This is a genomic window from Bradyrhizobium sp. SZCCHNS3052, assembly GCF_032484495.1.
Classification (GTDB): Bacteria; Pseudomonadota; Alphaproteobacteria; order Rhizobiales; family Xanthobacteraceae; genus Bradyrhizobium.
Genome location: NZ_JAUETB010000001.1, coordinates 1 through 922,746 on the forward strand (window position 1 = coordinate 1; position 922,746 = coordinate 922,746).

Genomic DNA, 922,746 nt, shown 5'->3' on the forward strand with positions numbered 1-922,746 from the left:
AACCACAACGCGCCAATTCGTCCTCGAAACAGATGGCGTTCACGACGAAACTACTGCCGACTTTTTCAACGGAATCGACCAGAAGCGGACAGTCGATCACGTCTCCATCCACTCTATCGACTTCGGGAGCGTCTCAGATTCAGCAAACTCTTGAGCGGCAATTAGGCCCTTTTCAAAGGGTATCACATATTCGCGCGGAAACTCCGTGTGATGAGCGAGCCCGACGTAGCAAGTCATAACCGGATGCGTGCTGGACTGATCGCCGCGACTTACATAGTACGGCGGATTGTGGTGACCGAACTGAAAAGCGAGGACGGTCTCGTCGCCACCCACGACCAACGCAAGATCATTACCGTTTGGGGCCTGGAGGGAGATTATGTTCAACTTGTCCAGCGTTCGCGCTTCGTCGCGAGCCATGCGGATTACTCTTTCAAATTCTGCAAGCGTTGAGACCCGCACGGCCTCCTCGGCATCGTGAACGACAATCGAAAGATCCACGATCTAGCTCCCCTGGTGGCCGCCTTCGGCTGGACAATATCCGTTGCTCCGCAGTCCGTCATTGCGTCCGCTGTGGGGCCGAGAGCGGACATCCTTGGCGCGACCTGCAGGGTTCGGGACAGGCCCACGACCGACCTTGCGCTCAAATTTTGCTCTTCGCCATATGGGGCACGATCTGTCGGCGCAATAGGAATCGGTCCGGTCAGGTTGGCTGGCCGGCCACTTTCGCGAGGTATCCGTCCCTCTGCATTTGGGTGAGGCCGGGTGACTGGCCTGACGCCCAAAGGGCGGCCAGCGCCTCGGCAGAAGCGAGATGCTCCATCTCCAGCAGAGCGGCCGTCTCAAGCAACATCGCGATCCTCTTTCCCGGCTGAACAGCGTCCTCGCTATTTCGGCATGTCCACCAATAGTCGCTCGGCTTGTCCATAAACTCACCAATTCGCTTCCGCCAGTGCCCATCACCTGGGAAGATGCTCGGGTCGCGGTCCAATTTGCCAAGCCGTATACTCAGGTTGATCGTGATCAATAGGCGGGGCTTGTCGCTCATTTGGCTGCTCTGGAACTCGACAAGGAGCTTCGCGTCGCCGCGATCGGCCGAGAAGCGCAGCCCGTTCTTTCGGAATCCGCGCTTCTTGAGAAGTTCGGCTACGGACGCCGCTGATCTTCTTCCAATCTTCGAGTGCCATCAGTCGACCTAAGCGCTGCAGGATGGCGCAGCTTCAGTGTTGCTGCGCGTGAGTTTCAGTCACGCCTTAGCAGCCACGACAGATGCCGCGAATTTTTGCGTCAATCTTCTTCTGCTCGTCGACCCACTCAGCAGGCCAATGTCCGCCTGCCCAAGGCAACTGCTTCCCGCCTGCAAAGTTGATGGGTAATGTAAAGGCGAAGCTATCGTCGCTCAACTCTGCGGGCGGCTCCGGAAATGGCTCCGCTCGCTCAATCATACTGAGGGCCGCCGTATCGAGTAACGCGGAGCCGGTGCTTTCCACCAGTTCTCTGGAAATCAGTTTTCCCTGCCGATCGATGACAAACTTGACCTTGGCCGTGCCACTTTGACCGGCCGCCCCGGGCGGAAACGTTCTCTTGCTAACTAACAGTATGACAATCTTCTTTTTCCACGCTTCGAGCGCGCTTGCCTGAGCGCCGACACTTTCCGTTTGCGCATATGAGAAAGACGCCGAAGCCAATAGAAGTACGAACAGGCCGGCCAGCAAGGGGATTCTCGCGTTCATAAGCTGATGTCATCACACGCAAAGATAATTCATCACCAAGAATGCGATACGGCGCAGTCGCGTAAAGCGCCCGTCCGCTATGGACGGGTGGGCGCTTCGGGTCAGAAGCACACCTACGTGGGGGTGACGGTATCGCGGTTCGTTCGTCAGCCCCCGGGACCGTCTTTCATGATGTAGCCCATCAGGCCGTCCACGTTGTGCTCCAGATCCCGGATGATGTTCTTGACGACGTCTCCGATCGAGATCACGCCCACGGCCTAGGCCGCGTCCAATGCGGGCAGATGGCGAAAGCTGCGCTGAGCCATCATCGCCATGCAACCGCCCAGCGGATGGTCCGGCTTGACCGTCACCGGGTCGCGCGTCATTTACCTGGCTCACCGGCATCTGCTTCGCATCGAACCCGGGCAGCAGCACCTTGATGGCGCAGTCACCCTGGGTGACGATGCCGACCAGCACGCCGTCGTCGATGACCAGCACCGACCGGCCCCGATTGTCGCGCATCTGGCGCAAGGCTTCGACGACCATGTCGCCGGAACGAACATGGATCAGGGCGCCGCTCTTCTGGGCCAGAGCGCTTCTGACTGTGCTCATCGATCTCCCTCTCGTGGGCTCTGTCCGGCCCTGCCTTGATCAGGATAGTCGAAATATCTCACCTCGTCAGCACCGCGCCGATGCCGTCGGCCTGCCCACGAACCGAACTCGGTCAAGGGTCAAAAGCAGAGATCGGTGGACGTTTCTCGAAACGCCGGCCTCGGGCCGATCGCAGAAGTCCAGCGAGCCTGGAACGGCACCTTAGCCCGCCGGCGCGGGTTCTTCCCGAGTCGGGCACCCAATGGCGCATGGACGCGCCGCAGCGCGAGCGCTGCATGCATCGACCGCCCAGGAAATGAGCCGCTGCCTTCGCGAAGCCCGCGGCCCGGCGACCGCCCCGTTGTCAGCTGCCCTTTCAAGTCATTGAATGAGTTCGGACTTCGTCCGGCCTGCGGCGATGCCGGGGATTGTACACAATGGCATAGCGCTTGCTTCGTCTGTTGCGAGGCATTCTCGTGGAGAGGCAAGCGGCTGGTATGGCGAACTCATCTGCATCGGCAACCGCTACGATCACGGCCGAGCCGGAGCCGATCACGCTCGATCTCTTCAAGACCGCGCTGGTCATCATCGACATGCAGCGCGACTTCATGGAGCCGGGTGGATTCGGCGAGACGCTGGGCAACGACGTCTCGCAGCTCGCCCGTGCGGTTGTCCCGATTGCCAACGTGCTGGCGGCGGCACGCATGAGCGGCATGCTGGTGATCCATACGCGCGAGGGGCACGCGCCGGATCTCTCCGACGCGCCGCCGGCCAAGGTCGAGCGCGGCGCGCCGTCACTTCGCATCGGCGATCCCGGTCCGATGGGGCGCATCCTCATCCGCGGCGAGGCCGGCCACGACATCATTCCCGCGCTCTATCCTGTCGACGGCGAGGTCGTGATCGACAAGCCGGGGAAGGGCGCCTTCTACGCCACCGAACTCGGTGACGTGCTGAAGCATCACGGCGTCGAAAACCTGCTGGTGTGCGGCGTCACCACCGAGGTCTGCGTCAACACCACCGTGCGCGAGGCCAATGACCGGGGCTATCGCTGCGTCGTCATCTCCGACGGCTGCGCGTCCTACTTCCCGGAATTCCACGAGATGGGCCTGAAGATGATCAAGGCGCAGGGCGGCATCTTCGGCTGGGTCGCGGAGTCGACCGCGGTGCTGAAGGCCATGAGCTGAGAGAGAGCTGAGAGACGAGTCGAGACGAATGAGTTCGATCATGTAGTCGCTGACGGCAAACAGGGGAGCAAGGCGATGAGCGGAAGTGGGACGGCAAGCTTGACAAGTGCGGATTTCAAGCCGGTGCTGTGGACGCCCGGCGACTGGAACGCGTTCTTCGGTTTCGGCACCAACATCCTCGTCAACATGCTCGTCCTCACCGGGCTGTTGCGCTTCGTGCTGAAGATGCCGGACAGCCTGGTGTTCGGCCGCATCCTGCCGGCGCTCGGCCTCATGATGTGCCTGTCGACCCTGTATTACGCCTTCCTCGCCTATCGCCTGGCGCAGAAGACCGGACGCAGCGACGTCTGCGCGCTGCCCTCGGGCGTCAGCGTCCCGCATATGTTCATCGTCACCTTCGTGATCATGCTGCCGATCACGCTCAAGACCGGCGATCCGCTGAAGGGCTGGTCGGCCGGCCTCGTCTGGGTGTTCTTCCAGAGCTTCATCCTGATGATCGGCGGCTTCGTCGCGCCGTACATCCGCAAGATCACGCCGCGGGCGGCGCTGCTCGGCACGCTCGCCGGCGTCTCGGTCACCTTCATCTCGATGCGGCCGGCGCTGGAAATGTACATGACGCCCCAGATCGGGCTGGTCTGCTTCGCGATCATCCTCGTGAGCTGGTTCGGCGGCGTCAAATATCCAAAGGGACTGCCGGCGGGCCTCGTGGCCATCGCGGTCGGCATGATCATCGCGTGGGGCTCCAATCTGTTCGGCCTCGGGCTCGGCGGCCTCAGCGTCAAGGGCGTCGGCGACGCCTTTGCGAACTTCGGCTTCTCGGTGCCGCTGCCGGCCTTCGGCACGGTGTTCTCCGGCTTCGAATATCTCGGGATCATCCTGGTGACTGCGATTCCGTTCGGCATCTACGACCTCGTCGAGGCGATGGATAACGTCGAGAGCGCGGAAGCCGCGGGCGACGAATATCCGACCACGCGGGTGCTGACCGCCGACGGCATCGTCAGCCTGATCGGCTGCATGATGGGCAATCCTTTCATCAACGCGGTCTATATCGGCCATCCCGGCTGGAAGGCGATGGGCGGCCGCATCGGCTACTCCGCGGCGACCGGGCTGATGGTGATCGTGCTGTCCTGGCTCGGCATCATCTCGGTGCTGCTGGCACTGGTGCCGGTGGTCGCGATTTCGCCGATCCTGCTCTACATCGGCATGCTGATCGGTGCGCAGGCGTTCCAGACCACGCCGGTCAAGCATGCGCCCGCGATCGTGCTCGCCTTCACGCCGCATCTCGCCGCCTGGGCCAAGCTGCAGATCGACACCATGCTGGCCTCGACGGTGGCCGCGGCGCAGAGCGTCGGCGGCCTCGCGGCCGACAAGGTCGATGCGGTCAAGACCGCTGCGATCGCGGCGCTGCCGCAGCAGGGCGTGCTGTATCACGGGCTCGAAGTGATGGGCGGCGGCTCGATCCTCGCCGGCCTCGTGCTCGGCGCGATCGGCGTTTTCGTGATCGAGCGCGACTTCACCAAGGCCGCGGCGTTCGCGCTCGCGGGTGCTGTCATGACCTATTTCGGCTTCATGCATGGCGAGGCGGTCGGCATCGGAGGCGGCTTCGGCGTGACGCCGGCGGTGGCGCTGGCCTATGTCGTGGTCGCGGGCGGGCTGTTCGCACTGGGGCGGCTCGGCATGTCCGAGAGCTACCTGGCGCATGCCGACATGCATGCGGCGCCGGCAGAATAGGTATCTTTTCAACGAGAACGACAACCGGCGGCATGGCCGCCGGTTATGATTTTCACGCGCCCGGCTGATCGAGATAATAGCGCAGCAGCGCCTGGCCCGGCTCGGACAGCCATTCGGCCGCCCCGGTGACATAGCCTTCAATCAATCCCGTCGTGCCGATCAGATAGGTGATCGGCATCGCCGGCGTCGCGAAGATCGAGGCATCGGCATTGGCCGGATTGGTCGCTTGCGCATGCGGATCGGCGTAGGAGGCGCGGGGCATCGCGATCGCCTCGGCATAGCGGCGGATGCTCTTGATGTCGCGCCGGTCGGTGCAGATGGTCCAGACGTCGAGCGTCGGAATCCGCATCCGCTCGAGCCCGGCCAAAGTCGGCAGGTCGACCTTGCACGCCGCGCACCAGCTCGCCCAGAGATTGACCAGCGTGACATGGCCGGGCTTGGGCGCGAGCGTCACGTCCTTGCCGCCCATGTCCTGCAGCTTCAACGGCGGCGGCGCCTGGCGCGGCCGCTCGACGATGAACTGGGTGCGGCCGCTGCGGAACACCGGCGGGCTCGGGTCCTGTGCGCCGGCGCAGGCAGGCCTGCTTGTCAGCAGCAGCAGGCTGGCCGCCGCCAGCAGCAGATCGCGCCGTGCGGGCGCGCTCAAAGCCTCAGCCATGGACGTAGGCCCAGCCTTTGCGCTGCAGCTCGACGACGCGGCCGATGCCGAACGGCACCAGCCTGGCGCCGTCGATCAGCTGGATCGTGAGGCTCTCCTTGCTCTCCGCGATCGACTTCGACGAGGCGCACATGCTGAAGCCGATATGCGGATACATCTGCCGCAGCGCCGCGAGCGGCTCCTTGAGCGGTGATTTGTCGGCGCGAAATACGTCGATGCCGGTGCCGTTGGCGACGACCTCGATCGCGGGGGTCTGTCCGAGACTGGCGAAATGCCGCGTCAGATTGCCGGAATAGCTGATGGCGTGACCCATCACATGGGGGTCGTTGCGGTCGATCAGCACGACAATGCCGGCGCGATGCTGGGCGACGGCCGGGACGGCAGGGGCTGGGGCGCCGAGGGCCGTCGCGCCAGCGAGAAAGCCGCGGCGCGACACGTCAGGGATCGGTTCGCTCATCATGGCTTCCTTCAAAGCACGCGATGCGCCGGCGCTGGATGGCCAGCGCCGGCGATGCTCGGATCAGCCGCGCGGCGCGATCGGCGCCTTGCCGTTGCGGCCCCACAGTACGAACAGCGACAGTGCCAGCAGCAGGATGTTCAAGGGCGTGACTGCCGCTTCGCCGCGGGAGATGTGGAAGGCGAACGCGAACACCTGTAGCGTGGCACAGCCGATCGCGGCCAGCACGGTCAGGCGCGGCATGATGCGGGTCAGCGACGGCAGCAGGATGCCGAGCCCGCCAGCCAGATCGATCAGGCCGATGGTGCGGACGAAGGCCACCGAATATTCGCCGGTCCACGGCATCATCTGGGCGAGTTCCTCGATCGGGGTGAAGACCTTGGTGACGCCGGCGAAGCAGAACAGGGCGAAGAGCAGGGTCTGGGCGACCCACAGGCCGATGCGCAGCGCCAGCGGCGGCTGGAGTGGGCTGAGATCGGTGGTCGATGCGGTGCTGGACATGGTCGGAGCTCCAAATGAAAAGGTGCCCGACATTGATAATTTCTTCTGGTTTGATCATTATGCTTTTCGTTAAGCCATCATTTTCTATGGGTTGATGATAAGTGGATACGCTGGTCAGTATTCGGGTGTTCTGCCAGGTCGCGGAGCTCAAGAGCTTCGCGGCCGCCGCCGATCGCCTGGGGCTTTCGGCGGCGATGGCCTCCAAGCATGTCATGCAGCTGGAGCAGCGGCTCTCGACCCGGCTGCTCAACCGCACCAGCCGGCGGGTCGGCCTGACCGAGGCCGGCCAAGTCTATTTCGACCAGGTGCGGCCGATGCTGGAGTCTCTCGACGAGGTCGAGGCCGTCGTCAGCAAGGCGACCGTGATCCCGCGCGGCACCCTGAAGGTCAGCGCGCCAGTATGGTTCGCCAATCCGCTGTTTGCCGGCACGCTCGCGGCGTACCGCGCACGCTATCCGGACGTGGTGATCGATCTCGATCTCAGCGGACGCCTGGTCAATCTCGTCGACGAGGGGTTTGATCTGGCGCTGCGCGTCTCGGCCACGCCCGGCGATGGGCTGATCGCGCGGCCGCTGTCGCCGGTGCTGATGCAGCTCGTCGCCGCGCCGAGCTATCTCGCCGCCGCCGGGCGGCCGAAGGCGGTGGCCGATCTCAATGGCCATGCAATGCTGAAATACGCGTTGTACCCGCTGCGGGCCATGATCCTGCCGACCGTGGACGGCGAGGTGACGGTCAACTTCAACGAGGTGCTGATCAGCGCCAACGAGACGCTCCTGCATCACGCCGCTGTCGCCGGCATGGGCATGGCGGTGCTGCCGCGCTGGCTGATGGCCGACGACCTCGCCAGCGGCCGGCTCGAGACGGTGCTGCCGGAGATGCTGACGATCAAAGCGCCGCTGATGGCGGTCTATCCGAGCCGAAAATATCTCTCCGCCAAGGTCCGCACCTTCATCGACTTCATCGCCGCCGATCCCCTGATGAAGCAGGCCTCGGACGGACCTCTGGCCGCGATCGATCCGACTGCGGCGGGGATGAGAAAGGGACGGAAGGCAGGGTCTTGAGCATATTGGGTCGCCGGAGGTCTCTATGCCGTCATGGCCGGCCATGACGCGTAACCCATGGCACGGCTCGTTCGTAAGCGGCGTTCTGCAAGCTCGAACGACTGCCTGATAGCTCGCGAGACCTTGCCCGCTCACGGCCGCACCGCCGGCGCCTCCACCGGCATCCCTTGCGCCCGGGACATCAGATACAGCTCCAGCGCGATCATGTCGGGGGCGTCGAAATCGTAAGCCTGGGCGCGCACCCCGGTCATGCAGCCGCGCAGGCGGCGCTGCAGCGAGCCCATGCCTTGCCATTCCAGCCGGTAGATCGGATAGCCCGTCGGCTGTCCCTGCGTGATCGCGGAGCCGGCGAGATGCTTGCGCCAATTGTCATCGTGACAATTGGTGCAGGCGAGATTGAGCTGGCCCTGCCGCTGGAAAAATAGCTCGCGACCGCGCGCGATGAAGGGCTGGAGCCGCGGATCGTCGCCAGCGGTGATCGGCATCCCGCGCGATTGCTTCGCGATCAGCGCCGTCAGTGCCAGCAGCTCGCGGCTCTCTGCTGCGAACGGCGCCGCCTCCTGATGCTGTTTGCGGCAGAGATTGACGCGCTGGCCGAGATCGACCGGCGCACCGCTGGTGGCATTGAAGGCGGGATAGCGCGCGGCGACGCCCTTCATGCTGACATCGACCGGGCCATGACAATCGCCGCACGCCTTGTTGGCCGTGCCTGCCTTCGTCGTCCACAGCGCCTCACCGTCGAGCACCGACAGCATCGCCGGATTGGCGGTGTCGTCGTCCTGCATCGCCCTGGTGTCCGACGACATGAAGTCATAGCCGGAGCGGCGCTCGGACTCAGCGATCTCGCCGGCAAGCACGGGCAAGGTCAGGACGATTGCCGTGACGACAGTGAGAAACGCAGACCGCATCATTCGATCGTGATCGCGGCGGCGGTGGTGGCGACGAACCCGTTGTCGCCGATCCATTCGAACTCGAAGCGGCCGCTCTCGGTAGCCGTGGTGAAGAACGACAGGAACGGATTGGCCGCGATGGCCGGATAGAGATCGGCGCGAAAGATCTCGGTGCCGTTGAAGCGGCAGGTGAAGCTGGTGATGATGTCGCGCGGGATGGCTTCGCCTGCGGCCGTATGGCGATAGCCCGGCTCCATGACGTGGCTCATCAGCGTCTTGATCTCGATGACGGCGCCGCGCTTGGCCTTGGCGGGAACGTTGACGAGGGCGGCAGGCATCACGGCATCTCCTCGGTGCAGGCGGCCAAGGTCACGATGACGTCGACGCTCGCCGACCAGAACGAGCCGTCGGAGAGCCTTGCGATCGCCACGACCTTCTGGGTGTCGGCGAGCCGGATGCGCGTCGTGACCTGGGCGCGGCCGGCGCTCGCCATCAGGTGAAAGCTGGCGACGTTGGGCTGCGGGTTCTTCTCGTTGAAGACGTGGATGCTCTTGACGAAATCGTCAGGCGTCATCGGGTGATCGACGCTGACGGTCATCGGCACGGTGTTGCCGTTCTCGACCAGCGGCGGGATGTCTAATCGGATCTTGCCGGCGTTCACCTTTGCCTCGCCGACGAGGTTGCGGATCGCCGACGCCAGCATCGCCGGGGTCGCCTGCGCAGGCCGGACCGTGATCAGCGGCAGCGCGCCCGCGGCGGTCAGCGTTCCCGCCAGTTGCAGCAGGTGGCGGCGGGACATGTGGGACGGTTCGAACATGCCGGTCATATGGGCTCACTCGCGCAAGGTCGCGAGATAGGCGACGATGTCTTCGATCTGCTCTGCCGACAGGATCGGCTTGTCGCGCCAGGCGGAACCGACGCGCGTCAGCCCGTCAATGCGATAATAGGACGGCATGATCGTTTCCGGATTGAGCCTGGAGGCATCGACCAGCCGCAAGCGGAGCTGCGGGATCGTTGAACGGCTGCCGGCCCCGGCAAGGCTGGGTGCGAGATCGCCCTGGAAGCGCGCTTCCGGAAACGGGCCGGAGTGACAGAGGATGCAGGTCGAGCTGCGCGCGAGGACGAGTGCGCGGCCGCGGGTGGCGTCGCCAGGCCGTCCGGTGAGGGACGAGGCGATGCCGTCGCCGGTGATCGTAGCGGGCGCGAGTGTCTGCGCCGCGACAGCGGCGGGCAGGGCGGCCACGAGCGCGGCGATGACAAGGCTAGCCGAAGGCATCGTGGGTCAGCGCCTTGAACCAGGCCGTCGCGGCGGCGGCCTCACGCGCGCGCGTCTCGCGCGATGCGTCGACCGGGCTGGCCCGTCCGCCCTCGATCTCGGCGAAGATGTCTCCCTTGGGCTGGTAGACGCCGGCGAGCGAGAACGCGTCGTCCGGCGCGACGATGCTGTAACAGATGCCGGTCAGCGGCGGCGGCTCCGACCGCCGTCCCGTCAGATCGCGCACGATCACGGCCGCACACGCCTTGCCCTGCGCCTGGGCGGCGCCGGCCGATTTCGGGATGCCGCCGCCAAGACAGGCGTCGCCGATGACATGGACGTCGGGGACGAGCTTCGAGGCGAAGGTCGCGGCATCGATCGGGCACCAGCCGGTGCGGTCGGCTGCGCCGGCGAGGGCGGCAATGCGGCCGGCCTTCTGCGGCGGGATGATGTTGGTCACATCGGGATTGTAATTGCCGAACTCGGTGACAACGGTACGCGTGGCGATCTCGACGCCGGTGACGCGGCCGCCCTGCGACAGCGGAATGCGTTCGATCACGCCGGGGTAGAGCTGCTGCCACGCCTGCTCGAACAGCTTCTGCTGCGAGAAGCTGTCCTTGGCATCGAGGATCAGCACCTTCGACCTCGGCTTGTGCGCCTTGAGATAATGCGCGATCAGGCTGGCGCGTTCGTAAGGCGCGGGCGGACAGCGCGACGGATTGGCCGGGACGGCGATCGCGACGGTGCCGCCATCCGGCATCGCCTCGATCTGCGTCCGCAGCAGCAGCGTCTGCTCGCCGGCCTTGTAGGCGTGCGGCATGACCGCGGAGGCGGCCTCGTCGTAGCCTTGCAGGGCTGTGAAATCGAGGTCGATGCCGGGCGCCAGCACGAGGCGGTCATAGGCCAGCGCGCTGCCGTCGGCGAACGTGACCTTGTGGGCGGGCGCATCGACCGCCGTGGCCGCCCGCAGCACAGTGCTCACGCCTTCGGCTGCGATCTTGTCATAGCCGAACTGCTGGGCACTGATATCGCGCAGGCTAGCGATGACCTCGTTGCTGAGCGGACACGCCGTGAAGGTCGTGTTGGCCTCGACCAGGGTGACGTCGAGCTTGCCATCGGCTTGGCGCAGCGCGCGGGCGCAACTGGCGCCGCCGAAGCCGCCGCCGATCACGACGACGCGCGCCATCGCTTGTGCGCGCAGCACGGCAGGGGCGGCGATCATGGCAACTGACGCCGCGATCAGGCCGCCGACCTCTCTGCGCGTGCGCTGCCGGGACATCGTCATCATCCTGCAATAGCACGGCGCCAGCCATTGTTCCCAACGGCCGCCGCCACGCGGGTCATGCGAAGGTGATGTTCTGGTCGCGCAGTGGCAACGAGCGGATGCGTTTCCCAGTGGCGGCAAAATACGCATTCAGCACGGCGGGCGCGGCGACGCCGATGGTCGGCTCGCCGACGCCGCCCCAGAAGCCGCCGCTCGGGATCATGATCGCTTCCACCTTCGGCATCTCGGCGATGCGCATCGAGTTGTAGCTGTCGAAGTTGGTCTCGACGATCCGTCCGTCCTTCACGGTGCAGCCGCCGTAGAACAGCGCCGAGAGGCCGTAGACGAACGAGCCGGCGATCTGCCGCTCCACCTGCGCCGGGTTGACGACGTAGCCGGGATCGGTCGAGGCGACGATGCGGTGGATCTTGATCTTGCTGCCGTCGATCACCGAGATCTCGGCAGCACCCGCGACGTAGCTGCCATAGCCGTGCAGTTGAGCGAGGCCACGGGACACGCCGTCCGGCGCCGGCGTGCCCCAGCCGATCTTCTCCGCGACAGCGTTGAGCACCGCGAGATGCTTGGGATGATCGGCCATCAGCTTGCGGCGGAAGTCCAGCGGATCCTGGCCGGCCGCATCGGCGAGCTCGTCCATGAAGCATTCGAGATAGATCGCGTTCTGGTTCACGTTGACGCCGCGCCAGAAGCCCGGATTGATGTGCGGGTTGCGCATCGCGTGTTCGATCAGCAAATTCGGCACGGAGTAGCCGATCGTGGCTTCGCCCGATGGTGCGAGCCCCTGGAAGGTCGCGGGGTCCTTGCCGTTGACCAGCGCGTCGGGCCGCAGGCTGAACAGGATCGACTGGCCGGAGATGCGCATGTGCAGCGCCGTCAGATTGTTGTCGGCGTCGAAGCCGCCGGTCAGCTTGCACTGCGTGATCGGGTGATAGCGGCCGTGGGTCATGTCCTCCTCGCGCGACCACAACAGCTTGATCGGCGTGCCCGGCATTTCCTTGGCGATCTTCACCGCCTGGCGGACATAGTCGGTCTGGCCGCGCCGGCCAAAGCCGCCGCCGAGGATCAGCTTGTGCACCTCGCATTTGTCGGCGGTCAGCCCTGAGGCTTCCAGCACCGCGGCGAACGCCGCCTCGCCGTTCTGCGTGCCGCACCACACCTCGCATCGCTCGGGCGTGTAGAGCGCCGTGGCGTTCATCGGCTCCATCGTGGCGTGGTTCTGATAGGGATAGTTGTAGACGGCCTCGACCTTCCTGACGGCGCTCGCGAGCGCCGCCTTGGCGTCGCCGTTCTCGTTGCCGACAAAGGCGGGGCCGGACTCCAATCCTTCCGCGAGCCATTTGGCGATCGAGGCCGAGGAGACCTTGGCGTTCTCGCCTTCGTCCCACACGATCGGCAGCGCATCGAGCGCGGTCTTCGCGTGCCACCAGGTGTCGGCGACCACGGCCACGGCGGTGCCATCGATCGCCACCACCTTCTTGACGCCCTTCATGCCGGCGATCTTGGCCTCGTCATAGCTCTTCAGCTTGCCGCCGGTGACCGGACAGTCCTTGATCGCGGCGTTGAGCATGTTCGGCAGCTTCATGTCGGCGCCGTAGATCATCGCGCCGGTGACCTTGTCGGCAGTGTCGAGCCGTCTCACGCCCTTGCCGATCAGGGTCCAGTCCTTCGGATCCTTCAGCTTGACGTCGGCAGGCGGCGTCAGCTTCGCGGCGGCTTCCGCCACCTTGCCGTAGGTCGTCGTGCGGCCCGACGCCTTGTGGGTGATGACGCTGTTGGCGGCGGTGCATTCGGCCGCCGGAACCTTCCATTCGTCGGCGGCCGCCTGGATCAGCATCATGCGCGCGGCGGCACCGCCCTTGCGGACGTAGTCCTGCGACGAGCGGATGCCGCGGCTGCCGCCGGTGGAGAAATCGCCCCACACGCGCTTGCGGGCGACGTTCTGGCCGGGCGTCGGATATTCGGTCGTGACCTTGCTCCAGTCGCAGGCAAGCTCCTCCGCGACGAGCTGGGCGAGCCCGGTCAGCGAGCCCTGGCCCATTTCCGAGCGGGCGATGCGGATCACCACGGTGTCGTCGGGCCGGACGACGACCCATGCATTGACCTCGGGTGAGCCATCGGCTGCGCGCACCACCTGCGGGCCGCCGAAGGGGATATCGAGGCCGAGGGCGAGGCCGCCGCCGAGCGCGGCGGTGCCGATGACGAAGGCGCGGCGGTCGAGGCGCGGCGTCACATGCTGGTTCATGCCGTCCTCCTCAGGCGTTGGCCGCGGCGTGGATCGCCTCGCGCACCTGCGCGAAGGTTCCACAGCGGCAGATGTTGGTGATGGCGTCGTTGATGTCCTGATCGCTCGGCTTCGGATTGTCCTTGAGCAGTGCCGCGACGGCCATGATCATGCCGCTCTGGCAGTAGCCACATTGCGGAACGTCGTTCTCCACCCAGGCCTGCTGCACCTTGTGCAGCCCATTGTCGCTCGCGAGCCCCTCGATGGTGGTGATCTGCTTGCCCTGGGCCTCGGAGACGGTGACGCCACAGGCGCGCACGGCCGCGCCGTCGAGATGCACGGTGCAGGCGCCGCATTGTGCAATGCCGCAGCCATATTTGGTGCCGGTCAGTCCGGCGTTCTCGCGGATCGCCCACAGCAGCGGCGTGTCGGGCTCGACGTCCAGAGTATAGGATTGTCCGTTGATCGTGAGGTTTGCCATCGCAGATCCCTTTCGTTCAACTCGCCAGTTGAACAGAGGGCGGCAATGTGGCGCGAACGTTTGCATCCTTCAAATCAAGAATATGCGTTTGCCGCGCGGGAAGATTTGTGATGAGCCGGGGTTGTAGTTGCTTCGGCTCATGGGCCGCGCGGCGGAGCTACGGCCAGCCGCAGAAAGCTCATCACGCTGCCCAGCGCGGCGAAACCTGCGCCGAGGGCCAAGGCAAGGGTGGCTCCGTCGTGCCCCGCAAGGCTGAAGCACAAGGCGGCCAGCGCCGCGCCGGTGGTCTGACCGGTCAACCGGGCCGTGGCGACGATGCCGCTGGCGCCGCCGCTGCGATGGGGCGGGGCGCTTGACATGATAGCCTTCATGTTCGGCGCCTGGAAGAAGCCGAACCCGATGCCGCAGATCAGCATGCGCCAGACGATGTTGGCGACGCTCGGGTTCTCGGGCAGCATGGCGAGCAGGGCCATGCCGGATCCGAGCATCACCAGGCCGATGCCGCCGAGCAGGCCGGCGGGAAAACGGTCCGACAGCCGCCCGGCGATCGGGGCCATGATCGTGACCGCGAGCGGCCAGGGTGTCATGAAGAACCCGGTCTCGACCTGCGAACGCTGGAGAATGTCCTCGAAATAGAACGGCAGCGACACGAAGCCGAGGCCCTGCACCGAGAAGGAGCAAACCGCGGTCGCCGCCGACAGCGCGAAAACCCCGCGGCGGAACAGATCGATCGGCAGCATCGGCGCCGGGTGGTCGGCCTGGCGGCGGGTCAGGATGACGCCGAGCACGAGCGCGCCGACAAGCTCTGCCAACACCATGGCCGGCGTCGCGCCATGCGCTGCGCTGCCGATGCCGGTGATGAACAGGCCGAGGCAGAGCGCAGCGAGCCCGGCGCCGAGAAAGTCGAAGCCATGCTCGGCGCGCGGCGTTCGCGGCAGCATCTTCATGCCGATCGCGATGGCGATCAGGCCGAAGGGGAGGTTGATCGCAAACAGCCAAGGCCAGGAGCCGAGCGAGAGAATGGCGGACGCAACGGTCGGGCCGAAGGTGAAGGAGATGCCGACCACGAGCGCGTTGTGGCCGAGGCCGCGTCCGAGCATCTTTCCGGGATAGACGAAGCGCACCAGCGCGGTGTTGACGCTCATGATGCCGCTGGCGCCGAGGCCCTGCAATGCGCGGGCGACGACCAGGGTCGGTAGCGACCACGCCAGCGCGCAGCCGACCGAGGCCAGCGTGAACAGCAGGAGGCCGCCGAGATAGATGCGCTGATGGCCGACGATCTCGCCGAGCGCGCCGAGCGGCAGCAAGGTCGCCACCAGCGCGATCTGGTAGATGTTGACCACCCAGACCACCTCGGCCGGGGAGACGTGGAGATCGGCCGAGATCGACGGCAGCGCGATGTTGGCGATGGCGACGTCGAGCGAGGCCATCGACAGCGCGGTGAAGATCGCCGCGATCGCCCAGGGACGCTGGCCCGGCGGCAGGCCGTCGGCGGTGCCGTCGCCGGCGAGCCTCGAAGCGTGGTGGCGGTTGGACATGGAGACCTTTGGAGACCTTCGGTTCGCGGGGCGCGTCCGGATCAGCATGTACACGGGAGCAGGCGAGCGCCCCAGCCGTCGCGGGCGCATGGCGGTATGCGCCCGGTCGCAAGGAACGGGTTGAAGCCGGCTACACGCCCGGCCTTGCCAGCCGCTCGATCGTCTGGTTGTGCCGCGTCAGGAGCTCGCAGGCGTGGCCGATCTGGCGGGCGCGCAGGGCCTGCAGGATCAGCCGGTGATCCTGGTTGGTGCGCGGACGCCAGCCGGCATTGCGGGCCATCGCCAGCACGAGGCGCGAATTCGCGAGGCGTAGTCCGTCGAGGCTCGCCAGCAGCCGCGGCATCGCGCAGGGCGCGACCAGCGCGCGGTGGAAGGCGCGGTTCGCTGTCTCGAACTCCTGGATGGTCTCGGCATTGTCGGCCTCGATCAGCGCCAGCTCGATCGCGGCGAGATGCGCCGGCGTGTAGCGCGGCGCGGCATTGCGCAGCGCGATCACCTCGAGCGCTGTGCGCATCTCGACGATCTCCCTGGTCGACTTCGCATCGAGCGGTGCCACGCGCACGCCGCGTCGCGGCGCCGCGACCACCAGATAGAGCGCCTCGAGCTGCCGAAATGCCTCGCGCACCGGCACGTGGCTGGAGTTGAACTCGCGCGCGACGTGGTCCTGCCGCAACGGCGCGTCGGGCGGCAGCGCACCGCTGACGATGCGATCGGTGATCGCTTCGGCGATCCGCTGAGCGGTGGTGAGATTCTCGTCCGGCATAGTCATAGATTATCTATCGAAAAAACCGATGCAGCGGAAGCTCTCGTCCGATACGGTGCTCGAATACAGAGAAATCATAGATAATGTCTATGATAATCTATAATTTGGCGTGGAGCGAGCATGGCGGATCAAAGCGGCGCGGGCCCTGATCGAATGGCGGTTGGCAATGCCATCCGTCATGACTGGACCAGAGACGAGGCCGAGGCGCTCTATCGCCTGCCACTTCCGGACCTGATGTTCCTGGCGCAGTCGGCGCATCGCCGGCAGTTCGATCCCACCCGCGTCGAGACAGCGAGCCTGCTCAGCATCAAGACCGGCGGCTGCCCGGAGGATTGTGGCTACTGCTCGCAGAGCGCGCATTACGACACTGGGCTCAAGGCGACCAAGCTGATGGACCGCGACGAGGTGGTCGCCACCGCGCGGCGCGCGAAGGCCGCCGGGGCCGAGCGCTTCTGCATGGCCGCCGCCTGGCGCAGTCCGAAGGACCGCGACCTCGATCAGGTCTGCGACATGGTCAGCGCGGTGAAGGATCTGGGCATGGAGACCTGCGTCACGCTGGGCATGCTGACCCCGCCGCAGGCACAGCGGCTGAGGGAGGCCGGGCTCGACTTCTACAACCACAATGTCGACACCTCGCCCGAATTCTACGACCGCATCATCACCACGCGCACGCTGCAGGACCGCATCGACACGCTCGCGCATGTGCGGCAGGCCGGCATCAAGGTGTGCTGCGGCGGCATCATCGGCATGGGCGAGGAGGTCGATGATCGGCTCGGCATGCTGGTGCTGCTGGCCAATCTCGCTGAGCATCCCGACAGCGTGCCGATCAACATGTGGAACGAGGTCAAGGGCGTGCCGGTCAACGCTACGGCCGCGCGGCCCGATCCGATTGCGCTCGTGCGATTGATCGCGGTGTCCAGGATCATGATGCCGGCCAGCGTGGTGCGGCTGTCCGCGGGCCGGCAATATATGAGCGACGAGCTGCAGACCCTGTGCCTGCTCGCCGGCGCCAATTCCATCTTCATCGGCGACGTGCTGCTGACCACGGCCAATCCGCAACGCGACCGCGATGCCGATCTGCTCGCGCGGCTCGGCATGACATCGTCGCTGTCGGCGCGCCCGGGCGCGCCGATCGCCGCCGGCGACGGCGCGGAGGCTTCGTCCCCGGCCTGATTCAACCCTCAGCGCGATCTCGGCGCGACGGCGCCCACGGAACTGCCTTGTCGTGCCGGTCCACGTCCGCGGCTGACCGAAAGAGAGCGGAGCCATGCCCATGCGGCCCGACAGATTGGCGATCTATTCCGACGGTCTGCAGAGACTCGCGGCCGATGACCGGTTGCGGCGCCTCAGTCCACGGGCCGGTCTCGATTTCTCCTCCAACGACTATCTCGGTCTCGCACAGGCCCCGCGGATGAAGCGCGCGGTCGCCGCGGCCATGGAGGCCGGCACGCCGGTCGGCGCCGGCGGCTCGCGCCTGCTGCGGGGCAATTGCGAGGAGCACGAGCGGCTCGAGGCGGAGGCGGCACGCTTCTTCGGTGCCGAGAGTGCGCTGTTCTTCGGCTCCGGCTACATGGCGAACTTCGCCGTGCTGACCACGCTTCCGCAGCGCGACGACCTGCTGGTGCTCGATGCGCTGGTTCATGCCAGCACCCATGAAGGCGCGCGCGCCGGCCGTGCCGAGACGTGCCAGTTCATCCACAACAACGCCCAGTCGGCTGAGGACGCGATCCTGATCTGGCGCAGGGGCGGCGGGGTGGGCCGGCCCTGGATCGTCGTCGAAAGCCTCTACAGCATGGATGGCGATCTCGCGCCGCTGGCGGATTTGATCGCGATCGCCGAGCGCCACGATGCCTTTCTGCTGATCGACGAGGCCCATGCGACCGGGGTCCACGGCGCGCAGGGCCGCGGTCTGGCCGCAGCCTACGAGGGACGCGAGAGCGTCGTGACCGTTCACACCTGCGGCAAAGCGTTGGGCGCAGCCGGTGCGCTGGTCACCGCAAGCCGCGTGCTGCGCGACACGCTGATCAATCGCTGCCGGCCTTTCGTCTTCAGCACGGCGCCGTCGCCGCTGATGGCGGTGGCGGTGATGGAGGCGCTTGCGATCCTGCGGGAAGAGCCGGAGCGGCAGCGGAGGCTGGCGCAGCTCGTTGCCTTCGCCCATGGCGCGATCGCCGCGCGCTTCGGTGAAAGCTGGTCGCCGTCGCAGATCATTCCCTGCGTCGTCGGCGACAATGCGCGCGCGATGAACCTGGCTGCCGCGCTGCAGGCGCGGGGCTTCGACGTCCGCGGCATCCGCCCGCCGACGGTGCCGCCGGGCACGGCGCGGCTCAGGCTGTCGCTGACCTTGAACATCGACGAGGCGGCCATCGCGGCGCTGCTCGACGCGCTCGCCGACGAGATCGGAAGGCTGCGCCCATGACGCTGCGCATCGTGGTCACCGGGACCGACACCGGGATCGGCAAGACGGTGTTCGCCGCCGGCCTCACGGCGCTGCTCGGGGCCTGCTATTGGAAGCCGGTTCAGGCCGGCCTTGCCGAGGAGACGGACTCCTGCTGCGTCCAGCGGCTCGCCGAGCTCGGCGACGACCGCGTGCTGCCCGAAGCCTATCGGCTGGCCGAGCCGGCCTCGCCGCATCGCGCGGCACGCCTCGCAGGCATCAGCATCGATCCGCTCCGCCTCCGTCCTCCGCGGGCCGCCGGCCGGCCTGTCGTGATCGAGGGAGCCGGCGGCGTCATGGTGCCGCTCGATTCCGGAACGCTCTATCTCGATGTCTTCGCGCGATGGCAGCTGCCGGTCGTGCTCTGCGCGCGCACCAGTCTCGGCACGATCAATCACTCGCTGCTGTCGCTGGCGGCGCTGCGCAGTCGCGGCATCGACGTGTTCGGCATCGCCTTCATCGGCGACGGCCACGACGACAACGAAGATACGATCTGCCGGCTCGGCGAGGTGAGGCGCCTTGGCCGGTTGCCCTGGGTCACGCCGCTGACGGCGCGATCGCTGCAGCACGTGTTCGCCACCCAATTCCAGCGCACGGATTTCGAACCATGATGCGCAAGGCAACCTCGCCGATCTGGCATCCCTTCACGCAGCATGCGCTCCAGCCCGAGATGACGGCGGTCGCGCGCGGCGAGGGCGCCTATCTCTTCACCGCCGACGGCAGGCGGATCATCGACGCGATCGCGTCGTGGTGGGTGGTCACGCACGGCCATTGCCATCCGCATATCGTGCGCGCGATCCAGGACCAGGCCGAGCGGCTGGATCAGGTCATCTTCGCCGGTCATAGCCACGAGCCGGCCGAGCAGGTGGCCGCCGGGCTGCTCGCGCTGGTGCCGCCGAGCCTCACGCACGTGTTCTTCTCTGACAGCGGCGCCACCAGCGTGGAGGTCGCGCTGAAGATGGCGCTCGGCTACTTCAAGAACATCGGCGAGCCGCGCTCGCGCATCGTGGTGATGCAGCATTCCTATCACGGCGACACCATCGGCGCGATGTCGGTCGGCGCGCGCGGCGTGTTCAATGCGGCCTATGAGCCGCTGCTGTTCGACGTCGCCGTCGTCCCGTTTCCAGTGCAGGGCCGGGAACAGGCGACTCTGGATGCGCTCGCAACAATTTGCGAGAAGGACCGGCCGGCCGCCTTCATCGTCGAGCCCCTGGTGCTCGGCGCCGGCGGCATGCTGATGTATCCGGCCGAGGTGCTGCGCGAGATGCACAGGATCTGCAAGGCGTTCGGCGTGCTGTTCATCGCCGACGAGGTGATGACCGGCTGGGGCCGCACCGGCACGTTGTTCGCCTGCGAGCAGGCGGACATCGCCCCCGATATCGCCTGCTACGCCAAAGGACTGACTGGAGGCGCGATGCCGCTTGCGGTCACGCTGTGCAGTCCCGCTATCTACGAGGCGCACTATTCGACCGACCGCGCCTGCACGTTCTTTCACTCCAGTTCCTACACCGCCAATCCCATCGCCTGCGCGGCAGCGAGCGCCAATCTCGAGCTGTGGCGGCAGCCGCAGACGCGGGCCCGGGTCGCCGCCGTCGCGGCCGCGCAGGAGCGCTGCCTCGACCGCCTGCGTTACGACGAGCGATTTTCCGACCTGCGGCGCTGCGGTACCATCACCGCGCTCGATCTCCATGCCGACGAGCCGGGCTACCTCGCCGAGGTCGGCCCGAAGCTGCAGGCCTTCTTCCGCGACAGCGACGTCCTGCTGCGTCCGCTTGGCCACACCATCTACGTCATGCCGCCTTACTGCGTCACCGCCGGGGATGTCGAGACGGTCTATGCCGCCATCGACGAGGCCGTCGATCACGTGCTCTGAGGGGCTGTTCTGCGGCCCGCGATTTGCGCTCCGCGATCCCGCGCACTAGCATCGTGCCAACGTCGTTGCGGAGGAAACAGTCATGAGCGCGCCGGTCAGCGGAGATGGCACCAAGGATCCGAAGGAGGCCAGCGCGGCCGTGAGCGCAGCGCAGCAGGCCGTGCTGGAGGCGCTGCCGTTCGGCGACACCGCCGATTTCGATGATGCCGCCCGCGGCTTTCTCGGCACGATCGATCAGGCCAAGGTGACGACGGCGCAGGGGCGCACCGTCTGGAGCCTCGCGCCTTACCACTTCCTTGACGCGGAGCAGGCGCCGCCGACCGTCAATCCCAGCCTGTGGCGGCAGGCGAAGCTCAACATGCATCACGGCCTGTTCGAGGTCGTGCCCGGCGTCTACCAGGTGCGTGGGCTCGACATCGCCAACATGACGCTGATCGAGGGGGACACCGGCGTGATCGTGGTCGACACGCTGACCTCGATCGAGGGCGCGCAGGCCGCATTGGAGCTGTACTACCAGCACCGCGGCGTCAGGCCGGTCACGGCGGTGATGTTCACGCATACCCACACCGATCATTGGGGCGGCGCGCGCGGCGTGGTCGACGACGACGCGATGGCCAGCGGCCGCGTGCCGCTGATCGCGCCGAACCTGTTCATCGAGCATGCGGTCTCCGAGAACATCATCGCCGGCCCTGCGATGCTGCGCCGGGCGCAATATCAGTTCGGGCCGCTGCTCGCGAAGGGGCCGAAGGGCCATGTCGATTGTGGGCTCGGCAAGACCATGGCGGCGGGAGCCGTTGCGCTGCTGCGGCCGACCGACCTGATCATGGCGACCGGGGACACCCGGGTCATCGACGGTCTCACCTTCGAATTCCAGATGGCGCCGAACAGCGAGGCGCCGGCGGAGATGCATTTCTTCGTGCCGCGCTATCGCCTGTTGAACCTCGCCGAGAACTGCACGCACAACTTCCACAACCTGCTGCCGTTTCGCGGCGCCGACGTGCGCGATGCGCTGGCGTGGTCGAAATATCTCGGCGAGGCGCTGCAACTGTGGGGCGGCAAGGCGGAGGTGATGTGCGGCCAGCATCATTGGCCGATATGGGGCGCGAGCCGTGTCGACGGCATGATCCGCGAACAGCGCGATCTCTACAAATTTGCCCACGACCAGACCGTGCGGCTGATGAATCATGGCCTGACCGCAAGTGAGATCGCCGAGCAGATCAGGCTGCCCCGGAGCCTCGAAGGGGCATGGCATGCGCGCGGCTATTACGGCCACATCCGCCACAACGTAAAGGCGATCTACCAGAAATATCTCGGCTGGTATGATGCCAATCCGGTCAATCTCGATCCGCTGCCGCCGGTCGAGGCCGGCCGGAAATACGTCTCCTATATGGGCGGGACAGAGGCGCTGCTGGCGCGGGCGCGCGCGGACTTTGCCAACGGCGAATTCCGCTTCGTCGCGCAGGTCGTGGGTCATCTCGTCTTCGCCGAGCCGGACAATGCCGAGGCGCGCGCGCTGCTGGCCGACACGCTGGAGCAGCTCGGCTATGCCGCCGAGAGTGCGACCTGGCGCAATGCCTATCTGTTCGGCGCGCAGGAGCTGCGCCAGGGTATGCCGGAGGTTCCGGCTCGGCCCGGCCTGCCGCGCGAGACGCTGGCGGCGCTGCGCACCGAGCAGCTATGGGACGTGCTCGGGGTCAGGCTGAACGGGCCCAAGGCGGAGGGCAAGCATATCGTGCTGAACTGGACGTTCACCGACACCGGCGAGCGCTTCGTGCTCACCTTGCAGAATTGTGCGCTGACCTATGCGGTCGGCGTGCAGGCGTCGACCGCCGATGCGGGGTTCACGCTGGCGCGTTCGACGCTCGATGCGGTCATTGCCAAGGCCACGAGCTTTCCGGAAGCGGTCGCCGCCGGGAAGATCAGCTTCGCGGGCAATCCGATGCGGCTGGCCGAGCTGATGTCGCTGATGGACGAGTTCCCGCGTATGTTCGAGATCGTCGAGCCGAAGCGGGCTGCCGTCACCTGAGATGAGGCGGAGGCCGGGCTCGCCGAACTTGCCCGGCCTCCTCATGCTATTCGGCGCTGCTGACCAGCCGGATGCGCGGCGCAGCGATGTCGATCAGGCTGCGATAGGCCGCGAGATAGTCGAGCGCCATCCGGCGCGCGGTGAAGCGTCGCTCGAACTGCGCGCGCACGCGGGCGCGGCTCAGCTCGGGCAGGCGACTGACGGCCGCTACCGCGCTGAGCTCGTCCTCGACGATGAAGCCGGTCACACCGTCGTCGATCACTTCGGGAACCGAGCCGCGGTTGTAGGCGATCACGGGCGTGCCGCAGGCCATCGATTCGATCATCACCAGGCCGAACGGCTCCGGCCAATCGATCGGCAACAGCAGGCCGAGCGCGCCGGACAGGAACTCCGGCTTCTCGTGATCGCTGATCTCGCCGATGAACTCGACGAGCGGATTGCCGTGGATCAAGGGACGGATCGTCTGCTCATAATAGTCTTGGTCGGCGCGATCGATCTTGGCCGCGATCTTCAGCGGAATCCCGCAGCGCATGGCGATCTTGATGGCACGGTCGACACCCTTTTCCGGGGCGATGCGTCCGAGGACGGCGAGATAGCTCGGCGTCACCGGCTTGGGAATCAGGAGCGTTGCGGGCAGTCCATGCAGCACGGTGCGCACCCAGTTCGCATTCGGCACCGGCCGGCGCTGCGAGTCCGAGATCGAGACGACGGGAACATCCTTGAAGACCGAGAACACCGGCTGGTGCTCCGGAAGATCGAGCCTGCCGTGCAAGGTGGTCAGGAACGGTGTGGGTTGCCGGTGGAACAGGGAGAACGGGTAGTAGTCGAGGTGGAAGTGCAGAATGTCGAACTGTTCGTCGTCGCATTGCTGCCGCACGTTTTCGAGCATCACCATGTGCAGCGCGTTCGGATCCCTCACCGAGCCGTCGAGGCGCAGTGCTTTCGGCCATGTCGGAGAGAGCTTCGCCGAGGTCTGCGAATCGCCGCTGGCGAACAGGGTGACGTCGTGTCCGAGGGCAACGAGCTCTTCGGTCAACCAATGGACGACCCGCTCAGTGCCGCCGTAGAGCTTCGGAGGCACGGCCTCCGTCAATGGAGCTATTTGCGCAATGCGCATCTCATCGTCTCCTGTTCGTGACCGATCATGGATGAATCCCCAATGGCACCGGCACTGCCACAGCGGGAACGTTGTCGCATGTGCGAAGTTCCATTCACGCGATCACTCTTTCTTCGACACAACGTGTTCCGTGCCGTCTCATTGATGCCATCCCCGCTCTCCAACGCTGCTGCCGCGGCATCGTCGGAGGGCAGGTTTGCGCCGCGAAGGCGCACGGAACCCGAGAAACCGTTCGTCGTTCATCTGGCCGCATCAGGTGTCGCCACGACCTCGCTCATCAACGGGAAGACCATGGATCAGCTTTCTGGCTACGCGCACCGACCCTTTCCCTTCGTGATGCGCTATCTGCGCAAGCGCCCCACCGCCCACCTCGTGATTCTGATGGCCGTCATCGGTGCGGTTGCCTGTTCGGTAGGCACGCAATATGGCGTGAAATCGCTCGTCGACAGCCTCTCGGCAGGGCCTGCGGGCGGCGGCAACGTCTGGGCCGCGTTCGTGCTGCTGATGGCGCTGATCGCGACCGACAACATTCTTTGGCGTGTCGCCAGCTGGATCGCGAGCTTCACCTTCGTCCGTGTCACCGGAGATCTCCGGCGCGACATCTTCCGTCATCTCACCGGGCATTCGCCGAGCTATTTCGGCGACCGTCTGCCCGGCATGCTGTCGAGCCGCATCACGGCGACGTCGAACGCCGTGTTCACCGTGGAGAACATGTTCGTCTGGAACGTCTTGCCGCCATGCCTCGCCACGGTCGCGGCGATCTGCCTGATCGGAACCGTGAGCGGCCCGATGGCCATCGGCCTGCTGCTGATCGCGGCGATGATGGTGGCGGCGATGTTCCGTCTGGCGGCCGCCGGCAAGCCGCTGCATGACGATTTCGCCGACAAGGCGGCCATGGTCGACGGCGAGATGGTCGACGTGATCTCGAACATGCCGCTGGTGCGCGCGTTCTGCGGCCTGCGCCACGAGCACGACCGGTTCGACGCGACGGTCGACAGGGAGTTGGAGGCACGCGGGCGCAGTCTCCGCTACCTCGAGAAGCTGCGCATTCTGCACGCGACGGTGACGATCGTGCTGACGATCGCGCTCATGGCGTGGGCGATCTCGCTGTGGCAGCGGGGCGGGGCGACGACCGGCGACGTCGTGCTGGTCTGCACGCTCGGCCTCTGCATTCTCAACGCGACGCGGGATCTGGCGGTGGCGCTGGTCGATGTCACCCAGCACGTGGCGCGCATGAGCGAGGCGATCGCGACCCTGCTGCAGCCGCACGAGCTGCGCGATGACCCGCAGGCCGAGCCGCTGGTCAAGAGCGGTGCGGCCATCGCCTTCGACAACATCACCTTCCACTATCCTGGCGGTCACAAGCTGTTCGAGAATTTCACGCTGCGCCTGCAGCCGGGCCAGCGCGTGGGCCTGGTTGGACAGTCCGGCGGCGGCAAGTCGAGCCTGTTCACGCTGCTGCAACGGTTCTATGATCCGCAAGCCGGGCATATCACGATCGACGGCCAGGACATCGCCAAGGTCACCCAGCAGAGCCTGCGCGAGGCGATCTCGGTGGTTCCGCAGGACATCTCGCTGTTTCATCGCTCCATTCTGGAGAACATTCGCTACGGACGTCCGAGTGCGACCGACGACGAGGTGTTGCGGGCGGCGATCGCGGCGCGCTGCGACTTCGTCGAGACGCTGCCGGAGGGATTGCAGACAATGGTCGGGGATCGCGGCGTCAAGCTTTCGGGCGGGCAGCGCCAGCGCATCGCGATCGCGCGCGCCTTCCTCAAGGATGCGCCGATCCTTCTGCTCGACGAGGCCACCGCCGCGCTCGACAGCGAGTCCGAGGAGGCCATACGTGAGGCGTTGAGTCGTCTGATGCGCGGCCGCACCGTCATTGCGATCGCGCATCGCCTTGCGACCTTGCGGAATTTTGACCGCGTGGTGGTGCTGAAATCGGGCAGGATCATCGAGGACGGAGCGCCTGACCGGCTGATGCAGGACGAGGGCCCGTATCGTGAGCTCGTCACCCAGGAGATGAACCGGCTCGCCAAGTTCGCCGCCTGATCGTAGCGTCGGGTCGCGTCGAGAACGTGCACTCTCGGTTGTCTGGGCACTTCAACATCGCATGAGGCCAACATGTCCGCCGAAGTCGCAAGCACACTGTCGTTGATCACCCAGACGGACGAGCCTGTCGAGCAGCCGTTCTATATTCCCATGACGGGGCCGGCGTCCCGGCCGCGGCGCTCGCTCAAGCACGACGATACGTTCATCGTCCTCGACGGCCATGGCGACATCGGCGCCTCGGCCGGCGGACCGGACGGTCTCTTCAACGCCGATACGCGCTATCTCGCGCGGCTCGAATTGACGCTGGACGACGTTCAGCCCCTGCTGCTCGGCTCGAGCCTGCGCGACGACAACTCCGCGCTGACCGTCGATCTCACCAATCCCGACATCTACAGCCAGGGCCGCCTGGTGCTGCCGAAGGATATGCTGCACATCGTGCGCACGATCTTTCTCTGGCATGGCACGGCCTATCAGCGCATCGGGCTGCAGAACCATGGCGATCGCCATGCCAGCTTCGATCTCAAGCTGACATTCGACAATGATTTTGCCGACCTTTTCGAGGTGCGAGGCACCGTGCGGCCGCGGCGCGGCATCGGCTCGAGCCGGCTGGTGGACCCGTCCGAGGTGGTCCTGCACTATCGCGGCCTGGACAATGTCCTGCGCACCACCGACGTGAGCTTCGATCCGCGTCCGACGCATCTCACCGTCAATGTCGCAACCTATCATTTCGACCTTGCCCCGCAGGAATCGGCCTCGCTGTTCGTGGCCGTGATGTGCAACGCCAAGGCCGGCGAGCGGCCCCGGCCCTTTTTCCGCAGCCTGCTCGCCCATCGCCGAGAGATGCGCCGATGCACCGTTGGCGCCGCCAGCATCGAGACCTCCAACGACATCCTCAACGAGGTGCTGTGCCAGGCAGCGGCCGATCTGAACATCCTGATGACGGATACGCCGGAGGGGCGTTATCCCTATGCCGGCATTCCCTGGTATTCGACCACATTCGGTCGCGACGGGCTGATCACCGCGATGCAGATGCTGTGGGTCGATCCGCGCATTGCCCGCGGCGTCCTGCGCCGGCTCGCCGTGCATCAGGCGCGCACGACCGATCCGCTGTCCGATGCCGAGCCCGGCAAGATCCTGCACGAGATGCGCGGCGGCGAGATGGCGGCGCTGCGTGAGGTGCCGTTCGGCTGCTATTATGGCAGCGTCGATTCCACGCCGCTGTTCGTGCTGCTCGCCGGGCTTTATATCGAGCGCACCGGCGACATCGACACCCTGAGGGAGTTATGGCCGGCGATCGAGCTGGCGTTGCGCTGGATCGACGGCCCCGGCGATCCCGATCGCGATGGCTTCGTGGAATATCAGCGCGCCTCCGAGCAGGGTCTCGCCAACCAGGGCTGGAAGGACTCCTACGACGCGGTGTTCCATGCCGATGGACGTCTCGCGGAAGGTTACATCGCGCTTGCGGAGGTGCAGGGCTATGTGTTTGCCGGCAAGCAGCTGGCGGCGCGTTGCGCCCGTCGGCTCGGAAAGGCCGAGATGGCGGACCGGCTCCAGGCCGAGGCCGCTGATCTCGCGGAACGGTTCGAGGACGCCTTCTGGTGCGAGGATCTGAACACCTATGCGCTCGCGCTCGACGGCCACAAGCAGCCCTGCCGCGTCCGGACGTCCAACGCCGGGCAGCTGCTGTTCAGCGGCATGGTGCGCGAGGATCGCGCCCGCAAGCTTGCCGCCGAACTGCTGCGGCCGCATTTCTTCTCGGGCTGGGGCATCCGCACCGTGGCCTGCGGCGAAGCGCGCTACAATCCGATGTCCTATCACGACGGATCGATCTGGCCGCACGACAATGCGCTGATTGCGCTCGGCCTGTCGCGCTATGGCCTCAAGCATGCGGTCGAGCAGGTGTTCGGCGGCCTGTTCGAAGCGGCGTCCTACATGGATCTGCGCCGGCTGCCGGAGCTGTTCTGCGGCTTCCGGCGCGAGAAGCATCGCGGCCCGACGCTCTATCCGGTGGCCTGCGCGCCGCAGGCCTGGGCCAGCGCGACGCCGTTCACCTTGCTCGAGGCGGCGCTCGGGCTCGAGTTCGACGCCGCGCGCGGCGAGATCCGTCTGCGCAATCCGCGGCTGCCCGCCTTCCTGGACTGGGTGGTGCTGCGCGATCTCAGGCTCGGCAGCTCCACGATCGACCTGCGCATTCGCCGCCATGGCGAGGACATCTCCATGGAGGTGCTGCGGCGGCGCGGTCAGATCCAGGTCTCGCTGGTGCTGGCGCAATGATGGCGTTGAAACCCGCTCTCCACCGAGCTGCTTGCGGCTGTCTCGTCACGCTGCCGTTGCTCATCGGTCCGTATGTCGGCGACGGGCATGCGCAGCAGCCGTCGCCGGCACCGCCTGCCAAGGATGCCGCGGCGCCCGCGAAGGAGCCGGCACCGCCGCCCTCGGTCACCATCCTCGGCGCGCGCGATGCGCATGGCGTGCTCGGTCGCGACGTGCGCAGCTCGACCGGCGAGGACATGGGCCACATCGTCGACGTCATCGTCGATTCCACCGGCACGGTGCGAGCCGCGGTGATCGATTTCGGCGGCTTCCTCGGTGTCGGCAGCCGCAAGATCGTGGTCGACTGGACCGCGCTCGACTTCAAGCACATCGCCGAGAAGAGCGACCAGGTCACGCTCGACCTCACCAAGGAGCAGGTGAAGGCCGCGCCCGAATACAAGGAGGACAAGGCCGTCGTCGTGCTCGGCGCGTCCGGCAAGCTGTCACCCTGGGATTTCGATCATTGAGTTGATGTGTGCGATTGCCGGTCCGGCCTGCGCGTGCAGCGGAACACGGTGGGGATGTTCTGTCCCGTCAGCCTCACGAGTTGAGATGAGTTGAGATGTGAGAGCCATGCCGATTGCACGGCCGTCGAGATCGCCTGACCGGGAGCCCGAGCCTGACCGCGCGGCAGAGGCGGGCGCGCGTCCGGATGCCGGGCAGGATCATGGCCAGTCGACTGCGAGACCGGCGCCGTCGCGGCAGAGCCTGCGCGGGCTGGACTGGTTCATCTTCTTCCTGGCCGACGTGCAGACCGGCTTCGGTCCCTTCATCGCGGTCTATCTGACGACGCAGAAATGGACGCAGGCCCAGATCGGCCTGGTGCTGTCGATCGGCGGCATCGTCGGGCTGATCGGGCAGATGCCGGGCGGCGCGATCATCGATGCGGCCAGATCCGAGCGCCGCGTCGCCGGTCTTGCCATCGCGACCATCGGCTGCTGCGCGCTGGCCTATGCCGCTTGGCCGATCTTTCCCGTGGTCGCGGGTGCCGCGACGTTGCATGCGGCGGCGAGCTGCGTGCTGGGCCCTGCGATCGCGGCGATCAGCCTCGGCCTGGTCGGGCCGCGCGGCATGGCGGAGCGGCTCGGCCGCAATGCGCGGTTCGCGTCGCTCGGCAATGGCGTGGCTGCGGCCGTGATGGGCACCTGCGGCTATCTGCTGTCCAGCCGCGCCGTGTTCCTGGTCACCTTCATTCTCGCCTTTCCGACGCTGATCGCGTTGTCGCGCATCCGCGAGCGCGAGATCGACGTCGCGCGGGCGCACGGCCGGGCCCATCACGAGGACAAGGAGGTCGCGCGGCTGTCGAATCTGCTCGGCCTGCTGCGCCAGCGCGCGCTGCTCGTGTTCGCGCTCGGCGTGTTCCTGCTGCAGCTCGCCAATGCGGCGATGCTGCCGCTGATGGCCGGCGTGGTGACGACGAAATCGAGCGAATGGGCGCCGATGCTGATCGCGTTCTGCATCGTGGTGCCGCAGGCGATCGTGGCGCTGACCTCGCCCTCGGTCGGCGCGGTCGCGCAGCAATGGGGCCGCAGGCCGCTGCTGATGCTGGGGTTTGCCGCGCTCGCGATGCGCGGCGCGCTGTTCGCGGTCGTGCACGATCCCTACGTGCTGGTGGCGGTGCAGATCTTCGACGGCGTCACGGCGGCCGTGTTCGCCGTCATGATTCCGCTGACGGTGGCCGACGTCGCCTTCGGCAGCGGGCATTTCAATCTGGCGCAGGGAATCGTCGGGACGGCGTCCGGGATCGGCGGATCGCTGTCCACCGTCGTCGCCGGCTTCGCCAGCGACCGTTACGGCAGCGCCACCGCCTTCATGGGTCTGTCAGGCGTGGCGCTGACGGGTCTTCTCTTGATCGCGCTGCTGATGCCGGAGACCGGGCAGCGCGAGCGCAGGGCGTGAACGGGCAGGGCGCTCAGGCGTCCATGCTGCGCAGGCGCTGACGGTTGCGCAGCACGATCTGGCGGGCACCGGAGAAGCCGAGAACGCCCTGGCTGTGCAACTGCGACAGCGCGCGCGACACGGTCTCCAGGGTCAGGCCGAGATAGTCGCCGATATCGCGGCGGCACATCGGCAGCGCCATCATGCCGGCGACGGCGAGGCGGCGGTCCATCTCGAGCAGGAAGGTCGCGACGCGCTCCATCGCGGTCTTGCGGCCCAGCAGCAGCATGTGGTCCTCGGCATGGCGGAGATCGCCGGCCGTCATGGTCCAGAGCTTGCGGGCGACCGCGACGTCGACGCCTGCTGCCTGTTCGAGGCTGCGGCGCTTCACCAGGCGCACGGTGGTATCGATGATGGCCTCGGCGGCGAGACGGTGCATGGAGCCGAATTCGAGGCCGAAAACGTCACCGGGAAGATGGAAGGCGCCGATCTGGCGGCGGCCGTCGGAGAGCAGCTTGTAGCTGCGAACGGCGCCGGAAATCACCTGGTAGACGTATTCGGCCGGCTCGTCCTCGCCATAGATCTCCTCGTCCTTCTTGTAGGAGAACTCGCTGGCGATGAGCCCGGCATGGCCGGTGATCTCGGCAAAGGGATTGGCGGCAGGAGAGACGACAGCAGAGGGGACGGCGTGGGGGGCGTTGGTGTTGACGACCGAATTGGTAATCGACTGATTGAGCATGACCATCTCCTTGCGGCGGATGGCGATGTGGTACACGGCGGCTCCCGTTAAGGACATTTCGGCCGTTATCTTAAGGGGGGTTCCTTACGTAGATATACGTAGCCGGCCCGCTCAGGAGACCCGCTGGGCGGTACCGGAATGATCGTTGGCGATCGCCTTGCGGATCCGCTTCACCAGATTGTCGTCGAGCAACGGCTTGAGCAGGAAATCCTGGATCCCGACGGCCGCCGCGCGCGCCGCAAGCCGGTCATCGTAGTGCCCCGTGATCAGCACCACCGGCGCGGTCGCCCCCTGCTTGCGCAACCGTTCGGCGAGCTCGACGCCGTTGATCTCCGGCATCTTGTAGTCGACCACGAAGCAGTCGACGGGCGCGTGGTCCGAGGCCTTGAGCAGTGCGGTGCCGCTGCGAAACGTGCGCACGTCGAAGCCATCGGCCTCCAGCAGGAAGCGCAGCGAGCCGAGGACGTCAGCATCGTCGTCGGCTACGTAGACCGTAGGTTTTGTGTGAGCCGACATCGCACGTGCCGCGAGAATGTGATGTTGAACCGAGGCGCAAGATAACACTCGATTCTGTCAAGGTAGCTTGATCTAGCTCAATCCTTCAGCGCACCTGCGCGCATCGCCAGACGCACCAGCTCGGAGAGGCTGTTCGCTCCCATCTTGGTCATCACGTTGGCCCTGTAGACCTCGATGGTGCGCGGACTGATGTCGTATTCGCGCGCGATCAGCTTGTTGGAGAGACCGGCCATCAGTCCATCCATCACCTGGCGCTCACGGGGGCTCAGGCTGGCGACGCGCGCCAGGATGTCCTGCGTGACCGATTCGTTCTTCGCGGCCGGCTCGGCCTGCTGGATTGCCGTTTCGATCATGGCGACCAGTCGCTCGTCCTCGAACGGCTTCTCCAGAAAATCGACCGCGCCGAGCTTCATCGCCTCGACCGCGAGCGGCACGTCGCCATGGCCGGTCATCACCAGGATCGGAAAGCTGCTGCCGGCGGCCTTCATGCGCTTGAGCAGCTCGATGCCGTCGATGCCGGGCATCCGCACGTCCGAGACGACGCAGCCGAAAGGGAGCATCGGCAGTCGGCCGAGAAAGATCTCCGCGTTCTCGAACAGCGTGACGTCAAAGCCTGATGAATCGAGCAGGAAGTTGAGCGAATCCCGCATCGCCTCGTCGTCGTCGATCACATAGACCTTGGCCCGTTCAGCCATCGTGCTCAACCTTGGTTGGGGCTGCCGGCAGGGTGAAGCGGAACGTCGCGCCTCCCGCTTCGTTGTTCTCGGCCCACATGCGCCCGCCATGGGCCTCGATGATGGACCGGCTGATCGAGAGGCCGACTCCCATTCCGGTGTCCTTGGTGGTGAAGAAGGTCTTGAAGAGATTGGGCATGACGTCGTCGTGGAATCCCGTTCCGGTGTCGGATACCGAGACCTCGATCAAGTCGTCGCTGAGTCTGCAATTTGTCGCACTGAGCTCGCGGCGTTCGGAATGAGCCATCGCCTCGAGTCCATTGCGGAACAGATTGACCAGGACCTGCTGGATCTGGACCCGGTCGGCGAGCACGAGATCGGCCTCCGGATTGAGTTGAAAGCGCAACTGGACGTTCTGCTCGCGGGCGCCGGAAAGGCCGAGGGCGCCGGCTTCCTCGATCAGCTTCGACAGGCTCTCGACCCGCTTCTCCGATTCGCCGCGCGAGACGAAATCGCGCAGACGGCGGATGATCTGGCCGGCGCGAATCGCCTGCTCGGCGGCGCGGTCCATCGCGCTCTCGATCTTGGGCGTGTTCGGATCACTGCTGCCGGCCAGCAGCCGACGCGAGCCTTTCATGTAATTGCTGATCGCGGCGAGCGGCTGGTTCAGCTCATGCGCCAGCGCCGAGGCCATCTCGCCCATGGCGCTGAGGCGCGACACGTGGACCAGTTCCGACTGCAGTTCCCGCAGCCGTGCCTGGGTCTGCTGATGCTCGGTGAGATCATGGGCGAAGCCGGTGAAATAGGGCTTGCCGCCGGACTGCATCTCGCCGATCGACAGATGCATCGGGAATGTCGTGCCGTCGCGGCGGCGGCCGGTCACGATGCGGCCGATGCCGATGATACGGCGCTCGCGACTGGCATGGTAGCGGGTGAGGTAGCCGGCATGGCGCGAGCGGTCCGGCTCGGGCATCAATTCGCTGACGTCAAGGCCGACCGCTTCTGCCTCGGTGAGGCCGAACATCCGCTCCGCCGCGGAGCTGAAGAACTGGATCGTGCCGCTGCCGTCGATCACGATCATCGCGTCCGGCACGGTGTCCAGGATCGAGCGGAAATGCTGCTCGCGCAGCCGCAGCGTCTCCTCCAGCCGCTTCTCCTGGTCGATGTCGAGGGCGATGCCGCGCAGATGATGCGGCGCGCCGGCCTCGTCGGGGACCACGCCGGCAAGCACGCGAATCCAGTGGCCGCCGCCGGACACCTTGAACGACATGTCGAACCCGGTGCTCCGATGGCGCGAATCCTCGATCGCCGCCTCGACCGGCGCGCGATCCTCGGGCGCGAGCAGCGCCAGGAAGGACCCGTAGGTCACCGGCTGATCGGCCGCCACGCCGAACAGCTTCCGCGTCGTCACCGACCAGTAGAACTCGCCCGAGGCCAGATCGAGATCCCACGCGCCGAAGCCCAGCCTCCGAGCGTCCTCGGGAGCGTCGTCGAGCCTGGCGGATGCATCCGGGAAGGGGTGGGTGAAGTCGCGCAATTCGAGGCCTTTGATCGATTCGCCGTTGTCCGATTCGCCGTTGCCGCCGCGGCCGGGAGGCCGACCACCGCGGTATCCTATACCAGATTGCGCCCCTGCAACCCGGCCCGACTTAAACTTTGGTTCGACAATTCAAGGCTTTCTCCGATCCTGGGCCGGGTTCCAACGGTGTCCTGCCGCCCGTGCTTCACCGCCGCACCTTGATCTATCTCATCACGGCAGGTGATTTCACCTCTAAGAGCTGCATGGAAGCAATGTTTGGAGAGGCGGGATGACGTTCGCGACTGTCATGGTGAGCCTTGCGCTCAGTCAGCCGAATGAGGCCCGCCTTCAGGTCGCGGCCGACTTGGCGGCGCGCTTTGACGCAGGTGTCATCGGCGTGGCGGCCGCGGAATTCGCGCCGCCGCTGTATTTCACGACCGGCGAGCAGGCGCAGGATCTGATCGAGCAGGGTGAGGCCGCGCTGCGGAATCGACTGGCCGAGCTCGAGCAGCAGTTCCGCACCGCAGTGGGTGACCGGGCTGCGTCGTTGAGCTGGCGCAGCGCCGTGGATTTCCCCGCGCGCTACGTGCTGGCGCAGGCCCGTGCCGCCGACATTCTCGTCACCGGCGGCGTGCCGCCCGGGGTGTCCGATGCGTTCGCGGTCGCCAATCCCAAGGATCTCGTCATGCAGGCCGGGCGCCCGCTGCTCGTGGTGCCGGACAACGTCAGCAGCCTCGATCTCGGGACCGTGCTGGTGGCCTGGAAGGAGACGCCGGAGGCGCGCCGCGCTTTGACCGATGCCCTGCCGCTGCTCGCCAAGGCGAGCGGCGTCGTGGTCGCCGAGATCCCGGAAACCGCCTCGGAATATGACGCCTGCGCGGCGCATCTTGCGGACGTCGTCGCATGGCTCGGCCGTCACAAGATCGTCGCATCGGCGCGCGTCGCGGAACCGGGGCAGGGGCGCAACGTTGCGGCTACGCTCGACGCCGTCGCCGCCGATGTTTCGGCCGGTCTCGTCGTGGCGGGCGCCTATGGCCATTCCCGATTCCGCGAGCTCGTGCTCGGCGGGGTCACCGAGCATCTGATGACGCGCAGCGAGCGTTGCGTTCTGCTGTCGCACTGAAATTCGACCCGCTCCATTCGAGAACAGGATTGCCGCCTTGTACAGATTTCTCGAGGAAACCGCCGGCAACTACATGACGCGGAACGTCACGACCGTGACCCGGGAGACGACGATCCGCGAGCTCGGCGAGATGTTCGACCGCGACGATTTCAACACCTACCCCGTCGTCGAGAACGACGAGGTGATCGGCATCGTCACCAAGTTCGACGTGCTGAAATGCTTTGCCTTCACGCCGAATCAGATGCTGCCGCGCTACAGCGACCTGATGAACCGGACGGTCGCCGACGTGATGACGTCCGAGTTCATCTACGTCAGGCCGGATACGAAGCTGACGCGCGTGCTGCAACTGATGGTCGAGCATCGCATCCGCAGCCTTCCCGTGACCGATGCCGACAACCGCGTGGTCGGGATCGTGGCGCGCGAGGACATCGTGCGAGCGCTGGCGGCTGCCGCCAAGGATTGAGCGCGGCGCGCTGAGTCCGAAGCCTGCTACGAACGTCTAATGACGGCCGGCATGCATCGCTGCATGCCGGCCGTCGCCGTGTCTGCGAGCGAAACCGCGTCGGACCGCGTCGTCGTGCAACACTCCGCCTGTTTACCGGCGAACTGGTCGCAAAGTTGATTTCGATCAATTCCACGTGTGAACGATTGTGGTTGCTGGGCTCGTGTTCTTTCAGCGAGATTCCGCATGAGCGCGTCCTCATCCACAAAATCCATGACCATCGGCGAAAGTGGCTTGTCGCTCACTTTTGCCGTCACCGCCTTCCTGTGCGTCTTCGCTGCGGCGAAGGCACTGGATACGGCCTTCGCGTTCCACGCCTCGCTCGCGGCTGCCGCCAGCGCGGCGTCCGTCTTCTTCATCCTCAACCGCTACTTCGAGCGCCGCGAGCTGCCTCCGCAGGAGATCAATGGTCGGCCGAACTACAATCTCGGTCCGATCAAGTTCGCCTCGTTCATGTCGATGTTCTGGGGCATCGCCGGCTTCACGGTCGGACTCATCATCGCCTCGCAACTGGCTTGGCCCGCGCTGAACTTTGACCTGCCGTGGACCAGCTTCGGCCGCCTGCGGCCGCTGCATACCTCGGCGGTGATCTTCGCCTTCGGCGGCAACGTGCTGCTGGCGACGTCGTTCTACGTCGTGCAGCGAACCTGCCGCGTGCGTCTCGCCGGTGATCTCGCGCCCTGGTTCGTGGTGATCGGCTACAACTTCTTCATCCTGATCGCGGGCACGGGCTATCTGCTCGGTGTCACCGAGGGCAAGGAGTATGCCGAGCCCGAATGGTACTCGGATCTTTGGCTGACGATCGTCTGGGTGGTCTACCTGCTGGTCTTCCTGACGACGATCATCAAGCGCAAGGAGCCGCACATCTTCGTGGCGAACTGGTTCTATCTTGCCTTCATCGTCACGATCGCGGTTCTGCACCTCGGCAACAATCCGGCGCTTCCGGTGTCGCTGTTCGGCTCCAAGTCCTACATCGCCTGGGGTGGCGTGCAGGATGCGATGTTCCAGTGGTGGTACGGCCACAACGCGGTCGGCTTCTTCCTGACCGCCGGCTTCCTGGCCATCATGTACTACTTCATCCCGAAGCGGGCTGAGCGTCCGATCTACTCGTATCGGCTGTCGATCATCCACTTCTGGGCGCTGATCTTCCTCTACATCTGGGCCGGCCCGCACCATCTGCACTATACGGCGCTGCCGGACTGGACGCAGACCCTGGGCATGACCTTCTCGATCATGCTGTGGATGCCCTCCTGGGGCGGCATGATCAACGGCCTGATGACCCTGTCGGGAGCGTGGGACAAGCTGCGGACGGACCCCGTGCTGCGCATGCTGGTCGTCTCGGTCGCCTTCTACGGCATGTCGACCTTCGAAGGTCCGATGATGTCGATCAAGGTGGTCAACTCGCTCAGCCACTACACCGACTGGACCATCGGTCACGTGCACTCCGGTGCGCTCGGCTGGGTCGGCTTCGTCTCCTTCGGCGCGCTGTACTGCCTGGTGCCGTGGATCTGGAACCGCAAGGGTCTCTATAGCCTCAAGCTCGTGAACTGGCACTTCTGGACGGCCACGCTGGGCATCGTGCTCTACATCTCCGCGATGTGGGTCTCGGGCATCCTGCAGGGTCTGATGTGGCGGTCCTACACGGCGCTCGGCTTCCTCGAATACTCGTTCATCGAGACCGTCGAGGCGATGCACCCCTTCTACATCATCCGTGCCGCCGGTGGCGCGCTGTTCCTGATCGGCTCACTCATCATGGCCTACAATCTCTGGATGACGGTCCGTGTCGGTGAGGAAGAAGTTCAGTCGCCCGTCGCCCTTCAGCCGGCGGAGTGAGGTATCAACCATGTCTTTCTGGCAACGACACCAAGTCTTCGAGAAGAACTCGATCATCCTGGTCATCGGCATCCTGCTGGTGATCGCGATCGGCGGCCTCGTCGAGATCACTCCGCTCTTCTACCTGAAGAGCACGATCGAGGCGGTCGACGGCGTGCGTCCCTATACGCCGCTCGAGCTGGCCGGCCGCAACATCTACGTCCGCGAGGGCTGCTATCTCTGCCATTCGCAGATGGTTCGTCCGCTGCGCGACGAAGTGGAACGCTACGGCCACTTCTCGCTCGCCGCGGAGAGCATGTACGACCATCCGTTCCAGTGGGGCTCCAAGCGTACGGGTCCTGACCTTGCCCGCGTCGGCAACAAGTACTCCGACGACTGGCATGTCACCCACCTGACCAACCCGCGCGCCATCGTCCCGCAATCGATCATGCCTGGCTATCCCTTCCTGAAGGAGGCCGAGCTGAACGCCGACAACGTCGCCGATCACCTGAAGACGCTGCGGGCGGTGGGTGTGCCCTACACCGACGACCAGATCGCCAACGCCGCCGCCGACCTCAAGGCGCAGGTCGATCCGGATGGTGCCGGTGCCGAGGCGCTCACCAAACGCTATCCGAAGGCGGTGGTGCGCAACTTCGACGGCAAGGCGGGTGCGCCGACCGAGATGGATGCGCTGGTAGCGTACCTGCAAATGCTCGGCACCTTGGTCGACTTCAAGATCTACAACGAAAAAGCCAATCTGCGCTGAGATCAGAGGCGAACATCATGAAGCCCATCATTGCAGTCGAAAACATCGCGTCGTCACTCGTGACGACGCTGTGGACCCCGATCTTCGTCGCGATCTTCATCGCGATCGTGACCTATGCCCTCTGGCCTCGCAACAAGGCCGCTTTCGACGAGGCGGCGAGCATGCCGTTGCGGGAGGATTAATTCATCATGGCTGACCATACCGAAGTCGACAGTGTCTCCGGCACCCCCACCACCGGCCACGCCTGGGACGGCATCAAGGAGCTCAACACCCCGCTGCCGCGGTGGTGGGTGATCACCTTCTACATCACCATCGTCTGGGCGATCGGCTACTGGATCGTGTATCCGGCCTGGCCGACCATCTCCAGCAACACTCAGGGCCTGTTCGGCTACTCGTCCCGTGCGGACGTGGGGGTCGAGCTTGCCAATCTCGAGAAGATCCGCGGCGCCAAGATGGCGGCGCTCGCGACCGCCTCGCTCGCCGACATCGAGAAGGATCCGGCGATGCTGGCCCTGGCGCGTGCCAAGGGCAAGACCGTGTTCGGCGACAATTGCGCCGCCTGCCACGGGACCGGCGCGGCCGGCGCCAAGGGCTTCCCGAACCTGAACGACGACGACTGGCTGTGGGGCGGCTCGCTGGAGCAGATCCAGCAGACCCTGCTGTACGGCGTGCGCTCGGGTCACCCGAAGACGCGCGAGGGCCAGATGCTCGCCTTCGGCAAGGACGGTGTCCTGAAGCCGGCGGAGATCGTCACGGTCGCCAACTACGTCCGCGAGCTGGCGGGCCTGCCGACCCGGCCGGGTTATGACGCCAAGGCCGGCGCCAAGGTCTTCGCCGAGAACTGCGTGGCCTGCCATGGCGACAACGCCAAGGGCAATCCGGAGCTCGGCGCGCCGAACCTCACGGACAAGATCTGGCTGTACGGCTCCGACGAGGCGACCTTGATCGAGACCATCACCAATGGTCGCGCCGGTGTCATGCCGGCCTGGGAGGGCCGTCTCGACCCGACCACGATCAAGGCGATGGCGGTCTATGTCCACTCGCTCGGTGGCGGAAAGTAACGGAAATCCAACGGAACTTTCCCTTCGATTGAGCTGGATCAACTGAGCGGCCGGAGGTGGACATACCTTCGGCCGCAACTGCGAGAAGACCCCCAGCCATGATCCGCCAGCCATGAACCAGACGGTAAGACCGGACGACCTGAAGCCTCAGGACCTGCAGCCCGTGGACGATTACGGTCCGCTCTATGCTGCGCACAAGAAGGTCTATCCGCAGAGCGTCTCGGGCACTTTCCGCCGGATCAAATGGGGCCTGATGGGCTTCTGCCTCGGCGTCTATTATTTCCTGCCGTTCGTGCGCTGGAATCGCGGCCTCGGCGCGCCCGACCAGGCGGTGCTGATCGACTTCTCGAACCACCGCTTCTATTTCTTCTTCATCGAGCTGTGGCCGCAGGAGGTGTACTACTTCACCGGCCTCCTGATCATCGCCGCCATCGGCCTGTTCCTGATGAACGCGATCGGCGGCCGTATCTGGTGCGGCTATCTGTGCCCTCAGACGGTGTGGACCGACCTGTTCTATGCCGTCGAGCGCCTGATCGAGGGTGACCGGCGGGAGCGCATGAAGAAGGATGCCTCCGGCGACCCGATGAAGCTGGAGCGGATTTCGGAGCTCGTGCTCAAGCATTCGATCTGGCTGATGATCGCGTGGTGGACCGGCGGCGCCTGGGTGCTGTATTTCAGCGATGCGCCGACGCTCGTGAAGGATCTCATCACCTTCCAGGGGCCGATGCTCGCCTATGTCTGGATCGCGATCCTGACCGCGACGACCTACACGCTCGCCGGCTTCATGCGCGAGCAGGTCTGCGTTTATATGTGCCCGTGGCCGCGCATCCAGGCGGCGCTGACCGACGAATGGGCGCTCAACGTCACCTACCGCTATGACCGCGGCGAGAGCCGCATGTCGGTCAAGAAGGCCGCCGAATTGCGCGCGCTCGGCCAGCCGGCCGGCGACTGCATCGATTGCAAGCAATGCGTGGCGGTGTGCCCGACCGGCATCGACATCCGCGACGGCGCCCAGATGGATTGCATCCAGTGCGGCCTCTGCATCGACGCCTGCGATACCGTCATGACCAAGATCGGCCGCCCGACGCGGCTGATCGGCTATGACAACGACATCAACATCCATCGTCGACAGGAAGGCAAGCCGCCGATCTACAAGCTCGTGCGCCCGCGGACCATCGTCTATGCCGCGATCATCGCCGTGGTCGGCGGCGCCATGGTCTACAAGCTCGCGACCCGGTCGCTGCTCGAGGTTAACGTGCTGCACGATCGCAATCCGATCGCGATCAAGCTGTCCGACGGCTCGATCCGCAATGCCTATACGGTGCGCGTCCTCAACAAGCACGGCTTCGATCGCGTCATCGCCATCGACATCGAGGGGCCTGCCAATTCGACCGTCCACGTCGTCGGTGCGGATTCGGTGACGCCGGACCGGCCGATGATCGTGATCGGGCGCGACCAGACCGAGGAGCTGCGCCTCCTGGTGACTGCTCCCGAGGAGAACAATCCCGCGAAGTCCATCCCAGTGAAGTTCCATGTGACGGATATCGGTCTCGGCGTCGTCGCCTCCGCCACCGACAATTTCGTCAGCCCGTAGAGCTAAGGAGCCTGTCAATGGCCAGCCGTTCCAATCCTTCTTTCCAGCTGACCGGAGGCATGGTGCTCGCGATGCTCCTCGCCTTCTTCGGGACCGTGATCGGCGTCAACGTCTACATGATGAAGATGGCGATCTCGACCCTGCCGGGCACCGAGGTCGACAGCGCCTACAGCGCCAGCCTCGGCTACGAGAAGGAGATCGCGGCGGCGCGCGCCCAGGAGGCGCGGCGGTGGCAGGTCGAGGCGCATATCGAGCGTGGCGCCGGCGGCGCCGCCATCCTGCAGGTCAACGCGCGCGACGCGAGCGGCAATCCCGTCTCGGGCCTGACCTTCCAGGGCCGGCTCGAGCGTCCCGCCGACAAGCGCGCCGATCAGGACGTCGCCCTCGCCGAGGTCGGCATCGGCATCTATCGCGGCACGGCGGAGGCGATCGCGCCGGGCCAGTGGGACCTCGTGCTCGAAGGTGATTCCAGCGGCCGCCGCCTGTTCATGTCGAAGAACCGCGTGCTGCTGAACTGAAGGGACTTCCGATCATGCATGTGACGCGTGACTTCTCCCATTACGTCAAGGATCTCGGCGCCGGCCTGAAGCACATCGACCTCGCGGTCGAGGGTGTCAGCTGCGCCGGCTGCATGGCCAAGATCGAGCGCGGCCTCTCGGCACTGCCCGACGTGACGCTCGCGCGGGTCAACCTGACCGACCGCCGCGTCGCGCTGGAATGGAAGCAGGGCACGCTCGATCCGGCCAAGTTCATCGACCGCCTCGCCGAGCTCGGCTACAAGGCCTATCCGTTCGAGAAGGCAAGCGCCGAGGCCACCGAGGCCGAGGAATCGCGCTTCCTGCTGCGCTGTCTCGGCGTCGCCGCGTTCGCGACCATGAACGTGATGATGCTGTCGATCCCGGTGTGGTCCGGCAATGTCAGCGACATGCTGCCGGAGCAGCGCGACTTCTTCCACTGGCTGTCGGCCGTCATCGCATTGCCGGCCGCGGCCTATGCCGGCCAGCCGTTCTTCCGTTCGGCATGGCGCGCGCTCAAGAGCGGCAACGTCAACATGGACGTGCCGATCTGCATCGGCGTGATCCTGGCGCTGGGCATGTCGGTCGTCGAGACCTTCCACCACGCCGAGCACGCCTATTTCGACGCCGCGATCATGCTGCTGACCTTCCTGTTGGTCGGCCGCTATCTCGACCAGAACATGCGGCGGCGGACCCGCGCCGTCGCCGGCAATCTCGCCGCGCTGAAGGCGGAGACCGCGACCAAGTTCATTGGCCCCGACGAGATTTCGGAGGTACCGGTCGCCGCCGTTCGCGCCGGCGATCTCGTGCTGCTGCGACCCGGCGAGCGCTGCGCCGTCGATGGCGTCGTGGTCGAGGGCCGCTCCGAGATCGACCAGAGCCTGATCACCGGCGAGACGCTGTACGTGCCGGCCGAGCAGGGTACCGCGGTCTATGCGGGTTCGCTCAACATTTCCGGCACGCTGCGCGTCCGGGTGTCGGCCGCGGCCGAGGGCACCTTGCTCGCCGAGATCACGCGCCTGCTCGACAACGCGCTGCAGGCCCGCTCGCGCTACATGCGCCTCGCCGACCGCGCCTCGCGGCTCTATGCGCCGGTCGTGCACGCGACAGCGGCGCTCACCGTGCTCGGCTGGGTGCTGATGGGCGCGAGCTGGCATGACGCCATCGTCACCGGCATTGCCGTGCTGATCATCACCTGTCCCTGCGCCCTCGGGCTCGCGATTCCCACCGTGCAGACCGTGGCGTCGGGCGCGATGTTCAAGTCCGGCGTGCTGCTCAATGCGGGCGATGCGATCGAGCGCCTCGCCGAGGCAGATCACGTCATCTTCGACAAGACCGGCACCTTGACGCTGCCGGAGCTCGAGGTCGTCAACGCCGCCGACATCCCTGCAGATGTGTTCGCGCTGGCCGGCCAGCTCGCGCTGTCGAGCCATCATCCGGTGGCCGCGGCGGTGGCACAGGCCGCCAATGCGCGGTCGCCGCTGATGGGCGCGGTCGAGGAGCCGGGCCAGGGTGTCCGCGCCGTCGTCGACGGCGTCGAGATCAGGCTGGGACGTCCAACCTTCTGCGGCGCCGAGGCGCGGGTTGCGCAGACCGGCAGCGTCGATCCCGAGGCCTCGGTGGTGGCCTTCAGCCGCGGCGACAGCAAGTACCTGTTCTCGGTGCGGCAGGGCTTGCGCCCCGACGCCGCCAAGATCGTCGCCGGCCTGCAGCGGCGCGGCATCAAGGTCGAGATCCTCTCGGGCGATCGCGAGGCGGCGGTGGCCGCGGCCGCCAAGGCGCTCGGCATCGGCGAGTGGCGCGCCGGCGTCACGCCGGCCGACAAGATCGCGCGCATCGAGGAGCTGAAGCGCGCGGGCGTCAAGGTCATGATGGTCGGCGACGGCATGAACGACGCGCCGTCGCTCGCCGCCGCGCACGTCTCGATGTCGCCGATCTCGGCCGCGCATCTGAGCCAAGCCGCCGCGGATCTCGTCTTCCTCGGTCGTCCCCTGGCGCCGGTGCTGGCCGCGATCGACTACGCGCGCAAGGCGCTGCATCTGATGCGGCAGAATCTGTGGCTCGCAGTCGGCTATAACGCCCTGGCGGTGCCGCTGGCGATCAGCGGCGTCGTCACCCCGCTGATCGCGGCAGCCGCGATGTCCGGCTCGTCGATCATCGTCATGCTGAATGCGCTGCGTGCCCGCAAGGTGGCCGGGGAGGCCGCGTCATGGAAGTGATGATCATTCTCGTCCCGCTCGCTCTGGCGCTCGGCCTTGCCGGCCTGGTCGGCTTTCTCTGGTCGCTGAAGAGCGGCCAGTATGAGGATCTCGAAGGGGCGGCCTGGCGCGCCATCGCCGACGACGATGAGCAGGCCCCGCCGGCTCAGCCCGAGGCCGCGCCGAGCCGGTCCTGAACGCCTGGCAGCGTCATCCGACGCGCCAGGTATCCCGCGACCGCGAGCGCGGCGGCGATGCCTGCCACGCAAGCCGTCCAGCCGAACCGGTCGAACAACTGGCCGAGCACGGCCGTTCCGATGATGCCGCCGGCGAAATAGCTGGCGAGGTGAAGACCGCTTGCAACGCCCTGATCGTGGGCGGCGGTCTTTCCGACGAAACCTGTGGTCACGGCCTGGGCGAAGAACGTGCCCGCTCCGACCAGCACCATGCCGGCGAGCACCGCCCCGAGCTGTGACGACAGCATCAGGACGAGGCCGAGGCCTGCGGTTGCGAGTGCGCCCCAGATCGCGCCCTGTGTGCCAATCCTTGCGACCGTCCGGCCGGCGAGCAGCGTGGTGACGATCGAGGGCAGGAAGACGAAATACACCAGTCCGACCTCCATCATGCCGAGCGACAGCGGCGGTCGCACCAGCACGAAGTTCACGAAGGTGAAGGCGCCGATGAAGGCGAACAGGACGCAGAAGCCGACGCCGAAGGCCGCGCGCAGCCGGCGGTCGCGCAGGTGATCGGCGATGGCCCCGCCGCGCAGCCGCATCGTTCCCTGCGCACGCATGGCCGCGCCTCCGACCGCGAATGCGGCGAGAAGGGCGCCGCAGACATTGAGCGCGGCGAAGACGTAGAAGGTCGGCTTGAGGCCCAGGGCACCGGTGAGACCGGCCGAGAGCAGGCGCCCGACCAGATTGCTGGCGACGTTGCCGGTGATATAGGCCGCGAAGGCGCCGCCGGCCTCGCTGGCGGTGCACTGCTCGCCGAGATAGGCAAGGGTGAGGGCGAACGCCGAGGCCATGCACAGGCCCTGCAGGATGCGCAAGCCTGCGAACACCGTCAGGTCGGGCGCGCTGCCGAGCAAGGCGGTGAAGCCGGCGAGCAGGGCAAGGCTGGCGACGATGCCGATCCGGCGATCGATCAGCGGGCTGAGCAGGCCGATGACCAGGCTCGCGATCGCCATTCCCAGCGTGCAGGCGTTGACGGCAAGCCCCATCTCGGCCGCGCTGACCTGATAGTAGCGCGCGAGGACCGGCAGCATCGCCTGCGCCGCGAACAGATCGACGAGGCTGAAAAAGGCGAGCAGGCCGACCAGGACCGCGCGCCGCGCCGCCCTTCGTGCATTCACATCGGCGGCTCCAATCGGCAACCGTGCGGACAGATCCGTCATGGCAATCTCCTCGGCTCCACAGGCAACGCGGCCGTATCCGGATCGCCTGCCTGAAGGGGGCGATCCGAAGGCGGCTGGCGGAGGCCCGCGATCTACATGTTGTGATCGTGCGGATCCTTGCGAACGTCGCCGACATAGAGGATGACCGTCTCCTTGCCGTCGTTCTTCCACCAATGCGACGTGCCGAACACCTCGGCTCTCAGATCGCCGGCCTTGTGCAGGATCGGCTCGGCGCAGTTGCTGGCATATTCGATGATCTCGCCCTGCTGAACGAAGATCAGCGCCGGGCGATCGTCATGGCTGTGCCACGGCACGATGCCGCCGGGCGCGATGGTCAGCTTGCGGAAGCGCAACTCGCGGTCCTTGATATTGGCGGGCTGCTTGGCGAGATCGATCGCGCCAAGCGTGACGTCGGTAACGCCGACCGCCTTGACGTCGGCTTTCTCACGTACGCCGGCCTTGATCTTGTCGGCCGGACACTCGCCGGCGCGGGCGCCGGACGCCGCGATCACCGTCGTAGCAACGGCCAGGACGAAAGCAGCGCTCAGGCGGCGCGCGCGTGTAGGTGCGATCTGCATCAACATGTCATTGTCTCCTCTGATGGAACAGCGGCCCGCGCCCAGCGGGCATCGCGAGGCGCACCATCGGGGAGCAGGGGACATGATGGAAATGCATCCTTTCTCTGGAGCCGATAGACCGCCGCTATCGATAGGCGGACGCTATCCTCGCGATTGGACAACGGCATTTCTCAAGCAGAGCAGGTCGCGCTTGTAATGCGGACGCCCGATGACGGGCGACAGCATTCATGAGGAGGAGATATCCATGACCCGCCTGTCCAAGACCTTGATCGCCGCGGCCGTGGTCGCGGTCTCTGCCACCGCAGCCATTGCGCAAGGCGGTCTCGATCTCGCGCCCGGCATGGCCTATGTCTACAGCGCCGGCAAGACCAGCATGATGACGATGGCCGCCGGCGACGCCAATCATCGGGCCATGATGCGCCACGCCAGGAAGGTGCCGAACAACACCGTCTTCTTCATGAGCGACGGGCAGCTCTATTCGGCGTCCGGCATGCTCGATCCCACCGGCAATTTCTATCGGCCCTGAGCGCGACGGTCGGGCAGGCCGCCCTTGTGGTCGGCTTGCCCGGGAAACTATCATGGTTGGGGTCCTGAACCTGCCGGAGCTGCTCATGACAGTGCTTTCACCCGCGGATGCCGAGCGGCTCAGACAGGCCTTCCTGCAATGCAGGGAGATGCAGGGCACCCTGCGTCAGCAGCTCGAGGCCTATGCCGCTGCGGGTCGCGAGATCTTTCCGGCCTACGCATCCGCCGTCGACCGCCTGGTGGCGCGGCTCGGAGACAACGGCGGCGGCGAGACTGCGCCGCGGCCCGGTGAGACGATGCCGCCATTCGTCCTGCCCGATGAGGCTGGCCGGCTGGTGAGCCTGCAATCCTGCCTCGTCCGGGGGCCGGTCGCCGTGATGTTCTTCCGCGGCCATTGGTGCCCCTATTGCCGGCTCAACGTTCGCGCGGTGATCAAGGCGCAGGAGCGCATCGACGCCGCGGGCGGCGCGATCGTCGCGATCATGCCGGAGCTGCAGGCGTTCACGCAGCAGTTCAAATCGGACGCCGGCGCCACCTTCCCTGTGTTGACGGATCTCGACAACGGCTATGCCTTGTCGCTCAACCTCGCGATCTGGCTTGGTCGTGAGATCCAGCAACTACTGGCGCACCAGGACCTGGCGAGCTTCCACGGCAATGACGGCTGGGTGTTGCCCATTCCGGCTGCCTTCGTGGTCGGGCGTGACGGTCTCGTAAAGGCGCGTTTCGTCGATCCCGATTTCCGCAAGCGGATGGAAATCGACGATCTGGTCGAAGCGCTTCGCCAGGCCGCGGCTCAGGACAGCTGAGCGAGCCATTCCTGCCAGTTCCTGCCGCGCAGCATGCGCATCACGGTCGAGGCAACCGCCGTGCGTTCACGGCCAGCAACGCCGTAGAGATGAACGGTGCGCCGCACGTCGAGTCCGTCGACGGTGGCCCGATGCAGGGTCTCCGGCAGCGTGGTCGTTTGCGGCACCACACCGATGCCGACTCCGGCTTCCATCAGCGCGATCAGGTCGCGTTCGGAGTGGACATCATGAGTTCGTCCGAGGTCGACGCCGCGTTCGCGGAGCAGCGTGCGCAACCTGTCCGCATGTTCGCAATAGTTGCGGCACAGCAACGCGTCACCGCCCAGATCATCGATCGCGATCGGATCCTGCCCGGCCAGCCGGTGCCGGCTGCTCACGGCGAGCGCGAAGTCCTCCGTGAAGAGAGGCCAGACATCCAGCCGATCCCAGGTCTCGTCGATCTCCGAGGCGATGCCGAGCTCCGCTTCGCCGCTCTTCAGATGCTCTGCGATCATGCGGCTGCTGCCGCGTAGAAACCTGAGCTCGAGCTGGTTGAACTGGCGCTGCAGCTGATCGAGCAGCGGGATCAGCAGCGCAAGGTCGACCGAGTCGGCGAGCGCGATCCGGAGCGTGCCGAGCTCTCCGCTCTTGAAGGACGAGGCGAGGGTTCGCGCGCCAACGGCAGCCTCGTAGCATTGTTTCAGCAGTGGATGCATGCGCTGGCCGAGCTCGGTGAGTTGCGCGGCCGGCCGCTCACGCCGGAACAAGTCGCCACCGAGCTCGGCTTCGAGCTGCTTGATCGCACGCGTCAGCGACGGCTGCGTCACGTTGCATTCCTCGGCCGCGCGCGTGAAGTGCAGCAGCCGGGCAACGGCAAGAAAATACCGAACCTGATGCATTTCCATCGAGGTGCTCCGTTCGATCGGGCCGACGTCCCCGGGTGCAATATCCTACCAAGCGGGGCTTGGCACCAGCGATTGCGATAGCGAACACCTATCGTGTGGTGAGCCAAACGGCATTTCCATTGGTCATGGCGGCCCGGCAATTTGTGCAGGCACGGGGCTCAACTGCTCGGACGAAGGCGACGCCATGGCTGTAGATTCACTGAAAGCCCGATCCACATTACCTCCGTTGTCCGGCAGGGTGGCGGTGATCACCGGCTCGACCAGCGGCATCGGTCTGGGGATTGCGCAGGCACTTGCCGGTGCCGGGGCGCACGTGATGCTGAACGGCTTCGGAGCTCCCGAGGAGATCGGCCGCATCAGGTCGCAGATCGCTGCGGAGTTCGGTGTTCGCACCGGCTATGCTGCGGCCGACATGACGCAGCCGGAAGCGATCGCGCGCATGATGGCCGGTACCCTGCAGGAATTTGGCCGTATCGACATCCTGGTCAACAACGCCGGCATTCAACACGTCGCGCCGCTCGAGCAGTTTCCCGTCGAAAAGTGGGACGCCATCGTTGCGGTCAATCTCTCGTCGGCGTTCCACACGATGCGGTTGGCACTGCCGTCGATGCGGCGGAATGGCTTCGGTCGCATCATCAACATCGCCTCGGCGCATGGCCTCGTCGCGTCGCCGTTCAAATCGGCCTATGTCGCTGCCAAGCATGGCATCATCGGCTTGACCAAGGTCGCGGCGCTGGAGGCGGCCGAGATCGGCATCACCTGCAATGCGATCTGTCCAGGCTACGTCTACACGCCGCTGGTCGAGGCGCAGATCGACGGACAGGCCAGGGCGCACGGCATCTCCCGCGATCAGGTCATCCGCGATGTCCTGCTGGCGCAACAGCCGAACAAGCGCTTTGCAACGGTGGAGGAGATCGGTGCGCTCGCCGTCTTTCTCGCCAGCGATGCCGCCGCATCGATCACCGGTGTTGCCCTGCCGGTCGATGGTGGTTGGACCGCACATTGACGGTTGGGCGATGTAACAGCGACGGGAAAACTGCGAACAGGACAATGCATCAGGAGGGAGACATGAGGAGGGAGACATGGCCGACGTCGACGACACGATGTGCGCGATGATCGATCGCAGCAGGCTGCCTGGGCAGGTGGTTCTCGTCCTGCAGGGCGGTGGTGCGCTCGGTTCATACCAGGCCGGCGTCTATCAGGCGCTGCACGAGGCTGGTCTGGAGCCGGACTGGGTGATCGGGACATCGATTGGCGCCATCAATGCCGCTCTCATCGCCGGCAGCCCGGTGCAGGAGCGCATGACGCGGCTGCGGGAGTTCTGGAAGCGGATGCACCGGCGGCCAGCCTGGACAGTGCGCACGGCCTTTCCGGATTTCAACGAGCGGCTGTCCTATTGGACGACCGTGACGCATGGGATTCCGGGCTTCTTCCGTCCCAACGCCCTGGCGCATGCCGGGGAGTCCTATCCGCTCGGTGCCGAGCAGGCCGGCTATTACTCGACCGCTCCGCTGCGCGAAACGCTGCAGGAGCTCGTCGACTTCGATCGTCTCAACAATGGCGGTCTACGCCTCACGGTCGGGGCGGCGCATGTCAGGACGAGCCGGATGCGCTATTTCGACAGTCGCGACGAGGTGCTGGATGTCCGCCACATCCTGGCATCGGGCGCGCTGCCTCCCGCGTTTCCGGCAGTTCGCATCGATGGCGAACTGTATTGGGACGGCGGCATCCTGTCGAACACGCCGACCGAGGTCGTGTTCGACGACAATCCGCGAAAGGACTCGCTGATCTTCGCCGTGCATCTGTGGAATCCCGAGGGAGCCGAGCCGACGACCATGGCGGAGGTGTTCAACCGCCACAAGGACGCGCAATATTCGAGCCGGATCTCGAGCCATATCGCGCGCCAGCAGCAGACGCATCGGCTGCGGCATATCATCAATCAGCTTGCGGTTCATTTGCCGGAGTCGGCCCGCAATGATCCGGCGATCCGCGATCTTGTCAGTCACGGTTGCCAGACGCGGATGCATGTCGTCCGGCTGCTGGCCCCGCAACTCGCTCGCGAGAGCCATACCAAGGATATCGATTTCACCGAGCGAGGCATCATCGCGCGCTGGACTGCGGGCTATCAGCACACGCGATCGGTCCTGCAGCGCAGGCCCTGGTCGGGCGAGCACGATCCGCTCTCCGGCGTGGTGTTGCACGATCCCTCGGTGACGCTTGCAGCGGCTGCGGAGTAGAGGGCCCGATGAGCCGAGTCGATCCGATTGGCGCGGTATCGCGGCATTCCGATACCGCTCGGATCAGCTCGGTTTAAGGGATTAGTCGCCATTCGTTCTTAATCATTATGGCGCGGCAGCATCGCCGCGATTCGTGTTTGCCGACCGCGCGGGGACGTCGCCGGAGGCCGCTGCGCCAGCGCGCATCGGCCGATGCGAGCGTGACCGGCCGGGCAGCGATATTTGATTGGGAACGGCCGATGTCCGAGCGCGCGGTGCTGCAGAATGAGACGATCAAGCCGGAGACCGGTGCGGTCAGTCTCAAATGGAAAATTCTTGCCGGCAATCTGCTGACCGGCTTCTTCGCGATGGCCTTCGCCTTTGCGCTCGCATGGAGCGGGTGGGGCGACTTGCGCAAGCGCGAGCGGGCGGAGCAGGTTCTGGACGCCTTCGAGCTGGCACTGAAGGTCAATGCGCAGATCCCGCTCGAGCGCGGCCAGTGGAATCTGCTCGCGGCGGCCGGGTCCGCGTCGGCGGATGATGTCGCCAAGCTCGACAAGGCCATCGCCACGACGGACGAGTCGCTGGCACGGGCCAAGACCGCCGCGCAAGTTGCGGGCCTGCCGACCACCAACATCGATGCCGCAGCGACGACACTGCGTGGCGTCCGTTCGGCGGCGCGCAACGCTGTACCGCTTCCGGCCGCGCAACGTCCGGCGAACATCCAGGCGACGACCACGGATGGCCTCGGTCGGGCGGCCGAGTCCCTGAATGCCGCCATCGACGAGACCGCGATCGAGCTGTCGGGGGCCGGCGGCGAGGTCGAGAACCTGTTGCCTTCGGCCCAGCTTGCGCAGCTGTCGCAATCGATGCGCACGATCAACGGCGCGCGCTCCGCCGTGCTGCGCTTCTTCATCCAGAACGTCAGCTGGACCCCGGCGCGTCTTGCCGAGGTGACCGAGCAGAGCGGACAGGTGACCCTGCTGTGGCAGCAGATCGAGCTCGCGGCGCGCAGCGTTCGCAATACGCCGGAGGTGTCCGCCGCGCTGGAGCACGTGCGCACGACCCTGATGGGTGCTGGCGAACAGCGCTACCGTCAGATCGTCACGGCGGGGCGCGACGGACAGCCGTCGCCGGTCACGGCTGAGGAATGGGGCCGCTGGACCACGCCGATGCTGAACAACGTCATCGTGCTGCGCGATGCGGCGCTGAAGTCCGCGCATCAGGCCATCGATCAGGCGATCGGCGCGGCGCGGCTGCGGCTGTTCATCGCGCTCGGCGTTCTGCTGCTGGTGGCGATCGTGTCGGTCGCCGTGGTCATCGGCGTCGTCCGCGGCGTCATCGGCCCGCTGGTCGGGCTGACCGGCGTGACCCTGCGCCTCGCCAATGGCGAGCTGAGCGCCGACATTCCGAACGAGTCCCGCAAGGACGAGATCGGCGCGATGGCGCGCGCCCTGAAGATCTTCAAGGACGCGCTGATCGCCAAGAAGGCCTCGGACGAGGCCGCGCAGCGCGACGCGCAGGCGCAGATCGATCGGGCCCAGCGGCTGGATGCGCTGACGCGCAACTTCGAGTCGACGATCGCCGACATCGTCAACACCGTGTCGTCGGCGGCCTCGGGCCTCGAGACGTCGGCGGATATGCTGACAAACACCGCTAGCCGCTCGCAGGAGCTCAGCACGGTGGTGGCGGCTGCGTCGGAGGAAGCGTCCGCCAACGTTCAGTCGGTCGCCTCCGCCACCGAGGAGCTCTCCTCGTCGGTGACCGAGATCAGCCGTCAGGTCCAGGCGTCGGCCCGCATGGCCGGCGACGCCGTGCAGCAGGTGCGCCAGACCAATGGGCGCGTCGCCGAGTTGTCGCAGGCCGCAGCCCGCATCGGCGACGTCGTCGAGCTCATCAACAGCATTGCCGGACAGACCAATCTCCTCGCACTCAACGCCACCATCGAGGCGGCGCGCGCCGGCGACGCCGGCCGCGGTTTCGCGGTGGTCGCGACCGAGGTGAAGGCGCTCGCGGAACAGACGGCGAAGGCGACCGAGGAGATCTCACAGCAGATCTCGGGCGTGCAGGCCGCGACGCAGGAATCGGTGAATTCGATCCAGGCGATCAGCTCGACGATCGAGCGGCTTGCCGAGATCGGAGCAGCCATTGCGGCGGCGGTCGAAGAGCAGGGCGCGGCAACGCAGGAAATCTCGCGTAACGTGCAGCAGGCCGCCCACGGCACCCAGCAGGTCTCGTCCAACATCACGGACGTGCAGCGCGGCGCCTCGCAGACCGGCTCGGCCTCCGCCGAGGTGCTGTCGTCGGCCAAGTCGCTGGCTGGAGATTCCAACCGCCTCAAGCGGGAGGTCGGCAGCTTCCTGGAAGCGGTCCGCGCAGCGTAAGAAGCCGTCCTTTCAAGCGGGCTACGACGCCAGCATCTTCCGGTACAGTGCGTTGTAGCAGGCGGCCGACAGGTTCCAGCTGAATGAGCGTGCCATCGCCGACAGCCGCATCTCGTTCAGCCGTTCGGTGCTGGTGAATGCCGAAAACGCGCGCTTCACCCCGCCGAGGAAGGATTCCGCCGACGGCTTCTCGAACAGGAATCCGGTCTCGCCATCGGTGATGGTCTCGGCGAGGCCGCCGGTCTGGTGGCCGATCGGCAGCGAGCCGAAGCGCTGGGCATACATCTGGCTCAGGCCGCATGGCTCGAAGCGCGACGGCATCAGGGTGAAGTCGCTGCCGGCGAAGATGCGCCGCGCCTGTGCATCGTTGAAGCCGATGGCGACCCCGATCGCGTCCGGCCGGCGGCGGTGGGCCTCCATCAGCGCGCGCTCGATGGCGGGCTCGCCGGTGCCGGTGACCACGATCTGGCCGCCGGCGCCGACGATCTCGTCGGCGGCTTCCAGCACCAGGTCGATGCCCTTCTGATGGACGAGGCGCGCCACGATGCCGAACATCGGACCGCGCGACACGGCGAGGCCGAACTGCTTGCGGACGTAGTCGGCGTTGGCCTTCTTGCCCTTCCAGTCGCCCGCGGCGAAGGGCTGCGCCAGCTGCTGGCAGTAGCGGGGATCCCAGCTCTCGTCGATGCCGTTGAGAATGCCGGTCAGCTCATGGGCATTGGAGCGCTGCCGGAGCAGGCCCTCCAGCCCGCAGCCGAGCTCGGGCGTCGTGATCTCCTGGGCATAGGTCGAGCTGACCGTGGTGAGATGCGACGCATAGATCAGACCGCCCTTGAGAAAGGACAGTTTGTCGTAGAACTCCAGACCGTCGATGTGGAACGAGGATTCGGGGGCGCCGATCCGGCGCAGCGACTCGCGCGGGAACAGGCCCTGATAGGCGAGGTTGTGGATGGTCAGGATCGACGGCACGTCGACCCCGCGCCACGCCAGATAGGCCGGCACCAATGCGGCCTGCCAATCATTGGCGTGGACCAGATCGGCTGCCCAGTTCCTGTCCAGCGTGCCCGCCGCCAGCTCGGCGGCGGCGGCGGCGAGACGGCCGAAGCGGATGTCGTTGTCCGCCCAGTCCTGCCCGTTCTCGTCGCCATAGGGGTTGCCCGGCCGGTCGTAGAGCTCGTCGCAGAGCAGGACGTAGACCGGCAGGCCGTCGCGGGTCGACGACCGTCCCAGCGCGCAGCCCGGCATCTCTGCCAGGGGCGCGCAGTGGCCGACGATCTCGATGTGAGTGAGTTGCTCGATCACGTCCCGGTAGCCGGGCAGCATGATCCTGACATCGGTGTGTGAGCGCAGCGCCCGGGGAAGTGCCGCCGAAACGGCAGCCAGTCCGCCCACCCGGACGAAATCGTCCATTTCGGTCGTAACGAACAGAACCCGCAAGAGATGTCCTCGATCAAGCCCCATGTTCGTCCTATGCAAGAAAAGGTCCAAATTCAGTCATGAAGAAAGGCGCTGCCGCACCGCGGCGGAACGCCAAACGCTTTCGACATCGAATGGTTCGATCTAGAAACGACCTGCACGACGATCGATGGCTTACGCTTTGTGAATCCGCGACGGCAAAGCGGACCTTCGGCCTCGGTGCCGAGCGAGAAGAGTTCAAACCAGGGAGCTGCCAGGGTGAGTCTAGTGGGAAACGATGAGAGCCGTTTGACAGGATGTTTCGAGGGACTGCGCGTCCTCGACTTCTCGACCACCATCGCCGGCCCGCACTGTGCCCGCATGCTTGCCGATATGGGAGCGGAGGTGATCAAGATCGAGTCAGTCGAAGGTGAAACCATGCGCACCCGGCCTCCGATGCGTCATGGCTGCTCTACCGCTTTCGGTCAGCTCAACGTCGGCAAGAAGAGCGTCGTGCTCGACCTCAAGTCGCGCGACGGTGTCGCCGCGGTGCGTCGGCTGGTCGCATCGGCCGATATCCTGGTTGAGAACTTCCGCCCTGGAGTGATGCAGCGGCTCGGGCTGGACTATGCGGCCTTGAGCGCGCTGAATCCGCGGCTGATCTACTGCTCGATCTCGGGCTACGGCCAGACCGGCCCATCGGCGGAACTCCCGGCCTACGCCCCGGTGATCCATGCGGCTTCGGGCTACGACATGGCGCATCTCGCCTACCAGCCGGGGCGCAGCCGACCCGATTATTGCGGCATCTACCATGCCGACGTCGTCACCGGGACCTACGCGTTCGGCGCCATCGCCTCCGCTCTGTATCAGCGCGAACGCAACGGGCGCGGCCAGCACATCGACTGCTCGATGCTGGAATCGATGCTGAGCCTGACACTGAACGAGATCCAATGGTCGCAATTTCCCGTCGCGCAGCCGTCGCGGCCGACCTTCGGCCCGGCGGAGTGTCGCGACGGCTATGTGATGATCGCCATCGCCAGCGAGAAGACGTTCCAGAACCTGATGACCGCGATCGGCCATCCGGACTGGGTCGATGATCCCAGATTCGCAAAATATTCCGACCGGCGGGCAAACTGGGGGGCGCTGATGGATGGCGTGGAAGCCTGGTCGCGCCGGCTCACCGTCGCCCAATGCCTGGAGGCATTGAATGCGGGCGGCGTGCCAAGTTCGGCCTACCGCAGTGTGGCCGATGCGCTGGCTGATCCGCAGATCGCGCATCGCGGCGCGCTGGCCGATGTGGAGGATGCCGCCGGCAGCTTCAAGGTCGTCAACCTGCCGTTTCGGATGTCGGAAGCGAAGGTTGCGGCCGGCCCGCGGGCCGCAAGCCTCGGAGAGCACACCGTGGAAATCCTGCGGGGGGGCTGGCGTAGGCGACGCTGCAAAACCTTGAGCCCGCTAAGGCAAAACGCTGCAGGGCTGCCATGACCGCAGGCGCTGCGCGCAGCCTTGCCGCTCCTCGCGTTTCCAGCCAATGTCGCGATATCGCAAGAACAGTCCGGACCAGCCGGACGCGCTCATGCCGGGGAGGAGGTCCAAGGCGACGTTGCCGCGCGCAGCCTCGCCGCTCGTCCCGTCGATGCGCCGTCCGGTCGCGCCCGCACCGGACTACGGGAGTGAAACCATGAAGAGCTTCAAGGTCACCGATTTCAATGCGCCGCTGACCGAGGTCGACGAGCCGACACCGCAACCATTCGGCAAACAGGTGCTGATCAAGGTGAAGGCGGCCGGCGTCTGCCACAGCGATCTGCACATCTGGGAAGGCGGCTATGATCTCGGGCACGGCCGCAAGCCGCTGTCCCTCAAGGATCGGGGCGTGTCGCTGCCGCGGACCATGGGCCATGAGAGCGCCGGCGAGATCGTGGCGTTCGGGCCGGAGGTCACCGAGGCGGAGAAGGGCGGGCTGAAGGTCGGCGACGTCGTGCTGGTCTATCCCTGGATCGGCTGCGGCAAGTGCGCGACCTGTCTCGCCGGCGACGAGAACATGTGCCTGAAGCCGGCCTCGCTCGGCGTCTATTGCGACGGCGGCTATGCCGACCACATGACGGTGCCGCATCCGCGCCACCTGATCGATCTCAAGGGGCTCGATCCGGTGACGACCGCGCCTTACGCCTGCTCCGGTGTCACGACCTACAGCGCGCTCAAGAAGGTCGAGAAGGATTTCGACACGCCGATCGTGATCTTCGGCGCCGGCGGCCTCGGGCTGATGGCGCTGTCGCTGTTGAAGGCAATGGGCGGCAAGGGTGCGATCGTGGTCGATATCGACGCGCGCAAGCGCGAGGCGGCGCTGGCGGCCGGCGCGCTGGCGGCGGTCGACGGCAAGGCGCCGGATGCGCTGGAGCAACTGAACAAGGCCGCAGGCGAGCCGATCCGGGCCGTCATCGACCTGGTCGGCAATGCCGCCACCGCGCAGCTGGGCTTCGACTGCCTCACCAAGGGCGGCAAGCTGGTCATCGTCGGCCTGTTCGGCGGCGGCGCGCCGTGGGCGCTGCCGCTCATTCCGATCAAGGCGGTGACGATCCAGGGCAGCTATGTCGGCAATCTCCGCGAGACAAAGGAGCTGCTCGACCTCGTCCGTGCCAAGCACATCGCGCCGATCCCGGTGACGCCGATGCCGCTCGCCAAGGCCAACGATGCTCTGCGTGAGCTGCAGAAGGGTCAGCTGGTCGGCCGCGCCGTGCTGACGCCGTAGGACACACCCTCTCCATCGTCATTGCGAGGAGCGAAGCGACGAAGCAATCCAGAGTCTCAACCTGGGCCCTGGATTGCTTCCGCCGTCGCCCTTCGGGCTAAGGCGGACAAGTCGCTTCGCTCGCAATGACGGCGCTAAATCCCTCGTGTGACGAAGAAAAAAGCATGCCCTCCACCAACGCACTCCACATCGCAGTCCTCCCCGGCGACGGCATCGGGCCGGAGGTCATGGCGCCGGCACTTGAAGTGCTGCGCAAGGTCGAGGCCAAGGCCGGCCTGTCGTTCCGGTTCACCGAGGCCCAGGCCGGTGCGAACAACTATCTCGCGACCGGCGTCTCGATCGCCGACTCCACGATCCGGCTGTGCGAAGAGGCGGACGCGATCCTGCTCGGCGCCTGCGGGCTGCCGTCGGTGCGCTATCCCGACAACACCGAGATCGCGCCGCAGATCGAGCTGCGCTTCCATTTCGACCTCTATGCCGGCGTGCGGCCGGCGCGGCTGATTCCGGGCGTGCCGAGTCCGATCGTCGGCGCCGCCGAGCGCGGCATCGACTTCGTCGTGATCCGCGAGTCCACCGAAGGCCTGTTCGCTTCGATGGGCAAAGGTGTCGTGACACATGAGGAGGCGCGCGAGACCCTCGTCATCACCCGCAAGACATCCGAGCGGCTGTTCAACTTCTCCTTCAAGCTCGCCGCCCGGCGCCGCGCGCGCGGCCGCTCGGGGACTTTAGCCTGCGTCGACAAGGCCAACGTCTTCAAGGCCTTCGCCTACTTCCGTAAGATCTTCGACGAGGTCGCTCAACTTCATCCGGACGTGAAGACGGACCGCCTCTACATCGATGCTTGCGCGCTCATGCTGGTGAAGCGCCCGTGGGATTTCGACGTTCTGGTCACCGAGAACATGTTCGGCGATATCCTGTCCGATCTCGCCGCCGGTCTCGTCGGCGGCATGGGCATGGCGCCGTCGGCCGACATCGGCGATCGCCAAGCCGTGTTCCAGCCCTGCCACGGCACCGCGCCCGACATCATGGGGCAGGGCAAGGCCAACCCGACCGCGATGATCCTGTCGGCCGCGATGATGCTGGACTGGCTGGCGGACACCCATGGCATCGAGGGGGCAGCCGAGGCGGCCCAGCGGATCGAGCAGGCCGTCGACCAGGTCTACGCATCCGGCCTCAAGCCATTCGAGTTCGGTGGCAATGCCGGCACGATCGACGTGACCAGGGCGGTGCTGGAGGCGCTCTAACGTCCCTTGAAGGCTGGCTTGCGCTTCTCCATGAAGGCGCGGCGGCCCTCGCGGAAATCCTCCGAATCCATGCAGATGTCGCCGATCCGCTTGATGGCTTCCATGTCGCGGCGGCTTTCGTCCTTCAGCACCTCGGCGATGGTGATCTTGGCGGCCTTGACCGCCAGCGGCGCATTGACGGCAATGGTGCGGGCGATCTCCAGCGTGGCCGGCAGCAGTTCGTCGTTGCTCATCATCCGGTCGACGAGGCCGATCCGCAGCGCCTCCGCGGCATCGATCCGCAGGCCCGTATAGAGCAGCAGCCGCGCCTGCGACGGGCCGACCAGTGACACCAGGTTGCGCAGGCCGTCATAGCCATAGGCGATGCCGAGCCTGGCGGCGGGGATGCCGAACTGGCTGTCCGCGGCGGCGAAGCGCATGTCGGTCAGCATCGCGATCTGCAGGCCGCCGCCGAGGCAGAAGCCGCTGATGCAGGCGATCGTCGGCTTCGGGTAGCCGGCGAGCAGCGCCCGCTGGGCGGCGCTTCGCTCGGCATAGGCCTCCGAGGCCGCGGCATTGTGGCGGCTCTGCTCGAACTGGCTGATGTCGGCGCCGGACACGAAGGCCTTGCCGCCGGCGCCGGTCAGCACCACGACCCGGATCGCGTCATCGTCGCGCAGCGCGACCAGTGCCTGGCCAAGCCCCTCCCACATCTCCAGCGACATCGCATTGCGCTTGTCCGGGTTGTTGAAGGTGATGATGCCGACGCCATCGCCCGCTCTGGTCATGAGGATCTTGTCCCCGGCGAAGGTGGTGGGGAGCTCGGAGATAGTCGGCATGTGGGTCCGTCCGCAGGAGGGCAGGCGGCCGGCATCGTTCACCGCGCCGGTGACGGCGTCAATGCAAGTTCAGGACATGATGGGCAGGCAAAGGGACGTTCGGGCCGAGCTCTCGACCTGTGCACGGGTGGCCCAGGAGAGGACGCGCAGCGTTCATGATCAGCGTCGGCCGGACGGAACCGAAACGCCGGCATGCGGCCACTTCCTATGACGGCAGAGAGCACGAGATTATAAAAGCGACGAAGCCTCAGACCGCGCAGCGATCGCTGTGCGGACGAGAAGGGCCGGTGTGTCGGCCGCGCCGATCGCTCGGCCTTGAGCCGAGGCAGTGAACTCGCCCGAGCTGGCAGAGCGCCTGGCGCCCCCAAGTTGCGCCCTCGAGCGAAGATGGCCCATATCCATCACGGGCAGACCTGTCTGACGGATCAGACAGCCTTGCCTATTCTTCGTTCGCTGCGATCGATTCCATCAAGGATACCAGCTGACGTTGCACGGTCTGGTCCTTGATCTTGCTGTAGGCGCGCAGCAACCGCAGGCTGAAGGCTGAGTCCAGGAACAGGAGGCTCTCGACCTCGCGCGCCTTGCTGTCGCCGTCGTAGAAGAACGTCACAGGCACGTCGAGCGCGGTGGCGATCTGCTGCAGACGCGCAGCGCCGACCCGGTTGACGCCCTTCTCGTACTTCTGGACCTGCTGGAAGCTCACGCCGAGCTTCTCGCCGAGCTCGGCCTGCGAGATCTTCTGCTCTACACGCCGCAGGCGAATCCGCTTGCCGAGCTCGATGTCGGGCTTGCCCGCACTGCGCTGCTTCATTTTCTTTGCCGCTGATTTGTTCATACTGATTTTACCGTCCTTCCATCGGAAAGCCCCCGAATAGATGGGTCAGGGGTTCACCCATATATACTGTTTTAAGTTGCTGTGGATGAATGAATTCGTCTTTAAACCACGGGTATTTGCCAGGGTTAAAAGCCTCGACCAGCCAGTCGATCATGTGACGCACCCTAGGGATGCGTCCGGTGGTGGCATGATAAGACAGCCAGATGTCGTAGGACCACTTGAGGTCAACCTCCAGTGGTATGATCTTCCCGCCCAGGGCACTCGCATAGGTTGGGAAGACCCCGATGCCGGCGCCGTGCGCCACGGCCCAGTAATTGGCGCTCGAGACATTGGTGGTCATCGCGATCAGGTCCCGCTGTTCGAAACCGGGGAAGATGGTGGCGAAGGCGGCATTGGCGGCGGCTTCGTCCGCCACCTGCAGAACCAAACGGTGTTTGACGAGATCGTCAATCGTCTTTGGGATGCCAAATATCTCCAAATATTTCTCGCTCGCAAAGCACATCAGGTGCATGCGGCCAAGCCGGACCAGCTTGACGTCGAGCGCCGCCGGCCGGGAGAGGTGGATGGCGACGTCGGCCTCGTGACGCGACACGTCGGCCGAGCGCATCGCGCAATAGAGATCGACCATGACGTTGGGAAAGCTCTGCTGAAATTCGACCAGCCGGGGCGCCAGCCAGAACGTGCCGAGCCCCTCGGTCACCGCGACCCGGACCTCGCCCGACGCAGCGCCGGCGAGACCATCGCCCGCGCGCAGCAACTCGAATGACGCGGCCTCCATGTGCTCGACGGCGGAGACCACCAGCGCGCCTTCGTCGGTCAGCCGAGCGCCGTGGACATCGCGCGTGAACAGCGTCGCGCCGATCTGCCGCTCGAAATCATCGATGCGTCGCCGTACGGCATTGATCGAGAGCGTCAGCCGCTCGGCCGCGGAGCGAAAGCTGCCGGCCCTGACAACCTCGAGGAATATCCGCGCTGCATCCCAGTCGGTGAGGCTTGCCTGCGCCGATTTGCTCACGGTCGACTTGGCCGGGGCGGCCCGGCCCGTCGCAGTTCTTGCCGGCTTGCTCGCCGTTGCGCCCTTGGCGCCGCCACTCTCTCGGCTCAGTTCAATGCTCGATCCTGCCCCAGCAGACGAGCCGCCGTGCTCCCCTGGTGCCAGCGTCGCAGGGGTCTCGGCTAGTTCCCGGCGTTCCTTCTGAGGAACGCCCCGTTCCGCCGCAACGCGCATACAAGCTCTCTCCGCCTGCTAGAGTGATTCCGATAAATTACGGGCAGGGCACGTTCGTGCCATGATTTGGTTGAGCGATCGAGGGTCGATGAGTCTGCCACCTTCAGTTCTCTGCAGCATGGTCTTACCGCCAGCAGATGCGCGGTCTGACACATCATGTAGGACAGGGACACGCTTAACGCGAGTCGAACCTAAGATCGACGGTTTTTGCCTCGACCGCAATGAAATGGTATTCGAAGATGGGCCGTTGTCATGCTATCGTGATGAACGGATCGTGGCGCTAATTCATCGAATGCCGGGGAGCGGTGATGTCTCTTCACCCTGCGTCATGCCAGGACGCCGTCGTGCCGTCCCAGGGGGTAGGTGCATGGCTCGGCTGAGCCGCATCGGCAAAGCGCAGGGGAGCAACGACATGACGTATTTGGAAGCCATCCGCGAGTCGGGAGTTGCTCGGCTCCATCTCGTCGCACGCTACTAGAACGGAAACGACGCCTGTGGCCAATTCAGACGAACAAATGCTTGCAGTGCTTGCGTCCCTCGAGCAGTGCCGCGCCATGCTCGCGGCGACGGGCAATCGCGAATCGGCGCATTTGGTCTCGGTTGCCATCCTCGACCTGCGCATGAAGCTGAACCGTCTGAGCGAGGACGATCTGAAATCGCTTTGCGATGAGATGGTTCAAGCCGACAATCCCGACAAGCTGCGCGATGCGAAGCTGCAGCCAGGTCAGCGCCGGCCACCGTTGCTTCGAGTGGTGAAATAGCACAGTTCGGTGTGTGCACAAGGGTGCATTTGGCGCATTTGTGATATGTCGTGATCCCACGGTGAGGCGCGCGCCGGCTCGCAGACGAGCCGGTTGAAGCGAGGCGACACTCCCATCGGGGCGGGGGGCTTCGCCAATGAGGCCCCGATCCGGGGACGTCGGGCTCTATCCTGGCGAAAGCCCGCAGGCCGTGATCATCGTTGACCGCCGTAACTTCGGCACGTCTGTTGCGTATTCCCCGCATCGGCGGCAAGAAGCGTCGTGCCCCGGCTTGCGCCTGGAGGGGCGTATCGCGGGACTCGCATGATCCAGAACGTATCGATTCCGGCCGCGTTCATTGCTGGCTTGGTCAGTTTTCTTTCGCCCTGCGTGCTACCGCTGGTTCCTCCGTATTTGATCTATCTCACCGGCGCCACGATCGAGCACATCGAGAGCGACGAGCCTCCGGCCGCGTCGCGTCGCGCCGTGATGATCTCGGCCGCACTGTTCGTGCTGGGCTTCTCCACCGTGTTCGTGATGCTGGGGGCGAGCGCCTCGCTGATCGGCGGCCTGATCCGGGCCTGGTCGGAGCAGTTGTCCATCCTCGCCGGCGTCGTCATCATCGTGATGGGCCTGCACTTCCTCGGCCTGACGCGGATCTCGTTCCTGATGCGCGAAGGGCGGCTGCCGATCCCCAAGCCGGTCGGCCTGTGGGGCGCCTATGTCATGGGGCTCGCCTTCGCCTTCGGCTGGACGCCGTGCATCGGGCCGATCCTGGCGGCGATCCTCTCGATCGCAGCTGCGGAGACGACGGTCGCCAAGGGGGCCGGGCTTCTTGCCGTCTATTCCGCCGGCCTCGGCATTCCGTTCCTGGTCGCGGCGTTCATGATCGAACAGTTCTCGGCGCTGTTCATCCGCATGCGTGGCCATCTCGTGAACATCGAGCGCGCGATGGGCGTGCTGATGATCGCCACCGGCATCGGCTTTCTCACTGGCGCGGTCTCGACCTTCAGCATCTGGCTGCTCGAGACGTTCCCGGCGCTGCAGAGGTTCGGCTGACGCGGCTCAATCGTCGAGCTTGCAGGTGATGGTGTAGACCACGCCCGGCGGCAGGAAGTCGACCGTGGCCTCGCCGCCGAGCTGATCGCGCGCGCTGCGCTCGATCAGGCGGGAGCCGAAGCCGCGCTGGATCGGCGCCGAGACCACCGGGCCGCCGGTTTCCTGCCACACCAGCCGCAGCCGTGCCGGCAGCTTCTTCGCCGCGTCGGCCGCGTTCGCCAGCTCCCAGGACAGATCGACCGTGCCGGTGTCGTTGGAGAACGCACCATATTTGGCGGCGTTGGTTGCGATCTCATGCACGATCATCGACAGCACGACGGCGAGCCGCGGCGACAGCGCCACCTTCGGGCCGGAGATCCTGATGCGGTCGGGCGTGTTGAGGCGGTAGGGCTTGAGCACGCGCTCGATCACGTCCTGCAGCTCAGAACCCTGCCATTTCTCCTTGCTGAGCAGATTATGCGCCTCGGCGAGCGCGCCGAGCCGGCCCTCGAACTTCTCACGCTCAAGGCGGCTGGCGCTGCGGAAGGTCTGCACCGCGATCGCCTGCAGGATCGCCAGCGTGTTCTTGACCCGGTGATTGAGCTCCTCGATCAGCAGGTCGTGCAGCATCTCGGCGCGCGCGATCGTCGTCGCCATCCGCACCGCGAAGGCCAGACCGATCGCCAGCATGATGCCGCCGAGCAGGCTGGTGACGGCGAGGTTGCGCCACAACGGCGCAACCAGCGAATCCTCGGCGATGCCGGCGCCGATGGTCCATCCGGTGAGGGTGGAATGGGTGAAGCTCGACAGCAGCGGCACGCCCTCGAGCGATACGCTCGACAGCGTCGCCTCCTGCTCGCTGCGCATGCGATCAAACACCGAGGGCGAGGCCTGCTTGCCTATCGTCTCCGCCGGATTTGGCACGCGCGCGAAGACGGTCGCCTGGCGGTCGAGCAGCGACAAGGTCCAGTCCGGATTCGGCCGCTGCTTTTCCAGGATGGTCTGGAACATCTCGATCGGCGGGCTGAACGAGATGTCATAGACGACCTCGCCGTCGCGAAAGACGGGCACCTCGACGGTGACGATCAGGCTCTTCTTCACGACGCCGTAGAACAGGTCGGAATATTGCGGCTGCCGGGTCTCGAACACGCGGCGGGTGATCTCGCGGTTGTTGCGCGTCGGCAGGTGAGCCGTATCCGTCGTCGCCGACGAGAACAGCTGGCGTCCGTTGCGGTCGGCGACCACGATCGTGCCGTTCTTGCCGTACTGCTCGAGGAAGCCCATCGCGATCGGCCGGAAGCGTTCGAAATCGCCGGTGGTCAGAGCATCGGTCAGCGCCAGGACCTGGACGCCGCCGGTCATGCGCTGCATTTCGGCATCGAGCGTCAGCCGGATGCTGCGCACCGTCTCCAGCACGCGCTGACGGGCGTCGCTGCGATCCTGCATGTAGCTGTGCAAGACGATTCCGCCTGCGAACAGGATGAGCGGCAGTGTGGTCCCTGCGACCAGAAGAGCAAGCCGGATCGGCAGGGAGAGTTTTGGCACGGATGCCCCGTTTGAGCTGGCGCTGCTGATCGCCGTTGGGACTGACGCAGGCGGGAGACGCGTCGGGCGGAGGCGAATTTGTGCGGCGAGCGCATATCAGGCTGGAGCGGCTGCCTCCGCAAGGGCTCGGCGGTTGCAGCCGTTCACATGACTGTCAGCATAAGAGAGCACCGCGTGCACGCCAAGCGCAACGCGCGGGGATCGCCGGTTCCCTGAGCGGCTTTACCGCCACGACGCCGCTCCTAGACGTTGCTTTCGGTGATCGCCGCGTACACCATCGTGCGCAGCTCGCGGCGGATCGGGTAGGCGCTCGACGGCAAGACCTGGGTCATGAAGATCGTGATCAGCTCCTCGGCCGGGTCGATCCAGAACGCCGTGGAGGCCGCACCGCCCCAGGCATATTCGCCGGCGCTGCCGGGAATCAACGTCTTGGCCGGATCCATCGTCACCGAGAAGCCGAGACCGAAGCCGATGCCGTTATAGGCTGCTTCCGCGAACATCGAGCGCGACAGCGCCGGCAGGTCGACGCCGCCCGGCAGATGGTTCGAGGTCATCAGCTTCAGCGTCTTCGGTCCGAGCAGCCTGACGCCGCCGAGCTCGCCGCCATTGAGCAATGCGCGGCAGAACGTCAGATAGTCGGCCGTGGTCGAGCACAGGCCGCCGCCGCCGGAGATGAAGTCGGGCGGGTTCAGGAACGAACTGGTCGCCGGGTCGTCCTGCAAGGTCAGGCCGCCCTTGCGATCGGCGGCGTGGAACGACAAGGCGCCGCCGGCATCGGCCGAGTAGCACGCCGCCAGCCGGTGCGCCTTCGCCGCGGGCACGTGGAAATCGGTGTCGCTCATGCCGAGCGGATCGAAGATGCGCTGCTTCAGGACTTGCTCGAACGGCTGGTCGGCGATCTTGCCGACGAGATAGCCGACCACGTCGGTCGAGACCGAGTAGTTCCAGGCCTCGCCCGGCGAGAATTCGAGCGGAATACGCGAGAGATCATCGATCATCGACTGCAGCGTTCCCGCCTTTTCGACTGCGCCGATCTTGGCGTCGCGATAGGCGGCATCGACGTTCGATCGCTGCTGGAAGCCGTAGGTCAGGCCGGAGGTGTGGCGCAGCAGGTCGACGATCAGCATCGGCCGCGACGGCGGCCGGCTGACAAAGGCCGGCGCGGTGCCGGCGACGAACACGCCGAGATTCTTCCACTCCGGAATGTATTTCGCGACCGGCTCGTCGAGCGCGACCTTGCCTTCCTCGACCAGCATCATGAAGGCGACCGAGGTGATCGGCTTGGTCATCGAATAGATGCGGTAGATCGTGTCGTCCCTGACCGGGACCTTGCGCTCGACGTCGGCATAGCCGAGCGAGCTCGCATGCACGATCTTGCCGCGGCGATAGACCATCAACTGCGTCCCGGGAAAGCGGCCGGCCTCGACATAGCGCTGCCGCAGATGGGCATCGATGCGATCGAGCGCGGCTTTCGACATGCCGACGGTTTCGGGCGAGGCGGGTGTCGGGGCGAGCATCGGGCGTCTCCGCTATGATCGGTTTCTGGCGGCCTGCGCGAGGATCGGCCGCGCATCCCGTTTGTTCCGGGTGATAGCCGAAAATCGCGCCGCGTCCAATGGCAGGCCAGGCATGCGTCGTGTACCCTTTGCGCCGGGAGGAATTGGCAATGACACAATTCAATGAAGGCGAGCTCACGGAGGCCGTCGTCGCGAGCTTCGAACGGACACCCGATCCGCGCGCGAAATTCCTGCTGCAGGAATTGGTGAAGTCGCTGCACGATTATGTGCGCCGGACGGAGCTCACTTTCGACGAATGGGCCGCCGCCATCGACTTTCTCACCCGCACCGGACAGACCTGCACCGCAAGCCGGCAGGAGTTCATCCTGCTGTCCGACGTGCTCGGCGTGTCGATGCTGGTCGACGCCATCAATCATCGCGACCGGGCAGGGGCGACGGAGACGACCGTACTCGGCCCGTTCTACGTCGGCGAGCACAAGGTGACGCCCCACGGCACCGACATCTCGGCGGATCTCAAGGGCGAGAAGATGTTCGTCCAGGGACGGGTGACCGATCTGGCGGGTGCCCCGCTGGCAGGCGCCGCGGTCGATGTCTGGCATGCCGACGACGAGGGCTTCTACGATTCGCAGCGGCCGTCCTATGAAAGCGATGGTCCGTCGTCGCGGGCGCGCTTCATCACCGATGCTGATGGCCGCTTTTTCTTCCGCACCATCCTGCCCTGCAGCTATCCGATCCCGACCGACGGACCGGTGGGACGGATGATCCTCGAGACCAAGCGTCATCCGATGCGCCCGGCCCATGTGCATTTCCTGGTGGACGCCAAGGGCTACGAGCCGCTCATCACCCATGTCTTCGTCGGCGGCGACGAATATCTCGACAGCGACGTCGTCTTTGGCGTCAAGGACGAGCTCATCGCCCAGGTCGAGCGGCGCAGCGACGCGGTGATGCCGGACGGCAAGCTGGCCATCGGGCCATGGCACTTGATGACCTATGATTTCCGCATGAAGCCGGGAGCGGGCGTGGCGCCGAGGCCGCTTGGCGCGATCGCGCCTGAACCCGCCTGATCCGCGGCTGGCAGGTCCGCCTACCAGCCGCCGTGGCGAGCCGCGAGCAGGATGATCACTGCGATCGCGAGCAGCGCAGTCGTCGCCTTCCAGAACAGCAGCGGATTGCGCTCGATCAGGGGCGTCCGGCCGCCGCCGATATAGGCGGGATTGGGGTGCCGAAGGTCGAAGACGAATTCCGAGAGGCTCTCGTAACGTTTGGCGGCGACGGGATGGACGGCGCGCCGGAGTGCGCCATCGATCCAGAGCGGGACGGTTTGGTCATCGCCGGAGGCCGGGTGATAAAGCACCTTGCGAAACTGCGCCCGGGTTCGTGCACGTGCCATCTGCGCGCCGTAGGGCAGCCGGCCCGTCAGCATCTGGTAGGCGATCACGCCGAGCGAGAACTGGTCGGACCATTCGGAGCCGCCCTCGCCGAGAAAATATTCCGGCGCCGTATACTGCTGGGTGCCGAGGATGCTGTCGTGGTCGGCAGCCGGATCGGCCTCGACCACGCCGCTGACCCGCACCGATCCGAAATCGATGATCTTCACCGTCCCGGTCCGGTCGATCATGATGTTTGCAGGCCGCAGATCCTGGTGCAGCACTTCCTTGCGATGCAGCGCCTGCAGCCCCCTGGCGATCTGCTCGATGATGTCTCTGACGGTATCGAGATCGGCTTTGGGATGGTCGATCATCCATTGCGCCAGGGTCTGGCCTTCGACGAATTCGGTGACGACGTAGAGATGATCGCGGCGACGCGTCGATGGGAAGGCCTTCAGCACGTGCGGGTTGTCGATCCGCCGCGCAATCCAGTCTTCCATCAGGAACCGTTTGAGATAGGCCGGGTCGCCGCGCAGGTCGATCGAAGGCACCTTGAGGGCGACGGCGAGCTCCGTCTCGACGTCGACGGCCAGATAAATGTGGCTGCGGCTGCTGGCGTGGATCTCGCGCACGATCCGGTAGCCCTCGAAGATCATCCGCGCGTCCAGCAGCGGCGCCGGCGGCAGCTGCTCGGCCTGGACCGGAATCTCGGCGGCATCGCCGGCACCGAGTTCGTCGATCCGCACGATCTGGATCGTGAGATTGTCCGCGCTGCCCTGCGCCAGCGCCTCAGCGACGATGATACGGGCCGCCTGGTCGAGGTCGTGGGAATTCTCTTTCAACACGTTGGCGACAAAACGATTGCCTACGTGTTCGTGAACGCCGTCGGTCGCGAGCACGAAGATGTCGCCGCGCTCGATCCGAATGGCCTGATAGTCGATTTCGACCTCGGGATTGACCCCGAGCGCACGCCCCAGATAGCTCTGCTGCGACGAGATGATGACGCGATGATCGTCGGTGAGCTGCTCGAGCGAGTGGCCTGCGGGGCGATAGATGCGACAATCGCCGATATGGAAGAGATGCGCCGTGGCCGCCTTGATTACCATCGCACTGAGCGTGCAGACGTAACCCTTGTCGCGGTCATAGGCGTATTGGCTGGCTCTGGTCTGGGCGTAGAGCCAGGAGTTGGCCGCGGCGATCACGCGTCGCGCCGAGGTCTTCACCGACCAGGCATCCGGCGTACAGTAATAGTCGGTCAGGAAGCTCTTGACCGCCGACTCGCTCGCAATGTGGCTGACCTCGCTGCTGCTGATCCCGTCCGCGATGGCGATCGCGATGCCCTTCAGGCTGAGCGCCGGCTCATCGGGAATCAGTGCGCCGTGGAAGTCCTGGTTGCCCGGCTTCTGCCCTTTGTCGGAATGCGCTCCGATGGTGATCCGCAATGGCATTTGGGCTATCGAGCGATTTGAGGAGAGCCCGACCTTAACTGAAGCCGGGCTCTCCAAGGGAGACGGAAATCAAGCCGCGACGCGGGCTGCGATCTTGGCATCACGCTTCGGCTGCGTCCTGACATGGGTGGCGTACAGCGTCAGGCCGGTGAACGAGAGACCGCCGACGAGATTGCCGAGCACGGTCGGGATCTCGTTCCAGATCAGGTAGTCCATGATCGAGAACTTCGCATGGAGCATCAGCCCCGACGGAAACAGGAACATGTTCACCACCGAATGCTCGAACACCATGTAGAAGAACACCAGGATCGGCATCCACATCGCCAGCACCTTGCCCGGGACCGTCGTCGAGATCATCGCGCCGACCACGCCGGTGGAGACCATCCAGTTGCACAGCATGCCGCGGATGAACAGCGTCGCCATGCCGGCCGCGCCATGCGCCGCGTAGCCGAGCGTCCTGCCTTCACCGATATTGCCGATGACAGCGCCGACCTTGTCCGGCTCCTGCGTGAAGCCGAACGTGGTCACGAATGCCATCATGAAGGCAACGGTCAGTGCTCCGGCGAAATTGCCGATGAAGACGAGGCCCCAGTTGCGCAGCACGCCCGCGAGGGTCACGCCCGGACGCTTGTCGATGAGCGCCAGCGGCGACAGCACGAACACGCCAGTCAGCAGATCGAAGCCCAGCAAATAGAGCATGCAGAAGCCGACCGGAAACAACAGCGCGCCGATGATCGGCTGGCCTGTGTTCACATTGATGGTGACGGCAAACCAGGCCGCGAGCGCCAGGATCGCGCCAGCCATGTAGGCGCGGATGACGGTGTCCCGGGTCGACATGAAGATCTTGGACTCACCTGCGTCCACCATCTTGGTCACGAATTCTGAAGGCGCGAGGTACGACATTCAAACGTCCTTTGTTTGCTCTCGGGAATAGATTGCGCGCTGCCTTGCGAGAGGTTCTGGCTCTCGCGGGACATCGCCACGGGCAGGCGGATCGGATGTCGAATGCGGGGAAGGGCGTCACGACGACCGCGCCGAGGTGACCCCAGTCGCGAGCGCGCGTCCGTCCCGGAGATCAGGCGCCATCGGCCTCGACAGTCCGGCGAACCGCAGTCATCGTTGACTTGTAGGCGTCGAAGCAATGCCTGTGCCAATTTTGACGCCAATCAAAAGATCATCGATTTCAATCGATTACGTTTGGACGTCCGGGCCGCGGCTGCTTGAAAGGGCTGATTTGCTGTCCTGGTGCTCATGGAACAATCGCGCCATGCCCACTTTGTGTGCGGCGCACACAAAGTGGGCGAATCGCAAATTTTGGATGCGGGCTTCTGCCTCTGATGGATTGCTGTGCACAGCTAAGCGATTGAATCAGTTCCTGAATTCAAAACTGATGCGTTGGCACGAAGCTTGAAAGAGCATTTGCGACGCCATCGATGCCGTCCGCGCAATCCTCATCCGAATCGTGACGCTGCCCCTTCCGAGGCCACCTCGGAACACGCGCCTTCGTGCGTGGCGCAGCGACCCGCAACGGACGGCCTTTTCACCCATCGAGCGCTCTTCAGACAAAGGACGACAGCACTCATGACGAAGACTGCCAATCCTGCTCGCCGCGACGGCTTCAGCCGTCGTCAGCTTCTCAAGGCGGGCGCCGGCACGGCTGCGCTGCTAGCAGCCGCGAAGCTGAACTTGCCGGGCGGAGCGTTCGCCCAGGGGGCGGGGCCGGAAGTCGCCAGCGCCAAGCTCGGCTTCATCGCGCTCAGCGATGCCGGTCCGCTGTTCGTGGCCAAGGACAAGGGCATCTTCGCCAAATACGGCATGCCCGACGTCGACGTACAGAAGCAGGCCTCGTGGGGCACCACGCGCGACAACCTCGTGCTCGGCTCTGAAGGCAACGGCATCGACGGCGCGCACATCCTGACCCCGATGCCGTACCTGATCTCCTCGGGCAAGGTGACGCAGAACAACCAGCCGACGCCGATGTACATTCTGGCGCGGCTCAATCTCGATGCGCAGTGCATCTCGGTCGGCAAGGAATATGCGGACCTCAAGCTCGGCCTCGATACCGCGCCGTTCAAAGCCGCGCTGGAGAAGAAGAAGGCCTCCGGCAAGTCCGTGAAGGCCGCGATGACCTTCCCGGGCGGCACCCACGATCTCTGGATCCGCTACTGGCTCGCCGCCGGCGGCATCGATCCCGACAAGGACATCGAGACCATCGTGGTGCCGCCGCCGCAGATGGTGGCCAACATGAAGGTCGGCACCATGGACTGCTTCTGCGTCGGCGAGCCGTGGAATGCGCAGCTCGTCAACCAGGGTATCGGCTACACCGCCGTCACGACGGGCGAGATCTGGAACAAGCATCCCGAAAAATCCTTCGCGATGCGCGCCGCCTTTGTCGACAAATATCCGAAGGCCGCGAAAGCGTTGACGATGGCGGTGATGGAAGCGCAGCAGTGGGCCGACAAGATGGAGAACAAGCAGGAGCTTGCGACCATCATGGCCAAGCGGCAGTGGATGAATTGCCCGGTCGAGGACGTCGCCGGACGCACGGCCGGCAAGTTCGACTACGGTACCGGCAAGGTCGTCGAGAACTCGCCGCACATCATGAAGTATTGGCGCGACTTCGCGTCCTATCCATTCCAGAGCCACGATCTCTGGTTCATCACCGAGGACATCCGGTGGGGCAAGTATGAGGCTGGCTTCGACGCCAAGTCGCTGATCGCCAAGGTCAACCGCGAGGACATCTGGCGCGAGGCCGCCAAGGAGATGAACGTCGCCGCCGCCGAGATTCCGACCTCCAAGTCGCGCGGCAAGGAGACCTTCTTCGACGGCAAGGTATTCGATCCGGAAGATCCCGCCGCCTACCTGAAGTCGCTGTCGATCAAGCGCGTCGACGCCTGATCAGGACCTCCCGCCGCGCGCGAGGCGCGCGGCCTCTCTCATTGCACGGAGAAAGATTTCCGATGTCCATGCCAGCGTTGACCAACGATAGCGCTCCCCAGGTCGTGCCGACCGCGGCGGCGTCCACCTCGGCGTCCATCGTGACCATGACGCCCAAGCAGGCGCCGAAAGCCGAACGCTATGAAGAGATGGCCCGCGAGGCCGCGGTGCGCGTGGTGCCGCCGTTGATCGTGCTGGCGCTGTTCCTGCTGATTTGGGAGCTGGTCTGCCGCCGGGCCGGCTCGGCGCTGCCGCCGCCCTCCCGGGTGTTCAGCGATACCCGCGAGCTGATCTTCGATCCGTTCTTCGATCATGGCGGCATCGACAAGGGACTGTTCTGGCATCTCGAGGCCAGCCTGCGCCGCGTCGCCTTCGGCTACGCGATTGCTGCCGTCGTCGGCGTCGGTGTCGGCACGCTGATCGGCCAGTCGGTGTGGGCCATGCGCGGCCTCGATCCGATCTTCCAGGTGCTGCGCACGATCCCGCCGCTCGCCTGGCTGCCGCTGTCGCTGGCGGCGTTCCGCGACGGCCAGCCGTCGGCGATCTTCGTCATCTTCATCACCTCGGTATGGCCGATCATCATCAACACCGCGGTCGGCATCCGCAACATTCCGCAGGACTATCGCAACGTCGCCGCGGTGGTGCAGCTCAATCCGCTGGAGTTCTTCGCCAAGATCATGATTCCGGCGGCCGCGCCCTACATCTTCACCGGCCTGCGCATCGGCATCGGCCTGTCGTGGCTCGCGATCGTCGCGGCCGAGATGCTGATCGGCGGCGTCGGCATCGGCTTCTTCATCTGGGATGCCTGGAATTCCTCGCATATCAGCGAGATCATCCTGGCGCTGTTCTATGTCGGCATCATCGGCTTCGTGCTCGACCGCCTGATTGCGGTCGTCGGCAAGATCGTCACCCGCGGCACCGCGACGAATTGAGAGGTAGAGATCATGGCCTATCTGAAGCTCGACCACGTCGACAAGACCTTCACCCGCGGCACCGCCACCACCGAAGTGCTGAAGGACATCAACCTCTCGATCAACAAGGGCGAATACGTCTCGATCATCGGCCATTCCGGCTGCGGCAAGTCGACGATGCTCAACATCGTGGCGGGGCTCACCACGGCCACGACCGGCGGCGTGCTGCTGGAGGAGCGCGAAGTCAATTCGCCGGGACCCGACCGCGCCGTGGTGTTCCAGAACCACAGCCTGCTGCCCTGGCTGACGGTCTACGAGAACGTGCGGCTCGGCGTCGACAAGGTGTTCGCCAAGACCAAGACCCGCGCCGAGCGCGACGCCTGGACCATGCACAATCTGAACCTGGTGCAGATGGCCCATGCCAAGGACAAGCGGCCCAACGAGGTCTCCGGCGGCATGAAGCAGCGCGTCGGCATTGCCCGTGCGCTCGCCATGGAGCCGAAAGTGCTGCTGCTCGACGAGCCGTTCGGCGCGCTCGACGCGCTGACGCGGGCGCATCTGCAGGACTCGGTGATGGCGCTGCATCAGAAGCTCGGCAACACCATCCTGATGATCACGCACGATGTCGACGAGGCGGTGCTGCTGTCCGACCGCATCGTGATGATGACCAACGGCCCGAGCGCGCATATCGGCGAGGTGCTCGAGGTCGCCCTGCCGCGGCCGCGCAAGCGGCTCGAGCTGGCGACCAACGCCACCTACGTCAAGTGTCGCCAGCGCGTGCTGGAGTTCCTGTATGAGCGGCATCGCTACGTCGAGGCGGCGTGACGATTGGAAAGCGGAGAGCGCATCGAACCGCTCTCCGCGTCGGGCGACTAACGGGTTCTCGTTTCCATCATAAGGATTTCCCATGACGCCGTCTCAGATCGCATTGGTTCAGGATAGCTTTGCCAGGGTCGCGCCGATCTCCGATCAGGCCGCGACCATCTTCTACGATCGGCTGTTCGAGGTCGCGCCGCAGGTGCGCGCGATGTTTCCCGACGATCTCACCGAGCAGCGCAAGAAGCTGATGGCGACCTTGGCGGTCGTCGTCAATGGATTGACGAATCTGCCCGCGATCCTGCCGGCGGCAAGCGCGCTCGCCAAGCGCCACGTCGATTACGGCGCCAAGCCGGAGCACTATCCGGTGGTCGGCGCCGCGCTGCTGTGGACCCTCGAGAAGGGACTTGGCGACGGCTGGACGCCCGATGTCGCCGATGCCTGGACCGCGGCCTACGGCACGCTGTCCGGCTACATGATCGCGGAAGCCCATGGCAAGGCGCAGGCGGCGGAGTAGGCGCTTTGAGTGAACCGCTCGTCATCGTCGGCAACGGCATGGCTGCCGCAAAGCTGGTCGAGGAATTGTCGCAGACTGCGCTCGGCCGCTACGCGATCGCCGTCATCGGCGAGGAGCCGCGGCTCGCCTACAACCGCGTGCTGCTGTCGTCGGTGCTGGCCGGCGAGGCCGCGTCCCACGAGATCGAGCTCAAGCCGGCGGCCTGGTGGCGCGAGCGCGGGGTAACGTTGAAATACGGTGCGCGCGTCACCGCCATCGATGTCGGCCGTCGCGAACTGCGGATCGAGAACGACGAGAACGTGGCGTTCTCGCGCCTGGTCCTCGCCACCGGCTCGCTGCCGCTGCGGCTGCCGGTGCCGGGCGCCGATCTGCCGGGTGTGCACACATTCCGCGACAGCCGGGACACGGACGTGCTTCTGGCGCTGGCGGCGAAGAAGGGGCGCGTGGTGGTCGTCGGCGGCGGGCTGCTCGGGCTGGAAGCGGCCTATGGCCTGGCGCGTGCCGGCGCCAGGGTGACGCTGTTGCATCTGATGGACCGGCTGATGGAGCGGCAGCTCGATGCGCCGGCCGCCGCGTTGCTCAAGTCGCTGGTGGCGCGCAAGGGCATCGAGGTTCTGCTCAATGCCAGCACCGCGGCCATCCATGGCGATGGTCGCGTCGAAGGAGTCGAGCTGGCCGATGGGCGGCGCCTTGCCACCGACGCCGTGGTCTTCGCGGCCGGCATCCGGCCGAATGTGACACTGGCGAAGGAGGCGGGGCTCGCGGTCAACCGCGGCATCGTCGTCGACGACGCGATGCAGACCTCGGCGCCCGGCATTTTCGCGCTCGGCGAATGCGCCGAGCACCGTGGCACCTGCTATGGGCTGGTCGAACCTGCTTATGAGCAGGCGCGGGTGCTGGCGCGGCATCTCGCCGGCCGCCAGGCGGCCTATGGCGGCAGCGTCGTCTCGACCAATCTGAAGGTGTCGGGTGTGTCGGTGTTCTCGGCCGGCGACTTCATGGGCGCCGAGGGCAGCGAGGCGATCGTGCTCAACGACGCCAGGCGCGGCATCTACAAGAAGCTCGTCATCGCCGAGGGACGCCTCACCGGCGCCGTGCTGATCGGTGAGACTCAGGACGCGTTGTGGTATCGCGACCTGATCCGGAGCCGCGAACCGGTCGCAGCGATCCGGACAGCGATGATGTTCGGCCGCGCGGGGGCGCGGCCGCAGGCAGCGTGAGAAGGGGCCACGCACGACGATGACGACGCTCGATCCGAAGCTGCCGATGGTGCGCACCGCCTGTCCCTATTGTGGCGTCGGTTGCGGCGTGCTCGCCACGCCCGACGGTCGCGGCGGCGCGGCGATCTCCGGGGATCCTTCGCATCCGGCCAATCTCGGCCGGCTCTGCTCCAAGGGCTCGGCGCTCGGCGAGACGCTCGGGCTGGATAGCCGCCTGCTGTACCCGATGATCCGCTGCAAGGGCGGCATGCAGCGGGTGGCCTGGAGCGATGCGCTCGATCACGTCGCGACCCGGCTGAAGCACATCGTCGCCCGCGACGGCGAAGACGCTGTGGCGTTCTATCTTTCCGGCCAGATGCTGACCGAGGACTACTACGTCGCCAACAAGCTGATGAAGGGCTTTCTCGGCTCGGCCAATGTCGACACCAATTCGCGGCTGTGCATGGCCTCGTCGGTCGCCGGCCACCGCCGTGCCTTCGGCGCCGACACCGTGCCCGGCACCTATGAGGATCTCGATCAGGCCGATCTGCTGGTCTTCGTCGGCAGCAACGCCGCCTGGTGCCACCCGGTGCTGTACCAGCGCATGCTGGCCAACAAGCAGGCGCGCGGCGCCAGGTTCGTGGTCATCGATCCGCGTCGCACCGACACGTCGAGCGAAGCCGATCTGTTCCTGGGATTGAAGCCCGGCGCGGATGCGGCGCTGTTCGCCGGCCTGCTGGTGCATCTCGCCGACAGCGGTGCGCTCGATCACGACTACATCAACGCTCACACCGGCGGCTTCGACGAGACCCTGGCCCGCGCCCGGAGCCTCGCCGGCAGCGCCGCGGCGACCGCGCTCGCCACCGGCCTGTCCGAGGTCGACGTCGCCGCCTTCTTCAAGCTGTTCCGCGATACTCCCAAGGTCGTCACCCTCTATTCGCAGGGCGTCAACCAGTCGGCGCAGGGCACCGACAAGGTCAACGCGATCCTCAACTGCCATCTTGCGACCGCGCGCATCGGCAAGCCGGGCATGGGGCCGTTCTCGCTGACCGGCCAACCCAATGCGATGGGCGGCCGCGAGGTCGGCGGGCTCGCCAACCAGCTCGCGGCCCACATGGGCTTCACGCCGCCGGACATCGACCGCGTCCGCCGCTTCTGGAAGGCCAAGGACATCGCCACCCATGAGGGTCTCAAGGCGGTGCAGATGTTCGAGGCGATCGCGCGCGGCGAGATCAAGGCGCTGTGGGTGATCGGCACCAACCCCGCGGTGTCGCTGCCGGACGCCGATCTGGTCCGCGCCGCGCTCAAGAAGCTCGAGCTGCTCGTCGTGTCCGAGAACGTCCGCTCCAACGACACCGTCGATGCTGGCGTCCACGTGCTGCTGCCGGCGCAGGCCTGGGGCGAGAAATCGGGCACGGTCACCAACTCCGAGCGCCGCATCTCGCGCCAGCGCGCCTTCCTTGCGCCGGCCGGCGAGGCCATGCCGGACTGGTGGATCCTGAGCGAGGTCGGCAAACGGCTCGGCCACGCGGGCGCCTTCAATTACAACTCTGCGGCGGACGTGTTCCGCGAGCACGCGGCGTTGTCGGCGTTCGAGAACGACGGCACGCGCGACTTCGACATCGGCGCGCTGGCGACGCTCACCGACGACGAATACGACGCGATGGCGCCGGTGCAATGGCCGGCGCGCGCGGGCAAGCCGCCCGAGCCGCGCTTTTTCGCCGAAGGCGCCTTCTTCACCAACGATCGCAAAGCGCGCTTCGTCGCGCCGGAGGTGCCGGCGCTGCGCGGCGAGACCACCGCCGCCCGCCCGCTGCGCCTGAACACCGGTCGCATCCGCGACCAGTGGCACACGATGACGCGCACCGGCTTGAGCCCGCGGCTATCAGCGCATCTGCCGGAGCCGTTCGTCGAGGTGCACCCGGATGACGCGCTGCGCTATGGCCTGATGCATGACGGTTTCGTCAAGGTCACGACCGAGCACGGCCAGTGCATCCTCAAGGTCGTCGTCAGCGAGCGCCAGCAGCGCGGCATGCTGTTCGCGCCGATCCATTGGAGCGCCACCAACTCATCGCATGGCCGCGTCGGCGCGCTGGTCGCCTCCTACACCGATCCGTTCTCCGGCCAGCCCGAGGCCAAGGCGACCCCGGCTGCGATCAGTTCTTATGAGTACGTATTCCGCGGCTTCATCCTGTCGCGCAACGAGCTCACGCTGCCGTCCAACCTGTGGTGGGCGCGCGCGACGGTGCAGGGCGGCTTCGGCTATCTGTTCGCCGACAACGGCGATCTGTCGCGCTGGCCGGCCTGGTTCAAGGCGCGCGCCACCGACGATGTCACGGACTACATGGATGTCGGCGGCGGCGTCTATCGCGCCGCGTCGTTCGCCGACGATCGCATCGAAACCTGTTTGTTCGTCGGCCCCGGCCATGATGCTGGCGACTGGAACGTCGTGAAGACGATGTTCGCCGCCGACCGCCTCGACGACGACCAGCGTCGCACGCTGCTGTCCGGCCGCGCGCCCGACGGCGTCGGCGGCGGCCCGATCGTCTGCGCCTGCTTCGGCGTCGGCCGCGACACCATCTGCGATGCGATCACGGCAGGTGCGCGCACGCCCGCCGCCATCGGCGCGCAGCTCAAGGCCGGCACCAATTGCGGCTCGTGCATTCCGGAGATGAAGCGGCTGATCGCGCAGACGGCCACGGACGCCCCGCCCATCGCGGCGGCGAGCTAGCCGAGAACACTGTCGTTCCGGGGCGAGGCCAACGGCCTCGAACCCGGAATCTCGACATGGTGGAAATGAAACAGCGCAAGACAAGCTCGGGATTCCGGGTTCGACGCTGACGCGTCGCCCCGGAATGACGTGGGTGTGGAAGCGTGTCAGATGCCTTGAGCAGGGAGGGCACCCAATCGACGCCGTGCGCCTCATCCACTATGCTCCCGCGCATGAAGCACAAGACATTCGGAACCGGCGGCGGCGGCGTCTCCGTCATCGGGCAGGGCACTTGGTATCTCGACCACGCCGATCGCAGCCGCGCCATCGCCACGCTGCGGCGCGGCCTGGATCTCGGCATGAGCCACATCGACACCGCCGAGATGTATGGCGATGCCGAGCTCGTCATCGCCGAGGCCATCGCCGGCCGACGCGACGAGGTGTTCCTGGTGTCGAAGGTGCTGCCGAGCAACGCCTCGCGCAAGGGCACCGTCACCGCCTGCGAGCGCTCGCTGCAGCGGCTGAAGACCGACCGGCTCGACTGCTATCTCCTGCACTGGCCGGGCTCCTATCCACTCGCGGAGACGGTGGCGGCGTTCGAGGAGCTCAAGGCGGCCGGCAAGATCGCGTCCTGGGGCGTCAGCAATTTCGACGTCGACGATCTCGACGAACTGCTGGAGGTCGCAGGCGAGGGCAAGATCGCCTGCAACCAGGTGCTCTATCATCTGCAGGAGCGCGCCATCGAGCATGCCGTCATCCCGTGGTGCGGCCAGCATGGTGTTGCCGTGGTCGCCTACTCGCCGTTCGGCCATGACGACTTTCCGGAACGCCGCAGCGCCGGCGGCGAGGTGCTGCAGCGGATCGCGGAGCAGCATGGCGCAACGCCGCGCCAGGTCGCGCTCGCCTTCCTGACGCGGGCGTCGTCGCTGTTCGCGATCCCCAAGGCGTCGCGGCCCGAGCATGCCGAGCAGAATGCGGCGGCCGGCGACATCGAGCTCACCGCGGCCGAGATCGCCGCGATCGATCGCGCCTTTCCGCGCGGGCCGAAGCCCCGTGGGCTGCCCATGCTGTAATGCAGCATCACGGAAAATTACGGATGTTTGCTACCCCGGCGCGTAGCAACGCATAAGTGCTGCCCGCTTCGATGGGTTGTCGCGGCGTCGCGATTGGCGTTTTGTCGCCACTCACCGAATCGTCCTGTCTCCAAACGTCCGAGTTCGACCGTGACCCCGCCACCGAGTGCGGCCGCCGCCGCGCGCCTCGACGATGTGCCGACATCCGTGCAGGAGAAGCCGCAGGCTCAGCGCAAGCGCGCGCCCGCGCGGGCCGACCGGCCGTTCCGCGGCATCGCGCTGATCCTGCTGTCGACCGTGTTCCTCGGCACCTCGGACGTCACCGCGAAATATCTCTCGAAGACGCTGCCCTCGATCGAGATCACCTGGATCCGCTTCGTGGTCTTCTCGCTGATCATGGTGCCGGCGATGATCCCGGGCTCGCCGCTGTTCGCGATGCGCACCGAGCAGCTCAAGTTCCAGCTGCTGCGCGGCGTTGCGCTGCTCGGCTCGTCGCTGATGTTCATCACCGGTTTACGCTATCTGCCGATCGCCGAGGCCTCCGCGACCGGCTTCGTCGCGCCGCTGTTCGTCACCGCGCTGTCGATCATCTTCCTCAGTGAGAAGGTCGGCCTGCGCCGCTGGGTCGCAACCGCGGTCGGGCTGTGCGGCGTGCTGATCATCCTCCGCCCCGGCACCGGCGCGTTCCATCTTGCCGCGCTGTTCCCGATCGTCTCGGCGTTCGCCTGGGCCTGCACGCTGATCATGACGCGGATGATGAGCGGCCGCGAGCACGCCATCACCATCATGACCTATTCCTCGATTGCCGGCGTCTGCGTGCTCACGGCAATCGTGCCGTTCGTGTGGACCACGCCGTCCTGGCAGGACATCGGCTTCGGCGTGCTGGTCGGCGTCGCCTCGACCATGGGGCAGTGGATCGTCGTGCTGGCATTCCGCTATGCCGACGCCTCGGTGCTGGCGCCGTTCTCCTACACCCAGCTCCTGTGGGTCAGCATCCTCGGCTTCCTGGTGTTCGGCGAGGTGCCGGACGTCTGGACCATCGTCGGCGCCGCCTTCATCGTCTCCAGCGGCCTCTACACCGCCCATCGCGAGCGCGTCCGCCGCTCGCAACTGCTCCAGGTCGCCGGCGAGAGCTCGCCGAATCCGTGAGCCATCGGTCGCACGCCCCCGGGCCATTACGGGGGAGCGACTTTTTGGGTGGATGCGTTGCGTGTCCGCTACACCCACGATCAAACGTGTAACGCACTGATTTCAAACAAGAAACAGGAGCGCCGTCGATCTCGGCGGGCGCCGTGCGCCTGCTAGGTCTTGGATTGCATCACGGGTGCAGAGCAAGATCGGGGGATTGCGTGCGGAGGCGGGTCGAAACGGCGGTGTGTCGGACGGCGCGGGCCGTGTGGGGCGCGCTGGGGCTCATGCTCGGGCTCTGTGGGCTCGGGCTGACGACGTCGGCGCTGGCCCAGACCGACTACACCTGGGGCGGCACCGGCTCGTCCACCGCGACCTCCGACTACAATCTCTCGACCAACTGGGAGAGCCCGCCGGCCGGCGCGCCGCCGGCATCGAGCGGCCAGGAGGCGCTGTTCGGCGCCACCGGCGCATCGACCATCACGGTCACCGCGCCGATCAATCCGGATTCCTGGATCTTCCTCAGCAACGCCCAGTCCTATTCGATTGGCGGCGCCGACGTGAATTTCGGCGTCGCCGGCTCCGGCTGGGGCTTCATCAACAACGCCAATTCCGGCCAGACGATCATGATCGGCAACAATCTCGGCGAGACCGTTGCCGGCGTGCGCGCCGAGCTGCTCGGCAACAGCACCACGATTCTGCTCGGCACCAACTCCTATTCGGGCGGCACCTTCATCGGCAGCGTCGCGACGCTGCAACTCGGCGACGCCACCCACACCGCCCGCATCATCGGCGACGTGTCGAATTTCGGCATCTTCAACATCGTCAGGGCCGACACCTCCGGCATCACCTCGCTCACCAATGACGGCGGCACCACCAACTTCCTCGGCGCGAGCTCCGCCGGTGCGATGACGATCGTGAACCAGTCGATCGCCACGACCGCGTTCGGCGTCGCCGGCGGCACCGACACGGCCACGGCGGGGAACGCCGTGATCACCAACCATCAGGGCCGCACGCTGTTCAACGCCAACACCAGCGCCGGCAATGCGACGATCACGAACGATACGTTCAGCATGCTGGCGTTCGTCAATGCCGCCACGGCCGCCAATGCGGTCATCACCAATGGCGGCAATTCGTACGTGATGTTCGGGATCGGCTTCGGCAGCGACACCCCGTCGGCCGGCAATGCCACCATCATCAACAACATGAACGGCCAGGTCCAGTTCAACGCCCATTCCACCGCGGCGAACGCGACCGTCACCACCAATGACGGCGGATCGACGCTGTTCTTCGATCACGCCAGCGCCGGCTCCGCCACGATCATCACCAATGATGGCGGCCGCACCCGCTTCCTCGACAATACGACCGGCGGAACCGCCCAGTTCGTCACCAATGGCACCGGCGTGGTCGATTTCTCCGGTAGCATGGGTGTCAATGGCGACGGCCGCATCACCGCCGGCTCGCTGGCGGGCTCCGGCAACTACTACATCGGCGCCTTCAACACACTGGTGGTCGGCGGCAACAATCTCTCCACCGAGGTCTCCGGCGTGATCGGCGACACCGATCCTTGCGGGTGCGGCACCATCGGCCCAGGCTCGCTGACCAAGGTCGGCAGCGGCAAGCTGATATTGTCCGGCATCAACACCTACACCGGCACGACCACGGTCGATGGCGGCATCCTCGCCGTCAACGGCGCCATCGCCGGCAGCAGCGTCACCGTGAATGCCGGCGGGAGGCTCGGCGGCAACGGCATCGTCGGCAGCACGCTGGTCAATGGCGGCGCGCTCGCGCCGGGCAATTCGATCGGGCTGCTCACCGTGCAGGGCAGCCTCGTGTTCACGGCGGCCGCGAGCTACATGGTCGAGGTGTCGCCGGCCAATGCCGACCGGGTCAATGTGACGGGCACCGCGACGCTCGGCGGCGCCACGGTGCAGGCGGCGTTCGCCCCTGGCAGCTATGTCAACAAGCAGTACACGATCGTCAACGCCGCCGGCGGCATCAGCGGCACCTTCAACACGCTGATCAACACCAGCCTGCCGGCCAACTTCTCTTCGAGCCTGAGCTACGACGCCAACAACGTCTATCTGAACCTGACGCTCGGCACGGCCGGGACCAACACCAACCAGCAGAACGTCACGGACACCACGACCGGCTATTTCAACCGCACCGGCGGCATCCCGCTCGCTTTCGGCGCGTTGACCCCAGCCGGCCTGACACAGGCGTCCGGCGAGATCGCCACCGCCTCGCAGCAGGCGATGTTCGACTCGATGAAGATCTTCCTTGGCCTGATGACCGATCCCTTTGTCGCCGGGCGCAGCGCGAACGCATCTGGTCCGGCTGCAGCGTTCGCCGACGCAGGACAGAGCGCCGCGCCGCGCGATGCCTTCGCCCGCATGCCGGTGAAGGCCGCACCGGCCCGGCGCTTCGATGAGCGCTGGAGCACCTGGGCGGCGCCGTTCGGTGGCGGTTCGTTCGCCGACGGCAATGCCGCGCTCGGCTCGAACAACGCCACCATCCGCGAGGTCGGCTTCGCCGCGGGCGCCGATTACATCGTGTCGCCGAACTGGCTGGCCGGCTTCGCGCTGTCGGGCGGCGGCACCAGCTTCGGCGTCAATGGCGGCGGCAGCGGCCGCTCCGACCTGTTCCAGGCCGGCGCCTTCGCCCGCTATCGCAGTGGTCCGGACTATCTCTCCGCGGCGCTCGCCTATGGCTGGCACGACGTGACCACCGACCGCACCGTGACCGTCGCCGGCGTCGACCAGCTCCGCGCCCGCTTCGATGCGTCGGCCTATTCGGCCCGCCTCGAGGCCGGCCGCCGCTATGCCACGCCGTGGGGCGGGATCACGCCCTATCTCGGCGGCCAGGCGACGGCTTACGTGCTGCCGTCCTATGCCGAGCAGGTGCTCTCCGGCGCGGGCACCTTCGCGCTGAGCTATGCCGGCAAGACCGTGACGGACGCGCGCACCGAGCTCGGCGCGCGCGTCGACCGGTCGTTTGCGCTCGCCGACGGCGTGCTGTCGCTGCGCGGCCGCGCCGCCTGGGCGCACAATTTCAACCCCGATCGCACCATGACCGCGGGCTTCGAGGCGCTGCCGGGCACGAGCTTCGTCGTCAACGGCGCCGCGCAGTCGCGCGACCTCGCGCTCACCACCGCCTCGGCCGAAATCGCCTGGCGCAACGGCTGGTCGGCGGTCGCGACCTTCGAAGGCGAATTCTCGTCCATCAGCCGCTCCTACGCCGGCAAGGGCGTGGTGCGCTACAGTTGGTGATTGCGCGACGTCGTGTGGCTTGGAGCCGGCGTGCACCGATGCTAGGGGTGCGCTGAGCAACAAGAACAACAGGGAGCACGACGCCATGATCAACCTGACGCCCGAGACCGTCCTGCCCGACGACGGCACCAGCGGCACGCTGGTTGGCCGGGTCTGGCGCCCCGACGTGGACGGACCGGCCGTGGTCGCGGTGCGCGATGACGGTGTTTATGACGTCACCTCGGCTTTCCCCACCGTCAGCGCGCTGTGCGAGCAGGATGATCCGGCGACGGCGCTACGCGGCATGGGCGGGCAGCGCATCGGCGACCTCGCCGCCATCCTCGCCAACACCCCGCCGGATCGCCGCGATCCGGCCAAGCCATGGCTGCTGGCACCGGTCGACCTGCAGGTCCTGAAGGCGGCCGGCGTCACCTTCGCGATCTCGATGCTGGAGCGCGTCATCGAGGAGCGGGCGCGCGGCAATCCGGCCTCGGCCGAGGCGATCCGGAAAGAGGTGGTGCGTCTGGTCGGCGACGATTTCTCCAAGCTCAAGCCCGGCTCCGACCAGGCGATGCACCTCAAGCAGGTGCTGATCGAGCAGAACGCCTGGAGCCAATATCTCGAGGTCGGCATCGGCCCCGATGCCGAGGTCTTCACCAAGGCGCCGACTTTGTCGTCGGTGGGGACCGGCATGGATGCCGGGCTGCATCCGAAATCGACCTGGAACAATCCGGAGCCGGAGGTGGTGCTGGCGGTGTCGAGCCGCGGCCGGATCGTCGGCGCGATGCTCGGCAACGACGTCAACCTGCGCGACTTCGAGGGCCGCTCGGCGCTGCTGCTGTCGAAAGCCAAGGACAACAACGCCTCCTGCGCCATCGGCCCCTTGCTGCGCCTGTTCGACAAGACCTTCACGCTGGATGACGTCCGCAAGATGGACGTGGCGCTGAACGTGACCGGCAGCGACGGCTTCGTGCTCGATGGCCATTCCTCCATCAGCAAGATCAGCCGCGATCCGACCGACCTCGTCGCCCAGACCATCGGTGCCGTGCATCAATATCCCGACGGCTTCGCGCTGTTCCTCGGCACGATGTTCGCGCCCGTCAAGGATCGCGACGCACCGGGCCAGGGGTTCACCCACAAGCGCGACGACATCGTCACGATCTCGGCGCCTCAACTCGGTCGTCTCGTCAACCGCATGCGCAACAGCGACGAATGCGAGCCGTGGACGTTCGGCGTGGGTGCGCTGATGCGCAGCCTGGCGCGGCGGAAGCTGATCTGAGGCACGCAGCCTCCACACCCACGATGTCATTCCGGGGCGCGCGACAGCGCGAGCCCGGAATCCATACGCCGCAGCGCTCGTGAGGCAGACGGCCTGAGTTACGATCGCGCTCCATCACGCAGGCTGGTGGTTATGGACTCCGGGCTCGCTCGCTTCGCGAGCGCCCCGGAGTGACGGAGAGACTGGGGGGCTCCTGCGTCATCTCACACATGCCCCGAGGCCATCTGGCTGGCGGCGCGGCGCGGGCGCTCCTGCAGCGATGAGGCGTCGCCCAGCGCGCGCTCGCGCACCAGCGAGAGTGCGTGGTCGCGTTCGGCGGCCGTGCTGCGCCGTGGCTCCGACCGGCGCAGGCCCAGATCGTCGTCGATCGGATCCTTCGGCACCAGCGACAGCGCCCGCTCGAACGGATCGAGCGACGCGTCACGCCCCCTGCCGCCGTCACGGCCCGGCTCAGGCTCGGGCGGACGTCGCGCCACGAGCGTCTTGATGCGGCCGATCAGGCCGGATGGCGCTTCTGGTGGCGCGGAATCGAACGGGTCGGCATAGAACGTCGCGCCGGCCTTCTCGACCATCCCGGCGAGCGCGGTCACCATGCGCGGCGAGCCGCAGGCATAGACGACATCGGAGGCCGTCAGCGTCGGCATGTGCGGCTCGATCCGTCCGGTGCGGATCGAGGGATGATTGACCGGACCTTCCTCGACCGTCGGGATGATCGTGACGTTCGGCAGCCGCGCCAATTGCGCCAGGATCGGCGTCATGTAGAGCTGCGGCAGCTTCTTGGCGCCGGCGATGATCACCATCGGCCGGTTGCGGGACTCGCGCAGCGCCATCGCGGCGATCGCCCAGATCGGCGCGAAGCCGGTGCCGCTGCCGGCGAGGACGAGACGGCCGGTGCCGCCCGGGCGCAGGAACGCATGCCCATACGGCCCCTGGATGCGCAGCCGATGGCCGGGACGGATGCCGCTGCCGAGCGCCGTCGTGACGCGGCCGCCGCGCACGCGCTTGATGTTGAGATGGATGACGCGGCCGCCGATGCGGCCGTCGAACGACGCCGTTGGGCTGTAGGCGCGTGCCGGATAGCCGTTGAAGGTGAACTTGAAGTACTGCCCGGGCAGATAGCTGATGCTCTTCTCCGGAGCGATCATCAGCTCCATGATGTCGGGCGCGACCTCGCGCAGGCCGACCAGCCGCGCCTTGCTGGTGTCGATTTCCGGCACGTCCTCCAGCTCGACGTCGAGATCGGAGACGACGCGCGCCTGGCAGGCATAGATCATGCCCTGCGTATGCGTCTCGCCGCACACCGTCTGGCCCTTGGAGACGTGAACCATGCAGGTGCCGCAGGTGCCGGCGCGACAGTCGAACGGAATCTCGACGCCGTTGGCGAGCGCGCCATCGAGCAGCACGTCACCCGCGCGGACGCGGAACTGGCGGCCCTTGACGGTGACGGTCCTGAAGTTCGACATGGTTCACTCCTCGATCGGATACGCTGTGACGATGGTGGGATGAGACCGCGGGGATTCACGCCTTGCCGGGCGACACGCGGATGAGATTCTTGTTGGCGGTGCTCTCGAACCGGCTCGACCAGTAGTTCGACGCCATCACCGGCCGCTTCAGCCAGCTCACCTTCGGCGAACGCAGCACCAGGAACCAGAAGAAGAACGGCGTCGTGATGAGATGCGAGACCAGCGGAAACCAGTCCGGCAGCAAGGATGCCGGGCCGGGCAGGCGATACCAGTAGTAGGTGCTGATCGCGGCCGCCGCGAAGATGCGATGCATCCGGGTGCGGGCGGCGGGCCTGTAGCGCAGGATGTGCTCGCCGACCCTGAAGACGACGTAGCTGACGAGCGCGGCGCCCAGCGGCCACACATAGGCGGTGATGATCGCGGCCTGGTCGACCTGCTGCGGCGGATAGTCCGGCACTTGATACCAGCCCCAGACGAAGCCGGGGAAGCTGCCGATCAGGAAGTTGCCGAGGAACTGCTGGACTTTGGTGGGCACGCCCGCCGTCGGCGTCAGCTCGGGCGTGGAGTCGGGACACGGATTGCTGCAGGCCTCGCAGATGTTGCAGCGGGCATTCTTGAAGGTCAGGGCGGGGTTGGTGCCGTAGAGCCGCTCGACGGGGTGGATCGGACACAGCGAGGTGCACCAGCCCGAGCGCATTTCGAACACAGAGCCCATCGCGAACGCCATGACCGCGGCCGACAGCAGCATGACCGCCGTCAGCGGACCGTCGACATTGAGTCCGATTCGTCGCATCGGCACGACGATGAAAAGAAGCGTCACGCTGATCACCGCGAGCGTCGCCGCGCCCCATTCCGGCATCCGGATGTTCTGCGAGATGCCCATCTTGTTCGGCAGCAGATGGAATGTCGCCATTGGACAGATGTTGCGCCACAGGCCGGGCGAGATCGTCACCAGCGCGGGCGCGATCGGAATCAGGAGATTCCACATCAGGGCGATGCCGAGGGGAGGGAAGAACAGCAGCAGGTTCACCAGCAGCACGCCGACGACCAGCATGACCGTCTGCATCGTCAGCCAGAATCGCCGCTCGGCCCGTCCGGTGCTGCGGCTGCCGGCCTGTGCGGCCGGCTGATACCTGGCGGGAGCCACCTTCACCGCCACGTGCGCGAGCGGCCGGGCATCTCGATGTTGCGAAGCGTAGTCGTGTCGGGGCGAACGTTGAGCGCTGTTGTTCTGCATTGCTTTCCAGGACGCGAGTTGGTCTTCACGATCGCGCCGACGTCACGTTCACAGGCGCGGAGTTGTTAGTCCCGCAATCCCTGTGACTTCGTGTCGCAGCGCATGCTGTGACGCAGAATCTGACGGCGAGATGTGGCGCTTTTTGACGGCCAATATGGACGTCCCTGGGCCATGCTGCGGTCGGCCTGCGGCCGTTTGATCTGGATCAAATCGAGGAACATCAAGGATTTGATCGGGGGCTGGAGCAGTTTTTCCAGATCGTTTGATCTGGATCAATGACGGCCTCGGCTGTGACGTAGTTCGGGCGTGATCAGGGCAGTGCGCAGATGATTTCGACGCTGCCATAACGACCCGACGGGCAAATCAGATCGCGCGCTAAAATCCTGTCCAGCCGTCAGGCAAAAATTAAATCGCTTGCCGATTTCGTATAATCAGCATTACAGTCCAGCCCGTTCCGTTGCGTCGGAGGGGACGTATCGCGGTCGTCATGGACGTCGGCAGCGGAATGCGATGGGCGTGTGTCGTTGCAGCGTGATCATTCGCGCCGACGAACAATGATGCACGCACGGTCAAGTCGCGCGGTCCTGGCACCCCGATGCTGGTGTCCCCGCGGCGGCGCGCGGACAGCGCGTCGTCGCGCACGGTGGCCAAAAGCCGGCGCACCGGGGAGAACGCGAAGCAGCCGTCAAAACCATCGCGCAGGGAGGGCCGGGCGTCTTCGGCCAGACCTGTGGTACCTGCCGCCTGCACTTTCTTCCGCAGGCGGGCCACGGGCGCGGCCAGCGCCCGGCCTTCCCTGCGCCCTCTGTTATGAGGGCGATGAGATCAGCATGACCTCGGGCGCAGCGCGCCGCGGGAGTGAGAACGCATGTGACCATCCCGGTCGGTCCTGGACTCACGATTGTGGCAAATCCGATGACACAACAAAGGTCGTCATTCCGGGACGCGTCGCGCAGCGGTGCGCCCTGCGGGCGCCCCGGAATGACGGCGCGGGGAGAGGGGCTCATGCGAGGTCTCTCATGGCCGAGCGCCAGAGACGGCCGAAAGTCTCGCTTGGCTCTCCGCTGTCGTCCCGGACAAGCGCGCGCAGCACGCGCAGATCCGGGACCCATAACCCCAGGGAGATGTTGTTGCGCACGATGTTGGACCAGTCGTTCTTCGCAACGTCTGCCGCGGAGTATGGGTCCCTGCGTTCGCAGGGACGACAGCTGAGGTCGTGGATGGGACCCGGCTCACACCGGCAGCGCGATGGAGTACTTCACCTGGCTCAGCGCAAAGCTCGACTCGATCGAGGCGATGCCGTCGAGGCGGGTCAGCTTGCTCTTCAGGAACGCCTCATACGACGACAAATCAGCCGCCACCACGCGCAGCAAATAGTCGCGATTTCCCGTCATCAGATAGCATTCCAGCACCTCGGGCCAGGCCGAGATCGCCTTTTCGAAGCGCTTGAGGTCCTCCTCCTTCTGCCGCGCGAGCTTGATGGAGATGAAGACGGACACGTGCAGCCCGAGCGCCTTCTGGTCGACGGTCGCGAGATAGCGGGTGATGACGCCGCGCTCCTCCAAGAGCTTGACGCGGCGGTGGCAGGGCGAGACCGACAGCCCGACCTTGTCGGCGAGCTCCTGCATGGTGATGCGGCCGTCGGCCTGGAGATGGCCGAGGATCTTGCGGTCGATGGCGTCGAGCTCGGGCATTGGGATAAAATCGCTCAAAGTGGATTCTGAATGGGAAAATATCTCAACAATCGGCAACTGCACGCGAAAAATTGAGAATTATGGCCGGTGCGACAGGATTAAAATCGGCGAATCCAACAAGGCCCCGGGGAGCAGCGCGCCATGGCCACGCCATCCGCATCGTCAGACCGTCTCGACATCCTGAACGCGCTGACCCGCAAGGCGCTGTGGCTGTCGTCCTGGACCATCCATCACGCCAACCACATCCGGCCGAACACCGACGGCCTGAAGGTCGGCGGCCACCAGGCCTCCTCCGCCTCGCTCGCGACCATCATGTCGGCGCTGTACTTCTCGGTGCTGCGCCCGGAGGACCGCGTCGCGGTGAAGCCGCATGCGAGCCCCGTCTTCCATGCCATCCAATATCTGTTCGGCCGGCAGACGCGCGAGAAGCTGGAGAATTTCCGCGGCTTCAAGGGCGCGCAATCCTATCCGTCGCGCACCAAGGATGTCGACGATGTCGACTTCTCGACCGGCTCGGTCGGCCTCGGCGTCGCGCAGACTTTGTTCTCCTCGCTGGTGCAGGACTACGTACACGCGCATGGCTGGATGAAGGGCCGCCGCGAGGGCCGCATGATCGCGCTGGTCGGCGACGCCGAGATGGACGAGGGCAATATCTTCGAGGCCCTGGCCGAGGGCTGGAAGCACGGCCTGCGCAACACCTGGTGGATCGTTGACTACAACCGCCAGAGCCTGGACGCCGTCGTGCGCGAGGGCCTGTGGGAGAAGTTCGAAACCATGTTCCGCAATTTCGGTTGGGACGTGGTGATCGTGAAATACGGCCGGCTGATGCGAGAGGCGTTTGCCGAACCCGGCGGCGAGGCGCTGCGGCGCTGGATCGATAACTGCCCGAACGCGCTTTATGCGGCGCTGTGCTTCCAGGGTGGGGCTGCCTTCCGCAAGCACATCCAGGACGAGATCGGCGATCAGGGCGACGTGACCCGGCTGCTCGACAAGCGCACCGACGACGAGTTGCTGGCGCTGATGAGCAATCTCGGCGGCCACGACATGGCCAGCATGCTTGATGCCTTCGAGTCCATCGACCACGACCGCCCGGTGTGCTTCATCGCCTATACCATCAAGGGCGTCGGCCTGCCGTTCCAGGGCCACAAGGACAATCACGCCGGCCTGATGACCGTCGCCCAGATGGAGAAGTGGCGCGCGCAGCAGAACATTCGCCCGGGCCATGAGTGGGACAAGTTCGAGGGACTGACGCAGGATGCTTCGACGCTGGAGTCGTTCCTCGCGTCGGTGCCGTTCAATCGCGATGGCCGCCGGCTCGATGATGCGGTGTTCGACGTGCCGGAGCGGCTGACCTTCACCGCGGCGGCGCAGATGTCGACGCAGCAGGGCTTTGGCCTGATTCTCAACGATCTCGCCCGCAGCGACACCGCGCTGGCCTCGCGCATCGTGACCTCGTCGCCCGACGTCACCGTCTCGACCAATCTTGGCGCCTGGGTCAACCGCCGTGGCCTGTTCGCCCGCGCGGAGAAGGCGGATTTGTTCCGCAGCGAGAAGATCCCGTCGACCTTCAATTGGGCGGCCTCGCCGAAGGGCCAGCATATCGAGCTGGGGATCGCCGAGATGAACCTGTTCATCATGGCCTCGGCGCTTGGCCTGTCGCACGCCATCAACGGCGCGCGGCTGCTGCCGGTGGTCACCTTGTACGATCCCTTCATCGAGCGCGGCCTCGATGCGCTGAACTACGCCTGCTATCAGGATGCGCGTTTCATGGTGGCGGCCACGCCGTCGGGCGTGACCTTGGCGCCGGAGGGCGGCGCGCATCAGTCGATCGCGACACCGTTGATCGGCATGGCGCAGGACGGGCTGTCGTCGTTCGAGCCGGCCTTCGTCGACGAGCTCGCCGCGATCATGAAATGGGGCTTTGCCCACATGCAGCGCGAGGCAGGCGAGGGCGGCTCGCTCTATCTGCGGCTGTCGACGCGCACCATCGATCAGCCGCAGCGGATCATGACGCCGGAGCTGGAATCCGACATCGCCGCCGGCGCCTATTGGCTGCGCAAGCCGGGACCGAATGCCGAGGTGATCGTCGCCTATACCGGCGCGGTCGCGCCGGAGGCGATCGAGGCCACCGGCCTGATCGGCGAGTCCCGCCGCGACGTCGGCCTGCTCGCGATCACCTCGGCGGACCGGCTGCATGCCGGATGGACGGCGGCGCGCAGCCTGCGGCGGCATCGGCGCGGCGTGCAACATCTCAGCCACATCGAACAACTGCTGGCGCTGCTGCCGCGCGATTGCGGCATCGTCACCGTGATCGACGGCCATCCGGCGACGCTCGGCTGGCTCGGCTCGGTGCGCGGCCATCGCGTCGAGGCGCTGGGGGTTGAGAAATTCGGCCAGACCGGGACGATCGACGACCTCTATCGCCACAATGGGATGGACGCCAACGCGATCATCGATGCGGCCGAGAGCCTCACTGGCGCGCCGGTGCGGCATCGCAAGATGGCAGTGTGAGGGCGGGCCAAAAACGGGGACGCCGTCTCCCTCACCTGGATGAAGGAGACGGCGTCGCAACTTGGATCAAATGTCTACGTACTGAAAGGCTGCGCAATAAGAACTGGCGAAAATATCGGTTCTGAAATCTTATCCGGCGTCCTTTCGAGATGCCGGGATATCTATGAAGAGGAGATTAGCCAGAGCGATCGAACGGCGATGTGAAGCAGTTCACATCTTGGAAATGAATCTTCGACGGCGGGAATTCTGCCATCCGGAATGATGGCGATCTGGAGGGGGCGAAGGGGACACGCGGTTGCTGCGATGCAAAATGGATCGGCGACGAAACGCAGGCCGGTCGGCTTGCGCCGGTCGCGGCCTTGCTCCTATATCCGCGGGACGCAACCCCGGTCCCCGCATGTGGCGGGTTCATCCCGCGGATCGCGCGTGCCAGGATGCCGGCCGCGTGCTGCCGCCCCCTCCAGATGCTTCCACGTGAAGAGGTTTTCCGATGGTCAATCGCCTGCAATTCTACATCGACGGCGCCTGGGTCGATCCGGTCGTCAAGAAGTCCACCCAGGTCATCAATCCGGCGACCGAGGAGGCGATGTACGAGGTTGCGCTGGGCTCCAAGGCCGATGTCGACAAGGCCGTCGCCGCCGCCAAGCGCGCCTTCGAGACCTTCTCACAGACCTCGCGCGAGGAGCGCGTCGCGCTGCTCGAGAAGATCATCACGATCTACAAGGGCCGCATGAAGGAGATCGGCGCCGCCGTCTCCGACGAGATGGGCGCGCCGCTGCCGATGGCGGAGAAGCTGCAGGCCGGCGCCGGCCTCGGCCATCTGATGTCGACGCTCGACGTGCTGAAGAAGTACGAGTTCGAGGAGACGCTGCCTGCGTCCGTGGTCGTGCGCGAGCCGGTCGGCGTGGTCGGCATGATCACGCCCTGGAACTGGCCGCTGAACCAGATCGCCTGCAAGGTCGCGCCGGCGCTGGCCGCGGGCTGCACCATGATCCTGAAGCCGTCGGAATTCACTCCGACCTCGGCGCTGATCTTCGCCGAGATCCTGCATGAAGCCGGCGTGCCGAAGGGCGTGTTCAACCTGATCAACGGCCTCGGGCCGGAGGTCGGCGCTGCGATGAGCGAGCATCCGGACATCGACATGATCTCGTTCACCGGATCGACCCGCGCCGGCATCGACGTCGCCAAGCGCGCGGCGCCGACCGTGAAGCGCGTCAGCCAGGAACTCGGCGGCAAGTCGCCGAACGTGATCCTGGAGGGCTCCGACTTGGTGAAGGCGGTGACCGGCGGCGTCATGCACATGTTCAACAACTCCGGCCAGTCCTGCAACGCGCCGTCGCGCATGATCGTGCCGGCCGCGCGCATGAAGGAAGTCGCTGCCATCGCGAAGGGCGTCGCCGACAAGACCAAGGCGGGTGACCCGCGCGGCGAGGGCACCACGATCGGCCCGGTCGTCAATCGCGGCCAGTGGGACAAGATCCAGGCCCTCATCAATAAGGGTATCGAGGAGGGCGCGACCCTCGTCGCCGGCGGCCCGGGCCTGCCGGAGGGCGTCAACAAGGGCTTCTATGTGCGGCCGACCATCTTCGCCGACGTCAAGCCTGAGATGACGATCTCGCGCGAGGAAATCTTTGGACCAGTGCTCGTGATCATCGGCGCCAAGGACGAGAACGAGGCGGTGCGTATCGCCAACGACACGCCCTATGGTCTTGCCGGCTACGTCACGGCCCCGACGATCGAGAAGGCCCGCGAGGTCGGCCGCAAGATCCGCGCCGGCAACGTCAACCTGCAGGGTGTCCCGAACGACCGCACCGCGCCGTTCGGTGGCTACAAGCAGTCCGGCAACGGCCGCGAATGGGGCCGGTTCGGTCTCGAGGAGTATCTCGAGGTCAAGGCCATCGCGGGCTACAACGCGGCTTGATTGGTCTCCGTCATTGCGAGCGCAGCGAAGCAATCCAGGGGCCGGGAAGGAAGTCTGGATTGCTTCGTCGCTTCGCTCCTCGCAATGACGGCCAATTATCCCCCCAGCGCGCCCTGCGTGTTGACGTAGAGCGCGTAGATCGACTGGCTGGCGGCCATGAACAGCCGGTTGCGCTTGAGGCCGCCAAAGCAGAGGTTGGCGCAGCGCTCGGGCAAGGCGATGCGGCCGATCGGGGCGCCGTCGGGCGCGAACACCATGACGCCATCGAGTTCGGGCGAGCCCATCCCCCAGCCGCACCAGAGATTGCCGTCGACGTCGCAGCGCATGCCGTCCGGCGTGCCCGGACCGGCATCGATGTGGACGCGCTTGTTGGCGAGCTTGCTGCCATCGGCGGAGACGTCATAGGCGAGGATCTTGCGGTTCGGTACGCCGCGGGATTCGACGATGTAGAGGATGGATTCATCGGGCGAGAAGCACAGCCCGTTCGGTCCCAGCACGCCCTCGGCGACGATGGTCGCCCGGCCCGTGGCCGCGTCGATCCGGTACACGTTGGCGTCGATCTCGGACTCGGCCTTGTAGCCCTCGTAATTGCCGAGCAGGCCGAAGGTCGGATCTGTGAACCAGATCGAGTCGTCCGATTTGACGACGACGTCGTTTGGCGAGTTCAGCCGCTTGCCGTCGAAGGAGTCGATCAGCACGGTGATGGAGCCGTCATACTCGGTCCGCGTGACGCGGCGGCCACCGTGCTCGCAGGTGACGAGACGGCCCTGGCGATCCCGGGTGTTGCCATTGGCGAAATTGGAGGGCTTGCGAAACACCGAGACCGCGCCGCTTTCCTCCTCCCATTTGAGGATGCGCTGGTTGGGGATATCGCTGCACAACAGATAGCGCCCGTCGCCGAACCACACTGGCCCCTCCGCCCAGCGCAGGCCGGTCGCCAGCCGCTCCACGGCCGAGAGCTTGAGCCAGTATTTCTCGAAGCGCGGATCCAGCGCCTGGATCGCCGGATCGGGATAGAAGGTGGCAGGGCGCCAGCCCTGCGCGTGAGCGTTTCCGTCGGACATTTGGCCGGTCCTGTTATTGCGCGGTTGCGATCTCTGCTATCATTGGCTCGCCACAACCGCAAACCTGCGGACCCAACACGAGGGATGAAATGCCACGTATCTTGATGACCGGTGCGAGCGGTGGAATCGGCACTTCCTTGCGGAAGCTGCTGCCGCCGATCTATCCGGACCTTCTGCTCAGCGACCTGAAACCGCCTGCCGATCTTTCCAGCCAGGAGACCTTCAAGGCGGCCAATCTTGCCGACCTCGCTCAGGTCGAGGCGCTGTGCGAAGGCGTCGACGGCATCATCCATTTCGGCGGCTATTCGGTCGAGGGACCGTGGAACGACATCCTGCAGGCCAACATCATCGGCGGCTACAACCTGTTCGAGGCGGCCCGCCGCAAGGGCGTCAAGCGCGTGGTGTTCGCGTCGTCGAACCATGCGGTCGGCTTCTACCCGCGGCACCGCAAGATCGACAATGAGGTGCAGCCGCGCCCCGACGGCCGCTACGGCGTCAGCAAGGTGTTCGGTGAGGCGGTCGGCTCGCTCTATGCCGACAAGCATGGGCTGAAGGTGACCTGCATCCGCATCGGCAATTTCGGCGACAAGCCGCTCGACAAGCGCCGGCTGTCGATCTGGCTCAAGCCGGAAGATCTGGTGCAACTTTGCCGCATCGGCCTTGAGCATCCCGACATCCATTTTGAAGTGCTCTATGGCGCATCGCTGAACGAGCGCGCCTGGTGGGACAACCAGCGTGCCTATGACCTCGGCTATCGCCCGACCGGCCGCGCGGAGGATTTCCGTGAGCACGCCTTGGCCGAGCAGGCCAAGCTGCCCGCCGATCCGATCGGCGACTATTTCCAGGGCGGCGCGTTCTGCACCACTGAGTTCGACGGCGACACCAGCCGGATCATCGACTGGGGTTGATCCGACCTCGTCATTCCGGGGCGCGTCCGCAGGACGCGAACCCGGAATCTCGATGTGAGAGCGCAAGACAATGTCTGGATTCCGGGTTCGCGCTTCGCGCGCCCCGGAATGACGTTGAGAATGAAAGAAGAGAAGACCATGACCGATGGATTGCGCAAGGGACTGACCGCTTACGGCGATGCCGGCTTCTCGCTGTTCCTGCGCAAGGCCTTCATCAAGGCGGCCGGCTATTCGGACGACGCGCTCGATCGCCCGATCGTCGGCATCACCAACACCTACAGCGACTACAATCCGTGCCACGGCAACGTGCCGCAGATCCTGGAGGCGGTGAAGCGCGGCGTCATGCTGTCGGGCGCGATGCCGTTCGTGTTTCCGACCATCTCGATCGCCGAGAGTTTTGCGCATCCGACCTCGATGTATCTGCGCAATCTGATGGCGATGGAAACCGAGGAGATGATCCGCGCGCAGCCGATGGATGCGGTGGTGGTTATCGGCGGCTGCGACAAGACCCTGCCCGCGCAGATCATGGCTGCGGTGTCGGCCGATCTGCCGACGGTGGTCATTCCGGTCGGGCCGATGGTGGTCGGGCATCACAAGGGCGAGGTGCTCGGCGCCTGCACCGACTGCCGACGTCTCTGGGCGAAGTATCGCGCCGGTGAGATGGACGGCAGCGAGATCGACGCAGTCAACGGCCGGCTCGCTCCTTCGGTCGGCACCTGCATGGTGATGGGCACGGCCTCGACAATGGCCTGCATCACCGAGGCGCTCGGACTGTCCTTGCCGATGAGCGCGACCATCCCGGCGCCGCATGCCGAGCGCTTCCGCTCGGCCGAGGCCAGCGGCCGGGTCGCGGCCGAGATGGCCAAGGTGAAGGGACCGAAGCCGAGCGAACTGCTGACCCCTGCGGCGTTCCGGAATGCGCAGGTGGTGCTGCAGGCGATCGGCGGCTCGACCAACGGGCTCGTGCATCTCACCGCCATCGCCGGCCGGACGCCGCATAAAATCGACCTCGATGCATTCGACAGCATCGGTCGCGAGGTGCCGGTGCTGGTCGATCTCAAGCCGTCCGGCGATCACTACATGGAGCATTTCCATCACGCCGGTGGCGTGCCAAAGCTGATGAAGCAGCTCGGCGATCTCATCGATCTCGATTGCCGCTCGATCACCGGCCAATCGCTGCGCGACATCGTGGCCGCCGCCGAGGACGTGCCGGGGCAGGACGTGATCCGCGCGCGCGACGACGCGATCAAGCCGGAAGGCGGCCTTGCCGTGCTGCGCGGCAATCTGGCGCCGCGCGGCGCGGTCATCAAGCATTCGGCGGCAAGCCCCAAGCTGCTGCAGCACACCGGGCGCGCCGTCGTGTTCGAGTCGATCGAGGACATGACCTTGCGGGTCGATGCTCCCGATCTCGACGTCTCGGCCGACGACGTCCTGGTGCTGCGCAACGCCGGGCCGAAAGGCGCACCCGGCATGCCGGAGGCGGGGTACCTGCCGATCCCGAAGAAGCTCGCGCGCGGCGGCACGAAGGACATGGTGCGCATCTCCGATGCGCGCATGAGCGGCACCGCCTTCGGCACCATCGTGCTGCATATCACCCCGGAGTCCGCGGTTGGAGGCCCGCTGGCGCTGGTGCGGAGCGGCGACATGATCCGGCTCGATGTTCCCAAGCGCAGCATCGACCTGCTGGTCGACGACGCCGAGTTGGACCGGCGTCGCGCTGCGCTGAAGCAAGCCGCAACGCCCGAATGGGCGGAGCGCGGCTATGCGCATCTCTTCCATGAAACGATCCTGCAGGCCGACGACGGCTGCGATTTCGATTTCATGCGCCGGAAAGGGAAGGGGTGAGCGCAGTCCTACTTTCCCTTGCTGGTGAACCGCTTCACGGCGGCGCGGAATTCATCCGTGTGCATGCAGTTGATGATGGCATCGCGCTCGGCGGCGAGCTGGTCTTCGACCGAGCTGGTTGGCGCGCGATGGATCAGCGCCTTGGTCGCCGCGATCCCCGCCGGCACATTCTGCGCCAACCGCTGCGCCAGCGCGTCGGTGGCTGCCGCGAGCTCGGGGGCGGGGACGACTTTCGCGACCAAGCCCCATTCACGGGCCTGCGCGGCCGTGAAGCTGTCCTCCGCCAGGAAGATCTGCAGCGCCCGCCTGATGCCCACAGTGGCGACCACGCCAACTGTACCGCCGCCGTCGGGCGACACGCCGAGCTTGGCATAGGCCGGCGTGAAGCGCGCGTCCTCGGCGGCAATGCAGAGGTCGGCGGCGAAGGCGAGCGACATCCCCGCGCCGGCGGCGGAGCCGTGCACGCTCGCCAGCACGATCTTGGGCATGCGCCGCAGGCTCGCGATGAAGGCATGGTAGTGATGCAGCAGTTCGCTGACGACAGGCGTGATGGCGTCGGCCTCAGCGGCAGCGCCGATCGTCTGCAGGTCGCCGCCGGCGCTGAAGGCGCGGCCTTCGCCTTTCAGGATCAGCACGCGGATGGTGTCGTCGGCCTCGACCTGGGCCGCAAGCAGCTCCAAGCGCTTCGCAATCGCAAGGTTGATGGCGTTGAACGCTGCCGGGCGGTCGAGCGTGATGGTCGCGATCGGACCTTCGATGCTCAGGCGGGCAGGTTCCGCTACGGCGTCCGACATTCATACCTCCCGGGGCGTGGCTTTTGTTGCCGCATTTAAACCGTACGGCGGGACCGGTGACAATGCCGGACAAGTCTGCCAAAACCCGGTTCCGTCGGCGTGGACAATGACTGAATGGGGCAGGGTGCAGTGACGAAGGGACCGGTGGTGATCGTGGGTGCGGGGCATGCGGGATTCCAGCTCGCGACCTCGCTGCGTCAGGCAGGCTTTGCCGATCCGATTCATCTGATCAACGACGAGTCGCATCTGCCGTATCAGCGCCCGCCGCTGTCGAAGGCGTATCTGAAGGGCACCGGCGGTCCCGAGACCCTGATGTTCCGACCGCAGAAGTTCTACGCCGACCAGACCATCGATCTCGTCTACGATCGTGCCGTCGCTGTTCAGCGCGATCAGCGCCGGGTGCTGCTCGCCTCCGGTAGGACGCTCGACTATGGGCACCTCGTGTTCGCGACCGGTGCGCGCAACCGGCTGCTCGACATTCCCAACGCCAATCTCCCGGCGGTGCGCTATCTGCGCATTCTCGACGACAGCGAAGCGCTGCGAGGCTTGCTCGCCGATGCCAAGCGGGCCGTCGTCATTGGCGCCGGCTTCATCGGTCTTGAATTCGCAGCGACTGCGCGGATCAAGGGCCTCGAGGTCGACGTGCTCGAGCTCGGCGCGCGGGTGATGGCGCGGGCAGTGACCGCCGAGATCTCGGACTACTTCCAGAAGCAGCATGCGGAAGCCGGCGTGCGCATCCATCTCGGCGTGCAGGCCACCAGCATCGAGGCCGACGGCAACAAGGTCACCGGCGTCAGCCTCAGCGATGGTCGGCACATCCCCGCTGACCTCGTCGTGGTCGGCGTCGGCGTGCTGCCGAATGTCGAGCTCGCCGCCGAGGCTGGATTGCAGGTCGCCTCCGGCATCGTCGTCGACGAATATCTGCTCACCAGCGATCCGCACATCTCGGCCATCGGCGACTGCGCCCTGTTCGTCAGCCAGCGCTTCGGCGGGACGCTGCGGCTGGAGTCGGTGCAGAACGCCACCGATCACGCCCGCTGCGTCGCGGCGCGGCTGACGGGCGACGTCAAGCCCTATGACGGACAGCCGTGGTTCTGGAGCGACCAGGGCAATGACAAGCTCCAGATCGCGGGGCTCACCACCGGCTATGACCAGGTCGTTCTGCGCGGTGACCCGGCGCAAAAGGCATTCTCCGCGTTCTGTTACAAGGAGGGCCGGCTGGTCGGCATCGAGTCGGTCAACCGCGCCGGCGACCATATGTTCGGCCGCAAGTTGCTGGCTGCGGGCGGCACCTTGGATGCAGCCAAGGCCGCTGATCCCAGCTTCGACCTGAAGAGCGCTCTGGCCTAGAGCCACGCGCGAACCTCCTCCTCGGTCGGCATCGACGGGCCGGCGCCCATGCGCTGCACCGAGATCGACGCGGCGACGTTGGCATAGCCGATCGCATCCGCAATCGCCGCGCCCTGCGACAGCCGCGCGGCGAGCGCACCGACGAAGCAGTCGCCGGCGCCGGTAGTGTCGACGGCCTTCACCGCGCGGCCTTCGACCAGCCGGGCCTCGGCACCAGAAACCGCGACCGCGCCACGCGCGCCGAGCGTGACGCAGACCGTCTGGTCGTCGCGAGGCTTGAGCGCGCGAACCGCCTCATTCACCTGCTGCGGCGTCGGCGCGTCGCCGAGCTCGATGCCGGCCAGGAAACCGAGCTCGGTTTCGTTGAGCACGAGGACATCAACCAGCGCAAACAGCGTGCTGTCGAAGGCGCTCGCGGGGGCGGGGTTGAGGATCGTGGTGGCGCCGGCCGCTTTGGCACGCTGGAAGAACGCGGCAATCGTCGCTTGCGGGATCTCGAACTGGCTGACGGCCACGTCTCCCGAGGCGAGAGACACCCGCGCCACATCGTCGGCGCTGACCTCGGCGTTGGCGCCTGATATCACCACGATCGTGTTGTCGGCCTTGGCCAGCGTGATGATCGCGGTGCCGGTCGACGCGCTGGCGCTGTCCTTCACGGCGGTGAGATCGATGCCCTGAGCCGTGAGAAATGCGCGCAACTGCTCCCCGAAGGCGTCGCGGCCGAGCCGGCCGATCAGCGCCGTCGGCACGCCGAGCTTGGCCGCGGCGACGGCCTGGTTCGCGCCCTTGCCGCCCGGAAAGTACATCACCGACCGGCCGGCGACGGTCTCGCCGATGCGCGGATGGCGCTCGGCCGCAGCCACCACATCCATGTTGATGCTGCCGGCGACGACGACCCGCCCCATCCGCCTGCTCCCCACAACCGCTAGACGCGAGCCTCGAATTCCTGCCGAACCAGCTCGATATCGGCGAGCGTCGGCAGGCCGGCCTCGTTGCCGAGCTTCTGGATCTTGAACGTCGAGGCCGCGCGGGCGAACTCGAAATGCTCCTTCCAGCCCTTCGCAGGATTGGCGAGGTACGAATACACATAGGCGCCGTGGAAGACGTCGCCGGCGCCGTTGGTGTCGATCACGCGCTCGCGCGGGATCGGATAGGCGGGCAGCGTATGCACGGCGCCGACCTCGTCATACCAGAGCAGGCCCTTTTCGCCCTGGGTGACGCCGCCGATGCGGCAGCCGCGGCTCTTCAGGTAGTCGAGCATCTTCTCCGGCGTGAGGTCCATCTGCTCGCACAGCCGCTCGGCCACGATCGCGACGTCGATATATTCCAGGAGCTCATGGGTGTTGGTGCGCAGGCCGCCGCCGTCCAGCGAGGTCAGGATGCCGGCCTCGCGGCACAGCTTGGCATAATGCAACGCCGCGTCGGGCTGGTGGCCGTCGACATGCAGCGCCTTGCAATTGCCGAGATTGAGCAGCGGGAACGGGTGGATATGCGCATCGTCGCGGCAGCGCACGATGGCGCGCTTGCCGTCCTTCGGCATGATGAAGGACAGCGAGGAGGCATTGACCTTCCGGGGATGGACGGAGATGCCGTATTTCGCGGTCATGTCCTGGAACATCCGCCCGAGCCAGTCATTCGCGACGGTGGCGATCAGGTCGGGCACGATGCCGAGCTTGGCGCAGCAAAATGCCGCAGTCACCGCATTGCCGCCGAACGAGACGGCATAGTCGGATGCCACGTGCTTCTCGTCCCCCGTCGGCATGTGGTCGGTGATGAACGTCACGTCGATGTAGGTCTGTCCGATGAAGAGGGCCTGCATTGCCATTTCTGTCTCACTAAGGGGTGATCGCGGCCCCGGCGCCGCAGATTAGCAAGCGGTCAAAGCGGATCAACGCTGAAATTCTTCGTCAAATCGTCACCTTGGTGGTTGAGATCGGCCGTCTGCTACCGGTGGCCCCCTGCCGCCGGCGCTCGGGTCGCGCTATGGTTGCCGGCCTGCAGAAGCGCAGATTCGGGAGTGGAATATGACTGTCTATGCGGGTCCGGTCTTCGAGATGGCCACCAATCAGTTCAACGTGATCGCCGACCACCTTGGCATCCCAGCCGACGAGCGGGACCGGCTGCTCTTGCCGAAGCGGGCGATCACCGTCTCGTGTCCGATCCACAAGGATGACGGCACGATCGCGGTCTATGAAGGCTACCGGGTCCAGCATCTGCTGACGATGGGGCCGACCAAGGGCGGCACGCGGTTCGCTCCGACGGTCGACATTGGCGAGGTCGCCGCGCTCGCGATCTGGATGAGCTGGAAGTGCGCGCTGGTCGGGTTGCCCTATGGCGGCGCCAAGGGCGGCATCAACGTCGATCTCTCCAAGCTGTCGAAGCGCGAGCTCGAATCGCTGTCGCGCCGCTACATGCAGGAGATGATCCCGTTCGTCGGCCCGCATACCGACGTGATGGCGCCCGACATGGGCACCAACGAGCAGGTGATGGCGTGGTTCATGGACACGTATTCCATGTACCAAGGGCAGACGGTGATGGAGATCGTGACCGGCAAGCCGGTGTTCTCCGGCGGCACGTTGGGGCGCCGCGAGGCGACCGGCCGCGGCGTCGCCCATGTGTCGCGGCGGGTGATGGATGAGCTGGGCATCGACCCGACCAAGTCCACCGCGGTCGTGCAGGGCTTTGGCAATGTCGGCTCCTTTGCCGCGCTCGGCTTCCACCAGATGGGGATGAAGGTGATTGCGGTCAGCGATCACACCGGCGCCCTCCATGATCCGCGCGGTCTCGACATCCCGGCCTTGATGGCGCACGCCGCCAGGCACGGCAGCATCGCCGGCTTTTCCACCGAGCTCGCCTTCGATCCGCGGGAGATCCTGACCCTGGCCTGCGACATCCTCGTGCCGGCCGCGGTCGAGCGGGTGATCGACGCCAAGGTGGCGGCGAACCTGAAATGCCGCGTCATTGCGGAAGCCGCCAACGGCCCGACCACGCCGGACGCCGATCTGGTGCTCGACCAGCGCCGCAACGAGATCTTCCTCATTCCCGACATTCTCTGCAATTCCGGTGGCGTCATCGTCAGCTATTTCGAATGGGTGCAGGACCTGCAGCAGCTGTTCTGGGAGGAAGAGGAGGTGATGCGCAGGGAGTACCAGATCCTTGACCGTGCCTTCGAGCGCATGCTGACGCGCGGCAAGGCCGACGGCATCTCCCACCGGACCGCGGCGATGGCGATCGGCGTGGAGAAGGTGCGCGCCGCCAAGAACTCGCGAGGGCTGTTTCCGTGATCACCGGCCTCGACCACGTCGTCGTCCTGCTGCAGGACATCCAGGCCGGCAGCGCCGCGTTCGAGACGCTGCTGGCGCGCAAGCCGTCCTGGCAGAATTCGGGCGAGGGCGCCGATCGCGTCCTGTTCACGCTCGACAATATGAGCCTGGAGCTGATGGCGCCGGCGGGCCAGGGCGTGGCCGCCGACCGCATCCGCAACGTCATCAAGATCTGGGGCGAGGGGCTCGCCAGTATCTGCTTTGCCACCGGGGATATCGGCAAGATGCATCGGCGGCTCGAGCGGGTCGCGCTGAAGCCGGATCCGATTGCCGAGGTTGACAACACCGATCGCATCTCGGGCCAGACGCTGCATTGGAAGCGCACCCGCGCCATGACCGATCTCACGCGTGGCGTGCGCATGTTCTTCCTTGAGCTCGCCGAGCCGCGCCCGCCGTCCGTCAAGACCGCCGATACGGCCGTGCTCGGCCTCGACCATATCGTGATCTCGACCGAGGATCCCGAACGCGCCGCCGCGCTCTACGGCGCGCGGCTCGGCCTCGACATGGCGCTCGACCGCAGCCATCAGGAATGGGGCCAGTTGATGTTCTTCCGCTGCGGCGACCTGATCGTCGAAGTGGTGAAGCGGCCGGTCGCCGGCAACGACAAGGCCAATGACAAGCTGTGGGGCCTGAGCTGGCGCGTCGCCGACATCGAGGCGACGCGCGCGCGGCTGCTCGCCGCCGGCCTGCAGGTCTCCGAGCCGCGCGCCGGTCGAAAGCCGGGCACACGGGTGATGAGCCTCTACAGCGGCACCTGCGGCATCCATACGCTGATCCTGGAGAAGACGCCGCGCGCGGCGCAGTGAGGTCGAAGCGGAGCCGACGGCGTCATGGGCCAGCCGCCCGTGATATAGGTCGGAACGGCATTCGGAGTCTTTGCCACGCCGATGATCTCTCCTTCCGAACCGGCTCCAGCCACTGTGTCCCGTCCACGCCGCATCTTCATGCTCGGCGCGACGGGAACGATCGGCCGTGCCACCGTACGCGGGCTCGTCGCGCGCGGGCACGAGGTGGTCTGCTTGGTGCGTCCGCGCCATGACGCCGTGAAGATCGCGGGCGCCACCGTCAGGACGGGGGATGTCACCGATCCCGCCTCCCTCGCACGTGACGGCTTTGGCGGTGAGCGGTTCGACGCCGTGGTGTCCTGCATGGCCTCGCGGACCGGCGTGCCCAGGGATGCCCAGGCGATCGATTGCGAAGCCCATGTGAACGTGCTGGATGCCGCGCGGAGTGCCGGTGTGAGTCACTTCGTCCTGCTGTCCGCCATCTGCGTGCAGAAGCCGCTGCTGGCGTTTCAGAGGGCCAAGCTGGCGTTCGAAGCGCATCTGATGGAGCAGGGGCTGACCTACTCGATCGTCCGCCCGACCGCGTTCTTCAAGTCGCTGTCGGGGCAGGTCGCGCGGGTTAAGCAGGGCCGGCCCTATCTGGTGTTCGGCGACGGCCGGTTGACGGCGTGCAAGCCGATCAGCGACGGGGACCTCGGCGACTATCTGGCCGGATGTCTCGATGACGAGCGCCGCTGGAACCGGGTGCTGCCGATCGGCGGCCCAGGCCCCGCCATCACGCCGATCGAACAGGGCGAGCATCTGTTCGCGCTGCTCGGACGCAAGCCGCACTTCCGGCACGTCCCGGTGGCGCTGCTCGATGTCATCATCGGCGGGCTCGATGTCGCCAAGCGGATCGTGCCGTCGCTGGCCGACAAGGCGGAGCTCGCCCGCATCGGCCGCTACTACGCGACCGAATCCATGCTGGTGCTCGATCCCGCCACCGGCCGCTACGACGCCGACGCCACGCCGTCGACGGGATCGGAGACGCTGTTCGACTACTACGCCAGGCTGATCCGCGGCGAGGCGACCGCCGAGCGCGGCGATCACGCTGTGTTTTAACCTCGATCTCTCCGCGTCATTGCGAGGAGCGCAAGCGACGAAGCAATCCAGAGTCGCGGGCGCGGCCCTGGATTGCTTCCGCCGTCGCCCTTCGGGCTTTGGCGGACAGGTCGCTTCGCTCGCAATGACGGAGAGATGAGACATGCGGTCTTCTTCTCGCGGCGCGTTTCGCGTCCGAGCTTTACCGTTCGTCCTGCCCTCTTCGAGAAGAGGGCACGGGGAATGCCGGGCGCTGGCCGCACCCATGGCCCGCCTGCGGAAAAAATGCAGGCGGCAGGAACCACAGGTTCAGCCGAGAACACCCGGCATTCCCCGCGCGATGGTTTGACGGCTGCTTCGCGTTCTCCCCGGTGCTCCGGGCTTTCTGGCCACCGTATCGCGACAATGCGCTTGCGCGCATTTGCGCGGGACACCAGCGTCGGGGTGTCAGGACCACGCGACTTGACCGTGCGCATCGATGCCGTTCGTCCGGGTGGAAACCCACGCCGCAGCACCGACACGCCCACCGCATCCCGCCTCGACGTTCGTGACGACCGCGAAGCGTCCCTCGTGTGAGACGGGACGGCGACATACAATCATGATTTCCGGAAAAAAGAAAGAGGAATATTTTTGTGCGATGTGCTGAACAGGGAGATCTGATTGAGGCGCCTTGCGAACTGAGTTTTTCAGCGCAGGCCGTTTGGGCGACGATTGACGAGTGATCAGCAGGCTGGTCCGGGTCATCGCGCATTCGTGCCGGCCATTTGCGCGGGAGCGATTTGCCCGTCGGGTCGGGCAGGCGGACATCTTCGCTCAAGGAACGCAAAGCTGCGCGCATTCCAGAACTCTTGCCGATTCGGTGCGATCCATTAGGTAACACACTAGTCCGGACGAGACGTTGGTAGCGTCTTTATACCGCTATCAGCGGTCTGCCGCCTTGTGCATTCAATGCAAGCCTGAGATTGCGCTTAGTCAGCATCGGTCGTCCATTTTTCGAAAAACCCTTGTTGACCACGTCTGTGTAGGGAGCAGCGTGAATAATGTCCTCGCCCTCGCTAAACAGAACGAACGAGATATAGGGCTCGCCGTTTTCGTGGATCATCAGGCGATGCATGTTCTGCCAGCCTTCCCGCTGCAAATTCCCCGTGAGCGCCCGCCGAACGCCGTTCGTCAGAATATCCACGAATTCAAGACCATGTGATGTTTGTGCAGAAAAAGTAATATCCTTGAGCAACAGCTTCAGCGAGGTTCCTGCGCTACCCTTTTCATCTTCATAACTGAATTTCTCATAGAACGAGTAATCGGCATTAAAGGATTCGGGCAGCATCCATGCCGGGCGTCGCTTTGACATGCTCGAAAGCGCGCCTTGCGCGTAGTGCGCCCACCATTCCTCCCATCTGGTGACCTTGGCCGGTTCTTTCCCGTCCACGATCCACGAAAAAGAGCCAAGCTCATACGGCTTTCGTTGCGCGAAGAATGTCGTTGCGCGGCTGATAACTCGGTGCAGCACATTGAATGTTGTGAGCGCTTGCAGAAACAGATTCAGCGGGGCTTGCAGGATGTATTCGCTGGCTGCTTGGACTTCCGGGCGAACATCTTCTCTGAAATTGGCTACCTTCGCCAGCATTTGCTCGCCGAGCTTCTGCTTATAATTGCGGACCGCATCTTCTTGATGCAGGCCGAGATCAAGCGCCGTTATCTCAAACAGTGCCTCGTTGCGCATGAGGAGCGTGACGACTTTGTCTGCTTGTCTTTCGTTGAGGAGCTTTCCCTTCACCTCCCCGTTTTCTTTCGGCAACCCGTCCCGGAACTTCGCATACTTCTTTTCAATATTACTCAGCAACACGTCTGGGATCACCAGCGCCCCAACGAGGCTGACAGAATTGGCTTGAAATCCGCTAAATGTCCCGCTCTCATCGATGAAGATGCGCACGTTGTCGCCCTCCAAGTTTAAAGCCAGTGCGGTATCGGTTCAATCAGTTGCTATCACACTTCAGCCCTCAACAACACACGGCACACTCGCAAACCCGCGAAACCGCACCCGGCCGCCGCGCACTGGCTCGCCCTCGAGCTGATAGTTCGGAAACCGCGCCAAGAACCGCCCAATTGCCACGGCGCCCTCCAGCCTTGCCAGCGCCATCCCTGCGCATTGATGGGCGCCGGTGCCGAAGGCGAGGTGGCGGTTGGCGAGGCGGGTGATGTCGAAGCGTTCGGGATCGTCGAACTGGGCGGGATCGCGGTTGGCAGCGCCGATGCACAGCGTGACCGATGTTCCGGGCGCCAACGCGATGCCGCCAAGCTCGACGGCTTCCGTCGTCATCCGATTGCCGAGCTGGTTGGAGCTCTCGTAGCGCAGGATCTCTTCGACCGCGGTGCGGATCAGGTTGGGGGCCTCGATCAGCCTCCTGCGCTCGGCCGGATGCTGGCCCAGCAGCACGAGGCCGTTGCCGATCAGATTGGTGGTGGTCTCGTGGCCGGCATTGAGGAGGAAGATGCAGTTGTGCAAGAGCTCCGTCTCGCTCAGCCGCTCGCCGTCGGCCTCGCCCTGGATCAGCCGGGTCAGCACGTCGCGTTCGGGATTGCCGGGAGCCGCGCGCCGCCGCGCGACCAGGTCTTTGAGATAAGTCAGCATGTCGCCGACCGCCTGGTTGCCACGGGCGAATTGCTCGGCCGACAGCACCGGCTCGAGCGCGCCGAGGATGGCGAGCGACCAGTCGCGCAAGGGGGCGCGCTCCTCGTGCGGCACGCCGAGCAGGTTGCCGATCACTTCGATCGGAATTGCCGCGGCGAAATCCTCGATCAGCTCGAAGCGGTCCTTGGCGGCGATCCAGTCCAGCAGTCCGTCGACCAGCGCGATCAGCGCCGGCTCCATCTCGGCGATCGCGCGCGGCGACAGCGCGCCCATGATCAGGCGGCGCACCCGGGTGTGCGCCGGAGGATCGTTGAAGACGAGGCTCGTCGTGTGATGCTCGTACAGCAGCGAGTTGCCGTATTTGGGCGCGAACTCGCGCTTCTTGTCCGACGAAAACGTCCTGGTTGCCTTGTAGGCGGTGATCAGATCGTCGTAGCGGGTGAGGAAATAGGAGCCGTTGCGCATGCGCTTGACCGGGGCGTGCCGGCGCAGCGCGCGATAGGTCGGGTAGGGATCGGCGTAGAACTCCGGCGTCAGGCTCTCGAGATCGAACTGGCTGGCGAGCGCTGCGTCGTCGGTCATGTCTGGTCCTCCCGGCCGATTCTTGTTTTTGTCCCGGCGACCGTCGCACGGCGAGCGGCGGAAGAAAATGTGCCCGCCGCGGTGGTCTCCGCGCGGCCTTGCGTCCACCGATGGAGCGGTGCCCCAGATCCGCCGCTTTGAGAGGTATAAAATTGCCTTTGGCGCCGGTGAAATCCCGCCTGCAATTTCAGGGACTTGGCCGCCGACCCTGCTGCGCCGCGGCATCTTTCTTGACACAGATCAAGTGAGTATTTACTCACGGCCGATGTCCACTTTGCGCATGACAAGCGATCTCCGCAGGCAGCTGATCCTCGGTGCAGCCAAGCGCTGCTTCGCGCGTCATGGCTATGCCGGCACCACGACCAAGAGCGTGGCCGCCGCGGCGGCGATCTCGGAAGCGCTGCTGTTCAAACATTTCCCCTCCAAGGCGGCGCTCTATGCGGAGATCCTCACCGAGGAGTGCGAGACCGATCCGGATTTCGAGGTGCTGCTCAGCCAGGAACCTTCGACCGCGACGCTGGTCATGCTGATGGCCGGGATGGTCCGGCATTTCCTCGGCATTGCCGACGGCCCCAATGAGGAAGAAGAGCAGCGGCTGCGGCTGATGGCGTCGAGCCATCTCGACGATGGCGAGTTCGCAAGGCTGCTGTATACGAAGATCGATGATCTGATCGGCGCCAAGTTCGTTAACTCTCTGGACAGCGCCGTTGCCTCCGGTGACGCCGTGCGATTGGCGGCCGCGCCGCGCGATCTGTTCTGGTTCGCGCATCACACGGTCTTGATGGCGGCATTGACGCGGCTTCCATCCATTCCCTGTGTGCCGTATGGAACTGCGGCGAGCCTGGAGCGCCAGCTCAGCGAATTCATCCTGCGCGGCATCGGACTGACCGACGCCGCCATTGCGTGCTACCTCGATCACGAATTGTCGCAACCTCCGGCCCGGCCGGCGACGGCAGAAAGTGCATGACATGAACATTGCGACGGAACCCAAGCTCTCAGGAAAGCCGGTCCACGGCAAGCCGCGCAAGCGCACCCGCCCGGTGCTGTGGTTCATCGTGGTTGGCGGCCTGCTCGTGGCGCTGGTCGGCGGTCTCGTATGGTTCAACATGTTCCGCGACAAGATGATCGCGCAGTTCTTCGCCAACATGAAGCCGCCGCCGCTCAACGTCAGCGTCGCGACGGCGAGTTCGGAGACGGTGCCGAACCTGTTGACCGCAGTCGGCGATCTCGCCGCCGTGCATCAGGTCAACGTGACCTCGGACGTCAGCGGCCGCATCACCGACATCATGTTCACGCCGGGCTCCACGGTGAAGCAGGGCGCGCCGCTGGTGCAGCTCTATGACGCGCCGGATCAGGGCGATCTCGCCAACTACAAGGCCCAGGTGACTGTGGCGCAATTGTCGCTTGATCGCGCCAAGCAGCTGGCGTCGCGCCAGTTCGGGCCGCAGGCGACCGTCGACCAGGCCCAGGCCGCCTACGACCAGGCCCAGGCCGGCATCGCCAAGACCGAGGCGCTGATCGCGCAGAAGCTGGTGCGCGCGCCGTTCGACGGCGATCTCGGCGTCCGCAAGGTCGAGGTTGGCCAGTATCTCAGCGCCGGCACGCAGATCGTGTCGCTGACCGATCTGTCGGAGCTGTGGGTGAACTTCACCGTGACGGAGAAGGACAGCGGCCAGCTCAAGGTCGGCCAGACCGTCCGCATCGGCGTCGATGCCTATCCGGGCCGGACCTTCGAAGGCAAGATCACCACGATTGAGCCGCAGATCGCGACCGACACGCGCAACATCCGCGTGCAGGCGACGATCGCCAATCCGGAGCGCATCCTGAAGCCGGGCATGTTCGCCACCGCCACCGTGGTGCTGCCGGACAAGCCGCCGGTGCTGACGGTGCCGGAGACCGCGGTCGACTACACGCTGTATGGCGACTCGGTGTTCGTCATCAACGAGAAGAAGACCGACGACGGCAAGACCGCGCTGACGGCCGACCGCATCTATGTGCAGACCGGCGACCGCATCAACGGCCGCGCGGTGATCCTCAAGGGCCTCAAGGAAGGCGATCGCGTCGTCGCCGTCGGCCAGCTCAAGATCCAGTCCGGCGCCGCGGTCGCGATCTCCACCGATCCGCTGCCGCCGGTCCCGGCGAAGCCGCCGCGCTACTGAGCGACCTCTGATCCAATGGCGGGCCGCCCTGAGGCGGCCCGCCCGGACCTCATCTGACTTCTGCTGACGGGATTGCCGCGATGCGTTTCACCGATATCTTCATCAAGCGCCCGGTGCTGTCGGTCGTGGTCAGCCTGCTCATTCTGCTGCTCGGCCTGCGCGCCGCCTTCGTGCTGCCGATCCGGCAATATCCGAAGCTGTCCAACACCGTCGTCAACGTGACGACCGTCTATCCCGGCGCCTCCGCCGATCTGATGCAGGGCTTCATCACCACGCCCTTGGAGCAGGCGGTCGCATCCGCCGAGGGCGTCGACTACATCACCTCGTCCTCGGTGCAGGGCACCAGCACGATCCAGGTGTTCATCAAGCTCAATTTCGATCCGAACCAGGCGCTCACCGAGGTGCTCGCCAAGGTGAACTCGGTCCGCTACCTCATTCCGAAGGAATCCAACGATCCCATCGTCACCAAGACGACGGGACAGACGACCTCGGTGATGTATCTCGGCTTCTCCAGCGAGGAGCTGTCGGGCTCGGCGATATCAGACTATCTGACGCGCGTGGTGCAGCCGGTGCTGTCGACCGTCGATGGTGTCGCCGCGGCGAACATCCTGGGCGGCCAGACCTTTGCGATGCGGATCTGGCTCAATCCGGAGAAGATGGCCGGCCGCAACGTGTCGCCGACCGATGTGGCGGCGGCCATCGCCGCCAACAACTTCCAGTCCGCGGCCGGCCAGGCCAAGGGCTATTTCATCGTCTCCAACGTCACGACCAACACCGGCCTGACCGACGTCAACCAGTTCAAGCGGATGATCGTCAAGGCCAAGGACGGCGGCTTCGTCCGCATGGAGGACATCGCCACCGTCGAGCTCGCCGCGCAGAGCACCGACGCCAGCGTCGCCTTCAACGGCGAGCGCGCGATCTTCATCGGCGTCGACGCGACGCCGCAGGGCAACCCGCTCAACATCGTCAAGGGCGTGCGCGCGCTGTTCCCGGACCTCGAGCGCAATTTGCCGCCGTCGATGAAGATGAAGGTGGCCTACGATTCCACCAAGTTCATCCAGTCGTCGATCGACGAGGTCGAGCACACGCTCGGCGAGGCCGTGCTGATCGTCATCGTCGTGATCTTCCTGTTCCTGGCGTCGCTGCGCTCGGTCATCATTCCCGTCGTAACCATCCCGCTGTCCTTGATCGGCGTCTGCACGATGATGCTGGCGTTCGGCTTTTCCATCAACCTGCTGACCCTGCTCGCCATGGTGCTGGCGATCGGCCTCGTCGTCGACGACGCCATCGTGGTGGTGGAGAACATCCATCGCCATCTGGAGGAGGGCAAAGCGCCCGTGCAGGCCGCATTGCAGGGCGCCCGCGAGATCGTCGGTCCCGTCGTCTCGATGACGATCACGCTGGCTGCGGTGTATGCCCCGATCGGCTTCCTCGGCGGTCTCACCGGCTCGCTGTTCCGCGAATTCGCGTTCACGCTCGCCGGCTCGGTCATCGTCTCCGGCGTCATCGCGCTGACCCTGTCGCCGATGATGTGCTCGGTGCTGCTGCGCAGCGCCGAGGAGGGCCGCTTCGCGCGGCTCGTCAACCGGGTGTTCGGCGCGATGACGCGCTGGTACGGCCGGCAGCTCGACCGCTCGCTCGACTACCGGCCGGTGACGGCGCTGTTCGCGCTGACGATCCTCGGCCTCGTCGGCTTCCTCTACATGCACACCTCGAAGGAGCTGGCGCCGGAGGAAGATCAGGGCATCGTGTTCTCGATCACCAAGGCACCGAAATACGCCAACATCGACTACATCAACTTCTACACCGACAAGGTCGACAAGGCGTTCCAGAAGTTCCCCGAGACCGACCTTCGCTTCGTTCTGAACGGCATCCTCGGCCCGCAGGGCGGCTTTGCCGGCATGCTGCTCAAGCCCTGGGACGAGCGCACGCGCTCCTCGATCAAGCTGAAGCCGCTGGTGCAGGCGGAGCTGTCCAAGATCGAGGGCATCAACGCCTTCGCCTTCAACCTGCCGGCGCTGCCGGGCGGCCCCGGCGGCCTGCCGGTGCAGATGGTGATCAGCTCGACCAGCGGCTTCCAGGCGGTCTATGAGCAGATGGCCAAGCTGAAGGACGCCGCCCGCAAGAGCGGCATGTTCATCGTCTCCGACAGCGACCTCGAGTTCAATCAGCCGGTGGTCAAGGTCTGGATCAATCGCAGCAAGGCGAGCGATCTCGGCATCACCATGCAGTCGATCGGCAACACGCTGGCCGTACTGCTCGGCGGCAACTACATCAACCGCTTCAACCTCGAGGGCCGCTCCTATCAGGTGATTCCGCAGGTGCCGCGTGACAAGCGGATCTCGCCGGAATCGCTGTCCGGCTACTATGTCGCGACCTCGGCCGGCCAGCAGGTGCCGCTGTCGACCGTCGTCAACATCGAGACCGCGACCGACCCGAACTCGCTGACGCATTTCAACCAGCTCAACTCGGCGACCTTCTCCGCCGTGCCGATGCCGGGCGTCACCGTCGGGCAGGCGGTCGACTTCCTGGAGAAGCAGGCCAAGAACCTGCCGTCCGGCTTCAGCCACGACTATCTCGCCGACGCCCGTCAATACGTCCAGGAGGGCAATCAGCTCGCCATCACCTTCGGCTTCGCGCTGGTCATCATCTTCCTGGTGCTGGCGGCGCAGTTCGAGAGCCTGCGCGATCCGCTGGTGATCATGATCAGCGTGCCCATGGCGATCGTCGGCGCGCTGATCCCGCTGTTCTTCGGGCTGGCGACCATGAACATCTACACCCAGGTCGGCCTGCTGACGCTGGTCGGCCTGATCACCAAGCACGGCATCCTGATGGTGGAGTTCGCCAACGAGCTGCAGCTCAACGAGGGGATGGACCGCCGCACCGCCATCGAGACGTCCGCGCGCATCCGCCTGCGGCCGATCCTGATGACCACGGCGGCGATGGTCACCGGCCTGATCCCGCTCTTGACCGCGACCGGCGCCGGCGCCGCCAGCCGCTTCTCGATCGGCCTCGTCGTCGTCGCCGGCATGTCGATCGGCACCTTGTTCACACTGTTCGTGCTGCCGGCCGTCTACACCGTCATCGCCACCAACCACCAGGCCGCCGCCAAGTCGCTGCGCGCCCGGCAGATCGCCCAGTTCGACGCCGAGACCGACCACGCGCTGAAGGCGACGTGAGCGGGCAGTTTCTTTGGGGGGCTGAAGATCAACGGCGGCTGCTCCTGGCAGTCGCCGTTTTTGTCGGGCCGTCTCTTTCTCCCCTTACTGTCGTCACGGCCGGCGGCGCCCGCCGCGGCGCTCAGCACAGCGGCCTCTTAAAGAACAGATGGTCGAGCAGGATCAGCAGAGCGGCGATGCCGATGATGATGAGAAACGCGAAGGCGTAGTGCAAGGACCGATGGAAGTGCGCGCGATAGGCGCGGGAATATTCGTCGGCAGTCACACGGCGGAGCGTGAACCAGCCGCGCCATTCCGGTGCATGGCTCGCCATCAAGACCCGCTCGCGAAACGCCAGCGCCCAGATCACGACGCCAGCCCCCATGTCGACGATCGTCAACAATCGCAGGAGATCCTCAGCCATTCGAGCTAGCATGGAGAGACCTCGCTCACTCCTCCTGCTGCGGATCGAGCGCGTCGCGCAGGCCGTCGCCCAGCAGGTTGAGCGACAGCACGACCAGGAAGATCGCAAGCCCCGGCCAGATCGCCATCCATGGCGCGTTGGTGAGGAAGCGCTGGGCGGCGTTGAGCATGCTGCCCCAGGACGGGGCCGGCGGCTGCTGGCCCAGGCCTAGGAATGACAGCGCGGCCTCGGCGATGATGGCGGCGGCGACCGACAACGTCGCCTGCACCAATAGCGCCGGCATGATGTTCGGCAGGATGTGCCTGACCGCGATCTGCAGGTCGGTATCGCCGACGCTGCGGGCGGCCTCGACATATTCCTCGACCTTGACGCTCATCACCTCGCCGCGGGTCAGCCGGACGAAGATCGGCGTCGCCGAGATGCCGATCGCGATCATGGCATTGCCGAGGCTCGGCCCCAGGAACGCCGCCAGCGCGATCGCCAGGATCAGGAATGGGCAGGCCAGCATCGCGTCGGTGATGCGGCTGATCAGGGCATCGAGGAAGCCGCCGCGGTAGCCTGCGATCATGCCGATCGGGACGCCGATCGCCAGCGCGATGGCGACCGAGATCGCTCCGGCCAGCAGCGAGGCCCGCGCGCCGTAGATCACGCGGGCCAGCACGTCGCGGCCGAGATCATCGGTGCCGAGCCAATGCGCCGCCGACGGCGCCTTGCGCACCAGCGCCCAGCTCGTCTTGATGGGATCGTAGGGCGCCACCACCGGCGCGAGCACGGCGAGCAGGATGAAGGCCGTGATCAGGCAGAACCCGACCATGGCGCCTTTGCGCTTCACCAGTCGGCGCAAGGTGCGCTGCATCGGCCGCTCGAGCGGAGCGAGGGCGCGTGCCCCGTGCGGAGCTGACAGCGTCGTCTCGGCCATCTCAGCTCCTCAGCCGCGGATTGACGAGGACATAGGCGAGATCGGCGATCAGGTTCAGCATGATGTAGACGGTGGCGGTGACCAGCACGACGCCCTGCACGACGGCGTAGTCGCGATTGAACACGGCATCGACGATCAGCTTGCCGAAGCCGGGGATCGAGAAGATCTGCTCGGTCAGCACGGCGCCGGACAACAGCGTCCCGAGCTCGAGCGCGCCCAGCGTGATCACCGGCGTCAGGGCATTGCGCAGCGCGTGGCGCAGGATGACCTGGCGTTCGGAGATGCCCTTGGCGCGCGCGGTGCGGATGTAGTCGCTGCCCAGCACCTGCAGCATCGCGCTGCGGGTGTGGCGCATCAGGATCGCGGCGATGGCATTGCCGAGCACGAAGGCCGGCATGATGGTGGCGGCGAGACTGGCCCGCCAGTCCTCGGCGGGCGAGACGTAACCGGAGGCGGGGAGCCAGCCGAGCTGGATCGAGAACAGGAAGATCAGCATGATGCCGAGCCAGAAGTTCGGCGTCGAGATGCCCCACAGCGCAAACAGGTTGGCGGCATAGTCCCAGGCCGTTCCGCGCTTCACGGCGGAAACGATGCCGGCGGGAATGCCGATCAGGAACGCGATCACGATCGCCATCGAGGCGAGCTGCAGGGTTACGGGCAGCTTCTGCAGGATGAGGTCGCGTACCGGCATCTTGATGCGCAGCGACTCGCCGAAATCGCCCGAGAGCACGCCCTTGATCCAGTAGCCGTACTGAACCGGAAGCGGCTGGTCGAGCCGATACTGTTTGCGGATCTGCTCGATCACCGCCGGATCGCGCTCCTCGCCGGCCATCACCAGCGCGGGATCGCCGGGCAGGAGCTGTTGCAGCGAGAAGATGAGGATGGAGACAAAGATCAGCGTCGGGATGATCTGGGCGATGCGGCGGGCGAGGAACGTCAGCATGATCTGCGTCCCTCGCGGCAGTCACCCGGCGCGTCATCGGAAACCGGTCGTGCTCCCAGCGTTCCCTCCCCCACAAGGGGCGAGGGAGCGCAGCGCGCGCGAGGCGTCGCGGTCGCGTCCCAACGAAGGGGGGCCAAGTGACTGCTCACTTCAGCTTCAGGCCGATCACGCGCACCAGGCCGTCCGGCATCTGCTTGTAGCCCTCGAGCTTCTTGGTGTGCGCGATCAGGATGCGTCGGTGGTAGAGGTAGAGAATCGGCTCGTCCTCGATCTCGAGCTTGGTCAGCTTCTCGTAAAGCGCCTTGCGCTGGGCCATGTCGGTCACCAGCCGTGCGTCGCTGAGCGCCTTGTCGGCCTCGGCGTTGGCCCAGACGCTGTAGTTCTGCGGCGCGTTGCTGTGCAGGAACACGTAGCTGTTGCCGTCGGGATCGATCCGGCCGCTCCATGACAACATGAACGCCTGATAGTCGCCGGCCTCGGCCTGCTTCAACGAGGTCGCAAACTCCGTCACTCGGATCTTCATGTCGAAGCCGGCCTCGGCGGCCATCGACTGTACGACCTGGGCGGCCGCCTCGGTCTCGGCGCCCTTCGGTACCATGAAGTCGACCGCGACAGGCGTCGTCACGCCGGCCTCTTTCAGCAGCGCCTTTGCCTTCTCGACATCGCGGGCACGCACCGGGAAGGCCTTCTGATAATAGGGATGCGAGGGATTGACCCACTGGTTGCCCGGCATGAATTCGCCGTTGAAGACCACCTGGTTGAGCGCCTCGCGGTCGATCGCGAGATCGAGCGCCTGGCGCACCTTCGCGGACTGGCTGAGTGGGCCCTTGGCCTTGTCCTTGCCGATGTTGAGCGTGATGCCCTGATAGCCGAGCTCGATCGCGGTCGACAGCGCAAGCTTGGAATCGGCGCGCACGTCCTTGATGTCGGTGGCGAGCACGCGCTCGATCAGGTCGAGGGCTCCGGACTTCAGGTTCGCCAGCCGCACCGTGGCGTCGACGATCGGCTGGTAGACGATCCTGTCGATGAAGACGTTGTCCTTGTTCCAGTAGTCGGCGAACTTCTCGAACACGATGCGGTCCTGCTGGACGCGCTCGACGAACTTGTAGGGACCGGCGCAGACCGGATGCAGGCCGAACTTGTCGCCGGCCTCCTTGGCCGCCTTCGGCGACACCATCATGCCGGCGCGGTCGGTGAGCTGGGCGATCAGCGGCGAGAACGGCGCTTTCAACACCAGCTTGATCGTCAAGGGATCGACGACGTCGACATGATCGAGCGAGGCCAGCTCCGGCTTGCGGAACGAGCCGGGGAGGGTGAGATGGCGGTCGAGCGAGAACTTGGCGGCCTCAGCGTCGAACGGCTCGCCGTCATGAAACTTGACGCCGGGCCGGAGCTTGATGGTGACCTCCTTGCCGTCGGCCGAGGTCTGCTGCGACAGCGCGAGCTGCGGCACGATGTTGAGCTTGTCGTCGATGTCGAACAGCTTGTCGCAGGTCGCGGCGAAGACGATGCGGCCGACATAGGTGCGGGCCATGGTCGGATCGAGAACGTCGGGGTCCTCGGCAAGGCCGATGCGCAAGGTGGTCTGCGCCTGCGCGACCGGCCCCCAAGAGGCCACGACAACGGCCGCGACCGCGGCCAAGCACCAGTTCCTCATCATCCGATGTCCCTCACGCGAATGCAGCCTGCGTTGTTGCACTATCAATACCAACCCCGATCACGCGCCGTCCTTCCGGCTCGGTCATGTCTGGTTCGCGAGCGCGGCGGCGATGCCGGCATCAATCGTGGCGCGATCCGTAATCCCTGCCGGATTGTCGCGCGTCGGCATGAACTGCCGGAACACGGCCCAATGCTTGCGGCTAACGCCCTCCAGTCGTTCGAGCTCTGCCAGCGGATCGGGGTGATCATCGACACGCAGATCGAGCTCGGACCATTCCTCCTTGCCGTGGACCAGAAGAGCGGCCGACTGTTTGCCGCGCTTGTCACCGCCGGCGGCCTCGCCGGCCTTCATGGCTGCGATCAGACGCTCCGCGAAGGGCAGGGCGTGGCTGGCGATAAACGCGTTCGCGGTTTCGTTCAGCACCTGCGGGCCGGCCAGCATGTTGCCGGCAATCGAAAAGCCACGGCCTTCGAGATGGCCGCACCAGTCGATGCAGTCGCGGCCGGTGTGGGCGGCAATCTGGCCGTTGTGATCGAGGACGTGGAGCTGGCGGCTCTCGCGGCCGGGATCGGCAGATGTCAGCAGTTGCACGATCTCGCGCGGATGCCGGCCGTCGCGCAGTAGCGTGACGCCGTCGATGCCGTAATAGGGATTGACCAGCGCCTGTGTGGCGATGCCGCCGTGGCCGGCGACGATGAAGGGCACGCGCGCGCCGACGGCGAAGAAGCGGGTGGCGACGGCGATGCCGATCCGGCCGGTGAGATCGTCCTTGGCAATGATCGACCAGGTCATCGGCGTCTCGCTGTCATCGTCCGGCGGCGTAGCCCTGCATGCCCCGTGGATTGGCCGCGGCGCGGCGGCGGCGGCCGACGCGTGATGCGGCCGTGAGCCGGCCTTCCGACCAGTCCGGCCCGACCTCGACGACATGGCCGCGACGGCGCAACTCCTCGACGGTCGCCTTGGGCACGCGGCCCTCGACCACGAGCACGCCGGGGCGCGCGGTGCGCGGCCAGAACGAGATCGGGAAATGCTCGGAGTGCCACGCCGGCGCGTCGATCGACTCTTGCAGGTTCATGCCGGCATGGACGTGGCGCAGGAAGAACTGCGTGTTCCACTGGTCCTGCTGGTCGCCGCCGGGCGAACCCCAGGCCACATAAGGCTCGCCGTCGCGCAGCGCCATGGTCGGCGACAGCGTGGTGCGCGGACGCTTGCCCGGCACCAGCGCGGCCGGATGATCCTCCTCCAGCCAGAACATCTGCGCGCGCGTCCCCAGGCAGAATCCGAGTTCGGGAATGACGGGCGAGGATTGCAGCCAGCCGCCGGAGGGCGTCGCCGAGATCATGTTGCCGTCCCGGTCGATGATGTCGAAATGCACGGTGTCGCCGCGCACCTCGCCGAAGCGGCCGACGGTCGGCTCGCCCGAGCCCATTGCGCCGACGGCCTCGCGGCGGCCTTGGGCCTCGCGCAACTTCACCTTGGCGCCGTAGCCGTCGAGCGTGCCGGGACGCAGCTCGAGCGAGGCCTTGTCGGTGATCAGCTTGCGGCGCTCGTCGTTGTAGGCATCCGACAGCAGCGTCTCGATCGGGATGTCGGCGAAAGCAGGATCGCCGTAGAAGGCCTCGCGATCGGCGAAGGCGAGCTTCGCGGCTTCGATCTGCCAATGAATGAAATCGGGACCCGTCGGATCGAGGCCGTCGAGCGCAAAGCCCTTGAGCAGCGCGAGCTGCTGCAGCAGCACCGGGCCCTGGCTCCAGACGCCGGCCTTGCACACGGTGTAGCGGCCGTACTGATAGGTCAGCGGTGCCTCGATGGTCGGCTGCCAGCGCGCCATGTCGTCGGCTGTCAGCACGCCCTTGTGGCGCGAACCCGAGACGTCCATCACTTCCTGCGTCCGGCAGAAGCGGTCGATAGCCTCGGCGACGAAGCCCTGCGACCAGGCCTTGCGCGCGCGCTCGATCTGCGCGTCGCGATCAGCACCCGCGCTTTCGCCTTCACTCAGGAGGCGTGCGTAGGTTTCCGCGAGCTGTGGATTGGTGAACAGCGTGCCCGGCCTCGGCACCTCGCCATTGGGCAGATAGAGCGCGGCCGAGGTCGGCCAATGCGTCTTGAACAGCTGCTCCACGGTCTGGATCGTCGCCGAGATGCGCTCGACAAGCGGATAGCCGTCGCGCGCGTAGGAAATCGCCGGCTCCAGCACGTCGCGCAGCCGCATCGTGCCGTAGTCGCGCAGCAGCAGCATCCAGGACTCGAACGTGCCGGGCACGCAGGCCGCGAGCAGGCCGGTGCCGGGCACCATGTCGAGGCCTTCGTTCTTGTAGTGCGCGATGGTGGCGCCTGATGGCGCCGGGCCCTGGCCGCAGATCACCTCGGTGCGCCCGCGCCTGACGTCGTGCAGGATGATCGGCACGTCGCCGCCGGGGCCGTTCAAATGCGGCTCCACCACCTGCAGGGTGAAGGCCGCCGCGACGCCGGCATCGAAGGCGTTGCCGCCGCGCTCCAGCATCGCCATGCCCACCGCGGTGGCGAGCCAGTGCGTGGAGGTGACGACGCCGAAGGTGCCGTCGATCTCGGGGCGGGTCGTGAAGGGATCGGGGTTGATGAAGCTCATGTGACTTTCATTCTGATGATCGGTCCGTCCGCACCACGACTCGTTGCCTCATGCAGGAACGGCCGCGCTCGCCGGCTGGTTCACCGCATGGCAGGCCACGCCGCCGATGAGTTCGGGCGACTGCTGCCGACAGAGATCGAATGCAAGGGGACAGCGTGGGTTGAAGGTGCAGCCCGAGGGCGGATTGATCGGGTTCGGGATCTCGCCTCTGACCGGAATGCGCTGGCGGCCGGACATCGACAGGTCCGGCACTGCGCCGAGCAGCATCTTGGTGTAGGGCATGCGCGGGTCGCTGAACAGCGTGCGGCCATCGGCGATCTCGACGATGCGGCCGAGATACATCACGCCGATGCGGCTCGCCATGTGGCGGACGACTGCGAGATTGTGGCTGATGAACAGATAGGTCAGGCCGAACTTGTCCTGCAAATCGCGCATCAGATTGAGGATCTGCGCCTGCACGGAGACGTCGAGCGCCGAGGTCGGCTCATCGCAGACGATGAACTCGGCCTCGGAGGCGAGCGCGCGCGCGATGGCGATGCGCTGACGCTGCCCGCCAGAGAATTCGTGCGGGAATTTCTGGCCGTCGTCGGGATGCAGGCCGACCAGCGTCAGCAACTCGCCGACGCGGTCCTTGATCTGGCGCTCACCCTCGATGATGTCAAAGGCGCGGATCGGCTCGGCGATGATGCTATCGACGCGGAAGCGCGGATTGAGGCTCGCGTAAGGATCCTGGAACACCATCTGGATGCGGCGGCGCAGCTTGCGCCGCACCTGGGCCTGGCGCGCTTCGCTCATCGACACGCCGTCGATGATGACCTCGCCCGACGTCGGCGCCAGCAGCCCGACCACCATGCGCGCGACCGTGGTCTTGCCAGAACCGGATTCGCCGACCAGCGCGAAGGTCTCGCCCTTCCTGATGCCGAAGCTGACGCCGTCGACCGCCTTCAGGAACTCCTGCGGCTGACGCTCGATCACGCGGTTGAGCCAGGGTTTCGAGACGTCGAAGACCCGGCGCAGGTTCTTGACCTCGACGAAATCAGTCATGCCGCGGTCTCCGTCGCGCGATCGTACAGATGACAGGCGACGGCCTGCGTGCCCTGGCGCAGCGGCTCCGGCCGGTCGACGCGGCAGCGGTCGAAGGCGAAGCTGCAGCGCGGATTGAACGAGCAGCCGGGCGGGATCGCGGACAGTCGCGGCATCGAGCCTGGGATCTGCACCAGCCGCTTCTCCTCGCCCGCGAGCGTCGGGATCGCGCCCATCAGCCCCTTGGCGTAGGGGTGCAGCGGGTTGTTGATCACCTCCTGCACCGGGCCGATCTCGGCGACGCGGCCGGCATACATCACGGCGACGCGGTCGCAGGTCTCGGCGATCACGCCCATGTCGTGGGTCACCAGCATCACGGCGGTGCCGTGGTCGCGGCCGAGCCGCTTGATCAGCGAGATGATTTGCGCCTGCACGGAGACGTCCAGCGCGGTGGTCGGCTCGTCTGCGATGATCAGCTCCGGCTCGGCGCACAGCGCCAGCGCGATCACGACGCGCTGGCGCATGCCGCCGGAGAATTCGTGCGGATAGCCGTCGATGCGCTTCTCGGGCGCCGATATGCCGACCTCGGCGAGCAGGTCGATGGCTCGCTTGCGCGCCTGCTGCTCGGTGAGGTTGGTGTGGGTCCTGATGGTCTCGATGATCTGGTCGCCGACGCGATACAGCGGATTGAGCGAGGTCAGCGGATCCTGGAAGATCATGCCGATGCGCTTGCCGCGCACCTTGCGCATCTCCTCCGGGGGCAGGTTGTCGATCCGCAGGCCGGAGAGCTCAATCTCTCCGCCGGAGATGCGGCCCGGAGGATCGATCAGGCCGATCACGGCAAGGCCGGTGACGGATTTGCCGGCACCGGATTCGCCGACGACGCCGAGCACCTCGCCCTTGGCGATGTCGTAGGAGACGCCGTCGATCGCGCGCAGGGTGCCGCGCCGGGTCGCGAACTCGACCTGCAGGTTGCGCACGGACAGAACGGGGGCGGTCATGAGCTCAAGCCTCGGAAGGACGCATTCACGCGGGTCATCGCAGTTTCGGGTTGAGGGCGTCGCGCAGCCAGTCGCCGAGCAGATTGATGGCGAGGATCAGTCCGGCCAAAGCGATGCCGGGGAAGGCGACGATCCACCATTCGCCGGCGAACAGATAGTTGTTGCCGATCCGGATCAGGGTCCCGAGCGACGGCATCGTTTCGGGCATGCCGGAGCCGAGGAACGACAAGGTCGCCTCGGTGATGATCGCCAGCGCGAGGTTGATGGTGGCGATCACCAGCACGGGACCGGTGGTGTTGGGCAGCACGTGGCGCAGCATGATGACGGGCGCGGGCAGGCCGATCAGTTGTGCTGCGGCGACGTAGTCCTTGTTCTTCTCGACCAGCACCGAGCTCCGCACCGTGCGCGCATATTGCACCCAGAAGGAGAGGCCGATCGCCAGCACGAGCACGACCAGCATGCTGAGCCAGTCCAGCCGGTTGCCGGATACGGACTTGGCGATGCCGTTGACCAGCAGCGCGATCAGGATCGGCGGAAAGGTGAGCTGGACGTCGGCGATGCGCATGATCACGGTGTCGACCCGGCCGCCGAAATAGCCCGCGATGAGTCCGAGGCCAATGCCGAGCGCACCGGAAAAGGCGACGCCGAGAATGCCGACCAGGAGCGAGATGCGCAGGCCGTAGAGGATGGCCGAGAGCACGTCACGGCCCTGCTCGTCGGTGCCGAGCAAGAACGGGCTCTGTCCGTCGGCGGTCCATAGCGGCGAAATCCGCGAATTCAACAGCTGCAACTGGGCCGGGTCGAACGGGTTCTGCGGCGACAGCAGCGGCGCGAAGATCGCCAGCAGGAAGAACAGCAGCGTGATCACGGCCGCGGCAACCGTCAGCTTGGAGCGGCGGAACGAGTAGAACAGGTCGCTCGCAAGCGCACGCTTCAGCCATCCGTCGGCGCGCGGCGTCTCGACGGGCGTGGGGTGGGGAAGGGCTGCGTCGCTCATGATCAGGCCGGACGGCTGATGGTCGCGCGCAGGCGCGGATCGACCACGGTGTAGAGGATATCAACCACGAGATTGATGGTGACGAAGATCAGCGACACCATCATCAGGTAGGCCGCCATGATCGGGATGTCGACATTCTGCACCGCCTGCACGAACAACAGGCCCATGCCCGGCCATTGGAACACCTGCTCGGTGATGATCGAGAACGCGATCACCGAGCCGAACTGCAGGCCGACCACGGTGATCACCGGCACCAGCGTGTTGCGCAGGGCATGGCCGAAATGAATCGCGCGCGTGGTCAGCCCACGGGCTCGAGCGAAGCGGATGTAGTCGGTGCGCAGCACCTCGAGCATCTCGGCGCGAACCAGCCGCATGATCAAGGTCATCTGGAACAGGCCGAGCGTGATGGAGGGCATGATCAGCGCCTTCCAGCCGGAGACGGTGAACAGGCCCGATGTCCACCAGCCGAACCTGACGGTGTCGCCGCGGCCGAACGACGGCAGCCAGCCCAGCGTGACCGAGAACAGGTAGATCAGGAGGATGCCGATCAGGAAGGTCGGCAGGGAGATGCCGATCAGCGACAGCATCTGGAACAGCTTGGCGAGCAGGGAGTCGCGGTGCAGCGCCGAGAACACGCCCATCAGGATGCCGAAGAACAGCGCCAGGATCGTCGCGCAGACCGCGAGCTCCAGGGTGGCCGGCATGCGCTCCTTGAGCAGATCGGAGACCGGCTGCCGGAACTGATAGGAGACGCCGAACTTGAACTGCGCCGCGTCGAACAGATAGCGACCGAACTGCACGATGAAGGGATCGTCGAGCCCGAGCGACTGGCGGATGCTGGCCCGTTCCGCGGCCGACGCGTCGATCGGCACGATCTGGCTCACCGGGTCTCCGGCGAAGCGGAACATGGCGAACGCGATGATTCCGACGGCGATCATGACGCCGATGGCCTGCATTGCTCGGCGAAGCGCGAAGGCGAGCATCTGATCCTTTCAGGTCCTTCGAGATGCGGCGGCGCGTAGCACCTGCCGCAGGAAATGAAAAGTCCCGAAAAGCAGTTCTGCTTTCCGGGACTTGTCGTTGCGTCTGGACTACTCGGTCTTGGTGGCGAGGAACAGCAGCACGGCGTTGTCGGCGCGCAGCGGAATCTTCACCTTCTTCGAGACGCCCCAGGCCACCGCCTGCTGATGCAGCGGGATGTAGCCGTAATCCTTGATGCCGATCTCGAAGGCCTGCTTGATCAGTTGATTGCGCTTGGCGGTATCGGTCTCGACCAGGACCTTGTCGGTCAGGGCGTCGAACTCCTTGTTGCAGTAATTGCCGAGATTGGCCTCGCCCCGGGTCGGGTCCTTGGCATCGTCACGGCAGCCCATGATGTCGTGCATCACGTTGTGCGCGTCCATCGAGGAGGGCGTCCAGCCGAGCAGGAAGAACGAGGTGTTGTAGCCGCCGGGCTTCAGCACCTTGGCGAAGTACTGCGCCTTGGGCTGGGCGTTCAGGTTCACCTTGACCCCGATGCGGGCGAGCATGCCGACCACGGCCTGGCAGATCGCGGCGTCGTTGACGTAGCGGTCGTTCGGGCAATCCATGCCGACCTCGAAGCCGTCGGGATAGCCGGCCTCGGTCAGCAGCTTCTTGGCGGCGTCCGGATCATATTTCGGCCGGGTGAAGTCCTTCGACAGCGCATAGAGCTGCGGGGCGATCATCAGCGCCGACGGGGTCGAGAGGCCGCGCATGACGCGGGTCTTGATCAGCTCGACGTCGATCGCCTTGTAGAAGGCCTCGCGGACGCGGACGTCCTTGAACGGGTTCTTGCCCTTGACGTTGGAGTACAAGAGCTCGTCGCGCGTCTCGTCCATGCCAAGGAAGATCGTGCGCAGCTCCGGTCCCTTCAGGACCTGGGCATTCGGGCTGGAATCGACGCGGCCGATATCCTGCACCGGGACCGGCTCGATGACGTCGACCTCGCCGGACAGCAGCGCGGCGACGCGCGTGGCGTCGGAGGCGATGGTGGTGAACACGATCTCCTTGAGATTGTGCTCGGGCTTGCCCCACCAGTTCGGATTGACCTTGAACACGGTCTTCACACCGGGCTGATGGCTCTCGATGATGAAGGGGCCGGTGCCGTTCTCATGCAGCGCGGCGTAGCTCGGCGTGGTTGCCGACACCGGCGTCGGCGCGACCGAGTTGTTGTCCTCGCACCACTTCTTGCTCATGATGTACCACGTATCCCATTGCGAGATCAGGATGGGATTGGGGGCATCGAGCTTCACGTCGACGGTGTAGTCGTCGACCTTGATGAATTTTGCGTCCGGCGGAACGTTGGAGAGGAAGTTGGAACCGGTGGCGCGCACGCGATCGGCGGAGAAGATCACGTCGTCGGCGGTGAAGGGTTCGCCATTGTGGAACTTGACGCCCTTGCGCAGATGGAAACGCCAGCGGGTCGGCTCGGGCGTTTCCCAGCTCTCGGCCAGCGCGGGGATGATCTTCAGATCCTTGTCGCGCGCGGTCAGCCCCTCATAGACGTGAGCATGGTGCGCAATCGTGGTCGATTCCTTGAAGGTGTAGGGATCGAGCGATTTCAGGGTGCCCTGGTTGGCATAGCGCAGGGTCTGGGCCGAAGCTGGCATGACGGCGAGGCCGAATGCGACCGCTGCCGCGATGAGCAGGGATTTGCGTCCCGACATATGTCCAAATTCTCCGCGTTTGACGCTTGGTTTTTCGGCAGGCGCGATTGTGTCCGGCCTGTTTTGCTTCGAAGTTCGTGTTGTCTGCAGCGCCTCTTGCACGAACTTCAAGAAGCAACAAGACGCCGGGCGATATGCTTGCAAGTCTGATGCCGCGCCGGAATGAACTGATCCCGTTGGCTCTGGCCTGGCGGTGCGTCGTACGACCCGCGGCAGATCGATCCGAATATGTTGCCAGAGTTCAGCGGCGGCACACAAGTGCAGTTTGTTTAAGCCTAAACGATATGGTTATCCCCCCGCCGCCGCTGTGCGGCGCACGCGAGCGGCGGCTTCCGGGATGGGGCTGAGGGCTCGCCGGATTGACCATGTCCCGGGAATTGCGCACCTGCAGCAACGCGCCGCTTGCTAGAGGGGGGCCGGCGCGGTGATACTGGACACCCCCTGCCGCGAGTCCGGGATGGTCTTCCTGGTGAAGGGAGCCCGGCCCCGGGGCTCGCGTCGGGATGGTTCGAACAGCGGAGCGGACATGAAAGTCAATATCGAGATCGATTGCACACCGCTCGAAGCGCGGCAGTTTTTCGGACTTCCCGATGTCGGTCCGATGCAGGCTGCGGTCATGGACCGGCTGCAGAACCAGATGACGAGCAACATCGACAAGCTCACGCCCGAAGCCATCATGCAGAGCTGGTTCACGTTCGATCCCCGCTTGGCCGAACGGTTTCAGGACCTGATGCTGACCATGACAGGCCTCGGCGGCAGCCGCTCGAACGACAAGAAGTCGGCCTGACGCGGCCGACGGCCGCACGGATTACGCTTGCGCGGAACTCCGAAGGGACGTGTGGCGTGACGTCACGGCATGGAGCAGGCTCCATGCCGGCGCCGAAGACCGGTCGAAAAAGACCGGCTGAACACTTCAGGGGAGGACGCATGACCGATCCGTCTTGGATGCCGGCGCTGCAGTTCGCGACGACCAACGGCATCCGCATGGGCTATTACGAGGCGGGCCCCGTCAGCGACCGGCCGCCGATGATCCTCTGCCACGGCTGGCCGGAGCTGGCCTTCTCCTGGCGGCATCAGATCAAGGCGCTGGCCGAGGCCGGCATCCGGGTCATCGCACCCGATCAGCGCGGCTATGGCGCGACCGACCGGCCGGAGCCGGTCGAGGCCTATGACCTCGAGCATCTTACCGCCGACCTCGTCGGCCTGCTCGATCATCTGAAGATCGACAAGGCGATCTTCGTCGGTCACGATTGGGGCGGCTTCGTCGTCTGGCAGATGCCGCTGCGATACCCCGACCGGGTCGCGGGCGTGGTCGGCATCAACACGCCGCATCTGCCGCGCGCGCCCGCCGATCCCATCGCCATCATGCGCAAGCGGTTCGGCGACATGATGTACATCGTGCAGTTCCAGGATCCCGCACGCGAGCCGGACCGCATCTTCGGCAGCCGTGTCGAGGAGACCTTCGATGCCTTCATGCGCAAGCCGCTGCCGCGCAGCGATACGCCGCCGACGGAGCCGCCGGACGGCGGGATCGCAGCCTCGCCATCGCTCAACCTGGCGTTCCCGCAGATGATCGCAGCCTATGACGCCGCCAAGGACACGCGGCAGCCGATCCTGTCGGAGGCGGAGAAGCAGGTGTTCGTCGACACCTTCACGCGCACCGGCTTCACCGGCGGCATCAATTGGTATCGCAACATGACGCGCAACTGGCAGCGCGCCGAAGGGCTCGATCAAACGGTGCGCGTGCCGTCGCTGATGATCATGGCGGAGAACGACGCCGTGCTGCCGCCCTCGGCCGCCGACGGCATGGAGAAGCTGGTGCCGGACCTGGAGAAACATCTCGTCCGCGACAGCGGCCATTGGACGCAGCAGGAGCAGCCCGCGGAGGTCAGCGCCAAGCTGATCGAATGGCGGCGGCGACGGTTCGGTTGAAGAACGGCCGAGGCAGATTGCACGTCCGAGTGAGAGGCTGCGGCCGAGCCAAACAACAACAGATGTCGTCAAGCCTGCCGACGCAGCGCGTCGGCTCTCCTACGCCGCCTGCGCATTCGCGCCGTGCGCGTGCTCGGCGATCGCGTCGATGATCTGCGGCCACATCGGCCGCGGAGTAGCGTGACCCATGCCGTCGATCATCAGGAGCTTGGCATTCGGAATCGACTCCGCCGTGTCCTTGCCGGCGGTGGGATGGACCAGCGGGTCGACCTTGCCGTGGATCACGAGTGTCGGCGCCGTCACCAGATGCAGCCGCGGCTTGCGGCTGCCGGAGGCCAGGATCGCGCGCAACTGACGCCCGACGCCGGCGGGATTGATGCCGCGCGCGAAGCAGCGTTCGGCGAGCGCCACGTCATTTGCCTCGTCCTCGGGAAATGAGCCGACGCGCAGCGCCTTCCAGGTCTTCTGGAAGCGCTTGATGTACTCGTCCTTGGTCTTCGGCGGCGGTGCCATCAACAGCATCGCGACCTCGCGCGTCGGCGGCGGGATGCGCGGATTGCCGGTCGTCGACATGATCGACGTCAGCGAGCGCACGCGATGCGGAAAGGAGATCGCGATCTCCTGCGCGATCATGCCGCCCATCGACGCGCCGACCAGATGCGCCGACTTGATGTCGAGCGCGTCCATCAGGCCGACCGTGTCCTTGGCCATGTCGAGCAGCTTGTAGGGCGCGGAGACGGGAATGTTGAAGAAGCGCAGCTTGATCAGCTCGAACGGCGTCAGCCGGCGGCCGCCATGCAGCTTGCTCGACTGGCCGATGTCGCGGTTGTCGAAGCGGATCACGCGGAAGCCGCGGCTTGCGAGCTGTTCGCAGAACTCGTCGTACCAGATGATCATCTGCCCGCCGAGGCCCATGATCAGCATGAGGGGAGGGGCCGCCGGGTCGCCGAAGATCTCGTAGCAGATGTCGATACCGTTGGCGCGCACAGTCTGCGGCGGCTGATGAGCAGTTGCAGTCACTTGATCCCTCGTTCAAGGCCTTGGAACCCTCTATGGCATGGTTCTGTTGGTTGAGAGAAGCAAGCTACAAGTTCTCCCGCATCGCAGCGAAGGCGTGCTATGATAAGTTGTGTTTGAGTCTTGTATTGGTCTGAAGGAGCGTGCCGATGGCGAACAAAGCTGGCGACCCGATCGCATTCTGGCAGCAGATGGTCGGAGAGATGCAGAAGAGCTTCAGCGCCTTCACGCGGCTGCGCCCGATGGGTGTGACGCCCCGTCCATCCTCCGACGGTCCCGCAACTGGTTCAGGAAACGGACAGAAGCCCATGGTTGATCTGATGGAAAACTATTTCGCCGGCATGAACGTGCCGAGCCGTGGTCAGCTCACCGCCTTGAATGAGCGGCTCGCCTCCATCGAGGGCGAGCTGGCGGAGACACGGGTGTTGTTGAAGGAGCTGCTGGCTTCCGCGCAGGTGCCCGCGACGACGCCCGCCGATCTCGCTCCGCAATTGAACGAGATCAGGAGCGTGCTGGATTCGCTTCTCTCCGCGTCCAAGGCGCCGGCGCCAGTCGTGGCGCCGCCGCGCGACGTCACGCCGGACTTGAAGGGGATCAAGGACTTGCTCAACGAGCTTCTTGCCGCGACCAAGGCTCCGCAACCGGCGGCAAAATCCGCCGTCGACGTCACGCCCCAGTTGAGCGAGATCAAAGCATTGCTCGACCGGACGCTGAACGCTGCCAAAGCACCCGATCCGTCACCGACAGTCGCGATCGAGGCAGAGTTGCGCGAGATCCGGGCCATGCTCGACACGTTGATGAAGCCGTCTCAGCCCGTCGACGCCGCGCCCAAGGCTGATGAGGCGGCTCCAAAGCCGGCCGAGCCGGCCCGGTCGGGGAAGAACCGCAACAAAAAGCACGGCGGCGCCCCTGCCGAGCACTGAGGTTCACCCGAACGTTCCGACGTGCGGCGGGTCGCTCAGCGGTTGCCAGTTCTTTCCTCCCATCCCGGGATGGTGCGTTGCAACATTTATGTTGCGTTGCACCATTCAGAATGATATAGCTGAGTCACTCCGGTTTCATAAGGGACGGAGCGAGCCATAGCTCAGAAGCATTGAGGATGGAGACAGCCATGACCACCGAGACCAACACCGTGTTCGACACCGTCAAAGACGCCTTTGCGCCGGTGACCGACGCGTTCAAGAACCTGCAGACGATGGAAGTGCCGGAGTCCGCGCGGGAGTTCGTCAAGAAGACCGCGTCGACCGCCAAGGAGCGCGCTGCGGAGGCCCTCGCTGGCTCCGAGAAGGTGACGTCGGCGATCGAGACCGCCGTGTTCGACGGCGTGACCGAGGCCGGCAAGATCAGCCGGAACATTCAGCAGGCGCTGTATCAGGACACCGAGGCCTTCTTCGACGGCATCGACCGGCTGGCGTCCGCCAAGTCGATCAGCGAAGCCGTTCAGATCCAGGGTGAGCTGGCCCGTGCCCGTGGCGAGGCGCTCGTCGCCCGCGCCAAGTCGACCAGCGAGTATGTCGGCAAGCTCGTCACCGAGGGTGCCAAGCTCGCCCAGGAGAACATGGCCAAGGCCTACAACAAGACCGCCTGATCGCCTCGCGCATCAGCCGATCGACCTGCAAGGCCCGCATCGTGCGGGCCTTTTCTTTTGTGACCAGGCGAAACCGGATAAAGCGGAGACATGGCGCAGCCTCTGTCCCGCATCGTCAATCAACTGAAGAGCGAGCCGTCGCGCACGGGCTCGCTGATCATCACCGTGTTCGGCGACGCCATCGTGCCGCGGGGCGGCAGCGTCTGGCTCGGCAGCTTGCTCGCCTTCTTCGAAGGGCTCGCCATCGACGGCAGCGTGGTGCGCACGGCGATGTCGCGGCTGACGGCGGAAGGCTGGTTCGAGCGCAGCAGAATGGGCCGCAACAGTTTCTATCGCCTGACCCGGCGCGGCGAGCAGACCTTCGCCGGCGCCACCCGCCACATCTACGATTCGCCGCCGGCGGAATGGAACGGCAGCTTCGAACTGCTGCTCATCGGCAGCGCCGAGGATCGCGAGCAGGCGCGGACTGCGCTGCGCGATGCGGGCTTCGGCAGCCCGCTGCCCGGTGTGTTCGTGGCCCCCTCGAGCATCGCCGTCCCTGACGCAGTGGAGGGGGCCATCCGCCTGCAGGCGTCCGCCGGCTCCGACATGGCGCGACGGCTGGTCGCCGAGAGCTGGGCGCTGGAGCGGACGGCGGAGGCGTACCGCAAGTTCAGCGCCTCCTTTGCGCCGCTCAAGGACAGCATCGCGCGCGGCGAGGTGTTGTCCGACGGGCAGGCCTTCACCGCCCGGATCCTGCTGATCCACCACTATCGGCGCATCGTGCTGCGCGATCCGCTGCTGCCGGCCGAGCTGCTGCCGGGGAATTGGCCTGGACGGCAGGCCCGGGCGCTGTGCGGCGAGATTTATCGGTTGCTGCTGCCGGGTTCCGAGCGCTGGCTCGACGCGCATGCGACAAATGAAGAGGGGCCTCTGCCGGCGGCCGGAGCGGCGCTGCTGCGGCGTTTCGCCGTTGAGAATGAGGTCCGTTGATATATTACAGAATTCGATTGCACGGATGAAATCTCGTTATATATTGGCGTCAACCAAGTCCTGGGAGGACGCCGCCGCATGTACACGCAGGCGCTCAATTCGCCCGAGGAGGGCAGCTTCGCCGAGGACGCTGGACGCGCCTCGCGCTTTCAGGCGCGCATCGATGCCGAAGAGCGCATCGAGTCGAACGATTGGATGCCAGCGGCCTATCGCAAGACGCTGGTCCGGCAGATCTCGCAACACGCCCATTCGGAAATCGTCGGCATGCTGCCCGAGGGCAACTGGATCACGCGCGCGCCGAGCCTGCGCCGCAAGGCGGCGTTGCTCGCCAAGGTCCAGGACGAGTGCGGCCACGGGCTGTATCTCTACGCCGCCGCCGAGACGCTCGGCGCCTCGCGCGAGGAACTGGTCGATGCGATGCTCGCCGGCAAGGCCAAGTACTCCTCGATCTTCAACTACCCGACCCTGACCTGGGCAGACATCGGTGTGATCGGCTGGCTGGTCGACGGCGCCGCGATCATGAACCAGATTCCGTTGTGCCGCTGTTCCTATGGTCCCTATGCGCGCGCGATGATCCGCGTCTGCAAGGAGGAATCGTTCCATCAGCGGCAGGGCTACGAGATCATGCTCACGCTCTGCCGCGGCACGCCCGAGCAGAAGGCGATGGCGCAGGATGCGCTGAACCGCTGGTGGTGGCCGGTGCTGATGATGTTCGGCCCGCCCGACCAGGCCAGCCAGCACAGCGACACCTCGACCAAGTGGAAGATCAAGCGCTTCTCGAACGACGAGCTACGCCAGAAGTTCATCGATGCCACCGTGCCGCAGGCGCAGTATCTCGGGCTCACCATTCCCGATCCCGAGATGACGCAGGACGAGCAGGGCCATTGGGTGCACGGCCCGATCGACTGGAGCGAGTTCAAGCAGGTGCTGGCCGGCAACGGCCCGTGCAACCGCGATCGCATGGCCGCGCGCCGCAAGGCGCATGCCGAGGGCGCCTGGGTGCGCGAGGCCGCGACCGCCTACGCCGAGAAGCGCGCGCGGCGCCGGATGGCACAGGCTGCCGAATAGGACAGGGAGATCGAAATGGCGACGCCGAACACGCCGTTGTGGGAAGTCTTCATCCGCAGCCGCAACGGGCTTGCGCACAAGCATTGCGGCTCACTGCACGCGCCGGATGCGACCATGGCATTGCAGGCGGCGCGCGATCTCTACACCCGCCGCGGCGAGGGCCTGTCGATCTGGGTGGTGCCGTCGAGCGCGATCACCGCGTCCGATCCTGCCGACAAGGGCATGATGTTCGAGCCGGCGGAGTCGAAGATCTATCGGCATCCGACGTTCTACGAGGTGCCCGAGGAAGTCGGGCATATGTAAGTGCGGACGGCCGTCAGCCGTCGTCATTGCGAGCGCAGCGAAGCAATCCAGACTGCCGGCTCGGATGAATCCCTGGATTGCTGTGCTCGCAATGGCTGAGTTCGTGGCGGGCCTGATCGGATCACAACCATGACCGCTCCCTCGATCACCGTCTGCGAAACGCCGCTGGTGCTCTACACCTTGCGCCGCGCCGATGATGCGCTGATCCTCGGCCATCGCCTCTCCGAATGGTGCGGCCATGCGCCTGTTCTCGAAGAGGACATGGCGCTCTCCAACATGGCGCTCGACCTGATTGGCCAGGCGCGCGAGCTCTATGGCTACGCCGCCAAGGTCGAGGGTCACGACAATGACGAGGACAAGCTCGCCTATCTTCGTGATGTCAGGCAGTACCGCAACCTGCTGCTGGTCGAGCGTCCCAATGGCGACTTCGCGTACACGATGGTGCGGCAGCTGTTCTACGCGGCCTTCGCCGATCTGTATTGGCGCGGCATGATGGACTCGACCGATGCGACGCTGGCGGCGATCGCGGCCAAGTCGGAGAAGGAATGCGCCTATCATTTGCGCCACGCCAGCGAATGGGTGATCCGGCTCGGTGACGGCACCGACGAAAGCCACGCCCGCGCGCAAGCCGCGATCGATGACCTCTGGGCCTATACCGGCGAGATGTTCAGCGTCGACGAGAGTGAGCGCGGTCTGATCGACGCGGGTATCGCGATCGATCCGACGCAACTGCTGCCGGAATGGCTGTCGAGCGTGTCGCATGTCGCGCGCGAGGCGACCCTGGTGCTGCCGGAGAACGAGTGGATGCAGCAGGGCGGCCGCGACGGCCGCCACAGCGAGCATCTTGGCCATCTTCTCAGCGAGCTGCAATATATGCAGCGCAGCTTTCCCGGTGCGACATGGTAGTTGCGGATTTCAGCCCGGCCGAGCTGCGCCAGCGCGCCTGGGACGCCGCGGCATCGGTGGCCGATCCGGAAATTCCGGTGCTGACGATCGACGATCTCGGCGTCCTGCGCGAGGTCGAGGTCGTCGGCGACCGCGTCGAGGTCGCGATCACGCCGACGTATTCCGGCTGTCCGGCGATGAACATGATCGCGCTGGAGATCGAGCTGGCGCTGGAGCGCGCCGGCTTCCGTGATGCCCACGTTCGCACGGTGCTGTCGCCGGCCTGGACCACGGACTGGATGAGCGAGGCGGGGCGGCGCAAGCTGCGGGAGTACGGCATCGCGCCGCCGCAGCCGTCGAGCGGGCGCCGCGCTCTGTTTGGCGTGGCCGAGGTCGCGTGTCCGCAATGCGGATCCGTCGACACCGAGCAACTCGCCGAGTTCGGCTCGACCTCGTGCAAGGCGCTGTGGCGCTGCAGATCGTGCCGCGAGCCGTTCGATTATTTCAAGTGTCACTGATGCAGCAGCCGTCATCGCGAGCGCAGCGACTTTGTCCGCCGAAGCCCGAAGGGCGTAGGCGGAAGCGATCCAGAGTCCCGCGCGCGGTCCTGGATTGCTTCGTCGCTTCGCTCCACGCAATGACGGGAGGATGAACCCGATGTCGACCACGCCACGCTTCCACCGTCTCGCTATCCGTGACCTGCGCCGCGAGGCGCCCGATGCCGTGTCGCTGACCTTTGCCATTCCGAACGAGCTGGCGGCGGACTATCAGTTCGCGCCGGGGCAATATCTCACGTTGAAGACCACGCTCGGCGGCGAGGAGGTGCGGCGCTCCTATTCGATCTGCTCCGGCCCCGATGATCACGAGATCCGCATCGCGGTGAAGCGCGTCGATGGAGGCGCGTTCTCCAGCTTCGTCACTGACGAACTGAAGCGCGGCGACGAGATTGACGTGATGACGCCAACTGGACGTTTTGGCGTGGCATTGCAGCCGGAGGCCGCGCGCACCCACGTCGGCTTCGCGGCGGGCTCCGGAATCACGCCGATCCTCTCGATCGTGAAGGCCGTGCTGGCGCGGGAGCCGCACAGCCGCTTCTTCCTGTTCTACGGCAACCGCACCACCGCAGGCATGCTGTTCCGCGAACAGCTCGAGGAGCTGAAGGATCGCTTCCTCGACCGCTTCTCGCTGTTCCACGTCATCTCCGGCGAGGAGCAGGATCTGCCGATCCTGCACGGCCGGCTCGATGGCGAGAAGGTGCGCGTGCTGCTGCGCTCGCTGGTGCCGGCCGAGAGCGTCGATCACGTCTTCATCTGTGGCCCCACCGGCATGAGCGAGGATATCGAGGCCGCCTGCCGCGCGCTCGGGATCTCCGACGACCGCGTCCATGTCGAGCGCTTCGTCTCCGGCGCCGGCGGCAAGCCGCGGCCCAAGATGGTCGTTCCGGACTCGGCGCCGCCGAAGGCCATCGCCGCCCTGATCATCGACGGCAAGCGCCGCGAGGTTCCGGTCGCCGACGGCGAAGCCATCCTCGACGCCGCGCTGCGTGCCGGTGTCGACTTGCCCTTCGCCTGCAAGGGCGGCATGTGCTCCACCTGCCGCGCCAAGCTGGTCGAGGGCAAGGCCGAGATGGAGCTGAACTACTCGCTCGAGCCTTGGGAGCTGAAAGTGGGGTTCGTGCTGACGTGCCAGGCCAGGCCGGTGACGGAGCGGGTGGTGGTGGACTACGATCATATGTGAGGAACTACGCTCGCCGTCATTGCGAGGAGCGAAGCGACCAAGCAATCCAGAATCTTCGCGCTGCCCTGGATTGCTTCGCTTCGCTCGCAAGGACGAGCCGCGACCATTTGCCGAACCTCACACTCGCGACACCAACAATTACCCCACCGGCCGCTTGTCCTTGATCCGTTTCGCCTTGCCGGCCGAGCGCTCCAGCGTGTCGGGCGGGACGACTTTCACCTTTGCCGTGAGGCCAATGGTGTTCTTGATGTGGATGGAGATGCGCTCGGCGTGCGCGCCGAGGCCGCTCTCGTCCCAATGCTCGGGGCGCGACTCCGCGTAGATGGTCAGCTCGTCCATGCGGCCCTCGCGCGTCAGCTCCAGCATGAAATGGCCGCCGCACCACTCGGTCGACAGCAGGATCTCCTCGATCTGTGACGGGAACAGGTTGACGCCGCGCAGGATGATCATGTCGTCGGAGCGACCCGTGACCTTCTCCATCCGTCGCATTCCCGGCCGCGCGGTGCCCGGCAGCAGCCGCGTCAGATCGCGGGTGCGATAGCGGATGACGGGAAAGGCCTCCTTGGTCAACGAGGTGAACACCAGTTCGCCCATCTCGCCGTCGGGCAGCACCTTGCCGGTGTCGGGATCGACGATCTCCGGATAGAAATGATCCTCCCAGATGTGCAGCCCGTCCTTGGTCTCCAGGCATTCCTGCGCCACACCAGGGCCGATCACCTCGGACAGGCCGTAGATGTCGGTGGCGTCCATCGCGAACGCATCCTCGATCTCGGCGCGCATCGCATTGGTCCACGGCTCGGCGCCGAAGATGCCGATCCTGAGCGAGCTCTGCCGCGGATCGAGGCCCTGACGCTTGAACTCGTCGAGGATTGCCAGCATGTAGCTTGGCGTCACGGTGATGATGTCAGGGCGGAAATCATTGATCAGCTGCACCTGCCGCTCGGTCATGCCGCCGGAGACGGGTACCACCGTGCAGCCGAGCTGCTCGGCGCCGTAATGGACGCCGAGGCCGCCGGTGAACAGGCCATAGCCGTAGGCGTTGTGGATGATCATGCCGCTCCGGCCGCCGGCGGCGCGGATCGAGCGGGCCATCACGGCCGACCAGGTCGCGATGTCGTTCCTGGTATAGCCGACCACGATCGGCTTGCCGGTCGTGCCCGAGGAGGCGTGTACCCTTACCAGTTGCTCGCGCGGCACGGCGAACATGTTGAACGGGTAATTGTCGCGCAGGTCGGTCTTCACCGTGAACGGAAACTTGGCGAGGTCGGCGAGCTCGCGGAAGTCGGAGGGATGCACCCCCGCCTTGTCGAAGGCGCGGCGGTAATGGGCGACGTTGTCGTAGGCGTGCTTCAGCGACCAGGCGAGCCGGCTCGTCTGCAGCGCCATGATCTCGTCGCGCGAGGCTCGCTCGGCTGCGTCCATCTCGGGAACGTAGCTGCCGGTCGATTGAAGCTTGGTCGATGTCATGGTCAGGTCCTCCGGCAGGGGCGCGGGGCGATGGGGAAGCGGATCAGCTCGCGGCGGCCGGGACCAGCGTGCCGCCGATGCTGCGGGAATGGCCGCGGAATTCGGCGATCACCGTGTCGCCTGCCGTAACGCGGACATCATAGATGCCTGAGCGCCCGCTGCGGGATACCTCGTGCGCGCGAGCAAGCAGAACGTCGCCGAGCTTGCCGGGGCGGATGAAGCTGATGCTGCCCTGCGCCGCCACGGTGCGGTCGTTGTGCGAGTTGCAGGCAAAGGCGAAGGCGGAATCGGCCAGCGTGAAGATGAAGCCGCCATGGGCGATGCCATGGCCGTTGACCATGTGCGGCTGCACCGTCATCTGCAGCGTGGCGCGTCCGGGGCCGATCTCGACGATGTGCATGCCGAGCCCCTGGCTGGCGCGGTCGTCCTGCCACATGGCGTCGGCGCAGGCGCGGGCGAGAGCGTCGGCGGAAAGTGTCGCCACGCCGCTCACCGTGCGGCCTCCATGCATGCGCAATGCGTCGGCCACCCCTCAGGATGCGCTTCTGAAATCACGGCGTTCTCTCCCGTCGATGCTTGTTGGAACAAGCATTCTCATCTAGTTAGGTGCGACATCGTGGCAAATATTCTGCGCGCGTCAAGCGAAAGCGCTGCCTGCGCAACGCGCGTGTTGTCCGCAACCGGAAGGAATCCCGAACGTGCCCGAAGCCGCCAATCTGTCCATGATGGCCGGTCTCATGATCGGCCTGGTCTATGGCGTGGTGGGGCTGCTCAGCGGTTTCTGCATGATGAGCAGCCTGCGCGGCTGGTGGGCCGACGGCGACCGCCGGCTGGTGCGAACTTACGCCCTGGCGATGGGCATCGCCATCATCGCCACGCAGCTGCTCGCGGCCAACGGGGCCGTCGATCTCGGCAAGTCGATCTATCTGCAGCCGACGTTCTCGGTGCCAATGATGCTCTTGGGCGGTGTTCTGTTCGGCTACGGCATGGTGCTCGCCAACGGTTGCGGTTCGCGCGCGCTGGTGCTGCTCGGCCGCGGCAATCTGCGCTCCTTCGTCGTCGTGACCGTGCTCGCGATCGCGGCGGAGATGACGTTGAAGGGCCTGATCGCGCCGCTGCGCATCGCGCTGATGCAGGGCTCGCAGACCACGGCGACCGCGACGTCGCTGCCGGCTGTGCTGTCGGTCGGTGGCCTGCATGGTGCAGCGGCGCGGCTGCTGCCGGCCCTCGGGCTCGGCGGCGCGCTGATCGTCTTCGCCCTTGCGCATGCGCCATTCCGGCGCGCGCCCGGCCAGATGCTCGCCGGTCTCGTCGTCGGCCTGCTGATCGCGGCCGGCTGGTTCGCGACCGGCACTCTCGGCGCGGACGATTTCAACCCCGTGCCGGTCGCGTCCCTGACCTTCGTCGCGCCGATCGCCGATGCCCTGCAATACATCATGCTGTCGACCGGCTCGACTGCCAATTTCGGCATCGCCACCGTGGCCGGGGTGCTCGCCGGCAGCCTCGTCACCGCGGTGGCCACGCGGCGCTTCAGGCTCGAAGGCTTCCACTCTCCGCATCACATGCTGCGCTCGGTTGGCGGCGCCGCGCTGATGGGCATCGGCGGCGTGATGGCGCTGGGCTGCTCGGTCGGGCAGGGCCTGACGGGGCTGTCGACCCTGGCGCTGCCGTCCTTCGTCGCCATCGCGGGAATCTTCATCGGCACGGCGGCCGGCCTGCGCGGAGCGTTGCGCGTCAGGCCGTTGAAGAGCGAGCCGCAGGCGGCGCGTTAGTCTCATTGTGTCACGACCACCGTCATTCCGGGGCAATCGTCGATGCGAAGTCGCGAAGCGGCTGCGCGTCGGCGATTGAACCCGGAATCTCGACATTGCCGGAAATGGACGCAAGGCAATCTCGGGATTCCGGGTTCAAGGCCTCACGGCCTTGCCCCGGAATGACGGTGGTTTGACTCAGTCGAATGAGCTCACTCCGTCGCGCGCGTGACGATACGGATCTCCGACGTCAGCGTCCGGTGCACCGGGCATTTGTCGGCGATCTCCATCAGCTTCCTGCGCTGCTCCTGATCGAGCGCGCCGTCCAGGTGGATCTCGCGGTCGAGCTGATCGATCAGCCCGACCTTGGTCTCGCACTCCGCGCAGTCCTCCGCATGGATCTTGCTGTGGCGCAAGGTGACCGTGATGCGGTCGAGCGGCAGGAATTTGCGGTCGGCATAGAGCCGCATCGTCATCGAGGTGCAGGCGCCGAGCGCCGCGAGCAGGAGGTCGTAGGGGCCCGGGCCGGTGTCCTGGCCCCCGACCGAGAGCGGCTCGTCGGCGGTGAGATGATGCGGGCCGAGCGCGATGGCCTGCTGCAGCTTGCTCGACCGGGTCTCGCGCACGACCACGTCGCGCGGACCATCCGCGGGCGCCGGCTCGGCGGCCGCCGGCGCGACGTAACGGCCGGCCCAGCTCGCGATCACCTCGGCGATGTAGGCTGCGTCCTCCTTCCTGCTGATGAGATGATCAGCGTGATCGAGCGAGATGAAGCTCTTCGGATGCCTGGCGGCGACGAAGATCTTCGTCGCGTTGTCGATGCCGACGGTGTCGTCGACAGGCGAGTGCATCACCAGCAGCGCCTTGTGCAGATGTTTGACCCTGTCGAGCAGGCGCTGCTCGATGACGTCGTCGAGGAACGAGCTGCTGATGCGGAACGGACGGCCCGCGAGCGAGACCTCGGCCGAGCCGTCGCGGCGGATCGCCTCGAGGCTGTCCTTGAATAGCGCGGTGACGTGGCCCGGGTCGGAAGGCGCCGCGATCGTCACCACGGCTTTCGCATCGGGAATGTCGCCGGCGGCGGCCAGCACGGCGGCTCCGCCGAGGCTGTGGCCGATCAGGATCGCCGGCGCCTGTCGGGTCTCGCGCAGATGATTGGCGGCGCGGACGAGGTCGGCGACGTTGGAGGAGAACGTCGTATTGGCGAAGTCGCCTTCGCTGGAGCCCAGGCCGGTGAAGTCGAACCGCAGCACGGCGATGCCATGCGCCGTCAGCGCCATGGCGATGCGCCGCGCCGCATGCGTGTCCTTGCCGCAGGAGAAGCAATGCGCGAACAGCGCATAGGCCCGCGGCGCGCCATCGGGCAGATCGAGCGCCGCGGAGAGCTTGTCGCCGCCTGCGCCTTCAAACTGGAAACGTTCGGTCGGCATGATGTGGTCCCCCTCGTTTTGCCCGCTTGCGGCGGCTGCTCATGGGTTTACTCCGCCATGCCCAGCCTTGTCCCGGGCATCCACGTCGTTCCCAGCATGCCGAACGACGTGGATGGCCGGGACAGGCCCGGCCATGACGACGTGGAGAGAGACGATCGAACGAACTGCGACCGTCAAATGCGATAGCCTTGCGGGGCGGGGGAGGCCTCCCTCGCGCGCCGCGACGTAGCAATCATCACTCCCGCGGAGGCAGCAGCTCGATCTCCTGCTCGCCGCGGCGGATCGCTGTCGGCAGGTCCTGGGCGACGAGATTGGAAATCCATTGGATCAGCGTGGGAAGGCCTTCCTCCTTCGCGCGCCGGCGAAGCGGGGGCAGGTCGCGTTCGTGCGCGGTGCCGACCTTGATGTTGAGACGCTCATAAGGAATGTCGCCGTCCGGCGGCCGATATCGCGCATCGAACAGGCGCCTGCCGTGGCTGCGAACGAGGTGGATGCGAATGCCGCCGAGATCTCTTGCGGTCAGTGCGGCGAGGATGACGCTCGGCTTGAGAAGGTACCCATAGCCTTTGGGGATCTTGCCGGTTTCTGAAGTGAACTCCATGCTGAATCTCTGGCACGTTCGGATATCGCGGTGACCGCGCTTCGGGTCGGAAGCGATAGCATGCAGTCCGTAGGGTGGGCAAAGCGAAGCGTGCCCACCATTCTTTTCCCATTCAGCTTTATTCAGAACAGGCGAGGGTTGGCACGACGCTGCAAGCCTTTGCCCGCCCTACGGTCCTGTCGGCCCGTCAGTCCGAATAGCGCTGTTCGGCCCAGGGATCGCCGCGGTTGTGATAGCCGCGCACCTCCCAATAGCCGGGTCTGTCGGCCTCGAGAAACTCGATCGCCTTGAGCCATTTCGCGCTCTTCCAGAAATACAGATGCGGCACGACGACGCGCACGGGGCCGCCATGCTCTCCAGTCAACGGCGCGCCGGACCAGCTATGCGCGAGCAACGCATCCTCGGTCGCGAAGTCTTCGAGCGTCAGGTTCGTCGTGTAGCCGTCATAGGAATGCAGCACGACGAATTCAGCGCTGTCACGCGGCCGGCAGGCGGCGAGCAGGTCACGTGTGGCGAGCCCTTCCCATTGATTGTCGTAGCGCGACCAGGTCGTGACGCAGTGGATGTCGGAGACGAACTGGCGCTGCTCCTGGGCGAGGAAGGCGCGCATGTCCCAGAACAGCGGGTTCTCGACGGCGCCATAGACATCGAGTCGCCAGCGCTCTGATGTGACCGACGGTGTCAGGCCGAGGTCGAGCACCGGCCAGTCGCGGGTCAGATGCTGCCCCGGCGGCAGGCGCTGGTCCTCCGGCCTGATGATGCGGCCGGTCAGGAATTTGCCCTCGCGCGCCCAGCGTTCCTTGCTGCGGGTCAGCTTGCTCTCGGGCGGCAGGCTGGACTCGTCGGCCATCTCGACACCTCGTCAATTCGTGCGGGCTTTTTCGTGCGGGCTCATTCGTGCCGGTGCATCGCGGACGCATGCTTGGTGTCGCGCATGGTCGCATAGATCAGCAGCGACAGGAAGATCACGCCGGTGAGATAATAATAGAACCACGTCTCGTGCCCTATACTCTTGAAGTAGAGGGCGATCGCCGGCGCGGTGCCGCCGAACAGCGATACGGTGATTGCATAGGGCAGGCCGACACCGAGCGCGCGGACATTGGTCGGAAACAGCTCGGCCTTCACCACCGCATTGATCGAGGTGTAGCCCGCCGTGAAGATCCAGGCGCCGCAGATCAGCAGGAAAGCTGTGAACGGCTCCTTGGTGCCCTTCAGTACCGTCAGGATCGGGATCGTCGACAAGGTGCCGGCGACGCCGAAGAAGATCAGCAGCGGCTTGCGACCGATGCGGTCGGAGATCGCGCCATACAGCGGCTGCAGCACGCAGGCGAACAGCAGCGAGCCGAAGATCACCATCGTGGTCTGGTCCTCGGTGAGGCCGACCGAGAGCTTCACGAAGGTCTGCATGTAGGTGGTGAAGGTGTAGAACGCGGCGGTGCCGCCCGCGGTCAGGCCGACCACCAGCAGCAGCTCCCGCGGATATTTGAACAGGGCGGTGATCGAGCCGGAAGGGCCTACGGTCTTCTTGGCCTCCACGAAGGCTTCGGTCTCGTGCAGGTTCCGCCGCATCACCGCGACGAAGATTGCGAGGCCGGCACCGATCGCGAACGGAATGCGCCAGCCCCAGGCTCGCAATTCTTCCGGGGTCAGGAACACCTTCTGCAACAGCAAAAGCACGATGATCGCGGTGAGCTGCCCGCCGATCAGGGTGACATATTGGAAGCTCGAATAGAAGCCGCGATGCTTGGCGTCGGCGACCTCGGAGAGATAGGTGGCGCTGGCGCCATATTCGCCGCCGAGGCTGAGGCCTTCGATCACGCGGGCGAGCGCCAGGATGATCGGCGCGGCGATGCCGATGGTGGCATAGGTCGGTGTCACCGCGATGATCAGCGAGCCGAAGCACATGCAGAGCACCGAGACGGTCAGCGACAGCCGCCGGCCATGGTGATCGGCGAGATAGCCGAACAGCCAGCCGCCGAGCGGGCGCATCAGGAACGTCGCGGCGAACACGACAGCGGCGTTGAGCTGCTCGACCACCGGGTCCTTCGACGGAAAGAAGGCCGGCGCGAAGTACAGCGCGAACGCCGTATAGGCATAGAAATCGTACCACTCGACCAGGTTGCCGGCCGAGCCGATCAGGATCGCCTTGATGCGCCGCTCGACGTCGGTGAATGTGGTAGTGTCCGCGGCAGGCGGCAGCGCCTGGTCTGTCATATCCGGTCTCCGGCAAGCATGATTTGCGGCCCTTCTACGGCAGCCGCCCGGATTGCCAACAGCCGATAACGGACATGGGTCCCATGTTCAGAGCATGGAACTCGGCGGATGGCGGCCTTGAAAAAAAGCCCCGTTCGTCGGCCATCGCGCCACGAAAGCAAGTCCCGATCCTCATGGTGAGGAGCGCCGCAAGGCGCCTCTCGAACCATGAGGCCGCCGACCAAACTAGCCCTTCGGCGCGCGCGGATCGATCGGGGTCGAGCTGGCCACGCCAAGAACATCTTCCAGCAACTTGGCGCCGGCGAGCAGCTCGGCGTCGGCGCGCGGCGCCGCGATCATTTGCAGGCCGATCGGCAGGCCCGTTTCCGTGAAGCCGCAGGGCAGCGACAGGGCTGGGCAGCAGGCCAGCGTGATCGCATAGACGATGCCGAGCCATTGCACGTAGTTGTCGAACTTCTGCCCGGCGCATTCGGCGACGTAGCGGTTCTCGACCGGGAAGGGGGGCACGATGGTCGCCGGCGCCAGCAGCAGATCATACGTCTCGAAGAACTTCACCGCGCGCGCGGTGATCGCGATGCGCTGCGCCTCGGCGCGCGCGATCTGGGCGACCGTGAGCTTCAGCCCTTCCTCGATGTTCCAGATCACCTCGGGCTTGAGCAGGTCGCGCTTGGTGCGCAGCAGCTCCGCCTTGCTCATCGCGAAGTCGAGCGCGCGCAGCACGCGGAAGCATTCATGCGCCTCGCTGAAATCGGGATGCGCCTCCTCGACGATCACGCCGAGCTCGGCGAAGCGCTGCGCCGCCTTGCGGGTGACGGCAGCGACTTCGGGATCGACGGGCGTGATGCCGAGATCGGGCGAGTAGGCGACGCGGACCGGCTTCTGGCCGGAGCGCGCGGCGGCCGGGAACGACGTCGCAGGCGAGGGCAGCGAGATCGGATCCGCGACGTGCTCGCCGCTCATCGCGTCCAAGAGCAGCGCGAGGTCCGCGACGTTGCGGGCCATCGGGCCCTGGACGGCGAGATTGCGGTCGATGGTCACCGCCGGCGTATTCGCGACGCGGCCGAAGCTCGGGCGCAGGCCGACGATGCCGCAGAAGCTGGCGGGATTGCGCAGCGAGCCGCCCATGTCCGAGCCGTGCGCCAACCAGGCCATGCCGGTGGCGAGCGCCACCGCGGCGCCGCCGGAGGAGCCGGCCGCCGAGCGGGACGTGTCCCAGGGATTGCGCGTCGCGCCGAACACCTCGTTGAAGGTGTTGGCGCCGGCGCCGAACTCCGGCGTGTTCGACTTGGCGTAGATCACGCCGCCATTGGCTTCGAGATGCTCGACCATGAGATCGGAGCGTTCCGGAATCCGGTCCTTGAAGATCGGCGAGCCCTGGGTGGTGAGCACGCCGGCGACGTCGGTGAGATCCTTGATCGGCACGGGCAGCCCGGCCAGCACGCCGCGCTCGGCAGCCGGCTTCTGCATCAGCGCCTTGGCGTGATCGCGCGCGCGATCGAAGCACAGCGTCGGCAGCGCATTGACCTTGCCGTCGACGGCTGCGATGCGCGCTTCCAGCGCGTCGAGGCAATCCAGCGGCGTGACCTTGCCGGACTTCAACTTGTCGACGACGGCGCAGGCGCTCTCGCGGATCAATCCCTGGTCGGCCAAAGCTTAGTTCTCCTGATGGCAAGCGTCCCGGCGCTTCGCTGTAGATCACGTTTCGGCTGAGGTGGAAAGGTCGCGGCGATCAACCCCACCCTGCGCTGATGCCGCCATCGACGGTATAGATCACGCCGGAGGTGTAGCCGGCACGGTCCGAGGCCAGGAACGCCATCAGGTCGGCGATCTCGCTGACATGCGCGGGGCGGCCGAGCGGCAGGCTCTTCTGGAACTCCGTGTAGCGGCTCTCGTCGCCGAACAGGTCGCGGGCCCGCGTCTTCAACAGGGTGACGTGACGATCGGTGCCGACCGGCCCGGGATTGATGCCGACGACGCGGATGTTGTCGGCGAGGCTCTTGGAGCCGAGCGCGCGGGTGAAGGCCATCAACGCTGCATTGCCGGCGCTGCCGCAGATGTAGTTGGCGTCGAACTTCTCGCCGGCCGCGCCGATGTCGTTGATGATCACGCCGCCGCCGCGCGCCTTCATCTGGGCATAGACCAGCCGGGTCAGGTTGATGAAGCCGAACACCTTGAGGTCCCAGGCATGCCGCCAGGCCGCCTCGTCGATCTTGTCGATCGCGCCGCCCGGAATATCGCCGGCATTGTTGACGAGAATGTCGATGTCGGACGCCTCCTGCGCCAGCCGCGCGACGTCTTCGGATTTCCGCAGGTCCACCACATGCGCGGCTGCATCGATCTGGTGCTTCGATCGGAGCTGCTCGACCAGGGCGGAAAGGCGATCGCCGCTGCGCGCAGCGAGCCGGACGTGGCAGCCTTCCTCGGCAAAGGCTTCGGCCGCCGCGGCGCCGATTCCCTTGGACGCGCCGGTGATGAGAACGCGCTTGCCGCGCAGATGAAGGTCCATGGAGGCTCTCGCTGAGGGGAGGGAGACCGGATTGTCGGGCGCGTCAGCCATGCGGTCAATCTTGCACCGCAGCGTTGCGCTTCCCGGCCGTTTGGTCCATTCAGGCGATCGACAAATCAGCCTGGACAACCGGCGCCAACACTCAAGGATCCGCTCGATGAGCAAGAAGCCCTATCGCATCGCAGTCATTCCCGGCGACGGCATCGGCAAGGAGGTCATGCCCGAGGGCATCCGCGTGATCGAGGCCGCCGCCAAGAAGCATGGCGTCGCCGTGCAGTTCGACCATTTCGACTTCTCGAGCTACGACTACTACGAGAAGCACGGCCAGATGATGCCGGACGATTGGAAGGCGCAGATCGGCGGTCATGACGCGATCTATTTCGGCGCCGTCGGCTGGCCGGCCAAGATCGCGGACCACGTCTCGCTGTGGGGCTCGCTGATCAAGTTCCGCCGCGAGTTCGATCAGTACGTGAATCTCAGGCCCGTGCGGCTGATGCCCGGCGTGCCGTCGCCGCTGGCGGGCCGCAAGCCCGGCGATATCGATTTCTGGGTGGTGCGCGAGAACACCGAGGGCGAGTATTCCTCGGTCGGCGGCCGCATGTTTCCGGACACCGACCGCGAGTTCGTGACGCAGCAGACGGTGATGACCCGCACCGGCGTCGACCGCATCCTGAAGTTCGCCTTCGAGCTGGCACAGTCCAGGCCGAAGAAGCATCTGACCTCGGCGACCAAGTCCAACGGCATCTCGATCACGATGCCGTATTGGGACGAGCGCGTCGAGGCGATGGCGAAGAACTATCCGGGCGTGAAGTGGGACAAGTACCACATCGACATCCTCACCGCGAACTTCGTGCTGCACCCGGACTGGTTCGACGTCGTCGTCGGCTCCAACCTGTTCGGCGACATCCTGTCCGATCTCGGCCCGGCCTGCACCGGCACCATCGGCATCGCGCCGTCGGGCAACATCAACCCGGAGCGCTATTTCCCGTCGGTGTTCGAGCCGGTGCACGGCTCGGCGCCCGATATCGCGGGGCAGGGGATCGCCAATCCGATCGGCATGATCTGGTCGGGCGCGATGATGCTGGAGCATCTCGGCGAGAAGACCGCGGCGCAGTCGATCGTCGGCGCGATCGAGCGCACGCTGGCCGAGCGCACCTTGCGCACGCGCGATCTCGGCGGCAATGCCGACACGGTGGCGTGCGGCAAGGCGGTCGCGGAGATGGTGGATTAGGAACGCTGTTTGTCGTCGCTCCGGCGGACGCCGGGTTGCATAGCCACGGTTCGTAAGGCGGATTAGCGGAGCGTAACCTGCCTTACTCATCGTTGCTGGACGACGGCGGATTACGCTCCGCTAATCCGCCCTACGCGATTGCCACCGTCCGCTCTCGATCAATCACGCGGTATAGGTTGCCTGCGTTGGCCGGGACGACAGCGGTAGTTTAGGCGACAGCTCGACCAACAACGTCATTGCGAGGAGCGCAGCGACGAAGCAATCAGGGTCGCCGCGGGACTCTGGATTGCTTCGCTGCTGTTCAGCCCGGAGACATAGCTTACACCTGTTCGGGGACATAGTTGACAGTTTTGGGGTCGCGCAGATCAATCGCTGCGATCTGATGTGCGGCAAAGAAAATTCCGAACTTTCCGTCGGCACTGAGTGGCCGGATAGCCAGCCGCTCACCTCGGAAGGCTTGCGGGACTTTCCAGAGCCGCCCCTCGAAACTGACGTAGGCCTTCGTGCTCGACACGGAACGGATGCTCTCACCCTCGTCGTATTCGACGATCGGAAGCCGGTCTGGCATCGCACGTTGGCTCGGTTGATAGCGGCTTGCCGGCACGTCGAAGTTCAAGGCCTCGTGCGGCCGGTCGAGATTGTAGATGGAGCGCCATCCGTCGAGTGCCCGCTGGACATCGGGAAGATCACGGTAGCGCCTGAAGGCAAACACCTCGGCCTTCAGACTACGGTGGAAGCGTTCGTTCTTGCCGCGGCTCTGAGGATGGTAGGGCCGGCTGTGGATCGTTCGAACGCCGAGCTTCAGAAGCCAGACCGTCAACGCGGTCCAGGGGTCTTCGAGGGTAAATCCCCAGGGGCCACCATTGTCGACGAACATCGCATCCGGCAGTCCATAACGGCGGAACGTCGTCTCCAAATGTCCTTTGACCGTAGAGCCGCGCTCGTTGTCACAAGCCGCCAGGCACAACGAGAAGCGGGAGTGATCGTCCAACGCTGTCAGCGGATGACAGGACACACCGTTCTCCAGCGCACTGTGCCCCTTGAAGTCCATCTGCCACAGCTGATTGGGCGCATCCTTCTCGAACCGCGTGTAGGGCTGTCCGGGCGCGCCTGCAGGCTCGACCACTCGATCGTAGCGGCGCAGGATGGTGTGCACGGTAGATATCGCCGGGACAGCTTGACCATCACGCTCAAGACACCGTGCGAGCTTGCGCGCGCCCCAGGCCGGGTGAGCATCGCGCAATGCGACAATCTGCTGCTCGGTCGCAGCCGCGGTGCGCTCCGGACTTCGATGAGGCCGCCGCGACCGATCCGCCAGCGCCGTGTCCCCAGCGTCATGCCGCTGGATCCATTTGTAGCCCGTCTGAGGGCTGATGCCGAACCGCCGACACAGCTCCCGCCGGTTCGCCCCTTCCTGCTTGGCAAGCATCACAAACTCTCGTCGCTGGTCCATGACAGACACCTCTCGCCACGGCATCGCTCGCCCCTCTGCTTGACGAATCGAGCCGATTTTGAAGTGTCAACCATCTCCCCGAACACCCGTCAGCTATGTCCCCGGGCTGAACACTGCGCTCGCAATGACGGAGGAGAGAGCGTTTACTCTGTCGCCACCCGCCGGCAGTGCTCCCACGCGGCGTGGATCAGGTTTTCGCTCGCCTCCGGGGTGCGGAAGGCCGAGTGCGCGGACAGCGTCACGTTCGGGATCGTGGTCAGCACGTGACCGGCGGGCAGCGGCTCGGTGTTGAAGACGTCGAGGCCGGCGTGGCGGATGTGGCCGGAACGCAGGGCGTCGATCATCGCGGCCTCGTCGATGATGGCGGCGCGGGCGGTGTTCACGAAGATCACGCCCTTGCGCATCTGCGCGATGCGCTCGCGCGACAGGAAGCCGCGGGTCTCGTCGTTGAGCAGGAGGTGCAGCGAGACGACATGGCTCTGCTGCAGCAGCGTGTCGAGGTTGACGAAGTCGACGCCCGGATGGCTCTTCGGCGAGCGGTTCCAGGCGATCACCTTCATGCCGCTGCCCGACGCGATGCGCGCGACCTCGGCGGCGATGCCGCCGAAGCCGATCAGGCCGAGCGTCTTGCCGGTCAGCTGCATGCCGTCGTCGCGCAGCCAGTTGCCGGCGCGCATCTCGCGGTCCATCTGCGCGATGCCGCGCGCCGAGGCCCACATCAGCGCAATGGCGGCTTCGGCAACCGCCGTGTCGCCATAGCCCTTGATCAAATGCACGGTGATGCCGAGCTGGCTAAGCTCCTCGGGGTTCATGTAGCTGCGCGCGCCGGTGCCGAGAAAGACGACGTGCTTGAGGCCCTTGCACTGCTTCGCGACCTCGGTGGGCAGGGCGGTGTGATCGACCACGCCGATCTCGGCGCCGTCGAGGATCGCCGGCCAGTCCTCCGGCTTGATGTCGGGGTTGAGATGCACGCGCATCTCGGGATCGCCCGATTTGCGCTGCCGCTCGAAGATCTCGGCCAGCGAGTCGTTGGCGTCGATGAATACTCCGCGCACGGATACCTCCTAGTTGTCCTGCCTGGCTAGTGCGGCAACAGAGGCGAACTCCCTCCCCCCTTGTGGGGGAGGGTTGGGGAGGGGGTAGCCCCGGGCGACACCGCCGTTGTGGACCCCCACCCCCGACCCCTCCCCGCAAGGGGGAGGGGAGCCCAGCGTGCCCGCGCTATTCAGGCTTGTGATTGATCATTGATATTGGAGTAGATTGAAGCAGTAGATCACGACGCCACGCCCGCCAGCGACAGGACGGTGTGCAGCAGGACATTCGCGCCGGCGGCGCAGTCGGATTGCGTCGCGTCCTCGAGCTCGTTGTGGCTGATGCCGTCCTTGCAGGGCACGAACACCATGGCGGCCGGCATGATGGTGTTGAGGTTGCAGGCGTCGTGGCCGGCGCCGGAGGTGATGCGGCGGTGCGAATAGCCGAGCGTGCCGGCGGCGCGCTCGACGGCGTCGACCAGCTTCGGATCGAAATGCGTCGGCGGCTTGCGCCAGACCTGGTCGATCACGATCTCGACTTTGCGCTTCTTGGAAATCTCGTTCGCCGCCGCACGCAGGCTGGCATCGAGTGCGTCCAGCGTCTCGGCATTGGCGCTGCGGCAATCGATGGTGAAGGCGATCTCGCCGGGGATCACGTTGCGCGAGGGATTGGCGATGACGGCCTCGCCGATGGTCGCGACCGCGTTCGGCCCGAGCTTGAGCGCGATCTGCTCCAGGGTCAGCGCAAACTCCGACAGCGCCAGCAGCGCGTCGCGGCGCAGCGGCATCGGCGTCGAGCCGGCATGGCTCTCGAAGCCCGTGACCTTGCCGTCGTACCAGAACACGCCCTGGCCGTGGTCGACCACGCCGATGGTCTTGTTCTCGGCCTCCAGGATCGGACCCTGCTCGATGTGCAGCTCGACGAAACCGGAGAATTTCTGCGTGCCGACGGCCGTCGCGCCGCGATAGCCGATCTCGTCCAGCGCCGCGCCCACGGTCATGCCTGCGGCATCTGTCCGCGACAAAATGTCCTCGACCGTGAAGTCGCCGACATAGGCGGCCGAGGCCATCATGGCCGGCGCGAAGCGCGAGCCTTCCTCATTGGTCCAGTTGACGATGCACAGCGGCGCGTCGGTCTCGATGCCGGCGTCGTTGAGGGTGCGGATCACCTCCAGCGCGCCGAGCGTGCCCAGAATGCCGTCGAACTTGCCGCCCGTGGGCTGGGTGTCGAGATGCGAGCCGAGCCCGACCGGCGGCTTCGCCATGTCGCGCCCCTTGCGAAGTGCAAACATCGAGCCGAGCGTGTCGACGCGCACTTCGAGCCCGGCATCCTCGCAGGCTTTCCGGAACCAGTCGCGGACCTGCTTGTCCTCCTGGCTCAGGGTCAGCCGCCGCACGCCGCCCTTCGGCGTGGCGCCGAACCTGGCGGTCTCGTGGATGCTGTCCCAGAGGCGGGCGGAATCGATCTGCAGATTGGTGACGGCGCGGCTCATGCTTGAATTCCCTGTACTCCGGCATCCTGTCCATCGCGCGCCGCGACGAGCCCGTCAACCGATGCAGAGGGATGGCTGGCCGTCTGCGCCGTCCGGACTGCGAGCTCGGCGACGCGCTCGATCGCGATCATCTCGGGCGACGACAGCCAGCTAGCGGTGAAGGTCAGCGGTGGAATCCTCAGGTCCGTCTTCAACTCCTGCAGGCGGCCGCTCTCGATCTCGTTGGCGACGATCGCGGCCGGAATGACGGCGACGCCGAGCCCCTCGACCGCCATGTGGATCACGGTCGCCAGCGAGGCGCTGGCGTGCAGCCGCATCGGCGGCAGATGCGGGCGGTTGAACAGCGAACGCACGTTGTCATAGGGCTGGGTGTTGCGCGGAAAGGTGATGATCGGAAACCGCGCCATCTGCTCGGCGGTGACCACGCCCGTGCCGAAGCCGAGGGCAGGGCTGGCGAGGAAGCTGATCGGATAGTCGCACAGCACGCGGCTGCGGATGCCGGACTCGGAGGGCGCGCCCAGCGCGAAGGCGAGCTCGATCTCCTGCGCCAGCAGCCGCGCGTGCAGATGGGGCGTGACGTCGACCTCGATCTCCAGCGACAGATTCGGATAGCTCTCGTTGACGCTCTTGATCAGCCGCGGCAGCCAGTCGTGCACGATGGTCTCGGCGACGCCGAGCCGGAGCACGCCGCGCATCGCCGAGCGGTCGCCGACCTCGGCCAGCATCTCCGCGCGCAGGCCGATCAGCTTCTCGGCATAGACCAGCATCTGCCGGCCGCTCGCGGTCGGGGACGCCACGCGATGATCGCGGTTGAGCAGCTTGACGCCGAGCTCGCGCTCGAGCTGGGCGATGCGCTGGGAGATGGCGGGCTGGGTCGTATTGAGGCGCTGCGCCGCGCCGCGGAAGCTGCCAAGCTTCACGACCCAGAGGAAGGTCTCGATGGAACGGAAATCCAGCATCGCGCCCCGCTCGGATCAATTTGTCTTATCGATCCTGATTAAAAACGAAGATTAGACTTTATAGCATGGCTGATGTTCAGTGAGTTTGTCGAGATATTAGGCAAGTGGCACAAATGACTGTTTCTGCGGCAGTGCAGCAATCAGCCGGCGAGACGGATCTTCTCCCGAGCCATCGGGCCCGCCTGGATTATCGCGCGGGCAGGGGCTGGAGCACGGCGGGCGTCGCCCACGGCTTCGTCCAGGGCAATCTGGCTGTTATCCCCGAGCAGTACGCCGGCGCCTTCCACCGCTTCTGCCAGCTCAACCCGAAGCCGTGCCCGATCATCGGCATGTCCGATCCGGGCAATCCGCACATTCCGGCGCTCGGCGCCGATCTCGACATCCGCACCGACGTGCCGCGCTATCGCGTCTGGCGCGATGGCGAGATGGTCGAGGAGCCGACCGATCTCATGGCGCATTGGCGCGACGACCTCGTCGCCTTCGTGCTCGGCTGCTCGTTTTCCTTCGAGGAGGCGCTGATGGCCGACGGCCTGCCGATCCGCCACATCGAGCAGGGCTGCCGCGTGCCGATGTATCGCACCAACATCGCCTGCACGCCGTCGGGGCCGTTCGCGGGGCCGATGGTGGTGTCGATGCGTCCGTTCAAGCCGGCGCAGGCGATCCGCGCGGTGCAGATCACGACGCGCTTTCCCGCCGTGCACGGCGCGCCGGTGCATCTCGGCCATCCCGACCAGATCGGCATCGCCGACATCAGCAAGCCGGACTACGGTGACCCGGTGCCGGTTGGCGCCGACGAAATTCCTGTCTTCTGGGCCTGCGGGGTGACGCCGCAGGCGGTCATCGCTGCGGCCAGGCTGCCCTTCGCCATCACCCACGCACCGGGCCTGATGCTGATCACCGATCTCAAGAACAAGGATCTCGCCGTCCTCTAATCAGGCAGCCATGCTGCTCATTGAGCCTTTACCGTCGACCTCAACCGCTTCATCGATGCGCTTTCATCAGAGGATCTTGCCATGACCATCACGCGCCGAAACGTCCTGCTTGGAGCCACCGCCGCCGCTGCGCTCGGTCCGATCGCCGCCCGCGCCCAGACGTCGGAAGTGAAGATCGGCGTCATCTATCCGTTCTCCGGCGCCAGCGCCCAGATCGGCGTCGACGCGCAGCGGGCGTTCGAGACGGCGGCCGAGATCATCAACGGCAAGTTCGACTACGACCTGCCGCTGGCCCGTACCGAGGGTCTGCCGGGCCTCGGCGGCGCCAAGATCAAGCTGGTGTTCGCCGATCACCAGGCCGACCCGCAGAAGGGCCGCGCCGAGGCCGAGCGCCTGATCACCCAGGAGAAGGTCGCAGCCGTCATCGGCTCCTATCAGAGCGCCGTCGCGGTGACGGCGAGCCAGATCTGCGAGCGTTACCAGATTCCGTATCTGTCGGCCGACAATTCCTCGCCGAGCCTGCATCGCCGCGGCCTGAAGTATTATTTCCGCGCCGCCCCGCATGACGAGATGTTCTCGCAGGCGATGTTCGACTTCTTCGACGCGATGAAGAAGAAGGGCACCAAGATCGACACGCTAGCCCTGTTCCACGAGGACACCATCTTCGGCACCGATTCGAGCAATGCCCAGCTCAAGCTCGCCAACGAGCGCGGCTACAAGATCGTCGCCGACATCAAGTACCGCGCCAACTCGCCGTCGCTGTCGGCCGAGGTGCAGCAGCTCAAGGCCGCCAATGCCGACGTGCTGATGCCGTCGAGCTACACCACGGACGGCATCCTGCTGGTCAAGACCATGGCCGAGCTCGGCTACAAGCCGAATGCGATCGTGGCGCAGGACGCCGGCTTCTCCGAGAAGGCGCTGTATGACGCGGTCGGCGACAAGCTCGAAGGCGTGATCTCGCGCGGCTCGTTCTCGCTCGACCTCGCCGCCAAGCGGCCGATGGTCGGCAAGATCAACGACATGTTCAAGGCCAAGTCGGGCAAGGACTTCAACGACTACTCGTCGCGCCAGTTCATGGGCCTGATCGTGATGGCCGACGCCATCAACCGCGCCAAGTCCACCGACGGCGAGAAGATCCGCGACGCGCTGGCCGCGACCGACATGCCGGGCGAGCAGACCATCATGCCGTGGAAGCGGGTGAAGTTCGACGAGAACGGCCAGAACAACGACGCCGATCCGGTGCTGCTGCAATATGTCGGCGGCAAGTTCGTCACCATCTTCCCGACCCAGGCCGCGGTGGCCCAAGCCACCTGGCCGATGAAGTAAGCGTCTTCGGCCCGAGGGGCGGGGAGACCATGGCGGAGCATCTGTCGTGCTCCGTCATTGCGAGGAGCGCAGCGACGAAGCAATCCAGGGGCCGCAAAGAAGGTCTGGATTGCTTCGCTTCGCTCGCAATGACGGGGAGCAAGTGAAGTGACAGCAGAAACAATCATCCAAAGTCTCGCCAGCGGCCTCTTGATGGGCCTGCTCTACGGGCTGATCGCCGTTGGCCTGGCGCTCATCTTCGGCCTGATGGACGTCGTGAACTTCGCCCACGGCGAGTTCCTGATGATCGCGATGTACGCGACCTTCTTCCTGTTCGCGTATTTCGCGCTCGATCCGCTGCTGTCGGCGCCGATCGTCGCCGCTGCTCTCTTCGTGTTCGGCGCGGTGGTCTATCTTCTGATTGTCAGATTTGCGGTCAGGGCGAAGGCCAATACCGGCATGGTGCAGATCTTCTCCACCTTCGGCCTTGCGGTGCTGATGCGCGGTGTCGCGCAGTACTTCTTCACCCCTGACTATCGCAGCATTCCGCACTCCTGGCTGGGCGGCAAGACGATCTCGATCGCCGGCATCTATCTGCCGCAGCCGCAGCTGGTCGGTGCCCTCATTGCGATCGCCGCCTTCGCCGGCCTGTACTTCTTCATCCACCGCACCGATTTCGGCCGCGCGCTGGAGGCGACGCGTGAGGATGCCGGCGCGGTGGCGCTGGTCGGCATCGACAAGAACAAGGTGTTCGCACTCGGCTGGGGCCTTGGTGCGGCGCTGGTCGGCCTTGCCGGTGCGGTCATGGCGATCTTCTTCTATGTCTTTCCCGACGTCGGCGCGTCGTTCGCGACCATCGCCTATGTGACGGTGGCGCTCGGCGGCTTCGGCAGCGTATTCGGCGCCTTTGCCGGCGGCATCGTGGTGGGCCTCGTCGAGGCCATCACCACGCTGATCCTGCCGCCGTCGCTGAAGACTGTCGGAATCTACGGGGTCTATCTCCTCGTCGTCTTCATCCGCCCGCGCGGCCTGTTCGGATCGATCTGATGGACAAGGCATTCATCCAACGCCGTCGGCGCGACCTCGTCCTCGCCGCCTTCCTTGCGGCCATCGCCGCCGTCGTGCCGTTCTTCGTCAAGGACGTCTACGTCCAGAACATCATGGTGCTCACCCTGATGTACGCGGCGCTGTCGCAGAGCTGGAACATCCTGTCCGGCTATTGCGGCCAGATCTCGCTCGGGCACGCGCTGTATTTCGGGCTCGGGGCCTACACCACCGCAATTCTGTTCACCAAGTTCGGCGTGCTGCCGTGGTTCGGCATGCTCGCCGGCGGTCTGATCTCGGCGCTGATCGCCATGGCGCTCGGCTATCCCTGCTTCCGGCTCGGCGGCCATTACTTCGTCATCGCAACCATCGTCATCGCCGAGATCACGCTGCTCTTGTTCCAGAACTGGGATTGGGCGGGGGCGGCACTCGGCATCGACATTCCGGTGCGGCGTGACTCGTGGCTGACCTTCCAGTTCACCCGCTCCAAGCTGCCGTACTTCTACTTTGCGCTCGTGCTCGCCTGCGTCGCCTGGTTCGTGACCTGGTGGCTGGAGGATTCGAAGTGGGGCTATTGGTGGCGCGCGGTGAAGGACAATCCGGTCGCCGCCGAGAGCCTCGGCGTCGACGTGTTCAACTCCAAGATGGGCGCGGCGGCCGTCTCGGCCTTCCTGGTCGCGATCGGCGGCAGCTTCTATGCGCAGTTCGTGTCCTACATCGATCCTGAAAGCGTGATGGGATTCCAGTTCTCGCTCTTGATGGCGCTCCCGGCCGTGCTCGGCGGCATCGGCACGCTGTGGGGACCGATGCTGGGCGCGGTCATCCTGATCCCGCTGACCGAGCTGACCCGCTCCTTCATCGGCGGCTCCGGCCGCGGCGTCGACCTGATCGTGTATGGCGGCCTGATCGTTGCGATCTCGCTGGCGCGGCCGCAAGGTCTGGTCAGCCTGTTCTCCCGCAAGCCGAAGCCGGCCGCAAATCCGGTGCGAGAGGCGGTGGCGTCATGACCGCGCTGCTGGAAACCCGCAACATCACCCAGCGCTTCTCGGGCCTGACGGCGAACTCCGACGTCTCGATCTCGGTCGGGCGCGGCGAGATCGTTGGCCTGATCGGTCCGAACGGCGCCGGCAAGTCGACCTTGTTCAACCTGATCGCCGGTGCGTTCAAGCCGACCGAAGGCGCCATCATCTTCAACGGCGAGGACGTCACCGCGCTGCCAGCCGCCGAGCGCTGCCAGCGCGGCATCGGCCGCACCTTCCAGGTGGTGAAAAGCTTCGAAAGCATGACGGTGATCGAGAACGTCATCGTCGGCGCGCTCGTCCGCACCACCAACATGCGCGAGGCGCGGCGGAAGGCGCATGAGGTCTTGGAGTTCTGTGGCCTCGGCGCCCGCGCCGATGTGCTCGCCAGCGATCTCGTGCCTTCGGAGAAGCGGCGCCTGGAAGTGGCGCGTGCGCTCGCCACTGAGCCGAAGCTGCTGCTGCTCGACGAGGTCCTGACCGGCCTGACGCCGGTCGAGTCACAAAAGGGCGTCGAGCTCGTGCGCCGCGTGCGCGACACCGGCATCACGGTGCTGATGGTCGAGCATGTCATGGAGATCGTGATGCCGCTGGTCGATCGCGCCATCGTGCTCGATCTCGGCAAGGTGCTGATCGAAGGCAAGCCCACGGACGTCGTCCGCGATCCCAAAGTCATTTCCGCCTATCTCGGAGACCGCCATGCTGTCGGTGCGTGACGTCACCACCGCCTATCAGGGCCTGGTTGCGATCTCGAATATCTCGATCAATGTCGAGAAGGGCGAGATCGTCTGCGTCGCCGGCGCCAATGGCGCGGGCAAGTCGACCTTGTTGAAGTCGATCGCCGGGGCCGAGCGGCCGCGTGCGGGCAGCATCACCTTCGACGGCAGCCGCATCGACGGCATGGCGCAGCACCTGATCACGGCCAGGGGCATCGCCTATGTGCCGGAGAACCGCCGGCTGTTCCCGCGGCTCTCGGTGCGCGACAATCTGCGGCTCGGCAGCTATCTCTATCGCGGCGAGGCCAACCGCGAGGAGCCGCTCGACTTCGTATTCACACTGTTTCCGCGGCTGTCCGAGCGGCTCGAGCAGCGCGCCGAGACCTTGTCCGGCGGCGAGCAGCAGATGCTGGCGATCGGCCGCGCTCTGATGACCCGGCCGCGGCTTCTGATGCTCGACGAGCCGTCGCAGGGCATCATGCCGAAGCTGGTCGACGAGATCTTCCAGGCCGTCAAGCGCATCCGCGACGCCGGCATGACCGTGCTGATCGTCGAGCAACGCATGGCCGAATGCCTGGAGATCGCCGACCGCGCCTACATCCTCCAGACCGGCCGTGTGCTGATGCAGGGCACGTCGGCGGAGATCAGCGGCAACAAGGACGTGCGGAAGGCGTATTTGGGGCTGTGAGGCGATATGTTCAATTGCCTGCTCTGCGTCGTTGTGTTCGCGGCGCGTAGCGAAGCCATCTAGAGTCCCGTCCGAGGCCCCTGGATCGCGTCGCTGCGCTCGCGATGACAGCGTTCGTGGAAGGCGCGGTGTCCGCCACAACCGTCATTGCGAGCGCAGCGAAGCAATCCAGGGCCACTTGATCGGTTTACGTTGAGATTCGACTCAGATCAGCGTCTCGTAAAGATCGAGCCATTGCGGGTTGAGCGCTTCGACCAGCAATAGCTTCTTCTTGCGGCTGCCGGACTTGATCTGCTTCTCGCGTTCGATGGCGGCGATCATCGTTTCGTGCGGCTCGTACCAGACCAGGAGCTTGCAGGCGTAGGTCTTGGTGAAGCCGGGGACCAGGCCCTCGCGATGCTCGTAAGCCCGCTTGGGTAGGTCGCTCGTGACGCCAACGTAGAGCGTTCCGTTGCGGCCGCTTGCCACGATGTACACGTGAGGCCATTTCATCAGCACACCCAACATATCAAGCGGGGCGGGAGAGTATAACTTGGAATCTTTGCTGCAGCCCCCGGATCGCTTCGCTGCGCTCGCGATGACGGAGTATGTGGGATATGCTGTGCCCGCCACAACCGTCATTGCGAGCGCAGCGAAGCAATCCAGGGGCCAAGGCAAAGGTCTCTTTGGCTAAGATGTCGAGCAACAGCGGCGACTGTTCGGCCAGCCGCCGCGGCTACACCATCCCCTTGCCGGCATCCGAGCCTTGCCGTCGCTGGCGGGCCTGCAGGACCAGGATCACCGACAGCGCGGCGAAGATCACGACGAAGGACACCGCCGATGTCAGCGTGCCCAGCGCGTAGATGTCGGGCTTGGTGACGGTCGTCGTCAGGCCCTGCAATTCCAGCGGAAGCGTATTCACCGAGCCGATCGCCTGGCTGGAGCGGGCGAGTTCGTCCCAGGACAGGGTGAAGCCGAACAGGCCGATGCCGACAACGGATGGCAGGATGATCGGCAGCACGACGTGGCGGAAGGTCTGCCAGGGCGTGGCGCCGAGGTCGCGTGCGGCTTCCTCCAGCCGGCCGTCGAAGCGGTTGAAGATCGCGAACATGATCAGGAGTCCGAACGGCAAGGTCCAGGTCAGATGCGCGCCGAGGCCCGAGGTGAACAGGCCCATCGCGGTGGTGTAGCCGTCTGCGAGCCAGCCGAGCCCGACATCGGCGCCGTGCTTGTTGACGAAGTCGTCGATCAGCCGGAACTCCAGCGCGATGCCGAGCGAGGTGATGATCGAGGGCATGATCAGGCTGGCGATCGCTGTGTAGAACAGGATCGGGGCGCCACGGAACGGCTTGCGGAACGCCATGCCGGCCGCGACCGACAGCACCACCGTGATTACCATTACCACCAGGCCGAGCGCCAGCGAGCGCTTGAAGGCGGCGCCGATGTCGACGATGCCGCCGCCGGAGAACACCTTGCCGAACCAGGTCAGCGACACGCCGTTCATCGGAAACGTCAGGCCGCCATCCGGTCCTTGGAACGACAGGATGTAGATCGCGATCATCGGCCCGTACAGGAACAGCACATAGGCTGCGAAGAAGGCCGCAAGGATGTAGAAGGAGCGGGGGCGCTTGTCTCCCATCTCAGAGTTCCTTGCGCACGTCGACGATCCGCGTCAGCGCGGAGATGATGATGATGGTGATGCCGAGCAGGATCACGGCATTGGCCGCGGCGGCCGGGAATTGCAGTGCCGACAGCCGGGACTCGATGATCTTGCCGGCGGAGGCGATCTGCTGGCCGCCCATCACGCCGATGGTGACGAAGTCGCCCATCACGATGGTGATGACGAAGATCGAGCCGATCACGATGCCGGGCTTCGACAGCGGAATGACGATGTTGACCAGTGTCTGCCAGCCCGATGCGCCGGCATCATAGGCGGCCTCGATCAGGCGCTTGTCGATGCGGATCATCGAATTGAAGATCGGCACCACCATGAAGAACGTGAACAGGTGCACCAGCGCCAGCACCACCGAAAATTCGGAGAACAGCAGCCATTCGATCGGCTTGTTGACGATGCCCACACCTTGCAGGCCCTGATTGACGAGGCCGTTGCGTCCCAGCAGCGGGATCCAGGCGATCATCCGGATCACGTTGGAGGTCCAGAACGGGATCGTGCACAACAGCGACAGCACGATCTGCCAGGTCTTGCTGCGAACGTGGAAGGCGAGGAAATAGGCGACCCAGAAGCCGATCATCAACGTCAGGCCCCAGGTCAGCAGGCACAGCTTCAGCGTCTTCAGATAGGTCTTCAGGATCGTGCACAACTCGGGCAGGTTCGCGACGCAGCCTTCGAAGGTGTCGGTATAGCCGCGGAAGCTGAACGCCGGGATCATCTCATATTCGTTGTAGTCCCAGGCGCTGACGACGACGACGAGCACCAGCGGCAGGAGGAAGAAGAGCGCGAATACCAGCATCATCGGGCCGGCCTGCAGCCACGCGATCGAGCGCTGGCTCAGCTTGCGGAAGGTGCTCTCCGCGGGCGCTACGGTGTCGGGCGAATTGTCGATCGTCACGGCCACGTGGGAAACCTGTCGTCCGGTGCGGATGTTTCGAAACGTCTGAGACGAGCTGCCGCGCCCACGACGTCGCGGGCGCGGCAGCAATGGCGGTCACATCAGGCGGCGATGAACTCGTTCCACTTGCGGACCATGTAGTCGTTCTCGTCCATGACGGCGTTCCAGCAGACGACGTTGCCCATGCGGTCCTCGTAGGAGCCGCCGTCGCGCACGGCGCCGGCCTTCTCCATCAGGGTGCCGTCGGGGGCCTTGATGTCGTTCTTCGCCGGCTTGCCTTCCATCCAGTAGCCCCACTCGTCCTCGGTCATGTTGGCCTTGGCGGTGGAGAGCACGGCCGAGTAGTAGCCCTGGCGGTTGAGATAGGCGCCGGCCCAGCCGGACAGGTACCAGTTGACGAACTCATAGGCCCAGTCGAGCTTCGGGCTGCCGCCCACCGCCTTGGAGACGCAGAAGCCCGAGGCCCAGGAGCGATAGCCTTCCTTGAGCGGCTGGAACACGCAGGGGATGCCCATCGAGCGCACCTTGGTGACGGCCGGCGACCACATCGACTGGATCACGGTCTCACCCGAGGCCATCAGGTTGACGGACTCGTTGAAGTCCTTCCAGAACGCGCGGAACTGGCCGGCCTTCTTGGCCTCGGTCAGCACCTTCATCGTCAGGTCGATCTCGGCCTTGGTCATGTTGCCCTTGTCGGCATATTTGTATTGGCCGGTCGCCTCGACGACGAGGGCGGCATCCATGATGCCAATCGAGGGAATGTTGAGGATCGAGGCCTTGCCCTTGAATTCGGGGTTGAGCAGCTCGGCCCAGGAGTTGATCGGGCGCTTGATCAGGTCGGGGCGGATGCCGAGCGTGTCGGCGTTGTAGACGGTCGGGATCAGCGTGACCCATTCGGTCGGGGTTGCCGAGAAGGTCTTGGAGTTTGCGCCGTCGAGATAGAGCACCTTCCAGGGCGCGGTGCCCTGGCCGCCGATCTTCTTGCCGTTCGGCAGCTCGCCCTTGGTGAAGACGGGCGTGATGTTGTCGAATTCCTTGATCTTGCGCGCGTCGAGCGGGAAGATGTTGCCCGACGGCACCAGCTTCTTGAGCGAGAAATATTCGGTGTCGAGCACGTCGAAGGAGTTCGGCTGGGTGATGACGCGCTTGGTGACGTCGTCGGTCGTCGCCGTGATGTATTCGATCTTGATGCCGGTGTCGGCGAGGCACTTCTTGGAGATCTCGTCGCCCTCGTTCACGGCGGTGCCGAGATAGCGCAGCACCTTGGCGTCGGCGGCGTGGACGTAGGGCGCGCTGAGCAGCGTGCCGGAGCCGGCGAGACCGGCAACGCCCGCCGCGCCCTTGAGCAGCGAGCGGCGGCTGATGGATGTCGTCTTCGATCGATCAGTCATGATCATCTCCTTGGGAAAGAACGAGCAAACGAAAATCAGGTGACCAGCTCCGCAGCCGGAGCGGCTGCGGCAGGGCGGGGCGTCAGTGCGTCAGCGAAGGCCATGTTCCAGGTGACGACGACGCGCTCGCCGATGCTGTGGGTCTGTGCATCGAACTGATCGTCGCTGAGCTGCGCCGAGATCTCGGGGCCACCGTCGGTCGCGACCGCGACCAGCACATAGGTGCCCTGATATTCGATCTTGCTGATGGTGCCGGGCACCACCGGGCCGTCGATCGCCGCATTCGGCGCCTTGAGCTGGATGTGGTCGACGCGCACGGCGAAGGTCTCGCCGTTCAGCGGGATCACGTTGTGGCCGCCGATGAAGCGGGCGGCGAATTCGGTGCGCGGATGATTGAAGATGTCGCGCGGGCTGCCCTGCTGCTCGATGCGGCCGCCATTCATCAGCACCACGAGGTCGGACAGCGCCATGGCCTCGTCCTGGCCATGGGTGACGTGAACGAAGGTGAGCCCGAGCTCGCGCTGCAGTCGCTTCAGCTCGGCGCGCATGCGCAGGCGCAGGAACGGGTCGAGCGCCGACAGCGGCTCGTCGAGCAGCAGGATCTGCGGCGAGGTGATCAGCGCACGGGCCAGCGCCACGCGCTGCTGCTGGCCGCCGGAAAGCTGCGCCGGCAGGCGGCCAGCATAGCTCTGCATGTCCACCAGCTCGAGCAGCTCGCGTGCCTTGGCGTGGCGCTCGGGCTTGGACACGCCTTTCATCTTCAATGCAAACGCGACGTTGTCGATCACCGACAGATGCGGAAACAGCGCATAGGACTGGAACATCATCGCGGTGCCGCGTCCTGCGGGCGGCAGCTCGGTCACGTTCCTGGCGCCGACGATGATGTCGCCCGACGTCGCGGATTCGTGGCCGGCGATCATGCGCAGGGTGGAGGTCTTGCCGCAGCCGGACGGGCCGAGCAGACAGCAATAGGAGCCGGCGGGAATCCGCAGGTCGATTGCGTCGACGGCGGTGACGTGACCGTACATCTTCGTCACCTTCACCAGTTCCAAGCTCGCGCCCGCCGCCATCCGCCCTCCGTCGTCCTGTCCCGTGTCGGTCATGATCGCAGCTCGCTCCGTCGGGCGCCCGCGATCCGGCCCGTCTGATGTCTGCAACGGATATGCCAAGGGTCGCCGTGGGCGCGGAGCAGCGCGTGAAGATTGCGCGCTGGATGAGATGCGTATGCAACGCTCGAAAGGGCATTCCCCGGTCCCGGCGTCAGTCCGCTCAGATGGGCCGCCGATCCGGCCAAACAGCCGCGCCCACGCCGATGTGGAGGCATTTTGCCCTGTCCTTTCGTGCTCCGGGCGTGCTCAGCGATAGGCTGCAATCGATGGTGGAAGAGCGGGGCGCATCCTCGCGCCGCGGCAGCGATGAGCTGCCGGTGTTGTCCTTGCTCGACCGATCCGTCCCTGATTGCTGCCGAAGTCGCACTTTGCCTGAATATTAGGCATCGTTGTCCTCCCGAGGCAAGGCAGCTTGATGAGCGACAAGGCGGCGCAGGCTACCTCGCATGCAGGCCGGGCTGGCGGGACGCTAGATCCGCCGTGCCCGCGATCTCGCCTGCGCGGCGGCCACCAGCATGCGCTCGGCAATGCCGCGCAGCTCGCTGACCGCGATCGGATCAGAGGCGGCGAACGCGTCATAGGAGTCGGCTGCGATCGGAAACCAGCGATAGAAGCGGGCCTCCTCGTAGAGCACCCGGGCAGCGGCATCGATCTCGGCCGGCGTTGTTGCGAAATATTGCATGCCCATCCATCCGCCGGCGGGATCAGTGATGACCGTTGTGATCGGGCAGGGTGAGGCCGAAGACTTTGACCAGATCGTCGACCTGCTGCGGCGACAGATGACGCGGGTTGAGCCCGCGCAGCAGCAGATAGAGCTTTGCGGTCTCCTCGAGCTCCTCCATCGCGAACACGGCGGCGTCCAGCGTGTCACCGGACACGACGGGCCCGTGATTTGCGAGCAGCACCGAGGCGTATTTGCCGGCGAGACCCTTGATGGCATCGGCTACCGCGGGATCGCCCGGACGATGATAGGGCACCAGCGCGGTCTGGCCGCAGCGCATCAAGTAATAAGGTGTCAGCGGCGGCAGCGCGGCGCGCGGATCGATCTCCGGCAGCATCGAGATCGCGACCGAATGGGTCGAGTGCAGATGCACGACGGCGCGCGCGGCGTCGCGCGTCTGGTACAGCGCCGTGTGCAGCGGCACCTCCTTGGTCGGCGCATCGCCCGAGACCAGTCGCCCTTCGGCATCGAGCCGCGACAAACGGGCCGGATCGAGGAAGCCGAGCGAGGCATTGGTCGGCGTCACCAGCCAGCCGCCATCATCGAGTCGCACGCTGATGTTGCCGGACGAGCCCGGCGTCAGTCCGCGCTCGAACAGCGAGCGGCCGAACCGGCAGATGGCCTCGCGAATCGCAGTTTCCGCCACGGGTCTTTCCTCGCATGTCGCTGTTTTGCCGCTTTGTCTCACGCTTTGGCAACGCGGCCAAGCCGTGATACCCAGAGTGCAGTCCGGGGCAACCGGACATCTCCGGGAAACGCTTCAGGGATCTGCCGCATGCCGTCGCCATCGCAATTGAAAGTCGCCGTGATCGGGCTTGGCTCGATGGGATTCGGCATGGCGACCTCGCTGAAGCGCGCAGGCTTCGAGGTGACCGGATGCGACGTCTCGGCGGACGCGGTGGCGCGTTTCGTGGCCGACGGCGGCAAGGGCGCGACGACTCCCGCCGAGGCGGCTGATGGCGCCGATATCGTGGTCAGCGTCGTCGTCAATGCGGCGCAGACGGAAGCCATCCTGTTCGGCCCCGGCGGTGCTGCCGAAACCATGCCGAAGGACGCCGTGTTCGTCTCCTCCGCGACCATGGATCCTGACGTTGCGCGGCGGCTGGCGAAGCAGCTCGAAGCCGCCGGCTGGCACTACCTCGACGCGCCGATCTCCGGCGGCGCGCAGCGCGCCGCCCAAGGCGAGCTGACGATCCTGGCCTCGGGCAGCGCGGCGGCGTTTGCCAAGGCGCGGCCGGCGCTCGATGCGATGGCGGCCAAGCTCTATGAGCTCGGCGATGCCGCCGGGCAGGGCGCTGCGTTCAAGATGATCAACCAGCTTCTCGCCGGCGTTCACATCGCTGCCGCCAGCGAGGCCATCGCCTTCGCCGCCAAGCAGGGTCTCGATATCAGAAAGGTCTATGAGGTCATCACCGCCTCGGCCGGCAATTCCTGGATGTTCGAGAACCGCATGCCGCACGTGCTCGACGGCGACTACACGCCGCGCAGCGCGGTCGAGATCTTCGTCAAGGACCTCGGCATCATCCAGGACATGGCACGCAGCCATCGTTTTCCGGTGCCGATCTCGGCCGCCGCGCTGCAGATGTTCCTGATGACGTCGGCCGCCGGCATGGGCCGCGATGACGACGCCTCTGTGGCGCGGATGTATGCGCAGGTCACCGGCACGACGCTGCCGGGCCCCTCCAAGTAGCAGCACGACGAGTCTTCACGCCATGCCCCGCTTCGCCGCCAATCTCTCGATGATGTTCACCGAGCATCCGTTCCTCGACCGCTTCGCGGCCGCCGCCAAGGCCGGCTTCACTGCGGTCGAATTCCTGTTTCCGTATGACCATCCGGCCGAGGAGGTCGGCAAGCGGCTGCACGGCAACGGCCTGACGCAGGCGCTGTTCAACCTGCCGCCCGGCAATTGGGATGCCGGCGAGAAGGGGTTTGCGGCGCTGCCGGAGCGCTTCGACGATCTCAAGGCGAGCCTCGAGACCGCGCTGCCCTACGCCATGGCGACCGGCGTGAAGCGGCTGCACATGATGGCGGGGATCGCCGAGCGCAGCGACGCCAAGGCCGTGGAGGCCTACGCCAAGTCGGTGGCCTGGGCGGCGGAGTTCTTCGCGCCCCACGGCCTCGACGTCGTGATCGAGCCGATCAATCCGCGCAACGTGCCCGGCTACTTCCTCAACGATTTCGGCTTCGCCCGCGATCTGGTCCGCGAGCTGAAGATTCCGAACCTGAAGCTGCAGTTCGACATCTATCATTGCCAGATCATCCATGGCGACGTCACGATGCGGCTGCGCGAGATGATGGACATCATCGGCCACATCCAGATCGCCAGCATTCCCTCGCGCAACGAGCCCGACGGCGAGGAGCTCAACTATCCGTTCCTGTTCGCGGAACTTGACCGGCTCGGCTATGCCGGCTTCGTCGGCTGCGAGTACAATCCGCGCGGCCGCACCGAGGACGGGCTCGGCTGGTTCGCGCCCTACAAGGGAGTGAAGCCGTGAGCCTGAGGCTCGGCTGCATCGCCGACGACTACACCGGCGCCTCCGATCTCGCCAACACCCTGACCCGCGCCGGCCTGCGCACGGTGCAGACCATCGGCGTACCGGCTGATGACCTCACGCTGCCCGAGGTCGATGCCGTCGTGGTGTCGCTGAAGAGCCGCTCGATCGAGGCGTCGCTTGCCGTGGCCCGCTCACGCGAGGCCGACACATGGCTGCGCGCACGGGGCGCCGACCACGTGCTGTTCAAGATCTGCTCGACGTTCGATTCCACCGACGCCGGCAATATCGGTCCTGTCATGGACGCGCTGGCGGGCGATGCCGGTGACACGATCGTGCTGGTGACGCCGGCGTTCCCGGAAACCAGGCGGACCGTCTACCAGGGCAACCTGTTCGTCGGCGGCGTGCCGCTCAATGAGAGCCCGCTCAAGGATCATCCGCTCAACCCGATGCATGACGCCAATCTGGTGCGCGTGCTCGGCCGGCAAAGCCGACGGAAGATCGGTCTGGTCGATCTCGCCACCGTGGTGCATGGGCCGGAGGCGATCAGCCACCGGCTGCAGGAACTGGCCGGGCAGGGCATGGGTGCCGCGATCGTCGACGCCGTGTTCGATGCGGACCTGACCGCGATCGGTGCGGCCGCCTTGAAGAGCCGGGTCTCCGTCGGCGCGTCCGGCATCGGGCTCGGTCTGGCGCGCGCTTTGGTCGAGGCCGGGCGCGTGCATTCCCACGGCTTGGCGCATCACGCCGATGCCCCCGTCGGCGGCTTGGCCGCCTGCCTCGCCGGCAGCTGCTCGCAGGCGACGTTGCAGCAGATCGCGCAGGCCGAGACCATCATGCCGGTGCTGCATCTCGATGCGGCGGGTCTGGTCGCCGGTCCGGACGAGACGCAGCGCGCGCTCGCCTGGGCGCGTGAGCGCATCGCCAAGGGGCCTGTGCTGATTGCCTCCAGCGCGACGCCGGATCAGGTCAGCGCGCTGCAATCCAGGCACGGCCGCGAGGCGGCGGGGCACGCCATCGAGCAGGCGATGGCCGATCTCGCCGAGGGGCTGATCCAGGCCGGCGTGCGGCGGTTGATCGTCGCCGGCGGCGAGACCTCGGGCGCTGTCGTTGATCGGCTGGGGATTCCGGGCTTCCTCGTCGGTCCGGAGATCGCGGCCGGCGTGCCCGTGCTTCGCACGATCGGCGCCGACGCAGGCGACATGCTGCTGGCGCTGAAGTCCGGCAATTTCGGTGGGCCGCAGTTTTTCGCCGACGCGCTCGGGCTGATGCGCTAACTGCGCGTCAGCCGACTCCCGGCTGCGTCGGCCCGTGCCGGATTTTGGAACGACGTGCTTGGCCTCGGTCCCGATCTCATCATCTGCTTAGTTTGTGAGCCGTCGCTCGGCGCGGCAGCGCCGTCGTGCCGCCATAAGCATCGGGACGCACACTGAAAAAGCAGAAGTTTTTTGCGTGTAATGCCCGATAACTCCCGTAAATTAACGGTCTCTAGGGACCTCACCGCTATACCTCCAGTACGGACCGTCGCGTGACGCGTTCATCTGTGGGTAGGGCAATGAAACTGAATCGGATCGGCTACAAACTCGGGCTCGCTGGCGCCATCGGCGCATCTCTCGCCGTCGGCATGATCACTAACCAGTTGATGGCGGAAAGAGCGGTCAACCACGCCAATCAGCAGGCCGAGCGCGCGCGGCGCGTCGTCGAGAGCGTGCTGTCGGCCAGCATCAACATGCAGCAGACCCAGCTCGGTGGCCGTTCGGCGCGGCTGGCGCGTGCGCCGGCCGAGGCAGAGAAGGCAGCCGCCGACATTCAGCAGTTCTCGACCGGGATGGTGACGGACATCGACGCCGCGCTCGCCAACGTGTCGACCGCCGACAATCGCGCCCGGCTGACCCGGATCAAGGAGCTGATGACGAGCTATGCCGCAGGAGCGGTCGATCTCGCCGAGGCGCAGAAGAAGTTGCTGACGCAGATCGAAAAGCGCAGTGCTGTCTCCAACGACTGGAACACCAGCCTGAAGGCTCTGCTCGCCTCGCCGTCGCTGCCGAAGCTCGCCTTCCGCGAGCGGGTCGAGCGCCAGCTTCACGCTGCCGATGCCAAGTTGAACTACATGCGGTCGCAGGCCTGGCGGTTCGGTATGACTGGCGATGCCGCGACGATCCTGACGGTGAAGCAGACGGTGCCGGGGCTGAAGAGCTCGCTGACCGACGCCCGCATGCTGGCCGACGACCGCGAGATCCAGGCCACGATCACCAAGCTCAATGGCCTCGCCTCGGACTTCGTCGCCGCGAACGACGAGGTGGTGAAGACCGAGGGGATCAAGGAGGCCGTGCTGCGCGACCGCACGCTCATCTATCTCGGCGAGGCCGGCGAGCTGATGTCCTCTGCGATCCAGGACGCGCGCGCGCGCAACGCGAGCGCCCGGTTCGAGGCAGACCAGGTCGCCGCGCAAGCGAGCTATATCACGCTGTTTGTCGGATTGGCGGTTCTGTTGTCGGTGATCGGTTCGGTCGTGTTCTCGTTCCTCGGGATCGCGCGGCCGTTGACGCGGCTGAACGCGGCGCTCGGCGAGATGGCGCGCGGCCGGCTCGACATCGCCATTCCCGGCGCATCGCGGGGTGACGAAATCGGCGATCTCGCCAAGACCGTAACGGTGATCCGTGGCAATGCGGAGGAGAAGGCGCGCGCCGAGGCCGAGGAAAAGAGCGCGCAGGACGCGATCACGGCGCGCCAGCGCAAGGCCGACATGCAGCGGCTGGCCGAGCAGTTCGAAGCCGCGGTCGGCGAGATCGTGAACACCGTCTCGTCGGCCTCGAGCCAGCTCGAGCAGTCCGCCACCACGCTGACCCAGGCCGCGATGCGCTCGCAAGGCTTGACGACGGCGGTTGCGTCCGCCTCGGAGGAAGCCACGACCAACGTCCAGTCGGTGGCGTCTGCGACCGAGCAGATGGCCTCGTCGGTCACCGAGATCAGCCGCCAGGTGCAGGAATCGGCGCGCATCGCCAACGACGCCGTCGGCCAGGCCCGCACCACGACCGGGCGCGTCAGCGAGCTGTCCAAGGCTGCCACCCGCATCGGCGACGTCGTCGAACTGATCAACACGATTGCCGGCCAGACCAACCTGCTGGCGCTCAACGCCACCATCGAGGCCGCACGCGCCGGCGACGCCGGCCGCGGCTTCGCGGTCGTCGCCTCGGAGGTCAAGGCGCTGGCGGAGCAGACCGCGAGGGCGACTGGCGAGATCGGCCAGCAGATCTCGAGCATCCAGGTCGCAACGCAGGAGTCGGTCAGCGCGATCAAGGAGATCTCCTCCACGATCGAGAAGCTGTCGGAAATCTCCTCGACCATCGCAGCCGCCGTCGAAGAGCAGGGCGCGGCGACGCAGGAGATCTCGCGCAACGTTCAGCAGGCGGCGCATGGCACGCAGCAGGTCTCGTCCAACATCGCCGACGTCGAGCGCGGCGCGGCCGAGACCGGGTCGGCCTCGGCCCAGGTGCTCTCAGCGGCACAGGCGCTGTCCGGCGACAGCAATCGTCTCAAGCAGGAGGTCGCGAGCTTCCTCGGTTCGGTGCGGGCGGCGTAACGCCGAGACGCGGAAGCGGCCAACTCCGGTCGCGCAGGGGATTAAACGGCCGGAGCATCGAACGCTCCGGCCTTTTGCGTTGTCTCGCGTTGCATCGACGCCGGCAAACTAACCTGCGTAGTCAATCTGCGTTTTTAACTTGTGTTAAGAATCGGCGCGTAGGGTCTGGACGTTCGCGGCCAACGCGCAGTCGAGTCCCACGGGCAGACGGCGCTTCTCTGGTTCGGTCGCATGGCACGAGACGACGCGTCGCACGGCAAGCCGGAGCGCGTTACCGATCTGGACGGGCAACGATCAGTTTTCGATCGTTGCTCCGTATTTGCACGGACATCGTCTTAACCAGACTTAATATTGGGTTCCGTAGCTTCCACGCGTGGGCTGCGGGCCCGTTTGCGCGACGACGAGGGCGAGCCCCTCGACCGTCGACGTGATCTGTCCCCGAGCGCCCCAAGCATGAGTCGCGCCCGTGGAGACTGACATGTCGTTTGCAATGCCTCATCGCCTCAAGCTCACCATCGGGATCAAGATCTACGCCCTGATCGGTCTGAGCTTCCTCGGTCTGATCGGCCTGACTGCCTTCAATTCCCGTGAGCTCGCCGCCGGCCTCAAGCAGCAGAAGCAGCTCGAGCTGCGGCATCTGACCGAGCTCGCGCTCGCCATCTTCGCCGAGGAGCATGCAGCCGCGCAGAAGGGGACGATCTCGGTCGCCGACGCGCAGAAGCGCGCTCTGGAGCGCGCCTCCCAGCTCCGCTATGGCGGCAACGAGTATTTCTTCGTCACGGACATGACCGCGAAGATGCTGATGCATCCGATCTCGACCAAGCTGATCGGGCAGGACGTCGCGGACATGAAGGATCCGAACGGCAAGAAGCTGTTCCAAGAGATGATCGACGTGGTTCGCCAGCATGGCCGCGGCTTCGTCGACTACGATTGGCCGAAGCCCGGCTCCGAGACGCCGCAGCCCAAGCTCACCCATGTCGCAGGCTTCGCACCCTGGAATTGGCTGGTCGGGACCGGCGTCTATATCGATGACCTCTCGGCTCAGGCCTGGGCCTCGACGCGGCAGTCGTTGATGGCGGCCGGGATCGTGCTGCTGATCCTGCTCGTCGTGTCGACGCTCGTCGGGCGCGGCATCACCAGCCCTCTGCATCGCATGACCAGCGCGATGAAGAGCCTCGCCGGCGGCCGTCTCGACGTCGAGGTCCCCGGCGTAGGACGCGGCGACGAGATCGGCGAGATGGCCGGCGCCGTCGAGGTGTTCAAGAGCAATGCGGTCGCACGTCACGCGCTGGAAGCGGAGCAGAAGGAAGCCGAGCAGCGGGCGCTGGCCCGCCGCAAGGCCGACATGCACAAGATGGCCGACGACTTCGAAAGCGCCGTTGGCGAGATCGTCGAGACGGTCTCGTCGGCTTCGTCCAGACTGGAAGTCTCGGCGGATACCTTGAGCAAGACGGCGGTCCGCGCCGGCGAGCTCGCAACCACGGTGGCGGCTGCGTCGGAGGAAGCGTCCACCAACGTGCAATCCGTCGCCTCGGCCACCGAGGAGATGACGTCCTCGGTCACCGAGATCGGCCGCCAGGTGCATGAATCGGCGCGCATGGCCAACGAAGCGGTCGAGCAGGCGAAGAAGACCAACGAGCGGGTGAGCGAGCTGTCGCGCGCGGCGAGCCGCATCGGCGATGTGGTCGAGCTGATCAATAGCATTGCCGGGCAGACCAATCTGCTGGCGCTGAACGCCACGATCGAGGCGGCGCGTGCCGGCGAGGCGGGGCGGGGCTTCGCCGTGGTCGCCGCCGAGGTCAAGGCGCTGGCGGAGCAGACCGCCAAGGCGACCGATGAGATCGGCCAGCAGGTGGCCGGCATCCAGGCGGCGACACAGGAATCGGTTGCGGCGATCAGGCTGATCTCCGGCAGCATCGAGCGGCTGTCGGAGGTTTCCTCGACGATTGCAGCCGCTGTCGAAGAGCAGAACGCCGCGACCAAGGAGATCTCGCGCAACGTGCAGCAGGCGGCGCACGGCACGCAGCAGGTCTCCGTCAACATCACCGACGTGCAGCGCGGCGCCACCGAGACCGGCTCGGCCTCGACCCAGGTGCTGGAGGCGGCCCAGGGGCTGTCGACAGACAGCAACCGCCTCAAGCGCGAGGTCAGCCGCTTCCTGCAGACGGTCCGCGCGGCCTGACAGGCCGCGGCAATCTCACTAGCTCAATCAACGATCCGACCAGCGTGTCTCAACGAGTTCAAATCCCGTCATGATGGCCTTCCTTGACCTCCGGCCCCGCCACGAGGTGGTGAACCGGATCCGATCGCTCGCGACTTCCTCGGTGATCATCCTCACCCTCATGCTCACGACCTCGGTCGGTGCCGCGCCCGGCGACAACCTCGCCGTCGTGCGCGACCTCGGCGGCAGGATCGGTCCCGCCATCGGAGCGGCCCTTGCCTGCAGCGAGATCCCTCGGCCGCGGATCCAGGCCATCATCGGCAAGTTCCAGGCCGTCATCCGGGAGGCGTCGAGCGACGACGGCGATCGCAACGAGCTGACGCGCGAGTTCGACCGCTCCATCGCCGACGGTCGCGCGGCCGTGGCGAGTGGCCGCCAGGACTGCCGGCGGGCCGAGCTTCAGCTCGCAGACATCGAGCGATCGATCGGCGCGCCCGCAACGGCGGCCGGCGCGCTGCCGGACTCTGCGCCCTCCATCGCTGCAGCTGGTGCGACGAGCGCCGTGCCTGCTCCATCGGCTCGCGGCGTCACGGAGCGCGACATCACGTTCGGCAGCGTCTTGCCACTGTCGGGCGCGAACAAGGAATCGGGCCGGCTGCTCAAGGTCGGCATCGAAGCCGCCTTCAACCGCGCCAACGACGCCGGCGGGGTCAATGGCCGGATGCTCAAGCTCGTCGTCGCCGATGACGGCTATGATCCGAACCGCACGCTCGACGCCATGAAGCAGCTCTACGAAAAGGAGCGCGTGTTCGGCTTCGTCGGCAGTTTCGGGACCGCGACGGCGGCCGTCGCGATCCCATATTCGCTCGAGCGCCGGATGCTGTTCTTCAGCCCCTATACCGGTGCGAACGTCTCGCGCCACGATCCGCCGGACCGCTACGTCTTCAACTATCGTCCGAGCTATTCGGAAGAAGCCGATGCGCTGGTCCGTTACCTGGTGAAGCTGCGCCGCGTGCCGCCACGCCAGATTGCGCTGTTCGCGCAGGACGATTCGTTCGGCGATGCAGGCTTTGCCGGCGTGGCAAAGGCGTTTCGCGTCCTCGGCCTCAGCGACGCCGCGATCCTGCGCGTCAACTACACCCGCAACACCGTGGATGTGGAGCCGGCGATCAACCAGCTCAAGGCCCAGAAGGTGCCCGTCCGCGCGGTCATCATGGTCGCGACCTCGCGCGCGGCGGCGAAGTTCATCGAAAAGGCGCGCGATGCGCTTCCCGGCGTCCTCTTCGTCAATGTGTCGGCGGTCGGCGCATCGGCGCTTGCCAATGAGCTCATGCTGCTCGGTTCGCGCTACGCGGCCGGGGTCGTCGTGACCCAGACCGTTCCCGCCGTCTCCGGCTATTCGAGCGTGGTGCTCGACTACAAGGCCGCGCTGGCTCGACACTTCCCCGGCGAACCGCCGGACTACACCTCGCTCGAGGGCTACATCGAGGCGAGTATCCTGGTTCAGGCCCTGAAGCAGGCCGGTCCGCAGCTCGATACCGAGCGGCTGATCGATACGCTGGAGTCGATGCGCAACATCGATCTCGGTCTTGGCGCCTCGCTCAACTTCGGCCCCGCCGAACATCAGGCCTCGCACAAGATCTGGGGCACGGCGCTCGACGAGACCGGCGCCTATCAGCCGATCGAGCTGGAATGACGCGGCTATCGCCGGGGTGCAGCGCGGCTCCGGCGAGACCGGCTCGGCGTCGTCCCAGGTGCTCTCGGCGGCGCAAATGCTGTCCGGCGACAGCAACCGACTGAAGCTCGAGGTTGGACGTTTCCTGGACACCGTGCGCGCAGCCTGATCCCGGCGCGCAGATCCCGACCAGACCAGGGCGTGGCCGCGAGGCCGCGCCCTTTTTTCGTGGGCCGGTCGGCGCGGACGGCGGGCGAGGCAGCCGGCCAGGCGCGCGGGACCACCGATCGCCTCGGCGGGCTGTCGAAGGCCGCGACCCGCATCGGCAAAATCGTCGAGCCGATCAACATCACCGCCGGCCGAACCAACCTGCTGGCGCTCTTGCGCTTCCTGCAAACGGTTCGCACCGATTGATCCAGTTTCCTGCATCAACGGCGGCAACATGGTTGGGCCGTTCTGTCTGGCTCGTATCGAGGAGACACGCCGGCGACAGGTCTTGTGAGATTGCGGCCGTCCGTGAACGGGGTCCAGCGACCCGTATTTCAACGGTTGCGGCATTTTATCTTAGGTTAATCGGCGACTGCGACAATCGATGCATCGTTTGCAGCAAAATTAGTCATGCCGATGCCGGCATGACTCGCGGCCATCATCGTCGATTGAAAGACTCGCCATGCGTAAGAATTTGCCCGTCACCAACGTCGAGTATCCGATCACGGATGACACGCTGATCGTGTCCAAGACCGACACGAAGGGCAAGTTGACCTTCTTCAACCAGGATTTTGTCGATGCGGCCGGCTTCACCGAAGCCGAGCTGATGGGGCAGCCGCACAACATCGTGCGTCATCCGGACATGCCGCCTGAAGCTTTCGACAATCTCTGGACCACGCTCAAGGCCGGCCGTCCCTGGGTCGGAGCGGTCAAGAACCGCCGCAAGAACGGCGACTATTACTGGGTGCTGGCGACGGCGTCGCCGATCTGCAAAGACGGCCAAGTCGTCGGCTACACCTCGGTGCGCACCAAGCTGCCCGCCGACCAGCGCGCAGAGGCCGAGCAGGTCTATGCGGCGATCCGCGAAAAGCGGCCACATGGTTACAAGATCGACGACGGCATCGTCCGCCGCCGCTCGGTGTTCGACCATCTCTCGATGTTCACCGGCACGATCGCGGCAAGGCTGCGAACGCTGGTCGGATTGCAGACGCTGTTCCTGCTCGTGTTTGGTGTCATCTCGTTCGGGGAGGGCGGGCTCGCCGGAATGACCGCCGTGGCGATTGCTGCTACCGGTGTCGTGCTGTGTGGCATGGTCGGACTGCGCACGATGAACGTGATCGTGGCGCCGCTCGATCATGTGAACGAGACGATGGAAAGCATCACCCAGGGCAAGCTCGACACCCGCATGCACATCGAGCGCGACGACGAGATCGGCCGCGCCTTGCGTAACCTGCAGACCGTCCAGACGATGGTGCGGTTCAACGCCAGGGAGCTCGGTGAGCAGGAGCGGCGAGCAGCCGCCTCGCGCAAGCGGGAGATGTCGGAGCTCGCCAACAGTTTCGAAGGCGCCATCGGCAACATCGTCAATACGGTGTCCTCGGCCTCCAGCGAGCTCGAGAGCTCGGCCAACTCGCTGTCGAGCACCGCCGTGCGAGGGCAGGAGCTTTCCACCACCGTCGCTGCGGCCTCCGAAGAGGCGTCGGCCAATGTTCAGGCCGTCGCCTCGGCGACCGAGGAGCTCACTTCGTCGGTCCGTGAGATCAGCCGCCAGGTGCAGGAGTCCGCGCGCATCGCCTCCGATGCGGTCGAGCAGGCACGCCGCACCAATGATCGTGTCGGCGAGCTGTCGAAGGCGGCGACCCGCATTGGCGACGTCGTCGAACTGATCAACACGATCGCCGGGCAGACCAATCTGCTGGCGCTCAATGCCACGATCGAGGCCGCGCGGGCGGGCGAAGCCGGCCGCGGCTTTGCCGTCGTCGCCTCCGAGGTCAAGGCGCTGGCCGAACAGACCGCCAAGGCGACCGGCGAGATCGGCCAACAGATTTCCGGCATCCAGGGGGCCACGCAGGAGTCGGTCGGCGCCATCAGGGAGATCTCGACGACGATCGAGCGGCTGTCGGAGATCGCCGCGACGGTGGCGGCCGCGGTCGAGGAGCAGGGCGCAGCAACCGCCGAGATCTCGCGCAACATCCAGCACGCCGCCGCGGGTACACAGCAGGTGTCCGCCAACATTTCCAATGTCCAGCGCGGCGCCAGCGAGACCGGCGACACCTCGGGGCAAGTGCTCAGCGCCGCGCGCCAGCTCTCCGGTGATAGCCAGCGTCTCAAGCAGGAAGTCAGCCGCTTCCTGCAATCGGTTCGCGCCGCCTGACCCAAGACATGACGAAGCGGAGGACAGCGGCCGAGATTGGCCGCTGTCGCATCCGATAGTCGAACGACACAGCCCTACCGATAGCCGCGGACAGAGCCGACGACGCCCCCGCGAACCACGTCGACGCTCATGCGTGCGCCGTTCGTCAGGCGGCGCCCCGCTCGACCGGATCATCCCCCACCGTTGCAGACTCCCCACACCTGACGCCCCGGCCAGAAAGGCCGTTGTCGCGCCATAATCCCGCTAAGGTGCGGAGATTAACTTGTGTTAGGCATTTATTCAACCGACGGTATATTTGAGTGGCAGGCAATGTGATTGCGGGTGGTTTTTCGCGAAGGACCCTGGTGCTATCGGCCGCGACGGCCGCGGCTGCTTTGGGTCTCGATGCGGGACTAGCCGTCGTTGCCGCCAAGCCGCACCGCCGCACTGAGGATCCCGCACGCGGCTATCGCCGGATCACGATCGGCGAGGCGGAGGTGATCGCCCTCTACGACGGCGTGTGGGAAAAGCCGCACGAGGCCGGCTTCATCAGCAATGCCAGCATCAGCGACGTGAAGGACGCACTGCGCGCCGCTGGTCTGAGCCCAGCCTTCGTCCCGGTCCCGATCTCCACCTTCGTGGTGCGGCTGAAGGGCAAGACCGTGCTCTGCGATGCCGGCGGCGGTGGTCAGGTGCAGGGCTACAATTCCGACTCGATCTTCGTTTCGGGTCGCATGCTGGACAATCTGAAAGCAGCCGGCATTCGCCCGGAAGACATCGACACCATCCTGATCTCGCACTTCCATCCCGATCATATCTTCGGCCTGCTCGGCGAGAACACCGACGCGCCGGTGTTTCCCACCGCCGAGATCATCGTGGCTGCGGCCGAGTACAAATTCTGGACCGATGCATCTCTGACCAGCCGGCTGCCGCCGTGGCGGCAGGCGCTGGCGCGCCGCATCCAGAGCGTGATCCCGGGCTGGAAGAACGTGCTGCCGGTCGAGGGCGAGGACGAGGTGGTGCCCGGCATCCGCTTCGTCAGCGTCCCCGGTCATACCCCGGGGCACACCGCGTTTCATCTCGGCTCCGGAGCGGAGCAACTGATGATCTCCGGCGACACCGCCTATGTGCCGGCGTTGTGCCTGCGCCATCCGGAATGGCACGGCGCCTATGACCAGGACGGCGCGGCTGCCGAGGTCAGCCGGCGCAGATTGCTCGATCGTATCGTTGCAGAAAAGATGTTGGTTTGTGGATCTCATTTTCCGTGGGCCGCGTTCGGTCGGCTCACCCGCGATGGCGCCCATTATGCGCTCGACCTGCTCCCCGCGTGATCCCGGACCGGCCTCGGAAGAGAGGTTCGGGATCGCGCCATGACGACGCATTATGAGGTGCTCGGCGTATCGCCGCGGGCCGATCTCGACACGATCAAGCGGGCGTTCCGCCAGGCCGCCAAGGCGCACCATCCCGACCTCCGGGGCAGCGCCGATGCGGCGTCGGAGCATCAGCTCAAGCTGATCATCGTCGCCTACAACGTGCTGCGCGACGCGGGCCTGCGTGCCGAATACGACGCCCATCTCGCCTCCGAGCGCGACCGCGTCCGCCGCGAACGCTGGGACGCCATCCTGCAGTTTACCGCGGCGACCGCCGTGCTCAGCGCGGTCCTGATCGGCCTCGAGATTCTGCTGTTGCCCTCCGCCGGTGACTGGATGAGCAGGCAGGCGGCGCGCTCGATCGTGACACCGTCGCCGCAGGCCCGATCGGGGCCGCAGCGCAAGGTCGCAGGTGAGACCGTCCCGGCGCCTGCCGTCCAGGACGCGACCGGAGCCGTGCTCCCGGTGCCGCCTCCGGCGGCGGAGGCCCCCGCGCCGCCTCCGCCGGCAGAGCCGAAAGCGGCAGAGCCGGTCGTGCCGCCTGCGCCGATGACCGCCGCATCCTTGGTGAAGCGCGCGATGGACCGCAGCCGACAGGGCGATCTCGAGGGCGCCGTCGCCGATTTCGACGAAGCAATCCGGCTCGCGCCCCGCAATGCCGATCTCTATCACTACCGCGCCAAGGATCTGGTCCGCATGGGTCGCTTCGACCGGGCGCTTGGCGATTATGAGCGGGCGATCCGGCTGGATCCGCACAACCCGATGCTGTTCCACGATCGTGGACTTGCGTTCCAGCGCAAGGGAGATCTCGACGAAGCCCTTGTCGATCTCGACCACGCCGTGCGCATGGGCTTCAGCGATGCCGCAACGTACAGCGACCGGGGCACGGTGTGGCTGGCAAAGGGGCACTACGACCGCGCGCTCGCCGACTTCAACCAGGCGCTCAAGCTGGATCCGGAATTGGCGGTCGCGGCCGCCCGGCGTGACGAGGCGCTCGCGCGCAAGCGCGACCAGCAATTGGCGGGCGACGACAGCGCGCCTCCGGCGGCTGCGGAGACCACGGGCACGGTGCCTGCCAACGTGAAGCCCAGGCGAAGTGGGCGCTGAGCGCCGGCCCGTGATCCGCACTCGACATCCAGGACGCGGTGGGCAGCGTTGTGCTCACACCTGTCGGCGCGACCGTTCCATCGCGCGGCGGCTTGCGATCCAGGAGCGCGCCATGAGCGTCTACGTGTCCGTCACCGGCTTCCGCCCGCATCGCGGCCTCACGCGGCTGGCGCGATTCTGGTGGCACACGCTGCGCGCCGTCCGCCAGGCGCGTGCGGCTCCCGGGAATCTGCGCGTCGAGCTTCGTCCGGTGAATGGCATCTATCACACGCTGACGGTCTGGACCGACGAAGCCAGCATGCGCGCCTATGTCAGAAGCGGCGCGCACCGCCGCGCCATGATCGGCTTCCGCGACCTCGGTGGCGGCAGGACGCTCGGCTTCGCGGCGGAGCGCGATCCCGATTGGGAGACGGCCTATGCGCGCTGGCAGCACGAGGCGCGGGAGGTGTGAGGCGACGGAAGCGAACTAATTCGTCCGCCACTCCGGCACACCATCGGCGGCCATCGTGATCGTGCCGAGCGCGCCGACCGGCGACCGGTCCTGATCCATCAGCCGCGCCAGCGTGGCTGCGTCCTGCGCCGGCACGCGCGCCAGCGTGCGCGTGTCCTGCTCGGTGCGCAGCATCACCACGCCATGCTCGACCTCGCCGTTGCGATCGAACAGCGCGGTGAAGCTCTCGACCCTGCCGCCGCCGCCGGCGTCGCTGACGAACTCCGGCGTTGCGGCGCGATGCCGATCGGCCTCGGCCTGCACGCTCACCTCCTGCGACAGCGATGACGGCGGCTCGCGCGAGATCACCAGCGCATGATGCTTGGTGACGAAGCCGCCCTGGCCGTACAGCAGGCCGCGCCTGGCGCCGCCGCGCAGCCGCCGCACCATCGCGCAGGCGGCATGCGTCATGTAGGTGTTGAGCGGCGCGCCGAAGAAGGTCAGCCCGCCGGTGACGGTCGGCTCCACGTCAGCGCCGAGGCCGAGGATCCGCCGCGCCATCTTCGGCACGCAGGGAAAGCAGCTGTAGAGCTCGATGACGTCGAACGCCGCCCCGTTGCCGCCGACGATGTTCATCGCGGCCCGCAACACGGCGTTCTGCGGATGACTCTCGGCGAACTGATCGCGCGTGAGGTAGTCGCGCGGATCCTCCGCCGATGCGCCGCCGAGCGGATAGATCATGCGGCTGTCGGCAATGCCCGCCGCACGCGCCTTGGCCAGGCTGGTCAGGATCAGCGCCGCGCCCATGTTGACCATGGGATTGGCGACCATCAGCTTGGTGTAGGGCCAGGCGATCGGGCGGTTGTCGGCCGACGGCGTCGTGATCTCCTCGGGCGCGAAGTGCCGCTTCAGCCAGGCGTTGGGGTTGTAGGCGGCAACCGCGGAAAAGCGCGACCACAGCTCGCCGGATTCGGCGAGCGCCTGCCGTGTCGTCTGGCCCCATTTGGCTGCGCTCGCGACTTCGTAGAACGGATAGACCGTGACCGGACGGAACACGCCGAGCTTCACCGCCAGCGGCTTCTGGAATGCAGCGCCGCGCTTCGGCTCCTCGACATCATGCGCGAACGGCGTCCACGGCAGGGTCACGCCGGCGCGTTCGGCCTTGGTCGCCGTCGATTGCGCCTCGGCGCCGCAGACCACGGCGACCTCGCATTCGCCGCGCGCGATGCGCAAGGCGGCCTCGTGCAGAAAGCGGATCGGGCTCTCGCCGCCGACGGGACCGTAGTGGCAGTGCGCCGGGCTCACGCCGAGCCGCTGCGCGAGAAGCTGCTCGGGATCGCGGTAGCGCCAGCTCAGGAAGTTGACGACGTCGAGCGAGCCGGTGTCCTGGATGAGCTTGGCGCCCGCGTCATTTTCCGCGCGGCGGATCGCCTGTTCGAGCAGCGCCAGCGGCTCGAGACCGTCGCCGATGTCCTTGGGGCGATCGACGATCTCGCCCACGCCGACGATCACGGGAATGCGGTCGGGGGGCAGGGGACTTGCAGTCATCGGCGTTTCCAGGAGCCGGCCCGCGACGGACCGTCATTGTTGTCTTGTCTCCGTTCTGTCATCGCAGGTTCGACCGCGCAATGCAGAAAATGCTGATGGCGCCCGCGCGCAGCGTGGCTTCCGCTCGACGGCATATGCGCCTAAAACGCTCGCTCCTGACGCTCACGCCGGAGTCTGCCGTGTCTGAACAGAACAGCTATGTGCCGCCCAAGGTCTGGACCTGGAACAAGGCCAGCGGCGGCCGCTTCGCCAACATCAACCGGCCGATCGCAGGTCCGACGCACGAGAAGGAATTGCCTGTCGGTCGTCATCCCTTGCAGCTTTATTCTCTGGGAACGCCGAACGGCGTAAAGGTCACAGTGATGCTCGAGGAGCTGCTGGCGCTCGGCCACAGCGGCGCCGAATATGACGCCTGGCTGATCCGGATCGGCGAGGGCGATCAGTTCGGTTCGGGCTTCGTCGCCATCAATCCCAATTCCAAGATCCCGGCGCTGCTGGATCGCAGCGGGCCGGAACCGATCCGCGTGTTCGAGTCCGGCGCGATCCTGGTCTATCTGGCCGAGAAGTTCGGCGCCTTCCTGCCGACCGAGCCGGCCAAGCGCGCCGAATGCCTGTCCTGGCTGTTCTGGCAGATGGGGGCTGCGCCCTATCTCGGCGGCGGCTTCGGCCACTTCTATGCCTATGCGCCGACCAAGATCGAGTATGCCATCGACCGCTTCGCGATGGAGGTGAAGCGCCAGCTCGACGTGCTCGACCGCCGCCTGGCCGAAAGCGAGTATCTCGCCGGCCCCGACTACACCATCGCCGACATCGCGGTGTGGCCGTGGTACGGCGCGCTCGCCAAGGGCCTGCTCTACGAAGGCGGCGAGTTCCTCTCGGTGCAGGACTACAGGAATGTCCAGCGCTGGACCGACCAGATCGCGCAGCGTACCCCTGTGAAGCGCGGCCGCATGGTCAACCGCGTCTCCGGCGATCCCAAGAGCCAGCTCCACGAGCGCCACGACGCCAGCGACTTCGAGACCAAGACGCAGGACAAGATCGGGCAGGGCACGTAGTTGCGCGTGTAGGGTGCACAAAGGAGCGGCGAGCTCATCGCGACGTGCAACAACCGTGGAGCGCGCCGTGCCCAACGTCATCCCTCGCCGGCGCCGTCGGTGGGCACGCGCCGCCTGACGGCCCCGATTGCCCGCCCCTGCGGTTCGATGCACGATTGCTCTTGTTGCACGTGCGAAGTCTCGGCCGTTGCCGCGCTGCGATGCTATGATTGCGGACGTTCGCGGCTTTTCTCGCAGTGAGAGAATGTGCAACGATCAATTCGCAGCGGCCGTGCATGCCGCCAGATTTCGATGAGAGCCGGCGGTGATGACCGCGGGTTCAAAACGACCACTCCGGAGGGAGAGCCATGATCGACAGACGTGATCTGCTCAAGGGAGCAGGGCTGGCGGCGCTGCTGGGCGGGTTTGGCGCGACGCGCGCGCTGGCCGAGGACACCGTGACGTTGCCCTTCGCCAACGGCGAGCGCCCGCTGGTGAAGTATCCGCAGAAGCGGCCGATGATCGGCCTGACCAGCCGGCCGCCGCAACTCGAAACGCCCTTTGGGGTGTTCAATGACGGCGTGATCACGCCGAACAATGCCTTCTTCGTCCGCTATCATCTGGCGGGCCTGCCTTACGATCTCGATCCGGACAGGTTCACGCTCGCGATCAAGGGGAAGGTCGACAAGCCGCTCAAGCTGTCGCTCAAGGACATCCGGAAGATGAAGGCGACCGAGATCGTCGCCGTCAACCAATGCTCCGGCAACAGCCGCGGCTTCTTCGAGCCGCGCGTCGCAGGTGGCCAGCTTGGCAACGGCGCCATGGGCAATGCGCGCTGGCGGGGCGTGCCGCTCAAGACCGTGCTCGACATGGCGGGTGTCCAGGCCGGCGCCAGACAGGTCACCTTCGGCGGCTTGGACGGACCGGTGATCGACAAGACGCCGGACTTCGTCAAGGCGCTCGACCTCGATCACGCCATGAATGGCGAGGTCATGCTGGCCTACGGCATGAACGGCGAGGATCTGCCGTTCCTCAACGGCTTTCCGCTGCGCCTGATCGTGCCCGGCTATTACGGCACCTACTGGGTCAAGCACCTCAACGAGATCACCGTCATCGACAACGTGTTCGACGGCTTCTGGATGAAATCGGCCTATCGAATTCCAGACACGCCGAACAACGCCGTGGAGCCCGGCACCGCGCCGAAAGCGACGATCCCGATCAACCGCTTCACGGTCCGCTCGTTCATCACCAGCCTGGCCGATGGCGCGAAGCTCAAGGCGGGCAGGGCGGTGCTGCGCGGCATCGCATTCGACGGCGGGGCGGGAATCAAGCAGGTCGCGGTCTCGACCGACGGCGGCAAGACCTGGACCGACGCCAAGCTCGGCAGGGATCTCGGGAAATATTCCTTCCGCGAGTGGAAGCTGGCGGTGAAGCTTGCCGCGGGATCCCACGATCTCAAGGTGCGTGCCACCAGCAATTCCGGCGAGACGCAGCCGGAGACGCCGCGCTGGAATCCGGCCGGCTATCTGCGCAATGTCATTGAAACCGTCCGCGTCACGGCGGCCTGAGGAGCAGCACCCATGCAGCGGACGTTTTTCCTCATCGCCACGCTAGCCACCGGACTTGGCTGCCTGGCGGGCAGCCCCATCGCCCTGACCGCGGCGCCAGTCAACTACCAGGTTCCGCAGGAGACTGCGGCCTTCAAGCCCGGGCCCGATCTCGCCGTAGTGCAGGGCAACTGCACGGCCTGTCACTCCTCCGACTACATCAAGACGCAGCCGCCGATGCAGAACAAGAAGGAGTTCTGGCAGGCCGAAGTCACCAAGATGATCAAGGTTTATGGCGCCCCGATCGACGCTGCCGATGTCGGCAAGATCGTCGACTATCTCGCCGCAACCTACTGACGCCAGGGCCCGGCGGCCAGGGCGTTCAGCCAGCGCCCTTCGCCGGCGGGAAATCCATCCGGTCGTCGGTGCGGCAATAGCGGTCGGCGAACATGCGCCCGACAGGATGGAACAACTCCATCTCGACCCGCATCTTCTCGGTGTCCCACAATTCGTCACGGATGTGGAAGGCGAGGCCTTCGCCGAGCACCAGCACGCGATCGCCATTGACGTCGATGAGCTGCCAGGTCTTGCACTCCATCGCGAACGGCGCCTCCGCCAACCGCGGAACGCCGATCATCCGGGACGGTGTGAGCTTGAGCCCAAGGTGATCCGGCTCGCCGATCTCGGGCGGAAAGTCGCCGCCGGTCTCGTGCATCGCCTGCGCCAGGGGCTCGTCGGTGATGTGGACCACGAACTCGCCTGAGCGGCGGATGTTGACCAGCGTGTCCTTGATCCGGCCGTCCGGCCGCAGGTTGATCGCGAACACGCACAGCGGCGGGTCCTCGCCGAGCACGTTGAAGAAAGAGAACGGTGCGGCGTTGACCACCCCGGTCTCGCCTCTCGTCGTAACCCAGGCGATCGGCCGTGGCAGCACGAAGGAGGTCAGGATCTTGTAGCGCTCGCGCGGACTGAGATCGGTGGCGAGGTATTCCATGTAGTGGCCTCTGATGCGTCGGTTCCCCGACCGTAGTGGGCCGTGACACGATCCGGAAGCCAATAAAGCGGGCAGGGGTGCGCACCGCGGCGTCGTCGCGGGAAATTCCCATGTTTCCGGGAACGGCTCCGCCGGCGCCACGTTCGGACAGCACGGCAACTACAAATGGAGGTCGCCCATGAAACAAATGATCAGTCTGGTTGCTTGCGCATTCGTCGTCTCGGCGACGTCAGCGCTGGCGCAGGGCAGCCCACAGACCACGCCGCCGCCGAGTGCGCAGAATTCCGGAGCAGGCATCCAGGGCGCGCCTGGCAACAAGAACGGACCGGGCACTGAGACGAAAGGCGGCACCGTCGGCTCGTCCACGATCAACCGCCATAATCCGGACGTCAGCGCTCAGGACCCGTCGAACATCAAGGGCATGCCGGGGAATAAGAACGGCCCACCGGCCAAGAAACCGCAGGACTGACGCCTGCGATGGCAGCTGCGCAATCGCGCAGCTGCCATCGCACGCCAGCGCTGAGGTGTCGTCAGATCAGGGCAGGGCCGCTGCGCCGTTGGTCACGATCAGATTGTCGGTGTCTGCCGGGGCCAGTTCGCTTGTCGCATCGCCGCCGAGATATTTGTCGAGCGTCGCCTGGATCCGTTCCCGCGCCGTGTAGGGGCCGCGGTCGCTCATCCAGGTGTGCTGGAACTCGGTCTTGATGATGTCGATGCCGCTCTTCTTGTCGACATGCGTTGGCAGAACGCCGGGGTCGGTCTTGAACTGCGGATCATCCGAGCGGAACGACAGGATCTTGAGCTTGTCCCTGATAACGAAAGGAACGCGCAGATTGTCGAGCGTCACCACCTGCGAGACGATGTTCGGATGCTCCTTGGCGAAATACATCGCGGTATCGCCGCCATTGGAGTGGCCGACCAGGGTCAGGTGATCGTAGTCGGCATTCGGATGACGCTTCTTCATCTCGTTCAGCACGCAGAGGATGTTGGCCTCGCCTTTCCGGTAGACGTCGAGCCGGCCGACATAAGGCATCCCGACCTTGGTGACGAGCGGCGGATCAGTCGGAAGGTCCTGCTGGACGCTGGCGACAAGGTAGCCGCGCGCGGCGAACACGTTCGCGAGGAAGGAGTACTCGGTGTTTTTCACTGTGTTGCCGTTGCTGATGATGGCGACCGGCAGCCGCCACAGCCCGGCATTGGCCTTCATCTCGTAATCCGTGCGCACGGCCACGTCGACCGTGATCGGCCGCTGCCGCTCGGCGTCGAAAAATTCACGGCTCTCGTGCTGGATGCCCCACTTCGCAATGGCGAAATAGCCGGCCACAGTCAGGGCAGACACACAGGCCAAAACCGTCACGCCGCGCTTCATGGCTTCCTTCCCCTCGTCTTCTCCTCGTCATGTGATGAGGGACAACGCCGAGGTCACGAGGGCGTGGCAGCCCGGACAGCATTAAATTTCGGAAATCTTGGAATACGGATGTGGAACAAATCCGGGGTCGGCGGACCGGAGCACCGGCCCGCCGGTCGCTGCTGCCGGTCAGAATGCGGTATAGCCGCCGTCGATCACGAGGCAGTCGGCTGTGTGATAGGACGATGCCTTGCTCATGAGGTAGACGGCGATGCCGCCGAAATCCGACGGCTCGCCGAAGCGGCGCACCGGGATACGCGGCATGACGTTGGCAACGAACTTCTCGTTTCCCATGATGCCTGCGGTCATGTCGCTCTTGATCCAGCCAGGCAGGATCGCATTCGCGGTGACGCCGTGGCGTGCGAGTTCGACGGCGAGCGCGCGGCAGAGCGCATTGATTGCCGCCTTGGTTGCCGCATAGTGCTCGTTCCGCGCGGTGCCGAACAGCGAGGCGAGGCTGGAGGTCGCGACCAGGCGGCCGAACGGATCGCCGGCTTCGGCGCGCGCGGTCATGTGCTTGGCGGCGGCCTGGAAGGCATGGAAGACGCCGTCGAGATTGGTCGCGAACATTGTGCGCCATTCCTCCTCGCTGCGCTCGATGAAGGGCTTGCGGCCGCCGCCGCCGATGCCGGCGTTGGCAAAGCAGCCGTCGACGCGACCGAAGGTGTCGAGTGTCGCCTTCATCGCCTCGTTGACGGAAGCAGGGCTCGTCACGTCGCAGACATGGGTATCGACCCTGCCGGGCCCCGCGGCCATCGACGCCGCAGCCGCCTTGTTCTTCTCGGCGTTGCGGCCCCAGATCGAGACGTTGCAGCCACTGGACGCAAGTGCCTGGGCGATTCCGAGGCCTATGCCTCCATTGCCGCCGGTGACGACGGCCACACGGCCGGTGAGGTCGAACATGCTCATGGGGTTCTCTTGGGCGTTTCCGTGATGATGTGAGCGCGCTGCGCGCCGCTTCGGTTATTGGGATGATCCAACCATGGACAAGCGAAGCGCAAAAATCAAATATGCTGACAGAACCATGCCGCGCTTCAAATTTCCGCGGCGAAGAATGCACTGACCGAAAAGCTCTTGAGAGGAAAACATGCAGTTCAAGCACGTCACGCTCGATTTCGACGGGCCCGTCGCCGTCCTCACGCTCGATCATCAGGAGGTCATGAACGCGGTCTCGATCGACATGCTTGGCGGGCTCGCCGAGGCGCTCGACGAGATCGAGGAGAAGAAGGCCGAGGTGCGCTGCCTGGTCGTAACTGGCGCGGGGCGAGCGTTCTGCACCGGTGCCAATCTGCAGGGCCGCAATGCGCAGGCCAAGCCCGGCCGCAGCAATGCCGGCGCCGCGCTCGAGACCGCCTTTCATCCGTTCCTGCGCCGCTTGCGCAATCTACATTGCCCGATCGTGACGTCGGTCAACGGCCCGGCCGCCGGTGCTGGCATGAGCTTCGCGCTAATGGGCGACATGATCCTGTGCGCGAAGTCCGCGTATTTCCTGCAAGCCTTCCGCCGCATCGGTCTCGTTCCCGACTGCGGCTCGACCTGGCTGTTGCCGCGCCTCGTCGGCAAGGCGCGCGCGATCGAGCTGTCGCTGCTCGGCGAGAAGCTGCCGGCCGAGACGGCACTGCAATGGGGCCTCGTCAACCGCGTCTATGACGATGCGGCCCTCAAGGAGGAAACGATGAAGCTCGCGCGCGAGCTCGCCAACGGGCCGACGGTGGCGCTGGCGCAGATCCGCAAGCTTTACTGGGACAGCCCGGAGAACTCGTTCGAGGAGCAGCTCAACGCCGAATTCCAGTCGCAGCGCATCGCGGGCGGCACGTCGGATTTCAAGGAGGGCGTCACCGCGTTCCTCGAAAAGCGCCCGGCCAAGTTCAAGGGCCAATGATCGAGGCCAAGCTGTCGCGCTGCGTCGCCTCGTTCATGCCGGGGGCGACTGGCGTGCGCGGCGCCGCGAAACTCTCCGGCGGCGCCAGCCAGGAGACGTGGCGCTTCGACATCGTCCATCCCGGTGGTGATGTCGGCGCCATCCTGCGCCGCTCGCCGAAGGGCTACGGCGCCGCGCCCGGGCGTGCCGCCGGGCTCGACAACGAGGCGGCGCTGATGCGGCTCGCTTGTGCGGCCGGCGTGCCGTCGCCCGAGGTACTGCACGTGCTACGGCCGGAGGACGATCTCGGCGCCGGTTTCATCATGCGCCGCGTCGAGGGCGAGACCATCGCGCGCAAGATCCTGCGCGATGCTGAATTCGCCGAGGCGCGGCCGCGCCTCGCGCGCCAGCTCGGCGGCATCGCTGCCGGCATCCACGGGATTCGACGCGAGACGCTGCCCGCGTTGCGCGAGATGAACGCGACCAGGGAGATCGCGGAGCTCGCGCGCGAATATCAAAGCTTCGACTGGCCGCGCCCGGTGTTCGATCTCGCGCTGCGCTGGCTGTCGCACAACGATCCCGGCCCCTCGGCGGAGGTGACGCTGGTGCATGGCGATTTCCGCAACGGCAATCTCATCATCGGCCCCGACGGGGTGCGCGCTGTGCTCGACTGGGAGCTCGCCCATCTCGGCGATCCCATGGAGGATCTCGGCTGGATCTGCGTCAACTCCTGGCGCTTCGGCGAGATCGACAAGCCCGTCGGCGGCTTTGGCTCGCGCGAGGAGCTGTACGCGGGCTACGATGCCGCTGGCCGCAAGGTCGATGCCGGCAGGGTGAAGTTCTGGGAGGTCATGGGCACGTTGCGCTGGGGCGTGATGTGTTGCGGCATGATGCAGCGGTTTCGCTTGGGTCCCGACCACTCGATGGAGCGCGCCATGATCGGCCGCCGCGCGTCGGAGACAGAGATCGATCTGCTGCGGCTGCTGGCGCCGAGAGGAGAGGGCTGATGCAGGACGAACCGACGGCGACGGAGCTGGCGAAGGCGGTCGCGGATTTCCTGCGCACCGACATCGCGCCGCTGATCTCCGGGCACCCGGCGTTCAAGCTGCGCGTGGGAATCAACGCGCTCGATCTGGTGGTGCGGCAGTTGACGCAGGCTGCTCCGGCGGATGCCGCGGAGCACGCGCGGCTGAAACAGCTATTGAGACGAGACGGTGACTTGCTCGAACTGAATCGTGCGCTTTCCGAGCAGATCGCCAGTGGTGCCGTCGATCTCGGCACGCCGGGCCTGAAGGACCACCTCTGGCAGACCACGCTCGACAAGCTCGCTGTCGATCAGCCCAACTACGCGTCCTACAGGCGCGAGGCGGGGAGGGGCACCAGCGATGCTTAGCTCTCCGCCGTCATTGCGAGGAGCGCCAGCGCCGAAGCAATCCAGACTGCTTCGGCGGTGGGACTCTGGATTGCTTCGCTTCGCTCGCAATGACGGCGGCGGGAGCTGGACAGGCGTTGCGATCACCTCGGCCGTCGTCCCGGGGCGCGACGCAGTCGCGAGCCTGGAATCCAGACTCCCGTTCGTGGTCACGGATTCCGGGCGCGCGCTCCGCGTGTCCCGGAATGATCACCTTGGCGATGCGCTACCGCCCCAGCCATTTCGGCGGTCGCTTCTCGGAAAACGCCTTCGGCCCCTCAATATAGTCCTGCGAGTGGATCATCGCCTGCACCGCCGCGTAGTCGCGCTGCTCGGTGATGGCCTGCTCCAGCGACACCGCGAGGCCCTTCTCGATCGCCTGTTTGGAGGCGCGGATCGACATCGGCGAGTTCTTGGCGATGGTCTCGGCCCAACGCTCCGCGGCCGCCAGCGCCTCGCCCTGCGGTACGACCTCGTTGACGAAGCCGAGCTCGTGGCCCTCGCGGGCGCCGACGTGGCGGCCGGTCAGGATCATGCCCATCGCGCGCTTCAGACCGATCTGGCGCGGCAGCCGCTGCAGCCCGCCGGCGAGCGCGGCGAGGCCGACGCGCGGCTCGGGCAACGCGAAGGTCGCGTTCTCGGAGGCGATGATCAGGTCGCAGGCCAGCGCGATCTCGAAGCCGCCGCCCATCGCAACGCCGTTGACGGCCGCGATCAGCGGCTTGTCGCAATCGAAGCGCGAGGTCAGTCCACCGAAGCCGCTTTTGCCCCAGCCACGCGCGCCGCCGGCCGCCTGCCATTTCAGATCGTTGCCGGCGCAGAATGCCTTGTCGCCCTCGCCGGTGACGATCGCCACCCATTGCTCGGGATCGGCGGCGAAGCCGTCGAACACGCGCTCGAGCTCGTAATGCGCCTCGATGTGCAGGGCGTTGTAGACCTCGGGGCGCGCCAGGGTGACGATCGTGATCGGCCCCTTGCGCGTCACTCTCGAAAACTTCAGCTCCATCGGCCGTTCCTCCTGTTTTCTGATTGGTTGTCGCGCATCAACTTAGCGCCTGCGCAGGTGTCGCAGTCATCCAAATACGCAACGGCGCTGCGCGCCACAAGCGCGCGACGGGAGGTCGCGCCCATCAGGACCAAGAACAACAACGAAACGCACAGGGAGACACGCCATGGATTTTTCCTTGCCGAAGGAATTGGTCGCCTACCTCGACGAGCTCGATCGCTTCATCGCCGCTGAGATCAAGCCGCTGGAGCAGGCCGACGACAACATCCGCTTCTTCGATCATCGTCGCGAATGGGCGCGCACCGATTTCGAGAATGGCGGCCTGCCGCGGCATGAGTGGGAGCAGCTGCTGCGCAAGGCCAAGGATCGTGCCGACGCGGCCGGGCACCTGCGCTTCGCGATCCCAAAACGCTACGGCGGCAAGGACGGCTCGAACCTCTGGATGGCGGTGATCCGCGAGCATTTCGCCTCGAAGGGCCTCGGCCTGCACAACGACCTGCAGAACGAGCACTCGATCGTCGGCAATCTGCCGATCGTCACCATGCTCGACCGCTATGGCCGCGACGACCAGAAAGCGATGATCGACGGCTCGATCACCGGCAAGTACCGCATCACCTTCGGTCTCACCGAGCCGCATCACGGCTCGGACGCAACCCACATGGAGACGAAGGCCGTCCCAGCCACCCGCGACAACGTCAAGGGCTGGCTGATCAACGGCGAGAAGATGTGGACGACGGGAATGCACGTCGCCACCCATTGCGCGCTGTTCGCGCGCACCTCGGGCAATGACGGCGATGCGCGCGGCATCACCTGCTTCCTGGTGCCGGCCAAGAGCGAGGGCGTCAAGGTCGAGGAGTATCTCTGGACCTTCAACATGCCGACCGACCATCCGCGGGTCAGCTTCACCGACGTGTTCGTGCCGGAGGATGCGCAGTTCGGCGAAGTCGGTCGCGGCCTGTCGCTGGCGCAGTGCTTCGTGCACGAGAACCGCATCCGGCAGGCGGCGAGCTCGCTCGGTGCGGCCGTATTCTGCATCAATGAGAGCGTGAACTACGCGCGTGAGCGCAAACCGTTCGGGAAGGCGCTGGCCGAGAACCAGGCGATCCAGTGGCCGCTGGTCGAGCTGGCGACGCAGGCCGAGATGCTGCGGCTGCTGATCCGCAAGACCGCCTGGGAGATGGACCAGCTCACCCAGGCGCAGGTCGAGCACACACTCTCCGACAAGGTCTCGATGTGCAACTACTGGGCTAACCGTCTGTGCTGCGAGGCGGCCGATCGCGCCATCCAGGTTCATGGCGGCATGGGCTATTCGCGCCACAAGCCGTTCGAGCACATCTACCGCCACCACCGCCGCTACCGCATCACCGAAGGCAGCGAGGAGATCCAGATGCGCAAGGTGGCGGGCTTCCTGTTCGGGTATATGGGGGTGAACAAGAGGTGAGGCGGTTGTAGTTTGAAGGCGGCCATCGTGAGCGTCAGCCAGCAATCCAGACCTTGTTGTTTGGCCCCTGGATTGCTTCGGCGCAAGGGCGCCTCGCAATGACGGCGTGGAAGGCGTACCCTCTCTCCACGCCATCGCGAGCGTGGCGAAGCGATCCAGAATGTCTCAGCGAGCACCTCGTTCTTGATCAATTCACCTGCCGATCCTTGCCCGCCCAGTACGGGTCGCGCAGATTCCGCCGCAGGATCTTGCCGGAGGGATTGCGCGGCAGGGCGTCGAGGAAGTCCACGCTCTTCGGCGTCTTGAAGCCGGCGATGCGGGTGCGGGTGAAATTGATGATGTCGGTCTCGGTGGCGCACTTGCCCGACTTCATCACGACGATCGCCTTGACGGCCTCGCCCCATTTGTCGTCGGGAATGCCGATCACGGCGGCCTCGGCGACATCGGGGTGGTCGCAGATCGCGCTCTCGACCTCGGCCGGATAGATGTTCTCGCCGCCGGAGATGATCATGTCCTTGATGCGGTCGTGGATGTAGACGTAGCCGTCCTCGTCCATGTAGCCGGCATCACCCGTGCGCAGCCAGCCGTCCTTACCGAGCGTGCGTGCGGTCGCCTCCGGCAGGTTCCAGTAGCCGGTCATGTTGGAGCCGGAGCGGGTGGCGATCTCGCCGACCTGCCGCGGCGGCAGCGGGTTGCCCGAGGGATCGATGATCGCGACTTCGACGCCCGGCAGCGGCTTGCCGGCCGAGCGCATCCGCTCCAGCCCTTCGACGTGATCCTCGGGCGGCAGCGCGATGATGGTGCCCGTGGTCTCGGTCATGCCGTACATCTGCACGAAGCCGCATTTGAACACCTCGATGCATTCCTTCAGCAGCGCCGCCGGGATCGGCGAGGCGCCGTAGAGCATGTATTTGAGCCGCGAGAAGTCGACCTGCCGCGCTCGCGGCTGCCGGACCACGAACTGCATCGCGGCGGGCACCATGAACAGCTTGGTGATGCCGGACTGTTCGAAGAAGTCGAGGATCTTCGTGGGATCGAACTCGCGCGCGATCACGCCGCGGGCGCCGTGGTAGAGGCTCATCAGGCCCCAGCCGGAGCCGCCGATGTGGAAGATCGGCATCGCGATCAGCGAGACGTCGTCGGTCGTCCATTTATTCCAGTCCGGCTTCTCCTCGGGATTGCCGGTGTTGACGAGGTTGAGGAAGTTGGCGTGCGACAGCATCGCGCCTTTCGGCTTGCCGGTGGTACCGGAGGTGTAGAGCTGCAGCGCGATGTCCTGCGGCGTGATCGCCTCGCCGGGAGCGTCGGCGCTCTGCGCGTCGCGCCAAGCCGTGTAGTCCTGCCATTCCGGCGCGCCGCCTTCGGTGGTGATGATGTGCCGCACGCTCGGAATCTGGTCGCGGATGTTGCGGATCATCGTGATGAACTCGGGACCGACGAACAGGGCAGGCGCCTTGCAGTCCTCGACGATGAAGGCGACCTCGGGACCGGCGAGGCGCCAGTTCACCGGCGCCATCACGACGTTGGCCTTCATGGCGCCGACCAGCAGCTCGAAATAGATGTCGCTGTTCTTGCCGAAATAGGCGATCCGCTCATGCGGCTTGATGCCGATCGCCTTCAGCGCGTTGGCAACCTGGTTGGTCTTGCGGTCGAATGCGGCGAAGCTGGTGAGGCGGCCTTCGAACTCATAGGCGGTGGCGGAGCCAAGCGCTTCCGCCTGCCTGCGCACGACGTCGACGAGCGTCGACGCTGCCGTCGTGACGGACATGTTTCCCCTCCGATTGCGTCTTGTTCTTTGTTCGATGTCTTGTCGTGGTCCTCGCCCCGGATTGCGCCGGAGCAAGCATCTCTCGATCAGTCTACAGGGAGCAGGTCGCCGATCAACAGGGTGATTGCGCCAATCAGCTCGTGCGCGTCGCGCGATCCTTTTCGTTCTGCGCCTTGATCGACTCCTTGGCCTTGGTCCAGTCGTCGTCGCTCCAGTCGCGCAACTGATAGAAATTGCCGCCCATCGCCAGCGCCTGGGCGCCGTCCATCGCGATGGTCTCGCCGTTGATCCAGTTGCAGCCGCCGGAGATCAGGAACACCGCGAGGTTCTGCAGCTCCTCCATGGTGCCGACGCGACCCATCGGGTTCATCGCCTTGGTCCGCGCGCCGGCCTCGTCACCGGGCTTGATGCGCTTGCTCATGCCTTCGGTCGGGATTTCGCCGGGTGCGATGGTGTTGAGGCGGATGCCGTAGCGGCCCCATTCAGTCGCGAGCGACATCGTCATGGCGTGGATCGCCGACTTGCTCATCGCCGACGGCACCACGTAAGGCGAGCCGTTGCGCACCCAGGTTACCGTGATCGACACGACGTTGCCCGGCTGCTTCGCGGCGATCCAGCGCTTGCCGACGGCGTGCGTCACGTAGAACGTGCCGTGCATCACGATGTTGGCGACGGCATCGAAGCCGCGCGGGCTCAATTCCTCGGTGCGGGAAATGAAGTTGCCGGCCGCGTTGTTGATGAGGTCGGTGAGACCGCCTTCCTGGAAGATGGCCTCGATCATGTCCTCCACCGCCATGGCATTGCGGATGTCGACGCCATGGCTGGTCACTCGGCCGCCGTAGAGGTCCATCAGTTCGGTCGCGGTCTCGTCGCAGACGATTTTCCGCCGGCCGCAAATATGCACTTCGGCGCCGAGTTGCAGGAAGCGTGCAGCCATCGCTTTGCCAAGGCCCGTGCCGCCGCCGGTCACCAGAATGCGTCGACCTTCGAGGAGATTGTCCTTGAACATGGGAGTTTCCGCCTGACATGTTGTGAGTTAATTGGTCGATTGACTAAATCGCTCCGACAGCCTTCTGTAAAGTCACAAAGACATCCGTAGGGAGACCGTTCGATGGACAACCGCCTCGCGATCGAGATCAAGGACGGCGTCGCCGATGTTCGCCTGGTTCGCGCCGACAAGATGAATGCGTTGGACATGGAGATGTTCGAGGCGCTGGTCGCGGCGACCGACCGGCTGTCGAAGGAGAAGGGCCTGCGGGCGGTGGTGCTGTCCGGCGAGGGCCGCGCGTTCTGCGCTGGTCTCGACATGGGCCGCTTCGCGGCGATGAAAGATTCCGGCGGCAACGGCATACCCGGCGGCGAGAAGCGCGACCTCACCGTTCGCACCCACGGCAAGGCCAACTTCGCGCAGCAGGCGGTATGGGGCTGGCGGCAGTTGCCGGTGCCGGTGATTGCTGCAGTGCATGGCGTCGCCTATGGCGGCGGCTTCCAGCTCGCACTCGGCGCCGACATGCGCTACGTCGCGCCGGACACCAAGATGTCGATCATGGAGATCAAGTGGGGTCTGGTGCCCGACATGGCGGGCACGCCGATCCTGGCCACCCTGATGCGCGACGACATCCTGCGCGAGCTGACCTACACCGGCCGGGTGTTCTCGCCGGAGGAAGGCCAGTCCTACGGCCTCGTCACCCGCATCTGCGCCGATCCGCGCGCGGCTGCGCTGGAGACCGCGCGTGAGATCGCCGGCAAGAACCCGGATGCGATCCGCGCCGCCAAGCGGATGCTGAACAATCTCTCGGTCGATCCGGGGCCGGCGCTGCTCGCCGAATCGGTCGAGCAGCAGAAGCTGATCGGCAGCCCGAACCAGCTCGAATCGGTGCGCGCCAACATCGAGAAGCGCGCGCCGAAGTTTGCGGATTGAGTCCGTCATTCCGGGATGCTCCGAAGGAGTAGGCCCGGAATCTCGAGATTCTCCGGTGCGCAACTGCGCACCTGAGTTCGATGCTCCGCGCAAAACGGCACCGCCGTTTGTCGCGGCGCATCGCCCCGGATTGATGGCGGAAACTCAAACCGACGCCAGATCGGATAACAAAGAAAATGGAAACGTCCTCCCTGTTCTGCGGCATCATCTCCGGCGAGCGCCGGCGCAGCCACGCCGAAATCGCCGACCGCACCGCGCGGATCGCCAGCGGCCTCGCGCAGCTCGGCGTACGCCAGGGCGATTGCGTCTGCATGCTGATGCGCAACGACATCGCCTTCATCGAGGCGGCCTATGGCGCGATGCGGCTGGGCGCCTATGGCGTGCCGGTGAACTGGCACTTCAAGCCGGAGGAGATCGACTACATCCTCAAGGACTCCGCGACGCGCGTGCTGATCGGTCACGCCGATCTGCTGCATCAGCTCGCCGGTGCGATACCGGCCGATGTCACGGCGCTCAGCGTGCCCACGCCGCCGGAGATCCTGTCCAACTACAAGATCGGTGCGGATCTGCTCGCAACACCGGAGTTCGCGACCGACCTGGAAAGCTGGCTGACACAGCAGAGCCCTTACGAAGGGCCGCAGGGGCCGCAGCCGCAGAACATGATCTACACCTCCGGCACGACCGGTCATCCCAAGGGCGTCCGCCGCAGTGCGCCGACGGTGGAGCAGGCCGCCTCGGCCGAGCGCATGCGCGCGTTGATCTACGGGCTGAAGCCGAACGCGCGCGCGCTGCTGCCGGGGCCGCTGTATCATTCGGCGCCGAACGCCTTCGGCCTGCGGGCGGGCCGGCTCGGCGGCGCGCTGGTGCTGATGCCGCGCTTCGAGCCGGAGGCGTTTCTCGACGTCATCCAGACAGAGCGGATCGATACCATCTTCATGGTGCCGACCATGTTCATCCGGCTGATGAAGCTGCCGGAGGAGGTTCGCCGCCGCTACGACGTCTCGTCGTTGCGCCATGTCATTCACGCTGCCGCGCCGTGCCCGGCCGACGTCAAGCGCGCGATGATCGACTGGTGGGGGCCGGTCATCTACGAGTTCTACGGCTCGACCGAATCCGGTGCCGTGACCTTCGCGACCTCCGAGGACGCGCTGCGCAAGCCCGGCACCGTCGGCAAGGTCTCGCCGGGCGCGGAGCTGCGCTTTCTCGGCGAGGACGGTCGCATCCTGCCGCAGGGCGAGATCGGCGAGATCTATTCGCGCATCGCGGGCAATCCGGATTTCACCTATCACAACAAGCCGGAGAAGCGTGCCGAGATCGACCGCGACGGCTTCATCACCTCGGGCGATGTCGGCTACATCGATGCCGAGGGCTACGTCTTCCTGTGCGACCGCAAGCGCGACATGGTGATCTCTGGCGGCGTAAACATCTATCCCGCCGAGATCGAGGCCGTGCTGCATGCCGTGCCCGGCGTGCATGATTGCGCCGTGTTCGGCATCCCAGATGCCGAGTTCGGAGAAGCCCTGATGGCCGTGGTCGAGCCGCAGCCGGGCGTGACGCTTGACATTGGGGAGATGAGGGCCCGGCTGAGAGCGTCGCTGGCCGATTACAAGGTGCCCAAGCACATCGAGATCCACGAGAAGCTGCCGCGCGAGGACTCCGGCAAGATCTTCAAGCGGCGGCTGCGCGATCCCCATTGGGAGCAGGCGGGGCGGAAAATATGATGATGGGCCCGCACTTGGCGGCGAAAGGAGGCGAGACCGACATTGAATAGGGCAGGCAACGCCTCTTTCTTGATCTTGCGCTGCGGTATAGATACGGCAGACTGACCCGTAAATGGGCAGCTGCTGGAGAGCGCATCCATGTCGCCGCAAGCCATGACAGAGGAAATCCGTCCCAACCGCGCCGCCGAGGCGCAGGCCATGGAGGAGGACGCGCGGCTCCGGGACGATATCCGGCTGCTCGGCCGCATCCTCGGCGATACCGTCCGCGACCAGGAAGGCGCCGAATTGTTCGACCTCGTCGAGCGCATCCGCCAGACCTCGGTGCGCTTCCACCGCGACGAGGACCGCCAGGCGCGGCGCGAGCTGGAGCAGATCCTCGACGGCATGACGACGGCTGAGACGGTCCGCATCGTCCGCGCCTTCAGCTATTTCTCGCACCTCGCCAACATTGCCGAGGACCAGAACAACATCCGACGCATGCGTGCCAGGAGCGACTCCAATGGCGGGTCCGGCATGCTGGCGGCGACGCTCGCTCACGCCAAATCCGCCGGGTTCGAGGCTTCCGATCTGCGCAAGTTCTTCTCGACGGCGCTGGTCAGTCCGGTCCTGACCGCGCACCCGACCGAGGTGCGGCGCAAGAGCACGATGGATCGCGAGATGGAGATCGCGATGCTGCTCGACCGCCGCGAGCGGATGCAGTTGACGCCGGACGAGCGCGAGGCCAATGACGAGGCGCTGCGCCGCGCCGTGCTGACCTTGTGGCAGACCAACCTGCTGCGCCGGACCAAGCTGACGGTGCTCGACGAGGTCACCAACGGCCTGTCGTTCTACGACTACACGTTTCTGCGTGAGGTGCCGCGTCTGCTGTGCTCGCTCGAGGATCGGCTCAATGACGGAGCGGAGGTGGCAGGCGATCTCGCCTCGTTCCTGCGAATGGGGAGCTGGATCGGCGGCGACCGGGACGGCAATCCGTTCGTCACCGCCGAGGTGATGCGCGGGACGCTCAAGCTGCAATCCAGCCTGGCGCTGCACTACTATCTCGAGGAACTGCATCTGCTCGGCAGCGAGCTGTCCATCGCCGCGCATCTCGCCGATGTCTCCGAGGAGCTGCGTGCGCTGGCCGAGCGCTCGCCGGACACGTCGCCGCATCGTCGCGGCGAGCCATATCGTCTGGCGGTGTCCGGCATCTATGCGCGCTTGGCGGCGACGGCGAAGAAGCTCGGTATCCAGATCAGCCGCCTTCCCGTGGCGGCGGTGGCGCCTTACGACAGCGTCAAGCAGATGCAGGATGATCTCGACGTGCTGCATCACTCGCTGATCGCCAACAATGCCGAGGTGATCGCCCGCGGGCGGCTGCGGCTGCTGCGGCGTGCCGTGGATTGCTTCGGCTTCCATCTGGCCCGGCTCGACATCCGCCAGAATTCGGCGGTGCACGAGCGCACCGTCGCCGAGCTGATCGACACCGCGATGCCCGGCATGTCCTACATGGCGCTGAGCGAGGATGCCAGGGTCGGCCTGCTTGTCAGCGAGCTGCGCAATGCGCGGCCGCTGGTGTCGCAATTCGTCAAGTACAGCGACGAGACCGTCGGCGAGCTCGCGCTGTTCCGCGCCGCCGCCGAGGCGCACGCGACGTTCGGCGCCGACGTGATTCCCCAGTGCATCATCTCGATGTGCAAGGGCATGTCGGACATGCTCGAGGTGGCATTGCTGCTCAAGGAGGTCGGCCTGATCGATCCTTCGGGCCGCTGCGCCGTCAACATCGTGCCGCTGTTCGAGACGATCGAGGACCTGCAGGCGTCCAGCGGCATCATGGACCGCATGCTGGCGCTGCACGACTACCGCCGCCTGGTCGACAGCCGCGGCGCCGTGCAGGAGGTCATGCTCGGCTATTCCGACAGCAACAAGGACGGCGGTTTCGTCACCTCGGGCTGGGAGCTCTACAAGGCGGAGATCGGCCTCGTCGACATCTTCGAGCGCCACGGCATCCGGCTCAGGCTGTTCCACGGCCGCGGCGGATCGGTCGGCCGCGGCGGCGGACCGAGCTACGACGCCATCATCGCCCAGCCGGGCGGCGCGGTGAACGGCCAGATCCGCATCACCGAGCAGGGCGAGATCATCTCCAGCAAATATTCCAACGCCGAGGTCGGACGTAACAATCTGGAAATTCTCGCCGCCGCGACGCTCGAGGCCAGCCTGCTGCATCCGCGGCAGCCGGCGCCGAAGCGCGAATATCTCACCGCGATGGACCGGCTCTCGGAGCTCGCGTTCAAGGCCTATCGCGGCCTGGTCTACGAGACCGACGGCTTCGTCGACTATTTCTGGGCCTCGACCGTCATCAACGAGATCGCGACCTTGAACATCGGCAGCCGCCCGGCCTCGCGCAAGAAAACCCGCGCGATCGAGGACCTGCGTGCGATCCCCTGGGTGTTCTCCTGGGCGCAGTGCCGGCTGATGCTGCCGGGCTGGTACGGCTTCGGCAGCGCGGTCGAGACCTGGATCGCGGAAAATCCGGAGCAGGGCATGCCGTTCCTGCGCGAACTTTATCAGGAATGGCCGTTCTTCCGCATGCTGCTGTCGAACATGGACATGGTGCTCGCCAAGAGCTCGATCGCCATCGCCTCGCGCTATGCCGAGCTGGTCCCGGACGAGGCCCTGCGCGAAAAGATCTTCGGCCGCATCCGGCGCGAATGGAATCTGGTGATCGAGACTTTGCTCGACATCACGGGGCAGGAGCGGCTGCTGCAGGGCAACCCGCTGCTGGAGCGCTCGGTGCGCAACCGCTTTCCCTATCTCGATCCGCTCAACCACGTGCAGGTCGAGCTGCTCAAGGAGCATCGCGCGCAGAACCCGGACGAGCAGGTGCTGCGCGGGATTCAACTAACGATCAACGGCATCTCGGCGGGGTTGAGAAATACGGGATGAGGGCGAGTGGCGAGTAGCGAATAGAGGGTCTATTCGCTACTCCCTATTCGCCATTCGCTATCTTCAGGGCTTCAGCGCACCCTGCGCGCTCGTATAGACCGCATAGAGCGACGTCGAGCCGCAGATGTAGAGCCGATTACGCTGCTGGCCGCCGAAGCACAGATTGGCGACGGTTTCCGGAATGTGAATCTTGCCCAGCAACGTTCCGTCCGGGGCATAGCAACGTACGCCGTCCTCGTTCGGATCGCCCCAGCCGACCGAGCACCAGACCCGCCCGTCGCGATCACATCGGACGCCGTCGGAGATGCTGGGCTTAGGCATTTCGGCGAAGACCTTGCTGTTCGTCAGCTTGCCGGCGGCGTGATCGACGTCGAACACGCGGATATGCGCGGGATTGTCGGGCCCGTCGGTGAAGCCAGTGTCGATGACGTAAAGCTTCGTTTCGTCGGGTGAGAAGGCGAGCCCATTGGGCTCGACGAAGTCGTCGGCAACGACCTTGACCTCTCCCGATTTCGGATCGACCCGATAGACATTGTGCTTGTCCTGCTCGGGCGCCGCCTTGAGGCCCTCATAGAAGCCACCGATGCCGTAGACCGGATCGGTGAACCATATTGCGCCGTCGGCCGCGACCACTGCATCGTTCGGCGAATTCAATCGCTTTCCATTATAGCTGTCGGCGATGATCGTGATCGAGCCATCGAGCTCGGTGCGAGTGACCCGCCGACCGCTATGTTCACACGTGATCAGCCGTCCTTCTCGATCGATGGTGTTGCCGTTGGAATTCATCGACGGCTGCCGATAGACGCTGAGGTGACCATCGTCCTCGGAGAACCGCATGATGCGATTGTTCGGGATGTCGCTGAACAGCAGATAGCGACCGGCGGCAAAATAGACCGGGCCTTCGGCCCAGCGCATTCCGGTCGCGACGCGTTCTACGGCCATCGTGCCCGCGAAGGCCGGAAACTCCGCTGGCCCGAATGACAGCTTGGGCTTTTTCGACGACTCCAGGTGAGAGTCCGGATAGCGGCTGCCCGGCAAGGGACCGAGAGGCAGCGGATCTGTCGAGATTGTCGGTGCCCCGGTCTGGCCGAAGGGCGTGACGGTTGCAGCCGATGCTGACGTCACGGTTGCCGCGGCAGCGGCGAATGCCGCGGCTCCTTTCAGCAATCTGCGCCTGTCGAAGCCATCTGCTCCGACCAGCGAGTTCTGCGCGACGTCGTGTCGTGGAGTCGTCATATGTGTCCTCCCATTTTTTTGTTGGGAGGCGACCATACGACAGAATCGTGGCGACGTGCGGGTCGTCTCGATAAAAAACAACTTGAGAGTGTGTGCGCTGCGAATGGACTTTGCGCGCTGCAAATCTCAGATCGGGTCCCAGCCGAACACGTCGGCGGAACGATCGAGCTTGTAGAACGACGGCTTCAGTGCCGGCATGCCATGCTCCGCAATGGTCTGCGGCGTCCAGCCTTCGCCGCGGTGCACCGAGCGCAATGGGCGCGACTGGCTCATCAGGAAGATCTCGTTCATGCGAACGGCGAAGATCTGGCCGGTGACGTCTTTCGAGGCATCGCTGAGCAGATAGGCGACGACGGGCGCGATCTTCTCGGGCCCCATCCGCTTCATGCGTTCGACGCGTTCCTTCTCGGCCTCGGTCTCCGCCGGGATGGTGCCGATCATTCGGCTCCAGGCAAACGGCGAGACGCAATTGGAACGCACGTTGAAGCGGCCCATGTCGAGCGCGATCGACTTCGACAGGCCGACGATGCCGAGCTTCGCCGCGGCGTAATTGGCCTGGCCATAATTGCCGATCAGGCCCGAAGTCGAGGTGAAATGGACGAAGGAGCCGCTCTCCTGCTCGCGGAACAGCCGCGCGGCGGAGTGAGCGACATAGAACGACCCCATCAGGTGCACCTTGATGACGGCTTCGAACGCCTCGATGCTCATCTTGTGGAAGATCATGTCGCGCAGGATGCCGGCATTGTTGACCACGCCGTCGAGCTTGCCGAAGTGGTCGGTCGCGGCCTTCACGATCTTGCTGGCCGGGATCGCTTCGGACACGCTCTCGAAATTCGCCACCGCCGTGCCGCCGCGCTTCTTGATTTCCTCGACCACTTCCTCCGCCGGCGCTGCGCTGGTGCCCGAGCCGTCGGAGGCGACGCCGGGATCGTTGACCACGACCTTGGCGCCTTCGGCGGCGCACAGCAGCGCGATCTCGCGCCCGATGCCGCGGCCGGCGCCGGTGACGATGACGACTTTGTCCTGCAGCGATTTGGTCATGAGAGGTTCTCCTTAGCGTGATGTGCTGTTCATCCTGCCCCGTTTGCGTCAGGGCTATTGCATTTGACGAGACGGCTCAGATCAGCCGGGCTGCCTGCCAATATGTTGCTCCGTCATGCCCGGGCTTGTCCCGGGCATCCACGTCGTTCCGAGGGCGCCGGACGACGTGGATGGCCGGGACAAGCCCGGCCATGGCGACAAAACGAAAGAGAGCGACCGGAACGGCGAGCGTCGTTACCTCTCGTTGGTGAAGATGATCGTCCCCGATGCGGCGAACATGCCGCCGACGCCGTGGCACACCGAGATCTTGGCTCCTGGTACCTGCGCCGGGGCGATGCCACGCATCTGGCGCACGCTCTCCTGCAACGCATACATGCCGTACATGCCCGAATGCATGTAGGACAGGCCGCCGCCATTGGTGTTGAGCGGCAGCTTGCCGCCTGGCCGTGTGTGTCCGGCTGCGATGAACGGCCCGGTCTCCTCATGCGGCATGAAGCCGAGATCACCGAGACCGAACAGCGGCAGATGCGCGAACGCGTCGTAGATCATGAGATGGTCGACGTCGGCATGGCCGATGCCGGCCTCCTTGAAGGCGAGGGGGCCCGCGACCTTGAAGGCACGCGATGAATTGAACGTCTCCATCTGGCTGACCATCGGCGTCTCCACGCTTTCGCCGGTGCCGAGAATATAGACTGGCCTCTGCGGAAAATCCTTGGCGCGATCGGCCGAGGTCAGGATCAGCGCGCCGCCGCCATCGGTGACGAGGCAGCATTGCAGCAGCCGGAACGGGTAGGCGATCATGCGCGAGTTCAGCACGTCCTCGACGGTGATCGGGTCCTTCATCATCGCGCGCGGGTTCTTTGCCGCCCATTCGCGCTGTACGACGGCAACCATCGCCAACTGCTCATGGGTGATGCCGTACGTTTTCATGTAGCGCAGCACGGGGATCGGGAACATGCTGGGCGGCCCTGAGATGCCGAACGGCGCCTCGAACTGGCCCTGCAGGCTGTCCGGCGGGATCGAGCGCGGCAGCTTGCCGATCATCGATTTGCCGCTCTCGGCGTGGGTGATCAGCACGGTCTTGCATAGGCCGGCCTCGATCGCAGCCGCGGCGTGGCGGACATGCAGCATGAAGGAGCAGCCGCCGACCGAGGTGCCATCGACCCAGGTCGGTGTGATGCCGAGATAATGGCAGATCTGCTGCGGCGTCTCGACCGCGGTGGCGAAGCCGTCGATGTCCGACAGCTTGAGCCCGGCATCGGCGATGGCATTCAGCGCCGCGTCCGCATGCAGCTGGATCTGCGACATCGTCGGGATGATTCCGAGCTCGGTGGTCTCGGCCGCGCCGACCACGGCCACCTGGTTTCGACGCATGGCGCTATCCTTTCGCCGGCCGGAACAGGGGCAGGGTGATCTGCTCGTCCATTTTCTCGAATGTGACTTCGAGGGCCATGTCGAGCTCCAATGCCTCCGGTGTCTGCGGGCAGCCCGTGATGTTGCTCATCATGCGCGGGCCCTCTTCGAGCGCCACGACGGCAATGGCGTAGGGCGGCGTGAAGCCGGGCGCAGGGGGACGATGGTTGATGACGTAGCTGTAGAGCGTGCCTTTGCCCGTGGCCTTGAAGACGCTGACCTTGCGGCTGGCGCAGGCCGGACAGAATGGGCGCGGCGGGAAGTAGACGTGGGCACAGGCGTCGCAGCGCTGCAGCCGCAATTCGCCGGCGCGGGTACCGTCCCAGAAATGCTGCGTCTCGGGTGTCGGTTTGGGGCGTGCACGCATAGGCTCGGCCATCCCGGTTGATCCTCCCTGCGGCGGGCTCCGTCGCCCGCTCCTTTGCATCCGTGATGCGCCATTTGACGCAGACGCGTCAACGGTCCATCACGCCACGCATGCGGCCCTCCGGGAGGCGCAGAGGTGTTTGGACGGCAATTGCCGCCTGATGAAAATTGGTCTTTGATGCTGGGAGTATGATCGGAGCCGAGATGAAGCTGCGTGACATCGCCCATTCCAGAACCGGCGACAAGGGTGACACCTCGAACATCTCGGTCATCGCCTACGACCCCAAGGATTACCCGCTGTTGCTCGCACAAGTCACGGCCGAGCGGGTGAAGGCGCACTTCGCCGGCATTGTCCAGGGCGAGGTGGTCCGCTATGAGCTGCCCAACATTGCGGCGCTGAATTTCGTGATGAGCCGGGCGCTCGGCGGCGGGGTCACCCGGTCGCTCGCGCTGGATGCGCACGGCAAGTCGCTGAGTTCCGCGCTGCTCGATCTGGACATCGCGGCCGATGCCGCAGACACGCTATAGGATGCCATGACCGTTTCGAATCCGACCCTGGCCGCGCTGGCCGACGATCTCGCCGCCGGTCGCACCACGTCCCGCAAGTTGGTGGAGGAGTGTCTCGCCCGGATCGCCGATCCCGCCGGCGAGGGCCAGCGCGCCTTCATCCATGTCGACAAGGAGGCCGCGCTGGCGGCGGCCGACGGCATGGATGCGCTGCGCAAGGCCAATGCGGCGCCGTCGCCCTACGCCGGCATTCCGGTCTCGATCAAGGACCTGTTCGACATCAAGGGCCAGGTCACCCGCGCCGGCTCGCGGGCGCTGGAGGATTCCGCGCCGGCCGAGGCCGATGCGCCGGCGGTGGTGCGGCTGCGCCGGGCCGGCTTCGTCGTGATCGGCCGCACCAACATGACCGAGTTCGCTTATTCCGGCATCGGCATCAACCCGCACTACGGCACGCCGAAGAGCGCCTGGAAGCGCGACGTCGGCCATGTGCCCGGCGGCTCGTCGTCGGGCGCCGCGGTCTCGATCGTCGATCGCATGGCCTATGGCGCGCTCGGCACCGACACCGGCGGCTCCTGCCGCATTCCCGCGGCCTTCAACGGCATCACGGGCTACAAGCCGACGCAGGCCCGCGTGCCGCTCGACGGCGGCGTGCCGCTGTCGACCACGCTCGACAGCTTTGGGCCGCTCGCCAACACGGTCGCCTGCTGTGCCGTCCTCGATTCCGTGCTGGCCGACGAGCCGGTCCGCCCGCTCGCGTCGCGCCCGGTGAAGGGTTTGCGGCTTGCGGTGCCCACCACGGTCGTGCTCGACGAGCTCGATGTCGAGGTCGCCGAGACCTTTGAGCGGGCGCTGCAGACGCTGGCGAAGCAGGGGGCGCTCATCGAGCGTATCGAATTCCCCGAGTTCCTCGACGTCGGCCTGATCGGCATGAAGGGCGGTTTCGCCGCCGCGGAGAGCTATGCCTGGCACCGCTTCCTGCTGACAGCCAAGGGCGACGTCTACGATCCGCGCGTGTCCGTCCGCATCATGCGCGGCGAGGCGATCACCGTGCCGGATTACATCGAGATGCTCAACGCGCGCCGCTCGCTGGTGAAGCGCGCCGCTGCACGCATCGCGCCCTACGATGCGCTGGCGATGCCGACCACGGCCAACGCGCCGCCTGTCATCGCCGATCTCGCCGACGACCAGGCCTTCGCCCGCGAGAACATCCGCGCTTTGCGCAATTGCACCTTCATCAACATGATCGACGGCTGCGCCATCTCGCTGCCGGCGCACCGCCACGGCGAGGTCCCGGTCGGCCTGATGCTGGCGCAGTCCGGCGGCCACGACCGCAAGCTGCTGGAGATCGCGGCGGGCATCGAGGGCGTGGTGCGGGGCTGAGTAGGGAAAGAGCCCGGCGTTCCGACGCCGGATGGGAACCTGTCGTCGTTACGGTATCATCGACATGGATGCTACCGGAAATCGGGTGGTGCCCCGCTGGCCACTCCGTAACACTGTCGTCATTCCGGGATGCGCGCCCTTGCGCGCAGGCGCGGAATACATAACCACGACCGTGCGTATGGATTCCGGGCTCGTCGCTTCGCGCCGCTCCGGAATGACAGCTGGAATGTCCGAATGACCAGGCTCAAACAGGCTGCGCTCGACATCGATACTCCCGCCGCGATCGGGATCGACCAGCTCGATTGGGCGATGGTCGAACGCGATCTCGATGCGCGCGGCTGCGCCGTGTTGACGCAGCTGCTGTCGTCGGAGGATTGCCGCGCCCTGGCGGCGCTCTATCCGGACGACCGGCACTTCCGCAGCCGCGTCGTCATGGCGCGGCATGGTTTCGGCCGCGGCGAGTACAAATATTTCAGTTATCCGCTGCCCGATCCGATCGCGCAGTTGCGGCCGCGGCTCTATTCGCATCTGGTCGCGATCGCCAACCGCTGGAATGCGACGATGGGGATCGACATCCAATATCCCGCCGAGCACGACGACTTCCTGGCGCGCTGTCATCAGGCCGGCCAGACGCGGCCAACGCCGCTCTTGCTGCAATATGTCGAGGGCGACTACAACTGCCTGCACCAGGATCTCTATGGCGAGCACGTGTTTCCGCTGCAGGTCGCGATCCTGCTGTCGGAGCCGGGGCGCGATTTCGAGGGAGGCGAGTTCGTGCTGACCGAGCAGCGGCCGCGCATGCAGTCGCGCGCCGAGGTGGTGCCGCTCCGGCAGGGCGATGCGGTGGTGTTCGCGGTCCACAATCGCCCGGTCCAGGGCACGCGCGGCAGCTACCGTGTCAACATGCGTCATGGCGTGAGCCGGCTGCGTTCCGGCCGGCGGCATACGCTCGGCGTGATCTTTCACGATGCGAAGTAGCATATGACGGATCTGTTCGATGGATTTGAGATCGCCGGACCGGCGCGCGAGCCGCTCGCGCCCGGCGCGGTGCTGCTGCGTGGTTTTGCGCAGCCACATGCGACGGAGCTTCTGGCCGCGATCGAGGCGATCACCGCGCAGGCGCCGTTCCGCCGGATGATCACGCCCGGCGGGCACCAGATGTCGGTGGCCATGACGAATTGCGGCTCGGTCGGCTGGGTGACGGACCGCAGCGGCTATCGCTACGATCCCGTTGATCCAGACAGCGGACAGAGGTGGCCGGCGATGCCGCCGCTGTTGCGACAGCTCGCCGAGCAGGCGGCGAGCGAGGCAGGCTTTGCCGCCTTCGCGCCCGATGCCTGCCTGATCAATTGCTACGAGCCCGGCGCCAAGATGTCGCTGCATCAGGATCGCGACGAGCGCGACGTCGGCGCGCCGATCGTCTCGGTGTCATTGGGCCTTCCCGCGACGTTCCTGTTCGGCGGCCTCAAGCGCTCCGACAAGACGCAACGCTATCGGCTGGCCCATGGCGACGTCGTCGTCTGGGGCGGCCCGGCGCGGCTCGCCTTTCACGGCGTCGCGCCGCTCGCCGATGGCGAGCATGCTCGGCTCGGCCGCCGGCGCATCAACCTGACGTTCCGCCGCGCCCGATAGTCCTGGCCGCTCTGTGACGTTCCTCATTTTGCAGCGGGCATCCCTGGCTCTATGCTGCGCCCGGGAGAGGGGCCATGAGCACTGTCGAACTTGCGGACGAGCGGGCGCCTGCGGCGGCGCGAATAGGACTTCACCTTGCGCTGCTGCAGCTGGTGTTCACGCTGCTGTGGACGACCTACGTGATCTATCTGCCGAAGCTCGCCGCCCAGGCCGGCATCGCGCCCTCCGCCGTCGTTCTGATCCTGATGCTGGACCAGGCGATCTTCACATTGTCCGATACCGCGATGGGACTTGCGGCCGATCGCATCGGGCGCGCCGCCGCGCGGTTCGGTCTCTTCATCGGCCTGCTGACTGCGGTATCCTGCGCCGCCTTTGTCGCGCTGCCTTTCGTGGCGGCGTCCGCAGGTCCAGCGGTCTTCATCGGACTGATCGCGATCTGGGCGCTGACCTCGTCGGTCTTGCGCGCGCCGCCCTTGACGCTGCTCGGGCGCCATGCGGCCCGGCCGGCCATTCCGTTCCTGGCAGCGCTGGTCATGCTCGGCTATGGCGTGGCCGGCGCCGTGTCGCCCTATCTCGGCGTGATCCTGCGCGACTACGATCCGCGCCTGCCGTTCGTCATCTCATCGGCCGTGCTGCTGCTGACGGCGCTCGGTCTCTCGCGCATTCCGCAGGATAGCGGTCGGGCAGCGCAAGCAGCGGCCAAGCTCGAGCCCAGGCCACTGCGGGGACTGCCCCTGCTGTTCATCGGCGCCATGGTGATCCTCGCGCTCGGCTACCAGCTGCATTTCAGCATCAACAGCTCGGCCTTCTATCTCCGCTTCGCCAGGCCGGAGGACCTTTCCTGGCTGATGCCGGTGTTCTGGATCGGCTTCAACCTCGTGCTGTTCCCGGCCAGCGTGGTCGTCAAGCATCGCGGCGGGCTCATCGTGATGGGATTCGCCGGTCTGCTCGGTGCGCTCGCGATCGTGATCGCCGAGCTCGCGGGCGCATTGACCGTGCTGATCGTGGCGCAGTTCATCGCCGGGGCGGCCTGGGGCTGCATGATGATGAGCGCCATTTCCGCGGCGCTCGCGATCGGGACGAACGGCGCCGAGGGCAAGGTGACCGGGCTCGTGTTCTCGGCGCTGGCGCTGGCAACCTTCGCGCGGATCGCTGCCGTCGCCGGCGGTCTGCAGAAGTTGCCAGACTATGCGCCGCTGGTGCAGTGGGCGCCGGTCGCGTGCTGGCTCGTGGCCGGCGCGGGCCTGCTGGCGATGGCCGCCGCCGGATTGCAGGGACGCCGCGCGTCCCCGCCGTGAGGTCGATCAGATCCCTGGAGGCTTCGACGGATGGATGAAGGCCCAGGGCGAGACCTCGGAGTCGCGCGGCACCTCGATGTCGATCAGATATGGCCCGCCATGCGCCAGCGCCGTCTCGAGCGCGGATTTGAACTGATCGGGTGACGTGACCTTGCTGGCGGCGACGCCGAAGGATTCGGCGAGCGTGACGAAATCCGGATTGACGAGATCGGAGGCGACGACGCGGCCGTCGAAGCGCTCACGCTGGTCGCGCCGGACATTGCCATAGGAATTGTTGTTGAACACCAGGGTGACGACGCCGATGTTGTATTGCACGGCAGTCGCCAGCTCCTGCACGGCGAACATGAAACCGCCATCGCCGGTGATCGCGATCACAGGTCTGTCGGGATGCGCCACCTTGGCACCGAGCGCGGTGGGAAAACCCGCGCCGAGCGTGCCCTGATAGCCCGAGGTGATGAAGGTGCGCGGCTCGTAGACGGGAAAGCCGTACCAGGAGGCGAAGCCGACCTGCGACAGTTCGTCGGTGACGATGGCGTCGCGCGGCAGCACCTCGCGGAGCACGTTCAGATAGGCCATCTGCGGCTGTACCTTCTGGATCTCCTGCAAGGTCGCTGCGGTGACCTCCCGGATCGCGGCGCGGCGTCCCGAGCTCTTGCGGTACCCCGCCTTGCTCACAGCAGCGACGAGCGCGGCCGTGCCCGCCTTGGCATCGGCGACGATGCCGGCGTCGACGATCAGGCGCCGCATCTCCACCGGGTCGATGTCGATGCGGATCGACTTCAATCCATCCGGCTTGAACGGCCAGCGGAACGTGGTCGGCAGCTCCATGCGGGTGCCGATGCCGATCATCAGATCGGTCGCCGGCCAGAGCTTGTAGGCAGCAGCCATCGTCAGTCCGAGCTCGTGTGCATTGGAGACGATGCCGCGCCCGGACCGGAAGGCGACGACCGGCGCGTCGATCATCTCGGCGAGCTCGAGGATGTCCTCGCGCGCCTCGATTGCGCCTGAGCCGACGAAGATCATCGGCGCCTTCGCGGACGTGATCAGCCCGGCCGCCTTGGCGATGCGGTCGGGATCGGGCTGCGGCGGCGCGAACCGTGCCAGCGGCATCGCCGCGGCGGTGGCCGCCTTCTGCGTGAACACGTCCCACGGCATCTCGAGCGCAGCGGGGCCGCGCCGCCCCGACATCATCTCCTGGAACGCGCGCGCGACCTGCGTCGGCGCGCTGTCGGGGTATTCGATGCGCTCGGCCCATTTGACGAAGGTGCGCAGGGTCGCGAGCTGGTCCGGCATCTCGTGCAGATGGCCGCGGCCGCGGCCGAGATAGTCGGTCGGCACCTGGCCCGTGAGACAAAGCACCGGTTCGTTGCAGCCGAAGGCGGTGAGCAGTGCCGCGCCGGCGTTGAGCACGCCGGGACCCGGCACGACGCTGAACACGCCGGGCCTGCCGCTGGCGCGGGCATAGCCGAACGCCATGTAGCCGCAGGCCTGTTCGTGGCGGGCGCCGACGACCTTGAGCTGCGCCTGGTGGAAGGCATCGAACAGGCCATAGACCTGCGCTCCAGGCAGGCCGAACACGGTGTCGACGCCGTGGGCGACGAGCCCGCTGACGATGGCTTCGCCGCCGGTCATGGTGGTCATGCTGACATTCCGTTGCTGACTTTACAGAGCTTCGTCGACGACGCCATTGCGCAAGGTGCCGACGCCCTCGGCTTCGATCTCGACGACGTCGCCGGGCTTCAGATAACGCGGCGGATCGAACCGTGCACCGGCGCCGGTGGGCGTGCCCGTCACGATCACGTCACCGGGGACGAGCGTGGTGAAGGTCGAGATGTAGTTGATGAGGTAGCGGAAGCCGAAGATCAGCCGTGACGTGCGGTCGTCCTGGCGCAATTCGCCATTGACGCGCGTCGTCAGCCGGATATCGGCAATCTGGCTCTCATTCGTGTAGGGCACGATCCAAGGCCCGAGGCTGCCGGTCGAATCGAAGTTCTTGCCTTGGGTGACGTTGAACTTGGCATGCCGCACCCAGTCGCGGATGGTGCCCTCGTTGCAAAGCGTGAGTGCGGCGATGTGATCCAGCGCCTGGGCCTCCGGGATGTGACGGCCGGCCTTGCCGATGATCAGCACGAGCTCGCCTTCATAGTCGAGCTGCGGCGAAGCGCAGGGACGCACCAGGGGCGTTTCATGGCCGACGAAGGAGCGCGGCGTCCGCATGAACATCGACGGATATTTCGGCGCGTCCTGGCCATCCTTGTATTCGGCATTGCGGTCCGGATAGTTGACGCCGATGCAGATGATCTTCTCCGGCGAGGGGATCGGCGGCTGCCAGGTGATCGCGTCGAGGCCGTGATCCGGCGACAAGCCGGCTGCAGCATCGATCAGCCGGGGCAGGGCGCCGGCGGCAATCGCCTCGCGCAGGGTCGGATAGTCCTTGGCAAAGCGCGCGGAGAGATCGACGAGGCCGGTGTCGGTCACGAGCCCGTAGCGGACCGAACCATCGATGGCATAGGTGGCGAGGCGAGGGGAGGTCATGGGCAGTTCTCCTTAGACGCCGAGCCGCTGGATCTTGTGGGTGCCGCGCGCGAGCGAAACGTGCTTGGTCTCCATGTAGAAGTCGAACGAATAGTCGCCGCCGTCGCGGCCGATGCCCGATGCCTTCATGCCGCCGAACGGGGTTGGCAGGTGGCGGACATTCTCCGAGTTCAGCCAGATCATGCCGGCTTCCAGCGCGTCGGCGACGCGCAGCGCGCGGCCCATGTCGCCGGTCCAGACATAGCCGGTGAGGCCGTATTGCACGTCATTGGCGACCGCGATCGCGTCAGCCTCGTCGCGGAACGGGATCACGGTGAGGAACGGCCCGAACACCTCTTCTTGCGCCACGCGCATGGTCTGGCGCGCGCCGGTCACCAGCGTCGGCTCGACGTAGTGCCCGCCGCCCGGGCCGTCGAACCGCTTGCCGCCGACGGCGATGATCGCACCGTCCTCGCGTGCAACGTCGACATAGGAGCAGACCTTGGCGAGATGCCGCTCGTGGATCAGCGGCCCGATCTCGGTGGCGGGATCGAGCGGATGACCCACCTTCAGCGCACGCACGCGCGCCGCAAGCTTGGCCGTGAAGGTCTCGGCGATGCTCTGCTGCACCAGCAGGCGGCTGGATGAGGTGCAGCGCTCACCGTTGAGCGAGTAGATCATGAACACGACGGCGTCGAGCGCGCGGTCGAGATCGGCATCGTCGAACACGATCACCGGGTTCTTGCCGCCGAGCTCGAAATGCACCCGCTTCAGGGTCGGTGCGCCCTGCGCCATGATCGCAGATCCCGTCGAGCTCTCGCCGACGAAGCCGATTGCCTTGATCGCGGGATGCTCGGTCAGCGCCTTGCCGGCCTCCTCCCCGAAGCCATGAACGGTGTTGAGGACGCCGTCGGGAATGCCGGCGTCCTTGGCGAGCTTGGCCAGCCACTGCGCCGTGATCGGCGACCATTCCGCCGGCTTGTGTACGACCGTGCAGCCGGCCGCGAGCGCCGGGGCGATCTTCCAGGTCGACAGCATGAACGGCGTGTTCCATGGCGTGATCACGCCGACCGGGCCGATCGGCACCCGCGTCGAGATGTTCCAATGCTCGTCGCTCGGCGTACTCAGGCCGTCACGCGCCTCGGTGCATTTGTCGGCGAAGAAGCGGAAGTTTTCCGCCGCGCGGACCGCGGCTTTGGCCATGAAGCGATAGGCCTGCCCGGTGTCGATGCATTCGAGCACGGCGATGTCGTCGGCATGATCCTCGATCGCGTCGGCCACGCGATGCAGCAGCTTGCGCCGCATCGCCGGCGCCATGTCGCGCCAGGATCTGAAGGCGAGTGCGGCCGATGTCGCCGCGCGGTCGATGTCCTCTGCATTGCCGCGAGCGACCTTGGCCAGAACAGTGCCGTCGATCGGGGACTTCGTCTCGAACATCGCGCCCGAGATCGCCGGCACCACCTTGCCGTCGATGAAGTGGCCGATGCCCTCGTCCTTCAGCTTCGCGAGCAGGGGAGCGGCACGGTCGAGATTGGCCTTGTAGATGTCGGTCTTGGGGGTGGCCTTATCCATGGGATGCCTCCGCTTTCAGGGCGTCGTGGATGTTGTTGCGCTTCCAGCTGGTCGCGGCGTCGTTGATCTGCATGTCGAAGGACAATGCGAACTTGGTGCTTGCGAAGACCGGATCGAGATACGCCGAGAGTGCCTTGAAGACGTGCTCGCCGGCCTTCTGCCGTGCCGCGAGGTCGCGGCCTTCGCCGAGCCGCAGCAGCATGGCGAGGAAGGCGGAGTCGGGCTTGCCGTCGGCGATCGCGTAGTGCTCGCAGCGGATCGCGCGCACGCGGATGCCGCCGATCGGAAAGATCCCGGTCTCGCTGGCGGCCTTGCGGACCACTTCGCAGACGTTGGCCATCACGACAAAGGCGTCGAGATTGGCGGAGTATTCGATGCTGAAATGCGGCATGATGCGGTCGCTCCGGGGCAGGCTTCAGGCGAAGTAACAGCTCACCGTCCCATACGAGCCGTAGTCGGCCTGGATCGTGTCGCCCTTGCGCGCCTCGATCGGCCGGATGAACGAGCCGGCAAGGACCACCTGTCCCGGCTCCAGCGCGAATCCATTTGCCGCGATCTTGTTGGCGAGCCACGCAACGGCCGTTGCCGGGTTGTTCAGCACGCCGGCGGCCAAGCCGGTCTCTTCCAGTTGACCGTTCTTATAACAGAGTGCGCCGATCCAGCGCAGGTCGGCATCGAGCGGCCGCAGCGGCCGGCCGCCGAGCACGATGCCGGCATTTGCGGCGTTGTCGGCGATCGTATCGAAGATCTTGCGGGTCGCCTTGGTCGCGGGATCCACCCGCTCGATCCGCGTATCCAGGATCTCGAGTGCCGGCACCACGAAATCCGTCGCGTTGAGTACGTCGAACAAGGTGCAGTCCGGTCCAGACAGACGGTGCTTCATGACGAAGGCAAGCTCCGCCTCGATACGCGTCGCGATGAAGCGGTCGGACGGCACCAGCCCGCCATCGGCAAAGAACATGTCGTCGAGCAGCACGCCCGAATCCGGTTCATCGATGTTCAGCGCGCTCTGCATCGCCTTCGATGTCAACCCGATCTTGTGACCCTTGATGACGCGGCCCGCGGCCACCTTGATGCTGATCCAGGCATCCTGGATCGCATAGGCATCTGCGATGGTGATATCGGGAAACTCCTGCGACAACTGCCTGATCTGGCGGCGGCTCTTTTCGGCCTGATCCAGGCGTAAGGCGCAGCTATGAATCTGGTCGCTCGCAAGAGGCATGGTCTATCGCTCAGAAAAGAGATGGCGACAGATGATTAACATGTTAAGTTTCAGTCGGCAAACCGAAAGGACGTTTGCTGCAGTGCAAATGTTCAGGATGGCCCACGGGAGATTGAGGAGATTGATGTGAGCGAGACCAGGGCCAAGGTCGCCAGGCAGGCTGCGAAGGAAGCGCGCAAGGTGCCGATGCGCGACTTCTCGCAGTCGCTGCCGATGGCCTTGTTGCGGGCGCGTGAGGCCGTGATGCGGCAGTTTCGCCCCGATCTGCGACAGCACGGCCTGACCGAGCAGCAATGGCGTATCTTGCGCGCGCTGGCGGCGGTCGATGTGATCGAGGTGACGGAGCTGGCGAGGGTCGCGTTCCTGCTCGGGCCCAGCCTGTCCCGCATCCTGCGCGATCTCGAGGCGCGCGGCCTGATTCAGCGCGAAGTCGATAGCCGCGACATGCGCAGGGGCGTGTTGTCGATCTCGGCCAAGGGCATGAAGCTGATCGCACAGGTCGCGCCGAGCTCAGAGGCGATCTATGCATCGATTGCCAGCCGGTATGGCGCCCGCAAGCTTGCCGCATTGCACAAGATGCTGGGCGAGCTGGAGCAGAGCATCGGCGGCGATCTCGACGCCTCCGACGACGGCGATGGCTGATCTGCCGCGGACCAAGCGCAATGACGCGGTCTCATGCTTGGCAGGCCGTTCGGCGTTTTGATAAGAAGCGATGCAGTCCAGCGGAGAGGGCGTGCGTCGCAGGCATGGCAAACCATGCTAACTCTGTTTTCGCATGCTGATCGAACCCGCGAGTTGTCATGGTCACTATCAAGGTTGCGCATCTCATCGATTTCGTTGCCGACGTCTTTGAACACGCCAATTCCTCGCCGGAGGAGGCCCGCCGGATCGCGACCTATCTGACGACGGCCAACCTGACAGGGCATGACAGCCACGGTGTGATCCGCGTGCCCGTCTATATCCGTTGGCAGAAGATGGGTTCGATCGTGCCCAACCAGACCGCAGAGGTCGTGGTCGACACCCCGTCGCTGGTGGTCGTCGACGGCAAGTTCGGCTACGGTCAGACCGTGACACCACAGGCCGTGAGGATCGGCATCGAGCGTTGCAAGAAGAGCGGTTTGGCTGCGTTGGCGCTGCGCAATTCCGGCCATCTTGGCCGCGTCGGTGACTGGGCGGAAATGGCCGCCGCCGAGGGACTCGTCTCCATTCATTTCGTCACGGCCGCAGGTTCACTGCTGGTGGCGCCCTATGGCGGAGTCGAGAAGCGGTTCTCCACCGCGCCCTATTGTGTCGGCATCCCGCGCCAGGGAAAGGATCCCATCGTGCTCGATTTCGCGACCTCGATCGTGGCCGAGGGCAAGGTCTTGGTGGCGAGCCGCGGCGGCAAGAAGCTGCCCAAGGGCGCCTTGATCGATGCCGACGGGACGCTCAGCGAGGATCCGGCGGTGCTCTATGGACCCTATGAGGCCGAGGGGACGCGCGACCACACCAAGGGGACGGGAGCGATCCGCGCCTTCGGCGAGCACAAGGGCTCCGGTCTCGCCTTCATCTGCGAGCTGCTCGGCGGCGCCTTGACCGGCACCGGGGCGACGTCGGCAAATCGGCGCTTTGCCAACGGCATGCTCGCGATCTACATCGACCCGAAGGTGGTCGATCCGGCGAGCTTCTTTGATGGTGAGATCACCCGCTACACGGATTTCATCCGGGCGACCAAGCCGGTCTCCGGCGTTGATCAGGTGCTGGTGCCGGGCGATCCCGAGCGCAAGATGCGGGCCGAGCGTACGGCCAATGGCGTGCCCTTGCCCGATGACACCTGGGCGGCAATAGTGAACACGGCACGCGAAGTGGGTGTCAGCGAAGCGAGCATTCAGCGGGCGACATCGTGAAATCGGTGTGACTGCGGGTGGTGCGAAGCATCCATGCTCGAATTGAGCGGGATTGCATTGCGTTGCGCCATCGGCGAGAACGAATTCTAACGAGACGGATCGGTTGAACAACAAGGGAAGGAAACGCAGTCGTGGCGAACAATAAGGTCAAGCAGCTCTGGGCCGAAGGCAAGACGGTGGTGAATGCCTGGCTCGCGATCCCCTCGGGCTTCTCCGCGGAGGTCGTGGCTCAGTGCGGCTTCGACAGCGTCACCGTGGACATGCAGCACGGGGTGCAGGACTATCTGTCGATGGTGCAATGCTTCCAGGCCATGCATGGCCATCCGGTCACGCCGATGGTGCGCGTGCCGTGGAATGAGCCCGGCATCATCGGCAAGGTGCTCGATGGCGGTGCCTATGGTGTCATCTGCCCGATGGTCAACACAGCGCAGGAAGCGCGCAACCTCGTTTCCTATTCCAAATATCCGCCGAAGGGTGTGCGCTCCAACGGTCCGATCCGCTCGGGCATGTATGGTGGTGCGGGCGAGTATCAGAAGACGGCCAACGACGAGATCGTGCTGCTGCCGATGATGGAGACCAGGACCGCGGTCGAGAACATGGAAGCCATTCTCGATGTCGAAGGCATCGACGGCGTCTATATCGGGCCCTCCGATCTCGGCTTTTCCTATGGCCTGGTGCCGAAGCTCGATCGTGACGAGCCGGAAATCCTCAAGATCTATGAGAAGATCGTGAAGGAGTGTGGCAAGCGTGGGCTCAATCCCGGCATTCACTGCAGCGGCGCCGAGGGTGCGGTCCGCGCCATCAACATGGGCTTCAAGCTCGTGACCTTGTCGAACGAGGTCGGCCTGATGCAGGTCTATGCCCGCCAGCAGGTCGCGCAGACCCGCAAGGAATCCGGCGGCAAAGCGTAACGAGAAAGGCGAGTGGCGAGGAGGGCGTAGCGAACGGGGATCCGTCCATTCGCTATGCGCCGCTCGCCATTCGCATATGTGTTCGCGATCGACGTATTGATACGAGAGAGACAGCCATGGCTACCACCCCCGTCATCCGTCTTCATCCCGAGGACAGCGTCCTGATCGCGCGCGCCAGCCTGCCCCCGGGGCTGTCGATCGCCGATGGGGTCACCACGACCGACCGGATTCCGGCCGGTCACAAGGTCGCGGTGCGTCCGATCGCACAGGGCGAGCCCATCCGCCGCTACGGCCAGATCATCGGCTTCGCGACCGCGCCGATCGCGCCCGGGCAGCACGTTCATACGCAGAACTGCGGCATGGGCGATTTCGCCAAGGACTACGCCTATGGCGTTGACGTGAAGCCGACGCCGAATTTCGATCTTCCGGCGACGTTCGAGGGCATTCGCCGGCCCGATGGCCGGGTCGCGACCCGCAACTACATCGGCATTCTGACCTCGGTGAACTGCAGCGCGCATGTCGCGGGCCTCGTTGCCGACGTGTTCAAGCGCAATCCCTTCACCGGTGACGATCCGCTCGCCGACTTCCCGAACGTCGACGGCGTCGTGGCGCTGACGCACAAGACCGGCTGCGGCATGACGCTCGACGAGCCGCTGAAGCTGCTGCGGCGAACCCTCGGCGGCTACGCGCGGCACGCGAACTTCTCCGCGGTGATCGTGCTCGGCTTGGGTTGCGAGGCCAATCAGATCGGCGGATTGATGGAGGAGCAGAAGCTCGCCGGCCGCTTGCGTGCCATGGACATCCAGGAGGTCGGCGGCACCCGCAAGACCGTCGAGGCCGGTATTGCTTTCGTCAAGGAAGCGCTCGCCGACGCCAACAGGGTCAAGCGCGAGACGGTTCCGGCCAGCGAGCTGACTGTCGCCCTTCAATGTGGTGGGTCAGACGGCTATTCCGGCATCTCGGCCAATCCCGCGCTCGGTGCGGCAAGCGATCTGCTGGTGCGACATGGTGGCACAGTGATCCTGTCGGAGACGCCGGAGACCTACGGCGCCGAGCATCTGCTGACGCGCCGCGCAGTCAGTCGCGACGTCGGCGAGAAACTCGTCGCCCTGATGCGCTGGTGGGAAGAGTATACGGCGCGCGAGGGCGCGGAGATGAACGCCAATCCCAGCCCGGGCAACAAGGCCGGCGGCCTGACGACGATTCTCGAGAAGTCGCTCGGCGCGATGGCCAAGGCCGGCAGCACCAATCTGGTCGACGTGCTGCATTATGCGGAAGCCGTCACCAAGAAGGGCTTCGTGTTCATGGACACGCCCGGTTACGACCCGGTTGCGGCGACGGGGCAGGTGGCCGGCGGCGCCAATCTCGTCTGCTTCACCACCGGCCGCGGCAGCGTGTTCGGCTGCAAACCGGCGCCGTCCATCAAGCTCGCGACCAACACGCCGATGTACAAGCGGATGGAAGACGACATGGACGTGAATTGCGGCACCATCCTCGACGGCGAGGAGACGGTGCAGGAATGCGGCCAGCGCATCTTCGAATTGATGTTGAAGACCGCCTCGGGGCAGCCGACCAAGAGCGAGAGCTTCGATTTCGGCGGGGCCGAGTTCGCGCCCTGGGTGCTCGGCGCGACGATGTAGCTGGATCACTCAGCTATTCGGCGGCACCTATCTGGGCTGCGGTCCGGTGCCCCGGCATCTGATCGCAGCTGAGATCGCAAGTTAACTGAGACTGGATCGCAACTGAGATCAGATGACAGGTGAGCGCGCCGCCATGGGCTGGCCGTCGTGGGCAGTCCGTCATGGGCTGGCCCTGCCGACGCTCGCGCGACAGCGGCGCCGAGCAATTTACCGCTGGTGGCCCAGGCCGATGCCGAGCGCCAGAGCCTTCTGACGGAGCGAGCCTTCGGTCCGCTTCATCGCCTTGGCGATCTTGGCGACCGGGGTCTTGGACTTCGAGTGCTGCTTCAGCAGCTTGATGTCGGCGGGCGTGTAGGGTTTCCGCGCCAACTTCTTGGTAGCTGCCTTCTTAGCTGTCTTCGCCACTTGATTCTCCTTTTGGCAATGATGGTCCTAAATAGCATGTGTAGTCGAGCTATCAAGCGATTGCGGCAAATGCAACGCTATTAGTTCTTGTTAGTTCATTATTCGGGGTTAATCCCTGCTTTGACGTGCTGGTCAATCTTCCGTGAGCGCCTGCGCGCCGTCCTGTGGACAACTCTTGCCGACGCGGCTGGAGTGGTTGTTTGTTCCTCTCTCGTTCTTTGGGCCGGCCGGATTTGGGCGCGCAGCGGTCGGAAAGGCGACCGGTGCGTGCATCGGAAGCACCTGATGGGGGAGGATCAGCTCCTGGACGGTGCCAAATGCCGCCTTTCGGGCTTAGGATAGTTCAATAGGCAGCTCTGCCCTTTGTTAGTGCTTGATCCATAAGCACGGCAATGATCTGCTCAAAAAAGTTGCTGGAGCGCCGAAACCTCGTGTCAATCTACGTCGCATTACATCACGTCACTCATTACAAATATGATCGTCCGGTCGAACTGGGCCCGCAGACCATCCGCCTGCGTCCTGCACCACATACCAGGACCCCCGTGCTGAGCTATTCGCTCAAGGTCACGCCGCCCAACCATTTCGTGAACTGGCAGCAGGATCCGCAAGGCAATTGGCTGGCCCGCTACGTTTTCCCCGAGAAGGTGAACGAACTCAAAATCGAGGTCGACTTCACGGCGCAGATGACCGTGATCAATCCGTTCGACTTCTTCGTCGAGCCTTATGCCGACAGTTTTCCCTTCGCCTATCCGGAGGGCCTCAAGGTGGAACTGGCGCCCTATCTCGAGACGATCGAGCCGGGGCCGTTGTTCGCGGAATACTTGAAGTCGATTCCCCGCGATGCGGACAACACGGTCAACTATCTCGTCGAACTCAATGCGCAGTTGCAGAAAAAGATTCGTTATATCATCCGGATGGAGCCTGGCGTTCAAACGCCGGAGGAGACGCTGTCGTCGGCCGCCGGCTCCTGCCGCGACTCGGCGTGGCTGCTGATCCAGACGCTGCGGCATCTCGGGCTCGCCGCCCGCTTCGTCTCCGGCTATTTGATTCAGCTTCGTCCCGACATCGATCCGATCGAGGGGCCGGTCGAGGTCGAGAATGATTTCACCGATCTGCATGCCTGGGCCGAGGTCTATCTGCCCGGCGCTGGATGGATAGGCTTCGACGTCACCTCGGGCATGCTGGCGGGCGAAGGACACATCCCCGTTGCTGCGACTCCCCACTATCACTCGGCCGCGCCGATCAGCGGCAGTGCCGGAGTTGCCGAGGTCAACTTCAACTTCGAGATGAATGTGAGGCGCATCCGCGAAGCGCCGCGGATTACCCGGCCATTTTCGGATGAGGCGTGGGACCGGCTCGACCGCCTCGGCGAAGCCGTCGATGCCGATCTCGCCGAAAACGACGTGCGCCTCACGATGGGCGGCGAGCCGACCTTTGTGTCGATCGACGACATGGAATCGGCGGAGTGGAATACGGCTGCCGTCGGCCCGGCCAAGCGCGGGCTCGCGGACAGCCTGATCCGGCGTCTGCGCGCGCGTTTCGCGCCCGGTGGCCTGCTGCATTACGGACAGGGCAAGTGGTATCCCGGCGAAAGCCTGCCGCGCTGGGCGTTCGGACTGTATTGGCGCAAGGACGGTGAGCCGATCTGGCGCAATCCGGATCTGATCGCCAGCGTCGATGGCCCGCGCAGGGCGACGATCCAGGATGCAGAGCGTTTCCTGGACACGGCGGCCGAGACGCTCGGGCTCGAGCCGGACTACGTGCTGCCCGCGTTCGAGGATCCCGCGCATTGGCTGCAGAAGGAAGCCGCGCTGCCCGAGAACGTCGACGCGCTCGACTCCAAGCTCGCCGATCCCGAAGAGCGCGCGCGCATGGCGCGGGTGTTCGACGAAGGCCTGCACATCCCGCGCGGCTTCGTGCTGCCGATCCAGCGCTGGAATGCGCAGCCCCGGCGCTGGCGCAGCGAGCGCTGGGGCCTGCGGCGCAAGCGCCTGTTCCTGATTCCCGGCGACTCGCCGCTCGGCCTGCGGTTGCCGATCGGCTCGCTGGCCTACATTCCGCCGGAAGATTTCCCGTACATCCACGAGCAGGACCCGATGGAGCAGCGCGGGCCGCTGCCGATGTTCACGCAGGGGCGTCCGGTGATCGTGCCGCAGGTACCGCCGCTGCCGAAGCTCGATCGCGCGCCGAAGCCGCAGCAGGATGTTCAGTATCAGTACTGGGGAGGGCTCGGCGTCCGCACTGCGATGTCGGTCGAGATCCGCGATGGCATTCTCTGCGTGTTCATGCCGCCGGTCGAAACCATCGAGGACTACCTGGAGCTGGTCGCAACGGTCGAAGCGACGGCCGAGTCGATGCAGATCAAGGTTCACGTGGAGGGCTATGCACCGCCGTTCGATCCGCGCATCGAGGTCATCAAGGTGACGCCCGATCCCGGCGTCATCGAGGTCAACATCCAGCCGGCCGCGAGCTGGCGGCAATCGGTCGACATCACTTTCGGGCTGTATGAGGATGCCGCGAAGGTGCGGCTCGGCGCCAATCGCTTCCTGATCGATGGCCGCCACACCGGCACCGGCGGCGGCAATCATGTCGTCGTCGGCGGCAGCTCGCCGCAGGATTCGCCCTTCCTGCGTCGCCCCGATCTGCTGAAGAGTCTCGTCCTGTATTGGCAGCGGCACCCGTCGCTGTCTTATTTGTTCTCCGGCATGTTCATCGGGCCGACCAGCCAGGCTCCGCGCATCGATGAGGCGCGCCACGACAGCCTTTATGAGCTCGAGATCGCGCTCGCCAACGTGCCTCGGATCGGGCAGAGCGTGCCGCTGTGGCTGGTCGACCGGCTGTTCAGGCATCTGCTCGTCGACATCACCGGCAATACCCACCGCTCGGAGATCTGCATCGACAAGCTGTACTCGCCGGAGGGACCGACGGGCCGGCTCGGACTCGTGGAGTTCCGCGCACTGGAAATGCCGCCGGATCCGCGGATGTCGCTGGCGCAGCAGCTTCTCATCCGTGCGCTGATCGCCAAATTGTGGCGCGAGCCGCAGGACGGCCGGTTCGTGCGCTGGGGCACGGCGCTGCACGACCGCTTCATGCTGCCGCACTTCATCTGGGAAGACTTTCTTGATGTCCTGGATGAGCTGCGGTCGTCCGGCTACGACTTCTCGCCGGAATGGTACCAGGCGCAGCTTGAATTTCGCTTTCCGACCTTCGGCCGCGTGCAGCATGGCGGCGTGACCCTGGAGCTGCGGCAGGCGTTGGAGCCCTGGCATGTGCTGGGCGAGGAAGGCGCCGCGGGCGGCACCGTGCGCTATGTCGATTCCTCGGTCGAGCGACTTCAAGTCAAAGCCGAAGGTTTCATCGAAGGCCGCCACCTCATCACCTGCAATGGTAGGAGGATGCCGATGACCTCGACCGGACGGTCGGCGGAAGCGGTGGCGGCGGTTCGTTTCAAGGCATGGCAGCCGGCCTCCGGCCTGCACCCGACGATCCCGGTGCATGCGCCGCTGACCTTCGACCTGATCGACACCTGGAACGGCCGTTCGCTGGGCGGCTGCGTCTATCACGTCGCCCATCCCGGCGGCCGCAACTACGATACCAAGCCGATCAACTCCTACGAGGCGGAGGCACGGCGGCTCGCCCGCTTCCAGGATCACGGCCACACTCCGGGACGAATCGCGCTGCCGCCGGAGGAACGCACAAATGAATTCCCGATGACCCTCGACTTGCGCAGGCCGCTCCTGCATTGATGGCACGGAGTTTGTGCGGAGGACCAGGGTATGGACGGCTCGAGCGGCCAGGACCAGGGAGCGAGCGCCGCCGGTCGGCCGGCGGCACGTTCTCCGCTGCGCCGGGCCGAGCATTGGGCCCGCGACTATGCCCGGCTCCCCGGCATCCCCGATGAGTTCATCGGGGCCGACGGCCGTCCGCGACCGGTCTGGACTCGCTTTGCCGAGACCTTCGCCGCACTCGCGCCGAGCGACATCGAGCGCCGCTTCGCCTCCGCCGATCGCCATCTGCGCGAAGCCGGCGTCACCTATCGCTCGCCGGGCGACAACGCCGAGCGATCGTGGCCGCTGAGCCATCTGCCGCTGCTGATCGACGAGTCCGAATGGGCTCACCTGTCCCAGGGCATCGTCCAGCGCGCCGAGCTGTTCGAACGGGTGCTGCAGGACATCTATGGCGAGGGACGGCTGGTGGCGAGCGGCGCGCTGCCGGCAGCCGCCGTCGCCGGGTCCAGCGAATATCTGCGCCCGGTCTGCGGCGTCAAACCGCCCGGCGGCCGCTTCCTCAGCATCTACGCCGCCGATATCGGCCGCGGGCCCGACGGCGGCTGGTGGGTGCTCAACGACCGCACCCAGGCGCCGTCCGGCATGGGCTATGCGCTGGAAAATCGGCTCGTGCTGTCGCGCGCCTTCTCCTCGATCTACAAGTCCATGAACGTGGAGCGGCTCGCGCCGTTCTTCGAAGCATTCCGCGATGCTCTGCGCGCCAGCGCCGATCGTGACGAGCCGCGCATCGGCGTGCTCACGCCGGGCATGTTCAGCGAGACCTATTTCGAGCACGCGACGCTGGCGCGCTATCTCGGCTTTCTGCTGGTCGAGGGCGACGATCTCGCTGTCAGCGGCGACCGCGTGCACATCCGCACCGTCGCCGGCCTGAAGCGCGTCGACGTGCTGCTGCGGCGGCTCGATTCCAACTCGCTCGATCCGCTCGAACTCGATGCCGGCTCGCGACTCGGCGTCGCCGGCCTGATGGACGTCGTGCGCAAGGGCGGCGTGGTGATCGCCAACATGCCGGGCTCCGGCGTGCTGGAGGCGCGCGCGCTGCTTGGCTTCCTGCCGAGCCTTGCGCGGCGCGTGCTCGGTGAGGATCTCAAGATCCCGCACATCGCGACCTGGTGGTGCGGCCAGAAGTCCGCACGCGACGAGGTGCTGTCGCGGCTCGAGGAGTTCGCGATCGAAGGCGCCTATGGCCGCGCCGTGCCGGGCTTCGCAAGCAGCGGTCCGGTGCTGGCTGGTGAGCTCTCGGCCGCCGAGCGCGAGCGGCTGCGCGCTGCGATCAGCCAGCGCGGCATCGATTATGTCGGACAGGAGGTGGTGCGGCTGTCGACCACGCCGGTGTGGGAGGACGGTCGGATCGCGCCGCGGCCGTTCGTGCTGCGGGTGTTCGCGGCCGCCACGCCCGACGGCTGGACCGTCATGCCCGGCGGCTTCTGTCGCATCGCCGACAAGCTCGATGCGCGCGCGGTGTCGATGGGCGATGGCGCGCGCGCCGCCGACGTCTGGGTGGTCGCCGACAAGGCGGTGGCGGCGCGCACCTTGCTGCCGGGCTCCGACAATGTGCGGATACGCCGCATCGCCGGCGTGCTGCCGAGCCGCGCCGCCGACAATCTGTTCTGGCTCGGACGCTATCTGGAGCGCGCCGAGGCCACCGTGCGGCTGATCCGGGCGCTCGCAGCCCAGCATCGTGATCCCGGCAAGGGATCGCCGGCGCAGCTCAACACCTCCGAGCGTATCCAGCGGCTGTTGCTGGCGTGGGGCGCGGTTGAGCAGACCTCGCGCAGCAAGGGATTTCAGGTGGCGGCTGAGGCCCTGCAGGCCGAGGCGCAGTTCGGCTCGGCGCTGTCGCTGCTCAGATCGGCTCAGCGCACCGCGACCTCGCTGCGCGAGCGCCTCTCGCCCGACGCTTGGCAGGTCATCACCGAGATGCCGAATCGCCTGGCGCAGGAGGCCGAGGATGAGGACGCCGTCGTCAGCATCGCCGAGCTCACGCTCGACCGGCTTGCGAGCTTCGCCGGCCTTGCCCAGGAGAACATGAACCGCGCCGCCGGCTGGCGCTTCCTCGACATGGGGCGCCGCGCCGAACGCGCCATCAACACCGCGCGGTTCGCGCGCCAGTTCGGCTATGACGAGGCGACGCCCGAGGATCTCGACGTCCTGCTCACGCTGGTCGACTGCCAGATCACCTACCGCTCGCGCTATTTGATCGGCCCGTCGCTGGCGCCGATCCGCGATCTCGTCGTGCTCGACCTCTACAATCCGCGCTCGGTCGCGTTCCAGGTCGAGCTGCTCAACGAGCACATCGCGAGCCTCCCGGTGCTGAAGGAGAACGGGCTGATCGAGCGGCCGCAACGCCTCGCGATCTCGCTGGGCGCGCGGCTGACCGCGGCGGAGGCGGCCCATCTCGATGGCCGCGCCTTGTTTGCACTGGAGCAGGACCTGCTCAATCTGGCGGAGGCGATCGGTCAGCACTACTTCCCGCACGGTCCGAACGCGACGCGGCCGGAAAAGCTTACGGGCCTCGCGTGATCTACGACATCCGCCATGTCACCACCTACGAATACGGGAGTGCCGTCAGCTTCGCGCGCTGCTCGCTGCGCCTGGAGCCGCTCAGCGGCGACGGCCAGGAGTTGATCTCGCACAGCGTTGACATCCGCCCGCGTCCCTCGGAGCGGACGGCGCGGCGCGATTTCTTCGGCACACTGACCGAGAGCATCGTGATCGACACTCAGCACCGCCACCTGCGCATCGACTCGCGCTCGCGGGTGAAGCTGTCGCGCACGCCGCCCGAGCGCGATGCGCCGAGTGCGGAGTGGGAGCAGGTGCGCGATGCAGCTTTCGAGGCGACGAGCCTCGGCCCGTCGTCGCCGATCGGCTACGTCTTCGCCAGCGCGCTGGCGCCGGTGCTGGAGCCGGTGACGGACTACGCCGCGGCGAGCTTCTCCGCCGAGACGGGGATCGTAGCCGGCGCCGCCGATCTGATGCGGCGCATCCGCAAGGAGTTCAGATACGATCCGAAGGCGACCGTGATCTCGACCCCGCTGCGCGAGGTGTTCGACAATCGCCACGGCGTCTGCCAGGACTTTGCTCACGTCATGATCGCCGGCCTGCGCGGCCTCGGCCTGCCCGCAGCCTATGTCAGCGGCTATCTGCGCACCATCCCGCCCGAGGGCCAGCCGCCGCTGCAGGGCGCCGACGCCACCCATGCCTGGGTGTCGCTGTGGTGCGGCGAGGAACTGGGCTGGATCGGCTTCGATCCGACCAATGATCTCCTGGTCGGCAATGATCACATCATCCTCGGCATGGGCCGCGACTTCTCCGATGTCTCGCCGGTCGATGGCATCATCGTCGGCTCGCGCAAGCAGAAGCTCGGCGTCGCCGTCGATGTCGTGATGGTCGAGTAGGGTTCCCTGACCGGGAACGGTCGGAACATTTTTCCCGCATCGCACTTGATCCGCCCGAGGGGCCCGAATGGGGGCTGGCTGACCCTTTCGAGCGATGGAGTGATCGACATGAAACGTGTTGCAATCGTCATTGGCCTGGTCGGCGCCTGCGTCGCCGGCAGCGCCTCGGCCCAGCCGAGTGCGAACCTCACCGGCACCTACCGCTGCATCCAGATGTGCCGCGACGGAATGATCGGCGCGCCGGCCTTCGTGACGCAGAACGGCGATGCCGTGAACCTGACCACCGAAACCGGCGAGTCCCTCCAGGCCTGGCCGGACTGGAATGCTCCCAATAGCCGGCTTTGGATCGACGCACGTGACGAAAGTGCAGTGTATTCGCCCGACGGCATGCGCATCCAGTTCGACGACGGCCGTGTCTGGGAGCGCGACCTGCCGCCGCCGCTCATCGTCCGCCGCGCGCCGGTGGTGTACGGGCGATAAGCGATCGCCATTGCTATCGAGGCTCTCGCGCACGCGGGGGCCTTGATTTGCGGGTGAGATGAAAGGTGCCGGCCTCACGATCCAGTACTCGCCGGAAGGGGTGATGAATCGAGACGCCGCGGCGTACCGGATGCCCGCCTGCGCGGACATGACACGGGGTACGGGGCGGCGTTCTCGCGACACGATCTGTCCGAGTCATGAAGGATAGCTCGAACCCTCTGAGAACAAGAGGGCGCAGGGAATGCCGGGTGATGGCCTCACCCATGGCCCGCCTGCGAAAAGAATGCAGGCGGCAGGTACCACAGGTGCAGCCGGATCAACCCGGCATTCCCTGCGCGATGGCTTTACGGCTTATACGTGGTCTCCCTGGTGCGCCGGGCTTTCTGGCCACCATCCCCAGCGCGATCGTATTGCGCCAGGTTGACACCAGCATCGGGGTGTCGGGACATCACGACTTCACCGTGCGCATCATGCCGTTCGTCCGCGCGACTGATCACGCTGCAGCACCACACGCCCACCGCTCCCCAGGCTCCACGTTCGTGACGATCGCGATACGCCCCTCTCACGAGCCCGGGATGGCCGGAAACATCGGTCTGATTTGCCCGACGACACAAGTGGGCAAGCGTGCGACAAACTGGCACGACGGGCAATTCGGGCATGGCGGATATGCGCGATCTATTAGTTGTCGTTCAGACAGCGAGCGCCATGCTGAATCCGGCACCAGCAGAGAAGCTCAGCACTTCCGCATCTGCAAACAATGCTCTCGCCCCTCGACATCAGTCCGAAACGACTCGATGAAGCCGCCCTGGCGCTGGGTCACATACACGGTCTTGCCGTCGCTGCCGCCGAAGGCGAGGTTGGTCGGCTCCCTGGCTTTCAGCGCGATCTCCCGGATCATGCGCCCATCCGGCGCCAGCATGGCGATGCTGCCCTTGAGGATGTGCGCGACCAGCAGCCGGCCGTTGGCGTCGGTGCGCAGTCCGTCGATCGTGTTCGGCTCGAAGGTCTTGATCAGCTTTGGCCGTGTCAGCGCGTCGCCGTCGATCGCATAGGACCAGAGCTCGCCGCTGTTGGATTCGCCGACATAGAGCGTGCGGCCGTCGGGGCTGAGATCGATGCCGTTGGCGGTGCCCATGGCACGCGGCGCCGACATGGCTGCGCCTTGCAAGGATCCGTCGGGTCCTTTCGCGATCCGCCAGATGCGGCCGCTGCGCGCCTTCCAGTTGGGATCGCTCGCATAGATCGTGCCGTCGCGCGCCAGCGTGATGTCGTTGGGCTGGCTCATGTCATCGGCATGGAAGACGAGGCGGGGCTCGGTCGTGCCGGGGGCGATGGCGAAGATGTTGTGGCGCTTGTAGTCGGCGACGAACATCGTGCCTGTGGCGTCGATGCGGATGGCGTTGCCAATGCTGTTGTCGGGCAGCTCGGTGAATTTTTCGGAGGCCGTCGCCTCCGGCGCGAGCTTGCCGATCGTGCCGGCCTTGCCGAGATTGACGACGAACAGATTGCCGTCGCGGTCGACGGCGGGCCCCTCGATGCCGAAGGTGTATTCGCCGGATGGAGTGAGCTGGGTGCTCTCGAACAGTTTTGGTGCGGCGAGGGTGGGCGCGCTCGCAAGCAAGAGCATGAGAACAGTCGCCAAACCCGAGATGCGTAGGGTGGACAAAGGCGCAGGACGACGCCGCTTGCGCCCGAACGCACGCTCGTGCGCGCCGTGCCCACCAGCATCTGCACCGGTGCGCGCGGCCGGTGGGCACGCGCCGCCTGCGGCGGTCGCTTTGCCCGCCCTACGGGCCATTGCAAGCCGGTCAGAGCGGCACCAGAAACTGCTGTTGGATGTAATAGCCATTGTCGTCCGTACAGGTGCCGTTGAGGTAGGTATCGGCGGGCCGGAAGAAACGGCTGAAGCCGGGCTTATTGACGGCAGACCTCTCGGTCATCACGACGACCTTGCCGAACGGGATCTCGCCGCATTCGCGGCCGTCGCCGGCGAAGAACTTGCGATGCGGAGGGCCGCCCGGTTTCACCCGCATCCTGGTTCCTGGAATCATCCGCGCGACCAGATCGTCCGCCACATCAAGCACCCTGGCGTAGCCTGGTTCCGTCTTGATGAGGTTGGCGCCCGGCGGCATCTGCCGCTCGGCACCCAATCCGCGCAATCGTTGACGCAGCCGGCCGGCTTCGGGATCGCCCGGATAGATCCAGCCGTCTTGCGCCAGCATGAAGCGCAGCACGGCGCGGTCCTTGTCGTCATCGGATTGCCCGGCCTTGAGGCCGAAATCCGAATGGCAGCCGCTGCAATGTTTTTCGATCAGGCTCCTGCGCACGGTCGTGAGCCGCGCGCGACTCGCCGCGTCCTGCATCGCGAAAGCCGCAAGCCGGTCGATCAGCGCCTCGCTCCTGATGTCGCAGGGCAGGGGTTCGGGGGCAGCCTCGCCAGAGCGGTCGATGCGGATCACGGTCTGGTTCTTGTCCTCGACCAGCCAGATCGCGCCGTCGTCGGCGATGGTCATGCCGACCGGCGCGCCCTGCGGCCGGATGCCGTTGACGCGATGCCACCCCGTGATGATCTCATCGAACGCCGCGGCCGGCGCGGGACCGGCTGCGGTCTGGAAAGCGCGGGTTGGCTCGGCGGCGCAGCTCACATGGTAGCGCACCGGCGCCGGGCTCAGCTTGGGGAAGCCGTGGTCGTCGACCTCGAAGGCGAGTAGCCGGCTGCCGGTCGGCCGATAGCCATGCAGGCCGACCAGCAGCTTGCCCTTCAGGTCGTCGAAGCGATCGCCGGTGTAGTAGAGCATGCCGAGCGGCGCGCCATGCGGCGGCAGCAGCGACCAGGGCTGCTTGTAGAGCGTGGTGGTGTTGCAGAGGTTCTTGAGCGCGCCGGACTGCAGCACACGCTTGAATTCCGGGCTCGGCGTCGTCAGGTCGTAGCAATAGGGCCAGCCATAGTGGCGGCCTTGCTCGATCGCGTTGATCTCCTCGTTGGGCGCGAAGATGTCCTGCAGGTCGCGCGCGTTCTCGCCCTGCAGGAACGCGGTGCCGGGATCGGGAAAGCGCGGATGCAGCGCCAGCGCCATCGAGTTGCGCAAGCCGCGCGCGAACACCTCATGAGGCGGAGCGGAATCGCCGGGTTTCAGCGCTGGAAAGAGGCCGCCGGCGGGCGGCGTGAACAACCAGATGGAAGCCAGCGGCGAGGTGCCGTCGCCCGCCGCGCAGGGTCGCGTGATCGGCGCCGGCGACAGGCAATTGTCGCTGTGCGAGCCGATGTTGACGAACAGCCGCCCGTTGCGGTCGAAAGCGAAGGCCTTCAGCGGATGCGCACTCTCCGCGATCCGGGTGCCGTCCGGCAAGGTCAGGCGGCGCCCAGGCAGATCGCGGATGATGGTCTCGATGGTCGCTCTCGGGTTCGCGGCGAGCGGATCGAAGCGGAAGATCGCGGTGTCGGTCGAGGCGTAGATCCTGCCGTCGAGGCCCGCGGCGAGGCCGAATGGATAGGACAGTCGCGTGACCGCCTCGCGGATGCGCTGGCCCGCGGGCGCTACGGGATCGAGGATGAGGAGGCGGCCGTCGTCATGGCCCCAGCCGCCCATGTCCGCGACCACGAACAGTTGATGGCCGGGAATCTGCACGATGCTGCGGGGAAATCGCAGGCCGTCGTCGCGACTGGCGACGAGGCCGGCGCAGAAGCCGGGCTTCATGTCGATCTGGAGGCGCGGAAAGGTGAGGGCGCCGTCGCCGCAACTGGCCGGGCCGAGCGCGTAGCCGCTGCGGATCGTCGCGTCGTCGGCGTGGCCAGCTCCGATGCCGATGAGCATGGCGGTCGCGACGGCTGCAAGACTGTGCCACGACCATTCCATGCGTCGGTCCCGCTCAGTGAAGCAGATTGTATTGGATGATGTAGGCGGCGGCGCCGGCAAAATAGCCGAGCAGGGCGATGCCGCTGATGCGGCGGACGTACCAGAAGAAGTGGATGTTCTCGAGCCCCATCGCGGCGACGCCGGCCGCCGAGCCGATGATCAGGATCGAGCCGCCGGTGCCGGCGCAGTAGGCGACGAACTCCCACAGGAAACTGTCGGGCGGAAACTGGCTCAGGCTGTACATGCCCATGGATGCTGCGACCAGCGGCACGTTGTCGATGACCGCGCTGGCGAGGCCGAGCACGATCACGATCAGGTCGAGCCGGCCGACGGTGCGATCGAGCCATTGCGCCAGCGCCTGCAGGATGTGGGTGTGCTCCAGCGCTGCGACGGCCAGCAGGATGCCGATGAAGAACACGATCGAGGGCATGTCGATGCGGGTCAGCGCATGCACGAGCGTCAGGCGCTGCTTCTGCTCCGAGGCCTTCTCGCGATGGATGATCTCGCCGACCATCCAGAGCAGGCCGAGGCCGAACAGGATGCCCATGAACGGCGGCAGGTGCGTCAGCGCCTTGAACACCGGCACGGCGACCAGGATGCCAAGGCCCATGAAGAACATCAGATTGCGCTCGAACGGCAGGATCGGGCTGATCGAGGCGAGCCCTGCGCTCGCCGGAGGCGCGAGCTGCTTGCCGCGCAGCGTGACGCTGACGACCGCGAGCGGCACCAGCAGGTTCAGGAGCGAGGGGATGAAGACCGACTTCATGATCGCGAGCGGCGTGATCTGGCCGCCGATCCACAGCATGGTGGTGGTGACGTCGCCGATCGCCGACCACGCGCCGCCGGCATTGGCGGCAATCACGATGATGGCGGCGAACACGAGACGATCTTCGTCACGCCCCGACAGCTTCTTCATCAGCGACACCATCACGATCGCGGTGGTGAGGTTGTCGAGCATGGCGCTGAGGAAGAAGGTCACGAAGCCGACCAGCCAGACCAGCGTGACCTGATTCCTGGTGCTGATCAGCGAGGTCACGACCTCGAAGCCGTTGTGCGCGTCGATGACCTCGACGATGGTCATCGCCCCGATCAGGAAGAAGATGATCTGCGCGGTCGAGGCCACGGACTCGTTGAGCTCAGCCGCAACGGCCGGCGCGGTCCCGCCCATGACGGCGTAGATGGTCCACATCAGGCCGGCACCGACCAGGGCGGTGGCTGCCTTGTTGATCCGGAATGGATGCTCCAGCGCCACCACGGCATAGGCGAGTGTGAAGACGGCGACGATGGCGGCGGTCATGGGCAGGGCATTCCGGGCTGGATCGGCGGGAGACGGATGGAACTGCCCAAGATATGACCGATCGGCGTCCGGCCAGCAAGCCGTGAGCGCTGTTCAGACCGGCGAACGCCGGATTACACCAGGGCCGACGCGATCGCGTCGGCGTGGCTCCGGATGGCGCGGATCTCCGCCGCGCTGCGGCGCTCGAGATTGACGTACTGGTTGCGCATGCGGCCATTATTGGCGAAGCGCCGGCGGTGCTTGGCAAGGAAGCTCCAATACAGCGTCGTGAGCGGGCAGGCCCTGTCGCCGGTCGCCTGCTTCGGATCGTAGCGGCAGTTGCGGCAATGGTCGCTCATGCGGTCGATGTAGTGGCCCGACGCCGCATAGGGCTTGGTGCCGACCACGCCGCCGTCGCCATGCTGGCTCATGCCGAGCGTGTTGGGCAGCGACACCCAGTCGATGGCGTCGTGAAACATCGACATGTGCCAGAGGTGCACATCGTAGGGCCGGACGCCGAGCAGCATCGCGAACAGGCCGAGCACCATCAGCCGCTCGATGTGATGCGCATAGGCATGGTCGATGGTGTGGCCGATCGCCTGCGCCAGGCAGCGCATGTCGGTCTCGCCGGTCCAGTAGAAGCGCGGCATCGGCAGGCCGGCGTCGAGCGCGTTCTCATCGGCGTAGTGAGGCATGCGCTGCCAATAGATGCCGCGCACGAATTCCCGCCAGCCGATGATCTGGCGGACGAAGCCCTCGAGCGCGTTCAGCGGCGCGTTGCGGCTCTGAAGCGCGGCCGCGACCACTTCGCGCGGATTCAGCATGTGCAGGTTCAGCGCGCCCGACAGCCGCGAGTGATACAGGAACGGCTCGTCGCTCAGCATCGCGTCCTGATAGGTGCCGAACAAGGAGAGGCGCCAGGCGACGAAATCGGAAAGCTCGGTCAGCGCGTCGACGCGCGACACCGGCAGGTCGAAGCGGTCGAGCTTGCCGGGACTGTTGGAGAAGCGCGCCGCGACCAGCTTGAGCACGTCGCGCGTGATCGCGTCGGGCGCATAGGATCTGGCGACGGGGATCGGCGGGCGCGACTTGCCGAATCCCTTGCGGTTCTCGGCGTCGAAATTCCAGCTGCCGCCGACCGGGCGGCCGCTCTCGTCGATCAGGATGCCGGTCTTGCGCCGCATCGCGCGGTAGAACGTCTCCATGATCGGGCGCGGATGGCGCTCGGTGAAGGCGTCGAACTCCTCCGCCGTGCACAGGAAGTGGCGGTCGGCGCGGATGTCGGGCCGCTGCGGCAGCTTGCGCAAGCCCTCGCGCACGCGAAAATCGCCGGGCTCCAGCACGATGGTCGCCGCAGGCCGCAGCGCCGCCTGATGCCGCGCGATCTCGCTGTCGAGTGCGCCGGTGTTGGCGGGATCATCGAGCCGGACGTAATGGACGGTGCGGCCGCGGCTCTCGAGACCGGCGCGGAAGTGGCGCATCGCCGCGAAGAAATACGCGATGCGCATCTTGTGCTGCGGAACGTAGCTGGCCTCGTCGCTGACCTCCATCTGCAGCACGGCGTCCTGCTCCGGGTCGAAACCGTCGAAGGCCGCCGAGTCCGCATCGAGCTGGTCGCCCAGCACGATGACAAGGTGTCTTACGGCACGTGTCCTGGTCATGGGACCTTGGTCATCACGCCATGCAGCCGATCAGGCGGCCGCCGCGGTAACCGCGTGGGCCTGGCCAAGACAGTCCTTGCGCACCGTGAGCAGGCTGCGATGCAGCCAGGTCTTGATGGTGCCGACCGGCACGCCAAACCGTTCCGACAGACGCGTCCGGCTTTCGCCCTCGAGATAGGCGAGCGCCAGCAGCCGTCGGCGCTCCTCCGGCAGCCGCCCAAGCGCCTCGCGGGCGATCGGTTCCGCCAGCGCGTAGTCGAATTCGTCGGCGGCGCTGTCGGCGGGATCGGGGATCGCGAGGGCCTCATCGAGCTCCGAGGTCGGCACGCCGGTGGCGCGCAGCGCGTCGATCGCGGTGTTGCGCATGATGCTGCACATCCAGGTGATGGGCGAGGCGCGCGTCGAGTCGAAGCTCGCGGCATGCCGCCAGATCTTCAGGTAGCCATCCTGCAGGATGTCGTCGAGGTCAGCCGCGGACGGCAGCAAGGCGCGCACGGTCTTCCGCATCTTCAAGATCGTTGCAGCATGGAGCTCGGCAAAGGCTTGCTCATCGTTGCGTCCGGCACGGGCCAGCAGGCTGCCAAGATGCGCGACGCAACCCTTCTGATCCGCGCTTGCTGATCGCATCATTCTCCTCCATGCGCTCTCTCTGAACGGAAACGGGTCAGAGTCAGATGCGGATCACCGCCAGCGTGCTGTCGGTATCGCGCGGAGGGAAGTGGCGAATCGTCCAGCCGATCTAGCTCGTCTTGATTGCTCCGCGGCGGCTCGCCACGATGCGATCAGAGCTCAGAGCCGGACGAAGGGGCTGATGAGGCGGCCGAGCAGGCCGTGCATGCGCAGGTCGCCGGTCATGGCGACGAGGCAGAGGCAGGGGCCCTCGTCACCGACCACCGGACGATGGTCGACCTCGTCGTCGCCATAGTCGAAGTCGCCGGGTCCGTAATAGCCGCCGAGATGGCTGAAGCTGCCCTTCAGCACGCAGGTCAGCTCATTGCCGGAATGCGTATGCTCCAGCATCCGCGCCCCTGGCTCCGAGCGCAGCAGGAAGGCGCGCGATTTGCCGGTGCCAGGCAGCAGGATCGGGCGCATGCTGATGCCGGGTGCCACGCGCCGGCGCTTGCCGATCTTGCAGCGCTTGACCATCTCGGGCAGGTCCGCGAGCTCGGGATCGTGCTCGGCGACCTCGCTCACCTGCGGCGCCGCCTGCGGGCGTCGATCGATGCGGGCCATCACGGCATCGAAAGCATCCGCGCCCGTCGCGATCGGCTCGGCCGCGTCCAGCGAGGCGCCGGCGAGCTGCTCGATGGCGCGGACGAAGCGCTGGCATCGGCCGCAATCGGCGACATGGACACCGACGACCAGCCGCTCGGCCTCGTCGAGCGCACCAGTGGCGAAGTCGGCCAGCAGGTCTTCCGGCGGGTGGTGGCTGATCGTCATGTCGCGTCGTCCAACAGGTCTCTCAGGCGATTCATCGCCAGTCTGATTCGTGACTTTACCGTACCCAGCGGCAGGCCGAGCACCGCCGCGATTTCCGAATGCGGTCGTTCCTCAACGAACGACAGGCGGATCACGGTGGATTGCTCCGCCGATAATCTTTCGATCGCGGCCGCTACCCGTGTGGCATCTTCGACACGCGAGACGATCTGGTCGGCTGCGAGCGTCGGATCGGCTTCCTCGTCGCGCCCCACTTCTCTGCTCAGCCGGCTGTCGCGGGCGGCCTTGCGCACGGCGTCGATCCGCTGGTTGCGCGCGATCGTGAAGATCCAGGCGGCCGCGCCGGCCGTCGACGGATCGAATTGCCCCGCCTTCGTCCACACCGCCACCATGGTGGATTGGGCGATTTCCTCGGCGTCGTCGGCGTTGCAGCCGGTCTTGATGAGGAAACCTTTGATGCGGGGCGCAAAATGCGCGAACAGGGCCTTGAACGCCTCGCGGTCGCCGCGCGCGGCGACGCGTCCGATCAATTCAGCCCAATCCACAGTCGCCTTCGGCCCTCTGCTCACATTCACCTTGGTACGGGCGCCCAAGGCCCGTGCAAATCGATGCCGGGACGATGCCACGTTCCATTGCGCTAATCCAGCCGCTCTCATCGCGTGGTCATGGTCCCCGGCACGCATGCTTGATCCCGGATAACGTGGCTCATGGACGGCTGGATCACAGCGGGCGGACGATTTTCCGTGCCCCTCAGTCCTTCAGATCGGAATTGACCATCGCCAGGAACTCCTGGCGGCTCATCGGGTCGGTGCGGAAGCAGCCGAGCATGCGGCTGGTGGTGAGATCGACGCCGTGCTTCTTGACGCCGCGCGAGCTGATGCAGTGATGGGCTGCCTTGATCACGACCGCCACGCCCTGCGGCTGCAGCACCTCGTCGATGATGTTGGCGATCTCGGCGGTCATGCGTTCCTGGATCTGCAGCCGGCTGGCATAGGCCTCGACGACCCGGGCGAGCTTGGAAATCCCGACCACGCGGTTGCGCGGCACGTAGCCGACCCAGGCGCGGCCGATGATGGGCGCCATGTGGTGCTCGCAATGGCTCTGGAACGGGATGTTCCGCAACAGCACCATCTCGTCGTAGCCGGCGGTCTCCTCGAACGTCTTGCGCAGATACTCCTCGGGGTTCTGCTCATAGCCGGAAAAATAGCTCTTGTAGGCCCGCGCGACGCGGGCCGGGGTCTCGGAGAGACCCTCGCGTGACGGGTCCTCGCCGATCCAGGTCAGGATGGTGCGGATGGCGTCCTCGACGTCATCCTGGGTGACCGCAACCGGGTCGCAGGCGAACGGAAGTTTCTTGGCTGTCTGGCGCACGATGGCTCTCCAAAAACCAAGAAACGGTTCCGGTGTCGGAACGGATCACGTCTTGTGGGGGCGATTTCCGCAACCGATGGCTCGCCGCCGTCAGCTCGCCTTGCGCAGCCGCATCTCCGCAGACGGACCCGAGCGCAGGTTCTGGAAGAACTTCTCGACCTCGTTGGCGAGCGTCTGCGCGGTCGCGTTGAGGTCGCCGGACGCCGACAGGACGGAGGCGGCGGCCGTCGAGGTCTCGCTGATGGCGTCGCGCAGCGAGTCGATGTTCATGACCAGCGTCTGGTTGCCCTGGGCGGTCGACTGCGCGTTGGTCGAGATCTCCCGCGTCGCCTGGTCCTGTTGCTGGATGGCATTGGAGATGTTCGAGGTGATCTCGTTGATGCCGCGGACCGCCTGGCCAATCTCGCGGACGGCGTCGACCGCGGTCTTGGTCGAGGCCTGGATCAGGCCGACGTTCTGGCTGATCTCCTCGGTCGCCTTGGCCGTCTGCCCGGCCAGCGCCTTGACCTCGTGAGCGACCACGGCAAAGCCACGGCCGGCCTCGCCGGCGCGGGCGGCCTCGATGGTCGCATTCAGCGCGAGGAGATTGGTCTGCTCGGCGATGGTCTGGATCAGGGTCAGTACGCCGTCGATGCGCTGGGTGGCGGCGGCAAGGCCCTCGATCTCCGTGACCGACTTCTCGGTGCGTTGGCCGGTCTGCTCGACGGCGCCGGCCGACTGCCGAATCTGCCGGCCGATCTCCTCGACCGACGTCGACAGCTCCTCGGCGGCGCTGGCGACGGCGGAGACGTTGGTCGAGGCCTGCGACGTGGCGCCGGCCGCGGTGACCGCGCGCTCGTTGGCATCGGCCGTCAGCCGCGTGATCATCTCGGCGGTTTGGCGCATCGCGGCGGCGTTCTCGGTGACGGTCCGCATCACGCTGCCGATCGCGGTGCGGAATTGCTCGACCGCGGTCTCGATGTGGCGGGCCCGGGCTTCGCGGATTTCCGAGTCCTGCGAGACCTGGACATTGAGGTCGCGGTTATGGGCCATCGCCTGCTGGAACACGCCGATGGCGCGGGCGAGCTCGCCGATCTCGTCGGCCCGTCCGGCATGCGGCACCTCGACGTTCTCGGCGCCGGTCGCGACCTGGCGGATCGTATCGGTGATCTGCGACAGCGGCCGAGCGATCGAGCGGGCGATGATCACCACGCCGGCTGCGACCAGAACCAGCATCAGGCCGCCAAGGCCTGTCAGCACGAGCGAGAGCTTGTTGTTCAGCGCCGTCTCCTCGGCGATCTTTCCTGCGCGCTCGACATAGACTTTGGACAGCGCCTCGAGATCCGTGTTGAGCGCCTTGCGCACGGAGCGATTGGCATCGTTGTCGCCCCACTCGCGTCCCGCAGCCGGGCTGATTTCATTGGCGCGGCGGACCAGTTCGGCGCGGAATTCGACGAATTGCTCGATCCGCTTCTTGAACGTTGCGAATTGCTGGGCGTCGTCGGCCTGGACGATCGCCTGCCACTTGTCGACGACCTTCAGGATCTCGGCATTGAACTTGAGCAAGCCGTTGCCGTATTGCTTCACGACGGCGGGGTCTGTCGACATATAGACGCCGCGCGACTCCATGACGACGGCATAGACAAGGCCGTTGACCAGCTGAACGTTGTGAGCGGCGAGATTGGCTGTCTCGATGGCTTTGATGAGCTCCGTGGCTCGCCGCGAGTTGTAGTCGGACAGCCAGGTGATTGCGGCGGTCAATAGCGCAAACAACGCAAAGATTGCGTAGAGCTTGACTGCGATGGATTGGCGCGTGGCCGTCTTCGTTGACGTCGGGCTTGAGGTCATGAGGTGAGATACCGCGAGTTTTTGCTACGACGGAGGAGGCGCTTGATTGTTAATAGTTATGCAAAACCTTCATGGAGAAAGCGTTAAGTGGACATCGTCAGTATTATGCAACCACAGCGTACTTTGCTTGGCGTTTCAATCGATTAGTTGGTGCTCCGCAGTAGGGGCGGGCGCCGGGGCATCCGGTCGACTACGGAGGGCATGCGCCATTTCGAGGCCCCGCGTTCCCCTGCAAATGCATTGCAAACCAGTGGCCGCGCGCACGCGCGCTCCGCAATTGGTTCGCCGGTCGGAGACAGGCGGGAGCAGTCGTCGCGCTCGACCGATCAATTATCCATCCGATTGGAACTTTGGATCGCCCTTCGCATTCCGCCATCCGTATTGCGATGCATCGGATCAGGTCGCCTCGTCAGGACGCGTCGGATCATGCCGGGCAGCGTGAGCATCTGGCACGCGGCGGGGACGTCGCGCCTTGCGACAGGAGCGGAAGGCGCGATCGCACTCAACTTTTCCGGAAGGGGTAGCGAAGCCTTATCTTCGGCCGTAAGGTAACCGGTTAGCGGGTTGTCGCGAGGGGCAGTCGATGAGATTCGAGGGCATCGAAACGGTACGTCGCATTCTCTGTGTGTTTCCGCGCTACACCTCGTCGTTCGGAACCTTTGAGCATGCCTATCCGCTCACCGACGGCATCCAGGCCTTCATGCCGCCGCAGGGGCTGCTGCTGATCGCGGCCTATCTTCCAGGTTCCTGGCAGGTGCGCTTCATCGATGAGAACATCCGCCCGGCGCAGGACGAGGATTTCTCATGGGCCGAAGCGGTGTTCGTCAGCGGCATGCACATCCAGCGTCAGCAGATGAACGACATCTGCCAGCGGGCGCACGCGTTCGACCTGCCGGTCGCGCTCGGCGGCCCCTCGGTCAGCGCCTGTCCGGACTACTACCCGAGCTTCGACTATCTGCATGTCGGCGAGCTCGGTGATGCGACCGACGAGCTGATCGCGCGGCTGGCGCGGGATCCGTCACGGCCTGCGCAGCAGGTCGTGCTGCGGACCAACGAGCGGGTGGCGATGACCGATTTCCCGGTGCCGGCCTACGAGCTCGCCGAGGTGAAGAAGTACTTTCTCGGCAGTATCCAGTATTCCAGCGGCTGCCCCTATCAGTGCGAGTTCTGCGACATCCCCGGCCTCTATGGGCGCAACCCGCGCATCAAGTCGCCGCAGCAGATCATCGCCGAGCTGGACAAGCTCAGGGAATGCGGCGTCACCGGCTCGGTCTATTTCGTCGACGACAACTTCATCGGCAACCGCAAAGCCGCGACGGAGCTGCTGCCGCATCTGATCGAATGGCAGAAGCGCACCGGCTATGTGATGCGGCTCGCCTGCGAGGCCACGCTCAACATCGCCAAGCGGCCCGAGATCCTGGAGAAAATGCGTGAGGCCTATTTCATCACCATCTTCTGCGGCATCGAGACGCCCGATCCGGATGCGCTGACGGCGATGCAGAAAGATCACAACATGATGGTGCCGATCCTGGAGGGGATCAGGACCATCAACAGCTACGGCATGGAGGTCGTCTCCGGTATCATCATGGGGCTGGACACCGACACGCCGCAGACCGCGGACGCGCTGCTGCAGTTCGTCGAGGAGAGCCGGATCCCGCTGCTCACGATCAATCTGCTGCAGGCGCTGCCGAAGACGCCCCTGTGGGATCGCCTCGAGCGCGAGGGCAGGCTGGTCCACGATGACGGTCGCGACTCCAACGTGAAATTCCTGATGCCCTATGACGAGGTGGTCACGGCGTGGCGGCGCTGCATGGAGGTTGCCTACGAGCCGGAGCGGCTGTTCGCGCGCTACAAGCACCAATGCGACACCACCTATGCCAACCGCATCGAGGTGCCGGTCAGCGACGAGATGAAGAGTTGGCCGAACATCAGGCGCGGCCTGGTCATGATGGGCAAGATCTTCTGGAAGGTGGGCGTGCTCGGCGACTACAAGCGGCCGTTCTGGCGCTTTGCCTGGAGCCAGCTCAAGCGAGGCGAGATCGAGAATTTCATCGCCGTGGCGCTGATCGCGCATCACCTCATCATGTTTGCGCGCGCCGCCTCGCGCGGGCATCAGAACGCGTCGAACTACTCGATCCGGCTGCGCGAGGCCGCCCTTCCCGCAGGGTGATGGTCCTCTCTGGAGCAGGGGGCGGCGGGTGGTGCTCGCCAGCACCGGCTCGCGGCCTGAGCAAGGGGACGGCGCGGTCGGATACCGGTCCTTGAGTCGTTCAGGTTTCGAGCCCCGCGTCCGCCTGGGCCATCCACGCTCTTTTCAAGCACGGCAGAATCGTGGCGTGATCGGAAGCCGTGGCGGCTCGCCGTCTTGTGTGGCCGCGCATGGTTGCGGCCGGGGAGTGAACCCTGCTAGATCGCCTCGACGAATTTTCACGTGTTTTCAAGGATTAGCTTGGGCTGCGGGCCACAATGCGGTCATCTCTGCTTCGCTGAGCGGCCTTATTTCTGCCCTATGCGCTCAGGCCCTCCGAATTGGGCCGCACCCCAACCACTGGACACCGCATGCTGGAAGTCAGGCACGACAACGAAGTCCATGTCGAGAAGGTCGAGCACCGGCCGGCCGACAGCATCGCTTTTGGCATCGAACGACTCGGCCTCCTCGCGGTCAAGGCGCCGATCTTCTCCTGCGTCGTCCTGCTCGTCCTCATCGTGGCGGCGGTGTTCGGCATCAAGCGCATCCAGATCGACGATTCGCTCAGCCAGCTGTTTCGCTCCGACAGCAAGGAATTCCACCAGTACGAGGAGGTGACGAAGAAGTTCCCGGCCGAGGAATTCGACGTCCTCGTCGTGGTCGAGGGCCAGACCTTGCTGGCCCGCCAGAACCTCGAGAAGCTTCGTGACTTCGTGACCGACCTGCAACTGGTCGAGGGTACCCGTGGCCTGGTGTCGCTGTTCTCGGCCCGTCAGGCGCCGGCGCCCGGAAAGCTGCCGGCCGCGCTGTTTCCGTCGGATCTGCCGGAGGGCGAGGCCTACGACAAGTTCATCGAAACGGTGAAGTCGAACGAGATCATCCGCGGCAAGCTGTTGTCGGAGGACGGTACGCTCGCCCTGATCGTGCTGTCGCTCGAGCCCAAGGTGGTGGCCTCGAACGATCTCGGGAAGGTGGTGGGCGACATCCGGAAGCTGATGGCGGAGGACCTCGGCGACACCGGCCTGAATGTCCAGCTTTCCGGCGTGCCGGTCATGCAGCTCGAGATCCGCAACGCGGTGGAACGTGACGGGCTGACCTACAACATTCTCGGCATTCTCGCCGGCTGCATCATCGCCATCATCTTCTTCCGCAAGGTCTCCTTCATGATCGCAGCGGCGTTTCCGCCGCTGATCGCGATCATGCTCGCGCTCGGCGCGCTCGGCTGGGCCAATTTCAATCTCAACATGTTCCTGAACGTGATGACGCCGCTCATCATGGTCATCAGCTTCTCCGATTCGATGCAGCTCACCTTCGCCGCCCGCGACCGCCTGATCGCGGGGCAGGACAAGGTGACGGCGTTCAAGAACGCCGTGCTGGTCGTCGGCCCGGCTTGCGTGCTGACCCACGCCACCGCCGGCATTTCCTTCATCGCCCTGCAGTTTTCCGACAGCGACCTGATCCGCAAGTTCGGTGAGGCGGGGCTCGCAGCCACCATCATCGCGCTGGTCGCGGTGCTGTCGCTGGTGCCGGTGTTCGGCGTGCTGCTGGTGCGCAACGAGAAGACATTCGCGGTCAAATTCCAGGGCGCCGACGCCGGCGTCCAGGCGCTGCGCAATTTCTGCTACTGGATCGCGGTGCGCATGGTCGGCCGTCCCGGCCTGTTCAGCCTGATCGCGGTGCTGTTCGTCGGCTCGCTCGCGGTGGTGTATTCGACCCTGGAGCCGCGCTATCGCCTCGCCGACCAGGTGCCTGACAAGCAGCAGGCGGTTGCAGCGAGCAACCGGCTCGATGCCAAGCTGACCGGCGCCAATCCGGTCAACGTGCTCATCCAGTTTCCGAAGGGCGCCTCGCTCTATGCGCCGGAGACCTTGCAGGCGATCGCCGACGTCCATGCCACCGTCGAAAAGACCGCTGGTGTCGGCAACGTCTGGTCGGTCGAGACGCTCCGGCGCTGGCTGGCCGAGAAGGCCGGCTCGTCGGATACGGCGACGTTGCAGGAATACGTCAATCTGATCCCCGAGCACCTCGTGCGCCGCTTCATCGACAAGGAACAGGATGCCGTGGTGGTCGCCGGCCGCGTGCCGGATGTCGATTCCAGCCAGCTGCTGCCGGTGGTCGACAAGCTCGACCGCGAGCTCGATGCGGTGAGAAAGAAGCATCCCGGCTATGAAATCGCCGTTACCGGTCTCGCCGCCATCGCCGCGCGCAACTCCGCCGGCATGATCGAAAAGCTCAACCATGGGCTGACGATCGAGTTCGCGCTGGTCGCGATGTTCATCGGGCTGGCCTTCCGCTCCTGGGTGGTGATGCTCGCCTGCATCCTGCCCGGCATTTTCCCTGTCGTGATGTCGGGCACCGTGCTGTGGGCAATGGGTGAGGGGCTGCAATTTGCCAGCGTGGTGGCGCTCACGGTCTCCTTCGGCCTTGGCCTGTCGGCCACCATCCACTTCCTGAACCGGCTGCGGATGGAAAGCGCTCCCGGCGTCAGTGCCGCGGTCGCGGTGGAGCGTGCCACCGTACTGGTCGGACCGGCGCTGATCCTCACCACCGTGGTGCTGGCCTGCGGCCTGGTCGTCACCGTGTTCTCGGATCTGCCGTCGCTGCGGCTGTTCGGTTGGCTCAGCGCTTTCTCGATGGTGGCGGCGCTGTTTGCCGACCTCTTCATCCTCCGCCCGACCGCGATGTTCCTGATCAACCTGTCGCAGAAGCTGAAGCGCAAGCCGCTTTAGCCCAGGCTGTTGCGTAAACCAGGGCCGTCATCACCGGCGAAAGCGTGTGATCCAGCACGCCGCGGCCTATCGGTTCAATCAGGACAGCCTCTGGAATACTGGAGCGCCCGGTCCCGTCTGCGCCTTCGGCTTCGACGCGGCTATGAGTTCAAGGGCGCGCCGGAGCTTTAGCGAAGGCGGCAAGCCGGGCGACGACAGCGGCGGGTCTCATTCGTATCCGACGGCTGCGGAAGCACCGCAAAACAAAACGGCCCTGACATTGTCAGGGCCGTTTGCGCATTCGACTGCCCGTGAGCGCGCGACGCGCTCCGGTCCAAGGATCAGGTCTTCGACATCGTGATGTTGACGCCGCGGATCTCGCCCTTGGAGGAGATCTGCACGACCTGCTTGTTGCCGCTGGTCCTCAGGGTGATGCTGGCGGCGAAGCCGGCGGCCTGCACGAACACGTCGATCTGGCCGTTGCCGGCGGTGCCCTGCAGCTCGCCGTTCACGTTGCGGCTGGATTCGCTCCAGTTGCCGGAGATGCGATCGCCCTGGCTGGTGACGTCACTGGTCAGGAGGAACTTGTAGCTGTCGCTGGCGCATTGCAGACTCTGCTTCAGATTGGCGCCGGCCACCTTGTAGCTGGCCTTGCACCGGATGCGCTCGGTGGTGCCGTCCGACAGCGCGACCGTGCCGTTGCCCGACCACGAGCCGTCGAAGCCGGCGAACGGGCCCGACTGAGCCTGAACTGCGGTCGCCGCCACGAACAGTGCCGCTCCGAGACCGGCGGCCTTGACGACGTGCCCCGAGAAAGATGAGCCGAACAGTTTCATATCGAGTTTCCCATCCAAAATGACACCGCTGTGTCGGCGTATGCCGCCGCTTCGAACACTTGGTGTTCTCGCCGAAGGTTAGGTTCAAATGACGGCCGGTCGGGCGCTGCGACCGGATGCCATGATGCCCGCCGACGCCGTGCGACCGGTCGGCGCCGAATGGTCGTCCTCGCAAGACGGCTGCACGCAAGCCGCCTCGACGGCGCTGCATCTAACGGTCCGCGCGGCATGCTTGCAACAGCCAAATGCGAAAAACGTGTTCCGAGAATAACGCCCTAGTATCAACGCCTTGTTTGTGCCAAAGCTGTGATCTCCGAGCTTGATCCGCTCGGGATCATAGGGCGCAAATTTGGCCGCATTTGGCAGCGTACCTCCGGCGCTGGGGGGCTTGCGGTCCTTGCCAAACCAAACAGGTGTTTCCCGGGCAGCATCGGCGATCCGGGAGGTCTCCTCCGCTGTCAAAATGAAGGAACACGATGCGTAAGATTTTCCTGGCACTTTCCCTGCTGTCGTCGGTGTCCGTTTCCACCGGTGCGTTCGCGCAAGGCCGCGGCGGCACGCCCGAAGAGCAGGCGGCCTGCACGCGTGACGTTCAGAAGTTCTGCCGTGCCGTCATCGATCAGGGTGACTTCACCATTCTGGCGTGCCTCAAGGAGAACCGGCCCAAGATCAGCCCGGCCTGCGACCAGGTTCTGAAGACCCACAACCAGTAAGCGGTTGCCGTTCGGAACGGTTGTTTCCGAACTCCCTTGGTTAACGACCGCCGGCCCCGCCCCTCAGGGGAGGCCGGCGGTTCGGTCCTATGGACTGCCCGACATCGATTGCATTGGTTTTGGCGGGATCTTCGCCTATATGGGGCGAGCAATCCGTTCGCATGAGCGAAGCGGCGGGCATTGTTTTCGGTAGCGCCCTTTCAACCTGATAGCTGTTTCGTCCATGACCACCGCGAGCGATTTGCGATCCGGCAAGACACACCGGGACGAGAACTTTCCGGTGGCGTCGTGGATCATCCGTCCCGAGCACCGGGCGCTGATCCTCGCCTTCTACAATTTCGTGCGCACCGCCGACGACATCGCCGACCATCCGAGCCTGCCGGGCGACGAGAAGCTGCGGCTGCTCGATCTGCTCGAAGCCGAGCTGACCGGGACGGGCGAGACCCAGGACGTCGCCGTCAGCCTGCGCCGGGCGCTCGCCGAGCGCGGCATGCCGCCCCGGCACGCGCTCGATCTGCTGGTTGCCTTCCGGATGGACGTGACCAAGCTGCGCTACGAGAACTGGGACGAGGTCATCCACTACTGCCGCTACTCGGCGATGCCGGTCGGACGCTTCATGCTCGACGTGCACGGCGAGTCCACCGCGACCTGGCCGGCCTCGGACGCGATCTGTGCGGGCCTGCAGATCAACAACCACTTGCAGGACTGCGGCAAGGACTACAAGGCGCTCAACCGCGTGTATCTGCCGCGCGATGCGCTGGCGGAAGCCGGCGCGACCGTCGAGATGCTCGGCGAGGCCAAGTCGCCGCCGCCTCTGCTGACCTGCCTGCAGAAGCTCGCGGTGCGCAACGCGGCGCTGCTCGATGAGGGCAGGGACCTCAACAGCGGCGTCAAGGATTTCCGCTTCGGACTGGAGATCGCCGTGATCCAGGCTTTCGCCGACCGCATCGTGGCGTTGCTGAAGGTGCGCGATCCGCTGAGCGAGCGCGTGCACCTGTCGCCCGTCGGCATGCTCGGTCTCACCTTCACGTCGGTCATGGGCGAGATCGGCCGCCGCGTGGCCGGGCGTCATCCCGTCACCAAATCGGCAGCCGGCGCATGACCCTCGAGGCAACCGCAGACAATATCGATCACGGCACGGCAGCCTCCGGCAGCTCGTTCTATGCCGCCATGCGCATCCTGCCGCGCGCCCAGCGCGACGCGATGTTCCAGGTCTACAGCTTCTGCCGCGAGGTCGACGACATCGCCGATTCCGACGGCCCGCGGCCCGAGCGGCTCGCGGCGCTGCAGAAATGGCGCGACGACATCGACGCGCTGTACCAGGGCAACCCGCCGCCGCGGCTGCGCGACTATGTCAGCTCGGTGAAGACCTTCGGGCTGAAGCGCGAGGACTTCCTCGCCATCATCGACGGCATGGAGATGGACGTGCCGCAGGAGATCCGCGCGCCCGATCTCGCGACGCTCGACCTCTACTGCGATCGCGTGGCGAGCGCGGTTGGCCGGCTCTCGGTGCGCATCTTCGGCATGCCCGAGGAGGACGGCATCCTGCTCGCGCACCATCTCGGCCGCGCGCTGCAACTCACCAACATCCTGCGCGACATCGACGAGGACGCGGCGATCGGCCGGCTGTACCTGCCGCGCGAGGCGCTGCTGTTCGCCGGCATCACCGGCGACGATCCGGTCAAGGTCACGCAGGAGCGCGCGCTGCAGAAGGTCTGCAACTCGGTTGCGGTCAGGGCCAAGACGCATTTCGAGAAGGCCGACGAGATCATGCGGCGAAATCGCCGGCGCGCCGTGCGGGCGCCGCGGATCATGTCAAAATACTATCGTGCCGTGTTCGACCTCTTGCTCGAGCGAGGCTTCGCGCTGCCGCGCGAGCCCGTCCGCGTGAGCAAGCTCACGAAGATCGGCATCATCCTTCGTTACGCAATCATCTGATGCAGAAGACAGCTCACATCATCGGCGCCGGCGTGTCCGGCCTTTCCGCCGGCGTGCGGCTCGCCAATGCGGGCTACATCGTCCATGTCCACGAGGCGACGCAGCAGCTCGGCGGCCGCTGCCGGTCCTATTACGACGCCGCGACCGACCTGGTGATCGACAACGGCAACCATTTGCTGCTGTCGGCCAATCATCACGTGCTGTCCTATGCCCGCGCGATCGGCTCGGAAGCGGGGCTGGTCGGGCCGGAGAAGGCGCAGTTCGCCTTCGTCGACATCCGGAGCGGCCAGCGCTGGCTGCTCGATCTCGGCAACGGCCGCCTGCCGCTGTGGGTGTTCGACGAGGGCCGCCGCGTGCCGGATACCAAGCTCGGCGACTACCTCGCGCTGTCGCCGCTGATCTGGGCCGGTACGTCCAGGACGATCGGCAGCACGATCCCCTGCAAGGGTACGCTGTATGACCGTCTGGTGCAGCCGCTGCTGCTTGCGGCGCTCAACTGCGATCCGCCGGAGGGGTCGGCGGGGCTGGCCGGCGCCATCGTCCGCGAGACCTTGCTCGCCGGCGGCCAGGCCTGCCGGCCGTTGATCGCGCGCGACGGCCTGTCGGGCGTGCTGATCGATCCGGCCGTGAAATTCCTGGAAGGCAAGGGCGGCAGCGTGCGGATCGGCCGCGAGCTGCGCGGCCTCGACGATGGGGGCGGTCGCGTCACCGGGCTCAGGTTCGGCGGCGATGAAACCGTCGCGCTCGGACCTTCCGATGTCGTGGTGCTCGCCGTGCCGCCGCGGCCGGCGATGGCCCTGCTGCCGGGGCTCACGGGGCCGACGAAATATCGTGCCATCGTCAATGCCCATTTCCGCATCACGCCGCCGCGCGATGCACCAGCTCTGGTCGGGGTTGTCGGCGGCCTCGTTGAGTGGCTGTTCGCCTTCCCGCAGCGGCTCTCGGTCACCATCAGCAATGGCGATCGCCTCGTCGACATGCCGCGGGAGGAGCTCGCCGCCGCGATCTGGGCCGACGTCTGCAAGGCCGCCGGGATCACGGCGGAGCTGCCGCCGTGGCAGATCGTGCGCGAGCGTCGCGCCACCTTCGAGGCGACGCCCGAGCAGAACGCGCTCCGACCGGGAGCGAAGACGGCGTTCGGCAATCTCGCTCTGGCGGGGGATTGGACCGATACCGGCCTGCCGGCAACCATCGAAGGCTCGGTGCGCTCCGGCGACCGCGCTGCGAATCTCCTGCTCGGGCACGGCTGACCGGCGCAGGGGCGGCCGAATCTGGCCGCGCCGTCATGCCGCTTGCCGTGAGTCTCACATTTTCGTGGCGTGGTTCTTGCTTAAAGTTCCACGCCCGGTGGTACCGGCGCAATCTGTTCCAGGACGGAACAGGGATCGGCGGGGCCAAATGGCAACACCGGGCAAAAAACGCATCAGGTGCGGGTGCAGTGCGGCGCAAACGGGGTTTCCTCGCGGATTTTTTCTGCGTAATCCTCGGTTTGTTAAGGTCTTTCCGCTCTGGCGCCGCCGCGGCTGAGGCTTTGGAACAAGAGACGGAGACGTCGGATCACGCGACGTCCGAGAAGGTGTCAGGGGTCGGATTGTGAAGTTGGGGATGGGGGACGACACGTCCGCGGATCGCCCGATTGATTCGCGGCCGGTCTTGGTCGTGACGGGCTTGGTGCAGGAGGCCCGGATTGCTGCCGGGCCCGGCATGATGGTGATCTGCAGCTCGAGCGACCCCAGGCAGTTGCGCTCGCTGCTCACCGTGTTCGATCCGACCTCGATCCGCGGCGTCGTCAGCTTCGGCGTGGCCGGCGGTCTCGATCCGAGCCTCAAGGCCGGCGACATCGTCGTCGCCACCGAAGTGACCGCCGGCGATGCCCGCTGGCTGTCGGGCCTGTCGCTGCGCGAGGAGCACATCGCCCGCGCCGCCCTGAAGAAGCGCCGCGTCGTGCGCGGCGTGCTCGCCGGGGCCGAAGAGGTGGTGGTGGCCCAGGCCCGCAAGGCGGCGCTGCGCATGAAGACCGGCGCGGCCGCGGTCGATATGGAGAGCCACATCGCCGCCGCCTATGCCGCCTCGTACGGGCTGCCGTTCGCGGCGCTGCGGGTGATCTCCGATCCCGCCCATCGCACCCTCCCGTCGCTTGCCAAGGACGCCATCAAGCCCAACGGCGACATCGACCTGCCGATGATCCTGCGCGGCGTCGCCCGCAATCCGGCCGTGCTGCGCGGCCTGGTGTCGACGGGCATCGAGTTCAATCGCGCCCTGCGCTCGCTGCGCGGCGCCCGCGACCTGCTGCTGAGCGGCATGCTGGCGGCTGAGCATTTCCTCGAGACCGAGACGCTGGCCGCTGCCGAGGCGTGAGCCGTTTGCTCATCGCGGAGCGTAGCGTCCATCCCGATCCACAGGTCAGTTCAATGAAAAAGGCCGCCGATCACTCGGCGGCCTTTTGATTGATCAGAGCCGTGAAGATCAGGCGGCCGTCGAGGCCTTCTGCTGCGCCTCGATCGCCTCGTCGTGACGGATCTCGGAGAGGCGCTTCTGCACCTCCGACGAGAACACGTACTGCGCCGGGCGCTGCTTGGAGAGATCGATCTCCGGCGCCATCGGACCCTCGGTCTTGATGCCACGCAGCGACACGAACATCGCCTTGATCGGGTTGGTCAGCGCCGCATTGGCGGCGGTGGCCTCGTAGCCGCAATGCGCCATGCAGTCGGCACACTTCTCGTACTTGCCGGTGCCGTAGGAGTCCCAGTCGGTGGTCTCCATCAGCTCCTTGAAGGTCTTGGTGTAGCCTTCGCCGAGCAGATAGCAGGGCTTCTGCCAGCCGAAGATGTTGCGCGCAGGCATGCCCCAGGGGGTGCACTCGAACTCCTGGTTGCCGGCCAGGAAGTCGAGGAACAGACCGGAATGCATGAAATTCCACTTCTTGCCCTTGCCGAGCTTGAAGACGTCGCGGAACAGCTGCTTGGTCTTGGTGCGGTTGAGGAAGTGCTCCTGGTCCGGCGCGCGCTCGTAGGCGTAGCCGGGCGACATGGTGACGCCGACGCCGAGCTCGGTGGTGAAGTCCAGGAACTTGGCGATCTCCTCGGCGGGGTGGCCGTCGAACACCGTGGCGTTGACGTTCACCGTGAACCCGCGCGCCTTGGCGGCCTTGATCGCGGAGACGGCGCGGTCGAACACGCCCTTCTGCGACACCGCCTTGTCGTGATGCTCGCGCAGGCCGTCGAGGTGCACCGAGAAGAACAAATACGGCGACGGCTCGAACAGGTCGAGCTTCTTCTCCAGCAGCAGCGCGTTGGTGCAGAGCGAGACGAACTTCTTGCGGGCGACCAGGCCGCGCACGATCTCGCCGATCTCCTTGTGGATCAGCGGCTCGCCGCCGGGGATGGCGACCATCGGCGCGCCGCACTCGTCGGCCGCGTCCCAGCACTCCTGCGCGCTCATGCGGCGGTTGAGGATCGCGTCGGGATAGTCGATCTTGCCGCAGCCGGCGCACGCCAGGTTGCAGCGGAACAGCGGCTCCAGCATCAGCACGAGCGGATAGCGTTTCCGGCCGAGAAGCTTCTGCTTCATCAGATAGGCCCCGATACGCAGTTCCTTATGGAAGGGGATTGCCATTACGTCTCTTCTTTCTGGACCAAACGAGGACCGATCAGCCCGCGACCAATTCGGCCGGCAGGCGGAATTCGATGTTTTCTTCCCGCCCCGGGACCACCGCGACCTCGACCGGTCCGATGCGCCGCAGGGCTTCGATGACGTCGTCGACGAGAACTTCGGGAGCCGAGGCGCCGGCGGTGATGCCGACGGCTTTGGCATCCTTCAGCCAAACCGGATCGAGCTCGCTGCCATCAGCGATCAGATAGCTTGCGACCCCGGCCTCGGTGCCGATCTCGCGCAGTCTGTTCGAGTTGGAGCTGTTGGCGGCGCCCACCACCAGGATGACGTCCACCAGCTTGCTTAAGTCCCTTACCGCAGATTGCCGGTTCTGTGTCGCATAGCAGATATCCCGGATATCGGGACCTTGAAGGTCTGTAAAGCGGGCTTGGAGGGCTAAAATGATGTCTCTTGTGTCGTCCACGCTGAGCGTAGTCTGGGTAATATAGGCCAGCGGGGTATCGACCGGCAGGGGCAGGGTGGCCACATCGGCCACGTTCTGCACCAGGTGGACCGGGCCGGGAACCTGGCCCATGGTTCCCTCGACTTCCGGGTGGCCGGCATGGCCGATAAGTACCAGGGTACGGCCTTTGGACATGTAGCGCTTGCCCTGGTTGTGGACCTTGGTCACCAGCGGGCAGGTGGCATTGAGCACCGGCAGCCCGCGGGCGGCCGCTTCCTCCTCCACCGTCCGGGCGACGCCGTGGGCGCTGAACACGGTGACGGCGCGCGGGGGGACCTCGGAGAGGTCCTCGACGAAGATGGCGCCCTTGGCCTTCAGGCTCTCGACCACGTGCTTGTTGTGGACGATCTCATGACGCACATAGACCGGCGGGCCATACTTCTCCAGCGCGCGCTCCACGATCTCGATCGCACGCACGACTCCAGCACAAAAACCGCGCGGCTGCGCGAGATACACCTGCATTGGACGTCCAGCCACGTTGCCTCACTTTCGACCTGGCACCTCCGTGCGTGCGACAGGGTTGCAATAATCGCACCAGCGAATGCCCAATGGCCCGCCACACGGATGGAAACGCAGGACTTTGTGTCAAAAATCGAGCGAAGAAGAAAGCCGGTCTGCAAGTGGCTCGCATGTGACACGTCGCACACAGCCCGCAATAGGTCGCCGGTAATTTAGTAATTATAAATTAGATCAATCAATTGAGTTGGTTATGCTCTCACTCGTTCGTCACTTTACCGCCGAGAACAGCCGCTATATCAGCCGCCCCGACGGTTCCGTGCATCGTTCGACCTGATCCGCCGTCGACGGACCATCCTCGTCTTCAAGGTTGGGCCAGGCCGGGTCGGGGCGCCGCTCAGGATGTGTGCGTCCGGGGCTCGCCCTGATCGGGGAACTCCGCCATGAAGCGGACGTTTCCGCCCAGCTCTCTAAACATTAGAAAGTCACGAAGTGCTGACCACGTTTGTCGTCTCGATCGTCAAGGCCTGCACCCGGTTTGCCTGGCCGACATTGATTGCGGCCCTGCTGCTCTCCGTAGGTGCGGGCTTCTATACGGCGCGTCATTTCTCGATCAATACCGACATCAACAAGCTGATTTCGCCTGATCTCGACTGGCGCAAGCGCGACCAGCAATATGAGCAGGCCTTCGATCGCGATCGGATGATCCTGGCGGTGGTCGAAGCGGCGACGCCCGAGATGACAGGTGTGGCGGCCGATGCGCTCGCCAAGAAGCTCAAGGGCGACACCGCGAACTTCTCATCGGTCGAGTTGCTCGGCGGCGGCGAGTTCTTCGCCAGGAACGGCCTGCTGTTCCTGCCGACCGAGGAGGTCAAGCAGCTCACGGACCAGTTCGCGGCGGCAGCGCCGCTCGTCGAGATCATGGCCGGGGACCCCTCGATCCGCGGCCTGACCGGTGCGCTGGAGACCGGCCTTGCCGGCGTCAAGCGCGGCCAGGTCAAGCTCGACAATGCCGCACGGCCGTTCGACTACATCTCCCAGACGGTGGAGACCGTGCTCGACAAGGGTGATGCGACCTTTTCCTGGCGCCAGCTGATCTCCGACAAGCCGCTCGAAGACAGCGACAAGCGCGCCTTCATCCAGTTCAAGCCGATCCTCGACTACCAGGCCCTGGAGCCCGGCAAGGCCGCCACCGATGCGATCCGGCAGGCCGCGGCCGAGCTCGATTTCCCCAACCGCTTTCACGCGCGCGTGCGGCTGACCGGTCCGGTGCCGATCGCCAACGAGGAATACGCCACCGTGCAGGAGGGCGCCGTCGTCAACGGCATCGGCACCGTGGTCGTCGTGCTGATCATCCTGTGGCTGGCGCTGCATTCGGCCAAGATCATCTCGGCCGTGTTCATCAACCTGTTCATCGGCCTCGCCCTCACCACGGCCGTCGGCCTGATGATGGTCGGCTCGCTCAATCTGCTGTCGGTTGCGTTCGCCGTGCTGTTCATCGGCCTGGGCGTCGATTTCGGCATCCAGTTCAGCGTGCGCTACCGCTCCGAGCGGTTCAAGAACGACAATCTGCCGGAGGCGCTGGCGGAAGCCGCGCGCCGCTCCGCGGTGCCGCTGTCGCTCGCGGCGATGGCGACGGCTGCCGGCTTCCTGTGCTTCCTGCCGACCGACTACAAGGGCATCTCCGAGCTCGGCGCCATCGCCGGCGCCGGCATGATCATCGCGTTCCTGTCGTCGATCACGGTGCTGCCGGCGCTGCTGAGGATTCTCAATCCGCCCGGCGAGAAGGAGCCGGTCGGCTATGCCTTCCTGGCGCCGGTCGATCATTTCCTCGAGAAGCACCGCGTGCCGATCATCGTCGGCACGCTCGGCCTGGTCGTCGCCGGCCTGCCGCTGCTCTACTACATGAAGTTCGACTTCAACCCGATGAACCTGCGCAATCCGCGCGCCGAGTCGATCGCGACCTATCTCGACCTGCGAAAGGATCCGAACACGGGCGCCAACGCGATCGACGTGCTGACGCGCTCCGAGACCGAGGCCAAGGCGATCGAGGCCAAGCTCGGGAAACTCCCCGAAGTGGCGCGCGTGATGTCGCTCGACAGCTTCGTTCCCGAGGACCAGCCGGCCAAGCTGAAGCTGATCGCGCAGGGCGCGAAGGTGCTGGGGCCTGCGCTCAATCCGGATCAGGTCGATGCGGCGCCGAGCGACAAGGAGAATGTCGACGCCCTGAACTCGACCGTCGACAATCTCCGGCGCACCGCGGGCGAGAGCAATGGGCCGGGCGCGGTCGCGTCGCGGCGGCTCGCAGATGCGCTTGCCAGGCTCGCGGGCGCGAGCGAGGCGGTTCGCAACAAGGCACAGGCGGTGTTCGTCGAGCCGTGGAAGATCACGCTGACGCAGCTCAGCGCCACCCTGCAGGCGCAGCCGGTCAGCCTCGCGAACCTGCCGCCGGAACTGGTGTCGCAGTGGAAGAGCAAGGACGGACTGATTCGGGTCGAGGCCCAGCCCAAGGGCGATCCGAACGACAACGACAATCTCAGGCGATTCGCCAACGCCGTCCTGACGGCCGAGCCCAACGCGATCGGCGGGCCGGTCTCGATCCTGAAGTCTGGTGACACGATCGTAAAGGCATTCATCCACGCCGGCATCTACTCGCTGGTCGTGATCAGCCTGCTGCTGTGGGTGACCTTGAAGCGCTTCACCGACGTGCTGATGACGATCGTGCCGCTGCTGGTCGCAGGCGCCGTGACGTTGGAGATCTGCGTGCTGATCAAGCTGCCGCTGAACTTCGCCAACATCGTCGCTCTGCCGCTTCTGCTTGGCATTGGCGTCGCGTTCAAGATCTACTACGTGGTGGCGTGGCGCGGCGGCCGCACCAATTTGCTCCAGACCAGCCTGACCCGGGCGATCTTCTTCAGCGCGCTGACGACGGCGACCGCATTCGGCAGCCTGTGGCTGTCGAGCCATCCCGGCACGTCCAGCATGGGCAAGCTGCTGGCGCTGTCGCTGGTCACCACGCTCGCCGCCGTGCTGCTGTTCCAGCCGGCCCTGATGGGCAAGCCTCGCGAGGTCAAGGAGCAAGAGGGCTCTTGATCACCGAATAGAAAAAGCGGCCGATCTCTCGGCCGCTTTTTTGTTCGGGTGACGGACGCCAACTAGCGGGCGCGCGCAATATCGGGCAGCAGGCAGATATCGCCGACCTGGTCCGCGGGCTTGTGTCCCGGCTTGGCCGATGCGGTTGCGCCACTGCCGACGCCGGTCGTGGTCTTGGCCGCCGGGGCAGGGGCCGGCGCGATTGGTTTCTGTGTACCTTTGGCCATGCTGTTTACGGGGCTCGACGGGATCGGCGGAGCAACCCGCGTCCAGGTCTCGCCGCCGCACAGGAAGCCGAGCACGCAGCCCTTGATCTCCAGGTGATCGGGGTCGACCGGCGTGATGGTGGAGCTGTAGAGCTGCCCATCCTTGGCGTTGTAGACTTGGCCTTCCCACGCGTCTGCGCCGGGCTTCTTCTTCATGTCGATCAGGATCGGCATGCCGAGCGTCGGCCGGCTCTGGCGGGCCGGATCGGGGTTGTTGCTGTCGCGTCCGCCCGGGGTCTTCTCCCAGGCCACGACGCCCCACATGCTGCCATTACATTGTGCGACTCGGATGTTAGCGACGCCGTCGGCGACCCGCCAGTCGCCGGTGGGGTCGGCCGCGAGCGCGGAAGAAATTCCTGCTGCGAACACGACTGCGGAGTATGCTAGTGTCGTCGACATGAGATATCTAAGGCGATGCAACATTGGCAGAAACCCGTGCTTGCTTTGATGGTGCGAATGAGGGCAAAACGCCGCATTGCGCGTTTTCAGTTGACGTCACGTCCATCAACCGAAGTATGTAGCCGATGCTAAAACCCAATCTAGACGTTTCCGAGATGTTTGTGGAGCGCCAAGCGCAGCGCAGCACGATGCACTCTCGGCATCTGAACGAGCAGCTTGTCCGCGTTCTAAAGACGATTGGATATGATGTTGGGTTCCAGAAGGGACAAGGGCAATATCTCTACGATCGTGATGGCGCCCGTTATCTTGACCTGCTCAGCGGTTTTGGCGTCTTTGCAATCGGCCGCAATCATCCGACGCTGCGCGCCGCGCTGAAAAGCGTCCTCGACACCGATCTGCCGAATCTCGTTCAGCTCGACGTCTCGACCTTGGCGGGCGTTCTTGCCGAGCGGCTGCTGGAATATGTCCCGTATCTGGACAAGGTGTTCTTCGCCAATTCCGGCGCCGAGACGGTGGAAGCCGCGATCAAATTCGCGCGTGGCGCGACCGGCCGGCCCGGCATCGTCTATTGCGGGCACTCCTATCACGGTCTCACCTACGGCGCGCTGTCGCTGACCGATGATTCGAACTTCCGCAACGGCTTCGAGCCGCTGCTGCCGGGCTGCACGGCGATCCCCTTCAACGATCTCGCCGCGCTCGAGCAGGCGCTGTCGTCGCGCGAGATCGCAGCGTTCATCGTCGAGCCGATCCAGGGCAAGGGCGTCAACATGCCCTCCGACGAGTTCCTGCCCGGCGCCGCGGCGCTCTGCAAGAAATACGGCACCATCTTCATCGCCGACGAGATCCAGACCGGCATGGGCCGCACCGGCCGGTTCCTTGCGGTGGAACATTGGAACGTCGAACCCGACATGGTGCTGCTGTCGAAGGCGCTGTCCGGCGGCCATGTCCCGGTCGGCGCGCTGCTGACGCGCAAGCAGATCTTCGACAAGATCTTCAACCGCATGGACCGCGCCGTGGTGCACGGCTCGACCTTCGCCAAGAACGACCTCGCGATGGCCGCCGGCATTGCCACGCTCGAGGTGATGAAGGCCGAGAAGCTGGTGGAGGCCGCCGCCAAGCGCGGCGCCGAGCTGCGGCTGGCGCTGACGCGGATGGTGCCGGGCTACGAGCTGCTCAAGGAAGTGCGCGGCAAGGGACTGATGATCGGCGTCGAGTTCGGTCCGCCGAAATCGCTGCGCCTCAAGGCGTCGTGGACCATGCTGGAGAGCGCCAACAAGGGCCTGTTCTGCCAGCTCATCACGGTGCCGCTGTTCAAGGATCACAAGATCCTGACCCAGGTCGCCGGCCACGGCTTGCATACGATCAAGCTGCTGCCGCCGCTGACCATCACCGAAGAGGACTGCGCCTGGATCGAGCGCGCCTTCGACGACGTCATTGCGCAGAGCCACAAGGTCCCCGGCGCGATCTGGTCGCTCGGCAAGACCCTGGTCGACAACGCGATCCGCAAGTCGGCGTGATGTTCGCATCGGGTGGGCAAAGGCGCGTGGCGCCGTGCCCACCGTTTCAGTTCGTCTCCGGACAGACCGTGGGCACGCTTCGCTCGCAATGACTGAAGCGCAAGAGCGCGTCACCCCTCCTTGTTCGCACCCATCGCGCGCTCGAACCGCTCGCCGAACTCGTTGAGTTCGTCGGCGCCGATATCGCTGACCGCCCAATAGCTCAGGCCGCGGTCGCGCCAAGAGCGGATGTTGAAGCCCTGGATCGTGTCCATCCGTGCGGCGCGGCGCTCGGTGGACGAGGTCTGCGCCACGAACAGATTGATCACGTGCTGGCGGCGGCGATAGACCACCGCGCCGATCGCGCGTGCGTCGACGTAATCGAGCCGCCCGCCGATGAGGGTGAAGCCCTGCGCGGTCAGATCGATCACCGGCGGCGCGACGTCGAGCTTGCCGTTGAACCAGGGCTTGACGGTGTGCTGGTCGGTCGAGATGACGTCGGTGAGGTGGCCGGCCTGTAGCGAGCGCAGATGCGCCGAGACGATCTCGGCCTCGATCCGCTGCTGGTCGTCATTGCGCAGCACGATGGCGACGAGGCCGGTGGCGGCCAGCGCCGACACCGCCGAGCCCAGGGCGAAGCCTCGCAGCAGCGTGCGGCGGCTCGGCGGCACTGCAGCGAGCGGGATGATGGAGGCCGCATCGGCCGGCGGCAGGGCGGCTTCGATGCGCTGGCGCAAGGCTGGGGACGCCCTGTAGCCGAGGTCGGTGCCGGCGAGCATCTGCTTCATCTGCCTGACCGCGGCAAGCTCCGCGGCGCAGCGCGGGCAGGTCGCAACATGGGCTTCGACCTCACGAGCGTGGCCGGCATCGAGCTCGCCATCGGCCAGCGCGTGGATCAGGATCTCGGCTTCATCGCAGGTCATGGCTTAAGGCTCCTCCTGCGCGAGCCAGGCGGCGCGCAGCATCGCGCGGGCGCGGGCAAGACGCGACATCACGGTGCCGACCGGCACGCCGGCGGCCTCCGCGATCTCGCGATAGGACAGATTGTTGACCTCGCGCATGACGAACGTCTCGCGAAACGGCTCGGCCAGCGTGTCGATCAGCCGGCGGATCGCCGAGGCATCACGTTCCCGCAACACGGCGCCTTCCGGCGTCTCGGCGCTCTCCTGCCACAGCGGGGGCTGCTCGGCCGCTTCCGGCGCGTCATCGAGCGCCTTGACCGGCGCGCCGGCCCGGCGCGCGAATTCGGCGTGGCAGACATTGCGCAGGATCGCGAACAGCCACGGTTTCATCGCCGGGCCGCGATAGGTGTCGAAATGCTTCAGCGCGCGCAGGTAGCATTCCTGCACCGCGTCCTCGGCGTCGGCGGCGTTGCGCAGCAGATAGCGCGCCAGCGTGTAGGCATCGTCGAGATAGGGCAGCGCCGCCTCGCGGAAGCGTCGCGCCTTCTCGGGATCGTCACTGGCTGTCGTCACCGGCGAGGTCTCCGGCCCGGTTCGCGGTCGCACGGCGCGGCCGGCGGTACGCCGCCGACCGGCCCATCCGACGATGCTCATGCCCTGGTTCGCGATGCTACTCAACCTTGACCAGCCCCGTCATGTGCGGATGCAGCGAACAGAAATATTTGTAGTCGCCGGCGGCTGCGAACGTGAAGGAGAAGCTGTCGTCGGTGTCGAGCGTTTTCGATCGGTATTTCCCGGCCGACACCACCGTGTGCGGAATGTCGTCGTGGTTGGTCCAGGTGACGGTGTCGCCGACCTTCACCGTCACTTCGGTCGGGGTGAAGGTGAAATTGTCGATCGTGACCTTGATGGTCTCGGCGCGCAGCGGCGTGGCGCAAACAAGCAGTACGGCGGCCAAGCCGGCACCGCGAAGAACAGGCTGGATCATCGCGTTTTCGTCCCTCAGCCCGCAAGCGGCGTGTCGATGATCGCGAGCCGCTCGTCACCGACCTTGAAGTCGATGCTGGCGATGCCGAGCAGGCTGCGCAGCCTGGCGTCCTCGACCTTCATCGGGCCGGGCGAGGGCGCCGTGCCCGGCGCCGGCTGCGGAAAGGCGGTCGAGCGCGCGGTATGGAAGGTGACGTTGCCTTCGACCTTCTGCATCACCTGATGGATATGGCCGTTCAGCACCGTCACCGAGCCGAAGCCCTTCAGGCTGTCGAGCGCGCGCCCGCCATCCTCGGTCCCCCAGCCCCATTGCGGATACACCGTCCACAGCGGGATGTGCGCGAACACGACGATCGGCGTCGATTTCGAGCGGCCCTTGAGATCCTGCTCGAGCCAGGCAAGCTGCTCGGCGCCGAGATTGCCGAGCCCGCCGGCCTTGAGATCGACCACGTTGACGAGCCCGACGAAGTGCACGCCATTGGCATCGAACGAATACCAGCCGGAACCGCGCGTGCCCTTGCCGTAGCGCTCCTTGTAGAGCTTGACGTCCTCGTCGAGGAAGTCGTGCTCGCCCGGCACGTAGTGCACGTCGAGCCTGGACTGCGAGATGATGCGGTCGGCATCGTCGAACTCGGCTGCCTTCGACAGATGCGAGATGTCGCCGGTATGGATCATGAAGGCGGGCTTCACCGGCATCGCCTTGATGCGGTTGACGGCCTCCTCGAGCGTGCCGGTCGCGTTGGGATTGGCTGGCTTGTCGAAGCCGACATGGCTGTCGCTGATCTGCAGGAAGGTCAGGCCGGGCGCGGGCTGCTCGGCCGCCCGCGCCGCGTCGACCAGGCCGAGCGAACGTGGCACGCCGCCCGACAGCGTCCAGAGCACGCCCGTGCCCGCCCATGTCATGCACTCCAGCACCTTGCGGCGGCTGACGCCGTTCTCGTCATGATCACCAAGGCTCATCGTCATCTCCCGTTGCCCGTCATCGGGCTTGCGGGTGAGAAGAGCGGTCGCGGCCCGGTTTTATTCCCGGCTTCTCGCGATCGAAACGCGATGACGTGTTCGTGATCATGGCGGCAATGGCCGACGGCTCACCCGGTCACGCAGGATGTCGGCGCAGGGCCGCGCGAATGACATGAGCGGCGCGCGCCGCCGAGGAGCGGCTGATGGACTGGATGCGACGTCGATGCATGAGCGCGTAACCCCGACCCTGCAACGAACCGAGACGTCGCGCGATCGGATCGTGCCGCTCGACCGCGCCAGGACCTTCATCACGCTCTCGGTCGTGCTCTATCACTCCGCCATCAACTACACCGATTTCGGCCAGGGCGGCGACCGCATGCACTGGCTCGGATTCGATCTCGTCGCGCTGTTCAACGACAGCTACTTCATGTCGTGCATGTTCTTCATCTCCGGCCTGTTCGTGCCGGTAAGCCTGGCGGGCAGGGGCGCGTCGGACTATGTCAGGCGCCGTGCGCTGCGGCTCGGTGTGCCCTATATCATGTCGATCTTCGTGATCATGCCGATCGCCTACTACCGCTACTACGTGGCGGAGGATCAGTTCAGCGCGGTGTGGTGGCGGATGATCAGCGAGGGGCCGTGGCCGTCCGGCTCGGCCTGGTTTCTCGGCGTGCTGCTGGGGTTTGATATGCTGGCTGCGTTCGTCTGGGTCCTGGCACCGCAGGCGATCGGCGCACTCGGGCGCTGGGCCGGGACGTTGCTGCACTATCCGCTCACTGGCTTCCTGATCTTCCTCGTGACCGCCAACCTGGTCTATCTGCCGCCGCATCTCGGCTTCGGTGACGGATTCTGGTTCATGCCCGGACATTTTCCGCTGCCGCTGCAGGCGAGCCGGGTGCTGCTCTATCCGGCCTTCTTCGCCGGCGGCGTCGCGATCGGCGCAGCCGGGCTGCGGACGGGGCCGTTCGCAGCCGACGGCGCGCTGGTGCGGCGCTGGTGGATCTGGTTCGGTCTTTCCTACGGCTGCTATGGCGCGATCCTGTTGCTGGCCTACGCGCATCACAACTGGATCGCCGATTTCGATTCCCCGCCACGGTGGTGGCGCGCGGCCTATGGCGCGGCGGTGGCGAGCTTCTGCGCCGCGATGGCGTTCGGCGTACCGACCTTCTTCCTGCGCTGGGCGAAGGCGCCGCTGGCGCTGATGGATCGCCTGCAGCCGTCGGCCTACGGCATCTACCTGCTGCACTTCCTGCCGCTGCTGTGGCTGCAATATCTGGTCTACGACCCGGCGTGGCCGGCGGGAGTGAAGTTCGCGATCGTGCTGATCGGCACGCTGTCGGTGAGCTGGCTCGCCGCAGCACTGTTGCGCCGGGTTCCGCTGGTGGCGCGGATCATTTGAAGCTGAACCTCTCTGACGTCAAAAGCCACCGTTCATTGATGGTGTCATTGCGAGCGAAGCCGACGAAGCAATCCAGAGTCGGGACGGGGCTCTGGATCGCTTCGCTTCGCCGCTTCGTTCGCAATGACGGCAGCGGTGGTTGTTGGACGTGAGCGCCTAGCGCCCATCCTCCAAGATCATCGACGCCGCCTTCTCTGCGATCATCGCCGTCGGCGTGTTGGTGTTGCCTGACGTGATGGTCGGCATGATCGAGGCATCGGCGACGCGCAGCCGTTCGATGCCGCGAAAGCGCAGCCGCTCGTCGACCACGGCCATCGGATCATCAGCGGAGCCCATCTTCGCCGTGCCGACCGGATGAAAGATCGTCGTGCCGATGTCACCGGCGGCCTTGGCCAGCGCCGCGTCGTCATCGCCGACGGATGGGCCGGGCAGATATTCCTCCGGCCTGTAGGCGGCGAGCGCATTCTGCTTCATCAGCCGGCGGGTGACGCGGATGGCGTCGGCCGCCACCTGGCGGTCGTCCTCGGTTGCCAGGTAGTTCGGCGCGATCGATGGCGCCTCGTCTATCCCCGCCGACCTGATCCGGACCGTGCCGCGCGAGGTCGGACGCAGGTTGCAGGCGCTGACCGTGATCGCGGGAAAGCGATGCAGGGGATCGCCGAACTTGTCGAGCGACAGCGGCTGCACGTGGAACTGGATGTTGGCGCGGTCGCGCGTCGCATCCGAGCGCGTGAAGATGCCGAGCTGCGACGGCGCCATGGTCAGCGGCCCGCGGCGCCGGAACGCGTAGTCGAGCCCCATCAGGCCGCGCCGCGCCAGCGAGTAGTACGTCTCGTTCAGCGTCTTCACGCCCGTGACCTTGTAGATCGCGCGCTGCTGCAGATGGTCCTGCAGGTTGCGTCCCACGCCCGGTCTGTCGAGGACGACATCGATGCCGAGCTCGCCGAGCCAGTCGGCAGGGCCGATGCCCGAGCGCTGCAGCACCTGCACCGAGCCGATCGAGCCGGCGCTGAGGATGACCTCGCCCCTGCTGCGCGCCTCGATGGTCTCGCCGTTCTGCCGGTAGCGCACGCCGACGGCGCGGCCGTTCTCGACGATCAGGCGGTCGACGAGGACGTTGGTTTCGAGCCGCAGGTTCGGCCGGTTCAGCGCCGGCTTGAGGAAGCCCCGCGCGGAAGACCAGCGCCGGCCGCGCTTCTGGTTGACGTGGAAATAGCTGATGCCTTCATTGTCGCCGGTATTGAAGTCGGGGATGCGGCGGAGGCCCATCTGCTCGGCGGCGTCGCCGACCGCGTCCAGCACCGCCCAGGACAGCCGGGGCGCCTCGATGCGCCAGCCGCCGCCGGTGCCGTGATGCTCGCTTTCGCCGAGGAAATGATCCTCCAGCCGTTTGAACACCGGCAGCACGTCGGAATAGGACCAGCCGGAGAGGCCGAGCTGGCGCCAATGGTCGTAGTCGGCGGCCTGGCCGCGCATCGAGATCATGGCGTTGATCGCCGAGCAGCCGCCGATCACCTTGCCGCGGGGGTAGGCCAGCGAGCGGCCGTTCAGCCCCGGCTCGGCCTCGGTGCGAAACATCCAGTCCGAGCGCGGATTGCCGATCGCGAAGAGGTAGCCGACCGGAATATGGAACCAGATCCAATTGTCATTGCCGCCGGCCTCGAGAATCAGGACGCGGCGCTTCGGATCGGCCGACAGCCGGTTGGCGAGGATGCAGCCGGCGGTGCCGGCGCCCACCACGATATAATCGTAATCCCCCTCGAGCTGTCTCGGCATCGGCATTCCCTTCCCATCGTTGCCAGCTTTTAGTCAGCCCGGACGGGGCCGGACAAGCGCCACGTTCATGGCTGGTTGACCGAGCCATGAGGCGGGCGCAGCCCTTATCTTGGGCGGTGCGGCTTTTGCATGCTAAACAGGCGCAAAGTCCCACCGGAGTTACGAGATTCCCCATGCCCATCGTCAACCGCGTCGCCGATCTGCAGCCCGATATCCAGGCCTGGAGGCGGGATATCCATTCGCATCCGGAGCTGCTCTACGACGTGCACCGGACGGCGGCCTTCGTCACCGAGCGGCTGCGCGAGTTCGGCTGCGATGAGGTCGTGACGGGCCTCGGCAAGACCGGCGTGGTCGGCGTCATCAAGGGCCGCAAGCCCGGCCACGGCGAGGTGAAGGTGCTCGGACTGCGCGCCGACATGGACGCGCTGCCGATCGAGGAGGCGACCGGGCTGCCCTATGCCTCGAAGACCCCGGGCATGATGCATGCCTGCGGCCACGACGGTCACACCGCGATGCTGCTCGGCGCCGCGCGCTATCTCGCCGAGACCCGCAACTTCGCCGGCGAGGTCGCGGTGATCTTCCAGCCCGCCGAGGAGGGCGGTGGCGGTGCGGACGCGATGATCAAGGACGGGCTGATCGACCGTTTCAAGATCGACCAGGTTTACGGAATGCACAACGGGCCCGGCCTGCCGGTCGGCGCGTTTGCCATTCGCCAGGGCCCGCTGATGGCATCGACCGATGCGGTCGACATCGCGATCGAGGGCCATGGCGGTCATGCCGCCAAGCCGCACAATTGCATCGACTCCCTGCTGGTCGGCGCCCAGCTTGTCACCGCGCTGCAGCAGATCGTGTCGCGCAGCGTCGACCCGCTGGAGGCCGCGGTGTTGTCGATCTGCGAGTTCCACGCCGGCAATGCCCGTAATGTGATTCCGCAGAGCGCGGTGCTGCGCGGCACCGTGCGGACGCTGACGCCGAAGGTACGTGAGCTGATGGAGAAGCGCGTGCGCGAGGTCGTGACCGGCGTCGCCCAGATGACCGGCGCCAAGATCGACCTGAACTATGCACGCGGCTATCCTGTCGTCATCAATCACGCCGAGCAGACCGAGATCGCGATCCGCGCCGCCAGGGAGGTCGCGGGCGACGCCAATGTGCACGAGATGCCGCCGATGATGGGCGGCGAGGACTTCGCCTACATGCTCGAGGCGCGCCCCGGCGCCTTCATCTTCGTAGGCAATGGCGACAGCGCCGGCCTGCATCACCCCGCCTACAACTTCAATGACGAGGCGATCGTCTACGGCACCTCGTTCTTCATCAAGGTGGTGGAGAATACGCTGGCGGCGTGAGGCTCGCGGCCGCGTGCAGCGGCACCGCCGCGATCAGGCACGAAAGTGGACTGGCAGGGCCCGTGCGATGAGCGCGGGCCTTTTGCTTTCCATATGCACGTCGAGCTTCATGAGCTACGCGAGAATGTGCGCTGCCGCGGAATGAGGTGCGACAATATGCCTGGCGGGTGACATCCGAGAGCGCAAGACGTCATCACGCGTGGTCACTGCCGGCCTGAGACGACCGCAGTGCGTCGCTCATTCGAGCAATCAACAGGTGTATCTGACAAACTACTCTATTGTTAAAGAACTAGCTTCATGTTAGTTTTTTTCTGGCTTCGACGACTGGCGAATTGGGACAGCCTGAGCGAAGTGCTTAGCACAGCTACATTGCTTCAGGTTCTGTGAGTTCAGGGCGCGAGATCACAGAGCTTGTACCGGGACGTTGCTATTTCCTTTCTGAACGATGGCGGTTCTCAACCGACTGGGAGTATAGGAATGGCTGATCGCGATCCGGCGGAAATGCGCAAGAAGGTCGATCTGGCGCTGAAATCCGTAGTCGACTCAGAGATCGCACGCGCGTCTCTGAAGATCGACATCATGGCAGAAGGCGTTCCATTCTCGCGTGGAGCGATCTTCAGCAAGACCAATCCATTCTCGCGCGGCATCGTCTTCAGCCGCCTTGCGGCGATGGAGCGTCCGGACGAGATGGAACGTGAAATCGCCAACGATCCCGCGGTGTTGGGGGCTCTTGCGGAGCGTCTCACGCAGGTACGGGCGGTGAAGGACCTCAAGGGTCAATTTAGCGTGCCGCAGGCGGGGGGCGCGCCGAAATCGGTCAGGTGAATGGATCGATCGTTCGGCTAAGACGGAGCGAAGCGGGCCTGCGATGTCGGATCTTTCCGACGTGACGTGTCGTGGGCCCGCCCGCGACTCGCTGGTGCGGATGACGGGCAATGGTCGCCGTCATCAGCGTGACCTTTCCTGATAGCTGCTCTTGATTCCGGCATCGGTTGCGGTCCTGTCTGACGGCGGGACAGCTTGCGGCCGGCTTCGTTGGCGTATTTCCGGAGGCATGCTCGATCATGAGTGACGCGTGGACCTGGCGACCGTCGAAATCTGCCTGGCATGAAAAATTCAACGACAGGATCCTGAGATGGCAGCCGGAGGATCGCCTCGGCCTCGACTGCGAGCCGCTCAAGGCGTCGCTCATCGAAGCCAACGCGCGTGAAGCGGACTGGCTTCGTCATCCCTGCATGAACTCCATCACCTATGAGGGGCATGACAAGAGCCCGCAGCGTGATCTGCAGGTGGCGATCTGGACGGCGGCGAATGCGCCGACCCCATCCACGTCGCTGACGACGCCGGAGCCGTTGACCTTGTGGTCGCCGGTCGGAGGCTACCGGATCGAGGCCGGCGCCTATGACCTGAACGAGCTGGTTGGGCTGCTCCCGATGAAGGAATGGCCGTACGACATATCGGTCGACGTGGGGTGCCACTCCCTCGGATTCCCGATTCCCGACACCTGGGCCGAGCACACCGATCTCTCGTTCGACGAGCAGGCCCGGATGACGCGCGAGGTGACGAACGCGCTCGAGATCCTCGTGACCGCCGCGAAGAAGTTTCCTGAGTGCGTGAATTGGGTGTCCGATGTGACGCGGGTCCTGATCCCCCTGCGCAGCAGCGAGCGATCCTATTTCCGCAGCGGGTCGCAAGCCGATGTGCCCGGGATGGTTTACGCCGACCTGTTCGGCGGCCTGATGCAGGTGATGGAGGCCATCGTCCACGAATCCGCGCATCTGCATCTGTTCATGGCGGAGGCGTCGGGACCCCTGGTGGATCCGCAGCACCAGGGGCGCTACGCATCGCCGTTGCGGCCGGAGCCGCGGCCCTTGCGCGGGATCCTGCTGGCCTTTCACGCCATCGCCTACATCTGCGCCTTCTATCGTGAGGCCGAGAAGCAAGGGTTCGGCGGATCAGCCGAGTATCAGGCCGAGCTTGCCAATATGCTGACCAAGCTCAAGGAGGCGCAGGTCGTACTGGACGGTGCCCGGCCGTTCCTGACCGAGGACGGCCGCATCTTCGTCGATCGCACCGCCGAGATTGCGTACCAATGAACGACGGTCCCCATCTTCACTTCGTGTTCAAGGTCGCGTCGCGCTGCAATCTGAACTGCTCCTATTGCTACGTCTACAACAAGGGCGACAGCACGTGGAGAGAGCGGCCCGCGATCATGGATGATGAGGTCGTCGAGATCGCGATCGACCGCATCCGCCGCCATTGCCAGGCAACAGGTCAGAGCTATCTGACGATCACCTTTCATGGCGGCGAGCCGTGCCTGGTCAAGCAGGAGCGGTTCAGCTCATGGTGCCGGAAGATCAAGGAGGGGCTGGCGGGCGTCGCGCGGGTGCAGCTCTGCATGCAGACCAACGGCACGCTGCTCGACGACGGCTGGGCCGAGATCATCAAGAGGTTCGACATCGATCTCGGGATCAGCATCGACGGAACCCCCGAGGTGCATGATGCCCTGCGCGTCGATCATGCCGGGCGTGGCTCCTATCGCGATGTCGAGCAGGGCCTTGCCGTGCTGCGCCGCGCCGGGATTCCGCTGCGCTTCCTGTCGGTGATCCAGCTCGGGGCGAGCGGTGCCGCGGTGCATCGCCATCTGACGAGCCTGGGCCCGGCCTCCATCGACTATCTGCTGCCGGATTTCACCCACGACACCATCGCGGCGGTTCGCGACCGGTATGGACCGACACCCTGTGCCGATTTCCTGATCCCGATCTTCGAGGATTGGTGGCGGGACGGCACGCTGGATCTCCGGATCAAGATCTTCTGGAACATCGCTTGGCTGGTCCAGGGCGGGGAGAGCCGCATCGACATGCTCGGCAACCAGCCGCTGACCTTCCTGTTCGTCAACACCGATGGCGAGATCGAAGGGCTGGATGTGCTGCGGGTCTGCTACGACGGCGCCGCGCGCACCGGCCTGAATGTGCGGACGTCCGACTTCATGGACGTCCGGCACGCCGGCGAATTCCATCGTGCGGCGGTGTTCGAGGGCATGCCGCTGCCCGACGGCTGTCGCGCGTGCCGCGAGCGCGACACGTGTGCCGGCGGCTATCTTCCGCATCGCTATGCATCGCGGACGGGCTTCAACAATCCGACGGTGTGGTGCGCCGATCTCCTGAAACTGTTCGATCACGTCCGCGAGCGGCTGGGAACGTCGGTGGAGGAAACCAAGCTGCGCCGGGCTCATCTCCTCGACACCGCCCTGCGGCGGGCGGTGGGGCTGCAGCAGGAATCTCCGGCCATCGGCTGAGGTCGGACCTCGATCGCCGACTTATGCGCGCTGTCGCGCGGGCCTGCTGCAAGGCGGCGTGGTCGAGAGTGGAACGTGGAAGGAGTGCGCACGATGACGATCACCCTGATGCCTGACGTTCTGCGCTGGAATGACTACGAGGCGGTGTGTGACGGCGTGCTTGCGACCTATGGCGACCGGCTCGCGCAGAAGCTGGGCGAAGCCCTCGGCGAGATCGGCCGCGACGACCCTGCGGGCGGGGACGAACTGCGCAGCCTGATGGATCGCGTGGCGGACGACGGCTTCATGCGGGTTCTCGATGCCCCCGAGACCTCGTTCCGTCTGCTGTCGGCGCCGGGCCGGTACGCCGAGGACAAGGGACGATTTCTGCGCGATTCATTCGTGGCTGAGGCCTTGCGCCAGGGACTCGAGATCACCGCCGATCGGGAGCTGTGGACCGCGCTCGGCGATCGCGGCTATCGGCGTGACGGCGCCTGCATCTGGCCGCAGATCGAGGGCATGCCCGTGACCGATTACGGCAGCCCGCATGCGGTCAAGGTGGATCTGTCCGGCCAGGACCGGCCGGTCCCGCCGCAGCGCCCGCCGTTCTCCGAGGACGAAATCGACCGGCTGCACGATCTGCTGCACCGGTCCCTGGATGCGCTCGAACGGACCGAAGCGGGGCTTCCCCGCTTCGTCGCGCGCTTCAACATCGCGCTCATCCTGCAGAAGGATCCGGAGAGCCCGGGCAGCTTCTCGTCAGGATCGAACGGCTACTACATCGGCCGCACCTTCCTCGCCAACCCGCATCTTCCCGAGATCGACGAATCCCACATCGCCGATGCGCTCGTCCATGAGGGCATCCACGCGCTGCTCTACATGCAGGAGCAGGAACAGCCCTGGTTCCTCGATTCGACGGCGAAGGGCTCGCTGCCGCGCATCACCTCGCCCTGGAGCGGCAGCCGGCTGCCGTTTCCGTCCTTTCTACAGGCCTGTTTCGTCTGGTACGGCCTGCTGCACTTCTGGAGCCTGGCGATGCAGTCCGGCGCGTTCGAGCAGGGCGTCGCGATGAAGCGCATCCAGCTCTGCCTGCGCGGCTTCTGCAAGCAGCCGTTGCTCGACAGCATCGCGGAGTTTTCGTCGGTGGTCGACGCCGACGTGCAGAAGACGATCGAGGAGATGCAGAACGTCGTGGTCGGCGCCTTTGCCGATGTCCGCCGTGCGGGCTGATGCGACGACGTCAGCGGCGGTTGAGTGTGGAGGCTGCGGATGGCGAATGGAACGGCACTGCATCGGGATCGTCTGGCGCGTCCGGTCCCGAAGAGCTTTCGATGGGGAACTCAGCGGTCGGTGCCGCCGTCGCAGACGGTCGAGCGGGTGCGTCCGTTCCTGGGAGAAATGGGAATCACGCGCATTGCTGACGTCACGGGTCTCGACCGCGTCGGCATTCCCGTCACCATGGTCTGCCGGCCGAACTCGCGCTCGGTCTCGGTGTCGCAGGGCAAGGGGCTGACCCTGGATGCTGCGAAGGCGTCGGGCGTGATGGAATCGATCGAGCTGTTTCACGCCGAGACGATCACATTGCCGCTGAAGCTTGCGACCTATGCCGAGCTGATCAGCGACCATGAGGTGGTCGACGTGGCGGACTTGCCGCTGATCGCCGGCGGGCGTTTCCATCCCGATCTGCAGATGCTGTGGATCGAAGGGCGCGATCTCATGGCCGATGCCGACGTCTGGGTGCCGTTCGAGATGGTGAACCTGTCGACCTCGCGGCCGGAGATGCCGGCCGGCAGCTTCATCTCGTCGTCGAACGGGCTGGCGTCCGGCAACCAGCTGATCGAGGCGGTCCTGCACGGCATCTGCGAGGTCGTGGAGCGCGATGCGACCACGCTCTGGCACCTCCGCAGTCCGGACGAGCAGCAGAGCCGGCGCGTCGCGCTCGAGACGGTTCAGGACGAAGGCAACCGGCGGCTCCTGGAGATGTGCGAGCGCGCGGGCCTCGAGGTCGTGGCGTGGGACATCAGCTCCGATGTCGGGCTCGCCGCCTGCCAGTGCCTGATCTTCGATCGTGACGAGGAGCTGGGGCGGGATCTCTACGCGGCGTTGGGCATGGGCGCGCATCTGTCGCCAGAGATCGCCTTCCTGCGGGCGCTGACGGAAGCCGCGCAGAGCCGGCTGACGCTGATCGCGGGCGCGCGCGACGACGTGTTCCGCGAGGAATATGACGAGAAGGCGTTGGCCGCACAGTTTCTCGGCGAGCAGCGGGCGCTGCTGCGGAACAGCCCGCCGACGCGAAGCCTGCGCGAAACTCCGTCGCTGGCAGCGGAGACGTTCAACGATGATCTCGCCGTGGTTCTCGAACGGCTGCAATCCGCCGGTGTCCGGCAGGTGATCGCGGTCGATCTCACCAAGAGCAGGTTCGAGATCCCCGTGGTGAGGATCATCATTCCGGGGCTCGAAACCTTCGACAAGAATCCTGACTACAGCCCGGGGCGCAGAGCGCGGGCCTTCGCCGGCGATCAGATCTCGCGGCATCAGCCATCGGGGCATCCGCTATGACGTGCATCGTATTCACCGGGCCGACGCTGCATCCGCGCGACGCGGCGCTCGAATTGGAGGCCGAGTATCTCCCGCCGGTGCAGCAGGGCGACGTCTATCGTGCTGCGCTGGCGAAGCCTGCGGCGATCGGAATCATCGACGGCTATTTCGAGCAGGTGCCCTCGGTGTGGCACAAGGAGATCCTGTGGGCGATGGCCAACGGCATCCACGTGTTCGGCAGCGCCAGCATGGGCGCGCTGCGCGCGGCCGAGCTGCACGCGTTCGGCATGGAAGGCGTCGGCAAGGTGTTCGCGGCGTATCGCGACGGCGTGTTCGAGGCCGACGACGAGGTCGCCCTGATTCACGGACCGGCTGAGCTCGGCTTTCCCGCGCTGTCCGAGCCGCTGGTCAACATCCGCTTCACCCTGCAGAAGGCGGTCGACCATGGCGTGATCTCGGAGGCGTCCCGCCTGGTCCTGGAGGCGCTCGGCAAGGCAAGCTTCTATCCCGAGCGCAGCTACCCGGCGCTGCTGCAGGGCGCGCGGTCCGACGGCAGCCTGGCCGCGCAGGAGATCGACGCGCTGGAGGCGTGGCTGCCGGATCACCGCGTCGACCAGAAGCGCGAGGATGCGCTGGAGATGCTGCAGACGATGCGGCGCCGGTTTGCCGGAGACACGGTGCCCAAGGCGGTCGATTACGCCTTCGAGCACACCCAGCTATGGGACGGCCTGATGCAGGACGCGCAGCGTTCGGCGGCCGCAGCGCGCGAGACGGTGATGCCGGACGGAACGCCGCACCTGCTGGACGAGCTGCGCCTGCTGGCCGTGCGCGGCAGCGACCTGTCCGACAAGGCGATCGCGCGATTTCTCGCGGCATCGGAGGCGAAGCGCCGCGGCATCAGGGTCGACGCCCAGGCGCTGAGCGCGGAGATCATCCGGTTTCGGCAGAGCAGGGATTTGATGGACCCGGCCGAGCTCGAGGCATGGATCGCGCGCAACGGCCTGACCCGGTCGGAATTTCTGGAGCTGATGCTGGACGAGGCGCGCATCCGATCGTTCAGGAAGGGGCTCAACGGCTCGGCCCTGAATGCGCTGGCCGACTGGGCGCGGATCGACGGCCATTTCGAGGATCTGCTGGCGCGCGCACGCGACAAATGCGAGGTGCTGAAGCAGACGGAGCTCGACGGCCGCGGCAGTCCGGCGGACTATGGCCTCGGCGAGGGCGAGCTGATGGCGAGATACCTGCCCGCGATGCAGGCCGGCGCACCCGACCGGGACGAGACGGACGTGGCGGTGTCGCTCGGCTTTCCCGACCGAGCAGCGCTGATCCAGGCCTTGCTGCGTGAGCACGTCTACACGTCGCGCAAATCCTGAGGCCCCGTTGTCGCGTGGGGGCGGCCCGGTCGAGGCCATGCCGGCCCGTCACGCCGCATGTGCGCGCTTGATCGCGGCCGCGGCAATCTTCAGGTCCTCGACGAAGCGCTCATACTCCCGCGCCTTGGCGTCGGCATCCGGCAGCCGCAGCAGGTAGGACGGGTGCACCGTCACCATCGCCTTGGAGCCGTCGGGCAGGTCGGCGACATGACCGCGGTTCTTGGTGACCTGCGTGATCTTGCCAAACACCGCTTGCGCGGCGGTCGCGCCCATCGCCACCACCAGCGCCGGACGCACGGCGGCGAGCTCGCGCTCGTACCATTGCCGACAGGCCTTGATCTCCGGCGTGTTCGGCTTCTGGTGCAGCCGGATCTTGCCGCGCGGCACGAACTTGAAGTGCTTCACCGCATTGGTGACGTAGACCTTGGACCGGTCGATGCCGGCCTCTTCAAGCGCGCGGTCCAGCATCTGGCCGGCCGGGCCGACGAAGGGATGGCCGGCGAGGTCCTCCTTGTCGCCGGGCTGCTCGCCGACCAGCATCAGCGGCGCATGCGCGGGGCCTTCGCCGAACACGGTCTGCGTGGCGTCCTTCCACAGCGGGCAGGCGCGGCAGGAAGCGGCTTCTTCGCGCAAGGTCTCAAGATCGGTGGCCTCGACATCACGTGAGGTCTCAGCAGCGGGCGCGTGGGCTTTCGGCTTGCGGCTCATCGCGGTCTCCTCGACGCGTTTCTGCGGCTTGTGGGGTTCAGTGCCGGCTTCGGCGATCATCGATGACGTGCGCCTGGAGGCGGCCGCGATCAGCGGCTGGATCAGCTTGGCCTCGGGCAGGTTCTGCCAATATTTCTTCGGCATCTCCTTTTCCATCGCCTTCACTTTCAGCCGTGCCGGATTGAAAATGCTGGCATAGTAACGCAGCCAGACCTCTTCGAGCCGGTCCTCCGACGGCGCTTCAGCCTTGCTCACACCGGGCGTGAAGCTGACGCGGCTGCCGTCCCAATGCGCACAGAGTTCGGGCGTCAGGATCGACCACGGCATGTCGGCGAAGCGGCGGGCGAAAAATGGCGCGGCGCGCTCGACGATGTGGTGCTCGGGCTCGAACCAGGCGACGTAGCGCGCCTCGCGCTCGCGGCCGACCTCGCGGAAGCGGACGAAGGCATGCATCTTGTGGACGTCGCGGCGCACCGCCCGCGCCAGCGCGTTGGCCTGGGCGACATCAGGATCGGTCGCGATCTCCATGAGATCGTGGTTGGTCCGCAGACGCCACAGCAGCCGGTAGAGCAGGGCGAAGCGGTTGGGATCATTGTGCAGAATCGCGCTCTCGGCGAGCTCCATGAAGCTCGCCGGCACTGAGAACGCGCCCTTTGGCACCTCGGGAAGCTGCGTGTCGGCCTGATCGTCGAACAGGTCGGGCGCTGCGCCCTTGACGCGCCAGCTGACGTCGGCCGGCTTGACGTCGTTCATCGCCAGCGCCCGCGCCGCCTGACGCCAGCCGTCGAAATCAGTGTCGCTGTCGAGGGTTACGACGTGCATTTCACCTCTCTCGTCATTGCGAGCGAATCCGCCGCGTCATTCCGGGGTTCGATGCTTCGTATCGCCCCGGAATGACGGCTGTTTCCTGGCTTCGGTCTTCGCCACGACGTTCAATTAGAACCCAAATCCCAGCTGCTGCGGTTTGGGCCGCAGCCGGGCTCTGAGGCTGGCACCGTCGAGCAGGGACGGCTGTGGCCGGTGGTCGGAGAGAACGATGAACGGCAGGACCTTGTTCCTGACAACGTTGAGCCGGGCGAGATCCGCAAACCGGATCGTGGTGGTGCGGCGGGTGGCGAGGATGCGCTGGACGGTGCGGGTGCCGAAGCCGGGTACGCGCAACAGCTCCTCGCGGCTCGCTTTGTTGATGTCGAGCGGGAAGCGGTCGCGGTGGCGCAAGGCCCAGGCGAGCTTGGGGTCGATGTCGAGCGGCAGCATGCCTTCGTTCTCCTCGACGATCTCGTCGGCATCGAAGCCGTAGAACCGCATCAGCCAGTCGGCCTGGTACAGCCGGTGCTCGCGCACCAGAGGCGGTGCCTGCAGCGGCAGCGCGCGGCTGGCATCGGGGATCGGGCTGAAGGCGGAGTAATAGACGCGCTTGAGCTTGTAGGCGCCGTAGAGATTGGCCGAGGTCGACAGGATGACGCGGTCGTTGGCCTCGTCGGCGCCGACGATCATCTGCGTGCTCTGGCCGGCCGGCGCGAAGCGCGGCGGCTTGGCCCGGCGCACCGTCTTCTTCGCCTCCGCCGTCTCGTCGAGCTTGAGCCGGAGACGGCCCATGGTACGGCGGATGGCGCGCTGGTCCTTTTCCGGCGCGAGCGTCGTCAGGCTCGCCTCCAGCGGCGTCTCGATGTTGATGCTGAGCCGGTCGGCATAGCGGCCGGCCTCGGCGATCAGCGCCTCGTCAGCCTCCGGAATCGTCTTCAGATGGATGTAGCCGCGGAAGCGATGCTCCTCGCGCAATTTGCGCGCGACGCTCACGACCTGCTCCATCGTGTAGTCGGGGCTGCGGATGATGCCCGACGACAGGAACAGTCCCTCGATGTAGTTGCGGCGATAGAAGTCGATGGTCAGCTTCACCACCTCGTCGACCGTGAAGCGCGCGCGGGCCACGTTGGAGGAGGCGCGGTTGACGCAATACAGGCAGTCGAAGTTGCAGGCATTGGTCAGCAGAATCTTGAGCAGCGAGATGCAGCGTCCGTCCGGCGCATAGGAATGGCAGATGCCCATGCCGGGCGAGGTCGAGCCGAGGCCCTTGCCGTCGCGGGAATCCCGCATCTCGGTACCGCTGGAGGCGCAGGACGCGTCGTACTTGGCGGCATCGGCCAGGATCTCCAGTTTGCGCAACAGCTCCATGGCTTTGAATCCCTTTGATTCCATTCGTTGAATCACACCCGGGTCAATCCCGATTGACTCTCTCGAAGGCGTTAGCTTTATATTAGAACGTATCATGAACAAAGAGGGTCGTCGCGGGTTCACTGCCTGATCACTGAAACAACGGCAGCGCCCGCACGATGGATTGAAGAGGAGCGGCGACGGATGACCGGCGCACGCATGGATACGCTCGCGCGTCTGCGCGGCCGCATTGCCCGTCTCGAGGCGGGAGATGGCGCACATGATTTGCGCCGGGTCGCGCTCGGCCATGACGAGGCCGACGCGACCTTGCAGGGCGGGCTCGCGACCGGCGCGCTGCACGAGGTGTTCGCCGAGACCGGCCGCCAGGCGGCAGCCGCGACCGGCTTCCTGTGCGGGCTTGCCGCGCGTGTCGCCGCGCACCGGCCCCTGATCTGGATCCGGCAGGATTTCGCCGAGCGCGAGATGGGCGCGCTGTCGATGAGCGGGCTCGCCGAGCTCGGCCTCGATCCGCGCCGCATCGTCATCGTGTGCGCGCCCGATCTCGACCACGCCTTGCGCACCGCCGCCGACGCGCTCGCCTGCGATGCGCTCGGCAGCGTGATGCTGGAGGTGTGGGGGGAGACGCAAAAGCTCGATCTCGTCGCCAGCCGCAAGCTGACCCTGGCGGCGCAGGAATCCGGCGTCACCGCGCTCATGTTGCGCATTGCGGCTGCGCCCGAGCCATCGACCGCGGAGACGCGCTGGATCGTGCGCACCGCGCCGTCACCGCTCGTTGCCCCGTGGATGGCGTGGGGCGCGCCGCGCCTCGATGTCGAGCTCATTCGCAACCGTCACGGCCAGACCGGACGATGGATCATGGAGTGGACCCCCGATGCATGCCGTTTCAACGAACCGGCGGCGGATCCTCAGCCTGTGGCTGCCGCGCCTGCCCATCGATCGCATCAAAAGACAGCGGGCACTCACAGGCGCTCCGCCTGAGAGCAAGCCGCAGGTCGTCGTCATCAAGGACGCCAATGCGCTCTTGATCCATTCGCTGGACGAAGCGGCGGCGTGCCACGGTGTGTCGCTCGACCAGCCCTTGGCGAATGCCCGCGCGGTCTGTCCCGACCTCGTCGCGCACGAAGCCGATTTGGCGGCTGATGCAAAGATGCTGGAGAGCATCGCCGACTGGTGCGACCGCTTCACGCCGCTGGTGGCGCTCGACCCGCCGCATGGGTTGTCGCTCGACATCACCGGCTGCGTGCATCTGTTCGGCGGCGAAGCCAGGCTGATGCAGTCGGTCTGCGACGCGCTGACCGCGCATGGCCTCATTGTGTCGGCGGCGATCGCCTCCAACGCCGTCTGTGCGCGTACGCTGAACCGCCAGGTGCATGGCCGCATCGTGCCCGACGGCGAGGAGGCGGCCGCGGTGGCGCCGCTGCCGGTGGCCGCCCTCGGCGGCAGCGAGGCCATTACGCTCGGCCTGCGCCGAGCCGGCCTCAAGACCATCGGCGACGTCGCCGCGCGCGGCCGCAACGAGATCACCGCGCGGTTCGGCGCCGCCTTCACCCGCGTGCTGGCGCAGGCGCTGGGCGAGGCCGATGCGCCGATCAGCCCGCGCAAGGTCCCGCCGGACTACATCGTCGACAAGCGTTTTGCCGAGCCGGTCGCGACCGACACGGTGATTGCGGCCAGCCTCTCCCGTCTGGCCGCGATGCTGGTGGCGGCGATGGCGCAGCAGGGCAAGGGCGCGCGGCGGCTGGAGGCCTGCTTCTTCCGCACCGATGGAATGGTGCGCGTGATCACGGTCGACACCGGCCAGCCGGTCACCGAGGCCGCAATCATCGACCGGCTGTTCCGCGAGCGGCTCGAGGCGCTGAACGATCCGCTCGATCCCGGCTTCGGCTTCGACATGATCCGGCTCGCTGCTGGCCGCAGCGAGATCGTGGTGCAGCAGCAGCGCGATCTCGATGCCCATGTCCACGACAATGACGAGCTGTCGGCACTGATCGACCGCATCGCCGCGCGCATCGGCGGCAAGCGCGTGGTCGTGCATCTGCCGGTCGATACCCATGTTCCGGAGCGCGTGGCGCTGCCGCTGCCGGCGCAGCAAAATCTCGCCGCCGCCACTGCTGCCGCCTGGCCGGAGCGCGCCGAGGGCGAGCCGCCGCTGCGACCTCTGCGGCTGTTCGCGCACCCCGAGGCGATCCAAGTCATTGCCGGCGTGCCGGACGGCCCGCCCGCGCGCTTCGTCTGGCGCCGTGCCGCGCATGCCGTGGTCCGCGCCGAGGGCCCGGAGCGCATCGCGATGGAATGGTGGCGGCCGGACGGGCAGGGCCTCACGCGCGATTATTTCCGCGTCGAGGACGAGCACGGCCTGCGCTTCTGGCTCTATCGCGACGGGTTGTATGACCGTGAGTTCGAGCAGCCTGAGGGCCCGCCGGTGCAGCCCGCCTGGTACATGCATGGCCTGTTCGCATGAGGGTCGGGATCGCACATCTCTCGCGGCGATCTCGCTGCTCACCCTCCCCTGGAGGGGGAGGGTGGGCTCGCATGCGCGCATGCGAGCCGGGGTGGGGTGACAGACCATCCGCGTGCACGGTGCCGATTTTCGCCGGAGCCGAGACGCCCACAGCCCTAACGTGTCGACGTCAGGACGACCGATTGTTGGGCTCACCCCACCCCGCCGCGCGCTGTGCGCGCGTCGACCCTCCCCCTCCAGGGGAGGGTGGGCAGCTGCGCAAGCCGCTTGGTGAGGGGCTGTCTTTCGTATCGCATGGGCAACGCGCCGCCCCAGCCTTCGCAGCCGCGCCATGACTCCCATCCCCTATGCCGAGATCGGCGTCACCACCAATTTCTCCTTCCTGCATGGTGGTTCGCATCCGCAGGACTATGTGCACCAGGCCGCCGAATATGGCCTCACCGCCATCGGCATCGCCGACCACAACACGCTGGCCGGCGTCGTGCGCGCCTATAGCGAGTTGAGTAACGACCGACTGAGTTACAGACCGAAGCTGCTCTACGGCGCGCGGCTGGTGTTCACCTGCGGCACGCCGGACATCCTGGTCTATCCGTGCGACCGCGCGGCCTACGGCCGGCTGTGCCAGCTGCTCACCCGCGGCAAGCGCGGCAGTGACGCGGACAAGGTCGCCAAGGGTGATTGCCGCCTGAGCTTCGAGGACCTGTTTGAGTTCATCGAGGGACAGTTGCTGGTGCTGATGCCGCCGCATCGCTTCGACGAAGCCGCGCTCACCACCATTCTCACGCGGCTGAAAGACAGTCCCGCCGAAGGCGTGTGGCTGGCCGGCAGCCTGCTGTATCGCGGCGACGATCGGCGCCGGCTGGCGCGGCTGTCGCGCCTCGCAGCTTCAAGCAAGGTGCCGCTGATCGCCACCAATGACGTGCTCTATCATCATCCTCGACAGCGGATGCTGCAGGATGTGCTGACCTGCATCCGCGAGAAAGCCTCGATCGAGGCCATCGGCCGAAGGCTCCAGGCCAATGCCGAGCGCCATCTCAAGCCGGGACACGAGATGGCGCGGCTGTTCCGTGACCACCCCGACGCTGTGACCGAGACGCTCCGTTTCACCGACCGCATCGTGTTCTCGCTCGACCAGCTCAAATATCAATATCCCGACGAGCCGGTGCCGCCGGGCAAGACCGCGCAGGGGCATCTGCAGGATTTGACCTGGGCCGGCGCCAAGACCTATTTCGGCGACCATCTCGATGACAAACTGCGCGCTGTCCTCGACAAGGAGCTGGCGCTGATCGCCGAGCTCAACTACGCGCATTACTTCCTCACCGTCCACGACATCGTGCGCTACGCCCGCAGCCAAGGCATCCTGTGCCAGGGCCGTGGCTCGGCGGCGAACTCGGCCGTGTGCTACGTGCTCGGCATCACCTCGGTCGATCCGACCAAGATCGATCTGCTGTTCGAGCGCTTCATCTCCAAGGAGCGGCTGGAGCCGCCCGATATCGACGTCGATTTCGAGCATTCGCGACGCGAGGAGGTGATGCAATATGTCTATCGCCGCTACGGCCGGCACCGCGCGGCGATCATCGCCACTGTCATCCATTATCGTCCGCGCAGCGCCATTCGCGACGTCGGCAAGGCGCTGGGCCTGACCGAGGACGTCACCTCGGTGCTCGCCGACACCGTGTGGGGCAGCTGGGGCGACGGCCTCTCCGACATGCAGGTGCGCCAGGCCGGGCTCGATCCCGCCAATCCGATGATCCGCCGCGCCGTGGAGCTGGCATCGGAGCTGATCACCTTCCCGCGTCATCTGTCGCAGCATGTCGGCGGCTACGTGCTGACGCAGGATAGACTTGATAGTTACGTCCCGATCGGCAATGCCGCGATGGACGACCGCACCTTCATCGAGTGGGACAAGGACGACGTCGATGCGTTGTCGATGATGAAGGTCGACGTGCTCGCGCTGGGCATGCTGACCTGCATCCGCAAATGCTTCGACCTGATCGCCGATCACAAGGGCAAGCGATACGTGCTCTCCGATATCCGCTCGGAGGACGACAACGAAGTCTACCGGATGCTGCAGCGAGGCGAGTCGCTCGGCGTGTTCCAGGTCGAGAGCCGCGCGCAGATGAACATGCTGCCGCGGCTGAAGCCGCGCACCTTCTATGATCTCGTCATCGAGGTCGCGATCGTCCGGCCCGGGCCGATCCAGGGCGACATGGTGCATCCCTATCTGCGCCGCCGCAACAAACTGGAGAAGGTGAGCTATCCGTCGCCGTCGCCGGATCACGGCCCGGCGGATGAGCTCTACAAGGTGCTGCACAAGACGCTCGGCGTGCCCTTGTTCCAGGAGCAGGCGATGCGGATCGCGATCGAAGCCGCCAAATTCTCGCCCGAGGAGGCCAACGGCCTGCGCCGCGCGATGGCGACCTTCCGCAACGTCGGCACCATCGGCTCTTATGAAGAGAAGATGGTCAGCAGCATGATCGCGCGCGGCTACGATCCCGCCTTCGCCAAGAGCTGCTTCGACCAGATCAAGGGCTTTGGTTCCTACGGCTTTCCGGAAAGCCATGCTGCGAGCTTCGCCCAGCTCGTCTATGTCTCGTCCTGGCTGAAATGCTTCCACCCCGACGCGTTCTGCTGCGCGCTCTTGAACTCGCAGCCGATGGGTTTTTACGCGCCGGCCCAGATCGTCGGTGACGCCCGCAAGAACGGCGTCGAGATCCGGAACATCGACGTGTCCTACAGCTTCGCCGACAACACGCTTGAAGATACCGACGACAAATACTGCGCCGTTCGCCTCGGCTTCCGCCAGATCGACGGCTTCCGCTGGATCGACCGCGACGAGGAACGGATCAGGAAATTGTCGGAGGCGCTGCGGAGGAAGGCGCAGCCTGCTCCAACATCTTCAAAAGGTGCTGGGGAGGCTCTCTCCCCATCGTCATTCCGGGGCGCGCGCAGCGCGAGCCCGGAATCCATACTCCCGATCGTGGTTATGGATTCCGGGCTCGCCCTCCGGGCGCCCCGGAATGACGGCGTGGGTGGAGTTGTTTCTAACTCGCAAACGCTTGGTGCATTTGGAGAGCATGCAAACGCATCGCCCCGCAACGATAACGAGACACAAGCCGACATCTTCGACCGCGAGGACGACTGGGCCGACCGCATCATCAAGGCGCGCGAGCGCCGTCCCTTCACCTCGCTCGAAGACTTCGCCCGCGACACCGCTCTGCCCAAGCGTGCGCTGCTGCTGCTGGCCGATGCGGATGCGTTCCGCTCGCTCGGGCTCGACCGTCGCGCCGCGCTCTGGGCCGTGCGCCGGCTGCCCGACGACGTGCCGCTGCCGCTGTTCGAGGCTGCCATCGCCCGCGAGCAGCCGGACGAGGGCGCCAGGCCGCTGCCCGAGATGCCTCTACCGGAGCACGTCGTCGCGGACTATCAGACCATCCGCCTGTCGTTGAAGGGGCACCCGATGGAGTTCCTGCGCGAGCGTTTCGCTGCCGAAGGCGTGCTGGCCTGCCGCGACGTCAATGATGCCAACGACCGCCGTCGCGTCCGGTGCGCCGGCGTGGTGCTGGTGCGGCAGCGGCCGGGCAGCGCCAAGGGCGTCGTGTTCATGACCCTGGAGGACGAGACCGGCATCGCCAACATCGTGGTGTGGCCGAAGGTGATGGAGACCTTCCGCAAGGAGGTGATGGGCGCGCGCCTGGTGCTGGTCGAAGGCCGCATCCAGAGCAGCCCGGAGAAGGTGGTCCATCTCGTCGCCGAGCGCCTGGTCGACCGCAGCGCCGATCTCGCGCTGCTGTCGGACGACCGCCTCGGCGCCGTGCCACACGGCCCGATGCCCGCCGAGCCGCTCAACGACGACCGCCGCGATCATCCCGACACTCCCTCCCAGCGCGTCAGCCACCCCCGCAACGTCCGCATCCTGCCGCGCTCGCGGGATTTCCATTGAGGGAGTGTGAATTCGTAGAGTGGGCAAAGACGCGCCGCGCATCGCTCGTCGCGACGTGCCTACTGGCCGCGAGTACGACGCTCACTATCATCGCAAGCGTAGCGACGCGATCCAAACGTCCCACGACATTTCAGCACCCGCCTAAAAATTCCACTTTCTTTTTTTCAGAAATTGTGCTTTATTCCGCGCATCCCGCTCCATGAAGGGGCGTTGCGCGCGATCGTCACGACACGCGGGGCGGGGAGCGATGGCCGTGTTTGTGCCGCAGCGTGCGTCATGCACGCCGACGAACGGCATGGCGCGGACGTGAAGTCGCAGCGTCCTGGCACCCCGATGCTGGTGTCAAGTTCGCGACGGCGCTGGCGCGCCGCGCGGATGATGGTGGCCAAAAAGCCCGGCGCACCAGGGAGACTGCGTATAAGCGTGAAAACCGTCGCGCAGGGAAGGCCGGGTGATCTCGGCTGCACCTGTGGTACCTGCCGCCTGCATTCTTTTCGCAGGCGGGCCGCAGGCGTCAGTCGGCGCCTGGCCTTCCCTGCGCCCTCCTCACGAGAGGGTGAAACGGTCAGCACAACTCGGACGCATCCGCGCCGCGAGACGGCGTTCCAATGTTCATTGCGCAATTGATGAATCTCGGAGACCCGCGATGCACCGTGTCACCATCTCTCTCGCACCAGGATCGGTCAGACCCGCCGCGCACGTGTGAAACATGGCTCCGAAGCCGGGGGTAGGCGCGTACCCGCAGAGGTTGGCTTGTGAAGTCGGGACATCGTCCCGGCGATCCCCTATGCTCAGACGACGTCATGGTGCGTCGCGAAGAAAAGCGCCATTGTCCAAAACCAACTGAATGCAAGCTGAACGGCTGTCGTTCAACTTTCAAATTTTTAAAGCAAAACAGAGGCGGGTTGGGCGATTTTTAGGTTGTTTAAAGCTCCAGTTCCGCACTATTAGCGCGACGATGAGACCGCCAGAGCCGGAATCGTCGACCGATCACGCGAGCCGATCTGACCAGCCATGGCGTCTGACATGAACCCATCCCCCCAGATGCTCAGCACCAAGCGGCTGCTGATCGGCCTTGCTGCCCTGGCGATGGCCGGCGCGGGCGGCTATGGCTACATGCAAGTCCGGTCGGAGACGGCTGCGAAAGACAATATCGAGCTCTCCAGCCAGTCCAAACGCAACGGCACCACCTTTACGCCGTCGGCAGCGGAATGGTCGACGCTGACGATCGAGCCGGTGTGTGAGAAGATATTTCGTGCCGAGCATATTACCGAGGGCAAGGTTGCCGTCGACGAGGATCGCTCGACACCGGTTTTCTCGCCCTATGCCGGCCGCGTGACCAAGCTGCTGGCGCGCCCGGGTGAGACGGTGCGCCAGGGCCAGCCGCTGTTCGTGATCGAGGCCGCCGACACCGTGCAGGCCCAGAACGATTTCATCGCCGCCATCACCGCGATGAACAAGGCGAAGTCCGCGCTCGACCTCGCTGATATCCAGTACAAGCGCGCCAAGGACCTGTTCGAAGGCCGGGCGATCCCGCTGAAGGATTTTCAGCAGGCGGAGGCGACCTCCGTTCAGGCCCAGAACGACATGCGGTCGTCACAAACGGCCCTGGAGGCGGCGCGCAACAAGCTGCGCATCCTCGGCTTCACGGATGCTGCGATCACCGATTTTCAGAGCAAGGGCGTGATCGACCGCGAGATCACGATCTACTCGCCGATCACCGGTACGGTCGTGCAGCGCAAGGTCGGCCCCGGACAATATGTCAACTCCGGCGCGAGCGACCCGGTCTTCGTGATCGGCGATCTCTCCACCGTCTGGCTCACGGCGTTCGTCCGCGAGAGCGACGCGGCGCTTGTGAACATCGGCGAGGAGATTCTCGTCAACGTGCTGGCGCTGCCCGGCCGACCGCTCAAGGCCAGCATCAACTACGTCGCCGCCTCGATCGACCCGGCGAGCCGCAGGCTGCTCGTCCGCGCGACCATCGACAACAAGGATGGCCTGCTGAAGCCCGAGATGTTCGCCAATGTGACGATCTATTCGCCGGGCGAACAGCCCGCGGTCGCGGTGCCCCGCCAGGCACTGATCTACGAAGGCAATCAGGTCCGCGTCTGGGTCGCCCGTCCCGACAAGTCGATCGAGCTGCGCAAGATCAAGACCGGTTTGATCAACGGCGACCAGGTCGCGGTCGAAAGCAATCTGAGCGCGGGCGAGCAGATCGTCACCAAGGGCAGCCTGTTCATCGATCGCGCAGCCTCGGGCAGCTGAGATGCGCTTCTCCTGCATGCCTTCCTGAAAGTGCCGATCTGAATGGACCGTCTCGTCGCCATCGCCGTTCAGCGGCGCTTCCTGATGGTCGGAATGTTCGTCGCCGTCCTGATCGGGGGTCTGATCGCATTCCGCCAGCTCAACATCGAGGCCTATCCCGATCCGACCCCGCCGATGGTCGACATCGTGACGCAGAGCCCCGGCCTCTCGGCCGAGGAGATCGAGCGTTACATCACGATCCCGATCGAGACCCAGGTCGCCGGCATCAAGAACCTGCGCACCATTCGGACGATCTCGCTGTACGGCCTGTCCGACGTCAAGCTGCAGTTCTCGTTCGACTACACCTACGACGAGGCCCTGCAGCAGGTGCTGAATCGCCTGTCGCAACTGTCGCCGCTGCCGGGCAATGTCACGCCACAGATCTCGCCGCTCAGCGCGGTCGGCGAAATCTATCGCTATCGCTTGCGCGGCCCGCCGGGCTACAGCGTGCTCGACCTCAAGACCTTGCAGGACTGGGTGCTGCAGCGGCGCTTCCGCGCCGTGCCGGGTGTCATCGACGTTACCGGCTGGGGCGGCAAGACCAAGACCTATGAGATCCAGGTCGACTTCAACAAGCTGGTCGCCAACGGCCTGACCCTGCCGCAGCTCCTGCAGGCGGTCGGCAACTCCAACATCAATGTCGGCGGCAACACCGTCGAGATCGGCACGCAGTCTGCCGTGGTGCGCGGCGTCGGCCTGATCCGCTCGATGGACGATCTCGCCAACACCATGGTGTCGCAGAGCGGCGGCAATCCGGTGCTGGTCAAGGACGTCGCCAACGTCACGGTGGCCGAGAAGCCGCGGCTCGGCATCGCCGGCCTGAACAACAATGACGACATCGTCCAGGGCATCGTGCTGATGCGCCGCGGCGAGCAGAGCTCGCCGACCATCGCCCGCGTCGAGCAGCTCGTCGACCAGATCAACAATTCGACGATCCTGCCGCCGGGCGTGCGGATCGAACGCATCTACGACCGCAAGGACCTGATCGACACCACGACGCACACCGTGCTGCACAACATGGTGGTCGGCATCGGCCTGATCGTGCTGCTGCAGTGGGTGTTCCTCGGCAATCTCAGAAGCGCGCTGATCGTCGGCGCCACGATTCCCTTCGCGCTGTTCTTCGCCGTCATCATCCTGGTGCTGCGCGGCGAGTCCGCCAACCTGCTGTCGGTCGGCGCGATCGATTTCGGCCTGATCGTCGATGCCACGGTGATCATGGTGGAGGCGATCTTCCGACGATTGACGCAGACCACGCCGCTGTCCGAGGCCGAGGAAAGTCACATCTCGCCGGAGACGATGATGGGCATGAAGAGCCACGCGATCCTGTCGGCGGCCGCCGACGTGTCGCGCTCGATCTTCTTCGCCGCCGCGATCATCATCGCCGCCTTCCTGCCGCTGTTCACCTTGAGCGGCGTCGAGGGCAACATCTTCGGGCCGATGGCGCGCACCTATGCTTACGCGCTCGCCGGTGGCCTGCTCGCGACTTTCACGGTCACGCCGGCGCTGAGCGCCATCATCCTGCCTGCGCATGTCGAGGAGACCGAGACGCGCCTGATGCGGTTCTTGCACGCGATCTACGCCCCGGTGCTGCGCTGGGCGGTGGGCAACCGCAACCTGGTGATGACCGGCGCGATCGCCCTTGTGCTGCTGACCGCGGTGGTCGGCCGGCTGCTCGGCCTGGAATTCCTGCCGAAGCTGGAAGAGGGCAACCTCTGGATCCGCGCGACTCTGCCGCCGACGATCTCGCTGCAGGAGGGCAATGCCTACGTCAACGAGATGCGCAAGATGATCCGCGCGCGTCCCGAGGTCGAGGCCGTCGTCTCGCAGCATGGCCGTCCCGATGACGGCACCGATGCCGCCGGCTTCTTCAATGCCGAGTTCTTCGCGCCGCTGAAGCCGGTCAAGGACTGGCCCGGCACCAAGGACAAGGACCAGCTCACGGCGGAACTGTTGAAGCAGCTCGACGACCGCTTCCCCGGGGTCGAGTTCAACTTCTCGCAGTATCTGCAGGACAACGTCTCCGAAGCCGTCTCCGGCGTGAAGGGCGAGAACTCGATCAAGCTCTATGGCAATGACCTGCAGGCGCTGACGGACACCGCCAACAAGATCAAGCAGGTGCTGTCGACGGTGCAGGGCGTCACCGATCTCGCGGTGTTCACCTCGCTCGGCCAGCCGACGGTGCAGATCGACATCGATCGGGCCAAGGCCGCGCGCTACGGGCTGGCGCCCGGTGACATCAACGCCACCATCAAGGTGGCGATCGGCGGCGACACTGCGGGCGATCTCTACGAGCCCGGCTCCGACCGGCATTTCCCGATCATCGTTCGTCTGGCGCCGGAATATCGCAAGAGCGCGGAGGCGATCGAGAATTTGCGCATCGGCGCGCAGGGGCCGAACGGCATCACCCAGATTCCGCTGAGCGAGGTCGCGACCATCAAGCTGGTCTCGGGCGCGGCCTATATCTATCGCGAGCAGCAGGAGCGCTATCTGCCGATCAAGTTCTCGGTGCGCGAGCGCGACCTCGGCAGCGCGATCCAGGAGGCGCAGCAGAAGGTCGCCGAGCAGGTGCAGTTGCCGCCGGGCTCGCGGGTCGAATGGGTCGGCGAGTTCGGCAATCTGCAGGATGCGATCAAGCGGCTGTCGATCGTCGTGCCGATCAGCCTCGCGCTGATCGGCGTGCTCCTGTGGTTCAATTTCGGCTCGATGGCCGATACTTTGCTCGCGATGAGCGTGATCCCGATGGCGATCTTTGGCGGCGTCGTCGGCCTCGTGCTGACCGGCATCCCGTTCAGCGTGTCCGCGGCGATCGGCTTCATCGCGCTGTTCGGCATCGCCGTGATGGACGGCATCATCATCCTGTCCCAGTTCAACCAGCTGATCGACGAGGGCGTCGACCGCATCGAGGCGGTCATCCGCACCGGCGAATTGCAGCTTCGTCCGGTGCTGATGACCTGCGTCGTCGCCGGCATCGGGCTGATGCCGGCCGCGGTGTCGACCGGCATCGGCTCGCAGGTGCAGAAGCCGCTCGCGATCGTCGTGGTCACCGGCATGATGCTGGCGCCGGTGGTCATCCTCATCACGCTGCCGGTCCTGATCTCGCTGTTCTCGCGGCGACGGGTCCGCTAGATGCGCATGTGCTCGTCGATGCGCGCGGCGGAGTCACGATCGACCGCGGCGGCATCGACGATCTCGCCGCGCTTGAACACGAGGTATCTGTCGCTGATCGAGAGCGCGAATGGCAGATGCTGCTCGACCACGATCATGGAGGTGCCGATCTCGCGTCGGACGCGCACCAGCACCTCGGACAGCCGGTCGACGACGGACGGCTGCAGACCTTCCGTGACCTCGTCGAGCAGCAGCACGTCGGGCTTCGCCATCAGCGCGCGGGCAACGATCAGCATCTTCTGCTCGCCGCCGGACAGCGTGCCAGCCCGCAGGCTCAACCGCTTGGTCAGCACCGGAAACCAGCCTCCGACCTGCTCGAAACGCGCGCTCATGTCACCGTCCGTGAGCACGCCAAGTCTGAGATTGTCGCGGACCGACAGGTCCTGGAACAGCGCATGTTCCTGGGGAACATAGACCAGCCCCATCTTCCGCTTCAGATGCGGCGCTATTCGCGTCACGTCCTTGCCTGCAAGTTTCACTCGGCCGCGCCAGGCCGGCAGGAAGCCGACGATGGCCTTGAGCAGCGAGGTCTTGCCCATGCCGTTCTTGCCGACGATGGCGAGGGTTTCGGCTTTGCCGAGCGCAAAACCGACGTTGCTGATCACCTCCGACGAGCCGTAGCCGCTTGCGCGCTCGTCGACGTCCAGAACTCTGCTCGTTTGCTGATTTTCAGAAGCGATTTATTTGTCGCGCAGGCTCTTGAAATCGGCGTTGTTGCTGGAGCGGCAGACAAATTCGGCATTCTGGAGCATGTTTTCGCCGGCAACATCGCGTCGTGGCGGGGGCCAAAGTCGAATTCGAACGTTGACCATCTCGCGACCAGGCGGCAAACCGTCCGCCGTGGAGGAAGGAACGGTCCAACTCACGGTCCCGGTCCGATAGGAAAGCCAGATGCGTAGCCTCGAAGACCGAGCCCTGCTTCTCTTGCTCGTCGCGATATCGCTGATGTTCGGGTGGATCCTGCTGCCGTTCTACGGCGCGGTTCTGTGGGGCATCATCGGCGTCATCGTCTTCGTTCCGCTGCACCGCTGGCTGTCGCGATCGATGCACGGCCGACACGGCCTGGCGGCGGCCGTCGTGGTGTTGATCTTCGTCGTGATCGTCATCCTTCCGCTGTCACTGATCGGGGCGTCGCTGGCGCAGGAGGCCTCCGGAGTCTACAAACAGATGCAGTCCGGTCAGCTCGACATCGGACAGTACTTTCGGAAGATGCTGGCCGCGCTTCCGACATGGGTGGTCGATATGCTCAACCGATTCGGGCTCGGCAGCCTCGCCGGAATGAAGGACAAGCTGTCGGCCGGCCTGCTGAAGGGCAGCGAGGTCATTGCGAGCCAGGCGCTCGTGATCGGACAGGGGACGTTCGAGGTCTTCGTCAATCTGTTCATCATGGTCTATCTGCTGTTCTTCCTGCTGCGTGACGAAGAGACGCTATCGGAGCGCATCAAGAGCGCCATTCCCCTGCGCCCGGAGCAACGCGATGCGCTGCTGCGCAAATTCACGGTGGTCATCCGCGCGACGGTGAAGGGCAGTCTGCTCGTCGCTCTGGCGCAAGGCGCGCTGGGCGGCCTGATGTTCTGGTTTCTCGGCATCAACGCGCCCCTGCTGTGGGCGGTCGTGATGGCCTTCCTGTCCCTGCTTCCGGCAGTGGGAGCGGGCCTCGTCTGGTTTCCGGTCGCGCTCTATCTCCTGGCCACCGGATCGATCTGGCAGGGCGTGGTCCTGATCGCCTATGGCGCCCTCGTCATCGGCCTCGTCGACAATGTCCTGCGTCCGATCCTGGTCGGACAGGACACCAAGATGCCCGACTATGTGGTGCTGATTTCGACATTGGGCGGGATCGAGGCATTCGGCCTCAACGGGTTCGTCATCGGGCCCGTGATCGCGGCAATGTTCATCGCAATCTGGGACATTTTCTCCACCTCGCGTCGCGAGGGGGCCGTGGCGCAGGATGCCTCGCGCGGGACGGGGTGAAGGGAACGCGGTGCACAATCGAAGCGGCATTTCATCGGGCGGATTAACGGATCGTAACCCGTCCTCTCCTAGCAATGAGGCGTTCGACGGGTTAAGTTCCATTGATCCGCCGCACGCGCTCTTTACCCGTCTCCTGACGGGCGTCCGCATCCCAGACTTTCTCTTCCAGAGCGGTTCATCGCCGGGCGCAACCATTTGGCTTCGACGGCGGTTAAACCGACGAAAGCTCGTGATTTCGAACTCCTGCAGCCCGTTCGGCGCTGCGTAGGGGTCCATTTGGCCGCGGTCGCGCCATGCGCGATCGCCAAGAACACAAGGTGGAGACGACATTGCAGTTCGATCAGCCAGTCGCGATGGCGACTGTGCCGCCCAAGGACCGCGCCACGCTGCGCGCCGGCGACGACGAGGGCCGCGCGGCGGCCGACGCCCGCTACTGGATGCAGATTCTCAGCAGCTATCGCACGCCAAACCGCGTCCGCAGCGTCACCGAGCTGGTGATCACGGCGGTGCCGCTGGTGGCGCTGTGGGCGGCAGCCTGGTTCGCATTCTCGCTCGGCCATGCCTGGGCGTCGTTGCTCATCGCGATTCCTGCTGGCGCCTTCCTGGTGCGCCTGTTCATGATCCAGCACGATTGCGGCCACGGCACCTTCTTCGCCGGGCGTCAGGCGAACGACTGGGTCGGCCGCGTCCTCGGCGTGCTGACCCTGACACCTTACGACTGGTGGCGGCGCACCCACGCGATCCACCACGCCAGCAGCGGCAACCTCGACCGGCGCGGCATCGGCGACATCGATACGTTGACGGTGCGGGAATATCAGGCGCGATCGACCTGGGGCCGTCTGCGCTACCGGCTGTACCGCCACCCGCTGGTCATGTTCGTCGCCGGACCCGCCTACCTGTTCTTCCTGCAGCACCGCCTGCCGTTCGGCCTCATGCGCGCCGGCTGGTCGCCCTGGGTCAGCACGATGGCGACCAATTTCGGCATCGCCCTGATCGTCGCCGGGCTGGTGTGGCTGATCGGCATCCAGGCGTTCCTGGTCGTACATCTCCCGATCATGCTGCTCGCCGCCATGGCCGGGGTGTGGCTGTTCTATGTCCAGCATCAGTTCGAGCACACCGTCTGGGAGCGGAGCGAGCGCTGGACGCAGCAGCAGGCCGCGCTCTACGGCAGCTCACATTACGACCTGCCGGCATGGCTGCACTGGCTCACCGCCAATATCGGCATCCACCACGTCCACCATCTCTCGAGCCGGATTCCCTATTACAGGCTGCCGGTGGTGCTGCGCGATCATCCCGAGCTGCGCGAGATCGGCCGCATCACGCTGCCCGAGAGCCTGCGCTGCGTCCGGCTGGTGCTGTGGGACGAGTCGCAGCGCCGGCTGGTGTCGTTCCGCGAAGCCGGAGCGGGAGCATTGGAGCTTCGGACAACGACACCGAAGCTCGCTGGGCCACAACCATAGTACGCAGATTAGGCAGAGGCGCGCGAACGACCTGCCCACATACAAGTTCTGAGCCGGCGGATTGAGCCGTCAGATGGAAACCCAGGCGCGACCGCGCGCGTCTCAGGCCGCGCCGCTTTGTTTGGCCGGTGCCTGTCGTTGGGCCGCCGACCAGGATGCGTGGAACCAGCCGCCGAGGCCCCAGGGGTGAGTCCGTTCCAACCAGATGAACGGTCCCATCGGCGTTTCAAACTTGCCGGGCTGGGGCCCGACCACACCCCGACCATGCAGCAACTCGCCCTGCCAGCCTTCGTTCTTGGAGCCTTCCGCGCCGACATGAAGCCGGTAGGCCCAGGGCTCGGTGTCCATGATGACGTTGCCCTGCGCCGTCTTCATCCAGGCGATGGTGTCGGCGTGGATCGCACCAAAGGGATGGAAAGGACGGTCCTCGGGGACGCCGACGAACACGCCGACGCCGGTCTTGACCGTCGCGCCGGCGGCGATCGTCACGGGCTCGCCTTTCCGATCGTACAGCACGCCGTGCCAGTTCTGCGATTTCGTGCCCGGCGCAGTGACGATGATCTGGTAGGCGAGGCGCGGCTCGTCGAGGAGCGGCTTTTGTGACATGATCGTCTCCCATCCATGCGGGCCGGGCGTGACCGCCGGGACACGTGCGGCCCTATGCTGACGCAGTATCGGCACGGCGCTAGATCGGGCGTTGATCTGAATCAACCATCACGAGTGGAATGCAATTTCAGATTGAGTAAAGGCTGGTGCGGAGTGTCAGCGGACGCGCCGTGCCCACCGCCCGTCGGTCGTAGTAATCGACCTCATAGTAGGACGGCGGGCACGCATCTCCCTTCACTCTGTCGAGCGAAGGCAGATGCCTTGTCCGTCCTGCGGGCTAAAGGCTCAATCCCTCACCACGCGCACGGCGCCCTTCGCGGCGCCTGAGGCGAACGCGGCGTAGGCCTTCAGGGCGGCGTAGCATCGTGCGGCGGGTTACGCTGCGCTAACCCGCCCTACGGACTAACAACGCCATCAAAACCCGTACAGCTTCGCCGGATTATCGACCAGGATCTTCTTGCGGACCGCGGCGTCCGGCGCCCAGACCGGGAGCTGGTTCATCAGGCGGCCGTCGTCGATGGGATAGAAGGGCCTGATATCCGTGACCTTCAGTTCGGGATGCGGCGACGAATCCGGGTGGGGCCAGTCGGTGCCCCAGACGATGCGGTCCGGGTTGGCTTCGATCAGGGCCTTCGCGAACGGGATCACATCGGTGTAGTCGGGACCGCGGGTCGAGGCGCGGTAGGCGCCGGAGATCTTCACATAGGCCTTGCCGCTGCGGACGAGCTCGACCAGATCGGCAAAGCCCGGCTGCCCGAGGCCGAGATCGGCCTGCGCGCCGCCGAAATGGTCGAACACGGCCGGCACGGGCGATTGCATCACGAGGTCCTTGATGGCCGCGATCATCGCCGTGTTGGTGTAGAGCTGGACGTGCCAGCCCCGCGCCTTCATCCGCTCGACCGCGGCCTGGAAGCGGGCGCGGCCGACATTGGGGTCATTGATGCCACCGGTCGCGAGATTGAGGCGGATGCCGCGGAAGCCCTCGGCATGCATGGCATCCAATTGCGCCTCGGTGGTCTTGTCGTCGATGACGGCGACGCCGCGCGCGTCATTGCCGCGCGCCTTCATCCCGTACAGCGTCGCGGAGTTGTCGGTGCCGTAGACGCTTGGCGTCACGATCACCACGCGCTGGATGTGCAGGGCCTTGTGCAGCGCCGCCATCTCCTCGGGCAGGGCCGGCTCCGGCGTGTAGACGCGGTTCGCTGCAAACGGGAATTGTTTCGGATCACCGTGGATATGGGTGTGGCAGTCGCAGGCTTGCGCCGGCACGTCGAAATCGACCGGGGTCGAAGGTTGCGCCGGCTTGGCGCGGGCGGCTGTCGTGGTCATCGTCACTCCGGCGGCAAGCGAGGCGAGCAGCAGGCTGCGGCGGTTCAGCATGGCGATCCTTCCCAGGGCCTGGCGCGTGCATTGTGGCTGACGCGCTCATTGTCGATGAAGGGAGCCTGAACCCGCTGTCGTCAGTGGGCAACAACGAAGTGCGGCATGGCTGTTCGCAGGACGAGAGCGAGACGAGGAAGTCTATGGTGAGGCCGCGGCCGCCGGCCGCAGCAACCGGTCGGAAAGGACCGGTGCTGCCGACCGAACAGATCGGTCTTACTCCTTGACGATCCGCACCGCGCCCTTGGCGGCGCTCGACGCGAACGCGGCGTAGGCCTTCAGCGCGGTCGAGACCTTGCGGGCGCGCGTCTTTGGCTTCCAGGCTTGATCGCCCTTCGCCTCCATCGCGGCGCGGCGGTTGGCGAGCTCCTCGTCGGACACTGCGAGATGAATGGTGCGGCTGGGAATGTCGATCTCGATGCGGTCGCCGTCCTGCACCAGGCCGATCAGGCCGCCCTCGGCGGCTTCCGGCGAGACGTGGCCGATCGACAGCCCCGAGGTGCCGCCGGAGAAGCGGCCGTCGGTGATCAGGGCACAGGCCTTGCCGAGGCCCTTCGACTTCAGATAGCTGGTCGGATACAGCATCTCCTGCATGCCCGGGCCGCCGCGCGGGCCCTCATAGATGATGACGACGACGTCGCCGGCCTTGATCTTGTTGGTCAGGATCGCTTCGACCGCGGCGTCCTGGCTCTCCATCACGCGCGCAGGACCCGAGAACTTCAGGATCGAGGCATCGACGCCCGCGGTCTTCACGATGCAGCCGTCGCGCGCGATGTTGCCGGTCAGCACCGCGAGGCCGCCATCCTTGGAATAGGCATGCGCGAGGTCGCGGATGCAGCCCTTCTCGCGATCGAGATCGAGCTCCTGATAGCGGCGGTCCTGGCTGAACGCCACCTGCGTCGGCACGCCGCCGGGGGCGGCCATGTAGAAGTTCTTCACGCTCTCGCTCGACGTTTGGCGGATGTCCCAGCGCTCCAGCGCTGATGCCAGCGAGGCCGAATGCACGCTCGGCAATTCGGTGTGCAGCAGGCCGGCGCGGCCGAGCTCGCCGAGGATGCCCATCACGCCGCCGGCGCGATGCACGTCCTCCATGTGCACGTCGGCCACGGCCGGCGCGACCTTGCACAGGCAGGGGACCTTGCGCGAGAGGCGATCGATGTCGGTCATGGTGAACGGGATCTCGCCCTCATGGGCGGCGGCGAGCAGATGCAGCACGGTGTTGGTCGAGCCGCCCATCGCGATGTCCATGCTCATCGCGTTCTCGAACGCCTTGAAGTTGGCGATGTTGCGGGGGAGCACGGACGCATCGTCCTGCTCGTAATAGCGGCGGGCGAGGTCGACGACGAGATGACCGGCCTCGACGAACAGGCCGCGGCGGTCGGCATGGGTCGCCAGCACCGAGCCGTTGCCGGGCAGCGACAGGCCGAGCGCCTCGGTCAGGCAGTTCATCGAGTTCGCCGTGAACATGCCCGAGCAGGAGCCGCAGGTCGGGCAGGCCGAGCGCTCCATCACCTCGACATCGGCATCCGACACCTTGTCGTCGGCGGCCACGATCATCGCGTCGATCAGGTCGACCTTGCGCAGCTTGCCCTCGATGTTGACCTTGCCGGCCTCCATCGGGCCGCCGGAGACGAACACCGCGGGGATGTTGAGGCGCATCGCGGCCATCAGCATGCCGGGCGTGATCTTGTCGCAGTTGGAGATGCAGACCATGGCGTCGGCGCAGTGCGCGTTGACCATGTATTCGACGCTGTCGGCGATCAGCTCGCGCGACGGCAGGCTGTAGAGCATGCCGTCATGGCCCATCGCGATGCCGTCGTCGACGGCGATCGTGTTGAACTCCTTGGCGACGCCGCCGGCCTTCTCGATCTCGCGGGCGACCAGCTGGCCGAGGTCCTTGAGGTGAACATGGCCGGGCACGAACTGGGTGAAGGAGTTGACGACGGCAATGATCGGCTTGCCGAAATCCTCGTTGGTCATGCCGGTGGCGCGCCACAGGCCGCGGGCGCCGGCCATGTTGCGGCCATGGGTGGAGGTGCGGGAGCGATAGGCGGGCATGACGGTTTCCTTAGGCGTTCCTCGGGATCAGGCAATGTTGGTCCGCGGGCGGAAGGGTCCCGACAACCGACGGACGGCAATGATGCGGCGAGGCATACAGCGAAGTGCTTGATGATTCGACCCTAAATTTCGCTGTTCCGGGATGCCCTGCGGGCAGGGCCGGGGCCACGTGCCGCTGCCGGAGGGGCCGGCCGGCCCCGGTCACGCGTTTGTGGCTACGTGGGGAACAGGAAGGTCGCTTAGATTAGAACGGTCGAGTTTTGTTCGCCCCGATCCAGCCCGAACGTTCCTGCCGCAGCCTCCGCCGCCCGCGCGTCCCATGCCGTCCGTCATCCGCTTCCGCCACCTGCCGACCCTTGCCGCGCTGCTTCTGGGCGTTCCCGGCGCCGCCTCGGCCCACGCCATCATCGTCTCGTCGCAGCCCGCGGCGGGTGGCACCATCGAGACGCAGACGACAATGATCCGGCTGCGCTTCAACAGCCGCATCGATCACGCCCGCTCGCGGCTGAAGCTGCGCGCGCCCGACGGTGCCGAGCAGGCGCTTTCTCCGGCAGTCGATGCGCCGGCCGACGAGATCGACGCCGAGGCCAAGGCGCTCAGCCCCGGCGCCTGGCACCTGCAATGGCAGGTGCTCAGCGTCGATGGCCACATCACCCGCGGCGACATTCCTTTCAACGTGCGCTAGCCGTGTCGCTGTTGCTCGACATCTTCGGCTATCTCTCGGTGGTGCTGCGCGGCCTGACCCTGCTGGCACAGTCCTTCACCATCGGCGGCTTGGCATTTCTGCTGTTGCTGCTGCGCCCGCTACGGCAAAGGCTGTCCGCTGACGCGATCGTGGTCGGGAAGCGCGGCCAGCGCTTCCTGCGCCGAAGCGCATTCGGCTGGTTCGCGGTCGTGCTGGCTTCGCTCGCAGTCAACATGGGCGCGCTGATCGGGACGCTCGATCTGTCGCTCGGCGCGGCGGCGAGCGCGGATTTCGCACGCTCCGGCCTGGCTGTTGCCGCGTGCGCGCTCGGCATCGCCGTGCTCGCCCGGACCGGCAGCTGGGCCGCCTGGCGCGTCCTGACGCTGACCGTGCTGGCCGTCTCAGCGCTGCTGCTGCAGCTCAACCTGACGCACGCGGCGAGCCGGCTCGAGGTGCGCTGGCCGCTGCTCGCCGCCGACTTCCTTCACATGCTCGGCGCCGGCGTCTGGATCGGCGGCCTGCCGTATTTCATGATGGCGCTGAACGGCTGCAAGGCGGATGACGATCAGCGCAGAATCGGACGGCGCTACTCGTTGATGTCGATGGTCTCGGTGGCGGCGATCGTGCTCGGCGGCATCGTGATGGCGATCGCCTATCTCGGCTCGTTCGCGGCGATCTACGGTACGGCCTATGGTGTGATGACCTCGGCCAAGGTCGCGATGCTGCTGATGCTGCTCGCGCTCGGGGCGGGCAATTTCCTGGCTGTGGAGCGCCTGCGCCGCCGTGATCCCGCAGCGCCGCTGCTGCGGATGAAGCGCTTCGTCGAGGTCGAGCTCGGCATCGGGTTGACGGTGCTCCTGACGGCGGGCTCGCTGACGTCGCTGCCGCCGGGCATCGACCTCAGCCAGAACCGCCTGAACTGGGCCGAGATCGTCGAGCGCGCCGCGCCGCAACGGCCGCGGCTGACCAGCCCCTCGGTCGACCAGCTCACGATCTCGCAGTTGCAGGCGAGGATCGACGCCGCCGACGCGCAGCGCGTGACGGCGCCGCAAGCCTACGTGCCGGGCGAGGGCGTGATCCTGCCGCGCAGCGCCGCCGACATCGCCTGGTCGGAATACAACCACCATTGGGCCGGCATCTTCGTCGTGCTGATCGGGCTGCTCGCGCTGATCGAACGCTTCGCCTGGGGCGGCTTCGCGCGGCACTGGCCGTTGCTGTTCCTGGTGATGGCGGCGTTCCTGTTTCTCCGCGCCGACGAGATGGCCTGGCCGCTCGGCCCGATCGGCTTCTTCGCGTCGCTGCGCGATCCCGAAGTGGCGCAGCACCGGCTGTTCGTGGTGCTGATCGTCCTGTTCGGCCTGTTCGAATGGCGGGTGCGGCTGCGCGGGCAACAGGCGGGGCGGGCGGCGCTGGTGTTTCCGCTGACGGTCGCCGCCGGCGGCGCGCTGCTGCTGACCCATTCGCACGCCATCGCCAACATCAAGGATCAGCTCCTGATCGAGATGAGCCACACGCCGCTGGCGCTGTGCGGCATCATCGCCGGCTGGGCGCGCTGGCTCGAGCTGCGCCTGGACGGCCGCATCAGCCGCGCCGCCGCCTGGGTCTGGCCGGTGGCCTTCGTGCTGGTCGGGCTGATCCTGCTGGATTATCGCGAGGCGTGAGCAGCCTTACTGCTTCTGCAGGAACACGTAGTCCGCGGAATAGGCCACGCTGCGGAGTTGCCCGGCGGTCTCGCAGGCGCCCTCCAGCTTGCCGCCCGACGTGTTGATCCGCTGCACGGTGGTGACGTCCGACAGCACGCCCTTGCTGCCGCGGTGGGAGACGACGGCGAGCTTCAGCCAGGGGATGTCGTTGTCGGTGGCGCCGATGGCGGTGCCCTGGACGCGGCCGCCGACGATCGAGCCGTCCTGGTGCTCCCAGCTCGGGCCGGCGTAGTGCCGACCGACGGTCTTGCCGTCCTCGAACAGACTGGCGATCGGTTCGCGAAAGGTCCAGGCGAGCTTGCCGTCCTTGTCGGTCTTGCAGTCGTAGACCTGCGCGCCTTCGGCATGCAGCGTCAGCACGGCCTTTTCGCCGGCGGCGATCAGCGCGTCGGGAATCGTGGTCTCTGCAGCGTGGGAGGAGCCGATCTGGGCCCCGAGCAACAGCAGGGCGAGCGATGAGGTCAAGCGCATGATCAGGTTCCTCGACAGCAGGAGTGAAACAGAAACGGGCCACGCTTGTGGCGCGGCCCGTTGATAGGTGACGAAACCAGAAGGCGAAAGTGGGGAAACTTACGCCGCCATCGCCTTGGTCAGGTTCTCGGCGATCTTGTCGAGGAAGCCGGTGGTCGAGAGCCAGCGCTGATCGGCGCCGACCAGGAGCGCGAGGTCTTTGGTCATGTAGCCGGACTCGACGGTGTCGACGCAGACCTTCTCCAGGGTGGCGGCGAACTTCGCCAGTTCGGCGTTGTTGTCGAGCTTGGCGCGGTGCGACAGGCCGCGGGTCCAGGCGAAGATCGAGGCGATCGAGTTGGTCGAGGTCTCCTTGCCCTTCTGGTGCTCGCGGAAGTGGCGGGTCACCGTGCCGTGGGCCGCCTCGGCCTCGACGGTCTGGCCGTCCGGGGTCATCAGCACCGAGGTCATCAGGCCGAGCGAGCCGTAGCCCTGCGCCACGGTGTCGGACTGCACGTCGCCGTCATAGTTCTTGCAGGCCCAGACATAGCCGCCCGACCACTTCAGCGCCGCGGCGACCATGTCGTCGATCAGGCGGTGCTCATAGGTGATCTTCTTGGCCTCGAACTTGTCCTTGAACTCCTTCTCGTACACCTCCTGGAAGATGTCCTTGAAGCGGCCGTCATAGACCTTCAGGATGGTGTTCTTGGTCGACAGGTAGACCGAGTAGTTCTTGGCGAGGCCCATGTTGAGCGAGGCGCGGGCGAAGTCGTAGATCGACTCGTCGAGGTTGTACATCTCCATCGCGACGCCGGCGCCGGGCGCCTTGAAGACCTCCTTCTCGATCACGGTGCCGTCGTCGCCGACGAACTTCATCGTCAGCACGCCCTTGCCGGGGAACTTGAAGTCGGTGGCGCGGTACTGGTCGCCATAGGCGTGGCGGCCGATGATGATCGGCTTGGTCCAGCCGGGAACGAGGCGCGGCACGTTCTTGCAGATGATCGGCTCGCGGAACACGACGCCGCCGAGGATGTTGCGGATGGTGCCGTTCGGCGACTTCCACATCTCCTTGAGACCGAACTCCTTCACCCGGGCCTCGTCGGGGGTGATGGTGGCGCACTTGACGCCGACGCCGACCTTCTTGATGGCGTTGGCGGCATCGATCGTGATCTGGTCGTTGGTCTTGTCGCGGCTCTCCATCCCCAGGTCGAAATACATCAGGTCGATATCAAGGAAGGGGTTGATCAGCTTGTCCTTGATGTACTGCCAGATGATCCGGGTCATCTCGTCGCCGTCGAGCTCGACGACCGGGTTGGTCACCTTGATTTTTGCCATGATCGATGGGGCCTTCTTGGGAACAGCGCGCCAGGAATGGAAAGCGCTTGTGAAATCAAGCGCGTCATAGCACTGCTGCACCGCGGGCGGAAGCGCACCCGGTATGCGTCCGGTGCTGATTTTCGCAGCCCGCTCATGCGGTGGGCAACGGCGGCCGCGGGCCGGCCTGCCGTTTCGCGCAAACTGCAAAATTCAGGCTTAAGCCGATTATTTTGCTTGAGAATTCTCATCAGCCGGGCCAACGAGCGGGCAGGGCGCGATCGGCGCTTCAACCGGATCTGGAAGTCGAGGATTGAGCGTGTCGGGCACCGACAAGACAAAGGCGGGCGTGGAGATCGCAGGGCCAGTGGTGATCCTGGTCGAGCCGCAGCTCGGCGAGAACATCGGCATGGCCGCGCGCGCCATGGGCAATTTTGCGTTGTCGGAGCTGCGACTGGTCAACCCGCGCGACGGCTGGCCGAACATCGCCGCCCAGCGGGCGGCGGCCGGGGCCGACCACATCATCGATCATGTCCGACTGTTCGACACCCTGCCGGAGGCGATCGCCGACCTCGACCTGGTGTTCGCGACCACCGCCCGCGCCCACGACCAGGCCAAGCCGGTGATGGGACCAGAGGCGGCCGCCCGCGAGATGCAGGGCCAGATTGCCGCCGGCGGCCGGGCCGGCATCCTGTTCGGCCGCGAGCGGGCGGGGCTCACCAACGAGGAGGTCGCCCGCGCAAACCGCATCATCACCTACCCGGTCAACCCCGGCTTTGCCTCGCTGAACCTCGCCCAGGCGGTGCTGCTGATGGGCTATGAATGGTTCAAGCTGGTGACATCGGGCGCGCTGCCCTTCGCCATGCCCGAACGCTCGGAGCGCGCCGGCCAGGGACAGATGGAGGCGTTCTTCGAGAACCTGGTGCGCGAGCTCGACCGGGTCGAATTCCTGCGGCCCGCCGAGAAGCGCGAGACCATGCTGGTCAACCTGCGCAACATCTTCTTCCGCATGGAGCCGTCGCGGCAGGACATCCACACCCTGCACGGCGTGGTCATGGCGATCGCCGAGGGGCGCAAGGGGCCGGCCAAGGGCGGCGTGCTCGACAGCGAGCAGGCGACGCGCCTGCGGGCGCTGATCGCCGAGCAGGGCACGGTGGCCAACCTGCCGGATTCGCGCGGCTCGCTGCGCGGGCTGGCGCGGCTGCTCCGCCGCAACCCGACCGACGCCGAGCGCGCGCTGTGGCACGCGCTGTCGCGCGACCGCCGCTTCGCCGGCCAGTTCAAGCGCCAGACCCCGGTCGGCCGCCACATCCCCGACTTCGTCTCCTTCATCCACCGCCTCGCCATCGAGCTGGTCGGCCCCGACGAGAGCGAAGGCGTCGTCGCTGATCGCAGCGCAAGGCGGGCGTGGCTGGAAAGCCGCGACTATCGCGTCACCGAGGTGAAGGCGGCGGATGTCGAGGCGAATCTGGAGGCCGAGCTGGTGCGGCTGCAGGCGGTGATCGCCGCAGCCAAGTAGTCGCCGACGGTCGCATCGCGAGCCGCGTGGCGGCTATCAATGGCTTCGCGCGTCCGTTCATCACGCGCAAGCGTCGATTGAGTTGCCGCGTGGCATGCGCGGCCCTCGCAACTCATCCGCGCCCGGCAGGCCCCGAGTCTGCGATCTCGTTTACACCGGCTGAACGATGATTTGTGAACGCAATTCCAGATTGTGGTTCTCCCAATCGGTTCTGGTTAGATCGCAGCACCAAGAGCAAGACCTAAGGGGGCATTCATGGCTACGCGACGATGGCGCTCGATTCTGTGTTGTGCGTTGATCATCGGCTCGATCTTCGGCTTGTCGGCAAGCGCCGAACCGGCGGCACCGAAGCGGTGCACGACGGCGGCCGATCTCGGTGCCGACGAGCGCATCGCCGGCTGCACTGTCGTGATCGAGCGCGGCAAGCCGGCGACGCCGCAGGTGATCGAAGCCCGTTTCGCACGCGCCGGCGCCTACTTCCACAAGGGAGACGTCGAGCATGCGATCGACGACTACAAGATCGTCATCGAGCAGTCCTCGGCTGGTCTTCTTGCCGCATTCGATCGCGCCGCTCCTGATCTGCGCGAGAGCGAGCCGCAGCCGGGGTCGGGTTTCGGGCGGGCGTTCGGTCGCAACGGCTACCGCGCGCAGGCCTATCGCGCGCTGGGGATCGCAAGCTTCCAGGCCGGTCTCCTGGAGGAGGCGCAGGACGATTTCAGATGGCTCAGCGAGATCGATCCCCACAATGCGGAGGCGGCCTTGTGGCTGGATCTGGCGCGCCGCCGTGCCGGGCTGGGGAGCGAGCTCGCCGACCACGCGAAGCGGCTCGACATGGGTAAATGGCCGGCCCCGATCGTCCGTCTCTTCCTCGGGCAGGAAACGCCAGAGGCTGTGCTTGCGGCGGCCGACCGCGGTGCTCCCGTCACGCGCCGGGCACGGCGTTGCGAGGCGAGCTTCTTCGCCGCCGAGCTGATGCTCGACCAGAGTCGTGAGCGCGACGCCATGCAACTGATCGACCGGGCTCTCGCCGAGTGTCCGTTGACATCGCGCGAACGCTCGGTCGCCGAGGCGGAGGCGCGCGCGCTCCGCATCATGCCGTAAAAGTCATGCGGAGAGGCGCGGCAATCCCGCAGCGAGCTGTTCTCCGGCCGCATGCTTAACGCGCGCGTGCGCATTTGAGTGAAAATGCCCGGTCAAATCCGCACGCGGCGGGTTACGGAACGCTCGGGTTCGAACGGTATGGTCTGCGCATTGCCCTTTCATCGTTGCAACTGTGCGGCCTTTCATCATGAACGAAACCAGATCCGTGTTGCGGGACCTCGAGGATGCGATTGCGCGGGGGACCGCGGACAGCCGCGAGCGCGCGCTGTGGCATGCGACCGACCTGCTGATCGCGGGGCGCTACTGCGAGGAGGAGATCGCCACCTTCGGCGAGGTGATCGGCCGGCTCGCCGACGAGATCGAGATCGAAGCGCGCGCCAAGCTCGCGGATCGCCTCGCCAGGATCGAATATTCGCCGGCCAGCGTCATCCGCAAGCTCGCCTTCGACGACGAGATCTGGGTCGCCGGCCCGGTGTTGCGCGAATCCGAGCGGCTCGATGACGCCACGCTGGTCGAGAACGCCAGCACCAAGAGCCAGGACCATCTGCTCGCGATCGCCGAACGAAAGACGTTGAGCCCCGCCGTGACCGACGTGCTGGCGACGCGCGGCGACCGTGCCGTCGCCACGGCGGTGGCGCGCAATCAGGGCGCCCAGTTCTCCGGCGCCGGATTCCTGCACATGGTCAAGCGGGCCGAGAACGACTCGATTCTCGCCGAGCATCTCGGCCGCCGGCTCGACATCCCCCGCCATCTGTTCCAGCAACTGATCGCCAAGGCCTCGGACGATGTCGGCAAGCGGCTGGCAGGGGAGCGGCCGGAGCTGCTTGGCGAGATCAACAGCTCGGTCGCCAACATCGCCGGCGACCTGCAGTCGAAGTTCGGACCCGGCTCGCGCAACTACTTCGTCGCCAAGCGGACCGTGACGATCCAGCACCGCCTCGGCAATCTGCACGAGAGCACCATCGCCGGCTATGCGACCGCGCACAAGGTCGAGGAGGTGACGATCGGCCTCGCGCTGCTGTCGGGATTGCCGGTCGACGTCGTCGAGCGCGCCTTGTTCGACCGCAACCGCGAGATGCTGCTGATGCTCGCCAAGGCGCTTGGCTTTACCTGGGATACGATGATGGCGCTCGCGTTCCTCGGCGCCCGCGACCACCGCATCACGGCCGGCGAGTTGCAGGAGCTGGAGCGTGACTATGCCAAGCTCCAGTCGCTGACATCGCGCAGCGTGCTCGAATTCTATCAGTCCCGCAAGAATCCAGGCAAAGGCGGCAAGGCATCGACGCCGCGCGCCGCGGCGTATTGAACCTGCAGCGACGGACGGAGGTGATCGCGGATGAAGGGTATGGGACTTCCTCTTCGCAGAGAGCAACGGCTCGGCCATCGCGAGGCGCCTGCGGACCGCGCGGCGGCCGATGCGGCGTGGCATGTGCTCGAAGCGGCCAACGAACTCGGCGATGAGGCTGCAGTGGCCGCCTGCCGCCGCGTCATCGATGCGAGCCTCAACGGCGCGGGCGCAGACCAGGCGGACCTGAAGCTTGTGACGGAGTATTTCCGCTAGTTCTGTCGCTCGGTTCGCGGGGCAGGGCGGCTCAGACCGCAGCGAGCTGCGGGCCCGCCGCCTTGCTGTTGCGCTGGCCCGCCTTCAGCTTCGCCGGCTCGATCAGCGCCTTCGCCGCCAGCCCGGCGGTGTCCGCGACCTCGGGATTGCGCGACACCATCGCCGCCACGATCGCGCCGTCGATCAGCAGTGCAAGCTGATGCGAGAAGCTCTCCGGCTCGGCAGCGCCCATCTCACGGGCGAGCTTCTCGATATGCGCCAGCACCACTTTCTTGTGGCGCATTGCGATGGTGCGAAACTGCTTCTGGTCCTTGTCGTGCTCGCCGACCGCATTGATGAAGGGGCAGCCGTAGAAGCGCTCCTCGCCGAACCAGCTCTTCAGCGCCGGAAAGATGCGTGCCAGCTTGGTCTCGGCGTCACCGCCGCCGCTCTCCATTTCCGCGATGAACCATTCGCGCCACTGCTTGCCTTCGCTTTCCAGCACGGCGGTGACCAGCGCGGTCTTCGATCCGAACAGCTTGTAGAGTGTGGTCTTCGCGGTGCCGGCCTCGCTGATGATCGCATCGATCCCGGTGGCATTGATGCCGTTCTTGCAGAACAGCCGCGTGGCGGCGCCGAGCAGGCGGCCGCGCGCGGATTCGTCATCGCCGGCCGAGATCGTCCTCGCGATCGCCTGCTTCTTGCCGGTTTGTTTGCCCGCAACTGACTTTGCCATGCGCGCAAGCTTAATCGCTGTGCGCGTGAGTCAGCAAGACTGCTGATGTGCTCGAGGCAGCATTGCGCTCAATTTGGTCTCCGAAGGCGGCATTCTGCACTGCGCTTGGGCAGCGGAGGTGACGCAACGGCTCGCCACTTGCCGCGATGATCGCGTAAGCCGCGAGGATCACTCCGGCTTTTGATTTTCGGCCTCTCTGGCACGCTTCGTGCAGGATACAGACCGTTCGGTATCCTCATCCCAGGGAGAGAAATGAGATGACCGCTGTGGTTCAGAAGACGGCGCTGACGGGCTGCCTTGCACCCATCGACAAGAACGGGCTTGAACAGCTCATCGTCAACGGCAAGGCCAACCCCAAGGTCATCAAGACCCTGAAGTGCAAGACCGTCGCCGAGGGCAAGTTCCGCCACGCCAACTACATCCGCAACCTCGCGCCCTACATCGTCGACGAGCCGCCGGGGCTGCTCGGTGACGACACTGCGCCAAATCCGTCGGAAGCCTCGCTCGCCGCGCTCGGCTCCTGCCTGGCCGTCGGCCTGCATGCCAATGCGGTGCATCGCGGCTGGACCGTCAACAAGCTCGAGCTGGAGCTCGAGGGTGATCTCAACATCACCGCAGTCTGGGGCACCGGCGACGTCAGCGAGAAGCCGGTCGGCTTCACCGATGTCCGCGTCAAGGTCGACATGGAGTGCGAGGGCATTCCGCAGGAGGAGGTCAAGGCGCTGATCGACCACGTCAAGAAGTGGTCGCCGGTCGCCAACACCTTCACGCGTCCGGTCAATCTCGAGGTCGGGATCTGAGGCGGCCCTCGAGGTCAGCGTAGCGGAGGACGTCATGAACTCAGTAGTCTCGGGTTCACTCGGACAGCATCTGGCGCTCGATGGCGCGGGCGTCATGCCCATACCGTCGACCGTGGAGCAGGTCACGGCGATCGCGCGCAAGGAGCTCGCGCCGCTGGCCGCTGGCATCGACGCCGGGACGGTGTACCCGGCCGACGTGCTCCGCCGCTTCGGCGAGGTCGGCGCGTGGAGCAGCCACGTGCCGGACAATGGCGCGGCGGATCTCAACTGCGCGATCGACACCATCGGCGCGATCGGTGAGGTCTGCGGCGCCTCTGCCTTCATGGCGTGGTGCCAGAACACGCTGGTCTGGTACATCGCCAACTCGCCCAACAAGGCACTCGTCGGCCGTCTTCTCGACGACGCCGCGAGCGGCCGGTTGCTCGGTGGCACCGGCTTGTCCAATCCGATGAAGAGCTTCTTCGGCATCGAGAAGCTCAAGCTCAGGGGTCGCAAGGTCGAGGGCGGCTACGTCGTGCGCGGCGTGCTGCCCTGGGTCTCGAACCTCGGGCCGGACCACATGTTCGGTACGATCTTCGAGCGTGAGGACGCGCCCGGCGAGATCGTGATGTTCATCGCCGACTGTGCCGATCCGGCGGTGACCCTGCAGCCATGCCAGCCGTTCCTGGCGATGGACGGCACCGGCACCTACGGCATCCAGTTTCGCGACCTGTTCGTGCCGGACGAACTGATCCTGGCCGATCCCGCGGGGCCCTTCGTCAAGAAGATCCGCGCCGGCTTCATCCTGCTGCAGGCCGGCATGGCGCTGGGCCTGATCAAGGACTGCATCAAGATCATGCAGGAGGTCGAGGCGCCGCTCGGCCACGTCAACCGCTATCTGCCGCAGCAGCCGGTCGATTTCAGCGCGCTCGCCGATGAACTCGCGAAGGAGACGGCTGAACTCGCCAGCGATCCGTTCAACCCCGACGAGACTTATTGGCGCAAGGTCGTGGCGCTGCGCCTGCGTGCCGGCGAGGCCAGCGTCGCTGCGGCTCATGCCGCGATGCTCCATTGCGGAGCCCGCGGCTACCTCAAGGGCAATCGCGCCGAACGTCGCCTGCGCGAGGCCTATTTCGTCGCGATCGTGACTCCCGCGACCAAGCAGCTCCGCAAGATGCTCGCCGACGGCTGACGCCGGCGAGAACGGCAAACCAACAAATCCCAACCAGGAGAGGCCTGCCATGACGGACGTTCTGATTACAGCCGGCGAACTCGCTGAGTTCACCAAGACCGAGCCGTGTGTCGTGATCGACACCCGCAATCCCGATGCCTACGCCGCGGGACATCTCCCCGGCGCCGTCAACGTCCACGAGATCTTCACCTATCTCGCGACGTCCACGCCGGAAGGCATGGAGGAATTGAAGACGAAGTTTGCGGACGCGTTCGGCGCCGCCGGCCTTTCGGGCGCCGAGACCGCCGTCGTCTACGAACAGTCGATGAACTCCGGCTTCGGCCAGTCGTGCCGCGGCTATTTCCTGCTCACGATGCTCGGCTATCCCAAGGTCAAGGTGCTGCATGGCGGCTACGATGCCTGGGTGGCCGCCGGCATGCCGGTGACGACCGACGTGCCGTCGCCGGCCAAGGCCTCGTTCGCCATCGTGCCGGAGGCGGGCAGCATCCTGATCGACGCCAAGGCGATGCTGGCGGCGGTTGGCAATCCCGCTATCGCGATCCTCGACGTCCGCGATGTCGATGAGTGGATCGGCGATTCCTCCTCGCCCTACGGCAAGGATTTCTGTCCGCGCAAAGGCCGCATCCCCGGCGCCGTCTGGCTCGAATGGTACCGCATGATGAAGCCGACCGCCGAAGGCCCGCGCTTCAAGTCGAAGGACGAGATCCTCGCTGAATGCGCCACCGTCGGCATCACGGTCGACACGCCGGTTTATCTCTACTGCTTCAAGGGCGCACGGGCCTCGAACACCTTCCTGGCGCTGAAGAACGCCGGCGTGAAGGATGTGCGGATGTACTTCGGCTCGTGGAACGAGTGGTCGCGCGACCCGTCGCTGCCGATCGAGGAAGGACTTCCGATGCCGGCGATGACCAGCAAGGCGGCATAGAAGCTGCATGTTAAGCACGTCCGGCCGCTGAAAAATGCGGCCGGATGAGCAGTTCGAAGGCGCTGACAGCGCAGGTGTGACAAAGGGGCGCAGCACATGTCGATTTTCGATGATCCGTTCGATGCCGATTCACGCGTGAATGCCGGTTGTATCTGCGGCCAGCATCGCAGCCCGGCCGAACATGAGCACGCCGCGCTGGCGCTGCGCTGCGAGCCCGTGGCGGACTCCACCGAGAAGCGCTACGAGAACGTGGTCGCGTCAGCCGTGCTGCGCGCGGTGTTTCCGCAAGCTGCCACCCGCCGCGCGTTTCTGAAGTCGGTCGGCGCCGCCACCGCGCTCGCCGCAGTGTCCCAGTTCTTCCCGCTGAAGACCGCGACCGAGGCGTTCGCCGAAGCGGGCGCGCCCGAGAAGAAGGATCTCAAGGTCGGCTTCATCCCGATCACCTGCGCGACCCCGATCATCATGGCGGCGCCGCTCGGCTTCTATGCCAAGGCCGGGCTGAACGTCGAGGTCGTCAAGACCGCCGGCTGGGCCGTCATCCGCGACAAGACCATCAACAAGGAATACGACGCCTCGCACATGCTGGCGCCGATGCCGATCGCGATCTCGCTCGGCCTCGGTGCACAGCCGATCCCGTTCACCGTGCCCGCGATCGAGAACATCAACGGGCAGGGCATTACGCTTGCGATGAAGCACAAGGACAAGCGCAATCCGAAGGACTGGAAGGGCATGAAGCTCGCCATTCCGTTCGACTATTCGATGCACAACTATCTCCTGCGCTATTATCTCGCCGAGCACGGCATCGATCCCGACACCGACGTGCAACTGCGCTCGGTTCCGCCGCCGGAGATGGTCGCGAACCTGCGCGCCGACAACATCGACGGCTTCCTCGCGCCCGACAACATCTGCCAGCGCGCGATCTTTGACGGCGTCGGCTTCCTGCACATCCTGTCGAAGGAGATCTGGGACGGTCACCCCTGCTGCAGCTTCGCGGCGAGCCGCGAGTTCATCACGACGGCGCCGAACAGCTTTGCCGCTCTCACCCGCGCCATCGTCGATGCCACCGCGTACGCGTCGAAGGCTGAGAACCGCAAGCAGATCGCGGAGGCGATCGCTCCGGCGAATTACATCAATGCGCCGGTGACCGTCATGGAGCAGGTCTTGACCGGCACCTACGCCGATGGCCTCGGCGGCGTGAAGACCGATCCGAAGCGCGTCGATTTCGATCCGTTCCCGTGGCAGTCCTTCGCGGTGTGGATGCTGACGCAGATGAAGCGCTGGGGCCAGATCAAGGGCGACGTCGACTACAAGGCGGTCGCGGAGCAGATCTATCTCGCCACCGACACCCGCAAGGTCATGACCGAGATGGGCCTGACGCCGCCGACGGACTCCTACAAATCGTTCTCGGTGATGGGCAAGCCGTTCGATCCGACCAAGCCGGACGACTACGTCGCCAGCTTCAAGATCAAGAAGGCGTCGTGATGGGGGGGATGGGCGCGACGCTGCTGGCCGCGACAATCGCGATGGACACGACGCTGCCGATCAAATCATCGGTGTCGTCCCCGCGAACGCGGGGACCCATACGCCGTGAACCCGCTTGTGGCAGGAATGGCGACGACGATCTTTTTTACCAAGTCTGGACGGTGGTTATGGGTCCCTGCGTTCGCAGGGACGACACCGTGAGTGGAGCGCCGGCATGACCGCCTCTCTTCGCCTCCGCGCCGCCGTGGTTTCCATCGTGCTGCTGGCCGTGTTCCTCGGCGCCTGGCATATCGCGACGCGCAGCACGGGCGCCGCGGCCAACATGAGCCCGGAATACGCCAAGCTGATGGGCATGACGGCCACGCAGGGCAAGTCGGCGATGCCCGGGCCGCTCGATGTCGGTGCCAAGCTGTGGGAGCATCTGCGGCGGCCGTTCTACGACAATGGTCCGAACGACAAGGGGCTCGGCATCCAGCTCGCCTTCTCGCTCGGGCGGGTCATGCTCGGCTATTTGATCGCAGTCGCGGTCGCGATCCCGCTCGGCTTCCTGATCGGCATGTCGCCCTTGATGAGCAAGGCGCTCGATCCGTTCATCCAGATTCTCAAGCCCATCTCGCCGCTCGCCTGGATGCCGCTCGCGCTCTACACCATCAAGGATTCCAGCCTGTCGGCGATCTTCGTGATCTTCATCTGCTCGGTGTGGCCGATGCTCATCAACACCGCCTTCGGCGTCGCCGGCGTGCGCAAGGAATGGATCAACGTCGCCCGCACGCTCGAGGTCGGGAATTTCCGCCGGGCCTTCACGGTCATCCTGCCGGCTGCGGCGCCGACGATCCTCACCGGCATGCGGATCTCGATCGGCATCGCCTGGCTCGTCATCGTCGCCGCCGAGATGCTCGTCGGGGGCACCGGCATCGGCTACTTCGTCTGGAACGAGTGGAACAACCTCTCGATCACCAACGTGATCATCGCGATCCTGTTGATCGGCCTGGTCGGCATGGTGCTGGATCAGATCCTGGCCCGCGTGTCGCGGCTCGTGACGTTTCCGGAGTAGGGCATGATCAGGCGAACTGCTGCAAGGTGCGCAACTCCGTTCCCCTCCCCCTTGCGGGGAGGGGTCAGGGGTGGGGGTGCCCCAGGCGCGAGTCTTCGTGGGGGACCCCCCTCCCTGACCCTCCCCCACAAGGGGGGAGGGAACGGAAAGACCTTCCTATGACCGACAAGTTCATCTCCATCGAAGGGATCGCCAAGCGCTATGATGGGGCGCGCAGCACGACGATCTTCGAGAATCTCTGGCTCGCGATGGCGCGCGGCGAGTTCGTCTGCGTGATCGGGCATTCCGGCTGCGGCAAGACTACGGTGCTGAATGTTCTTGCCGGCCTCGACGTGCCGAGCGAAGGCGCCGTCATCGTCGACGGCCAGGCCATCGAAGGTCCGAGTCTCGACCGAGCGGTCATCTTCCAGAGCCATGCGCTGCTGCCGTGGCGAACGGTGCTCGGCAACGTCGCCTATGCCGTCTCGTCGAAATGGCGCAAATGGGATCGCGCCAAGGTCAAGGCGCATGCGCTGAAATACATCGAGCTCGTCGGCCTGTCCGGCTCCGAGCACAAGCGGCCGTCGGAGCTGTCCGGCGGCATGAAGCAGCGCGTCGGGATTGCCCGCGCGCTCTCGATCACGCCGAAGATCATGCTGATGGACGAGCCGTTCTCCGCGCTCGATGCGCTGACGCGCGGCACCCTGCAGGACGAGGTCCGCCGCATCTGCGTCGAGACCGGGCAGACCGTGTTCATGATCACCCACGACGTGGACGAAGCGATCTATCTCGCCGACAAGATCGTGCTGATGACCAACGGACCCGGCGCGGTGCTCGCGGAGATCGTCGAGAACCCGCTGCCGAAGGACCGGCTGCGCGGCGACCTGCATCGCCATCCGCTGTACTACGCGCTGCGCAACCATATCATCGATTTCCTGGTCAGCCGCAGCAGGACCTTCACTGCCGAGACGCCGGATCACGATCCGCGTAAGGTGCCGGTGGTGAAGATCGGGCGCAGCGAGCCGACGATCGTCGCGTCCAACCCGGTCGAGAACGACGCGCCGCAGGCGATCGCCCGCTGACGCCCAGCCGGAAGAAACCCATCAACGAAGACTTTCAAGGGAGACCAAGCATGAAGCGATCCGACCTCACCGAGAAGCTGCTCGACATCAAGCGCGAGAAGGGCTGGAGCTGGAAATACATCTGCGAGCAGATCGGCGGCTATTCCGAGGTGCTGATTGTCGGCGCCGTTCTCGGCCAGATGAAGCTGACCAAGCCGCAGGCGGCGAACGCCGGCGAGCTGTTCGGCCTGTCCAAATCCGAGATCGCGATGCTGAACGAGACGCCGATGCGCGGCGAGGGCGTGCAGATGCCGCCGACCGATCCCTTGATCTACCGCTTCTACGAGCTCGTGATGATCAACGGCCCGGCGTGGAAGGAGCTGATCCAGGAGGAATTCGGCGACGGCATCATGTCGGCGATCGACTTCGACATGGTGATGGAGCGCCTGCCCAATGCCAAGGGAGACCGCGTCAAGATCACGATGTCGGGCAAGTTCCTGCCTTACAAATATTACGGCGCCAGCGGCAACGTGCCGGAATACGGCTTCAAGGAAGAGTAAGCGAGTAGCGAATTGCGGGTAGCGAATAGGGGCAGGAGATCCCTATTCGCTACTCCCTATTCGCTATTCGCCTCTCACTGTCCCGCCTTGACCTGCGCCACGGCGGTCACCAGCAGCTCGCTCATCTTCGCGCGCACGTCCGCCTCGGTGACGGCCGCGCCCTTGGCGGTGAGGTCTCCCAGCACCTTGCGCAGCACGTCGGCATCGCCCGCTTCCTCGAAATCGGCCGCGACGACCTCCTTGGCGTAGGCGTCGGCGTCAGCGCCGGACTTGCCGAGCTTTTCGGCTGCCCACAGGCCGAGCAGCTTGTTGCGGCGGGCTTCTGCCTTGAACTTCAATTCCTCGTCATGGGCGAATTGCTTCTCGAAGGCGTCCTCGCGCTTGTCGAACGTGGTCATGGTCGGAACTTCCAGTGTTGCCGAAGAGGGTTAACCGCGCAGGCGGTTGCGGGGCGGTGGCCGCACGCCTAAATAATTGGAACATCTTGCCAATACAACGGGTACGAGGCCGCAGGGAAGGGCGGTAAAACTCCGCTCCCGAGGCCCGGATCGATTGTGCTCGGGACACCAATGAGATAGGTTTCCCACAGGCCCGGTTCTTGTTCTGTTTCCGTCCGTCCGGGCCCTCGCGGCAGCTCCGTCGTGGTCCTGTCCAAAGTCATCCGGAGCCCACCATTTCATGGATTTCAACAAAACACGGTACATCCCAATGAGCCGTCGGCGTCGCATTTATGAAGGCAAGGCCAAGGTCCTGTATGAAGGCCCCGAGCCGGGCACCCTGATCCAGCACTTCAAGGACGACGCCACCGCCTTCAATGCCAAGAAGCACCAGGTGATTGAAGGCAAGGGCGTCCTCAACAACCGGATCTCGGAGTACCTGTTTCAGCACCTCAACGACATCGGGGTTCCGACTCACTTCATCCGCCGGCTCAACATGCGCGAGCAGTTGATTCGCGAGGTCGAGATCGTGCCGCTCGAGGTCGTCGTCCGCAATGTGGCGGCGGGCTCGCTGTCGCAGCGCCTCGGCATCGAGGAAGGCACCCAGCTGCCGCGTTCGATCATCGAATTCTATTACAAGAACGACCAGCTCAACGACCCCATGGTGTCGGAGGAGCACATCACCGCGTTCGGCTGGGCGACGCCCCAGGAAATCGACGACATCATGGCGCTTGCCATTCGCGTCAACGACTTCCTGACCGGGCTTTTCCTCGGCATCGGCATCCGCCTGGTCGACTTCAAGATGGAATGCGGCCGGCTGTTCGAGAACGAGATGATGCGCATCATCGTCGCCGACGAGATTTCCCCCGATTCCTGCCGGCTGTGGGACATCAAGTCGAACGAGAAGCTCGACAAGGACCGCTTCCGTCGTGATCTTGGCGGCCTTCTGGAGGCCTATACCGAGGTCGCCAAGCGGCTCGGCATCCTCATCGAGAACGAGCGCCCGGCGGGCTCCGGCCCGGTCCTGGTCAAGAGCTAAAAGGGAACAAGACGTGAAAGCGCGTGTCACGGTGACGCTGAAATCCGGCATCCTCGATCCGCAGGGCAAGGCGATCGAGGGCGCCCTGAAATCGCTCGGCGTCGACGGCGTCGCCAGCGTGCGGCAGGGCAAGGTGTTCGACATCGAGCTCGCCGGTGCCGACAAGGCCAAGGCGGAGGCCGCCCTGAAGGCGGCCGCCGACAAGCTGCTGGCGAATACGGTGATCGAGAATTACCGGGTGGAGTTGCTGGGGTAGGCAATGGCCGTGATCGACCGCGAGATCTACGAGCTTCTGCTGGAAATCCCGCGTGATCAGGTCCGTGTCGAACATTCTGTCGATGAGCTGCTTGCTGGTGCGCGAGCGTTGAACAGAGAGCTCTCGTCGGACTCACACACTCTCGCGACGCTGCGAGGGGATCATTATCGAGCAAACACGTAGCATCATGAAATCCGCCGTCCTCGTCTTCCCCGGCATCAACCGCGAACGCGACATGGCCCGCGCGCTGCGCATGATCTCCGGCCATGAGCCTGCGATGGTCTGGCACGCCGAGACGTCGCTGCCGAAGGGCACCGACCTCGTCGTGGTGCCCGGCGGCTTCTCCTATGGCGACTATCTGCGCTGTGGCGCGATCGCGGCACGGGCCCCGGTGATGGACGCAGTACGCGATTTCGCCGCCAAGGGCGGCTTGGTGCTCGGCGTCTGCAACGGCTTCCAGATCCTGTGCGAGTCCGGCCTGCTGCCGGGCGTGCTGATGCGCAACGATAAGCTGAAGTTCATCTGCAAGGACGTGCATCTGCGGGTCGAGCGCTCCGATTCGCCGTTCACCCGCGGCTACAATGCGGGTCAGGTCATCCGCGTGCCGGTCGCTCACGGCGAGGGCAATTATGCGGCCGACGAGGAGACCTTGAAGCGGCTCAATGGCGATGGGCGCGTGCTCTATCGTTACTGCTCAGCCGATGGCGAGGTCGGCGACCTCAGCAACATCAATGGCGCTGCGCATTCCATCGCCGGCATCGTCAACGAGAACGGGAATGTGCTCGGCATGATGCCGCATCCCGAGAATCACGTCGAGGACATCATGGGCTGCACCGACGGCCGTGGCCTGTTCGCCGGCCTCGTCGCCCATCTCGACCGCGCGGCCTGATCGGCGGGCTGCGCCCGTGACGTTTCCGTCGGGCCGCTCGCCCGGCCCGACCCACAAACGACCGATTGGTGATCGAGGTTGCGGGACGTCCTCCATCTCCCGGATCGTCCCTGACGTCCGTCCTGCCTGCCACTTCCTCGATCCCGACGGTGCCTTGATGTCGACGCTGCCTCTCACTCAGCGCGCCCTGCGCTGGCTTCTCCTGTCCGTGTCGCTCTCGCTCGTCACGGGCGTTGGCGCCGCTCGGGCCGAGACCCCGTCGACGACGCCGTCGGTCGCCACACCGACTCTGCCGTTCACCGTGGGCGGCTGGAAACCGCAGCGGCCGAACGGCACCGATGTGACCTTCTTCCTGTGCGACGATGCGAAATGCGGCCCTGGCTCGAAGGTGAGCTACCGGCTCTACGGACCCAACACGACGATGACGATCGAGCAATTCCGCGCCTCCCAGGACCAGACCGTCAAGCTGCTCGACCAGCGCGTGCCGGGTCAGAGCACGACGATTCTGGGCGTCGAGGGCGGCAAGGGCAGCGGGCTGCCGCGCATGTTCTATGCACGGCGCCTGAAAGTGTCGCCAGGCGGAGAGAAGGAATATCAAGTGAGCGGCATGCTGTTCGGCGCGAGAGGCAGTGCCAGCCTGATCAGCTCCGCGACTGGCGAGGCGAACAGCACGGCCAACTTCAAGCAATTCGCGGTCCCGGTCATGCTTCTGCTCGCGCCACGGTCAAAATGATCGCGTGACGGCGCGCCGAAGCCGTTCATCAAAATCGTTCCGGAGTTTTTTCTCGCGCCGTCCGGCAACGCCGGGCGGCTGTTTGCGTTGTCCGCCAGCGAATGGGGCAGGGATCCAAGGAGGTTCTCATATGACGACGAAACATTGGCTGGGAACGGCCGCGATCATCCTGGCGATCGGCACGGCATCAGGTGTATCGGCGCAAGGCGACATGAAGCGCGAGGGAGGCCCGGCCGCTGCGACGGCGCACGAGGCCACGCGTCCGGCTGCCGAGGCGAAGGGAGAGGCAAAGGGCGGCGCCGCCGCGGCGGAACGTGCCGGCGCCGAGGCAAAGCAGAGCGCGCAGGAGCAGCGCCGTGGCGAGCCTTCATCCGCAGCAGGACGCGAGCAGGCTCAGGAAAGGTCCTCCGAGCGGTCGGCACATGATGCCAAGCAGAGCGCCGAGAGCAAGGGCGGTGCGGCCGCCGAGCGTGGCCGCGAGGCCAAGGAGAGCGCCGAGTCGAAGTCGTCGACTGACAGCAAGCAGGCCGACAAGCAGTCTGACAGCAAGAGCAAGGCCGAGTCGAAGCAACAGCAGGGGCGCGCCGACGAGCCGCGCAAGGGCGAGGATCGCGCCGCCGAGAGCAAGTCGGGGGCGACGGATCGGAAGTCCGACCGTGAGGCCGATCGCGCTGATCACGATAAGGACAAGACCCGGCAGAGCCAGGACGAGCGCAAGACCGGCACGTCCGACGAGGCCGCGGACAAGCAGACCGGCGACCGCAACAAGCAGGCCAACCAGCCGAACGCGGCCGACAGCAAGAACACGACCGCGCAGCAGAACCAGCCGACCGGCGCCGGTCAGCGTGATCAGACCGGGCAGGCCAACAATCAGACCCAGTCCAATGGCAGCCGCTCCAGCACGCAGGTGTCGGTCAACGAGCAGCAGAAGACCCGCGTGGTCGATCAGCTCAAGCGCGATCACGACTTCGACCAGGCGCGCACCAATCTCAACATCAACATCAATGTCGGCGAGCGCCTGCCGGAGCGCGTGCGGCCGCGTCCGCTGCCGTCGGACATCGTGACGATCGTGCCGGAATATCGCGGCTACGAGTACACCGTGATCCATGACGAGATCGCGATCGTCGACCCGCGCAGCCGCGAGATCGTCGACGTAATCCCGCAGAACGGCATGCGCGCGGACCGCGGCTATGATCGCGGCGGCTATGGCGTCGGCTCGACCCGGATCGTGCTGTCGGACGATCAGCGCCAGATTCTGCGCCGCGCCGCCACCGAGACGGGCACTGTGGGCTCGACGACATCGTCGTCGTCCTCGTCCGGATCGAGCTGCCTGAGCCTGCGCCGCGTGCCCGATGAGCTCGCGCGCAGCAATCCGGAGCTGGCCAACTACCAGTATCTGGCGATCGGCGAGCAGGTCGTGCTGGTCGACCCGCGCGATCAGAAGGTGGTGCAGGTCATCGACCAGCAGCAGTAGGGCCGAGGCGCGGCTGCGCCTTGTCTCATCGATGGCCTCCCTTGCCGCTGCGGCATGGGGGGCCATCGAAAGATTGATTTGGACATAGCACGTCCGGCTCTGCTTCAGTTCGCTCACAACGGGGAACGAGATTCCATCTCGTCCACAAGGGGAGCGAAACGAGCCATGGCGATCATCCGCCAGCTGTATGTCCAAGTCCTGATCGCGATCCTGCTCGCGATCGCCGTCGGCCTGCTGGCGCCAGAGGCGGCCGTTCAGATGAAGCCGCTCGGCGATGCGTTCATCGCACTTCTGCGCATGATGCTCGGGCCGATCATCTTCTGCTCGGTGGTGCTCGGGCTGACGCATGTCCGCGATATGAGGCAGCTCGGCCGGCTCGCGTTCAAGTCGCTGCTGTATTTCGAGATCCTGACCACGCTCGGCATGGTCGTCGGCTTCATCGCGGTCAACGTGTTCCAGCCCGGCGACGGGCTCCATGCCGGCAACCTCGCGCTCAATGACAGCGTGACGCGCATCTCCAACGCCGCGAGCAATTTCACGGCTATCGGCTTCTTCCTCAGCATCATCCCGACCACGATCGTCGACGCCTTCGCCAAGGGCGAGATTCTCCAGATCCTGTTCATCTCGGTGATGGTGGGCGCGGCGCTGAGCGTCGGCCTGAAGACGGAGTCGGCGATCCTGCGCGGCATCGAGGAGGGGCAGGACGTGCTGTTCCGCATGCTGGGTTTCATCATGAAGCTGGCGCCACTCGGGGCGTTCGGCGCCATGGCGGCGGCGATCGGCACGCATGGCGGCGCCACGCTGCTCTATCTCGGCAAGGTCGTGCTGCTGTACTGGATCACGGCGGTCGTCTTCGTCGCAGTCGTGCTCGGCGGCGTGTGCGCCATCATGCGGCTGTCGCTGCTCAAGCTGCTGCGGCTGATCCGCGAGGAGCTGCTGCTGGTGCTCGGGACCGCGTCCGGCGAGGTTGCGCTGCCGCGGCTGATGCAGAAGCTCGAGCAGGCCGGCTGCGACGGCGCCATCGTCGGTTTCGTGCTGCCGGCCGGCTACAGCTTCAATCTCGACGGCACGGGCATCTACATGGCGATTGCCGTCGGCTTCATCGCCCAGGCCACCGACACGCCATTCAGCTACGGCCAGCAGCTGGCGGTGCTCGCGGTCATGCTGCTGACCTCGAAGGGCGGCACCACCGTCGCGGGCGGCGCCTTCATCAAGCTCGCGGCGACCCTGCAATCCGTCCGCGTGCTGCCGCTCAACGGCCTCGGCCTGCTGTTCGGCATCGACCGCCTGATGGCGACCTGCACCGCGCTCACCAACGTCGTCGGCAACACCGTTGCCGTGTTCGTCATCGCGCGCTGGGAAAATGCGCTGGATGCCGCCAGGCTCGATGCCTATCTCGCGGGCGGCACCGCGTTGACGGCCGCGGAGGCGGCGGTCGACGAGGGCCGCGCTGCAATCGCCGGTGCGGGCGAATGAGCTCAGCGCACGTAGTCGCCGATGATCTTGGCGCCGGGCCAGGCGCCGTCCGCCACGCTCTGCGCGATCACCTCGCGCATCAGCGCCAGCAGCTCGTCGGCAAGCCAGGTCGGCTGGCGTTCCCGCGGCATGCCGATCGAGACGGTCGAGATCAGCGGCGGCCGCTCGATCGACCGCACGGTGAGCTCGCCGCGCTTCGCCTCGGCGACGACCGCGGCATGGGCGAGGATCGTTGCGCCGAGACCGCGCCGAACCATGGCCTTCGTCATGCTCACGCTGTCGACCTCGAAGGCGACGTTGAGCCGCGTGCCGTTCTGGATCGCCGCCTGCTCGGGAAGACTCGGCAGGATCAGCGACAGCCCGGCCAGCTCGCGCCAGCGGATCGTCTCGGCCACGGTGTCGCCGCGCTTGGCCGGCGGCAGGGCGACGACCATCCGCTCGTGCAGGATGGGGGTCAGCGCGATGCCGTCGAGCGGCGGCGGATTGTAGAGCACGGCGATGTCGAGCCGGCGGTCCAGCAGCCATTCCTCCAGCGACGAGCTGATGCCCTCGCGGACCTGCACGGAGGCCTGCGGCCAGCGCCGGCGCAGTTCGACCACCACGGACGGCGCGATGCGCAGGCCCGCGACCGGCGGCACCCCGAGCGCGATGTGACCGGCGAAGCTCGAATCCGGCGAGCGCACCGCGCCGGGCATCTGGTCGATCTGCAGCAGGACGGCATGGGCGTGCTCGAGGAACGTCGTGCCGGCGCGGGTCAGGCGGACGCCGCGGCCGTGCCGCACCAGCAGCGCGACGCCAAGCTCGTCCTCCAGCTTCATCAGCTGCCGGCTGAGCGCGGATTGCGCGACATTAAGCAATGCCGATGCCCGGCTCAGGCTGCCGGCGCGCGCCACCTGCACGAAGTAACGAAGCTCGCGGATGTCGATGGCCGTGTCCTCCGCGCCGCTGCCCGCCGCAGTTTATTGCAAGCGGCCCAGGGCGAGTCAAACCGCGCGCCGACAACGATGAGACGGGCGCCTTGCCGATGAACTTCATCCATCTCGACGGCTTGACGCTGCGCTATGAGCTGCGCGGCGGTGGCGCGAGGACGCTGGTGTTGCTGCATGAGCTCGGCGGCAGCCTCGAAAGCTTCGATGCCTTGATGCTAGAGCTGCCCGGCGACCTGCGGGTGCTGCGCTATGATCTGCGCGGCGCCGGCCTGTCGGAAAAGCCGCGCGCGCCGTTCGGCTTCGCCGATCACGTCGGCGACCTCGACCGGCTGCTGAGGGCGCTCGGCGCCGATGGACCGGTCGATATCGCCGGCGTCGCCGCCGGTGCGGCGCTCGCCGTCAGCTTCGCGCTCGCGCATCCGCAGCGCGTGAGCGCGCTGGCGCTGTGCGCGCCGGCCCTCAGCGTCGATGCTGGTCGCGTGCAGTATCTGGCGGCGCGCTCCGCGCTCTGCATGCGCGCCGGCATGCGCGCCGTGGCGGCTGATACGCTCGATCGTTCCTATCCGCCGGTGCTGCGAACCGACCGCAATGCCTACCTCGCTTATCTCGGCCGCTTCCTCGGCAACGATCCGGTCGGATATGCCCATAACAACCTGGCGTTCGCTGAGGTCGATCTGCGCGAACGGCTCGCGGAGGTTCGGCAGCGCTGCCTGCTGCTTGCCGGCGCGCATGATCTGTTGCGGCCGCAGGCGCAGGTCGAGGCGCTCGCCCGTCTCATTCCCGGCGCGGCGTTCGCGACCGTCGACACGGCCGGTCATCTGATGCAGGTGCAGGCCCCCGCCGAGCTGGCGGGGCGGCTGACGGCTTTTCTTGCCAGGCCCGGGACACAGCCGATTCCTCGCGCCTCGTGACCAGGAGCATCGCATGCGCATCAAGGACCTTGCCCTGGCCGAGATGGACGAGACGCAGCGCGCGGTGGCCGAAGAGGCCATCGCCGGCCGGCGCGGCCGGATCCCGGCGCCGCTGCGGGCCTGGCTGCACAGTCCGGAGCTCGGACGCCGGGCCCAGAAGCTCGGCGAGTTCGCCCGCTACGAGACGTCATTGCCGCCTGCGCTGTCCGAGCTCGCGATCCTCGTGACGGCACGGCACTGGACCTCGCATGTCGAATGGTATGCCCACAAGCGGGATGGGCTCGAGGCGGGCATCGCCCCGTCGGTCATCGACGCGATCGCGCAACGGCGTGATCCAGAGTTCACCGATCCGGCCGCGAAGCTCGTTCACGACTACACCCGGCAGCTGCTCGCCAGCGGCCGCGTGCCGGACGCTCTGCACGCGCTGGCGGCCGCAACCCTCGGCACGCGCGGCGTCGTCGATCTCGTCGGCATCATCGGCTATTACGGGCTGGTGGCGCTGACCCTCAACGCGTTCGACATCGGCCTGCCCGATGGCGAGACGCCGGAGCTGGAGCCATGACCATGACGAAGCGCCTGGAGGGCAAGGTCGCGATCATCACCGGGGCCGGCTGCGTCGGTCCGGGCTGGGGCAACGGCCGCGCCGCGGCGGTCATCTTCGCGCGCGAGGGCGCCAGGGTCCTCGCCGTCGACCGCGATGGCAGCCGCATGGACGAGACGCTGGCGCGCGCCCTGGACCACGGCGGCGTCATCCAGGCCCACCGCTGCGACGTCACCGATGCGGCGGATGTCGCCGCGATGGTCGACGCCTGTATCGCAGCGTTCGGCCGCGTCGATATTCTGGTCAACAATGTCGGTGGCTCGGCGCCGGGAGGCCCGGTCGAGCTGAGCGAGCAGGGCTGGGACGCGCAGCTCGATCTCAACGTGAAGAGCGTCTTCCTCACCTGCAAGGCGGTGCTGCCGCACATGGCGGCGCAGGGCGGCGGGGCCATCGTCAACACGGCCTCCACCTCGGGCATCCGCTGGACCGGATCGGCGCAGGTCGGCTACGCCTCGGCCAAGGCCGCGGTGATCCAGTTCTCGCGCGTCGTTGCCGTGCAGTATGCCCCGCAGCGCGTGCGCGTGAACACGGTGGTGCCTGGCCAGATGCACACGCCGATGGTCGAGGCGCGCCTCGCCGGGCAGCGCGCCGGCGGCGATGTCGCGGCGCTGCTGCGGACGCGGCAGGCTCGCATCCCGCTCGGCTTCATGGGCGACGGCCGCGACACCGCCCACGCCGCGCTGTTCCTCGCCTCCGACGAGGCGCGCTTCGTTACCGGCACCGAGATCGTTGTCGATGGCGGCATGAGCGCCCGCTGTGACTGAACCCATGAGCACGGGCATGGCTGCCGTTTCCCGCGCATGGCCGGCGGGGGCCTGCGATGCGCATTGTCACATCTTCGGTCCGTTCGACCGCTTTCCGCTGCCCGACGATCGCAGCTTCACGCCGCCGGAGGCGCCGGAAACGGCGCTGCGCCGTTTGCACGATCGGCTGGGCATCGATCGCGCGGTCATCGTCCACAGCCAGGGTCATGGCCGCGACCATCGCCCGCTGCTCGATGCGCTGGCCGTGGGAGAAGGCCGCTACCGCGGCGTCGCCGTGCTCGGAGCGGAGGTCACGGCTGCGGAGGTCGCGCGCCTCGATAAAGCCGGCGTCTGCGGTGCCCGCTTCAACTTCCTGGCGCATCTCGGCGGCGCGCCGTCGGCGGAGCGCATGCGGGCCGTGCTCGCGCTGGTGAGGCCGTTCGACTGGCATGTCGCCATTCATGTCACGGCCGCCGATCTCATCCGCTATGCCGAGCTGATCGCGGCCATCGAGCTGCGCATGGTGATCGACCACATGGCCCGGCCGGACCTCGGCCGGAATCTCGGCGCCTGTCAGGCGATCCTGTGTCGCTTGCTCGACAGCGGGCGGGTCTGGATCAAGCTCAGCGGTGCCGATCGCATCTCGCGCGAGGGCGCGCCCTATCATGACGTTGTGCCGTTCGCCCGAAGCGTTGCCGCGCACGCCCCTGAGCGCGTGCTGTGGGGCAGCGACTGGCCGCACGTCAACATCACGGGACAAATGCCGGACGATGCGGTGCTGGCCGACCTCGTGGCCGAGATCGCGCCGTCGGAGACGGCGCGACAGCGGCTTCTGGTCGACAATCCCTCGGCGTTCTTTCGCTTCGATGAATCTCGCCGGGGCCCCGTGGGAGCTTAGCTACGAGCGTCGCGGAGGCCGCCGCCACAGGCGTGCGTCCATTGAACCTGCTGTGGCCGTGATGCGTCAAAACGGGATCGTCCGCAACGGCCTGCGTGAGCGCGGGATTGTCCGGGCTGGCCGGCCACGCTATCAACGTCGGCGTGTAAAATCTCGCCGTGAGTTGGGGATCTGCCGTGCCTATCGCGCTCGTCGTACTGCTGCTCGACATTTCGCTGATCTACCATGCGTCGCGGACTGGCCGTCTGCAGCCCTGGGCCTTCATCATCCTGATGGTGCCGATGATCGGCGCGCTCGCCTACATCGTCGTCGAGCTGGTGCCGGAATGGCTGGGCAGCCACGACGTCCAGAAGGCGCGCAAGCGCGTCGCCAACAAGCTGGACCCCGAGAAAGACTACCGCGAGTTGTCCGATCGTGTCGCGATCACGGACACGATCGCCAACCGCGCGGCGCTGGCCGAGGAATGCGTCGCGGTCGGGCGTTATGAGGAGGCCGAGCAGCATTACGATCACATCCTGAGCCTGCCGATGGGCCACGAGCCGCTGTTCGCGCTCGGCAAGGCCAAGGCGCAGTTCGCGCGCCGCCGCCCAGGGGATGCGCTGGCGACGCTCGACGAGCTGCAGAAGAGCTGGCCGGACTACAATTCGGCCGAGGCGCATCTGCTCTATGCGCGGGCTTTGCAGGAAGCCGGCCGCACCGACGAGGCCATCGAGGAGTACCAGGCGCTGCTGGACTATGCGCCGGGCAGCGAGGCGAAGGTCCGCTACGGCACGCTGCTCAAGCTGGTCGGCCGGATCGATGAGGCCAAGGTCGTGTTCACCGAGCTGCTGATCCAGATGAAGCGCGCACCACGGCATGTGCGCAAGGCGCAGGCCGAGTGGATCGCCCTCGCCGAGAAGCAGCTCGCGGGGTAGCTCCGCAACGGCAGGGTCCATCTTCTCCGCGCGTCATTCCGGGGCGCGCGAAGCGCGAGCCCGGAATCCATAACCACGCATGTCTTGGGAGGCGGGATGCGCGTGGCGCAGTTCTTCGACCATTTTGCGGCTGTGGTTATGGATTCCGGGCTCATTCGCGCTGCTTCAAAATGGCTACGCCATTTTGCGCGCGAATGCCCCGGAATGACGGAGAGAGTTGAGCGCGATCCCCCTTGCTCCGTCCCTACGGCGAGTTCGCCGCCTCCGGTGTCCGCCGCCTGATGCGCTTGATGGTGCCGGAAAACGAGAACAGCGGCTTTGGGCCGGAATGCAGCATGCCGCGCAGGAAGATCAGCGAGGCGCCGGCGCGGGTGACCTCGCCGGTAGCCTCGATCAGTTCGCCCTCACGCGCGGCATCGAGGAACTCGGACGAGAACGACACCGTGACACCCGGGCCCTGCATGATCGGCGCGGCGAAGGCGAACAGGCAGTAGTCGGCGAAGGTCATCAGGCAGCCGCCGTGGACGTTACCGCCGCCGTTGAGGTGCTTCTTCTCGACCCGGAAGGCGCAGCGGATCGAGCCATCGTCCTCCATCCGGTGCCAGAATGGCCCGGTGTGGGATTCGTAGCTGTCGCGCATCCAGGTCCGCCAGCCGGCGAACTCGCCGTCGGTCGCGATGTGGATGCCAGGGCGGTTCTCGAAGGCGGAACGGGACAGGTCGTGCACGTGTCAGGGCCTTTAACTGTTGATTTACCGTCTTAAATCCGATTGGTCGCCAATCTGCAAATATCCCTTCTGGCGGTCCGGGCCAAAGCTCTGGACAGGGCGGAATAGGGCCGTAAAAGGCCTTTTCCCGCCCTGGCGATCTTTCTATGAAGCAGGCTTCAAGGGACCAGCGGCCCACGGGCAAAGGCATTTCTCCATGCGCAATGAACCGCAGATCACCCCCGAGCTCGTCGCCGCCCACGGGCTGAAGCCCGATGAATATGAGCGCATCCTGAAGCTGATCGGGCGAGTGCCGACCTTCACCGAGCTCGGCATCTTCTCGGCGATGTGGAACGAGCACTGCTCGTACAAGTCGTCCCGCATCCATCTCAAGGGACTGCCGACCAAGGCGCCCTGGGTGATCCAGGGCCCCGGCGAAAACGCCGGCGTGATCGACATCGGCGACGGCCAGGCCGTCGTGTTCAAGATGGAGAGCCACAACCACCCGAGCTACATCGAGCCGTATCAGGGTGCGACCACCGGCGTCGGCGGCATCCTGCGCGACGTGTTCACCATGGGCGCACGCCCGATCGCGTGCCTGAACGCGCTGTCGTTCGGCGCGCCGGAGCATCCCAAGACCCGGCATCTGGTGTCCGGGGTGGTGGCCGGCATCGGCGGCTATGGCAACTCGTTTGGCGTTCCGACGGTCGGCGGCCAGACCCGCTTCCACACCCGCTATGACGGCAATATCCTGGTCAACGCCATGGCGGTCGGCCTCGCCGACGCCGACAAGATCTTCTATGCGGCGGCTTCCGGCGTGAACATGCCGATCGTCTATCTCGGCTCCAAGACCGGCCGCGACGGCATCCACGGCGCCTCGATGGCCTCGGCCGAGTTCGACGATTCCTCGGAGGAGAAGCGCCCGACGGTGCAGGTCGGCGACCCCTTCGCCGAGAAGCTGCTGCTGGAGGCGTGCCTGGAGATCATGGCCGCCGATTGCGTGATCGCGATCCAGGACATGGGTGCGGCCGGCCTGACCTGCTCGGCGGTCGAGATGGGCGCCAAGGGCGACCTCGGCGTCGATCTCGATCTCGATGCCGTGCCGACCCGCGAGATCGGCATGAGCGCCTACGAGATGATGCTCTCCGAGAGCCAGGAGCGCATGCTCATGGTGCTGAAGCCGGAGAAGGAGAAGGAGGCGGAAGCGATCTTCCGCAAATGGGGGCTCGATTTCGCGGTGGTCGGCTACACCACGCCGAGCAAGCGGTTCGTGGTGAAGCATGGCGGCGACGTCATGGCCGACCTGCCGATCAAGGAGCTCGGCGACGAGGCGCCGCTGTACGACCGCCCGCACGTGGCCTCGTCGGCGCTGCCGGTGATCCATGCCCGCGAGGTCAAGCCGCCCCTGGACATCATCCCGGCCCTGGAGAAGCTCGTCGCAACGCCCGATCTGTGCTCCAAGCGCTGGATCTGGGAGCAGTACGACCATGTGATCCTCGGCAACACCGTGCAGCGCCCAGGCGGCGATGCCGCCGTGGTGCGCGTGCAGGATGGCCCGAAGGGGCTTGCGCTCACCGTCGACGTAACGCCCCGCTATTGCGAGGCCGATCCTTTCGAGGGTGGCAAGCAGGCCGTCGCCGAAGCCTGGCGCAACATCACCGCGGTCGGTGGCCGGCCGCTTGCGATCACCGACAATCTCAATTTCGGCAACCCGGAGCGGCCCGAGATCATGGGCCAGTTCGTCGGCTGCCTGAAAGGCATTTCGGAGGCCTGCCGCGCGCTCGACTTCCCCGTCGTCTCCGGGAACGTCTCGCTCTACAACGAGACCAACGGCCGCGCGATCCTGCCGACGCCCTCGATCGGCGGCGTCGGCCTGCTCGATGATTTCACCAAGTCGGCGAGCATCGCCTTCAAGGCCGAGGGCGAGGCGATCCTGTTGATCGGCGAGACCCATGGCTGGCTCGGCCAGTCGGTCTACTTGCGCGACGTCTGCGGCCGGGAGGAGGGCGCTCCGCCGCCTGTCGACCTCGCCGCCGAGAAGCGCATCGGCGATGTCGTCCGCGGCATGATCCATGCGGGCACGGCGACAGCTGCGCATGATCTGGCCGACGGTGGTCTGCTCGTCGCGCTCGCCGAGATGGCAATGGCCTCCGGCATCGGCGCGCGGCTGCTGGCCGCGCCTGCCTCGATCGTGCCGCATGCCTACTGGTTCGGCGAGGACCAGGCGCGCTATCTCGTGACGGTGCCGGAGACCGAGGCTGGCCGCGTGCTGGCCAAGATGCGCGGCGCCGGCGTGCCGTGCACGCGCATCGGCACGACAGGCGGCACTGCGCTGGCGATCGCCGGCGATGGTGCCGTCGAGGTCGCCGCGCTCAAGACGGGATTCGAAAGCTGGCTGCCCAAATACATGGGCGGGTCAGCCGCCTGACCCCGGACGCACGCCGCGGCTGTCACAGTCAGGCACGCTGGCAAACGACGACGGAGTTCGTCGTGAGAGCGTTGGCCTCGCCCAGCGTCATTGCGGGCGCAGCGTAGCAATCCAGGACCGCCATCCGCGGATGCGGTCTGGATTGCGTCGTCGCTGCGCTCCTCGCAATGACGGAGGAGGCAGGACCGTCCTACAACACGTTCTTCGCCCCCGGAATCTGCCTGAGCACCCAGGTCGCGCCCCAGCTCAGCAGCATGCTGCCGACAAAGGCGATCGTCGCCTTGGCGATGGCTGGCAGGCCGAAGTCGAACAGCCAGTACTGGATCCACAGCACGATCGGATAGTGTACCAGGAACATGCCATAGGCATCGGCCTGCATGCGATCGAGCACGGAGAATTCCGAGCGGCGGTTGTTCAGGAAGTAGGACAGGATCGCAAACAGGATCGCGGCGCTGAAGATGACGAACAAGAAGCCATAGGCCGCCTCGTACCATTGCGGCAACACGGGCGGATTGCCCAGCACTTGGCGCTTGATCGTGATAAGCACCCAGAGCAGCGCATAGGGCACGAGCGTGACCACGATCCAGGCCCCGAGTCCGCGCTGCGACATCTGCCCTTCTGCGGCCAGCAGGCCGCGTTCGAAATTGGCCGAGCCGATGCCAGCCCCGACGTAGAAATAGGCGGCGTAGAGCAAGACGCGGCTGGCCTGCACCGAGAGCGGCCCTGCCTCGAACCACAACGTCGGGCCGAAATAGAGCCGGGACGGGATGTAGAGCCCGCCCGTGATCAGCAGGAAGACGAAGAAGAAGTCGCGCGGATGCTCGAAGGCGCGCTGCGACAGCCGATTGATCGGATCCAGCAGGCGCGGCGAGACGCGGTACAAAAGGGCTGCCGAGGTGTCGAACGCCAGCAGCACCCAGATGAACCAGATCGGCCCGCTCGGCCATGGGCCGACCGTGACCGTCTTCCACCAGAAGGCAGCGAAGCGGGCGTCGGGATTGGCGCGCAGCTCGATCGCGTAATAGGCAAGCGGAATGACGGTCAGGGCCGCGATGGCGAAGGGCAGGCCAAGGCGCAATAGCCGGTCACGCAGGAACTGCAGCGTCGACTTGTGGGCAAGGCCCGACCACACGAACAGGCCCGACAGAAAGAAGAACATGGCCATGAAGAAGCTGTCGGTGGCCAGCACGATGGCGTCGAAACCGAGGAAGGACGTCGGATCGGTGTGCCCGAAATAGGTATAGGGAATCACGGCGTGGTGGAGCAGCACCACCAGCGTCAGGAATGTCCGGGCGTGATCGAGCGCGGCGTTGCGTGCCCGAGCGCGCGGGCGGGCCTGAAGCTCGACCTTTGCGGCCGCCGCCGATTGTGTAACCGATATGACCATACGCCCCCCGGCGTCGCTGCTGCCCGGCCCGTGCAGCGGATGTGACGTTCGCATCCCCCTTCGCCGCGGGGCGTCATGCAAACGTCGTCCAAGGCTGCGCGAGCTGGAATGAGTGGATGAGCTCGTGTGACCCTCTGGCACCGCCATTCGCTGGAGTCGCCCAAAAGCGAGCGAATGACGGCGCCGGACTACCAGATGTCGTCGTTGGTGCTGCAAATCAGCAAGTGCCGCGGTCCGCAAGCCGGTTTCTCACACACTCTGCCGATTTCCGCTCCGGATATCCTTACGAACCGACGACCTACGAAGTTACGGCCGGGACTGTCGTGGGTTGCGCATTTCTTCGGCACCGGGACCGATGGCCGAAGGAACCGGTTCCCCGCGTCATCGTTAGTGAGGCGCCGCGCCGGCGCGGCGCAGAACCGGAGGACCATACCGTGACTATTCTCAAATGGGCGTTGCTGTTCTTCGTGATCTCGGTGGTGGCCGGTATTCTCGGCTTCACCGGCATCTCGGCAGCTTCCGCCGACATTGCGCGGATCCTGTTCTATATCTTCCTGGTGATCTTCCTCGTGCTGCTGATTCTCGGGCTTACGATTTTCAGAGTGTAGCACGCCATCAGGTCAGTGACCGAAACGACCGCCGCGCCGGTATGGGCCTCGTGCCGGCCGCGCGGCGGGCTGTCACCGCAGTTCAATCAGCTGCGACCTCCTCGATCCGCACCTTGTCCGGATAGAACGCCAGGTGGCCCGAGATCTCGGTCATCGCCGGGAAGGGCGCCTCGTAGCTCCAGATCGCATTGTCCAATGTCTTGCCGTTGGCGACGACGCTAAAATAGCTCGCATCCCCCTTGTACGGGCAATGGGTGACACGATCGGTCTTCTGCAGGGCCGCCATGTCGGCGTCGGCCCGCGGCACGTATTGAACCGCGGGGTAGCTCGCTTCCTTCAGCGTCAACGCGCGGGTGGTGTCGGCAATCACGACGCCGTCGGCGATCACCCGCACACGTTTCGGATTGGGGGTGATGGTGATCGGGTGATCCGGTCCTGGAAGCTTCATGTCGCCCTCACGATTCAGCCTTTTGGGTGCGTCACCCGGTCCGACGTATCTCGTTTGACCCGGTATATAGTGGTTCCGCGCGTGACCTCGAAAGCGGTTCGCGCTAGATTTCGCCATCACGGTCCCGCGAGAACGCCTTGATTCGCCGTGCTCGGCGGGCCACTGATGGGAGTGCAGCCAAGCCGCGGGCCCTGCGGGCTACATCGTCCACGGGATGCGGCGCCTGCCCGACACAAGGAGATGCACCGGGATGCCCATGGATGCCCACGATATCGAGCAGATGATCAAGTCTGCCATCCCTGACGCACAGGTGACGATTCGCGATCTCGCTGGCGACGGCGACCATTACGCCGCGACGGTGATCTCGGAATCGTTCCGCGGCAAATCCCGCGTTCAGCAGCATCAGCTCGTCTATCAATCGCTGCGCGGCCAGATGGGTGACGTGCTGCATGCTCTGGCCCTGCAGACCGGGGTGCCGGACCAGCGCTGACTGCTTAGGGGGAGATCGCGCATCCGGGGGAGATGGCGGTGGACAATCCGCGTGGTGCGCTGTTTCGCGTCATCGAGCCGAACCGGCACAGCCGGGTCACGTTCGTCGAGCTGTTCTTCGATCTCGTCTTCGTCTACGCGGTCACGCAGATCTCGCACTATCTGATCGGCCATTTCTCGCCGCTCGGCGCCGCCCAGACGGCCGTTCTGTTTCTCGCGGTCTGGTGGGTGTGGGTCTACACCGCCTGGGTTACCAACTGGCTCGATCCCGAGAAGGCGCTGGTCCGAGGTCTCTTGTTCGCGCTGATGCTGGCGGGCCTCGTTCTGTCGATGTCGATCCCGCGGGCGTTCGAGGACCGCGGCCTGTGGTTCGCCATGGCCTACGCCGCCATGCAGGTCGGCCGGACCGCGTTCTGGCTGACCGCGACGCCGCCGCAGCGATCTGCCGTCCGCCGCAACGCCGCCCGCATTCTCTCCTGGCTCAGTGCCTCCGCCGTGCTCTGGCTGCTCGGCGGCCTTGCCGAGGGCCCGGCACGGATGGGGCTGTGGGGGGCGGCGCTCACCCTGGAATATGCGTCGCCGGCCGTCCGCTTCTGGGTCCCCGGGCTGGGTGCCTCCACCGTCGAGGACTGGATGGTCGAAGGCGGCCACATGGCGGAGCGCTGTGCGCTGTTCATCATCATCGCGCTCGGCGAATCCATCGTCGTCACCGGCGCGACCTTTGCCGAGCTCGACTGGACCGGAGCCAACATTGCCGCCTTCGCCTGCGCCTTCATCGGCACGGTGGCGATGTGGGCGGTGTACTTCAACCGCGGCGCTGAGGCGGGATCGGAAGTGATTTCGCAGTCGGCGCAATCCGGGCTGATGGCGCGCTCGGCCTACACCTACTTGCACATGCCGATCGTCGCCGGCATCATCGTGTCGGCGGTGTCGGACGAGATCGTCCTGAAGCACCCCCTCGGGCATACCGACCTGAATATGGCGGCGACGACGATCGGCGGTCCGTTCGTGTTTCTGCTCGGGACCATCCTCTTCAAGTTCAACATCCGCGGCTTCCTGCAGTTGTCGCACGGCGCCGGACTGCTCGCACTGATCGGGCTCGGCTGGTTCGCGACCGAACTGTCGCCTCTCGTGCTTTCGGCGCTGACGAGCGCGCTACTGGCGATCGTCGCGCTGTGGGAGACGCTGTCGTTGCGGTCGAAGCCGGAGCCTCACGCCTCGGCGACGAGCGCCTGAACCGAGAACATCTTCTCGGCATCCGTCCACACGGTCTGGACTTTCCAGCCGGATCCGCGGGCCAGCGCGCCGAAGCGCGCGATGCTGTATTTGTAGCTGTTCTCGGTGTGGATGCTCTCGCCGGCCCGGAACGAGATGGTGGTGCCGAGTAGCCGCACCGTTTGCGGCTTCCGCGCCACCAGATGCATCTCGATGCGGTGCTGCTCGCGATTGTAGATCGCGCGGTGGACGAAGGCGGACAGGTCGAAATTGCCGCCGAGTTCGCGGTTGATCCGCAGCAGCAGGTTGAGATTGAAGCGCGCGGTCACGCCGGCCGCGTCGTTGTAGGCGGCGTGCAGCACACGTTCGTCCTTCTCCAGGTCGACGCCGACGATCATCCGTGCGCCGGTCCCCAAGATCTCGCGTGCCGAGCGCAGGAAGCGGCACGCCTCATGCGGCTCGAAATTGCCGATCGTCGATCCCGGAAAGAAGCCGACCTTCGGCTTGCCTTCGATGGCGTCAGGTAGTTTGAACGACGTCGTGAAGTCGGCGACGACCGGGTGCACGGCGAGCTGCGGGAAGTCGCGGCGCAGGCTGTCGGCCTGTGCGGTCAGGAACTCGCCGGAAATATCGACCGGCACGTAGGCCGCGAAGCGGCAGCTTTCCAGCAGCAGCCGCACCTTGGTGGTGGCGCCGGCGCCGAACTCGACCAGGGCGGCATCGTCGGGAATGACTGCCGCGATCTCGGCGCCGCGATCCCTCAAGATGCCGAGCTCGGTCCGCGTCGGATAGTACTCCGGCAGGCGCGTGATCTGCTCGAACAGATCGGATCCGGCGGCATCGTAGAAATATTTCGGCGATAGCTGCTTGGGCTGCTGGGCGAGGCCTGCGACGGCGTCCGTCGCAAAGGCCGACGTCTTGTCGTCGGGGAGATGGGCGTCGAGCAGCGCGTTGACGTGCACGTTCATGATACTCTCCTGGACGCGCACACACGCGCGACTGTCGGGCAACGAATGCTGATAGCTCAGGTGTAGTCGGCGAGCCGGAGCCCGGTGAATTGCCAGCGATGATGCGGATAGAAGAAGTTGCGATAGGTGACACGGCTGTGGCCCACCGGCGTCGCGAGCGATGAGCCGCGCAGCACCAGTTGATTGACCATGAACTTGCCGTTGTACTCGCCGAGCGCACCCTCCATGGCACGATAGCCGGGATAGGGACTGTAGGCGCTGCGGGTCCACTGCCAGACAATGCCGAAGGCATCGTTGAGCTGGTTGCCGCGCGCGGCGACCTCCCATTCCATCTCGGTCGGCAGATGCTTGCCGCGCCAGCGCGCGAAGGCGTCAGCTTCGTAGTAGCTGACGTGGCACGCCGGAGCAGCGGGATCGACCGGCCGCAGTCCGCCCAGCGTCATGATGCGCCATTCGCCCTCGACCTTGTACCAATGCCCGGGAGCCTGCCAGCCCTCGCGGCTGGCGGTGGCGAAGCCGTCCATGAGCCAGAGTGTGGCGGTCCGGTAGCCGCCGTCATCCATGAAGGCGAGCCACTCGGCATTGGTGACGAGATTGCGCGCGATGCCCACCGGCCCGACCAGCGCGCGATGGGCCGGCTCCTCATTGTCGAAATGGTAACCATCGCCGGCGTGCCCAACGGTATGGATGCCCTCGGGGAGGTGAACCCAATCCTCGCCCGTTTCCGTGGGGGCAGGGAAGGTCCAGGAAGGATCGTAGGCCGGGGCCGTCGGGTTCTGCGCGAACGCATGCAGGATATCGGTCAGCATCAGCTCCTGATGCTGCTGCTCATGGTTGAGGCCGACCTCCACGAGCGGCGCCACCGCGGTCAATGTGGCGGTATCGGCGCTGCCCAGGAAGTCCACCATCGCCGCATCGACATGCCGCCGATATGCCGTGACGTCGGCCACGCCCGGGCGGGTGATCAGGCCGCGCTCGCCCCGCGTGTGGCGCGGGCCGGCACTGACGTAATAGGAATTGAACAGGAACGCGTAATCGGCGTGAAAAGGGGTATATCCCGGGCAGTACTCGCCCAGCACGAACTGCTCGAAAAACCAGGTCGTATGGGCGCGATGCCACTTGGCAGGACTGGCGTCCGGCATCGACTGGATGACCTGATCCTCCGGGCTCAGCGGCGCCGCGCGCCGCTCGGTCTCGCCCCGGACGGCGAGGTACGCCTCGGTCAGGCGCCCGGCGAGGGAGCCGGACCTGCTCTGAAGCGCATCAGTAACGGGGATCGGGGCCGTAGCGGAGGCAGAACTGGTCACGAGGGTCTCCGTTTGCCAGCAGAAAACGATGTTCGACGGAACAAGTTCCTTTCGACAGTTCGTCCTAAATAGGGGCTTGGTTACGGGATGAAACCCTCGTGCCGGCTATAATATTGCTGCCGTCAGCCTATGGTCCGGCCGGGGCCTGGGTCGCCGGCCGATCCTCGGCATTTTACTTTGGTTGAACAACGGTTTGCGCTACATATAGAGAAGTGACGGTCGGCTGCGGACGAAATCCGTCCGGTGGCGATCAGCGCGCACCGAGCCCCAGGCGTTCCTTGAGGCGCCCTAGAGGAAGCGAAGATGAGCATTGAGCAATTCATTGACAATGAAGTGAAGTCGAACGACGTCGTCCTGTTCATGAAGGGGACGCCGCAGTTTCCGCAGTGCGGATTTTCCGGCCAGGTCGTGCAGATCCTGGATCATGTCGGCGTCGGCTATAAGGGCCTCAACGTTCTCGAATCCGCCGAGCTGCGCAACGGCATCAAGACGTTCTCGAACTGGCCGACGATTCCGCAGCTCTATGTGAAGGGCGAGTTCGTCGGCGGCTGCGATATCGTGCGCGAGATGTTCCAGAGCGGCGAGCTGCAGCAGCTGTTCACCGACAAGGGCATCCCGGTCGGCACGGCGGCCTCTGTCTGAGCTATCCGGCTGAGCTATCCGGTCCGAAAGGTCGGCGCGACCCGATTCGAGGTCATCGTCGCCGACATCACCAAGCTCGGCGTTGACGCCATCGTCAACGCCGCGAACTCGTCTCTGCTCGGTGGTGGAGGCGTCGACGGTGCGATCCACCGTGCGGCGGGACCGGACCTCGTCATGGAGTGCCGCATGCTCCACGGCTGCAGGACCGGCGAGGCCAAGATCACCAAGGGCTATCGGCTGCCGGCGCGCCATGTGATCCATACCGTCGGCCCGGTCTGGCAGGGAGGCGATCGCGGCGAGCCGGAGCTGCTCGCCTCGTGCTACCGGCGCTCGATCGAGCTGTGTCACAAGCATCGTTTGGACTCGGTCGCGTTCCCCGCGATCTCGACGGGCATCTTCCGCTTCCCTGCGGATCGTGCGGCATCGATAGCGGTCGCCACTTCGATCGAGATCATCAGCGCGGAGACGTCGCTGTCGCAGATCGTGTTCTGCTGCTTTTCCGATGCGAGTGCCGAGTTGCACGATGAGGCGTTGGGCCGGGCCGTCGAGAGCCGCGCTCGCAAGGGATCGCCGCGCTGACAGCGGCGTGCCCTGTGCGGCATTAGGTCTGCCGGGCGCGCATGCGATGATCCTCATGCCCTGCGTACGATCTCCCTGACGTGGCCGATCGTCTCTTCGATCATGGCGGCTGTCACGTCGAGATGGGTGCAGGCGCGGATGCGGCCGTCCATCATCGCCAGCAGCACGCCGTGCTTGCGCAATTCACTCACCATCGTCTCGCCGGACACGCCGGCGCCGTCAGGCTTGAAGAACACCAGATTGGTCTCGGGCTCCTGGACCTCGACGCCCTGGATCTGCGACAGCCCGCGTGCCAGCGCCCGCGCATTGGCGTGATCCTCGGCGAGCCGGTCGACGTGATGATCGAGCGCATGGATGCAGGCCGCGGCGACCACGCCGGCCTGGCGCATCGCGCCGCCGAGCCGCTGCTTCCAGCGCCACACCTCGTCGATGAAGGCGGCGCTGCCGGCGAGCACGCCGCCGATCGGCGCGCCCAGCCCCTTGGAGAAATCGATCCAGGCCGAATCCCAGCCCGCGGTCATCTCGGCCGCCGGAATGCCGGTGGCAACCGTCGCGTTGAGCAGCCTTGCGCCGTCCATGTGCGTCGCCATGCCGTTCGCCTTGGCGATCTCGGCGATCTCGTCGAGCGCGGCCTTCTTCCAGATCGTGCCGCCGCCGATATTGGCGGTCTGCTCGACGCTGACGACGGTCTGCGGCGGCTGGTAGCGCGAGCGCGGATGCAGCGCGGCGCGGAACGTCTCCGGTGTGAACTGCCCGTCGGGTCCCTTCAACTGCGTCACCTGGAAACCGCCGAGCGCCGCATGCGCGCCGCCCTCGCGCGAGATGATGTGCGCGGTCTCGTGTGCCAGGATCTCGTCGCCTGGGCGGCAATGCACCAGCGTTGCCGCGACATTGCACATCGTGCCCGACGGCATCAGCACGGCGGCCTCCTTGCCGAGCAGCGCGGCGACGCGGCCGCACAATTCATGCACGGTCGGATCGTCGCCGATCTGCTCGTCGCCGACCTCGGCCCGCGCGATGGCCTCGCGCATCGCGGCTGTCGGGCGGGTCTGCGTGTCCGACAACAGATTGACGCGCACGGGCGGCGCCTTGGGATCACGCGCGGGCGGGGTGTAATACATCGGCGGTCCTCGTTCGGCTTATCACGACCCGGACCTTACCCAACTCGCATCGCCCCCGCAAAACGCCTCCTCGATTACGCCGCGCGCGGCGGGTTGAGCCAGATGTCCGGCCGCCGCAACGGCTTGCTCTCGATCGGCTCGGCGACCAGCGGCGGCGCCTCGGTGCAGTCGAACACCCAGGAGTCCATCGGGCTCTGTCGCGACGGTGAAAGAAGCAGCGCTGCGCCAGGCTGTTGCCGCTTGATGTTCCAGCCCATGTTCACCGCGGCCCAGCCGACCAGCATGGTGTGCCATTCGTCGGCGAGCTCGCGCGAATCGTCGAAACAGTGGAGGAGCTCGAGCGCGTAGGGATCGTGGCGAAGCTGCGCGTCGGCAAAGGTGAGCCCGGTCCCGACATGGCGGATCACATGGGCTGTCGCATCGGACTGGACGTGCCAGCAGGAGCGTTCCAGGAGGTCGAAGACCGTCGAGGGATAGAGGCCGTCGTTGAAGCGGTAGCGGACGCCGGAGGTCCGTGCGCGTAACGGCGGAGCGCTGAGCGGCGGCACCCGCAACGGCGGCAGAGGCGGGGCACCGACCGCACCGGTCGGCAACGCACCGAAGATGATATTGCGCCTGTTGAACTCCATGGCGAACGCCCCGCTACTTTACAACTGCAGACAGTGAATCACGGGACGGAGTAGCTGTCAGCCCAGGTTGGGGCGAATTCGTGGCAGGTGTGGCATTCGGGAATCGGTTCGCCCCATCCGAAAAGAAGCCCAAAAAGAAAAGGCCCCGGCGCATGCCAGGGCCTTCGGATTATCAGATGGGACCGGACCGCGGTCCGGTCAAGCTCAGCGCGAGTAGAACTCGACGATCAGATGCGGCTCCATCTGCACCGCGAACGGCACGTCCGACAGCGCGGGGATGCGGATGAACTTCGCGGTCATCTTGGAGTGATCGGCCTCGATGTAGTCGGGCACGTCACGCTCGGCGAGCTGGGTCGCTTCCAGCACCACGGCGAGCTGCTTGGAGGCTTCCTTGACCTCGATCACGTCGCCCGGCTTGACTTGGTAGCTCGCGATGTTGACCTTGCGGCCGTTCACCTTGATGTGGCCGTGGTTGATGAACTGGCGCGCCGCGAACATGGTCGAGACGAACTTGGCGCGGAACACGACGGTGTCGAGACGGCGCTCGAGAATGCCGATCAGGTTCTCGCCGGTGTCGCCCTTGAGACGGCCGGCCTCGACATAGATGCCGTGGAACTGGCGCTCGGAGATGTTGGCGTAGTAGCCCTTCAGCTTCTGCTTGGCGCGCAGCTGCACGCCGAAGTCCGAGAGCTTGCCCTTGCGGCGCTGGCCGTGCTGGCCGGGGCCGTATTCGCGGCGGTTGACGGGGCTCTTCGGGCGGCCCCAGATGTTCTGGCCCATGCGGCGATCGATCTTGTACTTCGCCTCACTGCGCTTAGTCATCGCGTCCTCTTCGATCAAGTTAGGGTTTGAGGAAACGCGCCCTCCTGTGTGTCCGGAAATCCGGCCCACCGACAGGCCCATCCCCAAAGCATGAAGGGAGAAGGCCACGGGTCGCGAAACGCAACGCGGGCCGAAAGCGGCCCGCGAGCAGGGGGGTCTTAGGCGAGAAAGCGCCGGTTTGTCAAACCGCAACCGCCGCTTTTGCCGACAAATCACCCTTTCGGCCCCCTCAGGATGGTCATTTTCTGCCGCGCCGCCTCGCATCCCAGGTCAGCGTCCGCCGGCCCGCGCCCGGGAACCGGGCGGCCCCGCAGCTCGGCCGCGATCTCCCCATTCAGCATCTGCTCGAGCCGGATCGCCGTCCTGGCGATCATGGCACCGTCGGTAACCCGGTGATCCCAGCGGATCAGGATGGGAATCGTCTGGTCCGGCCCGACGACGTCGTAATTGATGATGAACGGTCCCGGGCTCAGGGCGAGGAGCTGGCCGCCGCCGCAGGCCGCGACGCTGGTGACGGAGAAATTGCCGAACCAGTTGGCGCGCTGGCGGCCGAAATTCAGCCCGACCCACCAGGCGAACCGGCGCAGTGGCAACGGCAGCCGGGTCGCCCGCATGATCTTGCGGAACATGGCGACGTCCCCGACCGGCGCCTCCTTGCCCTGCCGGATCACCGCGTCGATCTCGGCCAGCGACATGGCCTCCGGCCCGGAGACGCGCTGCGGCAGCACGCAATCCTCGCCATTCTCGACCCGGGCAATGGTGACGGTGGCGACGCTGCGCGGCAGCTCGTAGAGGCAGCGCCGCGGCCACCCGGTGTAGAGCGTGCGCAGCACCGGTTCGTCGCGGGCAACCAGGGCGAACGCCTTGACGAAGATCGCGGCGAAACCGGGCGGGCGGACGGCCGCGGCGCGGGCCTCGAGCATCGGGCCGATCTGGATCGTGCGGGCCAGCGAGACGAACGGCACACCACGGGAGGCGAGCATCAGATCGATGATCAGACGGCGGTGCAGCGAAATCGGCCTGGTGGTTCCGCGCATCCTGGACCTGTCGCTCCCGTTCGTTCTGCTTGGCCTGATCCGGCTCCCCGGCGGCGGCTGCTGTTAACACCGCAGGCCGGGTTACGGAAGCGCCGTTCGAGGGCGCCGGCGAGGCGAGCGGCTTGGCCTCAGACCCCGAGGACGGCCGGCGACAGACCGAAAATCGTCTTCTTCCTCATGGTCTTCTTCCGCAAAGTTGTTTTTCGTTTGAAACATGAAGCGCGGCTCGAAACGGCGCGAATCAGCGCTTGATCCCCTCGAAGCTCGCGGCGATGCCGCGCTGGAACAAGGACCAGTCGAAGCCGAGCGCCAGCGCCACGTAACCGCGCGCGATCATCGCATTGGCCTGATCGGCCGAGCGCGCGGCGCCGCCGATCGGCACGCCTGATCTGAGGATGCCGGCCTCGGCGCGGGCGATCAGGGATTTCACTTCGGGATCATCGAGCTGGCCGCGCTTGTTGATCGAGGTGGCGAGATCGCCCGGGCCGATCACCGCGATGTCGATGCCGGGCGTGGCCATGATCTCGTCGATCCGCTCGACCGCCTCGACATGCTCGATCGTCACCATGCAGATCATGTCGTCGTCGGCGGTGGCCATGTAGTCGGCCATCGACACGTTCCAGCGGAAGGGGGCGTGGAACGGACCCCACAGGCGGTCGCCCTGGGGCGGGTAGCGCACGCTGCGGACCGCCTTCTCGGCATCAGTGCGGCTGGAAATCATCGGGAAGTTGATGCCGAGGGCGCCGAGGTCCATCGGCGCCTTGGCGAGATGCGGCTCGTTGGCGGCGATGCGCACCAGCGGCACGCAGGGCGTGCCTGCGGTGGCCGTGATCATCGCGTGCGCGGTGGAGAGATCGATCGGCCCGTGCTCGAGGTCGACGATGATCCAGTCGAGCGACTGCGCCATGATGCGCACGGTCTGGATGCTCGGGATGGTGGCGATGGCGCCGAAGGTCGGCCGCTTGTCGCGCCAGGCCTGCTTGAGGCGGTTGAGCGGTTTGGGCGCTGCGGCCATCGGCGGTCTCCGTCAGGCCGGGACGCGGCCGCCGAAATAGGGCGTGAGCGCGCGGCCGAGCTGATGTGGCTTGCTCGAGGTGAAGATCATGGTGGCGCCGCCATTGTCGGGGCCGCCGGCCGAGGGGCCCAGCAGGTCGACGACACGGCGCGCGATGGCGGGCGCGGGATCTATCCAGGTCACCGGCCAGGGCGCCAGGCGTTCGAGCCGGTCGAGCAGCAGCGGATAATGCGTGCAGGCGAGCACGACGGTGTCGGTCCGGCCCGCGGGATCGGCGGCGTCGCCCACGAAGCAAGGCGCGATCTCGGCGGCAATGGCCGCGTCGCTGACCTGGGTTCCGCTGAGCGCGGCCTCCGCCAGTGACGCGAGTTCCGGCGAGCCGACCAGCGTGACGGCGCAGCCCCGCGCGAAGTCGCGGATGAGGGCGTGGGTGTATTCGCGCTGCACCGTCGCCTTGGTGCCGAGCACGGAGACGCGCTTCGTCAGGGATTGCGCGCAGGCCGGCTTGATCGCCGGCACGGTGCCGACGAACGGCGTCGCGTAGGCCGCGCGCAGCGGCGCCAGCGTCTGCACCGAGGCGGTGTTGCAGGCGATCACGACGAGGTCCGGCTCGTGCGCGGCGATCAACTCGCCCATCAGCGGCACCACGCGGGCGATCAGCGCCGCCTCGCTGTGATGGCCGTACGGAAAGAACGCGTCGTCGGCGACATAGACGTAGTGGGCATCGGGCCGCGCCCGCACCACCTCGCGCAGCACGGACAGGCCGCCGAGGCCTGAGTCGAAGACGAGAATCGTAGGGCGATGGGTCACGCGGCGAGTCTACCGGATCGGGGAGGCGGATTCAGTCGGTTTTTCTGCGGGATTTGGCGGGAATGAGGCGCTTGGGTGTGTTCGGGCAGCGGGGGCGAAGGTTCAAAGCTGCGCATTGGGGCCACGGTGGCTGTCAAAATCTCAGTGTCATCCGGCGAACGCCGGGATCCATAACCACCGGCGGGGTTGGGCGTGCGAGCTGGACGCTCCAGCGTGCGTCACACGACCGCTGCGGAGTATGGTCCCGGGGGCGGCGCCGCGCCAACGCTGACGCGTTGCCGCAGCTTGCCCGGGACGACAGTGGAGATGGAGGCGTCATGCCGAGCGAAGCAATCCAGAGTCTCGCGACGACTCTGGATTGCTTCGTCGCTGCGCTCCTCGCAATGACGCTGAAACATGAATGACGCTGAAACATGTGCTCTCATCCTCGCGCCCGCTTCCGCGTCCGAGTGTTGCTCGTCTGATCGCCCTCTTCAGAATGAGGGCGCGGGAAAGGCCGGGTGCCGGTCGCACCCATGGCCCGCCTGCGAAAAAAATGCAGGCGGCAGGAACCACAGGTACGGGCCGGATCATCCCGGCCTTCCCCGCGCAATGGTTTGAACGGCTTATACGTGATCTCCCCGGGGATCGGCTTTCTTGCCCCCGTCGCCAGCGCGCTCGTCGTACTTGCAGCGCCGGCTTGGCATCAGCACCGGGATGCCAGGACCACACGATTTCGCCGTGCGCATCGGATCGTTCGTCGGCATGATTGCTCATGCTGCAACCCGACACGCCCACCGCATCCCGCACCCAACGTTCGTGACGATCGCGAAACGCCCCTCAATCGAGGCGGGACGCGACACCATAGCATCAAATTCTGAAAAACGGAAGAACAAAAATTCGGATTTTCGAGTGGGCGATTTAGCCGTGAGGTTGGCTCCCCTTGCCATGGCGAAATGCCAGGCGGTCTTTCCAATAATATTAGCATTGACTAATTGATTAGTGATTGCTATTGTTTTTCCATGATCCAGCCTGAACCCATCACTGCCGTCATGCGCGCGCTGGCCGATCCGACGCGGCGTGCGGTGTTCGAGCGCATCGTCGAGGCCGACGAGATCACCGTCGTCGAACTCACCCGCGGCAGCACCGTCACGCAGGGCGCGATCTCCCAGCATCTGAAATCCTTGAAACAGGCCGGCCTGGTCTGCGAGCGCCCCGAGGGCCGCAAGGTCTATTACCGCGCGGAGCCACGCGGCCTGGAGCCGCTGGCCGACTGGATGAGCCATTACGGCGCGTTCTGGCGCGACCGCTTTGCCAATCTGAGAAACCTGCTGAAGGACATCGATCCATGAACCAAGCCGTGAACGCGGATACGCGGGCCATTGTCGTCGAGAACATCTTTCCGCATGCGCCGGAGATCATCTGGAAAGCCTTGACCAACGGCGAGCTGATCGGCCGCTGGCTGATGGCGCCCAAGGGCTTTGAGCCGATCATCGGCAATCGGTTCACCTTTCAAACGACGCCGGCCGGCCAATGGGATGGCACCATTCACTGCGAGGTGCTGGAGGTCGTGCCGAACGAGCGGCTGTCCTACGCGTGGAAGGGCGGCCACGACAGCAATGTCGGCTACGGCGCGAAGCTGGAGACGGTGGTCACCTTCAGTCTTTCCAAGGCGGACACGGGCACGCGCCTTCGCCTGGTGCATTCCGGCTTCGTGCTGCCGACCAATGACACCGCCTATCGCAAGATGGGCGAGGGCTGGAAGACGGTCGTCAAGAAGCTCGATCAGATCGCCGCCGAACAGGCGTCATCGCAGCGGCCGCATTGAAACAAGCAGGAGAGCGACATGACGAAGTCCTATGCCGGCGGCTGCGCCTGCGGCGCGGTGCGTTACGAGATCACGGGCGAGCCGGCCGTGATGCTGGACTGCCAATGTCGGCAATGCCAGCGCGACAGCGGCACCGGGCATCAATCGCACCTGACCTTCGTCGCGGCGGAGGTGAGGGTCGAAGGCGAGGTGTCGCATTGGCAGACCACAGGCGACGGCGGCACCGTCAAGCGGCGCGCCTTCTGCCCGACCTGCGGCTCGCACATTCACCTGACATTTCCCGCGATGCCCGAGGTGTTCATCGTCCCGCCGGCCAGTCTCGACGACCCCGGCCGCTACAAGCCGCAACTGGTGTCGTGGACATCAGCCGGGTACGCCTGGGATCACCTCGATCCGGCGCTGCCGAAATTCGAGAAGATGCCGCCGCGGTGAGTCTTGGTGCTTGGGGCGAACGAGACGAGCATTTCGTGAGAATCGGCAATTGGCCGTGGGATGAGCTCTCGCCGTCTCCAATGCCGTCATGCTCCGCCAAAAGCGGAGCATCCAGTATTCTGCTGCAGAAGATACCGAACCGAAAAACCTCGGCGTACTGGATCGTCCGCCTTCGACGATGACCAGGGTTACGGCCCCGGGTTACTGTGCACTAAACTAACGACGGCCTGCGCGGCGGTGGGGCGGTGGCGACTGCACGCTCTATCTTGCCCCTCCGATGTTGGACCGGCCCTTTCCTCGGTTGCTGCATCGAGCCGGGCCGCGCTGGCAGGCGATAGGATCGACAGGAAGCTCGCGGCATCACCGGTTCCCTCGCGGAACATTACGCTTGCGCCTTGAACGTCAACGGTGGGCATCCATATGCCATCCATGCACCATCCCGGTGGATGGTAGAAATGGATGCCGCTGTGCCCGACAACGTCCACCCACTCCGCGGGAAAGTTCCGGACACCGAGAAGATCACCGTCAATCTCGGCTACGTCGATCTCGGTCAGGTCGATCTGATGGTGCGGGAAGGGTTCTATTCCAACCGCACCGATTTCATCCGCACCGCGATCCGCAATCAGCTCGACCGACACGCCGACGTGGTCAGGCAGTCGACGGTGCGCAACAGCCTGGACCTCGGCTTGCGGCATTACAGCCGCGCCGATCTCGAAGCGGCGCAGCGGGCCGGGCAGATGCTGCAAATCAACGTGCTTGGGCTTGCCACCATCGCCGCCGATGTGACGCCCGAGCTGGCCCGCGCCACCGTCGCCTCGGTCTCCGTGCTGGGCGCACTCCATGCCACCCCCGCGGTCAAGGCCGCTCTCGCCGACAGAATGAGGTAGCGCGATGCTGAACCAAGAGATCATGCGCGAAGCGACGCGCCTGACGCGGGCCGGCCAGTTGGGCGAGGCCACGGCGTTGCTGCAACGTATGCTGCGCGGCGATGGCTCGTCGGCGGCAGCGGCCAGTCCAGTGCGATCAGTGCCGGCGCGGCTCGCGCCTCCGACCATCGAGGGACAGGCGACGCGCGTCAGTGAGCGCGACCGGCCGTCCGCGAAGGTTGCCCCGGCGCAAGCGCGCGCCACGCAGGCCAAGCCATCGCAAGCCAAGCCATGGCAAGCCAAGCCCGCTCAGGCGCGCCAGCGACCCGTCCGGCGCGAAGATCTCGGCGAGCTGCCGGGCTTCGGCCTGCGAGGTCCGCATCTGCGCGCGCCTTCGGCGCGCGACACCACCCCCGAAGGTGCAAGATTCGTCCAGGCCAGCTTCGGCAATGCGGCGGGACGCCGGAGCTACAAGCTGTTGATCCCCAGCAGGGCCGAGGGCCGTCAGCTTCCGCTCGTCGTCATGCTGCATGGCTGCACACAGTCGGCGGACGATTTCGCGGCCGGCACACGGATGAACTTCCTGGGCGAGGAGCAGAGCTGCCTCGTCGTCTATCCGGAGCAGCCGAGCGGTGCCAATCAGTCGAAATGCTGGAACTGGTTTCGCACCGGCGACCAGCAGCGCGAGGGCGGCGAGCCGTCGCTGATCGCGGGCATCACCCGCCAGGTGATGCGCGACCATGCTGTAGATTCCAGGCGCGTCTATGTCGCCGGCCTGTCGGCCGGAGGCGCCACGGCCGCCATCATGGCCGCGACCTATCCCGATCTCTACGCCGCGGCGGGCGTCCATTCCGGTCTCGCCTGCGGGGCCGCGCGCGATCTTCCCTCGGCGTTGATGGCGATGCGCCAAGGCGCCGGCCACGCGGCGGATCGGAGATCGGCTGTGCCGACGATCGTCTTCCATGGCGATCGCGACACGACCGTGCATCCCGCCAACGGCGACCGGGTCGTTGCGCAGGCGACCGGCGCCATGCGCGGGACATCGTCGGTCGTGCACGGGCGGGTGCCCGGTGGCCATGCCTATACGCGGACGATTCTGACGGAGCCGAGCGGGAAGGTGACGTCGGAGCACTGGACCGTCCACGGCGCCGCTCACGCCTGGTCCGGCGGCAGTCCGGCCGGATCCTACACCGATCCGAAAGGACCGGATGCGACGCGGGAGATGCTGCGGTTCTTCCTCGCGCATTCATGCGCGGACTAGCAAGACAACGGCGCCCGTGAAAATGCCGGTGGCGCTGCATTCCGTCTTGCGAGGTCAAGACATCTGCACATCTGCGCGTCGCTGCTACCAGCAACCATGATGCATCTCCCCCGTTAAGCGGGCACGAATATCCTGGCGGGTGTCGTCCTCGGGAGGGCGAATGACCATGTCACGACGAACGCGGGTGGTCCGATGTCGCGATTCCTGAACTGGTTCTTCCGCAATCGCGCGACCGGCGAGATCACGATCGCCCAGATGCCGAACCCCGCTCTTTGGATCGTGCTGGCGGGCAGCCTCGTCGGCTGGGTCTGGCATCCGCCGGGTCAGACAGGCGCCAATCTGGATTGTCTGGTCAAAGCCAGTCTCTTCGTCTGGGCGTTCGACGAACTCCTGCGCGGCGTCAACCCCTGGCGCCGCTGCCTCGGCGCAGCCGTGCTGGTGTATGTGATCGCGACCGCGGTCTGATGGGCATCAGCGCGCTGGCCGCGTGATGATGTGGCCCGCTTGACATGCATCAACGGATGACGATCGCTGCCGACCGATGGTCGGGGATGTCATCCGATGTCGAGGATTCAGGCGTGAGACGTCTCGCACGTTCGATGCGGGCCTTTGGTGCAGGAACCGCAGCCCGATGAGTTCGGCCGTCACCAACGACGGGGGCCCCGCCGCGCCTTCTGATCGGCCCGGCGCCGCCCCGGTGTTCCGCGCGCGCAAGCTCTCGAAGACCTATCGGATGGGCGAGGTCGAGGTGCATGCGCTGCGCGATGTCGACCTCGACATCTACGAGGGGGAGCTCGTGGTGCTGCTCGGGCCGTCGGGATCGGGCAAGTCGACCCTGCTCAACATCCTCGGCGGACTGGACAGCCCGACGTCGGGCGAAGCGCAATGGCGCGATCATCAACTGGTCGGCGCCGGCGATGCCGAGCTGACGCGCTACCGGCGCGAGCATGTCGGCTTCGTGTTTCAGTTCTACAACCTGATCCCGAGTCTGACGGTGCTCGAGAACGTCGCGCTGGTCACCGAGATCGCCGACAAGCCGCTCGATCCGCTCGAGGTGCTCAAGCTCGTCGGCCTCGAGCGGCGGATCGACCACTTTCCCTCGCAGCTGTCCGGCGGCGAGCAGCAGCGCGTCGCGGTGGCCCGCGCCATGGTCAAGGCGCCCGACGTGCTGTTGTGCGACGAGCCGACCGGCGCGCTGGACTACGAGACGGGAAAGGTCGTGCTCGCCGCGATCGCCCGCGCCAACGCGCAGCTCGGGACGACCACCATCATCATCACGCACAATGCGGCGATCGCCGGCATGGCCGATCGCGTGCTCCGGCTCGGCGGCGGGCGCATCGTCGGCGAGACGCGCAATGCGCGGCGCCTCTCGGCCGATGAGGTGCGCTGGTGAGCCTGCTGGACCGCAAGCTGTGGCGCGACGTCGGCGCGATGCGCGGACAGGTGGTCACGATCGCGCTGCTGGTGGCGGCCGGTGTCGCCGTGTTCGTCGGCTCGGTCTCGACCTATTTGTCCCTGCGCGGCGGCTGCGAGCAGTTCTATGCCGACGGCCGGTTTCCGCAGATCTTCGTCACGCTGAAGCGGGCGCCGCTGGCGCTGGTGCCGCGGCTCAGTTCCATTCCTGGCGTGGTCGCGGTCGAGCCGCGCATCGTGCGCGAGGTCATCGTCGATTGGCCGGCCGTCTCGCAACCGGTCTCGGCCCGCCTGGTGTCGCTGACCCACGCCGGCGATGAGCCCCTGGCGCGGTTGCATCTGCGCCGCGGCGCCGCGCCTGAGCCGGGTGCCGCCCGCAGCGCCGCGGTCAACGAGGCGTTTGCCGAGGCCAATGGCGTCAGTCCGGGTGACGACATCCGCGTGCTGCTCAATGGCCGCGTGCAGGGCTTCCGGGTTTCCGGCATCGCGTTGTCGCCGGAATATGTCTACGCGGTGAAGCCGGGATTGCCGATCCCCGACGATCGCCTCTACGCCATCCTGTGGGTCGACCGGAGCGCGGCCGAGGCCGCCTTCGACATGAAAGGGGCGTTCAACGATGCCGTGGTCGCGCTCGCTCCGGGTGTCGATCCCAAGCCCGTGATCGAGGAGCTCGACCGGCTGCTCGAGCCCTATGGCTCGATCGGCGCGATCGCGCGGCGGGACCAGCCGTCGAACCGCTTTCTCGAGGACGAGCTGAACCAGCAGAAGGTGATGTCGATCACCATCCCCATCATCTTCTTCGGTGTCGCCACGTTCCTGCTCAACGGCGCGCTCGGGCGGCTGGTCGCCGCGCAGCGCGAGCAGATCGCGGCGCTGAAGGCGCTCGGCTTTCCGACGCTGCGGCTCACCTTCCACTATCTCAAGCTGATGCTGGTCATCGTGCTGATCGGATCGGTGCTCGGCATCGCCGGCGGCGTCGGCTTCGGCCATGCCATGATCGCGAGCTATCAGGGGTTCTTCCGTCTTCCGGAGCTGCCGTTTCGGCTGGCGCCCTGGGCGGCGGTGGCCGGTGTCGCGATCAGCGTCGCGGCGGGCGCCCTCGGTGTCGTCACGGCGCTTCAGGAGGTCGTCGGCCTTGCGCCGGCGGAGGCGATGCGGCCCGCGATGCCGCTGGGGTTCCGCCGCTCCTGGATCGAGCGCATCCTGCCCGGCACGGCGTTCGGCGCGCGGCGGATGATGATGCTGCGCAACGTCGCGGGGCGGCCGTTCCGTTCGCTGTTCACCATCGTCGGCATCGCCTTCGCGGTGCCGATGATGGTGCTCGGGATCTTCTGGCGCGATGCCATCGGCGAGATGATCGAGCTGCAGTTCAATCTGGTCGAGCGCGGCAACGCCACGATCACTTTCATCCATCCGATGGACCGCGCGATCCTGCGTGACCTGGCGCGCCAGCCTGGTGTGCTCGCGATCGAGGGCCAGCGCATCGTTCCGGTGCGCCTGCGCGCCGGGCACCAAAGCTACCTCACCTCGGTGATCGGACTGGCGGCCGCCGACGAGCTGCGCCGACCGCACGATTCCGCGCGCCGTCCGATCGTCGCTGTGCCCGATGGCATCACGCTGACCCGACGCCTTGCCGAGCGCCTGGCGCTGAGCGCAGGGCAGGTCGTGACGGTGGAGGCGATGGAAGGCCACCGTCGGCGGCGCGACCTGCCGGTGAGCGCCATCGTCGACGAGGCGATCGGCATGGCGTCCTACATGGACATCGACACGCTCAACCGCTTCACCGGCGAAGGCGCGGTGATCTCGGCGGCGAGCCTCCAGGTCGAGCCGGCGGCGCTGGCTGCGCTCGGCGCGAGGTTCAAGAGCATGCCGAAAATCGAATCCGTGACGATGAAGGCCTACACCCTCGCATCCTTCATCGAGAAGATCGCGGGCCTCGTATTCGTCACCGCCGGCATCCTCACCGGCTTCGCCGCGATCATCACCGTGGGCGTGGTCTACAACAGCGCCCGCATCAGCCTGCAGGAGCGCGCCTGGGAGCTCGCGAGCCTGCGGGTGCTGGGCTTCACCCGCGGCGAGGTCGCCGGCATCCTGTTCGGCGAGTTCGCGCTGGACATCGCGGTCGGGATTCCGCTCGGCCTATGGCTGTCGCACGCCATCATCGGGCTGATCGCGCGCCTGCATTCCAGCGAGAGCTTCCAGATCCCGGGCGTGATCGCGCCGCAGACCTACCTGATCGCGACAGCGGTGGTCTTGGCCAGCGCCGCGATCAGCGCCATCATCGTCCGCAGGAGGGTGGATCAGCTCGATCTGGTCGCGGCCCTCAAGACCAGGGAATGAGCATGCCACCCGTTTTGCGCCGCGTCGTCATCGTATCGAGCGTTCTGGCGGCGGCCGCCGTCATCGCCTGGATGATGATGCCGGGCCCCGTCCCGGTGGAGACGGCCGCGGTGACGAAAGGGCGGTTCGTTGCCACCGTCGAGGACGACGGCAAGACGCGGGTGCGCCAGCGCTACGTCGTGGCCGCGCCGCTCGCCGGCCGTCTCGGCCGCATCCGCTTCAAGGCCGGCGACCAGGTCAAGGCCGACGACGTGGTCGCCACAATCATGCCGGCGCCGGCGCCGCTGCTCGATCCGCGGGCCCGCCGCGAGGTCGAGGAGCTGCTCGGTGCGGCAGAGGCCAATGTCGAGCGCGCCAAGGAGGTAGTGGCCCGAGCGCAGGCGCAGAGTGCGCAGGCGAGCGCCGATCTGGCGCGTACCACGGCCCTGGCCGCCAGCGGAGCCGCGACGGCGCAGGCGCGGGAGCGCGCCGAGCTCGCGATGCGGATTGCCGAACGTGACCTGCGCGCCGCCGAATATGCCGACCATGCCGCCGAGCACGAGCTCAGCCAGCTCAGGGCGATGCTGGCGCGCTACGGGAGCAAGACCGATGCCGATGCGCCGGCGGATAGCTGGAGCGTGACCGCGCCGGTCGGCGGGCTGGTGCTGAAAGTGATCCAGGAAAGCGAGACGACGGTGCAGCCAGGCGCGGCGCTGCTCGAGCTCGGCGATCCCCGTGATCTCGAAGTGGTCATCGACGTGCTGAGCACCGACGCGGTCGAGATCCGTCCCGGCGCCGAGGTCACGATCGATCGCTGGGGCGGGGCAGGCCGCCTGTCGGGCAGGGTTCGCCGGGTCGAGCCGGCGGCTTTCACGAAGATCTCCACGCTCGGCGTCGAGGAGCAGCGGGTCAACGTGCTGATCGACATCGTCTCGCCGGCCGAGCAATGGCAGCGGCTCGGCGATGCCTATCAGCTCGATGCGCAGATCGTCGTCTTCACGCAGGAGGATGCGACCATCGTTCCGACCGGCGCGCTGTTCAAGCGCGGTGACGACTGGTCGGTGTTCGCGCTGAAGGATGGGCGCGCCGAGTTGCGCACCGTCCGGCTCATCCGGCGCTCGGGCCGGTTCGCCGCCGTGGCCGACGGCGTCGCCAGCGGCGATGTCGTGATCATCTATCCCAGCGACCGGGTCGCCGCCGGCGTCAAGGTGGCGCCGCGCTGACCTGCGGCGGCCGCAGACGCGTTCCTCAGCGCTGCGACGCCAGTTGCCTGAGCCGGGCATGGCGCGCCAGCGCGTGTGCGATCAGACTGTCCATCAGCGCCGGCTGGGGCAGGCCGGTGGCCTCCCACATCTTCGGGTACATGCTGATGTTGGTGAAGCCCGGCAGGGTGTTCACCTCGTTGACGTAGACCTCCTCGCCGCGGACGAAGAAGTCGACGCGCGCGAGACTCTCGCAGCAGAGCACGCCGAACACCTCGGTGGCCATCTTGCGGATGCGCGCGGCGAGAGCGGGTTCGACCCGCGCCGGGACGTGCAGCGAGGCGCCCTTGGCATCGGTGTATTTGGCCTCATAGGAATAGAAGCCGTGGCTGTCGGCGGGCACGATCTCGCCGAGCTCGGAGGCGGCGACCTCGCCGTCGGCACGCTCCAGCACCGCGCATTCGATCTCGCGCACCGGGCTGATGCAGCGCTCGATCAGGATCTTCAGGTCGAAGCGCAGCGCCAGGCGGCAGGCGGCTTCGAACTCCTCGGCGTTGCGCGCCTTGGAGATGCCGACGGAGGAGCCGAGATTGGCCGGCTTGACGAACAGCTCGGATGACCCGACGGCGTCGACCGCCGCCGCATAGGTCACAGGCGACGCTTCCGTCATGGTGACGAACGGCACGATCGGCAGGCCGGCATCGCGCAGCAGGCGCTTGGCGACGTCCTTGTCCATCGCCGCCGCCGATCCCATCACGCGGCCGCCGACATAGGCGACATCGGCGAGCTCCAGCGCGCCCTGCACGGTGCCGTCCTCGCCGTTCGGACCGTGCAGCACCGGAAACACGACGTCGAAGGCGAGCTCGCGCGGGGCGCCGTCGCCGATGACCAGCGCGCGGCCCTGGCCGGCCGGCAGCAGCACGATCTGCGGGCCGTCAGCGGGTACGGTCAGCGCCGCGCCTGTGCCGTCATTCGCAGCGTCGGCGAGCACCCAGCGTCCGTCGGTGGTGATGCCGATCAGCGTGACGGCGTAGCGGCCGGCATCGAGCGAGCGGACGATGTTGGCCGCCGAGGCCCGCGAGACGTCGTGCTCCGCCGAGCGCCCGCCGAACAGGATCGCCACGCGCGTCTTTGTCTCCGTCATCGTCCTCATCCAGCCCTGATCTCTGCGATGCGCGACCGTACAGCCAGAGGCCAACGCGTGGCAATTGAGGTGTTGTGTCGGGTGTGGTGGAAGGCGACGTCGTCATGCGGCGGCGCTCACCGCCAGCCGATCCCGCCGTCCGAGCACACCGACGTCGTGCCGCCGGCATGCATGCAGCTCCGATAGAGCGGCGGCTCGATGAAGCGGCCCGACCAGATGCCGCGGCCGGCGCGGCGGGCGGCGCGCTGATCGGCGGTGTAAACGCCGCGCGAATATTGCGGCTCCTCGACCGCAAGCCCGCGCGACACCATGAACTGGCCGAGATCCGTCGCGCCGGCGGCGCAACGCGCGACGATGCGGCCGTAGCGATCGCCATCGACCGGCAGGCAGCGCAGAACCTTGCTGCGCGTGAACGCGTCCAGCGTGTTGGCGGCCAGCGCGCCGCAGCGATATGGCTTGCGGTCGCGGCCGCGGCAGAGCTGCGCGCTTTCGGGCGCGTCGATGCCCCACAGGCGAATCCGTTCGCCGTGAATGTCCAGCGTGTCGCCATCGACGATGCTGACGCGGCCGACGAGCTCAGCGGCTGTGGCGGGGAAAGCGAGGAGAAGCGGCAGAACGAGGCAGGCGAGACGGGGGAGGAGACGTCGCAAGATCGGCACCTGTGGCGCTGAGAGGGGCGTGATCGCTCGCTGCGCGAATCGATCGCGGATCATCCCGATCTATAGCGAATGGGAGGTGCGCGATTGTGTGGCGAGCACCGCAACAGCAGCGGAGCGCAATCGGCGCAGTTCGTCCGGCGAGCGTCGCGGTTCAGCGCAGGCTCGCATTCTCTGCGTGCCCATCCCGTGCGCGCGCCGCGTGCTCGACCTCGGCGGCGAGCATGCTCAGATGCTCGGCCAGGCGCGCGAACAGCTCGCGCTTGTCGCGGTCGGTGGCGAGATCACGAATGAGGGCGCATTCCGCTGCGTCGGCCCGCAGCTTGTCCGGCTGGGTCATCAACTCTGACATGTTCCGCTTCCCTGCCGCGCCGGCAAGTTTTCGAAACAACGGATCGTCATGATTGTTCCGGGTGTCCATGCATTTTTTCGAGCGGCGCCGTCAGCGCCTGATCGGAGTACCTCTATGGGGATGCGAGATGACGCGACGCTCGGCATTCGACTGTCTATCGTTCACCGGGCCACCATGTCGAGGCCGGATGCGCGGCCGAGATCTTGGTCTCGCGCAATGCCACCAGCGCGCTGCGCTTGTAGGGACGACCGCGCAGCCGCGAGCAGTCCTGGCAGCGCATGTAGCGCTCGAGTTCATGGATTGGCGTCGTCTTGGCGCGCCTGATGATGTCGAGCGCAACGGTCTGATTGGTGTCGCAGCCGAGGCAGCGCACTTCGAGATAGTAATAGCCCGCGTTGAGCGCGTCGCCGAGCAGCGGCGACGGCTGCGCCGGTCCCTTGTAGCCGAGCATCCGCTTGTTCCAGGCGTCGCAGGCCAGACGATCCGCTTCCTTGCGCGCGCGCGCGGCCTGCTCCTGCGCGATGCGGATGCCGGCACCGTAGAGTCTCTCGCGCGATTTCGTCGTCATGACCGCCATGATCGACGCTGCGGCGCTCAGCGGCAAGCCGCTAGGGTTAGCGCAGCAAGAGGCGCCGGATACAAGCTCTCTCGCGTGCAGCGTTCCGATACCGTTGTCTTTCAGTTCATCGGCGCAGCCGGCGACGAGCTCATCATGCAACGTCCAGCATTCGTGCTGCGCCGACGCGACGCGGAGTAGCACTGATGGTGTCGAGCAGAGGCGCTGGGGGCGCAGGGGCCATGTAGTCACGCTTGCCGGTGGCGGCGCAGCGGTCGCTTTCTCCCACCACGCGGCATGATGCGTTCCGTCTGGCGCAACAGGGCCGTCAAACGCAACGGCGCGGCAAAAGTTCCTAAAATTTTTGCGCCCATGCGGCAGTTGCTTCAGCTTGTTCCTGCAGGCGTCCGGCGATAGACCTTGCGCTCGGGGTCAATCGTGCGCGCGGGTCGGAGTTTCTCAGATTGGATCGTTCGGGGCAGACAGTGGTCGGCGACCACGTTTCTGCTCACCATGCTCGCCGTCGCGATTTCGACCGCGGGCCGGATCGGGCTGGACTATGCCGGCGCGACGCTGCCCTACGCGACGTTCTACCCTGCGGTGGTGTTCGCCGCGCTGCTCGGCGGCATTCCCGCGGCCATTTTTGCCGCCTGGCTGTCTGCCACCGTGGTGCTCGTCGGCTTCACCGATCGTCCCGATCATGCCGAGGCGATCAACCTCGTCGGATTCCTGAGCACCGCGGCGCTGATCATCTGGCTCGGGCATCTCTGTCGCGGCGCGCTGATGGAGCTGAAGCGCAGCGAGCATGCGCGCGAGTTGCTGCTCGGCGAGCTGAGACATCGCGTGAACAATCAGCTCGCGTTGTTTCAGGCGATCGTCAGATCGAGCCTGTCGGGCGAGGATCGCGCCAAAGGGGAAGCGATCGCGCTGCGGCTCGACGCCGTCGCGCGCGCCAACAGTCTCGCCTGGTCGGACCACCGCCTGATGACCTTGCGCATGCTGCTCGACGTCGAGCTGCAGCCGTATCGCGCCTCCGGCGCCGTGACGGTGGACGGCCCGGACATGCCGTTGGGGCCGGAAGCGGTGCGTAATCTCGCGCTGGTGTTCCACGAACTTGCGACCAACGCCGTCAAATACGGCGCGCTGCGCGGTCAGGGCGGACGGCTCGAGATCCAGATCGCGCAGGAGGGCGGCCGCGGCAGCGTGGCCTGGCGCGAGCTCGGTCCGCACCCGATCGAGCCGCCCGGGAAAGAGGGCTTCGGCACGCGCATGATCCGTGCGAGCCTTGCGGCGATCGGCGGCAGCATCGAGCAGGATTATCGCGACGAAGGTCTGGTCTGCCGGATCAGGTTCGACGCGGCGATGTGAAGGCCCGGTTCCTCGCAGGCGTCGCATGTCTCGCGGCGCGTGGCATGGCTGCGATGCGAAACGCGCAGCGGCGTTGCTGCGTATGTGTTCGATGGAACGGCGCGACATGCTGCTGCTGGCTGGATTGCTGCTGCTGGCACTCACCATTACCTGGGTTGGCACGGAATATGTGCTGAACCATGTCGTGATCCCGCTGATCGATGACTGAGAGCCGGCGGCGCCGCGACCATCGGATTTGCGTTGCGTTCGCGTTGTCTGTCCGCCGCGCGGAACGAGGCTCGGCTTGATCGCCGGCACGAAACGCTTCACCATTCCCGGCAGAACAACGAAGCGGCGACGCCGCTTGGGCGGGAGACATCGGATGCAATGTTACGAGCTGCAGGGGCCCGGCGGAATCGATGCGCTGGTGCTGGTCGACAAGCCCGTGCCGCAGCCGGGGAGGGGCGAGGTGCTGGTGCGGCTGACGGCGGCGAGCATCAACTATCGTGACCTGATCACGGTGAGGGGCGGCTACGGCTCGCGGCAGAAATTTCCGCTGGTGCCGCTGTCCGACGGCGCAGGCGTGGTCGAGGCGGTCGGTGAGGGCGTCACAGCATTCGCGACCGGCGACCGAGTCATCGGCAGCTTCTTCGAGAGCTGGACCGGCGGCGAGCCGAGCGAAGCGAAGATGCGTGCGGCGCTGGGCGGCGCCGTCGACGGCACGTTGACGGAGTATCGGGTGTTTCCCATGCACGCGCTGGTGCGGACGCCGGCGCATCTCACCGACGTCGAGGCCGCGACATTGCCGTGCGCCGGCGTCACCGCCTGGAGCGCGGTGATCAAGCTCGGCGGCATCAGGCCCGGCCACACCGTGCTGACGCAAGGCAGCGGCGGCGTCTCGATCTTTGCGCTGCTGATCGCGAAGATGGCCGGCGCGCGGGTGATCGCGACGTCGTCGAGTGAAGCCAAGATCGCGCGGCTGACGGCGCTCGGCGCCGATGTCACGCTGAACTACAAGCAGGTGCCGGACTGGGGCAAGAAGGCGCGCGAGATCACCGGGCAGGGCGTCGATCTCGTGGTCGAGGTCGGCGGCGTCGGCACCTTGAACGAGTCGATCCGCGCCACCCGGATCGGCGGCACCATCGCCTTCATCGGCGTGCTCGCCGGTGCGCCGGCCTCGGAGCTGCGGCTGCCGCTGATGGTGATGCAGCAGCAGCGGCTGCAGGGCGTCACGGTCGGCTCGGTCGACGATCTCCAGGCGCTGGCGAACGCGCTGACGCTGCATCAGGTGAAGCCGGTGGTCGACCGCGTGTTTCCGTTCAGCGAGGCGCCCGAGGCGTTCCACTACATGGCGAGCGGCGCGCATCTCGGCAAGGTGACGATCGCGATCGGGGGATGAGTGACCACGCTGCTGTCGGCGACTGCGTCATCGAAGCAGGGCAGCACTCTTAGCCTCACTCTCTCCGCCGTCATTCCGGGGCGCGTCGCGCAGCGGCGCGAGCCCGGAATCCATAGCCACAGGATGCTGTGCGACGCGAGCTGGCCGGTATGCTCGTCTTCGCCACATGCACAGTCGTGGTTATGGATTCCGGGCTCGTCGCTGCGCGCCGCCCCGGAATGACGGCGAGAGAAACGGGCTGCTAATGACGTGGCGGTTTGCGGTGCTGTTTTGGCAGCTTCAATTGCCAGCGGCCGCTGCTGCGTTCGACAGAGGCCGGGAATGGCTTCATCTCGGTGCCGACCTTGAAGGTGGCGATGAGCTTGACGCGGTCGTCGCCGTCCCAGCCGTCGAACTCGTAGAAGGTGTAGTCGTCGTCAGGGGTGAGATAGGACCAGCCCCCCAGCTTGAGGTCGAACGGCGCGGCAACGATCTCCATCCCGTTGCCGCAGCCGGAGGGACCTTCGCTGGAGCAGACCGAAAACAGCCAGCGGCGGCTTGGCGAGGCGTGCGGCGGCGAATGGATCTTGGTCTCGATGACGCGATTGAGCCACAGCAGCATCCATTGCACGCCTTCCCAATAGCCGATCTCGATCAGCAGGAGTTCGTGCTCCGGAAAGTAGCCGACGAGCTTGTACTCGACCGAGTCGTCCTCATGTCCGGGTAGGTCATCCGGAAGTCGGGTCACGTAGCTTCTGGTGGAACCATCCTTGAATGTGATTTCCAGCGACTTGCCGTTGCGCCTGACGACATCGTTCAACTGAGCGAGGCAGGCCTGCTCGTCGCGGTCGAGGTCGGCCTTGCCGGTGTCTCCTTTGCAGCGGCCGTCTTGTGAAGGATGCTCCGACATCGCGTAGGGGATGTCGGCCGAGGCCGCGGCCGGACCAATCGTGGTTGCCAGCGCGACAAGAAGCAAAACGAAGATGCATTGCATTTTATTGATCCAGCGTTGCCGCTTTGGGTTCAAAGCAGCGCTGGTGCGTGCGGTCAACCTTGGATCGGATCGCCTGTCGGCTTCTTGCGCGCGGGCAGCGTCATCGCGATCACACCAATGAGGACACAGGTGAGGCCGATCCAGGCGGTCGGCGCGAGGTGCTCGCCGAGCCCGGCCACGGCGATCGCAACGCCGATCGGCACCCGCAGATAGGATTGCGCGGTGGCGCCGATCGAGCCGAGCGTCTGCACCAGGCGGAAATAGATCACCATCGCGGCTGCAGTCGAGACGGTCGCGAGCGCGACCAGCGCCAGCACCGAGCGCAGTGACGGTGCCAGCGTCCACGGATGGTCGACGACCAGCGCAAGCGGGATCAGCACCGCGGCGCCCGACAGCAGCGATCCCGCGGCCGGCAACATCGGATCGAGTCCCTTGAAGCTCTTTCCCATGATCGCCGCACCGGCATAGCAGATGGTGGCGGCGACGATCGCAATCTGCGCCCACAGCTCGCGGCCAAGCCCGCCCAGCGCCTCGGTGCCGACGATGAGGCAGGTGCCGGCGAGTCCGGCGGCGACGCCGACCAGCTTGCGCAGGGTGACAGGCTCGTGGTGCGTCACCAGCGCGGTCAGCAGGAAGGTGAAGATCGGCGAGGTCGCGTTGAGGATCGTCGCAAGACCCGCCTCGACGGTGCGCTCGGCCCAGGCGATCAGCGTGAATGGCACGACGCTGTTGAGACCGGCCTGGATCACGAAGCGACGCCAAATCGTCCGGTCACGCGGCCAAGCGAGGCCGCGGCTGCGGATGATCGCGGCCAGCAGCAGCCCCGCAATCAGCGTGCGCGCGGCGATCAGGGTCAGCGGCGGAATGGTTTCGACGCCGATCTTGATGAAGGTGTATGAGGCGCCCCACAAGGTGGACAGAACGAGCAGGAGGGCGAATTCTGTCGTGAGATCGGAGCGGCTCTGCATGGTGCCTCGCGGGCGGGAGAATGGCTTCTCCTAGCCGGGCGGCGGCGCGTGATGTTTCGATACGGGGCGAACTGTTCGTGGAAGGAAGCCGAAGCCATTCCGATCGGTGCATAGCGTCCCTGGATCGCTTCGCTGGCGCTCGCGATGACGGAGCCTGTGGGGCCGGCGATGTCAGCCACACCCGTCATTGCGAGCGGAGCGCGGAGCGAAGCAATCCAGACTGGCGATCCGATGAAGATCCTGGATTGCTTCGTCGCCTACGGCTCCTCGCAATGACGCTCGTTGCGAGCTTGCGCGGTCGCTCCGATCAGTTCGCCGGCATGCTCTTCTCGACCAGCTTCACCCAGTACGATGCGCCGGCGCTGAGGATGTTGTCGTTGAAGCGGTAGGCCGGGTGGTGGCACTCGTTGCCGGGGCCCATGCCGAGGAACACGAAGGCGCCCGGACGCGCCTCCAGCATGAACGCGAAATCCTCGCCGCCCATCAGCGGAATGGCGCGGTCGTTGACACGCTCAGCGCCGGCGACGTCGCGGGCGACGTCGGCGGCGAAAGCCGCCTGCGCAGGGTGATTCATCGTCACCGGATATTTGCGCTCGTAGATCGCCTCGGCCGAGCCGCCATAGGCGCGCGCGGTGGCCTCGGCGACCTCGACGATGCGCCTCTCGACGAGATCGCGGATCTCCGGATCGAGCGTGCGCACGGTGCCCAGCATCTCGACCGTCTCGGGGATCACGTTGAAGGTGGTGCCGCCATGGATCGAGCACACCGAGATCACCGCCGACTTCAACGGATCGACGTTGCGGGCGACGATCGACTGCAGCGCGTTGACGATCTGCGAGGCGATCAGGATGCTGTCGACCGCCCGGTGCGGGCCGGCGCCGCCATGGCCGCCCTTGCCGGTGACCTTGATGTGGATCGCATCAGCCGAGGCCAGCATCGCGCCGGGCGAGATTTCGAAATGGCCTTCGGGCACGCCCGGCATGTTGTGCATGCCGTAGACCTCCTGGATGCCCCAGCGCGTCATCAGCCCGTCATCGACCATCGCCTTGCCGCCGGCGCCGCCTTCCTCGGCCGGCTGGAAGATGACGATGGCGGTGCCGTCGAAATTGCGGGTCTCGGCGAGATATTTCGCAGCGCCCAGCAGCATCGCGGTGTGGCCGTCGTGGCCGCAGGCGTGCATCAGGCCCGGCGTCTTCGAGGCGTAGGGAACGCCAGAGGTTTCCTCGATCGGGAGCGCATCCATGTCGGCGCGCAGGCCGATGGTCCTGCCGGAGGCCGACTTGCGGCCGCGGATCACGCCGACCACGCCGGTGCGGCCGATGCCCGTCACCACCTCGTCGCAGCCGAATGCGCGCAGCTTGTCGGCGACGATGCCGGCGGTGCGATGCACCTCGTACAGCAGCTCGGGATGTTCGTGGAAGTCGTGGCGCCAAGCGGCCATTTCGTCGGAGAGCGCGGCGATGCTGTTGAGGATGGGCATGAGGACCGGATGACTCGCTGAAGTGGATCGGGACGCTGCAGTGGATGCGGCCAAGCCAGCCGGCAGCACCGCGCGGTGACCGACTATGACCCGGTCAAAAAAGCCAGGCAAGTTGCCGCCGGCCATGGCGCCATGCGCGGATGCGCGGTCACCTCGACGGACCACGCCGGGCGTTCCGGATTGCGGAACGGGAGTCAGGTGAGCGGGGCGGGGGCCGGCACGCGGGGATATTTGCGCTCGGGTGGTACCTCCAGGCGGAAGGCCCGCAGCTTCGGCTCGTCCCACGCCGCCAATGGCGTGCCGCAGACGCCGCAGTCGAACCGCCCGGCAGCGCCAATGGCGGAGGTCGATTCCGCGATCTCGTAGGCGGCACGGCAATGGGGACACGTCACGCTGGATATCTTCATGAGATCACGCTCCCAAACAGCTCGACCAGACGCCTTGAACCAGATCAATGCGGTCCATGAACCGACGTCACCGCGTCCGGTCGTCACGCCTCCTCGGCCTGCCATGGCGTCGGCGCCTTCGTGAAGGCGCGCCACGCCTCGCGCAACGGCTCCTCCACGCCGGCCATGGCATGCGACTGCCATCCGGTGATCGCGGCGGCCGCGATCGCCGCCTCGGTGGAGGTGGTGCCGAGGGTCTCGATCACGCCGGCGGTGACCGCCATGTCGTTGTAGTGGCCAAGCTGTTCCTGGAAGCCGGCGAGCGTCCTGGCATATCTCTTCGCCGATTTGCTCGCGCCGTAGAGCGGCAGCAGGAAGTCGATGCTGTAGCGCAGCTTCTTCAGCGCGAGACGCAGCCGGTGGCGCCGCTCGGCCGGCAGCTTCTTGAAGCGGCGGCCGCGCTTGAGCACCTTCTGGTGGCGCTCCGACAGGACAGGCCCGGCGAAATCGATCGCGGGCGCCGCGAGGCGTCGGAGATCGTCGGGGGAGACGTCGTTGCGCCAGCCGCGGGTCTCGATCCATTCGCCGAGGCCGAGCACGAAAGCGGCGCAGCGGCGCTCGGCAAGCGCGATGCGCAGCGTGCGATAGGCGAGATCGCGCCGCCGCTCGGCGAGCGCCCGGAGCGAGTCGAAGCCTGCAACAGTGGGGCAGGCCTCGGCGATCTCGGGCAGCGTATCGGTCAGGAACACGTCGAGGTCGCGCGCCGCCGAGAGGCTCTGTGCCAGCCAGCGCGCATCCGCCTCGAGACCGTCGAGCGTCGCCGAGGTCCCGAGCGGCCGCATCAGGTGCAACGCGGCGCGCAGGCGGCGCAGCGCCACCCGCAACTGATGCACGCCTTCCGTATCGCGTCCGTCCTCTGCCGCAGGCATGGCCTGCAGCAGATGATGCAGGCTGCCGCGCAGGACGAGGGCGAAGCTCTCGTCGAGAGACACCGCCGGATCGAGACGCAGCTTGGGCGGCTTTTCGGCCCCCGGCGCTGCGCCGGCTGCGAGGTCGAAACCGCGCGCGGATTTGCTGCGGATCGAAGGTCTGATCGGTCCGTGATCGGCGATGCGCTGTGCGATCTCGTAGATGGCGGCGGGGTTGCCGCTCTTGAGCTCCAGCTCGATCTCGCTCACGATCTCACGGTGCTCGCCGGCCTTGATGACACCGCTGTCGAACGCGATCTCGATGGTCGCACCGGGCACGTCGAGCATGCGCGCGTGACGATGCACGTCGGTCGTGAACACCGCCTCGAGCGTTGCCTCGGCCAGCGCGGAGCGAAGCTCCTCCGGCAGCAGCGCGGCCGCCAGCACCGGATCTGGCGCCAGCGAGCTGACGCTGGCCTCCCACTCTCCGCGCTTGAGTGGGTCGTCGCTGTGCTGCTCTTTCACAGTCTGCACGAAGCGCGAGCCGCTCTGGCGCACCCGCAAGGTGAAGCCGTTCTTCCACAGCGTGCGCTTCGGCGTGTCGTAGTAGACCGATGTCAGATGCTTGCGCGAGCCCTTGTTGCGCGCATGCGCGGTGACGACCGGTGCGTTGTTGAAGCCGGCGAGTTGATCGGGCGCGACGAGGAGTTTCAGCTCGATCTCGTGGCCGCTGCCGGCCGCCGGATCCGGCAAGGACGGCGCCGCGACCTCCACGCCAAGCGCTGCGGCATCCTCCTGCGTGGCCGCGTGATCGGCTAGGTGCTGCGCAGTCAAGCGATCGGCGGCGCCACCGGGATCGCTGCTCGCCGACTCACCACTCTCCCGCACGCCGACCGCATGGCCACTGCCGTGGATCGACGCCGGTGCGTTCGAATCGGGCATGTGTCGATTCTGTAACCGTTTAATGACAGTCATCTCTCGTATAGCTGCAGCCGGCACAAAGGGACAGTGGCATTTCTCGCAGGCCGTCGACGATGCGCGACGCGCCAGAGCTTACAGGTCGCATTTTTTGTTGCTGCTTCAATGACAAGTGCTCGCGCTTCCGGCCGGCAGGTGCTCACGAAGATATGTCCGTCGCAGCCGCAATGCACCGTCGTGCGGCCGCGCCGCCACAGGCGGAACTTCAGATCGAGCCGGTGAGCATGAAACGCGTGGCGATGAAGACGGCGGCTGCGGTGGTCGCAATGCTCGCGGCGGCCACGAGGCCGCGGCCGCGACGCGCCAGCGCGCGGGAGCGCTCGCGCGGATCCTGCGCCGGATCGACGGATGCGCGCCGGCTGCGCCGATGGCGTACCGCCTGCACCCAGAAGGCAAGCGCAGCGATGCCGGTTACCACTGCAAATACGGTCGTCACGCCTGCGGCAAAGCCGAGATCGACACCGACGCTTTCCAACATCGCCCGCAGATGCACAGCTAAGCGGGCCAGGAGAGTTGCGGCATAGTCGGCTGCTGCAGCGCCGGTGTAGAGCAGAACGGCAGTCCAGACCACCGCAGCCATCGCAATCAGGATCGACACCAGCACGGCGAGGCCGTCGCCTGCAATGAAGCCGATCGAGGCGGCGATCAGCGCCAGCGCCGGCATCACGTTGCCCATCGGGATCGGCAGGATGATGGTGACCGCCATCAGAAGCAGCGGCAGCGCGAGCAGCATCCGCGCCGGCCGGCCGGTCAGCCAGACCAGCCGGTCCTCGCGCAGGCCGCGTTCGGCATAGCCCGCCCAGTCGAGACCGGCGCGGATGATCTTGCGCAGGAGCCGCTGCGGCACCGGCCGGCTGCGCAACTGTTCGGGCAGCCATAGCCGCTCGGCGCCGAACAGGATCTGCAGCGCGACCAGCGCGACAAAGGTGCCGAACACCATGCCGAATGGGCCCGGCAACGGGATCAGCGCCGGCAGGGTCAGCAGCAGCAGGGTCAGGCCAAGACCTTCCGATTCCAGCCGGTCGAACAACTCGCCGATCGACGGCTCCTCGGACCGCACCGTCCGGGCGATCGCGAGCAGCCGGCGGCTGATCGGCCCGTTGTGACGGCGTGGCGCCGAGGAGTCCTCGTCGTCGGATGCGACATCATTCACTGCCACGCAGCAACCTCTTGTCCTTCGACCTGCCTCACTTCATCGGCTCGACCGCAGGCCGCGTCTTCCACAGCGAATAGGCGATGCCGGCGCCGAGCAGACCGAACGTGATGCCGAGCGAAATCGCGGGCGGAAACTTCTCGAGCCCGAGCAGGTCGGCCAGGAAGATCTTCGAGCCGATGAAGATCAGCACCGCCGCCAGCGCCAGCTTGAGATACTGGAAGCGATCCACCATCGCGGCAAGCGCGAAATAGAGCGCGCGCAGGCCGAGGATCGCGAAGATGTTCGACGTGTAGACCACGAAGGGGTCGGTCGAGATCGCGAAGATCGCGGGCACCGAGTCGACCGCGAAGATGACGTCGGCAAACTCGATCAGGATCAGCGCCAGGAACAGCGGCGTCATGAACCAGGTCGGCTTGCCGCGCGCATCAGGCTGGCGCACGAAGAAGCGCTCTTCGTGCAGGCGGTCGGTGACGTCGAAGCGGCGGCGCACCCAGGCCAGCGCCGGGTTGGCGCCGATGTCGTGCGGCGTGTCCTTGAACACCAGCATCTTGATGCCGGTCGCGACCAGGAACAGCGCGAACAGATAGAGTACCCAGCTCGCCTGGGCGACGATCGCGGCGCCGAGGCCGATCATGATCGCGCGCAGCACGATGACGCCGACGATGCCCCAGAACAGCACGCGGTGCTGATAGGCGCGCGGGATTGAGAAGTAGCTGAAGATCATGGCGATGACGAAGACGTTGTCCATCGCCAGCGCCTTCTCGATCGTGAACGCGGTGAGATAGGCGGTGCCGGCCTCGGCGCCGATTTGCCACCACACCCAGGCGCCGAAGGCGAGGGCGAGCATGATGTAGATGCCGCTCATGACGAGGCTCTCGCGTACCGAGATCTCGCGCGTCTTGCGATGGAGGATGCCGAGATCGAAGACGAGGAGGGCGAGCACGATTGCGAGGAAGGCGAGCCACATCCAGACGGGCTTGCCGGCAAACGCGATGAGCAGGAATTCCACGACGGGTCCCTCTTTCAAGCCGGTGAGATTGATGTCAGGTCCGACATCGTGAGCGCACCGGCAGCTTCACCAGAGGGGCCCGGACCAGGGGTAGGCGACGGACGTATGTGTCTGCCGATTGGTTTTCAAGAGCCTGCGGTTTTCAAGAGCCCGCCGTTCGCATCTGCGTTCAGCAAGATGAACGGCGAGGTGCGACAGAGTGTCTGCTGCCCGGCGGCCGTCTTGCGGCTGTGCGGCGGTGAACTAATTCCAGAGGGCCGGAGATCCGGGCCCCTCTGATAGTCCGTGAGACTATGATGTCGGACTCTCTTTCATGACCGCTGCCGCTGGCGGTATTGCGCACTTCGGGCGCTATTGAGGAGTTTGACGAGATGCGGCCCCACGCGTCGCTTGTTGCTATCGGGCCTTGCGGCTCTCGCCCCCACATCACCATCCCAACAATCGTTACCCCGCTCAAACCTCCCGGCATCGCTTGGAGGGGCGGCGGTGATCGTGATGGAACCGGAGCGCCTGCTCGCCACTTTGTATGGAACCTGCGTGCTGGAGCGCGCTGGCATTTTGTGTACGGGAGACAATCGTGACCACGGGGGGTGACCAGGTATCGATCGCGAAGGCGCCGCCGTCGCGCCCGGCCGTGGCAACGCGCCGCCTCTTGATGATCATCAATCGCGGCAGCCGCTCCGGCGGCGAAGCGGCCGGCGTTGCCGTGTCGCGGCTGAGCGCAGCCGGCTATGATCTCGTGATCTCGGCGCCGCATAGTCCGCGCGAGGTGGCGCCGTGGATCGAAGCACATGCCGACGATGCGGAGGCGGTCGTCGTCGCCGGGGGGGACGGCAGCCTGAACGCGGCTGCGCCCGCACTGCTCAAGACCGGCCTGCCGCTGGGCATCATTCCGGCCGGCACCGCCAATGACCTTGCCCGCACGCTTGGCCTGCCGCCGGATATGGAGGCCGCGGTCGATGTGATTGCGGCCGGCCATCGCCGCCGGATCGATCTCGGCGAGGTCAACGGGCACCCGTTCTTCAACGTCGCCAGCCTCGGCTTGAGCGCCGAGCTCGCGCGGCAGCTGACCAAGGAAACCAAGCGGAGGTTCGGCCGGCTCGGCTATGCGCTCACGGCGCTGAAGGTGCTGACCAATGCACGGCCGTTCCGCGCGATGATCGTATCGTCCGACGGCGCGGTGCGGGTGAAGACACTGCAGATCGCGGTCGGCAATGGCCGCTACTACGGCGGCGGCATGGCGGTCGATCACCGCGCCGAGATCGACGATTCCCATCTCGATCTGTATTCGCTGGAGATCGGCCGCATCTGGAAGCTGCTGGCGATGGCCTATGACTTCCGCAAAGGCCGCCACGGCCTGTGGCAGGAGGTGCGGGCCTCGCGTGATACATCGTTCGAGATCCGCACGCGCCGTCCGCGCCGGATCAATGCCGATGGCGAGCTCGTCACCTTCACGCCGGCGCGCTTCTCCGTGCTGCCGCGTGCGGTCACGGTGTTCGTGCCCGAGGTCGCAGCGCAGGACCGCACCTGACGCGCGGCCGCTTGATCCGCCGTTCGCGGACACTCGATTTCGACTGATCACCCGATTGAGAGACCCATGACCAAGCAGACCCGCTTCAATCTCTGGTACGCAATCGTCGCGATCTTCGTCGCGATGATGATCCACAATGCGTGGACGAGCTATCGCCAGGTCGCCGTCATTCCCTACAGTCAATTCCAGGACCTGCTCGCAGCCGGCAAGGTGAAGGAGGTCGGCGTCTCCGAGAACTACCTGGAAGGCACGCTGAAGGAGCCGCTGCCCAGCGGCCAGTCGCGCTTCGCGACGACGCGCGTCGACCAGGAGTTCGCCAAGGAGCTCAGCAAGGCCAACGTCACCTTCACCGGCCGCGTCGAGAGCAACATCCTCGGCGACATCCTCTCGCTGGTGATGCCGATCGCGCTGTTCTTCGGCGTCTGGTACTGGCTGTCGCGCCGGATGATGGGCGGCGCCGGCGGGCTCGGCGGCGGCCTGATGCAGATCGGCAAGAGCAAGGCCAAGGTCTACGTCGAATCCAACACGGGCGTTCGCTTCGACGACGTTGCCGGTGTCGACGAGGCCAAGGACGAACTGCGCGAGATCGTCTCGTTCCTGAAGGATCCGAAATCCTATGGCCGTCTCGGCGGCCGCATGCCCAAGGGCGTGCTGCTGGTCGGCCCGCCCGGCACCGGCAAGACGCTGCTCGCCAAGGCGGTCGCGGGCGAGGCCGGCGTGCCGTTCTTCTCGATCTCGGGCTCGGAATTCGTCGAGATGTTCGTCGGCGTCGGTGCCGCGCGCGTGCGCGACCTGTTCGAGCAGGCCCGCGCCAAGGCGCCCGCAATCATCTTCATCGACGAGCTCGATGCGCTGGGACGTGCCCGAGGCATGGGCCCGTTCGCCGGCGGCCATGACGAGAAGGAGCAGACCCTGAACCAGTTGCTGGTCGAACTCGACGGCTTCGATTCCTCGACAGGTCTCGTGCTGCTGGCGGCGACCAACCGGCCCGAGATTCTCGATCCGGCGCTGCTGCGCGCCGGCCGCTTCGACCGCCAGGTTCTGGTCGACCGGCCCGACAAGCCGGGTCGCATCCAGATCCTGCAGGTGCATCTGAAGAAGGCCAAGCTCGCCGCCGACGTCGATCCGGAGAAGGTCGCGGCGCTGACGCCCGGCTTCACCGGCGCCGATCTCGCCAACCTCGTCAACGAGGCGACCTTGCTGGCGACGCGGCGCGGCGGCGACGAGGTCACGCTCGATGATTTCAACAATGCGATCGAGCGCATCGTCGCCGGATTGGAGAAGCGCAACCGGCTGCTCAATCCGAAGGAGCGCGAGATCGTCGCCTATCACGAGATGGGGCATGCGATCGTCGCGATGAGCCTGCCGGGCACCGATCCCGTGCACAAGGTGTCGATCATCCCGCGCGGCGTCGGCGCGCTCGGCTACACCATCCAGCGCCCGACGGAAGATCGCTTCCTGATGACGCGCGAGGAGCTCGAGAACAAGATGGCGGTGCTGCTCGGCGGCCGCGCCGCGGAGCTCGTGGTCTACGGCCATCTGTCGACGGGCGCCGCCGACGATCTGCGCCGCGTCACCGACATCGCGCGCTCGATGGTGACCCGCTACGGCATGTCGGAGCAACTGGGCTCGGTCGCCTATGAGCGCGACAACCAGTCGTTTCTTGCGCCGGGCGTCTCACGCAGCGCCGAGTATGGCGAGGCCGCAGGGGATGCGATCGACGCCGAGGTGCGTGCGATCGTGACGAACGCGCTGGAGCGCACCCGCAAGCTGCTCCAGGACAAGCGCGACGTGCTGGAGCGCGCGGCGCGCCGCCTGCTGGTCAAGGAGACGCTCGACGAGAGCGAGCTCGCCGCCCTGCTGAAGCAGGACCAGCGCGCCGGCGATCTCGTTGTGGCAGCGAAGCCGATATAGTTGTCGAGTCGGGGAGCAAAGGCGCGGCCGTGCGGTCTCCACGATCGGGATTGTGTAGCGCCGTGCCCATCGTCTTGGCAATGAGCTCGCCGCACGACGATGGGCACGCTGCCGGCTGACGGCGGCTGCTTTGCCCACCCTACGGCGGCCACGCTCACCGCCGCGGCCACATCCGGGCCAGCGCCTCGTCCTTCTTGACAAACGCGTGCCAGAGCGTGGCCGCAATGTGCAGGCCGACCACGAGATAGACCAGATAGGCCAGCGTATCATGCGTGATCTCGCCGGCATGGGCGATCGTCCTGTCGCCGGCGAACAGGCGCGGCCAGCTGAAGGTCCCGAAATAGCGCAGCGAGTAGCCGCCGGCCGACGAGAACATGTAGCCGGTGACGGGCATGATCAGCAGCAGCGCATAGAGCGCCCAATGATTGAGCTGCGACAGCGCGCGGACCATCGGTCCGAACGTGGCCGGAGCGGCCGGCGCCGTGGTGCGAGCCCGCACGATCACGCGGATAATGGCCAGCATAAACAGCGTGACGCCGAGCGATTTGTGAACCTCCAGCAGCTCCCGCCGCGGCGACGTCCCGGCCGGCTGAAGGCCGCAATACAGCCCGATCAGCATCGCTGCGATGAACAGCAGGGCGGTCGCCCAATGAATCCATCGCAGCAGGGGATCGTAGCTCGCGATCGTCTCGGGCATGTCGGGCTCGTCAGTGGTGAATTCCGGCGACCTGCTTAGTCGCGGATCTGACCTCTGTCGAAGGATCAGAGGTCGACGACGAGATGTCGGACAACCGCACAAAGGCATCTGCTGATCATTTTTGAGTGATTCCATGCGTGCCGCTCTGTCAGTCGCGCCTCGATAAGCCGTCCCCCGTTCGATGACCGCATTGGATCAAGCGACGATGTTGCCTTGCGGATGACGGGCGGTGCTGAGAACTGAGCGGGTGGTCCTGCGGGCTCGCGCAGGGATTGTGCCTTGATTTTCCTGCAATTGCGGACCAATCTCCCTGCCGGCATTCTGGTCGGGGGGCCTCGTGTCCAATCCTGTTGCAAAGAACATCGTGCTGTTGTCGGACGGGACCGGCAACAGCGCCAAGGCCGTGTTCAAGACCAATGTCTGGCGCCTGTTCCAGCTGCTGGACCTGCGCGATCCGCGCCGGCAAGTTGCCTTTTATGACGATGGCGTCGGAACGTCCTCCTTCAAGCTGTTCGCAGCCCTCGGCGGCATCTTCGGCTTCGGCCTGAAGCGGAATGTGATTGCGATCTACAGCTTCTGCTGTCGCAACTACAAGCCGGGCGACCGCATCTACTGCTTCGGGTTCAGCCGCGGTGCCTTCACCATCCGTATCGTGGCGGCAATGATCGCGGGGCAGGGGCTCGTCGCCTACGACGACAATGAAGCCGATCTCGCCCGGTTCGCCGCAGACGCCTATCGCCGCTATCGGCGTCGCTACAATAGCGGAATTCTCAGATATCTCGGCAAGATCGGCCTGGACCTGCGCGGAGTGCGCGACTGGGGAATCAGAACGCTGCGCAGAGTGCAGGGCGTGGCGCTGCAGGCTCCGCCAGCAGTCGAGGTCGAGAGCGTGCATTTCGTCGGCATTTGGGACACCGTTGACGCCTACGGCGGGCCGATCGAGGAGATGACGCGCGCCATTGACTATTGGATCTGGCCGCTGTCGATGCCGGACCAGTTCATGAATTCCAAGATCCATCGCGCTTGCCACGCCCTCGCGATCGAAGAAGAGCGTGACGCCTTCCGCCCGGTGATCTGGGATGAGCGCTATGTGTGGGGACGGGACGAGGCTGTTTCAGGCCGCAGTGACAAGAAGGACTGGCTGTTCGGCATCGACCACGATCCGCGCAGCGCGGCTGCGAAACTGGCCGAGCCGCCGCCGCATCTGCGCACCGATCTGCCGCCACGTGACCGCGAGCGCATCAGCCAGGTGTGGTTTACCGGCGTGCATTCCGACATCGGCGGCGGCTATCCGCAGGATGGCCTTTCCTATGTGACGCTCGATTGGATGCTCGACCGCGCCCAGGCCTATGGTCTCGTCTATCTCGACGGGCGGCGCAGGCTGCTCTACGATCCCGAGATCGATCCGCTCGACACGCTGAACGACTCGCGCAAGGGGCTTGCGGCCTACTACCGCTACAAGCCGCGCAATCTGCGCGAGATCTATGACGCGCCGCCCTACAAGCTATCGCTCCGGTACGATGTCAGTCGCATCAAGTGGCTGCTTCATTCGCCGTTCAAGGCCCAGACCGGGCTTCTTGCTGACGATCTGCATCCGAGCCTGCCGCAGCCACCTCTGCCGCCGGTGAAGCCGACGATCCACCGCACCGTGTTCGAACGCATTGGGTCGGGTCCCGATCACTATGCACCGGTGGTCGTACCCGCCGCTTACCGCGTCACGGATGAGACCGATACGCCGGTCGATGCGCTGCATCCGCTCGATCACGGGCACGCGCGGACGCGGGTGCAGGACGATGTCTGGAATTGGGTCTGGCTGCGCCGCGTGGTCTATTTCGCCACCATGTTCGCGCTGCTGTTCGTCGCGGCGATCCCATATTTCGTCATCTATTGGCCGCGCGTGCTTTATGAGCCCTTGCATGGGCTGGTAAATCCGCTGGTCAACGGAGCGGCAGCCTTCTTGCCCAAATTTCTCGACCCATGGTTCGTCGCGTTTCGGGATTCGCCGGGTTTGCTGGTGGTCGGTGTGGCCGCTGCGCTCGGCTTGACGGCGTGGGGCACCTCACTGCAGCGAACGATCCGCGACGCCGCACGCATCGCCTGGAACGATCCATCCCGGCACAAGCCGGTGACCGGCTGGCGCGCGACGGTTTATTCGCTGCGACGCCAGGGCTGGTATGTTGCCGGTTTCTATCTGCTGAAAACGTGGATCTTCCCGTTCGCCATCATGTTCTGGCTGTTCTGGTGGCTGGGGTTCGGCGCGGCCAATACGGCCGGGCTGTTCTGCAAGGAGACGCTGAGGCCGATCGAGGTCGAGGAGACAGAGATCGGCGCATACCCTGGTGGAAGCATCCGGCCAGTATTCGAGACGCGTCACCATTGCTATCCGACAGCGCTGACCGTGGCGCAGGGCGAGACCTATCAGATCGTGCTCGACGTCGGGGAGGCATGGAGCGACGGCGGCATCCCTGCGACTCCGGCCGGCTTCGGTTACGGCACCTGGACCCAATTGCCTGGGATACCCTTCAAGCGGCTGATCTGGTCGAACTGGTTCGCACCGATCGTGCGGGTGGGCAGCACCGGGCTGGAGGAGCATCTCCCGGCTTTCCAGCAGGAAACGCCCGGCAGCAGCCGCTGGACAGCCAGGTTCACGGCCCGCAGCGATGGGGAGGTGTTCGTCTACGTCAACGACACGTCCATCATGCTTCCTTGGCTGCTGTTGTATCGATTCTACTTCAACAACAAGGGCAACGCGGTCGTCTCGTTGAAGAAGCTGTAGCTGCAAGCGCTGCCAGGTCTGGCACTTGTCGAGCGTGACGTCGTCACGCTTCAGATGCTGCGCGGCACGGGCTGGTGTTGGCGTCGGGGCTGGGTAGGATACAGGCATTGATCGACTGCGAAGAGTACCATGACCCGACGAAGCTGGACAGGATGGACCGCACGCTTGGCGCTCGCCGCCGTCACGCTCGCCGGTGCCAGCGCCCATGCCGCCGAGCGGACGATGTCCTGGGACAGCGGCTGCCGTTTCACGGTCCGGTACGATCCCGCCAAGCACGACGAGACGCGGCTGCGCAACACCGTCCGTCTGCTGTTTGGCCCGTCCGATTTCGACTCGCCGGGCACGTTGCCGGCATTCGACCCGAAGGCGGTCGCGGCGCTCGACGCCGACAAGATCGACCGCGCCTGCAAGGCCACGCTCGACGCTGCCGCGCGGCTGGAGTTCATCGCGCTGCCCGGCATCGATGACTATCGGCGCGCCAGGGTGGCGGAGCTGAAGGACAGTTGCGATTTCGACCTGGTGCAGACCCGCGGATTCAAGACGCCCTCTACGCTGCGCGACTACCAGCCTGCCGCCGCCTGCGCGCGCTTCGTCGACGCGATCGAGGGCAAGACCGACCTGCAGCAGATGTTTCGCCAGACCGTCGACAAGGGCTGCGCCGACAACGCCAGCCCGAAGGCCTGCGTCGCCCGCTACGTCGCCGAGGCGCAGAAGCCGGACGGCCAGGAGCGCATGCGGATCTATCTGGTCAATTTCGGCTGGAGCAATTGCGCTATCAACTACAACCTCCGCAACACCGGCGAGAAGAAGATGGAGGCGATGCGGAGCGCGCTCGAGACCCAGTTCCGGAAGATGTTCAAGGTCAAGCAGGACAAGTGCGAGGAGGCGGACTGAGGCGTCCGCCCGCTCGACGCGCGCTCAGCTCTCCCCGAACACGCGCTTGAAGATCGTGTCGACGTGCTTGAGGTGGTAGCCGAGGTCGAACTGCTCGTCGATCTCGGCGTCGGTCAGGTACTTCTTCACGTCAGCATCGGCCTTGAGCAGGGTGCGGAAGTCGCCTTCGCCGCGCCAGACCGGCATCGCGTTGCGCTGGACCAGTCTGTAGGAGTCCTCGCGGCTCGCGCCCTTCTGGGTCAACGCGATGAGCACGCGCTGCGAGTGGACGAGGCCGCCGAGCTTGTCGAGGTTCTTCTCCATGTTGGCCGGGTAGACCAGGAGCTTCTCGATCAGGCCGGCGAGGCGGATCAGCGCGAAGTCGAGCGTGACGGTGGCATCGGGGCCGATCATGCGCTCGACCGAGGAGTGCGAGATGTCGCGCTCGTGCCAGAGCACGACGTTCTCCATCGCGGGCGTCACATAGGCGCGCACCATGCGGGCGAGACCGGTGAGGTTCTCCGACAGCACCGGATTGCGCTTGTGCGGCATCGCCGACGAGCCCTTCTGGCCCTCCGAGAAGAACTCCTCGGCTTCGAGCACCTCGGTGCGCTGCAGATGGCGCACTTCGGTCGCCAGGCGCTCCACGGACGATGCGATGACGCCAAGGGTCGCAAAGAACATCGCGTGGCGGTCGCGCGGAATCACCTGGGTCGAGATCGGCTCGGGGCTGAGGCCCATCGCCTTGGCGACGTGCTCCTCCACCCGCGGATCGATCTGCGCGAAGGTGCCGACGGCGCCGGAAATCGCGCAGGTCGCGACTTCCTTCCGCGCGGCGACCAGGCGCTCGCGCGCGCGAGAGAATTCGGCATAGGCATAAGCGAGCTTGAGACCGAACGTCACCGGCTCGGCGTGGATGCCGTGCGAGCGGCCGATGGTCGGCGTCATCTTGTGCTCGAAGGCGCGCGTCTTCAGCGCCGCCAGCACGCGGTCGAGATCGGCGAGCAGCAGGTCGGCCGCACGGGTGAGCTGGACGTTGAGGCAGGTGTCGAGCACGTCCGATGACGTCATGCCCTGGTGCACGAAGCGCGCCTCGGGACCGACGATCTCGGCGAGATGGGTCAGGAAGGCGATGACGTCGTGCTTGGTCTCGCGCTCGATCTCATCGATGCGGGCGACGTCGAAGGTGGCGTCCTTGGCCTTGGCCCAGATCGTCTTGGCGGCCTCCTTCGGGATCACGCCGAGCTCCGCCAGCGCGTCCGCCGCATGCGCCTCGATCTCGAACCAGATCTTGAACCGGGTCTGCGGCTCCCAGATCGAGGCCATTTCGGGACGGGAATAGCGGGGGATCATCGACGGCGCTCCGAGGCGGGAGGGAAGGTGGGCGGGACCAAGCGTCCGCGCCGGCATTTTACGCCGCGCTTTACCAGAGCGGCCGGATCGACACAAACGGCGGTCTTTCCGGCTGCTCGGCATGCCGTTACCGGATCATAATACCATTTTCAAAAAATCGCGCTGACAGATATTGAAATCTGTCAGCGCGATGGTGTATGTCGATCCTGCCATCTTGCTTAAGACCAACTTCCACTGTCTGACCTTGGGTTCAGCGGTTTCAACTGCGAAGGACCGCTTCGATGAAGATTGAAAAGCGATTGTTGCACTCACAATTTCAGGACTGGCTGAATCTCCAGGTCGCGCGTCACCTGGAGGCCCAGGCCACCAGGTTTCGCGCGCCATCGTCCACCGACCAGGCTGAGACGATCCAGATCAAGGCGAATTCGTCCGACGCCGATATGGTGCACGCATGAATGAGGCCGTGGTTCTGACATCCGAGCGCATCCTCGAAGTCACCGAGGACGTGTTGCGCCGTTATGGGCTCGCCAAAGCGACGGTCGTCGACGTCGCGAGAGCGCTCGATGTCAGCCACGGCTCCGTCTACCGTCACTTTCCGAGCAAGGCGTCGCTGCGTGAGGCGGTTGCCAAGCGCTGGCTCGAGCGGGTCAGCGCGCCGCTGGCGCAGATCGCGGCCGAGCCGGGACCGGCGCCGGCGAAGCTGGAGCGCTGGCTGCGCGAGCTGTTCGGCGCCAAGCAGAAACGGGTCTGTGAAGATCCGGAGATGTTCGCGACCTATCTCACCCTGGCGCGCGAGGCGTGCTCGGTAGTCAAGGCGCACAAGCAGAACCTGATCGCCCAGGTCGAGGGCATGATCGCTGAGGGGGTCGCGCAGGGGACGTTCGATGTCGCTGATCCCAAGACCGCGGCCGCGGCGATCTTCGACGCGACCCGAAGCTTCCATCATCCCGCCCACGCTGACGAATGGGGCGAATGCACCTGCTCGGCCCGCGTCGATGCCGTGCTGACCCTGCTGCTCCGTGGACTTCAGGCGCGCTAGGCGCGCGCTCATCCGGGCTACAAATCCGTCAGCCCGCTGGTCACCGCCAGCCGCACCAGCTGCGCATCCGTCTGCAGTCCCGTCTTGGCCTTCACCAGATAATGATAGTTCTGCACCGTCTTGACGCTGAGGTGCAGGTTCGTGGCGATCTGCTCGGTGGTCAGGCCCGACGCGAACTGGCGCAGGATTTCGATCTCACGCTCGCCGAGCCGGTCGAGCACGGTCTGCTGCGGATCGAGACTGTCGGCGGCCAGCACATGGGCGACGTCGTCGCTGAGCGCGCGCTCCCCGCTGATCACCATGCGGATGGCACGGACCAGCGCCGACGGCTCGCTGCTCTTGGTGACGAAGCCGCTCGCGCCGGCGGCGAACGCCGCCTTCACCAACGGCGCCTCGCCATGCATCGAGAACACGAGGATGCAGGCGCGATTGTCGCGAGCGCGGATATTGCGGATCGCCTCCAGCCCGCTGGCGCCCTTCATCGAGATGTCGAGCACGACCACGTCGGGCGCATGCGCCTTGAACGCGGCATAGGCCGCCGCGGCGCTGTCGGCCTCGGCGATGACTCGAAACCCGTCCTGGCTCTCCAGCACGCGGCGATAGCCTTGCCGGACCACCGGGTGGTCGTCGACCAGCAGGATCGAAATGCCTGTGCGCTCGGGCATCCCCGTAATCTCAGGCGGCCAGTGGAATTGTCGCGGAGACGCTGAGCCCGCGCGCGGCCGGTCCGATCGACAGCGAGCCGCCGACGGCGGCGATGCGCTCGCGGATTCCGGTCAGGCCGAAGCCGCTCGATTGCGCCAGCAGGGTCGCATCGCCGCCGCCGTCGTCCTCGACTGAAATCAGCAGCGCACCGTCGGGCCCGGAGCGCCGCTCGACCCGCAACGACACCTCGCTCGCACTGGTGTGGCGCAGGGCGTTGGTCAGGCACTCCTGCGCCATCCGGTAGGCGGTGACCGCGACCGGGCCCTGGATGTCGGCGAGATCACCGTGGAGGTCGAGCCGGATCGCCGGTCGCGCGGCGTGCTGATAGTTCTCGGTCAGCGCGATCAGGCCTGCGGCGAGGCCGAGCTCCTCGGTGAGCGGACGGCGCAGTCGGCTCAAGGTGCCGCGCAGGCACGCCATCAGATGGCTGACGGATCGCGTGATCATGCGTGCGTCCTGGGCGATCTGATCGTTGCGGCCGTTGCCGGCGCTCTCGATCGTCGAGGCAAAAGCGAGGATCGCCGTGAGGTTCTGCCCGAACTCGTCGTGCAGCTCGCGGGCGAGCGCCCGCCGCTCCTCGTCGCGGATGTCGAGCAGGCGCTCGGTCAGCGCGGCGCGCTGCTCATTGGCCTGCGCCAGCCGGTCGCCGAGCTCGCCGACGGCGCGGCCGATCATCGCGAGCTCCATCGAGCGGAAGCGCGGCAGCGAGGGGCGGTGGTCGCCCTCGGCCATCCGCTGCAGCGCCGAGACGATGCTGCGCGCCGGCGCCAGCGCATGGGCGATCGCCAGCGAGGCCAGTACGCCGATCGCGACCGCCATCGCCAGCGCCACGCCAAAGCTGTCCTGGATGCGCAGCCAGGCGAGCTGGATCGCCGCATCGGGATCGGCGATCGCCGAGACGGTTCCCGCCGTGGTGGCGCGCGCGCTGATCGGCTGCGCGACCGCCGCGTGATCGCCGAGGATGGCTTCCACGGCGCTTGAGAACCAGCGCGGCGGCGCGGCGCCGAGGCCCTTGCTCTGGCCGCACAGCGGCTTCTCGAACGCCGCCTCCGGCTTGAACTGTACGCAGATGCCGGGCGCGATCAGCTTCATGGTCTCGGTCGTGCGCCAGTCGGGCAGCGGCAGCAGCCGCTCGCGCGATCGGTTGCCGCGCAGCAGCAGCTCGCGCCAGTACAGCGCCTCCAGCGCCTGCGAGACCCGGTCGGCCGATGCCGCGGTGGCGCGGTCGACGCTGCGATAGGCGTCGACGGTGACCCATACGGCCGCGGCGGCCAGACACAGCAGCACGATCAGCGCAAGGCGCGCAATGAGCTGGAGCACGAGACGCATGCGATCCTCTCCACGGCTTTTGCCGCAGCGTAACAATGGGCTGGTGCTCCGCCAAGCAAATGCACTGCAGCAAGCGGCAGGTTGGGAAATTTTCCCGAGAGCCTCGAGGCAGATGTCTTTGGACGCTGTTCCGCCGCTCTGCTTAACTCGTCTGCGAAGCGCCGAACGAAACGGCGCGCATCGGGAGTTCATGCATGAGCGTGGTCAGCAGTGCCGAACGAGTGGAACCTGCGCGCGACGCAGCCGAGCGCGGGCCGCTGCTGCTCTGGATGATCTTCACCGGCCTCACGATATTCGCCGGCGTGGTGCTCGCCCGCTACGGCTATTTCCATCTGATGGTCGCCTCCGACCGCACCTACATCTCCAGCGTCATCGCCGTGCTCTACGTCGCCACGTGCTGCCATTGCTTCTGGCGCACCAGAGCGATCGCGCGCGAGGCGGATGCGGCGCGGCGCTGCCGCGCCGTGCTGATCGGGCCCGATGCGGCGCGCGCGCTCGAACCTGATGCGCAGTTGCTTCCCAAAGGGCTGGTCACCAACCACATCCGCAGCCTCGTCACCAAGGCGCGGACGCAAGGGGCAGGGCGGCTCGACCAGACGCTGCTGCTGCGGACGCTCGCCGACCGCCTGCGCGGCTCCAACGGCTTCGGCGGCTTCGCATCGGACACGCTGATGAAGCTCGGCCTGCTCGGCACCATCATCGGCTTCATCATCATGCTGGCGCCGATTGCCGGCCTCGACGTCAACGACAAGCTGGCGATGAAATCCTCGATGGGGCTGATGAGCGACGGCATGGCGGTGGCGATGTACACGACGCTCGCCGGCCTCGTCGGCTCGATCCTGGTGCGCATCCAGTACTACATGCTGGACGCGGCGACCGGGCGCGTGTTTTCGGACGCGGTCATGCTCACCGAGACGCGGGTGACGCCGCGGCTCGAGCGCGCGATGGATCGCGCGCCGGAGCAGGGCGCATGATGGACGATTTCGGGCTCTATCCGCGCGAGGAGCAGTTCGACCCGTTCAGCGTCATGCTGTTCAAGGCGCTGCAGATCGTCGCGTTCTTCTTCTTCATCGCGGTGCTCGCGATCTCGCCGGACGCCAAGGACGGCAAGGTCGACTCGAAGGCCGAGTTCCTGATCACGATGGACTGGCCGGATAACCATCCCGACGATCTCGACCTGTTCGTGCAGGACCCTGTCGGCAACATCGCCTGGTACCGGCATCGCGAGGCCGGCTTCCTCACCCTCGATCGCGACGACCGCGGCGGCGCCAACGATTTCATCCTGGTCAACGGTCTGAAGATCCCGTCGCCGATCCGCGAGGAGATCGTGACCATCAGAGGCATCGTCGCCGGCGAATACACCGTCAACATCTCGCATTTCCAGAACGTCAGCGGCGCGCCGGTCGAGGCCACCGTGAAGGTGCAGAAGCTCAACCCGACCGCGCAGGTGATCTTTGACGACAAGGTCGTGCTCGACCATTCAGGCGACGAGAAGACGGCGCTGCGCTTCAAGCTCAATGCCGAGGGCAAGGTGATCGACGTGCAGCGCCGACCGAAATCGCTTTTGGAGACGTTCCGCAGCAATTGGCGCAACGGCGCCGATCTCGATCCCAAGACCGGCGTCAGGGTGATCAGGCGATGATGAGCAGTCTGCAGACCGTCATCGTCACGCTGTCCGTGTGCTACGCGCTGATCGGCGCGCTGCTCTTGCTGGTGCTGGTCTATGCAAGGCTGCCTTGGCAGGCCAAGGCGGTCGCCGTGGTCATCACCAGTGCGTTCTATGTCGGCAGCTTCGCCGGCGCCCGCGGCCTGCTCGGCTGGGCCAGCGTCGACCGGCTGCCGAGGAGCTTCAAGGTGCTGCAGGTGCGGATCGTCGATCCGCACTCCGTCGAGGGCGATCCCGGCGCGGTCTATCTGTGGGTCGAGGCGCTGGACGACGACAACCGTCCGAGCGGCGTGCCGCGCGCCTATCGTATTCCCTACAGCGACACACTTGCCGACAAGGCTCAGCACGCCGCCGACCAGATCGCGGCGGGCCATCCGCAGGGCGGTCGCGCCGCCGATTTCGGCACCGGCGACGGCGGGGTCATCGACGCCGCGCGCGAATACATTCTGCCGAAGACGATCATCGAGACCGCCGGCGGTGATCCCTCCACCGGCGAGTTCAAGGCCGCCAAGAACGCCGGCGACGGCGTCTCGTTCACGCCACTGCTGCCGCCGCGCATGCCGCCGAAGGACGAGCAGTAGGCGGCTGCAGCCGTATCCTCCCGCGCGAAGCTCGCGCGCGGGTGATGGCGAGCATCGGGACGTTCCTGGCACGGCGCCTCGAGCTCAAGGTCAACAAGGTCAAGAGTGCGGTCGCCAGACCGAACCACCGCAAGTTCCTGGGCTTCGGCTTTACCCAGGGAAGACAGCCGCACCGGCGCATCGCAGGGGACCTGCAACGCTGACATTCCGCATCTCTCCGCCTATCTTGTTTGATGTTCCTCAAGTCTCGTGTGGCCACGGCCGCTAGCCTTGAGAACCGGAGGACACGGGTGCTGCTGGCGATTTTCACCGATATCCATGCCAATCGGCAGGCCTTCGCGGCCTGCCTGGAGGCGGCGCGTGCGCGTGGCGCGGATCGTCTCATCTGTCTCGGCGACATCGTCGGCTATGGCGCCGATCCAGAATGGTCGGTCGACACCGTCATGGAGATCGTCGCCGGTGGCGGGCTGGCGGTGCGCGGCAACCACGACAATGCCGTCTCGACGGCAAGCGAGAGCATGAATGCCGAGGCGCAGGCGGCGATGGAGTGGACGCGCGGGCGGCTCAGCGCCGAGCAGCGCCGCTTTCTCGCCGAGCTGCCGATGAGCATCGGTGACGACGACCGGTTGTTCGTGCATGCGGAGGCCTCGAGCCCGCCGCGCTGGCGCTATGTGCAGTCGTCGGCCGACGCGGCCCGCAGCATGATCGCGACCGAGGCGCAGGTGACGTTCTGCGGCCACATCCACCGTCCGGCGCTGTACTCGATGTCCGCCACCGCGAAGATGACGAGCTTCACCCCGACCGCCAACATGCCCATTCAGCTGTTGCGCGGCCGGCAATGGCTGGCCGTGGTCGGCTCGGTCGGCCAGCCGCGCGACGGTGATCCGGCCGCGTCGTTCGTGACCTTCGACACCAGGACCCGCGAGCTGACCTATTGCCGCGTGCCCTATGACGTCGAGGCGGCGGCGCAGCGCATTCGTGACAACGGCCTGCCGCCCTGGCTGGCGCAGCGGCTCTCGATGGGGCGCTAGAGCATGACGAAATCAAGGCTCAAGCCGGGCGTCGTGATCGACGGCTTCACGGTGGGTGAATGCGTGCATTCCGGCGGCATGGCGACGTTGTGGAGCGTCACCCATCCGGACATCGACCGGCCCATCCTGATGAAGGTGCCGCGCGTCTCCGAGGGCGAGGATCCTGCGGCGATCGTCAGCTTCGAGATGGAGCAGATGATTCTGCCAAAACTGTCGGGACCGCACGTGCCGGCCTGTTTCGGCACCGGCGATTTCGCCACCCAGGCCTATGTGGTGATCGAGCAGATTCCAGGCGATACGCTGTACAAGCGGCTGCCCGAGCTGCCGCTGGCTTACGAGGAGGCGCGGGTGCTGGTCGCGAAGATCGCGACCGCGCTCGCCGATATTCACCGGCAGCACGTCATCCATCACGACATCAAGCCCTCCAGCATCATGTTCCGGCCGACGGGGGAGGCGGTGCTGATCGACTACGGCCTGTCCTGCCACAAGCACTTGCCGGATCTCTTGCAGGAGGAGTTCCGCCTGCCTTACGGCACCGCGCCCTACATGGCGCCGGAGCGCATGATGGGCACGCGTAGCGATCCGCGCAGCGACATCTTTTCGCTCGGCGTGCTGCTCTACTTCTTCACCACCGGCGTGCGGCCGTTCGGCGAGACCGAGACCCTGCGCGGCATGCGCCGGCGGCTGTGGCGCGATCCCTATCCACCGCGACAGCTGAAGCCGGACTATCCGCCGTGGCTGCAGGAGATCGTGCTGCGCTGCCTGGAGATCGAGCCGGTGTGGCGCTATCCGACCGCGGCGCAGCTCGCCTTCGATCTCGGCCATCCCGACCAGGTCAAGCTGACGGCGCGTGCGGAGAAGGTCAAGCGCGACCCGATCACGGCCGTGTGGCGCCGCCGCTTCAACCGCGGCCTGGTGCAGCCGGAACAGAAAACATCCGACGTCGCGGTGCAGATCGCCTCCAGCCCGATCGTGGCGGTCGCGATCGACACCGTGGAAGGCGGCGAGGAGCTCAACGGCGCGCTGCGGCTGACCGCGCAGCGCATCCTCGCCACTTTGCCCGCGGCTCGGCTCGCCTGCGTCAACGTGCTGAAGCTCGGGCGTCTCACCATCGACCGCACCCTGGACGAGGAGGGCAACAACAAGCACATCGACCGCATGGTCGCGCTGAAGCACTGGGCGACGCCGCTCAAGCTCGACACGAGCCGGCTGACGGTGCACGTGCTGGAGGCGGTCGATCCGGCGGCCTCCATCATCGAATTCGCCGAGGCCAACCAGGTCGACCACATCATCATCGGCGCCCGCCGCGATTCCGTGCTGCGCTCGCTGCTCGGCAGCGTCTCGGCGAAGGTCGCCGCGGAGGCGGGGTGTACGGTGACCGTGGTGCGGACACGGCTCGCGGCACGGGAAGCCGAGGGCGACGATGATGATGCGCCGGCAAGGGTCGTGTCGGGGGAATGATGGACATGCGATGAAGATCCACGGCGCCTCCAAGCACGACAGTCAGAACGGCATGCACAGGCTGAAAAGTGAGGCGCGGCTGCGGTTGCGTTTCGAAAGTTCCCCCTCCAAAGTGATCCGGCGCGTGCGGAACGTGTCGGTTTTTTTCTGAGGGGGGACGATCAATGGCGGCAACGGATGTGAGCATGGCGGGGACAGCCGCGCCGAAGCGAGGCCTGTTCGGCTCGCTCTTCTTTCAGGTCGTGGCTGCGCTCGTGCTCGGCATCCTGATCGGCGTCTTCGCGCCCGAGACCGCCCAGGGGCTCAAATTCTTCAGCGACGCTTTCCTGCGTCTGATCGCCATGGTGGTCGCGCCGATCGTGTTCTGCGTCGTCGTGCACGGCATTGCGAGCGCCGGCGATCTCAGGAAGGTCGGCCGCGTCGGCGTCAAGTCGCTGGTCTATTTCGAGGGCATGACCACGATCGCGCTGGCCTTCGGCCTCGTGCTGGCGCTGGTCTTCAGCCCCGGCCACGGCATGAACATCGACGTCTCCAAGCTCGACGCCAAGCAGCTCGCGAGCTTCGCCGACAACGCCCACAAGCTGCAGGGCGGCGGCTTCGGCGGCTTCATCCTCAACATCATTCCGCCGACGGCGTTCGACGCCTTTGCCCGCAACGACGTGCTGCAGGTGCTGTTCTTCGCGGTGATCTTCGGCGTCAGCCTGGCGCTGGTCGGCGAGCCCGGCAAGCCCGTGGTCGACCTGATCGAGTCCGTCGCCAAGGTGCTGTTCAAGGCGATGGGGCTGATCGTGCGCGTCGCGCCGCTCGGCGTGCTCGGCGCCATCGGCTTCACCGTCGGCAAATATGGCGTCGGCTCGCTCAAGCAGCTCTTGGCGCTGGTCGTGCTGTTCTACGTCTCGGTGGCGCTGTTCGTCGTGACCGCGCTTGGCCTCGTGATGCGCATGGCCGGCCTCAGCCTGTTCAAGTTCCTGCGCTATTTGAAGGAGGAGCTGCTGATCGTGCTGGCGACGGCGTCGTCCGACTCCGTGCTGCCGCAGATCATGCGCAAGCTCGAGGCGATGGGCGTCAAGCAGGAGGTCGTCGGCCTGGTCATCCCGACCGGCTATTCCTTCAACCTCGATGCGTTCTCGATCTACCTGACGCTCGCCGTCGTCTTCATCGCCCAGGCCACCAACACGCCGCTGTCGGTCAGCGACCTGCTGCTGGTGCTCGGCGTGTCGCTGGTCACGTCCAAGGGCGCCCATGGCGTGCCCGGCTCGGCCATCGTCATCCTGGCCGCAACGCTCGGCGCCGTGCCGGCTATCCCCGCCATCGGTCTGGTGCTGGTGCTGTCCGTCGACTGGTTCGTCGGCATCGCGCGCGCCGTCGGCAACCTGATCGGCAACTGCGTCGCCACCGTCGTCGTCGCCGCCTGGGAGGACGACCTCGACCATGCCAAGGCGAAGGCCGTGCTCGACCGCGGCACGGCGGAAGAGGTGGAGTATCAGGGGGCGTGAGGGAGGATCACTAGGGGGAGAATGAGGGAGCGAGTACGGCGTGGATTGGTCGATCGCGCGATCGAGCCGGTGTTCGAGGCCGATGAGGAGAAGCTCTTCGTCGGCGGTTGCGGCCGAAGATTCGACGAGCGCATCAGGTGGCAGTCTTGCGATAGCCGATGTCGTGGCCGCATTCATAGCGGCCGCTCGGATCATGATTGCGCAATTCGTAGACCCGCTGCCATGTGCTCTCCCACGCGCCTTCGGCGGTCAGACAGGTCCGGGTTCCGTCAGCATCGATGTTGATCACCTTCCAGATTAGAAGCGCCACGCAGGCGAAAGAATCGAAAAATGCATCCAGAAACGAGGTGAACCAGCCGGAGTCCATGCCCATATGGCGGAACTCCGGTTCGTGCGCAGAACTCACCAGGCCCCAGGGGCAGCCCGGTCCGAAGCCGTGCTCACAATAGGCGATCTCGGCACCGGATTGTGCATCGCGAAGCACGAACCAGCAGGGATATTGCTCCCCCGGTTGGCCATAGTCCCAATCGCGCAGCACCATGTGAGGTGCGACGAGCATGCCGCGGATATGCGAGAGCACACGCTTGTCGGACAGCTCAGCCAATTCCCCTTCGATCAAGCTCTCCAGGCGTTCGGGAACGGTCGACATCAGCCGTGTATCCAGGACTCATTCAGCGGATGCTGCTGGCCTTCACCTGAACGGCCGCAGCTTCATGTGCCGGTTGGCGTCCTTGTAGAGCAGGTAGCGGAAGCGGCCGGGGCCACCGGCGTAGCAGGCCTGCGGGCAGAAGGCGCGCAGCCACATGAAGTCGCCGGCCTCGACCTCGACCCAGTCGCGGTTGAGCTTGTAGACCGCCTTTCCCTCGAGCACATAGAGCCCGTGCTCCATCACATGCGTCTCCAGGAACGGGATCACGGCGCCGGGCTCGAAGGTGACGATGTTGACGTGCATGTCGTGGCGAACGTCGAGCGGATCGACGAAGCGCGTGGTGGCCCAGCGGCCCTGCGTCTCCGGCATCGCGGCAGGGGCGATCGTCGCCTCGTTGGTGACGAAGGCCTCGGGCACGGCGATGCCGGGAACGGCCTCATAGGCCTTGCGGATCCAGTGGAAGGTCGCGGGCGCCTGGCTGTCGTTGCGCATCGTCCACTTGCAGGACGGCGGCAGGAAGGCGTAGCCGCCATGGCCCAGGCGATGCTCTTTGCCGGCGATGGTGAGCATGATCTCGCCTGACACCACGAACAGCACGCCCTCGGCCTCCGGATCCGGCTCGGGCTGGGCGCTGCCGCCGCCGGGCGAGACCTCGACGATGTATTGCGAGAACGTTTCCGAGAAGCCGGAGAGGGGACGCGCGATCACCCAGGTTCGCGTCTTGTCCCAGAACGGCAGCGCCGAGGTGACGATGTCGCGCATCACGCCCTTCGGGATGACGGCATACGCCTCGGTGAACACGGCGCGGCCGGTCAGCAGGTCGGTCTGCGGCGGGTGGCCGCCATGCGGCACGAAGTAGTTCGGCTTGTCCATCATCGTCTCTCCACGGCGCGGATGATCAACCGGCGCGCCATCGGTCATCAGGGAATGGCAAGGTAGAGCGGCTCGTCGAGCCACAGCTCCTCGAGATTGTCGGGGCTGATGCGGTCGACCACCATGAAGCGCGAGGCCTCGTCGAACACCAAGAGCGGATGATGCCAGACGTTGCGCGCGTAGTTGACGCCCTGGCGGCCGGTTGCCGTGAAGGCGTGGTAGCTCGCGGGATCGCGCGGATCGGCGCAGACCAGCACCAGCCACGGCCGGTCCTGCAACGGCATGAACAGCTGGCTGCCGAGCGGGTGCCGCTCCATCAGCTTGATCTCGATCGGCAACGGCCGCGGCTTGGCCTCGAACAGGCTGATGTTCACGGCCGCGCCGCCCGATGTCACGTCGACAGCAGCGAGGCCGTTGCAGCGGCGGGCGAAGCCCTGGTTGATGTCGATGGGCTGGGCGCCATCGGTCTCGACGACGTCGCCGAAAGCAGCGAAGGCCGCTTTCGTCAGCGGCTGCGGCGTGAGCGTGTGCATCCCGTCTCGCGTGCCTCAGATCGCTTCGCCGCGCGCCAACGCGGCGGCGCTGCGGATCGCGGCGATGTTGCTGCGATAGGCTTCCATCGTGCCGCCCTTGAAGACGGCGGAGCCTGCGACGAAGGCGTTGGCGCCAGCGGCGGCGAGTGCGCCGGCATTGTCGCGGCCGACGCCGCCATCGACCTCGATATCGATCGGCCGGCCCGCGGTCATCGCGCGCAGATCCTGGATCTTGCCAATCGCCGAGGGGATGAAGGCCTGGCCGCCGAAGCCGGGATTGACCGACATGATCAGCACGAGGTCGACGAGGTCGAGCACATATTCGATGACGTTGAGCGGGGTCGACGGGTTGAGCGAGACGCCGGCCTTCTTGCCGAGCGCGCGGATTGCCTGCAGCGAGCGATGCAGATGCGGGCCGGCCTCGGCGTGGACCGTGATGTGGTCGCAGCCGGCCTTGGCGAAGGCCTCGAGATAGGGATCGCACGGCGTGATCATCAGATGCGCGTCGAAGATCTTGGTGGTGTGTGGGCGCAGCGCCTTGATGACATCCGGGCCATAGGAAATGTTCGGGACGAAATGCCCGTCCATGACGTCGAGATGGATCCAGTCGGCCCCGGCGGCATCGACGGCGCGCACCTCTTCGCCGAGCTTGGAGAAATCCGACGCCAGGATCGATGGCGCGATGACGAGCGGACGCGGCGTGAAGGACTGGGTCATGGGCGGCTGTTCCAGGACGATCGGGGATGTCGCCGTATCATGCAGGGCCGGCTGCGGCAACGCGAGCGGGAAAAATCTGCCGGGCGCGGCACGATCTGCCGGGTTCAGGCCACCGTAACATCGCGAAATATCCGGACATATCAGCGGTTTGGCGCTGGCATGGGGATTGCGACGGCGGTGGGAAGATGTTCTGCCGCCGCGTGGGCGGCCTTGCGGGAGTTTCGCCATGTGGTTTGCACTGGGGGCCGCCTCGTCGGTCCTGGACAGCCTGCAGTCGCTCGGCTCGACCAAGTCGGGCTCCGGCAAGTCGGGCGGCGGTCCGTTCAGCCTCGACACCAAGGGGGCGAGCGGCTCCGGCAATTTCAGCCCGTGGTCGAGCGCGGGCGGCAGCAGCAGCTCGGGGCAGATCGCGCCGGAGACCATGAGCGCGCTGCTCGCAGCGCAGAGCCAGTCGGGCGCGTCGTCGAGCGCAAGCTCATCGACCAATCCGCTACAGGACCTGTTCTCGCAGATCGACGGCGATGGCGATGGTCAGATCAGCAAATCGGAGTTCGAGAGCGCGCTCGGCGCCGGCGGCACCAACGTCGCCAATGCCGACAAGGTGTTCGGCAAGCTGGATACGAACGGCGACGGCAGTGTCAGCCTCGACGAGCTGTCCTCGGCGCTGCAGGGCGCCAAGGGGCGACGTGGCCACCATCATCACCAGGAGGCGGGCGGGAGCGGCGGCTCGGGCACCTCATCCAGCGCGGGCGCAGATGCGCTGATGCAGGCGCTGTCGGGCGCCTCGAGTTCCTCGTCCACCAACAGCGACGGCTCGACCACGACCACCATCACCTATGCCGACGGCTCCAAGGTGACGCTGACGACGCCGGCAGCCACAACCGCGTCCAACGCTGCGACCTCGTCCTACAACATGATCGAGAAGCTGATCCAGCGGCAGTCCAACATGCTGTCGGCCTCCACGTCTTCAACGACCGCGGTCAGCGCGTAAGCTCAACTGCCGAAGCGGCCTTGCCAGGACGGCAGCGCGCCGGCGAACGGCAGCGGCCTCGCGTGATAGACGCCGCGGGCGATCGCGCGCGCCAGGACGTTGGCCGCGACCATGCCGAGCTCACTCAGCTCGACCAGCGGCTCGATCGGCCTGGTGCAGGTCGCGGCCGCGAACACGATGTCGCCGTCGAGCGGCAGATGCACTGGATAGATCGCGCGCGCCATGCCGGTCTGCGCCATCATCGCGAGCCGCTTGGCCTGCGCCTTAGTCAGGATGGCATCGGTCACGACGAGGCTGATCGTCGTGTTCTCGGAGGCCGATGCTGCCGGGCCGCCCTTGATGCGCATCGCCAGCATGTCCGGCGTGAAGGCGGCCGGCAGGCCGCGGCCGCCGAACTCGCCGTCGATCTCGTACGGTGCCGCCCAGAACCAGGGACCGTCGCCGACAGTGACGCTGCCGACCGCATTCACCACAACAATGGCCGCAACCTTGATGCCGCCTGTCGTCGTCGCCGACGCCGAGCCGAGCCCGCCCTGCAGGTTGGCCGTGGTGGCGCCGAGCCCGGCACCGACGCTGCCGAGCGCGAAGGTCGTGCTGGCCGCCGCCGCCGCCGCGTAGCCGAGCTCGCGATACGGCGCGTAGCGGCCCCAGGCCTTGTTGCCGCCGTTCAAGAGGTCGAACACGATCGCGCCGGGGACGATCGGGATCAGCGCGTCGCGCACGGCAAAGCCGCGCCCCTGTTCCGCCAGCCAGGCCTGAATGCCGCTCGCGGCCTCGAGCCCGAACGCCGAGCCTCCCGACAGGGCAATGCCGTCGACCCGTTCCACCGTATTCGCAGGATCGAGCAGCGCATCCTCGCGCACCCCGGGTCCGCCGCCACGGATGTCGATCGCGGCGACCGCCGGCTGATCGAACAGGATCGCGGTCACGCCGGAAGCGAGCGCGGCGTCATGGGCATGGCCTACGCGTACGCCGGGGATGTCGGTGAGGAGGTTCTGCACGATCGTCCCTCGCTGCAGATGATGATGCCGGATGGATAGCGCGGCCGGCGCGAGGCCTCAATGCAGGAGGGCACGCGCCTCGGCGCTGGTATGAGCGCCCCGCTTGCGTCCAGCGGGCGCGAAGGGGCAGGCGACATCCGGGTCTCAAGTGCCGCGCCGGTGGGCCCGGATGTCGCTTACGCCGATCCGGGCGCGTGCTTCAGCGCTCCAGCGCGATACGGATCATGCGGGCCAGCTCTGGCTTCCGGTAAGGCTTGGGCAGCAGCAGCACGCCGGCGTCGAGGCGGCCGTGGTGCACGATCGCGTTCTCGGTATAGCCCGAGGTGAACAGCGTCCGCAGCGCCGGCCGCCGCACCCGCGCGGCGTCGGCGAGCTGGCGGCCGTTCATGGCGCCGGGCATGATGACGTCGGTGAACAGCAGGTCGATCTCCGGATGGCGATCGAGCACGTCGAGCGCCTCGGCGGCATTGGCTGCAGCCAGGGTGGTGTAGCCGAGGCTGCCGACCTGGGCGATCACGTGCTGGCGTACCAGCGGATCGTCCTCCACGATCAGGATCGTCTCATTGCCGCCGCGCGCGTCTGGCGCCTGCAAGCCCGCGCTGGCCGCCGGAGCGGACGCCGAGCGCGGCAGATACAGCTTGATCGAGGTGCCGTGGCCGACCTCGCTGTAGATCTTGATGTGGCCGCCGGACTGCTTGACGAAACCGAACACCATGCTGAGGCCGAGCCCCGTGCCCTTGCCGGAGCCCTTGGTCGAGAAGAACGGATCGAACACCTTCTCGAGATAGGCCGGCGGAATGCCACAGCCGGTGTCGCTCACGGCGATCATCACGTAGTCACCGACGATGACCTCGCTATGGACGTCGGCATAGTCCCGGTCGAGCGTGACGTTCGCTGTCTCCAGCGTGAGCTTGCCGCCCTGCGGCATCGCATCACGCGCATTGAGCGCGAGATTGATGACCGCGGTGGCGAGCTGGTTCGGATCGGCGAGCGCAGTGCAGGGATCGGCGTCAAGGATACGCTCGATCTCGATCTGCGCGCCGAGCGTCGGCTGCAGCAAGGCTGCGGTCTCGTTCAACAGGGCGTTGACGTCGAGATCCGTCGGCTGCAGCGGCTGCTTGCGGGCGAAGGCCAGCAACTGCCGCGTGAGCTGCGCGCCGCGGTCGGCGGAGTCGTCGATCAGCTTGGCGACGGAGGCGAGCTCCGGCCGGTCGGACACGGCGTCGGCAAGAATGCCGATGCTGCCGGTGATGACGGTGAGGATGTTGTTGAAGTCGTGGGCGACGCCGCCGGTGAGCTGACCGACCGCCTCCATCTTCTGCGCCTGGCGGAACTGCGCCTCGGCCGCGCGCTTCTCGGTGAGGTCGCGGCCGACGAAGAAGTGGCGCTGCACCGGCTCCGACCAGCTCGCCATCCAGTTCAGGACGACGCCGCGGCCTTCCTTGTGCATGAGCTGCGCTTCGAAATTACGGACGTCGCGGCCGCGGCGGCAGGCGCGCATCTGGCTACGGACCGCCTCGAGCTCGGGCGGATAGACGAAGTCGCTGGCATTGCGGCCGACCATCTCCTCCGGCCGGTAGCCGAGCACGTCCACCGCGCTCGGGCTGACCTGCATCAATTGTCCGTAGGAGTTGGCAACCAGGATCAGGTCCTGCGAGGTCTCGAAGATGCGGCGGCGCTCCTCGGTCTCACGGGTCAGGGCGGTTCGGGTGCGCTTGCTTTCGGTGATGTCGTGCGCCACCTTCGAGGCGCCGATGATCACACCATGCGCGTCGAGGATCGGCGACACGCCGAGCGATACTTCGATCTCGCGGCCGTCCTTGTGGCGGCGGATCGTCTCGTGATGCTCGATCTTCTCGCCGCCGCCGATCCGGCTCAGGATGCGATCGACTTCGCTGCGCCGTTCGGCGGGCACGATCAGGCCGATGTCGTTGCCAAGCGCCTCGTCTGCGCCGTATCCGAACAGGTGTTCGGCGGCGCGATTCCAGGACGTGATCTTGCCCTGCAGCGTCAGCGTGATGATGGCGTCGTTGGAGGATTCCACCACAGCGCTGAACAGCCGCTCCCGCGCGATGAAGCGGGCCCGCTCGCTTTCGCTCTGCCGGCGCTGCTGCTGCAGCAGCCGCGTGAGCCTCGTCTGCAGCCTGACATTGTCGGCGAGCAGGACGCCGAGGACGAAGCTCGCTGCCAGCAAGCCATAGATGCGGCCCGCATAGTAGCCGAGGTCGAACCGGGCGGCGTTGAGCAGCGAGGAGAGCGAGAGATCGAACAGCCAAGCGCACAGCGCCACCATGACCCAGAGGTCGAGAATGCTGTGCGGCCTGCGCAACGCCAGGACGAGCAGGGCAGCCGATGTTACGCACCAGATGGCGCCGACCGCGATCTTCAAAGCCGGAGTGGCAGCGTCATCGCGGACGAGCGCAGGCAGCGCCGTATCATGGGCGATCACCGCCCAGGTGAGTGCCGCAAGTGCAATCGCCACGCCGAGCACGGCGACCGAGAGAGACAGCGCAACCGACCCAACGGGCGCCGGACGGAGACGGTCGTGCAGCGCATAGACCAGAACGAACAAGGGGAACGCGCCGTGCCAGATCATGTAGATCCAGGCTGCGGTCTGCGGCCCTGCATCGAGCAGGCCGGTCTGAGAATACAGGCCTGGGAACACCAGCGTGTGCAGCAGCGAGGCTGGCGCGGTAAACAGGTAACCGGAGGCCAACCACAGCAACGGTCGCGAGCGAAGCAGCACGAACTGGGAGAACAGCAGGAACGCGGTGATGAGATCGTTCAGCGCCAGCGCCGACTGGTAGCTCGCGACGAACGCAGGCACCGGCGGCAACTGCACCTTGGCAAAGGGAGCGGCGGCGGCAAACAGCAAGGTCGAGATCGCAACCGCGGCGAGTGCTGCGATTTGGTCTCGGCGCGTCGCGGTGGACGTCGACAGGAGGACTTCGCGATGATCCTTGATGCTCTGCATCTCCAAGGGTCCTGCGCAACAGAGCCGACGTGCAAGCAGGGAGGTTTACAGCTCGCGCGCGAAGAAAATCACTATTCTAATGAAGGTTGTATGGTACCAGATCGGATCGTTCTGTAGAATGAGTCAATAGTTGGAGTAACCGCACCTTTACCGCAAATGAGATAAATATACTCATAGTTGTGTCCGATTTCTTTCTACGTTGTAGGCTGTCCAACGGAAAAATTCTGGAGAAGTTGATGCCACGGATTCTGGTGGTCGACGATCAGAAGGATGTGCGCGCCATGATCTGTATGGTGCTGCGCGTCAATCAGTTCGACGTGGTCGAAGCGGGAACCGCTGCGTCCGGACTGCAGTTGTTCCGCGACCAGGCATTCGATGCCGTCATCGTCGACATCTATCTCGATGATTCCAACGGGCTCGATCTGGTCAGCAGTATGCGCGCGCTGGTTCCCGACGTTCCGGTGGTCGCCGTCTCCGGCATGACTGCCTTCGATGGCGCGTCGATGTCGGACGAGCTGACCCGTGTCGTTTACCTGCAGAAACCGTTCCGCCCGGCCGAGCTGATGCGTGCCGTCGAAACGGCCCGTGCGGCGGTGGCGGCCAAGGGGACCCCATCGCTTTCGGCCTGTGCCGGCTGAGCCGGTCTGTTCCTCTGTACGACGTGGTTCCCCACGGTGGGCGGGCCTCAACGACGAACCAAGCGCTCAGCAGAACGCCCCGGTCCAGGACCGGGGCGTTTGTATTTTGCTGATGATGATCGAGACGGTCAGGAGTTCTATCAGGAGCCCTTGCCGCCGAGCTCGGCGTAGCCGCCCTTGGCGTCCCACTTGTAGACGACGTAGTCGATCTGCTTGATGTCGCCCTTGGCGTCGAAGCCGAGCTTGCCCAGCACCGTGTCCCACTCGCCGGCCTTGATGGTGTCCATCACCTTCTTGGCGTCGGTGGTGTTGGCCTTCTTGACGGCCTGCGACCAGACCTGGATCGCGGCGTAGGTGTAGAGCGTATAGCCCTCGGGATCGATGTTCTTGGCCTTGAACTTGTCCACGATCGCCTTCGCGCTCGGCTTGTTGCGCGGCTCGGGGCCGAAGGTGAACAGCGTGCCTTCCGCGGCCGGACCGGTGATCGAAGCGAACTCCTTGTCGTTCATCGCGTCGCCCGCCATCAGGATGGTCTTGAGGCCCTGGTCGCGCATCTGGCGCAGGATGAGGCCGGCTTCCTGATGATAGCCGCCGACATAGACGAGATCGATGTTGTCACGCTTCAAGCGGGAGACGATGGCGTTGAAGTCCTTGTCGCCCTTGTTGTAGGACTCGAACATCTTCTCGGTGACGCCGGCCTTGTTCAGCGCCTTCTTGGTCTCGTCGGCGAGACCCTTGCCGTAGGTGGTCTTGTCGTTGAGGATCGCGATGTTCTTGCCCTTGAAGTTCTTCGCGATGTAGTTTGCGGCAACGAGACCCTGCTGGTCGTCACGGCCGCAGACGCGCGCCACGTTCCACAGCTTGCGCTCGGTGAACAGCGGGTTGGTCGAGGCCGGCGTGATCTGCAGCACGTTGCTGTCGGCATAGGCCTCGGAGGCCGGGATCGACGACGACGAGCAGAAATGGCCGGCGACGAACGGAATGCCGGAGCCGGCGAGCTTTTCGGCAACCGAACGCGCCTGCTTCGGATCGCAGGCATCGTCACCGACCTGCAGTGCGAGCTTCTTGCCGAGCACGCCACCGGCGGCATTGAGGTCGGCGACCGCCATCTCGGCGCCGTTCTGCATCTGGCGGCCGAAGGCCGATTCACTGCCGGTCATCGGGCCGGCCACGGCGATGTTGATGTCTTCGGCGAAGGCAGCAGTCGAGAGCGCCAGCGATGCGCCCAGAGCCAAGCCGATGAGTTTGAGTGGTTTCATGAGAAATCCTCGCGGGGGTAGGTCGACACGGAACGGCCCGAACGGCGGGCCGCAGACCGCGCGCATTGTGGCTGATTTTCCGGCGAAGTCACCGGCAATTTTTGACCACACCTACGAAGGACTAAGGCCATTCTGGCCGCGTTTTGAGGGCCCGCCTCAGTGGCGGCCGCCCTCCAGATAGGCAGCGCGGATCTCCGGTCGCTGCAGCAGCTCGGTGCCGGTGCCCGACAGCGTAATCAGGCCGTTGACCAGCACATAGCCGCGATGGGCGAGCTTCAGCGCGTGATTGGCGTTCTGCTCGACGATCAGCACGGTCAGACCGTCCTGGCGGTTGAGTGTCCGAATGGCGTCGAAAATCTGGCGGGCGATCAGCGGCGCCAAGCCGAGCGAGGGCTCATCCAGAAGCAGCAGGCGCGGCCGGCTCATCAGCGCGCGTCCGATCGCCAGCATCTGCTGCTCGCCACCGGATAGCGTGCCGCCGCGCTGGTCGACGCGCTCCTTCAGGCGCGGAAACAGGGCGAAGACGCGCTCCAGCGTGCTTGCCCGCTCCGCGTCGGTCGTCTCGCCGGCGTCGGCGCCCATCTGCAGGTTTTCCGCCACGCTCATGCGCGGAAAGATGCGGCGTCCCTCCGGCGACTGCGCGATGCGCAGCCGCGCGATCTGATGCGTCGGCACCTGTGTGATGTCGTTGCCGTCGTAGACGATGTTGCCGGAGCTTGCGCGCGGGCGGCCGAAGATCGACATCATCAGCGTCGACTTGCCGGCGCCGTTGGCGCCGATCAGCGCGACGATCTCGCCCGGCTTGATGTCGAGATCGACGCCCTTCAGCGCTTCGATCTTGCCGTAGGACGCGCGCAGATTGCGGATCGCGAGCAGGGACGCACTCACGCCTCGGCCTCCATCACGGCTGCGGCCTCTTCCTCGTCGGTGCCGAGATAGGCGGCGATGACCTTCGGATCGTCGCGGATCTCGCGCGGCGTGCCCTCGGCGATCTTGACGCCGTAGTCCATCACGACGACGCGGTCGGAGATTTCCATCACGACGCTCATGTCGTGCTCGATCAGCAGGATCGACGTGGCGTGATCGGCCCGGATCGACAGCAGCAACTCGCTGAGGGCCGCACTCTCGCGCGCGTTGAGGCCGGCGGCCGGTTCGTCGAGGCAGAGCAGGGCCGGCGAGGTGCACATCGCGCGCGCGATCTCCAGCCGACGCTGGTCGCCATAGGCGAGATTGCCGGCCGCGTCGTCGGCGCGGTCGATCAGCCCGACGCGCTTCAGCCAGAACACGGCCGCATCGATCGCGTTCCGCTCGGCCGCGCGCCACGAGGGCACGCCGAGCAGCCCGAGCACCGTCATGCCGGACGCGCGCATCAGCGCGTTGTGCTGCGCGACCATCAGGTTCTCGAGCGCCGTCATGCCCGGAAACAGCCGGATGTTCTGGAACGTCCGCGCCACCTTGGCCTGCTTGGAGATGTTGAAGTCCTTCAGCTTCTGCATCTCGAACTGCGCGCCGTCATCATGGGTCAGGCGGATGACGCCGGAGGTCGGCTTGTAGAAGCCGGTGATGCAGTTGAACACGGTGGTCTTGCCGGCGCCGTTGGGGCCGATCAGGGCCGTGATCTGCGTGCGTTGCGCGGTGAACGACAGCGCATTGACGGCGACGATGCCGCCGAAGCGCATGGTGAGGTTTTCGAGTGCGAGAATGGGAGCGGAGCTCATCCGTGGCCTTCCTTGACGAGGTCCGAAGAGATGCTCTTGGATTTTTCCAGGAATACGGTCGGCGCGCGATGGCCGACAATGCCGCGCGGCCGCCAGATCATCACCAGCACCATGGCGAGACCGAACACCAGCATGCGGTAGCCCTCGAGGCTTCTGAACAGCTCGAAGCCGCCGATCATGGCGAGCGCCGCCAGCGCCACGCCGAGCTGCGACCCCATGCCGCCGAGCACGACGATGGCGAGCACCAGCGCCGATTCCTGGAAGGTGAAGGATTCCGGGCTGATGAAGCCCTGGCGCGTGGCGAAGAAGGCGCCGGCGAAACCGCCGAACATCGCGCCGGTCGCAAATGCGGTCAGCTTGGTGGTGGTGATGTTGATGCCGAGCGCGCGGCAGGCGACCTCGTCCTCGCGCAGCGCTTCCCAGGCCCGGCCGATCGGCAGCCGGCGCAGCCGGATGGTGACCCAGTTGGTCAGGAGTGCCAGCGCCAGGATCAGATAGAACAGAAAAACGATGCGATGCGTCGGCGAGAACGGGATGCCGAGCATCGATGCAAGGCCGCCTTCGCCCGGTGCGAGCGGAATGCCGAACAACGTCGGTCGCGGAATCCCGGAGACGCCGTTGGGACCGCCGGTCACGTCCTGCCAGTTGATGAGGACGAGGCGGATGATCTCGCCAAAGGCCAGGGTGACGATGGCGAGGTAGTCGCCGCGCAGCCGCAGCACCGGAAAGCCGAGCAGCACGCCCCAGAAGGCGGCGAGAATGCCGGCGAGCGGCAGGCAGACCCAGAACGACAGGCCGAAGGTGGTCGAGAGCAGGCCGTAGGAATAGGCGCCGACGGCGTAGAACGCGACGTAGCCGAGGTCGAGCAGGCCGGCGAGACCGACCACGACGTTGAGGCCCCAACCCAGCATGACGTAGGTGAGGACCAAAATGCCGAGGTCGAGAATGTAACGCTGATTGTAGAAGATCACCGGCACCAGCAAGGTGAAGATCAGCAGCGCCGGCGCGAGATAGCGACCGGCTACGGACATGCCGCTCCGCACGGACGGCGGCACGAAGCTGCCGAGGCCGCCGCGCGGTCCGAGCCACAGCCGCAGCAGTTCGACCGCGATCGAGCCGACGAACACCGCCACAACCAGGCTGGCGAGGTCGCCGAAGCGGGTCCAGTATACGAGCTGGCCGCTCTGACCCGCTTCGGTGCGGATGCCGACCATCAGGGAGAACAGACCGAGAGCGACCAGTGCGCTGAGAAAGGCCTTCTTGAGGATGAAGGCGGCTCCGACCGGTTCGGAGCCTTTCGACGAGGCGGGAAGGGACGCGCTCACGCGGACTCCATCTTCAGACTTTTTCGACTTCGGGCCGGCCGAGCAGGCCGGTTGGCAGGAAGATCAGCACCACGATCAGGATCGAGAATGCCGCGACGTCCTTGTACTCCACCGAAAAATAGGCCGACCAGAACGTCTCGATCAGTCCGATCGCGAGGCCTCCGAGCATCGCGCCCGGCAGCGAGCCAATGCCGCCGAGCACCGCCGCCGTGAACGCCTTGATGCCGGCGACGAAGCCCATGAAGAAATCGACCAGGCCGTAATACAGCAGGTACATCATGCCGGCGACGGCCGCGAGCGCCGCGCCGATCACGAAGGTCATCGAGATGGTGCGGTCGACGTCGACGCCGAGCAGTGCCGCCATGGTCTGATCCTGCTCGCAGGCGCGCATGTCGCGGCCGAGCCGCGTGCGGGATACCAGCCAGGTGAACAGCGCGAGCAGAACGATGGTGGTGATGACCACCACGATCTGGATGTTGGAGAGCTGGACGACGAAGCCGCCCGCGCCCTCGTGCAGCGTGTAGCCGCCGGTGATGATCGGCGGCACCGGCTTGACGCGCGCGCCCTGCGACACCTGCGAATAGTTGGTGAGCACGAACGACATGCCGATGGCGGACAGCATCGGCGCCAGGCGGAACGAGTGCCGCAGCGGGCGATAGGCGATGCGTTCGATGGTCCAGCCATAGAGCGCCGTGATGGCCATCGACACCAGCAGCACGATCAGCAGGATCACCGGAACCGCAGTCAGGCCCAGCGACACCAGGACCAGGAAGCAGATCAGCGCGATGAAGCCGCCGATCATGAAGATGTCGCCATGGGCGAAATTGATCATGCCGACGATGCCGTAGACCATGGTGTAGCCGATGGCGATCAGGCCGTAGATCGAGCCAAGGACGAGGCCGTTGATGAGCTGTTGCGCGAAATAATCCATGAACTGCCGTGAGTGAGACTGCCGATACCGGTTCGCAACGCGGCGGGGGCCTTGTAGAGCGGGTGCCGGTATGCCTGGAGACGCACCCGCGCCCAAGGCGACGCGTGCGGCAGTACTAACAGTTCGGAACCGGGTGCCGCAACAGCGTGCAGTGCCACAATTGCGGGCTTATCCCGCCTCCTTTGATGGCGCGGTTCCCCTGCCTTCCTCGGGGCCGGCCGTCGCCATCAAATGACCGCTTGGGAACCCAGCACGTAGCGCCGAAAAGGAGGGTTCTCGCACTGGTTGCTGGCGCCGCTATATGCCGCTACCGCTGTCTTCCGTCGAACCAGGCACTTTTGCCATCAGCTTCGACTGGAGCCTGACCAAGGCGTCGCGCAGCCGTGTCGCCTCATCATACCGGGTTTCCCGAGCCACCATGCCAGAAAACGGATCTTTCACCATGGTCTCGGCGGCCTGGGCAAGACGGCGCATCGGCGTCACCACCCATTTCGCGGCGAAATTGAGCAGCACCAGGATCGAGAACACGCCACCGGCAACGTTGAACCAAAACGAGCGCACAAGCTGGCGGGTCGGCACCATCGCGGCAACGGCGTCCTGCCGGATCAGAAGGGACCAGCCGAAGCTCGGCAGATCGGCGTACTTCACGGTGGGGAACGTGAGGGTGAAATAATCCTTGCCGTCGGGCCATCGCTCGATGAGCGCGACCGAGGCCCCGCGGCTTGCGGCCTGCGCCGAGCCGATCGTCAGTTGCTTGCCGACGAGATCCGGCGGGCCGAACAGCACGATGCTCTCGCGCGACAGCAACACCAGATCGATGTCGCGCGACGCCAGCGCCGCGACGGATTCGATCACCCATTTCCAATCGATCTGGGCCCCGATGACGCCGGCGGGGGCGCCGTCGTGCACGAGCGGAGCCGACATGGCGATCAAGCGGTCCGGTCCCGAAGCGGCCTGCAACATCCGGCCCAGGGCCTCTGATTCGCGATCATCGACCGCCGTCGGCACCCCGAGTCCATGCCGGAACCAGCGCAGGTCGGCGACGTTTTGTCCTTCCAGCATCCGGTCCTTGCTCGCGATGACCTTGCCGCCGGAGTCGGCGATGCCGAGCCAGGCATAGCGCGGCTGGAACTGGCTCACGAACTGGATCTGCCGGCGCGCCTCGGCGACGTCGGCGGGGTCGATGATCGCGGCGAGCCGCGACACGTCGCTCCACGTGCCGTACAACTGTCGCGCCAGCAGGTTTGCGCTGAGCTCACCGCGCGTCCTCAGCTGCTCGATCGCGAGCTCCTCGCCGCGCCGCTGCAGCGACGCCGAATAGAGGATGGCAACGGCCAGCGCCGTCACGATGATCAGTGTCGTGCCGCCGAGGAACACCGCTGTCTGTAAGCTCCACCGTCGCCTCGTCATTGTCTTCTCCTCAATCGGCCACGGCTCGCGCGAGTTCTTTCAGCATGCGGCCGAGATCGCCGCTGTCGGCGCCGGGCACTCCGCTCGCGGTGTGCAGCCGCTCGATGATCTGGGCGCGCTGCTGCGGCGTCACCGCAAATATGAGCCGGTAGCCGTCGTTCGTCGGAGCCGCGACCTTGGTCTGGATATCGCCGATCAGGGGCAGGGTGAGCGTGCCGATGGCGCCGGTCGCAAGGCCGACCGGACCGCTGACGCGTGCGCCGCCGGGGCCGAGATTGACGATCCAGCCGCGTTGCGGCTCGCCGTCGACCGTCAGGGTTATCGGCTCGACGATCTGGCGTTGCGGCCGGTTGTAGCGTGGACGGTCGATGCACACGGCGATCGCCACCGACAGCACCAGAATGTTGTAGATCGTCCAGAACATCACGACGATGACGCCGTCTCCCGCGGTCCCCGTGGTATTGAAGACGAAATCGGACGTCAGCGACACGATCAGGCCACCGATCGTCAGCGCCATCAGGATCAGGAAGGGCCGCATCAGCGGCCATTGGACGATGATCTTGGCGCGATCGCCGCCCTTGGCGGTCACCGAGAATTTGTGCGGACCGGGGGAGAGCAGGCCGAGAGCGGCGGCGCGGAGCACGGGCCAGGCGGCGACGATCTGCGAGACATCGTTGACGATCGGAATGAACAGTCCCTTGGACAGCCAGTTCAGCGTGTACATGATCGAGAGATAATAGGGGCCGTAATACCGGATGATGTCGGCGATCGAGGCGTTCACCACCGTCACCCCGCCCCACCAGTAGAGCAGTGGACAGATCAGCGCGGCGAGGCGGAACGGATAGGTCGACGTCCAGTAGAGCAGCGAGTCGAGGACGCTGAGCCGGTGGAAGAAACCCAGACCATGGGAGCCGAATGGATTGTAGACGTTGCGCACGATCTGCATGAGGCCGAGGCACCAGCGGCCGCGCTGCGTGACGTATTCCGCAAGGCCTTCCGGCGCCAATCCCTCCGACAACGCCTCGTTCAGGTACACGGTCTGGTAGCCGTGTGCGGACAGGCGCAGCGTGAGCAGGAAATCCTCGGTGACGCTCTCGGTCGGCACGCCGCCGATCATCTCCACGGCGGAGACGCGGAATATCGAGGAGGTGCCGCAGCACATTGCGATGCCCCAGGCGTCGCGCGCCGGCTCGACGTTGTCGAAGAAGTGGCGCTGCTCGTCGGGATAGGACGCGCCGATGCCGAGATTGTGCTGGATCGGGTCCGGGTTGAAGAAGTGCTGGGGCGTCTGTACGAGGCCGACAGCCGGATCGTGGAACAACGCGAGCGTCCGCTCGACGAAGTCGAGATGAGGCACGAAGTCGGCGTCGAGAACGGCGACGAAATCCGGCCGGTCCGCATCCGCCGCGCGCAGCCGCAAGGCATTGTTGATGTTGCCGGCCTTGGCGTGCGACTTGTCGGTGCGGGCGACATAGCCGATGCCGTGCTCGGTGCAGTAGTCCCGGAGCCAGGCTCGGCTGCCGTCGTCGAGGACGAAGACGCGCAATGCCGCATAGGTGATCGCCTTGGCGCCGACGATGGTTCGCTCCAGGACCTCGAGCTGCTCGTTGTAGGTGGTGATGAAGATGTCGACCCGAGGCGGCGGCCTCGGAAGCCACCAGCCGGCATGGCGATCAGCCTCCGTCGTCCGCTCCTTGGTCCTGGTCAGGATCAGGAAGGCGAAGGACGACGAAACAACGGTGAGCGTTTCGAGAATGGCGAAGCCCCAGCTGAGGATCCCATCCGGCGTGAGGCCGGGCGGAGCAAGGGTCTCGGTGAAGCGCCAGGCGACATAGCGCCAGGCCAGCAGGATCGAGCCGCTGAGGAGCAGGGTCCGCCAGTACCATATCTTCGGGTCCAGGAGGGGCAACACCAGGAGGCGCAGCCCTACGATGATCGCAACGACTGCGAACGCGGACAGGAATGGTGACAGCGTCGGCATCAGTAGCCGTACCGGGCGACGAAGCCGCGGAATGCCGCGATCGGTCCGCTGGTGAAGATCACCCGGCCGGTGCGCCCGATGGCGCAGGACAGATCCGGCTGCTTGGCGAGATCTGGCACCGCAACGGTGACGTCGAAGCGCTGCAAGTGCTGCGGCGTCGGGCCGACGGCGAGATTGGCGTAGAGTTGCGAGGCGCCCGAGCCGCCGAGACGTGTCACCGTCCCATCGAATATCCGGTCGTCGCCGAACAGACGGAACTGCACCGGGGCGCCGATCGACAGGCTGTCGTAGAGCCTTTCGGGAACGCTCGCGGTCACCACGAGACTGTTGCAGTCCACGAGCTTGACGAGATCCTGACCGCGACGGGCATATTCGCCATCGTCGACGAGGAAATCCCAGGCCATGCCCGGGACGCGGGCCCTCAGCGTCGCCGAGGTCAGCCGGTTGATCCGGACGCGTTCGGCGTTGATCTGCTGCTCGTATTGGACCAGGCGGGACTGGATCTGCTGCTCGTCCACGGCAAGTTCGGCGAGGCGCAGGTCGAGCTCGTGAATGCGCTGCATCGAGAACGGCACGTCGTTGTAGGAGTCGCCGATGAAGACCCCCGATTGCGCGGAGCCGAGCTCGGTCTCGACATAGTTGCTGCGCTGTTTCGCGCTTTCCAAATCCTGCTTGGCGATATCGAGCGAGGCGCTGGCCTGGTCGAGGCCGGCGACCGTCTGGACCCCGCGTTCCTTCAGCTCGTTGGCCCGCGTGAAGGTGAGATCCGCGAGCTTCAGCCGGGCGGCCGCGGCATCCTCCGCCGCCTTGGCCTCGGCGATGCGTGCCGCGATCTGGCGGACGCGGCCGGTCTTGTAGTTGGCCGACTGGGCCGCGAAGGCGGCCCGCGCCTGCTCGAGCGCCGAACGCTGCGCCGGAACCCGCTTGAGCGCGATCTTCTGCTCGTCACGGTCGCGCTCGAGATTGAGCAGGCGCGTGGTGTCGAACCGGTCGTCGACGATCTCGGCCATGAGTTCCCCGGCGTTGACCCTGGCGCCGATATTGCTCACCCCCAGCGTCACGCGGCCTTCGATCGGCGCGCGCACGACGTAAAGCCGGGCATTGACGGTCGCGTCGCCTGAAGTTCCGGCGAAATGCTCGCCGACCAGGATGTAGAGGCCGCCGGCCAGCAGGAGGATGCCGATGAAGATCCGAGCTACTCTCATGCGGTACTCCCGCTCGGCAGCTGCCTGCCGCATCACGATCCCGCTGTGCGAAACGCAGCGGCGTTCGCCTCTAAGGTAGTATATCTGTTTCAGACTACTTTGACGCTAGTCAAGAACACCGATGGCGTGGCGCACAGAGTTGCGAGGCGCATGGACGTGAATCAGCGGCCGCCGACGGACGCAATGTCGGATGCGATGCAGATGTTCGAGGAGGCGTCGATGAGGCCCGGAAAGGCCGCTATCACGCGGGAATTCGGGGCCTGATCGGCGAGGTCATCAGCACGGTCTCTGCGGCGATTGGACGGTGGGCTCTCGCGCCCGTCGCCCCCCTGTTAAGGTAAACGAATGGTTTAAATTGCCGGGCGCGTTTGCCGGGCGTTAGCTCGTCTGGAAATCGGCCGGACGGGCGGTTTGTGGGATGCAAAGGTGGGCGTGACATGATCAAGGATTGCGTGATCAGGAATTGGCGGCTCAGCTGCGTCAACGGTGTGCTGCTGGCGCTCTATTTCGTGCCCGCCTGGACCATCATCGCGTTTCAGATCATGGTGTCGCCGATCCAGGGGTTGTTCGCGCGGCCGAATATCGCGGTGGCCTTGTTCATCAGCGACCACCTGCAGCTGTCGGGCATCGAGACGGTTCGCGCCGCCTGGCTGCTTGCGCTGGCGCGACTGACGGTCGCAGGCTTCTTCGCGATGTTCCTGGTGCTGATCCTGGTTCCGCGGGTGCGAAAGGTGGCCGGCTATGTCGAGGCACTGTCGATCGGGCTCGGCTTCGGCAGCATGCTCGCCTTCTTCAGCATGATCATGGCTGCCAAAGTCGGGGAGCCCCAGGCGTTGCGTCTGCATGCCACGGAACTCCTGATGCTGCTCGGCACGGCCATCGTCATGCTGGTGGAGAAGCCGACGACGCAAGCCTCGCCGTCTTCCGCATCCGCTTCGCCGAAGATGGAGCCCACGGCGACGCCGTCGCCGCAGCAGGCATGACGTCCCGATCCATCGCGGTGCATCAGTGCTGGGTCAGAAAGCCCAGCACCGCATCGTTGAACTGGCCCGCCGCTTCGACATTCGAGATGTGCGCGGCATCGACGATGGTCATGCTGGCGCCGGGGATGCGGCTGCGGATTGCTTCCGCCATCGCGATCGGCGTCGATTTGTCGTAGCGGCCGGCCACGACGAGGGTCGCGCTCTTGATGGCCGGCAGATCCTCACGCAGGTCCAGGGCACGCAGCGCCGCGCAGCAGGCAAGATAGCCGCCGACAGGGGTGGCCACGAGCATTGCCTTCATCCGGTCGGCGACATCAGGATTGTGATCACGAAACTCCTGCGTCAGCCAGCCAGCGATGACCGTGTCGGCGATTCCAGCGAGTCCGCTGTCCTCGACCGCCTTGATGCGGGCGTCCCAGATTGCCGGATCGGGGTAGTAGCAGGTGGTGTTGGCGAGCACGAGCTTGCCGATGCGTTCAGGAGCATGGGCGGCGAGCCACTGCCCGACCATGCCGCCCATCGACACGCCGCACCAGTGCACCTTCTCGATGTTGAGGTCATCGAGAATCGCCAGCGCATCGCGGCCGAATCGCTCGATCGAGTAGGGCCCGGGCGGCACTTGCGATTTGCCATGACCGCGCCGGTCATAGCGGATCACGCGGAACACCTGCGTGAAGGCGCGCATCTGCGGCTCCCACATCTGCAGGGTCGAGCCGAGCGAGTTCGAGAGCATCAGGGTCGGCCCGCCGTCGCGGCCCTCGACGGTGACATTCAACAGACAGCCGTCGGCATCGATCATCGGCATGGGCGGAATCCTTGTCGCAGGCGGCCGCGCCGCCGGAGGAATCGTGCAGATTTGATGGCGAACTAACCACCGCCGCCGCCGTCTGCCAATCAAAACCCGACGGCGGCGAGGTCCGGAATGCTGCGGTGCCCGGCTTTTCTGCAACGCTTCCGGGCGCTGCTCGCCCTTCCTTTTGGGCGTTCGGTGCTTTACTTGAATGCCTCTAACCGCGCCAATCGGGGGGAGATGCACATGGCTATGACGATGACGGGCGAAGTCCAGCTGGCCGCTCCGCGAGAGCAGGTCTGGGACAAGCTGAATGATCCGGAGGTGCTCAAGGCCTGCATTCCCGGTTGCGAGGAGCTGGAGAGGACCGAGGATGGCGGCCTCCGCGCCGTTGCCAAGATGAAGGTCGGACCGGTCTCTGCGCGCTTCAAAGGCAAGGTGACCTTGAGCGATCTCGATCCGCCGAACGGCTACAAGATCTCCGGCGAAGGCGAGGGCGGTGTCGCCGGATTCGCCAAGGGTGGCGCGGTCGTCGCGCTGGCGGACAAGGACGGCGGCACGCTGCTGACCTACAATGTCGAAGCGCAGATCGGCGGCAAGCTGGCGCAGCTCGGCCAGCGGCTGATCAACGGCACCGCAAAGAAGCTCGCCGACGAATTCTTCGCCAACTTCGCCAAAGCCGTTCAAGGCTGACCGCAACCGACCCATGCGCGGCCGGGGGCGAGGTTGCCCGCCGCCGGGAGCGCCCATATGATGGTTTTCGACTGATTTTGCTGGGCTGCGCTGCAGTGCAACGCTGTCGCGCGGATAATAGAGAGTCCTGAATGGCCAAGATTTCCATGATTGTGAACGGTAATCCCGTCACGGCGAACGTCGACCCGCGGACGCTGCTGGTGCAGTTCCTGCGCGAGAATCTGCGCCTCACCGGCACCCATGTCGGCTGCGACACGTCGCAATGCGGCGCCTGCGTCGTCCATCTCGACGGCAAGGCAGTGAAGTCCTGCACGACCTTGGCCGTGATGGCCGATGGTCATGAGGTCAGGACGATCGAGGGACTCGCTGCCGACGGCGCGCCGCTGCATCCGATGCAGGAGGCGTTTCGCGAGCATCATGGCCTGCAATGCGGTTTCTGCACGCCGGGCATGATCATGACCGCGGTCGACCTCGTCCACCGTAAGGGACATGAGCTCAGCGACGAGACCATTCGCGAGGAGCTCGAGGGCAATCTCTGCCGCTGCACGGGCTATCAGAACATCGTGCAATCGATCGCCGCCGGCGCCAAGGCGATGGCCAAATCGGACCTCGCCTAAACGTCTGACCTTGCCTTAGTCGGCCCGCTGCGCACAGGACATTCCCCTATGTACGAATTCAAATATCATCGGCCGGCGACCGTGCGCCAGGCCGCCAATCTCCTCACCAAGAACGAAGACGCCAAGCTGGTCGCCGGCGGCCACACGCTGGTGCCGGTCATGAAGCAGCGGCTCGCGAGCCCGCCGCATCTGGTCGATCTCTCCCATGTCGAGGGGCTCGATACGATCGAGGTGAAGGGCCGAAACCTCGTGATCGGCGCGATGGCGCGTCATGCCGACGTCGCCAACTCCGCAACCGTCGGCGAGGCGATTCCGGCGCTGGCCCATCTGGCGAGCCTGATCGGCGATCCCGCGGTGCGCCATCGCGGCACCATCGGCGGCTCGATCGCCAACAACGATCCGACCGCGGACTATCCGGCCGCATGCCTCGCGCTCGGCGCCACCATCGTCACCAACAAGCGCAAGCTGAAGGCCGAGGAGTTCTTCCTCGGGCTGTTCACGACCGCGCTGGAGCCGGACGAGATCATCACCAAGGTGAGCTTCCCGCTGGCCAAGAAGGCGGCCTACGTCAAGTTCCGCAACCAGGCCTCCCGCTACGCGCTGGTCGGTGTGTTCGTCGCCCGCCGTCCGTCCGACGTGCGCGTTGCGGTGACCGGGGCCGGCGGCAATGGCGTGTTCCGCGTCACCGCCTTCGAGGAGGCGCTGCAGAAGCGCTTCTCGCCGAAGGTGCTGGAGGGCATTCCGGTCTCGGCTGAAGGCCTCAACAGCGACATCCACGGCAGCGCCGAATATCGTGCCCATCTGATCGGCGTGTTGGCGCGCCGTGCGGTCGATGCGGCCAATACCGGCGCCAAGGCCTCAACCGCGTCGGAGGGAGCCGCCGAACCCGAGGCTCCGGCTTCGTGACGGACGCGTGAAGAAGGAAGCGGTCTCGCCCATGAGTGCTCCGGCCCTGCCAGCATCGGTCGACGCGATGCTCGAATTGTTGTCCTCGCGCGGCTATCTGGCCGAGCGATCGCTGGCGACGGTGACCTATCTGTCGTTGCGCATGGGCCGGCCGCTGTTCCTCGAAGGCGAGGCCGGCGTCGGCAAGACCGAGATCGCCAAGGTCCTGTCGGCGGCGCTCGGCCGCAAGCTGATCCGGCTGCAGTGCTACGAGGGTCTCGACGTCGCCTCCGCCGTCTACGAATGGAATTCAGCGGCGCAGATGATCGCGATCCGGCTGGCGGAAGCGGGCGGCGAGGTCGACCGCGATCAATTGACGTCGGACATCTTCGCCGACCGCTACCTGATCAAGCGCCCGCTGCTGCAGGCGCTGGAGCCGGATGTCGCCGGCGCGCCGGTTCTGCTCATTGACGAGCTCGATCGCGCGGACGAGGCGTTCGAGGCCTATCTGCTCGAGATCCTCTCCGACTTCCAGGTCACGATCCCGGAGTTCGGCACCGTCAAGGCGCCGCATCCGCCGATCGTCATCATCACCTCGAACCGGACCCGCGAGATCCATGACGCGCTGAAGCGGCGCTGCCTGTATCACTGGGTCGATTATCCCTCCGCCGAGCGCGAGCTTGCCATCGTCAAAACCCGGCTGCCCGGCATCTCGCAGCGGCTGTCGCAGCAGATCGTGCGCTTCGTCCAGGCGCTGCGCGACCAGGACTTCTACAAGTCGCCGGGGGTCGCCGAGACGCTCGACTGGGCCACGGCGCTGACGGAGCTCGATGCGCGCTCGCTGAACGCCGAGGTCGTCGGCGACACGCTGGGCGCGCTGTTGAAATATCAGGACGACATCGCCCGCATGCAGGGCGATGCGTTGCAGAAGGCGATCAAGGACGCGACCAACGAGACGTAGTTCACGCCGGTGCCCAAAATAAAGGTCGTCATTCCGGGATGCGTGCGCAGCACGCAGGCCCGGAATCCATAACCACGATCGTGAGTATGGATTCCGGGCTCGCCCTCCGGGCGCCCGGAATGACGAGCTCAATTTGAGGCGTGTGCGAAGCGGACGAGGGATCAGAACGTGCCCACAAGCATCAATCACCTCGCGCCGCCGACCGGCGGCATCGCCGACAACATCGCGGGCTTTGCGCGGGCGCTGCGGGCCGCCGGCCTGCCGGTCGGTCCGGGTGCCGTGATCGACGCGATGACCGCGCTCGAGGTCATCGACATCGGCAAGCGTGCGGACGTCTTCACCACGCTCGAATCGATCTTCGTCAAGCGCCACGAGCATGCGCTGATCTTCTCTCAGGCCTTCGACCTGTTCTTCCGCCCGGCCGAGGAGTGGAAGTCGATGCTCGATTCGGTGCCGCTGCCGGATCACGCCAAGAAGAAGCCGCCGCCGGCCTCGCGCCGGGTCCAGGAGGCGATGTCGCAGCCGCAGACCCATGAGGAGCCGAAGGCGCAGGAGCAGGACCTGCGGCTCGCGGTGTCCGACCGCGAGGTGCTGCAGAAGAAGGACTTTGCGCAGATGAGCGCGGCGGAGATCGCCGAGGTTGCGCGCGCCATCGCCAAGATGCGGCTCCCGCAGGCCGAGCTGAAGACCCGCCGCCACACCGCCGATCCGCGCGGCCGTCGCATCGACATGCGCAAGACGCTGCGTCAGGCGCTGCGCACCGAGGGCGAGATCATCAACTTTCATCGCTTGGGGCGGATCGAGAAGCCGGCGCCGATCGTGGCCTTGCTCGACATCTCCGGCTCGATGAGCGAGTACACCCGCCTGTTCCTGCATTTCCTCCACGCCATCACCGACGCGCGCAAGCGCGTCTCGGTGTTCCTGTTCGGCACGAGGCTGACCAACGTGACCCGGGCGCTGCGCCAGCGCGATCCCGACGAGGCGCTGGCGAGCTGCTCGGCCAATGTCGAGGACTGGGCCGGCGGGACCCGGATCGCCACCTCGCTGCAGACCTTCAACAAGCAGTGGGCGCGCCGCGTGCTCGGGCAGGGCGCGATCGTGCTGTTGATCTCCGACGGGCTGGAGCGCGAGGCCGACAGCAAGCTTGCCTTCGAGATGGACCGGCTGCACCGCTCCTGCCGGCGGCTGATCTGGCTCAATCCGCTGCTGCGCTATTCCGGCTTCGAGGCGAAGGCGCAGGGCATCAAAACCATGCTGCCCCACGTTGACGAATTCCGCCCGGTACATAACTTGACTTCGATCGAGACGCTGATCTCGGCGCTGTCGTCGCCGCTGCCGCCCCACCAGCGCAGCGCGATCCGGCCCGCCGCCTGAGAGGGAGATGACCATGCTCAACCGCGACGAAGACATCCTCAGGGCCGCCGAGGACTGGCACAAATCCGGTCACGGCGTGGCGCTCGCCACCGTGGTCGAGACCTGGGGCTCGGCGCCGCGCCCGGTCGGCTCCAACCTCGTGATCAACGATGAGGGCACCTTCCTGGGCTCGGTGTCCGGCGGCTGTGTCGAGGGCGCCGTCGTCACCGAGGCGCTGGACGTCATCTCCAGCGGCCAGCCCAAGATGCTGGAGTTCGGCGTCGCCGACGAGACGGCCTGGAATGTCGGCTTGTCCTGCGGCGGCACCATCCGCGTGTTCGTCGAGAAGGTGGGTTGATCCATGCAGCCTGCAACGCTGGCCGAACTGAACGCCGAGCGTGCCGCGCGCCGCCCGGCGATTCTCGTCACCGACGTCGGCTCCGGCGCGCAGCGCCTGGTCAGGGCCGCCGCCATCGCCAACGATCCGCTGCGCAACGAGCTGTCGACCCATCTGCGCATGGGCAAGAGCGGCATGGTCGAGGTGGACGGCAAGCGGCTGTTCCTGAACGTCTACGCGCCGACGGCCAAGCTCGTGATCGTCGGCGCCGTCCATATCAGCCAGGCGTTGGCGCCGATCGCCAAGTCGCTGGGCTATGACGTCACCGTCGTCGATCCGCGCACGGCTTTCGCCAGCCCCGAGCGCTTCCCTGACGTGCCGCTGATCGCCGAATGGCCCGACGTGGCGCTGCCCCCGCTCAATGTCGATCACTACACCGCCTTTGTCGCGCTGACGCATGATCCGAAGATCGACGATCCGGCGCTGCTGCACGCCTTCTCGCGCGACTGCTTCTATATCGGCGCGCTCGGCTCGCGGAAGACGCACGCCAAGCGCGGTGATCGGCTGCGCGCGCAGGGCGCCAGCGATGCCGACATTGCCCGCATCCATGCGCCGATCGGGCTCGCCATCGGCGCGGTGTCGCCGTCGGAGATCGCGGTCTCGATCATGGCCGAGATCACCGCGACGTTGCGGCTGCCGGCCAAGGAGAAAGAGCAGGCGGCATGAAGTTCGGTCCTGCCAGTCCAGCCGAGGCGATCGGCGGGGTGACGGTGCACACCCTGCGCAAAGGATCATTGGTGCTGAAGAAGGGCACGCTGATCGGTCCCGCGGAGGTCGAGGCGCTGGTCCGGGAAGGCGTCAAGGAGATCGTCGTCGTCCGGCTCGAGGCCGGCGACGTCTCCGAGGACGAGGCGGCCGCCGACGTCGCCAAGGTCGTCGCCGGCGCGGGCATTCACGTCGATCGCGCCTTCACCGGGCGCGCCAATCTGTTCGCGGCGCGGGCCGGCGTGCTGATGATCGACCGCGCCGCGGTCGAGCGCATCAACGGCGTCGACGAGGCCATCACCTTTGCGACCCTGCCGGCGTTCAAGCCGGTGGTCGAAGGCGAGATGGTCGGCACCGTCAAGCTGATCCCGTTCGGCGTCGAAGGCCGCCTGCGCGATGCCGCCGTCGCGGCGGCGGGCAGGGGCGCGCTCAGCATCGCCTCCTATGTGATCAAGCGCGTCGGCGTGGTCTCGACGCTTCTTCCGGGGCTCGCACCCAAGGTCATCGACAAGACGCTGCGCGTCACCGCAGAGCGGCTCGCACCGGCCGGCGCCACCATCATCGCCGAGCGCCGCGTGCCGCATGAGCAGGCCGCGCTGGCTGCTGCGATCAGGGAGCTGTTGGCGCTGGGCGCCGAGCTCGTCATCGTGTTCGGCGCGTCCGCCATCGCCGACCGCCGCGACGTCATTCCAGCCGCAATCACCGGCATTGGCGGTGCCATCGAGCATTTCGGCATGCCGGTCGATCCCGGCAATCTGCTCTTGATCGGCAATGCCGGCGGTGTGCCGGTGCTCGGCGCGCCCGGCTGCGCCCGTTCGCCGGCGGAGAACGGTTTTGACTGGGTGCTGATGCGGCTGCTCGCCGGCATAAAGGTCAGCCGCGCCGAGCTCACGGCCATGGGCGTGGGCGGCCTCCTCATGGAGATCGTGACGCGGCCGCAGCCGCGCGCCAAGCCGGAGGTCGAGGGCGAACGCAAGGTCGCCGCCGTCGTGCTCGCTGCGGGACGCTCGACCCGCATGGGGGGGCCGAACAAGCTGCTGGCCGAGCTCGACGGCAAGAAGCTGGTGCGCATCGTGACCGAGCAGGCGCTGGCCTCCAAGGCCGGTGAGGTCATCGTCGTCACCGGTCATCAGGCCGAGCTGGTCGAACAGGCGCTGTCCGACCTCAACGTCCGCTTCGTCCGCAACCCGGATTTCGCCGGCGGCCTCGCCAGCTCGGTGAAATCGGGCATTGCCGCGGTGCCTGAGGGCGTCGATGGCGCAGTCGTGTGCCTGGGTGACATGCCGATGGTGTCCTCGGATCTGCTCGACCGCCTGATCGGCGCGTTCGCGCCGGATCGCGGCAATTTGATCGTGGTGCCTGTGTCCGAGGGACGCCGCGGCAACCCCGTGCTGTGGTCGCGCCGCTTCTTCGCCGAGCTGATGACGCTGGACGGCGACGTCGGCGCGCGGCACCTGATCGCCAAGCACACCGAGGCCGTCGCCGAGGTGCCGGTCGATGGTGACAGTGCGTTTCTCGACATCGACACGCCGCAGGCGCTGGAAGCCGCGCGGCGCGGTTGAAGCCCGTAGCCCGCGTGAGCGTAAGCGACATGCGGGTTCACCGACGCCGTTCGCGAGAGCCCGCATGTCGACTACGCTCATGCGGGCTACGACTTCCCTCCGACTCAACCTCTCATTCACCAAGTTTCAACGACCCCCGGCTAGATTTGCCGACATTGGGCCTCGGGGGAGGAGAGAGTGATCATTTCGACCGCCGCGCGACGTTTCGCGCTGTTTGCATTTGGCTTGACCGTGATCGTTGGTGCCGCGCGCATCGCGAGCACCAGCGCTATCAGCCCGGCGCATGCGGCCGGCGCGTTCGCCATTGGCCAGTGCGCCGCCTATGGCCAGGCGTTCGACTATCCGGCGGAGCATCTCGCCAAGGCCGCGGCGCTCAAGCAGTGCAAGGGCGACTGCACCGCGGTGACGATGAAGAAGGCCTGCGCGGCGTTCGCGGTCGATCTCACCAATCCCTGCGGCGCCCACGGCTATGCTGTTCGGCCGACGATCTCGACCTCGCTCAACGAAGCGACCCGGGAATGCTACAAATATGGCGGCAAGGAATGCGTCATCCGCGCCTGGGTATGCGACGCCAAGGGTTGATTCAAGTCTGATGATCTCAGCGGCTCCGCTGCCGGGGTTCCGCTTCCGCTTTCATTTCGATGCTTCACCCTGAGAACGGCTCGGCTATTCTCGGGGTTCGATGACATCGAACCCTGGAAGTGGCATGCAATTCGACACCAAGATCGCGCTGATCATCCGCAACGATCTCGAGGCCTGGCAGAAGCTCAACGTCGCGGCGTTTCTTTCCAGCGGCATCGCCGCGGCATTTCCCGAATGCATCGGCGCACCTTATGAGGACGGCTCGGCAACCCTGTATCACGCGTTGATCGGACAGCCGATCCTGATCTACGGCGCGCCGGATCGTGCCGCGCTGGCGCGTGCTCTGGATCGGGCGCTGTCGCGCAGCGTGAAGCCGGCGCTCTACACCGAGGACATGTTCAAGACCGCGCATGACGAGGCCAACCGTGATGCCGTGAAGGCGGTGGCGCGCACCGATCTCAATCTGGTGGGATTGGCGTTTCGTGCGGAGCGCAGGGTGGTCGACAAGGTCGTCGACGGACTCAAATTTCACGCCTGACAGCCATGGGCACATTGCGCTGTCATCAAACTGTTACTTCATGCAGCGGCGCGGCTTGATGCCGATCAAGCCCGGAATACGCCGACGTCGTTAGTTTGCGCCGCGACATGAGGAGCAGACAGATGCAGACCATGAAAGCCGCCGTCGTCAAAGCCTTCGGCAAGCCGCTCGACATCGAGGACGTTCCGATTCCTGTGCCGGGACCCGGCGAGCTTCTGGTCAGGGTGAAGGCGTGCGGCGTCTGCCACACCGACCTTCACGCCGCCTCCGGCGATTGGCCGGTGAAGCCGGTGCCGCCATTCATCCCAGGACACGAGGCGGCCGGGATCGTCGCGGCGCTCGGGCCCGGGGTCACCGACTTCAAGGTCGGCGACGCCGTGGGCGTGGCGTGGCTGCACGATGCCTGCCTGCGCTGCGAGTATTGCGAGACCGGCTGGGAGACCTTGTGCGAGCACCAGCACAACACCGGCTACAGCGTGAATGGCGGCTTTGCCGAATACGTGATCGCATCCGCGGCGTTCGCTGCGCGTCTGCCGGCCAATGTGGACTTCGCCAGGATCGCGCCGATCCTCTGCGCCGGCGTCACCACCTACAAGGGTTTGAAGGAGACCGACGCGCGGCCGGGCGAGTGGGTGGTGGTCTCCGGCGTCGGCGGCCTCGGTCATGTTGCAATCCAGTATGCGAAGGCGATGGGGCTGAAGGCGATCGGTCTCGACATCGCCGAGGACAAGCTGAAACTCGCGCTGGAGGCCGGCGCCGAACATGCCGTCAACGCGCTCGACAAGGATGCCGTGGCGCAGGTGATCGCAATCACCGGCGGCGGCGCGCATGGCGTGCTGGTCACTGCGGTGTCGACGCCGGCTTTTGCCCAGGCGCTGCACATGGTCCGCCGCAAGGGGACGGTCAGCCTCGTCGGCTTGCCGCCGGGCGAATTCCCGACACCGATCTTCGATGTCGTGCTGAAGCGCATCACCGTGCGCGGCTCGATCGTCGGCACCAGGCGTGATCTCGACGAAGCCATCGCGTTCGCCGCGGACGGCAAGGTGACGGCCGAGGTGACCACGGCGCCATTGTCGGAGATCAACACCGTCTTCGACCGCATGAAGGCCGGCAAGATCGACGGTCGCGTAGTGCTCGACTTCGGCTGATCGCAAGACCGATCGACGCGCCGCCGTGCCGAACATTGGGGCGGCGGTTTGATCTGGATCAGGAATGGGGACGCGCGGCGCTGGCACAAATTGCTCATGGCAGCCGTCACCAAGATCGTCTTCCTCGGCGCGAGCAGCGCGTCCTTTGGACTCAGCGTGTTCCGGGACCTGTTCTCGACGCATGATCTCGCTGGTTCGACGCTCGTGCTGGTCGGCCGCGACCCGACCCGGCTTGCCCGGTCGGAAGCGCTGGCCCGGCTGCTCAACGACCTCTCCGGCGCCGGCCTTAAGATCGAGGCGACCACGGATTGGCGCGCGGCGCTCGACGGCGCCGGCTTCGTGATCCATGCCACCGCGATCGACCGCAACCGCCTGTGGAAGCTCGATTTCGAGGTGCCGCGCAAATACGGCATCCGTCACACGCTGGGCGAGAATGGCGGGCCGGGCGCATTGTTCTTCACGCTCCGCACCTTGCCGGTCGTATTCGACTTCGTGCGCGAGATGGAGCGGCGCTGTCCGGACGCGCTGTTCATCAACTTCTCCAATCCCGAGAGCCGCATCATCCTCGCGCTGGGGCTTCACAGCCGCGTCGCGCATATCGGCCTGTGCCACGGCATCTTCATCGCGCGCAGCCAGGTGGCTTCCATTCTGGGACTGGCCGAGGAGCGCGTGGACGTGTGGGGCGCCGGGCTCAACCATTTCCAATGTCTCATGCAGATCCGGGATCGCGACACCGGGGCCGATCTCTATCCACTGCTCCGCGAAAAGGCTGGGAGCTACGACCCCAAGGTCGCGCCGCTGACGCGGGCGCTGTTGCGCGACTTCGGCTTCTGGCTGGGCTGCGGCGACAGCCATGTCGGCGAGTATCTCGCCTATGGCTGGGAAGCGGGCGAGAGCGGGTACGACTTCGCCTGGGACGAGGCGGAGCGGGCCAAGCTGATCCGGCAGATCGACGAGGTCCTGGCAGGCAAAGCCGGCATGCCGGACTGGTGGCGAATGCCGTCCGGAGAGCGCGCGGTCACCGTGATCGGCTCGGTGCTGCACGATCGGAAGCAGGTCATCGAGTCCGGCGTCGTTCTGAACCGTCACGTCATTCCCAACCTGGCTGCCGAGGCCGCGGTCGAAGTGCCCGTTGTCGCCGATCGCGTCGGTATCCATCCGGTGTCGCTGGGCCCGCTTCCAGATGCAGTCGCCAAGCTGATGTCGGTCCAGGTTCAGGTTCAGCAACTGGCGGTGCAGGCGGCCATGACCGCCTCCAAGGATCTCGCGCTGCAGGCGCTGCTCATCGATCCCGTCGTCAACTCGGCGGCCGCCGCGCGCCAGATCGTGGACGAACTCTGGGAGGTCAATCGGCCTTACATCAGGTCCTGCGCGTGATCGCGCCGACTTCGTCTGACGAGGGGGCCGCGCGCGGTCGGGTAGGGCTCCTGACCCGCGCCGATAGATCTGCGAGGCCTCTTTACAATGACTGACTAGTCAGTCATAATTGTTCAATGTCGAAGCCGTCGAAATTGTCCGAGCGCAGAGTTCAGGCCGCCAAGCCAGCGGGAGCTGGCGCGTCGCGCCGGGCGGATCGCTCCGCCGAGCGCCGCGCGGCGATCGTGCAGGCGGCGATGGACGAGTTCATCGCCCGAGGCTTCGCGGCGACCCGGCTGGACGACGTCGCCAAGCGGGCCGGGGTCGCCAAGGGGACGATCTATCTGCACTTCAAGGACAAGGAATCGATGTTCGAGGAATTGATCCGGACCGCGATCGTGCCCTACGTCGGCCGTCTTGCGGCGCCGCCGCCGGCCGGCGGCTCGGTGCGCGACATGGTCGAGGCGTTGGCGCGCATGTTCCTGCAGGAGGTCGCCGGCACCCGGCGGGCCGATCTCGTCCGGCTCATCATCGCGGAAGGGCCGCGCTTTCCGGCCATTGCCGATTTCTATTATCGCGAGGTCGTCTCCCGCGGTCTCGCGGCCATGCGCGCGCTGATCCAGTTGGCGATCACGCGCGGCGAGATCCGCGAGCCCAAGCTGGTGCAACACCCGCAATTGATGATCGCGCCAATGATGGTCGCGGTGCTGTGGAAGAGCCTGTTCGAGCGACATGCGCCGCTCGACGCCGAAGCGATGCTGCAGACCCATCTCGATCTGATCTTTGGCACGAGGAGGCCGACATGAGCCTGCTGCATTGCCTCGCCGTGCTGGTCACGGCCTTCACGTTCAACGCCTGCAAGGAGACGCGCGATCCCGGCTATCAAGGCTGGGTCGAGGCCGACATGATCTTCGTCAGCCCGGACGAAGCGGGTCGGATCACGAAGCTGAACGTGCATGAGGGCGACGTGGTCAAGGTCGGCGATCCGCTCTATTCGGTCGACGACGATCTGCAGCAGGCCGATCTCAACCAGACCAAGGCGACGCTGGCCAACGCGCAGCAGACCTATGACCGCGCCGCGGCCCTGAGCAAGACGGGCGCGGGGACACAGGCGACGCTCGACTCCGCCGTTTCGGCGCTGCGCGTCGCCGAGGCCCATCTCGTGACCTCGCAGACGCGGCTGGCACGGCGCAAGGGCGTGGCACCGGTCGCGGGCACTATCCAGCAGATCTACTTCCGCGAGGGCGAGATGGTCGCGGCGCAACGGCCAGTGCTGTCGATCATGCCGCCGGGCAACATGAAGCTGCGCTTCTACGTGCCCGAGCCTGATCTGCCGAAGCTCGCGATCGGTGACGAGGTCCGCGTCACCTGCGACAACTGTGCTGATGATCTGACGGCCAGAATCTATTTCCTCGCGACCTCGGCGGAATACACGCCGCCGGTGATCTACAGCCTCGATGAGCGCAACAAGCTCGTCTATCTGATCCAGGCGCGGCCGTCGCGGCCGGATGCGCTGCGCGTCGGCCAGCCGGTGAGCATCTATCCGCATTCCAGGACGCCTGATCCGAAGACCCCGGTGGCGGACAAGCAATGAACGGAACGGGTCCCGCCGAGATCGCGATCGACGTCCAGGGATTGACCAAGTCCTTCGACGGCCGCGAGGTCGTGCATGATCTGTCGATGCAGGTGAAGCGCGGCTCGATCTACGGCTTTCTCGGCCCGAACGGCTCGGGCAAGACCACGACCATCCGGATGCTGTGCGGCCTGCTGACACCCGACGGCGGCGAGGGCACCTGCCTCGGTTTCGACATCCGTCGCGACGCCGACAAGATCAAGCGCCGGGTGGGCTACATGACGCAGCGCTTCAGCCTCTATCAGGACCTCTCGGTGCGGGAGAACCTCGAATTCGTGGCGCGCCTCTATGGCATGTCCGATCCGCGCCGGGCCGCGCGCGACATGGTGCAGCGGCTCGGGCTTGCCGGCCGCGAGCGGCAGCTCGCCGGCGAGTTGTCGGGCGGCTGGAAGCAGCGGCTGGCGCTCGGGGCCTGCACCCTGCCGAATCCGCAACTGCTGCTGCTCGACGAGCCCACCGCCGGCGTCGATCCCAAGGCGCGGCGCGACTTCTGGAACGAGATCCATGCGCTCGCCGGCGAAGGGCTGACCGTGCTGGTCTCGACCCACTACATGGACGAGGCCGAGCGCTGTCACGAGATCGCCTATATCGCCTATGGTCATCTGCTGGTGCACGGCACCGTCTCGGAGGTGATCGCGCAATCGGCGCTCACCACGTATACGGTGAGCGGCGACGATCTGCGCGAGCTCGCGGCGGACCTCACCGGCAAGCCGGGGGTCGACATGGTGGCGCCGTTCGGCACCAGCCTGCACGTGTCCGGCCGCGACCGCGACGCGCTGGACGCTGCGATCGCGCCCTGGCGCGACAAGGCTGATCTGCACTGGCAGCCCGCCGCGCCCTCGCTCGAGGACGTCTTCATCGACCTGATGAACCGTTCACGGGACAATTTCCAATGAGCGACGCAGCCGTCCATCACGCGTCTTCCGAGCCGCGCTTCGGCTTCTGGCGGCGCACCTACGCGATGCTGGTCAAGGAGTTCATCCAGCTCAAGCGCGACCGGGTCTCGTTTGCGATGATCGTGATGATCCCGGTGATGCAACTGATGTTGTTCGGCTACGCGATCAACACCACGCCGCATCATCTGCCGGCGGCGGTGCTGCTGCAGGAGGACAGCGATCTCGGCCGCTCGATCCTGAAGGCGATGGAGAACACCGCGTATTTCCGCTTCACCCGGGAGGTCAGCAGCGTCGCCGAGTTCGACGATCTCCTGCTGTCCGGCAAGGTCCTGTTCGGCGTCGAGATCCCGCGCGGCTTCGAGCGCGCGGTCCGCCGCGGCGACCGGCCGGCCTTGCTCGTCGCGGCCGACGCGACCGATCCGGTCGCGGCGTCATCGGCGCTGTCCTCGCTCGGCATGATCGTGCAGACCGCGCTCGCGCACGATCTCTACACCGGCAATCCCGTCACGACGCCGTTCGAGATCAGGGCCCACGCGCGCTACAACCCGGCGGCCTCGTCGCGGCTCAACATCGTGCCGGGCCTCGTCGGCACCATCCTGACCATGACCATGCTGATCTTCACCGCGCTCTCGGTGACGCGCGAGATCGAGCGCGGCACGATGGAGAGCCTGCTGTCGATGCCGATCAAGCCGGTCGAGGTCATGCTCGGCAAGATCATCCCCTATGTGATGGTCGGCTTCCTGCAGGCGACGATCATCATCGGCATCGGCGTCCTGCTGTTCGGCGTTCCGATCATGGGCAACCTGCTGCTGTTGGCGCTGCTGTCGACGCTGTTCATCGCGACCAACCTCTCGATCGGCTACACCTTCTCGACCCTGGCGCAGAACCAGCTGCAGGCAATGCAGCTCTCGATGATGTTCTTCCTGCCGAGCATCCTGTTGTCCGGATTCATGTTTCCCTTTCTCGGCATGCCGCAATGGGCGCAAGTGCTCGGTGAATGCCTGCCGCTGACGCACTATCTGCGGATCGTCCGCGCCATCATGCTGAAGGGCTCGACGCTCCAGAACCTGCAGCATGATACGATCGCCCTGTTCGGCCTCATGCTGTTCGCCATGACGGTCGCCGTCCTGCGCTTCCGCCGCACCCTCGATTGAGGCACAATGGCGGCCGGGAGCAGGAACGGCTGAGGCAAGATGCAGATCGTGGGAGGAGCAGGACAGGCGAACGAAGCGCCGGCGGGAGCGCCGGCCGAGTTCGACCAGGCGCTGATGCGTCAGACGTTGAACACCGAGCTGCTGCGGGTGAGGGCGCTGATCGCCACTGCGGCTCTGTTTCTCGTGATATCGGTGCTGGTCGAAATCTTCGAGCCGAAGATCTCGGAGTGGATCTGGCCGACCCGAACCGGGGTCCTCTACGTCTACGCGATCATCGTCGCATTCATCAGCTTCCAGACTCTCATCCTGTTCAGGATCAAGGCGGACATCCGCCACGGCCGGGACGTGCCGGTGATCTGGCGCTATGTCAGCGCCCTGGTCGAGACCTCGCTGCCAACGTTCGTCCTCATCCTGCAGATCGAGGGCATCGGCCACGACAAGGCGCTGGGCTTCGGCGCGCCGCTGGTCTATTTCATCTTCATCGTTCTCTCGACGCTTCGTCTCGATTTCTGGCTGTCGAGCTTCACCGGTCTGGTTGCTGCGGTGGAGCTGCTGGTGGTGGCGCTGTTCGACCGGCCTTCGATCGATCTCAGCCAGAATCCGGAGATCTATTATCACGGTGAGCGCAGCTTCATCATCCTGTTGTGCGGGATGCTCGCCGGTGCCGTCAGCGTGCAGCTGCGACGCCAGTTCGCGGCGAGCATCGAGGCCGCGTCGGCGCGCGACCGCGTCACGGATTTGTTTGGCCAGCACGTCTCGCCCCAGGTCGTCGAGCGCCTGATGAAGGAGGGGACCGCGGAGGCGCGCGACATCCACGAGGTCGCGGTGATGTTCGTCGACTTCCGCGGCTTCACCGCGGCGGCGCGGTCGAAGACGCCGCAGCAGGTTGTCGATCGTCTCGACGGAGCGTTCGCGGTGCTGGTGGAGATCCTCGAGCGTCATGGCGGCATCGTCAACAAATTCCTCGGCGATGGCTTCCTGGCGCTGTTCGGCGCGCCGTTCGAGTCGCGCGATGCCGCCGTGCAGGCGGTCGTTGCTGCGCGCGAGATGGTGGCTGCGATGGAGCGCGTCAACGCATCGTCGTCCTGGCAGCTCAGGATCGGGATCGGCATACATCTGGGCGAGGTGGTCGCCGGCAGCATCGGCTCACCGCGGCGCAAAGAGTATACCGTCATCGGTGACACCGTGAACTTCGCCTCGCGGCTCGAGGCGCTGAACAAGGAGTTCGATTCGCAACTCCTGATCTCGAGCGAGGTGCGGCAGGCGGCCGGCGACGGGGCGCGCGACGCCGTCTTCCACGGCGCGGTGTCGGTGCGCGGCTACGACCGGCCGTTCGAGATCTGGCAATTGCACTGACGCAGGCGATACGGCGCGATGTCGGAGATTTACATTGGCTGGCCTCCGCGTTTAACTGCCCCCAACGAGAAGCATCATCAGGGGGAATGCATGATCCGAACCGGGGCGTCGTTTTTGGCCGCAGCAGGGATCTTGTGCGTAACCGGGATGGAGGCGGTGCGGGCTGAGGATGTTGCCTGCAGCAAGGTGACGGCCGAGGCGTTGAAGGTCCCCGGGCTGACCTTGACGGGATCGAAGCTGCAGGAGGCCGCCGACGGGCTGCCGCGGCATTGCATTCTCTCCGGCAAGGTCAACGAGCGCACCGGCGTCGATGGCCATGCCTATGCGATCCAGTTCGAGATCAGGCTGCCGGAGACCTGGAACGGCCGCTTCCTGCATCAGGTCAATGGCGGCAATGACGGCGTGGTGGTGCCGGCGCTCGGCGACAAGGCCGACGGTCTCGTCAGCGGCGGTGTGACGCCGCTCGCCCGCGGCTTTGCCGTGCTGTCGTCGGACAGCGGCCACTCCGGCAGCGATCCCGCCAACAAGCCGCGCGGGCTTGCGTCCGGCTCAGCCTTCGGGCTCGATCCGCAGGCGCGCCGCGACTACGGCTATTCGGCCGACATCACGCTGGCGCCGATCGCCAAGGCGATCGTCTCGGCGCATTACGGCAGGAAGCCGGACTACTCCTACATCGCCGGCTGTTCCAATGGCGGCCGCCACACCATGGTGGCTGCCGAGCGCATGCCCGAGCAGTATGACGGCTTCCTGGTCGGCAATCCCGGCTTCAACCTGCCGCGCGCTGCCGTGCAGCACGCCTGGGACGTGCAGGCGCTGACCAAGGCCGATGTCGACATCCGCAAGTCGATCACGCGGGAGGATGCCAAGCTGATCGCTTCCAAGATCACGGAGGTCTGCGACGAGCTCGACGGCGCCAAGGACGGCCTCACGGCCAACCTGAAAGCCTGCCAGAAGGCGTTCAATTTCGACAGCCTGCGCTGCGCCGCTGGGGCAACCGAAGCCTGTCTGCCGGCCGCCAAGGTCGATGCCTTGAAGAAAGTCTTCGCGGGCCCCCACAATTCCAAAGGCGAGCCGCTGTATTCCGACTGGCCGGTGGATGGTGGCGTCGGCACCGGCAACTGGCGCGCCTGGAAGGTCGAAAGCCCGGTGGCGCCGTGGAACAACCTTCCGATCATTGCCACCATGGGCGGCGCCTCGCTCAACTACATCTTCTCGACGCCGCCGGTCGAGATCGAAGGCTCGCCCGACAAGCTCGTCGAGAAGCTGCAGACCTACGACTTCGACAAGGACGCGCCGAAGATCTACGCCAAGGAAGGCCCATTCACGGAGTCGGCGATGGACTTCATGGCACCGCCCGCGGTCGATAACCCAACCTTGCCGGCGTTCCAGAACGGTGCCCGCAAGATGCTGATCTACCACGGCCAGGCTGATCCGGTGTTCTCAATCAACGACACGATCCGCTGGTATGAGAAGCTCAACGCCAACGTCCAGGGCAAGGCCGACGGTTTCGCGCGGCTGTTTGCGCTGCCCGGCGAGACCCATTGCGGCGGCGGCGTCACGCTGGAGAAGTTCGATGCGCTGGGCGCGCTGATGGACTGGGTCGAGAAGGGCAAGGCGCCGGAGGCGATCACGGCCTCGGTCAATGCGGCCAACAAGGAGCTCCCATCGACATGGAGCCCGCAGCGGACGCGGCCGCTGTGCCCGTGGCCGAAATTCGCCAAATATGTCGGCGGCGACGTCGAGCAGGCGTCATCCTTCACCTGCGCGGCGGAGTGAAACGTCAGACCTGCGGCGCGATCAGATTCTCGACTCGGACATGGTCGCGCTCCTCGATGATCTCGGCGATCCATTGCCGGTGGCAATGGACGTGGTCGCGCTCGTAGCAGAGCAGGCAGACGGGACCGGCGCTCTTCACCAGCGAGGCCAGCTCGTCCATCTGCTCCTTCGCCTGCGGCGTCTTCAGATGGGCGCTGTAGATCTTGTGCAGCGTGTCGTAATGACCGCTGCGGGCGGCCTCGCGGCCCTCCTTCGGCGTGCCGAGCCCGCGCAGGTGCACATAGCCGATGCCTCGCTCGTCGAGCCCGGCCGCAAGCTGGCTCTTGGAGAAGCCCGGTCGGCGCGAGGCCGCCACCGCGCGCACATCGACCAGCAGCTTGACGCCGGCGGCCTGCAACTCATCGAGCACGGCCTTGGCCGGCGTGTGCTCATAACCGATGGTGAACAGGGTCTTGCTCTTGGCCATCATGCAACTCCTGCGTCAACTCACGCGCTCGATGAGCTCCATCGCGCCAGCCGGCGCGCGCACCTTGCCCTCGTGGATGACATAGGCGAACACGTCGCGCGGCATCTTCTTCGCCGGCTTGTCGTCAACCCGTGGCAGGTCGTCCGGTTCGCCGCCGCCGGCCCACAGCTGCAATCGCTTCGCCCAGGCGTCGAGCTGCTTCGGCGGATAGCAGGTCGCAAGCTCGTCATTGCCCTTCTGCAGCCGGGCGTAGACGAAGTCACCCACGACATCGGCGATCGCCGGATATTTGCCGTGCTCGGCGAACACGACCGGCGTTGCAAACTCGCGCAGCAGCGCGACGAAGCCGGGGACGCAGAAACTGTCATGGCGGACCTCGACGACGTGACGCAGCTTGCGGCCGTCGAGCTCGCGCGGCAACAGCTCGAGGAACTTGCCGAAATCGGCCTCGTCGAACTTCTTGGTCGGCGCGAACTGCCACAGCACCGGCCCGAGCCGGTCGCCGAGCTCGAGCACGCCGGTGTCGTAAAAGCGCTTCACCGAATCACCGGCCTCGGCGAGCACGCGGCGGTTGGTCGCGAAGCGCGGCCCCTTCAGCGAGAAGATGAAGCCGTCCGGCACCTCGCGCGCCCATTTGCGGAAGCTCTCCGGCTTCTGCGAGCCATAATAGGTGCCGTTGATCTCGATCGAGGTCAGCTTCGAGGCGGCGTATTCGAGCTCCTTCGATTGCGGCAGCTTGTCCGGATAGAACACGCCGCGCCAGGGCGCGAAGGTCCAGCCGCCGATGCCGATGTAGATGTGGCTCTTGGATTGCGAGGCGCGTGCAGGGGCTTTGCTCACGGATCGATTCCGATGCTGATTGCCGAGGGTGTTGCGGTAGGGGAGACGATAGTCAACCGGGCCGGTTCTGACCAGTTCGGCGCGGTCGCGCCGTCGCTCTTCCCGTGCTCCGGAGCCTCGTGTATCCAGGGCCGGGGCCGGGAAGGGGAGATATGACAATGAGAGCGGAATCGGTCGGCGGCCTGCTGGGGGCAATCGTCGCCGCTGTCGTGCTTGCGGCAGCCTTCTACTATGTTCCCGTCGGGCCGATGGCCCGTCAGATGCAGCCGGCCAAGGTCGAGGTGCCGCCCACGCCGGTGCAGACGGTTCCGGTGGCTCCGGCCGTACGCGGACCGGTGGTCCGGGAGGTTCCGAACTAGGCCGGCCAGGGACCCCTTGCAGTCCTGCCGAGGCACCCCATTTTGGTCGGGACGGTGACGTCGAGCTGTAACGGCTCCGGCACCGAGACGACCACGGCAGAGCGGTTGCGCCGGATGTAAGCGCGCCCTTTGTTTGTGGTCGTTGGCATTTTGGGCCGCTCATTCGGCAGCGGTGCACGCCGGCACCACAGTCCGGGCTTTTTGCGCCTTCCTTCAGCCGTTGCGCTTGGCAGTGTGGAACGCGGCAGATATACGCATCCGCACCATGAACGATGTCCTCCGACCGGCCATGCCCGCGCCGCCGCAAACCGCTGATATTCCGATCGTTTCGGTGGTCGTTCCGACCTTCAACGAGCGCGACAATGTCACCACGCTGTACCGGCGGCTGGAGGCGGCGTTCAAGGATGTGCCGTGGGAGGTGGTGTTCGTCGACGACAACTCCCCGGACGGCACCTGGCAGGTGGTGCGCGAATTGTCGCGCAGCGACAAACGCGTCCGCTGCGTCCGCCGAGTCGGCCGGCGCGGCCTGTCCGGCGCCTGCATCGAGGGCATCCTGGCCGCCAGCGCGCCCTTTGCCGCCGTGATCGACGCCGATCTGCAGCATGACGAGACCCAGCTGCCGAAGATGCTGTCGCTGCTGCAGAGCGGCGCGGCCGAGCTCGTCGTCGGTAGCCGCTACATCGAGGGCGGCAGCGCCGCAAGCTTCGACAGCAAGCGGGCCGGGGCCAGCGCCTTCGCCACCGAGATCGCGCGCCGCGCGCTCAAGGTCGAGGTCAACGATCCCATGAGCGGCTTCTTCATGATCCGCCGCGACCGCTTCGAGGAGATCGCGCCGAAGCTCTCCACGCAGGGCTTCAAGATCCTGCTCGACATCATCGCCAGCGCCGAGGGTGGTCTGAAGACGGTCGAGGTGCCCTATACGTTCGGCTCGCGCCTGCACGGCGAGAGCAAGCTCGACTCGATGGTCGCGCTCGACTTCCTCGGCCTCGTGCTGGCCAAGATGACCAACGACGTGGTGTCGCTGCGCTTCCTGTTGTTCGCGATGGTCGGCGGCACCGGCCTGGTGGTCCATCTCGCCACGCTGTTCCTCGGTCTCAATTTGTTCGACCTTCCGTTCGCGGAGTCGCAGGCGCTCGGCGCCTTCGTCGCGATGACCTCGAACTTCATCCTCAACAACTTCCTCACCTATCGCGACCAGCGGCTGAAGGGCTTTGCCATCCTGCGTGGCCTGCTCGTCTTCTATCTGGTCTGCTCGGTCGGCCTGCTGGCCAATGTCGGCGTCGCCTTCTCGGTCTATGACCAGGAGCCGATCTGGTGGCTGGCGGGCGCCGCCGGCGCGCTGATGGGCGTGGTGTGGAATTACGCGATCTCCGGATTGTTCGTCTGGCGCAAGCGATGACCCCTGCGGCAGGTGCCGAGGACGCCCGGCTGGTCCGCAATGTCTGGCTGACCATCGCAGGCCTCGTCGTTGTCAGGCTGATCGCGGCCGCGGTCACGCCGATCACCTTCGACGAAGCCTATTACTGGATGTGGTCGAAGCATCTCGCGGGCGGCTATTACGACCACCCGCCGATGGTTGCGGTCGTGATCCGGCTGGGCACGCTGATCGCCGGCGACAGCGAGCTCGGCGTGCGCCTCGTCTCGATCCTGCTCGGCCTGCCGATGAGCTATGCGGTCTATCGCACGGCCGAGATCCTGTTCGGCGGCGTGCGCGTGGCGGCGACCGCGGCGTTGCTGCTCAACGTCACCCTGATGGCGGCGGTCGGCACGCTGATCGTGACCCCCGACGCGCCGCTGCTGGTCGCCTCCAGCTTCGTGCTGTTCTTCTGCGCCAAGGTGCTGGAGACGGGGAGAGGCGCGTGGTGGCTCGCGGTCGGCGCAGCCGTCGGTGCGGCGCTGCTGTCGAAATACACCGCGATGTTCTTCGGCGCGGCGATCCTGATCTGGCTCGTCGCCGTGCCGAAACTGCGCCATTGGCTGGCCTCGCCCTGGCCCTATCTCGGCGGCCTCGTGGCATTCGCGCTGTTCGCGCCGGTGATCCTGTGGAATGCCGATCACCAATGGGTGTCGTTCATCAAGCAGCTCGGCCGTGCCAGGGTCGAGGCGGTCAGGCCTGTCTACATCGCCGAGATCATCCCGACGCAGTTCGCCTTTGCGACGCCGCTGGTGTTCATCCTCGGCCTGATGGGCCTCTACGGCCTGGCCCGGCGCAGGGCAGGGGATGCGGCGGCGCGCGTCCTGATCGAGGCGATGGTCTGGGTCATCGTCGCCTATTTCGTCTGGCATTCGCTGCATGCCCGGGTCGAGGCCAACTGGTTCGCGCCGGTCTATCCGGCGTTCGTGGTGGCTGCCGCGGCGGCGGCCCATCTCGTCGCCTGGTCGGCGCGCGAGCAGCGCACCGCGACCTTCTGTCTGCGCTGGGCCGTGCCCGTCGGCGTCGTGATGTTCGTCGCGCTGATCGTGCAGGCCAACACGGGCCTGCTGTCCGGCTACCGGCGCGATGCCACGGTGCGCAGCGTCGGCGTCGGCTGGCGGCCGCTGGCTGCCGAGATCGAGGCGGCGCGGGTGCGCGCCGACGCGTCCTGCGTGCTGGCGATGGATTATGGCACCACCGCCTGGCTGTCGTTCTATCTGCCGCCGGGGACCTGCGTGCTGCAGCCGATCCAGCGCATCCGCTGGGTCAATTTCCCGGAGCCGGATCCGGCCAAGCTCGCGGGCACGCAGCTTTTCGTCGACGAGGCCCAGATCGCGACGCGGGTCTACGTCAGCAACACGTTCGGCCGCATCGAGAAGGTCGGCGAGGCCGCGCGCAAGCGCGGGTCCTTGACCATCGAGACCTACGCCTTCTACGCGCTCAGCGAGCCGAAGGGCGATCTCCTCGACCGCACGCCGCCGCCGGAGCTGCAGCGCTGACACGCGCCTCAGGCCTGCTGCGGAATGATGTCCGCCAGCGCCTTGTCCCCGCCGTGGATCGCGACCATGTTGATGTCGGCGTCGATGGTCTTGTAGCCGCGGCGATCGAACCATTGCCGCAACTGGTCGGCATCGGTCTTGATCTTCTCGACCAGCATGATCGGCGTGCAGCGTTCGATCGTCGCCGCCGCACCTTCGAGCGCCTCGAGCTCCATGCCCTCGACGTCGAGCTTGATCAGGTCGCAACGCGGCAGGTTGAAATCGTCCAGCGGAAGCTTGCGCACCTCGACCGTGTCGTTCTCATAGTCGATGGCCTGGCCAATGAACTCGGTGTTGGGACGCTGGCGCAGCTCGAGGCTGCCGAAGCTCGACGGGGTCAGATAGTTCGGGCTCGGGATGTTGAGCACGCCGCGCTCGGAGGATACCGCGGCATGGATCGCAATCGCGTTGAAGCAGTTGTTGATCGCGATATTGCCGGCGAGCGCGTAGTAGATCCGCTCCTGCGCCTCGATCGAGAGCACGGATCCCCAGCCGGTCATCGCCTTCGCCCATTCGATCGTGTGGACGCCGATATTGGCACCGCAGTCGATCGCGACCGCGCCGTCCCCATGGTGCCTGCGGCGCACGCCGAGCAGGCGGACGGCCAGCTGCACCTCTCCCGGATCGAAGGCGCCGGTGTTGAGGATCTGGAAGCCGACGCCGTAGCCGCGGTTGGCGTCGATCATGCGATAGTCGAGCCGGTTGACGATCATCGTACCTTGATTGGTCGAGGCCAGCACGAAGGCCAGCTTCCGGCCGGGGATCTGCATGGAGAGGTCCTCTCGTGTCGTCTCGGCAGGGAGCGGACGCGGTACGATTCGCCGACGGAGTGTCGCAGAGAATCGTCCCGTACCATACTGTCGCCAGCGGCCACAGCGCCTGTAACTCCGGGTTGCTACGGATGCGCTTGTCGCGCACCTGGCCTGCCGGAGCAGGGGCTTTCGACCGGCGAGACCTGCGGCCTTTACCTCGTCAGCGCACGCATACGAGAGATCATCGATCGCTCGCCGCCGCCCCGGCCCAATCGTTAACGCGGCGTGCGCTGTTTTACGGATCGGCGCGACCGACGGATGCTGCCTCTCCCGATTTTTCCGGTACGGCAATATTGCCTCCGGCTGCAGTTTTGCCCTGTTTCTGCCCTGTTTGCCGGCAAAACAGGCCCTGATGGTTAACCCGCCTCTAATCCGCCAAAACTTAATCAGCATTTAACTAAAAGTCGCCTTAATGAAGCTCTGTGCTTCTGCGAGATGCAAAGCGGGTGTCCGTGGCGCATCGAGCGAGAGTTGTCGAGTATTCGTTCGGGCGTGAGTGAATGAGTAACAGTCGAGCTGCGTTGGCCGCACGAAATCGCAGGAAGTCCTCCCTGATCGCGTTCTCTCACAAATTGATCGGTGGCGCGGCAATCGCATGCCTGATCGGGGGCTGCGCCGTGACGGTCTATACCAAGATCATCGCGGCCGACGCTTATCCGACCCTGGGCAGCATCGAGCAGGATGAGCCCGTCGTGCGCCCGGCGCCGCGGCTCGCGACGCGCAGCGCCGCCGATGCGGTGGGTGAGGCCTTCTCGGCATTCCCGGAATCTCCGCCCGTCACCACGGCCGCCGCCATCACGCCGCAGATGTTCAACGACCGCTTCGGCGCGGCCGTGCCGCAGGGCGTCGCCTCCAACGCCGCGAACGGCGCGCCGCCGCTGCCCAAGCTCGCCGAAGCCGCGCCCAAGCAGATCGAGACCAGGCAGATCGAGACCAAGTCGGCCGAGGCCAAGCCGGCCGAGCCTGCGAAGGTCGCCGAGGCGTCGAAGAAGGATGCCCGGCCGCCGATGCAGCTGGCGCTCGCCAACACCAGGCCGGCCGCGCAGCCCGCGACGCCGGCGCAGGCTGCCGAGGCCAATGCGCCGAAGAGCAGCGGCTTCTCGCTGCGCGCGATGACCGAGCGTGCCAAGGCGGCGGTGCTGTCGATCGCGGGTGAGCGCCACTCGATCCAGGAAAAGCTCTGGGGCAAGCCGGAGAACCAGGATGGCGGGCTCCTGGCCTATGCCTCGGCTGATTCCAACATCACTGCCAGCATCGCCAAGGATCCGACCCGCGGCGGCCGGCCGCCGTACGATTTGAGCACGGCCGTGTACGACATCTCGGCCAAGGCGGTGTATCTGCCCGACGGCACCAAGCTCGAGGCGCATTCCGGCCTCGGCGACAACCTCGACAAGCCGAGCTCGGAGAAGATCAAGATGCGCGGCGTCACCCCGCCGCACATCTACGAGCTGAAGCCGCGCGAGGCGCTGTTCCACGGCGTGCCGGCGCTGCGGCTGAACCCGATCGGCGGCGAGGACGCCATCCACGGTCGCAACGGCCTGCTCGCGCACACCTTCATGCTCGGCCCGAACGGCGACTCCAACGGCTGCGTCTCGTTCCGCGACTACTATGCGTTCCTCGATGCCTACAAGAACAAGGGCATCCGCAAGCTCGCCGTGCTCGCCCGCATCGAGTGAGCCGGACAGGCGGCCGCATCCTCCTGTTCTGATCTTCGTCATCAGCTCAACTCTCTCCGCACCGTCATTCCGGGGCAGCCCGCAGGGCCGAGCCCGGAATCCGTAACCACAATCCGGTAGCAGGGATCCCGGCTCATCCTTCGCCATGTCCCCGAACGACGAGCATGGATCGTGTCCCCGGTGTCATCGCCCGGCTCGACCGGGCGATCCAGGTCATCCACGGCTGCGGTCGTCAATCGAGATGCCTCGGCGTACTGGATGCCCCGCTTGCGCGGGGCGTGACGGCGAACAAGCATCAATGGCCTCGCGACCTACCAGGTCCGAGTTATGCTCGATCAGTTCGCCCTCGGAATAACGAGAGGGCGCGGGGAATGCCGGGTGAGGGCCTCACCCATGGCCCGCCTGCAGAAGAAAAAGCAGGCGGCAGTCACCACAGGTTCAGCCGCATCATCCGGCATTCCCCGCGCGATGGACCTACGGCTTATACGTGGTCTCCCTGGTGCGCCGGGCTTTCTGGCCACCATCGGTCGGAGCATTCGTCTCTCTCGACCTTGACACCAGCATCGGGGTGTCAGGACATCACGACTTCGCCGTGCGCACCGGATCGTTCGTCCGCGTGATCAGATCACGCTGCAACCCGACGCGCCCACCGCATCCCGCCCTCCACGTTCATGACGATCGCGAAGCGCCCCTCTCGTGAGGGCGGGACCGGCATAGAATGCATGATTTCCGATTTTTGGAAACAAGAAAATGCGAGGCACAGGAGGCGAGCGGGGCGATCTGATTGACCCGGCTCAACAAATCAGCTTTCGCGCGCGCGCGTCTTCGATCGTTCGAGCGGGCGACAGTGCTCTTGTCGTGCGCGAAAATGCGCAACTGATTTGCCCGACGAGCAGTCCAGCTGTTGCAGATCCGTCGCATTGCGGAAGCCGGCAACGTCATCGCATCACGCTTTGGTCTTGACGGTTTCGGAAAATTCTGCGCATAGCTCTGCCCCATCGCAATCGGCCGCCGATCATCACCGGCGCGCTCTTGAGGACTACGACCGTGTTGAGCCTACGCTCACATCTCGCGAACGCCGCCACCAACGAACGACCCTTTAATCGGTCGAGCGATTGGTCGGGTCTGCGCGTCGCCTGTCAGGGTCCAAGCGATCTCGTGAAAATCCTGGCCCGACCGGGACTCCAGATTTCAGCAAGAGCATAACAGCGGCGGGACTGCACCCTCCGCGCACCAAGCGGAGGGTTGGATGACCCGGACGTCAGGCGAAGATCCCGAGACTTGCAACATTGCGCGCGCACTGGATTCACCGGTGGCAGCAGCCTTCGTGCGCATCGTCATGACGTGCCGAGGCGTGACCGAGGCGCGCGCGCGGCAGCTCTATCTCGACTACCTCAATCGCACCGATCCGGACGCGTTTCATCCGCACTCGGCGGACGGCGGGCGCGATGGCCGGCGAGCGTCGAGCGGTGCGCCGGGTAGACCATGAGGCCCATGTCCCCATCTGGCGAAGGGACCGGACCGACGATCCGGGAAGGCGGGTTCGATTCCCGCCATGGGCGCCAGAACGACCAGGCGGTTGAAGCGAAGAGAGGAGGTCGATGATGTCAGCAACAAATCCGGCGCTGGTTCTCAACGCCGACTTCCAGCCGCTGAGCTACTTCCCGCTGTCAGTGGTCAGCTGGGAGGATGCGATTAGGGCAGTCGTCAGCGGCTCTCACGTCGTCGTCGCGGAGTACGACCGGGTGGTTCGTAGCCCGAGCGTCACCATGCGGCTGCCGGCGGTGATCGCGCTGCGCGACTACGTCAGGCCCGCGATGCGCGTGCCTTTCACGCGGTTCAACGTGTTCCTGCGCGATCGCTTCGAATGTCAGTACTGCGGCGGCCGTTATCTGCACGGCGAGTTGACGTTCGACCACGTGGTACCGCGGGCCGATGGCGGCGAGACGTCGTGGACCAACATCGTCGCCGCTTGCAGTCCATGCAACGCGCGCAAGGACCGGCGCTATCTCAAGCCGCGACGGCCGCCCTTCGAGCCGACGCGGCACGAGCTGATGGCCGCGCAGCGCCTGTTTCCGCCGAGATTCCTGCACGAGACGTGGCAGGATTATCTCTATTGGGACGTGGAGCTGGAGCGGTGAAGACGGTCGTGCAGCCCGGATGAGCTCACGCCGCCGCCCGAAGGGTGGCGGCGTGGGGAAGATCCGGGGTCTCACAGATGGTTCGGACGAATCCGGATGTCGCTTCGCTCATCCGGGCTACGCACCGCCGTCATTCCGGGCTCGCGCCTCGCACGTCCCGGAATGACTACGTAGTTGTATCTGCGCGTTTGTTGGATCTTCGTGTGAAGTATACAGCGATATACAAACTAACACTTGCATCTATTAATCGGTCGGGATATGTGCAGCGTCCTTCGTTTCGGCCATGGGTTCGGGCTCGCTGAGATCTCGACTGGTGCGCGCCGGCCTCCGGTGGCGTATTCCGCTGCAGCGAAGATGCGCGTCGAAGCTCATGGTGAGCATCGGGGTGATACCCGAGGGCATCGGTTCGAATCCGATCGACACACAAAGGATAGCTCAGTTGGGTAGAGCAGATGACCGTGAATCATCGGGTCGCGGGTTCGAGTCCCGCTCCAGCGCTTCGGTTTAGCCTGAAAAGCTAATCGCCTCTGACGAGGACCGGACGCGCGCTTCAGTCGCGGTCCGGCCGTTTTGCCCAAGAAGAAAGTTCTAGGGCATTTCGACCAGATCAAGACACTGCAGAACCGGCTTTGTGCCGCGGTGGATGCCGCGTTGCATGTTGTCGGGAAGGCTGCGCAAGGACACGCGAGCTGCGGCTCGCGCGGCCGTGCGCGTGCGCCTGACATCATTCGACGCTCAAGCCGCGGCCCGCTCGGTTCACGCAGGAGGCGCCGTCCGGCCCTCACGTCCTTTGAATTTGCAACTGCTGCCGGCGATCGACCGGCAGCCAACAAAGCAGGACCCGGCATGCGGCCGGGCCTTGGCCGACAGGAGAGTCTCATGAGCTGGCACGTGGTGATGAAGACGCAGACGGTGGCGGATGGCGAGCGGGCGCTGGTCTGGCGTGACGGCCAGCTCGTGCGCGTGCTCGGTCCCGGCCGTCATGCGCTGCTCGATCCGCTGCACCGGCTGATGGTGCAAGTGTACGACGTGGTCAGGGCCGAATACCCGGCCGAGCGCTTCGCGGTGCTGAAGGCCGCGCGGCCCGATCTTGCCGCCGAGCTCTTCGAGGCCGTGGAGACCGGCGCGGACGAGATCGCGATCGTCAGCCTCGACGGCCGGCCAACGCATCTGCTCACGCCGTGGCAGACACGCGTCTACTGGAAGGTGGCGACGAAGGTCGAGGTCGAGCGTATCGACATCGCAAGCGACGTGCGCGTGAGCGCGCGGCATCTGGCGATGATCGAGCGTAACCGGCCGGGTATCGTGACCGAGGCCGTGGTCGAGAACCACGAGGCCGGTCTGCTCCATGTCGACGGTAGGCTGACGGAGCGGCTGGCGCCGGGCCGGCACGCCTTCTGGGCGGTCGGCCGCAAGATCGAGGTCAAGCGCCTGGATCTGCGGCCCACGGTGCTGGAGATCACCGCGCAGGAGATGCTGACCAAGGATCGCATCGCGCTGCGGGTGACGCTCACGGCGTTCCGGCGGATTGCCGACGCGGAGGCGGCTGTCGCGACCACGCCCGACGTGGATGCGTGGCTGTACCGGCTTGTGCAGTTCGCGATCCGCGAGGCGGTGGCGTCACGCACGCTCGACGAGGTGCTGGCCGCCAAGGCCTCGCTCGATGCCGAGCTGCGCGACTACGTGCGCGCGCGGCTCGGCGGCTCGGGCGTGGAGGTGACGGAGCTCGGCGTGAAGGACGTGATCCTGCCCGGCGAGATCCGCGAGCTCGTCAACAAGGTGGTGGAGGCGGAGCGGCTGGCCAAGGCCAACCTGATCCGTCGCCAGGAGGAGACCGCGGCGACGCGCTCGCTCCTGAACACCGCCAGGCTGATGGAGGAGAACCCGCTGCTGCTGCGGCTCAAGGAGCTGGAGTCGCTGGAGCGCCTGGTCGAGAAGGTCGGCCGCATCGACCTGCATGCCGGCGACGGCGCCGGCCTCGATGCGCTGCTGACGCGGTTGGTCCGGCTGAAGGCGCCGGATGCGGCGTGACCGATAAGAGAGGCCGCCCACGGGCGGCTTCCAATCTCATGGAGGAGCGAGCGATGACTGATATCACCTGGCGAGCCGACAACATCGAGACGATCTCGAATTTCTTCGGCGCTGCTGAGTGCGAGGAATACATTCGCATGGGTGAATCGATGGGGTTCGAGGCGGCGACTTTGTTTGCGCCTCGCGGCGTTAAGGATCATCGCAACAACGACCGCGTGATCGTTGACGATGCCGATCGTGCACGAGAGCTCTACGAGCGGCTCGCCGTGCATCTGGCGCCCTCGTTTCAGCATCGCTGGACGCCGGTCGGGCTGAACGAACGGTTGCGACTTTATCGCTACGACGTCGGACAAAAGTTCGACTGGCATCGCGACGGTCATTTCGAGCGCGACAATGGCGAGCGCAGCCAGTTCACCTTCATGGTCTATCTCAACGATGACTTCGAGGGTGGCAGAACGTCGTTTTGCGACGACACAGGTCGGATGCCGGACGGTCCTTTGCTCATCACGCCGGAGAGGGGCATGGCGCTGCTGTTCCAGCACCCGATCATGCATCGTGGTGATCCCGTGACGAAGGGCCGCAAATACGTGCTGCGGACCGACGTGATGTATCGGCGGAACGGTTAGCCCGCACGAGCGTCAGCGACATGCGGGTTCTCCGGCGAAGCTCGTGAGCCCCCCGGATGTCGCTCCCGCCTGCGCCCTCGCGGACGGAGCCGTCGGCTCATCGGCGCTGCGTTCGTACGAACGTGACGTCGTCGACCGGTGGAGGGAGCCGCCCACGGGCGGCATCCCGCGAGGTGAACGCAGGTGGATCGGGGCACGACAAAGCTCCGGCTGGACATGTGAGAGTAGCAAGATGATCGACGGAAACACCCTGATCGCCTGGGGCTTCAAGCCCGGTCGCTGGTTCAAGGAGGGACTGGCGACGGCCAATGCGATGCGGGCCGATGGCGCCGATGATGACGCGATCTTCGCCGCGCTGCAGGAACTGCAGCCGGCGGAGACGCTGATGCGCACCAACGGCGTGCCGTTCGCGATGCTGATCGAGGCCGACAACGAGCTGGAGCGCGCCAATGTCGCGGCGGTGACCCAGCACATGGATGCGTTGATGCGGGGGCCGACCATCGTAGCCGGCGCCGTGATGCCGGACGCCTGTCCGTCGGGAACGGCGCTCGGCACCATCCCGGTCGGCGGCGTGGTCGCCTGTGAGGACGCGATCCATCCGGGCTTCCATTCCTCCGACATTTGCTGCTCGGTGGCGGTGACGGTGTTCGCGCGCAAGGACGATCCCAAGCGCATTCTCGATGCGGTTCACGCCGTGACCCATTTCGGTCCCGGCGGACGCGACCGGCTGCATCAGCCGCCCGACGAGGTGATGGCAGGGTTCGAGGCCAACCCCTTCCTGAAGGGGCTCGAGCGCTTCGCGATCGGCCACTTCGCCACGCAGGGCGACGGCAACCACTTCGCCTATGTCGGCCATCTCAGGTCGACCGGGCAGGCGGCGCTGGTGACGCATCACGGCTCGCGCGGCTTCGGCGCACAGCTCTACAAGCGCGGCATGGCGGTGGCGAAGCGGCACACCGCGATCCATGCGCCGAAGGTCCCGGAGCACAGCGCCTGGATCAAGGCGTCGAGCGACGACGGCCGCGCCTATTGGGAGGCGTTGCAGGTCGCGCGGCTGTGGACCAGGGCCAATCACCACGCGATTCACGATCTCGCTGCGGCGAAGCTCGGCAACGCCGTCGCCGACCGGTTCTGGAACGAGCACAACTTCGTCTTCCAGAAGAGCGACGGCCTGTTCTACCACGGCAAGGGGGCGACGCCGAACTGGTCCGGCTTCTCGGCTGACGATGACGGACGCACGATCGTGCCGCTCAACATGGCCGAGCCGGTGCTGATCCTGAAGCATCGCGACAACAAGGATGCGCTCGGCTTCGCGCCGCACGGCGCTGGCCGCAATCTCGGTCGGAAGGCGTTTTTGCGCGCGCATCGCCCGGAGATGCCCGAGGGCATCGATGCGCGGTTCTATTGCGGCAAGCCTGATTTGTCGGAGCTGCCGCAGGCCTACAAGAACGCGGCGTCGGTACGGGCGCAGATCGCACGCTACGGCCTCGGCGAGGTGACCGACGAGGTGATCCCTTACGGCTCGATCATGGCCGGTGACTGGGAAGCCGACGCGCCGTGGCGGAAGGGGCGGTGAAGACTCCAAATCGGTGAGGTCGCCCACGGGCGGCCTCCTGTTGACGGGGCGGCAGGCGCCGGAGGTGATCAGCGGCCGCGTGGCCGCCGGTTCATTTGGCGATTGCGCATGGCCGGGCCTTCCATCATCCTCAGGCTGTGAAGAAGGGGGGAGACGCGATGACGAGCCTGGATGCGGGTGCAATCGGGCCGAAGCGCGAGCCGTGGTGGGCGATCGCGGGGATATTCATCGCGGGCTTTGCGCTGCTGTGCCTGCTGCTGGCCTCGCCGGTACTGATCCGCTCCTTCCTGTATCAGCCGTTCAACATCCCTTCATCCTCGAACATTCCAACGCTTCGCGTCGGCGATGTCTTCTTCGTGTCGAAATATCCCTACGGCTACAGCCGCTTCACTTGGCCGTTGTCATGGCCTTCCTCGTTGCCGCCATCGGCGCGCATCTGGGGCGCGACACCTGCGCGCGGTGATGTGGTCGCGTTCTTCCTGCCGAAAGACAATGCGACCGTCTACATCAAGCGCGTCGTCGGACTGCCCGGCGATCGCGTCCAGATGAAGGATGGAGTGCTCTACATCAACGATACGGCCGTCGAGCGCGAGCGGGTCGAGGATCTGACCGGAGAGGCTGCCTGCGGCGGCGATGCCAACGAGCGCGTCAAGCGTTGGCGCGAGACGTTGCCGAACGGGGCAAGCTACGAGACGCTGGATTGCCTGGACCACGGCTTCTTCGACAATACCAACGTCTTCGTCGTGCCGCCCGGGCGGCTGTTCATGCTCGGCGACAACCGCGACAACTCGACCGACAGCCGTGTGCTTGGCACCATCGGCTATGTGCCGATCGAGAATGTCATCGGCCGCGCCGCGATGATCTTCTTCTCGGCCACCAGCGCCGAGAAAGGCAAGCCGGGCCGGATCCGTTTTGAGCGGATCGGGACGATGGTGAAGTAGGGCGGCGCGGAGCCCGTAGCCCGCATGAGCGAAGCGACATGCGGGATCACCTGCGTAGTTCGTGAGACCCCGGATGTCGCTCCCGCCTGCGCCTTCAGGATGCGGCGTGCGCTCATCTGAACTACGCATTGAATGCATCGGGGGGCATGAGCCCGAAACCGAGGCTGGCGATGCGACAATTCCAGCACAAACGAAAACCCCGGCATCGCTGCCGGGGTTTTGCAATTGTCGTCTGCGACGAAGCGTCGGACTTAGAAGTCCATGCCGCCCATGCCGCCGCCCGGAGGCATCGCGGGGCCGCCGGCGTTCTTCTTCGGCAGCTCGGCGACCATGGCTTCGGTCGTGATCAGCAGCGCGGCCACGGAGGCGGCGTTCTGGATCGCGGCGCGAACCACCTTGGTCGGGTCGATGATGCCCTTGGAGACCAGGTTGCCGTACTCGCCGGTCTGGCTGTCGAAGCCATAGGCGTACTGGTCCTTCTCCAGGATCTTGCCGACGATGACCGAGCCGTCCTCGCCCGCGTTGATCGCGATCTGGCGGGCCGGAGCGGAGAGCGCCTTGCGGACGATCTCGATGCCGGTCTTCTGGTCGTCGTTCTTGGTGCGCAGGCCCTTGAGCTGCTCGGAGGCACGGAGCAGGGCGACGCCGCCGCCCGGCAGGATGCCTTCCTCGACAGCCGCGCGGGTCGCATGCATCGCGTCATCCACGCGATCCTTGCGCTCCTTGACCTCGACCTCGGTCGCGCCGCCGACGCGGATCACCGCGACGCCGCCCGCGAGCTTGGCCAGACGCTCCTGCAGCTTCTCACGGTCGTAGTCCGAGGTGGTCTCCTCGATCTGCGCCTTGATCTGCTGAACGCGCGCCTCGATGTCGGCCTTCTTGCCGGCGCCGTTGACGATCGTGGTGTTCTCCTTGTCGATCATCACCTTCTTGGCGCGGCCGAGCATGGAGAGGTTGACGTTCTCGAGCTTGATGCCGAGATCTTCCGAGATCGCCTGGCCGCCGGTCAGGATCGCGATGTCCTGCAGCATGGCCTTGCGGCGATCGCCGAAGCCCGGAGCCTTGACGGCCGCGACCTTCAGGCCGCCACGCAGGCGGTTGACGACGAGCGTAGCCAGCGCCTCGCCCTCGACGTCCTCGGCGACGATGACCAGCGGCTTGCCGGTCTGCACCACGGCCTCGAGCAGCGGCAGCAGCTCGTTCAGCGACGACAGCTTCTTCTCGTTGATCAGGATGTAGGCGTCATCCATCTCGACGCGCATCTTGTCGGCGTTGGTGACGAAGTAGGGCGAGATGTAGCCGCGGTCGAACTGCATGCCCTCGACGACGTCGAGCTCGGTCTCGAGCGACTTGGCTTCCTCGACGGTGATGACACCCTCGTTGCCGACCTTCTTCATCGCGTCGGCGAGGAACTTGCCGATCTCGGCGTCGCCGTTGGCGGAGATGGTGCCGACCTGGGCGATCTCGTCGTTCGACGTGACCTTCTTGGAGTTCTTGACGAGGTCGGCAACGACCGCCTCGACCGCGAGGTCGATGCCGCGCTTCAGATCCATCGGGTTCATGCCGGCGGCAACCGCCTTGGCGCCTTCACGCACGATGGCCTGGGCCAGCACGGTCGCGGTGGTGGTGCCGTCGCCGGCCGCATCAGCGGACTTCGAGGCGACCTCGCGCACCATCTGCGCGCCCATGTTCTCGAACTTGTCGTCGAGCTCGATCTCCTTGGCGACGGTGACGCCGTCCTTGGTGATGCGCGGCGCGCCGAACGACTTGTCGAGGACGACGTTGCGGCCCTTCGGACCGAGCGTGACCTTGACGGCATTGGCGAGGATGTCCACGCCGCGCAGCATGCGGTCGCGAGCGTCGACGCCGAACTTTACGTCTTTTGCTGACATATTGGGTTTCCCTGAGTTGAATTGGTCGTCTCACCCTGGGCAGGGCGCCCGCAGGCGCTCCTCAGGGTGAGCGTTGAGCGGGTTGGCTTAGGCGGCCTTCTTCTTCGACGCGGTGTCGGTGAGCACGCCCATGATGTCGCTTTCCTTCATGATCAGCAGCTCGTGGCCGTCGATCTTGACCTCGGTGCCCGACCACTTGCCGAACAGCACGCGATCACCGACCTGGACGTCGAGCGGGACCAGCTTGCCGCTCTCATCGCGGGCGCCCGGGCCCACCGCGATCACTTCGCCCTGCGAGGGCTTTTCCTTGGCCGAGTCGGGGATGATGATGCCGCCAGCGGTCTTCTCTTCGGCGTCGATGCGCTTGACCACGACGCGGTCGTGAAGCGGACGGAAAGCCATACAGTCCTCCTAAGCTATTGAGGCGATTGTCAGTTTCTGGAAATTTGGCAGTCGGCGCCGGCGAGTGCCAGCACGCAGGCTGGATTTAGGGGAGAGCATTCAGCCGGGCAAGGGCTTGTAGCAGAAAAATTAGCAGTCAACTGCGGGCTCTGCCAAAGCGTTCCGATAGCGTTAACGGGAGCGGAACGGACCGTGAAACCCCGTATTAGCACCTGGGCTAAGTGGCTGCTAATGCAGCATTTTTCAACATGTCGTTAAACATTTAAGCTTGAGATGGGTTGAGGACATGCGTCACATTTCTAGGCAGTGAGCGCATCTTTGCCGGGTGGCTCCATCCCGGATGGCCACACGGACATGCGCTCCAGAAACGGAGGTTGGCATGGTGTCGAAGGTTGAGGTTTCCGAGGACTTTCGGAAACAGGTGCTGGGTTACGGGCTGACGACGGCGCAGATCCTGTATCGGATGCCGGACCATCGCTCGCTGCTGCAGACCTATGTCTGGCAGAACTACGACCTGTTTCCGAAATTCCCGGCGCTGCAGGACTTCCTGGCGTTCTGGCAGGAGAAGATCGAGGGTCCGCTGTATTCGGTCACGGTGGCGCATTCCAAGCTGATCAAGCCGGCCGAGCTGCGCGCCGTCGACGGCGTCTTCCGGCTGCATTGAGGCTGACAGCCACCGCTGCCGCCTCATGAGATTCCGGGGCGCGCGAAGCGCGAGCCCGGAATCCATCGGGCGGCAGAACGCGCGGAGGAATGGATTCCGGGCTCGTGCTTCGCACGCCCTGGAATGACGACCTTTGTTGGAGCGGCTGCTGGGACTCTCCATATGTGCTACCCTCGCGACGAGGATACGCAGGGAGAGCACCATGGCCACCAAGAGCCGGACGACCAAGCCCGCATCACGCGCCGCCGCCAAGTCAGCGGCGCTGAAGACCGGCAAGAGCAGTAAGGCGACGGCGAAGGCCGTTACGAGAACTAGCGCCAAGCCGCTGGCGAAGACGCCCGCCAAGCCGGGCCGGGCGGCTGCGCCCTCGGCGCGCAAGGCGCTGGCGAGCAAGGGGCGACCAGCGCCGGCGCCGCGCCGCCGCAAACAGAAGGTCGCGATCAGCCATCACCGCGAGGAGGACTTCAAGGCCGACGGCCTGCGCGCCTATGCCCATTACCGCGACCTCGGCATCGCCGACGCGACGCACGGTTTGGCGCGCGCGCATGTCATCCGCATGCTGCCGCCGTGCAATCCGCAGGAAGTCTCCAAGCTGCACACCCATGCGGTCGACTTCCAGATGGTCTATGTGCTCAAGGGCTGGGTGAAGAGCTACCTCGAAGGCGTCGGCGAGACGCTGATGCAGGAGGGCAGCTGCTGGACCCAGCCGCCGAAGATCCGGCACATGATCCTCGACTATTCCGACGACGTCGAGCTGCTGGAAGTGATCCTGCCGGCCGACTTCAAAACCGTCGAACTGTCGACGTAAAGCCGACAGAAATGGATGGAAACATTTGCGTGCGATGGACGGCGGTCCCATCGCGCGTGTGTGTTGACATCCGGTCTCGCGTCACTGGGACGGATGGGCCGGCGACGAATCCGTAAGAGGTGTTCGCCGCGGGCTTGCGTAAAGGCGTACCCGTCCCGTTGCCGCGCTTCGTCGTCCAGTTCGCTCCCACGATCCCGCGCGCGCCTCGCACGCGCGCATCGATGCAGCCCCGCTTCGCCAGCGCGGGCGCCGGCTCGGCTTCGGGTGTAGGACATCGCGAGGACATCGACTGGCTGCGCGCCATCGCGGTGCTCTCCGTCGTCGCATTCCATTTCGAGGCGCCGGCGATCTTCGGCGGCTTCGTCGGCGTCGACATCTTCTTCGTCATCTCCGGCTACCTGATCACCGGCATCATCGCCGCGGAGATCGCGGCGGGCCGCTTCTCGTTCGTGCAATTCTACGAGCGGAGGGTGCGGCGGCTGCTGCCGGCGCTCTACGCCATGGTGGCGTTCGCGGCGCTCCCGGCGTCGCAGGACATGCTGGGCTCCGAGCGCGCCGAATTCTTCCGTTCCGCGGCCGCCGTCGTCACCTTCACTTCGAACATCTTCTTCTGGCAGCAGTCGGGCTATTTCGACCACGCCGCGGTGGAGAAGCCGCTGCTGCACGCCTGGTCGCTCGCGGTCGAGGAGCAGTTCTATCTGGTGCTGCCGATCGTGGTCTGGGCCGTGTTGCTGCTAGCGCGCGGCCGCAGGCTGGCGCTGACTTTCACGCTGGCGCTGCTGGCTGCCGGCTCGTTCGCGCTCGGTTTGCTGCTGATGCGAGGCGGCGCGTCCGCGAGCGCATTCTTCCTCAGCCCGCCGCGCGCCTGGGAATTCCTGCTCGGCAGCCTGGTCGCGATATCCGGCCTTCCCGCACCGCGGCCTGGTCTCGCCCAGCGCGGCGCCCGCGCGCTGTCGCTGCTGCTGATGGCGGTGCCGATTCTGGCGCTGCGCCCCGGACCGGGTTTCCCCGGCGTCGACGCGCTGGCGCCATGCCTCGGCGCCGCGCTGTTCCTGTGGAGCGGCGCCCGCGTGGCCAACGTGCCGCGTAGCCCGCTATCGCCGCTCGGCGTGGCGGCGTTCTTCGGCCGCATTTCCTATTCGCTGTATCTGTGGCACTGGCCGTTGTTCGCCTTCGCGCGCTTCGCCAAGCCCGGCCTCGCGCTCGACGGCTGGGAGCGGGTGGCGTTGTTCGCGCTCACGGTCGCAGTCGCCACGTTGTCCTGGCGCTTCATCGAGCAGCCGTTCCGCCATCGCAAACTCGCAGCGACCCCGCGCGCGGCCTTCGGTCTTGCGGCGCTGGCAAGCCTGCTGCTGCTGGCCGGCAGCGGCGTGGGTCTGCTGCGCGCCGGCGCCGTGTCGGACGCCGACCGCGCGGCGCAGCGGCTGGACGCCTACAACGCCTACGACATGAAGCCGGTCTATCGCTACGGCACCTGCTTCACGACGCCGGACGGGCGCGTGCCCGAGGATTGCCTCCGTCCAGTGCCTGGCAAGACCAATTTGCTGCTGTGGGGCGACAGCTTTGCTGCGCACTACTACCACGGCCTCAAGGCCGAGCTCGATCCGGACACCGTCAACATCATGCAGGCGAGCCAGCCCACCTGCATGCCGACCTTCAGCGCGGAGACGCAGGGCGTGGCCGCCTGCCGCGCGCTGGCGGCCCAGATGCGCGACTACTTCGCGGCGCACCGGCCCGACCTGGTGGTGATGTCGGCCGATTGGCTCGAAGATGCCCGATCGCCGCGCTTTGCCGGAATGGTGCGCGACCTCAGGTCGACCCTGTCTCGGCTCAGTGATGCCGGCATTCCGGTGGTGCTGCTCGGCCCGTCCGTGCAATTTCGCGCGCGACTGCCGTCGATGCTGGCGCGCGCCACCTTGCGCGGCATGGCGCCGGATCCCGTGGCTTTCGTTCGCTCGGACATCTTCGCGCTGGATTCGGCCATGCAGGCGGGGCTGCCGAGTGGTGAGGGCTTTTCCTACGTTTCGATCCTGTCGGCGGTCTGCGAGAGCGGACGCTGTCCGCTCACGGTCGGCGACGTCCCGCTGTCGTTCGACCACGCGCATCTCACGGCGGCGGGCTCGCAGCTCGTGATGGCCCGGATCGCGCCGCTGCTTCTCCCGAAGACGACCGAGCTCAGCTCACGTCAGCAGGCCGACGATCGCGCCCATCAGGCAGGTGGTGAGGGTGCCCGAGACGATTGATTTCAGGCCGAGCGCGTTGATCTCGTCGCGCCGCGTTGGCGCCATGGTGCCGAGGCCCCCGATCATGATGCCGAGGCTGGCGAAGTTGGCGAAGCCGCACATCGCGTACAGCATGATCAGCCGCGCGCGCGGATCGAGCGCGCCGGCGTCGAGCTTGGCCAGCTCGACATAGGCGATCAGCTCGTTCAGCACCGTCTTGGTGCCCATCAGGCTGCCGGCGGTGACGGCCTCCGACCACGGCAGGCCCATCAGCCAGCACACCGGCGCCATCACGAGGCCGAGCAGCCGCTGCAGCGAGATGTCGGCGCCGCCGATGGCGGGCAAGAGCGACAGGATCGCGTTGGCGAGATGCACCAGCGCGACCAGCACCAGCAGCAGCGCCACGATGTTCATCAGGAGTTCGAGCCCGGCGCTGGTGCCCTTGACGATCGCGTCCATGGTCGAGGTGGCCTGAGTCCCGGGATCGCCGAGCGCGCCGCCGGTGAGCTGCTTCGACGTCTCCGGCACCATGATCAGGCTGACCAGGATCGACGCCGGCGCGCCGAGCACCGAGGCGATGACGAAATGCGCGGCGGCATCCGGGATCAGTGGCGCCAGCAGCGTGGCGTAGAGCACCAGCACGGTGCCGGCGATGCCGGCCATGCCGCCGGTCATGACGAGAAACAATTCGCTGCGCGTCATCTGCGCCAGATACGGCCGGATGAACAGCGGCGCTTCGACCATGCCGAGGAAGACATTCGCGGCGGTCGACAGGCCGACCGCGCCGCCGACGCCGAGGGTGCGCTCCAGCAGCCAGGCCATGCCGCGCACCAAGGGCGGCAGCACGCGCCAGTAGAACAACAGCGTCGTGATCACGCTCATGACCAGCACGATCGGCAGCGCCTGGAAGGCGAGCACGAAATCGGCACCGGGCGCCTTCAGCTCGAAGGGCAGGGCGCCGCCGCCGACATAGCCGAAGACGAAGGAGGTGCCGGCCCGGGAGGCCGACGAGATGGCGCCCACGACGTCGTTGATGGCGCCGAACGCGCGGGCGACCGCAGGCACCTTGAGCAGGACAATGGCCGTCACGAGCGTCACCACCAGCCCGAGCCCGGCCTGCTTCAACGACACCGCGCGCCGGTTTTCACCGAGCGCCCATGCGATCGCGAGCAGTGCGATTATCCCGAACGCCGATTGCAGCTGAAGCATCAGATCCCCCGAACCCCGTTTCATTATGGGCGCAGGGAACTGCCGCGTGCAATGCCGCGCGGGCCATGCGGGGCCCGCGATTGACAAGCAGTGAGGGCTGCGTCACGCAGGCGCCATCATGTCGTCCACCGTCCCGATCGGCGCGCGCGATCTCTTGAAGCAAAGCGCGTTCCTGTTCTTCCTGTCGTCCCGCAGCCTGTCGCGCTTTGCGAGCCAGATCGCGGCGGTGGCGATCGGCTGGCAGATCTACGATCTGACCGGGCGCGCCTTCGATCTCGGCATGGTCGGGCTGATCCAGTTCCTGCCAACGGCACTGCTGGTGTTCGTCGCCGGCAGCGCCGCCGACCGATTCCAGCGCAAGCGCGTCGTGCAGCTCTGTCAGCTCGTCGAGGCGCTGACGGCGCTCTATCTGTGCTGGGGCGCTTACGCCGGTCAGCTCGGCGAATTCCAGCTGTTCGCGGCCGTCTTCGTGCTCGGCATTGCCGGCGCCTTCGAAAGTCCGGCCACGGCGGCGCTGCTGCCGCTGATCGCGCCGTCCGGCACCTTGCAGCGGGCCAGCGCGCTGTCCAGCGGTGCAGCGCAGCTCGCGACCATCGCGGGGCCTGCGATCGGCGGCTTCGCCTATGCGGTCGCGCCCGGTGTGCCCTACGGCATCATGATGCTGTTCTGGATCGGAGGCATGGCCCTGACCGGCCTGATGCAGGTGCCTGATGACGTGCCGGCCGAGCGGCTCGAGGGCAGCAAGGACGATCTGTTCGCCGGCGTCCGCTTCATCCGCGCCAATCCGGCGATCCTCGGCACCATCTCGCTCGATCTGTTCGCGGTGCTGCTCGGCGGCGTCACTGCGCTGCTGCCGATCTACGCGCGCGATATTCTCGACACCGGGCCGTTCGGGCTCGGCGTGCTGCGCGCCGCGCCAGCGGTCGGCGCGCTGGCGATGACGGCGGTGCTGGCGCGCTACACCATTCGGCGGCGCGTCGGCCTGCGCATGTTCCAGGCGGTCATCGTGTTCGGTGCGGCGACGGTCGTGTTCGCCGTCTCGCATGTGATGTGGATCTCGGTCGCTGCGCTCGCCGTTCTCGGCGCCGCCGACACCGTCAGCGTCGTGATCCGCTTTTCTCTCGTTCAGCTCGCCACGCCCAACGAGATGCGCGGTCGCGTCGGCGCGGTGAACTTCCTGTTCATCAACGCCTCCAACCAGCTCGGCCAGTTCGAGAGCGGCGTCACCGCCGCGCTGCTAGGGGCCATGCCCGCCGCCATCCTCGGCGGCGTCGGCACCATCGCGATCGCGCTGGCGTGGATGAAGCTGTTTCCCGAGCTGCGGAAGGTGGAGCGGTTGGAGTAGGGCGAGCCGGCCGCGCTCTCTCCGTCATTCCGGGGCATCGCGCAGCGATGAGGCCGGAATCCATCACCGTGAGACGTCGTGTGACGAAGATAAATGCCACATCCATCTCGCGCCACACCACCGCGTGTGGCTATGGATTCCGGGCTCGCGCTTCGCGCGCCCCGGAATGACGAGTGGAGAGAGCAGGGAGCGGGATCTGAAAGAAGTGATCACCCCCGTCCGACGAACGGCATCTTCGTCGCCATCACCGTGATGAACAGGACGTTGGCGTCGAGCGGCAGGCCGGCCATGTAGGCGACGGCGTCGCCGACCGCCTTCACGTCCATGCGGGGCTCCGGCATCATGCGGCCGTCGGGCTGCAGCACGCCGCCGACCATGCGCTCGGTCATCGGCGTCTCGGCGTTGCCGATGTCGATCTGGCCGACCGCGATGTCATAGGCGCGGCCGTCGAGGTTCGACGCTTTCGTCAGACCCGTGATCGCGTGCTTCGTCGAGGTGTAGGGCGAGGAGAACGGCCGCGGCGCGTGCGCCGAGATCGAGCCGTTGTTGATGATGCGGCCGCCGCGCGGCGATTGATCCTTCATGATGCGGAAGGCGTGCTGCGTGCACAGGAACGGCGCCGTGAGGTTGGTCGCCACCACCGACTGCCATTGCTGCAGGGTGAGGTCCTCGAATGGCACCGGTGGCGCGCCCATGCCGGCATTGTTGAACAGCACGTCGAGCCGGCCGTAGGTCGACTTCACGGTGTCGAACAGCGCCGCGATCGAGGCGGGGTCCATCATATCGGCGGAGACGGGGAGGCTCATGCCGGCTGGGCCGAGCTTGGCGGTCTCCTCCAGCATCTCCTTGCGGCGACCGGCCAGCACCACGGTGAAGCCGGAGTTCATCAACGCGAGCGATGCGGCGCGGCCGACCCCCGTGCCTGCGCCTGTCACCAGCGCGATCTTCTTTGCCGCTTCAGCCATGTTTCCTCACCTTCAGTTCAAGTGTTTTGCAGTTTCAGTGTTTTGACTCGCTCTGAGTCTTATAGGGCGGCCTTGGAATGTTGTTATGCGCAGCGCGCAGGGCCGCCGACCAGCGCGAGCGGAGATCGTGGAAATAGGGCTCGCCGGCCTCGATGCGATGATTGAGGTCGGCCTCGCAGGCCTCCGCGCGCACGACCAGCACGTCGATCGGCAGGCCGACGCCGAGATTGGAGCGCATCGTCGAGTCCATCGAGATCAGGCCCGTCTTCAGCGCCTCGTAGAGCTCGACGTCGTAATGCATGGCGCGGTCGAGCACCGGCTTGCCGTATTTGTGCTCGCCGATCTGCAAGTACGGCGTGTCGGTGGTGCATTCGATGAAGTTGCCGGCGGTGTAGACCATGAACAGCCGCATCCGCGAGCCCTTGATCTGGCCGCCGAACAGGAACGAGACGTCGAACGAGATGTCTTCGGCCTTCAGCGCCGGGCCTTCGGTGGCGTGCACCATGCGGATCGCCTTGCCGATGCGCTGTGCGGCCTGAAACATCGTCGGCGCGTTCATCAGGGTCTCGACCTCGCCGGTGTCGGGGTCTTCCATCCCTTCGGTCAAGGTCGATAGGACGGACTGGCTGATGGCGAGATTGCCGGCGCTGGCGACCGCCACGATGCGCTCGCCCGGATTGGAGAAGATGTGCAGCTTGCGGAAGGTCGAGACGTTGTCGAGACCGGCATTGGTTCGGGTGTCCGCGATCATGACGAGGCCGTCACGCACCAGAATTCCGCAGCAATAGGTCATCTCAGTCCCCTCGAGCCATTGCGCGAATTACTAGCGAAAATCGGCCTCCCGTCCACCCCCGCCAATGTCGAAGCCGGAATGAGCGGTCGCTCCACAAAAGGTCGTCATTCCGGGGCGGAGCGAAGCGACGAGCCCGGAATCCATCCCTCCGTGCATTCTGCCGCCCGATGGATTCCGGGCACGCGCTTCGCGCGCCCCGGAACGACACCATGGCTGGAGCGCGCGTTCCAGAATTCAGGACTGCCGCTGCGACTGGGATTGCGACGGACCGCCGCGGCCGACCTGCTCGACCTTCACTTTCACGGTGAGCGTCTCGGTGCCGCCGCCATAGCGTGTGCCGCGCACCGGCGCCGCGCCGAGATAATCGAGTCCGATCGCGACCCGGACATGAGCGTCGGTGGTGCAGATGCAGTTGGCGGCGTCGAAACCGACCCAGCCGAGATCCGGTACATAGGCTTCCGCCCAGGCATGGCCGGCCTCCTGGTGCACTGCACCATCGGAACGCAGGAAGTGGCCGGATACGAAACGCGCGGGAATGCCGGCGGCGCGCGCGCAGGCGATGAAGATATGCGCATAGTCCTGGCAGACGCCGCGCTTCAGCACGAAGGCTTCCGCCGCCGAGGTGCCGCTGTGGGTCGGATCCTCGTCGAAGGTCATGTGCTCGTAGACCTGCATCATCAGCGTGTGCAGGAGGCCGAGTACGTCGCTCTCCGACTCCGCGCGCAGATCGCGCACGACGGCGGCCATGGCCGCATTTGCGGCCGTGAGCGGCGTCTGCCGGAGGAAGAAGCTGGGTGGGAAGCGTTCGTCCGCTCCCTTCAGCACGCCGCCGGTGTCGTGGGTCTCGACCAGTCCTTCGGCGGTGATCGTGAGGTCCTCGAGCGCGCCATGCGTGATCACGTGGGTGACGTTGCCGAATGCGTCCTCGTGCATGTCGAGGCGGGAATCGGTCGACACGTCGATCTGCCACTCCGCCACATATTGGCCGTCATTGCTGCCGGGCGTCATGCGGATGATCTGGATCGCGCCGGTCGCCGCCGGCTCGTAGCGGTAGGTGGTGGAATGGGAGATACGCAGGCGCATGGCGGTCGACCAGTCTTCGTCAGATGTGCTGTCCGCGGTAGCTCGTTTCACCTCTCCCTGAAAGGGGGAAGGAGGATCCGTCGGGCGGAGGGCAGGGGGCCGGGTGCCGGACGTGGTCTCGCAGTCACAGTCCGACGGCCGCCCATCGCCGTATTCGCCGCGCTCCAGGCGCTCAGATCAGATACTGCTTGGTGATGATCTCTCCGAGCCGTGAATTGTCGGCGATGAACTCCTGGATGAACTCGTGCACGCCGCGCTGGAAAATGTCGTCCATGTTGGAGTGGTCGAGCCGGTTGCGGACGCCGCGGGCATGGCGCTGCGCCGCCCCCTGGCGGCCATAGGCGACGCCAATCTGGTCGAGATTGCGGACGAGGTTGCCGTAGCAGCTCGCCAGCGAGCGCGGCAGCGTGTCGTTGAGGATCAGCAGGTCCGCGATCAGCCAGGGCTTCAGCGTCTCGCGATAGACCCAGTGATAGGCCGTGAGGGCCGAGACCGAACGCAGGATCGAGGTCCACTGATAATAGTCCAGCGGGCCGCCGACATGCTCCTCCTCGGGCAGTAACACGTGATATTTGACGTCGAGGATGCGGGCGGTGTTGTCGGCGCGCTCCAGATGCAGCCCGAGCCGCGAGAACCAGTAGGCGTCGTTGCGCAGCATGGTCCGGTAGGCCGAGCCGTCGAAGCGCAGCGAGGTTTCCTGCACGAAGCGCAGGAAGCGCGCCAGCTCCTCGCGCGTCTTGGTGCCCTTGCTCCAGACCTCCTGGAGCTCGATCCAGGAGCCGTTGAGGGTGTCCCACATCTCCGACGTCAGCGCCGTCCGCACCGAGCGGGCGTTGAGGCGGGCGGCCTCGATGCAGTTCTTGATCGAGGACGGGTTCGACTGGTTGAACGAGAGATATTCGACGACGTTCTGCTCGTTGGCCTCGGAGTAATGCTCGTAGAAGCTGACGTTGACGCCGGCGGTCATCAGCGCCGATTCCCACTCATTGGTCTTGCCGATATAGGCCGCGGGAAGCGCCGTGACGCGCAGGGTGGCGTCGATGGTGCGGGCGAGGTACTCGGCGCGCTCGACGTAGCGGGCCAGCCAGTACAGATTTTCGGCGGTGCGCGACAGCATGGGCAATCTATGAGGTGCGATGTGAACCCGCCCCGGCGAGGGGGAAGGCATGCACGGGAACGAAGCGCGTGAAGCGAGGGCGGCGAGGCTTACTCATCCAGCACCCATGTGTCCTTGGTGCCGCCGCCCTGGCTGGAATTCACCACCAGCGAGCCTTCCTTCAGCGCCACGCGGGTGAGGCCGCCGGGCACGATGGTGGTGCGGTCGCGGCCGGTCAGCACGAACGGGCGCAAATCGACATGGCGCGGTGCCAGCCCTGACGTGACGCAGGTCGGGCAGGTCGACAGCGCCAGCGTCGGCTGCGCGATGAAGCCCTCCGGCTCGCGCTTCAGCTTGTCGCGGAACGCCTCGATGGTCGCCTTGGTGGCGGCCGGGCCGATCAGCATGCCGTAGCCGCCGGAGCCGTGCACCTCCTTGACGACGAGCTCGCCGAGATGGTCGAGCACGTAGGACAGATCCTGCGGCTCACGGCAGCGCCAGGTCTGCACGTTCTTCAGGATCGGCTCCTCGCCGAGATAGAACTTCACGACATCGGGCATGTAGGAGTAGATCGCCTTGTCGTCGGCGATGCCGGTGCCGACCGCGTTGGCGAGCGTCACGTTGCCGGCAACATAGGCCGACATCAGGCCGGGCACGCCGAGCGCCGAATCCGGGCGGAAGGTGAGGGGGTCGAGGAAGTCGTCGTCGACGCGGCGGTAGATCACGTCGACCCGCTTCAGCCCCTCGGTAGTGCGCATGAACACCTCGTCGTTCTTGACGATGAGGTCGCGGCCCTCGACCAGCTCGATGCCGAGCTTGTCGGCCAGGAACGAGTGCTCGTAATAGGCGGAGTTGTAGATGCCCGGCGTCATCAGCGCTACCGTCGGCTCGGCCGAGGCGCTGAGCGGCGCCACCGAGCGCAACGCCGATAGCAATTCGTCCGGATAGCGCTCGACCGGCGCGACGCGGTGGCGCGCGAACAGGTCCGGAAACAGCCGCATCATGATCTCGCGGTTTTCCAGCATGTAGGACACGCCCGACGGCGTGCGCGCGTTGTCCTCGAGCACGATGAAGTCGTTGGCGTCGACGCGGACGATGTCGATGCCGGCGATATGGACGTAGACGTCGTGCGGCACGTCCTGGCCGTTCATCTCCGGGCGGAACACCGGGTTCTGGAAGATCAAGTCATCCGGGATGACGTTGGCGCGGAGGATGTCCCGGCCATGATAGATGTCGCGCAGGAACATGTTCAGCGCCTTGACGCGCTGCTTCAGTCCCTTCTCCAGCAGGGTCCATTCCTTGCCCGAGAGGATGCGCGGGATGACGTCGAACGGGATCAGCCGCTCCTGCGCCTCCGCCTCGCCGTAGACCGCGAAGGTGATGCCGATTCGCCGGAACAACAGCTCCGCTTCGTGGCGGCGATACTCTAGCGCCTCCGGCGGCGTTTCCTTCAGCCACCGCGACAGCTCCTGATACGCCTGACGGACCTCGCCGCCCGGCCCGTTCATTTCGTCGAACGCAACTGCCATAGATGCCCGTGTGTCCCAGCCTCGCCATACACTGCATGACTCCTCGGGATGGTAGCAAGGGGCGGGCCAGCGCGATATGCATTCTCCTGCGGCATTTCGTGGGGGGGTGCGAAGGCCGTGCCCGAAAAACCGGCTGCGTGGTGCTCAAATCCGCGGCATAGACTGCGACGTTCCGGATGACATTGGCGCCGTGGCGGGCCAAAAGAGACGACAGATGCGAGGAGAAACCATGAGCGAGATCGTCACCGCGGGGTTGCTGGTCATCGGCGACGAGATCCTGTCCGGCCGCACCAAGGACAAGAACATCGGCTTCATCGCCGAATACCTCACCAATCTCGGCATCGACCTCAAGGAGGTCCGGGTGGTCTCCGACGACGAGCCGGACATCATCGCGGCGCTCGATGCGCTGCGGCATCGCTACACCTATGTGTTCACCACCGGCGGCATCGGTCCGACCCATGACGACATCACCGCGGATGCGATCGCCAAGGCGTTCGGCGTCGGCATCGACCACCATCCCGAGGTGGTGGCGCGCTTCCGCGAGCGCTGGAGCGAGCAGGAGCTCAACGAGGCGCGGCTGCGCATGGCGCGCATCCCCGACGGCGCCGAGCTGATCCAGAGCGCCACCATCCTGGCGCCCGGCTTCAAGCTCGGCAACGTCATCGTCATGGCCGGCGTGCCGTCGATCATGCAGGCGATGATGGACATCGTCGCGCCGAAGCTGAAATCGGGCGTGCGCATGCTGTCGGAGACCGTGCGCGCCAATGCCCGCGAGGGCGATATCGGCGGCCCCCTGCGCGAGATCGCCAAGGCGCACCCCGAGACCATCATCGGCAGCTATCCCTTCATCGACGAGGACCAGAAGCCGAACACGCATCTGGTGGTGCGCTCGCGCGACCAGGACAAGCTGTCGGCCGCGATGGCGGCCGTGAAGGAGATGCTCGCCGGGCTGAATGTGACGCGCTAAAGCAGGTGCAGCTTTCGAGAACTCACGGACGAGATGAGATGCCAGACAAGACTTTGAGTGCAGAGGAGCGCGCGGGCCGGGCCTTCCCGGTGTCCTGGGACCAGTTTCATCGCGATTGCCGGGCGCTGACCTGGCGGCTGAACGAGATCGGGCCGTTTCATGCCGTCGTGGCCATCACCCGCGGCGGACTGGTGCCGGCGGCGATCGTGGCGCGCGAGCTTGGCGTGCGCGTCATCGATACGATCTGCATCGCGAGCTATGACCACACCAAGCAGGGCGAGCTGCAGGTCCTGAAGGGCATCTCGGCCGACACGGCGCAACTCGGCGGCGGCACCGGCAAGGGGCTCCTGATCGTCGATGATCTCGTCGATACCGGCAAGACCGGACGCATGGTCCGCGAGATCCTCCCCGACGCCCATTTCGCCACCGTCTACGCCAAGCCGAAGGGCCGGCCGCTGGTCGACACCTTCATCACCGAGGTGTCGCAGGACACCTGGATCTTCTTCCCCTGGGACACCGCGCTGTCGTTCGCGCCGCCGCTGCGCGACGGGGCGGCGTAAGCCCGGAGAGTGGCGAATAGGGAGTAGCGAATAGGGAATTCGGGTGGGCGAGGCGTTCGCTATTCGCTACTCCCCATTCGCTATTCGCCAGCCGAAGGCTCGCCATGCCGCTGCAGAACCGCGTCACGCCGATGGGCGATATCGTCGCCGCGCCGCATCGCGGCCTCTTCACCGGAAATCGCGGCATCATCCACGACCCCGCCACGAAGACGCTGCTGAACCGGCGCTGGTCGAGTCCCGCCTGGCTGGTCTGCCTGTGCGAGTTTCGCGGCAAGCGCCGCAAGGTCATGGCAACGCAAAGCTGGACCGAGCTGTTCTTCCTTGACGAGGCGACCGCGCTCGCCGCCGGTCATCGCCCCTGCTTCTACTGCCGCCGCGACGACGCCAAGAGGTTTCGTGCGGCGTGGGAGGAGGGCAACGGCGTCGGGGCACTGCGCATCTCCGAGATCGATCGCGTGCTCCATCGCGAGCGCCTCGATCGCGGTCGCAAGCGCCTGCATCCGCTGCCGACGCCGCTCGCCGCCTTGCCTGACGGGGCCATGGTGCAGGCAGGCGAGGAGAGCTTTCTGATCCGAAAAGGCAGGGCGCTGCCCTGGTCGGCGGCGGGCTATGACGCGCCACGCGCAGGGATCACCGACGCGTTGCTGCTGACCCCGCCCTCGACGCTGCGCGCGATCAAGGCGGGCTACGCGCCGGTGCTGCATCCGAGCGCGATGACCGTCGGGTGATCGGGGCGCCGTGCGGATGTGCCGCGCGGAGCTCCGCGCGTCACCACGTGTAGCGCACGATGCCCTTGCCGGCGTAGCTGCGGGTCACATCCGAGAACTCGCCCTCGAAGCTCGCGGCGGCCGACCAGCCATTCCGCCACTTCATTTCAGCGGAGACCGTGGTCAGCGCTGAATTCTGCGCCTGCCGCGCGCCGTTGACGACGAAGGATGCGCCCGGAAGGGTCTGGAACGTGGCCCCGGCCGACCGGCTGGGGTTGAAGTCATAGGCCCAGGCGAAGCGGCTGCGCAGCGTGAAAACGCCGTCAGCCAGCGCATAGGCCTTGTCGGTGCGCAGGCCCAGCTCCGACCGCGTATCGGTGACGTTCTGCGATCCAAAGCGCAGCGCGAAGGTATTGGCGCCGGAGACCGCATTCTCCGCATAGCCCGGCAGGCTGAACGTCGTGAACTGCGCCGCGGCGTAGGGCGTGATCCCGAACCCCATCCAGGGCGACACGAAGCGATAGCCGCCCTCGACCCGGCCGGCAAAGGTGTTGGCGTCGAAATTGGCCCGCAGCTGGTCGACGCCGGCCACGGTCACGGTGCGGTTGGTGGTGATGTTCTGCCAGCCATAGGCCAATGCCGCGGAGATATAGGCCGGGCCGACCGTGTGCCGGACGAAGGCGCCGGCCTGGAACAGGTCGGACCGGCCGCTGCCGCCATTGGCGACGCTGAACGTGGTGCCGCCGCCGGCCATCGAGAACCCGGCGATCGTGGACGGCGAGAAGCGGTAGTCGGCGCCGACGGCCGTGCCGTAGATGTTGCTGGTGGTATTGTTGGACCCGAGCGCGGTGTTGCCATCAGTGGTCTGCGAGCCGCCGAAGCCGGCTGCCCACACGCTCCAGCCCGGCCTGACCACGGGCGCGGCCGGCGCCTTGGTGTAGATCGCGGCCAGCGCGTCGTTCGGATTGCGCTTGGACGCAAAAGCAAGCGTCTCTTCCGCGTAGCCGATCGCGCCGCTGGGCGCAGAGCCCTGGTCGCCGCGGCCGCCGATGAACGGATCGGTCATGACGCCCATGAATTGCGTCATCGCATTGAACGTCGTCTGCTGCGAGCCGGTCGCGGTCTCGCCCGAGATCTGCGTCAGCCCCGCTGGCGTCAGCCCGGTGAAGACGACGGGAATGCTGCCGTTCGTGTTGAAGTAGTTGCTGAGCGCGTTGCTGACGTTCTGCTGGTTGATGTTCCCCGACGAGCTCATCGTCAGATTGAGGAAGGCGTTGTTGGCGTCGTAGCTCAACGTCGCGCTGAAGCCCGCCGGCAGGTTGGTGTTGGTGACGCCGCCGAAAGTGCCGCTGACGCCGCCGGTGGCGGTGAGAATGGTGTATTGCTTGGAGATGTAGCTGCCGTTTGCGAAGGTCGCGGTGACGGCGGCGCCCCCGAGCGTCGCAGTGCCGGTGACGGTGGCGAACGACGCCGTGCTCGGATTCACCTGCACCAGGTATTGCGCGCCCGACTGGAACGCGAGGTTGCCGACGATAGCCATGGAGGACGCCGGGGTGCCGTTGCCCGGCGCGAACGAACCTGAGATCGTCGCGTTGGCGCCGGTGACGGTGCCATCTCCGCTCAGCGTGCCGAACGTCTTGTTGAAGCCGTTGAGATCCAGCGTGGCGCCGGACAGCACGCTGAACACCGTGCTGGCGCCGAACGCGCCGGCCGAGCCCGCGCGCAGCGTACCGGCGTCGACATTGGTCGCGCCGGTGTAGGTGTTGGTGCCCGAGAGCAGCAGGATGCCGCCGCCCGCCTTCACCAGGGTGCCGGCGGAAGCGCCGTCGCCGACGATGCCTTGCAACGTGGTCGTGGTCGCGCTGGCTATGTCGATCGTCGACAGCCCGGCAATCTTGAAGTCGCGGCCGTTGGCGAACGTCGTCGTGCCGGTGACCGCCAATGTGCCGCCGTTGGAAATGATCACGTCGTTGGCGACGTTGCCGAGATTGGCGGTGGCGCCGACCGAGAGCGTGCCGGCGCTGATGTTGACGTTGCCGGTGAACGTATTGGCCGCCGACAGCACCAACGTGCCGATGCCGGTCTTGTTGATCGCCGTGTTGACGCCGCCGGTCGTCAGTCCGGTGCCGCCGATGGAGTCGCCGTAGGTCACGGTGCCGCCGGACACGCTGATATTGGCCGTCACGCCGCTCAGGAAGATGCCGGCGCCCTGCGCTGCACCGGCCGCTGCCGAAAACCCGTTGATGGCGCTTGGCCCGATGCCGATGCCGGGGGTGCCGGCGGCGCCACCGGTGACGGTGTTGCCCGAAATCGGCGAGTCGAGAATCGTCAGCGTGCCGCCGGTGGCGACATAGATGGCGCCGCCATTGGCTGCGCCGCCATTGCCGCCGGCGCCGCCGTCGGAGCCGGGCCCAGGCCCGCCCGCGCCGCTGGCATTCGTCGCGCCGTCGCCGCCGGTGCCGCCGTTGCCGCCATTGGCGTTGCCGGTGCCGCCCGGATTGTTGTTGGTGTAGGTGTTGCTGTTGGTGGTGCCGGAGCCGCCGCCGCCACCGCCGCCGTCACCGAGCGCGGCGCCCGCGGTGCCGGCCGTGCCTTGCGTGCCGGTATGTCCGCCCGTGCCGCCCGCGCCGCCGCCGCCGCTGGCGCCGCCGTTGTTCGCGGCACCGCCCGCGCCGCCGTTGCCGCCATTCACCGGGTCGGCCGCCGCATTCTGTGCGCTGCCGCCATTGCCGCCGGCGCCACCGGTGGCGCTGTTGCTGGTGAAGGTCACCGCGGCGATCGTGACGTTGGCGCCGCTGCCGACCAGCAGGCCGCCGCCGGCACCGAGACCGCCACCGCCGCCGCCGCCGGAGCCATAGGCCAGGCCGCCGCTATAATAGCCGTTCTGGCCGTTCTGGCCGTTGCCGCCGATCGCGGCCGTGTTGGTGATCGCCAGGCTGGAGATGTTCACGGTCGGCGCGTTGGCACCGTTGACGACGATGCCCTGAAACGAGGAGGCGCCGTTGATCGTCTGGCCGTTGCCGGTGATGTTCACCGTGACGTTGCTGTTGGCGGCCTGCAGTTGCGCAAGCGAGCTCGACAGCGTGAAGCCGCTGGTGATGTTGATGGTGACGGTCGAGTTGGCGCCGGCGGCCGCGACCGCTGCCACCGCCGTATTCCAGTCGGTCTGGTTGGCGACATCGATCGCCAGGGCCTGGGTGCTCAACATGGTGCCCGCAAGAAGAACCGAGAGGGTCAGCCAGCGCCGCGACTTCGGCGCAGCAAACATCGTTCTCGCAAGGCAAGCCATTGCATTCCCCAATAATGAAAGCGGAGGTCAGATACGAACTGGATTAAGCAGCAAAAAATTCACGCCACACTTGTGGCCAAGAAATGAAATGTTAGGACACATACTGTCAAGCGCAGCAAAGACACACAGCGTCGGGAATGTTGTGCGTCTGGTATTTTGCTACCAAGGATAGATTTTCCCCATCCGGCGACCGTGATCGATGATCGCTGCGATCTGCCGTAAAACACAGAGCAGTGCATATGAAAGGCTGAGGTGGCCATCGCGGCGGTCGTGCAGGGGCGGCAAAGGCGCGGCCGCGCTGTTGCGGCGAATCGCGCGTGGTGAGGCCGTGCTCACCTCGGATGCGCTCTTACTTTGATTCCAGGACCGTGTGCGTGTCGCCTCCCGGCGCGATCGCGATTGAGCCAGGGCCCCGAGCGCGATGCCTCGGGGGGCGGCGAGCCGTCGACGCCCTTGCCTCGGGTCTGACCTGACATCTGAGTCAGGCAAACCTTTGCCGTGCCAGCTTTGCGCCGGTGCCGAGCGCCATCAGCTTGGCCTCGGCGATCTCGCGCCGCATCGGTGCCATGCCGCAATTGGTGGTGGCGATGATGTTCTCCTTCGGCACCACCTTCATGACGTCCTCGAGGGTCTTGCAGACGTCCTCGGCGGTCTCGATCGCGTCGCTGGCGACGTCGATGACGCCGGCCTGCACGATCTTGTTCTTGAGCAGGCCGAGCAGCTCGATCGGCACCTTCGAATTGCGGCATTCGACGGCGACCTGCTGGATGGTGCTGGCGTCGATGACCGGGAAGGTCTCCTCATACTGCCGCCACTCGCCGCCCAGCGTCTCCTTCCAGTCGGTGTTGGCCTTGATGCCGTAGCCGTAGCAGATATGCACGGCAGTCGGGCAGGTCAGCCCTTCGGCGGCGCGCTCCAGCGCCTTGATGCCCCAGTCGCGCACCTCGTCCATGTAGACGTTGAAGGCGGGCTCGTCGAACTGGATCATGTCGATGCCGTCGTCGTGCAGCGCCTTGGCCTCCTGGTTCAGCAGCTCGGCGAAGGCGAACGCCATCTTCACGCGGTCGCCATAGTAGTTGTCGGCGATGGTGTCGATGATCGTCATCGGTCCGGGCAGCGTGAACTTCAGCGCGCGCGTGGTGTGCGTGCGCGCGATCCGCGCCTCGTCGCTATGGACGCGGCCCTTCAGCGACAGCGGCGCCACCACCTGCGGCACCATCGCCTTGTAGCGGTCCTTGCGGATGCCCATCTCGACCTTGTGGGCGAAGTCGATGCCCTCGACACGTTCCAGGAAACCGTGCACGAAATGCTGGCGCGACTGCTCGCCCTCGGTGAGAATGTCGATGCCGGAATCCTCCTGCAGCTTCAGCGCCAGGATCGTCGCATCGCGCTTGGCACGCGCCAGCTCCTCGCCCTTCGACTTCCACGGAGCCCACAGCACGTTGGGCTCGGCCAGCCATTCCGGCTTCGGCAGCGAGCCTGCGATGGTCGATGGAAACAGCATGGTCGAACTCTCCAGCATAAAGGCGGTCAGGCTTGAGCGCCTGTCTGCCATGGCTTACCCTTCAGGTACAGAAGAACGAAGCCGCCTCGCGTGTTCCGCAGCGCGGCATAATGGTCCGGGGAAGGAATCGTGGAAGGATGATCGATCTCCATTATGCGCCGACGCCGAACGGCTGGAAGATCTCGATCATGCTCGAGGAACTCGGGCTGCCCTATACCGTCATTCCCGTCGACATCCGCGCCGGCGACCAGTTCAAGCCGGAGTTCCTGGCGATCAGCCCGAACAACCGGATTCCCGCGATCGTCGATCACGCGCCGGCCGACGGCGGCGCGCCGTTCCCGGTGTTCGAGACCGGTGCCATCCTGATCTATCTCGCCGACAAGACCGGCCGTTTCCTGCCGCAGGAGACGCGGGCGCGCTCGCGTGTCATCCAATGGGTGATGTGGCAGATGGCCGGACTGGGACCGATGATGGGGCAGCACGGCCATTTCGCGCTCTATGCGGCTGAGAAGATCCCTTACGCGATCCAGCGCTACCGCGACGAGGTGGCCAGGCTGTTCCACGTGCTCGACGTGCAGCTCGGCAAGACCGGCGCCTATGTCGCCGGCGACGACTATTCGATCGCGGACATCGCCTGCTTTCCCTGGATGATGACGCACAAGGCCCAGGGATTCACGCTCGACGACTATCCCGACATCCAGCGCTGGTACGCGGACCTGCGCGCGCGGCCCAAGCTGCAGGCGGGGCTGGCGATCGGCAAGTTCGTCAAGGAGCCGTTCAACGAGCAGTCGCGTCATGTGATGTTCGGCGCGCGCGCGAAGGAGATGACGGGGCGGTCGTGAGCGAGCTCCGCGGCATCGCGAGGAGCATGGGGATCAGCCATCCAGACCGTATGTTGCAGCCCCTGGATTGCTTCGTCGCTACGCTCCTCGCAATGACGGAAAGAGTGGTTTGCACCAACTCTCTCCGCCATTGCGAGCGAAGCGAAGCAATCCAGGGCCACGACCACACTCCGGATTTTTGCGCGCGCAAAGGCGAACTTATCGAGACCTTGAGGAAACACACATGATCGAATTCTTCTTCGACTGCTCCAGCCCCTGGACCTATCTCGCCTTCCACAACATCCAACCGCTCGCGCAAGAATTCGGCGTCGACATCGTCTGGCGGCCGATCCTGGTCGGCGGCATCTTCAACACCGTCAATCCCAGCGTCTATGCGCAGCGCGAGAAGCCGGTGCCGGCCAAGGCGGCCTACACGCTGAAGGACCTCGACGACTGGTCCCGCTCGGCCGGGCTCAAGATCAAGATGCCGCCATCGGTGTTTCCGGTGAACAGCGTCAAGGCGATGCGCGGCTGCATCTGGCTGGGCCAGGACATGGTGCCGTTCGCGCGGGCCGTGTTCGAGGTCTATTGGGGCGAGGACCAGGACATCTCGCAGGATGCGGTGCTGACCGAGGTGTGCCGGCGCGTCGGCGTCGATCCGAAGGCGTTCTTCGATGGGATCGCGCAGCAGGGCATCAAGGACCAGCTGCGCATCAACACCGAGGAGGTCGTCAAGCGCGGCGGCTTCGGCTCGCCGACGATCTTCCTCGACGTGACCGACATGTATTTCGGCAATGATCGGCTGCCGCTGATCCGCGAGGCGCTGGCGCGGGCGAAGGGGCGCGCCTGATGCCGCGTGCGATCGTCTGCCGCGAGCTCGGTCCGCCGGAGACGCTGCGGCTGGAGGCCCTACCGCCGCGCTCACTCGGTGACGGCGAGGTGCGGGTGAAGATCCGCGCTGCCGGCATCAACTTTCCGGACATATTGATGGCGGCCGGCGAGTATCAGCTCAAGCCTGAGCTGCCGTTCACGCCCGGCGTCGAGGCCGCCGGTGACGTCGTCGAAACCGGGGCCGCCGTGACCGGCCGCGCCGTCGGCGACAAGGTGATCGTCCGCATGCGCTTCGGCGCCTATGCGGAGGAGGCGGTGGTTGCGGCCAGCCAGCTCACGCCGCTGCCGTCGACTTTCGACTACGCGGAAGGCGCGACCTATCTCGCCGGCCACGGCACCGCCCATCACGCCCTGGTCGATCGCGGCCAGCTCAAGCCCGGCGAGACGCTGCTGGTGCACGGCGCCGGCGGTGGCGTCGGCCTCGCCGCCGTCGAGATCGGCAAGCTGCTCGGCGCAACGGTAATCGCGGCGGCGTCGTCGGAGGAGAAACTCGCGGTGGCACGCGCGCGTGGCGCCGATCATCTCATTCTGTATTCACGCGGGCCGTTCCGCGACGCCGTCAAACACATCACCGATGGCCGGGGCGTCGACGTCGTGTTCGATCCCGTCGGCGGCGAGGTGTTCGAGAACAGCGTGCGCTGCATCGCCTGGGGCGCGCGGCTGCTGGTGATCGGCTTCACCGGCGGCATCGGGCTCGCACGCACCAATCTGATCCTCATGAAGGGCGCAAGCGTGCTCGGCGTTCGCGCCGGCGAGGCGGTGCGGAAGGATCCCGAGCTGGGCGAGCGACGCATGGCTGCACTGCTCGCGTTCGCCGAGCAAGGCAAGCTGCGGCCCAACGTCTCCCACCGCGTGCCGTTCGACAACTACGCATCGGCGATGCGGCTTCTGATCGAGCGCAGGGCCATCGGACGCGTCGCGCTGGTGATGGATTAGTTGGCAGGCGTCTGCCCAAAAATTCGGCGGATGGGGCTGTGTATTTTTTTACCACTAGATTCATAAAGTGATCGGACAGGTCGAGGCCGATCATGTTGAAGACGTCGAAGATACTTCACCGCATAGCCCTGTCTGCATTGCTGCCCATCGTCACACTGGCCGCGTTGGCGGCCTACGAGATTTCCACGAAATGGGCGGTGCGTGTCGAGATGACGCGCATGCAGCCGGCGGCGGACGCCGTCGCCAGGCTCAGCCGCTTCGTTCATGAGCTGCAGCGTGAGCGCGGCATGTCGTCGGCATTTCTGAGCAGCAAGGGCACGCAGATGCGTGCCGAGCTGGATCAGCAGCGCAAGCTGACCGATGGCGAGCGCGCGCACGCGGTTGCCGCGCTGGACGGGCTGCGCCGGAGCGCCGCACTGGCCGAGGCGGCGCAGGCGAGCGAACAGGCGTTGACGCAGCTCGATCGCCGCCGCGGCGACATCGATGCCCAAGCCGTCACGCCGGCGGCAGCGGTCAGCTCGCTCACCGAGATCGTCAGCCGGCTGATCAGCCTGATCAGCGGCATATCGAGGCTCAGCGACGACGACGATATCTCCAAGGCGATCATTGCCTATGGCAATCTGACCGAAGGCAAGGAGCGCGCCGGCCTGGAGCGCGCGGTCGTGGCGGGAGGCCTTGCCGCCGGTCGCTTCGAGCAGGCCGCCTACGCGCGCGCCATAGGGCTGGCTGCGGCGCAGGACAGCTATTTCGCGGCCTTTCGCGCCGCCGCCTCGGCGAAAGGACGTGCGGCGTTCGATGCGGCGATGACGGGACCGGCGATCGACGGTGTCGTTGCCATGCGCAAGGTGGTGGAGCAGGGCGGCGTCAGCGGTGATTTCAAAGGGCTCGCGAGCAAGGCCTGGTTCGATGCGGCCACGCTGCGGATCGATCTGCTGAAGCAGGTCGAAGACGCTCTGGCCGTCGAGCTGTCCGAGCTGATGGCCGGCAAGCAGGCCGCGGCCACGGCCAGCCTCGCCGCCGTCGGCGCGCTGCTGCTGGTCGCCTTGGCGCTGAGCCTCGCGATCGTCGTTGCGCTGGCGCGCAGCATCACTGGGCCGATCAACGCGCTTGCCGATACGATGACGCGGCTGGCGAAGGGCGATGTGAGCACTGCAATCGACGCGGTCGATCGGCGCGACGAGGTCGGCCTGATGGCGAGGGCAGTGCAGGTCTTCAAGGAGAACATGATCCATGGCGCCGAGCTCGCTGCCAGGGATGCGGAAGCGATGAGCCAGCGCGCCGAAAAAGCCAAGCGCGTCGGCGAGCTGACCGACCGTTTCAGCGGTGACATCGCGGCCGTGATCGACAGCGTGATCTCAGCCTCGGCACAGCTCGAATCGACGGCCGCCGTGATGAATCGGACGGCGAACCGGACCTGCAGTGAAGCGAGCAGCGTCGCGCAGGCGACTGAGGCCGCGTCGAGCAACATGCAGACGATGGCCGCTGCGACCGACCAGCTGTCGAGCTCGGTCGCGGGCATCGGCGGTCAGGTGACGCAGTCGGCAGACATGGCGCAGAAGGCGGCCGCGGAGGGGCAGCGGACCAACGAGACCGTGCAGGGCCTTTCCAGCATGGCCGAGCGGATCGGCGACATCGTGCGGCTGATCAGCGACATTGCCGGCCAGACCAATCTTCTCGCGCTCAATGCGACCATCGAGGCCGCGCGGGCGGGCGAAGCCGGCCGCGGCTTTGCCGTCGTCGCCGGCGAGGTGAAGCTGCTCGCCGAGCAGACCGCCAAGGCGACCGGCGAGATCCGCGCGCAGATCTCCGGAATGCAGGAGGTGTCGAGCGAGGCCGTCCGGGCCATCCGCGGCATCACCACGACCATCGGCGAGCTGAACGAGATCGCGTCGTCGATCGCGAATGCCGTCGAGGAGCAGGGCGCGGCGACGCGCGAGATGGCGCGGAATGTCCAGCACGCAGCCAAAGGGACCGACGAAATTTCGCAGAACATCCAGCAGGTCACGGCCGCCGCAAACGAATCCGGCGCCACCGCCAGCCAGGTGCTCGGGGCGTCGGCGGAGCTGCTGCGTCAGTCCGAGAGCATGCGCCGCCATGTCGACGACTTCATTCGCGGCATCAAGGCGGCGTGAGCGATCGCACGCGATGTGATTGGCGCGGTGATTGGCTGCCGAGGTCGATTGCGATCCTGGTGCTGCTGATGGAGTCGTTGCAGTTGCCGCCCACGCGGCGTCGTCCCGGCCTTGAGCCAGGACCCATACCGCGCCATCTATCGCGTGGCACTCTGGACGCCGTTCTTTGCCAAATGGTGTCCTGGGGCCGTGGCGCTACTTATACTCCCGCTCGTCCCACCACGGGAAATAGTCGGGCATATCGGCCGTCACCGTGTTCTTGAATTGCGCAGGGCGCTTCTCCAGGAACGACACCACGCCTTCCTTGACGTCGTCGGAGCGGCCGCGCGCGTAGATGCCGCGGCTGTCGACCTTGTGCGCCTCCATCGGATCGTCGGCGCCCATCATGCGCCACATCATCTGGCGGATCAGCGCGATCGACACCGGCGCGGTCTTGTCGGCGATCTCGCGGGCCAGCGCACGGGCGGTGGGCAGCAGATCATCCGGCGGCACGACCTTGCTGACGAGGCGGCCGGCGAGCGCCTCCTGCGCCGGAAACACGCGGCCGGTGTAGCACCATTCCAGCGCCTGCGAGATGCCGACGATGCGCGGCAGGAACCAGCTCGACGCCGCCTCCGGCACGATGCCGCGCTGGGAGAACACGAAGCCGAACCGCGCCGCGTCAGAGGCGATGCGGATGTCCATCGCGAGCTGCATGGTGACGCCGATGCCGACGGCGGGGCCGTTGACCGCGGCGATGACCGGCTTCAACGACTTGAAGATGCGCAAGGTGACCTGGCCACCGCCATCGCGCACCTGCGGATCGGAATAGTCGACGCGGCCATCGGCGTGGCGCTTCACCGGTCCGCGCTTGGCATCGCGATCGAACGTGTCGGCCCCGGAGGAGAGGTCAGCACCCGCGCAGAACGCGCGGCCCGATCCGGTGACGATGATCGCCCTGACGCCGTCGTCCTTGTCGGCGCGATCGAAGGCGTCGATCAGCTCCTCCATCATGGTGCCGGTGAAGGCGTTGAGCTTCTCCGGGCGGTTCAGCGTGATGGTGAGGATCTTGTCGGCGACGTCGTAGAGGATGGTCTGATAAGCCATTGGCGCTTCCTGATGTTGTCGTGGCGCTTATTAGTTGTTTGCTCGTGCCACAATCTCCGCCGTCATTCCGGGATGCGCCCTCTTGGGCGCAGGCCCGGAATCCATAACCATCATCGTGAGTATGGATTCCGGGCTCGTGCTTCGCACGCCCCGGAATGACGACGACTGGGATCGACGATAGGGAGTACAATAGTTCAGCGAGAGGCCGCGTCAAATCGTGACGACATTCCGCATGGCGGGCAAAGCGCCGCGCTTTTCATTGGTCTCCCAGCACGCGATCCGGCAGCGATGTGGCCCACGCTCTTTCCCCGTCATTGCGAGCGCAAGCGAAGCAATCCAGAGTCGTGGGCGGGACTCTGGATTGCTTCGCTTCGCTCGCAATGACGGAGGAAGGAGTGGGGTGACGCGAATCAGGAGGCCGGCGGTATCGGCCATGGCCGCTGCTCGCCGCGTAATCCCTCGAACGTCTTGGCCATCCCGAGTACGCCGACATCATCGAAGCGGCGGCCGACGATCTGCAGGCCGATCGGGAAGCCGTCGGGGTCGTAGCCGGCATTGACGGAGATTGCCGGGTTCTCCGACATGTTCCAGGGCACGGTGTAGGTGATGTGCTCGAACGGCCTCTCGGGGTCGTTGACCGGCGAGGCGAACTCGGCGGGGAATTTCACGCCGGGCGAGACCGGCGAGATGATGTAGTCGTAGTCGCAGAACAGTCTTGCCGCGGCGGCACGTAGCGCCATCGTGACGTTGAAGCCTCTGACGACTTCGACGCCGGAGAGCGCGGCGGCGCGTTCGGCCCAGCGCAGGATGTAGGGCAGGGTCTTCGCGCGCACCTCGGGCGCCAGCCGCGCCAGATCGTCCCACAGCCGTGCACGCCAGAAATTGTCGAGACCGTCGAGCATCTCGCGCGTCAGGAAGCCCTTGACCTCGCTGATCACGGCGCCGGCGTCCTCGAAGGCTTTCGCCGCAGCCAGGGTCGTCGCGCGCACCGGCTCCTCCAGTGGCTGGCCGACGCCGCCGAGATCGAGCATCAGGCCGATGCGCAGCTTGCGCACCGGCTTCTCCGTGACCTTCCAGTGCAGGTCCGACGGCGGCAGGCTGGTGCCGTCGCGGCGGTCGGGCTTGGACAGCACGCTCATCATCAGCGCGGCATCGTCGACGATGCGCGTCATCGGACCGGCGACGCGGCCGACATAAGGCGGGTCGATCGGCACGCGGCCGAAGCTCGGCTTCAATCCGACGAGGCCGCACCACGATGCGGGCAGCCGGATCGAGCCGCCGATGTCGGTGCCGACATGCAGCGGACCGCAGCCCGCGGCGGCTGCGGCGCTCGCACCGGCGCTCGAACCGCCGGGGTTCATGCGGAGATCCCATGGATTGCGCGTCAGCGGATGGAAGCTCGACAGGCCCGACGACAGCATGCCGTAATCGGGCATCGTGGTCTTGGCGAAGATGATCGCGCCGGCCTCGCGCAGCCGCGCCACCGGCGGCGCATCGGCGGCGAGCGGCGTGCGCGTGACGCTGGCTGCGCCGAGCGGCATCGGCTGGCCCTTGGTGGCGAGATTGTCCTTCACCGTCGCCGGTACGCCGTCGAGCACGCCGGCCGGCTCGTCATTGGCCCAGCGCGCGGTCGACGCCTCGGCCGCGGCCCGCGCGGCGTCGGCGTCGAGCAGATACAGCGCCTTGATGTGCGGCTCCCACGCCGCCACGTGCGCCAGGACCTCGTCCATCACCTCGGACGGCGAGAACTGGCGCGCGCGATAGCCGGCGATCAGGTCGACGGCGGAGAGATCGTGAAGCGAGGTGACGTCATCCGAGACGGGCTTGTGCATGCTGGTACTCCCACGCCGAAGTTCATCTCGATCTGCCGCCCGCTCATTGACGTATGTCAGTCGCGCTAGGCCGCCGGCAGCCGCGTCTCGATGATGCGGGCGAACATGCTGGCGCCGATCGGCAGGATCTTGTCGTCGAGCACGTAGCCGGGATTGTGCACCGGCACCGAGCCGTCATGGCCGACCCAGAAATAGGCGCCCGGAATCGTCTGCAGCATGTCGGCGAAATCCTCGCTGCCCATCTTCGGCGTCGAGCGGGTCAGCACCTTGGACGGCTCCACCACGGTGCGCGCGACCTGCTCGACGACCTTGGACTGCTCCTCCTGGTTCACCAGCACGCTGAACGTGTCGCGGATGTCGACGTCGATCTCGCAATTGAAGGCGGCCGCCATGCCGGCGCAGATCGCGCGCATGCGCTCGCGCACCAACGCGCGCACGGGGTCCGAGAACGCGCGCACGGTGCCGCACAGCCAGGCATCGCCGGGAATGACGTTGTAGGCCGAGCCGGCGTGGATCTGCGTAATCGAGACGACCGCGGCCTGCAGTGGCTCGACATTGCGGCTGACGATGGTCTGGATCGCCTGCGCCACGGTGGTCGCGATCACCACCGCATCCTTGGAACGCTCGGGCATGGCGCCATGAGCGCCGTAGCCGGAAATCCGGATGTCGAAGAAGTCGGCGCCGGCCATTGCCGGACCGGGCAGGATCGCGATCTCGCCGTGCTCCAAGTCCGGCGCGTTGTGCAGGCCGTAGAGCTCGTCGCAGGGAAACTTCTGGAACAGGCCGTCCTTGATCATCGCGCGTGCGCCGCCGAGGCCTTCCTCCGCCGGCTGGAAGATGAAGTGCACGGTGCCGTCGAAGTTGCGAGTCTCGGCGAGATAGCGCGCGGTGCCGAGCAGCATCGTGGTGTGGCCGTCATGGCCGCAGCCGTGGAAACGGCCGGGGATGGTCGAGCGCCACGGCAGGTTCGTGTTCTCCTCCATCGGCAGCGCATCCATGTCGGCGCGCAGGCCGATCTTCCTGCCGCTGTCGTTCTTACCCTTGAGCACGCCGATCACCCCGGTGCCGCCGAGGCCGCGATGCACCTCGATGCCCCATTGCGCAAGCTTCTCGGCGACGATGCCGGAGGTGCGCGTCTCCTCGAAGCCGATCTCCGGATGCGCGTGCAGGTCGCGGCGGATGGCGGTGAGCTCGTCGGCGTAAGCCTGGATGCGATCGATGGTGGGCATGGAGCGTTTCCGTTGTCGGGTTAAGCTTCGAACGCCGGGCCGTTCGGCTTGAGGCGGATGCCCGGACGCAAGCTGGTCCAGGGCAGGGTGGAGGGATCGGCGGGCATCGCGCCGGGCGCGGCGCAGATCAGGAGATGTTCGGCGATCGGTTCGAAATCGGCGCGGAAATGCACCGAGCTCTTGTTGACCAGGATCGCCTGCGCGGTCGGCTCGATGCCGACGAAGCGGTACATCTCCTGGTCGGCAAGCTGGGACTTGTGCGAGGCCACGACGACGCGGACGTCGCCAATGCGCAAACACGCTGACGGTCCCATTTCCATCTTGCGGCCGCCGTAGAACGGGCCGGGTGCGACGAAGCGGCCGTCGGAGATCTTCTCGACGATGAAGCTCTCCTCGAACGGCGCATCGCCGGGAATGCCGCTCTTGCCGCCGAGCGACAGCGTCACGGTGGCCCCTTCGCCGGCCGCATGCGCGGCGATCGCCGCTTGCGGATCGTAGATCATGCCGATCGCGGCGCGGCTGGCGCGATTGCGCACCAGCGCGCGCAGCATGCCGGTCGTATCGGAATCGCCGCCCGCGCCGGGATTGTCCTGGGTGTCGGCGATCACGATCGGACGCGTCGCTGTCTTCGCCAGCGTCATCGCATGGCGCACGCCGTCATCGGGCGTGTAGATGCGGCCGTCGAAATCATCCTCGTGGCCCGCGACGATCGCCGCGATCGCATCCGCCGCGGCGTCCGCGTCGACCTGCGTCCGGCCATAGGCGAACACGCTCGGGCCGCAATGCGCGAAATCGGCGGCGGGAAAGCCGGGCGCGAACGACAGCGTCGGCACCGCCTCGCTCTGCAGCGCCGCAAGCTTCTCGTAGATGCCCTTGGTCGGCTGGTCATTGGTGCACTGCCAGCTGATCGGGATCAGGAACGGCAACTGCCGGAAGGCTTTCGCCAGCGGCGTCTTTGCGCGCAGCAGCAGCGCGAGGTGCTCGGCGCTGGCGCGGCCGGTGTCGGCCATGTCGGTGTGCGGATATTTCCGGTAGGCGATCAGCGCATCGGCATGTGCCATCATCTCGGGGGTGACGTTGGCATGCAGGTCGAGGCTCGCGACGAGCGGCACGTTCGGGCCGATCACCTCGCGCACGCGCGCCAGGATCTCGCCTTCGCCGTCGTCGAGATGCTCCGTCACCATCGCACCATGCAGGTCGAGATAGACGCCGTCGAGCGGGCCGGCGGCCTTGATGCGGTCGACCATCACGCCCGTGATGCGCTCGAACGCATCCCTGGTGACATGCGCGGAGGGACTCGCCGCGCAGGCGATGGTGGGCACGACGTCCCAACCGTTGGCTTCCGCGACCGCCATGAAGCCGGCCTGGCCGGCATTGATGCCGCGCATCGTCGTGAGCACGGAGGCCGCATCGGCGATCGAGGCGCGGCCGCCGCCATGCATGAACGCGTCGTAGTCCGCTTTCGTCGGTGCGAATGTGTTGGTCTCGTGCAGAAAGCCGCCGATCGCGACGCGCGTCATTACTTCGCCTCAGGCCGTTGAACGTGTCATGACGTTAGACCGGCCCTCGCGGCGCAGGCAAGCGAAGGAGCGATGCCGTTTTGCATGCGGGCCACGATGACGGCGCGCCGGCCTGCACGGACTCTCTCCGCGCGTCATTCCGGGGCATGGCGCGGCGATGAGCCCGGAATCCATACCCACAGACGGTCGTTGGGAAGCAGGCTGTCGACCACCCGATATCACCACACCCGCCTGTGGGTATGGATTCCGGGTTCGTGCTGCGCACGCCCCGGAATGACAGCGGTGGGTGGCGCTGCTACGCCACCGCCTCCGCCACCGGCCGGAAGTTCGCGAAATCCCAGTTCCGTCCCGGCGCGGCCTCGAGCAGGGACTTGGTATAGGCCTCCTTCGGATGCGTCAGGATCTCGCCGGCCGGGCCCTGCTCGACGATGCGGCCCTTCTGCATCACGACGACGTCGTCGCAGATCTGCGCGGCGACGCGCAGGTCATGCGTGATGAACAGGATGGCGATGCCGAGCCGTTGCTGGATCTCGTCGAGCAGTTCCAGGACCTGCGCCTGCACCGAGACGTCGAGCGCGGAGACCGCTTCATCCGCCACCAGCACGTCGGGATCGAGCGCGAGCGCGCGCGCAATCGCGATGCGCTGGCGCTGGCCGCCGGAGAACTGGTGCGGGTAGCGCGAGATCGCGTCCGCGGGCAGGCCGACCAGCTCGAGCAGCTCGCGCGCCCGCGCCATCGCCTTGTCATGCGAGGTGCCGTAGTTGACCGGTCCCTCGGCGATGCTCTCGCCGACGGTCAGCCGCGGGTTGAGCGAGCGGTAGGGATCCTGGAACACGATCTGGATGCGCTTGCGGTGCGGCTGCAGCAGCCGGCGGGTCAGGATCGAGATCTCGTGGCCGGCGAGGCGGACGCCGCCGGAGGTCGGATCGATCAGGCGCACGATGCAGCGGGCCACGGTCGATTTGCCGGAGCCGCTTTCGCCGACGATGCCGAGCGTGCGGCCCTTGCGCAGGGTGAGCGTGACGTTCTGCGCAGCGACGACTTCGCGCGCCTTGCCGAGGAACGAGCGCTCGCGATAGACCTTGCCGAGCTCGTTGGTCTCCAGCACCACCGGCTCGGTGCTCTCGGGCCGCGGCGGGCGTGGGATCAGGCTGGGGACGGAGGCGAGCAGGTTGCGCGTGTAGTCCATCTCGGGGCTGCGCAGGATCTTGTCGAGCGCGCCGGTCTCGACCAGGCGGCCCTGGCGCATCACCGAGACGCGGTCGGCGATCTCGGCGACGACGCCCATGTCGTGGGTGATGAACAGCACGGCGGTGCCGTGATCGCGCTGCAACTCGCGGATCAGCGAGAGGATCTGCTTCTGCGTGGTGACGTCGAGTGCGGTGGTCGGCTCGTCGGCGATCAGGAGTTTCGGCTCGAGCACCAGCGCCATCGCGATCATGATGCGCTGGCGCTGGCCGCCGGACAGGCGATGGGGATAGGAGCCGAAAATGCGCTCGACGTCGGGCAGGTGGACCTGCTCCATCATGTCGAGGATGCGCTTGCGCCGCGTCCGCGCATCGAGAGACGTATGCGCGCGCAGGACCTCGTCGATCTGGCGGCCCACCGGCACGACCGGATTGAGCGCGGTCATCGGCTCCTGGAAGATCATCGCCATCCGGGTGGCGCGCAGCTCGCGCAGCCGGCGATCGCTCGCGGTGAGCAGCTCTTCGCCGACCAGCTTGACGCTGCCGCCGACGGCATGAAGCGCGTTCTTCGGCAGCAGGCCCATCGTGGTCAGCGAGGTCACCGATTTGCCGGAGCCGCTTTCGCCGACGACGCAGAGCGTCTCGCCCTTTTCGACCTTGATCGAGACGCCGTCGATGATGCGCGGGCCGTTCGGGTTCTTCGTCTTGCCGACGGTGACGACGAGATTGTCGATGTCGAGGATGGTGTCGGTCATGTGTTCATTTCTCCAGCGTCATTGCGAGGAGCGAAGCGACGAAGCAATCCAGAGTTCCGGGCGTGGCCCTGGATTGCTTCGCTTCGCTCGCAATGACGAAAAGTGAGATGATCATCCGGGCTACGAAAGGCCGTCACTTGCCGGCCTCGCGCTGCTTCATGCGCGGGTCGAGCGCGTCGCGGGCGGCGTCGCCGATCAGGTTGATCGAGAGGATGGCGATCGACAGCAGCAGGCCCGGCCAGAAGATCAGCGACGGCTTGATCTGGAAGTAGGAGCGGCCCTCGGCCATGATGTTGCCCCAGGTCGGCGTCTCCGGGCTGATGCCGGCGCCGAGAAACGACAGGATCGCCTCGGTGAGGATCGCGGCGGCGCAGATGTAGGTGCCCTGGACGATCAGCGGCGCGATCGTGTTCGGCATCAGATGCCGCCACATGATCTTGGGCATCGACGTCCCCAGCGAAATCGCAGCTTCGACATAGGGCTCCTCGCGTGCCGTCAGCACGACCGAGCGGACCAGGCGCGCGACGCGCGGGATCTCGACGATGGTGATCGCGATCATCACGGTGCCGACGCTGGCGCCCGACAGCGAGACGACGGCGATGGCGAGCAGGATGCTCGGGATCGCCATCAGGCCGTCCATCACGCGCATCAGGATGGCGTCGACCCAGCGGAAGAAGCCGGAGACGAGGCCGATCACGAGCCCGATCGCGATCGAGATGATCGCGGCGCCGACGCCGACCAGAAGCGAGATGCGGCCGCCATAGATCGTGCGCGACAGCAGGTCGCGGCCATAGGCGTCGGTGCCGAGCAGGTGTTGCGCGCTCGACGGCTTGAGCCGCTGCGCCGGCGCGAGCAGCACGGGATCGTGCGGCGCCAGCAGCGGTGCGAGGATCGATATCAGCACGATGAGCGACAGGCAGACGGTCGCCACGGCGATGATCGGGGTCGAGGTGAGAAAGCCGAACCGGGGCCCCAGTCGCGTGGTGACCGGGATCGACGGCTCAGGGGTGGTGACGATCGCCATCGGAAAGGGCCTCAGTAGCGGATGCGTGGATCGAGCAGGGTGTAGGCGAGGTCGATCAGGAGATTGACCGCGAGATAGATGAAGGAGGTCAGAAGGATCATGCCCTGGATGACCGGATAGTCGCGCGCCAGCACGGCGTCGACGGTGAGGCGGCCGATACCGGGCAGGTTGAACACGCTCTCGGTAACCACGACGCCGGAGATCAACAGCGCGAAGCCGGAGCCGATCACCGTGATGACGGGCACGGCCGCATTGCGCAACGCGTGGCGCAGCAGCACCGCGATCTCGCTGACGCCCTTGGCGCGCGCGGTGCGCACGAAGTCCTCGCCGAGCACGTCGAGCATCGCGGCGCGCGTCATGCGCGCGATCAGCGCGACGTAGATGAAGGACAATGCGCAGGTCGGCAGGATGATGCGCTCGAAGAACGGGCCGAAGCCGGCGCTGAGACTCTTGAAGCCCTGGACGGGGACCCAGCGCAGGTTGATCGCGAACAGCTGGATCAGGATGTAGCCGATGACGAACACCGGCACCGAGAAGCCGATCACCGAGAGCGCCATCACGAAACGATCGATCCAGGTGCCGTGCTTCCAGGCCGCGATGACGCCGAGCGGGACAGCGACGAGAATCGACAGGATGATGGTCGAGACCGCGACCGAGATCGACGGCTCGATGCGCTGGCCGATCATCTGCAGCACCGGCACCTTGGAGATCAGCGACACGCCGAGATCGCCATGCAGCAGCTGATTGATCCAGGTGATGAACTGGATGTAGAGCGGCTCGTTCAGTCCGAGCGTGGTGCGGATGCGCTCGAGCTGCTCCGGAGTCGCGTTGTCGCCGGCGAGAATCGCGGCGGGATCGCCCGGCGTCAGCCGCAGCAGGAGAAAGACGAACAGCGCCACCACGCCCATCACGGGGATGGATGCGAGGATGCGGCGAAGCAGATAACCGATCATCTTGAGAGAACCACCTTCATGGTGCTGGGGCGACGCGCGCAACGTCGTGAGAGAGTGTGCATGTCACCGATATCCATCGCTTTCAAGGTCTCCGGTGTTCGCTCGTCCGCTCGTGCACGCGCGATGACACGGTGTTCGTGATCCGCGCGAACCGTCGCATTTGCGAACAATGTCGCAGCACTTTGCGGCGAACCCTGCGCGAAACTTTGCAAGCCGCATGCCATCATGCGCGCGCCGTGGAGCCGTTGTCTACTCACCGTCCTGGTCCCGGAAAATGAAACCGTGCTGCTGCGCAGCAGGCGGTGCGTAGCCGGGAGAGCGAAGCGACCCCGGGGTCTCGCGCTGCGGCGATGACCCCGCATGTCGCTGCGCTCATGCGGGCTACGAGATCTTGCCCGGAGGCAATCCTACGCCAGGGTCGCGAGCAGTCCCGCCATCAGGTGGCCACGCTCGGCAAGGCTGTCGATCTCGATGTGCTCGTTCAGGGTGTGCATGTCGGTGCCGCGCACCCCGAGGCCGTCGAGGGTCGGAATGCCGAGCGCGCCGGTAAAGTTGCCATCCGAGCCGCCGCCTGCCGAGCCGTGCGGCAGCGACAGGCCGAGCTGTTCGGCGATGCCGCGCGCCTTCTCGTACAGCGCCATGGTTCCGGAATCCGGCTCCCACACCGGCCGCGTCACGCCGCGCGTCACCTTGAATGTCACGTCGTCGGTGGTGCCGGACAGCGCCAGCATCCGCTCCACGCCGTGGTCGAGATCGGCCTGCCGCTTCGCCATGCTGAGCGCTTCGCCGGTGGCGGTGGTGGCGACGCAGTTGACCCACTGGCCGGCATGCACGATGCCGACCGAGAAGGTGCAGTCCTCCGTTGTCATGCCGTCGATGGCGAGGATCTGTCGCGCCATTTCCCGGATGGCGGAACGACCCGCGCCGAGCCGCGCGCCGGCATGGCTCGGGCGCCCGATCGCCTCGAGATTGAAGCGGGCGATGGCATAGCGGCCGGTCACCACGCCGTTGTCCTGACGGCCCGGCTCGGGCACCAGCACGTATTTGTTGCGCTGCGCCTCGGCTTCGATGATGTCGCGGGTCGAGGGCGTGCCGACCTCCTCGTCCGGCGTGAACAGGATGGTGATCGGCAGCGGCGTCGCGATGGAAGCCTTGATCAGCTGGCGGATCGCTTCCAGCGTGAGATAGTTGCCGCCCTTCATGTCGCAGATGCCGGGCCCATAGCATTTGTTGCCCTCGCGGCGCCAAGGCAGTCTGGCCAGCGTGCCGACGGGGTGAACGGTATCCATGTGGCCGGCGATCAGGATGCCGGGCTCACCCTGCCGCGGGTGCGGGAAGCGGGCGCGCACGCAGCCGGCGAAACCCTGGCGCCCGGCGATGCGCTCGATCGTCGCACCCATGATGGCCATGTCGCGCGCGGCGAGATCCAGCATGCGCTCCACCGCTGCGGCGTCCCAGGTCGGACTTTCGCATTCGACCCAGTCCCGCAAGCCCTGCAGCATGATGTCGGTATCGAAGGGAAGATGGGCTGGATTCATTTGTGCTCTCTCAAGGCTTTGTCGCGATCTCATGACACGAGACGGAGTTGCGCACGTCTTGTAAAGCGAAAGCTACGCAGACGTTAACGGCATTCTCAGCCCAGGGCCGCATGCGCTGAATGCGGATTGACGCGAAAGGCGACGTCTGCAACTGTCGAAAGCTCGCGACTTACAGCATGTTAGTTCGCACAAGGATTGATCTGCACGCCCAACGAATGGTCTGGATCTGATGAGTTTCAGGTCAAGCCATCCACTCAGGAGACCTCGTAATGTTCCACAGCCCGCGCTGGAAACGTCTGACGCTCGCGACGAGCCTCGCCGTTTCCATGCTTTCGCTCTCGACGGCGCTGAGCACCCAGGCCATCGCAGCCGGCAAGAAGACGATCACGGCGGTGATGCATTCGGATCTGCGCGTCATCGATCCCGGATTCACGACGGCCTACATCACCCGCGACCATGGCTACATGGTTTACGACACGCTGCTGGCGACCGATTCGAATTTCAAGGTCCAGCCGCAGATGGCGGACTGGAAGGTCTCCGACGACAAGCTGACCTACACCTTCACGCTGCGCGACGGTCTGAAGTGGCACGACGGAACGCCGGTCACGGCCGAGGATTGCGTCGCCTCGCTGAAGCGCTGGGGCCGCAATGACGGCATGGGCCAGAAGCTGATGGACTTCACGGCGAGCCTGGAGGCGCCGGATGCCAAGACCATCGTGCTCAAGTTGAAGGAGCCCTACGGACTCGTCCTGGAGTCGATCGCCAAGCCGTCCTCGCTGGTGCCGTTCATGATGCCGAAGCGTCTCGCCGAGACGCCGCAGGGACAGCAGATTCCCGAGCAGATCGGCTCGGGCCCGTTCAAATTCGTCAAGGCGGAATTCCAGCCGGGCGTGAAGGCGGTGTACGAGAAGAACACCGACTACGTGCCGCGCAAGGAGCCGGCGAGCTGGACGTCCGGCGGCAAGGTGGTGAAGGTCGACCGCGTCGAGTGGATCACGATGCCTGACGCGCAGACCGCTGTGAACGCGCTGCAGTCCGGCGACATCGACTTCATGGAGAACCTTCCCTACGACATGCTGCCGGTGCTGGAGTCGAACTCCGAGCTCAAGATCGACGTGCTGAACAAGTTCGGCTACCAGACGCTCGGCCGCATGAACTTCCTGAACCCGCCGTTCGACAACGTGAAGGTACGCCGCGCGGCCTTCCTCGCCCTGAACCAGAAGGACGTGCTCGACGCGCTGGTCGGCAACGAGAAGTACCAGAAGGTCTGCGGCGCCGTGTTCGTGTGCGGCACGCCGCTCGAGACCGACGTCGGTGCCGAGACGCTGATCAAGGGCAACGGCATGGCCGAGGCCAAGAAGGCGCTCGCCGAGTCCGGCTATGACGGCACGCCGATCGCGATCATGGCGCCGGGCGACGTCACCACCTTGAAGGCGCAGCCCGTGGTGGCGGCGCAGCTGTTGCGCGAGGCCGGCTTCAAGGTCGACCTGCAGGCCACCGACTGGCAGACGGTGGTGACGCGGCGCGCCAGCCAGAAGCCCGTGAAGGAGGGCGGCTGGAACATGTTCTTCACCAACTGGGTCGGCGCCGACGTCGCCAATCCCGTGGCGAACGTCTCGGTCGGCGGCCGCGGCACCAAGGGCGGCTGGTTCGGCTGGGCCGAGGATGCCGAGATCGAGAAGCTGCGCGACGCCTATGCGCGGTCGTCCTCGCCCGACGAGCAGAAGAAGATCGCCACCGAAATCCAGAAGCAGAACTACGAGAAGGTGATCTACATCCCGCTCGGACAATATCTGCTGCCGAGTGGCTGGCGCAAATCGCTGACTGGCGTGCTCGATGGCCCGGCGACACCGGTGTTCTGGAATGTCGACAAGAGCGAGTAGGCGGCGGACGCACTCGTGACGCAAACAAAGACGCGGCGAAGTGGAGACTTCGCCGCGTCTCTTTCTTGTTCCTGCATTCGCCCGTGCGTTAGCGCCCTTCAGCAGTGCGGATCGCGCACCGCTTCGAGACCCTCGACCATCAAGGGTGGGCTGATCTGATCCTGGGACGGGTTCTTATCGGTGCGGATCGGCATGGCCGGATGTCGGCTGTCCCGCGGCTTGGTGACTTCATTCGGCATCATCAGGCTCCTTGCTGCTGCGCATAACGGACGGGGCGCAGCCGAGTTCCAGATGGCGGGACGCCATCGTCGGCAGTCACGATGTGTGCAGCCGCTTGATGCGGTGACCCATGCGTCCATGGCGATTGACCTCCGATGGAACTGCTGCAAATCTTCCTCGCAGAGACTGTTTGCTGAGCGTTTGCAGACGCGACGCAGGACGCCTCGTCAGGCCTTGATCGGTATCGGGGCCCTCGGATGGATGCTCACGCCAAGAGAGATCGCATGTCACATACTCCGCGCCGGACCGCATCCGCGCTCGTTTCATGGTTCGTCGCCTCGGTCATGGCCGTGTCGATGGCGGGCGTGACGACCCAGGCCCTCGCCGCCGGCAAGAAGACGATCACGGCGGTGATGCATTCGGACCTGCGCGTCATCGATCCCGTGTTCACGCCGGCCTACATCACCCGCGACCACGGCTATATGGTGTACGACACCCTGCTTGGGACCGACGCCAAGTTTCAGGTCCAGCCGCAGATGGCAGAGTGGACGGTCTCGGACGACAAGCTGACCTACACCTTCACCTTGCGCGACGGCCTGAAGTGGCACGACGGCACGCCGGTCACCGCCGAGGATTGCGTCGCCTCGCTGAAGCGCTGGAGCCGCAACGACAGCATGGGCCAGAAGCTGATGGAGGCCACGGCCTCGCTCGAGGCCACCGATGCCAAGACCATCACCTTGAAGCTGAAGGAGCCGTACGGCCTGGTGCTGGAGTCGATCGGCAAGCCGTCCTCCTACGTACCGTTCATGATGCCGAAGCGTTTGGCCGAGACGCCTGCGAACCAGCAGATCTCGGAGCAGATCGGCTCCGGACCGTTCAAGTTCGTCAAGGCGGAATTCCAGCCGGGCGTGAAGGCGGTGTATGAGAAGAACACCGACTACGTGCCGCGCAAGGAGCCGCCGAGCTGGACGGCCGGCGGCAAGGTGGTGAAGGTCGACCGCGTCGAGTGGGTCTCGATGCCCGATGCGCAGACGGCCGTCAACGCGCTGCAGGCCGGCGACATCGACTTCATGGAATTCCCGCCGCTCGATCTCGAGTCGGTGCTATCAGCCAATCCCGATCTTTCGATGAACGTGCTGAACAAGTTCGGCTACCAGACCTTGGGACGCATGAACTTCCTGTTTCCGCCGTTCGACAATGTGAAGATCCGCCGTGCGGCGTTCCTGGCGCTGAACCAGAAGGATGTGCTCGACGCGCTCGTCGGTAACGCCAAGTACTACACGATCTGCGGCGCCGTGTTCGGCTGCGGCACGCCGCTCGAATCCGACATCGGCTCGGAGACGCTGGTGAAGGGCAACGGCATGGAGCAGGCCAAGAAGCTGCTGGCCGAGGCCGGCTATGACGGTACGCCCGTCGTGATCCTCGCGCCGGGCGACGCGATCACCCTGAAGGCGCAGCCGGTGGTCGCCGCGCAGCTGTTGCGCGAGGCCGGCTTCAAGGTCGATCTGCAGACGACGGACTGGCAGACCGTCGTGACGCGGCGTGCCAGCCAGAAGCCGCCCAAGGAGGGCGGCTGGAACATGTTCTTCACCAACTCGGTGATCGCCGACTCCGGCAATCCGATCGGCAGCACCTTCGTCGGCGCACGCGGCCAGAAGAGCCCGTTCGGCTGGCCCGACGATCCCAAGATGGAGGAGCTGCGCGACGCCTTCGCCAAGGCCACGAAGCCGGAGGACCAGAAGCGGATCGCCGCCCAGATTCAGCAGGAGGTCTACGACCAGGTGATCTACGTGCCGCTCGGCCAATGGTTCATGCCGAGCGCCTGGCGCAAATCGATCACCGGCGTCTTGGAAGGGCAGGCCGTGCCGGTGTTCTGGAACGTCGACAAGAGCGAGTGACGAGATGTCGGCCGCGGCCCGGATGAGCGATAGCGACATCCGGGTTCAAACGCGCTGTGGAGGAGACCCGGATGTCGCCGCGCTCATCCGGGCTACACGACTGCCGACGGGGCCGGCTCTCTCGCCGTCATTCCGGGGCATCGCGCAGCGATGAGCCCGGAATCCCTATCCACGCGCCGTCATGTGGCGAAGACAAGCGCCACGGCCATCTCACACCACACCCTGTCCTGTGGCTATGGATTCCGGGCTCGTGCTGCGCACGCCCCGGAATGACGCGAGGATGGAGTGACGTGACGTCGGCAGCAGCCTCGTAGCTATGAGGCCCTGATCTCGTCCAGCGCCGCCAACACCTCGCTGGAAGCGACCTCGACCCTGCCGATCTCGTTGAGCGCTTCCTCGATGCGCCCTGAGCTGAACAGGCGCGCGGCTTCCTTGCCGTGGCGATGCACCGCCTCGTGGGGGCGCTCGAGGTTGCGGAATGCCGGATCTCCGGCCAAACGCCGACCGCCTTCGCCATAGTACCATTTGCCGAGCCGGCACGTGTGATGATCGGAGAGCTCGTCGGTCCGCAGTTGCAGCCGGCCGACCGACATGTCGACCAGCCGCTTTTTCCAGATCACGTGGTCGGCCTTGGCCAGTCTCACCACCTGGTTGTCGAGCGAGAGCTTGGCGATCTCGCCCAGCATCTTGCCGACCTTCGCGTCCGTCTTGCCCATGGTGTCCGCGAGCGACATCACCTCGTTGGCATTGGCGGTCGCGAGATCGGCGATGATGGTGATGCCCTGCGCGACCTCGTCGGTCGCGGCGGACTGCTCGGCGAGAATGCCGGAGATCTCGTCCATCTTGGTGCTGACCACCGCGGTCCGGGTGCCGGCCTGATCGATCGCCTGTGCCAGATCGTTCATCTCGGACATGCCGACCTCGACCGCCTTGGCGCCGCCGGCCATGGCCTCGACGATGCCGCTCATCTCGGCCTGCAGCCGCTCGATGCGACCCTTGATGTCCTCGGTCGCCTTGGTCGTCTGCTGCGACAGGTTCTTGACCTCCGCGGCGACCACCGCGAAGCCCCTGCCGAATTCGCCGGCGCGCGCCGCCTCGATGGTGGCATTGAGTGCCAGCAGGTTGGTCTGGTTGGCGATCGCGTCGATGGTGCCGACGATGGATCCGATCTCGGCGGAGGCGGCGCTGAGATCGGCGATCTTCGCCGAGGTGTCGCGCACGGAGCTGGCGATGCCGTTCATCGTCTGCAACGTCCGTTGTACCGCGGTCACGCTGTTCTCGACGGCCTGGCGCGTCGCGGCTGCCTCGGCAGCGGCTTCGGTCGACGTCGACCGGATGGTGTGCACGGAGGCCTGCATCTCCACCGATGCGGCAGCGAGACTCTGACAGCGTTCGGACTGATTGTTGGAGGCGCCGATCAGGCGCGCCGCGCTGATCGAGGCTTCGTTGCTGTTGATGCAGATGTCGACGACGGAATCGAGATCCTGGGACGCGCGGGCCCCGAGCGCGGTGCCGAGACGATGGATGGCCTCGATCAGTTGCGGCTTGAGCTGGGCGCGCAGCGCGGCAGCATCGACGCCTCCGGTATCGCGATTGAGCTTGCCGTCCGCCCAGTCACCGAGGCACTGCGCCAGCGCGTCCTGGAAGGCGTCGTGTGCGGAGGTGTCGGACGCAAGCGGGGCGTCCGATGGTTCGTTCTTTCGGCGGAATCCCAGCATCGTGCCTCTCATTGATGGCGAGCCCCGGCCAGCCTGAGCGACGTCGCACAACCCGCCCGGACGCCGGCAACCGTTGGTTCCACCCTGGTTCGGTTATGGTTAATGGCGGGTTTCTCCTTGCAACCGGCGGTGGCGAGATCTGCAGGGATCGGGGCTCTCGCGTTCTCCGGCCTGCCGCCTTGACGTTTATGTAAGTGGTGGCTTACAGTAAGTCATGACTTACGGAACGACACTGAATGTGCTGGCGGACCCGACGCGGCGGGAGGTGTTCGAACGGCTGCGCGGTGGACCGCGGCCGGTCCATGCGATCGCGGCCGGGATGCCGGTGTCGCGGCCGGCGGTCTCGCAGCATCTGAAGGTGCTGAAGGATGCCGGGCTGGTCGAGGAACGCAGCGAAGGCGCGCGCCGCATCTACGCGTTGCGCCGTGAGGGGTTGGCCGAGCTGCGCGACTGGCTCGACAGCTTCTGGGACGACGCGCTGCTCGCCTTCAAGATCGAGGCGGAGCGCACGCATCGGCAGACGAAAGGGGGGATCGATGAGTGAGGGTGTCGTGATCGCGCCGGTGCGGAAGCTCGTCCATGTCCGGGCGCCGATCGATCATGCCTTCGACGTGTTCACGCGCGGCCTGACGCGCTGGTGGCCGCATACGCATGGGGTCGGCCGCAAGCCGATCGAGAAGGTGCTGCTGGAGCCGAAGCTCGGCGGCCACTGGCTCGAGATCGCCGAGGACGGCACGGCGACCACGGTCGCGACCATCACGCTGTGGGAGCCGCCGCGTCGCTTCGTCATGCTGTGGCAGGTCGATGCGCAGTGGAGGCCGGATGCGGCGATGCGCTCGGAGGTCGATGTGCAATTCGTTGCCGAGGGCCCGGATGTGACCCGCGTCGAGCTGCTGCACCACAAGTTCGAAACCATGGGCCGCGAGGCCGGCGCGTCGATGCGGCGGGATGTCGACGGCGGCTGGCCGGGGCTGCTGCAGCGCTTCGTGGCCGAGGCCGAGCGGCCGCCGGCGTCATCGTGAGGAGTTCATCATCAGCGTGGGGGAGATCGTGATGTCCGAGTTCGTCGTCCATTCCGTGCCGGGGAGCCCGTTCGGGCGCAGCGTGCTGATCGCACTGGAGGAGAAAGGCGCGCCGTATCGGCTCGCGGCGCTGGCGCCGGGCGACTCCAAGGGCGCGGCGCATCTGGCGCGTCATCCCTTCGGGCGCGTGCCGGTGCTCGCGCATGACGGCTTCGTGTTGTACGAGACCCAGGCGATCCTGCGCTATCTCGATCGTGTGCTGCCCGAGCCGGCACTGACGCCCGCGGATGTCAGGCAGGCCGCGCGCATGGACCAGGTGATGAACATCAGCGACTGGTACCTGTTCCAGGGCGTGTGCAACGTCATCCTCTTCCAGCGCATCGTCGGTCCGCAATTCTTCGGCACGACCACCGATGAGGCCGCGATCGCACGCGCGATGCCGCAGGCGAGAACTGTCATCGCCGAGTTGTCGCGGCTGCTCGGCGAGCAGCCGTTCATGGTCGGCGATCATCTGTCGCTGGCCGATCTGCAGGTCGCGCCGCAGGCGAGCTTCCTGTCGTTGACGCCGGAATGGGCGGAGCTGACCGCCGGCCATCCCAACCTCGTCGCCTGGATCGAACGGCTGGAGGCGCGACCGAGCTTCAAGTCCACCACCATGGCGGAGCTGACGGCGCGAGCGCGAGCGGCGTAGGCATGTGGCGTCAATCATGCTTCGGGTGAGATCCAAAGCCCAAGCGAGCGATCGCGCTGCGACGGCCGTCGGCATGGATACGCGACTTTCAGCCGCGTGATTAATCCAGGTTATATCGCTGCGGGCCGGTTCCATTTTAGCTGCGACGTAGGTCGAAGGGCCTCGGCATCCGCCGCCCCCGATCGACCGCCACAGCGTCCCGATGACCGGGTGACAAAGCCGGATCGGCGGGACGGATTGGACGCAAGCGCGCGCACCCCTTGATGCTGCGATCAGAACCCGATCTCCCCGGCTGCTGCGTCTCCTGCACCCACGTCGATTCCGGATTCTGTGCCGCGCTTTTCAAGGCCTGCCGGGCGCAGGCGGCGCTGCCGCGGCTCAATCAGCAGTTCTTCACCGTCCGGGCCGGCCAGCAGATCAAATGCCAGAGCGAGGCGCGCGACGATGTGCTCGTGCTCTGCAGCGGCTGGGCATTCCGTTACATCCAGTTGTCGGATGGCGGCCGCCAGATCCTGCGCTTCCTGCTGCCGGGCGACATCTTCTCGCCGGCGGCGATCTTCGCCAAAGGCATGAGCTTCTCGGCCAAGGCATTGACCCAGGTCCAGGTCAGCCGGCTCGATGGCGAGGAGGTCCGCAAGCAGTGCCGCGCCGACGAGCTGGTCATGATGGAGGTGTTCCGCTCTCTCGGCGACAACGGCCGGGCCTCCTACGAGCTCATCACCGTACTCGGCCAGCGTCCGGCCGAGCGTCGGATCGCGCATCTGCTGCTCAGCCTGATGCGGCGCGTCGCGGTGGACGGTGTGGTCCAGCACCACCGCTATCCGTTTCCCTTGAAGCAGCAGCACATCGCCGACGCCGTCGGCCTGACCTCGGTCCATGTCAGCCGCGTGCTGGCGCTGTTTCGCGATCGCAAGATCCTGACGATCTCGGAGGGCAGGCTGGAGGTCACCGATCTCGCCGAGCTCGAGCGGCTGGCGGCGTTGAACTGAGCCGGGCAGGGCGGCCGAGCGGGGCGTGCACAGGGCTGGTGCGGACGGTGGGACTCGAACCCACACGACGTTGCCATCGAGGGATTTTAAGTCCCTTGCGTCTACCCGTTCCGCCACGTCCGCCCTATTGATTTCCATAGCTTTTTCGTTCCAGGCCGGCAAATGTTTTCCAATCGAACCCTTGCGTTTCCATTTCGGTTACAAAACCCGTTCACGCCTTGTCCTGACCGTCTTTGATCCTGCTGAATGCTCGGATGATGTTCTGCTCGGCCTCGACGTGCCGGGTATAGTGGGCGCCCATGCGTTCCGGCTCGTCGCCGATCAGATCGGCCACCTCGCCGGTGTTGGCGCCGTTGCGCCTCCACCAAGCAGCGTAGGACACGCGCAGGACCGTGCAGCGTGGTGCCGGCGCCAATGTGGCCGGCGCGCTCCCGGTCGCGCAGCCAGTGGCTCACCCGGGTCTGCATCTCCTTCTCGGACGGCCACACCGTCCCGTCGTCGCGGACAGCGATCAGCCTGTTCGCCCGCTGCACCTTCAGCTCGCCCATGAAGGCCTGCAACTCGGGCAGCACCGGTAGGTTCACGAATTTGTCGTTCGTGCGCGTCTTGTAACGTGCGAGGAACAGGCAAATCTTGATCTCGAGCGGAGCGTTCTCGCGCGCGAATCGCCACTCCTCTGGCTCCCACTCGCGGTTAGCGTTGGGATCGGCCTTGTGGGCCTTCTCGACCAAGAATTTCCGGTCTTTGCGGAAGAAGCGCGAGCGCGTTCCGGCATATTCGAACGCGGTATCGTTGAAGTCGCCGCGGACCGACGTGTCGTTCGCGTGATCCATAGCGTGGCGATGTTGCGAGCTTTGCCATAGCCCTGTCTCCGCCTGATGGCAGCCGCTGCACGCTTGGCTGCCGACAAAGCTCAGCTCTACTACGCTGGTCGGCTGAGACGAGGTATCCGGCGTCTTGAACCAGGACAGCCCGCTTGCAAGCAGAGGAAACAGCGCACCCGACCCGATTGCCAACAGCGCGGCAGTCCGCAAGCGGAATGTTGGCGCGGAGCGTTGAGCAGGAGTCGGGCTTGTTCAGACCGGGCCGTCGCGGTGGCCTTCTGACGCCCGCGGCTCTTCCGAGACCTCTTCGTCACATCCGATCACCCCTCGACTGCCCTGGAAGACTTACACGCGCAGGTCGTTGTCGTGAAGTGCAATTCGGGTTTCGCGGGCGAGGTCGATGAGAGAAGCGCAGAACGTGAGCAGCGCAGCCATGAATAGCAGCGCCACGCCATATTCGTGGGCAACATTGAACAGGGCGCTGATGAAGGCAACGATGATGATGAGGGCGGTGAGGATCGCAGAAAGGATGGAGCAGAACAGCGACCTGTTCAGGAGCGAAGCCCGGTGCCGCAGCCGGGGAATATCCGTCTTGAGGTAAGCCTTTGAAGCATCATCATCGGTGATGCCGTGAAGGAACTGGGCCCGGTCGACCACACGGTTGATGCGGGAAATAAGAACCGAGATGAAGGACGCGACGGCTCCCAGCAGGAAAGCCGGGGCCGCCACGTTGCCGATGATCCGTGCCAGTTGGTCGATTGAAGGCGTTACCGGCACCAACTGGATTACACTGTCCATCTCCTCGCGCAGTCCTTGCAAGTTCTTCAGGTGTCGCGAACACGCCGGACGGGCGGGATCTTGAACGTCCCGTCCTTAAGGGCAGTCTTGGGCTGATAGACCCTGACGCTGAGATTGAAGGGCAGGCTCGGCGGACACGGAAGCCAATTCGTCTCCTTGTCGGCGCCTGGTGATTGCGCCTGGATGTAGATATCGAGCGAGCCGTCTGGATTGTATTTGATCGGCATCGCCGAAGTGATGCCGTAGCGGTTGATCGCGTTCCGAACATAGAAATTCTCGCGATAGGGCGAGACCGACCAGACCCCAGCTTCGGATGGGAATATCTCGTCCTTCTCCAGATGGAGAACATACTTCGCCGCGCCGTCCAGCACGTTGCCGTCGCCATCGACAAAGGCGGTTGGATAGACCGCATCGTCCGACGTCAGCGCCCCCAATCCAAACCAGGCGATGAATGCCCGCGTGGTGTAGTCGGTACCGAAGCGACCGATATTCAGCGCGCCCTGCCAGCCGTTCACGGTCGGCGCAGTGTAGGGGCCTGTTTCCAGCTTGTACCAGACCTCGGCCGGCGCCCGGTTGATCCCCCGCAGAACGGCCGGATCGAGCTTGGACGGTTCAAAGTCCTTGCCGACCTCGATCCCGATGCGCTTGAGCTTGTCGATAGTCTTGGCGTCGTCAGGGTAAGGCGGGTTGTCCTTCAACGCAGCGGCGAGGCGCTTGAAGAACATCTCGCCGGTCATGAGCCGCACCTGATCGTACGGCGTTGCCGTTGTATCGACACTGGTGTCGATCGGCACATCGGAGGGTGGCGTGTAGGACTTGCCCCAGGCGCTGAGCGGCGTCAGTTGCAATTCATCCTGCAGCTTGTTGATTGCAACGAACTCCTTGGGGCTGTCGCATGCGATCTGGACCAGAACAGATGCGTAGCGCGTCGTCGAACGGAACGTTTGCTTGATGCCATTGGGCGCAACACCGTTCCATTTGGGGCCGGCGATCAGGAAGTTTCCGGCGCCAGTTCCGGTCGTCCGACTGCCCGCCGAGGCGAAATCGTCGGTCCACATGTTGAGCGCCTGCATGATGATGTATCGCCCCTGAGTGTCGGGCTGAGAATAGACGAACGGCTCCTTGTCCAGGTCGATGAATGAAAACGCCCAGAGGGAGTTGACGCTGATGCGGACGCAGTCTTTGAAATCCGGATCGACATAAGTCCGCATCCTGCCGAACTGGTTGACAGGCGCTTTATACTGTTCGGACTTCGACGTGGCCGTCATCACCGCTCGGGTTGCGTCCATCATGACAAGCGGAAAGCCGTAGACATAGCATTCCAACGCAAGAACATACGCCAGTTCTTCCTCGACATCGCCCTTCAGGTCGCCGAGTGCGCGCAGCAGCGGGCCGGCCGCCTCGCTTCTTGTGGATGACAAGGCTGTGCCCAGCCCGGCACCGAGTGCGGTCGTGAGCAGGCAGCGGCGATGAAGCGAAATGCCTTCCTGTCCAGCAGATGAATTCATGAGCGATCTCCTTTTCATTAGCGCGCCGCTCGACCCATGTTTGACCTAAGCTTGGAACGTCCCGTCTTTCGGTCGCAAGCCGTGGAAGAGGGAGGCCACCGCAGATGACGCAGATGGCAGGTCCATATAAGCGACTATCCCCGATGCGAGACCCGGAACATATCGGGTTCTGAGAGTGGGGAGCTTTTGCTCCCCACTGCTTTGCTGGAAATGACCAGGCTAGTCGTTTGCTTTGGTCGCGGCCTTCTGCATGGCTTTGAGATCTTCCTCAGCCAACTGTTCCGGCTTGATGTTGTAGGTCAGTTTGTCGATCTTGCCGGTGAATCGGAATGGCAGCGTATAGCTATCATCGACCGCGGTGCGGGTATCGAGCCCAACGTCCATGGATTCATCGATCGCCATCATGAATGGAATCGTGTGTTCCATTTTTTGTTGCGACAGCACTCGGCCGTCAACCGAAAGGACACCGCTGCCGCCTTTGCCGAGTCCGGGTCCATCGTATCTGAAGTCGAAGACGATCTTGTGCTTACCCGGACTGAGCGCCTGGCCCAGCCAGTCATCGGCTCCAACGCCGCCCTCCCAGCGGTAACGTTTGAGATTGAGAAGATTGTAGACGAAGACCGGTTTGCCCTTGAGCAGGTAAAGGCCGTAGCCACCGAACCTCCCGCCCATCGTAGCGATCATCCCTTCGGCACCGCCACTGGGCACGGTGATCTCGGCTGTGATCGTGTAGTCCCTGTTCAGGAGGCTGGGAGCATTGGCAATCGGAATGTCAGCGTTCTCACCGACATAGGTGAACTCCGTTCGCCCTGCCGTCCCACTCGGCCGCGGCGTGAGAAGTCGCGGGAGCACCGAGTTATCCAGCGGAAACACCTGGTACCTGCTCGCCTCCGCCGCAAACACCGCCTGCAGTTCCTTGAGCTTCTCGGGATTCTTCGCCGCAAGGTCGTCCGCCTGCGAGAAGTCCTCGGCAAGGTTGTAGAGCTCCCACTTGTACTGCTCGACCGGCGGCAGCGCCTTCGTGCCGACAAGCCACGGCGGCTCGGGTGGTGTGGTCGCGGCGTACCAGCCTTCGTGGTAGATGCCGCGGTTGGCGAACATCTCGAAGTACTGGGTCGTGCGCTTCGACGGTGCGTTGGCATTTGCCTTGTCGAACGTGTACGCCATGCTAACGCCTTCAATGGGCTTCTGCTTGATGCCGTCGACCATGTCGGGCGCCTTGATGCCGGCCGCCTCAAGGATTGTGGGCACGATGTCGATCACGTGATGAAACTGGGGGCGAATGCCTCCGACATCGTTGATGTGGCCGGGCCACGAGATAGCCATACCCTGCCGCGTCCCACCGAAATGCGACGCGATCTGCTTGGTCCACTTGAAGGGCGTGTCGAACGCCCACGCCCACGGCACGGCCATGTGCGGATAGGTCTGGTCCGAACCCCAGGATTCGTAATATCGAAGATACTCGACCTCCGGCAAATCGAGCACGCCATTGGCGACCGTCAGCCAGTTTGGCGTACCCATCATCGAGCCTTCCGAACTCGTGCCGTTGTCGCCGTTGATGTAGATGATCAACGTGTTGTCGAGCTTGCCCATGTCTTCGACGGCCTGGATCACCCGGCCGATCTCATCGTCGACATAGGCGGTATAGGCCGCGAACACGTCGGCCTCGCGAATGACGATCTTTTTCTTCACCTCCGAGAGCGAATCCCACTTCGGCAAGACGTCCGGCCACGGCGTGAGCTGCGTGTTTGCGGGAATCACGCCCAATCGCTTCTGGTTGGCGAAGATCTGGTCTCGCAACTTCTCCCAGCCCTGGTCGAACAGGTGCATCTTGCTGATCTTGTCGATCCATTCCTTGGTTGGCTGGTGCGGGTCATGGGTCGCGCCAGGTACGTAGTAGACGAAGAACGGTTTCTCGGGCGCCGCGGCGTCAAGTTCCTTCATGTAACGGATCGCGTCGTCCGCCATGTCGGTGATCAGGTTGTAGCCCTTCTTCCCGACCCACGGGTAAACGGGGGTGTGGTCGCGGAACAGGTACGGCGTCCACTGGTCGGTCTCGCCACCCATGAAGCCGTAGAAGTACTGGAAGCCCATCCCGCTCGGCCATTGGTCGAACGGACCGGCCGCGCTGTATTGGAAGGACGGCGTGTTGTGGTTCTTGCCGAACCACGATGTGGCATATCCGTTGTCGCTCAGAATCCGGCCGATAGTCGCGTTCTCCGGACCGATGACCGAGTCATAGCCCGGATATCCAGTCGCCAGTTCACTGATCTGGCCGAAGCCGACCGAGTGATGGTTGCGACCGGTGATCAGAGCCGCTCGCGTCGGCGAGCAGAGCGCCGTCGAGTGGAATTGGGTGTAGCGCAGGCCATTCTTGGCGATGCGATCGAGCGTTGGCGTTGGGATCACCCCGCCGAATGTGCTCGGCACGCCATAACCGGAATCGTCGGTCATGATCAGCAGAACGTTCGGCGCACCTTTACGTGGCACGACCGTCGGAGGCCACCACGGCTTCGAGGTCTTCGCATCCTCCGTGATCGTGCCGCCGAATTTCGGCGGTGGCGGTGGAAGCTGGTCGCCCGGAATGGTGATGGTCGCGGCCGGGGAGCCGAGCGGCGGCGTAGTCGGTTGCGCTTGCTGTGCAAACGCGGGGGCGGATATCGCCGACGTCAAAAACAATATGGAAGCAATCGCACGAAAATTCATCGCAGGCCCTCCCCAAGAGGTGCGCGCAACCGCGCAGATGCTTGTGATCCTCTAGGACGGCGCAAGGAGCGACGTTGACGCAGATCAACCCACGCGCGAAGGCCCCTAGGGGCAGATGCGATCGCCTGGCTGTGCTAACCAGCGGGGCACGCTCATCTATTGTATTATTGTATGGACCTGCCGATGTCTCACGCCGGTCAGGCATCTGCAAAGAACCATCAAATATCGAAGAAATATTGAAAGAGCAGGACACGCGCACACGCTCGGCATCGTGCTGCACCGAACAAGTCGAATAACGGACCTTGAGCGAAATCAATGGGGAACATTTTCTGAGTCTCAAACCGTCAAGGGCAAGCTTTCCTGGTCTTCCTGGATCGACAGCGATACGCTATGCTCGCTTACAAGCTCAATCATCCCGTCGTCGGCGCCGCGCTCGCGATCACCTTGATTGCGGTTTCGTTGGTTTCTTGGCAGAAGCTTTCTGCGAAGCATCGGCTTGCGATCAAGAGCGATCGTCTCGAGTAGGGCAATCGTCTTGACCTGGGAGATGGCTGCGCGGAGACAGCGTGGCCCTATGGATGTAGCTGGCAACTGCCTCCTGAAAGACGAGAAACCAAAAGGCACTTTCCCAAGCGGCGACAGGGTTTGTCTTGGTTTCTCTCATGATCACGCGCGAGGCTGTCCTGTCTCTCAGAGCGCCGCGTGAATTTACCTAGGAACAAACAAGCAATTCTTTGCTAAGCGGCGGACCAGCGCGACACTGTGCTTCACTTGCAACATCCGGTTGCAAATTGTTCCCTGTCATCGTGACGGCTATCGCCCGGCGCAGTACGGCCTGTCATACTGTCAGCATCATGCTCGTCACTCACTATGAGCGAGGGTCGTGGTTCGGCAGGAGATTGCCATGAGAATGACGAGGGCGCTTGGCGCTATTGCATTTGCGACCATTGCATCAGTACCGACGATTGTCTCGGCAGATGAGAGCGGCATCAGCTTTTGGATTCCGGGCACATTCGGTAGCCTTGCCGCCACGCCTCAGCAGCCCGGTTGGTCGGCTGCGTCAATTTACTATCATACCTCAGTGTCTGCCGGCAGGGACGTGGCGCGCGCTCGTGAGATCCAGATCGGCCGTATTCCTGCGAATCTGACAGCTACCTTGAACGCAAACGTCAATGCGAACGTCGATCTTGGCCTGCTGAACGCGACCTACGTCTTCGCGACACCGGTTCTCGGTGGTCAGGCGTCTGCAAGCCTGATCGGAATCTACGGCGCAAATACAACCTCGCTCAATGGATTGGTGACGGGCTCGCTTTCAACACCGGGCGGCTCAATTCCGTTCTCGCGCTTTGATTCCGTCAGCGATTCCATCACTGGCTTCGGCGATTTGATCCCCCAATTCGCACTGCGCTGGAACGCGGGCGTCAACAACTACATGACCTACGTGATGGGGGACATCCCTGTCGGCGCTTACCAGTCCACGCGCCTCGCCAATATCGGGATCGGGCATGGGACGATCGATGCGGGCGGCGGCTACACCTATTTCAATCCACAGAGCGGACATGAGCTCTCCGGCGTGCTAGGCTTCACCTACAATTTCACAAATCCTGACACGCAGTATCAAAGCGGCGTCGACATGCACTTCGACTGGGGCGCTTCGCAATTCCTGAGCAAGCAGGTCCAGATCGGGCTGGTGGGCTACGTCTACAAGCAACTTGGCTGCGATAGCGGCTCCGGCGATCGCGTCGGCTGCTTCCGCTCGCAGGTCGCGGGTGTCGGCCCGCAGGTCGGGTTTATCTTCCCGGTTGGTGACATGCAAGGCTACCTCAACTTCAAGGCCTACAAGGAATTTGCCGCGGAAAACCGGCCTGACGGCTGGAACGCCTGGGTGACGTTTGTCATCTCGCCGGCAGCACCAACACCGACCGCGCCACCGAGGCGGATGATAACGAAATAAGGCTTTGATGAGCCGTGGCGGCCCAGCTCCCGCCCCGGCAATCGCCAGCTGACCTGCCCCGGCTCTCCCCGGCGAACGCGCTGCCCCACCGCTAGCTACACCACCACCGGGGACACGACCTCGGATCCCGCACGGCTGGTTGTGGATGCACGAGGAGCGGGGACTGATGTGGAGATTGCGCCTGCTGGAGTCGAGCTGTTCGTATGAGAAATTGCCGCAGAGCATTCAACTCTTGCGAGTGTGGCGTTATTTTGCAGCTTTGTTACTAACAACGACTAATCGTCATCTTTGCGGCATATGGTACCTCCAGCCCACGCAAGGGCGATCATTCGATCAGGGAGGCTACTTTGCATCGCTCTTCTATTCTGGTCCTCGTCGGTATCACTGCAAGCGCGGCGGCGTTTGCTCATGATCACCCCAGTCGGCTTCACGGGACCTATGCGATGACGGGCGCATCGGACTGTATCCAGAACTCGGCGTCGATCGGATTCGATTCGAATTTCTTGCCAAAGGGTCCGGTCGTGTTCTTCGCCACCACCGTCGACGGCGTCATGGTGTTTCGCGCCGACGGCACCGGCACGGTGAACAACCGGTCCTTCACGGTCGACGCCGGCGAAGGGACGACCAGCGATATCTCGTACCAGATCACCTACTCGATTGACCCCGGTGGCAAGCTGTCGGTCAAGGCGGTGCCAGGTACGTACAGCTCCACGACCCTGACCGGACCGAACGCCGGGTTGACGCAAGTCGTCGATGTTCCCGACACCAGCGGATTCATCGGCGAAGGAGCACGGGCCATCGTCCTCGCCCCGCCCGCGCCGACCGTCCTGACGGTCAGTCGTTCCAATGGCACCCAGTTTGCCCGGATCTGCAATGGATCTCTCATCATGACCCGCCTCAGCGACGACGACCGCTGATGTAAGGGCGAGCCATTGTTCTGATCGGGGAGGAAACCATATGCACCGCTTTCTTATTTTGGCCGCCGCTGCGACGGCAAGCACGGCCGCGTCTGCGAATGATCATGCAAGTCTACGCGGAACCTATGCGTTAGCTGGCAAATCGTTGTGCATCCGGAATCCGGCCGCTGTCGGATTCAATTCGAACTTCACGCCAAAGGGCGGCCCGCTGAAGCTCTTTTCCTTCACCGTCGAAGGCGTCATGGTGCTTCGCGCCGATGGCACCGGGATGATGGATGTCCAGGACTTCTCGGTGGACACCGGCGGAGGCGAGACCGGCGTTACCTCATACAAGTTCACGTACACGATCACCTCCGATGAGAGGGTGTTGCTCAAGGCGGTGCCGGGCACGTACAGCCACACGATCCTGACCGGCCCGATCGCCGGGCTGACGCAAGTCGCCGACGTTGCAGATTCGACTGGGGTGATCAGCGAGGGCGCGCGGACCATCACATTCGCCCAGCCCGCGCCGATCGTCCAATTGGTCAGCCGTTCCGATGGCAACCAGTACGCTCAGATCTGCAATGGATCGCGCATCTATATTCGCATCGGTGATGCCGATCGCTGATCTCGCCAACGGCGGCGCTCTGTGGCCGGCGCCGCCGTCCCGCCCCGAAGCTTGTTTCTCTCGCTCGGGCGGCCTCCTCGTCGCTCCCTTGGGCGCGGCGAGATCGGGGCCGACCTGTCCCCGCCGCCCGCAGCAAGGGATAAGAGGGGATGGTGTCGAAACCGATTGACCGCCCGCACCGTGAAAGGGACCGGATCAAGGTGAAAAACCGTAAGCGTCCGGCAATGGCGTGCCTGACGAAGCTCCTGCTCAAGCCAGCGCGAGCGCCTTGGTAAAGCCTCAATCCGGCCGTCACCAGCTGCTTTGAGATGCCTTCGCGTTGAAGCGCTTTGCCAAGTCTGGGATCACGTGGTGCAAGACATGGACGAAGCGGCCGTTGTAAGGCACGGACCCATCACGAGAATCCGATTCGGATCCGCATCCCTTGCGGGCCGGTCGTTGGGCGAGGTGAGCGTGACGAATCCGAGGACCATCGCAGAGACGAATGCTGCCGCCGTTCGGGCCGATGTCCGCGGCCGATCGGCCCATGATCGAGCCCATGATCGAGCCAATGGCTCGACGCCGCTGCACGGTCGAGGCTGCGTGACCAGCGATCGGCTTCGCGTCGCGCTGGCCGCGGGACTGCTGGGGTTGGGATCGTTGCTGTCGGGCTGCGCCGGCATGAGCGACAGCGTGTCGACCGCCTTCGCGGATCCGGCCAAGTATGAGCTCTATGACTGCAAGCAGCTCGAGGCCGAGCGCAAGGCGCTGGCCGGGCGCGCAGCCGAGCTGCAGGGCCTGATGGCCAAGGCAGAGACCGGAGCCGGCGGCGCGGTGGTGGCCGAGGTCGCCTATCGCAACGACTATATCGCGATCCGTGGCCAGACCCAGTTCGCCGAAGAGGCCTGGCGCCGCAACAAGTGCCAGGAGACCCCGGCGCCGCAGCCGGCTGCTGCGAAATCCGGCAGGCCGGTCAAGCCGGCGCGTCCCGCGCGGCCGATGGCCTCCGGTGCGGGCACGCCGTCGACCTTGCCGCGGGACGGCTCGGTCTACTGAGACCGGGTCGCTTCGCCTACGGCCGCCAGTCGTAGATCCAGCTCTGCCGCGCCGACAGGCGCTGCGGGCCGAGCGCCTTGATGCTGAGGTCGCGGGCCAGCGCCAGCGGCCCGGTCATGTGATAGAGGCGGCCCTGGTTGCGTGCGGTGCGCTGCACCTGGCCGACGCGCGGGCGGCGCAGCTTGGCGTAGCGTTTCAGCGCAGCCGGGATCGCGCCCGGACCGTCCGGGCGCGCCTCGCTCAGGCACTTGGCGAGCACCACCGCGTCCTCGATCGCCATTCCCGCGCCTTGCGCTGCAAAGGGCAGCATGGCGTGCGCGGCGTCGCCCAGCAGCGCGACGCTGCCCTCGGTCCATTCGATGCCTTCGGGGACGCCGAACAGCGCCCATTTGCGCCAGCCGTCGACCGCATTGAGCAGCAGCCGCGCCGTCGCCGGCCAGCGCGGCGGCGCGAACGCCGCCTTGAGCTCGCTCGGATCACCCTCCGTGCTCCAGCCCGGCCGGTTCCAGGTCCCCGGCACCACCGCGACAACGTTGACCTGGCGGCCGGCCGAAATCGGATAGGCGACGAGATGGGCCTCGGGACCCATCCAGAGCTGCACCCGCGCTGCCGTCAATTCGCGTGGCAATTGCCGGGCGTCGAGCGTGCCACGCCAGGCGATCAGGCCAGAGAACGCGGCGCGGACCTGCGGAAACAGGTGGTGCCGGACCGCCGACCACACGCCGTCGGCGCCGATCAGCGCCAGCGCCACGTCCTGGCGGCGCTCATTGCCGCGGCGATGCACCACGGTCAGACCCTTGGCGTGGGCGGCGACGTCCTCGAACTGGCAGCCGAGCCGCAGTTCGACGTCCGGATGCGCCATCACCTCCGCGGCCAGCGCCGCCTGCAGATCGGCGCGGTGGATCACCCAATAAGGCGCGCCAGCCGCCTGGCTCGCGGCCTCGCCGAGCGGCAGGCGGGCGATCTCGCCGCCGGCCCGCGCGCTCATGATGCTGACGGCGTCGGGCACCACGGCACGCGCGGTCAGCCGCGGCCCCAGGCCGAGATCGAGCAGGATACGGCTGGCGTTGGGCGAGAGCTGCAGGCCGGCGCCGACCTCCTCGAGCCGTTCGGCCTTCTCCAGCACGACGACGCGGAAGCCCTTGGTGGCGAGCGCGAGCGCAGCCGTCAGGCCGCCAATTCCGGCCCCCGCCACATAGACGGTACGCGATGCCACGACACGCCGATCAGGCGACGTCCTTCAGCACGCATTCCGGCGGCCGCGCCTCGCCGGCGGCGAGGTCCGGCGCATAGCGGTACAGCGTCGAGCAATACGGGCAGATGATCTCTTTGTCGTTGCCGAGATCGAGGAACACGTGCGGATGATCGAACGGCGGATTGGCGCCCACGCACATGAACTCATGCGAGCCGATCTCGATGACGGGGACACCGGCATCATTGTGGAAATGCGGGACGATGTTATCGGCCATCGGTATCACCTCGCGTGGCAACGGGAGCGTATGCGGTCAGCACGACGGAGCGGGACGGGACTGAGGTCGCACGGCCGCGCGCGTCGAAAACGGCGCGACCATACTGAGCCTTAAGGCCAATTCCTAGTGCTGGGAACCCGCGTTTGGTGCAACGCACGCCGTTATGTTGTGGCCTGTGGATTCGACACAAACTCAGGGCCGCCGAGAAGCCCTTCTTTCGTCGGGGCCGTTGTGTCAGGCACAAAAATTACTATGTCTCTCCGCATCGTTCCCGCGAAAACGTGAAGGCGGCGTGATCTCGAAGCGAATCAAGCTGGGACTCGGTCTGGCGCTGGCCGGGCTCGCCGTGAGCGCCGCGGTCGGCGCTGCGATATGGCCGCACGCCTATGGCGCCGGCGCCATCGTCGTGGCGCAGGACGATCCGGCGAGGCTGTCGGAGCTTCAGATCGCGTCCGTTCTGCAGAACGATCCGGCGCGGATCATCAGCAATATCGAGGACGCGCTCGCCGCCGGCGATCCAGATCTCGCGGAGAGCTTCGTCGCGCTCGCGCGGGATCAGCAGGTCGCGCTCGACGAAGGGCTGGTGCAGCGCGTGAGCGATGCGGTGGCCGCCGAGAAGGCGCCGGCCAGCGTTGCCAAGCGGTTCGCGACCGGGCTCGTCACCGGCCAGGCCGACGACGTCGCGAGCCTGTCCGGCACGGTGGCCGGCGATCTCTTCGTGTTCGGCGACATCCGCGACGCGGTGCGCGAAGGCAAGCATCTGGTGATGGGCGAGGAGACCGACCGCCTGGTGCTGGGCCTGGCCACGGCCGGTCTTGCCGTCACCGCCGCAACCTATGCCTCGGCCGGCACCGCCGCGCCAGTGCGGGCCGGGCTGACGCTGGTGAAGGATGCGCGAAAGGTTGGCCGGCTGGGCGAGGGGCTCGCCGCCTGGGCGGGACGCTCCGCGCGCGAGGTGGTCGATGCGCCGCTGTTGCAGCAGGCGGTGGCCTCGGGCTCGGTGCTTCGTCCGGGCCAGACCGCGACCGCGATCCGGGCGGCGTTCCGCGCCGAGAAGGCCGGCGCGCTGGTGCGGCTCGCCAAGGATGTCGGCCGCATCACCGAAAAGGCCGGCACGCGCGGCGCGCTGGATTCGCTCAAGCTCGCCGAAGGACCGAAGGACATCGCCCGCGCGGCCCGCCTGGCGGAGGCCAAGGGCGGGCAGACGCGGGCGATCCTGAAGCTGCTCGGCCGCGGCGCGCTGCTGCTGATCGCGGGCGCATTCAATCTCGCGCTCTGGCTGTTCGGCGCGCTGATGACGCTGCTCAGCTTCGTCGCATCGCTGAAGGCGATGACCGAGCGGGCCACCCAGGCCTGGCTCGACCGGAGCCGCCTGCGCCGCCTGCGCCGGATGCAGACCGCGGCCGTCGCTCCCGAACTGGCCGCAACCGCGTCCTGCGGCTAGAGCATGATCCGGAAAAGTGGAAGCCGGTTTTCCGAAAAGATCATGCTCAAACAAAGGGATAAGATCATGATGCGATTCCGTGGAATCGCATCATGATCTAGACTTCGTCCGACCAGCTTCACTCCAGCGTTCCGGGATTCGCGACCGATGCCGAGCTTTCACAACGGCGCCGTTGAAATTGCCTTCATCGACGAGGGGGAGGGCGATCCGATCGTGCTCGTCCATGGCTTTGCCTCGAGCAAGAACGTCAACTGGGTCTATCCGGCCTGGATCTCCGAATTGCGCAAGGATGGCCGCCGGGTGATCGCGCTCGACAACCGCGGCCATGGCGATTCGGCCAAGCTGTACGACCCCACGCTGTATTCGATCGCGGCGATGGCGAGCGACGTCACGGCGCTGATGGATCATCTCGGCCTCGCCAGCGCCGACGTGATGGGCTACTCGCTCGGCGGCCGCATCGCCGCGCATATCGCGCTGACCGCGCCAGAGCGGCTGCGTTCGGCGATCTTCGGCGGCATCGGCATGGCGATGATCGAAGGCGGCGGTCCCGGCGAGAACGTCGTCGCCGCGCTCGAGGCGCCCTCGATCGATAACGTGACCGATCCCGTGGGCCGCACCTTCCGCGCCTTCGCCGACCAGACCCGCTCGGACCGTCTGGCGCTGGCCGCCTGCATGCGCGGCTCGCGCGGCCTGATCTCGCGCGACGACGCCCGCCGTATCGCCGTGCCGGTGCTGGTCGCGGTCGGCACGGCCGACGAAGTGTCGGGCTCGGGTCCGGCGCTCGGCGCGCTCATCCCCGGTGCCGAAGTGCTCGATATCCCCAATCGCGATCACATGCGCGCGGTCGGCGACAAGGTCTACAAGGCCGGGGTGATCGACTTTCTGTCACGGCGGTGAAGCCGTAGCCCGGGCGAGCGCAGCGCCCCCGGGTCTTCCGGCACAGCGCGCGAGACCCCGCATGTCGCTATCCCGACGCCTTGCGGCGCCGGCTGTCGCTGATGCGGGCTACGGGGGCGTCATGCGGCGGAGCCGTCCACACGCTCGCCGCTGAACCACCTCGTCGCCGCGATCAGCGCGGTGAAGGTGGCGATCCACACCATCCGGGCGCCGTAGCGGTCATGCGGGCCGGAGATGACGCCGCAGATCACGGCATTGCCGAGCAGTGCCAGGGTCACGGTGATGGCGAGCAGGGCCACGTCGTCGCGTCGCCGGCGCCAGATCGCGTGCGCCGCGATCGCCGCCGCCGCCAGCATCGAGGCCAGCGCAACCGGCACGTGCAGCCAGTTGATGACGGCGAAACTGATCTCCCAGTGCTGCTGGTGTGCGGCGCGCATCTTCTTGACCTGCGAGGGGATGTAGCGCTCGATGATGCCATAGGTGTGCGGCAGCCAGCCGTTGGTGCCCTCGCCGGTCGCCACATGCACCAGCTGCTCGGCGGTGGCGACCGCGGCGGCCCTGGCCTGCCACAGCGGGTAGGCCGCGAGCGACCGCTTCACGATGAAGCCCATCTCGTCGTTCATGCCCTCGAAGCGGCCGAGCTTGTTGAACATGCTGTTGCCCCACAGGAAATCGTCGGCGGTGGGCGGCAGCTCGTTGCGATAGGGGCAGAGCTTCAGCTTCTCGCGGGCGCAATGGTCCTTCAGATATTGCGCCACGATGCCGTCCTGGAGCATGCGGCCGAAGGCGACGCCTGTACCGCCCGGCGTCCACACGAGCTGGCCGGACAGGGCAAAGTTGGCCGCGAGCAGCATCGCCGTACCCGCGACGATCGTCATGCTGGCGTGGATCAGGCCGGAGAGCGCGATCTGCCGGCGCAGCCAGGGATAGGCGATCCAGCCGGTGCAGCACAGGCCGAACAGCACGCCGAGCGTGGCGCTGTGGGTGGCGGAGGCGAAGGCCACGAAGCCGAACAGCGCGTATGTCTCCAGCATGGAGATCCGGCGTGCGTGCGCGACCAGGACGTACAGCGCGAGCACCGACAGGCCGGCGAAGATGTCGGTCAGCAGCATGCTGGCGAGCCAGGGCAGGGCGGTGGTCAGGATCAGCAGCAGGCCGATCCAGAGCAGGCGCAGCGGTTGGGCCAGTCTCAGCAGGCGCAAGGTGAGCTGCAGGATCCACAGCGTCGCCAGCGCCTGCAGGCCGAGATTGAGCCAGAAGCTCGAGCCCTCGCCCCAATGCAGATAGAGCCCGAACACGGTCGAGCGGCTCGGCACCAGATAGCCTTCGTACCAGCGCGCGAGATAGCCCCCGGTGTCCCACTGCAGCAGCGGGTAGCCGTTCCACAGCGCCGGCGCGACCAGGAAGAGCGGGATGACGATGACGGGGAGCCAGGCCAATCCGGCCTCGGTCGCGCGTTCGTCCAGGATCTGAGTGTTACTGATACCCGTGTCCCCCCCGATCAGGAGCACCGTGGCCGAAGTATGGTCAGGGCGATATTCACTAGTAGACGCAGAGCCATGGATGGTAAAGCCGATCCCGTGATCGAACGGGGGGCCGCCGGCCTTCGATCCTCCGGGTGGTTCCTTTTTGCCGCAGCCACCGGTATCCGCCCTCCCGCAGGGTGCTCCAGGGGGCGGGAACGGATTGCTTCCCCGGTGATCGTCTTGATTTTGGGTTCCTGCTGCCCACCTTGAGCCGACGCGGTGCCGAATGGCATGGCGGCGCAACCGGGACGTCACCGGCGGGGCGTAACGGAAATGTCTCAATCCCGTGTTCTCTGGGAGGCAGGCTGGCTGGAATGGATCCCCGGCCTCGCGCAGCCCGCTGAGGACATCGTTCCATGCGCCGTGCTATAAGGCCCGCCCACTGAAACTGCGAGAAGCAGCCATGGCTATGCATCAGACCAATCCGCAGCAGGGCAGCAAGCTGGCGACGCTTGATCCGATATGGGATCGGATCCGCCACGAGGCAGAAGAGATCGTGCGTCGCGAGCCCGAGCTTGCGACCTTCATCTATTCAACCGTTCTGCATCACGGCCGTCTCGAGGATTCGGTCGTGCACCGGGTTGCCGATCGTCTCGATCATTCCGCGCTGTCGGGCGACCTGATCCGCCAGACCTTCGACGATGCGCTGCGCGATGAGCCGGACCTCGGCCATGCGTTTCGCGCCGATCTCGTCGCCGTCTACGATCGCGATCCCGCCACCACGCGCTTCATCGATCCGTTGCTCTACTTCAAGGGCTTTCACGCGCTGCAGACGCACCGGCTGGCGCATTGGCTGTACCGCAAGAGCCGCAAGGATTTCGCGTTCTATCTGCAGAGCCGGTCTTCGGCGGTGTTCCAGACCGACATCAATCCGGCGGCGCGCATCGGCCGCGGCATCTTCCTCGATCACGCCACCGGCTTCGTCTGCGGCGAAACGGCCATCATCGAGGACAACGTCTCGATTCTGCACGGCGTGACGCTCGGCGGCACCGGCAAGGAGAACGAGGATCGGCATCCCAAGATTCGTCACGGCGTGCTGATCGGCGCCGGCGCCAAGGTGCTCGGCAACATCGAAGTCGGTCATTGCGCGCGCATTGCCGCCGGCTCAGTCGTCGTGAAGCCGGTGCCGAACAACGTCACCGTCGCAGGCGTGCCGGCGAAGATCGTCGGCGAGGCCGGTTGTGCGGAGCCGTCGCGCACCATGGATCAGATGATCAACGCGATCGGGATCTGAGCCGCGACCGCGCCGGCGACCGCGAAGTCAAGACCTTCTCATCAAGGGAATTTCGTGCCAACACATCGACGTCTGTGGATTTGACGATCCGCCGTTTGTCTCGGCGGAATGAATGTGAGATCCACGGCGTCCCTTTCAGGTCGTTCGACATCGCCGGCTCGTCTTGCCTCGATCGATGGGCTGGAATGTCGAACTCATAAGGACACGGACGTTCGCGCTGCAACGTCCGCATCATCTGCAAACCTCGCTGTCGATTGGAGATCACCGTGGACGTTCAGGAAGTCAGGAAGCTCGACGCGTATCTGAAGCGCGTGTTCGGCAATCCCAAGATCCGTGTGGTGCCGCGGCCGAAGAAGGAAGACTCCGCCGAGGTCTATATCGGCGAAGAGTTCATCGGCGTGCTGTTCGTCGACGACGAGGACGACGACCGCTCGTTCCAGTTCCAGATGGCGATCCTGGAAGACGATCTGGTCGAGTAGATCCTTTCGCAGCGCTTGAGAATGCACGATCAGGCGCGACGCCGGTGAATCCCTTGTGGGAGAGGGCTACGCCGGCCTGTCAACGGGCTCGCTTGGGTGAGGGGTCTCTCGCCGCAAGCGGCGCTCGTCGCGAGATACCCCTCACCCAAGTGCGTTTGCCGCTCTGTCCTCGATGCCCTCCCCCACAACGGAAGAGGGCGCATTCACGTGCACCTCGCCAGGGTGTCGACGCTCATCCGGGCTACGACCGACTACTTCGCGGCATGCATCTGCGCCGTCAGCCGCTCCATGGCCGCGGCGACGTCCTGCCACTGTGACAGCCAGCCGCGCGGAAACCTGAAGATCAGATCCGCGCCCTCGACGCGTCGCTCGCTGAGGCACATGCCCGGCGTGGCGGCATCACGCGTGCAGCGGGCGACCAGCAAAGGCTGCTCGGCCGTGAACAGATCCTCCATGTCGTACGCTGTGCCCGCGCGGAAGCTTCGCATGCTCAATCCGTCCTGCACCGGCACGGCCGTCGGATTGAGATAGCGCGGATAGATCGTCTTCAGTCGCATCTCGGGCGACATCGCGTCGTGATGCGCCGATATCGAGACGAAGATGCGATCGATCGGGTGCGGCGCCTGATCGATCTGGTCGGCGCTGACGTGATGCGGCGCCTCGGGCGGCGTGAGCGAGGGATATTCGAAGCCGAGATCGACGCGCTCCTGCGGCCCCGTATGGCGCTGGATCTTCACCCGGATGGCGGCCGCCGGCACGTTGAACACGGTGCCGCCGATGCTGACCGGCAGGCGCTCGGGCCCCTTGAAGGTGCTGGCGCGCCAGGTCGGCCAGAGCAGGTAGGCGACCAGCGCGATTGCCGCTGCCGCCAGCACGCAGCCCAGGATGATCGGCACGGCATGGCCATGTCCGTTCGAAGGGCGGGCACTGCGGACCGAAAACATCGTCATGGCGGGCAGGGGATCTCAAGGACCGAATCAGCGCCGACTATGCCATGGCGATGCGGCATTCTGCAGAAACTTACCTGCAGGGAGCCGCGCACCGGCCGTGGCCGCCATTAACCCTTCCTTAAGGATAATGTGGCGGGCGCGGTCGCTTTTTGCCAAACCAGCATCGGTCAGTTCTGCAAGTGTGTGAGTGCGTACGATGTCGGCAGAGGCGTTCAATTCCCTGTTCTCGCTCCTCATCGGTTTCGCCTTGGCCGGCGCCTTGGCGAGCGGCTACCAGGCCTATGCCGAACGTCCGCCGGGATTCGAGCTGCTGCAGGAGGGCGTCACGCCCCGGCGGTTCGCCGCGGTGCCATTCCTGGTGTTCGCCGCGCCCTTCATCATCATGCGCAACACGCTGCGCGGCGCCCGCATCGAGCGCCGTCGCTTCGAGTTCGTGATGCTGGCGACCGTGATCGCCGGCTTCTGGAGCATGATGTGCGGCACCTTCGTGGTGATGACGCTGCGCGCCGCGGGCGTGCTGGCCTAGTTCCCGCGCCGGGCGCCGCAGCGGCGCTTGCTTGAAATCGCTCTGGGGGCTGTGCCAAGGTCGCCTGCGAACGGGAGACCTCGATGGCCATCTACGAACTCGACGGGCAGGCGCCCGAGCTGCCGGCGGACGGCAACTACTACATCGCCGACAATGCCACCGTGATCGGCCGGGTGAAGCTCGCCAAGGAGGTCACGGTCTGGTTTGGCGCGGTGATCCGCGGCGACAATGACTGGATCGAGATCGGCGAGAGCTCCAACATCCAGGACAACGCCACCTGTCACGTCGATCCTGGCTTCCCGCTGCGCGTCGGCCGCAACGTCACCGTCGGCCACAACGTGATCCTGCACGGCTGCACGGTCGAGGATGATGCCCTGATCGGCATGGGCTCGATCATCATGAATGGCGCGCATATCCGCCGTGGCAGCGTCGTTGGCGCCGGCGCCATCATCACCGAGGGCAAGGATTTTCCGGAATACTCGCTGATCATCGGCGCGCCCGCGCGTGTCGTGCGCACGCTGGAGCCGGCGCAGGTCGAGCGCATGGGCATCGCGGCCAAGGCCTATGTCGCCAAGGGACCGCGCTACACCAAGGGTCTGAAGAAGATCGGCTGACATCACGGCCGATGGAGTCGGAGATTCTTCACGTCCCTTCGGACTCGCCTGCCTCCACTGCGCTGGCGACACGTTCGTGGCCGCTCGCCCACAGCGCATGCTGTTCGCTGCCGTCCTGATAGGGATTGGCCTCGGCCGGAATGTTCTCGCGCGCGGCGCGCTCGCCCTGTTCGAACGGATCGGGGTCGGTGCTCATGCTGACGTCCTGCTCCTCTGCTTCGGCTTGTGCTTCGACTGGTTTCTGGACTTGTCGTCGGGCTCGTTCTTGCGTTTGCGCGCAGGCTTGCCTGCGCCATCGCCATCCTCCGCAGCGCTCTTGCGCAGCGCGTCCTTCAGATCCGCCGGCACGCCGTGCTTTTCCAACAGGTCCATGAACGCCTCGTCGGCGAGGTCCTGCAGACTCAGCATCTGATCGCGGCCGAGCTGCTTGAGCTTGTCGAACGTGTCCTCGTCGAAGGCGATCAGCTTGCGCACGGCTCCTTGCTCTCCTCGCCCCATCAATCCTCTCCGATCAACATTCGTTCCGGAACGCGGTCCGTCCGGCTGGGTTGAAGTGTAAAGGGAGACGGTCCCATGGCCAGGTTTTCATTGGGCACCTTGATCGTGATTGCAGGCCTCGGCACGGCCACTGCGGTGTTCGCGCAAGGCGGTGGCGGCGGTGCGGGAGGCGCTGGCGGTGGAGCGAGCGCAGGTGGCGCGGCGAGCGCGGGAGCCGCCGGCATCGGCACGACCGGTACCGCTGCAGGATCAGGGAACGTCGCCGGTCTCGGCAACGCGCAGAACGGAGCCGGAAGCGGCAGCAATCCCTCGCGGCTGTCGCAACCGGGGGCGGCAGCTGCAAACGGGACTAACAGCCTCGGCACAGCGCAGTCGTCCGGCTCGGGCGCAAGCCGGGTGGGGTCGAGCAATTCCCGCGTCACGACCGGCGTGGGTCGTGGAGCGGCGGGAGGCACCGCGGCGACGGGACCGAACCGCGCCAGTGATACCGATGAGCAGGTTCAGCAGGAGAACAAGACGGCCGACCGGAAGGTGAAGAGCATCTGCCGCGGTTGCTGAATATTGCCCGCGGCTCCGGACGTCACCTAACGACATCGAAATCGCGCAGATGTGAGCGGGGTTGCCCGCGCGCCGTTCCAAATCCGGCTTAGAGACATCCCGCTGGGAGCACAGAGTACAATGACGCTCTCATGCCGGTTAAATTTGGAGACGGATCGATGCGCAAGAGATTGATGGGATTGCTGGCGGGCGCCGTAATCGCGGCCGCAATGATTCCGGGCATGGCGTCGGCGCACGGGCCGGGCGGTTTCCATCATGGCTTCGGCCATCGTGGCTTTGGCCCGGGTTTTGGACTCGGGTTTGGCTTGGGTTTTGGTTATCCCGGCTACTACGGATACGGAGGCTATCCCTATTACTACCCGTACACCTACGAGGACCTCGGCGGCTGTTACGTCGCCCGCAAGCGTGTGCGGACAGCGCGCGGCTGGCGCTTCCGCAACGTCGAGGTGTGTGAATGAAGCTTGGGCGAGGCGACCGGCCGATCCGGTCACTTCGCCTTAACGACATCTCGTGACGATTTGTTGCCGCTCCGATCGGCGGAGCGGCGGCGGAGAAGTAGCTGGCGCAACGCTTGCATGGGATCCAGGCATGATCAACACACTCACATCCCCTGAACTCACGTTTGTCTTCATGGGCGTCGTCGTCAGCCTGGGCGCCGCGCTGGTCTGGATGGCCTGGGAGCTCGAGCAGGGCGGCAGGCAGCTGGCGAAGATCCGTCGCGACGATCGTCGCCTGCGCTAGCAGCCGACGGTCCGGCGCCCGCATGAACGCAAGCGACATGCGGCAAGCGACATGCGGGAAGCCTCGCGGGCGCAGTCTGACGGGTTCGCTCGCCCGGGCCGCGGCTGTCAGCTCAGCACGCCATATTTCTTGAACCACGCCTGCATCTGCGCCCAGCCGTCCTCGGCGGCGTCCTTGCGATAGCTGGGGCGATAATCGGCGTGGAAGCCATGGGGCGCGCCGGGATAGATCTTGAACTCAGCGGTCTTCTTGTTGTCGGCGAGCGCGGTCTTCATGGCTTCGACGCTGGCGACGGGAATGCCGGTGTCGGCTTCGCCGTAGAGGCCGAGCACGGGCGCCTTCATCTCGGGTGCGAGCTGCGTCGGGCTCTTCGGCCAGGCGGGATTGGGCGGATCGATCAGCGGGCCGTAGAACGCAACGCCCGCCTTCAGCGCCGAACTATGCGCCGCATATTCCCACACGGTGCGGCCGCCGCGGCAGAAGCCGACGATGCCGAGACGCGAGGTGTCGCCGCCCTGCGACTTGGCCCAGGCCACCGTCGCGTCGAGGTCCGACAGCAGCTCCGCGTCGGGCTTGGCATTCACGATCGGCAGCAGGTCCTTGATCTCGGTGATCTTGGTGAGGTCGGTCCCGCTGCGGAAGTAGTAGTCCGGCGCCACGGCGAGCGCGCCGAGCTTGGCGAGACGGCGCGTCACGTCCTTGATGTACTGATGCAGGCCGAAGATCTCCATCGCGACCAGCACGACGGGCGGATTGCTGGCGCTGGCGGGGCGCGCGAAATAGGCCGGCATGTCGCGGTCGCCGACCTTGATCTTCGCATCTCCGGCATTCAGGCCGTTGGTGTCGGTGGTAATGACCTCGGCCCGCACCGGGCCGGCAGCCAGCGTGTAGCCGGCCGTCACGGCAGCGGACGCGGTCATGAAGCCGCGGCGTGAGAAGGGGGCGACTTTTGTCAGCCCGATGACATCGGACGTCAGTGCTGGATCGGCGGACATGGGGGCTCCTCTGCGTCTTACGGGCGCATTGAGCCGAGAATTGACGGGGAAAAGCAAGTCACCAGCCGGAGAGCCGCGGCGTCGGATCCGTTCCGGGCGGTCGAACGCGCCGCCACAAAAAACAAGGCCGTCGGCGCAGTATGGCGCCAACGACCTTGCCAGCCCCGGATATTGAAATTGGCCCTGTGCCATCCTGAAATTGGCTCGCCATCCGGTGAAGGCAGGATGGCGTGACTCCCGGTTTCAATCTGTGAAGCACTTCACAGGATCCTGGGAATATTCGGCGGGAATTCCACGAGCAGGCGTCGGGACCGGCCGTCTCAGGATCGGTTACGACGATGCCGATGGCCGCCGCGGCTGGCATGGGCGCGGGCGCGGATGCTGCGGTTGCGTGGAGCAGGCGCGGCCTGCTCCGAGCTCTGCGTGCTGGCGAACGACTGGCGCAGGCCATCGATGGAGTCCTTCAGGGTCGAGACCTGGTCCGACAGGCGCTTGGTGTCGGCCTGCTGGGCCGCGAGCAGGCGGCGCATGCTCTGCAACTGCTCCTGCATCATCTGCAACTGGTCGATCGATTCCTGCTGGGTGGCCTCCAGGCCCTTGGTCTTCTCCACCAACTGCTCGGACGCCTGCACCGTGCGCGCCTGCAACTGCCGCGTCACCGCGCCGCGCTCGGCTTCCGGCGCGCCGCCATAGGCACGCCACAACATGATGCCGCCGATGCCCGCGATCAGCACCACGAGCGTCGCGGCTGCGAGCGCGATCGGCTGGGCGCCCTTGACGGGGGCCGGGCTGAGCTTCTCGGGGTAGCGTCTGGTGTCGCGCGTCACCGGATTCATCACGAAACCACCCAAATTGAAAAAGCTTCGGATGCTCCTCCCGAAAACTGGGAGAGGCGAAAAACTCGAGCAGAGAACGCTGTCCGCCCAGCCCGCAAATCGTGCATCTGGCGAACGAACCAAGTCGTCAGGTTTTGATTAGGAAATCCGACAAAAGCGAGGCCTGCAAGCCCGAAATGGCGCGCCCGCCGCATGCACCACGCCGGTTCCGGGGCGCGGTCGCGACCAGCCGAAAACTGCGGCCGGACAAATGCTTACTGCGTTGCGCTGCAGTTCCGGCAGATCGTGAGCTTCTGCTTGAGGCGGGCCTCGTCGGCGAGGTCGGCCGCCTGTTCCTCCTCCCAGCTCATCCGGCCGCGATAGCCGGAGCTCGACTGCGCGGACATCACGTCGACCCGCGAGTCGCCACGGCGCTTCGCGCCTTTGCGCGACGTGCCGATGTCCGGCTCCGTCACCATCTCGGTGTCGGCGTCGGAGGTGGCGACACGGCCGTCCCAGTCGGCCGCAGCGCTCGTCGGCTGCGCGGTGATCACCGCGGGCGTAGCGGCCATCGCCGGCGCGGCTGGGCCCGCAGCGGCCAGCGGTCCCGAGCAGCCGGCGCCGGACATGCAGCAGTTCGCCAGGGTCAGGGCCGCGGCCAGCAAGGTCGCGCTTCGCAGGATCATCATCATGCCGAAAACCTAAACCCGACGGTCGAGGGAAAACAAGGTTGGCCGGCCATCGCCGCGCCCCGCCTGCGACATATCGTCAAAGCAAGGCCAAAAAAAGTTGCGGCCAGGCCTTGGGGGAGGCCTGGCCGCGCGCGAACCGGTCTGGGACGGGGAGGGGTGGGGATGTGACCGGGTCGCGTAACTCGAATTCGTGTCTCGCCTCTCTGATCAGCGCTTGCGGACGCCTTAGCGTTCTCTGGCGCTGGCGGTGGCCACTGCCGGGCGGCCGTCGCCGAGCGAGACCCAGACGTTGGGGTCGCTCTGCGACTGCCGCTTGACGAAGCGGTAGCCGGTCTCGGTCCAGGCGACGACGCTCTCGTTCTGATTGTCGAGCACGTACTCGCCCTTGTCGGTCTTCACGGTGAGGACGGCGTGTCCTTCACCCTTCTTGTCGCGCACCACCGTGATCAGCAGCGCCTCGCGGGGCCAGCCGGCATCGATCAGCAGCTTGCGCTTCAGCAGCACGTAATCCTCGCAGTCGCCGTAGCCGTCCGTCGGCAGCGACCATTTCTCGACCACGCCCCAATGGTCCATGTCGGTGATGGGCTTGACGTTCTCGTTGACCCAGCGATTGACCTTTAGCAGATCGCGCCAGGCGGTCTGGGACAGCACGATGTCGCGGGGCTGCGACGCGCCGCCGCGGCATTCTTCGGGCGCCTCGGTGCAGAACTCGACCCAGCCGATCGGCGCCCGTGCGGTGTCGCCCAGGCTCGCATAGAGCACCCGGTCATCACCGGCATGCGCCATCCCGCCCATCGCCATCAGGAAGGCTGCGACCGCCCACCCCGTTGCCTGTCCCGTCCGCTTGACCATTTTGGCCCCCGTTTTCGTTGGGACCATGTGTCTCACAAAGATTTTTCGCTGCCGCTAAATCGCCACGATGGATTTGACGCAAATCCAAGTAAAACAAAGGGCTTATTCGACTTTCACTTGAATCGAATCTAGCTAAAATTTGAATCATTCGCGGTTGAATCGAATGCGCTGCATTAAGCCGGGAACCGCTGCCGTTGCAGGGTCCCCTGCGCTTTTCCCGTCAACTATTAACTGCGCCGGATCACCTGTGCGCTGGCCGAACGCCACACGGCGCCCGTGGTGGCGGACGCCGTGTGCTCCGTGAAGTTGCGGGATTTCAGAGGCTTGCGGCTTTACCGCGCGGTAACGCTGTCTTCGAGCGTTTCGGCGAGCTGGGCGTGCATGAACTCGATCGCGAAGCCGCCTTCGAGATTTCGCACCACGCGCGCCTGGACGCGGCCGAGCATGACCTGCGATTTCAGCGGCGGCCTGGTCTCGGCCGCAATCGCCGCGCCCGACAGCGACATGTCGATGATGCGGCAGGTCATCTTGGTGCCGTCCTCGAGCGTCAGCACCGCGATCGGGTTGCGCGGAATGATACGGTCGTGGCGGCGATCCTCCGGCAGATTGAGGATGTCGCGGTTGGCGAGCCAGGTCAGCTGCGCGGCGAGCTTGTCGCGCTTGCGCGCGGTGGCGCCGATCGTCATCGCGAAGCCGTTGTCGATGATGCGGGTGATCTTGCCCTCGACGCGGCCGATATGGTCGAGATAGGCGATCACGCGGTCGCCGACATTGCCGATGCCGGGCGCGAGCAGCGCCAGCCCGCCCGGCGACATGTTGATCACCTGGCAGGGAAACTCGCGCCGGTCGGGCAGCATGTAGCGGCCGAGCAGGTGGACCTTGACCCGCTGGAAACGGCGGCGCTCCTCGGCGGCCGGAAGAGAGAGTTTTTTGTTCGGCAACGCCATGTTTCGCCACTCAAAGCCGGCTCTTAGCGTGCCGGATGATCCAGTGTTGAAACTAAGTCCTTCACGGTTAATTCAGCGTTACGTTGTGCTCCTGCAGCACTCTGCCGCGGGCCATGACGAGCTGATAGAATGGGCAGGCGCGACATCGCGCCAATGACGCCAACGGAGATGGGAGAGACGTTCATGCGGAGCTTGTTGGGAGCCGTCGTGGCGGTCGTGGTCTGCGTGGTGGCTGGATCGCCGCCGGCCGCGGCAGCCGAGATGAAGGTGACCCTGCTCGGGACAGGCACGCCGACGCCGCGGCTGTCGAGCTTCAGCGCCTCGACCCTGATCGAGGCCGGGCCTGAGCGGCTGCTGTTCGACCTCGGACGCGGCTCCACGATCCGCCTGTTCCAGAAGAGCATCCCGCTCGGCAGCATCACCGCGCATTTCCTCACCCATCTGCATTCCGATCACGTGGTGGGACTGCCGGACATGTGGCTGAGCGGCTGGATCGGCACGCCCTGGGCCTCGCGCAAGGGGCCGATGGTCGTGTTCGGACCGAAGGGGACAGTGGCGATGACGGAGAATCTCACCAAGGCCTTCTCCGAGGACATCCGCATCCGCATCGATGACGAGCACTATCCGCCGGAAGGCGTCGCCTTCGCCGCGGCCGACATTGGGCCCGGCGTCGTCTACGAGCGCAACGGCGTCAGGGTGAGCGCCATCGAGGTCAATCACGGCGAGAAGATCAAGCCGGCGCTCGGCTATGTCGTCGAATTCGACGGCAAGAAGGTCGTGCTGTCCGGCGACACCAAGCCCGATCCGCGGGTGGAGAAGGCGGCGGAGGGCGCCGATCTTCTGATCCACGAGGTGGCGGTGATCGATCCCGAACTGATCAAGACCTATCCGAACTATCGTGCGATCGAGGACCATCACACCTCGCCGGAGGAGGCCGGCAGGATCTTCACCGAGGCGAAGCCGAAGCTGGCGGTCTACTCGCACATCGTGTTCGCCACCGTGAAGCCGGTCCAGGACGTGCCCGAAGAGGCGCTGATCGCGCGCACGCGGACGAGCTATCAGGGCCCGCTCGTGGTCGGGCGCGATCTCACGTCGTTCGTCATCTCGGATCAGGTCGCCGCGTTTGCGCCCGACGGCAGTCCGATCACGCCGCTGACCGGCTCACATTGAGGAGGCGGGACGGCAGCCCAGATCCCGTAGCCCGCATGAGCGCAGCGACATGCGGGGACGTCTGTCCGCCGGCGATTCACCGTCGGCGTGCGACAGCTTCGACGCGGGCACGCGATGTAAGGATGGTCTGTCCCGGATGTCGCTTTCGCCTGCGCCCTTCGGGCTCCGGCTGGCGCTCATCCGGGCCACGAGATCGGCGCTGCACTCAGCGCAGTCCCTCATACACCATCAGGCCGCGGGCGAGCGCAAGCTTGCGCAACGCGCGCGGCACGATCGGTCCGGCGGGCGGATGGATGTAGCGCCATGACACCATCTCCAGCGGACCGAGCGCGCCTTGCGGCGTCTCGAACGGGGCGAGCAGGCCGGTCAGGCTGATCGGCTCATGCGCGCGGGCGGCGAACGGCAGCAGCAGGAGTTCGAAATGCGCGGTCGTGCGATCCGGCGCCTGCGCCGTCACGCCGGCGATCGCCGGCAGCGTCTCTTCGCAGACCACCGCGGTGATCTCCTCGATCTCGCGGCGGCTGGCGGGCGCGAACTGCGCCGGAAAGCTCCTGTCCTTGACGTCGCCGCCGAGCAGGGCGCACAGCCGCGTGCCGGCCATGCGGAACGGAAAGCCGCTGTCGGCATCGCAGGACAAGACGAAGATGTCGCCGAGCAGCTCGCGCACGGCCGACGGCTCGAAGTCGCAGCGCTCCGGCGCCTTGGCATGGCCGCGCCTGTCGTTCCAATAGGCGAAGAGCTCGCGATTGGACGGATGTTTCATCTCGGTGATCCCTCGCGCCCTCGACGTCACGGAGGACATTGCTGTCCCGCTTTCGTCCAGGCGCCTCCCTGGTTTGTTTTCGCAGGAGGGGTGGTGCAGCGTCCATGCCGATGGTGCGATCGTGCCGGCTTTCCCCCGGCCTTCCGCGCGTTAAGGTTAAATTAACGATGAGCTTGGCTGCCGCCGAGCGATCGTTAACAATGCGTTCATCAGATCGCGGCCGGAAGGTGGAAGGTCCGCCGCGATACGGTGAGTTGCACGCAGGCGGCGTCAAACAAGTCTGGTCGTCGCGACGGGGCGGGGTGGGGAAATCGACCCCGGGCGCTCCGGACGCGGCAAAGGCCGGCAAGTCTCGGAGGGAGGGTTTTCTCAGAACCCTCCCTCTTTCTTTTGGCGGATCGGCTGTCCTTTCGCCTCCGCGGCCCGGGGCTGCACATCAACTCTGCCGCCATGCGCTTGCACAGGCCGGCCAAAGCCGCCTATCTGACGGATCTGTTCCTCTCGTCGAAGGCGTGCGTTCCGTTGGATTCCCCCTCGTCAGACCTCACGCAGGATCCGCCGCTCCAGCAGGCGCGGGAGCCGATCCTCAATCTGCCGGGCGCACTGACCGCCTACATCCTGCTGATCGCGGTGATCCATCTGCGTGTGCTGCTGCCGGACGAGTGGAACGGCTGGATCATCGACCTGTTCGCCTTCGTCCCGAAACGATACGACCAGACCCTGATGGACGGGGCGTTTCCCGGCGGCACGCCGGCCAAGATCTGGACCTTTTTCAGCTACTCGCTGCTGCACGCCAATCTGGCGCATATCGGCTTCAACGTGCTGTGGCTGCTGCCGTTCGGCAGCGCGCTCGCGCGCCGCTTCGGGGCGGTCAGGTTCTATCTGTTCATGGCGGTGACGGCGGCGGCCGGTGCGCTGGCGCATCTGCTCACCCACGAGCACGCGCTGGCGCCGATGATCGGCGCCTCGGCCTCGGTGTCCGGCACCATGGCGGCGGCGATGCGCTTTGCCTTCGTGAGCGGCAGCTTCCTGTCGTTCACCCGCGGCGATGCCGAGGCGGCGGCCAGGGTTCCGGCGCTGTCGCTGACGCGTGCGCTGCGCAATCCGCGGGTGCTCGGTTTTCTGGCAGTGTGGTTCGGCGTCAACATCGTGTTCGGCATCGGCGGCATCACGCCCGGCGCCGAGGGCGCCGACGTGGCCTGGCAGGCTCATATCGGCGGCTTCATCGCCGGACTGATCCTGTTTGCGCTGTTCGATCCCACCCCGCCTGTGCGCGACGATGCTGCGCCTGCGTTGCCGTCCGACGTGGTCGACCGTTAGGTGCCGCGATCCTGCGCTTGCGAGCGCAGGTGATTTCATTCATCATTTGCGTCCACTGCAACCGGGGCACGATTCCGGATGAACGAAAGCAGGCGATTTGTGCCGCGCAGGCCAGCTTGCGGAGTGCAATGCAACCAAAGCGCGATCAGAAGGGTTGGATCCGTTGCATTGCCAGACTGTTGATTGAAGACTCGCTTGACTGACGATCGCTGAAAGCATCGGCCGCAACGACGCCTCGCTCAAGAAGGCACACCGGCCCCTCAAGGAGACGAGCAATGACAGTACGTGCGATCCTCGACACCAAGGGCCATCAGGTCGAGAGCGTCGAGTCCCAGACCACACTCGCCGAAGCCGCCAAGCGGCTCGCCGACCGCAAGATCGGCGCGGTGCTGGTGATGTCGGGCTCCCGGATGGAGGGCATCCTCTCGGAGCGCGACATCGTCCGCGCGCTCGGCGAGCGTGGCGCCGCTGCGCTGACCGAGCCGGTGTCGAACGTGATGACGCGGCGGGTGGTGAGCTGCAAGCCTGCGGATACCGTCGCCTCGATCATGGAAATGATGACCAACGGCAAGTTTCGCCATCTGCCGGTGATCGAGGGCGGCGTCGTGGCCGGCCTGATCTCGATCGGCGACGTCGTGAAGTGGCGCGTCCAGGAATACGAGGCCGAGCAGGAAGCACTGCGCCAGTACATCAAGACGGCGTAGTCGCTCCGCCGCCGGTCGGCGTCACCGCGCCGATCGCTTCCTGGATGGAATCCAGCGCACGTTCGGCCGCCCTCGTGCCGAACGCGATGAGGTCGGCCGCGCGATGAAAGTCGAACCAGCCGATCTGGCCGACGCGCGGCGAGATCAGAAGGTCCGGCGGATCGCCGGCGAGGCGTGCGCGGGTGATGCGGTCCTGCATGATGTTGAAGGCGTCGACCATCACCGACGAGATGCCCGGCCGGCCACCCTCGCCGAAGAACTGCCGCTTCACCGCGCGCTCCGGCGAGAACAGCCTGCGGAAGCGCCGCTTCGGCGGCGCGCTCTCCATCACTGTCTCCGGCACCTCGACCGGCTGGCCATGCGAGTAGATCGTCGTCGAATGCGTGAACACGTCGCTCGACAGGTTGGCGGCGATCACGATCTCGGCGCCGAGCGCGCGTGCCGCCGACACCGGCACCGGATTGACCATGGCGCCGTCGACCAGCCAGCGGTCGCCGATCAGGACCGGCGCGAAGATGCCGGGCAGGGCGTAGGAGGCGCGCATCGCGTCGACGAGGCTGCCATGCGTCAGCCAGATCTCGTGCCCGGTGCGGATCTCGGTCGCCACCGTCGCCACCTTCATCGGCAGCTCCTCGATGGTGACGCGGCCGAGCGAGGCTTCGAGTTGGGCGGCGAGCTTCTCGCCGCCGATCAGGCCGGAGCCGTTGAGGCGGATGTCGAGATAGCCGAGGATGTTGCGCATCTGCAGGCTGCGCGCCCATTCCTCCAGCGTATCGAGCTGGCCGGCCGCATAGGCGCCGCCGACCACGGCGCCGATCGAGGTGCCGACCACGACATCGGGCACGATGCCGTGCGCCATCAGGGTCCGGATCACGCCGATATGGGCAAAACCGCGCGCCGCGCCGCCGCCAAGCGCAAGGCCGATGACCGGCTTGCGGATCGTGCCGAGACCGACATCGGAACCTTCGGTTCCGTTCGCACGGCGTCCTTTCAGAATGTCCAGCACCGAGATCTCCACGCCTACGCAAACTGTGTGCAACGAGTCGGCAACGGACTCATGACGCATGACAGCCTAGCACCAGCCTACCAGAAGCATCCTTTATGCCGGGTCGACGGGAGCGCCGGATGCCGCTGATTTGAACTCTCCGCCGGAGAATGCGACCAAGTCGCGCGCTGCTTACGGGGTTCCTCCGGGACAGTTGAGTAGAGGCTTGAATTTGCCGCGTTTTTGTTCAAAAGCAAGACGATGACGACAGGTCGCGGGTTCACCAGATTCCGGCGCAGCGGGCGGCTATGGCTTGTGCTCGCCTTGTCGTGGCCGCTGACCGGGCTCGTGACGCCGCCGGCCGCGGCGCAACTGTTCAGCGACCGGCCACCGCCGATTCCGCCGGCTTCGGTGCCCGATCCCGGGGCGGCGGTGAGCCTGGCGCCACCCTCCGGCCCCGCCGCCGGTCCCATTCCGCCGCCGGCCCCGCAGGTGCTGCCGGGACCGCCGGTCGCCGCGATCCCACCCGGCGCGCCGGCTGCGATCCCGCCGGTTGCTGCTCCACCCGCCGCGGCTCCCAATCAGGGCGTGCTGTCGCTGTCGGCGCGGTTCGGAAAGGACCTGCCGAACATCAATGGCGGTCTGGTCTGGCGCGTGTTCGCCGACCGGCCGGACGAATCCGGCGCCTTCAAGATGCTGCGCGAGGATCGCGGCCCGACGCCGAACATCGTGCTGCCGCCCGGCACCTATGTCGTGCATGTGGCGCTCGGCCTCGTCAGCGCGGTCCGGTCGGTGAACCTGAAGACGGAGACCGATCGCGAATCCTTCGTGCTGCCGGCCGGGGGCTTGCGCCTCGAGGGCAGGGTCGGCACCAGCAAGATCCCGCAGAACCAGATCTCGTTCGCCATCTACAAGGGTAGCCAGTTCGATGGCCGCGAGCGGGCGCCGCTGGTGCCGAACGTCGCCGCCGGCGACATGCTGATGCTGCCGGAGGGCACCTATTACATCGTCTCCAACTATGGCGACGCCAACTCGGTGGTGCGCTCCGACATCCGCGTCCAGGCTGGCAAGCTCACCGACGTCACGGTGACGCACCGCGCCGCGGTCATCACCTTGAAGCTCGTCTCCGACAAGGGCGGCGAGGCGCTCGCCAACACCGCCTGGTCGGTCATCAACCCCGGCGGCGACGTGATCAAGGAATCGATCGGCGCCTTCCCCAAGGTCGTGCTGTCCGAAGGCGACTACCGTGCGATCGCCAAGAACGAAGGCAAGGTGTTCGAACGCTCCTTCAGCGTCGTCAACGGCGTTGACGGCGAGGTCGAGGTGCTCGCGCGGTAAGCGGCTCGCACGCGAAATGGCCCCGCAGAAGGACACCGACTCTCCCCGCTATCTATGAGAGCCAGCCTCCGGGAGAGCCGCATGCAGATATCCCACATCATCCGCCAGGCCATCGAGATCGGCGAGCGCAAGGGCTGGATCACGTTCGACGAGCTGAACGCACTTTGCCCGGCTAACACAATCGACCCCGAGGACATCGAGCGGATCATGCGGGCGCTCAGCGACGCAGGCATCCGTCTGGAGGAGGACTGATGCAAGAACAGCGTTTTTGGCAGGAGCGCGCCTGACCACGGGTGTCGTCCCGGCGAACGCGGGACCCATACCGCGGATGCTATCGGGGGACCTAGCTGTCAGTGGCCCGCATCACCGCGGCCGGTGGCTATGGGTCCAGGCTCAAGGCCGGGACGACAGCGGCGATTGTCGAAGCAGTGGTGCGCGACACGACTCGCCAAGTCGTGCACATCTGCCCGTCGGGTTAATTTGTCGCACTTATTAGTTCTTGCGCCGTCGGGCAAATCAGGCGGATCTTTCCGCGCATCCCGCCTCGAGATGAGGGGCGTATCGCGGTCGTCACGAGACGCGAGGCGGGGAGCGGTGGGCGTGGTGGATTGCAGCGCGGGTTGCTCGCGCCGACGAACAATTCGCCACGCACGGTCAAGTCGCGCGGTCCTGATATCCCGATGCTGATATCAACTCACGTTGAGGCTTCGCTTCGCGTGGGGATGGTGGCCAGAAAGCCCGGCGCACCAGGGAGAACGCGAAGCAGCCGTTCAGCCATCGCGCAGGGAGGGCCGGGTTTCCGGCTGACCTGTGGTACCTGCCGCCTGCATTTTTTTCGCAGGCGGGCCACGGGCCTCAGTCGAGGTCCGGCTCTCCCTGCGCCCTCTGTTCGAAGGGGGCGGTTCGATTAGCAAAACTCGGGCAGATGTTGTCGCGAGATCGCAGGTTCACGTCCGCATCTATGCCGTATCGGTATCGACCTCGCCGTTGCGACATCGGCGACGAACGTGAAGCGATGCTGTCATAGTCGCTAATGCGCGATAACCATGGAACCACTTAAAACTGTCACAATCGCTGCGCGCAAGGCGCGAAGCCAATGCATTTACAGCTCGTTAAAGCCGTGTCTGCTTCAGATACCGTCGGGACCGACAGGTGGCGATTGAGTGGGAATGATGCGTGCCGCGACGACCAAGGCGTTGACGACGATCAGCAGCGATCTGTTTGACGACATTCCGGTGCTCAGGCGCAAATGGCAGGCGGCATTGAAGCCGGGCCAGCGCCTGCCGCGCTACGAGGACGTCATGCTGGGCAGCCTCGGCCGTCTCGCCGATCATATCGCGGTGCTCAACAACGAGGACGGTGGCCTGCAGATTTCGCGCAGCGGCCGCTACGTCCAGCAATGGCTGCAGGACGAGCGGTGGGACGTCGCGGTCGAAGCCGTGTCGCCGGATTGCGCCACCGTGCTGGTGGAGGCGGCCAATTGCGCGCTCGTTAGCGGCCAGCCCTATCTCGCTCATGCGCATTGCGTCCGCGACGGCATGGTCCGCAGTTATGACGTGCTGGCGCTGCCGACCAACTCGCGGTGGGGCAGTACGCTGGTCGGGACCTACGTCAACGAGCGCGACGCGCAATATAATCTGCTCGATGCGATCTTCTCGACGACGGATGACGGCGTGGTCTCGCTCGCGACCATCCGCGACAGCGTCGGCATGCCCTGCGATTTCCAGGTGGTTCATCACAATCGCGCGGCGGCCGACCTGCTCAGGCTGCCGTCGGCGACGCTGCAATGGCATCGGCTGAAGCAGGGCGGCAACATGCTGTGCACGCCCGAGGTGATGGCGCGGCTGTTCGACGTCGTCACGCACGGGCGGAGCGACCAGTTCGAGCTCGACAGCGAGGCGCGCAGTCTCAGGCTCGGCGCCCACGCCTTTGGCGACATCATCTCATTGACCATTGCCGACGTGACCGCGCTGAAGCGGCGCGAGGCCTCGTTCCGGCTGCTGTTCGACGCCAACCCGGTGCCGATGTGCATCCTCGATGCGAAGACCGCGCAGATCCTCAATGTCAACGATGCGATGGTCGGGCACTATGGCTACGGCCGGGCGGATCTGCTGTGCATGAATGTCTGGGATCTCTGGCCGCCGGGCGAATGGGAAAGCCTCGATGACGCGCTGCTGCGGCTGGCCGACGGTGATCTGTTTCACCGCGACTGGCGCCATCGCAAGGCCGATGGCAGCGAGATCGAGGTGCTGACCTACGGCCGCGAGATCACCTTCGATGGCCGCGACGGCGTGCTGGTCGCGATCGTCGACATCACCGAGCGTCGTCGCGCCGAGGCGCGCATCGCCTACATGGCGCACCACGACGGGCTGACCGGCCTGCCGAACCGCGAATTCTTCCAGCAGCGCCTCGCGCAGGAGCTCGACGGCGCCGGGGCGGCCGACCGCCGCATCGCGGTGATGTGCATCGACCTCGATCTGTTCAAGACCGTCAACGACTCCTTCGGTCATCCGATGGGCGATCGGCTGCTGCAGGCGGTCGCCGGCCGCCTGACGCAGCAGATGCATGGCGGCAAGCTGGCGGCGCGGCTCGGCGGCGACGAGTTCGCGGTGATCATCAGCCAGAGCAGCGCCAGCGACGCAAGCGAGTGCGCAGCCCGCCTGATCGCGGTGCTCGGCGCGCCCTATGACATCGACGGCAACGAGCTCGTGATCGGCGCCTCCATCGGCATCGCGCTGTCGCCGGGCGACGGCGCGAGCTGCGAGGAGCTGATGAAGAACGCCGACATGGCGCTGTATCGCGCCAAGCAGGACGGCGGCCGCGTGCATCGCTTTTTCGAAAAGGAGATGGACCGCCAGGCGCAGAAGCGGCGCGACATGGAGCACGATCTGCGCCGCGCCTTCGCCCAGGGCGAGTTCGAGCTGCACTACCAGCCGCTGGTCGACGTCGCGACCGGCGCGATCTCCGCATTCGAATGCCTGCTGCGCTGGCGTCATCCCGACAAGGGCATGATCTCGCCCGCCGATTTCATTCCCGTGGCCGAGGACATCGGCCTGATCGTGCCGCTCGGCGAGTGGGTGCTGCGCGAGGCCTGTCACGAGGCGGCGCGATGGCCCGACGGCATCAAGGTCGCGGTGAATCTCTCTGCGGTGCAGTTCCGCAGCCGCAACCTCGTGCAGGTCGTGGTCCAGGCGCTGGCGCAGTCGGCGCTGGCGCCGGAGCGGCTCGAGCTGGAGATCACCGAGTCTATCCTGCTGGCCGAGACCGAGGCCAATCTGGCGACACTGCATCAGCTTCGCCAGCTCGGCATCCGCATCTCGATGGACGATTTCGGCACCGGCTATTCCAGCCTGAGCTATCTGCGCAGCTTCCCGTTCGACAAGATCAAGATCGACCGCTCCTTCGTGAAGGACCTCGCGCAGCGCTCCGACTGCCTCGCCATCGTCCGCGCCATCTCCGGCCTCGGCAAGAGCCTCAACATCATCACCACCGCCGAGGGTGTCGAGACATCGGATCAGCTCGAGTGGCTGCGCGCCGAGGGCTGCAACCAGGTCCAGGGCTTTCTGTTCAGCGCGGCCAAGCCGGCCTCTGAGATCGCGGGCCTGCTGGCGCAGTTCGGCGCGAGATCATCGCAGGCGGCGTGAGGATTAGAGGCAAGCCTACGGAATGTTGCACGCGGCTTCGGAGTGCCAATTAGTTGGGGGCTGAGGCGTCCCCGCGCGTCATTGCGCGGCGCAGCAATCCAGACGGCCTCCGCGGAGGAATCCTGGATTGTTTGCGCTCGCAATGTTGGGCGGATGGAGCGTGGCGCGCCAATGAGCCGAGCGATCGCCGGGCGTCTGCTCCTGAAGGTCGCGCCGGTCCCGCGCGTGCCTTCGTCAGAACCGCGTCACGATGTCCGCGAGCGCCGGACGCGGCCGGTCCTCGCTCGGCTTGGTCGGCTTGCCGATGTGAATGAGCCCGGCGAGCTTCTCCTCCGGCTTCAGGCCGAGACCGTCCATCACGTCGCGGTCGAACATGAACCAGCCGGACAGCCAGCAGCCGCCATAGCCGAGTGCGGTGGCCGCGGTCAGGATGTTCATCGCGCTCGCGCCGGCGGAGAGCTCCTGCTCATAGGCCGGCACCTTGGGATGCGGCCGGGTGAAGCTGACGAGACCGATCACCAGCGGCGCCTCCATGAGGCGATTCTTCTCGACCTCCAGCTCGGCGGCGCTCGCCTGCGGGTTCTTCCTGGCGAACACGGTCGCGATGACCTCGCCGGCGCGGCGGCGGCCGTCGCCCTCGAACACGATGAAGCGCCATGGCGCGAGCTTGCCGTGGTCCGGCACGCGGGCGCCGATGGTCAGGATGGTGTCGAGCTCGGCGGGCGAGGGGCCGGGGCCGCTCATCTCGCGCGGCTTCACGGAGCGGCGGGTCTTCAGCAGTTCAATCGCGTCGGTCACGTCGGTGGGTCTCGTTCGTTGCACGCGCGACAGATAGCATGCGCCTCCGCCTGCAACGAGACCACGGAACGGCGTTTTGATCGGTTCTACTGCACCCGGTGCTGCAGCCTTTGCGGGTTTCGGCGAAGACTTCGCGCGGGACGACGCGGATCGGGGCATATCCGATGCGGCCATCTGTCCGAAGCACGATATTCCCAGCGAATTGTCGAACCTTGGGCGGGCCGGTAAAAACATAGTGCTAAGAGATCCGCCGGGAGTTGCCTCGAGTGCAAGATCTGACGTGCCGATGACCGCACTGATTCCGTCACCTGACGCCGTCGCGCGGCTGCGCGGGACGGCTGGTTTCGCACGGGCGATGCGGGCGTCGACGGCATCGGCGATCAGGCTGTATCGGGGCGATCGCATCCTCAATGCGCTGCTGAGCGACCGGGCGCGGGCGCTGTTTCCGCACGTCGCGCTGTATCTGCATTTTGCCGAGCAGCGCGACGGCGAGCTCGGTCTCACCGTCGGCGCCATGAAGGAGATGTGTGCCAGGCTCGACCTGTGCAGCGGCGGCCGCTGCGAGGCCATGCTGGCGCTGATGCGGGCGACCGGGCTGGTGGCGTCGGCCTCGAATCTGGACCGCCGGCGGCGGCCGCTGGTCCCGACCGACAAGCTGATCGCGCTGCATCGCGAGCGCTGGGGCGTACAGTTCGACGCCATGAGCGCGGTGCTGCCGGCCGCCGTGGCTTACCGGGCTGCGTTGAACGATCCGGCCTTCGTGAAGAGCTTCGTGCTCGAGCTCGGCCGCCGCTTCATCGCCGGCGTCCGGATCCTCGACGGAGCGCCGGAGCTCGAGCCGTTTGCCGAACGGACCGCGGGCATGGTGATCCTGTTCAGCCTGGCCCAAGGCGCCGGGCCGGACCAGCCATTCCCGCCCGACGGCCCCGTGCCGTTCTCAATCAACGGTCTGGCGACCCGCTTTTCGGTGTCGCGCAAGCACGTGCTGACGCTGCTGCGAGACGCAGAGGAGAAGCGCCTGCTCATCCGCAGCACCGACGCCATCACCATTCTGCCGCTGGGGCGCGAGGCGATCGAGCGGATGCTCGCGACGATGTTTCTCTACATGGCCGAATGCGCCGACGTGGCGCTGCAGGCCGCGGGTCGAGACAGAGGTTCGGCGGATGCTGTCGCCAGTCTGTTGGCGTAGCCGCGTAGCCCGGATGAGCGCACGCCGGAGCCCGTCAGGGCGACGGCGGGAGCGACATCCGGGATCTCACGCGCTGTCGCGGCGACACCGCATGTCGCAGCGCTCGTGCGGGCCACGCGCTACGACGTCACGCCGCCTCGCGCTGACGGCGCCGCACGTCCGGCGGCGTCGCCTCGTCGACCAGGGCGGCGATGGCCTCCGCGGTCGGCATCACGGTCTGGCCGTCGCGGCCGAGCCGGCGGACGGAGACCGAATGCGTCTCGGCCTCCTTCTTGCCGACGACGAGCAGGGCCGGGATCTTCTGCAGCGAGTGCTCGCGGACCTTGTAGTTGATCTTCTCGTTGCGCAGGTCGATCTCGCATCTGAGCCCGGCGCGGCGCAGCGCCGCCAGCACCTGCTTGGCGTATTCGTCGCCTTCCGAGGTGATGGTGGTGACGACGACCTGGGTCGGCGCCAGCCACAGCGGGAAGCTGCCGGCATAGTGCTCGATCAGGATGCCGATGAAGCGCTCCATCGAGCCGCAGATCGCGCGATGGACCATCACCGGCGCCTTCTTGGCGCCGTCGGCGTCGATGTAGAACGCACCGAACCGCTCCGGCAGGTTGAAGTCGACCTGCGTGGTGCCGCACTGCCAGTCGCGGCCGATGGCATCGCGCAGCACATATTCGAACTTCGGCCCGTAGAACGCGCCTTCGCCCGGATTGATCTCGGTGCGGATGTGGTTGCTCTGCGCCTTGATCTCGTTCAGCACGGTCGCCATCACGCGCTCGGCGTGATCCCACATCTCGTCGGTGCCGACGCGCTTCTCCGGCCGGGTCGAGAGCTTCACCGTCAATTCACCCTCGAAGCCGAAATCCGAGTAGGTCGACAGGATCAGGTCGTTGATCTTCAGGCACTCGTCGGCGAGCTGGTCCTCGGTGCAGAACACATGCGCGTCGTCCTGGGTGAAGCCGCGCACGCGCATCAGGCCGTGCATGGCGCCGGAGGCCTCGTAGCGGTGCACGACGCCGAATTCGGCGAGCCGCAGCGGCAGGTCGCGGTAGCTCTTCAGGCCATGCTTGAAGATCTGTACGTGACCCGGACAGTTCATCGGCTTCAGCGCGAACCAGCGCTTGTCCTCGGCCTCGTCGCCGGCGGACTGCGCCGCGAACATGTTCTCGCGATACCAGTTCCAGTGGCCCGAGGTCTCCCACAGCGACTTGTCGAGGATCTGCGGCGCATTCACCTCGTCATAGTCGCCGGCGAGGCGCCGGCGCATGTAGGCGATCAGCGCCTGGAAGATGCTCCAGCCTTTCGGATGCCAGAACACGACGCCCGGGCCTTCCTCCTGGAAGTGAAACAGGTCGAGCTCGCGGCCGAGCTTGCGGTGGTCGCGCTTTTCGGCCTCCTCGATCTGCTTGAGGTAGGCGTCGAGCTGCTCCTGCTTGGCGAACGCCGTGCCGTAGATGCGGGTCAGCATCGGATTGTTGGAGTCACCGCGCCAATACGCGCCCGCCACCTTCATCAGCTTGAAGGCGTTGCCGATCTTGCCCGTCGAGGTCATGTGCGGACCGCGGCAGAGATCGAACCAGTCGCCCTGGTAGTAGATCTTGATCGGCTCCTCGCCGGGAATGGCGTCGACCAGCTCGACCTTGAAGGCCTCGCCCTTGTCGCGGAACACCTGCTTGGTCTTCTCGCGGTCCCACACCTCCTTGGTGAAGGGTTTGTCGCGGCCGATGATCTCGCGCATCTTCTTCTCGATCGCGGCGAAGTCTTCGGGCGTGAACGGCTCGTTGCGGAAGAAGTCGTAGTAGAAGCCGTTCTCGATGACAGGGCCGATGGTGACCTGGGTGCCCGGCCACAGCGCCTGCACGGCCTCGGCCAGCACATGCGCGCAATCGTGCCGGATCAATTCCAGCGCGCGCGGATCGTCGCGGTCGACGAGCTCGAGCCTGGCGTCCTCATTGATCGGATCGTTGAGGTCGACGAGATCGCCGTTCAGCGCCATGGCGACGGTGCGCTTGGCGAGCGAGGGCGAGATGCCCTTGGCGATGTCGAAGCCGGTGGTGCCCCGGGGATATTCACGCCGGGCGCCGTCGGGGAAGCTGATGGTGATCTTCTCGACCGGAGCGGCGGGCTTCAGGTTGCTGAGGCTGTATTGGAAATTGGACTTTTGCTGGTCGGACTTGGAATCAGGCGATTTCGGATCGGACATGGGTCACTCCTTGAGCTCACTCCTGCGAACGAGCGCAGGTAAGCGGGAGCAAGGGGTATAGCAGGGGATTTTCAGGCTGCAACCGGGAGAGGGACGGGAAAACCGCCCAATTGCGGCTGGTGCGGCGATGCGGAGATTGCCGCCGCGGGCCGGTATGATACAACTTCAAGTGTTCGGGGCGTGGGGACGCGTTTGGCGATGGAGTCTGCAGGAGAGGCGCCGCTGTCTGTGTGTCGGCGCGGCGGCATTCATGTTGGGGCCGCGCTGATCGTGTTCGTGTTGTCGAGCCTGTCGTCGCTCGCGGCCGTTCCGGCGATGCCAAAGCCGGCGACCCAGCCAAAGCCCGCGGCACATGCGAGGCCGGGTGCCCCGGCCAGGCCTGCAACGGAGTCCAGGCCGGCCGCGCGCCGCGCCGCGTCGCCGCGGGTCGCCGACGGCTCGACGCCGATTGCGTTCGCTCTCGTCAAGGGCTCCTCGGACGCCTGTGGACATGGCTGTGACAGCTGGATCGCCGCCGAAGGCAAGATCGACGGCGGCGCCGCGGCGCGCTTTCGCAAGTTCATGAAGCAGATCGGGGAGCGCAGACTGCCGATCTACTTCAATTCTCCAGGCGGCAATCTGCAGCAGGCGCTCGCCATCGGCGACATGCTGCGCGAGCGCAAGGCCGCCGTGCGGGTGGGACGCACCACCTTGCGCGAGTGCGGCTTCGAGCCTCAGGAGGGCGAAGCTTGTACCAAGCTGAAGCTGTCCGGGCGCGAGCTGCATGGCGAGGTCTGGACGCGGGGGGCGATGTGCAATTCGGCCTGTCCCTACATGCTGCTCGGCGCGCCCACGCGTGAGATCGCAGCGGATGCGACGCTCGCGGTGCATTCGCCGCGCGTCATCCTGAACTTCACCGGCGGCGTGCCGACCCGCGAGATGCGGGCGCAGGCGATGCAGCAGGCGATGGCGCGGGCCGACAAGATGGTGCTCGACTACATCACCAAGCTCGGCGCGGATCCCGCTCTGCTCACGGTGGCGCGGTCCGTCCCGTTCGAGAGCATGCGCATCCTGACGCGGGAGGAGATCGCGCGGTTTGCGCTCGACAGGCGGCAGCGGGTGGAAAGCCCCTGGATGTTCGAGACCGCCAGCCGTGGGATTGCCTACAAGACCATTCTCGCACGCAAGGACGGTGAGAGCACGTTCCAGACCACGCGCTTGCAGATGGTCTGCTTCGATCAGGACCGCTTCGAGCTCGACGTCGAGCGCATCGCGCCGGCCGGCTCGCCGCCGGGTCCGCTGGCGATGGCGAGCGGAGATATGCGGCTCAATTTCCTCTCGCCGCCGCGGCGGTCGGGCGATCGCGAGACCTGGGGCGTGTTCCTGAATGCAAGCCAGGTGAAAACGCTGTCCTTGATGCCGTCGGCCGAGCTGAGCGATTCCCTGTTGAATGTCGCGCGTCGCAATGTCTCGACATTTCCGGTGAGCAGCGAAGGCCTGCAATCTGCTCTGAAGATGCTGACCGAGAGCTGCCCGCCGTCCAAGGCCATCGCCCGTCCGACGAGTACGCCGGTTCCGTGGACGCAGATTCCCTCGCCGCAGGCCTCGGCGGCGCAGTCCGCCCCCGCGCCCTGACGAGAAGGGCGGCCAGGACGAAGGAGGGAGGACGAGAGAAAGTCATGGGCGGCATGAGACATTTTCATGCAAATGCATGAAATTCTCTGCTATTGAGGCGCGATGACATCCACTTTCGCTTCCGGGCGCTTTGCGCCGACCGCGCTCATGCTCGGCAATCTCGTCACCGGCTGCTCGGTGCTCGCGCCCGCCGGCCTGCTGTCCGAGCTCGCCGCGGATCTCGCTGTCGGCGTTCAGACGGCGGGACTCCTGATCACCTTCGGCGCGGTGGTGCTCTGCATCTGCTCGCCCTTGACCGCCTGGCTGACGAGCCGCTTCGATCGCCGCCGTCTGCTCGCAGCGACGCTCATGGTCCTCACGCTCGGCAATCTCGCCTCGGCGTTTGCGCCCGATTATGCGAGCCTGCTGGTGCTGCGCTTGGTGATGCTCGCGGTCGGCGCGCTCTATACACCGCAGGCCGCCGGGACGGCGGCGCTGATCAGCCCGGTCGAGAGACGCGGCAGCACCATCGCCTATGTCTTCCTGGGCTGGTCGCTGGCGGCCGCCGTGGGGCTGCCCATGATCACCTTCATCGGCAGTCATTCTGGTTGGCGGGCTGCCTATCTCGCCGTCGGTGCGGCCGGCGCGGTCAGCTTTGTTCTGCTGACATGGCGCCTGCCATCCGGCCTGAAGGGCGCGCCGGTTGCGTTGAAGACCTGGACCGAGCTCGGCCGTAACCGTCTGGTGGTTCTGCTGCTCCTGGTCACGACCCTGCAGATGTCGGGGCAGTTCGTGATCTTCACCTTCATGGGACCGCTGTTGAAGCGCCTGACTGGCGCGGACTCCAACCAGATCGGGCTGGTGTTCGCGATCTACGGCGCCTGCGGCTTTCTCGGCGTCGTCATCGCAACCCGGATCGTCGATGGCTGGGGGGCCTACCGGACATCGCTCTTGTTCACCTGCCTGATGTTCGCCGGTGTGTCGGCCTGGACGCTGGCGGCGGGCACCTACGGCCTCATGGCGGTGGCGGTCGCCATCTGGGGGTTGGGGTTTGCGTCCACCAATTCGATGCAGCAGGTTCGGCTGGTGGCAGCCGCGCCGCCGCTTGCCTCGGCGTCGGTGTCGCTCAACACCTCCGTGCTCTATATCGGCCAGGCCATCGGCTCCGCGATCGGCGGCAGCCTGTTTGCACGCGACCTGCTCGGAGCCACCGGCTACGTCGCACTGATGTTCCTGACCCTGGCGTTGCTGGCAATTCTGGCCAGCCGCCAGCGCGCGCGGACTGCGGTTCCGGCCTGAGCAGCGGGTTGGCGCTTGGCAAAGCCGGCCCGACCGGATTAAAGGCCGATGTCGTGGGGGGCTGCTGGGGCGTGGATTCTGCCACGGCCGGCGAGTAGCATCGACGGACGTCCTCGCGTGCCCACGGGTCGGATGAGAGAGATATGGCATGAAGAAGATGATGTTGAGCCTGGCCGCAGTGCTGCTGTGCACCCCTGCGCTGGCCCAGAGCGCGCCGATGGTCGGTGACCGTCCGCTGGTGCAGGTCAAGCCGAAGGGGACGAAGACCGCCGCCGCCGCGCCGGCCAAGCCGCAATCGGCGGCCGCCAAGCTCCAGGCCTGCCTGGAGATCGACGACGGAACCAAGGAGCGCCTGAACTGCTACGACGCCGTCATTCCGCCGGCAGCCAAGCCGAAGGCGATGAAGGCCAAGGTGGTCGGCGACTGCAAGTTCACCAAGGAAGAGGATGAGCGGCTCGCCTGCTTCAACGGCTTCGTCGAGAAGCTTCCGAAGTCCTGAGGCATTGCGGCGGCCTCTGTCTCAGCGGCTCGACACGCGGTTCGACATGTCCTGGGCTCCGGCCGCGATCCGGATCGGCGGCTGGGCGGCCGCCATCTTGACCAGCACATCCTTGATCGGGTTGCGGGTCCATGCCTGCGTGACGTAGTCGCGATGGGTGATGCCCTCGTCGGTCTCGACGAAGACGACGCTGCCCGGGCGCAGCGGCCGGTCCATGTCCTCGGAGACTTCGATGCCGCGATTGCGCAGCATCGCCATCAGTTCCTGATCATGCCGCGCCGTGTAGCGCGTGTAGGAGCTGATGAAAAAGCCGGAGCGGTTGCGCTCGACCCAGTTGGCGAACTTGTCGAGCTGGCCGTAGACCGCATCGAGCAACACGACGCCGCGCACGCGGTCGCCGATGCCGCCGACCTCGAGGCTCCAGGCCGTGGGAAGGAAGCCACCGCTGTAGCCGACGATCACGATGGGCATGCCGGCGAACGTCTTCGCGGCGGCCGGATTGCCGGTCAGGCGGGCGAGGCTGGCCGCAGCCTCGTCCATGAAGCGCTTGAAGCCGCCGGGCTGCCAGAACTTGCCGGCGCTCGAATCGGCGGCGTCGACGGCCATCTGCGGCGCGAGCAGCACCGCGTTGACGCCGGCCGCGGTGATCTGCTGCGGCACCAACTGGCGGTCGCGCACGTCGCGCTCCAGCGTGGCGCCGTTGCCGTGGAAGAACACGACGATCACGCCCGGCTTGCGCACATCGAATTGTTCGGGGACGTGCACCAGCACACGGCTGTCGTTGTAGGTCTGGTCCTGCCAGTAGACGCGGCCGGACAAGCTGCGGTGGCCGCGGCGCTCACCGTTGCTGACGTTCAGGAATGGCGCGTCGGATGCCGGATTGTTACCGAAATAGGGAAAGGCCGACGACTGCATGCTGACGAGGGTCGTCAGATCCTCACGCTGCCGCCGTTCCGACCGTTGCGGCTCCAGCGATGCGATCTGTGAGGGCGCCGGCTTCGGAGCGAAGTCGGAGGGCGTGTGAAGCCGGAAGCTCTCCTGCGCGGACGGGAAGCGGTCGCTGAATTCAGGTGCCGGAAAACGATCGTCGAAGGTCAGCCCCTGGGCCGTCGATGCGTTGGCGGCCAACGCCTCGGGATTGGGCGCCTTGCCGCAATGCGTGAAGGAAAGGCAGATTGCCAGCGCCGATGCCGCGCGCCACCAGAGGCACGAGCCCCTGCGCACAGACGTCACCACTTTCTCGTCTTCCCCGATCATCCGTCCCCAAAGACGCGTTCGAGCCGCAACACGGCTCTTCAACCAGCGGATTTCGTTCAACCTGCGCCGCCGAAATTGAGGTCGCGTTAAGGATCGTGTCCGGTCGACCCCGGGCGTACCGGGACACACCACGCGAACGTGTCGCGATTGTGGGACGGCCGGCGGCCCGATGCAATGCCGCAGCCCAGCCCAGCCGAAATCGGTTCAAAAATACCCTTGAGGAAGGTCATATTTAACGCCCGTTAACGATGTTTGAATGCTTCGGCGGGAACCTGGGCTGAGGCAGAGGAAGGGGCGCCGGGCGTCCCTCGACGAGATGGCTGCATCCGAGGCGGACGATCCCGGCCGGGGCCGGACAGACGGCGACCGGGTTCCATCCGTGTCCTTGCCGGTCGCGACCGCGATCGTCATCGCCGACATGATCGGAGTCGGCGTCTTCACCAGCCTCGGCTTCCAGGTCCGGGACATCCCGTCCGGCTTCTCCATTCTGGCGCTGTGGGCGGTCGGGGGACTGGTGTCGATCTGCGGGGCGCTGTCCTATGCCGAACTCGGCACGATGTTTCCGCGCTCGAGCGGCGAATACAATTTCCTCACACGGGCGTTCCATCCGGCGATCGGCTTCATGGCCGGGTGGGTCTCGGCGACGGTGGGCTTCGCGGCGCCGGTGGCGCTCGCGGCCATGGCGTTCGGCGAATATGGTCGGGCCGTCATCACCAGTGCTCCGCCGATGCTGCTCGCCACGGGTGCAGTCTGGCTCGTGACAGCGGTGCAGCTCGGCGGCATCAGGCAGTCGAGCCGCTTCCAGCTGTTGTCGACCATGCTGAAGCTCGCGCTCATCACCGCCTTTCTCATCGCCGGCTACACCATTGCCGCCCCGCAGTCGGTCACTTTCCTGCCGACCGCGGCCGATATCGGCCACGTGACGAGTGCGGCGTTCGCAACCGGACTGGTGTTCGTGATGTACGCGTTTTCCGGCTGGAACGCGGCGACCTACATCATCGGCGAACTGCATGCGCCGGAGCGGACCTTGCCGCGCGCGCTGCTGCTGGGCACGGTGATCGTTCTGGTGCTCTACATTGCGCTCAACGCTGTTTTCCTGCGGGCTGCACCGATGGACGCGCTCGCAGGCCAGCTCCAGGTCGCGAGCATCGCGGGCAGTCATATCTTCGGCGAGACCGGCGGGCGCTTCGTGGCCGCGATGATCTGCGTCGGACTGGTTCCTTCCATTGCCGCGATGATGTGGATCGGCCCGCGCGTGCTGATGACGATGGGCGAGGACATTCCGGCGCTGTCGGTGTTTGCGCGGCGCTCGCGTAATGGGGCGCCGGCCTATGCCGTGCTGTTCCAGCTCACGGTCGCCACCCTGATGCTGTTCACGGAAAGCTTCGAGGCGGTGCTGGACGTCGTCCAGTTCTCGCTGTTGTCCTGCTCGCTTCTCGCTGTGCTCGGACTGATCAAGCTGCGCATCGCGCAGCCCGAACTCACGCGACCCTACCGCGCCTGGGGCTATCCGGTCACGCCGTTGATTTTCCTCAGCGTGACCTTCTTCATGATGTACTATCTCATCACAACGCGGCCCTTGCAGGCAGGGCTCGGCGCAGGCGCAATGGCGTCGGGATTGGTGATCTATTGGTTCGCTCACGCGCGATCGCGCCGTATCGCCGCAACGCTCGCATCGGGTTCGGATTGAAATGCTGTTGGTCTTGAGAGTCTGGTTCGCCGTCGCATGTCTGATCCTTGCCATGAGCTTCGAGGCTCGGGCTCAGACCACCACGCCGGACGATACGGCGCGGGTGCTGGCGGGCATGCCGCCAGCAGCGGGCTCGCCGCTCCTGCCCTTCGTGCAGGATCCGGCGTGGCGGCGCCACGCGGCGTTCTTCGACAACGCCTTCAATCAGCTCGAGCAGCGACAATTGTCGAAGATCAGGGCCTGGGCGGATGCCAATCTGGCCGCGCCGCGGCCGTCGATGTTCTATTTCTTCTCGGGGCCGGATTTTCTCTATGCCGATGCCTTTCATCCGAAGGCAACGATCTATGTCCTGGCGGCACTCGAGCCGACCGGCCCGATCCCGGACCTGACCAGATTGCCCCGAGGCAGCATCGGCCCGGCGCTGTCCTATGTCGAACGCTCGCTGCAATCGGTCCTGAGCTTCTCCTTCTTCATCACCAAGGACATGAAGGTCGACCTGCGCGAAGGCGAGCTCGAAGGGACCCTGCCGATCCTCTATGTCTTCCTGGCGCGCACCGGCAAGACGATCCGCGAGGCCAGTCTGATCTGGCTGGACGAGAATGGCGGATTGCACGGCAACGACGAGGCGCCGACGCGCAATGCGACCAAGGGCGCGCGCATCCTGTTTGCCGGCGCCGACGGGGTCGCCAAGACGCTCTACTACTTCTCCAGCGATCTCTCCGATTCCGGCGTGAAGGCGAGCGGGTTGCTCAAGTTCTGCGAGCCGCTGGGGCCGGGCGACAGTCTCCTGAAGAGCGCGTCCTATCTGTTGCATGAGAACGGCTTCGGGCGGGTCCGTAGCTGGCTGCTGAAGAACAGCGCCACCATCATCCAGGACGATTCCGGCATCCCGCTCGCAAGCTACGAAGCGCGGGCTTGGCGTTTCCTGCCGTTCGGACGCTACGCCGGGCCGATCGACAAGTTTCCGGGCATGTATCAGAGGAGCTATGCGAAGCTGTTCGAGCGCGCGCAGCCGCTGGAGTTCGGGATCGGCTATCGCTGGCGCACGCGTGAATCGAATGTCCTGCTCGCGGTGAGATCGCCTCCGGCCGACGCGACAGTCTCGGCCGAAGCGAGCGTCCTTCCAGAGACGGATTACCAGCCGCCGCCGCGCGCCCGGCGCGTGCCGCGGGCGCCGGAGCCGGTTCCTCTCTATCCGCCGCCGCGGCGCGACGATTTCATCTTCTGGCCGAGATGGTAGGGGCGAATCTCACCAGTGCACGCTCTGGCTGGGCACGATGTAGGACGTCGTCGGCGGGGGCAGGGCGGTGCTGTCCGTGAGATAGCGCCAGGCACCGACAATGACGATCAACAAAGCGATGATGCAGAGCAGGTCCACCTGGCGTGCGTCATGATGGCCGGCATGATCGGGACCGACACTCTTGCGCGCTCGGTGGCTTCTGGGGCTGATTGTCCAGCGCATCGTTGTTTCCTCCCGAAGGAAGCGTCACATCAATGCCAGTCCAAGCGGCGCGGTTCCTGCTGACAGCGCCGTCGCATTATAGAAGCATAGTCCTGGCGTGGGATTTCGCCAGCGCCATCTGCGAGGTCGATCGATCGATTCGGTGCTTGTTGCGCTGCACCTCAGTTCGGCCCGTTGACGCCGCGCCATCGCGCATAGCGCCAAGGCAGGTACCAGCGGGCGCGCGCAGGAGCCGTCGTTGGGACGTTGTCGATGCCGGAGGTGCCAAAGGGCTGGCAGCGCAGCAGCCGGGCGAGCGTCATCCAGCCGCCTGCCCAGAGCCCGAAGCGCTCGATGGCTTCATCAGCATAGACCGAGCACGTCGGCAGGTGCCGGCAATTGTAGCCGACCAGCGGCGACAAAGTGTGGCGATAAAGCCAGATCAGCGCGTGAGCCGCGCGGCGCGGGAGTCGCCCCAGCAGCGACCCGATGTGCGCAGAATGGCAGCCGATGTCGGAGCATGAGTGCTTCATGAGCGAAATGCCAGATGGATGTGCGAGCTTCTGACCGGTTCCTCGGCAGGGAACCCTGCTCTCGTTCATTTGTGGTGATGTGATGCAACAATGGCCAGTTTTCAGCGGCGCCGCAGCACGCCGCAGCTGGACGGTCGGTGATTGCCCGGATACGTTTCCCGACAAGGATGTGACAGACTAATAACGGATTTGAGGCCAGCTTGTCAGGTCTTTCCGCAAGAAAACCGAGGAACTGCGTACCGAGCTATACGAGGGGGACGGATTGCGCGTGAGATTGCTGCTGTCGCATGAATTGCGCTGGATGCTACTCGGTGTGGCAGCGCTTGGTTTGGTGGTCGGTGGGGCGATCACCGTTATGTCCAACACGGCGCGCGCCGGCGGCGCGCTCGAAGAGCGCAAACTCCCGATGCGGTTCGGTTGGGTCGCCTGCGAGCCGAATTGCGGCTGGGTCAGCGCGGTCGGGATCGTTACCGGCGACACGCCGAAGGATTTCGAGGATTTCGCGAGGGATCGGGACCTGACGGGCGCCACCCTGGTGCTCGACTCCAGCGGTGGTTCGGTCAACGACGCCATAACCCTGGGTCGCCGGTTCCGTGGGCTGAAGATGCGCACCACGGTCGGCATGACCCAGCGTCCGAGCCGCGCGGGTGACCGGCCGCGCGTGGTGCCCGAGGCCTATTGCGAGTCGATGTGCGTGTTCCTGCTGCTGGCTGGAACCACGCGTTATGTTCCGGACACCGCCCATGTCCGCGTTCACCAGATCTGGATGGGAGACCGAGCGGACGACGCCAAGGCGGCGAGCTATACGGCGCAGGACCTGATGATCGTCGAGCGCGACATCGGGCGTCTCGCCAAATACACCTTCGACATGGGCGGAGCGGGCGATCTGCTGTCGCTGGCGCTGAACGTGCCGCCCTGGGAGGACCTGCATGAGCTGTCGCGCGCCGAGCTGCGCCTCACCAATATCGTGACCACGGATCTGGTCGCCGAGGTGCTGCCGCCAAAGGGGGCGGTGCCCGTCGCCGAGCTCGCGCCGAAGCCGCAGGCCAGGGACAAGCAGCAGGACCGCTTCCCGGCCGCGCTCGACAAGCAACTCTCCCGCACCGCCGAAGCGCTTCCGGCGGCGACGGTGGCGGCGACGCCGCCGCAATAGGCAGCGACGTCGCTGGCGAACCGGCGCCAGCGTCCGAAAGGGGCGACCGGTGCCGTCACCCTCGTGCGAGCTGGCTATGTGATTTCGACGTGCGGGGGAATGATGCCGCCTCAGCCCTGGGCCGCGGCCGGCTGCTCGCCGTTGGCTTTGGCCTCGATCTGGCCGATCGCGTCCACCACGGCATCGAACGTCAGCATCGTGGAGGCGTGGCGGGCCTTGTAGTCGCGCACCGGCTCGAGCAGGGCGATGTCGGCCCATTTGCCTTCCGGCGGCGCACCGTTCTCCTTCAGCATCCTTCTCACCGTCTCCCGCAGCTCGCGCAGCTCCGCGGCGCTGGAACCGATGACGTGGCGGGCCATGATCGAGGAGGAGGCCTGGCCGAGGGCGCAGGCCTTCACGTCGTGGGCGAAGTCGGTCACCACGGGCCCGTCCATCTTGAGGTCGACCTTGACGGTCGAGCCGCACAGCTTGGAATGGGCGGTGGCGGTGGCGTCCGGGCGGTCCAGCCGTCCGAGCCGCGGAATGTTGCCGGCCAGCTCGATGATGCGCTTGTTGTAGATGTCGTTCAGCATGTGCCTGACGTCCCGGAATTACCGGCGTGGCGGCCTTGGCGGCCGGGTTTCATCGCCCTATATTGCGAGTATATGGAAACGATTGGCAGGAATTCCAGCCACATCCACAGGCGTCCGGCGCGAGAGGCGCCAGCCTGCGTGTGGCACCTCTGCAGGTGACGCCCTCAAGGTGATGCTGTGCCGGTGACACTCCGGTCGGACCGCCGACCGGTCGAACGGAGTTGAGATGGACACTTTGATCAAGACGTTGCGCGCGAACAAGCCCGAGGGCAAGCCGTTAGACGCCAAGCTGACTGACCCCCGCGCTGCAGAGCTCGATCCTGCCGATTTTCTCGCCGCCGCCGTGCGGCCGGATCGGCCACGGCCGTCGCGCGCGGAAGCCGAGGCCGCGGTTTACACGCTCCTGAATTACATCGGCGAGGATCCGACCCGCGAGGGGCTGGTCGACACGCCGCGCCGGGTCGTCGAGGCCTATGATGAATTGTACCAGGGCTATCACCAGTGCCCAGCCGAGGTGCTCGACCGCACCTTCGGCGAGACCGCCGGCTATGACGACTTCGTGCTGATTCGCGACATCGAGTTCACGTCGCAATGCGAGCATCACATGATGCCCTTCTACGGCCGCGCGCATATCGCCTATACGCCGGTCGAGCGGGTGGTCGGCCTGTCCAAGCTGGCGCGCCTGACCGACATCTTCGCCCGCCGCCTGCAGACCCAGGAGCATCTCACCGCCCAGATCGCGGCTGCGATCGACGAGGTGCTGAAGCCGCGCGGAGTCGCCGTCATGATCGAGGCCGAGCACACCTGCATGTCGGTGCGGGGCGTCGCCAAGCACGGCGCCATCACCTTCACCAGCCGCTTCACCGGCATGTTCAGGGACAATCCGGCCGAGCAGTCGCGCTTCCTGTCCATGGTGCGGTCGCCGCAACGGTAAGCCTGCCAACCCGTTGAGCAGAGAGTTTCGTGTCTTCATCCTCAGTTGAGCGCGAGGAGGGCTTGGCCTTCCTGCCCAAGTTCGACGCGGCCGGCCTCGTCACCTGTGTGACGACCGATGCCGTGAGCGGCGACGTGCTGATGGTCGCCCACATGAACGAGGAGGCCCTGCGCAAGACGGTGGCGACCGGCGAAGCCTGGTATTTCAGCCGCTCGCGCAATGCGTTGTGGCGCAAGGGGGAGAGCTCGGGCCAGACCCAGCGCGTGGTCGAGATGCGCACCGATTGCGACCAGGACGCGGTCTGGCTGCGCGTCGAGCAGGCCGGCGCGGCGTGCCACACCGGCCGCCATTCCTGCTTCTATCGCAAGGTCGAGCGATCGGATGACGGCAGCGGTGCGCGGCTCGTCTTCGTCGATGCTGACCGGCTGTTCGATCCGGCCGAGGTCTATCGCAAGTAGGCCAGCGACCTGCCTCCGGGTCTGTCCGGTCGTTCATTGGCCCGGCCGGGCCCAGCGAATTAACTCGCCATTAACCATACCCGCCGCATTTTGCCGGACGTTTCCGGCGCGTTCGTCTGCCAGCGAATCTGCAAACAGCGGGTCTTCCCATGTCGGTCGACGCATCCAACTCCTCGTCCACCGGTTTCCTCGATGGCGTCCGGGCGAAGGTCGCCGGCGCGATCAAGCAGGCCGCTGACAGCGTCGGCACCAGCTTCGAATATCTGCTGTCGACCGCCAAGATGGAGTCCGACTTCAATCCGACCGCCGGCGCCTCGACGTCATCAGCGCGCGGGCTCTACCAGTTCATCGACCAGACCTGGCTCGGCACCGTAAAGGAAGCCGGCGCCGATCTCGGCTATGGCCAATATGCCGACGCAATCACCCGGACACCGTCGGGCGACTACACCGTCAGCGATCCCGCCATGCGGCAGGCGATCATGAAGCTGCGCGATGACCCGCAGGCGTCGTCCGCGATGGCCGCTGCGCTCACGCAATCGAACAGCTTCCAGCTCGCCGGCAAGATCGGCCGTCGGCCGACCGATGCCGAGCTCTACATGGCGCACTTCATGGGTGTCGGCGGCGCCGCGAAGCTGATCACCAGCACCCAGGAGACGCCGAATGCGTCGGCCGCGCGGATGTTTCCCAGCGCCGCCGCGGCCAACCGGCCGATCTTCTACGATCGTGACGGACAAGCCCGCAGCGTGTCCCAGGTCTATGCGGTCCTGAACACGCGCTATGCAGGCGCCGCCAATTCCTCGGCCACCCGGGGCGCGCTTGCACTCTATGGTGGGACGAATGTCGCGGCCAATGCGGCCGGCGGCGGCGCGCTGCCGACCACCGACACCGCAACCTTCCTGTCGATGTTTCCGGATGCGCGCGGCTCATCCCGGTCCGGCTCCTCGACGACGGCCGATGCGTCGGCGGTCAACCGGCCGGCAGATCCGATGTTTCGTTCGCTATTCCAGGTTGACGGCCAGTCGAGCCAGGCGGTCTCGCCGACCGTGCGCGAGCTATGGGGCCATTCATCGGTTGCCAGCGCGACCCCGTCGGACAGCGGCAGTATCGATGCCAGCGGCAATGGTCAGCGCAGGCTCGACCTGTTCAGCGATCCGCACGGCACCTTCTCGGGCTGATGCACCGGCGAAGGCGGTCGCGCTCGTCGCTGAACCATTGATCAAAAAGAACTATTTTGAAGTCCCGCCGCGGCTCGCGCCGCTGGCGGCGGCCGCATTTCCCCCGTCGGATTACGGCCAAATGCGGCGTTGAGTGGTAACATAGTATGTAAACAACCTGCCGCCTTAACAAAACATCAACAAAACCAGCCACTTATGGTGAACGCTTTGTTAAGCGTCGTGGTTTATTTTCGGTGCTGTTGAGGCCCTCGTGGCCTTTGTCTGCAAGTTGCGTAAGCCGGAAAGACCATGATCGTTCGGCAGTTTCTCAGTTGGGTCAGAACCGCACCCGCCGGTGAGCGGGCAGAGGCCACCAGGGCGCTCGCGCGGGCGTGGCTGTTGTCGGATCTTTGCGATGAGGATCGCGGCGCCGCGGAGGGCGCGCTCCTCATGCTGCTGGACGATCCGTCGCCGCTGGTGCGGCAGGCGATGGCGGAGGTGTTCGCCCGCTCGGAGGAGGCGCCGGCCGCCATCGTCCAGGCGCTCGCCACGGACCAGGCTTCCGTGGCCGCCATCATCCTCGAACATTCGCCGCTCTTGATCGATGCCGACCTCGTCGACATCGTCGCGACCGGCAACTCCGACACGCAATGCGCGATCGCGCGCCGCGTCGGCCTGCCGGCGCCGGTGTGCGCCGCGATCGCCGAGGTCGGCAGCGCCGCCGCCGCGCTCGAGCTGATCGAGAATGCCTATGCCGAGCTCGCGCCGTTCTCCTGGGACCGCATCGTCGAGCGCCACGGCCATCTCGCCGCCATCCGCGAAGCGATGCTGGTGCTGGACGACCTGCCGGCCGCGACGCGGGCGGCGCTGGTCGACAAGCTCTCCGAGACACTGGCGCAGTTCGTCGTCGCCAGGAATTGGCTCAGTGCCGACAAAGCAGGGCGCATCACCAATGAGGCGCGCGACCGCTCGACCATCACCATCGCGGCGCGCTCGCGCGGCGAGGAGCTGCGCGGGCTGGTCCAGCATCTGCGCGCAACCTCGCAACTCACCGCGGGCCTGATCCTGCGCGCGCTTCTCTCCGGCAACGTCGAATTGTTCGAGATCGCGCTATCGGAGCTCGCCGACATGCCGCGGGCGCGGGTGTCGGCGCTGCTCAATGATCGCGGTCGCGCCAGCCTGCAGGGGCTGCTGCGCAAGGCCGGCATTCCCGACACCACCTTCGACGCGTTCAGCATCGCGCTCGAGGTCTGCCGCGAGAACGGCTTTGCCGACACCTTGAGCGGAGCAGCGATCCTGCGCCGCAAGATGGTGGAGCGCGTGCTCACCCATTGCGCCACCGACCGCGACGCGGCCGCGCCGCTCTTGATCCTGCTGCGCCGCTTCGCCACCGAATCCGCACGCGACGAGGCCCGCGAGTTCTGCGACGAGGTGATGGCGGAGGATTTCGTCGCCGGGCTGGAGTTCGGACTGATCGCGGCCTAGCGCAGCTCGCCTGTTCGTCCGCGGATTCCTCAGCAGATAATCAAGGCCGACATCTATCCGCCCGTCATTCCGGGGCGCGCGAAGCGCGAGCCCGGAATCCATAACCACAGGGCAACGTGCCGAGGCAAGCTGTCACCGCTTGCGCGCCTCACATTCCATTCTATGGCGATGGATTCCGGGCTCATCGCTGCGCGATGCCCCGAAATGACGCCAGGATGGATGGTGGCCAACGATCCTGCGATGGAATGAATGGATAGTGAGCGGCCAGCCGGCCTATGGCTGATCGCTCGGCACGAGGCTCGGCGCCAGGATCGCTTCGAGATGCTCAGGCCGGTTGCGGTTGACCTGGATCAGATAGTCGTCCGCCACGCGGCGCAGCCGGCGGCTCAATTCGCTTGCGACCGTCGCGCTGTCATACTTCGTATGATCATGCACGATCGCCTGGATGGCGTTGACGTGATGCTCGAACAGCTCGGCGGGGACCTTTTCGAGGTCGGGCGCGTGCTCGATGATCCGGCACAGGCTATCGGCAACCTCGGCAGCGGCGGGATAGCCGAAGGTCGCTGCGTCGCCCTTGATGTCGTGGGCGGCGCGAAACATCTCCTCGCAGGCGTCGTCGTCGAAGCCGGTCTTGAGCACTGCTGCATAGGCCTTGGTCAGACGATCGGCCTCGGTGTCCATCCACGATTTGAACTCGCCGGACAGTCCGGCCAGCGCGGCTTCCGCGCGTGCGATCGGATCGTCGAGATCCTTCTCCTCGGCGCGGCGCAGCACCTTCTTCAGCGGATTGGGCTGGGTGATGACGTGATGCGAGGCGTAGGTCTTGACCTGGACCGCCGGGGCCTTGTCTTTCGCCATCTCGATATCCCCTGATGATGCCGACCAACGCAAATCGACTCACTTCCCCGATTCATAGCCGAGGACCTTGGCGCTCTGGGCGCCGATCCCCGGATTGCGTTAACGCGGGCTCACTGCCGCGCCCCTAAACTGCGGAGCGCGCCTTATCCAGAAGTGACGGCTGCTGGAAGATCTCCGCCTCGCCGCCGATCCGGCGCTCCGGCCCGATATAGGCCGTGTTGGTGTTGCGGCGCCGGTCCGGGCCGAAATAGGTCTTGGTCTTGATGAAGGGCCGCGGATTGGCGACCACGTTGAGGATGCGCTGATACAGGCCCTTGGCCGAGATCGGCTTGGCGAGGAATTCCGTGACGCCGGCGTCGCGCGCGACGGTGACGCGGCGCTTCTCCGAATGTCCCGTCAGCATGATGATCGGCGCGTAGGGATTGCCCTTGGCTTCCGGCTGCCGGATCATCTGCGCGAGCTCGAGGCCGTCGAAGATCGGCATTGCCCAGTCGGTGATGACGATGTCGGGGGAGAAATGAGTGTACATCTCGAGCGCGGTCGCGCCGTCCTCGGCCTCGTTGACCTCGCGGGCGCCGAACGAATGCAGCAGCGTGCGCAGGATGCGGCGCATGTGCGGATTGTCGTCGCAGACGAGAAAGCGCAGCTTGTTGAAGTCGATGCGGTACATTTGGCCGGCCCGAAGGGATCACCGGTGATGGCGGTATACCCGCATTAACCATACGGAGCCGCGGGTTAACAAAGCGTTGCGCGGGGCGGCCACGGAGCAAAAAGGCGCGGAAAACCGCCCGATGTCAGTAGCCGAACTGCTCGCTCAGGATCCGCTCTTCCAGGCTGTGGCCGGCGTCGAACAGCATCCGCATCGAGATCGTCTTGTCGGAGAGCACCTCGACCCGCTGGACGTTGCGGACCTCGTCATGGTCGGCCACCGCCGCGACCGGCCGCTTGTCGCCTTCGAGCACCTCGATGATCACATAGGCCGTGTTTGGCAGCAGGGCGCCGCGCCAGCGACGCGGCCGGAACGCGCTGATCGGCGTCAGCGCCAGCAGCGCGGCGTTGATCGGCAGGATCGGGCCCTGCACCGAGAGGTTATAGGCGGTGGAGCCTGCGGGCGTGGCGACGAGCACGCCGTCGGCGATCAGCTCCGGCATGCGCTCGCGCTCATCGATCAGGATGCGCAGCCGCGCCGTCTGTGCCGTCTGGCGGAACAGGTAGACTTCGTTGATGGCGTGGTGGATGTGAACGACGCCCGCGGCATCGGTCGCCCGCATCAGCAGCGGATGGATCACCGATTCCTGGGCCGCTTCGAGCCGTCCGTGCAGATCGATCGTGCTGAACTCGTTCATCAGGAAGCCGACCGTGCCGCGATGCATGCCGTAGATCGGCTTGCCCGAGCGCATGTGGTCGTGCAGCGTCTGCAGCATTAGGCCATCGCCGCCGAGCGCGACCACGACGTCCGCTAGGTCCGGATCGGAGTTGCCGTACAGCGCGGAGAGCTGCGTCAGTGCGGCCTGGGCTTCGGCACTCGGACTCGCGACGAAGGCGATCCGCTCATATCGCTTGGACGTGGTCATGCGTCGCAGGGCTCGCTGGTCGGTTGGCCGGTGACAGGCGCCGTGTCGTCTAGCCGACCTTGCCCGTGCTTGTCCATCGCGGCCGGTATCCTGGGGCAATGGGGCCGGGATGAGGCTGATATGGCCCGGACGTGCGCGCACGCACGGAAGTCATCGTGGCGTCATTTTTCCTGCAGGCTGCGCACTGGGTCCCAGGCCAGGGATCCGGTCGCCAAGCTTGCTTTCACGCGTTCGGCGAAGAAGTGGCTTGGCCGATCGCTCAGTGCGCTTTGCGCGAAGCGGTCGACCGCTTGCGGCAGCTCGCCGGCGCGCCAGTGCGCAAGGCCTGTGGCATAGCTGGTGAGGAGGGCCTGTTCCTCCGGCGTGAGCTCGGCTGCGCGGCCATGCAGCTCGTAGATATTCAGTGACTGCTCGCGGCCCTTGACCCGGATGGTGTCGAGCTCGCGCCAGGCAAACTCGGTGCCGGCGAGCGCCACCGTGCTCTCGGAGGCGATGATCGTGGTGCCGTAGAATTTGTTGGCGCCCTCCAGCCGCGAGGCCACGTTCACGGCGTCGCTCATGACGGAGTAGTTGAAGCGGCGTTGCGAACCGAAATTGCCGACCAGCGCGGCGCCGCTGTTGATGCCGATGCGCTGTGCCACCTTGATGCCCTGGAACGCCGTCGACGAATGGTTGAGCTCGGCGAGCTTCGCCTTGCAGTCGAGCGCCGCACGCGCCGCGCTGCGCGCATGGTCGGGATCGTCGAGCGGAGCGCCGAACACGGCGACCACGGAGTCGCCGATGTATTTGTCGACATAGCCGTCGTGGCTTTCGATGACGTCGGTCATGGCCGAGAGATATTCGTTGGTGAGCGCCATGAGCTGCTCCGGCGTCATCTGCTCGGCGAGGCGCGAGAAGCCCTCGATGTCGGAGAAGAACACGGTGACCTCGCGGGTCTCGCCGCCGAGCTGCGGCAGCCGGCGCGAGGCGAGCATGCGGTCGATCTCGTGCGGTGCGAGGTAATAGGCAAAGCTCTTCTGCAGCAGCCTGCGGTCCTTGTCGGTGACCATGAAACGATAGCCGGTGGTCGCAGCCAGCGCGAGCACGCCGGCTGCGAGCGGCTCCGTCAAGGGCAGCCCGTAAGAATGGTCGAAGAGGATGGTGGCGAGCGCGGTATAGAGCAGCGCGAGCCCTGCCAGGATTGCCGCTGCAGAGGCGGGGCGCAGCAATCGGGCGAGCAGCGCAGCCAGCAGGGCGATGGTTGCGGCGATGGCGAAGATCGCTGGGCGTCCGAGCTCGGTGATCGCGTCGTGCCGAACCAGATTGTTCACCGCCGTGGCGTGGATGTAGACGCCGGCAATGGTGCTGCGGGCGAACGTCTCGGAGATCCTGCGCTCGTCCAGAACGCAGCGCGGCCGCCGCGCGCCCTCGGCGCGGGTTGCGAAGCGCTTCGAGGTGAGCCGCCGATCCTCGATCCCGACGGTGCCGAGCAGGACGACCTTGCCGGCGAACTCGCGGCGAAAATAGTCCTTGTCGCCCTTGAGCGCGCAGGCGCGCAAGTCGGCAAACGAATAGGTTGGAATGTCCTGCGCGCCGCCGGCGAAATTCAGGGTCATGGTGCTCGGCACGCTGCCGGGCACCTTGTACGCACCGAGTGTGACGCCATCGGCGGCAATGACCGGCGCGGTGCTGGTTGCGCGCCCCGCCAATTCCAGCGCCATGCTCGGAACGGCCTTGCCGTCGACCGACAGCGTCAGCGGATGGCGGCGGACGACATCGTCGCTGTCGGTATAGGTGTTGAGCGGACGAAGGTTCTGCTGCTGGCGCACCGCGATGCGCTGTCCGGGCGCGGGCAGGATCGGCGGCTCGGCAAAGATCTCGCCCAGCACCACCTTGCCGCCGGCGGCCGCGGCCGCGAGCGCACGCAGGAAGTCGCGATCGAAGCCGCGCGTCTTCTCGCCGAGAGTGCTGTCGCCGAGCGGAATCTCCGACTGCTCGATCGAAGTCTGGAACACGATGTCGAAGCCGACCACCTTGGCGCCGCCGTCGAGGACGGCCGTCAGCACGCGCCCGATCTCGCCGGTCCAGGTCAACAGCGGCGCGCCCTTGAAGGGGGGCGCCTGGTAGCTCTCCTCGTCGACCGCGATCACCACCGCCGGACTCGCTGCTGCATCGTGACGGTTGCCGAAGGTCTCGAAGCGCAGCCATGTCAGTGCATCCAGCGACAGGCCGCGGCCGCGCTCGAAGAGGGGCGACACGAACAGGCCCGCGCACGCCAGCGCGATGGCGATGACGGCAAGCGCGTCGCGCGTCCGGCGTCCGATCGCCACCGACAAGAGCTTTCGGCTCAGTTGAACCGGATCAATCGCCCGACCGCAGGGCCGGGGCCTGCCTTGGCCTGTGCATCGACCTTGAACACGATGCGCAAGTTGCTGAAGCTCGCGACATAGGTGCCGCCGGGCGTGAGCGGGTGACTGGTGCCGGCGAAATCGTAGAATCGTCCCTTGTATTGCCGGCCCGAGAGCTCGACCTGCTGGCGCTCGCCGGGCTGGTCGAGGCGTTCGACGGTCAGCGTGCCGCGCCCTTTGGCCTCGAAGATGGGCGACGCGCTGTAGATGATCGCCTGCGCCACCGGCGCGCTGTCCGGTCCGACGCTGCGCACGATCGTCGCCGCGACCTCGCTGGTCTCGCGCGAGGTGGCCTGTGCATGGCTGGCGTCGCAATTGACGATGTCGCTCTTGAGCGTCGCGCCGTCGACCGTGCTTTCGCCGGGGCCGACGGTGACACTGCCGGCGCCGTTGACCGTCTCGCGCCGGCACGATTTGAGGTAGCTCATCACCACGGCGCCATCCGGGCCGAGCTTGATCACCTGGCCGGGCGCGACATAGTCCATCAGCTCGGCGCCGGCCACATCACCCTGGACGTCCTCGACCAGCGCCGCCGGCGGACCGGCCCAGGCTGCCGGCGATCCGATCACGGCCGGTCCGGCGAGCCCGGAGAGGGCTGCGATGATGAGCGTCGGCAACTTCATGATGAACTCCGTGATCGCAATCGGCGGCGGCCTCTTGCCCCAAACCTGGGTGTCCCAGTGATGGGACGTCGGAGGCGATGGAGAGGTTCGAGCCCATAACACACCTGAGGGGAACAGGCACTGGTGCGGATGTGACTTGGATCACGGAAGAGTTGCTTGAGCTTGCCTCCAAGCCGCGGTTCATGCCCTTGCAGAGGTGGCGTGTTGCGCCAAGCGCCTAGGGGAGTGAGCTGATGGCAGGGATGAGATCATCCGTCGCGTGGCCGAGACTGATGGCTTTGGCCTTGACGGCACTGCTCGCCGGCCCGGCCCTGCACGCCGAGGATGCGCCACCGGCGGCGCACGACGCCGCAGCGCCGGGCTCGCATCGCACCGGCTCGGCCGGAAATCGCGCCGCGAGCCCGCCCGGCTCAGCATCGACCGCCGAGCAGCACAAGCTGCCGCCGGACTCTACCACGACACAGAAGCTCGAACTGCCCGGCCGCACGCTGTCGTTCACGGCGACTGCCGGTTCGGTCCGCCTGTTCGACGACAAGAGCGAGCCGCAGGCCGACATCGCCTACACTTCGTATCAGCTCGATGGCGCCGACCGCGCCAGCCGCCCGGTGACCTTCTTCTTCAACGGCGGGCCGGGTGCCTCGTCCGCCTATCTGCAGCTCGGCAATGCCGGTCCGTGGCGGATCGGAATCGATGCGGCCAGCGTGACGCCGTCGTCGAAGCTGGAGCTGATGCCGAATGCAGACACCTGGCTCGACTTTACCGATCTGGTGTTCATCGATCCCGTCGGGACCGGCTACAGCCGTTTCGTCGCAACCGGCGACGAGGTGCGCAAACGGTTCTTCTCGGTCGACGGCGACGTGCGTTCGCTGTCGCTCGTGGTGCGTCGCTGGCTGGAGAAGCACGACCGTCTCGCATCGCCCAAATTCATCACGGCCGAGAGCTATGGCGGCATTCGCGGTCCGAAGATCGTCAACAACCTGCAGCATGACCAGGGCATCGGCATCAGCGGCCTGATCCTGCTGTCGCCGCTGATGGACTTTCGCGACTATTCCGGCTCGAGCCTGATGCAATATGTCGCGAGCCTGCCGAGCTATGCGGCCGTCGCGAAGCAGATGAAGGGGCCGGTGACCCGCGCCGATCTTGCCGATGTCGAGCGTTACGCCAGCGGCGACTTCCTGCTCGATCTCGTCAAGGGCGAGGCCGATACGGAAGCCACCAATCGGCTCGCCGACAGGGTCGCGACCCTGACCGGCATCGACCAGGTGGTCAGCCGCAGGCTGGCCGGCCGCTTCGACGTCTCGGAATTTCGCCGTGAGTTCGACCGCAAGAACGGCCGCATCACCGGGCGCTATGACGGCTCGGTGCTGGGCATCGATCCCTATCCGGATTCGAGCCACTCGCGCAGCTCCGATCCATCCGGGGACGTGCTCACCGCGCCGTTGACCAGCGCCGCGGTCGAGCTGACGACACGCAAGCTGAACTGGCACCCCGACGGCTCCTATGAGCTGTTGAGCGGGGCGGTGAACCGGTCATGGGATTTCGGAAAGGGCACCAACCCGCCGGAGTCCACCGGCGAACTCCGGCAGATTCTCGCGCTCGATCCCAAGCTCAAACTCCTGGTCGGCCACGGCCTGTTCGATCTCGCCACGCCATATTACGGCTCGAAGATCCTGCTCGACCAATTGCCGGCCTTCGCGCGGCCGCCGCGGGTCAAGCTCGTGGTCTATCCGGGCGGCCACATGTTCTATTCCCGCGACGATGCGCGCAAAGCCTTCCGCGGCGAGGCCGAGGCGTTGATGAAGGAGGGCAGGGAGGAGGCCCGATGAGTGCAGCGACACCCGGGCTATGAGTCTTTCTTGCGCCGGCCCTTGGGATATTTCCGCTCCATCTCGGCCTTTACCACGCGCTCCGGCCGCACCCGTGCGCCGGCGAGCCAGATCTCGCTGACGCCGGACTTGGTGCGCACGCGCCGCACCGCCTCACCATGGCTGGCATAGCCGGCCGCGTGCACGATGCGCCCGGTGTCGCGTCCGGTCACCTCGATGCGGGCGGCATCGAGGAACGGGTTGATGAATACCGGATTGGCGACCATGACCTTGTCACCAAACGGGACGAGATCGACGGCGCCCCACAGCGTCCACCAGCGGCCGGTCCAGTCGCGCGTCTTGCGCGACGGCGCGCCGTGGGTGGCGAAGGCCTGCAGGATGAACTTGACGCCATTGGCCCAGCCGGGTGCCCAGCCGTCGACGGCATTGGTCAGCACGGTGATCGTGATGTCGCGGGCGGGAATGACCGACGTCCGCGAGATGTAGCCCTGGAAGCCGCCGCCATGGCCGAACCAGTCGAAGCCGGCCGTTGTCCCGCTCATGAGCGCCAGGCCGTAATAGGCCTCTTCGACGTCCTGGGGCACGCGCCATTGCCGGCGCACCATCTCGCGCCGGCTCGCGACCGACAGCAGGCTCTTCTTCGCGTTCGGGGCAAGCTGGGCGAAGAAGCGGGCGGTGTCGGCCGCGGTCGCGACGATGCCCGCTGCCGGCATGATCGCGTTGGTCGGATTGTCGCCGGGAATCACGACGCGGCGGCCCACGGGGACGACGCGTGAATGGCCGCGCGCGAACGGGACACTCTTGCCGAGCAGCGTCATGTCGGGCGCGCTTTCTCGCAAGGCCAGCGGCGTCATGACCTCGCGCTGCAGCCAGGCCGGGTAGGGCTCGCCGGTGATCGCCTCGATGACCAGGCCGAGCAGGCCGTAGCCATGGTTGGAATATTTGAACCGGCTGTTGGGATCGATCGCCGGCGGCTGCTTCAGCTCGGCCAGCAGTTCGTCCTTGTCGAGATATGACCGGCCATCCGTGAACTGGCCGGAATCCTTGCCGTCACGGATCAGGCCTGCCGTGTGCGACAGCAGCTGGTTCAGTGTGGCCGCGGCGACATCCGGATGCAGATCCTCGACGTACTGTCCGACGGTGTCGTCGAGCTTCAACCGCTTCTGCTCGCGCAGGCGCATGATGGCGGCGGCGGTGAACGCCTTGGTGTGCGAAGCGATACGGAAGCGGTGCCGCGGCGTCAGCTTCTCGCCGCTGTCGAGATTGGCGTGCCCGAAGGCCGCCTCCAGCACGATCTCACCGCGATGGGCGATCGCAATAATGCAGCCGGGTTGCTCGGAGACCGCGACCTGAAAGGCCAGCCAATCCCTGATGTAATCGAGTGCTGCGCCAAGCCAGGACTCCACGAGGCAATCTCCCATTCAAAAATCTGATGAAAATCGTCTGCACGAGGTTTCATCCATAGCGGATCAACGACAGCGGACAAACGAAAATGGCGCAACCCTTTCGGGTTGCGCCACTGTCCAGATCGGAGCTGGTCCGATCGCGTCGTCAGTAGACGAGGCCGGTGCCCGGCTGCTTCTCGAGCGCGTCGGCCAGCGAGCGATATTCGGGGCTGTTGGTGCCGGCGAGCTGCGCGACCTTGTCGAGGTGGTACTTGGCCTGCTCGCGGTTGCCCTGTTCGAGCTGCCACAGGCCGTAGTACTGCCAGGTGCGCACGTGGTTCGGATCATCCGCCAGGGCCTGCTCGTAGTACTGCTTGGAGGCCTGGTAGTTGCCGAGCTTGCGGTAGGAGTAGCCGATCAGATTGGCAACGTCGGCGACGTCCTCGCGGTTCAGCGCCTTGAGCTGCTGGATCGCGGTGGCGTAGTCGCCGCGATCATAGATCGAGGTGTAGGCCGTGCGATAGGCCGCCAGGAACTTCGGATCTTCGATGCTCGAGCTCTTGTCCTTCTTCTTCTTGCCCGAATCCGACGCCGGCGGCGACGACGGGGTATCGCTGCCCGCGGCATAGGCCTTCGACAGAAGCAGCGGCCCGGAGGCCACGGCCATCGAGAACAGAGCCAGCGTGGCAATCCTGAGCGCAGACTTTTTCATTCGTATCTCCCGAGTTGTCGATCCAACAGGTGACTGCGTACGGGGAAGAACTCCCGCAGCTGCGAAATATTCCCGGCCATTTGCGCGGATTTTGCGCCGCGATCGGTGCATTATACGGACGACATGATGACAGACCAGTCACCTCGATGACTATCCCTTCATGTCCATGAACCGAAAACAGCGCTTTACTTCAGGGTGGGTTCAGTGCCGGTTCCCTATCGTCGTCTCCATGATCACGAGCCCATCCAGACTGGATGGTGCCTCCAGATCTTCACATCACGGAGACGACCATGCTGAAGTCAATGTCTGTTGCGCTGCTCGCCGCGTCGATCCTGACTGCGCCCGCGTTCGCTGCTGGTGCTGCAAAAACCGATACGTCCGCGAAGTCCAGCCAGACCACTGGCACCGCGAAGACCGATGTGAGCAAGACCGATGCGGCCAAGACCAACGCCACCAAGCCGGGCGCGACGCAGGCCGGCGACAAGGCGAACGAGATGAAGCCCACCGTCGGCAAGACGAAGACCAAGCCGCATGCCTCGCTTGTCCGCCACAAGCATCGCCACGTGGCGCATCTCAGCCATCACAACAAGGTGAGCTTCAAGCGCGTGACGCCGGCGACCCGCCGCGGCTGATCCGGCCAAGGCCACGCAGAGCCGATCTGGTCGTTGACCGCCGGAGCGCGCCAGAGCGCTCCGGCGGCAGCGGCTTGACGAAGGCGTGAGCCGGGACGGATTTCCCGGCCTCTGGCTTTGAGCTAGAACGGCCGCGGGATTGGCTTTCAAGAGTTGGGCGCCTGGGGATGGGGAGAATGAGCTGGTGGCCAGCAACCGCGCTGGCGCTGCTGTTGGCGGGGTGCACCAGCGGAGGTCCCGCCGCGTTCATGAGCGAGGACAATCGCGGCATCTCCTACACCGGCGATCGTGGTGTCGGCAGCCAGCCGTTTCCAGCCAACCACCGCAGCGAGATCCTGTCCTATCTCAGGACCTACCTGAACAATCCGGTCGGGGTGCGCGACGGCGTCATGGCGGAGCCGGTGCAACGGACGGTCGGTGGCCGGCTGCGCTATGTGAGCTGCCTCCGTTATGCGGCGCGCGAGTCCGACGGCAGCTACCGTCCGGCGCAGGAGCGCGCGGCGGTGTTCGTCGACGGCCGGTTCGACCGTCTGGTCGAGGATGCCGGCGAGCTCTGTGCCGGGTCGACTTACGCGCCATTCCCGGAGCTGGCGGGCCTCACGCGCTAGACCGCGGCGTTTTCAGGTCCCGGCGTTTTCGAAGGATTGCCACGTCGTCGCAGCGCCTTGCCAAGCCGCTTGCCCGATCACAAATCAGGGATGGACCGAACGCTTTGTCGCCTCGCGGCGACCAAATATCGGGCGAGGCGTCAGCTTCACGAAATATTCGGGAAGCCTATGGAACAAAAGGCCTTTGTTGCCCTCTGGTGACACCGCAGCGGCAATCACAGCTGCGTCACCGCCACCGGGCAACCCAAATGCGGCCATGATGTTCGATAGATGTCGCAAACGAATAACGGGGACGTCCCATGAAGCGGTTTTTGTTCAGTGCAGTGGCTTTGACCACATTGGCTGCCCCGGCTTTCGCCGCCGATATGCCTCCGCGCACCTACACCAAGGCGCCGGTCTACACGCCGCCTCAGGCGATCTACAACTGGACCGGCTTCTATCTCGGTGGTCACCTCGGCGGCGCCTTCGCGGGCAATAACAGCCTGGAAGGCAACAACGGCCGCTTCCTGGGCGGCGTGCAGGGCGGCTTCGACTACCAGTTCGCCCCGAACTGGGTGCTCGGCATCGAAGCCCAGTACAGCTGGATGGATCGCAATACGACCAATTTCGGCTTCCCGGGGGCTGCGGTCGTGACCTCGACCGGCGCCAACCAGCTCGGCTCGGTCACCGGCCGTCTCGGCTACACCTGGGGACCGGCGTTGCTCTATGCCAAGGGCGGTTATGCCTGGCGGGACGGCAACAATCTCGGGGTGAGCGTCGCCGGCGTGCCGACGGGCTTCACCACGTCCGGCAATAGCAAGGACGGCTACACCGTCGGCGCCGGCCTCGAATACATGTTCGCGCCGAACTGGTCGGCCAAGGCTGAGTACCAGTACTACAATTTCGGCAATACGACCTTCACGGGTGGGCCGGCTCCGGTTGTGGGCAGCCGCTTCAACAGCGACGAGCATACGGTCAAGGTCGGCGTGAATTACCGCTTCGGCTGGGGCGGACCAGCCGCCAGCAAGTACTAAGCGAGATCGCCGAGCCCGCGGCCGGCGGCGTTCGGCTGGAAGCGGATCACGCCTCAATTCCAACACGCCCGCGCCGTCTGGTGCGGGCGTGTTGCTGTCCGGTGGTTGGCTGGCGATGGTTTCGGGATCGCTCACGCAGTGCGAAAAAATTTTCAAACCTTCGTGAAACTTTCGCCATCAGTTGATATTATCGGTGCGCCGGTTTGATGGATCATCCCACATGCGTATCTTGGTGTCCGTGCTGTTGTTGTCGGCGGCTGTTTTGCCGTGCTCCGCCCAGACCGTTCTGAAGACCGAACCGTTGATGCTGGCCCCCTACGAGGTGGCGCTGGTGCAAACCGCGTCCTGCCCGTCGGGCAAGGTGCTGAAGGTGACCGGTGCGATCCGCGGTGTCAGCCGCAAGCGTGCCTGTGTCGCCCTTCCGGCCGAAACGGCATCGCTGGCGACGGCGACGCCCTGAGAACGGGCTTCATGGCGACCTTCCAGCGGGCAGCTCCGGCTGCCCGCTGATCGCGGGTCTGTCTGTCGAAAAATCCTTGATGAAGGCAAGTCGTCCGCGGGACCGGACTGGCATGAAGACGTGAATGTCTTCTGCCGGCGGCTTCCGTCCAGGCACGGCGAGGCTCGGGGACAGCAGCGCACGGAGACTATAAGTATCACCCGAGAAGTATCACCCGCGGCGCGCTTCCGCCGCAGCCGCTCAGGATGCGAACGGGATGTTGAACTCCTGCTCGGCTTCGGCACGGTTCTGCCAGGGATCTTCCTCGGGCTCGGCGGCGCAGGGCCGGATCTCGTAATCATTGTCGAGCTGCAGATGCGCGGTCGATCGCGCATTGATCATCACGTCCACCACCAGCCCGCTCTGCCGCGCCAGCCGCCAGACATCCCCCTCGGTCGGATAGGCCTTGCTCAACTTGGCGTCGTTGCAAAACAGCGCGTAGGGCATTCCAAACAGCTCCAGAGAAGCGAAGGATGAACCGAGAATGAACGGCACGTGCAGCGAGACACTGGCGCGCCTGGGGCAGGAAAGGGGCCTTTTCGGGCGGCCGAGTCGTAAACGAGTCCTAAATTTTTGAAAAAAGAATCCGTGGGACTCCGGGGCTAGAATCGCCAGATGGTTAAGCCCATGGGAACCGATCTCCACATCTTCTGCGGGCGGATCCAGCTGACGCTCGCCTTTGGGCTGCTGCTCGCCTTCGTCGCCAATGTGGCGCTGCTGTGCGCCTGGCTGTGAGCCGGCGTGTCGATTGCGGATATGTTTGTGTACCCTCGGCCATAGATCCTCGGCGCGGTCGCCTTTAGTCCTCAGGGAGGGCGCTCCGTCCGGCCGATGCTTTCAGGCGCGCGAGTGTCGCGCTGAAATATTCCTGACGCTCCCGATTGAAGCGCTCCTGATGGGCCCGGAAGCGCGCGACGCGGGCGCGAATCTCCGCCTGCATGTCGCGCTGGAGATCGAGCTGCGAGGCGATGCTGGTGAAACGCTCCGCAGGGACCGGGCTCGGGGCGGCGAACGAAGCCTCGGATGCAATGGCGTCGGGCGCTCTCGGCCTTGCAGGCTCCCCCACGGCATTGGGGATTGCGACTTGCACGTTGCCGCCGCGACGTGCCTCGGTTTCAACGGTGTTGGCGATCACGTGCTCGACAGCGGCGTGCGTCGGGCGACCGGCCCCGGCCTGCTGCGGTGTGACGGGGGTGCCGACCGGAACGGTAGGCAGCTCGAACTGGGCGAAGTCGGCCGGCTTGCCGGTCACAGACTGCACAAAGGCCATGGTCTGCGCGATCAGCGCATCACGCTCTTCCTTCCACGTCATGACGCTTGTCCCCCGATGCCTCAATTGCAACAAAAGCGGCTGACGAAATCAAGTTGAAGACCAGTGACTTCTGGGGATAAGCAGGAGTTCTAGGTGAGATGTGACAACAATGTTGCCACAGTCTGAACTCGTTTCGTCCCCCACCCGCGAAAGGCGATACCGGAAATCCAATCCCGCACAGATGGTTCCTAAGCGGCGTTTTTCCGGAGCTCTTCTTGACAGAGGAGCGCGGCTCGCCCCTATGGCCGAGCCGCCCCGGTCTTCGGGGCATCATCTGCTCGCAACCTTCGTGCACTGTCCGGGCACTTCGCAGACTTCGATGGACAACCCTTCACGCTCCGAGCGGTCGCGCAAGGCCGCGCTCACCGCCGCCCTCACCATCATCGCCCGCGATGGTCCGGGGCGGCTGACGCTCGACGCCATCGCCCGCGAGAGCGGGCTGAGCAAGGGCGGCCTGATGCACCAGTTTCCCAACAAGGAAGCGGTGCTCAAGGCTCTGCTGGAACAGCAATTCCTGCATTTCGACGAATTCGCCAGCAGGTACAGGGCTGGAGCCGGCAAAGCGGCTGATCAGCCCGAACTCGCGACGCAGATCGCGATCTCGCGGGAGCTGATCGCCCAGCAATATTCGGTGGCTCAGGCCATGCTCGGGGCGCTCGCCCAGGAGCCGGGATTGCTGGCCGATGCCCGTGCCAAGGATGCCGAGAGAGTAGCCGAGATCCGCGGCGAGGCCGATGACGCTGATCTCGCGGTCCTGCGATGGGCGGCGGCACGTGGGCTTGCCTTGATGACGATGCTGCGCGTCTCGCCGCTGGAGCAGCCGGATCTGGACCGTCTGTTTGCCCGCCTGCTCGACGACCAACAATGGACCACATTCCGGCAGGTCGGGACGACCGGGGAGCGATGACACGCTCGAGCTCGGCGCCATCTCCATCATTGGACGGTTCGATCTGAGCGAAGTCGGGCTGGCTTGCCGTCCGACTTCCGTCCGCCGATGCCTCCTGGAGGTCCCGTGCCGACCGCATCGACGTGTGAACAATTCTTTTCATTCGATTTCGTATTTACAAACCGTCTGGTCGGTTTATTGAGGTGGCCATGTGGACGCGCTGGCAACGGCGCCGCAATCGTGGAGGAGGGGATGAGGAGTCGATTTCCGATGTCTGGCTTCGCGGCGATCGCCGCGAGCCTCTGTGCCGGATGCAACACGGTGACGCCGGTGGCCTATTCCGGGGTGGCGTCGGCGCGCTATCTGGCGCCCAACACATCCGATCCATCGGGCCGGGTGCCTTACCGCTACGGGACTGCCACCGACTGGCGCAGCTACGACAAGGTGACGCTCGATCCGGTCGTGATCTATCGCGGCGCGGATCATCAGTTCGGCGACATGTCCGACCGGGACAAGGCTGCGCTCGCCGCCTACATGCAGCGGCGTTTCCTGGAAAGTCTCTCGGCGCGCTTCCAGATCGTCCATCAGCGGGGGCCGAATACGCTGCGCGTGCGGCTCACCCTGACCGGCGCCGTCGCCAACACGCCGGTGCTCGGCACCGCCTCGCGCTTTGATCTCGCGGGAGCCTTCTACAACGGCGTGCAGAGTGCACGCGACGGTGAGGGACTGCTGACCGGCTCGGTATTCTACGCGGCCGAGATCTTCGATGCCGCGAGCGGGCGACTGCTGAGCGCCTTCGTCAGCAAGCAATATCCCTCGCCCTACGACATCAAGGCCAGCGTTGGTGCGCTCGCGGCCGCCGAGGCCGGAATCGGCAAGGGCGCCGAGGCCCTGGTCGCGCAGCTCCAGTGAGCGGGCCGTGCGAACGATCGCGTCGCGCGGGCAGATGGCCCCGCATCGGGGCGCCTTCGTGTGCGCGCTTTGGCATCGAGGGCACGGCCAGATCTCGGGCAGTCAGCGGCGACGTCAACCCGGCCGTACGAGCGCGTGGCTCGAGGCCATGGAGACAGTGAGGTCCCTGGACATGACATTGAGATTCGTTCTGCGCGTCGGCTTACGCATCGTCGTCGGCCTGCTGCTGTCGATGGCGGAGGGCCGCGGTCACGCCGCTCCCGTCGGCGATCCGTTCGGCACATGGTTGACCGAGGACGGCCGCGCCCGCGTCCGCGTCGAGCGCTGTGGCGCGATGGCCGACCGCGTCTGCGGCTACATCGTGTGGATGAAGGAGACGGCGGATGCCAAGGGGCAGCCGTTCCGCGACCGGCTGAATCCCGATCCGGCCAGGCGCGGCCGTCTGCTGCTGGGCCACCAGATGCTGCTCGGCCTGAAGCTGAACGCCGACGGCCGCCACAGCGGCGAGGTCTACAACGCCGAGGACGGCAAGACCTATGCCGTCTCGATCTGGCGCGAGGGCCCGAAGATGCTGGCGGTCAAGGGCTGTCTGCTCGGGCTGTTCTGCGCGACGCAAGGCTGGGTGCTGGTCACGGATCAGGTGCCCGGCCAACTCATCGGAGCGACCGGCGAGGGCGGCGGGCCGTTGCCGGATCCAGAGTGGACTGCGCCCAGGCCGCCGTCGGCGACCGGCATCGCCAGACCCGCGGTCAGGACGAGGGCGAATTGACGCCTAAAGCCGGTGACAGCCATTGCCGCAGCAAATCCCAACTTCACGGAAGCTGGTGCCGGCTGAGGGGATTGAACCCCCGACCTTCGGTTTACAAAACCGCTGCTCTACCGCTGAGCTAAGCCGGCGAATGCTGGTGGCGGAGATCTCGTCGTCAGTTTGCGACGAGGTCTCGCGAAGCGCGGTGTTCCTACCAGAGTTGATGCAGTCCGGCTACTCCCCGCGTGAGCGCCGCTTCTGCCATCAGCCCAGCAAAAAGGGCGGCCGTTGGGCCGCCCCTGTCGGAGCCGATCGTCGAAGCCGCTCCGGCTCGATCTTTACTGGCAGATGTGCATCAGCCCGTCGCTGCCCTTGAACATGGTGCCGGGGCGGCAGACCAGGCCGTTGCGGGTCGCGTAACTGTTCCAGTCGCCATAATAGCCGTTCGGGCCGCGATCATAGCTCGGTTGGCCGTAAGAGGGGCCGGGACTGTACGCATAGGCATCCGCGGTGCGGAACGGCGCGGTCGCGATGGCGCCGGCGGTTCCGATGGCTGCGCCTGCGATGCCGGCAGCGGTGCCGACCGCTCCAGCGGCGACGTCAGCCGGCCAGAAGCCGCTGTTGCGGCGATCCCAGCCGTTGTTGTTCCATCCGGTATCGGTGCGCTGCTGCATCATGGCCCCGTCCTGGCGGGCCATGTGCCGGTGCTGCATCATTCCTTCCTGCTGGTTCATATGCCGGTGGTGCACGTCGCGCGCCATGGCCGGGCCGGCGAGCGCCGTTGCGAGTATCGCAGCCCCGAGAATAGCAAATCGTGTCATGGAATACTCCATCGTTGCGCCCCACCTGCTAAGCGCAAGCCGGCCCCGTCGTTCCCGCCGCGACGGGAATGTTTTGGAACGACATGAGGCCCAGTGCCTTCGGAGGCCGGAGCCGCGGTTGCGGTCCGGCTTGCTCCGACCCGAAGGCTGTTAGTCTTGAGGACAGAGCAGCGGGGTTGATGCTGGCAATATTGTCGCTCATCGGCTGATGATCAGCCATTAACCCTCGCACTCGAACCCCACCCGGGCTTTAACCCGGAATGGTGGCTCCCGCGTTAGTCTTACCAGCAGATTGATGTGCGCGTTTAACCCATCGGGGCGCGCGTTGCGGTATTGGTAGGATGACAACCGGGGCGTGAATTCATGCGTACTACAACGGCTCTTGTGATTCTGATTGGAGCGTCTTCCGCCGCGCTCGCCAGCGAAGGCTTCGAGATCGTCATTCCGCAGCGGCCCGGCGTGCCCGTCGTCATCAACGGCATCGATGCGTCCTACGCCGTCGTCGAAGGCCAGTACGGTCTTGGCAGGGGCAACTACATGCAGCCGACGATCTATGGCGGTCGGCCGGTCGAGCCCGAGCCATATGTTGGCCATTACTATCCAACCCTCGGAGCAAGGCCCGGCTATGGCCGGATGGAGATCGAGCCGCCGGCCGATCGCAAGCTGCCGAAGCCGGCCGAGAGCTATTCCCGCTCGTGGGGCGCCCAATCCCAGATGCAGCCGCCGGAGCCGGCGGTGCCGATGTATCCGCCTGCCGTCATCCTGGCTCCGCCCGATGGTGATCCTCACGGCTATCCCAATCGGCCGCCGGCCTACCGCCGCTAGCCAGCAACTCACCATCGACAGCCAGACCAAGCAAGAACAGATCAACAGGAGAGAGTTATGCGTGGAGTAGTTTCAGGACTTGTCGCCATTGCCGGCCTCGCCGTCGCCGGCAGCGCGCCGGCCGCGGCCTGCGGCGCCACCGCCTGCGGCCCGTGCGGCTACGCCGCGCCGTGCGCGCCGCAGGTCACCTATCAGCCGACCGTCACCTATCAGCCGACCGTGACGTACCAGCCCACGGTGACGTATCGGCCGCAATATTTCTATCAGCCCGGCTACACCTACACCTACGGCCATGGCTGCGGCGCCTGCGGCGCGAGCTATGAGCGGCTGCCCGAGCCGACCCGGCAGTATTACTATGTCAACCAGGGCCCGACCTACAGCGGTCCTGGCGCCTTCGCGCCGTATCCTGCCTATGAGGAGCAGGCGCTTCCGGTCTACAGCTATCATCACCGCCGCCACGCCTATCGCTGGGGCGCTTCGCCTTATTATCACGGGCAGCGCGTGCTGCGCCGCTATTACTGATCAGACGGACGTTCGTTCGCGCCAACGCCCGTGCGCCTCATGCGCGCGGGCGTTTCGTCATTTTGACATCAAGCCGAGCCGGCTCGCGCCGATATAGAGCGCGAGCACGGCGGCATTGGAGACGTTGAGGCTCTTGATCGCGCCGGGCATGTCGAGCCGCGCCACGACGCTGCAGGTCTCGCGCGTCAATTGCCGCAGGCCCTTGCCCTCGGCGCCCAGCACCAGTGCGAGCGGCTCGCGCAAGGCGACCGCCGCGATGTCCTCCTCGCCCGCGCTGTCCAGCCCCACCGTCTGAAAGCCGCGCTCGTTCAGCCGCGTCAGCGCGCGTGCGAGGTTCTGCACCGTGACGATCGGCACCAGCTCCAGGGCGCCCGATGCGGACTTGGCCAGTACACCGGTGGCCTCCGGACTGTGGCGGGCGGTGGTCACGATTGCCTTTACGCCGAACGCCGCTGCCGAGCGCAAGATTGCGCCGACATTGTGCGGGTCGGTGATCTGGTCGAGCACCAGGATCAGTCCCTCGGCCGCGAGCGTGTCGATGTCCGGCGAGGGCAGGGGCTCGGCCTCCGCCAACAGGCCCTGGTGCACGGCGTCCGGACCGAGCCGCTGGTCGATCTGGCTGGGGCGCACGATCTCGGGCGTCACCCGCGTCTCGATCCGCTCGTCGGCAAGCCGCCTGGCGGCGTTCTCGGTCAGGTAAAGCTTGCGAATCCGCCGCTTCGGATTGGCGAGCGCCAGGGTCACGGTGTGCCAGCCATAGAGAATGACGGGGGCATCCGAGTCCTGGTCGCGCTCCCGCCACGGCTGGGGGCGCTCGAATCCGCGCGGTTTGCCGGAGAATTTACCGCCCGGACGGCGAAAAGGGGGCTTTCGATCGCGTTCGCTCATGGCCCGAGCTTCTGTCACGGCCTGCGGATTCTGGCAATTTGGCACCGCTGAGACGGGAAAATTCGTCGTCCCTTGGTTGACTTCGAGGGCCGGGTTCGATCATAAGGGCCCCGGCCGCGCGCGCCCGCTCCTTCGGGCCCCGCGGTCTTACCGTCTCCATGGCGCTGATGGTCCCGACGCTGCTGTTCCGCGGCCGGCCCGAATTGCCATCGATACGGGGGAGTGTCCCGAGTGGCAAAGGGAGCTGACTGTAAATCAGCCGCCTCATGGCTTCGCAGGTTCGAGTCCTGCCTCCCCCACCATTCACTGCCTCTCAGCTCCACTAGATTTTTCGAGGACAATGGACCCCATTGGCCATTGCTTCCCTGCAGACTATGCGTCGAAATATATGGGTCGCATCTGGGTCTGCCGGCCGGTCGTGATCTTCATTGGATCCTTCGTTGTTCGCGATCCCTGGGCGGCGATCGCTCACGGCTGTCGTGACGACGCGCCAGAACCCAGGCTTCCGACATCTGCGGGGCCGACGTGGCAATGGCGGGCGACTGATCGCCTGTTGCCGTTCCGCCGTCTCGGGTTGAGGGCCCCGGCTGCGACATCTCAGTTAATGCCGCGGAAGCGGTCCATATTGAAGATAAACACGAAAAACTCGACATTCTCTGACGCGAGATTTTTCTTTATGAAATAAATAGCTGACTTTAAATCACCGCCTCAGCCTCACGTCATCCCCACGACGTTGATTTCGCTTCAGATTTTGAAATCTTTGCCCTGAGGAATATGGCGGAGCGTAGCTATTCTGCCACAACCGGGCGGCTTTTCGCCGCAAATGTGGCGAGTCACATTGCGAGCCGATCTCGGGTTTGTTATCGGTTCCCTATGTTGAAGATCGTATATACACCCATTTTCATATGTGTTGTGGGAATGAGCTTTAGCCCGGCATTGGGCGCTGAGCCGTTCACCATCCAGGACGCCATCAACCAGGCGGTGAAGACCAATCCCGGTGTCGGAGAGGCCGCCGCCAATCGGCGGGCCACCGAAGCCGAGCTTCGCCAGTCCCAGGGGACGCTGCTGCCGCAGGTCCGGCTCGATGCGAGCGCCGGACCGGAGATGCTCAAGCAGTATGTCTCGCCGGCGCCGAGCAACAATGGCCGCTACCTGCGCGGCCGCGAGGCCGGCGTGGTGGTCCGTCAATTGCTGTTCGATGGCTTTTCCTCGATCAATGAAGTGTGGCGACAGGCCGCGCGGGTCGATGCCGCCGCGTACCGCGTGCTGGAGCGAACCGAACTGATTGGTCTCGATGCCGCCGAAGCCTATGTCGACGTGGTGCGCTACTCCAGGCTGGTCGCTCTGGCCGAGAAGAACCTCAAGGTTCATCTCGAACTGCGCAAGAACGTGCTGGCCCGTTTCCAGGGCGGCCGGGCCGGCGAGGGCGACACGCAGCAGGCCGAGGAACGGGTTGCGGCAGCGCAGGCCGTGCTCGAGGAATTCCGTCTCAGCCTCGAAGTGGCGCGCGCGAAGTACCGCAAGGTCGTCGGCGTCGAGCCTTATAACCTGCGTTTCCCCGGCCGGCTGTCCGACATGCCGCGGGACAAGGCGGAATCGCTCGACATCGCCTACAAGTTCAATCCGACCCTGCGCGCTGCCGCGGCGGATGTGACGGCCGCCAAGCGGGGATTCGATGCCACCACCGGCACCTTCCTGCCGACGCTTTCGCTCGAAGGCCGCGCGACGACCGGCAAGGAATCGATCACCTACAACAATCGTTACGACGAGGTCAGCGGCAAGGTCGTTGCATCCTGGGATATCTTCAACGGCGGCCAGAACAGCTGGCGCCGCGAAGAAGCCGCGCAGCGGATGATCCAGGAGCAGCAGAAGCATGCTCGTCTGCAGCGCGATGCGCTGGAGTCGATCGACAAGGCCTGGGCGGCCCGGATCATCACCGCCGATCGCGTCTCAGCTCTTGTCCGCGATGTCGAAGCGGCCCGCCGCACGTTCGTCGCCTACAACAAGGAGTATGAGCTCGGCCAGCGCACGCTGATCGATCTCTTGAACTCCCAGAACCAGTACTTCAACGCCAACGTGTCGCTGGTGTCGGCGCGCGGTGTGGTGGTGTTTGCCGACTATCAGCTGCTCGCCGCGATGGGCCAGATGCTGAACTACCTGAAGACCGGGCATCCGCCGGAGACCGAGCCGGTGGACACGCCGAGTGGCTTCATCGGCTACAGCCTGGCGCCCATTCGGCTGAGTGCGCCGGCGCCCGGACCGCAGCCGCTGAGCTCCGCCGGTCCGGTGCCGATGTTCGGCCTGCATGACGGTACGCCGAAGCATCCCGCGCCGATTACCTTTGGCGATCGGTGGGCCTCGAGCGATCCCGAGGATACGACGCTGTTCGTCGCGTCCGGAAAATACGGCGGATACGCTCAGAGCCCCAACGGGCACGCGCCGAAATAGGTGAGACTAACAAGAGCCGGTGCATGTCGCGCCGGCTTTTCACCATACGCATTTACTTTGCGCTGAGTTTGTCGCGAAACACCTGTAAAAATCTCAGAAAAGCCAAGTGCGGGCCAAAGAATTAGGCTAAGGCAAATTATTAGCAAGAAGCAATGGGTGCCGGTCCGCGTTGCTCGGTGGGCCAGATGGATTTCCGAGGCGTCGTTGAACATTCGTCCGACAAGGTTCGAGCTCGAAGAGACGGCGCACGTGATGCCCCAGATGAGCGCAGCCGCACCAGCAGCTGATCCTCTCAGTGACAGTCTGCTTTACCTCGCTGCTCATCACGGCCGCGCCCTGAGCCGCAGCGCGCTGCTGTCCGGATTGCCGCTCGACAGCGGCGTGCTCAGCATCGCGCTCTACGAGCGCGCCGCGCAGCGGGCCGGGCTCGAGGCGCAACTGGTCGAACGGCCGCTGAGCGATATTCCCGCGCTGGTGCTGCCCTGCGTGCTGATGTTTCACGACGGCACCACGCGCATCCTGCTGACGATCGACGAGGCCGCCGGCCGTCTCACCATCGTCGATCCTTCGCGCCGCGAACAGCCGGCGATCGAGCGCTTCGAGGCGGTCGCGGCGCGGTATGTCGGCTTCGCCTATCTGGTGCGGCCCGCCACAATTGCCGATCCGCGCGTGGCGGCAGCCGGTGAAGTGCCGAAGACGCACTGGTTCTGGTCGGTGGTCAGCCGCTTCGGCGCCAATTACGGCCATGTCGCGATCGCCGCGTTCATCGTCAACATCCTGGCGCTGGCCGCGCCCCTGTTCACGATGAGCGTCTACGACCGCGTGATCCCGAACGGCGCGATCCCCTCGCTGGTCGCACTCGGCGTTGGCCTCATGCTGGCCATCGGATTCGACTTCCTGCTCAAGGTGGTGCGCAGCCGCATCATCGACATGACCGGAAAGAAGATCGACGTGGTGCTCGCCGCGAACATCTTCGAGCACGTGATGTCGCTGAAGATGGACAAGCGGCCGCCATCGGTCGGCATCCTCGCCAATCAGCTCCGCGACTTCGATTCGGTGCGCGAGTTCTTTACCTCCGGCACCGTGGTGTCGGCGACCGACATGCTGTTCGCGGTCGTGTTCATCATCGTGCTGTTCATCATCGCCGGTCCCATCGCCTGGATTCCGCTGCTGATGCTGCCGGTGATGATCGCCGTCGGGCTGCTGATCCAGCGGCCGCTCGAACGCGCGATGCGGCAGATGCAGGCGCAATCCGCCGCGCGTCACGGCATTCTCGTGGAATCGCTCAACGGGATGGAGACGGTCCGCGCGGTGGCCGGCGAGAGCCGGGTGCAGACGGTGTGGGAGCGTTCGGTGGCGGCGCAGGCGCGCTCCAGCGAGGACGTCCAGTTCTGGGCCTCGATGGCGATGACAGCGGCGAGCGTCGCGAGCCAGTTCTGCAGCCTGCTGCTGGTCGTCGTCGGCGTGTTCCTGATCCTCGACGGCAAGCTCTCGGTCGGCGCGCTGGTGGCGGCCAACATGCTGTCGGGTCGCGTGCTCGGTCCGATCGCAGGCATCGCCGGCCTGATGACGCGCTTCACCCAGACGACGTCGGCGTTGCGCTCGATCGACCGGCTGATGTCGCTGGACCGTGAGCGTCCGCCGGAGAAGATCTACGTCGCGCGCGAGATCAACCAGGGCCGCATCCAGTTCAAGAACGTCAGCTTCTCCTATCCGGGAAGCCAGACCAAGGCGCTCGACAACGTCTCCTTCGACATCAAGCCCGGCGAGAAGATCGGCATCATCGGTCGCGTCGGCTCGGGCAAGACCACGGTCGGTCGCCTCGCCACCGCGTTCTATCCGCCGACGGAAGGCAGCATCCTGATCGATGGGATCGACATCCAGCAATACGACCCGGCCGATCTGCGCGCCGGCATCGGCTTCGTGCTGCAGGATACCGACCTGTTCTACGGCAAGCTGCGCGACAACATCACGCTCGGCCGTCCGGCGGCGACCGATGAGGAGGTGCTGGAGGCCGCGCGGCTCGCCGGCGTCGAGACCTTCATCGCCGGTCATCCGCAGGGCTACGAGATGATGATCGCCGAAGGCGGCCGCAGCCTGTCGGGCGGGCAGAAGCAGGCGATCGGGCTCGCGCGCGTCCTGATCCGCAAGCCGCGCGTGCTGTTCCTCGACGAGCCGACCGCACATTTCGACGTCCGCAGCGAGGGCGAATTCCTCGAGCGCCTGAAGTCGCTGGCCAAAGGCGAGATGTCCATCATCGTCTCGACCCACCGACCGTCGTTGTTGTCGCTGGTCGACCGCATCCTGGTATTCGACTCCGGCAAGATCGTCGCCGACGGGCCGACCGCGCAGATCCTCACCATGCTGCGTCCGCAGCAGCCCGCGGCGGCGCCGGCCGCGAGCCACGCGGTGAAGCCGGTCCAGGGGACGAGGTGACATGGCGCACAGCGATTTCGCGTTCTCCAACGACATCAGGGCTGCCGTCGAGCTGCGCACGCCGAAGACGGCGCGGATGCTGCTGCTCGCCTCGCTCGGCCTGTTCTTCACCTTCCTGATCTGGGCGCATTTCGCCGTGCTCGACGAGGTCAAGCGCGGCAACGGCAAGGTCGTGCCGTCGCGCCAGACCCAGGTGGTGCAGTCGCTGGAAGGCGGCATCATCGCCGACCTCCTGGTGCAGGAAGGCGCGATCGTCGAGAAGGATCAGCCGCTGGCGCGCATCGAGGACACCAATTTCGCCTCGCAGTTCGGCGAGATCCGCGAGCGCCGCGGCGCGATGGCGGCCCGGGTGATCCGGCTCGCGGCGGAGACCGAGGGCCGCAGCCCGGTCGAGTTTCCCGACGACCTCGTCGCCGACGCCCCGCGCGCGGTGCAGACCGAGCGCGCGGTGTTCGACGCCCATGCACGCAAGCTCGCGCAGGACATCGACGTGGTGCAGCAGCAGGAACAGCAGAAGAGCAAGGAGATCGACGAGCTCAGGGCCACCGAGAAGCGCTTCTCGGAGACGCTGGCGCTGCTCAATCGCGAGCTGGGACTGACCCGCAAGCTGTTCGACCAGAAGGTGGTGCCGGAGATCGAGATGCTGCGCGCCGACCGCCAGGCGACCGACATGCGCGGCCAGCTCGCGGTGGTGCAGGCGAGCATCGTGAAGACCGAGGCGGCGGTGCAGGAGGCGCGCTCGCGCCGGCTCAACATCGTCACCGCCTTCCGCGCGCAGGCCGAAGACGATCTCGCGAAATCCCGCGGTGATCTCGCCGTGCTCGACGAGAACATCAAGTCGGCCCAGGACCGGGTGCGACGCACCGAATTGCGCTCGCCGGTGCGCGGCATCGTCAACAAGCTCAACGTCACCACCATCGGCGCGGTGGTCGCGCCGGGCGCCAGCCTGATGGAGATCACGCCGCTCGACGACACGCTGCTGGTCGAGGGCCGCATCCGTCCGCAGGACATCGCCTTCATCCGTCCCAACCACGAGGCGGTGGTCAAGCTCAGCGCCTATGATTCATCTGTGTACGGCTCGTTGCACGGGCGCGTCGAGCGCATCAGTGCCGACACGATCACCGATGAGAAGGGCGACAAGAACGAGCGCGGCGAGACCTTCTATCGCGTGATGGTGCGCACCGAGAAGAACCATCTCGGCACCGCCCAGCAGCCGCTTCCGATCCTCCCAGGCATGGTCGCGACCGTGGAGATCCTGACGGGCAAGAAATCGGTGCTGGACTATCTCGTCAAGCCTGCCCGCATGCTGCGTGACGAGGCGCTGCGCGAGCGCTGAGCAGGCGTCCGCGCGAGCGCACCGAAACCCGGGTTCTCCACGAAAGCGCGTGTGACCCAGAATGCCGCTGCGCTCATCCGGGGCGCCCCGTGCGGCGGACAGCGTTGCCAAAATCTGAATCGTTCAAATGCGACGCGATTTGGTCGGCCGTGATTAGTCGCGTTCGCAGCTTGGCGGCGAACATCACCGCGGTTTAACCGGCCCGCAGCAGCGCCGGCCCTATCCCTGATCCGATAACAACCGGGACAGGGATCGACGCGATGACGTCGGCCGATGCCCCGGAGCATACGGGGCGTCACTGATGTTGCGGATCGATCGGGCGCGGGTTCTCCCGCGCGCGCTGGGGCTTGCGCTTGTGTTGTCGGTCGTAGCCGGTTGTGCCGGCGCTGCGTTTGCCGAGACTTCAAATCGTAGATCTCCGCAAGGCACTGCGGATGGCGCGCTGCCGGTACCACCGCCCGTCCGTTTCTTCACCATCAATGCCGTGCTTGCCAAGCATGACGGCCTGCGTCGCTCCGCCTCCGCTGCTGTGGAAGTCGCATCGACCGACCCGGCCAGGCCTGCGGGATCAGTCAGCGACGCTCCGCAGGGACCCGCGGTCGCGACTCCCAGCGACGAGCCGTTCGGCCTGATGACGTTCCGCGCACCCGAGGGTGTGCTGTGGGTGAAGTGGCGCGGCATTCAGGGGGCGATGGCGAGCGAGCGGATCTCGGTCGAACGTTGCAACCGCGATGACGCGCGCTGCTCGGCCTCGGAGCGCCTCTTCGTCGCGCTGACCCGGTCGGCGTCTGCGGCGAGCGACGGCCGCACGCGCGCGGAAATGATCAATCGTGGCGTCAACCACGCGGTGCGCTACGTCAGCGACGATCAGCAACACGGCCTGCCGGACGTCTGGAGTTCGCCACTGCAGACCTTGCGCAGTGGACTCGGTGACTGCGAAGACTACTCGATTGCCAAATACGCGCTGCTGCTGGCGGCGGGGACGCCCGAATCGGATCTCAAGCTGCTGCTGGTCCGAGACCTCGCCGTGCGGCAGGATCACGCCGTCGTCGCCGTGCGGCTCGACGGCAAATGGTCCGTGCTCGACAACCGGCGGGCCGCTCCGATGGAAGGCCGCGATCTGCAGTCCTTCATGCCGTTGTTTGCCATCGATCACCGCGGCGTCAGCCTGTTCGCTGCGCCCTATGCCGAGCGGCCGCACCACGAAAGCGAGAGCGACGTCACGCCGGCGGCGGAGGCCGACATCGGCGGTGGCGGGAATCCGGGGCGGCCGCTGCTGCTCTGAATGTCGCAGGTGGACGGCTTGTAGCCGAGGTCATTTGCGGTCTTAATGCGCGCAGGGAAGCTGGCGAGCAGGGGGCCGCGGTGAATATCAAGCAAGTCATGGTTTGCGGGGCATTGGCCCTGTCGGCGATCGGTGGATTCATCGGCGGTGCACAGGCTCACGCGGTGATGCTGCCGGGCGCTGCGTTTTCGATCGCCTGCGAGAATGGCGGCAGCTACGTGCTGCGCTCTCGTCCCGTGCTCGCGCCGGGCGAGATCGTTACCGCGCAACTCTACCTCCATCCTCACCGTGCGATTCCGGTCCGTCTCGTCCCGATGGGCGACGGCTATCGCTATGCGGGCCGCGGCGTGTGGCTCGATGGCATCGGTGACCAGGCATTGTTGTATTTCCGCAAATACGAACCGGTGGCCTGCGTGGTCAGTCGCATCTGAGGCAATCTGCCGCGACTTCGACGCTCCTCAAGAATAGTTCCTGCCTTTCGCAAATAATTCGCGAGAGGCCGGTTCCATTTCGGCCGTTTCATGGCGGCAAGCTTTTATTCCCAACAGCGTGCGTGTTGTTCCCCAAGTATTGTGTGATCGAATAACTGCCAATTAGCAGTAATTCTCCCGGCCCTGCCTCCATTTATTCTTGTCGTTCCGCCCCTGCCGCGCGGGGGACGGAAGCATAGGCACAGCCTTGTTTCCCTTCATAAATGCCGCTGCACTTGACTGCATTTACCCAAAGTCCCTAAAGTCCGATTAACAAGAACCGGTAATATTGACCCGTATTCTCGTTTAATAATAGTTTAACGATTAGAAATGGGGCGCCACCAAAACGCCCCATATTTGGAGGTTTTGGCGCATGAATGCTCCTGTCCTGCTGGCCCAGTTGACCGGCACGTCCACGCAGCCATCCAGCGCCTCGGCCAAGCACCTCAAGATCGGGAAACCGCCGGGCAACCAAGCCGTTACGATTCATCTCGACGGCCAGAGCCAGATCGATTTCAGCGATATCGCCAGCGAGCGGCTGACCTTCGTCAAGATCGGCGACCGCCTGATCATCCTGTTCGACAATCAGTCGACGGTCTCGATCGACCCGGTTTTCGACGCCAACGGCGCCCCGCTGAAGGACGTCAGCTTCGAAGTCGGCCCCGACCGAATCATCAATGGCGATCAGTTCGCCGAGTTGTTTCCGATCACCACCGACCAGTCGGTGCTGCCCGCCGCGGGTACGCCCGGTGCGCCCGGCGTGCCTGCCGGCGCGAACTTCGGGACGTTCAAGGTCGACCCGCTGACCGTCGGCACGCCGCTCGGGCTGCTGGGACCCGAGGACTCCACCACCAAATTCGGCGACAACCCGGTCACGCCGAATCCGACGCCAATCGCCGGCGTTGCCGACAGCGTGGTGCTCAACGAGGACGGCCTGTCCGAAGGCCGGCCCGGCGGCAGCGGCGACATTGGCGGCGCGGTGACGAGCTTCACCGGTTCGCTGAACGTCGACTTCGGCACCGACGTGATCGGCCGCGCCTTTGCGTTCGCGGCGTCACAGCCTGGTCTTGCCGGGCTGACGTCCGGCGGCCAGGAGGTGCATTTTGCGATCACCACCGTCAACGGCCAGCCGGAGCTGATCGGTTATATCGGCAGCGATCCCTCGATCGTCGCCAACCAGGTCTTCACCGTCACGCTCGACGCCAACTCGACGATCGCGGGGACCTACACGGTCACGCTGCTGCAGCCGCTCGATCATCCGGTCTTCGGCACCGAAGACACGCTGAATCTCACCATCAACGTCATCGCCATCGACGGCAGCGGCGACACCGCGCCGGTGACGATCGTGATCGGCGTCAACGACGATTCGCCGGTCGCCGGCACCGTCGAGGCGATCAATGTCGCCGAGCACACCGGCGGCGGAAGCGAAGGCGGCGGCGAGAGCGAGCTCTTCGCCAAGGTCGTGGGCGGCGACGGCTTCGAGCCGACCACCGCGAGCGTGGACCTCAACATCGGCTGGGGCGCCGACAACGGCAACAGCAAGGTCGATGGCGGCTCCAACGGCACCGTGGTCGACGGCGACCGCTCGCTGGTGTTCGATGCGTCCGAGATCGCGACCTTGCAGGCGCTGGGCCTGACCTCGAACGGCGAGGCCATCTCCTACACGCTGTCGGCCAACGGCACCGAGATCATCGCGACCGCAGGCGAGGGTGAGGGCGCACGCACCATCTTCACCGTGTCGCTGTCCGACACCGGCTCCGGCAGCGCCACCTTCACGCTGTCCGACAATATCGACCACAACGGCGCCAACGACGCCTCGCTGCCGCTGACCTTCAAGGTGGTTGCGACCGACGCCGACGGCGACCCCGTCAACAGCGCCTTCACCGTCAACGTCGCGGATGACGGCCCGAGCTTCGGCGAGAAGCCGAGCTATTCGGTGGTCGACGAAGACGGGCTCGGCAATGCCGGCAACAGCTACGCCGACGGCCATGATGCCTATGGCGAAGACCTGACGGTCACGGATACGCTCGGAATCCGCTGGGGCTCCGACGACGCCAACAACAATGTCGACGGCGGCATCAACGGAACGCCGGTCAATGGCGACCGCGCCGTCACCTTCGCCGCAAACGTGGCGGCCTCGCTCGAGGCAAAGGATCTGACCTCCGACGGCTTTGCCCTGCGCTACGAGGTGTCGGGGAACGGCACCGTGCTGACCGCCTATCGCTATGATGCCGCGCACGAGACCTATGTCGACGCCAACGGCAAGCCGCTGGAAGGCGAGGGCCTGTCGGGCGCCGTGGTGTTCACGGTGTCGCTGTCAGACCAGGGCCATGGCTCCTATACCTTCGCGCTGTCGGGCAACCTGGATCACCCGGTGCACGGCACCGAGGACGACATCACCCTCAACATCGGTTTCGTCGCGACCGATTCCGATGGCGATGCGATCACCGACACCTTCACGGTGAAGGTCAATGACGACGCCCCGAGCTTCGGCGAGAAGCCGAGCTATTCGGTGGTCGACGAGGACGGCCTCGGCAACGCCGGCAACAGCTACAAGGACGACGGCGACGCCTATGGCGAAAGCCTGAAGGTCACCGATACGCTCGGCATTCGCTGGGGCGCCGACAGCGCCAACAGCCATGTCGATGGTGGCATCGATGGCGCGCCGGTCAATGGCGACCGCGCCGTGACCTTCGCGGCCGACGTGGTCGCGACGCTCGACGCCCAGAATCTCACCTCGAACGGCTTCGGTCTCACCTACGTCGTGTCCGAGAACGGCACGCTGCTGACCGCCTATCGCTATGACGCCGAGCACGAGACCTATGTCGGCGCAGACGGCAAGCCGACGGATTCGGCCCACGCGACGGTGTTCACCGTGGCGCTGTCCGGTCAGGATCACGGCTCCTATACGTTCGAGCTGAAAGGCAATCTCGATCACCCGGTGCACGGCACCGAGGACGACATCACGCTCAACATCGGCTTCGTCGCCACCGATTCCGACGGTGACGCAGTCACCGACAGCTTCACCCTGAAGGTCAACGACGACGCGCCGGTGTTCGGCGATGCGCCGAGCGCTGGCGTGGTCGACGAGGACGGACTCGGCAATGCCGGCGACAGCTATGCGCAAGGCAGCGACGTCGCCGGCGCCGATCTCACGGTGACCAAGACGCTCGCGATCCTGTGGGGTGCCGATAGCGCCAACAGCCATGTCGACGGCGGCATCGATGGCGCCCCGGTCAATGGCGATCGCGCCGTCACTTTCGCCGCCGACACCGTTCCCTCGCTCGAGGAACTGGGGCTGACGTCGAACGGGATTGCGCTGAGCTATCAGGTCTCCGAGAACGGCACGCTGCTGACCGCCTATCGCTACGACGCCGCCCACGAGACCTATGTCGACGCGAACGGCAAGCCGACGGAGGACCTCGCCAGCGCCGCGGTGTTCACCGTCTCGCTGTCGGATCAGGACCAGGGCTCCTACACGTTCAATCTCACCGGCAATCTCGATCATTCGGTCCACGGCAGCGAGGATAATCAAGGGCTGTATTTCGGCTTCGTCGCCACCGATTCCGACGGCGACGCAATCCACGGCAGCTTCAATGTCGAGGTCAACGACGACGCTCCGGTGTTTGGAGAGCGCATCAGCTACTCCGTGGTCGACGAGGATGGTCTCGGCAATCCCGGCAACTCCTATTCGGACGGCAAGGACGCAGCCGGCGCCAATCTGACGGTGACCGATTTCCTCGGCATCCGTTGGGGCGCCGACAGTGCCAACAGCCATGTCGACGGCGGCATCAACGGTACGCCGGTCAATGGCGACCGCGCCGTCACCTTTGCCTCCGACGTGATCTCGACGCTCACCGGCCAGCATCTGACGTCGAACGGCGTCGCGCTGACCTACACCGTGTCCCCCGACGGCACGCTGCTGACCGCTTACCGCTACGATGAAGCGCATCACACCTACGTCGACGGCGAGGGCCATGCCACCGGTGATCCGGCCAAGGCTGCGGTGTTCACGGTGTCGCTGTCCGACCAGGGGCAGGGGTCCTACAGCTTCACGCTGATCGACAATATCGATCATCCGGCCCACAACACCGAGGACGACGTCACGCTCACCCTCGGCTTCGTCGCCACGGATTCGGATGGCGATGCGGTCTCCGACACCTTCACGGTCAAGATCAACGACGACGCGCCGGTGCTGAACCGGGAGATTGCGACCGGCGTGGTCGATGAGGACGGGCTCCCGACCGGGCTCGCGGGCGGGTCTGGCGACGTCCCCGGCCAGAACACCGTCGCAACGGGCGATCTCGGCATCTCCTGGGGCAGCGACAGCGCCAACAATCTCGGCAATGTCGGGATCACCGGTGCGTCCCCGGTGAACGGCGACCGCGCCGTCACCTTCGCGTCCGACGCCACCACCACGCTCGCCGCGCAGCACCTGACCTCGAACGGCGTCGCGTTGACCTACGACGTCAGCGAAGGCGGCACGTTGATCACGGCCTACCGCTTCGATGGACAGCATTACATCGACGGCAACGGCAACTGGACCGGCAACAAGGCCAATGCCGCCGTGTTCACGGTGAAGCTGTCCGACCTCGATTCCGGATCCTACAGCTTCACGCTGCTCGACAATCTCGACCACCCGGTGCCCAACACCGAGGACAGCATCGCGCTGACATTGAAATACGTCGCCACGGATTCCGACGGCGACCAGGTCAGCGGCACGTTCAAGGTCAGCGTCAACGACGACAGCCCGGAGGCGCATACCGGGACGGCCAAGAGCATCAGCGAAGCTGATCTCAACGCTGGCGGTGGCGATTGCGGCCCCGATTTCGGCGGTCACGATTTCGGCGGTCACGATGGCGGCAGCCGCGATCCCCAGGTGACCGGCGCGCTCAACATCAAATGGGGGGCCGACAACAACGACAGCGGCGCCGCCGATCGCTCGGTTCGCTTCGCCAATACGTCCAACGCCGCCGACGACGTCCATGTGACCAACGGCAGCGACGTCGGCCTCAGTGGCCTGACGTCGGACGGTCAGCAGGTGAAATACGCCTTCGATCATGGCGCGCTGGTCGGCTACACCGGCAACAGCCTCAATTCCGGTCAGCGCGTGTTCGAGGTCTCGCTCGATGACGACGGCACCGGCACCTACACCTTCAAGCTGCTCGGCAATCTCGATCATCCGGCCGGGCAGGAGAGCAACGTCGTCAAGCTGACCTTCGATTACACCGCGACCGATTCCGACGGCGATTCGAGCAGCAGCACGTTCACCGTCACCGTGGTCGACGACGTCCCGACGATCGGACACGCCGAGAGCGAGACCGTCAGCGAATCCAACCTGCCGACCGATCTCTATGACGTCCTGTTCCCGGATTCGCCGTACTCGACGGTGCAGACCGGCCGTCTCGCGATTTCCTGGGGCGCCGACGACAATGATTCCGGCGCGACCAACAACCGCTCGGTGGCGTTCTTCAACACGACTGCACCGGACGGGCTGACGTCGAACGGCTATGCGGTCAGCTATGTGGTCTCGTCCGACGGCACCACGCTGAGCGCGGTCACCACCGATCACCGCACCGTTTTCACCGTCACGCTGAGCGATGACGGCGACGGCAGCTACAAGTTCACGCTGCTCGACAACCTCGATCATGGCAAGTCGGGCACCGACAGCCTGGCGCTGAGCTTCGGCTTCAAGGCCACCGATTCCGATGGCGACAGCGCCGCGAGCAGCTTCACGGTGGCGGTGACGGACGACGTCCCGACCGTCGGCTGCCCCGAGGACGAGACCGTCAGCGAGGCCAGCCTGCCGACCGACGGCTACGACACCAGCCATCCGGATGCATCGAACTCGACGGTCCAGACCGGCAGCCTCGACATCTCCTGGGGCGCCGACGACAACAATACGGGTGTCGGGCACAACCGCGCGGTGGCCTTCACGACCGCCGCTGGCGCCGCGGGCCTGACCTCCGACGGCTCGGCGATCAGCTACACGATCTCCGGCGACGGCACCTTGCTGACGGCGGTCACCGCGGATCACCGCACCGTCTTCACGATCCAGTTGTCCGACAGCGGCGATGGAAGCTACAAGTTCACGCTGTACGACAACATCGACCACCCGGCGTCCGGCCAGAACGATGACAGCCTGCCGCTGACGTTCGGCTTCAAGGCCACCGATTCCGACGGCGACAGCGTCACCAGCAGCTTCAAGGTCACGGTGCTCGACACCGCGCCGGTGGCGGCGGCCGGCGATGCCAGGACCGTTGACGAGGACGATCTGCCGGGCGGCACCGATGTCTCCAAGGAGCCGACCGCGGTCAGCGGCGACCTCAACATCAGCTGGGGCTCCGACGACAGCAACAAGACCTCGGGCGGCGGGCTCGGCGACCGCTCGGTCAGCTTCCGCTACACGAGCGCAGGCGCGAATGTCGACGCCGAGGACAGCGCAGGCCGCAACCTGGCGCTGACGTCGGACGGCCAGACGGTGAAGTACAGCTTCGAGAATGGCGTGCTGGTCGGCTACACCGGCAGCGATCTCGCCCACGGCACCCGCGTGTTCGAAGTGTCGCTGAGCGACCAGAACGACGGCTCCTACAGCTTCAAGCTGCTCGGCACCCTCGATCATCCCGCCGGCAGCGGCGAGAACATCGTCAAGCTGTCCTTCAGCTTTACGGCGACCGATGGCGACGGCGACACGTCCAGCAACAGCTTCACCGTCTCGGTCAAGGACGACGTGCCGGTGCTCGGTTCGCCGACCGCAGCGACGGTGACCGAGAACACCACCGGATCCGCCGGGGCGGAGGTGTTCCAGACCCAGACCGCGTCCAATGTCGCGCTCAACATCAATTGGGGCGCGGACGACAACAATTCGGGCGCGGCCAATCGCAGCGTCGCGTTCGATAGCGCGATCCATACCGGCGACGTGGTCAAGACCACCGGCGCAGGCAGCCCGACGCTGACGTCGAACGGCACGGCGGTGCAGTTCATCCGCGTGTCGGACACCGAGATCTGGGGCGTCGCCAACGACAATGGCGGCCAGCTCACGACGAACGACCGCAAGGTGTTCCACATCACGCTGTCCGACGACGGCTCCGGCAGCTACACCTTCGAGCTCCTGGACAATGTCGATCACGTCGGCTCGGGCCAGACCAATGCACTGTCGCTGAAGCTCGGCTTCACCGCGACCGATGCCGATGGCGATACCGCCTCCGGCGGCAACTTCACCGTCACCATCAATGACGACAACGGCCGGCCCGCGATCGGCACGGCTGATGCCGGGACCGTCGACGAGGATGGGCTTTCCGGCGGCAACACCGGAGCGGCCACCGGCGACGTCGCCGGTGCCAATGTCACGGCCAACGGCTCGTTGGCGATCTCCTGGGGCGCCGACGACAACAACAGCGGCAGCGTGAACCGCGCGGTCGCGTTCAGCGGCATCACCAACGGCCAGAACGCCACTTCGGACGCGGGCTCGCTGACGGTCGAGGGCGTCCAGGTCAAGCTCTGGGTCGTCGGTAATACGGTCTATGGCTACACCGGCAGCAATCCGACCAACGGCAACCCGCCGTCGGTGGCCAGCCAGGTGTTCAAGGTCTCGCTCGATGATTCCGGTGCAGGCAGCTACAGCTTCACGCTGCTGAAGCACGTCGATCATCCGGCTGGCCAGAACGAGAACGACGTCAAGCTGACCTTCGGCTTCACCGCCACCGATGCGGATGGCGACAGCGCCAGCTCGTCATTCGCCGTGACGATCGATGACGATACCCCCGTCGCGACCGCGACGGTGTTGAGAGCGGCAGTCTACGAGAGCGAGCTGCCGAACGGAACGGTAGTGACCGCGACCGGCAACCATGGCGGCGACCTCAACGGCGACGGCAACGGCAACGATTCCTACTTCACCGGCAATCTGAGCTCGCTGGTGTCGTTCGGCGCCGACAGGCCCGGCACCTACACGGTCGAGAAGACCAACCTCGCGCCCGAGCTGCTGTCGCTGACGTCGGGCGGCGTGGCGCTGACCTACAGCATCGGAGTCGACAACACGCTGATCGCCAAGGCTGGCAGCGTCACGATCTTCGAGTTCCAGGTCGATGCCAACACCGGCCAGTATTCGTTCCGTCTGAAGGGCGCGCTGGACCATGTCGGCACCGGCCATGACAACACGCTGACGCTCGACCTGTCGACGGCGGTGACCGCCACCGATTCCGACGGCGATTCCGTTGCGCTGCACGATCAGATCATCATCACCGTCAACGATGACAGCCCGCAGTCGCAGGACGTCGACACCGTCGCGATCTCGGAGGCAGCCGGCAGCGTCTCGACCGGCGCGGTCGATCTGCGCATCACCTATGGGGCCGATGGCGACAGCTCCGGTCCGTCGGTGACGTTCCTCGGCGCGTCGCCAGTGCGCGCCTACGATGCGGCCAACCACCAGCTCTCCGGGCTGACCTCGCTCGGCTTCGGTCTGACCTACGTCATGTCGGCCGATCACACCACGCTGACCGCCTATCGCATGAGCGGTGGCAGCTACATCGGCCAGAATGGTCTGGTGACCGGCAACGCGGCTGATGCCGCGGTCTTCACGGTGACGCTGTCCGAGGCCGGCACCGGCTCCTACAACTTCACCTTGCTGCAGCCGCTCGATCACCCCGCGCCGATCGGGACCTCGAGCGCGGCCGACCAGTATCTCGACATCAATTTCGCCTTCGCGGTCGAGGATCGCGACCATGACGTCTTCACCAACAATTTCACCGTCCGGGTCGATGCTGCCGGCACGGTGACGACGACTCGCTATGACGCGCCGAACTCGCCTGTGTTCGTCAATCTCGGCGACAGCTCGGCGACGGTCCTCGGCGAGACGGTCGGGGCTCACAGCGTGACCGACCGCGCCGCGGTGACCGACAAGGTGGTCGGCACCGACAAGCTCGGCGGCGTGACCGAGGCCCACGGCTCAAATGGCGACGACATTCTGGTCGGCGGCAACGGCGTGGGCGGCGAAGTCCTGTATGGCGGCGCCGGCAACGACATCATCATCGGCGGAGGAGGTGGCGACCGGCTGTTCGGCGGCGCCGGCAACGACACCTTCCTCTACACGGTGGGCGACGGCAGCGACGTCATCGACGGCGGCTCGGAGTCTGGCACGACCTTTCCGAACTACGACGTGCTCGCGATCACGGGCGATGGAAATTCGCGCAATTTCACCATCGGCAAGACCTCGACCGGCACCGAGATCAATCCGACGCTGAATGATCCCTCCGCCAGCAACGCCACCGACATTCTGGTGCGCTATGACGGTCCGAACGGAGCGACCATCCGCGCCGACGAGATCGAGCGCATCACGATCACCGGCGGCACTGCCAGCGACACGGTGACGATCACCGATATCAGCGGCACCGCGATCGCGCCGTCGACCATCGTGTTCAACGGTGGCTCCGGCAACGACACGCTGGATCTCTTCCGGTTTGCCGGCAACACCAGCGTTGTGTCCGACGGCGGATCTGACACCGACACCGTGAAGTTCGGCTTCAAGTTCGCCGAGGCGACCTACACCAAGGTGTTCGCCACCGACGGCGTGACGCTGATCGGCGTGCAGGTCACCCACAACGGCCTGACCGATACGTTCACGAACTATGAGAGCTTTGCCTTCACCGACGGCACGCGCACGCTGACCGGCGTCTTCAACACGCCGCCGGTGGCTCATGACGACGCGGTGCAAGCGAGCGAGGACAGCCCGCTCACGGTCAACGCGCTGCTCAGCCTGCTCAACAACGACACCGACGTCGACAACAACACCTTGACCGTCAGCGGCGTGTCGAACGCGACGCACGGCACCGTTTCGCTCTCCAACGGCAATCCGGTGTTCACGCCGGACAAGAACTTCTCGGGCGTTGCCGGCTTCGATTACACGGTCAGCGACGGCGATGGCGGGACCGCGACCGCGCATGTCACGGTCGACGTCGCACCGAAGGCGGACGCGCTGACGCTGGGCTTCATGGATCTCGGCCCGGCCTCGGGTGCCGAGGACACCACGATCAACCTGAAGCTCATCAGTGCCGCCGTCACCGACACCGACGGCTCCGAAAGCCTGCGGCTGCTTATTACAGGTTATCCGGCCGGCGCGACCTTCTCGGTCGGCCATGCCGGAACCGGCGCTGACGCCGGCAAGTGGGTGATCGATAGCGCCGCCGCGATCGCCGCGTTCGACAGCCATCCGCTGCAGATCACGCCGCCCGCGAATTACAACGGCACGTTCTCGCTGTCGGTGGTCGCGGAGGTTACCGACCAGGCTACGTTGTCGGACGGCAACGTCCACACCGACGTCGTCAACACCGCACTGCAGACGATCGATGTCACGGTGACCCCGGTCAACGACGCGCCGCAGATCCATGCGCCGGCGCAGGTGACGACGAACGAGGATACGCCATTCGCCTTCACCGGCGCGAACGCGTTCTCCTTCTCCGATGCGGACGGCGATGTCGTCGAGTCCGTGAGGTTCGACATCTCCGGCGGCACGTTCGCGATCCCGTCTCTCGGCGTCTACAACGCCAGCCAGACGCTCTCGATGAGCGGGTTCAAGATCAGCGACCTGAACACCTATCTGGCGTCGGCGGTGTTCACGCCATCAGCCGACAACGACGCGACGGGATCGGTCACGATCACCATCAACGACAACGGCAATGTCGGCGGCGGCAATCTGAGCGCGACGCAGACGATCACGATCAACATCAACCCGATCGAGGATGCTCCCACGGCCGTGGATGACACGGCCAGCGTGAACGAGGACACGACGCTGACCGTGTCCAATCCGGTGCAGGGCGTTCTGCACAACGACCGCGACCCGGATACGGGCGACACGCTGAGCGTGGTGGCGGGTGACTTCACGACGGCCAAGGGCGGCACGATCCATTTCAATGCCGACGGCACCTATGTCTACAAGCCCAAGGCCGACTTCTATGGCGCGGATACCGTGGATTACACGGTGCGTGATGCGGCCGGACAGACGGACACCGGCACGCTGACGATCAACGTGGCGCCGGTGAACGATGCGCCGGAGATCCATGCCCCGACGCATGTGACGGCCAATGAAGGCGCCTCGTTCGCCTTCACCGGAGCGAACGCGATCACCTTCTCCGACGCGGACGGCGATGTCGTCGAGTCCGTGAGGTTCGACATCTCCGGCGGCACGTTGTCCATTCCGTCGCTCGGCGTCTTCAACGCTGAACAGACGCTCTCGATGAGCGGGTTCAAGATCAGCGATCTGAACACCTATCTGGCCTCTGCCGTCTTCACCCCGAACAGCGACCATCCGGGGTCGGTCACGATCACCATCAACGACAACGGCAATGTCGGCGGCGGCAATCTGAGTGCCACCCAGACCGTCAGCGTCGAGGTCATCCCCGCCAACCACCCGCCGGTGGCGAACTCCGACACCCATGCGGTGCTGGAGGATGGCAGCCTCAACATCTCGGCGGCGAACGGCGTGATCCGCGGCTCGACCGGCGGCTCGGTGGCCGACAGCGACGTCGACAACCCCGTCAGCTCGCTCGTCGTGTCGGGCGTCGTGGCTGGCACCGGCAGCGTGACGCAGGGGGCGGGCGTCGGCACCTCGATCGAGGGCGCCTACGGCCATCTGACGCTGAATTCGGACGGCTCCTACACCTATGTCGCCGACAAGGCCGATGCGCTGGCGGCGGGCGTGCCCGCGGTGGACACCTTCACCTATACCGACAAGGATCCGTCGGGCGCGGTGTCGAACACCGCGACGCTCAAGATCACGGTCACCGGCGTCAACGACGCGGCCGTGATCAGCGGTGACGCCACCGGCACCGTCGCCGAGGAGGGCGGCATCGCGAACAGCCAGAGCAGCCCGCTCTACGGCATCGCCCGCGGCGACCTCAATGCGACCGACGTCGACGGGCACAACGATGTGTGGCAGGCGACGTCCTCGAACACGGCCAACGGCTACGGCTGGTACGACATCGGCAGCGATGGCAGATGGACCTACGGCATCTATAACAACGACCCGAGAATCCAGGCGCTGAAGGAAGGCGAGACCACGCTGACCGACAGCTTCACGGTCTACACGGAGGACGGCACCGCCAAGACGGTGACGATCCAGATCCTCGGCAACAATGACGCGCCGGTCCTGCAGAACGCGCTGACCGACCGCAGCTCGGCGGAAGATCAGCCGTTCAGCTTCACCATCCCGTCGAACACGTTTGCCGATGTCGATGGCCGCTTCGATGGCACCGCGAACCCGCTGACGCTGTCGGCGAACCTCAGCGACGGCAGCAACCTGCCGGCGTGGTTGCACTTCGACGCCACCACCGGCACCTTCAGCGGCACCCCGCCGGCCAATTTCGCAGGCACGGTCAACGTCACGGTCTACGCCAGCGACGGCGAATCTGCCGTCTCGGACGCCTTCACGCTGACCATCACGCCGGTCAATGACGGCGCTGCGAGCGTGACGGTGTCGGGCACGGCGACGCAAGGTCAGACGCTGACCGCCAATCTCGGCAGCGATCCGGATGGTGCCGCGTCGAACGTCGTCTATCACTGGCTGCGCGACGGCGCCGTCATCAACGGCGCGACGGGCTCGACCTACACGCTGGGCTCCAACGACGTCGGCCACAAGATCTCGGCCAACGTCACCTACACCGACGGCCAGGGCTTTGCCGAGAACGTGACCAGCGGCCAGACCGGCTCGGTCACGGCGCCGAACCACGCGCCGACCTTCGGGGCGGGAACGACCACGGCAAGCGTCACGGAGGACGCCTCCTATGCGGCGCCGAGCGGCAACCTGATCCAGAACGGCTCGTTCGGCTACTACAACGGCAACTTCTACACGCTGGATGCGTGGACGGTCGGGGGCGCCCATGCCGTCACCGTCGTGGGCGGCCGCACGGACGGCGGCTCGGCCGATTTCTACGGCGCATCGAGCTCGATGAGCCAGACCATCAGCACCGTCGTCGGCGTGACCTATACCGTCGACTTCTACGTGATGACCTACGGCACGGCCGTGACATCAGCCGTTGATGGAACAACCCTTCTGACGACGAGCGCCTGGAACTTTGGCTGGACGGAGCAGACCTACCAGTTCACCGCGACCTCGACGTCGACCACCATCAAGTTCGCGAGCGGCGGCGGCGCCGTCATCGACGACATCTCGGTGCAGCCCAGCACGGTCGTGACACCGGGAGTGGAGCAGGCGTCCGGCGCGATCGCCTTCACCGACGTGGACGGCGATGCCCAGACCGTGACCTACACGACACCGGCCGGCAGCAACTACTACGGCTCGTTCAGCGCCACGGTCGACAATACCGGCCACAAGGTGAACTGGACGTTCGCCGTCAATGACGCCGACATCCAGTCGCTGCGCGCCAGCGACCATATCGATCAGACCTATACGGTGAAGATCGATGACGGTCACGGCGGGACGACGATGCAGACCGTCACCGTTACGGTGAACGGCGTAAACGATGCGGCGTCGATCGCGGGCATGGCAAGCGGTGCGGTCAAGGAGGACGCCACGCTGACGGCAGGCGGGACCCTGACGGTCACCGACGTCGATAGCGGAGAAGCCCAGTTCCAGACGCCGGCTTCGCTGGCGGGGACGTATGGCACCTTCACCTTCAATGCGGTGACAGGCGACTGGGGCTATACGCTGAACAATTCGGCTGCCAACGTGCAGGCGCTCAACAATGGCGACGTCAAGCATGACACGCTGACGGTGAAGTCGGTCGACGGCACGGCCAGCCAGGTCATCGACGTGACCATCAGCGGCACGAATGAGCCCGCGCCGCTGGCCGTGGTGGACACCACGAGCGCCGACGGACGCTATGCGCTGTCGAAGAACAGCGACTCGCCGAACGTGATCAGCCTGGACGCGGCGACGCTGTTCTCGGGCGGAATGGGGACGGTCACCTACACCTACAGCCTCGTCTACAGCTCGACCGGCGACGACAGCTGGATCCACCGGACCGGCAATCAGTTCACCGGAGATCCGAGCAACAACGACGCGGGCCTGTATGTCTACAAGGTCACGGCCACCGACTCGGTATCGTCCGTATCGACCTATCTGGCCTTCAATGCGCTCGACAATGGTGCGCTCAACCTCACCATCAACTCGCTGTCGGACAAGTCGTGGGTGGTCGGTTCGGCCCCGTGGCTGTCCGGCTACAGCGCCAACGACGGCGACGCGATCACCGCCACGGTCGACAACCCGCTCGAGGCCAATGCCAACAACGGCTACGACGTGATGATCGGGTCGAGCGGCGGCAACAACTTCAACGGCGGTGCCGACGACGACGGCATCTACGGCCTCGGCGGCAACGACACGCTGCTCGGCGGCGCCGGCAACGACTACATCAATGGCGGCGCCGGCAACGACTCGATCCGGGGCGGCAGCGGCAACGACGTCACCATCGGCGGCTCCGGCAACGACACCTTCTATTGGGGCGTCAACGACGGCGTCGACATCGTTGACGGCGGCAGCGGTACCGACACCTTCGTCATCGAGGGGACGTCGTCGCAGGACCTGATCTACGTCACGGTTGCCGGCGGTGTGATCACCGACGTCAACGGAACCAAGCTCAGCAATATCGAGGCGGTGACCGCCGATCTCGGCGGCAACAGCAGCGACACGCTGACCTACATCACCAACGAGGACGTGACGGTCAATCTCGGGGCCGGCACCGCCACCGGCTTCAGCTCGATCGCCAATATCGAGCGCGTGACCGGCGGCTCGGGCGACGACATCCTGATCGGCAGCAGTGCTGCCAACGCGATCAATGGCGGCGACGGCGACGATATCATCCGCGGCGGTGGCGGCAACGACACCATCGATGGCGGGGCAGGGATCGACCTGCTCGACTTCTCGGATGCGACGGCCGGCATCACCTTCACGCTGACGCAGAGCAGCAGCAACACTACCGGCCCGACCTTGTCCGGGATCGGCCAGGACACCTACAAGAACATGGAAGGCGTCATCGGCTCGGCCTATGACGACGTCATCAACGGTTCCTCGAGCAACGACGTCCTGATCGGCGGCGCCGGCTCGGATAAGCTGACCGGCAACGGCGGCTCCGACACGTTCAAGTGGAACGCCGGTGATCTCGCCGGCGGCGGGCTCGACACCATCCTGGACTTCCAGACCGGCACGTCCGGCGACGTCATCGACCTCTCGGGCCTCTTGGCCAGCGTGTCCGGCAACCATGCCGACGCGGTGCGCTTCGTCGACAGCGGCGGGCACACCAGCCTGGCCTCGGCCAACGGCAGCGGCGTGCTGAACAACGGCGACCTGACGCTGCAGATCAACGCCGGCTCCGGCTGGACCAACGTCGCGACGATCAAGGACACCGGCGGCAACCTCACGGCCGGCGACGACGTGATCAAGATGATCATCGACAACAGCCACGCCCAGACGCAGGTCCACGTCTGATCCGGTCGGCTTGGGACAGCAGAAGCAAAGGGCCGCCCATGAGGCGGCCCTTTTTCATGGCTGGAGGCGGCGGCGCGCCGATGCGCTGCGGCTCAGATCTTCTGCCCTGCCGGCCCGACGCCGACGTTGATCATGATCCGCTGCACTTCGGTGCGGCCCTGCGGGAACTTGACCTCGAGCGTCACCGTGTCGGTGCCGGCGAAGTCGGCCTTCGACTGATAGAAGGCGATGAAGCCCGGCACTTCCAGGGCGAGGCACTGCTTGTAGTTGGTGGCGCTGACCTTGCCGCGCTTGATCGTGACGGTGCCGTTGCCGGGCGGCGACACAAGGCGGATGGCGGGAAGGGGCCCGGATGAGCAGTCGGGCTGGACGTTGAGATAGATGCCGACCTGGATCGGCTTGCCGGCGACGCCCTTGGCGTTGCGCTCGACCGTGGTCTGAGCGGGACCGGGCGCGGGAGCAGGCGTCTGGGCTTGCGCCGAGGCTGCGGTGGCCGCCGCCAGCAGCGCCGCGACGGCTATTCCCACGAACGCTCCCCGCCATTCTCCTCGCAACAGGTTCATCACCGTCCTCAGCCCCGCATTGTCCCTCAGCGTCGCCAGATTGCCGTATTCGAGCCGATCGTTCAACGGATTGCCGAACTTGCGGCCGACTTCAGCAAACTTCCTTCACGTCCGCCATAGCATCGCCCGCGCGGTGTCATCGGATGGGTCCGATGACGTCATGACTGTTTCCCGCTGTTGCCATCCGTGTCTGCGCAACTCGTCCGCCTCGAGGAATGCGCGGAGTGGACGACATTGGAACGCAGTCATCGGGCTGACATCGATGCCCTTCGGGCGATCGCTGTCGTCATCGTCATTCTCTTCCATCTGAGGATCACCGGCTTCGAGGCCGGCTATGCCGGCGTCGACATCTTCTTCGTCATCTCCGGCTATCTCATCACTGGGCAGATCCTGCGCGATGTCGCCGCGCGGCGTTTCTCGCTGTCGGACTTCTATCTGCGACGGGCACGGCGCATCCTGCCGGCGCTGGTTGTGACCATTGCGGCCACGTTCGCGGTCGGCTGGCTGTTCCTGTCGCCGGAAGCCCTGCGCCAGCTCGCGAAGGAGGCGACACACGGCCTGCTCTCGATCGCCAACATCCAGTATTGGCGCGAGGCCAGCGCCTATTTCGCGCCGAGCGCGGATCAGTTGCCGCTGCTGCACCTGTGGTCGCTGTCGGCGGAGGTTCAATTCTACGCGCTGGCGCCGCTGCTGCTGATGTGGCTCGGCACGCGCCGGCATGTGTTCGGTGCCATTGCCGCGATCGGGTTGTTGTCCCTTGCCGCGGCCACACTCTGGTCATCGCGCGATCCGGACGCCGTGTTCTTCCTGACGCCGTTCCGGGTGTTCGAATTCGCCCTCGGCGCGCTCGCCATTCCGCTCGAGGCCCGGCTGGCAGCGTCGCCGCGCGCACGCTCTCTCGCCGCCGCCTGCGGCGACGTTCTGTTGTTCGGCAGCCTTCTCCTCATCGGCTGCTATCAATTCCAGGCAGGCGTCGCCGCGCTGCTGCCCTGCATCGCCACAGCCGTCATCATCGCGGCCAATGCCCCGACGTCGCTGGTGATGGCTCGCCCGGTTCGCGCCGTCGGCGCTGCGTCCTATTCGCTCTATCTCGTGCACTGGCCCGTGATCTTCTTCGTCCGCTTCATCTTCGGCGATGCGGCGCAGACCGCGGCGGGACTGGCGGCGCAGCTCGCGCTGATGGCGGTGCTGACCACGCTGATGTTCGTCATCGTCGAGCGGCCGCTGCGGCGGCTGCCGTGGCCGAGGGGCGCGCAGGTGGCGAGCTTTGCGACCGTGCTCATCGTCGGTGCCGCGCTCACCCATGTGACGTTCCGCGCCAATGGCGTCGTGTCGCGGCTGCCCGACGATCAGCTCGCGCTGTTCCAGCTGCAGGGCTTCGGCCTCAACAAATGCGGTCGCACCGTCGGCCGTCTGTGCGCGTTCGGCGATCTCGAGGGCACGCGCGGCGTCGAGCTGCTCGGCGATTCCTATGTCCAGCAATATGTCGCCGCGCTCGATGCGACGCTGAAGGCGCGCGGCATGATCGGGCACGTGTCCACCATGAGCGGATGTCCCACCCTCGCGGGGCTCACCGCCGAGGGACCTCGCGCCCAGGTCTGCGCCGAGCTGCGCGACAGCGAGCTGCCGCGGATCCGGCAGTCGCAGGCCGATTTCGTCGTGATCGGGCAGGCGTGGCAGCATTATCTCGACCTCGGCGAAGGGCCGGCAGCGCGGGCCCGCAACGCCGCGGTCGCCGGTCATCTCGCCGAGACCATCCGTCTGCTCGACCGGCCCGGCCGGCATTTCCTCGTCGTCGGCGGCCAGGTCCGTCCGGTGAATTGCGCCTTCGATCAGTTGCGCATGCTGCCGGGGCCGCGCTGGCACGCGCCCGCCAAGCCGTGCGATGCCGTGCCGAAGAGCGAGGCGATCGCGACCAACCGCGTCATCGACGCCGTCCTGTCGGAGGCGATCAGGCCGCTCGCCAAGGTGACGCTGCTCAGGCCCTCGGAGGTCTATTGCGACCGGGATTGCCCGGTCGTGGAGGGAGGCGTGTGGTTGTTCCAGGATGCCGGTCATTTCACCGTGGCAGGGGCCCAGCGGATGGGCGAGCGCGCTGCGCCGGTGTTCGCGAGTTTCCTGTCGGACGATTAGGTGGCGCTATTCGCTGTCGGCTGCGGCGCTTGCGGCTGCGGCCAATGCCGGCGACGCCGCGACGATCCGTGCGCCTGCGAGCTCCGAGCCCTGCGCCGTGAGGTGACCATCGTCCCAGGCGAGCGGCGCGCCGTCGGAGGTCTGGAGCACGCAATCTCCCGCCGGACACAGCAGCGCGAGCGGCGACACGTATTCGGTCTGCGCCACGTCCGCCAGCAGCGTGCGCATGAAGTCGTCGACCTCGCCGAGCAGATCCAGCATGTGCCCGTCGGTCCCGACGCCGAAGCGCTTCGCCGCGATCAGCAGATGCGGCAGCGGACGATCGAATTGCGGGCTCGGCCCGACCACCACCACCTTGCTGCCGGTGTCCGCAATCGCGTTGATCGTGGCGCGCAGGCTGGCCTGTGCGGCCGGCGTCATCGCGGTGCGTGTCCAATTGCCCGACAGCACGACGATGTCGGGCGTGAGCTCGCGCACCAGCCGAGGCAGCCGGCGGTTGAAATCCATGCAGGCGGCGGACTGGCCCGCTTCGGCGTGAGGGACGCATTGCGCAAGGCTGGCGCGCAGCAGCGAGGCCTGGGGCATGGCTCGCGTCAGGCCATGGATGAGGTGAGCGGCGTGGCTGTCGCCCCACACCAGGATGCGCGGGCGCTGCCCTTTGGCAAGGCATGACGGCTGCAACGCCGCGAACGTCTGGCCCGGATCGAGGAAGCAGGTGCCGCTCTCGTAGGCGGACTTATGATCGTAGCTGATGAATTCCGCCAGCGCCCGCTCCTGCGGCGAGAAGCGGGCGGGAAAGCCGGCAAGTCCGATGATCGAGAGCGAGGCCAGCAGCACGACGGATGCGCTCGCGACCAGCGCGCGCGCCGTGATTGGCGACTGCGCACGCCTCGCCGGCTGCTCGATCAGATGGAAGCTCGTCAGCGCCAGCACGGTGCAGGCTCCGAGCAGCGCCAGCTTGTCCGCGATCGAGCTCGGCGGACCCCAGACCGCCGTCGCCAGCGAGACGACGGGCCAGTGCCAGAGATAGAGCGAGTAGGACCACAGCCCGATCGTGATCATCGGTTTGACCGCGGTCAGCACGGCCTTGCTCGGGGGCGGATTGGCCCAGATCACGGCGGCGGCGCCGAGGCACGGCAGCAGCGCGGCCGTGCCTGGATAGGGCGTGTGCGGCGAGAACAGGTTGACGGCGGCGCCGAGCGCGATCCAGCCCAGTGCGGCCACCGTGATCCTGAGCCATTGGCTTTGCGGCGCCGGCAGGGCCTCCACGGCCAGCAGCGCGCCGAGCGCGAGCTCCCAGACCCGGGCCGGCAACAGAAAGAACGCGGCGGCGGGCTGCAGCCGGGTCTGGATCACGCAGAGCAGGAACGAGGTCGCGCAGACCGTGGCGAAGCTCGCAAGCATCAGCGACCGCCGCAGCGCGAAGGCGGCGAGCGCCAGCGTGGGAAACAGCAGATAATACTGCTCCTCCACCCCGAGCGACCAGGTGTGCAGCAGCGGCTTGGTGATGGCGGCGGCGTCGAAATAGCCCTGCTGCGACCACAGCAGGATGTTGGAGCAGAAAACGAGGACGGCCAGCGCCTGCTGCGCCACGGACACCGCGTCCCGCGGCAACAGGATCACGCTGGCGCCGAGCAGGGTGACGCACAGCATCGCGAAGGCGGCGGGCAGGATGCGCCGGGCACGGCGCCGGTAGAACGCGGCGAACGAGAACGTTCCGCTCCGCACCTCCGCATGAATGATCCGCGTGATCAGGAAGCCCGAGATGACGAAGAACATGTCGACGCCGACATAGCCGCTGCGAAACGGCGAGATGTCGTAGTGGAACGCGATCACCGAGATCACTGCGAAGCCGCGCAGGCAGTCGATGTCGGGACGATAGTCGGTTGCGCTCAAGGGGGCTGTCCGGACGCTCGCATCTGGCGGCGGCCGTCAATCCCCGACGGTCACTGCACGCAGGCGGCCCTGGTAGGCTCCGATTGCAACCGCATTGAGGGATTCCTGCGGCACCGTTGGTCGTGCAGACAGGACACAATGCCATCGAATTGACACCGCAGCGGGAATCCGCGGCTTGCCTTCACAGACTTGCCTCAATGGCGTGATGGCCTTGTCGGAGTTCATGCGTCGAGCGAGCGTGTCATGCGTACATTGGGGCGGAAGGCCGGCCGGGCCGGATTGTTGTGCGGCGTTGTTCTATTTCAGGTTGCGGTTGGCGTTTCGCTTGCGCGAAGCGCCGAGCCGGGCGGCTCCTCACCATCCGCAGGCGAGGTGACCAAGGATCAGGGCAAGGAGAGCGGGCCGTTCGGCGGATGCGAGCCGATCGGGTTGACGGCATCGGGCGAGCTGGTGTTCCCGCTGGAATGCAAGAAGCTGATCAAGAAGCCGGCCGAGGCGCCGGTCGCCGAGGACAAGACCCCAGCCGACGACAAGACCGCGTCGGTCAATCCCGCGCCGTCCGTTCCGAGCCAGGCGGCCAGCGCCGACATTCCGGCCGGTCCCGAGGTCAAGCCTGCCGCGGCTGCGGAGGCGGTTGCGACGACACCCGCCGCGTCGGCTGAGCCGAAGCAGGCCGCGGTTACGGACACGCAGGATGCGGCTCAGAAGGTCGCCGTAGCAGAGCCAGCCGCCGGCAAGCCCTCCCTGACCAAGCCGTCCGTGAAATCGCCATCGGCGCTGGCGCCAGCGACCAAGCCGCCCTCTGCCAAGTCGTCCTCTTCCAAGTCGTCCTCTTCCAAGTCGTCCTCTTCCAAGCCGTCCTCTGCCCAGCCGTCATCTGCCAAGCCGTCCTCTGCCAAGACGGCCGCGGCCAATCCGCCTGGGACGACGCCATCGCCAGCCGGCGCCTCATCGGGCAAGCCGTCATCCGGCAAGGCGGCCCAGGCGCAGGCCGTTGTGGTCGCCGCCAGGGATGCAGCGGTCAAGGATGCCGGCAGGACATCGCGCATGGTCGCCAGCCGGCCGATGATCGTGATCGCGAGGCCCGCCACCGCAACCACGGCCTCGGCCCGGCTGCAGGCGGAGGGCAGGCCGCGACTGCGCACCGCGGGACTGCCGGCCTGCGTCCAATTCCGCAGCTATAATCCGGCGACGCACAGCTATCGCGGCTTCGATGGCCACATCTATGCCTGCCGGTGAGGGCTGACGCTCGAGGGCCGGTTTGGTCTGGAGGGTGGCGAGTGACGTGACAGCCTGCCGCCCAGGGCGGCAGCGAAGTCGGGCGGCGCGGCGCCGGAGCTGCTATAGAAGGTGAGTCCTCAATCTCCGTTCCTCGCCGCGGTTGCTTCCGATTCGACATGGCAGAGCCTCAGTCCGACCTGTTCGAGATGCGCCGGCTGGAATCGCTCTCCAACACCATCTTCGGTGTTGCGATGACGCTTCTCGCCTACGACCTGCCGAAGCCCAATTTCGCGCATATGCCGGGTTGGATCGACCTGGTGCATACCTATTCCGGGCGGCTTGCCGGGCTGGTCCTCAGCTTCATCATCGCCGGCGTGTTCTGGATCAGCCACCACCGGCGGCTGGCCCGGCAGCCGTTCGCGGGCCGGCCCGTGGTCATCCTGAATCTGTTCTTCCTGTTGTCGATCGTGCTGCTGCCGGTCACCAACGGGCTCTACGGCGGCTACAGGCTGAGCAGCGCGGTGGCCGTCCTCTATGGCCTGCATCTGACCATCATTGCGTCGCTGAACGCCGCGCTGTGGTGGCTCGCGCTTCCAAGCGGCCGCCATGCCGAGATCGCCGGCGCGATCTTTCCCGTCATCGTGTTCGTGCCGGGCATCGTGATCGCAGCGCTTGCACCGGAGTACGTGCAGTATTTCTGGATGCTCGGCTTCGGCGGCTTCCTGGCGCGGCGGTTCGTCCGCAGCCCGGCGCCGTCGGCCGGCGAGCAGGCGGAGTTGCCATAAAAAAAGACGCGGCGGGCCGTGAGACCCGCCGCGCTTCCGTTCTTGAACTCGCTGGTCCAGGGCCGAGACCGCCCCGTTGCCGAGCCGCGATGGCGCAATCCGCTGACGAATCACGCCCTCAAACGTCGCTCATGAAGAGCCGCTCAGCGGGCGATCCCAGCGAGGTGACAGCGCTTGGTGAAAGACACTGGATCACCTCCTTTCGTTGTTGATGGTGACGCCAATATAGGACGGTCCGGGCGGCGAGGGTAGGGGGGCCGATTACGGAACCGGCCGCCCCCAGGGTGCCGCGCCGCGGTCTCGAGGTCGCGCGCTGCGATCGCTTCGGGCCGTTCCATCAGGCCGGATCCGGGACCCATCCGCTTCGAAACCTCGCCCCGAAGAGGTTGAGACCCGCCGCGGACCATGTTAGGGAACGCCCAATGCGGGTGTAGCTCAATGGTAGAGCAGCAGCCTTCCAAGCTGAATACGAGGGTTCGATTCCCTTCACCCGCTCCAACGATTTCAGGCACTTGTCGCGCCGTCAGCTTTCCATTCGGACAAGCAGGCTGATGCTCATTCGGACAAATGTCCTTCCTTTGTTCGAGCTGCCCACCGCTTTTTGGCGCCGTTGACGATCTGCCGCGTCGTGCGCTTGGTGTACTTTGGCAGCACCTTCACCGTCGTGTGCCGGCCCTGTGCCAGCATCTCGCGGTCAGTCAGTTCGGCGTCGCCACCTTCAGTAAAGCCGCCATGCCGGAACGATGTGAACGACAATTCATCGCGAAGGCCAGCAGCACGGATGACTTCTTTGACCTTGCGGCTCACGTGCGTGAAATCCGGCTGATCCGGCTTCGGCCATGTCGGCCATGGTCCGCGCTCGCCCCAATCCCGGCACAGCATTAGGCCGCCGATGCGGTCGCGTTTGATGGCGTCGAGCTCCGCCATCAACTTGGGATAAACCGGTGCACCTGCATCGTCGAACAGCGATATCCAGCCCTTCTGCCTAGTCTTCTCATCGATGATGCGGACCATATTCGGGCGCCCTTTCGGGCGATAATGCGACACGTCGAAAGTCGCAAAGACGTCTGTCTCGCGCTGGAGCCATTCCCAGCCGATCAGGGCAGCGGTCGTCGGTCAGTGCCGTATCGATTGCGGTGAGGCGCTTCTCGCCCAGTCGCTTGCCATCTTTCAGGACGTAGCCGCCGACAAGCTTGAATCCGACCTCGTGATTACGCTTGGACTTAGGATCGAGCTTGGCGTAGCGGCGATCAGAGCGGTATTCGGCAAACATCCAATCGAGCGTTCCGACCGCATTGGGAGGCGACGCTGCCAAGGCCTTGCCGCCGGTCCGCCACGCGCGCCACCCGTAGATTCGCTTCTTCTGGACTCATCTACAAGGGCAATTTGCGGGCTTCAGTCTGTGGTCTTCGCGTACCCGCCAATCAAAGCAGGTCGGAGGACTTGTTCATCTGGAAATACTGCAATTTGCGATGCCTAAGCAAAATAGTCGTCGAAGGCACATCGTACAATTGGATGCTGCGGCAAGCAAAAAGGAAGGATCACCGACATTTTTCGCATTCGGCAATCTTGTCGATTTTCACCCTGCCGAATTTGCAGAACCTTCAGCAAGAGCCCCGCGGGGCGGTGCCGTTTGGCTGCCGAATTTATTGTTGCTTGTTCACCAAAGGTCGAACCTGTAACCAGACCGTTATGAGCGGGAGGAGATTGAATAGGTTTATTGATTTTGCAGCATTTTTGCCCAATGTTGATAGCGCCTGTCGCGGTTTGTTCAGTTCGTTTCTGGTGCGAAACTGGTGCGGCCGCGTTCGGAGGCATCGCCCTTTAAGGCAAGGCGGTTCGATAGGGGGAAGGGCAACGGCAAGCCGCTTGCCTTACACGCCGCTTCGATGAAGAGCCGAGCGGCTCAGGCGTACCAGTAAATTCGCTCGATAGCCGTACCCAATTGGGTTCGGTCGGCCTCAATTGAGCTCGGACACCGTCCTTCTCGAGCGATTTTGTGCGTTCCTTCAGCCCGATCCGCGATTGCAGTCCGGGTAGCCGTACCATGATGTAATATTTGCGCGCGCTGGTGTTTTATGGCCAAGCATCGCCGGCAAACAGCCCATCCAAAACGTGGATGGTCGGCTTTTGTCCACCATGAGTATTCCGGAAGTCACGACGAGCCATCCGCCGAAGTTAAAAGTCGGAGTTATGCTTGAAACTGTAAAGTCCGCGATCGATATCGACGTAGACGCCGCGCAAAACTCAGAAGACCGTCAACCCGATCCTCGTGTCGGCGATCTCGGGCGCAATTTTATGGCACCGATTTTCTGCACCGTGGAAATGCTTCCCAATAACCAGCAGTTCTTTGGAGGCATCTTTTCAAATTTGCGAGTTGGTAAGGCGCGCCTCGCGACCGCTTGAGCAGTCGTTCCCCTTAAGCAGCCCGCAGCGCCTGGCGGAAAGCGTTTGCGCCGGATACATGGCGACGGGGCCGTCATTGACCATGTATCTCAGTTGCGCATGGCGATGGCGTGCCGCTACACCGCGAACCCCGCCCCGCCCCACGCGTCTCGGTCGCGGCGACCTCAGAAGCGCGCCAATTTGCAGGGCGCGAAGCGGCTTCCTCAGTCGGTCCTGGTTACATACTCGACCGGGAGATGCTTGAACGGCTTGCGGTGCTCACGCGATACGGCCCCGCCAATGATGATCCTGGAAAACGCATGGAGGTCGGCGAAGAAGGCCGGCTTCAGGCTGTCGAGCTTGCTCGCATCGGCGACCAGAATGCTTTCGATCGCCGTTGCGATGGCCGCCTGCTTGACCGCCGTCTCATGAAAGTTCGAGCAGCTCGCGCCCCTATTCGCATGTACGCCGCCCGCCGAGATGAAGGCCTTGTTGATGCCGAGCTTGCGCAAATAGGACAGGCCTTCCTCCGATGAGAAGGATTGCGACGAGGGATGATAGAGCCCGCCCATCAGCATCAGCTGCGTGGCAGGACGTCGCGTCGCCAGCGCCGCCACGTTCATCGAATAGCAGATCACTGAGAGGGACATCGTCGAACGCAGTGTAGCGAATCATAGCGAGGAAACGGATCAGTGTAGCAAGGGTGCCGCCGGCGACAGATCGGGAGGGCTCCGCAGTTTTGATAGTTGGAGACTGAGGGCTTGGTCCGCGCTCTGTTCCGGGACGCAGGGGCTAGCCGAAGGCCTGACTGACGACGCCGTAGATCTTCGGTTGGTCGTTGCCGCGCAGGAAGGCACCCTTCACGTCGTTCCGCAGCGACATCGTGGTGACGGCATCGAAGAGAGCGAGCCCCGACCGCGCGAGAAAGTCGCGGAACTCTCCTGTCGCTCGATGAGTGTCGAGCCTGAGGAACTGGCCTTCGTGAGCTGCCACGTGCGGCGCCAACACGGCGATCGCGTCGCTGTCGCAGGATGCGACCACCGGCCCCGCGACATGTCCGCGTCCGAACCGCCGGCACATCGCGAACGTCTCCAGCCGCCCCGCGCGAAACAGCCCAAAGCTGCGCGACTGGTGAAACAGTCCGGTCATCAGCCCGGCTCGCCGGACGCCATAAGCAGCCGCGTCGAGTTCGATCAGCGCCGGCAGGTCTGCCTCCATCAGCACGCGAATATTTCCCGCTTCGGCCGGCGCCGCGTCCGAGGCAATCGCCTCACCCTGACACTGAAACAGAGTCTGCTCACGCTTGAAATCGAGAGATCGGTAGAGGCGATAGGCGGCGCGCGTGGCGTTGAGGCGCAGCGTCCGACCGCCGCATTCGGCCATCACCCGATGCATCAGCCATTGCCCGGTGCCAAGGGCCTGCAGCCGCGGCGAGGTGATGACCATCCCAACCGCAGCAAAGCCGTCGCTGTAGGGAAACCACATGGCGGATCCGAGGGCCCGACCGATCTCATCGAGCGCGACGACGCCGCGGCCGATGCTGCGCATGAATTGCCAATCCTCCTCCCGATGGGGCCATTGGACGGCGATCGACAAGGCGAGCAACTGCGCGAGGTCGACGCTGTCGATGTCGGCGAGGCGCATCTCGAACACGTCGACGATTCGCGATTCGACGTCCGGATTGTCCATGCACGCTGTCCCTGTCTTCGTTCCGCCCGCCACGCGTCACCCAGCCTCGATGAGGTCGAGAGCGACCATGCTGTCGTCACCTCCGCATATTGAGGCGCCTGCGGGCGAACTTCGCAACATTCTTCTCAATCCTGCCCTGTATTCGGCACGTAACGCAGGCCGCGACCGCCATGATCGGAGGCGCGACGAGCCAGATCGGCCGCTGGGATGACCGCATGACCTTCCTGTTCAACTCCGATGGCACGCGCGGCGCGATCTTTCGCGAGGTGCTTGCGCGTGAGATTCCGGATCTTCCGTTCGAAATCGATCCGGCGCAGGTCGATGCCGATGAAGTCCGCTACATGATCACCTGGCTGGTGCCGCCGGACCTCGGCGCCTATCGCAATATCGAGATCCTGTTCTCGATCGGCGCCGGCATCGATCAGTTCAGCGCCGCGTCGGTGCCGGCGAGCGTCAAGATCGTCCGCATGGTCGAGGACGGCATCGTGAGGATGATGCAGGAATACGTGACACTGGCCGTGCTGGCGCTGCACCGGAATTGGACCGTCTATTTCGATCAGCAGCGGCAGCAGCTCTGGCGCGCTATCCCGCAGCCGCAGGCACATGTGCGGCGCATCGGCGTGCTCGGCCTCGGGCTGCTCGGCCGCGCGGTGCTGGAGCGGCTCAAGCCGTTCGGCTTTCCGCTCTCGGGCTGGAGCCGCAGCCGGCACGCGATCGACGGCGTGACTACGTACCATGGCGCCGACGGCCTCGATGCGCTGCTCGCGGTGACGGACATCTTGGTCTGCCTGCTGCCGCTGACGGAGGAGACGCGCGGCCTGCTCAATGCCGAACTGCTCGCCAAGCTCCCGCGAGGCGCTTCGCTGGTGCAGACCGGCCGCGGCGCGCAGCTCGACCAGGCGGCGTTGCTCGGAGCACTTGACTCCGGGCATCTCGCGGGCGCCGTGCTTGATGTGACCGATCCCGAGCCGCTGCCGACGGATCACCCGTTGTGGCGGCATCCGCGCGTCCTGATCACGCCGCATGTCGCCAGCGTCACGCAGCCGGAAACAGCGGCGCTCGCGGTCGCCGCGAACATCAAGCGACACCGCGCCGGGCTCGATCCGGTCGGCCTCGTCGACCGCAGCCGCGGCTACTGATCGCGGTCGCGCCGTCACGGCTCAGCGGATCCAGTCCAGGGTCTTGTAATACGCGCCGACGAACGGCAGGAACCAGGGCTTGCCGTAATGGCCTGGCACGACCGGCCAGCCGGCGTCCTTCATCGGATTGCGGTCGGGCCGGCCGAGCATCGCATCGGCCATGATCATGCCGAGATGGGTCGAGAGCTGCGCGCCGTGACCCGAATAGCCCATCGCGTACCACAGCCCGCCCTGGCGACCGGCGCGCGGATAACGGTCGGCGGTCATGTCGACGAGGCCGCCCCAGCAATAGTCGATGTCGATGCCGGCAAGCTGCGGGAACATCCGCTCCATCGCCGCGCGCAGGATCGCGCCGCTCCTCGCATCGGACTGCTGATCCGATGTCGCCGAGAAGCGCGCGCGGCCGCCGAAGATCAGGCGATTGTCCGGCGACAGGCGGAAGTAGTTGCCGATGTTCATGGAGGTGACGTAGGTGCGGTGGCCCGGCAGCACCGAGGCCGCCTCGGCCTCCGTCAGCGGCCGCGTCGCGATGATGAAGCTGCCGACGGCAATGATGCGGCGGCGGAAATAGCTGAAGCTCGCCGGCGTGGTGGCGCCGGTGGCGAGCAGCACCTGCTCGGCGCTCACCGTCCCCTTGGCCGTGGTGAGGCGAAAGTGCTTGGTGTCCTGCACCCGTTCAGTGACGGCGGCTTGCTCGACAATGACGGCGCCGCGGCGGCTCGCGGCAGAGGCGAGGCCCGCGGCGAAGCAGCCCATGTGCATCATCGCGCTCTTCTTGAACAGCATGCCGCCGTGAAAGGGCGAGCCGATCTCGGATTTCAGCTCGGCCGGCGAGAGCAGCGCCGTGTCGGGATCGACCTCGCGGTGGATCGCCTCGAAGTTCGTCGCGATCCCCGCGAAATGGCCAGGCTTGGATGCCAGCTTGAGCTTGCCGGAGCGGCGGAAACCGCAAGCGATGTCTTCTTCCGCAATCAGGCGCTCGAGCGTGTCGATCGACTCGTCGAACGCTTTGTAGAGCGCGATCGCGCGCCGGGTGCCGAGCTCGGCCTTCGCGGCCGGATAGCTGTGCGCCAGCCCGTTGTTGAGATGCCCGCCATTGCGTCCCGACGCGCCCGAGCCGACCTGATCGGCTTCGAGCACGATCACCTTGGCGCCGGCCTTGGCGAGCTGCAGTGCCGCGCCGAGCCCGGTGAAGCCGCCGCCGATCACCGCGACGTCGTAACGCCCCTCCACGGGCCCGCTATGGCCGCCGGCAAATGCGGTCGCCGTGTCGCGCCAGTAGGAGACATATTTCATCGCGGGCACTCTGCTTACAGGCCGAACACGCCGGGCAGCTCGGAAATGGTCTTGATCTCGGTGTAGCCGTAATAGGGATTGGCCGGCTCGTGGCCGCGGTTGACCCAGACCTTGTTGGTGATGCCGAGATCGTGCGCGGTCATCAGGTCGTAGCGGAATGAGGAGGAGCAGTGCGTGATGTCCTCGGGGCCGCAGCCGAGCACGTCGAACATGTATTCGAAGGCGCGCATCCGCGGTTTGTAGGCCTGCGCCTGTTCCGCCGTGAACACGGCATGGAACGGCGCGCCGAGCCTGACGACGTTCGAGGGGATCTGCACGTTCATGGCGTTGGAGAGGATGACCAGCGGGATCTCCTTGGCCACCTTGGCGAGACCCGCCGGTACGTCCGGATGTGGACCCCAGGTCGGCACGCGCTGATACACCATCTCGGCATCCTCGGGCTTGAAGGGGATGCCGATCTTGCGGCAGCTGCGCGCCAGGGCGTTGCTGACGACCTCGGCATAGGGCTTCCACGCGCCGAGGACTTCATCGAGGCGGTAGGCCGAGAAGACCTTCACGAACTCCGTCATCGCCGACTCGGAGAGCTGTGCGCTGTAGAGATCGCGTGCGGCCTCGGCCATCTCGAAATTGATCAGCGTGCCGTGGCAGTCGAAGGTCACGTATTTCGGGCGAAAGCGGCTCATGGATCCTCATGCCGGTCGTGGTCTCGACGTCCGATGATAGGCCGCCCCGCCAGCATAAGATGCGGCTTTGCCCCGGTTCGGCGGCGGAAGATGTTGTCGGCATCATCGCCTTCAGACGATCTGCCGGGGGCCGCTCGCCCAGACTCCGGTGCAGATGGGAGTGCATGACATGACGTCCGACGCCGCGAGCTTCAGAGCTTTCAGCGGGGAGCACCTGGATGCAGCGACGCGGCTGTCGCAGCAGGTCCGCTGGCCGCATCGTCGCGAGGACTGGCAGATGGCGCTTGCGCTGAGCAATGGCTGCGTGGCGGTCGCGGCGGACGGTCGCGTGATCGGCACCGTGCTGATGACGCCGTATGGCCAGGATGCCGGGACCATCAACATGGTCATTGTCGACGAGGCGGAGCGGGGGAAGGGGCTCGGACGGTGCCTGATGCAGCAGGCGATGGCGCTCGCCGGTGAGCGGCGGTTGCAGCTCGTCGCGACAGAAGATGGACTGCAGCTCTATGAGAAGCTCGGCTTCCGCCGCGGCGGTGAGATCGTGCAGCATCAGGGACATCTCGCGGAAGCTGTCGCGCAGCCCGACGCCGTGCGTGCGGCCACGCCCGACGACATCGCCGTCATCACGGCACTCGACATCGCGGCCTTTGGCGCGGATCGCCGCGACCTGATAGCCCATATCGCATCCATCGGAGAGTTCGCGGTGTTGGAGCGCCAGGGCCGTGCGGCGGGGTTCGCCGCGCTGCGTCACTTCGGCCGCGGTCTCGTGATTGGCCCCGTGGTCGCTTTCAGTAGCGAGGACGCCAAGTCGCTCGTCGCGCATTTCCTCGCTGGGCGACAGGGCAAGTTCATCCGCGTCGACACCGGCAGCGAGACGGGACTCGCACCATGGCTGGGCGGCTTGGGCCTCGATCATGTCGGCGGCGGCATCGTCATGCTTAGGCCGGCCGCTGGTCACACGAGGCGGCGCGCCCCGACATCATTTGCCTTGGCCAGCCAGGCGTTCGGCTGAACCGGAGATCATCATGCTCAGCAACTCGCTCATCGAACTCGATCGCGCCCATCTGGTGCATCCGGTCGCGTCCTATCGCGGACACGAGGCCGCCGGCGCGCGGGTCCTGAAATCCGCCAAGGGTGCGATCGTGACCGATGCCTCGGGCCATCAACTGGTCGACGGCTTCGCCGGGCTGTGGTGCGTCAATGCCGGCTATGGCCATGAGAGCATCGTCGAGGCGGCGGCGCGGCAGATGCGCGAGCTGCCTTATGCCACCGGCTATTTCAGCCTCGCCTCGGAGCCGGCCATCCGGCTCGCGGCCGCGCTCGCCGAGCGCGCGCCGGGTGATCTCAACCACGTCTATTTCACGCTTGGCGGCTCGGACGCCGTCGACAGCACGGTCCGCTTCATCCATTACTATTGGCACGCGAGGGGGCAGCCGCAGCGCGATCAGTTCATCACGCTGCAGCAGGGCTATCACGGCTCGTCGACGGTCGGTGCAGGACTCACGGCGCTGCCGGCCTTCCACGCCAATTTCGGCGTGCCACTGAACTGGCAGCACAAGATCCCGTCGCACTATTCGTACCGCAACCCCGTTGGCAGTGATCCCGACGCCGTCATCGCGTCCTCGCTCGCGGCCCTCGAAGCCAAGATCGCCGAGGTCGGCGGTCCCGAACGGGTGGCCGCGTTCTATGCCGAGCCGATCCAGGGCTCGGGCGGCGTGCTGGTGCCGCCGGACGGCTGGATGAAGGCGATGCGCGAGCGCTGCCGGCAGCACGGCATCCTGTTCGTCGCCGACGAGGTGATCACCGGCTTCGGTCGTACCGGACCGCTGTTCGCCTGCACAGATGACGACATCGCCCCGGACTTCATGACCGTCGCGAAGGGTCTGACCTCCGGCTACGTCCCAATGGGCGCGGTGCTGATGTCCGATCATGTCTATGGCGTTATTGCCGATGGCGCAGGTTCTTCGGCCGTGGGGCACGGCTATACCTATTCGGCGCATCCGGTGAGCGCGGCGGTCGGCCTTGCCGTGCTTGGTCTCTATGAGAATGGCCTGCTGGAGAATGGCCGGCGGGCGGGTGCGCGGCTGATGGCGGGCCTGCGCGCGCTGCAGGACCATCCGTTGGTGGGCGAGGTGCGCGGCCGTGGCCTGCTGGCGGCCATCGAGCTCGTGATCGACAAGGAGAAGAAGACGCCGCTGCCGGCGAGCGCCGAGCCGTCGCGCCGCATCTTCGATCGCGCCTGGGCCAACGGCCTCGTCATCCGTGCCTTCCCGACAGGGGTGCTCGGCTACGCGCCGCCGCTGTGCTGCAGCGACGCGGACATCGATGCCATCCTCGAACGCACCGCACGGACGCTGGATCAGACCCTGGCCGATCCGGACGTCCGCGAGGCCATGGCGTGAAGGTGGGCACGGGCATATCGGTGCGTGTGCAGCAGGGCCGATATGTCGGCGGCTCCTCCTATTCGCAATTTTCTGCCGTCGGGTCCTCGCAATTCGGAAGTTTTCGCCGGAACCCGGCTTCACACTAGGACCGATGACGCGGAAGGGCCTCACAGAATGACCAAGCTCGATCTTGCTCAATTCGGGTACCTGACCTTCGACGTGGTCGGCACGCTGATCGACTTCGAAAGCGGGATCGTCTCGAGCCTCGGTGAGATCGCGGCGGAAGCAAACAAGGCAATCGACGGTGAGCAGGCGCTGAGCCTGTACCGCGCGGCACGCTACGCGGCGGACGCCGACCGCTTTCCGGATGATCTCGTCCGGGTCTATGACATCATCGCACCACAACTCGATCTGCCCAGGCAGACCGCGCTCGGCGAGCGCTTCCGCGACTCCGCCGCACGCTGGAAGGCCTTCCCGGACAGCGCCGCCGCCATGGCGCGTCTCGCCCGGCGCTACAAGCTGATCGCGATGACCAATGCGCGGCGCTGGGCACTGGATCATTTCGAGCGCGAGCTGGGCTCGCCGTTCTACGCGAGCTTCACGGTCGACGACACCGGGACGGAGAAGCCGGATCCCGCCTTCTTCACTCAGGTGTTCGATTTCATCGAACGTGACGGCGGCTCGACGTCACAGATCCTGCATGTGGCGCAGAGCCAGTATCACGACATCGGCATCTCCCGGCAGCTCGGCGTCATCAATTGCTGGATCGAGCGGCGCCACGACAAGCAGGGCTATGGCGGCACCATCGCGCCGGCGTCCTTCACCAAGCCGGATTTCCACTTCCATTCGATGGCCGAGCTGGCCGACGCGGTGGACCAGGTGCCTGCCAAATGATGTGCGACTGACGATTTTCATTCTGCCGGATCGAACAGGGGACGGATGACATGAGCAAAGGGATCACCAACTGGACTCCGAGTGACGATGTGCTGGTCGAGGCGGCAATCCGGCGCGGCGCCTCGCGCCGGGATCTCCTGAAGATGATGCTCGCCAATGGCGTCGCGCTCGCTTCCGGCAGCACCATCCTCGGTCGCGTCGAGCGCGCATTCGCGGCCACGCCGAAGAAGGGCGGCTCGATCAAGGCCGCGGGCTGGTCCACCTCGACGGCCGACACGCTCGATCCGGCCAAGGCGTCGTTCTCGACCGACTATGTGCGCTGCTGCTCGTTCTACAATCGGCTCACCACGCTCGATAAGAGCGGCGCGGCGCAGATGGAGCTCGCCGAATCCGTCGAGTCCCAGGATGCGCAGACTTGGACCGTGAAGCTCAAGAAGGGCGTCACCTTCCACGACGGCAAGCTGCTGACGGCCGACGACGTCGTGTTCTCGCTGAAGCGGCATCTCGACAAGGCGACAGGCTCCAAGGTCGCCAAGATCGCGGCGCAGATGACCGGCTTCAAGGCGGTCGACAAGACCACCGTCGAGATCACGCTGGCGAGCCCGAACGCCGACCTGCCGATGATCCTGGCGCTGCATCACTTCATGATCGTCGCCGACGGCACCACCGATTTCTCCAAGGGCAACGGCACCGGCGCCTTCGTCCGCGAGGCCTTCGAGCCGGGCGTCCGCTCCATCGGCGTGCGCAACAAGAACTATTTCAAGGACGGCCCCTATCTCGATCAGATCGAGTTCATCGCGATCACCGAGGAGAATGCGCGTGTCAACGCGCTGCTCTCGGGCGACATCCAGCTCGCCGCCAGCATCAACCCGCGCTCGCTCCGGCTGATCGAGGGCAAGGAGGGGATTGCTCTGTCGAAATCGACGACCGGCAACTACACTGACCTCAACATTCGCCTCGACATGGCGCCGGGCAACAAGAAGGACTTCATCGATGGCATGAAGCACCTCGTCAACCGCGAGCAGATCGTCAAGTCGGTGCTGCGTGGCTTCGGCGTCGTCGGCAACGACCAGCCGGTTTCTCCGGCGAATTTCTTCCACAACCCCGACCTCAAGCCGAAGCCGTTCGATCCGGACAAGGCGAAATCGCTGTTCCAGAAGGCCGGCGTGCTCGGCACGTCGATCCCGGTCGTGACCTCGGAAGCGGCGAACTCGGCGATCGAGATGGCCATGGTGATCCAGGCCTCGGCGGCGGCGATCGGCCTGACGCTGGACGTGCAGCGCGTTCCCTCGGACGGCTATTGGGACAATTACTGGCTGAAGGCGCCGGTCCATTTCGGCAACATCAATCCGCGCCCGACGCCGGACATCCTGTTCTCGCTGCTCTATGCCTCCGAGGCGCCGTGGAACGAGAGCCGCTTCAAGTCCGAGAAGTTCGACAAGATGATGCTCGAGGCGCGCGGCCTGCTCGACCAGGCCAGGCGCAAGCAGATGTATGCCGAGATGCAGGCGATGATCGCGGAGGAGGCGGGCACCATCATTCCGGCCTACATCTCCAATATCGATGCCACCTCGTCGAGGCTGAAGGGCTTGGAGCCGAGCCCGCTCGGCGGCATGATGGGATATGCCTTCGCCGAATATGTCTGGCTCGATTCGTGAATGCTGTCTGAGTCGCGTGGCGCCGGTCACTCGGGTCGGCGCCACGATGACCATGATCTGATCAGGCTCGCGGACCCAAAGTTTGAAACATCGGATCGCATCCCTCATCCTGGCCCGGCTGGCGATCGCGCTGGTCACCGCGGTCATTGTCTCATTCGCCGTCTTCTTCGCCACCGCGATGCTGCCGGGCGACACCGCGACCATCCTGCTCGGCCAGGCCGCGACCCCCGAGGCGGTCGAGGGGCTGCGCAAGGCGATGCATCTCGATGATCCCGCCATTTTCCGTTTCCTGCGCTGGCTGGCCGGCGTCGTGCAGGGCGATCTCGGCGTGTCATATGCCAACAACATGCCAGTCGCGAAGCTGATCGGCGGGCGCCTCGTCAACACCCTCAAGCTCGCTGGCCTCACCGCGACCGTCGCGGTGCCGCTGGCGCTGACGCTCGGCATCACCGCGGCGATGCTGCGCAACACGCTGTATGATCGCTGTCTGACCATCGCCGTCATCGGCATCGTGTCGGTGCCGGAGTTCATGATCGCGACCCTAGCCGTGCTCGTCTTCGCCGTCTATCTCAACTGGCTGCCGGCGGTGTCCTTCACCAGCGAGATCCGCACCGCGTATGATTTCGCCCGCGCCTATGCGATGCCGGTCGTCACCCTCACCATAGTGATCTCGGCGCAGATGATCCGGATGAGCCGGGCGGCCGTGATCGAGACCTTGAACACGCCCTATGTCGAGATGGCGCTCTTGAAGGGCGCCTCGCGCGGCCGTCTGGTGCTCCGCCATGCGCTGCCCAATGCGCTCGGCCCGATCGTGAATGCGGTGGCCTTGTCATTGTCCTATCTCCTGGGTGGCGTCATCATCATCGAGACCGTCTTCAACTATCCCGGCATCGCCAAGCTGATGGTCGACGCGGTGTCGACCCGCGACCTGCCGCTGATCCAGAGCTGCGCCATCATCTTCTGCTTCGGCTTCCTGCTGCTGACCACCACAGCCGACATCATCGCCATCCTGTCCAATCCGAGGCTGCGATGACGAGCGCCGCGCCCTCCGCCTCGCGGCGCCCGCGCTTCGGCTACCGCATCAACGCTGTCGGCGTGACCGGGGCGCTGATCGTGGCGTTCTGGATCGTGGTGGCGTTCGCCGCGCCCTCCATCATCCCGCATCCGATCGGCGACATCGTCGACGCCGATTATTTCGGCCCGATGAGCCGGGAGCTGTGGCTCGGCTCCGACTATCTCGGCCGCGACATGACCTCGCGCATCCTGATGGGCGCGCGCTATACGCTCGGTATCTCCGTGGCCTCCGTCATCATCGCCGGCGTGTCGGGCGTCACGCTCGGCATGATCGCGGCGATCACCGGCGGGGTCGTCGACATGGTGCTGAGCCGGCTGCTCGACGCGCTGAGCTCGATTCCGAGCAAGCTGTTCAGCCTCGTCGTCGTCGCCGCGGTGGGCTCGTCGATCCCGGTGCTGATCCTGACCATGGCAGTGATCTACATTCCCGGCGCCTACCGCTTCGCCCGCGCGCTCGCGGTCAACATCAACACCATGGATTTCGTCACGGTGGCCCGGATCCGCGGCGAGAGCCTGTTCTATTTGATCCGCGCCGAGATCCTGCCCAATATCATCGGGCCGGTGCTGGTCGATCTTGGCTTGCGCTTCGTGTTCATCGTGCTGCTGCTGTCCGGAATGTCCTTTCTCGGCCTGGGCGTGCGGCCGCCTTATGCCGATTGGGGCGCGCTGGTGCGCGAGAACATCGGCGGGCTGCCCTATGCCGCGCCGGCCGTGATCTTCCCGTCGCTGGCGATCGCAAGCCTCACCATCGCCGTCAATCTCCTGATCGACAATCTGCCGACCAAGATCCGCGACCGGGAGGCGTCGTAGATGACTAGCCTGGTGCAAATCCGCGATCTTCGCGTCGAGGCGACCACCGATTCCGACCGCACCATCGAGATCATCAGGGGCGTCGATCTCGACATCGCCGAAGGCGAGATCGTCGCGCTGATCGGCGAGAGCGGCTCCGGCAAGACCACCATCGCGATGAGCCTGATGGGCTATGCGCGGGCCGGCTGCCAGATCGTCGGCGGCTCGGTCACGGTCGATGGCGTCGACATGGTGACACTCTCGGAGAAGGACAAGGCGGCCGTGCGCGGCGCCAAGATCGCCTATGTGCCGCAGAGCGCCGCCGCGGCGTTCAATCCGGCAATCCGCATCATGGATCAGGTCATCGAGGTCGTGCGCATCCACGGCGTGATGCCGGTGGAGGAGGCGCGCAGCAAGGCCGCGGCGCTGTTCCGTGCGCTGTCGCTGCCCAACCCCGACACGATCGGCGAGCGCTATCCGCACCAGGTGTCCGGCGGCCAGCTGCAGCGGCTCGCCGCGGCGATGGCGCTGATCGCGAGCCCGAAGGTGCTGATCTTCGACGAGCCGACCACGGCGCTCGACGTCACCACCCAGGTCGAGGTGCTGCGCGCGTTCAAGTCGGTGATCTCGGCGCATCGCATCGCCGGCATCTACGTGTCGCATGATCTCGCCGTCGTCGCCCAGATCGCCGACCGCATCGTCGTGCTGCGCAACGGCGAGGTGCAGGAGAGCGGGACGACCGCCGACATTCTCGAGCGCGCGCAGCACCCCTATACGCGCCAGCTGCTCGCCGCCATCGCGCCGCATCATGAACCGCGAGCGGAGGCGTCCGTGGCGGCCGAGGCATTGCTCGAAGTGCACGAGGTGTCGGTCGGCTACGGTCCGCGGCGCTCGGACGGCCTGCCCGCGATCGTGGCCGTCGAGAACGTCAGCCTGCGCGTCGCGCGCGGACGCAATCTCGGCATCATCGGCGAATCCGGCTGCGGCAAGTCGACGCTCGCCCGCGCCATCGCCGGCATCCTGCCGCCGTTTGCGGGCGGCGTCGTGTTCGACGGCCGCGAGCTCGGGCGCAGCGCGCGCAGCCGCGATGCGGACCAGCTCCGCCAGGTGCAGATCGTGTTCCAGCATGCCGACACGGCGCTGAACCCGGCGCATACGGTCGAGGACATTCTGGGGCGGCCGCTGACATTCTATCACGGCATGCCGCGCCAGCACCGCAGCGCCCGCATCGATCAGCTGCTCGACATGGTGAAGCTGCCCCAGAGCTTGCGGCTGCGCCGTCCGGGCGAGCTCTCGGGGGGACAGAAGCAGCGCGTCAACTTCGCCCGCGCGCTGGCCGCCGATCCCAAGCTCATCATCTGCGACGAGATCACCTCCGCGCTCGACACCGTCGTCGCCGCGGCGGTCATCGATCTGCTCAAGGAGCTGCAGCGCGAGCTCGATCTCGCTTATGTCTTCATCAGCCACGATCTGTCGGTGGTCGAGGCGATCTGCGACGATATCGTCGTGATGTATCGCGGCCGCAAGATCGAGCAAATCACGCCCGAGGCCATGGCGCGGCCGGAGCATCCCTACACGAAGCTCCTGCTGTCGTCGGTGCCGAAGCTCGATCCCGCCTGGCTCGACAATCTGCGCCAGGATCCCGAGCAGGTCCGCGAATACTGCCAGCGCTGACCGCGCGGCTACATCTGGAACAGGCTGGTCAGCGGCAGATAGGGCTTGACGATCGGCGACTTCAGCACGACGAAGCTGAAGTACTTCTCGATTCCGATGTCCATGTCGGTCAGCCGCTCCATGATGGTCTGGTACTCGCCGATCCCCGCGGTGACGAACTTCATCATGTAGTCGTAGCCGCCGGAGACGAGGTGGCACTCGATCAGCTGGTCGATCTTCTCGACCGCGGCGAGAAAGCGGGCGAAGTCGATCTGGCGGTGGTTCTTCAGGGTGACCTCGGTGAACACGGTCAATGTCTGGCCGAGCTTGGAGACGCAGATCTGCGCCGAGTAGCCCTCGATATAGCCTTCCGCCTGCAGCTTCTTCACCCGCATCAGGCAGGGGCTCGGTGACAGATTGACCAGCTCGGCCAGCTCCACATTGGTGACGCGGCCGTTCTTCTGCAGTTCATGCAGGATCTTGATGTCGATGCGATCGAGCTTCATGAAGCCGGGTCCCGTGTGGCGCGAGGTCGGGTCCCCATTACAGCAGAAAATTCTGCGCTTGGCCCAACGAAATGTCCGTAAAGCAAGAATGGGGCCGTAGCCGCCGGGATTATGCGATGCAAAACAATACGCCGGCGCTGCGCCGGCCGGCAGAATGATATGCCGTCCCGGCCGCGAATCCGGCGCCCGTGCGGCCTGATACCGCTCTAACCTGTCCAAGCCTACAGCCGGAGAGACCGCATGCCCGCACCGCTGGTGCACGTCGAGACATCGCCAACGCTGCCCGCGCGTGCAGATGCCGTGGTCATCGGCGGCGGCATCGTCGGCGTGTTCACGGCCTATTACCTCGCGCGGCGCGGGCTCGCGGTGGCGCTGATCGAGAAGGGCCGCATCGGCGCCGAGCAGTCCAGCCGCAATTGGGGCTGGTGCCGGCAGCAGAACCGCGATGCGCGCGAGCTGCCGATGGCGACGCTGAGCCTCGATCTGTGGGAGCGCTTCGCGGCCGAGAGCGGCGAGGCGACCGGCTTCTCGCGCTGCGGGCTGTTCTATCTCAGCAATGACGAGGCGGAGCTCGCCGGCTGGACGCGCTGGGGCGAGTTCGCCAAAACCGCCGGCGTCACCACGCACATGCTCGATAGCCGCCAGGCCACGGAGCGCGGCGCTGCCACCGGGCGCAGCTGGAAGGGCGGCGTGTTCTCGCCGACCGACGGCACCGCCAGCCCCGCCGATGCCGCGCCCGCGGTGGCGCGCGCGATCCTGAAGCAGGGCGGCTCGGTGCACCAGATGTGCGCCGTGCGCGGCGTCGAGACCAGCGGCGGCCGGCTGTCGGCCGTGATCACCGAGCGCGGCACCATCCGCACGCCGGTCGCGGTGCTCGCCGCCGGCGCCTGGGCTTCGTCGTTCTGCCATCAGCTCGGTGTCGCACTGCCGATGGCCTCGATCCGCGCCTCGGCGCTCGCTCTGTCGCCGTCGGCGGAGCCGCTGCCCCCGGCGCTGCACACCGCTGCCGTCTCGATCACCCGGCGCGGCGACGGCGGCCATACGCTCGCGATCAGCGGCCGCGGCCGCGTCGATCCTACACTTCAGCAGCTGCGCTTCGCGCCGCACTTCCTGCCGATGTTCGCCAGGCGCTGGCGCAGCCTGCTGCCCGGCGGGCTCGAAGGCCTGCGCGCCGGCCACGAGACGGTCGGCCGCTGGCGGCTCGACGCGCCGACGCCGATGGAGCTGACCCGCATCCTCGATCCCCGGCCGGACCAGGCCACCATCCGCCTGACCCAGGCGCGCGCGGTCGAGCTGCTGCCGGCCTTGAAGCAGAGCCGCGTCACGGCGGCGTGGGCGAGCTACATCGATTCCACGCCCGACGGCGTGCCTGCGATCGGCGAGCTCGCCGCGCTGCCCGGCCTGATCGTCGCCGCCGGCTTCAGCGGCCACGGCTTCGGCATCGGGCCAGGTGCGGGCCATCTCATCGCCGATCTCGTGACCTCCGCCAAACCGATCGTCGATCCCAGGCCCTACGCGCCCGCGCGTTTCGCCCGGCACGAGTCCAAGGCGGTCGCAGACTTCTGAAGGTTACGTCTCCGGGACGTTAAGCCCCCGACTGCGCCAGACCGTTCGGTTCGCCAAATTCACCGGTTCGCCGCTCTGCGGCCCTTCGGTCTGCGGCTGACTTCGTCCAGTCCGTTTGGGGCCTGCTCTTGGAAGGCGTTGCAGAACAATGATGCCTTTTCCCCCCAAACGAGTTCTCAACTCTCTGATTTTGTTGGCATTCGCTGACCATGCCCCTGGGGCTTAATCCAGTTTGAAGTTCGTTCTGGCCCAACGAGGACCAGAGCATGAAGCGCAGCCGCTTTACGGAAGAGCAGATCATCGGGATTTTGAAGGAGCACGAGGCTGGCGTTCCGGTCGCCGATCTCTGCCGCAAGCATGGCGTGAGCGACGCCAGCATCTACAAGTGGAAGGCCAAGTTCGGCGGAATGGACGTCTCGGAGGCCAAGCGGCTGAAGACGCTGGAGGACGAGAATGGCGCTGGTGGCCGACACTTCACTCTCGGGCGCCCCGGTCGCCCGGGAGCTGGACCGGCCGGTCGCCGAGCGCGGCAGGCCCAAGATGGTGGTGAGCGACAACGGCAGCGAGCTCACGAGCAATGCCATCCTGACATGGACCGATCAGAGCCGTGTCGCCTGGCACTACATCGCGCCGGGCAAACCCATGCAGAACGCCTTCATCGAGAGCTTCAACGGTCGCCTGCGGATGAACAGCTGAACGAGACGCTGTTCACCTCGCTTGCTCAGGCCCGCGTCGCGCTCCGATGCTGGCGGACCGACTATAACGACGCTCGGCCGCACTCCCAGCTCGGATGGAAGACGCCATCCAAGTTCGCCGCCACCTGCAATCCGCGTCGGGATCTGGAGCTGCGCTATGCCGAGAGCTCCGCGCCAGCTCCCGCCGCTACGACCGCCCAGATGGGCACATCAAACCGCCCGAACGAACTCAGATCTGGATAAAACTTGGGGGCAAGGTCATGGGCCCTGAAAACATTCAGGCGCCGAAACCCTTCCAAGCTGAATATGAGGGTTCGATTCCCTTCACCCGCTCCAGCGCCCTCCTGCCGAAAATCTGCTGCAGCGGTCCGGTCGGGGCGGCTGACTAGTCGCAATGAATCTGTTTGCCCATCCGCCGGCACGTCCTGCCATCACTGAAATAGGTCGTGCTTCCGACCGTGTGCGACGACGTGCCATCGCTGTAGTAGGTGTGGTTGCCGATCTGCTGCGAGCTGGTGCCGTCGTTGTTGTAGGTGAAGCGCCCGATCTGCTGTGACGAGGAGCCGTCATTCCAATAAGTGTTGTTGCCGATTCGCTGTCCCGACCTCCCGTCGTCGCACAGGATCTGGTTGCCGATGAGCTGGCAGGTCTCGGCCTGAGCCGCTGTCGCCGCCCACAGGCCGAACGCGATCGCGAGAGCGTGGCGCATGAGGTCGATTCCCTAAATTACAACATCCAATCGCAACCCACGCGCGAGCGCAACGGAAAACGATCCGTGATGATCTGTGCGGATCAACGTCCGGCGCCGCGCGTCCTGGTCTTGCCGGCGGCTCGGCCGACCCGGAACGCCCGCATCTGGCCGCTGAGAAAGCGCAGCAGATGGCTGGCGGCATGCGGCAGCTCGCGGCCGCGCCGGGTGATGACGCAGGCTTCGCTCGAGGCCAGCAGGCGGTTGTCCACCGGCACGGCGGCGAGGGAGCCGTCGGCAAGATCGGCGGCGATCGCGAAGGCCGGCAGCAGCGTCAGGCCGAGGCCGCTCCTGACGAAGTGGCGGAGCACGTTGATCGAGCTGGTGGTGAGCTTCGGCGACAGGGCGATGCGCTCGGCGGCCTCCGCCATTGCCACGACCTGACGCGTGCCGTAGCTCGGATGCATCAGTCCGAGGGGGTGATCGGCGAGCTCGCGCAAGCGCAAGGGACGGCCGAGCCGCGCGAGCGCATGATCCGGCGGCATGATCGCGCAGAGCGGCTGCCGGCTCGCGGTCGCGATCCGGATGCGCGGATCGGCTGATGGGTTGAACACCAGGCCGATGTGATGGCGATCCTCGGCGACGGCATTGACGACCTCGTTGGTGCCGGCCAGATCGAACGCCATGGTGAGGTTGGGATGGCGTTGCCAGAACTGGCCGAGCGGGCCGGACATCAGGTCGCTGACGAAACCCTCGCCGAGCACGATGTCGACATGGCCGCGTTTGAGCCCCTGCAATTCGCGCAGCTTGGCGACGGTGTCGGCCTGATCGGCCTGCCATTGCCGGAAGCGCTCGACCAGCAGCGCGCCGGCCTCGGTGGCGCGGATGCCGCGGCTGAGGCGCTCGAGCAAAGTGAGGCCGAGCTCCTTTTCCAGCAGCGCGATCTGCCGGCTGATCACCGACGCGTTGACGTCGAGCGCTTCGGCGGCGGCGCGCACCGAGCCGAGGCGGATCGCCTCGTGCAGATAGTGCAGGCGGTGGTGATCGAGCAGGGCGGACATGGCTTTGGAAGCTGTTGACCTGAGGTCAACACTAGCGGCGGGCGGCGCTGATGTCTGCCCCGGAATCGTGCGGCTACGCTGGCGAGGCAAATCTGGGCAGGAGGCCACGTGACCGCGATCGGCATCATCGGACTTGGCAACATGGGGCGCGGCATCGCGCTGACGCTGAAGGGCGCGGGCTTTGCCGTCACGGGCTACGACACGCTGGCCGCGACGCGCGCGGCGCTGGCGGCCGAGGGCATTGTGGTTGTCGACGGCATCGGCAGCGTGATCGCCGCCGCCGACATCGTGATCCTGTCGCTGCCGACCGCCGGCATCGTCGCCGATGTCGTGGAAGGCGCCGGCGGCATCCTCGCGCATGCCAGGGCCGGCGTCGTCATCGTCGACACCTCGACCTCGCATCCCGAGACCTCGCGCCGGCTCGCAGCCCTTCTCAAGGCGCGCGGCATGGGCTTCGTCGATGCGCCGGTCAGCGGCGGGCCGAAGGGCGCGGCGACCGGCACCATGACGATGGTGATCGGCGCCGACGGCGATGATCTCGCGCGCGTGCTGCCGGTGCTGGAGCGCATGAGCGCCAAGCGCGTCCATGTCGGCGGCGTCGGCGCCGGCAACGTCGCCAAGATCGTCAACAATCTGCTCTGCGCCGCGCATCTGCTGACCGCCGCGGAGGCGCTACGCATCGCCGATGCGGCGGGCGTTGATGCAGTGCGGCTGCTCGAAGGGCTCAATGCCGGCTCCGGCCGCTCCGGCGTCACGATCGTCAACGTGCCCAACTGGATTCTCAACGGCGCCTTCGATTCCGGTTTCACCATGCAGCTGATGCGCAAGGACGTCAGGCTCGCGGCGCAGCTCATCGGGGAGCTCGGACTGTCGCTGCCGATGGCCACCGACACCGCGCGCATCTGGGCGGACAGCGCCGCCAGCATCGCCGACACTGATGATTTCAACCGCATCGTCGAGCTACAGCTCGGTCCGATGGCGAAGCCGTGAGCGTGCCGCCATGACCCATTTCATCGATCCCCGCCTGCGCGCCGCCACGCTGCCGTTCTGGCCTGACTTGGAGGCCGTTGGCTCCCATGTCGGCGGTGACCTGATCGTCGGCGATGGCGCGACGGTCTCGGTGAATGATCCCGCCACCGGCAGATTGCTGTTCACCTATGCCGATGCCGGTGCCGACGTGGCGGCCAAGGCGGCTGCTGCTGCGGGGGCGGGGCAGGCGGAATGGGTGAAGCTGACCGCCGCGGGCCGCGGCCGCGTGATGCAGGCGGTGGCGCGGGCGATCCTCGCCGCGGCCGAGCCGCTGGCGCATCTGGAAGCGCTGTCCGCCGGCAAGCCGATCCGCGACACCAGGGGCGAGGTCGCCAAGGTCGCGGAGATGTTCGAGTACTATGCCGGCTGGGCCGACAAATTCCACGGCGACGTCATCCCGGTGCCCTCAAGCCATCTCAACTACACGCGTCGCGAGCCGATGGGCGTGGTGCTGCAGATCACGCCGTGGAATGCGCCGATCTTCACCGCGGGCTGGCAGATCGCGCCAGCGATCAGCATGGGCAACGCCGTGCTGCTCAAGCCCTCGGAGCTGACGCCGCTGACCTCGCTGGCGCTGGCAGGCATCGCCGAACGCACGGGCTTGCCGAAGGGCGTCGTCAACGTGCTCGCCGGTTTCGGCCACACCACGGGGCAGGCGGCGCTGGCGCAGCCTGCGGTCAGGAAGGTGGTGTTCGTCGGCTCGGTACCGACCGGGCGGCTGATCGGCGAGGCTGCGGCGCGCAGGCTGTTGCCGTCGGTGCTCGAGCTCGGCGGCAAGTCCGCCAACATCGTGTTCGCCGATGCCGATCTCGAACGCGCCGCCGTCGGCGCGCAGGCCGCGATCTTCGGCGGCGCCGGACAGAGCTGCGTCGCTGGCTCCAGGCTGCTGGTGCAGAGCGCGGTCTATGACCGCTTCGTCGATCTGGTTGCAAAAGGTGCAGTGAAGATCAAATGCGGCGATCCGCTGTCGGCGGACACCGAGATCGGTCCGATCAACAACGCCAGGCAATATGATCACGTGCTGTCGTTGATCCGGGAAGGCGCGGCGGAGGGGGCGGAGATCGCCGCTGGCGCAAATGGCGTGGCGCAGGACGGCGGATATTTCGTCAAGCCGACCGTGCTCAAGAACGTCACCAACGCCATGGGTATCGCGCGCAAGGAGGTGTTTGGTCCGGTCGTCGCCGCGATCCGCTTCGACACCGAGGCGGAGGCGATCGCGATCGCCAATGACAGCGAGTTCGGCCTCGCGGGCGCGGTGTGGACCAGGGATGTCGCGCGCGCGCATCGCGTCGCAGCACAGGTCAAGGCCGGGACGTTCTGGATCAACGCCTACAAGACCATCAACGTCGCCTCGCCGTTCGGCGGCTACAACAACAGCGGCCATGGCCGCTCCTCCGGCATCGAGGCGCTGTACGAATACACGCAGGTGAAGAGCGTGTGGGTCGAGACCGCGGCCGAGCCGGCCGTGGCGTTCGGCTACGCGCCGGGCTTGCGCGACTGAGCGGGCATGGCATGATCAGTGCAAGAGCTGCGCGCCACGGAACGACCACTTAGTTCCGAAATAAGGAACGGAAACATGCCGCGCTTCGTCAACGTCGCCATTGGTCAGCTCGGCCCGATTGCCAAGAGCGAAACACGGACCGCGGTGGTTGCGCGACTGATGGCGTTGATGCGGCAGGCGCACGCCAATGGCTGCGACCTGATCGTTTATCCCGAGCTCGCGCTGACGACGTTCTTCCCGCGCTGGTACATGGCCGATCAGGCCGAGATCGACCTCTATTTCGAGCGCGAGATGCCGGGGCCGGAAACGCAGGCCTTGTTCGCGCTCGCGAAGGAGCTGCGCATCGGCTTCTGCCTGGGCTATGCCGAGCTGGCGCTCGAGGGCGGCATCGTGCACCGCTACAATACCGCCATTCTCGTCGACAAGACCGGCGCGATCGTCTCGAAATACCGCAAGGTGCATCTGCCGGGACATGCCGAGCACGAGCCGTGGCGCAAGTTCCAGCACCTGGAAAAGCGCTATTTCGAGCCCGGCAAGCGCTTCGGCGTCGCGAGCGCCTTCGGTGGCGTCATCGGCATGGCGATCTGCAACGACCGCCGCTGGCCGGAGACCTATCGCGTGATGGGGCTGCAGGGCGTCGAGATGGTGCTGATCGGCTACAACACGCCGGTGCACAATCCGCCCGCGCCGGAGCATGATGATCTCTCGCTGTTTCACAACCGCCTCGTGATGCAGTCCGGTGCCTATCAGAACGGCACCTGGGTCATCGGCGTCGCCAAGGGGGGCATCGAGGAGGGCATCGACCACATCGCCGGCAGCTGCATCATCGCACCCTCCGGCGAGATCGTCGCGGCCTGTGCCACCAAGGGCGATGAGATCGCGCTGGCGCGCTGTGACCTCGATTTGTGCAGATCCTACAAGCAGACGGTGTTCAACTTCGACGTCCATCGCCAGCCGCAGGCTTACGGCATGATCGTCGAGCGCAAGGGCGAGACGCTGATGGCCGACGGCTCGCCCGTCACAAAGCAGGCGTGACGCACGATGTTGCTGCACGGCACTTTCCGTAGCCCGCATGAGCGAAAGCAACATGCGGGTTCGCATGAACTGTGCCGGAGAACCCGGGGTCGCTGCGCGCGCCCGGGCTACGCAAATGCTTGCGCCCCGTGCCTCATTTGCGTTCAAATGAATGCACTTCACGCGTATGGCATGGGCCTTGCTTACAATTTCGGCAATTGAACTTGGCATGTTGCATCAGGAGAGAACATGGATCGCAGGACGGTATTGAAGGGATTGGCGGGCGCGGGTGGTCTGGCGCTGACGGGGATTGCGGCGCCGGCGATCGCACAAGGCGCTGCCGCACGCACCTTGCGTTTTGTGCCACAGGCCAATCTCGCCAATTTCGATCCGATCTGGGGCACGCAATATGTCGTGCGCAACGCGGCCGCGATGGTGTGGGACACGCTGTACGGCATCGACGACCAGTTCGTGCCGCAGCGCCAGATGGTGGAATCCGAGCAGGTGTCCGACGACGGCCTGACCTGGACCTTCAAGCTGCGCCCGGGACTGAAATTCCATGACGGCGAGCCGGTGCTCGCCAAGGACGTCGTCGCCAGCCTCACGCGCTGGTCGGCGCGCGATCCGATGGGCCTGATGCTGAAGGCGCTGCAGAACGAACTGACGGCCGTCGACGACAAGACCTTCAAATGGGTGTTGAAGCAGCCCTATCCGAAGATGCTGTTCGCGCTCGGCAAGGGCAATGCGCCCTGCGCCTTCATCATGCCCGAGCGCATTGCGCAGACCGACCCGTTCAAGCAGATGTCGGAATATGTCGGCTCTGGCCCGTTCAAATTCGTCAAGGGCGAGTGGGTGCCGGGCGCCAAGGCCGTGTTCGAGAAGTTCACCGACTACGTGCCGCGCCAGGAGAAGCCGGTGTGGCTCGCCGGCGGCAAGCAGGTGCTGGTCGATCGCGTCGAATGGGTGATCATGCCGGATCCTGCGACCGCGGCTGCCGCGCTGCAGAACGGTGAGGTCGACTGGTGGGAGAACCCGATCACCGATCTCGTGCCGGTGCTGAAGGGCAACAAGAACATCGGCGTCGACATCGGCGATCCCCTCGGCAATGTCGGCTCGTTCCGGATGAACCACCTGCATGCGCCGTTCAACAACGTGAAGGCGCGCCAGGCGATCCTCATGGCGATGAGCCAGGAAGATTATATGCGCGCGCTGGTCGGCGACGACAACGCGCTGTGGAAGCCGCTGCCCGGTTTCTTCACGCCGGACACGCCGCTCTATACCGAGGCGGGCGGCGACATCCTCAAAGGCAAACGCGATTTCGCGGCGGCCAAGAAGCTGCTTGAGGAGGCCGGCTATAAGGGTGAGCCGATCACCTGCGTCGTCGCGCAGGACCAGCCGATCACCAAGGCATTCGGCGACGTTACCGCCGATCTCCTCAAGAAGCTCGGCATGACCGTCGACTTCGTCGCCACCGATTGGGGCACCGTCGGCGCCCGCCGCGCGCAGAAGACGCCGCCTTCGCAAGGCGGCTGGCACATGTTCCACACCTGGCACGCAGGTGCCGACTGCATCAACCCGGCCGCCTACACCGCGCTGCGGGCCAATGGTGACAAGGCTTGGTTCGGCTGGCCGACCAGCGAGCCGGTGGAGAAGGAGATCACCAACTGGTTCAACGCCAAGTCGCTCGACGAGGAGAAGGCGGTCGCCGGCCGCATCAACAAGGCGGCCATCGACGACGTGGTGTTCGCACCCACCGGGTTCTTCCTCGGCTATACCGCTTGGCGCAAGAACGTCTCGGGCGTGACCAAGGGGCCGATCCCCTTGTTCTGGGGCGTGTCGAAGACCGCATAGGGCGAAAGACCTCCCATGCTCACCTATGCGCTCCGCCGAGTCCTGTCGACGCTGCCGGTGATGGCGATCGTCGCGCTGTTCGTCTTCAGCCTGCTCTACATCGCGCCGGGTGATCCGGCCGTTGTGATCGCAGGCGACCAGGCGAGCCCGGCCGACGTCGAGCGTATCAGAGCCAATCTCGGACTGGACCAGCCATTCCTGGTCCAGTTCGGTAGCTGGGTTTGGCGCCTGCTGCACTTCGATCTGGGCACCTCGATCTTCACCAACCTGCCGGTGTCGGCATTGATTGCCCAGCGTATCGAGCCGACGCTGTCGCTGATGATGGTCACCCTGGTCCTCACGATCATCATCGCCGTGCCGCTCGGTGTCATCGCGGCCTGGAAGGCGGGCACCTGGATCGATCGGATCATCATGGCCTTCGCCGTGTTCGGGTTCTCGGTCCCGGTGTTCGTGGTCGGCTACATCCTGGCCTACGTCTTCGCGCTGAAGTTCGATTGGCTTCCGGTGCAGGGCTACACGCCGCTGGCCCAAGGGTTCTGGCCGTGGCTGCAGAACCTGATCCTGCCGGCGGTCGCGCTCGGCTGCGTCTACATCGCGCTGATCGCGCGCATCACCCGCGCCGCGATGCTCGAGGTGCTGCAGCAGGATTACATCCGCACCGCGCGCGCCAAGGGCCTGGGGCAGGGCGGCATCCTGTTCATTCATGCGCTGAAGAATGCCGCGGTGCCGATCGTCACCGTCGTCGGTATCGGCATCGCGCTCCTGATCGGCGGCGCCGTCGTCACCGAGAGCGTGTTCGCCATTCCGGGCCTTGGCCGGCTCACCATCGATGCCATCCTGCGCCGTGACTATCCGGTCATCCAGGGCATCGTGCTCTTGTTCAGCTTCGTCTACGTGCTCGTCAATCTCCTGATCGACGTCACCTACACCCTGGTCGACCCGAGGATCCGCTATTGACCGCCACGACCTCCATATCGCCGCCGCCAGGCCTCGTCCTCGCGCCTGTTCTGCCCGACCTGATGGTCGCGCCGAAGATCCGGCGCGGCGCCATCGGCTTCCTGCGCAACCATCCGACGGTTGCGATCGGCGGCGCGCTCCTGCTGCTGCTCGTCATCATCGGCGTGTTCGCGCCATTCCTCTTTACCGTCGATCCCACCGCGATCGCGCCGGCCAAGCGCACGCGGCTGCCGTCGGCGGATTTCTGGTTCGGCACCGATGCGCTCGGCCGCGACATCTATTCCCGCGTGCTCTATGGCACCCGCGTCTCGCTGACGGTCGGCCTCGCGGTGGCGCTCGGCGCCTCCCTGATCGGCCTTACCATTGGTCTCGTCGCCGGCTTCCTGCGCTGGGCCGATGGCGTCCTGATGCGCTGCATGGACGGGCTGATGTCGATACCGCCGATCCTGCTCGCGGTGGCGCTGATGGCGCTGACGCGCGGCAGCGTCGGCAACGTCATCCTCGCCATCACCATTGCCGAGATCCCGCGCGTCGCGCGGCTGGTGCGCGGTGTCGTCCTGAGCTTGCGAGAGCAGCCCTATGTCGATGGCGCGGTCGCCTCGGGCACGCGCACGCCGATGGTGATCCTGCGCCACATCCTGCCCAACACCATGGCGCCGATGCTGGTGCAGGCGACCTACATCTGCGCCAGCGCGATGATCACCGAGGCGATCCTGTCCTTCATCGGCGCCGGCACGCCGCCGACCATCCCGTCCTGGGGCAACATCATGGCCGAAGGCCGCGCGCTGTGGCAGGTCAAGCCCTTCATCGTGTTCTTCCCCGCCGCGTTCCTCTCGGTGACCGTGCTCGCCGTCAACCTTGTCGGCGACGGCCTCCGCGACGCGCTCGACCCGCGGATGGCGAAGAGCCCATGAGCAGCGCAGTCAGAGGTCGCCGGGAGCTCAAATGATGCCGCTGCTCGAGGTCGAGAACCTCCAGGTTCATTTCCGCACGCCGACCGGCATCAACCGTGCCGTCGATGGCGTCTCCTTCCACGTCAACCCCGGCGAGACGCTCGCCATTGTCGGCGAATCCGGCTGCGGCAAGTCGGTGACGTCAATGTCGATGATGCGGCTGATCCCGGAGCCGCCGGGCAAGATCGCGGGCTCGATCAAGCTCGAGGGCAGGGACATTCTTAAGCTCTCCGACCGCGAGATGCGTCAGCTCCGCGGCAACGACATCTCGATGATCTTCCAGGAGCCGATGACGAGCCTCAACCCGGTGCTGACGGTCGGCCGCCAGATCGGCGAGACCCTGCGGCTGCATCAGGGGCTCGACCAGGCGCAGGCCGAGGCGCGCGCGGTGGAGATGCTGACGCTGGTCGGCATCCCTGAGCCGGCACGCCGCGTGCGCGAATATCCGCATCAGCTCTCTGGCGGCATGCGCCAGCGCGTGATGATCGCGATGGCGCTGGCCTGCAACCCGAAGCTCCTGATCGCGGACGAGCCGACCACCGCGCTCGACGTCACCATCCAGGCGCAGATCCTCAAGCTGATGCTGGAGCTGAAGCAGCGCGTCGGCGCCGCGATCATCCTGATTACCCACGATCTCGGCGTCGTGGCCGAGGTCGCCGAGCGCGTGATGGTGATGTATGCCGGCCGCAAGGTCGAGGAAGCGCCGGTGAAGGAGCTGTTCCGCTCGCCGCGCCATCCCTATACGCAGGGCCTGCTCGGCGCGCTGCCCAAGCTCGGCTCGTCGCTGTCCGGCGAGACCAGGCGTCTCGCCGAAATTCCCGGCCAGGTGCCGGACCTCAAGCAGCGCATCGAGGGCTGCGTGTTCGCCGGCCGCTGCGCGCTCGCGACCGATGTCTGCCGCCAATACGCGCCGGGGCTGGAGCAGAAGGCCAAGCATCACATCGCCGCCTGCCATTTCGCTGCCAAGGAGCAGGCCGCCGCATGACCATGCCGCTGCTCCAGGTCAACGACCTCAAGAAGCATTTCCCGATCCGCAGCGGCCTGTTTGGGCGAGCCAAGAGCCGGGTGCACGCCGTCGACGGCGTGTCGTTCGAGATCGCGCGCGGCGAGACGTTGTCGCTGGTCGGCGAATCCGGCTGCGGCAAGTCCACCGTCGGCCGCGCCATCCTGCGCCTGTTCGACATCACGGCCGGCCAGATCGTGCTCGACGGCACGCGGATCGACGATCTCGGCCCGGGCAGCCTGCGCGACATGCGCCGCCGCGTGCAGGTCGTGTTCCAGGACCCGTTCTCCAGCCTCAACCCGCGGATGCGGATCCGCGACATCCTGGCCGAGCCGATCAACAATTTCGGCCTCGCCAAGACTGCGGCCGAGCGCGATGAGCGCATTGCCGAGCTGATGGAGATCGTCCGGCTGCCGCGCGACGCCGTGAACCGCCGCCCGCACGAATTCTCCGGCGGCCAGCGCCAGCGCATCGGCATTGCGCGGGCGCTCGCCGCCAAGCCCGACCTGATCGTCTGCGACGAGGCGGTCTCCGCGCTCGACGTCTCCGTCAAGGCGCAGATCGTCAACCTCCTGCAGGACCTGCAGCGCGAATTCGGCCTCGCGCTGCTGTTCATCAGCCACGACCTCGCCATCGTCGAGCACATGACGCACCGCGTCGCCGTGATGTATCTCGGCCGCATCGTCGAGCTCGCCCCCAGACGGCAGATCTTTGCGTCCCCCGGCCATCCCTACACCAGGGCGCTTCTCTCAGCCGTCCCAATTCCCGAACCCGGCGCCGAGCGCACCCCGATCATTCTCAAGGGCGACGTTCCCAGCCCCGTCAACCCGCCCAAGGGCTGCCGCTTCAACACCCGCTGCCCTCTCGCATTCGACCGCTGCCGAATGGAGGCGCCCGAGCTGCGTCTGAAGGGCGAGGACCAGTGGGTGGCGTGCCATCTGGAGAATGCGTAGTTGTAGTAGCGTAGGGTGGGCAAAGGCGCTACGCGGCGAAAGCCGCGAAGCGACCTGCCCACTGCGCCCGGTGCGAATGACAGCTTGACGCACGAGACTGCCGCGCCAATCCTCATTGCGAGCGCAGCTCGCAATGAGGGAGGAGAGATGGTGCGTTTCTCGCGCGGATATGGGTGCAGCGCATAGCCCGCATGAGCGACAGCCGGCGCGCGGGACGCGCGTCGGCGCCAGCGGTCTTGCGTGCCGTGTCGGCGAACCCGGATGTCGCTGCGCTCGTCCGGGCTAGGTGGCGACCGAAAGAAACTTCGACGGCACGCGGCATCGCTGCGCCGCGCGTCGTCGCTGCAGATCATGTCTTGAGGAATGGTACCGCAGCCGCGCCCGGTTGCGACCAGACGTCGGCTCACTGGGCACGGCTCTCGCCCGCTTCAGACTGCAAGCGACCGATTGAATTTCGTCCAATAGAACGTCGCAGAGCGCGATCTGCGACAGCAGGGCGGCCTCTGTCGATTGGTGCGACGTCGGCCGATCGAGGTGTAGCTTTGCTGTGCGGATTCTGCTTAGCGATTTCAATACTGAATGATTGGACAGGTCGCCGCCTCGAATATCGGTCATTTTGCCTGCACCACCACTACACGAGATCTGTCGCATCAGGACCAATTTGGTTCAAAGCAATCGGTATGCCGCGAAGGGGGCCGCGAGCGGACAGCGCGACCTTGCGGGTCCCTCCGGCGTCTGCAAAGCAGCGCCCACGGACATCAATCGGCGGTTTACAGTTGGTTCCGAAATTGAAACTTGGCACGTTGAGTTGACGCTTTGCCTGCCTGATTGGCAACTTATCGCTCTTGGTCGAGCGATTGGCGACCTGCTGATGACCTATTGCAGCCGTGCCAGACTGGAAGACGCTCGCTGTGCCCGGCGAGGGGATGACCTGGTGCACCGCCACTGAACTGGTAATGCCTACAAGATAACTAAGAGAATGCAACGTGACCGTCTTGATAAGCATGATTGGACTCACTTCATCTCGCCTCATATCGACAGGCGTGTGGACGTTGCCAGGTTCGCGTTGTGACAAGGGCATAAGTTCATCGCTTCGGTGACCTGCTTCGCAAGATCGAGAATCTCAAGCGCCGAGCGTCGCCGGTTAGGTGTGTTGGTGTTCCGAACATTATCCTCTCCCAAAAATGCCGCGGGTCTCGGCTCGCTCGGTCACGTTCAACCCTGTCTGTCGCTGCGAGGATGCGCTTAGCGAGTCTTGATTTCGTGGTGGAGTTTTGCCCGGCCTTGGGCAGGGGATCACCGCCTCGTCCAGCACGGAACTCATGAGTTCCACTTCGCCGGGATGCCGGTTCCCGTGCCGCCACGTTCATCTCCTCTCTTACGGTCGCACTCTACAGAACCTGCTGCCTGCTCATCTCAACGAGATTGAAGCGCGTCGCGCGGCGATTTTGAAGTTATTCTCAAGTCCAAACTCTGCAAACGTTGCTCAGAATTAGCCGCAACACTAGCCAGTTACCTGCTCAAGTTAACATGTGAGAAGTCGGGAACATGATCGAGCTGCGGCGCCTAGCCGCCTCCCGCGTGACGGGAGTTTCTCGGAGTTGACTTGGATCAGTCCGGAGGACGTACTCTTCAGTATTCAAGCGAGCCGTGAGCGAGGACAGACCGATGAACTTGGACCGATCCGTGAGCCTATTGAGCCGGGCTCCCGTCATTCGTACGGACGATCCGGAGGCGATGGAGCACGCGTTGCGTACGGTCTACGGGGCAACTGGCTTCGCAGTCACCAAGGCAGATGGCTTCCAGGGGGTGGGCAACTACCTTCAGCTTGCGAATATCGGCCTTGGCTTTTGTGCCTATGGCGGGGCGAGGGCGGTCGTCAAGTTCCCGGAAAGCGACTACGCGCGCCTGCAAATTGGCCTCAAAGGCAGCGCTTTGACCGTTCTGAATCGCACGGCGATCGCGATAACCGAGCGGCAGTCCTGCATAGTTGCGCCTGGCGAACCCAACAGGATTGTGTTCGAGCCAGGTTATGAGCAGCTCATTCTTCGAATAAGCGCGAGGGCGTTGGAGCAGACATTGACGACGCTGCTCGGTGCAAAGCCAGCCGGTGTCCTCAAGTTTGATCCCATAGCGGCTGCGGTGCAGCCGAACGCTCTGGTCTTGCGCGATCTGGCGATGTTCCTCGCTCATCAGCTGGATGCGACGGCGACAGAGCTGCCGCGCGCGGTGCTGGCCGAACTGGAGCAGGCTCTCATCGTTTCCTTCCTGTCGGCTCACCGCCACAATTTCAGCGAGCTGTTGGAGAGAGCCGAAAAGGATGTCGTGCCGCGGATCGTCCGGCTGGCCGAGGAGTATATCGAGGCCTCTTGGGACCGCGCCATCACGATCGAGGCGCTGGCTTCGCAGACAGGCGTCAGCATCCGCGCGCTCTATACTGCGTTCAAGAAGAGCCGCGGATACTCGCCGATGGCGTTTGCGAAAACGGTGCGATTGCGACGGGCAAAGCAGATGCTCTCGGGGGCAGATCAGCGCACCTCCGTCTCTGCAGTCGCCTACGATTGCGGCTTCGGAAATCTCGGACACTTCGCAAGAGACTATCGCGAGATGTTCGGTGAGCTTCCATCCGAAACTCTGTTGCGCTCGCGACGAGCCGCCTAGCTCGCCTTACAGAAGCGTCGGTCAGGCCAGTCCCAATAGCGCTGGGGCAGCGGCGAAGCAAAGCGCGGGTCGCCAACTCAAGCTGAGAGCCCATCATGATGACGCCGTCCGACTGCGGCGAGGCGCCAAGAAGCGGGTCAGGTCTTTCGAATATTCTCGTCTCGTAGAAAGCGCCGCGCTTTTCAACTTGTTCGGGTCACGTTCACCTCACGTCGCTGCTGGATACGCGTAGCGAGCTTCAACTTCATGGCGGATATTCTCTCGGGGGTAGGCGGGAGGGTTGCCGCGTCGTCCAGCGCAGACCTCATGAGATGAGGCCAAGTAGTAATCTGGAAGGAAATTGAAGCGCGTCGATGAAGAAGATGGAACTGCGACACCTCGCCGCTGACCGGTGTTTTCCCGGAGTATCAGTTCGGTCAAACCGAGGTACCATCTTCCGATGAACCTAGATCAATCCGTAAGCCTGCTGAGCCGCGCTCCCGTCATTCGTACAGACGATCCGGAGGCGATGGAGCACGCGTTGCGTACCGTCTACGGGGCAACTGGCTTCACAGTCACCAAGCCAGATGGCTTCCTGGGGGTGGGCAACTACCTTCGGCTTGCGAATATCGGCCTTGGCTTTTGTTCATATGACGGGGGAACGTCGGTCGTCAAGTTCCCGGAGGGCGACTTCGCGCGCCTGCAAATTGGCCTCAAAGGCAGAGCTTTGACCGTTCTAAATCGCACGGCGATCGCGATAACTGAGCGGCAGGCCTGTATAATTCCGCCGGGTGAACCGATCAGGATTGTGTTCGAGCCAGGTTATGCGCAGCTCATTCTTCGAATAAGTACGGGGGCGCTGGAAAGGTCGTTGACGACGCTCCTGGGCGCAAAGCCGGCTGGCGTCCTCAGGTTTGATCCCATGGCGGCTGCGGTGCAGCCGAACGCTCTGGTTTTGCGCGATCTGACGATGTTCCTCGCTCATCAGCTGGATGCGACGGCTACAGAGCTGCCACGCGCGGTGCTGGCCGAACTGGAGCAGGCTCTCATCGTTTCCTTCCTGTCGGCTCACCGCCACAATTTCAGCGAGCTGTTGGAGAGAGACGAAAAGGACGTCGCGCCGCGGATCGTTCGGCTGACCGAAGAGTATATCGAGGCCTCTTGTGGGCGCGCCATCACGATCGAGGAGCTGGCATCGCAGACAGGCGTCAGCATCCGCGCGCTGTATGCGGCGTTTAAAAAAAGCCGCGGATACTCTCCGACGACGTTTGCAAAAACGGTGCGATTGCGACAGGCAAAACAGATGCTCTCGGGGGCAGATCAGCGCACCTCCGTCTCTGCAGTCGCCTTCAATTGCGGCTTCGGAAATCTCGGACACTTCGCAAGAGACTATCGCGAGATGTTCGGTGAGCTTCCATCCGACACTCTGTCGCGCGGGCGGCGAGCCGCCTAGCTCGCCTGACAGAGGCGCCGGGCAGGACCATTCCAAAGAGCGCCGGGGCCAGCAACGCGCGGTGGGCAGGTTGTGCCCGGCGAAGCTTGCTGATGATGTCCAGTATTCGCAGCCAGGCTGGGCCACCGTGCTGGGTCTGGAGGCAAAGCGACCGAACTGCGACATTACGGGCGACGTGTCATAGTCATGCGCTCGGCGGCGGACATGCTGCAGGGCGGGTCAAGGCGTGCACGCGACCATTCGCCGCTAGCGACATGCCATGGCGATTCACGCACCTCCCGCTCGGCGATGGGGGCAGCTGCACCCCCGCTTGCCTGGCCTGCGATTGAAGGCTTCGCAGGCTGCGACCGGCCTGCCACACCAATACAGCCAATCGTCCATATGCCGTGCCGTCGCCGGGCGCGTGCATTGTCAGGAGCCCTTATGGCGATTAAAGATTCCGACCCAGACCGCGTCGGCACCGCTAGCCTTCCCGCGCGGTCGCGCATTCGATGAGGCCGCCATGCATCTTGCCCATGATCCCACAGCGCCGGCGGCAGCAGGGATCAGCTTCGACCAGTTCCTGGCCGTCGACATCCGCATCGGCACCATCGTCGCGGCCGAGCCCTATCCGGAGGCGCGCAAACCGTCGCTGAAGCTGACCATCGATTTCGGGCCCGGCATCGGCACCAGGCGCTCCAGCGCCCAGATCGCCACGCTCTACGATCCGGCCACCCTGGTCGGCCGCCAGGTGGCCGGCGTCGTCAACTTCCCGCCGCGCCAGATCGGCAAGTTCATGTCCGAGGTGCTGACGCTCGGCTTTCCCGATGAACAGGGCAACGTCGTGCTGTTCCAGCCCGACAAGCGCGTGCCGAACGGCGCGCGGCTGTTCTGACGCGCGGAGAGCCGACCGCCATGGATATGCTGCTCGAACCTGTTACGCTGCCGCCGTTCCCCGAAGGCCTCAGGATCTCGCTCAGGCAGATGCATCTTCTCCAGGCTCCCATGGGCGGCACCCTGGTGACCGGCGGCGCCACCTTCCGCGTGTTCGCGCCGCATGCCAAGGCGGTCTACGTCTCCGGCCCGTTCAACGACTGGGCGCAGGACGCGAGCTGCCGGCTGGCGCCGATCGGCAACGGCCATTGGGCGATCTTCGTGCCGTCTCTGAAGGACGGCGACGCCTATATGTACTTCGTCGAGGGTGAAGGCAGCTCCGGCTACAAGCGCGATCCGCATGCACGGCTGCTCACGGTTGATCCGCCGTTTCCGCAGGCGCATTCGGTGCTGCGCAATCCGCACGCCTTTCCCTGGCACGACACCGACTACACGCCGCCGCCCAACAACGAGCTCGTGATCTATCAGCTCCATGTCGGCACCTTCGACATGAAGGCGGGCAATCCCGACGGCTGCTTCTTCGACGTGATCGAGCGCGTGCCGCATCTGGCGAAGCTCGGCGTCAACGCGATCGAGCTGTTGCCGGTGCAGGAATTCCCGACCATGTTCAGCATGGGTTACAACGGCACCGACCTGTTCAGCCCGGAGAGCGAGTACGGGGAGGCAGAAGACGCGCATCTCGCGGCCTACTTCAAACGCACCAACGAGATCCTCGTCGCAGCCGGCGCGACACCTTACGCCGATATCGGCGTGGTGCGTCACTGTGACGACCAGCTCCGCGCGCTGATCGACGTCTGCCATGTCCATGGCGTCGCCATGCTGTTCGACGTCGTCTACAACCACGCCGGCGGCGGTTTTGACGAGAGCAGCATCTGGTTCTTCGACCGTCAGGCCTATGGCGATCCCAATCGCAGCCTGTATTTCACCGATCAGGGCTGGGCGGGCGGCCAGGTGTTCGCCTACTGGAACGCCGACGTGCGGCGGTATCTCGTCGACAACGCCGTGATGTTCTATCGCGAGTATCACGCCGACGGCCTGCGTTTCGACGAGGTCAGCGTGATGGACCGCTTCGGCGGCTGGGCGACCTGCCAGCAGCTCACCGAGGCGCTGCGCGCGGAGAAGCCGGATGCGATCCAGATTGCCGAATTCTGGCCGGTCAATCCGTGGGTGGTGAAGGACATCGCCACGGGCGGCGCGGGCTTCGATGCGACCTGGAGCGACGGCCTGCGGCTCGCCGTGCGCGGCGCGATCGCCAGCGCGGCAGGTGGGGCAGGGGCTCAGGTTGCGATGCAGCCGATCGCCACTGCCATCGCCGATCTCGGCCTGGGCCAGCGCTGGCGCGCCGTCAACTCGATCGAGAACCACGACATCGTCTATGCCGGCCGCGAGCCGCGCATCTCGCGTCTCGCCGATCCCGTCGACAGCCGTTGCTGGTACGCGCGCAGCCGCAGCCGCGTCGCCACCAGCCTGCTGCTGACCGCGCCCGGCGTCCCGATGCTGTTCATGGGCCAGGAGCTGTTCGAGGACCGGCCGTGGAGCGACACGCCGAGCCTGGACACGACCATCCAATGGGCGCTGCTCGACGGCGAGGACAAGATCACCGCTGATGCGATGCGCTTCACGCGCGAGCTGATCGCGATCCGCCGCACCCATCCGGCGCTGACCGCGGAGGGATGCGCCATCGTCCACGTCCATGACGGCAACCGCGTGCTCGCCTTCCACCGCTGGGACGGCCAGGGCGACGACGTGATGGTGATCGTCAGCCTCAGCGAGACGCCATGGCGCGACTACGCGATCGGCTTTCCGGCAGCGGGGCAGTGGAAGGAGGTATTCAACAGCGACGTCTATGACAACTGGGTCAATCCGGATGTGGTCGGCAACAATGGCGCGGTCAGCGCAGGCGGCCCGCCGCTGCACGGCCAGCCGTGCTCGGCGATGGTGACGATCCCCGCGAATGGCGTACTGGTGTTTGCGCGGGCGTGACGGCCGTAGGGTGGGCCAAGGCGCATCCGCACTCTGTCCACGATCGAGATCGTCATGGCGCCGTGCCCACCATCTTTGCTGATGCGTTCGCGGATGGAAGGTGGGCACGCCGCCGCCTTCGGCGGCCGCTTTGCCCACCCTACGGCAGCGCGCCCGCAGCGACGACCTGTGGAAGATGAACGCTTGGTCTTTCCTCCGTCATTGCGAGCGCAGCGAAGCAATCCAGACTTTCTCTGCGGAGGGACTCTGGATTGCTTCGCTGCGCTCGCAATGACGTGGTGAGAGCGGGGCGTGCCATGAGCAGATCGACCTGCTGAATGGGACTACACGATCAGCCGGCCCTGGCGCTCCGCGATCCCGATCACCGCCTCGGTCCCCGCATTGAAATCCAGATGGTCGGCCTCGATGCCGTCGGAGAAAATGACGCCGTTCTCGGGCATCAGCGAGCGCAGGCGCAGTGTTTCGGCGCCGTTCAGCCCTCCGCAGACCAGGGATGTCTGTGACGTCTTGCTCGGGAACGGCTCGCGCACGGCAAAGCGCAAGCTCCGGGCGTCCCAGGGCAGGGCGGTGTAGTCGCCGCCCGTCGTGGGGCTGCCGAAGTTGCCGGCGATCGCCAGCGCGCCGGTGACGATGCTCTTGAACCACGCAGTCGAGCCGAGTCCGGTCGCGACGATCAGGCCGCTGGAGGACTGCCGCTCCTGATGCTCGCGGGTCGCGATCTCGTAGCGGGCCGAGACATGCGTGCGCGCGCCGATGAAGAGGTCGTTGACCGCATGGAGCACCTGGCCGTCGGCGAGGCTCGCGCGCGCCATGGTCACCGTCTTGGCCGCGCGCCGGTCGGCAGCAACCTCCGGCAGCAGGTTCGCGAGATCGGCCGGCGCGAACGGCAGCAGCACGCCGTCATGCCGGGCCGCGTCCGGGTTCAGGCCGAGCAGCGGCTGGCCGTCGAGATATTTCATGGTGTTGGCGACGAGCCCGTCGGGGCCGAGCGCCGCGACGATGTCGGCGGGGCCGAAGATGAAGTTCGGCAGGAAGCCGCGGTCGACGATCTGGTAGCGGCCCCAGCGCTCCAGCGTCTGGACGCTGGTCAAGCGCGCGGCCTGGTAGGCCGCGTGCTCGCGTTCGTAGTCGGAGAAGTCGGCGCCGAGATGCTCGACATAGAAGCGGGCCTGGTCCGCGGTGAGGAATCTGGTGATCAGCTCCTCGAGCCGCGTTCTCCTGACAACCAGCACCACCTTGCGGTCATTGCCGGACACGGGCGGCCTCCGCGGGCTTCTGCATCAGGCTGTTCAGGAGCTCCGGCGAGACGTTCAGCTGCCCGATCTTCTCGGCCTTTTCGGCGAGGCCCGAGAACGCCTGCGCGATCAACTGGCCGGGTTGCATGCCGGTGGCGGCGAGCGCCTGGATCACGCGGGTGTCGACGCCCTCGAAGATCTTCATCAGCGCGCCGACGCGATAGGCTTCGGCATCCGCCAAAGTGCGGGTGTTCGCCGCATTCAGCGACACGAAATCCTTCCGCTTGGCCTCCAGCCCGATATCGGCGACCATGCCGGCCTCGCGCAGCTCGTTCTTCTTCGCGGCGACGCTGGCCTCCGCATCCATCTGCGTCTCGCGGATCGAGCGCTTCTTCTGCTCGACCGCGATCTCCGTGTCGAGCTCGCTCTCGCGGATCGCCCGCTCGCGCTCGACGGCGAAATTGCGCCGCGCGAAGATGGCTTCGTCCGCGGTCCTCAGGATCGCCTCGCGCGCCTCGGCCTCCAGCGCCTTGGCGGTCTCCGGCGTCGGCTTCACCGCGCGCACGGCGACGCCGAGGATCTCCAGGCCCAGCGCCTCGATGTCGGCGCGCCGCTTCAGTCCGGCCGCAATCGTCTCGGCGATGCGGTCGGAGGCGCGCAGCGCTTCCTTCAGGGTCATGTCCTTGACGGCCTGCTGCGCCAGCACCTCGACCGCGCCGAGCACGCGCTGCGGCAGCTCCTCCGGGTCATCAGACTCGTAGGTCTTGCCGTCGCGCTTGAGCGTGAAGTTGAGCATCGCCGCCGCCTTCCTCGGCTCGCCGATGCGGTAGGTCACCTGGCCCTGGATCGTCAGCGTCTGAAAGTCGCGGGCGATCTGCTGGAAGATGAAGGCGGCGTCGCGGCTGCCGATGGGGATCGCGACCAGGGAAGTGGCGGGCCCGTAATAGAAGGTGGAGAGCCCGGCACCCTCCTCGACCACGCTGCCGGCGCGGTACTTGAGGAGATAGGTGGTGGGTTGGGCCTTGATGAAGCGTAAGCCGAACATGGCGGCCTCCTGACGTTCAATGGATAAGTGTGTCACACCAACTTAGTAAGTTGGACAGTACAACTAAGTATGCTAGTGTCAAGGGACAAATTCGGGGGCGGACGGTATGGCAGCACGGCAGGGGCAGGGCGGCGGAGCGGCTGCGAGGGCGGGCGGACTGGATTTTCCGCGGCCGCTGACCACGGTGGACATCGTCATCTTCGCGATCCGGCTGGAGGCGCTGCACGTGCTGCTGGTGCGGCGCGGCCACGGCGAGGGAGAGCCGTTCCCGGACGCGTTTGCGCTCCCGGGCGGCTTCGTCGATGTCGACAAGGATCGCGATCTCGAAGCCTGCGCGCGGCGCAAGCTTGCCGAGAAGACCGGCGTGATCAGCACCTATCTGGAGCAGCTCGGCAGCTGGGGCAGTGCGCACCGTGATCCGCGCGGCTGGTCGGCGACGCACGCGTATTTTGCGCTGATCCCGGCGTCAGCGGCGGAGGCCGCGCTCGCGGCCGATGCGCAATGGTTTCCGCTCGTGGGCATGAGCGTGAAGCCGAATCTCGCGTTCGATCATGCCGAGATCCTGCAGGCCGCCGTGCAGCGGCTGCGCAACAAGGTCGAGTACACCTCGCTGCCGGCCTATCTGATGCCGGAGGAGTTCACACTGCCCGAGCTGCAGCGGACTTACGAGATCGTGCTCGATCGTCCGCTGGAAAAGAGCGCCTTTCGCACCCGCATGCTCTCGGCCGACCTCATCGAGCCGATCGCCAAGATGCGCAAGGGGCCAAACCGGCCGGCGCAGCTCTATCGCCTGAAGGCGGCGGCCGCGCCGGTGTATTTCGCGCGGACGTTCAACGCGCCGGAGTGAAGCTCCGTCGCCCGCATGCGCGCAGCGATATGCGGGTTCTCGTCAGGTGCGGCGGCGAACCCGGATGTCGCTCCGCTCATCCGGGGCTACCAAGGCGAGACGGCCGCATCAGGCCGAAAAGTCCACCACCAGCGACTTGCTGGTCGAGCTCGACGAACTCGTGCCGCTGGCGCTGTAGGATGAGGTCTTGCTGTTGTTCGAGCTCTGCAGCGCCTCGAGCAGCTTCTTCAACAGCTCCTCGACCTGGGACGAGGACGATGAAGACGACGAGGAGGAGGTGCTCGACGTGGTGTCGGTGCTGGAGTCATCGCTCGGCGGGGCCGGCGGCGGGCCGCCGGCGCCACCCGCGCCGCCCGGACCGCCGGAGAAGGCGTTGGCAAATACGTTCTTCAGCTCGGTCGCCTGGTCCGAGGTCAGCTTGCCGCTGTCGACCTCGCTCTGGATGAGATCGTCGATCTTCGACTGCATCTCCTTGGGCGACGGCGGCGCGCTGGAGCTCGACGATGACGACGAGCTGCCGCTCTGCAATGCGGAATCGATGTCGTCGAGCGCCGAGGACAGCGCAGTCTGGTCGGCGGAGCTGACCTTGCCGGCCGAGACTTCCTTGGTGAGTTCCTGCTTGAGCAGGTCGAGCGGCGAATATCCGCTCATGGAGGATGCAGAGATCGACGTCATGGCGTGCTCCGGGGTGCGACATCAAACCTGCGCCCAGGTGCGACCGGAACGCTTAACAGCTCCTTGTTCCGTGTTTCTGGATGTGTCCCGCCGCAGGCTGCACACAAAACGAAGCAAGAAAGTCAGCATGGCTGCGTAGCCCGGATGAGCGCAGCGACATCCGGGTTCGGCACGAGCGCGGGTGGAGACCCCGGATATCGCTGCGCGCATCCGGGCGACGGTCCGCGGCAAGGCGGCATGCCGCCAGCGCAGTGCTCCGGCGCGGGAAATGGTGTATCCGCGGGTGACAGGCGGGGCTCTCGCTCGGGATGTCCGCCACAAGGAATAAAGCCCCCGGAGGAACTCCATGTCGGCCCTGCCGCTTTCTGGCATCAAGATTCTCGATCTGACCCGCGTGCTGGCCGGACCGCTGTCCGCGCAGATGCTGGCCGATCTCGGCGCCGAGGTGATCAAGATCGAGCGGCCCGGCACCGGCGACGATGCGCGCGCGTTCGGTCCGCCCTACCTCAGGGACCCCGATGGCAAGGCCAACAACAACAATTCCTTCTACATCTGCGCCAACCGCAACAAGAAGTCCGTCACGGTCAACATCGCCTCGCCGGAGGGGCAGGAGATCATCCGCGCGCTCGCCAAGGACTGCGACGTGTTCATGGAGAACTACAAGGTCGGCGATCTCAAGCGCTATGGCCTGGACTATGAGGCGATCCGCGCCGTCAATCCCGAGGTGATCTATTGCTCGGTCACCGGCTTCGGCCAGACCGGGCCGTATGCACCGCGGGCGGGCTACGATGCGATCTTCCAGGCCATGGGCGGGCTGATGAGCGTGACCGGCCACATGGACGGCGAACCGGGGGCGGGGCCGATGAAGGTCGGTCCCTCGATCGTCGACTACATGACCGGCATGAACACCTCGATCGGCATCCTCTCCGCGCTGTATCACCGCGACGTCAATGGCGGCGGCGGCCAGCACATCGACGTCTGCCTGTTCGACACCGTGATCGCCTCGCTGTCGCACTATGCCCAGATCTTCCTGATCAACGGCAAGTCGCCGCCGCGCCGCGGCACCTGGGGCAATGGCGGCATGCCGGCCGGCGTGTTCCGCTGCACCGACGGCGAATTGATGCTGGTGGTCGGCAATGACGCGCAGTTCGCGCGCACCTGCGCGGTGTTAGGGGCGCCAGAACTGGCGACCGACCCGAAATTCGTCAGGAACAACGACCGCGTCGTCAACGGCAAGGAGATCATGGCGATCTTTGCCGGCCTGTTCCTGAAGAACTCGGTGGCGCATTGGCTGGAGGAGCTGGAGAAGGCGGGCGTGCCGTGCGGGCCGGTCAACGATTTTGCGCACGTGTTCGCCGATCCGCATGTCCGCTCGCGCGGCATGGAGGTGAAGGTCGAACACCCGTTCGAGCCGCAACTCTCCCTGATCCGCAACGCGCTGACCTTCTCCGGTACCCCGATCACCGAGTATCGCGCGCCGCCGCTGCTCGGCGAGCATACGCAGGACGTGCTGTCGGGGCTCGGCTATGATGAAGCGAAGATCGCGGCGCTCAAGCAACAGGGCGTGGTGTAGCTGCTGCGGCGGCCGTTCTCTCCCGTCATTGCGGGGCTCGCGACGCGCCGATCGTCCCGCATGTCGTGCTGCGCATCGGAGTCCACGCCCTCTCTGCGTCATTGCGAGCGCAGCGAAGCAATCCAGGGTCCCGCCCACCACTCTGGATTGCTTCGCTGCGCTCGCATGACGGGGAGACAGCCGGGCTTCCGCGCATAGCCCGGATGAGCGGACGCTTGCGGGCAGGCACGCGGCCGCCTTGCGGCGGCCGCTCTGCCCACTCAACGGCTCAGTGGACGTGGTGGCGACGGTGCCGCTTCGCCTTGGGCCGGTAGTAGCGCGGCTCTGCGACGAAGGGCGGCGGCGCGCCGAGCTGCTGCCGGGATTCCTGCAAGCGGCGCTGATAGCCGGGCGAGTTCATGATGCTGGCGGCGGCGCCGCGCGCCAGCGCCGGCTCGCTCGCCATCATCATGGCGAGCGCACTGGCCGCAGCGGCCAGGATCAATCGCGAACGGACCGTCATCGGGCGAGTTCCATTGTCATTGGTGGCGACGTCATCTGTGGCGATCGGCGCTCAGCGCGCTGCAATCCTGGCCTTCGACTTTGCCGTCTGATCGCGCGTGGTCAAGCCGAGCACGGCGCCGCGCACCACCCGCGCGATCACATCCTCGACATCGTCGAGGTCGCATCGGCCGTCGGAGAGCTTGGTGAGGCGCTCGCTCTCGCGGATGGTGTGATGCGCCATGGCGAGCGCAAAATGCAGGCCCCAGAACAGATCGACCTCGGAGCTGTCGGGCAGGGCGCGCTGCATTGCGCCGGCGAATTTGCGCAAATGGTCGATTTCCTTGGTCTTGATGCGGCGAATTGGCGGCACCGATTCGATCGAGGCGCGGATCATGAACTGCGCCACCGCCGAGCGTTGGTTCTCAGGGCCAAGGCAGCCGCGCAGGATCGGGCCCACGAGGGCGCGCAGGATGTCGGAGATGTCGGCGCGACCGCCGCCCGCATCCTCGGCTTCATGCAATTCGCGCAGGCGCTCGCGGTTGAGCGCGATCGAGCGGGTCACGAACAGTTCGGCGATCAGCTCGTCCTTGGAGCCGAAATGATAGTTCACCGCGGCGAGATTGACGTTCGCCTCCGCCACGATGTCGCGCAAGGTGACGTCGGAGAAGCCGCGTTCGGCATAGAGCCGCTCGGCGGCGATCAGGATCGCAGTCCGGGTCTGGTCGGTCGCCATGCTCGTCCTCCCGAACGATGAAGCGGGGTAGGGAGTTGCGTTTCAAACAATTGTATGAAACTATTGTTTGAGACGGCCGCAATGTCAATCACGGTTCTTCCGTGGGGCGACATTTCGGCGCTGCAGCGACGGTTCGCGCGGTCGTGTCGCGCAAGATCACACTTGCACGGACGCCGTGGGCGGGCCGACACTGCGGCCAAAGTTTCAGAGGAAACACCCAAGGAGAGTCCCATGGACTTCACGATGTCGGCGAAGCAGCAGGAATGGCTGGAGCGCGTGCGCAGCTTCATGACCAAGCATGTCCGCCCGGCGGTGCCGATCTACAAGCAGCAGGACGCCGAGGGCGACCGCTGGAAGGTGATCCCGATCCTGGAGGACCTCAAGGCCAAGGCGAAGGCGGAAGGCCTGTGGAACATGTTCATGCCGCCGTCGCCGCATGAGGACGACGAGTTCCGCGGCGCCGGCCTCACCAATCTCGAATATGCGCTGCTGTCCGAGGAGATGGGCCGCATCTCCTGGGCGTCCGAGGTGTTCAACTGCTCGGCGCCCGACACCGGCAACATGGAAGTGTTCATCCGCTACGGCACCAAGGAGCAGAAGCGCAAATGGTTGCGCCCGCTGATGGACGGCGAGATCCGCTCGGCCTTCCTGATGACGGAGCCGGCCGTGGCCTCGTCGGATGCCACCAACATCGAGACGCGGATCGTGCGTGACGGCGATCATTACGTCATCAACGGCCGCAAATGGTGGTCGTCGGGCGTCGGCGATCCCCGCTGCAAGATTGCGATCCTGATGGGCAAGACCGATCCGTCGGCCGCCAAGCATCAGCAGCAGTCGCAGATCCTGGTGCCGCTCGACACCCCCGGCATCAAGGTCGAGAAGATGCTGCCGGTGTTCGGCTTCGACGACGCGCCGCACGGCCACGCTCAGGTGCTGCTCGAGAACGTCCGCGTTCCGGCGGAAAACATTCTGCTCGGCGAGGGCCGCGGCTTCGAGATCGCGCAGGGCCGTCTCGGTCCGGGCCGCATCCATCACTGCATGCGCACCATCGGCAAGGCCGAGGAGTCGCTGGAGAAGATGGTGCGCCGGCTGATGACGCGCCAGGCCTTCGGCAAGAAGATCATCGAGCATTCGGTGTGGGAGCAGCGCATCGGCGAGGCCCGGACCAACATCGAGATGTGCCGGCTGTTGTGCCTCAAGGCGGCCGACATGATGGACAAGGTCGGCAACAAGACCGCCCAGGGCGAGATCGCGATGATCAAGGTCGCTGCCCCCAACATGGCGCTGAAGATCATCGACGACGCCATCCAGGCGTTCGGCGGCGCCGGCGTGTCGGATGATGCGGGTCTCGCCAAGGACTACGCCAACATCCGCACGCTCCGTCTTGCCGACGGCCCGGACGAGGTGCACAACCGCGCCATTGCCCGGCTCGAGATGAAGAAATACGCCAACGAGCCGCGGCATTGAGCGTCGACTTCTAGGGTGGGCAAAGCGTCCGTCGCCGCGCAGAGCGCGGGGGCGGATGCGTGCCCACCCACTTTCGAGTTCAAAGCAACATGGTGGGCACGCTTCGCTTTGCCCACCCTACGAATTCTAATGCCGAGCGGTGACGCACCACTTGCGTCATTCCGGGGCGACGCGCAGCGTCGAACCCGGAATCCAGAGATGGGTCCGCCAAGATAGAGATTCCGGGTTCAGCCTGCGGGCTGCCCCGGAATGACGAACACGTGAGAAGGGAGCCTCGTCGTGGCCGACGGCGTCAAGAAGGACGAAGAATTCTCCGGCACCAAGCCGGTCGAGGAGCGGCATCGTTTCGACGAGGCCAAGCTCGCGGCCTGGATGGCCGAGCATGTCGAAGGCTATCAGGGCCCGCTGACCGTGCTGCAGTTCAAGGGCGGCCAGTCGAACCCGACCTATCGTCTGAACACGCCGGCGCGTTCCTACGTGCTCAGGCGAAAGCCGTTCGGCAAGCTGCTGCCGTCGGCGCACGCAGTCGATCGCGAATTCCGCGTCATCGCCGCACTCGGCAAGCAGGGCTTTCCGGTCGCCAAGGCCTATGCGCTGTGCAACGACGACAGCGTCATCGGCGCTGCCTTCTACATCATGTCGATGGAGGAGGGCCGGGTGTTCTGGGATCCGACCCTGCCGCATGTCGCAGCGCCCGAGCGGCGCGCGATCTTCACCAGCAAGATCGAAACCTTGGCCAGGCTGCACAGCTATGATCCGGCGGCGATCGGCCTTGCCGACTTCGGCAAGCCCGGCAACTACTTTGCCCGCCAGGTCGACCGCTGGACCAAGCAATATCGCGCCTCCGAGACCGAGCATCTGCCGGAAATGGAGAAGCTGATCGAGTGGCTGCCGCGCACCTTGCCGGCGCAGCAGCGCGTCTCGATCGTGCATGGCGACTACCGGCTCGACAACATGATCTTCCACGCGACCGAGCCGCGCGTCATCGCGGTGCTCGACTGGGAACTGTCGACGCTTGGTGATCCCATGGCGGACTTCACCTATTTGCTGATGCAGTGGATCATGCCGGGCCTCGACGGCGTCGACCTGAAAGCGCTGAACATCCCGACCATGGAAGAAGCGGCGGAGATCTATCGTGGGGTCACCGGCACCGAGCTGCCCGATCTCAACTGGTACTTCGCCTACAATCTGTTCCGGCTCGCCGGCATCCTGCAGGGCATCATCGGCCGCATCCGCGACGGCACCGCCGCCAACGACAAGGCGATCGAGTCGGTCAAGCGCATGGTGCCCATGACCAAGCAGGCCTGGTCCTATGCGCAGAAGGCGGGGGCGGTGTAGTCTCCTGTAGCCCCGGATGAGCGAAGCGACATCCGGGGTCACACGCGCTGCGGCGATGAACCCGGATGTCGTTTCCGCCCATCCGGGCTACCAATTCCGCGCGCCGGCTAGGGCCAATCACCGCCCACCGCCGCCGCCACCACCACCTCCACCGCCGCCACCGGCCGTGGTCATCGCGCCGCTGTAGCGCGGATCGGTCTGCTTCATGTAGATCGGCGAGGTGTCGCGGCTCTGACGGCGCATGGCTTGCTGCACCTGGACCTCGGTGCCGCAGGCTGTCCAGGAGACGAGTTCACAGCCCGGCCACTGGAATTCACGGGCGCTTGCGTTCGTCACCAGCGAGCCAGCCGCCGTGGCGGCCATCAGGGTGAGCAGCGTGAGTTTCGATAGTCTCGACATGTTAACCATCCTTCGTTTCGGCGAGGCCGGAATGGTCCGCTTGCGAGGTTCGACGGCGGCTCGGAGAAGGGGGTTCGAGGACGTGGGCGTAAAAAATCGCCGGTCATTAGGGGGGCATGCTTGAACCCGAGCGTGGCTCATGGCGACGCGATGGTCTTGCCGCCACGCTCCATCGACACGGGTTGGTCCGCGCGGCGCATTGACCTGACTGCCGGGAGCTTGACCACGACGGGCGCGCGCAGTTAGGAAACGGTCGTCGCAGGCCATCTCGCAAGAAGGTCCCGCGAGCGGAGCTTTGCTGCCATGTCGCCGGTTTCGATTCGCCCGGATCTCGAGGTCGATCCCGCAACCGCCGATGCGATGCTTGCGCGCGCGGAGATCGACGCGCGGGTCGCTTCGGTGTCGCTGTTGCATGGTGGGGAGATCAGTGCCGTGTATGCGCTGGCTCTGCAAGGCGGCCAGCCGTCGCTGGTGCTGAAGATCTATCCTGACAGCATGAGCTGGAAGATGCGCAAGGAGGCGCGCCTGCTCGATCTGGTCCGGGACCGCCTGCCGGTGCCGGCGCCGCGGCTGCGCGCGGCGGACGCCTCGCGCGAGCTGATCGGCCTGGACTACGTGGTCATGAGCCGGCTCGACGGCGATCCGCTCGGTCCTCTCGAACAAGCGCTGTCCGCGCCGGAGCGGCGTGAGGCTTTCGAGCAGGTCGGTCGATTGTCGCGTGCCTTTCACGACATTGCGATGGATGCGTTTGGCTACATCGGCGCCGACGGCATCATGTCGGGCCATGCCGACAATCGTAGCTATCTCACCTCCCAGTTCGAACGCAAACTGGGCGAATTCCGCAGCCGCGGCGGGCCGGCTGATCTCGCCGCGCGCATCGCGCGCCAGGTGGCCGACGCGAGTGATCTGTTCGCCTCCTGCGGCGCGCCGGTGCTGTGTCACAATGATCTTCATCCCGGGAACGTGCTTGCGCGCGTCACCGGGGGCCGGGTCGAGCTCACCGGTGTGGTCGATTTCGAGGGCGCGCTGGCCGGCGACCCGCTCAAGGATGTCGCCAAGGCGATCTACTATCTCTCGCCGGAGCAGCGCGAGGCGTTTCTGGGCGGCTATGGTTCGATGAGCCGAACGAAGATCGAGCCGACGCTCGCGATCTATCGTCTGCTGTTCTCGCTGGAGCTGTGGTGCTGGTATCGGCAGTTTGGGGCGGCCGAAAAGCTCGCGCCGCTCATCGAGGACCTCGACCGCCTTGTGAGCGGCTAGAGCATGATCCGGAAAAGTGGAAACCGGTTTTCCGAAAGGATCATGCTCAAACAAAAAGAGATGAGATCATGATGCGTTTCCTTGGAAGCGCATCATGATCCAGGTCCGTTCGGCCAACGCTTGCCCGTCGGGCAAATCGGCATGTGCGAGCGTGGCGTTGTCGGCCCCGCGCAGGCTGCGGTTATGACTGTAATCATCGTCGCCGATGAAGAAAGTTCGCGAGCGCGGTCAATGTGATGGTCTCGTCCAGTCCGGAAGGCTAAAAGATTTTGCTTTCGCTTTTTCGGAATTTGTGATCTGATGCGCTCATCCCGTCCCACCGAAGGGGCGTTGCGCGCGATCGTCACGACACGCGGGGCGGGGAGCGGTGGCCGCGATCATGTTGCAGCGTGTCCGGAGGGATGCGCGGACGAACGGCATGGCGCGGACGTGAAGTCGCAGCGTGCTGGCACCCCGATGCTGGTGCTACGTCGCGACGGCGCTCGCGCGCCGCGCGGGCAATGGTGGCCAGAAAGCCCGGCGCACCAGGCAGACTGCGTATAAGCGTGAAGACCATCGCGCAGGGAAGGCCGGGCGTTTTCCGGCTGCACCTGTGGTACCTGCCGCCTGCATTTTTTTACGCAGGCGGGCCGCAGGCGTCAGCCGACGCCTGGCCTTCCCTGCGCCCTTCGATGGAAGGGCGGTGAAATTCAGGATCACTCGGGCGCGGGGGCGTCGCGAGATCGCTCACGCATGTCGATGAGTTCGACAGCGAGCGATTTGTGGGGCGCGATGCCGGCAGTCCCAAGCTCGTCATGCCCGGGCTTGTCCCGCCTGCGCGGCCGAAGCCGCTTCGGCGCGGCGAAGGCCCGGGCATCCACGTCGCTCCTCGCGTGCCGACCGACGTGGATGGCCGGGACAGGCCCGGCCATGACGGATGACAGAGGAGAGGCGATGTCGACACCAGTGCGAGGGGAGACAGCGCTAGATCGGCTTCCCCGCGTACGGCATCGACGCCGTGAGGCCGCCGTCGACCGGGAAAGCCTGGCCGTTGACGTAGGAGGCCTCGTCGCTGGCGAGGAACAGGGCCATGGCGGCGATCTCATGCGGCTGGCCGGCGCGCTTCAGCGGATTGAGCTGGCCGATCTTGCCCTCGGTGCCGCGCTCCTTGGCGCCGTCGAAGATCGGCTTGGTCATGCCGGTCTCGATCAGGCCGGGACACACCGCGTTGATCCGCACGCCGGTGCCGGAGAGGGAGTACGCCGTGGTCTGCACCAGGCTGATGACGCCGGCCTTGCTCGCCGCGTAGGGATGGCCCGAGGCGCCGGATTTCAGGCCCGCGACGGAGGCCGTGCAGACGATCGCGCCGCGCTGCTGCCGCACCATGTGCGGCATCGCGTACTTCACCGCGAGGAACGGGCCGATCAGGTTGATGCGCAGGATCTCCTGCCAGTGCTCGACGGTCTGCTCGGCGATCGGGATCAAGCCGCCGGAGATGCCGGCATTGGCCCAGATCACGTCGAGCTTGCCGTAGGTCGCCACGGCGCGGTCGATGAAGCCCGAGACATCGGCCTCGGAGCCGGCGTCGGCGAGCACGGCTTCGGCAATGCCGCCCTGCTGCTTGACCATCTCGACCGTCTCCTTGACGGCATCGCTGCGATCCACCGCGATCAGTCGCGCGCCTTCTTTCGTGAACATCAAGGATGCGGCGCGGCCGATGCCGCTGCCGGCGCCGGTGATGATGACGGATTTGCCTTCGAGGCGGCCCATGTTTCCTCCTGCTTCAATTGTGATCAGTTGCGTGCCGCGCAACGGAATTCAAACGCCGTTTCAAACGTGCTGAGATCGCCAAGCGGCTTGAGACGATCTGGGCCTTCACGTACAGCGGGAGACGAGCGGAGGGAAGGGTTTGAGCGATGTCGGCTGATGGAACGAAACCTTCTGTCGTCACCACGCGCTGGTGGTGGGTGCGTCACGCGCCGGTGCGCAGCGACGGCGGCAACATCTACGGCCAGTCGGACATCGCCTGCGATACCTCCGATCGCGAGGTGTTCGAGGCGGTCGCGAAAATCCTGCCGCGCAGCGCGGTGTGGTATGCGAGCAATCTGATGCGCACGCATCAGACGGCGGAGGCGATCTGGGCCGCCGGATTCCCGCGTCCCGCAGCAATGATCAGGGAGGCCGCTCTTGCCGAGCAGCATCTCGGGCAATGGCAGGGCATGAACCGCGCCGCGTTCCTGGCCAGCCGTCCCGCGGGCAGCCACTGGTTCGCCGACATCGATGAGCCGGCGCCGGGCGGCGAGAGCTACATGGATCTGTACACCCGCGTGACGGCGGCGATTGCGCGCATCACGGTTTCGGAAGCCGGCCGCGACGTCATCGCCGTCGGCCATGGCGGCACCATCAAGGCGGCTGTTGGCCTGGCGCTCGGCGGCCTGGTCGAGAAGGGGCTCGCCTTCGACATCGACAATTGCTCGGTGACCCGGCTCGACCACATCGTGGCCGGCGAGACGAGTACATGGCGGCTGCCGATGGTCAATCAGCAGCCCTGGATCGCGGACGTCGCGCACCGCGCGATGCACCAGCCGGCCGGGCCGGAGGTGACGACGAGCAAGCTGGCGTGAAACGAGTAGTGAGTTGCTATGCGCGTCGTTCAAAAATCTCGCCCGCCACACGGGCAGTGCACCCTCTTCCCTTGTGGGAGAGGGCGCAGTCACTGGCACCGCGGAAAAGTCTCGTGGACGTCGCCGTGCCAATTTCGAAACCGACAACAGCCAAATAAGTAGGAGGAACTCCCCATGACCCTGTTCGACATGACCGGCAAGGTCGCCGTCATCACCGGATCCACGCGTGGCATCGGGCTCGCCATTGCCGAACGCATGGCCGAGCACGGCGCCAAGGTGGTGATCTCCTCGCGCAAGGCCGATGTCTGCGACCAGGTGGCGCGCGAGATCAATGACCGCTTCGGTGCAGGCACGGCGGCGGCAGTCGCCGCCAACATCTCCAGCAAGGAGAACCTGCAGAACCTCGTCGACGAGGCCAACCGCATCTACGGCAAGATCGACGTGCTGGTCTGCAACGCGGCGTCGAATCCTTACTACGGGCCGCTCGCCGGCATCTCCGACGATCAGTTCCGCAAGATCCTCGACAATAACATCGTCGCCAACAACTGGCTGATCAGCATGGTCGTGCCGCAGATGATCGCGCGCAAGGACGGCTCGATCATCATCGTGTCGTCGATCGGCGGCCTGAAGGGCTCGACCATCCTCGGTGCCTACGCGATCTCCAAGGCTGCCGACATGCAGCTCGCGCGCAACCTCGCCTGCGAATACGGCCCGCACAATGTGCGCGTGAACTGCATCGCGCCCGGCCTGATCAAGACCGATTTCGCCAAAGCGCTGTGGGACAATCCGGAGAACCTCAAGGCCTCGACCGCGCGCTCGCCGCTGCTCCGCATCGGCATCCCCGACGAGATCGCCGGCGCCGCGGTCTTCCTGGGCTCCGCCGCGGGCAACTTCATGACCGGCCAGACCATGGTGATCGACGGCGGCGCGACGATCAGTTGAGGGGGACATACGGGTGTGGTGCGCGGTGATGCCGCCACACTCTCAACTGTCGTCCCGCGAACGCTAGGCGTTCGCCGGGACGACAGCATTTGCTGCGCGCCGCCCTCATTCCACCGCCGCGTACACCACGTCGCGCACCAGCGTGCGCAGGTAGTCGCGCTGCCCGGGGGCCTGCGCCATGAACACGCAGAACAGCTCCTCCTTCGGATCGATCCAGAAGAACGTGCCGGCGATGCCGCTCCAGAAGAAGGTGCCGGGCGAGCCGGGGAAGGGCGCGATGCCGGCCTCGCGGCGCACCGCGAAGCCGAGGCCGAAGCCGTGACCGGGCGCCAGCAGCGTGCCGACCGTCTTCACGTGCGGACCGAGATGGTCGGAGGCCATCAGCTCGAGCGTCTTGCGGCCGACCAGCCGGGTGCCGTCGAGGCTGCCCTTGCTGAGCAGCATCGCGCAGAACCGGGCGTAGTCCATCGTGGTCGCCACCAACCCGCCGCCGCCGGATTCCATCAGCGGCTGCTCGGTCATCTTGAACAGGTTGACCGCCTCGCCGGTCCACGGGTCCTTGGCGAACGGCTCGGCCAGCCGGCCAGCATTCGCCTCGGCGGTGGAGAAGCCCGTCTCCTTCATGCCGAGCGGCTCGAGGATGCGCTCGGAAAGGAAGGGGCCGAGCGTCTGGCCCGAGACGACCTCGATGATGCGCCCGAGGATGTCGGTCGAGCGGCTATAGTTGAACTCGGCGCCCGGCTGGCAGATCAGCGGCAGGCCGGCGACGATCGTCGCGTGCTCGGCATTGGTGATCTTGCGGCTGCGCACCCGCGATTGCTGGTAGAGCTGGTGCACCGGCCCGGTGCCGGTGTGCTCATACGTCAAGCCCGAGGTGTGGCGCAGCAGGTCCTGGACCGTCATCGGCTGGGCGACCGGGACCAGCTCCAGCTTGCCGCCGGTCTCGACGCCCACTTTCTGCTCGCCGAATTCCGGGATGAACTTGGCGACCGGATCGGACAGCAACAGCTCGCCGTCCTCGACCAGCATCATGATCCCGAGCGAGACGATCGGCTTGGTCATCGAGAAGATGCGGAAGATCGAATCCGGCCGCATCGGCGTGTCGGCGTCGGGCGCTTGCCGGCCGATGGCGTCGAACCAGCCGATCCGGCCGCGGCGGCCGACCAGCAGGGTGGCTCCGGGGATGGTTCCCTTGTCGGCCTCGCGCTTGAACGCATCCGAAGCTCGCTGCAGCCGCGCCTGGGACAGGCCCAGCGCCTCGGGGCAGTCATCCGGCAGCGGCGGCGTCAGCGAGCGGAGCGCGGAAAGGTGCGCGCTGGATGCGGCAGTCGGCGGGGTCATGGGCTCTCCCTGAAGTCCTGTTGTCGGTTTGCATCAAGTCTGGCGCGGAAGTTGTGGTCTGACCAGTCGATTTGCCCCATTGCACCCTTGCATTCGGGGGGAGGTCTATGCTTCAAAGCGCGCGAACCGGCGACACTGTCCCGGCTCGCTAGGAGTGTAGCTCAATTGGTAGAGCACCGGTCTCCAAAACCGGGGGTTGGGAGTTCGAGCCTCTCCACTCCTGCCATCCGAATCCCAAATTACTGATTCAGTTGGCAGATTTCATCGGTGCGACAACATCCGCACCGTCGGTGCGACAATTTTCGTGCTCAACCTGTTCTGAGGGCCGCTCGAGCGAGATCAGAAACATGCCCTCTCCAGCTAGACGTTTCTGCTCGGCGGCCTTGGTGTAGACCTCGGCCATCGCGACCGTTTCCCAATCGAACATCGCCATGAGCTGGCGCGTGGTGGCGCCGTTCTCGGCGGCGATGGTGGCGCCCGCCTTCTTCAGGCCGTGGGCGGTGCAGCCAGGCAGGCCTGCCTCGTTGCAGCGGTCGCGGAACCAGTTGCCGAAGCCGGCTGGGGTGAACGGTTTGCCATACTCGGTCACCAAAAACGTCAGGTCTCCAAGGATGTCCGAGCTGTCGGTGATGATCTGCTTCAGGACGGGCAGCAGAGGCTTCTGTGAGATGTTGTTGCGCTTGTAGAGCGTCTTCTTCGGGACATAGCGGATCCAGTCTCCGAGGCTGTCCGGCGTGGCGCCGCGGCAGTGCTGGCGGCCCAGGGTCACCATGTCCTGGCGGCGTGCGCCGGTGAACAGCAACAGGCCGAGCGCGAGGCGTGCCTTGCGGGCGCGCAGCGACGGCCCGTTGTGGTGTTCCAGGAACTGCTGCACTTCGGGAATGGTCCAGGTGTGGTAGCCGCCCTTGCCGCGGTTACCCGTGCCGGCCTTGATGTCGCGCACCGGATTGGTCGGCAGGTGATTGTTCTCGACACCCCAGGCGCAAAGCGCGGAGAGGTGCTTGCGGCGGTTGGCCTGCGCGCCGATGCCATCCTTGGCCTCGATCAGCCGCTTCATCTTCTGCGCGGTCAGGTATTTCAGCGGGCAATTGCCGATCGGCTCCCGATCCTGATCGCTCAGCGGGTAGCGGAAGCATTCTTCCAGGTCGTTCCGGCGGGCCCGCCGGCTGTCCTTTGCCAGCCGCAAGAATTCGCCCTGACCCTTGGATTGGAAATAGAGCGCGCCGAGCCAGCCCAAGGTGCCCTTGGGATGTGTCGTCAGCGCCGCAGCCGGCTTGCGCCTGCTCGGCGGCTCCCCCAGCCGCTCCACAGCCTCGGCATAAGCGCGCGCGAAGGCCGGCGTGCCTTCCTGCTCGTGGATGCGGATGCGCTTGCCGTTACGGCGGACGTAAATGCGCGGATTGCCATGCCGGTCGGGGTCGCGGCTCAGGAAGGGCAATTCGGTCTTCATGGCGCTCACCCCCGCTGGTCCTCCCATTTGGAGGCCGGCTCATTGTGCGCATCCGGCGGAATCAGGGAAGAGGCATCGATTGGCTTGTCGGCGACAATTAACGTTCCATCCGGCTTGACGCCCACAACGAAACGGCCCGCCTTCTCGACGCCCTTGATGGCGCGGGCCAGCGATGCCGCCGTGAAGGGGAGAGTGCGACTCACTTGCGGCCTCCGCCTTCGGGCGAACCCTCGCCGATGCTGACGCCGCCGATTTTGTGCCCGGCCTCCAGCGAGGATCTCATGGCAGGCGTCAACTCTGACCCGCGGTTAATCCTGATGATCGGGGACTTGCGGCCTCGGCGTTCGACCGAAATTATTCCGAGGTTTTCCAGCTTGCTGAGTGCGCGAGACTTGGCACCGCGACCGACGCCAAGCTTTCCTAAGAAGCCATTGGCCACCTTGATAGGGCCGCCGCCCTGCTTCCAGTCTTCGTGCAACAGATGACACAGGACTGCGAAGGTCTTGTCACGGGAATCGCGCGCGATCTTGTCGATCCAGATCAGCGGGACCTGGACGAATTGGAGGCGCCGCTTTTTGATCCTATCGGAAGCGACAGCACGCTCCTGCACCATATTCCCCGGCAGCTTGAGATCTTCAAGATCGAGATCATTGGTCATGCGATGCTCTTGACACCTTGGACGTTGCCGCCGATCAGCGATACGACTCGGTCCCACATCACGGTGCCGCGCGGGTCCATGTATCTGTTAGGCCAGCGTACGATCTTGACGTCGGTGGTCAGCTCGAAGCCGGACAGAACCACGCGGGAGGCTTCAGCCATGGCGGCTCGAGCTGTGCCAATGTCGGCGTCGAGCCGGTGCAGGGGCGCAGAGATAAGGATCGCGTCGTGCACGGGAGCGCAGACCTCGACGCCGCGCTCTGTGGCAATGCAGCACGCGAGCCGCAACATTTCGGCCCCGTTGGCTTGCATCGGGAAGTTTCGCAGGCTGCGGGGATTGGACTGCTCGCCGACACGTACATGCCAGCCGAACACGGTGTGCAGCGAGCCCGTGAGCATGGCTTGGTCGACTGCGGCATCTGACCAGCGCCAGAACATCCGGTAGGTCTCGCGGTGGGCGCGCAGCAGATCCCGGGCGACGATCGGCGGCTGCCCGATCCGTGAAGCCAGTGCGTCGGCTTCCATGCCGTACTGCGTTGCCAGCACGCACTGCTTGAACAACTCGCGCTCGTTCTGGTGTGACGCCTTGGTTGCATCGCCAGGGATGGCGCCGGCTTGCTTTCCAAACGTCAGATACGGGTCGCCGGAGTGGTAGGCGGCCTGCATGGCGGTGTCGCCGGACAAGGCGGCGGCGATGCCGAATTCTTGCTGCGACCAGTCGATGTAGGCAACAGCGTGGCCGGGAGGCGGCTTGATCAGCCCGCGGAGCCAGACGCTCGGCCCGAAGATGTATTTGGAATTGCTAGGTTGATTCCGGCCGGTTCGCGATCGGAATGGAGACAGCATGGTTCTGTTGCGTCCGTCGCGGCCGACCGCCAGATCATTCAACCGCAGCTCTGACAGGGCGTTGCGAAGCTCCCGCAAGGGCGAGACTGAGGGGCATCCCTTCGCCCGCTGCCGGAAGGTCTCGTCTTGGAGGTCAAGCTTGCCGCTTTCCAGGCACGGCCAAGGAATGCCGTTGCGGTTGAGCCAAGCGGCAAAGCGCTCCTGCTTGAAGGTGCGCCCGTCGTAGATGCCATAGCTGATATCGATGGCGGCGATCAGTCGATCCTGGATAACGGCCCAGTCGTCCCGCAATCGCTTCAGGAGGGCAACGTCGATCGGGACACCGTAGTGTTCCATGGCCGCCGCGGCAGCCATGTAGCGGCCGCGGAGCAGGGCACGGGGCAGGTCGATCTCGGGCAACATGGCCGGCAGCAGGCGCTTCAACGCCAGGACGTCGGACTCGCAATAATCGAGAATATTTTCTGCCGAGTACTGGCCCTGCCACGTGCCGGCCCCGATGGCGGTTTGCATCTCCTTCTTCTCGGTGACGCCGATGCCGTCGAGGCCGAAGTACGCGAGCGCGCCGAGCAGCGAGCTGCCGGCGGGGGTCGGCAGTCCGTTGGTGTGGTCACGGAATTCACAGAACAGGTCAAGGACGCGCTCGGGCATTGGCCAGCCAAGCACGCGATAGCAGCTCAGCTCGGCGCTGGCGTAATAGGCTACGAACAGGACGTCAGGGCCGGTGGCGTACGGCGGCGCTCGGCCGAGCTGATCTCGGAGCAGCCGGAACCGCCGCCCGCTTTGCAATTCATGTGCGACGACGCAGACCGGCACCGGCCGCTCGCCCTGGCCAATTCCAAACTCGAAGTCGACCAGGGTGATCTCGCGGAACATCAGAGCCCACGCAGTCGCTTGATCACGGGATGGTCCAAGGTGGTGATCAGGCGGTCACGAAAGGCGAGCCTGATCAGCTCCTGGAAGGTCGCGTCGGGCCAGGTCGGCTCGGCCATGACGCTCTCGGCCACCGTGATCTCGTAGGCGCCCAGCGAGATGTTCGCCTTCACCCGGACCCACCGCTCAATGCCGATCTCCGCAGCCTCTCGCATCGAGCGGTGCCACTCCATCTGCCTCCCATCGGAATCTGGGAGGCGCACAGGCCAGAGGAAGACAACGCCCTGCCGGTTGATTGCGGTGAACAAGGTCTTCGGCGTGATCTCGCCCGTCAGCTCGCCCATCAGCTCGCGGCCGCCGACGATGTATTCCTCGCGCTCGTCCTTGAGCTCGATCATCGCGAAATCCGCGCGATAATCCGGACTGGGATGGACGCGAACGAAATCCTGCGGGTTTGGCTTCCGGACAGGCACCGTGCGCAGCAACTTCTTGACGTCTGCCGTCTCCGTGAAGGCCTGGCTCAGGCGCAAACTTTCCACATCGAACGGATCTGGTGGCTGGTCCGAGGTCGGGGCGGCGGCGACGTTGAATTTCAGCTCAGCCATCATCAGCTCCGTGTTGACGTTGTCGTTGAGGCGAATCGCGCTGGTACCGCGTCGGCCTCTTCGAAGTGCCGGCATGCGGCAGCGTCGTCGGGGATCGGGGCGCCCACCTCGTTGGTCAGCTGGCGGAACTTGCGACACCGCGCCGGGCGAATGCGGCCGTGATGCTTGCTGCGCCTGCTGTAGTAGTCGTGGTCGTGCTCCCAAAACCTGCAATCGCGGCAAGTCTTGAGTGCGGGACCGCTGCCTGCGAAATGCGCCATGCCGGGATGCGTGGCTCGCGCGATCTGATCGGGAGGCGCAGCGGTGAGGTAGTCTGAGATCGATTGCTTGAACAGGGTCATCGACCTGCTCCCGCGGTGTGGCGAGGGGCAGCCGCACCCGGCGCGATCCCGGCTTCGCCGTCCGATGCTTCTGCTTCGAGCCCACGGCTCACGAGAAAACGAACGGTGTCAGCGAGCGGCGGGATTTTCGGCTGCAAACGGCGCCAGTGTTCGATCTTCTCGAACAACACGTCGCCGAACCGTGCCTGGATGGCTGTTTCGGGCTTTCGTGACATTGCAAGGTCCTCATGGGGTGGAACACCGGGGTAAGATAAGGCTGGACTGCTTGCAGGTCAGCGTGGGCTCTGCCAAAATGCGGACATTGCGCTGACAAAAATAAGGTGGGCGGTCCGATGAATGAGCGGCGAGCACGGAAACGCGCTCCAGGCGGAGGGCGAAAGCCGAAGGCGGCTAAGGACAAGAAGGTCGAAAGGATCACGATCCGAATTGACGCCGAAACGCGGCAGGCTCTGGAAGCTGCTAAGGCCAAAAACCCAAGCCGCTCGCTATCCCGGATTGCTGAAGACGGGCTGCGGTTCGCCCTTCAAAAGAGGGACAAGGACGATATGCCGCGCCCGCGCAACGCAGCGCTCGGATACTGCATCGTCAGCCTCGCGGAGAACATCGAGCGCGAGACCGGCAAGACCTGGCGGACGGACGTTTTCACCTCGATGGCGCTGCGCCACGCCGTTGAGGCGTTGCTGTCTCACCTTGGACCTGGGACAGAAGAGAGCCCGAAGATCCCGGAGAAGGTTGAAGAGCGCGCCGCCAAGATGCCTGACGGCCTCGCTCAGCAGCATCGACGACCAGCGGGGCTCGGTCACCTCACTGCCTATACGATGATCACGGAAATTGGGGATCGTCCCCGCAGGAGTAAGCCGTTGTCCGTGGACGACTTTAACCAGCGCTTCAACGGAATGAATGTGCCGATCCCGCTAGAGCTGAGCCGATCATGGGACAGGATCGAACGAATTGCGCAGGACTTCGGCTTGAAGGATGACGGCGGCGACAGCGATGCATCGGGCGATCAAGATTTGTCGCGATAGCGTGCACCGCGTTGTGCCAATGGCGCAACAGCTCTGTCGCGCGACCGTGCAAGCGATACCAAGTCTTATCTTCTCAATGTCTCTTCTCTATATATGCGCACGGTGGGAGAAAGGCGGATCAGCAACATGATCGCGTTGGCGGAGCTGATTAAGCAGTGTGATGCCCAGAACGATCTGCTGCGGCGGTTGGTGATCTCGGAAGAAGACAGAGCGAAGTTCACGGCCAGCAAGCCATCGGGCGAGTATCGCTGGTTTGAGGCGCCGAACGTGATTTGCATCGAGAAGGCGCGAAGGCTTCGGTCCCGAGACTGATCATGGTATCCTGCTCGGCATGAGCGACACGATCACGATCGCGGGCCGCGATACCAAGACCGGCCGCTTCTTACCGGGCAATAGCGGAAACGGGGGGCGGAAGCCGGGCAGTCGCAATCGGCTCGGCGAGCTGTTCATGGAAGATCTGCGCCAGTGCTGGCAAGAGCGTGGCGCCGAAGCATTGCGGCGTTGTGCCGAGGACGAGCCGGCGCAGTTCGTTCGCGTCGTGGCCTCGTTGCTGCCCAAGGACATCAACATCAACGGCAGCATTGGCGTGAGCGCCCAGAGCGTGCTGGAGAACTTTCGGATGGCAGTCGCGGCCTTGGGCAACAAGCCGCCAGAGCGCTTGCCAATGGTGAGAATGATCGGTGCCGAAAGATCCTGAACGACGGCAGCTCGTCCGGGAGGGCGTCCGACAGTTGCGGCGCATGCTGCAGGATCCTGCTTACGAGACCGCCGAGAATGACGGCGTCCGATGTGAGAACCTCGCGGAGGTCCTCGCTCTTGTCGTGGCTCAGGCGCGGGATGCCGGCTCTGACGAGGTGCTCCTAGCCGAGATCGTGCTCAGGGTGAGCGGCCTGCATCGTGATGATCTGCTCGACGCCCGTGCGATCCTTGCGCCGCTGGGCTACACGGATATAGCCGCGCTGCTCAGGCGGCTGGCGAGGTCAGCGCCGCGACGCTTGACATGGAAAGAGCGCATGAAGCTCGACGCTGCGGACCGCCGGGAGGCAAGGGCTACCAGCTCCTGATGGTCTTGTCCCAAACATGCCCTTCCATTTTCGCTTGCTTTTGCCTGTGGCATTGCCAATGATGTGGCATTCCTAAAGCAATGCCACAGAGCTTGGACCATGAGGGTATTTGGATATTGCCGGGTAAGCACCTCCGAGCAGGCCAACGCCGGCCTGTCTCTCGAGACGCAGCGCCAACAGATCGCCGGCTACGCAATGATGAAGGGCTGGAGCATTGCAGAGACGTTCGTCGAGGCGGGCGTGTCCGGTTCCGTGCCACTTGCCGAACGTCCCGAAGGCCAGCGTCTGCTTGCCTTGCTTCGGGCTGGCGATGTTGTCATCACCGCGAAACTTGATCGCGCCTTCCGTAACGCTGCGGATGCGCTGGTCACGTTGGAACAGCTCAAGGACGACGGCATCGATCTGCACATGATCGATCTCGGCGGCAGCGTAACCGGCAACGGCGTCAGCAAGTTGGTGTTCACGATCCTGAGCGCAGTCGCTGAGAACGAGCGCGATCGCATCCGTGAGCGCATCCGGGACGTCAAGCGGCACCGGACAACCCAGCAGCTCTACAATGGCGGTAAGCGGCCCTTCGGTTTCGACATCCATGGCGAGGGCCGGGGCAGGCACCTTGTCCCGAACGCGCTCGAGCAGGCCGCGTTGGCACGGGCAAAAGCCTTGCGCGCGGAACGGAAGAGCCTACGCTTCATTGCGGGAATTTGGGCCGACGAGTTCGGCCTCCCGCTACTCGACGCCAAAAGCGTCGCGCGCATCCTTGCAGCAGCGACTGCGCCATAGGTCTGCTCGACAGACGAGACGCGCGATCTGCATCCTGATCGTAACGGGCCCCGTCCCCCCCCGGCGGGGCCCTCTAATAGAATGCTGATGAAAAATGTGGGGCCCGGCGCTCATTGCCTTTGGTTGGCCAGGGCTGCCTGAGTTCGCGTCGGTAGTTCGAAGCCGGCTGCCTGCATCTTTTCCAGCATATACTTAAGGGCGTTTCGTTCAGATTTCGGAAGCCCGATGTCGCCACGAGTCAGCCGCCGTAGGGCGGCGTCCGATTTCGGGGTAATGAGTCTCTTGGCCCGAGCAAAGGTGAGATATGGTTCCGTATCCGAAGTCATAGCGGCTAAGATGCGATCAAAATCGATGTCTGTGTCGCCCTTCTTCGCGGCGACGCCTTCCTTCCGAATGCGGTCGGCCTCGACACGGTCGATGGTGCAGCCATCGAGTGGGCCGTCAAAGTTGTAAGTGGAGCCGGCCACCGCAGCCCAACAGGCTTGCTGCTTGCAGTATTCGCCAACGTTCTTCATCTGCGGCGGCGCATCTTTGATCGTGGCGGCGACCTGCGGCGCCAGCTGCTGCAGGACGTCCCCGACCTCTTCGGGCAGTTCCTGGCGCTGCCAGATAAGGTTCAGGTCGAGTTCAAGCCCCTGCGCCCGAAGGTGGTTTACTAACCAAGCCAAGGTGTAGGGCACAATCTGCGCCTTGAATCCCCGATCCTCTTTAAACCAAGCCGAAGCGGCAACCATCCGGTCAGTCCAGCGGAAAGCAATGGCCTTGGCGACGACTGCCCGGAACCAGTATTCGTTGAACGACGCCTCCGAGACCTCCCAGATCTTTCCAACGCTCTCAGCGTAGTCGAGGAAGCATTTCTGAGCGTGGCGGCTGACAATATGGGGCCGGCACTCGAAGGTGACCTCGAACTTGGCGAGGTCGGTTTTGTCGATCAGCTGGTCGCGGGGAAATTCCAGTTCGAAGCGGCGCTTTTCGGCTGCTGTTCCATAGGCGAGTTTGTCCCGATACTGCCCCCGCGCCCGCTCGTAGAACCACTTGGATCCAGAGAGTGAACCTGGCTTCGCGGGCGCGGACAGCTGCCTGGAGATCCGCTCCAGCGCGAGATGCACCGGGTGACTTGAGAAGAAATCTGCCTCGCTGACCTTGTTCTGAGTGTTGGCGAACCGGGAGATCTTCGGGACGATCTCATTCAGGCGATCCGGGTTCACCACCGATAGCTTCATCTGCACGAACACCCGGCTGAGGTCGGCTCGCCGATCCCGTCGTTGGCTGTCGCTGGCGTAGAGGATTGAAGCCGTCGTCTGCCCACCGTTGACAATCTGCAGGTTCTCGATGGCCGTGATGCCGAGGCTGCCATCGGTCATTCGCGCGACGCTGATACCCGCTGCGGTGGCGGTGAGACCATTGTTGTAGGCGAAAAACATTTCCGGCTGGGTTTCAAGCGTCCGGATGATACCGGCGTTCACCTTGGTTTTGGCCTGCAGAAACGTCCTCACGTTCTGCTCCAGAAGCCGGGCGCCGTATAGGCCATAGATCTCGGCCAGGAACCGGCCCGGCACGGCAACGAGATAGGACGCATGCTCGCCGTCGATGCTGTGCGCCGGTAGGCAGGGCAACGGCGAGCCGTTGACGGCAGTGACGTCGATCTCGATTGGCTCGACCCTGCCCCGGGCGGCAGAGATGTCCGCAAAGCGAGCGAAGTCCAGCACGCTGCAGACGAAAGGCACACCCAGCACCTCGCCCGATGTCTCCGGCTTTCGTCGGGTGGACATCCGGGCGTTGGAAAAGGCGATCACACGGATACGCCGGATCTGGGCTCGCCTGGAGTAAATCAACCAAGCCGCCTCGAACGTCGGGCTGGCCTCCTCGATGGCGTTGATGAAGGCAGGCTGTACAGCCTGTCCACAGAATCGCCGGACGCGTTCGAAGAGGGTGTCAATCTGCGCGGCGTTGAGGATTTCGAGGTTGCGTCCGGCCCGGAAGTCGGAAACAGCCAAATAGAGGTCGCCGCGTTCGGCGTCGAGGGCGCAACCGTCGAGCTGAAAGGCGTTACGCCCTTCGTGCCGCACCGGCGTGTAGGCGAGATCGATGATGTCGCCGTTCTCCGCTGCCAGTTTGGCGTAGAGATTGAAAAAGGCGGCGGCCTGCGGGTCGCCCGAGGCCTGGGCCTCGAACAGCAGTTCGGCCCAGAAGCGCTCGAATGCCTCGTCCAGGTCGAGCCCGCTCATGCGAATATCCGGCTGATGGTCTGCCCGAGGTCAACCGCAAATGGTTCACAATCGCGCAACAGCACCTCATAAGATACCTTCTGCACGCCGGGCGGCAGCATCGCGGGAATGATGCGCGGGAAACCTTCGCGGACTTCGAACAGACGACGGTCGGTCAGTACCCAGGCTGGCTGATCATAGTCTTCGTGCGGGGCGTAGCCCCAGGCATAAAGCCCTGCGTCGAAGACGTCCTTAGCCGAAGACCCGACCGCTTCGAAGGCCACCCCAAGGGATGCGGCAAGTGAGTTCAGAGTGAATGCGTCGGCCGTCAGCGGACTGGCGGCGATGGTCTGGTAGCAGAGCAGCAGCTCGCTTCCTGCGGTATCGAGCTGCGCTTCGGACGCGATGATGAGCCGCTGGTCCGCAGTCGAAAGCTGGGTCTTGATCTCGAACTGCCAGGGCCCGACCGCGAAGTCCTGTTCTTCGCGGTGGCAGCCACGCCAAGATGCCGCAGCGTCCTGAGCTGATAGGTTTGGCAGAATGACTTCGCGCAGAAAGAGCAGCTCCCCCGCGAGTCCAATGCGTTCCGGCACGCTGAGCAGATCGTCACGGCGCCGCCGCAGCATCTCATGCCAATCGGCCAAACGCCGGACGACCAAGCGAAGCCCGCTGGCGTTGGCGCCGCGGGGCAGACTGGCCGTTGCTTGCAGCAGGTGACCACAGAGCGCGCGGAAGATGTCGAAATGCTCGCGGTCCGGCAGTGTGAGCACTAGGCGCGCCCCGTCGGAACTGAGCCGTTCAAGCGCGACCTCGATCCCGTTCAGCCGGGGTGGTTCGGGAAGGTCCCGGCAGCCTCCATCCGAGGTGAGAGAGAAGATGTAGCGGCCAGCGAAGTCGCGGCCGCGGAAGAAGTCCAGCGGGTGCGTCGTGTCGGCCCGGCGAACATTGTCGGCCGTGGGCGCCGGCGCCGGCGCGATATCCATCCAATCGTCCGGTTCCACCTACTCAGCCTCCAGGATGGCTTCATCGTCTTCAGCCTCGCTGTTCGCTTCCGCCTCCAGTTGGCGTCGGTAGACAGCGTTGACCTGATAGGTTCGCGCCGTCGACGTCTTGTTGGTGGGGGGAAGGCAGAAGCTCAGCGATACCACGGGATCGGTCAGCTTCTTGCGTTCTACCTTCGGCTGAGTGGTGAAGACATGGATCAGCAGAAGCGGCCGGGTTCTCTGGGCGCAATAGGCCTTGTCGCCGCGAAGACCGCCTACCCGATTTTTTTCTTCGGCTGCGTCTTCGAGTTGCTCTTGCGACAGGGCGATCAGGGCGTCGTTCGGATCGGCGACGCGGTTCCGTCCGCCCGTCACCCGCCAACCGCCCTCCACCACGTCACCATGCGAACGCTGGCGCAGCGGGAATGGCCTGCCGGGTACGATCACCTCTGGAGAGGGGTCCCCGCTCCGGGGATGCGGAACGGCGACGTCCCACAGCGCCATCTCGTCGGACAGGCGGTCGGACACATAGTCCATGAACAGGCTGGTGCCGCCCTGGATAGGACCGAGGTCGCCGTGTGCGGACGGGAAAGAGAAGCCCCTGAGGAGGGCCATGACGCTCAGGCCGGAGACGCCGCGCCATACTATGGTTTGATCGGTCGTGAACGCCTCCGACGGTTCACCCAATTCGGAAATGAAACGTCGGACCTCTTCCAGGTTAGCTACGTTGGCGTCGCGATCATTCGGCAGAATGTAGCCTTCGAGGTGCCGCTCGGAATAGTCTGCGGCCACGGTCATCTGCGTGGCTGACCGCATCTTGTTCGCGGCGGTGATTTTGATGGCGGTGGGACTTTCCCTGACCTTCAGACCGAAGTGCTCCGGGGTCATGCCGAGGTCCTGCATCCGCCGCACCTCGGTCCGCAGTTCCTCTATCGCCTCGTGTATCTCCTTGTAGTGGTCAAGGGCCAGATTCGGCAGATAAACCCGGCAAATATCCTCGAAGTTCGGCCGGTAGCCAAACCACCGAGCCATCTGCATGAGGGTGTCGGAGGCGGCCGTGTTGCGAAGTATGTATGAAACCGTCAGGCCTTCCAGCGTCAGGCCACGAGACAGCGCGAGACCGCCGATTGCGATGACATGCAGGCCCTGTTCGCGGTTCCCGCGATAGTCCAGCACTCCGCCCTTCATGTTGACTGTGACCGGCACGATGCTAGCGGCGGCCTCACGAAGGACGGTCAGTACATTATCGAAGGTGAAGCCCGCCTCCGCATATTCGCGGTCGAAGTCCTCCTTCATTGCCGCAATAACGGGGTCAGCCAAAGCGCGGCTTCCGAGGCCGGCGCTGACTGCGGTCGAGTTCTTCAGCGTGTCCAAATATGTGTAGACAAGCCCATAGACTTTTTCCTGAATTGCATTGAAGCGACTCACGTTGATCATCATCGAGCAGTGCTGACGCCCCTGACCGCGGAGGATGCGGATCGCCCGGCTCAGAACAAATACTCGCATTGCCGTCAACAAGGACCCGGGCAGCGTCATTACCGGATCGTCGCTTTTGTGTTTGAGCGGCAGCACCTGAGCATAGTCCCTTACTACTTGGACCATGGTAGGCCGCAGATCACCGTCGTCGGCAAAGACACGCGCGGCTCCGACATAGTTGGACGGCGGATCCAGCGCCTTGATGAAGTGCTTCGGAAACAGGTCGTCCTGAAGCATGGCGTCGCTTGTGTCGGGATCGATGAAGATATTGGCGAATGGCGTAGCGGTGTAGCCGATATATGTACTGCGCTCGAATAGGTTGAGAATCTCACGGATCACTGCGTTGATCGCGGTAGTCGCGCCGGGGTCCTTTGCCGTGTTGATCGAGGCGTTATCGGCCTCGTCGTCGATCAGCAGCAGCGGGGAAGTGATCGTGGCGCCATGGCCTTGTTCGATCAGCCAGTCCTTCAGCTTGGTTAGGGGCGCCTTATTCTTCTTGGTGATGAAGATGATCGGTTCATTGTGTGCGGCAAGGCCGAACACCACGCCACCCCCGGGATTGCGCGTGAAGTCGCTGCCGCGTGACGTGCCATAGGCGGGAAACCGCTTGGTCGCCGCATAGGTCAGAATCGGCAACGGTTCCTGGGCTAACGCGTGGAACACCGACTTTTTGCCGATAAAGGTCTCGTCCAGGCGCTCCTGCGTCTGCGACCGCAGGGTGTTGGTAATGCCGGCAAGCAGGAGAATGGTGCGATAGCCGGCGTCAGCTGCCTTGCAGATAAGCGCCGAATAGTTGGTAGTCTTGCCGGACTGAACATGGCCGATGACCATGCCACGCCGCGAACCGATCCCGGAGTCCTTTGGATTACCCGAGAAGTCCAGGAGTTCGTCCGTCACATTGTCCAGGGTGGCGACAACCTGAGGCTGGATGACGCCACCCTCCAGGTAATACCGACGCAGCCGGTTCCAGTAGTAGAAGTCGATTTCAGCCCGCTTGTCGCGCAGCCAGGGTTTGAAATCGCTGAAGACCGATGATCCGCGCGCCTGGCTCGTGGTAAAGCTGCCTTCCAACTCGCGGACCAGCCAAGCTATTTCCTCAGGATCCAGCTGAAACGGACTCGCGGCGACCTCGGCCGCAATGATGCCGTCCGGCAGTGCACGCCCCTGCGCGACCTCCTGCGCCCATGCCTGACCGAGCTTGAGGGTGAAATAGGCGAGTTCACTGCTGAGATTTCGCACGTATCCACCCCTTCTCCTTAAGAACTTCCTCGGTGGTTTCCCACGCTTCGCACCAGGGTTCCGTAATCTTCAGCAGCGAGCTCAGCGCTGCAAGGTCCCCACCCACTCGCGACAAAAGCAGGGGCAGGGCAGCGTTAAGATCGTCGCGGAAAGCCTCTGGGTTGGATCGCGTCTGGTGGATGGCGTCCAGTCCGACCGTCGCATCCTGGCCGAAGGCCTGAACGGGGAAGGCTTGCTCGATCACCTTGATAGCGGCGACGGCGGCTCTTTTCTGCTCGTCGTCGCCAGCTTCCATCAAAGCCGCGATCATCGGGTGTTCGCGATTGATGGCGTAGTGGATCTCTCCGCCCCGCGCGTAGCGGCTCCACACTGACGTCGTGTGGGCCCGGTCGAGCCGTCCTCCCCGTCCGCGGAACACCCTTGCGGAACGCCGTCTCAGGACTTCCACGATCTGGCGTAGCCGGGCGCGCAGGACTGTCGGCAGCTCGGCATCCGACTTGTCGATGGTGATCTTCCAGATGTGGTCCAGCGCATTTGGGATGTCGACTCGTATCCTGACCAGCTGTGACAGCTCTCCATGCCGGAGAAGCCGGAACCAAGTCCCGCTGATGATCAGTCGGTGGTTGCGGTAGACATAAAAACCCTGATTGCGGAGGAAGCCTTCCTCTCCGCTCAACCGGTCATACTGAATGGCTTTCAGCTTCGAGTAGTGTGGAAGGATGAACGGTTGGATGTTAATTGTCCGCCCGGCGATCTCAACGTTCTCGGCTTCCAGTTGCTGGGTCGCCTCGTGATCGCGGAAGAATGGGTCCCAGGGTTCAATCTGCTGCCCGTTCAGGCGAATCGTCAGACGTCGGCCCCGGACCTCGCCGGCCAGATATCTGTGGAAGATGAGGGCCAACCGGTCGCGTGCGTGCACTACCAGAGCGTTAAACTCCGCGATGGTAAGCGAGCCGTTCTCGGACAGCCGGTCACAGTTCGACCAGATCACCTCGACGCCACCGCTCTCTTTCAGGCCGGGTGAAGCCGCGGCAGCGAGGTCGGCCCGCTCCAGGACGCCCATCCGCCAACCATCAACATCTTCGAGGTCCCACAGACAGCCGTTCACCTCACCGTCGCGACTGGCCAGCACCATCAGACGTGTGCACTGAGAGAACGAGGCGGACTTCATGCCCCATCCGAATCGCCCGAGATCGTCGGGCGACCGTTCTGCCAGAGGATTGGCGCTTGCGGGGCGCATGGCCCGGTGCAGCTCCTCTGCCGTCATGCCTTCACCATCGTCCCGGATACGGATTTCCGGCGACCCGCCGCCAAAATCACACGTCAGGCAGATCTCGCGGGCGCGGGCCTTGATACTGTTGTCGATGAGATCGGCGAGGGCACCAGGCAGATCGTAGTTTCCGAAGCTGCGAGCCGACATCATGAGCGATGCCGCGTCGGGCGGGTTCGCCTCGAACTTCATCTCCGGCTCTGTCCTTTGCTTAGCCTGCTCCCACGCACTACCACGCAGACACCCGTACGCCTCGTTTCGGAGTGTCGGCGAGTCCCTGACAATTTTCAACCGAAAGTGGCTGGGCGAGCAAGGCCATCACTCAGGCCGCTGCGACGTCTGCCATCTTATCGATCTCCGCCCTGTCGCTTTTGGCCGTCGTTTTTCGCAGAAGATCGAGCTTGAGCTGCCGCCCGACGGCCAAGGCGAGCAGCGGGGGGACCGCATTGCCAATCTGCCGAAAGGCAGCGTTCATAGCGCCGGCGAACCGGAAGGCGTCCGGGAACGACTGGAGCCGCGCCGCTTCTCGGACGGAAACGGTACGCTTCTGCCGGCTATCCCAATGAATGTGGGAGTAGGTGTCCTTGCCCATGTGCGCCGTTAGCGTACGCGAGGGCATGGTGGGATCCATCTTCCACCACTTGTTGGGAAACTTGCTCGGGTCATAGGGCGGAACAGACGCCCTTTGCAACGTCTGCCATGCCTTGCTGCCCCGGGCGGGCCGCGGCCGAATTTGCGAAAGCCGCTCTTCGAAGATGGCGTTGGCCACCACGCTCGCATGGGGATAGTCCCCGCCGATGCGCATTCGCCGAAAGATCTCGAAGTCTCGGGGTGTCAGCCGCACGACGTGGCCGTCTGTTCCTGCATGGCACTTAGGCAGACCGGGCCATGCCCGCATGTCTGCGGCGTAATCCGTCAGGCCGTCGAACGAAGGATAGGGGAGCACATCCGAAACGTGACGCCGGCGCATCACAGCTGGCGCCTTGTAGTGCTCCAAAATCCGCGGGAGATCGGACAGCGCGTCGCGGACGGTGACAGCGGGAGGAAGTCTGGCCGCAGGCAAGGGTGACTCCGTGAACCGCGAGCCTTCTTTCGGCACATGGCGTAGCGCGACTGTCCTGGCGCCCTCGTAGCCGGGCGGGAGTTTCGCCGCATGAGTCGGGGCAGGAAATCCTGGCGCGTGTCCGAGGGACGCGTCGACTGCCACCAGGAACAGCCGCTCGCGCATCTGCGGGACGCCGTAGTAGGCGGCGTTCAGCAGCGTGTACCGCGCGACATACCCCATGTCCTCGAGCGTACCGCAGATCTCCTCGGGCACGTTGTGGCCGCCGAAGTTTAAAATATCGGGCACGTTCTCGATGACGATCGCCACAGGGTGTACGGCTTCTACGTACTGCAGAAAACGCTGGTAAAGTCGCGCCCGCGGGTCATTCTTGAAAGCATCCTCATCTCCGGTGACGGACCGCAGCTTGGACCGCCCGATCCGTGCAAAGGCTTGGCAAGGCAGCCCAGCAGCGAGCACGTCGAACTGATCGGCCGGCGAACCTTCGAGACCAAGGTCACGGCAGAGCGAAACCGGGTCCGACGCCGTCATGTCGCGCGCGACGGCCCATGCTTCGCGACGGCCTGCGACGGGAGCCGGGAAGTTGATCGCGTAGCTCTCGGCGGCTGGCTCATCCAATTCAATGTGGGCGACGAGATCGAATCCGGCGGTCTTCAGTCCGAGGGACATGCCGCCGCAACCGGAGCAGAGCTCCAGCACCCGGGGCGCCTGGCCCCCCCTTATCCGCTCAAGCTTTGCCGCCCGGATTCTCGCACCGGCCTTCATTTTGGCACCCCAAGATGGACCAGAAGCCGAGCAGCGAGCTTCTCAGCATCGATCGATTCGCACTCCCAGATTACCAGAGAATGCCAGCCTTCCGCCTGCAATTGTGCTATCGCTGCGGCGTCACGGGCCACATTCGATGCGAACTTCTTGTTCCAGAAATCGACGCTCGACTTCGGTGTATACGCGAACCGGCATCCCGGATGCCGATGCCAATAACAGCCATGGACGAAGATGACCTTGCGGCGGCCGGGAAACACCAAGTCGGGACTTCCGGCGAGATCTCGTCGATGCAGACGGAAGCGGTAGCCCATGCGATGAGCGAGTCGCCGGACCGCCATCTCTGGCTTCGTGTCCCTCCCGCGGATGCAGCTCATCATCCGGGACCGCGTCTCTCGATCGACGATATCCATAAACCATCCGTTTGTCTTGGACCAAAGCACCTCCATCAAGCCATACGCTCCCTGTGAAACGCAACTGCTTGTTGTGGGCACGGCAAATGCGCACGGTCGCGCTCCTGGCGCGCCATATCCGGGACGAGAACCTCTCTGGCAATCTCGGCCCCGACCAGATGCAAAGGTGTTAGTGTGCAGGCTGATGTGGGTCTATGCATACCGCTACATCAATCTTGAAGAAACCGCAGAGATGGCCGCAAGCGGGCCCTCGGCATAGAGCACCGATGACGGTGGCGTATGCTCCCGAATGATCGCTGGTCGGTCGACTTCGTGCCGGATCAGATAACTGATGGCCGGCGCTTCCGCATCTGACCCTGGTCGCCGACTGCACCCGCGATGCTTGGCCTACAGGTAACACCTCACTCTCGCGTGGCCGCGTCGCTCTGGAAGCTGGACCGGCTGGTCGCGGAGCGCGGCAAGCCCCGGGGTGGTGGTGAGTGACACCGGCAGCGAGCTCACCAGCAATGCCATCCTGACATGAACCGACTACAGCAATGACGTCTTGGCACTACATCGCACACGGGAACCCAAGCAGAACGCCTTTATCGAGAGCTTGAACGGCCGGCTGCGGAACGAACTGCTGAACGGGACGCTGTTCACCTCGTCCAGGCCGCGTCGTCGTACTCCGATGCTGGCGGGCCGACTATAACGACGCTCCGCCACACTCCCAGCTCGGATGGACCATGCCATGCGAGCTCGCCGCCCAGTGCAATCCAAGTCGGGATCTGGTGCTGCGCTGTGTCGAAGGCTCCGCGCCAGTTCCCGCCGCCCGGATGGGCACATCCAACCGCCCGAACGAACTCGGACCTGGGTCAGACTTAGGGGCAAGGTCACCCCCATACGATCCACTTCAGATCGCTTGAAAGAGTGCGACAATAATGTGGGTTCTCAGGGACTTTCGATGGTCTGGACTCAAGGACAGCGTTGTCGCACGCCTTTGAAATAATTCGCTTCCGGTTGCCTCTCCACTCCTGCCAGCGAGATCAAGCACTTAAGCCAAAAATCGACGAGACAGGTGAGGTCGGGGCCCGCAGCGCGCGAGCCCCGAATGCATTTCGGCGACCTCTTATTGTTTCACATAAGGGCAGTTTCCGTCCTTCAGCGGCCGGAACACCTGGTCGCCGGCCACCTCGGCCAGCACCTTGTAATAGTCCCACGGGCCCTTCGACTCCTCGGGCTTCTTCACCTCGAACAGGAACATCGAGTGCACCATGCGGCCGTCCTCGCGCAGGATGCCGTTGTCGGTGAAGGCGTCACGCACCGGGGTCTCGCGCATCTTCGCGAGCACCGGCTTGGTGTCGCGGGTGCCGGCGGCCTTTACGGCATTGAGATAGTGCAGGGTGGCGCTGTAGGTGGCGGCCTGGTTCATGGTCGGCATCCGCTTCATGCGCTCGAAGAACTTCTTGCCGAAGGCGCGGGTGCGGTCGTTGAGGTCCCAGTAATAGGCCTCGGTGATGATCAGCCCCTGCGCCAGCTTCAGGCCGAGGCTGTGGATGTCGGAGATGAACATCACGATGCCGGCGAGGTTCTGGCCGCCGGCGACGATGCCGAACTCGGCGGCCTGCTTGATGGTGTTGATGGTGTCGCCACCGCCGTTGGCCATGCCGATGATCTTGGCCTTACTGGCCTGCGCCTGCAGCAGGAAGGACGAGAAGTCCTGATTGTTGAGAGGATGCCGGGCGCTGCCGACCACCGTGCCGCCGGCGGCGCGCACGACGTCGCCGGTGTCGCGCTCGATCGAATGGCCGAACAGATAGTCGGCGGTGATGAAGAACCAGGTGTTGCCGCCGTTCTTGACGATCGCGCTGCCGACCGTGTGCGCGTTTCCATAAGTGTCGTAGGTCCAGTGCACGGTGTAGGGCGAGCAGGACTTGCCGGTGATGTCGGAGCTCGCGGCATCCGTCACGATCATCAGCTTCTCGAACTGCTTCGACATCTCCATGCCGGCCAGCGCGGTGGCCGAGGTCGGCATGTCGATCACCATGTCGACGGCCTCGTTCTCGTACCATTTGCGCACGATCGCGGCGGCGATGTCGGCCTTGTTCTGCGGATCGGCGCTGATCACCTCGATCGGCTTGCCGAACATGCTGCCGCCGAACTCCTCGACCGCGAGCTTGGTCGCCTCGAGATTGCCCTGGCCGCCGATGTCCGAATAGACCGACGAGAAGTCGCTGAGCACGCCGATCTTGAGCGGGGCTTGGGCCTGGGCACAGGCAGGGACGGCGGTGAGGGCGAGAGCGGCAAGACCGAGAGCAGCAAGGCTGACGGCGGCAAGGCGCGTCCGTCCCTTGCGCGGGGCAAAGGTCATGGGTTTCCTCCGGATTGTTCTCGTGCGGACGAGAATGAGCGGGCGCCGCAGGCCCGGCAAGAGCAGGAACCGCTCCACCGCGGGCATTTCGTCGCGGCAACTGCTCAACCTGCCGTGGTGCGGAAATGGCCTGCCGCGACACGAAAAACCGCGTTGTTGCGAGCCTGGCGGGGGCCTGCCACGGGAATGACCGCCGACGCCCGGCATGCCCATATCTTGACCTTTGGCCGGCCGGACAGTAGATATCTTGGCAACCTGCAGCCGGCCCGCTACACGCGGATATCCGGCGCGGCTTTTCACTCCCCGAACAAGCGAGCCCGTGGATTCGGCTCATCTCTCCGACAAGAGGGTGGGCCACGGACGGCTGTTCGGTTTTCCCAGTCAACTCTTCAATCGTCCGATGACGGACGCGGACCCCTGACGATGGCTACCAGCCCGTTCAAATTCCTGCAGGAAGTGCGCTCGGAGACCGCCAAGGTCTCGTGGCCGAGCCGTCGCGAGGTCACCATCACCACGATCATGGTGTTCGTGATGGTGGCGCTGGCCTCGGTGTTCTTCTTCGCCGCCGATCAGATCATCCGTTATCTCATCACCCTCGTGCTGGGCATCCACTGATGGCAACCGCAACGCAAAGCTCCGACAAGCGCTGGTACATCGTCCACGCCTATTCGAACTTCGAGAAGAAGGTCGCGGAGTCGATCCGCGAGCAGGCCAAGCAGCGCAATCTCGAGGACCTGTTCGAGCAGGTGCTGGTGCCGATCGAGAAGGTCACCGAGGTGCGCCGCGGCCGCAAGATCGACGCCGAGCGCAAGTTCTTCCCCGGCTACGTGCTGGTGAAGATGAAGCTGACCGACGAGGCGTTCCACCTGATCAAGAACACGCCCAAGGTGACCGGCTTCCTCGGCGCCGAGAACAAGCCGATGCCGATCTCCGAAGGCGAGGCGATGCGCATCCTGAACCAGATGCAGGAAGGCGTGGAGCGGCCGAAATCCTCGGTGTCGTTCGAGATCGGCGAGAACGTCCGCGTTGCCGACGGCCCGTTCGCCTCGTTCTCCGGCGTGGTCGAGGAAATCGACGAGGCCCGCTCGCGCGTCAAGGTCGCAGTGTCGATCTTCGGCCGCGCGACGCCGGTCGAACTGGAATTCAACCAGGTCGAGAAGATCGTCGGTTAAGGGCCGGGCTGCCGGCTCTCTCGGCGTCCCGGGCTTTCCTTTTCGTCCGATCTCGTGTATCGGGCGCGCTTCGCTCCCCGAACGGGGGGCGATTTCGTTCGTGGGAGGCGTGACCGGCTTTGCCAGCCGGGCCAAGCGCGCCGGACCACGGTCCCAAACCTCGCCTGACGGGTTTTGTCGCCCCAAGGCGTTGCGTTCGCATCAGGCAGAATCGCGAACGCATTGGAGAGTCATAATGGCAAAGAAAGTAACCGGTTACCTGAAGCTTCAGGTTCCGGCCGGCGCGGCCAATCCGTCGCCGCCGATCGGTCCGGCGCTCGGTCAGCGCGGTCTCAACATCATGGAGTTCTGCAAGGCGTTCAACGCCCAGACCCAGAAGGAAGAGAAGAACACCCCGATCCCGGTGGTCATCACCATCTATGCGGACCGGTCCTTCACCTTCGAGATGAAGACCCCGCCGATGTCCTACTTCCTCAAGCAGGCCGCCAAGATCCAGTCGGGCTCCAAGGCCCCGGGTCGCGACAAGGCCGGCAAGGTGACCAAGGCGCAGGTGCGCGAGATCGCCGAGAAGAAGATGAAGGACCTGAATTGCGACTCGATCGAGTCGGCCATGAAGATGGTCGAGGGCTCCGCCCGCTCGATGGGTCTGGAAGTTGCGGGGTAAGGCGCCATGGCACTCGGAAAGCGTTTGAAGAAGGCCCGCGAGGGCATCGATCGCACCAAGCTCTACCCGCTTGCTGACGCGATCAAGATGATCAAGGAGCGGGCCGTGTCGAAGTTCGACGAGACCATCGAGGTCTCGATCAACCTCGGCGTCGATCCGCGCCACGCCGACCAGATGGTCCGTGGCGTCGTCACGCTGCCGAACGGCACCGGCCGTACGCTCCGCGTCGGCGTGTTCGCCCGCGGCGCGAAGGCCGAGGAAGCCAAGGCCGCCGGCGCCGACGTGGTCGGCGCGGAGGACCTGGTCGAGAAGGTGCAGAACGGCAATATCGACTTCGACCGCTGTATCGCCACCCCCGACATGATGCCGCTGGTCGGCCGTCTCGGTAAGGTGCTCGGTCCGCGCGGCATGATGCCGAATCCGAAGATCGGCACCGTGACCATGGACGTCACTGGCGCCGTCAAGGGCGCCAAGGGCGGCTCGGTCGAGTTCCGCGTCGAGAAGGCCGGCATCATCCAGGCCGGCGTCGGCAAGGCCTCGTTCGCCGAGGACAAGCTGGTCGAGAACATCAAGGCGCTGGCGGATGCGGTGGTGAAGGCCAAGCCGGCCGGCGCCAAGGGCACCTACGTCCAGCGCGTCGCGGTGTCGTCGACCATGGGCCCGGGCGTCAAGGTCGAGCCGGGCACCTTGCTCGCGTAACACCTTCGGACATCGTCAGCATTCAGTGGGGCGGGATCGGCAATCGATCCCGCCCTTCGCATTTCCGCACCCCAAGTGAGCGGCACGCCCGCTGCAAAATTGCAGCCGGGCTGGCGCAAACACAACGAGGCTCAGCCCCGGGCGCCTTCGGATGTCCGGGCCTCGGATCGCATGCTGGGCCTCGCAGCCGCCAGCAGCTTGCCGATCTCGGGCTTGCAGGCGCCGCAATTGGTCCCGGCCTTCAGACGTTGGCCGACGGCCTCGACGCTCCCTGCGCCGTTCTGGATCGCCGACGAGATCTGGTTACGACCAATGCCGAAACAGGAGCAGATGACCGCACCGATGTCGTCAGCGGCCGCCAATGGCTGGCCCGCGAGCAGGGCGTTGCGGGCGTTCGGTGACAGCCGCTGCTCGGCAAACAGGCCGATCAGCCACGACCGCGATCCCAGCCGCTGGTCGGGCGCGACGAAGACGCAGCCCTGCAGCCGGCCATCCGATACGCCTGCGTAGCGGAACCGGCCGGCGGCCGGGTCGCGATACGCAATCCAATCGATCTCCGTTCCGGCGATCCCAAGCTGTTCGGCGGCCCACTCGCGCCAACTCGCAGGCCGCTGGTCGAAGGCAAGCTCGAGCCGGAAACACGCTCCGACCTTGCCCTGCACCCAGTACTCGCATGGCGGACGGCGGATCTCCTGCCGGCTCAGGATGAAGACGTGCCAGTTCGGCGCATAGGGCTCCGCCCTCACCGGCGTATGCTTGGACTCGGGCTGACCCGACAGCGGATCAGTCGCGGGATTGACCAGCGCGTTGACACGGCCAGCGCCGGCGAACTCCTCGTTCCAATGCATCGGAACGAACACGCAGCCCCGCCGCTGCTCCGTCGAGATCGCGACGCGCGCCACCATCTTGCCCCAGGGGCTCGTAAGCCGCACCAGCGCCTCGTTCTCCAGACCGGCCAGGCGCGCATCCTCCGGGTGGAATTCGGCGCAAGGCTCGAAGATGTGCGCGAGCAGCCGCGCGGATTTTCCCGTCCGCGTCATGGTGTGCCACTGGTCGCGAATCCGCCCGGTGTTCAGGACCAGCGGATAGTCACGGCTGGTGGCGTTCCGCGCCGGTCGCGGCGTGACGGCCACGAAACGGGCTCTGCGATCCCCGGTGAAGAATTGCCGATTCTCGAACATCCGCGCCGTGCCGGTCGGAAAGTCCCGCGTCACGGGCCACTGGATCGGCGCCAGCGCCTCATAGGCGCGGCCGTCGAGCGTGCTCAGGGCCGAGATGTCGAAATCGCGCGTGCCATTGTTCTCGAAGCCGGACAGTGCCGCGTGCTCGCGAAAGATCTCGGCGGCGCTGCCATAGTCGAAACCGGCAAACCCCATCCGCTGCGCGACGTCGCAGATGATTTGCCAATCCGCGCGCGCCGAGCCTGGTGCGGGCAGGAACGCCCGCTGCCGTGAGATCCGGCGTTCCGAATTGGTCACGGTGCCGTCCTTCTCGCCCCAGGCGAGCGCGGGCAACAGGACGTCGGCATGCCGGTTGGTGTCGGTGTCGTGCATGCAATCGGACGCCACCACGAACGCGCAGCGATCCAGCGCGGCACGAACCCGATCGGCGTCGGGAAGGCTGACCACGGGGTTGGTCGACATGATCCAGACCGCCTTGATGCGGCCATCGGCAATCGCATCGAACATCTCGACCGCTTTCAGCCCGGCTCTTGGCGCGACCACCGGTGCCCGCCAGAACCGCTTCACCAGGTCGCGGTGCTCTGCATTCTCGATATCGAGATGCGCGGCGAGCTGGTTGGCCAGGCCGCCCACCTCGCGGCCCCCCATCGCGTTGGGCTGGCCGGTCAGCGAGAACGGTCCCATGCCGGGACGGCCGATACGGCCAGTCAGGAGATGGCAGTTGATGATCGCATTGACCTTGTCGACCCCGCTGCTCGACTGATTGACGCCCTGGGAATAGAGCGTGACAACGCGCTCCGTCTTCGCGAACCATGAAAAGAACAGCTCGACCGCGCCCTCGCTCAGCCCGCAGGCCGCCGCGGTCTCGGCGACTGTCTGCCGGCCGGCGACCTGCAGCGCCGATTCAACGCCGCTGGTGACCTCACTGACAAAGCCGTCGTCCGCATAGCCGCCGCGTGCGAGATAGGCGAGCAGGCCGTTGAACAACACCGCGTCACTTCCGGAACGCAGCGGCAAATGCAGGTCGGCGCCTTCGCAGGTCGCGGTCCTCCGCGGATCGACAACGACGATACGGCAGCTGGGATTGTGCTCCTTGGCCGCCAGCATGCGCTGGTGCAGCACCGGATGGCACCACGCGGCGTTGGAGCCGACCAGGACCAGCAGGCCGGCCTGCTCAAGGTCCTCGTAGCAGCCCGGAACGGTGTCGCTGCCGAACGCGCGCTTGTGGCCCGCGACGCTCGACGCCATGCACAGGCGCGAATTGGTGTCGATGTTCGCGGTCCCGACGAAGCCCTTGGCGAGCTTGTTGACGACGTAATAGTCCTCGGTCAGCAACTGCCCCGAAACATAGAATGCGACGGCATCCGGTCCATGGTCGCGGATGATTTCGGTGAAACGGCTCGCGACGAGGTCGAGCGCCTCATCCCAGCCGGCTGCCCGTCCGTTCACGACCGGCTCGAGCAGACGTCCCCCGAGATCGATCGTTTCCGCCAGCGCCGATCCCTTGCCACACAGCCGGCCGAGATTGGCGGGATGCTGCGGATCGCCTCGGACGCTGATGGTCCCTGAGCCGTCCCGATCGGCGACGACGCCGCAACCGACGCCGCAATAGGGGCATGTCGTCCTGACGCTCATGCGATACCGTTCAGGCCGCGGCCGTCTGCTGCAGGGACAGCCACACCACGCCATCCTCGACCTTCGCGGGATAGGATGGCGTACAGCCCTGGTCGGGTGCCACGGCCTGTCCGGTCGCGAGCTCGATGACGAAATTGTGCAGCGGGCATGTCACGCGGCGGTTGTGGACGATGCCCTGCGACAAGGGGCCTGCCTTGTGCGGGCAGCGATCGTCCAGCGCGAACACCTCGTCACCATCGGTGCGGAAGACCGCGATGTTGCCGCGCGGCGTGCGCACGACGCGCGAGCCGAGCGGGGGAATGTCGTCGAGCGGGCCGACTTGAAACCAGGTGGTCATGCGAGCTCCAATTCGGCCATCGGCGTAAACTCGTTGCGATCGACGCCGCGACGGGCGCGCGCCGCCCATGGATCGCTCTGCGAGAATTGCTGCGAATAGGCGAAGCGTTCAAACAGCGCCTTGCGGTTCTTGACGTCCTCGACCACCTGCTTGTGGATGTTGTCGAAGCCGACGCGGTCGCACCATTTGTACATCCGTTCCAGGTACCAGCCCTGTTCACGATAGAGCTGGGTCAGCGCGACGATGATCTCGAGCGCCTCGTCCTCGGTCGCCGTCTTGGTCAGGAATTCCGTGCCCTTGATGTGGAGGCCGGCGGCGCCCGCAAAATGGATCTCGTAGCCTGAATCGACGCAGATCACTCCGACATCTTTGCAGGTCGATTCCGCGCAGTTGCGCGGGCAACCGGAGACGGCGAGCTTCACCTTCGCGGGCGTCCATGATCCCCACATGAACTTCTCGATCTTGATGCCGAGGCCAGTGGAGTCCTGGGTGCCGAAGCGGCACCATTCCGACCCGACGCAGGTCTTCACGGTGCGCAGACCCTTGGCATAGGCGTGGCCGGAGACCATACCCGCATCGTTGAGATCGGCCCATACCGCCGGCAAATCTTCCTTCTTCACCCCGAGCAGATCGATACGCTGTCCGCCGGTCACCTTGACGGTCGGGATGTTGAACTTGTCGGCGACGTCGGCGATCGCGCGCAATTCGCCGGGCGTGGTCACGCCGCCCCACATCCGCGGCACCACGGAGTAGGTGCCGTCCTTCTGGATGTTGGCGTGAACGCGCTCGTTGATGAAGCGGGATTGCTGGTCGTCGCGATACTCGCCGGGCCAGGTCGCGAGCAGATAGTAGTTCAAGGCGGGCCGGCAGGAATGGCAGCCGTTCGGCGTCTTCCAGTCCATGAATCGCATGACAGCGGGGATCGACTTCAGTTGCTGTTCGATGATGACGCGCCGGACGTCGTCATGGCTGTGGTCGGTGCAGGCGCAGACCGGCTTCACCTTGGGCGCCGCCGAGTAGTCGCCGCCGAGCGTGAACGCCAGCACCTGCTCGACCAGGCCGGTGCACGAGCCGCATGAGGACGACGCCTTGGTATGGGCGCGCACGTCGTCGAGCGTGAACAGCTTCTTTTCGCTGATCGCCTTGACGATCGCGCCCTTGCAGACGCCGTTGCAGCCGCAGATTTCGGCCTCGTCGCTCATGGCGGCAACCGAGTTCTGTCCGCCGTGGCCACCGTCGCCGAGATGCGCCGAGCCGAACACCAGACGTTCGCGCATGTGGGAGACATCGGTGCCGTCGCGCATGTGCTGGAAATACCAGGGCCCGTCGATGGTGTCGCCGTACAGCACGGTGCCCACGATCTTCTTGTCGCGCAGGATGATCCGCTTGTAGACGCCGCGATTGGCATCCTGCAGGACGATCTCCTCCTTGTCGGGTCCCGGCGCGAAGTCGCCGGCCGAGAACAGGTCGATGCCCGTGACTTTCAGCTTGGTCGAGACCACTGACCCGTCATAGGTGGCGAATCCCTTCATCGCCAGATGATTGGCGCAGACCTTCGCCTGGTCGAACAGCGGCGCCACCAGACCATAGGTCTGACGGCGGTGCTGCACGCATTCGCCGACGGCGTAGATGCGACCGTCATAGGTCTGCATCGTATCGGAGACCACGATGCCTCGCTCGCAGTACAGCCCGGCCTTCTTTGCCAGTTCGATATTGGGACGGATGCCCACGGCCATCACCACGAGATCGGCCGCGACCTCGGTGCCGTCGGTGAAGCGGACGCCGGTGACGTGCGTTTCGCCGAGGATGGCCTGCGTCTGCGCCGGCATCTTGAACTCCAGCCCGCGCTCCTCCAGCGATTTGCGCAGCATGCCGCCGGCGACCGGGTCGAGCTGGCGCTCCATCAGCGTGTCGAGAAGATGCACGACCGTGACCTTCATGCCGCGCTTCATCAGACCATTGGCGGCTTCGAGGCCGAGCAGGCCGCCGCCGATCACGACCGCGTGGCGATGTCGCGTCGAGGCTTCGACCATGTGCTCGACGTCCTTGATGTCGCGGAAGCCGATGACGCCGGGCAGGGCGGCGCCGGGGACCGGAAGAACGATCGGGCTCGAGCCGGTCGCGATCAGCAACCGATCATAAGGATAGCGTTCGCCAGTTTCGGTGACCACCTCGCAGCTCCGGCGGTCGATCATCGTGACCGTCTCGCCCTTGCGCAGGGTGATCTGGTTGTCCTCGTACCACTGCTCCGTGTTCAGCATGATGTCGTCGACGGTCTTCTCGCCCGCGAGCACCGGCGACAGCAGGATGCGGTTGTAGTTGCCGTAGGGCTCGGCGCCGAAGACGCTGATGTCGTAGAGATCAGGCGCCCGTTCCAGCAGCGCCTCCACTGTGCGAATTCCGGCCATGCCGTTGCCGATCACCACCAGTTTCTGCTTGATCGTCTTGTCGAGCATGGTCTGCCTTTCGAATGCCAGCGACATCCAGCGGCGACGCGAACGGGCGTCAGCCCAATCGGTCGCTGTGGTCATGTTTGAATTTTGGGGGAGGCCCAACTGCGGGCAGAGCTGATCGTCGCCAATGACGGTCGCGAGCCAACTGATTCAAATCTCGTGCCATTCGTGTCGTCGCCGGAAATCGCGGTAATTCAAGGGTTGAGCCGCCGCTTGCGCGCGCGGCTGGCGACACCTTCGCTCAAATAGTAGCCGCGGCCGATCAGATTATGTGCATCATCGATGGAAGCGCTTCGGTTCGAGCACCGATCGCGTCGGCTTCGGCGGGCGCTCAAAAAGCCATCAGTGTGCGCGCGGTGCAGGCGGGCTCTGCGTTCATGTTGAGCATCAGCGATCCGTAGAACTGCGGCTTCGAAGTCCCAAGCTCCGGTACGGGTTGAGAAAAACGTGAATCACCAAAGTTGGTGCGAAACTTGCTGAAAGGCGGGCAGGACCGGGCGTATCTCAACGACGAGACCGCCGCTCAACTCACCCGACAATTTGTCCCCTTTACGCAGCTCCTGCCGAGCCTGCTCGCGCGCGCCTGCGTCACGAGGTTTGAGACCATGAAGCTCGACGACTTCAAGAAGGCCGGTCATTGGCCGACACTGCTGGCTGCTTTCCTCTATTTCGACATCAGCTTCATGGCCTGGGTCGCACTCGGACCGCTGATCGTCTATGTCGCCCGCGACATGAATCTTGCGGTCAACGAAAAGTTCACGCTGGTCGCGATCCCCGTGCTGGCAGGCGCGCTGCTGCGTGTTCCCATGGGCATTCTGGCCGACATCATCGGCGCCAAGCGCACGGGCGTGATCGCGCAGCTGGTGGTCATGACGGCGACCGCCTGCGTTGCCTATTTCGGACTCCCCAGCAAGCTGGCCGTCGAGCTGTTCGGCGTCGTGCTCGGCATCGGCGGCGCCTCGTTCGCCGTCGCGCTGCCTCAGGCCAGCCGCTGGTATCCGCCGCAGTATCAGGGCATCGTGATGGGGATCGCAGGGGCCGGAAACATGGGCGTTGTGCTCGACACGCTGCTCGCGCCAACAATCGCCGAACATTGGGGCTGGCAGGCCGTTTTCGGGGTGCTGCTCATTCCGATGGTCATGGTCCTGATCTACTACATCGTCGCCGCGAAGGATGCGCCCGGTGAACGCAAGCCGGTCTCGCTCAAGGCCTATGGCGGCCTGCTGCGCGATCCCGACAGCCGCTGGTTCATGTTCTTCTACTTCATCACCTTCGGCGGCTTCGTCGGCCTCGCCAACGCCCTGCCGCTGTACTTCTCGGTGCAGTATCATGTCTCCGGAGTGGCGGCCGGATTGCTGGTGGCGCTGATCGTCGCTTTCGGCTCCGGCTTCCGTCCGGTGGGCGGTCTCATTGCGGACCGGATCGGTGGCATCCGGTCGCTCTCGATCCTGTTTGGCATTGTGGTCGCCGCCTATGTCGTGATCGCCTTCATGCCGGAAGGGCCGGCTGCGCCGACCCAGGCGGGCTGGGAGCTCATGAACATGCCACGCATTGCGTGGATTTCGGTGCTGTTGTTCTCGATCGGCGTGCTCGCGCTCGGGATGGGCAACGGCGCGGTGTTCCAGCTCATTCCGCTGCGCTTCCGCCACGAGATCGGCCTGATGACCGGTCTCGTCGGCTGCGCAGGCGGCATCGGCGGATTCTTCCTCGCCCAGGCGCTCGGCACGGCCAAGGGAATGACCGGCGGATTCGGGGCCGGCTTCCTGTTCTTTGGTTTGCTGGCATTGCTCGGCTTCGTCGGACTTGCCATGGTCAAGGTCCGTTGGCGCACCACGTGGGGCGCCGTTTCCGGCGCGCGCGTCTGACCCGACGCGCCGTCGCTCCATAGGCAAGGTGTTCAGGCGTGGCCGGCGCGCATCGCAATCTTCAGGTTCGCGTCGGCTTCGCTAGCGAGACCGGCAAGCGACCGAACAATGAGGATTACGTCGGCGCCCGCCTTGGCCTGCAGGGGGCGACGGATCGCGATATCGTCGCCGCCGTCGCCGACGGCGTCGGCGGCCACAAGGGTGGGCGCGAGGCGGCGGAGCTCGCCGTCCGCGGCTTCATCGATGCCTATCATTCTCTGCCCGAGACGGCGGGCGTGCGAAGCCGAGCCGCGCGTGCGCTGGAAGCCATCAATAGCTGGATCCATGCGCAGGGCCGCGTCGACCCCGAGTTGCATGGAATGAGCTGCGCCTTCTCCGCGGTGGTGCTGTCGCGGCGAACCTGCCACGTCGTCCACGTCGGGGACACTCGCGTCTATCGCCTCAGCGAAGGGCGCCTCGAGCGTCTGACGACCGACCATGTCGCGGGCCGCGCTGACCTTGCCCACGTCCTCAACCGGGGCATCGGTTTCGAGCAGTTCGCCCGCTTCGACTACACGACGCTCGGCATGCGTCAGCACGACCGGTTTCTGATCTGCAGCGACGGGATCCACGGCATCCTGCCGGATTCGCGCCTTCAGGAGATCCTGGCCGAACGGACTCCCCCGGAGGATTCCGCGCGGGGAATCGTCGCCGCCGCCCTTGCGGCCGGCAGCAACGACAATTCGACGGCGCTGGTGCTCGACGTCGTCGATCTTCCGCCGGCCGACCGCGACGAGCTCACAGGTTCGATCTCGTCCCTGCCGATCGGCGAGCTGCCTTCGCCCGGTGACGTGATCGACGGATTCCGGCTTGGCGATATCCTTTCCGATGGCCGCTACTCCCGGCTGTTCAAGGCGATCGACGCGGGGCAGGGTGACAGGGAGGTCGTCCTGAAATTTCCGCATCCGCGCGTCGCGAGCGAAGGTTCGTTCCGCCTGGCGTTCATTCGCGAAGCCTGGGTTGCCGCGCGTGTGCGCAGCATCTGGATCGGCGAGATCATCGAGCTTCCCGTCGAGCGCCAGACCCGGCTCTATTCGGCAATGCCATTCTACGCGGGGGAGACGCTCGAGCAGCGTCTGAACCGGCCGCCCCGATTGTCGCTTGCGGAGGGCACCGCGATCGCGACCAAGCTCGTGCGCGCGGTGGTGGCGTTGCACCGGGCCGGCATCATCCATCGCGATATCAAGCCGGACAACGTGATCCTGCTCGAGAACGGCGGCTTGCGCCTGATCGATCTCGGGGTCGCGCGCGTGCCGCGGTTCGAGGACTTTCCGGCCGAGGATATTCCGGGGACCCCGAGCTACATGGCGCCGGAGCTGTTCGCCGGTAAGCCGGGTGACGAAGCGTCCGACCTGTTCGCCCTCGGCGTCACCGTCTACCGCATGTTCACGCGCTCTTATCCGTTCGGCGAGATCGAGCCGTTCTCGCGCCCGCGCTTCGGCAAACCGGTGCCGATTTCACGCTACCGGCCGGAACTGCCGGCCTGGCTCGACGCCGTGATCGGAAAGGCGTTGAACGTCGATCCTGCACAGCGTTACGGTGATGCCATCGAATTCGCCCACGAGTTGGAGAACGGTGCGTCATGGGCGGGTCCGGCGATCGCCAAGCGTCGCTCGCTTCACGACCGCAACCCGCTGTTGTTCTGGAGGATGCTCTGCGCGCTTCAATTCATCATCATCATCATTCTGGTGAGCCTGCTGACGCGACACTGAGTGGCGACGTGCGACCGCCCGAATAGGTAATCCCGATGCCCGAGAAGGTCCTGATCTATTCCCGCCTGCCGAAGTCGCTGACCCAGCGCTTCGCCGATCGCTTCGAGCTGCTCGACAGCGGCGGCACGCCGGCGCACGAGGTGTTTCCGGCGGAGGAGGTTGCGCAGATCCGGGCCCTGATCACAGCCGGCGGCACGCCTCTGGGGGCCGACGACATGGACCGGCTGCCGGCGCTCGGGGCCATCGTCTGTTACGGCACGGGCTATGATGGCGTCGACCTGAAGGCGGCCGCGGCGCGCAATATCGTGGTCGGCCACAGTCCCGGCGCGAACGCTGCAGCGGTCGCCGATGTCGCGCTCATGCTGATGCTGGCGAGCGTGCGGCGGTTGACGGCGGCGGATTCCTATGTGCGCACCGGTGGCTGGGTGGAGGCCCGGCCGTCGCCGCTGTTGAAGCCGCCGCCTGGTCTGTCCGGCTGCAAGGTCGGCGTCTACGGCATGGGCGAAATCGGCCGCAAGATCGCCGCGCGCGTCGCCGCTTTCGAGACCGAGGTCGGCTATTTCAGCCGCACGCGCCACGACGATCTGCCGTATCAGTATCTTTCAAGCCTTGATGCCTTGGCCGAATGGTGCACCGTGCTGATGATCGCGGTCCGCGCCGGCGCGGAGACCACGCATATCGTCGATGCCGATCTCCTGAAGAAGATCGGGCCCGATGGCCATGTCATCAACATCTCACGTGGCTCCGTGATCGACGAAGGGGCGCTGCTGGTAGCGCTGAAGGACGGCATCATCGCTGGCGCCGGGCTCGACGTATTCGAAACCGAGCCGCACGCCCCGGATGGGCTGACGTCGTTGCAGAACGTGGTGGTCACGCCGCATATCGGCGGCAACACCCGCGAGTCTCACGTGGCGATGCAGGAATGCGTGGTCGCCAATCTCACGGCGTTCTTCGCGGGGGAGCCACTGCCGTTTCGGGTCGGATAGGCAAGCGCAAACGGCGCTCCCCCAGCACCGCAACGTCAAACGCGCAGACTGCAGATAAGTTCCACACTTGGTGCAGAAATATTCTGATGCACTGCACGCCTCTGTGAATTGCGAGTGATTTTCAAACGCTTCTAAGTTCCTCTCCTGCAATTCAGGAGAGCGGCATGGCGGCGTTCACCCTCAAGATCAACGGACGCGAGCATCAGATCGACGTCGACCCGAATACGCCCTTGTTATGGGCGATCCGGGACAATGCCGGGCTGACCGGCACCAAATACGGATGCGGCGTGGCGCAGTGCGGTGCCTGCACCGTGCATCTCGACGGCCAGAGCGTTCGCTCCTGCTCGCTGCCGGTGTCGGCGGTGGGCAAGAGCGAGATCACCACCATCGAAGGGCTGAGCGGCAAGGAAGGTGCGGCCGTGCAGAAGGCCTGGGCGGCACTCGACGTGCCCCAATGCGGCTACTGCCAGTCCGGCCAGATCATGAGCGCGGTCGCGCTGCTCGGCCTTAATCCCAAGCCGACCGATGAGGACATCGATCTCGCGATGAACGGCAACATCTGCCGCTGCGCCACCTATGTGCGCATCCGCGCTGCCATCCATACCGCAGCCAAGACGTTGGAGGGCTGATCATGAATGTGCATATGAAGCCCGCCACGTCCGCTCCGACATTGTCCCGCCGCTCGCTGCTGAAGGCGGGAGCGGGGCTGGCGCTCGCCACCTATGTCGCCCGCAATGGTGTCGCTTACGCGCAAGACGCGGCGAAGTCCGTGAACATTGCGCCCAACACGTTCCTTGTGATCGGCCAGGACGACACTGTCACCGTTCTCTGCAAGCACATCGAGTTCGGGCAGGGCCCGTTCACCGGCATGGCCACGCTGGTGGCCGAGGAGCTCGATGCCGATTGGTCGCAGATGCGCGCCGATCATGCGCCCTCGAATCCGGTGCTCTACAAAAACCTGCTGTTCGGGGTGCAGGGTACCGGCGGCTCCAGCGCAATCGCCAATTCCTACGAGCAGATGCGCAAGGTCGGCGCCGCCGCGCGCGCGATGCTGGTGGCCGCGGCCGCCGACGAATGGAAGGTCCCGGCCGAGGAGATCACGGTCGAGAAGGGCCTCATCAAGCATCCGTCCGGCAAGCAGAGCGGCTTCGGCGCGCTGGCCGCCAAGGCGATGCAGCAGCCGGTGCCGGCGAACCCGCAGCTCAAGGATCCCTCCGCCTTCAAGCTGATCGGCAAGGAAGGCGCGGTGACCCGGCTCGACAGCGTGGCGAAGTCGAACGGCTCGGCCGAGTACACGCTCGACATCAAGGATCCGGGGACGTTGACCGTTCTGGTGGCGCGCTCGCCGCGGTTCGGCGGCACGGTGGCGTCGTTCGACGCGTCGGCGGCCAAGGCCGTGTCGGGAGTGGTCGACGTCAAGGAGGTGCCGAACGGTGTAGCCGTCTATGCCGAGGGGTTCTGGCCGGCGAAGACGGCACGTGACCTTCTCAAGATCACCTGGGACGACAGCAAGGCGGAGACGCGCGGCACGGCGCAACTGCTGGAGGAGTTTCGCGCCCGTGCGAAGAAGCAGGGCGCCCTGGTGAAGCAGGAGGGCGACGTTGACGCCGAGATCGCCAAGGGCGGCAAGCTGATCGAGACCGAGTTCGTCTTTCCCTATCTGGCCCATGCGCCGATGGAGCCAATCAACGCCTTCATTCACTGGAAGGGCGATACCGCCTCGGCGCGCTATGGCAGCCAGTTTCCGACGCCTGATCACGCCGTGATCGCGCAGGTGCTTGGGCTCGACATCGCCAAAGTCGATCTCAAGACGATTCTCGCCGGCGGCAGCTTCGGCCGGCGGGCGCAGCAGTCGACCCACGTCGCCATGGAGCTGGCGCAGGTCGCCAAGGCGATCGGGCCGGGACGTCCGGTCAAGCTGGTGTGGACCCGTGAGGATGACATGCGCGGCGGCTACTACCGACCATTCAGCCTGCACCGAATGCGCGGTGTGGTCCGCGACGGCAAGATCGTGGCGTGGTCGGATACGATCGTCGGGCAGTCGATCATGAAGGGCTCGCCGTTTGAGGCGATGACCATGAAGAACGGCCTCGATTCGACGGCCTATGAGGGCTCCAACGAGATCCCTTACCAGGTGCCGAATTTCCGCTGCGACCTGCATCAGGTCGATGTCGGCGTGCCCGTGCTGTGGTGGCGCTCGGTCGGCCACACCCATACTGGCTACGCCGTCGAGGCGTTCGTCGATCAGTTGCTCGAAGCCGCCGGCCAGGATCCTGTGGAGGGACGACTGGCGATGATGGCCGACAAGCCGCGTCACGCCGGTGTGCTCAAGGCGGTCGCCGAGCTCGCGGACTGGAAGGGCGCCAAGCTCGAGGCGGGCCGCGCCCGCGGCGTTGCCGTGGTCGAGAGCTTCAACACCTACGTCGCCCAGGTGGTCGAGCTGTCGATGGGGGCCGACGGACCGGTCGTGCACAAGGTGTGGTGCGCTGTCGACTGCGGCGTCGCAGTCAATCCCGACATCATCCGCGCCCAGATGGAGGGCGGCATCGGCTTTGCGCTCGGCCACATCCTCTATGCGCAGCAGCCGCTCGACGAGGGACGACCGGTGTCGGGCAATTTCGACACCTACCGCTCGCTGCGCATCCACGAGATGCCGCAGATCGAGGTTGCGATCGTGCCGTCGACCGAGAAACCCTCGGGAGTCGGCGAGCCCGGCGTGCCGCCGCTGGGACCTGCCGTCGCCAACGCCATGGCCAGGCTGGGTCTGCCGCGCCCGACCCAACTGCCGATCCGGCCGGGAGACACCGCATGAGCCTGTTCAGAACGGCGACGATGGCGCTGCTCGCTGGCAGCCTGGCTGCGGTTGCGATCGTAGCCCTGCCGGCACTGCGGCGCGCCGATGCGGCGCCCGAGGCCACGCACGTCGCCGGCGGGCTCAAGCCGGTGGCGGACTTCGCCAGGATCAAGAGCAAGGACGAGCGCGCCGTGGCGCTGTTCGAAGAGGCCGGCAAGGTACTGCAGTCGCCGCGATGCATGAACTGCCACCCGGCCGGCGACCGGCCGACCCAGACCGACAGGATGATTCCGCATCAGTCGCTGGTGGTCCGCGGCGAGGCCGGCATGGGTGCCCCCGGCGGGCTCGCCTGCACGACCTGCCACCACGAGGCCAATTTCGACGCGGCGCGCGTGCCCGGTAATCCCAAGTGGCAGCTGGCCCCGATCGAGATGGCTTGGCAGGGCAAGTCGCTCGGCCAGATCTGCGCACAGATCAAGGATCCAAATCGCAACGGCGGCAAGACCATGGCGCAGCTGATTCACCATGTGGCTGAGGATGAGCTGGTCGGCTGGGGCTGGAATCCGGGAGCTGGGCGGACCCCGGCCCCGGGAACCCAGAAGCAGTTCGGCGAGCTGATCAAGGCCTGGGCCGACGCCGGAGCGGCCTGTCCGAAGGGCTGAGGCGGGATTGCGCCCCTGCGCGTGCAATGCCCCTCGGCCCTGATGAGCGCAGCGACATCCGGGTTTTCCGGCAGAGCACGTGAGCCCCCGCATGTCGCTATCGCCGACGCGCGTCCCGCGCGCCGGCTGTCGCTCATCCGGGCGACGGGGGGCTCCCACCCGGCTCGACGGCATGGCCCAACTGGTGCGATTTTTGCTCTTGGGGTCTTGGCAAGTCGCAATGGACCCGTTAAAGAACCGGCTTCCAGGCGGGCCGGCTGTTGCTGGCGCGCCTGTGCGCGCATTCCGAAAGTTGAGAGGAGCCAGCATTCCTTTTGAGGATATCCGTTTGGATTTCTCGGAAGGAAGAAGGATCTTTCTGCTCTCGAATGCCGCAGGGGAGGTCGGTTCGCCGATCACTCCGAATCCTGTCCGAGACTGCAGGCGCCGGCGCGGAAATCCAGTTTCCTCAATGGCTTAATCATCCAGCCTGCATAGACGGGTGAAGACCGGATTTCGGCATGTCCACTGCCTTTGTCGTGGTGGCATGCAGGTTTGGTTCGAACCTCGACACTCCGCGGGCTCTCAGGGCTTTCGGAAGGGCAGGCTATTCATCGCCGTTTTGCCTTTCGTGTCCTCGGGTTCTTCCGTCCGGAGGTCAGGTTTGGTGGGACGGCGGGTGCAACCCGGCGGTCCCGCTTTCGGGCGAAGGCCGCCAACCGGAGAGAGCTTGCTGTGGAACGAGCGGCAAAAAAAGAGGCGGTCGAGCAGCTGCACGAGGTCTTCAAGACCACGGGCGTTGCCGTCGTCGCTCACTATTCCGGCCTCACCGTGGCTCAGATGCAGAACCTGCGCAAGCAGATGAAGCAGGCTGGCGCATCGGTGAAGGTCTCGAAGAACCGTCTCGCCAAAATTGCTCTTGAAGGCACGGACGTCGTCGGCATCGGTCCCCTGTTGAAGGGGCCGACCGTGATCGCAACTTCGAACGATCCTGTCGCGGCGCCCAAGGTTGCCATCGAATTCGCCAAGGCGAACGAAAAGTTCGTCATTCTCGGCGGCTCGATGGGCTCAACCGTCCTGAATGTCGACAGCGTGAAGGCTCTGGCCTCGCTGCCGTCGCTGGACGAACTGCGCGGCAAGCTCGTCGGCCTGATCCAGGCTCCGGCGACCAAGCTGGCCCAGCTCGCCAACGCTCCCGCGGCCAAGGTCGCGCGCGTCATTCAGGCTCATGCCTCAAAGGGCGAAGCGGCCTGACGCCCTTCGCAAACACTCACAACCTGGTTTCGAACCGAACCACACTAAAGGACTACATCAATGGCTGACCTGCAGAAGATCGTCGACGACCTCTCGGCCCTCACCGTTCTCGAGGCTGCTGAGCTCGCGAAGCTCCTGGAAGAGAAGTGGGGCGTGTCCGCCGCGGCCGCCGTGGCCGTCGCCGCTCCGGGCGCTGGTGGCGCCGCTGCCGCTCCGGCGGAAGAGAAGACCGAGTTCACCGTTGTCCTGGCTTCGGCCGGCGACAAGAAGATCGAGGTCATCAAGGAAGTCCGTGCCATCACCGGCCTGGGCCTGAAGGAAGCCAAGGACCTGGTCGAGGGTGCTCCGAAGCCGGTCAAGGAAGGCGTCAACAAGGACGAGGCCGAGAAGATCAAGGCTCAGCTCGAGAAGGCCGGCGCCAAGATCGAGCTCAAGTAATCGCTTCGATTGCGCGAACGAAGTCCCCGGGCTGCCATGGGCAGGTCGGGGGCTTTCGACAGATTATGATGATCGGGTGGTAACATCGCCCGGTCATCATGTGGACAAGGAGTTTTGCAGGGGTATTGGGCGCGGCTCGGAATCACTGCAAAAGGCGTGCAACGGAACCGTCCGTTGTGGGCCGAACACGGAAAAGTGTGGAGATTTAGGGGCTTCGCTCTCGAATCTCGATTATTGTCAACCCATATTGGGTCGGCAGCACGAAAAGCCGGTTGATCGGTGGAGTGGCGTCTCCGTCCGTAAGCCGTTGGGAGATAGGCAATTTCGGGCTTTTGCAGTCCGTGACGAGATGGTTGTGACGAGCGGGTGCGTCCTCGCGCCTCGCGCGTCGTTTTGCGTTTTGCTGGTCTGAAGAACAGATCTGGGACATTTCCGTTCCGGCTCTGGGCCTCAGATCCTCGAAATGGATCGAAATTCAACCCGAAGGGGCGGTGGCAGCCGCTGTTTCGGAAGGTTCGCCCCTCCGGGCGACGAAATGAGAGGCCACGATGGCGCAGCAGACATTCACCGGTCGCAAACGCGTTCGCAAGTTCTTTGGACACATCAAGGAAGTCGCGGAGATGCCGAACCTCATCGAGGTTCAGAAGGCGTCCTACGACCAGTTCCTGATGGTGGACGAGCCCACGGGTGGCCGGCCGGATGAGGGCCTGCAGGCGGTGTTCCGCTCGGTATTCCCGATCTCCGACTTCTCCGGCACCTCGATGCTGGAGTTCGTCCGCTACGAGTTCGAGCCGCCGAAATATGACGTCGACGAGTGCCGTCAGCGCGGCATGACCTTCGCTGCGCCGCTCAAGGTGACCTTGCGCCTCATCGTGTTCGATATCGACGAGGAGACCGGCGCGAAGTCGGTCAAGGACATCAAGGAGCAGGACGTGTACATGGGCGACATTCCGCTCATGACCATGAACGGCACCTTCATCGTCAACGGCACCGAGCGCGTCATCGTCTCGCAGATGCACCGTTCGCCGGGCGTGTTCTTCGACCACGACAAGGGCAAGACCCACTCGTCGGGCAAGCTGCTGTTCGCCGCCCGCGTCATCCCGTATCGCGGCTCCTGGCTCGACATCGAGTTCGACGCCAAGGACATCGTGTTCGCGCGCATCGACCGTCGCCGCAAGCTGCCGGTGACCTCGCTGATGTTCGCGCTCGGCCTCGATGGCGAGCAGATTCTGTCGACCTTCTACAAGAAGCTGATCTACAAGCGCATCAAGGAAGGCTGGCGCGTTCCGTTCGACGCCAACCGCTTCCGCGGCTATTCGACCGTCAACGACCTGATCGACGCCGACACCGGCAAGGTCGTGCTCGAGGCCGGCAAGAAGCTCACCGTCCGCGCCGCCCGCCAGCTCCAGGAGAAGGGGCTGAAGGCGCTGCGCATGTCGGACGAGGAGCTGCTCGGCAACTACATTGCCGAGGATCTCGTCAACCCGAAGACCGGCGAGATCTATGCCGAGGCCGGCGAGGAGATCACCGACAAGCTGTTCAAGGTGCTGAACGAGCAGGGCTACAAGGACCTGCCGCTGCTCGACATCGACCACGTCAATGTCGGCCCCTACATCCGCAATACGCTGTCGGCCGACAAGAACATGACGCGTGAGGACGCGTTGTTCGACATCTACCGCGTGATGCGTCCGGGCGAGCCGCCGACGCTCGATTCGGCGCAGGCGATGTTCCAGTCGCTGTTCTTCGATGCCGAGCGCTACGACCTCTCCGCGGTCGGCCGCGTCAAGATGAACATGCGCCTCGAGCTCGATGCGCCGGACACCCAGCGCACTCTGCGCAAGGAAGACATCCTGGCGGTCATCAAGACCCTGGTCGACCTGCGCGACGGCAAGGGCGAGATCGACGACATCGACCATCTCGGCAATCGCCGCGTCCGCTCGGTCGGCGAGCTGATGGAGAACCAGTACCGCATCGGTCTCTTGCGCATGGAGCGCGCCATCAAGGAGCGCATGTCGAGCGTCGACATCGACACCGTGATGCCGCAGGACCTGATCAACGCCAAGCCTGCCGCGGCCGCGGTGCGCGAGTTCTTCGGCTCGTCGCAGCTGTCGCAGTTCATGGACCAGACCAACCCGCTGTCGGAGATCACCCACAAGCGCCGCCTGTCGGCGCTTGGACCGGGCGGTCTGACGCGCGAGCGCGCCGGCTTCGAGGTGCGCGACGTGCATCCGACGCATTACGGCCGCATCTGCCCGATCGAGACGCCGGAAGGTCCGAACATCGGCCTGATCAACTCGCTGGCGACGTTCGCCCGCGTCAACAAGTATGGCTTCGTCGAGACGCCGTACCGCAAGGTCAAGGACGGCCGCGTCACCGACGAGGTGGTGTATCTGTCCGCCATGGAGGAGGGGCGCTACCGCGTCGCGCAGGCCAACGTGCCGCTCGATGCCAAGGGTCGCTTCACCGAGGACCTCGTGGTCTGCCGTCATGCCGGCGAAGTCGTGCCGATGACGCCCGACAAGGTCGACTACATGGACGTGTCGCCGAAGCAGCTGGTTTCGGTTGCCGCGGCCTTGATCCCGTTCCTCGAGAACGACGACGCCAACCGCGCGCTGATGGGCTCGAACATGCAGCGCCAGGCGGTGCCGCTGGTTCGCGCCGAGGCGCCGTTCGTCGGCACCGGCATGGAAGGCGTGGTTGCCCGTGACTCGGGCGCCGCGATCGCGGCGCGCCGCTCGGGCGTGATCGACCAGATCGACGCCACCCGCGTCGTCATCCGCGCCACGGAAGATCTCGATCCGACCAAGTCGGGCGTCGATATCTACCGGCTGATGAAGTACCAGCGCTCGAACCAGTCGACCTGTATCAACCAGCGTCCGCTGGTGAAGGTCGGCGACATCGTCAAGAAGGGCGACATCATCGCTGACGGTCCGTCGACCGATCTCGGCGAGCTCGCGCTCGGCCGCAACGTGCTGGTCGCGTTCATGCCGTGGAACGGCTACAACTTCGAGGACTCCATCCTGCTCTCCGAGCGGATCGTGAAGGAGGACGTCTTCACCTCGATCCACATCGAGGAATTCGAGGTGATGGCCCGCGACACCAAGCTGGGTCCGGAGGAAATCACGCGCGACATTCCGAACGTGTCGGAAGAGGCGCTGAAGAACCTCGACGAAGCCGGCATCGTCTATATCGGCGCGGAGGTGCGCGCCGGCGACATCCTGGTCGGCAAGATCACGCCGAAGGGCGAGAGCCCGATGACGCCGGAAGAAAAGCTCTTGCGCGCCATCTTCGGCGAGAAGGCCTCCGACGTTCGCGACACCTCGCTGCGGGTGCCGCCGGGCGTGCAGGGCACGATCGTCGAGGTCCGCGTCTTCAACCGTCACGGCGTCGACAAGGACGAGCGTGCGCTGGCGATCGAGCGGGAAGAGATCGAGCGTCTGGCCAAGGACCGTGACGACGAGCAGGCGATCCTGGACCGCAACGTCTACAGCCGTCTCGCCGACATGCTGGACGGCCGCCAGGGCATCTCGGGGCCGAAGGGCTTCAAGAAGGACACCAAGATCACGCGCGCGGTGCTCGACGAGTATCCGAAGTCGCAGTGGTGGCTGTTCGCCTCGCCGAACGACAAGCTGATGGCCGAGATCGAGGCCATGCGGAAGCAGTACGACGAGTCGAAGAAGGGGCTGGAACAGCGCTTCCTCGACAAGGTCGAGAAGCTGCAGCGTGGCGACGAGCTGCCGCCCGGCGTGATGAAGATGGTCAAGGTCTTCGTCGCCGTGAAGCGCAAGATCCAGCCGGGCGACAAGATGGCGGGCCGTCACGGCAACAAGGGCGTCGTGTCCAAGATCGTGCCGATCGAGGACATGCCGTTCCTCGAGGACGGCACCCATGCGGACATCGTGCTGAACCCGCTCGGCGTGCCCTCGCGCATGAACGTCGGGCAGATCCTCGAGACCCATCTCGGCTGGGCCTGCGCCGGCCTCGGCAAGCGCATCGCCCAGACGGTCGATGCCTACCTGTCGAAGCAGGACGTCAAGCCGCTGAAGGAGACCTTGAAGCGGATCTACGGCGATGACGAGACCATCAAGTCGCTCAACGACAACGAGTTGATCGAGCTTGGTCACAATCTGAGCCGCGGCGTGCCGATCGCCACGCCGGTGTTCGACGGCGCCAAGGAGGCCGACATCGAGGAGATGTTGAAGCTCGCCGGCCTCGACGCATCCGGTCAGTCGACGGTCTATGACGGCCGCACCGGCGATGCGTTCGATCGCAAGGTGACGGTCGGCTACATCTACATGCTGAAGCTGCACCATCTGGTCGACGACAAGATCCATGCGCGTTCGATCGGCCCGTACTCGCTGGTCACCCAGCAGCCGCTGGGCGGCAAGGCCCAGTTCGGCGGCCAGCGTTTCGGCGAAATGGAGGTGTGGGCGCTCGAAGCCTACGGCGCGGCCTACACGCTGCAGGAGATGCTGACGGTGAAGTCGGACGACGTCGCCGGCCGCACCAAGGTCTACGAGGCGATCGTGCGCGGCGACGACACGTTCGAGGCCGGTATTCCGGAATCGTTCAACGTGCTGGTCAAGGAAATGCGCTCGCTCGGCCTCAACGTCGACCTGCACAACTCCAAGCTCGGACCGGCGCCGACGTCGGAAGCCGCCGAGTAGTTCAAGAGGTCATGCCCGGCCGTCTCGGACGGCCGGGTGCCGGTGCCTTCCCCCGCGGGTCAGGACAAGGCGCCCGTTGAGAGATTTTCGAATTTGCGGCCGACCCCCGATCGGCCCGCGAGGAGAATACGATGAACCAAGAAATTATGAATCTCTTCAATCCGACGACGCCGGCTCAGGTCTTCGACCAGATCCGGATCTCGATTGCGTCTCCGGAGAAGATTCTGTCCTGGTCCTATGGCGAGATCAAGAAGCCGGAAACGATCAACTACCGTACCTTCAAGCCCGAGCGCGACGGCCTGTTCTGCGCCCGCATCTTCGGGCCGATCAAGGACTACGAGTGCCTGTGCGGCAAGTACAAGCGGATGAAGTACAAGGGCATCATCTGCGAGAAGTGCTCGGTCGAGGTGACCCTGTCGCGCGTCCGGCGCGAGCGCATGGGCCATATCGAGCTCGCCGCTCCCGTCGCGCACATCTGGTTCTTGAAGTCGCTGCCCTCGCGCATCGGCCTGCTGCTCGACATGACGCTGAAGGATCTCGAGCGGATTCTGTACTTCGAATACTACGTCGTTCTCGAGCCGGGTCTGACCGCGCTCAAGGACCGTCAGCTGCTGTCCGAGGACGAGTACCTCAAGGCGCAGGACGAATACGGCCAGGACAGCTTCACCGCCATGATCGGCGCCGAGGCCATCCGTGAGCTCTTGCGCGGCCTCGAGCTGGAGAAGCTCGAGCAGACGCTGCGTGCCGAGATGCAGGAGACCGACTCCGACATCAAGCACAAGAAGCTCGCGAAGCGCCTGAAGATCGTCGAGGCGTTCCGCCACTCCGGCAACAAGCCGGAATGGATGATCATGACCGTGGTTCCGGTGATCCCGCCGGACCTGCGTCCGCTGGTGCCGCTCGACGGCGGCCGTTTCGCGACCTCCGACCTCAACGACCTCTATCGCCGCGTCATCAACCGCAACAACCGCCTGAAGCGGCTGATGGAGCTGCGCGCGCCCGACATCATCATCCGCAACGAGAAGCGCATGCTTCAGGAGGCGGTGGATGCGCTGTTCGACAACGGCCGCCGCGGCCGCGTCATCACCGGCGCCAATAAGCGTCCGCTGAAGTCGCTCGCCGACATGCTCAAGGGCAAGCAGGGTCGCTTCCGTCAGAACCTGCTCGGCAAGCGCGTCGACTACTCCGGCCGTTCGGTCATCGTGGTCGGTCCCGAGCTGCGCCTGCACCAGTGCGGCCTGCCGAAGAAGATGGCGCTCGAGCTGTTCAAGCCGTTCATCTATTCGCGGCTCGACGCCAAGGGCCTGTCGACGACGGTCAAGCAGGCCAAGAAGCTGGTCGAGAAGGAGCGTCCGGAGGTCTGGGACATCCTGGACGAGGTCATCCGCGAGCATCCGGTGCTCCTGAACCGCGCGCCGACGCTGCATCGCCTCGGCATCCAGGCGTTCGAGCCGGTGCTGATCGAGGGCAAGGCGATCCAGCTGCATCCGCTGGTCTGCTCGGCCTTCAACGCCGACTTCGACGGCGACCAGATGGCCGTGCACGTTCCGCTGTCGCTCGAAGCGCAGCTGGAAGCGCGCGTCCTGATGATGTCGACCAACAACATCCTGCATCCGGCCAATGGTCAGCCGATCATCGTGCCGTCGCAGGACATCGTGCTCGGCCTCTACTACGTCTCGATCATGCGCGAGGGCATGCCCGGCCAGGGCATGGCGTTCGGCAACATGGCCGAGCTCGAGCATGCGCTGCACGCCAAGGCCATCCATCTCCACAGCAAGATCAAGTACCGCTGGGAGGGGATGGACGAGACCGGCAAGATCGCCAAGCGCTGGATCGAAACCACCGCGGGTCGCGTGATGCTCGGCAATCTCCTGCCGAAGCATCCGCGCGTCACGTTCGAGGTCATCAACAAGCTGATGACCAAGCGCGAAATCTCGGGCGTGATCGATCAGGTCTATCGTCACTGCGGCCAGAAGGAGACGGTGATCTTCTGCGACCGCATCATGGCGCTCGGCTTCTACAACGCCTTCAAGGCGGGCATCTCGTTCGGCAAGGACGACATGGTCGTGCCGGCGGGCAAGTGGAAGATCGTCGACACCACCCGTACGCTGGCGAAGGATTTCGAGCAGCAATACAATGACGGTCTGATCACCCACGGCGAGAAGTACAACAAGGTCGTCGACGCCTGGTCGAAGGCCAGCGAAGAGATCGCCAAGGAGATGATGAAGGAGATCTCCGTCACCAAGAAGACGGCGACGGGGGCGGATGCCGACATCAACTCGATCTACATGATGTCGCATTCCGGTGCCCGCGGTTCGCCGGCCCAGATGCGTCAGCTCGCCGGCATGCGCGGCCTGATGGCCAAGCCGTCGGGTGAGATCATCGAGACGCCGATCATCTCGAACTTCAAGGAAGGTCTCTCGGTTCTCGAGTACTTCAACTCGACCCACGGCGCCCGCAAGGGTCTCGCGGACACCGCGTTGAAGACCGCGAACTCGGGCTACCTGACCCGTCGTCTGGTCGACGTCGCGCAGGACTGCATCATCACGCAGGACGATTGCGGCACCCATCTCGGCATCAAGATGCGCGCCATCGTCGATGCCGGCACGGTCGTGGCCTCGCTCGGCTCGCGCATCCTGGGCCGCGTGCCCTGCGACGACGTGCGCGATCCCGCGACCAACGCGGTGCTGGTCAAGGCCGGCACCTTGATGGAGGAGAGCCACATCGACGCCATCCAGCAGGCTGGCGTGCAGGAGGTGAAGATCCGCTCGGCGCTGACCTGCGAGCTGGTCAACGGCATCTGCAAGATGTGCTACGGCCGCGATCTGGCGCGCGGCACGCCGGTCAACCACGGTGAGGCCGTCGGCGTCATCGCCGCGCAGTCGATCGGTGAGCCCGGCACCCAGCTGACGATGCGCACTTTCCACATCGGTGGTGCGGCGCAGCTGAACGAGCAGTCCTTCGTGGAATCGAACTTCGAAGGCAAGGTGGTCATCAAGAACAAGGCGATCGCCCGCAACAGCGAGGGTCATCTGATCGCGATGGTCCGCAACATGGTCGTGACGATCGTCGACCCCGACGGCACCGAGCGTGCGACGCACCGCATCCAGTACGGCGCGCGCATGCATGTCGACGACGGCGACATGATCAAGCGCGGCCAGCGCATCGCCGAGTGGGACCCTTACACCCGTCCGATCCTCACGGAAGCCGAGGGTACGATCGGGTTCGAGGATCTGACCGAGGGTCTGTCGATCTCGGAAACGCTCGACGAGTCCACCGGTATCGCCAAGCGCGTGGTCATCGACTGGCGTGGAACGCGCGGTGGCGCGGATCTGCGTCCGGCCATCGTGATCAAGGGCAAGGACGGCAAGGTGCTCAAGCTCGCCCGCGGCGGCGATGCCCGCTACATGCTGTCGGTCGACGCGATTCTGTCGGTCGACGTCGGCTCGACGGTGAAGCCGGGCGACATCCTCGCGCGTATCTCGACGGAAAGCGCCAAGACGCGCGACATCACCGGCGGTCTGCCGCGGGTGGCGGAGCTGTTCGAAGCGCGTAAGCCGAAGGATGCCGCGATCATCGCCGAGATCGCCGGCACCATCCGGTTCGGTCGCGACTACAAGAACAAGCGTCGCATCTCGATCGAGCCGGTCGACAAGACCGAGGAGCCGCGCGAGTACCTGATCCCGAAGGGCAAGCACATCCATCTGCAGGATGGCGACATCGTCGAGAAGGGCGACTTCATCGTCGAAGGCAACCCGGCGCCGCACGACATCCTGGCGATCAAGGGCATCGAGGAGCTCGCGGCCTATCTGGTCAACGAGATCCAGGAGGTCTACCGGCTGCAGGGCGTGCTCATCAACGACAAGCACATCGAGGTGATTGTCCGCCAGATGCTGCAGAAGGTTGAGATCACCGACCAGGGCGATACCGACATGATCTCGGGCGAACAGGTCGACAAGATCGAGTTCGACCTGCTGAACGCGAAGGCCGTGGAGGAGGCGAAGAAGCCGGCCACGGGCACTCCGGTTCTGCTCGGCATCACCAAGGCGAGCCTGCAGACCCGGTCGTTCTTCTCGGCGGCCTCGTTCCAGGAGACCACCCGCGTTCTCACCGAGGCGGCGGTCAACGGCAAGATCGATCCACTCGAGGGTCTCAAGGAGAACGTCATCGTAGGACGCCTGATCCCGGCCGGCACCGGCGCCTCGATGGCCCGCATCCGCGAAGTCGCTTTGAAGCGCGACAAGCTGATTCTCGACGAGCGCGAGAAGCAGGCGGCGATCGTGCCGGCGCAGCCCGAGCCTCAGCCGCTCGCGCTGCCGCCGGCGGAGTAAACGGACGGTTGCGGCATGACCCCGACGGTGTCGGGGTCTGCCGTGCGTTCATCGCGTGTAGAAAAGGCCGGCGTTTGCCGGCCTTTTTTTGACATTTTCTTCTCCTGTTGCCGCGCTGCTGCCCCGTTGTTCATCTTCCCTTCAGGGACAGAGGCGCTTTTGGAAGCATCAGATCCGCTGAGCTGATTTCCGTCGATTCCCGTGGCGATGCGCCGATTTGCTCCGGCGCAAATCTTTTGCGGGCCGGTTACGCTATGGCCGATCGAGCCCCGAGGGTGGCAGGACCCCTGTATGGACGACCGGCAACGTCGCTGACAGCCGGAGATGGCGGAACTTCGATGCTTGACCTTGCGATTGTTGGTGGCGGTCCGGGTGGCCTGATGAGCGCCTGGTATCTGAGGCGCAAACTCGGCGATCTCTGCAAGGTGACGATCTACGAGGCATCCGACCGGCTCGGCGGCAAGATCGTGACGCGCAAGTTCGATACCGCACCGGCGATGTATGAGGCTGGTGTCGCGGAAATCTACGACTACTCGATGACCGGCCCTGATCCGCTGCGCGAGCTGATCCAGCATTTCGGGCTGCAGACGATTCCGATGGATGCGCTGCAGGTGCAACTCGACGGCGAGCTGCTCGACGACGTGCCGGGGCTGCGCCGCAAATACGGCCCGAAGACGGCCGCTGCGGTCGAGGCGTTCCGCAAGCGTTGTACCGACGTGATGTCGCCGGTCGAATATTACGAGGGCGTCGGCGCCCACGATAACGAGCACCCCTGGGCCTACAAGACCTGCGAAGAGCTGCTCGACGAGGAGGTCGAGGATCCCACGGCCAAGCGCTTCTTCAAGGTGATGTCGCGCTCCGACCTCGCGACCGAGGCCCACAACACCAACGGCCTCAATGCGCTCAAGAACTTCGTGATGGATATCGACGACTATATCGGCCTGTACTCGATTCAGAACGGCAACGAGCAACTGATCGAGTGCCTGCGCTCCGAGGTCGATGCCGACATCCAGCTCAATCATCGCGTGCTCCGCATCGGCAAGACCGAGGCGGGTCGCTACCGGCTCAACATGATGAACGGCAAGGGGCCGGAGACGCGCGAGTTCGATCTCGTCCTGGTGTGCCTGCCGCATTCCTGGCTGTCGACGGTCGGCTGGGAGGGCGAGAAGCTGCGCCAGTCCATGGTCAAGCACATCGCCTATTTCGATCGTCCCGCGCATTATCTGCGCGTCTCGATCCTGTTCGACGAGCCGTTCTGGGGCGAGAAGATTCCGGGCTCCTGGTTCATGTCGGAGGCGTTCGGCGGCTGCTGCATCTACAACGAGGGCTCGCGCCACGATGTCGGCAAGCACGGCGTGCTCAACTGGCTGATCGCGGGCTCGGATGCGCTCGCCTTCGCCAACCTCTCGGACCAGGAGCTGATCGATGCCGCGCTGAAGTCGCTCCCTGCTGCGCTCGGCGACGCGCGCGCACACTTCATGGAAGGCAAGATCCACCGCTGGCTGTCGTCCGTCAACGCGCTGCCCGGCGGTCTGCCGGTACGCGACGTCATGACCAATCACCGGCCTGAGCCGAAGGAGCACCCCGGCATCGTCGTGGTCGGTGACTATCTGTTCGACTCGACCCTGAACGGGCTGCTCGATTCGTCGGACGCCGCCACCGACATCATCCTGACCGAAATGATGCGGCTGCGCCGCGCCCGCTCGCAGGCCGAAACGCCGCTGTCCGACAAGATCGACCGTGACTATTTCGACAATTATCGCGGGCAGGGGCCGTACAGCGAAGCGTGGTCGCAGTTCACCGATCCGGACTATCTGACCAGCCTGATCAAGATCGTTTGGAACCGGGCCGGCAAGGGCAAAGGCTACAAGCTCTTGGTCGCCGGCTCCGCGAGCGGTGAACTGGTGGGAGCGCTCCGCGAGCGCGGCATCGATGCCTGGGGCATCGAGAACAACCGCTACATCCATGGCAAGACGCCGAAGGCGCTGAGGAAATACAACAAGCTCGGCTCGATCACCGATATGCCATTCAAGACCGGTGAGTTCGATTTCGTGTTCGAGACCAGCCTCTGCCATCTCGGTGACAAGCAGGTTGCGCGCGCGATCCGCGAGCTCAACCGCGTCGTCAAGACCGGCCTCGTGTTCGGCTCGATCACCTCGGACATGGCTCCGGCGCTGGTCGACCGCTACGACCTGCTGCGTGGGGTCAAGAAGCTCGGCACCTGGTGGGAGTGGTCGGAGCTGTTCTTCGGCAACGGGTTCGATCTGGCCATGCACCGCCGCGATTGCACCGACGAGGTGTGGGCAGCGACACTCGCGGCCAACAAGGGGCCCGGCCAGTGGTACGCCGACGCCGACAGCCTGCGCTATTCGTTCTTCGACAAGGTCGAGGACGAAGACTAGGCTCGCGGCACAGCCGCCGACATTTCGAGGCAGGGCCGCGGGCGTTGACCGGCATCTCGATGCTGTCTTGCGTCCGCGGCGCTTGTGACCGTGCTGGTTGCGTGACAGGGCCGCGTCTTGGTCGCGGCGGGTGCGGCACCGTATGGCGAGAATGCTGGCGGCAGGCGGACACAGGTGGTAAAGCCGAGCCGCTTTAATCCGTTACGGTCATACTGGCCGTGCAGGATCGGTTCGTTGAATGGCGCCCAAATCTTCACCGCCGCGAAATCAGACGTCCGCAACGGCAGCTGATCCTGCCGATGATTTGGACAAGCGGGGGCCGGCGGCGGCCGTGCCTGCCGTTCCAAAACCCGGAACAGCGAAGACGTCGGCGACAGAGACGGCTGACGTCGTCGGCGACGATGAGGACGATGACGAGGAGGACGGTGAAGAGGCCGGCCTCGACCTCGACGATGATGACGACGACGAGGATCTCGTCGTCTACACGGCCCGCGAGGCCGCAGGTGCGCTTGCAACCATCTACGGCTTCGTCTCGCCGCTGCTCGCCAGATACAAGAAGATGCTGGCTTTCGTGTCGATCGGCGTCCTGATCGAGACGCTGTTCAACGTCATCATGCCGCTCAGCCTCAAGTTCCTGATCGACGATGCGCTCGGCGAAGAGGATTTTGAGGCGCTCTATCGCATCCTCGGCGTGCTCGCCGCTGCGGGCATCTTCACCTCGATCATTGCCGTGCTCTACGAGCGCTGGGATGCGCGGCTCGCGGCCTGCGTCATCTCGGACGTTCGCACCCGTCTGTTCGATCACGTGCAGAACCTGCCGGCCGCCTATTTCCAGCGTACCAAGCGCGGCGAGATCCTGTCGCGCTTCTCGGTCGACATGTCGGCGTTCGAGAACGTCGTGAAGAGTTTCGCCAACAGCGCTGTGCTGCCGTTCCTCGAGCTGATTGCGGGCATCATTCTGATGCTGTTCCTGAACTGGCAGCTCGCTGCGATCGCGCTGCTGGTGTTTCCGATCACCCTGATCGGCCCGCGTATCCTGACGCCGAAGGCGGTTCAGGCCAATTACGAGCAGAAACTGAACGAAGCGTCGCTGCTCGGCGTGATCCAGGAGAACATCGCGGCGCAAGCCGTCATCAAGGCCTTCAGCCTCCACCGCAAGGTATTCGGCTGGTTCAGCTTCCGCAACGACGCGGCGCGGCGCAAGATGGCCGATGCGATGTTCCTGTCGACCATGGTCGAGCGCACCGTCACGATCTCCGTGCTGCTGCTGCATCTCGTCGTGCTCGCTCTCGGCGCCTATCTCGCCACCAAGGGCCAGATCACGATCGGCACCTTCGTCACCTTCGAGAGCGCATTCTGGGAGGTGTCCTACAACATCGCCCATGTCATGCATTTCGTGCCGGTGTCGATCTCCTCGGCGGCCGCGATCCGGCACATGCAGGAGCTGTTGGACGAGCCGACCCGCGGCGCCGACCGGCCGGGCGCGCCGGATCTGCCCCGCATCAGCCACGACATCACCTTCGAGCGCGTGACCTTCCAGTACGAGGGCAGCGAGACGCCGGTGCTCGACAATCTGAGCCTCAAGCTCGACGTCGGCAAGCGGATCGCGATCGTCGGTCCGTCGGGCTCGGGCAAGAGCACGCTGCTCAACCTGATCCTGCGGCTCTACGTACCCGATGAAGGCCGCGTCACCATCGACGGCGTCGACATCCGCAAGGTGACGCGCGATTCGCTTCGCGGCAGCATGGCCGTGGTGTTCCAGGACAACATGCTGTTCAACATGTCGCTGCGGGAGAACATCCGGCTCGGCAAGGAGGGCGCCACCGACGCGGAGGTGGAGGAGGCGGCCAAGAAGGCCGAGATCCACCGCTACATCATGAGCCTGCCGCAGAAATACGACACCATCGTCGGCGAGCGCGGCGACACGCTGTCCGGTGGACAGCGCCAGCGCATCGCGATCGCCCGCGCCATCATCCGCAACCCGTCCGTGCTGCTGCTCGACGAGGCCACTTCGGCGCTGGACCAGACCACGGAAGCCGCGATCAACCGCACCCTGCTCAAGGTCGCCAAGGGCCGCACCATGATCTGGTCGACCCACCGCCTGACCTCGGTGGTCGAGATGGACGAGATCATCGTCATCTCCGGCGGCCGGGCGATCGAGCGCGGCAGCCACGCCGAGCTCTTGGCGAAGAATGGGACCTATCGCAAGCTCTGGGATGACCAGGGCCATCAGCCGAGCCGGCAGGATCAGGCCGACGACGACAGCGATGACGAGGAGGACGACGACGAGGAGGATGATGACGAGGAATAGACGTTGAGCGGCGCATTGGTCTTCGTCAGCCGCTGCCGAACCCCGCGGCCGAGCGAGACGGCAAAGCGCGCCCAGCGTTGCGCCTGCCAATAGGGGCTGGCCCCGATCGAGACCGATCGGAAATTCCATGCCTTCTCGAGCGACCACGCATCGCAGGCCGTCTTGACCGGGTCCGCATAGAAGGCCGCGATCTTGGCCTCGCCCATGCCGTCAGTCGCCAGCCAGCGCGGAATGTGGACGTTGCAGAGGCGCTCGACATCGGTGAACACCTTGTCGGAACCGGTGCCGGTGACGGGGCAGGTGGTGCAGAAGGCGTCGCCGACGAGCACGACACCCGGCATGCGGTACCCGCTGTTGATGGTGAGATCGGCGGGCCGGACCCGCACCTCGCCGCTCACGGCGTACTCGCCCGTGATCCGCCGCAGGCCGGGCAGGGCGGCGGCCAGCGTTTCGACTGGGTTGCGGCGGATCGCCCGAAGCCAGGGATCATCGACCTCGCGGTAGGCGAACAGGTTCGCCCGCATGCGCTCGCCGATCGGGAACAGGGTGATGTAGGGCACCCGCGCCTTGGCTCGTTCCTGGAAATAGGTCATGGCCGGGAATGGGAAGGCGGAACGGCCGACCGGCGTCAGGTCGAACCCGATCGAGATCGAATGGGCGGGGCTGGTGATCGTGCGGGTGATTCCCAGCATGTGCCGCAGCCCGACGTTCAGCCCGTTGGCGAGCACGACGAGGCGGGCGGAGATCGTCTGCCCGTTGGACAGCACGACCGACTGGCGATCCTCGGTTGGCGTGATCGCTACGGCCTTGGCGACGATTCGCGTCACAGCGCCTGGGATCTGGTCGCGCACCGCCGTCACGAGCGCATCATACGGAATGCCGTATTGCTGGACCTGAGCCCGTTCGAGCACGTAGCCGAATCGGGCGATCCAGTTCTCCGGGGCCAGGGTGGCTTGGGTCAACGCCTTGTCGGCGATCCCGGTGCGACGGAATCGGCCGATCTGCTCGGCACCGGAGATCTTCTCGATTCGAAAGTCGGGCGGGGAGACCGCGTGGGGATCGACGAGAATCGCGGGGATGCCGGCCATTCCGAGCATGGCGGCCGTGATCGAGCCGCTCAGGCCGCCGCCAATGATCGCAATGTCGGTATATTCTGTCACCAGGCGCCTCGTCGCGGCGCCATCCTTGTCGGCCAAAGCCGAAAAAAGCCTTATCTTCGATGTTTCTGGACATGTCCCGGGCTGGAGAGGCGCCTGCACTCGCAGGGCTGTGCGGTCTGCAGATACCTCGGACGGCGGGGGCCCTGTCGGGACCGGAAACCGCAGCGGCCAGAAGCGCTTCTTTGCGCGTCCTGCGGCGTCGTTTTGCTTGACTTGGATATTTACCGCTTATAAAAGGCCGGCACTCAACGACAGGCGGTGAGCTTCGCCAGCGTCGGTACGGATCACCCAGACCACCCGAAACCGGGCGGGACGGGCACCACCCTCGACGAATGCCGCTCAAACGCTGTCGATCATAGCTAGGCAATGCCAAAACGATATTAGATCTCTCGAGCTCGTTCTCCTGAGACCAATTTCGGATGCATGACCTCGGTAGGCCGCCCGCCAGCGCAAGCTGACTGGTGGTGATCGCGGTCCTCTGTGGCGTCAAGCGCTTTCCGTTCAGCGATGGACGGTTGGCGCGATTTCGTTTTGCGTGGGTTTTGATCGCGCGAAACGGCCCGGTGAGGCGGGGAACCTCGAACAGAATTTGCGGAAGCCGGTCGCGGTCTCCGTGCGAACGTTGAGAAGGGTGAAGGCCAAGATGCCGACGATCAACCAGCTGATCGCAAATCCGCGCGAAGTGCAGAAGTCGCGCAAGAAGGTGCCGGCGCTGCAGCAGTCGCCGCAGAAGCGTGGCGTTTGCACGCGCGTCTACACCACGACCCCGAAGAAGCCGAACTCGGCGCTTCGTAAGGTCGCCAAGGTGCGCCTGACCAACGGCTTCGAGGTGATCGGCTACATTCCGGGTGAAGGCCATAACCTGCAGGAGCACTCGGTGGTCATGATCCGCGGCGGCCGCGTCAAGGACTTGCCGGGCGTGCGCTATCACATCCTCCGCGGCGTGCTGGATACCCAGGGCGTCAAGAACCGTAAGCAGCGCCGTTCGAAGTATGGCGCGAAGCGTCCGAAGTAAGACGTTCGAGAGAAGCGGGAACAAGATCACATGTCGCGTCGCCATTCAGCCGAAAAGCGTGAAGTGCTTCCGGATCCGAAGTTCGGGAACATCATTGTCACCAAGTTCATGAACTCGGTGATGTACGCCGGCAAGAAGTCGGTCGCCGAAGGTATCGTCTACGGCGCGTTCGGCATCATCGAGGCCAAGACCAAGCAGAGCCCGCTGACGGTGTTCGAGCAGGCCCTCGAAAACGTCATGCCGACCATCGAGGTTCGCTCCCGTCGCGTCGGCGGTGCGACCTACCAGGTGCCGGTCGAAGTTCGTTCGACCCGCCGGCAGGCGCTGGGCATCCGCTGGCTGATCTCGGCCGCGCGCGACCGCAACGAGAAGACGATGACCGAGCGGCTTTCGGCGGAGCTGCTCGACGCCTCGAACAATCGGGGTAACGCCGTGAAGAAGCGTGAAGACGTGCACCGGATGGCGGAAGCCAACCGCGCCTTCTCGCACTATCGCTGGTAACGGCGACCCGAACGGAAATCAGGGAACACACCCATGCCCCGCCAACACGCCATCGAAGACTATCGCAACTTCGGCATCATGGCGCATATCGACGCCGGCAAGACCACGACGACCGAGCGCATCCTCTATTATACCGGCAAGAGCCACAAGATCGGCGAAGTGCACGAAGGTGCCGCGACGATGGACTGGATGGAGCAGGAGCAGGAGCGTGGCATCACGATCACCTCGGCTGCGACCACTGCGTTCTGGAACGGCAAGCGCCTGAACATCATCGACACCCCCGGCCACGTCGACTTCACCATCGAGGTCGAGCGCAGCTTGCGGGTGCTCGACGGCGCCGTGTGCGTTCTCGACTCCAACCAGGGCGTCGAGCCGCAGACCGAGACCGTCTGGCGCCAGGGCGACAAGTACAAGGTTCCGCGCATCGTCTTCGCCAACAAGATGGACAAGACCGGTGCCGACTTCTTCAAGTGCCTGGCCGACATCGTCGATCGCCTGGGCGCGAAGCCTGTTGCGATCCAGCTGCCGATCGGCGCCGAGAACAATTTCAAGGGCTGCATCGATCTCGTGACGATGAAGGCGATCGTCTGGAACGACGAGGCGCTCGGCGCGAAGTTCGACTACGTCGAGATCCCGGCTGATCTCGCCGACCAGGCCAAGGAATATCGCGAGAAGCTGGTGGAGGCCGCCGTCGAGCTCGACGACGACGCGCTCACCGCGTTCCTGGACGGCAAGGAGCCGGACGAGGCGACTCTGAAGCGCCTGATCCGCAAGGCCGTGCTGACCGGCGCGTTCTATCCGGTGCTGTGCGGCTCGGCCTTCAAGAACAAGGGCGTGCAGCCGTTGCTCGACGCCGTCGTCGACTATCTGCCGTCGCCGCTCGACGTGCCTGCGATCAAGGGCACCGACGACAAGGGCAACGAGGTCGTGCGCAAGGCGGACGACAAGGAGCCGCTGGCGCTGCTCGCGTTCAAGATCATGGACGACCCCTTCGTCGGCACGATCACGTTCTGCCGCATCTATTCGGGCATCCTGACCTCGGGCACCGGCGTGGTGAACTCGACCCGCGAGAAGAAGGAGCGCATCGGCCGCATGCTGCTGATGCATGCGAACAACCGCGAGGACATCAAGGAAGCCTATGCCGGCGACATCGTCGCCCTCGCAGGCCTCAAGGAAGCCCGCACCGGTGACACGCTGTGCGATCCGTCCAACCAGGTGATCCTGGAAAAGATGGAATTCCCGGAGCCGGTCATCGAGATTGCGATCGAGCCGAAGTCGAAGGCCGACCAGGAGAAGCTCGGCGTCGCGCTGGCGAAGCTGGCCGCTGAGGATCCGTCCTTCCGCGTGTCGACCGATCACGAGTCGGGCCAGACCATCCTCAAGGGGATGGGCGAGCTCCATCTCGACATCAAGGTCGACATCCTCAAGCGCACCTACAAGGTCGATGCGAACATCGGCGCGCCGCAGGTGGCGTTCCGTGAGCGTATCACCAAGCCGGCCAACGTGGACTACACCCACAAGAAGCAGACCGGTGGTACCGGCCAGTTCGCGGCCGTGAGCCTCGTGGTCGAGCCGAACGAGCCCGGTGGCGGCTACGTGTTCGAGTCCAAGATCGTCGGCGGTGCGGTTCCGAAGGAATACATCCCGGGCGTCGAGAAGGGCATCGAGAGCGTGCTCGGCGCGGGCGTCGTCGCCGGCTTCCCGGTGGTCGACGTCAAGGTGGCGCTGGTCGACGGCAAGTATCACGATGTCGACTCGTCGGCGCTGGCCTTCGAAATCGCCTCTCGTGCGGCTTTCCGCGAGGCGCTGCAGAAGGGCAAGTCGGTTCTGCTCGAGCCGATCATGAAGGTCGAGGTGGTGACCCCGGAAGACTACACCGGCTCGGTCATCGGCGACCTGAACTCGCGTCGTGGCCAGATCCAGGGCCAGGACATGCGCGGCAATGCCAACGTCATCAACGCGATGGTGCCGCTCATGAACATGTTCGGTTACGTGAACAACCTGCGCTCCATGAGCCAGGGGCGCGCGACCTTCACGATGCAGTTCTCGCACTACGCTGAAGCGCCGGCCAACGTGTCGGCCGAAGTCCAGAAGAAGTTTGCCTGATTGTCGTTAGCTCAAGTTAGCGACTGAACGGAGAGTCAAATGGCCAAAGCTAAGTTTGAACGTAACAAGCCCCACTGCAACATCGGCACCATCGGTCACGTCGACCACGGCAAGACCTCGCTGACGGCTGCAATCACCAAGATCCTGGCCGAGACGGGCGGTGCGACGTTCACTGCCTACGACCAGATCGACAAGGCCCCGGAAGAGAAGGCGCGCGGCATCACCATCTCGACCGCGCACGTCGAGTACGAGACCAAGAACCGCCACTACGCCCACGTCGATTGCCCCGGCCACGCCGACTACGTGAAGAACATGATCACCGGCGCTGCCCAGATGGACGGCGCGATCCTGGTCGTGTCGGCCGCTGACGGCCCGATGCCGCAGACCCGTGAGCACATCCTGCTCGCCCGCCAGGTCGGCGTGCCGGCGCTGGTCGTGTTCCTCAACAAGTGCGACATGGTCGACGATCCCGAGCTGCTGGAGCTCGTCGAGCTCGAGGTCCGCGAGCTGCTCTCGAAGTACGAATTCCCGGGCGACAAGATCCCGATCATCAAGGGCTCGGCGCTGGCCGCTCTGGAAGATTCGGACAAGAAGCTCGGCCACGACGCCATCCTCGAGCTGATGCGCAATGTCGACGAGTACATTCCGCAGCCGGAGCGTCCGATCGACCAGCCCTTCCTGATGCCGGTCGAAGACGTGTTCTCGATCTCGGGCCGCGGCACCGTGGTGACCGGCCGTGTCGAGCGCGGCATCATCAAGGTCGGTGAGGAAATCGAGATCGTCGGCATCCGTCCGACCCAGAAGACCACCGTCACCGGCGTTGAAATGTTCCGCAAGCTGCTCGATCAGGGCCAGGCCGGTGACAACATCGGCGCGCTGCTCCGCGGCACCAAGCGCGAGGACGTCGAGCGCGGCCAGGTGCTGTGCAAGCCGGGTTCGGTCAAGCCGCACACCAAGTTCAAGGCTGAGGCCTACATCCTCACGAAGGAAGAGGGTGGCCGTCACACGCCGTTCTTCACCAACTATCGGCCGCAGTTCTACTTCCGCACGACCGACGTGACCGGCGTCGTTCACCTGCCGGAAGGCACCGAGATGGTGATGCCGGGCGACAACATTGCGATGGAAGTGCACCTGATCGTGCCGATCGCGATGGAGGAGAAGCTGCGCTTCGCCATCCGCGAGGGCGGCCGCACCGTCGGCGCCGGCGTCGTCGCCTCGATCATCGAGTAACAACAGCGAATAGGGAATGGCGGGTGGCGAATGGAGATTATCCATTCGCCGTTCGCTACTCGCCACTCACTACTCACAGAAAGATACGGCAATGAACGGCCAAAATATCCGCATCCGTCTCAAGGCGTTTGACCATCGTATCCTCGATACGTCGACGCGCGAGATCGTCAACACGGCGAAACGGACCGGCGCGCAGGTTCGCGGACCCATTCCGCTGCCGACCCGCATCGAGAAGTTCACCGTGAACCGTTCGCCGCACGTCGACAAGAAGAGCCGCGAGCAGTTCGAGATGCGCACTCACAAGCGCCTGCTCGACATCGTCGATCCGACCCCGCAGACCGTCGATGCTCTCATGAAGCTCGATCTGGCCGCCGGCGTCGACGTCGAGATCAAGCTCTAAGTTTTTGGATTCACGTTCGCACCTCACGCGGACATAGAGAAGAACAGGAAGCACGCCGATGCGCTCCGGAGTGATCGCACAAAAGGTCGGGATGACGCGGGTCTTCACGGAGACCGGCGAACATATCCCCGTGACCGTGCTGAAGCTCGGCAATTGCCAGGTGGTCGGTCACCGCACCACCGAGAAGAACGGCTACGTCGCGCTGCAGCTCGGCAGCGGCAGCCGCAAGACGGTCTACATGCCGAAGGCGGAGCGCGGCCAGTTCGCGGTCGCCAAGGTCGAGCCGAAGCGCAAGCTCGCCGAGTTCCGTGTCAGCGAGGATTCGCTGATCCCGGTCGGCGCCGAGATCCAGGCCGACCATTTCGTCGTCGGCCAGTTCGTCGACGTCACCGGCACCTCGGTCGGCAAGGGCTTCGCCGGCGGCATGAAGCGCTGGAACTTCGGCGGTCTGCGCGCCACGCACGGTGTGTCGATCTCGCATCGTTCGATCGGTTCGACCGGTGGCCGTCAGGACCCCGGCAAGACCTGGAAGAACAAGAAGATGCCCGGTCACATGGGCGTCGATCGCATCACCACGCTGAACCTGCGTGTGGTGCAGACGGACGTCGAGCGCGGCCTGATCCTGGTGGAAGGCGCGGTGCCCGGCTCCAAGGGTGGCTGGATCTCGGTGCGCGACGCCGTCAAGAAGCCGCTGCCGAAGGAAGCGCCGAAGCCCGGCAAGTTCAAGGTCGCGGGTGAGCAGGCTGCCGAAGCGCCGGCCGTGCAGGAGGGCGCATAAATGGAACTGAAAGTCACCACGCTCGAGGGCAAGGAAGCCGGCTCCGTCCAGCTGTCCGACGCCATCTTCGGTCTGGAGCCGCGTGCCGACATCATCGCGCGCTGCGTCCAGTGGCAGCTCAACAAGCGTCAGGCCGGCACCCACAAGGCCAAGGGCCGCGCCGAGATCTGGCGCACCGGCAAGAAGATGTACAAGCAGAAGGGCACCGGCGGTGCTCGTCATGGCTCGGCTCGTGTGCCGCAGTTCCGTGGCGGCGGCCGCGCCTTCGGTCCGGTCGTGCGCTCGCATGCGACCGACCTGCCGAAGAAGGTCCGTGCGCTGGCGCTGAAGCATGCGCTGTCGGCCAAGGCCAAGGACGGTGATCTGGTCGTGCTGGAGAACGCCACCCTGGAGGCGGCGAAGACCAAGGCGCTGATCGGTCACTTCTCGGGTCTCGGCCTGACCAACGCCCTGATCATCGACGGCGCCGAGCTGCATACCGGCTTCACCAATGCCGCCCGCAACATTCCGAACATGGACGTGCTGCCGATCCAGGGCATCAACGTCTACGACATCCTGCGCCGTCAGAAGCTCGTGCTGACCAAGGCGGCGATCGATGCGCTGGAGGCGCGCTTCAAATGAAGACCATCGATCCGCGCCACTACGACATCATCATCGCGCCGGTCGTGACCGAGAAGGCGACCTTCGCCTCGGAGCACAACAAGGTTCTGTTCAAGGTGGCCGCCAAGGCGACCAAGCCGCAGATCAAGGAAGCGATCGAGAAGCTGTTCGACGTCAAGGTCAAGAGCGTCAACACGCTCGTCCGCAAGGGCAAGACCAAGGTGTTCCGCGGCAATTTCGGTTCGCAATCGGACAGCAAGCGCGCGATCGTGACCCTCGAAGAGGGCCACCGTATCGACGTGACCACCGGACTGTAAGGCTGAGCTGCCATGGCACTGAAAACATTCAATCCCACGACGCCCGGCCAGCGCCAGCTGGTGATGGTCGATCGTTCGGCCCTCTACAAGGGCAAGCCGGTCAAGGCGCTGACCGAAGGCAAGCAGTCGAGCGGCGGTCGCAACAACACCGGCCGCATCACCGTTCGCTTCCTCGGCGGCGGTCACAAGCAGTCGTACCGCACGGTCGACTTCAAGCGCGACAAGGTCGACGTTCCCGCGACCGTCGAGCGCCTGGAGTATGATCCGAACCGGACCGCCTTCATCGCGCTCGTCAAGTATCAGGACGGCGAGCTCGCCTACATCCTGGCGCCGCAGCGCCTGGCGGTCGGCGACACCATCGTCGCCGGCAACTATGTCGACGTGAAGCCGGGCAACGTCATGCCGCTGGGCAACATGCCGGTCGGCACGATCGTGCACAACATCGAGGTCAAGATCGGGAAGGGCGGCCAGCTCGCGCGTTCGGCAGGCACCTACGCCCAGATCGTCGGCCGCGACCAGGACTACGTGATCGTCCGCCTGAACTCGGGCGAGCAGCGCCTGGTGCACGGCCGCTGCCGCGGCACCATCGGTGCGGTGTCGAACCCGGACCACATGAACACCTCGATCGGCAAGGCCGGCCGCAAGCGTTGGATGGGCCGCAGGCCTCACAACCGCGGTGTCGCGATGAACCCGATCGACCATCCGCACGGCGGCGGCGAAGGCCGTACCTCGGGCGGTCGTCACCCGGTCACTCCGTGGGGCAAGCCTACCAAGGGCAAGAAGACCCGCACCAACAAGTCGACCGATAAATTCATTCTCTTGAGCCGCCACAAGCGGAAGAAGTAAGGAACGACGGACATGGTTCGTTCAGTCTGGAAAGGCCCGTTCGTCGAGGCGTCGCTGCTCAAGAAGGCAGATGCGGCGCGCGCGTCCGGCCGTCACGACGTCATCAAGATCTGGAGCCGCCGCTCGACCATCCTGCCGCAGTTCGTCGGCCTGACGTTCGGCGTCTACAACGGCCAGAAGCACGTGCCGGTGGCGATCAACGAAGAGATGGTCGGCCACAAGTTCGGCGAGTTCTCGCCGACCCGCACCTTCCACGGCCATTCGGGCGATAAGAAAGCCAAGAAGGCTTGAGGATTAAGCGATGAGCAAACCAAAGCGCGAACGGAGCCTCCCCGAAAACGAGGCCAAGGCTGTGGCCCGGATGCTTCGGGTGAGCCCGCAGAAGCTGAACCTGGTGGCGCAGATGATCCGCGGCCGCAAGGCGTCGGCCGCCCTCGCCGACCTGCAGTTCTCGCGCAAGCGGATTGCGGTCGACGTCAAGAAGTGCCTGGAATCGGCGATCGCCAATGCCGAGAACAATCACGAGCTCGAGGTCGACGATCTCGTCGTCTCGCAGGCTTTCGTCGGCAAGGGAATCGTGATGAAGCGTTTCTCGCCGCGCGGTCGTGGCCGTTCGGGCCGAGTTTTCAAACCGTTTTCGCAGCTGACGATCATTGTGCGTCAGGTCGAGGCGAGCGCTTAAAGCAGGCGCTGGGAGAATACGATGGGTCAAAAGATCAATCCGATCGGTCTGCGTCTCGGCATCAACCGGACCTGGGATTCGCGCTGGTTCGCTGGCAAGGCCGAGTACGGCAAGCTGCTGCATGAAGACGTCAAGATCCGCGAGATCCTGCACAAGGAGCTCAAGCAGGCGGCCGTCGCCCGCATCGTGATCGAGCGTCCGCACAAGAAGTGCCGCGTCACGATCCACTCGGCACGTCCGGGCGTCGTGATCGGCAAGAAGGGCGCGGACATCGACAAGCTGCGCAAGCGCGTCGCCGACATCACCTCGTCGGACGTCGTCATCAACATCGTCGAGATCCGCAAGCCGGAGCTCGATGCGACCCTGGTCGCCGAGTCGATCGCCCAGCAGCTCGAGCGCCGCGTCGCGTTCCGCCGCGCCATGAAGCGCGCCGTGCAGTCGGCGATGCGTCTCGGTGCCGAGGGCATCCGCATCAACTGCTCGGGTCGTCTGGGCGGCGCGGAAATCGCCCGCATGGAGTGGTATCGCGAGGGCCGGGTGCCGCTGCACACGCTGCGCGCCGACATCGACTACGGTGTGGCCACCGCGTTCACCACCTTCGGCACTTGCGGCGTGAAGGTCTGGATCTTCAAGGGCGAGATCCTCGAGCACGATCCGATGGCACAGGACAAGCGGATGAACGAAGGCGGCGGCGAGAGCTCGCAGCCCCGGTCGCGCCGCGACGCGGCCTGATCGATCAGCCGCGACAAGACAGGTTTGAGGGCTCAAAGCCATGATGCAACCAAAGAAGACCAAGTTCCGAAAGGCGCATAAGGGCCGTATTCACGGCGTTGCGTCCTCGGGCGCGACGCTGGCCTTCGGCCAGTTCGGGCTGAAGGCGATGGAGCCGGATCGCGTCACCGCGCGCCAGATCGAGGCCGCCCGTCGTGCCTTGACCCGTCACATGAAGCGCGCCGGCCGCGTCTGGATCCGCGTGTTCCCGGATCTCCCGGTGTCGAAGAAGCCGGCTGAAGTCCGCATGGGCTCCGGCAAGGGCTCGCCTGAATTGTGGGTGGCCCGCGTCAAGCCGGGCCGGGTGATGTTCGAGATCGACGGCGTGAGCAACCAGATCGCGCGCGAGGCGCTGCTGCTGGCGGCCGCCAAGCTGCCGATCAAGACGCGCTTCGTCGAGCGCATTGCGGAGTAATGGTCATGGCCGAGATGAAGATTGCCGACATTCGCGCGATGAGCCCCGATCAGATGGACGATGCGATCGTCAACCTGAAGAAGGAGCGCTTCAACCTGCGCTTCCAGCGTGCCACCGGGCAGCTGGAGAACACCGCGCGGCTGCGTGAGGCGCGCCGCGACATCGCCCGTATCAAGACCATCGCCGCGCAGCAGCGCGCCAAGACGAAGTAAGAGGCTCGACATGCCGAAACGGACCCTTCAGGGCGTCGTCGTCAGCGACAAGCAGGCCAAGACGATCGTTGTGCGCGTCGACCGGCGCTTCACCCACCCGATCTACAAGAAGACCATCCGCCGCTCGAAGAACTACCACGCCCACGACGAGAACAACGAGTTCAAGCCGGGCGACATGGTGTGGATCGAGGAGAGCAGGCCGATCTCGAAGCTCAAGCGCTGGACCGTGGTCCGGGGCGAGCACAAGAAAACCGCCTGAGGCGCGGACCGCGGCCCTCGTCGAAGAGGGCCCGTTTCGCTTTCGGGATCAAACAAGGCGCAGCTTTCCTGCGCAGCAGATGAAGAGGACGAGGTGCATCAATGATTCAGATGCAGACCAACCTCGACGTGGCCGATAATTCCGGCGCACGCCGTGTCATGTGTATCAAGGTGCTGGGCGGCTCGAAGCGCCGCTATGCCACCGTCGGCGACATCATCGTGGTGTCGATCAAGGAAGCCATTCCGCGTGGCAAGGTGAAGAAGGGCGACGTCATGAAAGCCGTCGTGGTGCGCGTCCGCAAGGACATCCGCCGCGCCGACGGCTCGGTGATCCGCTTCGACCGCAATGCGGCCGTCCTGATCAACAACCAGTCGGAGCCGGTCGGCACCCGTATCTTCGGGCCGGTGCCGCGCGAGCTGCGCGCCAAGAACCACATGAAGATCATTTCGCTTGCGCCGGAGGTGCTGTGATGGCTGCCAAGATCCGCAAGGGCGACAAGGTGATCGTCCTGACCGGTCGCGACAAGGGTCGCACCGGCGAGGTGTTCGAGGTGCGTCCCGACGAGGGGACGGCGCTGGTGCGGGGCATCAACCTGGTGAAGCGTCACCAGAAGCAGACCCAGAACCAGGAGGGCGGCATCATCAGCAAGGAGTCGCCGATCCAGCTGTCGAACGTCGCTTATGTCGGCAAGGACGGCAAGCCGACGCGCATCGGATTCAAGATTCAGGCGGACGGCAAGAAGGTCCGCGTTGCCAAGAGCTCGGGAGTTGAGATCGATGGCTGAGACTGCTTACACCCCGCGCCTCCGCACGGAATACGACCGCACGATCAAGAGCCAGCTGACCGAGAAGTTCGGCTACGCCAACGTCATGCAGGTGCCGCGGCTCGACAAGGTCGTGCTCAACATGGGCATCGGCGAGGCCGTGAACGACCGTAAGAAGGCGGAAACCGCCGCGGCCGACCTGTCGCTGATCGCCGGCCAGAAGGCGGTCGTGACCTACTCGCGCGTCGCCATCGCGACCTTCAAGCTGCGCGAGAACCAGCCGATCGGCTGCAAGGTCACCTTGCGCAAGACGAAGATGTACGAGTTCATCGACCGCCTGATCAACGTCGCGCTGCCGCGCGTCCGCGACTTCCGCGGCCTGAACCCGAAGAGCTTCGACGGCCGCGGCAACTATTCGCTCGGCATCAAGGAGCACATCATTTTCCCCGAGATCGACTTCGACAAGGCCGGGGAGAGCTGGGGCATGGACATCACGGTGTGCACCACCGCGACGACCGACGACGAGGCCCGTGCCCTTCTGACCGCATTCAATTTCCCGTTCCGGCAGTGAGCAGCTGACTTCAAGCTTCTCAAACGCGGATACCCAGGAGCCAAGCATGGCAAAGAAGAGTTCAATCGAGAAGAACAACCGGCGCAAGCGGATGGCGAAGAACGCCGCCCCGAAGCGCGCCCGGTTGAAGGCGATCATCGCCGACAAGTCCAAGCCGATGGAGGAGCGCTTTGCCGCGACCCTGAAGCTGGCCGAGATGCCGCGCAATTCGTCGGCGACTCGCATCCGCAACCGGTGCGAGCTGACGGGCCGGCCGCGGTCGAACTACCGCAAGAACAAGCTGAGCCGCATCGCGCTGCGCGAGCTCGGGTCCAAGGGCCTGGTTCCGGGCCTCGTGAAGTCGAGCTGGTAAGGAGGGTCGCACCATGTCAACGCACGATCCCATCAGCGATCTGATCACCCGCATCCGCAACGCGCAGATGCGCTCGAAGTCGAAGGTCTCGACGCCTGGCTCGAAGATGCGCGCCAGCGTGCTCGAGGTGCTGAAGTCCGAAGGCTACATCCGTGGCTATGCCACGCTGGAGCATCCGTCGGGCCGGAGCGAGATCGAGATCGAGCTGAAATATTTCGACGGCGAGCCCGTGATCCGCGAGATCGAGCGCGTCTCCAAGCCCGGCCGCCGCGTCTACACCTCGGTGAAGAATCTGCCGCGTGTGAACAACGGGCTCGGAATTTCTGTTTTGTCGACGCCGAAGGGAATCATGGCCGACCACAGCGCGCGTGACGCGAATGTCGGCGGTGAAGTTCTCTTCACGGTGTTCTGAGAAGGATTGAGCCATGTCACGTATTGGCAAGAAGCCTGTGGCGGTGCCGTCCGGAGTGACGGCCTCCGTCGACGGACAGACCGTCAAGATGAAGGGGCCGAAGGGCCAGCTTCAGTTCATCGTTCATGACGACGTGGACGTGAAGTTCGAGAACGGCCAGGTCAAGGTTGCCCCGCGTTCCGAGACCAAGCGCGCCCGGTCGCTGTACGGCACCGCGCGCGCCCAGATCGCCAACCTGGTCGAAGGCGTGACCAAGGGCTTCGAGAAGAAGCTCGAGATCACCGGCGTCGGCTACCGCGCCGCGATGCAGGGCAAGAACCTGCAGCTAGCGCTCGGCTACAGCCACGATGTCGTCTACCAGATCCCGGAGGGCATCACCATCGCGGTGCCGAAGCCGACCGAGATCACGGTCACGGGCATCGACCCGCAGCGCGTCGGCCAGGTGGCCGCTGAAATCCGCGCCTACCGGCCGCCGGAGCCCTATAAGGGCAAGGGCGTGAAGTACGCGGGTGAATTCATCTTCCGCAAGGAAGGCAAGAAGAAGTAACGGAGCCGGACATGTCGAGAGCCAAGGTTACGAATGCCCGGCGCAAGCAGCGCGTGAGGCTGTCGCTGCGCCGCTCCGCCGGCGGCCGTCCGCGTCTGTCGGTGTTCCGCTCGTCGAAGCACATCTACGCTCAGGTCATCGACGATCAGAAGGGCGAGACGCTCGCCTCCGCGTCGTCGATGGAGAAGGAGATGCGCTCGGCCGGCAACACCGGTGCCGACATCGACGCGGCGAAGGCGGTGGGCAAGCTGCTCGCCGAGCGCGCGGTGAAGGCGGGGATCAAGGAAGTCGTGTTCGATCGCGGCGGCTATCTCTATCACGGGCGCGTCAAGGCGCTGGCCGACGCGGCGCGCGAGAGCGGGCTGAGCTTCTAACATCAATGGATATGGGCGTCAGAGCCCCTCAGAAGATTGGATAGCACCATGGCAGGTGAACGGGAACGAGGCGGTCGCGATCGCAAGGAGCGCGAGGAGCGCGACAGCGAGTTCGTCGACAAGCTCGTCCACATCAACCGAGTCGCGAAGGTCGTGAAGGGCGGTAAGCGCTTTGGCTTTGCGGCGCTCGTCGTGATCGGCGATCAGAAGGGCCGGGTCGGGTTCGGCCACGGCAAGGCACGTGAGGTTCCGGAGGCGATCCGCAAGGCGACCGACTCCGCCAAGCGCAACCTGACCCGGGTCGCGCTGCGCGAGGGCCGCACCCTGCACCACGACATCTTCGGTCGTCACGGCGCAGGTCGCGTCTATCTGCGTGCGGCTCCGGCCGGTACCGGCATCATCGCCGGCGGCCCGATGCGCGCCGTGTTCGAGACGCTGGGCATCCAGGACGTGGTGGCGAAGTCGATCGGCTCGTCCAACCCGTACAACATGGTGCGCGCGACCTTCAACGCGCTGAAGCACCAGGATAGCCCGCGCTCGGTCGCCGCGCGCCGCAACATCAAGGTGTCGACCCTGCAGGCCCGCCGCGTCGGTGGCGATGCCGAAGCCGCCGCCGACTAAGGTTGGGCCGACTAACGAACGCGCGCCGTCCGCTGGATGGCGCAACTCGGAGTGAACACGATGGCTAGCGCCAAGACGATCAAGATCGAGCAGATCGGCAGCCCGATCCGCCGGCATCACTCGCAGCGCGAGACGCTGATCGGGTTGAAGCTCAACAAGATCGGCCGCGTGACCGAGCTGCCGGATACGCCGGCGGTCCGCGGCATGATCACCAAGGTTCATCATCTCGTCCGCATCGTCGACGAGAAGTAAGGAGAAGGGCGATGAAGCTCAGCGATATCGCCGACAACGCCGGCGCGCGCAAGAAGCGCATGCGCGTCGGCCGCGGCATCGGCTCCGGCAAGGGCAAGACCTCGGGCCGTGGCGGCAAGGGCCAGACCGCGCGCTCCGGCGTGCGCATCAAGGGCTTCGAGGGCGGTCAGATGCCGATGCATCGCCGTCTGCCGAAGCGCGGCTTCAACAACATCTTCGCGCTCGATTTCGTCGAGATCAATCTCGACCGGATCCAGCAGGCGATCGATGCCAAGAAGTTGGACGCCGGCAGCGTGATCAACGCCGAGTCCCTCGTGAAGTCCGGTGCGCTGCGCCGCGCCAAGGACGGCGTGCGCCTGCTCGGCCGCGGCGAGCTCAAGGCCAAGATCAACATCGAGGTGCATGGCGCCTCGAAGTCGGCGATTGCGGCGGTCGAGAAGGCCGGCGGCACCGTCAAGCTCCTGGCGCCAGCCAAGGACGAAGGCGAGGCGGCGTAACATCTGCGTCATTGCCCTGCCGCCGGCGCATGCCGGAGAGGGCAGGGCAATGGACAGAACGCGCCCGCGCACCAGATAATATCCGGCGTCTGCCCAGCCCTGCGAGCCCTCGCGGGGCCCAGTGCGGTGAAGAAGGGCGGCGGGAGAAAGCTAGATATGGCCTCAGCAGCGGAACAACTGGCGGCAAACCTCAATTTCGGCGCGCTTGCGAAGGCCGATGAGCTGAAGAAGCGCATCTGGTTCACCCTCGGCGCGCTGCTGGTCTACCGCCTCGGCACCTACATTCCGCTGCCGGGCATCGACCCGAACATCTGGGACTCGGTGTTCCGCACGCAGGCCGGCGGCATTCTCGGCATGTTCAACATGTTCGCCGGCGGCGGCATCCACCGCATGGCGATCTTCGCGCTGAATATCATGCCGTACATCTCGGCATCGATCATCATTCAGCTGCTCACCACCGTCTCGCCCCAGCTCGAAGCCCTCAAGAAAGAGGGTGAGGCTGGCCGCAAGATGTTGAATCAATACACCCGCTATCTGACGGTGATTCTTGCTGCCGTGCAGTCCTACGGCATCGCCGTCGGCCTCGAAGGCGCGGGCAACGTCGTCGCCGATCCCGGCCTGTTCTTCCGCCTCTCCACCGCGATCACGCTGACCGGCGGCACCATGTTCCTGATGTGGCTCGGTGAGCAGATCACCTCGCGCGGCATCGGCAACGGCATCTCGCTGATCATCCTGTCCGGCATCGTGGCCGAGCTGCCCTCGGCGCTTGCCAACATGCTCGAGCTCGGCCGCCAGGGCGCGCTGTCGACCGGCCTGATCCTGATCGTCATCGTGATGGCCGTCGCCGTGATCGCCTTCATCGTGTTCGTGGAGCGCGCCCAGCGCCGGCTCCTGATTCAGTATCCGAAGCGCCAGGTCGGCAACAAGATGTTCGAGGGCCAGTCCTCGCATCTGCCGCTGAAGCTGAACACCTCGGGCGTGATCCCGCCGATCTTTGCCTCGTCGCTGCTGCTGCTGCCGACCACTGTCGCCAATTTCAACGCCGGCAAGGGACCCGAGTGGTTCCAGTGGATCACGACGCAGCTCGGTCATGGCCGGCCGCTGTTCCTGGTGCTGTATCTGGCGCTGATTCTGTTCTTTGCCTTCTTCTACACCGCGATCGTGTTCAACCCGACCGAGACCGCCGACAACCTGAAGAAGCATGGCGGATTCATCCCGGGCATCAGGCCGGGCGAGCGCACCGCGGAATATATCGATTATGTGCTGTCGCGGATCACCGTGCTCGGCGCCATCTATCTGGCGATCGTGTGTCTGATCCCGGAAATTCTGATTTCCTACGCTTCCGTCCCGTTCTACTTTGGTGGCACTTCGCTTCTGATCGTGGTCAGCGTTACGATGGATACCGTGGCGCAGGTTCAGGGTTATCTGCTCGCCCATCAGTATGAGGGGCTGATCAGGAAGTCGAAGCTGCGGGGGCGCCGCCGCGGATAGCGGCGGATCGCGGCCCGGGAACCACCAAGCCAAGAACAAGGTGTGCGGGAGGGTCGCTCACCGTGTGCCGGGGGGCGAAATTCGATGAGACTCATTCTTCTGGGGCCGCCCGGTTCGGGCAAGGGAACGCAGGCGCAGCGCCTGGTGCAGCAATATGGCATCGTTCAGCTGTCGACCGGCGACATGCTGCGTGCCGCGGTGGCGGCGCAGACGCCGATCGGGCTGAAGGCCAAGGACATCATGGCGGCGGGTGGTCTGGTCCCGGACGAGGTCGTGGTCGGCATCATTGCGGACCGGATCGAGCAGCCGGACGCCGCCAATGGGTTCATCCTCGATGGCTTCCCGCGCACGGTGCCGCAGGCGGAGGCGCTGGATGCGCTGCTGAAGCAGAAGCAGATGAAGCTCGACGCGGTGATCGAACTCCGGGTCAATGAAGGCGTGCTGCTTGAGCGCGTCGAGCGCCGGGCCGCCGAGACCCGCGCGCGCGGCGAGGCTGTGCGGGCCGATGATACGCCGGAGGTCCTGACCAAGCGCCTAGCCAGCTACCGCGACCAGACCGAGCCCCTGATCCACTATTATTCGGACCATCGGATGCTGGCGACCGTCGACGGCATGATGCCGATCGAGCAGGTCACCGAGGAGATCGGACGGATCCTGGCCGCCGTCGGCAAGTCCGGCGGTAGCCGGGCGGCCAAAAAGGCGAACCCGGCCAAGCGCAGTGCCAAGGCTCGGGGCAAGGCCGCGCCAGCAAAATCGGCCAAAAAGGCTCCGAAGGCGCCTGCGCCGGCGAAAAAGGCCGCAAAGACAGCCAAAAAGGCCGCAAGGACTACGAAAAAGGGAGCAAAGGCGGCCCCCAAGAAGGCCTCCAAGGCTGCGAAGAAGGCCCCCAAGCCCGCTGCCAAGGCGACCCGGGGAACCCGGAAAACCTCTGCAAAGGCTGCAAAAAAGCGCGCCAAGAGGTGACCGAATCTTGTAGGGGCGGTTGACGACCGCCGTGTGAATCCATTAATAAGCCCGCATCCAAGTCGGATGGTTTTCCAAAGATGCCGGGCCCCACGAATCGAGGGGTGGGCGTCTTGTTCGCGTTTGCGGACACCTGCCCGAGATAGCGAGAACGAAGGCCGGTCCATCCTGGGATCGGTGACAGGAGAGAAGTCCGTGGCCCGTATTGCCGGTGTCAACATCCCGACCAACAAGCGCGTCCTGATCGCGCTCCAGTATATCCATGGCATCGGCCCGAAGATCGCGGGCGAGATCATTGACAAGGTCAAGATCGCCGAGGATCGCCGCGTCAACCAGCTGAGCGACCAAGAAGTCCTGCAGATCCGCGAAATCATCGACCGCGACTACGTTGTCGAGGGCGACCTGCGGCGCGAGACCGGCATCAACATCAAGCGTCTGATGGACCTCGGCTGCTATCGCGGCCTGCGCCATCGTCGTGGCCTGCCGGTGCGCGGCCAGCGCACCCACACCAATGCGCGCACGCGCAAGGGGCCGGCCAAGGCGATCGCCGGCAAGAAGAAGTAATTTGGCGAATTGCTGATAGCGGGTGGCGAGTAGGGGCGATCCCTATTCGCTACTCGCTATTCACCATTCGCCTTTCTGGTGTAGCCGCTGGCACTACGGCGGCGTTGAGATCTCGAGAAAGGTACTTATATGGCCAAGGAAGCCGCACGTGTCCGCCGTCGTGAGCGCAAGAACATCGCCTCCGGCGTCGCCCACGTGAATTCGTCGTTCAACAACACCACCATCACCATCACCGACGCGCAGGGCAACACCATTGCCTGGTCGTCGGCCGGCACGATGGGGTTCAAGGGATCGCGCAAGTCGACCCCGTATGCCGCGCAGGTCGCAGCGGAGGACGTGTCCAAGAAGGCTCAGGAACACGGCATGCGCACCCTCGAGGTCGAGGTTGCCGGCCCGGGCTCCGGCCGTGAATCGGCGCTCCGTGCGCTGCAGGCTGCGGGTTTCACCGTCACCTCGATCCGCGACGTGACGACGATCCCGCACAATGGTTGCCGCCCACGCAAGCGTCGGCGCGTCTAATCTGAAAGAGGCGGACAGCATGTCCGCCTCGTCGTGCTTTTGAGACATTTCGACTGCCGCGATCTGAAGCGCGGTTCTCCAACGCCAGTCAGTCAGATCCCATGACTGGCCCATGGGTGAAACAGTGACGATCCAGAAGAATTGGCAAGAATTGATTCGGCCGAACAAGCTCCAGGTCACGCCGGGCTCCGACGCGACCCGTTTCGCCACCGTGGTTGCCGAGCCGCTGGAGCGCGGTTTCGGGCAGACGCTCGGCAATGCGCTGCGCCGCATCCTGCTGTCGTCGCTGCAGGGCGCCGCCGTGCAGTCGGTGCATATCGACGGCGTGCTGCACGAGTTCTCCTCTATCGCTGGTGTCCGCGAGGACGTCACCGACATCGTGCTGAACATCAAGGACATCGCGATCAAGATGCAGGGCGAAGGCCCGAAGCGGATGGTCGTGAAGAAGCAGGGCCCGGGCGCCGTCACCGCCGGCGATATCCAGACCGTCGGCGACATCGTGGTGCTCAACCCTGACCTGCAGCTCTGCACGCTGGACGAGGGCGCAGAGATCCGCATGGAGTTCACGGTCGCCACCGGCAAGGGCTACGTCGCCGCCGATCGCAACCGCCCCGAGGACGCCCCGATCGGCCTGATCCCGGTCGACAGCCTGTTCTCTCCGGTCCGCAAGGTCTCCTACAAGGTCGAGAACACCCGCGAGGGCCAGATACTCGACTACGACAAGCTGACCATGACGATCGAGACCAACGGCGCGATCACGCCGGAGGACGCGGTGGCCTATGCCGCCCGCATCCTGCAGGACCAGCTCAACGTCTTCGTCAACTTCGAAGAGCCGCGCAAGGAAGTCGCCCAGGAGATCATCCCGGACCTCGCCTTCAACCCAGCCTTCCTCAAGAAGGTGGACGAGCTCGAGCTGTCGGTACGTTCGGCGAACTGCCTGAAGAACGACAACATCGTCTACATCGGCGACCTCGTGCAGAAGTCGGAAGCGGAAATGCTGCGCACCCCGAACTTCGGCCGCAAGTCGCTGAACGAGATCAAGGAAGTGCTGGCCCAGATGGGTCTGCATCTCGGCATGGAAGTGCCGGGCTGGCCGCCGGAGAACATCGACGAGCTGGCCAAGCGCTTCGAGGATCATTACTGAGCATTCGTCATTCCGGGGCGCCTCGAAGAGGCGAACCCGGAATCTCGAGATTCCGGGTTCGATGCTGCGCATCGCCCCGGAATGACGTCCACCACTCGGGCGAACGCAGGCAGCCCACCTGAGCAACATGTCCGACGAACCGTCGCGGCAGATAGAAATGAAGGACTAAGACAATGCGTCACGGCAAGGTTCATCGGAAGCTCAACCGCACCGCCGAGCATCGCAAGGCGATGTTCGCCAACATGTGCGCCGCGCTGATCAAGCACGAGCAGATCGTCACCACGCTGCCGAAGGCCAAGGAGCTGCGGCCGATCGTCGAGAAGCTCGTCACCCTCGGCAAGAAGGGCGGTCTCGCTTTGCGTCGCCAGGCGATCGCCGAGATGCGCGATGTCGACCAGGTCAAGAAGCTGTTCGACGTCCTGGCACCCCGCTACAAGGACCGCAACGGCGGCTACACCCGCATCATCAAGGCCGGCTTCCGCTACGGCGACAACGCCGCGATGGCCGTGATCGAGTTCGTCGATCGCGACGTCGATGCCAAGGGCCAGGATTCCGGCCCGGTGCAGGAGACCTCGGAAGCGGCGTAAGCGCAGCTCCGACCCGACGTTCAAAACGGCGCCTTCGGGCGCCGTTTTCATTTTGAGGTTCTGTAGCCCGGATGAGCGAAGCGACATGTGGGGTCGCCTGCACAGCTCGTGTGACTTTAACAGCATAGACCGGAGCGCCGCGCATGAGCGCCGCAGAACTGCACATCGTCTACGAGGCGGATGAGGACCGCACCGGCAAGATCATAGCGACGGCCAGGGCCGGAGTGTTTGCCGCGCGCGGCGAGGCGTGGTTCGGCTGCGACCTGAATGCCTTCGTGAAGGGTCTGCGCTCCTATCCGCTATCGTGGGACAAGCCGCCGATGATCGAAGGCGGTTACTTCGATGGACAAGGCGGCCTCGCGCAATGCCTCGTCCGGATCGTCATCAGGCCATACGACTTCCGTGGACATTTGCTGGTGCATGCGGATCTGGCTACGCTCGTTCAGAGCACAGCGGATGCCGACGTGCAGAACAGCGCTTCGATCCGCTTCCTGACCGAATATGCACTCGTCGAACGTTTCGCGACCGAGCTGGCGCAGGTCCTGAACGGCAAGCGCGAAGCGGCTATCCTGATAGGGACCACGAGCTGACAACCACGGCGCCTTCGGGCGCCGTCTTATTTCGAGGATCAGCTCTGCGCGCGGCGCGTTGAGTGTCGGCGCGCGACGCCCCACATCCGTTCCTTCAGCACAACGGAGAGCTGCTCATGTACATCGACCTTTCAGGAAAAACTGCGCTCGTCACCGGGTCCACCGCCGGCATCGGCTTCGCCATTGCCAAGGGATTGGCCGCCTCGGGCGCCGAGGTCGTCCTGAACGGCCGGACCACCGACCGTGTCGATGCGGCCGTCGCGAAGCTGAAGCAGGCGGTTCCGGCGGCGAAGCTGCGCGGCGTCGCCGGCGATGTCGCTCAGATCGGCGGCTGCAACGCCATCGTCACCGCGCTGCCCGAGGTCGACATTCTCGTCAACAATGCCGGCATCTTCGAGCCGAAGGAGTTCTTCGACATTCCCGACGAGGACTGGAGCCGCTTCTTCGAGATCAACGTCATGTCCGGCGTGCGCATGGCGCGCGCCTTCATGCAGGGCATGCTGAAGCGCAACTGGGGGCGCATCATCTTCATCTCCTCGGAGTCGGCGGTCAACATCCCGACCGAGATGATCCATTACGGCATGACCAAGACCGCGCAGCTCGCGGTCTCCCGCGGCCTCGCCAAACTGACCCGCGGCACCGGCGTGACCGTCAATGCAGTGCTGCCGGGACCGACGATGTCGGAAGGCGTCGAGACCTTCGTCAAGGATCTCGCCCGTCAGAACGGCCAGTCGGAGGAGGAGGCGGCCTCGTCCTTCGTCAAGCAGCACCGGCCGGCCTCGCTGTTGCAGCGCTTCGCCGGCGTCGACGAGATCGCCAACATGGTCGTCTACGCCGCCTCCAAGCAGGCCTCCGCCACGAACGGCGCCGCGCTGCGCGCCGAGGGCGGCATCCTCGACACTATCGCCTGAGGCCGGCCATGGCGGCTTACGTCATCTCCGAGGTCGAGGTGCGCGACATCGAGGCGATGGAACGCTATCGCACCCGCGCGGCGCACTCGATCGCGCAATATGGCGGGCGCTATCTGGTCCGCGGCGGGACCTCCGAGACGGTCGAAGGCGGCCCGCCGGCCAAGACCCTCATTATCGTCGAGTTCCCGTCGATGGCCCGGCTGCGAGAATGGTATGCGTCGGCCGAATACGCCGACGCCCTGGGCGAGCGCTGGAAGGTGCTGGACCGCCGGCTGATTTTCGTCGAGGGTGCTGCACCTGCGTAGAGAACGGACTCTGTTGCGCCCATGCTGACCATCACCCCCCGCCGCAGGCGTTGGCTCAAGCTGACCTCGGCGCGGTGGCAGCGGCGGGTGCTGTTCGTGGCCGGCGGCCTGGTGGTGGGCGCGGCGGCGGTGGCGCTGGCGGAGCTCGCCGACCTGGCCCAGCTCGCCTTCAACTGGCTGCTGTCGAAATCACGCTACGCCTCACTGATCGTGACGCCCGCCGGCTTCGCGCTGTCGGTCTATCTGACCCAGCGCTTCTTCCCGAACGCGCAAGGCAGCGGCATCCCGCAGGCCATCGCCGCGCGCCACCTGACGGACACGAGCGCGCGCAGCCCGCTGGTGTCGATCCGCATCGCCATCGGCAAGGTGCTGCTGACCCTGCTCGGGCTGCTGTGCGGCGGCTCGGTCGGCCGCGAGGGGCCGACCGTGCAGGTCGGCTCCTCCATCATGTTCGCGCTCGGCCGGCTGTCGCCGCGGCGGCAGCCGGGCTTGATCCTGGCCGGCGCCGCCGCCGGGGTCGCGGCCGCCTTCAACACGCCGCTGGCCGGCATCGTGTTCGGCATCGAGGAGATGAGCCGTGCCTTCGAGACGCGGACCTCGAGCCTCGTCATCGCCACCGTGATCGCCGCTGGCCTGACCTCGCTGGCCCTGATGGGCAACTACGCCTATTTCGGCACGACGCCGATCGCGCTCGGCAAGGGCATCGACTGGCTGGCGGTGCCCGTCTGCGGGGTCTTGGGCGGCGCCGCCGGCGGTCTGTTCAGCCGCATCCTGATCACGATGGCGCGCGGGCTGCCCGGGGCGTCCGGCCGGCTCATCAAGCGCCACCCGCTGCCGTTCGCGCTCGCCTGCGGCTTTGCCGTCGCGCTGTGCGGGCTGGCGTCAGGCGATACCATCTACGGCACCGGGTATGCCCAGGTGAAAGGGGCGCTGGAGACCGGCACGCCGCTGCCGGGCGATTTCGGCGTGCTGAAATTCCTCGCCACCACCTTTGCCGCGATCAGCGGCATTCCTGGCGGCATCTTCGCGCCGTCGCTCGCAGTCGGGGCGGGGATCGGCGCCAACGTCGCCAGCCTGTTCCAGCAGTCGCTACTGGCGCCGATCATGCTGCTCGGCATGGTCGCCTATTTCGCCGGCGTCGTGCAGGCGCCGATCACCGCCTTCGTCATCGTCACCGAGATGACCGACAACCACGCCATGGTGGTGCCGCTGATGATGGCCTCGCTGATCGCCTACGGCACCTCGCGTCTGATCTGCGAGGAGGGGCTCTATCACGCTCTCGCCAAGGGCTTCGTCGCCCGAGCTGAGACCAAGGCTGAGGCCGCGCAGGAGTCGAAGCAGGCCACAGCGCCGTCCTGACCAAGCGCTCATCCACCATGTTCGGAGCGCGCCGATAACGGCTGTCGGTTCAATCGCTTGATGGCAGATCCTGAGATCTGCCATCGGCTCGAAAGGGCTGCCGGCGGCCCCGTTGCCGGCGCCGCCGCGCAAGGTTCGTCGGCCTACTTCCTGAACGGATCCGGCCGCATCAGGAGCCGGCCGGAGATCGAGTTCGGCACCTCGTAGGGCGAGCCGATCGACAGCACGTGGCTCAGCGCGATCAGCCGGTTCGGCAGCTTGGCCGGCGGCGGTGTCTGGAACGAATAGGACGTCGGGTTGTGGCACAGGAAGCAGTTCAGCACGTTCTTGATCGGCGTGTTGTCGGCGTTCTGCACGAAGGTCTCGGCGGTGGCGTTGGCGAGATTGACCGAGCCGACCGCGCTGGTCTGGTTGCTGTTCAGGTTGTACGAGTTGGGGAGCATCCAGACGGTGCCGTCGAGGCTGTAGCTCGCGAAGGTCGATTGCGGGCCCTTCAGGCCGGAGAGAAAGCCCTGGGCTTGCACCGTGATCGCGAAGATGTTGCCGACGCCGTTGGGCTGGTTCTCGCCGCCGGTCTGGTTCTCGAGCACGACGTTGGTCACCGGCGTCAGCTTCTGGGTCGCCGGATCGAGCCGCAACTGCGGCCGGTTGGCGCCGGGCAGCGCCGCGATGTTGACCTGCGAGAACGGCGTGCGGCCCTTGTAGAGCGTGTAGCTCTTCGGATCGGAGCGGCTTGCCGATGGCGCAAAGGTGTTGTCCGGCGTCTGCGGCGAGTTGTTCTTCAGCTCGAACGTGCCCCACAGGAATTCGGGGTGGTTCTCGGTGTAGCCGACCACGTGCAAGCCGATCAGCGCCACGGTCACCGTGACGAACTTGCCGGGCGTCGGGCGGATCGTGATCAGGCCGGGGGTGACGTTGTTCTCCAGCACCGGCACCTGTGCCTGGGTCGTATAGGCGCCCGCAGGCGGTGCCTGCCCGGGGTCGAGCCGCAGCCACGTCGCCTTGAACACCGCATCGCCCACGGCGAAGGAGGAATCTGCCGGCTGGCTCTGGTAGCCGCCGGTCGCGATCAGGTTCTTGCGCGCCGTGTTGAAATAGCCCTGGTTCATGTGGACCGAGGCGTAGACGGGATAGCCGTTCTGCGCGACCAGCATGTTGCCGTCGGCTTCGACGATGGCGCCGGCACCTTCGGTGAAGCCGGCCGTGCCGTGGAAGACCTGGGCGCGGGCCGCCAGCGTCAGCGGGCGCTGCCGTGGTGCGCCGGCATTCTCGGCGTTGCCGAGCAGCTCGTCGGGCGTCGCCAAGGTCATGAACCGCGGCACGGCGGCGCCGGAGCCCGAGTCCTTCACCAGCGCTGTCGCCCAGACGAACGCCTCCCACGACCATTGATGGAAATTGCAGTCCGGCGTCGGGATGGTCTTGGTGTCGGAGGTGGGGAAGGCGGCGTCCGGCTTGAGATAATTGCCCAGTCCCTCCGACCAGCCGAAGGCCGGGCAGTTCTTCGCCGGCGGCGGCGGAGCAGCGCTGGCGGGGTTGAGAGCGCCGGCAAGGCCGCTCGCGGTGACGGTCGTCGCGAAAGTGAGCATGAGCCACTGAATCGTCTTCATGGCCGGTCTCCATTGATGTGCGCGCTGGGGCGGGCCGATGGTCGCCGCCATGCGTCGCAAATGATTGTTAAAAATGATTCATTCAAAAGTAGTGCGCGGCGAACATGCACCCAAAGGTGAGATTTGCAAGACCGGCAGCTCACGCAGTCCGCAATTTTTTTCGGACGCCCCTCGCGGCAGTGGAATGCGGCTCGCGGCAGCATTCGTCTTCACCAGCCGACACGGGCTGCAGTGTGAGCGCAGGCACGGTTGACACCACGGATCGCGTGCATCCTGGCGGCCGTTCGCTGGAGAAGTGCGGACAATGAGGTCTTCACGCCAGTGGACAGCAACCACAGGAGAGTGAAATGAAGTCCATCATGGCCGCTGCGTTGCTGCTCGCGTTGACGTCGGGCGCAAGCCTTGCGGGCACGCCGCTGATCGATGCACGGCAGCACAACCAGTCACATCGCATCTACAACGGCATCGCGAGCGGACGGCTGACCTATCCGGAGGCGCAGCAACTCGTCCGCGGTCAGATCCACGTCCAGAAGCTGGAAAACAAGGCCAAGGCGGACGGCGTGGTGACGCCGTTCGAGCGTGCCCGCATCAACGTCGCGCAATCCGTGCAGGGCGCGCGCATCTTCTGGAAGAAGCACAATTAGCCGCGCACGGCAGCTCGCTGGTGGCAAAGCGCCGCTTCGGCGGCGCTTTGCCACCACGTGATGCGGCGGCGCCGCCGCTCACACCAGCGCGGCTGCGACGCCGGCTAGGGCGCTGAACGTGACCACGACGAGCGGCGGCGCGCGCCAGGCGACCAAGAGGACAAAACCGACCAGCGCGATGCCAAAATCCGCGGCATTGTGGACGGTGGTCGTCCAGACCGGGTCGTACAGGGCCGCTCCCAGCACACCGACGACCGCAGCGTTGACACCCCGCATCATCGCCTGGGCGCCGGCGCGTTTGCGGAACGAGTCCCAGAACGGCAGCGCGGCGAGCAGGACCAGCATGCCCGGCAGGAAGATGCCCAGGAGACCGAGCGCGGCCCCGACGATCCCATGCGGCTCCGGAGCGACGACGGCGCCGAGATAGGCGGCGAAGGTGAAGAGCGGGCCCGGGACGGCCTGCGCCGCACCGTAGCCGGCGAGAAAGGCGTCGTCGCTCAGCCAGCCAGGTCCGACGAAGGCCTCGCGCAGCAGCGGCAGCACGACATGTCCACCGCCGAACACCAGCGCGCCGGAGCGATAGAAGGCATCGAACAAGGCGACGCCGGTCGATCCCGTGACGCCGCGCAGCAGCGGAAGTCCCGCCAACAGGATGACGAACAGCGCGAGCGCGATCAGCCCCACGCTTCGCGAGACGGGGATCGCGACGTGTCCCGACGGCGCCGCCTCGCCGCGGCAGAGCCAGAGGCCGGCGAGCCCGCCGAGGACGATCGCTCCGATCTGCACGACCGAGGCCGTACTCGATAGGATGATGAGCGTCGCGGCGACCGCGATCGAGGCGCGCGCACGATCCGGACACAGCGAGCGCGCCATGCCCCAGACCGCCTGCGCGACGATGGCGACCGCGGTCAGCTTCAGCCCGTGCAGCAGGCCGCTGCCGATCGGTCCGCTCAGACGGCCCGCACCGTAGGCGAACAGGACGAGCACGGCGGCCGACGGCAGGGTGAAGCCGGTCCAGGCGGCGAGCGCGCCGAGATAGCCGGCCCGCATCAGCCCGATGGAGAAGCCGACCTGGCTGCTGGCGGGGCCGGGCAGGAACTGGCACAGCCCGACCAGATCGGCATAGGCATGCTCGTCGATCCACTTCCGCCTGACGACGAACTCGTCGCGGAAGTAGCCGATATGGGCGATCGGACCGCCGAAGCAGGTCAGGCCGAGCGTGAAGAAGATCCGCAGAACCTCGAGCGGAGATCCGGAGCGCCCGCCGTGATCGGCGGGCGGGTTGGTCGCGGACTTCAGGCTGCTCACGGACGTTCGTTCCAGGCGCGAGGAGGTTCCTATCGGCTTTCGTTAAGGGGAAACGGGACCGTCGGCCAGTCTCAATCGCTCATGGCCGCTGATCGGACCGCGCGTCGGCTGCTGGCCATCTCATGCTTTCGATCGGTGGAATGGTGGGCACGGCGCCACCGCGATCTCGCGCGGGGAGACCGCGTGTGCGCCTTTGCCCATTGTTGCCTGCTAGTTAGCTCCATCCCTCCAGCACGATCTTGCCGCGGGAGGTGTTGCTCTCGATCAACGCGTGCGCGCGCTTGAGGTTGGCCGCGTTGATGGTGCCGTAATTGTCGCCAAGGGTGGTGCGGATCACGCCCTTGTCGATCAGGTCGGACACGTCGTTGAGCAGATGGTGCTGCGCGATCATGTCGGCTGTCGTGAAAGATGAGCGCGTGAACATCGACTCCCAGTGGATCGAGATCGCCTTGCCCTTGAAGGCGGCGAGCGAGAACTCGGCGGGATCGTCGATCAGGCCGAACTTGCCCTGCGGCGTCATGAAGTCGGCGATCGCCTTGTAGTGCTGCTCGGTGTGGGTGAGGCTGGCGATGAGGCTGACCGGCGGCAGCTTCAGCGCGTCGATCTGCTCTTTCATCGGCTTGCCATGATCGATCACGGCATGGGCGCCGAGCTTCAGGCACCAGTCGCGCGACTCCGGTCGCGTCGCGGTGGCGAGCACGGTCAGCCCGGTGAGCCGGCGCGCGAGCTGAATCAGGATCGAGCCGACGCCGCCGGCCGCGCCGGTGATCAGCAAAGTGCGGTCGTCGAGGCTCCTGCCGGGGATTGCGCCGAGCCTGTCGAACAAGAGCTCCCAGGCCGTGATCGAGGTCAGGGGCAGGGCGGCGGCTTCGGCGAACGACAGGCTCTTCGGTTTGCGGCCGACGATGCGCTCGTCGACCAGATGGAATTCGGCATTGGTGCCCTGGCGCAGGATCGAGCCAGCGTAGAACACCTCGTCACCGGGCTTGAACAGGCTCACGTCCGGGCCGATAGCCTCGACCACGCCAGCGGCGTCATAGCCCAGGATCTTGGTTTCGCCGGCGGGCGGTGCGGCGCGCTTGCGCACCTTGGTGTCGACCGGATTGACCGACACCGCTTTCACGGCGACGCGGATGTCGCGTCCCTTCGGCTCGGGTTTGGCGGTCTCGAGATCGAACAGCGCGCGGTCCTCGGTGATGGGCAGCGACTGCTGGTATCCGACGGCCTTCATGAACAGCCTCCTGGTTGGCTTGGCGATAGGATCTGTTTGTCCTGCTGGCGCCAGTTCAGCAAGTACTGTAAAAATGGGGAACTAGTCCCCGTTTGGATACTATTGGGCCAACACGCCATGAAACGGAAGAATTTCACCCGCCGTCCCGGCTGCGCGGTCGAAGCCACGCTCGATCTGATCGACGGCAAGTGGAAGGGCGTGATCCTCTACCACCTGCAGGGTGGCAGCCAGCGCTTCGGCGAGCTGCGCCGGCTGATGCCCGGCATCACCCAGCGCATGTTGACAAAGCAGCTGCGTGCGCTGGAGGAGGACGGGCTGGTCGTCCGCAAGGTCTATGCCGAGGTGCCGCCGCGCGTCGAATACAGCCTGTCCGAGGTCGGCGAGAGCCTGCGGCCGGTGATCGAGGTTCTCAGAAGCTGGGGCGAGCGGCACCAGGAACGGCTGTCCTGCGCGCCCGTTGCAGAGACCATCAAAACGCCGCATCAGGCCGCCTGAGCTTGGCCGCACCGGCCGTTCCGCTTATATCGAAACCGTCATTTCCCAGGATTGTTCGCATGTCGTTGATTCGCTCCACACTGGTCCTGCTGCTGTCTCTGCTGGCCGCGTCTCCGCTGGCGGCGCAGGACCGGCGCGTGCCGCAGTCCCAGGCCGAGCTGCGGCTGTCGTATGCGCCGATCGTGCAGCGCGTGCAGCCGGCGGTCGTCAACGTCTACGCCGCCAAGGTGGTGCAGAACCGCAATCCCTTTCTCGACGATCCGATCTTCCGCCGCTTCTTCGGTCTGCAGGGCGGGCCGCAGGAGCAGATGCAGCGCTCGCTCGGCTCGGGCGTGATGATCGATGCGTCGGGTCTCGTCGTCACCAACGTGCATGTGATCGAGGGCGCCGACGAGGTGAAGGTTTCGCTCGCCGACAAGCGCGAGTTCGAGGCCGAGATCGTGCTGAAGGACAGCCGTACCGATCTCGCCGTGCTCAAGCTGAAGGGGACCAAGGAGCAGTTTCCGACGCTCGACCTCGCCAATTCCGACGATCTGCTGGTCGGCGACATCGTGCTGGCGATCGGCAATCCGTTCGGCGTCGGCCAGACCGTGACGCACGGCATCGTCTCGGCGCTGGCGCGCACGCAGGTCGGCATCACCGACTATCAGTTCTTCATCCAGACCGATGCCGCGATCAATCCCGGTAATTCGGGCGGTGCGTTGGTCGATATCAACGGCCGTCTGGTCGGCATCAACACCGCGATCTATTCCAAGTCCGGCGGCTCGCAGGGCATCGGCTTTGCCATTCCCGCGAACATGGTGCGCGTCGTCGTGGCCTCGGCCAAGAGCGGCGGCAAGGCGGTCAAGCGCCCCTGGCTCGGCGCGCGGCTGCAGGCGGTGACGCCCGAGATCGCCGAGAGCCTGGGCCTGCGCTCGCCGACCGGCGCGCTGGTCGCCTCGGTGGTCGCGAACAGCCCGGCGGCGAAGGCGGGCATCAAGTCGTCGGACCTGATCGTGTCGATCGACGGCCAGCCCGTCGATGATCCCAACGCGTTCGACTACCGTTTTGCGACCCGTCCGCTCGGCGGCACTGCGCAGATCGAGGTGCAACGCGGCGGCAAGCCGGTGAAGGTCGCGGTCGCGCTGGAGACCGCACCGGACACCGGGCGCAACGAGATGGTCATCAACGGCCGCTCGCCATTCCAGGGCGCGAAGGTCGCCAACATCTCGCCGGCGGTCGCCGACGAGCTGCACCTCGATGCCGACACCGAGGGCGTGGTGGTGCTCGAGCCGGGCGACGGCACCACCGCCGCCAATGTCGGCTTCCAGAAGGGCGACGTCATCATGGCCGTGAACAACCAGAAGATCGCCAAGACCGCCGATCTCGACAAGGCCTCGCGCGAGGCCGCCCGCATCTGGCGCATCACCGTGCTGCGCGGCGGCCAGCAAATCAACGTCACGCTCGGCGGATGAGCCCGAAGCGTCCCCAGCAGGGAGGCCCGAGCCTCTTCGCTGCGGCGGGGATGGAGCAGGATGCGCCACGGCCGCTGCCGGAGCGGCTGCGCCCGCACAAGCTGTCCGACGTCGTCGGGCAGGATCACATCCTCGGGCCCGATGGCGCGCTGACGCGCATGCTGGAGACGCGCACGCTGGGCTCGCTGATCTTCTGGGGCCCGCCCGGCACCGGCAAGACCACCGTGGCGCGGCTGTTGGCCGACGCCACGGAGTTGCATTTCGAGCAGATCTCGGCGGTGTTCTCCGGCGTCGCCGATTTGAAGAAGGTGTTCGACGCGGCGCGCGCGAGACGCGAGACCGGGCAGGGCACACTGCTGTTCGTCGACGAGGTGCATCGCTTCAATCGCGCCCAGCAGGATTCCTTCCTGCCGGTGATGGAGGACGGCACCGTCGTGCTGGTCGGCGCGACCACGGAGAACCCGTCCTTCGAGCTCAACGCCGCTCTGCTGTCGCGTTCGCGCGTGCTGGTGTTCCACTCGCTCGATGCCGCCGCGATCGAGAAGCTCTACAGCAACGCAGAGGCGGTCGAGGGCCGCAAGCTGCCGCTCGATGACGAGGCGCGCGCCGTGCTGATCCGCATGGCCGACGGCGACGGCCGCGCCGCGCTGACGCTCGCCGAGGAGGTCTGGCGCTCGGCGCGCAAGGACGAGATCTTCAACGCGGTGCAGCTGCAGGACATCCTGCAGCGCCGCGCGCCGATCTACGACAAGTCCGCCGACGGCCACTACAACCTGATCTCGGCCATGCACAAATCGGTGCGCGGCTCGGATCCCGATGCCGCGCTGTACTACTTCGCCCGCATGCTCGACGCCGGCGAGGATCCGCTGTTCCTCGCCCGTCGCATCGTGCGCATGGCCGTGGAGGACATCGGCCTCGCCGATCCGCAGGCGCTGGTGATCGCCAACGCCGCCAAGGACGCCTATGATTTCCTGGGCTCACCCGAAGGCGAGCTCGCGATCGCGCAGGCCGTGATCTATGTGGCGACCGCGCCGAAATCCAACGCCGCCTACAAGGCGTTCGGCGCAGCCAAGCGCGTGGCGAAGGAGGGCGGCTCGCTGCTGCCGCCCAAGCACATCTTGAATGCCCCGACCAAGCTGATGCAGAGCGAAGGCTACGGCACCGGCTATCAGTACGACCACGACACGCCCGACGCGTTTTCGGGACAGGACTACTTTCCCGACGCCCTCGGCCGCCAGCAGTTCTACGATCCCCCGGAGCGCGGCTTCGAGCGCGAGATCAGGAAACGGCTGGATTATTGGGCGAAGCTGCGGAAGGAGCGGGGCGGGTAGGATCGCTGACCTTGCGGCTTGCTCGGTTCACCTCGGCCCGCTTGCTGGGAAACACCGAGCTCTCCTGCGGACGCCTGACTCGGAGACCGCTATGCCAAGTGACCATCAACTACTTCCCGCTCTGTACGAACTCCGCGATCTCCCGCGTCAGTCGGTCGTCCTCGGTATTGATCGCATACACCTCGGACATGTGGCTGTGCTGCGGCAGCATCACCGCGCGGGCGCAGCCGGATGGCCGTTTGCAGGCGGCCTGCTTCAACAGGTCGAACTGCTCGACGAAGCGCGGCGGGTCGAGCTCGGCGGAGACGATCATGAGCGGCAGACTCGAGGCTTGCAGGCCTGATAGCGACGAGCGCTCCTTGAAGCGCGAGGGATCGGTGCCGAAATAGGCCATCTCCTGGTCGCCAAGCGGCGTCGCGGTGAGGTCGTAGACGCCCGAGGCCATGATCGCGCCCGCAAGGCCGCCGCCGGCGACCTTGTGGAATTCGGGATGCGCGACATAGGTCGCGACGTGCACCGCGCCGGCCGAATGGCCCATCAGATAGATGCGCGCGGGATCGCCGCCGTTCTCGGCGGCATGGGCGACCACCCATTGCACCGCGCTGGCGACGTCCTCGACGCCGGCAGGCCAGGGGAATTTCGGCGCGAGGCGGTAGGTGATGTCGACGCCGACGAAGCCGCTCTTCACCGCCCATAGCATGATGTTGTCGTAGAACGGGCCGTCCGGCGTGGTGCGCTTGTTGCCGCCGATGAAGGCGCCGCCATGCACGAAGATCAGCACGGGCCGGGGCGGGGCCGGGGCATCCGGTGTGAAGACGTCGAGCAGATTGCGTTCGGCCGTGCCGTATCTCACATCGCGCTGCACCTTGACGCCGGTGTAGGGTTCCTTGGCCTGCAGCGGCGCGTAGATCGCGGCGGTCTTCGGCGGGGCGATGACCCGACCCATCTCGATCAGCTTCCAGGCGATGTCGTCGGGCATCGGGCTCTGCTGCGCCTGCGTGGCGGTCGTCGCCAGCGTGGCTGCCAGGATCGCCAAGCCCAGTCGCGTGAGCGTCATTCGATTCGCTCCGATCAGTATCGATGGCCCAAGGGGCCGACTCACAAGCGGATTTATCGCGATTTCGCCGTGACTGGCAGTGGCTTTTGAGATACGCAACCTGCCATGAGCCGCCGTATCAAGCGAACCCAGACCCGATCCGATCGCCCGACCGATCGCCGCAGCGAGCGGCCGAAGGCCGAGGCGGCCCGCAGCGCAGGCGCCGCGGCCAAGCGTGAGTCTGCGAAGCGTCCCGATGCCGAGCGGCCGCGGCGCGACCGTTTTGCCGGTGACCGCGAGGCGGCACCGCGCGGCGATTTCGGGCGCGGCAAAGCCGAGCGCAGCCGTGCGCCGCGCGCCGAGGGAGAGGATCGCCGCGACAGCTTCGCGCCGCGCAAACAGCCGCCGGCCAAGCGCGCCGGCGCCGGCAAGCCGGCGCGGTTCAGCTCGGAGCATGCCGAGCGCAGGCCTGCGGCGCCGCCGCCGAAGAAGGTCGAGCCGGAGACGCCGTTGCTGCCGACGAAGGTGCAGACCGTGGTGGTCACGGCCGACGAGAACAACATGCGCGTCGACCGCTTCCTCGAGGCGCGCTTCCCCGGTCTGTCGTTCTCCCACATCCAGCGCATCGTCCGCAAAGGCGAGTTGCGCGTCGATGGCAAGCGCGCGGACTCCAAGGACCGCCTGGAGGAAGGCCAGAGCGTGCGCATTCCGCCGCTCAAGCTCGATGCGCCGAAGGAGCGCGCCGGCCTCTCCGAGGGCGAGCGAAAGACGCTGGAGAGCCTCAAGGCGATGACGCTGTACGAGGACGACGACGTGCTCGTCCTCAACAAGCCCGCCGGGCTCGCGGTGCAGGGCGGCTCCGGCATGACCCGCCACATCGACCAGATGCTGGAGGTGATGCGCGACGCCAAGGGCCAGAAGCCGCGGCTCGTGCACCGCATCGACCGCGAGACCTCCGGCTGCCTCCTGATCGCCAAGACCCGTTTCGCCGCCACGCATCTGACTGGCGCCTTCCGCAGCCGTTCCGCGCGCAAGATCTACTGGGCGCTGGTGGCGGGCGTGCCCAAGCCCAAGCAGGGCCGCATCTCCACGTATCTTGCCAAGGAGGAGAGCGAGGACGACACCATCATGCGCGTCGCCGCCCATGGCGACGAGGGCGCCAGCCACGCCGTGACCTACTATGCCGTGGTCGAGGCCTCGGCCAACAAGCTCGCCTGGGTGTCCTTGAAGCCGGTGACGGGGCGCACCCATCAGTTGCGCGCGCACATGGCCCATATCGGCCACCCCATCGTCGGCGACCCCAAATATTTCAACATCGAGAACTGGGCGCTGCCCGGCGGCCTGCAGAACCGGCTGCATCTCTTGGCGCGCCGCATCGTCATCCCGCATCCGCGCGGCGGGTTCATCGACGCCACCGCGCCGCTGCCGCCGCACATGCTGCAGTCGTGGAACCTGCTCGGCCTCGAGCATGACCGCTTCGACCCGATCGAGAACGCGCCGGAGGAGTGAGCGGCTCCGGAGCGCTCAGCCTCTCTGTTCGACGAGTTGAATGCCCGCGTCCCGCAGCGCGCAGAAGATGTTTTCGATATCCTCGGGCGGCATGTCCCATCCGCACAGCGCGTTCAACTCGTCGAAGGTGATCTTGCCATCCTGCTCGCTCATCGCGATCAGCCGGCGAACGATCTCCGGCATGTTCATGGTCGTCCTCCTCTTTGCAGCCTCTGCTTAAGGGGAGGAGAATCGGTTTCCGCTGCGGCCTTCAGTTCCGGAACTGCTGCAGGAACAGTGTGAGCGAATCGTGCGGGGTTTCGACATCGAGGATGACCCAGCCGTCCGGCCCCTTGACCACGATGAAGTTCATCGTCACGCGGTGACCCTGGTTGTCGAAGCTGGCGGCGACATAGGTCTTGTCGAACTGCCTGCGCACAATCGAGATCGCGACCGGGCCGAGCTTCCAGCGCGGGCTCTGCACCAGGAAATCGTAGGGCTCACGCCGCGGCGCCGTCCAGGCCCTGGCGAGGCTCGGATCGAAGAACTGCCGTGCGACCTCGGCCGTCCGCGGCAGCCCGGCGGAGAGCTCCGGCGCGCCCCGGCCGTAATGCGCATAGACGTTGCGCACCAGCGATTCCGGCGTGCGGAAGCCGGCTGCGGCCGGGACGGTGCTGCCGAGCAGGACGAGGGCGGAGAGCAGGGGACGCATCGGCAGCTCGCATTTCGGGCGGACAGGGCTTATCTACCGCGAAAACAACGGATCCCGTGTGATCATCCCGCGAGAGGGCTGGAATTCTGATGCGTGAACTGTTTGACGACGTCGTCGGCCGGTCGGCGCTCGATCCGCAGGAATCGGCGCGCCAGGCGATGCGGATGCCGCTGCGCAAGCGCTTCTACAAGGAGGCCGGGACCGCCGCCGCCGAGGGCGGCTTCAACGTGACCCTCGACGGCCGGCCGATCCGCACGCCGTCGGGGCGCGTCGTCATCGTTCCCGCCGGGGAGCTGGCGGCGGCCGTGGCCGCCGAGTGGCAGGCCCAGGGTGAGAACATCGATCCCGCCACGATGCCGCTGACGCGGTTCGCCAACAGCGTCGTGCAGTCGGTGGTCGACCGCACCGATGACGTGCGCGAGGACATTGCCAAATATCTCCAATCGGACCTGTTGTTCTACCGGGCCGGCCATCCTGAGGGGCTGGTCGCGCGCGAGGCCGAGCATTGGGACCCGGTGCTGGACTGGGCCCGCGATAGTCTCGGCGCGCATTTCATCCTGTCCGAAGGCATCATGCATGTGACCCAGCCGGAGGCTGCGGTTCAGGCGGCGCGCGGTGCGCTGCCGACCGGCCCGTGGACGGTGGCGGCGGCGCATGTCGTCACCACACTGACCGGCTCGGCGCTGCTGGCGCTGGCGCTGGTTCATGGGGTGCGCGACCCCGGCCAGGTCTGGTCGGCCGCCCATGTCGACGAGGACTGGAACGTCGCGCAATGGGGGGCCGACGAGGAGGCGATGAGCCGCCGCGCCGCCAAGCAGATCGACTACGAAGCCGCCGTCCGCATCCTCCAGGCGGTCGACGCCGCGCTCTGAGGCCGGTTAACGCCGGGTTTAGGGGCAACCGCTAGGCTGTGCGCGTAACCCGAGTACGCGCATGGTCCAGAGTGTCACCCCGTCGCCTTCCGTGAGCGCCGTCCGCGGCGTCGGCAGCTCGCCGGCCGGATCCACGGTGGCGGCAGCAACCACGCTGCAGGCCGGCGCACTGGTCAGCGCCAGGGTGCAGCAGGTGCTCGCCGAGAACCTGGTCCAAGTCGCGATCGGAAACCTGTCGATGGAGCTCGCGAGCGAGCTGCCGCTGCAGGCCGGCCAGACGGTGCAGGTCGCCGTGTCGCAGACCGCGCAAGGGCTGCAACTCGCCATCGTCGGGCAGGGCGGCAGCGCTGCCACTGGCACCACCGGCACCCCGACGCCGGCCGCCACCGTCGTCGACGTCACCGGCCGGCTGGCGCCGGCGTTGCCTCCGCCGCCGGATCCGCTGACCGGGCTGGAGCGGCTCGCATTGTCGATTGCCAGCGAGGAGGCGGCGACCCGCCAGGGCAGCCAGGGCCAATTGTTCGCCGATCTCCAGGCCGTCGCCGACTCGCCGAACCTTCCACCGGCCTTGCGCGCCGCCGTGGCCCAGGTGCTGGCGCAACAGACCCAGCTATCGCCGGCGCTGACCGCGGAGGATGTGCAGAACGCCGTACAGCATTCCGGCCTGTTCCTGGAATCCTCGCTCGCCAATGGCGCCGCCGGCGCCGGCACGCCCGACCTGAAGGCGGCGCTGATCGTGCTGCGCCAGACGCTGGCGACGGTGCTGCAGACCGCCGAGCCCGGCATGGCGGCGTCGACGCAGCCATCGCCCGGTGGCTCCTACGCCTCGGTGCTGTCCGAGGCCGGCCGCGCCGCCGCCGCGCAGCAACAGAGCGGCGCACCTTCGCTGGTGCCCGACATCGAGATCGAGCTGCCGCCCCAGCCCTGGGCCACGGGAATGGGGCGGCCCGACGCCGCGTCTGCCGGCTTCACCGGCTCGGCGCTGATCGAGGCCCTGACGGGTGCCAAGGCGCAGTCGCTCACGCCCGGCACGGTGCTGGCCGTGCTGCAGGAAGCGCAGCAGCAGATTCCGCGCGCCGCCGGCCTCATTCCCGGACGCAACGCCAATGGTCGCGCCGATATGGTCGTGCGCACCAACACGCCGCCGCCGCCGTTCCGCGGGGCTGCACCGATGCCGCAGGCCGTGGCGACGCCGACGCTCGGCCCGGACATGCCGCTACCGGCGATCGCGCACCGCCTGCTCGACGAGACCGACCAGGCGCTGTCGCGCCAGACCCTGCTGCAGGTCGCCTCGCTGCCGGATCGTCCGGACGCCTCGACCGCGCGCACCGATCCCGCGCCGCCGCGCTGGAACTTCGAGATTCCCTTCGCTACCCCGCAGGGCACGGCCATGGCGCAGTTCGAGATCTCGCGCGACGGCGGCACGCAATCGCCGGACGCCGCCAAGCGCGTCTGGCGGGCGCGCTTCTCGCTCGACGTCGAGCCGGCCGGCCCGGTGCATGCGATGATCAGCTTCAGCGCCGAGCGCACCTCCGTGCGGATGTGGGCCGAGCGTCCGGTCACCGCCGCGCGCTTGCGCGCCGGTCTCTCCGAACTGAGCCAGGCCCTCAGCCGTGCCGAGCTCTCGCCGGGCGATCTCGTGGTGCAGGACGGCGCGCCGCCGGCGGCGATGCCGCCCAGGGCCGGCCATTTCCTGGATCGCGCGCTATGAGCATCGAGGTGAAGGCCGCCAACAAGACCCAGCTCGCCGTCGCCTTGCACTATGACAAGGGCCAGGGCGCGCCGCGCGTCGTCGCCAAGGGCAAGGGCACGATCGGCGCCAAGATCATCGAGGTCGCGAAGGCGCACGACATCCCGATCGAGGAGAACGAGGTGCTGGCCGGCGCGCTCTCCAATGTCGAACTCGGCGACGAGATCCCGGAGGAGCTCTACAAGGCCGTCGCCGAGGTGCTGGTGTTCGTGCTCAATCTGTCGCGGCCGATGCGCTGAGCGCGCCGCATTTGTGATCTCCGTCATGCGTCGGTCGTCACCGCCCTGTGATAGGGAGGAGCCGACGACGACGGAGAAATTCGCGATGCCCATGATGAGCCGCCGCCACGTGCTCGCCCTGATGACCGGCGCCAGCCTGCTGCCCGGACGTTCTTTCGCGCATGTCGCGCCGCCGCGCAACGAGATCCGCAGCGATCTCGCCAAGCGCTTCACCGACGAAGGCACCAAGGGGACTTTCCTGGCCTACAAGGTCGAGGAATATCTCGTCATCGCCAGCGACACCGATCGCTCCGGCGAGGCAAGGCTGCCGGCCTCGACCTTCAAGATCGCGAACTCGCTGATCGCGCTGGAGACGGGCGTCGTCGAGGATCCCGACAAGGACGTGTTCAAATGGGACGGCGTCACGAGATCGATCGAGGCCTGGAACAAGGATCACACCTTGCGCAGCGCGATCGCGGTCTCCGCCGTGCCGGTCTATCAGGAGATCGCGCGCCGCATCGGCGCTGAGCGGATGCAGAAATATCTCGAGGAGCTCGACTACGGCAATCACGACATCGGCGGCGGCATCGACCAGTTCTGGCTGACAGGCGCGCTTCGCATCGATCCCGTCGAGCAGGTCGATTTCATCGATCGCCTCAGGCGCGGCGCGCTTCAGGTCTCCAAGCGCAGCCAGGATCTGACCCGCGACATCATCCCCGTGACCAAGGTCGGCGATGCCGTCATTCACTTCAAGTCCGGACTGCTCGGCAAGGAGCAGGGGTCGCTCGGCTGGATGGTCGGCTGGGTCGACAAGGGCGATCAGCCGACCGTGTTCGCGCTCAACATGGACTGCCCGGAGCCGCGCCACGTCGAGGCTCGGATGACGCTGACGCAGGCGTGCCTGAAAGACATCGGCGCGATGTGAATCGAACTGCCGTGATGTCGTGGCGTAGCCCGGATGAGCGCAGCGATATCCGGGATCAGCGAACGTGAGTTCCTCAAGGACCAGGACACTGTCGTCATTGCGAGGAGCGAAGCGACGAAGCAATCCAGAGTCATCGAGGGATTCTGGATCGCTTTGCTTCGCCGCTTCGCGCGCAATGACGCGGAGTTGTTGGTGGCCTATCTCCGCGCCAGCTCCAGGTCGACGCCCCTGATCTCCGTGCCTGCCGGGCGGATCGACACGGTCTGTCGGCGTCCCTGCGTCGTCAGCGACAGCCCGGCGGAAAACGTCTGCCCACGCGCCTGGGCTTCGATGCGGTTGCCGACCGCGCGGCCCTCGATCGTGCCGGATGCGTTGTGGCTCGATTCGCTCCATTGCCCCGAGATCTCGCCGCCGCGATAGGCGACGTCGCTGGAGAGGTCGATGTTGTAGCTGTCGCTCGCGCAGCGGATGTTGAGCCGGAGCTGCTCGCCGGCGCCGCCGACGTCATAGGCCGCGCGGCAGCGCAGCCGCTCCTGGTTGCCGTCGGACATGCTGATCACGCCGCCGCCGGTCCAGGAGCCCTCCAGCCCCCGGAACGGCGCGGCAGGCGCCGCATGGGCCGCGCCGCCCAAGGCGAGGGCGGTCAGCAAAGTTGGGATCGCAAGGCGAGAGGCGCGCATCATCGGGCTCCGTTTCATCGTCGAAAAGTGAGCGACAACGCAGCAAGACCCGATGCGTTCGACCTGTCACCTCAAGAATTGATCCAAATCGTTCTATTTTTGCTCACGACAGTTTGAACAGTGCGCGCAGGAAATCCGTCACCGCCTGGCGGGCGGCCTCCGCGGTGGCGGGGTTGCCACCGACATGCGGATCGAACTCGACGCAGGCGTCCTGATAGGTGAAGGGCTGCTGCGTGTCGGCATTGATCAGCATCCCGCCGTCGCTCTCCTTGATGTGGCAGTTGCGCACGGTCTGCGCCTTCGGCGCGACGGCGAGCATGTTGGCGCCGAGCAGGCCGAGATCGAAGCCGTGCGGCGAGTCCGGATATTCGGTCAGCGCGACGTCGCGGCCCGCTGCCTTCAGCCGCTCGACATAGGCCTTGCAGGTCCGCACCGGATTGTAGTCGTCCGGTCCGCCGTGAAAGATCCGGATCGGCCGCGCCACGACGTCGGTCTCACCGAGGTAGGTCGTCGAGCAGTCCGGATAGAACGGGATGTAGGCGGCAAATTGCAGCCCGGAATTGTTCCAGCGCTTGTGGAAGCGCTGGAGGCTCGCATACAGCGCCGCCTGTCCGCCGCGTGAAAAGCCCATCAGCACGATGCGCTCGGGATCGACGCGCGGATGCTTCGCCAGCACGTCCAGCGCACGATAGATGTCCATGATCAGGTTCAGCCGGCCGAGCTGGGCCTGGTTGGTGCTGGTCGCGGTGATGCCGCGCCCGGTGAAGCCGTCGATCGCGAAGGTCGAGATCCCCATTGCATTGAAGGTGCGGCTCCAGGCTGCGATGTTGGCGCCGACGCCGCCCGAGCCGTGCATCAGCACCACCACCGGCAGCCTGCCGCTGCCCTGCGCCACGCGCATTTCGCCGACGACGGTGACCGGCTTGCCGCCGTCGTCGCCGGAGAGGAACTGCCGGTCAGATAGCGTGAGCGAGGGGATCGGATACATCTCGACCCGGGCCGGCACGTCCTTGGTGATGCCTTGCGCGCTCGCGCTGCCGCCGAGCCCAGGACCGAGTGCAGCGAGCAGCATCATGACCACCGCCGTTGCTGCCGAACGCCGCGCTGGTCCAGCGGTGGTCTGCGATACGCGTCTGAGACAGAAACAGGCGCGCGCGGCAAGCGCCAACGGCGCGCTACCATGGTGTCGCTCCATGACCGTCCTCCTGGCTCGCCGCTTGTGGCGCGGCTTTGCAACCAAGTAGAACGAGCGATCATGGCGCTGTCAAACCATCCCGTGAGATGCATGGTGGACAACGGATCGAGGGGGCATGTGCGTTGCTCGGGCGGGCAGCCCGGCGGAGAGCGGTATGCTGATCACGCGGCGCTCGTGCGACCGTTTGGCGATCGCGGCCTCTGCGCCCGGTAACGTGATCAGGACGAGGCGATCATCGACCGTCAGCGTCGCGTGATCCGACTTGCGGGTGATCCATTATCCTTTCGGTGTCGTTGCGGATTCTTCGTGCCTTTCGGACTCCGCATCAACGCCCGGGAAGCAAAGCGCGACATATCGCCCAGCATCCTTGCAGACTTCTGCGATGATACATGGTGCGCAGTTGTCGCAGTCGCCGCATGTTGCGGAAAAATTCTGGATTGCAGCTATCAGTTCGCCTATGAGGAGCGCACGAACGTTCGCCGGCTCGCGACGGTGGCATACGACGCGCCGAGTTGGTGAGCGACGATCTGGAAGACGGGCGGCGGATCCTCGGCGATCCGATGTCCTCGATAATCGTCCAGCATCCATGCGCGCCGGCGACGTAACAAGATGGACTTCATGCTGAGAGAGCAATTGATCCGTTCGGCGGGCGCGACGATCTGTGCGGTCTCGTTTCTCACGCTTGCAGCATGCAGCGACCGTGACGGCTCCGGTGCCTCCCAAGCGTCGAGCCCGCCCGAGGTCGGCGTGATCACGGTCGAAGCGGCGCCGGTGACGTTGACCAAGAACCTGCCGGGGCGGATCACGTCGATGCGGATCGCCGAGGTGCGGCCGCGCGTCAGCGGCATCGTGGTCGAGCGCAGCTTCGAGCAGGGTGCGCTCGTCGAGGCAGGCGCCGTGCTGTACCGGATCGATCCGGCGCCGTTCCAAGTCGAGCTCGACAAGGCTCGCGCTGCGCTCGCCAAGGCGGAGGCCGTGCTCTATCAGGCCGATCGCCAGGAAGACCGCCTCAAGACCTTGTTGACCGGCCAGGCCACGTCCCAGGCGCAGTACGAGCTCGCGGTTGCCTCCGAGCGCCAGGCCGAGGCCGACGTTGCGGCCCAGAAGGCCGCGGTCGCGCAGGCGCAGCTCAATCTTGATTGGGCGACGGTGCGCGCGCCGATCAGCGGCCGCATCGGCCGTGCGCTGGTCACCGAAGGCGCGCTGGTCAATCCCAACGAGACGACTCATCTCGCCACCATCCAGCAGCTCGATCCGGTCTATGCCGACTTCACCCAGTCGGTTGCCGAGCTGAACGAACTGCGGCGCGATCTCGCGGAAGGGCGGCTGAAGAGCGTTGCGCCTGACGCGGCGCGCGTCCGCCTCGTGTTGGACGACGGCTCAATCTACAAGCATGCAGGGCGCCTGCTGTTCTCCGACGTCAGCGTCGATCCGGGCACCGCCAAGGTGACGTTGCGCGGCGAGTTTCCGAATCCCGAAGGCGAGCTGCTGCCCGGTATGTATGTCCGGGTGCAGATCGAGGAGGCGATCGATACCAACGGCATCGTGGTCCCGGCGCAGGCTGTGCAGCGCACGACGTCGGGCAGCAGCGCCGTCTATGTCGTCAATGACGAAGGCCGCGCCACCCTTCAGCCGGTACGTGCCGGGCGCACGCTCGCCTCCGGCGTCCTGATCGAGGATGGCCTCAAGCCCGGCTGGCGCGTCGTCGTCGACGGCGTCCAGAAGGTGGCGCCCGGCAGTGCCGTCACAGCCGTGCCCTGGAAGGTTTCCGGCTCCGACAAGCCGTCCGCCTCGAACTGACGCAGTCACGGCCCGGAGGTTGTCATGTCGCGCTTCTTCATCGCACGTCCGATCTTTGCCTGGGTCGTGGCGATCTTCATCTGCCTGGCCGGCGTGCTGTCGATTCCGTTCCTGCCCGTCGCGCAGTATCCGATCATCGCGCCGCCCTCGATCTCGATTTCGACCGCCTATCCCGGCGCGTCGACCGAGAACCTGTATTACAGCGTCACGCGCCTGATCGAGGAGGAGCTGAACGGCGCCGCCGGCATCCTGAACTACGAATCGACCAGCGACACCACCGGCGAGGTCGAGATCCTCGCTTCGTTCAAGCCGGGCACCGACATCGACCTCGCCTCCGTCGACGTCCAGAACCGCATCAAGCGCATCGAGCCGCGCCTGCCCGAGGCGGTGCGGCAGCAGGGCATCGTCATTCTCGAGGCGAGCAGCGCCATCCTGCAATTCGTCACCTTGACCTCGACCGACGGCAGTCTCGACGAGATCGGGCTCGGCGACGTCGCGACGCGCTACGTGCTGCCCGAGCTGCGCCGGCTGCCCGGCGTCGGCCGTGCGCGGCTGTTCGCCACCGAGCGCGCGATGCGCATCTGGCTCGATCCCGACAAGCTGCTCGGCCTCGGCCTCACGCCGCAGGACGTCGATCAGGCGATCGCGGCGCAGAACGCGCAGGTCGCCTCCGGCCAGCTCGGCGTGCAGCCGTCGCCGACCCGCCAGCGGGTGCAGAACACCGTGCTGGTGAAGGGCCAGCTCGAGTCGCCGGAGGAGTTCGGCAACATTGTGCTGCGCGCCAACCTGAATGGCTCGGCCGTGCGGCTTGCGGACGTCGCGCGCATCGAGGTCGGCGGTCTCTCCTATGCGTTCTCGTCCTGGCTCAACGGGAAGCCCGCCGCCTCGGTCGCGGTGCAACTGGCGCCGGCCGGCAATGCGCTCGCCACCTCCAAGGCGGTCAAGGCGCGGATGGAGGAGCTTGCCGCGTTCTTTCCCCCGGGCGTGAAGTACGAAGTCTCCTACGACGTGACCCCGGTGATCGCGGCCTCCGTCAAGAAGGTGCTGATGACGCTGGGCGAGGCCGTCGTGCTGGTGTTCCTGGTGATGTTCCTGTTCCTGCAGAACATCCGCTACACGTTGATCCCGACCATCGTGGTGCCGATCGCACTGCTCGGCACCTGCGGCGTGCTGCTCGCGCTCGGGTTCTCCATCAACGTGCTGACGATGTTCGGCATGGTGCTCGCGATCGGCATCCTCGTGGACGACGCCATCGTCGTGGTCGAGAACGTCGAACGCATCATGGCGGAAGAGGGGCTGCCGCCGCGCGAGGCGACCGACAAGGCGATGGATCAGATCACCGGCGCGGTGATCGGCATCACGCTGGTGCTGATGGCCGTGTTCGTGCCGATGGCCTTCTTCCCGGGCTCGGTCGGCATCATGTATCAGCAGTTCTCCGCCGCCATGGTGGTGTCAATCGGCTTTTCGGCGTTCCTCGCGCTGTCGCTGACGCCCGCGCTGTGCGCGACCCTGCTGAAGCCGATCGAGAAGGGGCACGGCCACGCCGCACGCGGCTTCTTCGGCTGGTTCAACCGCCGCTTTGCCGCGGCGACCAACCGCTACAGCCAGGCGACGCGCTGGATCGTGGCGCGCGCCGGACGCTTCATGATCGTTTATGCACTGATCCTGGCGGGGCTCGGCTATTCGTTCTGGCGCATGCCCGGCGGCTTCCTGCCGGTGGACGACCAGGGCTTCGTCATGGTCGACGTGCTGGCGCCCGCCGATGCCAGCGCCAACCGGACCCTCGACATCTTGCAGGAGGTCAACGAGAAGCTGGTCGCGACGCCCGGCATCGACACGGTGTCGTTCGTCGCCGGCTTCAGCTTCTACGGCCAGGGCGCCAACACCGCGCAGGCCTTCGTGACGCTGAAGGACTGGTCGGAGCGCAACAAGGCCCAGAGCGCGGACGCCCTGATCGCCAAGCTCAATCCGCAGTTCGCGAAAATCCGTGATGCCGAGGTGTCGGTGCTGGCGCCGCCGCCGATCGACAATCTCGGCAACACCTCCGGCTTCAGTTTCCGCCTGCAGGATCGCTCGCAGCGCGGCTATGATGCGCTGATGGCGGCCAAGGATACGCTGTTTGCGGCCGCGGCGAACTCGCCCGTGCTCGGCAAGCTGAGCGTCGAGGGGCTGCCGCCGGCGCCCTCGGTCCGTCTCGAGATCGACCGTGCCAAGGCGGCCGCGCTCGGCGTGACCTTCGCGGCCATCAACGGCGCGCTGTCGACGAGCCTCGGCTCGAGCTACATCAACGACTTCCTCAATCTCGGCCGCATGCAGCGCGTGATCGTGCAAGCCAATGAGGACAAGCGCCTCAAGCCGGAGGACCTGCTGACCTACAGCGTGCGCAACACGGCCGGCGAGATGGTGCCGTTCTCCTCCTTCGCCCGCCTGTCATGGGTGGTCGGGCCGACCCAGGTCGTCGGCTTCGACGGCTACCCGTCGGTCCGCATCACCGGCAATCCCAAGCCGGGCTACACCTCCGGCGACGCGATCGCCGAGATGGAGCGGCTGATGGGCACCTTGCCGAAGGGCTTCGGCTACGCCTGGACCGGCCAGTCGCTGCAGGAGAAGCTTGCGGGATCGCAGGCCGCGTTCCTGCTCGGGCTGTCGATCCTGTTCGTCTTCCTCTGCCTCGCCGCGCTGTACGAGAGCTGGGCGATCCCGTTCGCGGTCATGCTCGCCGTGCCGCTCGGCCTGATCGGCTCGGTCGCCGCGGCCTGGCTGCGCGGCCTGCCGAACGACGTCTATTTCACCGTTGGCGTCATCACCATCATCGGCCTGTCGGCGAAGAACGCGATCCTGATCATCGAGTTCGCCAAGGACCTGCGGGCGCGCGGGATGCCCCTGATCGAGGCCACCGTCACCGCCTGCGAGCTGCGCTTCCGGCCGATCATCATGACGTCGCTGGCCTTCATCCTCGGTGTCGTGCCGCTGGTGATCGCCACGGGGGCGAGTGGCGCGAGCCAGCAGGCGCTGGGCACGGGCGTGCTCGGCGGCATGATCACGGCGACCTTCCTCGCGGTGCTCTGGGTGCCGGTGTTCTTCGTCGTGGTGATCCGGTTCTTCACCCGCGACAAGCCGGCCGCGGCGACGCCGAACCGGGAGCTGCCGTCGGCCGCGCACTGATCCGGGGCGTGCAGGGGACGCGCCGTCCGATCAGGCTGCGGCCCGGCCGATCCGGCCGAGATGGGTGAAGCCGAAGCCGTCGGCGTATTTCAAACCGTAGCCGGCGAGGCGGTCGACGCCGATATGGGCAAGCCAGACGGTCGCGATCGCCGTGACCAGCGGTTGTCCGGCCAGGAGTCCGAGGGCGAGCAGGGCGGCGGGCGCCAGCGTGCTGTGGACGGCATTGTAGACGACCGCGCCGACGCGCGGTCCGCCGAGATAGGCCGCGAAGCTGGTGTCCGGGGCCAGAAACAGCGCCGCGAACAGCCACCACGACCCGCCCTGGTGGGCATAGAAGGCGGCTGCGCCGGCGGCCAGCGCCAGCCCTTCGAGCCGCAGCAGCAGGCGCGGGCCGCCACGGACGGCGCCATGGGATGTGCCGGAAGGCTCAGTGACCAGATCCGGTTGAGCGGCCATATCCATGATTCTGCTTCCAATTCCGAACTGTGGGAGGAGGGGTGGCGCGGCCGAAAGCGGCTTTCCGGCTCCGAAATAGCCGTGATAGAAGGCCGCCAACAGTCACGACATCGGGAACGGGCGGGAAGCGCATGAAGGACATCCTGGACACCCTCGAGGAGCGGCGCAAAGGCGCCAAGCTCGGCGGCGGCGAGAAGCGCATCGAGGCGCAGCACGCACGCGGCAAGCTGACGGCGCGGGAGCGCATCGAGCTGCTGCTCGACAAGGGCTCGTTCGAGGAGTTCGACATGTTCGTCGAGCACCGTTCGACCGAGTTCGGGATGGAGAAGACCAAGGTCCCGGGCGATGGCGTCGTCACCGGCTGGGGCACCGTCAACGGCCGCAAGACTTTTGTGTTCGCCAAGGACTTCACGGTGTTCGGCGGCTCTTTGTCCGAGACCCACGCGCTGAAGATCACCAAGCTGCAGGACATGGCGATGAAGGCGAGGGCGCCGATCATCGGCCTCTATGACGCCGGCGGCGCCCGCATCCAGGAGGGCGTCGCGGCGCTCGCGGGCTATTCCTACGTGTTCCGCCGCAACGTGCTGGCGTCCGGCGTGATCCCGCAGATCTCGGTGATCATGGGCCCGTGCGCCGGGGGCGACGTGTATTCGCCGGCGATGACCGACTTCATCTTCATGGTGAAGAACACCAGCTACATGTTCGTGACCGGCCCGGATGTCGTGAAGACCGTCACCAACGAGGTCGTGACCGCGGAGGAGCTCGGCGGTGCCTCGGTGCATGCGACGCGCTCCTCGATCGCCGACGGCGCCTTCGACAACGACGTCGAGACGCTGCTGCAGATGCGCCGCCTCATCGACTTCCTGCCGTCGAACAACTCCGACGGGGTGCCGGAATGGCCGAGCTTCGACGACATCGAGCGTGTCGACATGTCGCTCGACACGCTGATCCCGGACAATCCGAACAAGCCCTACGACATGAAGGAGCTGATCCTGAAGGTCGTCGACGAGGGCGACTTCTTCGAGATCGCGGAAGGCTTCGCCAAGAACATCGTCACCGGCTTCGGCCGCATTGCCGGCCGCACCGTGGGCTTCGTCGCCAACCAGCCGATGGTGCTGGCCGGCGTGCTCGACAGCGACGCCTCGCGCAAGGCCGCGCGCTTCGTCCGCTTCTGCGACGCCTTCAACATCCCGATCGTCACCTTCGTCGACGTGCCGGGCTTTCTGCCGGGCACCGCGCAGGAATATGGCGGCCTGATCAAGCATGGCGCCAAGCTGTTGTTCGCGTACTCGCAATGCACGGTGCCGCTCGTCACCGTGATCACCCGCAAGGCCTATGGCGGCGCCTTCGACGTCATGGCGTCCAAGGAGATCGGCGCCGACATGAACTACGCCTGGCCGACGGCGCAGATTGCGGTGATGGGCGCCAAGGGCGCCGTCGAGATCATCTTCCGCGCCGACATGGCGGATCCGGAGAAGATCGCCGCGCGCACCAAGGAATACGAGGACCGCTTCCTGTCGCCGTTCATCGCTGCCGAGCGTGGCTACATCGACGACGTCATCATGCCCCACTCCACCCGCCGCCGCATCGCCCGTGCGCTCGCCATGCTGCGTGACAAGAAGATGGAGATGCCGGCCAAGAAGCACGACAATCTGCCGCTGTGAGCGGCGGTTGAAGAGCAGGGAGGGCGGCGCACGGCGGGTCGCCGTCGTATTTGACGAAGTCTGGCGGCCGCCGCGCGCTGCCGCCGGATCGGCGCGGCAATCTGCGCCGTTTTCGCCCCTGGCGTTAAGCTTACGGCTTAACTAACCTTTAACGAAGGGTTTGCGGGAACTGGGCCGCTGGCCTAGCCTTTGTCGATCGCTGATGGGTCAGAAGAGTAGGGTCGCGTATCATGGCTGTTAGAACATCGGCATATCGGAATTCCAGAGTTCTGGTCGTCTGCGCGGCCGCCGCCGCGCTGGTGTTCTCCTCCGAGGCCGCGTCGGCCCGGTCTGGCGTTGCCGTGGCTGCGCCCGTGGCCGCCGGTCAGGCGGGGGCAAGCCAGGTCGTCCCGCCGGCGCCTGGCGTGCGGCCCTTCGTCCGTCACCACCACCGCGGCTATCGTTCCTATCTGCCGGCTGCCGCCGCGTTCGCCTATGGCGGCTATGGCGAGCCCGTGCCGCAGCAGATCCCCGAGCACACATCGGCCGATGTGCGCTACACCTATACCTACGACGTCCCGTGGGACTGGGTCCACCGCTTTCCGCCGAACGTCGTGCCGTCGGATCGCCCCTATGTGTCGAGCTGCCCGATGCAGACCGTGACGGTGCCGGGACGCCGCGGCGGCGATCACTCCGTCACGATCACCCGCTGCTACTGACGTTTTGAGCCAGCTCAATGCGACCCGTGTGAACCGGCGCTAGATTTCATCAAATACCGACCGGCCTCGCTCGCGCGAGGTCGCGAGGTGACGAGGCCCGGACTCCTAGGCACTCCGGGCCTCGTTGATTCTGATAGTCTCCCGTCATCGCGCGAGTCGGCGCGGGGAGGCTCCAATGATCGAGACGACGGCGAGGTCGCGTTTTTTGATCGTGCGCATCTGCATGGCGCTGATGATATCGGCCGCCGCCGCTCAAGCCGCCGGCGCCGATGAGACCGTGACGATCGGCGGCTCCCGCGTCGCCCTGATCAGGCCGGCCTCGGTGCGCGCCAGCGTGATCCTGCTGCCCGGCGGCGACGGCGCCATCAATGTCGGCGATCGCGGCGACATTCACGGCCTGCTCGGCAACCAGCTGGTGCGCACGCGCAACGCCTATGCCGCCCGCGGGCTCGCCGTCATGGTCGCGGACGCCAGCACCGATTTGAAGGCCGCGGTGGACTACATGGCCGCGATCAAGCGGCCGGTGACGGTGATCGGGACCAGCCGCGGCACGTTGCGCGCCGCGGAAGGCATTGCCCGCGGTGCCCGGCCGGATGCGCTGGTGCTGACTTCGGGCTTCCTCAGCCCGGAGTCCGGCAGCTCCTCGAACGTGATGTCGATCCTTGGCTCGCCCTCCGCCTTGCCGCGGACGCTGGTCATTCATCACACCAGTGACGGCTGCAAGTTCACGCTGCCGGCGGGCGTCGATCCATTCATCAGATGGTCGGGCGGCCGCGCGCGGGTGAAGTGGCTGTCGGGCGGCGCGGAGGCGGGGGACCCCTGTCAGGCGCGCGGCCATCACGGCTTCAACGGGCTCGACGGGCAGGTGGTCGGCCTGGCCGCAGGGTTTCGCTGAGCGGCCGATTGCAGGTAGACTCCGCGGCAACACCAACATGGTCCGGAGGAAACTCGATGCCGTCAGCCATTTTCGTCGTTCGCGCGACCCTGCCTGATCCCGCCCGGCGCGATGAGTTCGATCGCTGGTATCGCGACGTTCATCTGCCCGACGCGATCAGGAGTTTTGGCGTGCGCAAGGCGTGGCGGATGTGGAGTCTCGCTGATCCCTCGGTGCATCAGGCGATGTATCAGTTCGATGCCATCGACGCGATGGAGCGCGCCGTCGGCGGCGACGAGATGAAGCGCCTGATCGCCGACTTCAATCGCGACTGGCCCGACGTGACGCGGACGCGTGAGAGCTTCGTACTGGCGGACGGATTTCCAGTTGATTCTTGACTTTGGGTGCATTCTCATCGAGCTGCGGTAGCCATCAATTCGCAAGTGGCCACCAAATGCTCGCAATCGGAGATGAATTTTCTTCAGCATCCGCACAATGGCCGACCAGGTGTTCAACAATCTAGCAATTGTCTCGCTCGTACGGCGTCACTTTGGCTGAGGCCAGAAGAGCAGCTAAGCACAATTCAGCCAAGACGAAGAAACGCATTTTGCGCAGTTCGTAAGCAATCGGACAATGCGCACTTGGACAATAGCGTATTTCACCCAACTCGTAAGGCCGGTGCTGGATGCTCTCGGCGCTTTCGGAAATGATGGTCTCACGCGGTCGAGGCCCGCCAGCAAAATCTTCAACCGGTCTATATCTCCTTCAGGATTGCTTCTATTTCGGGTATCAAGTTCCGCCCGGGACAGTCGGTAGGGGCATGAAGTTTGTGGATGGTGACGCTGGACGTTGGAAGATTCCAACGAATTAAGAGCCACTTCAATAGGCCTCGCAATGCTTCTCTTTGCCCTGGGCGTACCACTTCATGTTCGAAGTCACCCTCGACAGCAATCTGAATGTAACCTCTAGGATCGTAGCCCGTATTAGTGTCACCGGCGAACCTTACATCCCGTCCCTCAGCGATGGAGCCCCTTGCGTCGATGTAGAAATGATAAGGTACATCGGGCCAGGATGGTTTTGACTTTGATGGTGAGACTCGACCTGGCGATTGCGAGAATGCCTGCAAGCCGCGCATCTTCGCCTCGATGCTCGTCGAGTTGTTACTGCGAACCCCCGTATGATGTATAATTATGCCAATTACAGTCTGGGCTGTCATTCCACCATTTGCCGGTTTCGCTCCCCATTGTTCGCGCGACACGATCTCCGGCTGCACGCCCTGAACATCGGGGTTTCGGTCAGCAAAGGACCGCTCGGTACCGGTCGCGCTGCAATTCGAAAGGGTTGCAGCGAGGGCGAGTAACAAAACGAGCTGCTTCCCCATGGCCATTCCTTCGGGTCTGAAGTCGAATAGAGCGTATCCGGGTGCTATTAGGAATGCCTGGACAATGGTCAGGGCGGCCCAAGCTGGACGATCGGCACCAAAGTTAGGCGCGCTTCAGCAGCTATTCTTAAAGTATGCTGTTGGATAGCCGCGCTGCTTGTATCCTTGTGCGGCGCTCTGGGCTGTGTCCCTGTTCAGCGGGCCGACTCCGACACAGTACCAGCCGGCGCGGAAGTTAGGATAGTAATTACGAGCATTTGTGTCGATGAGTTGTGCTTGAAGCGCACCGCTGATTCCGCGGGCGACACTCAGATCTTCGGAACAATATGCTATCGCGTAGTAGCCGCACCTGCGGCCCCCTTCTGAGGGCGGGTTCGGCTGCGTAGGGCTGGGTGCTAAAGCTGCGTTGGGCGCCTGAAGAGCAGCGGGTGCCATCGCCGTTGCAGGTCGGGCACTCGAGTTGGCCTTCTCATTTTCAGAGTCGGCCCTTTCAAAGACGGCATTTGCGAAGCAAGGGCTTGAGCCACTCTTCAACTCCCATACCATCTTGGCTTGAGCATTCGTAGTAAGAATGAGGTAGTAACAGGTAAATCCAGCGCCAGCGATCTGATAGTTCGATCCGCTCTCGCCCCTTGAACTCGTGATGGAGGCCTGACCGAGATTGGGTAAGCTAGCTTCGCGCGTCTGACCAATCTTGTTGAAGACGATGTGCGGTCCAGGCGGACTGATCGAAACCCACACGCCATCGAACATTTGTAAGGCATCGTCGGCGAGCGCATTTGTCGAGAAAGCCAATGATACGCTCGTCACCCCGGCAACGAGAAAGACGGGAACGCGCATCGCTCACTGCTCCGCGCTAGGGAGGATCTTTCTTGAAATGCGCAGATGGGAAACACACCGAGGAGCCGCCTTTGAGTTCCCAGGTCATCTCGCTATTGTTTATCTTGCCGACGAAGTATTGACACGAAAAGCCCTCGCCGGAGACTAGGAAGTTCGACCCGTTCTCGCCGTTTGAAACTCGGATGGCCGCCTGTCCTAAGACAGGAAGGCTGGCTTCACGAGAGTTGAGGCCCACCTTGTTGAAGATGAAGTGCGGACCGGGCGGATTGACCGAAACCCAAACGCCGTTGAAAATGTCCAGCGCGTCCGCCCGAGCGTTAGCGGTTGCAAAAACAAGGAGGTACCCAAGAGCTATCAAAAAACAGCGCATTGCGCTTCCCCTTCAGGTTAATATACTAAGGTCAAAAAGCCGTATGCGCGGCATTGCCAAGGCTACAACCACTGCATTAGGATTTCCAGTGTTTTGACGAGGCCCGGACTGAGCACGGAATAAGGGCAGAGGGGGATAGTATGTTGATAGTTAGGGTATGGAAGAGTGATTTCTCTTCGAAGCTTCTGGTGGCCGGCCTCTGCGCAGCCTTTTTCCTGCCTCAAGCCCAAGCGCAAACTCAAGGCCTTCTCGATGGTCGGTTGCTCGGCAACTGGCTCAAGAGTGGATCCGGAGACAATATTCGCTTTCTGTCAAATGGTGATTTGAACATTTCGTTTTCCGGGGCGGCAACCGTTTTCAACGGAGTCGGATCGGTCGAGAGGTGTGCCGATGGCGGCGCGAATATTTGCCTGGTCGGGCCACGCTTTAGGTGTGCCTACCGGTATGCTTTTGCCGGTGAAGGACTAAATCTCTCGTTCCGTACAGGTGGGCCGGACGTGGCCTGTAGAGCCGCGGCAGGCGATTACCGGCGGGTGGAGCCCTAAGCGACTGGGGCTACTTCCGTTCTGAATCGTGTCCATCGAGCAGTCCCGGCGGGGCTTTTGATCCATTGGTCCCGCAAAAACGTCTGCTGACGGTTTGAGTGATTGCTTGCGCTATTTGAGCCTGCATTGTCTCCGTTTGAAGATTGATTTCGTCCGCTCGGTTGACGATCACGCCCGCCTCAAGGAGCAGAGCCGGATAGAAAGCTTCCTTCAGCACGGCTAACCGATCATTCAGATAGATCCCGCGCTGCCGATCAATGAGTTTTCGCCCTTCACCGGGAATCTTCATCGCATGGTGCAACGAAGGCCGCAGTCCTTGCCTGATCAGTTCATCTGCCAAAATCTGGGCAGCCGCTAAGCTTTCGGCAAACTTGGGAGTGAGCTCAGACAGGAAGATCGAAAAGCCGGAAAATTCGTCGCTGTAATGGTTTGCTCGTCCGGCGAAGCTCCATTCATGGATGAATAGCGGCTGAACTGAATCGTGATGAATGGAGATAAATAGAGTTGGAGAATAGCGCTTTGCCTGGGCGACGCGGTTGAGTAGCTGATCTTGACCTATGCCGTGTACGACCAGCACGCTCACAAGGTATCCCGACCTTGCAAGTTCCAATGAAACCCTGCGAGCGAGTTTGAGGTTGAACTCAAACTCCGGCACGCCGCGCGCGCTAGTCGCTCCGGGTTGCTCAGGCGTGTGGCCGACGTCCAGCATAACCTTCGCGATCGATGTGCAGTGCGGCGCAGACGCTGACTGTGATGCTGCGGTCGGTATCAGAGCGATACTGCTAAGGCTGCTCGCGAGAAGGACAGCTCGAAGGCAAGATAATGCTCGCATGGAGGCCCCGGTCCAAAGCACCGCTTCTAATGCACTTGTCGATGGAGACCGATCCGATCAATCATACGGTTGTGTTCGAGGGAACTGTTAGCAGCCGTCACCACTGCGAAGCCGAGATAAGCAGGCTTTCAACTGGGAAATCCGCCTCGAGTAGGCGCTCGCCAAGCAAGTTATATTCGTAGCACAGGCATTTCGATCGTTGGACAACCAACTCTTCTCGGTTGCAGCCAGTCGTGAAGAGCTGGCTGCGTCACCGTTGCTGCGAGCGTAAGCCTGAGCCGATGTATACAAAGCGTCAAGATTTTGATCGAGCTGAGCTAGGCCGCTGTCTGAACAGACAGTTCGTTCCGCCTCATTCAAACGCGCGGAGCAGGAGAAGCTCGGAGAGACGGGGGGGCGAGGCGGTGGAGGTGGCGGTAACGGTGTCGGTGCCGGTGCCGGTACTGGTACCGGGCTATCGGCTTGCTCGAAAGCAGCTGACTTGAAACAGACGTCCCCACCGCTCTTCAGCTCCCAGACCATTCTTGTCCGCTGGTTGGTGGTGAGTATTAGGTAGAAGCAGGTGAACCCTGGGCCCGAGATTCGGAAATTTGATCCGTCTTCTCCATTGGATGGACCTATCGTGGCTTGGCCTAGTATCGGCAAACTAGCCTCTCTTTGACCCAGGCTGATCGTATTAAACACGACGTGCGGTCCCGGCGGGTTAACTGCCACCCACACGCCGTTGAAAATCTGTGTTGGATCGCCCTGCGCCTGAGCGCCGACGGCTGAGGCTAGGGAGCTCAACAACACCAAGGTAATGGCACGATAAAACACTGCTTGCTCTGAACGTTTCTTCAATTCGGGTGCTCAGTCTAATCCGCTCGCCAGCGGCTGATCAAGCCATACTCGACTGGACCGCGTACGCTCCTCCCGAGGCCGGATCATTATTGCCGCGCCATGTCCGATCGTTACGTGCTGGTCATCCGAACGCGTAGTTCTCCGCCTATTCAAGCGTTCACTCACGAGCGTCGTCCTGAATCGTAGTCGGCAACATTGAACGTCGGGGCTTTCCGCACGTGGCTATGGCATTGGGGTGTATGGTCGCCGCAAGCGTCGCACTCGTTGCAACCTCGTCGGCCGCTGCACCGCCGTCAGCCGCGCCGCTCGACGATGGCGCCGCGGTGGAGCGCGCGATCGGCGGCGTGAGATGTCGCGGCTGATCGCGGACTTCAATCGCGATCGGCCGGGTGTGACGCGTATGCGCGCGAGGTCGTGCTGGCGCAGACGGTCGACGCATGCTCGGTGCCGCCGGAAGAAGCCCTTTCGGATCACGGGGACGACGTGTCGATGGTATCATGTGCGCGCCATTTGGCTGTGATCGACTAAGTTCAGCTCACGTTCAGGTGATGGGTCGAATACTCCCTTCATGCCCTGGCTCGTGCATCATGGAGGCGTGCGATGGAACGACGGAACTTCCTCAAGCTGGCATTGGGGTTCGGCTGCACGGCGGCGGCCGGCGCCGTGCTCCGCACCACCGATGCGGTCGCTGCGCCGCTCGCGCCATTGCCGCTGAACGAGGCGGCGCCTTCAGCCAGGGATCAGCACGTCGAGCCCGCGGTCGGTTCGCAGGATGAGGCCGACCGGCTCGCGCCGGAGCAGGTTCGCTGGGGGCATCACGGACACCATGGTCACGGACACCATTGGGGCTGGCGCCGGCGGCATTGGGGTTGGCGGCGCCGTCATTGGGGCTGGCGCCACCATCATCGGCACTGGCACCGCCATTGGCATCGCCGCCACCATTGGTGATCGGCGCAGCCGCATTGCGAGAAAGCGCAGTTTCTGGCGTGTGACCGCAACACGGCAGGGGTCGGCGTGGCGCGATCCCTGTCGCTCATTGTTTGCTTTCACCTGCCGAGGAAGTCCAGCAGCAGCCGGTCGTACGTCTGCGGCGCATCGAGGAAGACGAGGTGGCCGGCATTGGCGACCACCTCGGCGCGCGCATCGCCCATCCGGCTGGCCAGGCCCTTTGCCAGCTCGGCGTTCTGGCCCATCTTCGCTCTCAAGGCCTCGGGCGCGTTGGGCCGTCCCGGCGCGTTGTGATCGTCCGCGCCCATGATGAACAGCGTCGGCTGCGCCAGCAGCGGGATCTCGTGCACCACCGGCTCGCGGTAGATCATCTGATAGGAGCTGACGAAGCTCTTCAGCCAGCGCGAATAGTCGGCGCTTTGCTTCAGGTTGAAGCGTGCATCGATGAACGGCGTGACCTGCTCCGGCGGCAGCTTCAGCGCGTAGTTGGTCTCCAGCTGCTTGCGATAGCCGTCCGCCGTCAGCCGGTCCTCACTCTCGATGATCTTTTCCGACGGGATCGGCGGCACGTAGACGCGATAGTCCTCGAGCCCGATCGGCGCGGTCAGCACGAGATGCGCGACGCGGTCGGGATAGGCGCGGGCGATGCGCACGGCCAGCATGCCGCCCATCGAATGCGCGACGATATCCGCCTTGGCGATGCCGAGGTGATCGAGCAGCGTCATGGTGTTGCGCGCCAGCGCGTCGAAATGCAGCTCGCCTGCAGGCTTGGATGATTTGCCGAAGCCGACCTGGTCGGGCACCACGACGCGGAAGCCGGCGTCGGTCAGTGTCTTGATCACGGGCGCCCAGTAGCTCGAGGGGAAGTTGCGGCCGTGCAGCAGCAGGGCAACGCGGCCGTTCGGCTGCGCCGGCGCCACATCCATATAGGCGGCGCCACATCCATATAGGCCATGCGCAGCTGCTCGCCGTCATTGACCAGGGGCAGCAGGCCGACCGGATACGGATAGGGGAAACCTTCGAGATTGATGCCATAGGGCTCGCGCGGTGCCTCCGCCGCCGGGGCGACAGTCGGGGCGAGGGCGAGCAGGGCGGCACAGAAGGCGACAGCGAAACGCGACATGAACACTCCACGACGGACGTGACGAGATGGTCGTCAACCGTCACGCCGTGCCCCGCGTTCGCCTTGGCCGCAAGGCACGAGGGCCACGCTGCGATAAAGAGCGCGTGATCGTCAGTCTTCGGCCGGACCGAACAGCGCCGCGAAATGCTTTTCCCCGGCGCGGCTGAAATTGACCACGCGACTGCCTGGGGTGGCATCGCGCGCCGCCCATTTCAGCTCGGTGAAGCGCTTCATCAACGCTGCGCCGAGCGTGCCGGCGAGATGATGCCGCCGCGCGCTCCAGTCGAGGCAGGCCTTGCACACGGGCCGGCGCGGATGCGCCAGCATTTCCGGCGAGATCCGCAAATGCTGCGACAGGAAATGTTTGCCGTCCTCGGTCAGCACGATCTCCTGCTTGCGCCGGCGGACCAGCTTCTGCCGCGTCATGCTGTCGAGCATCTGCACGCCGAGATCGCCGGCGAGATGGTCGTAGCAGATGCGTGCTCGCCGCAGCTCCGGCTCCTTCGGCCCGGTGCGCACCCGCATGTGGCCGGCGCGCGCGGCAAGGCCGGCGAGCTTCTCCAGCACGTCGGCGACATCGGGATCGGCGAGCCGGTAGTAGCGGTGGCGGCCCTGCTTCTCCGGCTCGACCAGGCCGCCGCCTTCGAGCTTGGCAAGATGCGAGCTCGCCGTCTGCGGCGTCACGCCCGCTTCCTGGGCGAGCTCGGTCGCGGTCAGCGCACGGCCCGAGAGCAGCGCAGTCAGCATGTTGGCGCGGGCGGGATCGCCGACCAGCGCCGCCACCATCGCAATGTCCGGACCTGATTTCATACTTCGATGCTAGCCGAAGCATTCTCGCCCGGCAAGCGGATAGTGTCGACGATACAGAACTCACCGGAGGTTGTCATGACCATCACCGTCTTCATCCGCTATCGCATCGATCCGTTCAAGCGCGACGTGTTCGAGGCCTATGCCAGGCGCTGGCTGTCGATCATCCCCCGTTGCGGCGGCGACCTGATCGGCTATTTCATGCCTCATGAAGGCACCAACGACATCGCCTACGGCCTGATTTCATTCGACAGTCTCGCAGCTTACGAGCGCTATCGCGCAGCCTTGCGCGGCGATGCCGAGGGCCGGGCGAACTTTGCGCTGGCCGAGGAGCACAAGCTCATTCGGGGCGAAGAGCGAACATTCTTGCGCAACGTCGTGGCGGCGCAATGATCGCGGCTCTATGCTGCCGCAACGCGAGGATGCATGGGAGGATGACATGACGTTGATCAACACGGCGGACAAGCGCGCGGCCTTTCGCAAGCTGCACGAGGCCGGCTGCTTCGTGCTGCCGAACCCGTTCGATGCCGGCACGGCCAAAATGCTGCAACATCTCGGCTTCAACGCGGTCGCCTCGACCAGCGCCGGCTTCGCGTGGTCGATCGGCAAGGCGGACACCGGCACGACGCTCGACGAGATGCTCGCGCATCTGGAGGCGCTGTCCGCGGCGGTCGACATTCCCGTCAACGCCGATTTCGAGGGCGGCTTCGCCGATGCCCCCGAGGGCGTGGCCGCCAACGTCACGCGCGCGGTCGCCACCGGCGTCGCCGGTCTGTCGATCGAGGACTCCACGGGTGACAAGGATGATCCGCTCTACGCGCGCGAACTGGCGGTTACGCGCATCCGCGCCGCACGTCAGGCGATCGATGCAAGCGGTGGGGACGTGCTGCTGACCGGCCGCTGCGAGGCGTTTCTCTGGGGCAAGCCCGACCTCAAGCTCGTGACCGACCGCCTCGCGGCCTATGCCGAGGCCGGCGCGGATTGTCTGTACGCTCCGGGGATCAAGACGGTCGAGGAGATCACGGCTGTCGTCAAAGCGGTGGCGCCCAAGCCTGTGAACCTGCTGATCGGCGCGTCGGGTCTGTCATTGAGCCAGGCCGCCGAGCTCGGCGTGCGCCGCATCAGCGTCGGCGGTTCGCTGGCGCGGGTGGCCTGGGCCGGCTTCGTCCGGGCGGCCAAGGAGATGGCCGAGCAGGGCACCTTCACCGAACTGGCCAATGGCTATCCCGGGGGCGAGCTGAACAAGCTCTTCGGTTGAGATCAGGCTGCGCGCCCGTCCTCCCGCAGATTCTGATCTCATCCGCCTGTAGAAAAGCCGCGGACTCTGCCGCGGCTTTTCAGTCTGATTTGCTGAAATCGCTTAGTAGCGATCCGTTCCGATGCCGACGCTGACGCCCGGGGCGCGGAAGCCGATGCCGCCGCGGTCTTCGTAGCCGCGCCGCTCGATGTAGCGCTCACGCGGAGCGTACGCGTAGGAATCGCGATCTTCGCCTTGAATGATGACGCGGCGTTCACTGCGCTCGCGCCAACAGCGGCCTTCCTCGTTACAGACCATCCGGACGTTCTGGATGTCTCGTTGCGGGACCGCCGAGGCTGCGGGAGAGATCGGTGCCGCCGAAGCGGCGGTCACGGCCAGCGTGCTTGCCGCGGCTGCGATAGCTATGGAGAGAGCTTTCATTACGTATCTCCTGGGTGAGAGTGTCAATGAGCCAATCGGTTCGCGCTGCTATGGTTCCATGGCGGCCCTCGCACGCGCCGCGTAATTTGTTGGAGGACTCGCCAAAAAACGGCGGCGGGCGATTGTTCACCCGCCGCCCAGGAGTGGGACCGCTGATTGCCGTCCGCGAGATTATTTGACGGCGTTGGGCTTGTCGCTCGGGGCCGCCGGCGGCGGTGTGGTGCGATCTCCCGCGGCGCCGGTCGTCACGCCGGGCGAGGTGTTATCTTTGGTGGTCGAGGCGGATTGCGAGGCCGGCGTAGTGCTCGCCTGATCGTTGCGCATCGACATGTTGTTCAGCCCGTAGAACACGGCGCCGAGCAGGATCGCGATGCCCAGGGCGTACGCTGCGATCCGGCCGGTCGAGGCGGAGCCTTCCCTCAACTCGGGATCGGGCTGCAGCTGGCTGTCCGTCCGCGCCGCGCGCTCGTAGTCGGCGCCGGTCATGTCGGCACCGGGCATGCCGGGCCGAGTCGTCATGTCCGGCCGGTTCATGCCGTCGGGATAGCGTTCGTTCGGGAGCCGTTCGTTGGCCATGATGTCCTCCTTGCGATTGTCACCCGACAACCAGTCGGGCCCCGGCTCTGTTCCGCGAAACCTTACGAAATCCCCAGTCGATCCGTTGCACCGCGCGCTAAGGTGCCTCGCGTGCACTGCGATTCTCCGTCCTTTTGTTGGAGCCTTCGATGTGGAACCTGCCGCCCGGTGACAGCGTGTTGCATCTGTTGACCTGGGTGGCGCTGGCGGCGCAGGCGATGACGGCCGCGCTGGCGGCGGGACGCCGCAGCATGGACTGGATGGGCGTCTGCTTGTTGGGGGCGATCACCGCGCTCGGCGGCGGCACCTTGCGCGACGTGCTGCTCGGCCACTATCCGCTTGCCTGGGTCGAGCAGCCGTCCTTGCTGCTGCTGACCGTGCTGGCGCCGTTCGTGACGATCGCCATGGCGCGCCTGGTTCACAGGCTGACCATGGCGTTCCTCGTTCTCGATGCGGTCGGCCTCGTCGTGTTCACGATGACGGGCTGCGACATCGCCTGGCAGATGAGCGTGCCGATCGGCATCGTCATCGTCGCCGGGATGATCACGGGCTGCGCCGGCGGCGTGCTGCGCGACATCCTGTGCAATGACGTGCCATTGCTGTTTCGCGCCGAGCTCTACGCCAGCGTGTCCCTCGTCACGGGCCTGGTCTATGCGACCGGCTTGTCGCTCGGCATCGCCAGCGGATGGTGGACGGCGCTGACCTTCGCGCTCGGACTGTCGTTCCGGCTGCTCGCGATCCGCTACAAATGGAACATGCCGCGCTTCGTATTTGCGGGCGACGATCGGGGCTGAAGAAGGCGATCTTATCGCATCGCACAATTCGTTCGGGCCGGAATCGTGCCGGCCACTACGGTTCAGTCACCGTCCGCCGAGCCGCCAAAGCCATGGTGCGCATCATCCCATTTCGCGGCAGTGGCCGTTTTCGACACAAACCGCAAAAGCCGCAGCCGGCTCCCGCCACGAAATTGCGATTTCGGTTGGCTGCCCTGCGCAGACGAGATTTGTGATGCGCATTCTTCAAAAGCAGACATAAATGATTGGCAGAACGCGCGCTTCCGCCGGCCGGCGGCAGCCGCGCACCCTGACAAGGCACGGCAAGAGGGCGGAATGGGACTCAACGAGAGCGAGATCAATCTCGACCAGAAATACACCGCAAGCTCCGGCCACATCTTCCTGACCGGCATCCAGGCGCTGGTGCGGCTGCCGATGGCCCAGATCCGGCGCGACCGCGCCGCCGGCCTCCATACCGCCGGCTTCATCTCCGGCTATCGCGGCTCGCCGCTCGGCGGCTACGACCAGCAGCTGTTCTCGGCCCGCAAGCATCTCGAGCAGTACAACATCAAGTTCCAGCCCGGCGTGAACGAGGACCTCGCGGCGACCGCGATCTGGGGCTCGCAGCAACTCGCACTGTCGCCCGGCGGCAGGTATGACGGCGTCGTCGGCATCTGGTACGGCAAGGGCCCCGGCGTCGACCGCTGCGGCGACGTGTTTCGCCACGGCAATGCGGCCGGCTCCGCCAAGAACGGCGGCGTGCTCTGTCTCGCCGGCGACGACCACGGCGCCAAATCCTCGACCGTGCCGCATCAGTCCGACCATGCCTTCATCTCGGCGCTGATGCCCTATCTCTATCCGTCCTCGATCCACGAGATGATCGAGATGGGCCTGCTCGGCATCGCGATGTCGCGCTATTCCGGCTGCTGGGTCGGAATGAAGGTGATCACCGAGACGGTGGAGACGACCGCCGAGATCAACCTCAACGACGAGATGACGCCGTTCGTCATCCCCGCCGATTTCGAGATGCCGCCGGGCGGCCTCAATCTGCGCTGGCCGGATGACCGCTTTGAGCAGGACCGGCGGCTGCAGGACTACAAGGGCTTTGCCGCGATCGCCTTTGCCCGCGCCAACAAGGTCAACCGCATCACGATGGACTCACCGAACGCCCGCTACGGCATCATGGCGTCGGGCAAGAGCTATGAGGACATCCGCCAGGCGCTGCGCGAGCTCGGGATCACCGAGGAGGTCGCCGCCAGGATCGGGCTTCGCCTCTACAAGATCGGCATGCCCTGGCCACTGGAGCCGGAAGGCGTGCGGCAGTTCGCGGTCGGCCTCGAGGAGATCTTCATCATCGAGGAGCGTCGCGAGATCGTCGAGAACCAGGTCAAGCAGGAGCTGTTCAACTGGCGCGACGACGTCCGCCCGCGCATCGTCGGCAAGATGGACGACCACGACAAGCGCTTCCTGCCGTTTGCCACCGAGCTCTCCGTCGCCTCGCTCGCGACATCGCTCACCGAGCGTCTTCTCCGCCTCGACCTCAACCCCGAGATCAAGGCGATGCTGCGCGCCAAGGCCGACTGGTTCAACGGCCGCGACGCCTCGCAGATGCAACTGGTCTCGCCGGTGGCGCGCACGCCGTATTTCTGCTCGGGCTGTCCGCACAACACCTCGACCAAGGTGCCCGAGGGCAGCCGCGCGCTGGCCGGCATCGGCTGCCACTTCATGTCGCTGTGGATGAACCGCAACACCGAGACCTTCACCCATATGGGCGGCGAGGGCGTGCCGTGGGTCGGCATCGCACCGTTCACCGACGAGAAGCACATCTTCGCCAATCTCGGCGACGGCACCTATTTCCATTCCGGCAGCCTCGCGATCCGCCAGTCGATCGCCTCCAAGGCCAACATCACCTACAAGATCCTCTACAACGACGCGGTCGCGATGACCGGCGGCCAGCGCCATGACGGCGATTTGTCGCCGCAGCAGATCACCTTCCAGCTGCATGCCGAGGGCATCCGCGAGATCTATCTGGTCTCGGAGAATCCAGACGCCTATCCGGCCGACAGCATCGCGCCCGGCGTCAAGCTTGCGCACCGCGACGAGCTCGAAAACGTCATGAAGACGCTGCGCGAGACCAAGGGCGCCTCGGCCATCGTGTTCGTGCAGACCTGCGCCGCCGAGAAGCGCCGCCGCCGCAAGCGCGGCACGATGGAGGATCCGCAGCGCCGCGTCTTCATCAATCCCGCCGTCTGCGAGGGCTGCGGCGACTGCTCGGTGCAGTCGAACTGCATCTCGGTCGAGCCGCTGGAGACCGAGCTCGGCCGCAAGCGCGTCATCAACCAGTCCTCCTGCAACAAGGACTATTCCTGCGTGAAGGGCTTCTGCCCGTCCTTCGTCACCATCGATGGCGGCAAGCCGCGCAGCCGCGCGCCCGCTGAGCTCGGCGACATCGGCGAGATGCCGGAACCGCTGACCAAGCCGTCACTGGAGCGGCCCTACAACGTCGCGGTCGGCGGCGTCGGCGGCACCGGCGTGCTGACGATCGGCGCGCTGCTCGGCATGGCCGCGCACATCGAGGGCAAGGCCTCGATGATCCTCGACATGTCGGGCCTCGCGCAGAAGGGTGGCGCGGTGCTCAGCCATGTCCGCCTCTCCGAGAATACGGCTGACGTGACCTGCTCGCGCATCGTCACCGGGACCGCCGACCTCGTCATCGCCGCCGACGAAGTGGTGGCGGGTGCCAAGGAGACGATCACGCTGTGCGATGCCGAGCGCACCCATGGTGTCATCAACAGCCATCTGATCCCGACCGCCGATTTCGTGCTCAACCGCGACTTCAATTTCCAGAACCGCAAGGTGACGAGCCTGCTGGAAACGGCGCTGCACAAGGACTCGACCTTCCTCGATTTCACCAAGCCGGCCGAAGCGCTGCTTGGCGACAGCATCGCCACCAACATGATGATGATGGGCTACGCCTACCAGAAGGGCCTGCTGCCGCTGTCGGCCGAGGCGATCGAGAAGGCGATCGCGATCAACGGCGTCGCGGTCAAGATGAACACCGAGGCGTTCCGGCTCGGCCGCCTCGCGGTGGTCAACCCGGAGCGGCTCGCCGACATGATGACCGGCAAGGACGAGGCGGTGCCGCCGAAATCGCTTGAGGCGATGACGCTCGACGAGATCATCGCCCACCGCATGACCTATCTCACGGCCTACCAGAACGGCCGGCTCGCCAAGCGCTACCGCAAGCTGGTCGATCAGGTGCGCGAGGCCGCCGACAAGGGCGGCTACGGCGAGGCGCTGCCGCGCGCGGTCGCGATCAACTATGCCAAGCTGCTCGCCTACAAGGATGAGTACGAGGTGGCGCGGTTGTTCTCCGACGGCAGCTTCGAGAAGCAGCTCCATGACGCGTTCGAGGGCGACTACAAGATCAGCTTCAACCTCGCGCCGCCCATCCTCAATTCCGGCCTCGATCCGCAAGGGAGGCCGAAGAAGCGCAGCTTCGGGCCGGGCATGATGAAGATGTTCCGCCTGCTGGCAAAACTGAAGGGCCTGCGCGGCACACCACTGGACGTCTTCGGCTACGCGGCCGAACGCAAGATGGAGCGCGACCTGATCGCCGGCTATGAGAAAGACGTCGCCACCGTGCTGAACCTGCTGTCGCCTGCCAACGTCGACATCGCCGTCGAATTCCTGTCGCTGCCGGACAAGATCCGCGGCTACGGCCCGGTCAAGGAGAAGGCGGTGAACGACGCGAAAGTGCGTTATGCGCAACTCGCCGCCGACCTCGCCAGCCCGCCGCCGGCGCCACGGCAGATGGCGGCGGAGTAGGCACTCCAGGCGACGTGCCGTAGGGTGGGCAAAGGCGCGCGAGCGCCGTGCCCACCATCATGCGATCTGTATACCTCTCGTCATTCCGGGGCGCTCGTGCGCGCCTGCGCGAGCCGGGAATCCATAACCACAGACGGGATCATTGCGCGAGATTTTCGCTTTCGTCGTCGCAGCGGCCCGTCGTGGCTCTGGAACCCGCGCTCAGCTCTCACGTCAAATGGCTCCGCTATTTTGTCGAGCGGTCTGCCCCGGAATGACGCCTGGGAGTGTGTCGTGCGCTCACACCACCGTCATTGCGAGCGTAGCGAAGCAATCTAGCGTCCTTGCCCAACTCTGGATGACTCCCGTTCACCCACTCGTGCGGATGTCGCATAAATCTGCCGTATTCACTACATGTTGCTATATGCATGGAGGCGTCGATAGTGGTGATCCATGCGAGTTCTGGTTTTCTTGTTCGCGGCTATCGCGGCGATATCGACCTCGAGCCACGCCGAGGTCATGTCCTGGCGTGGCGTGGGGCCGGTCGACCTGGGCATGACCGTTGCCGAGGCCGAGCGTGCGTTGAACGCAAAGCTTGGTCCGATGGAGCCGCCGTACACGAAGGAGTGCTATGTCGCCAGTCGCGCCGACGGCAAGGACGAAGCGCTGTCCTACGTGATCGTCGATGGCAGGATTGCCGTGATCTACCTCTTTCTCGACGATGGGCGTCGACCAGATCCGAAGATCGTCGACGCGAACGGAGTTGGAGTGGGGTCGACGGAGGCCGACATCGCGGGTGCCTATGGAGCGACGGAGCGGACATTCGCGCCATACGAGAGCGAGGAGACCGAGGAAGACAAGGCCGAGCGGCTGAAGCAGGGTGTCACGGAGCCGCCACCCGCACCCAATCATTGGGTGATCGCCAAGAGCCCGGATGCCAAGAGAGCGATCATTTTCGAGACCCGGGATGATAAGGTGATCTACTGGAGGACGGGAATCTTGCCGGCGGTCATGTCCTGGGAGGATTGCATATAGTGCCCACGTGAACGAAGCGACACGGGCGGCCAGGGGCGTCAGTTCGCCATCCGCTCCCGGCTCATGCGCAGCGTCACGACCAGGCCTTCGGCGGACCAGTCGAAGGCGATGGTGCCGCCGAGCTGGGCGTTCATGCTGCGATGGATCAGTTTGCTGCCGAAGCCTTCGGTCGTGTCGGCCGACTTCGGCGGCCCGCCGCGCTCGGTCCACATGATCACCACTTCGTCGTCATGCGCGCTGCACGACACGTCCAGCGTGCCGCTCGAAACCGACAGCGAGCCGTATTTCGCCGAGTTGGTCGCGAGCTCGTGGATCACCAGCGCCAATGTCGTGCTCGAGCGTTCTCCGACATTCATCTTGGGCACCGACACACGGATGCGGACGCTGGCGCCTTTCTCATCATAGGGGGCAAGCAGCACCGAGACGAGATCGCCGAGCAGGGCTGCTTGGTTCGTCCCGCCCGGCCGCGGACGTATCAGATCCTGGGCACGGCCCAGCGCGATCAGCCGGCTGGCGAGCTCGTGGGCCATGTCCTCCTTTGTCGCTGCCGTGCGCGACGTCATCTGCGTCAGCGCGGTGGCGATCGTCAGCAGGTTCTTGACCCGATGGCTCATCTCGCCCGCCAGCAGCTCGTTGGCTTCTTCGGCCTGCTTGCGCTGGGTCACGTCGAGGAAGATGCCGAACATCAGACGCTCGGCGATGTCGGCATCGTCACCTTGGCCGCGGGCGGAAATCCAGCGGATTTCGCCATCCGCGAGAATGCGAAAATCGATCTCATAAGCGCCGACGATCGCCCGTGTCGCCGAAAACGCCGATCTCACCCGTTCGAGATCGGCGGGGTGAATGTTCTGGGAGAGCACCTCGAACGTGATCCTGCTCTTGGTCTTGGGCACCTCCCACAGCTCATAGGCGCGCTCGTCCATCGTGATCGCGTCGGTGTCGACGTTCCACGACCACAGGGCCACGCCGGCAGCTTTGGTGGCAGCGCGCAGATGCTTTTCGTGCCAGATCGGCATGCACGCGTCCTCGGCCGCCATGAGTTCGATCCCCGCTTTCTTCGCCGCTCTGCAAGCTACGGATTCCGCAATCCGGCAGCCGCAGCCATGTTCGCCCTCCGACTACGCCGCCGCTGCGACTTCGTCGATCGAGGACATGACGGCCTCGGTCGCCGTCTGATGCACCATGTGGCCGGCGCCGCGCACGCGGCGAAAGGTGCTCTGGCTGACGTCGTGATGAAGCCGTCTGGACTGCGCGTCGATGTCGATCAGGCGATCCTGATCACCGGCAACGATCACGACCGGCATCTTCAGCTCACCGTACGCTCTCCTGAAGCGGAAAGCATCGGGAATCATCAGCGCGGCCTCCGCGGCGGAGGCGCGGATCTGCGACGGGCGAACCGCCATTTCCTTGGGGAAGCCGGCAAACTTCGCCGGAACCGATCGCGGGCCGAACAGCTTGGCCATCAGCAGCGGCCACATCATCCGGCTGATCAGAGGGGAGATGGTGTAGCGCAGGATATCGCCCAGCAAGGGAATGGCCGGAGCCGATCCGGCCACCACGTCGGACCGGAAGGTCGGGTAGTAATAGCCGGAGGCGAGCACGATGCCCTTGACCATGGTCGGATGTTCGAGGGCGAGCGCGACGGCGACGGATGCGCCCCAGGAATGACCCAGGACGAAGGCCTCCGAGACGCCCAGGCGATCGAGCGCGCTCTTGATTAGCCCGGCCTGCGCCGTCGGCGTCCACACGACGTTGCGCGGCCGGTCGCTGTGGCCGAAGCCCGGCCGGTCGAACGCAATGACACGGTAGTTCTGCGCCGCCAGATCGATCAGGCCGCTGGAGGCGAAGTCCTGGATCATGCTGCCGTTGCCGTGCAGCAGCACCAGCGGCACGCCGGTGCCGCGCTCGACATAGTGCAGCCGGACGCCGTCGACGTCCATGAACTGGCCGGCGGGAGGATTGGCCCGCTCGGCAGACTTGGCGAGGCGGCGATTGATCAGTGCTGTGACGGCCAGAACGGTCGTGGCCGCCGCTGCCGCCAGAAGAAATGGATGAGTCTTCGCCAGCGACCGGCTGCGATGCGCCAGCGGCTGGAGGGATGGTGTCGAGTTGGTCAGGCGGCTGGGCGTCGACGCCGCGAGCGCGCGCGCTGTGGTCCGGGCTGCGGTCATCATCTGCCCTCATGGAAAGGCGTGCACGACATCCGGAGGATCCGAGAAATGATGCAGCGCAGGGGCAACGGCCGGTCACGCGGTTCGTTCCGTTGTGCCGTCCTGGCGCGCATGGTCGGGGTGTAGGTCGACCTCCGAGCGTTCCGGCCGAGCTCGACCAGCGCAATCGGTCCGGCTTCTGCACCCGGCGGATCGAGGCAGGACTCCCCACAGATGTGCCTTGCGCAAACGGCCCGTCGGGCAGAATCTACTTTACGAAATTCAGAAATTGTGCTTTGATGCGCGCATCCCGCCTCGGCCGGAGGGGCGTTGCGCGCGATCGTCACGACACGCGAGGCGGGGAGCGATGGCCGCACTTGTGCCGCAGCGTGTCTTCGGACGCGCCGACGAACGGCATGGTGCGGACGTGAAGTCGCAGCGTGCTGACACCCCGATGCTGGTGTCCCGCGCAATGCGCAAGCATTGTCGCGAATGGTGGCCAACAAGCCCGGCGCACCAGGCAGACTGCGTATAAGCGTTAAGACCGTCGCGCAGGGAAGGCCGGGCGTTCTCGGCTGCACCTGTGGTACCTGCCGCCTGCATTTTTTTCGCAGGCGGGCCGCAGGCGTCAGCCGACGCCTGGCCTTCCCTGCGCCCTCTGACTTGATGAGGGTGAACGACATCAGCACAGCTCGGGCAGCATCTGCCGCGGGAGCGCTCGCTCATGGGCTATGACGAACCGATCGCGTCAGCTTTCGAGCAGCCACTCCGTCGCGCTGCGCCACAGCGTGTCGCGATGCGCCGCGCGGAAGAAGCCCATATGGCCGATCGCGGACGCCCCGACGTCCTGCGGCGCGATGTCGAGCAGCTCCGGCGTCGTGCCCGTATAACCAGCGCACAGCAGCTCAACCGCGGGCCGCGTGGCCCAGGGATCGTCGGCGAGGCACAGCGCCCGGACGGGACTCTTGAAGTTGGCGTAGTTGGCAAGCGGCAGCGATGCGTCATCGAACAGATAGCGCGGGCTCATGATCCAGCGCACCCATTGCAGGAAGACACCCTTCGGCAGGTCCTCGCCGACGCCACTCCAGCCCGGCGTGTAACCCAGCGCATGAGTCAGCGGGACGCCAACGCCGTTGAGCATCGTCGCCACGCGCCAGCGTTCGCCCGGGGCCATCAGCTTCCAATAGCCGGCCTGCGAGGCGATGAAGAGGGCGCGCGACACCTCGGTGTTGTTGGCGAGCAGGCCGAGCGTCTGGCCGCCGAAGGAGTGGCCGACATAGCGCAGCGGCAGCGCACCGTAGCGCGCACGCATCCAACCGACCGCGCCGGTGATGTCGAGTGCGGCCCAGTCGGTCATCGAGGCCGCAAAGCCCTTCAGGGAGCGGGGACGGCTGCCGCCGATCCCGCGATAGTCGTAGGTCAGAACCGCGCAACCCTGCTGGGCAAGATGAGCAGCGAAGCCGCGATAGATCCGGCGCGGGATCGCCGCCCCGGAATTGATCAGCACGGCATGCGCCGGCGTGCCGCGCGGCATGAACAGGGTGCCCGCGAGCGCAAAGCCATCGACGGCCGGAAGGGTCATATCCTCGCTCGAAACGCCGTCGGATCCCGTCTCAGCCACGCCTCGTCCTCCCATCACTTGCCCTTCCGCAGCAAAGTCAAATTCGGGTGGCGGTGCAAGCCCTTGTGTCCGCGCCCTAAATTCCAAGTGGCGGCACGGGAGCAGGCTGTGTATAAGGCGCGCGCCGCCGCGCGGGGAATTTGGCGTGCAGTTGCCGAGAGGGAGTAGAGAGCCATGACCGAGCGCTGGAGCCCGGAGAGCTGGCGGTCCAAGCCGGTGCAGCAGGTGCCTGACTATCCCGACCAGAAGGCGCTCGCCGAGGTCGAGGCGCAGCTTGCGACCTTCCCGCCGCTGGTGTTCGCCGGCGAGGCGCGCAACCTGAAGAAGGCGCTGGCGCGGGTGGCGGCGGGCGAGGCATTCCTGTTGCAGGGCGGCGACTGCGCCGAGAGCTTCGCCGAGCACGGCGCCAACAACATCCGCGACTTCTTCCGCGTGCTGCTGCAGATGGCCGTGGTCATGACCTATGCCGGCGCGGTGCCGGTGGTGAAGGTCGGCCGCATCGCCGGCCAGTTCGCCAAGCCACGCTCGTCGCCGACGGAGAAGATCAATGGCGTCGAGCTGCCGAGCTATCGCGGCGACATCGTCAACGACACGGCGTTCACGCCCGAGGCGCGCATCCCCAATCCGCAGCGCCAGCTCGACGCCTACCGGCAGTCGGCGGCGACCTTGAACCTGCTGCGCGCGTTCGCCACCGGCGGCTTCGCCAATCTCGGCAGCGTGCATCAGTGGATGCTCGGCTTCGTCAAGGATTCCCCGCAGTCGCGGCGCTACAAGGAGCTGGCCGACCGCATCTCGGACGCGCTCAACTTCATGCGCGCCTGCGGCCTCGACCTCGAGAGCCATCCGGAGCTGCGCGCCACCGACTTCTACACCAGCCACGAGGCGCTGCTGCTCGGCTATGAGCAGGCCTTCACCCGGGTCGATTCCACCACCGGCGACTGGTACGCGACCTCGGGCCATTTCATCTGGATCGGCGACCGCACCCGCCAGCTCGACCACGGCCATGTCGAATATTTCCGCGGCATCAAGAACCCGATCGGCCTGAAATGCGGCCCGTCGCTGAAGCCGGACGAGCTGCTGAAGCTGATCGACATCCTCAATCCCGACAACGAGCCGGGCCGGCTGACCCTGATCAACCGCTTCGGCGCCGACAAGGTCGGCGATCATCTGCCGGGACTGATCCGCGCGGTGCAGCGGGAAGGGCGCAAGGTGGTGTGGTCGTGCGATCCGATGCACGGCAACACCATCACCTCGACCTCGGGCTACAAGACACGGCCGTTCGATCGCATCGTATCCGAGGTGCGGGCGTTCTTCGCGGTGCATGCCGCGGAGGGCACCCATGCCGGCGGCATCCATCTCGAGATGACCGGCAAGGACGTCACCGAATGCATCGGCGGCGCGCGCGCGATCACCGACGAGGATCTCAACGACCGCTATCACACGGTGTGCGATCCCCGGCTGAACGCCGAGCAGTCGATCGACATGGCGTTCCTGATCGCCGAGCTGCTGAAGCAGCAGCGCGGCGGCAAGACCGCACCGATGCCGGCCGTCGCGGGCTTCTGATGCTGCGTCTGTGGCGCGCGACGGTCAACTCGCGCAACGGCCTGGCCTTCGCGCTCCGCTCCGAGCAGGCGGTGCGCGAGGAGGTGGTCGCGTTCCTGCTGGCGCTGCCGCTGGCCTATGTCGTCGGCGCGACGGCGATGCGGAGCGTCGAGCTGGTCTGCGCGGTGGTGCTGGTGCTGGTCGTCGAGCTGCTCAACACCGCGATCGAGAAGCTCGCCGACCGCCTCACCACCGAGCACGATCTGCAGATCGGCCGGGTCAAGGATCTCGGCTCGGCCGCCGTCGGCGTCGCGCTGCTGATGTCCGGCTGCTTCTGGCTGTTCGCGATCGCCGAGCGGCTCGGGCTGCTTTGAACGAGTTGAGCGATGGCCGCCGACATCTTCAGGATCACGCTGGCCCAGCTCAACCCGACGGTCGGCGACATCGCGGGAAATGCCGCGAAGGCGCGCGAGGCGCGGGCGAGGGCGGCGGCCGACGGCGCCGATCTCGTGGTGCTGCCGGAGCTGTTCCTGGCGGGGCATCCATGCCAGGACCTGGTGCTGAAGCCGGCATTTCAGGCCGCGTGCCGGGCCGCGATCGAGGCTCTCGCGCGCGAGACCGCCGATGGCGGGCCGGCTGTGCTGATCGGCACGCCCTGGATCGACGACGGCAAGCTCTACAATGCCTGCGTCCTGCTCGACACCGGCCGCATCGCCGCGACGCGCTTCAAGGCCAACCTGGCCGATGGTGATCAGAAGCGCGTGTTCATGCGCGGCCCGGCGGCCGGCCCGCTCAGCGTGCGGGGCGTCCGCATCGGCGTCGCGATCGGCGAAGACATCTCGCCCGAAGAATCGTCGAGCTACGAAAACGTCATCGAGACGCTGGCGGAAACCGGGGCCGAACTCATCGTCGTGCCGAGCCGCTCATGCTACCTGCGCAGCGGCGGCGACCGGCGCCTGTCGGCCGCGGTCGCCCGCGTCACCGAAAGCGATCTGCCGCTCGTCTGGCTCAACCAGGTCGGTGGTCAGGACGGCAAGGTGTTCGACGGCGCATCGTTCGCGCTGAACGCCGATCTCTCGGTGGCGGCACAGCTCCCGGGCTTCGCCGCTGAGGTCACGACCTTGGCATGGAGCAGGGGAGACGACGGCTGGCAGTGTCGGGGACCGGTCACCACGCCGAGCGAGGGCGACGAGGCGGACTACGCGGCCCGCGTGCTCGGCCTGCGCGACCACGTCGAGAAGCATGGCTTCACCGGGATCGTGCTGGCTCTGACCGGAGGCATCGAATCCGCGCTGTCATTGGCGATGGCCGTCGATGCGCTCGGAGCTGCGAGGGTGCGCGGTGTGGTGCTGTCCGGGCCGGACATGCCGCAGGAATCGCCGGCTATTGCAGTCGCGGCGCGGTTCGGCGTCACCGCCGAGACGTTGCCGATCGCACCGGCAGTGGCAGGCTTCGAAACGGTTCTCCCCGGGCCGCTGGCGGGCGACGCCCGTCACGCTCTCCTGGCGCGCGTGCGCGGCTCGCTGCTGCTGGCCTTGGCGAGCCTCTCCGGTGCGCTCGCGGTCGTGCCTCGCAAGACGTCGGACCTGCATGGCTGCGAGATCGGTGACGCGACTGGCGGTGCCACTCTCGTCGACGGCGTGTCCCCGGCCGAGATCGTTCGTCTCGCAGCGCTGCGCAATCGTTGGAAGCCCGTGAACGCGCTGGGACCGTCGGGCGACGTCATGTCGCCCGATCTAGCTGGCCGTGCGTTCTCGGATGCGTTCGAAGGATGACGCGGATGGCCCGGCGATCTCGCTCAGCGCGCGGGAATGAAGGTCGGTCCGACCGTGCGGATCTGCTTGTCGCCACCGGCGCCGGTCGTGGTGTCCGCCGTCGCGGGCGCTGCGGCATCGGCCGGCGTGGCGCCTTTGCGGGCGGCGTTCGCCGGCGGCTTGCCGGTCTGGCGCTGCTGCATCCGCTTGGCGCTCTCCTCGGTGACGATGATGTCGCCCTGCTCGGCGGCTGTGGCCCGGTCGTCGATCGATTTCAGCGCATCGGCCCAGGTCTGGCCGGGCGCCTTGCAGGAACAGCTCGGGTTGAACTCGGTGCGATACTTGAAGGCGTTCGGCAGCGCGGTGTAGGGCTGGCCATTGACCGAGACCGCCTGGTTCATGTCCTCGCCGGGATTGCGATAGGTGAACAGCGTCGCGTCGGCGGCGGGGCATTGCGCCTTGCAGGCGCGCTCGTCGTCGGCGAAGCGGCCGGGAACGGTGGCAAACGAGATCGGGAAATAGGCGCCGTCGCAGCTACGCACGCACACGGTCCGGTAGGTGCCCTGCGGTGCCGCGAGATCGGCGCTCGGCGGCGGCAGCGATGCGGCGGGATTGCTGTCGGCACCGCCGCCGAACAGGCTGGTCAGGAAGTTGCCGCCGCCGCCGCGATTGGCGTTAGCGTATTGCTGATATTGCGGGCCGCAATTGTTCTGGCCGAGGGCTGCCAGCACCGAGCGGCGCTGGTTGTCGCGCTCGCCGCCGAACCCGCCGCCGCGCAGCCGCTCCAGGCTGCTCATGATCTGGTCCAGGTTGGACCGCATCTGCTGGATCTGGTTGTTCACCGGGGCGCATTCGGCCGAGCGGCCGTTGAAGATCGAGAAGAAGCCCGGGCTGTCGCAGCCCATGCGCTTGGCCTGCATGCTGACGCGGTCGAGCTCGCCTTGCTGCTTGGCGGCAGCATCCTGATAGCGCCGGATCTGGTCCTCACGCGCGGGATCGCCGCCACCGCGATCGATCGAGGCGAGCTGCGCCTCCAGGCGCGGACAGATCGGATTGACGCCGGCCTGCGGTCCGGGCGGGCCCGGCGGCATCTGCGCATAGGAATCGGAGCTGGATTGCGCCAGGGCGAGCGAGCCGGTCAGGGTCAGTCCGAGCAGCGCAGACACGGCCAGCAGGCGCGGAGACAGGGATGCGATCAAGATGCGGTATTCCGGTCCATGGGTGCAGCCGCGGGATTAGCACAGAATTCGGAAAAATCGCGGCAGCGGCGGGCATCCCATAGCCGCTTTGTCGGGCATCGTCACGTCGTTTCCAGGGCGCCGGGGTGGCGGGAACCGCCGTTCCCGGCCGTCTCAGCGCTGGCAGGTGATCGCGACGAAGTCGCTGCAGCCGCCACGGGCGCAGTTTGCGCCGGCTTTCGGCACCGATCCGGTGATTTCATCGGGGTCGACGCGGCGATAGGAGGAGGCCTGTGCAAAATCCCGTGATTGGCAGTACGACCGCGCGGCCGAGGCGCCGCATCGGTCGCCCTTGGCGAGGCACTGGTCGACGCCGTAGCCGTCGGCTTCATTGGCGATGATGAAGATGCGACTCTCCGCCGTGGCGGTGGTCGCGGCGGCGAGGAGAACACAGCAGGCGAGCAGCGCCGGGGAGATTCGCATGGTGCACCGGTGGGTGTAGGAGACAACTCATGGTTAGGCCCAAAAGCTTAAAAATGATTAACCATGAGGCGGGGCGCGAGCATTTGGGCAGTGAAAACGGCCGTTTTGCGGCTCTTGACGGAGACAGTCTGCTGCAGCATGGTGAGTTTCATGAACGGTTTCCTCGCCATCTGCTGCATTTGCCGCGAGATTACGCGCTAGCGATTCGCTGGCTGAGGCCGTCTTTTCTCAACAGAGATGATCAGGACGCCCGGCCGGCAGGTCGGAAGCGTGATTCGTGCCGTGGCGGCCCGCTCGCGGGCGGTCGTGCGGCGTAGGACACCGTTGCGCTTCGTCGTGGACTGTCGGTCCGGCGGGGCGGTGAGCACAGGGCATTCGGGGACGGACCATGGACTTGCGTTTGTACGACACCGCGTCGCGGGAGAAGCGCCCCTTCGTGCCGCTCGATCCGAACAATGTCCGCATGTATGTCTGCGGACCGACGGTCTACGACTTCGCCCATATCGGCAATGCGCGGCCCGTGATCGTCTTCGACGTGCTGTTCCGGCTGCTGCGGCATCTCTATGGCAAGGATCACGTCACTTATGTCCGCAACATCACGGATGTCGACGACAAGATCAACGCCCGCGCCGCGCGCGACTTTCCAGGGCTGCCGCTGAACGAGGCGATTCGGAATGTGACGGAGGTGACCGAACGGCAGTTCCACGAGGATGTCGACGCGCTTGGGTGCCTCAGGCCTACCTTGGAGCCGCGGGCGACCGAGCACATCGCCGAGATGCGGACGATCATCGAAAAGCTTGTGGCAGGTGGCTTTGCCTATGTCGCGCAAGATCACGTGCTATTCTCACCGGCCGCGATGAACGCAGCTAACGCCGTGCTGCCGCGCTATGGAGCGCTCGCTAACCGCTCGCTCGACGAGATGATCGCCGGCGCGCGCGTCGACGTCGCGCCCTACAAGCGCGATGTAACTGATTTCGTGCTGTGGAAGCCGTCGAAGCCCGGTGAGCCGTCTTGGCCGTCGCCGGCCGGCATTGCCGTCGAGGGACGTCCCGGCTGGCACATCGAGTGCTCGGCCATGTCGAACACACTGCTTTGGGAAAAAATGAAGGCGACTTTGTCACCCGAAGCACAGAATCACCCCCATCAGTTCGATATTCACGGCGGGGGAGTTGATCTTGTTTTTCCGCATCACGAGAACGAGCTGGCTCAGAGCTGCTGCGCCTTTCATACCGCGCGCATGGCCAATGTTTGGATGCACAACGGCTTCTTGCAGGTCGAAGGCGAGAAGATGTCGAAGAGCCTCGGCAATTTCATGACGATCAACGAGCTGCTCACAACGACGAAATTTGGAGGACGCGAGTGGCCCGGTGAAGTGCTGCGACTTGCGATGCTGCAAACGCATTATCGTCAGCCAATCGATTGGACTGTGAGCAATCTTCTCCAGAGTGAAAAACGTCTTCAAGTGTGGAAGGATTTCGCAGCGGAACGAACTAGGAGCTCAATCAATAAAGACCTTTTCGACGAGGTAATTGGTGCTCTTAGGGATGATCTCAATTGCTCAATGGTATTCGCTACACTCGACCGAGTTGCGCGATCAGATAATTCTGAGATACGCGATCGATACACGATGTATAAGATATTAGTGCTGTTGGGATTTAAGGGGGTGCAGAGCAATGTAGCGAAGCTTTCCAAGAAGTTATCCTTAGCCTTGGAAGGTTTAGCTCAGCTATCTTCAGGTGATTGGATGAACATAGCGGCTGGCGTCGAAAGAAGGCCAATGCTGTCTAGCGGAAGTCCAAAAGCTGGCACTTGGTTGTTGGCTAACGTGGTAGCTCTTCAAGAATTACTTAGGAGAGAGAGCTCTGCAATGCGGGCCGGCCTGAATTCGGAAATTGTCGAGGATCTAAGTAGGAGTCTACTGGTTCGCCTAAAGGAAGATCCAAGGAGACTAAGTCGAAAGGCCAAAAGGAAAATGGAAATCGAGGAGCTGGTGCGGCTTCGTCAGCTTGCTCGTGCCCGAAAGGATTTCGGTGAGTCGGATCGATTACGCGATCTTCTCGCAAAGATGGGTGTTACCGTCAAAGACGGGAAGGATCCCAAGACTGGTGAGCCCATCATGATTTGGGAGGATGCTCAATGAGCAGGCCCGACACGCCGTTTCCGCGGCACTGGCTGTACTACATCCTGCTCAAGCTGGTACTGATCGCGGGCGCGGTGGCGCTGGTCACGAAACTCTATGGCATGTGGTGACGCATGGGACAGGCTCTCCCGAGGCCCGCGCTGCGGCCGTTTCTTCCCGCTGATGCGCCGGTGCTGGCCGCGATCTTCGTCGCCAGCATCCAGGAATTGACCGGTGACGATTACAGCGAGGAGCAGCAGGAGGCCTGGGCGTCCGCTGCTGAGGATGAGACGGGTTTTGGCAAGAGGCTGGCATCCGAGCTCACCTTGATTGCGACCCTGCAGGGCTCGCCGGTCGGCTTCGCCGCGCTGAAGGGCAACGATCACATAGACATGCTCTATGTCCATCCGAACGCGGCCGGGCAGGGCGTCGGGGCCCTGCTATGCGACGCGCTGGAAAAGCTGGCGGGCGCGCGCGGCACGACCGGTCTGTCGGTCGACGCCAGCGACACGGCGGTCGAATTCTTCCGCAAGCGCGGCTACGTCGCGCAGCAGCGCAATAGCGTCTCCATCAATGGCGAGTGGCTCGCCAACACGACGATGAAGAAGACGCTCGGCTCCGGGGGAGCGCAGGCATGAGCAGGGTAGGCACAAGCAGGGAACGGCTTTATCTGTTCGACACCACCCTGCGTGATGGCGCGCAGACCAACGGTGTCGATTTCACGCTGGCCGACAAGCAGGCGATCGCGCGCATGCTCGACGATCTCGGCATCGACTATGTCGAGGGCGGCTATCCCGGCGCCAACCCGCTCGACACCGAGTTCTTCGCCGCCAAGCCGAAGCTCGGCCACGCCCGCTTCACCGCCTTCGGGATGACGCGCCGGGCGGGACGCTCGGTGTCCAACGATCCGGGCGTGGCGGCGCTGCTGGAGGCCAAGGCGGACGCGATCTGCTTCGTCGCGAAGTCATCCGCCTACCAGGTGCGCGTCGCGCTGGAGACCACCAACGAGGAGAATCTCGCCTCGATCCGCGACAGCGTGACGGCCGCGAAGGCTGCGGGGCGCGAGGTGATGCTCGACTGCGAGCATTTCTTCGACGGCTACAAGGCGAATGCGGAGTTCGCGCTGGCCTGCACCCGCGCGGCCTATGAGGCCGGCGCGCGCTGGGTCGTGCTGTGCGACACCAATGGCGGCACCATGCCGCACGAGATCGAGCTGATCGTCGGCGAGGTCGCCAAGCACGTGCCGGGCGATCACCTCGGCATCCACGCCCATAACGACACCGAGCAGGCGGTGGCGAACTCGCTTGCCGCGGTCCGCGCTGGCGTGCGGCAGATCCAGGGCACCTTGAACGGACTCGGTGAGCGCTGCGGCAATGCCAATCTGTGCTCACTGATCCCGACCTTGAAGCTGAAGACGGAGTTCTCGGATCGGTTCGAGATCGCCGTATCGGACCGGCAGCTCGCCGGCCTGATGAAGGTCTCGCGCACGCTCGACGACATGCTGAACCGTGCGCCGAACCGGCACGCGCCTTATGTCGGCGAGAGCGCCTTCGTCACCAAGACCGGTATTCATGCGTCGGCCGTGCTGAAGGATCCGCAGACCTATGAGCACGTCCTGCCCGAGCGCGTCGGCAATCATCGCAAGGTGCTGGTCTCCGACCAGGCCGGACGATCCAACGTCATCGCGGCGCTGGAGCGCGGCGGCATTCCCTTCAGCAAGAGCGATCCGAAGCTGACGCGCCTCGTCGAGGAGCTGAAGGAGCGCGAGGCCGCGGGCTACGCCTATGAGTCCGCCGACGCCTCGTTCGAGTTGCTGGCGCGGCGTACGCTGGGCTCGGTGCCGGAGTATTTCCGGGTCGAGCAGTTCGACGTCAATGTCGAGCAGCGCTACAACGCGCTCGGTGAACGCGTCACGGTGGCGCTGGCCGTGGTCAAGGTGGACGTCGCTGGCGAGCGGCTGATCTCGGCGGCGGAAGGCAACGGCCCGGTCAATGCGCTCGACGTCGCCTTGCGCAAGGATCTCGGCAAGTACCAGGGCTTCATCGACGGCCTCAAGCTGATCGACTACCGCGTCCGTATCCTCAATGGCGGCACCGAGGCGGTCACGCGCGTGCTGATCGAGAGCGAGGACGAAAAGGGAGAGCGCTGGACCACGGTCGGCGTCTCGCCGAACATCATCGACGCCTCGTTCCAGGCGCTGATGGATTCGGTATTCTACAAGCTGGTGAAGTCCGGCGCGAAGGGGTGAGATGATGCATCCGTCGTTGCGAGCGAAGCGAAGCAATCCAGGCCTGAATGCGCGATTCTGGATTGCTTCGTCGCTTCGCTCTTCGCAATGACCTGGAGAGGCCAGGAGCAAACGCATGATCGACCACGTCTCCGTCGGTGTCAGCGATCTCGTCCGCAGCGCGCGGTTCTATGAGCGTGCGCTGGCGCCGCTCGGGCTGACGCGGCTGATCGAGCGTCCCACGACCATCGGCTTCGGGAAGGCCTATCCGGAATTCTGGATCAATCTACGCCCCGCCATGGCGCGCGTGCCGGCCGACACCGGCTCTCATGTGTGCCTGCGAGCCAGGAGCACGGCGGAGGTCGATGCGCTTCACGCGGCGGCGTTGGAGGCGGGCGGAGTTTCCGACGGTGCGCCAGGACTGCGGCCGCATGATCGCGTGCGCTATTATGCGGCCTTTGTGCTTGATCCCGATGGCAACCGGATCGAGGCGGTCACATTCCCGAGCGAGTAGGCGCTCAGAGCCGTTTGGCGATCTCAGGCGCCATCTCGGTCTCTTCCTTGGCGACGCGGGCGGCGGCCTCGCGCAGGCGCGGCAGGATGTCCTCGACGCGTTCGGCCCTGAGCAGCTCGATCTGGAAGCCGGGGCGGATGAACTCGGTCTCGCGCATGTGCGCGAGCAGCCCGAACAGCGGTTCCCAGAAGCCGTCGATATTGGCCATCAGCACCGGCTTGGCGTGGCGTCCGAGCTGCTTCCAGGTCAGCTGCTCGACGAGCTCCTCGAGCGTGCCGATGCCGCCGGGCAGCGCCACGAACGCGTCGGAGTGCTCGAACATCAGCCGTTTGCGCTCGTGCATGTCGGGCGTGATGATGAGATCCTTGAGCGGCATCATGACTTCCTTCTTCACCAGGAAGTCCGGAATGATGCCGGTGACGTCGCCGCCATGGTCGAGCACGGCCTTGGCAACCGCGCCCATCATGCCGATGGAGCCGCCGCCATAGACGAGCCTGACGCCGTTCTCGGCAAGCGCCTTGCCGAGTGCTTTCGCCGATTCGATGAAGCTGGGATTCGTCCCCGGGCCGGAGCCGCAATAGACGCAAACGGTGCGGATTTCAGTCATTGGAGCGGTGTGACACTGCAGTTGAAAGGCGTCAAGACGAGGGCGGAGGACGTGGATTCGCGGGCTTTCACGGATTGATGCAGGCTGAATGGGTCCATTTGTCCGAAAACAAGTATGCAAATACTGCGCCGCGGCAACGGATTCCGTCGACGTACCGGTGCATCCGGCGCCCGGACACTCTATATGACGCAGGCAACGCCCGGCATCACAACATGCCAAAACACTCGCTGCTCCAGAACGTTTGATGCCGCCCGATTCCTCCTCCGAACCAGCCGCCAACCAGCCTTCGTCCCTCGAGCAGGGAACGCTGGCCGGCACGCTGCGCCACTTGTGGCCCTTCATCTGGCCGAGCGATCGCGCCGACCTGAAGATGCGCGTGCTATGGTCGGTGGTGCTGCTGATCGCGGCCAAGGTCGCGACGCTGGTCCTGCCCTTCACCTTCAAATGGGCGATCGACGCGTTGACCGGCGCCAATACCGCGCCGATCGCGCCCGATAACTGGGCGTTCTGGCTGGTGGCCTCGCCGATCGTCATGACGGCAAGCTACGGCGGGATTCGGGTGCTGATGGCGGTGCTGACGCAGTGGCGCGACGGTATTTTTGCCCGCGTCGCCATGCATGCCGTGCGCAAGCTCGCGACCATCACCTTCGTCCACATGCATGAATTATCGCTGCGCTTTCACCTCGAGCGCAAGACCGGCGGCCTGACCCGCGTGCTCGAGCGCGGCCGCAACGCGATCGAGACCATCGTGCGCATGGTGATCCTGCAGCTGATCCCGACCATCGTCGAGGTCTCGCTGCTGACGGCGGTGCTGCTGTGGCAGTTCGACTGGCGCTACGTTCTGGTCACGCTCACCATGGTCGCGGCCTATCTCTACTACACCTACATTGCGACCGAGTGGCGCATCGAGATCCGGCGCCGCATGAACGACTCGGATACGGATGCCAATACCAAGGCCATCGACTCGCTGCTCAACTACGAGACAGTGAAGTATTTCGGCGCCGAGGCGCGCGAGGCCGAGCGTTATGACCGTTCCATGGAGCGCTACGAGCGGGCCAGCGTGAAGACCTATACCTCGCTCGCGGTGCTCAACGCCGGGCAGGCCGTGATCTTCACGATCGGGCTGACGGTGGCCATGCTGATGTGCGCCCAGGGCGTGCGTCAGGGACGCAACACGGTCGGCGACTTCGTCATGATCAACAGCATGATGATCCAGCTCTACCAGCCGCTGAACTTCATGGGCATGGTCTATCGCGAGATCAAGCAGGCGATCATCGACATCGAGAAGATGTTCGGCGTGCTCACGCGCGATGCCGAGGTTAAGGACGCGGCCGGAGCGACGCCTTTGGTGGTCACCTCTGGCAATGTCCGCTTCGACGACGTCCGCTTCGCCTATGAGCCGGAGCGGCCGATCCTGCAGGGGCTGAGCTTCGAGGTGCCGGCGGGCAAGACGGTCGCGATCGTGGGGCCGTCCGGTGCTGGCAAGTCGACCATCTCGCGGCTGCTGTTTCGGCTCTACGACGTCTCCGGCGGACGCATCTTGATCGACGGCCAGGACATCCGCGACGTTACCCAGGTGTCGCTGCGCGCCCAGATCGGGATGGTCCCGCAGGATACCGTGCTGTTCAATGACACCATCCGCTACAACATCCGCTACGGACGCTGGGATGCGGACGACGCCGCCGTCGAGGAGGCAGCGAGGCTGGCCCAGATCGACGGTCTGATCCGGATGGCGCCGAAGGGCTACGAGACCCAGGTGGGCGAGCGCGGCCTCAAGCTCTCCGGTGGCGAGAAGCAGCGCGTTGCGATTGCCCGCACCATCCTGAAGGGGCCGCCCATCCTCGTGCTGGACGAGGCGACCTCGGCGCTGGACAGCCATACCGAACACGAGATCCAGGAGGCGCTCGATGGCGTGTCGCGCAATCGTACCTCGCTCGTGATCGCGCACCGGCTTTCGACCATCGTGGCGGCCGACGAGATCATCGTGCTCGACCGGGGGCGAATTGCCGAGCGCGGCACTCATGCCGAGCTGCTGGCCAAAGGCGGGCTGTATGCCGGCATGTGGAACCGACAGCGCGAGGCCGAGGAGGCGCGCGAAAAACTGGCGCAGATCGGCGACGATGCGGGGGCGCCGAACCGCAATCCGCCGGATCGGAGCGAGCCGGACGCGGCCGGGCCCGATCGGACCGGACAGGTGGCGAGTGCCGCCGAATGATGCCGCGAACCGCCCTGATCTGAACTCAAGAATGCATTAAGGATTCATTTTGACCTTCGCCGGCCATCGACCTAGTCAAGGCGGCGGTCCGCTCTGAGGTCAGAGCGACAACACTCAACGAAGCAGGCCATGTCGATCAGCAATTCCATCCGCGCTCAGATCCCGCCGATCCACCCGGAAGGTTATCCTTTCATCGGGGGATTTGCCCTCGTCAGCCTGATCCTGTTCTGGATATTCACCCCGCTCGGCTGGATCGGCACGCTGCTCACCGTCTGGTGCGCGCTGTTCTTCCGCGACCCGATCCGGGTCACGCCGCAGCGGGAAGGGCTGGTGGTGGCGCCGGCCGACGGGCGCATCTCCATGATCACGCGCGCCCTGCCGCCGGCCGAGCTTGGCCTCGGCGACCGGCCGCTGCTGCGGGTCTCGATCTTCATGAGCGTGTTCAACGTGCATGTGAACCGCAGCCCGGTGGCCGGCCGGATCGAGAAGATCGCCTACCGTCCGGGCGCCTTCATCAATGCCGAGCTCGACAAGGCGAGCGAGGACAACGAGCGCAACTCGCTCGCGATCTCGACGCCGCATGGCCGCATCGGCGTGGTCCAGATCGCAGGCCTCGTGGCGCGCCGGATCGTGTCGTTCGTGCGCGAGGGGCAGACCATTGGGGCTGGCGAGCGCTTCGGCCTGATCCGCTTCGGCTCGCGGCTCGACGTCTATCTCCCCGACGGCACGGAGGTTCTGGTCTCGGAGGGGCAGACGGCCATTGCCGGCGAGACGATCCTGGCCGATTTCGACGTCCCCGTGCCCGGCCTGACGTTCCGGAGCCAGTGAACCGTCGCTGCCCGCTGGTGACCCATTAAGGGGACCTTGAGCTGTGTTCAGGCACAAGGTTCCGGCCAAACCACACGTGGTGTGATCATGAGCTTCGACGTGAACTCTCCCGAACTGCGCCGCCGCCGTTTCCGCCCGATCCCGGTGCGGCTGCTGGTGCCGAACATGATCACCCTGCTGGCGATCTGCGCCGGCCTGACCGCGATCCGGCTGTCGACCGAGGGACGGATGGAGCTCGCGGTCGGCGCCATCGTCTTTGCCGCCTTCCTGGACGGCATCGATGGCCGCATCGCCCGCATGATCAAGGGCCAGTCGAAGTTCGGCGCCGAGCTCGACAGCCTGGCCGATTTCGTCAATTTCGGCGTGGCGCCGGGCCTGATCCTGTATTTCTGGCAGCTCCATGAGCTGCGCGACGGCGGCTGGATCGCCGCCATGATGTACGCCATCAGCGGCGGCCTGCGGCTGGCGCGCTTCAATGCCAGCATCGACGATCCCAACAAGCCGCCCTTCGCCGCCAATTTCTTCACCGGCGTGCCGGCACCGCTCGGCGCCATCACCGTGCTGCTGCCCGTCTATCTGGCGTTCCTGGACCTGCCGAGGCCGCCGGCGCTGGTGACGGCGTTCTACACCCTGCTGATCGCCTTCCTGATGGTGTCGCGGCTGCCGGTGTTCTCCGGCAAGACCACGCGGATGCGTGTCTCGCCCGAACTCGTGCTGCCGGTGTTCGCCTCGGTGGTGTTCTTCGTGGCGCTGCTGGTGGTCTATCCCTGGCACATCCTGTCGGCCGGATCGATCCTCTACATCCTGAGCCTTCCGTTCGGCTGGCGGCTGTATCGGCACCAGGCGGCGCGGCACGCCGCGGTCCTTGGTGCCGCGGCTGCGGCGTCGCACGCCTCGTCTTCATCCACGACGGCTTTTGCGCCGACCGGCGCGCCAGCGGTGGAGCAGGGGCAGCGGCCGCCGGAACGGCTGCACTGAGCGCAGGGCCCAAGACCCGGCGCGCGCTTTGCCGGCTTGGGCGCCTCAGTTATACCGGATGGCCAAGGACGGCCGCGAATGCCGTCCGCATCATCCGGAGAAAACGCCCGTGACAAGCACTGCCGCCGCGCCCCTCGCTGCTTTCGTCCTCGAGGCGCTCGCGCGCTACGATACGCCGACCATCTGCAACGCGATGGAGATCGTGGCGCCCGAGCGGCGCCTGATCGGCTACACGACCAAGCCGCTGGTGTGTCCGTTCCCCGATCTGCCGCCCATGGTCGGCTACGCGCGGACGGCGACGATCCGGTCCGTCGTCAAATCGGGATTGCCGGCGGAGGAGCAGGCGAGGCGACGCACCGACTACTACGAATATGTCGGCACCGGTCATGGTCCCCGCATCGTCGTGATCCAGGATATCGATGGCCCCGACATCGGTTACGGCGCATTCTGGGGCGAGGTACAGAGCAACGTCCACAAGGCGCTCGGCTGCCTCGGCGTGATCACCGATGGATCGATCCGCGACATCCCGCAATGGGCTGCCGGCTTCCAGGCACTGGCGGGCTCGATCGGTCCGTCGCATGCGTGGGTGCATGCCGAGAGCTTCGGCGGCGAGGTCCGCGTCGCCGGGATGACCGTGCGCTCGGACGACCTGATCCACTCCGATCGCCATGGTGCGATCGTCATCCCCGCCGACATCGCGGCGAAGCTTCCCGAGGCGGCCGAGTTGTGCGCGCGCCGTGAAACGCCGATCCTGGAGATCGCGCGGTCTGCGGATTTCTCGCTCGAGAAGCTCAAGGCCGCTTTGAAGCGGTCGGCGGAGATTCATTGAGCGTCGCTTCACTCCGGTCCCAATGGGCGAGCCGTACCGCGCGGCGGTGCGGCCCGCCGGCCTTGCGCTGGGCGCTCGCCGAACTGCGACGCTGCAACCGCATCCGGATGACTACGGGGTGGCGGCTGACCCTCCGCCGAAAATATCGCGCACGGTGACGAATTACCCGCAAACAGGCCGGAATTCGCCGAAGGTTAAGCGGCCGTCGCTCGTTGAGAAGATTTTATCCATCAAGCTTTACCTGATGGCTAGCCTGTCCCGATAGGCATGTCGCCCGAGGGCGAAGGACATGCGCAGGCTGATATCGAAATCCGGGCCGTTGTTCGGGCGGCTCGACCGGACCGTCGACAAGATGGTTCGGCTGATCGGACATTTCGGCAGCGCCGCGATCGGCCTCTCGGCGATCGCCCTGGTGTGGGCCGGCATCTTCTACACCATCTCTGAAGAGTATACGCGCACCGAGCAGTCGGCGCTTAAGAACGGCGCCAATCTGGCCCGCGCGTTCGAGGAGCAGATCATCCGCTCGATCCGCGCGGCAGATCAGACCTTGCTCTACGTCCGCGACTCCTATGCCAGGGACCCGCACAACTTCGACATGTCGCTATGGTCGAAGAACAGCCAGTTCCTGTCCGACTTCTCGTTTCAGGTCGTCGTGATCGGCAAGGACGGCATCATGCTGTCCAGCAACATCGATCCGAAGATGCGGGGCCTCGACCTGCGCGACCGCGAGCACTTCCGCGTTCATGCCGACGGCAAGGATGATTTTCTCTTCATCAGCAAGCCGATCTTCGGCCGTGTCTCCAACAAATGGTCGATCCAGTTGACCCGCCGCATCATCATGCCGGACGGTTCGTTCGGCGGCGTCGTGGTGGTCTCGCTCGACCCTGAATATCTGTCGAGCTTCTACAATTCGGTCGATCTCGGCAAGAAGGGCAATGTCACACTGCTCGGTCTCGACGGCATCGTGCGCGCACGGGCCTCGGCCGGTCCGGGGGGCGTCGGATCCTCGCTCGCCGGCAGCCCGGTGATGAGCGCCATTCAGCACGGAAGCAGCGGCTTCTACACCTTCAAAAGTCTGATCGACGGCGTCACGCGCATCTACTCGTTCCAGCGCATCAAGGATCTGCCGCTGGTGGTCATCGTCGGTCAGGCCTCCGAGGAGATCTTCAGCGCCTTCAAGCTCAACCGCGATCGTGATCTGCTGGTCGGAGCGTTGCTGACGGTGGTCATCGGCATCATCACGATCCTGATTGCGCGCTATCAGGCGGGGCTTGCCGCCTCGCGTGATGCCGCCGAGGCAGGTACGCGGGCGCGCTCCGAATTCCTGGCGATGATGAGCCATGAGATACGCACGCCGATGAACGGCGTCATCGGCCTTGCCGATCTCTTGCTGTCGGCGGACCTCGCGCCGGAGCAGCGCAAGATCGCGACCACCTTGCGCGAGTCGGCCGACTATCTGTTGCAGCTGCTCAACGACGTCCTCGATTTCTCCAAGCTCGATGCCGATCGTCTGGAGATCGAGCACATCGAGTTCGACCTGCACCGGTCGGTGACGGCGACCGCCGAGCTGCTGGTGTCCCGCGCCAAGGAAAAGGGTCTGCAGCTGACGACCTCGATCGCGCCGGAAGTGCCGAACTACGTGGTCGGCGATCCCGCGCGATTGCGCCAGGTGCTGTTCAACCTGGTCGGCAATGCGCTCAAATTCACCGAATCGGGCGGCGTCCATATCGATGTCCGTGCCGAGAACCTTGCCGGGCCGCACCTGACGCTGGTGTTCTCGATCGCCGATACCGGCGTCGGCATTCCCGCAGACGCCGTCAGCCGGCTGTTCAAGCAGTTCTCGCAGGTCGACAATTCCATCTCGCGCCGCTTTGGCGGCACCGGTCTGGGGCTCGCAATCTGCAAGCGCCTCGTCACCTGCATGGGCGGCGACATCACGGTGCAGAGCAAGGTGGGGGAGGGAAGCACCTTCACCTTCTCGATCCAGGTCCAGACGCAGCCGGACGTCGAGCAGGTGAGCGCGCCCGAGGCGACCATCGTGCCGGTCGGTGAGACGATCGCCGAGGAACGTCCGGGCAGCCTCGAGCCGCTGAAGATCCTCGTTGCCGAGGACAATCTGACCAATCAGTTCGTCATCAAGAAGCTCCTGGACAAGCTCGGTCACCGCTACGACATCGTCGAGAACGGAACCCAGGCGATCGCGGCCGTGCAGAGGCAGGCCTACGATCTCGTGCTGATGGACATGATGATGCCCGAGATGGACGGGCTGACGGCGACGCGGATGATCCGCTCGCTGCCGCCGCCCGCCCAGGACATCTACATTGTTGCCCTGACGGCCAACGCCACCAGCCAGGATCATCTGGCTTGCACGGACGCCGGCATGAACGACTTCGTGACCAAGCCGGTCACGCGCGATCGACTGAATGCCGCTCTGCTTCGCGCGGCCGCTGCTACACACAAGGAAAGGCTTGTCGCATGACCGACTGGGTGCAATTCGACGAATCCGTCTATCAGATCCTGGTCTCCGAGCTCGGCGAAGAGGATGCGCTGGAGGTCCTGCGCACGTTCCTCGACGATACGTCCGGAAAGTTCGGCACGCTTGCGGCCAAGTTCGAGGATCGCCTCGAACTGAGGCGTGAGGCGCATTCGATCAAGAGCTCGTCGGCGACGTTCGGTTTCTCGGCGCTGTCGCGCCTGTCGCGCGAACTCGAGGTGGGATCGGCGACGATGGAGCCGGCGCAGATGCTGGAGATGGTCCACAAGATGCAGCGATCATTCGATCAGTCGGCCGTCTTCGCCGCGGCGAACCTGCTGAAGTCCGGATCCTCAGCCGCTTGAGCGAGTCGGCGTGGTCTGCGGCGCTGCTGTTTACCTTTCATTATGCCTACCGAATTCAGTAACTCGTCCTTAATGGCGGACATCTAGTCTCGTGACATGCGGTCCAGAAGCACCGCGTCGGTCCGGCAGGGTCGTGGTTTGCGTACGCGGGTGGAGTTGACTCATGGATATTATGACGAGTGCGGGGCTCGTGGCTGGCGTGATCGTCATCGCGACGATGATGCTGCTGGGCGGCGATCTCGAGATGTTCGTCAGCGAGCACGCCGCAATCATCATCTTCGGCGGTTCGATCGCAGCCACCATGATTCGCTTCCCGCTGGGCGTCATGCTGCACGGCGTTCCGCTTGGAATGAAGTACGCTTTCACCATGAGCCGCCTGTCGGCCCGCGAGCTCGTCGACGAGCTCGCCCGCATTGCCGAGATCGCGCGCAAGCAGGGCCCGGTCGGCCTGGAAAAGGTCGAGACCGACGAGCCGTTCCTCGCCAAGGGAATCCGCTACGTGGCCGACGGCTACGACCTCGAATTCATCCGCGACAATCTCGAGCGTGACCGCGACAATTTCCTGATGCACCTGGACGAAGGCAGCAAGATCTATCGCGCCATCGGCGACTGCGCCCCGGCGTTCGGCATGGTCGGCACGCTGATCGGCATGGTGCAGATGTTCGCCAACATGACCGACCCCTCGAAGCTCGGCCCGTTCATGGCGACCGCGCTGCTCGCGACCCTGTACGGCGCGTTGGTGTCGAACCTGATCTGTCTGCCGATCGCCGACAAGCTGCATGGCAAGCTGCTGGACGAGGAAACCAACCGGACGCTGATCATCGACGGAATCCTGATGATCCGCGACTCCAAGAGCCCCGCCCTGGTCCGCGAAATGCTCCTGGCCTATCTGCCTGAGAAGCATCGCCACGCCGAAGGCGAGCCCGTGCCGGCCTGATCGGCTGCGGCGGGGCGATCCGGGGTGGGGTAGGCAATGGCCAAGAAGAAGAGGGGCGATGCGCATGGCGGCGGTCACGGCTGGTTCGTGACCTTTGCCGACCTGATGGGACTTCTGGTCAGCTTCTTCGTGATGCTGGTCGCGTTCTCGACCATGGACAACAACAAGCTGAAAGTCGTCGCAGGCTCGATGCGCGACGCCTTCGGCGTGCAGTCCGAGTCGCGCTATTCGGGCATCGTGGAATCCGACGGCCTGCCGACCCGGCCGAAGCTCAAGAACGCCGCCCACATCTCGCCGGAGGAGACCGCGCGCGAGCCCAGCCCCGAGCAGGAGGAGCGCCAGCATACCAATGGCGCCAAGCTGAAGATCGATCGCCAGTTCGCGCTGGCGTCTGCCTCGCTGCGTCAGGCGCTGCAGGACATGCCGGAGATGACCGAGATCTCCAAGCACATCATGTTCGAAGAGACCAAGCAGGGGCTCAACCTGGAGATCGTCGACCAGGACGGGCGGTCGATGTTCGCGGATGGCTCGAAGGTGCCCTTCGACCGCACGCGACGCCTGATCGAGAAGCTGGCCGCACCGCTCAAGGCGACACCGCTTCGGGTCCAGATCACCGGGCACACGGCCGCCGGCTTCGTTCCCGCCCGGAGCGATTATGATGGTTTCGACCTGTCGGCGGACCGCGCCAACGCAGTACGCCAGATCCTGGAGCGGGAAGGGTTGCCGGCGAGCCACATCTACGCGGTCTCCGGCAAGGCGGATAGCCAGCCACTGTTCCCGGACGATCCCTCGCTGGCCGCCAACCGCCGCGTGACGATCACCTTGATGCGGGAAGACCCGCCATTGCCGCCCGATCTGAAGCCGTAGCCGGGACGCTTTGCCTCCCGCATCATATTGCCGCACGGGCGCCTGCGAACGGCAACGAAGAGCATCAGCAGCCACTTGATTCGCCTGAGGCAGATCCGACATCTGCCTCAGGATGCTTGGGCTAAAGGCACTTGCCGCGATGCGGCATGCGACATCTGTGTCAGCCGTGCCGTTTGGTTGCGGGCTGGGAACATAGGTCTGCTTACGGTAGAGACTTGACCTGCGAACGGTCTACGTTCACACGCGCCGGGCCAAACAGGGAAGATGCGTTCCGAGCACATGACGGCCAGCGCGACATCGACCGAAGGACAGGACACCGCGAGCACGTCGGGGTTCTGGGGGCTGACGCTAGGCAGCATCGGCGTGGTGTTCGGAGACATCGGCACCTCGCCCCTCTACGCCTTTCGCGAGGCCGCGCACGGCGCTGCTCAGGGGCACCCGGTGTCGCGGATCATCGTGCTCGGCGTGCTCTCGCTGATCCTCTGGTCGCTGTTCATCGTGGTGACAGCCAAATACGTCCTGCTGCTGCTCCGCGCCGACAATAACGGCGAGGGCGGAACGCTGTCGCTGATGGCGCTCGGACAGCGGGCTTTGGGTCGGCGCAGCCTGTTCCTGATGTCGCTGGGCGTGATCGGCGCTTCGATGTTCATCGGAGACTCGATGATCACGCCGGCGATCTCGGTGTTGTCGGCGGTCGAAGGCCTCAAGCTCGCCGCGCCTGCGCTCGAGCATTATGTCGTGCCGTTGACCGTGTTCATCCTGGTCGTGCTGTTCGCGGTCCAGAGCAAGGGGACGGCGCGCGTCGCCTCCGCCTTCGGCCCGGTCATGGTCACGTGGTTCACCGCCCTCGCCGTGATGGGGCTGGTCCACATCCGCGACGACCCCTCGGTGCTCGCGGCGATCAATCCCTATTATGCGGTGCAGTTTCTGCTCTCGCACGGCACGATCGGCCTGGTCACCCTGGGCGCGGTGTTCCTCGCGGTCACCGGCGGCGAGGCGCTCTATGCAGATCTCGGTCATTTCGGCCGCAAGCCGATCCAGTCGGCCTGGCTGTTCTTCGTGCTTCCGGCGCTGCTGATCAACTATTTCGGGCAGGGCGCCCTGGTGCTGTCCGATCCCGCCGCGATCGAGAATTCGTTCTACCGGATGGTGCCTGAACTGTTGCTGCTGCCGCTGGTGGTGCTGGCCACCGCCGCGACTGTCATCGCGAGCCAGGCCGTGATCACGGGCGCCTATTCGCTGGTCAGCCAGGCGGTCCAGCTCGGCCTGCTGCCGCGTTTCGAGGTGCGCTATACGTCGGAGAGCCATGCCGGCCAGATCTATCTGCCGCGGGTCAACCGGCTGCTGCTGATCGGCGTGCTGCTGCTGGTCCTGCTGTTCCGGACCTCGAGCAATCTCGCCTCCGCCTACGGCATCGCAGTGTCCACCACCATGGTCGCCGACGGCATCATGGGCTTCGTGGTGATCTGGAAGCTGTGGAACTTGCGTGCGGCCGTGGCGGCTGCCGTGATCGCTCCCTTCGTCATCGTCGATATGACCTTCTTCAGCGCCAACCTGCTGAAGCTCCTCGAAGGAGCCTGGGTTCCGCTGCTGTTCGGTGCCGCGATGGTCGTGACGATCTGGACCTGGCGGCGTGGTTCGGCGATCTTGGTGCTCAAGACGCGCAAGATCGAGGTTCCGCTGGATGACCTGATCACCAGCCTGGAGAAGAGGCCTCCTCACATCGTCAAGGGCACGGCGGTGTTTCTCACGAGCGATCCGACCTCGGTGCCGACCGCATTGCTGCACAATCTCAAGCACAACAAGGTGCTGCACGAGCACAACGTGATCCTGACCATCGAGACCGCACAGACGCCGCGGGTCGATGTCTCGGAGCGCGTGCGCATGGAGAAGATCAGCGAGAAGTTTTCCAAGGTGCGGCTGCGCTTCGGATTCATGGAATCCCCGAACGTGCCGCGCGCGCTCGCGGTGGCGCGCAAGCTCGGCTGGCAGTTCGACATCATGTCCACGTCGTTCTTCGTCTCGCGCCGCTCGTTGAAGCCATCGTCCCAGTCGGGCATGCCGACCTGGCAGGACCATCTCTTCATTGGTCTGAGCCGGTCGGCCAACGACGCCACGGACTATTTCCAGATTCCCACGGGCCGGGTCGTCGAGGTGGGTACCCAGGTAACGATTTGATCGGTTGGTCTTCCCTGATGTCTCATGTATGCCTAAATGCATGGCTGAGGCGCATTCCCGACAGGTCCGTCGCAACGCGCTGCCGCTATAAGCCGCGCGCTCTGCCGCGTTGTGCAGTGAAGCATTAACGAGTCCTCGAGGGGGCTACCCCATGACAGTCGACGTCGCAGCTACGCCCGCGGAAGCGCCGGCGACCAACGGGCATGGCAACGCCCATTCCACGGCGAGCTTCGCGGCGCTGACACTGGGAAGCATCGGTGTCGTCTATGGCGACATCGGCACCAGCCCGCTGTACGCGTTGCGCGAAGCGGTCATGGCTGCGAGCAGCAGCGGCGAACCTGCGCCTCACGCCGTGATGGGGGTGATCTCGCTCATCCTGTGGGCTCTCATCGTCGTCGTGACCCTCAAATACGTCGTGATCCTGCTGCGCGCCGACAACCACGGCGAGGGCGGAACGCTGGCGCTGATGGCGCTCGCCCAGCGCGCGGTCACGCGCGGCGCCAGCGTCATCGTTCTGCTCGGTATCGTCAGCGGCGCGCTGTTCTATGGCGACGCGGTGATCACGCCGGCCCTGTCCGTCCTGTCGGCGATCGAGGGCATCAAGCTGGTGACGGCGGCGTTCGATCCCTACGTCGTGCCGCTCACGGTCATCATCCTGGTCATGCTGTTCGCGGTCCAGGTGCGCGGCACGGCCAAGGTGGCGGCGTTCTTCGGCCCGATCATGCTGATCTGGTTCCTGGTGATCGGGATCGCGGCGTTGCCGCCGATCCTGCACCATCCGGAGGTGCTGTGGGCGATCAACCCGCTGCATGCCGTGACCTTCATGCTGCATCACGGGATCATCGGCTTCATCACGCTCGGCGCGGTGTTCCTGGCCGTCACCGGCGCCGAGGCGCTGTATGCCGACCTCGGCCATTTCGGCAAGCGGCCGATCCAGACCGCTTGGCTGTTCATCGTGCTGCCGTCGCTGGCGCTCAACTATCTGGGGCAGGGGGCGCTGGTGATCGCCGACGCGAAGGCGATCGAGAACCCGTTCTTCCTGATGTTCCCGGATTGGGCGCTGATCCCGATGGTCGCGCTCGCCACCATGGCGACCGTCATCGCGAGCCAGGCCGTCATCACCGGTGCCTATTCGCTGACCCGGCAGGCGATCCAGCTCGGCCTGCTGCCGCGCTTCGAGATCCGTCACACCTCCGAGGCCCATTCGGGCCAGATCTACATTCCGCGCATCAACAAGCTGCTGCTGATCTCGGTCATGCTGCTCGTGCTGATGTTCAAGTCGTCCAGCGCGCTGGCCTCGGCCTACGGCATCTCGGTCACCGGCACCATGGTCGTGACGGCCATGATGGGCTTCGTCGTGATCTGGAAGGTCTGGCGGTGGTCGCCGTTCGCGGCCGCCGCGCTGATTGCGCCGTTCCTGTTCCTGGACCTGACCTTCCTGGCGGCGAACCTCCTGAAGGTGTTCGAAGGCGGCTGGGTGCCGCTGGCGCTGGGCGGCTTCGTGATGACGCTGATGTACACGTGGCGGCGCGGCAGCCGGCTCTTGTTCGACAAGTCGCGCAAGCTCGAATTCCCGCTCGCCGATCTCGTGACCATGCTTGAGAAGCGTCCGCCGCAGCGGGTGGCCGGTACGGCCGTGTTCCTGACCAGCGATCCCTTGAGCGCGCCGACCGCGCTGATGCACAGCCTCAAGCACTACAAGGTGCTGCACGAAAAGAACGTGATCCTGACGATCGAGACCGCGCCGACGCCGCGCATCGAGCCGTCCGAACGCGTTCGCCTCGAGCAGATCAGTCCGACGTTTTCCAAGGTGACGTTGCGCTTCGGCTTCATGGAATCGCCCAACGTGCCGCGCGCCCTGGCGATCGCGCGCAAGCTCGGCTGGCAGTTCGACATCATGTCGACCTCGTTCTTCCTGTCGCGCCGTGCGCTGAAGCCGGCTGCGCATTCAGGCATGCCGCGCTGGCAGGATCACCTGTTCATCTCGATGAGCCGCTCCGCCAACGATGCGACCGACTATTTCCAGATCCCGAGCGGGCGGGTGGTGGAGGTCGGCACCCAGGTTACGATCTGAGCTCGAGACCCATCCCGTCAGCGTGCCGAAGCGCTTGATTTTCGCAGCGTCTGGGGTGAGTTTGGCGGCCGGATCAGGGCCGATACGGCCCCGCTGAAGGCTTGGAGGATGGGCGTGGCTGTTGTGCACGATTTGACCCCGCAGGACGTGGCCCAGGGGATCGCGGAAGGGCGAATTCTTCTGGTTGACGTGCGCGAGCCGAATGAAGTTTCCGCGGAAGCCTATCCCGACGGCGTCGTCGTTCCGCTGTCGGGCTTCGACCCGAAGCTGATCCCGGATCCCCAAGGCAAGGACGTCGTGTTCGCCTGCCGCTCCGGCAAGCGCTCGGTGACGGCATCGCTCGCCGCGCAGGCCGCCGGGCTGCCCTACGACAAGCATCTCCAGGGCGGTATGCTCGGCTGGAAGGCGGCCGGCCTGCCGACCAGGACCGGCGGCTGACAGGCGATCATGATCTCGCAGAACAAGGTCTTCGCCGACCTGCCCGTCACCATTTTCGAGCAGATGTCGCAGCTCGCGCGCGACAACGACGCCATCAATCTGGGGCAGGGCTTTCCCGACGATCCGGGCCCGGAGGATATCCGCCGCGCCGCAGCCGACGCGGTCCTCAACGGCTATAATCAGTATCCGTCGATGATGGGCCTGCCGGAGCTGCGCCAGGCCATCGCCGCGCACTACAAGCACTGGCACAAGCTCGATCTCGATCCGATGAGCGAGGTCATGGTCACCTCCGGCGGCACCGAAGCGCTGACGTCGGCGATCCTGTCGGTGGTCGAGCCGGGCGACGAGGTGATCTGCTTTCAGCCGGTCTATGATTCCTATCTGCCGATCATCCGCCAGGCCGGCGGCATTCCGCGCCTCGTCCGCCTCGAGCCGCCGCATTGGCGGCTCTCGGAGGAGATGCTGCGGCAGGCGTTCTCACCAAAGACCAAGGCGGTGCTGTTCAACAACCCGCTCAACCCAGCCGCGGTGGTCTACCCGCGCGAGGACCTCGAGCTGTTGGCACGCTTCTGCCAGGAGTTCGACGCGGTCGCGATCTGCGACGAGGTCTGGGAGCACGTCGTGTTCGACGGCCGCGCGCACATTCCGCTGATCGCGATTCCCGGGATGCGCGACCGCACCATCAAGGTCGGCTCGGCAGGCAAGATCTTCTCGTTGACGGGCTGGAAAATCGGCTTCGTCTGCGCCGCGCCGCATCTGTTGCGCGTGGCCGCCAAGGTGCATCAATTCCTGACCTTCACGACCGCGCCGAACCTGCAGGTCGCGGTCGCCTACGGCCTCGGCAAGTCGGACGACTATTTCGTCAACATGCGCAGCGAGCTTGCGCGCAGCCGCGACCGGCTCACGGCCGGTCTCGAAAGCCTGGGCTTTCCCGTGCTGAAGGCGCAGGGAACCTACTTCCTGACCGTCGACCTTTCGCCGCTCGGCCTCAACGAGACCGACGAGCAGTTCTGCCGCCGCATCGTCCACGACTACAAGGTGGCCGCCATCCCGGTGTCGGCGTTCTACGAGACGGATGCCGTGACCTCCGTGGTGCGGTTCTGCTTTGCCAAGAAGGACGCAACCCTGGATACGGCGCTGGAGCGCCTGTCGGACGCCATCCACCGGCGCTAGGAGACAAGTGATGACGCGCGGCTGCATGGGTTCGGCTCTGGCGCTGGCCGTCGCGGCGTTGACGCTTTCCGTACCGGCGGGGCGCGCCGAGGAGCGCGTCGTCAACTTCTACAACTGGTCGAACTACATGGCGCCCGGTGTCCTTGACGACTTCACCAAGGAGACCGGCATCAAGGTGGTCTACGACACGTTCGACGCCAACGAGACCCTGGAGACGCGGCTGCTCGCCGGCAAATCCGGCTACGACGTCGTGGTGCCGACGGCGTACTTCCTACAGCGCCAGATCAAGGCAAAAATCTTCCAGCCGCTCGACAAGTCGAAGCTGCCGAATCTCGCCAATGCCTGGCCTGTCGTGACCGAGCGTCTCGCCACCTACGATCCCGGCAATCAGTTCGCCGTCAACTACATGTGGGGCACGACCGGGATCGGCTACAACGTCAAGGCGGTCGAGAAGATCCTGGGTCCCGGCGCGCGGATCGACAGCTGGGACATGGTGTTCAAGCCGGAGAATCTCGCCAAGTTCAAGGATTGCGGAGTCCACATGCTGGATTCCGCCGACGACATCTTTCCGGCCGCGCTGAACTATCTCGGCATCGACCCGAACTCGACCAGGCAGGCCGACCTGGAGAAGGCGGCCGAGGTGGTCGGCAAGGTCGCACCATCGGTGCGCAAGTTTCATTCGTCGGAATATCTGAGCGCGCTCGCCACCGGCGAGATCTGCCTCGTCGTCGGTTGGTCCGGCGATATCATGCAGGCGAGGAGCCGTGCCCAGGAAGCGAAGAACGGCATCGAGATCGGCTATGCGATCCCGAAAGAGGGCGCGCAGATGTTCTTCGACAATTTTGCCATTCCCGCCGACGCCCAGCACGTCGCCGAAGCCTATGCGCTGATCAACTACCTCTACCGCCCCGAGGTCGCGGCGAAGAACTCGGACTTCCTGTCCTATGCCAACGGCAATCTCACCAGCCAGAAGCTGATCGACCCGAAGATCCTTGGCGACAAGAACATCTATCCGGACGACGCGACCTTGAAGAAGCTGTTCGTCATCACCGCACGTGAGCCGGCGACGCAGCGGATCATCAACCGGCTCTGGACCAAGGTGAAGACGGGCAGGTGATGACTCCCGTCATTCCGGGATGGTGCGCAAGCACCAGACCCGGAATCTCGAGATTCCGGGTTCGATGCTGCGCATCGCCCCGGAATGACGAGACTTGATCGCTTGGTTTGATCTGACAAATCGGTTGAGATCGATCACGTCATCCGGTGCATCGCGCAGAGCTTGTTGCCGTCGAGGTCGCGCAGGTAGGCGAGATACAGCTTGCCGGCCGAACCTTCACGAACACCAGGCGGGTTTTCGCAGGTGGTGCCGCCGGCTTCGAGCCCCGCCGCATGCCAGGCGTCGGCCTGTTCGGGCGAGCTGCAGGCAAAGCCGATGGTGCCGCCATTGGCAGGGGTCGCGGGCTGGCCGTTGATCGGCTTCGACACCGAGAAGATGCCGGTCGGTGTGATGTAGAAAATGCGGTGGCCGTCGACCCTGGCGGGGCGCACGCCCAGCGTCCCCAGCAGCTTGTCGTAGAAGGCCTTGGCCTTGTCGAGGTCGTTGGTGCCGATCATCACATGCGAAAACATTCGCGCTTGTCCTCCCTGGAGCTTCCGAACATCTGTCGGATCGGCGGCCAAGGTAGCGAGCGTTCGTGTAGGAGGTAAGAGTTTTCTTCGGATGGGCCTGTCGACGGCATCGGATGCTGCCAACCGGCTTCCTTGGGGTGGAATTTGGTACGGCGCGAGCTACCGCCAGCGCCGGTGCAGCCAGAGCCATTGCTCGGGATATTCGCGGACCCAACTCTCGACGACGTCGGTGATCGCCTGCGTCGTGCCCTGGATGTCGATCTGTCCGTCGGCCGTCCGCACCGGCGTCACTTCCTCCGAGACTTCGGCGCGGAAGCGATTGCCGGGGAGGCGGATGATGCGCACGCCATGCACCGGGCATTCGACCTGGCGTAAGAGGCGGGCCAGCATCGGATTGGCGCGGGTCTTCCGGCCGAAGAACGTCACCTCGACGCCGCCGGTCAGGTACTGATCGACCAGCATGGCAACGTGCTGGCCGTTCTTGAGCGCCTGGGCCAGCCGCAGCGGGGCGTCGCGGCCGGCCGGGACCAGTGTGCCCATCTTGACCTGCCGTATCTCCTGGATGATGCGGTCGGCGGCGGCGATGTTGGGTCGACGATAAAGGATCGCCGTATCGAGCTTATGGGCGACCGCCGCCAGCGCCGGCATCTCCCAATTGGCGAGATGGCTGGCAAAGATCAGGGCTGGCTTGCCGTCGAGACGGAGCTGATGAAACAGCTCATGGGTGCGCGGCGACAGCTCGATCCGGCTGCGCTCGGGATGCGCCTCGTCGTAATCCCAGATCTTGTCGAGATGGGCGAACTCGGCGCCGACGCGGCCGAGATTGTCCCACACGCCGGCGAGGATTCTCTCGATCTCCTCGGGCGATTTCTCCGGGAAGGCCGCGGTGAGATTGTCGCGACCAATGCGCTGCTCGCGCAGGCGTGGCCCGATCATCTGCGCAATGCGCGCGAAGCGGTCGGCCGTCTTCTGCGGGTCGAAATAGCGCGTGGTCCTGAGCATTCCGACCGTCAGCGCGCCGACGGCGGAAGCCCCGGCCGACTTCACGGCTCGGCGGATCACGAGCTTGGTCCGGAGGGGCAGGAGACTCATCGATGGCAGCGGCGGATCAGGCCGGTTCGCGCGTCAGGATCAGCGAGGCGTTCTGGCCGCCGAAGCCGAACGAATTCGACATCACGGTGGTGACACGCGCATCGCGGGCCTTGTTGCCGACGACGTCGAACAGGATCGCGGGATCCGGAATGTCGTAGTTGATGGTCGGCGGAATGCGCTGATGCTCGAGCGTCTGCAGCGAGAAGATCGCCTCGACCGCGCCGGCTGCCGAGATCGTGTGGCCGACCATCGACTTGTTCGACGACACTGGAATCTTGCTGGTGTGCTCGCCGAACACGGCGGAGACGCCGACATATTCCATCTTGTCGTTCTCGGGCGTGGCGGTGCCGTGGGCATTGATATGGTCGATCTGCTCAGGGGCCATGCCGGCATCGGCGAGCGCCTTGCGGATGCAGCCGATGATCGGCTTGCCGTCCGGCGAGGAACGGGTGCGGTGGAAGGAGTCGGTCAGCTCGCCGCAGCCAGCGACGACGCCGAGGATCTTGGCGCCGCGCGCCACGGCCGCGTCGTAGCTTTCCAGCACCAGCGCGCCGGCGCCCTCGGCCATCACGAAGCCATCGCGGTTCTTGGAAAACGGCTTGGAGGCGGCCTGCGGCGGGTCGTTCTGGGTCGACAGCGCCGACAGCAGCGAGAAGCGCACGAGCCCTTCCGGATTGACCGAGCCTTCGGTGGCGGCGCATAGCGCGACGTCAGTCTCACCGCGTCGGATGGCTTCGACGCCGAGCTGGATCGCGGTCGCGCCGGAGGCGCAGGCGGTCGACAGCGAGATCGGCGAGCCCTTGGTGCCGAAGGTGTCGGACAGCGAATCGGCGACCGAGCCGAACAGGAAGCGGTGGTGATAGTTGACGAACTTGCCGCCGCCGCAGACCTTCAGCAGGTCGTCATAGGTGAACTGAGTGCCGCCAACCTCGTGCGCGAGCTCCAGACGCTGGGGCCACTCGATCTCGACCGGCGCCACGGCGAGAAACAGCGGGCCCGGAAAATCGCCCTTGCTGCCGATTCCAGCCTGCGCGATGGCTTCCTCGACGGCCATGTGACCGAGCCGCTCGGACAGTCCCGTCGACGTGAACGGCGCCACGGGGACGAAATCGACCGTGCCGGCCATGGTCGTCTTCAGGCCGTCGATCGGAAACCGCGTGATGGTGCGGATTCCGGACTCGCCGGCCACGAGCTTGTTCCAGTTATCGGACTTGCCGGCCCCAAGGGAGGTCACGATGCCCATCCCGGTCACGACCACGATGGGGCGTCCAAACTTGTCGCGTACACTCATGATGTCCCCCGTCGTGTCTTCTTAAGGCCGTGCCGCGTTCACTTGACTGCTTCGACCAAGGCCATGCCTTCGCCGCGGTAGTGGCCGGCGCCGACCACCACGATCTGGGCCGGAGCATCCTTCATGTCGGTCTCCACGCCCGAGGCGTCACCCGGCGCGAACAGCGCGCCGCGCGAGATCGAGAGCGCAGCGAGCGCGAGACCGAGCGCGAACTGCGCCTCCATCGAATGGCCGAAGCGGGTCCCGCTCGAGCGCACCGCGAACGCCTTGTGATGGTCGAGGAATGCGCGCTCCTCCGACGTCACCGGCTCGGCGCCGGTCGCGCCGGTGATGATGGCGCCGGGGGCCCCGTGGACATCGAGCGCCGACCACAGACGGTCCAGCGTTCCCGTCACCGCGCCTGCCTCCTTGCGGCGGGCGCGGTCGGCGACGACCTTGCTGAGCCGGGCCAGCGGCTTGGCGCCGCGGGCCTCGGCATGCGGCCTGGATTCCAGCACCAGGAACGCGCCGGCCGATCCGAGCGCGAAGCCCGGATGGTCCTTGCGGGACCAGACCGGCTTGAATTCGTTCTTCAGATTGTAGTCGCCGAACTCGTACAGCACGAGCAGATCCTTGCGCTCGCCATTGTGCGAGCCGCCGACCAGCGCGATGTCGCTCTGGCCGCCGGCGATGCGGGCCAAAGCGATCTTGAACGCGTCGACGCCCGCAACCTCCTCGCCCATGAAGGTGCGCGAGGTGCCGCAGACGCCGTGCGAGATCGCGATGTTGCCGGCGAGCAGGTTGGACAACTGCGCCAGGAACAGGGTCGGGCGCAGGTCGCTCATCAGCCGATCGTTCAGGAAGCCGGGCGTGCAATTGCCCTGGGCTTCCGCGTTGAGGATCGCGGTGTCGACGGAGATGTCGCGCTCACCGCCGCCCGCGGCGACGATCATGTCCATCCGCGACAGGATGTCCTTGTTGCCCTTGAGGCCGGCGGAATCCAGCGCAAGCCCGGCGGCATAGGTGCCGATGCGCTGCCACGCCTCCATCTGGCGCTGCTCCTTCTTCGGGATCTGCGCTTCCAGATTCACCTTGGCCCAGGGATGCACGATGTAGGGCGCGAAACCCTGCTCATCGACGTTGATCCGGCCGGAGTTGAGGGCGTCCCAGTTCGCATCGAGTCCCTCGCCAAGCGAGGTCGCAAGACCGATACCGGTGATCCAGACTTCGACGGGTTCGGAGGTCACGGCTGTCGTCTCACTCATCGCTGCAGGACCTGTTGCGGAAAGCCGACGCGCTCGGCGACGGCGTCCATGTGCCCGCGCAGCTCCGGATTGGGGAAGGGGACGTGACTGAAAGTGATGGTCGCATTCGAACGCAGTTTGCCACCGACCTTCACGCGCGCTTCGGTCATGGCGTAACCGGAGCCCTCGTGCAGCACGTTGGCCTCGACGGTCAGCACCTCGCCCGGCGACACGAAGCCGCGCATCTTGGCCTCCTTGACTGCGGCAAGGAACGGCATCCGCTCGAACTTCATCAGCGCGAGCAGCAGCCAGCCCGATGTCTGCGCCATCGATTCGATCAGGAGAACGCCGGGCATGATCGGATAGCCCGGGAAATGTCCTTCGAAGATCGTGCTTTCGGTGGGGACCTTGGCTTCGACGGTGATGGTCTTCTCGTCCAGCCGAAGATCGAGAATGCGGTCGATGAGCAGGAAGTATTCGATCTGCATGGCGGGCGCTCACGCGCCCTTGGCGGCGACCAGCTCGTCGATGCGGGCGCACAGGTTCTTCAGCACGAAATACTGCTCGGTGCTGGCTTTGCCGTCGTTGACTTCCTGCGTCCACTTCTCGAGCGGCAGCTTGATCCCGAAGGCCTTGTCGATCGCAAATGCGATGTCGAGGAAATCGAGGCTGTCGATGCCCAGATCGTCGATGGCATGGCTATCCGGCGTGATCGTGTCGCGCGGGATGTCGCAGGTTTCAGCGATGATCGTGGCGACCTGATCGAATGTTGAGGACATCACTAAGCCTTTGATATTTTGGAGCTAATCCGGTAGGTGGCGACGGGAGGACACCGCGCCCCCGGGGCCGTCTGATGCGAGCCCTTCTACCCCCGTCGCCCGGGAGTCGTGTGCCCGTATATCGGAGCGACGCGGTGAGTTCAATGGAGCCGGACACGGCGGTTGTGGCGGGATTGTGATGCCCCGTCGGCCGCGGCAGCCGCGTCCAGCAGGGGGATCAGGGCGTGTAGGTCTCGGTGATGATGCGGGCGCAGTCGCGCCGTCCGGTCAGCAGGCAGTCCTGGGTCTTGCGCAGGTCGGCAATGCTCATCGCCAGCCAGATGCCGATCGCGGTCAACGCGACCGTGAAGGCGATGGCGGCGATGTTGGCCAGGATGCGGTGACGGAAGTCATCGGGCTCCTCGCGGGGCTGCTCATACCGGGAGAGATCGAGTGTCGGCCGCTCGCCCCGATGCAGCTGAATCGGCGGACTGCCGCCCTCGGTGACGCGCCGCACCGGACTGCTGCGCGGCCGGAACGGCACCACGCGATGCTCTTCCTCCGCTGCAATGGGGCGCTGGGACTTCATGCCTCGACTCCGATGGTCCTTTCTAGCACGCAGGCCCGACCTCTCACAAAGAAACTTTGCCATAATTGAGCTGCATCAGCAAAGCATCTCGCTCCTCGGATGCATCCAATCGGCGCCCGCTCCGCGGGTGATTGGAACCTGCCGCGGCCGGTCCGAACGGCGTCGCAGCTACGGGCAGATGCGCTGGAACGGCTCGGCAGGCGTGGCATAATGCTGATCATCCCCCGGAGCCCAGCCATGGCCAATACCCGCGAGCCGCTGCTTCATCCCGTGCCGATCCTGTCCCTGCGCCCGACGCAGATGACCGTGGGCATGCGCGAGGTGAAGGAGAAACGCGAGCGCTGGCGCGAGCACAAGTCGAAGAAGAAGCAGGCCGAGCTGCTCGGCAAGCACATGATCCCGGTGGTGCTTGGTCCCGATGAGCGGCACTACGTCGTCGACCACCATCACCTCGCCCGCGCGCTCCATGACGAGGGCGTCAAGGACGTGCTGGTCACGGTGATCGGCGACCTCTCGATGGTCGATCGCGAGGCGTTCTGGGGCGTGATGGACAACAAGCGCTGGGTCTATCCTTACGACGCCAAGGGCGAGCGGCGGCATTTCAAGGACCTGCCGAAGTCCGTCGCGAATCTGAAGGACGATCCGTTCCGCAGCCTGGCCGGCGAGCTGCGCCGCGCCGGCGGCTTTGCCAAGGACACGACGCCGTTCAGCGAGTTCCTATGGGCCGACTTCCTGCGCCGCAAGGTCAAGCGCAAGACGGTCGAGACTCATTTCGCCGCTGCCATGGAGCACGCGCTGGCGGCCGCAAAGAGCCACGACGCGGTGTATCTGCCCGGCTGGTGCGGGCCGGCGTCGGACGACTGATCGTCTCACTTGGTCTTCGGCAGCCGCCCCATCAGGTAGAACTCGTCGTTGGGCCGCATGCCCGTGACATTCGCGATCCGGTTCGACAGCGCGAAGAACGCCGCGATCGCGGCGATGTCCCAGATATCGTCGTCGCCGAAGCCGTGGCCGGCCAGCGCCTTGAAATCGGCATCCCCGACCGTTTGCGCCTCGAGCGCCACCTTCATCGCGAAATCGAGCATCGCCCGCTGCCGTGGCGTGATGTCGGCCTTGCGGTAGTTGATCGCGATCTGGTCGGCGATCAGGGGATTCTTGGCGCGGATGCGCAGGATCGCGCCGTGCGCGATCACGCAATATTGGCACTGGTTGGCGCTCGAGGTCGCGACCACGATCATCTCGCGCTCGGCCTTGGTCAGCCCGCCGTCCTTCTCCATCAGCGCGTCGTGATACGCAAAGAACGCGCGGAACTCGTCCGGCCGGTGCGCAAGTGTCAGGAACACGTTGGGCACGAAGCCGCTCTTCTCCTGCACGCCAAGCAGGCGAGTGCGGATGTCGTCCGGCAGCGCATCGATTGCGGGGACGGGGAAGCGGCTGATGGCGGGCTGGGTCATGGCAACGGGTCCGGCATGCGTGGCAGGGGGCGAACCTTAGTCGATCGCGGCGCAGGCGCAACGGTCCAGCTCGGTCCATCACCCGCCAGTGGCGGAGTGCCCGCAACGCCTCCTCGGCAGCCGTCGTCGATCGGGATTTGAGGAGGGCCGCCGCCGGCTTTAGCGCAGCGGCTTCTTCAGCAGGGAGAAGCGGTCCGGGTCGAGACCCATCGACGGCTGCAGCATTGGCGCGTCCAGCGAGGCGGACAGGCTGCCGCGATCTCCGAGGTTGCCGGCGCCGCTGTCGCCGCTCGACGCGTCCCGGCTCGAGGTCGCTCCGCGCCAGCGCTCCAGCACGGCACTGACGAAATGCATGTCGTGTCCGGCATTGACCGAGCGGACGGTGGCGATCGTCGCCTCGCTGCGCGGCAATTGATGCAGCGGCACCTCCTTGAAGCGCAGCCGGGTCGGCAGCGCGACGCCTTCGCCGAACGCCAGCACCTCGCGGGTGCCGAGCGAGGGAACGAAGGAGAGCAGGTTGGCGGCGGCATCCGACACCGCCGAACGCAGCAGCGACTGGTCGCGCTCGTTGGCGAGCCGCATCGTGAACAGCGTGTTGCACTGGGAGATGATGGTGGCGTCGAGCTCGGCCGGCCGCTGGGTGATCAGGCCGAGATAGACGCCGTATTTCCGGCCTTCCTTGGCGATGCGCGAGATCGCCTTGCGGGTCGGGCCGAAGCCGATCGAGCGGTCGGCCGAGGCGTAACGGTGCGCTTCCTCGCAGACGAACAGCAGCGGCGAGACGCCGTCGCTCCACAGGCCGAAATCGAACGCCATGCGGCACACGACCGAGACCACGGAATCGACCACCTCGGCCGGGAAGCCGGCGAGCTGCATGACCGTCATCGGCCGGCCGTTGGCCGGCAGGCGGAACAGGTGGCTGATGACCTCGGCCATGGTGTCACCGCCGACATTGGCGTTGTCGAACATGAAGGCGTAGCGCGGATCGTTGCGTACCGTCTCGATCCGCGAGATCAGCTTGTGATAGATGATGCGCGAGGAGCGGTTCTCGAGCTTGCCCATGCGCTCGTCGATCAGGTTGATCAGGTCGACGAGGCGGTAGGGCACCGGCGTATCGACGGTGTAGCCGACGGTCTTCGGGTCGATGCGCTTGAGCCCGATGCGGTCCGTGTTCTGGTATTGGGTGTAGATGCCCTTCGCCAGCGGGATCACTTCGGCCAGGATGTCGAGCTCTTCCGGCACGCCCGGCCGGCCGCCGAACAGGACGTCGACGATCTCCTCGAAATTGAACAGCCAAAACGGCAGCTTCAGGTTGCGCGGGTTCAGCACCAGCGCCTTTTCACCAAAGCAGCGGCCATATTCGTTGTGGACGTCGAGCAGGAAGATGCGCAGGTTCGGCCGCGCCTTCAGGATCTCGTTGAGCAGCAGCGACACGCCGGTCGATTTGCCGACGCCGGTCGAACCGAGCACGGCGAAGTGCTTCGACAGCATTTCCTCGACATTGACGCAGGCGCGCACGGAGGTGTCCTGCTGCAGCGCGCCGATGTCGATGTGGTCGCCGGCGGTCGGCGTGTAGATCGTGCGCAGCTCCTCGCTCGTGATCATGTCGACGGCGTCGCCGATGGTCGGGTAGTGGGTGACGCCGCGCTGGAACTTGGGCCGCTCGGCCGGTCCGAGAATCTCGCCGAGCAGGTCTACCGAAGCCGTCGCGACGTATTCGTTGGCACGCGAGAGGTCCTCGCTGGTCACCTCGGTGATGATCGCAATGATCGTGGCGCTCGGGCAGCGAATGCTGATGAAACGGCCGACTGTCGCGCGGATATCGGAGACGTTCATCTGCTGTGTCGACAGAATGCCGACGCGGGCCTGGGAGCCCCGCACCGAGATCACGCGTCCGAAGGATGTCACGGTCATGAAACCTGTGGTGAATTGTTGAATTGACACCTTCTCTGCTGGGACTGGAAAATTTGTTAAGCGGGCAACGTTTGTGACTGCGCCGCCCGCCCAGCCCGGTGGTCGGAGGGTCGCGCGGGGCGTTGCGATCGCACCTCCTCAATGGGACCTAAGGCCTTGCACTGTAAGGATTTCTCTATCCTTTCCTCAAGCGTCGCGCGAACCGTTCGGGTTAACGTCCGGTTCACCATCTCCAAGGCTCTTCCTGAACGGCTCTTCGGCTGTGGAGGCCCCGGCGCCGAAAGAAACCTGGAGGGGCTGCCGCGCCGATCCGAACCTCCAGCCGCTCAGCGATTTGATCGCAATCAATCTGGAACCCGGGCGTGCCGGCTATATTTTTCCCGTCAAGCGCGAGGGAGCGGATGCCGGCCGATCAACGAAATCGGTCGCGCCCATGCCGTTGCGGACCCGATCCTCGCGTGAAGCAGGAGGATGATGTTATGGCTGAACCTACCAAGCTGCCCGTCAACACCGAGAAGGCAGGTGCGCCATCCATGCAGGGATGGCGGCCGTTCGAGAACCTGCGCCGCGAGATCGATCGCGTGTTCGAGGACTTCCACGGCGGGATCTGGCGCACGCCGTCGCTGTTCGACCAACTGCCGGGCCTGGCCCGCGCACGGTCCTTTGCCGTGGCGCCGGCGGTCGACGTCGCCGAGCACGACAATGCCTACGAGGTCACCGCTGAGCTGCCCGGCCTCGACGAGAAGAACGTCGAGGTGAAGGTTGCGAGCGGCGTGCTCTCGATCAAGGGCGAGAAGCAGGAGGACAAGGAGGAGAAGAAGAAGGACTATTACGTCCGTGAGCGCAGCTTCGGCTCGTTCGAACGCTCCTTCCAGATCCCCGACGGCGTCGACACCGACAAGATCGAGGCCGTGTTCAAGCAGGGCGTGCTCAAGGTCACCCTGCCGAAGAAGCCCGAGGTACAGAAGGCCGCCAAGACCATCGACATCAAGGCGGCGTGACCGCATCTCGTGGCTGTCCGTCCCATGATCATGGGACAGACGATGGATCGGACACCAAGGAAGGGCCGCGCGTGCGGCCCTTTTTTTCGCGGAGCTGCAGGGGTAATCTGCCTTCCAAGCAAACGGTCGGCGATGCCGGCCGGGGAACGACCGGAAGGGAGACGAGAGGATGGGCAAGCTCGCACTGGCGGCCAAGATCACGCACGTGCCGTCGATGTATCTCAGCGAGCTGGATGGTCCGGCCAAGGGCAAGCGACAGTCGGCGATCGACGGTCATATCGAGATCGGCCGGCGCTGCCGCGAGGCCGGCGTCGACACCATCGTCGTGTTCGACACCCATTGGCTGGTCAATGCCGGCTACCACATCAATTGCGCGCCGCATTTCGAGGGGCTCTACACCTCGAACGAGCTGCCGCACTTCATCGCCAACATGACCTATGAATACGACGGCAACCCGGAGCTGGGCCACATCCTCGCCGAGGGCGCCAACGCCCATGGCGTTGCCACCATGGCCCACGATGCGACGTCGCTGGCGCTGGAATACGGCACCTTGGTGCCGATGCGCTACATGAACCCCGACCGCCACTTCAAGGTCGTCTCCGTCTCGGCGCTGTGCACCTCGCATTATCTCGCCGACAGCGCCAAGCTCGGCTGGGCCTTCCGCCGCGCGGTCGAGGATCATTACGACGGCACGGTGGCCTTCTTCGCCTCGGGCTCGCTGAGCCATCGCTTTGCCCAGAACGGCACCGCCGACGAGTATCGCGACCGGATGTTCAGCCCGTTCCTGGAGCGGCTCGACCACGAGGTGATCCAGATGTGGGAGCACGGCGAGTGGCCGGATTTCTGCGACATGTTGCCGGAATATGCCAGCAAGGGCCATGGCGAGGGCTTCATGCACGATACGGCCATGCTGCTCGGCGCGCTCGGCTGGAACCACTACGACCGCGGCGTCGAGGTGGTGACGCCGTTCTTCCCGTCATCGGGGACGGGCCAGATCAACGCGGTGTTTCCGGTCTCGCCGATGCCGCATGTGCTCGACGACGTCGGCCGGCCGCGCGCCGCCGCACTCGCGGGCGGTCGGCTGTAGCGCCTCTCACCAGACCTCCGGATGCCGGAGCACCTCGATGATGTCCTCGGGATAGATCTGATCGGCGGTCGCCGTGAGCTCGGCTGGTCGCCGCCATTTGCTCGGTGTTGAATGCTCGGTGTTGAACCGCCGCGTCGGCCGCGCGACCAATGCGGGACGGATCGGAGGCCGGTGACCGTTCAATGCTGACGAGAATTCTGCTGCTGACCGCGATGCTCATCGCGCCGGGCATTGCCACTGCGCAGGCGCCGCATCGCGAAGCCTGCAACGTCGAGGCCGACGTCACCGACCGCGATCCGAATGGTGCCAATGTCCGTGCCGAGCCTGGCGGCAGCATCGTCAAGGTCCTGAAAAATCCGACCAGCGATGGCTGGATCGTCGTGCATCTCGTCGCGCAGCAGGGCGACTGGTTCGAGATCGACCGGGCCATGCTGAACGACGTCGATCAGGGCAAGGAGACCGTGATCTTTCAGGGCAGGGGCTTCCTGCATCGGAGCATCGTCGGCGCCAGCGGCCTGCAGAACGGCGCGGCGATCTACCGCGATCACGCCACGTCGAGCGCGAAGCTTGACCCGCATGCGAGCGGTGACCAGGCGGTCGAGCTGCTCGGCTGCTTCGGCGACTTCGCCAAGATCCGCGTCAAGAAGGGCATCGGCTGGACCCGGCAGCTCTGCACCAACATGGTGACGACCTGCTCGTGACAGCGTGCGCTCGCCGAGCTCCGTCGCGGGCAGCCCGTTGACCACGGCTGCGTTGCAGGTCGTCGCGCCTGCTCAGGCCGCGCGCTGCTGGTGCTGCGACAGCCGCTCGCGCTCGCGCCGGCACCCGGCCGCGAATTGGCGCAGCCGCTCGATCGTCAGCGCGTCGGTGATGCTCCGCTCGAGCCGCTCGGCCCGCTCGATCTGATCGTCGAGGTCCATCAGCTTGGTCATGTCCCGTCTCCCTGGCCAGACAATTTGAAGCAAATTGCATCGTTCCGGCCGGATGAGGATCGTGGTGAATGACGGGTTAATTCCGTGATCGGGCGCACGCTGGCAGGATCGTGCCGGCGAGCCGACGATGGACCGGCGGGACTGCGTCGTCGATGCATCGCAAGCGTCGGCATGGGTCGAATGGCGCACGGGCGCGACGCTGTGCCGGCCGGACGCTGATTCAAGCGCTAGCCGGTCGTCGCTCGTGCGCAATAGTCACGCCAGAACGTCCGGTATCCCTGTTCCACATGCTGCGTGTAGAGCGCGCCGTTTCCGGCGGCTGAATTCAACACCCTGGCGGGCAGCTCGGCACGGAGCGCGGCAAGCTCGCCGGGCCGCGAGCAGAATTTCAGCGCTGTCGCGAGATAGCCTTCGTCGTCATCGGCGACCCACGCGTCGAGGCCGACTGCCTTGACGATCGCGCCGCCCGCCCGTGCCGAGGGGGTGCTGCCGAGCTTGGTGACGACAGGCACGCCCATCTGCAGTGCCTCCCACGTCGAGATGCCGCCGTTTTGCGGGAACGGATCGAGTGCGATGTCGATATCGGCGAACGTCGCAAGATGCTCCTCGCGCGACGTCTTTCCGACGCAACGGACGCGTTCCGCGGCGATGCCGTGGGCGACGAAGCGGGCGATCAAGCCGTCGCGCAGCAGGGGATCGTTCATCGCATGGTTCTTGACGACGATCATCGAGCCCGGCGTCGCAGCCATCAGCTTCGACCATAGAGCCAGAGTCGGCTCCGAAAACTTGTCGGCGCGATTGAACGAGCCGAAGGTGACGTGGCCGTTGCGAAGCATCGGCAGCGGCGACGGCGGAATTGGAGGCGGCGGTTCGATCGTGATCAGCGACGGCAGATCGTAGATCTTTTCGGCAAACAGATGCCGGACCGCGGCCGGAATCGTCACCGCATCGGCCAGCAGATAATCCATCACGGGCAATCCGGTGCCAGTGACGCTGCCGACGGCCGAGACCTGGATCGGGGCAGGCTTGCGCGCAAACAGCGTGAGCCGGTGGCCGGCGGAATGTCCCGAGAGGTCGACGAGGATGTCGATCTTGTCGGCCCGGATCTGCTCGGCGAGCTTGTCGTCGATCAACTGCCAGGCCTCGACCCAGCGATCGACCAGCGAACGGCACAGCTCGGTCTTGGCGTCCCTCGTCGGTGAACACGAATAGCCGACGATTTCGAACCTGGCCCGATCGTGATGGCGAAGGATCGGCAGGAAGCCGAGCGCCGCCGAATGCTCGCGGAAATCGGACGACACGTAGCCGACGACAAGGCGCCGGTCCGGGTCCAGATTCCGCTCGCCGAGCGGCAGACGTGGCAACCGCGCGCCGATCGCCTCCCACCAGTGTCTCCGTTCTGCCTGGAGACGTTCGACCCCGACGTCGGGCAGGAAATCCAGCGCGAAGATCTTCTTGGTGATCGCGTCCTCGTAGTCCGGGTTGATCGCGAGCGCGCGGTCGTAGTCCGCAATCGCCGTGGCGATGTCGCCTTGCATCGCGGAGCAGACCCCGAGCAGGGTCCAGGCGCTCTCCTGCTTCGGGTTCTGCGCCAGCATCTTGTCGATGAGCGAGGTCGCCAGGGCGATGTTGCCGCGGACGAGCGAAACCGTGGCCTTGCCGCGCAGGGCGTCTTCCAGCAGCGGTTCGAGGGCCAATGCCGCGTCAAAATCGGCTTCCGCCTCGTCGAACTTGCCCTGCTCCTGATAGGCTCGCCCGCGCTGGGCGAGGGCAGGGGCCGCAGTCGGATTGATCGCCAGTGCCGACGTCAGCGCGGCCACCGCAGTATCGAAGTTCCGCAGGTTCATGCTGACCAGGCCCTTGCCGAACAGGGCCGTCAGCAGCCGCGGCTGCAGCGCGAGCGCGCGATCGAAGCTCTGACCGGCGTCTTCGTACCGGCCCGTGAGCAGCAGCGCCATCCCGCGATTGGCGTGGGCGTCGCCATAGCCGGGCTTCAGCGCGATGGCGCGGTCGTGCGCTGATATCGCCTCGTCGAAACGCGACAGGCTCATCAGCGCATTGCCGAGATTGGTGAGCGCAGTCGGGAAGTTCGGCTGGAGTCCGATGGCGCGTTCGTAGCAGGTGCGAGCCTCGTCGTAGCGGCCGAGCCGGAACAGCGACAGGCCGAGATCGGACTGGGCTTCGGCCGAGCGCGGGTCGACCTCGATCGCGCGTGCCAGGACGAGCACGGCTTGGTCGAAACGGCCGCAGTCCCGTTCGGAGACGCCGAGCAGATGCAGAGCGCCGAAATGCTGCGGCAGGTCCTGCAGGATCTGCTGGCACAGGGCCTGAGCCTCCGGATGCCGGCCTTCGCGGTAGGCCTTGACCGCCGCCGGCAACAGCACGTCCGCCTGTTTCTTGGCCCGCTTTTGCAGCCTTGCGTTCTGGAAGGCACGGGAGCCGACGCTGCTTTGCAAGTGTTTTCCTCCACAGAACCGGTCCATTGCTCGCAATGGTTGTTCCGTTCTCGCCGATTCGCAATGAGCAGACGTTAACGCGAGGGACGCGTGCCGAAGGGGTGGTGGGCGCCGCAGCGTGTCCGCGCCTTGAGGATGGATCTCGTGCCGAGGCAAAAACGACCCCGATGCTTCTCAGATCACGAGGATGAGGCTGTCGTGCTTTCAGGCCGTCGCGGCAGTGGTCAAGCTGGCTGGGGAACCTGGATTCGAACCAAGACAAACAGAGTCAGAGTCTGTTGTGCTACCGTTACACCATTCCCCACCGGAATGCCCTGCAGTTTCAAGCAATTGCCGCACTGTCTGGCACCGTTTTGCGCGCCGGCCGGCAAAGCAGGGCGGCGACGACGGGTCCTTCTACCCGCATGTCTCAGGCTTTGGCAAGCCGCTGGATGACGGATTTCCAACGTGCTCTGCCGCCCCGCCGCGCCACGGGCCGGCAGGGTCTAGCGTTTGCCTCTCGCGGCCTGCGGCTTTCGCGGCGCGCCGTCCGGGCCGGCGCGCAGCAGCAGGACCAGGCAGGCGCCGAGCCGTTCCGCGATCTCGTCATCGTCGATCGACAGCGGGCCGGGATCGTTGAGGACGGCGTTCACCAGGGTGCCGAGCACGACCTGGACGCCGAACGCGACCGTCTTTCGCGCCTCCGCTGTTCGCGACCGCGTGCGCGAGGCCGGGCCGGCGCGCCGGCCCGCAGGCAGCAGGAGCAGCGCCGCGCGCTCCGACAGTGCCTGTGCCAGCTCCTTGAAGCCGCTCCAGTGGTTCGGTCCGGGCTCGCTGCGCACGAGCGCTGCGCGTAGCACGCCCTTGTGACGGCGCATCCACAGCACGGTGCCGCGCACCAGCAGGTGGCATTGCGGGTCGCCCGCGCGGACGGGATCGGGCGGCGGGAGTCTCAAGAGCTGTTTCCGCCCGTCCGCCAAAGTGAGCGCGAGCAGGGCGTTGAAGTAGGCCTCCTTGCTGTCGAACCGGCTGTAGAAGGCGCCGACCGTTGCCCCGATATGCGCACAGAGGTCGCTGATCGACAGCTCCGCGAGGCTGCGCGTGCGCAGCAGCTCCTCGCCGGCCATCAGCAGGGCAAGCGTCGTCTCGCGGCTGCGCTGCTGCCGCGACGGGGTCACGCCGGGCAGGTGGTCCGGCGCGATCCGCTGCGGCATGTCGCTGGCTCCATCTGGAATAATAATAATAATTATGATTATGATCCGAGGCAAGCCTGGCCGTGCCACCCAGCCCCGGGGCGTCGCGGATCCCAGAGCAATCACAACGATAAACTCGTACGGGCTGCGAGGCGCAGCCGGGACGCGAGCGAGAGGGAGGACGAGGCATGAGCGAGCCCGCATTCGGCGGTAGGATCGGCAGGACCATCGCAGGCTCCAGACCCTGGTGGCCGGCGCCGCAGCAGCCGCCGAAGGGCGCGCCCAACATCCTGGTGGTGCTGTTCGACGATGTCGGCTTCTCCGATTTCGGCTGCTACGGCTCGCGGATCCGCACCCCCGCGATCGACGGGCTGGCCGCGCAGGGCCTGCGCTATTCGGGCTTCCACACCACAGCGATGTGCTCGACCACACGGGCGGCACTCCTGACCGGTCGCAACCATCATTCAGTCGGCGTCGGCTGCCTTGCCAATTTCGACTCGGGCTATCCCGGCTATCGCGGCAAGATCGCGCGCGAGGCGGGGACGCTGGCCGAGATGCTGCGCGCCCATGCCTATCGCAACTACATGGTCGGCAAATGGCACGTCACGCCCTTGACCGAGAGCGGCGCGACCGGGCCGTTCGACGGCTGGCCGCTGGGGCGCGGCTTCGACCGCTTCTATGGCTTCCTCGACGCCGAGACCGATCAATATGCGCCGGAGCTCGTGCTCGACAACACCCATGTCAGCCCGCCCGGCAGCTACGCCGACGGCTATCACCTGACTGCCGACCTGGTCGATCAGGCGATCCGCTTCATCGCCGACCACACGGCCGACCGGCCCGAGCTGCCATGGTTGACCTGGCTCGCGCTCGGCGCCTGCCACGCGCCGCATCAGGCGCCGCACGACATCATCGAGAGCTACGACGCGGTCTTCGCCCATGGCTGGGACGCCGAGCGCGCGCAGCGGCTGGCGCGGCAGAAGGCGATGGGGCTGGTGCCGGAGAGCACGGACCTGCCGCCGCGCAATGATGGCGTGAAGCCCTGGGAGGCCCATTCCGAGGATGAGCGGCGCGTCTTCACCCGGCTGCAATCGGCCTTCGCCGGTATGCTCGATCATGCCGACCTGCATCTGGCCCGGCTGCTCGCTTTTCTCGACAAGACCGGCCAGCGCGACAATACGCTCGTGATCGTCATGTCCGACAATGGCGCCAGCCAGGAGGGCGGGCCGCTCGGCTTCGTCAACGCGATGGGACCGTTCAACTTCAAGCCGGAGCCGATCGCCGAGAAGCTCGCGCGGATCGACGACATCGGCGGGCCGGATACGCACTCGAACTTCCCGCATGGCTGGGCGATGGCGTCGAACACGCCGCTGCGCCGCTACAAGCAGAACACCCATGGCGGCGGCATCCGCGATCCCTTCATCGTCTCCTGGCCGCAGCGCATCGCGGCGCGCGGCGAAATCCGCCACCAGTTCGTCCATGCCTGCGACCTCGTGCCGACCCTGCTCGACCTGATCGGCATCGATGCGCCGGCCATGATCGCGGGTGTGCCGCAGATGCCGCTCGAGGGCGTGAGCTTCGCCGCCTCGATCACCGATCCGGCGGCACCGTCGAAGCAGGTCGCGCAATATTTCGAGATGTTCGGCCATCGTGGCCTCTGGCACGACGGCTGGAAGGCGGTGGCCTTTCACCCGTCGGGCACGCCGTTCGACAACGATAGATGGGAGCTGTTTCATCTCACGCAGGATTTCTCCGAGACGCATGATCTCGCCGCCGCCGAGCCGGAGCGGCTCGCGGCACTGGTGAAGCTGTGGTGGGAGCAGGCGGAGGCGCACCAGGTGCTGCCGCTCGACGATCGCTTCGGCCCGCGCTTTGCCGAGAACGCGGCGCGTTTCCACGGCGCGCGCACGCGCTTTACGTTCCACGCCGGCATGGGCCATGTGCCGACGGACGTCGCGCCCGACGTGCGCAGCCGCGACTATCTGATCGAGGCCCATGTCGAGATCGATGCAGAGGGCGCATCCGGCGTGCTCATTGCCCATGGCGATGCGACGTCGGGCTACAGCCTCTACGTCAAGGACGGTCATCTCGTGCACGATCTCAACATCGGCGGCCGGCACGAGATCATCAGCTCGACCCGCCCGGTACCGGCGGGATCGCATCGCCTGGGTGTCCGCGTCGAACGTCTCAGGCGGCAGACCGAGCCCGCCAAGGGCGCGCGCACCGGCATGAGCCGGTACACGTTGCTGATCGACGGCGAGGAGGCCGGCGCGCTGACGACGCAGCTCGCCTTCCACACGCTGATCTCCTGGTCGGGGCTCGACATCGGCCATGACCGCGGCAGCCCGGTGTCGGACTATGCGGCGCCGTTTGCGTTCACCGGACGGCTCTCCCACGTGACCGTGACGATGCAGGACGAACAGAGTCTGGACGGCGAGGGCGTCGCCACCGCCGAGATGGCGCGGCAGTAGGCGACGACAAGCGGCGGACTATTCCGCCGCTTCCTTGACCGGACCTGCGGCCGCGGTCTCGGGCTCGTGGTCGATATGCGTGCGGCCCCAGCGCGCGAAGGCGTTGTTGACCTTGTCGAGATAGAGATAGACGACCGGCGTGGTGAACAGCGTCAGCATCTGGCTGACGATCAGGCCGCCGACCATCGCATAGCCGAGCGGCTGGCGGATCTCCGAGCCGGTGCCGTTGCCGAGCATCAGGGGCACGCCGCCGAGCAGGGCTGCCATCGTCGTCATCATGATCGGACGGAACCGCAGCAGGGCGGCCTGGCGGATCGACTGCTCGGGCGGCAGATGCTGGTCACGTTCGGCGGCGATGGCGAAGTCGACCATCATGATGCCGTTCTTCTTCACGATGCCGATCAGCAGGATGACGCCGATCAGCGCAATCAGGCTGAAATCGTAGCCGAACGCCATCAGGATCGCGAGCGCGCCGACGCCGGCCGAGGGCAGCGTCGAGAGAATCGTGATCGGGTGAATGTAGCTCTCGTAGAGGATGCCGAGGATCAGATAGACCACGACGAGGGCGGCGAGGATCAAGAGCGGCACGGTCGACAGCGACTGCTGGAACGCCTGCGCAGTGCCCTGAAAGCTCGAGTTCAAGGTTGCCGGCGCGCCGAGCTCGACCATCGCGCGCTGCACCGCATCGGTGGCCTGGCCGAGCGCAACGCCCTGGGCGAGGTTGAAGCTGATCGTGATCGACGGAAACTGACCCTGGTGGCTGATCGACAGCGGCCGCACCGGCACGTTGGTCCAACTGGCGAAGGTCGAGAGCGGCACCTGGTCGCCGGTGGTCGGCGATTTCACGTAGAGCTTGTTGAGCGTGTCGATATTGCCCTGCAGTTCAGGCAGGATCTCCAGGATCACGCGGTACGAGTTGAGCTGGGTGAAGTACTGCGCGACCTGGCGCTGGCCGAACGCGTCATACAGCGTGTCGTCGATCAGCTGGGGCGAGATGCCGTACCGCGAGGCGGTGTCGCGGTTGATCGTGAGCTGCACGGTGGTGCCGTCGGCCTGCTGGTCGGTGGCGACGTCGCGCAGCTGCGGCAGCGAGCGCATCTTCTCCAGGATCTTCGGCGCCCACTCGTTGAGCTCGGCGAGATTGGAGTCCTGCAGCGTGAACTCGAACTGGGTTCGGGACGGCCGGCCGCCGAGGCGGACGTCCTGCGCGGCCTGCATGTAGAGCCGGGCTCCCTCGACCTTCTCGAGCTGCGGCCTCAGGCGTGCGATGATCTGCTGCGCCGATGCATCACGCTCGTCACGCGGCTTCAAAGTGATGAACAGATTGCCGGTATTGCCGGCGCGGCCGGAACCGCCGATCGCCATTGCGACGCTGGCTACGCCCGGATCATCCTGCACGATCTTGGCCAGCGCCTCCTGGCGCGACTGCATCGCCTTGAAGGAGATGTCCTGCGACGCCTCCGACGCGGCGGTGATCAGGCCGTTGTCCTGCTGCGGGAAGAAACCCTTGGGGATCAGCACGAACAGGTAGATCGACAGGCCGAGCGAGGCGAAGAACACCATCAGCGTGGCGAAGCGCCAGCGCAGTGCGATGTCCAATCCCTTCTCGTAGGCCCTGAGCAGCGCCTCGAAGCCGCGCTCGCTCCATTGGTAGAATTTGCCATGAGCCTGGTGGCCGCCGCGCAGGAAACGCGAGGCCATCATCGGCGTCAACGTCAGCGAGACGAACATCGAGACGAAGATCGTCATCGCCAGCACGACCGCGAATTCGCGGAACAGGCGCCCGATGATGCCGCCCATCAGCAGGAGCGGGATCAGCACGGCGACCAGCGAGATCGAGATCGAGACAATGGTGAAGCCGATCTCCTTGGCCCCCTTGTAGGCGGCAGCCATCGGGGACTCGCCTTCCTCGACATAGCGAGAGATGTTCTCGAGCATGACGATGGCGTCGTCGACGACGAAGCCGACCGCGATCGTCAGCGCCATCAGCGAGAGGTTGTCCAGCGAATAGCCGACCCCCCACATCATCGCGCAGGCGCCGAGCAGCGCGAGCGGCACGGTGATCGTCGGGATCACCGTGGCCCAGAAGCTGCGCAGGAAGATGAAGATGACCATGACCACGAGAAAGATGGTCAGGAGCAGCGTGAACTGGACGTCCTCGACCGCGGCACGGATGGTCGTCGTGCGATCCGACATCAGCTCGACCTTGATGGCCGGCGGGATCGCCGCAACAAGGCGCGGCAGCGTCGCCTTGATCTTGTCGACGGTTTCGATGACGTTGGCGCCAGGCTGCTTGAAGACCACCAGGAACACGCCGCGCTTGCCGTTGGCCCAGGCGGCCTGCTTGGCATCCTCCGGCCCGGTCACCGCCCGGCCAATGTCACGGACGCGCAACGGACCGCCATTGCGGTAGGCGATGATGACGTCGTTCCAGTCCTTCGACTCGGTGAGCTGGTCATTGGCGTAGATGGTGTAGGCCCGACGCTCGCCGTCGATGTTGCCCTTCGGGCTGTCGACCGTGGTGATCGCGATCTGGCTGCGCACGTCCTCCATCGAGAGGCCCTTGGCGACCAGCTTGGCCGGGTCAATCTGGATACGGATCGACGGCTTCTGCTGGCCGCCGATGATCACCTGGGCAACACCCGAGATCTGGCTGATCTGCTGCGCGAGCTGCGCATCGACGGAATCGGAGACCGTCGTCAGCGGCAGCGTCTCGGACGTGGCGGACAAGATCAGGATCGGCGCGTCCGCTGGGTTGACCTTGCGGTAGGTCGGCGGCGACGGCAGGGTCTTGGGCAACTGGCCCGAGGCGGCGTTGATGGCGCCCTGGACGTCGTTGGCGGCGCCGTCGATGTTGCGGTTCAGGTCGAACTGGATCGTGACCGATGCGGTGCCCAGGTAACTGGTCGATGTCATCTGGGCGATGCCGGGGATCTGTGCGAATTGCCGCTCCAGCGGCTGGGCGACCGAGGTCGCCATGGTCTCAGGGCTGGCGCCCGGCAGATTGGCGGTCACCTGGATGGTCGGGAAGTCGACCTGCGGCAGCGGTGCGACCGGCAGCAGGGGGTAGGCGACCAGGCCGATGAACAGGATACCTGCCATCAGCAGCGAGGTGCCGATGGGGTATTTGATGAAGGGTGCCGAGATGCCGCCGTTCATTCCTGCCGGACCTTAGCTGGCGCCGGCTCCGAGCTGGCCACCGCGGTGGTCACGACCGAGCCTGGCTGAACTTTGAATTGACCGCCGGTGATCACCTGCTGGCCGGGGGTCAACCCCTCTTCGACGACGGTACGGCCATCGAGCGAAACGCCGACCTTCACCTTGCGCAGCTCGGCCTTGCTGTCCGGGCTCACCGTGTAGGAATACAGCCCGTTGGTCGAATGCTGGACGGCGTCGTCGGGAACCACCGTGGCATCCTTCAGCGTCCGCACCAGGAGCCGCGTCGAGACCGACTGTCCGGGCCACAGCACGTGGTCCTTGTTGTCGAACACCGCCTTCAGCCGGATCGTTCCACTCGACGTGTCGACCTGGTTGTTCACGACCATCAGCTTGCCCTCGGCGAGCTGCTTCCTGCCGTCGGTGGTGAACGCGATCACCTTCAAGGGAGCGGTTTTCTGCGCCTCGTTGATGTAGGGCAACTGCTCCTCCGGCGCGGTGAAGATCACCGCGATCGGCTCGATCTGCGCGATCGAAACGATGCCGGTCTGGCTCGAGGCGTTGACGATATTGCCGATGTCGACCTGGCGGAGGCCGGCGACCCCGGAGATCGGCGCCTTGACCTGGGTGTAGCTGAGCTGGGTCTGGGCATTGGCGATCGCGGCGTCGTCGGCGGCGATCTGTGCCGTGAGCTGTGCGACGGTGGCGCGCTGGGTGTCCTGCTGCTGCCTGGTCGCGAACTCGCCGAGCTTGGTGGTGCGCTGCAAATCGAGATTGGCGTTGTTGAGATTGGCCTCGTCCTGCGCCCGCTTGGCCTTGGCCTGGTCGAGCGCGGCCTGGAACGGCCTCGGGTCGATCTCGACCAGCAGGTCGCCCTCTTTCACAAGCTGGCCTTCGGTGAAGGCGATCTTGTCGATCTGGCCGTCGACGCGGGTGCGGACCTGGACGGTGTTGAAGCCTTGCACGGTCCCCAGGCCGGTGAGGAAGACCGGGAAGTCCGTCTTCTCGACCGGCACGGTCGAGACCCGAACCGCCTGCGGTCGGGCCGAATTCTGCTCAGCGGTCTTCTTCGCTGCCTCGGCGCCCTGATGACGCTGCCAGCCGTAATAGCCGGCGCCGCCGAGAGCCGCGACAAGCAGGATCCAACCGAGGGTTCGTGATGTCTTCATGCTGGCCCACATGCTGAGACGAACAGGATAACCGGTCTTTAAAACCATTCCCAGCATGCCAGATATAGTACGCACGCAATTAATGTGTAAACACACGAGCGCGTGGACAAACCTAAACAATCGGCAAGCTTCGAGGAAGCGCAAGGGAGTTCACAGCCATGTCGCTGGATATGAGACGTCAGCTCGTTGCGCAGCTAGTCGAAAGCTCGCGCATCCTGCGCAACTATATTGATCATCGTGCCAAACAGCGCGGCACGACCCGCGCCCAATGGGTGGTGCTGTTTCGGCTGCGCGCGCATGAGGGGATGTCACAGGTCGATCTCGCAGAAGTGCTGGAACTGCAGCCGATTTCACTGGTGCGTCTGCTCGACAGGCTGGTCGAGCAGGGGCTGCTGGAGCGCCGGCACGATCCGAGGGATCGCCGCGCGAACCGTCTCCATCTCACCGCCGCGGGACGAGAGCTCGTCGATGATCTCGACGAGCTGCGCGATGCGATCGCCGGCGACGTTCTGCACGACATTCCGGACGAGGCCGTCGCCACCAGCCTGTCCACGCTCAGGGACCTGAAGGATCGGATCAAGACGCTGTCCGATCCGAAAGCCGAGGTGGCGCTCAAATAGCCGAGCCGCGGCGCAGACCGTTCTGATCCCATTTTGAGTTGCGTCGTATAATAAAACATCTTGAGTGCGAAAAATGGCGGGGAAGCTTGCCGTTGCCGCGGCGTGGCCTGCGCGAGAGCAGGGCGGTCTGCGGCGATCCTCTGCCGCCATCGTCGGCTGGCGCGCCGCGCCGGACCATTCGCCGGCCGCGCGGGTCTCTCGTGCGAATGCCGCACTCCGACCTATTCTCGCCGTCTTGTCGCGCCCGATGGGAGCTGATTAGAAGCCGATGAGTCCGGCCGCCGTCATGGCGCCGTCGGGCCGCGGCAGGATTCAACCGGAGCGAGGCTGCGTCGCCGACGATGCGCCGTGCGACGATAGCGAATGGGGAGCTCACGATGGAAGAACTGAATGGAAAGATGCTCGCGTGCCAGATCCTGGTCACCGGCCTGATCGCGCGCGTCGCCAACGAGCAGCGCGATCCGTTGCGCTTCCTGACCGATTTTCGCGATGAGATCAGGGCCGTCGTCAAGGGCGTGCGGATCGCGGGGATCGATGATTCCGATCGCGTGCGCCAGATCGCGGTGCAGACCGTGGACGAGCTGTTCTCGCTGATGAAGCCGCCGAGCCCCGACGAGCCGGCTGGCTCGTCGAACTGACCTGCGCCGGGGTTACGCCCGACGCGGTGCTGATTCGACGGCAGCGCGAGTCAAATCGCGCTGTTTAGAACGATTTCAAGTTCCGCATGTTGTTAGTTGAGCGTTTTTAGAATTGTTTTGATCTGGAACTATTCAAGGCCAAATTAGGGCTCCTCAAATTGACCCCCTGAAACGCGCCCGATACCAACGACACATCGTCGCACTGCGAATGATCCGCGTAAGCGATGTGGAATGAAGATCTGGGGCGCGTGAAAATAAAATGGGACAGGTGATAGCACCGCGTTCGCTGCGTGGGGTCGCAGCGATGAGGTTCAATGGCGGACGCGGAGAGGGGCCCTCCGTCACCAAGGTGTCGGCGGTGGCCGGGCTGATGGCGGTGGCATCGATGTCGTCGGCCGAGGCGCAACCGGCGTCCGACCTGCCGCCCGTCAACGTCGATGCGCCGACCGCGCGGGCCAAGCCGACGTCCTCCAAGCCGACCGCCGAGCAGGTCCGCGCGCGCAATGCCCTGCGCCGCGCGGCGGCCCGTCAGCAGGCGGCGCAGCAGGCCGCGGTGGCGTTCCCGAACGCAGGCGGACTGTCCGCGCCGGACGCCAACCCCTACGCGGACGCAGCCGAGCCCTACAAGGTCAACCGCGTGCAGGCGTCGGGCAAGTTTCCCGAGCCGCTCCTGAACACGCCGAAGACGATCACCGTGATGAGCAAGGAAGTGCTTGCCGACAAGCACGTCACCGCGCTCAAGGAGATCGGCCGTTCGACCGCCGGCGTCACGCTCGGCTCGGGCGAGGGCGGCAATGCGTTCGGCGACCGCTTCTTCATTCGCGGCTTCGATGCCCGCAACGACGTCTTCATCGACGGCATCCGCGATCCCGCGGTGTCGATCCGCGAGAACTTCTTCACCGAGCAGATCGAGATCCTGCGCGGTCCGGCCTCGTCCTATGCCGGCCGCGGCACCGCCGGCGGTGCCATCAACATCGTCACCAAGCAGGCTGGCGATACGAACTTCAAGCGGATGGATACCGAGTTCGGCACCGACCAGCAGAAGCGCGTCACGCTCGACGTGAACCAGGTGATCTCGCCGACCTTCTCGGTGCGCACCGGCGGCCTGTTCCAGGACTCCAATGTGGCGGGGCGCAACTTCGTCACCGATGACCGCTGGGGCGCCTTCCTCTCGACCAAGTGGACGCCGATCGACGATCTCAAGATCACGACGAACTATGTCCATACCGATCTGTCGGGTTATCCGGATTTCGGCGTGCCCTACTACAAGCAGGGCAACGTCCCCGTGACCTCGGCAGGCATTCCGCGCGGCACTTGGTATGGCTTCCTCAATCGCGACTTCCAGACCGCGCGGCAGGATTTCGGCACTGCCGCAGCCGAGTACAAGGTCAACGAGGCGATCACCCTCAGCAGCAAGTTCCGCGGCGAGCACTCGCTTCTCAACTATATCGGCACGTTGCCGCAGGGCCCCAACACGACCAGCCCGAATCCGCTGCTCTGGACCACGACGGCGAGCGCACAGAGCCGATACCAGACGGTGGACGTGTGGGCCAACCAGAACGATGCGACGTTCAAGCTCGATACCGGCGGCGTCAAGCACACCGCGGTGCTCGGCACCGAGTTCTCGAACGAGAACATCTCGATCGATCGCTACACCGGACTCTCGTCCGAATTGTTCGGCGGCGGCTCGACCAGCTCGGGCGCGGTTACCGGCGTCAACGTGTACTCGCCGCAATACACCTACATCCCATTCAGCAATACGCCGTCGCTGATCGGCAACCCGACGCGCTACGGCGTCAACACCAACAGCGTCTACGTCATGGACACGGCCAACTGGCAGGACACGGTCATCCTGAACGGTGGGGTGCGCTATGACGGCTACAACATGAGCTCGTCGACCAATTCGCCGAAATACCTCAAGATGAACGCCGACCTGGTCAACTACAATGTCGGCCTGGTCTACAAGCCGATGCCGATCGGCAGCATCTACGCGGCCTATGCGACCTCGGCCAATCCGTTCGGCTCCGAACTCGACGCCACCGGCACCGATTACGGCGGCGTGCCCGCCAACACCGCGGTCCTGCTCGGACCCGAGCGCAACAAGGCGGCCGAGCTCGGCACCAAATGGGAGCTGGTCGACCGCCATCTGCTGGTCTCAGCCGCGCTGTTCCAGACCACCAAGGACAATGCCCGCGAGACCGTCGGCGGCCTGCTCACCTCGGGCGCGGCCTACCGCATCCAGGGCATCGACATCGAGGCGGAAGGCAAGCTCACCGATCGCTGGAGCATCTTCGGCGGCCTGGTGCTGATGCAGTCGAAGGTCACGCAGAGCGGCGTCGCCTCCAACATCGGCCTGCAGCTCGCCAACATCGCGCATCAGTCGTTCAGCATGCTGTCGAAGTACAAGCTCGACAATGGCTGGGAGATCGGCGGGCAGGCGGTCTACCGCTCCAAGGTCTATGGCGGCACCTTCGCGGCCAACACCGGCAACGAGCTGCCGAGCTACTGGCGCTTCGACGCCTTCGTCGAGAAGAAGCTCGACGCGAACTGGACCATGAAGTTCTATGCCCAGAACCTGACCAACAAGCTGTACTACGACACGCTGTATCGGAGCGCGGTGCCGTTCGTCGCCGTGGCCCCGGGGCGCGCCTTCTACATCGTCACCACCGCAAAGTTCTGATCATGCTGATCTGCATCCCGGACGTTCTGTCCGAAGACGAGGTCGCCGACTTCCGCCGCATCATGGATGCGGCGGAGTGGGAGGACGGCCGCTCGACGGCCGGGGCGCAGTCGGCCATGGTCAAGCGCAATGAGCAGTTGCCGCCCGACGGCGAGGCGGCGCGGGTGCTGGGCCAGCGCATCATCACGGCACTGACGAAGAATCCGCGCTTCCTGTCGGCGGCGATCCCGCTGCAGATCTTTCCGCCTTTGTTCAACCGCTACACCGCCTCGCGCGGCGACCATTTCGGCATCCATGTCGACAATGCCGTGCGCGGCGATCCGCTGACCGGCCTGCGCATCCGCACCGATCTGTCGATGACCTTGTTCCTGGCCGAGCCCGACAGCTATGACGGTGGCGAGCTTGTGATCGAGGACACCTACGGCTCGCACGAAGTCAAGTTGCCCGCGGGGCACGCGGTGCTGTATCCGTCATCGAGCCTTCACATGGTCACGCCGGTCACGCGCGGCGCCCGGGTCGCCTCTTTTTTCTGGATGCAGAGCATGATACGGGATGCCCACGTCCGGAGCATGATCTTCGATCTGGACGCGGCGATCCAGAGCTTGGCTGACCGCCTCGGGAGGGACGATCCCGATGCTGTCAAGCTGACCGGCATCTATCACAATCTGATCCGGCAATGGGCCGAGGTCTAATGGGCCGAGATATGATGACATCGTTCCTCGTTAGGTTTGCAATCGTCCTGTCATGTCTGTCTGTTGCTGCGGGGCTACCTGCACATGCGCAGCAGGAGCCGGCCAGGTCCGCCCCGGCGGTCTCGACCGATCTGTCCGCGCCGGCGCCGGGCACAGCCCTGACGATGGCCCCTCCCGCGTCGGGACAGGTCGCCCCAACGGCTGCCGCCCCGGTGGGCATCGAGACCGGCGCCCGCAATGGCAAGTCGGTGACCACCGGGCTGGACGAGCTGTCGCCGTTCGGCATGTTTCTCAAGGCCGACATCGTCGTCAAAGCGGTCATGATCATGCTGGCGCTGGCCTCGATCGCAAGCTGGACGATCCTGATCGCCAAGAGCCTCGAATTCTCCGTCCTGCGCCGCCGGCTGGTCGTCGCGCTGCGCAAGCTGACCGGGGCGAAGTCGCTGGCCGAGGCCCATCTTGCGCTTGGTCAAGGCAAGACCGTCGCGGCATTGCTGCTGCAGGCTGCGATATCAGAGGCACGGCTGTCGGCCGGGCTCGGCAGTGACGAGGGCATCAAGGAGCGCGCAGCCTCGAGCTTCACCGAGATCGTTCGAGCCGAAGCGCGCAGGGTCCGCACCGGCATGGGCCTGCTCGCCACCGTCGGCGCGATCTCGCCCTTCGTCGGACTGTTCGGTACCGTCTGGGGCATCATGAACAGCTTCATCGGCATTTCCAGATCGCAGACCACCAACCTCGCGGTGGTCGCGCCGGGCATCGCGGAAGCGCTGCTGGCGACCGCGATCGGTCTGGCCGCGGCGATTCCGGCCGTGATTATCTACAATCACTTCTCGCGGGTCACGAAGGGCTATCTCGAGCTCGTCAACCGCGCCTCCGGCACCACCGGACGATTGCTGTCGCGCGATCTCGATCGCAGCCATACCGGCCTTCACGTCCGGGCGGCGGAGTAGCCGAGGATGGCCGTCTCGCTCTCCGAAGGCGATCTCGACGACGATTTCGACGAGACCCACGACATTAACGTGACGCCGTTCATCGACGTCATCCTGGTGCTGCTGATCATCTTCATGGTGGCCGCGCCGCTCTCGACCGTCGACCTGCCGATCGACCTGCCGTCCTCGAGCGCCACGCCGCAGAAGAAGCCGGACAAGCCGACCTATGTCTCGATCAAGCCGGACCTGTCGCTGGCGATCGGGGAAAATCTGGTCAAGCGCGTCGATCTCGTGCGCGAGCTCGATGCCATGACCGATCAGCCGAAGGACCGGCCGATCTTCCTGCGCGCTGACAAGCTGGTGCCCTATGGCGAGCTGATGGGCGTCCTGGAACTGCTGCGCGCCGGCGGTTACACCAAGATCAAGCTGGTGGCGCTGGAAGCGCCGCCCGCCGCGCCCGCCCAGGTGCCGGCCCAGCCCGCGCAGCCGTGAGGAGCGCCGACTTGTGATGAGCGACCTCGACGTCGGGCACTCCCCCTCGCGCCGTCTCTGGTTTCTGGCGATCATGGGCGCGCTGATCCTGCATGTCGGCGGGGCCGCGCTGGCGCTGACGCATCTGAACGACGACGAGGACGCCGGCGGCCTCGGCGCGGCGGGCGCCGAGGTCATCGACATCGATATGGGCTCGCCGAAGGTCGAGGACGACGAGGTTCCGGTCGGACAGGACTCGGTAGCGCAGACCGCCGCTCCGCAGATGCAGGAGCAGAAGGCCGAGGTCGAGCAGACCGATCTGCAGAAGGATGTGCCGACCACGACCGAGGAGGCCGACCGCGAGGTCACGACCTCTGACGTGAAGAAGCCGACCGAGGAGCAGAAGGTCGCGACGGTCCAGACACAGGCGTCGGAGGCGCAGGAAGCCTCCGAAGACAGCGCGCGCAAGGCCCTGGACGAGAAGGTTCCTGAAGCCGAGAAGACCAAAGCGCCGAATGCCGGTATCGGCAAGGACGTGCAAAGGCTGACGGCCAATTGGGGCCGCAAGATCAGCGCCTATTTCGAACTGCACAAGAAGTATCCATCCGGAAAGAAGGCCGCTGCCCAGCTCAAGCTGGCGCTCGTGCTCAATCGGCTCGGCCGTGTCGTCTCGGTGGACGTCAAGGAAACGTCCGGCGATCCGGAGTTCGATCAGGCCGCCCTCAGCATGGTCCGCCGTTCGGATCCCGTGCCAAAGCCTCCCGCGGGCCTCACCGACGACGAGTTCTCCTTCATCCTGCCGGTCAAGTTCAACCCGCCGAAATGAGCGGGTGGGGTTCGGCTGACCTCACTGCCAATACAGCCTGACTCCGACGTAGACCACGCAGAGCGCGGCGAAGATCAGCGCAACCGGCAGCTTGCGCGGAGCGGTCGTCCCGCTTTGCGCCGCCTTCTTCGGCGGCAGCTTGCGGAAGGCGGTGACATTGCCGGTCACCGGCTCGGCGGCGACCGGCTTGACCTCGGGCGGGGCGCCGCCGCCGCCCATCTCGGCATAATAGGCCTTGTACATCTCGCGGATGGTGGCCTCGGTCGCCTCGTCCTCCGGCATGTCGCCGAGGCGGGCCTTGTAGCTTGCCAGGAAGTCCTGCGCCGCCGGCGGCAGGCCGGAGGCGCCGTTCAGCTTGGCGATCATCTTCCAGGTCGCGAAATCGGCACGGGCGCGGGTGTCGGCGCGGCGTGCGATCATCATGTCAGCGGCTTTGACCAAGAGTGCCTCGGGGCTCGTTCGTTACCATCCCTGACGGGTAGATCTAGACATTACCCGTCAATAGCAGAAGCAGCTGCTTCAGAGAATCGGTCGTGGCGCGGAGCAGCCCCGACACGAGATCAAGATTGAGACCAAATTGGGAACCCGCCAGCGGCAGGAGGATCAGACATCCGATCAGAATCAGCATGCCATACGGCTCGAGCCGGGCAAGCGGCCGCGCCAGCGCCGCCGGCAGCACGCCCACCGCGACCCGGCCGCCATCGAGCGGCGGTATCGGGAGCATGTTGAACACGGCGAGCAGGATGTTGAACGAGAAAATATTCCACAGATTGCTGGCCACCCACCGCGCCGCCTCCGGTGGAACCAGCGGCAGGGCGTGGAACGCCAGTCCGGCCGCCAGCGCCAGCGCGATGTTGGTGGCCGGTCCGGCCAGCGCCACCATCACCATGCCGGCGCGCAGCGGCTTCAGATTGCGAAAATCGACCGGCACCGGCTTGGCGTAGCCGAACAGGAACGGCGAGCCGGACAGCAGCAGCATGCCCGGCAGCAGGACGGTGCCGAACGGATCGATGTGCTTGAGCGGGTTGAAGCTGACGCGACCGAGTCGCAACGCGGTGTCGTCGCCGAACCGCCAGGCGACGAAGGCGTGAGCAGCCTCATGAAAGGTGATGGCGATGATGATCGGCAGGATCCAGACGGAGATGCCGTAGAGCGAGATGTTCAAGGATCGGGGTTCCGGACGCGTTACCGCCTTACATAGGCACGATGGTTCCCCGATGCTACGCGGGATTCTCCGGAAATTGCGGCAGGCCGTCGCTGAGCTGCACCCAATCCATCTTTTCCGAGACCCAGATGTGCTCGGTCGGGGCAAAGGCGTTGCGGTCGTCGAAGCAGGCCAGGGCCACGCCGACAACCGGGCGCGTCCTGCGCCATGAGAACAGCCTGACGCCGCAGCGCGGGCAGAACATGCGATCGAGCGCGTCGGAGGAGGGGAAGCGCGCGGTTTCGCCGGTGATCGTCAGCGCGTCGTGCGCGAACAGCGCGCGGGCGAAGAACGGCGCGCCCGTCGCCCGCTGGCAGTTGCGGCAGTGGCAGACGCGTACGTTGATCGGCTCGCCGGTGCATCGGAAGCGCACCGCGCCGCAGAAGCAGCCGCCGTGGTGGGTCATGGTGGGACCTCCAACTGGTCATGATCTCTCGCGATCGTCAGCAGTACCGGAACGGTTCTGCCTATCGCCGTCATTGCGAGCGCAGCGGCGCCGCGGAGCAATCCAGGGCCGCGCGAGGAGCTCTGGAGTGCTTCGTCGGCTTTCGCCTCCTCGCAATGACGATTTCTCGGTGAGGACGGGCTCTATCGATCGGCACGCCGACTAATAAGTTGCGCGGCCACCGGAAATGTCGAATACGGCGCCGGTCGAGAACGAGCACTCTTCCGAGGCGAGCCACGACGCCAGCGCGGCGAGCTCCTCCACCAGCACGAAGCGGCCTTTCGGGATCTTCGACAGCATGAAGTTGATGTGCGCTTCCGTCATCTGGTCGAAGATGGCAGTCTTCGCCGCGGCGGGCGTCACCGCATTGACCGTGATGTTGTGCTGCGCCAGCTCCTTGCCGAGCGACTTTGTCAGCGCGATCAGGCCGGCTTTGGACGCGGAGTAGTGCGCAGCGTTCGGGTTGCCCTCCTTGCCGGCGATCGAGGCGATGTTGACGATGCGGCCATAGCCCTGCTTCAGCATCACCGGCACGATCGCCTTGGCGCAGATGAAGGGACCGTCGAGATTGATGCGCAGCACCTTGCGCCACTCCTCGAGATCGGTCTCCCACACCGTCTTGTTGATGCCGGCGATGCCGGCATTGTTGACCAGGATGTCGATGCTGCCGAACGCGGCCAGCGTCGCGTCACGGGCGCCTTCGACCGCTTGGGTGTCGGTGACGTCGACCTGCAGCGCCAGCACCTCCGGACCGATCGCCTGCGCGGTCTTCTCCGCCAGCGCGATGTCGTGATCCCAGATCGCAACCTTCGCGCCCGACGACTTGAAGCGCTCGGTGATGGCGCGGCCAAAACCTTGCGCGCCGCCGGTGACCACGGCGCAGCGGTTGGTAAGGTCGATGTGGTTCATGATGTTTCCCCGGTCGATCTTTGTTGTCGTCATTCCGGAGCGCGCGCAGCGCGAACCCGGAATCTCGAGATTCCGGGTTCAGCCCTGCGGGCTGCCCCGGAATGACGAAGCAGAACTACAGCGTCCAGCCGCCGTCGATGGTATGCGCGACGCCGGTCGTGAACGCGCTCTCGTCGCTGGCAAGATAGACCGCGAGATGGGCGATCTCCTCCGCCGTGCCGAGCCGGCCCATCGGCTGGCGCGAGATGAACATCTCCAGCCCGTTCGGGCCGGCCGAGGCCGCGCGTCCCAGCATCGAGGGCGTTTCGATCGTGCCCGGGCAGATGCAGTTGCAGCGGATCTTCTTGCCGACGAAATCGGCTGCGACCGAGCGCGTCAGCGCCGCCACGGCTGCCTTGGTCGCACCGTAGACGTAGCGGTTCGGCGCCGCCTTGAACACGCCCGCGGCGGAGGCGATGTTGACGATGGCGCCGCCGCCCTGATCGAGCATCTTCGGCAGGAAGGCGCGGATGGTGCGATGCATCGACTTGACGTTCAGATCGAACGAGAAATCCCAGTCGTCGTCGGAGCAGTCGAGGATGGTGCCGTTGTGCACGAAGCCGGCAGCGTTGAGCAGGATCTCGACCTTGCCGACCCGCTCGGCCATCGCGTTCACGGCCGCGGTGTTGCGCACGTCGAGCGTCGCGACCTCGGCAATGCCTTCGCTCTTCAGCGTGCTCAGGCCGTTCTCATCGATGTCGGTGGCGAATACGGTGGCGCCTTGACGCGCGAAGGCAATGGCACAGGCGCGGCCGATGCCGGCAGCGGCGGCAGTGACGAAGGCGCGCTTGCCCTTGAGACGGTCGGACATGGAGTCTCCCTTGGGAATTGACTTCTTAGTTATCGTCATTCCGGGACATCGCGAAGCGATGGGCCCGGAATCCATAACCACGATCGGGAGTATGGATTCCGGGCTCGCGCTTCGCGCGCCCCCGGAATGACGGCAGTTGGGTCTAGTGATTATGCCTTGCCACACCCACGGTGCCGGCGATGTTGTGATAGCGCGTGGCAAGCTCCATGCAGGCGCCGGTGGCCTGCTGGCCGACGGTGTTGCGATAGAGCTCCTGCCATGGCGTCTGGTTGGCGGGGTGCGGGAAGCCGCCCTTGGCCTTCAGCTCGGCGCGCCGCTTCGCAAGCTCCTCGTCCGAGATCAGGATATTGGCCGAGCCCTTGTTGAGGTCGATGCGCACGCGATCGCCGGTCTTGAGGATTGCGAGCCCGCCATCGGCGGCGGCCTCCGGCGACGCATTGAGAATCGACGGTGAGCCCGAGGTGCCGGACTGCCGGCCGTCGCCAATGCAGGGCAGGGACAGGATGCCGCGCTTGATCAGCGCCGCCGGCGGCTGCATGTTCACGACCTCGGCGCCGCCGGGATAGCCGATCGGACCGGCGCCGCGGATGAACAGCACGCAGTGCTCGTCGATCGCAAGCTGCTCATCATCGATGCGGTCGTGATAGTCCTCAGGCCCCTCGAACACGATGGCGCGGCCCTCGAAGGCGTTCGGGTCCTTCGGATTGCTGAGATAGCGGTCGCGGAACTCCTTGGAGATCACGCTGGTCTTCATGATCGCGGAATCGAACAGGTTGCCGCGCAGCACCAGGAAGCCGGCATCCTTCACCAGCGGCTTGTCGTAGGACCAGATCACGTCGCCGTCGGGCTTCGCTGCCTCGCGGCAATTCTCACCCATGCTGCGGCCGTTGACGGTGATGACGTCCTCGTGGATGCGCTTGTGCCGCATCAACTCGCCGATCACGGCCGGCACGCCGCCGGCGCGATGGAATTCCTCGCCGAGATAGAAGCCGGCCGGCTGCATGTTGACGAGCAGCGGCACGTCGTGGCCGACCTTCTGCCAGTCGTCGATGTCGAGCTCGACGCCGACATGGCGCGCCAGCGCGTTGATGTGGATCGGCGCGTTGGTCGAGCCGCCGATCGCGGAGTTGGCGACGATGCAGTTCTCGAACGCCTTGCGTGTCAGGATGTCGGACGGCTTCAGGTCTTCCCACACCATGTCGACGATGCGCGTTCCGGTCTCGTAGGCGATCTGGCCGCGCTCGCGATAGGGCGCGGGGATCGCGGCGCAGCCGGGCAGGGACATGCCGAGCGCCTCGGCCAGCGCATTCATCGTCGACGCCGTGCCCATGGTGTTGCAATGGCCAACCGACGGCGCCGAGGAGGCGACGATCTCCATGAACTCCTCATAGCCGATCTCGCCGGCGGCGAGCCGCTCGCGCGACTTCCACACCACGGTGCCGGAGCCGGTGCGCTGCCCCTCGTGCCAGCCGTTCAGCATCGGGCCGCCCGACAGCACGATGGCGGGGATGTTCACGGTTGCCGCGGCCATCAGGCAGGCCGGCGTCGTCTTGTCGCAGCCGGTCGTCAGCACCACGCCGTCGAGCGGATAGCCGAACAGGATTTCGACCAGGCCGAGATAAGCGAGGTTGCGGTCGAGCGCGGCCGTCGGGCGCTTGCCGGTCTCCTGGATCGGATGGGTCGGAAATTCCATCGCGATGCCGCCGGCGGCGCGGATGCCCTCGCGGACGCGGTGCGCCAGCTCGATGTGGTGGCGGTTGCAGGGCGAGAGATCGTTGCCGGTCTGGGCAATGCCGATGATCGGCTTGCCCGACTGCAGCTCAGCCCGGGTCAGGCCGTAATTCAGATAGCGCTCGAGATAGAGCGCGGTCATGCCCGGATTGTGCGGATCGTTGAACCACGCCTGCGAGCGCAGCTTGCGGCTTTTGTCAGCGCCGTTGCCGGCATGCCCGTTCGAGTTCGTCATGTGTTTTCTCCCGCAGTGCAAACGTGGCGAGGCCGGTCCGTCGTCTGCGCGCTATCGGCCCGCTGTCGAAGATCGCCTACGTCTTTCGTTCAAGTCGTCGTTGGTTCGAGTGGTTCTAGTTCATGGCTTTTGGTTGCGCTACCATTTTGTTCCGGAAGCGCGCCCCGACGCGGGCTGCGGACTTGCGGCGGCGCGCTGCAAGGTCGAGCTCTGCCGTTCGATCACCTCGAAGCCGAGATCGACGACGCGCTGCGCCACGGGACGGCCTTCGACGGCGTCCATGATCATCGTCGCCGCACGCCGACCCATCTCGTAGCGATTGGTACGCACGCTGGTGAGCGTCGGAACCGCCGCGGCCATGAATTCCATGTCGTTGAAGCCGACGATCGCGATCTGCTCGGGTACCGCAATGTGCCGGCGCTGGCATTCGAACAGCACGCCGAGCGCGAGATCGTCGTTGGCGCAGAACACGGCGTCGAGATCCGGCGCCTTCATCAGCAGATCGGAGAACAGGCTGCCGCCCATTGTGGTCGAGGTCGGAACAGGCGCCGTGACGATGAGACGCGGGTCGAACAAGCCGGCCTCCTTCATCGCGTTCTGATAGCCCTGCAGCCTGCGCTGCACCCTTGGGTCCATGCGGGCGCCGATGAAGCCGATGCGGCGGCAGCCCTGCGCGAGAAGGTGTGAAATGGCTGCAAAACAGGCATCGACGTGCGAAAATCCGATCATCATGTCAATCGGGGCGGCGCCGAGCTCCATGATCTGCACGACGGGACAGTCCGCTGCCTGGATGATCGACCGGCTCTCCGCCGTCTGGTCGAGACCGGTCACGATCAGGCCGGCCGGCTTCTGCATCAGGAACAACCGCAGCAGGCGCTCCTCCTGCAACACGCTGTAGCGGGTGTTGGCGAGCTGGATGCTGTAACGGCTGCCTTCGAACGCATCATAGATGCCCCGCAGCACGTCGGAGAACACGTTGTTGGTGAGGGACGGTATCAGCACGCCGATCACTTCGGTGCGCTGCGATGCGAGCGCGCGCGCGGCGAGGTTCGGCACATAGCCGAGCTCCTTGGCGGCACTCTCGATCCTCGTGCGGCGGCCGGCCGAGACCGTGTCGGGATTACGGAAGAAGCGTGACACCGTGATCGGGCTGACGCCCGCCAGTGCCGCAACTTCGGTCAGCCGGACTTTGCCCGGCTCGATGCGTTTCCGTCCCATGCCTCGCTCATAGCATAGGCGGTCTGGTACACAAGCGATATTGACAGCGCTATCACGCGGTTGCTAAGCGAGGCATTGCGGAAGCGAACTGAACTGCGGACAATGTCGGCCGTACTGGCCCTGTTTCGGAGCCGGTCGGAACGACCAGAGCCAACAAGACCATCAAAAACAAGACCACCAAGAACAAGACTGCACGACCAGGACTACAAAACGACAAGCGGCCTGATCAAACGGCCGAGAACAACGGTCAGAATGCCGCCGGCAAGCAGCCAATGCTGTCGGTCTTTGAGGAGGAAATTGATGTCGTCGGTGCAAATTCGCGACGTGCGCAAATCATTCGGCGGATTCGAAGTGCTGCACGGCGTGACGATTCCGATCGAGGATGGCGAGTTCGTCGTGCTGGTCGGGCCGTCCGGCTGCGGCAAGTCGACGCTGCTGCGCATGCTCGCAGGGCTCGAGAACATCACCGCCGGAACCATCTCGATCGGCGAGCGCGTCGTCAACAACGTGCAGCCGAAAGAGCGCGACATCGCGATGGTGTTCCAGAACTACGCGCTCTATCCGCATATGACGGTCGCCGACAACATGGGCTTCTCGCTGAAGCTGCGCGGCGCACGGCCGGAAGACATCAAGAAGGGCGTCGCGCGCGCCGCCGAGATCCTGGCGCTGACGCCGCTGCTCGACCGCTATCCGCGCCAGCTCTCCGGTGGCCAGCGCCAGCGCGTCGCAATGGGCCGCGCCATCGTGCGCGATCCGCAGGTGTTCCTGTTCGACGAGCCGTTGTCGAACCTCGACGCCAAGCTGCGCGTCGCGATGCGCACCGAGATCAAGGAGCTGCATCAGCGTCTCAAGACCACCACCGTCTACGTCACCCACGACCAGATCGAGGCCATGACGATGGCCGACAAGATCGTCGTGATGCATGACGGCATCGTCGAGCAGATGGGCTCGCCGCTCGATCTCTACGACAAGCCGGACAACCAGTTTGTCGCCGGCTTCATCGGCTCGCCGGCGATGAACTTCCTCAATGGCCACCTGAAGTCCAACGGCTCGGTCCATGTTGTGACCGAGAACGGCGCCAAGCTGCCGCTGCTGACCGCGCCGGCCGCCTCCGACGGTCGCCCCGTCGTCTACGGCGTGCGGCCCGAGCATCTCGAGCTTGCCGATGACGGCATCGAGGCCGAGGTCGTCGTCGTCGAGCCGACCGGCTCGGAGACGCAGATCGTCGCCCGGATCGGCACCCAGGACATCATCGCGGTGTTCCGCGACCGCCACGAGGTCAATCCCGGGGAGAAGATCCATTTGCGCCCGCGGGCGTCGGCGGCGCATCTGTTCGACAAGGACAGCGGCCGGAGACTCTGATCCGGGCGCTTGAGGCGCAGAACTGACAACAAACAAAACAAGCAAATACTCAACGGGAGAAAACTTCAGATGACTCATTTCCCCACCGATCGACGGTCTCTGCTCAAGGGCGGCGCGACCTTGCTGGCGGCCGCGGCGACGATGTCGGCCGACGAACTGCTCGGCTACGCCAAGGCCTGGGCGCAGACCTCGCCCTTCAAGCCCGAGCCCGGCGCCAAGATCAACATGATGCGCTGGAAGCGCTTCGTCGAGGCCGAGGACGTGGCCTTCATGAAGATCGTCGACGCCTTCCAGAAGGCCAACAACGTCACCATCAACGTCTCCAACGAATCCTATGACGACGTCCAGCCCAAGGCCTCGGTCGCGGCCAATACGGGGCAGGGGCTCGACATGGTGTGGGGCCTCTACACGCTGCCCTTCCTGTTCTCCAACAAGTGCGTCGACATGACCGACGTCGCCGATTACCTCGGCAAGAAGTGCGGCGGCTGGACCGACTCGGGCAAGGCCTATGGCATGCTCGACGGCAAGTGGATCGGCATCCCCGTGGCGGCCACCGGCGGTCTCATCAACTACCGCGTCTCGGCGGCTGAAAAGGCCGGCTTCAAGGAGTTCCCGAAGGATCTCGCGGGAATGTCCGAGTTCTTCAAGGCCATGAACAAGAACGGCACCCCGGGCGGCATGGCGCTCGGCCACGCCTCGGGTGACGCCAATGGCTGGGTGCACTGGGCGCTGTGGGCGCATGGCGGCAATCTGATCGACAAGGACAACAAGGTCGTCATCAACTCGCCGGAGACCGCCAAGGCGCTCGAATACGTCAAGGGCCTGTACGACAATTTCGTGCCGGGCACCGCGTCGTGGAACGATAGCTCCAACAACAAGGCGTTCCTGGCCGGCCAGCTCTACGCCACCGTCAACGGCATCTCGATCTACGTGACCGCCAAGAAGGAGGCGCCGCAGATCGCCGAGGACATGAACCACGCGCATCTGCCGCCCGGCCTCGACGGCAAGACCCGCGAGATGCATCTGGGCTTCCCGATCCTGGTGTTCAACTTCTCGAAGTATCCGCAGACCTGCAAGGCGTTCACCGCCTTCATGCTGGAGCCGGAGCAGTTCAACCCGTGGATCGAGGCGGCGCAGGGCTACCTGTCGCACTTCCTCAAGGCCTATGACGCCAACCCGATCTGGACCGTCGATCCGAAGAACACGCCGTATCGCGACGTCGCGGCGACCGCGACCACGCCGGCCGGCGTCGGCAAGCTCGGCGAGGCCGCTGCGGCCGCGATCGCCGACTTCGTCCTGGTCGACATGTTCGCGAACTACTGCACGGGCCGCGAGGACGTGAAGACGGCGATGGCGAGCGCCGAGCGCTCCGCCAAGCGCATCTTCCGCTGAGGTGGACAACCGCCGGTGCGTCAGAGCAGACCGGTGGTTACCAAGACGCAGGTGAGCAAGGCGCAACGCGCCATGCTCGCCGTCATTGCGGGCGAAGCGAAGCAATCCAGGGCCGAACGTTGGACTCTGGATTGCTTCGTCGCTTCGCTCCTCGCAATGACGGAGTAACTCTATCCGTCCCGAACGCCGGTGGGCGCGCGTCGCTCACCCCACGGTTCGAAGGGAGCTGCTGGATAAATGAGTACCATTCAGACCTCGTTGCCACGAGGCGCCGCCGTCGGCGAGCCCTCGGCATGGGTGCGCATCAAGACCAACCGCAACGTGATCGCGCTGTGGTTCATGCTGCCCGCGGCGGCTTTCCTGATCCTGTTCCTGGCCTATCCGCTGGGGCTCGGCGTCTGGATGAGCTTCACCGACGAGAAGATCGGCCGCAGCGGCGTCTTCGTCGGTCTGGAGAACTACGAATGGCTGTGGGACGACTCGATCTTCTGGCTGTCGGTGTTCAACACGCTGCTCTACACGATCGTGGCGAGCGCCATCAAATTCGCCATCGGGCTCTATCTCGCGCTGCTGTTGAACCGGCACATGCCGTTCAAGGCGATGATCCGCGCCGTCGTGCTGATCCCCTTCATCGTGCCCACCGTGCTGTCGGCGATCGCGTTCTGGTGGATCTACGATTCCCAATTCTCGATCATCTCCTGGTCGCTGATCAAGCTCGGAATCATCACCCAGAACATCAACTTCCTCGGCGACACCTCCTGGGCGCGCGCCTCCGTCATCATCGCCAACATCTGGCGCGGTGTGCCGTTCGTCGCGATCACCTTGCTCGCCGGCCTGCAGACCGTGTCGCCCTCGCTGTACGAGGCGGCCACGCTCGACGGCGCCACCAGCTGGCAGCGCTTCCGCTTCATCACCTATCCCTTGCTGACGCCGATCATCGCGGTCGTCATGACCTTCTCGGTGCTGTTCACCTTCACCGACTTCCAGCTGATCTGGGCGCTGACCCGCGGCGGCCCGGTCAATGCCACGCATCTGATGGCGACCTTGAGCTATCAGCGCGGCATCATCTCCGGACGGCTCGGCGAGGGCGCCGCGATCGCCACCGCGATGATCCCGTTCCTGATGGCGGCAATCGCGATCTCCTGGTTTGGCATGCAACGGCGCAAATGGCAGCAAGGATCCGACCAATGACCGACACCACGCTGCACGCCAAGGCGCCCACCACGGCCGGCACCGACGAATCCGAGGGCATGAGCTATCTGGAGTCGCTGCCGCGGCGGCTGGTGACGCTCTATCTGCCGCTGTTCATCATCCTCGTGGTGCTGCTGTTCCCGTTCTACTGGATGGGGCTGACGTCGATCAAACCCGACGAGCAGCTGATCGACATGGAGAAGTACAATCCGTTCTGGGTGGTGCATCCGACCTTCAAGCACATCTCCAAGCTGCTGTTCGAGACGCAGTATCCGCGCTGGCTGTGGAACACGATGTATGTCGCGGTCGGCGCCACCACGCTGTCGATCTTCGCTTCCGTGCTCGCGGCCTATGCGATCGTGCGGTTGCGCTTCAAGGGCGCCGATACCGTCGGCGTGCTGATCTTCTTCGCCTATCTGGTGCCGCCGTCGATCCTGTTCATCCCGCTGGCCTCGGTGATCCAGGCCTATGGGCTGTTCGACTCGCCGTTGTCCTTGATCCTGGTCTATCCGACGCTGCTCATCCCGTTCTCGACCTGGCTCTTGATGGGCTACTTCAAGACCATCCCGTTCGAGCTCGAGGAATGCGCTTTGATCGACGGCGCCAGCCGCTGGCAGATCCTGGTGAAGATCGTGGTGCCGCTCGCCGTGCCCGGCCTGATCTCGGCCTTCATCTTCTCGTTCACCCTGTGCTGGAACGAGTTCATCTACGCGCTGACCTTCCTGCAGTCGACGCCGAACAAGACCGTGCCGGTCGCGATCGTCAACGAGTTCGTCGACGGCGACATCTACAAATGGGGATCGCTGATGGCCGGCGCCCTGGTCGGCTCGCTGCCGCTGGTCATTCTTTACGCCTTCTTCGTCGAGCATTATGTGTCGGCCATGACCGGCGCGGTGAAGGAGTAGGCGGCTTTGTCCGTGAGCCGGGTCAAGGCGTCGCTTGCTGCTCACGCGGATCTCAACTCCCGTCATTGCGAGGAACGAAGCGACGAAGCAATCCAGAGCCATTCCGATGACTCTGGATTGCTTCCGCCGTCGCCTTTCGGGCTATGGCTGACAAGTCGCTTCGCTCGCAATGACGAACGTTGAGACCACGCCCAATCGTTGCATTTGAAGGAGCATACCCTTGCATATTCTCGTTCTCGGCGCCGCCGGCATGGTCGGGCGCAAGCTGGTCGAGCGTCTCGTCCGCGACGGCCGCCTCGGCGACAAGGCCATCACTCGCATGACGCTGCAGGACATCGTCGCGCCGTCTAAGCCCGACACGTCCATCGCCGTCGACACCATCGCCGGGGACTTCGCCGTCCCAGGCTTTGCGGAGAAGCTCGTCGCCGGCCGTCCCGACGTGATCTTCCACCTCGCCGCGATCGTCTCCGGCGAGGCCGAGCTCGATTTCGACAAGGGCTACCGCATCAATCTCGACGGCACGCGGATGCTGTTCGACGCCGTCAGGCTGATCGGCGACGGCTACAAGCCGCGGCTGGTCTTTACCTCCTCGATCGCGGTGTTCGGCGCGCCGTTCCCCGAGGCCATCGGCGACGAGTTCGTCAATGCGCCGCTGCTCAGCTACGGCACCCAGAAGGCGATCGGTGAGCTCCTGCTGGCCGATTACAGCCGCCGCGGCTTCTTCGACGGCGTCGGCATCCGCCTGCCGACCATCTGCATCCGCCCCGGCGCGCCCAACAAGGCCGCCTCCGGCTTCTTCTCCAACATCCTGCGCGAGCCCTTGGCCGGCAAGGAGGCCGTGCTGCCGGTGTCCGAGGACGTCCGCCACTGGCACGCCACGCCGCGCTCGGCGGTCGGCTTCCTCCTGCATGCCGCAACCATGGACACGGCCAAGATCGGCCCACGCCGGAACCTGACCATGCCCGGCCTGTCGGCGACGGTTGGCGAGCAGATCGCAGCCCTGCGCCGCGTGGCAGGCGACAAGGTGGCGGATCGCATCAAGCGGGAGCCGGATCCGTTCATTGTGGGCATCGTCGCCGGCTGGCCGCGGAATTTCGAGGCCAAGCGGGCCCGCGAACTCGGCTTCACCACCGAGGAAAAGACCTTCGACGACATCATCCGGATTCACATCGAGGATGAGCTCGGTGGCAAGTTCGTGGCCTGAGACGGCCGCCAGCCTCTGGACTCACATGGCGCAAAGCGCCATTTGAGGGGCAGGGAGACATTCGGGAGAGAGAGCATGACCGCCAGCATCGTCGGATGGGCGCATACGCCATTCGGGAAGTTCGACGCCGAGACCGTCGAGAGCCTCGTCGTCAAGGTCGCCAATGAGGCGATCGCCGACGCCGGCATCTCGGCCGGTGACGTCGACGAGATCGTGCTCGGCCATTTCAACGCGGGCTTCTCGCCCCAGGATTTCACCGCCTCGCTGGTGCTGCAGGCCGATCCGGCGCTGCGCTTCAAGCCGGCGACCCGGGTCGAGAACGCCTGCGCGACGGGCTCGGCCGCCGTGCACCAGGGCATCCGCGCCATCGCCGCCGGCGCCGCGAAAATCGTGCTGGTCGTGGGCGTCGAGCAGATGACGCGCACACCGGGCCCGGAGATCGGCAAGAACCTGCTCAAGGCGTCCTACCTGCCGGAGGACGGCGACACCGTCGGCGGCTTCGCCGGTGTGTTCGGCAAGATCGCGCAGGGCTATTTCCAGAAATACGGCGACCAGTCCGACGCGCTGGCGCTGATCGCCGCCAAGAACCACAGGAACGGCGTCGCCAATCCCTATGCTCAGATGCGCAAGGATTTCGGCTTCGAGTTCTGCCGCTCCGAGAGCGAGAAGAACCCTTACGTCGCCGGCCCCCTGAAGCGCACCGACTGCTCGCTGGTGTCCGACGGCGCCGCCGCTCTGGTGCTGACCGACAGCGAGACCGCGAAGTCCTTCGCCAAGGCAGTGAACGTGCGCGCGACCGCGCATGCGCAGGATTTCCTGCCGATGTCCAAGCGCGACATCCTCGCCTTCGAGGGCTGCACCGTGGCCTGGCAGCGCGCGCTGGAGAAAGCCGGCGTCACGCTGTCCGATCTCTCCTTCGTCGAGACCCATGACTGCTTCACGGTCGCCGAGCTGATCGAGTACGAGGCGATGGGCCTGACGCCGCGCGGGCAGGGTGCCCGCGCTATCAAGGAGGGCTGGACGCTCAAGGACGGCAAGCTGCCGGTCAATCCGTCCGGCGGCCTGAAGGCCAAGGGCCACCCGATCGGCGCCACCGGTGTCTCCATGCACGTGATGACCGCCATGCAGCTCACCGGCTCCGCGCCGGAAGGCATGCAGCTCCCCAATGCCAAGCTTGGCGGCATCTTCAACATGGGCGGTGCGGCCGTGGCCAACTACGTCTCGATCCTGGAGCCGGCGAAGTAAGGCTCAACGACCGTCTATCGTTTGTCATTGCGAGCGAAGCGACTTGTCCGCCATCGCCCGAAAGGCGGCGGCGGAAGCAATCCGGGGCCGCGCGTGCCGCTCTGGATTGCTTCGTCGCTGCGTTCCTCGCAATGACGGTGATACAGGAGAGCTTCCGCGATGCGGAAGCTCTTTGTCATTGACTGGTCCGATTGCCCATCATGATCATCTCCACCGAACGCCTGACCTTGCGCGAGTGGCGCGACGACGATCGCGCGCCGTTCGCGGCGATGTCCGCCGATCCGGCCGTGATGCAATTCCTCCGCGCGCTGCCAACGCGGCAGGACTCGGACCGGTGGATCGATTTCCAGATCGCCCATCAGGCCGCGCACGGCTTCGGCTTCTGGGTGGTCGAAGATCGCGCCACCGGCACTTTCCTCGGCGCCACCGGCCTGTTCCGCGTCGCCTTCGATGCGCCGTTCACGCCGGCGGTCGAGATCGGCTGGCGGCTGTCGCGCGCGGCCTGGGGGCGGGGGATTGCGACCGAGGCGGCGCGGGCGTCGCTCACGTTCGGCTTCGATGAGCTCGGCCTCCACGAGATCATCGCCTATGCCGCGCCGGCCAATCAGGCGTCACAGAACGTCATGCGCAAGCTCGGCATGATCAGGAACGAGGCGTCGGATTTCGATCATCCGCGAGTCGAGGCGGACAGCCCGTTGCGCCGGCAGGTGATGTACCGGCTTCCGCGCGAGGTGTGGGCCAATGCCTCGTGCTGATCTCTCCTCCCAGTCATTCCGGGGCATTCGCGCGCAAAATGGCGAAGCCATTTTGAAGCAGCGCGAATGAGCCCGGAATCCATAACCACAGGACGAGGTGTGTCGAAGGCAGGCGCCACGAGCATCTCGCGCCCCACGGCCGGTTGTGGCTATGGATTCCGGGCTCGCGCTGCGCGCGCCCCGGAATGACGGAGGGAGGGAAGCCACGCGTGCATCAGCTCCGCCACACCTTTTCCTCGCTGAACCCCAGCTCGACGAAATCCTTCGCCCGCAAGCTTGAATCATCCGCAGGGAAAAACTCGTCGAGCTGCGGCGGCTTCACTGACGTGCTCGACAGCATGGCATGCGCCTGGCCGCGGTGATGGATGTCGTGCTGGAACAGGTGCAGCAGCAGCCGGTCGCAGCGCTCGTTCTGTACCCGGCTCTCGCGGTTGATGCGGACGGTGTCGTCGAGCCGCGCCGGCGTCAGCGCCTCGCAGAATGCAATCAGCCGGCGGTCCATCGCGCCCTGCGCCTTCGCAAGATCTGCGAGGCGCGGGAACGGCACCTCGTTCTGCCACGCCATCGGGCCGAGCCAGCCGCCTTCCAGCGCGTCGATGTAGAACAGGTCGATGATGTAGATGTGGTTCAGCGTCCGCTGCAGGCTGGGGAAAAAGCCCGTGCGCTCGGCAGCGAAATCCTCGGCGCTGAGCTGGCCGCAGGCGGTCAGCAGCCGGTGATTGGCCCAGGCATTGTTGTAGGCGAACGCGCGGAAGGTCTGGACGAGATCGGCGGGCATTGATCAGGGCACCCCGTGATGGCTCGCCGCAGATCATACGGAACTCCGTGCTCCCTTCACCATCCATTTCGGCGGGCCGGAGCGCATCATCCCCATGCGCTTTTGCGGAACTCTGCCGGGATCGGCCAAGCGGCGATTTTCTCCAGGGCCTTCAAGCTGATTTGGCCTGTCCAGTCCCCTGGTCAAAAAGATTCATGTTTCGCTTTTCCAGAAAATATGCTTCACTCTCCCCATCCTGCTTCGCCACGAGGGGCGCTTCGCGATCGTCACGAACGTTGAGGCAGGGAGGCGGTGGCCGCGACGTGTCGCAGCGTAGCTTGTCTGCGCGGACGAACGGCATGGCGCGGACGTGAAGTCGCGTGGTCCCGGCATCCCGACGCTGATGCCAAGTTCGCGGGGCATGATGATCCCCAAGGACGACGGTGGCCAAAAGCCGGCGCACCGAGGAGAGCGCGAAATAAGCGTGAAAACCATCGCGCAGGGAAGGCCGGGTCGGTCCGGCTGAACCTGTGGTTCTCTCCCCGTGCTTTCTTTCGCACGGGGGCCACGGGTGCCAGTCGGCACCCGGCCTTCCCTGCGCCCTCTGTTTCGAAGGGGGCGGCTTCGATCAGCACAGCTCGGACAGATCCTGTCGCGAGGCCATCGATGCTTGGGTGCTTGCGAAAAGCAGACCTTGTCTCACTCCGGCATCATCTCGCCGGAGCCGCCGAACTCCGCCGGGAAATCCTTCAGCTTCGGCAGGCCATCCCTGATGGGCAGCACCGTCTCCGCGTAGTTGACGTGCACACCGGGCGTGAACTTCAGCGTCGGAATCGTCGCGGCATAGACGTCGATCATGCCGAGCGGCGGGTGGTCGGTCATCAGATGCCCGCCACACTTGGTGCAGTATTTGCGGTGGCTCATGTCGGTCTTGTGATAGCTGCCGATCGCGTCAGCCCCCTTGGTCACCCGCACGTTCGCAGGCTTCCACAGGGTGAAGGCGTTGACCGGACCGGCCGACCAGGAGCGGCACGACGAACAGTGGCAATAGCCCATCGCCTCCGGCTCGCCATCGGCCTCGATCTCGACCGCGCCGCAGAAGCATTTGCCCTGATAGAGCGTCATGAGTGTTCTCCCTCGTGTTTGTTTTGGATGTTGGACCGGCATGCTGACACACCTGAACGCTGAAATGGAATCCTAGAATGCAGCTCGCGGCGGGGAACATCTGGTGCAGCGCGGCGGTCGTCGTCCGTGATCCGCGACACGGAATGTTGCGGCGGGGGATCTGACGCATGGCCCCATACCCGCGCGGCGGCTTGCTAGGGAACATCAGGTGCCGTTAGCTCTGGCGACAACAAGGATCGAGGGAGCCGACGCCACGATGGGACCGCTTGCGGGCATCAAGGTCATCGACATGACCACCGTGCTGATGGGGCCGTATGCCGCCCAGACGCTCGGCGACTACGGCGCCGATGTCATCAAGGTGGAATCGCCGGAAGGAGACGTCACCCGCAAGATCGGCCCGTGGCATCATCCGGGCATGGGGCCGGTCTATCTCAATACCAACCGCAGCAAGCGCGTGATCTGCCTCGACCTCAAGAAGCCCAGGGGACGCGAGGCCGCGCTGCGGCTCATCAAGGACGCCGACGTCCTGCTCTACAACATCCGGCCGCAGGCGATGGCGCGGCTGAACCTCGGCTATGACGTGGTCTCCGCGCTCAATCCGCGGCTGGTCTATGCCGGTGTGTTCGGCTTCGGCCAGGATGGTCCCTATGCGGCCAAACCGGCCTATGACGACCTGATCCAGGGCGGGGCGGCGCTGTCGCATCTGATGGCGGTCGCCGGTGACGGCACGCCGCGTTATGTGCCCAATGCGCTGGTCGACCGCATCGTCGGCCTGACGGCGGTCGGTGCCATCTGCGCCAGCCTCGTGCACCGTGACCGCACCGGGCGCGGCCAGCGCCTGGACGTGCCGATGTTCGAGACCATGTCGGCCTTCATCATGGGCGACCACATGGGCGGGCTCACCTACCAGCCCCCGCTCGACAAGGGCGGCTATGCGCGGCATTTGTCGCCCGACCGCAGGCCCTACAAGACCGCCGACGGCCATATCTGCGTGATCGTCTACAACGACAAGCAATGGGACGCGTTCTTCACCGCGTCCGGCCGCACCGACCTGCGCGCGGATGACAGGTTCAACAGCTTTGCCCGGCGTGCCGCCAACATCGATTTCGTCTATGCCGAGCTCGCGCGCATCTTTCAGACGCGGACCACGGCCGAATGGACCGATCTGCTGGATGCCGCCGATGTGCCGGTCATGCCGATGCACGACCTCGAAAGCCTGCTGAACGATCCGCACCTCGTGGCGACCGATTTCTTTCCCGTGGTCGAACATCCGACCGAAGGTCCGATCCGCAGCACCCGCGTGTCCGCGACCTGGTCCGAGACCAAGGCCGAGCCGCTGCGTCTGGCGGCACGGCCGAACGAGCATGGCGCGGTTATCCTGCACGAGCTTGGTTTCTCGGACGAGGAGATCGCCGCGATGATCCGCGACGGCGTGACGACGCCGGCGCCTGCCAGGGAGTGAGACGATGGATTTCGCGCTCTCCGCCAACCAGGAATCGATCCGCGATGCGGTGGCCAAAATCTGTGCTCGCTTCGACGATGCCTACTGGCTGAAGAAGGACAAGGAGGGCGGTTTTCCCGCCGACTTCCACAGGGCCTTGGCCGAGGCTGGCTGGCTCGGCATCTGCATCCCGGAGGCGTATGGCGGCTCCGGGCTCGGCATTCTCGATGCTGCGATCATGATGCGCACCATCGCCGAATCCGGCGCCGGCATGTCCGGTGCCTCGGCGATCCACATGAACGTGTTCGGGCTCAATCCGGTCGTCGTGTTCGGGACCAAAGAGCAGTGTGCGCGGATGCTGCCGGGCATCGTCGATGGCAGCGAGAAGGCCTGCTTCGCCGTGACCGAGCCGAACACCGGCCTCAACACCACCCAGCTCAAGACGCGTGCCGTGCGCAAGGGCGACCGCTACATCGTCAACGGCCAGAAGGTGTGGATCTCGACCGCGCAGGTCGCCGAGAAGATCCTGCTGCTGGCGCGCACGACGCCGCTGGAGGAGGTGAAGCGCCCGACCCATGGGCTCAGCCTGTTCTACACCGATTTCGACCGCAGCCGGATCAAGGTGCACGAGATCGAGAAGATGGGCCGCAAGCCGGTCGACTCCAATGAGCTGTTCTTCGAGGATGTCGAGATTCCGGTCGAGGATCGCCTGGGCGAGGAGGGGCGCGGCTTCGACTACATCCTGCACGGCATGAACCCGGAGCGTATCCTGATTGCCGCCGAAGCCGTCGGGCTCGGTCATCTCGCACTGTCGCGCGCGTCGGCCTATGCGAAGGTGCGCAACGTGTTCAATCGCCCAATCGGCCAGAACCAGGGCATCCAGCATCCCCTGGCGAAGAACTGGATGGAGCTGGAGGCCGCGTGGCTGATGGTGCTGCAGGCCGGCTGGCAGTACGACCAGGGCCGGCCTTGCGGCCCGGCGGCGAACGCCGCGAAATATCTCGCCGCCGAAGCCGGCTTCCACGCCTGCGAGCAGGCGGTGATGACCCATGGCGGCTTCGGCTATGCGCGCGAGTATCACGTCGAGCGCTATTTGCGGGAATCCCTGATCCCCCGCATCGCCCCGATCAGCCCGCAACTGATCCTCAGCTTCATCGCTGAGAAGGTCCTCGGTTTGCCGAAGTCGTATTGAGATGGGTTCTGACTGAGATGATGAACGCAATCGTGATGGACGCACAATGCCTGCATTCCCGCCCCCCTTGTGGGGGAGGGGCAGGGAGGGGGGTACCCCACGAAGGCTCGTCGTGCGGCCATCCCCACCCCCGACCCCGCCCCACAAGGGGGAGGGGAGCGCAGCGGCGCTCGTGGTGGGGACCATGACCTACATCACCGGCACCGGGCTTACCTCGTTCGGCAGGCATGACGGCCGCTCGTCGCTCGACCTGATGAGCATGGCGGCGCAGCTTGCGCTGGATGATGCCGGGCTGACGCGGCGCGACATCGACGGCATCCTGTGCGGCTATTCCACGGTGTCGCCGCACATCATGCTCGCAACCGTGTTCGCCGAGCACTTCGGCATCACACCCTCTTACGCCCATGCGGTGCAGGTCGGCGGCGCCACCGGGCTCGCGATGGTGATGCTCGCGCATCACCTGGTCGAAGCCGGCGTCGTCAGGCACATGCTCGTGGTCGCCGGAGAGAACCGGCTGACCGGGCAGAGCCGCGATGCGTCGATCCAGGCGCTGGCCCAGGTCGGCCATCCCGATTATGAGCTGCCGCTCGGGCCGACCATCCCTGCCTATTACGGCCTCGTCGCCTCGCGCTACATGCACGAATACGGCGTCACCGAGCATGACCTCGCCGAGTTCGCCGTGCTGATGCGGGCGCATGCGCTCGATCATCCCGGCGCGCAATTCCATGAGCCGATCACCATCGCGGACGTCATGGCATCGAAGCCGGTGGCGCGGCCGCTCAAGCTGCTCGACTGCTGTCCGGTGTCCGACGGCGGCGCCGCCATCGTCGTCAGCCGCGAGCCGACCGGAGCGATTGCGGTGCACGTGCGCGGCTGTGCCCAGGCGCATACGCATCAGCACGTCACGGCGGCGCCGGCCTTGAGCGAGCTTGGTGCCGAAATCGCGATCGCGAAGGCGAAGGCCGCAGCGGGTGTAGACATCAAAGACGTCGACTACGCCGCCGTCTATGACAGTTTCACCATCACGCTCTGCATGCTGCTCGAGGATCTCGGCCTCGCCGGCCGCGGCGAGGCGGCGGCGCGGGTCAGGGCCGGTCATTTCAGCCGCGACGGCGCCGTGCCGCTCAACACCCATGGCGGGCTGCTCAGCTACGGTCATTGCGGCGTCGGCGGCGCCATGGCGCATCTGAGCGAAGCGCATCTGCAGATGACGGGGCGCGCCGGACCTCGCCAAGTCCGCGAAGCAGCGCTGGCGCTGCTGCACGGCGATGGCGGCGTGCTGTCGTCGCATGTCAGCATGTTCTGGGAGCGTGTGCGATGAGCGAATCGTCCGACTGGACCAGGGGGGTTGCAGCGATTCGCTTTCAGCGCTGTGCGTGCTGTGCCCACCTGCAGTATTTCCGCCGCGGCTTCTGCGCGGCCTGCGGCTCGCTTGCGCTCACCGATCACGCGGCGACGGGCGAAGGTACCATCTATGCGGCATCATTGGTCTGTCGTGCCGCGACGCCGGAGACGCGCGCGCATGTGCCCTACAACATCGTGCTGGTGGATATGCGCGAGGGCTTTCGCATCATGGCCCATGGCGACCACGAACTTGCGATCGGCGATCTCGTCATGGCCTGCTTCGTCACCTTCGCAGGCGGCATCGTGCCGTACTTCGGGAAAGTCAAATGAAGATGGGGAACAGAACGACGTCTGAAAAGGTCGACCGCGGGCGGCCGAGGCGGGACGATACGCATGAAAAATTCGTCCCGACCCGGATCGCCGCGCGATTGACACAATACTGTTACGCTACGCCTACTAACTCAAACGCAACTCAACTCGGTCGTTCGCGTGAGCAATCAAGCTCACATTCCTACCTACGGGCGATGAAGAAACTGCGACGCAGAACCTCCAGACAGCCCTTCATCGCCCGTAGAACAGGACGCTGGCGATGACGATCATGGATGTCACCGCCAGCATATGCGCGAGTGCCTCCGACGTTGCCCTCTTAGTGGCTTCCTTCATGCCGTTTCCTCCCTGGACACTGGACACGACTCTCCGTGGCGCAAATACACACGCTACGTCGGCTGGAATTTTACTCGGAACACCCCACTTCGACGTTCGCTTCGCGAGTCCCCACTCGGCGTTCATCGACGGTTCAGAACATCGTCGGGTAATGCGGCGTGAATTGGGCTCGCTTATGGTTGTCCTGCGACCGAGTCCCGGTAACGTTTAGGCGAGCCCGTACAAATACGAGTGATGCGAATTATCGACCGGAAGCTGTTAGTTACTGTGAATTGCAACCTTGAGTATTTGTTTGCTTCGACCGCGTGCGACGCTTCGATGACTGACTTCGACGCGCTGAAATCAGTCTGCTGCGAGCAGGTTGAGCCGCGCATTGGCGACCGTCAGACGCTCGGCCAGCAGCAGCGCCAGATTGCGCATGATGCGCTCGCCGGCTTTCGGATGGCGCACGCGGAAACGTTCGAAATCCACCAGCGAGATCTCGAACGCGGTGGCGGAGAAATCCGCGACGACGTCGGCGGAGCGCACGGGCTCCAGCAGCGCCATCTCGCCGAAGCATTGCCCCGCCGTCAGCGTCGCCAGCCGGATGCCGTCGGGCAGGGTGACGTGGACGACGCCGGAGCGCAGGAAGAAAAGCGAGGCCGCAGCATCGCCGGCCGCCAGGATGCGTTCGCCCTGTTGATAGTGCCGGATGGTCGCGAGCGCCGCGAGCTCGTGGCGCTCGTCCGCGGAGAGCCCGGCGAGCAGCGGCTGCTCGGCGAGCTCGGTGGTTTCGAGGAAGTCGATCGCCCCGCCATAGCGATAGACGATCTGGTCCTCGGCCCATTCGATCGCGGCGTCGAGCAGGTAGAAGTCGCGGACGTTCCTGATGTCGCCGGTGCGGGCCGCGATCTCCTGCCATTCCGGCGAGCTGCGGCGGATGCCCGACAGCACGACGGTCACGTCGAAGTCGGCGAGCTCGTGAAACAGCTCGGAAAGCAGGCGCACGCCTGCTTGTGTCATCGCGGTGACGCGATGGAGGTCGACGATGACGAATTGCGGTCGCGTGCTCGCCGCAAGCTGGCGCGAGACGTAGTCGACGTTGGAGAGCGACAGCGTGCCGACCAGCTCGAGCACGCGCACCGCGTCCGGATGTGCGGCGAGGATGTTGCGCTCCTGCGCGCGGCGGCTGCGTCGCGACGGGCTGGCGCCGATGTCGTAGTCGGCGATGATCGTGGTGCGCGCATCGTCGGAACGGTTGAGCATGTGCAGGCCGTAATGCGCCGACAGCGCCTCGCAGACCTTGATGCCGCGCACGCTGTTGCCGTGACCGTCGAGCCTGGGCGAATAGCTGCCGAGCCCGAGCCGCGCGGGCAGGCTCGCCAGGATGCCGCCGCCGACGCCGCTCTTGGCGGGAATGCCGACGCGGTAGATCCATTCGCCGGCGAAGTCATACATGCCCGACGAGGTCATCACCGACAGCGTGCGCGACACCGCATAGGGCGTCACCACCTGCTCTCCGGTGACGGGATTGACGCCACGATTGGCGAGCGTGGCCGCCATGATCGCGCAGTCGCGCGCGGTGACGAGCACGGCGCATTGCTGGAAGTAGACCGCGAGCACGTCGTCGACAGGCTCCCTGATGACCTCCGACGTCCGCAGCAGATAGGCGATCGCGCGGTTGCGATCGCCGGTGGCGGCTTCCGACGCGAACACCGCGTCGTCGACATCGAGCTTGCGGCCGGCGAAGCGGCCGAGCGCGTCGCGAATGGTCTCGAAGGCGTCATTCTGACGTGCCTTGCGGATCAGGCCGCTGCACGCGATCGCGCCGGCATTGACCATCGGATTGAACGGGTGGTTCTCCGCATTGAGCCGGATCGAATTGAAGGGATCGCCGGACGGCTCGACGCCGATCACGCGCTCGACCTCGTCGGAGCCGAGCGTATCGAGCGCGAGCGCGAACACGAACGGCTTCGACATCGATTGGATCGTGAACGGCACGCGGCTGTCGCCGACCTCGTAGACGTGGCCGTCCAATGTGGCGAGGCCGATGCCGAAATGCGCCGGGTCGGCCTTGCCGAGCTCGGGGATGTAGTTCGCAACGGTGCCGTCATGATCGGGCCAGAAGTCGGCATGGCAGGCCGACAGGAAGCGCTGCAGCGGCGGCATCGCGGCCGTCGCCCAATGCTGCGGATGTCGGATCGGCCTCGGGTGGGTGGTCATGGCAAGCTCGGCGGGAACAAGGTCTCGCGCCGGTTATGTCGCAGCCGCGACGGCGCAGCCAGCCCACACTTGTCGCAACGCTGGTCAAATGTTGCCGCTGCTCACCGATTGAGCGGGTTTGCGGGCGCGATGACCGTCCCGTGTTGCCATGCGCGAGAGGCGATGCCCATCGAAAGCCGCCGCTGCGGTACCGCGCGTTGGAACCGGCGACGATCGTCCCTCCCGCATCCTGCAGCCGATTGCCTGAGGATGCCGAGTCTTGTGCCAACACGCTGAAGAATGGCGGGTTTTGGAGACGGTCTGCTGTTGTGACGGCAAAACGGCTGGGCTAGCTTGTTCAACAAGCGGAATATCATTCCGCATGACGGAATTGGTGGGAAACGCATGGGACGACGGTCTGAGCGATTGAGCAGGGGCAGCATGCTGCCCGGAGATCTCGCCGGCGAGGGCGAGGTCATTCAGGTGGTGTCGCGGGCGTTCGACGTGCTTCGCTGTTTCGAGGGGCACGAGGCGCGGCTCGGCAATCTCGAAATCTCCAACCGCTGCGGCCTGCCGCGGTCGACGGTGTCGCGGCTGACGCACACGCTGACGCGCATGGGCCAGCTGGTCTACCTGCCGCGCGATCAGAAATACCGCATCGGCCCGAGTGCCGTGGCGATGAGCACGTCGATGACCAGAGGCTTGCAGCTGCGCAATCTGATCCGGCAGCGGCTGCAGGACGTCGCGGAGCAGTTGCCCGGCACCGTCGGCTTCGTGATTCCCGATCGCTTCCACCTCGTCTATCTGGAGTTCGGCCGCGCCGCGAATGCGCTCGGACTGCATGAGACCACCGGCAGCCGCATCTCGATGGCCTCGACCGCGGCCGGTCATGCCTATGTCGCCGCGCTCGAGCCGGAGGTCGGCGACGCCTTGCTGGCCGAGATGGAGCGCGAGATGCCTGACGCGGCCAAGCTGCTGCGGCCACGCCTCGAGCACAACAGACAGTTTCTCAAGGAGCATGGCTACGTCGTGGCCTGCGGCCTGTGGAGTCCGCACATCAATGGCGTCGCGCTGCCGCTGTGGTCGCCGCAATACCAGACCTATGTCGTGCTCACGATCGGGCTGTTGTCGGCGATGTACGACGAGCAGCGGCTGCATGACGAGGTCGCCCAGCCGATGCGCGAGCTCGGCCGCAGCATCGCCGCGCTGCTGCAGGGCGCGGAAGCCGACGTCTTCAACAACCGGATGGACAGAAAACCGCTCCAGGTGAACGCGAAGACTAACCACAAGAACAAGACCATCACCGGGGCAGGGGGAACGAATGAGTTGGCAGCCGGAGCTCGAGGAACTGGCCCGGCGCGAGGCCTTCGCGCGGGAGATGGGCGGGCCTGACAAGGTCAAGCGTCAGCACGACCAGGGCCGTCTCACCGTTCGCGAGCGCATCGACGGCGTCGTCGATCCCGGCAGCTTTCACGAGATCGGCGCGGTCGCCGGCCTCGGCGAGTATGACGAGCAGGGCGAGCTCAAGCACGTCACGCCCGCCAATTGCGTGTTCGGGCGCGCGCGCGTCGACGGCCGCACCGTGGTCGTGGTCGGCGACGATTTCACCGTGCGTGGCGGCTCGGCCGATGCCTCAATCGCCGCCAAGCCGTTGATGGCGGAGGAGATGGCGCACGACTTCCGTCTGCCCATCATCCGTATCATCGAGGGCTCCGGCGGCGGCGGTTCGGTCAAGACGATCGAGACCAAAGGCGCGGCCAATCTGCCCGGCGGCATCGGCGGCAATCGCTGGTACCGCTACACGACCGAGAACATGTCGCTGGTCCCGGTGGTCGCGCTCGGCCTCGGCTCGGTCGCGGGGCTTGGCGCAGCGCGGCTCGCGGCGAGCCACTACTCGGTGATGACCAAGCAGTCGGCGATGTTCGTCGCCGGGCCGCCGGTCGTGAAGCGGCTGGGCCAGGACCTCGGCAAGATGGAGCTCGGCGGCGCCGACATCCAGACCAAGGCCGGCGGCGTCGACCACGCGGTCGACACCGAGGCGGAAGCGTTCGCCTGCGCGCGGCGCTTCCTGTCCTATCTGCCGTCGTCGGTCTACGAGCTGCCGCCGACCTTGCCTTGCACCGACGATCCGCAGCGCGTCGACGAGCAGCTCATCAGCGCGGTGCCGCGGGATCGCCGGCGCGTCTACAAGATGCGGCCGATCATCGAGTCCGTCGTCGACAACGGCTCGTTCTTCGAGGTGGCGCAGAACTATGGCCGTCCGATCATCATCGGCCTCGCGCGTCTCGAAGGCCGCGCAGTGATGGTGCTGGCGAGCGATCCCTATCACTTCGGTGGCTCGTGGACGGCGGATGCATGCCAGAAGGTGATCCGCTGGGTCGACTTCGCCGAGACCTTTCATCTGCCGATCGTCTACCTGATGGACTGTCCCGGCTTCATGGTCGGCCTCGAGGCGGAGAAGGCCGCGACCATCCGCCACGGCGTGCGCGCAATGGCGGCGGTCAACCAGTCGACGGTGCCGTGGTGCACGGTGATCGTGCGCAATAATTTCGGCGTCGCTGGCGTCGTGCATCAGCCGGCCGATCGATTCTCCATCCGCTATGCCTGGCCGTCGGCCCATTGGGGCTCGCTGCCGCTCGAGGGCGGCATCGAGGCGGCGTATCGCGCCGAGATCGATGCCGCGCAGGATCCGAAGGCCAAGCTCAAGGAGATCGAGGAGCGGCTGACCAAGCTGCGCTCGCCGTTCCGCTCGGCCGAGAAGTTCTGGGTCGAGGAGGTCATCGATCCCCGCAAGACGCGCGCGCTGCTGTGCGAGTTCGCCCGCCTCGCCGAGCCGCTGCGCACGCCCGGGCCGCCCACGGCGATGACGACGCGGCCGTGAGCTTACGCCGCGGCGGGCTTCGCCTGCCGCGCGATCGCCAGCGCCAGAAGCGCCGCGACGATGCAGAGCGCGCCGGCGGTGAAGAACGCCGGCAGGTAGCTCTGGAGCAGTGTGCGCGACAGGCCGGCGCCGAACGCGGCGGTGCCGGCGCCGAGCTGATGTCCGGCGAACACCCAGCCAAACACCAGGTTGGCCCGCTCGGGCCCAAACCGCTGCGCCGTCAGCCGCACCGTCGGCGGCACGGTGGCGATCCAGTCGAGGCCATAGAACATCGCGAACAGCGACAGGCCATAGAACGAGAAGTCGGTGAACGGAAGGAACAGCAGCGAGAGACCACGCAGGCCGTAGTACCAGAACAGCAGCCAGCGATTGTCGTACCGGTCCGACAGCCAGCCCGAGACGATCGTGCCGACGAAATCGAACATGCCCATCGCGGCGAGCAGGCTCGCCGCCTGCACCTGAGGAATTCCGAAGTCGAGGCACATCGGGATGAGATGCACCTGGACAAGGCCGTTGGTCGAGGCGCCGCAAATGAAGAACGTCGCAAACAGCATCCAGAACACCGGCGCCCGCGAGGCGTCGCGGAGGGTGCCGAGGGCGGCGGCGAGGATCGGCGTGGTGACGGGCGAGGGGGCGGCGATCGGGTCGGTGCCGTTGTCGCCATAGGGTCGGAGGCCGAGATCACTCGGGCGATCGCGCATCAGCAGCAGCACGGCCGTGGCGGAAACGCCGAGCATGATGCAGATCAGCCCGAGCGCGACGCGCCAGCCGAGCCGCTCGGTGAGGCTGGCGAGCAGCGGCAGGAACACCAGCTGTCCGGTGGCGACGCTGGCCGTGAGAATGCCGACGACGAGGCCGCGCCGCGCGACGAACCAGCGCGTGGCGATGGTCGCGCCCAGCACCAAGGCGGTCATGCCGGTGCCGATGCCGATCACGACGCCCCACAGCAGCACGAGGTGCCACACCTGTGTCATCGCGAGCGACGCCAGCAGCGCCGACACCACGATCAACTGGGCCAGCAGCGTGATGTTGCGCAGGCCGTAGCGGTTGAGCAGGGCGGCGGCGAACGGCGCCATCAGCCCGAACAGCACGAAGCGGATGGAGAGCGCCGAGGAGATCTCCGCGGTGCTCCAGCCGAATTCCTGCTGGAGGGGCACGATGAACACGCCGGGTGCGCCCACCGTGCCGGCGGACACCAGGGCCGTGAAGAACGTCACGGCGACCATCACCCAGCCGTAATGGATGTTGCGCCGTCCAAGGATCGCTGCAAGTTGGTTCGAGATCATGAGGCTCTCAGTACAATGGGGTTGCGCGCCCATTCTGCCAGGGCGCCCAAATGACATAAATGGCTAAGTTCCCTCGTTTCAGGACATCAGGGTCGCTCCACGGCGATCGCAGTCGCCTCGCCGCCGCCGATGCACAGTGCGGCCACGCCGCGCTTCAGCCCGCGCGCGTCCATCGCATGCAGCAGCGTCACGATCAGCCGCGCGCCGGTGGCGCCGATCGGGTGGCCGAGCGCACAGGCGCCGCCGTTGACGTTCAGCCGGTCACGCGGGATGCCAAGGTCGCGCTGCGCGGCCATGGCAACGACGGCGAAGGCCTCGTTGATCTCGAACAGGTCGACATCCTCGACGCGCCAGCCGACCTTGTCGAGCAGTTTCCTGATCGCCGGAATCGGCGCCGTCGTGAACCATTGCGGCTCCTGGCTGTGGGTGGCGTGGCCCTTGATCTCCGCGATGACAGGCAGCCCGTCGCAATCGGCACGCGACCGCGCGGCGAGCACGAGCGCCGCGGCACCATCCGCGTTCGCGGAGGACGCTGCGGGCGTGATCGTGCCGTCCTTGCGGAACGCCGGCTTCAGCGCCGGGATCTTCACCGGATCGACCTTGAGCGGATGCTCGTCGTTGGCGACCAGGCGCGGGCCGGATTTCTCGACGATCGTGATCGGGGCGATCTCGGCCTTGAACGCCCCGCCTTCGACCGCCTTGCGCGCACGCGTCAGCGTCTCGATGGCGTAGGCATCCTGGTCGGCGCGGGTGAACTGATAGGCCTCGGCCGTGGCCTCGCCGAAATCGCCCATCGAGCGTCCGGTCTCATAGGCGTCCTCCAGGCCATCCAGCATCATGTGATCGAGGATCCGATCGTGGCCAGCACGATAGCCGCCGCGCGCCTTGGTCAGCAGATATGGCGCATTGCTCATGCTCTCCATGCCGCCCGACACGACGATCTCGGCGGAGCCCGCCCGAATGACGTCGTGCGCCAGCATCGCGGCCTTCATTCCGGAGCCGCAGACCTTGTTGATGGTGGTGGCGCCGGTGGCGTCGGGCAGGCCGGAACCGCGCGCGGCCTGCCGTGCCGGAGCCTGGCCCTGGCCGGCCGACAGCACGTTGCCCATGAACACCTCCTGGACCGCATCGGGCGAAACGGTGGCGCGTTCGAGCGCGGATCCGATCACGTGCGCGCCGAGCTTGTTCGCACTCAGCGGCGAGAATTCGCCCATGAAACGGCCCAACGGCGTGCGGGCGGCGGACAGGATCACGACGGAATCGGACGAGGCCATGACAAGGCTTTCTGATGAAATATGATAATCATCATATAATAATCTCTCGCAAGAGGAAACCCCGGCGGTCCCTGCTGAACCGTCGTGAAGCTGGCGCGAGGCTGCCGGGATCTGCGAGGCGAGACTTGGAGAAACTTGCTATCGCTTGCGGTCGATGAAATGTTGCATCAGCCGTTTCGGCTCGTCGGTGAGGAACGACCGTCCGAAGGCGCCGATCGATATCTCGATGGACTCCTTCAGCGGCAGCTCCTCCCATTGCCGCAGCAGAGCCTTCTGCGTCCGCAGCGCTTCGGGACCGCAGGCGAGCAGGGATGCCACGGCCTTCTCGACCGCGATGTCGAGTTCTCCCTCGGCGGCGACGGCATCGACGAGGCCCCAGGCGAGAGCGGTCGGCGCGTCGATCGTCTCGGCGGTCATCAGCAGCCAGCGCGTGCGGCCCCAGCCGATGAGACGTGGCAGCAGCGCGGCATGAATGGCCGAGGGAATGCCGACACGCACCTCGGGCATGCCGAACTTGGCGTCGTGTCCCGCGACACGGATATCGCAGGCCGCTGCGACCTCCAATCCGCCACCCAGACACCACCCCGGCATCCGCGCAATCACGGGGGCAGGAAAATGTCGCACCGCTTCGCAGAGCCCGGCAAGTCGCGAGATGAAGGTTTCCGCTGAAGCCTGGTCCAGCGTTGCCATCTCCTTGATGTCGGCGCCGCCGATCATGCTCTTCCCGCTTTCGCCGGCCAAAACGAGAACGCGAATGGCGGCGTCGGAGGCGAGCGATCGCAGCCCGGCTTCCACGTCGAGAATCGCTGCCGAACCGAGAATGTTGAGCGCGCCTGCATTGCAGATCGTCAGCCGAACGACGCCTTGGCCGTCACGACTCACGCCGCAGTGGGAATTGAGCATGTCCATGGTCGTCCTCGTCGGGTTCCTGGGCAACAGGGGTGTGCCGGGAATAAATCAGGCCAGCGAAGTTGATTTAGATCAACTCGAATTCATCAAATAGCTGCAGCGAGCAGGACGCAGAGCTGTTATAGTATGACCGCAGACATTCAATGGGACGGCAATGCGTTACTCTCCGGAACACAAGGCGGAAACCCACGCGCGGATCGTGCGCAAGGCATCGGTGCGGCTGCGCGAGCGTGGCGCTCATGGTGTCGGGGTTGCAGACCTGATGAAGGAGGCCGGACTGACTCACGGCGGCTTCTACGCGCATTTCGATTCGCGCGAGGCGTTGGTCGTGGAGGCGTTCGGTTATGCGATCGATCGTTCGATGGAGCATTGGCGCAAGCTGCTGGACCAGTTGCCGCCGCAGAAGCGGCTCTCGGCCATCGTCGACGGCTATCTGTCCGCCGGCCATCGCGACGATGTCGGTCACGGCTGCGCGGTTCCTGCGCTCGGAGCGGAAATCGCCCGCGAGAGCGCCAAGACCCGCAAAGCCTTTGCTGCGAAGCTGGAAGAGTTGATCGACCTGTTCGCCGAGTACATCGTCGACGTACCGGCCAAGACTGCGCGAAAGCGGGCTTCGGCGATGCTCGCGACTCTGGCGGGGACGCTCGTGATGGCGCGACTCATGGGCAGCGGCGAATTGTCAGACGATATCCTGAACTCCGGGCGCGAGGTGGCGCTGGCCGTCGCCAGCGGAGGTGGGCCGGCGGGCAGGGCACCTGTGCGGGCACCCGCAAAAAGGCCCGTGAAGAAGGCGGTAGCCGCGAAGCGCTGATCCGTCGCGCGGCTCGGATGCGGGACGCGGCACGCTGCACGCCGCGGGGTCTGCAGTGATCGTGCCGACCGAGCGAAGGGGCGGCATTTTCGCAGCGCCGATCAGCGCTTAGACCCTTCCCAAACGCCGCAAAGACTGCAAGATGCCGGCCAATTCGGCACTGCTTACCCCTGCGGAGGATACCCCATGCGTTCGATCGGTCATTTTATTGGCGGCAAAGAGGTCAAGGGCACGTCTGGACGGACGGCCGATGTCTTCGAGCCCATGACCGGCGACGTTCAGGCCAAGGTCGCGCTGGCGTCCCGCGCCGAGCTCCGGGCCGCGGTCGAGAACGCCAAGGCGGCGCAGCCGGCCTGGGCCGCCACCAATCCGCAGCGCCGCGCGCGCGTCATGATGAAGTTTCTGGAGCTCGCGCAGCGCGATTACGACCAGCTCGCCGAGCTGCTGGCCCGCGAGCACGGCAAGACCGTTCCAGATGCCAAGGGCGACATCCAGCGCGGCCTCGAGGTGGTTGAGTTCGCCTGCGGCATTCCGCATTTGATGAAGGGCGAGTACACCGAAGGTGCCGGTCCGGGCATCGACATCTATTCGATGCGCCAGCCGCTCGGTGTCGTTGCCGGCATCACGCCGTTCAATTTCCCGGCGATGATTCCGATGTGGAAGTTCGCTCCCGCCATCGCCTGCGGCAATGCCTTCATCCTGAAGCCGTCGGAGCGCGATCCGGGCGTGCCGATGAAGCTCGCCGAGCTGATGATCGAGGCCGGTCTGCCGCCGGGCATCCTCAACGTCGTCAACGGCGACAAGGAGGCGGTCGACGCCATCCTCGAGGATCCGGACATCATGGCGATCGGCTTCGTCGGCTCGTCGCCGATCGCGCAGTACATTTATGAGCGCGCCGCCGCCCACGGCAAGCGCTGCCAGTGTTTCGGCGGCGCCAAGAACCACGCCATCGTGATGCCCGACGCCGATCTCGACCAGGCCGTCGATGCGCTGATCGGCGCCGGCTACGGCTCGGCCGGCGAGCGCTGCATGGCGGTGTCGGTTGCGGTGCCCGTCGGCAAGACCACGGCCGACCGGCTGATGGAGAAGCTGATCCCGCGCGTGGAAAGCCTCAAGATCGGCACGTCAGTCGACCCATCGGCCGATTTCGGCCCGCTGGTCACCCGCGAGGCGGTCGAGCGCGTGAAGAACTACGTCGACATCGGCATCAAGGAGGGGGCGACGCTCGCCGTCGACGGCCGCGGCTTCAAGATGCAGGGCTACGAGAACGGCTTCTACATGGGAGGCTGTCTGTTCGACAACGTCACCAAGGACATGCGGATCTACAAGGAGGAGATCTTCGGGCCGGTGCTGTCGGTCGTTCGTGCCAAGGACTATGCTGAGGCGCTGGCGCTGCCGTCGGAGCATGATTACGGCAACGGTGTCGCGATCTTCACCCGCGACGGCGACGCCGCGCGCGACTTCGCGGCCAAGGTCAATGTCGGCATGGTCGGCATCAACGTGCCGATCCCGGTGCCGATCGCCTACTACACCTTCGGCGGCTGGAAGAAGTCCGGCTTCGGCGATCTCAACCAGCACGGCCCGGATTCGATCCGCTTCTACACCAAGACCAAGACGGTTACCTCGCGCTGGCCGTCCGGCGTCAAGGAAGGCGCGGAATTCTCGATCCCGCTGATGAAGTGATGAGATGAACTGACAACAGTGGGAGCCCGCTAGGGCTCCCACTCCGTCATCGCGAGGAGCGAAGCGGCGAAGCAACCCAGGCTGCCTCCGCGGAAGGACTCTGGATTGCTTCACTTCGCTCGCAATGACGGAGTGTGAAGAGGCGCCACGGCCAACAAACAAGACCAGGAAACGCGGAGAACGGATGCAGTTCGCTCTCGACGAGGATCAGATCGCGGTGCGCGACATGGCGCGCACCTTCGCGGCGGAGAAGATCGCGCCGCATGCGCTGCGCTGGGACGAGGAGAAGCATTTTCCCGTCGATGTGATGCGAGAGGCCGCAAGCCTCGGCATGGGCGGCATCTACATCCGCGACGATGTCGGCGGCTCGGGTCTCAGCCGGCTCGATGCGGCGCTGATCTTCGAGGCGCTGGCGACGGGCTGCCCCACGGTGTCGGCCTTCATCTCGATCCACAACATGGCCTCGTGGATGATCGACACCTTCGGTACCGAGGCCCAACGCCAGGCTTACCTGCCGAAGCTCTGCGCCATGGACCTGATCGCGAGCTATTGCCTCACCGAGCCGGGCGCGGGCTCCGATGCGGCGGCGCTGCGCACGCGCGCGGCGCGCGAGGGCGACGACTACGTGCTCAACGGCCAGAAGCAGTTCATCTCCGGCGCGGGCGCCACGGATATCCTCGTTGCGATGGTTCGCACGGGAGCCGACGGTCCCGGCGGCATCTCGACCCTGGTGATCGATGCCAATACCCCCGGCGTGTCGTTCGGCGCCAATGAGCGCAAGATGGGCTGGAACGCGCAGCCGACCCGCGCGGTGATCTTCGAGAATGCGCGCGTTCCGGTGGCCAACCGGCTCGGCGAGGAGGGCATCGGCTTCAAGATCGCCATGGCCGGGCTCGACGGCGGCCGCCTCAACATTGCCGCGTGCTCGCTCGGCGGCGCGCAGGCGGCGCTCGACAAGACGCTGGCCTATACGAAGGAGCGCAGGGCGTTCGGCAAGCGGCTCGACGAATTCCAGGCGCTGCAGTTTCGCATCGCCGACATGGCGATCGAGCTGGAGGCGGCGCGCACCTTCGTCTGGCGCGCGGCGGCTGCGCTCGACCGCAAGGATGCTGACGCGACCATGTTGTGCGCTATGGCCAAGCGCTTCGGGACCGATGTCGGCTTCGAGGTCGCCAACCAGGCGCTGCAGCTGCATGGCGGCTACGGCTATTTGAGCGAATACGGCATCGAGAAGATCGTGCGTGACCTGCGCGTGCACCAGATCCTCGAAGGCACCAACGAGATCATGCGCCTGATCGTGTCGCGCAAGCTGATCGAGGCGGCGCGATGAGCGAGGCTATCGAAGGCGACCTGATCGTCCGCCGCGAAGGCTCGGCCGGCATTATCCGGCTGAACCGGCCGAAGGCGATCAACGCGATGACGCTGGAGATGTCGATGGGCATCGACGCCGCGCTGGATCGGTTCGAGGGCGATCCGGCCGTCGCAATTGTCGTGCTCGAAGGCGCGGGCGAGCGTGGACTTTGTGCAGGCGGCGATATCCGCGGGCTCTATGAGAGCTCGAAGACGAATGGCGATCTCGGCAAGGTGTTCTGGCGCCAGGAATACATCATGAACGCGCGCATCGCGGCGTTTCCAAAACCCTATGTCGCCTATATGGACGGGCTGGTGATGGGCGGCGGCGTCGGGCTGTCGGCGCATGGCCGCCACCGCATCGTGACCGAGAAGACCAAGCTCGCAATGCCCGAAGTCGGTCTCGGCTTCTTTCCCGACGTCGGCGGCACCTGGCTCTTGTCGCGCGCGCCCGGCGAACTCGGCGCCTATTTCGGCCTGACGGGGCAGACCATGAACGGGCCCGATGCGATCCATGCGCGCTTTGCCGATGCCGTGGTGCCGACCGAGAAATGGCCGGCGCTGCGCGAGGTCCTGACCAAAGTCAGGCCGGGGACGCTGTCGATCGAGATCGACCGGCTGATCGCAGGCTTCGCGACGTCGGAGACGTCCGGCCCGGTGGCGGCGCAGCAGGCCAAGATCGACGCCTGGTTCGCCCATGACAGCATGCACGACATCTTTGCCGCCTTGAAAGCGGACGGCTCGGAGCTCGCGTTGGCGACGCTGAAGACGCTGCAGGAGAAGTCGCCGCGCGGCATGGTCGTGACGCTCGAGCTGCTGCGACTGGCACGCGGTGCGGCGTCCCTGGAGGAATGCCTGGTGCGCGAGTATCGTGCGGCGCTCGAAGTGTTCCGCAGCGACGATTTCCGCGAGGGCGTGCGTGCGGCGATCATCGACAAGGACCGCAATCCCAGATGGTCGCCGCCTGATGTCGATCAGGTGACACCGGACATGCTGGCGCCATATCTTGCCGAGATTGGCGCCGACGAGCTGACCTTTCCGCAGAGCAGATAACAATCAGGTCGAGGGGAGAGAACGAACCATGGCAACGATCGCATTCATCGGCCTCGGCAACATGGGTGGACCAATGGCCGCCAACCTGGTCAAGGCCGGCCACAAGGTGGTCGCGTTCGATCTGGTCGAGACCTCGCGCGCCCAGGCCAAGGCCGATGGCGCCGAAATCGCCGACAGCGCCGTCGCCGCGGCCAAAAGCGCCGATGCCGTCGTCACCATGCTGCCGGCCGGCAAGCATGTGCAGGCAGTCTGGAACGAGGTCGTGCCGGCGATGTCCAAGGGCGCGCTGATCATCGATTCCTCGACCATCGACGTCGAGAGCGCGCGCGCCGCGCATGCGCTGGCCACAAGGCACGGCATCGCCGCCGTGGACGCGCCGGTGTCCGGGGGCACCGGCGGTGCTAAGGCCGCAACGCTTACCTTCATGTGCGGCGGCGAGGAGAGCGCGTTCGCTGCGGCCAAGCCGATCCTTGAGAAGATGGGCAAGAAGATCGTCCATTGCGGCGGCGCCGGCGCGGGGCAGGCGGCCAAGATTTGCAACAACATGATCCTCGGCATTTCGATGATCGCGGTCAGCGAGGCGTTTGCGCTGGGTGAAAAGCTCGGCCTGTCGCATCAGGCGCTGTTCGACGTCGCCTCGACCTCGTCGGGGCAGTGCTGGTCGCTGACATCCTATTGCCCGGTGCCGGGCCCAGTGCCGGCTTCGCCCGCCAACAACGACTACAAGCCCGGCTTTGCGACCGCGCTGATGCTGAAGGACCTCACGCTGTCGCAGGACGCCGCCAAGGCCGCCGGCGCGGCGACCCCGCTTGGCCAGCACGCGCAGGAGATCTACAAGGCGTTCGAGGCCGCCGGCCATGGCGGCGTCGATTTTTCCGGGATCATTCAGCACGTTCGCAAGCTCGCCGGGACCACCTGATGACGACATTCAAGGACGCACGCGCGTTTCTGCTGGCGCATCGCACCGACTACGATGCGGCCGTGAAGGGTTTCCGCTGGCCCGATGCCGTCCCGTTCAACTGGGCGCTCGACTGGTTCGATGCCGAACTCGCGTCCGATCCGGAGAGCCGCGACCGCACCGCGCTTTGGATCTTCGACGCCGCGCAGGACCGCCAGACCAAGCTGTCGTTTGCGGCGTTGTCGCGCCGCTCCAACCAGGTCGCGAATTTCCTGCGCGCGCAGGGCTTGAAGCGCGGCGACCATCTGCTGCTGCTGCTCGGCAACGTCGTGCCGCTGTGGGAGACGATGTTGGCGGCGATGAAGCTCGGCGTCGTCGTGATCCCCGCGACGACGCTGCTGACCACCGACGAGTTGCGCGATCGTCTGGAGCGCGGCCGCGCCAAGGCCGTGGTCGCGGCGCAGGATCAGGTTGCGAAGTTCGCCGATCTGGGCGCCGATGATCTCGTCCGCATCGTCGTCGGCGCGCCGGCGGCGCCTGCCGGCTGGCTGCCGTTCGAGCAGGCGGCCGGCGTAGCCGAGGCGTTCACGCCGGATGGGCCGACGCAGCCGGATGATCCGATGCTGCTCTATTTCACCTCGGGCACCACGGCCAAGCCGAAGCTGGTGCGGCACAGCCATCGCAGTTATCCGGTCGGCCATCTCTCGACCATGTACTGGCTCGGCCTGCAGCCGGGCGACGTGCACCTCAACATCTCCTCGCCGGGCTGGGCCAAGCATGCCTGGAGCTGCTTCTTCTCGCCCTGGAATGCCGGCGCCACGGTATTCGTGGTCAATCAGCCGCGCTTCGACGCCAAGGGGCTGCTCGCGATCATCAAGCGCTGCGGCGTCACGACGCTGTGCGCGCCACCCACGGTGTGGCGGCTGTTCATCCAGGAGCATCTCGCCGACTTCAAGGTCTCGCTGCGCGAGGCCTGCGGCGCCGGCGAACCGCTCAATCCGGAGGTGATCGATCAGGTGCGTGCCGCCTGGGGGCTGACGATTCGCGACGGCTATGGCCAGACCGAAACCGCGGCGATCGTTGGCAACTCGCCGGGCCAGAAACTGAAGATCGGCTCGATGGGGCGGCCGCTGCCGGGCTATCGCGTCGAGGTCGCCGACATCGACGGCAATCTCTCCGGCGAAGGCGAGATCACGCTGGCGCTCACCGGCGAGCGTCCGGCCGGCCTGATGCAGGGCTATCAGGGCGACGACGGTCAGCTGTCCGGCGCCGATGGCATGCGCTACCGTACCGGCGACGTCGTGTTCCAGGACGATGACGGCTATCTCACCTTCGTCGGCCGCTCCGACGACGTTTTCAAATCGTCCGACTACCGCATCTCGCCGTTCGAGCTGGAAAGCGTGCTGCTGGAGCATGAGGCCGTCGCCGAGGCTGCCGTTGTGCCGTCTCCGGATCCCATCCGTCTTGCTATACCGAAAGCCTATGTGTTGCTGACGGCGGGCGCGGAGCGCTCGCGCGCCACGGCGCTGTCGATCTTCACCCATCTGCAGGCGCGCCTGGCGCCATTCAAGCGCATCCGCCGGCTCGAGCTCGTGAGCGAGCTGCCGAAGACGATCTCCGGAAAAATCCGCCGGGTGCAGCTGCGCAGGCTGGAGCACGAGGACAACCGCACGGACCATCTGCGCGGCACGGAATTCAAGGAAGAGGATTTCCCGGAGTTGAAAACGAGGCCATCCGGGCACGAGGTGTAGGAACGCATGAACAAGATCTGGAAGAAGCCGCCGATTTCGCTCGAAGCCTATCAGGCCATGGTCGGCCAGGAGATCGGCGTGTCGTCATGGCACGTGCTCGATCAGAAGCGCATCGATACCTATGCCGACGTGATCGAGGATCATCAGTTCATTCACGTCGACCCCGAGCAGGCCAAAGCGACGCCGTTCGGCACCACGATCGCGCACGGCTTCCTGACGATGTCGCTGCTGTCGGTCATGTCCTATGAGGTCATGCCGGCGATCGAGGGTACGGCGATGGGCGTGAACTACGGCTTCGACAAGCTGCGCTTCATCTCGCCGGTGAGATCGGGAAAACGCGTGCGCGGCCGCTTCGTCCTTGCCGAAGCCACTCTGCGCAAGCCGAAGGAGCTGCAGTCGCGCACCAACGTCACGGTCGAGATCGAGGGCGAGGACAAGCCCGCGCTCGTCGCCGACTGGATCGGACTGATCTATCTCAGCTAACTCACCTCGTCACAACCCACCCTTCGTCATCGCCGGGCTTGACCCGGCGATCCATCAAGTCCGAGAGTCTTTCGAAGTGGATGGATGCCCGGGTCGAGCCCGGGCATGACGAGCGACAAATAGGAACGACACATGGCAATCAGATTCGACGGGCGCGTCGCCATCGTCACCGGCGCAGGCAATGGTTTGGGGCGCGCGCATGCGCTGGGGCTGGCGAGCCGCGGCGCCAAGGTCGTGGTCAATGATTTCGGCGGCGCGCGCGACGGCACCGGCGGCTCGATGACCGCGGCGGAGACGGTGGTCGAGGAGATCCGCAAGGCCGGCGGCACCGCGATGGCCGACGGTGCCGACGTCTCGAATTTCGAGCAGGTCACGGCGATGGTCGAGCGCGCCAGCAAGGAGTGGGGCAGCGTCGACATCATGTGCGCCAATGCCGGCATTCTGCGCGACAAGTCGTTCGGCAAGATGGAGGTTGCCGATTTCGCCAAGGTGCTGGATGTGCATCTGGTCGGCACTTTCTACTGCTGCAAGGCGGTGTGGAACGGCATGCGCGAGCGCAACTACGGCCGCATCGTCATGACGACATCATCCTCCGGTCTGTTCGGCAATTTCGGCCAGGCCAACTACGGCGCGGCCAAGACCGGCATGGTCGGCCTGATGAACGTGCTGGCGGAGGAGGGCCGCAAGACCAACATCCGCGTCAACATCATCTCGCCGACGGCCGCGACCCGCATGACCGAGGAGCTGCTGCCGCCGCAGGCTCTGGAGCTGATGAAGCCGGAATCGATCACGCCTGCGGTGGAATATCTGCTCAGCGAGGACGCGCCCACGCGCACCATCATGGGCGCCGGCGCCGGCTCCTTTGCGGTGATCAAGATCCTCGAGAGCGAAGGGATCAACCTGCCGCCGGAGGAGTGGACACCGGACGCGATCGCCGCGCATTTTGCCGAGATCAGCGACATGTCGAGGGCGCGGGCGCTGCAGGGTGCGTTCGAGCAGACACAGAAATACGTCGGTCAGGCCGCCGCGCGGCTGGGGATCAAGCTGTAAGGCAGCATACATCGCACCCTCCGCCGTCATGGCCGGGTCAAGCCCGGGCATGACGACCTGTTGTGTGGTGACGCCATGGCCCTAAACTCCAGTCATGACCTTATCCAAGCAAGTTGCCGTCATCGGAGCCGGGCCGGCCGGGCTGATGGCGGCCGAGGTGTTGGCTGAGCGCGGTGCCGCCGTCACCGTCTACGACGCGATGCCGTCGGTCGCGCGCAAATTCCTGATGGCAGGGCGCGGCGGCCTCAACCTCACCCATAGCGAAGAGCTGTCCGCCTTCCTGTCGCGCTATCGCGAGGCGGCGGCGTGGCTGGAGCCGGCCATCCGCGCTTTCCCGCCGCAGCGGCTGCGCGACTGGTGCGAGGCGCTCGGCGAGCCCACGTTCATCGGCTCCTCGGGCCGCGTGTTTCCGACCGCGATGAAGGCCTCGCCGCTGCTGCGCGCGTGGCTGCGCCGGCTGGCCACGCAGGGTGTGCGCTTCGAGCTGCGGCATCGCTGGACCGGCTGGGACGAGGCAGGGCGGCTGACATTCGAGACACCGGCAGGACCGCGCGCGATCACGGCCGATGCGACCGTGCTCGCGCTCGGCGGCGCCAGCTGGCCGCGGCTCGGCTCCGACGGGGGCTGGGCATCGCTTCTCGCCGCGAAGGGTGTCGCGATTGCGCCGCTGCGGCCGGCCAATTGCGGCTTCACTGTCGCCTGGTCGGACACCTTCCGCGGCCGCTTCGAAGGCCAGCCGCTCAAAGGCATCGCGCTGTCGTTCGCTGATCGCAGCGTCCGCGGCGAGGCTATCGTCACGCGCGACGGCATTGAAGGCGGCGCGGTCTATGCGCTGTCCGCCGAGTTGCGCGAGGCAATCGCTCTGGAAGGCGCGGCCATTCTTGACGTCGCGCTGCGACCTGATCTTGCGACCGCCGATCTGGTCAAGCGGCTGTCAGCGCCCCGCGGCAAGCAGTCGTTCTCGAATGTCCTGCGCAAGGCGCTGCAACTGTCCCCCGTCGCGATCGGCCTGCTGCAGGAGGCGGCAAAAGCGCAAGGCCTGTCGCTGTCATCGCTGTTGCCGGACCGTCTCGCTGCACTGATCAACGCCGTGCCGATCAAGCTGACGGGCACCGCCGGACTGGCGCGCGCGATCTCCAGCGCCGGCGGCATCGCGCGTGACGAACTCGACGCCGACTTCATGCTCAAACGCCTGCCCGGCGTGTTCGCCGCCGGCGAAATGCTCGACTGGGAAGCCCCGACGGGCGGCTACCTGCTGCAGGCGTCGTTTGCGACCGGGGTCGCCGCGGGGAAGGGCGTGTTGAAGTGGCGTGCGGGGGGAATGGCAGGCAATGTCTGACCAGCTTCCCGAGCCCTGGTCTTGGATGACGGACGATCAGCTCCGCGCCGCGTTCGAAGAAGAACTTGCGCGCGAAGTAGGTCCCAATCATGCGCTGGCTAATCGGTCCCTCAGGATCGTCGCCCGACGCGAGGACTGCGACGACGTTCTTGTAGCGCTCGGGGGAGGCTGCGTGGCTCAAGTCCATTTGACGTGGACACGGCGCCGCGAGCTTGATCCTCGCTGGCCCGAGGCCGTCATCTACGATTCCATGGAAGATTGGCGGAACAGTTGCAGTGAATAGCCGAGCGGGCGGCCACAAACACCGTCGTCATTCCGGGGCGCCCGGAGGGCGAGCCCGGAATCCATAACCACGATCGGGCGTATGGATTCCGGGCTCAGCCGCTAGTGCGGCTGCCCCGGAATGACGCTGCGAGAGAGTTTCGCCCTATCGCAGCTTGCCCCTTGCGGCGACCGGCAGCGTGCCCAGGATCTCGTCGCCGCGGACCATCACGACCTCGTCCATCATGTTGACGACGACGCAGACGTGATTGGGGACGATGCGGACGACGTCGCCGACATTGGGGCGGGTATTGCTGCGCGACAGATCGAGGAAGCCGTGCTCCTCGGCGAAGCGCGCGATCTTCGCTTCCGGGTGCTCCAGGATCAGTCCGTGGCCGTCGAGGCCGCCGGTATCCGTCGTCAGCGTCTTAGAGCCGGCGTCGAGGATACCGCGCTCCGGTGCGGCGCGGCTGACGACGGTCGAATAGATGTGCAGTGCGCAGTCGTCCCAGGTTGCGACACCGGCGGCGACCTGCATGCGGTCGTTGTAGATGTAGGTGCCGGGCCGGTGCTCGGTGGCGCCCTTGAGCTTGCCGAGATTCTTCAGGTTGGGCGAGCCGCCGGTCGAGACGATGGCCGCGTCCAACCCGTCGGCGCGGACGCCGGCCAGCGCTTCGTCATAGAACCGCTGCGCCTCGTCCCAGCCGGTCTCGGTCGGATACAGCATGAAGCCGACGAAGCGCAGGCCGTCTGACGCTGCGATCTGGCGCGCGAGCTGGATCGCTTCCGTCGGCGTCTCGACGCCGGCGCGCTTGCGCCCAGTGTCGCATTCGACCACGACCGAGAGCGTGCGGCCGGATTGCTTTGCCGCCTGCGGCAGGCCGGAGATCACGGTCGCGTTGTCGGCGGCAACGGTCATGTCGGCCTTGGCTTGCAGCGCGGCGAGGCGTGCCATCTTTTCCTCGCCGATCAGGTTGTAGCTGATCAGGATATTGTCGATGCCGGCACCCGCCATGATCTCAGCCTCGCCGATCTTCTGGCAGGTGATGCCTTGCGCGCCGGCCTCGATCTGCAGCTTCGCGAGCACCGGGCTCTTGTGCGTCTTGATGTGCGGCCGGTTGGCGACGCCCGCGGCCTCGCACTGGGCCTGAATGCGCGCGATGTTGCGCTCGACCCTGTCCATGTCGATGACGGCACAGGGCGTGCCGTACTCCCGGGCGATCCTGGCGGCGAGCGGGGTGGTCATGTCATTTACTCCATGTTGCCGTCATTGCGAGGAGCGAAGCGACGAAGCAGTCCAGAGTCCGGCTGCAGCCCTGGATTGTTTCACGTCGCTTGCAATGACGAGGTGATTTCGATGAACGTCACGCGCCCTCGATCTCCTCGCGCAGCACTTCGAGCTCCAGCCAGCGGTCCTCGGCGGCGGTGAGCTCGGCTTGCGCAGTGGCGATCGCGAGGGAGGCGGCGTCGAATTTCTTGCGGTCTTTCGCATACAGCGCGGGGTCGGCGAGCACGGCCTGCTGCTTGGCGATCTCGGCTTGCAGCTTGGCGATCGTCTTCGGCAAGGTCTCCAGCGCGTGCTTCTCGTTGAAGGAGAGCTTGCGCTTCGGCGCGCTCGCAGGCGCCGTGGCCGCGTGCTTGGTTTCCTTCTTCTCCTCAGCCGCCTTGGCATGCTGGCGCTTCAGGTCGGCGCCGCGCTGCGCCAGCATGTCGCTGTAGCCGCCGGCGTATTCTTGCCATTTGCCGTTGCCCTCGGGGACGATCACCGAGGTGACCACGCGATCGAGGAAGTCGCGGTCGTGGCTGATCAGGATCACCGTGCCCTCGTAGTCGCCGAGCATGTCCTCGAGCACGTCGAGTGTCTCCAGGTCGAGATCGTTGGTCGGCTCGTCCAGCACCAGCAGGTTCGATGGCTTGGCCAGCGCGCGCGCCAGCATCAGCCGGCCGCGCTCGCCGCCGGAGAGCACTTCGAGCGGCGTGCGCATCTGCTCGCGCGAGAACAGGAAGTCCTCCATGTAGCCGACGACGTGCTTCGGTTTGCCGGCCACCATGACGTGATCGCCGCGGCCGCCGGTCAGCGCTTCGGCGAGCGTCGTCCGGGGATCGAGGCTCTCGCGGTGCTGGTCGAGCGTCGCCGTCTCCAGATTGACGCCGAGCCGGATGCTGCCGCTGTCCGGCTCGCTGCCGCCGGTGAGCAGGTTGACCAGCGTGGTCTTGCCGGCGCCGTTCGGGCCGACGATGCCGATGCGGTCGCCGCGCTGGATGCGGATGGAGAAGTTGTCGACGATCTTGCGATCACCAAAGCTCTTCGATGCGCCCTTCGCTTCGATCACCAGCTTGCCGGACTTGTCGGCCTCGGCCGCGGCGAGGTTGGCGGCGCCCGCCGTGCCGCGATAGTCGCGGCGCTGCTGGCGCAGCGCATGCAGGTTGGCGAGCCGCTTGACGTTGCGCTTGCGGCGGCCGGAGACGCCGTAGCGCAGCCAGTGCTCTTCGTTGACGATCTTGCGGTCGAGCTTGTGCTGCTCGCGCTCTTCTTCCGCCAGCACCTCGTCGCGCCACGCCTCGAACGCCGCAAAGCCGCGGTCGATCTGCTTGATCTGGCCGCGGTCGAGCCAGGCGGTCGCGCGCGACAGATTGGTGAGGAAACGGCGATCGTGACTGATCAGCACCAGCGCCGAGCTTCGGCCGTCGAGCTCGTTCTCCAGCCATTCGATCGTGGTCAGGTCGAGATGGTTGGTCGGCTCGTCCAGGAGCAGGATGTCGGGGTTGGGCGCGAGCACGCGCGCCAACGCCGCGCGGCGCGCCTCGCCGCCGGAAACATGCGCCGGATCTTCCTCGCCGGTGAGGCCGAGCTGCTCGACGAGATAGCGCGCCTGATAATGATCGTCGCCGGGCCCGAGCCCGGCCTCCACATAGGACAGCGTGGTGGCATGGCCGGAGAAGTCCGGCTCCTGCGGCAGGTAGCGCACCGTGGCGCCCGGCTGCACGAAGCGCGTGCCGCTGTCGCATTCGACGATGCCGGCGGCGATCTTGAGCAGCGTCGATTTGCCGGAGCCGTTGCGGCCGATCAGGCAGACGCGTTCGCCCGGCGAGACCGACAGCTCGACGCCCTGCAGCAGGGCGGTGCCGCCGAAGGTCAGGCGGATGTCCTTGAGTTGGATGAGAGGCGGCGCCATGGGTCAGCCTTGCTGTTGCATCCGCGCGGCGCGCTGGCGCTGCATGCGGCGGATGGTCTGATCGAGGGTGGAGAGGAAGGTGGAGCGGTCGCGCGGCGTGAACGAGCGCGGCCCGCCGGTGACCTCGCCGGACGAGCGCAGATCGGTCATGAGGTTGCGCACGGCGAGCGTCATGCCGATCGACTCCTCGGTGAACGCCTTGCCGTTCGGCGCGATCACCGCGCTGCAGGCCTTGACGCAGCGGCTCGCCAGCGGAATGTCCGCTGTGATGACGACGTCGTCGGCGCCGGCGCGCTCTGCGATCCAGTCGTCCGCGGCATCCATGCCGCTGCCCGCCGCCACGCGCGTGATCAGGGGATCCTCGGGCACGCGGATGAAGCCGCCCGCGACCACGATCACTGGCAGGCCGTGGCGGATCGCGACGCGATAGATCTCGTCCTTCACCGGACAGGCGTCGGCGTCGACATAGATCGTGACAGGGGCGAGCTCGGCGGTTTCGGTCGTCATCTGGCGTTCTGCTGGGGGTGGCCGGTTGGTACCCCATCGCCAGCCAAATTGCGAGCCAAACGCTGGCCTTGCCAGGACCTTTCCGGCCGTTACCATCGCCCGAAAAGGGTCAAAGGGAGGCAAGGATGGCAGACGGAATCGCGACCTATGCGGTCGAGGCGTTCAACACGGCCAAGCAGTCCGAGAACAAGATGCACGATGACAGCGTGGCGCGCCGGTTCGGCTTCGCCGGCGGCCTCGTGCCCGGCGTCGAGGTGCTGGCCTATATGCTGCATCAGCCGGTTGTGCGCTGGGGCCGGGCATTCCTGGAGCGCGGGCTGATCGAGGCGCGGTTCACCAAGCCGGTCTATGACGGCGAGATCGCCGAGGTCAGGGCGGAGGAGGTCGGCGACGGGCTCAGCCTGGAGGTCGCGAGTAAAGGTGAGATCTGCGCCACCGGTTCCGCGTCGCTGCCCGCGTCAGCGCCCGACATCGCTCTGGCCGAATATCGAGAGGTTCCAGCCGCGGCGGTGCGGCCGCTCGTCAGCGCGGAGTCGTTCGCTGTCGGCAGCTGGCTCGGCACGGCGCCACGCGCGTGGCCAGGGCAGGCGGCCACCGCCTATCTCTCTGAGATTCGTGAGCGCGATCCGATCTATGCAAACGAGCGGCTTGGTCACCCGGGCATGTTGCAGAGGGTGATGAACCGGCTGCTGGTCGACAATGTCGTCCTCGGCCCCTGGATTCACGTCGGCAGCCGAATGCAATTGCTGTCGGCGATTGCAGAAGCCGACGAGATCACGGCGCGTGGCCGGGTGGTCGCGAACTACGAGAAGAAGGGCCACCGCTTCGTCGAGATCGATGCGCTGGTGGTCGCCAATGGCGACCGCCCACTCGCGCATTGCCATCACGTGGCGATCTATCAGCCGCGCGCGCAGGCGGCCGCCTAGCGGACGGACTTGGCAAGAGGCACGCGGCATCCAAAAGACAGCTGTCATGCTCCGCCTGCGCGGACGATGACGGCGAAGTTCTGGGTACGCTGCTTGCCCACACTCCCGTCATTGCGAGCGCAGCGAAGCAATCCAGAGTGTTGCCGTGGAGGCAGTCTGGATTGCTTCGCTACGCCGCTACGCTCGCAATGACGTGGAGAGGGCCCCACGGCCCGATCGACAGTCCGTAGCCCGGATGCGCGCACGCCGGCGCCCAGCGGGTGCAGGCGGGAGCGACATCCGGGCTCACCGACACAGCCCGTGAGACCCCGCATATCGCTGCGCTCATGCGGGCTACGGGCTTTTCGTTTGGCAATGAGATGTTTTCGCCTCATCGCGAGCGAAGCAGCTACGCCGCGGTCCTCGCCTTGCCGTCCTGGATCGCGCGCCAGAGCTTTTCGGTGGTGAGCGGCATGTCGAGATGCTTCACGCCGTAGTCGGACAGTGCGTCGATCACCGCGTTGATCACGGATGCCATCGAGCCGGCGCAGCCGGCTTCGCCGCAGCCCTTGGTGCCGAGCGGGTTGGACTTCGCCGGCACCGGATGGTTGTCGACCGTCATCATCGGCACGTCGGAGGCGCGCGGCAGCGCGTAGTCCATCAGAGATCCCGTGATCGGCTGGCCGCTCTCGTCGTAGCGCAGATGCTCCATCAGCGCCTGGCCGATGCCCTGGGCGACGCCACCATGGAGCTGGCCGGCGACGATCATCGGGTTGATCACCGTGCCGAAATCGTTGATCGCGGTGTAGGCCACGATCTGCGCGACGCCGGTGTCCGGTTCGATCTCGACCTCGCAGACATGACAACCATTGGGGAACGTCGATTCCGTTACTGTCGAGTTGTGGTCGACGTCGAGCGAGGCTGGCACGCCGTCGGGCATCTTGCCCTCGCGCAGGCGGCGCGCCAGCTCCATGACGTCGATGCTGCGATCGGTGCCGGCGATGGTGAACTGGCCGCCCGCGAACTCGATGTCGGCTTCCGAGGCTTCGAGCAGATGCGCGGCGGCCTGCTTGCCCTTGGCAATGACGAGCTGTGAGGACTCGACGATGGCCTGGCCGGTCGCGGTGATCGAGCGCGAGCCGCCGGTGCCGTTGCCGAACCGCACGAGATCGGAATCGCTCTGCTCCAGCCTGATCTTCTCGAACGGCACGCCGAGTTGCGCCGACAAGACCTGCGAGAACGGAGTCGCGTGGCCTTGGCCGTAGTCCAGCGTGCCGGTCGTCAGGGTCACGCCGCCATCGGCGTCGAAGGTGATCTTGCCGAGCTCGCCCGAGGGCGGCGCGGTCACCTCGAGATAAGAGCCGACCGCGATGCCGCGCAGCTTGCCGTTCTTGCGGCTCTCGCGCTTGCGCTTGGCGAAGCCGGCGTAGTCGGAGACCTGCAGTGCCTTCTCGAACACCGCGGCGAAGTCGCCGGAGTCGTAGGTGACGCCCGACGCCGCCGGGAACGGCATCTGGCTCGGCTTGATGAAGTTGCGCTTGCGGATGGTGAGACGGTCGATGCCCATCTCGCGCGCGGCGGTGTCGATCAAGCGCTCCATGAAGTAGTTGGCCTCGGGACGGCCGGCGCCGCGATAGGCGCCCATCAGGGTGACGTTGGTCAGCACGGTCTTGATATCGACGCCGAGCAGCGGCGTCTTGTAGACGCTGGCGAGGTTCTTGCCGGTGTTGAGCGACAGCGGCAGCGGTGCGACGCCCATGATGTAGGCGCCGAGATTGCCGTAGCCGGACAGTCTCACAGCGAGGAACCGGCCGTCGGCGTCGAGCGCCAGCTCGCCATGGACGATCTGATCGCGGCCCTGGCTGTCGGACAGGAAGGCGGTGGTGCGCTCGTCGCGCCATTTCACGGGGCGGCCCAGCTGTTTGGCGGCGTGCAGGATGCAGACGTATTCGGGATAGGAGACGTTCTTCATCCCGAAGGAGCCACCGACATTGGTGGTGAGGATGCGGACCTTGTCCGGCGCGACGTTCAGAATCTTCGCCAACGTCGCCTTGTTGCCGGACACGCCCTGGGTCGGCACCTGCAAGGTGAAGCGCTCGGTCTTGCCGTCGAACGCCGCGAGCGCGACGCGCGGCTCCATCGACACCACGGCGACGCGGGTGTTGACGATGTCGAGCTTGGTGACGTGCGCGGCCTTGGCGAAGGCCTCTTCGATCTTGGCCGTGTCGCCGTAATGATAATCGAGCGCGACGTTGTTGGGGATATGGTCATAGAGCTGCGGCGCGCCGGGCTTGGCGGCTTCCTCGGCATTGGTGACCGCGGGCAGGGGCTCGATATCGAGCTCGACCGCCTCGGCCGCGTCGCGGGCCTGGGCCGCGGTCTCCGCCACCACGAACGCAATGGGGTCGCCGACGAAGCGGACCTTGTCGGTGGCGAGCGCCGGCCGGTTGGTCTGCAGCAGCGGCGAGCCGTCCCGGCCCTTCAGCGGCAGGCCGCAGGTGAACGGACCATAATTGGCTCCGGCGAGGTCGGCGCCGGTCCACACCCCGAGCACGCCGGGCATGGCCTTGGCGGCCGCGGTGTCGATCCTCTTGATGATGCCATGGGCGTGGCTGGAGCGCACGATCCAGGCATGGGCCTGGCCGGGCAGGTTGAAATCGTCGGTATATTTGCCGTGACCGCGCACCAGCGTGTCGTCCTCCTTGCGCCGGACCGGCTGCCCGACGCCGAATTTCTGCAGCGCGATCGCGTTTTCGAGGGAGGCCGGGGAGGTGTGATCTTGCATGGATGAGGACCCAAGGGGCTGAATTGGTCGCAAATGCGGGCTGTTCCCAGATAGTGCAGCGCCCGCGGCCGGACAACGGTTGATTAGGAATGGTGCATCACGCCTGACGGAGGGGCTGTTGCGCCGGCGCTATCCACTGATAATGTCTCATGAAAGAGAACTTCCATCTGGGCCGGTTCGGCCAGCGGAAAGACATTTGAATGATCAATGACACGCGGCTGCGGGAGAGTCCCACGCCGCGCGGGAACTTGGAGCCCGGCTTGCGTCCGGGTCTGGACGTCGCGACGCCTTCCTGCGCCAGCAATGGCAGCAGCGTCTACGCGGCCCTGGACCTCGGAACCAACAATTGCCGGCTCCTGATTGCCTGTCCTTCGGGCGACAGTTTCCGCGTGGTCGACTCCTTCTCGCGCATTGTCCGGCTAGGCGAGGGCATCTCGACCACCGGCTGCATCAGCGACGCGGCGATGGATCGGGCCATCGCGGCCCTCAGCATCTGCCGGGACAAGATCCAGTCGAAGAAGGCCAGGCGCCTGCGGCTGATCGCGACCGAGGCCTGCCGCGCTGCGGCCAATGCCGAGGGGTTCCGCAGCCGGGTTGCGGCCGAGACCGGCATCGAGCTCGAGGTGATCGACCGCGAGACCGAGGCGGCCCTGGCCGTCAAGGGCTGCGCGCCGTTGCTCGATCCCGGCGGGCGAGGGGCGATCCTGTTCGACATCGGCGGCGGCTCCAGCGAGTTGGTCCGGATCGAGCGCGATGCGGGCGACCGCAACGCCGAGCCGCGGATCAAGGCCTGGATGTCGATCCCGCTCGGGGTCGTGACGCTGGCCGAGCGGTTCGGCGGCCGTGATGTGACGCCGGAGATCTATGCCGCGATGGTCGAGGCCGTGGCCGAGCATGTTGGCCCGTTCGCGGCCGAGAACGGCGGCGATCTCGCCGGCATGCATCTGCTTGGAACCTCCGGCACCGTGACGACGCTGGCGGGCATCCATCTCAACCTCGCGCGCTACGATCGGCGCCGGGTCGATGGCATCTGGATCAACGACGCCGACATCACGACGACGATCGGCAGGCTGCTGGCGATGAGCTACCAGGAGCGCGCCGAGAACAATTGCATCAGCATCGACCGCGCCGATCTCGTTCTGGCGGGCTGCGCCATTCTCGACGCCATCCGCCGGTCCTTTCCGCTGCCGCGGCTGCGCGTCGCCGATCGCGGCCTGCGCGAGGGCATGCTGGTCGAGATGATGCGCGAAGACGGCGCGCTGCGCACGGCGTAGCGACTTCACCCTCCCCTGGAGGGGGAGGGTCGTCTCACATGGAGCGCAATGTGAGACGGGGTGGGGTGAGTTCCACGAGCGGTCTTCGTGCGGCTCACCCCACCCCGATCGCTCGCTTCGCTCCCGATCGACCCTCCCCCTCCAGGGGAGGGTGACCTTTGTAGTTCCGCCAGACCTCGAGCGTGGATGGATTTTCGCCTCCCGCGTCTGGTCACGACGACCGAGAAACACATGGCAAAAGACACCACGGGCCGCATGCATGTGCAGGTCAAGACCGGAGGCAAGCGCAAGCTGTCCTCGAAACTCTGGCTGGAGCGCCAGCTCAACGATCCCTATGTCGCGCAAGCCAAGCGCGACGGCTATCGCTCGCGCGCGGCCTACAAGCTGCTCGAGATCGACGACAAGCATCATCTGCTCAAGCCCGGCATGACGGTGCTCGATCTCGGCGCTGCGCCCGGCGGCTGGAGCCAGATCGCGGCGCGCCGGGTCGGGGCCGAAGCCGGGAAGGGCAGGGTGATCGCGATCGATCTGCTGGAGATGGGCGAGATCCCCGGCGTCACCTTCACCCAGCTCGACTTTCATGCCCAGGATGCGCCCGAAAAGCTCCGCGCGATGCTCGGCGGGCGTGCCGATGTGGTGATGTCGGACATGGCGGCCAACACCACCGGCCACCGCAAGACCGACCAGTTGCGCATTGTCGGTCTCGTCGAACTCGCCGCGCATTTCGCCAGCGAGGTGCTCAAGCCGGGCGGCAGCTTTCTCGCCAAGACGTTCCAGAGCGGCGCCGATGCCGACTTGATGGCGCAGCTCAAGCGCGATTACGCCAGCGTCCGTCACGTCAAGCCGGCGGCGAGCCGGCAGGATTCGTCGGAGCGCTACGTGCTGGCGATGGGGTTCCGCGGCGGAGAGCAGGCCGACCTGTTGTAATGGCGTCATTGCGGCCTTGACGCCCTGGCGATACAGAGCAGGGGCAATCACCGTCTCGGGAATCGGCCTGGGCCGGCGAGACGTCGATTCCGGAGGTCCTGCATGCGTGTCCTCAACTGGAGCGCCCTCGCGCTGGGTTTGGCGGTCGGGTTCGTCCTATCGGGCTCTGCTCACGCCCAGGCCTACGATCCGCGCTATCCCGTGTGCATGAAGGTCTATGAAGGCGGCCGGTTTGGCGGTGGCGAGTGGATCGACTGCAGCTATACGTCGCTGCCGCAATGTCGCGCGACGGCGTCGGGCCGTGCGGCGATGTGCGATCTCAATCCCTTCTACGCCCCACCGTCGCCTCCGCCGCGCCGCGCGCATCGGCGGCATCGCTGAAACATTTCATGACGGAACGGCCGTTGCCGTGCCGCAATCGAACTGAAGATTCGAGACCCTCGTATCCATCGGGCTGCCGTGATGCCGCATCGTTTCATCGTCGCGATCGTGATGCTTCTGCTGCTGGTGCCCGCGATCGCGACCGCGGCGCCGTCGCACAAGCGCAAGGCGCACCGTTGGCAGGGCTATGGCTTCCTGCCCGGCTACAAGCAGCCGCCCAACAACAGCCTGCCGCTCTATGCCGACAAGGAGGCCATGCGCAACGGGCCGCGCGGCAGCCGCCGCCATTGGTATATCGACGGTACGCCGAAATACATGCTCTACAACGGCGAGTGGCATTATTTCGGCCAGCCCGGCTTCTATCGCGGCCATTACAATGGCGGCAGCTTCGGCCCGTGCTGGACGCGGACGCCGGTGGGGATGGTCTGGACTTGCGGTTAGGCCGCTCCTCCCACAACCGTCTCGTTCTCCCAAGGCTGCTGCTGCAACGCGGGCGACGGCGCGAGCAATCCCGTCTGGACAGCGGCCGCATTTCCCGCTGAAATGCCGTTCCTCAGAGGCAAAAGAAACGCGAGCCGTTCGTTCGGCCGACCGTGGAGGACCGCTTTGAATTCGTTCTGTACGCGCCTGTTCGGCGCGGTCGTCGCTTTGACTGTGCTTGCCGGTACTCCAGCCTTCGCCCAGCAACTCGAGTTGAAGGTCATGGCGCCGGCCGCGCCCGGCGGCGGCTGGGACCAGACCGCGCGGGCAATGCAGCAGGCCTTCGTGGCGTCGGGCGTGGCACGCAGCGTCCAGGTGACCAACGTCGCCGGCGCCGGCGGCACCGTCGGCATCGCGCAGTTCGTCACCGGCGCCAAGGGCGACGGCAACCAGCTGATGGTCAACGGCTTCGTGATGGTCGGCGCGCTCGCCATGAACAAGTCGCCGGTGACCCTGGAGCAGGTGACGCCGATCGCGCGGCTGACTGAGGAGATCCAGGTCATCGTCGTGCCGGCCGCATCGCCGATCAAGACCGCGCAGGATCTCGCCGCGGCGCTGAAGGCCGACATCGCCAAGGTCACCTTCGCCGGCGGCTCGGCCGGCGGTGTCGATCACGTCATGGCCGCGCTGTTCGCCGGCGCCGTCGGCGCCGACGCCAAGAAGGTCAACTACATCCCGTTCTCAGGCGGCGGCGAGTCGCTGGCGGCGATCCTCGGCGGCAAGGTCACCGCCGGCATTTCCGGCCTGTCCGAGTATGACGGGCAGATCAAGAGCGGCAAGCTGCGCGCGATCGGCATATCCTCGGAGAAGCGCATTCCCGGCGTCGACATCCCGACCTTCAAGGAGCAGGGCATCGATCTCGTGCTCGCCAACTGGCGCTCGGTCGTCGCTGCGCCCGGCATTACGCCGGAGCAGAAAAAGACGCTCAGCGAGGCCGTCGAGAAGATGGTGAAGTCGGATTCCTGGAAGGAGATCCTGAAACAGAAGGGCTGGGATGATGCCTATCTTCCGGGTGACGCCTTCGCCGAGTTCCTGAAGAAGGAGAACGTGCGCGTCACCGACGTGCTGAAGTCGGTCGGCCTCGTCAAGTCATGACGACGGAGCGCGCCGGCACCGAGACACCCGCCTCGGGAGGCGTCGACAAGGCCGGCATCGTCATTGCGGCGCTCCTGGCGGCCGTCGCGCTCGTGCTGGTCTACGACGCCAATCAGATCCCGGCGACCACGATGTACGGCATGGGCCCGCAGGTCATGCCGGTCGTGATCGCGATCGGGCTCGGCATTCTTGCACTGGCCAATCTGATCGATGCCGTCAGAGGCAACCTGCCGCCGCGCGAGAGCTCCGATCCGGTCGCGGTGCTGCTCATTCTTGTCGGACTTGCGCTGCTGATCGCCATCATCGGCTTCGGCGGCGGCTTCATCCTGGCGACGACGGCGCTGTTCGTGACGACGTCGGCGGCGTTCGGCCGGCGCGCCTTTGTCACCGATTTCGTCATCGGCGCGGTGCTGACGACCACGATCTATCTCGCCTTCGACCGCCTCCTGACCTTGAGCCTTCCCGCCGGTCCGCTCGAAAGACTGCTCTGATGGACACCTTTGCCGCGCTCGCGCATGGGATGGCGATCGCCGTCCAGCCCATGAACCTGCTCTATGCGCTGGTCGGCGTGTTCCTCGGCACCGCCGTCGGGGTGCTGCCGGGCATCGGGCCGGCGCTCACGGTCGCCCTGCTGCTGCCGGTCACCTACAAGCTCGATCCCGGCGGTTCGCTGATCATGTTCGCCGGCATCTACTATGGCGGCATGTATGGCGGATCGACCACCGCGATCCTGATCAACACGCCTGGCGAGAGCGCCTCGATGGCGACCGCGCTCGAGGGCAACAAGATGGCCAAGGCCGGCCGCGGCGGCCCGGCGCTGGCGACCGCGGCGATCGGCTCCTTCGTCGCAGGCACCATCGCCACGATCGGTCTCGCCTTCCTGTCGCCTTACCTCGTCGACATCGCTGTGCGCTTCGGGCCGGAGGACTACTTCGCGCTGATGTGCGTCGCCTTCGTCACGGTGTCCGCGACCTTCGGCGATTCACCGATCCGCGGCCTCACCAGCCTGTTCATTGGTCTCACGCTCGGCCTCATCGGCATCGACAAGCTCACCGGGCAGGCGCGGCTCGCCTTCGGCGTGCCGGAGCTGCTCGATGGCGTCGAGGTGACGACCTTGGCGGTCGGCCTGTTCGCGGTCGGCGAGGCGCTCTACGTCGCCTCGCGCCGGCATCATACCGAGGAGAAGATCGAGGCCATCAAGGGCTCGTTGTGGATGACGCGCGAGGACTGGAAGCGGTCGTGGAAGCCGTGGCTGCGCGGCACCATGTTCGGCTTTCCAATCGGCGCGCTGCCGGCGGGCGGGGCGGAGATCCCGACGTTCCTGTCCTATTCTGCCGAGCGGCGCCTGACCAAATATCCCGACCAATTCGGCAAAGGCGCGATCGAAGGCGTCGCCGGCCCTGAGGCCGCCAACAACGCTTCTGCCGCGGGCACCTTGGTGCCGCTGCTGACGCTCGGCCTGCCGACGTCGGCGACCGCCGCGATGATGCTCGCCGGCTTCCAGCAGTATGGTCTCAACCCGGGCCCGCTGTTGTTCGCCGAGCGGCCCGACCTGGTCTGGGGCCTGATCGCGAGCCTGTTCATCGCCAACACGATGCTGCTCGTCCTCAACCTGCCGCTGGTCGGCCTGTGGGTGAAGCTGCTCGCGATCCCGACACCATGGCTCTACGCTGGCATCCTCGTGTTCGCGACCATGGGCACGATCGCGGCAAAACCGTCGGTCGTGGAACTGTCGATGCTGGCCGGCTTCGGCGTGCTCGGCTTCCTGATGCGCCGGTTCGATTTCCCGATTGCGCCCGTCGTGGTCGGGCTCATCCTCGGGCCGATCGCCGAGAGCCAGTTGCGGCGGGCGCTCGCGATCAGCCTTGGGGACCCCATGACCCTGCTGCAGTCGCCGATCTCTGCAACGCTTCTGGTCGTCGCGCTGATTGCTCTGATCGCGCCGTTCATCTTGAAGGGACTCGGACGCTTCAAGGCGAATGAGGATTGAGTGCGGCCGCAAGCGGAAACCGCGCCATCGCACTGCAACATAACGTGACCGGAGGTGAGCGCGGAGATCGGGCGCAGCTTGAAACGATGTGCCCGCGATCTGGTTTGGGTTGAGCCATCGAGACCGGAGCCTGGAACTCCGGATCAGCCGAGGAAGCGTCTTTCGGGGCGTGTCACCCCAAACCGAAAGAGACCTGATGACCGATCGCTTCGATGACGGTTTCAAGCCAGCCCCCGCGCAACGTCCCGCCGCTCCGAAGACCGCAACCCAGCCACAGCGCCATCCCGTGATCCTCAGGGTGTCGGCGCTCGGCGTGGCCGGCATCCTCTCGGCGCTGATGCTGACCGCGGTGGTGCCGCCGATCGTGGCCGACCAGTCCGATCGCGCCGTGGTCGATGCGCCGGTGATGCTGCTGACGTCCCCGATCGCGGGCCAGGTCGATTCGCTCACGGCCAAGCCGGGTGGCGAGGTTCGGTCCGGCGACCGCCTCGCAGAGATCACCAATCCGCGGCTCGACCGCGCCACGCTCATCTCGCTGGAAGAAAAGGCGGGCGACGCGCGTCAGAAGCTCGACGCCACCCGCGCCAAGCATCAGTCCGACGTCGCTTATGTCAGCTCGCTCGATCGGGAGATCGCGAGCCAAGCCGGTCAGTTGAAGGCGCAGTTGCAGTCCCAGATCGAGGAGCTGCGTGCCCGCGTCGCGCAGTCGAACGCGCAGAGCAGCGAGAAGAAGGCCATCGTCGACCGCCAGAACCGCATGGTCGCGCGCGATGCCGCCAGCGTCGAGATGCTGAAGCCGACCGAGCAGCAATATGCGGCGGCGCTGCACGACACCGATGCGCAGACTGCCAAGCTGAACCAGAAGCTGACACAGCTGAAGGCGCTCGACGCCGGCGTCTATGTCGGCGAGGATCTGGTCGCGCTGAACATGCTCAGTCAGAAGCGCCGTGACATCGATCTCGATGCAAGGCGGATGGAGATCGAGGAGAAACAGCAGGCGGCCGTGCTCGATGATCTCGAGGGCCTGATCAAGTCGGAGCGCGCGCGGCTGGCGCGGCTCGCTGCCGCGGACGTGCTCTCGCCCGGTCCCGGCAAGGTGCTGGCGGTGGGCGCCGACACCGGACGCCACGTCAGCGCCGGCGATACGATCGCCTCGGTGGTCGATTGCGACAAGCGTTTTGTGGTCGCGATCTTCTCCTATCGCCAGGGCGAAGCGATGAAGCCGGGCACCAAGGTGCGCATCGATGGCGGCGGCTTCCATAGCGGCATCGTCAGCGCCGTGCTGCCGAAGACCAGCGACAAGGTCGACGAGCGCTTTGCCGTGCCATTTCCGCAGACCGAGCGGCGCGAGCTCTATGTCATGATCACACCTGATGCTGCCGACGAAAAACCGGCGGCGCAGCCGACCTCCGCGGCGACACCGGCCTGCACGGTGGGGCAGTGGGTCACCGTGACGCGCGACAATGGCATCGTGCCGTCGATGTCGGTGACATGGCGCCGGCTCGGCCACCTCGTTGCGTCGCTGACCGACCTGGACCCGTCTGAGCCGGACGAAGCGACGCGCCGTGCCGGTGTCACCAAGCTCGACTCCGCCTTGCGGTCGCACCCGGCGCAGCAGCCGGTATTGGACGAGCAGTGGCTTCCGACGGCGCGCGCGGTCTCGGCACAATGAGGCTTCTCTCCATGATGATGGCGGTGATCGCTCTGCTCGGCGGCGCATCGCCGATGCGGGCCGAGACTTCGCTCTGTGCGGGACTGGTGCAGGCCGTCGAGCCTGGCCTCGCCGGCCGTGACGCGGCGTTCATTCGCAGCTACGAGCCGGGTGCCGACGAGGAGGGGCTGCCGCTCGGCCTTTCGACGACGGCGTTCACCTATGACAACGCTCTGGCAGCGATCGCGCTGGTCGCATGCGGTCGCACCGACGAGGGCCGCGTGATCGGCAACGCGCTGGTGCATGCCGCCGCTCATGATCGCACCTTCGGCGATGGGCGCCTTCGCAATGCCTATCGCGCCGGTCCTGTCGGCCCCGGGGCGGCGCTGCTGCCTGGCTGGTGGGACGACCAGAAGAAGATCTGGGGCGAGGATGCCGCGCAGGACGGCACCGCGACCGGCAACGTCGCCTGGGCAGCGCTGGCGCTGCTGACGCTGCATCAGGCGACCGGCGAGGAGGGCTACTTGTCCAGCGCGCGGCGCCTGATGGACTGGATCATTGCCAGCGCAACGAACGGAGCGGACGGCTTCAGCGGCGGTTATCACGGTTACGATCCGCAGCAGGTGCGCCTCAGCTGGATGTCGACCGAGCATAATGCCGATGTCTACGCCGTGGCCTCCTGGCTCCATCGTATCACATTGGAGCCGCGCTATCAGGATGCCGCGCAGACGGCGCGCCGCCTGCTCGATCGCACGTTCCGCGGCGATCGCTTCCTGCTCGGCACCAAGCCCGACGGCCACCTCGCCGACGACAATCTGCTCGCGCTCGACGTGCAGCTCTGGCCGTGGATGGCGGTGACGGATGCGCCCGACTGGCGCAGGGCGCTGCGCTTTGCCGAAACTCATCTTGCCGTCGACGGAGGCTTCGATTTCAACGGCGATCGCGACGGCGTCTGGGTCGAGGGCACCGCGCAGGCGGCGCTGGCCTATCGCATGGTCGGGGATGCCGCTGCCAGCGAGGAGCTGCTTGCAGGGTTGCGTGCCGACCGCACGGCAACGGGACTGCTGAACGCGACGCGCAACGCGCGCCTCACCACGGGTCTGTCGATCGACCCGACGGGCGCGACCACCATCCAGGACTTCTTCTACTACAAGCGCCCGCATCTCGGTGCTACCGCCTGGGCCGTGCTCGCCGAGACCGGCTGGAATCCTTTCACCGGCGCAAGGGTCCCCTGATGTTTCCGCTCCCCAGCAATGACGCCTCGGTGTTGACCACCGATCTCGGAGTCCTGCTCGGGCTCCTCGTGATGGCGCGTCTGCTCGATCCGACGCGCCGGCGCGACCGCCTGCTGTTCGGCGCTACCGCAGCGTCGTTCCTCCTGATCTACACGCTGTGGCGCTGGCACGACACGCTGCCGGTGTTCGACCTGACCCTGCAGGCGCTGTGGCCGCGGCTGTTCATCACGCTCGAGATCGTGGCGATCTCCTACACGCTGATGTCGATTCTGATCTTGACCCGCAGCGTCGACCGCTCGGGACAGGCCGACGCCGCGCAAGCTGCGCTGGCCGCACGGGGCGAGCAGCCGGCCGTGGACGTGTTCATCTGCACCTATGACGAGCCTATGGAGATTGTCGAGCGCTCGATCCTCGCCGCGCTCGCGCTCGACTATCCCAACAAGACCGTCTGGGTGCTCGACGACACCAGGCGCGATCGGCTCCGCGCCTTCTGCGACGAGGTCGGCGCGCGCCATCTGACGCGGCCCGACAACAAGGGCGCCAAGGCCGGCAATCTCAACAACGCGCTTGCGGCGACGGCGCAGCTATCGAACGCGCCGGTGATCCTGGTGCTCGATGCCGACTTCGCCCCGCGCCGTGACTTCCTCCAGCGGACGGTCGGCCTGCTGCTGTCCGAGCCCGATATCGCCGTCGTGCAGACGCCGCAATTCTACTACAACCCCGATCCGATCCAGCACAATCTGCTGGTGTCAAGCCACTGGGTCGACGACCAGCGCTTCTTCTTCGACGTGTTCCAGCCGGCGAAGGACGCCTGGGGCTGCGCGTTCTGTGTCGGCACCTCCTTCGTCGTCCGCCGCGAGCGGCTCATGGAGATCGGCGGCTTCCCGCACGCGGCGATCTCCGAGGATCTCAACCTCACCTACACGCTGCTCAAGCGCGGCCATCGCACGGTCTGGCTGAACGAACCGCTCAGCTTCGGCCTCTCGGCGGAAGGCGTGCCCGAATACATCACCCAGCGCGCCCGCTGGTGCCTCGGCACGATTCAGGTCGCGCTCTTGCGCGATGGTCCGCTGCGCAGCCGCGGCTACAGCTTCACCCAGCGCTGGCACTTCCTGCATGGCGTGCTCAACTGGGCCTGCAAGCCGTTCATGGTGCTGCTTCTGGTCGCGCCGCCGATCTACTGGTTCGCCGGGCTGCCGGCGTTCGAGGCCGACTATCTGTCGTTCCTGCGCTACGGCGTGCCGGCGCTGCTCGGGACGATCATCTACATGGGCTGGATCTCGCGTTCCAAGACCCTGCCGCTGTTCATGGAAGCGACCCATGCAGTGACCTGCTTTGCCGTCACGGCCACCTTGTTCAGCGCGCTGGTCCGGCCGTTCGGCCGCCCCTTCAAGGTGACCGACAAGGGCGGCGACCGCTCCAAGCCGCGCGTCCACGGCAAGCTCGCCGCGATCTTCGGCGCGATCGCCGCGAGCTCGGCGGCGGCCATCGTCTGGGCGTTCGTGTCGCCGAATGCAGCCAGCGAGATCTCGTCGATCGACTACTTCAATCTGCTATGGGCCGGCATCGCGATGCTGATCGCCTTCATCGCGTTTCTCGTCTGCTTCGAGCTGCCGCGCGGCGAGGACCTGTTTCCGAGCGACGAGGCGGGCTGGCTGGCGCAGAGCGGCGAGGTCGTGCCGTGCAAGATCGAGGCGCTGTCGCTGTCGTTGGCCCGCGTGGCCGGCCCACCGCATCATCGCATGACACGGCCGGGCACCCGATTGCCGCTGCATCTCGACGGCCTCGGATGGCTCGAGGCGTCGGTCGAGGCCGTCTCCGGGACGACCACGCATCTGCGCCTGCAGCCCGACGAAGCGCAACGGCGGCAATTGGTGGTCCGACTGTTCAGCTCATCCCGCGGCGTCATCACCGATCGCGCCCGCCTGCGCGGTGCGCTGGCAGGGCTGGCGCGACGCGGTTTCGTCGGGCGGTGACGTTCCCGATCCTGCGTAGGGTAGGCAGGGAGGTCGCCGCAGGCGGCAGCGGGCCCGCCGTCGAACCGCGCACTTGGACGCGCGACGGTGGCACGGCGTCACCTCGAGCTCGCCTCGGAGAAGCATCACGGCAGCGCCTTTGCCTCCAGCTCGTGCCATCCGGCAGAGGCTTATCGGTTGGTTAAGACTAACGCGAGAATACCTCCGATGTCCTGGCAGGCGCCGACGGCGCTGCAAAGCCGGCTGCGATATGACTTGGGGCGCTGACTTTGCAGCATCGCGGACCGGACGCGGGCTGCGCGACAGAGGCAGGACAAGTCGGGCATGGATGCTGGAACGCAGAGGGCAACGGCTGACACCGCGCGCACGGCGTGGATCGATTTCGCGCGCGGCCTCGGCGTCATCCTGGTGGTGTACGGTCATGTGCTTGGCGGTCTGGTGCGCCCCGGCATCTTCCCGGATGGAGCCGTCGCGCGCTGGATGGACTACACGCTCTATACGTTCCACATGCCGCTGTTCTTCTTCCTGGCCGGCTTGAACGTGCAGCACAGCTTGCGGCGCGGCGCGCGTCCCTTCCTCACCTCCAAGCTCTGGACCATCGCTTACCCCTACGTGCTGTGGTCGCTGATCCAGGGCGGGATCACGATGCTGCTGGCGCGGGATGCCAACATCCCGATACATCCCGGCGATCTCACCGCGATCTGGTATCGTCCAATCGCGCAATTCTGGTTCCTCTACGCGCTGATGATCTGCCACGTGATCGCGGTGCTGGTCCCGTCGCGGACGGTCTTGATTACGCTCGCGCTGGCCGGGCTCTGCGTGTTCCTCGCGCTGCCGATCCGGCCGGACCTCGCGCTCACGCTGCATCATCTGCCGTTCTACGTTGCGGGCGTCTACGGTGTCAGCGTCGTGGCGGAATGGCGGCCGTTCGGCTGGTCCGCGTTGGCCGTGATCGGGATCGCGTTTGCGGCCGCAGTGGCGCTGGGCGGCCAGCTGTCCGGCATGGACGCCAACGGGCTCGCCTCCCTGCCGGCCTGTGTGCTCGGGATCGCCGGCACGGTCGGGCTCTGCAAGCTGCTCGCGCCAACGAGCCATCGCTGGCTGGCGGCCGCAGGCGTCGCGTCGATGACGATCTATGTGCTGCACATCCTTGCCGGCTCGGGCATGCGGATCATCATGCTGAAGCTGCACATCCCGCCATCGCCATGGGTCTATCTGCTGGCCGGAACGGCGGCCGGCGTGGTGCTTCCTCTGATCGCGCATGCCATCCTGCGGCGGCTCAATCTGCTGGCCGTCTTCGGGCTCGCACCGCCGGCCTCCCGCAAGCCCCAGACTGCGGCGATCACGCCGCGCGCTGCAACGTCCGATCAGGCGCCGGCCTGATGCTGCCGAGCGGCGACGGTGCGCCGTGCTCCGTCGGCCATCTGGTCGAGCGGACAGGCCATCGCGACGAGCATCCAGAACAGCGCCGAGACCTCGCCGGAGGAGATGCTGGTCAGCGGCAGCTGAATCAAGAGCGCACTGATGGCGAGCGCCCCGAGCACGGCGCCCTCGCGCGTCGGTATCCGCCACGCGGCGCCGGTGGCGGCGAGCCCAACCCAGACATAGGCCGCGAGGCAGATCAGTCCGACCGGAATGCCCATCGTCACCCAGCTTGCGATGATCTGCCCGTCGATCGGCATCGCGCCGGCGACGCCGACGTCGGTGATGGTGAAGCCCGATCCCAGGACCATGCTGTTCGGCGCATTCCACAGCGTGACGAACTCATCCAGCCGCTCGCTGCCGCTGCTGTCCTGCGACACGCTGCCGAGCGATTCCAGACGGGAGGTGATGACCTCCGCGAACGGCGTGAACAGGACGGTGACGATCACCGCGCCGACCAGTCCGACCGTGATCGATACGGCCCGACGCCGCGTCGCGGGGAACAACATGCAGAACAGCAGGCCCACCGCAAGCGTGATCCAGCTGGTGCGGTAGAGCGACAGCAACAGGCCGAGCGCCGCGGGCGCCATCGCCGCCATTGCCAGCCATCCCGGGCGCAGGAAGCCCACCAGCAGCAGGCCGGTGGCCGTGAAGGTCGCGTAGCTGGCCGGGCCGTTCATCGTGCTGAACACGCGCACCATGTAGGGCAGCGGATAGCCGGCCGAGGTGATGCTGGCATTCACCATCCAGAACCGATCCCAGCCTTGCGGATCGACATATTGCCAGATGCCGTAAAGGCCGGTGACGGGCAGCACCAGCAGGAATACGCGCGTGATTGCATCGAGCAGGGCGCCGTCGGATCGCGCCCGCTGCTGCAGGGCGATCGCATAGAGTACGGGCGCGGCCCATTTCATTCCGCCGTTGGCGGCGTTGAACCAGTCGTTCTGGAAGATCGACAGCGCGCCGCCATAGACGATGCAGGCGAGGACGATGAAGGGCGCCACGAGCCAGGGATTGCCCGGCCTGTCCTTGTCCGAGGGCGAAAGCACCAGACTCGGAACTGGCGCGATGATGAACAGCAGCGGGCCGCTCAGCATGACGCCGGACGAATCGAATCCTGCGGAGATGTCGACCAGGCGGCGCACGAAAGGAGCAAAGGCGAACATCAGGATCGCCGACTGCACGTGGGCCGCGGGGCTGCGACGCCACGCGAACCAGCCGGCCACCGCGCAGCCGAGGATGAAGGCTGGTCTGACGATGCCGCCGAGTGCCGGGGCGGCAAGCGCCGTCGCTGCCAGGAGAAGCGCGGACGGCCAACAGTTCATCGCCATCGCCGCGAGCGGCTGCGGATCGATTCGGCTCTCTTTCATGAAGTCGGACTATAATGGAAATCCGGTCTCCTCAGGCATGTTCGAGGCTGGGAGGCAGATGCCCGGCGCCTGAGGCGGCCGTCAGCCGAGGCGACGAAAGAAGTGATCCGAGCATGATGCGACGCGCAATCGTGGCCACGCTTGTCGCAGCGTGGTTGGCCGTCTCGTTGACCGCGACGGCAGGAGCTGCGGAGGTGCTGCCGGCCCGCGACGTCTGCCAGCCGACCACCTCGGCCAAATCGCGCGACGGCAATTGCGTTCCCTGCGCCGTCGGACCCATCTCGACCGCCCCTGGGTTCCTGGCACTGCTGGAGCAGGTGCGCACGCGGCGCGCCGCCTTTGCCGACATCGACCGTCGTATCGATGGCGCGAGCGGCGACCCGGAGGTGCAGAGCCTGCTGCAGGGACGCAACCTGGCCCGTGCACTGTACGGTTCTGACGCGGATTTCATCGCGGGCGGCAACGCCTCGCGCTGCCTCCTGCCGGACAACGAGGCTGTGCGTGCCAGGGCCACGTCGATTGCCTGCGACGCGATTCCGCGCGAGGGGCTGGTGGTGCTTCTGACCGCGGGCCAGTCGAACATCTCCAACACCGGCGCGCCCGATCAGAGTGGCCGGCTCTATCAGCCTCACAACCGGTTCTACAATTTCGACCGCTTCGACGGCCGCTGCTACGTGGCGCGCAATCCATTGCTGGGAACGCCGGGCGAGGGCGAGAACGTCGCCACCCGGTTGGGCGACGAATTGATCGATCGCGGGCTGGCGAAGACGGTCGTGATCGCACCCGTTGCGATCGGCGGGACTTATCTCGAGGAGTGGCGCGCCCGCGGCGGCAAGTATTTCGAGGTGCTGCTCGCAACCGTCGCCGGCCTGCGCGACGTAGGTCTCGAACCGAGCGCGGTGCTCTGGCATCAGGGCGAGTACAACGCCTTCGCGTTCTCCACCAATGGTGCGGAGGACGGCGCGTCCCTGCACGTCACTGCGAAAATGAAGGAAGCGGGACGACTGTCCTACTTGCGCAATTATCTTGAGATCGTTGCCGGCCTGCGGGCGGCCGACCTGACGGCGCCGATCTTCGTCGCCACGGCGACGCTCTGCGGCAGTGTTCCCGACGAGATCATCCGTTCAGCCCAGGCCGCCGTGCCGAACCCGGCACTCGGCGTTTATCCTGGCCCGGATACCGACCAGATCGGGCTCAAGCTGCGCCACGATGGCTGCCACATGAGCCATGCCGGCACCGAGTTGCACGCGCGGATGTGGGCCGATCGCCTGGCCGACTACTGGAAGTCCGGGGCGAGGCGGCCTTGAGCCGGAAGCGGGACGATCAGCCGAGCTTCTGATCCCGCGCATCATGCGTGGTCTCGCTCGCCGATTTCCTGGCGGCCTTCTCCGCGCCCTTCTCGGCGCCCTTGCGGCTCGCGATCGCGGCCACCTTGCGGCCTGAGATCTCGCTGCCGGCGTCATCCGGCATCTGCCAGAACAGGATCGACGACAGCGCCGACGTGATCGCGACGACGATGAAGGCGGGCGCGAAGGACGCCGCGGTGAGCTGGCTCGCGCCGTGCATCCACATCGTGGTCTCCACCGAGAACGCGCCGACCGCGACGCCGGCGGAGATCGCGAGCTGCTGGTTGACGCTGGTGAGCGTCGTGGCGCGGCTCATCTGGGCAGTCTCGACCTCGGCATAGGCGACGGTGTTGATCGCGGTGAACTGCAGCGAGCGGAAGAAGCCGCCGACCACGAGAATGATCAGGATCAGCAGCAGCGGGGTCGCCGGCGTGAACAGCGCGCAGGCGGCGAGGAAGACCGAACTGACGACGGCATTGACGGTCATCAGATGGCGGAAGCCGAAGGCGCGGATGAGGCGCGCGGCCAGCGCCTTCATGCCCATTGCGCCGGCGGAGGAGCCGAAGGTGACGAGGCCGGACTGGAACGGCGACAGCCCGAAGCCGAGCTGCATCAGCAGCGGCAGCAGGAAGGGCAGGGCGCCGATGCCCAGGCGAAACATGAAGCCGCCGACGATCGAGGCACGCAGGGTCGGCAGCCGCAGCAGCGAGAAATCGAGCACAGGAGAGTTGGTGCGCCAGGAGTGGCGGACGTAGAGCGTCATCGAGATCGCGCCGATCGCAACGAGACTCGCGACCACCGGCCACGGCAGCAGGTTGAGACCGGCGACCGAGAGACCGAAGGCGAGGCCGGCGAGGCCGATGCCGGCCAGCACCATGCCATAGAGATCGAACGGCTCGGGATTGTCGCTCTTGATCGGATCGATGAAGCGCAGCGCCATGATGATGCCGACGACGCCGATCGGGATGTTGATCAGGAAGATCCAGTGCCAGGAGAAATAGGTGGTGATGAAGCCGCCGACCGGCGGTCCGATCACCGGACCGATCAGCGCGGGGATGGTGACCCAGGCCATCGCGCCGACCAGGGCGCTCTTGTCGACGGAACGCAAGAGAACGAGACGCCCGACCGGCGTCATCATCGCCCCGCCCATGCCCTGCAGGATGCGCGCGAACACGAAGTTCTCGACGGAGTTGGCGAGCGCGCAGCCGATCGAGCCGATCATGAACACGGCGACCGCGCTCGAGAACACCCGCCGCGCGCCGAAGCGGTCGGCGGTCCAGCCGCTCGCCGGGATGAACACCGCCAGCGACAGCAGATAGGAGGTGATGGCGAGCTTGAGCGTCAGCGGGCTGGTGCCGATGTCCCTGGCGATCGCCGGCAGCGAGGTCGCGATGACCGTGGAGTCCATGTTCTCCATGAACAGGGCGGTGGCGACGATCAGCGGAATGACGCGTTGCTTGTTCATCGGAGGTCGGCAGCGGGAGAGGAGGGCGGGCGCCGGGGCTTTAACACCCTGCGGCGAACGAGGCCATTGCGCTGCTGGCATGGCCCCCTAGATGCAGCGTGACGCTGCCGCGTCCCGTTTTGTTGGAGATGTGCCGATGATCTACCTGCTCGCCGCTTTGGTGCCGCCGCTGGGTCTGCTGCTCAACGGGCAGCCGTTCGCGGCGATCTTCAACCTGCTGCTGTGTCTGGTGTGTCTGGTCCTCGGCCTGTTCTTTCACGTGCTGCTGCTGGTGCCCTCGGCGCACGCTTTGATCGCCGTGCACATGCGGCGGGAGGACCGGCGGCACCGCGAGGTGGTCGAGGCCATCCGCCGCTACGGGCCACCGCCGGGCGCATGGCGCTAGAGGCGCGGAACTTCTGCTCCGGAATCGGGGTCTTCGCGACCTTTTGTTGCGCGTTTCGGACCCGATCAGGGCCGGTCTGGGCCGTTCTTCGCAATCGCGGGAGGACAGCGGATCGGCCCTTTGATTCGTCACAGGCCCATGCTATCGACCCGCGTCAACCCCACCGATGGGCACCGATTCGACGGCGAGGCATGGTCTCGACGGCGGCGTCGCTCATCTGTACCCGCATCGCGGCCGTTTTGGCCGCAGACAAGGAGTTGACGATGGCGACCGTCCAGACACTTCGCGAAGCCTTCACCTTCGACGACGTGCTCTTGAAGCCGGGCCTGTCCGATGTGCTGCCCTCCGAGGTCGACATCCGCTCGCGCGTGACGCGCGAGATCCCGCTCAACATTCCGATCATGGCCTCCGCCATGGATACCGTCACCGAGGCGCGCATGGCGATCGCCATGGCGCAGGCCGGCGGTATCGGCGTCATCCACCGCAATTTCGATCCCGAGGGCCAGGCCGCCCAGGTGCGCCAGGTCAAGAAGTTCGAGTCGGGCATGGTGGTGAACCCGCTGACCATCGCGCCGGACGCCACGCTCGCCGACGCGCTGGCGCTGATGAAGGACTACGGCTTCTCCGGCATCCCGGTGGTCACCGGCGGCGGCAAGGGCATCCCCGGCAAGCTGGTCGGCATCCTCACCAACCGCGACGTGCGCTTCGCCACCGATCCGCGCCAGAAGATCTCCGAGCTGATGACGCACGAGAACCTCGTCACCGTGCGCGAGGGCGTCGGCCAGGACGAGGCCAAGAAGATCCTGCACAAGCACCGCATCGAGAAGCTGCTCGTCGTCGACGACCAGTATCGCTGCGTCGGCCTGATCACCGTGAAGGACATGGAGAAGGCGGTCGCGCATCCGCTCGCCTGCAAGGACGGCCAGGGCCGGCTCCGCGTCGCCGCCGCGACCACCGTGGGCGAGGGCGGCTTCGAGCGCACCGAGAAGCTGATCGAGGCCGGTGTCGACCTCGTCGTGGTCGACACCGCGCACGGCCATTCCTCGCGCGTGCTGGAAGCCGTCAACCGCATCAAGCGCATCTCCAACGCCGTGCAGGTGATCGCCGGCAACATCGCCACCCGCGACGGCGCGCAGGCGCTGATCGATGCCGGCGCAGACGCGGTCAAGGTCGGCATCGGCCCGGGCTCGATCTGCACCACGCGCATCGTCGCCGGGGTCGGCGTGCCGCAGCTCACCGCGATCATGGATGCGGTCGAGGCCGCCAAGAAGGCCGACGTGCCGGTCATCGCCGACGGCGGCATCAAGTTCTCCGGCGACCTCGCCAAGGCGCTCGCCGCGGGCGCCGATGTCGCCATGGTCGGCTCGCTGCTCGCCGGCACCGACGAGACCCCCGGCGAAGTGTTCCTGTGGCAGGGCCGCTCCTACAAGGCCTATCGCGGCATGGGCTCGGTCGGCGCGATGGCGCGCGGCTCGGCCGACCGCTACTTCCAGCAGGACATCAAGGATACCTTGAAGCTCGTGCCCGAGGGCATCGAGGGTCAGGTGCCGTACAAGGGCCCGGTCGGCAACGTCATGCACCAGCTCGCCGGCGGCCTCCGTGCCGCCATGGGCTATGTCGGCGCCAAGGATCTCGGCGAATTTCACTCCAAGGCCGAGTTCGTCCGCATCACCGGCGCCGGACTGCGCGAGAGCCACGTCCACGACGTGACGATCACCCGCGAAAGCCCGAACTATCCGGGCGGGGCGTAAGCCATACCCACGTCATTCCGGGGCAGCGCGACGCGCAACGCGCGGCGTGCTGAACCCGGAATCCCGATATTGTCTTGCATCATCACCTGCGCACCTCACCTCTGGATTCCGGGTTCGCGCTAACGCGCGCCCCGGAATGACGGAGGAGAGGGCACCGCTCCCTCAGCAAGCATAATAACATCAGGAGGAAACACCATGTCCCAAGCCAAGCGCATCGTTCTTGCCGCCCGTCCCGTCGGCGAGCCCAAGCCCACTGATTTCCGTCTCGAGGACTACGCCGTCCCGACGCCGGGCGCGGGCGAGGTGCTGCTGCGCACGATCTGGCTGTCGCTCGATCCCTACATGCGCGGGCGCATGAGCGACGGGCCGTCCTATGCCCAGCCGGTGCCGGTCGGCGGCGTGATGGAGGCGGGGACCGTGTGCGAGGTGGTGGCCTCCAACAATCCCGGCTTCAAGGCCGGCGACATCGTGCTGGCGCGCGCCGGCTGGCAGACGCACGCGATCTCCGACGGCAAGGGCCTCGCCAAGGTCGACCCGAAGCTCGCACCGATCTCGACCGCGGTGGGCGTGCTCGGCATGCCCGGCATGACCGCCTATACCGGCCTGCTCGACATCGGCCAGCCCAAGGCCGGCGAGACGGTGGTGGTCGCCGCGGCCTCCGGCGCGGTCGGCTCGGCGGTCGGGCAGATCGCGAAGATCAAGGGCGCCCGCGCCATCGGCATCGCCGGCGGCAAGGACAAATGCGACTACGTGAAGTCCGAGTTCGGCTTCGACGACTGCCTCGACCACCGCGATCCCGATCTCGCCGCGAAGCTCAAGGAAGCCTGTCCCAAGGGCATCGACGTCTATTTCGAGAATGTCGGCGGCCCGGTGTTCGAGGCGGTGTTCCCGCTGTTCAACGCCTTCGCCCGCATGCCGGTCTGCGGCCTGATCGCGCATTACAACGACACCCAGTCGGTGGCGCCGAAATGGGCCGGCGCGCTGATGCGCAATGTGCTGACCAAGCGGCTGACCATCCGCGGCTTCATCGTCAGCGATTTCGCCTCCCGCCATGGCGACTTCCTCAAGGACATGTCGGCCTGGGTCCGCGACGGCAAGGTCAAGTACAAGGAGTACGTCACCGAGGGCCTGGAGAACGCGCCGTCCGCGTTCATGGGCCTGCTCAAGGGCGCCAATTTCGGCAAGCAGCTGGTGCGGGTCGGCCCCGACAAGGCCTGAGCCACACCTGATGTAATTCTTAAGCCTGTCTGGAAAAAAGCGGGAACCACGGGCGCTTATCGGGAGTCCTGAGGGAACCGGTTCATCCACGAGGGCCCGGCATCATGCCGGGCCTTCGACTTTCCCAAGGGGGATTTCCATGTCGCTGACCATGGTGCTGCTGCCCGTCTTCGTGCAGGTCGGGCTCACCTTCGCGCTGCTGTTCTGGAACAGGACACGGGCACAAACCGCTGACGTCGCCGACGAATTCGGCCTGCCGACCCTGTTCTACGCGCTGATCGCGATTGCGCTGCCGCTGCGGCATGCCGATCTGGTCATCGTGCTGCTGTCCTGGGTGTTCGTGGTGACCCGCTTCGTCAATGCCGGCCTTGTCAGCGGCGTCAAGGACAGCCGCCAGCGCGGGCTCGCCTGGATCGCCTCGGCGCTGGTGCTGCTGGCGATGTGGCTGTATTTCGCCCTCAAGATCCTTCTCCTGATCTAGAACTGGACCTCCTGAATGACCCCCGCCGCCCGGCTGTCCGCCGCCATCGACATCATCGAGACCATCGAGGCCCAGAGGGCGCCGGCGGCCAAGGCCTTGAAGGACTGGGGCACCAGCCACCGCTTCGCCGGCTCCGGCGACCGGGCCGCCATCGCCGGCCTGGTCTGGGACGTGCTCCGCCGCCGTGCCTCCAGCGCCTATGTCATGGAGGACGACACGGCGCGGGCGCGGGTGCTCGGCATGCTCAAGCTCGAGCGCGGCCTCGATGTGCCGACCATCGCGGCGATGTGCGACGGCAGCCGCTTCGCGCCGCCGCCCTTGACCGCGCAGGAGGAGACGGCGCTGGCCTCGCGCACGACCGAGGGCGCGCCGCCGCCGGTCGCCGGCGACTATCCCGACTGGCTCGACCCGTATCTCACTGCGGTGTTCGGCGACGACCGCGTCGCCGAGGCCATGGCGATGGCCAGCCGCGCGCCGCTCGACCTGCGCGTCAACACGCTGAAGGCCAAGCGCGACAAGGTGCAGGCCTCGCTGAAGCATCTCGGCGCGGTGCCGACGCCGTGGTCGCCGATCGGCCTGCGCATCACGCTCGGTGCCGACGCCCGCAATCCCGGAATCCATGCCGAGGAGGATTTCATCAAGGGCGCGATCGAGGTCCAGGACGAGGGCTCGCAGCTCGCGGCGCTGTTCACCGCGGCCAAGCCCGGCGAGCAGGTGATCGACCTCTGCGCCGGCGCCGGCGGCAAGACCTTGGCGCTGGCGGCGATGATGGGCGGCAAGGGCCGCCTGATCGCCACCGACCACGACAAGCGCCAGCTCGCCCCCATCCACGAGCGGCTGTCGCGCGCCGGCGTCCATAATGCCGACGTCCGCAGCCCGAAGGGCGACGCCGATCCGCTCGCCGACATCAAGGCGTCCGCCGATCTGGTCGTCATCGACGCCCCCTGCACGGGCACCGGCACCTGGCGCCGCAACCCCGACGCCAAATGGCGCATGCGCCCCGGCGCGCTGGAGATCCGGCTGAAGGACCAGGCCGAGGTGCTCGACCGCGCCGCCTCCCTGGTCAAGCCCGGCGGCCGCATCGCCTACATCACCTGCTCGGTGCTGCAGCCCGAAAATGGCGACCAGGTCCGCGCCTTCGTGGATCGGCACCCGGCCTTCGCCATCCAGCCCCCAGACCAGACCGCCACCGTCCTCTGGGACAAGGCCGAGGCCTTCGCCGAGGCCGCGCTGAAGACGCCGGAGGGCTGGCTGATGACCCCGCGCCGGACGGGGACGGACGGGTTCTTCGTGTCGGTATTGAAGAAGCAGGCCTAAACTCCACCCACCGCCGTCATTGCGAGCGCAGCGAAGCAATCCAGGGTTGCGCGCGAGACTCTGGATTGCTTCGCTGCGCTCGCAATGACGGAGGAGGCAGCCGCGGCATCCTCCACCGTCGTCCTCTGCGAAAGCGGGGGACCCAGTAATCCACCCGCCGGTCGTGGCCGACCGAGACGCCGCGGCGTACTGGATACCCCGCCTTCGCGGGGCATGACGGCGTTGCCACAAGCACGCTGTCATTCCGGGACGCGCCCCTTGGCGCGGGCCCGGAATCCATACTCCCGGTCGTGGTTATGGATTCCGGGCTCGCGCTCCGCGCGCCCCGGAATGACGGGGAGGAAAGGGCGTCAACCCCGGCGAAGGGTTGCGGGACTCGTGCTCTCGGCGTAATTCCTTGCCATGACAGCCCAGCCCAACACCCCCGCCAGCGCCGCCACTGACACCTCCGTGGCCGCGCTCCACGACAAGATCCTGATCGTCGATTTCGGCAGCCAGGTCACGCAGCTGATCGCGCGCCGGGTGCGCGAGGACGGCGTGTATTGCGAGATCGTGCCGTTCCAGAAGGCGGAGGCCGCCTTCCGCGAGATGCAGCCCAAGGCGGTGATCCTCTCCGGCGGCCCCGAATCCGTCCATGAGGCCGGCTCCCCGCGCGCCCCGCAACTGATCTTCGACTCGGGCGTCCCCGTGATGGGCATCTGCTACGGCCAGATGACGATGGCCGCCCAGCTCGGCGGCACCGTCGAGGGCGGGCACCACCGCGAGTTCGGCCGCGCCGACGTCGAGGTGAAGACGGAAAGCCGCCTGTTCGAGGGCGTCTGGCAGACCGGCGAGCAGCACCAGGTGTGGATGAGCCATGGCGACCGCATCACGCAGATGCCGCCGGGCTTCTCGGTGGCCGGCGTCTCGCCCAACGCGCCGTTCGCCGTGATCCAGGATGAGCAGCGCAAGTACTACGGCCTGATGTTCCACCCCGAGGTGGTGCACACGCCCGATGGCGCCAAGCTGATCCGCAACTTCGTCCGCAACATCGCCGGCCTCGGCGGCGACTGGACCATGCACGCCTTCCGCGCCGAGGAGATCAAGAAGATCCGCGCCCAGGTGGGGAAAGGCAAGGTGATCTGCGGCCTCTCCGGTGGCGTTGATTCCGCTGTCGCCGCGGTGCTGATCCACGAGGCGATCGGCGACCAGCTCACCTGCGTGTTCGTCGATCACGGCCTGCTCAGGCTCAACGAGGCCGAGACCGTCGTCGATCTCTTCAGGCACCACTACAACATTCCGCTGGTGCATGTGGACGCCTCGAAACTCTTCCTCGGCGAGCTCGCAGGCGTCACCGAGCCGGAAGCGAAGCGCAAGACCATCGGACGCCTCTTCATCGATGTGTTCGAGGCCGAAGCGAAGAAGATCGGCGGCGCCGATTTCCTGGCGCAGGGCACGCTCTATCCCGACGTGATCGAGAGCGTCTCCTTCACCGGCGGCCCCTCGGTGACGATCAAGTCGCATCACAATGTCGGCGGCCTCCCGGCGCGCATGAACATGAAGCTGGTCGAGCCGTTGCGCGAATTGTTCAAGGACGAGGTCCGCGTGCTCGGCCGCGAGCTCGGTCTGCCCGACGTCTTCGTCGGCCGCCACCCGTTCCCGGGCCCTGGGCTGGCCATCCGCTGCCCCGGCGAGATCACGGTCGACAAGCTCGACATCCTGCGGAAAGCGGACGCCATCTACATCGACGAGATCCGCAAAGCCGGCCTCTACGATACCATCTGGCAGGCCTTCGCCGTGCTGCTCCCCGTCAAGACCGTCGGCGTCATGGGCGACGGCCGCACCTACGACTACGTCGTCGGCCTGCGCGCCGTCACCTCGACGGACGGGATGACGGCGGACTTCTATCCGTTCGATATGAAGTTTTTGGGCGCGGTTGCCACGCGCATCATCAACGAGGTGAAGGGCGTGAATAGGGTGGTGTACGACGTGACGTCAAAGCCGCCGGGGACGATTGAGTGGGAGTAAGGTAGGTCATCATGAGCGGGATATCGCGACGCCATCTGTTCGGCTGATATTGGTCCGAACAATGGTATTACTGAACCGGTAGGTTCCTGAAGCTTGGCATACCAAAGATTGTTCTAGGTTTATCCCCAAAGATTGGAAAAACTCCCGTCGAAGCCTTGGCAGAAGCTTGGTTCAAGCATATACACCTTGGTATGTCGAATCCGTCGCTCCAGGACGTGCGCCAGCGCCGTCAGAAGATCCAGGAATTGCTGACCTCACTCACGGAGGAGGACCGCGAACTCTACGCGGCCGAGAAGACGCTTATGCGTTTGGGCGGGCTTGGCGATAAGCCGCCTATGCCAGTCACGCCGCCGCTCGGACCCCATCTTCCCCCGCCGCCGGTCCCGAAGCCTAACGCCCTCACGTCCGGCGCAGTCCTGGGCACCGCGCAGGTACCACAGCACGCGCCCCTTCCGCCTAGGAGTGTCTTGTCGTCGGCGATGACGAACCTCGGTGAAGAGGAGGAGGAAGAGGAAGACGTGGTCGAGATCGTCAAGAGGCTGATGGCCGGAAACGAAAACCTTGAGCAGTTGACGCTTATGCTGCTTGAGAACTGCGCGGACGTATGGTGGACGGCAACCGAGATTCAGGATTGTTTGCAGCGCATCAAGGGCAGAGAGGTTCCGATGGGCAGCATCTCTCCTATGCTCACGGCCCTGAAGAACAACGGCACCATCACCCGCAACGGCCACAACGTGGCGCTCACCACCAAAGCCCGTGAGGAGGCCTTGCGCTGATGGTCCGTCATCCCCTGTTCATTAGTGGAGGAAAGCGGCTGAGTCGCCTTTAGGGGACTCTTGTTTTTCTGGTACGTTGTGCTTGTGCAACACCGATTCGGTCCAGTCCCGGCTCCTTCATCAAAGGCTTGGGGCTCTGACAACAGGCCCCCAAGGGGCGTGCGGGCTCAGGCCGCTCGGTGACAAAGGAGGGACCATGCTGTCCTGTCCGCTGCACATGCCCGTGCGCGTGATCGCCTATTGGCGGTTCCGCCTCGGCAAATGGGAGCTCGTATGCTCCCACTGTAGGGGACTGCCGAGCCGCTGAGGACGGCCCGACAGAACTTCTCCTAACCCAGGGGTCGCCTACGGGCGGCCCCTTCCCATTTCCGGGGTTACCGGAAATTACGTGTCCGACCAGGCAAAATTCGGTCGGTAAAACTGAGTTGAGGGTTCAATGGCGAGTCGCTCTCGCCAGAGCCTCGCTGGGGACTGGTTACCATCTGCTTAAGATGGTCCACGCCACGTTCTCCCACTGCCTTGACTTATTGAGTCGTCAAGTTCTGCTTGACTATTTCTAGTGCGGGATTCCCTACGGTTCAACCCCTTCCTCTGCATTGCTCTCAGCTTTAAGCGCAGTCTTAAGTCTAAACCCAAGCCTAAACCCAAGCCTAAACCCAAGCCTAAACTTCAGCAGCTTTCGCCCAAGACGAAGCCCGAGCCTTTCATTTTCCGAAGGTCTTTTATGCTCAAGGCGTTCCTCGATGCCAGCTGGAGCGACGACCTCATCGTCGTCGGAGGCGTAGTTTCGCCCCAGGAACTTTGGACCAACTTCGAACACAGTTGGCGGGCGATGCTCGACCGCTTTGGAATTGAATATCGCTTCCATGCTACAGAATATTGGGCGCGTAAGGGCGAGTTCATGCGAATGCGGGAAAGCGATCACGTCGCCCTAGGCAAGGAAATCCGCCGCCTTCTCGCTGAACACAAGCCGCTAAGTTTCGCCTGTGTACTCGCCAAGGATGCCTATCAGCAGTGGCGCCGGAAGCAGCACTCTCACCATTTGAAAGATGGCACTTACTACGCCCTGGACTGGTGCCTTACCGTACTCATCCATCGCATCAACCAGTATCCTGCTGACGAGGGCGTCGAGATCGTATGTGATCAGGGCGACGGACGCGAGAAGATCAGCCGCGACATCGCCGATTGGAAGACTGAGCAACTCCGCGAGCATGCCTGGCGCTTTCCGGGGCACCCTGATCCCAACAGGGCGGTTACGTTCGAGTTTGGCTCCTCGAAGGAAATCGTCCAGCTCCAAGCCGCTGATATCGTCGTCCACACGACGCTCAAGTGGAGCGAGGCGTACCTGCGGGGAGAAGACCCCAACCATGTGCCCTTCTCTCAAGAGATGCAGGGCATGATGATGCTGCATCCCCTGTTCACGCTCGAAGACATCGAACTCTTCCACCGGATCGAACTTGAGAATGTAGAGCGCCTCAAAGAGAACATGGCTCGGAAGCCTTAGGCATTGCAGGGACCTGCAAGAAGAAGCGCCCACCAAAGGCGCTCGGAGTTACGGTAACGCTGCACGAACCTCGTTGGCCCCTCGCTGCGATTGAGAAAGTCGGTCGCGACGTAGCAACGGCAAAAGCCGCGCGCGGACACCCGTCGTCGTCCAACTGACCATCTGCCCGACGGGCAATCCTTGCATGCCCCGCATGCGCCAACTGCCCGTCGTGCCAGTTTGTCGCGAACTTCTCCCTTGTCACGTCGGGCAAATCACCTCCACATTTCCGCGCATCCCGGCTCGCTGAAGAGGGACGTTTCGCGATCGTCACGAGCGTCGAGCCGGAGATGCGACGGGCGCGTTGCTCTGCAGCCGGGTGTCAAAGCCCGCGCCGACGAACGGAGCGAGGCGACGGCGAAGTGGTGTGGTCCTGGCATCCCGGTGCTGATGCCAAGCCAGTGGGGATGATGATCCGCTGGCGACGGGGGCAAGACAGCCGATCCCCGGGGAGAGCGCCTATAACCCGTCAAACCGTCGCGCAGGGAAGGCCGGATATTGGGCTGAACCTGTGGTTCTGCCGCGTGCTTTTTGCTGCACGCGGACCGCGGGTATCAGCTGATACCCGGTCTTCCCTGCGCCTCTTCTTCGGACGAAGAGGTTCACTCAAGATGACAACTCGGGCGGATGCCGCCGCGAGATGGCTTAGCCTTGCCTGCTGTTTGAAACGTATACAACGCACCCGTGCCATGTCCTGATCAGGTGGACAGTCGCAGGGTGATCTGCCGTCTATCCAGTGGCGTCAAAGCACTGCGCGGCAGCGTCGCCAGGACACGCCCGCGCCACCGATCTTGTCTGCATTCGCGGGCATTGCGGGATTATCGATCAGTTGAGGTCGGCCCGGCCGTCGGGGCGACGTTTGAGCACGCCACCGAGAGCGGTCCGGCAAGGGGATCATGCAGGAAAGCTCCCGCTCGGCAAATCGACAATGGCGACGAGCAGCTCATCTTCAGGCAACGCATCGAGTCTGCCGCCCGGGCGGGTACAATCCTGAGGGATGTGATCGGTTCTAATCGCGTGGCTCCGCAGCCTGGAGGACTTTAACTGCCGCCTCTGGAGGCCGGTAGCTGCCGTGTTGGACCGCCCGGCCCGCACGGAGCTGGCAAGCCGTCCCATCAAGGACAATTCTGGTCCAGTGATAATGCCAAGAACTGGCACTGTTGAATGGGGCAGGCCTGACCTAAATCGCTCGTGAACCGCCTCCTGACACAAGGACAAGCCATCATGAGCAAGGACAGCGCTCACCCGAACTCCGCAACGACCGCTGAAGCGCCCGTCTACAAGAGTTGGACATGCGTGCTCTGCGGACTCGTCTACAATGAACGCGACGGATGGCCCGACGACGGCATTCCAGCCGGCACGCGTTGGCAGGACGTGCCCGAGGATTGGATCTGCCCCGACTGTGGTGCAGGCAAGAGCGACTTCGCGATGGTCGAGGTCTGAACAAATCCTGACAATGGCTGCGTGACCGTCAACGGTGACGTGGCGTTCTCTTCCTGCCGAAGGAGTTGCAATGTACGTTCCCTCGCACTTCGACGAAGCCCGTCCTGAGATGCTCTACGATCTGATCGAAAAGAATCCGCTTGGCATTTTGATCACGCACGGCAAGAGCGGCTTGGACGCCAATCATATTCCGTTCGAGCTGAATAGAGCGCAGGGGCAGTGGGGAACGTTGCACTGCCACGTGGCGCGCGCGAACCCGGTGTGGCGGGATCTGGACACTGGCGCTGAGGTGCTCGTGGTGTTCCGCGCGTCTGACGCCTATATCTCCCCTCAATGGTACCCGAGCAAGCAGGATTTCCACAAGCAGGTGCCGAGCTGGAACTATCTCGTCGCGCATGCGTACGGGCGCGTGACCATTCACGACGACGAACGTTACGTGCGTGGCAATGTCGCCCGTTTGACACGGAAGCATGAAGCGTCTCAACCGGTCCCTTGGAAGATGACTGACGGTCCGAAGGACTATATCGACACGATGCTCAAGGCGATCGTCGGGCTGGAGATCGCAATCACGAACCTGGTCGGAAAATCCAAGCTGAGCCAGAACAAGGAGGTGCGGGACATGCGCTCCGCAGGCGAGGCCTTGAAAGAACGAGGCGAGCATCTCATCGGAGACGCCATGCTGGCGGCCGCAGCCGTCAAGGCAAGCCAGGAGTAGAGACGCGGCAATCAGGCGATAAGAGCAGCGCGCGAGCGATCCAGGCTTCGTATTTGTCAGCGTCCCCACGCGGGGCGAGGAGACGTCCGGCGCGCCGGTGTGAGCATGAGCGACTGTCTCACGATCCGACCGCCTTCAGCGGCGCGGGCTTGGATGGGCGAGCCGTCCCCTTGGCTGCGACGCATGCATCGAGGACGCCTCTGAGGCGGACGACGGCGGACTGTAGCTCCGCAATCGAAAAGCCGCCGAACCCGAGCATGAGTCCGCCACGAGGCGGGGTCGCATGGTACATGGGCGAGATCGGTCGCACCACCAGCCCCGCCTTGTGCGCCTGCTCCGCAACCGTGACATCGTCGAGGCCGGGCGGAAGCCAAAGTAACAGGTGCATGCCCTGGTCGCTCGGCTGCAGCGTTGCCCAGGACGGTCGGTCCTTGGCAAGGGCGGAGATCAGGGCGGCGCGTCGTTCTGCGTAAGCGCCGCGAATGCGCCGGATGTGGGCTTCGAAATGGCCTTCGCGCATGTACTGCGCGAGGACGTGCTGGTCGACCGCCGGCGAATGGCGATCGATGAGGGCGCGCGCGCCAGCGAACGCGTCGACCAGGGGAGGGGGAACGATCGCATATCCGATCCTCATCGAGGAGAACAGGACCTTACTCATCGTCCCAAGGTAAACGACGCGCGCGGGATCGAGTCCCTGCAACGATGGAAATGGATGTCCGGCGTAGCGAAGTTCGCTGTCGTAGTCGTCTTCGACGATCCAGGCATTGTTCTGCCGCGCCCACGACAGCAACGCGGTGCGTCTCGCCATGCTCATGGGCATGCCCAACGGATACTGATGCGACGGTGTGACGAAAGCGAGCCGGGCGTTCGGGCACCGGACGAGACCATCTTGGACGTCGATGCCCTGATCATCCACGGGAATCCGGAAAGTCCGGACATTGAAGTGTTCGAGCACGGCGATGATGCCGGGGTAGGCCGGGTCTTCGGCCCACACGGCATCGCCGTCAGAGAGAAGGACGGTCGCTGATATGAAAAGCCCCTGTTGCGTGCCTGCCGTAACGATGACCTGATCGGGCTCGCATTTCACGCCCCGAGCCTTCCGCACATAGTCGGCAATTGCGATCCGCAAATCGGGTAATCCTTTGGGATCAATGTAGCCCGACGGGGCGGCTGCCCGCAGAGCCCGGACACGATTGCCAAGCCGTCGCCATTGGTCGCCGGGGGCAACTGCACCCGCGGGATGAGCGATCGCAAACGGCGCCGGGTCTTGAGGCCGGAGAGTCCGCGCGACCTCAGCAAGACGGGCGACTTTCTCCGGCAACAGAGGACTGGGGTCTGCGCGTTCGATCAACGCCGGAGCGCGGGTCATCAAATCGGTGTCGGCATTGACGTTCGCGACGATCGTGCTGCCTCTGGCCCGGGCCTCGAGGTAGCCTTCTGCATGGAGCTGATGAAACGCCTCGATGACGGTTCCTCTCGCGAGCTGCAATGAATTGGCAAGGGCGCGAGTGGATGGCAGTCGCTCGCCAGGCTTCAGGATCCCCTTCGATATCGCCTCGCGAAGCGCTTGAGTCAGTTGGTATCCAACGCGGCCGGCAGTCCGGTCGAGCGAGCCCAGCGAGGGAATTGCGATGATGGTTCGGCGTCGTGCCATCGGTTCTCTGGTCCAACTGTTCTCCCGAATCTTGGACCAAACAATAGATCAGTTCCAGACGCCGGTGTCGGATTCGCTCCAATTGCGAGGGTTTGCGAAGGTTTGAACTGAGAAAGAACCCGATCAGGGTATCGGGCTACGAATTCGCATACCGGAACCTGCCGCTGGTAGCGGGTCGAAGAGGCGCTGGACATGCGGAGATGGAGCGCGACGCCGAAGCCCTGCCTGGGCTGACCAGCAACGCTGGCTATGCAGCCATCTTCGCCAATTGGCTAAGTCGCTGCCAACTTCCTTGCCGTGCTCCAAAGACTCTCAGCGGCATGGATCATCCGCGCCCGCGCGCGGATGAGGCATATGCTGATCTTGATGTCCCAGTCCTTCGGGCCGGCTCTCACCAATCGGCCGCTCTGGAGATCGAGCTCGACCAGGCTGCGTGGAGCCCAGGTGATCCCGCGGCCTTCTCGGGCCATGTTGATGAGCAGCATCACCGGTGCTGAGAAGCTGGGGAGCAGCATGGCGCTCGGCTGCTTCGTCGCGAGGAACGCGGTCACGATGCGGCCCACGCCGGAACCCGGATGATAGGCGAGATAGGGCAGCGGCTTGTCCGCAGAGCCAGGCAGCGCAAACCGCGGCATCGATTGCCGCCGGCGACCGCTGCGCGTGACGGCCTTGTAACCGGTCGCGCTGATTGGGACCAGGACGTCGTCGGCGAGATCGATGCGCTGAAAGCGATCGTTATTCAGACGGCTGGCGAGCGATGGATGGTAATGCGCCAGCATGAAATGCGCATGGGCCTCGAGCAGGAGCTTCTCACACCCGGCGAAGTTCGACGCCACGAGCTGAACGGCGGATCCGGATCGCGCGCGGTCGACCCGGCGGATCCAGTCCGGAAAGAACGTCTGCGACAGTGCGTGGGTGGCGACGAATTGAACGGTCTCGGCCTTGAGGCGCGCCGCTTCCAGGGCCTCCTCGCGGCCGTTTGACAGCCTGCGAATGACGTCCTCCGCCACCGGACGAAAACTCTCCCCCGCCGGCGTCAGCTTCACGACATGCGTGCTGCGCTCGAACAGAGGCGCTCCAAGCCACGCTTCCAGCGACTTGATCCGCCGGCTCAAGGCCGGCTGCGTCACGTGCCGGCGCAGCGCTGCGCGGGAGAAGCCGCCGTCCTCCGCGATAGCGAGGAAATCCTCGATCCAGCTCAGGTCCATGATGCCAGCTTGTTATTGAATTATTCCAATACGGCATTAGCACCGCGGCACCGGCTGGTCCAATGTCAGGCCAAAGACAAGGGCCGCGGAGACGCTGTTTGCAGCGCCGAAGAGCACGAGGCGGGAGGAAACGGAATTGACGATCACAACGACTCCTTTGTCCGAGGCGCTCCCGACGCAGGCTGCTGCCCCCCGTGCCGGCTCGCTTTGGCGGGAGCCTTATGTCCTGATCGTGGCGGGCGCCGTGCTCGGCGCGCTTGTCGGCGCGCTGTTTCCGGCTGCAGCGCTCGAATTCAAGCCGCTCGCCGACGGCTTCATCTCGCTCATCAAGGTCACGATTGCGCCGCTGGTGTTCCTGGTCGTGGTGACCGGCATCGCGCAGGTCGGCGACATGAAGGCGGTCGGGCGCATCGGACTCAAGGCCTTCCTGTATTTCGAAATCGTCACGACGCTCTGCCTGCTGTTCAGCTTCATCGTGGTGCGATGGGTCCAGCCCGGCGCGGGTGTGGCGCACGCCACCCCGCAACAGGCCGAAGCCGTGGCCCGCTATGCGCAGACCCATGTCGGCTCGTTGTCGGCCTATATCCAGCACATGATCCCCGAAAGCTTCTTCGGCGCCTTTGCCAGCGGCGACGTGCTTCAGGTTCTCGTGCTCGCGCTTCTGTGCGGCATTGGCCTCCTGATGCTCGGCGAAAAGGCGCTGCCGTTGCGCTCGGGCATGGAGCGGTTGACCGAGCTCGTGTTCAGCGTGGTCCATGTCGTCGTCATGCTGGCGCCGATCGGGGCCTTCGGCGCCATGGCTTTCACGGTCGGCAAATTCGGCGCCGCCACATTGTACGCCCTCGCGCTCCTGGTCGGGACGGCCTGGGCGATGATGGCGTTCTTCATCTTCGTCGTCCTGGGAATGATCTGCCGTCTGGTCGGCATCCGGCTGATGGACCTGCTCCGGCTGTTGCGCCCCGAGCTTCTCGTCGTGCTCGGAACGTCGTCGTCGGAGACGGCGATTCCCGGAATGATGGAGAAGCTGCCAAGGGCGGGGGTGGGACGCGCCGTGACCGGTCTCGTCATTCCGTCCGGCTATTCCTTCAATCTCGACGGCGTGGCGCTGACATTGCCGCTGACCACGATCTTCGTGGCGCAGGTCTACGGCATCGAGCTGAGCACGGCGCAGCAGTTGAGCCTGTTTGTCGTGATGCTGTTCACCAGCAAGGGCGCAGCCGGTGTCACGGGCGGAGCGTTCGCCGCGCTGGCGGCGACTGTCGTTGCGGCCGGGCTGCCTGTCGAAGGCCTCGCGCTATTGCTCGGAACCGACCGCTTCATGTCGCTGGCGCGCGCCATCACCAACACCATCGGCAACGCAGTGGCCGCGATCGTGGTGGCGAAATGGGATGGTGAATTCGACCGCGACGATTGGGGGCGGGTCGTCCAGATGAAAGCAGCAAAGTAGGATCCATGGTTCTCAGTGAAGACTTGCCGATCGTGGCGCTGGTTCCCGGTGATTGCACCGGTATCGGTCCTGAGCAGACGGCGCGAATCCTCTCCGATCACCGCCTGGCCGATGCGGCGCGCCTCGTCGTGGTGGGCGATGCCCGCGTGCTGGAGATGGGAATGGCGCATGCCGGCGTGAGCTTCGATATCGAGCGGATCGGCTCACCCAGGGAGGCTTCCTGGGTTTCCGGCAAGATCCAGCTGATCGATCTCGGCAACACCGACCCGTCGAGGCACCCGATCGGAAAGGCCAGCGCCGAGTCCGGGCGGCTCACCGGAGAGACGCTGTCGCGGGCGATCGATCTTGCCAAGGACGGCGCGATCGATGCCATCACCTTCGCGCCCTTGAACAAGCGGGCGATGTTCGACGGCGGCTGGAGGTACCCGGACGAGCACAAGATGTTCGCGGACCTGCTCGGGCACCGTACGTATTTTTCTGAAATGAACGTGTTGGATGGACAATGGATGTCGCGCGTCACCGGGCACCAGTCCCTGCGCGAGGCGCTGAACGACATCAGCCCGCCGCGGATCACCGATGCGGTGGTCCTCGTCGACAGGATGATGCGGAGATCCGGAGTCGCCGCGCCGCGGATCGCCGTGGCCGCACTGAATCCGCATGCCGGCGAGGGCGGCTTGTTCGGTCGCGACGAGATCGAGATGATCAAGCCGACGGTCGAGGCGATTGCGAAACAGGGCATTGTCTGCAGCGGTCCGTATCCGGCGGATACGGTTTACATTCGCGCGTTTGCCGGCGAGTTCGACAGCGTCGTCGCGATGTATCATGACCAGGGGCAGATCGCGACGAAGCTGCGCGGCTTCAATCGCGGAGTGACCGTCACGGCCGGCCTCGAGACCGTCTTCACCACGCCCTCGCACGGCACGGCGTTCGACATCGTCGGCAAGGGCGTCGCAGACACCGGCGCGCTCGAAAGCGCGGTCCGGCTCGCCGCGCAATTGGCCTCGTTCAAAGCCCGGGAGATGTCACATGCACACTGATCGCAGGACCCTGCTTCAGGCCGCCGCCGCTCTTCCCTTGTCCGCGGTCGGCGCGAATGCGGCATTTGCACAGGCTCAGGCACCGGCGGCGCCCGCCGCGGCGCCGCCCAAGGAGGTCACGCGTACGCTTGCGCGGTACATCGTCTCGGCGGGATATGATGATCTGCCGGTCAAGGTCCGCAAGGAAGGCGTGAGGACGCTGCTGAACTGGGTCGGCGTCGCGATCGGCGGGTCGCGACACGAAACGGTCGACATCGCGGTCGCGGCGTTGGCGCCGTTCTCCGGCCCGCAGCAGGCGTCGCTGTTCGGCCGGCGCGAGCGGTTCGACATCATGAACGCCGCCTTCATCAACGGCGTGTCCAGCCACATCTTCGATTTCGACGACACCCATCTGAAGACGATCATCCATCCGGCCGGCCCGGTGGTTTCGGCGATCATTGCGCTCTCGGAAATGCAGCCGGTGTCCGGAAAGGAGTTCTTGAATGCGCTCGTCCTCGGTGTCGAGACCGAGTGCAGGATCGGCAACGCCGTCTATCCGAACCACTACGATGTCGGCTGGCACATCACCGGGACTGCCGGGGTGTTCGGCGCGGCTGCGGCTGCCGGCAAGCTGTTGAAGCTCAACGAGCAGCAGATGACCTGGGCGCTGGGCCTCGCCGCGTCGCAGCCGGTCGGCCTGCGCGAATCGTTCGGGTCCATGAACAAGAGCTTCAACCCCGGCCGTGCGGCGTCAAACGGCATATTTGCCGCCCTTCTGGCGTCGAAGAATTTCACGTCGTCGGACGGGATGATCGAGGCGAAGCGCGGCTGGGCCAACACGATCAGCACGAAGCAGGACTATGGCGAGATCGTCGGCGATCTCGGCAAGCGTTACGAAGCCGCGCTCAACACCTACAAGCCGTTCGCCTGCGGCATCGTGCTGCATCCGGCGATCGATGCCGCGATTCAGCTGCGCAACGAGAACAGGCTGACGGGCGACCAGATCGATCACGTCGATCTCAAGGTCAATCCGCTCGTGCTCGAGCTGACCGGCAAGAAGACGCCGCAGCAGGGGCTCGAGGGCAAGTTCAGCATCTTTCATGCGGTGGCCGTGGCGATCGTGGAAGGCGCGGGCGGAGAGAAGCAGTTCAGCGATCGCGCGGTAACCGATCCGACGGTGCTGTCGCTGCGTAGCAAGGTCATTCCGGTCATCACGCCCGAGATCAAGCCGGAGCAGGTCGAGATGACGATCGTGCTGAAGGATGGGCGGAAGATCAGCCGCCGCATCGAGCACGCCGCCGGCAGCGTGGAAGTGCCGATGACCGACCAGCAGCTCGAGGCGAAGTTCGTGGACCTCGCCGACGGCATCGTTCCGGCGGCGTCGATCCGGCGGATCATGGACGCCTGCTGGAATGTCGAGAGTGTGTCGAATGCTGCCGACATCGCGAAGATGTCGGCGTCGGCCTGACGATGGCGAGGAGGGCCATGTCGTCGCGCCGCCGTCTGCTGCAATCGGCGGGGGCGTTTGCTGCAATCTCGGCGATGCCGATCCGTTTCTCCCGGGCCGCCGGCCCGGGCGTGACCGAGCGCCTGGCGCGCTACATGGTTGCGGCGCGTGACCAGGAGCTGCCGGAGCAGGTGATGCTCGCATGCAAGCACCGCATTCTCGACACGCTCGGTGCCATGGTGTCCGGCGCTCGGATGCATCCGGGCGAGATGGCGCTGAGATACGTGCGCAGCCTCGGCGGCGCGCCGCAGGCGTCCGTCGTCGGCTCCGACGTCCGGACGACGGCCGTCAATGCGGCGATGGCCAACGCCATGTGCGCTCACGCCGACGAGACCGACGATTTCGAACCGGTCACCAAGGCGCATCCGGGGTGCGCGGTCATCCCTGCCGCGCTCGCTATGGCTGAACGGGAGCATCGCAATGGGCGCGACGTGATCCGCGCCGTTGTGCTCGGCTATGACCTGACCTGCCGGCTTCTGATGGCGCTCGGACCGGACCTGGTGCGTGGCTCGCATCGCAGTGCCGAGGGCACGTCGTCGACATTCGGTGCGCTCGGCGCGGCGGCCTCGCTGGCGCGACTGGACGAGCGTGGCATGCGTCACGCCATCTCGTACTCGGCACAGCAGGTCTCGGGGCTGTGGAGTTGGGTGAAGGACAAGGACCACATCGAGAAGGCGTTCGATTTCGCCGGCATGGGCGCGCGCAACGGCGTGATGGCCGTCGACATGGTGATGGCCGGGCTCACCGGCGTCGATGACGTGCTCGATGGGACCCACAATTTGTTCATCGCGCTGTCGAGCGATCCGAAGCCGGAGGAGATGGTCAGGGATCTCGGCAGCCGCTTCTACGTCACGGAGACGGCCATCAAGACCTTTTCGGTCGGCTATCCGATCCAGTCGCCGCTGGATGCGCTGCTCACGCTGCGCCGACAGCAAGGGCTCACTCCAGACAACGTCCGCAGCATCCTGGTCAAGCTTCCGACCGACGCGATGGGCATTGTCGGCGACAGCGCCATGCCCGACGTGAACTGTCGGCATCTCGTCGCACTCGCCTTGGTCAAGGGGGCCGTCTCATTCGCCGACAGCCATGATGTCGCGCTGATGCGCGACCCGATGATCCTCAAGCAGCGTGGGAAGGTGACGCTTGTAGGCGACAAGAGTCTGATGGATCCGGCCGCGCCACGCGGTGCGATCGTCGAGGTGACTCTGGTCGATGGCCGCAAGGTCGATCATTTCACCAGACACCCGCCGGGCACCAAGGAGAATCCGCTGGGCACGGAGGCCGTCAACGTCAAGACCAGGGATCTGATGACGCCCGTTCTGGGGCGTGAGAAGACGGAGAAGCTGATCGACATGGTTGGGCGGCTCGAAGAAATCGACGACATCGGCCGGTTGCGCGCACTATTCGCGGCGTGATCGGCTGTCACGGCGATGAGAAGCGACGGAACATCATCGTCTGATCCATTCCCTTGGCGGCGCGGCGGGCGGCTCGTCGGCTCGGTCTTCTCCGGTGCATTCTGCGGATTGACGAAAAAAGAAGACGAAGCGGGAGGGACGAGACATGAAGCTGAGGCTGATGCGGCAGCGGAGAAGGCGACCGTGATCGGATTCCACTTCGCGTTCCCGTCGGTCGGACGCGTCGAGAAAGACGGCGCCGGCTATCGGCTGATCCCATCATCGTGGAATCCGACGCTATGAAAGACCGGCACATTGTCAGCACGGCGGTACCGATGTCGGATCGCGCCAGACCACGCATGAAATCGACCGGTCCGCTCGCATCGCTTGGCTTTGCCATCGCAAGCCTTGGCTTGGGCTTCTGGGCCATGATGGCGGGAGCAGCTGCGCAGGATGCGCGCGAGATCGCTCCGGCCGGCGTGTTGCGCGTAGCTGTTGCGGTCGGGCCGGCCGCCTCGGCGTTCTGGACGACACGCGATCCGGCGACAGGCAAGCCTGTCGGCGTGACAGTCGAACTTGCGAAGGCGGCCGCGGGCAAGCTCAATGTGCCGCTTGAGCTCGTCGAATATCAGAGCTCGGACGAAATCGCGGCCGCCGGCAGCAAAGGGGCGTGGGATCTGTCCTTCATGCCGGCGGATCGCAAGCGGGAGCAGTTCGTCGATCAAGGACCTGCCTATGTCGCCTACATGAGCGGGTATCTCATTCGCGCGAACTCGGACATCACGGCCGTCGCCGATATCGACCGTCCGGGAATCCGGGTCGGCTGCATCGAAGGCACCTCGACGTCCAGAACGGTCGAGGCGAGCATGAAAAGTGCCAGCGTGACGAAATTCATCAAGCCTGAAGAGGCCGCTGAGCTGATCGGCCAGGGTCGGCTCGACGCCCTCGCCATGGGCATGGAAGCCTTGGAGGAGCTGTCGCGGCGCCTGTCGGGCAGCCGGGTCTTGAACGAGGTCATCCAATCAACGGGCGTCGTCGTGGTCGTCCCGAAGGGCAAAGTGACGGCGCGGGAGTGGGCGGCCCGATTTCTTGCAGATGCCAAGGCGAATGGCACGGTGCGCCGAGTGCTCGATCAAAGTGGATTTGTCACCGCCAAGGTCGCCCCGTGATGCCGTGGTGAACTCCGGCCAAGCCATATCTTTGGCTTATGAGCGCCAACGCCAAATCGTATTTTGGCTGTGCTGGAATTCCGTCTATCTCCAATCGGCGGGCGATGAAGCTGTCGGCAATCATGATGGACACGACCGGCAGGCACGCTCGGAAAGTGCGCCTGCATGGTCCATGCGGCCACCCGATTGTACTGCACTCGCGCTTGTTCTCCCGGCCAACGAAGAAGCGCATCTGGTTCGAGTCCTGGCCTGAAAGTGAACGATCATGAAACTGGGCTGGTATTCCGAACTCGACGAGGTCGAACGCCGGACGTATTGGGCTTGCTTCGCGGGCTTTGGTCTCGACTCGCTGGATTCGACGATCTACGCGCTGGTCATCCCGGCGCTGATTGCAACAATCGGACTGACGCGCCCTGAAGCCGGCTATCTCGCGACCGCAGCCCTCGTCGGTGCAGCCATCGGTGGCTGGGGCGGGGGGATCCTTGCCGATCGCATCGGCCGCATCAAGGTCCTGCAACTGACGATCCTCTGGGTTGCCCTGTTCACGCTCGCATCGGCTTTCGCGACCGGCTTCAACTACTTGCTGATCGTGCGTTTTCTCCAGGGCCTCGGCTACGGCGGTGAGGCGGCCGTGGGTGGCGTCCTGATCAGCGAGGTCGTCAGGCCCGCGCTTCGCGGCCGGGTGGCCGGGTCGGTGCAGAGCAGCTACGCGGTGGGTTATGCGATTTCCGTCGCGCTGCTCCCCGTCATTTCATCGCTGTTTTCTGAAGAGCTCGGCTGGCGCGTGTTCTTTGCGGTCGGCATCGCGCCGGCCTTTCTCGTGTTCTTCATCCGCCGCCTTGTGCCGGAGTCCGGGCTTTATCGTCAAAGCCGCGCGGACAAGGCAGCCGGACTGCCCGCCTGGACGATCTTCACCAGGGCCCATGTGCGGCGTACCGTGGCGGCGGTCACGATGGCCACCGGCATTTTCGGCGGTGCCTATGTGATGATCACGTGGCTGCCGACCTATCTGCGCACCGTCCTCAACCTGACCGTGGGGAGCAGTGCAGGTTATCTTGCCATGAACATCCTGGGTTCGTTGGTCGGACCGTTGCTCTATGGCTGGCTTTCGGATCGCACGGGCCGGCGTCCCGCGTTCATGATCTTCCTGCTATGCCAGGCCGTGAACGCGAGCATCTACCTGCTTGCTCCGATCGGCGCCAACGCGACGATCCTGCTCAGCTTCTTTCTGGGCGCGTTCCAGGGTGGGTTGGCATCAGGAATGTTGCCGACCTTTGCCGAATTGTTTCCGACCGAGATTCGTGCGAGCGGGCAGGGTTTCTGCCTCGGTGGCGGGCGTGGGTTTGGCTCGGTCGTGCCTGCGACCGTGGGCGTGCTTGCTGCGTCGCATCCTCTTGGCTTGTCGATGGGCCTTTGCGCGCTCGCCGCCTATGGACTTGCTTTCATCGCCGCGATGGCTTTGCCCGAGACGAGCGGCGCTGACCTGCAGCGTATGACTCCGTTGGAGATGCAAGCAGGGCAGCCGGGAGATCTCGGCAACCTCCAAGCACGGCCGTCGGAATGAGGAGGCTGAGAACGACACGCCTCGTCGAGCGAAACAAGGCGCCCAGGCTGGCCGACGAGAGCACGGAGAAGGCAACAGGGTCGGGAGGAAGACATGCACTATCGGACCACTTTGAGCGTCATCGCATGCGTCGCAGCTCTGCACTTATCGAACAGCCTCGCCCAGACATCGAACACCGACAATCCCAACGACGCGGTCGCGGATGCACTGACGCCGCCTCCTTATGGCGAGCCGATCAGCCTGGAGATGGCCAAGAAGGTGGCTGCTGCGGCCGTTGCCGAAACGACGAAGCGCAATTGGAACGCATTCTGCATCTCCGTGGTCAATCCGAGCGGCGATCTGGTCTATTTCGAAAAGCAGGACAATTGCCAATATGCGTCGATCGGCCTGTCTCAGCACAAGGCGCGCACGTCGGCACGTTATCGACGCCCCACGCTGGTGTTCGAGACGTTGCTGGGCAAAGGTGCGTATTTCGCCTATCTCGCCACGCTCGATGACATGATCGCATCGCGAGGCGGCAATCTGCTGGTCGTGGATGGCAAGATCATCGGTGCCGTCGGTGTGAGTGGTGGGTCGGGCGCCCAGGACAACGTCGTATCCCTGGCCGGGCAAGCGGCGCTGAAGTAGACGAGACCGGGCCGGAGGCGGGGCGTGATGCAGTCGCGACCGCCGGTCAGACGGTCGGCGCGTGCGCTAGGCCGCCGGCGGGATGGCGGAAGACATGGAGTCGTCGACCAAGCTGACGCCGCGCCATTGTCCGGATGTGACGAGCGTTCGCGCAGTATCCTGGAGTTCCTTGGCGACGGCGAGGGCTGCAGGCGCCAGCAGGTCCGGCTTGATCGAATAGACATAGTTGCGTCGCGTGATCCGGGCGTCCGAGATCGGCAGGGCGCGCCAGTCCTCGCTGCTTCGTCCTCCTGCCTGCAGCGCCGACATCGGCTTGATGGTGACCCCGATGCCCTCACCGACGCAGCTCATCACCAGCGAGAGCGAGTCGATCTCGGCGACCACATTCGGCGTGATGTTGCGCCGCTCGAACTCCGCAGCTACACGCCGGCGCAGGCCATGAGTTCCCGTCGGCAGGATCAGGGGCAGCTCTGCAACTTCTGCAACTGTGATGCTGCAACGGTGGCGCGGCACCAGCGGGCTGTCGGCAGGGAGAAGCACGAACAATTCCTCGTCGAGCAGCGGAATCGCGTCGAGCTTGGATGACACGTCGTTGTTGAACAGGATGGCCAGGTCGAGCTGGCCAAGCCGCATCATGTGGGCGATGTGGCCGCTCATTCCCTCGACGACGTTGAGCAGGATGCCGGGATATTTGGCGCGGATGCACTTGGTGAGCGGCAGCCCGATCGCGAGCACGGTCGTCGCGGGCAAGCCGACCGATACCATGCCGCTGACCTCTGCCGAATCCTGGCGGGCAATCGACAGCGCATGGTCGAGCTGCCGCAGCATGAACCGGGCGTGATGGTAGAGCGCAAGGCCGTTCTCGGTCGGGATCACGCCGCGCGAGGAGCGCTGCAGCAAGGGCCTGCCCACTTCCTCCTCGAGCTTTGCGATCTGCTGGCTCAGTGCGGGCTGCGCAACGAACAGGCAGCGCGACGCCTTCGACAGGCTGCCGCTCTCGACGATCTGGGCGAAATAGCGCAACTGACGCAAATCCATGAGCGGGAACCGCACTGCTTGGGAAGAACGAGACCTTGCCGCCGGGCTATATGCTCAGCTTATGGCAACTAATCCAAAACAGTATTTTTGCTAATGTCAATTTCTCTCTAAGGACGAGGGTAACAGGTGTGAAGACCCTTTGGGAGGAACCAGACGATGGCGGACGCTGCGGTTCAGGGACAGGCGTCGGCCGGTCTGCCATCGTGCCGCCTTTTGATCGCCGGGGAATGGGTGAATGGTCCGCACACCGTCGCCGTGCTCGACAAATATCGCCTGCGGCCCGCCATGTCCGCGCATCTGCCGTCGCGCGAGCAGGTCCGCAGCTGCATTGTCGCCGCGGAGCGGGCGTTCGAAGCCAATGTACTGACGCCCTATGATCGCGGCCTCATCCTCGATCGCGCTGCGGTCGAGCTTGAGAAGCGTGCGTCGGAGCTGGTGGAGGTGCTGCGCCAGGAGGCGGGCTTTCCACGCCGCGATGCAATGGGCGAAGTCCAGCGTTGTGCGACGACGTTTCGGCTCTCCGCCGAAGAGGCGCGGCGGCTGGCCGGCGAGATGGTGCCGATGGAAGGGGCCGCAGGCCAGAAGGGCCGCATCGGCTTCACCATCCGCGTGCCGCTCGGCGTCGTGGCCGCGATTACGCCGTTCAATGCTCCGCTCAATACGGTGGCGCACAAGGTTGCGCCTGCGCTGGCGGCTGGTAACGCCGTGGTGCTGAAACCGTCGCTGCATACGCCGATGACGTCCTGCATCATGGCGGAGTGCCTGATCGCGGCGGGTCTGCCATCGGGCCTGATGTCGGTGCTGCATGGCGATAGCGAGGTTGCCGATTGGCTGATGAGCGAAGCTGCCGTGAAATTCTTCGCGTTCACCGGCAGCACGGACGTCGGCCGCATCATCCAAAGCAAGGCGGGACTGCGCCGCACGCAGATGGAGCTCGGCTCGATCTCGCACTGCGTGATCTGCGAGGACGCCGATCTCGATATTGCGCTGCCGAAGGTCGTCAACGCGGGCTTCCGCAAGGCCGGCCAGGTCTGCACATCGATCCAGGTGCTGCTGGTGCAGCGTTCGCTGATCGGGCAGGTGGAGCAGAGACTTTCAGAGCTCGTTGCCGGGCTGCCCTACGGAGACCCCGGCGAGGACGACACCGTTGTTGGGCCGGTCGTCAGCGAGGCCGCCGCGCAGCGCATCGAGTCCTGGATCGCGCTGGCCGAGCAGAACGGCGCGCGGCGTCTGGTCGGTGGCGCGCGGGTGGGCGCCGTGGTTCCTCCCACGCTGCTCACGAATGTCGACAAGGCGACCCCGCTCGGCTGCCAGGAAGTGTTCGGGCCTGTGATGTGCGTCGCGCCCTTCGATGTGCTGGACGAGGCGATCGCGCGCGTCAACGACACACCTTATGGACTTGCCACGGGCATCTTCACAAAACGCCTGGACGAGGCTCTGCAGGCCGCGCGGCAATTGCAAGTCGGTGGCGTTCACATCAACGAGACTCCGAGCTCCCGCGTGGACCTTATGCCGTATGGCGGCTCCAAGGATTCCGGGTTCGGCCGCGAAGGGCCGCATTACGCGATCCGCGAAATGAGCGAAGAGCGTATCGTGACGATCCTCGCATGACGCGAACCGTCACCTGACAAGGATCTGACCATGACCAAGATGAAGGGCGGCGAAGTCATCGCCGAATATCTCGTCAAGCAGAAGGTGCCCTTCGTAATCGGCATCTGCGGACACGGCAATGTCGGCATTCTTGATGCGCTCTACCAGGTGCGTGACCGCGTCAAGCTGGTCTCGCCCCGCCACGAGCAATGCGCCGGCCACATGGCCGACGCCTATTTCCGCGTCAAACACAGTCCGGTCGCGACCCTGACCTCGACCGGGCCGGGCTCGGCCAACATGGTGATGTCGCTCGCAACTGCGTTGTCGGACTCCTCGAGCTTCCTTGCGATCACCGCCAATGTTCCGACGTCGCAGGCCAATCGCGCGCCGTTCCAGGAATTGTACGCGCACAACCAAGCCGATTTCGCCCAGGTGCTGCGCCCGGTGGTGAAACGCTCGTTCCAGCCGAGCCGCGTCGACATGCTGCCGCTGGCGCTGCGCCAAGCCTTCGACACCATGGTCACGGGACGTCCCGGCCCGGTCAATCTCGATATCCCGTACAATGTTTTCCAGGAGGAGGCCGACGTCGAGCTGCCGGCGCTGTCGCATGTTCACGGCAGTCACCGGCCGAGTGCGAGCGAGGCCGACGTCACCAGGGCGCTCGATCTGATCGAAGCCGCCAGGCGGCCGGTGTTCTTCATCGGGCAGGGCACGACGCTCTCGGAGGCCGGTCCCGAGATCAGCGCGCTGCAGAGCCGCTACGGCATTCCAGTCATCACCTCGCCCAATGGCATGGGCTGCGTGCCGGCGGATGATCCACTGACGCTCGGCTTCATCGGCCGCAACGGCGCCTATCCGGCCAACCAGGCCGGCCGTCACGCCGATCTCGTGCTCTGCATCGGAACGCGTTTCGACGATCGCTCGTCCTCGAGCTGGCACCAGGGCTACTCGTGGAATTTTCCGTCGACCAGGCTGCTGCAGGTCGACATCGATCCGGCGGAGCTTGGCCGCAACTATCCGCCGACGCTCGGCATCATCGCCGACGCCAAGACCTTCGCCGGGCAACTGCTCGCGGCGCTGGAGCGTCGCCCCGCGATCCGCCGCGAAAATTTCGCGGCGTGGCGCGACCAGATCGGGACCTGGAAGGCGGAGTGGGAGGCGTTCGTGCGGCCGCACTTCAGCGCCGACACTACGCCGATCCGGCCGGAATATGTCGTCGGAGCCCTGCAGGACGTGCTGCCGGACGACGTCATCCTGTCGCTCGACTCCGGCGTGCATCACAACTGGTTCATGCAGTTCTGGCAGCCGAAGCGGCCGCAGAGCATGCTGAACAGCTGGGGCTTTTCGTCGATGGGGTTCGGCGTCTGCGGCGTGCTCGGCGCGCAGCTGGCCGCGCCCGACCGTCCCTGCGTCGCCGTCGTCGGCGACGGCGGCTTCATGATGGCGCCCTACGTCGTCGCCACGGCCGTCGAATATGACCTGCCGTGCGTCTGGATCGTCTGGAACAACTTCGCCTGGAGCGCGATCCGCGATCTGCAGTATGGCCTGTTCGAGGGCCGCGAGCTCGGCACCGCGTTCTATCGCGGCAATCAGGGGCCCGGCGGAGATCGCTACAACCCCGACTTCGCGGCCTGGGCGCGCGCCTGCGGCGCCGACGGCGTGACGGTGACCCGCAGCGCCGACCTGCGCGGTGCAGTCGAGACCGCGATCAAGAACCGCCGCCCCTGCGTGATCGATCTGCATGTCGACGCCGAGGTGCGCCCGCCATCGACGGGCACCTGGGAGCTGCCGCCGATCCCATTCAAGGAGCCGGTGTTCGGCAAGCCTTACAAACGCGACTGACGATACAAAACAAAGATAACAACATTGAGAGGGAGGAGCACCATGTTGAAGCGTGATCTGAACCGGCGATCCTTCATGCGCGCGTCGGCCGGCGTGGCTGCCGCATCCGTGCTCGGCGCCGGCGGTCCCGCGCGAGCCCAGTCCGACGGGCCCGTCCGCATCGGCATGATCTATGCCAAGCAGGGGCCGGGCGCCTCGATCGGTGAGTACCTGCAACGCGGCAGCGCGCTTGCGGTCGAGCAGGCCGGCGGCAAGGTGCTGGGCCGCCCGATCGAGCTGGTCTGGCTCGACGAGCCCAATCCCCAGGTGTCGCAGCAGAACATGCAGCGGCTTGTCGACGAGAGCAAGGTGGTCGCCGTGGTCGGCGGCAACTACTCGTCCTCGGCGCTCGCCATGATGAGCGTTGCCAATCGCGAGAAGGTGCCGCTGATCCTGACCGGCGCCGCGGCCAGCGAGATCACCGGCAAGAGCTGCAGCAAGTACACGTTCCGCACCCAGGCGACCGTGCCGGTTCAAATGGCCGGCCTGATGCCCTACGTCTCCAGCATCGGCAAGAAGGTCTATTTCATCACGGCGTCCTACGCCTTCGGCCAGGACATCCTGCGCGCCTCGCGCGCGATGCTGAAGCAGGTCGGCGCCACCGAGGTCGGGGTCGACGAGGTGCCGATCAACACCGCGGACTACAGCTCCTACATCCTCAAGATCCGCCAGGCCAAGCCGGACGTGATCGTCGGCGGCCTGGTGGGCGGCGACTTCTCCAACTTCCTGAAGCAGTGGAACGAGATGGGGATGAAGGACAAGATCCCCTATGCGGCGGTCGCCGTCACCGACACCGACTTCTGGGACGTCGGGCCGCAGGCCTCGACCGGCATCTACATCAAGCCGTGGTACTACAACAATCCGAAGAATACCCCCGCCGAGCAGAAGCTGATCGAGGATTTCAAGAAGAAGTACAATCAGCCGCCATCGGACAAGACGTGGTCGGGCTGGATCGGCATGCGGGCGCTGCTGGAATCGATCGAGGCGGCGAAGTCGACCGAGGCCGCTCAGCTCGTGGCGCATCTCGAGCAGTGGAAGAACACCGAAGGCGAGTTTCCGTTCTTCTTCCGCGACTGGGATCACCAGCTGGTGCGCCCGGCCGTCATCGTCCAGATCAAGAAGCAGATCACCGACAAGTTCGACTATTTCGACGTGCTGAAGAACACCTCGGCGACCGCCGAGGAGACGGCGAAGGCGTTCGGTACCAGGGAGGATATCGGCTGCAGCATGCCCTCGCTCTGAGGCGGCGGCGACCCTTGTTCCTGCAGCGTACTGACAGGCTCGAACGATGCTCGACACTCTCGTCTCCCAGGCGGCCAATGGACTCGTGCTCGGTTTCATCTACGTGCTGATCGCCGTAGGTCTGTCGATCACCTTCGGCCTGCTCGGCGTCATCAACTTCGCGCATGGCGCCTTCTTCGCGCTGGGGGCCTACGTGGCCTGGCAGCTGTTCCAGCTGTTCGGCTGGAGCGCCGTGATCCTGGCGCCGCCGGTGGTCGGGCTGATCGGCATGGCTATGGAGGTGACGATCATCCGCCGCCTCTACGGCAAGGAGCCGTTGCTCAGCCTGATCGTGACCTTTGCGCTGGCGCTCCTAATCGAAGCGGTGATCCGCTACGCCTGGGGCGCCGACGGCAAGCCATTCAATCCCCCGCCGGCTTTTGCAGGGATCGTTGAAGTTGGTCCTCTCCTGATCACCAAATATCGCGTGGCCGTGCTCGGCGCGACCACGGCGACCTTGCTCGGCCTATGGGGCTTCCTGGCGTTCACACCCTATGGCCGGATCCTGCGTGCCGGCAGCCGGGACCCGGAGATGGTGGAATTGCTCGGCATCAATCTGCCGCGGGTGCTCACTGCGGTGTTCGGGCTCGGCTGCATGCTGGCGGCGATCGCCGGCGTGCTGGCCGCGCCGCTGTGGACGGTGTCGCCGTCAATGGCTGCCAATGCGGTGATGCCAGCGTTCGTGATCGTGGCCATCGGCGGCCTCGGCTCCTTTCGGGGCGCAGTGGTCGCCGGACTCGCGGTTGGAATCGTCACCTCGCTGACCATTCAGTTCTGGCCAGAGGCGGCTGCCGCATCGATGTATGCCTTGATGTTCGCGATCATGCTGCTGCGGCCGCGCGGGCTATTCGGCGAGCGCTGGGAGCGTTTCGAATGACGACGGCCAAGTCCGTGCTGCAGCGGCTCGCAAGTCACCCGGTGCTGGTGGCGGCCGCGATACTGGCGCTCGCCTCCGGCATCGCGCTCGCTGTGGGCATGCCGATCCATCGCGTGACCCAGATCGCGATCTACACGCTCTACGGCGCGGAGGTGAACTTCCTGATCGGCTATCTCGGCCTGGTGCCGTTCGGCGCGTCCTTCTTCTTCGGCTGCGCGAGCTATGCGCTGGCAATCGGCCTGGGCTTCATGCCGGCCGCCAATGAAATCACCGGTCTGGCGATCGCGGTGGCATTTTCGCTGCTGCTGGCGCTGATCGTCGGCGCCATCATCCTTCGCCGGCGCGGACTCTACTTCTCGCTGCTGACGCTGGCGTGCTCCCAGATCGCGTTCGAGATTGCGTTCAAATGGACCTCGGTGACCGGAGGCGAGAACGGCCTGCAGAACGTCGCGCGTCCGCTGTTTCGCTCCGCGCTTGCCTTCCACGCCTTCACGCTCGTCGTGGTGATCGGCTCGTTGTGGATGCTGTGGCGGCTGGCGCATGCGCCGTTCGGTCGACTGATGCAGGCGTTGCGCGACAATGAGCAGCGGGTCGCAAGCCTGGGTTTCGACACCTACCGCACCAAGCTGATTGCGCTCGTCATTGCCGGCGGCGGCATCGGTGTCGCCGGCGGTTTGATGGCGCTGCTGCTGCAGGGCGTCTACGCCAACAATCTGAACTGGGAGCATGCCGGTGATCCGGTGCTGATGGCGGCGCTGGGCGGCGTGCATCATTTCCTGGGGCCGTTGTGGGGCGCCATCGTCTTCATCGTCTTGGAGGACCGGCTCAGCGCCATCACGGAGAATTGGTGGCTGGTCTTCGCCCCCATCATCATCGCCTTCGCGCTGCTGTCAGATGAGGGCATTCACGGCATCTTCCAGCGTATCGCCGGCCGCAGCCGCTGGACCCTGACGCGCAATGTCATTCCACCGCGGCCGCGCGACATCATTCCCTATGCGCCGGATCGTGCACGTCAGGCTGCGGCGACGGCCTCACAGGTGCCGATTCTCGCAATCCGCAACCTCTCCAAGCATTTCGGCTCGATCGTGACCCAGAACGACGTGTCGTTCGAGATGAGCCGGACCGGACTGCACAGCCTGATCGGTCCCAACGGCGCCGGCAAGACCACGTTGTTCAATCTGCTGACCGGTGTGCTGCGGGCCAACGCCGGCACCATCCTGTTCGAGGGCATGCCGATCGATCAGCTGTCACCGTACAAGCGCGCGCGGCTCGGCATCGCCCGCTCGTTCCAGATCCTGAGCGTGTTTCCCAGCCTCACCGCATTCGAGAACGTGCGTATCGCGGTCCAAGCTGCCAACCGGCAATGGACAGGTCTTTGGCGCGATGCCTATGACGATGCGGCTGCAAACGCGAAGGTGTGGTCGCTGCTCGATGCCGTAGGCCTCGCCGATCGCGCCGCCGAGCTTTGCTCCGCGCTGGCGCATGGTGAGAAGCGGCTGCTCGAGATCGCGGTGTCGCTCGCGATCGATGCCAAGCTCCTGCTGCTCGACGAGCCGCTGGCTGGTCTGGCGGAGTCGGACCGCAAGATCGTCGGCGAGCTGATCATGCGGCTGGCGAAGTCCCACGCCGTGCTGTTGATCGAGCATGACATCGACCGTGTGCTGGCCATGTCCGACCGCATCACGGTGTTGCATCAGGGCCGGCTGATCGCCGACGGCAAGCCGGTGGAAGTGGCTGCCCATCCCGAAGTCGTCACGGCCTATCTCGGCACGGCCCATGGCCAGGTTGCGGCGGCTCCGTCGCGGGCGACCAATGTGACGCCGCTTCCCGGCAGCGCCGCCGCCGAGCCGCTGCTCAGGCTCGAGGGCGTGCGCGCCGGCTACGGCGGTGGCACCGTGCTCGACGGGCTCGACCTGGCCGTGCGGCCTGGCGAAGTGGTGGCGCTGCTAGGGCGCAACGGCGTCGGCAAGACCACCGCGCTGCGGGCCATCACAGGCACGGTGCCGGCGAGCGGCGGTCGCATCACGTTCGACGGCAGGCAGCTCAACCGGTTACGGCCGGACGAGATCAACCGTCTTGGCATCTCGCTGGTACCGGAAGGACGCCGGCTGTTTCCGAATCTGACCGTGCAGGAGAATCTCAAGCTCGCGAGCCGCGCCGGCGGCGCGTCGCTCGACGACGTGTTCGATCTGTTCCCGAAGCTCCGCATCCTGCACAAGGCGCGTGCCGAAAATCTCTCCGGCGGCGAGCGGCAGATGGTGGCGATCGCGCGCGCGTTGATGGTGCCGAGCCGGTTGATTCTGCTCGACGAGCCGTTCGAGGGCTTGGCGCCCGCCGTGGTGCAGGAGGTCCGCGACGCCGTGTCCAAATTGAGGTCGCGCGCAAGCCTCGTCATCGTGGAGCATCATGCCGAGAGCGTGCTGGCGATGGCGGACCGCGCCTATGTGCTGGTGAATGGGCGCGTGGCCCATGTCGGCGATGCTGCCGCGCTCGCGGCCGATCACGAGCTGCAAGGGCGTTTGCTTGGCATCACTCAGACCGCTGATGCAGTGCAACGCGCGGCAAACGGGTCATGAGCAGCTGCGAGTTCGTGACCATCGGCATCTGCTGGCCGGCCCAATCTGAACCTTCCTGAGGAGATGAGACATGACCATCGTCGTTCCCGGACCGAACGCCTACGCGAATGCGGCGACAGAGAAGAAGGCGGTGACGCGCAATCTCGCCGAGATTTTCTGGACCCAGTATCCGGGCCACTATAACCAGGCGCTGTCGAAGGCGATCGTGACGCCGGACACCACCGGCAGCCGCTTCTTCGACCATCGTATCTCGTCCTACGAGCCCGGCGCGCATGTCGAGAGCCATTCTCACAAGGTGCAGGAGCAGATCTATCACGTGCTGTCGGGCGAGGGCATCTTGATCCTCGACGGCGAGCGCCGGTTGGTCCGTGCCAATGACGTCACCTACATTCCGCCGGGCGTGGTGCACGAATTCCACTGCACCGGCAACGACCCGCTGCTGTTCCTCGTGATCACCAGCCCGCCGACCGACGAGGAGCCGGCGCCGCGGTGAGGGGCCGGGCATGACCACGAGCAAGACCATTCTGGTCACCGGCGCCTGCGGCTGGCTCGGCTCGGCGATCGTGCAGGCGCTGCTCGCCCGCGGCGATCGCGTCGTCGCCATCGACCTGATGGTCTCGCCGGCCATGGCCGCACTCGCCTCGCAACAACAGCTGCTCGTCACCGCGGCGATCGATCTCGGCGAATGGCATGAGGTGTTGCGGGCGTTCCAGACATTTCGTCCCGACGCCGTCATCCACGCCGCCGCGGTGGTCGGCGTGGTTCAGGCCGCGGATATCCCGCTGAAGGCGCTGCGGGTCAATGTCGAGGGCGCGATCAACCTGTTCGAGGCGATGCGGCTCTCCGGCGTCAGGCGCGTCGTGCAGATCTCGACCGAGGAGACCTATGGCGACTTCCAATCCGCCGTGATCGACGAGGAGCACCCGCAGAAGCCGGCCAGCGTCTACGGCGTGACCAAGCTCGCAGCCGAGCACTATGGTCGCGTCTATTCGCGCGATCACGGGCTCGAATGCATCAATGTGCGGACCTGCTGGGTGTACGGACCGCATCTGCCGCGCCTGCGCATGCCCCGCACCTTCATCGAGGCCGCGTTGCGCGGCGAGCCATTTCATCAAGAGGACGGCGGCAATCTCGCGGTCGATCAGGTCTATATCGACGATACCGTGGCCGGCGTGCTGCTCGCGCTCGACAAGCCGCATCACAGCTTCGACGCCTACAATGTCGCGACCGGTGTGGCTCCGACGCTGCGCGACACGGCCGACGCCGTCAATCGCGCCATTCCCGGTGCGAGGATCACGGTCGGCGACACCGGTCCCTATCATCATGGCGGCCGCGTGCTGAGCGCCGTCAAGGGCGCGCTGGACATCGGCCGCGCCAAGGCGGAGCTCGGCTACCAGCCGCGCTACGATCTGCAAAGAGGCATCGAGGCGACGATCGAAGCGACGCGGGCCGCGATGGCGAAGACATCATCACCTTCAAGGGATCGAAAATGACCACCTCTTCTCCGATCGTTCTCATCTTCGGCGGCTCCCGCGGCATCGGCGCCGCTTGCGCGCAGGCGTTTGCCGTCGCCGGCTGGCAGGTGGCCTCGACCTACGCCACCAGCCCGTCGGACGGAGGGCCCGGCAGGCAATACAAGGTCGACATCCGCGATGCCGCGTCGGTCGCGCAGGTCTTCGCGCAAGTTGCCGCCGACTTCGGTGCTGCGCCGCAGGCCGTCATTGCCAACGCCGGCATCAACGTGCCGGCAGGTCCGCTGGCGAGCTTCAAGCCGGAGGACTTCCGGCTGCTGATGGAGGTCAACGTCGTAGGCGCCTTCAACGTGCTGGCGGAAGCGGCGCGGCGCGTGCGCGACGCCGGCGCCATCGTCGCCATCACGACGTCGCTGGTCCGCCACGCGGTGCCGGGCACCGGGCCCTATGCGGCGACCAAGGCGGCGGTCGAAAGCCTGGTGCGGTCGATGGCGAAGGAGCTCTCGGCGCGCGGCGTTCGCGTCAATGCGGTGGCGCCCGGTCCCGTCGACACCGAACTTTTCAATGCCGGCAAGACCGAGGAGGCCAAGCAGCGCATGGCGGCGTTGAGCCCGTTCAATCGCATCGGCAAGCCGGGCGAGATTGCGGAGGTGGTGCGCTTCCTGGCCTCCGGCGAGGCCTCCTGGATCCAGGGACAGATCGTGCAGCCCAATGGCGGCATGGTGTGAGCATGACGGCGGCGGTGCACGCCGGCGAGACGTTCGATGTCGTGGTCGTCGGAGCCGGCGCGGGCGGCATGACGGCGGCGACGATCGCGGCTGCTGACGGCTGCTCGGTGCTGCTGCTGGAGCAGGCTGAAGTCATCGGCGGCACCACCGCCATCTCCGGCGGCATGGTCTGGATTCCTGCCAATCACAAGGCGGCCGCGGAGGGGCGGGCGGATACGCTGGAGGCGGCGCGCACGTATTTGGACCGGACCGTGCCGGGGCAGGACCGCACGAGGCTCGAGACGTTCCTTGCATTCGGCGACGAAGCCTTGCGCGATCTCGAGGCCCGCACTGCGCTGCGGCTGCAGCCGGTGCCGACCTATCCGGATTATTATCCCGACCTGCCCGGTGCCACCGCGGGAGGCAGGGTGCTGGAGCCGCTGCCATTCGATGCGCGCGGCCTCGGCGACGCCTTTGCGCTGCTGCGCGATCCGCTGCCGGAGTTCATGCTGTTCGGCGGCATGATGATCGGCCGCCAGGATATCCCGCATCTGCGCCGTGCCGGCCGATCGTTGCGCTCGGCCCTGCATGCGGCCAGGTTGATCATGCGCTATGGCCTGCAGCGGCTCACGGCGCGGCGCGGCACGACGCTTTATCTCGGCAACGCGCTGGCGGCGCGGCTGCTGCGCTCGGCACTCGATCGTGGCGTCGTGATACGCACCGGCACCTCCGCCCAGCAGCTTGAGGCCGACGCGCAGGGCAGGGTCTCGAGGCTCGAAATTGTCGATCGCTCCGGCCGCTCCTGGATCACCGCAAGGCGCGGCGTGGTGCTCGCGACCGGCGGGCTGTCGCATGATGCCGAGCTGCGCCGCTGCTATGTGCCTGAGGCCGCCGGCCTGCTGTCGGCCACCGTCGACCCCGGCGCCGCACCACGCGGTGCGCGGCTGGCCATGGCCCTGGGCGCGTGCCTGTCGGCGCCGACGAAAGAGGGCGCGTTCTGGGTGCCGGCTTCGACATTCACACGGGCCGACGGCAGAAGCGGCATCTTCCCGCACACGGTCACCGATCGCGCCAAGCCCGGCCTGATCGCGGTCGATGGCACCGGCCGCCGCTTCGTCAACGAGGCGGTGTCCTACCACGAGTTCGTGCGCGCGCAGCTCAGGCACGCGACGGCTATTCCTGCCTGGCTGATCTGCGATCGCCGCTTCCTGTGGAGATACGGCCTCGGCAAGATCAAGCCGTTCACGCGCAGTGTCGCGCGTGATGTCGCCGCGGGCTATCTCAAGCGTGCCGACAGCCTGGACGCGCTCGCGGAGACGATCGGCGTCCCGGCGCAGGCGCTGACTGCAACCGTCGCGGAGTTCAATGCCGATGCGGTGCGCGGCGAGGATCCCGCCTTCGGCCGCGGCGGCGACATCTATCAGCGCGCGCTCGGCGACGTCGATCAACATCCAAATCCCTGCGTCGCGCCGATCCTGGAGCCGCCTTTCCATGCCGTCGCGGTTTATCCGGCCGATCTCGGCATGTCTGCGGGCCTCGTCACCGATGCGCGCGGGCGGGTGTTGCGCGCGGATGGCTCACCCATTCCTGGCCTGTTCGCCTGCGGCAACGACATGGCCTCGATCATGGAAGGGGCCTATCCCGGGCCCGGCATCACGTTGGGTCCGGCGCTGGTCTTCGGCTGGCTCGCGGGCAGGAACGTCGCCGGCGCGAACGTTTGAGGGCTCTCATGCTCGTGAGCTCGCTCCAGGCATGGCTCGATGTGACCTCTCGGAGCCTGGAGGCATGAGAACGACTTGGTCACACTTCGCGGCTTGTGAAAGTCGGCCACGGGTTGTTGCCTGAAGTGGGGACGCGGCAGTGGTCAGGAGGACTGTTGTCGTTGTCCAGGGTAGGGTGGCCTTCCCCACCCGCCGCCCGGCCAACGCTCGCAAATGGCTCGCTAGTGGAGTCGCGCCGCTTCGGATCCCCGCCGGCTCGCTACTAGATCGCGTGCAACACGGGATCAACCTGGGAAGTTTGCAATTGACGAACGGCTCGGGCCGCCGCGAGTAGCGGACGGTGCTCGTGTTTGGGCAACTCGAGATGATATGGTTGCGCGTCCCCGTAACGAGGCGCCTTGAGCATCACGCGCCTCTGCGGCTTTTTCCTGATATCGCCTGGCCGACGCGCTGCTTTCGTAGTTGAATTGTCGTTTCCGCTCAGCTCTCATTGATGAGCTGCTGGCACCAAGGTCAGAAGTTGCTCATTGCCGTGTAGGCAATAGCAGCCGATGGTTGCCGAACGGGCGCTCGGCATGAGCCGCCCATCCGCCGTGTGGAAATTCCGGTTACGACAATCCGGAGTTGCCGGCTTTGTTCCGGGCCTGCGGCCGCGGCCCTGGAGGAGCGTCCGCGTGCATCGGGACCTGTTGTGCGCGGTGAAGTCAGGCCGTGGATGGTTGCCGGTGGGATGGCGGCGTCGTACGCTCGCGCGCCACGTGACAGGTGGCATGATCGGGGACCGGGTCGTTTCAGGATGAGGCGCTGATGGCGCGGAGGGCAGCTCGCGTGATGGATGAGGACGACCCGAGCGGAGAGATCTCCCGGATCGAGGCGCGGATCGACGAGCTTGCCGAGATGGCGGAGCGGTGCCGAAAGATCATTCTGGCCTCGAAAATCGCGATAGCGGGCGGCGCCGCATTGCTGCTCGGCGCGGTGCTGGGCCTGCTCGGATCCGATGCGGTCGCGCTCCTCGGCGCCATTGCGGCGCTGCTCGGCGGCATCGTGTCGCTCGGATCGAATGTCAGCACGTTGCGACAGACAATGGCGGCGATGGCCGCCGCTGAAAGGCTGCGCTCGGACCTGATCGGCAGCATCGATCTTCGCCTGGTCGGCGAGAGGCGAGGGAGCGTGTAGTTCGCGATGGGATGATGGCGTGACGCGCTCCAGGTGTTGGCAGCAGTTGCCCTTGGCCGATGGCCCGGCGACCTGGTCCGTTCGATGAAAATGACAGGGAGACCACATGCTCAAGGGGATCGATCCACTGCTCAATGCCGACGTGCTCCATGCGCTCCGCGCGATGGGGCATGGCGACCGTCTCGTGATCTGCGACACCAATTTTCCGGCGGATGCGATCGCGCGGCAGACAGTGTTCGGCGGGCTGCTGCGCATCGATAATGTCAGCGCGGCGCGCGCGGTCCAGGCCGTGCTGTCGGTGCTGCCGCTCGACAGCTTCATCGACGATGCCGCCGTGCGGATGGAGGTCGTGGGCAGTCCTGCGGAGGTGACGCCGGTGCAGCAGGAGGTGCAGGCGGTGATCGACCGCGCCGAGGGCAGGTCGTGGCCGCTGGTCGGCGTCGAGCGCTTCGCATTCTATGAGATGGCCAGATCAGCCTATTGCGTGATCGCCACCGGCGAGCGCCGGTTCTACGGCTGCTTCATCTTCAGCAAGGGCGTCATCCCGCCGGATGGCGCATCGGGATCATGATGCCGGCTGGCGCGCCGCATTTGGGCAGCGGTGCGCATGCCGGCAAGGGTATCGCGATCGGTCATCCGCCTCGCGTTCGACGCGTAGCGCCCGCCGCGGCTCAATGGGCTTCGGGGAAGCGACCCGGCGAGAGATCGGTCCCGCATGTCGCTGCGCTCATGGCAGGTTACGGGACTGATCGCGACGGCAGAGAAGCGAGTCCAGCGCCGGGCGAGCGCCGCGAGACCTCGCCCGATGCCGCGTCGAGGTTTCAATTGGACGCGGTCTCAGCGGCAATTCCAGGTCGTGCCCTGCGCGCAGACCGCGTTCGGGCTGTCGCCGCCATAGACCTGATAGGGGTATTCGCCCTTGCGGTAATAGCCATAGGCGTGGGGGTTCACGCCGTAGTAGGACGGAGCCGCGTAATAGGCCGGGCCGTCATAGACCGGGCCATCGTAATAATCGTAGGCGTCGCGGCTTGCGGCGATCGCAAGACCGGTGCCGATGGCACCCGCCGCGAGCGCCGCGCCGATCGCAGCGCCGCCGCCGCCGCCGTGCCAGCGCCCATTTCGCGCGTCGGCACTGGTCGGGGTGAAGGCGCCGATCGCGAGTGCAGTCAATGAAGCAATTGCGGCCGTGCGGCCGAGCAGAGCTAGTTTGGTCGACATGTCAGGCCTCCAGTGAAGTGCGCCGTGATTGGCTGATGTCTCCGGTGTCCGGCTCTGCCGAGAACTGTGACGAACGTCAGAGCCGAACAATGCCGGCAAACGGATGATCGATTGCGGTTCTGGACCTGACCTCGCCGAGGAGCTGGCGACGGTCCAACGCGAATGGCAGGTCCATCGCACTAGAACCGCCGTCCCGCTTTGGAGTTCCGGCCCCGCCCGAACTTCCATGCGATCGGACAGGGGCCGCTGGGCACGCAGAGGAGGAATGGCTCGTGCTTTGCCGACCCGGCAGCCCGGTGCCGGAGCCAACTCATCACTGTGACGGTGCATTCCAATCACTGAAGACGTTTGAAGGGCGTCGATGAGACTGGCCGCCGTGACCCGACGAGCTCGCGCCATCCCGAGCTGCACGACGGGCAATCTCTGCCTGGGTGACATCCGCCGCGGGAGCGCGACGTCATGGCCTCGCTGTTCGACCTGTTCGGAACATGCGCGTTTGCTGGCGAGCCCGTCATCACGACGTTGCGCGGGAGCAAGGAGGTTGCAGCCATCCAAGTGCGTGTCCGGATGGCGTCGTCTCACCCCATCGTCGCCAGCCTGACCGCCAGCGCACACGCCCGATCGTATTCGTCCAGGTTGATCCATTCGTCAATCGTGTGCGGCTCGTTCTGGCCGGTGCCGAAGGTCACGGTGGGGATGCCGTGGCGGACCATCCAGTTGGCGTCGAGGCCGCCATTGCCGGCGCGCAGGGTCGGCGCGGCGCCGATGTCGGAAACGGCAGCCATGGCGCGCTTGACGACGGGAAGGGTCTCCTTCATCCGGAACGGATGATAGTCGGTCTCGGCCTTGAACTTGACGCGGCCGGACTTGCCCTCGCTGTTGGTGACCTGCTTGGCCGCCTTCTCGAAAGCCGCCTTGTAGGCCTTGGTGATCTCGCGGATGAATTTGGCATCGTGGCTGCGGCATTCGCCGCGGACGTGGACGTAGTCGGTGACGACGTTGGTGGCGTCGCCCGCGGGGCGGCCTTCGCCGCCGGTGACCGGACCGACATTGCTGGTGCCAAGCCTCGCGTCCTTGCCCTTGCCCTTCACCACCTTGCCGAACCAGCCGCCGGCTTTCACCTCGGCGAGCGCGAGCGCCAGGATCATGGTGGCGCTGATGCCGCGCTCAGGCGCGACGCCGGCATGCGAGGCGCGGCCGAAGATCTCGACCTCCCAGCGGTCGGCGCCGACAGCGCCGATCGTGACGGCGGAGGCCGAGCTGCCGTCGAAGTTGAACGCCATTTCGGGCGCGCCGAGGTCGTCGGTGTTGACGTGCCGCGCGCCATAGAGCCCGCTCTCCTCGCGCACGCAGAACAGTAGCGTGATCGGCGGATGGTCGAGCCTCTCGCGGATCAGCTCGGCCGCGAGCGTGACGAGAATGCCGCAGCCGCAGCGATTGTCGCCGCCGAGCGCGGTCCTGGCCTGGTTGACGATCTTGCGACCGGAGATCTTCGGCTGCGCGCCGGCGCACAGTGGCACCGTGTCCATGTGGGTCATGAACATGATCCGCGGCTGATTGTGCTGGCTGCCGCGGCCGGGCAGCTCGACGATCAGATTGCCGGTCTCGGTCGGCAGCGGAATGCGCGTATTGGCATCGTCGAGCCGCATCGCCTTGGCCGGCACGCCGGCCTGCTTCAGCGCCGCCATGATCTCGCGCCCGATCGCCTTTTCCTGTCCGGTCACGCCCTGGACGGCGAGAAAACGCATCAGACGATCGGTGGCGGCGGTGGTGTCGACGGACATGAAGCGATTCCCGTGATGGACGATGTGCCCGGAGCATCCAGCCGGGCGGCCGGTTGCGCAAGGGGGCTCGCATTGGTTTCGCCGCCTGACTCTTTTCCGATGCCTCGATCGTTTTCATGTCATCTGGACATTGGAGCATCATCATGAGCCTGAAAGACAAGACGATCGTCGTGACCGGCGGAAGCCGCGGCCTTGGCCTGGGAGTCGTGGAGGCCCTCGTCGATCGCGGCGCCAAGGTGACCGTCGTCGCGCGCGGAACCGAGGCGCTGAACGCGATTGCTGCGCGCCTGGGTGTGGCCACGATCGCGGCCGACGTCACCGACGAGGCCGCTGCGCACCGCATCGTCGGCGATATCAGCCCCGACATCCTGATCTTGAACGCCGGCACAACGCCGCACATGGACCGGCTGGATCGGCTGACCTGGAGGGATTTCTCGGTTGCCTGGGAAACGGACGTCAAGGCGGGCTTGTACTGGATCCAGGCGGCGCTCAAGCTCCCCCTGAAACCAGGAAGCCGCGTCCTGGTCGGATCGAGCGGCGCGGCGGTGGGCGGTTCGCAGATGTCAGGCGGCTACGGCGGCGCCAAGCGCATGCTCTGGTTCATGGCGAAATACGCCAATGGCGTGTCGCAGGACGACGGGCTCGGCATCCGCTTCCAGGCGATCGTGCCGCGCATGATGATCCTGGGCACGGGAGTGGGGGATACGGCCGCGGGCGCTTATGCCGGGTCCATGGGCATTGCGCCGGAAGCGTTCGTTGCCCGCTTCGGCGCGCCGATGCCGCCACGGGCGTTCGGCGATCGCGTGGTCGCGGTGCTGGAGGACCCGCGGTTCGTCGACGGCGTCGTGTTCGGTCTCAACGGAGATTCCGGCGTGACGGTGATGGAAGGAGCGGCAGCTTGAGCGACGGCGGACATGCTTCGCGCGGCGCGCGCAGCGCCGAGCTCGTGGCCCTCGCAGAGCAGCTGCGGCCCGAGCTGCATCGTTATTGCGCGCGCCTGATGGGCTCTGTGATCGACGGCGAGGACGTCGTGCAGGACACCCTGACAAAAGCGCTCGTCGCGGTGGACGAGATGCGCGACGTCGTGATGCTGCGTGCCTGGCTGTTCCGGGTCGCGCATAACCGGGCGCTGGACCTGCTGCGCAGCCGTGCGATCCGGGCCGCCGAACCGATGGAGGCGGCTGACGGTGTCGCCGACGACACCGTGCCGGATGCCGTGGAGGCGATGATGCGCGACGAGGCGATCCGGACCGCGGTGTCGCGCTTCACGGAGCTTCCGATCCCTCAGCGGAGCGTCCTCGTTCTGAAGGATGTGCTCGATGAGTCGCTCGCCGACATCGCGGCGCTGCTCGACCTGACGGTGGACTCGGTGAAGGCACATCTCGCCCGCGCCCGGGCGCGGCTCTCCGAGATCAACGCTGTGGCCGAGGCGCGGCCGGCGGCGAGACCCGCCTCCGATGCGGCGACACGCTATGTGAGTCTGTTCAACCGGCGTGATTGGGACGGCCTGCGCGCGCTGCTGGCGCACGACGTCAAACTGCACCAGTCCACTCATCCCGTCCGTGTCGGCCCGGCCGATGTCGGGATGTTCTTCAGCATCTACGCCGGGATGGACGGCGTCTGGCTGGCGCCGGCCTGGCTCGAGGGCCGGGAAGTGATCGCCGTGTTCGAACGCCAGGGCGATCCGCGGCCCAGCTACGTCATGTGGCTGAGCTGGCGCGACGGCAAGATCAGCTTCATCCGCGACTACCGCTACGTCCGCTATGTCATCGTCGATGCAGAGCTGGCACTCGTCCCGCCGTCCTGAGCACCCAGACCGGCAAGGGCTTGATCCACATCAACGAGGGACGGTCGCGCCAGGAGCATCTTTTGGCCCGAGAGGTCTGAGATGCAGCTCTTCAACTCGACGAGGGACTACGGCGCGATTCCGCAGACGCTGCATTGGCTGACGGTCGTTCTCGTGGCCGTCGCCTGGGCGCTTGGGGTCTTCGGTGACGTGCTGCCCAAGGGCGCACCGCGCGAGTCCGGCCTGCTCGTCCATGTCACGGCTGGGATCGCGATCCTCATGCTTCTGGCGGTGCGCCTGGCTTGGCGGCTGGCCGATCCTTCTCCGCCGCCCGAAGCGACTGAGTTCGCCACATGGATGGGAAAGTGGCAGGATCCGGCCGCGCGTTTCGCGCACTACGTTCTCTATGCGCTGCTCTTTGCCGTGCCCGTCGTTGGCATCGTGTTGCAGTTTGCGCGCGGTGATTCCTTGCCGCTGTTTGGCATCGCCGAGATCGCGTCGCCCTGGCCCAAGGACCGCGCGTTTGCTCACAACGTCAAGGAAGTGCATGAAATTCTCGCCCACGCCCTCGTCATCGTGGCTGCAATGCATGCGGCCGCCGCGCTGATCCATCACTGGATCTTCCGGGACCGGACGCTGCTTCGCATGCTGCCTCACTCGGACGACTAGGGAAGGCGACACGCCTGTCGGAAACCATGGATTGCGCCGGTCGCTTCCGCCGCCGTAACCGGACGGTCGCGATCCGATCGATCACTCCGCTCATGGTTCGGATTGCCAACCCCAAGGACACGCGGCCCGGAGACTCCCCCAATGCTAGAGTATCGCGTCAACGCCCGACGGATCGATGCGCATGAAAGCGTGGCTGACTGCAAGGATGCGACCGTGGTGCTCGACACCGATGTCCAGGGACGGCGGGATGCGTTCAACCCGGCCGAGCTTCTTCTCGCCGCGGTTGCCGCCTGCATGATCAAGGGAATCGAACGCGTGACGCCGATGCTCAAGTTCCATATTCGTGGCGTCGAGGTGCGACTGATCGGCTTCCGTCAGGACAGCCCGCCGATGATGGCGTCGATCGATTACGAGCTGATCGTCGACACCGACGAAGACGACCGCCGGCTCGAGCTGCTTCATCAGAATGTCAGGAAGTATGGAACGATTTCCAACACCGTGGCGGCCGCCACGAAGTTGCAAGGCGTGATCAGGAGAAAGACATGAGCCGCCTTCACGTCCACCCCGAAAGCCATCTGGTGGCGCGGATCGGATGGCTCAGAGCGGCCGTTCTGGGAGCCAATGACGGCATCATTTCGACTGCGAGCCTGATCGTCGGTGTTGCTGCGGCAGCAGCGACACGAAACGACGTCCTGATCGCAGGCGTGGCGGGATTGGTCGCCGGAGCGATGTCGATGGCCGCCGGTGAATATGTCTCCGTCAGCTCGCAGTCGGATACGGAGCAGGCCGACCTGGCCCGGGAACGCAAGGAGCTGAGCGACAACCCCGCATTCGAACGCGACGAGCTTGCCGAAATCTACGTCAAGCGAGGTCTGGATCAATCCCTTGCGCGGCAGGTGGCCGAGCAGTTGATGGCGAAAGACGCACTGACGGCTCATGCCCGCGACGAATTGGGAATCTCGGAGATCACCGCAGCGCGGCCGATCCAGGCTGCCCTGACCTCGGCCATGATGTTTTCGGTGGGGGGCGCCATGCCCTTGCTGATGGTCGTCGTGTCGCCCGCCAATTTGCTGGTCCCGATCGTCTCCGCGGCTTCTCTCGCCTTTCTCGCGGTGCTGGGAGCGATCGGCGCAAAGGCAGGCGGGGCCAACATTCCGCGCGCCACCTTTCGCGTGACGTTCTGGGGGGCCTTCGCCCTGGGTCTCACCGCAGGCATCGGAAGGCTGTTTGGGGCCGTTGTTTGAAGCGCTGGCAAAGCTTGCGCGACGGTCAACGGCGTTACCCCCGTCTCGTGTCGAGGCTGCGGCGGTGTCGCGGTGTCGTCGACACGGGCATTATTTCGAGAAATTGAAGACCCAATTCGGTCCAGGCGCCATTATCAACCGGCCCGCGAGCCGCCACATCTCGCGTCACGGGCATTCGATGGGTGCGACCCTGACGTCAACAGGATGCCGCCGAGGCGGCAACGCGCCCCATGCCGTGGTCGTGAGGAGCGAGTGGTGGACGGACAGCAAGCGCCGGGTGGATCCCGGCCGGTCATTCTGCATCAGGAGCGTCCCCCAGCGGAGCCGCGCGCCGGGGCGTCCGCAGGACGTGCGCTGTGGTTGCTCGCCGCGCTCAGCCTGATGTTCGGAATGCTGGTCGCGGTGCCGTGGATGGTCGAGTATGTGACCGTGGGCCAATATCTGGTTCACACCGATGACGCCTATGTCAGTATGAACGAGATCCCGGTCAGGTCGGCGGTGTCCGGCCTGGTCAGGGACCTGCTCGTGACCGACAATCAGGAGATCGCTGCGGGACAGGTTCTCGCGCGGATCGAGCACCGGGACGAGCGCGCTTCGACGGTCGCGCTGAACGACGTCATCGCTCCCGTCGCCGGCGTCGTGGCTGCAAGCGGTCTCCATGTCGGCGACGCCGTGACGACAGATCGGTCGTTGATGGCGGTGGTCACGCCAGGCGAGCCCCACGTCATCGCAGCCCTCGCGGTTTCCGAGATCACCTATGTCGCGATCGGACAGGCGGTCACGATCGACGTGCCGGGCCTGCCCGTCCGGCTCTATGGACATGTCGCGGATGCTGAGTGGATCGGCGTGGCGTCCGGCTCGCCAACCGGCGAAGCGCGGATCGCGCTGAAGATCAGCCTGCTGAAGGCGGCCATGCCCGCCGGATTGCGATCGGGCATGGCTGTCGGCGCGACGATCCTGACCGGCCTGACCGGGACGGAGCGGATGGTCTCGCAGATCCTGCGGGAGAGGGCGCAGAGGACCTGCCACTGCGAGCAGGATCTCCAGCCCGCGTCGGTGCAGCGGCGCATCTGACCACGGCCATCCCTGCGCGACGGGCAATCCGTGCATGCCTCTCATGCCTGAACTGCCCGTCGTGCCAGTTTGTCGCGGACTCATCACTTGCACCGTCGGGCAAATCACCTCCACATTTCCTGTTATCCCGGCTCGCTGAAGAGGGACGTTTCGCGATCGTCACGAGCGTCGAGCCGGAAGATGCGATGGGCGCGTTGCTCCGCAGCCGGGTGTCACAGCCCGCGCCGACGAACGGAGCGATGCGACGGCGAAGTGGTGTGGTCCAGGCATCGCGGTGCTGATGCCAAGCCGGCGGTGATGATGATCCGCCGGCGACGGGGGCAAGACAGCCGATCCCCGGGGAGAGCGCCTATAAGTCGTCAAACCGTCGCGCAGGGAAGGCCGGATATTGGGCTGAACCTGTGGTTCTGCCGCGTGCTTTTTGCTGCACGCGGACCGCGGGTATCAGCTGATACCCGATCTTCCCTGCGCCTCTTCTTCGGAGGAAGAGGTTCACTCAAGATGACAACTCGGGCGGATGCCGCCGCGAGATGGCTCAGCCTTGCCTGCTGTTTGAAACGTACAACACGCGGTCGTGCGATGTCCCGCACCAAGTGGGCAGTCGCAAGGTGATCTGCGGCCCTATCTCGACGTGATCGAGAGCGTCTTCTTCACCGGCGGCCTGTCGGTGACGATCAAGTCGCACCACAAGGTCGGCGGCCTGCCGGCGCGCATGAACATGAAGCTGGCCGAACCCTTATGCTCAGCGGTCGGCGAGAGGTTGGTGATGCTAATGGCCTACCGTTTACCAGGTCGAGTGCCAAGACGCCTCAACTTGGCATCCCCGCCGACAAGCGCTGCGCAGACGGCCAAGTCGGCATTGTCGACGATGAGTGACCCATTCTGTGACTCCGAGCCTCTGCCGCGCTTCTTGAACGCCCGGAGCTCTAGTGCCTTGGGCTGGCGAACAAAGTCGCCTCCAGTCCGATGTGGTTCGAAAGGTAGTCCTGCGGGCCGGGGGTGACGACCCAGCGAATGCGTGACTTGAAAGCACGCCGGCGCACACGTGAGACGTCGAGATTGAAGCCGTGAAATGCGGTCGCACGTTCCATGAACAGGTAGTCGATCCTCGATCCGGTGGGATTCGCGTCGTCTGGCTGCATGTCGTCGCAGTAGTAATCGACATCATCCGACATCGTCGGCGTGGCAACGGCCGGATCGTAGGCTTGCCGATATGCCTCGCTGGCGCGATAGACCTTACAGTTGGTATTGAAGTCGTTGTAGATCGGCTCGTCGCCCTCGCCGTGACGGTCGGTCAAACCGTCGCTTTTCATCGTATCGTACGGGACGCTCCACAGGTCATAGAAGCCGGCCTGCTCCATCGCCGCGACCAGGTTGTGGTATTCGTCGGTATCAGCACCGATGTTAAAATCTCCGGCGACAATGGCCACGTTGGATGGAAGGTGCGTCGCCTTGATGAAGGCAATCAACTCATCAATCTGCGTGCGCCTGACGTCGATCTTCTCCGCGTCAGTTGGGCCGGGCGGCAGAAGGCCGCCATCGCCGGCATAAACATGCGTCGAATAGAGCTCGATCGCACCGAAGCCGACCGGGATACGCGTGAGTTGCACCCCTTTGTTCGCCCATTTGTCAGAATCGAACATGTAGCCCATCTCGCATCCGCCGGGCATCACTCGCGACACGCCGTCCGCGGCATAGACATGCCCGCCGCCATTCTCGATCGTCCGCGTCGGGCTGAGGACGAGGATCCCGCTCTGCAGTTGCTTGTAGGCGAGGGAGCCGGTCGGTCCGTCGACATGCTGCGCGGTGCCATGTGCCAGGATCGTATCCCGCGTATCCTGGTCCCAAGCCTCGACCAGCGATACGAGGTCGTAGGCGAACACCCTCCGGCCGATTTCGTCGGCGCGCTCGGGGATGACCGGCTTCTCCATGACACTCACTTCGAACACGCCAAGCACCGGCGCGACCAACTGCATCAGCACCTCGAATACGACCTCCTCGGGGATCGAGAAGAGGCTTATCAGCCAGTCGAGGTCGGAACTGAGATTTTCGATGATGTATCCGCCGAGCGAGAGGCTGTCGCCCACCAGCTTGCAAGTGCCGTTCAGCGGGTTGGCGGGCACGCCGCAGACTTCCACGATCGGCGGGAAGATGCGGTCGCAGACATCTCCGATGTCGGCCCCGATCATCTCCAGTGCCTTGCCGATGAACTCAGCCGATGAGACCCCAAGACAAGCCGCGAAGTGGCCCACCCCTCCGGCAGCGGCGACGATCTCCTTCAATCCGATCTTCGCGCGCAGGCACCAGATGTTGTAGTGGAGGAATGAAATTCGTGTCGTGGAGGGGCCCGACAGGCGCCAAGCCGCCTCGGCGAACGAAGCCGTCGGCAGGGTCGTTCCCGGTGCCGCTCCGGGGTAGCGCAGCCTGGACAACAGGCTGTGCATCGACTGCGGCGGGTAAAGTGCGTCGGCCTGCTGCGCGAGCTGATTGAACGACGTGGTGGGCATGCGCGCGTCCTCCTGACTGGTGAATCAGCTTGCCTGGAAGCGATAGGCGAGCGTCGGCCACGACAGCCAGCGTTCCGGCGCCCGTCTGACTTCCTGCTCGATCTTCTGGTTCACCCAGGCAGCGAGATCCTCCGGCTGCTTGCCGGCGGTGGGCAGTGTCGCCACCACTTCCACGCGGCTGTCCCTGGGCGCTATCAGCGCCAGCGTGTAGCCGTTGCGGATCGCAAGCCTCAAAATGGCGGCCGGAGTCTTGGCGGGGCGCCCGAAGAATGGGCTGCGGATGAACTCGGTGCCCGGATGAATATTGTCCATCATCGCGAACACGTTGCGGCCTTCGCGCATGTACGCGGCGAGCGCCGCCGCACCGCCTTCGGCCCGGAAGTTCAGTGTGGTGCCTGCGTCCTTCAACTCGGAGAGCCAGGGAGCATCATTCGATACCAGAACGACCACATGCTTTTTTTCCGCAGTGCCGAGCAGGCTCGCGAGATCCGGGAAGTACCATCCGACAATCAGCAGCTTCCCCGATGCCGGCAGGTTCAGATCGATCTGCCGCGTCTTCCATGCACTTAGATTGCTCATGGCCTCGAGCCAAGCCCGCTGATGAGCCGAGCTGAAATCGGCGCGGGCTCGAACGTGGGGCGTGGGGAGCAGCTTGCCTGCCCAGGCGAAGGCATGGTCCGCGCAGGCCGGAACCGACCTCTCGACTGCGTCGACCTTCAATCCGTGAATGCCGCTCAGGACGGTGTGCAGATCATTGGGCATTTCAAACCCCGCCAGTTCCCATGTTCTGAGCGCGGCCTGGCGCGCGCCAGAACATCCTACTTCGTAGTTAACGGTCGCAGGCGCCAGCCGATGGAGCGTTGACGTGAATCAAACTGCGGCGGCCGAGTTGAGGATATTTTAAGTTACATCTTCAGCGGGAGGCGGCGAACATGACGAGCGACATCAAACTCACCGACACGTCGGTCATCCTGGAAGGATCAACGACTGTGCTGCAGAGCGGCAATGTCAGGGTTCCCGTCGACGCGCAGGGCTATCCCGGCATGCTCAGAATCGAGTTTGACGGCGCGGAGGCCCACGCGGGACGTCTCTTGCTAGCCCCGGCTTGGTTGGGGCGAGCGATAATGGCATGCAACGTCGAGACCGTGCAGCTCCAGAGCCCGAAAGTGCCTCCGGCGGCGCGCGCGGCGCTCTCTCACTCCCAGGCTGACGAACTTGTTCTCAACGATGGCAAGCATTACGCCGGGGGCGTTTCGATTCACGGTGCGGCGAAACTCGAAGACGTGACCGTTAAAGGCGCCGCGCGGTTCGAGAAAACCGTTACCGCTCCAGACGGAATTGTCGCGGGTGGCGTTACGATCGCAGTCCCCGCACCGCCCGCATTGCAACCGGGTCTATCAGTTGCGAGCTCCCGCACCAGCATGGAGATCAGCTCGTCGACCATTCGTGTGACAACGAGCCATGTCGGGATGATGGGGCATCAACCCGCGCCGGACGTCCTTGACCTGGTCGCGGAGATCCGCAGCCTTCGCGACCGGGTGGCCGCGCTGGAGAAGAAAGCCGGGGTTCCCGTGCCGGCCTAGTTTCGAGAGGCTCCTCGGCTTGGTCGCGCCGTAACAAAGCCAGATGCCATGCGTTGGTGTGATCCAAGGCCTGTAATATCTCAGATGATCGCGAGCTTCATCAAGGTCGATGCCTCACGGCCGCAAACCATCTCTTGGATTGTCCAACCAATGGCCGTACGTTGGTGGGCGGGGACGGAATTAGCCCAAAGCAACACCGTGGAGAACAGTTGGTCTGATGGATGAGGACGACCCGAGCGATCAATCTCCCTCATCGAGGCGCGGATCGAACAGCTGGCCGACGCGGCCGAGCGGTGTCGAAAGATCATCATGGCCTCGAAGATCGTGATATCCGGCTGCGCCGCGTTGCTGCTCGGGGCGGTGCTGGGCCTGCTGGGGTCCAATGCGGTCGTCGTCCTCGGGACGATTGCCGCGGTGCTCGGCGGCATCGTTTCGCTCGGATCGAACGTCAGCACCTTGCGACAGACCATGGCGGCGACGGCCGCCGCTGAAACGTTGCGCTCGGACCTGATTGGCAGCATCGATCTTCCGGCCCCGCCCGAACTTCCATGCGGTCGGACCAGTGCCGCCGGGCACGCGGAGAAGTAGAATGGCTCGTGCTTTGCCGACCCGGCAGCTCGGTGCCGGAGCCAAGCTCATCACTGTGACGGTGCATTCCAATCACTGAAGACGTTTGAAGGCGTCGATGGGACCGGCTGCTGTGACCCGACGAACTCGCGCCATCCCGAGCTGCACGACGGGCAATCTCTGCATGGCGCGTATGCGCCAACTGCCCGTCGTGCCAGTTTGTCGCAAACTCATCACTTGCACCGTCGGGCAAATCACATCCACATTTCCTGTTATCCCGGCTCGCTGAAGAGGGACGTTTCGCGATCGTCACGAGCGTCGAGCCGGGGAGGCGACGGGCGCGTTGCTCCGCAGCCGGGTGTCAAAGCCCGCGCCGACGAACGGAGCGATGCGACGGCGAAGTGGTGTGGTCCTGGCATCGCGGTGCTGATGCCAAACCGGCGGTGATGATGATCCGCCGGCGACGGGGGCAAGACAGCCGATCCCCGGGGAGAGCGCCTATAAGTCGTCAAACCGTCGCGCAGGGAAGGCCGGATATTGGGCTGAACCTGTGGTTCTGCCGCGTGCTTTTTGCTGCACGCGGACCGCGGGTATCAGCTGATACCCGGTCTTCCCTGCGCCTCTTCTTCGAGGAGAAGGGGACTTCAGTTGCATAACCCGGGCGTCATCAGCGGCGGGATCGCGAGGCCATGTGTGAGCCATGTGTGCCGTCTGATCGTCGAGCGAAGGAGCCGCGGTGCTGCTGGACGATGGCCGGCTCAGGCGCCCGCATCATGCGCATTGATCACCGCCACGAAGGCCTCGCCGTAGCGCGCGAGCTTGACCGTGCCGGCACCGGGGATGCTCGCAAGCTCCGCGACGGAGCGCGGATGGCGGGCCGCCATTTCGGCCAGCGTCTTGTCGTGGAAGATGACATAGGGCGGGACGTTCTGCGCCTTGGCGAGCTCCATCCGGCGTACGCGCAGCTTCTCGAACAGGTCGCGGTCGAGGTCGGGAAATGCCGCCGTGGTCTGCCGCTCCCGGGATTTGCGGTCGCGCCGCGACTTCTTCAGCACGCGCAGGCTGAGCTGCGGCTTGTCGCGCAGGAACTGGCGACCCTCGGGCGAGATCGACAGGCCGCCATGGCCGGCGACGTCGACGCTGATCAGACCATGCGCGACGAGCTGGCGGACGATCGAGCGCCAGGCGTTGCGGTCGTGCTCCTTGCCGATGCCGAAGGTCGAGAGCTTGTCGTGGCCGAGCCGTTCGATGCGCTCGTCGGTCTCGCCGAGCAACACCGCGATGACGTGGGCCTGGCCGAAGCGCTCGCCGGTGCGGTGGATGCAGGACAGCAGCTTCTGCGCGGCGATGGTGCCGTCGAAGGTCTCCGGCGGGTCAAGACAGATGTCGCAATTGCCGCACGGCGCGCAATCGTCGCCGAAATAGCGCAGCAGCACCTGGCGGCGGCACTGGCAGGTCTCGGCGAAGCCGAGCAGCGCATCGAGCTTGCGGCGCTCGGTGCGCTTGCGCGCATCGGGCGCGTCGGACTCATCGATGAAGCGGCGGCGCAGCGCGATGTCCTCCGCCCCGTACAGCATCAGAGTCTCGGAGGGCAGGCCGTCGCGCCCGGCGCGGCCGGTCTCCTGGTAGTAGGCCTCGATGCTGGAGGGCAGATCGGCATGAACAACGAACCGCACGTCGGGCTTGTCGATGCCCATGCCGAAGGCGATCGTGGCGACCATGATCAGGCCCTGCTCGAGCTGGAAGCGGCGCTGGTTCTTCTCGCGCGCCTTCATCTCCATGCCGGCATGATAGGGCAGCGCCGGGAAGCCATGATCGCTGAGCGAGGCGGCGACTTCCTCGGTCTTGCGCTTGGACAGGCAATAGACGATGCCGCTCTCGCCCTCGCGCGATTTCAGGAAGGCCAGCATCTGCTGCATCGTGCTGGTTTTCTCCGCTGCGCCATAGCGGATGTTCGGCCGGTCGAAGCCGGCGATGAAGCTGTTGCCGTCGCCGATCGAAAGATGCTCGACGATCTCCGCGCGCGTCGGCGCATCGGCCGTGGCGGTGAGTGCGATGCGCGGGATGGTCGGGAACAGCCCGGCGAGGCAGTCGAGGGCGCGGTATTCGGGACGGAAATCATGGCCCCATTGCGAGACGCAATGCGCCTCGTCGATCGCGATCAGCGACAACCGTGCGGTCTTGAGCCGCTCGAGGTTCTCCGCCTTGAGCAGCGTCTCGGGTGCCATGTAGAGGAGATCGAGCTCGCCGCGTTCGATGTCCTGCCACAGCAGGTCCTTCTCGGCGCCCCAGAGCCGCGAGTTCAGCGCCGCGGCCTTCACGCCGGCCTGCCGGAGCGCGGTGACCTGGTCCTCCATCAGCGCGATCAGCGGCGAGATGATCAGCCCGAGGCCGGGACGCGCCAGCGCCGGGATCTGGTAGCACAGCGACTTGCCGCCGCCGGTCGGCATCAGCACGAAGGCATTGTGGCCGGCGATCACGTGCTCGACGATGTCACGCTGCCGGCCGCGGAAACTGTCGTAACCGAACACGGTCTTGAGGATCGAGAGCGGATCGGCGGCCATGGGAACGCACTTCTTCGGCAGACAGAGGGACTGGATAAGTCCCGTTGCAGCCCGCTGCCGTCAAGCAAAAGCTGGCCGCCGACGCGCATGTCAGCGGGGCCGAAAAGCATGGACCGGGGGACAGCGGCCGGGGCGCGTTGGACAAGCCGGCGAGTTATGGCAGAATCGACTTGCATCGCGGTATGTTCTGATCCTGATCCAACCATGGGCTCCCGGGGGGAGCCGGGTGCATTGGCACCTCGCCGGGCGCAAGTGCTGGTCGATGCCGATCCGCAGTGGTCGGTGGTGCAGCTCGCCGAGCGGCAGCGTGCGCTCGCCATGCAAAGCTCGGGGGCGTGGCGCCGCGAGATCGCGAGACATGTTGAATCGTTGGAATTCGCTTCGACGTCGCCGTTTCGTATACGGTGGCGGCCGGTCGAGGCCGGTCCGCAAAGAGACGCGCGTGCAGAGTTGGTGATGTGAGTGCTTGCAAATCTGTTTGACGGTCCGGTCGTGGTGGCGGCGTCCAGCCTCTCGCTGGCGGAGGATGAGCTGTTTCCCGAAGAGCGCGCGCATATCCAGGCCGCGGTCGCCAAGCGGCGCGCCGAGTTTGCGACCGCCCGGATCCTGGCGCGCAGGGCGCTGGCGTCGCTGGGAGCTTCGCCGGTCGCGCTCGTCCCGACGCCGGATCGCGCTCCGGTGTGGCCGTCGGGCTATGCGGGAAGCATCTCCCATTGTGCCGATCATTGCGTCGTGGCCGTGGCCCGAAGCAGGGATGTCCCGTCCCTTGGACTGGATGTCGAGGACCTGCGCGAGCTCGATCCGTCGATGCGCGATCTTGTGCTCACGCCGGCCGAACGGCAATGGCTTCGCGGCCAGCCCGACGCGTTGCAGCCGATGCTGCCGATCGTGATCTTCAGCGCCAAGGAAGCCTACTACAAATGCCAGTATCCGCTCACGCGCGGCTTCCTGGATTTCCAGGATGTCGAGCTCGCGATCGCATGGGCGGCGGGCACGTTCGAGGCGCGTGTCATGAGAGAGGACTGGCCGACCGCCGTTGCTCGCCTCGCCGGACGCTTCCTCGTCGCTGACGGCCGGGTCAGTTGCGGCGTGACGTTGGCGAAGGGCTGATCACGCGGATGCAGCCTGGAGTTGGGCCGAGCCTGCGTCCTGGCGGCTGCGCCGGAGAGCCGCGCCATCGCCATCCCGGCAAACCTCCGGACGACGAGCAGCTTACCGCAGTCGCTAAACATGATGCGCTGCAAACGTCGCGAAAACGCGCTTGACATGTTTAGTCGTTCGCAATCTACTAAACAAAATACTTAACTCGGACGGATGATCCGAGGGCCAGGGGAAACGCTTGCGGCTCGCGCTGTCGTTGTGACGGCGTCGCTCGCCGCGGGCCATGCATCGCCGTCACCCACGCGAAGCGGGGACGGCGCCAACAGGGAGGGAGTGCCAGATGAAGTTGCTGCAGACATTTGCACTGGCGGCGACGGTCGCCGCCGCGACCGTGCTCGGCGCGTCCGCGCCGGCACGCGCCGAAGGAAAGACGATTACCTTGTGCTGGGCCGCCTGGGATCCGGCCAATGCGCTGGTCGAGCTGTCCAAGGACTTCACCGCCAAGACCGGCGTCAACATGAAGTTCGAGTTCGTGCCGTGGCCGAACTTCGCCGACCGCATGCTCAACGAGCTCAATTCCAAGGGCAAGCTGTGCGACCTGATGATCGGCGATTCCCAATGGATCGGCGGCGCGGCCGAGAATGGCCAATACGTCAAGCTCAACGAGTTCTTCGACAAGGAAGGCATCAAGATCTCCGATTTCATGCCGGCCACCGTCGCCGGCTACGCCGAATGGCCGAAGGGCTCGCCGAACTACTGGGCGCTTCCGGCGATGGGCGACGCCAACGGCTGGACCTATCGCAAGGACTGGTTCGCGCGGCCGGAGATTCGCGAGGAATTCAAGAAGAAATTCGGCCGCGAGCTCGAGGTGCCGAAGACGCAGGAAGAGCTGAAGGACATTGCCGAGTTCTTCCAGAAGCGGGTGATCGACGGCAAGACCGTTTATGGCGCGGCCATCTTCACCGAGCGTGGCTCGGAAGGCATCACCATGGGCGTCACCAACGCGCTCTATCCGTTCGGCTTCAAGTATCAGAACCCGAAGAAGCCGTATGACATGCAGGGCTTCGTCAACTCGGACGATGCGGTGAAGGGCCTCGAGTTCTACAAGGCGCTGTACAAATGCTGCACGCCGCCCGGCTATTCCAACGGCTACATGCAGGAAGGACTCGATGCCTTCAAGTCCGGCCAGGTCGCGCTGCAGATGAACTGGTTCGCCTTCTTCCCGGGCCTTTACAAGGATCCCAATGTCGGCGGCGACAAGATCGG

816 protein-coding genes, 8 tRNA genes and 9 pseudogenes (1 of these 833 only partly in view) are annotated in these 922,746 nt (G+C 65.5%); 509 read left to right on the plus strand and 324 right to left on the minus strand.

The window, feature by feature from the left end; genetic code table 11:
• Positions 1-96: 96 nt before the first annotated feature.
• From QX073_RS00005 to QX073_RS34375, 5 genes and pseudogenes are all read right to left on the minus strand, one after another.
• Entirely contained in the window at positions 97-498 is a 402-nt protein-coding gene (locus QX073_RS00005) for an Imm1 family immunity protein (RefSeq protein WP_315825728.1), read from the minus strand.
• Between the two features lie 202 nt (positions 499-700).
• Positions 701-1,171: a DUF4304 domain-containing protein gene (locus QX073_RS00010; RefSeq protein WP_316225570.1), complete on the minus strand. Its 471-nt coding sequence runs from the start codon at positions 1,169-1,171 to the stop codon at positions 701-703.
• A 79-nt stretch (positions 1,172-1,250) separates the two neighbouring features.
• Positions 1,251-1,712 (minus strand): energy transducer TonB, encoded by a 462-nt coding sequence (locus tag QX073_RS00015; RefSeq protein ID WP_316225084.1) that lies wholly within the window; start codon positions 1,710-1,712, stop codon positions 1,251-1,253.
• Positions 1,713-1,987: 275 nt separating this feature from the next.
• Positions 1,988-2,095 carry a CBS domain-containing protein gene (locus QX073_RS34370; RefSeq protein WP_410052358.1) on the minus strand — a complete coding sequence of 36 codons (108 nt, stop codon included), beginning with the start codon at positions 2,093-2,095 and terminating at the stop codon, positions 1,988-1,990.
• 118 nt (positions 2,096-2,213) lie between these two features.
• Positions 2,214-2,321: pseudogene (locus tag QX073_RS34375) on the minus strand (CBS domain-containing protein); the annotation flags it as partial.
• Positions 2,322-2,797: 476 nt separating this feature from the next.
• On the opposite strand from QX073_RS34375, the gene QX073_RS00025 reads away from it, so the two are divergent.
• Both QX073_RS00025 and QX073_RS00030 read left to right on the plus strand, forming a co-directional pair.
• Complete coding sequence (locus tag QX073_RS00025) at positions 2,798-3,484, plus strand: isochorismatase family cysteine hydrolase (protein ID WP_315826436.1); 687 nt, start codon at positions 2,798-2,800, stop codon at positions 3,482-3,484.
• A gap of 75 nt (positions 3,485-3,559) precedes the next feature.
• Positions 3,560-5,215: a regulator gene (locus QX073_RS00030; RefSeq protein WP_316204122.1), complete on the plus strand. Its 1,656-nt coding sequence runs from the start codon at positions 3,560-3,562 to the stop codon at positions 5,213-5,215.
• Between the two features lie 52 nt (positions 5,216-5,267).
• On the opposite strand, the gene QX073_RS00035 is transcribed toward QX073_RS00030, so the two are convergent.
• From QX073_RS00035 to QX073_RS00045, 3 genes are all read right to left on the minus strand, one after another.
• Positions 5,268-5,759, minus strand: coding sequence for a TlpA disulfide reductase family protein (locus QX073_RS00035; RefSeq protein ID WP_315758542.1), 492 nt, complete (start codon positions 5,757-5,759; stop codon positions 5,268-5,270).
• 106 nt (positions 5,760-5,865) lie between these two features.
• Positions 5,866-6,330: a hypothetical protein gene (locus QX073_RS00040; RefSeq protein ID WP_316204120.1), complete on the minus strand. Its 465-nt coding sequence runs from the start codon at positions 6,328-6,330 to the stop codon at positions 5,866-5,868.
• 63 nt (positions 6,331-6,393) lie between these two features.
• The gene (locus tag QX073_RS00045) at positions 6,394-6,831 is read right to left on the minus strand and encodes a DoxX family protein (RefSeq protein ID WP_315758466.1); all 438 of its coding nucleotides are present in this window, start codon (positions 6,829-6,831) and stop codon (positions 6,394-6,396) included.
• Positions 6,832-6,932: 101 nt separating this feature from the next.
• On the opposite strand from QX073_RS00045, the gene QX073_RS00050 reads away from it, so the two are divergent.
• Complete coding sequence (locus QX073_RS00050) at positions 6,933-7,892, plus strand: LysR family transcriptional regulator (RefSeq protein WP_315826433.1); 960 nt, start codon at positions 6,933-6,935, stop codon at positions 7,890-7,892.
• Between the two features lie 131 nt (positions 7,893-8,023).
• Here QX073_RS00050 and soxA read toward each other — a convergent pair whose 3' ends face one another.
• The 9 genes from soxA to QX073_RS00095 all read right to left on the minus strand — a co-directional run bounded on the left by soxA (position 8,024) and on the right by QX073_RS00095 (position 16,322).
• Positions 8,024-8,800: a sulfur oxidation c-type cytochrome SoxA gene (gene soxA, locus QX073_RS00055; RefSeq protein WP_316225087.1), complete on the minus strand. Its 777-nt coding sequence runs from the start codon at positions 8,798-8,800 to the stop codon at positions 8,024-8,026.
• Positions 8,800-9,120 (minus strand): thiosulfate oxidation carrier complex protein SoxZ, encoded by a 321-nt coding sequence (gene soxZ / locus QX073_RS00060; RefSeq protein WP_315715681.1) that lies wholly within the window; start codon positions 9,118-9,120, stop codon positions 8,800-8,802. The genes soxA and soxZ overlap by 1 nt, the downstream gene beginning before the upstream one ends.
• Entirely contained in the window at positions 9,120-9,608 is a 489-nt protein-coding gene (locus QX073_RS00065; protein WP_316191794.1) for a SoxY-related AACIE arm protein, read from the minus strand. Before QX073_RS00065 ends, soxZ begins: the two co-directional genes overlap by 1 nt.
• A 6-nt stretch (positions 9,609-9,614) precedes the next feature.
• On the minus strand, positions 9,615-10,058 hold the full coding sequence (gene soxX / locus QX073_RS00070; protein ID WP_315826431.1) for a sulfur oxidation c-type cytochrome SoxX: 444 nt from the start codon (positions 10,056-10,058) through the stop codon (positions 9,615-9,617).
• Positions 10,045-11,322: an NAD(P)/FAD-dependent oxidoreductase gene (locus QX073_RS00075; protein WP_316225571.1), complete on the minus strand. Its 1,278-nt coding sequence runs from the start codon at positions 11,320-11,322 to the stop codon at positions 10,045-10,047. The genes soxX and QX073_RS00075 overlap by 14 nt, the downstream gene beginning before the upstream one ends.
• A 55-nt stretch (positions 11,323-11,377) precedes the next feature.
• Positions 11,378-13,561, minus strand: a complete 2,184-nt coding sequence (locus QX073_RS00080; protein ID WP_316225088.1) for a xanthine dehydrogenase family protein molybdopterin-binding subunit — start codon at positions 13,559-13,561, stop codon at positions 11,378-11,380.
• Between the two features lie 10 nt (positions 13,562-13,571).
• Positions 13,572-14,021, minus strand: a complete 450-nt coding sequence (locus QX073_RS00085) for a (2Fe-2S)-binding protein (RefSeq protein ID WP_315754218.1) — start codon at positions 14,019-14,021, stop codon at positions 13,572-13,574.
• Between the two features lie 137 nt (positions 14,022-14,158).
• Entirely contained in the window at positions 14,159-15,559 is a 1,401-nt protein-coding gene (locus tag QX073_RS00090; protein ID WP_316225089.1) for an MFS transporter, read from the minus strand.
• Positions 15,560-15,689: 130 nt separating this feature from the next.
• Positions 15,690-16,322 carry a GntR family transcriptional regulator gene (locus QX073_RS00095; RefSeq protein ID WP_315715813.1) on the minus strand — a complete coding sequence of 211 codons (633 nt, stop codon included), beginning with the start codon at positions 16,320-16,322 and terminating at the stop codon, positions 15,690-15,692.
• A 120-nt stretch (positions 16,323-16,442) separates the two neighbouring features.
• On the opposite strand from QX073_RS00095, the gene bioB reads away from it, so the two are divergent.
• The 5 genes from bioB (at position 16,443) to QX073_RS00120 (ending at position 22,658) form a co-directional block, all read left to right on the plus strand.
• Positions 16,443-17,495 carry a biotin synthase BioB gene (gene bioB, locus QX073_RS00100; protein ID WP_410051212.1) on the plus strand — a complete coding sequence of 351 codons (1,053 nt, stop codon included), beginning with the start codon at positions 16,443-16,445 and terminating at the stop codon, positions 17,493-17,495.
• A gap of 100 nt (positions 17,496-17,595) precedes the next feature.
• Positions 17,596-18,741: an 8-amino-7-oxononanoate synthase gene (locus tag QX073_RS00105; protein WP_316225573.1), complete on the plus strand. Its 1,146-nt coding sequence runs from the start codon at positions 17,596-17,598 to the stop codon at positions 18,739-18,741.
• Entirely contained in the window at positions 18,738-19,370 is a 633-nt protein-coding gene (gene bioD / locus QX073_RS00110; protein ID WP_315754214.1) for a dethiobiotin synthase, read from the plus strand. The genes QX073_RS00105 and bioD overlap by 4 nt, the downstream gene beginning before the upstream one ends.
• A complete protein-coding gene (locus QX073_RS00115; protein WP_315754212.1) occupies positions 19,367-20,632 on the plus strand; it encodes an adenosylmethionine--8-amino-7-oxononanoate transaminase in 1,266 nt (421 codons plus the stop codon). The genes bioD and QX073_RS00115 overlap by 4 nt, the downstream gene beginning before the upstream one ends.
• Before the next feature lie 82 nt (positions 20,633-20,714).
• Complete coding sequence (locus QX073_RS00120; RefSeq protein WP_316225090.1) at positions 20,715-22,658, plus strand: alkyl/aryl-sulfatase; 1,944 nt, start codon at positions 20,715-20,717, stop codon at positions 22,656-22,658.
• 46 nt (positions 22,659-22,704) lie between these two features.
• Here the strand turns inward: QX073_RS00120 and QX073_RS00125 are convergent, their stop codons facing one another.
• Positions 22,705-23,775 carry a glycosyltransferase family 4 protein gene (locus tag QX073_RS00125; RefSeq protein ID WP_315754208.1) on the minus strand — a complete coding sequence of 357 codons (1,071 nt, stop codon included), beginning with the start codon at positions 23,773-23,775 and terminating at the stop codon, positions 22,705-22,707.
• Positions 23,776-24,066: 291 nt separating this feature from the next.
• On the opposite strand from QX073_RS00125, the gene QX073_RS00130 reads away from it, so the two are divergent.
• From QX073_RS00130 to QX073_RS00145, 4 genes are all read left to right on the plus strand, one after another.
• Positions 24,067-25,830 (plus strand): ABC transporter ATP-binding protein, encoded by a 1,764-nt coding sequence (locus QX073_RS00130; protein WP_315754206.1) that lies wholly within the window; start codon positions 24,067-24,069, stop codon positions 25,828-25,830.
• Between the two features lie 72 nt (positions 25,831-25,902).
• Positions 25,903-28,104, plus strand: coding sequence for an amylo-alpha-1,6-glucosidase (locus QX073_RS00135; protein WP_315754204.1), 2,202 nt, complete (start codon positions 25,903-25,905; stop codon positions 28,102-28,104).
• Complete coding sequence (locus QX073_RS00140; protein WP_315715695.1) at positions 28,101-28,610, plus strand: PRC-barrel domain-containing protein; 510 nt, start codon at positions 28,101-28,103, stop codon at positions 28,608-28,610. Before QX073_RS00135 ends, QX073_RS00140 begins: the two co-directional genes overlap by 4 nt.
• 106 nt (positions 28,611-28,716) lie before the next feature.
• Positions 28,717-30,042: an MFS transporter gene (locus QX073_RS00145; protein WP_315715696.1), complete on the plus strand. Its 1,326-nt coding sequence runs from the start codon at positions 28,717-28,719 to the stop codon at positions 30,040-30,042.
• Positions 30,043-30,055: 13 nt separating this feature from the next.
• Here the strand turns inward: QX073_RS00145 and QX073_RS00150 are convergent, their stop codons facing one another.
• From QX073_RS00150 to fixL, 4 genes are all read right to left on the minus strand, one after another.
• Complete coding sequence (locus QX073_RS00150; RefSeq protein WP_316186886.1) at positions 30,056-30,760, minus strand: helix-turn-helix domain-containing protein; 705 nt, start codon at positions 30,758-30,760, stop codon at positions 30,056-30,058.
• Between the two features lie 111 nt (positions 30,761-30,871).
• On the minus strand, positions 30,872-31,276 hold the full coding sequence (locus QX073_RS00155) for a response regulator (protein ID WP_315715697.1): 405 nt from the start codon (positions 31,274-31,276) through the stop codon (positions 30,872-30,874).
• Between the two features lie 77 nt (positions 31,277-31,353).
• Complete coding sequence (gene fixJ / locus QX073_RS00160; RefSeq protein ID WP_316186865.1) at positions 31,354-31,971, minus strand: response regulator FixJ; 618 nt, start codon at positions 31,969-31,971, stop codon at positions 31,354-31,356.
• On the minus strand, positions 31,964-33,487 hold the full coding sequence (gene fixL, locus QX073_RS00165; protein ID WP_409977926.1) for a sensor protein FixL: 1,524 nt from the start codon (positions 33,485-33,487) through the stop codon (positions 31,964-31,966). The genes fixJ and fixL overlap by 8 nt, the downstream gene beginning before the upstream one ends.
• A 271-nt stretch (positions 33,488-33,758) precedes the next feature.
• Between fixL and QX073_RS00170 the strand changes: the two genes are divergently transcribed.
• The 10 genes from QX073_RS00170 to ccoS all read left to right on the plus strand — a co-directional run bounded on the left by QX073_RS00170 (position 33,759) and on the right by ccoS (position 43,237).
• Complete coding sequence (locus QX073_RS00170; protein ID WP_315754197.1) at positions 33,759-34,592, plus strand: universal stress protein; 834 nt, start codon at positions 33,759-33,761, stop codon at positions 34,590-34,592.
• A gap of 37 nt (positions 34,593-34,629) precedes the next feature.
• Positions 34,630-35,055: an HPP family protein gene (locus QX073_RS00175; protein ID WP_315715700.1), complete on the plus strand. Its 426-nt coding sequence runs from the start codon at positions 34,630-34,632 to the stop codon at positions 35,053-35,055.
• Between the two features lie 225 nt (positions 35,056-35,280).
• Positions 35,281-36,927, plus strand: coding sequence for a cytochrome-c oxidase, cbb3-type subunit I (gene ccoN / locus QX073_RS00180; protein ID WP_315715701.1), 1,647 nt, complete (start codon positions 35,281-35,283; stop codon positions 36,925-36,927).
• A 10-nt stretch (positions 36,928-36,937) separates the two neighbouring features.
• Positions 36,938-37,672: a cytochrome-c oxidase, cbb3-type subunit II gene (gene ccoO / locus QX073_RS00185; RefSeq protein ID WP_316170621.1), complete on the plus strand. Its 735-nt coding sequence runs from the start codon at positions 36,938-36,940 to the stop codon at positions 37,670-37,672.
• Positions 37,673-37,689: 17 nt separating this feature from the next.
• Positions 37,690-37,854, plus strand: a complete 165-nt coding sequence (locus QX073_RS00190; RefSeq protein ID WP_315715702.1) for a cbb3-type cytochrome c oxidase subunit 3 — start codon at positions 37,690-37,692, stop codon at positions 37,852-37,854.
• A gap of 6 nt (positions 37,855-37,860) precedes the next feature.
• Positions 37,861-38,733, plus strand: a complete 873-nt coding sequence (ccoP, locus tag QX073_RS00195; protein WP_316164330.1) for a cytochrome-c oxidase, cbb3-type subunit III — start codon at positions 37,861-37,863, stop codon at positions 38,731-38,733.
• Between the two features lie 112 nt (positions 38,734-38,845).
• Positions 38,846-40,327 carry a cytochrome c oxidase accessory protein CcoG gene (gene ccoG / locus QX073_RS00200; protein WP_316164331.1) on the plus strand — a complete coding sequence of 494 codons (1,482 nt, stop codon included), beginning with the start codon at positions 38,846-38,848 and terminating at the stop codon, positions 40,325-40,327.
• A 17-nt stretch (positions 40,328-40,344) separates the two neighbouring features.
• Positions 40,345-40,845 carry a FixH family protein gene (locus tag QX073_RS00205; protein ID WP_315826421.1) on the plus strand — a complete coding sequence of 167 codons (501 nt, stop codon included), beginning with the start codon at positions 40,345-40,347 and terminating at the stop codon, positions 40,843-40,845.
• 14 nt (positions 40,846-40,859) lie between these two features.
• The gene (locus QX073_RS00210) at positions 40,860-43,061 is read left to right on the plus strand and encodes a cation-translocating P-type ATPase (protein ID WP_316225091.1); all 2,202 of its coding nucleotides are present in this window, start codon (positions 40,860-40,862) and stop codon (positions 43,059-43,061) included.
• Positions 43,052-43,237 (plus strand): cbb3-type cytochrome oxidase assembly protein CcoS, encoded by a 186-nt coding sequence (ccoS, locus tag QX073_RS00215; RefSeq protein WP_315715707.1) that lies wholly within the window; start codon positions 43,052-43,054, stop codon positions 43,235-43,237. Before QX073_RS00210 ends, ccoS begins: the two co-directional genes overlap by 10 nt.
• On the opposite strand, the gene QX073_RS00220 is transcribed toward ccoS, so the two are convergent.
• Positions 43,207-44,436, minus strand: a complete 1,230-nt coding sequence (locus QX073_RS00220; RefSeq protein ID WP_316225092.1) for an MFS transporter — start codon at positions 44,434-44,436, stop codon at positions 43,207-43,209. The genes ccoS and QX073_RS00220 overlap by 31 nt on opposite strands.
• Before the next feature lie 92 nt (positions 44,437-44,528).
• Positions 44,529-45,014: a cupin domain-containing protein gene (locus tag QX073_RS00225; RefSeq protein WP_409977935.1), complete on the minus strand. Its 486-nt coding sequence runs from the start codon at positions 45,012-45,014 to the stop codon at positions 44,529-44,531.
• 244 nt (positions 45,015-45,258) lie between these two features.
• Here QX073_RS00225 and QX073_RS00230 point away from each other — a divergent pair, with 244 nt between their 5' ends.
• Entirely contained in the window at positions 45,259-45,540 is a 282-nt protein-coding gene (locus tag QX073_RS00230) for a hypothetical protein (protein ID WP_315715711.1), read from the plus strand.
• Positions 45,541-45,625: 85 nt separating this feature from the next.
• Positions 45,626-46,345, plus strand: coding sequence for a peroxiredoxin-like family protein (locus QX073_RS00235; protein ID WP_315715712.1), 720 nt, complete (start codon positions 45,626-45,628; stop codon positions 46,343-46,345).
• Here the strand turns inward: QX073_RS00235 and QX073_RS00240 are convergent.
• Positions 46,333-47,229 (minus strand): LysR family transcriptional regulator, encoded by an 897-nt coding sequence (locus QX073_RS00240; RefSeq protein WP_315715713.1) that lies wholly within the window; start codon positions 47,227-47,229, stop codon positions 46,333-46,335. The two genes, QX073_RS00235 and QX073_RS00240, sit on opposite strands and share 13 nt — an antisense overlap.
• 184 nt (positions 47,230-47,413) lie before the next feature.
• Here QX073_RS00240 and QX073_RS00245 point away from each other — a divergent pair, with 184 nt between their 5' ends.
• The 3 genes from QX073_RS00245 to QX073_RS00255 all read left to right on the plus strand — a co-directional run bounded on the left by QX073_RS00245 (position 47,414) and on the right by QX073_RS00255 (position 51,829).
• On the plus strand, positions 47,414-48,235 hold the full coding sequence (locus QX073_RS00245; RefSeq protein ID WP_316170617.1) for a 3-hydroxybutyrate dehydrogenase: 822 nt from the start codon (positions 47,414-47,416) through the stop codon (positions 48,233-48,235).
• A gap of 76 nt (positions 48,236-48,311) precedes the next feature.
• Entirely contained in the window at positions 48,312-49,466 is a 1,155-nt protein-coding gene (locus tag QX073_RS00250) for a patatin-like phospholipase family protein (RefSeq protein WP_315826419.1), read from the plus strand.
• Between the two features lie 239 nt (positions 49,467-49,705).
• Positions 49,706-51,829 carry a HAMP domain-containing methyl-accepting chemotaxis protein gene (locus tag QX073_RS00255; protein WP_316225094.1) on the plus strand — a complete coding sequence of 708 codons (2,124 nt, stop codon included), beginning with the start codon at positions 49,706-49,708 and terminating at the stop codon, positions 51,827-51,829.
• 21 nt (positions 51,830-51,850) lie between these two features.
• On the opposite strand, the gene glgA is transcribed toward QX073_RS00255, so the two are convergent.
• Positions 51,851-53,266, minus strand: coding sequence for a glycogen synthase GlgA (gene glgA, locus QX073_RS00260; protein WP_316225096.1), 1,416 nt, complete (start codon positions 53,264-53,266; stop codon positions 51,851-51,853).
• Between the two features lie 288 nt (positions 53,267-53,554).
• On the opposite strand from glgA, the gene QX073_RS00265 reads away from it, so the two are divergent.
• From QX073_RS00265 to QX073_RS00275, 3 genes are all read left to right on the plus strand, one after another.
• Entirely contained in the window at positions 53,555-54,709 is a 1,155-nt protein-coding gene (locus QX073_RS00265) for a CoA transferase (protein ID WP_316225574.1), read from the plus strand.
• Between the two features lie 196 nt (positions 54,710-54,905).
• Positions 54,906-55,973: an alcohol dehydrogenase gene (locus tag QX073_RS00270; RefSeq protein WP_315715718.1), complete on the plus strand. Its 1,068-nt coding sequence runs from the start codon at positions 54,906-54,908 to the stop codon at positions 55,971-55,973.
• Positions 55,974-56,137: 164 nt separating this feature from the next.
• Entirely contained in the window at positions 56,138-57,217 is a 1,080-nt protein-coding gene (locus QX073_RS00275) for an isocitrate/isopropylmalate dehydrogenase family protein (RefSeq protein WP_316170615.1), read from the plus strand.
• Here QX073_RS00275 and QX073_RS00280 read toward each other — a convergent pair.
• The 3 genes from QX073_RS00280 to QX073_RS00290 form a co-directional block, all read right to left on the minus strand.
• The gene (locus QX073_RS00280) at positions 57,214-58,035 is read right to left on the minus strand and encodes an enoyl-CoA hydratase (protein WP_316225098.1); all 822 of its coding nucleotides are present in this window, start codon (positions 58,033-58,035) and stop codon (positions 57,214-57,216) included. The two genes, QX073_RS00275 and QX073_RS00280, sit on opposite strands and share 4 nt — an antisense overlap.
• A gap of 439 nt (positions 58,036-58,474) precedes the next feature.
• Entirely contained in the window at positions 58,475-58,870 is a 396-nt protein-coding gene (locus tag QX073_RS00285) for a helix-turn-helix domain-containing protein (protein WP_015668220.1), read from the minus strand.
• A gap of 7 nt (positions 58,871-58,877) precedes the next feature.
• Complete coding sequence (locus QX073_RS00290) at positions 58,878-60,098, minus strand: LysR family transcriptional regulator (RefSeq protein ID WP_315715722.1); 1,221 nt, start codon at positions 60,096-60,098, stop codon at positions 58,878-58,880.
• Between the two features lie 515 nt (positions 60,099-60,613).
• Here QX073_RS00290 and QX073_RS00295 point away from each other — a divergent pair.
• Together QX073_RS00295 and QX073_RS00300 are read left to right on the plus strand one after the other, a co-directional pair.
• Positions 60,614-60,859, plus strand: a complete 246-nt coding sequence (locus QX073_RS00295; protein ID WP_315737708.1) for a hypothetical protein — start codon at positions 60,614-60,616, stop codon at positions 60,857-60,859.
• A 303-nt stretch (positions 60,860-61,162) separates the two neighbouring features.
• On the plus strand, positions 61,163-61,897 hold the full coding sequence (locus QX073_RS00300; RefSeq protein WP_315715723.1) for a cytochrome c biogenesis CcdA family protein: 735 nt from the start codon (positions 61,163-61,165) through the stop codon (positions 61,895-61,897).
• Positions 61,898-61,903: 6 nt separating this feature from the next.
• Here QX073_RS00300 and QX073_RS00305 read toward each other — a convergent pair whose 3' ends face one another.
• Both QX073_RS00305 and QX073_RS00310 read right to left on the minus strand, forming a co-directional pair.
• Positions 61,904-63,421 carry a sensor histidine kinase gene (locus tag QX073_RS00305; RefSeq protein WP_316225100.1) on the minus strand — a complete coding sequence of 506 codons (1,518 nt, stop codon included), beginning with the start codon at positions 63,419-63,421 and terminating at the stop codon, positions 61,904-61,906.
• A 242-nt stretch (positions 63,422-63,663) separates the two neighbouring features.
• On the minus strand, positions 63,664-64,938 hold the full coding sequence (locus QX073_RS00310) for a serine hydrolase domain-containing protein (protein ID WP_315826414.1): 1,275 nt from the start codon (positions 64,936-64,938) through the stop codon (positions 63,664-63,666).
• Between the two features lie 149 nt (positions 64,939-65,087).
• On the opposite strand from QX073_RS00310, the gene QX073_RS00315 reads away from it, so the two are divergent.
• Positions 65,088-66,002, plus strand: coding sequence for a dioxygenase (locus QX073_RS00315; RefSeq protein WP_315826413.1), 915 nt, complete (start codon positions 65,088-65,090; stop codon positions 66,000-66,002).
• A 20-nt stretch (positions 66,003-66,022) separates the two neighbouring features.
• Here the strand turns inward: QX073_RS00315 and QX073_RS00320 are convergent, their stop codons facing one another.
• Positions 66,023-67,753 carry a bifunctional protein-serine/threonine kinase/phosphatase gene (locus QX073_RS00320; RefSeq protein WP_316225102.1) on the minus strand — a complete coding sequence of 577 codons (1,731 nt, stop codon included), beginning with the start codon at positions 67,751-67,753 and terminating at the stop codon, positions 66,023-66,025.
• A gap of 69 nt (positions 67,754-67,822) precedes the next feature.
• Positions 67,823-68,656, minus strand: coding sequence for a formate/nitrite transporter family protein (locus QX073_RS00325; protein ID WP_316225104.1), 834 nt, complete (start codon positions 68,654-68,656; stop codon positions 67,823-67,825).
• A 678-nt stretch (positions 68,657-69,334) separates the two neighbouring features.
• Here QX073_RS00325 and QX073_RS00330 point away from each other — a divergent pair.
• The 10 genes from QX073_RS00330 to QX073_RS00375 all read left to right on the plus strand — a co-directional run bounded on the left by QX073_RS00330 (position 69,335) and on the right by QX073_RS00375 (position 83,571).
• The gene (locus tag QX073_RS00330) at positions 69,335-70,651 is read left to right on the plus strand and encodes a CmpA/NrtA family ABC transporter substrate-binding protein (protein WP_316225106.1); all 1,317 of its coding nucleotides are present in this window, start codon (positions 69,335-69,337) and stop codon (positions 70,649-70,651) included.
• A 62-nt stretch (positions 70,652-70,713) separates the two neighbouring features.
• Complete coding sequence (gene ntrB / locus QX073_RS00335; protein ID WP_316225108.1) at positions 70,714-71,622, plus strand: nitrate ABC transporter permease; 909 nt, start codon at positions 70,714-70,716, stop codon at positions 71,620-71,622.
• Between the two features lie 9 nt (positions 71,623-71,631).
• A complete protein-coding gene (locus tag QX073_RS00340) occupies positions 71,632-72,426 on the plus strand; it encodes an ABC transporter ATP-binding protein (protein WP_315715819.1) in 795 nt (264 codons plus the stop codon).
• An 82-nt stretch (positions 72,427-72,508) separates the two neighbouring features.
• A complete protein-coding gene (locus QX073_RS00345; protein WP_316170609.1) occupies positions 72,509-72,934 on the plus strand; it encodes a globin family protein in 426 nt (141 codons plus the stop codon).
• 5 nt (positions 72,935-72,939) lie between these two features.
• Positions 72,940-74,154 carry an NAD(P)/FAD-dependent oxidoreductase gene (locus QX073_RS00350; protein ID WP_410052346.1) on the plus strand — a complete coding sequence of 405 codons (1,215 nt, stop codon included), beginning with the start codon at positions 72,940-72,942 and terminating at the stop codon, positions 74,152-74,154.
• A 19-nt stretch (positions 74,155-74,173) separates the two neighbouring features.
• On the plus strand, positions 74,174-76,864 hold the full coding sequence (locus QX073_RS00355) for a molybdopterin-dependent oxidoreductase (protein ID WP_316225111.1): 2,691 nt from the start codon (positions 74,174-74,176) through the stop codon (positions 76,862-76,864).
• A 212-nt stretch (positions 76,865-77,076) separates the two neighbouring features.
• Positions 77,077-77,916 carry an aldo/keto reductase gene (locus QX073_RS00360; RefSeq protein ID WP_316191785.1) on the plus strand — a complete coding sequence of 280 codons (840 nt, stop codon included), beginning with the start codon at positions 77,077-77,079 and terminating at the stop codon, positions 77,914-77,916.
• A 195-nt stretch (positions 77,917-78,111) separates the two neighbouring features.
• A complete protein-coding gene (locus tag QX073_RS00365) occupies positions 78,112-79,065 on the plus strand; it encodes a DMT family transporter (protein WP_316225576.1) in 954 nt (317 codons plus the stop codon).
• Between the two features lie 266 nt (positions 79,066-79,331).
• Complete coding sequence (locus tag QX073_RS00370; protein ID WP_316225113.1) at positions 79,332-82,313, plus strand: autotransporter domain-containing protein; 2,982 nt, start codon at positions 79,332-79,334, stop codon at positions 82,311-82,313.
• A gap of 85 nt (positions 82,314-82,398) precedes the next feature.
• Positions 82,399-83,571 (plus strand): fumarylacetoacetate hydrolase family protein, encoded by a 1,173-nt coding sequence (locus tag QX073_RS00375; RefSeq protein WP_315715735.1) that lies wholly within the window; start codon positions 82,399-82,401, stop codon positions 83,569-83,571.
• A gap of 203 nt (positions 83,572-83,774) precedes the next feature.
• Here the strand turns inward: QX073_RS00375 and QX073_RS00380 are convergent, their stop codons facing one another.
• The 3 genes from QX073_RS00380 to QX073_RS00390 all read right to left on the minus strand — a co-directional run bounded on the left by QX073_RS00380 (position 83,775) and on the right by QX073_RS00390 (position 87,965).
• Entirely contained in the window at positions 83,775-85,034 is a 1,260-nt protein-coding gene (locus QX073_RS00380) for a 2Fe-2S iron-sulfur cluster-binding protein (protein WP_315826404.1), read from the minus strand.
• A gap of 55 nt (positions 85,035-85,089) precedes the next feature.
• The gene (locus tag QX073_RS00385) at positions 85,090-86,193 is read right to left on the minus strand and encodes a ferredoxin (protein WP_315715737.1); all 1,104 of its coding nucleotides are present in this window, start codon (positions 86,191-86,193) and stop codon (positions 85,090-85,092) included.
• Positions 86,194-87,503: 1,310 nt separating this feature from the next.
• The gene (locus QX073_RS00390) at positions 87,504-87,965 is read right to left on the minus strand and encodes an Lrp/AsnC family transcriptional regulator (RefSeq protein ID WP_315715739.1); all 462 of its coding nucleotides are present in this window, start codon (positions 87,963-87,965) and stop codon (positions 87,504-87,506) included.
• Between the two features lie 141 nt (positions 87,966-88,106).
• Here QX073_RS00390 and QX073_RS00395 point away from each other — a divergent pair, with 141 nt between their 5' ends.
• Both QX073_RS00395 and QX073_RS00400 read left to right on the plus strand, forming a co-directional pair.
• On the plus strand, positions 88,107-90,476 hold the full coding sequence (locus QX073_RS00395) for a transketolase (RefSeq protein ID WP_316225116.1): 2,370 nt from the start codon (positions 88,107-88,109) through the stop codon (positions 90,474-90,476).
• 490 nt (positions 90,477-90,966) lie between these two features.
• Complete coding sequence (locus QX073_RS00400; protein WP_315754729.1) at positions 90,967-92,397, plus strand: aldehyde dehydrogenase family protein; 1,431 nt, start codon at positions 90,967-90,969, stop codon at positions 92,395-92,397.
• 95 nt (positions 92,398-92,492) lie between these two features.
• Here the strand turns inward: QX073_RS00400 and QX073_RS00405 are convergent, their stop codons facing one another.
• Positions 92,493-93,461 carry an SMP-30/gluconolactonase/LRE family protein gene (locus tag QX073_RS00405; protein WP_315715742.1) on the minus strand — a complete coding sequence of 323 codons (969 nt, stop codon included), beginning with the start codon at positions 93,459-93,461 and terminating at the stop codon, positions 92,493-92,495.
• An 89-nt stretch (positions 93,462-93,550) separates the two neighbouring features.
• On the opposite strand from QX073_RS00405, the gene QX073_RS00410 reads away from it, so the two are divergent.
• The gene (locus QX073_RS00410; RefSeq protein ID WP_315826402.1) at positions 93,551-94,369 is read left to right on the plus strand and encodes an NAD(P)-dependent oxidoreductase; all 819 of its coding nucleotides are present in this window, start codon (positions 93,551-93,553) and stop codon (positions 94,367-94,369) included.
• A 138-nt stretch (positions 94,370-94,507) separates the two neighbouring features.
• Complete coding sequence (locus tag QX073_RS00415; RefSeq protein WP_315826401.1) at positions 94,508-96,214, plus strand: IlvD/Edd family dehydratase; 1,707 nt, start codon at positions 94,508-94,510, stop codon at positions 96,212-96,214.
• A gap of 8 nt (positions 96,215-96,222) precedes the next feature.
• On the opposite strand, the gene QX073_RS00420 is transcribed toward QX073_RS00415, so the two are convergent.
• Entirely contained in the window at positions 96,223-97,008 is a 786-nt protein-coding gene (locus QX073_RS00420; protein ID WP_315826400.1) for an enoyl-CoA hydratase/isomerase family protein, read from the minus strand.
• Positions 97,009-97,122: 114 nt separating this feature from the next.
• Here QX073_RS00420 and QX073_RS00425 point away from each other — a divergent pair, with 114 nt between their 5' ends.
• Positions 97,123-98,358 (plus strand): NAD(P)/FAD-dependent oxidoreductase, encoded by a 1,236-nt coding sequence (locus QX073_RS00425; RefSeq protein WP_315826399.1) that lies wholly within the window; start codon positions 97,123-97,125, stop codon positions 98,356-98,358.
• Here the strand turns inward: QX073_RS00425 and rbsK are convergent.
• Together rbsK and QX073_RS00435 are read right to left on the minus strand one after the other, a co-directional pair.
• The gene (gene rbsK, locus QX073_RS00430; RefSeq protein WP_316202287.1) at positions 98,355-99,263 is read right to left on the minus strand and encodes a ribokinase; all 909 of its coding nucleotides are present in this window, start codon (positions 99,261-99,263) and stop codon (positions 98,355-98,357) included. The genes QX073_RS00425 and rbsK overlap by 4 nt on opposite strands.
• 20 nt (positions 99,264-99,283) lie before the next feature.
• Positions 99,284-100,177, minus strand: a complete 894-nt coding sequence (locus QX073_RS00435) for a sugar kinase (RefSeq protein ID WP_315715822.1) — start codon at positions 100,175-100,177, stop codon at positions 99,284-99,286.
• Between the two features lie 205 nt (positions 100,178-100,382).
• On the opposite strand from QX073_RS00435, the gene QX073_RS00440 reads away from it, so the two are divergent.
• From QX073_RS00440 to QX073_RS00450, 3 genes are all read left to right on the plus strand, one after another.
• Positions 100,383-101,642, plus strand: a complete 1,260-nt coding sequence (locus QX073_RS00440; protein ID WP_316225120.1) for a Glu/Leu/Phe/Val dehydrogenase — start codon at positions 100,383-100,385, stop codon at positions 101,640-101,642.
• A complete protein-coding gene (locus QX073_RS00445; RefSeq protein WP_316225122.1) occupies positions 101,639-102,487 on the plus strand; it encodes a VOC family protein in 849 nt (282 codons plus the stop codon). The genes QX073_RS00440 and QX073_RS00445 overlap by 4 nt, the downstream gene beginning before the upstream one ends.
• A gap of 138 nt (positions 102,488-102,625) precedes the next feature.
• Positions 102,626-103,567 carry an NAD(P)H-binding protein gene (locus QX073_RS00450; protein WP_316225577.1) on the plus strand — a complete coding sequence of 314 codons (942 nt, stop codon included), beginning with the start codon at positions 102,626-102,628 and terminating at the stop codon, positions 103,565-103,567.
• A 426-nt stretch (positions 103,568-103,993) separates the two neighbouring features.
• Here the strand turns inward: QX073_RS00450 and QX073_RS00455 are convergent, their stop codons facing one another.
• The 3 genes from QX073_RS00455 to QX073_RS00465 all read right to left on the minus strand — a co-directional run bounded on the left by QX073_RS00455 (position 103,994) and on the right by QX073_RS00465 (position 106,760).
• On the minus strand, positions 103,994-104,290 hold the full coding sequence (locus QX073_RS00455; RefSeq protein ID WP_316225124.1) for a hypothetical protein: 297 nt from the start codon (positions 104,288-104,290) through the stop codon (positions 103,994-103,996).
• 166 nt (positions 104,291-104,456) lie between these two features.
• Positions 104,457-105,479 (minus strand): hypothetical protein, encoded by a 1,023-nt coding sequence (locus tag QX073_RS00460; protein ID WP_316225126.1) that lies wholly within the window; start codon positions 105,477-105,479, stop codon positions 104,457-104,459.
• Between the two features lie 60 nt (positions 105,480-105,539).
• On the minus strand, positions 105,540-106,760 hold the full coding sequence (locus QX073_RS00465; protein WP_316225128.1) for a cytochrome P450: 1,221 nt from the start codon (positions 106,758-106,760) through the stop codon (positions 105,540-105,542).
• A 280-nt stretch (positions 106,761-107,040) separates the two neighbouring features.
• On the opposite strand from QX073_RS00465, the gene QX073_RS00470 reads away from it, so the two are divergent.
• From QX073_RS00470 to QX073_RS00480, 3 genes are all read left to right on the plus strand, one after another.
• Entirely contained in the window at positions 107,041-107,727 is a 687-nt protein-coding gene (locus QX073_RS00470; RefSeq protein WP_315715751.1) for a helix-turn-helix domain-containing protein, read from the plus strand.
• Position 107,728: 1 nt separating this feature from the next.
• Positions 107,729-108,919 (plus strand): efflux RND transporter periplasmic adaptor subunit, encoded by a 1,191-nt coding sequence (locus QX073_RS00475; RefSeq protein WP_315754709.1) that lies wholly within the window; start codon positions 107,729-107,731, stop codon positions 108,917-108,919.
• Between the two features lie 80 nt (positions 108,920-108,999).
• Positions 109,000-112,098 carry a MexW/MexI family multidrug efflux RND transporter permease subunit gene (locus QX073_RS00480; RefSeq protein WP_315715753.1) on the plus strand — a complete coding sequence of 1,033 codons (3,099 nt, stop codon included), beginning with the start codon at positions 109,000-109,002 and terminating at the stop codon, positions 112,096-112,098.
• 121 nt (positions 112,099-112,219) lie between these two features.
• Here QX073_RS00480 and QX073_RS00485 read toward each other — a convergent pair whose 3' ends face one another.
• From QX073_RS00485 to QX073_RS00535, 11 genes are all read right to left on the minus strand, one after another.
• Positions 112,220-112,501 (minus strand): hypothetical protein, encoded by a 282-nt coding sequence (locus QX073_RS00485; RefSeq protein WP_315754707.1) that lies wholly within the window; start codon positions 112,499-112,501, stop codon positions 112,220-112,222.
• Positions 112,502-112,526: 25 nt separating this feature from the next.
• A complete protein-coding gene (locus QX073_RS00490) occupies positions 112,527-113,357 on the minus strand; it encodes an ABC transporter permease (protein WP_315754737.1) in 831 nt (276 codons plus the stop codon).
• A 64-nt stretch (positions 113,358-113,421) separates the two neighbouring features.
• Entirely contained in the window at positions 113,422-114,363 is a 942-nt protein-coding gene (locus tag QX073_RS00495) for an ABC transporter permease (RefSeq protein WP_315715755.1), read from the minus strand.
• Positions 114,364-114,508: 145 nt separating this feature from the next.
• Entirely contained in the window at positions 114,509-116,020 is a 1,512-nt protein-coding gene (locus tag QX073_RS00500; RefSeq protein ID WP_315715826.1) for an ABC transporter substrate-binding protein, read from the minus strand.
• Positions 116,021-116,104: 84 nt separating this feature from the next.
• The gene (locus QX073_RS00505) at positions 116,105-116,815 is read right to left on the minus strand and encodes a DUF1028 domain-containing protein (protein ID WP_315754705.1); all 711 of its coding nucleotides are present in this window, start codon (positions 116,813-116,815) and stop codon (positions 116,105-116,107) included.
• 13 nt (positions 116,816-116,828) lie between these two features.
• Positions 116,829-118,631: a gamma-glutamyltransferase family protein gene (locus tag QX073_RS00510; protein WP_315754703.1), complete on the minus strand. Its 1,803-nt coding sequence runs from the start codon at positions 118,629-118,631 to the stop codon at positions 116,829-116,831.
• Positions 118,632-118,679: 48 nt separating this feature from the next.
• Positions 118,680-119,675, minus strand: a complete 996-nt coding sequence (locus tag QX073_RS00515; RefSeq protein WP_315754701.1) for an oligopeptide/dipeptide ABC transporter ATP-binding protein — start codon at positions 119,673-119,675, stop codon at positions 118,680-118,682.
• The gene (locus QX073_RS00520; protein WP_316225133.1) at positions 119,672-120,655 is read right to left on the minus strand and encodes an ABC transporter ATP-binding protein; all 984 of its coding nucleotides are present in this window, start codon (positions 120,653-120,655) and stop codon (positions 119,672-119,674) included. Before QX073_RS00520 ends, QX073_RS00515 begins: the two co-directional genes overlap by 4 nt.
• Positions 120,656-120,689: 34 nt before the next feature.
• Positions 120,690-121,652, minus strand: coding sequence for an ABC transporter permease (locus tag QX073_RS00525; RefSeq protein ID WP_316202282.1), 963 nt, complete (start codon positions 121,650-121,652; stop codon positions 120,690-120,692).
• Between the two features lie 2 nt (positions 121,653-121,654).
• A complete protein-coding gene (locus QX073_RS00530) occupies positions 121,655-122,635 on the minus strand; it encodes an ABC transporter permease (protein ID WP_316225135.1) in 981 nt (326 codons plus the stop codon).
• A gap of 108 nt (positions 122,636-122,743) precedes the next feature.
• Entirely contained in the window at positions 122,744-124,339 is a 1,596-nt protein-coding gene (locus QX073_RS00535) for an ABC transporter substrate-binding protein (RefSeq protein WP_316225137.1), read from the minus strand.
• Between the two features lie 526 nt (positions 124,340-124,865).
• Between QX073_RS00535 and QX073_RS00540 the strand changes: the two genes are divergently transcribed.
• A complete protein-coding gene (locus tag QX073_RS00540) occupies positions 124,866-125,126 on the plus strand; it encodes a DUF6489 family protein (RefSeq protein ID WP_315715763.1) in 261 nt (86 codons plus the stop codon).
• 140 nt (positions 125,127-125,266) lie between these two features.
• Positions 125,267-126,271, plus strand: coding sequence for an alpha/beta hydrolase (locus tag QX073_RS00545; RefSeq protein WP_316225139.1), 1,005 nt, complete (start codon positions 125,267-125,269; stop codon positions 126,269-126,271).
• A 99-nt stretch (positions 126,272-126,370) separates the two neighbouring features.
• Here QX073_RS00545 and QX073_RS00550 read toward each other — a convergent pair whose 3' ends face one another.
• Entirely contained in the window at positions 126,371-127,291 is a 921-nt protein-coding gene (locus QX073_RS00550; protein ID WP_316225141.1) for an alpha/beta hydrolase, read from the minus strand.
• Between the two features lie 146 nt (positions 127,292-127,437).
• On the opposite strand from QX073_RS00550, the gene QX073_RS00555 reads away from it, so the two are divergent.
• From QX073_RS00555 to paaE, 8 genes are all read left to right on the plus strand, one after another.
• Positions 127,438-128,211, plus strand: a complete 774-nt coding sequence (locus QX073_RS00555; RefSeq protein WP_315715827.1) for a hypothetical protein — start codon at positions 127,438-127,440, stop codon at positions 128,209-128,211.
• A gap of 188 nt (positions 128,212-128,399) precedes the next feature.
• Positions 128,400-128,876 carry a phasin gene (locus QX073_RS00560; protein WP_315715766.1) on the plus strand — a complete coding sequence of 159 codons (477 nt, stop codon included), beginning with the start codon at positions 128,400-128,402 and terminating at the stop codon, positions 128,874-128,876.
• 90 nt (positions 128,877-128,966) lie between these two features.
• A complete protein-coding gene (paaX, locus tag QX073_RS00565) occupies positions 128,967-129,848 on the plus strand; it encodes a phenylacetic acid degradation operon negative regulatory protein PaaX (RefSeq protein WP_315754695.1) in 882 nt (293 codons plus the stop codon).
• Between the two features lie 78 nt (positions 129,849-129,926).
• Positions 129,927-130,916 (plus strand): 1,2-phenylacetyl-CoA epoxidase subunit PaaA, encoded by a 990-nt coding sequence (paaA, locus tag QX073_RS00570; RefSeq protein ID WP_316225142.1) that lies wholly within the window; start codon positions 129,927-129,929, stop codon positions 130,914-130,916.
• Between the two features lie 15 nt (positions 130,917-130,931).
• On the plus strand, positions 130,932-131,219 hold the full coding sequence (paaB, locus tag QX073_RS00575) for a 1,2-phenylacetyl-CoA epoxidase subunit PaaB (protein WP_009025702.1): 288 nt from the start codon (positions 130,932-130,934) through the stop codon (positions 131,217-131,219).
• A gap of 129 nt (positions 131,220-131,348) precedes the next feature.
• Complete coding sequence (paaC, locus tag QX073_RS00580; RefSeq protein WP_316225144.1) at positions 131,349-132,125, plus strand: 1,2-phenylacetyl-CoA epoxidase subunit PaaC; 777 nt, start codon at positions 131,349-131,351, stop codon at positions 132,123-132,125.
• On the plus strand, positions 132,119-132,622 hold the full coding sequence (gene paaD, locus QX073_RS00585) for a 1,2-phenylacetyl-CoA epoxidase subunit PaaD (protein WP_316202278.1): 504 nt from the start codon (positions 132,119-132,121) through the stop codon (positions 132,620-132,622). Before paaC ends, paaD begins: the two co-directional genes overlap by 7 nt.
• Before the next feature lie 139 nt (positions 132,623-132,761).
• Complete coding sequence (paaE, locus tag QX073_RS00590) at positions 132,762-133,841, plus strand: 1,2-phenylacetyl-CoA epoxidase subunit PaaE (protein ID WP_316225146.1); 1,080 nt, start codon at positions 132,762-132,764, stop codon at positions 133,839-133,841.
• Positions 133,842-133,979: 138 nt separating this feature from the next.
• Here the strand turns inward: paaE and paaK are convergent, their stop codons facing one another.
• Positions 133,980-135,308 (minus strand): phenylacetate--CoA ligase PaaK, encoded by a 1,329-nt coding sequence (gene paaK / locus QX073_RS00595; protein ID WP_316225148.1) that lies wholly within the window; start codon positions 135,306-135,308, stop codon positions 133,980-133,982.
• 43 nt (positions 135,309-135,351) lie between these two features.
• Positions 135,352-135,801 carry a hydroxyphenylacetyl-CoA thioesterase PaaI gene (gene paaI, locus QX073_RS00600; RefSeq protein WP_315754681.1) on the minus strand — a complete coding sequence of 150 codons (450 nt, stop codon included), beginning with the start codon at positions 135,799-135,801 and terminating at the stop codon, positions 135,352-135,354.
• A gap of 232 nt (positions 135,802-136,033) precedes the next feature.
• On the opposite strand from paaI, the gene QX073_RS00605 reads away from it, so the two are divergent.
• Positions 136,034-137,080, plus strand: a complete 1,047-nt coding sequence (locus QX073_RS00605; RefSeq protein WP_316225578.1) for a YeeE/YedE family protein — start codon at positions 136,034-136,036, stop codon at positions 137,078-137,080.
• A gap of 191 nt (positions 137,081-137,271) precedes the next feature.
• Here QX073_RS00605 and QX073_RS00610 read toward each other — a convergent pair whose 3' ends face one another.
• From QX073_RS00610 to QX073_RS00635, 6 genes are all read right to left on the minus strand, one after another.
• On the minus strand, positions 137,272-138,489 hold the full coding sequence (locus QX073_RS00610) for a bifunctional alpha/beta hydrolase/OsmC family protein (protein ID WP_316225151.1): 1,218 nt from the start codon (positions 138,487-138,489) through the stop codon (positions 137,272-137,274).
• A 235-nt stretch (positions 138,490-138,724) separates the two neighbouring features.
• Positions 138,725-139,090 (minus strand): hypothetical protein, encoded by a 366-nt coding sequence (locus QX073_RS00615; protein WP_315826382.1) that lies wholly within the window; start codon positions 139,088-139,090, stop codon positions 138,725-138,727.
• 187 nt (positions 139,091-139,277) lie between these two features.
• Entirely contained in the window at positions 139,278-139,940 is a 663-nt protein-coding gene (locus QX073_RS00620) for a sulfite oxidase-like oxidoreductase (RefSeq protein ID WP_315715778.1), read from the minus strand.
• 41 nt (positions 139,941-139,981) lie between these two features.
• Positions 139,982-141,304 carry an MFS transporter gene (locus QX073_RS00625; RefSeq protein ID WP_315754675.1) on the minus strand — a complete coding sequence of 441 codons (1,323 nt, stop codon included), beginning with the start codon at positions 141,302-141,304 and terminating at the stop codon, positions 139,982-139,984.
• Between the two features lie 225 nt (positions 141,305-141,529).
• Positions 141,530-142,954 carry an amidase gene (locus QX073_RS00630; protein ID WP_316225153.1) on the minus strand — a complete coding sequence of 475 codons (1,425 nt, stop codon included), beginning with the start codon at positions 142,952-142,954 and terminating at the stop codon, positions 141,530-141,532.
• 79 nt (positions 142,955-143,033) lie between these two features.
• Positions 143,034-143,810, minus strand: a complete 777-nt coding sequence (locus QX073_RS00635; protein WP_316225155.1) for an SDR family oxidoreductase — start codon at positions 143,808-143,810, stop codon at positions 143,034-143,036.
• 157 nt (positions 143,811-143,967) lie between these two features.
• Between QX073_RS00635 and QX073_RS00640 the strand changes: the two genes are divergently transcribed.
• Positions 143,968-145,041, plus strand: coding sequence for a tartrate dehydrogenase (locus tag QX073_RS00640; RefSeq protein ID WP_316225157.1), 1,074 nt, complete (start codon positions 143,968-143,970; stop codon positions 145,039-145,041).
• A 319-nt stretch (positions 145,042-145,360) separates the two neighbouring features.
• Here the strand turns inward: QX073_RS00640 and QX073_RS00645 are convergent, their stop codons facing one another.
• The 4 genes from QX073_RS00645 to QX073_RS00660 form a co-directional block, all read right to left on the minus strand.
• Positions 145,361-146,518: an IS481 family transposase gene (locus QX073_RS00645; protein ID WP_316171311.1), complete on the minus strand. Its 1,158-nt coding sequence runs from the start codon at positions 146,516-146,518 to the stop codon at positions 145,361-145,363.
• A gap of 119 nt (positions 146,519-146,637) precedes the next feature.
• Complete coding sequence (locus QX073_RS00650) at positions 146,638-147,549, minus strand: NAD(P)-dependent oxidoreductase (protein WP_315749149.1); 912 nt, start codon at positions 147,547-147,549, stop codon at positions 146,638-146,640.
• Positions 147,550-147,767: 218 nt separating this feature from the next.
• Positions 147,768-149,018, minus strand: a complete 1,251-nt coding sequence (locus QX073_RS00655; RefSeq protein WP_316225160.1) for a Zn-dependent hydrolase — start codon at positions 149,016-149,018, stop codon at positions 147,768-147,770.
• Complete coding sequence (locus QX073_RS00660) at positions 149,015-149,977, minus strand: LysR family transcriptional regulator (protein WP_315715785.1); 963 nt, start codon at positions 149,975-149,977, stop codon at positions 149,015-149,017. The genes QX073_RS00655 and QX073_RS00660 overlap by 4 nt, the downstream gene beginning before the upstream one ends.
• A 113-nt stretch (positions 149,978-150,090) precedes the next feature.
• On the opposite strand from QX073_RS00660, the gene QX073_RS00665 reads away from it, so the two are divergent.
• The 6 genes from QX073_RS00665 (at position 150,091) to QX073_RS00690 (ending at position 155,681) form a co-directional block, all read left to right on the plus strand.
• Complete coding sequence (locus tag QX073_RS00665; RefSeq protein ID WP_316225162.1) at positions 150,091-150,909, plus strand: putative hydro-lyase; 819 nt, start codon at positions 150,091-150,093, stop codon at positions 150,907-150,909.
• Between the two features lie 81 nt (positions 150,910-150,990).
• Entirely contained in the window at positions 150,991-152,235 is a 1,245-nt protein-coding gene (locus tag QX073_RS00670; RefSeq protein WP_315715787.1) for an ABC transporter substrate-binding protein, read from the plus strand.
• A 147-nt stretch (positions 152,236-152,382) separates the two neighbouring features.
• Positions 152,383-153,261 (plus strand): branched-chain amino acid ABC transporter permease, encoded by an 879-nt coding sequence (locus QX073_RS00675; RefSeq protein ID WP_315715789.1) that lies wholly within the window; start codon positions 152,383-152,385, stop codon positions 153,259-153,261.
• Positions 153,261-154,265 (plus strand): branched-chain amino acid ABC transporter permease, encoded by a 1,005-nt coding sequence (locus QX073_RS00680; RefSeq protein WP_316202274.1) that lies wholly within the window; start codon positions 153,261-153,263, stop codon positions 154,263-154,265. The genes QX073_RS00675 and QX073_RS00680 overlap by 1 nt, the downstream gene beginning before the upstream one ends.
• Positions 154,262-154,993, plus strand: coding sequence for an ABC transporter ATP-binding protein (locus QX073_RS00685; RefSeq protein WP_316202273.1), 732 nt, complete (start codon positions 154,262-154,264; stop codon positions 154,991-154,993). The genes QX073_RS00680 and QX073_RS00685 overlap by 4 nt, the downstream gene beginning before the upstream one ends.
• Entirely contained in the window at positions 154,977-155,681 is a 705-nt protein-coding gene (locus tag QX073_RS00690; RefSeq protein WP_316225163.1) for an ABC transporter ATP-binding protein, read from the plus strand. The genes QX073_RS00685 and QX073_RS00690 overlap by 17 nt, the downstream gene beginning before the upstream one ends.
• Before the next feature lie 204 nt (positions 155,682-155,885).
• Here the strand turns inward: QX073_RS00690 and QX073_RS00695 are convergent, their stop codons facing one another.
• The 7 genes from QX073_RS00695 to QX073_RS00725 all read right to left on the minus strand — a co-directional run bounded on the left by QX073_RS00695 (position 155,886) and on the right by QX073_RS00725 (position 162,097).
• On the minus strand, positions 155,886-156,173 hold the full coding sequence (locus QX073_RS00695; RefSeq protein WP_316225164.1) for a GIY-YIG nuclease family protein: 288 nt from the start codon (positions 156,171-156,173) through the stop codon (positions 155,886-155,888).
• A gap of 223 nt (positions 156,174-156,396) precedes the next feature.
• Positions 156,397-157,299: an ABC transporter permease gene (locus tag QX073_RS00700; protein ID WP_316225165.1), complete on the minus strand. Its 903-nt coding sequence runs from the start codon at positions 157,297-157,299 to the stop codon at positions 156,397-156,399.
• Position 157,300: 1 nt separating this feature from the next.
• Complete coding sequence (locus tag QX073_RS00705) at positions 157,301-158,230, minus strand: ABC transporter permease (RefSeq protein ID WP_410052269.1); 930 nt, start codon at positions 158,228-158,230, stop codon at positions 157,301-157,303.
• A 101-nt stretch (positions 158,231-158,331) separates the two neighbouring features.
• The gene (locus QX073_RS00710; RefSeq protein WP_315714958.1) at positions 158,332-159,621 is read right to left on the minus strand and encodes a PotD/PotF family extracellular solute-binding protein; all 1,290 of its coding nucleotides are present in this window, start codon (positions 159,619-159,621) and stop codon (positions 158,332-158,334) included.
• Between the two features lie 35 nt (positions 159,622-159,656).
• A complete protein-coding gene (locus QX073_RS00715) occupies positions 159,657-160,691 on the minus strand; it encodes an ABC transporter ATP-binding protein (RefSeq protein ID WP_315750001.1) in 1,035 nt (344 codons plus the stop codon).
• Between the two features lie 508 nt (positions 160,692-161,199).
• Positions 161,200-161,412: a hypothetical protein gene (locus QX073_RS00720; protein ID WP_316164362.1), complete on the minus strand. Its 213-nt coding sequence runs from the start codon at positions 161,410-161,412 to the stop codon at positions 161,200-161,202.
• A gap of 22 nt (positions 161,413-161,434) precedes the next feature.
• Positions 161,435-162,097, minus strand: coding sequence for an aldolase (locus QX073_RS00725; protein ID WP_316203772.1), 663 nt, complete (start codon positions 162,095-162,097; stop codon positions 161,435-161,437).
• Between the two features lie 120 nt (positions 162,098-162,217).
• Between QX073_RS00725 and ltnD the strand changes: the two genes are divergently transcribed.
• From ltnD to QX073_RS00785, 12 genes are all read left to right on the plus strand, one after another.
• Positions 162,218-163,141, plus strand: a complete 924-nt coding sequence (gene ltnD / locus QX073_RS00730) for an L-threonate dehydrogenase (RefSeq protein WP_410052306.1) — start codon at positions 162,218-162,220, stop codon at positions 163,139-163,141.
• 22 nt (positions 163,142-163,163) lie between these two features.
• A complete protein-coding gene (otnI, locus tag QX073_RS00735) occupies positions 163,164-163,946 on the plus strand; it encodes a 2-oxo-tetronate isomerase (RefSeq protein WP_316203770.1) in 783 nt (260 codons plus the stop codon).
• Positions 163,943-165,220: a 3-oxo-tetronate kinase gene (otnK, locus tag QX073_RS00740; RefSeq protein WP_316225168.1), complete on the plus strand. Its 1,278-nt coding sequence runs from the start codon at positions 163,943-163,945 to the stop codon at positions 165,218-165,220. The genes otnI and otnK overlap by 4 nt, the downstream gene beginning before the upstream one ends.
• A gap of 278 nt (positions 165,221-165,498) precedes the next feature.
• A complete protein-coding gene (locus tag QX073_RS00745; protein WP_316225169.1) occupies positions 165,499-167,526 on the plus strand; it encodes a methyl-accepting chemotaxis protein in 2,028 nt (675 codons plus the stop codon).
• 478 nt (positions 167,527-168,004) lie between these two features.
• Entirely contained in the window at positions 168,005-169,708 is a 1,704-nt protein-coding gene (locus tag QX073_RS00750; protein WP_315714951.1) for a methyl-accepting chemotaxis protein, read from the plus strand.
• A gap of 160 nt (positions 169,709-169,868) precedes the next feature.
• On the plus strand, positions 169,869-171,383 hold the full coding sequence (locus QX073_RS00755) for an ABC transporter substrate-binding protein (protein ID WP_316225579.1): 1,515 nt from the start codon (positions 169,869-169,871) through the stop codon (positions 171,381-171,383).
• A 16-nt stretch (positions 171,384-171,399) separates the two neighbouring features.
• Positions 171,400-171,531, plus strand: a complete 132-nt coding sequence (locus QX073_RS00760; RefSeq protein WP_409999235.1) for a hypothetical protein — start codon at positions 171,400-171,402, stop codon at positions 171,529-171,531.
• 32 nt (positions 171,532-171,563) lie between these two features.
• Positions 171,564-171,776, plus strand: coding sequence for a hypothetical protein (locus QX073_RS00765; RefSeq protein WP_410052347.1), 213 nt, complete (start codon positions 171,564-171,566; stop codon positions 171,774-171,776).
• Between the two features lie 256 nt (positions 171,777-172,032).
• Complete coding sequence (locus tag QX073_RS00770; RefSeq protein ID WP_316225170.1) at positions 172,033-173,724, plus strand: methyl-accepting chemotaxis protein; 1,692 nt, start codon at positions 172,033-172,035, stop codon at positions 173,722-173,724.
• A gap of 344 nt (positions 173,725-174,068) precedes the next feature.
• Positions 174,069-175,034: an MBL fold metallo-hydrolase gene (locus QX073_RS00775; protein ID WP_315714948.1), complete on the plus strand. Its 966-nt coding sequence runs from the start codon at positions 174,069-174,071 to the stop codon at positions 175,032-175,034.
• A 39-nt stretch (positions 175,035-175,073) separates the two neighbouring features.
• Positions 175,074-176,180, plus strand: a complete 1,107-nt coding sequence (locus QX073_RS00780; protein ID WP_316225171.1) for a tetratricopeptide repeat protein — start codon at positions 175,074-175,076, stop codon at positions 176,178-176,180.
• A gap of 112 nt (positions 176,181-176,292) precedes the next feature.
• Positions 176,293-176,631, plus strand: a complete 339-nt coding sequence (locus QX073_RS00785; RefSeq protein WP_315714946.1) for an antibiotic biosynthesis monooxygenase — start codon at positions 176,293-176,295, stop codon at positions 176,629-176,631.
• A 15-nt stretch (positions 176,632-176,646) separates the two neighbouring features.
• Here QX073_RS00785 and QX073_RS00790 read toward each other — a convergent pair whose 3' ends face one another.
• Positions 176,647-178,158: an acetyl-CoA acetyltransferase gene (locus tag QX073_RS00790; protein WP_316225172.1), complete on the minus strand. Its 1,512-nt coding sequence runs from the start codon at positions 178,156-178,158 to the stop codon at positions 176,647-176,649.
• A 134-nt stretch (positions 178,159-178,292) separates the two neighbouring features.
• Here QX073_RS00790 and yghU point away from each other — a divergent pair, with 134 nt between their 5' ends.
• The 3 genes from yghU to QX073_RS00805 all read left to right on the plus strand — a co-directional run bounded on the left by yghU (position 178,293) and on the right by QX073_RS00805 (position 181,096).
• The gene (gene yghU, locus QX073_RS00795; protein ID WP_410052348.1) at positions 178,293-179,213 is read left to right on the plus strand and encodes a glutathione-dependent disulfide-bond oxidoreductase; all 921 of its coding nucleotides are present in this window, start codon (positions 178,293-178,295) and stop codon (positions 179,211-179,213) included.
• Positions 179,214-179,560: 347 nt separating this feature from the next.
• Positions 179,561-180,760: a molybdopterin-dependent oxidoreductase gene (locus QX073_RS00800; protein WP_316225173.1), complete on the plus strand. Its 1,200-nt coding sequence runs from the start codon at positions 179,561-179,563 to the stop codon at positions 180,758-180,760.
• Positions 180,761-180,772: 12 nt separating this feature from the next.
• Entirely contained in the window at positions 180,773-181,096 is a 324-nt protein-coding gene (locus tag QX073_RS00805) for a cytochrome c (RefSeq protein WP_316164372.1), read from the plus strand.
• A gap of 25 nt (positions 181,097-181,121) precedes the next feature.
• On the opposite strand, the gene QX073_RS00810 is transcribed toward QX073_RS00805, so the two are convergent.
• A complete protein-coding gene (locus QX073_RS00810; protein WP_316202262.1) occupies positions 181,122-181,733 on the minus strand; it encodes a flavin reductase family protein in 612 nt (203 codons plus the stop codon).
• Between the two features lie 178 nt (positions 181,734-181,911).
• On the opposite strand from QX073_RS00810, the gene QX073_RS00815 reads away from it, so the two are divergent.
• Positions 181,912-182,202, plus strand: a complete 291-nt coding sequence (locus tag QX073_RS00815; RefSeq protein WP_316225174.1) for a hypothetical protein — start codon at positions 181,912-181,914, stop codon at positions 182,200-182,202.
• A 66-nt stretch (positions 182,203-182,268) separates the two neighbouring features.
• Here QX073_RS00815 and QX073_RS00820 read toward each other — a convergent pair whose 3' ends face one another.
• Both QX073_RS00820 and QX073_RS00825 read right to left on the minus strand, forming a co-directional pair.
• Entirely contained in the window at positions 182,269-183,102 is an 834-nt protein-coding gene (locus QX073_RS00820; RefSeq protein WP_316202260.1) for an alpha/beta hydrolase, read from the minus strand.
• 168 nt (positions 183,103-183,270) lie between these two features.
• Positions 183,271-184,050, minus strand: a complete 780-nt coding sequence (locus QX073_RS00825) for an SDR family oxidoreductase (RefSeq protein WP_315749184.1) — start codon at positions 184,048-184,050, stop codon at positions 183,271-183,273.
• Positions 184,051-184,228: 178 nt separating this feature from the next.
• Between QX073_RS00825 and QX073_RS00830 the strand changes: the two genes are divergently transcribed.
• From QX073_RS00830 to QX073_RS00840, 3 genes are read left to right on the plus strand one after another with little or no spacing between them, the layout of a single operon-like run.
• Positions 184,229-185,023, plus strand: coding sequence for an enoyl-CoA hydratase/isomerase (locus tag QX073_RS00830; RefSeq protein ID WP_315749186.1), 795 nt, complete (start codon positions 184,229-184,231; stop codon positions 185,021-185,023).
• Positions 185,020-186,009, plus strand: coding sequence for a phosphotransferase family protein (locus tag QX073_RS00835; protein WP_315749188.1), 990 nt, complete (start codon positions 185,020-185,022; stop codon positions 186,007-186,009). Before QX073_RS00830 ends, QX073_RS00835 begins: the two co-directional genes overlap by 4 nt.
• A complete protein-coding gene (locus QX073_RS00840; RefSeq protein WP_315749189.1) occupies positions 186,009-186,395 on the plus strand; it encodes a DUF6285 domain-containing protein in 387 nt (128 codons plus the stop codon). Before QX073_RS00835 ends, QX073_RS00840 begins: the two co-directional genes overlap by 1 nt.
• A 244-nt stretch (positions 186,396-186,639) precedes the next feature.
• Here QX073_RS00840 and QX073_RS00845 read toward each other — a convergent pair whose 3' ends face one another.
• Entirely contained in the window at positions 186,640-187,419 is a 780-nt protein-coding gene (locus QX073_RS00845; RefSeq protein WP_315749190.1) for an enoyl-CoA hydratase-related protein, read from the minus strand.
• A gap of 166 nt (positions 187,420-187,585) precedes the next feature.
• Between QX073_RS00845 and QX073_RS00850 the strand changes: the two genes are divergently transcribed.
• Positions 187,586-188,860: an acyl-CoA dehydrogenase family protein gene (locus QX073_RS00850; RefSeq protein ID WP_315749191.1), complete on the plus strand. Its 1,275-nt coding sequence runs from the start codon at positions 187,586-187,588 to the stop codon at positions 188,858-188,860.
• Positions 188,861-189,047: 187 nt separating this feature from the next.
• Here QX073_RS00850 and QX073_RS00855 read toward each other — a convergent pair whose 3' ends face one another.
• Positions 189,048-190,628: a fatty acid--CoA ligase gene (locus QX073_RS00855; RefSeq protein ID WP_316174659.1), complete on the minus strand. Its 1,581-nt coding sequence runs from the start codon at positions 190,626-190,628 to the stop codon at positions 189,048-189,050.
• 133 nt (positions 190,629-190,761) lie between these two features.
• Positions 190,762-191,637 (minus strand): SDR family oxidoreductase, encoded by an 876-nt coding sequence (locus QX073_RS00860; protein WP_315749193.1) that lies wholly within the window; start codon positions 191,635-191,637, stop codon positions 190,762-190,764.
• Positions 191,638-191,739: 102 nt separating this feature from the next.
• Between QX073_RS00860 and QX073_RS00865 the strand changes: the two genes are divergently transcribed.
• From QX073_RS00865 to ppc, 3 genes are all read left to right on the plus strand, one after another.
• A complete protein-coding gene (locus tag QX073_RS00865) occupies positions 191,740-192,549 on the plus strand; it encodes a crotonase/enoyl-CoA hydratase family protein (RefSeq protein WP_315826366.1) in 810 nt (269 codons plus the stop codon).
• 176 nt (positions 192,550-192,725) lie between these two features.
• Positions 192,726-194,270: an acyl-CoA synthetase gene (locus QX073_RS00870; protein ID WP_315826365.1), complete on the plus strand. Its 1,545-nt coding sequence runs from the start codon at positions 192,726-192,728 to the stop codon at positions 194,268-194,270.
• A 138-nt stretch (positions 194,271-194,408) separates the two neighbouring features.
• Complete coding sequence (ppc, locus tag QX073_RS00875; protein ID WP_315714928.1) at positions 194,409-197,192, plus strand: phosphoenolpyruvate carboxylase; 2,784 nt, start codon at positions 194,409-194,411, stop codon at positions 197,190-197,192.
• 63 nt (positions 197,193-197,255) lie between these two features.
• On the opposite strand, the gene QX073_RS00880 is transcribed toward ppc, so the two are convergent.
• From QX073_RS00880 to QX073_RS00895, 4 genes are all read right to left on the minus strand, one after another.
• Positions 197,256-198,134, minus strand: coding sequence for an SMP-30/gluconolactonase/LRE family protein (locus QX073_RS00880; protein WP_315714998.1), 879 nt, complete (start codon positions 198,132-198,134; stop codon positions 197,256-197,258).
• 420 nt (positions 198,135-198,554) lie between these two features.
• A complete protein-coding gene (locus QX073_RS00885) occupies positions 198,555-199,469 on the minus strand; it encodes an SDR family oxidoreductase (RefSeq protein ID WP_315714927.1) in 915 nt (304 codons plus the stop codon).
• Positions 199,470-199,703: 234 nt separating this feature from the next.
• A complete protein-coding gene (locus QX073_RS00890; RefSeq protein WP_316202254.1) occupies positions 199,704-200,843 on the minus strand; it encodes a thiolase C-terminal domain-containing protein in 1,140 nt (379 codons plus the stop codon).
• A 4-nt stretch (positions 200,844-200,847) separates the two neighbouring features.
• Complete coding sequence (locus QX073_RS00895) at positions 200,848-201,261, minus strand: Zn-ribbon domain-containing OB-fold protein (protein ID WP_315749201.1); 414 nt, start codon at positions 201,259-201,261, stop codon at positions 200,848-200,850.
• A gap of 191 nt (positions 201,262-201,452) precedes the next feature.
• On the opposite strand from QX073_RS00895, the gene QX073_RS00900 reads away from it, so the two are divergent.
• The 5 genes from QX073_RS00900 (at position 201,453) to QX073_RS00920 (ending at position 206,065) form a co-directional block, all read left to right on the plus strand.
• A complete protein-coding gene (locus QX073_RS00900) occupies positions 201,453-201,776 on the plus strand; it encodes a hypothetical protein (protein ID WP_316188168.1) in 324 nt (107 codons plus the stop codon).
• Positions 201,777-201,782: 6 nt separating this feature from the next.
• A complete protein-coding gene (locus QX073_RS00905) occupies positions 201,783-203,135 on the plus strand; it encodes an amidase (RefSeq protein ID WP_316202253.1) in 1,353 nt (450 codons plus the stop codon).
• Positions 203,136-203,369: 234 nt separating this feature from the next.
• Positions 203,370-204,113, plus strand: a complete 744-nt coding sequence (locus tag QX073_RS00910; RefSeq protein ID WP_316202252.1) for a 2OG-Fe(II) oxygenase — start codon at positions 203,370-203,372, stop codon at positions 204,111-204,113.
• A 3-nt stretch (positions 204,114-204,116) separates the two neighbouring features.
• Positions 204,117-204,767 carry a DNA oxidative demethylase AlkB gene (gene alkB / locus QX073_RS00915; RefSeq protein WP_315714921.1) on the plus strand — a complete coding sequence of 217 codons (651 nt, stop codon included), beginning with the start codon at positions 204,117-204,119 and terminating at the stop codon, positions 204,765-204,767.
• A 74-nt stretch (positions 204,768-204,841) separates the two neighbouring features.
• Positions 204,842-206,065 carry an MFS transporter gene (locus QX073_RS00920; protein ID WP_315714920.1) on the plus strand — a complete coding sequence of 408 codons (1,224 nt, stop codon included), beginning with the start codon at positions 204,842-204,844 and terminating at the stop codon, positions 206,063-206,065.
• Positions 206,066-206,071: 6 nt separating this feature from the next.
• Here QX073_RS00920 and QX073_RS00925 read toward each other — a convergent pair whose 3' ends face one another.
• From QX073_RS00925 to hpaH, 5 genes are read right to left on the minus strand one after another with little or no spacing between them, the layout of a single operon-like run.
• Positions 206,072-207,706 carry a thiamine pyrophosphate-dependent enzyme gene (locus QX073_RS00925; RefSeq protein WP_315749207.1) on the minus strand — a complete coding sequence of 545 codons (1,635 nt, stop codon included), beginning with the start codon at positions 207,704-207,706 and terminating at the stop codon, positions 206,072-206,074.
• 21 nt (positions 207,707-207,727) lie between these two features.
• Positions 207,728-208,600, minus strand: a complete 873-nt coding sequence (locus QX073_RS00930; protein WP_316202251.1) for a fumarylacetoacetate hydrolase family protein — start codon at positions 208,598-208,600, stop codon at positions 207,728-207,730.
• 12 nt (positions 208,601-208,612) lie between these two features.
• Entirely contained in the window at positions 208,613-210,151 is a 1,539-nt protein-coding gene (hpaE, locus tag QX073_RS00935) for a 5-carboxymethyl-2-hydroxymuconate semialdehyde dehydrogenase (protein WP_316225178.1), read from the minus strand.
• Positions 210,144-210,542: a 5-carboxymethyl-2-hydroxymuconate Delta-isomerase gene (locus QX073_RS00940; RefSeq protein ID WP_315826358.1), complete on the minus strand. Its 399-nt coding sequence runs from the start codon at positions 210,540-210,542 to the stop codon at positions 210,144-210,146. The genes hpaE and QX073_RS00940 overlap by 8 nt, the downstream gene beginning before the upstream one ends.
• Positions 210,543-210,566: 24 nt before the next feature.
• Complete coding sequence (hpaH, locus tag QX073_RS00945; RefSeq protein WP_316225179.1) at positions 210,567-211,373, minus strand: 2-oxo-hept-4-ene-1,7-dioate hydratase; 807 nt, start codon at positions 211,371-211,373, stop codon at positions 210,567-210,569.
• A gap of 186 nt (positions 211,374-211,559) precedes the next feature.
• On the opposite strand from hpaH, the gene hpaR reads away from it, so the two are divergent.
• From hpaR to QX073_RS00965, 4 genes are all read left to right on the plus strand, one after another.
• Positions 211,560-212,015 (plus strand): homoprotocatechuate degradation operon regulator HpaR, encoded by a 456-nt coding sequence (gene hpaR / locus QX073_RS00950; protein ID WP_410052359.1) that lies wholly within the window; start codon positions 211,560-211,562, stop codon positions 212,013-212,015.
• 158 nt (positions 212,016-212,173) lie between these two features.
• Positions 212,174-213,259, plus strand: a complete 1,086-nt coding sequence (locus QX073_RS00955) for a malate/lactate/ureidoglycolate dehydrogenase (protein WP_316185195.1) — start codon at positions 212,174-212,176, stop codon at positions 213,257-213,259.
• A gap of 131 nt (positions 213,260-213,390) precedes the next feature.
• Entirely contained in the window at positions 213,391-214,170 is a 780-nt protein-coding gene (locus QX073_RS00960) for an HpcH/HpaI aldolase family protein (protein ID WP_315749218.1), read from the plus strand.
• A 116-nt stretch (positions 214,171-214,286) separates the two neighbouring features.
• Positions 214,287-215,810, plus strand: coding sequence for an altronate dehydratase family protein (locus QX073_RS00965; RefSeq protein ID WP_316225183.1), 1,524 nt, complete (start codon positions 214,287-214,289; stop codon positions 215,808-215,810).
• Between the two features lie 207 nt (positions 215,811-216,017).
• Here the strand turns inward: QX073_RS00965 and QX073_RS00970 are convergent, their stop codons facing one another.
• The gene (locus QX073_RS00970) at positions 216,018-216,215 is read right to left on the minus strand and encodes a hypothetical protein (protein ID WP_008964013.1); all 198 of its coding nucleotides are present in this window, start codon (positions 216,213-216,215) and stop codon (positions 216,018-216,020) included.
• A gap of 431 nt (positions 216,216-216,646) precedes the next feature.
• On the opposite strand from QX073_RS00970, the gene QX073_RS00975 reads away from it, so the two are divergent.
• The 4 genes from QX073_RS00975 (at position 216,647) to QX073_RS00990 (ending at position 223,878) form a co-directional block, all read left to right on the plus strand.
• A complete protein-coding gene (locus QX073_RS00975; RefSeq protein WP_315826353.1) occupies positions 216,647-219,961 on the plus strand; it encodes a transglutaminase family protein in 3,315 nt (1,104 codons plus the stop codon).
• Between the two features lie 30 nt (positions 219,962-219,991).
• Entirely contained in the window at positions 219,992-222,523 is a 2,532-nt protein-coding gene (locus QX073_RS00980) for a circularly permuted type 2 ATP-grasp protein (protein ID WP_316225185.1), read from the plus strand.
• Positions 222,520-223,398 (plus strand): transglutaminase family protein, encoded by an 879-nt coding sequence (locus QX073_RS00985; protein WP_315826351.1) that lies wholly within the window; start codon positions 222,520-222,522, stop codon positions 223,396-223,398. The genes QX073_RS00980 and QX073_RS00985 overlap by 4 nt, the downstream gene beginning before the upstream one ends.
• 99 nt (positions 223,399-223,497) lie before the next feature.
• On the plus strand, positions 223,498-223,878 hold the full coding sequence (locus tag QX073_RS00990) for a hypothetical protein (protein ID WP_315714907.1): 381 nt from the start codon (positions 223,498-223,500) through the stop codon (positions 223,876-223,878).
• A 733-nt stretch (positions 223,879-224,611) separates the two neighbouring features.
• Here the strand turns inward: QX073_RS00990 and QX073_RS00995 are convergent.
• The 9 genes from QX073_RS00995 to QX073_RS01035 all read right to left on the minus strand — a co-directional run bounded on the left by QX073_RS00995 (position 224,612) and on the right by QX073_RS01035 (position 235,307).
• Positions 224,612-225,505, minus strand: a complete 894-nt coding sequence (locus QX073_RS00995) for an SMP-30/gluconolactonase/LRE family protein (RefSeq protein ID WP_315826350.1) — start codon at positions 225,503-225,505, stop codon at positions 224,612-224,614.
• 181 nt (positions 225,506-225,686) lie between these two features.
• Complete coding sequence (locus tag QX073_RS01000; RefSeq protein ID WP_315826349.1) at positions 225,687-227,735, minus strand: PQQ-dependent sugar dehydrogenase; 2,049 nt, start codon at positions 227,733-227,735, stop codon at positions 225,687-225,689.
• Between the two features lie 13 nt (positions 227,736-227,748).
• Positions 227,749-229,032, minus strand: a complete 1,284-nt coding sequence (gene nhaD, locus QX073_RS01005) for a sodium:proton antiporter NhaD (RefSeq protein WP_315749228.1) — start codon at positions 229,030-229,032, stop codon at positions 227,749-227,751.
• Between the two features lie 113 nt (positions 229,033-229,145).
• Positions 229,146-230,672, minus strand: coding sequence for a cryptochrome/photolyase family protein (locus tag QX073_RS01010; RefSeq protein WP_316225186.1), 1,527 nt, complete (start codon positions 230,670-230,672; stop codon positions 229,146-229,148).
• 30 nt (positions 230,673-230,702) lie between these two features.
• Complete coding sequence (locus QX073_RS01015; RefSeq protein WP_316170560.1) at positions 230,703-231,299, minus strand: RNA polymerase sigma factor; 597 nt, start codon at positions 231,297-231,299, stop codon at positions 230,703-230,705.
• A 162-nt stretch (positions 231,300-231,461) separates the two neighbouring features.
• Positions 231,462-232,112 carry a ChrR family anti-sigma-E factor gene (locus QX073_RS01020; protein WP_315749232.1) on the minus strand — a complete coding sequence of 217 codons (651 nt, stop codon included), beginning with the start codon at positions 232,110-232,112 and terminating at the stop codon, positions 231,462-231,464.
• On the minus strand, positions 232,109-232,654 hold the full coding sequence (locus QX073_RS01025; RefSeq protein ID WP_315826481.1) for a sigma-70 family RNA polymerase sigma factor: 546 nt from the start codon (positions 232,652-232,654) through the stop codon (positions 232,109-232,111). The genes QX073_RS01020 and QX073_RS01025 overlap by 4 nt, the downstream gene beginning before the upstream one ends.
• Positions 232,655-232,859: 205 nt before the next feature.
• Positions 232,860-233,480, minus strand: a complete 621-nt coding sequence (folE, locus tag QX073_RS01030; RefSeq protein ID WP_315714899.1) for a GTP cyclohydrolase I FolE — start codon at positions 233,478-233,480, stop codon at positions 232,860-232,862.
• A gap of 90 nt (positions 233,481-233,570) precedes the next feature.
• The gene (locus QX073_RS01035; protein WP_316225187.1) at positions 233,571-235,307 is read right to left on the minus strand and encodes a methyl-accepting chemotaxis protein; all 1,737 of its coding nucleotides are present in this window, start codon (positions 235,305-235,307) and stop codon (positions 233,571-233,573) included.
• A gap of 583 nt (positions 235,308-235,890) precedes the next feature.
• Here QX073_RS01035 and QX073_RS01040 point away from each other — a divergent pair.
• Together QX073_RS01040 and QX073_RS01045 are read left to right on the plus strand one after the other, a co-directional pair.
• Positions 235,891-237,477 carry a B12-binding domain-containing radical SAM protein gene (locus QX073_RS01040; RefSeq protein ID WP_315714897.1) on the plus strand — a complete coding sequence of 529 codons (1,587 nt, stop codon included), beginning with the start codon at positions 235,891-235,893 and terminating at the stop codon, positions 237,475-237,477.
• Positions 237,478-237,866: 389 nt separating this feature from the next.
• A complete protein-coding gene (locus QX073_RS01045) occupies positions 237,867-240,224 on the plus strand; it encodes an efflux RND transporter permease subunit (RefSeq protein WP_316225189.1) in 2,358 nt (785 codons plus the stop codon).
• A 320-nt stretch (positions 240,225-240,544) separates the two neighbouring features.
• Here QX073_RS01045 and QX073_RS01050 read toward each other — a convergent pair whose 3' ends face one another.
• Positions 240,545-241,039: a hypothetical protein gene (locus QX073_RS01050; protein WP_316225190.1), complete on the minus strand. Its 495-nt coding sequence runs from the start codon at positions 241,037-241,039 to the stop codon at positions 240,545-240,547.
• Between the two features lie 476 nt (positions 241,040-241,515).
• Here QX073_RS01050 and QX073_RS01055 point away from each other — a divergent pair, with 476 nt between their 5' ends.
• The 5 genes from QX073_RS01055 (at position 241,516) to QX073_RS01075 (ending at position 246,048) form a co-directional block, all read left to right on the plus strand.
• Positions 241,516-241,752, plus strand: coding sequence for a hypothetical protein (locus QX073_RS01055; RefSeq protein ID WP_315714894.1), 237 nt, complete (start codon positions 241,516-241,518; stop codon positions 241,750-241,752).
• Between the two features lie 223 nt (positions 241,753-241,975).
• Positions 241,976-242,854, plus strand: coding sequence for a squalene synthase HpnC (gene hpnC, locus QX073_RS01060; protein WP_316225191.1), 879 nt, complete (start codon positions 241,976-241,978; stop codon positions 242,852-242,854).
• The gene (hpnD, locus tag QX073_RS01065) at positions 242,851-243,690 is read left to right on the plus strand and encodes a presqualene diphosphate synthase HpnD (RefSeq protein WP_316225192.1); all 840 of its coding nucleotides are present in this window, start codon (positions 242,851-242,853) and stop codon (positions 243,688-243,690) included. The genes hpnC and hpnD overlap by 4 nt, the downstream gene beginning before the upstream one ends.
• Positions 243,690-244,940, plus strand: a complete 1,251-nt coding sequence (gene hpnE / locus QX073_RS01070) for a hydroxysqualene dehydroxylase HpnE (protein ID WP_316225193.1) — start codon at positions 243,690-243,692, stop codon at positions 244,938-244,940. The genes hpnD and hpnE overlap by 1 nt, the downstream gene beginning before the upstream one ends.
• Positions 244,941-245,283: 343 nt before the next feature.
• Positions 245,284-246,048 carry a phosphorylase gene (locus QX073_RS01075; RefSeq protein WP_410052349.1) on the plus strand — a complete coding sequence of 255 codons (765 nt, stop codon included), beginning with the start codon at positions 245,284-245,286 and terminating at the stop codon, positions 246,046-246,048.
• Positions 246,049-246,156: 108 nt separating this feature from the next.
• Here QX073_RS01075 and hpnH read toward each other — a convergent pair whose 3' ends face one another.
• Together hpnH and ispH are read right to left on the minus strand one after the other, a co-directional pair.
• Positions 246,157-247,305, minus strand: coding sequence for an adenosyl-hopene transferase HpnH (gene hpnH, locus QX073_RS01080; protein WP_315714889.1), 1,149 nt, complete (start codon positions 247,303-247,305; stop codon positions 246,157-246,159).
• Between the two features lie 34 nt (positions 247,306-247,339).
• On the minus strand, positions 247,340-248,266 hold the full coding sequence (ispH, locus tag QX073_RS01085) for a 4-hydroxy-3-methylbut-2-enyl diphosphate reductase (RefSeq protein WP_315714888.1): 927 nt from the start codon (positions 248,264-248,266) through the stop codon (positions 247,340-247,342).
• Positions 248,267-248,752: 486 nt separating this feature from the next.
• Between ispH and QX073_RS01090 the strand changes: the two genes are divergently transcribed.
• Entirely contained in the window at positions 248,753-251,353 is a 2,601-nt protein-coding gene (locus QX073_RS01090) for an MMPL family transporter (protein ID WP_316185209.1), read from the plus strand.
• Positions 251,354-251,415: 62 nt separating this feature from the next.
• On the opposite strand, the gene QX073_RS01095 is transcribed toward QX073_RS01090, so the two are convergent.
• Positions 251,416-252,042 (minus strand): DUF2147 domain-containing protein, encoded by a 627-nt coding sequence (locus tag QX073_RS01095; RefSeq protein ID WP_409977889.1) that lies wholly within the window; start codon positions 252,040-252,042, stop codon positions 251,416-251,418.
• A 101-nt stretch (positions 252,043-252,143) separates the two neighbouring features.
• Between QX073_RS01095 and hpnO the strand changes: the two genes are divergently transcribed.
• Positions 252,144-253,535, plus strand: coding sequence for an aminobacteriohopanetriol synthase HpnO (hpnO, locus tag QX073_RS01100; RefSeq protein ID WP_315714885.1), 1,392 nt, complete (start codon positions 252,144-252,146; stop codon positions 253,533-253,535).
• 110 nt (positions 253,536-253,645) lie between these two features.
• On the opposite strand, the gene QX073_RS01105 is transcribed toward hpnO, so the two are convergent.
• From QX073_RS01105 to QX073_RS01120, 4 genes are all read right to left on the minus strand, one after another.
• On the minus strand, positions 253,646-254,437 hold the full coding sequence (locus QX073_RS01105; RefSeq protein WP_316170555.1) for an anti-sigma factor: 792 nt from the start codon (positions 254,435-254,437) through the stop codon (positions 253,646-253,648).
• Between the two features lie 3 nt (positions 254,438-254,440).
• Positions 254,441-254,989, minus strand: a complete 549-nt coding sequence (locus tag QX073_RS01110; protein WP_315749251.1) for a sigma-70 family RNA polymerase sigma factor — start codon at positions 254,987-254,989, stop codon at positions 254,441-254,443.
• A 97-nt stretch (positions 254,990-255,086) separates the two neighbouring features.
• The gene (locus QX073_RS01115; RefSeq protein WP_315714883.1) at positions 255,087-255,404 is read right to left on the minus strand and encodes a cupredoxin family copper-binding protein; all 318 of its coding nucleotides are present in this window, start codon (positions 255,402-255,404) and stop codon (positions 255,087-255,089) included.
• A 14-nt stretch (positions 255,405-255,418) separates the two neighbouring features.
• Complete coding sequence (locus QX073_RS01120) at positions 255,419-256,363, minus strand: metallophosphoesterase family protein (protein ID WP_316185213.1); 945 nt, start codon at positions 256,361-256,363, stop codon at positions 255,419-255,421.
• A gap of 223 nt (positions 256,364-256,586) precedes the next feature.
• Between QX073_RS01120 and QX073_RS01125 the strand changes: the two genes are divergently transcribed.
• Entirely contained in the window at positions 256,587-257,759 is a 1,173-nt protein-coding gene (locus QX073_RS01125) for an acyltransferase (protein ID WP_316225197.1), read from the plus strand.
• 156 nt (positions 257,760-257,915) lie between these two features.
• On the opposite strand, the gene QX073_RS01130 is transcribed toward QX073_RS01125, so the two are convergent.
• The gene (locus tag QX073_RS01130; RefSeq protein ID WP_316170550.1) at positions 257,916-259,535 is read right to left on the minus strand and encodes a GMC family oxidoreductase; all 1,620 of its coding nucleotides are present in this window, start codon (positions 259,533-259,535) and stop codon (positions 257,916-257,918) included.
• A gap of 173 nt (positions 259,536-259,708) precedes the next feature.
• Between QX073_RS01130 and QX073_RS01135 the strand changes: the two genes are divergently transcribed.
• The 7 genes from QX073_RS01135 (at position 259,709) to QX073_RS01165 (ending at position 268,066) form a co-directional block, all read left to right on the plus strand.
• The gene (locus QX073_RS01135; RefSeq protein WP_316170549.1) at positions 259,709-260,878 is read left to right on the plus strand and encodes a M20 aminoacylase family protein; all 1,170 of its coding nucleotides are present in this window, start codon (positions 259,709-259,711) and stop codon (positions 260,876-260,878) included.
• 477 nt (positions 260,879-261,355) lie between these two features.
• Positions 261,356-261,703: a hypothetical protein gene (locus QX073_RS01140; protein WP_315714878.1), complete on the plus strand. Its 348-nt coding sequence runs from the start codon at positions 261,356-261,358 to the stop codon at positions 261,701-261,703.
• Between the two features lie 239 nt (positions 261,704-261,942).
• Positions 261,943-262,974 carry an aKG-HExxH-type peptide beta-hydroxylase gene (locus QX073_RS01145; protein WP_316170548.1) on the plus strand — a complete coding sequence of 344 codons (1,032 nt, stop codon included), beginning with the start codon at positions 261,943-261,945 and terminating at the stop codon, positions 262,972-262,974.
• A complete protein-coding gene (locus tag QX073_RS01150; protein ID WP_316170547.1) occupies positions 262,971-264,176 on the plus strand; it encodes a radical SAM protein in 1,206 nt (401 codons plus the stop codon). Before QX073_RS01145 ends, QX073_RS01150 begins: the two co-directional genes overlap by 4 nt.
• 93 nt (positions 264,177-264,269) lie before the next feature.
• Positions 264,270-265,385: an aKG-HExxH-type peptide beta-hydroxylase gene (locus QX073_RS01155; protein ID WP_316191764.1), complete on the plus strand. Its 1,116-nt coding sequence runs from the start codon at positions 264,270-264,272 to the stop codon at positions 265,383-265,385.
• 39 nt (positions 265,386-265,424) lie between these two features.
• A complete protein-coding gene (locus tag QX073_RS01160; protein ID WP_315714874.1) occupies positions 265,425-266,714 on the plus strand; it encodes a YcaO-like family protein in 1,290 nt (429 codons plus the stop codon).
• Positions 266,711-268,066 (plus strand): TfuA-like protein, encoded by a 1,356-nt coding sequence (locus tag QX073_RS01165; RefSeq protein ID WP_316170545.1) that lies wholly within the window; start codon positions 266,711-266,713, stop codon positions 268,064-268,066. Before QX073_RS01160 ends, QX073_RS01165 begins: the two co-directional genes overlap by 4 nt.
• Before the next feature lie 48 nt (positions 268,067-268,114).
• Here the strand turns inward: QX073_RS01165 and QX073_RS01170 are convergent, their stop codons facing one another.
• On the minus strand, positions 268,115-269,596 hold the full coding sequence (locus QX073_RS01170) for a UdgX family uracil-DNA binding protein (RefSeq protein ID WP_316225200.1): 1,482 nt from the start codon (positions 269,594-269,596) through the stop codon (positions 268,115-268,117).
• A gap of 114 nt (positions 269,597-269,710) precedes the next feature.
• A complete protein-coding gene (locus tag QX073_RS01175) occupies positions 269,711-270,949 on the minus strand; it encodes a putative DNA modification/repair radical SAM protein (RefSeq protein WP_315749264.1) in 1,239 nt (412 codons plus the stop codon).
• Positions 270,950-271,132: 183 nt separating this feature from the next.
• Between QX073_RS01175 and QX073_RS01180 the strand changes: the two genes are divergently transcribed.
• From QX073_RS01180 to QX073_RS01200, 5 genes are all read left to right on the plus strand, one after another.
• Positions 271,133-271,927 carry a DNA repair protein gene (locus QX073_RS01180; RefSeq protein WP_315749266.1) on the plus strand — a complete coding sequence of 265 codons (795 nt, stop codon included), beginning with the start codon at positions 271,133-271,135 and terminating at the stop codon, positions 271,925-271,927.
• Positions 271,821-273,410, plus strand: a complete 1,590-nt coding sequence (locus QX073_RS01185) for a DNA polymerase Y family protein (protein WP_315749269.1) — start codon at positions 271,821-271,823, stop codon at positions 273,408-273,410. Before QX073_RS01180 ends, QX073_RS01185 begins: the two co-directional genes overlap by 107 nt.
• Before the next feature lie 331 nt (positions 273,411-273,741).
• Complete coding sequence (locus QX073_RS01190) at positions 273,742-277,353, plus strand: error-prone DNA polymerase (RefSeq protein ID WP_316225203.1); 3,612 nt, start codon at positions 273,742-273,744, stop codon at positions 277,351-277,353.
• 1,026 nt (positions 277,354-278,379) lie between these two features.
• The gene (locus QX073_RS01195) at positions 278,380-279,618 is read left to right on the plus strand and encodes an efflux RND transporter periplasmic adaptor subunit (protein WP_409999221.1); all 1,239 of its coding nucleotides are present in this window, start codon (positions 278,380-278,382) and stop codon (positions 279,616-279,618) included.
• A 42-nt stretch (positions 279,619-279,660) separates the two neighbouring features.
• Positions 279,661-282,783: a CusA/CzcA family heavy metal efflux RND transporter gene (locus tag QX073_RS01200; RefSeq protein WP_316203751.1), complete on the plus strand. Its 3,123-nt coding sequence runs from the start codon at positions 279,661-279,663 to the stop codon at positions 282,781-282,783.
• Here QX073_RS01200 and QX073_RS01205 read toward each other — a convergent pair.
• Entirely contained in the window at positions 282,780-283,427 is a 648-nt protein-coding gene (locus QX073_RS01205; protein WP_316225205.1) for an ATP-binding cassette domain-containing protein, read from the minus strand. The two genes, QX073_RS01200 and QX073_RS01205, sit on opposite strands and share 4 nt — an antisense overlap.
• A 286-nt stretch (positions 283,428-283,713) precedes the next feature.
• On the opposite strand from QX073_RS01205, the gene QX073_RS01210 reads away from it, so the two are divergent.
• Both QX073_RS01210 and QX073_RS01215 read left to right on the plus strand, forming a co-directional pair.
• Complete coding sequence (locus QX073_RS01210; RefSeq protein WP_315714864.1) at positions 283,714-284,793, plus strand: AI-2E family transporter; 1,080 nt, start codon at positions 283,714-283,716, stop codon at positions 284,791-284,793.
• Between the two features lie 293 nt (positions 284,794-285,086).
• On the plus strand, positions 285,087-286,253 hold the full coding sequence (locus tag QX073_RS01215; RefSeq protein WP_409998604.1) for a fatty acid desaturase: 1,167 nt from the start codon (positions 285,087-285,089) through the stop codon (positions 286,251-286,253).
• A gap of 102 nt (positions 286,254-286,355) precedes the next feature.
• Here the strand turns inward: QX073_RS01215 and QX073_RS01220 are convergent, their stop codons facing one another.
• The 3 genes from QX073_RS01220 to ilvD form a co-directional block, all read right to left on the minus strand.
• Positions 286,356-286,859 (minus strand): hypothetical protein, encoded by a 504-nt coding sequence (locus tag QX073_RS01220; RefSeq protein WP_316225208.1) that lies wholly within the window; start codon positions 286,857-286,859, stop codon positions 286,356-286,358.
• A 414-nt stretch (positions 286,860-287,273) separates the two neighbouring features.
• The gene (locus tag QX073_RS01225; RefSeq protein WP_316170536.1) at positions 287,274-288,239 is read right to left on the minus strand and encodes an amidohydrolase family protein; all 966 of its coding nucleotides are present in this window, start codon (positions 288,237-288,239) and stop codon (positions 287,274-287,276) included.
• A gap of 216 nt (positions 288,240-288,455) precedes the next feature.
• Complete coding sequence (gene ilvD, locus QX073_RS01230) at positions 288,456-290,297, minus strand: dihydroxy-acid dehydratase (RefSeq protein ID WP_315826321.1); 1,842 nt, start codon at positions 290,295-290,297, stop codon at positions 288,456-288,458.
• 319 nt (positions 290,298-290,616) lie between these two features.
• Here ilvD and QX073_RS01235 point away from each other — a divergent pair, with 319 nt between their 5' ends.
• Positions 290,617-290,982 carry a copper resistance protein CopC gene (locus tag QX073_RS01235; protein WP_315826320.1) on the plus strand — a complete coding sequence of 122 codons (366 nt, stop codon included), beginning with the start codon at positions 290,617-290,619 and terminating at the stop codon, positions 290,980-290,982.
• Positions 290,983-290,984: 2 nt separating this feature from the next.
• Entirely contained in the window at positions 290,985-292,643 is a 1,659-nt protein-coding gene (locus QX073_RS01240; RefSeq protein ID WP_316225210.1) for a copper resistance D family protein, read from the plus strand.
• Positions 292,644-292,649: 6 nt separating this feature from the next.
• On the opposite strand, the gene QX073_RS01245 is transcribed toward QX073_RS01240, so the two are convergent.
• Both QX073_RS01245 and QX073_RS01250 read right to left on the minus strand, forming a co-directional pair.
• Positions 292,650-293,156: a DUF3455 domain-containing protein gene (locus tag QX073_RS01245; protein ID WP_315714858.1), complete on the minus strand. Its 507-nt coding sequence runs from the start codon at positions 293,154-293,156 to the stop codon at positions 292,650-292,652.
• Between the two features lie 99 nt (positions 293,157-293,255).
• A complete protein-coding gene (locus tag QX073_RS01250; RefSeq protein WP_315714857.1) occupies positions 293,256-294,470 on the minus strand; it encodes an NADP-dependent isocitrate dehydrogenase in 1,215 nt (404 codons plus the stop codon).
• Between the two features lie 298 nt (positions 294,471-294,768).
• On the opposite strand from QX073_RS01250, the gene QX073_RS01255 reads away from it, so the two are divergent.
• The 4 genes from QX073_RS01255 to QX073_RS01270 all read left to right on the plus strand — a co-directional run bounded on the left by QX073_RS01255 (position 294,769) and on the right by QX073_RS01270 (position 298,630).
• Positions 294,769-295,968 carry a TrmJ/YjtD family RNA methyltransferase gene (locus tag QX073_RS01255; RefSeq protein ID WP_315714856.1) on the plus strand — a complete coding sequence of 400 codons (1,200 nt, stop codon included), beginning with the start codon at positions 294,769-294,771 and terminating at the stop codon, positions 295,966-295,968.
• Positions 295,969-296,223: 255 nt separating this feature from the next.
• Positions 296,224-297,069, plus strand: a complete 846-nt coding sequence (locus tag QX073_RS01260) for a hypothetical protein (RefSeq protein ID WP_315749286.1) — start codon at positions 296,224-296,226, stop codon at positions 297,067-297,069.
• Positions 297,070-297,256: 187 nt separating this feature from the next.
• Positions 297,257-298,375, plus strand: coding sequence for a DUF2336 domain-containing protein (locus tag QX073_RS01265; RefSeq protein ID WP_316225212.1), 1,119 nt, complete (start codon positions 297,257-297,259; stop codon positions 298,373-298,375).
• Between the two features lie 39 nt (positions 298,376-298,414).
• Positions 298,415-298,630 carry a hypothetical protein gene (locus QX073_RS01270; RefSeq protein ID WP_316225214.1) on the plus strand — a complete coding sequence of 72 codons (216 nt, stop codon included), beginning with the start codon at positions 298,415-298,417 and terminating at the stop codon, positions 298,628-298,630.
• Positions 298,631-298,661: 31 nt separating this feature from the next.
• On the opposite strand, the gene QX073_RS01275 is transcribed toward QX073_RS01270, so the two are convergent.
• Entirely contained in the window at positions 298,662-299,345 is a 684-nt protein-coding gene (locus QX073_RS01275) for a TetR/AcrR family transcriptional regulator (RefSeq protein WP_315714852.1), read from the minus strand.
• Positions 299,346-299,602: 257 nt separating this feature from the next.
• Between QX073_RS01275 and QX073_RS01280 the strand changes: the two genes are divergently transcribed.
• The 7 genes from QX073_RS01280 to cynS all read left to right on the plus strand — a co-directional run bounded on the left by QX073_RS01280 (position 299,603) and on the right by cynS (position 306,377).
• Positions 299,603-300,145 carry an OsmC family protein gene (locus QX073_RS01280; RefSeq protein ID WP_315714851.1) on the plus strand — a complete coding sequence of 181 codons (543 nt, stop codon included), beginning with the start codon at positions 299,603-299,605 and terminating at the stop codon, positions 300,143-300,145.
• 34 nt (positions 300,146-300,179) lie between these two features.
• A complete protein-coding gene (locus tag QX073_RS01285) occupies positions 300,180-301,316 on the plus strand; it encodes an acyl-CoA dehydrogenase family protein (protein WP_410052350.1) in 1,137 nt (378 codons plus the stop codon).
• A 49-nt stretch (positions 301,317-301,365) separates the two neighbouring features.
• Positions 301,366-302,241: a sulfurtransferase gene (locus QX073_RS01290; protein ID WP_315714850.1), complete on the plus strand. Its 876-nt coding sequence runs from the start codon at positions 301,366-301,368 to the stop codon at positions 302,239-302,241.
• A 96-nt stretch (positions 302,242-302,337) separates the two neighbouring features.
• Entirely contained in the window at positions 302,338-303,723 is a 1,386-nt protein-coding gene (locus QX073_RS01295) for a CmpA/NrtA family ABC transporter substrate-binding protein (RefSeq protein ID WP_316192775.1), read from the plus strand.
• A gap of 214 nt (positions 303,724-303,937) precedes the next feature.
• Positions 303,938-304,777, plus strand: coding sequence for a nitrate ABC transporter permease (gene ntrB, locus QX073_RS01300; protein ID WP_315826315.1), 840 nt, complete (start codon positions 303,938-303,940; stop codon positions 304,775-304,777).
• Positions 304,778-304,935: 158 nt separating this feature from the next.
• Positions 304,936-305,838, plus strand: a complete 903-nt coding sequence (locus QX073_RS01305) for an ABC transporter ATP-binding protein (RefSeq protein WP_316192774.1) — start codon at positions 304,936-304,938, stop codon at positions 305,836-305,838.
• Positions 305,839-305,888: 50 nt separating this feature from the next.
• Positions 305,889-306,377, plus strand: coding sequence for a cyanase (gene cynS / locus QX073_RS01310; protein WP_315749292.1), 489 nt, complete (start codon positions 305,889-305,891; stop codon positions 306,375-306,377).
• A gap of 74 nt (positions 306,378-306,451) precedes the next feature.
• On the opposite strand, the gene QX073_RS01315 is transcribed toward cynS, so the two are convergent.
• Positions 306,452-306,775, minus strand: coding sequence for a DUF1476 domain-containing protein (locus QX073_RS01315; RefSeq protein WP_315714845.1), 324 nt, complete (start codon positions 306,773-306,775; stop codon positions 306,452-306,454).
• Positions 306,776-307,085: 310 nt separating this feature from the next.
• Here QX073_RS01315 and purC point away from each other — a divergent pair, with 310 nt between their 5' ends.
• The 7 genes from purC to QX073_RS01350 all read left to right on the plus strand — a co-directional run bounded on the left by purC (position 307,086) and on the right by QX073_RS01350 (position 312,681).
• Positions 307,086-307,853, plus strand: coding sequence for a phosphoribosylaminoimidazolesuccinocarboxamide synthase (gene purC / locus QX073_RS01320; RefSeq protein WP_016843454.1), 768 nt, complete (start codon positions 307,086-307,088; stop codon positions 307,851-307,853).
• Positions 307,854-307,866: 13 nt separating this feature from the next.
• Positions 307,867-308,109, plus strand: a complete 243-nt coding sequence (purS, locus tag QX073_RS01325; protein ID WP_315706343.1) for a phosphoribosylformylglycinamidine synthase subunit PurS — start codon at positions 307,867-307,869, stop codon at positions 308,107-308,109.
• 3 nt (positions 308,110-308,112) lie between these two features.
• On the plus strand, positions 308,113-308,292 hold the full coding sequence (locus tag QX073_RS01330; RefSeq protein WP_315749293.1) for a hypothetical protein: 180 nt from the start codon (positions 308,113-308,115) through the stop codon (positions 308,290-308,292).
• 4 nt (positions 308,293-308,296) lie between these two features.
• Positions 308,297-308,998: a phosphoribosylformylglycinamidine synthase subunit PurQ gene (gene purQ, locus QX073_RS01335; protein WP_315714844.1), complete on the plus strand. Its 702-nt coding sequence runs from the start codon at positions 308,297-308,299 to the stop codon at positions 308,996-308,998.
• A gap of 157 nt (positions 308,999-309,155) precedes the next feature.
• Positions 309,156-309,731 (plus strand): hypothetical protein, encoded by a 576-nt coding sequence (locus QX073_RS01340; RefSeq protein ID WP_315750008.1) that lies wholly within the window; start codon positions 309,156-309,158, stop codon positions 309,729-309,731.
• A gap of 211 nt (positions 309,732-309,942) precedes the next feature.
• Positions 309,943-311,205, plus strand: a complete 1,263-nt coding sequence (locus QX073_RS01345; protein ID WP_315750009.1) for a DUF1236 domain-containing protein — start codon at positions 309,943-309,945, stop codon at positions 311,203-311,205.
• Between the two features lie 165 nt (positions 311,206-311,370).
• Positions 311,371-312,681 carry a cation:dicarboxylate symporter family transporter gene (locus QX073_RS01350; RefSeq protein WP_315749294.1) on the plus strand — a complete coding sequence of 437 codons (1,311 nt, stop codon included), beginning with the start codon at positions 311,371-311,373 and terminating at the stop codon, positions 312,679-312,681.
• A gap of 2 nt (positions 312,682-312,683) precedes the next feature.
• Here the strand turns inward: QX073_RS01350 and QX073_RS01355 are convergent, their stop codons facing one another.
• Complete coding sequence (locus QX073_RS01355) at positions 312,684-313,607, minus strand: LysR family transcriptional regulator (RefSeq protein ID WP_316225581.1); 924 nt, start codon at positions 313,605-313,607, stop codon at positions 312,684-312,686.
• A 98-nt stretch (positions 313,608-313,705) separates the two neighbouring features.
• Between QX073_RS01355 and QX073_RS01360 the strand changes: the two genes are divergently transcribed.
• From QX073_RS01360 to QX073_RS01380, 5 genes are all read left to right on the plus strand, one after another.
• On the plus strand, positions 313,706-314,521 hold the full coding sequence (locus QX073_RS01360; protein WP_316192773.1) for an alpha/beta fold hydrolase: 816 nt from the start codon (positions 313,706-313,708) through the stop codon (positions 314,519-314,521).
• A 13-nt stretch (positions 314,522-314,534) separates the two neighbouring features.
• Positions 314,535-315,083: a carboxymuconolactone decarboxylase family protein gene (locus QX073_RS01365; RefSeq protein ID WP_315749298.1), complete on the plus strand. Its 549-nt coding sequence runs from the start codon at positions 314,535-314,537 to the stop codon at positions 315,081-315,083.
• A 2-nt stretch (positions 315,084-315,085) separates the two neighbouring features.
• Positions 315,086-315,886, plus strand: a complete 801-nt coding sequence (locus QX073_RS01370) for an SDR family NAD(P)-dependent oxidoreductase (protein ID WP_315750012.1) — start codon at positions 315,086-315,088, stop codon at positions 315,884-315,886.
• 16 nt (positions 315,887-315,902) lie between these two features.
• A complete protein-coding gene (locus tag QX073_RS01375) occupies positions 315,903-316,763 on the plus strand; it encodes an amidohydrolase family protein (RefSeq protein WP_315749300.1) in 861 nt (286 codons plus the stop codon).
• Positions 316,764-316,939: 176 nt separating this feature from the next.
• Positions 316,940-317,677, plus strand: a complete 738-nt coding sequence (locus QX073_RS01380) for a tetratricopeptide repeat protein (RefSeq protein WP_316186836.1) — start codon at positions 316,940-316,942, stop codon at positions 317,675-317,677.
• A 244-nt stretch (positions 317,678-317,921) separates the two neighbouring features.
• On the opposite strand, the gene QX073_RS01385 is transcribed toward QX073_RS01380, so the two are convergent.
• Positions 317,922-318,404 carry a PaaI family thioesterase gene (locus tag QX073_RS01385; protein ID WP_315714838.1) on the minus strand — a complete coding sequence of 161 codons (483 nt, stop codon included), beginning with the start codon at positions 318,402-318,404 and terminating at the stop codon, positions 317,922-317,924.
• A gap of 196 nt (positions 318,405-318,600) precedes the next feature.
• On the opposite strand from QX073_RS01385, the gene purL reads away from it, so the two are divergent.
• Positions 318,601-320,811 carry a phosphoribosylformylglycinamidine synthase subunit PurL gene (purL, locus tag QX073_RS01390; protein WP_316186835.1) on the plus strand — a complete coding sequence of 737 codons (2,211 nt, stop codon included), beginning with the start codon at positions 318,601-318,603 and terminating at the stop codon, positions 320,809-320,811.
• Between the two features lie 190 nt (positions 320,812-321,001).
• Here purL and QX073_RS01395 read toward each other — a convergent pair whose 3' ends face one another.
• Complete coding sequence (locus QX073_RS01395) at positions 321,002-322,198, minus strand: acyltransferase (protein WP_316186834.1); 1,197 nt, start codon at positions 322,196-322,198, stop codon at positions 321,002-321,004.
• A gap of 434 nt (positions 322,199-322,632) precedes the next feature.
• On the opposite strand from QX073_RS01395, the gene QX073_RS01400 reads away from it, so the two are divergent.
• Positions 322,633-322,806 carry a DUF1328 domain-containing protein gene (locus QX073_RS01400; RefSeq protein WP_012045337.1) on the plus strand — a complete coding sequence of 58 codons (174 nt, stop codon included), beginning with the start codon at positions 322,633-322,635 and terminating at the stop codon, positions 322,804-322,806.
• Positions 322,807-322,888: 82 nt separating this feature from the next.
• Here QX073_RS01400 and QX073_RS01405 read toward each other — a convergent pair whose 3' ends face one another.
• Entirely contained in the window at positions 322,889-323,254 is a 366-nt protein-coding gene (locus tag QX073_RS01405; RefSeq protein WP_315749303.1) for a DUF427 domain-containing protein, read from the minus strand.
• Positions 323,255-323,504: 250 nt separating this feature from the next.
• Here QX073_RS01405 and QX073_RS01410 point away from each other — a divergent pair, with 250 nt between their 5' ends.
• A complete protein-coding gene (locus QX073_RS01410) occupies positions 323,505-323,744 on the plus strand; it encodes a BolA family transcriptional regulator (RefSeq protein ID WP_315714834.1) in 240 nt (79 codons plus the stop codon).
• Between the two features lie 32 nt (positions 323,745-323,776).
• Positions 323,777-324,979 (plus strand): low temperature requirement protein A, encoded by a 1,203-nt coding sequence (locus tag QX073_RS01415; RefSeq protein ID WP_316225218.1) that lies wholly within the window; start codon positions 323,777-323,779, stop codon positions 324,977-324,979.
• Here the strand turns inward: QX073_RS01415 and egtD are convergent.
• Positions 324,955-325,926 (minus strand): L-histidine N(alpha)-methyltransferase, encoded by a 972-nt coding sequence (egtD, locus tag QX073_RS01420; RefSeq protein WP_315749306.1) that lies wholly within the window; start codon positions 325,924-325,926, stop codon positions 324,955-324,957. The genes QX073_RS01415 and egtD overlap by 25 nt on opposite strands.
• Positions 325,927-325,982: 56 nt before the next feature.
• Complete coding sequence (gene egtB / locus QX073_RS01425) at positions 325,983-327,233, minus strand: ergothioneine biosynthesis protein EgtB (protein ID WP_316225220.1); 1,251 nt, start codon at positions 327,231-327,233, stop codon at positions 325,983-325,985.
• 303 nt (positions 327,234-327,536) lie between these two features.
• Here egtB and grxD point away from each other — a divergent pair, with 303 nt between their 5' ends.
• Both grxD and QX073_RS01435 read left to right on the plus strand, forming a co-directional pair.
• Positions 327,537-327,875, plus strand: coding sequence for a Grx4 family monothiol glutaredoxin (gene grxD / locus QX073_RS01430; protein ID WP_315714830.1), 339 nt, complete (start codon positions 327,537-327,539; stop codon positions 327,873-327,875).
• A 9-nt stretch (positions 327,876-327,884) separates the two neighbouring features.
• Complete coding sequence (locus QX073_RS01435) at positions 327,885-328,454, plus strand: O-acetyl-ADP-ribose deacetylase (RefSeq protein WP_316225582.1); 570 nt, start codon at positions 327,885-327,887, stop codon at positions 328,452-328,454.
• 53 nt (positions 328,455-328,507) lie between these two features.
• Here the strand turns inward: QX073_RS01435 and QX073_RS01440 are convergent, their stop codons facing one another.
• The 6 genes from QX073_RS01440 to murI form a co-directional block, all read right to left on the minus strand.
• Positions 328,508-329,575: a threonine aldolase family protein gene (locus QX073_RS01440; RefSeq protein WP_316225222.1), complete on the minus strand. Its 1,068-nt coding sequence runs from the start codon at positions 329,573-329,575 to the stop codon at positions 328,508-328,510.
• 74 nt (positions 329,576-329,649) lie between these two features.
• Positions 329,650-330,204: a hypothetical protein gene (locus tag QX073_RS01445; RefSeq protein WP_316194583.1), complete on the minus strand. Its 555-nt coding sequence runs from the start codon at positions 330,202-330,204 to the stop codon at positions 329,650-329,652.
• 204 nt (positions 330,205-330,408) lie between these two features.
• Complete coding sequence (gene rpsD / locus QX073_RS01450) at positions 330,409-331,026, minus strand: 30S ribosomal protein S4 (protein ID WP_011925811.1); 618 nt, start codon at positions 331,024-331,026, stop codon at positions 330,409-330,411.
• 212 nt (positions 331,027-331,238) lie between these two features.
• Complete coding sequence (locus QX073_RS01455) at positions 331,239-332,063, minus strand: acyltransferase (protein ID WP_315826301.1); 825 nt, start codon at positions 332,061-332,063, stop codon at positions 331,239-331,241.
• A 241-nt stretch (positions 332,064-332,304) separates the two neighbouring features.
• Positions 332,305-333,078, minus strand: coding sequence for an HpcH/HpaI aldolase family protein (locus QX073_RS01460; protein WP_315826300.1), 774 nt, complete (start codon positions 333,076-333,078; stop codon positions 332,305-332,307).
• A gap of 12 nt (positions 333,079-333,090) precedes the next feature.
• Entirely contained in the window at positions 333,091-333,888 is a 798-nt protein-coding gene (gene murI / locus QX073_RS01465; RefSeq protein WP_316202225.1) for a glutamate racemase, read from the minus strand.
• 1,001 nt (positions 333,889-334,889) lie between these two features.
• Here murI and QX073_RS01470 point away from each other — a divergent pair.
• The 9 genes from QX073_RS01470 (at position 334,890) to QX073_RS01510 (ending at position 343,209) form a co-directional block, all read left to right on the plus strand.
• On the plus strand, positions 334,890-335,219 hold the full coding sequence (locus tag QX073_RS01470) for a metalloregulator ArsR/SmtB family transcription factor (RefSeq protein ID WP_315714817.1): 330 nt from the start codon (positions 334,890-334,892) through the stop codon (positions 335,217-335,219).
• On the plus strand, positions 335,216-335,695 hold the full coding sequence (locus QX073_RS01475) for an SRPBCC domain-containing protein (RefSeq protein WP_315826298.1): 480 nt from the start codon (positions 335,216-335,218) through the stop codon (positions 335,693-335,695). The genes QX073_RS01470 and QX073_RS01475 overlap by 4 nt, the downstream gene beginning before the upstream one ends.
• Before the next feature lie 18 nt (positions 335,696-335,713).
• On the plus strand, positions 335,714-336,127 hold the full coding sequence (locus tag QX073_RS01480; protein WP_316225224.1) for a GFA family protein: 414 nt from the start codon (positions 335,714-335,716) through the stop codon (positions 336,125-336,127).
• 455 nt (positions 336,128-336,582) lie between these two features.
• A complete protein-coding gene (locus QX073_RS01485; RefSeq protein ID WP_316225225.1) occupies positions 336,583-337,014 on the plus strand; it encodes a CopG family transcriptional regulator in 432 nt (143 codons plus the stop codon).
• A 4-nt stretch (positions 337,015-337,018) separates the two neighbouring features.
• Positions 337,019-338,254 (plus strand): PHB depolymerase family esterase, encoded by a 1,236-nt coding sequence (locus QX073_RS01490; RefSeq protein WP_316192766.1) that lies wholly within the window; start codon positions 337,019-337,021, stop codon positions 338,252-338,254.
• A 192-nt stretch (positions 338,255-338,446) separates the two neighbouring features.
• Positions 338,447-338,719, plus strand: a complete 273-nt coding sequence (locus tag QX073_RS01495) for a hypothetical protein (RefSeq protein ID WP_315714813.1) — start codon at positions 338,447-338,449, stop codon at positions 338,717-338,719.
• A gap of 166 nt (positions 338,720-338,885) precedes the next feature.
• Positions 338,886-339,647, plus strand: a complete 762-nt coding sequence (locus tag QX073_RS01500; RefSeq protein WP_315714812.1) for an ABC transporter ATP-binding protein — start codon at positions 338,886-338,888, stop codon at positions 339,645-339,647.
• Positions 339,641-342,007 (plus strand): ABC transporter permease, encoded by a 2,367-nt coding sequence (locus tag QX073_RS01505; RefSeq protein WP_316192792.1) that lies wholly within the window; start codon positions 339,641-339,643, stop codon positions 342,005-342,007. The genes QX073_RS01500 and QX073_RS01505 overlap by 7 nt, the downstream gene beginning before the upstream one ends.
• Positions 342,008-342,009: 2 nt before the next feature.
• Positions 342,010-343,209, plus strand: a complete 1,200-nt coding sequence (locus tag QX073_RS01510) for an efflux RND transporter periplasmic adaptor subunit (protein WP_315714811.1) — start codon at positions 342,010-342,012, stop codon at positions 343,207-343,209.
• A 25-nt stretch (positions 343,210-343,234) separates the two neighbouring features.
• Here QX073_RS01510 and QX073_RS01515 read toward each other — a convergent pair whose 3' ends face one another.
• From QX073_RS01515 to QX073_RS01530, 4 genes are all read right to left on the minus strand, one after another.
• Entirely contained in the window at positions 343,235-344,332 is a 1,098-nt protein-coding gene (locus tag QX073_RS01515) for a D-alanine--D-alanine ligase family protein (protein ID WP_316192765.1), read from the minus strand.
• Between the two features lie 116 nt (positions 344,333-344,448).
• Entirely contained in the window at positions 344,449-344,985 is a 537-nt protein-coding gene (locus tag QX073_RS01520; RefSeq protein ID WP_316185395.1) for a thermonuclease family protein, read from the minus strand.
• A 157-nt stretch (positions 344,986-345,142) separates the two neighbouring features.
• Complete coding sequence (locus QX073_RS01525; RefSeq protein ID WP_315714985.1) at positions 345,143-345,328, minus strand: hypothetical protein; 186 nt, start codon at positions 345,326-345,328, stop codon at positions 345,143-345,145.
• A gap of 166 nt (positions 345,329-345,494) precedes the next feature.
• Complete coding sequence (locus QX073_RS01530) at positions 345,495-345,908, minus strand: hypothetical protein (RefSeq protein ID WP_315714984.1); 414 nt, start codon at positions 345,906-345,908, stop codon at positions 345,495-345,497.
• Between the two features lie 501 nt (positions 345,909-346,409).
• Here QX073_RS01530 and QX073_RS01535 point away from each other — a divergent pair.
• From QX073_RS01535 to QX073_RS01545, 3 genes are all read left to right on the plus strand, one after another.
• Complete coding sequence (locus tag QX073_RS01535; RefSeq protein ID WP_316225229.1) at positions 346,410-347,264, plus strand: HWE histidine kinase domain-containing protein; 855 nt, start codon at positions 346,410-346,412, stop codon at positions 347,262-347,264.
• Positions 347,265-347,289: 25 nt separating this feature from the next.
• The gene (locus QX073_RS01540) at positions 347,290-347,472 is read left to right on the plus strand and encodes a hypothetical protein (RefSeq protein ID WP_315749324.1); all 183 of its coding nucleotides are present in this window, start codon (positions 347,290-347,292) and stop codon (positions 347,470-347,472) included.
• Positions 347,473-347,625: 153 nt separating this feature from the next.
• Positions 347,626-348,642 (plus strand): NAD(P)-dependent alcohol dehydrogenase, encoded by a 1,017-nt coding sequence (locus QX073_RS01545; protein ID WP_316225230.1) that lies wholly within the window; start codon positions 347,626-347,628, stop codon positions 348,640-348,642.
• Positions 348,643-348,883: 241 nt separating this feature from the next.
• Here the strand turns inward: QX073_RS01545 and QX073_RS01550 are convergent, their stop codons facing one another.
• The 7 genes from QX073_RS01550 to QX073_RS01580 form a co-directional block, all read right to left on the minus strand.
• Positions 348,884-349,672 carry a hypothetical protein gene (locus tag QX073_RS01550; protein ID WP_316225231.1) on the minus strand — a complete coding sequence of 263 codons (789 nt, stop codon included), beginning with the start codon at positions 349,670-349,672 and terminating at the stop codon, positions 348,884-348,886.
• Positions 349,669-350,583 (minus strand): DMT family transporter, encoded by a 915-nt coding sequence (locus QX073_RS01555; RefSeq protein ID WP_315714804.1) that lies wholly within the window; start codon positions 350,581-350,583, stop codon positions 349,669-349,671. Before QX073_RS01555 ends, QX073_RS01550 begins: the two co-directional genes overlap by 4 nt.
• A gap of 307 nt (positions 350,584-350,890) precedes the next feature.
• Positions 350,891-352,063: a M20 aminoacylase family protein gene (locus QX073_RS01560; RefSeq protein WP_315714803.1), complete on the minus strand. Its 1,173-nt coding sequence runs from the start codon at positions 352,061-352,063 to the stop codon at positions 350,891-350,893.
• 194 nt (positions 352,064-352,257) lie between these two features.
• Complete coding sequence (locus QX073_RS01565; RefSeq protein WP_315749332.1) at positions 352,258-352,470, minus strand: MJ0042-type zinc finger domain-containing protein; 213 nt, start codon at positions 352,468-352,470, stop codon at positions 352,258-352,260.
• Between the two features lie 83 nt (positions 352,471-352,553).
• Positions 352,554-354,299 (minus strand): CHAD domain-containing protein, encoded by a 1,746-nt coding sequence (locus QX073_RS01570; protein ID WP_316225583.1) that lies wholly within the window; start codon positions 354,297-354,299, stop codon positions 352,554-352,556.
• Positions 354,300-354,540: 241 nt separating this feature from the next.
• Positions 354,541-355,494, minus strand: a complete 954-nt coding sequence (locus QX073_RS01575) for an exopolysaccharide biosynthesis protein (protein WP_316185273.1) — start codon at positions 355,492-355,494, stop codon at positions 354,541-354,543.
• A gap of 28 nt (positions 355,495-355,522) precedes the next feature.
• On the minus strand, positions 355,523-356,500 hold the full coding sequence (locus QX073_RS01580) for a TerC family protein (RefSeq protein WP_316225232.1): 978 nt from the start codon (positions 356,498-356,500) through the stop codon (positions 355,523-355,525).
• Positions 356,501-357,077: 577 nt separating this feature from the next.
• On the opposite strand from QX073_RS01580, the gene QX073_RS01585 reads away from it, so the two are divergent.
• Both QX073_RS01585 and ftsH read left to right on the plus strand, forming a co-directional pair.
• On the plus strand, positions 357,078-358,031 hold the full coding sequence (locus QX073_RS01585) for a lipid kinase (protein WP_316175529.1): 954 nt from the start codon (positions 357,078-357,080) through the stop codon (positions 358,029-358,031).
• A gap of 66 nt (positions 358,032-358,097) precedes the next feature.
• On the plus strand, positions 358,098-359,945 hold the full coding sequence (ftsH, locus tag QX073_RS01590) for an ATP-dependent zinc metalloprotease FtsH (RefSeq protein ID WP_315714798.1): 1,848 nt from the start codon (positions 358,098-358,100) through the stop codon (positions 359,943-359,945).
• A gap of 154 nt (positions 359,946-360,099) precedes the next feature.
• On the opposite strand, the gene QX073_RS01595 is transcribed toward ftsH, so the two are convergent.
• Entirely contained in the window at positions 360,100-360,642 is a 543-nt protein-coding gene (locus QX073_RS01595) for a cytochrome b (protein ID WP_315826286.1), read from the minus strand.
• A 337-nt stretch (positions 360,643-360,979) separates the two neighbouring features.
• Between QX073_RS01595 and QX073_RS01600 the strand changes: the two genes are divergently transcribed.
• Together QX073_RS01600 and QX073_RS01605 are read left to right on the plus strand one after the other, a co-directional pair.
• Positions 360,980-363,418, plus strand: coding sequence for a DUF2235 domain-containing protein (locus QX073_RS01600; protein WP_315714796.1), 2,439 nt, complete (start codon positions 360,980-360,982; stop codon positions 363,416-363,418).
• Positions 363,419-363,547: 129 nt separating this feature from the next.
• On the plus strand, positions 363,548-364,312 hold the full coding sequence (locus QX073_RS01605) for a hypothetical protein (protein ID WP_315749342.1): 765 nt from the start codon (positions 363,548-363,550) through the stop codon (positions 364,310-364,312).
• Between the two features lie 24 nt (positions 364,313-364,336).
• Here the strand turns inward: QX073_RS01605 and purB are convergent, their stop codons facing one another.
• Positions 364,337-365,644, minus strand: coding sequence for an adenylosuccinate lyase (gene purB / locus QX073_RS01610; RefSeq protein ID WP_316225233.1), 1,308 nt, complete (start codon positions 365,642-365,644; stop codon positions 364,337-364,339).
• Positions 365,645-365,925: 281 nt separating this feature from the next.
• On the opposite strand from purB, the gene QX073_RS01615 reads away from it, so the two are divergent.
• Positions 365,926-366,099 carry a hypothetical protein gene (locus tag QX073_RS01615; protein WP_316225234.1) on the plus strand — a complete coding sequence of 58 codons (174 nt, stop codon included), beginning with the start codon at positions 365,926-365,928 and terminating at the stop codon, positions 366,097-366,099.
• The gene (locus QX073_RS01620) at positions 366,096-366,683 is read left to right on the plus strand and encodes a TetR family transcriptional regulator (RefSeq protein WP_315714792.1); all 588 of its coding nucleotides are present in this window, start codon (positions 366,096-366,098) and stop codon (positions 366,681-366,683) included. Before QX073_RS01615 ends, QX073_RS01620 begins: the two co-directional genes overlap by 4 nt.
• Before the next feature lie 17 nt (positions 366,684-366,700).
• On the opposite strand, the gene QX073_RS01625 is transcribed toward QX073_RS01620, so the two are convergent.
• Both QX073_RS01625 and QX073_RS01630 read right to left on the minus strand, forming a co-directional pair.
• Complete coding sequence (locus QX073_RS01625) at positions 366,701-367,348, minus strand: response regulator transcription factor (protein ID WP_315714791.1); 648 nt, start codon at positions 367,346-367,348, stop codon at positions 366,701-366,703.
• A gap of 10 nt (positions 367,349-367,358) precedes the next feature.
• A complete protein-coding gene (locus tag QX073_RS01630) occupies positions 367,359-368,717 on the minus strand; it encodes a histidine kinase (RefSeq protein ID WP_315749346.1) in 1,359 nt (452 codons plus the stop codon).
• 194 nt (positions 368,718-368,911) lie between these two features.
• On the opposite strand from QX073_RS01630, the gene QX073_RS01635 reads away from it, so the two are divergent.
• The 7 genes from QX073_RS01635 to QX073_RS01665 all read left to right on the plus strand — a co-directional run bounded on the left by QX073_RS01635 (position 368,912) and on the right by QX073_RS01665 (position 374,952).
• Complete coding sequence (locus QX073_RS01635; protein ID WP_315749348.1) at positions 368,912-369,691, plus strand: MotA/TolQ/ExbB proton channel family protein; 780 nt, start codon at positions 368,912-368,914, stop codon at positions 369,689-369,691.
• The gene (locus tag QX073_RS01640; RefSeq protein ID WP_315714788.1) at positions 369,688-370,359 is read left to right on the plus strand and encodes a hypothetical protein; all 672 of its coding nucleotides are present in this window, start codon (positions 369,688-369,690) and stop codon (positions 370,357-370,359) included. Before QX073_RS01635 ends, QX073_RS01640 begins: the two co-directional genes overlap by 4 nt.
• On the plus strand, positions 370,356-370,964 hold the full coding sequence (locus QX073_RS01645; RefSeq protein ID WP_315749351.1) for a hypothetical protein: 609 nt from the start codon (positions 370,356-370,358) through the stop codon (positions 370,962-370,964). Before QX073_RS01640 ends, QX073_RS01645 begins: the two co-directional genes overlap by 4 nt.
• A gap of 44 nt (positions 370,965-371,008) precedes the next feature.
• Positions 371,009-371,167: a hypothetical protein gene (locus QX073_RS01650; protein ID WP_316203822.1), complete on the plus strand. Its 159-nt coding sequence runs from the start codon at positions 371,009-371,011 to the stop codon at positions 371,165-371,167.
• Between the two features lie 87 nt (positions 371,168-371,254).
• Complete coding sequence (locus tag QX073_RS01655; RefSeq protein ID WP_316170295.1) at positions 371,255-371,995, plus strand: metallophosphoesterase family protein; 741 nt, start codon at positions 371,255-371,257, stop codon at positions 371,993-371,995.
• Between the two features lie 3 nt (positions 371,996-371,998).
• Positions 371,999-373,456: a bifunctional serine/threonine-protein kinase/universal stress protein gene (locus QX073_RS01660; RefSeq protein WP_315714784.1), complete on the plus strand. Its 1,458-nt coding sequence runs from the start codon at positions 371,999-372,001 to the stop codon at positions 373,454-373,456.
• Between the two features lie 164 nt (positions 373,457-373,620).
• Complete coding sequence (locus QX073_RS01665; RefSeq protein WP_315714783.1) at positions 373,621-374,952, plus strand: dicarboxylate/amino acid:cation symporter; 1,332 nt, start codon at positions 373,621-373,623, stop codon at positions 374,950-374,952.
• A 133-nt stretch (positions 374,953-375,085) separates the two neighbouring features.
• Here the strand turns inward: QX073_RS01665 and QX073_RS01670 are convergent, their stop codons facing one another.
• The 4 genes from QX073_RS01670 to rpe are packed head-to-tail and all read right to left on the minus strand — an operon-like array spanning position 375,086 to position 377,724.
• Complete coding sequence (locus QX073_RS01670; protein WP_315714782.1) at positions 375,086-375,601, minus strand: hypothetical protein; 516 nt, start codon at positions 375,599-375,601, stop codon at positions 375,086-375,088.
• Positions 375,602-375,643: 42 nt separating this feature from the next.
• Positions 375,644-376,474 carry a bifunctional allantoicase/(S)-ureidoglycine aminohydrolase gene (locus tag QX073_RS01675; RefSeq protein WP_315714982.1) on the minus strand — a complete coding sequence of 277 codons (831 nt, stop codon included), beginning with the start codon at positions 376,472-376,474 and terminating at the stop codon, positions 375,644-375,646.
• A gap of 47 nt (positions 376,475-376,521) precedes the next feature.
• Positions 376,522-377,007: an ureidoglycolate lyase gene (locus tag QX073_RS01680; protein ID WP_315714781.1), complete on the minus strand. Its 486-nt coding sequence runs from the start codon at positions 377,005-377,007 to the stop codon at positions 376,522-376,524.
• A 15-nt stretch (positions 377,008-377,022) separates the two neighbouring features.
• Positions 377,023-377,724, minus strand: a complete 702-nt coding sequence (gene rpe, locus QX073_RS01685) for a ribulose-phosphate 3-epimerase (protein ID WP_315714981.1) — start codon at positions 377,722-377,724, stop codon at positions 377,023-377,025.
• A 226-nt stretch (positions 377,725-377,950) separates the two neighbouring features.
• Here rpe and QX073_RS01690 point away from each other — a divergent pair, with 226 nt between their 5' ends.
• Positions 377,951-378,715: an EF-hand domain-containing protein gene (locus QX073_RS01690; protein ID WP_316225235.1), complete on the plus strand. Its 765-nt coding sequence runs from the start codon at positions 377,951-377,953 to the stop codon at positions 378,713-378,715.
• A gap of 2 nt (positions 378,716-378,717) precedes the next feature.
• Here QX073_RS01690 and QX073_RS01695 read toward each other — a convergent pair whose 3' ends face one another.
• Entirely contained in the window at positions 378,718-379,716 is a 999-nt protein-coding gene (locus QX073_RS01695) for a P1 family peptidase (RefSeq protein ID WP_316225236.1), read from the minus strand.
• A 199-nt stretch (positions 379,717-379,915) separates the two neighbouring features.
• Positions 379,916-382,690, minus strand: coding sequence for a PAS domain S-box protein (locus tag QX073_RS01700; RefSeq protein WP_316225237.1), 2,775 nt, complete (start codon positions 382,688-382,690; stop codon positions 379,916-379,918).
• A 236-nt stretch (positions 382,691-382,926) separates the two neighbouring features.
• Between QX073_RS01700 and QX073_RS01705 the strand changes: the two genes are divergently transcribed.
• Entirely contained in the window at positions 382,927-383,328 is a 402-nt protein-coding gene (locus QX073_RS01705) for a response regulator (RefSeq protein WP_315714777.1), read from the plus strand.
• Between the two features lie 140 nt (positions 383,329-383,468).
• Here QX073_RS01705 and QX073_RS01710 read toward each other — a convergent pair whose 3' ends face one another.
• From QX073_RS01710 to QX073_RS01745, 8 genes are all read right to left on the minus strand, one after another.
• A complete protein-coding gene (locus tag QX073_RS01710; RefSeq protein ID WP_315714776.1) occupies positions 383,469-384,587 on the minus strand; it encodes a branched-chain amino acid ABC transporter substrate-binding protein in 1,119 nt (372 codons plus the stop codon).
• Positions 384,588-384,743: 156 nt separating this feature from the next.
• The gene (locus QX073_RS01715; protein ID WP_315749359.1) at positions 384,744-385,475 is read right to left on the minus strand and encodes an ABC transporter ATP-binding protein; all 732 of its coding nucleotides are present in this window, start codon (positions 385,473-385,475) and stop codon (positions 384,744-384,746) included.
• Positions 385,472-386,305 carry an ABC transporter ATP-binding protein gene (locus QX073_RS01720; RefSeq protein ID WP_315714774.1) on the minus strand — a complete coding sequence of 278 codons (834 nt, stop codon included), beginning with the start codon at positions 386,303-386,305 and terminating at the stop codon, positions 385,472-385,474. The genes QX073_RS01715 and QX073_RS01720 overlap by 4 nt, the downstream gene beginning before the upstream one ends.
• The gene (gene livM / locus QX073_RS01725) at positions 386,302-387,630 is read right to left on the minus strand and encodes a high-affinity branched-chain amino acid ABC transporter permease LivM (RefSeq protein ID WP_315714773.1); all 1,329 of its coding nucleotides are present in this window, start codon (positions 387,628-387,630) and stop codon (positions 386,302-386,304) included. Before livM ends, QX073_RS01720 begins: the two co-directional genes overlap by 4 nt.
• 13 nt (positions 387,631-387,643) lie before the next feature.
• Complete coding sequence (locus QX073_RS01730) at positions 387,644-388,561, minus strand: ABC transporter permease subunit (RefSeq protein WP_315714772.1); 918 nt, start codon at positions 388,559-388,561, stop codon at positions 387,644-387,646.
• 297 nt (positions 388,562-388,858) lie between these two features.
• Entirely contained in the window at positions 388,859-389,938 is a 1,080-nt protein-coding gene (locus tag QX073_RS01735) for a hypothetical protein (RefSeq protein ID WP_316170287.1), read from the minus strand.
• A gap of 43 nt (positions 389,939-389,981) precedes the next feature.
• On the minus strand, positions 389,982-391,952 hold the full coding sequence (locus QX073_RS01740; RefSeq protein ID WP_316225238.1) for a glycosyltransferase: 1,971 nt from the start codon (positions 391,950-391,952) through the stop codon (positions 389,982-389,984).
• Entirely contained in the window at positions 391,952-393,157 is a 1,206-nt protein-coding gene (locus QX073_RS01745) for an HlyD family secretion protein (RefSeq protein WP_316225239.1), read from the minus strand. Before QX073_RS01745 ends, QX073_RS01740 begins: the two co-directional genes overlap by 1 nt.
• Positions 393,158-393,594: 437 nt before the next feature.
• On the opposite strand from QX073_RS01745, the gene QX073_RS01750 reads away from it, so the two are divergent.
• A complete protein-coding gene (locus QX073_RS01750) occupies positions 393,595-394,140 on the plus strand; it encodes a hypothetical protein (RefSeq protein ID WP_315714767.1) in 546 nt (181 codons plus the stop codon).
• Positions 394,141-394,162: 22 nt separating this feature from the next.
• On the opposite strand, the gene pcaD is transcribed toward QX073_RS01750, so the two are convergent.
• Complete coding sequence (gene pcaD / locus QX073_RS01755; RefSeq protein WP_316175539.1) at positions 394,163-394,945, minus strand: 3-oxoadipate enol-lactonase; 783 nt, start codon at positions 394,943-394,945, stop codon at positions 394,163-394,165.
• A gap of 231 nt (positions 394,946-395,176) precedes the next feature.
• Here pcaD and QX073_RS01760 point away from each other — a divergent pair, with 231 nt between their 5' ends.
• The 18 genes from QX073_RS01760 (at position 395,177) to QX073_RS01845 (ending at position 412,542) form a co-directional block, all read left to right on the plus strand.
• Positions 395,177-395,623 carry a carbon monoxide dehydrogenase subunit G gene (locus QX073_RS01760; protein WP_315714765.1) on the plus strand — a complete coding sequence of 149 codons (447 nt, stop codon included), beginning with the start codon at positions 395,177-395,179 and terminating at the stop codon, positions 395,621-395,623.
• A gap of 131 nt (positions 395,624-395,754) precedes the next feature.
• Entirely contained in the window at positions 395,755-396,240 is a 486-nt protein-coding gene (locus tag QX073_RS01765; protein WP_172180444.1) for a (2Fe-2S)-binding protein, read from the plus strand.
• Between the two features lie 48 nt (positions 396,241-396,288).
• A complete protein-coding gene (locus tag QX073_RS01770) occupies positions 396,289-397,146 on the plus strand; it encodes a xanthine dehydrogenase family protein subunit M (RefSeq protein WP_315801135.1) in 858 nt (285 codons plus the stop codon).
• Between the two features lie 31 nt (positions 397,147-397,177).
• A complete protein-coding gene (locus tag QX073_RS01775) occupies positions 397,178-398,086 on the plus strand; it encodes a MoxR family ATPase (RefSeq protein WP_315714763.1) in 909 nt (302 codons plus the stop codon).
• Between the two features lie 168 nt (positions 398,087-398,254).
• Positions 398,255-399,460, plus strand: a complete 1,206-nt coding sequence (locus QX073_RS01780) for a VWA domain-containing protein (RefSeq protein WP_315749367.1) — start codon at positions 398,255-398,257, stop codon at positions 399,458-399,460.
• A gap of 13 nt (positions 399,461-399,473) precedes the next feature.
• Entirely contained in the window at positions 399,474-399,797 is a 324-nt protein-coding gene (locus QX073_RS01785; RefSeq protein WP_315750017.1) for an XdhC family protein, read from the plus strand.
• A 3-nt stretch (positions 399,798-399,800) separates the two neighbouring features.
• Complete coding sequence (locus QX073_RS01790) at positions 399,801-400,502, plus strand: XdhC family protein (RefSeq protein ID WP_315714761.1); 702 nt, start codon at positions 399,801-399,803, stop codon at positions 400,500-400,502.
• Entirely contained in the window at positions 400,499-402,103 is a 1,605-nt protein-coding gene (locus QX073_RS01795) for a molybdopterin-binding/glycosyltransferase family 2 protein (protein ID WP_316225240.1), read from the plus strand. Before QX073_RS01790 ends, QX073_RS01795 begins: the two co-directional genes overlap by 4 nt.
• A gap of 177 nt (positions 402,104-402,280) precedes the next feature.
• Positions 402,281-402,685, plus strand: a complete 405-nt coding sequence (locus QX073_RS01800) for a DUF4189 domain-containing protein (RefSeq protein ID WP_315826270.1) — start codon at positions 402,281-402,283, stop codon at positions 402,683-402,685.
• 124 nt (positions 402,686-402,809) lie between these two features.
• On the plus strand, positions 402,810-403,223 hold the full coding sequence (locus QX073_RS01805; RefSeq protein WP_315826269.1) for a DUF2000 family protein: 414 nt from the start codon (positions 402,810-402,812) through the stop codon (positions 403,221-403,223).
• Between the two features lie 122 nt (positions 403,224-403,345).
• Positions 403,346-404,371, plus strand: coding sequence for an alcohol dehydrogenase AdhP (gene adhP / locus QX073_RS01810; RefSeq protein ID WP_315826268.1), 1,026 nt, complete (start codon positions 403,346-403,348; stop codon positions 404,369-404,371).
• A 96-nt stretch (positions 404,372-404,467) separates the two neighbouring features.
• The gene (locus QX073_RS01815; protein ID WP_315826267.1) at positions 404,468-405,748 is read left to right on the plus strand and encodes an alpha-glucosidase/alpha-galactosidase; all 1,281 of its coding nucleotides are present in this window, start codon (positions 404,468-404,470) and stop codon (positions 405,746-405,748) included.
• A 116-nt stretch (positions 405,749-405,864) separates the two neighbouring features.
• On the plus strand, positions 405,865-406,533 hold the full coding sequence (locus tag QX073_RS01820) for a TetR/AcrR family transcriptional regulator (RefSeq protein WP_315826266.1): 669 nt from the start codon (positions 405,865-405,867) through the stop codon (positions 406,531-406,533).
• On the plus strand, positions 406,530-407,321 hold the full coding sequence (locus QX073_RS01825) for an efflux RND transporter periplasmic adaptor subunit (RefSeq protein ID WP_315714754.1): 792 nt from the start codon (positions 406,530-406,532) through the stop codon (positions 407,319-407,321). Before QX073_RS01820 ends, QX073_RS01825 begins: the two co-directional genes overlap by 4 nt.
• Positions 407,318-408,256, plus strand: a complete 939-nt coding sequence (locus QX073_RS01830) for an ABC transporter ATP-binding protein (RefSeq protein WP_315749378.1) — start codon at positions 407,318-407,320, stop codon at positions 408,254-408,256. The genes QX073_RS01825 and QX073_RS01830 overlap by 4 nt, the downstream gene beginning before the upstream one ends.
• The gene (locus QX073_RS01835; protein WP_315714752.1) at positions 408,253-409,410 is read left to right on the plus strand and encodes an ABC transporter permease; all 1,158 of its coding nucleotides are present in this window, start codon (positions 408,253-408,255) and stop codon (positions 409,408-409,410) included. Before QX073_RS01830 ends, QX073_RS01835 begins: the two co-directional genes overlap by 4 nt.
• Positions 409,411-409,449: 39 nt before the next feature.
• Complete coding sequence (locus tag QX073_RS01840) at positions 409,450-410,766, plus strand: adenylate/guanylate cyclase domain-containing protein (RefSeq protein ID WP_315826264.1); 1,317 nt, start codon at positions 409,450-409,452, stop codon at positions 410,764-410,766.
• Positions 410,767-410,856: 90 nt separating this feature from the next.
• Positions 410,857-412,542: a tannase/feruloyl esterase family alpha/beta hydrolase gene (locus tag QX073_RS01845; protein WP_316164458.1), complete on the plus strand. Its 1,686-nt coding sequence runs from the start codon at positions 410,857-410,859 to the stop codon at positions 412,540-412,542.
• Between the two features lie 4 nt (positions 412,543-412,546).
• On the opposite strand, the gene QX073_RS01850 is transcribed toward QX073_RS01845, so the two are convergent.
• Together QX073_RS01850 and QX073_RS01855 are read right to left on the minus strand one after the other, a co-directional pair.
• Positions 412,547-413,008: a DUF488 domain-containing protein gene (locus QX073_RS01850; RefSeq protein WP_316164459.1), complete on the minus strand. Its 462-nt coding sequence runs from the start codon at positions 413,006-413,008 to the stop codon at positions 412,547-412,549.
• A 15-nt stretch (positions 413,009-413,023) separates the two neighbouring features.
• Positions 413,024-413,848, minus strand: a complete 825-nt coding sequence (locus QX073_RS01855; protein WP_315714748.1) for a DUF72 domain-containing protein — start codon at positions 413,846-413,848, stop codon at positions 413,024-413,026.
• A 158-nt stretch (positions 413,849-414,006) separates the two neighbouring features.
• On the opposite strand from QX073_RS01855, the gene QX073_RS01860 reads away from it, so the two are divergent.
• From QX073_RS01860 to QX073_RS01870, 3 genes are all read left to right on the plus strand, one after another.
• On the plus strand, positions 414,007-414,207 hold the full coding sequence (locus tag QX073_RS01860; protein WP_315714746.1) for a hypothetical protein: 201 nt from the start codon (positions 414,007-414,009) through the stop codon (positions 414,205-414,207).
• Positions 414,208-414,472: 265 nt separating this feature from the next.
• Entirely contained in the window at positions 414,473-415,606 is a 1,134-nt protein-coding gene (locus tag QX073_RS01865) for a glycosyltransferase family 2 protein (protein WP_315749386.1), read from the plus strand.
• On the plus strand, positions 415,603-417,120 hold the full coding sequence (locus tag QX073_RS01870; RefSeq protein ID WP_316225241.1) for a glycosyltransferase family 39 protein: 1,518 nt from the start codon (positions 415,603-415,605) through the stop codon (positions 417,118-417,120). The genes QX073_RS01865 and QX073_RS01870 overlap by 4 nt, the downstream gene beginning before the upstream one ends.
• A gap of 8 nt (positions 417,121-417,128) precedes the next feature.
• Here QX073_RS01870 and QX073_RS01875 read toward each other — a convergent pair whose 3' ends face one another.
• Positions 417,129-417,929, minus strand: coding sequence for an FkbM family methyltransferase (locus QX073_RS01875; RefSeq protein ID WP_315749389.1), 801 nt, complete (start codon positions 417,927-417,929; stop codon positions 417,129-417,131).
• Between the two features lie 542 nt (positions 417,930-418,471).
• Here QX073_RS01875 and QX073_RS01880 point away from each other — a divergent pair.
• The 9 genes from QX073_RS01880 to lepB all read left to right on the plus strand — a co-directional run bounded on the left by QX073_RS01880 (position 418,472) and on the right by lepB (position 426,962).
• Positions 418,472-419,647 carry a DUF2778 domain-containing protein gene (locus QX073_RS01880; RefSeq protein ID WP_315749391.1) on the plus strand — a complete coding sequence of 392 codons (1,176 nt, stop codon included), beginning with the start codon at positions 418,472-418,474 and terminating at the stop codon, positions 419,645-419,647.
• A gap of 1,312 nt (positions 419,648-420,959) precedes the next feature.
• Complete coding sequence (locus QX073_RS01885; RefSeq protein ID WP_315767494.1) at positions 420,960-421,136, plus strand: hypothetical protein; 177 nt, start codon at positions 420,960-420,962, stop codon at positions 421,134-421,136.
• A 1-nt stretch (position 421,137) separates the two neighbouring features.
• Positions 421,138-421,212, plus strand: a tRNA-Val gene (locus QX073_RS01890).
• A gap of 39 nt (positions 421,213-421,251) precedes the next feature.
• Complete coding sequence (locus QX073_RS01895) at positions 421,252-421,788, plus strand: HNH endonuclease (protein ID WP_315714980.1); 537 nt, start codon at positions 421,252-421,254, stop codon at positions 421,786-421,788.
• A 428-nt stretch (positions 421,789-422,216) separates the two neighbouring features.
• Positions 422,217-422,282, plus strand: a tRNA-His gene (locus QX073_RS01900).
• Between the two features lie 385 nt (positions 422,283-422,667).
• A complete protein-coding gene (locus QX073_RS01905) occupies positions 422,668-423,819 on the plus strand; it encodes a slipin family protein (protein ID WP_316225242.1) in 1,152 nt (383 codons plus the stop codon).
• 53 nt (positions 423,820-423,872) lie between these two features.
• On the plus strand, positions 423,873-424,445 hold the full coding sequence (locus QX073_RS01910) for a 2OG-Fe(II) oxygenase (protein ID WP_316170272.1): 573 nt from the start codon (positions 423,873-423,875) through the stop codon (positions 424,443-424,445).
• 232 nt (positions 424,446-424,677) lie between these two features.
• The gene (locus tag QX073_RS01915) at positions 424,678-426,021 is read left to right on the plus strand and encodes an RtcB family protein (protein ID WP_316225243.1); all 1,344 of its coding nucleotides are present in this window, start codon (positions 424,678-424,680) and stop codon (positions 426,019-426,021) included.
• Between the two features lie 158 nt (positions 426,022-426,179).
• The gene (gene lepB, locus QX073_RS01920) at positions 426,180-426,962 is read left to right on the plus strand and encodes a signal peptidase I (RefSeq protein ID WP_316202219.1); all 783 of its coding nucleotides are present in this window, start codon (positions 426,180-426,182) and stop codon (positions 426,960-426,962) included.
• A 251-nt stretch (positions 426,963-427,213) separates the two neighbouring features.
• On the opposite strand, the gene groL is transcribed toward lepB, so the two are convergent.
• Both groL and groES read right to left on the minus strand, forming a co-directional pair.
• Positions 427,214-428,854 (minus strand): chaperonin GroEL, encoded by a 1,641-nt coding sequence (groL, locus tag QX073_RS01925; protein WP_315714737.1) that lies wholly within the window; start codon positions 428,852-428,854, stop codon positions 427,214-427,216.
• An 87-nt stretch (positions 428,855-428,941) separates the two neighbouring features.
• Positions 428,942-429,256: a co-chaperone GroES gene (gene groES, locus QX073_RS01930; protein ID WP_315714736.1), complete on the minus strand. Its 315-nt coding sequence runs from the start codon at positions 429,254-429,256 to the stop codon at positions 428,942-428,944.
• A gap of 379 nt (positions 429,257-429,635) precedes the next feature.
• On the opposite strand from groES, the gene QX073_RS01935 reads away from it, so the two are divergent.
• The 3 genes from QX073_RS01935 to QX073_RS01945 all read left to right on the plus strand — a co-directional run bounded on the left by QX073_RS01935 (position 429,636) and on the right by QX073_RS01945 (position 432,971).
• Positions 429,636-429,920, plus strand: a complete 285-nt coding sequence (locus tag QX073_RS01935; RefSeq protein WP_315714735.1) for an usg protein — start codon at positions 429,636-429,638, stop codon at positions 429,918-429,920.
• 202 nt (positions 429,921-430,122) lie between these two features.
• The gene (locus QX073_RS01940) at positions 430,123-430,728 is read left to right on the plus strand and encodes a cupin (protein WP_315749404.1); all 606 of its coding nucleotides are present in this window, start codon (positions 430,123-430,125) and stop codon (positions 430,726-430,728) included.
• Positions 430,729-430,949: 221 nt separating this feature from the next.
• Complete coding sequence (locus QX073_RS01945) at positions 430,950-432,971, plus strand: acyltransferase family protein (RefSeq protein ID WP_316225244.1); 2,022 nt, start codon at positions 430,950-430,952, stop codon at positions 432,969-432,971.
• Here the strand turns inward: QX073_RS01945 and QX073_RS01950 are convergent.
• The gene (locus tag QX073_RS01950) at positions 432,909-434,159 is read right to left on the minus strand and encodes a NupC/NupG family nucleoside CNT transporter (RefSeq protein ID WP_315749407.1); all 1,251 of its coding nucleotides are present in this window, start codon (positions 434,157-434,159) and stop codon (positions 432,909-432,911) included. The genes QX073_RS01945 and QX073_RS01950 overlap by 63 nt on opposite strands.
• A 118-nt stretch (positions 434,160-434,277) precedes the next feature.
• On the opposite strand from QX073_RS01950, the gene QX073_RS01955 reads away from it, so the two are divergent.
• Complete coding sequence (locus QX073_RS01955; RefSeq protein ID WP_315749409.1) at positions 434,278-435,504, plus strand: MFS transporter; 1,227 nt, start codon at positions 434,278-434,280, stop codon at positions 435,502-435,504.
• A gap of 209 nt (positions 435,505-435,713) precedes the next feature.
• On the opposite strand, the gene QX073_RS01960 is transcribed toward QX073_RS01955, so the two are convergent.
• From QX073_RS01960 to QX073_RS01980, 5 genes are all read right to left on the minus strand, one after another.
• A complete protein-coding gene (locus tag QX073_RS01960) occupies positions 435,714-436,469 on the minus strand; it encodes an SDR family oxidoreductase (RefSeq protein WP_315749410.1) in 756 nt (251 codons plus the stop codon).
• A 34-nt stretch (positions 436,470-436,503) separates the two neighbouring features.
• Positions 436,504-437,262, minus strand: coding sequence for a peptidase (locus QX073_RS01965; protein WP_315714729.1), 759 nt, complete (start codon positions 437,260-437,262; stop codon positions 436,504-436,506).
• Between the two features lie 234 nt (positions 437,263-437,496).
• On the minus strand, positions 437,497-438,345 hold the full coding sequence (locus tag QX073_RS01970; RefSeq protein ID WP_315749412.1) for a transglutaminase family protein: 849 nt from the start codon (positions 438,343-438,345) through the stop codon (positions 437,497-437,499).
• Positions 438,346-438,517: 172 nt separating this feature from the next.
• The gene (locus tag QX073_RS01975) at positions 438,518-439,462 is read right to left on the minus strand and encodes an alpha-E domain-containing protein (RefSeq protein WP_315714727.1); all 945 of its coding nucleotides are present in this window, start codon (positions 439,460-439,462) and stop codon (positions 438,518-438,520) included.
• A gap of 89 nt (positions 439,463-439,551) precedes the next feature.
• Positions 439,552-440,970: a circularly permuted type 2 ATP-grasp protein gene (locus QX073_RS01980; protein ID WP_315749414.1), complete on the minus strand. Its 1,419-nt coding sequence runs from the start codon at positions 440,968-440,970 to the stop codon at positions 439,552-439,554.
• Between the two features lie 229 nt (positions 440,971-441,199).
• Between QX073_RS01980 and QX073_RS01985 the strand changes: the two genes are divergently transcribed.
• From QX073_RS01985 to QX073_RS01995, 3 genes are all read left to right on the plus strand, one after another.
• Entirely contained in the window at positions 441,200-441,937 is a 738-nt protein-coding gene (locus QX073_RS01985) for a competence/damage-inducible protein A (RefSeq protein ID WP_315714725.1), read from the plus strand.
• A 38-nt stretch (positions 441,938-441,975) separates the two neighbouring features.
• Entirely contained in the window at positions 441,976-442,497 is a 522-nt protein-coding gene (gene gpt / locus QX073_RS01990; protein WP_315714724.1) for a xanthine phosphoribosyltransferase, read from the plus strand.
• A 104-nt stretch (positions 442,498-442,601) separates the two neighbouring features.
• Positions 442,602-443,225 (plus strand): hypothetical protein, encoded by a 624-nt coding sequence (locus QX073_RS01995; protein WP_316225245.1) that lies wholly within the window; start codon positions 442,602-442,604, stop codon positions 443,223-443,225.
• 40 nt (positions 443,226-443,265) lie between these two features.
• On the opposite strand, the gene QX073_RS02000 is transcribed toward QX073_RS01995, so the two are convergent.
• A complete protein-coding gene (locus tag QX073_RS02000) occupies positions 443,266-446,472 on the minus strand; it encodes an autotransporter domain-containing protein (protein WP_316225246.1) in 3,207 nt (1,068 codons plus the stop codon).
• 502 nt (positions 446,473-446,974) lie between these two features.
• On the minus strand, positions 446,975-447,997 hold the full coding sequence (locus QX073_RS02005) for a methionine synthase (RefSeq protein WP_316225247.1): 1,023 nt from the start codon (positions 447,995-447,997) through the stop codon (positions 446,975-446,977).
• Between the two features lie 137 nt (positions 447,998-448,134).
• Here QX073_RS02005 and QX073_RS02010 point away from each other — a divergent pair, with 137 nt between their 5' ends.
• The 4 genes from QX073_RS02010 to QX073_RS02025 all read left to right on the plus strand — a co-directional run bounded on the left by QX073_RS02010 (position 448,135) and on the right by QX073_RS02025 (position 452,777).
• On the plus strand, positions 448,135-448,839 hold the full coding sequence (locus tag QX073_RS02010) for a glutathione binding-like protein (protein ID WP_315749420.1): 705 nt from the start codon (positions 448,135-448,137) through the stop codon (positions 448,837-448,839).
• A gap of 223 nt (positions 448,840-449,062) precedes the next feature.
• Complete coding sequence (locus QX073_RS02015; protein ID WP_316175569.1) at positions 449,063-449,668, plus strand: 2-hydroxychromene-2-carboxylate isomerase; 606 nt, start codon at positions 449,063-449,065, stop codon at positions 449,666-449,668.
• Positions 449,668-450,645, plus strand: a complete 978-nt coding sequence (locus QX073_RS02020) for an NADPH:quinone oxidoreductase family protein (RefSeq protein ID WP_316175570.1) — start codon at positions 449,668-449,670, stop codon at positions 450,643-450,645. The genes QX073_RS02015 and QX073_RS02020 overlap by 1 nt, the downstream gene beginning before the upstream one ends.
• A 92-nt stretch (positions 450,646-450,737) precedes the next feature.
• Complete coding sequence (locus tag QX073_RS02025) at positions 450,738-452,777, plus strand: methyl-accepting chemotaxis protein (RefSeq protein WP_316175571.1); 2,040 nt, start codon at positions 450,738-450,740, stop codon at positions 452,775-452,777.
• A gap of 195 nt (positions 452,778-452,972) precedes the next feature.
• Here QX073_RS02025 and QX073_RS02030 read toward each other — a convergent pair whose 3' ends face one another.
• The 8 genes from QX073_RS02030 to QX073_RS02065 form a co-directional block, all read right to left on the minus strand.
• Entirely contained in the window at positions 452,973-453,863 is an 891-nt protein-coding gene (locus QX073_RS02030) for a crotonase/enoyl-CoA hydratase family protein (protein ID WP_315714716.1), read from the minus strand.
• A 410-nt stretch (positions 453,864-454,273) separates the two neighbouring features.
• On the minus strand, positions 454,274-455,695 hold the full coding sequence (locus tag QX073_RS02035; protein ID WP_316175572.1) for an amidase: 1,422 nt from the start codon (positions 455,693-455,695) through the stop codon (positions 454,274-454,276).
• Between the two features lie 65 nt (positions 455,696-455,760).
• Positions 455,761-456,924 carry a M20 aminoacylase family protein gene (locus QX073_RS02040; RefSeq protein ID WP_315714714.1) on the minus strand — a complete coding sequence of 388 codons (1,164 nt, stop codon included), beginning with the start codon at positions 456,922-456,924 and terminating at the stop codon, positions 455,761-455,763.
• A 20-nt stretch (positions 456,925-456,944) separates the two neighbouring features.
• A complete protein-coding gene (locus QX073_RS02045) occupies positions 456,945-458,444 on the minus strand; it encodes a M81 family metallopeptidase (RefSeq protein ID WP_316225248.1) in 1,500 nt (499 codons plus the stop codon).
• A 295-nt stretch (positions 458,445-458,739) separates the two neighbouring features.
• Positions 458,740-460,386 carry an ABC transporter ATP-binding protein gene (locus QX073_RS02050; RefSeq protein ID WP_315749428.1) on the minus strand — a complete coding sequence of 549 codons (1,647 nt, stop codon included), beginning with the start codon at positions 460,384-460,386 and terminating at the stop codon, positions 458,740-458,742.
• Positions 460,387-460,519: 133 nt separating this feature from the next.
• Complete coding sequence (locus tag QX073_RS02055) at positions 460,520-461,410, minus strand: ABC transporter permease (RefSeq protein ID WP_315714711.1); 891 nt, start codon at positions 461,408-461,410, stop codon at positions 460,520-460,522.
• An 11-nt stretch (positions 461,411-461,421) separates the two neighbouring features.
• Entirely contained in the window at positions 461,422-462,363 is a 942-nt protein-coding gene (locus QX073_RS02060; RefSeq protein ID WP_315749429.1) for an ABC transporter permease, read from the minus strand.
• A gap of 407 nt (positions 462,364-462,770) precedes the next feature.
• Positions 462,771-463,901, minus strand: a complete 1,131-nt coding sequence (locus QX073_RS02065; RefSeq protein ID WP_316225249.1) for a M20/M25/M40 family metallo-hydrolase — start codon at positions 463,899-463,901, stop codon at positions 462,771-462,773.
• 269 nt (positions 463,902-464,170) lie between these two features.
• Between QX073_RS02065 and QX073_RS02070 the strand changes: the two genes are divergently transcribed.
• Positions 464,171-465,784, plus strand: a complete 1,614-nt coding sequence (locus QX073_RS02070; protein WP_316202213.1) for an ABC transporter substrate-binding protein — start codon at positions 464,171-464,173, stop codon at positions 465,782-465,784.
• A gap of 98 nt (positions 465,785-465,882) precedes the next feature.
• Here the strand turns inward: QX073_RS02070 and QX073_RS02075 are convergent, their stop codons facing one another.
• Positions 465,883-466,023, minus strand: coding sequence for a hypothetical protein (locus QX073_RS02075; protein ID WP_315714707.1), 141 nt, complete (start codon positions 466,021-466,023; stop codon positions 465,883-465,885).
• 264 nt (positions 466,024-466,287) lie between these two features.
• Here QX073_RS02075 and QX073_RS02080 point away from each other — a divergent pair, with 264 nt between their 5' ends.
• On the plus strand, positions 466,288-467,901 hold the full coding sequence (locus tag QX073_RS02080) for an ABC transporter substrate-binding protein (protein WP_316185319.1): 1,614 nt from the start codon (positions 466,288-466,290) through the stop codon (positions 467,899-467,901).
• Between the two features lie 314 nt (positions 467,902-468,215).
• Here QX073_RS02080 and QX073_RS02085 read toward each other — a convergent pair whose 3' ends face one another.
• Positions 468,216-469,619, minus strand: a complete 1,404-nt coding sequence (locus tag QX073_RS02085; protein ID WP_316185321.1) for a methyl-accepting chemotaxis protein — start codon at positions 469,617-469,619, stop codon at positions 468,216-468,218.
• A 214-nt stretch (positions 469,620-469,833) separates the two neighbouring features.
• Between QX073_RS02085 and QX073_RS02090 the strand changes: the two genes are divergently transcribed.
• The 4 genes from QX073_RS02090 to QX073_RS02105 all read left to right on the plus strand — a co-directional run bounded on the left by QX073_RS02090 (position 469,834) and on the right by QX073_RS02105 (position 472,321).
• On the plus strand, positions 469,834-470,163 hold the full coding sequence (locus QX073_RS02090) for a metalloregulator ArsR/SmtB family transcription factor (RefSeq protein WP_316185323.1): 330 nt from the start codon (positions 469,834-469,836) through the stop codon (positions 470,161-470,163).
• The gene (locus QX073_RS02095) at positions 470,156-470,641 is read left to right on the plus strand and encodes an SRPBCC family protein (protein ID WP_315714703.1); all 486 of its coding nucleotides are present in this window, start codon (positions 470,156-470,158) and stop codon (positions 470,639-470,641) included. The genes QX073_RS02090 and QX073_RS02095 overlap by 8 nt, the downstream gene beginning before the upstream one ends.
• Before the next feature lie 31 nt (positions 470,642-470,672).
• The gene (locus QX073_RS02100) at positions 470,673-471,332 is read left to right on the plus strand and encodes a glutathione S-transferase family protein (protein ID WP_316225250.1); all 660 of its coding nucleotides are present in this window, start codon (positions 470,673-470,675) and stop codon (positions 471,330-471,332) included.
• Between the two features lie 263 nt (positions 471,333-471,595).
• On the plus strand, positions 471,596-472,321 hold the full coding sequence (locus QX073_RS02105) for a Crp/Fnr family transcriptional regulator (RefSeq protein WP_316225251.1): 726 nt from the start codon (positions 471,596-471,598) through the stop codon (positions 472,319-472,321).
• A 36-nt stretch (positions 472,322-472,357) separates the two neighbouring features.
• On the opposite strand, the gene QX073_RS02110 is transcribed toward QX073_RS02105, so the two are convergent.
• The 5 genes from QX073_RS02110 to QX073_RS02130 all read right to left on the minus strand — a co-directional run bounded on the left by QX073_RS02110 (position 472,358) and on the right by QX073_RS02130 (position 478,157).
• A tRNA-Leu gene (locus QX073_RS02110) sits at positions 472,358-472,444 on the minus strand.
• Complete coding sequence (locus QX073_RS02115) at positions 472,423-473,355, minus strand: hypothetical protein (protein ID WP_316225252.1); 933 nt, start codon at positions 473,353-473,355, stop codon at positions 472,423-472,425. The genes QX073_RS02110 and QX073_RS02115 overlap by 22 nt, the downstream gene beginning before the upstream one ends.
• Before the next feature lie 135 nt (positions 473,356-473,490).
• Positions 473,491-473,943 carry a DUF2721 domain-containing protein gene (locus tag QX073_RS02120; RefSeq protein WP_315714699.1) on the minus strand — a complete coding sequence of 151 codons (453 nt, stop codon included), beginning with the start codon at positions 473,941-473,943 and terminating at the stop codon, positions 473,491-473,493.
• A 26-nt stretch (positions 473,944-473,969) separates the two neighbouring features.
• Positions 473,970-475,451, minus strand: coding sequence for a DUF1254 domain-containing protein (locus tag QX073_RS02125; protein ID WP_316185330.1), 1,482 nt, complete (start codon positions 475,449-475,451; stop codon positions 473,970-473,972).
• A gap of 219 nt (positions 475,452-475,670) precedes the next feature.
• Positions 475,671-478,157, minus strand: a complete 2,487-nt coding sequence (locus tag QX073_RS02130) for an arylsulfatase (protein ID WP_316225253.1) — start codon at positions 478,155-478,157, stop codon at positions 475,671-475,673.
• A gap of 910 nt (positions 478,158-479,067) precedes the next feature.
• Here QX073_RS02130 and QX073_RS02135 point away from each other — a divergent pair.
• The 4 genes from QX073_RS02135 to QX073_RS02150 all read left to right on the plus strand — a co-directional run bounded on the left by QX073_RS02135 (position 479,068) and on the right by QX073_RS02150 (position 482,670).
• Entirely contained in the window at positions 479,068-480,111 is a 1,044-nt protein-coding gene (locus QX073_RS02135) for a transporter (RefSeq protein ID WP_315714978.1), read from the plus strand.
• A gap of 443 nt (positions 480,112-480,554) precedes the next feature.
• The gene (locus QX073_RS02140) at positions 480,555-481,028 is read left to right on the plus strand and encodes a hypothetical protein (RefSeq protein ID WP_315826227.1); all 474 of its coding nucleotides are present in this window, start codon (positions 480,555-480,557) and stop codon (positions 481,026-481,028) included.
• Between the two features lie 40 nt (positions 481,029-481,068).
• Positions 481,069-481,635: a hypothetical protein gene (locus tag QX073_RS02145; protein WP_316225254.1), complete on the plus strand. Its 567-nt coding sequence runs from the start codon at positions 481,069-481,071 to the stop codon at positions 481,633-481,635.
• Positions 481,636-482,217: 582 nt separating this feature from the next.
• Positions 482,218-482,670, plus strand: coding sequence for a hypothetical protein (locus QX073_RS02150; RefSeq protein ID WP_316225255.1), 453 nt, complete (start codon positions 482,218-482,220; stop codon positions 482,668-482,670).
• Positions 482,671-482,686: 16 nt separating this feature from the next.
• Here the strand turns inward: QX073_RS02150 and QX073_RS02155 are convergent, their stop codons facing one another.
• Both QX073_RS02155 and QX073_RS02160 read right to left on the minus strand, forming a co-directional pair.
• Positions 482,687-483,886, minus strand: coding sequence for an FAD-dependent monooxygenase (locus tag QX073_RS02155; RefSeq protein WP_315826223.1), 1,200 nt, complete (start codon positions 483,884-483,886; stop codon positions 482,687-482,689).
• 10 nt (positions 483,887-483,896) lie between these two features.
• Complete coding sequence (locus QX073_RS02160) at positions 483,897-484,139, minus strand: zinc-finger domain-containing protein (protein ID WP_006611181.1); 243 nt, start codon at positions 484,137-484,139, stop codon at positions 483,897-483,899.
• Between the two features lie 292 nt (positions 484,140-484,431).
• Here QX073_RS02160 and QX073_RS02165 point away from each other — a divergent pair, with 292 nt between their 5' ends.
• Positions 484,432-485,583: a hypothetical protein gene (locus tag QX073_RS02165; RefSeq protein ID WP_410052351.1), complete on the plus strand. Its 1,152-nt coding sequence runs from the start codon at positions 484,432-484,434 to the stop codon at positions 485,581-485,583.
• 147 nt (positions 485,584-485,730) lie between these two features.
• Complete coding sequence (locus tag QX073_RS02170) at positions 485,731-486,480, plus strand: alpha/beta hydrolase (RefSeq protein WP_316225256.1); 750 nt, start codon at positions 485,731-485,733, stop codon at positions 486,478-486,480.
• A gap of 119 nt (positions 486,481-486,599) precedes the next feature.
• Here QX073_RS02170 and QX073_RS02175 read toward each other — a convergent pair whose 3' ends face one another.
• Positions 486,600-487,919, minus strand: a complete 1,320-nt coding sequence (locus QX073_RS02175) for a hypothetical protein (protein WP_410052352.1) — start codon at positions 487,917-487,919, stop codon at positions 486,600-486,602.
• A 490-nt stretch (positions 487,920-488,409) separates the two neighbouring features.
• Here QX073_RS02175 and cysE point away from each other — a divergent pair, with 490 nt between their 5' ends.
• Positions 488,410-489,240 (plus strand): serine O-acetyltransferase, encoded by an 831-nt coding sequence (gene cysE / locus QX073_RS02180; protein ID WP_315714689.1) that lies wholly within the window; start codon positions 488,410-488,412, stop codon positions 489,238-489,240.
• 266 nt (positions 489,241-489,506) lie between these two features.
• Entirely contained in the window at positions 489,507-489,719 is a 213-nt protein-coding gene (locus QX073_RS02185; RefSeq protein WP_006611186.1) for a DUF3126 family protein, read from the plus strand.
• A 251-nt stretch (positions 489,720-489,970) separates the two neighbouring features.
• Here QX073_RS02185 and QX073_RS02190 read toward each other — a convergent pair whose 3' ends face one another.
• A complete protein-coding gene (locus QX073_RS02190) occupies positions 489,971-490,669 on the minus strand; it encodes a hypothetical protein (protein ID WP_316225258.1) in 699 nt (232 codons plus the stop codon).
• Positions 490,670-490,865: 196 nt separating this feature from the next.
• On the opposite strand from QX073_RS02190, the gene QX073_RS02195 reads away from it, so the two are divergent.
• Both QX073_RS02195 and QX073_RS02200 read left to right on the plus strand, forming a co-directional pair.
• Complete coding sequence (locus QX073_RS02195; RefSeq protein ID WP_009027540.1) at positions 490,866-491,195, plus strand: DUF6949 family protein; 330 nt, start codon at positions 490,866-490,868, stop codon at positions 491,193-491,195.
• 83 nt (positions 491,196-491,278) lie between these two features.
• Positions 491,279-491,809 carry a gamma carbonic anhydrase family protein gene (locus tag QX073_RS02200; protein ID WP_316170253.1) on the plus strand — a complete coding sequence of 177 codons (531 nt, stop codon included), beginning with the start codon at positions 491,279-491,281 and terminating at the stop codon, positions 491,807-491,809.
• 28 nt (positions 491,810-491,837) lie between these two features.
• Here the strand turns inward: QX073_RS02200 and QX073_RS02205 are convergent, their stop codons facing one another.
• Both QX073_RS02205 and QX073_RS02210 read right to left on the minus strand, forming a co-directional pair.
• Positions 491,838-492,005, minus strand: a complete 168-nt coding sequence (locus tag QX073_RS02205) for a hypothetical protein (RefSeq protein WP_316225259.1) — start codon at positions 492,003-492,005, stop codon at positions 491,838-491,840.
• On the minus strand, positions 492,002-492,307 hold the full coding sequence (locus tag QX073_RS02210) for a hypothetical protein (protein ID WP_315749454.1): 306 nt from the start codon (positions 492,305-492,307) through the stop codon (positions 492,002-492,004). The genes QX073_RS02205 and QX073_RS02210 overlap by 4 nt, the downstream gene beginning before the upstream one ends.
• A 75-nt stretch (positions 492,308-492,382) precedes the next feature.
• On the opposite strand from QX073_RS02210, the gene QX073_RS02215 reads away from it, so the two are divergent.
• The 3 genes from QX073_RS02215 (at position 492,383) to QX073_RS02225 (ending at position 493,606) form a co-directional block, all read left to right on the plus strand.
• Positions 492,383-492,865 (plus strand): hypothetical protein, encoded by a 483-nt coding sequence (locus tag QX073_RS02215; RefSeq protein WP_316225260.1) that lies wholly within the window; start codon positions 492,383-492,385, stop codon positions 492,863-492,865.
• Positions 492,866-493,023: 158 nt separating this feature from the next.
• Positions 493,024-493,323: a hypothetical protein gene (locus QX073_RS02220; RefSeq protein ID WP_315714683.1), complete on the plus strand. Its 300-nt coding sequence runs from the start codon at positions 493,024-493,026 to the stop codon at positions 493,321-493,323.
• 130 nt (positions 493,324-493,453) lie between these two features.
• Positions 493,454-493,606, plus strand: coding sequence for a hypothetical protein (locus QX073_RS02225; RefSeq protein ID WP_315715000.1), 153 nt, complete (start codon positions 493,454-493,456; stop codon positions 493,604-493,606).
• Positions 493,607-493,713: 107 nt separating this feature from the next.
• Here QX073_RS02225 and QX073_RS02230 read toward each other — a convergent pair whose 3' ends face one another.
• The 5 genes from QX073_RS02230 to QX073_RS02250 all read right to left on the minus strand — a co-directional run bounded on the left by QX073_RS02230 (position 493,714) and on the right by QX073_RS02250 (position 497,907).
• A complete protein-coding gene (locus QX073_RS02230) occupies positions 493,714-494,526 on the minus strand; it encodes a dienelactone hydrolase family protein (RefSeq protein WP_409998618.1) in 813 nt (270 codons plus the stop codon).
• A 395-nt stretch (positions 494,527-494,921) separates the two neighbouring features.
• Positions 494,922-495,437: a hypothetical protein gene (locus QX073_RS02235; RefSeq protein WP_315714681.1), complete on the minus strand. Its 516-nt coding sequence runs from the start codon at positions 495,435-495,437 to the stop codon at positions 494,922-494,924.
• Between the two features lie 254 nt (positions 495,438-495,691).
• Positions 495,692-496,108 carry a hypothetical protein gene (locus tag QX073_RS02240; protein ID WP_315714680.1) on the minus strand — a complete coding sequence of 139 codons (417 nt, stop codon included), beginning with the start codon at positions 496,106-496,108 and terminating at the stop codon, positions 495,692-495,694.
• Positions 496,109-496,333: 225 nt separating this feature from the next.
• Positions 496,334-496,960: a transglutaminase-like cysteine peptidase gene (locus QX073_RS02245; RefSeq protein ID WP_315714679.1), complete on the minus strand. Its 627-nt coding sequence runs from the start codon at positions 496,958-496,960 to the stop codon at positions 496,334-496,336.
• 332 nt (positions 496,961-497,292) lie between these two features.
• Positions 497,293-497,907 carry a PilZ domain-containing protein gene (locus tag QX073_RS02250; protein ID WP_315801062.1) on the minus strand — a complete coding sequence of 205 codons (615 nt, stop codon included), beginning with the start codon at positions 497,905-497,907 and terminating at the stop codon, positions 497,293-497,295.
• A gap of 183 nt (positions 497,908-498,090) precedes the next feature.
• On the opposite strand from QX073_RS02250, the gene QX073_RS02255 reads away from it, so the two are divergent.
• The gene (locus QX073_RS02255) at positions 498,091-499,077 is read left to right on the plus strand and encodes an MBL fold metallo-hydrolase (protein WP_316203810.1); all 987 of its coding nucleotides are present in this window, start codon (positions 498,091-498,093) and stop codon (positions 499,075-499,077) included.
• A gap of 205 nt (positions 499,078-499,282) precedes the next feature.
• Here QX073_RS02255 and QX073_RS02260 read toward each other — a convergent pair whose 3' ends face one another.
• Positions 499,283-499,840, minus strand: a complete 558-nt coding sequence (locus QX073_RS02260; protein ID WP_315826219.1) for a PAS domain-containing protein — start codon at positions 499,838-499,840, stop codon at positions 499,283-499,285.
• Between the two features lie 522 nt (positions 499,841-500,362).
• Here QX073_RS02260 and QX073_RS02265 point away from each other — a divergent pair.
• Both QX073_RS02265 and QX073_RS02270 read left to right on the plus strand, forming a co-directional pair.
• Complete coding sequence (locus QX073_RS02265) at positions 500,363-501,160, plus strand: rhomboid family intramembrane serine protease (protein WP_316175629.1); 798 nt, start codon at positions 500,363-500,365, stop codon at positions 501,158-501,160.
• A 275-nt stretch (positions 501,161-501,435) separates the two neighbouring features.
• Positions 501,436-501,864 carry a CBS domain-containing protein gene (locus QX073_RS02270; RefSeq protein WP_315714675.1) on the plus strand — a complete coding sequence of 143 codons (429 nt, stop codon included), beginning with the start codon at positions 501,436-501,438 and terminating at the stop codon, positions 501,862-501,864.
• Here QX073_RS02270 and QX073_RS02275 read toward each other — a convergent pair.
• Positions 501,851-502,870 carry a patatin-like phospholipase family protein gene (locus QX073_RS02275; protein ID WP_315714674.1) on the minus strand — a complete coding sequence of 340 codons (1,020 nt, stop codon included), beginning with the start codon at positions 502,868-502,870 and terminating at the stop codon, positions 501,851-501,853. The genes QX073_RS02270 and QX073_RS02275 overlap by 14 nt on opposite strands.
• A 240-nt stretch (positions 502,871-503,110) precedes the next feature.
• On the opposite strand from QX073_RS02275, the gene QX073_RS02280 reads away from it, so the two are divergent.
• The 3 genes from QX073_RS02280 (at position 503,111) to QX073_RS02290 (ending at position 507,831) form a co-directional block, all read left to right on the plus strand.
• Entirely contained in the window at positions 503,111-504,187 is a 1,077-nt protein-coding gene (locus tag QX073_RS02280; protein WP_315714673.1) for a hypothetical protein, read from the plus strand.
• Positions 504,188-504,268: 81 nt separating this feature from the next.
• Positions 504,269-504,439, plus strand: a complete 171-nt coding sequence (locus tag QX073_RS02285) for an RNA polymerase sigma factor region1.1 domain-containing protein (protein WP_315714672.1) — start codon at positions 504,269-504,271, stop codon at positions 504,437-504,439.
• Between the two features lie 920 nt (positions 504,440-505,359).
• Positions 505,360-507,831 (plus strand): putative bifunctional diguanylate cyclase/phosphodiesterase, encoded by a 2,472-nt coding sequence (locus QX073_RS02290; protein WP_316225261.1) that lies wholly within the window; start codon positions 505,360-505,362, stop codon positions 507,829-507,831.
• Positions 507,832-508,065: 234 nt separating this feature from the next.
• Here QX073_RS02290 and QX073_RS02295 read toward each other — a convergent pair whose 3' ends face one another.
• Entirely contained in the window at positions 508,066-508,629 is a 564-nt protein-coding gene (locus tag QX073_RS02295) for a nitroreductase (protein WP_316225262.1), read from the minus strand.
• A 286-nt stretch (positions 508,630-508,915) separates the two neighbouring features.
• Between QX073_RS02295 and QX073_RS02300 the strand changes: the two genes are divergently transcribed.
• On the plus strand, positions 508,916-509,818 hold the full coding sequence (locus QX073_RS02300) for a hypothetical protein (protein WP_410052353.1): 903 nt from the start codon (positions 508,916-508,918) through the stop codon (positions 509,816-509,818).
• A gap of 127 nt (positions 509,819-509,945) precedes the next feature.
• Here the strand turns inward: QX073_RS02300 and thrS are convergent, their stop codons facing one another.
• Positions 509,946-512,012 carry a threonine--tRNA ligase gene (gene thrS, locus QX073_RS02305; protein WP_315826215.1) on the minus strand — a complete coding sequence of 689 codons (2,067 nt, stop codon included), beginning with the start codon at positions 512,010-512,012 and terminating at the stop codon, positions 509,946-509,948.
• A gap of 315 nt (positions 512,013-512,327) precedes the next feature.
• Between thrS and QX073_RS02310 the strand changes: the two genes are divergently transcribed.
• From QX073_RS02310 to QX073_RS02320, 3 genes are all read left to right on the plus strand, one after another.
• On the plus strand, positions 512,328-513,626 hold the full coding sequence (locus QX073_RS02310) for a hypothetical protein (protein WP_315826472.1): 1,299 nt from the start codon (positions 512,328-512,330) through the stop codon (positions 513,624-513,626).
• A 102-nt stretch (positions 513,627-513,728) separates the two neighbouring features.
• Positions 513,729-514,904, plus strand: coding sequence for an MFS transporter (locus tag QX073_RS02315; RefSeq protein ID WP_315826214.1), 1,176 nt, complete (start codon positions 513,729-513,731; stop codon positions 514,902-514,904).
• Between the two features lie 148 nt (positions 514,905-515,052).
• Positions 515,053-515,403: a hypothetical protein gene (locus tag QX073_RS02320; protein WP_315714667.1), complete on the plus strand. Its 351-nt coding sequence runs from the start codon at positions 515,053-515,055 to the stop codon at positions 515,401-515,403.
• 21 nt (positions 515,404-515,424) lie between these two features.
• Here QX073_RS02320 and QX073_RS02325 read toward each other — a convergent pair whose 3' ends face one another.
• A complete protein-coding gene (locus QX073_RS02325; protein WP_409998609.1) occupies positions 515,425-516,636 on the minus strand; it encodes an alpha/beta hydrolase in 1,212 nt (403 codons plus the stop codon).
• A gap of 340 nt (positions 516,637-516,976) precedes the next feature.
• Here QX073_RS02325 and QX073_RS02330 point away from each other — a divergent pair, with 340 nt between their 5' ends.
• Together QX073_RS02330 and QX073_RS02335 are read left to right on the plus strand one after the other, a co-directional pair.
• Positions 516,977-518,350 carry an APC family permease gene (locus tag QX073_RS02330; protein ID WP_315826213.1) on the plus strand — a complete coding sequence of 458 codons (1,374 nt, stop codon included), beginning with the start codon at positions 516,977-516,979 and terminating at the stop codon, positions 518,348-518,350.
• A 1-nt stretch (position 518,351) separates the two neighbouring features.
• Entirely contained in the window at positions 518,352-519,590 is a 1,239-nt protein-coding gene (locus QX073_RS02335) for a hypothetical protein (protein WP_409977895.1), read from the plus strand.
• 9 nt (positions 519,591-519,599) lie between these two features.
• Here the strand turns inward: QX073_RS02335 and QX073_RS02340 are convergent, their stop codons facing one another.
• Both QX073_RS02340 and yidD read right to left on the minus strand, forming a co-directional pair.
• On the minus strand, positions 519,600-519,812 hold the full coding sequence (locus tag QX073_RS02340) for a hypothetical protein (protein WP_315714664.1): 213 nt from the start codon (positions 519,810-519,812) through the stop codon (positions 519,600-519,602).
• A 161-nt stretch (positions 519,813-519,973) separates the two neighbouring features.
• Positions 519,974-520,324 (minus strand): membrane protein insertion efficiency factor YidD, encoded by a 351-nt coding sequence (gene yidD, locus QX073_RS02345; protein ID WP_315749469.1) that lies wholly within the window; start codon positions 520,322-520,324, stop codon positions 519,974-519,976.
• A 262-nt stretch (positions 520,325-520,586) separates the two neighbouring features.
• Between yidD and QX073_RS02350 the strand changes: the two genes are divergently transcribed.
• On the plus strand, positions 520,587-521,477 hold the full coding sequence (locus tag QX073_RS02350) for a hypothetical protein (RefSeq protein WP_316225264.1): 891 nt from the start codon (positions 520,587-520,589) through the stop codon (positions 521,475-521,477).
• A 110-nt stretch (positions 521,478-521,587) separates the two neighbouring features.
• Here QX073_RS02350 and QX073_RS02355 read toward each other — a convergent pair whose 3' ends face one another.
• Positions 521,588-522,049, minus strand: a complete 462-nt coding sequence (locus tag QX073_RS02355) for an iron-sulfur cluster assembly scaffold protein (protein ID WP_315714661.1) — start codon at positions 522,047-522,049, stop codon at positions 521,588-521,590.
• 226 nt (positions 522,050-522,275) lie between these two features.
• Between QX073_RS02355 and folE (QX073_RS02360) the strand changes: the two genes are divergently transcribed.
• The 4 genes from folE (QX073_RS02360) to QX073_RS02375 all read left to right on the plus strand — a co-directional run bounded on the left by folE (QX073_RS02360) (position 522,276) and on the right by QX073_RS02375 (position 526,080).
• Positions 522,276-522,983 carry a GTP cyclohydrolase I FolE gene (folE, locus tag QX073_RS02360; RefSeq protein WP_315714660.1) on the plus strand — a complete coding sequence of 236 codons (708 nt, stop codon included), beginning with the start codon at positions 522,276-522,278 and terminating at the stop codon, positions 522,981-522,983.
• A gap of 29 nt (positions 522,984-523,012) precedes the next feature.
• Positions 523,013-523,441: a phosphoribosyl-AMP cyclohydrolase gene (gene hisI, locus QX073_RS02365; RefSeq protein WP_315749472.1), complete on the plus strand. Its 429-nt coding sequence runs from the start codon at positions 523,013-523,015 to the stop codon at positions 523,439-523,441.
• A gap of 149 nt (positions 523,442-523,590) precedes the next feature.
• Positions 523,591-524,616: a lytic transglycosylase domain-containing protein gene (locus tag QX073_RS02370; protein WP_315826210.1), complete on the plus strand. Its 1,026-nt coding sequence runs from the start codon at positions 523,591-523,593 to the stop codon at positions 524,614-524,616.
• A 288-nt stretch (positions 524,617-524,904) separates the two neighbouring features.
• Positions 524,905-526,080: a DUF2336 domain-containing protein gene (locus QX073_RS02375; protein WP_316200538.1), complete on the plus strand. Its 1,176-nt coding sequence runs from the start codon at positions 524,905-524,907 to the stop codon at positions 526,078-526,080.
• A gap of 273 nt (positions 526,081-526,353) precedes the next feature.
• Here QX073_RS02375 and QX073_RS02380 read toward each other — a convergent pair whose 3' ends face one another.
• The 5 genes from QX073_RS02380 to QX073_RS02400 form a co-directional block, all read right to left on the minus strand.
• Complete coding sequence (locus tag QX073_RS02380) at positions 526,354-526,938, minus strand: Hpt domain-containing protein (RefSeq protein ID WP_316225265.1); 585 nt, start codon at positions 526,936-526,938, stop codon at positions 526,354-526,356.
• A gap of 124 nt (positions 526,939-527,062) precedes the next feature.
• The gene (locus QX073_RS02385) at positions 527,063-527,608 is read right to left on the minus strand and encodes a response regulator (protein ID WP_172107934.1); all 546 of its coding nucleotides are present in this window, start codon (positions 527,606-527,608) and stop codon (positions 527,063-527,065) included.
• 124 nt (positions 527,609-527,732) lie between these two features.
• Positions 527,733-528,512 (minus strand): NAD kinase, encoded by a 780-nt coding sequence (locus tag QX073_RS02390; protein WP_315714654.1) that lies wholly within the window; start codon positions 528,510-528,512, stop codon positions 527,733-527,735.
• 161 nt (positions 528,513-528,673) lie between these two features.
• Positions 528,674-530,827, minus strand: a complete 2,154-nt coding sequence (locus tag QX073_RS02395; RefSeq protein ID WP_315714653.1) for an adenylate/guanylate cyclase domain-containing protein — start codon at positions 530,825-530,827, stop codon at positions 528,674-528,676.
• Between the two features lie 11 nt (positions 530,828-530,838).
• Entirely contained in the window at positions 530,839-531,522 is a 684-nt protein-coding gene (locus QX073_RS02400; RefSeq protein WP_315714652.1) for a hypothetical protein, read from the minus strand.
• Positions 531,523-531,755: 233 nt separating this feature from the next.
• Here QX073_RS02400 and QX073_RS02405 point away from each other — a divergent pair, with 233 nt between their 5' ends.
• A complete protein-coding gene (locus tag QX073_RS02405) occupies positions 531,756-533,348 on the plus strand; it encodes a S10 family serine carboxypeptidase-like protein (RefSeq protein ID WP_316200539.1) in 1,593 nt (530 codons plus the stop codon).
• Positions 533,349-533,365: 17 nt separating this feature from the next.
• Here QX073_RS02405 and QX073_RS02410 read toward each other — a convergent pair whose 3' ends face one another.
• A complete protein-coding gene (locus QX073_RS02410; RefSeq protein ID WP_316225266.1) occupies positions 533,366-534,754 on the minus strand; it encodes a serine hydrolase domain-containing protein in 1,389 nt (462 codons plus the stop codon).
• Positions 534,755-534,899: 145 nt separating this feature from the next.
• On the minus strand, positions 534,900-535,445 hold the full coding sequence (locus QX073_RS02415; protein ID WP_315714649.1) for a tetratricopeptide repeat protein: 546 nt from the start codon (positions 535,443-535,445) through the stop codon (positions 534,900-534,902).
• A gap of 290 nt (positions 535,446-535,735) precedes the next feature.
• Here QX073_RS02415 and QX073_RS02420 point away from each other — a divergent pair, with 290 nt between their 5' ends.
• The 4 genes from QX073_RS02420 (at position 535,736) to QX073_RS02435 (ending at position 538,158) form a co-directional block, all read left to right on the plus strand.
• On the plus strand, positions 535,736-536,077 hold the full coding sequence (locus QX073_RS02420; RefSeq protein ID WP_315749482.1) for a hypothetical protein: 342 nt from the start codon (positions 535,736-535,738) through the stop codon (positions 536,075-536,077).
• Between the two features lie 176 nt (positions 536,078-536,253).
• Entirely contained in the window at positions 536,254-536,685 is a 432-nt protein-coding gene (locus tag QX073_RS02425; RefSeq protein ID WP_410051208.1) for a hypothetical protein, read from the plus strand.
• A 299-nt stretch (positions 536,686-536,984) separates the two neighbouring features.
• Positions 536,985-537,698: a porin family protein gene (locus QX073_RS02430; protein ID WP_315749484.1), complete on the plus strand. Its 714-nt coding sequence runs from the start codon at positions 536,985-536,987 to the stop codon at positions 537,696-537,698.
• 220 nt (positions 537,699-537,918) lie between these two features.
• The gene (locus QX073_RS02435) at positions 537,919-538,158 is read left to right on the plus strand and encodes a DUF6719 family protein (RefSeq protein WP_315714646.1); all 240 of its coding nucleotides are present in this window, start codon (positions 537,919-537,921) and stop codon (positions 538,156-538,158) included.
• 240 nt (positions 538,159-538,398) lie between these two features.
• Here QX073_RS02435 and QX073_RS02440 read toward each other — a convergent pair whose 3' ends face one another.
• Positions 538,399-538,644 carry a hypothetical protein gene (locus QX073_RS02440; protein ID WP_315714645.1) on the minus strand — a complete coding sequence of 82 codons (246 nt, stop codon included), beginning with the start codon at positions 538,642-538,644 and terminating at the stop codon, positions 538,399-538,401.
• Between the two features lie 180 nt (positions 538,645-538,824).
• Between QX073_RS02440 and QX073_RS02445 the strand changes: the two genes are divergently transcribed.
• Positions 538,825-538,932 (plus strand): hypothetical protein, encoded by a 108-nt coding sequence (locus tag QX073_RS02445; RefSeq protein WP_041750859.1) that lies wholly within the window; start codon positions 538,825-538,827, stop codon positions 538,930-538,932.
• 64 nt (positions 538,933-538,996) lie between these two features.
• On the opposite strand, the gene QX073_RS02450 is transcribed toward QX073_RS02445, so the two are convergent.
• Positions 538,997-539,509, minus strand: coding sequence for a hypothetical protein (locus QX073_RS02450; RefSeq protein ID WP_315749486.1), 513 nt, complete (start codon positions 539,507-539,509; stop codon positions 538,997-538,999).
• Positions 539,510-539,618: 109 nt separating this feature from the next.
• Here QX073_RS02450 and QX073_RS02455 point away from each other — a divergent pair, with 109 nt between their 5' ends.
• The 3 genes from QX073_RS02455 to QX073_RS02465 all read left to right on the plus strand — a co-directional run bounded on the left by QX073_RS02455 (position 539,619) and on the right by QX073_RS02465 (position 542,076).
• On the plus strand, positions 539,619-540,416 hold the full coding sequence (locus tag QX073_RS02455) for a TetR/AcrR family transcriptional regulator (protein WP_315749487.1): 798 nt from the start codon (positions 539,619-539,621) through the stop codon (positions 540,414-540,416).
• A 249-nt stretch (positions 540,417-540,665) separates the two neighbouring features.
• On the plus strand, positions 540,666-541,307 hold the full coding sequence (locus QX073_RS02460; RefSeq protein ID WP_315749489.1) for a DUF3313 domain-containing protein: 642 nt from the start codon (positions 540,666-540,668) through the stop codon (positions 541,305-541,307).
• Between the two features lie 172 nt (positions 541,308-541,479).
• Entirely contained in the window at positions 541,480-542,076 is a 597-nt protein-coding gene (locus QX073_RS02465; RefSeq protein ID WP_315749491.1) for a DUF2147 domain-containing protein, read from the plus strand.
• A 53-nt stretch (positions 542,077-542,129) separates the two neighbouring features.
• Here the strand turns inward: QX073_RS02465 and QX073_RS02470 are convergent.
• A tRNA-Thr gene (locus QX073_RS02470) sits at positions 542,130-542,204 on the minus strand.
• Positions 542,205-542,393: 189 nt separating this feature from the next.
• Positions 542,394-542,876 (minus strand): hypothetical protein, encoded by a 483-nt coding sequence (locus tag QX073_RS02475; protein ID WP_316192745.1) that lies wholly within the window; start codon positions 542,874-542,876, stop codon positions 542,394-542,396.
• 363 nt (positions 542,877-543,239) lie between these two features.
• On the opposite strand from QX073_RS02475, the gene QX073_RS02480 reads away from it, so the two are divergent.
• A complete protein-coding gene (locus QX073_RS02480; protein WP_316192744.1) occupies positions 543,240-543,701 on the plus strand; it encodes a hypothetical protein in 462 nt (153 codons plus the stop codon).
• Between the two features lie 57 nt (positions 543,702-543,758).
• On the plus strand, positions 543,759-544,223 hold the full coding sequence (locus QX073_RS02485) for a hypothetical protein (RefSeq protein WP_315714638.1): 465 nt from the start codon (positions 543,759-543,761) through the stop codon (positions 544,221-544,223).
• A 57-nt stretch (positions 544,224-544,280) separates the two neighbouring features.
• Here the strand turns inward: QX073_RS02485 and rlmB are convergent, their stop codons facing one another.
• Complete coding sequence (gene rlmB / locus QX073_RS02490) at positions 544,281-545,111, minus strand: 23S rRNA (guanosine(2251)-2'-O)-methyltransferase RlmB (protein WP_316192743.1); 831 nt, start codon at positions 545,109-545,111, stop codon at positions 544,281-544,283.
• 216 nt (positions 545,112-545,327) lie between these two features.
• Here rlmB and QX073_RS02495 point away from each other — a divergent pair.
• The 7 genes from QX073_RS02495 to QX073_RS02525 all read left to right on the plus strand — a co-directional run bounded on the left by QX073_RS02495 (position 545,328) and on the right by QX073_RS02525 (position 568,519).
• A tRNA-Tyr gene (locus QX073_RS02495) sits at positions 545,328-545,413 on the plus strand.
• 616 nt (positions 545,414-546,029) lie between these two features.
• Positions 546,030-547,559 carry a TolC family outer membrane protein gene (locus tag QX073_RS02500; protein WP_315729346.1) on the plus strand — a complete coding sequence of 510 codons (1,530 nt, stop codon included), beginning with the start codon at positions 546,030-546,032 and terminating at the stop codon, positions 547,557-547,559.
• A gap of 252 nt (positions 547,560-547,811) precedes the next feature.
• Entirely contained in the window at positions 547,812-549,995 is a 2,184-nt protein-coding gene (locus tag QX073_RS02505; protein ID WP_315714635.1) for a type I secretion system permease/ATPase, read from the plus strand.
• 1 nt (position 549,996) lies between these two features.
• Positions 549,997-551,331, plus strand: a complete 1,335-nt coding sequence (locus QX073_RS02510) for an HlyD family type I secretion periplasmic adaptor subunit (protein ID WP_315749499.1) — start codon at positions 549,997-549,999, stop codon at positions 551,329-551,331.
• Positions 551,332-551,962: 631 nt separating this feature from the next.
• Positions 551,963-552,616: a transglutaminase-like cysteine peptidase gene (locus tag QX073_RS02515; RefSeq protein ID WP_316225267.1), complete on the plus strand. Its 654-nt coding sequence runs from the start codon at positions 551,963-551,965 to the stop codon at positions 552,614-552,616.
• Positions 552,617-552,729: 113 nt separating this feature from the next.
• Complete coding sequence (locus QX073_RS02520) at positions 552,730-553,047, plus strand: hypothetical protein (protein ID WP_315714632.1); 318 nt, start codon at positions 552,730-552,732, stop codon at positions 553,045-553,047.
• 412 nt (positions 553,048-553,459) lie between these two features.
• On the plus strand, positions 553,460-568,519 hold the full coding sequence (locus QX073_RS02525; protein ID WP_316225268.1) for a VCBS domain-containing protein: 15,060 nt from the start codon (positions 553,460-553,462) through the stop codon (positions 568,517-568,519).
• 92 nt (positions 568,520-568,611) lie between these two features.
• Here QX073_RS02525 and QX073_RS02530 read toward each other — a convergent pair whose 3' ends face one another.
• On the minus strand, positions 568,612-569,082 hold the full coding sequence (locus QX073_RS02530) for a hypothetical protein (protein WP_409999290.1): 471 nt from the start codon (positions 569,080-569,082) through the stop codon (positions 568,612-568,614).
• A 234-nt stretch (positions 569,083-569,316) separates the two neighbouring features.
• Here QX073_RS02530 and QX073_RS02535 point away from each other — a divergent pair, with 234 nt between their 5' ends.
• A complete protein-coding gene (locus tag QX073_RS02535; RefSeq protein ID WP_315714630.1) occupies positions 569,317-571,215 on the plus strand; it encodes an acyltransferase family protein in 1,899 nt (632 codons plus the stop codon).
• Positions 571,216-571,221: 6 nt separating this feature from the next.
• Here the strand turns inward: QX073_RS02535 and QX073_RS02540 are convergent, their stop codons facing one another.
• Positions 571,222-573,111, minus strand: a complete 1,890-nt coding sequence (locus tag QX073_RS02540; protein WP_316225269.1) for an acyltransferase family protein — start codon at positions 573,109-573,111, stop codon at positions 571,222-571,224.
• Between the two features lie 372 nt (positions 573,112-573,483).
• Here QX073_RS02540 and QX073_RS02545 point away from each other — a divergent pair, with 372 nt between their 5' ends.
• The 3 genes from QX073_RS02545 to QX073_RS02555 all read left to right on the plus strand — a co-directional run bounded on the left by QX073_RS02545 (position 573,484) and on the right by QX073_RS02555 (position 575,615).
• Positions 573,484-574,350 carry a hypothetical protein gene (locus QX073_RS02545; RefSeq protein WP_316225270.1) on the plus strand — a complete coding sequence of 289 codons (867 nt, stop codon included), beginning with the start codon at positions 573,484-573,486 and terminating at the stop codon, positions 574,348-574,350.
• Positions 574,351-574,508: 158 nt separating this feature from the next.
• Complete coding sequence (locus tag QX073_RS02550; RefSeq protein ID WP_315714627.1) at positions 574,509-575,117, plus strand: TMEM175 family protein; 609 nt, start codon at positions 574,509-574,511, stop codon at positions 575,115-575,117.
• A 424-nt stretch (positions 575,118-575,541) separates the two neighbouring features.
• Positions 575,542-575,615, plus strand: a tRNA-Gly gene (locus QX073_RS02555).
• Positions 575,616-575,672: 57 nt separating this feature from the next.
• On the opposite strand, the gene QX073_RS02560 is transcribed toward QX073_RS02555, so the two are convergent.
• Positions 575,673-576,131 (minus strand): hypothetical protein, encoded by a 459-nt coding sequence (locus QX073_RS02560; RefSeq protein ID WP_316225271.1) that lies wholly within the window; start codon positions 576,129-576,131, stop codon positions 575,673-575,675.
• The gene (locus QX073_RS02565) at positions 576,112-576,390 is read right to left on the minus strand and encodes a hypothetical protein (protein ID WP_315827308.1); all 279 of its coding nucleotides are present in this window, start codon (positions 576,388-576,390) and stop codon (positions 576,112-576,114) included. The genes QX073_RS02560 and QX073_RS02565 overlap by 20 nt, the downstream gene beginning before the upstream one ends.
• 866 nt (positions 576,391-577,256) lie before the next feature.
• On the opposite strand from QX073_RS02565, the gene QX073_RS02570 reads away from it, so the two are divergent.
• Entirely contained in the window at positions 577,257-577,523 is a 267-nt protein-coding gene (locus tag QX073_RS02570; protein WP_315714624.1) for a hypothetical protein, read from the plus strand.
• A gap of 203 nt (positions 577,524-577,726) precedes the next feature.
• Here the strand turns inward: QX073_RS02570 and QX073_RS02575 are convergent, their stop codons facing one another.
• Together QX073_RS02575 and QX073_RS02580 are read right to left on the minus strand one after the other, a co-directional pair.
• Positions 577,727-578,164 carry a DeoR/GlpR family DNA-binding transcription regulator gene (locus QX073_RS02575; RefSeq protein ID WP_315714970.1) on the minus strand — a complete coding sequence of 146 codons (438 nt, stop codon included), beginning with the start codon at positions 578,162-578,164 and terminating at the stop codon, positions 577,727-577,729.
• A gap of 130 nt (positions 578,165-578,294) precedes the next feature.
• The gene (locus tag QX073_RS02580) at positions 578,295-579,191 is read right to left on the minus strand and encodes a GNAT family N-acetyltransferase (RefSeq protein WP_315749513.1); all 897 of its coding nucleotides are present in this window, start codon (positions 579,189-579,191) and stop codon (positions 578,295-578,297) included.
• Positions 579,192-579,406: 215 nt separating this feature from the next.
• Between QX073_RS02580 and QX073_RS02585 the strand changes: the two genes are divergently transcribed.
• Positions 579,407-580,330, plus strand: a complete 924-nt coding sequence (locus QX073_RS02585; RefSeq protein ID WP_316225272.1) for a glyoxylate/hydroxypyruvate reductase A — start codon at positions 579,407-579,409, stop codon at positions 580,328-580,330.
• Between the two features lie 21 nt (positions 580,331-580,351).
• On the opposite strand, the gene QX073_RS02590 is transcribed toward QX073_RS02585, so the two are convergent.
• Both QX073_RS02590 and QX073_RS02595 read right to left on the minus strand, forming a co-directional pair.
• Positions 580,352-581,626 carry an FAD-binding oxidoreductase gene (locus QX073_RS02590; protein ID WP_315714621.1) on the minus strand — a complete coding sequence of 425 codons (1,275 nt, stop codon included), beginning with the start codon at positions 581,624-581,626 and terminating at the stop codon, positions 580,352-580,354.
• A 14-nt stretch (positions 581,627-581,640) separates the two neighbouring features.
• Entirely contained in the window at positions 581,641-582,309 is a 669-nt protein-coding gene (locus QX073_RS02595) for a haloacid dehalogenase type II (protein ID WP_316225273.1), read from the minus strand.
• A 169-nt stretch (positions 582,310-582,478) separates the two neighbouring features.
• On the opposite strand from QX073_RS02595, the gene QX073_RS02600 reads away from it, so the two are divergent.
• The 7 genes from QX073_RS02600 (at position 582,479) to QX073_RS02630 (ending at position 590,782) form a co-directional block, all read left to right on the plus strand.
• Positions 582,479-583,321 carry a GNAT family N-acetyltransferase gene (locus tag QX073_RS02600; RefSeq protein WP_316225585.1) on the plus strand — a complete coding sequence of 281 codons (843 nt, stop codon included), beginning with the start codon at positions 582,479-582,481 and terminating at the stop codon, positions 583,319-583,321.
• 13 nt (positions 583,322-583,334) lie between these two features.
• Entirely contained in the window at positions 583,335-584,711 is a 1,377-nt protein-coding gene (locus QX073_RS02605; protein WP_316225274.1) for an aspartate aminotransferase family protein, read from the plus strand.
• 156 nt (positions 584,712-584,867) lie between these two features.
• A complete protein-coding gene (locus QX073_RS02610) occupies positions 584,868-585,587 on the plus strand; it encodes an HAD-IA family hydrolase (RefSeq protein WP_316204147.1) in 720 nt (239 codons plus the stop codon).
• 50 nt (positions 585,588-585,637) lie between these two features.
• Positions 585,638-587,245, plus strand: coding sequence for an ABC transporter substrate-binding protein (locus QX073_RS02615; RefSeq protein ID WP_316225275.1), 1,608 nt, complete (start codon positions 585,638-585,640; stop codon positions 587,243-587,245).
• Positions 587,246-587,327: 82 nt separating this feature from the next.
• Complete coding sequence (locus QX073_RS02620; protein ID WP_316225276.1) at positions 587,328-588,278, plus strand: ABC transporter permease; 951 nt, start codon at positions 587,328-587,330, stop codon at positions 588,276-588,278.
• Positions 588,275-589,129 carry an ABC transporter permease gene (locus QX073_RS02625; protein ID WP_316225277.1) on the plus strand — a complete coding sequence of 285 codons (855 nt, stop codon included), beginning with the start codon at positions 588,275-588,277 and terminating at the stop codon, positions 589,127-589,129. Before QX073_RS02620 ends, QX073_RS02625 begins: the two co-directional genes overlap by 4 nt.
• On the plus strand, positions 589,130-590,782 hold the full coding sequence (locus tag QX073_RS02630) for an ABC transporter ATP-binding protein (protein ID WP_316225278.1): 1,653 nt from the start codon (positions 589,130-589,132) through the stop codon (positions 590,780-590,782).
• A gap of 8 nt (positions 590,783-590,790) precedes the next feature.
• Here QX073_RS02630 and QX073_RS02635 read toward each other — a convergent pair whose 3' ends face one another.
• On the minus strand, positions 590,791-591,267 hold the full coding sequence (locus QX073_RS02635; RefSeq protein ID WP_008962239.1) for an Lrp/AsnC family transcriptional regulator: 477 nt from the start codon (positions 591,265-591,267) through the stop codon (positions 590,791-590,793).
• Positions 591,268-591,507: 240 nt separating this feature from the next.
• Here QX073_RS02635 and QX073_RS02640 point away from each other — a divergent pair, with 240 nt between their 5' ends.
• The 4 genes and pseudogenes from QX073_RS02640 to QX073_RS34390 form a co-directional block, all read left to right on the plus strand.
• Positions 591,508-592,833, plus strand: a complete 1,326-nt coding sequence (locus QX073_RS02640; protein ID WP_316225279.1) for an FAD-binding oxidoreductase — start codon at positions 591,508-591,510, stop codon at positions 592,831-592,833.
• 266 nt (positions 592,834-593,099) lie between these two features.
• Positions 593,100-593,288: pseudogene (locus QX073_RS34380) on the plus strand (transposase); the annotation flags it as partial.
• Positions 593,287-593,529 carry an integrase core domain-containing protein gene (locus QX073_RS34385; protein WP_410052354.1) on the plus strand — a complete coding sequence of 81 codons (243 nt, stop codon included), beginning with the start codon at positions 593,287-593,289 and terminating at the stop codon, positions 593,527-593,529. The pseudogene QX073_RS34380 and the gene QX073_RS34385, both read left to right, overlap by 2 nt.
• Positions 593,500-593,771: pseudogene (locus tag QX073_RS34390) on the plus strand (integrase core domain-containing protein); the annotation flags it as partial. The gene QX073_RS34385 and the pseudogene QX073_RS34390, both read left to right, overlap by 30 nt.
• Before the next feature lie 142 nt (positions 593,772-593,913).
• Here the strand turns inward: QX073_RS34390 and QX073_RS02650 are convergent.
• Positions 593,914-594,237, minus strand: a complete 324-nt coding sequence (locus QX073_RS02650) for a hypothetical protein (RefSeq protein ID WP_316225280.1) — start codon at positions 594,235-594,237, stop codon at positions 593,914-593,916.
• Positions 594,238-594,320: 83 nt separating this feature from the next.
• Positions 594,321-595,277 carry a LysR family transcriptional regulator gene (locus QX073_RS02655; protein WP_316225281.1) on the minus strand — a complete coding sequence of 319 codons (957 nt, stop codon included), beginning with the start codon at positions 595,275-595,277 and terminating at the stop codon, positions 594,321-594,323.
• A gap of 108 nt (positions 595,278-595,385) precedes the next feature.
• On the opposite strand from QX073_RS02655, the gene QX073_RS02660 reads away from it, so the two are divergent.
• The 8 genes from QX073_RS02660 to QX073_RS02695 all read left to right on the plus strand — a co-directional run bounded on the left by QX073_RS02660 (position 595,386) and on the right by QX073_RS02695 (position 604,538).
• Entirely contained in the window at positions 595,386-596,267 is an 882-nt protein-coding gene (locus QX073_RS02660; RefSeq protein WP_316225282.1) for an NAD(P)-dependent oxidoreductase, read from the plus strand.
• A 10-nt stretch (positions 596,268-596,277) separates the two neighbouring features.
• Positions 596,278-597,807: an aldehyde dehydrogenase family protein gene (locus QX073_RS02665; RefSeq protein WP_316188429.1), complete on the plus strand. Its 1,530-nt coding sequence runs from the start codon at positions 596,278-596,280 to the stop codon at positions 597,805-597,807.
• Positions 597,808-597,882: 75 nt separating this feature from the next.
• A complete protein-coding gene (locus QX073_RS02670; protein ID WP_316186809.1) occupies positions 597,883-598,842 on the plus strand; it encodes an N-carbamoyl-D-amino-acid hydrolase in 960 nt (319 codons plus the stop codon).
• Between the two features lie 228 nt (positions 598,843-599,070).
• On the plus strand, positions 599,071-600,672 hold the full coding sequence (locus tag QX073_RS02675) for an ABC transporter substrate-binding protein (RefSeq protein WP_315827317.1): 1,602 nt from the start codon (positions 599,071-599,073) through the stop codon (positions 600,670-600,672).
• Positions 600,673-600,687: 15 nt separating this feature from the next.
• Positions 600,688-601,629 (plus strand): ABC transporter permease, encoded by a 942-nt coding sequence (locus QX073_RS02680; protein ID WP_315714604.1) that lies wholly within the window; start codon positions 600,688-600,690, stop codon positions 601,627-601,629.
• The gene (locus QX073_RS02685; RefSeq protein WP_315714603.1) at positions 601,626-602,543 is read left to right on the plus strand and encodes an ABC transporter permease; all 918 of its coding nucleotides are present in this window, start codon (positions 601,626-601,628) and stop codon (positions 602,541-602,543) included. The genes QX073_RS02680 and QX073_RS02685 overlap by 4 nt, the downstream gene beginning before the upstream one ends.
• Positions 602,544-602,577: 34 nt before the next feature.
• Positions 602,578-603,567 (plus strand): ABC transporter ATP-binding protein, encoded by a 990-nt coding sequence (locus QX073_RS02690; RefSeq protein WP_316174035.1) that lies wholly within the window; start codon positions 602,578-602,580, stop codon positions 603,565-603,567.
• Positions 603,564-604,538: an oligopeptide/dipeptide ABC transporter ATP-binding protein gene (locus QX073_RS02695; RefSeq protein WP_316174012.1), complete on the plus strand. Its 975-nt coding sequence runs from the start codon at positions 603,564-603,566 to the stop codon at positions 604,536-604,538. Before QX073_RS02690 ends, QX073_RS02695 begins: the two co-directional genes overlap by 4 nt.
• A gap of 631 nt (positions 604,539-605,169) precedes the next feature.
• On the opposite strand, the gene QX073_RS02700 is transcribed toward QX073_RS02695, so the two are convergent.
• Positions 605,170-605,544, minus strand: coding sequence for a hypothetical protein (locus QX073_RS02700; protein WP_316174010.1), 375 nt, complete (start codon positions 605,542-605,544; stop codon positions 605,170-605,172).
• Between the two features lie 662 nt (positions 605,545-606,206).
• On the opposite strand from QX073_RS02700, the gene QX073_RS02705 reads away from it, so the two are divergent.
• The 4 genes from QX073_RS02705 (at position 606,207) to QX073_RS02720 (ending at position 611,487) form a co-directional block, all read left to right on the plus strand.
• On the plus strand, positions 606,207-607,199 hold the full coding sequence (locus tag QX073_RS02705) for an AraC family transcriptional regulator (RefSeq protein ID WP_315749542.1): 993 nt from the start codon (positions 606,207-606,209) through the stop codon (positions 607,197-607,199).
• Positions 607,200-607,638: 439 nt separating this feature from the next.
• Positions 607,639-608,631: an AraC family transcriptional regulator gene (locus QX073_RS02710; protein WP_315714598.1), complete on the plus strand. Its 993-nt coding sequence runs from the start codon at positions 607,639-607,641 to the stop codon at positions 608,629-608,631.
• A gap of 502 nt (positions 608,632-609,133) precedes the next feature.
• Complete coding sequence (locus tag QX073_RS02715; RefSeq protein ID WP_315749546.1) at positions 609,134-609,505, plus strand: tRNA-binding protein; 372 nt, start codon at positions 609,134-609,136, stop codon at positions 609,503-609,505.
• A gap of 20 nt (positions 609,506-609,525) precedes the next feature.
• A complete protein-coding gene (locus QX073_RS02720) occupies positions 609,526-611,487 on the plus strand; it encodes an alpha amylase C-terminal domain-containing protein (RefSeq protein ID WP_316225283.1) in 1,962 nt (653 codons plus the stop codon).
• A gap of 323 nt (positions 611,488-611,810) precedes the next feature.
• On the opposite strand, the gene QX073_RS02725 is transcribed toward QX073_RS02720, so the two are convergent.
• Both QX073_RS02725 and QX073_RS02730 read right to left on the minus strand, forming a co-directional pair.
• Entirely contained in the window at positions 611,811-612,743 is a 933-nt protein-coding gene (locus QX073_RS02725) for a sugar kinase (protein ID WP_316174007.1), read from the minus strand.
• Positions 612,730-613,767, minus strand: coding sequence for an SPFH domain-containing protein (locus QX073_RS02730; protein WP_316171193.1), 1,038 nt, complete (start codon positions 613,765-613,767; stop codon positions 612,730-612,732). The genes QX073_RS02725 and QX073_RS02730 overlap by 14 nt, the downstream gene beginning before the upstream one ends.
• A 106-nt stretch (positions 613,768-613,873) precedes the next feature.
• Here QX073_RS02730 and QX073_RS02735 point away from each other — a divergent pair, with 106 nt between their 5' ends.
• Positions 613,874-614,614, plus strand: coding sequence for an NUDIX hydrolase (locus QX073_RS02735; protein WP_316185880.1), 741 nt, complete (start codon positions 613,874-613,876; stop codon positions 614,612-614,614).
• Between the two features lie 108 nt (positions 614,615-614,722).
• On the opposite strand, the gene QX073_RS02740 is transcribed toward QX073_RS02735, so the two are convergent.
• Positions 614,723-615,289 (minus strand): hypothetical protein, encoded by a 567-nt coding sequence (locus QX073_RS02740; RefSeq protein WP_316171195.1) that lies wholly within the window; start codon positions 615,287-615,289, stop codon positions 614,723-614,725.
• A gap of 346 nt (positions 615,290-615,635) precedes the next feature.
• Here QX073_RS02740 and QX073_RS02745 point away from each other — a divergent pair, with 346 nt between their 5' ends.
• A complete protein-coding gene (locus QX073_RS02745) occupies positions 615,636-616,862 on the plus strand; it encodes a CaiB/BaiF CoA-transferase family protein (RefSeq protein ID WP_316225284.1) in 1,227 nt (408 codons plus the stop codon).
• A 268-nt stretch (positions 616,863-617,130) separates the two neighbouring features.
• On the opposite strand, the gene QX073_RS02750 is transcribed toward QX073_RS02745, so the two are convergent.
• Positions 617,131-617,364 carry a hypothetical protein gene (locus QX073_RS02750; protein ID WP_316164535.1) on the minus strand — a complete coding sequence of 78 codons (234 nt, stop codon included), beginning with the start codon at positions 617,362-617,364 and terminating at the stop codon, positions 617,131-617,133.
• 51 nt (positions 617,365-617,415) lie between these two features.
• Positions 617,416-618,078, minus strand: coding sequence for a TetR/AcrR family transcriptional regulator (locus QX073_RS02755; protein WP_316225285.1), 663 nt, complete (start codon positions 618,076-618,078; stop codon positions 617,416-617,418).
• A 231-nt stretch (positions 618,079-618,309) separates the two neighbouring features.
• Between QX073_RS02755 and QX073_RS02760 the strand changes: the two genes are divergently transcribed.
• The gene (locus QX073_RS02760; RefSeq protein ID WP_315749560.1) at positions 618,310-619,545 is read left to right on the plus strand and encodes an acyl-CoA dehydrogenase family protein; all 1,236 of its coding nucleotides are present in this window, start codon (positions 618,310-618,312) and stop codon (positions 619,543-619,545) included.
• A 279-nt stretch (positions 619,546-619,824) separates the two neighbouring features.
• Entirely contained in the window at positions 619,825-620,883 is a 1,059-nt protein-coding gene (locus tag QX073_RS02765; RefSeq protein WP_315714587.1) for a phosphotransferase family protein, read from the plus strand.
• A gap of 117 nt (positions 620,884-621,000) precedes the next feature.
• On the opposite strand, the gene QX073_RS02770 is transcribed toward QX073_RS02765, so the two are convergent.
• Complete coding sequence (locus tag QX073_RS02770) at positions 621,001-621,282, minus strand: hypothetical protein (protein ID WP_316188419.1); 282 nt, start codon at positions 621,280-621,282, stop codon at positions 621,001-621,003.
• Positions 621,283-621,585: 303 nt separating this feature from the next.
• On the opposite strand from QX073_RS02770, the gene QX073_RS02775 reads away from it, so the two are divergent.
• Complete coding sequence (locus QX073_RS02775) at positions 621,586-622,542, plus strand: aminoglycoside phosphotransferase family protein (RefSeq protein WP_316225286.1); 957 nt, start codon at positions 621,586-621,588, stop codon at positions 622,540-622,542.
• 963 nt (positions 622,543-623,505) lie between these two features.
• Here the strand turns inward: QX073_RS02775 and QX073_RS02780 are convergent.
• Entirely contained in the window at positions 623,506-624,291 is a 786-nt protein-coding gene (locus QX073_RS02780) for an SDR family oxidoreductase (protein ID WP_316225287.1), read from the minus strand.
• A 146-nt stretch (positions 624,292-624,437) separates the two neighbouring features.
• Between QX073_RS02780 and QX073_RS02785 the strand changes: the two genes are divergently transcribed.
• Complete coding sequence (locus tag QX073_RS02785; RefSeq protein WP_316225288.1) at positions 624,438-625,145, plus strand: histidine phosphatase family protein; 708 nt, start codon at positions 624,438-624,440, stop codon at positions 625,143-625,145.
• Between the two features lie 174 nt (positions 625,146-625,319).
• Positions 625,320-626,087 (plus strand): SDR family oxidoreductase, encoded by a 768-nt coding sequence (locus tag QX073_RS02790; protein ID WP_315714582.1) that lies wholly within the window; start codon positions 625,320-625,322, stop codon positions 626,085-626,087.
• A 105-nt stretch (positions 626,088-626,192) separates the two neighbouring features.
• On the opposite strand, the gene QX073_RS02795 is transcribed toward QX073_RS02790, so the two are convergent.
• Positions 626,193-627,428, minus strand: a complete 1,236-nt coding sequence (locus QX073_RS02795; RefSeq protein ID WP_316188415.1) for a serine hydrolase domain-containing protein — start codon at positions 627,426-627,428, stop codon at positions 626,193-626,195.
• 150 nt (positions 627,429-627,578) lie between these two features.
• Between QX073_RS02795 and QX073_RS02800 the strand changes: the two genes are divergently transcribed.
• Positions 627,579-627,654: transfer RNA gene (locus tag QX073_RS02800), tRNA-Trp, on the plus strand.
• A gap of 21 nt (positions 627,655-627,675) precedes the next feature.
• On the opposite strand, the gene QX073_RS02805 is transcribed toward QX073_RS02800, so the two are convergent.
• Genes QX073_RS02805 through QX073_RS02835 form a run of 7 tightly spaced genes read right to left on the minus strand, consistent with a single transcriptional unit; the run spans position 627,676 to position 632,412 of the window.
• Positions 627,676-628,878, minus strand: coding sequence for a tyrosine-type recombinase/integrase (locus QX073_RS02805; protein WP_315749573.1), 1,203 nt, complete (start codon positions 628,876-628,878; stop codon positions 627,676-627,678).
• A 5-nt stretch (positions 628,879-628,883) separates the two neighbouring features.
• Positions 628,884-629,081 carry a hypothetical protein gene (locus QX073_RS02810; protein WP_315749575.1) on the minus strand — a complete coding sequence of 66 codons (198 nt, stop codon included), beginning with the start codon at positions 629,079-629,081 and terminating at the stop codon, positions 628,884-628,886.
• Entirely contained in the window at positions 629,078-629,536 is a 459-nt protein-coding gene (locus tag QX073_RS02815; protein ID WP_315749577.1) for a hypothetical protein, read from the minus strand. Before QX073_RS02815 ends, QX073_RS02810 begins: the two co-directional genes overlap by 4 nt.
• Positions 629,533-631,254, minus strand: coding sequence for a DNA polymerase (locus tag QX073_RS02820; protein ID WP_316225289.1), 1,722 nt, complete (start codon positions 631,252-631,254; stop codon positions 629,533-629,535). Before QX073_RS02820 ends, QX073_RS02815 begins: the two co-directional genes overlap by 4 nt.
• Complete coding sequence (locus tag QX073_RS02825) at positions 631,254-631,856, minus strand: hypothetical protein (RefSeq protein WP_315749580.1); 603 nt, start codon at positions 631,854-631,856, stop codon at positions 631,254-631,256. The genes QX073_RS02820 and QX073_RS02825 overlap by 1 nt, the downstream gene beginning before the upstream one ends.
• 2 nt (positions 631,857-631,858) lie before the next feature.
• On the minus strand, positions 631,859-632,197 hold the full coding sequence (locus QX073_RS02830) for a hypothetical protein (protein ID WP_315749581.1): 339 nt from the start codon (positions 632,195-632,197) through the stop codon (positions 631,859-631,861).
• Positions 632,194-632,412 (minus strand): hypothetical protein, encoded by a 219-nt coding sequence (locus QX073_RS02835; protein WP_315749583.1) that lies wholly within the window; start codon positions 632,410-632,412, stop codon positions 632,194-632,196. The genes QX073_RS02830 and QX073_RS02835 overlap by 4 nt, the downstream gene beginning before the upstream one ends.
• 117 nt (positions 632,413-632,529) lie before the next feature.
• On the opposite strand from QX073_RS02835, the gene QX073_RS02840 reads away from it, so the two are divergent.
• From QX073_RS02840 to QX073_RS02860, 5 genes are all read left to right on the plus strand, one after another.
• Entirely contained in the window at positions 632,530-633,222 is a 693-nt protein-coding gene (locus QX073_RS02840) for a hypothetical protein (RefSeq protein WP_315749585.1), read from the plus strand.
• Positions 633,223-633,348: 126 nt separating this feature from the next.
• Positions 633,349-633,534, plus strand: coding sequence for a hypothetical protein (locus tag QX073_RS02845; RefSeq protein WP_315749587.1), 186 nt, complete (start codon positions 633,349-633,351; stop codon positions 633,532-633,534).
• 19 nt (positions 633,535-633,553) lie between these two features.
• Positions 633,554-633,919: a hypothetical protein gene (locus tag QX073_RS02850; protein WP_315749589.1), complete on the plus strand. Its 366-nt coding sequence runs from the start codon at positions 633,554-633,556 to the stop codon at positions 633,917-633,919.
• 43 nt (positions 633,920-633,962) lie between these two features.
• Positions 633,963-634,286 (plus strand): hypothetical protein, encoded by a 324-nt coding sequence (locus tag QX073_RS02855; RefSeq protein ID WP_316206931.1) that lies wholly within the window; start codon positions 633,963-633,965, stop codon positions 634,284-634,286.
• Positions 634,287-634,385: 99 nt separating this feature from the next.
• Positions 634,386-635,066 carry a recombinase family protein gene (locus QX073_RS02860; RefSeq protein WP_315749593.1) on the plus strand — a complete coding sequence of 227 codons (681 nt, stop codon included), beginning with the start codon at positions 634,386-634,388 and terminating at the stop codon, positions 635,064-635,066.
• 110 nt (positions 635,067-635,176) lie between these two features.
• On the opposite strand, the gene QX073_RS02865 is transcribed toward QX073_RS02860, so the two are convergent.
• From QX073_RS02865 to QX073_RS02890, 6 genes are all read right to left on the minus strand, one after another.
• Complete coding sequence (locus QX073_RS02865) at positions 635,177-637,294, minus strand: AIPR family protein (protein WP_315749595.1); 2,118 nt, start codon at positions 637,292-637,294, stop codon at positions 635,177-635,179.
• A complete protein-coding gene (locus QX073_RS02870) occupies positions 637,291-638,274 on the minus strand; it encodes a PD-(D/E)XK motif protein (protein WP_315749597.1) in 984 nt (327 codons plus the stop codon). The genes QX073_RS02865 and QX073_RS02870 overlap by 4 nt, the downstream gene beginning before the upstream one ends.
• Positions 638,275-640,971 carry a Z1 domain-containing protein gene (locus tag QX073_RS02875; RefSeq protein ID WP_315749599.1) on the minus strand — a complete coding sequence of 899 codons (2,697 nt, stop codon included), beginning with the start codon at positions 640,969-640,971 and terminating at the stop codon, positions 638,275-638,277.
• Positions 640,952-642,433, minus strand: coding sequence for an ATP-binding protein (locus QX073_RS02880; RefSeq protein ID WP_315749600.1), 1,482 nt, complete (start codon positions 642,431-642,433; stop codon positions 640,952-640,954). Before QX073_RS02880 ends, QX073_RS02875 begins: the two co-directional genes overlap by 20 nt.
• A 130-nt stretch (positions 642,434-642,563) precedes the next feature.
• Positions 642,564-644,069 carry a DNA cytosine methyltransferase gene (locus tag QX073_RS02885; protein ID WP_315749601.1) on the minus strand — a complete coding sequence of 502 codons (1,506 nt, stop codon included), beginning with the start codon at positions 644,067-644,069 and terminating at the stop codon, positions 642,564-642,566.
• Positions 644,066-644,479 carry a DNA mismatch endonuclease Vsr gene (locus QX073_RS02890; RefSeq protein WP_315749603.1) on the minus strand — a complete coding sequence of 138 codons (414 nt, stop codon included), beginning with the start codon at positions 644,477-644,479 and terminating at the stop codon, positions 644,066-644,068. The genes QX073_RS02885 and QX073_RS02890 overlap by 4 nt, the downstream gene beginning before the upstream one ends.
• Positions 644,480-644,704: 225 nt before the next feature.
• Between QX073_RS02890 and QX073_RS02895 the strand changes: the two are divergent.
• Positions 644,705-645,384: pseudogene (locus QX073_RS02895) on the plus strand (integrase core domain-containing protein); the annotation flags it as partial.
• A 203-nt stretch (positions 645,385-645,587) separates the two neighbouring features.
• Here QX073_RS02895 and QX073_RS02900 read toward each other — a convergent pair.
• Positions 645,588-646,829: an ABC transporter substrate-binding protein gene (locus QX073_RS02900; protein ID WP_316225290.1), complete on the minus strand. Its 1,242-nt coding sequence runs from the start codon at positions 646,827-646,829 to the stop codon at positions 645,588-645,590.
• 423 nt (positions 646,830-647,252) lie between these two features.
• On the opposite strand from QX073_RS02900, the gene secE reads away from it, so the two are divergent.
• The 4 genes from secE (at position 647,253) to rplA (ending at position 649,364) form a co-directional block, all read left to right on the plus strand.
• On the plus strand, positions 647,253-647,444 hold the full coding sequence (secE, locus tag QX073_RS02905; protein WP_006611822.1) for a preprotein translocase subunit SecE: 192 nt from the start codon (positions 647,253-647,255) through the stop codon (positions 647,442-647,444).
• On the plus strand, positions 647,444-648,001 hold the full coding sequence (gene nusG / locus QX073_RS02910; RefSeq protein WP_284423110.1) for a transcription termination/antitermination protein NusG: 558 nt from the start codon (positions 647,444-647,446) through the stop codon (positions 647,999-648,001). Before secE ends, nusG begins: the two co-directional genes overlap by 1 nt.
• Before the next feature lie 235 nt (positions 648,002-648,236).
• Positions 648,237-648,665 carry a 50S ribosomal protein L11 gene (rplK, locus tag QX073_RS02915; RefSeq protein ID WP_012045056.1) on the plus strand — a complete coding sequence of 143 codons (429 nt, stop codon included), beginning with the start codon at positions 648,237-648,239 and terminating at the stop codon, positions 648,663-648,665.
• A 6-nt stretch (positions 648,666-648,671) separates the two neighbouring features.
• Positions 648,672-649,364 carry a 50S ribosomal protein L1 gene (rplA, locus tag QX073_RS02920; protein WP_315714579.1) on the plus strand — a complete coding sequence of 231 codons (693 nt, stop codon included), beginning with the start codon at positions 648,672-648,674 and terminating at the stop codon, positions 649,362-649,364.
• A 131-nt stretch (positions 649,365-649,495) separates the two neighbouring features.
• On the opposite strand, the gene QX073_RS02925 is transcribed toward rplA, so the two are convergent.
• Genes QX073_RS02925 through nirB form a run of 3 tightly spaced genes read right to left on the minus strand, consistent with a single transcriptional unit; the run spans position 649,496 to position 654,973 of the window.
• Entirely contained in the window at positions 649,496-652,180 is a 2,685-nt protein-coding gene (locus QX073_RS02925) for a molybdopterin-dependent oxidoreductase (RefSeq protein WP_316225291.1), read from the minus strand.
• Positions 652,181-652,190: 10 nt separating this feature from the next.
• The gene (gene nirD / locus QX073_RS02930) at positions 652,191-652,517 is read right to left on the minus strand and encodes a nitrite reductase small subunit NirD (protein ID WP_315714577.1); all 327 of its coding nucleotides are present in this window, start codon (positions 652,515-652,517) and stop codon (positions 652,191-652,193) included.
• A complete protein-coding gene (gene nirB, locus QX073_RS02935; protein WP_315714576.1) occupies positions 652,514-654,973 on the minus strand; it encodes a nitrite reductase large subunit NirB in 2,460 nt (819 codons plus the stop codon). The genes nirD and nirB overlap by 4 nt, the downstream gene beginning before the upstream one ends.
• A 602-nt stretch (positions 654,974-655,575) precedes the next feature.
• Between nirB and QX073_RS02940 the strand changes: the two genes are divergently transcribed.
• The 12 genes from QX073_RS02940 (at position 655,576) to QX073_RS02995 (ending at position 678,410) form a co-directional block, all read left to right on the plus strand.
• Positions 655,576-656,835 (plus strand): MFS transporter, encoded by a 1,260-nt coding sequence (locus tag QX073_RS02940; RefSeq protein WP_316225292.1) that lies wholly within the window; start codon positions 655,576-655,578, stop codon positions 656,833-656,835.
• A gap of 38 nt (positions 656,836-656,873) precedes the next feature.
• Positions 656,874-658,586: a bifunctional protein-serine/threonine kinase/phosphatase gene (locus QX073_RS02945; RefSeq protein ID WP_316225293.1), complete on the plus strand. Its 1,713-nt coding sequence runs from the start codon at positions 656,874-656,876 to the stop codon at positions 658,584-658,586.
• Between the two features lie 35 nt (positions 658,587-658,621).
• The gene (locus QX073_RS02950) at positions 658,622-659,572 is read left to right on the plus strand and encodes a 2-hydroxyacid dehydrogenase (RefSeq protein WP_316202184.1); all 951 of its coding nucleotides are present in this window, start codon (positions 658,622-658,624) and stop codon (positions 659,570-659,572) included.
• A gap of 164 nt (positions 659,573-659,736) precedes the next feature.
• A complete protein-coding gene (locus QX073_RS02955; protein ID WP_315714572.1) occupies positions 659,737-660,201 on the plus strand; it encodes a (2Fe-2S)-binding protein in 465 nt (154 codons plus the stop codon).
• A gap of 2 nt (positions 660,202-660,203) precedes the next feature.
• Positions 660,204-662,384, plus strand: a complete 2,181-nt coding sequence (locus QX073_RS02960; protein WP_315749611.1) for a xanthine dehydrogenase family protein molybdopterin-binding subunit — start codon at positions 660,204-660,206, stop codon at positions 662,382-662,384.
• A complete protein-coding gene (locus QX073_RS02965) occupies positions 662,381-663,028 on the plus strand; it encodes an Isoquinoline 1-oxidoreductase subunit (protein WP_316225294.1) in 648 nt (215 codons plus the stop codon). Before QX073_RS02960 ends, QX073_RS02965 begins: the two co-directional genes overlap by 4 nt.
• A gap of 714 nt (positions 663,029-663,742) precedes the next feature.
• Positions 663,743-664,261, plus strand: a complete 519-nt coding sequence (gene rplJ, locus QX073_RS02970; protein ID WP_008963452.1) for a 50S ribosomal protein L10 — start codon at positions 663,743-663,745, stop codon at positions 664,259-664,261.
• A gap of 60 nt (positions 664,262-664,321) precedes the next feature.
• A complete protein-coding gene (gene rplL, locus QX073_RS02975; protein ID WP_172108050.1) occupies positions 664,322-664,699 on the plus strand; it encodes a 50S ribosomal protein L7/L12 in 378 nt (125 codons plus the stop codon).
• Positions 664,700-665,247: 548 nt separating this feature from the next.
• Positions 665,248-669,366 (plus strand): DNA-directed RNA polymerase subunit beta, encoded by a 4,119-nt coding sequence (gene rpoB / locus QX073_RS02980; RefSeq protein WP_315714569.1) that lies wholly within the window; start codon positions 665,248-665,250, stop codon positions 669,364-669,366.
• 131 nt (positions 669,367-669,497) lie between these two features.
• The gene (gene rpoC, locus QX073_RS02985; RefSeq protein ID WP_315714568.1) at positions 669,498-673,697 is read left to right on the plus strand and encodes a DNA-directed RNA polymerase subunit beta'; all 4,200 of its coding nucleotides are present in this window, start codon (positions 669,498-669,500) and stop codon (positions 673,695-673,697) included.
• 338 nt (positions 673,698-674,035) lie between these two features.
• Positions 674,036-676,099: an FAD-dependent oxidoreductase gene (locus tag QX073_RS02990; protein WP_315714567.1), complete on the plus strand. Its 2,064-nt coding sequence runs from the start codon at positions 674,036-674,038 to the stop codon at positions 676,097-676,099.
• A 238-nt stretch (positions 676,100-676,337) separates the two neighbouring features.
• Entirely contained in the window at positions 676,338-678,410 is a 2,073-nt protein-coding gene (locus QX073_RS02995; protein WP_315714566.1) for an ABC transporter ATP-binding protein, read from the plus strand.
• Here QX073_RS02995 and QX073_RS03000 read toward each other — a convergent pair.
• A complete protein-coding gene (locus QX073_RS03000) occupies positions 678,347-679,570 on the minus strand; it encodes an NAD(P)/FAD-dependent oxidoreductase (protein ID WP_315714565.1) in 1,224 nt (407 codons plus the stop codon). The two genes, QX073_RS02995 and QX073_RS03000, sit on opposite strands and share 64 nt — an antisense overlap.
• Positions 679,571-680,213: 643 nt before the next feature.
• Between QX073_RS03000 and rpsL the strand changes: the two genes are divergently transcribed.
• The 35 genes from rpsL to QX073_RS03175 all read left to right on the plus strand — a co-directional run bounded on the left by rpsL (position 680,214) and on the right by QX073_RS03175 (position 702,524).
• Positions 680,214-680,585: a 30S ribosomal protein S12 gene (rpsL, locus tag QX073_RS03005; RefSeq protein ID WP_006611834.1), complete on the plus strand. Its 372-nt coding sequence runs from the start codon at positions 680,214-680,216 to the stop codon at positions 680,583-680,585.
• A 30-nt stretch (positions 680,586-680,615) separates the two neighbouring features.
• Entirely contained in the window at positions 680,616-681,086 is a 471-nt protein-coding gene (gene rpsG / locus QX073_RS03010) for a 30S ribosomal protein S7 (protein WP_006611835.1), read from the plus strand.
• 33 nt (positions 681,087-681,119) lie between these two features.
• A complete protein-coding gene (gene fusA, locus QX073_RS03015) occupies positions 681,120-683,192 on the plus strand; it encodes an elongation factor G (RefSeq protein WP_315714564.1) in 2,073 nt (690 codons plus the stop codon).
• A gap of 39 nt (positions 683,193-683,231) precedes the next feature.
• A complete protein-coding gene (gene tuf, locus QX073_RS03020; protein ID WP_006611837.1) occupies positions 683,232-684,422 on the plus strand; it encodes an elongation factor Tu in 1,191 nt (396 codons plus the stop codon).
• 91 nt (positions 684,423-684,513) lie between these two features.
• Positions 684,514-684,822 (plus strand): 30S ribosomal protein S10, encoded by a 309-nt coding sequence (gene rpsJ, locus QX073_RS03025; RefSeq protein ID WP_002712302.1) that lies wholly within the window; start codon positions 684,514-684,516, stop codon positions 684,820-684,822.
• A gap of 58 nt (positions 684,823-684,880) precedes the next feature.
• On the plus strand, positions 684,881-685,600 hold the full coding sequence (gene rplC / locus QX073_RS03030; protein ID WP_006611838.1) for a 50S ribosomal protein L3: 720 nt from the start codon (positions 684,881-684,883) through the stop codon (positions 685,598-685,600).
• Positions 685,601-686,221 (plus strand): 50S ribosomal protein L4, encoded by a 621-nt coding sequence (rplD, locus tag QX073_RS03035; RefSeq protein ID WP_315714563.1) that lies wholly within the window; start codon positions 685,601-685,603, stop codon positions 686,219-686,221.
• Positions 686,218-686,517 (plus strand): 50S ribosomal protein L23, encoded by a 300-nt coding sequence (locus QX073_RS03040; RefSeq protein WP_172108066.1) that lies wholly within the window; start codon positions 686,218-686,220, stop codon positions 686,515-686,517. The genes rplD and QX073_RS03040 overlap by 4 nt, the downstream gene beginning before the upstream one ends.
• A 12-nt stretch (positions 686,518-686,529) precedes the next feature.
• Positions 686,530-687,363 carry a 50S ribosomal protein L2 gene (rplB, locus tag QX073_RS03045; protein ID WP_006611841.1) on the plus strand — a complete coding sequence of 278 codons (834 nt, stop codon included), beginning with the start codon at positions 686,530-686,532 and terminating at the stop codon, positions 687,361-687,363.
• A 12-nt stretch (positions 687,364-687,375) separates the two neighbouring features.
• Positions 687,376-687,654 (plus strand): 30S ribosomal protein S19, encoded by a 279-nt coding sequence (gene rpsS / locus QX073_RS03050; RefSeq protein ID WP_006611842.1) that lies wholly within the window; start codon positions 687,376-687,378, stop codon positions 687,652-687,654.
• 10 nt (positions 687,655-687,664) lie between these two features.
• The gene (gene rplV, locus QX073_RS03055; RefSeq protein ID WP_315714562.1) at positions 687,665-688,045 is read left to right on the plus strand and encodes a 50S ribosomal protein L22; all 381 of its coding nucleotides are present in this window, start codon (positions 687,665-687,667) and stop codon (positions 688,043-688,045) included.
• Positions 688,046-688,066: 21 nt separating this feature from the next.
• Positions 688,067-688,777: a 30S ribosomal protein S3 gene (gene rpsC, locus QX073_RS03060; protein ID WP_012045041.1), complete on the plus strand. Its 711-nt coding sequence runs from the start codon at positions 688,067-688,069 to the stop codon at positions 688,775-688,777.
• Positions 688,778-688,817: 40 nt separating this feature from the next.
• A complete protein-coding gene (gene rplP / locus QX073_RS03065) occupies positions 688,818-689,231 on the plus strand; it encodes a 50S ribosomal protein L16 (protein ID WP_008963467.1) in 414 nt (137 codons plus the stop codon).
• Positions 689,232-689,236: 5 nt separating this feature from the next.
• Positions 689,237-689,443 carry a 50S ribosomal protein L29 gene (gene rpmC, locus QX073_RS03070; protein WP_006611846.1) on the plus strand — a complete coding sequence of 69 codons (207 nt, stop codon included), beginning with the start codon at positions 689,237-689,239 and terminating at the stop codon, positions 689,441-689,443.
• Positions 689,444-689,453: 10 nt separating this feature from the next.
• Entirely contained in the window at positions 689,454-689,702 is a 249-nt protein-coding gene (gene rpsQ / locus QX073_RS03075) for a 30S ribosomal protein S17 (protein ID WP_316225295.1), read from the plus strand.
• A 101-nt stretch (positions 689,703-689,803) separates the two neighbouring features.
• Positions 689,804-690,172: a 50S ribosomal protein L14 gene (rplN, locus tag QX073_RS03080; protein ID WP_006611848.1), complete on the plus strand. Its 369-nt coding sequence runs from the start codon at positions 689,804-689,806 to the stop codon at positions 690,170-690,172.
• Entirely contained in the window at positions 690,172-690,486 is a 315-nt protein-coding gene (rplX, locus tag QX073_RS03085; RefSeq protein ID WP_315714561.1) for a 50S ribosomal protein L24, read from the plus strand. Before rplN ends, rplX begins: the two co-directional genes overlap by 1 nt.
• Positions 690,479-691,036 (plus strand): 50S ribosomal protein L5, encoded by a 558-nt coding sequence (rplE, locus tag QX073_RS03090; protein WP_172108070.1) that lies wholly within the window; start codon positions 690,479-690,481, stop codon positions 691,034-691,036. The genes rplX and rplE overlap by 8 nt, the downstream gene beginning before the upstream one ends.
• 46 nt (positions 691,037-691,082) lie before the next feature.
• On the plus strand, positions 691,083-691,388 hold the full coding sequence (gene rpsN / locus QX073_RS03095; protein WP_315714560.1) for a 30S ribosomal protein S14: 306 nt from the start codon (positions 691,083-691,085) through the stop codon (positions 691,386-691,388).
• A gap of 13 nt (positions 691,389-691,401) precedes the next feature.
• Positions 691,402-691,800, plus strand: coding sequence for a 30S ribosomal protein S8 (gene rpsH, locus QX073_RS03100; protein WP_315714559.1), 399 nt, complete (start codon positions 691,402-691,404; stop codon positions 691,798-691,800).
• Between the two features lie 13 nt (positions 691,801-691,813).
• A complete protein-coding gene (gene rplF / locus QX073_RS03105) occupies positions 691,814-692,347 on the plus strand; it encodes a 50S ribosomal protein L6 (RefSeq protein ID WP_315714558.1) in 534 nt (177 codons plus the stop codon).
• 11 nt (positions 692,348-692,358) lie between these two features.
• A complete protein-coding gene (rplR, locus tag QX073_RS03110) occupies positions 692,359-692,721 on the plus strand; it encodes a 50S ribosomal protein L18 (RefSeq protein WP_006611854.1) in 363 nt (120 codons plus the stop codon).
• Positions 692,722-692,769: 48 nt separating this feature from the next.
• Positions 692,770-693,342, plus strand: coding sequence for a 30S ribosomal protein S5 (rpsE, locus tag QX073_RS03115; RefSeq protein WP_006611855.1), 573 nt, complete (start codon positions 692,770-692,772; stop codon positions 693,340-693,342).
• A gap of 60 nt (positions 693,343-693,402) precedes the next feature.
• Positions 693,403-693,594, plus strand: a complete 192-nt coding sequence (rpmD, locus tag QX073_RS03120) for a 50S ribosomal protein L30 (RefSeq protein ID WP_006611856.1) — start codon at positions 693,403-693,405, stop codon at positions 693,592-693,594.
• An 11-nt stretch (positions 693,595-693,605) separates the two neighbouring features.
• Positions 693,606-694,091, plus strand: a complete 486-nt coding sequence (rplO, locus tag QX073_RS03125) for a 50S ribosomal protein L15 (protein ID WP_009031841.1) — start codon at positions 693,606-693,608, stop codon at positions 694,089-694,091.
• A gap of 156 nt (positions 694,092-694,247) precedes the next feature.
• Entirely contained in the window at positions 694,248-695,582 is a 1,335-nt protein-coding gene (gene secY / locus QX073_RS03130) for a preprotein translocase subunit SecY (RefSeq protein ID WP_315714557.1), read from the plus strand.
• Positions 695,583-695,666: 84 nt separating this feature from the next.
• Complete coding sequence (locus tag QX073_RS03135; protein ID WP_316225296.1) at positions 695,667-696,545, plus strand: adenylate kinase; 879 nt, start codon at positions 695,667-695,669, stop codon at positions 696,543-696,545.
• Positions 696,546-696,740: 195 nt separating this feature from the next.
• Positions 696,741-697,109, plus strand: coding sequence for a 30S ribosomal protein S13 (gene rpsM / locus QX073_RS03140; protein ID WP_315714555.1), 369 nt, complete (start codon positions 696,741-696,743; stop codon positions 697,107-697,109).
• A gap of 129 nt (positions 697,110-697,238) precedes the next feature.
• A complete protein-coding gene (rpsK, locus tag QX073_RS03145; protein WP_006611861.1) occupies positions 697,239-697,628 on the plus strand; it encodes a 30S ribosomal protein S11 in 390 nt (129 codons plus the stop codon).
• Between the two features lie 112 nt (positions 697,629-697,740).
• Positions 697,741-698,772 carry a DNA-directed RNA polymerase subunit alpha gene (locus QX073_RS03150; RefSeq protein WP_315714554.1) on the plus strand — a complete coding sequence of 344 codons (1,032 nt, stop codon included), beginning with the start codon at positions 697,741-697,743 and terminating at the stop codon, positions 698,770-698,772.
• A 173-nt stretch (positions 698,773-698,945) separates the two neighbouring features.
• Entirely contained in the window at positions 698,946-699,359 is a 414-nt protein-coding gene (gene rplQ, locus QX073_RS03155; protein ID WP_006611863.1) for a 50S ribosomal protein L17, read from the plus strand.
• 143 nt (positions 699,360-699,502) lie between these two features.
• Positions 699,503-699,949, plus strand: coding sequence for a hypothetical protein (locus QX073_RS03160; RefSeq protein WP_315714553.1), 447 nt, complete (start codon positions 699,503-699,505; stop codon positions 699,947-699,949).
• A 116-nt stretch (positions 699,950-700,065) separates the two neighbouring features.
• On the plus strand, positions 700,066-700,860 hold the full coding sequence (locus QX073_RS03165; protein WP_316225297.1) for an SDR family oxidoreductase: 795 nt from the start codon (positions 700,066-700,068) through the stop codon (positions 700,858-700,860).
• 8 nt (positions 700,861-700,868) lie between these two features.
• Complete coding sequence (locus tag QX073_RS03170; RefSeq protein WP_315827336.1) at positions 700,869-701,165, plus strand: DUF1330 domain-containing protein; 297 nt, start codon at positions 700,869-700,871, stop codon at positions 701,163-701,165.
• A 21-nt stretch (positions 701,166-701,186) separates the two neighbouring features.
• Positions 701,187-702,524 (plus strand): chloride channel protein, encoded by a 1,338-nt coding sequence (locus QX073_RS03175; protein ID WP_316225298.1) that lies wholly within the window; start codon positions 701,187-701,189, stop codon positions 702,522-702,524.
• Positions 702,525-702,667: 143 nt separating this feature from the next.
• On the opposite strand, the gene QX073_RS03180 is transcribed toward QX073_RS03175, so the two are convergent.
• Positions 702,668-704,131, minus strand: coding sequence for a hypothetical protein (locus tag QX073_RS03180; protein ID WP_316225299.1), 1,464 nt, complete (start codon positions 704,129-704,131; stop codon positions 702,668-702,670).
• A gap of 347 nt (positions 704,132-704,478) precedes the next feature.
• On the opposite strand from QX073_RS03180, the gene QX073_RS03185 reads away from it, so the two are divergent.
• Positions 704,479-704,775, plus strand: a complete 297-nt coding sequence (locus tag QX073_RS03185) for a hypothetical protein (RefSeq protein WP_315749624.1) — start codon at positions 704,479-704,481, stop codon at positions 704,773-704,775.
• Between the two features lie 78 nt (positions 704,776-704,853).
• Here QX073_RS03185 and chrA read toward each other — a convergent pair whose 3' ends face one another.
• Positions 704,854-706,083, minus strand: a complete 1,230-nt coding sequence (gene chrA / locus QX073_RS03190; RefSeq protein ID WP_315827338.1) for a chromate efflux transporter — start codon at positions 706,081-706,083, stop codon at positions 704,854-704,856.
• A gap of 214 nt (positions 706,084-706,297) precedes the next feature.
• Complete coding sequence (locus tag QX073_RS03195) at positions 706,298-707,314, minus strand: zinc-binding alcohol dehydrogenase family protein (protein WP_316171212.1); 1,017 nt, start codon at positions 707,312-707,314, stop codon at positions 706,298-706,300.
• Positions 707,315-707,431: 117 nt separating this feature from the next.
• Here QX073_RS03195 and QX073_RS03200 point away from each other — a divergent pair, with 117 nt between their 5' ends.
• From QX073_RS03200 to QX073_RS03210, 3 genes are read left to right on the plus strand one after another with little or no spacing between them, the layout of a single operon-like run.
• Complete coding sequence (locus tag QX073_RS03200) at positions 707,432-707,809, plus strand: helix-turn-helix domain-containing protein (RefSeq protein WP_316171213.1); 378 nt, start codon at positions 707,432-707,434, stop codon at positions 707,807-707,809.
• A gap of 59 nt (positions 707,810-707,868) precedes the next feature.
• Entirely contained in the window at positions 707,869-709,263 is a 1,395-nt protein-coding gene (locus tag QX073_RS03205) for a DegQ family serine endoprotease (RefSeq protein WP_315827340.1), read from the plus strand.
• Positions 709,260-710,594, plus strand: a complete 1,335-nt coding sequence (locus QX073_RS03210; RefSeq protein ID WP_316202171.1) for a replication-associated recombination protein A — start codon at positions 709,260-709,262, stop codon at positions 710,592-710,594. The genes QX073_RS03205 and QX073_RS03210 overlap by 4 nt, the downstream gene beginning before the upstream one ends.
• A gap of 109 nt (positions 710,595-710,703) precedes the next feature.
• Here the strand turns inward: QX073_RS03210 and QX073_RS03215 are convergent, their stop codons facing one another.
• Positions 710,704-711,651 carry an alpha/beta hydrolase gene (locus tag QX073_RS03215; RefSeq protein WP_316202170.1) on the minus strand — a complete coding sequence of 316 codons (948 nt, stop codon included), beginning with the start codon at positions 711,649-711,651 and terminating at the stop codon, positions 710,704-710,706.
• A gap of 105 nt (positions 711,652-711,756) precedes the next feature.
• On the opposite strand from QX073_RS03215, the gene QX073_RS03220 reads away from it, so the two are divergent.
• The gene (locus QX073_RS03220; protein ID WP_316202169.1) at positions 711,757-713,139 is read left to right on the plus strand and encodes an RluA family pseudouridine synthase; all 1,383 of its coding nucleotides are present in this window, start codon (positions 711,757-711,759) and stop codon (positions 713,137-713,139) included.
• Positions 713,140-713,154: 15 nt separating this feature from the next.
• Here QX073_RS03220 and QX073_RS03225 read toward each other — a convergent pair whose 3' ends face one another.
• Together QX073_RS03225 and QX073_RS03230 are read right to left on the minus strand one after the other, a co-directional pair.
• Positions 713,155-713,328, minus strand: a complete 174-nt coding sequence (locus QX073_RS03225; RefSeq protein ID WP_315749636.1) for an RNA polymerase sigma factor region1.1 domain-containing protein — start codon at positions 713,326-713,328, stop codon at positions 713,155-713,157.
• Positions 713,329-713,389: 61 nt separating this feature from the next.
• Positions 713,390-713,830, minus strand: a complete 441-nt coding sequence (locus QX073_RS03230) for a hypothetical protein (RefSeq protein WP_315827345.1) — start codon at positions 713,828-713,830, stop codon at positions 713,390-713,392.
• Between the two features lie 89 nt (positions 713,831-713,919).
• On the opposite strand from QX073_RS03230, the gene QX073_RS03235 reads away from it, so the two are divergent.
• The 4 genes from QX073_RS03235 (at position 713,920) to blaOXA (ending at position 717,595) form a co-directional block, all read left to right on the plus strand.
• The gene (locus QX073_RS03235) at positions 713,920-714,702 is read left to right on the plus strand and encodes an ATP12 family chaperone protein (protein ID WP_316192725.1); all 783 of its coding nucleotides are present in this window, start codon (positions 713,920-713,922) and stop codon (positions 714,700-714,702) included.
• A gap of 61 nt (positions 714,703-714,763) precedes the next feature.
• Positions 714,764-716,413 carry a flagellar hook-length control protein FliK gene (locus QX073_RS03240; RefSeq protein WP_316192724.1) on the plus strand — a complete coding sequence of 550 codons (1,650 nt, stop codon included), beginning with the start codon at positions 714,764-714,766 and terminating at the stop codon, positions 716,411-716,413.
• Positions 716,410-716,691 carry an EscU/YscU/HrcU family type III secretion system export apparatus switch protein gene (locus tag QX073_RS03245; protein WP_315714536.1) on the plus strand — a complete coding sequence of 94 codons (282 nt, stop codon included), beginning with the start codon at positions 716,410-716,412 and terminating at the stop codon, positions 716,689-716,691. Before QX073_RS03240 ends, QX073_RS03245 begins: the two co-directional genes overlap by 4 nt.
• An 85-nt stretch (positions 716,692-716,776) precedes the next feature.
• A complete protein-coding gene (gene blaOXA, locus QX073_RS03250) occupies positions 716,777-717,595 on the plus strand; it encodes an OXA-1091 family oxacillin-hydrolyzing class D beta-lactamase (RefSeq protein WP_315827348.1) in 819 nt (272 codons plus the stop codon).
• A 197-nt stretch (positions 717,596-717,792) separates the two neighbouring features.
• Here blaOXA and QX073_RS03255 read toward each other — a convergent pair whose 3' ends face one another.
• Together QX073_RS03255 and QX073_RS03260 are read right to left on the minus strand one after the other, a co-directional pair.
• Positions 717,793-718,278 carry a hypothetical protein gene (locus tag QX073_RS03255; RefSeq protein WP_315714534.1) on the minus strand — a complete coding sequence of 162 codons (486 nt, stop codon included), beginning with the start codon at positions 718,276-718,278 and terminating at the stop codon, positions 717,793-717,795.
• A 100-nt stretch (positions 718,279-718,378) separates the two neighbouring features.
• Positions 718,379-719,350: a dienelactone hydrolase family protein gene (locus QX073_RS03260; RefSeq protein ID WP_316225300.1), complete on the minus strand. Its 972-nt coding sequence runs from the start codon at positions 719,348-719,350 to the stop codon at positions 718,379-718,381.
• A gap of 738 nt (positions 719,351-720,088) precedes the next feature.
• Between QX073_RS03260 and QX073_RS03270 the strand changes: the two genes are divergently transcribed.
• Both QX073_RS03270 and QX073_RS03275 read left to right on the plus strand, forming a co-directional pair.
• Positions 720,089-721,270, plus strand: coding sequence for an efflux RND transporter periplasmic adaptor subunit (locus QX073_RS03270; RefSeq protein ID WP_316192723.1), 1,182 nt, complete (start codon positions 720,089-720,091; stop codon positions 721,268-721,270).
• Positions 721,271-721,294: 24 nt separating this feature from the next.
• Positions 721,295-724,435, plus strand: coding sequence for an efflux RND transporter permease subunit (locus QX073_RS03275; protein WP_315749646.1), 3,141 nt, complete (start codon positions 721,295-721,297; stop codon positions 724,433-724,435).
• Positions 724,436-724,465: 30 nt separating this feature from the next.
• Here the strand turns inward: QX073_RS03275 and QX073_RS03280 are convergent, their stop codons facing one another.
• Entirely contained in the window at positions 724,466-724,897 is a 432-nt protein-coding gene (locus QX073_RS03280; RefSeq protein WP_316225301.1) for a DUF4260 domain-containing protein, read from the minus strand.
• A gap of 125 nt (positions 724,898-725,022) precedes the next feature.
• Here QX073_RS03280 and QX073_RS03285 point away from each other — a divergent pair, with 125 nt between their 5' ends.
• The 4 genes from QX073_RS03285 to QX073_RS03300 all read left to right on the plus strand — a co-directional run bounded on the left by QX073_RS03285 (position 725,023) and on the right by QX073_RS03300 (position 728,525).
• Positions 725,023-726,555 (plus strand): acyl-CoA carboxylase subunit beta, encoded by a 1,533-nt coding sequence (locus tag QX073_RS03285; RefSeq protein ID WP_009027335.1) that lies wholly within the window; start codon positions 725,023-725,025, stop codon positions 726,553-726,555.
• A 230-nt stretch (positions 726,556-726,785) separates the two neighbouring features.
• Positions 726,786-727,253 (plus strand): hypothetical protein, encoded by a 468-nt coding sequence (locus QX073_RS03290; RefSeq protein WP_316225302.1) that lies wholly within the window; start codon positions 726,786-726,788, stop codon positions 727,251-727,253.
• A 175-nt stretch (positions 727,254-727,428) separates the two neighbouring features.
• Positions 727,429-728,148: an alpha/beta hydrolase gene (locus QX073_RS03295; RefSeq protein WP_316225303.1), complete on the plus strand. Its 720-nt coding sequence runs from the start codon at positions 727,429-727,431 to the stop codon at positions 728,146-728,148.
• A 56-nt stretch (positions 728,149-728,204) separates the two neighbouring features.
• Complete coding sequence (locus QX073_RS03300) at positions 728,205-728,525, plus strand: hypothetical protein (RefSeq protein WP_315827353.1); 321 nt, start codon at positions 728,205-728,207, stop codon at positions 728,523-728,525.
• 356 nt (positions 728,526-728,881) lie between these two features.
• On the opposite strand, the gene QX073_RS03305 is transcribed toward QX073_RS03300, so the two are convergent.
• From QX073_RS03305 to QX073_RS03320, 4 genes are all read right to left on the minus strand, one after another.
• Entirely contained in the window at positions 728,882-729,508 is a 627-nt protein-coding gene (locus QX073_RS03305; protein ID WP_315749652.1) for a peptidoglycan recognition family protein, read from the minus strand.
• Positions 729,509-729,622: 114 nt separating this feature from the next.
• Positions 729,623-730,348, minus strand: a complete 726-nt coding sequence (locus QX073_RS03310; protein ID WP_315749654.1) for a hypothetical protein — start codon at positions 730,346-730,348, stop codon at positions 729,623-729,625.
• A 16-nt stretch (positions 730,349-730,364) separates the two neighbouring features.
• Positions 730,365-730,718 (minus strand): hypothetical protein, encoded by a 354-nt coding sequence (locus tag QX073_RS03315; RefSeq protein WP_315749656.1) that lies wholly within the window; start codon positions 730,716-730,718, stop codon positions 730,365-730,367.
• A gap of 555 nt (positions 730,719-731,273) precedes the next feature.
• The gene (locus QX073_RS03320; RefSeq protein WP_316225304.1) at positions 731,274-731,972 is read right to left on the minus strand and encodes an N-acetylmuramoyl-L-alanine amidase; all 699 of its coding nucleotides are present in this window, start codon (positions 731,970-731,972) and stop codon (positions 731,274-731,276) included.
• Between the two features lie 1,563 nt (positions 731,973-733,535).
• On the opposite strand from QX073_RS03320, the gene QX073_RS03325 reads away from it, so the two are divergent.
• A complete protein-coding gene (locus tag QX073_RS03325; RefSeq protein WP_316164578.1) occupies positions 733,536-733,883 on the plus strand; it encodes a hypothetical protein in 348 nt (115 codons plus the stop codon).
• 98 nt (positions 733,884-733,981) lie between these two features.
• On the opposite strand, the pseudogene QX073_RS03330 reads toward QX073_RS03325, so the two are convergent.
• Together QX073_RS03330 and QX073_RS03335 are read right to left on the minus strand one after the other, a co-directional pair.
• Positions 733,982-735,006, minus strand: a pseudogene (locus tag QX073_RS03330) (alpha/beta fold hydrolase).
• A gap of 111 nt (positions 735,007-735,117) precedes the next feature.
• Entirely contained in the window at positions 735,118-735,816 is a 699-nt protein-coding gene (locus tag QX073_RS03335; RefSeq protein WP_315749664.1) for a winged helix-turn-helix domain-containing protein, read from the minus strand.
• Positions 735,817-735,891: 75 nt separating this feature from the next.
• Between QX073_RS03335 and QX073_RS03340 the strand changes: the two genes are divergently transcribed.
• Together QX073_RS03340 and QX073_RS03345 are read left to right on the plus strand one after the other, a co-directional pair.
• Positions 735,892-736,206, plus strand: a complete 315-nt coding sequence (locus QX073_RS03340) for an NIPSNAP family protein (protein WP_315714524.1) — start codon at positions 735,892-735,894, stop codon at positions 736,204-736,206.
• A 46-nt stretch (positions 736,207-736,252) separates the two neighbouring features.
• A complete protein-coding gene (locus tag QX073_RS03345; protein ID WP_316185894.1) occupies positions 736,253-737,071 on the plus strand; it encodes an isocitrate lyase/phosphoenolpyruvate mutase family protein in 819 nt (272 codons plus the stop codon).
• 102 nt (positions 737,072-737,173) lie between these two features.
• Here QX073_RS03345 and QX073_RS03350 read toward each other — a convergent pair whose 3' ends face one another.
• Together QX073_RS03350 and QX073_RS03355 are read right to left on the minus strand one after the other, a co-directional pair.
• A complete protein-coding gene (locus tag QX073_RS03350; RefSeq protein ID WP_315714522.1) occupies positions 737,174-737,491 on the minus strand; it encodes a hypothetical protein in 318 nt (105 codons plus the stop codon).
• Positions 737,492-737,662: 171 nt separating this feature from the next.
• Positions 737,663-738,067: a hypothetical protein gene (locus QX073_RS03355; protein ID WP_315827360.1), complete on the minus strand. Its 405-nt coding sequence runs from the start codon at positions 738,065-738,067 to the stop codon at positions 737,663-737,665.
• A 149-nt stretch (positions 738,068-738,216) separates the two neighbouring features.
• Between QX073_RS03355 and QX073_RS03360 the strand changes: the two genes are divergently transcribed.
• The 3 genes from QX073_RS03360 to QX073_RS03370 all read left to right on the plus strand — a co-directional run bounded on the left by QX073_RS03360 (position 738,217) and on the right by QX073_RS03370 (position 743,682).
• Positions 738,217-738,861: a trimeric intracellular cation channel family protein gene (locus tag QX073_RS03360; RefSeq protein ID WP_316225305.1), complete on the plus strand. Its 645-nt coding sequence runs from the start codon at positions 738,217-738,219 to the stop codon at positions 738,859-738,861.
• Between the two features lie 315 nt (positions 738,862-739,176).
• A complete protein-coding gene (locus QX073_RS03365; protein WP_316225306.1) occupies positions 739,177-742,668 on the plus strand; it encodes an indolepyruvate ferredoxin oxidoreductase family protein in 3,492 nt (1,163 codons plus the stop codon).
• 432 nt (positions 742,669-743,100) lie between these two features.
• Entirely contained in the window at positions 743,101-743,682 is a 582-nt protein-coding gene (locus QX073_RS03370) for a hypothetical protein (RefSeq protein ID WP_316164582.1), read from the plus strand.
• A gap of 38 nt (positions 743,683-743,720) precedes the next feature.
• On the opposite strand, the gene QX073_RS03375 is transcribed toward QX073_RS03370, so the two are convergent.
• From QX073_RS03375 to QX073_RS03385, 3 genes are all read right to left on the minus strand, one after another.
• Positions 743,721-744,698 carry a sensor histidine kinase gene (locus tag QX073_RS03375; RefSeq protein WP_315749676.1) on the minus strand — a complete coding sequence of 326 codons (978 nt, stop codon included), beginning with the start codon at positions 744,696-744,698 and terminating at the stop codon, positions 743,721-743,723.
• A gap of 102 nt (positions 744,699-744,800) precedes the next feature.
• Positions 744,801-745,853, minus strand: a complete 1,053-nt coding sequence (locus tag QX073_RS03380; protein WP_316225307.1) for an alpha/beta hydrolase — start codon at positions 745,851-745,853, stop codon at positions 744,801-744,803.
• A gap of 727 nt (positions 745,854-746,580) precedes the next feature.
• On the minus strand, positions 746,581-747,414 hold the full coding sequence (locus tag QX073_RS03385; protein WP_316225587.1) for an alpha/beta fold hydrolase: 834 nt from the start codon (positions 747,412-747,414) through the stop codon (positions 746,581-746,583).
• 213 nt (positions 747,415-747,627) lie between these two features.
• On the opposite strand from QX073_RS03385, the gene QX073_RS03390 reads away from it, so the two are divergent.
• The 3 genes from QX073_RS03390 to QX073_RS03400 are packed head-to-tail and all read left to right on the plus strand — an operon-like array spanning position 747,628 to position 750,770.
• The gene (locus QX073_RS03390; RefSeq protein WP_315714515.1) at positions 747,628-749,016 is read left to right on the plus strand and encodes a class II 3-deoxy-7-phosphoheptulonate synthase; all 1,389 of its coding nucleotides are present in this window, start codon (positions 747,628-747,630) and stop codon (positions 749,014-749,016) included.
• On the plus strand, positions 749,016-749,369 hold the full coding sequence (locus QX073_RS03395) for a diacylglycerol kinase (RefSeq protein ID WP_315827363.1): 354 nt from the start codon (positions 749,016-749,018) through the stop codon (positions 749,367-749,369). The genes QX073_RS03390 and QX073_RS03395 overlap by 1 nt, the downstream gene beginning before the upstream one ends.
• A gap of 12 nt (positions 749,370-749,381) precedes the next feature.
• Positions 749,382-750,770, plus strand: a complete 1,389-nt coding sequence (locus tag QX073_RS03400; RefSeq protein WP_316187249.1) for a nitrilase-related carbon-nitrogen hydrolase — start codon at positions 749,382-749,384, stop codon at positions 750,768-750,770.
• 23 nt (positions 750,771-750,793) lie between these two features.
• Here QX073_RS03400 and QX073_RS03405 read toward each other — a convergent pair whose 3' ends face one another.
• Positions 750,794-751,948, minus strand: a complete 1,155-nt coding sequence (locus tag QX073_RS03405) for a DUF2865 domain-containing protein (protein ID WP_316225308.1) — start codon at positions 751,946-751,948, stop codon at positions 750,794-750,796.
• Positions 751,949-752,101: 153 nt separating this feature from the next.
• The gene (locus QX073_RS03410) at positions 752,102-752,410 is read right to left on the minus strand and encodes a hypothetical protein (RefSeq protein ID WP_315714511.1); all 309 of its coding nucleotides are present in this window, start codon (positions 752,408-752,410) and stop codon (positions 752,102-752,104) included.
• A 29-nt stretch (positions 752,411-752,439) separates the two neighbouring features.
• Here QX073_RS03410 and QX073_RS03415 point away from each other — a divergent pair, with 29 nt between their 5' ends.
• From QX073_RS03415 to QX073_RS03435, 5 genes and pseudogenes are all read left to right on the plus strand, one after another.
• Positions 752,440-752,727 (plus strand): hypothetical protein, encoded by a 288-nt coding sequence (locus QX073_RS03415; RefSeq protein ID WP_315714510.1) that lies wholly within the window; start codon positions 752,440-752,442, stop codon positions 752,725-752,727.
• Between the two features lie 71 nt (positions 752,728-752,798).
• Positions 752,799-754,067: pseudogene (cysS, locus tag QX073_RS03420) on the plus strand (cysteine--tRNA ligase); the annotation flags it as partial.
• Positions 754,068-754,663: 596 nt separating this feature from the next.
• Positions 754,664-755,167 (plus strand): GNAT family N-acetyltransferase, encoded by a 504-nt coding sequence (locus QX073_RS03425; RefSeq protein ID WP_315781082.1) that lies wholly within the window; start codon positions 754,664-754,666, stop codon positions 755,165-755,167.
• Positions 755,164-756,777: a citramalate synthase gene (cimA, locus tag QX073_RS03430; protein WP_316225310.1), complete on the plus strand. Its 1,614-nt coding sequence runs from the start codon at positions 755,164-755,166 to the stop codon at positions 756,775-756,777. The genes QX073_RS03425 and cimA overlap by 4 nt, the downstream gene beginning before the upstream one ends.
• Before the next feature lie 115 nt (positions 756,778-756,892).
• A complete protein-coding gene (locus QX073_RS03435; protein ID WP_315749685.1) occupies positions 756,893-757,270 on the plus strand; it encodes a VOC family protein in 378 nt (125 codons plus the stop codon).
• Positions 757,271-757,274: 4 nt separating this feature from the next.
• Here the strand turns inward: QX073_RS03435 and QX073_RS03440 are convergent, their stop codons facing one another.
• Positions 757,275-757,877 carry a TIGR00730 family Rossman fold protein gene (locus QX073_RS03440; protein ID WP_315749687.1) on the minus strand — a complete coding sequence of 201 codons (603 nt, stop codon included), beginning with the start codon at positions 757,875-757,877 and terminating at the stop codon, positions 757,275-757,277.
• Between the two features lie 244 nt (positions 757,878-758,121).
• Here QX073_RS03440 and QX073_RS03445 point away from each other — a divergent pair, with 244 nt between their 5' ends.
• The 13 genes from QX073_RS03445 (at position 758,122) to QX073_RS03505 (ending at position 774,349) form a co-directional block, all read left to right on the plus strand.
• Positions 758,122-760,092, plus strand: a complete 1,971-nt coding sequence (locus QX073_RS03445; RefSeq protein ID WP_315749689.1) for an ABC transporter ATP-binding protein/permease — start codon at positions 758,122-758,124, stop codon at positions 760,090-760,092.
• A gap of 93 nt (positions 760,093-760,185) precedes the next feature.
• A complete protein-coding gene (locus QX073_RS03450; RefSeq protein WP_315714965.1) occupies positions 760,186-760,920 on the plus strand; it encodes a phosphatidylserine decarboxylase in 735 nt (244 codons plus the stop codon).
• Positions 760,921-761,007: 87 nt separating this feature from the next.
• On the plus strand, positions 761,008-761,898 hold the full coding sequence (locus tag QX073_RS03455; protein WP_315714503.1) for a phosphatidylcholine/phosphatidylserine synthase: 891 nt from the start codon (positions 761,008-761,010) through the stop codon (positions 761,896-761,898).
• 109 nt (positions 761,899-762,007) lie between these two features.
• A complete protein-coding gene (locus tag QX073_RS03460) occupies positions 762,008-762,727 on the plus strand; it encodes an RraA family protein (RefSeq protein WP_316171230.1) in 720 nt (239 codons plus the stop codon).
• A gap of 289 nt (positions 762,728-763,016) precedes the next feature.
• Entirely contained in the window at positions 763,017-765,206 is a 2,190-nt protein-coding gene (locus tag QX073_RS03465) for a hybrid sensor histidine kinase/response regulator (RefSeq protein ID WP_316173965.1), read from the plus strand.
• Complete coding sequence (locus QX073_RS03470; protein ID WP_315749694.1) at positions 765,203-765,565, plus strand: Hpt domain-containing protein; 363 nt, start codon at positions 765,203-765,205, stop codon at positions 765,563-765,565. Before QX073_RS03465 ends, QX073_RS03470 begins: the two co-directional genes overlap by 4 nt.
• 163 nt (positions 765,566-765,728) lie before the next feature.
• Positions 765,729-766,502, plus strand: a complete 774-nt coding sequence (locus tag QX073_RS03475) for a motility protein A (protein ID WP_315714499.1) — start codon at positions 765,729-765,731, stop codon at positions 766,500-766,502.
• A 36-nt stretch (positions 766,503-766,538) separates the two neighbouring features.
• Entirely contained in the window at positions 766,539-767,369 is an 831-nt protein-coding gene (locus QX073_RS03480; protein WP_315714498.1) for a flagellar motor protein MotB, read from the plus strand.
• A gap of 279 nt (positions 767,370-767,648) precedes the next feature.
• A complete protein-coding gene (locus QX073_RS03485; RefSeq protein ID WP_315827469.1) occupies positions 767,649-769,547 on the plus strand; it encodes a potassium transporter Kup in 1,899 nt (632 codons plus the stop codon).
• 151 nt (positions 769,548-769,698) lie between these two features.
• Complete coding sequence (locus QX073_RS03490) at positions 769,699-771,621, plus strand: potassium transporter Kup (protein ID WP_315749695.1); 1,923 nt, start codon at positions 769,699-769,701, stop codon at positions 771,619-771,621.
• A gap of 108 nt (positions 771,622-771,729) precedes the next feature.
• The gene (locus tag QX073_RS03495; protein WP_315714496.1) at positions 771,730-772,059 is read left to right on the plus strand and encodes a rhodanese-like domain-containing protein; all 330 of its coding nucleotides are present in this window, start codon (positions 771,730-771,732) and stop codon (positions 772,057-772,059) included.
• Positions 772,060-772,068: 9 nt separating this feature from the next.
• Complete coding sequence (locus QX073_RS03500) at positions 772,069-773,232, plus strand: aminotransferase (protein WP_315714495.1); 1,164 nt, start codon at positions 772,069-772,071, stop codon at positions 773,230-773,232.
• A gap of 10 nt (positions 773,233-773,242) precedes the next feature.
• Positions 773,243-774,349 (plus strand): polyamine ABC transporter substrate-binding protein, encoded by a 1,107-nt coding sequence (locus QX073_RS03505; protein WP_316225311.1) that lies wholly within the window; start codon positions 773,243-773,245, stop codon positions 774,347-774,349.
• 134 nt (positions 774,350-774,483) lie between these two features.
• On the opposite strand, the gene QX073_RS03510 is transcribed toward QX073_RS03505, so the two are convergent.
• From QX073_RS03510 to QX073_RS03540, 7 genes are all read right to left on the minus strand, one after another.
• Positions 774,484-774,861, minus strand: coding sequence for a VOC family protein (locus tag QX073_RS03510; RefSeq protein ID WP_315714493.1), 378 nt, complete (start codon positions 774,859-774,861; stop codon positions 774,484-774,486).
• A gap of 159 nt (positions 774,862-775,020) precedes the next feature.
• Positions 775,021-775,953, minus strand: coding sequence for a lipid A biosynthesis lauroyl acyltransferase (locus QX073_RS03515; protein WP_316225312.1), 933 nt, complete (start codon positions 775,951-775,953; stop codon positions 775,021-775,023).
• 16 nt (positions 775,954-775,969) lie between these two features.
• The gene (locus QX073_RS03520; RefSeq protein ID WP_409977896.1) at positions 775,970-777,244 is read right to left on the minus strand and encodes a beta-ketoacyl-ACP synthase; all 1,275 of its coding nucleotides are present in this window, start codon (positions 777,242-777,244) and stop codon (positions 775,970-775,972) included.
• Positions 777,245-777,282: 38 nt separating this feature from the next.
• On the minus strand, positions 777,283-778,488 hold the full coding sequence (locus tag QX073_RS03525; protein WP_315827375.1) for a beta-ketoacyl-ACP synthase: 1,206 nt from the start codon (positions 778,486-778,488) through the stop codon (positions 777,283-777,285).
• On the minus strand, positions 778,485-778,955 hold the full coding sequence (locus tag QX073_RS03530) for a 3-hydroxyacyl-ACP dehydratase FabZ family protein (RefSeq protein ID WP_315714490.1): 471 nt from the start codon (positions 778,953-778,955) through the stop codon (positions 778,485-778,487). Before QX073_RS03530 ends, QX073_RS03525 begins: the two co-directional genes overlap by 4 nt.
• Positions 778,956-778,964: 9 nt before the next feature.
• A complete protein-coding gene (locus QX073_RS03535) occupies positions 778,965-779,246 on the minus strand; it encodes an acyl carrier protein (RefSeq protein WP_006609130.1) in 282 nt (93 codons plus the stop codon).
• 217 nt (positions 779,247-779,463) lie between these two features.
• Positions 779,464-779,814 (minus strand): hypothetical protein, encoded by a 351-nt coding sequence (locus QX073_RS03540; RefSeq protein ID WP_315714489.1) that lies wholly within the window; start codon positions 779,812-779,814, stop codon positions 779,464-779,466.
• Positions 779,815-780,051: 237 nt separating this feature from the next.
• On the opposite strand from QX073_RS03540, the gene QX073_RS03545 reads away from it, so the two are divergent.
• Positions 780,052-780,678: a ParB-like protein gene (locus QX073_RS03545; protein ID WP_315714488.1), complete on the plus strand. Its 627-nt coding sequence runs from the start codon at positions 780,052-780,054 to the stop codon at positions 780,676-780,678.
• Between the two features lie 5 nt (positions 780,679-780,683).
• On the opposite strand, the gene QX073_RS03550 is transcribed toward QX073_RS03545, so the two are convergent.
• Together QX073_RS03550 and QX073_RS03555 are read right to left on the minus strand one after the other, a co-directional pair.
• On the minus strand, positions 780,684-781,268 hold the full coding sequence (locus tag QX073_RS03550; RefSeq protein ID WP_315714487.1) for a peroxidase-related enzyme: 585 nt from the start codon (positions 781,266-781,268) through the stop codon (positions 780,684-780,686).
• Positions 781,269-781,427: 159 nt separating this feature from the next.
• Complete coding sequence (locus QX073_RS03555; protein ID WP_315827377.1) at positions 781,428-783,182, minus strand: ATP-binding protein; 1,755 nt, start codon at positions 783,180-783,182, stop codon at positions 781,428-781,430.
• Positions 783,183-783,661: 479 nt separating this feature from the next.
• On the opposite strand from QX073_RS03555, the gene QX073_RS03560 reads away from it, so the two are divergent.
• Together QX073_RS03560 and hpaD are read left to right on the plus strand one after the other, a co-directional pair.
• On the plus strand, positions 783,662-784,183 hold the full coding sequence (locus QX073_RS03560) for an Hsp20/alpha crystallin family protein (protein ID WP_315714485.1): 522 nt from the start codon (positions 783,662-783,664) through the stop codon (positions 784,181-784,183).
• Positions 784,184-784,352: 169 nt separating this feature from the next.
• Positions 784,353-785,270 carry a 3,4-dihydroxyphenylacetate 2,3-dioxygenase gene (gene hpaD, locus QX073_RS03565; protein ID WP_315714484.1) on the plus strand — a complete coding sequence of 306 codons (918 nt, stop codon included), beginning with the start codon at positions 784,353-784,355 and terminating at the stop codon, positions 785,268-785,270.
• Positions 785,271-785,276: 6 nt separating this feature from the next.
• On the opposite strand, the gene QX073_RS03570 is transcribed toward hpaD, so the two are convergent.
• Positions 785,277-785,453 carry a hypothetical protein gene (locus tag QX073_RS03570; protein ID WP_316172358.1) on the minus strand — a complete coding sequence of 59 codons (177 nt, stop codon included), beginning with the start codon at positions 785,451-785,453 and terminating at the stop codon, positions 785,277-785,279.
• Here QX073_RS03570 and QX073_RS03575 point away from each other — a divergent pair.
• The gene (locus tag QX073_RS03575; protein WP_316225313.1) at positions 785,453-785,971 is read left to right on the plus strand and encodes a hypothetical protein; all 519 of its coding nucleotides are present in this window, start codon (positions 785,453-785,455) and stop codon (positions 785,969-785,971) included. The two genes, QX073_RS03570 and QX073_RS03575, sit on opposite strands and share 1 nt — an antisense overlap.
• 72 nt (positions 785,972-786,043) lie before the next feature.
• On the opposite strand, the gene QX073_RS03580 is transcribed toward QX073_RS03575, so the two are convergent.
• The 4 genes from QX073_RS03580 to QX073_RS03595 form a co-directional block, all read right to left on the minus strand.
• Positions 786,044-786,202: a hypothetical protein gene (locus QX073_RS03580; protein WP_315714481.1), complete on the minus strand. Its 159-nt coding sequence runs from the start codon at positions 786,200-786,202 to the stop codon at positions 786,044-786,046.
• Positions 786,203-786,429: 227 nt separating this feature from the next.
• On the minus strand, positions 786,430-788,658 hold the full coding sequence (locus tag QX073_RS03585; protein ID WP_316225314.1) for a tetratricopeptide repeat protein: 2,229 nt from the start codon (positions 788,656-788,658) through the stop codon (positions 786,430-786,432).
• A gap of 230 nt (positions 788,659-788,888) precedes the next feature.
• Positions 788,889-788,962 (minus strand) — tRNA-Gln (locus QX073_RS03590).
• Positions 788,963-789,143: 181 nt separating this feature from the next.
• Positions 789,144-789,851 carry a TetR/AcrR family transcriptional regulator gene (locus QX073_RS03595; protein ID WP_315714478.1) on the minus strand — a complete coding sequence of 236 codons (708 nt, stop codon included), beginning with the start codon at positions 789,849-789,851 and terminating at the stop codon, positions 789,144-789,146.
• 167 nt (positions 789,852-790,018) lie between these two features.
• Here QX073_RS03595 and QX073_RS03600 point away from each other — a divergent pair, with 167 nt between their 5' ends.
• A complete protein-coding gene (locus QX073_RS03600) occupies positions 790,019-792,298 on the plus strand; it encodes an arylsulfatase (protein ID WP_316225315.1) in 2,280 nt (759 codons plus the stop codon).
• Between the two features lie 18 nt (positions 792,299-792,316).
• Here the strand turns inward: QX073_RS03600 and QX073_RS03605 are convergent, their stop codons facing one another.
• Both QX073_RS03605 and QX073_RS03610 read right to left on the minus strand, forming a co-directional pair.
• Complete coding sequence (locus tag QX073_RS03605; RefSeq protein WP_315749712.1) at positions 792,317-795,457, minus strand: multidrug efflux RND transporter permease subunit; 3,141 nt, start codon at positions 795,455-795,457, stop codon at positions 792,317-792,319.
• Entirely contained in the window at positions 795,454-796,635 is a 1,182-nt protein-coding gene (locus tag QX073_RS03610; RefSeq protein WP_409999263.1) for an efflux RND transporter periplasmic adaptor subunit, read from the minus strand. Before QX073_RS03610 ends, QX073_RS03605 begins: the two co-directional genes overlap by 4 nt.
• Before the next feature lie 146 nt (positions 796,636-796,781).
• Between QX073_RS03610 and QX073_RS03615 the strand changes: the two genes are divergently transcribed.
• The 7 genes from QX073_RS03615 to QX073_RS03645 all read left to right on the plus strand — a co-directional run bounded on the left by QX073_RS03615 (position 796,782) and on the right by QX073_RS03645 (position 803,479).
• Entirely contained in the window at positions 796,782-797,243 is a 462-nt protein-coding gene (locus tag QX073_RS03615; RefSeq protein ID WP_315749714.1) for a MarR family transcriptional regulator, read from the plus strand.
• 377 nt (positions 797,244-797,620) lie between these two features.
• Complete coding sequence (locus tag QX073_RS03620) at positions 797,621-797,881, plus strand: hypothetical protein (protein ID WP_315749715.1); 261 nt, start codon at positions 797,621-797,623, stop codon at positions 797,879-797,881.
• Positions 797,882-798,140: 259 nt separating this feature from the next.
• Positions 798,141-800,561, plus strand: coding sequence for a TonB-dependent receptor (locus QX073_RS03625; protein ID WP_315749718.1), 2,421 nt, complete (start codon positions 798,141-798,143; stop codon positions 800,559-800,561).
• 2 nt (positions 800,562-800,563) lie between these two features.
• Positions 800,564-801,253, plus strand: a complete 690-nt coding sequence (locus QX073_RS03630; protein WP_315749720.1) for a Fe2+-dependent dioxygenase — start codon at positions 800,564-800,566, stop codon at positions 801,251-801,253.
• 11 nt (positions 801,254-801,264) lie between these two features.
• The gene (gene exbB / locus QX073_RS03635) at positions 801,265-802,203 is read left to right on the plus strand and encodes a tonB-system energizer ExbB (protein WP_315749722.1); all 939 of its coding nucleotides are present in this window, start codon (positions 801,265-801,267) and stop codon (positions 802,201-802,203) included.
• 6 nt (positions 802,204-802,209) lie between these two features.
• On the plus strand, positions 802,210-802,674 hold the full coding sequence (gene exbD, locus QX073_RS03640) for a TonB system transport protein ExbD (RefSeq protein WP_315749723.1): 465 nt from the start codon (positions 802,210-802,212) through the stop codon (positions 802,672-802,674).
• 16 nt (positions 802,675-802,690) lie between these two features.
• Entirely contained in the window at positions 802,691-803,479 is a 789-nt protein-coding gene (locus QX073_RS03645) for a TonB family protein (RefSeq protein WP_315749724.1), read from the plus strand.
• A gap of 21 nt (positions 803,480-803,500) precedes the next feature.
• Here the strand turns inward: QX073_RS03645 and QX073_RS03650 are convergent, their stop codons facing one another.
• The 7 genes from QX073_RS03650 to QX073_RS03680 all read right to left on the minus strand — a co-directional run bounded on the left by QX073_RS03650 (position 803,501) and on the right by QX073_RS03680 (position 810,071).
• A complete protein-coding gene (locus QX073_RS03650; RefSeq protein ID WP_315714962.1) occupies positions 803,501-803,902 on the minus strand; it encodes a hypothetical protein in 402 nt (133 codons plus the stop codon).
• A 61-nt stretch (positions 803,903-803,963) separates the two neighbouring features.
• Positions 803,964-804,644, minus strand: coding sequence for a site-2 protease family protein (locus QX073_RS03655; RefSeq protein WP_315714465.1), 681 nt, complete (start codon positions 804,642-804,644; stop codon positions 803,964-803,966).
• Between the two features lie 55 nt (positions 804,645-804,699).
• Positions 804,700-805,089, minus strand: a complete 390-nt coding sequence (locus tag QX073_RS03660) for a GFA family protein (protein ID WP_316225316.1) — start codon at positions 805,087-805,089, stop codon at positions 804,700-804,702.
• A gap of 201 nt (positions 805,090-805,290) precedes the next feature.
• Entirely contained in the window at positions 805,291-806,037 is a 747-nt protein-coding gene (locus QX073_RS03665) for an SDR family NAD(P)-dependent oxidoreductase (protein ID WP_316225317.1), read from the minus strand.
• Positions 806,038-806,152: 115 nt separating this feature from the next.
• Positions 806,153-806,887: an SDR family oxidoreductase gene (locus tag QX073_RS03670; protein ID WP_315749728.1), complete on the minus strand. Its 735-nt coding sequence runs from the start codon at positions 806,885-806,887 to the stop codon at positions 806,153-806,155.
• Positions 806,888-807,029: 142 nt separating this feature from the next.
• The gene (locus QX073_RS03675) at positions 807,030-808,853 is read right to left on the minus strand and encodes an IlvD/Edd family dehydratase (protein WP_315714460.1); all 1,824 of its coding nucleotides are present in this window, start codon (positions 808,851-808,853) and stop codon (positions 807,030-807,032) included.
• A gap of 138 nt (positions 808,854-808,991) precedes the next feature.
• On the minus strand, positions 808,992-810,071 hold the full coding sequence (locus QX073_RS03680; RefSeq protein ID WP_315749730.1) for a LacI family DNA-binding transcriptional regulator: 1,080 nt from the start codon (positions 810,069-810,071) through the stop codon (positions 808,992-808,994).
• 300 nt (positions 810,072-810,371) lie between these two features.
• Here QX073_RS03680 and QX073_RS03685 point away from each other — a divergent pair, with 300 nt between their 5' ends.
• From QX073_RS03685 to QX073_RS03715, 7 genes are all read left to right on the plus strand, one after another.
• A complete protein-coding gene (locus QX073_RS03685) occupies positions 810,372-811,433 on the plus strand; it encodes a sn-glycerol-3-phosphate ABC transporter ATP-binding protein UgpC (RefSeq protein ID WP_316164598.1) in 1,062 nt (353 codons plus the stop codon).
• Between the two features lie 69 nt (positions 811,434-811,502).
• Entirely contained in the window at positions 811,503-812,825 is a 1,323-nt protein-coding gene (locus QX073_RS03690) for an ABC transporter substrate-binding protein (RefSeq protein ID WP_316225318.1), read from the plus strand.
• Between the two features lie 237 nt (positions 812,826-813,062).
• Positions 813,063-814,016 carry a sugar ABC transporter permease gene (locus QX073_RS03695; RefSeq protein ID WP_316164600.1) on the plus strand — a complete coding sequence of 318 codons (954 nt, stop codon included), beginning with the start codon at positions 813,063-813,065 and terminating at the stop codon, positions 814,014-814,016.
• Positions 814,013-814,921: a carbohydrate ABC transporter permease gene (locus QX073_RS03700; protein ID WP_316164601.1), complete on the plus strand. Its 909-nt coding sequence runs from the start codon at positions 814,013-814,015 to the stop codon at positions 814,919-814,921. Before QX073_RS03695 ends, QX073_RS03700 begins: the two co-directional genes overlap by 4 nt.
• Before the next feature lie 220 nt (positions 814,922-815,141).
• Positions 815,142-816,125, plus strand: a complete 984-nt coding sequence (gene denD / locus QX073_RS03705; RefSeq protein WP_315749735.1) for a D-erythronate dehydrogenase — start codon at positions 815,142-815,144, stop codon at positions 816,123-816,125.
• 75 nt (positions 816,126-816,200) lie between these two features.
• Positions 816,201-817,370, plus strand: a complete 1,170-nt coding sequence (locus QX073_RS03710) for an acetyl-CoA acetyltransferase (RefSeq protein WP_315749736.1) — start codon at positions 816,201-816,203, stop codon at positions 817,368-817,370.
• 200 nt (positions 817,371-817,570) lie between these two features.
• Positions 817,571-818,125, plus strand: a complete 555-nt coding sequence (locus tag QX073_RS03715) for a GNAT family N-acetyltransferase (RefSeq protein WP_316173940.1) — start codon at positions 817,571-817,573, stop codon at positions 818,123-818,125.
• A gap of 214 nt (positions 818,126-818,339) precedes the next feature.
• Here the strand turns inward: QX073_RS03715 and QX073_RS03720 are convergent, their stop codons facing one another.
• The gene (locus QX073_RS03720; protein ID WP_315749740.1) at positions 818,340-818,903 is read right to left on the minus strand and encodes a DinB family protein; all 564 of its coding nucleotides are present in this window, start codon (positions 818,901-818,903) and stop codon (positions 818,340-818,342) included.
• A gap of 678 nt (positions 818,904-819,581) precedes the next feature.
• The gene (locus tag QX073_RS03725; RefSeq protein ID WP_315749742.1) at positions 819,582-820,007 is read right to left on the minus strand and encodes a GFA family protein; all 426 of its coding nucleotides are present in this window, start codon (positions 820,005-820,007) and stop codon (positions 819,582-819,584) included.
• A 256-nt stretch (positions 820,008-820,263) separates the two neighbouring features.
• On the opposite strand from QX073_RS03725, the gene QX073_RS03730 reads away from it, so the two are divergent.
• From QX073_RS03730 to QX073_RS03745, 4 genes are all read left to right on the plus strand, one after another.
• Positions 820,264-821,469, plus strand: coding sequence for a CoA transferase (locus tag QX073_RS03730; RefSeq protein ID WP_315749743.1), 1,206 nt, complete (start codon positions 820,264-820,266; stop codon positions 821,467-821,469).
• A 4-nt stretch (positions 821,470-821,473) separates the two neighbouring features.
• A complete protein-coding gene (locus QX073_RS03735) occupies positions 821,474-822,640 on the plus strand; it encodes an acyl-CoA dehydrogenase family protein (RefSeq protein WP_315749745.1) in 1,167 nt (388 codons plus the stop codon).
• 184 nt (positions 822,641-822,824) lie between these two features.
• The gene (locus QX073_RS03740; protein ID WP_315749747.1) at positions 822,825-823,961 is read left to right on the plus strand and encodes a thiolase family protein; all 1,137 of its coding nucleotides are present in this window, start codon (positions 822,825-822,827) and stop codon (positions 823,959-823,961) included.
• The gene (locus tag QX073_RS03745; protein WP_315714447.1) at positions 823,958-824,314 is read left to right on the plus strand and encodes a Zn-ribbon domain-containing OB-fold protein; all 357 of its coding nucleotides are present in this window, start codon (positions 823,958-823,960) and stop codon (positions 824,312-824,314) included. Before QX073_RS03740 ends, QX073_RS03745 begins: the two co-directional genes overlap by 4 nt.
• A 675-nt stretch (positions 824,315-824,989) precedes the next feature.
• Here QX073_RS03745 and glsA read toward each other — a convergent pair.
• Positions 824,990-826,849, minus strand: coding sequence for a glutaminase A (gene glsA, locus QX073_RS03750; RefSeq protein WP_316225319.1), 1,860 nt, complete (start codon positions 826,847-826,849; stop codon positions 824,990-824,992).
• Positions 826,850-827,233: 384 nt separating this feature from the next.
• On the opposite strand from glsA, the gene QX073_RS03755 reads away from it, so the two are divergent.
• Positions 827,234-828,220, plus strand: coding sequence for an IclR family transcriptional regulator (locus tag QX073_RS03755; RefSeq protein WP_316164610.1), 987 nt, complete (start codon positions 827,234-827,236; stop codon positions 828,218-828,220).
• Positions 828,150-829,709 (plus strand): acyl-CoA carboxylase subunit beta, encoded by a 1,560-nt coding sequence (locus tag QX073_RS03760; RefSeq protein WP_316164611.1) that lies wholly within the window; start codon positions 828,150-828,152, stop codon positions 829,707-829,709. Before QX073_RS03755 ends, QX073_RS03760 begins: the two co-directional genes overlap by 71 nt.
• A 2-nt stretch (positions 829,710-829,711) precedes the next feature.
• On the opposite strand, the gene QX073_RS03765 is transcribed toward QX073_RS03760, so the two are convergent.
• The 3 genes from QX073_RS03765 to QX073_RS03775 form a co-directional block, all read right to left on the minus strand.
• Positions 829,712-830,995 (minus strand): MFS transporter, encoded by a 1,284-nt coding sequence (locus QX073_RS03765; RefSeq protein WP_316172009.1) that lies wholly within the window; start codon positions 830,993-830,995, stop codon positions 829,712-829,714.
• A gap of 86 nt (positions 830,996-831,081) precedes the next feature.
• Complete coding sequence (locus QX073_RS03770; RefSeq protein ID WP_315714442.1) at positions 831,082-832,269, minus strand: acetyl-CoA C-acyltransferase; 1,188 nt, start codon at positions 832,267-832,269, stop codon at positions 831,082-831,084.
• 138 nt (positions 832,270-832,407) lie between these two features.
• Complete coding sequence (locus QX073_RS03775) at positions 832,408-833,178, minus strand: enoyl-CoA hydratase (RefSeq protein ID WP_316225320.1); 771 nt, start codon at positions 833,176-833,178, stop codon at positions 832,408-832,410.
• A gap of 154 nt (positions 833,179-833,332) precedes the next feature.
• Here QX073_RS03775 and QX073_RS03780 point away from each other — a divergent pair, with 154 nt between their 5' ends.
• The 9 genes and pseudogenes from QX073_RS03780 to QX073_RS03820 all read left to right on the plus strand — a co-directional run bounded on the left by QX073_RS03780 (position 833,333) and on the right by QX073_RS03820 (position 843,596).
• Complete coding sequence (locus tag QX073_RS03780; protein ID WP_316192704.1) at positions 833,333-833,989, plus strand: TetR/AcrR family transcriptional regulator; 657 nt, start codon at positions 833,333-833,335, stop codon at positions 833,987-833,989.
• Positions 833,990-834,175: 186 nt separating this feature from the next.
• Complete coding sequence (locus QX073_RS03785) at positions 834,176-835,672, plus strand: CoA-acylating methylmalonate-semialdehyde dehydrogenase (RefSeq protein WP_316225321.1); 1,497 nt, start codon at positions 834,176-834,178, stop codon at positions 835,670-835,672.
• A 184-nt stretch (positions 835,673-835,856) separates the two neighbouring features.
• Positions 835,857-837,002 (plus strand): acyl-CoA dehydrogenase family protein, encoded by a 1,146-nt coding sequence (locus QX073_RS03790; protein ID WP_316172005.1) that lies wholly within the window; start codon positions 835,857-835,859, stop codon positions 837,000-837,002.
• Positions 836,999-838,075 carry an enoyl-CoA hydratase/isomerase family protein gene (locus QX073_RS03795; protein ID WP_316225322.1) on the plus strand — a complete coding sequence of 359 codons (1,077 nt, stop codon included), beginning with the start codon at positions 836,999-837,001 and terminating at the stop codon, positions 838,073-838,075. The genes QX073_RS03790 and QX073_RS03795 overlap by 4 nt, the downstream gene beginning before the upstream one ends.
• Positions 838,076-838,085: 10 nt before the next feature.
• Positions 838,086-838,994 (plus strand): annotated as a pseudogene (gene mmsB / locus QX073_RS03800) (3-hydroxyisobutyrate dehydrogenase); the annotation flags it as partial.
• A complete protein-coding gene (locus QX073_RS03805) occupies positions 838,994-840,724 on the plus strand; it encodes an AMP-binding protein (protein WP_315714436.1) in 1,731 nt (576 codons plus the stop codon). The pseudogene mmsB and the gene QX073_RS03805, both read left to right, overlap by 1 nt.
• A 6-nt stretch (positions 840,725-840,730) precedes the next feature.
• Entirely contained in the window at positions 840,731-841,207 is a 477-nt protein-coding gene (locus QX073_RS03810) for a MaoC family dehydratase (RefSeq protein WP_315827400.1), read from the plus strand.
• A 132-nt stretch (positions 841,208-841,339) separates the two neighbouring features.
• On the plus strand, positions 841,340-842,257 hold the full coding sequence (locus QX073_RS03815; RefSeq protein WP_316164615.1) for an SDR family NAD(P)-dependent oxidoreductase: 918 nt from the start codon (positions 841,340-841,342) through the stop codon (positions 842,255-842,257).
• Between the two features lie 94 nt (positions 842,258-842,351).
• Complete coding sequence (locus QX073_RS03820; RefSeq protein ID WP_316225323.1) at positions 842,352-843,596, plus strand: TIGR03862 family flavoprotein; 1,245 nt, start codon at positions 842,352-842,354, stop codon at positions 843,594-843,596.
• A 427-nt stretch (positions 843,597-844,023) separates the two neighbouring features.
• Here the strand turns inward: QX073_RS03820 and QX073_RS03825 are convergent, their stop codons facing one another.
• From QX073_RS03825 to QX073_RS03835, 3 genes are all read right to left on the minus strand, one after another.
• Entirely contained in the window at positions 844,024-845,103 is a 1,080-nt protein-coding gene (locus QX073_RS03825; protein WP_316225324.1) for a D-TA family PLP-dependent enzyme, read from the minus strand.
• A 118-nt stretch (positions 845,104-845,221) separates the two neighbouring features.
• Positions 845,222-847,033: an ABC-F family ATP-binding cassette domain-containing protein gene (locus tag QX073_RS03830; RefSeq protein ID WP_316225325.1), complete on the minus strand. Its 1,812-nt coding sequence runs from the start codon at positions 847,031-847,033 to the stop codon at positions 845,222-845,224.
• A 3-nt stretch (positions 847,034-847,036) separates the two neighbouring features.
• A complete protein-coding gene (locus tag QX073_RS03835; RefSeq protein WP_316225326.1) occupies positions 847,037-847,540 on the minus strand; it encodes a YaiI/YqxD family protein in 504 nt (167 codons plus the stop codon).
• A gap of 125 nt (positions 847,541-847,665) precedes the next feature.
• Here QX073_RS03835 and QX073_RS03840 point away from each other — a divergent pair, with 125 nt between their 5' ends.
• On the plus strand, positions 847,666-848,466 hold the full coding sequence (locus QX073_RS03840; protein WP_316225327.1) for a hypothetical protein: 801 nt from the start codon (positions 847,666-847,668) through the stop codon (positions 848,464-848,466).
• A gap of 388 nt (positions 848,467-848,854) precedes the next feature.
• Here the strand turns inward: QX073_RS03840 and QX073_RS03845 are convergent, their stop codons facing one another.
• Positions 848,855-851,230, minus strand: coding sequence for a xanthine dehydrogenase family protein molybdopterin-binding subunit (locus tag QX073_RS03845; protein WP_316225328.1), 2,376 nt, complete (start codon positions 851,228-851,230; stop codon positions 848,855-848,857).
• Positions 851,231-851,430: 200 nt separating this feature from the next.
• On the opposite strand from QX073_RS03845, the gene QX073_RS03850 reads away from it, so the two are divergent.
• From QX073_RS03850 to QX073_RS03900, 11 genes are all read left to right on the plus strand, one after another.
• Positions 851,431-852,504: a Ppx/GppA phosphatase family protein gene (locus tag QX073_RS03850; protein WP_316225329.1), complete on the plus strand. Its 1,074-nt coding sequence runs from the start codon at positions 851,431-851,433 to the stop codon at positions 852,502-852,504.
• Between the two features lie 231 nt (positions 852,505-852,735).
• Positions 852,736-853,431: an RlmE family RNA methyltransferase gene (locus tag QX073_RS03855; protein WP_315714424.1), complete on the plus strand. Its 696-nt coding sequence runs from the start codon at positions 852,736-852,738 to the stop codon at positions 853,429-853,431.
• Between the two features lie 102 nt (positions 853,432-853,533).
• Complete coding sequence (locus QX073_RS03860) at positions 853,534-853,812, plus strand: DUF3551 domain-containing protein (RefSeq protein WP_316164619.1); 279 nt, start codon at positions 853,534-853,536, stop codon at positions 853,810-853,812.
• A gap of 81 nt (positions 853,813-853,893) precedes the next feature.
• On the plus strand, positions 853,894-854,253 hold the full coding sequence (locus QX073_RS03865; RefSeq protein ID WP_315739174.1) for a hypothetical protein: 360 nt from the start codon (positions 853,894-853,896) through the stop codon (positions 854,251-854,253).
• Between the two features lie 165 nt (positions 854,254-854,418).
• A complete protein-coding gene (locus QX073_RS03870; RefSeq protein WP_315714421.1) occupies positions 854,419-855,387 on the plus strand; it encodes a Bug family tripartite tricarboxylate transporter substrate binding protein in 969 nt (322 codons plus the stop codon).
• On the plus strand, positions 855,384-855,878 hold the full coding sequence (locus QX073_RS03875; protein WP_315714420.1) for a tripartite tricarboxylate transporter TctB family protein: 495 nt from the start codon (positions 855,384-855,386) through the stop codon (positions 855,876-855,878). The genes QX073_RS03870 and QX073_RS03875 overlap by 4 nt, the downstream gene beginning before the upstream one ends.
• Positions 855,878-857,377 carry a tripartite tricarboxylate transporter permease gene (locus tag QX073_RS03880; RefSeq protein WP_315714419.1) on the plus strand — a complete coding sequence of 500 codons (1,500 nt, stop codon included), beginning with the start codon at positions 855,878-855,880 and terminating at the stop codon, positions 857,375-857,377. The genes QX073_RS03875 and QX073_RS03880 overlap by 1 nt, the downstream gene beginning before the upstream one ends.
• A 196-nt stretch (positions 857,378-857,573) precedes the next feature.
• Entirely contained in the window at positions 857,574-859,049 is a 1,476-nt protein-coding gene (locus QX073_RS03885) for an HlyD family secretion protein (RefSeq protein ID WP_315749781.1), read from the plus strand.
• A gap of 11 nt (positions 859,050-859,060) precedes the next feature.
• The gene (locus tag QX073_RS03890; protein ID WP_410052355.1) at positions 859,061-860,263 is read left to right on the plus strand and encodes a hypothetical protein; all 1,203 of its coding nucleotides are present in this window, start codon (positions 859,061-859,063) and stop codon (positions 860,261-860,263) included.
• Positions 860,263-862,239 (plus strand): cellulose synthase catalytic subunit, encoded by a 1,977-nt coding sequence (locus QX073_RS03895; RefSeq protein ID WP_316225331.1) that lies wholly within the window; start codon positions 860,263-860,265, stop codon positions 862,237-862,239. Before QX073_RS03890 ends, QX073_RS03895 begins: the two co-directional genes overlap by 1 nt.
• Positions 862,240-862,563: 324 nt before the next feature.
• Complete coding sequence (locus QX073_RS03900; RefSeq protein ID WP_316225332.1) at positions 862,564-863,622, plus strand: acyltransferase; 1,059 nt, start codon at positions 862,564-862,566, stop codon at positions 863,620-863,622.
• On the opposite strand, the gene QX073_RS03905 is transcribed toward QX073_RS03900, so the two are convergent.
• A complete protein-coding gene (locus QX073_RS03905) occupies positions 863,607-865,031 on the minus strand; it encodes an O-antigen ligase family protein (protein WP_316192691.1) in 1,425 nt (474 codons plus the stop codon). The two genes, QX073_RS03900 and QX073_RS03905, sit on opposite strands and share 16 nt — an antisense overlap.
• A 113-nt stretch (positions 865,032-865,144) precedes the next feature.
• Between QX073_RS03905 and QX073_RS03910 the strand changes: the two genes are divergently transcribed.
• On the plus strand, positions 865,145-866,338 hold the full coding sequence (locus QX073_RS03910) for a sialate O-acetylesterase (protein WP_316202145.1): 1,194 nt from the start codon (positions 865,145-865,147) through the stop codon (positions 866,336-866,338).
• Positions 866,339-866,354: 16 nt separating this feature from the next.
• Here QX073_RS03910 and QX073_RS03915 read toward each other — a convergent pair whose 3' ends face one another.
• Positions 866,355-867,842, minus strand: a complete 1,488-nt coding sequence (locus tag QX073_RS03915) for an MDR family MFS transporter (protein ID WP_316192689.1) — start codon at positions 867,840-867,842, stop codon at positions 866,355-866,357.
• A gap of 136 nt (positions 867,843-867,978) precedes the next feature.
• On the opposite strand from QX073_RS03915, the gene QX073_RS03920 reads away from it, so the two are divergent.
• The 10 genes from QX073_RS03920 to QX073_RS03965 all read left to right on the plus strand — a co-directional run bounded on the left by QX073_RS03920 (position 867,979) and on the right by QX073_RS03965 (position 879,478).
• Positions 867,979-868,227, plus strand: a complete 249-nt coding sequence (locus QX073_RS03920; protein WP_315749790.1) for a hypothetical protein — start codon at positions 867,979-867,981, stop codon at positions 868,225-868,227.
• A 263-nt stretch (positions 868,228-868,490) separates the two neighbouring features.
• Entirely contained in the window at positions 868,491-869,978 is a 1,488-nt protein-coding gene (gene guaB, locus QX073_RS03925; RefSeq protein WP_315827414.1) for an IMP dehydrogenase, read from the plus strand.
• A gap of 195 nt (positions 869,979-870,173) precedes the next feature.
• Positions 870,174-871,196, plus strand: a complete 1,023-nt coding sequence (locus tag QX073_RS03930; RefSeq protein ID WP_315827415.1) for an NADP-dependent oxidoreductase — start codon at positions 870,174-870,176, stop codon at positions 871,194-871,196.
• Between the two features lie 139 nt (positions 871,197-871,335).
• Positions 871,336-871,677 carry an MAPEG family protein gene (locus QX073_RS03935; protein WP_316225333.1) on the plus strand — a complete coding sequence of 114 codons (342 nt, stop codon included), beginning with the start codon at positions 871,336-871,338 and terminating at the stop codon, positions 871,675-871,677.
• A gap of 15 nt (positions 871,678-871,692) precedes the next feature.
• On the plus strand, positions 871,693-872,994 hold the full coding sequence (locus QX073_RS03940) for an RsmB/NOP family class I SAM-dependent RNA methyltransferase (RefSeq protein WP_316225334.1): 1,302 nt from the start codon (positions 871,693-871,695) through the stop codon (positions 872,992-872,994).
• A gap of 402 nt (positions 872,995-873,396) precedes the next feature.
• The gene (guaA, locus tag QX073_RS03945) at positions 873,397-875,001 is read left to right on the plus strand and encodes a glutamine-hydrolyzing GMP synthase (RefSeq protein ID WP_316225335.1); all 1,605 of its coding nucleotides are present in this window, start codon (positions 873,397-873,399) and stop codon (positions 874,999-875,001) included.
• Positions 875,002-875,192: 191 nt separating this feature from the next.
• Positions 875,193-875,777 (plus strand): hypothetical protein, encoded by a 585-nt coding sequence (locus QX073_RS03950; protein WP_316225336.1) that lies wholly within the window; start codon positions 875,193-875,195, stop codon positions 875,775-875,777.
• A 724-nt stretch (positions 875,778-876,501) separates the two neighbouring features.
• Positions 876,502-877,281, plus strand: coding sequence for a DUF3800 domain-containing protein (locus QX073_RS03955; RefSeq protein ID WP_316225337.1), 780 nt, complete (start codon positions 876,502-876,504; stop codon positions 877,279-877,281).
• A 1,335-nt stretch (positions 877,282-878,616) separates the two neighbouring features.
• On the plus strand, positions 878,617-878,763 hold the full coding sequence (locus QX073_RS03960; protein ID WP_410052360.1) for a rubredoxin: 147 nt from the start codon (positions 878,617-878,619) through the stop codon (positions 878,761-878,763).
• A gap of 70 nt (positions 878,764-878,833) precedes the next feature.
• Positions 878,834-879,478, plus strand: coding sequence for an FMN-binding negative transcriptional regulator (locus QX073_RS03965; RefSeq protein ID WP_316225339.1), 645 nt, complete (start codon positions 878,834-878,836; stop codon positions 879,476-879,478).
• A 118-nt stretch (positions 879,479-879,596) separates the two neighbouring features.
• Here the strand turns inward: QX073_RS03965 and QX073_RS03970 are convergent, their stop codons facing one another.
• Positions 879,597-881,132, minus strand: coding sequence for a PLP-dependent aminotransferase family protein (locus QX073_RS03970; protein ID WP_316225340.1), 1,536 nt, complete (start codon positions 881,130-881,132; stop codon positions 879,597-879,599).
• A gap of 272 nt (positions 881,133-881,404) precedes the next feature.
• A complete protein-coding gene (locus QX073_RS03975; RefSeq protein ID WP_315749806.1) occupies positions 881,405-882,340 on the minus strand; it encodes a LysR family transcriptional regulator in 936 nt (311 codons plus the stop codon).
• A 136-nt stretch (positions 882,341-882,476) separates the two neighbouring features.
• On the opposite strand from QX073_RS03975, the gene QX073_RS03980 reads away from it, so the two are divergent.
• From QX073_RS03980 to QX073_RS04015, 8 genes and pseudogenes are all read left to right on the plus strand, one after another.
• A complete protein-coding gene (locus QX073_RS03980) occupies positions 882,477-883,787 on the plus strand; it encodes a cation:dicarboxylate symporter family transporter (RefSeq protein ID WP_316225341.1) in 1,311 nt (436 codons plus the stop codon).
• A gap of 5 nt (positions 883,788-883,792) precedes the next feature.
• Entirely contained in the window at positions 883,793-884,824 is a 1,032-nt protein-coding gene (locus QX073_RS03985) for a PdxA family protein (RefSeq protein WP_316225342.1), read from the plus strand.
• On the plus strand, positions 884,814-886,271 hold the full coding sequence (locus QX073_RS03990; RefSeq protein WP_316225343.1) for an MmgE/PrpD family protein: 1,458 nt from the start codon (positions 884,814-884,816) through the stop codon (positions 886,269-886,271). Before QX073_RS03985 ends, QX073_RS03990 begins: the two co-directional genes overlap by 11 nt.
• Before the next feature lie 17 nt (positions 886,272-886,288).
• Positions 886,289-887,725 (plus strand): MmgE/PrpD family protein, encoded by a 1,437-nt coding sequence (locus QX073_RS03995; RefSeq protein ID WP_410052356.1) that lies wholly within the window; start codon positions 886,289-886,291, stop codon positions 887,723-887,725.
• 159 nt (positions 887,726-887,884) lie between these two features.
• Positions 887,885-888,007: pseudogene (locus tag QX073_RS04000) on the plus strand (MBL fold metallo-hydrolase); the annotation flags it as partial.
• Positions 888,004-888,873, plus strand: coding sequence for a transporter substrate-binding domain-containing protein (locus QX073_RS04005; RefSeq protein WP_316225345.1), 870 nt, complete (start codon positions 888,004-888,006; stop codon positions 888,871-888,873). The pseudogene QX073_RS04000 and the gene QX073_RS04005, both read left to right, overlap by 4 nt.
• Positions 888,874-889,138: 265 nt before the next feature.
• On the plus strand, positions 889,139-890,437 hold the full coding sequence (locus tag QX073_RS04010; RefSeq protein WP_316225346.1) for an MFS transporter: 1,299 nt from the start codon (positions 889,139-889,141) through the stop codon (positions 890,435-890,437).
• Positions 890,438-890,530: 93 nt separating this feature from the next.
• Positions 890,531-891,064, plus strand: coding sequence for a GlcG/HbpS family heme-binding protein (locus QX073_RS04015; RefSeq protein WP_316225347.1), 534 nt, complete (start codon positions 890,531-890,533; stop codon positions 891,062-891,064).
• A gap of 66 nt (positions 891,065-891,130) precedes the next feature.
• Here QX073_RS04015 and QX073_RS04020 read toward each other — a convergent pair whose 3' ends face one another.
• Positions 891,131-892,102 carry a LysR substrate-binding domain-containing protein gene (locus tag QX073_RS04020; protein WP_315718515.1) on the minus strand — a complete coding sequence of 324 codons (972 nt, stop codon included), beginning with the start codon at positions 892,100-892,102 and terminating at the stop codon, positions 891,131-891,133.
• Positions 892,103-892,258: 156 nt separating this feature from the next.
• Between QX073_RS04020 and QX073_RS04025 the strand changes: the two genes are divergently transcribed.
• The 11 genes from QX073_RS04025 to QX073_RS04075 all read left to right on the plus strand — a co-directional run bounded on the left by QX073_RS04025 (position 892,259) and on the right by QX073_RS04075 (position 905,954).
• On the plus strand, positions 892,259-893,713 hold the full coding sequence (locus QX073_RS04025; protein WP_316225348.1) for an aldehyde dehydrogenase family protein: 1,455 nt from the start codon (positions 892,259-892,261) through the stop codon (positions 893,711-893,713).
• A 30-nt stretch (positions 893,714-893,743) separates the two neighbouring features.
• Positions 893,744-895,534 (plus strand): thiamine pyrophosphate-binding protein, encoded by a 1,791-nt coding sequence (locus tag QX073_RS04030; RefSeq protein ID WP_316225349.1) that lies wholly within the window; start codon positions 893,744-893,746, stop codon positions 895,532-895,534.
• 42 nt (positions 895,535-895,576) lie between these two features.
• Positions 895,577-896,815, plus strand: coding sequence for an ABC transporter substrate-binding protein (locus QX073_RS04035; protein WP_316225350.1), 1,239 nt, complete (start codon positions 895,577-895,579; stop codon positions 896,813-896,815).
• A 46-nt stretch (positions 896,816-896,861) separates the two neighbouring features.
• Positions 896,862-897,731: a branched-chain amino acid ABC transporter permease gene (locus tag QX073_RS04040; RefSeq protein WP_316225351.1), complete on the plus strand. Its 870-nt coding sequence runs from the start codon at positions 896,862-896,864 to the stop codon at positions 897,729-897,731.
• Positions 897,728-900,307, plus strand: a complete 2,580-nt coding sequence (locus tag QX073_RS04045; RefSeq protein WP_316225352.1) for a branched-chain amino acid ABC transporter ATP-binding protein/permease — start codon at positions 897,728-897,730, stop codon at positions 900,305-900,307. Before QX073_RS04040 ends, QX073_RS04045 begins: the two co-directional genes overlap by 4 nt.
• A gap of 70 nt (positions 900,308-900,377) precedes the next feature.
• Entirely contained in the window at positions 900,378-900,800 is a 423-nt protein-coding gene (locus QX073_RS04050; protein WP_315718509.1) for a cupin domain-containing protein, read from the plus strand.
• Between the two features lie 10 nt (positions 900,801-900,810).
• Positions 900,811-901,800 (plus strand): NAD(P)-dependent oxidoreductase, encoded by a 990-nt coding sequence (locus QX073_RS04055; RefSeq protein WP_316225353.1) that lies wholly within the window; start codon positions 900,811-900,813, stop codon positions 901,798-901,800.
• Positions 901,797-902,507 carry an SDR family oxidoreductase gene (locus QX073_RS04060; protein ID WP_315718507.1) on the plus strand — a complete coding sequence of 237 codons (711 nt, stop codon included), beginning with the start codon at positions 901,797-901,799 and terminating at the stop codon, positions 902,505-902,507. Before QX073_RS04055 ends, QX073_RS04060 begins: the two co-directional genes overlap by 4 nt.
• Before the next feature lie 2 nt (positions 902,508-902,509).
• Positions 902,510-904,207, plus strand: coding sequence for an FAD-dependent oxidoreductase (locus tag QX073_RS04065; RefSeq protein ID WP_316225588.1), 1,698 nt, complete (start codon positions 902,510-902,512; stop codon positions 904,205-904,207).
• Positions 904,208-905,038: 831 nt separating this feature from the next.
• The gene (locus tag QX073_RS04070) at positions 905,039-905,383 is read left to right on the plus strand and encodes a hypothetical protein (RefSeq protein ID WP_315718526.1); all 345 of its coding nucleotides are present in this window, start codon (positions 905,039-905,041) and stop codon (positions 905,381-905,383) included.
• A gap of 106 nt (positions 905,384-905,489) precedes the next feature.
• Positions 905,490-905,954, plus strand: a complete 465-nt coding sequence (locus tag QX073_RS04075) for an RbsD/FucU family protein (protein WP_315718506.1) — start codon at positions 905,490-905,492, stop codon at positions 905,952-905,954.
• Between the two features lie 266 nt (positions 905,955-906,220).
• Here the strand turns inward: QX073_RS04075 and QX073_RS04080 are convergent, their stop codons facing one another.
• Together QX073_RS04080 and QX073_RS04085 are read right to left on the minus strand one after the other, a co-directional pair.
• Complete coding sequence (locus QX073_RS04080; protein WP_315718505.1) at positions 906,221-906,601, minus strand: hypothetical protein; 381 nt, start codon at positions 906,599-906,601, stop codon at positions 906,221-906,223.
• A 578-nt stretch (positions 906,602-907,179) separates the two neighbouring features.
• Positions 907,180-908,385 carry a M20/M25/M40 family metallo-hydrolase gene (locus QX073_RS04085; RefSeq protein ID WP_316225354.1) on the minus strand — a complete coding sequence of 402 codons (1,206 nt, stop codon included), beginning with the start codon at positions 908,383-908,385 and terminating at the stop codon, positions 907,180-907,182.
• A 143-nt stretch (positions 908,386-908,528) separates the two neighbouring features.
• Here QX073_RS04085 and QX073_RS04090 point away from each other — a divergent pair, with 143 nt between their 5' ends.
• The 6 genes from QX073_RS04090 to QX073_RS04115 all read left to right on the plus strand — a co-directional run bounded on the left by QX073_RS04090 (position 908,529) and on the right by QX073_RS04115 (position 913,158).
• The gene (locus tag QX073_RS04090) at positions 908,529-909,287 is read left to right on the plus strand and encodes an SDR family oxidoreductase (protein ID WP_316170361.1); all 759 of its coding nucleotides are present in this window, start codon (positions 908,529-908,531) and stop codon (positions 909,285-909,287) included.
• A complete protein-coding gene (locus tag QX073_RS04095; protein WP_316225355.1) occupies positions 909,284-910,192 on the plus strand; it encodes a sigma-70 family RNA polymerase sigma factor in 909 nt (302 codons plus the stop codon). Before QX073_RS04090 ends, QX073_RS04095 begins: the two co-directional genes overlap by 4 nt.
• Positions 910,193-910,273: 81 nt before the next feature.
• On the plus strand, positions 910,274-910,840 hold the full coding sequence (locus QX073_RS04100; RefSeq protein ID WP_315718501.1) for a cytochrome b: 567 nt from the start codon (positions 910,274-910,276) through the stop codon (positions 910,838-910,840).
• A 141-nt stretch (positions 910,841-910,981) separates the two neighbouring features.
• Positions 910,982-911,386: an OsmC family protein gene (locus QX073_RS04105; RefSeq protein WP_315750037.1), complete on the plus strand. Its 405-nt coding sequence runs from the start codon at positions 910,982-910,984 to the stop codon at positions 911,384-911,386.
• Positions 911,383-912,084: a VIT family protein gene (locus QX073_RS04110; protein WP_315749836.1), complete on the plus strand. Its 702-nt coding sequence runs from the start codon at positions 911,383-911,385 to the stop codon at positions 912,082-912,084. Before QX073_RS04105 ends, QX073_RS04110 begins: the two co-directional genes overlap by 4 nt.
• A gap of 255 nt (positions 912,085-912,339) precedes the next feature.
• Complete coding sequence (locus QX073_RS04115) at positions 912,340-913,158, plus strand: HlyD family efflux transporter periplasmic adaptor subunit (protein ID WP_316225356.1); 819 nt, start codon at positions 912,340-912,342, stop codon at positions 913,156-913,158.
• A 926-nt stretch (positions 913,159-914,084) separates the two neighbouring features.
• Here the strand turns inward: QX073_RS04115 and QX073_RS04120 are convergent.
• Complete coding sequence (locus QX073_RS04120) at positions 914,085-915,665, minus strand: endonuclease/exonuclease/phosphatase family protein (protein ID WP_316173902.1); 1,581 nt, start codon at positions 915,663-915,665, stop codon at positions 914,085-914,087.
• A 24-nt stretch (positions 915,666-915,689) separates the two neighbouring features.
• Positions 915,690-916,427 carry a hypothetical protein gene (locus tag QX073_RS04125; RefSeq protein WP_316173900.1) on the minus strand — a complete coding sequence of 246 codons (738 nt, stop codon included), beginning with the start codon at positions 916,425-916,427 and terminating at the stop codon, positions 915,690-915,692.
• A gap of 170 nt (positions 916,428-916,597) precedes the next feature.
• On the opposite strand from QX073_RS04125, the gene QX073_RS04130 reads away from it, so the two are divergent.
• Complete coding sequence (locus QX073_RS04130) at positions 916,598-917,248, plus strand: hypothetical protein (RefSeq protein WP_315712575.1); 651 nt, start codon at positions 916,598-916,600, stop codon at positions 917,246-917,248.
• A 217-nt stretch (positions 917,249-917,465) separates the two neighbouring features.
• A pseudogene (locus tag QX073_RS04135) lies at positions 917,466-917,836 on the plus strand (hypothetical protein).
• Positions 917,837-918,573: 737 nt separating this feature from the next.
• Here the strand turns inward: QX073_RS04135 and recQ are convergent.
• Positions 918,574-920,379, minus strand: a complete 1,806-nt coding sequence (gene recQ, locus QX073_RS04140) for a DNA helicase RecQ (protein WP_315712574.1) — start codon at positions 920,377-920,379, stop codon at positions 918,574-918,576.
• Between the two features lie 252 nt (positions 920,380-920,631).
• Between recQ and QX073_RS04145 the strand changes: the two genes are divergently transcribed.
• The 3 genes from QX073_RS04145 to QX073_RS04155 form a co-directional block, all read left to right on the plus strand.
• Positions 920,632-920,841: a hypothetical protein gene (locus QX073_RS04145; protein WP_315729333.1), complete on the plus strand. Its 210-nt coding sequence runs from the start codon at positions 920,632-920,634 to the stop codon at positions 920,839-920,841.
• Complete coding sequence (locus QX073_RS04150; RefSeq protein ID WP_316225357.1) at positions 920,842-921,489, plus strand: 4'-phosphopantetheinyl transferase; 648 nt, start codon at positions 920,842-920,844, stop codon at positions 921,487-921,489. It abuts the gene before it with no gap.
• A 331-nt stretch (positions 921,490-921,820) separates the two neighbouring features.
• Positions 921,821-922,746 carry the 5' portion of an ABC transporter substrate-binding protein gene (locus QX073_RS04155; RefSeq protein WP_315749849.1) on the plus strand. It continues 406 nt past the right edge of the window, so 926 of the gene's 1,332 nt are visible here — the first part of the coding sequence; the start codon lies at positions 921,821-921,823; its stop codon lies off the right edge, out of view.

Bases quoted from the DNA above. Each gene is read 5' to 3' on its own strand.
- QX073_RS34370 (WP_410052358.1), bottom strand. From the start codon at position 2,095: ATGACGCGCGACCCGGTGACGGTCAAGCCGGACCATCCGCTGGGCGGT.
- QX073_RS00025 (WP_315826436.1), top strand. From the start codon at position 2,798: ATGGCGAACTCATCTGCATCGGCAACCGCTACGATCACGGCCGAGCCG.
- QX073_RS00030 (WP_316204122.1), top strand. From the start codon at position 3,560: ATGAGCGGAAGTGGGACGGCAAGCTTGACAAGTGCGGATTTCAAGCCG.
- QX073_RS00040 (WP_316204120.1), bottom strand. From the start codon at position 6,330: ATGAGCGAACCGATCCCTGACGTGTCGCGCCGCGGCTTTCTCGCTGGC.
- QX073_RS00045 (WP_315758466.1), bottom strand. From the start codon at position 6,831: ATGTCCAGCACCGCATCGACCACCGATCTCAGCCCACTCCAGCCGCCG.
- soxA (WP_316225087.1), bottom strand. From the start codon at position 8,800: ATGCGGTCTGCGTTTCTCACTGTCGTCACGGCAATCGTCCTGACCTTG.
- soxZ (WP_315715681.1), bottom strand. From the start codon at position 9,120: ATGCCTGCCGCCCTCGTCAACGTTCCCGCCAAGGCCAAGCGCGGCGCC.
- QX073_RS00065 (WP_316191794.1), bottom strand. From the start codon at position 9,608: ATGACCGGCATGTTCGAACCGTCCCACATGTCCCGCCGCCACCTGCTG.
- soxX (WP_315826431.1), bottom strand. From the start codon at position 10,058: ATGCCTTCGGCTAGCCTTGTCATCGCCGCGCTCGTGGCCGCCCTGCCC.
- QX073_RS00075 (WP_316225571.1), bottom strand. From the start codon at position 11,322: ATGACGATGTCCCGGCAGCGCACGCGCAGAGAGGTCGGCGGCCTGATC.
- QX073_RS00080 (WP_316225088.1), bottom strand. From the start codon at position 13,561: ATGAACCAGCATGTGACGCCGCGCCTCGACCGCCGCGCCTTCGTCATC.
- QX073_RS00085 (WP_315754218.1), bottom strand. From the start codon at position 14,021: ATGGCAAACCTCACGATCAACGGACAATCCTATACTCTGGACGTCGAG.
- QX073_RS00090 (WP_316225089.1), bottom strand. From the start codon at position 15,559: ATGTCCAACCGCCACCACGCTTCGAGGCTCGCCGGCGACGGCACCGCC.
- QX073_RS00095 (WP_315715813.1), bottom strand. From the start codon at position 16,322: ATGCCGGACGAGAATCTCACCACCGCTCAGCGGATCGCCGAAGCGATC.
- bioB (WP_410051212.1), top strand. From the start codon at position 16,443: ATGGCGGATCAAAGCGGCGCGGGCCCTGATCGAATGGCGGTTGGCAAT.
- QX073_RS00105 (WP_316225573.1), top strand. From the start codon at position 17,596: ATGCGGCCCGACAGATTGGCGATCTATTCCGACGGTCTGCAGAGACTC.
- bioD (WP_315754214.1), top strand. From the start codon at position 18,738: ATGACGCTGCGCATCGTGGTCACCGGGACCGACACCGGGATCGGCAAG.
- QX073_RS00115 (WP_315754212.1), top strand. From the start codon at position 19,367: ATGATGCGCAAGGCAACCTCGCCGATCTGGCATCCCTTCACGCAGCAT.
- QX073_RS00120 (WP_316225090.1), top strand. From the start codon at position 20,715: ATGAGCGCGCCGGTCAGCGGAGATGGCACCAAGGATCCGAAGGAGGCC.
- QX073_RS00125 (WP_315754208.1), bottom strand. From the start codon at position 23,775: ATGCGCATTGCGCAAATAGCTCCATTGACGGAGGCCGTGCCTCCGAAG.
- QX073_RS00130 (WP_315754206.1), top strand. From the start codon at position 24,067: ATGGATCAGCTTTCTGGCTACGCGCACCGACCCTTTCCCTTCGTGATG.
- QX073_RS00135 (WP_315754204.1), top strand. From the start codon at position 25,903: ATGTCCGCCGAAGTCGCAAGCACACTGTCGTTGATCACCCAGACGGAC.
- QX073_RS00140 (WP_315715695.1), top strand. From the start codon at position 28,101: ATGATGGCGTTGAAACCCGCTCTCCACCGAGCTGCTTGCGGCTGTCTC.
- QX073_RS00145 (WP_315715696.1), top strand. From the start codon at position 28,717: ATGCCGATTGCACGGCCGTCGAGATCGCCTGACCGGGAGCCCGAGCCT.
- QX073_RS00150 (WP_316186886.1), bottom strand. From the start codon at position 30,760: ATGCTCAATCAGTCGATTACCAATTCGGTCGTCAACACCAACGCCCCC.
- QX073_RS00155 (WP_315715697.1), bottom strand. From the start codon at position 31,276: ATGTCGGCTCACACAAAACCTACGGTCTACGTAGCCGACGACGATGCT.
- fixJ (WP_316186865.1), bottom strand. From the start codon at position 31,971: ATGGCTGAACGGGCCAAGGTCTATGTGATCGACGACGACGAGGCGATG.
- QX073_RS00170 (WP_315754197.1), top strand. From the start codon at position 33,759: ATGACGTTCGCGACTGTCATGGTGAGCCTTGCGCTCAGTCAGCCGAAT.
- ccoN (WP_315715701.1), top strand. From the start codon at position 35,281: ATGAGCGCGTCCTCATCCACAAAATCCATGACCATCGGCGAAAGTGGC.
- ccoO (WP_316170621.1), top strand. From the start codon at position 36,938: ATGTCTTTCTGGCAACGACACCAAGTCTTCGAGAAGAACTCGATCATC.
- QX073_RS00190 (WP_315715702.1), top strand. From the start codon at position 37,690: ATGAAGCCCATCATTGCAGTCGAAAACATCGCGTCGTCACTCGTGACG.
- ccoP (WP_316164330.1), top strand. From the start codon at position 37,861: ATGGCTGACCATACCGAAGTCGACAGTGTCTCCGGCACCCCCACCACC.
- ccoG (WP_316164331.1), top strand. From the start codon at position 38,846: ATGAACCAGACGGTAAGACCGGACGACCTGAAGCCTCAGGACCTGCAG.
- QX073_RS00205 (WP_315826421.1), top strand. From the start codon at position 40,345: ATGGCCAGCCGTTCCAATCCTTCTTTCCAGCTGACCGGAGGCATGGTG.
- QX073_RS00210 (WP_316225091.1), top strand. From the start codon at position 40,860: ATGCATGTGACGCGTGACTTCTCCCATTACGTCAAGGATCTCGGCGCC.
- ccoS (WP_315715707.1), top strand. From the start codon at position 43,052: ATGGAAGTGATGATCATTCTCGTCCCGCTCGCTCTGGCGCTCGGCCTT.
- QX073_RS00220 (WP_316225092.1), bottom strand. From the start codon at position 44,436: ATGACGGATCTGTCCGCACGGTTGCCGATTGGAGCCGCCGATGTGAAT.
- QX073_RS00225 (WP_409977935.1), bottom strand. From the start codon at position 45,014: ATGCAGATCGCACCTACACGCGCGCGCCGCCTGAGCGCTGCTTTCGTC.
- QX073_RS00230 (WP_315715711.1), top strand. From the start codon at position 45,259: ATGACCCGCCTGTCCAAGACCTTGATCGCCGCGGCCGTGGTCGCGGTC.
- QX073_RS00235 (WP_315715712.1), top strand. From the start codon at position 45,626: ATGACAGTGCTTTCACCCGCGGATGCCGAGCGGCTCAGACAGGCCTTC.
- QX073_RS00240 (WP_315715713.1), bottom strand. From the start codon at position 47,229: ATGGAAATGCATCAGGTTCGGTATTTTCTTGCCGTTGCCCGGCTGCTG.
- QX073_RS00245 (WP_316170617.1), top strand. From the start codon at position 47,414: ATGGCTGTAGATTCACTGAAAGCCCGATCCACATTACCTCCGTTGTCC.
- QX073_RS00250 (WP_315826419.1), top strand. From the start codon at position 48,312: ATGGCCGACGTCGACGACACGATGTGCGCGATGATCGATCGCAGCAGG.
- QX073_RS00255 (WP_316225094.1), top strand. From the start codon at position 49,706: ATGTCCGAGCGCGCGGTGCTGCAGAATGAGACGATCAAGCCGGAGACC.
- QX073_RS00270 (WP_315715718.1), top strand. From the start codon at position 54,906: ATGAAGAGCTTCAAGGTCACCGATTTCAATGCGCCGCTGACCGAGGTC.
- QX073_RS00275 (WP_316170615.1), top strand. From the start codon at position 56,138: ATGCCCTCCACCAACGCACTCCACATCGCAGTCCTCCCCGGCGACGGC.
- QX073_RS00280 (WP_316225098.1), bottom strand. From the start codon at position 58,035: ATGCCGACTATCTCCGAGCTCCCCACCACCTTCGCCGGGGACAAGATC.
- QX073_RS00285 (WP_015668220.1), bottom strand. From the start codon at position 58,870: ATGAACAAATCAGCGGCAAAGAAAATGAAGCAGCGCAGTGCGGGCAAG.
- QX073_RS00290 (WP_315715722.1), bottom strand. From the start codon at position 60,098: ATGCGCGTTGCGGCGGAACGGGGCGTTCCTCAGAAGGAACGCCGGGAA.
- QX073_RS00295 (WP_315737708.1), top strand. From the start codon at position 60,614: ATGCTTGCAGTGCTTGCGTCCCTCGAGCAGTGCCGCGCCATGCTCGCG.
- QX073_RS00300 (WP_315715723.1), top strand. From the start codon at position 61,163: ATGATCCAGAACGTATCGATTCCGGCCGCGTTCATTGCTGGCTTGGTC.
- QX073_RS00310 (WP_315826414.1), bottom strand. From the start codon at position 64,938: ATGCTCGCCCCGACACCCGCCTCGCCCGAAACCGTCGGCATGTCGAAA.
- QX073_RS00315 (WP_315826413.1), top strand. From the start codon at position 65,088: ATGACACAATTCAATGAAGGCGAGCTCACGGAGGCCGTCGTCGCGAGC.
- QX073_RS00320 (WP_316225102.1), bottom strand. From the start codon at position 67,753: ATGCCATTGCGGATCACCATCGGAGCGCATTCCGACAAAGGGCAGAAG.
- QX073_RS00325 (WP_316225104.1), bottom strand. From the start codon at position 68,656: ATGTCGTACCTCGCGCCTTCAGAATTCGTGACCAAGATGGTGGACGCA.
- QX073_RS00330 (WP_316225106.1), top strand. From the start codon at position 69,335: ATGACGAAGACTGCCAATCCTGCTCGCCGCGACGGCTTCAGCCGTCGT.
- ntrB (WP_316225108.1), top strand. From the start codon at position 70,714: ATGTCCATGCCAGCGTTGACCAACGATAGCGCTCCCCAGGTCGTGCCG.
- QX073_RS00345 (WP_316170609.1), top strand. From the start codon at position 72,509: ATGACGCCGTCTCAGATCGCATTGGTTCAGGATAGCTTTGCCAGGGTC.
- QX073_RS00355 (WP_316225111.1), top strand. From the start codon at position 74,174: ATGACGACGCTCGATCCGAAGCTGCCGATGGTGCGCACCGCCTGTCCC.
- QX073_RS00360 (WP_316191785.1), top strand. From the start codon at position 77,077: ATGAAGCACAAGACATTCGGAACCGGCGGCGGCGGCGTCTCCGTCATC.
- QX073_RS00370 (WP_316225113.1), top strand. From the start codon at position 79,332: ATGCTCGGGCTCTGTGGGCTCGGGCTGACGACGTCGGCGCTGGCCCAG.
- QX073_RS00375 (WP_315715735.1), top strand. From the start codon at position 82,399: ATGATCAACCTGACGCCCGAGACCGTCCTGCCCGACGACGGCACCAGC.
- QX073_RS00380 (WP_315826404.1), bottom strand. From the start codon at position 85,034: ATGTCGAACTTCAGGACCGTCACCGTCAAGGGCCGCCAGTTCCGCGTC.
- QX073_RS00390 (WP_315715739.1), bottom strand. From the start codon at position 87,965: ATGCCCGAGCTCGACGCCATCGACCGCAAGATCCTCGGCCATCTCCAG.
- QX073_RS00395 (WP_316225116.1), top strand. From the start codon at position 88,107: ATGGCCACGCCATCCGCATCGTCAGACCGTCTCGACATCCTGAACGCG.
- QX073_RS00400 (WP_315754729.1), top strand. From the start codon at position 90,967: ATGGTCAATCGCCTGCAATTCTACATCGACGGCGCCTGGGTCGATCCG.
- QX073_RS00405 (WP_315715742.1), bottom strand. From the start codon at position 93,461: ATGTCCGACGGAAACGCTCACGCGCAGGGCTGGCGCCCTGCCACCTTC.
- QX073_RS00410 (WP_315826402.1), top strand. From the start codon at position 93,551: ATGCCACGTATCTTGATGACCGGTGCGAGCGGTGGAATCGGCACTTCC.
- QX073_RS00415 (WP_315826401.1), top strand. From the start codon at position 94,508: ATGACCGATGGATTGCGCAAGGGACTGACCGCTTACGGCGATGCCGGC.
- QX073_RS00420 (WP_315826400.1), bottom strand. From the start codon at position 97,008: ATGTCGGACGCCGTAGCGGAACCTGCCCGCCTGAGCATCGAAGGTCCG.
- QX073_RS00425 (WP_315826399.1), top strand. From the start codon at position 97,123: ATGGGGCAGGGTGCAGTGACGAAGGGACCGGTGGTGATCGTGGGTGCG.
- rbsK (WP_316202287.1), bottom strand. From the start codon at position 99,263: ATGGGGCGGGTCGTCGTCGCCGGCAGCATCAACATGGATGTGGTGGCT.
- QX073_RS00435 (WP_315715822.1), bottom strand. From the start codon at position 100,177: ATGCAGGCCCTCTTCATCGGACAGACCTACATCGACGTGACGTTCATC.
- QX073_RS00440 (WP_316225120.1), top strand. From the start codon at position 100,383: ATGACTGTCTATGCGGGTCCGGTCTTCGAGATGGCCACCAATCAGTTC.
- QX073_RS00450 (WP_316225577.1), top strand. From the start codon at position 102,626: ATGCTCGGCGCGACGGGAACGATCGGCCGTGCCACCGTACGCGGGCTC.
- QX073_RS00455 (WP_316225124.1), bottom strand. From the start codon at position 104,290: ATGACCCGGACCAGCCTGCTGATCACTCGTCAATCGTCGCCCAAACGG.
- QX073_RS00465 (WP_316225128.1), bottom strand. From the start codon at position 106,760: ATGACCGACGACGCAGCGCTCGCCAGCCAGTTCGATCTCGAGAGCCTG.
- QX073_RS00470 (WP_315715751.1), top strand. From the start codon at position 107,041: ATGACAAGCGATCTCCGCAGGCAGCTGATCCTCGGTGCAGCCAAGCGC.
- QX073_RS00475 (WP_315754709.1), top strand. From the start codon at position 107,729: ATGAACATTGCGACGGAACCCAAGCTCTCAGGAAAGCCGGTCCACGGC.
- QX073_RS00480 (WP_315715753.1), top strand. From the start codon at position 109,000: ATGCGTTTCACCGATATCTTCATCAAGCGCCCGGTGCTGTCGGTCGTG.
- QX073_RS00485 (WP_315754707.1), bottom strand. From the start codon at position 112,501: ATGGCTGAGGATCTCCTGCGATTGTTGACGATCGTCGACATGGGGGCT.
- QX073_RS00490 (WP_315754737.1), bottom strand. From the start codon at position 113,357: ATGCAGCGCACCTTGCGCCGACTGGTGAAGCGCAAAGGCGCCATGGTC.
- QX073_RS00495 (WP_315715755.1), bottom strand. From the start codon at position 114,363: ATGCTGACGTTCCTCGCCCGCCGCATCGCCCAGATCATCCCGACGCTG.
- QX073_RS00500 (WP_315715826.1), bottom strand. From the start codon at position 116,020: ATGAGGAACTGGTGCTTGGCCGCGGTCGCGGCCGTTGTCGTGGCCTCT.
- QX073_RS00505 (WP_315754705.1), bottom strand. From the start codon at position 116,815: ATGACCTGGTCGATCATTGCCAAGGACGATCTCACCGGCCGGATCGGC.
- QX073_RS00510 (WP_315754703.1), bottom strand. From the start codon at position 118,631: ATGAGCTTCATCAACCCCGATCCCTTCACGACCCGCCCCGAGATCGAC.
- QX073_RS00515 (WP_315754701.1), bottom strand. From the start codon at position 119,675: ATGACTGATTTCGTCGAGGTCAAGAACCTGCGCCGGGTCTTCGACGTC.
- QX073_RS00520 (WP_316225133.1), bottom strand. From the start codon at position 120,655: ATGACCGCCCCCGTTCTGTCCGTGCGCAACCTGCAGGTCGAGTTCGCG.
- QX073_RS00525 (WP_316202282.1), bottom strand. From the start codon at position 121,652: ATGAGCGACGCAGCCCTTCCCCACCCCACGCCCGTCGAGACGCCGCGC.
- QX073_RS00530 (WP_316225135.1), bottom strand. From the start codon at position 122,635: ATGCTCGCCTTCGCGCTTCGCCGAGCAATGCAGGCCATCGGCGTCATG.
- QX073_RS00535 (WP_316225137.1), bottom strand. From the start codon at position 124,339: ATGTCGGGACGCAAATCCCTGCTCATCGCGGCAGCGGTCGCATTCGGC.
- QX073_RS00540 (WP_315715763.1), top strand. From the start codon at position 124,866: ATGAAAGTCAATATCGAGATCGATTGCACACCGCTCGAAGCGCGGCAG.
- QX073_RS00545 (WP_316225139.1), top strand. From the start codon at position 125,267: ATGACCGATCCGTCTTGGATGCCGGCGCTGCAGTTCGCGACGACCAAC.
- QX073_RS00555 (WP_315715827.1), top strand. From the start codon at position 127,438: ATGGCGAACAAAGCTGGCGACCCGATCGCATTCTGGCAGCAGATGGTC.
- QX073_RS00560 (WP_315715766.1), top strand. From the start codon at position 128,400: ATGACCACCGAGACCAACACCGTGTTCGACACCGTCAAAGACGCCTTT.
- paaX (WP_315754695.1), top strand. From the start codon at position 128,967: ATGGCGCAGCCTCTGTCCCGCATCGTCAATCAACTGAAGAGCGAGCCG.
- paaA (WP_316225142.1), top strand. From the start codon at position 129,927: ATGTACACGCAGGCGCTCAATTCGCCCGAGGAGGGCAGCTTCGCCGAG.
- paaB (WP_009025702.1), top strand. From the start codon at position 130,932: ATGGCGACGCCGAACACGCCGTTGTGGGAAGTCTTCATCCGCAGCCGC.
- paaC (WP_316225144.1), top strand. From the start codon at position 131,349: ATGACCGCTCCCTCGATCACCGTCTGCGAAACGCCGCTGGTGCTCTAC.
- paaD (WP_316202278.1), top strand. From the start codon at position 132,119: ATGGTAGTTGCGGATTTCAGCCCGGCCGAGCTGCGCCAGCGCGCCTGG.
- paaE (WP_316225146.1), top strand. From the start codon at position 132,762: ATGTCGACCACGCCACGCTTCCACCGTCTCGCTATCCGTGACCTGCGC.
- paaK (WP_316225148.1), bottom strand. From the start codon at position 135,308: ATGACATCGACCAAGCTTCAATCGACCGGCAGCTACGTTCCCGAGATG.
- QX073_RS00605 (WP_316225578.1), top strand. From the start codon at position 136,034: ATGGCCGGTCTCATGATCGGCCTGGTCTATGGCGTGGTGGGGCTGCTC.
- QX073_RS00610 (WP_316225151.1), bottom strand. From the start codon at position 138,489: ATGCCGACCGAACGTTTCCAGTTTGAAGGCGCAGGCGGCGACAAGCTC.
- QX073_RS00615 (WP_315826382.1), bottom strand. From the start codon at position 139,090: ATGGAGTTCACTTCAGAAACCGGCAAGATCCCCAAAGGCTATGGGTAC.
- QX073_RS00620 (WP_315715778.1), bottom strand. From the start codon at position 139,940: ATGGCCGACGAGTCCAGCCTGCCGCCCGAGAGCAAGCTGACCCGCAGC.
- QX073_RS00625 (WP_315754675.1), bottom strand. From the start codon at position 141,304: ATGACAGACCAGGCGCTGCCGCCTGCCGCGGACACTACCACATTCACC.
- QX073_RS00635 (WP_316225155.1), bottom strand. From the start codon at position 143,810: ATGGACCTTCATCTGCGCGGCAAGCGCGTTCTCATCACCGGCGCGTCC.
- QX073_RS00640 (WP_316225157.1), top strand. From the start codon at position 143,968: ATGAGCAAGAAGCCCTATCGCATCGCAGTCATTCCCGGCGACGGCATC.
- QX073_RS00645 (WP_316171311.1), bottom strand. From the start codon at position 146,518: ATGCCGTGGCGAGAGGTGTCTGTCATGGACCAGCGACGAGAGTTTGTG.
- QX073_RS00655 (WP_316225160.1), bottom strand. From the start codon at position 149,018: ATGAGCCGCGCCGTCACCAATCTGCAGATCGATTCCGCCCGCCTCTGG.
- QX073_RS00660 (WP_315715785.1), bottom strand. From the start codon at position 149,977: ATGCTGGATTTCCGTTCCATCGAGACCTTCCTCTGGGTCGTGAAGCTT.
- QX073_RS00665 (WP_316225162.1), top strand. From the start codon at position 150,091: ATGACTGTTTCTGCGGCAGTGCAGCAATCAGCCGGCGAGACGGATCTT.
- QX073_RS00670 (WP_315715787.1), top strand. From the start codon at position 150,991: ATGACCATCACGCGCCGAAACGTCCTGCTTGGAGCCACCGCCGCCGCT.
- QX073_RS00680 (WP_316202274.1), top strand. From the start codon at position 153,261: ATGGACAAGGCATTCATCCAACGCCGTCGGCGCGACCTCGTCCTCGCC.
- QX073_RS00685 (WP_316202273.1), top strand. From the start codon at position 154,262: ATGACCGCGCTGCTGGAAACCCGCAACATCACCCAGCGCTTCTCGGGC.
- QX073_RS00690 (WP_316225163.1), top strand. From the start codon at position 154,977: ATGCTGTCGGTGCGTGACGTCACCACCGCCTATCAGGGCCTGGTTGCG.
- QX073_RS00695 (WP_316225164.1), bottom strand. From the start codon at position 156,173: ATGAAATGGCCTCACGTGTACATCGTGGCAAGCGGCCGCAACGGAACG.
- QX073_RS00700 (WP_316225165.1), bottom strand. From the start codon at position 157,299: ATGGGAGACAAGCGCCCCCGCTCCTTCTACATCCTTGCGGCCTTCTTC.
- QX073_RS00710 (WP_315714958.1), bottom strand. From the start codon at position 159,621: ATGACTGATCGATCGAAGACGACATCCATCAGCCGCCGCTCGCTGCTC.
- QX073_RS00715 (WP_315750001.1), bottom strand. From the start codon at position 160,691: ATGGCGGCGGGCGCGAGCTTGGAACTGGTGAAGGTGACGAAGATGTAC.
- QX073_RS00720 (WP_316164362.1), bottom strand. From the start codon at position 161,412: ATGCAATATTTCGCAACAACGCCGGCCGAGATCGATGCCGCTGCCCGG.
- otnI (WP_316203770.1), top strand. From the start codon at position 163,164: ATGCCCCGCTTCGCCGCCAATCTCTCGATGATGTTCACCGAGCATCCG.
- QX073_RS00745 (WP_316225169.1), top strand. From the start codon at position 165,499: ATGAAACTGAATCGGATCGGCTACAAACTCGGGCTCGCTGGCGCCATC.
- QX073_RS00750 (WP_315714951.1), top strand. From the start codon at position 168,005: ATGTCGTTTGCAATGCCTCATCGCCTCAAGCTCACCATCGGGATCAAG.
- QX073_RS00755 (WP_316225579.1), top strand. From the start codon at position 169,869: ATGCTCACGACCTCGGTCGGTGCCGCGCCCGGCGACAACCTCGCCGTC.
- QX073_RS00770 (WP_316225170.1), top strand. From the start codon at position 172,033: ATGCGTAAGAATTTGCCCGTCACCAACGTCGAGTATCCGATCACGGAT.
- QX073_RS00780 (WP_316225171.1), top strand. From the start codon at position 175,074: ATGACGACGCATTATGAGGTGCTCGGCGTATCGCCGCGGGCCGATCTC.
- QX073_RS00785 (WP_315714946.1), top strand. From the start codon at position 176,293: ATGAGCGTCTACGTGTCCGTCACCGGCTTCCGCCCGCATCGCGGCCTC.
- QX073_RS00790 (WP_316225172.1), bottom strand. From the start codon at position 178,158: ATGACTGCAAGTCCCCTGCCCCCCGACCGCATTCCCGTGATCGTCGGC.
- yghU (WP_410052348.1), top strand. From the start codon at position 178,293: ATGCGCCTAAAACGCTCGCTCCTGACGCTCACGCCGGAGTCTGCCGTG.
- QX073_RS00800 (WP_316225173.1), top strand. From the start codon at position 179,561: ATGATCGACAGACGTGATCTGCTCAAGGGAGCAGGGCTGGCGGCGCTG.
- QX073_RS00805 (WP_316164372.1), top strand. From the start codon at position 180,773: ATGCAGCGGACGTTTTTCCTCATCGCCACGCTAGCCACCGGACTTGGC.
- QX073_RS00810 (WP_316202262.1), bottom strand. From the start codon at position 181,733: ATGGAATACCTCGCCACCGATCTCAGTCCGCGCGAGCGCTACAAGATC.
- QX073_RS00815 (WP_316225174.1), top strand. From the start codon at position 181,912: ATGAAACAAATGATCAGTCTGGTTGCTTGCGCATTCGTCGTCTCGGCG.
- QX073_RS00820 (WP_316202260.1), bottom strand. From the start codon at position 183,102: ATGAAGCGCGGCGTGACGGTTTTGGCCTGTGTGTCTGCCCTGACTGTG.
- QX073_RS00825 (WP_315749184.1), bottom strand. From the start codon at position 184,050: ATGAGCATGTTCGACCTCACCGGCCGTGTGGCCGTCGTCACCGGCGGC.
- QX073_RS00830 (WP_315749186.1), top strand. From the start codon at position 184,229: ATGCAGTTCAAGCACGTCACGCTCGATTTCGACGGGCCCGTCGCCGTC.
- QX073_RS00835 (WP_315749188.1), top strand. From the start codon at position 185,020: ATGATCGAGGCCAAGCTGTCGCGCTGCGTCGCCTCGTTCATGCCGGGG.
- QX073_RS00840 (WP_315749189.1), top strand. From the start codon at position 186,009: ATGCAGGACGAACCGACGGCGACGGAGCTGGCGAAGGCGGTCGCGGAT.
- QX073_RS00845 (WP_315749190.1), bottom strand. From the start codon at position 187,419: ATGGAGCTGAAGTTTTCGAGAGTGACGCGCAAGGGGCCGATCACGATC.
- QX073_RS00850 (WP_315749191.1), top strand. From the start codon at position 187,586: ATGGATTTTTCCTTGCCGAAGGAATTGGTCGCCTACCTCGACGAGCTC.
- QX073_RS00855 (WP_316174659.1), bottom strand. From the start codon at position 190,628: ATGTCCGTCACGACGGCAGCGTCGACGCTCGTCGACGTCGTGCGCAGG.
- QX073_RS00860 (WP_315749193.1), bottom strand. From the start codon at position 191,637: ATGTTCAAGGACAATCTCCTCGAAGGTCGACGCATTCTGGTGACCGGC.
- QX073_RS00865 (WP_315826366.1), top strand. From the start codon at position 191,740: ATGGACAACCGCCTCGCGATCGAGATCAAGGACGGCGTCGCCGATGTT.
- QX073_RS00870 (WP_315826365.1), top strand. From the start codon at position 192,726: ATGGAAACGTCCTCCCTGTTCTGCGGCATCATCTCCGGCGAGCGCCGG.
- ppc (WP_315714928.1), top strand. From the start codon at position 194,409: ATGTCGCCGCAAGCCATGACAGAGGAAATCCGTCCCAACCGCGCCGCC.
- QX073_RS00880 (WP_315714998.1), bottom strand. From the start codon at position 198,134: ATGGCCGTAGAACGCGTCGCGACCGGAATGCGCTGGGCCGAAGGCCCG.
- QX073_RS00885 (WP_315714927.1), bottom strand. From the start codon at position 199,469: ATGACCAAATCGCTGCAGGACAAAGTCGTCATCGTCACCGGCGCCGGC.
- QX073_RS00890 (WP_316202254.1), bottom strand. From the start codon at position 200,843: ATGCGTCGAAACCAGGTGGCCGTGGTCGGCGCGGCCGAGACCACCGAG.
- QX073_RS00895 (WP_315749201.1), bottom strand. From the start codon at position 201,261: ATGGCCGAGCCTATGCGTGCACGCCCCAAACCGACACCCGAGACGCAG.
- QX073_RS00900 (WP_316188168.1), top strand. From the start codon at position 201,453: ATGAAGCTGCGTGACATCGCCCATTCCAGAACCGGCGACAAGGGTGAC.
- QX073_RS00905 (WP_316202253.1), top strand. From the start codon at position 201,783: ATGACCGTTTCGAATCCGACCCTGGCCGCGCTGGCCGACGATCTCGCC.
- QX073_RS00910 (WP_316202252.1), top strand. From the start codon at position 203,370: ATGACCAGGCTCAAACAGGCTGCGCTCGACATCGATACTCCCGCCGCG.
- alkB (WP_315714921.1), top strand. From the start codon at position 204,117: ATGACGGATCTGTTCGATGGATTTGAGATCGCCGGACCGGCGCGCGAG.
- QX073_RS00920 (WP_315714920.1), top strand. From the start codon at position 204,842: ATGAGCACTGTCGAACTTGCGGACGAGCGGGCGCCTGCGGCGGCGCGA.
- QX073_RS00925 (WP_315749207.1), bottom strand. From the start codon at position 207,706: ATGACCACCATGACCGGCGGCGAAGCCATCGTCAGCGGGCTCGTCGCC.
- QX073_RS00930 (WP_316202251.1), bottom strand. From the start codon at position 208,600: ATGACCTCCCCTCGCCTCGCCACCTATGCCATCGATGGTTCGGTCCGC.
- hpaE (WP_316225178.1), bottom strand. From the start codon at position 210,151: ATGGATAAGGCCACCCCCAAGACCGACATCTACAAGGCCAATCTCGAC.
- QX073_RS00940 (WP_315826358.1), bottom strand. From the start codon at position 210,542: ATGCCGCATTTCAGCATCGAATACTCCGCCAATCTCGACGCCTTTGTC.
- hpaH (WP_316225179.1), bottom strand. From the start codon at position 211,373: ATGCCTCTTGCGAGCGACCAGATTCATAGCTGCGCCTTACGCCTGGAT.
- hpaR (WP_410052359.1), top strand. From the start codon at position 211,560: ATGCGCGACTTCTCGCAGTCGCTGCCGATGGCCTTGTTGCGGGCGCGT.
- QX073_RS00955 (WP_316185195.1), top strand. From the start codon at position 212,174: ATGGTCACTATCAAGGTTGCGCATCTCATCGATTTCGTTGCCGACGTC.
- QX073_RS00965 (WP_316225183.1), top strand. From the start codon at position 214,287: ATGGCTACCACCCCCGTCATCCGTCTTCATCCCGAGGACAGCGTCCTG.
- QX073_RS00980 (WP_316225185.1), top strand. From the start codon at position 219,992: ATGGACGGCTCGAGCGGCCAGGACCAGGGAGCGAGCGCCGCCGGTCGG.
- QX073_RS00995 (WP_315826350.1), bottom strand. From the start codon at position 225,505: ATGCTCTTGCTTGCGAGCGCGCCCACCCTCGCCGCACCAAAACTGTTC.
- QX073_RS01000 (WP_315826349.1), bottom strand. From the start codon at position 227,735: ATGGAATGGTCGTGGCACAGTCTTGCAGCCGTCGCGACCGCCATGCTC.
- nhaD (WP_315749228.1), bottom strand. From the start codon at position 229,032: ATGACCGCCGCCATCGTCGCCGTCTTCACACTCGCCTATGCCGTGGTG.
- QX073_RS01010 (WP_316225186.1), bottom strand. From the start codon at position 230,672: ATGACCAGGACACGTGCCGTAAGACACCTTGTCATCGTGCTGGGCGAC.
- QX073_RS01015 (WP_316170560.1), bottom strand. From the start codon at position 231,299: ATGCGATCAGCAAGCGCGGATCAGAAGGGTTGCGTCGCGCATCTTGGC.
- QX073_RS01020 (WP_315749232.1), bottom strand. From the start codon at position 232,112: ATGACGATCAGCCACCACCCGCCGGAAGACCTGCTGGCCGACTTCGCC.
- QX073_RS01035 (WP_316225187.1), bottom strand. From the start codon at position 235,307: ATGACCTCAAGCCCGACGTCAACGAAGACGGCCACGCGCCAATCCATC.
- QX073_RS01040 (WP_315714897.1), top strand. From the start codon at position 235,891: ATGAGATTCGAGGGCATCGAAACGGTACGTCGCATTCTCTGTGTGTTT.
- QX073_RS01045 (WP_316225189.1), top strand. From the start codon at position 237,867: ATGCTGGAAGTCAGGCACGACAACGAAGTCCATGTCGAGAAGGTCGAG.
- QX073_RS01050 (WP_316225190.1), bottom strand. From the start codon at position 241,039: ATGAAACTGTTCGGCTCATCTTTCTCGGGGCACGTCGTCAAGGCCGCC.
- QX073_RS01055 (WP_315714894.1), top strand. From the start codon at position 241,516: ATGCGTAAGATTTTCCTGGCACTTTCCCTGCTGTCGTCGGTGTCCGTT.
- hpnC (WP_316225191.1), top strand. From the start codon at position 241,976: ATGACCACCGCGAGCGATTTGCGATCCGGCAAGACACACCGGGACGAG.
- hpnD (WP_316225192.1), top strand. From the start codon at position 242,851: ATGACCCTCGAGGCAACCGCAGACAATATCGATCACGGCACGGCAGCC.
- hpnE (WP_316225193.1), top strand. From the start codon at position 243,690: ATGCAGAAGACAGCTCACATCATCGGCGCCGGCGTGTCCGGCCTTTCC.
- hpnH (WP_315714889.1), bottom strand. From the start codon at position 247,305: ATGGCAATCCCCTTCCATAAGGAACTGCGTATCGGGGCCTATCTGATG.
- ispH (WP_315714888.1), bottom strand. From the start codon at position 248,266: ATGCAGGTGTATCTCGCGCAGCCGCGCGGTTTTTGTGCTGGAGTCGTG.
- QX073_RS01095 (WP_409977889.1), bottom strand. From the start codon at position 252,042: ATGTTGCATCGCCTTAGATATCTCATGTCGACGACACTAGCATACTCC.
- hpnO (WP_315714885.1), top strand. From the start codon at position 252,144: ATGCTAAAACCCAATCTAGACGTTTCCGAGATGTTTGTGGAGCGCCAA.
- QX073_RS01105 (WP_316170555.1), bottom strand. From the start codon at position 254,437: ATGACCTGCGATGAAGCCGAGATCCTGATCCACGCGCTGGCCGATGGC.
- QX073_RS01115 (WP_315714883.1), bottom strand. From the start codon at position 255,404: ATGATCCAGCCTGTTCTTCGCGGTGCCGGCTTGGCCGCCGTACTGCTT.
- QX073_RS01120 (WP_316185213.1), bottom strand. From the start codon at position 256,363: ATGAGCCTTGGTGATCATGACGAGAACGGCGTCAGCCGCCGCAAGGTG.
- QX073_RS01125 (WP_316225197.1), top strand. From the start codon at position 256,587: ATGCATGAGCGCGTAACCCCGACCCTGCAACGAACCGAGACGTCGCGC.
- QX073_RS01130 (WP_316170550.1), bottom strand. From the start codon at position 259,535: ATGCCGAGACAGCTCGAGGGGGATTACGATTATATCGTGGTGGGCGCC.
- QX073_RS01135 (WP_316170549.1), top strand. From the start codon at position 259,709: ATGCCCATCGTCAACCGCGTCGCCGATCTGCAGCCCGATATCCAGGCC.
- QX073_RS01140 (WP_315714878.1), top strand. From the start codon at position 261,356: ATGGCTGATCGCGATCCGGCGGAAATGCGCAAGAAGGTCGATCTGGCG.
- QX073_RS01145 (WP_316170548.1), top strand. From the start codon at position 261,943: ATGAGTGACGCGTGGACCTGGCGACCGTCGAAATCTGCCTGGCATGAA.
- QX073_RS01150 (WP_316170547.1), top strand. From the start codon at position 262,971: ATGAACGACGGTCCCCATCTTCACTTCGTGTTCAAGGTCGCGTCGCGC.
- QX073_RS01155 (WP_316191764.1), top strand. From the start codon at position 264,270: ATGACGATCACCCTGATGCCTGACGTTCTGCGCTGGAATGACTACGAG.
- QX073_RS01160 (WP_315714874.1), top strand. From the start codon at position 265,425: ATGGCGAATGGAACGGCACTGCATCGGGATCGTCTGGCGCGTCCGGTC.
- QX073_RS01165 (WP_316170545.1), top strand. From the start codon at position 266,711: ATGACGTGCATCGTATTCACCGGGCCGACGCTGCATCCGCGCGACGCG.
- QX073_RS01170 (WP_316225200.1), bottom strand. From the start codon at position 269,596: ATGCACGTCGTAACCCTCGACAGCGACACTGATTTCGACGGCTGGCGT.
- QX073_RS01175 (WP_315749264.1), bottom strand. From the start codon at position 270,949: ATGGAGCTGTTGCGCAAACTGGAGATCCTGGCCGATGCCGCCAAGTAC.
- QX073_RS01180 (WP_315749266.1), top strand. From the start codon at position 271,133: ATGACCGGCGCACGCATGGATACGCTCGCGCGTCTGCGCGGCCGCATT.
- QX073_RS01185 (WP_315749269.1), top strand. From the start codon at position 271,821: ATGCATGCCGTTTCAACGAACCGGCGGCGGATCCTCAGCCTGTGGCTG.
- QX073_RS01190 (WP_316225203.1), top strand. From the start codon at position 273,742: ATGACTCCCATCCCCTATGCCGAGATCGGCGTCACCACCAATTTCTCC.
- QX073_RS01195 (WP_409999221.1), top strand. From the start codon at position 278,380: ATGAACCCATCCCCCCAGATGCTCAGCACCAAGCGGCTGCTGATCGGC.
- QX073_RS01200 (WP_316203751.1), top strand. From the start codon at position 279,661: ATGGACCGTCTCGTCGCCATCGCCGTTCAGCGGCGCTTCCTGATGGTC.
- QX073_RS01210 (WP_315714864.1), top strand. From the start codon at position 283,714: ATGCGTAGCCTCGAAGACCGAGCCCTGCTTCTCTTGCTCGTCGCGATA.
- QX073_RS01215 (WP_409998604.1), top strand. From the start codon at position 285,087: ATGCGCGATCGCCAAGAACACAAGGTGGAGACGACATTGCAGTTCGAT.
- QX073_RS01220 (WP_316225208.1), bottom strand. From the start codon at position 286,859: ATGTCACAAAAGCCGCTCCTCGACGAGCCGCGCCTCGCCTACCAGATC.
- QX073_RS01225 (WP_316170536.1), bottom strand. From the start codon at position 288,239: ATGCTGAACCGCCGCAGCCTGCTGCTCGCCTCGCTTGCCGCCGGAGTG.
- ilvD (WP_315826321.1), bottom strand. From the start codon at position 290,297: ATGCCCGCCTATCGCTCCCGCACCTCCACCCATGGCCGCAACATGGCC.
- QX073_RS01235 (WP_315826320.1), top strand. From the start codon at position 290,617: ATGCCGTCCGTCATCCGCTTCCGCCACCTGCCGACCCTTGCCGCGCTG.
- QX073_RS01245 (WP_315714858.1), bottom strand. From the start codon at position 293,156: ATGCGCTTGACCTCATCGCTCGCCCTGCTGTTGCTCGGGGCCCAGATC.
- QX073_RS01250 (WP_315714857.1), bottom strand. From the start codon at position 294,470: ATGGCAAAAATCAAGGTGACCAACCCGGTCGTCGAGCTCGACGGCGAC.
- QX073_RS01260 (WP_315749286.1), top strand. From the start codon at position 296,224: ATGGCTACGCGACGATGGCGCTCGATTCTGTGTTGTGCGTTGATCATC.
- QX073_RS01265 (WP_316225212.1), top strand. From the start codon at position 297,257: ATGAACGAAACCAGATCCGTGTTGCGGGACCTCGAGGATGCGATTGCG.
- QX073_RS01270 (WP_316225214.1), top strand. From the start codon at position 298,415: ATGGGACTTCCTCTTCGCAGAGAGCAACGGCTCGGCCATCGCGAGGCG.
- QX073_RS01275 (WP_315714852.1), bottom strand. From the start codon at position 299,345: ATGGCAAAGTCAGTTGCGGGCAAACAAACCGGCAAGAAGCAGGCGATC.
- QX073_RS01280 (WP_315714851.1), top strand. From the start codon at position 299,603: ATGACCGCTGTGGTTCAGAAGACGGCGCTGACGGGCTGCCTTGCACCC.
- QX073_RS01285 (WP_410052350.1), top strand. From the start codon at position 300,180: ATGAACTCAGTAGTCTCGGGTTCACTCGGACAGCATCTGGCGCTCGAT.
- QX073_RS01290 (WP_315714850.1), top strand. From the start codon at position 301,366: ATGACGGACGTTCTGATTACAGCCGGCGAACTCGCTGAGTTCACCAAG.
- QX073_RS01295 (WP_316192775.1), top strand. From the start codon at position 302,338: ATGTCGATTTTCGATGATCCGTTCGATGCCGATTCACGCGTGAATGCC.
- ntrB (WP_315826315.1), top strand. From the start codon at position 303,938: ATGACCGCCTCTCTTCGCCTCCGCGCCGCCGTGGTTTCCATCGTGCTG.
- QX073_RS01305 (WP_316192774.1), top strand. From the start codon at position 304,936: ATGACCGACAAGTTCATCTCCATCGAAGGGATCGCCAAGCGCTATGAT.
- cynS (WP_315749292.1), top strand. From the start codon at position 305,889: ATGAAGCGATCCGACCTCACCGAGAAGCTGCTCGACATCAAGCGCGAG.
- QX073_RS01315 (WP_315714845.1), bottom strand. From the start codon at position 306,775: ATGACCACGTTCGACAAGCGCGAGGACGCCTTCGAGAAGCAATTCGCC.
- purC (WP_016843454.1), top strand. From the start codon at position 307,086: ATGAGCCGTCGGCGTCGCATTTATGAAGGCAAGGCCAAGGTCCTGTAT.
- QX073_RS01330 (WP_315749293.1), top strand. From the start codon at position 308,113: ATGGCCGTGATCGACCGCGAGATCTACGAGCTTCTGCTGGAAATCCCG.
- purQ (WP_315714844.1), top strand. From the start codon at position 308,297: ATGAAATCCGCCGTCCTCGTCTTCCCCGGCATCAACCGCGAACGCGAC.
- QX073_RS01340 (WP_315750008.1), top strand. From the start codon at position 309,156: ATGTCGACGCTGCCTCTCACTCAGCGCGCCCTGCGCTGGCTTCTCCTG.
- QX073_RS01345 (WP_315750009.1), top strand. From the start codon at position 309,943: ATGAAGCGCGAGGGAGGCCCGGCCGCTGCGACGGCGCACGAGGCCACG.
- QX073_RS01350 (WP_315749294.1), top strand. From the start codon at position 311,371: ATGGCGATCATCCGCCAGCTGTATGTCCAAGTCCTGATCGCGATCCTG.
- QX073_RS01360 (WP_316192773.1), top strand. From the start codon at position 313,706: ATGAACTTCATCCATCTCGACGGCTTGACGCTGCGCTATGAGCTGCGC.
- QX073_RS01365 (WP_315749298.1), top strand. From the start codon at position 314,535: ATGCGCATCAAGGACCTTGCCCTGGCCGAGATGGACGAGACGCAGCGC.
- QX073_RS01370 (WP_315750012.1), top strand. From the start codon at position 315,086: ATGACGAAGCGCCTGGAGGGCAAGGTCGCGATCATCACCGGGGCCGGC.
- QX073_RS01375 (WP_315749300.1), top strand. From the start codon at position 315,903: ATGGCTGCCGTTTCCCGCGCATGGCCGGCGGGGGCCTGCGATGCGCAT.
- purL (WP_316186835.1), top strand. From the start codon at position 318,601: ATGCGCAATGAACCGCAGATCACCCCCGAGCTCGTCGCCGCCCACGGG.
- QX073_RS01395 (WP_316186834.1), bottom strand. From the start codon at position 322,198: ATGGTCATATCGGTTACACAATCGGCGGCGGCCGCAAAGGTCGAGCTT.
- QX073_RS01405 (WP_315749303.1), bottom strand. From the start codon at position 323,254: ATGAAGCTTCCAGGACCGGATCACCCGATCACCATCACCCCCAATCCG.
- QX073_RS01410 (WP_315714834.1), top strand. From the start codon at position 323,505: ATGCCCATGGATGCCCACGATATCGAGCAGATGATCAAGTCTGCCATC.
- QX073_RS01415 (WP_316225218.1), top strand. From the start codon at position 323,777: ATGGCGGTGGACAATCCGCGTGGTGCGCTGTTTCGCGTCATCGAGCCG.
- egtD (WP_315749306.1), bottom strand. From the start codon at position 325,926: ATGAACGTGCACGTCAACGCGCTGCTCGACGCCCATCTCCCCGACGAC.
- grxD (WP_315714830.1), top strand. From the start codon at position 327,537: ATGAGCATTGAGCAATTCATTGACAATGAAGTGAAGTCGAACGACGTC.
- QX073_RS01440 (WP_316225222.1), bottom strand. From the start codon at position 329,575: ATGTATTACACCCCGCCCGCGCGTGATCCCAAGGCGCCGCCCGTGCGC.
- QX073_RS01445 (WP_316194583.1), bottom strand. From the start codon at position 330,204: ATGGAGTTCAACAGGCGCAATATCATCTTCGGTGCGTTGCCGACCGGT.
- rpsD (WP_011925811.1), bottom strand. From the start codon at position 331,026: ATGACTAAGCGCAGTGAGGCGAAGTACAAGATCGATCGCCGCATGGGC.
- QX073_RS01455 (WP_315826301.1), bottom strand. From the start codon at position 332,063: ATGCGCGGAACCACCAGGCCGATTTCGCTGCACCGCCGTCTGATCATC.
- QX073_RS01460 (WP_315826300.1), bottom strand. From the start codon at position 333,078: ATGGCCGCAGCGCCCAAACCGCTCAACCGCCTCAAGCAGGCCTGGCGC.
- QX073_RS01470 (WP_315714817.1), top strand. From the start codon at position 334,890: ATGATCCAGCCTGAACCCATCACTGCCGTCATGCGCGCGCTGGCCGAT.
- QX073_RS01475 (WP_315826298.1), top strand. From the start codon at position 335,216: ATGAACCAAGCCGTGAACGCGGATACGCGGGCCATTGTCGTCGAGAAC.
- QX073_RS01480 (WP_316225224.1), top strand. From the start codon at position 335,714: ATGACGAAGTCCTATGCCGGCGGCTGCGCCTGCGGCGCGGTGCGTTAC.
- QX073_RS01485 (WP_316225225.1), top strand. From the start codon at position 336,583: ATGGATGCCGCTGTGCCCGACAACGTCCACCCACTCCGCGGGAAAGTT.
- QX073_RS01490 (WP_316192766.1), top strand. From the start codon at position 337,019: ATGCTGAACCAAGAGATCATGCGCGAAGCGACGCGCCTGACGCGGGCC.
- QX073_RS01495 (WP_315714813.1), top strand. From the start codon at position 338,447: ATGTCGCGATTCCTGAACTGGTTCTTCCGCAATCGCGCGACCGGCGAG.
- QX073_RS01500 (WP_315714812.1), top strand. From the start codon at position 338,886: ATGAGTTCGGCCGTCACCAACGACGGGGGCCCCGCCGCGCCTTCTGAT.
- QX073_RS01510 (WP_315714811.1), top strand. From the start codon at position 342,010: ATGCCACCCGTTTTGCGCCGCGTCGTCATCGTATCGAGCGTTCTGGCG.
- QX073_RS01515 (WP_316192765.1), bottom strand. From the start codon at position 344,332: ATGACGGAGACAAAGACGCGCGTGGCGATCCTGTTCGGCGGGCGCTCG.
- QX073_RS01525 (WP_315714985.1), bottom strand. From the start codon at position 345,328: ATGACCCAGCCGGACAAGCTGCGGGCCGACGCAGCGGAATGCGCCCTC.
- QX073_RS01530 (WP_315714984.1), bottom strand. From the start codon at position 345,908: ATGACGACGAAATCGCGCGAGAGACTCTACGGTGCCGGCATCCGCATC.
- QX073_RS01535 (WP_316225229.1), top strand. From the start codon at position 346,410: ATGCTCGCCGTCGCGATTTCGACCGCGGGCCGGATCGGGCTGGACTAT.
- QX073_RS01540 (WP_315749324.1), top strand. From the start codon at position 347,290: ATGTCTCGCGGCGCGTGGCATGGCTGCGATGCGAAACGCGCAGCGGCG.
- QX073_RS01545 (WP_316225230.1), top strand. From the start codon at position 347,626: ATGCAATGTTACGAGCTGCAGGGGCCCGGCGGAATCGATGCGCTGGTG.
- QX073_RS01555 (WP_315714804.1), bottom strand. From the start codon at position 350,583: ATGCAGAGCCGCTCCGATCTCACGACAGAATTCGCCCTCCTGCTCGTT.
- QX073_RS01560 (WP_315714803.1), bottom strand. From the start codon at position 352,063: ATGCCCATCCTCAACAGCATCGCCGCGCTCTCCGACGAAATGGCCGCT.
- QX073_RS01565 (WP_315749332.1), bottom strand. From the start codon at position 352,470: ATGAAGATATCCAGCGTGACGTGTCCCCATTGCCGTGCCGCCTACGAG.
- QX073_RS01570 (WP_316225583.1), bottom strand. From the start codon at position 354,299: ATGCCCGATTCGAACGCACCGGCGTCGATCCACGGCAGTGGCCATGCG.
- ftsH (WP_315714798.1), top strand. From the start codon at position 358,098: ATGACCAAGCAGACCCGCTTCAATCTCTGGTACGCAATCGTCGCGATC.
- QX073_RS01595 (WP_315826286.1), bottom strand. From the start codon at position 360,642: ATGCCCGAGACGATCGCGAGCTACGATCCCCTGCTGCGATGGATTCAT.
- QX073_RS01605 (WP_315749342.1), top strand. From the start codon at position 363,548: ATGACCCGACGAAGCTGGACAGGATGGACCGCACGCTTGGCGCTCGCC.
- purB (WP_316225233.1), bottom strand. From the start codon at position 365,644: ATGATCCCCCGCTATTCCCGTCCCGAAATGGCCTCGATCTGGGAGCCG.
- QX073_RS01615 (WP_316225234.1), top strand. From the start codon at position 365,926: ATGAAGATTGAAAAGCGATTGTTGCACTCACAATTTCAGGACTGGCTG.
- QX073_RS01620 (WP_315714792.1), top strand. From the start codon at position 366,096: ATGAATGAGGCCGTGGTTCTGACATCCGAGCGCATCCTCGAAGTCACC.
- QX073_RS01625 (WP_315714791.1), bottom strand. From the start codon at position 367,348: ATGCCCGAGCGCACAGGCATTTCGATCCTGCTGGTCGACGACCACCCG.
- QX073_RS01630 (WP_315749346.1), bottom strand. From the start codon at position 368,717: ATGCGTCTCGTGCTCCAGCTCATTGCGCGCCTTGCGCTGATCGTGCTG.
- QX073_RS01635 (WP_315749348.1), top strand. From the start codon at position 368,912: ATGAGCGTGGTCAGCAGTGCCGAACGAGTGGAACCTGCGCGCGACGCA.
- QX073_RS01640 (WP_315714788.1), top strand. From the start codon at position 369,688: ATGATGGACGATTTCGGGCTCTATCCGCGCGAGGAGCAGTTCGACCCG.
- QX073_RS01645 (WP_315749351.1), top strand. From the start codon at position 370,356: ATGATGAGCAGTCTGCAGACCGTCATCGTCACGCTGTCCGTGTGCTAC.
- QX073_RS01650 (WP_316203822.1), top strand. From the start codon at position 371,009: ATGGCGAGCATCGGGACGTTCCTGGCACGGCGCCTCGAGCTCAAGGTC.
- QX073_RS01660 (WP_315714784.1), top strand. From the start codon at position 371,999: ATGACGAAATCAAGGCTCAAGCCGGGCGTCGTGATCGACGGCTTCACG.
- QX073_RS01665 (WP_315714783.1), top strand. From the start codon at position 373,621: ATGGCGGCAACGGATGTGAGCATGGCGGGGACAGCCGCGCCGAAGCGA.
- QX073_RS01670 (WP_315714782.1), bottom strand. From the start codon at position 375,601: ATGTCGACCGTTCCCGAACGCCTGGAGAGCTTGATCGAAGGGGAATTG.
- QX073_RS01675 (WP_315714982.1), bottom strand. From the start codon at position 376,474: ATGGACAAGCCGAACTACTTCGTGCCGCATGGCGGCCACCCGCCGCAG.
- QX073_RS01680 (WP_315714781.1), bottom strand. From the start codon at position 377,007: ATGCACACGCTCACGCCGCAGCCGCTGACGAAAGCGGCCTTCGCTGCT.
- rpe (WP_315714981.1), bottom strand. From the start codon at position 377,724: ATGACCCAGTCCTTCACGCCGCGTCCGCTCGTCATCGCGCCATCGATC.
- QX073_RS01690 (WP_316225235.1), top strand. From the start codon at position 377,951: ATGTGGTTTGCACTGGGGGCCGCCTCGTCGGTCCTGGACAGCCTGCAG.
- QX073_RS01700 (WP_316225237.1), bottom strand. From the start codon at position 382,690: ATGCAGAGCATCAAGGATCATCGCGAAGTCCTCCTGTCGACGTCCACC.
- QX073_RS01705 (WP_315714777.1), top strand. From the start codon at position 382,927: ATGCCACGGATTCTGGTGGTCGACGATCAGAAGGATGTGCGCGCCATG.
- QX073_RS01710 (WP_315714776.1), bottom strand. From the start codon at position 384,587: ATGAAACCACTCAAACTCATCGGCTTGGCTCTGGGCGCATCGCTGGCG.
- QX073_RS01720 (WP_315714774.1), bottom strand. From the start codon at position 386,305: ATGAGCTCCGCTCCCATTCTCGCACTCGAAAACCTCACCATGCGCTTC.
- QX073_RS01730 (WP_315714772.1), bottom strand. From the start codon at position 388,561: ATGGATTATTTCGCGCAACAGCTCATCAACGGCCTCGTCCTTGGCTCG.
- QX073_RS01740 (WP_316225238.1), bottom strand. From the start codon at position 391,952: ATGCCGACGCTGTCACCATTCCTGTCCGCGTTCGCAGTCGTTGCGATC.
- QX073_RS01745 (WP_316225239.1), bottom strand. From the start codon at position 393,157: ATGAGAGTAGCTCGGATCTTCATCGGCATCCTCCTGCTGGCCGGCGGC.
- QX073_RS01750 (WP_315714767.1), top strand. From the start codon at position 393,595: ATGATCAAGGATTGCGTGATCAGGAATTGGCGGCTCAGCTGCGTCAAC.
- pcaD (WP_316175539.1), bottom strand. From the start codon at position 394,945: ATGCCGATGATCGATGCCGACGGCTGTCTGTTGAATGTCACCGTCGAG.
- QX073_RS01760 (WP_315714765.1), top strand. From the start codon at position 395,177: ATGGCTATGACGATGACGGGCGAAGTCCAGCTGGCCGCTCCGCGAGAG.
- QX073_RS01765 (WP_172180444.1), top strand. From the start codon at position 395,755: ATGGCCAAGATTTCCATGATTGTGAACGGTAATCCCGTCACGGCGAAC.
- QX073_RS01770 (WP_315801135.1), top strand. From the start codon at position 396,289: ATGTACGAATTCAAATATCATCGGCCGGCGACCGTGCGCCAGGCCGCC.
- QX073_RS01775 (WP_315714763.1), top strand. From the start codon at position 397,178: ATGAGTGCTCCGGCCCTGCCAGCATCGGTCGACGCGATGCTCGAATTG.
- QX073_RS01785 (WP_315750017.1), top strand. From the start codon at position 399,474: ATGCTCAACCGCGACGAAGACATCCTCAGGGCCGCCGAGGACTGGCAC.
- QX073_RS01790 (WP_315714761.1), top strand. From the start codon at position 399,801: ATGCAGCCTGCAACGCTGGCCGAACTGAACGCCGAGCGTGCCGCGCGC.
- QX073_RS01795 (WP_316225240.1), top strand. From the start codon at position 400,499: ATGAAGTTCGGTCCTGCCAGTCCAGCCGAGGCGATCGGCGGGGTGACG.
- QX073_RS01805 (WP_315826269.1), top strand. From the start codon at position 402,810: ATGCAATTCGACACCAAGATCGCGCTGATCATCCGCAACGATCTCGAG.
- adhP (WP_315826268.1), top strand. From the start codon at position 403,346: ATGCAGACCATGAAAGCCGCCGTCGTCAAAGCCTTCGGCAAGCCGCTC.
- QX073_RS01815 (WP_315826267.1), top strand. From the start codon at position 404,468: ATGGCAGCCGTCACCAAGATCGTCTTCCTCGGCGCGAGCAGCGCGTCC.
- QX073_RS01820 (WP_315826266.1), top strand. From the start codon at position 405,865: ATGTCGAAGCCGTCGAAATTGTCCGAGCGCAGAGTTCAGGCCGCCAAG.
- QX073_RS01825 (WP_315714754.1), top strand. From the start codon at position 406,530: ATGAGCCTGCTGCATTGCCTCGCCGTGCTGGTCACGGCCTTCACGTTC.
- QX073_RS01830 (WP_315749378.1), top strand. From the start codon at position 407,318: ATGAACGGAACGGGTCCCGCCGAGATCGCGATCGACGTCCAGGGATTG.
- QX073_RS01835 (WP_315714752.1), top strand. From the start codon at position 408,253: ATGAGCGACGCAGCCGTCCATCACGCGTCTTCCGAGCCGCGCTTCGGC.
- QX073_RS01840 (WP_315826264.1), top strand. From the start codon at position 409,450: ATGCAGATCGTGGGAGGAGCAGGACAGGCGAACGAAGCGCCGGCGGGA.
- QX073_RS01845 (WP_316164458.1), top strand. From the start codon at position 410,857: ATGATCCGAACCGGGGCGTCGTTTTTGGCCGCAGCAGGGATCTTGTGC.
- QX073_RS01850 (WP_316164459.1), bottom strand. From the start codon at position 413,008: ATGGCCAAGAGCAAGACCCTGTTCACCATCGGTTATGAGCACACGCCG.
- QX073_RS01860 (WP_315714746.1), top strand. From the start codon at position 414,007: ATGAGAGCGGAATCGGTCGGCGGCCTGCTGGGGGCAATCGTCGCCGCT.
- QX073_RS01865 (WP_315749386.1), top strand. From the start codon at position 414,473: ATGAACGATGTCCTCCGACCGGCCATGCCCGCGCCGCCGCAAACCGCT.
- QX073_RS01870 (WP_316225241.1), top strand. From the start codon at position 415,603: ATGACCCCTGCGGCAGGTGCCGAGGACGCCCGGCTGGTCCGCAATGTC.
- QX073_RS01875 (WP_315749389.1), bottom strand. From the start codon at position 417,929: ATGCAGATCCCCGGCCGGAAGCTGGCCTTCGTGCTGGCCTCGACCAAT.
- QX073_RS01880 (WP_315749391.1), top strand. From the start codon at position 418,472: ATGAGTAACAGTCGAGCTGCGTTGGCCGCACGAAATCGCAGGAAGTCC.
- QX073_RS01895 (WP_315714980.1), top strand. From the start codon at position 421,252: ATGTCAGCAACAAATCCGGCGCTGGTTCTCAACGCCGACTTCCAGCCG.
- QX073_RS01905 (WP_316225242.1), top strand. From the start codon at position 422,668: ATGAGCTGGCACGTGGTGATGAAGACGCAGACGGTGGCGGATGGCGAG.
- QX073_RS01910 (WP_316170272.1), top strand. From the start codon at position 423,873: ATGACTGATATCACCTGGCGAGCCGACAACATCGAGACGATCTCGAAT.
- QX073_RS01915 (WP_316225243.1), top strand. From the start codon at position 424,678: ATGATCGACGGAAACACCCTGATCGCCTGGGGCTTCAAGCCCGGTCGC.
- lepB (WP_316202219.1), top strand. From the start codon at position 426,180: ATGACGAGCCTGGATGCGGGTGCAATCGGGCCGAAGCGCGAGCCGTGG.
- groL (WP_315714737.1), bottom strand. From the start codon at position 428,854: ATGTCAGCAAAAGACGTAAAGTTCGGCGTCGACGCTCGCGACCGCATG.
- groES (WP_315714736.1), bottom strand. From the start codon at position 429,256: ATGGCTTTCCGTCCGCTTCACGACCGCGTCGTGGTCAAGCGCATCGAC.
- QX073_RS01935 (WP_315714735.1), top strand. From the start codon at position 429,636: ATGGTGTCGAAGGTTGAGGTTTCCGAGGACTTTCGGAAACAGGTGCTG.
- QX073_RS01940 (WP_315749404.1), top strand. From the start codon at position 430,123: ATGGCCACCAAGAGCCGGACGACCAAGCCCGCATCACGCGCCGCCGCC.
- QX073_RS01945 (WP_316225244.1), top strand. From the start codon at position 430,950: ATGCAGCCCCGCTTCGCCAGCGCGGGCGCCGGCTCGGCTTCGGGTGTA.
- QX073_RS01950 (WP_315749407.1), bottom strand. From the start codon at position 434,159: ATGCTTCAGCTGCAATCGGCGTTCGGGATAATCGCACTGCTCGCGATC.
- QX073_RS01955 (WP_315749409.1), top strand. From the start codon at position 434,278: ATGTCGTCCACCGTCCCGATCGGCGCGCGCGATCTCTTGAAGCAAAGC.
- QX073_RS01960 (WP_315749410.1), bottom strand. From the start codon at position 436,469: ATGGCTGAAGCGGCAAAGAAGATCGCGCTGGTGACAGGCGCAGGCACG.
- QX073_RS01965 (WP_315714729.1), bottom strand. From the start codon at position 437,262: ATGACCTATTGCTGCGGAATTCTGGTGCGTGACGGCCTCGTCATGATC.
- QX073_RS01970 (WP_315749412.1), bottom strand. From the start codon at position 438,345: ATGCGCCTGCGTATCTCCCATTCCACCACCTACCGCTACGAGCCGGCG.
- QX073_RS01975 (WP_315714727.1), bottom strand. From the start codon at position 439,462: ATGCTGTCGCGCACCGCCGAAAATCTGTACTGGCTGGCCCGCTACGTC.
- QX073_RS01980 (WP_315749414.1), bottom strand. From the start codon at position 440,970: ATGGCAGTTGCGTTCGACGAAATGAACGGGCCGGGCGGCGAGGTCCGT.
- QX073_RS01985 (WP_315714725.1), top strand. From the start codon at position 441,200: ATGAGCGAGATCGTCACCGCGGGGTTGCTGGTCATCGGCGACGAGATC.
- gpt (WP_315714724.1), top strand. From the start codon at position 441,976: ATGCCAGACAAGACTTTGAGTGCAGAGGAGCGCGCGGGCCGGGCCTTC.
- QX073_RS01995 (WP_316225245.1), top strand. From the start codon at position 442,602: ATGCCGCTGCAGAACCGCGTCACGCCGATGGGCGATATCGTCGCCGCG.
- QX073_RS02000 (WP_316225246.1), bottom strand. From the start codon at position 446,472: ATGTTTGCTGCGCCGAAGTCGCGGCGCTGGCTGACCCTCTCGGTTCTT.
- QX073_RS02005 (WP_316225247.1), bottom strand. From the start codon at position 447,997: ATGCTGTTTCCATCGACCATCGCAGGCTCGCTGCCGAAGCCGGAATGG.
- QX073_RS02010 (WP_315749420.1), top strand. From the start codon at position 448,135: ATGATCGATCTCCATTATGCGCCGACGCCGAACGGCTGGAAGATCTCG.
- QX073_RS02015 (WP_316175569.1), top strand. From the start codon at position 449,063: ATGATCGAATTCTTCTTCGACTGCTCCAGCCCCTGGACCTATCTCGCC.
- QX073_RS02020 (WP_316175570.1), top strand. From the start codon at position 449,668: ATGCCGCGTGCGATCGTCTGCCGCGAGCTCGGTCCGCCGGAGACGCTG.
- QX073_RS02025 (WP_316175571.1), top strand. From the start codon at position 450,738: ATGTTGAAGACGTCGAAGATACTTCACCGCATAGCCCTGTCTGCATTG.
- QX073_RS02030 (WP_315714716.1), bottom strand. From the start codon at position 453,863: ATGGCTTATCAGACCATCCTCTACGACGTCGCCGACAAGATCCTCACC.
- QX073_RS02035 (WP_316175572.1), bottom strand. From the start codon at position 455,695: ATGCACAAGCCCGTCTCGGATGACGTCACCTCGCTTCACGATCTCTCC.
- QX073_RS02040 (WP_315714714.1), bottom strand. From the start codon at position 456,924: ATGCCCACCATCGATCGCATCCAGGCTTACGCCGACGAGCTCACCGCC.
- QX073_RS02045 (WP_316225248.1), bottom strand. From the start codon at position 458,444: ATGACGCGCGTCGCGATCGGCGGCTTTCTGCACGAGACCAACACATTC.
- QX073_RS02050 (WP_315749428.1), bottom strand. From the start codon at position 460,386: ATGACCGACACCATCCTCGACATCGACAATCTCGTCGTCACCGTCGGC.
- QX073_RS02055 (WP_315714711.1), bottom strand. From the start codon at position 461,410: ATGGCGATCGTCACCACCCCTGAGCCGTCGATCCCGGTCACCACGCGA.
- QX073_RS02060 (WP_315749429.1), bottom strand. From the start codon at position 462,363: ATGATCGGTTATCTGCTTCGCCGCATCCTCGCATCCATCCCCGTGATG.
- QX073_RS02065 (WP_316225249.1), bottom strand. From the start codon at position 463,901: ATGAATCCAGCCCATCTTCCCTTCGATACCGACATCATGCTGCAGGGC.
- QX073_RS02070 (WP_316202213.1), top strand. From the start codon at position 464,171: ATGTTCCACAGCCCGCGCTGGAAACGTCTGACGCTCGCGACGAGCCTC.
- QX073_RS02075 (WP_315714707.1), bottom strand. From the start codon at position 466,023: ATGCCGAATGAAGTCACCAAGCCGCGGGACAGCCGACATCCGGCCATG.
- QX073_RS02080 (WP_316185319.1), top strand. From the start codon at position 466,288: ATGTCACATACTCCGCGCCGGACCGCATCCGCGCTCGTTTCATGGTTC.
- QX073_RS02085 (WP_316185321.1), bottom strand. From the start codon at position 469,619: ATGCTGGGATTCCGCCGAAAGAACGAACCATCGGACGCCCCGCTTGCG.
- QX073_RS02090 (WP_316185323.1), top strand. From the start codon at position 469,834: ATGACTTACGGAACGACACTGAATGTGCTGGCGGACCCGACGCGGCGG.
- QX073_RS02095 (WP_315714703.1), top strand. From the start codon at position 470,156: ATGAGTGAGGGTGTCGTGATCGCGCCGGTGCGGAAGCTCGTCCATGTC.
- QX073_RS02100 (WP_316225250.1), top strand. From the start codon at position 470,673: ATGTCCGAGTTCGTCGTCCATTCCGTGCCGGGGAGCCCGTTCGGGCGC.
- QX073_RS02105 (WP_316225251.1), top strand. From the start codon at position 471,596: ATGCTGCGATCAGAACCCGATCTCCCCGGCTGCTGCGTCTCCTGCACC.
- QX073_RS02120 (WP_315714699.1), bottom strand. From the start codon at position 473,943: ATGGACAGTGTAATCCAGTTGGTGCCGGTAACGCCTTCAATCGACCAA.
- QX073_RS02125 (WP_316185330.1), bottom strand. From the start codon at position 475,451: ATGAATTCATCTGCTGGACAGGAAGGCATTTCGCTTCATCGCCGCTGC.
- QX073_RS02130 (WP_316225253.1), bottom strand. From the start codon at position 478,157: ATGAATTTTCGTGCGATTGCTTCCATATTGTTTTTGACGTCGGCGATA.
- QX073_RS02135 (WP_315714978.1), top strand. From the start codon at position 479,068: ATGACGAGGGCGCTTGGCGCTATTGCATTTGCGACCATTGCATCAGTA.
- QX073_RS02140 (WP_315826227.1), top strand. From the start codon at position 480,555: ATGACGGGCGCATCGGACTGTATCCAGAACTCGGCGTCGATCGGATTC.
- QX073_RS02145 (WP_316225254.1), top strand. From the start codon at position 481,069: ATGCACCGCTTTCTTATTTTGGCCGCCGCTGCGACGGCAAGCACGGCC.
- QX073_RS02160 (WP_006611181.1), bottom strand. From the start codon at position 484,139: ATGGCCGATAACATCGTCCCGCATTTCCACAATGATGCCGGTGTCCCC.
- QX073_RS02170 (WP_316225256.1), top strand. From the start codon at position 485,731: ATGCCGAGCTTTCACAACGGCGCCGTTGAAATTGCCTTCATCGACGAG.
- cysE (WP_315714689.1), top strand. From the start codon at position 488,410: ATGGCTATGCATCAGACCAATCCGCAGCAGGGCAGCAAGCTGGCGACG.
- QX073_RS02190 (WP_316225258.1), bottom strand. From the start codon at position 490,669: ATGACGATGTTTTCGGTCCGCAGTGCCCGCCCTTCGAACGGACATGGC.
- QX073_RS02195 (WP_009027540.1), top strand. From the start codon at position 490,866: ATGTCGGCAGAGGCGTTCAATTCCCTGTTCTCGCTCCTCATCGGTTTC.
- QX073_RS02200 (WP_316170253.1), top strand. From the start codon at position 491,279: ATGGCCATCTACGAACTCGACGGGCAGGCGCCCGAGCTGCCGGCGGAC.
- QX073_RS02205 (WP_316225259.1), bottom strand. From the start codon at position 492,005: ATGAGCACCGACCCCGATCCGTTCGAACAGGGCGAGCGCGCCGCGCGC.
- QX073_RS02210 (WP_315749454.1), bottom strand. From the start codon at position 492,307: ATGGGGCGAGGAGAGCAAGGAGCCGTGCGCAAGCTGATCGCCTTCGAC.
- QX073_RS02215 (WP_316225260.1), top strand. From the start codon at position 492,383: ATGGCCAGGTTTTCATTGGGCACCTTGATCGTGATTGCAGGCCTCGGC.
- QX073_RS02220 (WP_315714683.1), top strand. From the start codon at position 493,024: ATGCGCAAGAGATTGATGGGATTGCTGGCGGGCGCCGTAATCGCGGCC.
- QX073_RS02225 (WP_315715000.1), top strand. From the start codon at position 493,454: ATGATCAACACACTCACATCCCCTGAACTCACGTTTGTCTTCATGGGC.
- QX073_RS02230 (WP_409998618.1), bottom strand. From the start codon at position 494,526: ATGACCGCGTCCGCTGCCGTGACGGCCGGCTACACGCTGGCTGCCGGC.
- QX073_RS02235 (WP_315714681.1), bottom strand. From the start codon at position 495,437: ATGAATCCGGTGACGCGCGACACCAGACGCTACCCCGAGAAGCTCAGC.
- QX073_RS02240 (WP_315714680.1), bottom strand. From the start codon at position 496,108: ATGATGATGATCCTGCGAAGCGCGACCTTGCTGGCCGCGGCCCTGACC.
- QX073_RS02245 (WP_315714679.1), bottom strand. From the start codon at position 496,960: ATGGTCAAGCGGACGGGACAGGCAACGGGGTGGGCGGTCGCAGCCTTC.
- QX073_RS02250 (WP_315801062.1), bottom strand. From the start codon at position 497,907: ATGGCGTTGCCGAACAAAAAACTCTCTCTTCCGGCCGCCGAGGAGCGC.
- QX073_RS02255 (WP_316203810.1), top strand. From the start codon at position 498,091: ATGCGGAGCTTGTTGGGAGCCGTCGTGGCGGTCGTGGTCTGCGTGGTG.
- QX073_RS02260 (WP_315826219.1), bottom strand. From the start codon at position 499,840: ATGAAACATCCGTCCAATCGCGAGCTCTTCGCCTATTGGAACGACAGG.
- QX073_RS02270 (WP_315714675.1), top strand. From the start codon at position 501,436: ATGACAGTACGTGCGATCCTCGACACCAAGGGCCATCAGGTCGAGAGC.
- QX073_RS02280 (WP_315714673.1), top strand. From the start codon at position 503,111: ATGACGACAGGTCGCGGGTTCACCAGATTCCGGCGCAGCGGGCGGCTA.
- QX073_RS02285 (WP_315714672.1), top strand. From the start codon at position 504,269: ATGCAGATATCCCACATCATCCGCCAGGCCATCGAGATCGGCGAGCGC.
- QX073_RS02290 (WP_316225261.1), top strand. From the start codon at position 505,360: ATGCGTGCCGCGACGACCAAGGCGTTGACGACGATCAGCAGCGATCTG.
- QX073_RS02300 (WP_410052353.1), top strand. From the start codon at position 508,916: ATGACCGCACTGATTCCGTCACCTGACGCCGTCGCGCGGCTGCGCGGG.
- thrS (WP_315826215.1), bottom strand. From the start codon at position 512,012: ATGTCCGATCCGAAATCGCCTGATTCCAAGTCCGACCAGCAAAAGTCC.
- QX073_RS02310 (WP_315826472.1), top strand. From the start codon at position 512,328: ATGCCAAAGCCGGCGACCCAGCCAAAGCCCGCGGCACATGCGAGGCCG.
- QX073_RS02315 (WP_315826214.1), top strand. From the start codon at position 513,729: ATGACATCCACTTTCGCTTCCGGGCGCTTTGCGCCGACCGCGCTCATG.
- QX073_RS02320 (WP_315714667.1), top strand. From the start codon at position 515,053: ATGAAGAAGATGATGTTGAGCCTGGCCGCAGTGCTGCTGTGCACCCCT.
- QX073_RS02330 (WP_315826213.1), top strand. From the start codon at position 516,977: ATGGCTGCATCCGAGGCGGACGATCCCGGCCGGGGCCGGACAGACGGC.
- QX073_RS02335 (WP_409977895.1), top strand. From the start codon at position 518,352: ATGCTGTTGGTCTTGAGAGTCTGGTTCGCCGTCGCATGTCTGATCCTT.
- QX073_RS02340 (WP_315714664.1), bottom strand. From the start codon at position 519,812: ATGCGCTGGACAATCAGCCCCAGAAGCCACCGAGCGCGCAAGAGTGTC.
- yidD (WP_315749469.1), bottom strand. From the start codon at position 520,324: ATGAAGCACTCATGCTCCGACATCGGCTGCCATTCTGCGCACATCGGG.
- QX073_RS02355 (WP_315714661.1), bottom strand. From the start codon at position 522,049: ATGCTGAACGACATCTACAACAAGCGCATCATCGAGCTGGCCGGCAAC.
- folE (WP_315714660.1), top strand. From the start codon at position 522,276: ATGGACACTTTGATCAAGACGTTGCGCGCGAACAAGCCCGAGGGCAAG.
- QX073_RS02370 (WP_315826210.1), top strand. From the start codon at position 523,591: ATGTCGGTCGACGCATCCAACTCCTCGTCCACCGGTTTCCTCGATGGC.
- QX073_RS02375 (WP_316200538.1), top strand. From the start codon at position 524,905: ATGATCGTTCGGCAGTTTCTCAGTTGGGTCAGAACCGCACCCGCCGGT.
- QX073_RS02380 (WP_316225265.1), bottom strand. From the start codon at position 526,938: ATGGCGAAAGACAAGGCCCCGGCGGTCCAGGTCAAGACCTACGCCTCG.
- QX073_RS02385 (WP_172107934.1), bottom strand. From the start codon at position 527,608: ATGTACCGCATCGACTTCAACAAGCTGCGCTTTCTCGTCTGCGACGAC.
- QX073_RS02390 (WP_315714654.1), bottom strand. From the start codon at position 528,512: ATGACCACGTCCAAGCGATATGAGCGGATCGCCTTCGTCGCGAGTCCG.
- QX073_RS02400 (WP_315714652.1), bottom strand. From the start codon at position 531,522: ATGAAGTTGCCGACGCTCATCATCGCAGCCCTCTCCGGGCTCGCCGGA.
- QX073_RS02405 (WP_316200539.1), top strand. From the start codon at position 531,756: ATGGCAGGGATGAGATCATCCGTCGCGTGGCCGAGACTGATGGCTTTG.
- QX073_RS02415 (WP_315714649.1), bottom strand. From the start codon at position 535,445: ATGAAAAAGTCTGCGCTCAGGATTGCCACGCTGGCTCTGTTCTCGATG.
- QX073_RS02420 (WP_315749482.1), top strand. From the start codon at position 535,736: ATGCTGAAGTCAATGTCTGTTGCGCTGCTCGCCGCGTCGATCCTGACT.
- QX073_RS02425 (WP_410051208.1), top strand. From the start codon at position 536,254: ATGAGCTGGTGGCCAGCAACCGCGCTGGCGCTGCTGTTGGCGGGGTGC.
- QX073_RS02430 (WP_315749484.1), top strand. From the start codon at position 536,985: ATGAAGCGGTTTTTGTTCAGTGCAGTGGCTTTGACCACATTGGCTGCC.
- QX073_RS02435 (WP_315714646.1), top strand. From the start codon at position 537,919: ATGCGTATCTTGGTGTCCGTGCTGTTGTTGTCGGCGGCTGTTTTGCCG.
- QX073_RS02440 (WP_315714645.1), bottom strand. From the start codon at position 538,644: ATGCCCTACGCGCTGTTTTGCAACGACGCCAAGTTGAGCAAGGCCTAT.
- QX073_RS02445 (WP_041750859.1), top strand. From the start codon at position 538,825: ATGGGAACCGATCTCCACATCTTCTGCGGGCGGATCCAGCTGACGCTC.
- QX073_RS02450 (WP_315749486.1), bottom strand. From the start codon at position 539,509: ATGACGTGGAAGGAAGAGCGTGATGCGCTGATCGCGCAGACCATGGCC.
- QX073_RS02455 (WP_315749487.1), top strand. From the start codon at position 539,619: ATGTTGCCACAGTCTGAACTCGTTTCGTCCCCCACCCGCGAAAGGCGA.
- QX073_RS02460 (WP_315749489.1), top strand. From the start codon at position 540,666: ATGTCTGGCTTCGCGGCGATCGCCGCGAGCCTCTGTGCCGGATGCAAC.
- QX073_RS02465 (WP_315749491.1), top strand. From the start codon at position 541,480: ATGACATTGAGATTCGTTCTGCGCGTCGGCTTACGCATCGTCGTCGGC.
- QX073_RS02475 (WP_316192745.1), bottom strand. From the start codon at position 542,876: ATGACACGATTTGCTATTCTCGGGGCTGCGATACTCGCAACGGCGCTC.
- QX073_RS02480 (WP_316192744.1), top strand. From the start codon at position 543,240: ATGCGTACTACAACGGCTCTTGTGATTCTGATTGGAGCGTCTTCCGCC.
- QX073_RS02485 (WP_315714638.1), top strand. From the start codon at position 543,759: ATGCGTGGAGTAGTTTCAGGACTTGTCGCCATTGCCGGCCTCGCCGTC.
- rlmB (WP_316192743.1), bottom strand. From the start codon at position 545,111: ATGAGCGAACGCGATCGAAAGCCCCCTTTTCGCCGTCCGGGCGGTAAA.
- QX073_RS02500 (WP_315729346.1), top strand. From the start codon at position 546,030: ATGAGCTTTAGCCCGGCATTGGGCGCTGAGCCGTTCACCATCCAGGAC.
- QX073_RS02505 (WP_315714635.1), top strand. From the start codon at position 547,812: ATGCCCCAGATGAGCGCAGCCGCACCAGCAGCTGATCCTCTCAGTGAC.
- QX073_RS02510 (WP_315749499.1), top strand. From the start codon at position 549,997: ATGGCGCACAGCGATTTCGCGTTCTCCAACGACATCAGGGCTGCCGTC.
- QX073_RS02515 (WP_316225267.1), top strand. From the start codon at position 551,963: ATGACGTTCCGCGCACCCGAGGGTGTGCTGTGGGTGAAGTGGCGCGGC.
- QX073_RS02525 (WP_316225268.1), top strand. From the start codon at position 553,460: ATGAATGCTCCTGTCCTGCTGGCCCAGTTGACCGGCACGTCCACGCAG.
- QX073_RS02530 (WP_409999290.1), bottom strand. From the start codon at position 569,082: ATGAACCTGTTGCGAGGAGAATGGCGGGGAGCGTTCGTGGGAATAGCC.
- QX073_RS02550 (WP_315714627.1), top strand. From the start codon at position 574,509: ATGGCAGAGCCTCAGTCCGACCTGTTCGAGATGCGCCGGCTGGAATCG.
- QX073_RS02560 (WP_316225271.1), bottom strand. From the start codon at position 576,131: ATGGTCCGCATCATCGATGAGAAGACTAGGCAGAAGGGCTGGATATCG.
- QX073_RS02565 (WP_315827308.1), bottom strand. From the start codon at position 576,390: ATGTTTGCCGAATACCGCTCTGATCGCCGCTACGCCAAGCTCGATCCT.
- QX073_RS02570 (WP_315714624.1), top strand. From the start codon at position 577,257: ATGAGTATTCCGGAAGTCACGACGAGCCATCCGCCGAAGTTAAAAGTC.
- QX073_RS02580 (WP_315749513.1), bottom strand. From the start codon at position 579,191: ATGGACAATCCGGACGTCGAATCGCGAATCGTCGACGTGTTCGAGATG.
- QX073_RS02585 (WP_316225272.1), top strand. From the start codon at position 579,407: ATGACCTTCCTGTTCAACTCCGATGGCACGCGCGGCGCGATCTTTCGC.
- QX073_RS02590 (WP_315714621.1), bottom strand. From the start codon at position 581,626: ATGAAATATGTCTCCTACTGGCGCGACACGGCGACCGCATTTGCCGGC.
- QX073_RS02595 (WP_316225273.1), bottom strand. From the start codon at position 582,309: ATGAGCCGCTTTCGCCCGAAATACGTGACCTTCGACTGCCACGGCACG.
- QX073_RS02600 (WP_316225585.1), top strand. From the start codon at position 582,479: ATGACGTCCGACGCCGCGAGCTTCAGAGCTTTCAGCGGGGAGCACCTG.
- QX073_RS02605 (WP_316225274.1), top strand. From the start codon at position 583,335: ATGCTCAGCAACTCGCTCATCGAACTCGATCGCGCCCATCTGGTGCAT.
- QX073_RS02610 (WP_316204147.1), top strand. From the start codon at position 584,868: ATGACCAAGCTCGATCTTGCTCAATTCGGGTACCTGACCTTCGACGTG.
- QX073_RS02615 (WP_316225275.1), top strand. From the start codon at position 585,638: ATGAGCAAAGGGATCACCAACTGGACTCCGAGTGACGATGTGCTGGTC.
- QX073_RS02625 (WP_316225277.1), top strand. From the start codon at position 588,275: ATGACGAGCGCCGCGCCCTCCGCCTCGCGGCGCCCGCGCTTCGGCTAC.
- QX073_RS02630 (WP_316225278.1), top strand. From the start codon at position 589,130: ATGACTAGCCTGGTGCAAATCCGCGATCTTCGCGTCGAGGCGACCACC.
- QX073_RS02635 (WP_008962239.1), bottom strand. From the start codon at position 591,267: ATGAAGCTCGATCGCATCGACATCAAGATCCTGCATGAACTGCAGAAG.
- QX073_RS02640 (WP_316225279.1), top strand. From the start codon at position 591,508: ATGCCCGCACCGCTGGTGCACGTCGAGACATCGCCAACGCTGCCCGCG.
- QX073_RS34385 (WP_410052354.1), top strand. From the start codon at position 593,287: ATGGCGCTGGTGGCCGACACTTCACTCTCGGGCGCCCCGGTCGCCCGG.
- QX073_RS02650 (WP_316225280.1), bottom strand. From the start codon at position 594,237: ATGCGCCACGCTCTCGCGATCGCGTTCGGCCTGTGGGCGGCGACAGCG.
- QX073_RS02655 (WP_316225281.1), bottom strand. From the start codon at position 595,277: ATGTCCGCCCTGCTCGATCACCACCGCCTGCACTATCTGCACGAGGCG.
- QX073_RS02665 (WP_316188429.1), top strand. From the start codon at position 596,278: ATGACCCATTTCATCGATCCCCGCCTGCGCGCCGCCACGCTGCCGTTC.
- QX073_RS02670 (WP_316186809.1), top strand. From the start codon at position 597,883: ATGCCGCGCTTCGTCAACGTCGCCATTGGTCAGCTCGGCCCGATTGCC.
- QX073_RS02675 (WP_315827317.1), top strand. From the start codon at position 599,071: ATGGATCGCAGGACGGTATTGAAGGGATTGGCGGGCGCGGGTGGTCTG.
- QX073_RS02680 (WP_315714604.1), top strand. From the start codon at position 600,688: ATGCTCACCTATGCGCTCCGCCGAGTCCTGTCGACGCTGCCGGTGATG.
- QX073_RS02690 (WP_316174035.1), top strand. From the start codon at position 602,578: ATGCCGCTGCTCGAGGTCGAGAACCTCCAGGTTCATTTCCGCACGCCG.
- QX073_RS02695 (WP_316174012.1), top strand. From the start codon at position 603,564: ATGACCATGCCGCTGCTCCAGGTCAACGACCTCAAGAAGCATTTCCCG.
- QX073_RS02700 (WP_316174010.1), bottom strand. From the start codon at position 605,544: ATGCTTATCAAGACGGTCACGTTGCATTCTCTTAGTTATCTTGTAGGC.
- QX073_RS02705 (WP_315749542.1), top strand. From the start codon at position 606,207: ATGAACTTGGACCGATCCGTGAGCCTATTGAGCCGGGCTCCCGTCATT.
- QX073_RS02710 (WP_315714598.1), top strand. From the start codon at position 607,639: ATGAACCTAGATCAATCCGTAAGCCTGCTGAGCCGCGCTCCCGTCATT.
- QX073_RS02715 (WP_315749546.1), top strand. From the start codon at position 609,134: ATGCATCTTGCCCATGATCCCACAGCGCCGGCGGCAGCAGGGATCAGC.
- QX073_RS02720 (WP_316225283.1), top strand. From the start codon at position 609,526: ATGGATATGCTGCTCGAACCTGTTACGCTGCCGCCGTTCCCCGAAGGC.
- QX073_RS02730 (WP_316171193.1), bottom strand. From the start codon at position 613,767: ATGTTCGGCTTACGCTTCATCAAGGCCCAACCCACCACCTATCTCCTC.
- QX073_RS02735 (WP_316185880.1), top strand. From the start codon at position 613,874: ATGGCAGCACGGCAGGGGCAGGGCGGCGGAGCGGCTGCGAGGGCGGGC.
- QX073_RS02740 (WP_316171195.1), bottom strand. From the start codon at position 615,289: ATGACGTCGATCTCTGCATCCTCCATGAGCGGATATTCGCCGCTCGAC.
- QX073_RS02745 (WP_316225284.1), top strand. From the start codon at position 615,636: ATGTCGGCCCTGCCGCTTTCTGGCATCAAGATTCTCGATCTGACCCGC.
- QX073_RS02750 (WP_316164535.1), bottom strand. From the start codon at position 617,364: ATGACGGTCCGTTCGCGATTGATCCTGGCCGCTGCGGCCAGTGCGCTC.
- QX073_RS02755 (WP_316225285.1), bottom strand. From the start codon at position 618,078: ATGGCGACCGACCAGACCCGGACTGCGATCCTGATCGCCGCCGAGCGG.
- QX073_RS02760 (WP_315749560.1), top strand. From the start codon at position 618,310: ATGGACTTCACGATGTCGGCGAAGCAGCAGGAATGGCTGGAGCGCGTG.
- QX073_RS02770 (WP_316188419.1), bottom strand. From the start codon at position 621,282: ATGTCGAGACTATCGAAACTCACGCTGCTCACCCTGATGGCCGCCACG.
- QX073_RS02775 (WP_316225286.1), top strand. From the start codon at position 621,586: ATGTCGCCGGTTTCGATTCGCCCGGATCTCGAGGTCGATCCCGCAACC.
- QX073_RS02780 (WP_316225287.1), bottom strand. From the start codon at position 624,291: ATGGGCCGCCTCGAAGGCAAATCCGTCATCATCACCGGCGCCGGCAGC.
- QX073_RS02785 (WP_316225288.1), top strand. From the start codon at position 624,438: ATGTCGGCTGATGGAACGAAACCTTCTGTCGTCACCACGCGCTGGTGG.
- QX073_RS02790 (WP_315714582.1), top strand. From the start codon at position 625,320: ATGACCCTGTTCGACATGACCGGCAAGGTCGCCGTCATCACCGGATCC.
- QX073_RS02795 (WP_316188415.1), bottom strand. From the start codon at position 627,428: ATGACCCCGCCGACTGCCGCATCCAGCGCGCACCTTTCCGCGCTCCGC.
- QX073_RS02805 (WP_315749573.1), bottom strand. From the start codon at position 628,878: ATGAAGACCGAATTGCCCTTCCTGAGCCGCGACCCCGACCGGCATGGC.
- QX073_RS02815 (WP_315749577.1), bottom strand. From the start codon at position 629,536: ATGACCAATGATCTCGATCTTGAAGATCTCAAGCTGCCGGGGAATATG.
- QX073_RS02820 (WP_316225289.1), bottom strand. From the start codon at position 631,254: ATGTTCCGCGAGATCACCCTGGTCGACTTCGAGTTTGGAATTGGCCAG.
- QX073_RS02825 (WP_315749580.1), bottom strand. From the start codon at position 631,856: ATGGCTGAGCTGAAATTCAACGTCGCCGCCGCCCCGACCTCGGACCAG.
- QX073_RS02830 (WP_315749581.1), bottom strand. From the start codon at position 632,197: ATGACCCTGTTCAAGCAATCGATCTCAGACTACCTCACCGCTGCGCCT.
- QX073_RS02835 (WP_315749583.1), bottom strand. From the start codon at position 632,412: ATGTCACGAAAGCCCGAAACAGCCATCCAGGCACGGTTCGGCGACGTG.
- QX073_RS02840 (WP_315749585.1), top strand. From the start codon at position 632,530: ATGAATGAGCGGCGAGCACGGAAACGCGCTCCAGGCGGAGGGCGAAAG.
- QX073_RS02845 (WP_315749587.1), top strand. From the start codon at position 633,349: ATGATCGCGTTGGCGGAGCTGATTAAGCAGTGTGATGCCCAGAACGAT.
- QX073_RS02850 (WP_315749589.1), top strand. From the start codon at position 633,554: ATGAGCGACACGATCACGATCGCGGGCCGCGATACCAAGACCGGCCGC.
- QX073_RS02855 (WP_316206931.1), top strand. From the start codon at position 633,963: ATGCTGCAGGATCCTGCTTACGAGACCGCCGAGAATGACGGCGTCCGA.
- QX073_RS02860 (WP_315749593.1), top strand. From the start codon at position 634,386: ATGAGGGTATTTGGATATTGCCGGGTAAGCACCTCCGAGCAGGCCAAC.
- QX073_RS02865 (WP_315749595.1), bottom strand. From the start codon at position 637,294: ATGAGCGGGCTCGACCTGGACGAGGCATTCGAGCGCTTCTGGGCCGAA.
- QX073_RS02880 (WP_315749600.1), bottom strand. From the start codon at position 642,433: ATGAAGTTCGAGGCGAACCCGCCCGACGCGGCATCGCTCATGATGTCG.
- QX073_RS02885 (WP_315749601.1), bottom strand. From the start codon at position 644,069: ATGAAGGCCGGTGCGAGAATCCGGGCGGCAAAGCTTGAGCGGATAAGG.
- QX073_RS02890 (WP_315749603.1), bottom strand. From the start codon at position 644,479: ATGGATATCGTCGATCGAGAGACGCGGTCCCGGATGATGAGCTGCATC.
- QX073_RS02900 (WP_316225290.1), bottom strand. From the start codon at position 646,829: ATGACCTTTGCCCCGCGCAAGGGACGGACGCGCCTTGCCGCCGTCAGC.
- secE (WP_006611822.1), top strand. From the start codon at position 647,253: ATGGCTACCAGCCCGTTCAAATTCCTGCAGGAAGTGCGCTCGGAGACC.
- nusG (WP_284423110.1), top strand. From the start codon at position 647,444: ATGGCAACCGCAACGCAAAGCTCCGACAAGCGCTGGTACATCGTCCAC.
- rplK (WP_012045056.1), top strand. From the start codon at position 648,237: ATGGCAAAGAAAGTAACCGGTTACCTGAAGCTTCAGGTTCCGGCCGGC.
- rplA (WP_315714579.1), top strand. From the start codon at position 648,672: ATGGCACTCGGAAAGCGTTTGAAGAAGGCCCGCGAGGGCATCGATCGC.
- QX073_RS02925 (WP_316225291.1), bottom strand. From the start codon at position 652,180: ATGAGCGTCAGGACGACATGCCCCTATTGCGGCGTCGGTTGCGGCGTC.
- nirD (WP_315714577.1), bottom strand. From the start codon at position 652,517: ATGACCACCTGGTTTCAAGTCGGCCCGCTCGACGACATTCCCCCGCTC.
- nirB (WP_315714576.1), bottom strand. From the start codon at position 654,973: ATGCTCGACAAGACGATCAAGCAGAAACTGGTGGTGATCGGCAACGGC.
- QX073_RS02940 (WP_316225292.1), top strand. From the start codon at position 655,576: ATGAAGCTCGACGACTTCAAGAAGGCCGGTCATTGGCCGACACTGCTG.
- QX073_RS02950 (WP_316202184.1), top strand. From the start codon at position 658,622: ATGCCCGAGAAGGTCCTGATCTATTCCCGCCTGCCGAAGTCGCTGACC.
- QX073_RS02955 (WP_315714572.1), top strand. From the start codon at position 659,737: ATGGCGGCGTTCACCCTCAAGATCAACGGACGCGAGCATCAGATCGAC.
- QX073_RS02960 (WP_315749611.1), top strand. From the start codon at position 660,204: ATGAATGTGCATATGAAGCCCGCCACGTCCGCTCCGACATTGTCCCGC.
- QX073_RS02965 (WP_316225294.1), top strand. From the start codon at position 662,381: ATGAGCCTGTTCAGAACGGCGACGATGGCGCTGCTCGCTGGCAGCCTG.
- rplL (WP_172108050.1), top strand. From the start codon at position 664,322: ATGGCTGACCTGCAGAAGATCGTCGACGACCTCTCGGCCCTCACCGTT.
- rpoB (WP_315714569.1), top strand. From the start codon at position 665,248: ATGGCGCAGCAGACATTCACCGGTCGCAAACGCGTTCGCAAGTTCTTT.
- rpoC (WP_315714568.1), top strand. From the start codon at position 669,498: ATGAACCAAGAAATTATGAATCTCTTCAATCCGACGACGCCGGCTCAG.
- QX073_RS02990 (WP_315714567.1), top strand. From the start codon at position 674,036: ATGCTTGACCTTGCGATTGTTGGTGGCGGTCCGGGTGGCCTGATGAGC.
- QX073_RS02995 (WP_315714566.1), top strand. From the start codon at position 676,338: ATGGCGCCCAAATCTTCACCGCCGCGAAATCAGACGTCCGCAACGGCA.
- rpsL (WP_006611834.1), top strand. From the start codon at position 680,214: ATGCCGACGATCAACCAGCTGATCGCAAATCCGCGCGAAGTGCAGAAG.
- rpsG (WP_006611835.1), top strand. From the start codon at position 680,616: ATGTCGCGTCGCCATTCAGCCGAAAAGCGTGAAGTGCTTCCGGATCCG.
- fusA (WP_315714564.1), top strand. From the start codon at position 681,120: ATGCCCCGCCAACACGCCATCGAAGACTATCGCAACTTCGGCATCATG.
- tuf (WP_006611837.1), top strand. From the start codon at position 683,232: ATGGCCAAAGCTAAGTTTGAACGTAACAAGCCCCACTGCAACATCGGC.
- rpsJ (WP_002712302.1), top strand. From the start codon at position 684,514: ATGAACGGCCAAAATATCCGCATCCGTCTCAAGGCGTTTGACCATCGT.
- rplC (WP_006611838.1), top strand. From the start codon at position 684,881: ATGCGCTCCGGAGTGATCGCACAAAAGGTCGGGATGACGCGGGTCTTC.
- rplD (WP_315714563.1), top strand. From the start codon at position 685,601: ATGGAACTGAAAGTCACCACGCTCGAGGGCAAGGAAGCCGGCTCCGTC.
- QX073_RS03040 (WP_172108066.1), top strand. From the start codon at position 686,218: ATGAAGACCATCGATCCGCGCCACTACGACATCATCATCGCGCCGGTC.
- rplB (WP_006611841.1), top strand. From the start codon at position 686,530: ATGGCACTGAAAACATTCAATCCCACGACGCCCGGCCAGCGCCAGCTG.
- rpsS (WP_006611842.1), top strand. From the start codon at position 687,376: ATGGTTCGTTCAGTCTGGAAAGGCCCGTTCGTCGAGGCGTCGCTGCTC.
- rplV (WP_315714562.1), top strand. From the start codon at position 687,665: ATGAGCAAACCAAAGCGCGAACGGAGCCTCCCCGAAAACGAGGCCAAG.
- rpsC (WP_012045041.1), top strand. From the start codon at position 688,067: ATGGGTCAAAAGATCAATCCGATCGGTCTGCGTCTCGGCATCAACCGG.
- rplP (WP_008963467.1), top strand. From the start codon at position 688,818: ATGATGCAACCAAAGAAGACCAAGTTCCGAAAGGCGCATAAGGGCCGT.
- rpmC (WP_006611846.1), top strand. From the start codon at position 689,237: ATGGCCGAGATGAAGATTGCCGACATTCGCGCGATGAGCCCCGATCAG.
- rpsQ (WP_316225295.1), top strand. From the start codon at position 689,454: ATGCCGAAACGGACCCTTCAGGGCGTCGTCGTCAGCGACAAGCAGGCC.
- rplN (WP_006611848.1), top strand. From the start codon at position 689,804: ATGATTCAGATGCAGACCAACCTCGACGTGGCCGATAATTCCGGCGCA.
- rplX (WP_315714561.1), top strand. From the start codon at position 690,172: ATGGCTGCCAAGATCCGCAAGGGCGACAAGGTGATCGTCCTGACCGGT.
- rplE (WP_172108070.1), top strand. From the start codon at position 690,479: ATGGCTGAGACTGCTTACACCCCGCGCCTCCGCACGGAATACGACCGC.
- rpsN (WP_315714560.1), top strand. From the start codon at position 691,083: ATGGCAAAGAAGAGTTCAATCGAGAAGAACAACCGGCGCAAGCGGATG.
- rpsH (WP_315714559.1), top strand. From the start codon at position 691,402: ATGTCAACGCACGATCCCATCAGCGATCTGATCACCCGCATCCGCAAC.
- rplF (WP_315714558.1), top strand. From the start codon at position 691,814: ATGTCACGTATTGGCAAGAAGCCTGTGGCGGTGCCGTCCGGAGTGACG.
- rplR (WP_006611854.1), top strand. From the start codon at position 692,359: ATGTCGAGAGCCAAGGTTACGAATGCCCGGCGCAAGCAGCGCGTGAGG.
- rpsE (WP_006611855.1), top strand. From the start codon at position 692,770: ATGGCAGGTGAACGGGAACGAGGCGGTCGCGATCGCAAGGAGCGCGAG.
- rpmD (WP_006611856.1), top strand. From the start codon at position 693,403: ATGGCTAGCGCCAAGACGATCAAGATCGAGCAGATCGGCAGCCCGATC.
- rplO (WP_009031841.1), top strand. From the start codon at position 693,606: ATGAAGCTCAGCGATATCGCCGACAACGCCGGCGCGCGCAAGAAGCGC.
- secY (WP_315714557.1), top strand. From the start codon at position 694,248: ATGGCCTCAGCAGCGGAACAACTGGCGGCAAACCTCAATTTCGGCGCG.
- QX073_RS03135 (WP_316225296.1), top strand. From the start codon at position 695,667: ATGAGACTCATTCTTCTGGGGCCGCCCGGTTCGGGCAAGGGAACGCAG.
- rpsK (WP_006611861.1), top strand. From the start codon at position 697,239: ATGGCCAAGGAAGCCGCACGTGTCCGCCGTCGTGAGCGCAAGAACATC.
- QX073_RS03150 (WP_315714554.1), top strand. From the start codon at position 697,741: ATGGGTGAAACAGTGACGATCCAGAAGAATTGGCAAGAATTGATTCGG.
- rplQ (WP_006611863.1), top strand. From the start codon at position 698,946: ATGCGTCACGGCAAGGTTCATCGGAAGCTCAACCGCACCGCCGAGCAT.
- QX073_RS03160 (WP_315714553.1), top strand. From the start codon at position 699,503: ATGAGCGCCGCAGAACTGCACATCGTCTACGAGGCGGATGAGGACCGC.
- QX073_RS03165 (WP_316225297.1), top strand. From the start codon at position 700,066: ATGTACATCGACCTTTCAGGAAAAACTGCGCTCGTCACCGGGTCCACC.
- QX073_RS03170 (WP_315827336.1), top strand. From the start codon at position 700,869: ATGGCGGCTTACGTCATCTCCGAGGTCGAGGTGCGCGACATCGAGGCG.
- QX073_RS03175 (WP_316225298.1), top strand. From the start codon at position 701,187: ATGCTGACCATCACCCCCCGCCGCAGGCGTTGGCTCAAGCTGACCTCG.
- QX073_RS03180 (WP_316225299.1), bottom strand. From the start codon at position 704,131: ATGAAGACGATTCAGTGGCTCATGCTCACTTTCGCGACGACCGTCACC.
- QX073_RS03185 (WP_315749624.1), top strand. From the start codon at position 704,479: ATGAAGTCCATCATGGCCGCTGCGTTGCTGCTCGCGTTGACGTCGGGC.
- QX073_RS03195 (WP_316171212.1), bottom strand. From the start codon at position 707,314: ATGAAGGCCGTCGGATACCAGCAGTCGCTGCCCATCACCGAGGACCGC.
- QX073_RS03200 (WP_316171213.1), top strand. From the start codon at position 707,432: ATGAAACGGAAGAATTTCACCCGCCGTCCCGGCTGCGCGGTCGAAGCC.
- QX073_RS03205 (WP_315827340.1), top strand. From the start codon at position 707,869: ATGTCGTTGATTCGCTCCACACTGGTCCTGCTGCTGTCTCTGCTGGCC.
- QX073_RS03210 (WP_316202171.1), top strand. From the start codon at position 709,260: ATGAGCCCGAAGCGTCCCCAGCAGGGAGGCCCGAGCCTCTTCGCTGCG.
- QX073_RS03215 (WP_316202170.1), bottom strand. From the start codon at position 711,651: ATGACGCTCACGCGACTGGGCTTGGCGATCCTGGCAGCCACGCTGGCG.
- QX073_RS03220 (WP_316202169.1), top strand. From the start codon at position 711,757: ATGAGCCGCCGTATCAAGCGAACCCAGACCCGATCCGATCGCCCGACC.
- QX073_RS03225 (WP_315749636.1), bottom strand. From the start codon at position 713,328: ATGAACATGCCGGAGATCGTTCGCCGGCTGATCGCGATGAGCGAGCAG.
- QX073_RS03230 (WP_315827345.1), bottom strand. From the start codon at position 713,830: ATGCGTCCCCTGCTCTCCGCCCTCGTCCTGCTCGGCAGCACCGTCCCG.
- QX073_RS03235 (WP_316192725.1), top strand. From the start codon at position 713,920: ATGCGTGAACTGTTTGACGACGTCGTCGGCCGGTCGGCGCTCGATCCG.
- QX073_RS03240 (WP_316192724.1), top strand. From the start codon at position 714,764: ATGGTCCAGAGTGTCACCCCGTCGCCTTCCGTGAGCGCCGTCCGCGGC.
- QX073_RS03245 (WP_315714536.1), top strand. From the start codon at position 716,410: ATGAGCATCGAGGTGAAGGCCGCCAACAAGACCCAGCTCGCCGTCGCC.
- blaOXA (WP_315827348.1), top strand. From the start codon at position 716,777: ATGCCCATGATGAGCCGCCGCCACGTGCTCGCCCTGATGACCGGCGCC.
- QX073_RS03255 (WP_315714534.1), bottom strand. From the start codon at position 718,278: ATGATGCGCGCCTCTCGCCTTGCGATCCCAACTTTGCTGACCGCCCTC.
- QX073_RS03260 (WP_316225300.1), bottom strand. From the start codon at position 719,350: ATGATGCTGCTCGCTGCACTCGGTCCTGGGCTCGGCGGCAGCGCGAGC.
- QX073_RS03270 (WP_316192723.1), top strand. From the start codon at position 720,089: ATGCTGAGAGAGCAATTGATCCGTTCGGCGGGCGCGACGATCTGTGCG.
- QX073_RS03275 (WP_315749646.1), top strand. From the start codon at position 721,295: ATGTCGCGCTTCTTCATCGCACGTCCGATCTTTGCCTGGGTCGTGGCG.
- QX073_RS03280 (WP_316225301.1), bottom strand. From the start codon at position 724,897: ATGGATATGGCCGCTCAACCGGATCTGGTCACTGAGCCTTCCGGCACA.
- QX073_RS03285 (WP_009027335.1), top strand. From the start codon at position 725,023: ATGAAGGACATCCTGGACACCCTCGAGGAGCGGCGCAAAGGCGCCAAG.
- QX073_RS03290 (WP_316225302.1), top strand. From the start codon at position 726,786: ATGGCTGTTAGAACATCGGCATATCGGAATTCCAGAGTTCTGGTCGTC.
- QX073_RS03295 (WP_316225303.1), top strand. From the start codon at position 727,429: ATGATCGAGACGACGGCGAGGTCGCGTTTTTTGATCGTGCGCATCTGC.
- QX073_RS03300 (WP_315827353.1), top strand. From the start codon at position 728,205: ATGCCGTCAGCCATTTTCGTCGTTCGCGCGACCCTGCCTGATCCCGCC.
- QX073_RS03305 (WP_315749652.1), bottom strand. From the start codon at position 729,508: ATGGGGAAGCAGCTCGTTTTGTTACTCGCCCTCGCTGCAACCCTTTCG.
- QX073_RS03310 (WP_315749654.1), bottom strand. From the start codon at position 730,348: ATGCGCGTTCCCGTCTTTCTCGTTGCCGGGGTGACGAGCGTATCATTG.
- QX073_RS03315 (WP_315749656.1), bottom strand. From the start codon at position 730,718: ATGCGCTGTTTTTTGATAGCTCTTGGGTACCTCCTTGTTTTTGCAACC.
- QX073_RS03320 (WP_316225304.1), bottom strand. From the start codon at position 731,972: ATGCTGGACGTCGGCCACACGCCTGAGCAACCCGGAGCGACTAGCGCG.
- QX073_RS03325 (WP_316164578.1), top strand. From the start codon at position 733,536: ATGGAACGACGGAACTTCCTCAAGCTGGCATTGGGGTTCGGCTGCACG.
- QX073_RS03335 (WP_315749664.1), bottom strand. From the start codon at position 735,816: ATGAAATCAGGTCCGGACATTGCGATGGTGGCGGCGCTGGTCGGCGAT.
- QX073_RS03340 (WP_315714524.1), top strand. From the start codon at position 735,892: ATGACCATCACCGTCTTCATCCGCTATCGCATCGATCCGTTCAAGCGC.
- QX073_RS03345 (WP_316185894.1), top strand. From the start codon at position 736,253: ATGACGTTGATCAACACGGCGGACAAGCGCGCGGCCTTTCGCAAGCTG.
- QX073_RS03350 (WP_315714522.1), bottom strand. From the start codon at position 737,491: ATGAAAGCTCTCTCCATAGCTATCGCAGCCGCGGCAAGCACGCTGGCC.
- QX073_RS03355 (WP_315827360.1), bottom strand. From the start codon at position 738,067: ATGGCCAACGAACGGCTCCCGAACGAACGCTATCCCGACGGCATGAAC.
- QX073_RS03360 (WP_316225305.1), top strand. From the start codon at position 738,217: ATGTGGAACCTGCCGCCCGGTGACAGCGTGTTGCATCTGTTGACCTGG.
- QX073_RS03365 (WP_316225306.1), top strand. From the start codon at position 739,177: ATGGGACTCAACGAGAGCGAGATCAATCTCGACCAGAAATACACCGCA.
- QX073_RS03370 (WP_316164582.1), top strand. From the start codon at position 743,101: ATGCGAGTTCTGGTTTTCTTGTTCGCGGCTATCGCGGCGATATCGACC.
- QX073_RS03375 (WP_315749676.1), bottom strand. From the start codon at position 744,698: ATGCCGATCTGGCACGAAAAGCATCTGCGCGCTGCCACCAAAGCTGCC.
- QX073_RS03380 (WP_316225307.1), bottom strand. From the start codon at position 745,853: ATGACCGCAGCCCGGACCACAGCGCGCGCGCTCGCGGCGTCGACGCCC.
- QX073_RS03385 (WP_316225587.1), bottom strand. From the start codon at position 747,414: ATGACCCTTCCGGCCGTCGATGGCTTTGCGCTCGCGGGCACCCTGTTC.
- QX073_RS03390 (WP_315714515.1), top strand. From the start codon at position 747,628: ATGACCGAGCGCTGGAGCCCGGAGAGCTGGCGGTCCAAGCCGGTGCAG.
- QX073_RS03395 (WP_315827363.1), top strand. From the start codon at position 749,016: ATGCTGCGTCTGTGGCGCGCGACGGTCAACTCGCGCAACGGCCTGGCC.
- QX073_RS03400 (WP_316187249.1), top strand. From the start codon at position 749,382: ATGGCCGCCGACATCTTCAGGATCACGCTGGCCCAGCTCAACCCGACG.
- QX073_RS03410 (WP_315714511.1), bottom strand. From the start codon at position 752,410: ATGCGAATCTCCCCGGCGCTGCTCGCCTGCTGTGTTCTCCTCGCCGCC.
- QX073_RS03415 (WP_315714510.1), top strand. From the start codon at position 752,440: ATGGTTAGGCCCAAAAGCTTAAAAATGATTAACCATGAGGCGGGGCGC.
- QX073_RS03425 (WP_315781082.1), top strand. From the start codon at position 754,664: ATGGGACAGGCTCTCCCGAGGCCCGCGCTGCGGCCGTTTCTTCCCGCT.
- cimA (WP_316225310.1), top strand. From the start codon at position 755,164: ATGAGCAGGGTAGGCACAAGCAGGGAACGGCTTTATCTGTTCGACACC.
- QX073_RS03435 (WP_315749685.1), top strand. From the start codon at position 756,893: ATGATCGACCACGTCTCCGTCGGTGTCAGCGATCTCGTCCGCAGCGCG.
- QX073_RS03440 (WP_315749687.1), bottom strand. From the start codon at position 757,877: ATGACTGAAATCCGCACCGTTTGCGTCTATTGCGGCTCCGGCCCGGGG.
- QX073_RS03445 (WP_315749689.1), top strand. From the start codon at position 758,122: ATGCCGCCCGATTCCTCCTCCGAACCAGCCGCCAACCAGCCTTCGTCC.
- QX073_RS03455 (WP_315714503.1), top strand. From the start codon at position 761,008: ATGAGCTTCGACGTGAACTCTCCCGAACTGCGCCGCCGCCGTTTCCGC.
- QX073_RS03465 (WP_316173965.1), top strand. From the start codon at position 763,017: ATGCGCAGGCTGATATCGAAATCCGGGCCGTTGTTCGGGCGGCTCGAC.
- QX073_RS03470 (WP_315749694.1), top strand. From the start codon at position 765,203: ATGACCGACTGGGTGCAATTCGACGAATCCGTCTATCAGATCCTGGTC.
- QX073_RS03475 (WP_315714499.1), top strand. From the start codon at position 765,729: ATGGATATTATGACGAGTGCGGGGCTCGTGGCTGGCGTGATCGTCATC.
- QX073_RS03480 (WP_315714498.1), top strand. From the start codon at position 766,539: ATGGCCAAGAAGAAGAGGGGCGATGCGCATGGCGGCGGTCACGGCTGG.
- QX073_RS03485 (WP_315827469.1), top strand. From the start codon at position 767,649: ATGACGGCCAGCGCGACATCGACCGAAGGACAGGACACCGCGAGCACG.
- QX073_RS03490 (WP_315749695.1), top strand. From the start codon at position 769,699: ATGACAGTCGACGTCGCAGCTACGCCCGCGGAAGCGCCGGCGACCAAC.
- QX073_RS03495 (WP_315714496.1), top strand. From the start codon at position 771,730: ATGGGCGTGGCTGTTGTGCACGATTTGACCCCGCAGGACGTGGCCCAG.
- QX073_RS03500 (WP_315714495.1), top strand. From the start codon at position 772,069: ATGATCTCGCAGAACAAGGTCTTCGCCGACCTGCCCGTCACCATTTTC.
- QX073_RS03505 (WP_316225311.1), top strand. From the start codon at position 773,243: ATGACGCGCGGCTGCATGGGTTCGGCTCTGGCGCTGGCCGTCGCGGCG.
- QX073_RS03510 (WP_315714493.1), bottom strand. From the start codon at position 774,861: ATGTTTTCGCATGTGATGATCGGCACCAACGACCTCGACAAGGCCAAG.
- QX073_RS03515 (WP_316225312.1), bottom strand. From the start codon at position 775,953: ATGAGTCTCCTGCCCCTCCGGACCAAGCTCGTGATCCGCCGAGCCGTG.
- QX073_RS03520 (WP_409977896.1), bottom strand. From the start codon at position 777,244: ATGAGTGTACGCGACAAGTTTGGACGCCCCATCGTGGTCGTGACCGGG.
- QX073_RS03525 (WP_315827375.1), bottom strand. From the start codon at position 778,488: ATGAGTGAGACGACAGCCGTGACCTCCGAACCCGTCGAAGTCTGGATC.
- QX073_RS03530 (WP_315714490.1), bottom strand. From the start codon at position 778,955: ATGCAGATCGAATACTTCCTGCTCATCGACCGCATTCTCGATCTTCGG.
- QX073_RS03535 (WP_006609130.1), bottom strand. From the start codon at position 779,246: ATGTCCTCAACATTCGATCAGGTCGCCACGATCATCGCTGAAACCTGC.
- QX073_RS03540 (WP_315714489.1), bottom strand. From the start codon at position 779,814: ATGAAGTCCCAGCGCCCCATTGCAGCGGAGGAAGAGCATCGCGTGGTG.
- QX073_RS03545 (WP_315714488.1), top strand. From the start codon at position 780,052: ATGGCCAATACCCGCGAGCCGCTGCTTCATCCCGTGCCGATCCTGTCC.
- QX073_RS03550 (WP_315714487.1), bottom strand. From the start codon at position 781,268: ATGACCCAGCCCGCCATCAGCCGCTTCCCCGTCCCCGCAATCGATGCG.
- QX073_RS03555 (WP_315827377.1), bottom strand. From the start codon at position 783,182: ATGACCGTGACATCCTTCGGACGCGTGATCTCGGTGCGGGGCTCCCAG.
- QX073_RS03560 (WP_315714485.1), top strand. From the start codon at position 783,662: ATGGCTGAACCTACCAAGCTGCCCGTCAACACCGAGAAGGCAGGTGCG.
- hpaD (WP_315714484.1), top strand. From the start codon at position 784,353: ATGGGCAAGCTCGCACTGGCGGCCAAGATCACGCACGTGCCGTCGATG.
- QX073_RS03575 (WP_316225313.1), top strand. From the start codon at position 785,453: ATGCTGACGAGAATTCTGCTGCTGACCGCGATGCTCATCGCGCCGGGC.
- QX073_RS03580 (WP_315714481.1), bottom strand. From the start codon at position 786,202: ATGACCAAGCTGATGGACCTCGACGATCAGATCGAGCGGGCCGAGCGG.
- QX073_RS03595 (WP_315714478.1), bottom strand. From the start codon at position 789,851: ATGCCGCAGCGGATCGCGCCGGACCACCTGCCCGGCGTGACCCCGTCG.
- QX073_RS03600 (WP_316225315.1), top strand. From the start codon at position 790,019: ATGAGCGAGCCCGCATTCGGCGGTAGGATCGGCAGGACCATCGCAGGC.
- QX073_RS03605 (WP_315749712.1), bottom strand. From the start codon at position 795,457: ATGAACGGCGGCATCTCGGCACCCTTCATCAAATACCCCATCGGCACC.
- QX073_RS03610 (WP_409999263.1), bottom strand. From the start codon at position 796,635: ATGTGGGCCAGCATGAAGACATCACGAACCCTCGGTTGGATCCTGCTT.
- QX073_RS03615 (WP_315749714.1), top strand. From the start codon at position 796,782: ATGTCGCTGGATATGAGACGTCAGCTCGTTGCGCAGCTAGTCGAAAGC.
- QX073_RS03620 (WP_315749715.1), top strand. From the start codon at position 797,621: ATGGAAGAACTGAATGGAAAGATGCTCGCGTGCCAGATCCTGGTCACC.
- QX073_RS03625 (WP_315749718.1), top strand. From the start codon at position 798,141: ATGGGACAGGTGATAGCACCGCGTTCGCTGCGTGGGGTCGCAGCGATG.
- QX073_RS03630 (WP_315749720.1), top strand. From the start codon at position 800,564: ATGCTGATCTGCATCCCGGACGTTCTGTCCGAAGACGAGGTCGCCGAC.
- exbB (WP_315749722.1), top strand. From the start codon at position 801,265: ATGATGACATCGTTCCTCGTTAGGTTTGCAATCGTCCTGTCATGTCTG.
- exbD (WP_315749723.1), top strand. From the start codon at position 802,210: ATGGCCGTCTCGCTCTCCGAAGGCGATCTCGACGACGATTTCGACGAG.
- QX073_RS03645 (WP_315749724.1), top strand. From the start codon at position 802,691: ATGAGCGACCTCGACGTCGGGCACTCCCCCTCGCGCCGTCTCTGGTTT.
- QX073_RS03650 (WP_315714962.1), bottom strand. From the start codon at position 803,902: ATGATGATCGCACGCCGCGCCGACACCCGCGCCCGTGCCGATTTCGCG.
- QX073_RS03660 (WP_316225316.1), bottom strand. From the start codon at position 805,089: ATGACCCACCACGGCGGCTGCTTCTGCGGCGCGGTGCGCTTCCGATGC.
- QX073_RS03665 (WP_316225317.1), bottom strand. From the start codon at position 806,037: ATGAACCACATCGACCTTACCAACCGCTGCGCCGTGGTCACCGGCGGC.
- QX073_RS03670 (WP_315749728.1), bottom strand. From the start codon at position 806,887: ATGTCCGACCGTCTCAAGGGCAAGCGCGCCTTCGTCACTGCCGCCGCT.
- QX073_RS03675 (WP_315714460.1), bottom strand. From the start codon at position 808,853: ATGACGAACTCGAACGGGCATGCCGGCAACGGCGCTGACAAAAGCCGC.
- QX073_RS03680 (WP_315749730.1), bottom strand. From the start codon at position 810,071: ATGGGACGGAAACGCATCGAGCCGGGCAAAGTCCGGCTGACCGAAGTT.
- QX073_RS03685 (WP_316164598.1), top strand. From the start codon at position 810,372: ATGTCGTCGGTGCAAATTCGCGACGTGCGCAAATCATTCGGCGGATTC.
- QX073_RS03690 (WP_316225318.1), top strand. From the start codon at position 811,503: ATGACTCATTTCCCCACCGATCGACGGTCTCTGCTCAAGGGCGGCGCG.
- QX073_RS03695 (WP_316164600.1), top strand. From the start codon at position 813,063: ATGAGTACCATTCAGACCTCGTTGCCACGAGGCGCCGCCGTCGGCGAG.
- QX073_RS03700 (WP_316164601.1), top strand. From the start codon at position 814,013: ATGACCGACACCACGCTGCACGCCAAGGCGCCCACCACGGCCGGCACC.
- QX073_RS03710 (WP_315749736.1), top strand. From the start codon at position 816,201: ATGACCGCCAGCATCGTCGGATGGGCGCATACGCCATTCGGGAAGTTC.
- QX073_RS03715 (WP_316173940.1), top strand. From the start codon at position 817,571: ATGATCATCTCCACCGAACGCCTGACCTTGCGCGAGTGGCGCGACGAC.
- QX073_RS03720 (WP_315749740.1), bottom strand. From the start codon at position 818,903: ATGCCCGCCGATCTCGTCCAGACCTTCCGCGCGTTCGCCTACAACAAT.
- QX073_RS03725 (WP_315749742.1), bottom strand. From the start codon at position 820,007: ATGACGCTCTATCAGGGCAAATGCTTCTGCGGCGCGGTCGAGATCGAG.
- QX073_RS03730 (WP_315749743.1), top strand. From the start codon at position 820,264: ATGGGACCGCTTGCGGGCATCAAGGTCATCGACATGACCACCGTGCTG.
- QX073_RS03735 (WP_315749745.1), top strand. From the start codon at position 821,474: ATGGATTTCGCGCTCTCCGCCAACCAGGAATCGATCCGCGATGCGGTG.
- QX073_RS03740 (WP_315749747.1), top strand. From the start codon at position 822,825: ATGACCTACATCACCGGCACCGGGCTTACCTCGTTCGGCAGGCATGAC.
- QX073_RS03745 (WP_315714447.1), top strand. From the start codon at position 823,958: ATGAGCGAATCGTCCGACTGGACCAGGGGGGTTGCAGCGATTCGCTTT.
- glsA (WP_316225319.1), bottom strand. From the start codon at position 826,849: ATGACCACCCACCCGAGGCCGATCCGACATCCGCAGCATTGGGCGACG.
- QX073_RS03755 (WP_316164610.1), top strand. From the start codon at position 827,234: ATGGGACGACGGTCTGAGCGATTGAGCAGGGGCAGCATGCTGCCCGGA.
- QX073_RS03760 (WP_316164611.1), top strand. From the start codon at position 828,150: ATGAGTTGGCAGCCGGAGCTCGAGGAACTGGCCCGGCGCGAGGCCTTC.
- QX073_RS03765 (WP_316172009.1), bottom strand. From the start codon at position 830,995: ATGATCTCGAACCAACTTGCAGCGATCCTTGGACGGCGCAACATCCAT.
- QX073_RS03770 (WP_315714442.1), bottom strand. From the start codon at position 832,269: ATGGCCTCGTCCGATTCCGTCGTGATCCTGTCCGCCGCCCGCACGCCG.
- QX073_RS03775 (WP_316225320.1), bottom strand. From the start codon at position 833,178: ATGGACATGCTCAATTCCCACTGCGGCGTGAGTCGTGACGGCCAAGGC.
- QX073_RS03780 (WP_316192704.1), top strand. From the start codon at position 833,333: ATGCGTTACTCTCCGGAACACAAGGCGGAAACCCACGCGCGGATCGTG.
- QX073_RS03785 (WP_316225321.1), top strand. From the start codon at position 834,176: ATGCGTTCGATCGGTCATTTTATTGGCGGCAAAGAGGTCAAGGGCACG.
- QX073_RS03790 (WP_316172005.1), top strand. From the start codon at position 835,857: ATGCAGTTCGCTCTCGACGAGGATCAGATCGCGGTGCGCGACATGGCG.
- QX073_RS03795 (WP_316225322.1), top strand. From the start codon at position 836,999: ATGAGCGAGGCTATCGAAGGCGACCTGATCGTCCGCCGCGAAGGCTCG.
- QX073_RS03805 (WP_315714436.1), top strand. From the start codon at position 838,994: ATGACGACATTCAAGGACGCACGCGCGTTTCTGCTGGCGCATCGCACC.
- QX073_RS03810 (WP_315827400.1), top strand. From the start codon at position 840,731: ATGAACAAGATCTGGAAGAAGCCGCCGATTTCGCTCGAAGCCTATCAG.
- QX073_RS03815 (WP_316164615.1), top strand. From the start codon at position 841,340: ATGGCAATCAGATTCGACGGGCGCGTCGCCATCGTCACCGGCGCAGGC.
- QX073_RS03820 (WP_316225323.1), top strand. From the start codon at position 842,352: ATGACCTTATCCAAGCAAGTTGCCGTCATCGGAGCCGGGCCGGCCGGG.
- QX073_RS03825 (WP_316225324.1), bottom strand. From the start codon at position 845,103: ATGACCACCCCGCTCGCCGCCAGGATCGCCCGGGAGTACGGCACGCCC.
- QX073_RS03830 (WP_316225325.1), bottom strand. From the start codon at position 847,033: ATGGCGCCGCCTCTCATCCAACTCAAGGACATCCGCCTGACCTTCGGC.
- QX073_RS03835 (WP_316225326.1), bottom strand. From the start codon at position 847,540: ATGACGACCGAAACCGCCGAGCTCGCCCCTGTCACGATCTATGTCGAC.
- QX073_RS03840 (WP_316225327.1), top strand. From the start codon at position 847,666: ATGGCAGACGGAATCGCGACCTATGCGGTCGAGGCGTTCAACACGGCC.
- QX073_RS03845 (WP_316225328.1), bottom strand. From the start codon at position 851,230: ATGCAAGATCACACCTCCCCGGCCTCCCTCGAAAACGCGATCGCGCTG.
- QX073_RS03850 (WP_316225329.1), top strand. From the start codon at position 851,431: ATGATCAATGACACGCGGCTGCGGGAGAGTCCCACGCCGCGCGGGAAC.
- QX073_RS03855 (WP_315714424.1), top strand. From the start codon at position 852,736: ATGGCAAAAGACACCACGGGCCGCATGCATGTGCAGGTCAAGACCGGA.
- QX073_RS03860 (WP_316164619.1), top strand. From the start codon at position 853,534: ATGCGTGTCCTCAACTGGAGCGCCCTCGCGCTGGGTTTGGCGGTCGGG.
- QX073_RS03865 (WP_315739174.1), top strand. From the start codon at position 853,894: ATGCCGCATCGTTTCATCGTCGCGATCGTGATGCTTCTGCTGCTGGTG.
- QX073_RS03875 (WP_315714420.1), top strand. From the start codon at position 855,384: ATGACGACGGAGCGCGCCGGCACCGAGACACCCGCCTCGGGAGGCGTC.
- QX073_RS03880 (WP_315714419.1), top strand. From the start codon at position 855,878: ATGGACACCTTTGCCGCGCTCGCGCATGGGATGGCGATCGCCGTCCAG.
- QX073_RS03885 (WP_315749781.1), top strand. From the start codon at position 857,574: ATGACCGATCGCTTCGATGACGGTTTCAAGCCAGCCCCCGCGCAACGT.
- QX073_RS03890 (WP_410052355.1), top strand. From the start codon at position 859,061: ATGATGATGGCGGTGATCGCTCTGCTCGGCGGCGCATCGCCGATGCGG.
- QX073_RS03895 (WP_316225331.1), top strand. From the start codon at position 860,263: ATGTTTCCGCTCCCCAGCAATGACGCCTCGGTGTTGACCACCGATCTC.
- QX073_RS03900 (WP_316225332.1), top strand. From the start codon at position 862,564: ATGGATGCTGGAACGCAGAGGGCAACGGCTGACACCGCGCGCACGGCG.
- QX073_RS03905 (WP_316192691.1), bottom strand. From the start codon at position 865,031: ATGAAAGAGAGCCGAATCGATCCGCAGCCGCTCGCGGCGATGGCGATG.
- QX073_RS03910 (WP_316202145.1), top strand. From the start codon at position 865,145: ATGATGCGACGCGCAATCGTGGCCACGCTTGTCGCAGCGTGGTTGGCC.
- QX073_RS03915 (WP_316192689.1), bottom strand. From the start codon at position 867,842: ATGAACAAGCAACGCGTCATTCCGCTGATCGTCGCCACCGCCCTGTTC.
- QX073_RS03920 (WP_315749790.1), top strand. From the start codon at position 867,979: ATGATCTACCTGCTCGCCGCTTTGGTGCCGCCGCTGGGTCTGCTGCTC.
- guaB (WP_315827414.1), top strand. From the start codon at position 868,491: ATGGCGACCGTCCAGACACTTCGCGAAGCCTTCACCTTCGACGACGTG.
- QX073_RS03930 (WP_315827415.1), top strand. From the start codon at position 870,174: ATGTCCCAAGCCAAGCGCATCGTTCTTGCCGCCCGTCCCGTCGGCGAG.
- QX073_RS03935 (WP_316225333.1), top strand. From the start codon at position 871,336: ATGTCGCTGACCATGGTGCTGCTGCCCGTCTTCGTGCAGGTCGGGCTC.
- QX073_RS03940 (WP_316225334.1), top strand. From the start codon at position 871,693: ATGACCCCCGCCGCCCGGCTGTCCGCCGCCATCGACATCATCGAGACC.
- guaA (WP_316225335.1), top strand. From the start codon at position 873,397: ATGACAGCCCAGCCCAACACCCCCGCCAGCGCCGCCACTGACACCTCC.
- QX073_RS03950 (WP_316225336.1), top strand. From the start codon at position 875,193: ATGTCGAATCCGTCGCTCCAGGACGTGCGCCAGCGCCGTCAGAAGATC.
- QX073_RS03955 (WP_316225337.1), top strand. From the start codon at position 876,502: ATGCTCAAGGCGTTCCTCGATGCCAGCTGGAGCGACGACCTCATCGTC.
- QX073_RS03965 (WP_316225339.1), top strand. From the start codon at position 878,834: ATGTACGTTCCCTCGCACTTCGACGAAGCCCGTCCTGAGATGCTCTAC.
- QX073_RS03970 (WP_316225340.1), bottom strand. From the start codon at position 881,132: ATGGCACGACGCCGAACCATCATCGCAATTCCCTCGCTGGGCTCGCTC.
- QX073_RS03975 (WP_315749806.1), bottom strand. From the start codon at position 882,340: ATGGACCTGAGCTGGATCGAGGATTTCCTCGCTATCGCGGAGGACGGC.
- QX073_RS03985 (WP_316225342.1), top strand. From the start codon at position 883,793: ATGGTTCTCAGTGAAGACTTGCCGATCGTGGCGCTGGTTCCCGGTGAT.
- QX073_RS03990 (WP_316225343.1), top strand. From the start codon at position 884,814: ATGCACACTGATCGCAGGACCCTGCTTCAGGCCGCCGCCGCTCTTCCC.
- QX073_RS03995 (WP_410052356.1), top strand. From the start codon at position 886,289: ATGTCGTCGCGCCGCCGTCTGCTGCAATCGGCGGGGGCGTTTGCTGCA.
- QX073_RS04005 (WP_316225345.1), top strand. From the start codon at position 888,004: ATGAAAGACCGGCACATTGTCAGCACGGCGGTACCGATGTCGGATCGC.
- QX073_RS04010 (WP_316225346.1), top strand. From the start codon at position 889,139: ATGAAACTGGGCTGGTATTCCGAACTCGACGAGGTCGAACGCCGGACG.
- QX073_RS04015 (WP_316225347.1), top strand. From the start codon at position 890,531: ATGCACTATCGGACCACTTTGAGCGTCATCGCATGCGTCGCAGCTCTG.
- QX073_RS04020 (WP_315718515.1), bottom strand. From the start codon at position 892,102: ATGGATTTGCGTCAGTTGCGCTATTTCGCCCAGATCGTCGAGAGCGGC.
- QX073_RS04025 (WP_316225348.1), top strand. From the start codon at position 892,259: ATGGCGGACGCTGCGGTTCAGGGACAGGCGTCGGCCGGTCTGCCATCG.
- QX073_RS04030 (WP_316225349.1), top strand. From the start codon at position 893,744: ATGACCAAGATGAAGGGCGGCGAAGTCATCGCCGAATATCTCGTCAAG.
- QX073_RS04035 (WP_316225350.1), top strand. From the start codon at position 895,577: ATGTTGAAGCGTGATCTGAACCGGCGATCCTTCATGCGCGCGTCGGCC.
- QX073_RS04040 (WP_316225351.1), top strand. From the start codon at position 896,862: ATGCTCGACACTCTCGTCTCCCAGGCGGCCAATGGACTCGTGCTCGGT.
- QX073_RS04045 (WP_316225352.1), top strand. From the start codon at position 897,728: ATGACGACGGCCAAGTCCGTGCTGCAGCGGCTCGCAAGTCACCCGGTG.
- QX073_RS04050 (WP_315718509.1), top strand. From the start codon at position 900,378: ATGACCATCGTCGTTCCCGGACCGAACGCCTACGCGAATGCGGCGACA.
- QX073_RS04055 (WP_316225353.1), top strand. From the start codon at position 900,811: ATGACCACGAGCAAGACCATTCTGGTCACCGGCGCCTGCGGCTGGCTC.
- QX073_RS04060 (WP_315718507.1), top strand. From the start codon at position 901,797: ATGACCACCTCTTCTCCGATCGTTCTCATCTTCGGCGGCTCCCGCGGC.
- QX073_RS04065 (WP_316225588.1), top strand. From the start codon at position 902,510: ATGACGGCGGCGGTGCACGCCGGCGAGACGTTCGATGTCGTGGTCGTC.
- QX073_RS04070 (WP_315718526.1), top strand. From the start codon at position 905,039: ATGGATGAGGACGACCCGAGCGGAGAGATCTCCCGGATCGAGGCGCGG.
- QX073_RS04075 (WP_315718506.1), top strand. From the start codon at position 905,490: ATGCTCAAGGGGATCGATCCACTGCTCAATGCCGACGTGCTCCATGCG.
- QX073_RS04080 (WP_315718505.1), bottom strand. From the start codon at position 906,601: ATGTCGACCAAACTAGCTCTGCTCGGCCGCACGGCCGCAATTGCTTCA.
- QX073_RS04085 (WP_316225354.1), bottom strand. From the start codon at position 908,385: ATGTCCGTCGACACCACCGCCGCCACCGATCGTCTGATGCGTTTTCTC.
- QX073_RS04090 (WP_316170361.1), top strand. From the start codon at position 908,529: ATGAGCCTGAAAGACAAGACGATCGTCGTGACCGGCGGAAGCCGCGGC.
- QX073_RS04100 (WP_315718501.1), top strand. From the start codon at position 910,274: ATGCAGCTCTTCAACTCGACGAGGGACTACGGCGCGATTCCGCAGACG.
- QX073_RS04105 (WP_315750037.1), top strand. From the start codon at position 910,982: ATGCTAGAGTATCGCGTCAACGCCCGACGGATCGATGCGCATGAAAGC.
- QX073_RS04110 (WP_315749836.1), top strand. From the start codon at position 911,383: ATGAGCCGCCTTCACGTCCACCCCGAAAGCCATCTGGTGGCGCGGATC.
- QX073_RS04120 (WP_316173902.1), bottom strand. From the start codon at position 915,665: ATGCCCACCACGTCGTTCAATCAGCTCGCGCAGCAGGCCGACGCACTT.
- QX073_RS04125 (WP_316173900.1), bottom strand. From the start codon at position 916,427: ATGCCCAATGATCTGCACACCGTCCTGAGCGGCATTCACGGATTGAAG.
- QX073_RS04130 (WP_315712575.1), top strand. From the start codon at position 916,598: ATGACGAGCGACATCAAACTCACCGACACGTCGGTCATCCTGGAAGGA.
- recQ (WP_315712574.1), bottom strand. From the start codon at position 920,379: ATGGCCGCCGATCCGCTCTCGATCCTCAAGACCGTGTTCGGTTACGAC.